At 65.1% G+C, this 916571-nt stretch carries 855 protein-coding genes, 14 tRNA genes, 3 rRNA genes, 1 other RNA gene and 4 pseudogenes (2 of these 877 cut by a window edge); 460 read left to right on the top strand and 417 right to left on the bottom strand.

What is annotated here, in order from left to right; all coding sequences use genetic code 11:
* Positions 1-6 carry the beginning of an alkaline phosphatase family protein gene (locus CP557_RS17550; RefSeq protein WP_097381098.1) on the bottom strand. 885 nt of this gene lie to the left of the window's left edge, so only the first 6 of its 891 coding nucleotides appear in the window; its start codon is at positions 4-6; its stop codon lies off the left edge, out of view.
* A 241-nt stretch (positions 7-247) separates the two neighbouring features.
* Here CP557_RS17550 and CP557_RS17545 point away from each other — a divergent pair, with 241 nt between their 5' ends.
* Positions 248-2065, top strand: coding sequence for a hypothetical protein (locus tag CP557_RS17545; RefSeq protein WP_097381097.1), 1818 nt, complete (start codon positions 248-250; stop codon positions 2063-2065).
* Positions 2066-2107: 42 nt separating this feature from the next.
* Here CP557_RS17545 and CP557_RS17540 read toward each other — a convergent pair whose 3' ends face one another.
* Together CP557_RS17540 and CP557_RS17535 are read right to left on the bottom strand one after the other, a co-directional pair.
* Positions 2108-3160 carry a DUF1616 domain-containing protein gene (locus tag CP557_RS17540; RefSeq protein WP_097381096.1) on the bottom strand — a complete coding sequence of 351 codons (1053 nt, stop codon included), beginning with the start codon at positions 3158-3160 and terminating at the stop codon, positions 2108-2110.
* 74 nt (positions 3161-3234) lie between these two features.
* Positions 3235-5412, bottom strand: coding sequence for an Ig-like domain repeat protein (locus CP557_RS17535; protein ID WP_245853048.1), 2178 nt, complete (start codon positions 5410-5412; stop codon positions 3235-3237).
* Between the two features lie 611 nt (positions 5413-6023).
* Here CP557_RS17535 and CP557_RS17530 point away from each other — a divergent pair.
* Together CP557_RS17530 and CP557_RS17525 are read left to right on the top strand one after the other, a co-directional pair.
* Positions 6024-7106, top strand: a complete 1083-nt coding sequence (locus CP557_RS17530) for an anthranilate phosphoribosyltransferase (protein ID WP_097381094.1) — start codon at positions 6024-6026, stop codon at positions 7104-7106.
* A gap of 482 nt (positions 7107-7588) precedes the next feature.
* Complete coding sequence (locus CP557_RS17525; RefSeq protein WP_097381093.1) at positions 7589-8386, top strand: enoyl-CoA hydratase/isomerase family protein; 798 nt, start codon at positions 7589-7591, stop codon at positions 8384-8386.
* A 495-nt stretch (positions 8387-8881) separates the two neighbouring features.
* On the opposite strand, the gene CP557_RS17520 is transcribed toward CP557_RS17525, so the two are convergent.
* Positions 8882-9619, bottom strand: a complete 738-nt coding sequence (locus tag CP557_RS17520; protein WP_097381092.1) for a 3-hydroxyacyl-CoA dehydrogenase family protein — start codon at positions 9617-9619, stop codon at positions 8882-8884.
* A gap of 168 nt (positions 9620-9787) precedes the next feature.
* Between CP557_RS17520 and CP557_RS17515 the strand changes: the two genes are divergently transcribed.
* From CP557_RS17515 to CP557_RS17485, 7 genes are all read left to right on the top strand, one after another.
* Positions 9788-10039 (top strand): hypothetical protein, encoded by a 252-nt coding sequence (locus CP557_RS17515; RefSeq protein WP_097381091.1) that lies wholly within the window; start codon positions 9788-9790, stop codon positions 10037-10039.
* A complete protein-coding gene (locus CP557_RS17510) occupies positions 10036-11433 on the top strand; it encodes an APC family permease (protein ID WP_097381090.1) in 1398 nt (465 codons plus the stop codon). Before CP557_RS17515 ends, CP557_RS17510 begins: the two co-directional genes overlap by 4 nt.
* Before the next feature lie 78 nt (positions 11434-11511).
* Entirely contained in the window at positions 11512-12444 is a 933-nt protein-coding gene (locus tag CP557_RS17505; protein ID WP_097381089.1) for a ferritin family protein, read from the top strand.
* A 240-nt stretch (positions 12445-12684) separates the two neighbouring features.
* Entirely contained in the window at positions 12685-13848 is a 1164-nt protein-coding gene (locus CP557_RS17500) for a CaiB/BaiF CoA transferase family protein (protein WP_097381088.1), read from the top strand.
* 76 nt (positions 13849-13924) lie between these two features.
* Entirely contained in the window at positions 13925-15562 is a 1638-nt protein-coding gene (locus CP557_RS17495) for a long-chain fatty acid--CoA ligase (RefSeq protein ID WP_097381701.1), read from the top strand.
* Positions 15563-15586: 24 nt separating this feature from the next.
* Positions 15587-16807: an acyl-CoA dehydrogenase family protein gene (locus CP557_RS17490; RefSeq protein ID WP_097381087.1), complete on the top strand. Its 1221-nt coding sequence runs from the start codon at positions 15587-15589 to the stop codon at positions 16805-16807.
* 262 nt (positions 16808-17069) lie between these two features.
* Entirely contained in the window at positions 17070-17807 is a 738-nt protein-coding gene (locus CP557_RS17485; RefSeq protein WP_097381086.1) for a YqjF family protein, read from the top strand.
* Here the strand turns inward: CP557_RS17485 and CP557_RS17480 are convergent.
* Positions 17797-18582, bottom strand: a complete 786-nt coding sequence (locus CP557_RS17480) for an SDR family NAD(P)-dependent oxidoreductase (protein ID WP_097381085.1) — start codon at positions 18580-18582, stop codon at positions 17797-17799. The genes CP557_RS17485 and CP557_RS17480 overlap by 11 nt on opposite strands.
* A 161-nt stretch (positions 18583-18743) precedes the next feature.
* On the opposite strand from CP557_RS17480, the gene CP557_RS17475 reads away from it, so the two are divergent.
* From CP557_RS17475 to CP557_RS17460, 4 genes are all read left to right on the top strand, one after another.
* Positions 18744-19892, top strand: coding sequence for a thiolase family protein (locus CP557_RS17475; RefSeq protein WP_097381084.1), 1149 nt, complete (start codon positions 18744-18746; stop codon positions 19890-19892).
* A 138-nt stretch (positions 19893-20030) separates the two neighbouring features.
* Complete coding sequence (locus CP557_RS17470) at positions 20031-21281, top strand: acyl-CoA dehydrogenase family protein (protein ID WP_097381700.1); 1251 nt, start codon at positions 20031-20033, stop codon at positions 21279-21281.
* Positions 21282-21406: 125 nt separating this feature from the next.
* Entirely contained in the window at positions 21407-21688 is a 282-nt protein-coding gene (locus tag CP557_RS17465; RefSeq protein ID WP_097381083.1) for a hypothetical protein, read from the top strand.
* Positions 21689-21773: 85 nt separating this feature from the next.
* Entirely contained in the window at positions 21774-22349 is a 576-nt protein-coding gene (locus CP557_RS17460) for an RDD family protein (RefSeq protein WP_097381082.1), read from the top strand.
* Positions 22350-22376: 27 nt separating this feature from the next.
* Here the strand turns inward: CP557_RS17460 and CP557_RS17455 are convergent, their stop codons facing one another.
* From CP557_RS17455 to CP557_RS17420, 8 genes are all read right to left on the bottom strand, one after another.
* On the bottom strand, positions 22377-23462 hold the full coding sequence (locus CP557_RS17455) for an ABC transporter ATP-binding protein (protein ID WP_097381081.1): 1086 nt from the start codon (positions 23460-23462) through the stop codon (positions 22377-22379).
* Positions 23463-23507: 45 nt separating this feature from the next.
* On the bottom strand, positions 23508-24380 hold the full coding sequence (locus tag CP557_RS17450; protein WP_097381080.1) for a carbohydrate ABC transporter permease: 873 nt from the start codon (positions 24378-24380) through the stop codon (positions 23508-23510).
* Positions 24377-25330 (bottom strand): carbohydrate ABC transporter permease, encoded by a 954-nt coding sequence (locus tag CP557_RS17445; RefSeq protein ID WP_097381079.1) that lies wholly within the window; start codon positions 25328-25330, stop codon positions 24377-24379. The genes CP557_RS17450 and CP557_RS17445 overlap by 4 nt, the downstream gene beginning before the upstream one ends.
* Before the next feature lie 112 nt (positions 25331-25442).
* On the bottom strand, positions 25443-26792 hold the full coding sequence (locus tag CP557_RS17440; protein WP_097381078.1) for an ABC transporter substrate-binding protein: 1350 nt from the start codon (positions 26790-26792) through the stop codon (positions 25443-25445).
* A gap of 271 nt (positions 26793-27063) precedes the next feature.
* A complete protein-coding gene (locus CP557_RS17435) occupies positions 27064-28602 on the bottom strand; it encodes a molybdopterin-dependent oxidoreductase (RefSeq protein ID WP_097381077.1) in 1539 nt (512 codons plus the stop codon).
* A 186-nt stretch (positions 28603-28788) separates the two neighbouring features.
* Positions 28789-30087 (bottom strand): MFS transporter, encoded by a 1299-nt coding sequence (locus CP557_RS17430; protein WP_097381076.1) that lies wholly within the window; start codon positions 30085-30087, stop codon positions 28789-28791.
* 42 nt (positions 30088-30129) lie between these two features.
* On the bottom strand, positions 30130-31749 hold the full coding sequence (locus CP557_RS17425) for a class I adenylate-forming enzyme family protein (RefSeq protein ID WP_097381075.1): 1620 nt from the start codon (positions 31747-31749) through the stop codon (positions 30130-30132).
* Between the two features lie 131 nt (positions 31750-31880).
* Complete coding sequence (locus CP557_RS17420; RefSeq protein ID WP_097381074.1) at positions 31881-32654, bottom strand: SDR family NAD(P)-dependent oxidoreductase; 774 nt, start codon at positions 32652-32654, stop codon at positions 31881-31883.
* Positions 32655-33121: 467 nt separating this feature from the next.
* On the opposite strand from CP557_RS17420, the gene CP557_RS17415 reads away from it, so the two are divergent.
* Entirely contained in the window at positions 33122-34147 is a 1026-nt protein-coding gene (locus CP557_RS17415) for an FAS1-like dehydratase domain-containing protein (RefSeq protein ID WP_097381073.1), read from the top strand.
* Positions 34148-34175: 28 nt separating this feature from the next.
* On the opposite strand, the gene CP557_RS17410 is transcribed toward CP557_RS17415, so the two are convergent.
* On the bottom strand, positions 34176-34601 hold the full coding sequence (locus CP557_RS17410; protein WP_097381072.1) for a Zn-ribbon domain-containing OB-fold protein: 426 nt from the start codon (positions 34599-34601) through the stop codon (positions 34176-34178).
* Positions 34598-35746, bottom strand: a complete 1149-nt coding sequence (locus tag CP557_RS17405; protein ID WP_097381071.1) for an acetyl-CoA acetyltransferase — start codon at positions 35744-35746, stop codon at positions 34598-34600. The genes CP557_RS17410 and CP557_RS17405 overlap by 4 nt, the downstream gene beginning before the upstream one ends.
* 328 nt (positions 35747-36074) lie before the next feature.
* Between CP557_RS17405 and CP557_RS17400 the strand changes: the two genes are divergently transcribed.
* From CP557_RS17400 to CP557_RS17390, 3 genes are all read left to right on the top strand, one after another.
* Positions 36075-37649: a class I adenylate-forming enzyme family protein gene (locus tag CP557_RS17400; protein WP_097381070.1), complete on the top strand. Its 1575-nt coding sequence runs from the start codon at positions 36075-36077 to the stop codon at positions 37647-37649.
* A 3-nt stretch (positions 37650-37652) separates the two neighbouring features.
* Positions 37653-38591 (top strand): D-2-hydroxyacid dehydrogenase, encoded by a 939-nt coding sequence (locus CP557_RS17395; RefSeq protein WP_097381069.1) that lies wholly within the window; start codon positions 37653-37655, stop codon positions 38589-38591.
* Between the two features lie 79 nt (positions 38592-38670).
* Entirely contained in the window at positions 38671-39660 is a 990-nt protein-coding gene (locus CP557_RS17390) for a TIGR03617 family F420-dependent LLM class oxidoreductase (RefSeq protein ID WP_097381068.1), read from the top strand.
* Here CP557_RS17390 and CP557_RS17385 read toward each other — a convergent pair.
* Positions 39633-40631, bottom strand: coding sequence for an MBL fold metallo-hydrolase (locus tag CP557_RS17385; protein ID WP_097381067.1), 999 nt, complete (start codon positions 40629-40631; stop codon positions 39633-39635). The two genes, CP557_RS17390 and CP557_RS17385, sit on opposite strands and share 28 nt — an antisense overlap.
* Positions 40632-40640: 9 nt before the next feature.
* Positions 40641-41837: an acyl-CoA dehydrogenase family protein gene (locus CP557_RS17380; RefSeq protein WP_097381066.1), complete on the bottom strand. Its 1197-nt coding sequence runs from the start codon at positions 41835-41837 to the stop codon at positions 40641-40643.
* 194 nt (positions 41838-42031) lie between these two features.
* Here CP557_RS17380 and CP557_RS17375 point away from each other — a divergent pair, with 194 nt between their 5' ends.
* Complete coding sequence (locus CP557_RS17375; RefSeq protein WP_097381065.1) at positions 42032-42805, top strand: IclR family transcriptional regulator; 774 nt, start codon at positions 42032-42034, stop codon at positions 42803-42805.
* A 528-nt stretch (positions 42806-43333) separates the two neighbouring features.
* Here the strand turns inward: CP557_RS17375 and CP557_RS17370 are convergent.
* Positions 43334-44707, bottom strand: a complete 1374-nt coding sequence (locus CP557_RS17370; RefSeq protein WP_097381064.1) for an MATE family efflux transporter — start codon at positions 44705-44707, stop codon at positions 43334-43336.
* Between the two features lie 625 nt (positions 44708-45332).
* Between CP557_RS17370 and CP557_RS17365 the strand changes: the two genes are divergently transcribed.
* Entirely contained in the window at positions 45333-46094 is a 762-nt protein-coding gene (locus CP557_RS17365; protein WP_097381063.1) for an SDR family NAD(P)-dependent oxidoreductase, read from the top strand.
* A gap of 98 nt (positions 46095-46192) precedes the next feature.
* The gene (locus CP557_RS17360) at positions 46193-46852 is read left to right on the top strand and encodes an HAD family hydrolase (protein ID WP_097381062.1); all 660 of its coding nucleotides are present in this window, start codon (positions 46193-46195) and stop codon (positions 46850-46852) included.
* A 10-nt stretch (positions 46853-46862) separates the two neighbouring features.
* Here the strand turns inward: CP557_RS17360 and CP557_RS17355 are convergent, their stop codons facing one another.
* On the bottom strand, positions 46863-47834 hold the full coding sequence (locus CP557_RS17355; protein ID WP_097381699.1) for a succinylglutamate desuccinylase/aspartoacylase family protein: 972 nt from the start codon (positions 47832-47834) through the stop codon (positions 46863-46865).
* 157 nt (positions 47835-47991) lie between these two features.
* Here CP557_RS17355 and CP557_RS17350 point away from each other — a divergent pair, with 157 nt between their 5' ends.
* The 4 genes from CP557_RS17350 to CP557_RS17335 all read left to right on the top strand — a co-directional run bounded on the left by CP557_RS17350 (position 47992) and on the right by CP557_RS17335 (position 54336).
* A complete protein-coding gene (locus tag CP557_RS17350) occupies positions 47992-48510 on the top strand; it encodes a peptidylprolyl isomerase (RefSeq protein WP_097381061.1) in 519 nt (172 codons plus the stop codon).
* Between the two features lie 371 nt (positions 48511-48881).
* On the top strand, positions 48882-49379 hold the full coding sequence (locus CP557_RS17345) for a peptidylprolyl isomerase (RefSeq protein ID WP_245853047.1): 498 nt from the start codon (positions 48882-48884) through the stop codon (positions 49377-49379).
* Positions 49380-49495: 116 nt separating this feature from the next.
* Positions 49496-53314: a PAS domain S-box protein gene (locus CP557_RS17340; protein WP_097381060.1), complete on the top strand. Its 3819-nt coding sequence runs from the start codon at positions 49496-49498 to the stop codon at positions 53312-53314.
* Positions 53315-53391: 77 nt separating this feature from the next.
* Complete coding sequence (locus tag CP557_RS17335) at positions 53392-54336, top strand: oxidoreductase (protein ID WP_097381059.1); 945 nt, start codon at positions 53392-53394, stop codon at positions 54334-54336.
* 605 nt (positions 54337-54941) lie between these two features.
* Here CP557_RS17335 and CP557_RS17330 read toward each other — a convergent pair.
* The 4 genes from CP557_RS17330 to CP557_RS17315 all read right to left on the bottom strand — a co-directional run bounded on the left by CP557_RS17330 (position 54942) and on the right by CP557_RS17315 (position 59124).
* Positions 54942-55454 carry a hypothetical protein gene (locus CP557_RS17330; protein WP_097381058.1) on the bottom strand — a complete coding sequence of 171 codons (513 nt, stop codon included), beginning with the start codon at positions 55452-55454 and terminating at the stop codon, positions 54942-54944.
* Positions 55455-57143, bottom strand: coding sequence for a sodium/proline symporter (locus CP557_RS17325; protein ID WP_097381057.1), 1689 nt, complete (start codon positions 57141-57143; stop codon positions 55455-55457). It lies immediately after the preceding gene.
* 321 nt (positions 57144-57464) lie between these two features.
* Positions 57465-58304, bottom strand: coding sequence for a proline dehydrogenase family protein (locus CP557_RS17320; RefSeq protein ID WP_097381056.1), 840 nt, complete (start codon positions 58302-58304; stop codon positions 57465-57467).
* Between the two features lie 85 nt (positions 58305-58389).
* Positions 58390-59124: a helix-turn-helix domain-containing protein gene (locus CP557_RS17315; protein WP_097381055.1), complete on the bottom strand. Its 735-nt coding sequence runs from the start codon at positions 59122-59124 to the stop codon at positions 58390-58392.
* A 131-nt stretch (positions 59125-59255) separates the two neighbouring features.
* On the opposite strand from CP557_RS17315, the gene CP557_RS17310 reads away from it, so the two are divergent.
* From CP557_RS17310 to CP557_RS17290, 4 genes are all read left to right on the top strand, one after another.
* Positions 59256-60791: an aldehyde dehydrogenase family protein gene (locus CP557_RS17310; protein ID WP_097381054.1), complete on the top strand. Its 1536-nt coding sequence runs from the start codon at positions 59256-59258 to the stop codon at positions 60789-60791.
* A 448-nt stretch (positions 60792-61239) separates the two neighbouring features.
* The gene (locus tag CP557_RS17300; RefSeq protein WP_097381052.1) at positions 61240-62019 is read left to right on the top strand and encodes an IclR family transcriptional regulator; all 780 of its coding nucleotides are present in this window, start codon (positions 61240-61242) and stop codon (positions 62017-62019) included.
* A gap of 634 nt (positions 62020-62653) precedes the next feature.
* Positions 62654-63001 (top strand): ferredoxin, encoded by a 348-nt coding sequence (locus CP557_RS17295; RefSeq protein WP_097381051.1) that lies wholly within the window; start codon positions 62654-62656, stop codon positions 62999-63001.
* Positions 63002-63058: 57 nt separating this feature from the next.
* Positions 63059-63142 (top strand) — tRNA-Leu (locus CP557_RS17290).
* Positions 63143-63425: 283 nt separating this feature from the next.
* On the opposite strand, the gene CP557_RS17285 is transcribed toward CP557_RS17290, so the two are convergent.
* From CP557_RS17285 to CP557_RS17265, 5 genes are all read right to left on the bottom strand, one after another.
* Positions 63426-64583, bottom strand: coding sequence for an MFS transporter (locus CP557_RS17285; protein WP_097381050.1), 1158 nt, complete (start codon positions 64581-64583; stop codon positions 63426-63428).
* Positions 64584-64730: 147 nt separating this feature from the next.
* Entirely contained in the window at positions 64731-66203 is a 1473-nt protein-coding gene (locus CP557_RS17280; RefSeq protein WP_097381049.1) for an aldehyde dehydrogenase family protein, read from the bottom strand.
* Positions 66204-66336: 133 nt separating this feature from the next.
* Positions 66337-66768: a hypothetical protein gene (locus CP557_RS17275; RefSeq protein WP_097381048.1), complete on the bottom strand. Its 432-nt coding sequence runs from the start codon at positions 66766-66768 to the stop codon at positions 66337-66339.
* Between the two features lie 71 nt (positions 66769-66839).
* Positions 66840-67526: a DUF5806 family protein gene (locus CP557_RS17270; RefSeq protein WP_097381047.1), complete on the bottom strand. Its 687-nt coding sequence runs from the start codon at positions 67524-67526 to the stop codon at positions 66840-66842.
* A gap of 95 nt (positions 67527-67621) precedes the next feature.
* Entirely contained in the window at positions 67622-69580 is a 1959-nt protein-coding gene (locus CP557_RS17265; RefSeq protein WP_097381046.1) for a beta-propeller domain-containing protein, read from the bottom strand.
* Positions 69581-69756: 176 nt separating this feature from the next.
* Here CP557_RS17265 and CP557_RS17260 point away from each other — a divergent pair, with 176 nt between their 5' ends.
* From CP557_RS17260 to CP557_RS17250, 3 genes are all read left to right on the top strand, one after another.
* Positions 69757-70893, top strand: a complete 1137-nt coding sequence (locus CP557_RS17260; protein ID WP_097381045.1) for a thiolase family protein — start codon at positions 69757-69759, stop codon at positions 70891-70893.
* Between the two features lie 502 nt (positions 70894-71395).
* A complete protein-coding gene (locus tag CP557_RS17255; RefSeq protein WP_097381044.1) occupies positions 71396-71710 on the top strand; it encodes a hypothetical protein in 315 nt (104 codons plus the stop codon).
* An 83-nt stretch (positions 71711-71793) separates the two neighbouring features.
* Entirely contained in the window at positions 71794-72546 is a 753-nt protein-coding gene (locus CP557_RS17250) for a TraB domain-containing protein (protein WP_097381043.1), read from the top strand.
* 78 nt (positions 72547-72624) lie between these two features.
* On the opposite strand, the gene CP557_RS17245 is transcribed toward CP557_RS17250, so the two are convergent.
* A complete protein-coding gene (locus CP557_RS17245) occupies positions 72625-74313 on the bottom strand; it encodes an aldehyde ferredoxin oxidoreductase family protein (RefSeq protein WP_097381042.1) in 1689 nt (562 codons plus the stop codon).
* Positions 74314-74468: 155 nt separating this feature from the next.
* On the opposite strand from CP557_RS17245, the gene CP557_RS17240 reads away from it, so the two are divergent.
* Positions 74469-75062, top strand: a complete 594-nt coding sequence (locus tag CP557_RS17240; protein ID WP_097381041.1) for a DUF2391 family protein — start codon at positions 74469-74471, stop codon at positions 75060-75062.
* A 37-nt stretch (positions 75063-75099) separates the two neighbouring features.
* On the opposite strand, the gene CP557_RS17235 is transcribed toward CP557_RS17240, so the two are convergent.
* The 4 genes from CP557_RS17235 to CP557_RS17220 form a co-directional block, all read right to left on the bottom strand.
* Positions 75100-76998 carry a cation:proton antiporter domain-containing protein gene (locus tag CP557_RS17235; protein WP_097381697.1) on the bottom strand — a complete coding sequence of 633 codons (1899 nt, stop codon included), beginning with the start codon at positions 76996-76998 and terminating at the stop codon, positions 75100-75102.
* Positions 76999-77182: 184 nt separating this feature from the next.
* Positions 77183-79174, bottom strand: coding sequence for an AMP-dependent synthetase/ligase (locus CP557_RS17230; protein ID WP_097381040.1), 1992 nt, complete (start codon positions 79172-79174; stop codon positions 77183-77185).
* 207 nt (positions 79175-79381) lie between these two features.
* Positions 79382-80302, bottom strand: a complete 921-nt coding sequence (locus CP557_RS17225) for an MBL fold metallo-hydrolase (RefSeq protein ID WP_097381039.1) — start codon at positions 80300-80302, stop codon at positions 79382-79384.
* A 369-nt stretch (positions 80303-80671) separates the two neighbouring features.
* A complete protein-coding gene (locus CP557_RS17220; protein ID WP_097381038.1) occupies positions 80672-81601 on the bottom strand; it encodes a cation diffusion facilitator family transporter in 930 nt (309 codons plus the stop codon).
* Positions 81602-81823: 222 nt separating this feature from the next.
* Between CP557_RS17220 and CP557_RS17215 the strand changes: the two genes are divergently transcribed.
* The 4 genes from CP557_RS17215 (at position 81824) to CP557_RS17200 (ending at position 84009) form a co-directional block, all read left to right on the top strand.
* A complete protein-coding gene (locus CP557_RS17215) occupies positions 81824-82231 on the top strand; it encodes a CrcB family protein (protein WP_097381696.1) in 408 nt (135 codons plus the stop codon).
* A complete protein-coding gene (gene crcB / locus CP557_RS17210) occupies positions 82228-82641 on the top strand; it encodes a fluoride efflux transporter CrcB (RefSeq protein ID WP_097381037.1) in 414 nt (137 codons plus the stop codon). The genes CP557_RS17215 and crcB overlap by 4 nt, the downstream gene beginning before the upstream one ends.
* Positions 82642-82852: 211 nt before the next feature.
* Entirely contained in the window at positions 82853-83428 is a 576-nt protein-coding gene (locus CP557_RS17205) for a magnesium transporter (protein ID WP_097381036.1), read from the top strand.
* Entirely contained in the window at positions 83428-84009 is a 582-nt protein-coding gene (locus CP557_RS17200; RefSeq protein ID WP_097381035.1) for a magnesium transporter, read from the top strand. The genes CP557_RS17205 and CP557_RS17200 overlap by 1 nt, the downstream gene beginning before the upstream one ends.
* Before the next feature lie 166 nt (positions 84010-84175).
* Here CP557_RS17200 and CP557_RS17195 read toward each other — a convergent pair whose 3' ends face one another.
* On the bottom strand, positions 84176-85384 hold the full coding sequence (locus tag CP557_RS17195; protein ID WP_097381034.1) for a potassium channel family protein: 1209 nt from the start codon (positions 85382-85384) through the stop codon (positions 84176-84178).
* 113 nt (positions 85385-85497) lie between these two features.
* On the opposite strand from CP557_RS17195, the gene serS reads away from it, so the two are divergent.
* Positions 85498-86877, top strand: a complete 1380-nt coding sequence (gene serS, locus CP557_RS17190; protein WP_097381033.1) for a serine--tRNA ligase — start codon at positions 85498-85500, stop codon at positions 86875-86877.
* A gap of 422 nt (positions 86878-87299) precedes the next feature.
* On the opposite strand, the gene CP557_RS17185 is transcribed toward serS, so the two are convergent.
* Entirely contained in the window at positions 87300-89486 is a 2187-nt protein-coding gene (locus CP557_RS17185; RefSeq protein ID WP_097381032.1) for an elongation factor EF-2, read from the bottom strand.
* 254 nt (positions 89487-89740) lie between these two features.
* On the opposite strand from CP557_RS17185, the gene CP557_RS17180 reads away from it, so the two are divergent.
* Both CP557_RS17180 and CP557_RS23585 read left to right on the top strand, forming a co-directional pair.
* Entirely contained in the window at positions 89741-90496 is a 756-nt protein-coding gene (locus CP557_RS17180; protein ID WP_097381031.1) for a DUF5781 family protein, read from the top strand.
* A gap of 295 nt (positions 90497-90791) precedes the next feature.
* Positions 90792-91676 (top strand): IS6 family transposase, encoded by an 885-nt coding sequence (locus CP557_RS23585; RefSeq protein ID WP_097381030.1) that lies wholly within the window; start codon positions 90792-90794, stop codon positions 91674-91676.
* 39 nt (positions 91677-91715) lie between these two features.
* On the opposite strand, the gene CP557_RS17170 is transcribed toward CP557_RS23585, so the two are convergent.
* From CP557_RS17170 to CP557_RS17150, 6 genes are all read right to left on the bottom strand, one after another.
* A complete protein-coding gene (locus CP557_RS17170; RefSeq protein WP_097381029.1) occupies positions 91716-92657 on the bottom strand; it encodes an ABC transporter ATP-binding protein in 942 nt (313 codons plus the stop codon).
* Positions 92658-92670: 13 nt separating this feature from the next.
* Positions 92671-93633: an ABC transporter permease gene (locus CP557_RS17165; RefSeq protein ID WP_097381028.1), complete on the bottom strand. Its 963-nt coding sequence runs from the start codon at positions 93631-93633 to the stop codon at positions 92671-92673.
* A complete protein-coding gene (locus tag CP557_RS17160; RefSeq protein ID WP_169924400.1) occupies positions 93630-94451 on the bottom strand; it encodes an ABC transporter permease subunit in 822 nt (273 codons plus the stop codon). Before CP557_RS17160 ends, CP557_RS17165 begins: the two co-directional genes overlap by 4 nt.
* 377 nt (positions 94452-94828) lie before the next feature.
* The gene (locus CP557_RS22250) at positions 94829-95548 is read right to left on the bottom strand and encodes a hypothetical protein (RefSeq protein WP_143825086.1); all 720 of its coding nucleotides are present in this window, start codon (positions 95546-95548) and stop codon (positions 94829-94831) included.
* A 40-nt stretch (positions 95549-95588) separates the two neighbouring features.
* Positions 95589-96197 carry a 30S ribosomal protein S7 gene (locus CP557_RS17155; RefSeq protein WP_097381026.1) on the bottom strand — a complete coding sequence of 203 codons (609 nt, stop codon included), beginning with the start codon at positions 96195-96197 and terminating at the stop codon, positions 95589-95591.
* 2 nt (positions 96198-96199) lie between these two features.
* Positions 96200-96628 (bottom strand): 30S ribosomal protein S12, encoded by a 429-nt coding sequence (locus CP557_RS17150; RefSeq protein WP_004267302.1) that lies wholly within the window; start codon positions 96626-96628, stop codon positions 96200-96202.
* A gap of 361 nt (positions 96629-96989) precedes the next feature.
* Here CP557_RS17150 and CP557_RS17145 point away from each other — a divergent pair, with 361 nt between their 5' ends.
* Entirely contained in the window at positions 96990-97625 is a 636-nt protein-coding gene (locus CP557_RS17145; protein WP_097381025.1) for a 4-vinyl reductase, read from the top strand.
* 74 nt (positions 97626-97699) lie between these two features.
* Here CP557_RS17145 and CP557_RS17140 read toward each other — a convergent pair whose 3' ends face one another.
* The 3 genes from CP557_RS17140 to CP557_RS17130 form a co-directional block, all read right to left on the bottom strand.
* Entirely contained in the window at positions 97700-99211 is a 1512-nt protein-coding gene (locus CP557_RS17140; protein WP_097381024.1) for an aldehyde dehydrogenase family protein, read from the bottom strand.
* A 252-nt stretch (positions 99212-99463) separates the two neighbouring features.
* A complete protein-coding gene (locus tag CP557_RS17135) occupies positions 99464-100339 on the bottom strand; it encodes an ABC transporter permease subunit (RefSeq protein WP_097381023.1) in 876 nt (291 codons plus the stop codon).
* The gene (locus tag CP557_RS17130) at positions 100336-101328 is read right to left on the bottom strand and encodes an ABC transporter ATP-binding protein (protein ID WP_097381022.1); all 993 of its coding nucleotides are present in this window, start codon (positions 101326-101328) and stop codon (positions 100336-100338) included. The genes CP557_RS17135 and CP557_RS17130 overlap by 4 nt, the downstream gene beginning before the upstream one ends.
* Before the next feature lie 101 nt (positions 101329-101429).
* Between CP557_RS17130 and CP557_RS17125 the strand changes: the two genes are divergently transcribed.
* The 6 genes from CP557_RS17125 to CP557_RS17095 all read left to right on the top strand — a co-directional run bounded on the left by CP557_RS17125 (position 101430) and on the right by CP557_RS17095 (position 107633).
* Entirely contained in the window at positions 101430-101771 is a 342-nt protein-coding gene (locus CP557_RS17125; RefSeq protein WP_097381021.1) for a winged helix-turn-helix domain-containing protein, read from the top strand.
* A gap of 5 nt (positions 101772-101776) precedes the next feature.
* Positions 101777-102100: a hypothetical protein gene (locus CP557_RS17120; RefSeq protein WP_097381695.1), complete on the top strand. Its 324-nt coding sequence runs from the start codon at positions 101777-101779 to the stop codon at positions 102098-102100.
* 43 nt (positions 102101-102143) lie between these two features.
* Positions 102144-102500, top strand: coding sequence for a DUF7521 family protein (locus CP557_RS17115; RefSeq protein ID WP_097381020.1), 357 nt, complete (start codon positions 102144-102146; stop codon positions 102498-102500).
* Positions 102497-103360: a sensor domain-containing protein gene (locus tag CP557_RS17110; RefSeq protein ID WP_097381019.1), complete on the top strand. Its 864-nt coding sequence runs from the start codon at positions 102497-102499 to the stop codon at positions 103358-103360. Before CP557_RS17115 ends, CP557_RS17110 begins: the two co-directional genes overlap by 4 nt.
* Positions 103361-103698: 338 nt before the next feature.
* Positions 103699-104946, top strand: coding sequence for an aminotransferase class V-fold PLP-dependent enzyme (locus CP557_RS17105; protein ID WP_097381018.1), 1248 nt, complete (start codon positions 103699-103701; stop codon positions 104944-104946).
* Positions 104947-105863: 917 nt separating this feature from the next.
* Positions 105864-107633: an ORC1-type DNA replication protein gene (locus tag CP557_RS17095; RefSeq protein ID WP_097381016.1), complete on the top strand. Its 1770-nt coding sequence runs from the start codon at positions 105864-105866 to the stop codon at positions 107631-107633.
* A gap of 301 nt (positions 107634-107934) precedes the next feature.
* On the opposite strand, the gene CP557_RS17085 is transcribed toward CP557_RS17095, so the two are convergent.
* Both CP557_RS17085 and CP557_RS17080 read right to left on the bottom strand, forming a co-directional pair.
* The gene (locus CP557_RS17085) at positions 107935-108882 is read right to left on the bottom strand and encodes a S24/S26 family peptidase (protein WP_097381694.1); all 948 of its coding nucleotides are present in this window, start codon (positions 108880-108882) and stop codon (positions 107935-107937) included.
* A gap of 87 nt (positions 108883-108969) precedes the next feature.
* A complete protein-coding gene (locus tag CP557_RS17080; protein ID WP_097381014.1) occupies positions 108970-109851 on the bottom strand; it encodes a S24/S26 family peptidase in 882 nt (293 codons plus the stop codon).
* A 156-nt stretch (positions 109852-110007) separates the two neighbouring features.
* Here CP557_RS17080 and CP557_RS17075 point away from each other — a divergent pair, with 156 nt between their 5' ends.
* Positions 110008-111591, top strand: a complete 1584-nt coding sequence (locus CP557_RS17075; protein WP_097381013.1) for a DNA-directed DNA polymerase II small subunit — start codon at positions 110008-110010, stop codon at positions 111589-111591.
* A 200-nt stretch (positions 111592-111791) separates the two neighbouring features.
* Here the strand turns inward: CP557_RS17075 and CP557_RS17070 are convergent, their stop codons facing one another.
* The 3 genes from CP557_RS17070 to CP557_RS17060 form a co-directional block, all read right to left on the bottom strand.
* Positions 111792-112595, bottom strand: a complete 804-nt coding sequence (locus CP557_RS17070; protein WP_097381012.1) for an ABC transporter permease — start codon at positions 112593-112595, stop codon at positions 111792-111794.
* Positions 112595-113611 carry an ABC transporter ATP-binding protein gene (locus CP557_RS17065; RefSeq protein WP_097381011.1) on the bottom strand — a complete coding sequence of 339 codons (1017 nt, stop codon included), beginning with the start codon at positions 113609-113611 and terminating at the stop codon, positions 112595-112597. The genes CP557_RS17070 and CP557_RS17065 overlap by 1 nt, the downstream gene beginning before the upstream one ends.
* Positions 113612-113702: 91 nt before the next feature.
* The gene (locus tag CP557_RS17060; protein WP_097381010.1) at positions 113703-114932 is read right to left on the bottom strand and encodes a site-2 protease family protein; all 1230 of its coding nucleotides are present in this window, start codon (positions 114930-114932) and stop codon (positions 113703-113705) included.
* 176 nt (positions 114933-115108) lie between these two features.
* Between CP557_RS17060 and CP557_RS17055 the strand changes: the two genes are divergently transcribed.
* The 5 genes from CP557_RS17055 (at position 115109) to radA (ending at position 120099) form a co-directional block, all read left to right on the top strand.
* Positions 115109-115750: a hypothetical protein gene (locus tag CP557_RS17055; protein ID WP_097381009.1), complete on the top strand. Its 642-nt coding sequence runs from the start codon at positions 115109-115111 to the stop codon at positions 115748-115750.
* Positions 115751-115852: 102 nt separating this feature from the next.
* A complete protein-coding gene (htpX, locus tag CP557_RS17050; protein WP_097381008.1) occupies positions 115853-116755 on the top strand; it encodes a zinc metalloprotease HtpX in 903 nt (300 codons plus the stop codon).
* A gap of 24 nt (positions 116756-116779) precedes the next feature.
* On the top strand, positions 116780-117385 hold the full coding sequence (gene pspAB, locus CP557_RS17045) for a PspA-associated protein PspAB (protein WP_097381007.1): 606 nt from the start codon (positions 116780-116782) through the stop codon (positions 117383-117385).
* Between the two features lie 329 nt (positions 117386-117714).
* Positions 117715-118920, top strand: a complete 1206-nt coding sequence (locus CP557_RS17040) for an outer membrane protein assembly factor BamB family protein (RefSeq protein WP_097381006.1) — start codon at positions 117715-117717, stop codon at positions 118918-118920.
* A gap of 147 nt (positions 118921-119067) precedes the next feature.
* On the top strand, positions 119068-120099 hold the full coding sequence (radA, locus tag CP557_RS17035; protein WP_097381005.1) for a DNA repair and recombination protein RadA: 1032 nt from the start codon (positions 119068-119070) through the stop codon (positions 120097-120099).
* Positions 120100-120364: 265 nt separating this feature from the next.
* Here the strand turns inward: radA and CP557_RS17030 are convergent, their stop codons facing one another.
* The 4 genes from CP557_RS17030 to CP557_RS17015 form a co-directional block, all read right to left on the bottom strand.
* On the bottom strand, positions 120365-121129 hold the full coding sequence (locus CP557_RS17030; protein ID WP_097381004.1) for a 2-phosphosulfolactate phosphatase: 765 nt from the start codon (positions 121127-121129) through the stop codon (positions 120365-120367).
* A 161-nt stretch (positions 121130-121290) separates the two neighbouring features.
* Positions 121291-122100 carry an energy-coupling factor transporter transmembrane component T family protein gene (locus CP557_RS17025; protein ID WP_097381003.1) on the bottom strand — a complete coding sequence of 270 codons (810 nt, stop codon included), beginning with the start codon at positions 122098-122100 and terminating at the stop codon, positions 121291-121293.
* Positions 122097-123845: an ABC transporter ATP-binding protein gene (locus tag CP557_RS17020; protein ID WP_097381002.1), complete on the bottom strand. Its 1749-nt coding sequence runs from the start codon at positions 123843-123845 to the stop codon at positions 122097-122099. Before CP557_RS17020 ends, CP557_RS17025 begins: the two co-directional genes overlap by 4 nt.
* Positions 123842-124702 carry a hypothetical protein gene (locus CP557_RS17015; protein WP_097381001.1) on the bottom strand — a complete coding sequence of 287 codons (861 nt, stop codon included), beginning with the start codon at positions 124700-124702 and terminating at the stop codon, positions 123842-123844. Before CP557_RS17015 ends, CP557_RS17020 begins: the two co-directional genes overlap by 4 nt.
* 242 nt (positions 124703-124944) lie before the next feature.
* Between CP557_RS17015 and CP557_RS17010 the strand changes: the two genes are divergently transcribed.
* Complete coding sequence (locus CP557_RS17010) at positions 124945-125715, top strand: sugar phosphate isomerase/epimerase family protein (protein ID WP_097381000.1); 771 nt, start codon at positions 124945-124947, stop codon at positions 125713-125715.
* A gap of 89 nt (positions 125716-125804) precedes the next feature.
* On the opposite strand, the gene sufU is transcribed toward CP557_RS17010, so the two are convergent.
* The 4 genes from sufU to CP557_RS16990 form a co-directional block, all read right to left on the bottom strand.
* Complete coding sequence (sufU, locus tag CP557_RS17005) at positions 125805-126224, bottom strand: Fe-S cluster assembly sulfur transfer protein SufU (RefSeq protein WP_097380999.1); 420 nt, start codon at positions 126222-126224, stop codon at positions 125805-125807.
* A 190-nt stretch (positions 126225-126414) separates the two neighbouring features.
* The gene (locus tag CP557_RS17000) at positions 126415-126663 is read right to left on the bottom strand and encodes a hypothetical protein (protein WP_097380998.1); all 249 of its coding nucleotides are present in this window, start codon (positions 126661-126663) and stop codon (positions 126415-126417) included.
* A gap of 99 nt (positions 126664-126762) precedes the next feature.
* Positions 126763-127395 (bottom strand): HD domain-containing protein, encoded by a 633-nt coding sequence (locus CP557_RS16995; RefSeq protein ID WP_097380997.1) that lies wholly within the window; start codon positions 127393-127395, stop codon positions 126763-126765.
* A gap of 92 nt (positions 127396-127487) precedes the next feature.
* Positions 127488-127940 carry a response regulator gene (locus CP557_RS16990; protein WP_097380996.1) on the bottom strand — a complete coding sequence of 151 codons (453 nt, stop codon included), beginning with the start codon at positions 127938-127940 and terminating at the stop codon, positions 127488-127490.
* A 204-nt stretch (positions 127941-128144) separates the two neighbouring features.
* Between CP557_RS16990 and CP557_RS16985 the strand changes: the two genes are divergently transcribed.
* The 3 genes from CP557_RS16985 to CP557_RS23330 are packed head-to-tail and all read left to right on the top strand — an operon-like array spanning position 128145 to position 130639.
* The gene (locus CP557_RS16985; protein ID WP_097380995.1) at positions 128145-129269 is read left to right on the top strand and encodes a 60S ribosomal export protein NMD3; all 1125 of its coding nucleotides are present in this window, start codon (positions 128145-128147) and stop codon (positions 129267-129269) included.
* On the top strand, positions 129262-130476 hold the full coding sequence (locus CP557_RS16980) for a class I SAM-dependent methyltransferase (protein ID WP_097380994.1): 1215 nt from the start codon (positions 129262-129264) through the stop codon (positions 130474-130476). The genes CP557_RS16985 and CP557_RS16980 overlap by 8 nt, the downstream gene beginning before the upstream one ends.
* A 40-nt stretch (positions 130477-130516) precedes the next feature.
* Positions 130517-130639 carry a hypothetical protein gene (locus tag CP557_RS23330; protein ID WP_281255571.1) on the top strand — a complete coding sequence of 41 codons (123 nt, stop codon included), beginning with the start codon at positions 130517-130519 and terminating at the stop codon, positions 130637-130639.
* A 12-nt stretch (positions 130640-130651) separates the two neighbouring features.
* Here CP557_RS23330 and CP557_RS16975 read toward each other — a convergent pair whose 3' ends face one another.
* The gene (locus CP557_RS16975) at positions 130652-132511 is read right to left on the bottom strand and encodes a helicase C-terminal domain-containing protein (RefSeq protein WP_097380993.1); all 1860 of its coding nucleotides are present in this window, start codon (positions 132509-132511) and stop codon (positions 130652-130654) included.
* A gap of 317 nt (positions 132512-132828) precedes the next feature.
* On the opposite strand from CP557_RS16975, the gene CP557_RS16970 reads away from it, so the two are divergent.
* A tRNA-Gly gene (locus tag CP557_RS16970) sits at positions 132829-132917 on the top strand.
* Between the two features lie 83 nt (positions 132918-133000).
* Here the strand turns inward: CP557_RS16970 and CP557_RS16965 are convergent.
* Positions 133001-133255, bottom strand: coding sequence for a DUF7561 family protein (locus CP557_RS16965; protein ID WP_097380992.1), 255 nt, complete (start codon positions 133253-133255; stop codon positions 133001-133003).
* A gap of 121 nt (positions 133256-133376) precedes the next feature.
* Here CP557_RS16965 and CP557_RS16960 point away from each other — a divergent pair, with 121 nt between their 5' ends.
* The 3 genes from CP557_RS16960 to CP557_RS16950 all read left to right on the top strand — a co-directional run bounded on the left by CP557_RS16960 (position 133377) and on the right by CP557_RS16950 (position 136103).
* Positions 133377-134363 carry a YkgJ family cysteine cluster protein gene (locus tag CP557_RS16960; protein ID WP_097380991.1) on the top strand — a complete coding sequence of 329 codons (987 nt, stop codon included), beginning with the start codon at positions 133377-133379 and terminating at the stop codon, positions 134361-134363.
* A gap of 61 nt (positions 134364-134424) precedes the next feature.
* On the top strand, positions 134425-135372 hold the full coding sequence (locus CP557_RS16955) for an NAD(P)H-binding protein (RefSeq protein WP_097380990.1): 948 nt from the start codon (positions 134425-134427) through the stop codon (positions 135370-135372).
* Positions 135369-136103, top strand: a complete 735-nt coding sequence (locus CP557_RS16950; RefSeq protein WP_097380989.1) for a DUF7530 family protein — start codon at positions 135369-135371, stop codon at positions 136101-136103. Before CP557_RS16955 ends, CP557_RS16950 begins: the two co-directional genes overlap by 4 nt.
* Here CP557_RS16950 and CP557_RS22685 read toward each other — a convergent pair.
* Positions 136100-136273: a DUF5786 family protein gene (locus CP557_RS22685; protein ID WP_224214711.1), complete on the bottom strand. Its 174-nt coding sequence runs from the start codon at positions 136271-136273 to the stop codon at positions 136100-136102. The two genes, CP557_RS16950 and CP557_RS22685, sit on opposite strands and share 4 nt — an antisense overlap.
* Before the next feature lie 158 nt (positions 136274-136431).
* Between CP557_RS22685 and CP557_RS16945 the strand changes: the two genes are divergently transcribed.
* Together CP557_RS16945 and CP557_RS16940 are read left to right on the top strand one after the other, a co-directional pair.
* Positions 136432-137439 carry a DUF5784 family protein gene (locus CP557_RS16945; protein ID WP_097381693.1) on the top strand — a complete coding sequence of 336 codons (1008 nt, stop codon included), beginning with the start codon at positions 136432-136434 and terminating at the stop codon, positions 137437-137439.
* A gap of 100 nt (positions 137440-137539) precedes the next feature.
* Positions 137540-138604, top strand: a complete 1065-nt coding sequence (locus tag CP557_RS16940) for a zinc-dependent alcohol dehydrogenase family protein (protein ID WP_097381692.1) — start codon at positions 137540-137542, stop codon at positions 138602-138604.
* A gap of 244 nt (positions 138605-138848) precedes the next feature.
* Here CP557_RS16940 and CP557_RS16935 read toward each other — a convergent pair whose 3' ends face one another.
* Positions 138849-139136 carry a DUF5789 family protein gene (locus CP557_RS16935; protein WP_097380988.1) on the bottom strand — a complete coding sequence of 96 codons (288 nt, stop codon included), beginning with the start codon at positions 139134-139136 and terminating at the stop codon, positions 138849-138851.
* 150 nt (positions 139137-139286) lie between these two features.
* On the opposite strand from CP557_RS16935, the gene CP557_RS16930 reads away from it, so the two are divergent.
* Positions 139287-140093 (top strand): PHP domain-containing protein, encoded by an 807-nt coding sequence (locus CP557_RS16930; protein WP_097380987.1) that lies wholly within the window; start codon positions 139287-139289, stop codon positions 140091-140093.
* 146 nt (positions 140094-140239) lie between these two features.
* On the top strand, positions 140240-140404 hold the full coding sequence (locus tag CP557_RS22680) for a DUF6757 family protein (protein WP_006183007.1): 165 nt from the start codon (positions 140240-140242) through the stop codon (positions 140402-140404).
* 17 nt (positions 140405-140421) lie between these two features.
* On the opposite strand, the gene CP557_RS16925 is transcribed toward CP557_RS22680, so the two are convergent.
* Positions 140422-140745, bottom strand: coding sequence for a 4Fe-4S dicluster domain-containing protein (locus CP557_RS16925; RefSeq protein ID WP_090617821.1), 324 nt, complete (start codon positions 140743-140745; stop codon positions 140422-140424).
* Positions 140746-140805: 60 nt separating this feature from the next.
* The gene (locus CP557_RS16920; protein ID WP_097378791.1) at positions 140806-141441 is read right to left on the bottom strand and encodes an IS6 family transposase; all 636 of its coding nucleotides are present in this window, start codon (positions 141439-141441) and stop codon (positions 140806-140808) included.
* A 318-nt stretch (positions 141442-141759) separates the two neighbouring features.
* Between CP557_RS16920 and CP557_RS16915 the strand changes: the two genes are divergently transcribed.
* The 4 genes from CP557_RS16915 (at position 141760) to hemL (ending at position 148330) form a co-directional block, all read left to right on the top strand.
* Positions 141760-143367: a succinic semialdehyde dehydrogenase gene (locus CP557_RS16915; RefSeq protein ID WP_097380986.1), complete on the top strand. Its 1608-nt coding sequence runs from the start codon at positions 141760-141762 to the stop codon at positions 143365-143367.
* 63 nt (positions 143368-143430) lie between these two features.
* Positions 143431-144444 carry a porphobilinogen synthase gene (gene hemB / locus CP557_RS16910; RefSeq protein WP_097380985.1) on the top strand — a complete coding sequence of 338 codons (1014 nt, stop codon included), beginning with the start codon at positions 143431-143433 and terminating at the stop codon, positions 144442-144444.
* Positions 144445-144935: 491 nt separating this feature from the next.
* Entirely contained in the window at positions 144936-146636 is a 1701-nt protein-coding gene (locus CP557_RS16905; protein WP_097380984.1) for an ammonium transporter, read from the top strand.
* A gap of 347 nt (positions 146637-146983) precedes the next feature.
* Positions 146984-148330 carry a glutamate-1-semialdehyde 2,1-aminomutase gene (hemL, locus tag CP557_RS16895; RefSeq protein WP_097380982.1) on the top strand — a complete coding sequence of 449 codons (1347 nt, stop codon included), beginning with the start codon at positions 146984-146986 and terminating at the stop codon, positions 148328-148330.
* 23 nt (positions 148331-148353) lie between these two features.
* Here the strand turns inward: hemL and CP557_RS16890 are convergent, their stop codons facing one another.
* From CP557_RS16890 to CP557_RS16880, 3 genes are all read right to left on the bottom strand, one after another.
* Entirely contained in the window at positions 148354-149538 is a 1185-nt protein-coding gene (locus tag CP557_RS16890; RefSeq protein ID WP_097380981.1) for a sensor histidine kinase, read from the bottom strand.
* A 98-nt stretch (positions 149539-149636) separates the two neighbouring features.
* On the bottom strand, positions 149637-151955 hold the full coding sequence (locus tag CP557_RS16885) for a nitric-oxide reductase large subunit (protein ID WP_097380980.1): 2319 nt from the start codon (positions 151953-151955) through the stop codon (positions 149637-149639).
* A 215-nt stretch (positions 151956-152170) separates the two neighbouring features.
* On the bottom strand, positions 152171-152536 hold the full coding sequence (locus CP557_RS16880) for a group I truncated hemoglobin (RefSeq protein WP_097380979.1): 366 nt from the start codon (positions 152534-152536) through the stop codon (positions 152171-152173).
* Between the two features lie 216 nt (positions 152537-152752).
* Between CP557_RS16880 and hemC the strand changes: the two genes are divergently transcribed.
* The 4 genes and pseudogenes from hemC to CP557_RS16860 all read left to right on the top strand — a co-directional run.
* Complete coding sequence (gene hemC, locus CP557_RS16875; protein ID WP_097380978.1) at positions 152753-153892, top strand: hydroxymethylbilane synthase; 1140 nt, start codon at positions 152753-152755, stop codon at positions 153890-153892.
* Between the two features lie 14 nt (positions 153893-153906).
* Positions 153907-154716 (top strand): uroporphyrinogen-III C-methyltransferase, encoded by an 810-nt coding sequence (gene cobA, locus CP557_RS16870; protein WP_097380977.1) that lies wholly within the window; start codon positions 153907-153909, stop codon positions 154714-154716.
* 3 nt (positions 154717-154719) lie between these two features.
* Positions 154720-155463, top strand: a complete 744-nt coding sequence (locus CP557_RS16865; RefSeq protein WP_097380976.1) for a uroporphyrinogen-III synthase — start codon at positions 154720-154722, stop codon at positions 155461-155463.
* 29 nt (positions 155464-155492) lie between these two features.
* Positions 155493-155684, top strand: a pseudogene (locus CP557_RS16860) (outer membrane protein assembly factor BamB family protein); the annotation flags it as partial.
* Positions 155685-155803: 119 nt separating this feature from the next.
* Here the strand turns inward: CP557_RS16860 and CP557_RS16855 are convergent.
* Genes CP557_RS16855 through CP557_RS16845 form a run of 3 tightly spaced genes read right to left on the bottom strand, consistent with a single transcriptional unit; the run spans position 155804 to position 158373 of the window.
* The gene (locus tag CP557_RS16855) at positions 155804-156823 is read right to left on the bottom strand and encodes a YndJ family transporter (RefSeq protein ID WP_097380974.1); all 1020 of its coding nucleotides are present in this window, start codon (positions 156821-156823) and stop codon (positions 155804-155806) included.
* The gene (locus CP557_RS16850; RefSeq protein ID WP_097380973.1) at positions 156820-157497 is read right to left on the bottom strand and encodes a DUF4166 domain-containing protein; all 678 of its coding nucleotides are present in this window, start codon (positions 157495-157497) and stop codon (positions 156820-156822) included. The genes CP557_RS16855 and CP557_RS16850 overlap by 4 nt, the downstream gene beginning before the upstream one ends.
* A 3-nt stretch (positions 157498-157500) precedes the next feature.
* Positions 157501-158373 (bottom strand): complex I NDUFA9 subunit family protein, encoded by an 873-nt coding sequence (locus CP557_RS16845; protein WP_097380972.1) that lies wholly within the window; start codon positions 158371-158373, stop codon positions 157501-157503.
* Between the two features lie 228 nt (positions 158374-158601).
* On the opposite strand from CP557_RS16845, the gene CP557_RS16840 reads away from it, so the two are divergent.
* Entirely contained in the window at positions 158602-160086 is a 1485-nt protein-coding gene (locus CP557_RS16840) for a single-stranded-DNA-specific exonuclease RecJ (protein ID WP_097380971.1), read from the top strand.
* Between the two features lie 348 nt (positions 160087-160434).
* Here CP557_RS16840 and CP557_RS16835 read toward each other — a convergent pair whose 3' ends face one another.
* Complete coding sequence (locus CP557_RS16835) at positions 160435-161190, bottom strand: PHP-associated domain-containing protein (RefSeq protein ID WP_097380970.1); 756 nt, start codon at positions 161188-161190, stop codon at positions 160435-160437.
* A gap of 498 nt (positions 161191-161688) precedes the next feature.
* On the opposite strand from CP557_RS16835, the gene CP557_RS16830 reads away from it, so the two are divergent.
* Positions 161689-162618, top strand: a complete 930-nt coding sequence (locus CP557_RS16830; protein ID WP_097380969.1) for a DUF7551 domain-containing protein — start codon at positions 161689-161691, stop codon at positions 162616-162618.
* Positions 162615-163418 (top strand): DUF7260 family protein, encoded by an 804-nt coding sequence (locus CP557_RS16825; protein ID WP_097380968.1) that lies wholly within the window; start codon positions 162615-162617, stop codon positions 163416-163418. Before CP557_RS16830 ends, CP557_RS16825 begins: the two co-directional genes overlap by 4 nt.
* Before the next feature lie 96 nt (positions 163419-163514).
* On the opposite strand, the gene CP557_RS16820 is transcribed toward CP557_RS16825, so the two are convergent.
* Complete coding sequence (locus CP557_RS16820; RefSeq protein ID WP_097380967.1) at positions 163515-163907, bottom strand: hypothetical protein; 393 nt, start codon at positions 163905-163907, stop codon at positions 163515-163517.
* 175 nt (positions 163908-164082) lie between these two features.
* Here CP557_RS16820 and CP557_RS16815 point away from each other — a divergent pair, with 175 nt between their 5' ends.
* Together CP557_RS16815 and CP557_RS16810 are read left to right on the top strand one after the other, a co-directional pair.
* Positions 164083-164400: a DUF5783 family protein gene (locus CP557_RS16815; protein ID WP_097380966.1), complete on the top strand. Its 318-nt coding sequence runs from the start codon at positions 164083-164085 to the stop codon at positions 164398-164400.
* Positions 164401-164481: 81 nt separating this feature from the next.
* On the top strand, positions 164482-164847 hold the full coding sequence (locus CP557_RS16810; protein WP_097380965.1) for a NifU family protein: 366 nt from the start codon (positions 164482-164484) through the stop codon (positions 164845-164847).
* Between the two features lie 122 nt (positions 164848-164969).
* Here the strand turns inward: CP557_RS16810 and CP557_RS16805 are convergent, their stop codons facing one another.
* From CP557_RS16805 to CP557_RS16795, 3 genes are all read right to left on the bottom strand, one after another.
* A complete protein-coding gene (locus CP557_RS16805) occupies positions 164970-165875 on the bottom strand; it encodes a ketopantoate reductase family protein (RefSeq protein WP_097380964.1) in 906 nt (301 codons plus the stop codon).
* 183 nt (positions 165876-166058) lie between these two features.
* Positions 166059-166352, bottom strand: coding sequence for a DUF7130 family rubredoxin-like protein (locus CP557_RS16800; RefSeq protein ID WP_097380963.1), 294 nt, complete (start codon positions 166350-166352; stop codon positions 166059-166061).
* A 106-nt stretch (positions 166353-166458) separates the two neighbouring features.
* Complete coding sequence (locus tag CP557_RS16795) at positions 166459-166797, bottom strand: DUF7130 family rubredoxin-like protein (RefSeq protein ID WP_097380962.1); 339 nt, start codon at positions 166795-166797, stop codon at positions 166459-166461.
* A 448-nt stretch (positions 166798-167245) separates the two neighbouring features.
* Here CP557_RS16795 and CP557_RS16790 point away from each other — a divergent pair, with 448 nt between their 5' ends.
* Entirely contained in the window at positions 167246-168157 is a 912-nt protein-coding gene (locus CP557_RS16790; protein ID WP_097380961.1) for an alpha/beta fold hydrolase, read from the top strand.
* 400 nt (positions 168158-168557) lie between these two features.
* Here CP557_RS16790 and CP557_RS16785 read toward each other — a convergent pair whose 3' ends face one another.
* Together CP557_RS16785 and CP557_RS16780 are read right to left on the bottom strand one after the other, a co-directional pair.
* Positions 168558-172187, bottom strand: a complete 3630-nt coding sequence (locus CP557_RS16785; RefSeq protein WP_097380960.1) for a DNA polymerase II large subunit — start codon at positions 172185-172187, stop codon at positions 168558-168560.
* 1 nt (position 172188) lies between these two features.
* Complete coding sequence (locus CP557_RS16780) at positions 172189-172608, bottom strand: PPC domain-containing DNA-binding protein (protein ID WP_097380959.1); 420 nt, start codon at positions 172606-172608, stop codon at positions 172189-172191.
* 441 nt (positions 172609-173049) lie between these two features.
* Between CP557_RS16780 and CP557_RS16775 the strand changes: the two genes are divergently transcribed.
* The 6 genes from CP557_RS16775 (at position 173050) to CP557_RS22675 (ending at position 179874) form a co-directional block, all read left to right on the top strand.
* On the top strand, positions 173050-174630 hold the full coding sequence (locus CP557_RS16775; protein WP_097380958.1) for an ABC transporter substrate-binding protein: 1581 nt from the start codon (positions 173050-173052) through the stop codon (positions 174628-174630).
* 123 nt (positions 174631-174753) lie between these two features.
* Positions 174754-175770, top strand: coding sequence for an ABC transporter permease (locus CP557_RS16770; RefSeq protein ID WP_097380957.1), 1017 nt, complete (start codon positions 174754-174756; stop codon positions 175768-175770).
* Positions 175771-175798: 28 nt separating this feature from the next.
* Positions 175799-176773 carry an ABC transporter permease gene (locus tag CP557_RS16765; protein WP_097380956.1) on the top strand — a complete coding sequence of 325 codons (975 nt, stop codon included), beginning with the start codon at positions 175799-175801 and terminating at the stop codon, positions 176771-176773.
* Positions 176774-176775: 2 nt separating this feature from the next.
* A complete protein-coding gene (locus CP557_RS16760) occupies positions 176776-177933 on the top strand; it encodes an ABC transporter ATP-binding protein (RefSeq protein WP_097380955.1) in 1158 nt (385 codons plus the stop codon).
* A complete protein-coding gene (locus tag CP557_RS16755) occupies positions 177926-179509 on the top strand; it encodes an ABC transporter ATP-binding protein (protein WP_097381691.1) in 1584 nt (527 codons plus the stop codon). The genes CP557_RS16760 and CP557_RS16755 overlap by 8 nt, the downstream gene beginning before the upstream one ends.
* A gap of 206 nt (positions 179510-179715) precedes the next feature.
* On the top strand, positions 179716-179874 hold the full coding sequence (locus CP557_RS22675) for a hypothetical protein (protein WP_169924399.1): 159 nt from the start codon (positions 179716-179718) through the stop codon (positions 179872-179874).
* A gap of 122 nt (positions 179875-179996) precedes the next feature.
* Here the strand turns inward: CP557_RS22675 and CP557_RS16750 are convergent, their stop codons facing one another.
* Positions 179997-180530, bottom strand: a complete 534-nt coding sequence (locus CP557_RS16750; protein WP_097380954.1) for a hypothetical protein — start codon at positions 180528-180530, stop codon at positions 179997-179999.
* Positions 180531-180599: 69 nt separating this feature from the next.
* Positions 180600-180956, bottom strand: a complete 357-nt coding sequence (locus CP557_RS16745) for a winged helix-turn-helix transcriptional regulator (protein WP_245853046.1) — start codon at positions 180954-180956, stop codon at positions 180600-180602.
* Between the two features lie 76 nt (positions 180957-181032).
* Here CP557_RS16745 and merB point away from each other — a divergent pair, with 76 nt between their 5' ends.
* On the top strand, positions 181033-181680 hold the full coding sequence (gene merB / locus CP557_RS16740) for an organomercurial lyase (protein WP_097380953.1): 648 nt from the start codon (positions 181033-181035) through the stop codon (positions 181678-181680).
* A gap of 18 nt (positions 181681-181698) precedes the next feature.
* On the opposite strand, the gene CP557_RS22670 is transcribed toward merB, so the two are convergent.
* Positions 181699-181860 (bottom strand): DUF7556 family protein, encoded by a 162-nt coding sequence (locus CP557_RS22670; RefSeq protein WP_169924398.1) that lies wholly within the window; start codon positions 181858-181860, stop codon positions 181699-181701.
* 135 nt (positions 181861-181995) lie between these two features.
* On the opposite strand from CP557_RS22670, the gene CP557_RS16735 reads away from it, so the two are divergent.
* From CP557_RS16735 to CP557_RS16720, 4 genes are all read left to right on the top strand, one after another.
* The gene (locus CP557_RS16735; RefSeq protein ID WP_097380952.1) at positions 181996-182850 is read left to right on the top strand and encodes a CBS domain-containing protein; all 855 of its coding nucleotides are present in this window, start codon (positions 181996-181998) and stop codon (positions 182848-182850) included.
* Positions 182843-184621: a glycine--tRNA ligase gene (gene glyS / locus CP557_RS16730; RefSeq protein ID WP_097380951.1), complete on the top strand. Its 1779-nt coding sequence runs from the start codon at positions 182843-182845 to the stop codon at positions 184619-184621. The genes CP557_RS16735 and glyS overlap by 8 nt, the downstream gene beginning before the upstream one ends.
* A 268-nt stretch (positions 184622-184889) precedes the next feature.
* Positions 184890-185474, top strand: coding sequence for a diacylglycerol/polyprenol kinase family protein (locus CP557_RS16725; protein ID WP_097380950.1), 585 nt, complete (start codon positions 184890-184892; stop codon positions 185472-185474).
* 126 nt (positions 185475-185600) lie between these two features.
* Positions 185601-186821: an MFS transporter gene (locus CP557_RS16720; RefSeq protein WP_097381689.1), complete on the top strand. Its 1221-nt coding sequence runs from the start codon at positions 185601-185603 to the stop codon at positions 186819-186821.
* A gap of 111 nt (positions 186822-186932) precedes the next feature.
* Here the strand turns inward: CP557_RS16720 and CP557_RS16715 are convergent, their stop codons facing one another.
* Together CP557_RS16715 and CP557_RS16710 are read right to left on the bottom strand one after the other, a co-directional pair.
* Positions 186933-187433, bottom strand: coding sequence for a TspO/MBR family protein (locus tag CP557_RS16715; RefSeq protein ID WP_097380949.1), 501 nt, complete (start codon positions 187431-187433; stop codon positions 186933-186935).
* Between the two features lie 104 nt (positions 187434-187537).
* A complete protein-coding gene (locus CP557_RS16710; RefSeq protein ID WP_097380948.1) occupies positions 187538-188413 on the bottom strand; it encodes a hypothetical protein in 876 nt (291 codons plus the stop codon).
* A 272-nt stretch (positions 188414-188685) separates the two neighbouring features.
* Between CP557_RS16710 and CP557_RS16705 the strand changes: the two genes are divergently transcribed.
* Positions 188686-191142, top strand: a complete 2457-nt coding sequence (locus tag CP557_RS16705; protein ID WP_097380947.1) for a DEAD/DEAH box helicase — start codon at positions 188686-188688, stop codon at positions 191140-191142.
* A 67-nt stretch (positions 191143-191209) separates the two neighbouring features.
* On the opposite strand, the gene CP557_RS16700 is transcribed toward CP557_RS16705, so the two are convergent.
* The 3 genes from CP557_RS16700 to CP557_RS16690 form a co-directional block, all read right to left on the bottom strand.
* Positions 191210-192067 carry a phosphatase PAP2 family protein gene (locus tag CP557_RS16700; protein WP_097380946.1) on the bottom strand — a complete coding sequence of 286 codons (858 nt, stop codon included), beginning with the start codon at positions 192065-192067 and terminating at the stop codon, positions 191210-191212.
* Positions 192068-192330: 263 nt separating this feature from the next.
* Positions 192331-193038 (bottom strand): Sjogren's syndrome/scleroderma autoantigen 1 family protein, encoded by a 708-nt coding sequence (locus CP557_RS16695; protein ID WP_097380945.1) that lies wholly within the window; start codon positions 193036-193038, stop codon positions 192331-192333.
* A gap of 152 nt (positions 193039-193190) precedes the next feature.
* Positions 193191-193646 carry a TIGR00725 family protein gene (locus CP557_RS16690; protein ID WP_097381688.1) on the bottom strand — a complete coding sequence of 152 codons (456 nt, stop codon included), beginning with the start codon at positions 193644-193646 and terminating at the stop codon, positions 193191-193193.
* Between the two features lie 319 nt (positions 193647-193965).
* Between CP557_RS16690 and mdh the strand changes: the two genes are divergently transcribed.
* Complete coding sequence (gene mdh, locus CP557_RS16685) at positions 193966-194880, top strand: malate dehydrogenase (protein ID WP_097380944.1); 915 nt, start codon at positions 193966-193968, stop codon at positions 194878-194880.
* Between the two features lie 182 nt (positions 194881-195062).
* On the opposite strand, the gene CP557_RS16680 is transcribed toward mdh, so the two are convergent.
* Both CP557_RS16680 and CP557_RS16675 read right to left on the bottom strand, forming a co-directional pair.
* On the bottom strand, positions 195063-195485 hold the full coding sequence (locus CP557_RS16680; protein ID WP_097381687.1) for a nucleoside 2-deoxyribosyltransferase: 423 nt from the start codon (positions 195483-195485) through the stop codon (positions 195063-195065).
* Positions 195486-195589: 104 nt separating this feature from the next.
* Positions 195590-195835 (bottom strand): ferredoxin, encoded by a 246-nt coding sequence (locus tag CP557_RS16675; protein WP_097380943.1) that lies wholly within the window; start codon positions 195833-195835, stop codon positions 195590-195592.
* Positions 195836-195996: 161 nt separating this feature from the next.
* On the opposite strand from CP557_RS16675, the gene CP557_RS16670 reads away from it, so the two are divergent.
* Positions 195997-196794, top strand: a complete 798-nt coding sequence (locus tag CP557_RS16670; RefSeq protein ID WP_097380942.1) for a class I SAM-dependent methyltransferase — start codon at positions 195997-195999, stop codon at positions 196792-196794.
* 79 nt (positions 196795-196873) lie between these two features.
* Positions 196874-198082, top strand: coding sequence for an inorganic phosphate transporter (locus tag CP557_RS16665; protein ID WP_097380941.1), 1209 nt, complete (start codon positions 196874-196876; stop codon positions 198080-198082).
* A 25-nt stretch (positions 198083-198107) separates the two neighbouring features.
* On the opposite strand, the gene CP557_RS16660 is transcribed toward CP557_RS16665, so the two are convergent.
* A complete protein-coding gene (locus CP557_RS16660; RefSeq protein ID WP_097380940.1) occupies positions 198108-198542 on the bottom strand; it encodes a universal stress protein in 435 nt (144 codons plus the stop codon).
* A 499-nt stretch (positions 198543-199041) separates the two neighbouring features.
* Between CP557_RS16660 and CP557_RS16655 the strand changes: the two genes are divergently transcribed.
* The 3 genes from CP557_RS16655 to CP557_RS16645 all read left to right on the top strand — a co-directional run bounded on the left by CP557_RS16655 (position 199042) and on the right by CP557_RS16645 (position 203206).
* On the top strand, positions 199042-201423 hold the full coding sequence (locus CP557_RS16655) for an ATP-dependent DNA helicase (protein ID WP_097380939.1): 2382 nt from the start codon (positions 199042-199044) through the stop codon (positions 201421-201423).
* Positions 201423-201929: a KEOPS complex subunit Cgi121 gene (cgi121, locus tag CP557_RS16650; RefSeq protein ID WP_097380938.1), complete on the top strand. Its 507-nt coding sequence runs from the start codon at positions 201423-201425 to the stop codon at positions 201927-201929. The genes CP557_RS16655 and cgi121 overlap by 1 nt, the downstream gene beginning before the upstream one ends.
* 221 nt (positions 201930-202150) lie before the next feature.
* Positions 202151-203206, top strand: coding sequence for an outer membrane protein assembly factor BamB family protein (locus tag CP557_RS16645; protein WP_097380937.1), 1056 nt, complete (start codon positions 202151-202153; stop codon positions 203204-203206).
* Positions 203207-203551: 345 nt separating this feature from the next.
* Here CP557_RS16645 and CP557_RS16640 read toward each other — a convergent pair whose 3' ends face one another.
* Together CP557_RS16640 and CP557_RS16635 are read right to left on the bottom strand one after the other, a co-directional pair.
* The gene (locus tag CP557_RS16640) at positions 203552-204328 is read right to left on the bottom strand and encodes an iron-sulfur cluster assembly protein (RefSeq protein WP_097380936.1); all 777 of its coding nucleotides are present in this window, start codon (positions 204326-204328) and stop codon (positions 203552-203554) included.
* Positions 204328-205392 (bottom strand): amidohydrolase family protein, encoded by a 1065-nt coding sequence (locus CP557_RS16635; protein WP_097380935.1) that lies wholly within the window; start codon positions 205390-205392, stop codon positions 204328-204330. Before CP557_RS16635 ends, CP557_RS16640 begins: the two co-directional genes overlap by 1 nt.
* Before the next feature lie 186 nt (positions 205393-205578).
* Here CP557_RS16635 and CP557_RS16630 point away from each other — a divergent pair, with 186 nt between their 5' ends.
* The gene (locus CP557_RS16630) at positions 205579-206622 is read left to right on the top strand and encodes an NAD(P)-dependent alcohol dehydrogenase (RefSeq protein WP_097380934.1); all 1044 of its coding nucleotides are present in this window, start codon (positions 205579-205581) and stop codon (positions 206620-206622) included.
* 136 nt (positions 206623-206758) lie between these two features.
* Here the strand turns inward: CP557_RS16630 and CP557_RS16625 are convergent, their stop codons facing one another.
* Positions 206759-206920: a hypothetical protein gene (locus CP557_RS16625; protein ID WP_245853044.1), complete on the bottom strand. Its 162-nt coding sequence runs from the start codon at positions 206918-206920 to the stop codon at positions 206759-206761.
* Between the two features lie 172 nt (positions 206921-207092).
* Between CP557_RS16625 and CP557_RS16620 the strand changes: the two genes are divergently transcribed.
* Entirely contained in the window at positions 207093-208466 is a 1374-nt protein-coding gene (locus CP557_RS16620; RefSeq protein ID WP_097380932.1) for an oxidoreductase, read from the top strand.
* A 1-nt stretch (position 208467) separates the two neighbouring features.
* Here the strand turns inward: CP557_RS16620 and CP557_RS16615 are convergent, their stop codons facing one another.
* From CP557_RS16615 to CP557_RS16595, 5 genes are all read right to left on the bottom strand, one after another.
* Complete coding sequence (locus CP557_RS16615; RefSeq protein WP_097380931.1) at positions 208468-209214, bottom strand: rhodanese-like domain-containing protein; 747 nt, start codon at positions 209212-209214, stop codon at positions 208468-208470.
* Positions 209215-209343: 129 nt separating this feature from the next.
* A tRNA-Gln gene (locus CP557_RS16610) sits at positions 209344-209416 on the bottom strand.
* 711 nt (positions 209417-210127) lie between these two features.
* Positions 210128-211189: a glucose 1-dehydrogenase gene (locus CP557_RS16605; protein ID WP_097380930.1), complete on the bottom strand. Its 1062-nt coding sequence runs from the start codon at positions 211187-211189 to the stop codon at positions 210128-210130.
* A complete protein-coding gene (locus tag CP557_RS16600; RefSeq protein ID WP_097380929.1) occupies positions 211186-211566 on the bottom strand; it encodes a Rid family detoxifying hydrolase in 381 nt (126 codons plus the stop codon). Before CP557_RS16600 ends, CP557_RS16605 begins: the two co-directional genes overlap by 4 nt.
* A gap of 55 nt (positions 211567-211621) precedes the next feature.
* Positions 211622-212842 carry an aminotransferase class V-fold PLP-dependent enzyme gene (locus CP557_RS16595; RefSeq protein WP_097380928.1) on the bottom strand — a complete coding sequence of 407 codons (1221 nt, stop codon included), beginning with the start codon at positions 212840-212842 and terminating at the stop codon, positions 211622-211624.
* Between the two features lie 112 nt (positions 212843-212954).
* On the opposite strand from CP557_RS16595, the gene CP557_RS16590 reads away from it, so the two are divergent.
* Both CP557_RS16590 and CP557_RS16585 read left to right on the top strand, forming a co-directional pair.
* Positions 212955-213716: an IclR family transcriptional regulator gene (locus CP557_RS16590; protein ID WP_097380927.1), complete on the top strand. Its 762-nt coding sequence runs from the start codon at positions 212955-212957 to the stop codon at positions 213714-213716.
* An 80-nt stretch (positions 213717-213796) separates the two neighbouring features.
* Positions 213797-214498, top strand: coding sequence for a PIG-L deacetylase family protein (locus CP557_RS16585; RefSeq protein ID WP_097380926.1), 702 nt, complete (start codon positions 213797-213799; stop codon positions 214496-214498).
* A 444-nt stretch (positions 214499-214942) separates the two neighbouring features.
* Here CP557_RS16585 and dgoD read toward each other — a convergent pair whose 3' ends face one another.
* Positions 214943-216094, bottom strand: a complete 1152-nt coding sequence (gene dgoD / locus CP557_RS16580) for a galactonate dehydratase (RefSeq protein ID WP_097380925.1) — start codon at positions 216092-216094, stop codon at positions 214943-214945.
* A 150-nt stretch (positions 216095-216244) separates the two neighbouring features.
* Between dgoD and CP557_RS16575 the strand changes: the two genes are divergently transcribed.
* The 3 genes from CP557_RS16575 to CP557_RS16565 are packed head-to-tail and all read left to right on the top strand — an operon-like array spanning position 216245 to position 219462.
* Positions 216245-217552, top strand: a complete 1308-nt coding sequence (locus CP557_RS16575) for an extracellular solute-binding protein (RefSeq protein ID WP_097380924.1) — start codon at positions 216245-216247, stop codon at positions 217550-217552.
* Between the two features lie 51 nt (positions 217553-217603).
* Positions 217604-218590 carry a carbohydrate ABC transporter permease gene (locus CP557_RS16570; RefSeq protein WP_097380923.1) on the top strand — a complete coding sequence of 329 codons (987 nt, stop codon included), beginning with the start codon at positions 217604-217606 and terminating at the stop codon, positions 218588-218590.
* Entirely contained in the window at positions 218587-219462 is an 876-nt protein-coding gene (locus CP557_RS16565) for a carbohydrate ABC transporter permease (protein ID WP_097380922.1), read from the top strand. Before CP557_RS16570 ends, CP557_RS16565 begins: the two co-directional genes overlap by 4 nt.
* Before the next feature lie 91 nt (positions 219463-219553).
* Here CP557_RS16565 and nagZ read toward each other — a convergent pair whose 3' ends face one another.
* Positions 219554-221134, bottom strand: a complete 1581-nt coding sequence (gene nagZ, locus CP557_RS16560) for a beta-N-acetylhexosaminidase (RefSeq protein WP_097380921.1) — start codon at positions 221132-221134, stop codon at positions 219554-219556.
* A 123-nt stretch (positions 221135-221257) separates the two neighbouring features.
* Here nagZ and CP557_RS16555 point away from each other — a divergent pair, with 123 nt between their 5' ends.
* The 10 genes from CP557_RS16555 (at position 221258) to cysE (ending at position 234951) form a co-directional block, all read left to right on the top strand.
* A complete protein-coding gene (locus CP557_RS16555) occupies positions 221258-222424 on the top strand; it encodes an ABC transporter ATP-binding protein (RefSeq protein ID WP_097380920.1) in 1167 nt (388 codons plus the stop codon).
* 473 nt (positions 222425-222897) lie between these two features.
* Positions 222898-224694: a glycosyl hydrolase family 18 protein gene (locus CP557_RS16550; RefSeq protein ID WP_097380919.1), complete on the top strand. Its 1797-nt coding sequence runs from the start codon at positions 222898-222900 to the stop codon at positions 224692-224694.
* 86 nt (positions 224695-224780) lie between these two features.
* Positions 224781-226517, top strand: coding sequence for a glycosyl hydrolase family 18 protein (locus CP557_RS16545; protein ID WP_097380918.1), 1737 nt, complete (start codon positions 224781-224783; stop codon positions 226515-226517).
* A gap of 9 nt (positions 226518-226526) precedes the next feature.
* Positions 226527-227897, top strand: a complete 1371-nt coding sequence (locus CP557_RS16540) for a PKD domain-containing protein (RefSeq protein ID WP_097380917.1) — start codon at positions 226527-226529, stop codon at positions 227895-227897.
* 274 nt (positions 227898-228171) lie between these two features.
* Positions 228172-229848: a S8 family serine peptidase gene (locus CP557_RS16535; RefSeq protein WP_097380916.1), complete on the top strand. Its 1677-nt coding sequence runs from the start codon at positions 228172-228174 to the stop codon at positions 229846-229848.
* Positions 229849-230025: 177 nt separating this feature from the next.
* Entirely contained in the window at positions 230026-231678 is a 1653-nt protein-coding gene (locus CP557_RS16530; RefSeq protein WP_097380915.1) for a PKD domain-containing protein, read from the top strand.
* A gap of 114 nt (positions 231679-231792) precedes the next feature.
* The gene (locus CP557_RS23325; protein WP_281255569.1) at positions 231793-231921 is read left to right on the top strand and encodes a hypothetical protein; all 129 of its coding nucleotides are present in this window, start codon (positions 231793-231795) and stop codon (positions 231919-231921) included.
* An 852-nt stretch (positions 231922-232773) separates the two neighbouring features.
* Complete coding sequence (locus tag CP557_RS16525; protein ID WP_097380914.1) at positions 232774-233364, top strand: IMP cyclohydrolase; 591 nt, start codon at positions 232774-232776, stop codon at positions 233362-233364.
* Between the two features lie 159 nt (positions 233365-233523).
* On the top strand, positions 233524-234192 hold the full coding sequence (locus tag CP557_RS16520; RefSeq protein ID WP_097380913.1) for a metallophosphoesterase family protein: 669 nt from the start codon (positions 233524-233526) through the stop codon (positions 234190-234192).
* Positions 234193-234435: 243 nt separating this feature from the next.
* Positions 234436-234951, top strand: coding sequence for a serine O-acetyltransferase (cysE, locus tag CP557_RS16515; RefSeq protein ID WP_097380912.1), 516 nt, complete (start codon positions 234436-234438; stop codon positions 234949-234951).
* Between the two features lie 10 nt (positions 234952-234961).
* Here cysE and CP557_RS16510 read toward each other — a convergent pair whose 3' ends face one another.
* The 5 genes from CP557_RS16510 to larB form a co-directional block, all read right to left on the bottom strand.
* Positions 234962-236356, bottom strand: coding sequence for a phosphoglucomutase/phosphomannomutase family protein (locus CP557_RS16510; protein ID WP_097381686.1), 1395 nt, complete (start codon positions 236354-236356; stop codon positions 234962-234964).
* A gap of 189 nt (positions 236357-236545) precedes the next feature.
* Positions 236546-237538 (bottom strand): hypothetical protein, encoded by a 993-nt coding sequence (locus tag CP557_RS16505; RefSeq protein ID WP_097380911.1) that lies wholly within the window; start codon positions 237536-237538, stop codon positions 236546-236548.
* A gap of 103 nt (positions 237539-237641) precedes the next feature.
* On the bottom strand, positions 237642-237890 hold the full coding sequence (locus tag CP557_RS16500; RefSeq protein WP_097380910.1) for a GIY-YIG nuclease family protein: 249 nt from the start codon (positions 237888-237890) through the stop codon (positions 237642-237644).
* Between the two features lie 82 nt (positions 237891-237972).
* Entirely contained in the window at positions 237973-238122 is a 150-nt protein-coding gene (locus CP557_RS22665; RefSeq protein WP_006184973.1) for a DUF7563 family protein, read from the bottom strand.
* Positions 238123-238241: 119 nt separating this feature from the next.
* On the bottom strand, positions 238242-239000 hold the full coding sequence (gene larB / locus CP557_RS16495) for a nickel pincer cofactor biosynthesis protein LarB (RefSeq protein WP_097380909.1): 759 nt from the start codon (positions 238998-239000) through the stop codon (positions 238242-238244).
* Between the two features lie 278 nt (positions 239001-239278).
* On the opposite strand from larB, the gene CP557_RS16490 reads away from it, so the two are divergent.
* Positions 239279-239446: a DUF1931 family protein gene (locus CP557_RS16490; RefSeq protein ID WP_004267503.1), complete on the top strand. Its 168-nt coding sequence runs from the start codon at positions 239279-239281 to the stop codon at positions 239444-239446.
* Positions 239447-239505: 59 nt separating this feature from the next.
* Here CP557_RS16490 and fni read toward each other — a convergent pair whose 3' ends face one another.
* The gene (gene fni, locus CP557_RS16485) at positions 239506-240567 is read right to left on the bottom strand and encodes a type 2 isopentenyl-diphosphate Delta-isomerase (RefSeq protein WP_097380908.1); all 1062 of its coding nucleotides are present in this window, start codon (positions 240565-240567) and stop codon (positions 239506-239508) included.
* Positions 240568-240688: 121 nt separating this feature from the next.
* Between fni and CP557_RS16480 the strand changes: the two genes are divergently transcribed.
* Positions 240689-241144 (top strand): hypothetical protein, encoded by a 456-nt coding sequence (locus CP557_RS16480; RefSeq protein WP_097380907.1) that lies wholly within the window; start codon positions 240689-240691, stop codon positions 241142-241144.
* Between the two features lie 13 nt (positions 241145-241157).
* Positions 241158-241574, top strand: a complete 417-nt coding sequence (locus CP557_RS16475; protein ID WP_097380906.1) for a hypothetical protein — start codon at positions 241158-241160, stop codon at positions 241572-241574.
* Positions 241575-241690: 116 nt separating this feature from the next.
* On the opposite strand, the gene rpiA is transcribed toward CP557_RS16475, so the two are convergent.
* From rpiA to CP557_RS16460, 3 genes are read right to left on the bottom strand one after another with little or no spacing between them, the layout of a single operon-like run.
* A complete protein-coding gene (gene rpiA / locus CP557_RS16470) occupies positions 241691-242398 on the bottom strand; it encodes a ribose-5-phosphate isomerase RpiA (RefSeq protein ID WP_097380905.1) in 708 nt (235 codons plus the stop codon).
* Positions 242399-242444: 46 nt separating this feature from the next.
* Complete coding sequence (locus CP557_RS16465; RefSeq protein ID WP_097380904.1) at positions 242445-243287, bottom strand: ABC transporter permease; 843 nt, start codon at positions 243285-243287, stop codon at positions 242445-242447.
* Complete coding sequence (locus CP557_RS16460; protein ID WP_097380903.1) at positions 243284-244222, bottom strand: ABC transporter ATP-binding protein; 939 nt, start codon at positions 244220-244222, stop codon at positions 243284-243286. Before CP557_RS16460 ends, CP557_RS16465 begins: the two co-directional genes overlap by 4 nt.
* Before the next feature lie 274 nt (positions 244223-244496).
* Between CP557_RS16460 and CP557_RS16455 the strand changes: the two genes are divergently transcribed.
* The 3 genes from CP557_RS16455 (at position 244497) to CP557_RS16445 (ending at position 247027) form a co-directional block, all read left to right on the top strand.
* Positions 244497-244799 carry a hypothetical protein gene (locus tag CP557_RS16455; protein WP_097380902.1) on the top strand — a complete coding sequence of 101 codons (303 nt, stop codon included), beginning with the start codon at positions 244497-244499 and terminating at the stop codon, positions 244797-244799.
* 192 nt (positions 244800-244991) lie between these two features.
* Entirely contained in the window at positions 244992-245750 is a 759-nt protein-coding gene (locus CP557_RS16450) for an ABC transporter ATP-binding protein (protein WP_097380901.1), read from the top strand.
* A complete protein-coding gene (locus CP557_RS16445; RefSeq protein WP_097380900.1) occupies positions 245747-247027 on the top strand; it encodes an ABC transporter permease in 1281 nt (426 codons plus the stop codon). The genes CP557_RS16450 and CP557_RS16445 overlap by 4 nt, the downstream gene beginning before the upstream one ends.
* Positions 247028-247093: 66 nt before the next feature.
* Here CP557_RS16445 and CP557_RS16440 read toward each other — a convergent pair whose 3' ends face one another.
* Entirely contained in the window at positions 247094-247738 is a 645-nt protein-coding gene (locus tag CP557_RS16440) for a DUF5518 domain-containing protein (protein ID WP_097380899.1), read from the bottom strand.
* Between the two features lie 96 nt (positions 247739-247834).
* On the bottom strand, positions 247835-248953 hold the full coding sequence (locus CP557_RS16435) for an AI-2E family transporter (RefSeq protein ID WP_097380898.1): 1119 nt from the start codon (positions 248951-248953) through the stop codon (positions 247835-247837).
* 108 nt (positions 248954-249061) lie between these two features.
* Here CP557_RS16435 and CP557_RS16430 point away from each other — a divergent pair, with 108 nt between their 5' ends.
* The 5 genes from CP557_RS16430 (at position 249062) to CP557_RS16410 (ending at position 253817) form a co-directional block, all read left to right on the top strand.
* Positions 249062-250207, top strand: a complete 1146-nt coding sequence (locus CP557_RS16430; RefSeq protein WP_097380897.1) for a thiamine ABC transporter substrate-binding protein — start codon at positions 249062-249064, stop codon at positions 250205-250207.
* A 55-nt stretch (positions 250208-250262) separates the two neighbouring features.
* On the top strand, positions 250263-252125 hold the full coding sequence (locus tag CP557_RS16425; RefSeq protein WP_245853042.1) for an ABC transporter permease: 1863 nt from the start codon (positions 250263-250265) through the stop codon (positions 252123-252125).
* On the top strand, positions 252122-253180 hold the full coding sequence (locus CP557_RS16420) for an ABC transporter ATP-binding protein (protein WP_097380895.1): 1059 nt from the start codon (positions 252122-252124) through the stop codon (positions 253178-253180). Before CP557_RS16425 ends, CP557_RS16420 begins: the two co-directional genes overlap by 4 nt.
* Positions 253181-253263: 83 nt before the next feature.
* Positions 253264-253575 (top strand): hypothetical protein, encoded by a 312-nt coding sequence (locus CP557_RS16415; protein WP_097380894.1) that lies wholly within the window; start codon positions 253264-253266, stop codon positions 253573-253575.
* Between the two features lie 53 nt (positions 253576-253628).
* Positions 253629-253817 carry a hypothetical protein gene (locus CP557_RS16410; RefSeq protein ID WP_097380893.1) on the top strand — a complete coding sequence of 63 codons (189 nt, stop codon included), beginning with the start codon at positions 253629-253631 and terminating at the stop codon, positions 253815-253817.
* Between the two features lie 6 nt (positions 253818-253823).
* On the opposite strand, the gene CP557_RS16405 is transcribed toward CP557_RS16410, so the two are convergent.
* Entirely contained in the window at positions 253824-255710 is a 1887-nt protein-coding gene (locus CP557_RS16405) for an SLC13 family permease (protein ID WP_097381685.1), read from the bottom strand.
* Between the two features lie 465 nt (positions 255711-256175).
* On the opposite strand from CP557_RS16405, the gene CP557_RS16400 reads away from it, so the two are divergent.
* Both CP557_RS16400 and CP557_RS16395 read left to right on the top strand, forming a co-directional pair.
* Positions 256176-256502 (top strand): DUF7521 family protein, encoded by a 327-nt coding sequence (locus CP557_RS16400; RefSeq protein WP_097380892.1) that lies wholly within the window; start codon positions 256176-256178, stop codon positions 256500-256502.
* Positions 256499-256996, top strand: coding sequence for an adenylyltransferase/cytidyltransferase family protein (locus CP557_RS16395; protein WP_097380891.1), 498 nt, complete (start codon positions 256499-256501; stop codon positions 256994-256996). The genes CP557_RS16400 and CP557_RS16395 overlap by 4 nt, the downstream gene beginning before the upstream one ends.
* Positions 256997-257051: 55 nt before the next feature.
* On the opposite strand, the gene CP557_RS16390 is transcribed toward CP557_RS16395, so the two are convergent.
* Positions 257052-259427, bottom strand: a complete 2376-nt coding sequence (locus CP557_RS16390) for an ATP-dependent DNA helicase (RefSeq protein WP_097380890.1) — start codon at positions 259425-259427, stop codon at positions 257052-257054.
* A gap of 245 nt (positions 259428-259672) precedes the next feature.
* Here CP557_RS16390 and CP557_RS16385 point away from each other — a divergent pair, with 245 nt between their 5' ends.
* Together CP557_RS16385 and CP557_RS16380 are read left to right on the top strand one after the other, a co-directional pair.
* Complete coding sequence (locus CP557_RS16385) at positions 259673-259909, top strand: DUF7127 family protein (RefSeq protein WP_097381684.1); 237 nt, start codon at positions 259673-259675, stop codon at positions 259907-259909.
* A 168-nt stretch (positions 259910-260077) separates the two neighbouring features.
* Complete coding sequence (locus tag CP557_RS16380; protein WP_097380889.1) at positions 260078-260653, top strand: DUF1684 domain-containing protein; 576 nt, start codon at positions 260078-260080, stop codon at positions 260651-260653.
* A gap of 232 nt (positions 260654-260885) precedes the next feature.
* Here CP557_RS16380 and CP557_RS16375 read toward each other — a convergent pair whose 3' ends face one another.
* Positions 260886-261566: a class I SAM-dependent methyltransferase gene (locus CP557_RS16375; protein ID WP_097380888.1), complete on the bottom strand. Its 681-nt coding sequence runs from the start codon at positions 261564-261566 to the stop codon at positions 260886-260888.
* A 442-nt stretch (positions 261567-262008) separates the two neighbouring features.
* On the opposite strand from CP557_RS16375, the gene CP557_RS16370 reads away from it, so the two are divergent.
* Complete coding sequence (locus CP557_RS16370; RefSeq protein ID WP_097380887.1) at positions 262009-262587, top strand: DUF7090 family protein; 579 nt, start codon at positions 262009-262011, stop codon at positions 262585-262587.
* A 596-nt stretch (positions 262588-263183) separates the two neighbouring features.
* Here CP557_RS16370 and CP557_RS16365 read toward each other — a convergent pair.
* The 11 genes from CP557_RS16365 to CP557_RS16320 form a co-directional block, all read right to left on the bottom strand.
* Complete coding sequence (locus CP557_RS16365) at positions 263184-263966, bottom strand: DUF7089 family protein (protein ID WP_097380886.1); 783 nt, start codon at positions 263964-263966, stop codon at positions 263184-263186.
* Entirely contained in the window at positions 263966-264058 is a 93-nt protein-coding gene (locus CP557_RS23580; RefSeq protein ID WP_449406607.1) for a hypothetical protein, read from the bottom strand. Before CP557_RS23580 ends, CP557_RS16365 begins: the two co-directional genes overlap by 1 nt.
* Positions 264059-264393: 335 nt before the next feature.
* Positions 264394-265254 carry an OapC/ArvC family zinc-ribbon domain-containing protein gene (locus tag CP557_RS16360; protein ID WP_097380885.1) on the bottom strand — a complete coding sequence of 287 codons (861 nt, stop codon included), beginning with the start codon at positions 265252-265254 and terminating at the stop codon, positions 264394-264396.
* Entirely contained in the window at positions 265254-265655 is a 402-nt protein-coding gene (locus tag CP557_RS16355) for a DUF2073 domain-containing protein (RefSeq protein ID WP_097381683.1), read from the bottom strand. Before CP557_RS16355 ends, CP557_RS16360 begins: the two co-directional genes overlap by 1 nt.
* A gap of 5 nt (positions 265656-265660) precedes the next feature.
* Positions 265661-266299: an Era-like GTP-binding protein gene (locus CP557_RS16350; RefSeq protein ID WP_097380884.1), complete on the bottom strand. Its 639-nt coding sequence runs from the start codon at positions 266297-266299 to the stop codon at positions 265661-265663.
* Between the two features lie 1063 nt (positions 266300-267362).
* Entirely contained in the window at positions 267363-268328 is a 966-nt protein-coding gene (locus tag CP557_RS16345; protein ID WP_097380883.1) for a transcription initiation factor IIB, read from the bottom strand.
* A gap of 198 nt (positions 268329-268526) precedes the next feature.
* Positions 268527-270062: a hypothetical protein gene (locus tag CP557_RS16340; RefSeq protein ID WP_097380882.1), complete on the bottom strand. Its 1536-nt coding sequence runs from the start codon at positions 270060-270062 to the stop codon at positions 268527-268529.
* A 123-nt stretch (positions 270063-270185) separates the two neighbouring features.
* A complete protein-coding gene (locus tag CP557_RS16335) occupies positions 270186-270614 on the bottom strand; it encodes a universal stress protein (RefSeq protein WP_097380881.1) in 429 nt (142 codons plus the stop codon).
* A 201-nt stretch (positions 270615-270815) separates the two neighbouring features.
* Complete coding sequence (locus CP557_RS16330; protein WP_097380880.1) at positions 270816-271178, bottom strand: hypothetical protein; 363 nt, start codon at positions 271176-271178, stop codon at positions 270816-270818.
* A gap of 1 nt (position 271179) precedes the next feature.
* Positions 271180-271419: an amphi-Trp domain-containing protein gene (locus CP557_RS16325; RefSeq protein WP_097380879.1), complete on the bottom strand. Its 240-nt coding sequence runs from the start codon at positions 271417-271419 to the stop codon at positions 271180-271182.
* A 132-nt stretch (positions 271420-271551) separates the two neighbouring features.
* Positions 271552-272625: a KaiC domain-containing protein gene (locus tag CP557_RS16320; protein ID WP_097380878.1), complete on the bottom strand. Its 1074-nt coding sequence runs from the start codon at positions 272623-272625 to the stop codon at positions 271552-271554.
* 222 nt (positions 272626-272847) lie between these two features.
* Here CP557_RS16320 and CP557_RS16315 point away from each other — a divergent pair, with 222 nt between their 5' ends.
* Entirely contained in the window at positions 272848-273684 is an 837-nt protein-coding gene (locus tag CP557_RS16315) for an NAD(+)/NADH kinase (protein ID WP_097380877.1), read from the top strand.
* Here CP557_RS16315 and CP557_RS16310 read toward each other — a convergent pair whose 3' ends face one another.
* From CP557_RS16310 to CP557_RS16295, 4 genes are all read right to left on the bottom strand, one after another.
* Positions 273685-274338: a DsbA family oxidoreductase gene (locus tag CP557_RS16310; protein WP_097380876.1), complete on the bottom strand. Its 654-nt coding sequence runs from the start codon at positions 274336-274338 to the stop codon at positions 273685-273687.
* Positions 274339-274444: 106 nt separating this feature from the next.
* Positions 274445-275209 (bottom strand): DNA-directed RNA polymerase subunit epsilon, encoded by a 765-nt coding sequence (locus CP557_RS16305; RefSeq protein WP_097380875.1) that lies wholly within the window; start codon positions 275207-275209, stop codon positions 274445-274447.
* Positions 275210-275592: 383 nt separating this feature from the next.
* Positions 275593-276513 carry a nucleotidyltransferase domain-containing protein gene (locus CP557_RS16300; protein WP_097380874.1) on the bottom strand — a complete coding sequence of 307 codons (921 nt, stop codon included), beginning with the start codon at positions 276511-276513 and terminating at the stop codon, positions 275593-275595.
* A 146-nt stretch (positions 276514-276659) separates the two neighbouring features.
* Positions 276660-277799 carry a site-2 protease family protein gene (locus tag CP557_RS16295; RefSeq protein ID WP_097380873.1) on the bottom strand — a complete coding sequence of 380 codons (1140 nt, stop codon included), beginning with the start codon at positions 277797-277799 and terminating at the stop codon, positions 276660-276662.
* 441 nt (positions 277800-278240) lie between these two features.
* On the opposite strand from CP557_RS16295, the gene mptA reads away from it, so the two are divergent.
* Positions 278241-279167, top strand: coding sequence for a GTP cyclohydrolase MptA (mptA, locus tag CP557_RS16290; RefSeq protein ID WP_097380872.1), 927 nt, complete (start codon positions 278241-278243; stop codon positions 279165-279167).
* Between the two features lie 80 nt (positions 279168-279247).
* On the opposite strand, the gene CP557_RS16285 is transcribed toward mptA, so the two are convergent.
* On the bottom strand, positions 279248-280051 hold the full coding sequence (locus CP557_RS16285; protein ID WP_097380871.1) for a TrmB family transcriptional regulator: 804 nt from the start codon (positions 280049-280051) through the stop codon (positions 279248-279250).
* Positions 280052-280133: 82 nt separating this feature from the next.
* Complete coding sequence (locus CP557_RS16280) at positions 280134-281783, bottom strand: DUF255 domain-containing protein (protein WP_097380870.1); 1650 nt, start codon at positions 281781-281783, stop codon at positions 280134-280136.
* Between the two features lie 138 nt (positions 281784-281921).
* On the opposite strand from CP557_RS16280, the gene CP557_RS16275 reads away from it, so the two are divergent.
* The 5 genes from CP557_RS16275 (at position 281922) to CP557_RS16255 (ending at position 286267) form a co-directional block, all read left to right on the top strand.
* Entirely contained in the window at positions 281922-282518 is a 597-nt protein-coding gene (locus CP557_RS16275; protein ID WP_097380869.1) for an FxsA family protein, read from the top strand.
* A 76-nt stretch (positions 282519-282594) separates the two neighbouring features.
* A tRNA-Ile gene (locus tag CP557_RS16270) sits at positions 282595-282668 on the top strand.
* Between the two features lie 400 nt (positions 282669-283068).
* Positions 283069-283845: a DUF91 domain-containing protein gene (locus CP557_RS16265; protein ID WP_097381682.1), complete on the top strand. Its 777-nt coding sequence runs from the start codon at positions 283069-283071 to the stop codon at positions 283843-283845.
* Between the two features lie 111 nt (positions 283846-283956).
* Positions 283957-285021 (top strand): tRNA-intron lyase, encoded by a 1065-nt coding sequence (gene endA / locus CP557_RS16260; RefSeq protein WP_097380868.1) that lies wholly within the window; start codon positions 283957-283959, stop codon positions 285019-285021.
* 103 nt (positions 285022-285124) lie between these two features.
* A complete protein-coding gene (locus CP557_RS16255) occupies positions 285125-286267 on the top strand; it encodes an FtsZ/tubulin family protein (RefSeq protein WP_097380867.1) in 1143 nt (380 codons plus the stop codon).
* Between the two features lie 33 nt (positions 286268-286300).
* Here CP557_RS16255 and CP557_RS16250 read toward each other — a convergent pair whose 3' ends face one another.
* Both CP557_RS16250 and CP557_RS16245 read right to left on the bottom strand, forming a co-directional pair.
* A complete protein-coding gene (locus CP557_RS16250) occupies positions 286301-287227 on the bottom strand; it encodes an ornithine cyclodeaminase family protein (protein WP_097380866.1) in 927 nt (308 codons plus the stop codon).
* A gap of 86 nt (positions 287228-287313) precedes the next feature.
* Positions 287314-287673 carry a hypothetical protein gene (locus CP557_RS16245; protein WP_143825084.1) on the bottom strand — a complete coding sequence of 120 codons (360 nt, stop codon included), beginning with the start codon at positions 287671-287673 and terminating at the stop codon, positions 287314-287316.
* Positions 287674-287849: 176 nt separating this feature from the next.
* Here CP557_RS16245 and CP557_RS16240 point away from each other — a divergent pair, with 176 nt between their 5' ends.
* Positions 287850-289442 (top strand): tryptophan--tRNA ligase, encoded by a 1593-nt coding sequence (locus CP557_RS16240; RefSeq protein WP_097380864.1) that lies wholly within the window; start codon positions 287850-287852, stop codon positions 289440-289442.
* 48 nt (positions 289443-289490) lie between these two features.
* On the opposite strand, the gene CP557_RS16235 is transcribed toward CP557_RS16240, so the two are convergent.
* Positions 289491-291482 carry a PAS domain-containing sensor histidine kinase gene (locus CP557_RS16235; protein ID WP_245853040.1) on the bottom strand — a complete coding sequence of 664 codons (1992 nt, stop codon included), beginning with the start codon at positions 291480-291482 and terminating at the stop codon, positions 289491-289493.
* Positions 291483-291776: 294 nt separating this feature from the next.
* Here CP557_RS16235 and CP557_RS16230 point away from each other — a divergent pair, with 294 nt between their 5' ends.
* The 3 genes from CP557_RS16230 (at position 291777) to pheT (ending at position 296660) form a co-directional block, all read left to right on the top strand.
* Positions 291777-293087 carry a hypothetical protein gene (locus CP557_RS16230; protein WP_394340602.1) on the top strand — a complete coding sequence of 437 codons (1311 nt, stop codon included), beginning with the start codon at positions 291777-291779 and terminating at the stop codon, positions 293085-293087.
* 283 nt (positions 293088-293370) lie between these two features.
* Entirely contained in the window at positions 293371-294897 is a 1527-nt protein-coding gene (gene pheS, locus CP557_RS16225; protein WP_097380861.1) for a phenylalanine--tRNA ligase subunit alpha, read from the top strand.
* The gene (gene pheT / locus CP557_RS16220; RefSeq protein WP_097380860.1) at positions 294897-296660 is read left to right on the top strand and encodes a phenylalanine--tRNA ligase subunit beta; all 1764 of its coding nucleotides are present in this window, start codon (positions 294897-294899) and stop codon (positions 296658-296660) included. The genes pheS and pheT overlap by 1 nt, the downstream gene beginning before the upstream one ends.
* 324 nt (positions 296661-296984) lie before the next feature.
* On the opposite strand, the gene hisA is transcribed toward pheT, so the two are convergent.
* On the bottom strand, positions 296985-297749 hold the full coding sequence (gene hisA / locus CP557_RS16215) for a 1-(5-phosphoribosyl)-5-[(5-phosphoribosylamino)methylideneamino]imidazole-4-carboxamide isomerase (RefSeq protein WP_097380859.1): 765 nt from the start codon (positions 297747-297749) through the stop codon (positions 296985-296987).
* Between the two features lie 106 nt (positions 297750-297855).
* Here hisA and CP557_RS16210 point away from each other — a divergent pair, with 106 nt between their 5' ends.
* The 4 genes and pseudogenes from CP557_RS16210 to fer all read left to right on the top strand — a co-directional run bounded on the left by CP557_RS16210 (position 297856) and on the right by fer (position 301965).
* Positions 297856-299721: an SLC13 family permease gene (locus CP557_RS16210; protein WP_245853039.1), complete on the top strand. Its 1866-nt coding sequence runs from the start codon at positions 297856-297858 to the stop codon at positions 299719-299721.
* A gap of 44 nt (positions 299722-299765) precedes the next feature.
* Positions 299766-299913, top strand: a pseudogene (locus tag CP557_RS23110) (universal stress protein); the annotation flags it as partial.
* 204 nt (positions 299914-300117) lie between these two features.
* Positions 300118-301299: an inorganic phosphate transporter gene (locus CP557_RS16200; protein ID WP_097380857.1), complete on the top strand. Its 1182-nt coding sequence runs from the start codon at positions 300118-300120 to the stop codon at positions 301297-301299.
* Positions 301300-301575: 276 nt separating this feature from the next.
* Positions 301576-301965, top strand: coding sequence for a ferredoxin Fer (gene fer, locus CP557_RS16195; protein ID WP_097381681.1), 390 nt, complete (start codon positions 301576-301578; stop codon positions 301963-301965).
* Positions 301966-302198: 233 nt separating this feature from the next.
* Here fer and CP557_RS16190 read toward each other — a convergent pair whose 3' ends face one another.
* Positions 302199-303488 (bottom strand): MFS transporter, encoded by a 1290-nt coding sequence (locus CP557_RS16190; protein WP_097380856.1) that lies wholly within the window; start codon positions 303486-303488, stop codon positions 302199-302201.
* 3 nt (positions 303489-303491) lie between these two features.
* Positions 303492-304604 (bottom strand): MBL fold metallo-hydrolase, encoded by a 1113-nt coding sequence (locus CP557_RS16185; protein WP_097380855.1) that lies wholly within the window; start codon positions 304602-304604, stop codon positions 303492-303494.
* A gap of 89 nt (positions 304605-304693) precedes the next feature.
* On the opposite strand from CP557_RS16185, the gene CP557_RS16180 reads away from it, so the two are divergent.
* The 5 genes and pseudogenes from CP557_RS16180 to CP557_RS16160 all read left to right on the top strand — a co-directional run bounded on the left by CP557_RS16180 (position 304694) and on the right by CP557_RS16160 (position 309135).
* Positions 304694-305428 carry a helix-turn-helix domain-containing protein gene (locus CP557_RS16180; RefSeq protein ID WP_097380854.1) on the top strand — a complete coding sequence of 245 codons (735 nt, stop codon included), beginning with the start codon at positions 304694-304696 and terminating at the stop codon, positions 305426-305428.
* Between the two features lie 103 nt (positions 305429-305531).
* Positions 305532-306360 (top strand): annotated as a pseudogene (locus tag CP557_RS16175) (IS5 family transposase).
* Between the two features lie 742 nt (positions 306361-307102).
* Positions 307103-307501: an ArsR/SmtB family transcription factor gene (locus tag CP557_RS16170; protein WP_097380853.1), complete on the top strand. Its 399-nt coding sequence runs from the start codon at positions 307103-307105 to the stop codon at positions 307499-307501.
* Positions 307494-308654, top strand: a complete 1161-nt coding sequence (gene arsB, locus CP557_RS16165) for an ACR3 family arsenite efflux transporter (RefSeq protein WP_097380852.1) — start codon at positions 307494-307496, stop codon at positions 308652-308654. Before CP557_RS16170 ends, arsB begins: the two co-directional genes overlap by 8 nt.
* Before the next feature lie 34 nt (positions 308655-308688).
* Positions 308689-309135, top strand: coding sequence for a low molecular weight phosphatase family protein (locus tag CP557_RS16160; protein ID WP_097380851.1), 447 nt, complete (start codon positions 308689-308691; stop codon positions 309133-309135).
* 13 nt (positions 309136-309148) lie between these two features.
* On the opposite strand, the gene CP557_RS16155 is transcribed toward CP557_RS16160, so the two are convergent.
* Positions 309149-309655 (bottom strand): HPP family protein, encoded by a 507-nt coding sequence (locus tag CP557_RS16155; RefSeq protein ID WP_097380850.1) that lies wholly within the window; start codon positions 309653-309655, stop codon positions 309149-309151.
* Positions 309656-309971: 316 nt separating this feature from the next.
* On the opposite strand from CP557_RS16155, the gene CP557_RS16150 reads away from it, so the two are divergent.
* The 5 genes from CP557_RS16150 to CP557_RS16130 all read left to right on the top strand — a co-directional run bounded on the left by CP557_RS16150 (position 309972) and on the right by CP557_RS16130 (position 315562).
* The gene (locus CP557_RS16150; RefSeq protein WP_097380849.1) at positions 309972-311306 is read left to right on the top strand and encodes an ABC transporter substrate-binding protein; all 1335 of its coding nucleotides are present in this window, start codon (positions 309972-309974) and stop codon (positions 311304-311306) included.
* A 30-nt stretch (positions 311307-311336) separates the two neighbouring features.
* Positions 311337-312377 (top strand): carbohydrate ABC transporter permease, encoded by a 1041-nt coding sequence (locus tag CP557_RS16145; RefSeq protein ID WP_097380848.1) that lies wholly within the window; start codon positions 311337-311339, stop codon positions 312375-312377.
* Positions 312374-313285, top strand: a complete 912-nt coding sequence (locus tag CP557_RS16140; RefSeq protein ID WP_097380847.1) for a carbohydrate ABC transporter permease — start codon at positions 312374-312376, stop codon at positions 313283-313285. Before CP557_RS16145 ends, CP557_RS16140 begins: the two co-directional genes overlap by 4 nt.
* Positions 313286-313304: 19 nt before the next feature.
* Positions 313305-314453: an ABC transporter ATP-binding protein gene (locus CP557_RS16135; RefSeq protein WP_097380846.1), complete on the top strand. Its 1149-nt coding sequence runs from the start codon at positions 313305-313307 to the stop codon at positions 314451-314453.
* 83 nt (positions 314454-314536) lie between these two features.
* Positions 314537-315562: an A24 family peptidase gene (locus CP557_RS16130; RefSeq protein ID WP_097380845.1), complete on the top strand. Its 1026-nt coding sequence runs from the start codon at positions 314537-314539 to the stop codon at positions 315560-315562.
* A gap of 10 nt (positions 315563-315572) precedes the next feature.
* Here CP557_RS16130 and CP557_RS16125 read toward each other — a convergent pair whose 3' ends face one another.
* The 4 genes from CP557_RS16125 to CP557_RS16110 form a co-directional block, all read right to left on the bottom strand.
* Complete coding sequence (locus CP557_RS16125) at positions 315573-315800, bottom strand: hypothetical protein (protein WP_097380844.1); 228 nt, start codon at positions 315798-315800, stop codon at positions 315573-315575.
* Between the two features lie 59 nt (positions 315801-315859).
* Positions 315860-316165: a hypothetical protein gene (locus tag CP557_RS16120; RefSeq protein ID WP_097380843.1), complete on the bottom strand. Its 306-nt coding sequence runs from the start codon at positions 316163-316165 to the stop codon at positions 315860-315862.
* Positions 316166-316314: 149 nt separating this feature from the next.
* Positions 316315-316734: an HIT family protein gene (locus CP557_RS16115; protein ID WP_097380842.1), complete on the bottom strand. Its 420-nt coding sequence runs from the start codon at positions 316732-316734 to the stop codon at positions 316315-316317.
* 70 nt (positions 316735-316804) lie between these two features.
* Positions 316805-317281 (bottom strand): SRPBCC family protein, encoded by a 477-nt coding sequence (locus tag CP557_RS16110; RefSeq protein WP_097380841.1) that lies wholly within the window; start codon positions 317279-317281, stop codon positions 316805-316807.
* Between the two features lie 288 nt (positions 317282-317569).
* Here CP557_RS16110 and CP557_RS16105 point away from each other — a divergent pair, with 288 nt between their 5' ends.
* The 3 genes from CP557_RS16105 (at position 317570) to CP557_RS16095 (ending at position 320103) form a co-directional block, all read left to right on the top strand.
* Positions 317570-318556 (top strand): CDP-glycerol glycerophosphotransferase family protein, encoded by a 987-nt coding sequence (locus tag CP557_RS16105; RefSeq protein WP_097380840.1) that lies wholly within the window; start codon positions 317570-317572, stop codon positions 318554-318556.
* Positions 318544-319224, top strand: coding sequence for an NTP transferase domain-containing protein (locus CP557_RS16100; protein ID WP_097380839.1), 681 nt, complete (start codon positions 318544-318546; stop codon positions 319222-319224). Before CP557_RS16105 ends, CP557_RS16100 begins: the two co-directional genes overlap by 13 nt.
* Before the next feature lie 177 nt (positions 319225-319401).
* On the top strand, positions 319402-320103 hold the full coding sequence (locus CP557_RS16095; protein WP_097380838.1) for a glycerophosphodiester phosphodiesterase: 702 nt from the start codon (positions 319402-319404) through the stop codon (positions 320101-320103).
* 108 nt (positions 320104-320211) lie between these two features.
* Here the strand turns inward: CP557_RS16095 and CP557_RS16090 are convergent, their stop codons facing one another.
* Positions 320212-320904 (bottom strand): uracil-DNA glycosylase, encoded by a 693-nt coding sequence (locus CP557_RS16090; protein ID WP_097380837.1) that lies wholly within the window; start codon positions 320902-320904, stop codon positions 320212-320214.
* A 116-nt stretch (positions 320905-321020) separates the two neighbouring features.
* On the opposite strand from CP557_RS16090, the gene CP557_RS16085 reads away from it, so the two are divergent.
* Together CP557_RS16085 and CP557_RS16080 are read left to right on the top strand one after the other, a co-directional pair.
* A complete protein-coding gene (locus tag CP557_RS16085) occupies positions 321021-321251 on the top strand; it encodes a hypothetical protein (RefSeq protein ID WP_097380836.1) in 231 nt (76 codons plus the stop codon).
* A 274-nt stretch (positions 321252-321525) separates the two neighbouring features.
* Positions 321526-322572, top strand: coding sequence for a M20/M25/M40 family metallo-hydrolase (locus CP557_RS16080; protein WP_097380835.1), 1047 nt, complete (start codon positions 321526-321528; stop codon positions 322570-322572).
* A gap of 18 nt (positions 322573-322590) precedes the next feature.
* On the opposite strand, the gene CP557_RS16075 is transcribed toward CP557_RS16080, so the two are convergent.
* From CP557_RS16075 to CP557_RS16065, 3 genes are all read right to left on the bottom strand, one after another.
* Positions 322591-323559: a radical SAM protein gene (locus CP557_RS16075; RefSeq protein ID WP_097380834.1), complete on the bottom strand. Its 969-nt coding sequence runs from the start codon at positions 323557-323559 to the stop codon at positions 322591-322593.
* 2 nt (positions 323560-323561) lie between these two features.
* Positions 323562-324926, bottom strand: coding sequence for a radical SAM/SPASM domain-containing protein (locus CP557_RS16070; RefSeq protein WP_097380833.1), 1365 nt, complete (start codon positions 324924-324926; stop codon positions 323562-323564).
* A 312-nt stretch (positions 324927-325238) separates the two neighbouring features.
* Positions 325239-325877, bottom strand: a complete 639-nt coding sequence (locus CP557_RS16065) for a helix-turn-helix domain-containing protein (RefSeq protein WP_097380832.1) — start codon at positions 325875-325877, stop codon at positions 325239-325241.
* A gap of 320 nt (positions 325878-326197) precedes the next feature.
* Between CP557_RS16065 and ileS the strand changes: the two genes are divergently transcribed.
* The 3 genes from ileS to CP557_RS16050 all read left to right on the top strand — a co-directional run bounded on the left by ileS (position 326198) and on the right by CP557_RS16050 (position 333015).
* Complete coding sequence (gene ileS, locus CP557_RS16060; protein ID WP_097380831.1) at positions 326198-329404, top strand: isoleucine--tRNA ligase; 3207 nt, start codon at positions 326198-326200, stop codon at positions 329402-329404.
* Between the two features lie 410 nt (positions 329405-329814).
* On the top strand, positions 329815-331905 hold the full coding sequence (locus CP557_RS16055) for a CARDB domain-containing protein (protein WP_097380830.1): 2091 nt from the start codon (positions 329815-329817) through the stop codon (positions 331903-331905).
* 81 nt (positions 331906-331986) lie between these two features.
* On the top strand, positions 331987-333015 hold the full coding sequence (locus CP557_RS16050) for a PAS domain-containing sensor histidine kinase (protein WP_097380829.1): 1029 nt from the start codon (positions 331987-331989) through the stop codon (positions 333013-333015).
* Positions 333016-333113: 98 nt separating this feature from the next.
* Here CP557_RS16050 and CP557_RS16045 read toward each other — a convergent pair whose 3' ends face one another.
* The 3 genes from CP557_RS16045 to CP557_RS16035 form a co-directional block, all read right to left on the bottom strand.
* Positions 333114-333653 (bottom strand): heme NO-binding domain-containing protein, encoded by a 540-nt coding sequence (locus CP557_RS16045; protein ID WP_097380828.1) that lies wholly within the window; start codon positions 333651-333653, stop codon positions 333114-333116.
* Between the two features lie 123 nt (positions 333654-333776).
* Positions 333777-334634, bottom strand: coding sequence for a ribose-phosphate diphosphokinase (locus CP557_RS16040; protein WP_097380827.1), 858 nt, complete (start codon positions 334632-334634; stop codon positions 333777-333779).
* Between the two features lie 86 nt (positions 334635-334720).
* Positions 334721-335599, bottom strand: a complete 879-nt coding sequence (locus CP557_RS16035; RefSeq protein WP_097380826.1) for an HVO_0234 family beta-propeller protein — start codon at positions 335597-335599, stop codon at positions 334721-334723.
* Between the two features lie 103 nt (positions 335600-335702).
* Between CP557_RS16035 and glmM the strand changes: the two genes are divergently transcribed.
* Positions 335703-337079: a phosphoglucosamine mutase gene (gene glmM, locus CP557_RS16030; protein WP_097380825.1), complete on the top strand. Its 1377-nt coding sequence runs from the start codon at positions 335703-335705 to the stop codon at positions 337077-337079.
* A gap of 362 nt (positions 337080-337441) precedes the next feature.
* On the opposite strand, the gene CP557_RS16025 is transcribed toward glmM, so the two are convergent.
* The 3 genes from CP557_RS16025 to hisI all read right to left on the bottom strand — a co-directional run bounded on the left by CP557_RS16025 (position 337442) and on the right by hisI (position 339464).
* Positions 337442-337837, bottom strand: a complete 396-nt coding sequence (locus tag CP557_RS16025) for a universal stress protein (protein WP_097380824.1) — start codon at positions 337835-337837, stop codon at positions 337442-337444.
* 81 nt (positions 337838-337918) lie between these two features.
* Entirely contained in the window at positions 337919-339094 is a 1176-nt protein-coding gene (locus tag CP557_RS16020) for a DUF7118 family protein (RefSeq protein ID WP_097380823.1), read from the bottom strand.
* A gap of 1 nt (position 339095) precedes the next feature.
* Positions 339096-339464: a phosphoribosyl-AMP cyclohydrolase gene (gene hisI, locus CP557_RS16015; RefSeq protein ID WP_097380822.1), complete on the bottom strand. Its 369-nt coding sequence runs from the start codon at positions 339462-339464 to the stop codon at positions 339096-339098.
* A gap of 134 nt (positions 339465-339598) precedes the next feature.
* On the opposite strand from hisI, the gene CP557_RS16010 reads away from it, so the two are divergent.
* Complete coding sequence (locus CP557_RS16010) at positions 339599-339919, top strand: cupin domain-containing protein (protein ID WP_097380821.1); 321 nt, start codon at positions 339599-339601, stop codon at positions 339917-339919.
* A 66-nt stretch (positions 339920-339985) separates the two neighbouring features.
* Here CP557_RS16010 and CP557_RS16005 read toward each other — a convergent pair whose 3' ends face one another.
* Positions 339986-340789 carry a hypothetical protein gene (locus CP557_RS16005; RefSeq protein WP_097381680.1) on the bottom strand — a complete coding sequence of 268 codons (804 nt, stop codon included), beginning with the start codon at positions 340787-340789 and terminating at the stop codon, positions 339986-339988.
* 116 nt (positions 340790-340905) lie between these two features.
* Here CP557_RS16005 and CP557_RS16000 point away from each other — a divergent pair, with 116 nt between their 5' ends.
* Both CP557_RS16000 and CP557_RS15995 read left to right on the top strand, forming a co-directional pair.
* The gene (locus tag CP557_RS16000) at positions 340906-341514 is read left to right on the top strand and encodes a class I SAM-dependent methyltransferase (protein WP_097380820.1); all 609 of its coding nucleotides are present in this window, start codon (positions 340906-340908) and stop codon (positions 341512-341514) included.
* A gap of 257 nt (positions 341515-341771) precedes the next feature.
* Positions 341772-342575 (top strand): hypothetical protein, encoded by an 804-nt coding sequence (locus tag CP557_RS15995; RefSeq protein ID WP_143825082.1) that lies wholly within the window; start codon positions 341772-341774, stop codon positions 342573-342575.
* A 207-nt stretch (positions 342576-342782) separates the two neighbouring features.
* On the opposite strand, the gene serA is transcribed toward CP557_RS15995, so the two are convergent.
* A complete protein-coding gene (serA, locus tag CP557_RS15990; RefSeq protein ID WP_097380818.1) occupies positions 342783-344369 on the bottom strand; it encodes a phosphoglycerate dehydrogenase in 1587 nt (528 codons plus the stop codon).
* A 246-nt stretch (positions 344370-344615) separates the two neighbouring features.
* Here serA and CP557_RS15985 point away from each other — a divergent pair, with 246 nt between their 5' ends.
* Positions 344616-345068 carry a universal stress protein gene (locus tag CP557_RS15985; protein WP_097380817.1) on the top strand — a complete coding sequence of 151 codons (453 nt, stop codon included), beginning with the start codon at positions 344616-344618 and terminating at the stop codon, positions 345066-345068.
* 17 nt (positions 345069-345085) lie between these two features.
* On the opposite strand, the gene CP557_RS15980 is transcribed toward CP557_RS15985, so the two are convergent.
* Positions 345086-345787 (bottom strand): hypothetical protein, encoded by a 702-nt coding sequence (locus tag CP557_RS15980; RefSeq protein WP_097380816.1) that lies wholly within the window; start codon positions 345785-345787, stop codon positions 345086-345088.
* A 122-nt stretch (positions 345788-345909) separates the two neighbouring features.
* Here CP557_RS15980 and serB point away from each other — a divergent pair, with 122 nt between their 5' ends.
* Together serB and CP557_RS15970 are read left to right on the top strand one after the other, a co-directional pair.
* Positions 345910-346554 carry a phosphoserine phosphatase SerB gene (serB, locus tag CP557_RS15975; protein ID WP_097380815.1) on the top strand — a complete coding sequence of 215 codons (645 nt, stop codon included), beginning with the start codon at positions 345910-345912 and terminating at the stop codon, positions 346552-346554.
* Positions 346555-346739: 185 nt separating this feature from the next.
* Positions 346740-347108, top strand: a complete 369-nt coding sequence (locus CP557_RS15970) for a hypothetical protein (protein WP_097380814.1) — start codon at positions 346740-346742, stop codon at positions 347106-347108.
* A 271-nt stretch (positions 347109-347379) separates the two neighbouring features.
* Here the strand turns inward: CP557_RS15970 and CP557_RS15965 are convergent, their stop codons facing one another.
* The 3 genes from CP557_RS15965 to CP557_RS15955 all read right to left on the bottom strand — a co-directional run bounded on the left by CP557_RS15965 (position 347380) and on the right by CP557_RS15955 (position 350788).
* A complete protein-coding gene (locus CP557_RS15965) occupies positions 347380-348081 on the bottom strand; it encodes a zinc ribbon domain-containing protein (protein ID WP_169924396.1) in 702 nt (233 codons plus the stop codon).
* A gap of 167 nt (positions 348082-348248) precedes the next feature.
* Positions 348249-349454 carry a homoserine O-acetyltransferase MetX gene (metX, locus tag CP557_RS15960; RefSeq protein WP_097380812.1) on the bottom strand — a complete coding sequence of 402 codons (1206 nt, stop codon included), beginning with the start codon at positions 349452-349454 and terminating at the stop codon, positions 348249-348251.
* Positions 349451-350788 carry an O-acetylhomoserine aminocarboxypropyltransferase/cysteine synthase family protein gene (locus tag CP557_RS15955; RefSeq protein ID WP_097380811.1) on the bottom strand — a complete coding sequence of 446 codons (1338 nt, stop codon included), beginning with the start codon at positions 350786-350788 and terminating at the stop codon, positions 349451-349453. Before CP557_RS15955 ends, metX begins: the two co-directional genes overlap by 4 nt.
* 169 nt (positions 350789-350957) lie before the next feature.
* On the opposite strand from CP557_RS15955, the gene CP557_RS15950 reads away from it, so the two are divergent.
* Both CP557_RS15950 and CP557_RS15945 read left to right on the top strand, forming a co-directional pair.
* A complete protein-coding gene (locus CP557_RS15950; RefSeq protein ID WP_097380810.1) occupies positions 350958-351296 on the top strand; it encodes a DsrE family protein in 339 nt (112 codons plus the stop codon).
* A 156-nt stretch (positions 351297-351452) separates the two neighbouring features.
* Positions 351453-351884, top strand: coding sequence for an SPW repeat domain-containing protein (locus CP557_RS15945; protein WP_097381679.1), 432 nt, complete (start codon positions 351453-351455; stop codon positions 351882-351884).
* 643 nt (positions 351885-352527) lie between these two features.
* On the opposite strand, the gene CP557_RS15940 is transcribed toward CP557_RS15945, so the two are convergent.
* From CP557_RS15940 to CP557_RS15930, 3 genes are all read right to left on the bottom strand, one after another.
* Positions 352528-352743: a hypothetical protein gene (locus CP557_RS15940; protein WP_097380809.1), complete on the bottom strand. Its 216-nt coding sequence runs from the start codon at positions 352741-352743 to the stop codon at positions 352528-352530.
* A gap of 358 nt (positions 352744-353101) precedes the next feature.
* On the bottom strand, positions 353102-353416 hold the full coding sequence (locus tag CP557_RS15935; protein WP_449406605.1) for a DUF7344 domain-containing protein: 315 nt from the start codon (positions 353414-353416) through the stop codon (positions 353102-353104).
* An 87-nt stretch (positions 353417-353503) separates the two neighbouring features.
* The gene (locus tag CP557_RS15930; RefSeq protein ID WP_097381678.1) at positions 353504-354160 is read right to left on the bottom strand and encodes a DUF6517 family protein; all 657 of its coding nucleotides are present in this window, start codon (positions 354158-354160) and stop codon (positions 353504-353506) included.
* A gap of 142 nt (positions 354161-354302) precedes the next feature.
* Between CP557_RS15930 and CP557_RS15925 the strand changes: the two genes are divergently transcribed.
* The 5 genes from CP557_RS15925 (at position 354303) to CP557_RS22815 (ending at position 359694) form a co-directional block, all read left to right on the top strand.
* Entirely contained in the window at positions 354303-355535 is a 1233-nt protein-coding gene (locus CP557_RS15925; RefSeq protein WP_097381677.1) for an MFS transporter, read from the top strand.
* A gap of 204 nt (positions 355536-355739) precedes the next feature.
* Positions 355740-356231, top strand: coding sequence for a plastocyanin/azurin family copper-binding protein (locus CP557_RS15920; protein ID WP_097380807.1), 492 nt, complete (start codon positions 355740-355742; stop codon positions 356229-356231).
* A gap of 212 nt (positions 356232-356443) precedes the next feature.
* Positions 356444-357427, top strand: coding sequence for a plastocyanin/azurin family copper-binding protein (locus CP557_RS22225; RefSeq protein ID WP_143825081.1), 984 nt, complete (start codon positions 356444-356446; stop codon positions 357425-357427).
* Positions 357428-357582: 155 nt separating this feature from the next.
* On the top strand, positions 357583-358695 hold the full coding sequence (locus tag CP557_RS15910; protein WP_097380806.1) for a pyridoxal-phosphate-dependent aminotransferase family protein: 1113 nt from the start codon (positions 357583-357585) through the stop codon (positions 358693-358695).
* Positions 358696-358848: 153 nt separating this feature from the next.
* Entirely contained in the window at positions 358849-359694 is an 846-nt protein-coding gene (locus CP557_RS22815) for a class I SAM-dependent methyltransferase (protein ID WP_211290222.1), read from the top strand.
* 217 nt (positions 359695-359911) lie between these two features.
* Here CP557_RS22815 and eif1A read toward each other — a convergent pair whose 3' ends face one another.
* Positions 359912-360202, bottom strand: coding sequence for a translation initiation factor eIF-1A (eif1A, locus tag CP557_RS15900; protein WP_097380805.1), 291 nt, complete (start codon positions 360200-360202; stop codon positions 359912-359914).
* Between the two features lie 137 nt (positions 360203-360339).
* Between eif1A and CP557_RS15895 the strand changes: the two genes are divergently transcribed.
* Together CP557_RS15895 and CP557_RS15890 are read left to right on the top strand one after the other, a co-directional pair.
* Positions 360340-360519: a DUF7470 family protein gene (locus CP557_RS15895; protein ID WP_097380804.1), complete on the top strand. Its 180-nt coding sequence runs from the start codon at positions 360340-360342 to the stop codon at positions 360517-360519.
* Positions 360520-360584: 65 nt separating this feature from the next.
* Positions 360585-360845, top strand: coding sequence for a hypothetical protein (locus CP557_RS15890; RefSeq protein WP_097380803.1), 261 nt, complete (start codon positions 360585-360587; stop codon positions 360843-360845).
* 21 nt (positions 360846-360866) lie between these two features.
* Here the strand turns inward: CP557_RS15890 and CP557_RS15885 are convergent, their stop codons facing one another.
* Positions 360867-362840, bottom strand: a complete 1974-nt coding sequence (locus tag CP557_RS15885) for a DUF460 domain-containing protein (RefSeq protein WP_097380802.1) — start codon at positions 362838-362840, stop codon at positions 360867-360869.
* A 431-nt stretch (positions 362841-363271) separates the two neighbouring features.
* On the opposite strand from CP557_RS15885, the gene CP557_RS15880 reads away from it, so the two are divergent.
* The 8 genes from CP557_RS15880 to CP557_RS15845 all read left to right on the top strand — a co-directional run bounded on the left by CP557_RS15880 (position 363272) and on the right by CP557_RS15845 (position 380146).
* A complete protein-coding gene (locus tag CP557_RS15880; RefSeq protein WP_097380801.1) occupies positions 363272-365134 on the top strand; it encodes a cellulase family glycosylhydrolase in 1863 nt (620 codons plus the stop codon).
* 169 nt (positions 365135-365303) lie between these two features.
* A complete protein-coding gene (locus CP557_RS15875) occupies positions 365304-367520 on the top strand; it encodes a fibronectin type III domain-containing protein (protein ID WP_097380800.1) in 2217 nt (738 codons plus the stop codon).
* Positions 367521-367639: 119 nt separating this feature from the next.
* Positions 367640-369703 (top strand): cellulase family glycosylhydrolase, encoded by a 2064-nt coding sequence (locus CP557_RS15870; protein WP_097380799.1) that lies wholly within the window; start codon positions 367640-367642, stop codon positions 369701-369703.
* A 373-nt stretch (positions 369704-370076) separates the two neighbouring features.
* Positions 370077-371615 carry a glycoside hydrolase family 5 protein gene (locus CP557_RS15865; protein WP_097380798.1) on the top strand — a complete coding sequence of 513 codons (1539 nt, stop codon included), beginning with the start codon at positions 370077-370079 and terminating at the stop codon, positions 371613-371615.
* A 165-nt stretch (positions 371616-371780) separates the two neighbouring features.
* Entirely contained in the window at positions 371781-373277 is a 1497-nt protein-coding gene (locus CP557_RS15860) for a cellulase family glycosylhydrolase (RefSeq protein WP_097380797.1), read from the top strand.
* 94 nt (positions 373278-373371) lie between these two features.
* Positions 373372-374853 carry a glycoside hydrolase 5 family protein gene (locus tag CP557_RS15855; RefSeq protein ID WP_097380796.1) on the top strand — a complete coding sequence of 494 codons (1482 nt, stop codon included), beginning with the start codon at positions 373372-373374 and terminating at the stop codon, positions 374851-374853.
* Between the two features lie 121 nt (positions 374854-374974).
* Entirely contained in the window at positions 374975-376528 is a 1554-nt protein-coding gene (locus CP557_RS15850; RefSeq protein WP_097380795.1) for a cellulase family glycosylhydrolase, read from the top strand.
* Positions 376529-376900: 372 nt separating this feature from the next.
* Positions 376901-380146 (top strand): rhamnogalacturonan lyase family protein, encoded by a 3246-nt coding sequence (locus CP557_RS15845; RefSeq protein ID WP_097380794.1) that lies wholly within the window; start codon positions 376901-376903, stop codon positions 380144-380146.
* 95 nt (positions 380147-380241) lie between these two features.
* Here CP557_RS15845 and rnz read toward each other — a convergent pair whose 3' ends face one another.
* Positions 380242-381168 carry a ribonuclease Z gene (gene rnz / locus CP557_RS15840; RefSeq protein WP_097380793.1) on the bottom strand — a complete coding sequence of 309 codons (927 nt, stop codon included), beginning with the start codon at positions 381166-381168 and terminating at the stop codon, positions 380242-380244.
* 345 nt (positions 381169-381513) lie between these two features.
* Between rnz and CP557_RS15835 the strand changes: the two genes are divergently transcribed.
* The 4 genes from CP557_RS15835 to CP557_RS15820 all read left to right on the top strand — a co-directional run bounded on the left by CP557_RS15835 (position 381514) and on the right by CP557_RS15820 (position 384739).
* Positions 381514-382632, top strand: coding sequence for a DUF7282 domain-containing protein (locus CP557_RS15835; RefSeq protein ID WP_097380792.1), 1119 nt, complete (start codon positions 381514-381516; stop codon positions 382630-382632).
* Positions 382633-382683: 51 nt separating this feature from the next.
* A complete protein-coding gene (locus CP557_RS15830) occupies positions 382684-383688 on the top strand; it encodes an AAA family ATPase (protein ID WP_097380791.1) in 1005 nt (334 codons plus the stop codon).
* 26 nt (positions 383689-383714) lie between these two features.
* Positions 383715-384179 (top strand): hypothetical protein, encoded by a 465-nt coding sequence (locus CP557_RS15825; protein ID WP_097380790.1) that lies wholly within the window; start codon positions 383715-383717, stop codon positions 384177-384179.
* A 122-nt stretch (positions 384180-384301) separates the two neighbouring features.
* Entirely contained in the window at positions 384302-384739 is a 438-nt protein-coding gene (locus CP557_RS15820; RefSeq protein WP_097380789.1) for an acyl-CoA thioesterase, read from the top strand.
* A gap of 251 nt (positions 384740-384990) precedes the next feature.
* On the opposite strand, the gene CP557_RS15815 is transcribed toward CP557_RS15820, so the two are convergent.
* Positions 384991-386085, bottom strand: a complete 1095-nt coding sequence (locus CP557_RS15815) for a methyltransferase domain-containing protein (protein WP_097380788.1) — start codon at positions 386083-386085, stop codon at positions 384991-384993.
* A 203-nt stretch (positions 386086-386288) separates the two neighbouring features.
* On the opposite strand from CP557_RS15815, the gene CP557_RS15810 reads away from it, so the two are divergent.
* Together CP557_RS15810 and CP557_RS15805 are read left to right on the top strand one after the other, a co-directional pair.
* A complete protein-coding gene (locus CP557_RS15810; RefSeq protein ID WP_097380787.1) occupies positions 386289-386849 on the top strand; it encodes a TATA-box-binding protein in 561 nt (186 codons plus the stop codon).
* Positions 386850-387223: 374 nt separating this feature from the next.
* The gene (locus CP557_RS15805) at positions 387224-387643 is read left to right on the top strand and encodes a DUF7344 domain-containing protein (protein WP_097380786.1); all 420 of its coding nucleotides are present in this window, start codon (positions 387224-387226) and stop codon (positions 387641-387643) included.
* Positions 387644-387706: 63 nt separating this feature from the next.
* Here the strand turns inward: CP557_RS15805 and hisG are convergent, their stop codons facing one another.
* Complete coding sequence (gene hisG, locus CP557_RS15800; RefSeq protein WP_097380785.1) at positions 387707-388567, bottom strand: ATP phosphoribosyltransferase; 861 nt, start codon at positions 388565-388567, stop codon at positions 387707-387709.
* A gap of 145 nt (positions 388568-388712) precedes the next feature.
* Between hisG and CP557_RS15795 the strand changes: the two genes are divergently transcribed.
* Positions 388713-390980, top strand: coding sequence for a copper-translocating P-type ATPase (locus CP557_RS15795; RefSeq protein ID WP_211290221.1), 2268 nt, complete (start codon positions 388713-388715; stop codon positions 390978-390980).
* Between the two features lie 160 nt (positions 390981-391140).
* Here the strand turns inward: CP557_RS15795 and CP557_RS15790 are convergent, their stop codons facing one another.
* Genes CP557_RS15790 through CP557_RS15780 form a run of 3 tightly spaced genes read right to left on the bottom strand, consistent with a single transcriptional unit; the run spans position 391141 to position 393631 of the window.
* The gene (locus tag CP557_RS15790; protein WP_097380784.1) at positions 391141-392601 is read right to left on the bottom strand and encodes an amidohydrolase family protein; all 1461 of its coding nucleotides are present in this window, start codon (positions 392599-392601) and stop codon (positions 391141-391143) included.
* A gap of 6 nt (positions 392602-392607) precedes the next feature.
* Positions 392608-393252, bottom strand: coding sequence for a hypothetical protein (locus tag CP557_RS15785; protein WP_097380783.1), 645 nt, complete (start codon positions 393250-393252; stop codon positions 392608-392610).
* A 10-nt stretch (positions 393253-393262) separates the two neighbouring features.
* The gene (locus tag CP557_RS15780; protein WP_097380782.1) at positions 393263-393631 is read right to left on the bottom strand and encodes an SHOCT domain-containing protein; all 369 of its coding nucleotides are present in this window, start codon (positions 393629-393631) and stop codon (positions 393263-393265) included.
* 406 nt (positions 393632-394037) lie between these two features.
* On the opposite strand from CP557_RS15780, the gene CP557_RS15775 reads away from it, so the two are divergent.
* A complete protein-coding gene (locus CP557_RS15775) occupies positions 394038-395435 on the top strand; it encodes a permease (RefSeq protein WP_097380781.1) in 1398 nt (465 codons plus the stop codon).
* 124 nt (positions 395436-395559) lie between these two features.
* On the opposite strand, the gene CP557_RS15770 is transcribed toward CP557_RS15775, so the two are convergent.
* Positions 395560-395757: a CopZ family metallochaperone gene (locus CP557_RS15770; RefSeq protein WP_097380780.1), complete on the bottom strand. Its 198-nt coding sequence runs from the start codon at positions 395755-395757 to the stop codon at positions 395560-395562.
* 127 nt (positions 395758-395884) lie between these two features.
* Between CP557_RS15770 and CP557_RS15765 the strand changes: the two genes are divergently transcribed.
* Together CP557_RS15765 and CP557_RS15760 are read left to right on the top strand one after the other, a co-directional pair.
* Positions 395885-396472 carry an AsnC family transcriptional regulator gene (locus CP557_RS15765; protein ID WP_097380779.1) on the top strand — a complete coding sequence of 196 codons (588 nt, stop codon included), beginning with the start codon at positions 395885-395887 and terminating at the stop codon, positions 396470-396472.
* A gap of 84 nt (positions 396473-396556) precedes the next feature.
* On the top strand, positions 396557-399148 hold the full coding sequence (locus CP557_RS15760) for a heavy metal translocating P-type ATPase (RefSeq protein WP_097380778.1): 2592 nt from the start codon (positions 396557-396559) through the stop codon (positions 399146-399148).
* A gap of 85 nt (positions 399149-399233) precedes the next feature.
* On the opposite strand, the gene CP557_RS15755 is transcribed toward CP557_RS15760, so the two are convergent.
* On the bottom strand, positions 399234-400157 hold the full coding sequence (locus CP557_RS15755; RefSeq protein WP_097380777.1) for a DUF4382 domain-containing protein: 924 nt from the start codon (positions 400155-400157) through the stop codon (positions 399234-399236).
* Positions 400158-400354: 197 nt separating this feature from the next.
* Positions 400355-401029, bottom strand: a complete 675-nt coding sequence (locus CP557_RS15750) for a stage II sporulation protein M (RefSeq protein WP_097380776.1) — start codon at positions 401027-401029, stop codon at positions 400355-400357.
* 147 nt (positions 401030-401176) lie between these two features.
* On the opposite strand from CP557_RS15750, the gene CP557_RS15745 reads away from it, so the two are divergent.
* The 3 genes from CP557_RS15745 to CP557_RS15730 all read left to right on the top strand — a co-directional run bounded on the left by CP557_RS15745 (position 401177) and on the right by CP557_RS15730 (position 405559).
* The gene (locus tag CP557_RS15745; RefSeq protein WP_097380775.1) at positions 401177-402475 is read left to right on the top strand and encodes an amidohydrolase; all 1299 of its coding nucleotides are present in this window, start codon (positions 401177-401179) and stop codon (positions 402473-402475) included.
* Between the two features lie 154 nt (positions 402476-402629).
* The gene (locus CP557_RS15740; RefSeq protein ID WP_245853037.1) at positions 402630-404042 is read left to right on the top strand and encodes a calcium-binding protein; all 1413 of its coding nucleotides are present in this window, start codon (positions 402630-402632) and stop codon (positions 404040-404042) included.
* 227 nt (positions 404043-404269) lie between these two features.
* Complete coding sequence (locus CP557_RS15730) at positions 404270-405559, top strand: adenosylhomocysteinase (RefSeq protein WP_097380774.1); 1290 nt, start codon at positions 404270-404272, stop codon at positions 405557-405559.
* 161 nt (positions 405560-405720) lie between these two features.
* Here CP557_RS15730 and CP557_RS15725 read toward each other — a convergent pair whose 3' ends face one another.
* The 6 genes from CP557_RS15725 to CP557_RS15700 form a co-directional block, all read right to left on the bottom strand.
* Positions 405721-406068 (bottom strand): four-helix bundle copper-binding protein, encoded by a 348-nt coding sequence (locus tag CP557_RS15725; RefSeq protein WP_097381675.1) that lies wholly within the window; start codon positions 406066-406068, stop codon positions 405721-405723.
* Positions 406069-406154: 86 nt separating this feature from the next.
* Positions 406155-407258 carry an AAA family ATPase gene (locus CP557_RS15720; protein WP_097380773.1) on the bottom strand — a complete coding sequence of 368 codons (1104 nt, stop codon included), beginning with the start codon at positions 407256-407258 and terminating at the stop codon, positions 406155-406157.
* A 136-nt stretch (positions 407259-407394) separates the two neighbouring features.
* Entirely contained in the window at positions 407395-408843 is a 1449-nt protein-coding gene (locus tag CP557_RS15715) for a hypothetical protein (protein ID WP_097380772.1), read from the bottom strand.
* Complete coding sequence (locus tag CP557_RS15710; protein WP_097380771.1) at positions 408844-410313, bottom strand: DUF58 domain-containing protein; 1470 nt, start codon at positions 410311-410313, stop codon at positions 408844-408846.
* Positions 410310-411155 carry a DUF7269 family protein gene (locus tag CP557_RS15705; RefSeq protein ID WP_097380770.1) on the bottom strand — a complete coding sequence of 282 codons (846 nt, stop codon included), beginning with the start codon at positions 411153-411155 and terminating at the stop codon, positions 410310-410312. Before CP557_RS15705 ends, CP557_RS15710 begins: the two co-directional genes overlap by 4 nt.
* Complete coding sequence (locus tag CP557_RS15700) at positions 411152-413422, bottom strand: DUF4129 domain-containing protein (protein ID WP_097380769.1); 2271 nt, start codon at positions 413420-413422, stop codon at positions 411152-411154. Before CP557_RS15700 ends, CP557_RS15705 begins: the two co-directional genes overlap by 4 nt.
* Positions 413423-413730: 308 nt before the next feature.
* Between CP557_RS15700 and CP557_RS15695 the strand changes: the two genes are divergently transcribed.
* On the top strand, positions 413731-414816 hold the full coding sequence (locus CP557_RS15695; protein ID WP_097381674.1) for a molybdopterin-dependent oxidoreductase: 1086 nt from the start codon (positions 413731-413733) through the stop codon (positions 414814-414816).
* 13 nt (positions 414817-414829) lie between these two features.
* On the opposite strand, the gene hisE is transcribed toward CP557_RS15695, so the two are convergent.
* From hisE to CP557_RS15680, 3 genes are all read right to left on the bottom strand, one after another.
* Positions 414830-415114: a phosphoribosyl-ATP diphosphatase gene (hisE, locus tag CP557_RS15690; RefSeq protein ID WP_097380768.1), complete on the bottom strand. Its 285-nt coding sequence runs from the start codon at positions 415112-415114 to the stop codon at positions 414830-414832.
* Positions 415115-415582, bottom strand: coding sequence for a bifunctional nuclease family protein (locus CP557_RS15685; protein WP_097380767.1), 468 nt, complete (start codon positions 415580-415582; stop codon positions 415115-415117). It abuts the gene before it with no gap.
* A gap of 151 nt (positions 415583-415733) precedes the next feature.
* Positions 415734-418193, bottom strand: coding sequence for an ATP-binding protein (locus CP557_RS15680; RefSeq protein ID WP_245853036.1), 2460 nt, complete (start codon positions 418191-418193; stop codon positions 415734-415736).
* A 69-nt stretch (positions 418194-418262) separates the two neighbouring features.
* On the opposite strand from CP557_RS15680, the gene CP557_RS15675 reads away from it, so the two are divergent.
* The 3 genes from CP557_RS15675 to CP557_RS15665 all read left to right on the top strand — a co-directional run bounded on the left by CP557_RS15675 (position 418263) and on the right by CP557_RS15665 (position 421578).
* Positions 418263-419843 carry an eCIS core domain-containing protein gene (locus CP557_RS15675; protein WP_449406604.1) on the top strand — a complete coding sequence of 527 codons (1581 nt, stop codon included), beginning with the start codon at positions 418263-418265 and terminating at the stop codon, positions 419841-419843.
* Complete coding sequence (locus tag CP557_RS15670) at positions 419843-420742, top strand: hypothetical protein (RefSeq protein WP_097380765.1); 900 nt, start codon at positions 419843-419845, stop codon at positions 420740-420742. The genes CP557_RS15675 and CP557_RS15670 overlap by 1 nt, the downstream gene beginning before the upstream one ends.
* Positions 420743-420999: 257 nt before the next feature.
* Positions 421000-421578 (top strand): hypothetical protein, encoded by a 579-nt coding sequence (locus tag CP557_RS15665; protein WP_097380764.1) that lies wholly within the window; start codon positions 421000-421002, stop codon positions 421576-421578.
* Positions 421579-421801: 223 nt separating this feature from the next.
* Here the strand turns inward: CP557_RS15665 and CP557_RS15660 are convergent, their stop codons facing one another.
* From CP557_RS15660 to CP557_RS15640, 5 genes are all read right to left on the bottom strand, one after another.
* Positions 421802-422113, bottom strand: a complete 312-nt coding sequence (locus CP557_RS15660; protein WP_097380763.1) for a HalOD1 output domain-containing protein — start codon at positions 422111-422113, stop codon at positions 421802-421804.
* 47 nt (positions 422114-422160) lie between these two features.
* Positions 422161-423309 (bottom strand): bacterio-opsin activator domain-containing protein, encoded by a 1149-nt coding sequence (locus CP557_RS15655; RefSeq protein WP_097380762.1) that lies wholly within the window; start codon positions 423307-423309, stop codon positions 422161-422163.
* A 147-nt stretch (positions 423310-423456) separates the two neighbouring features.
* A complete protein-coding gene (locus tag CP557_RS15650) occupies positions 423457-424437 on the bottom strand; it encodes an acetamidase/formamidase family protein (RefSeq protein WP_097380761.1) in 981 nt (326 codons plus the stop codon).
* Between the two features lie 78 nt (positions 424438-424515).
* On the bottom strand, positions 424516-425133 hold the full coding sequence (gene pdxT, locus CP557_RS15645) for a pyridoxal 5'-phosphate synthase glutaminase subunit PdxT (protein ID WP_097380760.1): 618 nt from the start codon (positions 425131-425133) through the stop codon (positions 424516-424518).
* Positions 425134-425199: 66 nt separating this feature from the next.
* Entirely contained in the window at positions 425200-427107 is a 1908-nt protein-coding gene (locus tag CP557_RS15640; protein ID WP_097380759.1) for a sensor histidine kinase, read from the bottom strand.
* A gap of 141 nt (positions 427108-427248) precedes the next feature.
* On the opposite strand from CP557_RS15640, the gene CP557_RS15635 reads away from it, so the two are divergent.
* On the top strand, positions 427249-427635 hold the full coding sequence (locus tag CP557_RS15635) for a pyridoxamine 5'-phosphate oxidase family protein (protein WP_281255566.1): 387 nt from the start codon (positions 427249-427251) through the stop codon (positions 427633-427635).
* A 33-nt stretch (positions 427636-427668) separates the two neighbouring features.
* On the opposite strand, the gene CP557_RS15630 is transcribed toward CP557_RS15635, so the two are convergent.
* The 3 genes from CP557_RS15630 to icd form a co-directional block, all read right to left on the bottom strand.
* A complete protein-coding gene (locus CP557_RS15630) occupies positions 427669-428265 on the bottom strand; it encodes an HAD family hydrolase (protein WP_097380757.1) in 597 nt (198 codons plus the stop codon).
* A gap of 55 nt (positions 428266-428320) precedes the next feature.
* A complete protein-coding gene (locus CP557_RS15625) occupies positions 428321-429370 on the bottom strand; it encodes a deoxyhypusine synthase (protein ID WP_097380756.1) in 1050 nt (349 codons plus the stop codon).
* 440 nt (positions 429371-429810) lie between these two features.
* Positions 429811-431073, bottom strand: coding sequence for an isocitrate dehydrogenase (NADP(+)) (gene icd, locus CP557_RS15620; protein ID WP_097380755.1), 1263 nt, complete (start codon positions 431071-431073; stop codon positions 429811-429813).
* Positions 431074-431726: 653 nt separating this feature from the next.
* Here icd and CP557_RS23320 point away from each other — a divergent pair.
* Positions 431727-431852 carry a hypothetical protein gene (locus CP557_RS23320; protein WP_277410060.1) on the top strand — a complete coding sequence of 42 codons (126 nt, stop codon included), beginning with the start codon at positions 431727-431729 and terminating at the stop codon, positions 431850-431852.
* Positions 431853-431928: 76 nt separating this feature from the next.
* Complete coding sequence (gene map, locus CP557_RS15615) at positions 431929-432825, top strand: type II methionyl aminopeptidase (RefSeq protein ID WP_097380754.1); 897 nt, start codon at positions 431929-431931, stop codon at positions 432823-432825.
* Positions 432826-433023: 198 nt separating this feature from the next.
* On the opposite strand, the gene CP557_RS15610 is transcribed toward map, so the two are convergent.
* Positions 433024-433224 (bottom strand): DUF7835 family putative zinc beta-ribbon protein, encoded by a 201-nt coding sequence (locus CP557_RS15610; protein ID WP_097380753.1) that lies wholly within the window; start codon positions 433222-433224, stop codon positions 433024-433026.
* 255 nt (positions 433225-433479) lie between these two features.
* Here CP557_RS15610 and CP557_RS15605 point away from each other — a divergent pair, with 255 nt between their 5' ends.
* Together CP557_RS15605 and CP557_RS15600 are read left to right on the top strand one after the other, a co-directional pair.
* Positions 433480-434019 (top strand): HIT family protein, encoded by a 540-nt coding sequence (locus tag CP557_RS15605; RefSeq protein WP_097380752.1) that lies wholly within the window; start codon positions 433480-433482, stop codon positions 434017-434019.
* A 72-nt stretch (positions 434020-434091) separates the two neighbouring features.
* Positions 434092-434505, top strand: coding sequence for a cupin domain-containing protein (locus CP557_RS15600; protein WP_097380751.1), 414 nt, complete (start codon positions 434092-434094; stop codon positions 434503-434505).
* A 90-nt stretch (positions 434506-434595) separates the two neighbouring features.
* On the opposite strand, the gene CP557_RS15595 is transcribed toward CP557_RS15600, so the two are convergent.
* The gene (locus CP557_RS15595; RefSeq protein WP_097380750.1) at positions 434596-434832 is read right to left on the bottom strand and encodes a glutathione S-transferase N-terminal domain-containing protein; all 237 of its coding nucleotides are present in this window, start codon (positions 434830-434832) and stop codon (positions 434596-434598) included.
* A 114-nt stretch (positions 434833-434946) separates the two neighbouring features.
* Between CP557_RS15595 and CP557_RS15590 the strand changes: the two genes are divergently transcribed.
* Positions 434947-435426, top strand: coding sequence for a redoxin domain-containing protein (locus tag CP557_RS15590; RefSeq protein WP_097380749.1), 480 nt, complete (start codon positions 434947-434949; stop codon positions 435424-435426).
* A 71-nt stretch (positions 435427-435497) separates the two neighbouring features.
* Here CP557_RS15590 and CP557_RS15585 read toward each other — a convergent pair whose 3' ends face one another.
* The 3 genes from CP557_RS15585 to CP557_RS15575 all read right to left on the bottom strand — a co-directional run bounded on the left by CP557_RS15585 (position 435498) and on the right by CP557_RS15575 (position 437805).
* A complete protein-coding gene (locus tag CP557_RS15585) occupies positions 435498-435863 on the bottom strand; it encodes a helix-turn-helix domain-containing protein (RefSeq protein WP_097380748.1) in 366 nt (121 codons plus the stop codon).
* A gap of 94 nt (positions 435864-435957) precedes the next feature.
* Complete coding sequence (locus CP557_RS15580) at positions 435958-437211, bottom strand: tRNA (N(6)-L-threonylcarbamoyladenosine(37)-C(2))-methylthiotransferase (RefSeq protein WP_097380747.1); 1254 nt, start codon at positions 437209-437211, stop codon at positions 435958-435960.
* A 396-nt stretch (positions 437212-437607) separates the two neighbouring features.
* Positions 437608-437805: a SymE family type I addiction module toxin gene (locus CP557_RS15575; protein WP_006185211.1), complete on the bottom strand. Its 198-nt coding sequence runs from the start codon at positions 437803-437805 to the stop codon at positions 437608-437610.
* A gap of 238 nt (positions 437806-438043) precedes the next feature.
* Here CP557_RS15575 and CP557_RS15570 point away from each other — a divergent pair, with 238 nt between their 5' ends.
* The 3 genes from CP557_RS15570 (at position 438044) to pheA (ending at position 441097) form a co-directional block, all read left to right on the top strand.
* Complete coding sequence (locus CP557_RS15570) at positions 438044-438352, top strand: non-histone chromosomal MC1 family protein (protein ID WP_097380746.1); 309 nt, start codon at positions 438044-438046, stop codon at positions 438350-438352.
* A gap of 557 nt (positions 438353-438909) precedes the next feature.
* A complete protein-coding gene (locus tag CP557_RS15565) occupies positions 438910-440214 on the top strand; it encodes an MFS transporter (protein ID WP_097381673.1) in 1305 nt (434 codons plus the stop codon).
* Positions 440215-440284: 70 nt separating this feature from the next.
* The gene (gene pheA, locus CP557_RS15560) at positions 440285-441097 is read left to right on the top strand and encodes a prephenate dehydratase (protein ID WP_097380745.1); all 813 of its coding nucleotides are present in this window, start codon (positions 440285-440287) and stop codon (positions 441095-441097) included.
* A gap of 101 nt (positions 441098-441198) precedes the next feature.
* On the opposite strand, the gene CP557_RS22655 is transcribed toward pheA, so the two are convergent.
* Positions 441199-441357, bottom strand: a complete 159-nt coding sequence (locus tag CP557_RS22655) for a hypothetical protein (RefSeq protein ID WP_169924395.1) — start codon at positions 441355-441357, stop codon at positions 441199-441201.
* Between the two features lie 395 nt (positions 441358-441752).
* Here CP557_RS22655 and CP557_RS15555 point away from each other — a divergent pair, with 395 nt between their 5' ends.
* The 3 genes from CP557_RS15555 (at position 441753) to CP557_RS15545 (ending at position 443090) form a co-directional block, all read left to right on the top strand.
* Positions 441753-442208 (top strand): peroxiredoxin, encoded by a 456-nt coding sequence (locus CP557_RS15555; protein WP_097380744.1) that lies wholly within the window; start codon positions 441753-441755, stop codon positions 442206-442208.
* Between the two features lie 63 nt (positions 442209-442271).
* Positions 442272-442691 carry an Hsp20/alpha crystallin family protein gene (locus CP557_RS15550; RefSeq protein WP_097380743.1) on the top strand — a complete coding sequence of 140 codons (420 nt, stop codon included), beginning with the start codon at positions 442272-442274 and terminating at the stop codon, positions 442689-442691.
* A gap of 216 nt (positions 442692-442907) precedes the next feature.
* Positions 442908-443090: a hypothetical protein gene (locus tag CP557_RS15545; protein WP_097380742.1), complete on the top strand. Its 183-nt coding sequence runs from the start codon at positions 442908-442910 to the stop codon at positions 443088-443090.
* 244 nt (positions 443091-443334) lie between these two features.
* Here the strand turns inward: CP557_RS15545 and CP557_RS15540 are convergent, their stop codons facing one another.
* Positions 443335-444330: a linear amide C-N hydrolase gene (locus CP557_RS15540; RefSeq protein WP_097380741.1), complete on the bottom strand. Its 996-nt coding sequence runs from the start codon at positions 444328-444330 to the stop codon at positions 443335-443337.
* Positions 444331-444459: 129 nt separating this feature from the next.
* Between CP557_RS15540 and CP557_RS23575 the strand changes: the two genes are divergently transcribed.
* Positions 444460-444564 carry a DUF7568 family protein gene (locus CP557_RS23575; RefSeq protein WP_449406611.1) on the top strand — a complete coding sequence of 35 codons (105 nt, stop codon included), beginning with the start codon at positions 444460-444462 and terminating at the stop codon, positions 444562-444564.
* A gap of 94 nt (positions 444565-444658) precedes the next feature.
* Here the strand turns inward: CP557_RS23575 and CP557_RS15535 are convergent, their stop codons facing one another.
* Complete coding sequence (locus tag CP557_RS15535) at positions 444659-445156, bottom strand: LabA-like NYN domain-containing protein (protein ID WP_097380740.1); 498 nt, start codon at positions 445154-445156, stop codon at positions 444659-444661.
* A gap of 73 nt (positions 445157-445229) precedes the next feature.
* Entirely contained in the window at positions 445230-446054 is an 825-nt protein-coding gene (locus CP557_RS15530; protein WP_097380739.1) for a M48 family metallopeptidase, read from the bottom strand.
* 377 nt (positions 446055-446431) lie between these two features.
* On the opposite strand from CP557_RS15530, the gene dapA reads away from it, so the two are divergent.
* From dapA to CP557_RS15515, 3 genes are read left to right on the top strand one after another with little or no spacing between them, the layout of a single operon-like run.
* The gene (gene dapA / locus CP557_RS15525) at positions 446432-447337 is read left to right on the top strand and encodes a 4-hydroxy-tetrahydrodipicolinate synthase (protein ID WP_097380738.1); all 906 of its coding nucleotides are present in this window, start codon (positions 446432-446434) and stop codon (positions 447335-447337) included.
* A complete protein-coding gene (gene dapB / locus CP557_RS15520; RefSeq protein WP_097380737.1) occupies positions 447334-448101 on the top strand; it encodes a 4-hydroxy-tetrahydrodipicolinate reductase in 768 nt (255 codons plus the stop codon). The genes dapA and dapB overlap by 4 nt, the downstream gene beginning before the upstream one ends.
* A complete protein-coding gene (locus tag CP557_RS15515; protein WP_097380736.1) occupies positions 448098-448934 on the top strand; it encodes a 2,3,4,5-tetrahydropyridine-2,6-dicarboxylate N-succinyltransferase in 837 nt (278 codons plus the stop codon). Before dapB ends, CP557_RS15515 begins: the two co-directional genes overlap by 4 nt.
* A gap of 380 nt (positions 448935-449314) precedes the next feature.
* Here CP557_RS15515 and CP557_RS15510 read toward each other — a convergent pair whose 3' ends face one another.
* Entirely contained in the window at positions 449315-449845 is a 531-nt protein-coding gene (locus CP557_RS15510) for a cupredoxin domain-containing protein (RefSeq protein WP_097381672.1), read from the bottom strand.
* A 417-nt stretch (positions 449846-450262) separates the two neighbouring features.
* Between CP557_RS15510 and lysA the strand changes: the two genes are divergently transcribed.
* The 3 genes from lysA to CP557_RS15495 are packed head-to-tail and all read left to right on the top strand — an operon-like array spanning position 450263 to position 453607.
* Positions 450263-451609, top strand: coding sequence for a diaminopimelate decarboxylase (gene lysA / locus CP557_RS15505; RefSeq protein WP_097380735.1), 1347 nt, complete (start codon positions 450263-450265; stop codon positions 451607-451609).
* A gap of 4 nt (positions 451610-451613) precedes the next feature.
* Positions 451614-452444 (top strand): diaminopimelate epimerase, encoded by an 831-nt coding sequence (gene dapF, locus CP557_RS15500; protein ID WP_097380734.1) that lies wholly within the window; start codon positions 451614-451616, stop codon positions 452442-452444.
* On the top strand, positions 452441-453607 hold the full coding sequence (locus CP557_RS15495) for a M20 family metallopeptidase (protein ID WP_097380733.1): 1167 nt from the start codon (positions 452441-452443) through the stop codon (positions 453605-453607). Before dapF ends, CP557_RS15495 begins: the two co-directional genes overlap by 4 nt.
* A gap of 126 nt (positions 453608-453733) precedes the next feature.
* On the opposite strand, the gene purB is transcribed toward CP557_RS15495, so the two are convergent.
* On the bottom strand, positions 453734-455122 hold the full coding sequence (gene purB / locus CP557_RS15490; protein ID WP_097380732.1) for an adenylosuccinate lyase: 1389 nt from the start codon (positions 455120-455122) through the stop codon (positions 453734-453736).
* Positions 455123-455298: 176 nt separating this feature from the next.
* Between purB and purH the strand changes: the two genes are divergently transcribed.
* Complete coding sequence (gene purH / locus CP557_RS15485; protein WP_097381671.1) at positions 455299-456936, top strand: bifunctional phosphoribosylaminoimidazolecarboxamide formyltransferase/IMP cyclohydrolase; 1638 nt, start codon at positions 455299-455301, stop codon at positions 456934-456936.
* A 195-nt stretch (positions 456937-457131) separates the two neighbouring features.
* Here purH and CP557_RS15480 read toward each other — a convergent pair whose 3' ends face one another.
* Positions 457132-457410, bottom strand: coding sequence for a DUF7312 domain-containing protein (locus tag CP557_RS15480; RefSeq protein WP_211290217.1), 279 nt, complete (start codon positions 457408-457410; stop codon positions 457132-457134).
* Between the two features lie 52 nt (positions 457411-457462).
* A complete protein-coding gene (gene pyk, locus CP557_RS15475; RefSeq protein ID WP_097380731.1) occupies positions 457463-459220 on the bottom strand; it encodes a pyruvate kinase in 1758 nt (585 codons plus the stop codon).
* A gap of 132 nt (positions 459221-459352) precedes the next feature.
* Between pyk and CP557_RS15470 the strand changes: the two genes are divergently transcribed.
* Positions 459353-459640 carry a GYD domain-containing protein gene (locus CP557_RS15470; RefSeq protein WP_097380730.1) on the top strand — a complete coding sequence of 96 codons (288 nt, stop codon included), beginning with the start codon at positions 459353-459355 and terminating at the stop codon, positions 459638-459640.
* A 140-nt stretch (positions 459641-459780) separates the two neighbouring features.
* Here CP557_RS15470 and metG read toward each other — a convergent pair whose 3' ends face one another.
* The 3 genes from metG to CP557_RS15455 all read right to left on the bottom strand — a co-directional run bounded on the left by metG (position 459781) and on the right by CP557_RS15455 (position 462617).
* A complete protein-coding gene (gene metG, locus CP557_RS15465; protein WP_097381670.1) occupies positions 459781-461892 on the bottom strand; it encodes a methionine--tRNA ligase in 2112 nt (703 codons plus the stop codon).
* A 281-nt stretch (positions 461893-462173) separates the two neighbouring features.
* A tRNA-Asp gene (locus CP557_RS15460) sits at positions 462174-462246 on the bottom strand.
* Between the two features lie 298 nt (positions 462247-462544).
* Positions 462545-462617, bottom strand: a tRNA-Asp gene (locus CP557_RS15455).
* 320 nt (positions 462618-462937) lie between these two features.
* Between CP557_RS15455 and CP557_RS15450 the strand changes: the two genes are divergently transcribed.
* From CP557_RS15450 to CP557_RS15425, 6 genes are read left to right on the top strand one after another with little or no spacing between them, the layout of a single operon-like run.
* The gene (locus tag CP557_RS15450; protein WP_097380729.1) at positions 462938-463165 is read left to right on the top strand and encodes a DNA-directed RNA polymerase subunit H; all 228 of its coding nucleotides are present in this window, start codon (positions 462938-462940) and stop codon (positions 463163-463165) included.
* Positions 463166-464746, top strand: coding sequence for a DNA-directed RNA polymerase subunit B'' (locus tag CP557_RS15445; RefSeq protein WP_097380728.1), 1581 nt, complete (start codon positions 463166-463168; stop codon positions 464744-464746).
* A gap of 3 nt (positions 464747-464749) precedes the next feature.
* Complete coding sequence (gene rpoB / locus CP557_RS15440; protein WP_097380727.1) at positions 464750-466579, top strand: DNA-directed RNA polymerase subunit B; 1830 nt, start codon at positions 464750-464752, stop codon at positions 466577-466579.
* Positions 466580-466582: 3 nt separating this feature from the next.
* Complete coding sequence (locus CP557_RS15435) at positions 466583-469510, top strand: DNA-directed RNA polymerase subunit A' (protein WP_097380726.1); 2928 nt, start codon at positions 466583-466585, stop codon at positions 469508-469510.
* Entirely contained in the window at positions 469503-470696 is a 1194-nt protein-coding gene (gene rpoA2, locus CP557_RS15430; protein ID WP_097380725.1) for a DNA-directed RNA polymerase subunit A'', read from the top strand. Before CP557_RS15435 ends, rpoA2 begins: the two co-directional genes overlap by 8 nt.
* Before the next feature lie 3 nt (positions 470697-470699).
* Positions 470700-471125: a NusA-like transcription termination signal-binding factor gene (locus CP557_RS15425; RefSeq protein ID WP_097380724.1), complete on the top strand. Its 426-nt coding sequence runs from the start codon at positions 470700-470702 to the stop codon at positions 471123-471125.
* A gap of 57 nt (positions 471126-471182) precedes the next feature.
* Here the strand turns inward: CP557_RS15425 and CP557_RS15420 are convergent, their stop codons facing one another.
* Both CP557_RS15420 and CP557_RS15415 read right to left on the bottom strand, forming a co-directional pair.
* Positions 471183-471806: a DUF4255 domain-containing protein gene (locus tag CP557_RS15420; RefSeq protein ID WP_097380723.1), complete on the bottom strand. Its 624-nt coding sequence runs from the start codon at positions 471804-471806 to the stop codon at positions 471183-471185.
* 261 nt (positions 471807-472067) lie between these two features.
* The gene (locus tag CP557_RS15415) at positions 472068-474227 is read right to left on the bottom strand and encodes an ATP-binding protein (protein WP_097380722.1); all 2160 of its coding nucleotides are present in this window, start codon (positions 474225-474227) and stop codon (positions 472068-472070) included.
* 231 nt (positions 474228-474458) lie between these two features.
* Here CP557_RS15415 and CP557_RS15410 point away from each other — a divergent pair, with 231 nt between their 5' ends.
* From CP557_RS15410 to CP557_RS15385, 6 genes are all read left to right on the top strand, one after another.
* Positions 474459-475727, top strand: a complete 1269-nt coding sequence (locus tag CP557_RS15410) for an eCIS core domain-containing protein (RefSeq protein ID WP_245853034.1) — start codon at positions 474459-474461, stop codon at positions 475725-475727.
* Positions 475728-475732: 5 nt separating this feature from the next.
* Entirely contained in the window at positions 475733-476704 is a 972-nt protein-coding gene (locus tag CP557_RS15405; protein ID WP_097380721.1) for a hypothetical protein, read from the top strand.
* 92 nt (positions 476705-476796) lie between these two features.
* Positions 476797-477051: a hypothetical protein gene (locus CP557_RS23405; protein WP_342746478.1), complete on the top strand. Its 255-nt coding sequence runs from the start codon at positions 476797-476799 to the stop codon at positions 477049-477051.
* Positions 477052-477059: 8 nt separating this feature from the next.
* On the top strand, positions 477060-477935 hold the full coding sequence (gene rio1 / locus CP557_RS15395; protein ID WP_097380720.1) for a serine/threonine-protein kinase Rio1: 876 nt from the start codon (positions 477060-477062) through the stop codon (positions 477933-477935).
* A 223-nt stretch (positions 477936-478158) separates the two neighbouring features.
* Positions 478159-479373 (top strand): tryptophan--tRNA ligase, encoded by a 1215-nt coding sequence (locus tag CP557_RS15390; RefSeq protein ID WP_097380719.1) that lies wholly within the window; start codon positions 478159-478161, stop codon positions 479371-479373.
* 71 nt (positions 479374-479444) lie between these two features.
* A complete protein-coding gene (locus tag CP557_RS15385) occupies positions 479445-479948 on the top strand; it encodes a metallophosphoesterase family protein (RefSeq protein WP_097380718.1) in 504 nt (167 codons plus the stop codon).
* A gap of 49 nt (positions 479949-479997) precedes the next feature.
* On the opposite strand, the gene CP557_RS15380 is transcribed toward CP557_RS15385, so the two are convergent.
* Positions 479998-480756 carry a proteasome assembly chaperone family protein gene (locus CP557_RS15380; protein ID WP_097380717.1) on the bottom strand — a complete coding sequence of 253 codons (759 nt, stop codon included), beginning with the start codon at positions 480754-480756 and terminating at the stop codon, positions 479998-480000.
* Between the two features lie 219 nt (positions 480757-480975).
* Between CP557_RS15380 and CP557_RS15375 the strand changes: the two genes are divergently transcribed.
* The 4 genes from CP557_RS15375 (at position 480976) to CP557_RS15360 (ending at position 485687) form a co-directional block, all read left to right on the top strand.
* The gene (locus CP557_RS15375) at positions 480976-481533 is read left to right on the top strand and encodes a KH domain-containing protein (RefSeq protein WP_097380716.1); all 558 of its coding nucleotides are present in this window, start codon (positions 480976-480978) and stop codon (positions 481531-481533) included.
* Between the two features lie 284 nt (positions 481534-481817).
* A complete protein-coding gene (gene thsA / locus CP557_RS15370; protein ID WP_097380715.1) occupies positions 481818-483482 on the top strand; it encodes a thermosome subunit alpha in 1665 nt (554 codons plus the stop codon).
* Positions 483483-483798: 316 nt separating this feature from the next.
* Positions 483799-484575 (top strand): class I SAM-dependent methyltransferase, encoded by a 777-nt coding sequence (locus tag CP557_RS15365; protein WP_097380714.1) that lies wholly within the window; start codon positions 483799-483801, stop codon positions 484573-484575.
* 119 nt (positions 484576-484694) lie between these two features.
* Positions 484695-485687, top strand: coding sequence for an ornithine cyclodeaminase family protein (locus CP557_RS15360; protein WP_097380713.1), 993 nt, complete (start codon positions 484695-484697; stop codon positions 485685-485687).
* A 58-nt stretch (positions 485688-485745) separates the two neighbouring features.
* On the opposite strand, the gene CP557_RS15355 is transcribed toward CP557_RS15360, so the two are convergent.
* The 5 genes from CP557_RS15355 to leuS all read right to left on the bottom strand — a co-directional run bounded on the left by CP557_RS15355 (position 485746) and on the right by leuS (position 494525).
* The gene (locus tag CP557_RS15355; protein WP_097380712.1) at positions 485746-487185 is read right to left on the bottom strand and encodes a sugar porter family MFS transporter; all 1440 of its coding nucleotides are present in this window, start codon (positions 487183-487185) and stop codon (positions 485746-485748) included.
* A 374-nt stretch (positions 487186-487559) separates the two neighbouring features.
* Entirely contained in the window at positions 487560-488315 is a 756-nt protein-coding gene (locus CP557_RS15345) for a YqjF family protein (protein ID WP_097380710.1), read from the bottom strand.
* Between the two features lie 98 nt (positions 488316-488413).
* On the bottom strand, positions 488414-489178 hold the full coding sequence (locus tag CP557_RS15340; protein WP_097380709.1) for a bacteriorhodopsin: 765 nt from the start codon (positions 489176-489178) through the stop codon (positions 488414-488416).
* Positions 489175-491418, bottom strand: coding sequence for a methyl-accepting chemotaxis protein (locus CP557_RS15335; RefSeq protein ID WP_097380708.1), 2244 nt, complete (start codon positions 491416-491418; stop codon positions 489175-489177). Before CP557_RS15335 ends, CP557_RS15340 begins: the two co-directional genes overlap by 4 nt.
* Positions 491419-491876: 458 nt before the next feature.
* Positions 491877-494525, bottom strand: coding sequence for a leucine--tRNA ligase (leuS, locus tag CP557_RS15330; RefSeq protein ID WP_097380707.1), 2649 nt, complete (start codon positions 494523-494525; stop codon positions 491877-491879).
* Between the two features lie 347 nt (positions 494526-494872).
* Between leuS and CP557_RS15325 the strand changes: the two genes are divergently transcribed.
* The gene (locus CP557_RS15325; protein ID WP_097380706.1) at positions 494873-495643 is read left to right on the top strand and encodes an SDR family NAD(P)-dependent oxidoreductase; all 771 of its coding nucleotides are present in this window, start codon (positions 494873-494875) and stop codon (positions 495641-495643) included.
* A 47-nt stretch (positions 495644-495690) separates the two neighbouring features.
* Here CP557_RS15325 and ligA read toward each other — a convergent pair whose 3' ends face one another.
* From ligA to CP557_RS15305, 4 genes are all read right to left on the bottom strand, one after another.
* Positions 495691-497775: an NAD-dependent DNA ligase LigA gene (gene ligA, locus CP557_RS15320; RefSeq protein ID WP_097380705.1), complete on the bottom strand. Its 2085-nt coding sequence runs from the start codon at positions 497773-497775 to the stop codon at positions 495691-495693.
* Between the two features lie 127 nt (positions 497776-497902).
* Positions 497903-498196: a DUF424 domain-containing protein gene (locus tag CP557_RS15315; RefSeq protein ID WP_097380704.1), complete on the bottom strand. Its 294-nt coding sequence runs from the start codon at positions 498194-498196 to the stop codon at positions 497903-497905.
* A 4-nt stretch (positions 498197-498200) separates the two neighbouring features.
* A complete protein-coding gene (locus CP557_RS15310; RefSeq protein WP_097380703.1) occupies positions 498201-499151 on the bottom strand; it encodes a tetratricopeptide repeat protein in 951 nt (316 codons plus the stop codon).
* A gap of 81 nt (positions 499152-499232) precedes the next feature.
* Positions 499233-500858: a hydroxysqualene dehydroxylase gene (locus CP557_RS15305; RefSeq protein ID WP_097380702.1), complete on the bottom strand. Its 1626-nt coding sequence runs from the start codon at positions 500856-500858 to the stop codon at positions 499233-499235.
* Between the two features lie 124 nt (positions 500859-500982).
* Here CP557_RS15305 and thpR point away from each other — a divergent pair, with 124 nt between their 5' ends.
* From thpR to CP557_RS15285, 4 genes are all read left to right on the top strand, one after another.
* Positions 500983-501594, top strand: coding sequence for an RNA 2',3'-cyclic phosphodiesterase (thpR, locus tag CP557_RS15300; RefSeq protein WP_097380701.1), 612 nt, complete (start codon positions 500983-500985; stop codon positions 501592-501594).
* An 89-nt stretch (positions 501595-501683) separates the two neighbouring features.
* Positions 501684-501836 (top strand): 50S ribosomal protein L39e, encoded by a 153-nt coding sequence (locus tag CP557_RS15295; RefSeq protein WP_004267621.1) that lies wholly within the window; start codon positions 501684-501686, stop codon positions 501834-501836.
* A gap of 2 nt (positions 501837-501838) precedes the next feature.
* Positions 501839-502117, top strand: a complete 279-nt coding sequence (locus tag CP557_RS15290) for a 50S ribosomal protein L31e (protein WP_097380700.1) — start codon at positions 501839-501841, stop codon at positions 502115-502117.
* A gap of 2 nt (positions 502118-502119) precedes the next feature.
* Positions 502120-502785 (top strand): translation initiation factor IF-6, encoded by a 666-nt coding sequence (locus CP557_RS15285; protein ID WP_097380699.1) that lies wholly within the window; start codon positions 502120-502122, stop codon positions 502783-502785.
* A gap of 72 nt (positions 502786-502857) precedes the next feature.
* On the opposite strand, the gene CP557_RS15280 is transcribed toward CP557_RS15285, so the two are convergent.
* Positions 502858-503169 (bottom strand): ASCH domain-containing protein, encoded by a 312-nt coding sequence (locus tag CP557_RS15280; protein WP_097380698.1) that lies wholly within the window; start codon positions 503167-503169, stop codon positions 502858-502860.
* 152 nt (positions 503170-503321) lie between these two features.
* Here CP557_RS15280 and rpl18a point away from each other — a divergent pair, with 152 nt between their 5' ends.
* The 6 genes from rpl18a to CP557_RS15250 all read left to right on the top strand — a co-directional run bounded on the left by rpl18a (position 503322) and on the right by CP557_RS15250 (position 510128).
* Positions 503322-503498, top strand: a complete 177-nt coding sequence (gene rpl18a / locus CP557_RS15275) for a 50S ribosomal protein L18Ae (protein ID WP_097380697.1) — start codon at positions 503322-503324, stop codon at positions 503496-503498.
* Positions 503495-503941: a prefoldin subunit alpha gene (gene pfdA / locus CP557_RS15270; protein WP_097380696.1), complete on the top strand. Its 447-nt coding sequence runs from the start codon at positions 503495-503497 to the stop codon at positions 503939-503941. Before rpl18a ends, pfdA begins: the two co-directional genes overlap by 4 nt.
* A gap of 27 nt (positions 503942-503968) precedes the next feature.
* Entirely contained in the window at positions 503969-505531 is a 1563-nt protein-coding gene (gene ftsY / locus CP557_RS15265) for a signal recognition particle-docking protein FtsY (RefSeq protein WP_097380695.1), read from the top strand.
* A gap of 69 nt (positions 505532-505600) precedes the next feature.
* Positions 505601-506284, top strand: coding sequence for a hypothetical protein (locus CP557_RS15260; protein ID WP_097380694.1), 684 nt, complete (start codon positions 505601-505603; stop codon positions 506282-506284).
* Between the two features lie 378 nt (positions 506285-506662).
* Positions 506663-508363 carry a nitrite/sulfite reductase gene (locus CP557_RS15255; protein ID WP_097380693.1) on the top strand — a complete coding sequence of 567 codons (1701 nt, stop codon included), beginning with the start codon at positions 506663-506665 and terminating at the stop codon, positions 508361-508363.
* Positions 508353-510128, top strand: coding sequence for a Coenzyme F420 hydrogenase/dehydrogenase, beta subunit C-terminal domain (locus CP557_RS15250; protein WP_097380692.1), 1776 nt, complete (start codon positions 508353-508355; stop codon positions 510126-510128). Before CP557_RS15255 ends, CP557_RS15250 begins: the two co-directional genes overlap by 11 nt.
* Positions 510129-510215: 87 nt before the next feature.
* On the opposite strand, the gene CP557_RS15245 is transcribed toward CP557_RS15250, so the two are convergent.
* Positions 510216-510584, bottom strand: a complete 369-nt coding sequence (locus CP557_RS15245; RefSeq protein ID WP_097380691.1) for a hypothetical protein — start codon at positions 510582-510584, stop codon at positions 510216-510218.
* Between the two features lie 162 nt (positions 510585-510746).
* Positions 510747-510817: transfer RNA gene (locus CP557_RS15240), tRNA-Gly, on the bottom strand.
* Between the two features lie 274 nt (positions 510818-511091).
* On the opposite strand from CP557_RS15240, the gene CP557_RS15235 reads away from it, so the two are divergent.
* Positions 511092-511886, top strand: coding sequence for an NAD+ synthase (locus tag CP557_RS15235; protein ID WP_097380690.1), 795 nt, complete (start codon positions 511092-511094; stop codon positions 511884-511886).
* Positions 511887-511901: 15 nt separating this feature from the next.
* Here CP557_RS15235 and CP557_RS15230 read toward each other — a convergent pair whose 3' ends face one another.
* Both CP557_RS15230 and CP557_RS15225 read right to left on the bottom strand, forming a co-directional pair.
* Positions 511902-512441, bottom strand: a complete 540-nt coding sequence (locus tag CP557_RS15230; RefSeq protein WP_097380689.1) for a GNAT family N-acetyltransferase — start codon at positions 512439-512441, stop codon at positions 511902-511904.
* 87 nt (positions 512442-512528) lie between these two features.
* The gene (locus CP557_RS15225; RefSeq protein ID WP_097380688.1) at positions 512529-513233 is read right to left on the bottom strand and encodes an enoyl-CoA hydratase/isomerase family protein; all 705 of its coding nucleotides are present in this window, start codon (positions 513231-513233) and stop codon (positions 512529-512531) included.
* Positions 513234-513293: 60 nt separating this feature from the next.
* Between CP557_RS15225 and CP557_RS15220 the strand changes: the two genes are divergently transcribed.
* Together CP557_RS15220 and CP557_RS15215 are read left to right on the top strand one after the other, a co-directional pair.
* Positions 513294-514133, top strand: coding sequence for a DUF7114 family protein (locus CP557_RS15220; protein ID WP_097380687.1), 840 nt, complete (start codon positions 513294-513296; stop codon positions 514131-514133).
* Between the two features lie 99 nt (positions 514134-514232).
* Positions 514233-514304 (top strand) — tRNA-Thr (locus tag CP557_RS15215).
* Positions 514305-514637: 333 nt separating this feature from the next.
* Here the strand turns inward: CP557_RS15215 and CP557_RS15210 are convergent.
* From CP557_RS15210 to gfo6, 5 genes are all read right to left on the bottom strand, one after another.
* Positions 514638-514928, bottom strand: coding sequence for a hypothetical protein (locus CP557_RS15210; protein WP_245853032.1), 291 nt, complete (start codon positions 514926-514928; stop codon positions 514638-514640).
* A 12-nt stretch (positions 514929-514940) separates the two neighbouring features.
* Positions 514941-515213 carry a winged helix-turn-helix domain-containing protein gene (locus CP557_RS15205; RefSeq protein WP_097380685.1) on the bottom strand — a complete coding sequence of 91 codons (273 nt, stop codon included), beginning with the start codon at positions 515211-515213 and terminating at the stop codon, positions 514941-514943.
* Positions 515214-515250: 37 nt separating this feature from the next.
* The gene (locus tag CP557_RS15200; protein WP_097380684.1) at positions 515251-516750 is read right to left on the bottom strand and encodes a molybdopterin-dependent oxidoreductase; all 1500 of its coding nucleotides are present in this window, start codon (positions 516748-516750) and stop codon (positions 515251-515253) included.
* 27 nt (positions 516751-516777) lie between these two features.
* The gene (locus tag CP557_RS15195) at positions 516778-517668 is read right to left on the bottom strand and encodes a hypothetical protein (RefSeq protein ID WP_245853030.1); all 891 of its coding nucleotides are present in this window, start codon (positions 517666-517668) and stop codon (positions 516778-516780) included.
* Positions 517669-517955: 287 nt separating this feature from the next.
* Positions 517956-519026: a D-xylose 1-dehydrogenase Gfo6 gene (gene gfo6, locus CP557_RS15190; protein ID WP_097380682.1), complete on the bottom strand. Its 1071-nt coding sequence runs from the start codon at positions 519024-519026 to the stop codon at positions 517956-517958.
* Positions 519027-519231: 205 nt separating this feature from the next.
* Here gfo6 and nadA point away from each other — a divergent pair, with 205 nt between their 5' ends.
* From nadA to nadC, 3 genes are read left to right on the top strand one after another with little or no spacing between them, the layout of a single operon-like run.
* Positions 519232-520365 carry a quinolinate synthase NadA gene (nadA, locus tag CP557_RS15185; RefSeq protein WP_097380681.1) on the top strand — a complete coding sequence of 378 codons (1134 nt, stop codon included), beginning with the start codon at positions 519232-519234 and terminating at the stop codon, positions 520363-520365.
* Between the two features lie 2 nt (positions 520366-520367).
* Complete coding sequence (locus tag CP557_RS15180; RefSeq protein WP_097380680.1) at positions 520368-521948, top strand: L-aspartate oxidase; 1581 nt, start codon at positions 520368-520370, stop codon at positions 521946-521948.
* A gap of 7 nt (positions 521949-521955) precedes the next feature.
* Complete coding sequence (gene nadC / locus CP557_RS15175) at positions 521956-522771, top strand: carboxylating nicotinate-nucleotide diphosphorylase (protein WP_097380679.1); 816 nt, start codon at positions 521956-521958, stop codon at positions 522769-522771.
* Between the two features lie 6 nt (positions 522772-522777).
* Here the strand turns inward: nadC and CP557_RS15170 are convergent, their stop codons facing one another.
* Entirely contained in the window at positions 522778-523290 is a 513-nt protein-coding gene (locus tag CP557_RS15170) for a DUF7529 family protein (RefSeq protein WP_097380678.1), read from the bottom strand.
* A 209-nt stretch (positions 523291-523499) separates the two neighbouring features.
* Positions 523500-524213: a lipoyl protein ligase domain-containing protein gene (locus CP557_RS15165; protein ID WP_097380677.1), complete on the bottom strand. Its 714-nt coding sequence runs from the start codon at positions 524211-524213 to the stop codon at positions 523500-523502.
* 57 nt (positions 524214-524270) lie between these two features.
* Here CP557_RS15165 and CP557_RS15160 point away from each other — a divergent pair, with 57 nt between their 5' ends.
* From CP557_RS15160 to CP557_RS15125, 8 genes are all read left to right on the top strand, one after another.
* Positions 524271-525164, top strand: coding sequence for a hypothetical protein (locus CP557_RS15160; protein ID WP_097380676.1), 894 nt, complete (start codon positions 524271-524273; stop codon positions 525162-525164).
* A gap of 84 nt (positions 525165-525248) precedes the next feature.
* The gene (locus CP557_RS15155) at positions 525249-525740 is read left to right on the top strand and encodes a PaaI family thioesterase (RefSeq protein ID WP_097380675.1); all 492 of its coding nucleotides are present in this window, start codon (positions 525249-525251) and stop codon (positions 525738-525740) included.
* A 315-nt stretch (positions 525741-526055) separates the two neighbouring features.
* Positions 526056-527969: a TAT-dependent nitrous-oxide reductase gene (nosZ, locus tag CP557_RS15150; RefSeq protein ID WP_245853028.1), complete on the top strand. Its 1914-nt coding sequence runs from the start codon at positions 526056-526058 to the stop codon at positions 527967-527969.
* Between the two features lie 7 nt (positions 527970-527976).
* Positions 527977-528903 carry a hypothetical protein gene (locus CP557_RS15145; RefSeq protein ID WP_097380674.1) on the top strand — a complete coding sequence of 309 codons (927 nt, stop codon included), beginning with the start codon at positions 527977-527979 and terminating at the stop codon, positions 528901-528903.
* The gene (gene nosD, locus CP557_RS15140; protein ID WP_097380673.1) at positions 528900-530279 is read left to right on the top strand and encodes a nitrous oxide reductase family maturation protein NosD; all 1380 of its coding nucleotides are present in this window, start codon (positions 528900-528902) and stop codon (positions 530277-530279) included. Before CP557_RS15145 ends, nosD begins: the two co-directional genes overlap by 4 nt.
* Positions 530260-531189: an ABC transporter ATP-binding protein gene (locus CP557_RS15135; protein WP_097380672.1), complete on the top strand. Its 930-nt coding sequence runs from the start codon at positions 530260-530262 to the stop codon at positions 531187-531189. The genes nosD and CP557_RS15135 overlap by 20 nt, the downstream gene beginning before the upstream one ends.
* Positions 531186-532151 carry an ABC transporter permease gene (locus tag CP557_RS15130; RefSeq protein WP_097380671.1) on the top strand — a complete coding sequence of 322 codons (966 nt, stop codon included), beginning with the start codon at positions 531186-531188 and terminating at the stop codon, positions 532149-532151. The genes CP557_RS15135 and CP557_RS15130 overlap by 4 nt, the downstream gene beginning before the upstream one ends.
* Positions 532148-532720 (top strand): nitrous oxide reductase accessory protein NosL, encoded by a 573-nt coding sequence (locus tag CP557_RS15125; protein ID WP_097380670.1) that lies wholly within the window; start codon positions 532148-532150, stop codon positions 532718-532720. The genes CP557_RS15130 and CP557_RS15125 overlap by 4 nt, the downstream gene beginning before the upstream one ends.
* 122 nt (positions 532721-532842) lie before the next feature.
* Here the strand turns inward: CP557_RS15125 and CP557_RS22650 are convergent, their stop codons facing one another.
* From CP557_RS22650 to CP557_RS15120, 3 genes are all read right to left on the bottom strand, one after another.
* Entirely contained in the window at positions 532843-533007 is a 165-nt protein-coding gene (locus tag CP557_RS22650) for a hypothetical protein (RefSeq protein ID WP_169924394.1), read from the bottom strand.
* 148 nt (positions 533008-533155) lie between these two features.
* Positions 533156-533320 (bottom strand): hypothetical protein, encoded by a 165-nt coding sequence (locus tag CP557_RS22645; RefSeq protein ID WP_169924393.1) that lies wholly within the window; start codon positions 533318-533320, stop codon positions 533156-533158.
* Positions 533321-533450: 130 nt separating this feature from the next.
* Positions 533451-534023 carry a cysteine hydrolase family protein gene (locus CP557_RS15120; protein WP_097380669.1) on the bottom strand — a complete coding sequence of 191 codons (573 nt, stop codon included), beginning with the start codon at positions 534021-534023 and terminating at the stop codon, positions 533451-533453.
* A gap of 209 nt (positions 534024-534232) precedes the next feature.
* Between CP557_RS15120 and CP557_RS15115 the strand changes: the two genes are divergently transcribed.
* The 3 genes from CP557_RS15115 to CP557_RS15105 are packed head-to-tail and all read left to right on the top strand — an operon-like array spanning position 534233 to position 538654.
* Complete coding sequence (locus CP557_RS15115; RefSeq protein WP_097380668.1) at positions 534233-535936, top strand: Hvo_1808 family surface protein; 1704 nt, start codon at positions 534233-534235, stop codon at positions 535934-535936.
* Positions 535937-535990: 54 nt separating this feature from the next.
* Positions 535991-537463, top strand: coding sequence for an Hvo_1808 family surface protein (locus CP557_RS15110; RefSeq protein WP_097380667.1), 1473 nt, complete (start codon positions 535991-535993; stop codon positions 537461-537463).
* 30 nt (positions 537464-537493) lie between these two features.
* Entirely contained in the window at positions 537494-538654 is a 1161-nt protein-coding gene (locus CP557_RS15105; protein WP_097380666.1) for a nicotinate phosphoribosyltransferase, read from the top strand.
* Between the two features lie 9 nt (positions 538655-538663).
* Here the strand turns inward: CP557_RS15105 and CP557_RS15100 are convergent, their stop codons facing one another.
* From CP557_RS15100 to CP557_RS15085, 4 genes are all read right to left on the bottom strand, one after another.
* The gene (locus tag CP557_RS15100) at positions 538664-539659 is read right to left on the bottom strand and encodes an ArsA family ATPase (RefSeq protein ID WP_097380665.1); all 996 of its coding nucleotides are present in this window, start codon (positions 539657-539659) and stop codon (positions 538664-538666) included.
* A 248-nt stretch (positions 539660-539907) separates the two neighbouring features.
* Positions 539908-540861, bottom strand: a complete 954-nt coding sequence (locus CP557_RS15095; protein ID WP_097380664.1) for an ABC transporter permease — start codon at positions 540859-540861, stop codon at positions 539908-539910.
* Positions 540858-541784 carry an ABC transporter ATP-binding protein gene (locus CP557_RS15090; RefSeq protein ID WP_097380663.1) on the bottom strand — a complete coding sequence of 309 codons (927 nt, stop codon included), beginning with the start codon at positions 541782-541784 and terminating at the stop codon, positions 540858-540860. The genes CP557_RS15095 and CP557_RS15090 overlap by 4 nt, the downstream gene beginning before the upstream one ends.
* 133 nt (positions 541785-541917) lie before the next feature.
* Positions 541918-542187: a hypothetical protein gene (locus CP557_RS15085; RefSeq protein WP_097381667.1), complete on the bottom strand. Its 270-nt coding sequence runs from the start codon at positions 542185-542187 to the stop codon at positions 541918-541920.
* Positions 542188-542304: 117 nt separating this feature from the next.
* Here CP557_RS15085 and CP557_RS15080 point away from each other — a divergent pair, with 117 nt between their 5' ends.
* From CP557_RS15080 to CP557_RS15040, 9 genes are all read left to right on the top strand, one after another.
* A complete protein-coding gene (locus CP557_RS15080) occupies positions 542305-542994 on the top strand; it encodes a hypothetical protein (RefSeq protein WP_097380662.1) in 690 nt (229 codons plus the stop codon).
* 26 nt (positions 542995-543020) lie between these two features.
* Positions 543021-544778 (top strand): excinuclease ABC subunit C, encoded by a 1758-nt coding sequence (locus CP557_RS15075; protein WP_097380661.1) that lies wholly within the window; start codon positions 543021-543023, stop codon positions 544776-544778.
* Positions 544779-544865: 87 nt separating this feature from the next.
* Complete coding sequence (locus CP557_RS15070) at positions 544866-545165, top strand: SUI1 family translation initiation factor (protein WP_097380660.1); 300 nt, start codon at positions 544866-544868, stop codon at positions 545163-545165.
* A 120-nt stretch (positions 545166-545285) separates the two neighbouring features.
* Positions 545286-545762, top strand: coding sequence for a GNAT family N-acetyltransferase (locus CP557_RS15065; protein WP_097380659.1), 477 nt, complete (start codon positions 545286-545288; stop codon positions 545760-545762).
* 183 nt (positions 545763-545945) lie between these two features.
* Positions 545946-546428, top strand: a complete 483-nt coding sequence (locus CP557_RS15060) for a GNAT family N-acetyltransferase (protein WP_097380658.1) — start codon at positions 545946-545948, stop codon at positions 546426-546428.
* A gap of 86 nt (positions 546429-546514) precedes the next feature.
* A complete protein-coding gene (gene nrfD, locus CP557_RS15055; protein ID WP_097380657.1) occupies positions 546515-547831 on the top strand; it encodes an NrfD/PsrC family molybdoenzyme membrane anchor subunit in 1317 nt (438 codons plus the stop codon).
* Between the two features lie 189 nt (positions 547832-548020).
* Positions 548021-549244: a putative manganese transporter gene (locus tag CP557_RS15050; protein WP_097380656.1), complete on the top strand. Its 1224-nt coding sequence runs from the start codon at positions 548021-548023 to the stop codon at positions 549242-549244.
* A gap of 678 nt (positions 549245-549922) precedes the next feature.
* Positions 549923-552073 (top strand): ATP-dependent DNA helicase, encoded by a 2151-nt coding sequence (locus tag CP557_RS15045; RefSeq protein WP_097381666.1) that lies wholly within the window; start codon positions 549923-549925, stop codon positions 552071-552073.
* Between the two features lie 161 nt (positions 552074-552234).
* Entirely contained in the window at positions 552235-553764 is a 1530-nt protein-coding gene (locus CP557_RS15040; protein WP_097380655.1) for a stage II sporulation protein M, read from the top strand.
* A 59-nt stretch (positions 553765-553823) separates the two neighbouring features.
* Here the strand turns inward: CP557_RS15040 and CP557_RS15035 are convergent, their stop codons facing one another.
* Entirely contained in the window at positions 553824-554924 is a 1101-nt protein-coding gene (locus CP557_RS15035) for a saccharopine dehydrogenase family protein (RefSeq protein WP_097380654.1), read from the bottom strand.
* A 144-nt stretch (positions 554925-555068) separates the two neighbouring features.
* Here CP557_RS15035 and CP557_RS15030 point away from each other — a divergent pair, with 144 nt between their 5' ends.
* Entirely contained in the window at positions 555069-555530 is a 462-nt protein-coding gene (locus tag CP557_RS15030; RefSeq protein WP_097380653.1) for a Rieske (2Fe-2S) protein, read from the top strand.
* An 82-nt stretch (positions 555531-555612) separates the two neighbouring features.
* Here CP557_RS15030 and CP557_RS15025 read toward each other — a convergent pair whose 3' ends face one another.
* Together CP557_RS15025 and CP557_RS15020 are read right to left on the bottom strand one after the other, a co-directional pair.
* Positions 555613-555981, bottom strand: a complete 369-nt coding sequence (locus CP557_RS15025; protein ID WP_097381665.1) for a DUF7344 domain-containing protein — start codon at positions 555979-555981, stop codon at positions 555613-555615.
* A gap of 192 nt (positions 555982-556173) precedes the next feature.
* The gene (locus CP557_RS15020) at positions 556174-556464 is read right to left on the bottom strand and encodes a transcriptional regulator (RefSeq protein WP_097380652.1); all 291 of its coding nucleotides are present in this window, start codon (positions 556462-556464) and stop codon (positions 556174-556176) included.
* Positions 556465-556669: 205 nt separating this feature from the next.
* Here CP557_RS15020 and CP557_RS15015 point away from each other — a divergent pair, with 205 nt between their 5' ends.
* Together CP557_RS15015 and CP557_RS15010 are read left to right on the top strand one after the other, a co-directional pair.
* Positions 556670-557641, top strand: a complete 972-nt coding sequence (locus tag CP557_RS15015) for a sugar phosphate nucleotidyltransferase (protein ID WP_097380651.1) — start codon at positions 556670-556672, stop codon at positions 557639-557641.
* A 136-nt stretch (positions 557642-557777) separates the two neighbouring features.
* The gene (locus CP557_RS15010) at positions 557778-558536 is read left to right on the top strand and encodes a hypothetical protein (RefSeq protein WP_245853026.1); all 759 of its coding nucleotides are present in this window, start codon (positions 557778-557780) and stop codon (positions 558534-558536) included.
* Positions 558537-559291: 755 nt separating this feature from the next.
* Here the strand turns inward: CP557_RS15010 and CP557_RS15005 are convergent.
* From CP557_RS15005 to CP557_RS14985, 6 genes and pseudogenes are all read right to left on the bottom strand, one after another.
* Complete coding sequence (locus CP557_RS15005; RefSeq protein ID WP_245853023.1) at positions 559292-559828, bottom strand: OsmC family protein; 537 nt, start codon at positions 559826-559828, stop codon at positions 559292-559294.
* Between the two features lie 40 nt (positions 559829-559868).
* Entirely contained in the window at positions 559869-560000 is a 132-nt protein-coding gene (locus tag CP557_RS23315) for a hypothetical protein (RefSeq protein WP_281255565.1), read from the bottom strand.
* Positions 560001-560268: 268 nt separating this feature from the next.
* A complete protein-coding gene (locus CP557_RS15000; RefSeq protein ID WP_097380650.1) occupies positions 560269-561081 on the bottom strand; it encodes a helix-turn-helix transcriptional regulator in 813 nt (270 codons plus the stop codon).
* A gap of 180 nt (positions 561082-561261) precedes the next feature.
* A pseudogene (locus tag CP557_RS14995) lies at positions 561262-561390 on the bottom strand (diphthine--ammonia ligase); the annotation flags it as partial.
* Between the two features lie 121 nt (positions 561391-561511).
* Positions 561512-562240 (bottom strand): diphthine--ammonia ligase, encoded by a 729-nt coding sequence (locus CP557_RS14990; protein WP_097380649.1) that lies wholly within the window; start codon positions 562238-562240, stop codon positions 561512-561514.
* Positions 562241-562288: 48 nt separating this feature from the next.
* Positions 562289-563500, bottom strand: a complete 1212-nt coding sequence (locus CP557_RS14985) for a DUF373 family protein (protein WP_245853022.1) — start codon at positions 563498-563500, stop codon at positions 562289-562291.
* A gap of 157 nt (positions 563501-563657) precedes the next feature.
* On the opposite strand from CP557_RS14985, the gene CP557_RS23105 reads away from it, so the two are divergent.
* Positions 563658-567044: a hypothetical protein gene (locus CP557_RS23105; RefSeq protein WP_245853020.1), complete on the top strand. Its 3387-nt coding sequence runs from the start codon at positions 563658-563660 to the stop codon at positions 567042-567044.
* A gap of 21 nt (positions 567045-567065) precedes the next feature.
* Here CP557_RS23105 and sppA read toward each other — a convergent pair whose 3' ends face one another.
* The 8 genes from sppA to hutU all read right to left on the bottom strand — a co-directional run bounded on the left by sppA (position 567066) and on the right by hutU (position 577869).
* Positions 567066-568061 carry a signal peptide peptidase SppA gene (gene sppA / locus CP557_RS14975; RefSeq protein ID WP_097381664.1) on the bottom strand — a complete coding sequence of 332 codons (996 nt, stop codon included), beginning with the start codon at positions 568059-568061 and terminating at the stop codon, positions 567066-567068.
* Positions 568062-568193: 132 nt separating this feature from the next.
* Complete coding sequence (locus tag CP557_RS14970; RefSeq protein ID WP_097381663.1) at positions 568194-569552, bottom strand: carboxylate--amine ligase; 1359 nt, start codon at positions 569550-569552, stop codon at positions 568194-568196.
* Between the two features lie 292 nt (positions 569553-569844).
* The gene (locus CP557_RS14965; RefSeq protein WP_097380648.1) at positions 569845-570270 is read right to left on the bottom strand and encodes a DUF5791 family protein; all 426 of its coding nucleotides are present in this window, start codon (positions 570268-570270) and stop codon (positions 569845-569847) included.
* 140 nt (positions 570271-570410) lie between these two features.
* A complete protein-coding gene (gene arcD / locus CP557_RS14960; protein ID WP_097380647.1) occupies positions 570411-571886 on the bottom strand; it encodes an arginine/ornithine antiporter ArcD in 1476 nt (491 codons plus the stop codon).
* Positions 571887-572446: 560 nt separating this feature from the next.
* Positions 572447-574021, bottom strand: coding sequence for a histidine ammonia-lyase (gene hutH / locus CP557_RS14955; protein ID WP_097380646.1), 1575 nt, complete (start codon positions 574019-574021; stop codon positions 572447-572449).
* On the bottom strand, positions 574014-575231 hold the full coding sequence (gene hutI / locus CP557_RS14950) for an imidazolonepropionase (RefSeq protein WP_097381662.1): 1218 nt from the start codon (positions 575229-575231) through the stop codon (positions 574014-574016). Before hutI ends, hutH begins: the two co-directional genes overlap by 8 nt.
* Positions 575228-576142, bottom strand: a complete 915-nt coding sequence (gene hutG / locus CP557_RS14945; protein WP_097380645.1) for a formimidoylglutamase — start codon at positions 576140-576142, stop codon at positions 575228-575230. The genes hutI and hutG overlap by 4 nt, the downstream gene beginning before the upstream one ends.
* Positions 576139-577869 (bottom strand): urocanate hydratase, encoded by a 1731-nt coding sequence (gene hutU / locus CP557_RS14940; RefSeq protein ID WP_097380644.1) that lies wholly within the window; start codon positions 577867-577869, stop codon positions 576139-576141. Before hutU ends, hutG begins: the two co-directional genes overlap by 4 nt.
* A gap of 87 nt (positions 577870-577956) precedes the next feature.
* Between hutU and CP557_RS14935 the strand changes: the two genes are divergently transcribed.
* From CP557_RS14935 to CP557_RS14915, 5 genes are all read left to right on the top strand, one after another.
* On the top strand, positions 577957-578601 hold the full coding sequence (locus CP557_RS14935) for a helix-turn-helix domain-containing protein (protein ID WP_097380643.1): 645 nt from the start codon (positions 577957-577959) through the stop codon (positions 578599-578601).
* A gap of 97 nt (positions 578602-578698) precedes the next feature.
* A complete protein-coding gene (locus CP557_RS14930) occupies positions 578699-579832 on the top strand; it encodes a tubulin/FtsZ family protein (protein WP_097380642.1) in 1134 nt (377 codons plus the stop codon).
* Positions 579833-580434: 602 nt separating this feature from the next.
* The gene (locus tag CP557_RS14925; RefSeq protein ID WP_097380641.1) at positions 580435-581316 is read left to right on the top strand and encodes a coiled-coil protein; all 882 of its coding nucleotides are present in this window, start codon (positions 580435-580437) and stop codon (positions 581314-581316) included.
* Positions 581317-581520: 204 nt separating this feature from the next.
* Positions 581521-582411, top strand: coding sequence for an SDR family oxidoreductase (locus CP557_RS14920; RefSeq protein ID WP_097380640.1), 891 nt, complete (start codon positions 581521-581523; stop codon positions 582409-582411).
* 187 nt (positions 582412-582598) lie between these two features.
* On the top strand, positions 582599-583789 hold the full coding sequence (locus CP557_RS14915; RefSeq protein WP_097380639.1) for a DHH family phosphoesterase: 1191 nt from the start codon (positions 582599-582601) through the stop codon (positions 583787-583789).
* A 56-nt stretch (positions 583790-583845) separates the two neighbouring features.
* Here the strand turns inward: CP557_RS14915 and CP557_RS22640 are convergent, their stop codons facing one another.
* Positions 583846-584016, bottom strand: coding sequence for an HVO_0758 family zinc finger protein (locus CP557_RS22640; protein WP_169924392.1), 171 nt, complete (start codon positions 584014-584016; stop codon positions 583846-583848).
* 221 nt (positions 584017-584237) lie between these two features.
* Here CP557_RS22640 and CP557_RS14910 point away from each other — a divergent pair, with 221 nt between their 5' ends.
* From CP557_RS14910 to CP557_RS14900, 3 genes are read left to right on the top strand one after another with little or no spacing between them, the layout of a single operon-like run.
* Positions 584238-585389, top strand: coding sequence for a glycosyltransferase family protein (locus CP557_RS14910; protein ID WP_097380638.1), 1152 nt, complete (start codon positions 584238-584240; stop codon positions 585387-585389).
* 26 nt (positions 585390-585415) lie between these two features.
* Positions 585416-585913, top strand: coding sequence for a DUF7109 family protein (locus tag CP557_RS14905; protein WP_097380637.1), 498 nt, complete (start codon positions 585416-585418; stop codon positions 585911-585913).
* On the top strand, positions 585910-586503 hold the full coding sequence (locus CP557_RS14900; RefSeq protein ID WP_097380636.1) for an NUDIX hydrolase: 594 nt from the start codon (positions 585910-585912) through the stop codon (positions 586501-586503). Before CP557_RS14905 ends, CP557_RS14900 begins: the two co-directional genes overlap by 4 nt.
* A 271-nt stretch (positions 586504-586774) precedes the next feature.
* Here CP557_RS14900 and CP557_RS14895 read toward each other — a convergent pair whose 3' ends face one another.
* Positions 586775-587245 carry an MGMT family protein gene (locus CP557_RS14895; RefSeq protein WP_097380635.1) on the bottom strand — a complete coding sequence of 157 codons (471 nt, stop codon included), beginning with the start codon at positions 587243-587245 and terminating at the stop codon, positions 586775-586777.
* 311 nt (positions 587246-587556) lie between these two features.
* Here CP557_RS14895 and trpC point away from each other — a divergent pair, with 311 nt between their 5' ends.
* Genes trpC through CP557_RS14875 form a run of 4 tightly spaced genes read left to right on the top strand, consistent with a single transcriptional unit; the run spans position 587557 to position 591373 of the window.
* Positions 587557-588378 carry an indole-3-glycerol phosphate synthase gene (trpC, locus tag CP557_RS14890; RefSeq protein ID WP_097380634.1) on the top strand — a complete coding sequence of 274 codons (822 nt, stop codon included), beginning with the start codon at positions 587557-587559 and terminating at the stop codon, positions 588376-588378.
* On the top strand, positions 588375-589643 hold the full coding sequence (gene trpB / locus CP557_RS14885; protein ID WP_097380633.1) for a tryptophan synthase subunit beta: 1269 nt from the start codon (positions 588375-588377) through the stop codon (positions 589641-589643). The genes trpC and trpB overlap by 4 nt, the downstream gene beginning before the upstream one ends.
* Positions 589640-590554 (top strand): tryptophan synthase subunit alpha, encoded by a 915-nt coding sequence (trpA, locus tag CP557_RS14880; protein WP_097380632.1) that lies wholly within the window; start codon positions 589640-589642, stop codon positions 590552-590554. Before trpB ends, trpA begins: the two co-directional genes overlap by 4 nt.
* A gap of 24 nt (positions 590555-590578) precedes the next feature.
* Positions 590579-591373: a 2-amino-3,7-dideoxy-D-threo-hept-6-ulosonate synthase gene (locus CP557_RS14875; protein WP_097380631.1), complete on the top strand. Its 795-nt coding sequence runs from the start codon at positions 590579-590581 to the stop codon at positions 591371-591373.
* A 58-nt stretch (positions 591374-591431) separates the two neighbouring features.
* On the opposite strand, the gene CP557_RS14870 is transcribed toward CP557_RS14875, so the two are convergent.
* A complete protein-coding gene (locus tag CP557_RS14870) occupies positions 591432-592391 on the bottom strand; it encodes a cation diffusion facilitator family transporter (RefSeq protein WP_097380630.1) in 960 nt (319 codons plus the stop codon).
* Positions 592392-592572: 181 nt separating this feature from the next.
* Between CP557_RS14870 and CP557_RS14865 the strand changes: the two genes are divergently transcribed.
* Entirely contained in the window at positions 592573-593145 is a 573-nt protein-coding gene (locus CP557_RS14865; protein WP_097380629.1) for a SprT family zinc-dependent metalloprotease, read from the top strand.
* 78 nt (positions 593146-593223) lie between these two features.
* On the top strand, positions 593224-593763 hold the full coding sequence (locus CP557_RS14860) for a hypothetical protein (protein WP_097380628.1): 540 nt from the start codon (positions 593224-593226) through the stop codon (positions 593761-593763).
* A 15-nt stretch (positions 593764-593778) separates the two neighbouring features.
* Here the strand turns inward: CP557_RS14860 and CP557_RS14855 are convergent, their stop codons facing one another.
* Positions 593779-594453, bottom strand: coding sequence for an HAD family hydrolase (locus tag CP557_RS14855; RefSeq protein ID WP_097380627.1), 675 nt, complete (start codon positions 594451-594453; stop codon positions 593779-593781).
* 301 nt (positions 594454-594754) lie between these two features.
* On the opposite strand from CP557_RS14855, the gene CP557_RS14850 reads away from it, so the two are divergent.
* Positions 594755-595615: an HFX_2341 family transcriptional regulator domain-containing protein gene (locus CP557_RS14850; RefSeq protein WP_097380626.1), complete on the top strand. Its 861-nt coding sequence runs from the start codon at positions 594755-594757 to the stop codon at positions 595613-595615.
* Positions 595616-595722: 107 nt separating this feature from the next.
* On the opposite strand, the gene CP557_RS14845 is transcribed toward CP557_RS14850, so the two are convergent.
* The gene (locus CP557_RS14845) at positions 595723-596304 is read right to left on the bottom strand and encodes a hypothetical protein (RefSeq protein ID WP_097380625.1); all 582 of its coding nucleotides are present in this window, start codon (positions 596302-596304) and stop codon (positions 595723-595725) included.
* A 221-nt stretch (positions 596305-596525) separates the two neighbouring features.
* On the opposite strand from CP557_RS14845, the gene CP557_RS14840 reads away from it, so the two are divergent.
* Positions 596526-597707: a 3-dehydroquinate synthase II gene (locus tag CP557_RS14840; protein ID WP_097380624.1), complete on the top strand. Its 1182-nt coding sequence runs from the start codon at positions 596526-596528 to the stop codon at positions 597705-597707.
* A gap of 114 nt (positions 597708-597821) precedes the next feature.
* On the opposite strand, the gene CP557_RS14835 is transcribed toward CP557_RS14840, so the two are convergent.
* The 3 genes from CP557_RS14835 to CP557_RS14825 form a co-directional block, all read right to left on the bottom strand.
* The gene (locus tag CP557_RS14835; protein WP_097380623.1) at positions 597822-598259 is read right to left on the bottom strand and encodes a zinc ribbon domain-containing protein; all 438 of its coding nucleotides are present in this window, start codon (positions 598257-598259) and stop codon (positions 597822-597824) included.
* A gap of 58 nt (positions 598260-598317) precedes the next feature.
* Positions 598318-598992 (bottom strand): type I 3-dehydroquinate dehydratase, encoded by a 675-nt coding sequence (locus tag CP557_RS14830; protein ID WP_097380622.1) that lies wholly within the window; start codon positions 598990-598992, stop codon positions 598318-598320.
* A 72-nt stretch (positions 598993-599064) separates the two neighbouring features.
* Complete coding sequence (locus tag CP557_RS14825) at positions 599065-600045, bottom strand: transcription initiation factor IIB (RefSeq protein ID WP_097380621.1); 981 nt, start codon at positions 600043-600045, stop codon at positions 599065-599067.
* Between the two features lie 296 nt (positions 600046-600341).
* Here CP557_RS14825 and CP557_RS14820 point away from each other — a divergent pair, with 296 nt between their 5' ends.
* The 3 genes from CP557_RS14820 (at position 600342) to CP557_RS14810 (ending at position 602121) form a co-directional block, all read left to right on the top strand.
* Positions 600342-600866: a DUF84 family protein gene (locus tag CP557_RS14820; protein ID WP_097380620.1), complete on the top strand. Its 525-nt coding sequence runs from the start codon at positions 600342-600344 to the stop codon at positions 600864-600866.
* A 255-nt stretch (positions 600867-601121) separates the two neighbouring features.
* Positions 601122-601343, top strand: a complete 222-nt coding sequence (locus CP557_RS14815; RefSeq protein ID WP_097380619.1) for a DUF7123 family protein — start codon at positions 601122-601124, stop codon at positions 601341-601343.
* Positions 601344-601455: 112 nt separating this feature from the next.
* On the top strand, positions 601456-602121 hold the full coding sequence (locus CP557_RS14810) for an HAD family hydrolase (RefSeq protein WP_097380618.1): 666 nt from the start codon (positions 601456-601458) through the stop codon (positions 602119-602121).
* Between the two features lie 36 nt (positions 602122-602157).
* Here CP557_RS14810 and CP557_RS14805 read toward each other — a convergent pair whose 3' ends face one another.
* The 3 genes from CP557_RS14805 to CP557_RS14795 form a co-directional block, all read right to left on the bottom strand.
* A complete protein-coding gene (locus CP557_RS14805) occupies positions 602158-602775 on the bottom strand; it encodes a winged helix-turn-helix transcriptional regulator (protein WP_097380617.1) in 618 nt (205 codons plus the stop codon).
* Between the two features lie 231 nt (positions 602776-603006).
* Positions 603007-604194, bottom strand: coding sequence for an SPFH domain-containing protein (locus CP557_RS14800; protein ID WP_097380616.1), 1188 nt, complete (start codon positions 604192-604194; stop codon positions 603007-603009).
* Positions 604195-604372: 178 nt separating this feature from the next.
* Positions 604373-604972: an NfeD family protein gene (locus tag CP557_RS14795; protein ID WP_097380615.1), complete on the bottom strand. Its 600-nt coding sequence runs from the start codon at positions 604970-604972 to the stop codon at positions 604373-604375.
* A gap of 286 nt (positions 604973-605258) precedes the next feature.
* Here CP557_RS14795 and CP557_RS14790 point away from each other — a divergent pair, with 286 nt between their 5' ends.
* From CP557_RS14790 to CP557_RS14770, 5 genes are all read left to right on the top strand, one after another.
* Positions 605259-606854 (top strand): GMC family oxidoreductase, encoded by a 1596-nt coding sequence (locus tag CP557_RS14790; protein WP_097380614.1) that lies wholly within the window; start codon positions 605259-605261, stop codon positions 606852-606854.
* Between the two features lie 104 nt (positions 606855-606958).
* A complete protein-coding gene (locus CP557_RS14785) occupies positions 606959-607624 on the top strand; it encodes an AIM24 family protein (protein WP_097380613.1) in 666 nt (221 codons plus the stop codon).
* 69 nt (positions 607625-607693) lie between these two features.
* Complete coding sequence (locus CP557_RS14780) at positions 607694-609079, top strand: sodium:calcium antiporter (protein ID WP_097380612.1); 1386 nt, start codon at positions 607694-607696, stop codon at positions 609077-609079.
* Between the two features lie 132 nt (positions 609080-609211).
* Positions 609212-609952, top strand: a complete 741-nt coding sequence (locus CP557_RS14775; protein ID WP_097380611.1) for a hypothetical protein — start codon at positions 609212-609214, stop codon at positions 609950-609952.
* Between the two features lie 147 nt (positions 609953-610099).
* Positions 610100-610606: a DUF2391 family protein gene (locus CP557_RS14770; protein ID WP_097380610.1), complete on the top strand. Its 507-nt coding sequence runs from the start codon at positions 610100-610102 to the stop codon at positions 610604-610606.
* Between the two features lie 74 nt (positions 610607-610680).
* Here the strand turns inward: CP557_RS14770 and CP557_RS14765 are convergent, their stop codons facing one another.
* The 3 genes from CP557_RS14765 to CP557_RS14755 all read right to left on the bottom strand — a co-directional run bounded on the left by CP557_RS14765 (position 610681) and on the right by CP557_RS14755 (position 612501).
* On the bottom strand, positions 610681-611517 hold the full coding sequence (locus CP557_RS14765; protein ID WP_097380609.1) for a GNAT family N-acetyltransferase: 837 nt from the start codon (positions 611515-611517) through the stop codon (positions 610681-610683).
* 266 nt (positions 611518-611783) lie between these two features.
* Positions 611784-612203 carry a universal stress protein gene (locus CP557_RS14760; RefSeq protein ID WP_097380608.1) on the bottom strand — a complete coding sequence of 140 codons (420 nt, stop codon included), beginning with the start codon at positions 612201-612203 and terminating at the stop codon, positions 611784-611786.
* 73 nt (positions 612204-612276) lie between these two features.
* Entirely contained in the window at positions 612277-612501 is a 225-nt protein-coding gene (locus CP557_RS14755; protein ID WP_097380607.1) for a hypothetical protein, read from the bottom strand.
* Between the two features lie 126 nt (positions 612502-612627).
* On the opposite strand from CP557_RS14755, the gene CP557_RS14750 reads away from it, so the two are divergent.
* Positions 612628-613191, top strand: a complete 564-nt coding sequence (locus tag CP557_RS14750; protein WP_097380606.1) for a Rieske (2Fe-2S) protein — start codon at positions 612628-612630, stop codon at positions 613189-613191.
* A gap of 108 nt (positions 613192-613299) precedes the next feature.
* Positions 613300-613749: a response regulator gene (locus tag CP557_RS14745; protein WP_097380605.1), complete on the top strand. Its 450-nt coding sequence runs from the start codon at positions 613300-613302 to the stop codon at positions 613747-613749.
* A 27-nt stretch (positions 613750-613776) separates the two neighbouring features.
* Here the strand turns inward: CP557_RS14745 and CP557_RS14740 are convergent, their stop codons facing one another.
* On the bottom strand, positions 613777-614658 hold the full coding sequence (locus tag CP557_RS14740; RefSeq protein ID WP_097380604.1) for a TIGR01548 family HAD-type hydrolase: 882 nt from the start codon (positions 614656-614658) through the stop codon (positions 613777-613779).
* Positions 614659-614744: 86 nt separating this feature from the next.
* Between CP557_RS14740 and CP557_RS14735 the strand changes: the two genes are divergently transcribed.
* Complete coding sequence (locus tag CP557_RS14735; protein ID WP_097380603.1) at positions 614745-616016, top strand: hypothetical protein; 1272 nt, start codon at positions 614745-614747, stop codon at positions 616014-616016.
* A 325-nt stretch (positions 616017-616341) separates the two neighbouring features.
* On the opposite strand, the gene CP557_RS14730 is transcribed toward CP557_RS14735, so the two are convergent.
* Positions 616342-616608, bottom strand: coding sequence for a helix-turn-helix domain-containing protein (locus CP557_RS14730; RefSeq protein WP_175480172.1), 267 nt, complete (start codon positions 616606-616608; stop codon positions 616342-616344).
* Between the two features lie 231 nt (positions 616609-616839).
* Between CP557_RS14730 and CP557_RS14725 the strand changes: the two genes are divergently transcribed.
* Entirely contained in the window at positions 616840-617283 is a 444-nt protein-coding gene (locus CP557_RS14725) for a hypothetical protein (RefSeq protein WP_097380602.1), read from the top strand.
* Positions 617284-617334: 51 nt separating this feature from the next.
* On the opposite strand, the gene CP557_RS14720 is transcribed toward CP557_RS14725, so the two are convergent.
* The 4 genes from CP557_RS14720 to CP557_RS14710 all read right to left on the bottom strand — a co-directional run bounded on the left by CP557_RS14720 (position 617335) and on the right by CP557_RS14710 (position 618605).
* A complete protein-coding gene (locus CP557_RS14720) occupies positions 617335-617682 on the bottom strand; it encodes a growth inhibitor (RefSeq protein ID WP_097380601.1) in 348 nt (115 codons plus the stop codon).
* The gene (locus CP557_RS14715; RefSeq protein WP_097380600.1) at positions 617679-618053 is read right to left on the bottom strand and encodes a MarR family transcriptional regulator; all 375 of its coding nucleotides are present in this window, start codon (positions 618051-618053) and stop codon (positions 617679-617681) included. Before CP557_RS14715 ends, CP557_RS14720 begins: the two co-directional genes overlap by 4 nt.
* A 172-nt stretch (positions 618054-618225) precedes the next feature.
* Positions 618226-618369, bottom strand: coding sequence for a hypothetical protein (locus tag CP557_RS22635; protein ID WP_169924309.1), 144 nt, complete (start codon positions 618367-618369; stop codon positions 618226-618228).
* Positions 618369-618605, bottom strand: coding sequence for a hypothetical protein (locus CP557_RS14710; protein WP_245853018.1), 237 nt, complete (start codon positions 618603-618605; stop codon positions 618369-618371). Before CP557_RS14710 ends, CP557_RS22635 begins: the two co-directional genes overlap by 1 nt.
* A gap of 282 nt (positions 618606-618887) precedes the next feature.
* Between CP557_RS14710 and CP557_RS14705 the strand changes: the two genes are divergently transcribed.
* Complete coding sequence (locus CP557_RS14705; protein WP_097380598.1) at positions 618888-619331, top strand: hypothetical protein; 444 nt, start codon at positions 618888-618890, stop codon at positions 619329-619331.
* Positions 619332-619491: 160 nt separating this feature from the next.
* On the opposite strand, the gene CP557_RS14700 is transcribed toward CP557_RS14705, so the two are convergent.
* Positions 619492-620934: an HNH endonuclease gene (locus CP557_RS14700; RefSeq protein WP_097380597.1), complete on the bottom strand. Its 1443-nt coding sequence runs from the start codon at positions 620932-620934 to the stop codon at positions 619492-619494.
* Between the two features lie 126 nt (positions 620935-621060).
* On the opposite strand from CP557_RS14700, the gene CP557_RS14695 reads away from it, so the two are divergent.
* Entirely contained in the window at positions 621061-621426 is a 366-nt protein-coding gene (locus CP557_RS14695; RefSeq protein ID WP_097381661.1) for a 4a-hydroxytetrahydrobiopterin dehydratase, read from the top strand.
* Between the two features lie 31 nt (positions 621427-621457).
* On the opposite strand, the gene CP557_RS14690 is transcribed toward CP557_RS14695, so the two are convergent.
* On the bottom strand, positions 621458-622381 hold the full coding sequence (locus CP557_RS14690) for a glycosyltransferase (protein ID WP_097380596.1): 924 nt from the start codon (positions 622379-622381) through the stop codon (positions 621458-621460).
* 223 nt (positions 622382-622604) lie between these two features.
* On the opposite strand from CP557_RS14690, the gene CP557_RS14685 reads away from it, so the two are divergent.
* On the top strand, positions 622605-623066 hold the full coding sequence (locus tag CP557_RS14685) for a hypothetical protein (protein WP_097380595.1): 462 nt from the start codon (positions 622605-622607) through the stop codon (positions 623064-623066).
* A 54-nt stretch (positions 623067-623120) separates the two neighbouring features.
* Here CP557_RS14685 and CP557_RS14680 read toward each other — a convergent pair whose 3' ends face one another.
* On the bottom strand, positions 623121-624065 hold the full coding sequence (locus CP557_RS14680; RefSeq protein ID WP_097380594.1) for a cation diffusion facilitator family transporter: 945 nt from the start codon (positions 624063-624065) through the stop codon (positions 623121-623123).
* Positions 624066-624217: 152 nt separating this feature from the next.
* Between CP557_RS14680 and CP557_RS14675 the strand changes: the two genes are divergently transcribed.
* Together CP557_RS14675 and CP557_RS22630 are read left to right on the top strand one after the other, a co-directional pair.
* The gene (locus tag CP557_RS14675) at positions 624218-624745 is read left to right on the top strand and encodes a metallophosphoesterase (protein ID WP_097380593.1); all 528 of its coding nucleotides are present in this window, start codon (positions 624218-624220) and stop codon (positions 624743-624745) included.
* Positions 624746-625179: 434 nt separating this feature from the next.
* Entirely contained in the window at positions 625180-625326 is a 147-nt protein-coding gene (locus tag CP557_RS22630; protein WP_169924391.1) for a DUF7859 family protein, read from the top strand.
* 15 nt (positions 625327-625341) lie between these two features.
* On the opposite strand, the gene CP557_RS14670 is transcribed toward CP557_RS22630, so the two are convergent.
* Positions 625342-626358, bottom strand: coding sequence for a threonine aldolase family protein (locus tag CP557_RS14670; RefSeq protein ID WP_097380592.1), 1017 nt, complete (start codon positions 626356-626358; stop codon positions 625342-625344).
* 49 nt (positions 626359-626407) lie between these two features.
* A complete protein-coding gene (locus CP557_RS14665) occupies positions 626408-626713 on the bottom strand; it encodes a DUF6293 family protein (protein WP_169924390.1) in 306 nt (101 codons plus the stop codon).
* Positions 626714-626732: 19 nt separating this feature from the next.
* Here CP557_RS14665 and CP557_RS14660 point away from each other — a divergent pair, with 19 nt between their 5' ends.
* From CP557_RS14660 to CP557_RS14645, 4 genes are all read left to right on the top strand, one after another.
* A complete protein-coding gene (locus CP557_RS14660; RefSeq protein ID WP_097380590.1) occupies positions 626733-627974 on the top strand; it encodes a M14 family zinc carboxypeptidase in 1242 nt (413 codons plus the stop codon).
* A gap of 127 nt (positions 627975-628101) precedes the next feature.
* Complete coding sequence (locus CP557_RS14655; RefSeq protein ID WP_097380589.1) at positions 628102-629175, top strand: hypothetical protein; 1074 nt, start codon at positions 628102-628104, stop codon at positions 629173-629175.
* Between the two features lie 151 nt (positions 629176-629326).
* Positions 629327-630427 carry an aminopeptidase gene (locus tag CP557_RS14650; protein ID WP_097380588.1) on the top strand — a complete coding sequence of 367 codons (1101 nt, stop codon included), beginning with the start codon at positions 629327-629329 and terminating at the stop codon, positions 630425-630427.
* A gap of 176 nt (positions 630428-630603) precedes the next feature.
* Positions 630604-631023: a universal stress protein gene (locus tag CP557_RS14645; RefSeq protein ID WP_097380587.1), complete on the top strand. Its 420-nt coding sequence runs from the start codon at positions 630604-630606 to the stop codon at positions 631021-631023.
* Between the two features lie 135 nt (positions 631024-631158).
* Here CP557_RS14645 and CP557_RS14640 read toward each other — a convergent pair whose 3' ends face one another.
* Positions 631159-631515: a hypothetical protein gene (locus CP557_RS14640; RefSeq protein ID WP_097380586.1), complete on the bottom strand. Its 357-nt coding sequence runs from the start codon at positions 631513-631515 to the stop codon at positions 631159-631161.
* 245 nt (positions 631516-631760) lie between these two features.
* On the bottom strand, positions 631761-632612 hold the full coding sequence (gene larE / locus CP557_RS14635) for an ATP-dependent sacrificial sulfur transferase LarE (protein WP_097380585.1): 852 nt from the start codon (positions 632610-632612) through the stop codon (positions 631761-631763).
* Between the two features lie 187 nt (positions 632613-632799).
* Between larE and CP557_RS14630 the strand changes: the two genes are divergently transcribed.
* Together CP557_RS14630 and CP557_RS14625 are read left to right on the top strand one after the other, a co-directional pair.
* Complete coding sequence (locus CP557_RS14630) at positions 632800-633369, top strand: DUF6789 family protein (RefSeq protein WP_097380584.1); 570 nt, start codon at positions 632800-632802, stop codon at positions 633367-633369.
* 72 nt (positions 633370-633441) lie between these two features.
* Positions 633442-634431, top strand: a complete 990-nt coding sequence (locus CP557_RS14625; protein WP_097380583.1) for an aldo/keto reductase — start codon at positions 633442-633444, stop codon at positions 634429-634431.
* 51 nt (positions 634432-634482) lie between these two features.
* Here CP557_RS14625 and CP557_RS14620 read toward each other — a convergent pair whose 3' ends face one another.
* From CP557_RS14620 to CP557_RS14605, 4 genes are all read right to left on the bottom strand, one after another.
* Positions 634483-635214, bottom strand: coding sequence for a Yip1 family protein (locus CP557_RS14620; RefSeq protein WP_097380582.1), 732 nt, complete (start codon positions 635212-635214; stop codon positions 634483-634485).
* Between the two features lie 485 nt (positions 635215-635699).
* Complete coding sequence (locus tag CP557_RS22625) at positions 635700-635891, bottom strand: hypothetical protein (RefSeq protein WP_169924308.1); 192 nt, start codon at positions 635889-635891, stop codon at positions 635700-635702.
* 85 nt (positions 635892-635976) lie between these two features.
* Positions 635977-636936 (bottom strand): DUF368 domain-containing protein, encoded by a 960-nt coding sequence (locus CP557_RS14610; RefSeq protein ID WP_097380581.1) that lies wholly within the window; start codon positions 636934-636936, stop codon positions 635977-635979.
* A gap of 218 nt (positions 636937-637154) precedes the next feature.
* Complete coding sequence (locus tag CP557_RS14605; protein ID WP_097380580.1) at positions 637155-638732, bottom strand: SagB/ThcOx family dehydrogenase; 1578 nt, start codon at positions 638730-638732, stop codon at positions 637155-637157.
* Between the two features lie 79 nt (positions 638733-638811).
* On the opposite strand from CP557_RS14605, the gene CP557_RS14600 reads away from it, so the two are divergent.
* On the top strand, positions 638812-640860 hold the full coding sequence (locus CP557_RS14600) for a MutS-related protein (RefSeq protein ID WP_097381660.1): 2049 nt from the start codon (positions 638812-638814) through the stop codon (positions 640858-640860).
* 140 nt (positions 640861-641000) lie between these two features.
* Here the strand turns inward: CP557_RS14600 and CP557_RS14595 are convergent, their stop codons facing one another.
* Together CP557_RS14595 and CP557_RS14590 are read right to left on the bottom strand one after the other, a co-directional pair.
* Positions 641001-641477 carry a DUF5518 domain-containing protein gene (locus CP557_RS14595; RefSeq protein WP_143825078.1) on the bottom strand — a complete coding sequence of 159 codons (477 nt, stop codon included), beginning with the start codon at positions 641475-641477 and terminating at the stop codon, positions 641001-641003.
* Positions 641478-641645: 168 nt separating this feature from the next.
* Entirely contained in the window at positions 641646-641966 is a 321-nt protein-coding gene (locus CP557_RS14590; protein WP_097380578.1) for a hypothetical protein, read from the bottom strand.
* A 131-nt stretch (positions 641967-642097) separates the two neighbouring features.
* On the opposite strand from CP557_RS14590, the gene CP557_RS14585 reads away from it, so the two are divergent.
* Complete coding sequence (locus CP557_RS14585; RefSeq protein ID WP_097380577.1) at positions 642098-643228, top strand: ORC1-type DNA replication protein; 1131 nt, start codon at positions 642098-642100, stop codon at positions 643226-643228.
* Positions 643229-643260: 32 nt separating this feature from the next.
* On the opposite strand, the gene CP557_RS14580 is transcribed toward CP557_RS14585, so the two are convergent.
* Complete coding sequence (locus CP557_RS14580) at positions 643261-645297, bottom strand: SLC13 family permease (RefSeq protein WP_097380576.1); 2037 nt, start codon at positions 645295-645297, stop codon at positions 643261-643263.
* A 63-nt stretch (positions 645298-645360) separates the two neighbouring features.
* Between CP557_RS14580 and CP557_RS22620 the strand changes: the two genes are divergently transcribed.
* The gene (locus CP557_RS22620) at positions 645361-645498 is read left to right on the top strand and encodes a hypothetical protein (protein WP_169924389.1); all 138 of its coding nucleotides are present in this window, start codon (positions 645361-645363) and stop codon (positions 645496-645498) included.
* 9 nt (positions 645499-645507) lie between these two features.
* On the opposite strand, the gene CP557_RS14575 is transcribed toward CP557_RS22620, so the two are convergent.
* The gene (locus CP557_RS14575) at positions 645508-645777 is read right to left on the bottom strand and encodes a DUF7553 family protein (protein WP_097381659.1); all 270 of its coding nucleotides are present in this window, start codon (positions 645775-645777) and stop codon (positions 645508-645510) included.
* Between the two features lie 287 nt (positions 645778-646064).
* On the opposite strand from CP557_RS14575, the gene CP557_RS14570 reads away from it, so the two are divergent.
* The 3 genes from CP557_RS14570 to CP557_RS14560 all read left to right on the top strand — a co-directional run bounded on the left by CP557_RS14570 (position 646065) and on the right by CP557_RS14560 (position 649911).
* The gene (locus CP557_RS14570) at positions 646065-646802 is read left to right on the top strand and encodes a DUF4397 domain-containing protein (protein ID WP_097380575.1); all 738 of its coding nucleotides are present in this window, start codon (positions 646065-646067) and stop codon (positions 646800-646802) included.
* A gap of 214 nt (positions 646803-647016) precedes the next feature.
* A complete protein-coding gene (gene uvrB, locus CP557_RS14565; protein ID WP_097380574.1) occupies positions 647017-649071 on the top strand; it encodes an excinuclease ABC subunit UvrB in 2055 nt (684 codons plus the stop codon).
* Between the two features lie 69 nt (positions 649072-649140).
* The gene (locus CP557_RS14560) at positions 649141-649911 is read left to right on the top strand and encodes a competence/damage-inducible protein A (RefSeq protein WP_097380573.1); all 771 of its coding nucleotides are present in this window, start codon (positions 649141-649143) and stop codon (positions 649909-649911) included.
* A gap of 133 nt (positions 649912-650044) precedes the next feature.
* On the opposite strand, the gene CP557_RS14555 is transcribed toward CP557_RS14560, so the two are convergent.
* Positions 650045-650299, bottom strand: a complete 255-nt coding sequence (locus CP557_RS14555; RefSeq protein WP_097380572.1) for a pro-sigmaK processing inhibitor BofA family protein — start codon at positions 650297-650299, stop codon at positions 650045-650047.
* An 83-nt stretch (positions 650300-650382) separates the two neighbouring features.
* On the opposite strand from CP557_RS14555, the gene CP557_RS14550 reads away from it, so the two are divergent.
* Both CP557_RS14550 and CP557_RS14545 read left to right on the top strand, forming a co-directional pair.
* Positions 650383-650455 (top strand) — tRNA-Pro (locus tag CP557_RS14550).
* A gap of 878 nt (positions 650456-651333) precedes the next feature.
* Positions 651334-653436, top strand: coding sequence for a minichromosome maintenance protein MCM (locus CP557_RS14545; RefSeq protein ID WP_097380571.1), 2103 nt, complete (start codon positions 651334-651336; stop codon positions 653434-653436).
* A 105-nt stretch (positions 653437-653541) separates the two neighbouring features.
* Here the strand turns inward: CP557_RS14545 and CP557_RS14540 are convergent, their stop codons facing one another.
* The 6 genes from CP557_RS14540 to CP557_RS14515 form a co-directional block, all read right to left on the bottom strand.
* Positions 653542-654636 carry a carboxypeptidase-like regulatory domain-containing protein gene (locus CP557_RS14540; protein ID WP_097380570.1) on the bottom strand — a complete coding sequence of 365 codons (1095 nt, stop codon included), beginning with the start codon at positions 654634-654636 and terminating at the stop codon, positions 653542-653544.
* Between the two features lie 290 nt (positions 654637-654926).
* Complete coding sequence (locus CP557_RS14535; protein ID WP_097380569.1) at positions 654927-655826, bottom strand: transcription initiation factor IIB; 900 nt, start codon at positions 655824-655826, stop codon at positions 654927-654929.
* A gap of 91 nt (positions 655827-655917) precedes the next feature.
* Entirely contained in the window at positions 655918-656268 is a 351-nt protein-coding gene (locus tag CP557_RS14530) for a hypothetical protein (RefSeq protein ID WP_097380568.1), read from the bottom strand.
* 90 nt (positions 656269-656358) lie between these two features.
* Entirely contained in the window at positions 656359-657618 is a 1260-nt protein-coding gene (thrC, locus tag CP557_RS14525; protein ID WP_097380567.1) for a threonine synthase, read from the bottom strand.
* 57 nt (positions 657619-657675) lie between these two features.
* Positions 657676-658059 (bottom strand): helix-turn-helix domain-containing protein, encoded by a 384-nt coding sequence (locus tag CP557_RS14520; protein ID WP_097380566.1) that lies wholly within the window; start codon positions 658057-658059, stop codon positions 657676-657678.
* 66 nt (positions 658060-658125) lie between these two features.
* The gene (locus CP557_RS14515; protein WP_097380565.1) at positions 658126-658374 is read right to left on the bottom strand and encodes a hypothetical protein; all 249 of its coding nucleotides are present in this window, start codon (positions 658372-658374) and stop codon (positions 658126-658128) included.
* A gap of 189 nt (positions 658375-658563) precedes the next feature.
* Between CP557_RS14515 and CP557_RS14510 the strand changes: the two genes are divergently transcribed.
* Positions 658564-659031: a histidine kinase gene (locus CP557_RS14510; RefSeq protein WP_097380564.1), complete on the top strand. Its 468-nt coding sequence runs from the start codon at positions 658564-658566 to the stop codon at positions 659029-659031.
* Between the two features lie 544 nt (positions 659032-659575).
* Here the strand turns inward: CP557_RS14510 and argF are convergent.
* The 11 genes from argF to CP557_RS23310 all read right to left on the bottom strand — a co-directional run bounded on the left by argF (position 659576) and on the right by CP557_RS23310 (position 670489).
* Complete coding sequence (gene argF, locus CP557_RS14505) at positions 659576-660490, bottom strand: ornithine carbamoyltransferase (RefSeq protein ID WP_097380563.1); 915 nt, start codon at positions 660488-660490, stop codon at positions 659576-659578.
* Positions 660491-660548: 58 nt separating this feature from the next.
* Positions 660549-661661: a [LysW]-lysine hydrolase gene (locus tag CP557_RS14500; RefSeq protein ID WP_211290216.1), complete on the bottom strand. Its 1113-nt coding sequence runs from the start codon at positions 661659-661661 to the stop codon at positions 660549-660551.
* Entirely contained in the window at positions 661658-662812 is a 1155-nt protein-coding gene (locus CP557_RS14495) for an aspartate aminotransferase family protein (RefSeq protein WP_097380562.1), read from the bottom strand. The genes CP557_RS14500 and CP557_RS14495 overlap by 4 nt, the downstream gene beginning before the upstream one ends.
* Entirely contained in the window at positions 662809-663675 is an 867-nt protein-coding gene (locus CP557_RS14490; protein WP_097380561.1) for an acetylglutamate/acetylaminoadipate kinase, read from the bottom strand. The genes CP557_RS14495 and CP557_RS14490 overlap by 4 nt, the downstream gene beginning before the upstream one ends.
* Positions 663672-664748, bottom strand: a complete 1077-nt coding sequence (gene argC, locus CP557_RS14485) for an N-acetyl-gamma-glutamyl-phosphate reductase (protein WP_097380560.1) — start codon at positions 664746-664748, stop codon at positions 663672-663674. Before argC ends, CP557_RS14490 begins: the two co-directional genes overlap by 4 nt.
* Entirely contained in the window at positions 664748-665623 is an 876-nt protein-coding gene (gene lysX, locus CP557_RS14480) for a lysine biosynthesis protein LysX (protein ID WP_097380559.1), read from the bottom strand. Before lysX ends, argC begins: the two co-directional genes overlap by 1 nt.
* 91 nt (positions 665624-665714) lie before the next feature.
* A complete protein-coding gene (gene lysW, locus CP557_RS14475) occupies positions 665715-665879 on the bottom strand; it encodes a lysine biosynthesis protein LysW (protein ID WP_097380558.1) in 165 nt (54 codons plus the stop codon).
* Positions 665880-666107: 228 nt separating this feature from the next.
* Entirely contained in the window at positions 666108-667601 is a 1494-nt protein-coding gene (argH, locus tag CP557_RS14470; RefSeq protein ID WP_097380557.1) for an argininosuccinate lyase, read from the bottom strand.
* Between the two features lie 2 nt (positions 667602-667603).
* On the bottom strand, positions 667604-668803 hold the full coding sequence (locus CP557_RS14465) for an argininosuccinate synthase (protein ID WP_097380556.1): 1200 nt from the start codon (positions 668801-668803) through the stop codon (positions 667604-667606).
* Between the two features lie 374 nt (positions 668804-669177).
* Entirely contained in the window at positions 669178-670293 is a 1116-nt protein-coding gene (locus CP557_RS14460; RefSeq protein ID WP_097380555.1) for a helix-turn-helix transcriptional regulator, read from the bottom strand.
* 67 nt (positions 670294-670360) lie between these two features.
* Positions 670361-670489 carry a hypothetical protein gene (locus CP557_RS23310; RefSeq protein ID WP_281255564.1) on the bottom strand — a complete coding sequence of 43 codons (129 nt, stop codon included), beginning with the start codon at positions 670487-670489 and terminating at the stop codon, positions 670361-670363.
* Between the two features lie 64 nt (positions 670490-670553).
* On the opposite strand from CP557_RS23310, the gene CP557_RS14455 reads away from it, so the two are divergent.
* Entirely contained in the window at positions 670554-671054 is a 501-nt protein-coding gene (locus CP557_RS14455) for a 2'-5' RNA ligase family protein (protein ID WP_097380554.1), read from the top strand.
* A gap of 41 nt (positions 671055-671095) precedes the next feature.
* Here CP557_RS14455 and CP557_RS14450 read toward each other — a convergent pair whose 3' ends face one another.
* Both CP557_RS14450 and CP557_RS14445 read right to left on the bottom strand, forming a co-directional pair.
* Entirely contained in the window at positions 671096-671419 is a 324-nt protein-coding gene (locus CP557_RS14450; protein ID WP_097380553.1) for a nuclear transport factor 2 family protein, read from the bottom strand.
* 75 nt (positions 671420-671494) lie between these two features.
* Complete coding sequence (locus tag CP557_RS14445) at positions 671495-672400, bottom strand: redoxin domain-containing protein (RefSeq protein ID WP_097380552.1); 906 nt, start codon at positions 672398-672400, stop codon at positions 671495-671497.
* 171 nt (positions 672401-672571) lie between these two features.
* Between CP557_RS14445 and CP557_RS14440 the strand changes: the two genes are divergently transcribed.
* From CP557_RS14440 to CP557_RS14430, 3 genes are all read left to right on the top strand, one after another.
* The gene (locus tag CP557_RS14440; protein ID WP_097380551.1) at positions 672572-673075 is read left to right on the top strand and encodes a DUF367 family protein; all 504 of its coding nucleotides are present in this window, start codon (positions 672572-672574) and stop codon (positions 673073-673075) included.
* Between the two features lie 71 nt (positions 673076-673146).
* Complete coding sequence (locus tag CP557_RS14435; RefSeq protein WP_097381657.1) at positions 673147-673296, top strand: 50S ribosomal protein L40e; 150 nt, start codon at positions 673147-673149, stop codon at positions 673294-673296.
* A gap of 200 nt (positions 673297-673496) precedes the next feature.
* Positions 673497-673569 (top strand) — tRNA-Arg (locus tag CP557_RS14430).
* Positions 673570-673862: 293 nt separating this feature from the next.
* Here the strand turns inward: CP557_RS14430 and rnpB are convergent.
* Positions 673863-674387: RNase P RNA component (gene rnpB, locus CP557_RS14425), an RNA gene on the bottom strand.
* Positions 674388-674492: 105 nt separating this feature from the next.
* Here rnpB and CP557_RS14420 point away from each other — a divergent pair.
* Entirely contained in the window at positions 674493-675092 is a 600-nt protein-coding gene (locus CP557_RS14420) for a TIGR00296 family protein (protein WP_097380550.1), read from the top strand.
* A gap of 77 nt (positions 675093-675169) precedes the next feature.
* Here CP557_RS14420 and CP557_RS14415 read toward each other — a convergent pair whose 3' ends face one another.
* On the bottom strand, positions 675170-675424 hold the full coding sequence (locus CP557_RS14415) for a hypothetical protein (protein WP_097380549.1): 255 nt from the start codon (positions 675422-675424) through the stop codon (positions 675170-675172).
* A gap of 178 nt (positions 675425-675602) precedes the next feature.
* Between CP557_RS14415 and CP557_RS14410 the strand changes: the two genes are divergently transcribed.
* Complete coding sequence (locus CP557_RS14410; RefSeq protein ID WP_097380548.1) at positions 675603-676091, top strand: PUA domain-containing protein; 489 nt, start codon at positions 675603-675605, stop codon at positions 676089-676091.
* A 178-nt stretch (positions 676092-676269) separates the two neighbouring features.
* On the opposite strand, the gene CP557_RS14405 is transcribed toward CP557_RS14410, so the two are convergent.
* Complete coding sequence (locus CP557_RS14405; RefSeq protein ID WP_097380547.1) at positions 676270-676902, bottom strand: HD domain-containing protein; 633 nt, start codon at positions 676900-676902, stop codon at positions 676270-676272.
* A 98-nt stretch (positions 676903-677000) separates the two neighbouring features.
* Between CP557_RS14405 and CP557_RS14400 the strand changes: the two genes are divergently transcribed.
* From CP557_RS14400 to CP557_RS14390, 3 genes are all read left to right on the top strand, one after another.
* Positions 677001-677846: an SDR family oxidoreductase gene (locus tag CP557_RS14400; RefSeq protein ID WP_097380546.1), complete on the top strand. Its 846-nt coding sequence runs from the start codon at positions 677001-677003 to the stop codon at positions 677844-677846.
* Positions 677847-677927: 81 nt separating this feature from the next.
* On the top strand, positions 677928-678314 hold the full coding sequence (locus tag CP557_RS14395) for a nascent polypeptide-associated complex protein (protein ID WP_097380545.1): 387 nt from the start codon (positions 677928-677930) through the stop codon (positions 678312-678314).
* On the top strand, positions 678311-679087 hold the full coding sequence (locus CP557_RS14390; protein WP_394340601.1) for a methyltransferase domain-containing protein: 777 nt from the start codon (positions 678311-678313) through the stop codon (positions 679085-679087). Before CP557_RS14395 ends, CP557_RS14390 begins: the two co-directional genes overlap by 4 nt.
* A gap of 452 nt (positions 679088-679539) precedes the next feature.
* On the opposite strand, the gene CP557_RS14385 is transcribed toward CP557_RS14390, so the two are convergent.
* The gene (locus CP557_RS14385; protein ID WP_097380544.1) at positions 679540-679848 is read right to left on the bottom strand and encodes a transcription factor S; all 309 of its coding nucleotides are present in this window, start codon (positions 679846-679848) and stop codon (positions 679540-679542) included.
* Between the two features lie 80 nt (positions 679849-679928).
* On the bottom strand, positions 679929-680183 hold the full coding sequence (locus tag CP557_RS14380) for a DUF5789 family protein (RefSeq protein WP_097380543.1): 255 nt from the start codon (positions 680181-680183) through the stop codon (positions 679929-679931).
* A 115-nt stretch (positions 680184-680298) separates the two neighbouring features.
* Here CP557_RS14380 and CP557_RS14375 point away from each other — a divergent pair, with 115 nt between their 5' ends.
* From CP557_RS14375 to CP557_RS14365, 3 genes are all read left to right on the top strand, one after another.
* Positions 680299-681588 carry an MFS transporter gene (locus CP557_RS14375; protein ID WP_097380542.1) on the top strand — a complete coding sequence of 430 codons (1290 nt, stop codon included), beginning with the start codon at positions 680299-680301 and terminating at the stop codon, positions 681586-681588.
* A gap of 105 nt (positions 681589-681693) precedes the next feature.
* Entirely contained in the window at positions 681694-682860 is a 1167-nt protein-coding gene (locus CP557_RS14370; protein WP_097380541.1) for an epoxide hydrolase family protein, read from the top strand.
* 68 nt (positions 682861-682928) lie between these two features.
* Positions 682929-683432, top strand: a complete 504-nt coding sequence (locus tag CP557_RS14365) for a DUF5797 family protein (protein ID WP_097380540.1) — start codon at positions 682929-682931, stop codon at positions 683430-683432.
* 19 nt (positions 683433-683451) lie between these two features.
* Here the strand turns inward: CP557_RS14365 and CP557_RS14360 are convergent, their stop codons facing one another.
* On the bottom strand, positions 683452-684507 hold the full coding sequence (locus CP557_RS14360) for a DUF5787 family protein (protein WP_097381655.1): 1056 nt from the start codon (positions 684505-684507) through the stop codon (positions 683452-683454).
* Between the two features lie 385 nt (positions 684508-684892).
* Positions 684893-685327, bottom strand: coding sequence for a bis(5'-nucleosyl)-tetraphosphatase (locus CP557_RS14355; protein ID WP_097380539.1), 435 nt, complete (start codon positions 685325-685327; stop codon positions 684893-684895).
* Between the two features lie 185 nt (positions 685328-685512).
* On the opposite strand from CP557_RS14355, the gene CP557_RS14350 reads away from it, so the two are divergent.
* From CP557_RS14350 to CP557_RS22210, 4 genes are all read left to right on the top strand, one after another.
* Positions 685513-685848: an uS10/mL48 family ribosomal protein gene (locus CP557_RS14350; protein ID WP_097380538.1), complete on the top strand. Its 336-nt coding sequence runs from the start codon at positions 685513-685515 to the stop codon at positions 685846-685848.
* Positions 685849-686489: 641 nt separating this feature from the next.
* On the top strand, positions 686490-686687 hold the full coding sequence (locus CP557_RS23100) for a DUF302 domain-containing protein (RefSeq protein WP_245853017.1): 198 nt from the start codon (positions 686490-686492) through the stop codon (positions 686685-686687).
* 82 nt (positions 686688-686769) lie between these two features.
* Positions 686770-688050 carry an amidohydrolase gene (locus CP557_RS14340; RefSeq protein ID WP_097380537.1) on the top strand — a complete coding sequence of 427 codons (1281 nt, stop codon included), beginning with the start codon at positions 686770-686772 and terminating at the stop codon, positions 688048-688050.
* Positions 688051-688700: 650 nt separating this feature from the next.
* Positions 688701-688901, top strand: a complete 201-nt coding sequence (locus CP557_RS22210; RefSeq protein ID WP_169924388.1) for a hypothetical protein — start codon at positions 688701-688703, stop codon at positions 688899-688901.
* A gap of 317 nt (positions 688902-689218) precedes the next feature.
* On the opposite strand, the gene CP557_RS14335 is transcribed toward CP557_RS22210, so the two are convergent.
* Complete coding sequence (locus tag CP557_RS14335) at positions 689219-690619, bottom strand: geranylgeranyl reductase family protein (protein WP_097380536.1); 1401 nt, start codon at positions 690617-690619, stop codon at positions 689219-689221.
* A gap of 90 nt (positions 690620-690709) precedes the next feature.
* Positions 690710-692461, bottom strand: coding sequence for an alpha/beta hydrolase (locus CP557_RS14330; RefSeq protein WP_097380535.1), 1752 nt, complete (start codon positions 692459-692461; stop codon positions 690710-690712).
* Positions 692462-692640: 179 nt separating this feature from the next.
* Here CP557_RS14330 and CP557_RS14325 point away from each other — a divergent pair, with 179 nt between their 5' ends.
* Positions 692641-692973 (top strand): 2Fe-2S iron-sulfur cluster-binding protein, encoded by a 333-nt coding sequence (locus CP557_RS14325; RefSeq protein WP_097380534.1) that lies wholly within the window; start codon positions 692641-692643, stop codon positions 692971-692973.
* An 89-nt stretch (positions 692974-693062) separates the two neighbouring features.
* Here the strand turns inward: CP557_RS14325 and CP557_RS14320 are convergent, their stop codons facing one another.
* Positions 693063-694286, bottom strand: a complete 1224-nt coding sequence (locus tag CP557_RS14320) for an MBL fold metallo-hydrolase (protein ID WP_097380533.1) — start codon at positions 694284-694286, stop codon at positions 693063-693065.
* A gap of 88 nt (positions 694287-694374) precedes the next feature.
* On the opposite strand from CP557_RS14320, the gene CP557_RS14315 reads away from it, so the two are divergent.
* Entirely contained in the window at positions 694375-695007 is a 633-nt protein-coding gene (locus CP557_RS14315) for a rubrerythrin family protein (protein WP_097380532.1), read from the top strand.
* Between the two features lie 131 nt (positions 695008-695138).
* Here CP557_RS14315 and ftsZ read toward each other — a convergent pair whose 3' ends face one another.
* Together ftsZ and CP557_RS14305 are read right to left on the bottom strand one after the other, a co-directional pair.
* Entirely contained in the window at positions 695139-696311 is a 1173-nt protein-coding gene (gene ftsZ / locus CP557_RS14310) for a cell division protein FtsZ (RefSeq protein WP_097380531.1), read from the bottom strand.
* Between the two features lie 158 nt (positions 696312-696469).
* Positions 696470-697819 (bottom strand): D-aminoacyl-tRNA deacylase, encoded by a 1350-nt coding sequence (locus CP557_RS14305; RefSeq protein WP_097380530.1) that lies wholly within the window; start codon positions 697817-697819, stop codon positions 696470-696472.
* 318 nt (positions 697820-698137) lie between these two features.
* Here CP557_RS14305 and CP557_RS14300 point away from each other — a divergent pair, with 318 nt between their 5' ends.
* Entirely contained in the window at positions 698138-700123 is a 1986-nt protein-coding gene (locus tag CP557_RS14300) for a bacterio-opsin activator domain-containing protein (protein WP_097380529.1), read from the top strand.
* Positions 700124-700190: 67 nt separating this feature from the next.
* On the top strand, positions 700191-701507 hold the full coding sequence (locus CP557_RS14295; RefSeq protein WP_097380528.1) for a DUF7344 domain-containing protein: 1317 nt from the start codon (positions 700191-700193) through the stop codon (positions 701505-701507).
* Positions 701508-701540: 33 nt separating this feature from the next.
* On the opposite strand, the gene CP557_RS14290 is transcribed toward CP557_RS14295, so the two are convergent.
* Entirely contained in the window at positions 701541-702485 is a 945-nt protein-coding gene (locus CP557_RS14290; RefSeq protein WP_097380527.1) for a calcium/sodium antiporter, read from the bottom strand.
* A 170-nt stretch (positions 702486-702655) separates the two neighbouring features.
* Between CP557_RS14290 and CP557_RS14285 the strand changes: the two genes are divergently transcribed.
* The 4 genes from CP557_RS14285 (at position 702656) to CP557_RS14270 (ending at position 706533) form a co-directional block, all read left to right on the top strand.
* Entirely contained in the window at positions 702656-703459 is an 804-nt protein-coding gene (locus CP557_RS14285) for a shikimate dehydrogenase (RefSeq protein ID WP_097380526.1), read from the top strand.
* Between the two features lie 90 nt (positions 703460-703549).
* Positions 703550-704167, top strand: coding sequence for a helix-hairpin-helix domain-containing protein (locus tag CP557_RS14280; RefSeq protein ID WP_097380525.1), 618 nt, complete (start codon positions 703550-703552; stop codon positions 704165-704167).
* A gap of 127 nt (positions 704168-704294) precedes the next feature.
* Positions 704295-705869, top strand: a complete 1575-nt coding sequence (pabB, locus tag CP557_RS14275) for an aminodeoxychorismate synthase, component I (protein WP_097380524.1) — start codon at positions 704295-704297, stop codon at positions 705867-705869.
* Positions 705853-706533 carry an anthranilate synthase component II gene (locus tag CP557_RS14270; protein ID WP_211290215.1) on the top strand — a complete coding sequence of 227 codons (681 nt, stop codon included), beginning with the start codon at positions 705853-705855 and terminating at the stop codon, positions 706531-706533. Before pabB ends, CP557_RS14270 begins: the two co-directional genes overlap by 17 nt.
* 45 nt (positions 706534-706578) lie before the next feature.
* Here the strand turns inward: CP557_RS14270 and CP557_RS14265 are convergent, their stop codons facing one another.
* The 4 genes from CP557_RS14265 to CP557_RS23305 all read right to left on the bottom strand — a co-directional run bounded on the left by CP557_RS14265 (position 706579) and on the right by CP557_RS23305 (position 708941).
* Entirely contained in the window at positions 706579-706797 is a 219-nt protein-coding gene (locus CP557_RS14265) for a HalOD1 output domain-containing protein (protein WP_097380523.1), read from the bottom strand.
* On the bottom strand, positions 706751-706930 hold the full coding sequence (locus CP557_RS23095; protein WP_097380522.1) for a hypothetical protein: 180 nt from the start codon (positions 706928-706930) through the stop codon (positions 706751-706753). Before CP557_RS23095 ends, CP557_RS14265 begins: the two co-directional genes overlap by 47 nt.
* 541 nt (positions 706931-707471) lie before the next feature.
* On the bottom strand, positions 707472-708290 hold the full coding sequence (locus CP557_RS22200; protein ID WP_143825076.1) for a hypothetical protein: 819 nt from the start codon (positions 708288-708290) through the stop codon (positions 707472-707474).
* A 525-nt stretch (positions 708291-708815) separates the two neighbouring features.
* Positions 708816-708941: a hypothetical protein gene (locus CP557_RS23305; protein ID WP_281255563.1), complete on the bottom strand. Its 126-nt coding sequence runs from the start codon at positions 708939-708941 to the stop codon at positions 708816-708818.
* A gap of 113 nt (positions 708942-709054) precedes the next feature.
* Here CP557_RS23305 and CP557_RS14240 point away from each other — a divergent pair, with 113 nt between their 5' ends.
* Positions 709055-709927 (top strand): aminotransferase class IV, encoded by an 873-nt coding sequence (locus CP557_RS14240; RefSeq protein WP_097380519.1) that lies wholly within the window; start codon positions 709055-709057, stop codon positions 709925-709927.
* Between the two features lie 85 nt (positions 709928-710012).
* On the opposite strand, the gene CP557_RS14235 is transcribed toward CP557_RS14240, so the two are convergent.
* Positions 710013-711386 carry an MFS transporter gene (locus CP557_RS14235; protein ID WP_097380518.1) on the bottom strand — a complete coding sequence of 458 codons (1374 nt, stop codon included), beginning with the start codon at positions 711384-711386 and terminating at the stop codon, positions 710013-710015.
* Between the two features lie 148 nt (positions 711387-711534).
* On the opposite strand from CP557_RS14235, the gene CP557_RS14230 reads away from it, so the two are divergent.
* Positions 711535-712251, top strand: coding sequence for a DUF502 domain-containing protein (locus CP557_RS14230; RefSeq protein ID WP_097380517.1), 717 nt, complete (start codon positions 711535-711537; stop codon positions 712249-712251).
* A 440-nt stretch (positions 712252-712691) separates the two neighbouring features.
* On the opposite strand, the gene CP557_RS14225 is transcribed toward CP557_RS14230, so the two are convergent.
* The 3 genes from CP557_RS14225 to CP557_RS14215 form a co-directional block, all read right to left on the bottom strand.
* Positions 712692-713627: a branched-chain amino acid transaminase gene (locus CP557_RS14225; protein WP_097380516.1), complete on the bottom strand. Its 936-nt coding sequence runs from the start codon at positions 713625-713627 to the stop codon at positions 712692-712694.
* A 132-nt stretch (positions 713628-713759) separates the two neighbouring features.
* Complete coding sequence (gene ribB / locus CP557_RS14220) at positions 713760-714482, bottom strand: 3,4-dihydroxy-2-butanone-4-phosphate synthase (RefSeq protein WP_097380515.1); 723 nt, start codon at positions 714480-714482, stop codon at positions 713760-713762.
* Positions 714479-715186, bottom strand: a complete 708-nt coding sequence (locus tag CP557_RS14215; protein ID WP_097380514.1) for a DUF120 domain-containing protein — start codon at positions 715184-715186, stop codon at positions 714479-714481. Before CP557_RS14215 ends, ribB begins: the two co-directional genes overlap by 4 nt.
* A 292-nt stretch (positions 715187-715478) precedes the next feature.
* Between CP557_RS14215 and CP557_RS14210 the strand changes: the two genes are divergently transcribed.
* The 8 genes from CP557_RS14210 (at position 715479) to CP557_RS14175 (ending at position 724146) form a co-directional block, all read left to right on the top strand.
* Positions 715479-716642 carry a glycosyltransferase gene (locus CP557_RS14210; protein WP_097380513.1) on the top strand — a complete coding sequence of 388 codons (1164 nt, stop codon included), beginning with the start codon at positions 715479-715481 and terminating at the stop codon, positions 716640-716642.
* Entirely contained in the window at positions 716639-717808 is a 1170-nt protein-coding gene (locus CP557_RS14205) for a glycosyltransferase (RefSeq protein WP_211290214.1), read from the top strand. Before CP557_RS14210 ends, CP557_RS14205 begins: the two co-directional genes overlap by 4 nt.
* Positions 717805-718524, top strand: a complete 720-nt coding sequence (locus CP557_RS14200) for a glycosyltransferase family 2 protein (protein ID WP_211290213.1) — start codon at positions 717805-717807, stop codon at positions 718522-718524. The genes CP557_RS14205 and CP557_RS14200 overlap by 4 nt, the downstream gene beginning before the upstream one ends.
* A gap of 22 nt (positions 718525-718546) precedes the next feature.
* On the top strand, positions 718547-719944 hold the full coding sequence (locus CP557_RS14195) for a sulfatase-like hydrolase/transferase (protein WP_097381651.1): 1398 nt from the start codon (positions 718547-718549) through the stop codon (positions 719942-719944).
* Positions 719945-720044: 100 nt separating this feature from the next.
* Positions 720045-721001: a hypothetical protein gene (locus CP557_RS14190; protein WP_143825075.1), complete on the top strand. Its 957-nt coding sequence runs from the start codon at positions 720045-720047 to the stop codon at positions 720999-721001.
* A 67-nt stretch (positions 721002-721068) separates the two neighbouring features.
* Positions 721069-721983, top strand: a complete 915-nt coding sequence (locus tag CP557_RS14185) for a glycosyltransferase family 2 protein (RefSeq protein WP_169924387.1) — start codon at positions 721069-721071, stop codon at positions 721981-721983.
* Positions 721984-722093: 110 nt separating this feature from the next.
* Positions 722094-723143 (top strand): sulfatase-like hydrolase/transferase, encoded by a 1050-nt coding sequence (locus CP557_RS14180; RefSeq protein ID WP_394340611.1) that lies wholly within the window; start codon positions 722094-722096, stop codon positions 723141-723143.
* 76 nt (positions 723144-723219) lie between these two features.
* A complete protein-coding gene (locus tag CP557_RS14175; protein WP_097380509.1) occupies positions 723220-724146 on the top strand; it encodes an alkaline phosphatase family protein in 927 nt (308 codons plus the stop codon).
* A gap of 58 nt (positions 724147-724204) precedes the next feature.
* On the opposite strand, the gene CP557_RS14170 is transcribed toward CP557_RS14175, so the two are convergent.
* Positions 724205-725152 (bottom strand): alkaline phosphatase family protein, encoded by a 948-nt coding sequence (locus tag CP557_RS14170; protein ID WP_097380508.1) that lies wholly within the window; start codon positions 725150-725152, stop codon positions 724205-724207.
* Positions 725153-725482: 330 nt separating this feature from the next.
* Between CP557_RS14170 and CP557_RS14165 the strand changes: the two genes are divergently transcribed.
* The gene (locus tag CP557_RS14165; protein WP_097380507.1) at positions 725483-726925 is read left to right on the top strand and encodes an oligosaccharide flippase family protein; all 1443 of its coding nucleotides are present in this window, start codon (positions 725483-725485) and stop codon (positions 726923-726925) included.
* A gap of 50 nt (positions 726926-726975) precedes the next feature.
* On the opposite strand, the gene CP557_RS14160 is transcribed toward CP557_RS14165, so the two are convergent.
* The 3 genes from CP557_RS14160 to CP557_RS14150 form a co-directional block, all read right to left on the bottom strand.
* Entirely contained in the window at positions 726976-727977 is a 1002-nt protein-coding gene (locus tag CP557_RS14160) for an FkbM family methyltransferase (RefSeq protein ID WP_097380506.1), read from the bottom strand.
* A 288-nt stretch (positions 727978-728265) separates the two neighbouring features.
* Entirely contained in the window at positions 728266-729306 is a 1041-nt protein-coding gene (twy1, locus tag CP557_RS14155; protein WP_097380505.1) for a 4-demethylwyosine synthase TYW1, read from the bottom strand.
* A gap of 72 nt (positions 729307-729378) precedes the next feature.
* Positions 729379-729714 (bottom strand): hypothetical protein, encoded by a 336-nt coding sequence (locus tag CP557_RS14150; RefSeq protein WP_097380504.1) that lies wholly within the window; start codon positions 729712-729714, stop codon positions 729379-729381.
* A 257-nt stretch (positions 729715-729971) separates the two neighbouring features.
* On the opposite strand from CP557_RS14150, the gene CP557_RS14140 reads away from it, so the two are divergent.
* Positions 729972-730337, top strand: coding sequence for a hypothetical protein (locus tag CP557_RS14140; protein ID WP_097380502.1), 366 nt, complete (start codon positions 729972-729974; stop codon positions 730335-730337).
* Positions 730338-730373: 36 nt separating this feature from the next.
* Here CP557_RS14140 and CP557_RS14135 read toward each other — a convergent pair whose 3' ends face one another.
* From CP557_RS14135 to glpK, 7 genes are all read right to left on the bottom strand, one after another.
* Positions 730374-731312 carry a hypothetical protein gene (locus CP557_RS14135; protein ID WP_245853016.1) on the bottom strand — a complete coding sequence of 313 codons (939 nt, stop codon included), beginning with the start codon at positions 731310-731312 and terminating at the stop codon, positions 730374-730376.
* A 462-nt stretch (positions 731313-731774) separates the two neighbouring features.
* Positions 731775-732536: a creatininase family protein gene (locus CP557_RS14130; RefSeq protein WP_097380500.1), complete on the bottom strand. Its 762-nt coding sequence runs from the start codon at positions 732534-732536 to the stop codon at positions 731775-731777.
* 150 nt (positions 732537-732686) lie between these two features.
* On the bottom strand, positions 732687-733136 hold the full coding sequence (locus CP557_RS14125) for a DUF4870 domain-containing protein (protein WP_097380499.1): 450 nt from the start codon (positions 733134-733136) through the stop codon (positions 732687-732689).
* Between the two features lie 46 nt (positions 733137-733182).
* The gene (locus CP557_RS14120; RefSeq protein ID WP_097381650.1) at positions 733183-733770 is read right to left on the bottom strand and encodes a helix-turn-helix domain-containing protein; all 588 of its coding nucleotides are present in this window, start codon (positions 733768-733770) and stop codon (positions 733183-733185) included.
* 87 nt (positions 733771-733857) lie between these two features.
* Positions 733858-734541: an HAD-IIB family hydrolase gene (locus CP557_RS14115; RefSeq protein ID WP_097380498.1), complete on the bottom strand. Its 684-nt coding sequence runs from the start codon at positions 734539-734541 to the stop codon at positions 733858-733860.
* Between the two features lie 109 nt (positions 734542-734650).
* Positions 734651-735727 (bottom strand): hypothetical protein, encoded by a 1077-nt coding sequence (locus CP557_RS14110; protein ID WP_097380497.1) that lies wholly within the window; start codon positions 735725-735727, stop codon positions 734651-734653.
* A 4-nt stretch (positions 735728-735731) separates the two neighbouring features.
* Positions 735732-737273, bottom strand: coding sequence for a glycerol kinase GlpK (gene glpK / locus CP557_RS14105; RefSeq protein WP_097380496.1), 1542 nt, complete (start codon positions 737271-737273; stop codon positions 735732-735734).
* Between the two features lie 291 nt (positions 737274-737564).
* On the opposite strand from glpK, the gene glpA reads away from it, so the two are divergent.
* The 6 genes from glpA (at position 737565) to CP557_RS14080 (ending at position 745363) form a co-directional block, all read left to right on the top strand.
* The gene (glpA, locus tag CP557_RS14100; RefSeq protein ID WP_097380495.1) at positions 737565-739274 is read left to right on the top strand and encodes an anaerobic glycerol-3-phosphate dehydrogenase subunit GlpA; all 1710 of its coding nucleotides are present in this window, start codon (positions 737565-737567) and stop codon (positions 739272-739274) included.
* Positions 739275-740582 carry a glycerol-3-phosphate dehydrogenase subunit GlpB gene (glpB, locus tag CP557_RS14095; RefSeq protein ID WP_097380494.1) on the top strand — a complete coding sequence of 436 codons (1308 nt, stop codon included), beginning with the start codon at positions 739275-739277 and terminating at the stop codon, positions 740580-740582.
* Positions 740579-740734: a hypothetical protein gene (locus tag CP557_RS22615; protein WP_169924386.1), complete on the top strand. Its 156-nt coding sequence runs from the start codon at positions 740579-740581 to the stop codon at positions 740732-740734. The genes glpB and CP557_RS22615 overlap by 4 nt, the downstream gene beginning before the upstream one ends.
* Complete coding sequence (locus tag CP557_RS14090; protein WP_097380493.1) at positions 740731-742059, top strand: anaerobic glycerol-3-phosphate dehydrogenase subunit C; 1329 nt, start codon at positions 740731-740733, stop codon at positions 742057-742059. The genes CP557_RS22615 and CP557_RS14090 overlap by 4 nt, the downstream gene beginning before the upstream one ends.
* Positions 742059-743225 carry a Cdc6/Cdc18 family protein gene (locus tag CP557_RS14085; RefSeq protein WP_097380492.1) on the top strand — a complete coding sequence of 389 codons (1167 nt, stop codon included), beginning with the start codon at positions 742059-742061 and terminating at the stop codon, positions 743223-743225. Before CP557_RS14090 ends, CP557_RS14085 begins: the two co-directional genes overlap by 1 nt.
* 65 nt (positions 743226-743290) lie before the next feature.
* Positions 743291-745363, top strand: coding sequence for a hypothetical protein (locus CP557_RS14080; protein ID WP_097380491.1), 2073 nt, complete (start codon positions 743291-743293; stop codon positions 745361-745363).
* A gap of 85 nt (positions 745364-745448) precedes the next feature.
* Here CP557_RS14080 and CP557_RS23300 read toward each other — a convergent pair whose 3' ends face one another.
* The 3 genes from CP557_RS23300 to CP557_RS14070 all read right to left on the bottom strand — a co-directional run bounded on the left by CP557_RS23300 (position 745449) and on the right by CP557_RS14070 (position 749642).
* Entirely contained in the window at positions 745449-745583 is a 135-nt protein-coding gene (locus tag CP557_RS23300) for a DUF7503 family protein (protein WP_277612558.1), read from the bottom strand.
* 118 nt (positions 745584-745701) lie between these two features.
* Positions 745702-746643 (bottom strand): DUF368 domain-containing protein, encoded by a 942-nt coding sequence (locus CP557_RS14075; RefSeq protein ID WP_097380490.1) that lies wholly within the window; start codon positions 746641-746643, stop codon positions 745702-745704.
* 92 nt (positions 746644-746735) lie between these two features.
* Positions 746736-749642: an oligosaccharyl transferase, archaeosortase A system-associated gene (locus CP557_RS14070; RefSeq protein WP_097380489.1), complete on the bottom strand. Its 2907-nt coding sequence runs from the start codon at positions 749640-749642 to the stop codon at positions 746736-746738.
* A gap of 174 nt (positions 749643-749816) precedes the next feature.
* Between CP557_RS14070 and aglG the strand changes: the two genes are divergently transcribed.
* The 3 genes from aglG (at position 749817) to CP557_RS14055 (ending at position 752913) form a co-directional block, all read left to right on the top strand.
* Positions 749817-750776 (top strand): glucosyl-dolichyl phosphate glucuronosyltransferase, encoded by a 960-nt coding sequence (aglG, locus tag CP557_RS14065; protein ID WP_097380488.1) that lies wholly within the window; start codon positions 749817-749819, stop codon positions 750774-750776.
* Positions 750777-750825: 49 nt separating this feature from the next.
* Positions 750826-751812, top strand: a complete 987-nt coding sequence (locus CP557_RS14060; protein WP_097380487.1) for an SDR family oxidoreductase — start codon at positions 750826-750828, stop codon at positions 751810-751812.
* Positions 751813-751953: 141 nt separating this feature from the next.
* Positions 751954-752913, top strand: a complete 960-nt coding sequence (locus CP557_RS14055; RefSeq protein ID WP_097380486.1) for a glycosyltransferase — start codon at positions 751954-751956, stop codon at positions 752911-752913.
* Here the strand turns inward: CP557_RS14055 and CP557_RS14050 are convergent.
* Positions 752910-754268, bottom strand: a complete 1359-nt coding sequence (locus CP557_RS14050) for a sulfatase (RefSeq protein WP_097380485.1) — start codon at positions 754266-754268, stop codon at positions 752910-752912. The genes CP557_RS14055 and CP557_RS14050 overlap by 4 nt on opposite strands.
* 13 nt (positions 754269-754281) lie before the next feature.
* On the bottom strand, positions 754282-755751 hold the full coding sequence (locus CP557_RS14045; protein ID WP_097380484.1) for a sulfatase family protein: 1470 nt from the start codon (positions 755749-755751) through the stop codon (positions 754282-754284).
* A gap of 134 nt (positions 755752-755885) precedes the next feature.
* Here CP557_RS14045 and CP557_RS23295 point away from each other — a divergent pair, with 134 nt between their 5' ends.
* The 5 genes from CP557_RS23295 (at position 755886) to aglJ (ending at position 762339) form a co-directional block, all read left to right on the top strand.
* Complete coding sequence (locus CP557_RS23295; RefSeq protein ID WP_097380483.1) at positions 755886-757106, top strand: glycosyltransferase family 61 protein; 1221 nt, start codon at positions 755886-755888, stop codon at positions 757104-757106.
* A 272-nt stretch (positions 757107-757378) separates the two neighbouring features.
* Positions 757379-758824 (top strand): oligosaccharide flippase family protein, encoded by a 1446-nt coding sequence (locus CP557_RS14035; protein ID WP_097380482.1) that lies wholly within the window; start codon positions 757379-757381, stop codon positions 758822-758824.
* Positions 758825-759122: 298 nt separating this feature from the next.
* Positions 759123-759857, top strand: coding sequence for a UTP--glucose-1-phosphate uridylyltransferase AglF (gene aglF, locus CP557_RS14030; protein WP_097380481.1), 735 nt, complete (start codon positions 759123-759125; stop codon positions 759855-759857).
* 92 nt (positions 759858-759949) lie between these two features.
* Positions 759950-761239 (top strand): UDP-glucose 6-dehydrogenase AglM, encoded by a 1290-nt coding sequence (gene aglM / locus CP557_RS14025; RefSeq protein ID WP_097380480.1) that lies wholly within the window; start codon positions 759950-759952, stop codon positions 761237-761239.
* Between the two features lie 92 nt (positions 761240-761331).
* Complete coding sequence (aglJ, locus tag CP557_RS14020) at positions 761332-762339, top strand: S-layer glycoprotein N-glycosyltransferase AglJ (RefSeq protein WP_097380479.1); 1008 nt, start codon at positions 761332-761334, stop codon at positions 762337-762339.
* Between the two features lie 11 nt (positions 762340-762350).
* Here the strand turns inward: aglJ and CP557_RS14015 are convergent, their stop codons facing one another.
* Positions 762351-762680 carry a helicase associated domain-containing protein gene (locus tag CP557_RS14015; RefSeq protein ID WP_097380478.1) on the bottom strand — a complete coding sequence of 110 codons (330 nt, stop codon included), beginning with the start codon at positions 762678-762680 and terminating at the stop codon, positions 762351-762353.
* Positions 762681-762849: 169 nt separating this feature from the next.
* On the opposite strand from CP557_RS14015, the gene CP557_RS14010 reads away from it, so the two are divergent.
* On the top strand, positions 762850-763059 hold the full coding sequence (locus CP557_RS14010) for a ribbon-helix-helix domain-containing protein (RefSeq protein ID WP_006186097.1): 210 nt from the start codon (positions 762850-762852) through the stop codon (positions 763057-763059).
* 98 nt (positions 763060-763157) lie between these two features.
* On the opposite strand, the gene CP557_RS14005 is transcribed toward CP557_RS14010, so the two are convergent.
* Together CP557_RS14005 and CP557_RS14000 are read right to left on the bottom strand one after the other, a co-directional pair.
* A complete protein-coding gene (locus CP557_RS14005) occupies positions 763158-763580 on the bottom strand; it encodes an MPN domain-containing protein (RefSeq protein WP_097380477.1) in 423 nt (140 codons plus the stop codon).
* Positions 763581-763656: 76 nt separating this feature from the next.
* Positions 763657-764340 (bottom strand): hypothetical protein, encoded by a 684-nt coding sequence (locus tag CP557_RS14000; RefSeq protein WP_097380476.1) that lies wholly within the window; start codon positions 764338-764340, stop codon positions 763657-763659.
* Between the two features lie 289 nt (positions 764341-764629).
* Between CP557_RS14000 and CP557_RS13995 the strand changes: the two genes are divergently transcribed.
* Positions 764630-765316: a VOC family protein gene (locus CP557_RS13995; RefSeq protein WP_097380475.1), complete on the top strand. Its 687-nt coding sequence runs from the start codon at positions 764630-764632 to the stop codon at positions 765314-765316.
* Positions 765317-765496: 180 nt separating this feature from the next.
* Here CP557_RS13995 and CP557_RS13990 read toward each other — a convergent pair whose 3' ends face one another.
* Both CP557_RS13990 and CP557_RS13985 read right to left on the bottom strand, forming a co-directional pair.
* A complete protein-coding gene (locus tag CP557_RS13990) occupies positions 765497-765787 on the bottom strand; it encodes a DUF5779 family protein (protein WP_097380474.1) in 291 nt (96 codons plus the stop codon).
* Positions 765788-765976: 189 nt separating this feature from the next.
* The gene (locus tag CP557_RS13985; protein WP_097380473.1) at positions 765977-766432 is read right to left on the bottom strand and encodes a ferritin-like domain-containing protein; all 456 of its coding nucleotides are present in this window, start codon (positions 766430-766432) and stop codon (positions 765977-765979) included.
* Positions 766433-766949: 517 nt separating this feature from the next.
* On the opposite strand from CP557_RS13985, the gene CP557_RS13980 reads away from it, so the two are divergent.
* The 11 genes from CP557_RS13980 (at position 766950) to CP557_RS13930 (ending at position 779238) form a co-directional block, all read left to right on the top strand.
* Positions 766950-768158, top strand: a complete 1209-nt coding sequence (locus CP557_RS13980; protein WP_245853082.1) for a LeuA family protein — start codon at positions 766950-766952, stop codon at positions 768156-768158.
* Between the two features lie 326 nt (positions 768159-768484).
* Entirely contained in the window at positions 768485-770305 is a 1821-nt protein-coding gene (gene ilvB / locus CP557_RS13975) for a biosynthetic-type acetolactate synthase large subunit (RefSeq protein WP_097380471.1), read from the top strand.
* 100 nt (positions 770306-770405) lie between these two features.
* Entirely contained in the window at positions 770406-771068 is a 663-nt protein-coding gene (gene ilvN / locus CP557_RS13970; protein WP_097380470.1) for an acetolactate synthase small subunit, read from the top strand.
* Positions 771061-772110, top strand: coding sequence for a ketol-acid reductoisomerase (ilvC, locus tag CP557_RS13965; protein WP_097380469.1), 1050 nt, complete (start codon positions 771061-771063; stop codon positions 772108-772110). The genes ilvN and ilvC overlap by 8 nt, the downstream gene beginning before the upstream one ends.
* Before the next feature lie 18 nt (positions 772111-772128).
* The gene (locus CP557_RS13960) at positions 772129-772422 is read left to right on the top strand and encodes a hypothetical protein (RefSeq protein WP_097380468.1); all 294 of its coding nucleotides are present in this window, start codon (positions 772129-772131) and stop codon (positions 772420-772422) included.
* Positions 772419-773840, top strand: coding sequence for a 3-isopropylmalate dehydratase large subunit (gene leuC / locus CP557_RS13955; RefSeq protein WP_097380467.1), 1422 nt, complete (start codon positions 772419-772421; stop codon positions 773838-773840). Before CP557_RS13960 ends, leuC begins: the two co-directional genes overlap by 4 nt.
* Entirely contained in the window at positions 773837-774472 is a 636-nt protein-coding gene (gene leuD / locus CP557_RS13950) for a 3-isopropylmalate dehydratase small subunit (protein WP_097380466.1), read from the top strand. The genes leuC and leuD overlap by 4 nt, the downstream gene beginning before the upstream one ends.
* A 239-nt stretch (positions 774473-774711) precedes the next feature.
* Complete coding sequence (locus tag CP557_RS13945) at positions 774712-775626, top strand: DMT family transporter (RefSeq protein WP_097380465.1); 915 nt, start codon at positions 774712-774714, stop codon at positions 775624-775626.
* Between the two features lie 65 nt (positions 775627-775691).
* A complete protein-coding gene (locus tag CP557_RS13940; RefSeq protein ID WP_097380464.1) occupies positions 775692-776672 on the top strand; it encodes an isocitrate/isopropylmalate dehydrogenase family protein in 981 nt (326 codons plus the stop codon).
* Positions 776673-776812: 140 nt separating this feature from the next.
* Positions 776813-778072, top strand: a complete 1260-nt coding sequence (locus CP557_RS13935) for an MFS transporter (protein WP_097380463.1) — start codon at positions 776813-776815, stop codon at positions 778070-778072.
* A gap of 80 nt (positions 778073-778152) precedes the next feature.
* Positions 778153-779238 (top strand): alpha/beta fold hydrolase, encoded by a 1086-nt coding sequence (locus CP557_RS13930; RefSeq protein ID WP_097380462.1) that lies wholly within the window; start codon positions 778153-778155, stop codon positions 779236-779238.
* 36 nt (positions 779239-779274) lie between these two features.
* Here the strand turns inward: CP557_RS13930 and CP557_RS13925 are convergent, their stop codons facing one another.
* From CP557_RS13925 to CP557_RS13875, 10 genes are all read right to left on the bottom strand, one after another.
* Complete coding sequence (locus CP557_RS13925) at positions 779275-780105, bottom strand: hypothetical protein (protein WP_097380461.1); 831 nt, start codon at positions 780103-780105, stop codon at positions 779275-779277.
* Between the two features lie 43 nt (positions 780106-780148).
* A complete protein-coding gene (gene dph5 / locus CP557_RS13920; RefSeq protein WP_097380460.1) occupies positions 780149-780922 on the bottom strand; it encodes a diphthine synthase in 774 nt (257 codons plus the stop codon).
* Between the two features lie 72 nt (positions 780923-780994).
* A complete protein-coding gene (locus tag CP557_RS13915; RefSeq protein WP_097380459.1) occupies positions 780995-781384 on the bottom strand; it encodes a RidA family protein in 390 nt (129 codons plus the stop codon).
* A gap of 81 nt (positions 781385-781465) precedes the next feature.
* Positions 781466-781891: a Rieske (2Fe-2S) protein gene (locus CP557_RS13910; protein ID WP_097380458.1), complete on the bottom strand. Its 426-nt coding sequence runs from the start codon at positions 781889-781891 to the stop codon at positions 781466-781468.
* A 74-nt stretch (positions 781892-781965) separates the two neighbouring features.
* On the bottom strand, positions 781966-782874 hold the full coding sequence (locus tag CP557_RS13905; protein ID WP_097380457.1) for an FAD-dependent oxidoreductase: 909 nt from the start codon (positions 782872-782874) through the stop codon (positions 781966-781968).
* Positions 782871-784004 carry an ABC transporter substrate-binding protein gene (locus CP557_RS13900; protein WP_097380456.1) on the bottom strand — a complete coding sequence of 378 codons (1134 nt, stop codon included), beginning with the start codon at positions 784002-784004 and terminating at the stop codon, positions 782871-782873. Before CP557_RS13900 ends, CP557_RS13905 begins: the two co-directional genes overlap by 4 nt.
* Positions 784005-784366: 362 nt before the next feature.
* A complete protein-coding gene (locus CP557_RS13895) occupies positions 784367-785533 on the bottom strand; it encodes an ABC transporter substrate-binding protein (RefSeq protein ID WP_097380455.1) in 1167 nt (388 codons plus the stop codon).
* Entirely contained in the window at positions 785530-786663 is a 1134-nt protein-coding gene (locus tag CP557_RS13890) for an ABC transporter substrate-binding protein (protein ID WP_245853015.1), read from the bottom strand. The genes CP557_RS13895 and CP557_RS13890 overlap by 4 nt, the downstream gene beginning before the upstream one ends.
* Positions 786664-787050: 387 nt before the next feature.
* A complete protein-coding gene (locus CP557_RS13885; protein WP_097380453.1) occupies positions 787051-788181 on the bottom strand; it encodes a FecCD family ABC transporter permease in 1131 nt (376 codons plus the stop codon).
* A 258-nt stretch (positions 788182-788439) separates the two neighbouring features.
* Positions 788440-789438 (bottom strand): HEAT repeat domain-containing protein, encoded by a 999-nt coding sequence (locus CP557_RS13875; protein ID WP_097380451.1) that lies wholly within the window; start codon positions 789436-789438, stop codon positions 788440-788442.
* Between the two features lie 183 nt (positions 789439-789621).
* Here CP557_RS13875 and CP557_RS13870 point away from each other — a divergent pair, with 183 nt between their 5' ends.
* The 3 genes from CP557_RS13870 to CP557_RS13860 all read left to right on the top strand — a co-directional run bounded on the left by CP557_RS13870 (position 789622) and on the right by CP557_RS13860 (position 792264).
* The gene (locus CP557_RS13870) at positions 789622-790614 is read left to right on the top strand and encodes a class I SAM-dependent methyltransferase (protein WP_097380450.1); all 993 of its coding nucleotides are present in this window, start codon (positions 789622-789624) and stop codon (positions 790612-790614) included.
* A 153-nt stretch (positions 790615-790767) separates the two neighbouring features.
* Positions 790768-790841 (top strand) — tRNA-Thr (locus tag CP557_RS13865).
* Positions 790842-791262: 421 nt separating this feature from the next.
* Positions 791263-792264 carry an arsenic resistance protein gene (locus tag CP557_RS13860; protein ID WP_097381649.1) on the top strand — a complete coding sequence of 334 codons (1002 nt, stop codon included), beginning with the start codon at positions 791263-791265 and terminating at the stop codon, positions 792262-792264.
* A gap of 186 nt (positions 792265-792450) precedes the next feature.
* Here CP557_RS13860 and CP557_RS13855 read toward each other — a convergent pair whose 3' ends face one another.
* Genes CP557_RS13855 through CP557_RS13845 form a run of 3 tightly spaced genes read right to left on the bottom strand, consistent with a single transcriptional unit; the run spans position 792451 to position 794513 of the window.
* Positions 792451-793155: an energy-coupling factor transporter transmembrane component T family protein gene (locus CP557_RS13855; protein ID WP_097380449.1), complete on the bottom strand. Its 705-nt coding sequence runs from the start codon at positions 793153-793155 to the stop codon at positions 792451-792453.
* A gap of 49 nt (positions 793156-793204) precedes the next feature.
* The gene (locus tag CP557_RS13850; protein ID WP_097380448.1) at positions 793205-793909 is read right to left on the bottom strand and encodes an energy-coupling factor ABC transporter ATP-binding protein; all 705 of its coding nucleotides are present in this window, start codon (positions 793907-793909) and stop codon (positions 793205-793207) included.
* Positions 793910-793922: 13 nt separating this feature from the next.
* Positions 793923-794513 (bottom strand): biotin transporter BioY, encoded by a 591-nt coding sequence (locus CP557_RS13845; protein ID WP_097380447.1) that lies wholly within the window; start codon positions 794511-794513, stop codon positions 793923-793925.
* A gap of 499 nt (positions 794514-795012) precedes the next feature.
* Between CP557_RS13845 and CP557_RS13840 the strand changes: the two genes are divergently transcribed.
* Positions 795013-799461 (top strand): DUF7282 domain-containing protein, encoded by a 4449-nt coding sequence (locus CP557_RS13840; RefSeq protein WP_097380446.1) that lies wholly within the window; start codon positions 795013-795015, stop codon positions 799459-799461.
* A 106-nt stretch (positions 799462-799567) separates the two neighbouring features.
* Here CP557_RS13840 and CP557_RS13835 read toward each other — a convergent pair whose 3' ends face one another.
* On the bottom strand, positions 799568-799858 hold the full coding sequence (locus tag CP557_RS13835) for a DUF7545 family protein (protein WP_097380445.1): 291 nt from the start codon (positions 799856-799858) through the stop codon (positions 799568-799570).
* 230 nt (positions 799859-800088) lie between these two features.
* On the opposite strand from CP557_RS13835, the gene CP557_RS22605 reads away from it, so the two are divergent.
* Positions 800089-800232 (top strand): DUF7557 family protein, encoded by a 144-nt coding sequence (locus CP557_RS22605; RefSeq protein ID WP_169924383.1) that lies wholly within the window; start codon positions 800089-800091, stop codon positions 800230-800232.
* A 42-nt stretch (positions 800233-800274) separates the two neighbouring features.
* Here CP557_RS22605 and CP557_RS13825 read toward each other — a convergent pair whose 3' ends face one another.
* Positions 800275-800736, bottom strand: a complete 462-nt coding sequence (locus CP557_RS13825) for a DUF5799 family protein (RefSeq protein ID WP_097381648.1) — start codon at positions 800734-800736, stop codon at positions 800275-800277.
* A 192-nt stretch (positions 800737-800928) separates the two neighbouring features.
* Between CP557_RS13825 and CP557_RS13820 the strand changes: the two genes are divergently transcribed.
* On the top strand, positions 800929-801405 hold the full coding sequence (locus CP557_RS13820; protein WP_097380443.1) for a universal stress protein: 477 nt from the start codon (positions 800929-800931) through the stop codon (positions 801403-801405).
* Positions 801406-801486: 81 nt separating this feature from the next.
* Here CP557_RS13820 and CP557_RS13815 read toward each other — a convergent pair whose 3' ends face one another.
* Complete coding sequence (locus CP557_RS13815; protein ID WP_097380442.1) at positions 801487-801981, bottom strand: DUF7529 family protein; 495 nt, start codon at positions 801979-801981, stop codon at positions 801487-801489.
* A gap of 82 nt (positions 801982-802063) precedes the next feature.
* Between CP557_RS13815 and CP557_RS23290 the strand changes: the two genes are divergently transcribed.
* The 5 genes from CP557_RS23290 to CP557_RS13790 all read left to right on the top strand — a co-directional run bounded on the left by CP557_RS23290 (position 802064) and on the right by CP557_RS13790 (position 809250).
* Positions 802064-805054 (top strand): dipeptide ABC transporter ATP-binding protein, encoded by a 2991-nt coding sequence (locus CP557_RS23290; RefSeq protein ID WP_097380441.1) that lies wholly within the window; start codon positions 802064-802066, stop codon positions 805052-805054.
* A gap of 211 nt (positions 805055-805265) precedes the next feature.
* Positions 805266-806909 carry an ABC transporter substrate-binding protein gene (locus CP557_RS13805; protein ID WP_097380440.1) on the top strand — a complete coding sequence of 548 codons (1644 nt, stop codon included), beginning with the start codon at positions 805266-805268 and terminating at the stop codon, positions 806907-806909.
* A gap of 49 nt (positions 806910-806958) precedes the next feature.
* On the top strand, positions 806959-807972 hold the full coding sequence (locus CP557_RS13800; RefSeq protein ID WP_097380439.1) for an ABC transporter permease: 1014 nt from the start codon (positions 806959-806961) through the stop codon (positions 807970-807972).
* A complete protein-coding gene (locus CP557_RS13795) occupies positions 807969-808886 on the top strand; it encodes an ABC transporter permease (RefSeq protein ID WP_097380438.1) in 918 nt (305 codons plus the stop codon). Before CP557_RS13800 ends, CP557_RS13795 begins: the two co-directional genes overlap by 4 nt.
* Complete coding sequence (locus CP557_RS13790; RefSeq protein ID WP_097380437.1) at positions 808873-809250, top strand: DUF7268 family protein; 378 nt, start codon at positions 808873-808875, stop codon at positions 809248-809250. Before CP557_RS13795 ends, CP557_RS13790 begins: the two co-directional genes overlap by 14 nt.
* Positions 809251-809290: 40 nt before the next feature.
* On the opposite strand, the gene CP557_RS13785 is transcribed toward CP557_RS13790, so the two are convergent.
* Together CP557_RS13785 and CP557_RS13780 are read right to left on the bottom strand one after the other, a co-directional pair.
* Positions 809291-810229 (bottom strand): biotin--[acetyl-CoA-carboxylase] ligase, encoded by a 939-nt coding sequence (locus CP557_RS13785; RefSeq protein ID WP_097380436.1) that lies wholly within the window; start codon positions 810227-810229, stop codon positions 809291-809293.
* Positions 810230-810542: 313 nt separating this feature from the next.
* Positions 810543-811682 (bottom strand): acyl-CoA dehydrogenase family protein, encoded by a 1140-nt coding sequence (locus CP557_RS13780; protein ID WP_097380435.1) that lies wholly within the window; start codon positions 811680-811682, stop codon positions 810543-810545.
* A gap of 181 nt (positions 811683-811863) precedes the next feature.
* On the opposite strand from CP557_RS13780, the gene CP557_RS13775 reads away from it, so the two are divergent.
* On the top strand, positions 811864-812574 hold the full coding sequence (locus CP557_RS13775; protein ID WP_097380434.1) for a helix-turn-helix domain-containing protein: 711 nt from the start codon (positions 811864-811866) through the stop codon (positions 812572-812574).
* Positions 812575-812600: 26 nt separating this feature from the next.
* Here the strand turns inward: CP557_RS13775 and CP557_RS13770 are convergent, their stop codons facing one another.
* Entirely contained in the window at positions 812601-813581 is a 981-nt protein-coding gene (locus CP557_RS13770) for a tyrosine--tRNA ligase (protein ID WP_097380433.1), read from the bottom strand.
* A gap of 73 nt (positions 813582-813654) precedes the next feature.
* Positions 813655-813852: a hypothetical protein gene (locus CP557_RS13765; protein WP_097380432.1), complete on the bottom strand. Its 198-nt coding sequence runs from the start codon at positions 813850-813852 to the stop codon at positions 813655-813657.
* 94 nt (positions 813853-813946) lie between these two features.
* Here CP557_RS13765 and CP557_RS13760 point away from each other — a divergent pair, with 94 nt between their 5' ends.
* The 6 genes from CP557_RS13760 (at position 813947) to CP557_RS13735 (ending at position 819919) form a co-directional block, all read left to right on the top strand.
* On the top strand, positions 813947-814501 hold the full coding sequence (locus CP557_RS13760; RefSeq protein WP_097380431.1) for a hypothetical protein: 555 nt from the start codon (positions 813947-813949) through the stop codon (positions 814499-814501).
* An 84-nt stretch (positions 814502-814585) separates the two neighbouring features.
* The gene (locus CP557_RS13755) at positions 814586-815050 is read left to right on the top strand and encodes a copper resistance protein CopD (RefSeq protein ID WP_097380430.1); all 465 of its coding nucleotides are present in this window, start codon (positions 814586-814588) and stop codon (positions 815048-815050) included.
* Positions 815051-815146: 96 nt separating this feature from the next.
* Positions 815147-815581: a hypothetical protein gene (locus tag CP557_RS13750; RefSeq protein ID WP_097380429.1), complete on the top strand. Its 435-nt coding sequence runs from the start codon at positions 815147-815149 to the stop codon at positions 815579-815581.
* Between the two features lie 77 nt (positions 815582-815658).
* Positions 815659-817617: a sensor histidine kinase gene (locus CP557_RS13745; RefSeq protein WP_097380428.1), complete on the top strand. Its 1959-nt coding sequence runs from the start codon at positions 815659-815661 to the stop codon at positions 817615-817617.
* A gap of 200 nt (positions 817618-817817) precedes the next feature.
* On the top strand, positions 817818-818717 hold the full coding sequence (gene gnd, locus CP557_RS13740) for a phosphogluconate dehydrogenase (NAD(+)-dependent, decarboxylating) (RefSeq protein ID WP_097380427.1): 900 nt from the start codon (positions 817818-817820) through the stop codon (positions 818715-818717).
* A 152-nt stretch (positions 818718-818869) separates the two neighbouring features.
* Complete coding sequence (locus CP557_RS13735; protein ID WP_097380426.1) at positions 818870-819919, top strand: two-component system sensor histidine kinase NtrB; 1050 nt, start codon at positions 818870-818872, stop codon at positions 819917-819919.
* Here the strand turns inward: CP557_RS13735 and CP557_RS13730 are convergent.
* From CP557_RS13730 to CP557_RS13700, 7 genes are all read right to left on the bottom strand, one after another.
* Complete coding sequence (locus tag CP557_RS13730; protein WP_097380425.1) at positions 819916-821982, bottom strand: DEAD/DEAH box helicase; 2067 nt, start codon at positions 821980-821982, stop codon at positions 819916-819918. The two genes, CP557_RS13735 and CP557_RS13730, sit on opposite strands and share 4 nt — an antisense overlap.
* Positions 821983-822144: 162 nt before the next feature.
* On the bottom strand, positions 822145-823254 hold the full coding sequence (locus CP557_RS13725) for an ABC transporter substrate-binding protein (RefSeq protein ID WP_097380424.1): 1110 nt from the start codon (positions 823252-823254) through the stop codon (positions 822145-822147).
* 54 nt (positions 823255-823308) lie between these two features.
* Positions 823309-824166 (bottom strand): ABC transporter ATP-binding protein, encoded by an 858-nt coding sequence (locus CP557_RS13720; protein ID WP_097380423.1) that lies wholly within the window; start codon positions 824164-824166, stop codon positions 823309-823311.
* The gene (locus CP557_RS13715) at positions 824166-825275 is read right to left on the bottom strand and encodes a FecCD family ABC transporter permease (RefSeq protein WP_097380422.1); all 1110 of its coding nucleotides are present in this window, start codon (positions 825273-825275) and stop codon (positions 824166-824168) included. The genes CP557_RS13720 and CP557_RS13715 overlap by 1 nt, the downstream gene beginning before the upstream one ends.
* 139 nt (positions 825276-825414) lie before the next feature.
* Positions 825415-825879 (bottom strand): cupin domain-containing protein, encoded by a 465-nt coding sequence (locus tag CP557_RS13710; protein WP_097380421.1) that lies wholly within the window; start codon positions 825877-825879, stop codon positions 825415-825417.
* Between the two features lie 250 nt (positions 825880-826129).
* On the bottom strand, positions 826130-826324 hold the full coding sequence (locus tag CP557_RS13705; protein ID WP_005554588.1) for a cold-shock protein: 195 nt from the start codon (positions 826322-826324) through the stop codon (positions 826130-826132).
* Between the two features lie 111 nt (positions 826325-826435).
* The gene (locus CP557_RS13700) at positions 826436-826654 is read right to left on the bottom strand and encodes a hypothetical protein (RefSeq protein WP_097380420.1); all 219 of its coding nucleotides are present in this window, start codon (positions 826652-826654) and stop codon (positions 826436-826438) included.
* Positions 826655-826737: 83 nt separating this feature from the next.
* Between CP557_RS13700 and CP557_RS13695 the strand changes: the two genes are divergently transcribed.
* From CP557_RS13695 to CP557_RS13685, 3 genes are all read left to right on the top strand, one after another.
* Positions 826738-827199 carry an Lrp/AsnC family transcriptional regulator gene (locus tag CP557_RS13695; protein WP_097380419.1) on the top strand — a complete coding sequence of 154 codons (462 nt, stop codon included), beginning with the start codon at positions 826738-826740 and terminating at the stop codon, positions 827197-827199.
* A gap of 305 nt (positions 827200-827504) precedes the next feature.
* A complete protein-coding gene (locus CP557_RS13690; RefSeq protein ID WP_097380418.1) occupies positions 827505-829001 on the top strand; it encodes a proton-conducting transporter transmembrane domain-containing protein in 1497 nt (498 codons plus the stop codon).
* A complete protein-coding gene (locus tag CP557_RS13685) occupies positions 828991-831456 on the top strand; it encodes a DUF2309 domain-containing protein (protein WP_097380417.1) in 2466 nt (821 codons plus the stop codon). Before CP557_RS13690 ends, CP557_RS13685 begins: the two co-directional genes overlap by 11 nt.
* Before the next feature lie 14 nt (positions 831457-831470).
* Here CP557_RS13685 and CP557_RS13680 read toward each other — a convergent pair whose 3' ends face one another.
* Positions 831471-832187 carry a carbonic anhydrase gene (locus tag CP557_RS13680; protein WP_097380416.1) on the bottom strand — a complete coding sequence of 239 codons (717 nt, stop codon included), beginning with the start codon at positions 832185-832187 and terminating at the stop codon, positions 831471-831473.
* A 130-nt stretch (positions 832188-832317) separates the two neighbouring features.
* Here CP557_RS13680 and CP557_RS13675 point away from each other — a divergent pair, with 130 nt between their 5' ends.
* From CP557_RS13675 to CP557_RS13645, 7 genes are all read left to right on the top strand, one after another.
* Positions 832318-833334: an NADP-dependent oxidoreductase gene (locus CP557_RS13675; protein WP_097380415.1), complete on the top strand. Its 1017-nt coding sequence runs from the start codon at positions 832318-832320 to the stop codon at positions 833332-833334.
* 527 nt (positions 833335-833861) lie between these two features.
* Entirely contained in the window at positions 833862-834155 is a 294-nt protein-coding gene (locus CP557_RS13670; RefSeq protein WP_097380414.1) for a PadR family transcriptional regulator, read from the top strand.
* 409 nt (positions 834156-834564) lie between these two features.
* A 16S ribosomal RNA gene (locus CP557_RS13665) occupies positions 834565-836038 on the top strand.
* 138 nt (positions 836039-836176) lie between these two features.
* A tRNA-Ala gene (locus tag CP557_RS13660) sits at positions 836177-836248 on the top strand.
* A gap of 229 nt (positions 836249-836477) precedes the next feature.
* Positions 836478-839398: ribosomal RNA gene (locus tag CP557_RS13655) — 23S ribosomal RNA — on the top strand.
* Positions 839399-839527: 129 nt separating this feature from the next.
* Positions 839528-839649 (top strand): 5S ribosomal RNA (gene rrf, locus CP557_RS13650).
* Together the 16S, 23S and 5S rRNA genes with 2 tRNA genes alongside form the textbook arrangement of a ribosomal RNA operon.
* Before the next feature lie 130 nt (positions 839650-839779).
* A tRNA-Cys gene (locus CP557_RS13645) sits at positions 839780-839855 on the top strand.
* Between the two features lie 419 nt (positions 839856-840274).
* Here the strand turns inward: CP557_RS13645 and CP557_RS13635 are convergent.
* From CP557_RS13635 to CP557_RS22600, 3 genes are all read right to left on the bottom strand, one after another.
* A tRNA-Lys gene (locus CP557_RS13635) sits at positions 840275-840348 on the bottom strand.
* Positions 840349-840427: 79 nt separating this feature from the next.
* Positions 840428-841123 carry a DUF7119 family protein gene (locus CP557_RS13630; protein ID WP_097380412.1) on the bottom strand — a complete coding sequence of 232 codons (696 nt, stop codon included), beginning with the start codon at positions 841121-841123 and terminating at the stop codon, positions 840428-840430.
* A 56-nt stretch (positions 841124-841179) separates the two neighbouring features.
* Positions 841180-841320: a hypothetical protein gene (locus tag CP557_RS22600; protein ID WP_169924382.1), complete on the bottom strand. Its 141-nt coding sequence runs from the start codon at positions 841318-841320 to the stop codon at positions 841180-841182.
* 527 nt (positions 841321-841847) lie between these two features.
* On the opposite strand from CP557_RS22600, the gene CP557_RS13625 reads away from it, so the two are divergent.
* The 6 genes from CP557_RS13625 (at position 841848) to CP557_RS13600 (ending at position 845178) form a co-directional block, all read left to right on the top strand.
* On the top strand, positions 841848-842141 hold the full coding sequence (locus tag CP557_RS13625; protein ID WP_097380411.1) for a DUF6360 family protein: 294 nt from the start codon (positions 841848-841850) through the stop codon (positions 842139-842141).
* 161 nt (positions 842142-842302) lie between these two features.
* Positions 842303-842722: a DUF892 family protein gene (locus CP557_RS13620; protein ID WP_097380410.1), complete on the top strand. Its 420-nt coding sequence runs from the start codon at positions 842303-842305 to the stop codon at positions 842720-842722.
* Between the two features lie 179 nt (positions 842723-842901).
* On the top strand, positions 842902-843375 hold the full coding sequence (gene rimI, locus CP557_RS13615) for a ribosomal protein S18-alanine N-acetyltransferase (RefSeq protein ID WP_097380409.1): 474 nt from the start codon (positions 842902-842904) through the stop codon (positions 843373-843375).
* A gap of 43 nt (positions 843376-843418) precedes the next feature.
* A complete protein-coding gene (locus CP557_RS13610) occupies positions 843419-843862 on the top strand; it encodes a DUF5810 domain-containing protein (protein ID WP_097380408.1) in 444 nt (147 codons plus the stop codon).
* Between the two features lie 25 nt (positions 843863-843887).
* Positions 843888-844319, top strand: coding sequence for a DUF5809 family protein (locus tag CP557_RS13605; protein WP_097380407.1), 432 nt, complete (start codon positions 843888-843890; stop codon positions 844317-844319).
* Between the two features lie 259 nt (positions 844320-844578).
* The gene (locus CP557_RS13600; RefSeq protein ID WP_097380406.1) at positions 844579-845178 is read left to right on the top strand and encodes an NUDIX hydrolase; all 600 of its coding nucleotides are present in this window, start codon (positions 844579-844581) and stop codon (positions 845176-845178) included.
* Between the two features lie 51 nt (positions 845179-845229).
* Here CP557_RS13600 and CP557_RS13595 read toward each other — a convergent pair whose 3' ends face one another.
* The gene (locus CP557_RS13595) at positions 845230-845472 is read right to left on the bottom strand and encodes a PLDc N-terminal domain-containing protein (protein WP_169924381.1); all 243 of its coding nucleotides are present in this window, start codon (positions 845470-845472) and stop codon (positions 845230-845232) included.
* A gap of 236 nt (positions 845473-845708) precedes the next feature.
* On the opposite strand from CP557_RS13595, the gene CP557_RS13590 reads away from it, so the two are divergent.
* Complete coding sequence (locus CP557_RS13590; protein WP_097380405.1) at positions 845709-846074, top strand: rhodanese-like domain-containing protein; 366 nt, start codon at positions 845709-845711, stop codon at positions 846072-846074.
* 183 nt (positions 846075-846257) lie between these two features.
* On the opposite strand, the gene yciH is transcribed toward CP557_RS13590, so the two are convergent.
* From yciH to CP557_RS13560, 6 genes are all read right to left on the bottom strand, one after another.
* A complete protein-coding gene (gene yciH, locus CP557_RS13585; protein ID WP_006183677.1) occupies positions 846258-846551 on the bottom strand; it encodes a stress response translation initiation inhibitor YciH in 294 nt (97 codons plus the stop codon).
* Between the two features lie 150 nt (positions 846552-846701).
* Positions 846702-849017: a DUF3488 and transglutaminase-like domain-containing protein gene (locus CP557_RS13580; RefSeq protein ID WP_097380404.1), complete on the bottom strand. Its 2316-nt coding sequence runs from the start codon at positions 849015-849017 to the stop codon at positions 846702-846704.
* Positions 849014-850087, bottom strand: coding sequence for a DUF58 domain-containing protein (locus tag CP557_RS13575; RefSeq protein ID WP_097380403.1), 1074 nt, complete (start codon positions 850085-850087; stop codon positions 849014-849016). The genes CP557_RS13580 and CP557_RS13575 overlap by 4 nt, the downstream gene beginning before the upstream one ends.
* Entirely contained in the window at positions 850084-851064 is a 981-nt protein-coding gene (locus CP557_RS13570; protein ID WP_097380402.1) for an AAA family ATPase, read from the bottom strand. Before CP557_RS13570 ends, CP557_RS13575 begins: the two co-directional genes overlap by 4 nt.
* 299 nt (positions 851065-851363) lie before the next feature.
* Positions 851364-851558, bottom strand: a complete 195-nt coding sequence (locus CP557_RS13565) for a cold-shock protein (protein WP_097380401.1) — start codon at positions 851556-851558, stop codon at positions 851364-851366.
* A 96-nt stretch (positions 851559-851654) separates the two neighbouring features.
* Entirely contained in the window at positions 851655-851894 is a 240-nt protein-coding gene (locus tag CP557_RS13560; protein WP_097380400.1) for a DUF7573 domain-containing protein, read from the bottom strand.
* Positions 851895-851977: 83 nt separating this feature from the next.
* On the opposite strand from CP557_RS13560, the gene CP557_RS13555 reads away from it, so the two are divergent.
* Positions 851978-852172, top strand: a complete 195-nt coding sequence (locus CP557_RS13555) for a hypothetical protein (protein ID WP_097380399.1) — start codon at positions 851978-851980, stop codon at positions 852170-852172.
* A 16-nt stretch (positions 852173-852188) separates the two neighbouring features.
* Here CP557_RS13555 and CP557_RS13550 read toward each other — a convergent pair whose 3' ends face one another.
* Both CP557_RS13550 and CP557_RS13545 read right to left on the bottom strand, forming a co-directional pair.
* Positions 852189-853214, bottom strand: a complete 1026-nt coding sequence (locus tag CP557_RS13550; RefSeq protein ID WP_097380398.1) for a 5,10-methylenetetrahydromethanopterin reductase — start codon at positions 853212-853214, stop codon at positions 852189-852191.
* Positions 853211-853981, bottom strand: a complete 771-nt coding sequence (locus tag CP557_RS13545) for a coenzyme F420-0:L-glutamate ligase (protein ID WP_097380397.1) — start codon at positions 853979-853981, stop codon at positions 853211-853213. The genes CP557_RS13550 and CP557_RS13545 overlap by 4 nt, the downstream gene beginning before the upstream one ends.
* Before the next feature lie 151 nt (positions 853982-854132).
* Between CP557_RS13545 and CP557_RS13540 the strand changes: the two genes are divergently transcribed.
* Positions 854133-854504, top strand: a complete 372-nt coding sequence (locus CP557_RS13540) for a helix-turn-helix domain-containing protein (RefSeq protein ID WP_097380396.1) — start codon at positions 854133-854135, stop codon at positions 854502-854504.
* Positions 854501-854833: a growth inhibitor gene (locus CP557_RS13535; RefSeq protein ID WP_097380395.1), complete on the top strand. Its 333-nt coding sequence runs from the start codon at positions 854501-854503 to the stop codon at positions 854831-854833. Before CP557_RS13540 ends, CP557_RS13535 begins: the two co-directional genes overlap by 4 nt.
* Positions 854834-854860: 27 nt before the next feature.
* On the opposite strand, the gene CP557_RS13530 is transcribed toward CP557_RS13535, so the two are convergent.
* Both CP557_RS13530 and CP557_RS13525 read right to left on the bottom strand, forming a co-directional pair.
* Positions 854861-856486, bottom strand: a complete 1626-nt coding sequence (locus CP557_RS13530; protein WP_097380394.1) for a hydantoinase B/oxoprolinase family protein — start codon at positions 856484-856486, stop codon at positions 854861-854863.
* Positions 856487-856488: 2 nt separating this feature from the next.
* Entirely contained in the window at positions 856489-858516 is a 2028-nt protein-coding gene (locus CP557_RS13525; protein ID WP_097380393.1) for a hydantoinase/oxoprolinase family protein, read from the bottom strand.
* 182 nt (positions 858517-858698) lie between these two features.
* Here CP557_RS13525 and CP557_RS13520 point away from each other — a divergent pair, with 182 nt between their 5' ends.
* Positions 858699-860087, top strand: coding sequence for an NUDIX domain-containing protein (locus CP557_RS13520; protein ID WP_097380392.1), 1389 nt, complete (start codon positions 858699-858701; stop codon positions 860085-860087).
* 172 nt (positions 860088-860259) lie between these two features.
* Here CP557_RS13520 and CP557_RS13515 read toward each other — a convergent pair whose 3' ends face one another.
* Both CP557_RS13515 and CP557_RS13510 read right to left on the bottom strand, forming a co-directional pair.
* Entirely contained in the window at positions 860260-860853 is a 594-nt protein-coding gene (locus CP557_RS13515) for a DUF7504 family protein (protein WP_097380391.1), read from the bottom strand.
* A 1-nt stretch (position 860854) separates the two neighbouring features.
* The gene (locus CP557_RS13510; RefSeq protein ID WP_097380390.1) at positions 860855-861268 is read right to left on the bottom strand and encodes a hypothetical protein; all 414 of its coding nucleotides are present in this window, start codon (positions 861266-861268) and stop codon (positions 860855-860857) included.
* A 189-nt stretch (positions 861269-861457) separates the two neighbouring features.
* Here CP557_RS13510 and ddh point away from each other — a divergent pair, with 189 nt between their 5' ends.
* Positions 861458-862387 (top strand): D-2-hydroxyacid dehydrogenase, encoded by a 930-nt coding sequence (gene ddh, locus CP557_RS13505; RefSeq protein WP_097381646.1) that lies wholly within the window; start codon positions 861458-861460, stop codon positions 862385-862387.
* A 277-nt stretch (positions 862388-862664) separates the two neighbouring features.
* On the opposite strand, the gene engB is transcribed toward ddh, so the two are convergent.
* Entirely contained in the window at positions 862665-863288 is a 624-nt protein-coding gene (gene engB / locus CP557_RS13500; RefSeq protein WP_097380389.1) for a GTP-binding protein EngB, read from the bottom strand.
* A gap of 94 nt (positions 863289-863382) precedes the next feature.
* Positions 863383-863856, bottom strand: coding sequence for a hypothetical protein (locus CP557_RS13495; protein WP_097380388.1), 474 nt, complete (start codon positions 863854-863856; stop codon positions 863383-863385).
* Between the two features lie 129 nt (positions 863857-863985).
* On the opposite strand from CP557_RS13495, the gene CP557_RS13490 reads away from it, so the two are divergent.
* Entirely contained in the window at positions 863986-865287 is a 1302-nt protein-coding gene (locus tag CP557_RS13490; RefSeq protein WP_097380387.1) for a TIGR00341 family protein, read from the top strand.
* 346 nt (positions 865288-865633) lie between these two features.
* On the opposite strand, the gene CP557_RS13485 is transcribed toward CP557_RS13490, so the two are convergent.
* A complete protein-coding gene (locus tag CP557_RS13485) occupies positions 865634-866623 on the bottom strand; it encodes an NOG1 family protein (RefSeq protein WP_097380386.1) in 990 nt (329 codons plus the stop codon).
* 146 nt (positions 866624-866769) lie between these two features.
* Here CP557_RS13485 and CP557_RS13480 point away from each other — a divergent pair, with 146 nt between their 5' ends.
* A complete protein-coding gene (locus CP557_RS13480; protein ID WP_097380385.1) occupies positions 866770-867141 on the top strand; it encodes a DUF5518 domain-containing protein in 372 nt (123 codons plus the stop codon).
* A gap of 112 nt (positions 867142-867253) precedes the next feature.
* On the opposite strand, the gene mfnA is transcribed toward CP557_RS13480, so the two are convergent.
* A complete protein-coding gene (gene mfnA / locus CP557_RS13475) occupies positions 867254-868339 on the bottom strand; it encodes a tyrosine decarboxylase MfnA (protein ID WP_211290211.1) in 1086 nt (361 codons plus the stop codon).
* 124 nt (positions 868340-868463) lie between these two features.
* Between mfnA and gatD the strand changes: the two genes are divergently transcribed.
* The 3 genes from gatD to CP557_RS13460 all read left to right on the top strand — a co-directional run bounded on the left by gatD (position 868464) and on the right by CP557_RS13460 (position 871455).
* On the top strand, positions 868464-869717 hold the full coding sequence (gatD, locus tag CP557_RS13470; RefSeq protein WP_097380383.1) for a Glu-tRNA(Gln) amidotransferase subunit GatD: 1254 nt from the start codon (positions 868464-868466) through the stop codon (positions 869715-869717).
* Positions 869718-869847: 130 nt separating this feature from the next.
* On the top strand, positions 869848-870354 hold the full coding sequence (locus CP557_RS13465) for a hypothetical protein (protein WP_097380382.1): 507 nt from the start codon (positions 869848-869850) through the stop codon (positions 870352-870354).
* Between the two features lie 150 nt (positions 870355-870504).
* The gene (locus CP557_RS13460) at positions 870505-871455 is read left to right on the top strand and encodes a GNAT family N-acetyltransferase (RefSeq protein WP_097380381.1); all 951 of its coding nucleotides are present in this window, start codon (positions 870505-870507) and stop codon (positions 871453-871455) included.
* Positions 871456-871462: 7 nt separating this feature from the next.
* Here CP557_RS13460 and CP557_RS13455 read toward each other — a convergent pair whose 3' ends face one another.
* From CP557_RS13455 to CP557_RS13440, 4 genes are all read right to left on the bottom strand, one after another.
* Complete coding sequence (locus CP557_RS13455) at positions 871463-872401, bottom strand: M48 family metallopeptidase (protein ID WP_097380380.1); 939 nt, start codon at positions 872399-872401, stop codon at positions 871463-871465.
* A gap of 90 nt (positions 872402-872491) precedes the next feature.
* A complete protein-coding gene (locus CP557_RS13450) occupies positions 872492-872776 on the bottom strand; it encodes a ubiquitin-like small modifier protein 1 (protein WP_097380379.1) in 285 nt (94 codons plus the stop codon).
* Positions 872777-872807: 31 nt separating this feature from the next.
* Positions 872808-874058: a TrkA C-terminal domain-containing protein gene (locus CP557_RS13445; protein ID WP_211290210.1), complete on the bottom strand. Its 1251-nt coding sequence runs from the start codon at positions 874056-874058 to the stop codon at positions 872808-872810.
* Positions 874059-874107: 49 nt separating this feature from the next.
* Entirely contained in the window at positions 874108-875385 is a 1278-nt protein-coding gene (locus CP557_RS13440; protein ID WP_097380378.1) for a potassium transporter TrkA, read from the bottom strand.
* A gap of 164 nt (positions 875386-875549) precedes the next feature.
* Here CP557_RS13440 and CP557_RS13435 point away from each other — a divergent pair, with 164 nt between their 5' ends.
* Positions 875550-876737, top strand: coding sequence for an NAD-binding protein (locus tag CP557_RS13435; protein WP_097380377.1), 1188 nt, complete (start codon positions 875550-875552; stop codon positions 876735-876737).
* A gap of 4 nt (positions 876738-876741) precedes the next feature.
* On the opposite strand, the gene CP557_RS13430 is transcribed toward CP557_RS13435, so the two are convergent.
* Both CP557_RS13430 and deoC read right to left on the bottom strand, forming a co-directional pair.
* Positions 876742-878148, bottom strand: coding sequence for a universal stress protein (locus CP557_RS13430; protein ID WP_097380376.1), 1407 nt, complete (start codon positions 878146-878148; stop codon positions 876742-876744).
* Between the two features lie 89 nt (positions 878149-878237).
* A complete protein-coding gene (gene deoC / locus CP557_RS13425) occupies positions 878238-878915 on the bottom strand; it encodes a deoxyribose-phosphate aldolase (protein WP_097380375.1) in 678 nt (225 codons plus the stop codon).
* A gap of 307 nt (positions 878916-879222) precedes the next feature.
* On the opposite strand from deoC, the gene CP557_RS13420 reads away from it, so the two are divergent.
* The 4 genes from CP557_RS13420 (at position 879223) to CP557_RS13405 (ending at position 882370) form a co-directional block, all read left to right on the top strand.
* Positions 879223-880044 (top strand): DUF63 family protein, encoded by an 822-nt coding sequence (locus CP557_RS13420; RefSeq protein WP_097380374.1) that lies wholly within the window; start codon positions 879223-879225, stop codon positions 880042-880044.
* A 150-nt stretch (positions 880045-880194) separates the two neighbouring features.
* Complete coding sequence (locus CP557_RS13415) at positions 880195-881076, top strand: carbohydrate kinase family protein (RefSeq protein WP_097380373.1); 882 nt, start codon at positions 880195-880197, stop codon at positions 881074-881076.
* A gap of 146 nt (positions 881077-881222) precedes the next feature.
* The gene (locus CP557_RS13410; protein ID WP_097380372.1) at positions 881223-881525 is read left to right on the top strand and encodes a HalOD1 output domain-containing protein; all 303 of its coding nucleotides are present in this window, start codon (positions 881223-881225) and stop codon (positions 881523-881525) included.
* A 116-nt stretch (positions 881526-881641) separates the two neighbouring features.
* Entirely contained in the window at positions 881642-882370 is a 729-nt protein-coding gene (locus CP557_RS13405; protein WP_097380371.1) for a nucleoside phosphorylase, read from the top strand.
* Positions 882371-882535: 165 nt separating this feature from the next.
* Here the strand turns inward: CP557_RS13405 and CP557_RS13400 are convergent, their stop codons facing one another.
* Positions 882536-883342, bottom strand: coding sequence for an HNH endonuclease (locus CP557_RS13400; RefSeq protein ID WP_097380370.1), 807 nt, complete (start codon positions 883340-883342; stop codon positions 882536-882538).
* 110 nt (positions 883343-883452) lie between these two features.
* Here CP557_RS13400 and CP557_RS13395 point away from each other — a divergent pair, with 110 nt between their 5' ends.
* Complete coding sequence (locus CP557_RS13395; RefSeq protein WP_097380369.1) at positions 883453-884166, top strand: amphi-Trp domain-containing protein; 714 nt, start codon at positions 883453-883455, stop codon at positions 884164-884166.
* Between the two features lie 110 nt (positions 884167-884276).
* Here CP557_RS13395 and CP557_RS13390 read toward each other — a convergent pair whose 3' ends face one another.
* Positions 884277-884711, bottom strand: coding sequence for a cupredoxin domain-containing protein (locus CP557_RS13390; protein WP_097380368.1), 435 nt, complete (start codon positions 884709-884711; stop codon positions 884277-884279).
* Between the two features lie 108 nt (positions 884712-884819).
* Here CP557_RS13390 and CP557_RS13385 point away from each other — a divergent pair, with 108 nt between their 5' ends.
* The 4 genes from CP557_RS13385 (at position 884820) to pth2 (ending at position 889745) form a co-directional block, all read left to right on the top strand.
* Positions 884820-885545: a protein sorting system archaetidylserine synthase gene (locus tag CP557_RS13385; protein WP_097380367.1), complete on the top strand. Its 726-nt coding sequence runs from the start codon at positions 884820-884822 to the stop codon at positions 885543-885545.
* Between the two features lie 66 nt (positions 885546-885611).
* Positions 885612-886952 (top strand): HEAT repeat domain-containing protein, encoded by a 1341-nt coding sequence (locus CP557_RS13380; protein ID WP_097380366.1) that lies wholly within the window; start codon positions 885612-885614, stop codon positions 886950-886952.
* Between the two features lie 402 nt (positions 886953-887354).
* The gene (locus CP557_RS13375; protein ID WP_097380365.1) at positions 887355-889145 is read left to right on the top strand and encodes a phospholipase D-like domain-containing protein; all 1791 of its coding nucleotides are present in this window, start codon (positions 887355-887357) and stop codon (positions 889143-889145) included.
* Positions 889146-889406: 261 nt separating this feature from the next.
* Complete coding sequence (pth2, locus tag CP557_RS13370; protein WP_097380364.1) at positions 889407-889745, top strand: peptidyl-tRNA hydrolase Pth2; 339 nt, start codon at positions 889407-889409, stop codon at positions 889743-889745.
* Positions 889746-889811: 66 nt separating this feature from the next.
* On the opposite strand, the gene CP557_RS13365 is transcribed toward pth2, so the two are convergent.
* The gene (locus tag CP557_RS13365; RefSeq protein WP_097380363.1) at positions 889812-890792 is read right to left on the bottom strand and encodes a DMT family transporter; all 981 of its coding nucleotides are present in this window, start codon (positions 890790-890792) and stop codon (positions 889812-889814) included.
* A 256-nt stretch (positions 890793-891048) separates the two neighbouring features.
* Here CP557_RS13365 and CP557_RS13360 point away from each other — a divergent pair, with 256 nt between their 5' ends.
* Positions 891049-891843, top strand: coding sequence for a helix-turn-helix transcriptional regulator (locus CP557_RS13360; protein WP_097380362.1), 795 nt, complete (start codon positions 891049-891051; stop codon positions 891841-891843).
* A 29-nt stretch (positions 891844-891872) separates the two neighbouring features.
* On the opposite strand, the gene CP557_RS13355 is transcribed toward CP557_RS13360, so the two are convergent.
* A complete protein-coding gene (locus CP557_RS13355) occupies positions 891873-893540 on the bottom strand; it encodes a spermidine synthase (RefSeq protein ID WP_097380361.1) in 1668 nt (555 codons plus the stop codon).
* Between the two features lie 235 nt (positions 893541-893775).
* Between CP557_RS13355 and CP557_RS13350 the strand changes: the two genes are divergently transcribed.
* Positions 893776-895731, top strand: coding sequence for a hypothetical protein (locus CP557_RS13350; RefSeq protein WP_097380360.1), 1956 nt, complete (start codon positions 893776-893778; stop codon positions 895729-895731).
* A gap of 123 nt (positions 895732-895854) precedes the next feature.
* Here the strand turns inward: CP557_RS13350 and CP557_RS13345 are convergent, their stop codons facing one another.
* From CP557_RS13345 to CP557_RS13335, 3 genes are all read right to left on the bottom strand, one after another.
* A complete protein-coding gene (locus tag CP557_RS13345) occupies positions 895855-897054 on the bottom strand; it encodes a redox-regulated ATPase YchF (protein WP_097380359.1) in 1200 nt (399 codons plus the stop codon).
* Between the two features lie 146 nt (positions 897055-897200).
* Positions 897201-898175, bottom strand: coding sequence for an ArsA family ATPase (locus CP557_RS13340; RefSeq protein WP_097380358.1), 975 nt, complete (start codon positions 898173-898175; stop codon positions 897201-897203).
* Positions 898175-898471, bottom strand: a complete 297-nt coding sequence (locus CP557_RS13335) for a hypothetical protein (protein ID WP_097380357.1) — start codon at positions 898469-898471, stop codon at positions 898175-898177. The genes CP557_RS13340 and CP557_RS13335 overlap by 1 nt, the downstream gene beginning before the upstream one ends.
* A 77-nt stretch (positions 898472-898548) precedes the next feature.
* On the opposite strand from CP557_RS13335, the gene CP557_RS13330 reads away from it, so the two are divergent.
* Positions 898549-899757, top strand: a complete 1209-nt coding sequence (locus tag CP557_RS13330; RefSeq protein WP_097381644.1) for a CobW family GTP-binding protein — start codon at positions 898549-898551, stop codon at positions 899755-899757.
* Here CP557_RS13330 and CP557_RS13325 read toward each other — a convergent pair whose 3' ends face one another.
* On the bottom strand, positions 899758-899961 hold the full coding sequence (locus CP557_RS13325) for a hypothetical protein (RefSeq protein WP_097380356.1): 204 nt from the start codon (positions 899959-899961) through the stop codon (positions 899758-899760).
* A gap of 87 nt (positions 899962-900048) precedes the next feature.
* The gene (locus tag CP557_RS13320; protein ID WP_097380355.1) at positions 900049-900369 is read right to left on the bottom strand and encodes a hypothetical protein; all 321 of its coding nucleotides are present in this window, start codon (positions 900367-900369) and stop codon (positions 900049-900051) included.
* Between the two features lie 58 nt (positions 900370-900427).
* Between CP557_RS13320 and CP557_RS13315 the strand changes: the two genes are divergently transcribed.
* Positions 900428-900652: a hypothetical protein gene (locus tag CP557_RS13315; protein ID WP_097380354.1), complete on the top strand. Its 225-nt coding sequence runs from the start codon at positions 900428-900430 to the stop codon at positions 900650-900652.
* An 84-nt stretch (positions 900653-900736) separates the two neighbouring features.
* On the opposite strand, the gene CP557_RS13310 is transcribed toward CP557_RS13315, so the two are convergent.
* Positions 900737-900928 (bottom strand): hypothetical protein, encoded by a 192-nt coding sequence (locus CP557_RS13310; RefSeq protein ID WP_211290208.1) that lies wholly within the window; start codon positions 900926-900928, stop codon positions 900737-900739.
* A 246-nt stretch (positions 900929-901174) separates the two neighbouring features.
* On the opposite strand from CP557_RS13310, the gene CP557_RS13305 reads away from it, so the two are divergent.
* The 6 genes from CP557_RS13305 to CP557_RS13280 all read left to right on the top strand — a co-directional run bounded on the left by CP557_RS13305 (position 901175) and on the right by CP557_RS13280 (position 906995).
* Positions 901175-901783 (top strand): hypothetical protein, encoded by a 609-nt coding sequence (locus tag CP557_RS13305; protein WP_097380352.1) that lies wholly within the window; start codon positions 901175-901177, stop codon positions 901781-901783.
* Between the two features lie 441 nt (positions 901784-902224).
* Positions 902225-903130, top strand: coding sequence for an ABC transporter ATP-binding protein (locus CP557_RS13300; protein WP_097380351.1), 906 nt, complete (start codon positions 902225-902227; stop codon positions 903128-903130).
* Positions 903131-903188: 58 nt separating this feature from the next.
* Positions 903189-904619 (top strand): Fe-S cluster assembly protein SufB, encoded by a 1431-nt coding sequence (gene sufB / locus CP557_RS13295; RefSeq protein ID WP_097380350.1) that lies wholly within the window; start codon positions 903189-903191, stop codon positions 904617-904619.
* Between the two features lies 1 nt (position 904620).
* Positions 904621-905841: a Fe-S cluster assembly protein SufD gene (gene sufD, locus CP557_RS13290; protein ID WP_097380349.1), complete on the top strand. Its 1221-nt coding sequence runs from the start codon at positions 904621-904623 to the stop codon at positions 905839-905841.
* A 94-nt stretch (positions 905842-905935) separates the two neighbouring features.
* A complete protein-coding gene (locus CP557_RS13285) occupies positions 905936-906430 on the top strand; it encodes a rubrerythrin (RefSeq protein ID WP_097380348.1) in 495 nt (164 codons plus the stop codon).
* A gap of 130 nt (positions 906431-906560) precedes the next feature.
* Positions 906561-906995 carry a metal-dependent transcriptional regulator gene (locus tag CP557_RS13280; RefSeq protein ID WP_097380347.1) on the top strand — a complete coding sequence of 145 codons (435 nt, stop codon included), beginning with the start codon at positions 906561-906563 and terminating at the stop codon, positions 906993-906995.
* Between the two features lie 357 nt (positions 906996-907352).
* Here CP557_RS13280 and CP557_RS13275 read toward each other — a convergent pair whose 3' ends face one another.
* From CP557_RS13275 to CP557_RS13265, 3 genes are all read right to left on the bottom strand, one after another.
* Positions 907353-907796 carry a hypothetical protein gene (locus CP557_RS13275; protein ID WP_097380346.1) on the bottom strand — a complete coding sequence of 148 codons (444 nt, stop codon included), beginning with the start codon at positions 907794-907796 and terminating at the stop codon, positions 907353-907355.
* A 172-nt stretch (positions 907797-907968) separates the two neighbouring features.
* Positions 907969-908712, bottom strand: a complete 744-nt coding sequence (locus CP557_RS13270) for an SDR family oxidoreductase (RefSeq protein ID WP_097380345.1) — start codon at positions 908710-908712, stop codon at positions 907969-907971.
* Positions 908713-908877: 165 nt separating this feature from the next.
* Entirely contained in the window at positions 908878-910410 is a 1533-nt protein-coding gene (locus tag CP557_RS13265) for a carboxypeptidase M32 (protein WP_097380344.1), read from the bottom strand.
* A gap of 237 nt (positions 910411-910647) precedes the next feature.
* Here CP557_RS13265 and CP557_RS13260 point away from each other — a divergent pair, with 237 nt between their 5' ends.
* Positions 910648-911016 carry a hypothetical protein gene (locus CP557_RS13260; protein ID WP_097380343.1) on the top strand — a complete coding sequence of 123 codons (369 nt, stop codon included), beginning with the start codon at positions 910648-910650 and terminating at the stop codon, positions 911014-911016.
* A gap of 43 nt (positions 911017-911059) precedes the next feature.
* Here the strand turns inward: CP557_RS13260 and CP557_RS13255 are convergent, their stop codons facing one another.
* Together CP557_RS13255 and CP557_RS13250 are read right to left on the bottom strand one after the other, a co-directional pair.
* Positions 911060-912202 (bottom strand): M20 family metallopeptidase, encoded by a 1143-nt coding sequence (locus tag CP557_RS13255; protein ID WP_097380342.1) that lies wholly within the window; start codon positions 912200-912202, stop codon positions 911060-911062.
* Positions 912203-912369: 167 nt separating this feature from the next.
* Positions 912370-914016: a globin-coupled sensor protein gene (locus CP557_RS13250; RefSeq protein ID WP_097380341.1), complete on the bottom strand. Its 1647-nt coding sequence runs from the start codon at positions 914014-914016 to the stop codon at positions 912370-912372.
* Positions 914017-914171: 155 nt separating this feature from the next.
* Between CP557_RS13250 and CP557_RS13245 the strand changes: the two genes are divergently transcribed.
* Positions 914172-916052: a PINc/VapC family ATPase gene (locus CP557_RS13245; protein ID WP_097380340.1), complete on the top strand. Its 1881-nt coding sequence runs from the start codon at positions 914172-914174 to the stop codon at positions 916050-916052.
* Positions 916053-916289: 237 nt separating this feature from the next.
* Here CP557_RS13245 and CP557_RS13240 read toward each other — a convergent pair whose 3' ends face one another.
* A protein-coding gene (locus CP557_RS13240; RefSeq protein WP_097380339.1) for a lycopene cyclase domain-containing protein crosses the window boundary here: on the bottom strand, positions 916290-916571 show its end. The gene runs 501 nt beyond the window's last position; only the last 282 of its 783 coding nucleotides appear in the window; the start codon falls outside the window, past its right edge; it ends in the stop codon at positions 916290-916292.

Genomic DNA, 916571 nt, shown 5'->3' with positions numbered 1-916571 from the left:
TGACATATTCCGATCGTCACTGCAGAAGCGCTTAAACCTAGTTGTCGAACGGTGTGCCAAACGTATCAACGACCACGGTAAATTAGATCATACCACATTCGTTCACAATAATTATATATCATCGCGGATCAGCGGTCCCGTCCGAGAAGTAACGGCGAAGTCGGACGGCGGGATAACATACACGAGATCATACCGGTTGGGGTAACCTTTTGATCGTCACGGTGGTCGACGGTGATAGCGACGACTCATGAATCGTCGGTGGCAAATCGTCTCGGCGGTCACTGCGCTGGCCGCGATCGGTTTCGTCGGGAGCGTCCTGACGACGCCGCCGGCCACGGGATACGAATCGTCGATCCACGACGCCTATCCGCCGCAGACGTGGGTCGGGTTCGGACTGGCACTCGTCGGCGGCCTCACGCTGGTGTTTCGCTCGGCGATCACCGATCGCCCCGGATGGCGCTACGGTGTCGTCACGCTCGCGAGCGTATACGCCGTCTTCTTCGCGCTGCCGCTATTTCGCGGCTACTACGTCTACGGCACGCCGATGTCCGACGCCTTCTATCACTTCGGAATCGTTCGAGACGTGCTCGAAACGGGTACGGTTCCCGAAACGGTCTATCCGGCTACACACTTGCTCTACGCGACGCTGACGACCGTCACGGGCGTCCCGATGCGGATATTACAACCGGTCGTCGCGTTCTGCTTTTTCCTGTTGTTCGTCGGCTCGTGTTTCCTCCTCGGGCGGTGCCTTTTCGGCCCACGTGGCGGCCTCGCGACGCTCGGGGCCGCGATGCCGCTCGTCTTCGTCTCCCATCACCTGACGACGCTACCCTGGCTGTTCGCCCTCCCGTTTCTCCCGCTCTCGCTGTCCCTCGCTCACCGGTGGGCCGACCGCCGCCGATCGAGCCGCGCGGGCCCCTTCGTCGCGGCGCTCGTCTGTGGTATCGCGCTCGTGTTCTACCACCCGGTGACGGCGCTCGTGACGGTTCTCGCGCTCGTCGTATACGCGGGCGTCGTCGCCGCGCCGTCGCTCCGCCGGCGACTCCCGCTTCTCCGGAGCGAAACCGAAGCGGAATCCGGCCGGGCGTACGCGACGCCCTATCGGTATCCGGCCGTTCTCGCGATCGCGGGCATCCTGTGGTATCTCTCGATCAGCCAGGTGACCCACTTCCTCGATCGGGTGGTCACCAACGATATCGACGGTGGTGCCGCCAGCTACGCGAGCACCGCCCAACAGACTAGTTACTCGACGTGGGAACTCGTCTGGGAGTTCCTCGTCTTGGAGTGGGGGACGGTACTCGTCTACGCCGGCCTCGGGGCGGGCATCGCGGCCGTGATCCTCGGTCGGGCCCTCAGGGGACGCGACAGCCGTCTCGAAAGACTCTGTGTCGCCCAGTACGCCGCTGGGATCGGCGTCGCGGTGTTCTTCGTCGGTTCGCGAGTGCTCTCTCGCAACGTCGTCCGGATCAACAGCTACACCGTGATCGGGGCGATCCTGTTGCTCGGACTAGCGATCACCGGCCTGGTCTCGTATCGCGACGCCGCCGCCGACCGGTGGAAGCAACGGGGGGCAACGGTCGCCCTGTGTGGCCTCTGCGTGAGCGTTCTCGTCGTCGCGTTGCTGGCGGGTGCGGTCGCATACGAGGACGACCGCCACGTGACTCACGCGACGATGGCCGGTGCGGAGTGGCACCACGAAAACCACGACTCCGGGATCGACACGCGGGCGTTCCGGATGTCCGAACAGCTTCAGCGGTACTTCGAAGGCACGACCGGCGCGGATCCCGACGACCGTCAGTTCCACCGGTCGCTCGAGGGCTATCAGCTGCCCACGAGGCTGGGCTACGACGATCACGGGTCGGTCGGCGACGTTTACGAGAACGAGACGTACCTCGTCACGAAGACGGCGGACATCGAATGGGCGCGGAACCGACCGCCGGATCGCCGAGCGGAGATCGACCACTACACCGACGACGACCGCGACCGTCTGCGGGCCGATCCGGCGGCCCACCGCATCTACAGCAACGGCGATGTCAGCGTGTGGGTCGTCGAGCCCGACGGATAGAGGCGTCGGTCCCGCCGGAAGCGCGATTCCGATCGGTCACGCTCATTCGGTCGGCACGTCGACCCACCGGTGCGTCGAGTAGTCGGCGTTCTCGAGGGTTGGCGTCGCGGGAACGTCCGCATCCGCGTAGACGAGCCAGGCGACGCGGACGGTATCGCCGGTCAGCGTCGGCTCGATATCGTGTGAGTGCGTCCACGTCTCGCCGTGTGCGAGCCGCGGCTCGAACCGTCGCAATTCGTTCTGCTCGAGGACGGTCGCGGTACCGGGGTCGCCGTCGGACGCGATTCGCTGTGCCACGGCGACGACGGTGTAGCTAACCGTCCGACGTTCGTTGTTCTCGAGCGTGACGAAGACGCCCTCGGTCCCGTCACCCGCGGCCGACGAGGGGACGTCGGCGGTGGGTTCGCCGTCGGCGTCAGTCAGTACGGCCACCTCGGTGAACGTCTCGCCGTGCTGAGGTGCGGTAACGGCGTAGCCGACGCCGCCGACGGCGAGAACGAGTGTCGTCGCCGCCAGGATCGCCAGCCCCGTCTCTGCCCGCGAGTCCGGGTCGAACAGCGCGGTTCGAGTCGCGGCGGCCCACCGTCGGTGCGGCGTTCGGAATCGCGCTTCCGGCGAGATCGATCGTCGTCTCGCCGTCGCGACGGCCACCATCGCGACCGTCACCGCGCTCAGGACGACGACGATCGATCGCAGTCGGATCGCTACTGGAGCGAAGTGTATCGCAAGGCCGAGCAACGGCACGATCGCGACGCTCGAGGCGACCGAGAGAACGGCGCGCTCGGCGTCGGGGATCGGGCCGTCCAGCGGGCGGAGTCGGACCGGGTCGGCCTCGAACTCGTCGTCACCCGTCGCGTCACCGCCGCGGCCGGGCCGGGTCGCGCGTTCGGGAAACAGCGCCGCGACGAACGAATAGCCGGGGCCGAACAGCACGAACGCGAATCCGAGAGGGACTCGCAGCCACGTGTCCCGCACGACCGGCGCGAACACGGCCAGATTCGTCGCGACGACCACGGCGATGATCGCGGCGAGGTCTGCCGGCACTTCGCGAACCGGTCTCGGGAGGAGCCGCCACAGCGAACCGGATACGGCCATCGGTATCGAGTACCGGCGGTCGAGACTGAAAGTTAGCCGGGTCGATCGCGATCGCTGCGACCGTAAAGAGGGGACTACCCGCCGTGGTCGCCCGGTTCCGACCGGGTCCCGCCGTCACCGTCGGTACGTCGATCGCACAACCGCCCCACGGCCTCGAGCACGCGTTCGGCCTCGGCCGACGAGACGTCCGTGACGTCGAACGTCGCCCGTTCGTAGCGTTCGGTCACGGTCCGAAGGAGGGCGCGCTCGGCCGTGTCGTCGTCGCTATCGGGCCCGTCCGCCCGGCGATCGGTCCAGCGGCGGTAAAACTCCCAGTGGGTCAGGGTGGTACTCGAGTCGCCGGCGTCGATGCGATCCGAGAGGGCGTGGCGAACGGCCGCGTACGCCAGTTCGACCGCCCTGTTGGGGCGGCCACGCGAGAGCGCGTCGCGTCCGTGTTCGAGAACCGCTCCGGCGATTTCGGTGCTCGATCGCTCGGCTGCCGGGTTCGTCGCCGTGTCGGTTGCGGCGTCCCCAGCCGACGCCGACTGACTCGAGGGGGACGACCGGCCGCGTCGCCGCCACACGAACACGGCGGCACCAAGGAAGGCTATCAGCCCGCCTCCCAGTCCGAACCAAACCCACGCGGGAATCCCCCACCACGAACGGGCGTCGGTCGAGAACGACACGGTCGACGCCGCAGTGTCCGACGCGAGGTTCGAGCCGGACCCGTCGTACGTCGCGACGATCGCTCCGTCGCTGCGGACGGCCCCGGCGGGGACCGCGACCGTAGCGGCGAACGAACCGTCGTCGGCCGTCGTCACCGTCTCGAGGGTAGTGCCGCCCGCGTCCAGTCGAACCGGCCGTCCGGCGACCGGCGATCCGTCGGTCGTCTCGAGCGTGCCGTCGACCGCGACCGTTCGCTCGGCATCGCCGACGCGGGTCGCGGAGACGGTGACGTCGACCTCGGTTTCGCGGACCGTCACGTCGGTCGTCGCCGTCGTCCCGGCGAGCGCCCGGTCCTCGTAAGCGAGTCGGACGCCCAGTTCGCGCCCGCCGTCGGGGACCGTCGCGGGCACCTCGACGGCCGCCTCGAACGATCCATTGGTGGTCTCGGTCCGCCCGATTCGCTCGTCGCCGAGCGTCACCGCCAGCGGAACGCCGTCGACGGGAGTCTCGTCGACGTGGAGGTCGCCGCCGACGGTCGCGGTCTCGCCGTAGGCGACCGCGGTCGGCGTCTGGAGTCCCGAGACGGTGGGGTCGACCTGCTCGACCGAGACGTCGACGGCCGTCTCGCTGCCCAGATAGAGCGACTCGTTGGCCGGGACGTACTCGATCGCGAGCCGCTCCGTCGATACCGGTTCGGCCGTCGGGCGGTACTCGAACGCGAACGAGCCGTCGGCGGCCGTCTCGGTCCGGACGGAGCCGTTTCCGACCGCGAGCCGGATCGGTTCGGACCCGACCGGCCGCCCGGTCGCCGTTCGCAGTCGCCCGGTAGCGGTCAGCGGTTCACTGAACGAGATCATCTCGCGGTCGGCGTCGACGGTGAGGACGGTGGCCACGAACTCCGTCTCGCGGACCGTCGCCTGTTCGGCCCGGATCTCCTCCGTTACCGTCTCGATCGCCGCGTCGGCGGTCGAGAGGTTCGCGTCGGTTGCCGACTCGAGGTCATCGTAGGTCGCGCGTAACTCGCGGCTCGACTCGTTGATCGACGTCGCGAGCGTCTCGAGATCGCGGGCGAGGGACCGCGCCCGCCCCTCGTCGCCGGCCGCCCGCGCCCGCTCGTACTCGGCTTTGGTCTCGTTGTACCGCCGAACCGCCTCGACGATCCGTCCCTGGTTCTCGCCCGCGAGTTCGAAGAGCGCCGCGTCGTTTTCGCCGGCCGTTTCCGCGGCGATCTCCGCGTACCGGTCGAAGGAGTCGGCGTACGACTCGTCGACGGATCGCGCCGCGCGTTCGTATTCGCCCTCTTCGAGGCTGAGCGCGCCCGCCTCGAGGTCATCGACCATTCGAGTCATCAGCCGCCGTTCCAGCGCCTCGAGGTTGCCGTCCTCGTCGTACTCGCGAGGGTCCCTGTGGCGAGGGGTGACGTTGTCGTCGGTCTCGTCGTCCGTCTGGAAAAGAAGACGAGAGTGGGACGTCTCGACCATTGGCTCGGTAGCGACCGCCGCGGGCGACGCGGTCGCGGGGGCCGTGACGACCCCGACGCCACTGCTCGCGAGCACGACGACGGCGGTGACGAAGACGACGCTGCTCGCACGCGAATCGCTCACGCCCTCGCGTTCGCGACGAGGATACATAGCTATGCGTTCCGTTCGTATACGCGTACGCCCGGTGGAGGCCACAATACCGCCCTACAGAGCCATTCACGCGGACTGAAACGGAACAGCATCCGTGGTGCGGGCCAGTTGTAATCAGGGTCGGCTGCGCCACGAATCGGTACCGATCGAAGCTTTTCATTTCCAATACCCATATCCGATAGTGTGGCCCTGAACGCGCGGAAATCATAATATATCGAAGTAGTATAGAATGCCGATCGAAGTGTATCTCTCGACCTCGGATAGACGAAAGAGAGACGGAGAAATGGGCGTTGAATCGCTATGATCGGCTGATCGATCGTACTCACACTCATATAGTGTTCGATAGATACCCCTAAATATACCATCGTACGTACTATTTTAGCGCGTCGATCGACGAATCGTCGACCCGGTACGTCGACGCGACTGGGATCGCCGGGACCGGCTCGGTGAACGGGCCGTCACACTGAAACCGGGTCTGCAGTCCGATTTCCAACACCGTTCGTGGCCGGTCGAACACCCGTATTCGACGGCGAGGGAGTACCGGAAACGGGGGGTTTTTGCGCCGGCCGTCCCAACGGGTGCACATGGCGAAGGCATCACAGACGTTCGGCGAATGGCCGTTGAAACGGCTGATGACGGAGGTCGTCGGGTCGGGTCCCAAATCCGCCGACGATATGAACCGCGAGCAGGCACGCGAGGCCTTCCAGCGGATTCTCGCCGGTGAGCCCGACGGGACAACCCTCGGCGCGTTCTGGCTGGCCAACCGCTGGAAGCGGAACAACCCCGAGGAACTGGCGGCCTACACCGACGTCATGCGCGAGGAGTCGGTCGTCACCGCCGAGCCCGACGCCGATCCGGTCGACTGCGGCGCGAACTACGACGGCAAGGATACGTCCGCGATTCTCGGCGTCGGTGCCGGCGTCGTCGCCGCCGCCGCGGGCACGCCGGTCGTCGTCCACTCCGGCGACTACGTTCCCTCCCAGAAAGCGACGGCGTACAAACACGTCCTCGCGGAACTCGGCGTTCGCACCGAGCTCGAGCCGACCGAAAGCGCCGACATGGTCGACGAGACCGGCTTTGGCTTCTACTACCAGCCCGCGTTCAACCCCAGCATCGACGACCTCTACGACCGACGCGATCGGATGGGCGTCCGGACGTTCGTCAACACCATCGAGACCGTCGCCAACCCCGCGAACGCCGACGTCCATCTGGGCTCGTTCTACCACCTCGCGTTCGCGAAGAAGCTGACCGACCTCATCACGGAAAGCGACCAGCTCGGGTACTCCCGTGCGATCTTCTTCCAGGGAATGGAGGGATACGACGACATCCGCCCCGGCTACACGAAGGTCGCCGAATGGGATCGGGCCGGCGACGACGGCGAGGAATCCTTCGCGGACTACGAGATCGAGACCGCCGAGTACGGCATGGAAATGGAGCGAGCGGACCTCGCGGTCGACGACGTGGCGACCGACTCCGCGTCGATCACCGAGGCGGTTCTCGCCGGCGACCGCGACGACCACTTCGCCGACGCGATCGCGCTCAACGGCGCGTTCAGGATGTACGCCCGCCAGGACGTCGACAGCTTGGAAGACGGCCTCGAGCTGGCCCGCGAGATCATCGCCGACGGCAGCGCACAGGCCGTCCTCGAGGAGTTGCAGGCGTTCTGAGCGGTCGGGACCACCCCTCGCGAGAGGGGATTCGGACCGACGGGCTCCGTTCCTCGATTTCGTCTCCGACTCGCGTTCGTTCTTGCTGCCGATAATACTCATATATCATATGAGATACGCAGACACTGTATCCTCATCGAACCGGCTAAATCGTCCACTCTGTCCGTTTTCGAGCCCCCAATCCCAAATTTTCCCCTCGAAGATGGCGTCCGAATCGTACGACCAGATCTGTCGGTACAGGCACTCAAATACCTACGATCGCATCTATCGGAACACCGGAACGGTTTCGTCTCGGAACTGCGCTCGTTCTTACTGTTGCCGAATAATACCAGCCACATATCATTTCGTTGATTCTCGTCGTCTCCGGCCAGCGGCCGAGACGACACTCGAGCGAGCGCTCGCTTCGGCCGTGGGACTCCAGGGACGTCGCGAGCGGGAGCCGAACAGTACACCTTTTTGATTGGTGCCCGTACCCACTGCCCATGGACGAATCACTGGACACTGTCCTGGTGGAGTTCGACGACGACCGCGGTGTCGGCACCCTCACGATGAACCGGCCGGACGCGCTGAACGCGCTGAACGGCCAGCTCAGGGACGACATTATCGCGGGGCTCGAGGCCCTCGAGGAAGAAAACGAGGAGCGCGAGGGCGTCGCCCTGCGAGCAGTGGTGCTCGAGGGAGCCGGCGAGAAGGCCTTCTGTGCGGGGGCCGACATCGGCGGCTTCTCCGACGAGTCGGCCGGCGGCTCCTCGGCCCGCTCCCACTACGACGTCATCCGGGAGTTCCCCGCGCCCGTCGTCGCGAAGATCGACGGCTACTGTCTGGGCGGCGGCCTCGAGACCGCACTGGCCTGTGACTTCCGACTGGCAAGCGAGGGGTCCACCTTTGGCTTCCCCGAAGTCAACCTCGGGATCCTCCCCGGTGCCGGCGGTGTCCAGTACGTCAGCAAGCTGGCCAGCCCCGCCGTCGCGAAGGAACTCGCGATGACCGGCGAGCACGTCTCCGCGACGCGGGCGGACGAGGAGGGCATCGTCACCCACGTCTACGGCGACGACGAATTCGACGAGGAGGTCGACGAGTTCGTCACCGACCTCGCCGGCCAGGCACCGCTGGCGATTCAGGCGATCAAGAAATCCGCGGACATGGCGGTCCACTCCGGGCTCGAGGAGGGGCTGGAGTACGACTACCAGCTCTTCAAGCGGCTCCTCGAGACCGAGGACCACGCGGAGGGCGCGGCGGCGTTCGCCGAGGACCGCGAGCCCGAATTCGAAGGGAAGTAGCGGGGAAGACGAACGGACGGCGTCCCACTTCGGATCGATTTCGTAACCTGCGGTGGCGCGCGCTGTCGGCTGCCCGAGTGACAGCGAGGGCAGTCGACGACGTTGCGCGAGGGATGAGCGAACGAACGCGAGTGAGTGAGCGAATCGGTTGGGGAGGGCGTGGTAAGTCCATGTTGTCACGGTAGTGGGACACCCGTCCCTCTTTTTTCGTTCGGGACCGACGACAGAGAGCGCCTTGCTATCGTGGCAGCAGGGAGTGGCCACACCCTCCCCAGCCGATTCGCTCCCTCCGTTCAGTCGGTCGCTCATCCCTCGCGCAAGGTTGTGTCGCGGTTCGTTCCGACTCGCGGTTCCCGCTGGTCACCGCTCGTGTCTCCGAGGGCTTCGCTCCGCTCAGCCCTCGCAGTCCTCACCGCGACACAGCGCGCGCCACCGCAGCCGGTTGGTCAGTCCAGAACGAGACGACCGTTCGCAGCGACTCGAGGAACCGAGCCGTCAGTCCCACTCCTCGCCGATGCCGCGCAGCGAGAACGGGCCGACGGGGAGGTTGTACCCTTCCTCGAGCGCTTTGTCGACCTGCTCCTCCGTCGCGATGCCCTCGTCGACGATCTTCTGGGCCTCCTCGCGCATCGCCGCGTGACAGCGGTTGGCGAGGAAACCGTAGGTCCCGGGCGCGTCGTCGATGGTGACGCTCGTCTTCCCGAGTTCGTCGACGAGGTCCTCGGCCCGCTCGACGACGGCCGCGTCGGTCTGGGGTGCCTGGACGATCTCGACCATCGACATGACCGGCACCGGGTTGAAGAAGTGCGTGACCGCGACCCGTGAGGGGTCGGAGACGCCGTTCGCGATCGACGTCACCGAGAAGCCGCTAGTGTTCGAGTACAGCGGCTGATCGTCCGTTACCTCGTCCAGATCACGGAAGACCTGTCCTTTGATCGCGAGGTCCTCCGTGACCGCCTCGATGACGAACTCGGTGCCGTCGGTGGCAGCCTCGAGGTCCGTCGTGAACGACAGTCGCTCGAGCACGTCGGCTTTCTCGTCCTCGGAGAGATAGCCGCCCTCGACCGCGTCGTCGAGGCCGTAGTTGCCCGAGACGACCCGTTCGCGGGCCTCCGCGGCCAGTTCCTCGTTTATCTCGCGGACGACGACCTCGTAGCCGTTCCGTGCGAGTACCTGTGCGATACCGGCGCCCATGATGCCGCCGCCGACGACGGCAGCACGCTTTCGTGCCATGCCAGCAACCTTCACGGGTACTGACTTAGTTCTTGTCGAGGAGGATACCCCGTGGCCGATCGGCTCCGCCGGCGGCACCAGCAGGTGTGGCAACCGCAGTCGGGTCGCCGACCACAGCAGATGTCAGCCACCCGAACGTATTTCACCCTTCATATGGTAGGTCATGACATGGCGATCGGACAGTATCGGGACGATCCCGCGGAGATGGACGACATCGAGCGCGAAGTGGCCGCGGCGCAGTATCCCGAGGGGGGACTGGTGGTCGGTCTCGGACTCGGAATCGTCCTCCCGCTGGTGACCCTCGAGGCGTTGCTCTTCGTCGCGCCCGTCCTCGGCGGCGTCGTCGGATTCGCCCTCGGCCGGCGGGTTCGCGACGCCGCGATCCGCCGGCGGCGGGCCGCCCGCGCGGCGACGGAATGAGCGGGGGCGGTGACGGTGCGTCCGAGCGGCTTCCCTCGAGTATCGGCATCGTCGGCGTCCTAGCACTGCTGGTCGGGAACGCGATTTCGGTCCCGATATTCGTCCTGCCGGGGCCGCTGGCGGGGAGTGCGGGACCGGCGGTCGTCCTGGCGATCGTCCTCGCAGCGATCCCGGCGGGGTTCGTCGTGTTGTACAACGCCGTGCTCGGCTCGGCGATGCCGGTCGCCGGCGGCCTGTACGTCTACATCTCTCGGCTCACGGCACCCTACTGGGGATTCCTGGTGCCGTTCACGATCCCCCTCGTCGCGTGGGCGTCGCTGCTGATCACGGCAACCGGCTTCGCCGAATACACTCGCATCTTCTTCGACGTCCCGTCGATGGTACTCGTCTACGTCTTGCTCGGGTTCGTCCTGCTCGTCAACCTGACCGGACTCAGGGTCGTCGCGCAGGTGCAGATCGTCTGCTTCGTCGGCCTCCTACTCGCCCTCCTGACGTTCATCGTCCCCGGCGCGAGTGCGGTCGAGACCGCCAATTACGCGCCGTTCTTTCCGGACTACGGGGCCTTCGCCCTTGCCGTCGTTGCGCTGTTCTACCCGTTCCTCGGGTTCGGGTTACTGGTCGAACTCGGCGAGGAAATCGAGAACCCCGGACGGACGATCCCGCTCGTTTTGGGGCTCGGTATCGGCATCGTCGCGCTGTTCTACGTCGCGCTCATCGCCGTCCTCGTCGGCGTCGTCCCGTACACGCAGTTGGGAAACGAAGCAGATCTCGCGCTCGCCGCCTCGCGATTCCTCCCGTGGTGGGGCGAGTACGTCGTCGCCGCGGGCGCGATCTTCGCGGTCGTCACCACGGTGAACACGACGCTGCTCGTCTTCTCCCGAACGCTCATGCGCGCGAGTCGCGACGGCGTGCTCCCGGCGTCGCTGTCCCGGATTCACCCGCGCTTCGACACGCCACACTACGCCGTCGCCGTCCTCGGCGTGCCGCCGTTCCTGCTCGTTCCCCTCGCCGACGAGATCGTCGGTCTCTCCGCGTTCATCGGACTGGCCAGTCTCACCGCCTACTTCTTCTGTGCGATCGGCCTCTGGAACCTGCCCCGCGAGTTCCCCGACCACTACGCCACCGCGCCGTTTCGGCTCCGGCGCTACCGCGGGCTCCTGGCTGCGGTGCTCGGGGGGGCGATCGTCACCGGCGCGTTCTGGCTCGTCACGCTCTCCCAGCGACCCGTCGTCGGCGTCGTCCTCATCGGCTGGTTCGCCGTCGCGTACGGCTACTATCGATACCGACTCCGGAAAATCGATCGGGTCGAGCTCTATCGGACGATGACCACCCTCGCCGTCCACGAGCGAGTCGGCGACGACACCGGCGAGCGCGACGACCGATCGCCGGAGTGAGCCATCCCTGCACCGAAGCGAACGCGCACAGACGACAACGACCGCACATTTAATAGTCGACTCGCCAATACTTGGTATATGGCAACGGAGTACACGCCAACGGCGATGATGGATCGGGACTCGAGGTCGAACCGATACTATCGCAACGCGGTCGAGCGCCACTGGGATCCCGGCGAGATCGACCTCGAGCGGGACGTCGAGAACCTGCTGACCTACATCGACGGGGCGGAAGCGTACGATCAGGAATCGTGGTACGGGACGCTCAACGGCATCGCGAAGTTCGGCGCGGGCGAGGACGCGGTCACCGAGGACCTCGCACCGCTGGGAGCGGTGCTCGACGATATCGACGATCAGCTGTTCCTGACGACCCAGATGTACGAGGAGGCCAAGCACGCGGACTTCTTCGACCGCTACTGGCGGGAGGTCGTCTGGACGGTCGAGGACGAACTGGGCTGGGAGCGGTCGGACCCGCGCCACGAGCGGTGGTTCAACGAGCCCTACATCGAACTGTTCGACCGCAACCGGAAAGCGCAGTTCCGATTGCTCGATGACGATACCCCCGAAAACCGGGCGAAAGCGTACTGTCACTACCACCTCACGGTCGAGGGTATTCTGGCCCAGACGGGCTACTACGGGATGCAGACCTCCTACGGCGGCGAGTTCGAGGACCTGCCACATCTGCCGGGGCTCGTCCAGGGCTTTACGAAGATCCGCAGCGACGAGGGCCGCCACGTCGGTTTCGGGATGAATCAGCTCAAGAAGCTCATCGCCGAGGGCGTCGATCCGGAACTCATCCAGGACACCGTCGACGAACTCGTCCCGCTCGTCCAGGGGATCACCGAGGACGACCGGTTCCAGCCCGACGACCCCGAGGAACGCCCCGGCCTCGAGGACGGGAAACTGGCCGCCTACGCGGTCGAGAAACACACCGATCGGATGCAACAGATCACCGACGCGGCGGCGGAGATTCCGGACGTCGACGAACTGGTCGCACTCGAGGACGACGACTGAAACGGTTTGCTGTCCCGATGTCCCGGTGGGACCGCAGGACAGTCGCGGTCCCACCGGCACTGACGGACAGGAGACCGTATGAGACGGTCGCTGTCAGGCAGTGCCGGCGACCCTGCAGACGGGTCGTGGTTCGCCGGTCACTCGGGAGTGGGGACCGTCCGTCCGACGAGTGCCGACCTCACGGCCGTCCCGGCTACTCGACGACGGTAGGTTTTTGAAACCCGATCGGGACGTGGTACCATGCAGCTCGATTCCGTCCGAATCCTCGATCTGTCCCGGCTGCTTCCGGGGCCGTACGCGACGCAATTGCTCGCCGACGCCGGCGCGGATGTCGTGAAAGTCGAGGACACCGACGCGGGCGACTACGCACGGCACATGCCGCCGACCACCGATCGCGGTGTCGGCGCGCTCTTCGACGGCGTCAATCGCGGCAAGCGAAGCATCGCCCTCGATCTCAAGTCCGAGGACGGGCGGACCGCGTTCTACCGACTGGTCGAGGACGCCGATGTCGTCTTCGAGGGGTTTCGCCCCGGCGTCGCGGCCCGGCTCGAGATCGACTACGAGACGCTCGTCGAGTACAACGAGGACCTCGTCTATTGCTCGCTGTCCGGCTACGGACAGACCGGGCCCGACGCCGAACGGGCGGGCCACGACCTCAACTACGTCGGGGTCGCGGGCCTGCTGGATATGACCCGCGAAGACGAGTCCATGGCACCCCAGATCCCGGGTTACCAGATCGGCGACCTCGGAGGCGGGCTGTTCGCGGCCTTTTCGATCGTCGGCGGGCTGCTGTCGCGGGAACTGGGCAACGGCGGCGAATATATCGACGTGGCCATGACCGACGTGGTTGCCTCCTTTTCCCAGACCGTCGCCCACGAGGCGCTTACCGGCGACGATCCGCGCCCCGGCGAGACCCCACTCACCGGGGAACAGCCCTGGTACGACGTGTACGAGACCGCCGACGGGCGATACGTGACTCTCGCTGCACTCGAGCCGAAGTTCTGGACCGCCTTCTGCGAGGAGGTCGACCGCGAGGAACTCGTCGACGCCCACGGGAGCGAGGACCCCGCCGAACTGGCCGCCGTCCGCGAGGAACTCGAGGCGCTGTTCGCCAGCCGCTCGCGGGACGCGTGGCTCGCGGATCTGAGCGAGGAGACGATGGTCGGGCCGGTGTGTACGCCGGCCGAAGCCCTCGAGCATCCCCAGCTCGAGGCTCGCGGACTGATCGAACGGCCCGCGGACGCGCCGCCGCGGATCGGCTTCCCCGCGAGGGGGTCGAACGTGCCGGAAGTGCACGACGAATCGATCCCGGACCACGGGGAACACACCGACGAACTGCTCGCGTCGGTCGGCTACGACGACGACGAGCGAGCCGCCCTTCGCGACGCGGACGTCATCCGCTGACAGGCCGTCGTCCCGTCACGAGGACGAACTCGCCCCAACTCATAAGGTACTGGACAGAATAGGTGGGACGACCATGATGAGCGTCGAGTTAACACTTGACAAGCTCCTCGAGCGGGCGGTCGACCTGTTCCCGGACCGGGAACTGGTGACGAAACTGCCCGACGGGAGCACGCACAGGTACACGTACGCCGACGCCGGCGAGCGGATCAACCAGCTCGCGGGCGCGCTCGACGACCTCGGTCTCGAGGCGGGCGAGCGGGTCGGCGTCGTCGCGACGAACCACTACCGGCACTTCGAACTCTACTTCGGGCCGGCCTGCTCGGGGCGGTCGATCCACATGTGCAACATGCGGCTGCCCGATCACCACTTCGTCCACACGATCGACGACGCCGAGGACCGAGTGATCTTCGTCGATCCCGGTCTCATCGAGAAAGTGGAGGCCAACGCCGACGACCTCGAGACGGTCGAACAGTACGTCGTCCTCGACGACGAGGTCCCGGAGACGAGCCTCGAGCCGGTGACGGACTACGAGTCGCTGCTCGAGGGGCAACCGACGGCGTACGACTGGCCCGACATCGACGAGGACACGGAGTACGGCATGTGCCACACCTCGGGGACCACGGGGCTGCCGAAGGGCGTCCCCTACTCCCACCGGGCGATGTACCTGCACAGCGTCATGGGCGGCCACGTCGACGCCAACGCGATCGGCGAGCGCGACACCGTGCTCCCGGTGGTGCCGATGTTCCACGCCAACGGCTGGGGGATCCCCTACGGCGCGACGTTCGTCGGCGCGAAGCAGGTCTTCCCCTCGGTCCACACCGACCCCGAATCGATCGCCCGCCTGATCGACGAGGAGGGCGTGACGTTCTCCGCGGCCGTGCCGACCATCTGGCTCGAGATGGCGGAGTTCTTGGACGAGAACCCCGAGGTCGACATCTCGAACATCGATCGGCTGACGGTCGGGGGGAGCGCGCCGCCCGAATCGCTCATCCGGAAGTACGACGAGGAGTACGACGCGCCCATCCTCCAGGGCTGGGGGATGACCGAGACCTCGCCGCTTGGCACACTCAGTACGCTCCGGAAGGAGACCGCGGCGCTGCCCAGCGACGAACAGTACGAGTACCGTGCCAAGGCGGGGTTGCCCGTGCCGGGAATGCAGACTCGCGTCGTCGATGACGACGGCGACGAAGTCCCCGCCGACGGGGAGACGATGGGCGAGTTGCAGGTCCGCAGCCCCTGGGTGACCGATCACTATCACAATCGACCGGACGAGAACGAGCAGGCCTTCACCGAGGACGGGTTCCTGCGGACCGGCGACATCGCCACGCGAGACGAACTGGGCTACATCGACGTCGTCGACCGCGACAAGGACGTGATCAAATCCGGCGGGGAGTGGATCTCGTCGGTCCAACTCGAGAACGAACTGATCGGCCACGAGGACGTCACCGAGGCCACCGTTATCGCGGTCGAGCACGAGCGCTGGCAGGAACGGCCGCTGGCCATCGTCGTTTCGAGATCGGGGGCGGAACTCACCGCGGACGACCTCGAGACCCACCTCTCGGAGACGTTCCCCTCGTGGTGGCTGCCCGATTCCTACGAGTTCATCGAGGAGATTCCGAAGACCTCGACCGGGAAGTTCGACAAGAAGACGCTGCGAGAGCGGTTCGACGTGGTCCTCGAGGCCGAAGACGACGAGCCGGCACCACAACAGTAAGCGGTTCCACCGACGGATTTCACTATGGGAGCAAACACCACAGGCGGCGTGAGTTTCGACACCGACGACGAGACCGAACTGATCCTCGACAGTCTGGACGACTTCATCGAGCGCGAAGTCGAGCCGATCGTCGAGGAACTCGGCGACACGTACACCAATCCCCGAAAAGGACGCCACGAGAACGGCCGCTGGACCGACGAGCTGCTCGAGGCCCGCGAGGAAATACGGCGTCGATCCGCGGAGGGCGGCTTCTACGCGATGAACCTGCCCGAAGACGCGGGCGGCGAGGGCGTCTCGCCGGTCACCTGGTACCGGGCGAAGAAACACCTCGCATCCCACGGCGGCGGCCTCGAGCGCTACGTTCTCGCCGGGCCGGAGGGGCCGAAACCGCTCCTGTTGCAGGCCGAGGGCGAGCAGCGAGAGCGGTACCTCGAGCCGACCGTCCGCGCGGAGAAGTCGACGGCGTTCGCCCAGACCGAGCCCGGCTACGGGTCGGACTCGCCGAACATGGAAACGACGGCGGAACGAGACGGCGACGAATGGGTGTTGAACGGGCGCAAGCAGTGGATCACCAACGCACCCTACGCCGACTTCGTCCAGCTGTTCGCCCGGACGACCCCACAGGAGGAGGTCGGCCGCTACGGCGGTATTACGTGCTTTATCCTCGAGCGCGAGGAGTACGAACTCGGCTCGTACAACAACGCCGTCGGTGCCGAGGGAACGCAGGCCGAGATCGTGCTCGATGACGTTCGAGTCCCCGAGGATCGCGTGCTCGGCGAGGTCGACGAGGCCTTCTACGCCGCGATGGAGTTCCTCTCGCTTGGCCGCCTCGAGTTGGGAGCCGAAGCCGTGGGATACGCGGAGTACCTGCTCGAGGACGCCGGCGAGTACGTCACCGAGCGCGAGGCCTTCGGGCGGACGATCGGGAACTTCCAGCAGGTCTCCGCGAAGCTCGCACGGGGGCGGGCGAAGACCTACGCGGCCGACGCGGCGGGGCTCAAACTCGCCTGGAAGATGGCCCAAGACGAGCGGACGGTGATGGATTCGTCCGTGCTGAAGTGGTTCGCCACGAACGTCCTCTGGGAGGTCGCCGACGCGGCCGTGCAGGTGCATGGAGCCAACGGGCTGGCAGAGGAACACCCCTACATGGATCTGGTCCATCAGGCGCGGATCCTGCGGATCGTCGAGGGCACCGACGAGATTCAGCTCAACACGATCGCGAAGACGATGGGGATCGTGGACTGAGACGGTCTCCTGTCCGCCAGTACCGGTGGGACCGGGACCGCCCTGTGGTCCCACCGGGACATCGGGACAGCAAACCGTACGAGTTAGGGCTATCGGACCCCCTCTCGAAGCGCCCACCGCGTTCTCCGCCCCGAACGGGCGGTTCTGCAACAGGACTGAGGACGGGAGTACACGAGTGTTCACCGGGAGGTCGGTCTCCACGAGACGCATCGCACCGGAATCCGACCGGAAAGCGTTTTTGTACGGATTCCGAAGTGTTTCTATGGTTGTCCCGCTGGAAATGGGGTGGCGGCATCTCTTGTTCGAGAACTGGCCGGTCGACCCGGCCGTGATGGACGCCCACCTTCCCGACGGACTGGACCCCGACGTGTACGACGGCTCGGCGTGGCTCTCGGTCGTCCCGTTCACCAACGTCGCCGTCCGGCCGAAGGGGCTTCCCGAACCGCTGGGCATCCGGCTGCCCGAACTCAACCTCAGAACGTACGTCACTCGCGACGGCGTCCCCAGCGTCTACTTCTTTAGCCTCGACGCACAGGGTATCGCGAGCGTTCTCGGAGCCCGCGTTTTCCACCACCTGCCGTACTACTACGCGCGTATCTCGCTGGAGTGGGCGGACGGTCGGGTCCGATTCAGCAGTCGCCGTCGCCATCCGGGCGCACGGCCCGTTCACTACGAGGGAACGTACTGGCCGACCGGGGAGCCGTTCTCGGCACCCGACGATCCGTTCGGGAACTTCCTCGTCGAGCGCTATCGGTTCTACACGCAGGCCCAGGACGGATCGATCCGATACACGGACGTCGACCACGACCCCTGGACGCTGTACCCGGCCGCCGCCGAGATCGAGACGAACACGCTGTTGGCGGCACACGGCTTCGCGGAGCCGGACCCCGACCCCGTCTACTACTACAGCCCGGGTCTCGACGTGGTCGCCGCACGGAGCGCAACCGTGAGTGAGACACGGCTGGCTGACTCGAGTCCCTGCGCGCCCCTCAAAAGCTAAAGAGGTCGATCCCACCCGTGACACCGATAACCTGCCCGGTGACGTAGGACGCCTGCTCCGAGCAGAGGTAGGTGACCATGTTGGCCACGTCTTCCTCCGTGCCGAGGTGACGCATCGGGGTGGCCTCGGCGATGCGAGCGAAGTACTCGTCGACGTTCTCCCGGAGTTCGTCGGGGTTCATGTCCGCCCAGTCCCCGACGACGATGTTCGGCGCGATGATATTCGACGTGACACCCGACTGGGCACCCTCGAGGGCCATCGTCCGACCGACGCCGATCATAGCGGCTTTCGTCGCCGAATAGGAGAGTTGGCCGAAACCGCCGTACCAGCCGGCCATCGAAGACATGTTGACGATCCGTCCCCAGCCGCGTTCGCACATCCGCGGGAACAGTTCCGTGCTGATGTTGTAGGTGCCGGTCAGATTGATCTCGATGTCCCGGTCCCAGATCCCGTCGTCGTAGTCGCCGATGCGCGAGCGGGCATCGACCATCGCCGCGTTGTTGACGAGGATGTCCACGCCGCCGAAGGCGTCCCGAACCTCGGCCATCGAGTCGGCGACGTCCTCGCGGTCCGTGAGGTCACACTCGAGGGCCATCGCCTCGCCGCTATCGGCCGTCGCGTTGATTTCCGCGGCGGTCTCCGCCGCGCCGTCGGCATCGACGTCGAGGACGACGACGTTCGCGCCCTCCCCGGCGAGGAGCCGGCAGTCGGCGCTTCCGATCCGTCCCGCACCGCCAGTGACGACCGCGGTCCTGTCCTGAATGCCAAGGTCCATTGCTCGATTGACTACTTCGTTATTTGACTTAATTATTGTGGACTGATAGCAGGGTCCACGGCGGAGGAAGACCCCGATAGCGGCGGAAAGAGTCCAGTACGGACGATCACGAATACATGCACAACATCTATGAGGAATGGAGAAATACTCAAAGACACGTCATGAACTCCGCAGTCATCGTCGATGCCGTCCGGACGCCCTTCGGGAAACGCGACGGCTCGTTCAGGGACACGCACCCACAGGATCTGGCCGCAGAGCCCCTCGAGGCCTTGCGCGAGCGCAACGGGTTCGAGCCGGAGACGATCGAAGACGTCATCTACGGCTGTGTCACGCCGGTCGACGAACAGGGACTGAACATCGGGCGACTCGCACCGATGGTCGCCGGCTGGGGCGATATCGTTCCGGGCGTCCAGCTCAACCGAATGTGCGGCTCGGGCCAGCAGGCGGCCAACTTCGCCGCCGCGAACGTCATGGCCGGCCAGCACGACGTGCTCATCGCGGGCGGCGTCGAGCACATGACCCGCGTGCCGATGGGATCGGACGGCGACAAACCGACCGACACGTACTTCGAGTACTTCGACGAGCTGACGACGCAGGGCGAAGGGGCCGAACGGATCGCCGAGGAGTACGGCCTCACACGCACCGAACTCGACGAGATCGCCGTCGACTCCCAGCGCCGCTGGAAGGAGGCCTGGGACGAGGGCCGCTACGCCGACCAGATCACGCCGGTCGAGACCGAACTCGACGGCGAGAAAGTCGTCGTCGAGCAGGACGAACACCCCCGTCCCGGCACCGACGTGGAGACGCTCTCCGAACTGCCGCTGTCGTTCCGCGAGGCGGGCAACGGGTTCCACCACCCCGGCAACTCGTCGGGAATCGTCGACGGCTCCTGTGCGCTGCTGATCGCGAGCGAAGAAGCGGCCGAAAAACACGGCTGGGAGCCGATGGCCCGGATCCGCCAGACCGAGGTCGTCGGCGTCGACCCGATTACGATGTTGAAAGGCCCGATCCCGGCGACCGAAAACGTCCTCGAGAAGGCCGACATGACCGTCGGCGACATCGACCTCTTCGAGGTCAACGAGGCGTTCGCCGCGGTCGTCGGGGCCTGGCTCGAGGAGACCGGCGCGTCCTGGGAGGACGTCAACGTCAACGGCGGCGCGATCGCCCACGGCCACCCGCTGGGCGCGACCGGGGCGATGCTCCTGACGAAGTTGGTCCACGAACTCGAGCGTACCGGCCAGGACACCGCCTTGTCGACGATGTGTATCGGCTTCGGGCAGGGCGTCGCGACGATCCTCGAGCGAGTTTGAGGCGGGTTCGGACGCGATTCGGGGAGCGACGGAGACCGACGCGGTCTCGAGTTGATAGCGCTAGCCGCCCCTGTCGGTTGCCAATGTATGCGATCCGTTACCTATAGCTTTACAATGCTGTATCCTGTCATGGATGATATGGAGTACCACGACTCCGAGAAAGCGAAGGACGTTGCGGGCCGCGTAGAGGCGTTTATGGACGAGGTCGTGATCCCGCGGGAACGGGAAGCGCTCAGGACGGGCGAGCAGATCTCGAACGACGAGATCGAGGACCTCTGGGAGCAGGCCAAGGATCGCGACCTGTTCGCGCCGCAGGTCCCCGAGGAGTACGGCGGTCAGGGACTGGACTTCAGCGATATGCTGCCGTCCTTCGAACAGGTCGGGCGCTCCCTCATCGGCGCGCTGTCGATCCGCGCGAACGCGCCCCAGGAAGGGAACATGCACACGCTGGAGATGGTCGGCACCGACGAACAGAAAGAGGAGTGGCTGCGCCCGCTCGTCCAGGGCGAGATCTCCTCGGCGTTCTCGATGACCGAGCCGATGCAGGGCGGCGGCTCCGATCCGAAGATGCTCCAGACCACGGCCGTCAAGGACGGCGACGAGTGGGTCATCAACGGCCACAAGTGGTGGACCTCCGACGGGCTGGACGCCGACTTCTACCTGGTGATGGCCCGAACCGATCTGGACGCCCACCCCTACGAGGGGACCTCGATCATCCTCGTCCCGCGGGAGGCGGACGGCGTCAACGTCGTGCGAAACATCGACCACATGGGCGACCACGGCCCCGTCGAACGGGCGGGCGGCCACGCGGAGGTCAAGTACGACAACGTCCGCGTCCCCGTCGAGAACACCATCGGCGAAGAAGGACAGGGGTTCCAGATCGCCCAGATGCGACTCGGCGGCGGCCGGCTGACCCACTGTATGCGCTACTCCGGGATGGCCCAACGCTCCCTCGAGATCGCGAAAGCCTACCTCAGCGAGCGCGAGGGGTTCGGCTCGGCCCTCGAGGACAAACAGGCGCTGCGCCACCGCATCGCCGACGCCGAGACGCGCCTGCACGCGGCCCGAACGATGGTCCGGCACGCGGCCCGCGAACTCGATCGCGGCGACGCCCGAATCGAGGTCGCGATGGCGAAGATGTACACCGCGAACATCACCAACGACGCCATCGACCTCGCAGTCCAGTGTTGTGGCGGTAACGGCATCGGGAAGGACCTGCCGCTGGCTCACTTCTACGAGAACGTGCGCGCGTTCCGGATCGTCGACGGGGCCGACGAGGTCCACCGCCGGTCGATCGCGCGCTGGGCGTTCGACGACGTCGACGAAACCGAAGTCGAGGACGCGCTCCGGTTCGACGAGGACCTTCGCATCGACGCCTTAGACGAGTAGTCCGAGGGCGGGCGCGAGGCGTCCGTTTCGTATTTCGTGTGCGGGACGGTCGGTTTCGGGCGGCCTCGCTGCTCGGTTCCCGGCACCCGTAGCTATTTACGCCTACGCGGGAACAACCGTTACATATGAGCAGCGATACGACTAGCCGAGGGTCGGAAGGCGGCGGCCTGGAAAACATTCGCGAGGCGTCGGACGCGGTGGAGAAGTCCCCGATAGCGGTAACCGTCGAGAAGGTTCGAGAACGGTGGCGAACCGCCAGCGCTATTCTCGTGCTAGCCGTTACCAGCGTCTTGCTGTTCCGCGTGGACGGATACCTATCGATCGACACACAGGTGTTCGCCGGGATCACCCTCCTCCTGTTGATCTACTTCCTCGCGACGCTCCGTACGGACGTCAGCATGGAGTGACCACGACGCCCGGCGCCGATCGAGGGGCAGGTATTTTGTACACTCTGCCGAATGATTCCCTCATGAACGGCGGGGCGACGGCACCGTGATCGACTGGAAACTGGACGGGTTCCTGCCGACCCAGCGGCAACCGGCGCCGGTACTGGAGACCGCGGACGACCTCGACGTACTGCTCGCCCGCGGCGGTGCGGCGGCGATCGACCTGTTCGTCTGCTACGTTTTGATCGAACTCCCGTTGATCTACGGTTTCAGCGTGGTGTTTAGCGGGCCGTACGAGGCCCTCGGCGGGTACGCGATCCTCCTGTCGCTGGTCGTCCTCGCGCCGATTTACGCCAGTTACTCGTTCGTTCTCGAGTGGCGCTACGGCCGAACGCCGGGGAAAGTCAACCGCGGCCTGTTGGTCGTCATGGCGGACGGCCGCCCGTGTACCTACCGCGCCAGTGCCGTGCGGAACCTCCTTCGATACGTCGATCTGCTCGGCGTCCCGCCGGTCGTGATCGGCCTCGTGGCGGCGCTGGTGACCGACGGCCGTCGCATCGGCGACCACGCGGCCGGGACGGTCGTCGTTCAGTCGACGGCACCGACGGATGGCGACGCGGCGGCCTCAGCGGACGTTGATACGAGTGCAGCCGCTCGAGCGGACGAAACACGAGAGAACTGACCGCTCCGAGGCGACACGGCGACCGCCTCAGGCGATCCGAACGCCCGAGTCGGCGTCGAATAGCTGGATGGACTCGGACTGGAAGACGAGCCCGTACTCCTCGCCGCCGCCCTCGAAGTCGGGATCGGTGACGACGACGATCTCGCCGAACTCCGTCTCGAAGAAGCTGTGCGTCGCATCGCCCAAGGGCTCGTCCAGCAGGTGCGTCGCTGGAATGCCGGTCTCAGGGTCGTCGCTGACGGCGATGTACTGCGGGCGCAGCCCGACGCGGACGTCGTCGCCGGTCCATCCTTCGAGACCCTCGCGGGCGAGGTCGTACTCGTAGTTGCCGACGACCAGTTCTGCGGTCCCGTTGACGGCCCTGACGGTGCCATCGAAGAACTGGGTCGACGGCTGGCCGATGAACTGGCTGACGAACTGCGAACTCGGTTCGTCGTAGACCTCCTTCGGCGGGGCGACCTGCTCGAGTCGGCCGTCGTTGATGACCGCAACGCGGTCGGACATCGTCATCGCCTCTTCCTGATCGTGGGTTACGTACAGCGTCGGGCAGCCGATCTCGTCGGTCACCTTCTCGACGACCGGCCGCAACTCGGCCTTGAGCTTGGCGTCCAGGTCCGACATGGGTTCGTCGAACAGGAAGACTTCCGGATCGCGCACGAGCGACCGGCCGAGCGCGACGCGCTGTTGTTGGCCGCCCGAGAGATCCGCGGGCATCTTCTCGAGTTGGTCGGTGATCTGGAGCAACTCCGCGGCCTCCCGGACGCGAGCCATGCGCTCTTCCCGCGAGAAACCCGTGATCTTGAGACCGTAGGCCATGTTCTCTTGTACGCTCATGTGCGGGTACAGCGCGATGTCCTGGAAGAGCAACGCGATGTTGCGCTCCTGGACCGGCTTGTCCGTCACGTCCCGATCACCGAACCTGATCGTGCCGCTGGTCGGCTTGTTCAGCCCTGCGACACAGCGCAACGTCGTGGTCTTCCCACACCCGGAGGGACCGACCAGCGTCACGAATTCGCCGTCCTCGATGGTCAGGTCGACGTCGTCCACTGCGACGATTCGATCACCCGATTCTTCGTACACTTTCGTCAGGTTCTGAATTTCGATGTCTGGCATATGTTAGTATGTCTCGTGGTATTGGTTGTAAATGTGGTGCCCGCACTAGAGGGCTCTGACCTGGAACCCCTTCAGCAGGTAGCTCTGCATGAAGTAGGCGAACAGCAGCGGTGGCAGCGTCATGGCGAGCGAGATCGCCATCAGGTAGGCGTCCGGCAGGAACTGGGTCTGCCCCATCGCCCGGAGGATACCGGGAGCGAACGTCGTGGTGTCGGTCTGGGGCAGGAGGATCTGCGCGAACGTGAAGTCGTTCCAGGCGAGTGCGAAGGCGAACAGGGCCGCAGCGATGATCGCCGGTCGACACTGGGGAACGACGACGTCGCGAAAGCCCCGCCACCGCGAGGCGCCGTCGACCCACGCCGCCTCCTCGTGGGCCTCCGGGATCGTCATGATGTACTTCCACATCAGCCACACCGCGAAGGGCATCGAGATGGCCGACAGAGCGATGATGAGCCCGATGCGGGTACCGAGTAGCCCGATGCTCCGCCAGATCTGGTAGAGCGGGATGCCGATGACGATCGGACTGAAGAGGTAGCCGATCAGGAGGATCCGCGCGAAGTTCTCCTTCTGTGGGAACTCGAGGCGCGCGAGACCGTACCCGGCGACCAGCGAGACGATGACGACCGTGACGATGGTGCCGATGGCCACCACGACCGTATTGAAGATGTAGGTGTACATCCTCGGCTGGGTCAGGACGACGAAGTTGCCCAGCGAGAAGATGTCGGGTGTGGGGAAGTAGGTGACGGCGTCTTCGACGGTGTTGTAATCGGTGAACGCGAGCTGGGTGATCCAGTAGATCGGCCAGACACCGACGAGGACGATCATCGCGGTGCTGACGAGTTTCAGTGTTTCGAAGATGCTAGTCTCGCCGTCGTACGAGAGGCCGAAGATGCCTCCCGGTGGTTCGCTCTGACTCATGTGGTCGTTTCCACCTCGTCGCTCGGATTGAAGAGTTTGAAGTAGGCGACCGCCGCCACGAACAGGAAGAGGAACATAACGACGGAGATCGCGTTGGCGAGTCCGTACGCCTGATCGGTGTAGACGGTCTTGTAGGCCAGCACGGGGAGCGTAGTCGTCGCGTTACCGGGGCCGCCCCGCGTGAGCTGCCAGATGATGTCGAACTTGTTGAACATGAAGATCGACCGGAGCAGGACGACGACCAGGATGATCCCCGTGATTCGCGGGAACGTGATGTCACGGAACATCTGCCACCGGTTCGCGCCACAGATCTTCGCCGCTTCGTAGAACCGATTTGGAATCGCCCGCAGCTGCGCGAGGGTGAAGATCGTAATGAAGACGGAGAACTTCCAGCTGCCGACGAGGATCAGAAGCGGCATCGCCCACGTCTGCGATCCTAACGGGGCTTCCCGCGCGCCCCACAGACTGAGCCACTCGGTGCCGATCATCTGGAACACGCCTCCCTGCGGATCGAACACCCGAAGCGCGATCAGCGAGACGATGATCGTCGGAATCAGGTAGGCCGTAAAGACCACCGCGGTCAGAAGCTTCTGGCCGCGGGTGACGCGGTTGAGTACGAGCGCCATCCAGAGGCCGACGGAGAGCTGAATGAGCGTGCTACCGACCATGTAGACGATACCACGCCACAGCGAGCCCCAGAACGTGGAAATGTTCAGGACCTCGGTGTAGTTCGCGACGCCGGCCCACTCCCACACCGGGTTGAGCGTATGAATGTTGTGTAACGATGCCCAGAACGCGAAGGCGATCGGGAGCACCGCGATGAGTAGATACAGTACGACGACGGGAAGCACGGTCCCGATCCCGACGACGGTCTCCCGCTCCACGGGCAAGTCGTCCCACGGAATGAATTCCCTGCGAGGTTGAATCCGTTCACCAGTTTCACCGGCCATATCTAGGGGTTCTCCACAGCCATGTATGTTAATCTCACGGTCATTCGTACCCGATTCGTCCCACACCGAACGCAGCCAACTGCCCTACGAAGCGTCAGCTCGCCCGGGACCACTATCCGAACTGTTCCTTGGCGTCCGCGAGAGCCTCCTCGAGCTTGCCGCGGCCCCACTCGTAAGCCTCCTGGACGGTGTTGGAGTTGGTGACCACCCGGTTGACCATCTCTCCGTAGAACCACTGGCGTTGCATGTACAGCGCCTCGGGCGAGGAGATGTTGGCCTCGTCGACGCTCCCGTAGTGGTTGGCCCAGATCTCGTCCTGAACGTACTGGAGCTTCTCGAGCAGGTGCGGATGGGCCTGCATGATGTCCTGGTTCTGGAACGCATCGGAGCTCAGTACGTCGGTGTAGCTCGGCAGGAACCGGCCCGGATCCGCCGCGTAGAAGCTCACCGTCTGCTCCATGCTGTCGGCGTAGACCCACTCGAACCACTCCTTGGCGTCCGACGTGTTCTCGGCGTTCGCGAAGATGTGGTAGCCGTCCGGGGCCGGAGCCGACAGCCAGTTCTCGTCCTTGTCGATCCCTTCCCAGGTCGGATAGGCCATGATCTGCGTCGCCTCGGCCAGCCCCCGAAGGGCGTCGCTATCCTGCGCCTCGGCCGTTTGCGCGGTGACGCCGACCGGCCAGGCGTTGAGGTGGTAGCACTGGGCGTACTGGCCCTGAACCCACCCGCCGAGCGACTCGGCCCAGCCGATGCTTGTCGGATCGGGCGAGTACTGGGAAAGGTCCTTCATGAACTGCAATACCATCGTCACTTCCTCTTCGGGGAAGTACACCTCGAGTTCATCACGCGCCTCGGGATCGCTCCAGCGGACCCCGAGCCCGGAGAGCCCCGCGCTTGCCAGAAGGACCTGGAACTCGTCCTGACTCTTCCCGGTCGGCATTCCGGCCAACCCGTATCCGCGCGCGTCGTGTTCGTCCGACTCGTCGATTGCTCTGGCGTTGTCGAGGATGTCCTGAAACGTCTCCGGTTCCTCCAGACCGAGGTCGTCGTAGATGTCCGCTCGGTACTGGAAGTTGGAGATGTACACGCCGTGAGGGATCTGGTAAATGGTGTCGCCTCCGAGGAACGCCCCACCGGTCGACAGTTCCCCGTTGACCTCCTCGATCGACGAGACCACGTCGTCGACCGGCTCGAGCTGGTCGGTCGCCCAGATGTCGGCCACCTGATCGAACGTGGAGGTGTTCGCGTCCGGCGGGTTCCCCGACTGGATCAGCTGGGCGAGACGCCCTTCCTGCGTGCCCGACATTCCGCCTTCCTCGATGTTCATCTGGATGTCGGTCTCGTCTTCGAACTGTGACTCGAGGTCTCCCCAGAGGGCCTCCCACGAGTCGTTGTAGTAGTCCGTGATGAAGTGGACTTCACCGTCGCCGCCGTCGCCACCACCACCCAAGCAGCCTGCCATCGCTGAAGCGATTCCGACACCAGCACCTGTAAGCACCCGACGCCTGTCGATAGTGTCCCGTGTCATCTGTTGTCAAGGACTCTTGTCCATTGCTAACATCCCCATATTCCCATATAAACGTTCATGTTTTTTCCATATAGATCTCGCCGTTTTTTTCATCGGTGAGGGACGCTGTTCCGGTTTTCCGAATGGGAATCACCAGTGAGAAACGCTCGACCGTAACAGAACGGACGAGTCCGATACAGGGATCACCCCACGGATGTCCCGGCGCTCACTGCGGCCCGACAGTTTCCGAAACCCAGCCGGTAGCACCGTCGGGCTTCGGCCCATCCTTCTCGGGGATTTGGAGGTCGCCGTTCCCGTCTCGAGCCCGGACGATCACCTCGTGTCTCCCGGCCGCTCCGTACTCGTGTCGCCACTGCCGCCAGACGTCCTCGCCCGGAAGGGAGTCGGACAGTTCGGCCTCGACCCAGGTATCGCCGCCGTCGGTCGAGACCTCGACGGCGTCGATACCCCTGGTACCGGCGTAGGCGTGACCGGCGACCTCGAGACGCCCGCCGCCGAGGCGGTTGACCTGCCAGAGCTTGGCGACCGTCTCGACCGGGCCCGTGCCGTGCCAGCCCCGGTGCTCCCAGTAGCCCGTGGTCTCCTCGTCGCGGACCTCGATCTCGGTCAGCCACTTCACGTTGATCTCGCCCCAGTGGCCCGGAACGAGCGCGCGCACCGGCGCGCCGTGTGCCCGCGGCAGCGGTCGGCCGTTCATGCGGTAGGCCAACAGCCCCGGCCGCAGCGCCTCAAGCGGGAACTCGTTGTAGTAGCCGTCCGCGCCGTGCAGGATAACTCGAGTCCCACGGGGATTTGCCTCCTCGAGGAGCGCCTCGACGGGTACACCGCTCCAGAGGGCCGTATCCATCTGCCGGCCGTTGAGTTGGTCGCCGACACAGCGTAACGTGACGAACCGGTCCTCGAGGGCCATGGCCTCGATCTCCGCGAACTCGTACTCCGCCTCCGCTTCGACGGCCCCCGTAATCGAGAGCGCCCACTCCTCGCGGTCGACGGCGGGATCGACGTTGGCGATGTCGACTTCGTAGAAGTCCGTGCTGACCAGCGGCTCGAGTCCCTCGACGGCGAGGGACTGCGCTTTGGCCCGCGTGAGCAGCTCACGGATTTCGGGCCGGGCGTCCGCGGGGACCTCGAGACTCGACGGGGCCGACTCCTCCCCGGTTCCGCGAACGAAGACGCCGAGCACACCCAGGCCGACCGCCGATCCGACGGCCCCGAGGACGCGCCGCCGACCGAGAGAGCCGAGGGCGGCGTCCCCGTCGGCGGCGAGCGCGGCCACCGCAACCGTCACCAGCGAGACGAGTCCGGCTCCGGCGGCGGTGGCGGCGCTCGACGCTGGCGACCCCGTCAGTCCGAACGCGACAGCACCCGGCAGCGCCGCCCCGACGATCACGCCGGTGACGGCCCCGCCGCCTCGGCGGGCCAGCACGCCGGGGACGGGGCCGCGACCCCAAAGGAGCAAGACGCCGGGCAGCGCCGCCAGTCCGAAACAGACGCACGTCAGTGCGATGGCCGTCAGGAAGGCCAACTGGTGGCCGAGCGTTCCGAGTTCGGTGATCGCGAACGACACGAGTACTTCGGGGCTGGCTGTGACGACGAATCGGTCGATCGGCGTCCCGACGAACGCCGGCCGTCGGCCGACGGCCAGGTACGAGCCCCCCACGGCGGCGAGTCCCGCCGCGAGTGCCACGGCGACCGGGGGAAGCCACGGACGCACGCGAGCGGCCGTTCTCCGTGTGGGAGACATTGTATACCAATATCGCCTCGGCAGCTATGAAAGCTTCCCCAAACGCCGCTGGCCCGTGGGATGTGAGATGGACCGGCCGTGAGACGGACTCCTGTCGGGCAGTGCCGAGCACCCGCCCAGCCGTGCGAGTGCGCCGGGAACCGACGGCAGACCGTACGAGCAGCGGGACGGACGAGGCGTCGATCGCTACCCTTCGTCCGCTTTCGCTCCCGCCCTCGAGACGTCGGGATTTCGCAACAGCGGGAGCGAGACGATCGTCAGGCAGCTCAAGACGAGCGCGGCACAGAGCACGTACGTCAACTGGTAGCCAAACCAGAGGTCGACGGCGGGGATCGCGATCAGCGGTCCGAGACTGAGTCCGACGTCACCCATCACCTGGTAGACGCCGCCCATCCGGCCGAGTTCGTCGCCGGGAGTGAGATCGCCCATGATCGCGAGCAGCGCCGGTGCGGCCGCGCCCATCCCGCCACCGACGAGGACGATCGCTCCGAGCAGCGCCTCGATCGTCGGGACGTAGGCGATGATCAGAAAGCCCGTGCCCATCGCCAGAAACGCGGGCACCGTCAGCAGCGTCCGATCGCTGACCATGTCCGACACCCGGCCGGTGACCATGGTCATCGATCCCGACGTGAGCACGCCCAGCCCCATCACGATCCCGCTGATGCCCGCCGCGCCGAGCGCCGAGAGCTCGAGGCCGGCGTCGCTGGCGTAGCGGGCGAGCGTCGAGAGGATGATCCCGCCCCAGAGGAATCGAAGGGTGAAGTTCCCGTACCCGATCAGGACGACGGTCGGGTTGCCGGCGAGCAGCGATGGGACCTCCCGGAGCTTCGCGCCTCGACCCTCCGCGCCGGCGTGGACGTCCGGCAGGACGAGCGTCGCGACGGCGCCGGCGATCAGCGCGAGCACGCCGGCGGCGAGAAACGCCGTCTGCATGCTGGCGAGGTCGGTCAGCACGCCCCCGACGACGAGCCCGGTCGGGAAGCCCAGCGACTGTCCGCCGCGCATGTAGCCGACCCACCGGCCGCGGTTGTCGGAGGTCGTCACGTACGTGATCGTCGCGAACGCCCCGAGAAAGACGAACGCGCTCCCGACGCCCCAGAACAGCCGTGCCAGGACGAAGACGACCCCCGGAAGCGACACGTCGCCGAGCAACGGGACCGTTCCGAGCTCGGTCGGCGGCGTGTGGAGGCCGACGATGTAACCGAACGGAGCCAGCGCCTGCGTGAACAGCCCGAAGATCATCGGTTTCCGCGCGCCGACCTGGTCGATGATCGTCCCGGCCGGCGTGTTCATGAACAGTCGCGCGATCCGATTGGCCGAGAGGATCACGCTCAGCATGACCGCGCTGATCACGAGTTTCTCGTCGAGCAGCGGGAGCGTCGGGAAGGCCACCCCCGTCGCCACCCCGCCGAAGAAGACGCCGGCGATGACTGCGAGGGCGATCGTCCTGATCTCGGCCGTCGAATAGGGGGACTGTTCAGACATTCAGGCAGTAGCTACCGATTCGAGCGCTCGCGTACAAGTGGCTCACGATTCGGTTCCGTGCTCCTCGAGGAATTCGTCCCGTAGCGTCGTCTTGCGGATCTTTCCGCTCCCCGTCTTCGGGAGGTCGGGCCGGATCTCGACGATCCGCGGGTGTTTGTAGGGTGCGAGTTCGTCGAGGACGTACGCCTCGACGTCGTCGGCGGTCAGGTCCGCGCCCGCTTTCGGCGTGATCGCGGCGGCGACGGTCTCGCCCCGTCGGTCGTCGGGAACCCCGAAAACCGCCGCCTCGTGGACGGCAGAGTGCTCGTAGAGCACGTTCTCGATTTCCCGCGGATAGACGTTGTACCCCGCGGTCAGGATCATCTCCTTCTCGCGCCCCTTGACGTAGTAGTAGTTGTCCGCGTCCCGCGTCCCGATGTCGCCCGTGCGGAACCACCCCTCCGCCGTGAATACCTCGTCGTTCGCTGCGGGGTTCTCGTAATAGCCCTTCATCACCTGCGGTCCCTGAACGAGGATTTCGCCCTCCTCGCCGGGTCCGACCTCGGTACCGTCCTCGTCGACGATCTTCGACCGCGTGTGTCCGACCGGCTGGCCGACGCTTCCGGGGCGCTTTCCGAGCGACGACCACCGGATCGTATGGGTCGTCGCGGTCGTTTCGGTCAGCCCGTAGCCCTCCGAAAGCGGGACGTCGAAGAGCTCCTCGAATCGCTCCTGGGTCGGTGCCGGGAGCTTGTCTCCCCCCTGTCCCGCCCGAACCAGCGTCGACAGGTCGTACTCGTCCGGATCGTAGGCCTCGAGCAGATCGACGAACATCGCGGCGACGCCGGTAAACGACGGCACGTCGTGCTCGTCGAGCGTGCGGAGGACCCGTTCCGGGTCCCACTGATCGGGTCGGAGCAGGTGCAGCGTCCGACCGGCACACAGCGACGCCATCATCCCGAGCAACCCGGTGATGTGGTACATCGGCAGGACGATGATCCCGTCGCCGTCGATCGGGCTGGCGCTGTAACTCGAGACGCCCTGTGCGATCTGGACCCGGAAATTGCGGTGGGTCAACAGGACGCCCTTGGGCTCGCCCGTGGTCCCCGAGGTGTAGGGCTGGAGGAGGACGTCGTCGTCCTCGCGGTCGGCGATCGCCGCGTTCGCGTCGTCGCCGAGTTCCGGCAGTGACGGGTGGTCGCTGCCCGGCGTCGCGCTGACGATCTCCGTCTCGAGGTCCGCGACGGCCTCGACGACGTAGGTGTCGGCTCGCGGGCGATACCCGCTCGCATCTCCCGCGGCGCGTGGCGCCGCGCCCTCGATCAGCACCACCTCCGCGTCGGCGTGGTCGAGCTGGTATTCGATCTCGCGACGGCGGTACTCGGGGTTCAGCGGACTCGCGATGACGCCGGCGTGACAGCAGGCCCAGATGACGGTACAGAAGGGAATGCCGTTCGGCATGTAGACGCCCACCCGGTCGCCGGCCTCGAGGCCGAGTTCTCGGAGCCCGTTCGCAACTCGGGCAACGCGATCGCCGAACTCGCGGTAGGTGATCGTCTCGCCGGCGTGTTCGATCGCGATCGTGTCAGGGGATTCCGTAATCGCTCTGTCGAGCAAGTTGGCGACGTTCCCGTCGTAGGGCGGCTCGAGGAGCGTCTCCGCAGGGACGATATCGAGCTCCATACTGTCCGTGGTATGTCGTTCGACCTGAAAAATATGCGGGTACTGGTAACAGACAACATGTTTCGAGACACCTGTTCCTAACTCGAAGGGCGATCCCCACGGCGATATACGCGAGGTGAGCGTCCGCCGCGTTACTCCTCGAGGCGCGGCCGTCCTTTGATCGTAACCGTCTCGCCGACCATGTACGAGGAGGCGGGACTGGCGAGGAACTGCGCGAGGTCGGCGACCTCCTCGGGGCTGCCGATGGTGCGGTCCGGGGTCGTTCGGGCGATTTCGTCCGCATCGTCGTCGACGCCCATCTGGGTCCGGACACCCTCGGTCGCGACGAGGCCGGGCGCGATGCAGTTGACCCAGATGTCGTCTTCTGCCCAGTCGGCCGCGACGGAGGTCGTGAAGTTGACGACGCCGGCCTTGGCGGCCCCGTAGTGACTCATCGACCGCGAGCCGCGGGTGCCCGCGACGCTGGCGAAGTTGACGATCCGGCCGCCGCCGTGCTCGCGCATGTACTCGCCGGCGATCTGGGAACAGTGGAACGTGCCGTGGAGGTTGATGTCGACGATCGTCTTCCAGCCGTTCTCGCTGATCTCGGCCGGCGGAGCCTGAAAGCTCGCCCCCGCGTTGTTGATCAACACGTCGAGCGCGCCGAACTCCGCGACGGTCTCGTCGACGAGCCGCTGGACGGCCTCCCGATCCGTCACGTCGCACTCGATCGCGATCGCCTCGCCCGGCCGATCGCTCTCGTTGATCGCGTCGGCGACCGGCTCGACGTTCTCGAGTTCTCGAGACGTGACGACGACGTTCGCGCCGTCGTCGGCGAACCGCTCGACGATCGTCTTCCCGATGCCGCTCGAGGAGCCGGTGACGATCGCAGTTTCCCCGTCGACGCTGAACTGTGCCGTCGTCATCGGTGAGCCTCCGCGACGCGCGTCCGTTCTACTGACCGTTCGCTCGAGCCGAGTGTGATACTCTCTGCCATGAGCGTCTACGGGTTCATCGACCGCCGGTATAAGCGATTCGACCGGTCGGCACGCGGTGGCGCGCGCTGGCCCGCGGCGAACGACGAGTGAGACGCGGGCCGACATTGCGCGAGGGATGAGTGAGCGACTGAAAGGAGCGAACGAATCGGTTGGGGAGGGCGTGGCCGTTCAGTGTTGCCACGATAACAGGACACTCATCACCGTTGGGAGGACAACTTCAGCCGGTGAATCCAGATCGACCGAACGGTCTCACGCGACTCGCATCCGAGAAGGGTACTGTTATGTCAGTCGTCCGCAAACCATGTCGCCAATGAAACGCGGATACCGCACCGAGGTGCGACGCGACGCGACGACCGACCAGCCCGCGACCGCCCCAGAAGCCACGGAGGGCCACGATGCCGAATAAGTCCCTCGAGGAACTCGAGGCGATGGTCGGCGACTCCCGGGTCACCGCCGAGGCGTTTCGCATCGAACCCGGCAAGGTCGAGGAGTTCGCACGGGCGATCACGTCCGACGACCCGGTTTTCCGCGACGAGACGACAGCGGCCGAGCGGGGCCACGACCGGACCCCCGCACCGCTGACCTACACGCAGGTCGCCCGGTTCCCGCGGTACACCCCCGCCGACGTCGACGGCAAGGGCTTCGACCTCGGCTTCCAGCCGGAGTACGTCCTCCACGGCGAGCAGGCCCACGAGTACGAGCGACCGGTCTACGTCGGCGACGTCCTCGAGGGGACGACCACCCTCGCGGACGTCTTCCAGCGCGAGGGCGGCCGCGCGGGGACGATGACCTTCGCCGTCCTCGAGACCGAGTACCGGACGCGAGACGGCGACCTCGTCCTCACCGATCGGTCGACCGCGATCGAAACGCAGGGTGCGGTCGACGACGGCGATGGGAACGGCGACGGCGAGGCGGGCGAACCGGCCGATGGCCCCGAAACGGCCGAGACGAACGGCGGAGCCGCCCGAACGGAGCCGGCAGCGCCGTCGGACACGACCGCCGAGTTCGAGCGGGTCCGCACGGTCGACGACCTCGCGGTCGGCGACGCCGGGCCGACGGTCGTCGTCGAGGATCTCGAGCGCCAACACTTCGTCAAGTACGCGGGTGCCAGCGGCGACTTCAACCCGATCCACTACGACGAGCCCTACGCGACGGCGGCGGGCAACGAGAGCGTCTTCGGCCAGGGCATGTTCACCGCCGGAATCACCTCGCGGGTCGTCACGGACTGGTTCGACCTCGCCGACGTCACGAGTTTCGGCCTCCGATTCCAGTCGCGCGTGTTCCCCGGCGACACCGTCGTCGCCACCGGCGAGGTCGTCGAGGTCGATCGCGATTCGGGAACCGTCGAGACGGCACTCGAGGCGCGGACGACCGACGGCGAGACGCTGCTGACCGGAACGGCGACGGCCGACCTCGAGTAAGACTGGGAAAAGACGCGCGCCGAACGTTTTACCCCGGGACGAACACTGGAATCGCGGCGTCCTCGGAGACTCGCCAGAAGGTGACCGCGACCGGCGCACCGATCTCGAGGCGCTCGGGATCGGCGTCGATCACGGCGAGCAGTCGCGGCCCCTCGGCGAGATCGATCGCGCCGACGACGTAGGGCGTCCGATCGGCGAACCCCGGCTCGCCAGGCACGTGGCAGACGGTGTAGGTGTAGACCGTGCCGACGCCCTCGCTTGCCGCGAACGGCGGGTCTTCGGCCCCACAGGCGGTACAGACCGCCCGCGGGTACAGCTGGCGGTTGCCACAGTCACACTCCTGATACAGGAGTTCCCCCTCGAGCGTCGCTTCCCAGAACGGGACCGTCGCACCGGTCGGGACGGGGACTGGCCCCTCCCATTCGTCGCGGCGGTCCTCGACGCGGCCGCTCATGATTCCCTCCGGAGGACGACCGTGCTACTCGAGGACAACAGTCCACCGGTGCCGTGGGCAACCGCGATCTCGGCGTCGTCGACCTGCCGGTCGCCCGTGTACTCGCCACGGAGCTGCCGGACGGCCTCGACGAGGACGAAGACGCCGAAGTGACCGGGGTGACAGTAGGAAAGCCCGCCCCCCTGCGTGTTCATCGGAAGCTCGCCGCCGGGAGCGGTGGTGCCGCCTTCGACGAACGCACCGCCCTCGCCCTTTTCGCAGAAGCCCAGATCCTCGAGGGTGACCAGCGCGGTGTACGTAAAGGAGTCGTATATCTCGGCGACGTCGACGTCGTCGTGGGTAATCCCCGCTTGCTCGAAGGCCTTCGGTCCCGTGACCGCAGCGCCGGTGGTCGTCATGTCGGGCATCTCGCTTACGTCCTGCCGGTGAGTGCTCGTCGAGGCGACGCCGGCGACGGCGATCTCCGGGACGTCGAGTTCGCGGGCCCGCTCCTCGCTCACGAGCACGACCGCGCCGCCGCCGTCCGAGACGAGACAGCAGTCCAGCAGGGTGAACGGCTCGGCGATCCGTCGGGACTCGAGGACGTCCGCGACCGTAATCGACTCTTGATGGGCCGCTTTGGGGTTCATCGACGCCCACTCGCGGGTCGAGACGGCGATCTCGGCGAGTTGTTCCTCCGTCGTCCCGTACTCGTGCATGTGTCGCCGTGCGGCCATCGCGTAGGCTCCGGGCGGCCTGAAGAGCCCCGTCGGGCGGACGAAGCCGTCGATGGGGTGGGTCTCCGCGAGCGATTGCTCCCTCTCGGGGCCCGTCTTGCGCGTCGAGCCGTAGGCGACGACTACGACATCGGCCTCGCCGCGGGCCATGGCGTCGCCGACGTGGCCACAGAAGTGCTCGAACGACGAGCCGCCGATCTCGGTCCCCTCGAGAAACGAGGGCTCGTCGAGGTCGAGGTACTCCGCGAGTACCAGCGCCGGCATGTAGTCGTCGCCGCCGGCGACCGCGACGCCGTCGACCTCGTCGAGAGTACAGCCGGCGTCCTCGAGCGCGCGAACGGTCGCGATCGCCGCGTTATCGAGCCAGTTCCGGTCGGGCGTTTCGCCGAGTTCGCTTTCGGCGACGCCCGCGACGATCGGTTCAGTCACAGGCGTCCCTCCGCCTCTCGGATCGTGCCATGCTCTCCCGATATCCCGACCGACCGCAAATAAGTTGTGGTAGGGTATATCACAGCATCCGTCTCGCGGCCGGCCATGTCGTCCGCTACTGAATCGAGAGCGTTACCCGCGCCTCGAGTACACTGCTGAGCCATACGCGCGTTCCGTACACGTGCGGCGATGGACACGTGCGGAGACGGAGTCGAGAACTCGCTTCGAGTCTGGACGACGAGCCGGTCCCAGCCGACCGAACTGCGGATTCCGACGCCCTCTCCCCATCAGGGGTACTATTTTATATTACTGCGTGATACCATGGCGCATGGATTTGGCAAGCGTTAGCGAAAGTGCGAGAGAAGGGAACGTCGCGCGACTGCACGACGAGACGGCGCGCCACCACGGCGACGCACGGGCGATCGAGTATCACGGGGAGACGCTGTCCCACGACGAACTCCAGACCGAGAGTTCGCGGGTCGCCGGCGGCCTGGCCGACCTCGGGATCGAACCCGGCGACGTACTGCTCCAGTACCTGCCGAACTGCCCGCCGTACCTGATCGGCGCGCTCGGTGCCTTCAAAGCGGGCGTGATCGTCTCGCCGGTCAATCCCCAGTACCGCAAGCGGGAGCTGACCTACCAGCTCGAGGACACCGAGGCGACCGTCGTGTTGACACACGAGGCCCTCGAACCGTTCCTCGAGGAGGCACTCGCCGAGATCGATTGGGACCCGGTCGTCATCTCGGTCGGGACGGACGCCGACGATTTCCACGCCTTCGCCGACGTCCGGGGCGAGGAGACGTTCGTCGAGCGGGCCGACGACGACGTGGCGCTGTTGCCCTACACCTCGGGGACGACGGGTAAGCCGAAGGGAGTCGAGCTCACCCACCGCAACGTCCGCGCCCAGACGTTCGCCATCCTCTCCCAGGACCACGCCCTCGAGGACGAAGCCGTCCGCAGCCTCGTCTGGCTGCCGCTGTACCACATCACCGGCTTTACCCACACCGCCTGGCAGCCGCTCGTGCGGGGCGGGAGCGTCTACCTGCGGAGTGCGGCCAACTGGGACGCCGACGCGGCGATGGCGCTGATCGACGAGGAGGGGATCACCCACTACGTCGGCGTCACCGCGATGTACGTCGACATGATCAACAGCGAGGACTTCGGCGAGTACGATCTCACCAGCCTCGAGTCGGCCGGCGAGGGCGGCGCGAAGATGTCCGTCGCCGTCCAAGAGGAGTTCGAGGAGGTCGCCGGCGTCGAAATGGCCGAGGGATACGGGTTGACGGAGACGAACGGCGCGACCCACTCCCAGCGCGGCTCGACGTTCGGCCTGCGCCACGGCACGATCGGCCAGCCGACCCGGATGACCGAAGCCAAGATCGTCGACGGCAGCGGCGAGACGGTCGCCGTCGGCGAGGAGGGCGAACTCCTCGTCCGCGGCCCGCAGGTAATGAAATGCTACCACGGGATGCCCGAGGCGACCGAGCGTGCCTTTACCGAGGACGGGTACCTCCGTACCGGCGACATCGCCCGCCGGGACGCGGACAACTACTACGAGATCGTCGACCGGAAGAAGCACATGATCAACTCCGCCGGCTACAACATCTATCCCAGCGAACTCGAGGAGTTGCTGGCCGAGCACGAGGCGGTCGCCGAGGGCGCGGTGGTGGGAATCCCCGACGAGCGCCGCAACGAGGTGCCGAAGGCCTACGTCGTTACCAAGCCGGGGGTCGAACCCGGCGTCGACGTCACGAGCGAGGAGATCAAAGACTTCTTCCTCGACAACGTCGCCTCCTACAAGCACCCCCGCGAGGTCGAGTTCATCGACGAACTCCCGCGGACGACGTCGGGGAAGATCCAGAAGTACAAGCTCGAGGAACGCGACGAGGGAGCATCCGAGTAGCCCGTGACCGTCATCGTCACCCCCCACGTCCTCGCGGGCGGCGGCCCGATCGTCACCGAGGAGATCCGCACGCGGCGGCCGGATATCGACCTCGAGCACGTCGAGAGCGAGGACGACCTGCTCGAGGCCGTCGCCGACGCGGAGGTGCTCCTCACGCATCGACTCCCCGAGGACGCGCTCGCGGCGGCCGCCGACCTCGAGTGGGTGCAGGCGCTCAGCGCGGGTACCGACGCCTACGATCACGACGCGCTGGCCGACCGCAACATCGCGTTGACGACCGTCTCGGGAATCCACGCGAAACCGATCGGCCAGCAGGTTCTTGGCTATCTGCTGTACTTCGAGCGGCGGTTCGATCGCGCCGTCGCCCAACAGCAACGGCGGGAGTGGCAACGGTATACGGGTGGTGAACTCGGTGATCGGACAATCGGAATCGTCGGCGTCGGCGCGATCGGTTCGCAGGTCGCCGACTACTGCCGGCCCTTCGACGCCCGCGTGATCGGGACCAAACGCGATCCGACCAGTTCGCCCGACGCCGTCGACGAGATTTACGGCCCCGACGGCCTCGAGGCCGTCCTGATCGAGAGCGACTATCTCGTCCTCGCCTGCCCGCTGACCGACGAGACGCGGGGGCTGATCGACGCCGACGCCCTCGGGACCCTGCGCGACGAGGCGGTCCTCGTCAACGTCGCCCGGGGCGCGGTCGTCGATCAACCCGCGCTGGTCGACGCGCTCGAGGCCGACGAACTCGGCGGCGCTGCGCTGGACGTTTTCGAGGCGGAGCCGCTGCCCGACGACTCGCGGCTGTGGGACCGCGACGACGTGCTCGTGACGCCCCACATGGCCGGGAGCACGCCCCACTACTGGGAGCGGTGTGCCGACGTCTTCCTCCGGAACTACGAGCGGTTTCGCGAGGGAGCGGCCCTCGAGAACCGCGTCGTCTGAGTCCGGGATTCGAGGGTCGCTCGCCGCTCGAGCCACAACGCGTCCATAGATTGAAGGGTTCCCCCGTCGACCACTGTGTATGTCAGACCTTCGCATTGACGCGATGGTACCGGGATTGGCAGGCGACACCGGTGGAGCCGCCGGGCGTGCCGAGGAGTTCGGCTTCGACGGCGTCTGGACGCCCGAAACGGACAACGACGCGTTCCTCCCGCATCCGCTCATTGCCGACCGGACCGAGGAGATACGGCAGGGAACGCGGATCGCGCTCGCCTTTACTCGCAGTCCCATGGCGCTCGCCTACACCGCCTGGGACCTCGCGCGGTACACTGACGGCCGGTTCGTGCTCGGCCTCGGCACGCAGGTCAAAGGCCACAACGAGCGCCGATTCAGCGTCGACTGGGAGTCGCCGGGGCCGCGGCTGCGCGAGGTCGTCGAGTCGCTCCGACACATCTTCGACGTCTTTCAGGGGGAGGCCGAACTCGACTACGAGGGCGACCACTACTCCTTCTCGCTCATGACCGAGACGTTCGATCCGGGACCGATCGACCACCCCGAGATCCCGATCTACATCGCGGGCGTCAACGAGTACAACATCCGGCTTGCGGGCGAGCTCTGTGACGGACTGGCGATGCACCCGTTCAATACACCCGAGTACACCGACGACGTCGTCGCTCCGACCGTCGCGGAGGGAGCCGATCGCGGGGATCGGTCGCTCGAGGACGTCTCGCTCTCGGCGAGCCCGTTCGTCGTGACGGGGGAAACCGAGGAGGAGCGCGAGCGGTCTCGGGAGGAGGTTCGTCGGCGCATCGCCTTCTACGGCAGTACTCGAACCTACCACGACGTCCTCGACCATCACGGCTGGCGGGACGTCGGCGAGGAGCTACACGACCTCTCGAAGAACCAGCGATGGGAGGACATGGCCGAACTGATCACGGACGAGATGGTGGCGACGTTCGCGATCGAAGCGCAGCCCGACGAACTGCTCGCGGCGGCCCGGGAGCGCTACGGCGGCATTGCGGACCGGGTCGTCCTCCCGCTGGATCACGGCGACGCCTTCCTGACCGAGTAGTACCGAACGCCGTCGCGGGCCTCGTACTCGACTCGGCCCCGTTCCTCGAGCGTGCCGAGCGCGCCCAGCGTGTCGAGCAACTGCGCCGGGTGGCGGGCCTCGCCGACGCGGTGGCGGGTGAGCTCCGTCGGCGATGCGGGACCGGCGGCCGTCACCGCCTCGAAAACCTCCCCCGTGAGCGTCTCGAGTGCCGAGCGGGTGCTCTCGATGACGCCCTGATAATCGGTGAAGACCGGGCCGTGGCCGGGGAAGACGCGATCGACGTCCCGACCCTCGAGCCGGTCCATCGCGCGGTGGAACGCCTCGACGGCGTCGTAGGCACCGTAATCGATGCCGACGTGGATCGCGCCGGGCCGAAACGGCTCGATGAGTGCGTCGCCGCTGAACAGCACGCGTTCGCCGTTCAGTTCCGTCGCCAGGCTCGCGTGGTGGATCTGGTGACCCGGCGTGTGGATCGGCTCGAACTCGCGGCCCGCGACGGAAAACGGCTCGCCGAACTCGAAGGGAACGGCCGCCTCGGGTACGAGCAGGCCGCGATTGCGCTCGAGGGACGACTGGGCGTGTTCGACCGCGCGGTCGATCGCCTCGCCGTGGTAGCCAGTCGAGCGGGCGATCTCGCGAACCCCCGCGGCGAGGTCGTCGGGGTCGCGCTCGAGTTGCTCGAGCACCGGGCGGGAGGCGTACACCCCAGCCCCGGCCTCGCGCAGGAGCGGGACCTGTCCGATGTGGTCACTGTGGGGGTGGGTGACGACGACGGCCGCGACGTCGTCCGGCTCGTACCCCGTCGCGGCCAGTCCCTCGCGGATCGTCGCTTCGGCGCGGTCCCCTGGATCGCCGGTATCGACCAGGATCGGGGCCGGCTCCTCGATCAGGTACGCCGCGGCGTGTTTCGGGGGCCACTCGATATCGAAGTCGAGTCTCGAGACCTGCGAGGGGGCGGTGGCGGAGTCTCGCTGCGTCGGGTCGTCCATCGTGGCCGATCAGATGAGTTCCCGGGCGATCGTCCGTTTCTGGATCTCGTCGGTTCCCTCGAAGATGCGGAACACGCGAGCCGCACGATAGTTACGCTCGATGGGCAGGTCCTTCATGAAGCCGGCTCCGCCGTGGACCTGCATCGCGACGTCGGCCGCGTCGTTGGCGAGCTTCGCGCCCCGGAGCTTCGCCATCGACTCCTCTTTGCGGGCTCGTTCGCCCTGATCCATCTTCCAGGCGGCGTAGCGGTAGAGCTGTCGGACCTGCTCGATGTCCGTCGCGAGTTCGGCCAGCTGGAAGGAGACCCCTTGCCGGTGGCCGATGGGTTTCCCAAACGTCTCCCGGTTGCGGGCGTAGTCCACCGACAGGTCGAGCAGGAACTGGGCCGTCCCCACCGCGCCGGCGGCGATGTTGATCCGGCCGCCGCCGATCCAGCTCATCGCGGCCTGGAACCCCTGGTCGACCTCGCCGAGCACCTGGTCCTCGCCGACGCGGCAGTCGTCGAAGTGGAGTTCCGCGTGCGTTCCGGGGGTCATTCCCATCGCCCGGTGGATCTTGCCGACCTCGAACCCGGGGGTGTCGTCGTCGACGAGGAAACACGTAATCCCCTCGAGGTCGCCGTCATCGCCGCTCGTCCGGGCGAAAACCATCGCGAAGTCAGCGTAGGGGCCGTTCGTGATGTAGACCTTCTGCCCGTTGATGACCCACTCGTCGCCGTCTTTCTCCGCGCGGGTATCCATGTGGTGAGCGTCGCTGCCGTGGCCCGGCTCGGTCAGCGCGAAGCAGGTCGTGATCTCGCCGTCCATCAGCGGCTCGAGGTACTCCTCGCGTTGGCGCTCGTCACAGGAGAGCAGGATGGGCGTCGGGCCGCCGGCACCGCCGAAGATCGCACTGTGGAATCCTGGTGGCCGGTTGGACATGTGCTCGCCCACGATGGCCCGCGTGAGGATGTCGACGTCGCCGCCGCCGACCTCCTCGGGCATCGTCATGCCGTAGAAACCGGCCTCGACCGACTTCTTACGGATCTTCTCGACGATGTTTCGGTACTCGGGGACCTGTCGGTGCTCGTCGTCGACGATGTGTTTCTCGTAATCCGCACCGAGGAACTGATCGTACTCGTTCTCGAGGGGAGCGACTTCCTGCTCGATGAAATCGTCCAGCGCCTTCGAGATCTGCACGGCTTCGGACGGTTCGCTGAAGTCCATAATCGGTCTTACATGACGGTCCACTTAAGCGTTACCGTGTGACAGGTTTTCAATCGTCGAATGAGCGGCCAATCGCCCGATACCGGAGGCAGGAGCGACGGAAACGGTCGGACGCGATTCGGATCGGTTTTTTCGAGGACTGGCGCTGTTCAGTAGAGCGGAACAGTTTTATTTCGTTTCGATGAAGATAGTGTATGGGAACAACAGGCACGGGCGACGAAAATCGGATCGAGGCAGTGGTGAAGACCCTCGACATCCTCGAAGCGCTGTGGCAGGCCGAAGGGGCCGGCGTCACGGAACTCACCGAGCGAACGGGACTCGCGAAGGGGACGGTCCACGCCCACCTGACGACGCTCCGTTCGAAAGGGTACGTGGTCCAGGAAGACGACGAATACCGGCTGAGCCTTCGATTCCTTTCGTTCGGCGAGCACGTCAAACACGCCGAACCGCTGTACGCGGCCTCCGATGCACCCATCGCCGACCTGTCGGAGCAAGTCGGCGAACGAGTGCTCTGTTCGACACACCAGAACGGGCTCGGAACGGTGATCAACGTCAGCGAAGGGACCCGCTCGTTTACCAGCGACATCGACGTCGGGACGCACACCTACCTTCACATCTCCGCCGGCGGCAAAGCGATGCTCGCTCACCTCCCCAAGAAGCGAGTCGACGAGATCATCGACCAGTGGGGACTCCCCGCATTTACGGACGAGACGACCACTGATCGGGACGCCCTCTTCGACGAACTCGCGACGATTCGCGAGGAGGGCGTCGCCTACAACCGCGGGGAGTTCCTGCCGGGGATCAGCGCCACCGGGGCCCCGATCCTGGACAACGACGGGACCGTCTACGGAGCAGTTACCGTCGCCGGACCCCATCATCGACTCGAGAACGAGTGGGAGCAAAACGATCTCCGTACCCGGTTGCTGTCGACGGCGAACACGATCGAAGTGAACATGATGTTCTCGTAGTCGTTCAACCAGAACGAACGCACCGCGGAACGCCACGAACGGTGCCCCGCCGCGAACGGAGCCCAGTGGAGCGAGCCGTCCATCGTTCGACACCGGACTGGTATTACAAACGTAAGGTTGTAATGCAGCGGCGACTCTCCGTACTCGAGCTGGAAGCCCGGTCCGCTCCGCGAGCGCGGCGCGGTCGAATTCGGGTGTCGATCCGAACCGTCGGACGGAATAATATCAGTTTCCCATATACCCCAACATAAATATAAATTCTGTACGATCGGTTTCCGGCGGATCTACGTATTGCCCCCAGCGAGACCGCACATAGCCGTAAATCTGGATACCAACCGCTCGTTCGAAGCATCGTCGACCAGTAGGCACCGTTTCGGAGCTATCGGCCGTATACTCGGGTTTCCGAGTCGGTCTGTCGGTCACCACGAGACTCAGAGAACGACTCGAGACTTGTCTAGTATTGTATTAATAGTGCAAGCTACTAGCTAACGTTTATATCCAACCGCTCGATGCTGATCGATACGACAGTTAGTTCGGATCGTTCGCTCGTTCGGACAGCATCGTCGCCGCCGTGTCGGCCCACTCGCCCCACAGGAAGCCGGCTCCCACGACGAGTGTCCACCACGCGTAGTTGAGGACGATCCCGGCGTACACGCCGGGGAGGCCGTAGCCGAAGGTGACACCGACGAGGTACGAAAAGCCAAGCAGGAAGCCGACGGTTCCCGTGAGGCGGGCGTAGAAGGGCGTCCGCGTATCGCCCGCACCGCGAAGACTCCCCGACAGCGGGAAGAAGAATCCGAAGAAGAACATCGAGACGCCGAACACGCGAGTGAAGGTCGCGGCGTACTCGAGGGTCGCCGGATCGGTCGTGAACAGTCCCGCGATCGGGGATGCGCCGACGACCAGGACGCCTCCGGCGAAACTGAGCGTCAGGACGCTGAGCGCCGTCATAGCCAGCCCGGAAAACCGTGCGTCGCCGGGGCGGCCGTCCCCGAGTTCCTGTCCGACGATGACGCTCGCGGCGACGCTGTAGGAGCGGTAGAGCGGACCGCTGAACTGCTGGTAGCTGCGGCGGCCGATGTGGTAGGCCGCCGTCACGTCCGTCCCGAAGGTGAGCAAGAGCGCGTTGAACGGGAAGTTCGCGAGGGACGTGCTCATTCCCTCGGCGAAATTCGGGAGACTCACGGCAACGAGCTGGCGCGTGATCGTGAGGCTCCGCGGGCGAGCGAACGACGGGGCCGTCCGCTCGATCGCGATCGCGGCCGTGATCGCGCCACCCTCGAGCGTCCGGCTGATCGCCGTCCCCAGTCCGACGCCGACGATCCCCAGTTCGGGGAGGACGCCGAGACCGAGTCCCAACCCGACCGTCGCCCCGATGTTGACGGCGTTCGCGCCCACGTTGACCAGCATCGGCGTTCGGGTATCGCCCGTCCCCTGTAACGACCGCGCGCCGACGAGGCCGACGATGCGCATCGGCGCGACGGCGAAGACCAGTCCGAGGTAGCGCCCGCCCATTTCGGCGACGCCCGGTTCGGCACCGAGCAGGGCGATCAGCGGCTCCGATACCGTCAGCCCCACGACCGTCAGCGGGATTCCGGCCAGAACCCCGATGAGGAGGGCCTGTGTGATCGCCCGATTACGGGTCGCTTTCGCACCGCGGCCGGTGTCCTGACTCGAGAGGGCGATCGCACCGGTCCCGAGTCCCAGACCGACCCGCAACGGTATCTGGGCGTAGAGGTCCGCGAGCCCGACCGCAGCGACGGCTGCCGGCGAGAATAGGCCGGTGACGATGACGTCGACCGTCCGCATCAGCGTATTGAACGTCTGCTGAATCGCGATCGGCCACGAGAGCGACACCGTCCGCCGCCACACGCTCCGAACGCGGCCGTCGAACTCGGCCATACATCGTTCGGCAACGGGCATCCGTCGGATCAACGTATTGATCCCGGCAGGCACGACGGTAATCCGGGGCCTACCTACCGGAAGCGAACACAGTTCAAGTGTAATATATTCGCGACGGCTGAAGCCGTCACCGGATCGACCACCCGCTACCGATCGGAAACGCCGACCGTGCGTGACGAGGAGCGGTCCGTGACCCGAAACCGCTCGTCGTTCGAAGTATCGGAACGCGCCTATTCCACCATTTGAAGCCATCTACAAGCCGATTTCGCCGATGACAGCCCTGGGAGAGGACCAGTCGAACGTCGACGATCCGCGGACCAGTCCGTTCGAGGGCCAAAATCGAGAGTCGAGACAGACAACGAATCGGGAGCTGATAACTAGGATCTGACTTATGATAAATACCATAATTAGTCAAACACATCAACTGAACGTACTCGAGTGGCGTTCGAGTGTAGCGGCAACGAACTGTGCCAGCAGTGGTCGACGGACGAGTAAGCGGGGAAGCACCGCTCCGCCGACGAATGGTTACCAGTGTTCGCCCGTATCGACTGTTTCGTAAACAGCCTCGTGTCCGAGGGAGGAAATTATGAACGAATTTATGTAGCACCCGTTCGATACCGAACCTATGCGACTCGACAACAAGACAGTTGTTATCACGGGTGCGGCGTCGGGAATCGGGCAGGCGACGGCCGAACGCTGTGCCGAGGAAGGAGCACGCGTCATCGTCACGGATATCGATACCGAGGGCGGGCAAGCAGTCGCGGAGGCGATCGAGGAAGACGGGGGCGAGGCCGAGTTCCACGAACTGGACGTGACGGACAGCGACCGATTTCAGGCCGTCGTCGACGAGGTCGCGGACGCCTACGGGCTGGACGTGATGGTCAACAACGCTGGCACGGGCCATCCCGGCGGCAGCCTCGAGGAGATCGACGAGGAGATGCGGGACTTCGTCATCGACATCAACATCAAGGGCGTCTGGAACGGCTGCGACGCGGCGCTCCCCCACATGAAAGAGCAGGGATCGGGCGCGATCGTCAACGTCGGCTCGCTGGCGAGCATCCTCGGCCTTCCCAAGCAGGCCGCCTACTCGACGAGCAAGGCCGCCGTGTTGAACATGACGCGGACCGTCGCCGCCGAAGCGGGTCCCTACGGCGTCCGCGCCAACGCCGTCTGCCCCGGCTTCACCGAGACCCAGATGCTCGAGGGCTACCTCGCACAGCAGGAGGACCCGGAGGCGGCCAGAGAGGAGATGGCGGCGGACTACCCGCTCAAGCGACTCGGGAAGCCCGACGAGATCGCCGACGCGATCCTGTTCCTCGCCAGCGACGAGTCGTCGTTCGTCAGCGGCCACGGGCTGGTCGTCGACGGCGGGTTCTCGACCTGCTAACGGCGTTCGGAGATCACGACGAACACGTGTCGTCGGTCGGAACCGCCGCGAGCCGGCGAATCGAAACACCCAACCGGCTGTTCTAATCAGTTCAACGCGTGACAGGATACGACGCAGTTCTGTTCGACAGCGACGGGGTACTCGTCGAGCCGCCGGCGTCCGAAACCCAGGTCGATGCGACGCGGGCCGCGTTTCGGGACGTGGGCGTCGACGACGTCGCCCGACGGCACCTCGACGACATCGTGAGCGGCGTGACCGTCGAAGACTTACACGAGATCTGTGCCGACTACGACCTCGATCCGGAGAACTTCTGGGAGGCCCGTGAACGCCACGACGAACGATCCCAGTTCGACGCGTTCAGAGCCGGCACTCGAGACCGATACGACGACGTGACGACGATCGCGGACCTTCCCCAGGACCGTGGCGTCGTGAGCAACAACCACCACAGTACGATCGAGTTCGTCTTGGAAACGTTCGATCTCGAATCGCTGTTCGAGACCTACTACGGTCGCCCGAAAACGATCGAGAGCCTCCGAGTGAAAAAGCCGGACCCCCACTTTCTCGAGCGAGCACTCGCCGACCTCGGGGCGGGTTCGGCGCTTTACGTCGGCGACAGCGAACACGACGTGATCGCGGCTCGTCGCGCTGGAATCGATTCGGCGTTCGTCCGTCGCCAGCACTGTCCCGACGGCGCGCTCTCGGTCACGCCGACCTACGACATCGAGTCGCTGTCGGCGCTCCCGGATATCGTGGCGTAACCGCCGCCGATCACTCCTCGCGAACCGGCGCGACGCTCGCGAGCTGGTCGCCCGCGGTCACGGTGGCCTCGCGGGTGAGCGCGTAGAGGATCCCGTCCCGATCGGTGCGGGCCTCCTGCAGCGGCTCGTACGTCGTCGGATGATAGACCGTCCCGAACGTCGTCCCCTCCGTGACCGATTCCCCGACCTCGAGGGCGGGTGCCGGCCGGAAGAGGCCGGACGCGTCGGCGGTGACCTGCCCCAGATGATTTCGAGCGACGACTGGATCGCGTTCGGGGACATCGCCGGGGAGCAGGTCGAGTGCCTGGCAGACGTCGAGCAGTCCGTCGACGCCGTCCGTCACGACCGCCTCGAGGATCTGTTTGTTGTGAGCGAGTTCCGGCGTGATCGACGGGATTCCCGCCTCGGCGGCGGCGACCCGGAGCTTTCCCCCGAAGCCGCGACGATGCCACTCGTCGGGGGCGTCTTCACCGGTCCGCTCGGACAGCAGGAGCTCCGTCCCGAACGCGTCGGCGAGGCTGCGAGCTCGCTCGTCGCCCTCGCGATAGACGACGTGGGGCAGCATGTCGGGGCTCCCCGTGTGGAGGTCGACGACGGCGTCGGCCGCCGTGACGTACTCCCAGAGGCGGGCGGCCATGCGCTGGTGGAGACTCCCGCCGCAGTCGCCCGGCCAGACGCGGTTCATGTTCGGATTGACGCTGTCGAGTTGCTCCGGCGTCGTGTAGGAGACGCGATCGAAGGTCAACGGGTTCGCGACCGGGACGGCGATCACGGCCCCCGACAGCGACTCGAGGGGCACTCGCTCGTGAAACCGACGGAGGACCTCCGTTCCGTTGACCTCGCGGCCGTGCTGGGCCGCCTGCACGTACAGCGTCGGTCCCGGTTCGTCGCCGCGATAGATGTGGATCGTCGTCGTCAGCGCCACGCCCGACGGCAGGCGGGCGAGGGTCACCTGTTCCGTCGTGTGCGTCCCGTCGCTCATGGACTGGCGTTCCACGGCCGGCGGTATGTAGCTGCGGCCGACTGTCGATGGTGGCTCCCCTCACGCTCCGAACCGAATCGGAAACGAACGGACGACCGGCGATCGCTCGTCGCTCTAGACCACTACCGTTTTCACTCGTCCTGCCATCCCGGTGAGTATGGGAGACGTTACTGCGACGCTGCACACCAACAAGGGCGACATCGAGGTCGAACTGTACGACGAACGCGCGCCGCGAACCGTCGACAACTTCGTCGGGCTCGCGACCGGCGGCAAGACCTGGACCGACCCCGAGACGGGCGAAGAGATCGAAGGCGAGCCGCTGTACGACGACGTCGCGTTCCACCGCGTCATCGAGGACTTCATGATCCAGGGCGGCGACCCGACCGAGACCGGTCGCGGCGGCCCCGGCTACCAGTTCGACGACGAGTTCCACGACGAGCTGCGCCACGACGACGAGGGCATCCTGAGCATGGCCAACTCCGGGCCAGACACCAACGGCTCGCAGTTCTTCATCACGCTCGCGCCCCAGCCCCACCTCGACGACCGCCACGCTGTCTTCGGAAAAGTCACCGACGGAATGGACGTCGTTCACGAAATCGGCAACGTCAACACCGACGCCAACGACCAACCAAAAACGGACGTCGTCCTCGAGTCCGTCGACGTCGATTACGAGTAATACGGTCACCTGTCCGTCAGTGTCGGTGGGACCGGGACCGCCCTGCGGGGCCCCACCGGGACATCGGGACAGCAAACCGTCTCAGTCGTCGGAGACCGATCGCAACCGCGTTCGCGCTGCGTTCCGCGGTTCGTGCGCTCGCGTCGAGCGGACTCGGTCACCGACGAAGAATCCGATACCATTACTTCGACGCCGCCGACAGAAGCGGTATCACGCACTCTCGACGACTGCTACTGGCTGGAGCCACCTCGAGTCTCGCCGCGCCCCTCGCCGGCTGCGCGGGCGATAATCCGGACGACACGGAGGAAAAGAGCCCCGACACGAGCGATTCGACCGCGGATGGGGCTGCAAGCGAGGGGACGAGGGCGACGTTGCAGACGAATACGGGCAGCATCGAGGTCGAACTGTACGACGAACGTGCACCCCGAACCGTCGACAACTTCGTCGGCCTCGCGACGGGCGAGCGCACGTGGGTCGATCCCGAAACGGGCGAGGAGATCGAGGGCGAGCCGCTGTACGACGACGTGCCCTTTCACCGCGTCATCGAGGAGTTCATGATCCAGACCGGCGATCCGACAGGCACCGGTCGCGGCGGCCCCGGCTACACCTTCGACGACGAGTTTCACCCCGAACTGCGCCACGACGACGCGGGCGTCCTGAGTATGGCTAACTCCGGGCCCGACACCAACGGCTCGCAGTTCTTCATCACGCTCGCACCCCAGCCCCACCTCGACGACCGCCACACCGTCTTCGGGAACGTGACCAGCGGGATGGACGTCGTCCACGAGATCGGCAGCGTCGATACCGACGCCGACGACCGGCCGACCGACGCCGTCGTCCTCGAGTCGGTGACGATCGATTCCGCGTGACGAGACCCGACGGTTTCGGATCCCAGCAGCGCTATCGCTGCGAGCCGCCGTCGACGGTTCCGTTCGACGATATCGGGCCAAGACGTTTTACGATCTGGGCTGGTGTATAGGGGTGAATGGGATCGTCGTCCACCGACGCGGACCACCGCGCCCGGCTTCATCGACAGGCGGTCGTCGCCGACCTCAGCCAGCAAGCCCTCGAGACCGGGGATCTCGACGGACTACTCGAGGACGCGGCGGCGGCCGTCGCGGCAACGCTCGACGTCGAATACTGTGCCGTCCTCGAACGACCAGGCGACGGAACCGACGCGGTACTCAAACAGGGGGCCGGCTGGCCGCCGGACCGGCTCGGATCGACGACGGTGGCCGCCGACCGCGACTCGCAGATCGGGACCGCGATTCGCGCCGTGGACCCGGTCGTCATCGACGATTTCGACGGCGAATCGCGGGCCTCACTCCCCGAGCCGCTCGGCGATCGCGACGCCGTCAGCGCCGCCGCCGCACGGATCGGGCCCGTCGACGAGCCGTGGGGCGTCCTGAGCGCCTATGCCATCGAGCAGCGCGTGTATACCGACGACGACGTCGACTTCCTCGAGCGCGTCGCGGACGTTCTCGGGTCGGCGATCGAAACCGACCGGGCGCGGCGCGAACTCGAGCGGACGGAGCGCCGATTCGAGGCGATTTTCGAGGACCCGAACATTCTCGTGGGGCTGCTCGAGCCCGACGGCACGGTCGTCGACATCAACGGGACGGCGATGGAGTACATCGACGCCGATCCGGACGACGTGACCGGCGAGCCGTTCTGGGAGACGCCGTGGTGGAGCGAGGACGACGTGCAAGACGATGTCCAGCGGTGGACCGAGCGGGCCGCCGCCGGCGAATACGTGACCTTTCAGGCGGACCTCACGCGGCCTGACGGCCAGCAGTACGCGCTCGAGGGCGTTTTCAGGCCCGTCACGGACGAGGCGGGCGAAGTCACCTCCGTCATCGTCTCCGACCGCGACGTCACCGAGCGCAAGGAACGCGAACGCCAACTGTCGACGCTGATGGACAACGTCCCCGGCATGGTCTATCGCTGCGAGAACGAACACGGCTGGCCGATGGCGTTCGTCAGCGACGCCTGCGGGGAACTGACCGGCTACGAACCCGCCGCCCTCGAGTCCGGCGAGCTCAGCTGGGGCGAGGACGTGATGGTACAGGCCGACCGCGAGACGCTGTGGGAGACGGTCCAGCGGGTGATCGACGAGAAACGGACGTTCTCCGAGACCTACCGCATCGAGACCGCCGACGGCGAACGGCGGTGGGTCAGGGACTACGGCCGCGGCGTCTTCGACGACGAGGGGAACCTCGTCGATATCGAGGGGATCGTCGCCGATATTACCGAGCGCAAACAGCTGGAGTCCGAACTCGCGGAATCGGAGCAACGCTATCGAACGCTCGTCGAGCAGTTCCCGAACGGGGCCGTCGCGCTCGTCGACGAGGACCTGTGTTACCGGACCGTCGGCGGAACGCCGCTGGACGTGGCCGACGCGACGGCCGCGGAGATCGAGGGGCAACCGGTTCGAGAGGCGGTCCCGTCGTCGCTGGCCGACGAACTCGTTCCGCGGTACGAGGCCGCCCTCGAGGGGAACGCGAGTGCGTTCGAAATGCGGTCTAACGGTCGCGTCTACGACATCCAAGTCGCGCCGGTTCGCGACGACGACGGCGACGTGTTCGCCGCGCTTGGCATGTCACAGGACGTCACCGAGCGCTACGAGTACGAGCGCCAACTCGAGGAGTCAGAACAGCGCTACCGGACGCTGATCGACCACTTCCCCAACGGTGCAGTCGGGCTGTTCGACGAGAACCTCCGGTACCAGATCGTCGGCGGTTCGGCCTTCGACGAAATCGACGATTCGACCGGCGAAATCGTCGGGACGACGCTGCAGGAACGATACCCCCCGGAGGTGGCCGAACGGCTGAAACCGCGATTCGAGGCCGCGCTCGAGGGCGAGACCGCCTCCTTCGAGATCGCGCTCCACGATCGGGACTGGATAGCCCACACCGTCCCCGTGACGGACGAAGAAGGTGAGATCTTCGCCGGGATGGTCATGGTTCAGGACATCACCGAGCGCAAAGAGCACGAGCGGGAACTCCGCGAGCGCGAGCGCCGCCTCGAGGAGTCCGAACGGCGCTACCGAACGCTGACCCAGCGCTTCCCGAACGGTGCCGTCGGCGTCTACGACCGCGACCTCGAGTACACCCTCGCCGAAGGCAGCGAGCTCGGCGAGACGCTCCCACCCGGGGAGCGACTCGAGGGCAACCGACTCCCCGAGATTTTCCCCGAACAAACGGTCGCGGACCTCGAGTCGCTGTTCCGTGCGGCCGTCGAGGACGGCGAAACGGGGAGCGCGGAGACGACGTTCGATGGTCGCCACTGGCGCGTCTGGGCGACGCCGTTGCGCGACGCCGGCGGCGAGATCTTCGCCGGGCTGAGTTTCACACAGGACGTCACCGAGCAGGTCGAACGCGAGAACCGCCTCGAGCGCTACGAGACTATCGTCGAGGTGGTCAACGACGGCGTCTACGTCGTCGACGAGCAGGGCCAGTTCACGATGGTCAACGAGACGTACGCGGAGATGCTCGGCTACGAGCCCGCCGACCTCGTCGGCGAACACGTCTCCCGGGTCGTCGACGACGACGTGATCGACCGCGTTCGCGAACTCGAGGCGACGGCGACGGAAGACACGGACTGGTCGACGATGGAAGCCCAACTCCGGACGGCCGACGGTGATCTCGTTCCCGTCGAGGCCAATTTCGCGATGTTGCCCGACGACGACAGCGCGTGGCATCGGGTCGGCATCACCCGGGACATCAGCGAGCGAAAGGCGCGGGAACGGGAGCTCGAAGAGTCCGAACGCCGGTATCGAACGCTCGTCGAGAACTTCCCCAAGGGGGCAGTGGGACTGTACGACGAGGACCTCGAGTACATCGTCGTCGGCGGCGAGGCGTTCGACGATCGCGGCGTCTCGGAGGAGGAGGTCACCGGTGTGATCCTCGACGAACGGCATCCGGACGACCTCGTCGCGGAGATCGAACCGCACTTCCGAGCCGTCTTCGACGGCGAGTCGAACACGTTCGAGTATCAGGCCCGCGGCCGGGACATCTGGGCGCATACCGTGCCCGTCCGCAACGAGGACGACGAGATCTTCGCCGGGATGGTCATGGTTCAGGACGTCACCGAGCGCCGGGAGTACGAACGGAAACTCGAGGAGTCGAACGAACGCCTCGAACGGTTCGCCTACGCCGCTTCCCACGATCTGCAGGAACCCCTCCGGATGGTCACGAGCTATCTCACCCTGCTCGAGAACCGCTACGGCGACGCCTTCGACGAGGACGGTCGGGAATTCCTCGCGTTCGCGGTCGACGGTGCCGAGCGCATGCGAGAGATGATCGACGGCCTCCTCAAGTACTCCCGCGTCGAGACTGAGGGTGATCCGTTCGAGCCAACGGACCCCGAGGACCTCGTCGACGACGTCCTCGCGGACCTCCAGTTCCGGATCGAGGAAACCGACGCCGAGATCACGGTCGGCGAACTGCCCCGCGTGGGGGGCGACGCCAGCCAGTTACGGCAGGTCTTCCAGAATCTACTGTCGAACGCGATCACCTACAGGGGCGACGACCCGCCGCGGGTTCACGTCGACGCCGAACGGCGGGGCCAGGAGTGGGTGATCTCGGTCGCCGACGAGGGGATCGGAATCGATCCCGACGACCAAGAGCGGGTGTTCACCATCTTCAATCGCCTCCACAGCCGCGAAGAGTACGATGGAACGGGGATCGGGCTCGCGCTCAGTGAACGAATCGTCGAGCGCCACGGTGGCGAGATCTGGGTCGACGCCGAACCCGGCGAGGGGTCGACGTTCTCCTTTACCATGCCGGCCTCCCGCACACAGTAGCGCCGTCGATACATCCGAAGTCGGCGAATTCGAGGGGGAACCCAATCCGTTTAGCCGCGTACGGATGATGGACACGTATGGGCTGGACTGCCGACGATATTCCCGATCAGGACGGACGCACGATCGTCGTTACGGGTGCGAACAGCGGTATCGGTCTCGAGGCGACCCGCGAACTCGCGCGCAACGGGGCGCGGGTGATCATGGCATGCCGGAGCGTCGAGCGCGCCAAGACGGCGGCCCGAGACGTGCAGGCGGAGGTTCCCGACGCCGACCTCAGCATCGCGAGGTGCGACCTGGGCGACCTCGAGTCGGTTCGGGCCGTCGGAGACGGACTCGAAGACGAGAAAATCGACGTCCTGATCAACAACGCCGGGGTCATGGCGATCCCCCGATCGGAGACCGCAGACGGGTTCGAAACCCAGTTCGGCGTCAACCACCTGGGCCACTTCGCGCTGACCGGCCTGTTGCTCGACGCGCTCGCGACCGACGGTGAGGAGCCGGCGCGGGTGGTCACCGTCTCGAGCGGCGTCCACGAACGGGGTGCGATCGACTTCGACGACCTCCAGAGCGAGGCGTCCTACGACAAGTGGGACGCCTACGCCCAGTCGAAACTGGCGAACGTGCTCTTCGCGTACGAACTCGAACGACGGTTTCGCAGTGACGGCCGGAACGCCCAGAGCATGGCGGTCCATCCGGGCTATGCGAACACGCGATTGCAGTTTCGCGGGCCTGAACAGAGCGGCAGCACCCTCCGAAAGACGGCGATGACGGTGCTGAACGCGGTCGTCGCACAGTCGGCCGAAATGGGCGCGCTCCCGACCCTGTACGCCGCGACCGCGCCCGACGCCGAGGGCGGTGCCTACTACGGCCCCGGCGGGTTCATGAACATGCGTGGGACGCCCGAACGACAGGCCTCATCCGATCGATCCGACGACGAGGAGACGGCCCGGACGCTCTGGGACGTCTCGAGCGAACTGACGGGGGTCACGTACGATCTGCCGGAGCCGACCGCCGAGCTCTGAGAGGGTCAACGGTCGCCGACGATCGCACGGTGAGCACGTGGTTCTAGTACGTTTCCATATGATTCCACGGTTACATCAGATCTCGAATAATAGGACGGGGTCGGTTTTCCAGCGGAAAGCGCGGCGAGGACGGCGGCCACTCGACGACAACACCGTTCGAGTAGAATGGCTATCAGCGGACCCCAAACTCCCGATACGCGCGAAATCTCCGCTTCCATCGATCGGGCCGGACCTGATTTCGTCCGCCGCGGCCCACGGACGCCGCGGCAACCGACACGGCGTCGCCGCCGCGACAGCGACCGGTTTCCGTCCTACTACCGCCGTTCTCCGAACTTCCGGACGACTCGAGGCCGGGTCCGCCTCGATGATGCGCTTCCCTCGAGCAGTCGGCCGCCGAACGGCGTCGAGGACGGTTCGTGTCGAATATAAGTTATAGCTCTGCGTCAGACATATCGTCGATTCGTCGCCGCTCCGAGGGCGGCGTGACCATCACGACGGCACGCACGGATACCGCTCGCGTAACTGCGGTTTCGCCGCGCGGATCTCGAATCCGAAATCCGACGCGTGGGATCGACGGTCGGCAACGAACCGAGCGCTCGAGGCCGTCAGTCCGTCAGCGGCGTCTCGGTGCCGCGAACGCTGTCGACGATGACGTCGCCGTCGGGCCGGGACGCGATCCAGAACAGCTTGTGGGCATCGACCGACTGCTCGAAGGTGACCGCCGGCGCGGAGCCGACGGCGACCGTCCGAAGGGTCCACTTGAATACGGCGTCTTCCGCCTTCTCGAGGGCCTGATCCCCGGAGAGGGCGGCGGGAACGACGAGCACGTCCTCGAGGGTCGTCGCGACGGTCTCGGGGAACACGTCGGCTCGGACGGCGAGCCGACGGGAGCGGTCGACGCTGACGACGTATTCGATGTCGCGGTCCGAGAGCAGCGGCCGCTCGATCGTCGCGACGGCGTCCACGACGCGGTAAGGATAGGCGACCGCGCCGACGCGGCCGGTCGAAACGACGTCCGCGCGGGCCACCGTCGGTTCGATGACGGTCAGCTCCGCCCGTTCCCGGTGCTGCCGGTCGCGCGTCGCCGGCTCGACGCCACCTCGGCGCGCGTCGCTCATCTATTCGTCACCCGTCTCCCAGTAGTCGCTGGCCGCGACGTGGGCGCGGATGTTGTCGGTCTCCGTGATCGCCTTCGGCTCGATGTCGCGCCCGCCGTCGGTGACGTACTCGGGAGTGCCGGTCGGATCGTCGTCGCTCGAGAGCGCCGACAGCGGTTTGTCGAAGGTGTCGAAGTGGTCGTCGACGCCCTCCGGAGGTCTCGTGAGCAGGGAGACGACGATGAGCGTCGTCGTCGAGAGGATAAACGCCGGGAACAGTCCGTAGACGCCGACGAACCCGGACAGGAACGCCGATCCGTCGACTGCACCCATGAGTCCGACGAACTCGAGGACGGTCGAGAGCTGGGTCCACAGGAACATCGTCGCGGTGCCGACGATCATGCTCGCGACGGAGCCGGCGGCAGAAACCCGCTTCCACCACAGCGAGGCGATGAGCGTCGGGCCGATGGCCGCTCCGAGGCCGCCCCAGGCGTAATCGAGGACGAGCGTGTAGATGGGAGTGTTCTGTGCGATGTACGCGAAGACGATGCTCGCCCCGCCGAGCCCGAGCGTGACGAGTTGCGAGTATCGCACCAGCGACTCCTGGCTCGCGTCCGGATTGACGTAGCCGTGGTAGACGTCCTCGACGATGGCACTCGTCGCGACGAGCAGTTGCGAGTCGGCGCTGGACATCATCGCGGCCAGTGCGGCCGCCAGGATGATCCCCGCGATCGCACCGGGGAAGAACTCGAGCGTGAGCATCGGCATAACGTTGTTCGGGTCTTCGATCCCGCTTTGACCGAAGACGACGAGTGCGTACAGTCCGACGAACCCGGCCCCGATGTACGCGATGAACATGAACAGTTGCGCGACGAGCGCGGCGAGGCGCACGTTTTTGACCTCGTCGATGCCCATGAACCGGACCATCACGTGCGGATTCCCGGGGATGCCGAGCCCGATCGCGGCGTAGCTGATGATCCCGAAGATGGCCGCCCAGCCGGTCATGCCGGCCGTGACGCTCGTGTAGGAACTCCCGACGGACGCGAGGTCCTCGAACGGCAGTCCGTAGCTGGTAAACGCCAACACCGGCAGTATGATGAACGCGATCAGAATGATCGCACCCTGGAAGTAGTCCGACCACGCGACGGCGAAGTAGCCACCGAGCATGGTGTAGCCGACGACGATGACGCCGCCTGCAAGGATCCCGACCAGCGACGAGACGCCGGTGAGGACCTCCAGCAGCGTCCCGGCGGCAACGATCTGTGCACCCACGTAGCCGCCCTCGAAGATCATCAGCACGAACGCGGAGACGCCTTTGACGTATCCGGTATCGTCCTGCAGACGCGTCTCGAAGAACGTCGGCAACGTGACCGCTTTCACGACTTCCGTATACTTCCGGAGTCGCTTCGCGAGGCCGGCCCACGCGAACAGGTCGGCGGGGATCATCCCGAGGGCATTATAAAACGCCATGACCCCGGTACCGAACGCGTCGCTTGGAACTCCCAGCGTGAGCCAGCCGCTCATCTCGGAGGCGCGTTCGGAAAAGCCCGTGACGACGGGGCCGACGCTCCGGCCCCCGATGACGTAATCGTCGACGGAGTCCATGAGCCGGGAGGAGTACAGTCCGATCCCGAGGAGAAAGAGGAGGTACACGGCGAACGTTCCGAGGACCCACGCACCCGCCGACCCGGCGAGCCCGTCAGTTGCCATGGTTCTCCCCCCCGTAGCGCCGTCGGAGCTGACGTTCTCTCTTTCCTTCCCAGACGTAATACACGGCGAGCAGTACCAGATACACGGCGAACGGCCCGAATAACCATAACAGTTCGACTGAACCACTCTCAGGCATACAGGCGTGTGCTCCCTACCCATACATAAGACTACCGAACTCCCGCTTTTCGACGCGAAACTATTCGTCTGACAAGAGACTATCGCTAGTACTGGTCGAACGGTGAATTTTCCGACACGCTCGGTCCGGGTCGGGTCGGCGCTCCGACGGAGTTCGAGGCGTTCCTCCGGGGCGGCGGGAACTCGTTACACGCCGACGACCGCCCGGAGCGCGAACAACGCGTTCTCCTTTCGCTCGCGGATCCGCCGGTAGAAGTACTGCATCCACTTGCCGCCGTAGGGGACGTACTGGTTGACCTCGTAGCCCTGCCGGGCGAGCTCCCGCTGTGCGTCCTCGCGAACGCCCATGAGCATCTGAATCTCGAAGGGCGTGCCGTACTCCTCGTGGAGATCGGTCGCGAGTTCGAGCATCTGTGGGTCGTGGCTCCCGACGGCGACGCCGCGATCGAACTCGCGGAACAGGTACTCGAGGTGGGCCTCGTAGGCGTCGTTGACGACTGTCTTCGACTGGTGAGCGACCGACGACGGTTCGTCGTAGGCACCTTTCACCAGCCGAACGGCGGCGGGAACGTCGGACAGTCGGCGCAAGTCGTCCCGCGTCCGTTTGAGGTTCGCCTGAATGGCGACGCCGACGCCGTGGGGGTGGTCGCGGGCCGTCGCTTCGACGGCGTCCAAGGTCGTATCCGTCGTCGTGTGATCCTCCATGTCACACCAGACGAACACGTCCTCGTCGGCCCCGGCCTCGACGATCCGTTCGAAGTTCGCCGCGAAGACATCGGGTCCGACGTCGATCCCGATCTGGGACGGTTTGACCGAGATACAGCCCTCGAGGTCGCGGCGGGCCAGTTCGGAAACCAGCCGGCAGTACTCGTCGGCGTCCTCGTCCGCGGGGCCGCGCTCGTGGTAGTGTTCGCCGAGGAGGTTGACGATAGCGCCCAGTCCGTCGTCGTTGCAGTCTGCGACGTGATCTAACGTCCCCGAGACGGTCGTGTCGGCGACGAAACGGCTCGCGATCGGCGGAATCATACCGTATCGCTGGGATCGAGCGACCCTAAATGCATACCCGACCACAAGGTTCTGGCCGCAGCAGCGTGAAATAATTGGGGTGCGGTCAGGCGTCGTCAGGGTTGAGCAGTTTCGCCTCGGCCTTCCGGAGGTGCTCGAGCAGCGTCGTCTTCGAGACGCCGAGTTCCTCGGCGAGTTCGCGCGTGCTGATCTCGCGGGGCCACGCGTAGTAGTCGCGTTCGCAGGCGAGGTCGAACGCCTCCCGCTGGCGGGGCGTCAGGCGATCGAGCCGGTCGGGCATGCCCGACGGATCGCCCGCCGGCGAGGAAATCTTGCTGATCGAAATGGTGGCGTCGGTCTCGGCCCGGATCGCCTCGAGCCGGTCCCGGACCTCCGCCCGACCGTCGGCGACGAAGACCGGCCAGTGTTCGACGCCGCCCTCGACGCGGACCGACGCCTCGTGGATGAATCCATGTGAGACGAGCGTTTCGCTGATGCTGTGTTCCGGCTCGTATTCGACGAACAGTTCGCGGGTCACGTTTCCCGGATCCGGTGCCGTCCCCGCCGAGCCCTGGCCGAGTTCGACCGTCGAGTGCGTCAGCGGCGACTCGTCGGTGAACGAAACGAACTCGTCGAGTCGACCCGCCGTGTCGGCGTAGGCAGTGAAATGCCCCTTGACCGTCCCGTCGACGGTTCGGTGGGCGGTATGAACGAGGAGTCCGGCGTCGACCGCCTCGGTGGCCTGTAATCCCCAGCAATCGGGATGCCAGATCTCGAGCGTGAGTCGCGTCCCGTCGGCCGTCCCGGCCCCCGTCGTGGTCGTGGAACTCGTGCTACTCATTATCGGTCTCGAACGTCAGTTCTCGTGTGAGCATTATAAACATGCTGTCTGTCGACGGCGTCCGGCCCCGGCGTGGCGGCCCGACCATGGGAGGCCACTGTTATTCCTCCCCGATCGACGACCGATAGCGTATGAGTCAGCAGACGACAGCCCGTCCCGAGCGCCATTACATCGACGGTGAGTGGACCGACGGAGAGGGCGACGACACGTTCGAGAGCGAGAACCCGGCGACCGGCGAGACGCTTCGGACCTTCCACCGGGGAACCGAAGCGGACGTCGACGCGGCCCTCGAGGCCGCGGACAGCGTCCAAGAGGAGTGGGAAAAACTGTCACACATCGATCGCGCGGAGTACCTGTGGGACATCTACCAGGAGCTTCGCGATCGGACGGACGAACTCGGGGAAATCGTCACGAAGGAGTGTGGCAAAGAGATTTCCGAAGGGAAAGCCGACGTCGTCGAGGCCGCACACATGGTCGAGTGGGCCGCCGGCAACGCCCGCCATCCCCACGGCGACGTCGTGCCCTCGGAGATCGGGAGCAAAGACGCGTACATGCGGCGGAAACCCCGCGGCGTCGTCGGCTGCATCACGCCCTGGAACTTCCCGGTCGCGATCCCCTTCTGGCACATGGCCGTCTCGCTGGTCGAGGGCAACACCGTCGTCTGGAAGCCCGCCGAACAGACGCCGTGGTGTGCCCATATCGTCGCCGAAATGTTCGAGGAAAGCGGCATCCCCGACGGCGTCTTCAACATGGTGCAAGGCTTTGGCGACGCGGGCGCCACCATCGTCGACGACCCGCGCGTCGACACCGTCCTCTTTACCGGCTCGGCCGAGGTCGGTCAGGAAGTCGCCCGCACCGTCGCCGAACAGCCCGGCACGCTCGCGGCCTGTGAGATGGGCGGCAAGAACGCGGTCGTCGTCACCGACGAGGCCGACCTCGACACGGCCGTCCACTCGGCCGTCATGAGTTCGTTCAAGACCACCGGCCAGCGCTGCGTCTCGGCCGAGCGCCTGATCGTCCACGAGGACATCTACGACGAGTTCAAATCGCGCTTCGTCGAGATCGCCGAGAACATCGCCGTCGGCGATCCGCTCGCGGAGGACACCTTCATGGGGCCACTCGTCGAGGGCGAGCACAAGGAGAAGGTCCTCGAGTACAACGAACTCGCCCGAAGCGAAGACGTCGACGTCCTCGTCGACCGCGACGAACTGGCCGACGACGAGATTCCGGACGGCCACGCCGAAGGCCACTGGGTCGGCCCCTTCGTCTACGAGGCCGATCACGAGGCGGACCTCCGCTGTACCCAGGAAGAGGTCTTCGGCCCCCACGTCGCACTCATGGAGTACTCGGGCGACATCGAAGACGCCGTCGAGATCCACAACGACACCGAGTACGGGCTCGCGGGCGCGATCATCTCCGAGGATTACCGCGAGGTCAACTACTACCGGGACAACGCCGAGGTCGGGCTCGCGTACGGAAACCTCCCGTGTATCGGCGCGGAGGTTCACCTGCCGTTCGGTGGCGTCAAGAAGTCCGGGAACGGCTACCCGAGCGGTCGGGAAGTGATCGAGGCCGTCACCGAACGCACCGCGTGGACGCTGAACAACTCGAACGACATCGAGATGGCACAGGGCCTGTCCGCGGACATCACGACGGACGATGACTGAAACGACCTGTCCTCTCTGTGGAGGATCGACCGACGCACCGGAGGAGTGGTGTCGACGGTGCGGCTGGACGGGGCGCTGCGGGGCCGACTAGTACCGTTTCACCCGTCGAGATGACGCCTCGAGCGGCGGTGTTCCGACAGCGTGAACGGTCCGGGCTCGGTCCCGGCGGCGATCCGGTCCGGAGCCCTGTCCCGATGGGGACGGGAACGTCCGATCGGCCGTTCACACGTTCCGAACGCAACGCCGCGGATGGGCTCGGTGAGGCGTGTACTGACGGCGGGACCGCCGGTAGGCGGACCGAGCACGCGCACCGAGACGGGTGTCACGCCCCGATCGCCCATCGATACCAACATGATTTCGAGAAAGAAAGTCGATCGGTGACGGATCGAACGAAACGGCGTTCACACATTCCGAACGCTTATGCGTCGACGGAACGGGACTTCGGACCATGACGGACGAACGCCCCCGACCGGTCAAGACGACGAAAACGTCGCTCGCGCTCGTTCGGGCGGTCCGAAACAGCGACGAGGCCACGCTGAGCGAGCTGGCCAACCGCCTCGGGTTGGCGAAAAGCACCGTCCACAATCACCTCCACACGCTGGTCGACGAGGGGTTTCTCGTCCGCGACGGGGACACCTACCACGTCGGCCTCGAGTTCCTCCCGTTCGGCGAGCACGCGCGGGACCGAAACCCGCTGTACGCGACGGCCCGGAGACGGGTCTACTCCCTCGCCGAAGAGACCGGACACGAAGCCGACTTCATCGTCGAGGAGAACGGCCGCGCGTACTCACTCGAGTACGCGATCGGTGAGTCGAGCCGACGCGGGTTCTCTGAACGGGGGCCGTTTCGGGCGGGGAACCGGTTTTATATGCACAACTGTGCCTCGGGCAAGGCCATGCTGGCATCGATGCCCGAGCCACGCATCCGAGAGATCATCGATCGGTGGGGGTTTCCGTCGACGACCGACCAAACCGTCACCGACGAAACGGCGCTGTTCGACGAACTCGCGGCGATCCGAGACCGCGGCTACGCGATCAACGACGAGGAACTGATCGCCGGGTATCGGTCCGTCGGCGCTTCCGTAACGAACCCCGACGGCGAGGTCGTCGGCGCGTTCTCGATCGGCGGTCCGACCTACCGCATGGCCGTCGACGAATCGACCACGGAAGAGATCGGACAGCTGTTACTCGACGAAATCGAGTCGCTCGAGTCGGAACTATTCCGATAGCATTACACACATATGAGTGTAATCAACACCGTACGGAGAACGGCCGAAGAAACTTTTTTGAAGTTTGTTATTAGAAATAGGTGTGGCAGTCAAGAATAGTAAATTACAATTATACTATGGGCTCTCAGCGCTCGGGGTCTCGTCCCGCCCGGAATCGAAGTCACGGAGCTGTCGGTCAATCGGAGCGATCGATAGAACCCGCAGTGTCGTCGCCGTCGGGTCTGGACGCGGCCCCAAAGGGAGACGTGTTCTATCTACTGGACCGGTGGTGAGTACTCTCGCTCGGTTCGGAATCGACCACCGCGGACGAACAGCGTCGTTCATCGATGGACCGCAACACTGTTTCATCGATCGGAACGGCACTGGACCGACCCCGTTTCGGACGATTCTCTGCCACGTTCTATTATATACCCACTATTTCATATTTCAGAACTATTTGTGGCTCGACGGAGAGAAGAAGTATAGAATAAACATCTATGTTGTTTCTAAATGACGTGGTACAGTCGACCAGCGATGGAACCGAGGCCGGTTTCGGGAGGGGCGCCACGGAGACCCACTCCTCGCCCACCCCTCGCCGCACACTGTCGTTCGCGACAACCGTAACGCGAAAGACGGCTCGCCCGAACGGGTACATATGAGCGACGACGACGACGACGGCATCCAGCGCGCCAGCGATGTCGGATCGAGCGACGCGCCGCCGGTGGCGGAGAAACCGTACAAGATCATCTTCGAGGCGAACAAGTGCTTCGGCGCGGGCAAGTGCGCCGAGGTCAGCGCCAACTGGGAGATGTCCATCGCCTCCGGCATGGCCCAGCCCACCGAGTACTTCTTCGGCGAGGAGGACCTCGAGCACAACGTCCGCGCCGCGGAGGTCTGCCCGGCGAAGAAAGACGACGGCTGTATCCACGTCGTCGACCGCCGGACCGACGAGGAAATCGCGCCGGATCCCCACGGCGACGGGACGTTGAGCGTCGACTGGTAAGGGTACGAATCGAAACGCACATCCCGACTCCGGGCCAATCCTCGAGTGCACTTCTGTGCGAGGGTAGCCAAGCAGGCCAACGGCGGTGGGCTTAAGACCCGCTCTCGTAGGAGTCCTTGGGTTCAAATCCCAACCCTCGCATATCGCTGCGCGCAACTCGCAAGCAGCGACTGCGTTCTTGGATTTGAACGACGCAAGACGCAGGGCGAACGGAGTGAGCGACCGTCTTGCGGTAGTTCAAATCCCAACCCTCGCACTCGTCACGAGCATCCGCGAGTGACGAGTACGAGACGCGGGATTCGAATCAGACCGAGGTTCTGCGAGCAGCGCGAGCAGGTTCTCGGGCGTGGTTCGAATCCCAACCCTCGCATGTCGCTGCGCGCAACTCACGAGCAGCGACGGCGGACGATCGACTCCGGGCAGTTCAACTCGGTAGCCATCCCCGCCACTCGAGGACGGCGAGGATGGCGATCGTGGCAGCGAGGAAGAGCGCGGCGCTGGCGAACACCGCGTCGTAGGAGTAGTCCTGCTCGATGAAGACCCCGAGGGCGGAGGAACCGAGCGCCTGCGTCAGCATCCAGGCGGAGCTGAACGCGGCGTAGGCGCTGCCACGCGTCGAATCGGGGAGCGTATCGAGGAGGTAGGTGTCCGTGGCCGGGAACAGGGCGTGGACGACGAACCCGAGGATCACGGTGATGGCGACGATCGCGAGCAGGCCTTCGACGAGCGTCAGCGCGTACAGACACGCGGAGAACGCGCCGACGATTCCGAGCAGGTACGGCACGTGGGGGAGTCTGTCGGCCAGATCGCCGCCGACGAAAAACGCGGGAACGCCCGACGCGAAGACGACCGTGAGCATTGCGCCCGCCGTTCGATCGGAGAGCCCTTTCGACTGCATGTACAGTTCGTAGAAATTGAAGACGCCCTGCCAGACGAACACCGCCGCGCCGACGATCGCCAGTCCCGTGACGATGATGCGCCACTCCGAAAGCGCACTGCCGAGGAAGTCGCGGTCTTCTTCACCCGCCGCCGGCATCTCGGTGTCCCTCGCAGCGAGCCACGTGTAGCCCGTTATCACTGCCGCGCCGACGGCGATCGCCCACAGCGAGAGTCGCCAGTCGACGAGCAGCGTCAGCGCGACGAACGGCGCGGCGATCACCGCGGCGATCTGGCTGGCCGCCCCGTGGATTCCCATGACGCGACCGACGCGGGATGGGTACAGTTCGCTCACGAGCGGATTCGCCGCGACGAAGTATATCCCGGAGGCGATCCCCATGAGGAAGGCGCCGGCCATGAGGTGTCGGACCGTCGTCGCGGTCGCGGCCAGTCCGGACGAAACCGAGAGAACGAGTCCGGACGCGACTACGATGCGGTGTCTCGGAACCTTCGTCAGGAGCCACCCGGTCGGCAGTCGAAGGGAGGCGCTCCCGACCCAGACGAGCGTCGCGATCAGTCCGGCAGTGGCCTCCCCGATCGCGAACTCGGTGATAAACACGTCCAGAAGCGGTGCGAAGACGATTCTGGCGAGATTGACGAGAAAGACGAGGCCACAGAGGGACGCGAAGAGTCGGGAACGAGGCACAGTCGGTATTTCTGATAACGGACCTCAAGCGTTCCGAAACCGAACGCCTCTGTTGCTCGTCGGCTCGAGTTGGAGACGGTCAGGAGCGACGATAGTTGCACTCCGTCCGTGACCGACGCCGACGGAGTGCCGAAAGCCCTCCAGCCGTCAGAACGGGTACTCTCGAGGCTCGTGTTGGACCGAGATCCACTTCGTCGTCGTTAGCTCGTCCAAGATCTGCTCGCCGTTGTACCGGCCCATGCCCGATTGCTTCATCCCGCCGAAGGGGACGTGGGGCTCGTCGTTGATCGGCTGGTCGTTGACGTGGATCATGCCCGTCTCGATCCCGTCCGCGATCCGGCGAGCCCGCTCTACGTCCTCGCTGTGAACCGACCCCGACAGCCCGTGGATCGTATCGTTTGCCAGCTCGATCGCGTCCTCGTCGCTCGAGTACGGAATGACCGGCGCGACGGGACCGAAGTGTTCGTTGCACGCCGCCGCCATGCCGTTATCGGCATCTGATAGCACGGTGGGTTCGACGACCAGCCCGTCCGCGTCGCCGCCGGTCTCGAGGGTCGCACCCTCGTCGACGGACCGTTCGACGTAGTCGACGATCTGGTCGCGCTGGCTCTCGTCGATGATGGGGCCGATGACCGTATCGCCGTCCGTCGGGTCGCCGGTCGGCAGCGAGGCGGCCCGGTCGGCGAGTGCATCGACGTAGTCGTCGTAGATGGACTCGTGGACGAGGTGGCGGTTCGTCGAAATGCAGATCTGTCCCTGATGGAGGAACGAACCGAAGACGCCGCCGTCGACGGCGCGATCCAGATCGGCCTCGTCGGTGACCACGTGGACGTTGTTCCCGCCGAGCTCGAGCGCGGGGAGCGCGCAGTTGCCCGCCGCTTTCTCGGCGACGCGCTGGCCGATCTCGGTCGAGCCGGTGAAGGCGAGGACCCGCGGGATCTCGTGGCCGGCGACCGCGTCGCCGATCTCGGAGCCCCGCCCGGGAACGACGCTGAGGACCCCCTCCGGAACGCCGGCCGCCTCGAAGATCCGCGCGAGTAAGAGCCCGCCCGTGATCGGCGTATTCGAGGCCGGTTTGAGGACGACCGCGTTCCCGGCCGCGATCGCGGGCGCGACCGCCCGCATCGAGAGGTGTAGCGGGAAGTTCCACGGGGAGATGACCCCGACGACGCCGACCGGTACTCGCTCGGCGATGTTCTCCTTCCCAGGGGTGATCGAATCCATGTGCTGGCCGTCCATCCGGAAGGGGTAGCTCGCCGCCTGCTGCATCATCCCCCGCGCGGTTCCCAACTCGGCCTCGCACTTGACCTGCGTGCTGCCGGATTCGACGGCCAGCAGTTCGGCGATCTCCTCGCGATGGTCGCCGACGAACTCGATGGCGGCGGTGAGTACACCGGCTCGAGCCTGCGGCGGCTGCTGGCTCCACGCGTCCTGTGCCTCGGCGGCGGCCTCGTAGGCCCGATCGACGTCGGCCTCGGTGCCCGCCGGGACGGTCGCGATCTCTTCGCGCGTGTAGGGATTCTCGTCGGCGATCGCGTCCCGGTCGCCGGTGTCAGTCCACTCGCCCGCGAGATACAACGACTCCCAGCCGCCTTCGGGTTCGAGGGGGAGATCAGTCATGCGGGCGCACTATCCCACCGGCAAGGAAAAGCACCATACCGGCAGTCGCAACCCGCGTCCGGGCCGAACGCCCCGTCACTCGACGGGCTTTCCCGCTCGAATCGGCGGCCCGCCGAGTGGCGTCGACCACTCCTCAGGCGAGCCGTCGGGGGAGGAGGACCGCGAGCGACACGTAGATCACCGCCGCGATGACGGACGTGGCGAGGACGCCGAGGAGGAGCGTCTGGGAGACGAACCCCCAGGCGAACAGGAGGATCCCGGCCGGCATGAGCGCGAGCCCAGCCGCCGCCCGGTGGAAGCGACGGAGCGGATGGGACGTGTCCATCGGCGGTGTCTCCTCGGAAGTGTGAGTTCCGTCGTCCGCCATCGCCACGGGAAGGAACAGGTACGTCCCGAGGCCGACCAGGAGCCCGACGAACGCACCGAACACGAGATCATCGAACAACAGGAGGCCCAGATACGCAAACGCCGGCACGTCGAGGATACCGGCACCGATACCGATCAGCGTGGCCATTCGCTGTCCGTTCTCGGTCGAGTTCAACTGGACATCGGGGGAATCGGACATCTATATCGTGACCGAGTCGCTGCACCCACAAGATAGTTCGCGGTCACGCTCCGCGGGAACGAGCCCGTCGCCTACGCATCGCCGTCGGCGAGATCCTCCGCACGGAGTTCCTCGCTGGCTTCCCGAACTTCCCGCATGACACTCGAGATGCGTTCCTCGGCCTCGAGTTCGTCCTCGACGGAGAGGTCGACGCCCTCGACCTCGAGCAGGAACTTGGCGACCTCGGTGGCCTCGTACATCACGTCGTCGAGTTCCTCGGCGGTGAAAAAGTCACACATCGCGCCGTAGAGGAAGGTCGCGCCGGCCGTGCGGACCTTGTCCTCGAAGGAGGATCGGGCCTGATTGACCGCCTGCGGAGAGTAGGTGTCGGTCATGAACGGAACCAGTTCGGGCAGGTTCTCCCCGATCTTGGTCATTTCGACGCCAGTCTCGGTCCGGAAATCAGAACAGAGGCGGGCGATGGCCCACTCGCGGGCGGTGATGTAGGTCCGATCCCGCAGGAACTCGTTGACCCGGTCGTACTGTGCGCCGTCCATCTTCGTAAATCGAGCGTACTTCTGCACGTCCTCGGGGACGTCGTTCTCCGCCGGCTCGGGATCCGGAACGCCCGGCATCGATCCGTCACTGTCGTCGGCTCGCTCGTCACCGGCCGTCGAAGCGGCCGCGTCACCGCTCGAGTCGTCGTCCGTTCCGGCCGACTGGTCGGTCCGTTCCCGACGGTCGGCGTCGGAACGGTCGACCGCCTCGTTGCCATCCATGGGATTGACTTGCCAAACGGCGGCCAAAAGCGTTCCCCTCCCCCGTGAGCGGTCCGCCGGTCGACCGGAGACAGTCCGCGACCGGGACGATCAGGTTACAGGTCGAGCCGCGACGCCACCTCCCAGGTCCGCTCGTCGAGAACGACGACCTCGTCGCCGCCGAAGACGGAGAGGTAGTCGTCGACGTACATCGCGCGAGTGCCGCGACCGCCGACGTCGACGCGGGCGACCTCCTCGAGGTCGCCGCCCCGGTAGTCGAAGACGTAACTGTCGTCGCTGCCCGGAACGAAGAACACGCCGTGGTCCTCGTCCTGCAGGAAGGCGGTGTGGGTTCGACTGACGTCGCTGTAGCGCTCGTCGTCGAGGACCTTCGAGTCGAGTTCGACGGGGTCCTCGCGATCGCTCACGTCGAAGAGCGTGACCTTGGGTCGGCCATCCTCCTGGCCGACCCCGAGGACGAGATCGTCCTCGAGCGGGTGGAGGTACTCCGAGAACCCGGGCAGTTTGAGTTCGCCCTCGACGACGGGGTCCGTCGGATCCGAGAGATCGAGCGTATAGAACGGGTCGATCTCGCGGTAGGTGACGACGTGGCCCTCGTCACCGTCGAAGCGGACGGAATACACCCGCTCGTCGATCCCGAGCCCGGTCACCGACCCGACCGTCTCGAGGTCCGAGTCGAGGACGTAGACGTCGTTCTCCGAGTCAGTCCCGTGGGTCCGTGGGATCGTCGTCGCGATCCGCAGGTGATCGTCGTGTTCGTCCATCGAGAACTGGTTGAGCGGGGTTCCGGGGACCTCGCCGCTCGCGTCGGCGGTCAACTCGCCGTCGATGTCGATGCGGACGATCCCGGTCGTTGTCAGGTCGCGCTGGTTCGCTTCGGCGTGGGCCGCCAGTCCCTCCTCGAACGCGCGGCGGGCCGCGTGGCGCTCCTCGTCGTCCATCCCCGCGTACCAGTCGTCGAGGATCGCCCGGAGTTCGACCGCTTTCGCTCGGTCGGAGATGTCGAGCGACTCGAGGGCGGCCACACGCTCTCGCGTCTCGGCGTCGACCAGCGCAGTGCCGTTCTCGCTCGTCACGTAGGAGCGTCGCAGTTCGTACTGTCCCGTCGAGCGAGTGTAGGAGAGGTAGATCCCGTTCTCGGAGACGTAGGTGGCCGACAGCGATCGCGAGCCGACGACGCTCTCCTCGTTCTCGAGGGTCCCCGTCTCGGGGTCGACGCGGGCGGCAGTGTAGACGGCGTCGGCGTCCGCGTCGGCGGCCGGACGAACGACATCGGTACACTCGATGGCCCGGTCGCCGTAGGGCTCGATCGGACAGGGGTCACTGCCCGGCCGGTCGACCAGGACGAGATAGAGGTCGCCGTCGAACAGGCGGGCGGTCTCGACGGACGCCTCGAGGTCGGTCCGCCACTCCCGCTCGGGATCGGCCGGGTCGCTCACGTCGTACCCGGCGGCCGCCTCGTCGCCGAGGACGACGAGCGTCTCGCCCGTCAGGAGCAACTCCCCGGATAGCGGGATCGAGCCCACGGCTTCGGGGTCGGCGGGATCGCTCACGTCGACGACGCTCGTCTCGTCCCAGCTCGAGGCGTACCGATACCCCGCGTAGTAGACCGATTCGCCGTCGGTTTTCAGGACGTCCGGTTCGTCCAGCGCGGCCTCCTGGACGTTCGTCTCGGAGTATCGCGGCTCCCCGCCGCCACCGTCGCCCGAGGGTGCGGTAGTGACGCCCGACCCGCCGTCGGCCGCGCCGTCGGCCTCCATCGCCACGTCCTGTTCAGTCTCGACCGTCACGTCGGGCCCACCCCCGCGAGTGATCGGCGAGGGCTCGCTCACTCGATCCGCTCGCGACTGGTCGTCGAAGTACGCTGCAAAGGCCTCGTCGGAGGCGAAGGTCGTCAGTTCGGGCTCGCCGGCACCGTCGAGCGGACTGCCGGCTCGCTCGTCGTCGGTTCCCGCAGTGCCCTCGTCCGTCAGCGCCGTCAGACCGGCCCCGAGGACCGATCCCACGAGCAGCGCCGCGAGGGCGACCGCGATCAGCCGTCGTTGACTGTCCATGTTCCCGTACACCGGGTCCCGTACTAAGGGGCCACCGCTAGGTGAAAGGGCACTTTCACCGAGGCGACGGACGCACCGCGAAAGCCGGCCATTCGTCGCCGTTCAGACCGATAAACGCTTTTCCCGCCCTCGAGAGTTCGACCGGATTTAAGTTCGTGAGGGGCATGCGGTAGTATATGTCACAGACGCCAGTCGTAGTCAAGGCAGTACGGACGCCACAGGGGAAAGAAGACGGCGTGTACGCCGACGTTCGCAGTGAAGACCTCTCGGTGCCGCTGATCGACGAGATCCTGGCCGAAACCGGCCTCTCCGGCGACGAGATCGACGACCTGATGTGGGGCTGTGCCCAGCAACGCGAGGAGCAAGACAACAACCTCGCCCGCGTCATCGCCCTGCTCTCCGAGCTGGGCGAGTCGGTTCCGGCGACGACGATCAACCGCTGGTGTGCCTCCTCGATGCAGTCGGTCATCTCCGCCTCCGACGCCATCGCGGCCGGCAACCGAGACGCAATCATCGCCGGCGGCGTCGAGAGCATGAGCCGCGTCGCGATGGGCGAGAGCTACGGTCACATCCACCCGAAGATCGCCGACCTGTACGACCTCGGTGATCTCCAGATGGGGATGACCGCCGAGAAAGTCGCCGAGGAGTACGGCGTCAGCCGCGAGGAACAGGACGAGTACGCCGCCCGCAGCCAGCAGCGCGCCACCGAGGCGACCGAGGACGGCCGGTTCGACGACGAAATCGTCCCGATCGAAACCGAGGACGGCATCGTCGAGGAAGACGAGGGCATCCGACCGGGAACGACCCCGGAGACGCTCGCCGAACTCCCCACCGTCTTCAAGGAGGACGGCACCGTCACGCCCGGCAACGCCTCCCAGATCTCCGACGGCGCGTCCGCGCTCCTCGTCACCAGCGAGGCCTTCGCCGAGGAACACGACCTCGAGATCATGGCCGAGATCGGCCGAAACAACGTCGCCGGCGTCGACCCAACCGTCATGGGAATCGGCCCGGTCCCGGCGACGAAAGGCCTCCTCGAGCGCAACGGTCGCGACATCGACGAGTACGATCTCGTCGAACTCAACGAGGCCTTCGCGAGCCAGTCGATCTACTCCCGCGACGAACTCGGCATCGATCCCGAGATCTTCAACGTCAACGGCGGCGCAATCGCGCTCGGCCACCCGCTCGGTGCCTCGGGCGCTCGCCTCCCCGTCACCCTGATCCACGAACTCCAGAAGCGCGGCGGCGGGCTCGGACTGGCGACGCTGTGTGTCGGCTTCGGCCAGGGTGCAGCGATCGAGTTCGACGTCAACTGAGACGATTGAGCTGGGCTTTTTGGTCCAGCTTTTGCGAGCGAGGAGTGCGGTTCGGAACGAGCGAGGCGAGTGAGAACCGCGGAACGCGAATAGCGAGGGACGCACTGCGTCCCTCGGACCATGCGAGCGGGCCGTCGGCCCGCGAGCAGACGGGGAACGAAGTGACCCGTGAGCGGTGTGACGAGCGAGACGAAAGCACGTGGTGGCGTGCGCTGTCGGCCGCCCGAGTGATACCGAGGGCGGCCGAAAAAGCCGCGCGAGGGATGAGCGAGCGACTCCGGAGCGAGCGAATCGGTTGGGGAGGGTGTGGCAACCCACACCCATCGACGGACGACTGCACTGAACCGGCGGCCCTCACGGCCGCGACGACAGCCAGTCCGTCCCAACGCTCGATGCGACACGGGCGTTCACGTCGTCGACTCGAAGGCGATGCTCCCCGGCTTCGAGGGCGGAACGCACGTCATGGCCGGTCATTTTATACGCTCGAGTCCTACGCCCGCGTATGAACACGGGTCTCCTCGCGATCCTCGTCGGGATCCCGCTCGCCTGGCATCTCGGGTTGACCGCCGTAGCCTACTACGACGCCGGGCGGGTCGGCCTCGAGCCGCCGAAAAAGTGGGCGGCGATCACCTTCTGCATCCCGCTGATCGGTTTTTTCATCTACCTGTTCGAGCGCAGCGAGCTGTCGTACGATCCGGAGAGCGATCCGTACCGAGGGAACAACGTCAATATTCATCCCTCGCGGGCCGACGACACGTCACTGCCCTCACGCGGTGACGACCGGCTCTCGCCGGCCGAGGAAGGGGACGACGAGTAACCCTCGAGGGGGGACGGCGGCCGGGCTCGAGCGCCGGTAGGGGGTCGGAGATTCAAGCCGCTGGCGAACGAACGAACACCGTGATGTCCACCCACGGAACGATCACCCTCGTCCCCAGCGTTCACTTCTCGCCGACGCATCGCCGTCGCGTTCGGGAGGCGATCCGCGAGGCGGAGCCCGATCTCGTCGCCGTCGAACTCGACGAGTCCCGGTTCGAGCGCCTCGAGCGCGCCGCCGACCCGGCCCTCGACGACCTGTCCCGTCAGTTGCCGCCACCGACCGCGGCCGCGTACAGCGTGCTACGGGCACTCCAGCGCACGGTCGTCCGGTCGTGCGGCCTCGATCCCGAGCAGACCGACATGGAGGCGGCCATCGAGACTGCCGCCGAACAGGGTCTCGACGTCGCGCTCGTCGACGAACCGATCGACGAGATCGTGTCGGCCCTCTCGCGTCGCCTCGGACTGCTGACGATCCCGAAAACGATGGTCCGAATGCAGTCGATGGGACCGAAGGAGTACGCCGATCAGTTCGAACTGCTGGCGCTCCCGTTCGAAGAGATCACGAGCGGCGACGACGTACAGCCGGCGATCGACCACCTGCGGCGGCTGTTCCCCGAGATCGCGGCGGTCATGATCGACCGCCGCGACCGAGCGATGGCACGGCGACTCCACGCCCTCCGCCGCCAGGGCGCGGACGTGGTCGCAGTTATCGGTGCGGGCCATCACAACGGCATCCAGCGACGGCTCGAGGAACTGGCGGTCCACGACGACGAGCCGCGGCCAGCCGTGCCGATCAGATCGCCCGATCGGACGGTGACTCGAATTCCGATCGACTGAGACGGGCTGTGTCACGGGGACTCGACGCACCCGCGAGCAGCGGTCGGCCGTTCGTCGGGAAAAGGATCGCCGTCGCAATCAGTCGTCGGCCGGTGCAGCGCCGCTTCCGCTCTCGAACCGTGCCTCGGGGACCGTCCCGTCGTCGTTCCAGCCGCGTTCGGCGTAGTACTCGTCGAGCCCCTGTTCGAACTCCGGAAGCTCGTATGGGAGCCGGTCGTCGCTCCGGTCGAACCCGCGCTGGTTGTTGAAGTGTCGTTCCATCGCGACGACCTCGCCGCCGAGTGCGAGCAACTCGTCGTAGTCGGCGTCCAGCAGCGTCTCCATGCGCTCCTCGCTCAGGAAGTCCCGCGAGAACTTACAGAAGACGGCGCTGTCCTTGATCGCGTTGATGTTCTCGAGTTCGACGACTTTCGGTGGCTTGCCCTCGAGGCCGGACTTGTCGAAGGCGTCGTCGGCGTCGACGAGCGGGTACTCGTAGGGGTAGAACTCGGCGTACATGTGGTCGGCACCGCGATTCGAGGTGGCGAAGGCCAGTCCCTGGCCGTTCAACGTGCGGCCGTCGTGGGCGGCGAACTCCATGCCTTTGACCGACCAGTTCTCGACGCCGAGTTCCTCGTGGACGCGGTCGACGCCCTCCGCGAGCGTGTCGCCGACGTCCTCGCGGTAGGCGATCTTCTCGACGAGGTCGTGAATGAGGTCGACGTTGCCGAACTCGTCCTCGCTGGCGAGGTAGGCCGCGACGGTGTCCCCACAGGAGATCGCGTCCAGTCCGTACACGTCACAGAGCTTGTTCGACTTCATCACGTCGACGATGTCGTCGACGCCCGAGTTCGGTCCGAACGCCATCAGCGTCTCGAACTCGGGGCCCTCGGTCTCGAGGCCCGACTCCTCGTCTCGCGTCGGGAGTTTGCAGGCGAAGGCACACGACGAGCAGGTGCCTTTCTTGTACTTCTTCTCCTCGACGCGGTCGCCGCTGACGCCCTCAATGCCCTCGAAGGAGAGTTCCGAGAAGTAATAACTCGGCAGGGCCTCGACCATGTTCGCGTACTCGGCGACGGAGGTCGTCCCCTGATCTCGCATCGGGCTGTCGGAGTTGGCGGCCTCGCCGTGGATCTCCATCTGGAGCGGCGGGATCTCGATCTCGGTGGTCGAGTCGCCGTCGAAGGTGATCGCCTTGACGTTTTTCGAACCCAGAACGGCACCGAGCCCGCCGCGGCCGAAGGCTCGCTCTTCGGAGGTCATGATCGAGGCGAAGCGAACGTCGTTCTCACCCGCCGGGCCGATGACCGTCGTGTGCTCCGAGCCGAGGTCGTGTTCGTCTTCGAGGTACTCGCAGGTCTCGGGAACGGTCGCTTCTTCGAGTTCCGGGACCGCCTCGAACTCGACGCCCTCGTCGGTAACGTGGACGATCACGAGTTCGTCGCTCGCGCCGGTGATCTCGACGGCGCTGTATCCCGTACCGGTGAAGTTCCGCGAGAGGAACCCGCCGGCGTTCGAGGAGAGCAACCCGTCGGTCAGCGGCGAGAGGCCCGTCGCCGACATCCGACCGGTGAAGCTCATCGTCGAGTATTGCATCGGCCCCGTCGCGAAGTACAGCCGGTTGTCGCTCCCCAGCGGATCGGCGTCGAACGGGATCCGATCGTGTGCGAGTTTCGTCCCGAGCGCCCGCCCCCCGATATACGACTCGAGGAGGTCGTCGATGTCCTCGGTCTCCGCAGTTCGCTCGCCGACGTCGATCGAACACAGCGGCCCCCGTACGTGTTTCATAGTACCATAGTGATCGACACGGCTGCAAAACGGTATCGGTTTTTCGGGCGTGTCCCCTCAACACGACAAATATATGATGTTTTCTGAGAGCGGGGGACCACGGGTATCGGTGATATGTAGGCGTCTTTATCTACCCGTGGTGTCTGGTCCCGCGCATGTCCCAGCCGGACGAGTCGACCGAGAAGACGACCATCGACGACGTCTACGAGCAACTCGAGACCCTCGAGGAGACGGTCGATACGCCGGACGAACGGACGGAGGTACGTCGGACGATGCGGCTGGTCAGTCGGCTCTCACACAGCCCGACGGTCGGAAAGGTCATCACCGGCTTCACCCGGAAGGACAAAGCAGAGGCGTTCGTGGGCAGCGTCGTCATCGGCCTCCCGATGCTGGTCGAGGACGGCATCATGAGCATCGGCGCGTTCCTCGCGACCCACCCGGCCCTGTTGGTCGTGAACCTCGCGTTTACGGTCGCGCTCGTCATCGGCATCCTCTACGTCGCCGACTTCCGGGAGGTGCAGATCCACAATCCCTACTTCGGTCTGGTTCCGCGTCGCCCGGTCTGGGTGTTGTTCATCGCGTTCGCGACCGCTGCGGGCCTGCTGACGCTGTGGGGCCGGATAACCTGGGACGAGCCGTGGCTCAATCTCTGTCAGGTCTCGGTCGTCTTTACCGCGATGGCGCTTGGCGGCTCGCTGGGAGATATCCTGCCCGGCGAAGCCGAGCACCTGCCCGTAGACGAATCCTGAGCGGCGTTCGCGCCGACGCGCTCAGTCCGAGATGGCCTTATACCGGTTTTCCACACTGCTCGATGGCCTCGCGAACCGCCTCGGTCCGGCCGATGAGCGTAATGTGATCGCCGTACTGGAGTTCGACGTCGGGGTTCGGCACTTCGCTCGTCCCGTTGCGGCTCACGAGCGCGATGAGGACGCCGTTCGGGAGCTCCCCGCCGAGATCGACGATCTGCTGTCCGACGAGAGCCTCGTTGGTGACCTCGATCTCCTGTACGTCACCGGAACGACCGAGTTCGGACATCCAGTTCGAGAGCGCGGGGCGTTCGATCTGGTTGTCGATCGCCCACGCGGTCGACTCGGCCGCCGAGATGGTCTGGACGCCGAGGTCCTCGAACGCCGACGCGTTCGATGGATTGTTCGCCCGAGCGATCACGTTCTCGACGTCGAAGTTCGACTTCGCGAGCTGTGCCACGAGCAAGTTCACGTCGTCGTCGCCGGTCGCCGCGACGACGGTCTTGGCGTTCTCAACGCCCGACTCACGTAACACCTCGACGTCGGTCCCGTCACCCTCACGGGCAGTGAACCCGTCGTTTCGTAGTTCCTCGAGGACGGTCCGATTCTCCTCGATCAGCACTACGTTTTCACCGCGCGCTTCGAGCCGTTCTGCCAGCGAGCGACCGACGCGGCCGCCGCCGATGATGAGTACACGCATGGGTATCACGTCGAGTTTCTCCGCGATCTGCCGGGCCAGGCCGCCCTCGAGGACGACCGACACGAGGATGACGAGGAAGACCGTTCCGACGAGCAGGTCCGCGCCGGCCGGGTTCGTCGGCGGAGCGCCGCCCTCCGCGACCCCGGTCTGCAGCCGGATCGCGAACAGGGTCGCGACCGACGCGGGGATGATGCCTCGCGGGCCGACGAAGCTCATGAACAGCGTCTCTCGGAACGTAAACCGGCCTCCTCGAGTCGTCAGAAAAACCAAGAGCGGTCGCAAGACGAACATCACGGCCACGACGACGGCCACGCCGCCGAGTCCGAGCGCGAACAACTGCTCGAACTCGAGCAGTGCCGCGAGCGTGATGAAGACGAACGAGAGGACGATCAGCGTAATGTCGCCTTTGAACGCCTCGATCTCCTCCTCGTAGGGGAGCCCGGCGTTGCCGAGGATCAGTCCGGCCGTGGCCGCGGCCGCCACGCCCGCCTCCGAGAAGACGTAATCGGCCGACCCAAAGGCGACGATCGCTCCCGCGAGCGTGAGCAACCGGGCGTTTTGCGGTGCGTTGTCCGGCGAGAGATCGACGTACTGGAGCACCGACCAGACGACCGCGGCGACGACGACGCCGACGAGGAGCCCCGTCCCGAGCCGCTCCGCGAACAGTTGCAGGTAGATATCGGCGTGGGTCTCCTGAACGGTCATCGCTTTGAACAGGACGACCGCGAGGATCGCCGCCGTCACGTCGTTGACGATCCCCTCCGTCTCGAGCGTTGCTGCGACCCGATCCCGGACGGGGACGACCTTCAGAATCGGCGTGACGACTGTCGGTCCCGTCGCGATCAAGAGCGCACCGATCAACAGCGCGATGTCCCAGTTGGCACCGAGAAAGAACCGGACCGCGCCGGCGGTCCCGAGAAACGCGATGGCCGCGCCGATCGTGGTCAACCGTAACACGGCCGTTGGTGCCTTTTTGATCTTGTCGATCTTGAGATGGAACGCCCCCTCGAACACGATGATGGCAACCGAGAGCCCGACGATCGTCGAGAGTCCGCTTTCGCCGAAGGAGTCGATGGTCAACACGCCGAGTCCTTCCGGTCCGATCGCGACACCGGAGACGATGAGAAAGAGCACGCTCGGAACGCGGAATCGGGCCGAGAGAAGTTGTGAGACGACGCCGAGACCGACGATCGAGGCGACCAGAAGGAGCAGATCGGCACCGCCTTCTGCCCCGGTCATAGTCGTCGCTGCCGCCCTGTGATCGGTCGACATACTGACGCTGCTGGTCCGTCCATTCGTCTCGACAGAGTCAGTCCAACCGGTTAACTCCTGTGAGAACCGACCGCGCTGTCGTGGGCAACCCAGTATCGAGCCGATCGAACCTCGCGAGAGACCGAACGCGACCGTACCCCGCCGGGAACGATCAGTCCCCGTAGATCCGCTCGATGCGATCCTCGAATCGCTCGAGGATGACGCGTCGTTTCTTCTTCATCGTCGGGGTGAGCATGTCGTTTTCCTCGGTGAACTCCAGGGGCACGAGTTCGAACTGCTTGATCGTCTCGTGTTTCTCGAAGTTCTCGTTGACTCTGTCGACCTCCTGCTGGACGTATTCGCGGACCCGGTCGTCGTCACAGATCGCCTCGGGATCGTCGGGCAGATCGATCCCCTCCGCGTCGGCCCAGTCGCGGATGTGGGGCGTGTTGGGGACCAGCAACGCGCCGATGAATTTCTCGCCGTCGCCGACGACCATCGCCTGCTCGACGATCTCGCTGGCGGCGAAGGCGTCCTCGATCGGGCCGGGCGCGACGTTTTTCCCCGTCGAGAGGACGATGATCTGTTTGACCCGATCGCGGAACTCGAGGTAGCCGTCAGGTCGCAGGTGGACGATGTCGCCGGTCCGGAACCACCTTCCGGAAGACGAGTCCTCCGACTCCCCGGTCGCTTCGCTCCCGGGGACGTCCTGCGTGAACGCACCCTCGGTCGCCCCGGGTTTGTTCCAGTAGCCCTGCGTGACGTTCGGTCCCTTGACGAGGAGTTCGCCGACCTCGCCGGGGTCGTCTTCGAACGCCTCCTGGTCGGCGACGGTCTCGTCGACCCGCAGGTCGACGTTGACGAGCGCCGGACCGATCGTCCCGATCTTCACCTCCTCGGGCGGGGTGCTCGTGACGACCGGTGACGTCTCGGTCAGCCCGTACCCCTCGTAGATCGGGAGCCCCATCGCGTGATAGAGCCGACAGAGTTCCGGCGAGAGGCTTCCGCCGCCGCTGATGAGGATCTCGATCTCGCCGCCCAGCGCCTCCCGAACCGACGAGAAGACGAGTTTGTCGGCCAGTGCCTGCTTGGCGTTCAGAATCGCTCCCGGCGAGTCGGTCCGCTGATACTCGACGCCGACATCCGTGGCCCACTCGAAGATCCGTTCGGAGACCGCCGACCCGCTGGCCTCCTCGCGGATGCCGTCGTAGATCTTCTCGTAGACGCGGGGGACGCTCGTGGCCGCCGTCGGGCTGACCGTGCTGAAATCCTCCTGGAGCGTGTCCGGACTCTCCGCGTAGGCGACGCAGGCACCGCTCGCAAAGAGCACGAAGTGGCCGGCTGTCCGCTCGAAGACGTGTGCCAGCGGCAGGTACGACATCGCCAGCGACTCGTCGTCCAACACCGGCACGTCGTCGCCCTTGTCCGGCCGCGGCCCGATCCGCTTTCGGATCCCGTTGACGTTCGACCGGAAGTTCTTGTGGGTCAACTGTACCCCCTTGGGCTGACCCGTCGTTCCGCTCGTGTAGATCAGACTCGCCAGATCGTCGAATTCGGTCTCCTCGATCCGCTGCTCGTAGGCCTCGAGGTCGAACGTTTCCTCGCCGCGAGCGTAGACCTCACCGAGCGTCAGGATATCGTCGCGGTCGTCGTAGCCGTCGAGGTCGTCGATCGAGACGATGAACTCGAGGTCCAGCTCGTCCTCGACGTCGAGGACGTTCTCGAGGAGGGTCTCGTTCTCGACGACGACGCCGTCGGCGTCGGGGTCGTCGAGCAGGTATCGGACTTGATTCGGCGAGGAACTCGTGTAGACGGTCGTGACGACTGCGCCGGCTCCCAGCAGGGCGAAGTCCGACTGGGCCCACTCCATTCGGGTGTTCGAGAAGAGGCCGATCCGATCCCCCGCATCGACCCCCAGGTCACGAAACCCTGCCGAGAGCATGCGAACGACGTCGCGCATCTCGGCGTAGGAGATCGTTCCGAACTCGCCGGACGTCGCAGCGGGAAGCACCGACCCGGTGAGCGACCGGTCGTAGACGCCGCCTTTGTACTTCTGTGCCGGCCGATTCGCATTACGCTCGGCCGAATCCTCGAACATCCGTGCGAGCGTCGTCGTCCCGATGACCTCGTCTTCGTACTCTCGTTCGGCATCCCGCCAGTCCATATATGCGTGCGAGTGGTTCCCGTGCGATAAAACGTGATGAAACTGGTTACATCGTTGATATCGTTTATAACTCTTACGCGAATCGTCGAAAAACGCCGGCCATAGCCGGTTTCGGCCACGTGATGGAAACGGACCGACGGCCACTGAACCGACAGACGGTCGACGGAACCCGACCGACGGTGGTTGGTCGCGACGAGCGGGAACGGGTCACTCCCGGTGGTCGAGATAGCCGAGGACACCGCGGGTGTTCAGCCTCGCCTCGGCGCTCGACTTCTCCTCGCCCCAGACGTCGTCCATCTCGGCCGCCTCGGCGAAGTAGTCGACGACCGCCTCGTCGTCCGCGAGCTCTCGGCGCTTGGCGGCGACCGCGTCGACCCACTCCTCGAGGACGGCCGCGTACTCCTCGAGGGCTCGATCGACGTCGTCGCCAACCGCACGTGGGCCGAAGTGAGGGTAGCAGAACACGTCCGGGTCGAGTTCGGCCAGCGTGTCGACGTCCGCGAGACACTGCTCGAGGTCGAAGTTCGACGGCGGTGACGTTTCCCTGATCTGCTCGGTTTCGGGCACCCAGATACCGGCGGCGTCGGCGACGAAGACGGCGTCGTTGGCGGGGTCCTCGAAGACGACCTGGTGGGGCGCGTGACCGGGGGCCTCGTGGACGCACAGCTCGTGGGTGCCGAGGTCGATCGTGTCGCCGTCTTCGATTTCGACGATCCGCTCTTCCGGGATCGGCTCCGGTTCCACGTAGTACTCCCACTGTTCGCCGACGGCGTTTTTCGTCCCCGCGACCAGCCGCGAGGGATCGGCCATGTGGTCGGCCCCGAGGGCGGGCACGTAGACGTCGGCGTTCGGGCAATCCGCGGCGAGAAAGCCCGCACCGCCCGCGTGGTCGAGATGAACGTGTGTCAGTGCGATGACCTCGAGGTCGTCCTGTGCGATCCCGACGTCGTCGAGTGCCTCCCGAAGCAAATCGTAGTTGGTGCCGATGCCGGTGTCGACGACGGCGGGACGGTCGTCGTCGAGGACGTAGACGGCCCCGTATTCGCTCGTGTCGTACATTCCGGTATCGAGATAGTAGAGGTCCGAACAGTCACCGGCCGTGACTTCGCGAACGTCTCCGATTGCCATATCGGTAGCCTGTCATCGGACGGCATAAAAGCTCGCGTCGCGGCGACCTCCCCTGAGAACGACGACGTCGTCCGCGACCGCCGATTTCACCGAGGCCGCGTCTTCGTGGCGACGTTGCCACGCGCCACGGTGGACGGCACCGCCGCCGCCGATCGCAGCGACTGCACGTCACTGTACACCCGGTCCCACAACGTCAATACCCGATGGCACAACAGCAATACCCGGTCGCACGACCTCGATACACACCCTTCCGCACGAGGGCTCTGAGATCGGTCCGGACCTCGTTTCATACGGATTACTGTAACGGGTTACCGGCGCAACCGCAGAACGAGACGCGGTTGCGCCGGAAACGACTTCCAGTAAACCGTATCAGTGGTTGCGACAGCTCGAGTCCTCGGCCGACTGCTTCCATTCGCCGATGCCGGAGGGATCGAGGTGGACGTGTGCGTCTCCGACGTCCTCGAGCCCCCGCAGACGGTCGACCAGCGCCGATTCGATGTCGTGGGCCTCCCGGAACGGCATGTCGCCGTCGACCTCGACGTGGACCTCCACCTCGAGGACGGTCCCGTCGTAGAAGACGGTCAGGTCGTGGACGCCCTCGACGGCGGGGTGGCCCCCCAGGCAGTCGGTGATCTCGGCGCGTTTCTGCGGGCCGGGTGCGGCACCGATGAGGTAATCGACGTTTTCCCTGCCGATCTCGACCCCCTGATAGACGACCAGCAGGCTGACGAGCCCGCCCGCGATGGGGTCGAGCATCGGGAGATCGACCAGTACGCCGAGGACGCCGACGATCGCAGCGACCGAGGTATAGATGTCGTTCAGACAGTCTTTCGCGAGCGCCGCGAGCGCGGTCGACTGCAGGGACTCGTTGATGCCGATCGTGTAGCGATAGACCAGATACATATCGGCGATCGAGAACGCGAGCGCCACGAGCAACAGGACGCTGAACTCGATATCGGGGCCGGCGACGAGCCCCTCGACGGACCGGTAGAGCAGGTTCAGTCCGAGCAGTGCGATCACCGCGCCGACGAACAGCGCCGTCAGGGGCTCGATTCGAGTGTGGCCGTGTGGGTGGGTATCGTCGGGTTCGTCGAACGCGCTTCGCCCCCAGACGAGGACGACGACGCTCGCGACGAGATCCGCGACGGAGTGGGCCGCGTCGGCGAGCAGTGCGACGCTCCCGAAGGCGTACCCCGCCGCTCCCTCGACGACGATTTTCACGACGTTGCCGAGGACGTTCGCCCACGACGCCCGCGCGAACGCACTCCGGCCGCCGTCCGCGCCACCGGCTTCGGACATGGCTGCCCCTAGAGCCAGTCTAACCTTGGGTCTTTTCGTTCCGGTCCTCGAGTCGATGGCAGCCCCATCGCAACGATCAAGACGAGCCACTGAGAGGGAGCAGACGACTGGGCGCTGGGGGTCGTCCGATACAACCGCCGAACGGGTCGTGCCGGCTCGCATCCCTGGTCGATGCAACACGTACCACGCGTCGATCGGCTGACGGTCCCGCCGAACACCGCCATGACAGACGCTCATCCCATCGTTCGACTCGAGACGCTCGCATTGATCGCCGTCGGCGGCTTCGCCGGCTCGAACCTCCGGTTCTTCGTGATGGGGCTGTTCCCGGACGTGCCGTCGGTCGTCCTCGTCAACGCCGTGGGGAGCGCCGTCCTCGCCGTGGTGGTGTACGAGGCCGAGTACACGGGCCATCTCACGTCCCGAACCCGGCTCGTCTTCACGACGGGGTTTCTCTCCTCGCTGACGACCTACAGCACGTTCGCGCTCCAGGCCGCGCTCGCCTCGAGTCCCCTCGCGGTGGTGGGCATCGTCGCCGCGAACTACGGACTCGGAGTCACCGGCGTGCTCGTGGGACGGGGGATCGCGCGCCGAATCGCGGGCCCGCGCTCGGCAGGCGGTGAGCCAGTATGAGTTCGATCGGAACGGGCCTCTCGGCGCTCGTCGCCCTCGATCCCGACCCGGCCCACGTCGTCGGTACCGGCGGCGCGATCGGCGCGATCCTCCGGTACTGGGTCGGCCAGCGAATCGCCGGACGGGTCCCGAACGACCGCCTGCCCCTCTCGACGTTCGTGGTCAACGTCGTCGGCAGCTTTCTCTTTGGCATCGCCGTCTTTACCGGTGTGAGTGAATCGACGCTCCGGCTCGTCGGAACCGGTATCTGTGGGTCGTTCACCACGTTCTCCTCGTTCTCCGTCGAAACGGTTCGGCTGTACGAACGCGGCGACCGCGTCCGTGCGATCGGCAACGCCACGGCCAATCTCGCCGGGTCGCTCGCGGCGATAACCCTTGCCTGGGGAGCCGTCGCCGTCGCCCCCGTCTGAGACGGACTCCTGTCGGTCAGCGCCGGTCCAGCCGCGACCCGCCCACGGTGTGCCGGGACCCGGCGACAGCAGCCCGGCTGAAAACCGACCGCCGCACGGGAGCGCCTCCGTTAGCGATCGTTCAGAAACGGTACCGATCCACACGGTTTCGAGCGATTCGGTCGCGTTCGATCCACGGTAGGTTTATGGTTGGACTCCGTCATTCGCCGCTATGGAGGCTCGCCGAGACGCGTGGCGCATCTACCGCGAGTCACTCCCGATTCTCATCGTCAGCCTCGCTGGCGGGATTTTCGCAGGGTCAGTACTCGGCTCCGAGGGAATGACCGAAGGGTTCGAACGGTTTCCGGGCCTGTTGTTGTTACTCCCGGCCTTCCTCGCGACCCGCGGGAACGTCTACGGCGCGATGGGGGCGCGGATCTCGAGTGGGCTCCACCAGGGGATGATCGATCCGTCGTTCTCGTGGAATCGGCGGCTGGTCAACGCCGTCGCCGCCTCCTTTATCAACGGGATCGGCATCTCGGTGTTCATCGCCGTCCTCTCGTGGGTCATCCTGTGGGTACTGGGACGAGACTCCGCTGGGTTGATCGAACTCGTCGGCATCATGCTGATCTCGGGCGTCCTGACCTCGACGACGCTGATCTTCGGCTTGCTGGCGCTGGTCTTTGCGAGCTACGAGCGCGGGCTCGACCCCGATAACCTGATCGGGCCGATCGTTACCACGCTCGGCGACGTCTTCGGCGTCGTCTTCCTGTTCGTCGCGATCACCGTCGTCGGGGTGGCGTTCTAATGGCAGCCACCGGCCCCGACGAACCGACCGACACCTGGTCGATTCGCAGCATCGTCGCCACGATGTTTCCCATCCTGCTCGTCCTCTCGATGCTCGAGATGGGATCCGGGTACGTCCTCGAGGAACTCGAGGAGACCTACATCGCGAACCCTACGTTGCTGGTGCTCGTCCCGGTGATGATCGGGATGGGCGGCAACCTCGGCGCGATCCTCTCCTCGCGGCTCTCGACGCGACTCCACCTGGGGCTCCTCGAGTTCGATCCTCGAGACGACGTTCTCTGGACGAACGTTCTGGCGATCCTGGGACTGGCAGCGACGATCTTCACGGCGCTTGGCATCACCGCCTGGCTGGTCGGCCACCTCATCGCGACACCGATGGCGCTTGCCGACCTCCTGCTCATCTCGGTCGTCAGCGGCATGTCGCTCGCCGTGATCGCGATCGTCCTCAGTATCGCCGCGACCTACGTCTCCTACACGCAGGGGCTCGATCCCGACGACACGACGATTCCGGTCGTCACGAACCTCTGTGACATCCTCGGCGTGATCGTCCTCTCTGGGGTCGCGATCGTCGTCCTGAACTGAGACGGACTGCCGGGACACGTCCGAGGCGACGGTCCAAGCGAAATGACTCGCGTCTCACGGGCAGTAGATGGCTCCAGAAGGGACGTTCTCCCGTCGTATCTTCACCTTGTGACCAGAACCACTTAAAGCGGAGCCACAGCGGGCAGTCGTCGACGGCCCACGTTGGTTACGCCGACGCGAGCTCGCGGAACGCCGCCGCGGCCGTTCTGGTCCCCTTCGAGATGAGTACGTCGCCGCCGCGCAGTTCGGCGTCGGCGTCGGCGACCAGCAGCCATCCCTCGCCCGGCCGGCGGATGGCGATCACCGACATCGTCGACTCGGCGTCGGGAACCCCCGCAGTCACGTCGGTGCCGTCGAGGTCGCTCCCCTCGGTGACCTCGACACGGGTGATGATCTCGTCGCTCTCCTGAACGGCGACCTGTACGACCGGGTGGACATCGATATCCCGGAGGACGCCCTCGCTGATCTCGATCGCGGCGTCGCTGATCCGCTCCGTACAGCTCCCCAGTTGGATCAGTCCACGCAGGGAGACCGGATCCGGCGCGTCGGCGGCCGCCCGGAGCGTCCAGGCCTCGAAGCGCGACTGCATCGCGTCGACCTCGACCTCAAGGTTGCGGACCTCTTCGGCGAGTTCCTCGCTGTCGAAGAGGACGCTGCTGTAGGCCAGATCGACCGCCAGTTCGGAGAAATCCTTCATGTGGATGATCGTGTCCACGGCCCGCTCGAGGTCGTCGATGTCGGGCGTCTCGGCGGTCGGTGCCTCGTAGACCTTGCCGGTCATCGTCTCGCAGACGTCACCGATCGCCATGTCGGGGCCCCGGAGGAGTGCGACGTCGTCGGCCTCGACGCGGGTCGTCGGGCCGGGATTGAGCAGCCAGTCGCTGCCCCGCCGAAGCGCGATCACGCGCACGCCGGTCTCGGACTCGAGATCGATGTCCTCGAGCGTTCGCCCGGCGTAGGGGGAGTCCGCCGCGACGACGCCCCGCAGGAGCGCTTCGGCGGCGTCGGGGAGTGCGGCCCGCATCGCCTCCGGCAGGCCCATATCCTCGAGGACGATCTTCGCGATGTCGCCCGCGGCGTCGCTGATCGCGTCCGCGGCCCCGACGATCCCCAGGACGGGCGCGAGCTGTTCCGCGTCGGCCGGCTTCCGGGCGGCCATCAGGAGGCTCATCCGCGCGCGAAGCTCGAGGACGTTCATCCGCTCTTCGAGTCGGAGCACCTCCGTTGCCAGCGGCTCGCTCCGGTGGAGCACGGCCGAGTACGAGAGGTCGATCAACAGCTCGGCGGTGTCTTTCATCTCGACGAGCACGTCTTTGACGCTGACGGGCTCGTACTCGATCGGGGCCGACGATGCCTCGCCCTCGAGCGGGTCCATACCTCGAGAGTCGACCCGCCGACCAAAAAAGCGTTTCCCGCCGGCCGGTTGCGGTGCGCCCGGCGGACGCCCTTCCGACACGGTTTTGCCCGGGCGCGAAGAACGCACGATCAATGCTCGACCGGACCTATCTGCGCGAGAACCCCGACGAGGTACGCGAGGCCCTCGACGACCGTGGGGCTGACGTCGATGTCGACGAGTTCCTCGAACTCGACGAACGCTGGCGGGAGCTGAAAGCCCGCGGCGACGACCTGCGCCACGACCGCAATCAGGTCTCGAAGAAGATCGGCGAACTCGTCGCCGAAGGGAAAGACGAAGAGCGCGAGGAAGCCCTCGAGCGCTCGCGGGAACTCAAAGCCGAGATCGAGGAAATCGAGGACGAGGGCGCAGCCCTCGAGGACGAACTCCGGGAACGGCTGTTCGAGATCCCACAGATCCCCCACGAGAGCGTTCCGCTGGGCGTCGACGAACGCCACAACGTCGAGGACCGACGGTGGGGCTTCGACGAACCCCACGACCTCCCCGACGAGGTCACCCCCCACTACGAACTCGGCGAGGAACTGGACATCATCGACGAGGAACGCGCCGCCAAGACCACCGGCGCGGGCTTTTACTTCCTCAAAGGAGAGGGCGCACAGCTCGAACACGCCCTGATCCAGTTCATGATGGACGTCCACCGCGAGCAGGGGTACGTCGACGTCTTCCCGCCGGTTCCAGTCAAGAGCACGTCCATGCGGGGTACCGGCCAGCTCCCGAAGTTCGCCGACGACGCCTACCGGCTGGGCGGGAGCAACGAGGAAGCGTACGAGGACGACGACCTCTGGCTCTGTCCCACCGCGGAGGTCCCCGTCACCAACATGTACGCCGGCGAGATCCTGCTGGACGACGACCTCCCGCTGAAACACCAGGCCTACACGCCGAACTTCCGCCGTGAGGCCGGCGAGCACGGCACCGAAACGCGAGGCATCGTCCGCGTCCACCAGTTCAACAAGGTCGAACTCGTCAACTTCGTCGAGCCCGAGGAGAGCTACGACCGCCTCGAGGAACTCCTCGGGGAAGCCGAAGAAGTTCTCAAACGGCTCGAGCTCCCCTACCGCATCCTCGATCTCTGTACCGGCGACCTGACCTTCGCCAGCGCCAAGACCTACGACATCGAGGTCTGGGCTCCCGGCGACGACATGGACGACGGCCCCGACGAGGGCGGCCGCTGGCTCGAGGTCTCCTCGGCCTCGAACTTCGAGGACTTCCAGGCCCGCCGCGCCGGCCTGCGTTACCGGCCCGAGCGCCACGAATCGGCCGAGTATCTGCACACCCTGAACGCCTCCGGGCTCGCGATCCCCCGGGTCATGGTCGCCATCCTCGAGTACTACCAGAACGAGGACGGCACGGTGACGATCCCCGAGCCCCTGCGGCCGTACATGGGCGGCAAGGAACGCATCGAGGGCCACGAGAAGGTCGGCGAATCCGCGGTGGGTGCAGGCGAGCGAGAGTGAGCGCCGTTCGGTCGTCCGGCACTGACGCGTAACGCGATGTCACGTCGAGCGCGGACCCCGCTCGAGTGCCGTGATCGACGGTCGCCGTTCTGACAGCGGAAAAACTATACTCTGGAAACGACACTGATATGTATGCACGTCAGTATCCATCAGAAAGTAATCGCATCCGTCGTCGGAATACTGATGATCCTCGGGATGCTCCTGTTCTCGTGGTTACTCGCGCTGCTGACTGCACTGGTGATGATTCCTCTCTACGTAAAGATCTTGACAGCGTAACGACACGGGGTGTCGTCGCTTCGGGCCGAATGAGCCACCGGCGGGAGGAAACGGCTCAGTTCGGAGAGAGGGCACCCGAGAGTTGGGGCCCTCGAGAGCCCGATTCGAACGAACGGAGAGCGATCCGAAAGCGAGTCGGCAGCGAGTTATATGTAGTCGATGCTCGGCGGCAACTCGAGCTTCATGCCCTTGCGCTCGCGGATCTCCATGATCTTGTCGCGCTGGAGCGAGTCGGACATGACCTCGAAGCCGGCGTTCTCGGTGTTCCAGGAGGCGCGGCCCTCGGTTGCGGAGCGAATGTCGCTCGCGAAGCCGATCATCTCGCCGACGGGCGCGATGCCCTCGACGACCATCAGATCGCCTTCCTGGTACATGTCGTCGACGCGGCCACGGCGGCCCTGAATCTCGCCCGAGGCTGCGCCCATGTGGTCGTTGGGCACGTCGATGCGGACGTCCTGCATCGGCTCGAGCATCTTGATCCGACCGTCGATGAGCGCCTTGTGGAGCGCGTTTCGGGTCGCGGGGATGACCTGTGCCGGACCGCGGTGGATGGTGTCCTCGTGGAGTCGCGCGTCGTGGAGACGGATGAGCGTCCCCTGCACCGGCTCGTTCGCCAGCGGACCGTTGTCGAGGGCTTCCTCGAGCCCCTCGATCACGAGTTCCATCGTCTCGTTCAGGTGCTGGATCCCCTTCGTGTCGTCGATGAGGATGTTCGTCCCGTGCATGTGCTCGACGTTCTGGGACGTATCCTTGTCCATGCCGGCCTCCTGCAGGGCCTCGCGGCGGTCCTGCTCGGGCATGTCCATCGAGGCCTCGCCGAGCTGGATCGTCTCGACGAGGTCGTCCGTCATCGGTTCGATGGAGATGTAGAAGCGGTTGTGTCGGTTCGGCGAGATCCCCTCGACCTGGTCGCTGGCCTCCTGGGGCTGCTCGCGGTAGACGACGATCGGTTCGCCGGTGTTGACCGGGATGCCCTGGTTCTTCTCGATACGCTGGGTGATGACCTCGAGGTGGAGCTCACCCTGCCCGGAGATCAGGTGTTCGCCCGTCTCCTCGTTGATCTCGATCTGGATCGTCGGGTCCTCCTTGGAGACCTGTCGGAGCGTCTCGATCAGCTTCGGCAGGTCGTCCATGTTCTTCGCCTCGACGGACTTCGTAATGACCGGCTCGGAGATGTGCTCGATCGTCTCGAACGGCGTCATCTCGACGCTGGAGACGGTCGAGCCGGCGATCGCGTCCTTGAGACCGGTGACGGCGGCGATGTTTCCGGCTGGAACTTCCTCGACTTCCTCGCGCTCGCCACCCATGTAGACGCCCACGGACTGGACGCGGTTCTTGCCCGCCGTCCCGGAGACGTACAGTTCCTGCCCCTTCTCGAGGGTGCCCGAGAAGACGCGGCCACTGGCGACTTCGCCCGCGTGGGGGTCCATCGCGATGTCGGTGACCATCAGGACGACCTCGCCGTCCTCGTCGACGAGGCGCATCGAGTCGGCGAGATCCGACTCGGCGTCGCCGCGCCAGATACGCGGAATACGACGGGGCTGTGCGTTGACCGGGTTCGGGAAGTGCTCACAGACCATGTCGAGCACGACGTCCGACAGCGGCGTCCGCTCGTGGAGCTCTTGACGCTTGTCGGCGCGCTCGAGTTCCATGATCTCGGCGAAGTCCATCCCGGTGCGCTGCATCGACGGCATGGAGACGCCCCACTTGTACAGTGCGGAGCCGAAACCGACGGTCCCCTCTTCGACGGAGACTGTCCAGTCGTCGATGTCGTCCATGTCCTCGGTCATCCCGCGGATGAGTTCGTTGACGTCGCGGATGACCGCGAGGAGTCGCTCCTGCATCTCCTCGGGCCCCTCCTGGAGCTCGGAGATGAGGCGGTCGACCTTGTTGATGAACAGGGTCGGCTTGACGCCCTCTCGGAGCGCCTGCCGAAGCACCGTCTCGGTCTGGGGCATCGCCCCTTCGACGGCGTCGACGACGACGAGCGCACCGTCGACGGCGCGCATCGCTCGGGTCACGTCGCCACCGAAGTCGACGTGGCCCGGCGTGTCGATGAGGTTGATCAGGTGGTTCTGATCCTCATACTCGTGGGTCATCGAAACGTTCGCCGCGTCGATGGTGATCCCGCGTTCCTGCTCGTCTTCCTCGGTGTCCATCGCGAGCTGCTCGCCGGCAGTCTCGTCGGAGATCATGCCGGCACCTGCCAGCAGATTGTCTGTCAGCGTCGTTTTCCCGTGGTCAACGTGAGCGGCGATGGCGATGTTCCGGATGTTCTCCGGGTCGTCCATCAGCCGTTCACACTCCTGGACGATCTTCTTGCGTCGGCCCATATATCCCCCAATACCGCCAGCGGGGTCAAAAGGGTAGTGTTTCGTCGCCGCCGGATTTCGTCGCGTTTCCCGTCGCGAGCGGTGAAATATCCAATTTGAGTGAGTGAATCCGTCTCATAATGGAGGGCCGTCCGCTCCGATCGACGGCCCTCGAGCGGCGTTCGACGGAACCGGTATCGACGGAGACACGCGAACCTGCCCCGGACGACCGCACAAAAGAGTCAAATTCCGTCGGCCCCTTGCTAAGAGCACACATGGATATACGCGTCCAGGGATCGGGCCCGACCGCACCGTTCCTCAGTGCCCGCGACCTCTTCGAAACCGAACAGGAGCTCTCCTTGCCGGTCCACGTCCAGCTCCGGGACGACCCCGACGAACGGACCTGGGCCGCCCACTACGACGACCGTCACGTCCTCAACATCTCGAGACAGGCCGCCTCCTCGGCGATGGCGCGCGAACTCGCCCTCCACGAGTTCGCCCACATGGCCCGCCACGAACAGCAACACCCCTCCCACACCCAGTCGACCGAAGAGGTCCTCTATCTCGCCCTGGCCGGCAAGAGCGTCGAGCGGCGCAAGCTCTCACACTGTTACCAGATCGCAAACCACATGAAAGACATCTACGCCGACGACATCACGCTCTCGGTCGGCCCCGGCGAGAAACTGCTCGCCTTCCTCGAGTCGAGTCTCGCGACGGCAGTCGCCGACCGCCCGGGGACGCCGCCGCGACCGGGCTTCGAGCGGCTCTCCGCGAGCGCCGATCCGGAGATTACGGCCGTCAACGCGGCGTTCGCGTTGGCGCTCGCGGAACGACACGACCTCGTCGACGAGGACCACCGCTTGTACGACCTCGCACACGCGGCCGCGATGGACGCCCCCGAAATCGACTTCGAGGGGTTCAAACGCCGATTCCGGGAACTCGTGCGGGAACCCGATACGAGCACCTACCGCCAGGTCCTCGTCGACGCGACCCGCTCGTACGTCGGTAACGGGCAACGCGCCGCCGACTGAGTCACCGCACCCGAACGGCTCGTCCGGCAGGTGATACGACCGACGGAACCACCCGACGACCTCAGAATCGTTCTCGCGGCTGCACGATGCCTGAGGCCACACATTTTGACCCAAATATCCACTACATTATGGTATAGGATAGCGAAACATATCAGTAATGCTCTCTGGAACGGACTGCTCAGGGAACAGGGAGGGATTCTCCGACGTATTATTGCGACCGAAGCATCGGAAGGTGAGCGTTCTCGTCGTCGGTTCCGTTCGTCCCGACCAACGTCGGAACGCCTGTCAGTAGTTGATGGGCTGTGGGGTCGAGCGGGACCGGCGACGCGCCCTCGTCTCGATGACCGGCGGCCCCCACCGCGTCTCGTGGTTCGTCGAGGACGGCGGGTTGAAGACGCGTTCGGTCGTCACCTACGACACGCAGGCCAGGAGTACCGCGGCGGCCGGGGTGACGGCACCACCGTCGATCGAACCGGTCTCGACCGAGACCAAAACTCTCGCCGAACTCGGCATCGCTATCTCGAACGCCATCGAATCCTACGAGACGGACGCCGACGGACTCGAGCCGACCGAGATCAGGGTGAGAATGGACTCGCTGCTTCCGCCGCTCGAGGAGTACGGCAGACAGCGGGTGTTCAAGTTTCTCCATTCTATCAACGGGCGAATGAGAGACGTTGACGGAATGGCACACTATTACCTGCAGGTCGAACGGGCGAGATCGACGATCCATAATTGGGTACAGAAAGCCGATCTACAGCCGACAACGGGAAGCCAGCCGGATCACGTTGCGCTCGACGAAATCATGATCCAACTCGACGATCGGCACTACTGGCTGTATGCTGCTGTCGACCCCGAAACCAACGAATTTCTCCATTTCAAGCACTATCCAACGCGTACAACCGCACTTCCTGAGATGTTTCCCCACGAACTCAGCGAGAAACACGACATCGAAGATGCCGTGTTTCTCGTCGATTCCGTTCCATGGCTCAACGCTACACTCCATCACCTCGGGCTTCGATTTCGATACGAAACACATGGAAATCGGAGCACTGTCGAACGTCTCTTTCAAGAGATACAACGACGTACCTCCCGGTTTGGAAACTGCTTTAGAAACGCCGATCCAGCAACCGGTGAAACATGGCTGCAGAGCTACGCATACTGCTGGAACCAGCTAATCTGAACAATACCCCCACGCCTCCTGGTAGAACTATTTCCGTGTTCAATTTCCGTTGCTGTCAATAGCGGCTGCGAACGCGTCTTCGAGTGATGCCCGTTCGATTTCGAAGTCCGCGATACCGCATTCGGACTCGGCGAGTTCCGAGATAATCTCGGCGTGTGTATCCGGGCCGGAATAGTCGACGATCAGTTTCTCGCCTGTGGTCCGGGCATCTTGAACACCATCTACTGCCCGCACGCGCGCTCGGACTGAAGACGGGACTGGCTTCGTTTCGACCGTGACGATAAGGGATGACGCACTGTCGAGTTCGGCTCTGAGATCCGCGATAGACGACTGCATCAGTAGTCGACCATCTTTGAGTATCCCGACACGGTCACAGAGCGCTTCAACGTGGGTGAGTTGATGTGAAGAGACGAACACGGTCACCCCGCGTTCGTTCTCCTCGCGAATGATTTCGCGAACTCGTCTGGCACCCTCCGGATCGAGTCCGGCAATCGGTTCGTCGAGGATCAGGAGATCCGGGCTCCCGACGAGCGCCATCGCCAGTCCGAGGCGGCGGGTCATTCCGTGAGAGTACGCTCCCGCGTTCCGATCGGCCGCCTCGAGCAGACCAACGCGTTTCAAGAACCGGTCGAGGTCGGCGTCGACGCCGTATACCGAACGAACGAATTCGAGATGTTCACGCCCGGTGAGTCTGGAGTACGGTGTAAACCCCTGTGGGAGCGCTCCAGTACGAGTCTTGACCGCGACTTCTTCGTCTCGAGGGTCGTGGCCGAATAGACGGACGTTCCCGCGAGTCGGCTGTAGAAAGTTTAACAGGAGCCCGATCGTCGTCGTCTTTCCCGCACCGTTGGGACCGAGGAAGCCATACAACTCGCCGCGACGGACGGTGAGGTCGAGGTCCGCGACGGCGGTGACATCACCGAACGTTCGTGTAACGGCGTCGAGGTCGATCGCGTGGGGGTTAGGCGGTTGGTGGGTCATTGGTTGAGGGATCTCAGGTGAGTTCCATTCGTTCGAAACGCCAGCATGCATAGGACAATGGGACGACGATCCACAGAACGAGCACGACCGTCGCAACTGGCCACGAGAAGTGTATCGGAGTGTTTGCGGTGATATCCGCAAGGTCGGTACTAAAGAAGGAAACGCTAAACCGATCGATACCCATCGCGCTATCGATATGGACCCTTGGGAAGAGGTCCGAATACGGCGTCGAGACAAGTACGAAGTACGCCTGCTGTGGGTTGATTGCGTGGCCAGTGGGATGGAAACCGAGACCGGTAACCACCCCCTCGTGCCAGTTGAACGTGAATCCGACAACGGTGATGAAGACGGTTGCCGCCGCCCGTCGTGCCGTCGAGAACGACGTCGAGATCGCGACACCGATGCTTATCCAGACGAGACCGTAGGCTAACGTCACGACCGACAGCACGAGGTACCGCCACGCCGATACCGTTTCGAACCGACTCCAGATGGCGAGCCACCCGACGGCCAACGAGAGAAGAACGACGAACGAGAACACGGCCATTCGCGCGAGAACCGTTCCGAGGAGAATAGTCCGACGGGTACACGGAAGTGACAGGACAATCTCGAGACGACCGGATTCACGGGCCTGAACGATCGTTCCATAGCCGAACAAGAGACCAACCGGTGGTAGCAGTACCAGTAACGAATACCAGGAATCTACGAGTGCAAACACTCCATAGACGCCGTCGAACGTTTCTGGCTGGGTAAGAGAAATATACGTACCACCCCGAACACCGTTGCTACCGTAGATCGGTTGCACGCTCGTTACAGCGGTCCAAACCGATACGGAAAGGAGTGCTGCAAGAAGGAGCAGCTTTCGAGACCAGCGATATCGTCGAATTTCGGCTTGGAACACTCCCGCAAGTGCGCGGCACGTATGCCGCTGATTCGGCGACGATAACCGACCAAACAGTCGGGTTCGATCCGGACTCATGCACCGATCACTTCTCGGCGAAACCGGCGGTGACCGAGCACTACCGGTCCACAGATCCAGCCAACGAGGACCGGAAGCGCGAGAGACGGTGTGAAAAACGGTCCGAAACTATACTCGGTGACGGACCCATCACTCAGAGAGGCGGTAAGAGACGGGTACATGGTATCAAACGGGGCCGCAATCAGCGTCACGTACGCCTGAAACGGGTGGATGACGACGAGCGAAGAGACGCGAGAGAGCAAAAGCGCACCAGCGAATTCCAGGCCAAGATACCCGAAAACAATCCCCGTGAGACAGGCCCAGCGCGTCGAGCAGTACACGGAGAGACTACTGCCAACCGTGAGGAGACCGCCAGCGAAAATGATCGTGATCAGTCCTGCCAGAAGATGGCCGACCGGATCGAACCCCCCAACGAGTAATATTAATCCGATCCCGGAAAGGAGCACGCCGAGACCGATAGCTGCTGCGAGCCAGGCGACTCTGGCGGCAACTTTAGCTATCAGTACGTCTCGCCGAGTTAGCGGTGCTGATCCGAGTATGAATAGCGTCCCGCGCTCCCGTTCCTTCGGGAACGCCTCGTACCCATAGAGGAACGCGATCAGAGGCAAGAGAAGCACGAGGAGATCCGCCGTCTCGAGCCAGTACCGGGCGGTGGCTGACTGTCCCGACTCGAGAACGAGAAACGGGGTCACCCGTTCGGACCCGATATCACTACCGAGTACGCGCCATATCGGCCCGACGACGAGCGAGAGCACGCCTGCGGTAAGCACCCAATTCGTTACGGACCGCGAGAGGAGGCGACTCTCGAGTAGCACCACGGTTGCTACTCGAGAGCTGACAGAGGGAACAGCTATATTTCTACCATTCCTATTCATAGACATAATTACATAGAAACAGCATAAATATTTTAGTAAATGATAGCACCTGAATTGCTTTTTAATAAGGTTCGAATCACGGATTTGAATCCAGTAGTTCCGGAATGAGAAACAGATCCCTCAACATGCAGTGTTGTCCCATCGTACCAAGTGTCCTGCTCATGATCAGCAGTCGTTTCGGGAATAACCGGGAAATCGTTGTTGTAATACGAACCTACGGCTGAGGTAAGGTCGTAGTCCCAAGAATCACTAAACCAATTCGTATTAAAGGAGTCGGGGATATCACAGTCATAGATATTAGGGATATCGTGACAAGGGAATCAATCACCGAATTCCTCACCGTCACATGTATCTCCACGGACCGTCTCAAAGAAGCCAGTTGAGTCGTCGATATCGTATGTCCCACGGCTTGAGTCATACGATCGTTCGATTACAAGATTCGTTCGGCAAAGCGGACCACATTCACTAGACTTCGTTTCCACATACGTGACCGCATCGCCATTGTCGCTGAACTCCGGATCATCCAAGCCAGCGGTCCTCACGCGCCCGGAATCGGTAAGCGCGTCATCTTTAAAGTGATCCCCAGCCGATATCGTGTCCTCAGCCCTCTCAAGTGCTACATCAGTGTTGTCGAGCGATTCAACATTCGTCCCGCTAGCTGCTTTCACCCCCCTCTGAGTACTACTTTCCTGATGGGGGTTCAATGAAATAGAGTAGTTGATCTTCGTTGGGTCTTCGTTAGTCGATGGTTCAACTGTCACCATATCGTGAGCCAAGTGTATCTTTGTCCGGATCGTCTCCTGTTGGCCCCGTTTGAGGAAGATCAGAGAGGCCTCTTCGAGATCGGCACATGAGGAGGTATCAAGTTCTATCTCGTTGAGAATCTGTTTCCCACCTGCGGTCTGGCTCTCGGAAAGACTATCGTCTGCTGTGACCCCCGTTACTCCTAAAAGTGTGACTGACGTATGAAAACGCGCTGATATACAGAGAAAGAGACTGAGTAGTCGTATCTGGCTCAGTACCCAAGCTACAGTCGGCAATTATCGGTACGAGAACTGAAAACGAAAGACAGTCGGAACGTTAGCGAGCCGCCGCCGCGACGCGCTCTTTCTCTTCTTTCTGACTGACCGCGTACGTCTGGACGTCGTAGTTGGACGCGCCGATGAGTTGGCTGGCGATGGCCTCCTCGACGTCGGTCGTCGTCTTGAACGAGTCGTTATAGACGCCCTCGGCGAGGAACTTCAGCGCCTGGTCGACCCGGCGCTGCGGGGCCACGTCGACGGCCTTCGGGACCGAGATACCACCGTATTTCAGGCGGACGGTCTCCTCTCGGGGAGCCGCGTTCTCGACGGCCGTGACGAGCACCTGAATCGGGTTCTCCTCGGTGCGCTCGTGGATGATCTCGAACGCGTCACGGACGTGGTTGAGCGACTGCTGTTTCTTGCCCGTGTTCTCCTCGGTCTGCATCAGGCGGTTGATGAACCGCTCGACGATGGAGATCTGGGACTTCTTGAACTGCTTGCCGGCGTGACGACCCGCGGTGTGGGCGACGGGGGTCACCGTGATGTAGCGCTCGGTCGAGGGGTCGGTGTACTCGAGTTCGCCGAGTTCCCACGTCCCGAACAGCTTCGCCGACACGTCTGCGCCACCGGCCGGGGCGTCCGGATCCGGTTGATCTTCTGCCGCCATGGTTATCGCACCGGTTTTTCCGCGTTCCCGCGAACGAGTTCTTTCAGTGCGACGCCGTTGACCTTGTCGACCTTGTAGTTGACACCGGAGAGGTCGCCCATCGCACGACCCTTCGCCCCACCGATCCCGGCGATGGTGACTTCGTCGTGTTCGTCGATGAACGAAATAGCGCCGTCACCGGGACAGAAGGCGGTGACCTGCTTGCCGTTCTTGATCAGCTGCACTCGGACGCACTTCCGGATCGCCGAGTTGGGCTGTTTGGCTTCGATGCCGACCTTTTCGAGTACGATACCGCGAGCCTGGGGTGCACCCTCGAGCGGGTCGGACTTCTCGCGAAGTCCGCGGGCGCGGCGCGCGTAGTCAGAGTCGGACCACCGCTGATTCTGGCGGTCCTTCTTGAGCTTGCGCGCGGCGTATTTGCCGTTTGCCATGGGCGTCGCTATCCGACGGAGGCACTTAAGCGACCCGTTTCGAATCGCCGTGACGGCTCGAGAATCGGCGACGAGGGGGAACGAAGCGATTTCAGCGCGTTTCGTCGCCGGAGACGTCCGCTGGCGTCGGAACCGGTCGCGCTCGGATCGGGAGCGCTTCCGTTCGCGAGGACCGTTCGATTCCGATGCGATCGTATCGTCGGACGGACAGATCCGGCAGTCGGCACCCCGTTCGACTCGCTGCCCGCCGAGTCGCGACCCGAGTCCTGTCTCGAAGGACGGATCGATCGAACCAGATATATAATCTTACCGGATCAGCAGCTAAAGTTATTAGTTAGATCGGACATGTCGTGTACTCGTTATGGCTACACTGAACAGTTGGATCAAGCGACTCATCGGCAGCGCCGACGAGGAGTCCCAGTCCAGCGATGAACTGCAGGCAGTAGATGATCGAATCGGATTCGAAGCGTCACTCGATGACGCGGAAGTGATCGGTCGGAGTCCCCTGTCGTACGTCGCTGCTGGCGAGTCGGTCTCGTCGTTCGTGGGAAAACAGGTCTCTTCGAAACTCGCCGAATACGGACTCGAAGACATCGAACCCGACGAGTGGTATCCGCTCCAGATCCCGCTCGCCATGCTGTACGATATGCGCGACGAGTACGGCGGCGTCAGAATGCGGAACATGGGCCAGAACGTCCCCGAGCACGTCGAATTTCCGCCGGATCTCTCCGAAGTGGATAACGCGTTACGGGCGATCGATACGGCCTACCACCAGAATCACCGCGGCAGCGAGATCGGCTCCTACGAGTTCCGGAAAGAAGGAGCGAACGAGGGAGTGATGATCTGTGAGAACCCCTATCCGTGTGAGTTCGACAAGGGACTCATCAAGGGCGTCGCGAAGAAGTTCGCCAACAGCCCCGTACAGGTCGAGGAAGTCGGCGACCAGTGTCGGTCGGACGGCGATCACCGCTGTGAGTATCGCGTCGAATGGCTCTGAGCGGTCTCGTATCGTAACCGACGACGGAGCCGTTCGAACCGATCGCACCGGTTCCGGAACGGGGAGTGACCGTCTCAGTACGGATACTCTCTCGGTTCGCGCTGAACCGAGATCCACTTCACCGTCGTCAGCGTCTCGAGGATCCACTCGTCGTTGTACCGACCCATTCCCGATGCGCCGACACCGCCGAACGCAACGTGCGGTTCGTCGTTCAACGGCTGGTCGTTGATGTGGACCATGCCCGTCTCCATCGCGTCGGCCACGTCACGCGCCCGGGCGACATCCGCCGAGTGGACCGATCCCGACAGCCCGTATTCGGTGTCGTTGGCGATCCGAATCGCCTCCTCGTCGGTTTCGAATGGAACGACCGGCGCGACCGGGCCGAAGTGTTCGTTGCAAGCGACCGGCATGTCGCTGGTGACGTCCGACAGCACCGTAGGCTCGACGAACAGTCCCTCGTAGTCGCCGCCGGCCTCGATCGTTGCACCGCGTTCGACCGACTTCTCGAGGAAACCGGCGATCTTGTCGCGCTGACTCTCGTTGATGACCGGTCCGACGAGGGTTCCCTCCTCGAGGGGATCGCCGATGGGGAGTTGCTCGGCGCGGTCGGCCAGTCCCGCCACGTACTCGTCGTACAGCGATTCGTGGACCAGATGGCGGTTGATCGAAATACACTCCTGTCCCTGATGGGTGAACGAGCCGAACGCGCCAGCGTCGATTGCCCGCTCGAGGTCGGCGTCTTCGAGGACGATGTGGGCGTTGTTTCCGCCCAGTTCGAGTGCGGGTTCCGTGTACGCGCCGACGGCACGCTGGCCGACGCCGCGTCCGACTTCCGAAGAGCCGGTAAACGACATCACCGACGGAACCGAGTGACCCGAGAAGTGATCGCCGATCTCGTGACCGTAGCCGGGGACGACGTTCAGGACGCCCGCCGGGAGACCGGCCTCCTCGAAGACCTTCGCGAGGACGAGGCCGCCCGTTATCGGGGTGTGTTCGTCCGGTTTTAACACCACGCTGTTGCCGAGCGCGATGGCGGGTGCGACGACTCGGCTGGAGAGATACAGCGGGAAATTCCACGGCGTGATGACGCCGACGACGCCGGCCGGTTCGCGCACGAGCAGATTCTCCTTCCCGGGGGTGACCGAGTCCTTGCGGCGACCGCCGTCGCGCATCGCCAGCCCGGCACCGACCTCCATCGTTCCCTGTGCGAGCTGGGTCTCGAAATCCGCTTTCAGCTCGACGCCGCCGCACTCGACCGCGAACAACATCGCGAGGTCGTCGGCGTACTCGCCCAGCAACCGACAGGCCTCGGACACGATGCCGGCGCGCTCCTGGGGCGGCCGCTCCGCCCACTCCGCCTGTGCCTCATCCGCGATCGCGTACGCCTCGTCGACGTCGTCCTCGGTTCCCGAGGGGACCGTCGCCAGGGGCGTCCGCGTCGCGGGGTTTTCGACGTCGATCAAGTCCCGGTCGCCCGCGGGAACCCACTCCCCGTCGAGATACAGCGCGTTCCATCCGGTTTCCGGCGCGATCCCGAGTTCGTCGACGGCGATCTCGTCGGCGGGTTCCTCACTCGTATTCGTCATGTGTATCTGTCTATCGGTGGGCTCGGCTTATTCATTTGGGTCTGACATTCACGATATCGGACTATCGAGATCGCTTTCGGAGCATTGCTCGCCGACTCCGCGGGCGTTTCGATCGCTCGAGTTACGGTCGGAGCGTGGGGTAGCGGCGCTCGGCGGACGAGCGGTTCCCGAACGACGTCCGATCGACCGCGGCGAGCGCGATCTCCGCTGCCGATTCGCCGTGTGAGCTGCGATCCAATGACAGCACCCCTCTCAGAGGTCCGTCCGCCGAAACCGGACGTAGCCGATCGCGACGGGGACGACCAACCAGAACGACAAGACGACGATGCCGAACCAGTCCTGGAGGTAGAACGGCGCGTCGCCCGGATAGCGCTCGGCGGGGGTCATCCCGTATGCCTCCATCGACTGGAGGCCGTACTGGAACTGGAACGGATACAGCGACCCCTCGACGAGGCTACTGGCCAGGTTCGTGTAGGCGAAGATGGGGTTGAACTGGTCGAGGACCAGGTACCACGTCTCGGCCTCGACCGGCGGCCCCTGGTCATAGAGGAGGTAGTAGGGGCCGGCGGTGAGCAGTTCCCACAGCGCGACGAACACCATATAGAAGCCGACGACGATGGCCATCGACTTGCCGCGGGTAGAGACGGCGGCGGAAACGCCGACGGCCAGGCCGACGAACGTGGTCCCGAAGAGCAGCGATACGGCCCCAAAGCCCAGCCAGTCGACGAACGGCACCGCGCCGAAGAGAACGGCTCCGAGGACTAGCGAGACGACGAAGGCGAGCCCGATGGCGAGTCCGACGACGCCCATGCGACCGACCAGCTTGCCGAAGACGACGTCCGTCCGATTGGGCGGGAGCCCCAACAGGAGTTTGATACTTCCCGAGCGACGCTCGCCGACGACGGCCATGTAGCCGGCGATCAGTGCCGCGATCGGGATGATTACCTGCAACGGCGTTCCGAGGAAGCTCAGTGCCTCGGCCGCAGTCACGTCGTCGACCGTGTACCAGATCCCGACGTAGCCGACCACGACGAGCCCGACGAGCAGCCCGATCAGCGACCAGAGGAGTTTCGAGCGGCCGGCGTCGTCGAACTCCTTTCGCGCGACGGTGGCAACGTGGCCGGTCATCGCACCGCCCCCGTTCCCGTCTCCGTCGGGGACCCACCGTCCGCTCCGGCGGTCGCCGCCCCGTCCGTTCGCTCGTTTTCGTCCCCGTTCGTCAGCGCGGTAAACAGCGACTCGAGCGAGACCTCCTCGATCCGCACGTCGCGAATCGTCGCGCCACTGTCGTCGAGTTGGGTGACGACGCTCGCTTTCGCCGCCGGATCGGCGACCGATAGTTCGAGGGTTCGCCCGGACGCCGCGGTGTCGACGACCCCCTCGAGTTCGGTGACGAGATTACGAGCCCACTCGGCGGGGTCCGCGAGGGTGAGCGTCATCGTCGCGCCGCCGCCCAGCTCCTCGCGGAGCCCGTCGATCGTATCGACGGCGACGAGTTCGCCGTCGTCCAACACGCCGATCCGATCACAGACCGCCTCGACGTGTTCCAAGATGTGACTCGAGAAGAAGACGGTCGTGCCGCGTTCGGCCTCGCTGCGAACGAGATCCTGCATCTCGCGGATCCCGTGGGGATCGAGTCCGGTCGAGGGCTCGTCCATGATCAGGAGTTCGGGATCGCCGACCAGCGCCACCCCGGTCGCGAGCCGCTGGCGCATTCCCTTGGAGTAGTCACCAGCCGGCCGCGCGCCGTCCTCGGCCGAGAGCCCGACGCGTCGCAGGATCTCCTCGGGATCGTCGTCGGCGTCTTTCGTCTTGCTGGCGAACTCGATGTGCCGTCGGCCCGACAGGCGCGGGTAGACGTCGAACCCCTCCGGGAGGACGCCGACGCGGGGACCGATCGCGTCGGCGTCCGCCTGAGCGTCGTAGCCCAGTACCGTCGCCGATCCAGCCGTCGGGCGGGTGAGATCGAGTAGCATGTTGATCGTCGTCGACTTCCCGGCCCCGTTGGGACCCAGGAAGCCAAACACCTCGCCGTCATCGACGGTCAGATCGAGGTCGTCGACGGCCGTGAGGGAGCCGTACTCCTTGGTCAAGCCGCTCATCTCGATCGCGGTCATCTCGACGACGCTACCACAGCGGGAAGGATAACCCACCAGCCACGGTTTCACGCAGCGAAACTGTGGGTTCTTTTATATCCTCCTGTCATACGAACGACCGAATGCCCGACGATGAGGACCGAGAAGTGCTCGCCCTACTCGACGACGAGTATGCACGCCGTATCCTCATCGCGGCCAGTGAGGAACCCATGTCCGTCGAGCGACTCACCGAGTGCTGTGACGCCTCGCCACCGACGATCTACCGGCGGATCGACCGGCTCGCGGACCAGGGGTTCCTCGACGAATACCAGGAGCTCGATCCCGATGGACACCACTACAAGACCTACAGCACGCGACTCGAGCGCGTGGCGATCGAGATCGCCGAGGGCTCGATGGAGATGGACGTGCACCGCCGCGACGAGGATCCCGCCGATCGGTTCACCAGACTGTTCGAGGACCTGTGATCGTCATGCTCGGACCACTACTGCAAACGGTCGAAAGCGAGGGCGGAACGACGACGGTCGCGGTCGCCGTCTTCCTCGGACAGGCGACCGCGTTCGTGATCGCGTGTTGGATCGCAAAGCGGACCTACGACGGCTACCGGGACGTTCGCAGGACGCCCCTGCTGTGGCTCGCGCTCGGGATCACCCTGCTGGCCGCGGTGCCGACGATCCTTCGGTTCCTGTTGCCGACGCTGGTCGGTGCGTCGTCGGTGACGACGACCGTCTTCGCGAGCATCAGCGAGGTCGCCGGCCTCACGGCGATCCTCTATACCGTCTACGGCCGTCCGTGAACGGAATCGCCGCCGTTCGGCCCGACCCACGGAGGTGGGAGGAGTGACCGTCGGTGTCGGTGCCCTCGGCGTCGGTTCGCTCCCCGTCCTCGAGGCCGCAACGACGGCTTTCGGGCTCGACGAGGAGACGACGATCTTCTTCGCCGGACTGACCAGCGCCACTCTCGGCACGATCGTGGCGTGGACGGCCTATCGAGGCTACGCTCGCAACGACAGTCGGCCGATGCTGTTCCTGGCTCTCGGCGTCGCGTTCCTGACGGCCGTCCCGTTCGTGCTTTCGTACGCGGTCGATCGGGTAGCGGACGCAACGGACGCGACCGTCCTGCTCGTCGTCACTGCCTGCCATCTGGTCGGGCTCGTCGCGATCGTTCGCTCGTTCAGGAGGCCTAATTCAACATGAAATCCACACGGACGTCATCACCGCTCGACGCAGGGAGAACCGCTCTCGACCGCCTCAGAGGCTGGCTTCGCTGGTTCGTCGGCGTTGCCGTTCGCAAACGGACCTACGCCAACGTCGCGTACCTCCTGCTCGCGTTTCCCCTCGGGATCGGCTACTTCACCGTCCTCGTGACCGGCATCGCGATCCCGGCGGGTCTCACGTTCGGGCTCGTCGACATGGCGAGGACGGAACCCGTCGCCTTGCTGATCGCCGGCATCCCCCTCCTACTGGTGCTGTTGTGTATCGGCGTTCCGACCGTCCTGGTCGTCCTGTTCGCCTCGATCGAGTTGACCGCCCTCGAGCGAGTCCTCGCCGATCGGTTGCTCGACACCGAGATCCCGACGGCCGACCCGGCTCCGACGCTCCGAGAGCGGGCACGACGGCTCGTCTTCGATCGGGGGACGTGGAAAGGCGTCGGCTACCTGGGGAGCAAGTTCGTGCTCGGGTTGGCCACGTTTTTCCTCCTCGCGTTCGGGGTCACGTTCACGTTCGTGCTGGTCGCCGCGCCGCTGCACTACCGGAATCAACTGGTCGGTATTCACCTCAGCGGTCCGGTCGAGTTCGTCCCCGAACTCACGTACCAACACGCCGGCTGGGTCATTGACGTCGTCTCTCCGGTCCCCCTCTCACTCGCCGAGGGGGAGCTGATCTCGTTCTACATCGATTCGCTCGAGGGGGCGTTGGCCCTCTCGGCGATCGGCGTGCTGGTCGGGCTCGTCGTCCTCCACCTGTTCAACGCTGTCGCGTGGCTGTTCGCGCGGTACACGGAACTGTTGCTTCGGAACACCCAGCCGTCGATATTTAGCGAACCCCCGGAATAGGACAGCGCCGACGGCCGGCGTCGTTCGCCGCGACTGGCGACGGTGGGGACGCCGCAGTCGTCTCGATCCCTAAATCGTTTGGGAACACTGGTATCACCGAGACACGCCAAGACGGCGTTGCGGCAGGAGCATCTACCACGGTACCCCCCAACCCCCTGCCGTGAGCGTCCCGCCACCCGATCTCGCTCCCCCATTTTGGTCTCGGTGCTCGAGACGGCCACAACCGCTGCCATCGACCACCCCATCGAACGGGCAATCCGTGCCGCATGAACGCGTCCGGAAACACGGCCGTCACCGGACCGAAGGAGTGTTTTGTGTGCAGTCCGTCCTAGTCACCAATGAGTCAACAGAACCTCGAGTCGCTCGACATCGGGGCGATCCGGGAGGAGTTCCCGATCCTCCAGCGAGAGTTCAACGACGAGCAGCTCGTCTACCTCGACAACGCGGCGACGACCCAGACGCCCGATCCGGTCATCGACGCGATGAGCGACTACTATCGGGAGTACAACGCCAACGTCCATCGGGGAATCCACCACCTGAGCCAGGAAGCCTCGATCGCCTACGAGGAGGCCCACGACCGCGTCGCCGAGTTCATCGGCGCGAGCGGCGGCCGCGAGGAGATCGTCTTCACCAAGAACACGACCGAGGCTGAGAACCTGGTCGCCTACTCGTGGGGGCTCAACGAGCTCGGCCCCGGCGACGAGATCGTCCTCACCGAGATGGAACACCACGCCTCCCTGGTCACCTGGCAACAGATCGGCAAGCGCACGGGAGCCGACGTAAACTACATCCGGATCGACGAGGACGGCCGCCTCGACATGGACCACGCGCGAGAGCTCATCACCGACGACACCGCGATGGTCTCGGCGGTCCACGTCTCGAACACGCTCGGCACCGTCAACCCCGTTTCCGAACTCGTCGATATCGCCCACGACCACGACGCGCTCGCCTTCATCGACGGTGCCCAGGCCGTCCCCAACCGGCCCGTCGACGTCGAGGCCATCGACGCCGACTTCTACGCCTTCTCGGGCCACAAGATGGCCGGCCCCACCGGGATCGGCGCGCTCTACGGCAAAAAAGAGCTTCTCGAGGAGATGCAGCCCTACCTCTACGGCGGCGACATGATCACGAAGGTCACCTTCGAGGAGTCGACCTGGAACGAACTCCCCTGGAAGTTCGAGGCCGGGACGCCACAGATCGCCGAAGCCGTCGGCCTCGTCGCCGCGATCGACTACCTCGAGGGGATCGGCATGGAACGCATCGAAGCCCACGAGGAGGAGATGGCCCGCTACGCCTACGAGCAACTGGCCGCCGAGGACGACGTCGAGATCTACGGCCCCGAGCCCGGACCGGAACGGGGCGGACTGGTCGGCTTCAACCTCGAGGACGTCCACGCCCACGACCTCGCCTCGATCATGAACGACCACGCGGTCGCGATCCGCGCCGGCGACCACTGTACCCAGCCACTCCACGACAAACTCGGCGTGGCGGCGTCCGCTCGAGCCTCCTTCTACGTCTACAACACGAAAGCGGAGGTCGACAAACTGGTCGACGCCATCGACGACGCACGACAGTTGTTCGCGTAAGCGAACAACAGAGTGCGAGGAGGTGTCGACGACGTTTTCGCGAGCGAACGAAGTGAGCGAGTGAACGCCAGCAAGAGCGAAGCTCTTGCCCGGCGCGTCAGCTCTTTAGCTGACGCGCGAGGGACGTCTTGCCGAGCAACGTCGTTCGAAACGGCGGAGCCGTTTCGTGATGACGAGAGACCCTTGGTCTCTCGAACCACGAGGCAAGGCTCGAAGCGGCGAAGCCGCTTCGTAGATGCGCGTCAGCTGTTTGCGTGAGCGAACGCTGACCGCGAAGACGGCGATCGGTTCCGTCACGTGACGTTCGATTCGCTTTACCCGAAACGAAGGGGGAGGGTCGATCGAACCCGTCAGCCCCCCGTCACACAGCAGCGCGAGTTCGATCGTCAGACGGGACGACATCACGCGGTCTCCATCCGAAACGAAGGGGTTCGGCCGATGAGATGCCGAGATCGTCACGCCGACAGTAAGCGTCGAACTGCGCCACGTCCGTGAGCACGAGCCGAGGCTGTACTCGAGTACGGTCTCGACCTCGGGCAGTCGTTCGGCCGGTGTCGAACCGACGACGCTCGTCGCTCGCTGATCGATGGAGACCCCGACTCGGACGGAGACGGGCTCCGCACGGTGGACGTGCATGGCCGCTCTTGCTCCCGGTCGGGTACCTCGCCGAGGCAGGTAGTAGCCTCCCGTACCACCGCGGCCACCGCAGTTGAGCGACCGGGCCACGCCGGTCCCGTTCCGAAATGGGGTGGGGAAGGGAAGCATTTATTAGCATGCTTTTCCTCTGTTTCGTTTGCATCAACTGGACCTGCATCGGGTCTCTGGAACGGTGTATCCTCCCCAGGAGGCTATCACACCGTCGGATTCCGCTGTACTCGTTCGGGTTCCACTCGAAATAGAGGGGTGCTGTACGACGAATGTCAGACGACAACTCGGAGATCACAGGTTCGGACGACGTCGACGGAACGAGCGGGTTCTCGACGGATTTCGAGGACGCGGATCTCGGCGACGAAGAGTCGAACCAGGGGTTGTTCGACGACCTGCTCAGCGGCGAACCGATCTTCGAGAACAAGGAAGTCCTCCGGCCGTCCTACACGCCACACGAACTCCCCCACCGGAGCGATCAGATCAACAAAATGGCGACGATCCTGGTCGCCGCACTCCGGGGGGAAACGCCGTCGAACATTCTCATCTACGGCAAGACCGGGACCGGAAAAACCGCGAGCGCCAAGTTCGTCAGCAAGGAACTCGAGAGCACCTCCCAGAAGTACAGCGTCCCGTGTGACGTCGAGTACATCAACTGCGAGGTCACGGATACCCAGTATCGCGTCCTCGCACAACTCGCGAACAAGTTCATCGAGAAGAACAAAGGGCGAATCGACGACCGAATCGACGACCTCGAGTCGCTGCGAGACGCCCTCGAAGAGTACGACGCCACCGCGGACGACGGCACCCACGCGGGTGACGAGTCGACCGATCGAACGGCCGAGGAGACGGCATCCGACCCGTTCGATTTCGTCTCGAGCGAGGAGACGGAGTCGCGATCAGCCGTTTCATCTGGAACAGAATTCGACGCTGAGTCCGTCGATTCTCCACCCGAAGCGAAGGGGTCTTCGGATCCGGCATCGCCGCCCGCTACGGAAACGGAACCCGGAGACACCGACGGCCTCGGTCGCGACGATGGGACCGCCGTCGACGCGACCCCACAGGAACCGGCCCACCCCCTCGAGTCGACGCCGTTCGGAACGCGCGCCGAGGTCGAAGACCGAATCGCGGAACTCGAGGAAGACAAGGAGTCCTTCGAAGAGGTGCCGATGACCGGCTGGCCGACCGACCGCGTCTACAGCGTCTTCTTCGACGCCGTCGACTACGACGAGCGGGTCGTCGTCATCATGCTCGACGAGATCGACAAGCTCGTCGAGAAGAGCGGCGACGACACCCTCTACAACCTCTCGCGGATGAACTCGGAGCTCGAGAACTCGCGAGTATCGATCATCGGAATCAGTAACGATCTCAAGTTCACCGACTTCCTCGATCCGCGGGTCAAGTCGTCGCTGGGCGAAGAGGAGATCGTCTTCCCGCCCTACGACGCGAACCAGCTCCGGGACATTCTCAAACACCGATCGGAGGTCGCGTTCAAGGGCAACGCCCTCTCCGACGACGTGATCCCGCTGTGTGCGGCCTTCGCCGCACAGGAACACGGCGACGCGCGACGCGCGCTGGATCTCCTTCGAACCGCGGGCGAACTGGCCGAACGATCCCAGGCGGAAACGATCGTCGAAGAACACGTCCGGCAGGCACAGGACAAGATCGAACTCGACCGCGTCGTGGAGGTCGTCCGAACCCTGCCCACCCAGAGCAAACTCGTCCTCTTCGCGATCATCCTGCTCGAGAAAAACGGTGTTCACAGCATCAACACGGGCGAAGTGTTCAACATTTACAAACGCCTCTGCGAGGAGATCGACGCGGACGTCCTGACCCAGCGGCGAGTGACCGACCTCATCAGCGAACTCGACATGCTCGGCATCGTCAACGCCGTCGTCGTCTCGAAGGGGCGATACGGCCGAACCAAGGAAATCAGCCTGTCGGTGCCACTCGAGGAAACGGAGGCCGTCCTCGTGAGCGATTCCCGGCTGAGCGATATCGACGACATCCAGCCGTTCGTGCAGGCCCGGTTCGAGAACTGAACGGGCGGCTCCGACGGGCCATCGAACGGTGGCGCTGTCGTCGCTACCGCACTCCGTGCACGCTTTTGAGACGTGTTTCTGCCGGCCCACGGACAGGCATTGCTCTCGAGTCCGGCGTTCGACGTCGAGATCGGCGTCGCCGACGGTCGGAGAGTGACGGCCGGACGGACGACGAGTCGAACGGACACGGAGAAGACGGAGCGGAACGGTCGGTTCGGCGACCGATTCGGACGGACTACTGCCCGTCGGTGACGGCGCAACCCCACGGTGGGTCGCGGTTGCGTCGGTACAGGGGACCGTCTCAGCGACGAGACCGACCGATCGCCATCACAGCGCCGGCACCCGCGCTGGCGATCCCGACGGCACCGGCGACCCCTGCGGCACCTGGGCCTGCAGGTATCGGTCCGGCCGTTGCCGGCGTCGGTCCCTGCAGTGGCTGGCTCGCGGGCGACGTCGGGACGAGCATTCCGCCGAGGAGCCTGTCGAAGGTCAGGCGGATGTGACCGAGCCACGGAATCCGGAACATCGCCTTACCGGTGACCCACTCGGGTTTGACGACGTCGCTGATCCCGTTCCCGTACTGATCGTACCCGCTGTTGGCGTCCCCTTTCGTGACGAATCCGGCGTGATCCGGGCGACAGGTATCGACTTCGGCACAGGTCACGTCACCGATAACGTCCTCGTCGGCCTTGGTCTCGACCCAGTTTTCGTCTTCCTCGACCCAGAAGTGGGCACGGTGGATCACCGGCGTCTGCGTCGGATCACCGTTGGGCTGGTAGATGATGACGTCACCGGGCTTGCCGAACTTCTCGTATCCGGTTTCCCGGCCGTTCTCGAGCGTGACGACGCCCGTGTCTTCGACGGCGGCGTCGTTGCCGAATCGGTCGTCGTCGACGACGAAGATGAGATCGCCTTCCTGCATGTTCGGCGTCATACTGGGGCTCTCGACGGCGACGAGTGGCGGCCAGATCCCGCTCACGGCGAACAGGAGGAGGCCCACGACCGCGACGATCGCGACGCTACTCAGGACGTCCCGCGTTATCATGACGGTCTCGTCGTCGGTGTTGAGAAACCAGCGAAGAACCCCGTCGTCCTCGATCGTGACCGGGTCGTGATCGGCATCGGGCCCGCCCCGTGACGATTCCTCGGGCGCAGATGATCGGCGCGAAGGCTCGGCGCTTCGATCGTGCTGCTCGGAATCGTCGTCACCGGAATCGCCGGGTGGCTCCCCAGGGTTAGGACCGCTCATCGTCACTCGTTTTGCTGGGCCTCCCAATCAACTTTCTGTTCGTCCCCGATCCGTTCGGAACTGATCGTCGAAGTCACTCCAGCGGCGCTACGGGCCGCGATCGCCGACGACTGTTCCGAGCAGGACGAGCGCGAGCGCGCCCGTCGCGATGAGGATGGCGGACGACCCGACACCGGTCAGGACGCGAATGGAATCGATACCCAGCCCGATCTGGCCCAGCCACGGGATCCGAACCATCGCCTTGCCGGTGATCCACTCCGGGCTGACGACGGTGGTATCCGAACCCGAACGGGGGAGCTGGTCGTAGGCGGGGTTGGCGTCGCCTTTCGTGACGAACCCGTCGTGAGGTGCTGGACACGACACGATCTCCGCACAGGTTACCTCGTTCAGCGAACGGAATTCGCCTTTCGTCCGCACCCAGTTTTCGCCTTCCTCGACCCAGAAGTGAGCACGATGGATCACCGGCGTCCGCGTCGGATCACCGTCCGGTATGAACACGATGACGTCGCCGGCGGCACCCAACCGCTCGTGATCCGTCTGGCGGCCGATATCGCGGGGGACGATGCCGGTTCCCTCGACGGCGTTCGCGCCCGCGAACCTGCTTTCGTCGACGATGAAAACCAGATCGCCCTCCTGGACGTTCGGTTCCATACTGCCGCTCTCGACGGCGACCAACAGCGGCCAGGCCCCACTGACCGCGAACAAGAGCATGTTGACGGCCCCAACGATCGCGAGAATCATGGCGATGTCCCGGCAGACGGAGACCGTTCGATCGTCAGTCTCGAGCAGCCAGCGGACGACCCCGTCGTCCTCGATCGTGGCCCCCTCGTCGCTGGGTGATCGGTTGCGAGTCGCGGCCGTCGGTCCCTGATCGTCGGCGTCGTCCGATGGAACCGGAGGGGAATCCGGGTTCGGTGCCCGGGATTCGGCTCGGTCACGGTTCCGTCCGCCGTCGTCAGGCCTCTCCATCACTAGCCGATTTCGGGGAGCGGGGTATCAACCTTCCGGCGAATCCGCGCCGTCCTCGACGTTCCCCTGCCGCGATATTGTTGGTTCGTTGATTACTCGAGGCCCCGTCGGACGGGAATCCGCTATCCTTTTGCTCTCGCCCTCGAATCCGTCTGTGTGCCACTCGAGGCCCCCGCTCGGATCGTCAGTGAACTCACGAGCCGTGGGTACAACGCGGAACGGGAGGCGGTGACCCGACTCGCGGCAGCCGACGATCCGACTGCGGCCCTCGAGCGCGTCCTCGAGACGGTCCCCGAGGACGCGCTCGTCGTTCGAACCGACCACGTACGGAGGGCCCTCTCGACGGACGGGACGGACGGTCCGGCTGGCTCCGAATCCGGGCCCGACGCCGGCAGCGGTGACGAATCCCCGTCGGCCGATGTGCCCCCCTCCGTTTCAACTGGAACCAGCGCGGCTTCGGGGCGTGAATCGGCCGAGCGGGCTCCAGTCGAAACGGAGGGGTCACCCACCGCGAACCGCTCGGCCGACCCAACGCAACGCTCGCTCGAGATCGTCGGCGATATGACGGGACAGAGCACGGGAACGGGCGAGTACAGCGATTTCGTCTCGGTTTTCCGTGATCGATTGGATCGACTCGGTGCGAAACTGCGGGGGCGAGTCAACCACCGACCGGCGACGGCCATTCAGGACATGCCGGGCGGCAGCGAGGTGGCGATGGTCGGGCTGGTCAACGACATCCGATCGACCGCCAGCGGCCACTGGCTGATCGAACTCGAGGATGCGACGGGAACGTTCCCGTGGCTGGTGATGAAGGACCGAGAGTACGTCGACCTCGTCGACGAGTTGCTCTGTGACGAGGTGCTGGCGATGGAGGGGACGCTGGCGGACGATTCGGGGATCGCTTTCGTCGATTCGATGCACTTCCCGGACGTGCCTCGCACGCACGAGCCGTCGACGGCGGATCGGCACGTGCAAGCGGCGCTGATCAGCGACGTTCACGTCGGCAGCCAGGAGTTCATGACCGACGCGTGGAACGCGTTCGCCGACTGGCTCCACACCCCGGAGGCCCAGCACGTCGAGTACCTGCTGCTCGCGGGCGACATGGTCGAGGGCGTCGGCGTCTACCCCGATCAGGACGAGGAACTCGACATCGTCGACATCTACGAGCAATACGAGGCGTTCAGCGAACACCTGAAGAAGATACCCGGCGACATCGAGGTCGTCATGATCCCGGGTAACCACGACGCCGTCCGGCTGGCCGAACCCCAGCCGGGGTTCGACGAGGAACTCCGGGAGATCATGTCCGCACACGACCCCCAGATCGTGAGCAACCCCTCGATGGTGACCCTCGAGGGCGTCTCCGTGTTGATGTACCACGGCGTCTCACTGGACGAGGTCATCGCCGAGTTGCCCGAGGCGAAGGCCAGCTACGACGACCCACACAAGGCGATGTACCACCTCCTCAAGAAACGCCACGTCGCGCCGCAGTTCGGGGGCCACACCCGGCTGGCGCCCGAGGAGAAGGACTACCTCATCATCGACGAGGTCCCCGACATCTTCCATACGGGCCACGTCCACAAACTCGGCTTCGGCAAGTACCACGACGTGCTCGCGATCAACTCCGGCTGCTGGCAGGCCCAGACCGACTTCCAGAAGAGCGTCAACATCGACCCCGACGCCGGCTTCGCCCCGATCGTCGACCTGGACACGCTCGACGTGACCGTCCAGAAGTTCAGCTGAGACTACTGAACAGCAGTCAATACGAAGCCGGTCGCAGACGTGCGGTCGTCACCTATGGGGACGACCGCGAATTCGCGACCGGCTTCACGTCGTTCTGTCCGGCAGTATGAGACGACCGGACAGCAGTATGGGCCGCCTCGCGGCGTCGACCGACCCGATGCCTGCTGTCGTCCGAAACCGCGTTCGAATCGCGTTTTCGATTAGTCGGTGAGTCCGTACCCGATCTTGAACAGGTAGACGTCGATCGCCAGGACGAGGACGGTCGCCGCCGTGAGCACGCCAAGCGAGACCAGCGGCGCGAAGTCGGTATAGGGGGCGGGCAAGATACCGACGCCGATCAGGTCCGAGTGGCCCAGCAATCCGTACCGGATGCTGTCGACCATGTAGACCATCGGGTTCAGCAGGGAGAGGTTCACCTGCCAGGCGTAGTCGAACGTCTCGAGGGAGTAAAAGACCGCGCCGAAAAACACCAGCGGCCGGAGGATGAACTGGTTCATGACGGTCAGGTCGTCGAAATCCCTGGCGATGAGCCCGCCGATGATGCCGAAGCCGGCGAATAACGACGTGATGACGACCATCGTGGCCACGAGGTAGAGCCCGTGCTCGATACCGATCGACACGAACAGCCGGCCGACGACGGCGATGATGACCCCGACGACGAGTCCTCGAACCGCGCTGGCACCGACGTAGGCGACGACCATCTCGACGTACGACAGCGGCGAGGTCAGCGTCTCGTGGATGTACTCGTTCCATCTGCCGTGGAAGATCGAGAACGAGGCGTTCTCGAAGGCGTTGGATATCGCGCCCAGCACGATGAGGCCGGGCACGATGAAGAGGATGTAATCGAAGCCCGCGATCTTGTCGATCCGGTTGCCAAGGATCACGCCGAAGACGGCGAAGTAGAGGACGTTCGTGATCGCCGGCGGCATGAACGTGTTCTTCGGGCGGCGGACGAACCGCAAGATTTCCCGCCGAAAGAGCGCGCGGAAACCGACCGACAGCATCAGGCGACACCCTCCTGTTCGCGCTTGCGTTTCGCCGACGCGTCGTCACGGTCGTCGTCGCCCCCGTCCGCGCTCTCGGCCGACGACCGGGTCACGGTCCGGTCCTCGCTCCGCGTCAGGTCGACGAAGATCTCCTCGAGCGAGGTCCGGGTGATCTCGAGGTCGGCGATCTCGTGGCCGCTGGCCTCGAGGTCGTTGAGCAGTCGCGGCGCGGTCGAGCCGCCGTCGTCGACGCGAACCTCGAGGCGATCCCCGGAGACCGTCGTTTCGTGTGCGTACGCGCCGAGAGTGGGTGTGGTCGCGGGAGCGGACGCGAGGCGGACGGCGATGGTGTCGGTCCCCCGGCCTTTCAGTTCGTCCGGGGTCGCGACGGTCACCTTCCGTCCCTCGTTCATGATCGCGACGCGATCACAGAGGCGCTCGGCCTCCTCGATGTAGTGGGTCGTCAGCAGGATCGTCGTCCCCTCCTCGTTGAGTTCGGTCACGAGCTCCCAGAGGTCGTGGCGCAACTGGACGTCGACGCCGGCGGTCGGCTCGTCGAGAATGAGCAGGTCCGGGTCGGTCACCAGCGCTCGAGCGAGCAGGAGCCGGCGCTTCATACCCCCGGAGAGCCAGTCGAAGCGCTCGTCGCGCTTGTCGTAGATCCCGACGCGCTTGAGGACCTCGTCGGCCCGGTCGGCGGCCTCGTCCTCGGGGATCCCGTGGTAGCCGGCCTTGTGCGTCAGGACCTCCTTGATCGGGAAGAACCGATCCACGTTGAACTCCTGGGGAGCGAGCCCGATCGCGTCGCGGGCCTGCTGGTACTCGGCTTCGACATCGTGGCCGAAGACCCGCGCCTCGCCGCCGGTCTTGCGGACCAGGCCGACCAGCGTGTTGATGAACGTCGTCTTGCCCGCGCCGTTCGGGCCGAGCAAGCCGAAGAACTCGCCTTCCTCGACAGTCAGCGATAGCTCCTGGAGGGCGCGTAGATCACCATACTCCTTGACGAGATCGACCGTCTCGATGGCCGGTGGCATCGATGCAGTGTCGGCCCCGACCACGGTTAAACCGTTGGTTCGCAGAACTCACCGCTGGAATCCGTGTTCGTGAACGTCACCCAGTCTCCCATCAGTCCGCACGTCCCGGCCGACTCGAGGGCGCGATCACGCCGCTTTGCTGAACGATGTCGAAGGCGGTCATCACGTCGGTCCGCGAGATCAGTCCCACGAGATCGCCGTCGTCTTCTCGCAGCGTCTCGCCGCGCGGACGGTCAGCCGACCGATGGGCCGCGCTATCGACCACGAGCAGCCGCCCGATGTCGTGTTCTCGCATCCGCTCGATGGCCGTCATCGCGTCCGAATCCGGGGTAATCGTCTGCAACTCCGTCGTCATCACGTCCTCGACGGTGTAGGCCTCGCGCTCGACCGGGTCGACCTCGCGGGCGTCGCTCAGCGTGACGAGCCCGATCAGCCGCTCGCCCTCGAACGCGTCGCCCTCGACGACCGGATATCCGGTGTGGCGCTCGGTGAACATCCGCTGGATCAGTTCCGCGACCGTCGTCTCGGGCTCGACGGTGTGAAGGTCCTCGGCCGTCGTCATGATGTCGCCGACGGTGACGTCCTGGAAGGCCGCCTTCATCGTCACCTGCTGGGCCTCGCTCGAGGCGGCGATGTAGACGAAGAAGGCGACGCCGATGAGGATGATGTTGAACGCGAGCAGGCCGAACAGACCCATGAAGACCGCGAACAGTTTCCCGACGCTGGCGGCCTGCTGGGTCGCCTGTGCGTAGGGCCGTCCGCGAGCGAGCAACGCCCGCAACACCCGTCCGCCGTCCATCGGGAACGCGGGGAGCATATTGAAGACGGCGAGTGCGACGTTCAAAACGGCGAGGTAGCCGAGGACGAACCGAACGCCGCTGAGGCTCTCGGGGGTAACGAAGAACAGCGCGTAGGAGCCGACACCGACAAGAACGCTGACGATCGGACCGGCGACGGCGATATTGAGTTCCTGTCGCCAGTCCTCGGGCATCTCCGAGAAGGCGGCGATCCCGCCGAACAGCCAGAGCGTGATCGAATCGATCGGAAACCCGTACCGTCGGGCGGTCAGCGAGTGGCCGAGTTCGTGGAGAACGACGCCGACGAACAGCCCGATCGCGGCAGCCAATCCCAGGAGCCACGGCATCAGGCCGCTGGTGATGGTGGCGGTATCGATCCCCGCAGCCAGCCCGTCGTTCAGGATGTCTGCGACCGCTTCGATCTGGCTCCCGATGAGATACGCGAACAGCGGGAGCACCAGCAGGAAGGTCAGATCCAACTTGATCGGAATCCCGAACAGGGTGCCGATCCGGAAACTCCTCATAGGGATTGGTTTCGGCGGCGGACCCTTAAACACGCCGCCGAGATTCCCGATCGGTCGCTCGGGCGTCCCGTGGTACTCGAGACAGTGATCGAACGCGGCGACCGACGATTCGTCTCCCGACGTGAGAGTTTGGCAAACCGGAACGTGTATCGTTCTCGAGTTTGATCGGCGAACAAATGGACCGACGACGGTATCTCGAGGGCTGTGTCGGCATCGCCTCGCTCGCTGCCGGCTGTTCCGGACTCGGACCCACCGAGACGGGGTCAAACGGCAACGGAAACAGCAGTGAGAGTCCGACCGAGGACGACACAGGGAATGGGGGCTCCGGCGACGACTCGCCGACGGAAAACGCGCTTCGGATCGGGCGGTGGGGGCTGGTGACGGATCGAACGGCGACCAGACCGGCGTCGATCCGGCTGGTCGATCGGATCGTTTTCGACCGGTTCGACGACGACGACGTCGTCTGGACGCCCGATCGGGGGTCCCAGTATTGTTTCCTCCGGATCGACCTGAAAGTCCTCGATGCGCCCGACGGAGAGCTGGTCACGTATCCGGATCCGTTCGAATACCGCGTCCGCGCGGACGGTCGGCCCGTTCAACCCCGCTCCGCTCCCGAGCAGACGGGAGCGGTCGTCGAACCGATCAGGGCTGGGTACGCCGTCGGACAGGGGAGTGGTGCGGAGGGCATCGTCTCTCACAACGCGCTCGCGTTCGAGGTTCCCGACGACGTGACACCAGCCGACCTCCGGATCGAATACGAGGACGACGCGAACGGGGAGACCCTGATCTGGGCACCCGACGAGGCGCTCGAGGAGTGACGCTGTCCCGGGACTCAACGGGAGCGCTGACGGCCGACGGACGCGACGATGTGTAACCGTCTCGGCAAGGTACTTATTTCGCCGGAGCCCCTCAGTTCAGGTATGAACTGGCAGGCGGATTGGGGGCTGCGGTTTCGGATGTTCGTAACGATGTTCCTGCTGTTTGCGCTGTACATCGTCTTCGCCGGCGCGCTCGCCCTGTATCTCGGCGGCGGCGGCCCGGGCCTGCTCATGATCGCGGTCCTGTTTGGCGGGTTCTCGCTCGTGCAGTACTACTTCAGCGATACGCTGACGCTGAAGAGCATGGGCGCGAAGACGGTCTCGGCCGACGAGTACCCGCAACTCCACGCCTCGATCGAACGGCTCTCCCAGCAGGCCGACCTCCCGAAACCGACGGTCGCGGTCGTCGACTCGAGCGTGCCAAACGCCTTCGCGACCGGACGCAACCAGAAAAACGCCGCCGTCTGCGTGACGACCGGGCTCGTGAACACGCTCGATCAGGACGAACTCGACGGCGTCCTGGCACACGAACTCGCCCACGTCAAAAATCGCGACATGATGGTGATGACGATCGCCTCCTTCCTCTCGACGATCGCGTTCATGATCGTTCGCTGGGGGGCGTTCTTCGGCGGGGGGCACGGTCGTGGCGGCGGCCGCGAAGGCGGTGGCGGCGGTATCATCGTCGCGATCCTCGTCTCGCTGGTGGTCTGGATCGTCAGCTACCTACTCATTCGGGCGCTCTCCCGATACCGCGAGTACGCCGCCGACCGCGGGGCTGCCGCCATCACCGGCAACCCCTCCGCGCTCGCCTCCGCGCTCCTGAAGATCTCCGGACGGATGGACAAGGTCCCGAAAGACGACATGCGCGAGGAGGCCGAGATGAACGCTTTCTTCATCATTCCGATCAAGTCCGGCATCGTCGGCCGGCTCTTCTCGACGCATCCGCCGACCGAGCGCCGCGTCGAGCAGCTTCGGGACCTCGAGCGCGAAATGCAATCTTTCTAAGGAACTGGCACCGTCACACGACCTATGGGACTACTCGACGGACTCCGCGCGATCCTCGGCTCGCGCGCCGAGGCCGACGCCGGACGCGACGCCGACCCCGACGACCTCTTCGGGATGAGCACCGCCTATCTCACGATGGAGGCCGATCTGGGCTACGAATCGCTCGACGTCGGCGCGCTCTGTTTCTCCGGCGTCGACTCGACGGACTTCCGGGATGCCGTCGACGAGGTCGAGGCGATCCTCGAGGCCGGACAGGAGGAGACCGGCACCGACTTCTCGGTCACGTCCGACGACCACGGGTATCACTGGGTCGTCCTCGCAGACGACGACCCGGAGGACCTGATCACGAGCATGCACTTCGCCGCGGACACCTTCATCGAGCACGACTACGGCTCGCGGTTGCTCGCGGCCGTCTTCGCCTACGAAAACCGGGACGGGGAAGCCTACTGGATCTACTCCTTCCGGCGCGGACGCTTCTATCCGTTCGTTCCCCGGTCCGGGCGGGAACGGGACTCGAGCGCGGAATTTACCCTCGAGTCGGCGTTAGACGGCGAACTCGAAATCGAGCGCGAGAAGGAGTACTGGTATCCGCTCTGGCCCAGCGAGCGCGGGACCCATCCCTGGGAGTGAACGCGGTGCTGGGGAGGCAGACGGCGGTGGCGGCGGCCGTCGCTTCGCGTCCCGGTTTCCTCCCCTTGCAGGCATCTCCCAAACTGTGTAGGAGTCATCGGTATTGCAGTGGCACGTGTACGGAGAAGTACGCGGCAGGAAGCCACATCATCACAACTGCGCCATACACCAGTTGCCTCCCCCTTTTCCTGCCGCACCCGGTTCCGTAGTGGCGAGCCGCCGGCTCGAGCAGCGTCGGCTATCGACACGAGAGCGGCGGCGGGACAGCGCGCCACCGCGCGTCGCCGTCCCACCCACTGTTATAGCGATTCGGTCGGTACCCCTTCGCAGTGACCGAGTGGAATCAGTACAAGGGAGATTCGCACAATTCGGGACTCCGGCGCGATCTCGAGGGACCGATCCGGGTGGGCGAGGCGTGGACGACCGACCTCGCCGGTGCGGTGGGGTCGCCGGTACTCGACCGCGACACCGTCTACGTCGGCACGACTCGCGGGAACTGCTACGCCTTCGAGGCCGAGACGGGTCGCCGTCGATGGACCGTCGAGACCGCGGCGGCGACCGACGCGACGCCGGTCCGCACCCGCGAGCGACTGTTTCTTGGGGCAGGTGATGGCACCGTCTACGCGCTCGATCCCGCCACCGGCGAGGAGCAGTGGCACGCCGAGCTACCGGGCTCGCTCGAGTCCGCGCTCGCCCTCTCGGCGGGACGACTCTACGCCGGGCATTCGGCCGGGCTGTCCGCGCTCGAGGCCGAAACGGGAACGCAACTGTGGAACCACGAGACCGAATCGGCCGTCGTCGGCGCGCCGGCGATCGCCGACGGGCGTGAGGGCGAGCAGCGTCGCTCGGCCCTGGATTGGGGCCAGGAGGAGACGCTCGAGTCCCTGGAGCCGTCCACACTCGACGCGGACCGACGACCGGATCCCGAGCACCGCTGGGGGGCGACTCAGGAACGTGTATTCGCCGGGACCGCCGACGGGACGGTGCTGGCGCTCGAGGCAGAAACCGGCGAAGAGTGCTGGACCGCGCCGGTCGGCGGCACCGTCGCCGCCGGCCCGACGATCGCCGATGGCCGGATCTACGTCGGCGACGATGGCGGCACGATGGTCGCGCTGGACGCCGGCACCGGCGAGTCGTGGTTCACCTACGAGATTCAGGCGGGGTTTACCACGTCCGCGACCGTGCTCGCGGCCGCCGAGACGACGTTCATCGGTGCCGATGACGGCTACCTCCACGTCACCGACACGACCGTCGGTCGACGCAAACTGCGCGGCTGGCTGTTCTCACGGAAGGGTGTCGAACTCGACGGCCCGATCCGTACCTGTCCCGTCGTCGCCGGTGACGTGCTCTGTGTCGGCGACGCGACCGGGTCGCTCTACGGCGTCGCCGTCGACGACCCCGAACCGCTCTGGCGGTTCGCGGCCGAGGACGCCATCAGCGGGACGCCCGCGATCGCGGCCGAACGGCTCTACGTCGGCAGCGACGGCGGGCAACTCTACTGCCTCGAGTGGGACGCCGAGGAGCAACTTCACTGAGACGGGTGTCCGATCCCCCTCCTCGAGGCGCGCCTTCACACTTCAATTCACTGACTGTCCCTCGATCAACCCCGTCGCCCGCCGGCACTTTCACTTTCACTTCCCTGTTAACGAGGGTTTATGGGGGGTCCGGCACAACGAGGGAGTATGCCCGAATCAGATCTCGAGGAACTCCCCGGCGTCGGACCAGCAACCGCAGACAAACTCCACGATGCAGGCTTCGACTCCTATCAGAGCCTCGCCGTCGCCGCGCCATCGGAGCTATCGAACACGGCCGACGTCGGCGAGTCGACGGCCGCGGACATCGTTCGCGCCGCCCGCGGTGCCGCCGACATCGGCGGCTTCGAGACCGGCTCGACGGTCCTCGAGCGACGAAACGAGATCGGCAAGCTGAGCTGGCACATCGACGAGGTCGACGACCTGCTCGGCGGCGGGATCGAGACGCAGTCGATCACCGAAGTATACGGCGAGTTCGGTGCCGGCAAGTCCCAGGTCACCCACCAGATGGCCGTCAACGTCCAGCTTCCACAGGAGGTCGGCGGCCTCCACGGCAGCGCCATCTTCATGGACAGCGAGGACACCTTCCGGCCCGAGCGGATCGACGACATGGTTCGGGGGCTGCCCGACGAGGCCATCGACGCGACGCTCGAGGACCGCGAGATCGAGGGGTCGGCCGACGACGAGGAGGCGGTCGACGCACTCGTCGAGGACGTCCTCGAGAAGATCCACGTCGCGAAGGCGTTCAACTCCAACCACCAGATGCTGCTCGCCGAGAAGGCGAAGGAACTCGCGGGCGAACACGAGGACTCGGAGTACCCCGTTCGACTGCTCTGTGTCGACTCGCTGACCGCCCACTTCCGTGCGGAGTACGTCGGTCGTGGCGAACTCGCGGATCGACAGCAGAAACTCAACAAGCACCTCCACGACCTCGACAAGGTCGGAAACCTCTACAACGCCGCGGTCATCGTCACCAACCAGGTCGCCTCGAACCCCGACTCCTACTTCGGCGACCCGACCCAGCCGATCGGTGGCAACATTCTGGGCCACAAGTCGACGTTCCGGATCTATCTGCGCAAGTCCAAAGGCGACAAGCGGATCGTCCGACTGGTCGACGCACCGAACCTGGCCGACGGCGAGGCCGTCATGCGCGTGCAGGACGAAGGGCTGAAGCCCGAATAGAGCGGTTCCGCTCGCTGCGGACTGCCGGATTCGGTTTCGCTATCGGTGCCGCATCTATACGAGGGCAGATCGCCCCGTCTACTGTCGCGATCCCCCGTGTCACCACACGGGACCGCGACGATCGACGACGCCTGGGGTGTCGTCCACCGTCGATTCTACGGACTCCAGTCAGTACCGGCGCACCCACAGGGCGGGTCGCGGGTGCGTCGGGACCCAGTGACAGCAGACCGGATCGCCACCGGCATCGCGGACCTGTTTCCCACAGTTACGACGGGCGTTCATCGCGTTGCGCGGCGGAGGCTGCCGCGTCCACGAGGCGCTGTCCCTCGAGTTTCGGGACGATCTCCCGGCTGTCGAACGCGAGGGTGTACTCGTAGAGGTCGGTTCGCTTGACCTGCGGTTTCTCCTCGTACTTTGGCCCCTTCCCGAACTGAACGACCTCGCGGTAGGTCTCGCGTTGTTCCTCGGTCGGGGGGACGCCGTGGAGGTGGCGGGCGATATACAGCGCGCCGACGGTGTCCTCGGGCGAGGGTTTCCCGTTCGAGCCGGCGGCGACGAAATACGTTTCCCGATCGCTGTCCCGGAGGTGGTCCGCGACGGCTTTGCCGTTCGTCAGACCGCCGACGTAGATCTCCACGTCGTCGCCGCCGGCCAGCCGGAGATCGGTGACGGCGTTTCCGCCGTTGGTCGACGTCATCGCCGTCGGTCGCCCGGCCACGTCGACGTCCTGAACGAAACTCGGCGAATTGAAGAAGTCGTACCCCGCTTCGCCCTCGTAGTTCGGGCCGGAGCCGCCGCCGATCTTCGCTCGCGGGTGCTCCTCTTTGAACGCCGGCTCCTTCCCCCGCTCTTCGGTGATGTAGACGTACTCCGCACCGTTGGCTAATAGTTCGGGAACGGTCGTCGAAAACTGGGCGACGTCGATGACGACGTAATTTCCCGGTGCGGGATCGTCGGGGATCCTCACACGTGAGGGAACGATCGTCTCTAGCAGTTTGGATTCGAGTGGATCGTCGGTAACGACGTTCATGTGCCCGTGTTCCCACCCGCGAATAATAGGCTAACTAAGAGCGATATGCAGCCGGTTGGTCGCCTATAATCGGCTATATATACGAGGCGACGTCCCGCTTGCGGAGTGCGGTCGCTCGACGTGTTTCCACGGTCGCTGTCGAAAACTGGTTGGTTCGTGGCCTACAGGAGAAGTGCAATGGCGGCCACGACGGCCAGCGACCCGGCGAAGAACCCCACGTCGACCGGCCGGATCCGGAGGTCCGCCAGCTGGAGCTCCGCGCTCGCCTCGTCGTGGAGCGAGTGGGAGAACCCCCTGGTCTCCATCGCTTCGACGGTGACCCGGCTCCGTTTGGCGACGTTGAAGATCATCGGATAGAACGCTCGCATCGAGAGTTTGAGCAGGTACGCGTAGTGTCGCCAGCGGAACCGTCCGGGCGAGTCCGGCGCGGCACTCCGCAATCGATACGAGTTGACGAGGTCGTGATACTCCTCGAACAACACCGGGAGCATCCGGTAGCCGTAGGTGATGAGAAACGTAAACTGCCGTGGAACCCCGAGACTGCGCAGGCCGTGAGCGAGCGTCTTCGGCCCCATGCTCGAGAAGACGGCCAGACTCGAGACCGAGATGATCGTCAGCTTTAGCGTAAACGGGATCAGCGCTTGGACTGCCGCGACCGGATCGCCGGTGAAGGCGGTTACGACCGCGTAGGACGCGAGGGTCGAGGCGACGCTGAACGCCATCACGCCGACGAGAAAGACGCTCACCCGCGAGAGGACCGCGAGTATCGAGACGAACGCGAGCAGCCCCAGCAACACCCCGGTGTCGTAGAACAGCCAGGGGACGAACAGGAAGACGGCGTACCACAGGAGCAAGACCCGCGGATCGAGGCGATGGAGGAACGAGCCCTCGTTTTCGTAGGCCGTCCGGAGCAGATCGGTCTTGATCGCGTCGACCGACGCCGCGTCCCGGAGCCCGTCGAGGTAGCTCATCGCTCGTCCCCCACAATCGACGCCGGCGACGGACCGTCGGCACGGAGTCGGTCCGCGAACGCCTCGACGGTCAGCGGTGCGGGATCGAGACCGAGTTCCGCGGCGAGACGGACGACCTGCGGCGGATGGAGGTTCGCCCGTTCGAGGACGTCGGTGTCCGCGAAGACGTGCTCGGGAGCGCCGTCCGCGATGACGTCGCCGTCGTCGAGGACGACGATGCGGGTCGCCCACGCCGCCGCGAGCTCGAGGTCGTGCGTCGCGACGACCACCGTCTCGACGCGCGTTCCAGCCCGGTCGATCGTCCGGCCGACCTCTTCACGACTCGCGAGGTCGAGACTGCCGGTCGGTTCGTCCAGCAGAATGATCGACGGATCGGTCGCCAGCCCGATCGCCAGCGAGGCACGCCGTTGCTGACCGACGCTGAGGAGTCGTCCGTCGCGGTCCTGTAGCGCACCGAGATCGAGGAAGTCGATCACGTCGTCGACGCGCTCCGCCCCGTCGGGATAGCCCCTGTCCTCGAGATAGTGGGCCACGTCGGCCCGCACCGAGTCGTCGATGAACATCTCCTCGGGGTTCTGGTGGACGTAGACGACGTCGTCGGCGAGCCGTTCCGGGAGGACCGTCCCCGTGTCGACGCCGTCGACGGTTACGGTCCCCGTGTCGGGCGTTTCGAGGCCGGTAATCAACTGCAAGAGCGTCGATTTCCCCGCCCCGTTGCTCCCGACGAGGGCGATTCGATCGTCGGGATAGAGATCCAGCGACAGGTCGTCGAGGACCGTTCGCGTCCCGCTCCGGAGCGTCTGGTAGGTGTGGGAGACGCCGTCGAACGAGACCACGGGCTCGGATCGCCGGTCGGCCGGCGGCGCATCCGTGGCGGAGCCGTCGGTTCGAACCGCCGTCTCGGACGCGTGTTCCGCGAACCGAGTGATGCCATCGGTCAGCGTCACCGGAAGCGGATCGCCGTCGTCGAGGACGCGATCCGCGATCCGGGTCACCTGCGGCGGATGGACGTCCTGCGCTCGAAGGTCGTCGAGCCTGTTCAGCGCCTCGTCGACGGGGAGTTTCCAGCTGACGGCACCGTCGTCGACGAGAACCACGTGATCGCAGTACTCCGCGATGAACTCCGTCTGGTGTTCGATCGTGACGATCGTCTTTCCCCGCTCCCGGTTGAGCCGGGCGAGGCGATCGTACGTCTCGCGGGCGTTGATCGGATCGAGCTGCGCGGCCGGCTCGTCAACGACGAGGATCTCGGGATCGAGCGAGAGCGCCGCAGCCAGTGCGACGAGGTGTTTCTGGCCGCCCGACAGCTCCCAGACGAACCGGTCCTCGAGCCCCTCGAGGTCGAGGGTTTCGAGCGTCCGGTAGACTCGCTCGCGATAGTCCTCGAGCCCGTAGTTCAGCGGGGCGAACGCAACCTCCTCGAACACCGTCGGACTGACGAGCTGGTTGTCGAATTCCTGGAACACGTAGCCGACGTGGCGGGACAGCTCCGACACCGAGCTCGTCCGCACGTCGAGATCGGCGACCGTCACCTGTCCGTCGATCTCCCCTTCGTAAAAGTGGGGAATGATCCCGTTGAACGACTTACACAGCGTCGTCTTGCCGGAGCCGTTCCCGCCGACGACCGCGACGAATTCGCCAGGGTCGATCTCCAGATCCGCGCCCGACAGGACGGCATCGTCGGTCCCCGGGTAGCGAAACGAGAGGTCGTCGACGACGATCCCAGCGTCGTGCGTTTCCGTCATCGTTCTCGTGGGGACTTGCTCGCTCGGTACCAGACGATAGCCGCGACGGCCGCGGCGACGACGATGGGGACCGCGATGAAGGGCTGGCCGTACACGTCGAGGAATTCGGGCTCCCAGATCACGTTGATGGCCCCGCCGACTTCACTCGCAGCCTCGGCCACGAACGCAAGCGGGACGGCGATCAGCAGTGCCAGGAGCGCTTTGACCGAGACGCCGCCGGCCATCGACGCACCGCGCTCGCCCCGGAACGACTCCATCCCCAGCAGCGGCTCGACCTTTCCGTGGAGCTTGGGATAGAGATACAGTGCGGGGAGCACGCCGAAGACGATCCCGGTGATCGCCATTTGCGTGACGAAGTCGACTCCCTCGAGCACGAGGATGCTCTCGGGAAGGCCGGGGACCGCTTCGAGTTCCTCGACGCCGACGTAGATCTTTCCGATGTCGATCCACATCGCGAAGAACTCCTCGAGAGCCTCCGCGAGGAACACGACCAGTGCCAGCTGCGTCGTATTCTCGGGATCCTGCAGGAGTTTCGCGGCGAAATAGTAACAGACGGGGATCAGTAGCAATCCCTCCATCGCGCCCAGCCCGTCGAACTCGCCAAGCAGAATCTCGCCGAAGACGATCTCGCCGACGGGGACGGCCAGCGCCGCCCAGTAGGTCCGAAACAGGAGAACCAGCACGATCGGAATGAAGACGAACCCGCCGACCCCTAACTCGAGCGGTCCGAGCGTGAATTCCGGCATGATCTCCGTGACGGCGTTTTGCAGTCCCGTGAGCGACATCACGAGTATGAACACCATCATGTCGTGTTTGCCCAACGTAAAACGACTCTCCGTAGCTGTCGATGTACTCATGTACGGGTCAGTGGTCCCCTGATTCGTATTTGTAATCTTATAATTGAGCTACATATCGGAACCGGCGGGAGGGCCCCGTTCAATAGATTGCACTACCGATATGTGAGATATATATGTCTCATAGTTGGGCTTACGTATCGGTGCTCGTCGCATTCGGACGATGGACACAGCAGTTCGTCGCAAACGGAGCGTCGTGGAGTTGCGTACCGAAGCGGACCGGTTCGTCGAAGCGGGTGTTGCCGATGTCTGAGTCGACCCCTCGATTCGGCGCTGCGATGGACATCCGCTTCGAGACGGACGTGGAGTCGTTCGTCGCCTTTCTGACCGACGCGGGGTTGGAGCACGTCGAACTCCGCGCCGGCTATCTCGACGTCCGCGAGGACGGTCCCGATCCACGGACACTCCGGACCGTGGCCGACGAGTACGACGTAACCTACTCCGTCCACGCCCCACACCTCGACGTCGCACCGGGGGCGATCAACGACCACGTCCGGTCGGGCGTCGTCGAGGCGACGACGGACGCACTCGAGTTCGCCGCCGCCATCGACGCCGTCGGCGTCGTCGTCCACGGGGGTGGCGCACGGACGCGGTACCCGACCCGCGTCCGCGAGTATGTCCGTTCTCAGGCCGTCGAGACGCTTCGAGCGTGTGCCCGCCGCGCCGCGGACGTGGACGTCCCGCTCTGTCTAGAGAACCAGCGATGCAAGTCCGACGTCCGACGCTTCACCGCGACCCCGGACCGTCTCGCGTCCTTCCTCGAGGATGTCGGCGTCGGATCGGACGCGCTTCGAATTACCCTCGACGTCGGCCACGCGAAGGCCAGCGACGTCGAGTACGAGCGATTCGTCGACCGCTTCGAGGACCGGATTCACCTCGTCCATCTCCACGACAACGACGGAGAGACGGATGCACACGATCCACTTCCCTCGTTTCGGTCAGTCGCCGCCGACGTCGGCGCTCCGTACAACGTCCTCGAGATGAAGTCCCGTGCCGACATCGAGCGATCGCTCTAAGCTCTCACAGGTCGTGACTGTGCTCGACTCGGCGCTCCGCCCCCTCGAAAGGCGAGCAAACGGTGATCGCCCGATCGCAGAAAACCGCGTCAGTCCTCGGTCGTCGTCTTGTCGACGTCGAGTTCGCCCTGATAGATCTCCGCGCCGTCCTGGGCGACCTTTTCGGCAAGGACGGCACATTTGACTCGCATCGGCGAAATCTCGACGCCGAGCATCTCGATCACGTCGTCGCGATCCATCTCGTGGAGTTCTTCGATCGTTTTGCCGGCGAGTTCGCCCGAGAGCATGCTGGCGGAGGCCTGACTGATCGCACAGCCGTCGCCCCGGAAGGCGACCCGTTCGATCGTCTCCTCGTCGTCGGCGAGTTCGACGTCCATGCGAATCTCGTCGCCGCACATCGGGTTCTCGCCGATGTGCGTGAACGTGGGATCCTCGAGTTCCCCGTAGTTGCGGGGGTTCTTGTAGTGGTCGAGGATCTGCTGTCGGTACATATCGGAGCCCAGTCCCATTATTGGATACGGATAAGCCAGTGAGTTGTAAAAGGGTTCCGGGGGGTAAACGAGCGGTCACGTCCCGCTTCGATTGGTTCGGGGCCGCTTCGTCGCCGTCGCCCGTCGAGTCCTCGGGAGACACCGGCTGCTGGCGAGCCGGGCTGCGTGAGAACCCTCCGTGTCGGCGAACGGTTGAAAGTCGGTGCCGCTACGCTGAACCCTGGTCGACGGGCGGATTCAGGTAGCAGGCGTCGACGACGACGAACGCGTCGACGACTCCCGCGATCAGCAGCGTCTGCACCCCCGACAGTTCCAGCAGGGTCGCGGTGACCAGCGCAACCGCGAACGCGAGCGGGATGACCCCCAACGGGAGATCATACCGCGTCGCCGCGGTGAGAACGTCGACCAGGGCCTCGAGCGGATCTCCGCCGGGATGACCGATCGGTTTCTCGTACAGACGTTCTCACCTCGGCAGCCATGATAGGACCGTGAGATGAGAAAACCTTTCCAACGTTTGTTATTTATTCACAGTGGATCGTGCGAGCGCTGGGCTCCGTCACGCCTCGCCCGAGAGTTCCCCGTCGAATCGATCGAGGTACTCCCGAACGAACCCTGCCCGATCCGCAGCGAGGTCCCGGCCGACATCGGTGTACATCCGCGCCGGCAGGTCCAGAATCTTCTTGTGGAAGTGGTTGTACTGTGTCGCGCCGGCGTCGGTGTCGTCTTCCTCGAGCGACCGGGTGGGATCGTGGATCGGCTCGCCGATCTCGCCGCCATACGTGAACACGCGAGCGATGCCGACCGCTCCGAGCGCATCGAGGTTGTCGGCGTCGGAGACGAGTTTCGCCTCGAGCGTCGCGGGCTCGACATCGTTCGAGTACCGGTGGGCGCGGATACAGTGCTGGACGCGATCGACCGTCTCCGTCGCCGCACCGAGATCCCGCAGGATCCGGCCGCCCTCCCGGGCACCCCAGCTCGCATGATCGTCGGTCTCCCCGCGATCTTCCCGGGGTCGGCCGATATCGTGGAGGGCAACGGCGAGTCGGACGACTCGTTCGTCGGTCGATTCCGGATGTCTATCGACGAGCGTCTCGGCGAGCGTTTCGACCCGCTGGACGTGGTGCCAGTCGTGGGCCGGCGATGCGTCATCGAAGTAGGGACGAGCACGGTCGCGAACTGCCTCGAGCATCGTCGGTCGTGTCCCACGGCTCGGATATAAGCGCGCCGTCCGAGGCCGAGTCGAGCCGATTCAGTGCGCCCCGACCGAAATCCGATGGGCAGTCACTGGGATTCCCGCTGGACGATCGTGAGCCAGAACGCCTCGATCGACTGGACGAACTCGACGAACTCTTTCGGTTCGACCGGCTTTCGCATGTACGTGTCCACCTCGAGGCCGTGGGATTGGACGATCCGTTCGCCCGCGTCGGAACTCGTGAGCACCACGACCGGGATCTCGTTCAGCGATGGTTCGTTCTTCAGCTCCGAGAGAACGTCGACCCCGCTTTTGCCGGGCAACTGCGGCTCGAGGAGGACGATATCCGGACGCGGTTCGTTCGCGAACTCGTTTCGCTGGTGGACGAAATCGAGCGCCGATTCCCCATCGGAGACGACATAGATCGTGTTCAGCAGCTTCGCATCCGTGAAATTCTCCTCGAAGAGCCGACTGTCGCCGGGGTTAGGTTCGACCAGCAGGATGTCGATCGGCTCGTCCAGTCGTTCGTCTTCGGTCCCCATTTATGACGAGTATCAGGTGTGGCGATAAAACGTCGATGTCAGCCGTAATGAACACTCTCCGTCTCCGAGGGGTATCGGATCCGGATCGGCTGGCCGCGGCCACGCTCGAGACGGGGCGGGTCCGCGGACGTCGCGACCGGCAATCCGACCCCTGAACGGTCGTGGAACGGGTCGCTTAACTCCGTGAGATCCCAAACGGGGCCAATGAGTGAGTCGCGTGCGTTCTGTCCCCGATGTGGGGACCCCGTCCCCGAGCGATCGGCGAGCGACGCGAACGATCCGTTGCGCCCCGGCGCGGAGGTCGAACTTTGTGATTCCTGTTACTTCGAGGATTTCGACTTCGTCGACGCGCCCGATCGGATCGACGTTCGCGTCTGTGCCCGGTGTGGCGCGGTCTACCGGGGGAACCGGTGGGTCGACGTCGGTGCGGAGGACTACACCGACATCGCCATCGAGGAGGTCAGCGAGGCGCTGGGCGTCCACGTCGACGTCGAGGACGTCGCCTGGCAGATCGATCCCGAACAGGTCGACCAGAACACGATCCGGATGCACTGTTTCTTCACGGGCGTCGTCCGCGGGACCCCCGTCGAGGAACAGGTGACGGTCCCGGTCAAGATCGCCCGCCAGACCTGTACTCGGTGTGGCCGGATCGCCGGCGACTACTACGCCAGCATCGTCCAGATCCGCGCCGAGGATCGAACGCCGACCACGGAAGAAACCGAGCGAGCGAAGGAGATCGCAAACCGGATCGTCGAAGACATGGAGGCCACGGGCGACCGCAACGCCTTCGTCACCGAAGTCGGCGAAACCGACGACGGGCTGAACATCAAGGTCTCGACCAACAAGATCGGCAAGAAGATCTCGAACAAGATGATCGAGGAGTTCGGAGGAACCGTCAACGACGCCGAAACGCTCGTCACCGAGGACGAGGACGGCAACGAGGTCTATCGGGTCACCTTCGCCGTTCGCCTGCCGCCGTACACGCCCGGCGACGTGATCGACCTCGTCGACGACGACGGCGGCCCCGTCCTCGTTCGCAGCGCCCACGGCAACCTCAAGGGAGTTCGCGTGACGACCGGCGAACGCTACGAAGCGAGCTACGAGGAGGGGAACTCCCCCGACGCGCGGAAACTGGGCGACCTCGAGGACGCGACCGAGGCGACGGTCGTCACCGTCGAGGACGAAAACGCCGTACAGCTACTCGACCCCGAGACGTTCCGGGCGAAGACCGTCTCGCGGCCGGACTACTTCGACCCCGAGGCCGAGACCGTGCCCGTCCTGAAGAGCCGCGCCGGAGTGCACGTCCTGCCCGACGAGAGCGATGACTGACGAGGACGCGGCCGATCCCGAGGCGGAGCCTCACGACCTCGAGCGGGCGGTCGAGGACGTCCTCGAACCGGCGACGGCGGACGCGCCCCTCGCTGTACTCGTCGACAAACCACGCGCGGAGACGGCGATCGAGTCGCTGCGTGCCGAGGGCGTCTACGACGATTCGCGGCGCGTCCGCGAGGCGCGAGGCGCACGCGGAGCGAATCCCGCGGACGGGTCGAAGACCCGCGAGGACGGACCGGAACGGGTCGCACTCCCGGTCACCGAGCCGCCGAGCGAGACGGCGGTCTCCGAGGTCGTCAAACAACTCGAGCCCGAGCCCCGAAGCCCGGATCTCGAGGACCTGCTTGCCGAGCGGGGCTGGAGCGACGCGGACCTCGAGTCGGCACCCGGCTCGTGGGCGGTGATCGGGTCGGTGATCCTCGTGACGGTGCCCGCGGGCTGTCCCGACGAGGCGGAACTGGGCGAGGCCTTGCTCGAACTCCACGGCGAGGCCGACAGCGTGCTGGCCGACGAGGGGATCGCCAACGACGGGGCCGCCGGGACATACCGCGAGCCCCGCACTCGACTGCTCGCCGGAGAGAGCGATACGGAGACGATCCACACCGAGCACGGAACCCGATACGGCCTCGATCCCGCGAAAGTGATGTTCTCGGCCGGCAACCAGGCCGAGCGCGCCCGAATGGGAACGATCGGGAGCGCCGACGAGCGCGTGTTCGACATGTTCGCCGGCATCGGCTACTTCACCCTGCCGCTGGCCCGGGCCGGTGCGCACGTGACGGCGACGGAGGTCAACCCGACCGCGTTTCGGTATCTGCTCGAGAACGCCATGCTCAACGACGTCGGCGACCGCGTCGACGCCTACATGACCGACTGTCGCGACCTCGCGAGCGAACTCGACGTCGATCGAGTCGTCATGGGGTATTACGGCAGTTCGGACGGCGACGCCGGCGACGAGGGGGCACACGGAACGCGAGCCGACGAGGCACACGAATACCTCCCGGACGCCCTCGCAGCGCTCGTCCCCGGCGGCGTCGTCCACTACCACGAGGCGACCCCGGAAGCGCGGCTGTGGGACCGGCCCCTCGAGCGACTCGAATCGGCCGCCGACGCGGCCGGACGCGACCTCGAGGTCCTCGAAAAGCGGCGGGTGAAAAGCCACAGTGCGGGCGTCGCACACGTCGTGGTCGATGCGCAGTTCGAGTAATACGCCCGTCCCGACACGATCGTGTCCCGAACACGGTGTCGTGGCATTGATACTCGCGGAGCACCTCCCGACGTGTATGAACAGAAGTCAGATCATCGCTATCGTCTTCGCCTTCCTCATGGTGTCCTCGATGGTCGCCTGGGGTGCGACGGCGATCTTCTAGTAGCGGACCGTCTCACCCGTCCGTGTCCCAGACATCCGCGAGCGGACTCGAGCGGGAGGATCGCCCGGACCGGCTCGATCGCGACGACGAACGGTCGGTCCGCCGGCCATCGTCGGCTCCCGTCTCGCTGGCTCGGCCCTGACGCGACGCCGAACCGGAACTGGCCCGGCGACTGGTCCCGGACGCACCGAGTGCGGCTCGGGGCTCGAACGCCGGCAGGTCCGGCCGTTCCATCCGGTCGACCTGTGCTGCGAACCAGTCGGGCATGTCCGTTCGGGCGCGCTCGAAACAATCCACCAGACTCGAGTCCGTCAGATACGTCGCCCCGTAGTCGTCGGGGGCGCGGACGACCCGCCCGCAGGCCTGCATGACGGTCCGGAGCGTGGTCCGGTAGTACCAGGCCCACTGTCCCTCCTCGAGGCGGTGGGCCACCCGCGAATCGCCGGTGTTGAGAAACGGCGCTTTACAGAGCACTTGCCAGCGACAGAGGTCGCCTTTGAGGTCCAGGGCTTCCTCCATCTTCACCGAGAGGAAGACGTCGGGGTCGTCGGCGGCCTTCCAGGCCTCGAGTGCGGCGTCGCGGCCGTCGCGGTCGTGCGTTCGGATCCGATCGCCGACGCCGAAGTCAGTCAGGAGGTCGGCCAGCCGGTCCTGAATGTCGTAGGAGTGGGCGTGTATCAGTCCCTTCTCGTCGGGGTGGTGTTGCATCAGCCGGACGATCGTCCGGGCGATCTTCGGCGTCGTTTCGTCGCGTTCCTCGTAGGTCATCTTCCCCTGCGTAACGTCGTACAGCGGCCGATTCTCGACGGGGAAGGTGTGATCGACGTCGACCAAGGCGACGCTGTCGGGTTCGAGCCCGACCTGCCGGCAGAACGCCTCCTTGTTGAGGATCGTCGCCGAGAGGAGGGCAAACTTGTTGCCCCGATCCCAGACGGTGTGCTGGAGGTACTTCTCGGGGTTCATCGGCTTGATCGTCAGCGGACCGCCCTGGGGGTCGTCGTCGCCGTCGTCGCCAGTGCCGCCGGCATCGCGGGACCGCGGTTCGGACTGATCGACCAGCCACGTCGTCGGGCTCTGTGGATCGCGGTAATCGGAGACGAACCACTCGAGTTCGCCGATGAGTTCCTGGAGACGGTCGCGTTCGCGCACCTCGCCCGGCGACAGCGACGCCTGTGCGAGCAGTTCGTCTTTCCGGCGCGTACAGGTTCCCGCGAGGGTCTCGGCGTAGCGGACGGCGCGTTCGATGTCGTCGATCTCCGGAACTCGAAGCTCGTTCCAGAACGGAACGGTTCGCGGTCCCAGTTGAATGGTCGCGTACATCTCCGCCCACTCGGCGAGACCGTGGGCCTCGTCGACGACCACGACGTCGCGTTTCCGGAAGACCTCGCTGCCGGCGGTCTGCATGAAGTACGCGAGCGTCATCGCCGCGATCTCCCGGTTCGAGGCGATCGCCCGGTCGGAGAAGTACGGACACCGGTGTTTGACCGAGCAGTCGTACCCCCGCTCTCGCACACAGGGTGCCTGATTGACCGGCGTATCGCGTTCCTCGGGCAGAATACAGCTGTAGTTGGACTTCCCCCGGATGACGTTGAGGTCGGCCAGCAGGTCGTCGGCCGCCACGTCGTCCAGCTGGGAGACCTGCGGCGTCGTATAGTACGCCCCCGTCGCGTCGCTGGGATCGCCCGCATCGGCGCGGCGAGCACAGCCCGCGATGGCCCTGGCCAGCAGGGACTTGCCACTGCCCGTCGGCGCACGCACGAGCACGACGTCGTTGCCGGCCGCGAACGCGTCGCGAACGTCACGGAGGGCCTGCTGTTGGGTCCCGCGATAGCTCGGCGCGGGGAACTCCTCGAAGATCCGCTCGAGATTCACCGTTCGACTCACGGCGCGGCCGCATCCTAAACCCTGCGGACCATCGCGCCCGCTGCAACTCGCCGGCGCCGCGTCAGCTCCCAACGGCTGAAGCCGTTGGCTTCCGCGGCGTACCGCTGTGACCTCGTCTCAGACGGACCGCCGTCAGTCGGTGCCGGCGACCCACGGAGCCGGCTGTGGGGTCGCCGGCCACTCGAGACAGGGGATCGTATCGAGGGCGAAACCGGCGGCTACCGGTCGGTATCGACATCCTAGCGGGGTCGGCGGTCAGGTAGTCGACTGATTACAAAGACGAACCCCGCCATCGAATCGAGCGAGGAAGGGTCGCTCAGCGGCAGAGCACCGTGGTTCCATCCGGTTCCGCGGCGGCATTTCGCCTCGTGGCGTTCGAATCCCACCCCTTCCGCTCATACGGTCTCCTGTCCGTCAGTGCCGGTGGAACCGGGACCGCCCTGCAGTCCCACCGGGAAACCGGGACAGCAAACCGTATCACTCGGTGCGCTGCGTGCCAACCCGTGAGGTTTCCTCGTCGACCTGCTCCAACCGCTCGATGTCTTCGGCGGTCGGGTAGTCGGGCACCACCTCGAGACACGGGTAACACAGCAAGTGGGAGGTTCCGTCCTCGAGTTCCAGGGTGATCCCGGTCCCGACGGTGCCGGCGTCGGTACCGAACGACCAGAGGTTGGCGATCCCGCCGGAAACCGTGACCGTTCGGCCACAGCCGTCACAGGAGGCTTTCGACATATGCGGGAGTGGGTGCCCGACGGTGAAAGTCGTTCTCCCGGTGTGATGGCTCGTTCCGCGTGGCCCTCCGACGGCCAGTGCCCGCACAGCGGTTATGTCGGATCGTGTCATACGGACGCACATGAAGGTGCACTGCGAGGGCTGTGCGGGGTGTTGCATGGACTGGCAGTCACTGATCGCGGACGGCGCGGCGTCGATCGCTACTCGAGACGCCGACGGCCGGGACGACCACGAAACCGACCAGCGGCGGTCGCACGATCCGTTCGCCCGGCGAGAGGGGAGACAGGGGGCTTCCCGGAAGCCGCTCGACGACGACCGAACCTTCGTCCCGCTGACCCGCGAGGAGGTGCGGGCGTTCCTCGAGGCGGGACTGGCCGACGCGCTGACGCCGCGGTTCTGGCACGCCCGCGACACGAGCGAGGGCGTCGAAATCGACGGCTACACCGTTGCTGCCATCGCGGATCGACCGGCGTTTTTCGTGGGCCTCCGGAAGCCGCCGAAACCCGTCGCTCCGTTCGGCCGCGAAGAACCGACGTGGCTGCCGACCTGTGTCTTTCTCGATCCGACGACGTTGCAGTGTCGGATCCACGAGGGTGACCTGTACCCCGACGAGTGTCGCGCGTATCCGGAACACAACCTCGCACTCGAGCAGGAGACCGAATGCGAACGCGTCGAGTCGGCGTTCGGTGGCGACCGCCTGCTCGAGGCGGATCACGACGATCCCGACGGCCTGCTGCTCGGCCCACAGGCGATCGGCGCGAAGCTCTTCTGTCATCCGCGACCGGGCGATCTGGAAGGGATCGTCGACCGGGCCGCGACCGGCACGCTCACCCGACGGGATCGCGCCGAAACGATCGCGATCGCCGCTGCTTCGAGTCCCGGAACGCTGGCGATCTCCGACCATCACTACGAGTGGGGGAAAGAACGGGCACTCGAGGGAGCCGACGACGTGACGACCGAACGCGAGTCGTGGGTCGGTCCGGCGATCCGCGAGTGGTATCGACGCTATCGGGAAGCCGACGGGGCCGTCCCCTCGCCGACCGTCGCCGATGCCGTCGAAACGGATCGGGGCGCACCCGAAACGCCGGGCTGGGACGCCCTCGAGTGACGGCACCGATCGACCCCTCGATCCGGCTGACTGTTAAGATCGTTCGACCCGAACGGACAGTATGCGCGTACTCGTAACGGGAGCAACGGGATTCGTGGGGGGTCGACTCGTGACGGCCCTCCACACGAAGACGACCCACGACGTGACGGTCCTCGTCAGAGACGCCGCCAGCTACGAGGCGCCGGACGACGTCGCCGTCGTCGAAGGGGACGTCCTCGAGCCGGGGAGCTTCGAGGACGGACTGGCGGACGTCGACGTCGCCTACTATCTGATCCACGCGATGGGCGCAAGCGGGGACTTCGCCGAGCGGGATCGGCGGGGGGCGCGGAACTTCGAACGGGCCGCGAGCGACGCGGGCCTCGAGCGGGTGATCTATCTGAGCGGGCTCGGCAGCGATGGCGACTCCCTCTCGAGTCATCTCGCCTCCCGCCGGGAGGTCGAATCGATACTCCGGGAGGGAACCGCCGACGTGACCGTCCTCAGAGCCGCGATCATCATCGGCGACGGCAGCGCGAGCTTTCGGTTGGTCCGCCAGCTCGCGACGCGGCTTCCGGTGATGATAACGCCACAGTGGGTCGACACCGACTGCCAGCCGATCGCGATCGAGGACGTGGTCACGTACTGTCTGGCGGTCCTCGAGCGGCCGGAGACGGCCGGCGAGACCTACGAGATCGGTGGGCCCGACGTCATTACCTACCGGGAGATGTTGCTCGAAACCGGCGAGATCATCACCGGCCGTCGACCGCTCATTCTCCCCGTCCCGGTCCTGAGCCCGCGGCTCTCGGCACACTGGGTCGGACTCGTCACCGACGTCCCGAACCGGCTCGCCTATCCGCTGATCGACGGGGTCCGCAATCGCGTCGTCGTCACGGACGATCGACTCGAGGACCTCGTCGATATCGAGCCGACGCCGTACGACGTGGCGGTCCGGCGAGCCCTCGGTCTCGAGGCCGACTCCGAGTCCGATCGTGCCGAACCGGCGACGCCGTCGGACCGAGGCGGCGAATGACCCAGTCGCCGGAATACGGCGAGACGTGGGTCTACGAGAGTCTCCTCGGGACGGTCCCGGGACTGAACGTCTCGGGCCGGACGGCGATCGGCGTCCAGTTCCTCGGCTTCGAGGCCGCGATCCTCGTCGTCGCAGCCGTCTACGACCTCTGGGCTGCGGTCGTCCCCGGAACGGTCGCCGTCGTCGTCGCGACGGTCGGAAGCTGGCTCATGCTCCGGTTCAGCCGGGCCGTCCGCGACCTGCCCACGCCCGACGGTTATCGGAAGTTGCTCTTCGGCTCGAGTATCGACGTCGTCCTCGGCGTGCTGGCGTTCGTGACGCTCGTCACCTACCTGTTCGTGATCGATCCGCGGGGAAGCGACCCCGGACGGTCACTGCTGATCGAACTATTCGGAGCCGAACCGCCGGCACTCGCGGTCGGGCTCGCGTTGCTCGTGCTCTGGGACGTCGTCTATCGGATCGGAACCTGCTGGTGGGCGAGCGTCGTCGGACTGTGGCGATCGATCGTCTACCAGTTCGACCCGGGACCGACGCGACAGTACCGGCGTATCGACGCGATAAATATCGGCTTCGCGGCAGTACAGTTCCTCCTGGCGCCGTTGGTTATCGGTCACGCCGTGTTGCTCGTCGCACTCGGGGGCCACGCCGCCGCGGTCCTGATCGTTGCGACGCTTTCGATCGGGATTCAGGGACGGCGAGTGAAACCGTCAGAAGTCGCCGATCGCCGTTAATTCGACTTGATCTGCTCGAACTTGTCCAGGAGTTCCTCGGCAGAATCGCCCGAATCGTACTCGACTTCGCCGTGGTAGATCGTCCGCTCGTCGTCGAAGTCGGCGTCAACCCTCGAGGCCTGTTTTTCGCGGCGCTCGTGTTCGTCTTCGTCATAGGCACCCATTGACATGGTAGCTATAGACATGGTACGGCGGTGCCGGTAATTAATGTAACGGTCAATCACACACACTGGGTGGACCCCCGGTAATCAGCGGCTGAACGAACGAAGCCGAACTCGGAGACCCAAGCAGCGAACGATATATGCACCCCCATCTCGTAGAGAGGATCGTGGCACGGCCGCTTCGCTTTCGGTACTCGCCCCAGTCCTGGAGCGACGGGCGAGTACGACACGATATTCTCCAGCCGCTTCAGTCTAATATCGGTGCACAAGCCGTCACACCGTGGTTCAAGATCGGCGGCGACTGGCAGGCCCATCGCTTCGAGATGCAAAACGGCGATATTGCCCTCTTTGCGCGCACCGACTCGGACGCCTACTGGATGGGCAACACCGAAACGCCATCCGCACTGTGGAAGACCGACAAGTTCGGGTGGCAAACGGTCCCCCACCACGTCTCGCGGTGGGCCAAGCGGGAACTGACGGCGACGCTCCACGAGGAAGACCCCTGGCTCGCCGATTATCCACATCTCTCGTGGTTCTTCCTGCCCGTGTTCATGTCGAAAGACGGGCGGGAGTCGACCCGGTCGTTCTTCCGCGAGCACGCCGCCGGCTTTCCCGACGCCGGTCGCCGGGAAACGACCCGTTTCTTCGAGGACTTCCTGGCAACCGGCGTTTTGGACGACTACCGCCACGTTATGTCGGGCAAACTCGGGACCAGCGACCACGTCGACCGCGTCCGAATGAGCGCCGCGATGGCCGAGTTCATCGCCGCGAAGATCCTCACGGACGCGGGCTACGACGTCGTCCCGGAGATCGAAGTGACCACCGGTCACTCGCTGGACTTCCGGGCCGAAACCGAGAATACCAACGTTCTCGTCGAGGTCACGCGGCCACAGCCCCCGGGAAACCGCGCCGCGTCCGGCCCCGTCGCCGCCGTCCGCGACACCGCCGAGACCAAGACCAACGGCCAGCTGGCCGAACACGGCGGCGGTGCCGTCCTGTTCGTCGACTGCTCGAGTTTCCGAGACGACTCCTGGGCGGCCGTCCGCGGCGAACAACCCGACGTGCGCCACCGCCCCGCCGTCGTCTATCGTACCCGACCGAACGGCCACGTCGAAGGCTACCGGAAAGGACGAGTCCCACTCGAGTTGGCCGATGCGATGACGTTTCTGGACTGACTCTCGAGGAACTCGGCGGCGGGCGGCGTCTCGTTTCGGACGCTGTCAGCTGCTGCAACGGCGTGTGAACTATTTGTAGTATGGTATGGTCAGCCTACGCATGCGCGCAGCAGTTCTCGAGGAACACGGCGAACCGCTCTCGATCGACGACGTCGACGCACCCGATCCGACACCGAACGGCGCGGTCGTCGACGTCGAAGCCTGTGGCGTCTGCCGGAGCGACTGGCACGGCTGGCAGGGCGACTGGGGATGGCTCGGTCTGGAGACCCAGCCGGGTCAGATTCTCGGCCACGAGCCCGCTGGACACGTCGTCGCCGTCGGTGAGGAGGTAGAAGGGATTGCCGAGGGCGATCACGTTGCAGTACCGTTCAACCTCGGCGACGGGGTCTGCCCGCAGTGCCGGCGGGGCCACTCGAACACCTGCGAGAACGTGATGCCGCTGGGATTCATCGAGGAGGTACAGGGTGCCTTCGCCGAGCAACTCCACGTCCCCGTCGCCGATCACAACCTCGTGAAACTCCCCGACGGCGTCTCGTCGGTCGACATGGCCGGACTCGGCTGTCGCTTCATGACGTCGTTTCACGCGTTGGCCCACCGCGCCGACATCGGTGCTGGCGATTGGGTGGCGATCCACGGCTGTGGGGGCGTCGGCCTCTCGGCGGTCCACATCGCCGACGCCCTGGGGGGCAACGTCGTCGCTGTCGATCTGAAAGACGAGAAACTCGAGAAGGCCGAAGAGCTCGGTGCCGTCGAGACGGTCAACGCCGAGGAGGTCGACGACGTTCCCGGCGAGGTCCAAGCGATCACGAACGGCGGGGCCGGTATCGCGATGGACGCGCTCGGGATCGAAACCACCAGCCAGAACTCCGTGCTGAGCCTCGGCACCCGCGGCCAGCACATCCAGGTCGGGCTCACGACCCAGGACGAACAGGGGATGGTCCACCTGCCGACCGACGCGATGGTCATGCAAGAGATCGAGTTCATCGGCTCGCTGGGAATGCCCCCGACCCGCTACGACGAGATCTTCCGCATGGTCGCGACCGGCAAACTCGAGCCCGAAGCCGTCGTCTCGGAGACGATCGGCCTCGCGGACGTCAGCGACAAACTCGAGGCGATGACCGACTTCGAAACCGTCGGCATTCCGGTCATCGACACCTTCAACTAAATTTTGCTCTGTCGTTCGAGAGAGCAAAACTCTCTCGTGACTGAGCGAATCGAAGCTAAGCGGGAGCGAAGCTCCCGCGAGGTCAGCGGGATGGATATCCCGCCAGAATTCGCGAGGTCGTCGGCGCTTCGCGCCGACTGCTCGAGGTCGCTTGATGACGAAAGGCGCGAAGCGCCTTTCGAACCACGGGTGCGGCTTCGCCGCGCGAAGACGTAGCGAGGGAGGACCCCGCTAAAAAAGTTTGTTAGAAGGAAACCGCGTCGGGCGAGTAGGGACTGCCGACCGGGGTCGGGTCGCGGTCGCTGTAGCCGACGCGGCCGACGGCCTTGTCGCTGACGGCGGAGTAGACGGCAAAGCGGGCGTCTTCTGCGGTTTCGAAGGTTTCGGACTCGAGGCGGGCGAGTACATCGCCGACCGTCTCGGACCCGTTGGGGAGTTCGAGGGTACGGTCCCCGTGATCGTCGATCAGTTCCTCGGTCGTGGCGGGGTACTCGTAGTCGTCGATGACGTCGCCGGTGCCGTTGAGCAGCATTACACCTGGTCCTCCGTGAACGATAATTATAAACATTGTCCATCTATGTTTCCTAGTAGCACTGGATACCTAGTACACCTAATATAACCCTAGAGACGCCGAAACGCGGACGGAGAAACGCCTTTAGGAGCGGGACGGTTCGGGTATCGTATGCCTTATGCGGACTTGCACGTCCATACGACGCGGTCGGACGGGAGCCTCGAACTCGAGGCGGTGCCCGAGGCCGCACGTCGCGACGGCGTCGCGGTCGTCGCAGTGACGGATCACGACCGGCTACAGCCCTTCGACGGTCCGGTCGTCGAGCGCGAGGGACTGACCATCATCCACGGGCTCGAACTCCGCGTCGAGATCGACAGCGACGAGGCGAGTGGTGGGCGGGGAGCCGACGGCAGCCAGCGGATCGATCTGTTGGGCTACGGAGTCGAGCCGAGCGCGGAGCTCGAGTCGATTCTCGAGGGGATTCAGGCGAACCGCATCGAGCGCGGCCGGGCGATCGTCGACTGCGTCGAATCGCGGCTCGGGATCGATCTCGACGTGTCGATCGACACCGGGTTCGGGCGCCCTCACATCGCGCGAGCGATCGACGCGCACCCCGAAGCTGAGTACGACTATCAGGGCGCTTTCGACCACCTCATCGGCTCCGGCTGCCCGTGTTACGTGCCACGGGAGGTGCCGTCGTTCGAGCGCGGACGGGCGGCCCTCGCCGAGTCGTGTCGGCTCGTCTCCCTGGCCCATCCGCTCCGCTATCCCGATCCCGAACGCGCGCTCGCGGCGGCGGCCGAACTCGACGCGGTGGAACTCCAGTACCCCTACGAACGCGACGTCGACCGGGCCCCCGTCGAACGCGCGATCGAACGCCACGGCCTGCTCGCGACCGGCGGCAGCGACGCTCACGAGGACCAGCTCGGGATCGAAGGGCTCTCCCGGAGGGACTACGAACGCCTCGAGTTGGCCTAGCGGGTGCTGAGCGGCGGCATCCCCCCGACCACGGTCGTTCGATGGAGCTCTTCCGGCGACCAGCTGACCCACGAAATGATAGCTGTGTGATCTGAATCCTGGCCGCTAGCGGAGGGTTCAATGCATCGTGGTCCCAACGGAGGGGTATGAACTGCCACTATTGTGACCGCGAGGCCGCCTTCGCGGCGGAGTCCGACGGGCTCAAAGTTGGCCTCTGCGAGGAGCACTTCCGCGAGCGCCTCCAGGAGCTCGCCGAAGCCGACGGCCTCGAGAGCCTGAAGGAGAAAGTCGACGTGGATCGCGCCGAATAGGACCGCGCGCCTCCCTTTTATGCCGTTCTGCCGGCGTCGACATCGATGGCGTCGACCGGACAGACGTCGACACAGAGCATACAATCGATACACTGGGCCTCGTTCGCGGGATCGGCCTTCCGTTCGCTTTCGGGGTGGTCCGGCGTGTCGACCCACTCGAAGACGTCGACCGGGCAGTCCTCGAGGCAGGCACCGTCCGCGATACAGAGGTCGAAGTCGACGGCGACGTGCGTGCCGTGGATCCCGAGCTCTTCGGGTTCGTCGACCGGCCCCCAGACCGAGTGGCCCTCGTGTTCGTCGACCTGTTCGCGGTTCTCGTGGAACTGTGGGTCTATGGCCATTGCTAGCAGATTAAATGAGAGACGCGTACTTAAAAGTGCGTACTCACTGCACGGTAGTGTTCAGATAAGCTGATTCCATGCGAAGCTGAACGATCTGAGCCAGTCGTCGGCAGTTTCTGCTTCGGCGTTGCTGAAGCAGTTTGAGAAGCAGAGTGTTCGTCGTTTTATCTCTCTAAAGACACGTTCAACAGCATTTCGATTTCCATGCTTTTCGTATCTGAAATCGAAGCCGTGGCGCTGACATGCATCTTGTAACGAGTGCGACCCATCAACGAGAAACACGGCGTCAGAGACGTTGTGTTTCTCGGATAGTTCCGTAAGAAACGAATGAGCGAGAACCTTCGTTGTTGTCGGTTCAAGCTTTGTATGGAGCAATTCGTTTGTCTCTGGATCGATTGCGGCGTACAGCCAATACTGCTCATCGTTCAGTCGGATCACGGTCTCGTCAACCGCAACGTGATCCGGACACCGGCCAGATTCGGGCTGTAGATCGGCCTTGTGTACCCAATTGTGAACAGTAGACCGAGCGCGTTTGACACCGAATACCTCAAGAACAGAGACAGTATTCGAAAGCGAAAGTCCAGCGAGGTGCAGTTGAATACTGAGCTTCATCAGCAATCGCGGTGTCGCTTCTCGTTCAACAAACTCTAAGTTGATCTCGTCTAAACAACCGTTGAGGCGGTCGTTTTCGGGCATAGATCACTCAGAAAACGAACCGCCTCATCCTTCATCCTTATCTGAACACCGCCCACTGCACCGCGGGAACCCCCGGGCTCGGGACGGCCGTGAACGACTCGCCCGTCGTTCGATCCCCGTCGCGTTCCGCGAGCCGGTCACCGAGCAGTTCGCGGGTCAGTGGATCGGCGTGAACACACAGTTACCGCCGGCGCGGCGAAGACGAGCGCTCACGGGCGGGACGACCACTGAAAGCGAATCGGTCGGCGGAGAGCGACCGACGGACGGCCCTCCGCGACGCAAAGCTGTATCAGGGCGGGCCAAGACAGATGTGACAGAATGACATCCGAGACGGAGTCGCGACCGAGGGCGTTCGCCGGGACGAATCTCTCCGCCGGACGCCTCGAGACGCTTGCCGACCGCGTCGAGACCGACGGCACCGACACGATCGACGTTCGAGCGCCAGCGACTGATACCAGGATCGGATCGATTCCCGACTGCACCGAAGCCGACGTGGAGCGGGCCATCGACCGTGCCCGAACGGTTCAGTCGTCGTGGGCCGACACGCCGGTCGACGAGCGCGGCGACATCCTCGAGCGGTTCGGCGACCTCGTGCTCGCACACCGCGAGGAACTGCTCGACCTCCTGCAACTCGAGACGGGGAAGTCCCGTCGCCACGCCGTCGAGGAAGTCGTCGACGTCGCGGCGACGAGTTCGTACTACGCCGAACACGGCGCTGTGGCGCTCGCCGAGGAGCGGCGACGCGGCGTGTTCCCGCTGGCGACGACCGCCCGCGTGACGTACGAGCCCGTCGGTGTCGTGGGCGCGATCTCGCCGTGGAACTACCCGCTCACGCTCTCGGTGACCGACCTCCTCCCGGCGCTGGTCGCCGGCAACGCCGCCGTCCTCAAACCCGACGACAAGACGCCCTACACCGCACTCGCGCTCGCGGAACTGCTCGAGCGCGCCGGCCTTCCCGACGGCTGCGTCGAGGTCGTCACCGGTCAGGGGCCGATCGTCGGCCCGGCGCTGATCGATCGGGTCGACTACGTCTCGTTTACCGGGAGCACCGAGACGGGCCGCCTCGTCGCCGAACAGGCTGGTCGAAATCTGATCGATTGCTCGCTCGAGCTCGGCGGGAAGAACCCCCTACTGGTCCTCGACGACGCCGACGTCGAGACGGCCGCCCGCGGTGCCGTCCAGGCCTGTTTCACGAACGCCGGCCAGCTGTGTCTCGCCGCCGAGCGAATCTACGTCGCCGAGTCGATACGCGACGAGTTCCTCGACGCGTTCGTCGCGGCGACGGAGCGGCTTTCGCTGGGCACCGACTTCGACTTCGAGGCCGACGTCGGGTCGCTGATCGACGGCGATCAACTCGAGCGCGTCGAGACCCACGTCGAGGACGCTCGCGAGCGGGGCGCGTCGGTGCAGACGGGCGGTACTCACCGGCCGGACGTCGGACCGTTCTATTACGAGCCGACGATCCTGACGGATCTCGACCCGGATGCGACAGCCGCCTGCGAGGAGACGTTCGGTCCGGTCGTCGCCGTGGAATCGGTTCCCGACGTCGGGACGGCGATCGAGCGGGCGAACGACTCCGAGTACGGCCTGAACGCGAGCGTCTGGACGGGCAACCGGGAGCGCGGCGTCGCCGTCGCGCGCGAAATCGACTGTGGGACCGTCTGCGTCAACGACGCGTACATCTCCGGCTGGGCGGCCGTCGATGCACCGATGGGCGGGTTCGGCGACTCCGGACTCGGCCGCCGACACGGTCCGGAGGGTATCGAGCGGTACCTCGAGTCCCGGACGGTCGCGACCTCCCGAATCGGCCCGCTCGACGCCCCGCCGGGCGTACCGACGTCGTGGTACGCCCGCGGGATGTTCGCGCTGACGCGGCTCCAGCGGCGGCTACCAACGGTCTCGGACGTCAAGCGCTGGTTTCGATAGCGACCCCGGAACCGACGATTCCACGAGCGAGGTGCTTTTGCGACTCCCGGCGAATGCACCGATATGGATCTCACCCACCGCCCCCGACGACTTCGTCAGGACCGGGTTCGCGGCCTCGTCAGCGAGACGAGCCTCGAGCCAGCCGATCTCATCGCACCGGTGTTCGTCGACGCCACGACCGACGAGCGCATGCCCATCGAGTCGATGCCCGGTCACGATCGAGTGCCGATCGACGAAGCGGTCGCCCGCGTCGAGGAGATCCTCGAGACGGGCGTCGAGGCGGTCATGCTCTTCGGAATTCCGGAATCGAAAGACTCCGAAGGCACCCGCGCCTGGGCCGAGGACGGCGTCGTTCAGGAGGCGCTCCGCCGGATCAGCGCCGAGACCGACGCCTACGTCATCACCGACGTCTGCCTCTGTGAGTACACCGACCACGGCCACTGCGGCCCGCTCGAGGAAGAACTGCGCGGCGAGGGCAGGATCGCTGCGGACGGGCCAGCCTGTGAACCGACGACGACCGTCGACAACGACGCGACGCTCGCGGCACTCGAGAAGATCGGTGTCTCGCACGCCCGTGCGGGCGCGGACATGGTCGCACCGAGCGGGATGATGGACGGCATGGTCGGGGTCATCCGGTCGGCGCTGGACGACGCGGGCTTCGAACACGTGCCGATCATGAGCTACGCGGCCAAATACGAGAGCGCGTTCTACGGCCCCTTCCGCGACGCCGCCGACGGCGCGCCGTCCTTCGGCAACCGCCGACACTACCAGATGGATCCCGCGAACTCGCGGGAAGCCATGCGGGAGGTTCGACTGGACGCCGAACAGGGCGCGGACGTCATGATGGTCAAACCCGCTTTGGCGTATCTCGACATCATCACCAACGTCCGCCGGAAGTTCGATCATCCCGTCGCCGCCTACAACGTCTCCGGCGAGTACGCGATGCTCCACGCCGCCGCCGAGAAAGGGTGGCTGGAGTTAGCCGACGTCGCCCTCGAGTCGCTGCTGTCGATCAAGCGGGCAGGTGCGGATCTCATCGTGACGTACTTCGCCGAAGACGTTGCACAGCGGCTGTAAGACGGCGTCGACCGCTGCCGAGGCCCTCATAGAACCACCGAAGCGAAACCGACCACTTTCTGCTGCTGGGAACGGTCGATTAGACGAACGTCAATATCGTTCCCGGCCCGCGTGACGGGGTGGCAATATCTGCCGCGCGCGAGCGTAGCCGCGCCGAGACGGCCCGTTCAGACGACGATTCGAGGGGAAACTGCTCGATTCCGAGCCGTTCGCCACCCGGCCCTGGTTGACAAACGGGTAAAATATAACCGTCGCTCGAAAAAGACGTGATTTCCAACACCCTTATACACATTAAACCTGCTTTAGCATTGAACGGATCGACCTATTACAGCCAATATTTTACTCGTTTGTCAACGCTAATCCTTAAATGGAACAAGGACAATCGACTCGAACGTGATTAGGAGGACGATCATGAACGAGATTGCACTAAAAGAGGACGATCGTATGGCAGATGGGTGTGGTAGTGACCGGGAGAGAGGGGTGGGCGTCTGATGGAGCCGACGCTCTTGCAGACCGAAGTGGATCCACAGGTCATCGCCGACGGGGTCAATCTCCTGTGGGTGCTGGTCGCGACCTTCCTGATCTTCTTCATGCACGCCGGCTTCGCCATGCTCGAGGCGGGGCAGGTGCGCTCGAAGAACGTCGCCAACCAGCTGACGAAGAACCTGTTGACCTGGAGCGTCGGGGTCGCCGTGTTCTTCCTGATCGGTGCGGCGATCTCCAGCGTCGTCGGCGGTGATGGATTCTCGCTGACGTTGGCCGCCGAAAGCCCGAACGAATGGGTCGGCTGGCTGTTCGGTGCCGTCTTCGCGATGACTGCGGCAACCATCGTGTCGGGAGCCGTCGCCGGCCGTGCGAAACTTCGCGCGTACGTCGGCTACACCTTCGTGCTGGCCGCGGTCATCTACCCGGTCGTCGCCGGGATGGGGTGGGGCACGGCAGGGCCGCTCACTGCAGATGGCATGCTCGGTGACGTTATCGGAGTCGGGTTCCACGACTTCGCCGGCGGGATGATCGTCCACGGAATGGGCGGTATCGCCGGTCTCACCGCTGCCTGGGTGCTCGGCCCGCGCATGGACCGGTACAACGACGACGGCAGTGCGAACGTCATTCCCGGCCACTCGCTGACCTTCGCCGTGCTCGGAACGCTCATCCTCGCGTTCGGCTGGTACGGCTTCAACGTCGGGACCGCAGCGACCGTCTTCGAGGTCACCGAGTCCGGTGAACTCGCGCTCGCTTCCTTCGCGACCGTCGGTCGCGTCGCCCTGACTACGACGCTCGCGATGGCGTGTGGTGCGATCGGAGCCGGCCTCGTCGCGTGGCTCAAAACCGGCAAGGTCGATACCCTCTACGTCGCGAACGGTCTGCTCGCCGGTCTGGTCGGCATCACCGCGATCCCCGATACCACTGCATGGTGGGGCGCGTTCGTCGTCGGCGGCATCGCCGGCGCACAGCTGCCGATCGTCTTCGAATTCGTCGAGGACTACCTGAAGATCGACGACGTCTGTGCGGTCTTCCCCGTCCACGGGTCCGCGGGCATCATCGGAACGCTCCTGTTCCCGTTCGTGGCAGCGCCGGGCGTCGTCGATAGCATCGGGACCGCGTTCGCGGCTCAGCTCGCTGGCGTCGCCGTCATCACCGTCTGGACGATCGTTGCGACCGCGATCGTCTTCGGCGCGTTCAAGGCCGTGGGACAGGCCCGCGTCTCCGAGGAACACGAACGCGACGGCCTCGACGTCTCCGAACACGGCGTCGACACCTACCCCGAGTTCGGGAAGCCCGACGTCGCCACCGACGGTGGCAGCACCGACGAAATCATCCGCGCCGATGGCGGCGAGCCGAACGACGGCGAGATCAAGATGGTCACCGCGATCGTCCGTCCCGACCGCCTCGGTGCGATCAAGCAGTCGCTGGCCGAAGCCGGCGCGCCGTCGCTGACCGTCACCAACGTCTCCGGTCGCGGCTCCCAGCCCGCCAAGAAGGGACAGTGGCGCGGCGAGGAGTACACGGTCGACCTCCACCAGAAGGTCAAAATCGAGTGCGTCGTCGCGGACATCCCGGCCCAGGAGGTCGTCGATGCGATCCGCGAGGGTGCCGAAACCGGCGAACCCGGCGACGGCAAGATCTTCGTCATGCCCGTCGAGGGCGCGACGCAGATCCGCACCGGCAAAACCGGTCCCGACGCCGTCTAAGCTCGGCCCACGCGGTCCACCCGCCGACGGACCGCCGCGTGAGCTGACTCACGCGACCCGCGTTTCGCGATCCGCCTCTGACACTCCGCAGTTCGATGCCCGCCCGAATCGGGCGTCGCGTCGGCTGTGGCCCGTTGGTTCGCGGCCGACGCCCAGTGCAGTCCGCCGCGGTTTCGGTCGGATACCGCTGTGGCTGGATTCCACGTGTTTCGTCGCGGTTCTCCGCATCTCGTGTTCGGAACTGACTGAACCGAGAGCGCACTCGAGACGCACACGTTCGGCTGCTTCGGTGCGGTTCGGAGCCGAACCTCGGTACTACTTTGCCGTCCCAATTCGAAGTGGCGGGTATGACCGAGGACAACTCACAGGAGCTGTACGACCGGGCGCTGTCGGTGATGCCCGGCGGCGTCAACTCCGCAGTCCGCGCGGCGATCGAACCCTATCCGTTCTTCGTCCGGAAGGGCGAGGGCGGTCACGTCATCGACGCGGACGGGAATCGCTACATCGACTGGGTGATGGGTCTTGGTCCGCTGTTGTTGGGCCACGACCTGCCCGAACCGGTGCAGGCCAGCATCCAGCAGAAAGCCAGCGAAGGGCCGATGTACGGCACGCCCACGCCGGTCGAAGTCGATCTCGCCGAGTTCGTCGTCCGCCACGTTCCCAGCGTCGAGAAGATCCGGTTCGTCAACTCCGGTACCGAGGCGACGGTCTCGGCCGTCCGGCTCGCACGCGGCTACACCGGCCGGAACAAGATCGTCGTCATGCAGGGTGGCTACCACGGTGCACAGGAGTCGACGCTGGTCGAAGGCGACGCCGAGAATCCCCGTCCCTCCTCGGCGGGCATCCCGCAGTCGTTCGCCGAGCACACCCTACCGGTTCCCTTCAACGACGAGGACGCGATTCGCGAGGTATTCGACGAACACGGCGACGACATCGCGGCCGTCCTCACCGAACCCATTCTGGGCAATTACGGCATCGTCTACCCCGAAGACGGCTACCACGAATTCCTCCGGGAGATCACCGACGACCACGGTTCCCTGCTGATCTTCGACGAAGTGATCACCGGTTTCCGCGTCGGGGGACTGGGCTGCGCCCAGAGCGAGTTCGGGATCACGCCCGATCTGACGACCTTCGGAAAGATCATCGGCGGTGGCTTCCCCGTCGGCGCGATCGGTGGTCGCGCCGAAATCGTCGAGCACTTCACACCCTCCGGCGACGTCTTCCAGGCGGGTACCTTCTCGGGCCATCCCGTCACGATGGCAGCCGGCCTCGAGACCCTACAGTTCGCCGCCGCAAACGACGTCTACGACCACGTCAACGGACTCGGCGAGCGACTCCGGTGCGGGCTGACGGATATCCTCGCCGATCAGGCCCCAAGCTACACCGTCACCGGCACCGACAGCATGTTCAAGGTGATCTTCACTCGAGAGGGGCCGGGACCGGACTCCCTCGAGGAACAGTGCGAGGCCGGCTGTCGACAGAACGCGACCTGTCCGCGCTACGACTACTGTCCGAAAAACGCCGCCGACGTCAAAAACGCCGAAACAGAACGCTGGCGGCGCATCTTCTGGGGGCAGATGAAGGATCAGGACGTCTTCCTCTCACAGAACCAGTTCGAATGTCAGTTCGTCAGCTACGGCCACACCGAGGAAGACGTCGAGAGGACGCTCGAGGCGTACAAGGAGGCGCTGTAGTCGAGCGCTGCTGCCCAGGGGACTCACTCCGACGCGAGCGCGACCATCGAGCGCTCGTCGGATGACTCGCCGTCCCGTCCGGGGGAGGCCGCCGGGAGGTCGATCACGAAACGGCTGCCATCGGGGCCGGTTTCCGCGAGTTCGACGGTCCCGTCGTAGCGGGCGACCAGTTGGTCGACCAGATAGAGCCCCAGTCCGTGGGTGCTTCCACGGCGTTCGACGCGGTCGAAGAGGGAGTCGATTTCCGACTCGGGGATTCCGGAGCCGTTGTCCGCGATTTCGCAGCGGACGGTATCGGTCCCGGGCTCGAGCGTGACCGTAATGCGTGGCATCACCGCATCGTTGTGTTCGACCGCGTTCGAGAGGAGGTTGCCGAATACGCGGGGGAGCAAGTCGTCAGCGAGGACGAAGACGTCCGGCGGGATCGATGTCACCACCTCGACCCCGTCCCGTTCGTTCTCCAATTTGCGAAGTTCGGCGGCCAGTACTCGCGTGGCGTTTACCGGCTCGAGCTGGGGCGTCCCGTCCCTGGTCTGGAGAAGCACGCGTACGTCGTCGATCACCGTCGACATGTCCTCCGAGTGGTCGATAACGATTTCGAGCCACTCCCGACTGTGGTCGTCCAGCGTCGACTCCTCCTCGAGTACCCGCGATGCGTAGCCGTTGATGACCGTCGCGGTGTTCAACACCTCGTGGCGGAGGATACCGTTGAGATAGTCGAGGTAATCCCGTTGCTCCTCGAGGTGTTCCGTCCGGAGCGCAGCGCGTTCGGCAGTCAGGGCGCGCTCGATGGCACGACCTTCGAGACAACCGATGAGCAATCCGATTCCGGCACCGAAGGCGACGGCCCACCGAATCCACGACGCAGCGACGATCCAGGATTCGGCCGGCATAGTGACGATCAGCACGAGATTGATGAACAGAAAGGCAGCCAACCCGCCGAGACACCACCCCGCAATACGCGGATATCGGGAGGCCGAGAGCACGGACGAGCGGAGCCAATAGCCGGCGTACGCGATTCCGACGAGAAAGGGAACGGTAGTGACGGCCCCCGCCAGAAACGACGCTGTGTCGACGGATCTCGGATCAGCCGAGAACACCAGAACGATTTCGCAGAGTAAAACCAACGCCAGCCCCGTCCCGAATCCGACTAAGTACCGTGGAATCCGGTTTTTCGAGAGGACACTGGTGTTCTCGACCCATCGCATACCTGGTAACTCCGTTCGAATCGGTTAGCGTTTCTGGCCATTGCGTCCGATCCGTTCCGTCACGGGTCGTCGCAGCGTCGAGAAAAGCGGAGACGGGATCAGTCGTCGTCGCTGACCGGGTCGACGGCGTCGCGGTCGCCGAAGATCCGGTCGGCGATGACGTGTCCGCTCGTCTCGCCGGCAGTCGCCTTTCGCTGGAAGAGCAACTTCGCGGCGACGTCCCAGGCGAACAGGACTGCCCCGAGGATCAACAGCGTATCACCGGGCATGCGGAGCCAGAACAGCGTCTGGATCAGCTCGCCGCTGTAGAACTCGAGGCTGCGGGCCGCGGCGTACCCCTGGGTGAACGCGGTCTCGAGCTGGAGGAAGCCGATGGGGAGCAGCGACAGGAAGATCATCAGCGCCAGCCCGAGGTTACAACACCAGAACGACCAGCGCAGCCGCCGGCTGGTCCACCGCTCGCTGCGGGTGGTGAGCCGGAGGATGTAGACGGCCATTCCCATCGCGAGCAGGCCGAAGGCACCGAACATCGCGCCGTGGGCGTGGGCGACGGTGAGGTAGGTACCCGTCTGGTAGTAGCTGATCAGCGGGAGGTTGATGAAGAAGCCGATCACGCCGGCCCCGAAGAAGTTCCAGACCGACGAGGCGACGATGAAGTAGAAGGCCATCCGGTAGGGGAAGTCCGTGCCCGCGGTGTCCATCGCGCGGTACTGGCCAAGCGCCTCGTAGAGGATAAAGAGGAGCGGGATGAACTCGAGCGTCGAGAAGACGCTCCCGATCGGGAGCCAGGCCTCGGGGAGGCCGACCCACCAGTAGTGGTGGGAGACGCCGATGATCCCGCTGCCCATGACGAGGGCGGCCTGGAAGATGACGGCCTTCTCGGCGGATTTCTTCGAGAGGAGGTTCATCGAGACGAGGGTCAGCGCGATGACGACGACGATGAAGAACTCGAAGACGCCCTCGACCCACATGTGGACGACCCACCAGCGCCAGAACTCGGTCGTCACGATGTTTGTCTGGGGCGTGTAGAGGAAGCCCGCGATGAACAACAGCCCGATCGAACCGCCCGCGTAGACGATCATGTGGGCGAGCCCGTAGCGGGGTTCGCGGTCGAGCAGCGGCTTGAACCCGCGAGCGACGAGGGCGGTCCAGCCGAGGAAGCCGGCCAGCAGGCCGAACTGCCAGACGCGGCCGATCTCGAGGTATTCCAGCCCTTCGTTGCCCAGCAGCCACCAGAGCTGATCGCCGAAGACGTTGTTGATGCCGAGCCAGATGCCGGCCAGCCCGCCGACCGCGACGACGAGCAACGCACCGACGAGGATCTTTACGTAGCGGGCCTGTTTCGGCGGTTCGCGGCCGGTCAGCAGCGGCGCGAGGAAGAGACCGGCGCCGAGCCACATGGTCGCGATCCAAAGCACGCCCAGGTCGACGTGCCAGGTCCGGGCGATCGACCAGGGAAGCCACTGGAGGATGTCGAACCCGATGAGTTCGTTGAGCCCGAAGAAGCCGTCGCGTTCGACGTAGTAGTGCGCCAGCAAGCCACCGAGGAACGTCTGGGCGGCAAAGAGGAGCGCGCCGATGAGGACGAATCGAGTGCTCAACAACTGGCTCGGCGTTAGCTCGATCTCTTTCGGGTGGGGGATCGAGACGCCGTCGGCTTCGGGCTCGGGAAGGTCGACGCTCTGGTAGAGCCAGATCGCCGCCCCCGCACCGCCGACGAGCAATACCATCGCGATGACGCTCCAGGTCATCACCGGACCGCCGGCCGCGTTGCCCGCGGCGGGCGAGTACGGCCAGTCGTTGGTGAACGACGCCTCCGAATCCGGGCGATCGGTGTGAGAGATCCAGGCGGTCCACAGCGCGAAGTCGGCGAACTCCTCGGCCTCCTCGGCGCTTGGCACCTGCTCCTCGGGGATCCCGCGCTCGCGGTCGCCCTCGTGGTAGCGTTCGACGTACTCCTCACGGACTTGCTGGTGAGCGTAGACCTCCGCAGCGGAGTACTCGACCCGTTCGGGTTCGTACCGACTCGACTGGAGTTCGGTGCGAACCTGCTGGTCGACCCCGGCCTGAACCGAGGCGTCGAGGGCTGTGTACGCCTTGCCGTGGCGCTCTTGGGCGTAGTACTCGCGCATGTGCTCGGTCTTCAACTCGAGCGCGTTGGCGGTGTAGTCGGTGTCGTAGTAACTCCCGTGACCCAGGATCGAGCCTTGATTCATCAGGCCGTTCTCCTGGAACACCGTCTTCCCGGACTGGACGTCGTCGCTCGTCGCGACCGTCTCACCGTCCGGCCCGACGATCGTATCGGGAATCTCGGGTTCGTTCGCGTACGACAGCCACGCACCGCCACCCATGACGACGAGGTTGAGGACGAAAATCGCCGCGAGGAACGTGGCGAGTTGTTTCCTAGATAGTTGCATGACAGCCGCAACTCGAACGCAAGGCCCCGTCAAACGTCGGACGTATTCCTACGATATGGAAAAGGGTGCGAACATGTTCGTAGAAACGATTAGTCGACGAAGACTCGTAGGAGCGAGGAACGGCCGTGGCCGTCGGCGTGTCCGCCGACATATTTCGCGGAGCGAGAGTGGTCGTCCGATCCCGGGTCGCTACCGACCGATCCGCTCGGGCGCGCTCAATCGGCTGCCGTAACGATCGCGTCCTGATAGCTCGCGATCTCCTCGAGGACCGCCTCGCGATCGTCCTCACCGACGTCGAATTCCGCGAGCGCGTCGTCGAGGTGGGTCGCGATGGCCTGGAAGTCCGCCGGCGTAATGCCCATGTCCGCGTGGACCGCTTCCATCTCCCCGCCGGCGTACTCGACGGGACCGCCGGTGACCGAACTGATGAACTGGGCCTGATGTGCGCGCTGTTTCTGCATGTCGACGTCGTCGAAGTAGCCTGCGACCTGTTCGTCCGCCATGACGCGATCGTAGAACTCGTCGACGACCGCCGTGATCGCGTCTTCGCCACCGAGTCGTGCGTAGAGGGTGTCTGCCATTCCGTCGGATCTATCTAACTCAAGTAATATAAATAGCATCCCGAATCCGTTTTGCAAAAATATTGTTTGTGAACGTCAAGCAGACCGCCCGTCGGACTCGATCCAACCCCCTCCCGAAACGGGATCGTGACAGCAAAACACAATTTTTGGCGGCTCACGCTTCGCTCACGTCGGACAAGCGTGCGCTTTTCATACTCGAGGGTCCGACTGGTGGCTATGAGAACGCGCGGGACGCTGCGACTGGCGACGAGGGGGTCCACACTCGCCCGGCGACAGGCCTCACTGGTAGCGGAGGCCCTGGAGGAACGCCGGTACGAGGTCGAACTCGTCACCGTGGAGACGACGGGGGACCAGATCAGAGACGAGTTGATTCACCGACTCGGGAAGACCGGCGCGTTCGTCCGCGAACTGGACGAGCGCGTCCTCGAAGGTGACCTCGACGGCGCGATCCACTCGATGAAGGACATGCCGACCGAACAGCCCGCGGAACTCGTGACCGCCGCCGTTCCCGAGCGGGGCCGGCCGGGCGACGTCCTGGTCACGCCCGACGGCTCGACGCTCGAGGAGTTGCCCTCGGGTGCGACCGTCGGCACCTCGAGTCTCCGCCGGCGCGCGCAACTGCTGTCCGAGCGGCCGGACCTCACCGTCGAGCCCCTGCGCGGGAACGTCGATACGCGCATCGAGAAACTGCTCGCCCCCGCGATGCAGGAAGAACACCAGGAACGGACGGAAGCCGACAAGGAGCGCAAGGGGAACACCGGCAACGACGACTTCGAACCCGAATACGACCGCAACGTCGACGACTGGTTCGACGACCTCTCGGAACTCGAGAAGGGCGCGCTCGGCCGCGAGGTCGAGACCGAGTACGACGCGATCGTGCTGGCGGGCGCGGGCCTCGAGCGCAGCGGGCTCGCCCACTACGTCGACTACCAGGAGTTGCCGACGTCGACGTTCGTTCCCGCCCCGGGACAGGGAGCGCTCGCGGTGACCGCACCCGACGGGGAGACGGCCCGCGACATTCAGACGCACATCGATCACCCGCGGAGCCGCGTCGAGACGACCGTCGAACGGACCGTGCTCGCGGAACTGGGCGGGGGCTGTATCGCTCCGGTCGGGATTTACGCGGTCGTCCAGGGCGAGTACGTCCACGCGAACGTGAGCGTCTTCGACCGCGACGGCGAGGAGTCGGTCACGGCCAGCCGGGATCTGCCGGTCGAGACGCACGCGGAAGCGGCCCGCGAGTTCGCGCGGGATCTCGCGGACCGCGGTGCCGACGCGCTGATCGAGGCGGCCCGCGAGGACGCCGACGGGGACGCGGACGACGTCTCCGAGGAAAATATACCCGAGGGGAAGTAGCTAGCGAGTAACGAATGTCAGCATCCGATACCGACGCCGAACCCGGTACCGTCTACCTCGTCGGCAGCGGCCCCGGCGATCCCGACCTCCTGACCGTCAAGGCGAAACGGCTGCTCGAGGCCGCGGACGTCGTCCTCCACGACAAGCTTCCCGGTCCCGAGATCATCGAGACCCTCCCCGAGGACCGCCGCGAGGACGTCGGCAAGCGCGCCGGGGGCGAGCGCACGCCCCAGTCGGCGATCAACGAGCGGCTGGTCGAACTCGCCCGCGAGGGGAACGCCGTCGTCCGGCTCAAGGGCGGGGATTCCTTCGTCTTCGGTCGCGGCGGCGAGGAAGCGGAGTATCTCGCGGCCCACGACGTTCCGTTCGAGGTCGTCCCAGCGGTCACGTCGGCGATCGCCGCACCCGCGGTGGCCGGGATTCCAGTTACGCACCGCGATCACGCCTCCTCGGTTTCCTTCGTGACGGGCCACGAGGACCCGACCAAGGCGGAGTCGGCGGTCGACTGGGACGCCCTGGCTGCGACCGGCGGCACCATCGTCGTCCTGATGGGGGTCGGTCGACTGCCGGATTACACGAAAGCGCTGCTCGAGGCCGGTATGGCTCCCGAGACGCCGGTCGCGCTGGTCGAACGGGGCACCTGGCCCGGCCAGCAGGTCGCGACGGGAACCCTCGAGACCATCGTCGACGCCCGCGACGAGGAGGGGATCGACCCCCCGGCAGTGACGGTGATCGGCGACGTTGCAGGGACCCGCGAGTCGGTCGTCGGATTCCTCCAGAACGAGTACGGCACGGCCGCCGACGAGGACGAACTCGAGGGATAAGCGATGAGCGACACCCCCACAGTGGCCGTCTTCCGCCCCGACGACGACCGCCTCGAGCGGGCCGTGGAATTGCTCGAGCGTCTCGGAGCCGAGCCGGTCCCCGACCCGATGCTCGCGGTCGAAGCGACCGGCACGACTCCTCGAACAGACGCCGATTACGTCGTCTTCACCAGCAAGACCGGTGCGGAACTCGTCGCCGAAGCGGGCTGGGAGCCGGGCGACGAGATCGTCTGTGCGATCGGCCCGGCGACGGCCGACGCGCTCCGCGAGGAGGGATACGCGGTCGACCTCGTCCCCGACGAGTTCACCTCGAGCGGGCTCGTCGACGTCCTGCAAAGCGAGGTCGGCGGCGCACGCGTCGAGGTGGCCCGTAGCGATCACGGCAGTGCGGTGTTGCTCGAAGGCCTCGAGGAAGCGGGCGCGTACGTCCACGAGACGATCCTGTATCGGCTCGTTCGCCCCGCGGAAAGCGGACGGTCGGCCGAGCTGGCCGCCGAAGGCGGGCTCGACGCCGCCTGTTTCACCTCGTCGCTGACCGTCGAGCACTTCCTCGAAGCCGCCGCCCAACGAGGGATCCGCGAGGACGCACTCGAGGGACTCGCGGACGCGACCGTCGGCGTGATCGGCGAGCCGACGGCCGAGACCGCCGCGTCGCGGGGGGTCGATGTCGACGTGGTGCCCGAGGAAGCCACGTTCGATGCGCTCGCTCACGAGACGGTCGCGGCGATCCCGAGTCAGAGCGGGTAACCAACCGTCTCACGGGGCCACCCGGGGAAGAATTGGCGATCGACGGCGACACCCTGTACGTCGGCGGCGTCGACCACCGAGTGTACGCGATCGGGCTCGACGGGGACCAGCAGTGGAGAGTCGAGACGGGCGGGGAGATCTACGCGCCGCCGACGACCGCGAGCGACCGCGTCTACGTCGGGAGCAACGACGGCAGGCTGTACGCCCTCGACGTAACCTGACGCGAGGCGTGAGTCGCGATGAGATGATCGTACGCGAGGGCGTCGGCGACCTCGTCGTCCGTCCGACGAGCGACAGCCGGAATCGGCACCGCCACGAATCGCTCATCGACTATCGCGACTCACGCCTCGAGCAGTCGGAACGCGAGCAGGGCGGGCAGTGCGAATCCGAACGCGTTGACGCTTCCGTGCCAGCGGATCATCTCGGGAATCGTGACGAGCGACGGTGTCCCGGAAAGGGAGGAATATGCGAACGCGAGCGCCAGCGCCATCGTCCAGCACAGCGACAGCGCGGCGACGGCGAGCAACAGTCCCGGAAGTCGCGCCACCGTGGGGACGACGTCACGGAGCGTTCGCAGGGCGAATCCCACGACGCCGGCGGTGAAGGCGACGACGGCGACGACCTCGAGTAGCGGGGAGAACGTGATTCCGATCGCGATCAGGAGGATGCCGGCGACGACGACGACCGTCGTCCCGGCCGTCGCTCGTCCCGTGATCGTCGCCGAGAATCGACCGTCCGCTCCCGCCAGGTGTCGCCCCGTCAGGCCGACGACGAGTGGCAACGCGAATCCGGCGTAGTGGAAGTGGACCCCCGTCAGGAGGACGATGATCGGGGCGAACTGGAGGCTGACGCCCGCGGCGTGCAAGCAGAGAAACGCAGCGGCGACCGGCACGTACAGCAGGCCGGCGTCGATCGCGAGTTCGGGCAGCGGACCGCCGCCGCGGTCGACGAGCCGGCCGAGTCCCCACAGCGCGACCGTGCCGGTGACGCCGAGCCACGGGACGGTGAGTGCGACCGCGGCGAGCGACCCCTGTGGCGCGGCGAGAGCAACGACGAGCGCCAGGGCGGCCGGAAGCTGTCCGACAGCGACAACCCGATAGGCCGTCCCCCGGGGAGTCGCGTCTCGAGGCGACTCGAGGACGCCGAGGCCGAGGGGAACGAGGACGAGCGCGGCGAGCCCCACGTACAGCGCCGGCGAGGAAAGGGAGAGCACGCCGCCGACCGTGCCGGCGACGACTCCCAGCCAGACGACGCCGCCCGCTGCCGCGCTCAGATCGGTCACGCGCCGACCGGCGACGACGGGAGGGTGACTCCCCGGTGGGCCGCCAGCTCGAGGGGGCGCCGGCTCGAGGTCGGTCACGCGGTCTCACCCGGCAGGTCGATGCCGCCGAGAGACGGTCGCGCCGTCGCGTCGCCGTCGGACGGTTGGAACTCGTTTTCGAACGCGCCGTCGTACCCGAAGACCGTCCCGAGGAGCGGATTCGTGATCGACGCCGCGACGCGGAAGCAGTCGGCCTCGTCGTCGTACCAGTCACGGAGGCGGCCATCGACCGACAGCGGGGACGGGAGCGCGAGGGACCGATCCCCAATCCGAAGCCACTGGGTACCGATCGAGAGCGCCAGCGCCCCGTCTTCGGCATCGACGTGAACGTCGGCGGCGACGTGTCCGCGGTGGCCGAACAGGTCGGTGAGACACCCTCGATCGGGGTTCCACCGCAGCGTGTCCACGAACGTCCGCGGCGGCGACGTCTCGAAGCGCCGACGGAGGGTGAGCGCCTCGTTGCCGTCGCAGTCGACGAACGGTTCCGTGACGATCGTAAACGGAACGTCGGTCCCGCCTTCGGGAAAGAGAAAATCGTCGAGCGTCCCGAGCCAGAGCGCCGGTACCGCGAGGGGGTGTCGAGCGAGGTCGGCCATCCGTCCGACACCCACCGCTTCGCGCCCCTCGTCGGCCGTGAGACCGTATCGCTCCCGGACGCGGGGGTGAAGCGTCCGCCACGCCGGTCCGACCTCGCGCTCGAATAGTCCGGTCATGGGTCAGTCACCGCCTTTCGCCAGGTACGCCGACAGCGTTCGGAGCGACTCCGGGTCAGCGCCAAACGCCGTGACGTCGTTGTCCGTCGTGGTGTTGTCCACCTCGAGCACGCGGTACTGGTCGCGGCCGAACGGGATCCAGGGGAGCGGATCGATCACCGTCGCCAGGACGGCCGCCAGCGCCATCGGAATCGGAACGACGACACCGCCGCCGCGAATCAGCGTGACCGTCTCCGCGAGCGTGAGCCGTTCGGGACCGCCGATCTCGTAGCAGTTCCCGACGTGACGATCGTCCTCGAGTCCGTCCGCGAGCATCGGCGCGAGGTCCTCGACCCAGACGGGCTGGAGCCGGGTTCGGCCGCCGCCCGGGAGCGGCGTGAGCAGCGGCGGTACCATCCGTTCGACGAACGGAACGAATGCACAGCCGTCGCCGAACACGACCGACGGCCGGTAGATGACCCACTCGAGGTCGGCGTCGCGAACGACGCGCTCGGCCCGCCGCTTCGCCCGAAAGTAGGCCGTCTCGACGCCCGACTCGACGCCCAGACCGCTCAGCTGGACGAATCGCTCGACCCCGGCCCGCTCGCTGGCCGCCACGAGGTGCCGAGTGCCATCGAAGTGAACCGCCTCGTGACTCCGTCCTCGCGGCTGCACGTGCGAGGGAAGCGCCACGAGGTTCACGACCGCGTCGTGCCCGTCGACGATCGCCTCGAGGTCGGGATCGGTCACGTCGGCGACGACGGTCTCGACGGCGGCTGGGAGGCCGTCCGCGTCGGGCGTTCGCGACGCCGCGGTGATCCTGTGCCCGCGATCGACCAGGACGCGACACAGCGCCCGGCCGACGAACCCGGTGCCGCCCGCGACCAGAACTTCCATACCGAGTCTCGCCGTCACGAGATCTTAATTGTACTGACCCGTCGACAGTTCACTCGATCCGCCACGCGACGGAACCAAAACCAGTTCGATTCCCGTCGAGCGATCAGCGCTCCCGCAGGTCCGAGTACCGTTCCACCCCTGAACTGCAGGCGTGAACCGCCACTGGTGACTCCCCTCGCGACCCGCAGGACCGCACCTTTATCCCCGAAGCCGCCCCAGGATTCCTCGATGGCAGGGCCGGTTCCCGAACTCGAGGATCGTGCGAGGACGTGTGCAACGCGGCTGTGCGAGGCCGATCGCGTGCTGCTCGCCTCACACATCGACGCCGACGGACTCACGAGCGCTGCGATCGCCGCACAGGCCCTCGAACGAGCCGGGATTCCCTTCGAGACGGTCTTCGAGAAGCAACTCGACGAGGAGGCGATCGCCGCGATTGCGGGGACCGCCTACGAGACCGTTCTCTTTACCGACTTCGGGAGCGGCCAACTCGACAGCATCGGCGAGCACGAGGACGCGGGCGAGTTCACGCCCGTCATCGCCGACCACCATCAGCCCGCCGACCGGGACACCGAGTTCCACCTCAACCCGCTCCTGTTCGGCATCAACGGCGCGTCCGAACTCTCGGGTGCCGGCGCGAGTTACGTCCTCGCGCGGGCGCTGGCCGACGTGTCCGACACCGATCCGGAGCCGTCAGTTGCGGCCGATGGCGGGGCCGCCACCGCGTCGGGGGCCGCGAACGCCCGCGCCGACAACCGCGACCTCGCCGCCCTCGCCGTCGTCGGGGCCGTCGGCGACATGCAGGCCGCCGGCGGCGAACTCCACGGCGCGAACGAGGGAATCGTCGAGGAGGGCGTCGCGGCCGGCGTCCTCGAGACGGGCAAGGACCTCGCGCTCTACGGAAAGCAGACCCGACCGCTCCCCAAACTCCTCGAGTACGCCACCGACGTCCACATCCCCGGCATCTCGAACGACGAGAACGGCGCGCTCCGATTCCTCGACGGACTCGACCTCGAGTTGAAACGCGACGGGGAGTGGCGGCGCTGGGCCGGGCTGACGAACGACGAGAAACAGACGGTCGCCAGCGCGCTCGTCCGACGGGCCGTCTCGAGTGGCGTTCCCGCGACGAAGATCGACGGACTCGTGAGTACGGCCTACGTCCTCAGCGAGGAACCCGTCGGCACCGAACTCCGGGACGCAAGCGAGTTCTCGACCCTGTTGAACGCGACCGCCCGCTACGAGCGGGCCGACGTCGGGCTGGGCGTCTGTCTCGGCGATCGGGACGGCGCACTCGAGCGCGCACGACAGCTGCTGCGAGAACACCGGCGCAACCTCTCGAACGGCATCGACCTCGTGACCCGAGCGGGAGCAACCCAAGAAGAGCACGTGCAGTGGTTCCACGCGAGCGACGAGATCCGCGAGACCATCGTCGGTATCGTCGCGGGAATGGCGATGGGCAACGACGGGATCAGCCGCTCGAAACCCATCATCGCCTTCGCCGAAAAGAACGACGAGGAGGTCAAGGTCTCCGCGCGGGGCACCCATTCGCTCGTCCGGCAGGGCCTCGATCTCTCGACCGTGATGAGCGACGCCTCCCAGGCAGTCGGCGGCGACGGCGGCGGCCACGACGTCGCAGCGGGGGCGACGGTTCCGAACGGCAGCGAAGAAGCGTTCGTCGAGCACGCCGACGACATCGTCGGCGAGCAACTATCCTGACGCCAGCGACGGCCGATCGCTATCCCTCGGCGATCGATGAACCGACGTGCGGTGGCGCGCGCCGAGTCGCGGGTCGCCGATCGGCGACCCGCGACTCGACGGTCGCGCGAGGTCTTCGTGAACGTGTGAACGAAGGCGTGGAAGACGCGAAGCGTCTTCCTATGGACGAACGAGCACAGCGAGTGAGTCGGTTGGGGAGGGCGTGGCGACGCCTCGTTGCCGCGATAGCAGCACGCTCGCGGGTCGGAGTGCGGTCGAACGGCCCGTGCTCGGTGCTCTCGGACGATGGAGCCTCTCCGACCGGACCCGCGCAAACGAAACGGATCAACTCGAGCCCGCGGGTCGTACTTAGGTCGATCGATCCATCGAGGCCGGCACCGTCGGCAGGAGCGGCGCACGCGAGGTGAACATGTACGCCGTCTTCCGTACCGCACCCTTTCCGTACTGCACCGCGCTCTTGCGGATCGGCGTTCGCTTGCCGCGGATCTGGGTCCGGCCCTCGAGGATCGCCTCGACGAGGTCCGCGCCGTCGATGTCGGCTTTCGTCGGGTTCGCCGTGTCGGGCGTCACGAGGACCTCGGTGTAGGCCTTGCCGACGTTGGGCAGGTAGTGTGCGTCGCTGGCTCCGATCTGGGGATAGTCCCGTCGCCGAGCGAACGTGCGAGCGCGTCGATTGCGGTAGCCGGTAAAGACCATCGAGTTGTAGGTCTCGATCGCGTCGGCGTCGTCGATGTAGCGTTTTCGAACCCCGTGACGACTGCGCTGGAACGGGTGTGGAACGATCGCCACGCCGCCCAGTTCGCGGACGATCTCGACGGTCTCCATGAACGGCTGGCCGGGGTCGGGCCGCTCTTCGACCCCGATCGCCAGCAGGTGACCGTGTCGCGTCGAGACCTCGACGCCCGGAATACCGACGAGTCCGTACTCCGGGGCGAGGTCGGCGGCCCGACGGGACTCGTCGATCTCGTCGTGGTCCGTGACGACCACCCCATCGAGGCCGATGTCGGCGGCGTGCTCGAGGATGAGTTCGATCGGTTCGTGCCCATCGTAGGAGTCGTCGGAATGGACGTGAAAGTCGATTGCAAACGGAATCTGAGTGGTCATGGAATCCAGGGAACGGGGACAGTGGACGCTACCGCCAATAACTCGTTGTCGCGCATAAACACTGTGCTACCGGCCGCCAATGACGGATCGGAACGAGTTTGATATAGCACTATAGAGTTTGCTCCTGGGTCGGCCGCGGGTCCGACACGGGATATCACGGACGTCACCGTCCTCGTACCACTGGCCGGTGGGAGCTCCCGGAACGTCGTCTCTGGGACCGCTGCTCCGCCGAACCAACGCCGAGGCGACCATCGAGTCGTGGAACAGCAGACAATTGCGACAGGAGACCAGGACGACGGACAACCGAGGGGGCGGACAGTAGTTAGGTTCGCCTAAATTCCGATGGGTTTATGACATTTTAGGTCAGCCTAAAGAGTGAACGATCGGTCCCACAGCGGGCGGACGAGCCGATAGACGGGAGCGTGGCCGTCGGCAGACGTTTCCCACGTCCGTGTGAGCGCCCGCGGGACCGAGACGGCCCTACTGGAGGAATCCCCCATGGTCGGAACCACACTTCGAGAGATCCGCCACCACATCGAACGGCTGGCAAGCAACGACGGAGAGTACTACGTGGTCTGTGCTCGCTCCGGTGAACGGCCGGTACCGGTCGCCGGCCAGCGGTTCGCGACCCGGACGGACGCAGCAGACGCCGCACACGCAACCGAACAGTACCGTGCCGCACTCAGACGGTACGATCCACAGTTGCCGTTCTACGATCCGGTCGTCTGTCAGGAACGATCCGCGAACGCACCCGGCGGGGCGGAGACGACCGCTGCCGCCGATTCGGATCGGCCGGTCGCAGAACCGACGGGACAGCCGTCGGTCCCCCGAGATCGACAGCGTGGGACCGACACACCCCTGATCAGTTTCTGCCACGACGTCTCGGGAGCGGTCTTCGAGTCGCTCTCGGCCCGCGACCACGAGGCAGCCGAGCGAGCCATCATGGACACGTATCTGGTCGCCGCCGAAGCGACGACCGACCGGAACACGCTCTGTCTGGTGTTGCTCGAGACGATGGCAACCGAACTCGAGACACACCTGACTGCGGCGGAGCGAACACGGCTGTTGGGGGCGGCAGCAGCGAACCTCTCGCCGGTCGAGTCGGCGGCGGACCCGGTTTCGGAGAGTCTCGCGTTCCTGGATTCGCTGTCGTTGATACGGGAGTACGGCATTGCACACGATTCGGTCGGGACGAGCGGCAGGGATCGCTGGACGGTCTCACTCCGAGGGTACGCTATCGAGTGTGACGAACGGCGGTTCCCGACGCTGCCGATCGGGATCGACATCCTGCGCCGATCGCCAGCCCCAACGGACCGACTGAGCGTGACCGATGTTACCGCCCTCGGCGACGGCGACTGGCAGTTCGTCCTGACGAGCGACACGGAGCCGACGGGTGGGCTCGTCTGTACCCAGGAGGGACGGCCATGACCGGATCGACGGCGGTCAACCGCGCACTCGATTGCCTCCAGACGGAACAGGAGGCGGTTGCGGATCGAGGCGACGCCTTCGAGACGTTCAAACGGCGCGTACAGGAGGTGCCAGCGGAGAGCCCCATCGGAGGGCAACGACAACAGCCGACCGGATCGACGCCGACAGCGATGGCGACACCGGTCCAGACCCAGCAATCTACCCCGTCGGAGGAGCGGTGTCTCACCGTTCGAGCGGCGTTCGCAGAAACGGTCCGCCCCCACAGTATCGCCGACCGTGCGGGCGACGAGTCGCTCGTCGAGACGATCGCAGCGGAGTTGACCGAGGACATCGCCGTCGCCCTCGCGACGGAAACCGGCTGGACCCCAGCGCTCAAAACGGCCGTCCTCGAGGAGATAACGACCAGACAGCGGGAGGTGGAGCTGCTGGGGGAAACCCTGCGAAGCGAACGGGCCACGCTCGAAGGGGCAATCGAGGACATCGACGATATCCTCGGCTGGCTGCAGTCGACCGCCGCGGAATCCCTCCTGCAGTGTGACTTCGAGACACTGCGGGCGAAACACGAGCAACTCGAGGCGTATCGGGAGCGACTCGACGCTCTCACCGCGGAGCGACAAGCCCAGTTTACCGAATCAACGAACCGATACGGCCGAGGCGGAACCCGTCATCGAACGCTGATACCGGCTATTTATTCCGACCTCGACGTACAGTACCCGGTGCTCTCGAGCGCGGCCCGACTGTACGGGATCTGTGGCGACTGTCAGCGGACGGTTCGTGCACACTTGACCCGGCGCGTGTGATCGTCGCCTCGCGTCGAAGCGGCGTGACGAGACGCGCCGCGTTTTCGAGGACGAGGCTGCCGCCGGTAGCCGGCCCGTAAACGGATCCCGACCGACTCACTCCAGTGTATCGGAGTCGCCGCTCGGAACGAGATCCGAGAGCGAGACGTTCTCGAGTACCTCCCCGAGTTTGAGGGGGCCATCGGTCGCCGAGACCGTGTCGTGGACGCGATGCATACACTCGAGCAACCCGTCGATGGCGGCTCGCTGGGTGGAAACGTGGCCGATCGGCTCGGTAATCGATCGATCCGAGAAGAAGTAGCGGTAGCGAAGCTCCCAGCACCGACAGAGACCGAGTCCCGGATGGGAGCGGTCGGCGGCGATGCGCTCCGCGATCAATTCGATCGGTGGTCGCCTGTATCGGTAGGTAAACCGGTCTTCACAGCGCTCCGCAAGCCCCCATCTCGGCGGCAACGCTTCCCGAGGGATGGGGTCCTGATCTGCGATCATGTACGTCGGTATCGCCAACAGCGGGGGTGTCGGTTCCGCTTGCAAGCGCGGGTACCTATATAGGCGTCCCCTACAACGTTAGATAATTGATGGGTACGGGGGTCGGATCCGGACGTGGGCCCGACGGACGAGGACGATCGTCTGACTTTTGTCCCCGCTACCGTTGGACTAGCGTATGGCTGACTTCGATCCCGAGAAGTTCGAGGACAAGTACGCCAACTACTTCCCCGAACTCCAGCAGGCGTACAAGAACGCGTTTAACCGGATGAACGACCGCTACGACTCCCAGCTCGTCCACGCGATCGACCAGCAGGTCTTGAACGAGAGCGAGCCCTTCTACGAGGGCGACGGCGAGTTCCGCATCGAGCTCCCCGACGATCCGTACGGTCGGCTCTCGGGCGTGCTCGTCGACGAAGACCGATTCGAGGAAATCCTGGAGACCCACATCGGGGAGATCGAAACCGAACTACAGCGCGTGTTCGGGTTCCAGTGAGTCGACCGCTCACGCCCCGGTAGCCGGCAGGCGAACATGGAGGACGGAAGGTTTAGGGGGGCTGATACCCAAGGGATTTCTATGAGCACCGAGACCCAGAACGACGGGGACGACCTCGAGGAACGCGTGACGAACTTCCTGCGACGGAACTTCCCACAGATCCAGATGCACGGCGGCAGCGCGGCGATTCAGGACATCGATCGCGAGAGCGGCGAAGTCAGTATCGCCCTCGGTGGTGCCTGCAGCGGCTGTGGGATCTCTCCGATGACGATTCAGGCGATCAAGAGCCGAATGGTCAAGGAAATCCCCGAGATCGAGACGGTCAACGCCTCGACCGGCATGGACGGCGGCGAAGAAGAGATGGGCGGCATGAGTCCCTCCTTCCCGGGCGAAACCGTCGACGACGACGGCAGCGAAGCCAACGAAGGGCCGGAAGCACCGTTCTAACCCGCCGTTCGTCGCGGAAACGCCGATCTGCCGTCTTTGTTTTTCCCCAGTAGCCGCGTCGTCCGCCGCCAGTGTCGGATAGAACCATCGGCCGGGGGAGCGTGCGGTGGCCGAACGACCGTTCACCGCAGGCCGCGACCGCGTTCCCAGGTCCTGACCAGCGCGGTGAGCGTCCTATTCGTCGGGACCTCGAGTCCTGCCTCCAGCGCGCGATCGACGACGTAGCCGTTGATCGCGTCGATTTCGGTTCGCCGGTCGGCCAGCACGTCCTGGTGCATCGAAGACGTGTTCGCAGCCGTCGCCTCGGCAACGGCTTCTACCGCCGCCAGCGCCTCGCGGTTCGAGAGGGAAACGGTACAGGCCCGAGCGACCCGTGCCGTTTCGCGAGTTGCAGCACGCGCGAGGTCGTTCGCCGGATCCTCGAGGACGGCACCGTTTTCGGTCGCGGTCAGGGCCGTCACCGCGTTGATGCCCGCGTTAACCGCGAGTTTCTCCCACAGCCGACGCGGCATGTCGTCGGCGACAGTCGTCTCGAGACCGGCAGCCAGGATGGCCTCACCGACCCGATCAGCGACGGCCGACGAACCGCCGTCTCGAGAACCGAGGACGATCTCCCCCACGCCAGTACGCTCGACGACGCCCGGAGCCTGCAGGATCGCGCCGTAGGTCGCCGTTCCCGCGAGCACCGGCGCCTCGAGTCGCGCCGCGAGCGTCCCTTCGTTTCCCATGCCGTTCTGCAGGGAGAGAACCGCGTCGAACGACCCCGTCGCGAGCGTATCGGCGGCTCCCGGGGTGTCGAAGGACTTGACCGTGACGATGGCGAGGTCCGCCTCGAGACCCGTGCCGTCGGTCGTCGCCGCCGGAAACACGCTCGATTGGCGGTCCGCCACGCCCTCGAGTCGCAGTCCCGACTCGCGGACGGCACTGGCGTGGGCCTCGCGAGCGACGAGCGTGACGTCGTGCTCGCGTGCGAGCAGGCCACCGACGAGACTGCCGAGGCTGCCGGCCCCGAAGACGACGATCTCCATGACTGCACCTTCGGACGACTGCCACTACAGTACCCCGGTTCGCCACGAACACAGTATCGAGTGGTACTGGGCACCCCGAGCAACGAACCACGAACGCTCGAGGGTCGGATGTACCACCCTCGCGGTACCAGCAACGACCGCGACGGTGCCGTTCGGGGTGGGAATACGACGATGTCCCCGGACTCAGTCCTCAGTCCAGTAGTACAGGTCCTCCCTGTCGGCACCACAGGAGGGGCAGGTGTTCGGAATGTCGCGGTCGAGGCGGCCCATCTCGCCACACTCCCAGCAGCGCCACATCAGTTCGGCTTCCCCGAACGTCTGGCCCGATCGGACGTGCTCGACACTCATTCCCTCGATTCCATCCCGGAGCGTGATGTAGAGCCCGTGCTCGTCGACGCCACGAATTCGGCCGATTTTCGTTCCGTCCTTCGTGTAGACCGGCGTTCCAAACCCCAATCGTCGCTGTTCTTTGGCCATGGGAACTACCAACACGAACTCACGCTGTGACGGGTGATAAATCCTCACGTGCTATATAGAACAGGTGATCCTCGCCGGCGATCACGTGCTCACCGCCGTCGCCGATTCAGTCTTCGGTCCAGTACATCAGATCCTCCCGTTCGGTGCCGCAGTTCGGGCACTCGTCGGGAAGTCCCTTATCGATCGCATCCATCTCACCACACTCCATGCAGCGCCACATGAGGTGGGCTTCGCCGAACTCGTGACCCGAGCGGGCGTGTTCGACGCTCATCGCCTCGGCACCCTCACGGGTAGTGACGAAGAACCCGCTCTGTTCGAAGCCACGGACACGGCCGAGTTCGTTGCCGTCCTCGTCGTAGACCGTCTGCCCGAAATTGAGCTTTTCCACCTCCTCGATGGCCTCCTCGTCGCCCTCTTTCGCCGGTGTCTCACCAGTTTTGACCATAGCCGAACCACACCGGCGACGGCGATAAAGACACAGCACGCATTGTGCAAGCGGCCAAGCGAGGGACTCGTAGACAGGGATCGCACCTCCTCGAACCGTGGAAATACCGTATTGCCCCGGTGTATCTCGTCGTTTCGTTCCTCCGGCCGCGTCGGTCCGGAGCCACGACTCGCGGTGGACTTGCCAGTCGATCGACTGATAGCGAGCAGCGTTTCGTCTGTTAAGAGAGTACACGGTAATGGAAAACAATATACGCCTGCCGAATAGAGACACGTACCATGATAGTCTGTCACACCCATGGATCGGCTCCCAGTGTCAACACGGCACACGATCTCGAGCCGGACGAGCCAGCGACGGGGCCGATCGCCGGGGCGGGAACGAAACCCAGCGGAGTCGACCGGCCGGTACCGATGGGCGTGGACCGCTCCACCGAGACCGTGGTCCGATCATGAGCGGGACCGGTGTCGCCACTATCGACGACTGCCGGATCGCCTACCGGCGGGCAGGGACGGACGGCCCGCCGGTCGTCCTCTGCCACGGCGCGGGGATCGACGACGCGACCGTCTCGTGGCGACACACGATCACCGCCCTCGCGGACGACTACCGCGTGTACGCGATCGACTGGCCCGAATACGGGAACAGCACGGGAGACGTTGCACACACCCTCGAGTCGTACGTCGACGTCCTCGATGGGTTCCTCGAGACGCTCCCGTTCGAGCGGGTCTCGCTGGCCGGCATTTCGATGGGCGGCGGCGTCGCACTCGGGTACACGCTCGCAAACCCAGACCGGGTCGACCGACTGGCCCTCGTCGACAGCTACGGGCTCGGGGAACGACTGCCCAGCGCCCTCCAGTGGAAGGTCCTGTCGCAGGTCCCCGGGATGACCCAGTTCGGGAAAATCGCCGCCGGTTCCTCGACGCGGAGCGTTCGAATGGTCCTCGACAACCTCGTCGCGGACGCCGATTCGTTGCCCGACCGCTTCGTCGACGACGCCCGGCGAAAACTGATGGAACCGGGCTCGATCCGGGCGTTCGAGGCGTTCCAGAACAACGAACTGTCGTTTAGCGGCCGCGTCGCGACGAACTTCGTCGACGACCTCGAGTCGCTGTCCGTTCCGACCCTGCTCGTCCACGGCACGGAGGACCCGCTCGTCCCCGTCGAATGGTCGAAACGAGCAGCAAAACGCATTCCAGACGCCGAGCTGGACCTGATCGAGGACTGTGGCCACTGGACGCCCCGAGAGCGCCCCGACCGATTCAACGAGAGTCTCCGAGAGTGGCTGCCGGACCCGCAGTATTCCCCGGAGCCGGAGTATACCAAGGCAGGGATGCCTGGCGTCACTCGAGCCACCAGCGATTAAGGACACGTCGCTCGTTATTCGGTTTCAATTCGGCCGGGAGCGCGTGTTCGCCGCAACTGCGGCGAATCGCGCGACCCGGGGGAGGGCAGGCCCTTACAGTTATCGACCGCGAGCGAAGCCGTGCGCGGCGCTACGCGCCGCGAGAAGTCGAACGGCCGAAGGCCGTGCGACCGGCTGAGCGAGCGGGCCGACGACTGATGTGGAGTGACGCGAAGCGCCACGGAACGGAAGGAGGAGTGTTCTCGTGAACGAGAGCTCGGAAGACGCGAAGCGTCTTCCGGTGCTTTTGATCGAAACTGAGCGGGATCGAAGATCCCGCGAGGTCCAAAAGAGCGCTACGCGCTCTTTTGAAGATTTTGCCGAGGGCACGGGTTCGCCGCGCCCGCAGAGCAAAATTTCGTTACATGAAATCCTCGATCCCGCTTTGCTTGTTCTTGTCGTTCTCGAAGATACTCTCGAGGGAACGCTCGAGCACCTCCAACCGCTGTTTCGTGTAATCGCGGCAGTCGTACTCCTCGGCGACCTGGATGGCCGTCTGCATGTACTTGTTCACGGACCCTTTGTGGACGGTCAGATTGACTCGCCCGCCGCATTCCCGACAGTCGCCGGTCAGGGGCATCCGGCGGAACTTCTCACCGCAGTCGAGACAGCGGGTCTCCTGCCGGGAGAACGCCCGGAGGTTCCCGATGAGGTCCGGCAGGAAGTGATACTCGATGACCCGCTCGGCGACGTCGGTCTCGTCGACCGCCGCGAGTTTGCGCGAGAGCTCGAGCTGGGCGTCCATCTTGTCCATCATCGACCCCAGCGTCTTGTACGCCGAGAGGTCGGGCCCCATCGCGATGTTGGTGGTGTCGTGGGTGTGGTCGAAGCCGGTATATTCGAGGTCGGTGCCGAGGTTTGCCTCGGCGATCTCGACGTCGACCTCTTCGGGGTCGGCCTGCTCGCGGGTCGCGAGGTAGAACTCGCGGGGGTACTGCGAGACGACGTCCATGTTGTGGGCCTCGTCGTCGATCTCGGAGGGATCGATCCGGGAGGACATGACCAACGGGGCGTCCATCTTCCCGCCGCGTTGGTCGGGCAGGAACGATTTACTAAAGTTAAGCAATCCGTCAAGTAGCAGCATCACGCAGTCCTCGTCACCGTCACAGTTCCGGCGTTTCGCGGCATGAAAGTACGGATGTGCGTATCCAACCGCGGCGCTCGTAAAACCAATCACTCTCCCGACAGTCGCTGCGGACGTGTGAGGTGCCATCCCGAAGACGAGTTCGCCGACCAGCTCCTGTCGGTCCTCGAACTCGTAGTAGGGCTCGAGGCCGTAATACTGCTCGAGCAGGTCGTCGATGAAGTCGGCGGTCCGCAGCATGTGTTCGGCCGCGCCGTCCGAGAGGACGATGTCCTGGACTTTGAGTTCGACCAGCTGGTCCTCGTGAGTCAGAGGTTCGCCGTGGATGTCTTCCTCGTAGCCGAGCGCCTGCAGCTGGCCGACGTCGACGTCGAGTTCGCTCGCACGGACGGAGGTAACCGGCAGGTCGGTCATGTCGTAGCGGACGGTGCCGTCCTTGAACGAGGAGACGTCGTGTTTGGCGCGCAAGATTCCCTTCTCGATCGGTTCGGGGATCTTGTTTTGCGAGGAGAGCCCCTTGACGCCTTTCAGGATCTCGAAGGCGTTCTCGCGTTCGCCGACCGACTCGAGTGCGTCGCGGAACTCCTCGTGGACGTCGATCTCGCGGGTTTCGACGCAAGTGCCCTCGCGCTCGCAGCGGTCGCACTCGACGCGGCCGGCCTCGTCGGGCTCGAGGCGCTGGTCGCAGTCCGGACAGCGATAGTCCGGCGTGGTGCGTTCGTCGCAGTCCGGACAGCGGTTCTTGAACGTCTCGGTGCCACACGAGTCACAGCGCTGGCGGCCGACCTGGAGCTCGACGACGCCGGGCGTGTCCGACATCGTCTCGGCGTGTGTGGCGGCGTCGGCGACGTTGCGCTGCGTGCCGCCGGCTTCGCCGATCGGGAACAGCGTGTGGACCGCCGGGCTCAGATCGCGGCTCTCGGATTTCTCCGGCCGGCCCATTCGGTTGCCGATTCGCGTGGGCGCGCGCTCGCGAACCCGGAACGGCGCGACCTCGGTGACCGCCTCGATGGCGTTGTCGCCCTCGGCCTCGTGACCCCACGTTCGCGCACGCGAAGAGAGGTCGTCGTCGGACCAGGTGCGCTCGAGTTCGACGGTCGGAGTCTGTTCGTTGGGCTCGAGCGCGGCACCGTCGGCCGCCGTGCGACGGACCTCGCAGCCGAGCGTGCGGACGAACGGCCGCCAATCGCCGATCTCGATGCGGTTCTCGTCCGCGCGCTGGCGGTGCTCTAAGACGATCGTCTCGAGTGCCTCGCGGACGGGGTCGGTATACTCGAGGACGAGCGTCGCGTCGCCGTCGATCTCACCCTCGAGCCGGCCGTCCGCGACGGCGTCGGCGAGCGTACAGAAGGCGTCGACGGAGATATCGTGCCAGAGGTAGGTGTACTCGGGGTGGAGCGGCGCATCGTACTCGACGGCCCACTCCAGGGCATCCTCGGGATCGGGGAACTCGAGGTCGATCCGGGGGTCGTCCTCGAGAGCCTGTACGTCCGCGCCGGCGGCCTCGAGATCCTGCACCCACCACTCGTAGGTGTAGGAGGCGGGCGCGAGCGGGTGGTTGTTCTCGACGAACTCGCCGTAGTTGACCAGGTACTCGCCGAGATCGAGGATCGCCTCGACGCCGTTTCTGATCTCGAGGGCGTCCTCGGGATCGTCGATCCGCCGGACGTCGCCGTTGGCCAGTTTGACCGTCGGCCCCTCGAGGGAGTCGACGGGGACGACCCCGGCCGCCTTTCCGGGGCGTTCGGTCTTGATCTGGGTCCCCGTCGCGAGGAAGTCGTCGACCAGATGCATCGCCGCGGGGTGGACGCCGGCGGTCGCGAAGCCGTGATTGCGCGCCCGTCCGTAGCGCAGCCGAAAGCCACCGTGTGCACACGGGTGAGAGAAGACGGGACGGCCGGCGATCAGATCCCGGAGGAACTTCTCGGAGGTCTCGACGCGAGGTGGCCCCTCGGAGTCGTCAGTGGCGGAGTCGTCGTCGGCCTCCGCATCGGCGTCGCTCTCGGCCGTCTCTGCCTCGTCACCGTCGCCATCGGATTCGTCGTCGCCGGGCTCCCCCTCGTCGTCGTAGTAGTTGCCGTCGATGAGGTCCTGGAGCCACGGCCAGTCGACCTCGTCCAGATTTCGGGTATAACGCTGGATCTTCGGAGCCTTCAGCGCGATCCCTTCCCCGAGGACGAGACACATTCCGCCCCGTGCGCTGTTGGTATCGACCCGCTCTAAGTCCCGAAAGCCCGAAACCTCCTCGTCGCCGGTTGCCTCCCCGTCCAACATGATCGGGAGGTGTTTGGCGATGAATTTCGCCTCCTTGGCTTTCGGCGTGTACTGGAGGCCGGTCTCCTTGTCGTAGAGGGCGATCTCCTCGGCGTAGCGTTCGACCTCCTCATCGCGGGCGTCGTACTGCTCGATCCCGACGAGTGCGCGCGTGTAGTCGGCCACGAGGACGGACAGCGCCTGTGCGGTCCCGCCGGCCGAGCGGATCGGGCCGGCATAATAGACGTTGACGAACTCCGTCCCGTCGTCGTTCTCGAGGATTTCGACCTTGTCGATCCCCTCGATGGGGGCGGCGACCACGCCCTCGGTCAGCAGGGCGACCGCGGTGCGGACCGCGCCCTCGACCTTGCCCGCTTTCGTCTCGTAGTCACCGACCCGCCCCTCGGCGAAGTCTTCGGCGAGCTCGAGGGCCGCCTCTTCCCTGCTCATCTGGCCTTCGAGTTCGCGGACCCGCTCGGCGACGCCGTCGATCCCCAGAATGTTCTCGACGCGGTCGGCCATGTCCTTGGCGACCGGAATCTCGACCGCCGGTTTGGGGTCCCCGCCCCGTGCTTTGGCCCGTTCGGCGACGTCGAAGGCCTCGTCGAGTTGCGCCTCGAGCCCCTCGAAGTACTGTTCGTCTTCCGGGCGCATGTTAGAGCCAGAGGTCCAGTTCGGTCGTCTCGTCGTACTCGCGCTCGAGGGGCTCCTCGAAGACGCGCATGTGGACCTCGCCCGCCCAGACCGTCGCCGCGTTCAGGTGACCCGCGTAGGCGGTTCCCTCCTCGTCCGAGAGGACCGCGTGGGTGTGGGCGAAGCGATCGCCCTCTAGCCGCGAAACGTTGCCGACACAGCTGGCGACCTCGAGTGGCTCGTCGAACTCGATCGGATAGTACTCGCAGGCCTCCTGATCGTAGAACCAGCATTCGGCGTCCTGAACCGCGCCGAGGGCGGTAAACCAGGCGGCGTCGGCCTCGACCGCGTCCGCGAGCGACTCGATCTCAGCTCGCCAGTCGGCACCGGTCTCGAGGCGGGCGACGTACTCACCCGTGGTTTCGACGGCTCGATAGTTCATACTACGCTACTGTGTCGGCCGGCAGAAAAAGCCCTGCGGTCGGTTGTGGCGACGGCTCACCCGCTGGCGGTGAGCGACCGTATAGCGATCGGAGCCGCTGAAACGATTGACACACGGATCGCAACGTTGTCACGCGGTTCGGTGTGCAGTGACGTGCAGCGGCTACGAGACGTCGGCGGCGGAGCCGAACGGGGCAGCGTTCGAACGCGTGACCGCCGAGCGTATTCTGATGCGGGGAGCCGGCCAAAGCAGTCATTGAGAATCAAGCCGACTGATAGGTACTGATTACCGGCCATATCTGCACATCAACGGGGAAAAAGCGGGCCAAGAGGACAAGTATGGACGACAAACGCTTTTTTCGAGATCTTCGAACCGATATAGGCATCATAATTCAGTATATACCAAAAGCTATAATACATATCCTCAAGCATTTGTCATGGTATGCCACGAAGCGCGAAAGATATTACCAGACGACGACTACTCGCTTCGGGAGCCGCCGCCTCCGCGGCAGCGATCGCAGGGTGTATCGGTGGAAGCAGCGGTGACGAGACCGTACTCCTCTTTACACAGTCGAAAGGGTGGGGATATGGGTTCGATCCCGTCGTCTCGAACGGGGTCCCGAGCACGCAGATCAACGATCAGATCTACGAAGGTCTGTACACGTACAACGAGGACGCGACCAGCTCCCTCGTCCCGGTGCTTGCGGACGGCGAGCCGGAGATCAGCGACGACGGGACGACCTGGACTGTCACGATCAAAGACGGGGCGACGTTCCAGAACGGCGACGACGTCACCGCGGAGGACGTGAAATACTCGTACGAGGCACCGGTCGACGAGGAAACGGAGAACGCCGGCGAACTCAACATGATCGAGAGTATCGAGACGGTCGACGACAAGACCGTCGAGTTCAATCTCAAGTACCCCTACGCGGCGTTCAATACCACGCTCATCTGGAATATCGTGTCGAAATCCGAACGCGAAGGGGGCGACGACTTCGGGCACAACCCCGTCGGCAGCGGCCCGTTCCAGTGGGTCGAGTGGGAGGAGGGACAGTACGTTCTGCTCGAGCGCTGGGACGACTACTGGGGCGAACAGACCCCCGATCTCGAGCGAGTCGAGTTCGACTTCGTCACGGAGCAGTCCACGCGAGTGACCGGACTCGAGACCGGCGAGAGCGACATTATCGAGACCATCCCACCGCAGCTGTGGGAGGACGTCAAAGGCATGGACAGCGCGTCGATCGAATCGACCCTCGGCATCGGGTACTTCTACCTCGCGTTCAACTGTAACGAAGGACCGACCGCCGACCCACAGGTGCGCGAAGCCGTCGACTACGCGTTCTCGATGGACGACGCGGTCGAGAGCTTCGTCGAGCCGGCCGGCGTTCGCCAGTACAGCCCGTTCCCGCAGTCGATCGTCGATTCGTGGGACTTCTCGACCGACGAATGGGAAGCGATTCCACACAACCGCGACGTCGACCAGGCGACGCAGCTATTCGAGGACGCGGGCATCAGCATGGACTACGAGTGGAACATCATCGTTCCCCCGGACGATATGCGTGAAGCGATCGGTGAATCCGTAAGTAACGGCCTCAAAGAGGTCGGCTTCAACAACGTCACGTTCGAGCGCCTCGAGTGGGGGACCTTCCTCGATCTGTACAATACAGGTAACGAGGACGACTACAACATGTACACGCTCGGGTGGTCCGGGTCGCCCGACCCCGAGGCGTTCACCTACTACCTATTCGCACAGGAACAGGAAGGCGTCACGAACGGAACGTTCTACCGCAACGACGAGGTCGACCAGCAGATCATCGACGCACGCGAAGATCCCGACAAAGAGAGTCGGCGCGAGATGTATATCGACGCGACGAACACGATCCTCGAAGACCGCGTCCACCTGCCCGCGTACAACCTGTACAACAGCTACGGCGTGTCGAATTCCGTTTCCAACTTCCAGTCACACCCTGATTCCGGGACGATCCCGCTGTTGGCGGACTACGCCAACGTCGGCCTCGAGTAGTCGGCAGGATACGTCAGAAGAAACGTATTTATTGACGGTGTGGTATTCAACTAACGGAATCAAAAATATAAGTGAAGAATGATGCTAAGAGTAGCACGTCACTACACGAACAGGTGATCGCTCATGGGTTTACTTCGGTACACAGCGTGGCGATTACTGCAGGCGATACCGGTACTGCTCGGGATCATAACGATCGTATTCTTCCTCGTTAATGCGATCCCCGGCGACCCAGTAGAAATCATGCTCGGTCCGTCGCCGAACGCGGACCAAATCGCCGCAGTGCAGGCCAAGTACGGGCTCGATAAACCGCTCCACGAGCGATACCTCAATTACCTCGTGAACGTCGCGCAGGGCGACCTCGGCGAGAGCATCAACGTGAACTCCGGAATGCCGGTGGCCGAACTCATGATGAATCGGCTTCCGATTACGCTACTGTTGACCCTGTCGGCGTTCGCGTTCGCGATCGTCACCGCCGTTCCCCTAGGGGTCATCTCCGCCAAACGGCGCAACGAGTCGACCGATCACGTCGCACGAGTCGTCTCGCTGATCGGCGTCTCCACACCGTCGTTCTGGATCGGGCTCATGCTGATCATCGTGTTCGCCCTCCACCTCGACGTCTTCCCGTCACGGAATCTCATCATGCCGTGGACCGAGCCGGGAACGGGTAGCCGGGTAACGCGAAGAGCTGACAGCCAACTCGAGATTATCGTCATTTCGATTAATCATCTGCTCCTTCCGATGATCTCGCTTGGAACGTTGCAGATGGCACAGATCACGCGGATCGAACGATCGACGATGGTCGAGACGTTACAGAACGAGTATATCAAACTCGCCCGGGCGTACGGTGTTTCAGAGCGCACAATTATGCGCAAGCACGCGTTCAGGCCCGCCCAACTTCCGGTTATCACGATTATCGGGCTCGGCATCAGCACGGCTCTCGGTGGGTCGGTGCTGATCGAGACCGTGTTCGAAATCAACGGGATGGGGCGGCTCATCATCCAAGGAGTCCAACAACGGGACTACCCGGTCGTGATGGGAACGACGCTCGTGTTCGGTCTCACGTACCTCGTCGGCGTCATCATTACCGACATCTCGTACGCGTACATCGATCCGCGAGTCAAATACGGTGATCAAAAATAATGGTTCGAATTACCGAAGGTGAAAACCAATGGCAGTGACATCGGAAGAACACGAACCCTCCCCGGACGAGGACTCTATCGACGGGGAGGGTGACGAAGCCGAGCCGAACGTCGGACTCTCGTACACGATCGGGCAGATCAAACGCGACACGACCGCTCGGATCGGCATGTACATCATCGGGTTCATGAGTGCCGTGGCGGTCTTCACGACCATCGATGCCGTCGTGTTCGACTACGGGTTCGCGAAGATGTTCCTCCACGATCCGGTGAGAGACCCCGATAACATCAACGATTTACGGTTGCTTCCCCCGGTCGGCATGGGCGGCGAACTCCAGTATCCGCTCGGCACCGACGATCGCGGTCGGGACATACTGACTCGCCTCATCTACGGCACACGAATCGCGATGACCGCGGGCTTTTTCGCGACCGCCATCGGTACCGTTGGCGGGACGATTATCGGTGCCGTCTCCGGATACTATGGCGGTTGGGTCGACGACGTGCTCCAGCGGGTCACGGAAACGATCTATTCGATTCCGTTCCTCGTGCTGGTGATCGCGATCATGGCCGCGCTTGGAAACAACATCTGGTTCGCGATCGTCGGCGTTGGTGTCATATCGATCCCCACGTTCAACCGTTTGATTAGATCCCGCGTCGTAAGCATTCGCGAAGAAGAGTACGTCGAGGCCGCGAAAGCCGCGGGCGTCAAAGACCGAAACATCATCCTCAGACACGTCATCCCGAACAGCTTTACGCCGGTACTGGTCCAGTCGACGTTACAGATCGGCTTTGCGATTCTGACCATCGCCGGCCTCTCGTTCCTCGGATTCGGTGCCCAGCCGCCGACGCCATCGTGGGGGCAGATGCTCTCCGGGTCGCGAAATCACATGATCAACGCCCCGACGTACAGCATCTGGCCCGGGCTCGCGATCCTGATCACCGTCCTCGGTTTCAACCTGTTCGGTGATGGCCTCCAAGACGCCCTCGACCCACGGATTGATAACTGACAATGAGCGCTGATCCACTACTCGAAGTTCGCGATCTCAAGACGCAGTTCTTCACTGAATCAGGTACAGTACGCGCCGTCGATGGCATCTCCTTCGAGGTCCGCGAAGGCGAAATCGTCGGCCTCGTCGGCGAGAGCGGCGCTGGCAAATCGGTCGCCTCGATGAGCCTGCTTCGGCTCGTCGAGAGCCCCGGCGAGATCGTCGGCGGCGAGATCATCTACAAAGGCGAGACCATCTTCGGCCTCGAGGAGGGGCCGGACGGCGAACTCCGCGAGCGCGACGACATGCTGTCCAACGAGGAAATCCGGACCCGGATCCGCGGGAACGAGATCGCGGTGATCTTTCAGGATCCCATGGAGTCGCTCAATCCGGTCTTCACCGTCGGGGGACAGCTCCGGGAGTTCATCGAACTCAACCGCGACCTCTCGGAAGACGAAGCCAAAACAGAGGCGATCGACATGCTCCGAGAGGTCGGCATTCCGGACCCCGAAGAGCGCTACGAGGAGTATCCCCACCAGTTCTCCGGCGGGATGCGCCAGCGTGTCCTCATCGCGATGGCGCTGGCCTGTGAACCCAACCTCATCATCGCCGACGAGCCGACGACCGCGCTGGACGTCACCGTCGAAGGCCAGATCATCGACCTCGTCGACGACCTCCAGGAGAAGTACGGGACGAGTTTCATCTGGGTCACCCACGATCTGGGCGTCGTCGCCGAGATCTGCGATCGCGTGAACGTCATGTACCTCGGCGAGATCATCGAGCAAGCGCCCGTCAACGAATTGTTTTACGACACCAAACATCCCTATACGAACGCCCTGCTGAACTCGATCCCGCGTCCCGATCGAACGGTCTCGGAGCTCGAGGCGATCGAAGGCGTGATGCCCGAGGCGATCAATCCGCCATCGGGCTGTCGGTTCCATCCGCGTTGTCCCGACGCGCGCGAGGTCTGCAAACGGGTCCACCCCGAGGCGAAGGTCGTCGCCGACGGCAATGGCGAGCCCCACCGTGCAGCCTGCGTGAAACACGACACCTTCGACGTCGGCTACGAAAAGAGTTCCCCGCTCGAGGGAGCCGCCGACGCCGCGGCTGACACCAGAGCTGAGTCGGAACTCGCAGCGAATCCGGCCCGCGAAAATGGCGGAGGTCAGCACCATGAGTAGCGGCATTCGACTCGACGAGGAGAGCGTCTACGAGGACGACGAAGCGCTGCTCGAACTCGATGGAGTCAGGAAGTACTTCAATCAGGATTCGGGGTTCCTCGCGGGGCTACAGTTCGATTCGAACGAGTTCCCCCCGTTCAGCGTCGAGCGCGAGACCGTCAAGGCGGTCGACGACATCTCCCTCGAGATCCAACCCGGCGAGACGCTCGGGCTCGTCGGCGAGTCCGGTTGTGGCAAGAGCACACTCGGCCGGACGATCCTGCGCCTGCTCGAGCCGACGGAGGGAGATATCTACTTCAAAGGGGAGAACCTGGCCGATCTGAGCGGTGAGACGCTCCGGAAGACGCGCTCGGACATGCAGATGATCTTCCAGGATCCACAGTCGTCGCTCAATCCGCGGATGAAGGTCGGACAGATTATCGAGGAACCGATGCGGGCCCACGACATGCCCGCCACGAATCCGGACGTGACGACGACGGCGACGGTCGACGCCGAGGGGGTCTCCGCCCCGATCGAGGCGACGGTCGCCGACGACGCGGATATCGTGGTCGACGCGGACGACGACGGCGTCGTTCGCGTCCCGGTGTCGGTCTACCGCGACGACAACGGCGTCGAGGCGATCGCCCCGGCCCAGCTCACGGCGACCGCCACCGAAACCGACGACGGCACCGTGACGGTCGACGTCGCCGTCTCGGCGTCCAAAGACGAACTCCGGCGCGAGCGGGCGAAGACCCTCCTCGAGAAGGTCGGCCTCGACCCGCAACACTACAACCGACACCCCCACGCCTTCTCCGGCGGCCAGCGCCAGCGGATCAACCTCGCGCGGGCGCTGTCGGTCGACCCCGACTTCGTCGTCTGTGACGAGCCCGTCTCGGCGCTGGACGTCTCCATTCAGGCGCAGGTGTTGAACACGATGGAGAAGCTCCAGGAGGAGTTCGGCCTCACCTACCTCTTCATCGCTCACGACCTCTCGGTGATCCGCCACATCAGCGATCGCGTGGCGGTGATGTATCTCGGCCACATCGTCGAACTGGCCGAAAAAGAGGAGCTGTTCGAGAACCCACAGCACCCCTACACGCGCGCCTTGCTCGAGTCGATCCCCGTCCCCGACCCGCGGGAAAACGGTCCTCGGGGCGTCCTCGAGGGCGAGGTCCCGAGTCCGGTCGATCCGCCCTCGGGCTGTCGGTTCCGGACGCGGTGTCCGCGCCTGATCGCACCCGACGCGTACGACTGGTCCGAGGGGAAGTGGGCACAGACGCGGGCGTTCATGCGGGCGGTCAAACGCCGAACGTTCGAACCGATGCCGGCGGCCCGGATCGAGGCCGAGTTCTTCGACGACACCCTTCCGCGAGGCGAACCGGGATCGATCGTCGAGGAGGCGATCGACCTCGTCGCCGCCGATCGCGAAGCCGGCGAGGACCGCGACGACAAAACCCAGCGGTGGGAGGCCGCGACCGAGTTGCTACTCGAGGCCTTCGCCGAGCGAAGCATCTGTGCGCGCGAGCGGCCGGCCTACGAACTCGAGTCCGAGTACGGCTCCGGGAAACACGCCGCCGCCTGTCACCTCCATCGTTGACTGCGCGACGATAATACCTAATTTCGCACATTTGGTTGTTACCCTCTAGGCAGAATCTTCTCCGCCCACTCATTGGCCGTATTAGTGCACTAAACAGCCCAACAATACCGTTCGCTCAGTTGGAATATCGATGTCGCTGCCGTCAAAGTAACACGATCTTTCATCTCGGAAATACTTATACGTGTGGCGTCCTTTGTTACTCGTGTATGAGTAAAATACTCGCCACCGTCACGGCAAGCACGCAGCGAATCGCAAAAGCACGACGAACGATCGATCACTCCCCCGCGCTCGGAGACGATCAGGCAACGAACGAGGACGGCCGCCCCGCAACCCGCATTCCACCGGGTGGCTTCCTGACCGGGTAAGCCTCGAGTCGGTGACCACTACTCGCGGTTGCGGTTTTTCTTCTCGATTCGGACGCTCCCGACAATCGGCTTCTCGATCCGATCCACCGTCGACAGCGACGCGAGAGACGCGTCCCCATCGCTCACGAGTCGATCGACGAGCGCAGCGTGATGGTCGTCGAATCGCCGGGGCTGCCATCGGTTCCCTGCGTGGCGACGAACGCCCTGATCTCGTACTCGCCGGGTTCCGGGAGGACGGATTCGCGTCGGTTTCCGTGTCGCACCCGCTCGAGGCGGCCGTTCCACGTCACCGACACTCGCTTTCGCTCGCCACCGCGGAAGTCGAACGTCGCAGGCTGCTCCCGGGTGTACCGTCGCTCGTCGCTGGCCTCGAGTTCACCGTCGACGGTCCAGCCCCAGCGGCGCTGCCCGGGCGTCGGCAGTTCGACGGGGATCGGGAGCCGATTCTTGAATTCGACGGTGATCTCGACGGGGTCGTCGCGCTCGTAGACGTCCCGGTCGGTCCCCACCGAGACGGCGACCGCACGTCGCGCGACCGCCGGTGGAACCAGCGTTGCGAGGTGGTCGGTGACGGAGGGACGGGAGCCGTCGGGTTCGGTTCCGAGGCCGTCCCTCGAGTCCCCACCCGTGCTCCGTCGCGATCGAGAGGGTCCCATAGACGCACCGACTGGTGGGGCACACTAAACGGTCAGGGTTCTACGAGAACCGTCCGTCTCGAGGCGGGACTACTGCTCTCGGTCGGCGGCCCACTCGAGGAGCGGCTGTAGCCGACGGCAGAGTTCGTCACCGTCGTCGGTGAGGTCGTACTCGACGCGGGGCGGGATCTCCGCGTACTGCGTTCGTGAGAGGTAGCCGGCGTCGACGAGGTCGTCGAGTCGACTCGAGAGCGTCGAACTGCTCACGTCCTCGAACGCTCCGTCGATCTCGCCGTAGCGGGCCGGGCCGATCGCGCCGACGACGCAGATCAGTTGCATCGCGTACCGGCGGCTGAGCAGTTCCATCAGCCCGTCGAGCCGGCAGTAGCAGTCGAGATCGCAGGGCGAATCGGACGGTTCGGGTCGGTCGTCGGTAGGTTCAGCCATCGCTTCGGGTCACCGCAGTTACTCCGATACTTCGGACTCGACAGTACAAGTACTTCGTGGTCCGAAGTATTGGTGTATGACGAACCAAACCTGCGATTGTTGCGGTATCGTCGAAACCAGCCCCGCCGAATCGGACGCCGAGGACGAGCCGGCAGTCGACCGATGGATCGGCGATTCACCCGTCATGGAGACGCCCTTCCCCGAGGACGTACGGACGGCGATGGAACAGTTCCTCGGCGCTGGGTCGATCGCCACGCTCGAGGACTGGGTCGGCGAGCTTCGTCGGCAAACCGGCGGTCCGATCGACGTGGACGACCTCTGTCACGCCGACGGAGAGACGGCCCACTGGGGCGAACTGGAGGGAGTCCGCTACGATTTCCGGTGTTTCTACGACGCCGTCGCGCTCGCCGAACTCGCGTCCCAACCGGTCGAGATCCACACCACGAGTCCGGGTGGAACGGAGATCACCGCTCGAGCGACGGGTGACGGCGACGTGACCGCGACGCCGTCGACGGCAGTCGTTTCGTTCGGTATCGTCACTGATCGATCGAAATCGGACGGCAAACCGACGCTCGAGGACGCCTACACGTCGATCTGTCCGGCGGTCGCAGGATTTCCGACGCGGGACGCCTACGAACGGTGGGCGGCCCGCACGTCGGCCGCGACTGTCGGTCTGCCGCTGTCGGCCGCAACGACCGTCGCGACCGGACTCGTCGAAAACTGATCCCGATCCTCACCCCAGTTATCGCCAGGCCGGAAGCGTCGGCGCGTCATCGGCCTCCATGGACAGCCAGGCACCGTCCGCGGAGATGTCGGCGATGACGTACTCGTCGCTCGCGGCGGTCGAGTCGATTGAACCAACGATCGTCTCGTCGGACGCCATGGCGTGGGGTTTCGTCGCCATGTGAGTGAGTGACACTCACGTACATATAAACTCATCGAATCGGACTGTCCACGCAGGAGACCGATCGCCCCGACGGGCGGAATACCGGTCCGCGAAACACTGGGTTTATACTCATTTTCGCCGTACCCTGGTGATATGAACGTAGCCGACGCGATGACGCCCCGTGAAGACGTGGTGACCGCCGATCTGCCGGGGACCCGCTCGGATGTCCTCGAGTACCTGCAAGAACAGTCGTTCTCGTCCGTTCCGGTCGTCAAACAGACCGACAACGGGCCCGAGTACCGGGGACTGATCTCCCGAGAGACGCTCATCGATCAGCCCGACGAGGACCAGCTCGTCATGCTGATGGAGGAGGACGTCCCGACGACCACCGCCGGGACCGCGCTCGAGGAGGTCGCGCGAACGATGGTCGAAGACGGTGCGCGACGAGTACCCGTGGTCGACGGCGAGTTCGAGGGGATCGTCACCGTCACCGACGTTATCCACGCGATCGCGTCGGGCGACCAGGAGACCGAGGGCGTCGTCGAGACCTACGCGAGCGAAAGCGTGAACACGAGCTACGAGGGTGCGCCGCTGCCCGTCGCCGAACGGGAACTCTCCTACGCGAACGTCCCCTACACCGTCGCGCTCGACGACGACGGCCGGATGAGCGGCGTTCTTACCGAGGTCGACATCCTCGAGGTCGCCCGGATCGTCGAGGGCGAAGAGGAGACGGGGGACAACTTTGGCGACCAGGACGACGAGTGGTCCTGGGAGGGTATCAAGGCGGTCGGCAGTCGCTATCTCCCCACGCGGGACATCGAGATCCCCGCGGGACCGGTCCGGGAGTTCATGAGCGACGACGTCGTGACGGTGTCGGGCCAGACGTCGGTCAAAGAAGCCGCACAGCGGATGATCACCAACGACATCGAACAGATTCCGCTGGTCGCGGGCGAAGACCTCGTCGGCATCGTCCGCGACGTCGATCTCCTGGAGGCACTCTATGAGTGAGCAAGAACACGCGAGCGCGGCGGAATCGACGAGCGAGAAACTGGTCGAACTGGCCAAACGACGGGGCTACTTCTTCCAGTCCTCGGGGGCGTACGGCGGCGTCGGTGGCTTCTACACGTTCGGTCCCCAAGGCGCGGCGCTGAAGGGCAACGTCGAGGACGCCTGGCGCGACCGGTTCGCGGTCGCGGAGGGGAACATGGAGATCGACGCGCCGACGATCATGCCCGAACCAGTCTTCGAGGCTTCGGGCCATCTGGACGGCTTCGACGACATGCTCGTCGAATGTCCCGACTGCGGTGAGAGCCACCGTGCGGACCACGTCGTCGAGGACAACACCGACTACGAGGACGCCGAGAGCCTCCCCATTCCCGAGGTCGAAGACGTCATCGCCGAGTACGAACTCGTCTGTCCCTCCTGTGGTGCGGGGCTGGCGGGCCAGGCCGTCGACGCGTTCAACCTCATGTTCGCGACGAACATCGGCCCCGGCGACTCCGACCCCGGCTACCTGCGCCCCGAGACGGCACAGGGAATTTTCGTCGAGTTCCCGCGGCTCAAGGAGTACGCGCGCAATCAGCTCCCCTTCGGCGTGACCCAGATCGGTCGTGCCTACCGCAACGAGATCAGCCCCCGGCGGTCGATCATCCGCACCCGCGAGTTCACGCAGGCCGAACTCGAGTACTTCATCGACCCCGAGGCCGACGAGCCTGACCTCTCCGATGTCGAAGACGTCGAAGTCACGCTCTACCCGGCCAGCGAACAGAACGCCGAAGACGGCGACGAATTCCGGACGACGATCGGCGAGGCAGTCGCGGAGGGCATTATCACGGACCCGTGGGTCGCCTACTTCCTCGGCGTCGCGAAGCCGTGGTACGAGGCGGTCGGCGTCGACATGGATCGGTTCCGCTACCGCCAGCACCTCGCGGGCGAGCGGGCCCACTACGCCAGCGACTGCTGGGACGCCGAAAGCGAGATCGACGGCAACTGGATCGAGATGGCCGGCTTCGCCCATCGGGGGAACTACGACCTCTCGAAACACGCCGAGCACTCCGGCGACCGATTTACCGTCTTCAAGCAGTACGACGAACCCAAGACCGTCGAGCGCGCCACCGTCGACCCCGAGATGAGCTACCTCGGCCCCGAGTTCGGCGGCGACGCGCAAGCAGTGGTCGAGAAGCTCGAGGCCCTCGCGGCCCGCGACCGCTCCGCGTTCGATGGGGACGCCGTCGCGATCGACCTCGAGGGCGAGAGCCACGAGATCCCGGTCGAGAAAACCGGCTTCGCGGTCGAGGAGCAGACGGAGGCCGGCGAACACGTCACGCCCCACGTCGTCGAACCCTCCTTCGGCGTGGATCGGACCGTCTACACCGTCCTCCACCACGCCTACCACGAGGACGAGGTCGACGGCGAGGAACGGACCTTCCTCGAACTCGATCCGGAGGTCGCACCGACCTTCGTCGGCGTCTTCCCCTTACAGAACGACGACGAACTCGAGTCCGAAGCGACGGCCATCGCCGCGGCCCTGCGCGACGCGGGGCTGTCGGTCACCTACGACGAGTCGGGGAACATCGGCCGCCGCTACCGCCGCCAGGACGAGGTCGGCACGCCGTTTTGCGTGACGGTCGATTACGAGAGCATCGAGCAGGACGAGGGCGGCGTCACGGTCCGCGAACGCGACTCGACCGACCAGAAGCGACTGGCGATCGACGACCTGCCCGAGACGCTGTCGGCGATTCGCGCCGGCGACCTCGCGTTCGACGACCTCGAGGAATAAGCGAGCGAGGGCGGCTCTATTGCGACGGGAGAGAGTCGCGTTCGGTGCCACCGAGATGGATCGCGAGAGAGTCATCGGATCCCGCTTGAACCGAACAGCGGGACAGAACGACGCGCCGTCAGCACGCTCGTCCATCGATCCAGGGCCGGACGGCCACGATCACTATCGGATGATCACCACCCGTTTTCGTTCATTCCGTTGGATAATATATAGTGATCGAGAGAACTAACCGACGGACTGAAGGTCATCTCTCTCAAGTCACGATACGATGGCCGACGAACTAAAACGGCGACTCGTCCACGCCAGTGGCTCGGGACTGGTCGCCCTCTATCTGCTCGCCGACTATCTCGAACTCGGGTTGACGTGGCCTCGGTTTCGGGTCCTCATGGTCGTCCTCGCGGCCGGCGCGCTCGTCCTCGAGTTCCTTCGGCTCCGGGTCGGACTCGACTGGCGACTCTACGACGTGCTCACACGGGAGTACGAGCAGGACAACCCCGCCGCGTACGCGTTATACCTGATCAGTATGGCCGCCGTCGTGGTCGCGTTCGAGCCCCGGATCGCGCTCCCCGCGATGTTGATGCTCGCACTCGGTGACCCGATCAGCGGTGCGGTCTCGGACGACTCCCTCCAGCGGATCAAGCCGCCGAAAGTGCTCGGGACGATGTTCCTCGTCTCGACGGTGATCGCGATTCCGTTCCTCCCGATCGTGGTCGCGCTGATCGCCGCCCTCGGAGCGACGATCGCCGACGGCGTCACCCTCGAGATCCGCACCTACATCATCGACGACAACCTGACGATCCCGATCTACGCCGGCTGTCTGGCGTATCTCGTCCTCGAGTTCGGCCCGGTGTAAGCCGAACTCGAGCGGGTCACGCTCGCGACGACACCGCGTGCGACGCGCCGATCGGTTCCGATATCGGCAAACCCGTACCGTTCTGTGCTGCTCAAGGCCGTCGCCGGCGAAGTGAGGAATCCGACCGTGTCACTGCTGGAAACGAGGGATCGGCTGGCGACCGTGCGGGCCGTCCTGGCGGACGGCCGCAGCGAGATTCTGGTGGCCGTCGCGGCCGGCTGGTTCCTCTCGATCGGCGTTCGACTCGCGTACCCGGTACTCCTTCCCCATCTGCGGCGGGCCTACGGGCTCGATCTGACGACGGCCGGCTTCCTGTTGACCGCGCTCTGGCTTTGCTATGCACTGGGGCAACTCCCCGGTGGATTGCTCGCCGATCGGTTCGGCGAGGGGAACGTCCTCGTCGCGAGTACGGCGATCTCCGCGGTAACGCTCGGACTCGTCGCCATCGCCGACTCCGCGCCGGTGGTGTATCTCGCAACCGCCGCCTTCGGCTTCGGGACGGCGCTGTACGGCGTCGCCCGGTTCACGACGCTGTCCGACATCTATCCCGACAACGACGGCACCGCGATCGGCGTGACCATGGCCGCCGGCCAGGCCGGCAACACCCTCCTGCCGCTCGCGGCCGGCGGGATCGCGTCGGCGTTCGCCTGGCAGTACGGCTTCGGCCTCGTCGTCCCGGCGTTCGCCGTCGTCGCGGTCGGCCTCCGGCTCGTCGTCCCCGAACGCACCTCGAGTGCGGAAAGCGCCGTCGACAGCGTGGGCCTCGAGACGGTCCGCTACGTCGGCTCGGAGCTGCGCCGGCCCGAGATCGTCACCGTGACCGCGATCCAGATCCTGACCTACTGCGTCTGGCAGGCGTTTACGGGGTTCTATCCGACCTATCTGATCGAGATCAAGGACGTTCCACAGGGCGTTGCCACCGGCCTGTTCAGCACGTTCTTCGCGATGGGGATCGTCGTCCAGCCGTTGACCGGCCGGCTCTACGACCGATTCGGCATCCGAACGTCGCTACCGCCCGTCCTGGGCGTCGTCGTCTGCTCGCTGGTCGCGCTCCCCTTCCTCGAGGGGTTCTGGCCGATCGCCGTCGGTACCGTCTTCCTCTCGAGCATCCTCGGCTACGGGACGATCACGCTGCCGTACCTGACCGCGGCGTTTCCGGCGGACATGCAGGGGACGGGGCTTGGCTTCCTGCGGACCGTCTACATGACGATCGGCGCGCTCAGTCCGGTGTTGTTCGGCGCGCTCGCGGATCGGGGCTACTTCGACGAGGCGTATCTCGTACTGGCCGGGTTCGTCGCCGTCGCGGTCGTCCTGACGTGGTGGCTGCCCGAACTGTCCGAGCAGTAATCGAGCGCCGACGTGTGATCGACGGCTCTCAGACGGTCTCCTGTCCGTCAGTGCCGGTGGGACCGGGACCGCCCTGCCGGTCCCACCGGGACATCGGGACAGCAAACCGTATCACGCGTTCAGCCGCCAGAGTTCGAAATTGAGCACGGCCGCAAAGGTCACCCACACGAGATACGGGACCAGCAACGCCGCGGCGCGGCGGTCGACCCGTCGGAAGGCGAGGATCGTGCCGACGACGAGCCCCCAGAGGACGAGGATGATCCCCAGCGCGACGAGCGGGGCCTCGAGCGCGAAGAAGGCGGGCGTCCAGGCGACGTTGAACAGCATCTGGGCGGCGAACAGCCCAAGCGCGAGGCGGCGGCCGTCGGCCTCGCTGCGCCAGACGAGCCACAGCGCGATGCCGAGCAGGGTAAACAGCAGCGTCCAGACGATCGGGAACGCGATCGTAGGCGGGTAAAAGCCCGGCTTCTCGAGGGCGCGGAACCACGGCGTGTCGGGCGAGGAGAACACGCTGGGAGCCGCGCCGACGATGTTGACCAGCAGGACGAAGCCGATCGCGGTGAGGATCGAGCCGCCGTTCGGGAGGCGGTGGGTGATCGATCGGAACGCCATACGCGTCCTACGTCACCGGCGGGGTTATAATGTGGTCACGTGCGGGCTCGACTACGGACCCGGCCGACGGCGGCGGGTGGGAACGAGCCGTGCCGGAGGAGGAGCTACGCGTTGTGGGGCTCTCGATGGACGACCTCGGTGGTCCCGTCGATGGTGGCGGACACGACCAGCTCGTCCCCATTCGGATCGAGGGTGATCGTGGCGGTGTCGGTCGCGCTCGGATCGTCCATCGTAGCGGAGGCACCGAAAACCGTCGATTCGACGGTCACCACGTCGACATCCGGCGCGTCCGCGAACTCGACTCGAGCGCGGTGTCTGGCACCCGACGTATCGAACGAGACCGTATCGACGACGCGTCCCGCCTCGTCGATGATCGGTTCGTCGCTGATCTCGTCGGGGTCGGTCCGGGCAGGGAGCCACCAGAGAATCGCCCACTCCCCGTCCTCGGTGACCAGCACGATCTCCACCTCGTCTTCGAACGCCTCGCCGGCCGTGTCGCCGGGTTCCATCGTCGCCGAAACCAGCGCCGTGTCACTGCCCTCGACGACCGTCGTGAGGTCGTCCTCGACGAACAGCTTGGCACCCGGGATCGCACGGAGGTCCGCGACGGTGAGACCGGTGTCGTCGAGTTCGGTGTCGAACGACTCGATATCGAGCGCCGGTCGGTCCGTGCCCTCACCGTCCGTCGTCGCATCGAAGTTGTCCGGATGCAGGCTACTCGAATTGTGGATGGCGTCGGCGAACGCGTCGTCGTCGCCGGCGTCGACGGCGCGGAGAAACGCTCGAGCCGTCGCTTCCGGACCGTCCGACGTCGCTTCGATAGTCCGTTCGTCGGCCGCGTCGTCATCGTCGTCATCGTCGTCATCGTCGTCATCGTCGGCGATACCGCCAGTGCTCGCGAGGGGGCTCTCGTCGATGCAGCCTGCAAGACCGGCGGTACCGACGAGGCCAGCGGCAGCGAGATAGTGTCTGCGATGCATTGCGTCTCATTCGAGGCTGAACTGATGGAAGAACCCCCAGCCGATTTTGGCGGACGACGACCGGCGATCGGCCGCTCTGGATCGGCAGTTGGTGGGCACCAAACGGCGGTAGCAGGGGTGGCAAGTACAGCTACCGATCTGGAGCCCCGTATCGGTCGTGTCGACGACGGAATCGGACCGCCAATCCGAGATCGACATAGGGCGGAGCCGTCTTCGTTTACTTTCACCGCGGTACGGGAACCCTTATTCGCGGCGACGGTGAACAGCCGGTAATGGCTACGACGGACGAGGACGTCGCGTCTATCGAGCATCCGCTCCTCGAGCCCGACTTCTTAGAGCGCCGACTCTACCAGCTGAAACTCGCCGGGACAGCCGCGAACCACCACACGCTCGTCTGTCTCCCGACCGGGCTGGGGAAGACGACGGTGAGCCTGCTCGTGACGGCCCGTCGGCTCAAGGAGGTCGGCGGCAAATCGCTGATGCTCGCGCCGACGAAACCCCTCGCCCAGCAGCACGCGGACTTCTACCGCGAAGCGCTGCAGATCCCCGACGAGGAGATCGTCGTCTTTACGGGCGACGTGAGCCCGGACGACCGCGCCGCGATGTGGGAGCAAGCGACGGTCGTGATGGCGACGCCGCAGGTGATCGAGAACGACCTCGTCGGGAGTCGGATCTCGCTCGCCGACGTGACCCATCTCACCTTCGACGAGTGTCACCGCGCGACCGGCGACTACGCCTACAACTACATCGCCGAGCGCTACCACGCCGACGCCCGACAACCGCTCGTGACCGGGATGTCGGCCTCCCCCGGCGGCGACGAGGAGGCCATCCTCGAGGTCTGTGAGAACCTCGGGATCGACGAGGTCGAGGTGATGACCGAGGAGGACGCCGACGTCGAGGAGTTCACCCACGACACCGACGTCGAGTGGGAGCGCATCGACCTCCCCGAGGAGGTCCTCGAGATCCGGGACGCCCTGAACGAGGTCATCAAAGAGCGCCTCGAGAAGCTCAAAGAGCTGGGGGTCGCGAGCTCGACCCAGCCCGACCAGTCCCAGAAGGATCTCAACAGGATGCGGGCCGAGCTCCAGGAGCTGATCAACAACGACCAGTCGGAGGGGTTCGAGGGGATGTCGATCCACGCCGAGGTGATGAAGCTCCGGCAGGCCGTCACGCTGGTCGAGACCCAGAGCGTCGAGGCGTTGCGGCGGTACTTCGAGCGCCAGCGCAATCAGGCCCGCTCGTCGGGAGCGTCGAAAGCGAGCCAGCGGATGGTTTCGGATCCACGCGTGCGCGAGGCCATGCGGAAGGCCGAGAGCTTCGACGAGATCCACCCCAAATACAGCAAAGCCCGCATGCTGCTCGCCGAGACGCTGGGACTCGAGGGCGGCGAACGCGTGATCGTCTTCACGGAATCCCGCGACACGGCGGAGGCGCTGACGGACTTCCTCTCGGAGAGCTTCGACGCGAAGCGGTTCGTCGGACAGGGCGACCGAGAAGGGTCCGACGGGATGACCCAGAACCAGCAACAGGCGGTCTTAGACGAGTTCCGCGCGGGCGAGTTCGAGGTGCTCGTTTCCACCTCGGTGGCCGAAGAAGGGCTCGACGTGCCGGAGGTCGACCTCGTGCTCTTCTACGAACCCGTCCCGACGGCGATCCGCTCGATCCAGCGGAAGGGGCGGACCGGACGCCAGACCGAGGGGCGGGTCGTCGTCCTCATGGCGGAGGACACCCGCGACGAGGCCTACTTCTGGATCTCGCGTCGCCGCGAGAAGGAGATGGAAAACGAACTCCGCGAATTGAAGGGACTGGCCCCCGAAATCGCCGAGGAACTCGACGATTCCCAGCAGTCACTGACCGATTTCGAGGGGGCAGGCGAGGGCGGAGTGAAAGTAGACGGGAACGACGGAAACACCGACGCCGTCGGCGATTCCTCCAGCGGAAGCGAGGGGGTTGCAGCGGGGCCGGGACTGCAGGAATTCGAAGAAAGCAACTCGGAAACGGGTAGTAATCAGGACATTCGAGACGGGGCGGACGAAATCGAGGACGTCGAGACCCACGAACCACACGCCGACGGCGACACCGTTGCGGTCGTCGCCGACCAGCGGGAGATGGACGCGAACATCGCCCGCGAACTCTCGCGACGCGAAGCGTACGAGGTCAGCCTCGAGACCCTCGACGTCGGCGACTACGTCCTCTCGGACCGGGTCGTCGTCGAACGGAAATCCGTCGCGGACTTCGTCGACTCGCTGGTCGGGGGCGACCGGTCGGTCTTCGAGCAGGTCGGCGCGATGGCCCGCCACTACTCGCGGCCGATCGTCGTCGTCGAGGGCGAGGGACTGTACGAACAGCGGGACGTCCACCCGAACGCGGTCCGGGGAGCGCTCTCGAGTCTGGCCGTCGATTTCGGCGCGAGCGTCCTGCGGACGGACGGCGAAGACGACACGACCGAACTACTGGCGGTGATCGCCGGCCGGGAACAGGAGACCGCCGATCGCGAGGTCTCGGTCCACGGCGAGAAAGGGAGCAAGACCTTGAGCGAACAGCAGGAGTACGTCGTCGCCTCGATCGCCGAAATCGGCCCCGTCACGGCCCGGTCGCTGCTCGAGGAGTTCGGCACCGTCGAGGCGGTGATGATCGCGACGGAAGACGAGTTACAGGAAGCGGACGGCGTCGGGACGGTAACGGCAGAGCGGATTCGGGAGGTCATCGGGAGCGACTACACGGGCTGACCCGGTGAGCGATCGGTCGGGAGCGTCGTCGTCGGCCGCGGTGGTTTCGGGTGAACGGGATCACGGCTCAGTCGTTCGTTTCGGACGCGATACCCGTCTCGCGATCGTCCGAAACCGGAACGCGATCGCTGTCACCCTCCGCACGGTCGACGAGGCGGTCAGCCCCGAGGACGCTCACGATGGCGAGGGCGATGCCCGCCAGGACGTCGATAGCCCAGTGGATCCCGAGATACATCGTCGAGAAGACGACACAGCCAGCGACGAACGACGCGATCGGGAACCATCGAGGGTAGTCACTGCGCGATCGCCAGGCGAACAGGAAGACGACGACGGCCAGCGACGTATGGAGCGACGGAAACACGTTCGTGTTCGCCGACACCGCCGCCGTCATTTCCTGCGTCTGCGGGTAGAAGCTGTACATCAGTCCGTCGACGGACGCGAGGTGGTTCCGCGGACCATACACGATAAACAGCGTGTAACAAAGCGTGCCGATCAGGTAGTTCAAGAGGTAGGCGATGAGCAGTTCCTTGAGGTGACGCTGGGACGGCAACAGGAAGTAGAGGATCGGCGCAGTCACCAGCAGGTATGGGAATCCGAACATGTACATCACCGAGAAAAACTCCAGCGTCGCCTGGGGGACGAACGCCTGGAGCGACGCCACGAACTCGCCTTCGATACCGTAGATCGCCGCGGTGAGATCCCAATCGAGCGTCCGAGAGATTCGCAAGCTGTGGCCGTGTGTCGCCCGCTTTGCCAGGAAGAACAGTGCCGTTATGCCGAGGTATGGCGCGATTTCGAACAGCCGGTGATCGAACTCGGCCGCCGTCCGGTCGACGGTAGCTCGGTCGAGACAGGCCGTACAGGTCCCGACGAGGGCGATACAGACGACGAACACCGTAACCAAGACGACGAATCCAAGTGCCATGGGTGGGTTCTCGAGGGATGCGAGTGGTGTTTGGTGGGCGATGGCGCGGAGGACGAATACCGACGGAATTTGGATCGCTGACGGATGGAGGGGCCTCCGACTCTGCCCGGTGAATTTCGTTCCCTCGTATAATATCAACGGATATATATCTTCTGATGGTCGCGTTCTAGTATTTCAATTATCATTATGAGATAATCGGTACGGGCACCAGAGACGCAACTGGTAGACGGACGCTGATCAGCACACCGAGGTTCCGAGATCCGTTACCGGAGCGTCGTCAGCGTCTCGCCGGCCTCGCGAGCCGCCTCGAGACACTCCTTCGCGTAGCGGGGGTCGTCAGTCGCAGCGGCCTTCTCGGCGAATTTCTCGAGGGATCGAACGAGGGCGTCGTGCGCGGCCTCGAGGTCGCCGTCGCCGGAGTGGACCGAGCGGTTCCGATCGGACGCGGGCACGGCGGGTTGTGACGGTGTCGGCTGCTCCGGTTTGGGCGACGACGGACTGGCTGACGACTGTGGGTCGGTTGCCGGCGTGGTCGCGTCGGTTCGTGGCTCCTGACGCCGCTGCTCGTCGCGTTGACGGCCCGCCGAGGGTGCGTCGGTGGCGGGAGCCGTCTCGGATGGGGCCGAACTGGAGTCTCCGTCGCCAGGGTCGGTCGTCGCCCCGTTCGTCGGCGCAGGGCCGTCGCCGCCGGTATCGGCCCGGGTATTCCCGTCGGTTTCCTCCTCTACGGCCGGCTGGGCCTCGAGATCCGTCCCCTGGACGGCGTCGGGGTTTCCGTGACAGCTGGGACAGAAGGTGGTTCCGTTCTCCTGAAAGAGGGGATCACCGCAGGTCCCACAGTGGGCGTTGGTCATCGTCGCGCCCTTGAGCAGCAAGTCGCTCATCCGCTGGGTTGCCTTGCGCTCTTCTTTGTCCTGCTCGTACTTCTCGCGAAGTTTCTCGCGCTCGGCTTCCTTGTCGAAGTCGCTCATACTCGTCTAGAGACGGCGGACCATCGAAAAAGCTGCGAACGAACGGACGCGGACGTGGCCGTTCCTGCCCGACGGGACCGCTCCCTCGAGTCCTGTCAGTGCGTGAGCGAGCGGCGCGGCCGTCGTGGGCACGGAACGGTCGCAACTCGGGACTACTCGAATGCGGTTTCGACGGCATCGACGGCCGCTTCCGGCGTGTCGACGCTCTCGAACTCCGTTTCGAGATCGGAGACGTCGTGGGTCTCGAGGCCGACGATGGGCCGCTCGTAGATGCCGGCGAAGCCGAGCTCCGAGAGCGTCCCGACGCCGCCGGAAAGCGCGATCACCGCGTCGCCGTTCAGCGGGACGAGCGCGTTCCGGGCGTGGCCGAGCCCGGTCGCGATGGCGATATCGACGAACTCGTTCGCCGCGCCCCGACGCTCGCCAGGGAGGATCCCGATCGTGGTTCCGCCCTCGCGTTTCGCGCCGCGACAGACCGCTTCCATCGTCCCCTCGCGGCCGCCACAGACGACTACGTGGCCGCGGCGCGCGAGCTCGCGTCCGACCGCTTCCGCGCGGGCCCGCTGTTCGTCCGTGATCCGTCCGCCGCCGATGACGCTGACGCGCATACACGGGTAGCCGCGGGCGATGGCCATGATCGGTTCGGTCTCGAGTCACAGTATCGTAGCCACCGAACGTCACTTCACACCCGACCGCATGACGGCGTTGCGGTCAGTGTGTCAATCGTTTCGGTGGCTACGATAGGCGCTCGAGACGAGCCGACCGTCCGGGTTTCGGCGGCTGTCGGCGGTGGTCGGGTCCGGACGGGGTGTTCCCGTCGAAAGAGGGGGAGTAGTACGACAGTTGTCGATATATTCATCGTCAAATTCATACGAAGTCGTAGATTTCGACGGATTTAACGCATGTGATGGGGAAGCATTACGTGGTATGACGAAAGTTAGCGTGGTCGGCGCGGCCGGGACCGTCGGGGCCGCCGCAGGCTACAACATCGCGCTTCGGGACATCGCGGACGAACTCGTCTTCGTGGACATTCCGGACAAAGAAGACGACACTGTCGGACAGGCCGCCGACACGAACCACGGCGTGGCCTACGACTCGAACACGACGATCCGGCAGGGGGGCTACGAGGACACCGCGGGATCGGACGTCGTCGTCATCACCGCGGGGATCCCGCGACAGCCGGGCCAGACCCGGATCGATCTGGCGGGGGACAACGCACCAATCATGGAGGACATCGGCTCTTCCATCGCCGAACACAACGACGACTTCATCACGGTGACGACGTCGAACCCGGTCGACCTGCTGAACCGCCACCTCTACGAAACGGGTGACCGCGCCCGCGAGAAGGTGATCGGCTTCGGCGGCCGACTCGACTCCGCTCGCTTCCGCTACGTCATCTCCCAGCGCTTCGACGCACCCGTCCAGAACGTCGACGCGACCATCCTCGGGGAACACGGCGACGCACAGGTCCCCGTCTTCTCGAAGGTGCGCGTCGACGGCCAGGACCTCGAGTTCGACGAAGACGAGAAAGACGACCTGCTCTCCGAGCTGCAGACGTCGGCGATGAACGTCATCGAGAAGAAAGGCGCGACCCAGTGGGGGCCGGCGACCGGCGTCGGCCACATGGTCGAGGCCATCCTGCGCGATACCGGCGAAGTCCTTCCCGGGAGCGTGAAACTCGAGGGCGAGTTCGGTCACGAGGACACCGCCTTCGGCGTCCCCGTCAAACTGGGATCCGACGGCGTCGAGAAAATCGTCGAGTGGGACCTCACCGAGTACGAGCGCAATCAACTCGGCGAGGCCGCCGAGAAGCTCTCCGAGCAGTACGACGAGATCGCGTAGCCGACGCCGACCGATTCTGGTTTTTCTCGGCCGACCGGAGAGGGTAGTTTCGGTGCCGGCGGCGATCGGTCTCGACCGTTTTCGGGCACCCGCTGCGACCATCCCCAGGCTCGAGCGCGATCTCGACGGACCCGCTAACGCGGCCGAACTGTGATCGTCCGAACGGACAGCGGTGGCTTCCGTTAGCCGTGCGTTTCGAGGAACGACGCAAGGACGGACTCGACGGCCGCCACCTCGCGGTACTCCTCGACAGTCACCGCGTCGTTCCCCCGGATCATGGCGGAGAGTTCGTGATCCCCCTCGGGGCGGTAGAGACAGCAGACCGGCGTGTCCAACTCGACGGCGCGTCCGATTTCGTAGCCGACGCCGAGACTGGGCGTCGTCACCTCGGCCACGACGACGTCGGCCTGCCGGAGCCAGGCGACGTCCTGATCGTGGATGTCGCCGTCGGTCAGTCCGTCGGCCTGTTCTTTCGCTTCGACGTCCTCGACTCCGACGTGTTCAGTGAGCACGTCGCCGTGCCCCTCGAGGATCGCGATGAGGTCCGCGTAGCGATCGACGTCCGATCGACCGCCCCTGATGGAGCCGCTGAAGAAGACGTCCATGCCGACGCGATAGCCGACAGCGCCGGATGACGATTGTGATATCCGCTGGAAACCCGCCAGCCAGACGCCGGTCTCGAGTCCCGTCCGCACCCGAATCCTCCCGGTTACGGGATCACCTGTTCGCCGTCGTCGTCGTAGATTGTGATCGCGTCGACGGGACATGACCGAGCGGCGAACTTCGCGTCGAGTTCCGCGTCGTCGGGAACGTCGCGGACGAAGACACCGTCCTCGACCGCCTCGCTGTCCGCGAGGATCGCCTTCCCCTTCGATTTGTCCTTCTCGAAGGCGTCCCACTCCGCGACGCACTGGAACATCCCGATACAGGTGTCCTCGTCGAATTCGACTTTCATACCCGAAGTTCGGCCGATCGAGGTAAATCGTTAGCGGTCGGCAACCGTGCGAAACGCCATCGTATCGGCGACGCGTTCGTCGTGACTCGTCGGTGCGACATACGATACCAGAAAACATATGTAATCATGGTTTTATTATTGGTCGAATACTCGACTCGAGCATGGAACGAGCCGATTCCGAACCGGCCGGATCGGGACTGGCAGATCCACTGGGACGAGCCATGCTCGCCCACCACCGCGATACCCCAGGTCGGCTAACCTATCGCGACGGCGCGGACGTCCAGGACGGCAACGTCGCCGAGTTCTACTTCTCGAGTCCTGACTCGTGGAATCGAGAGACGATCGACGTCCTCGAGCGATTGACCGACCACGAACCGATCCTCGATGTCGGCTGCGGCGCGGGGAAACACCTCCTGTGGTGGGCCGATCGGGGCGCCGACGCGATCGGCGTCGACGCGAGTCCGAACGCTGTGCGAACGGCCCGTGAACGCGGCCTCGAGGACGTGCTCGTCGGCGACATGTTCGACTTGCCGATCGAGACGGGCGCGTTCGGGGCCGTCCACGCCGTCGGGACCCAGATCGGACTCGGCCGCTCGCTGGCCGGAATCCGCGAGGTGCTCGCCGAATTCGCTCGCGTCACCGCCGACGGGGGCGTCGCCGTCGTCGATAACTACGATCCGACGCGACTGGACGAGGACTTCTTCGGCTACCGTTCCGACCCGCGTGAGGGAATCGCACACCGGTGTTTCCACCTCGAGTTCGAACGCGAGACGGAAGACGGTGAGCAGCGCCGCGAAGTCGGGCGGACGCTACAGTTCCTGTTGTGTTCCCCTGTCCGGCTTCGCGAGGCGACGACCGGAACGCCGTGGCAGCCGTGTCACGTCGCTCGGACCGATGGCACGGCTCATTACAGAACGGTACTGAAAACGGAGCGACGGCCGAGTGCTGGAACGGAGTAGCGGCTGGACTGCGCGCTTTCGGAGTCCCGCTCGAGGGAACGCTTTTCTCGTTCGTCCCCAAACGATCCGGGGAGACGAAATGGTCGCACTGTCCTTCGCAGTCCTCATCGGGGCCGCTATCGTCACCTGTCTGTTCATGGCGTGGGTGCTCGGGGCGAACAGCAACTCGCCACCCTTCGCCCCCGCGATCGGCGCGAACGCCATCTCGACGATGCAAGCGGCGTTCGTCATCGGCCTGCTCGCGGCCGCGGGCGCGCTCATGCAGGGCGGCAGCATCTCGGAGACGGTCGGTGCGGACCTCATCGACGGCGTCACGATCACGCCGCTTGCGGCCACCGCGGGCCTGCTGACCGCCGCGGGGTTCATGGCGATCGGCATCTACACGCGATACCCGATTCCGGCGGCGTTCGCGACGACGGGTGCGATGGTCGGCGTCGGTCTCTCGCTGGGTGGCGATCCCGCGATGGCCACCTACCGCCGACTCGGCACCTTCTGGCTGCTGGTGCCGATCATGTCCGGCGGATTGGCGTACGCGACGGCGACGATCCTGCGGCGCGACGACGTCCCCGAGACCGTCGGCGTCCCGCTGCTGGCCGGCGTCGTCGGGGCGATCGTCGCCAACGTCCGTCTGGGCGTGATCCCCGATCCGACCGCCGATCAGGGGACGCTGGCCGGGTTCGTCGCCCGGCAGTTCGGCGGTGGCCCGATGCTCGCGTCCGGCGTCGATCTCGGAACCGCCATCGTGACGATCGGAGTCGGTGTCCTCGCGTTCTACTGGGTCCGCGAGCGCGTCCGCGTCTCCGTCGAGAGCGGGATCCGGTCGTTCCTGCTCGTCCTCGGCGGCATCGTCGCCTTCTCCTCGGGCGGCTCGCAGGTCGGGCTCGCGACCGGCCCGCTCGAGAACCTCTTTCGCGTCGAACTCGGCCTGCCGGGCATCCTCCTGCTCGCGATCGGCGCAACCGGTATCCTCGCCGGGGCCTGGATGGGAGCACCACGGCTGTTGCAAGCGACCTCTCGAGAGTACGCCCAGTTGGGCGTCCGGCGCTCGATCGCGGCGCTGGTCCCGGGGTTTATCATCGCTCAGCTGGCGATCGCGCTCGGGATTCCGATCTCGCTGAACAACATCATCCTCTCGGGGGTCATCGGCGGTGGACTGGCCGGCGGCTCGGCGGGCGTCTCCCGGCGCAAGATCGGCGTCACCATCACCTTCTGGGTGCTCACGCTGGGGAGTTCGGTCGTCGTCAGCTACGGGCTGTATCGACTGTTCGCGACGGTGATCGGGGGCTGATTCCCGCGGCCCGTACTCGAGGCGCTCACTCCAGCACCGTCACCGGCCGCGCGGTACGTTCGACTACCGTGGCGGCGATTCCACGGCCGAGAAACCGCCTGAGAAACCCCGTCGATCCGCGGCCGGAGCCATACATCACGACGTGATCGATCGCCTCCTCCGAGGCGTATCTGGGAACGACGGTTCCGGGTCGTCCCTCGACCGTCTCGATCCGAACGCGGTCCGCCGCCGACGGATCGGCGACCGGTTCGAGCAACTCCTCGGCGTTGGCCCGCGCTTCCGTCGTCCGTTCCTCGCTTCGCTCGAGGACGCCCCCCTCGCTGAGCGGTGCCTCCAGGGGCGTCACGACAGCGAGCAGCGTGATTTCGGCGTCGGGGAACGTCTCGAGTGCGTAGGCGAGCGCCTCGTCCTCTCGTGGACGGCCGAGCGTCGGGACGAGGACGTGAGCGGAGTCGGTCATGGAGACGTCTTCGGTCGCCGGTCGTATCGGTCTATCGCCGTCAACGAGTCGCTCGTCCGTTGTGTGAATGGAGGGACCCGATCCGAGAGCAGAATTGATGGCAGCGAGCGCCCCCTCTCGCGGGGGCAGGGATCGCCACGCCCTCCCCAGCCGATTCGCTCGCGACTCGAGGGGCTCACGTCGTTCACCCCCGCTCGCCGCTCACTCATCCATTGGAAGACGCGTCGCGCCTTCCACGCCTTCGCTCACAGCGGTCGCGAAGACCTCGCACGATTTCGAGTCGCGATTCGTCTTCGACTCACCGCGACTCAGCGCGCGCCACGCGCCGGCTGATCGGTCCAGAGCGATACGCTGGCCCCCTCTGCTGAACGCTCGAGGGGACACGGTTCTCCATAGATCGACACGGATCGAGCGGAGGACAGCAGCCACTGCTCGAGGAGCCGATCGCCACAGCCAGCGAGACGATACTTTAAACCGCGGGACGCGCCAAGGACGGGTAATGAATATCGAGGAGCTGTCGGGGCTCCCGCCCGGTGCCGTCGACCACTTCCGGGGCGAGGGCATCGAGGAGCTCTACCCGCCCCAGGCCGAGGCGGTCGAGGCCGGCGCGACCGAGGGCGAGAACCTCGTCGCCGCCGTCCCGACCGCCAGCGGCAAGACGATGATCGCCGCCCTCTCGATGCTGTCGGCGGTCCAGCGCGGCGGGAAGGCGCTCTATATCGTCCCCCTCCGAGCACTCGCCAGCGAGAAAAAGGAGGAGTTCGAGGCCTACGAGCGCTTCGGCGTGACGACGGGCGTCACGACGGGCAACTACGAGAGCACCAGCGACTGGCTCGCGACGAAGGACATCGTCGTCGCCACCAGCGAGAAGGTCGACTCGCTCGTCCGCAACGGAGCCGACTGGCTCTCGGATCTGACCTGCGTCGTCTCGGACGAAGTACACCTCATCGACGACCGGAATCGGGGGCCGACCCTCGAGGTGACCCTCGCGAAACTCCGGCAACTCAATCCCCGCATGCAGGTGGTCGCGCTCTCGGCGACGGTCGGCAACGCCGACGAGATCGCCGACTGGCTCGACGCCGCGCTCGTGGATACCGACTGGCGACCGATCGACCTCCAGATGGGGGTCCACTACGGCAACGCCCTGAACTTCGACGACGGCTCGACGCGGGAGGTTCCCGTCGAGGGGAGCGAAAAGCAAGAGGCAGCACTCGTCCGCGATATCCTCCGGGAGGGTGGCTCCTCGCTCGTGTTCGTCAACTCCCGCCGGAACGCCGAGGCCGCTGCGAGGCGGCTGGGCGGCGTCTCGAAGAACGAACTGACAGCCGAGGAGCGGGCCGAACTGGCCGAACTGGCCGACGAGATCCGGGACGACAGCGACACCGAGACCAGCAAAGACCTCGCGGACGCCGTCGAGCACGGGTCGGCGTTCCACCACGCCGGCCTCTCGAGCACCCAGCGAACGCTCGTCGAGGACGCCTTCCGCGACCGGACGCTGAAGGTGATTTCGGCGACGCCGACGCTCGCGGCAGGGGTCAATACCCCGGCTCGGCGAGTAATCGTCCGCGACTGGCGGCGCTTCGACCCCAGCGCGGGCGGGATGGCCCCCTTGGACGTCCTCGAGGTCCACCAGATGATGGGACGAGCGGGCCGACCGGGGCTCGATCCCTACGGCGAGGCCGTTCTCCTCGCCACGAGCCACGATGAGAGCGAGGAGCTGTTCGACCGCTATATCTGGGCCGATCCCGAGCCGGTGCGCTCGAAGCTGGCGGCCGAACCCGCCCTCCGGACCCACGTCCTCGCGACCGTCGCCTCCGGCTTCGCCCGCACGCGCGAGGGGCTCCTCGAGTTCCTCGAGGCGACGCTGTACGCCAGCCAGTCGAGCGAGCCCGGTCGACTCGAGACGGTGACCGACACGGTCTTGCAGTACCTCGAGTCGAACGACTTCATAGAGCGTGACAGCGGCGGAAGCGACAGTGCTGAAGCGGACGATAGCGCAGACGGCGCGTTCACCTCGGCCGCTGCTCTCGCCGAGAGCGGCGACCGGGACGAGGAACTCGCCGCCACGAGCCTCGGCCACACCGTCTCGCGGCTCTACCTCGATCCGATGAGCGCCGCGGAGATCGTCCACGGGCTCGCGGACGCCGACGAGCGCCCGACCGCGCTCGGACTCTACCAACTGGTCTCGCGGACGCCGGACATGTACGAACTCTACCTCCGGTCGGGCGAGGACGAGCAGTACGGCGAACTCTTCTACGAGCGCGAGGCCGAGCTGCTGGGCGATGCCCCAAGCGAGTTCGAAGCGGAGCGCTTCGAGGACTGGCTCTCGGCGCTCAAGACGGGCAAACTGCTCGAGGACTGGGCGACGGAGACCGACGAGGAGCAGTTGACCGACCGGTACAAGATCGGGCCCGGCGACCTCCGCGGGAAGGTCGACACCGCCGAGTGGCTACTCGGTGCGGCCGAGTCGCTGGCCGCGGAAATCGACAGCGAGTGGACCGTCGCAGTCCGGGAGGCCCGCGCACGCGTCGAACACGGCGTGAGTGAGGAATTGCTCGAACTCGTCTCGATCGGGGGCGTGGGCCGCAAGCGCGCTCGCAGACTCTACGAGACGGGGATCGAGGAGCCCGCCGATCTGCGGACTGCGGACAAGGGAGTGATCCTCACGGTGCTCAAAGGGACGAAGACGGCCGAGAACATCCTGAAGAACGCGGGCCGCGAGGATCCGTCGATGGACGGCGTCGAGCCGAAATCGGCGGGGTCGAGCGACGGGAACGGAAACGCGGTCACGGACTCGAGCGACGACGCGAAGAGCGACGGGACTGCGGCGACAGAAACAGTGGAAGCCGACGATAGCCAGTCGAGCCTGGGTGATTTCTAGTGGAGCTACTCGAATGCCGGCTCGCGATCGACGACCTGGATTCGTTCGTGGCCGACCTCGGCGAGATCGGAGACCGCCACGGCGTGACGATCCAGGCCTTCGACTCGCGGTACGTCGCCGATCGTCGCCACCTCGAGCGGGCCGTCGAACTGGCAGATCGAGCGATCGAGCGCGACGAGAACGTCGCCCGGGACCGCGCCGTCGAGATCCTGCTGTACGCCGCCGGCCGCCGGCAGATCGACCGCGCGCTCGAGATGGGCGTCAGTGAGGGTGGGGATCGCGCGGTCGTTCTGGTCGACGGCGGTAGCGACGAAGACGAGACCACTGCGCTCGAGGCGGTCGAAAAGCTGGACGCGTTCGTCGAGCGCGAATCGACACTCGAGACGCAGGACCCCGAGACACTGTGTGAGTTCTTCGACATCACTGACGCTGAGCGGACAGCCACCGACACGTCACTGTCGGCGCTGGTTCGCGAGCGAGTTGCGTTGCTCGAGGTCGAAAAGTAGACTGCTCGTTTCTTGATCCCTCACCCAGATTGTGCCTTGGCATAAATGATATATAGTTGAAAATATATTTCAAACTGATGGAATTTCATTGCGGGTCAAGAAAGCTGAGTAAACGTGCGTTGCTGACTGCTACGGCTGTTGGAATCAGCGGTTGTGGGTCTTATAACCCCTTTCAAACGGATTCAGAAGACACCCAACAGGCTGGAGCAACGAGTTGGATAATGGCTGGTGAGAACTCAAAAAACACATCCAAACTCGACTCCGAGATAGGGTCCCAAATTGGCGACGTGACCTGGAGGGAATCAGTCGCGTCACAGTTCGCCAGTCCGATCGTTACGACTTTGAGGCATGCAATTGTGAACACGCAATCGAAACTCCTCGGATTTGAGAAATCCGATGGAGCGATTGCGTTCTCAAAGTCACTCCCTGGCGGCATGGCCGCGGCCCCAGCAGTAACCGAGAACCACATTCTTGTCCCGAGAGATACGTATGGGGAAGGTTTCGACTCCGAAATCGACTTGCAATCGCCGACACTGTACGCTCTCGACCGAGATGCAAATCGTATTGCGTGGAAGGTTACCCTTGACGGAACGTATCTCGCTTCAGTCGCGGTAGCCGATGACATCTACGTCCAATCGGACCGCGAAACGTATCGCATCCAATCTGACGGCACTGTCATGTGGCGGCAGACGTTCGACAGCTCGTTTGATTGGCGGAAAACCCTCTCGTATCTACGTCCCGCAATCGGTCCGAATGGCGTCTACATCGGACATCGAGACTCACTCGTCAAACTCGATCGGAAGTCAGGAGAGGTTATTTGGACTCGCTCAATAGAGAAGACGCGATTTCCGCCTGTGATTGCCGATGATTCTACCGTCGTCGCCTCTACCCGTAGGGAGACGGTAGGGCTTGACCCATCCGAGGGCCGTATCCGCTGGCAAGCGAGCACGCCACCTGTATGGGCACCAGCGTCCAACGAGAAAATCGCTGTCTTGTCCACAGCACGGAAACTGCTCGGAATCAAGCTCGCGACAGGGAAACAACAGTGGAGCAGAAAGGAGTCACTAAGTACCTGTCCGCCGATTATCGCGGGAGACACCGTTTTCTTCGTACCGGGAGGGACAAATTTGGTAGCCGTTGACGCCGAGACCGGAACGCGAATTGACAAACGCACTACTGACAGGATAGTCGACTGGATTACACCCGACTCTAGTGGCTTGCTCACACGGCAGTCAGAAGCCGACGGGGCTTTCTTAAGACAATATGAATTGAATTAATAGCGCGACAGTGCGGTTGTTGATGGTTGTCGTTCGGTCGTCAGGGACCTGTTTCTGTTTCGTCTGCTTCAAACCGATCGGAGCTAATAACCACATATTGATTGGTGTTCCAACCCATCGCTGCAGCGTCCTTCGGGTTCTCGCCTATCTATAGTAGCAACTGAAACGATGTACACACTAGTTGCAACGCTATCGTACGATCAGATATGCAATGACGTTCAGTTGCTAGTATAGTCTTCTCGGACCTGCAACCAAACCCATTTGTGATTGATCAAAGCTCGCGACGACGGTGCGGCGCTGGTTCGCGAGTGAGTGGCTCTGCCCGAAGTGGAAAATAGGTCCCGGTCAGCCGTCAGCGGTCTCCTCGGCCCGTCTCTCCCTCGCCGCTCGAAGGCCGTCACAGATACCACCCTGACTCGACATGTTGACCTGTGCGAGCCGCCCTCTCCGGTGGACGAGAGCGAACGATTCGGCGTCGATGTGGTCGCCCTCCGGCGTTCGAAACAGGGGCTCGTCCGGCTCGGAAACGAGGCCAGTCTCGCGGGCCTTCTCGAGGTAGCGCTCGATGGGGTCGGTCGGAACGGTGACCGCGAACGAACGGTCGTGAACGTAGACGGCGACGGTGTCGGTCGACCCGTCGATCTCGAGGTCCCGTACTCGAAGGTCGACGATCGACTCGCCGTCGAGACCGGCAGCCAGCAGCGCCTCGACCGCATCGTACTGGCGGGCGACGCGGGCCTTTTCGTCGAGTTCCGCACGGACCGCCGCGACGTCGCCGTCGGCGTCCGGAAACGCCTCACCGAATGACAGCCGTTCGTTCACGCCGCGATTGATTTCCGTCTCGTGCATGTGGTCGTGGAGCGTGATATGAGCCGCCTCGACCGTCGAGAGGGATTCGACTTCGTCGCGGGCGTCGACCGCCATCATCCAGGCGAAGGCCGGCGAGCACCACGCCGTCGGGAGCGTGAGGTCGACGGCGACGCGTTGCGCGTCGATCTCGATCGCGTCGATGTACTCGAGGGCGACGATCGAGCGGTCGAGTTCCGGATCCGTCACTCGATCCAGTCGGTCGCGGACGGCCGCTCGCGTCGGCGCGGAGCCGTCGGGAATCCGTCCACTCATCAGTCGTCCGCAGCCGCGGGTTCCTCGCTGGCGTAGTGGTCCCCGAGACCGAACTGCTGGCTGATCTCGTCGTCCTGGAACGCCTGCCGTTTCGCCTCGATGTCGATGTCGTAGAGGTCGGCGATATTCTCGCCCATGACCTTCTTTTTCGTCTCGAGATCCCACTCGACGCCGTACTCCGCGCGGTGTTCCTGCGTGAATTCGGCCTCGAGAACCTCTTCGACGAGCCAGTCGGGGTTCCACAGCGCGTAGTCCGAGCCAAAGAGGACGCGATCCTCCCCGAGCCACCAGAGGAGTTCGGACATGATCTCCGAGAACTTGCCCGGCCGGTTCTGGGCGAACGGCGCGGCGACGGCGAGGCCGCCGTAGACGTTGTTCTCCTGGGCGGCGATCCAGCAGAAATCGTCGAGGCGGGGGAGCCCGACGTGTTCGACGATAAAGTTGAGTTCCGGGAACGACGAGGCCGCGTCGTCGACGTCTTTTACGTCGAACGCGTCGCGATTGAGGGGTCGAATCGTCGGTCCCTTGTGGGCGTGGATGTTCTCGATCCCGAGTTCCTGGCACTTCTCGAGGAACTCGAAGGCGTCCTCGTCGTCGAGTCGCCACCCCTTCGAGTCGTCGCGCCACTCGGCGGTGTAGAGTTTGACGCCGGGGATGTCGTACGTATCGTGGAGTTCCTCGAGATACTCGAGGCCCGCCTCTCCGTCGCGGGGATCGAAGGTCCCGTTGAGGACGAACCGTTCGGGGTACTCGGTCGCGAGTTCGGCGTTTTGCTCGGTCGTGTTGAACCCTTCAGCGTAGAAGTCGGTGAGGTACGTCGGCTGGAAGATCGCCATATCGGCGGCGGCGTTGGCGAACAGGTCCTCGACCATCCGATCGGCACCGTACTCCCGATACTCGTCCATGTCCCACTGCCGTTCCTCGGGAGTGAACGTCGTGTGATAATCGTAGAAACACTGGATGAACTCCTCCCCACCTTCGTGTTTGATGTTCTCCTCCGTGGCGTCCCACAGGTGGACGTGCCCGTCGATGACGAAAATGTCCGCTCCGTTGTGCTGATACATCGCACAATGCATATCGATACCACATTACATTACTCTTTTTCAGACACGTTTGAATACCCCATCTACGAGGGATTCTATACGCAAAATTAGCATCTAACTAGTTTAGTATCAACGTTCATATACTCACACAGGGCGATACGCGAGGGGAACGTTATCACGGATGCCGACGAACTGTGACGCGGTACCATGCACGCAGCCAGACTCCACGAGTACACCGACGACATGAGCGACGCGTTACAGATCGACGAAGTCGACCGGCCAGCCCTCGAGCAGTCCGATCAGGTCCTAGTCGAGGTCGAGGGAGCAGGATGGTGTCAAACCGACAACCACATCATCGAGGGGATGTGGGCCGATTACGCGCCACAGGACCTGCCGATGACGCTGGGCCACGAGAACGCCGGGATCGTCGCCGAGACCGGCGAGGAGGTGACGCTGGTCGAGGAGGGTGATCCGGTAGTCTGCCACCCCGTCCAGACCTGTGGCATCTGTCGCCCCTGCCGGCTCGGCGAGGACATGTACTGCAAAAACAGCGCGTTCAACGGGCTCACGACCGACGGCGGCTTCGCCGAGTACCTCCAGACCAACGAGCGCGCGGTGATCCCGCTGCCCGACGGCGTCGACCCGACGGAAATCGCGCCGCACGCTGACGCAGGAATCACGGCCTACCACGCCGTCAAAAAGGCGGTCGACGAACTGAACCCCGGCGATACCTGCGTCGTCATCGGCGTCGGCGGCCTCGGCCACATCGGCCTTCAGTGTCTCGATGCCATGACCGCCGCCGACATCGTCGCCGCCGACATCAAAGACGAAGCGCTCGAGCTGGCCGAGGAACTCGGTGCTCGCCACGCGATCAACTCCGCCGAGGAGGACCTCGCCGACGTGATCGCGGACGTAACCGACGACGAGGGGGCCCAACAGGTGGTCGACTTCGTCGGCCGCGACGAGACGACCGCACTCGCACCCGAGATCGTCGCCGCCGGGGGCGACCACCACATCGTCGGCTACGGCGGCCACATTCACGAACCCAGTCAGGCGCTGGTCGACGGCGAGTTCTCGTTCCGTGGCACGCTGGTCGGCAAGTACGCCGAACTGCAGGAACTCGTCGCGCTCGTCGACCGCGGCGACGTCGAACTGCGCACCGAACGCCACGACCTCGGCGAGATCAATACGGTCGCGGAACGGCTCGAGCACAACGAGATCGAAGGACGAGCGGTCGTCCTGCCGCCCTGAGGGAACCGAGACGACGGATGGAACCGTGCGTCTCGGCCGGCGGGTGCGACGGTACAGTCGGATCGAACGCCGTCCGGGCACGGAAAAAAGGCACGTGGTCTGTGGGCGATACGCCGGACACCGATCGCGGCGTCTCCTACTCGTCCCGTGCAGCGACGGTTCGCGACCACGTCTCGTCCCGATCACGCCGTTCGAACCGGGCACCCTGTCCGCACTCGGGACAGCCAAACTGCTGGTACTCGACCTCGTCGCCGATAACCGGGACGGTTCTCGTGGCCCCCTCGGCTCTGTGCTCCATCTCGATCTCGCAGCGGGAACACGTCGGTGGATCCGTATCGGGTTCGCTTTCGAGCGGCATCGCTATATCCCGTTATATATTACCACTCGACATACGTTAGTCGTTCGCGCCCGCCCGTCGACAGTCCCCCGATCGGGGCTACGTTCTTGTTCGGCCGGGTGATAGTTCCTGCATGGCCACCCTCGAGGATCCAATCGATATCGGCGGGGTCGCGATCCCAAACCGGCTCTATCGTGCGCCGCTGCTCGAGTGTGCGGGCAACGGCCCCGACGCTGTCGACACGCTGATCGACGACTTAGAGCCCGCGGCCGAGTCGGGGGTCGGGCTCGTCTGCCAGGGCGCGACGATCGTCCGCGGCGAGGGTGGCTGTGCCGCGCCGGGGATGACCCGCGTCCACGACCCCGCCTTCGTCGACCGGCTCTCGCGGCTCACCGACCGCATACACGACCACGGAAGCCGGATCGTCCTCCAACTCGAGCACGGCGGCCTGCGGAGCATGGAGACCTGGCACGCCGAGTACCGCCGCGAGCATCCCGACCTCGCGCAACTCGCGGTGTCGCAGCCTCCCTGGCAGTTACGACTGCTGGATCGGGCGGGCTTTCTGGAGTACGACCCCCACGTCCTCACCACGGCGGAGGTGTACGACCTCGCGGCGGATTTCGGTCGCGCGGCGGCCAACGCCGTCGAGGCAGGCTACGACGGGATCCACCTCGCCGGCGCGAATATGGGCATCGTCCAGCAGTTCCTGTCGCCGTTTTACAACCGACGGGACGACGAGTTCGGCGGCTCGCCCGAGGCCCGCCTGCAGTTCCTCGCGGTCGTCCACGACGAGATCCGAGAGCGGGCCGGCGACGTGCCCCTGCTGACCAAGGTTCCCGCCGAAACGCCAGCGCCGCCCGCACCGGTCGTTCGGCGAAAACTCTCGCTCGAGGACGGCGTCGAGATCGCCCGCCGGCTCGAGCGGATCGGCTACGACGCGGTCGTTCCAGTCCAGACGTCGGTCGTCTGGGACATGAGCATCGTCCGCGGGGAATACCCCGACCGGGCGTGGAACAACGACGCTCTGTCCGAGGCCTACGACGTGGCCTTCGGGGGGTCAACGCGACGGCGGCTCGTCGCCGCCGCGAATCGAGTGCAGTCGCTGCAGTACGAGTTCGGGTCGGCGTGGAACGAGGACTTCTGTCGACGCGTCCGCGAGCAGGTGTCCATCCCCGTCCTCGCGGAGGGCGGGATTCGAGGGCGCGGGGAGATGGACCGACTGCTCGGCTCGAGCGGTGGGACCGACGGCGGAGAGGACAGTGACGCGGCCCCCACCTGCGACATGGTCGGCATGGCCCGCCCCTTCTACGCCGAACCGCGGGTCGGGGCGCGGCTGCTCGAGCCCGGGTCGGGAGCCGAAACGCCGCGGGTCCTCTGTGAGAGCTGCAACAACTGTACGGTACCGCAGGTGACCGGAGCGCCGGGGATCTGTCGGACGCCCGACGTGGTTCGGAAGCGTGGCGAACTCGAGCGGGCGGGCGCATACGAACGGCTCGAGAGCGAGTGAGTCAGGCCGTTATCGTGGCACTCGTCAGTTCCGCCAGCGTCCCCTCGGTCGTGTAGTCGGGCGCTTCGACTCTGAACCGGGAGTCGGTCGAGCCGGCGTAGTGAAGTTGTAGCGTGTACGAGCCGTCCTCGGCGATCGGTGCGGCTTCGGCTCGGTCTGCATCGAGTTGCTCGAGCATGACCATCTCGCCAGCGTAGGCGGGGTCGGACTGTCCCCGAATCTCGTAGGTCGCTCGGTCCTCCGAGACCTCTGAGCCCTCGAGCGGATAGCCACGGTCGATCCACGCTCCAAATCCTTCGTTAATCGCGTACACTTCCTCGTAGCCGTTGTCAATCAGCGACGCGGCACGCAGTCCGGAGAGGTGGTGAGGACACCCACAGTAGGTTATGATACGCTCGTCTTTCGACCACTCCGCAATCGGGTCGTCCGACCCACCGTTCGGTGCGGGACTCAGCGGTGCACCGGCGATATGCGCCCTCTGATACTGATCCGACTGGCGCGCGTCGGCTACCCGTGCTTCCCGTCGCTGATACCAGTAGAAGACGTCGTCGATGGATGCCAGTGGTACCTCGATCCCTTCGTACACTTTCGTCGGATAGCTACTGGTATCGATCGATCGCTCTTCGGGCTTCGTCTCCGGTTCGGGTCCGTACCCGTTAGCGTCACCGCCAGTATCGTCGCCGAGGCAACCAGCAACCCCGCCGAGTGCTGCCGTCCCCCCGACAGCGAGGAATGTCCGTCGGTTCATACTTGCTATCTAACGAGGACACGAAGATATGACTTCTGGTGATACGAAACGTACTGAGAGACCCCTTCGTTTCGACTGGAAAACGAAGGACGTGGCTAGGGAAGTACTCGAGTCGAAACGGCAGAGAAGTAGTCCATCCTGGATTCGAACCAGGGTCGAAGCCCCCAGAAGGCTTCAGGATTGGCCGCTACCCCAATGGACTCTACTGCACTCGTCGGGTCGGCCACCGACGACGTACCAATCAGTAGTTGGTGTCCGTATTAGAGTGTTACGAACTCAGTCGCACATCGGTCGGCGAGTGCGCTCCGTGTCCACCACCCGCCTCGACCGGAACGAGCGCGTCGGTGCGCCGGGGAGCTACCAGTATACACTGCGGAGCCGACGCGTCCCGTCGTTGGATCGCACGGTACGTCCGGCGATGGTGCTCGAGCGAGTACAATCCCGAAATAAAAATGCCCTTATAAATACAGAGTGGTATTGTTTATGACGCCCATTAAAGCACAATATGACATGCGATTCTCGATTCGAGACCGACGGCAGCCGAAATCGAATCGGAAACGTATACCGCCGTGTTGCGGTGCATCGTGCCCGTCAAAGCCCGGTATGTCCAATCGTTTCACATCGGAACGGGAAATCAGCGATCAGTCGTCCCGACGAACGCGGAGCGTCGACAGAACCGAGTTTCATCGAGTAACACGTACAGAATCGTCTCGACAGGAGCGATAGTAGCCGCTCGAAGAGCGCTCCGTGAAGACAGATGCGTACCTACAATATCGTACTAGTTTCACAATATTATATGCTCGAAATAGTATCAGATACCGTATCTATAACGGCCGTGACGGCATCACCCCTCGGAACCACACCCCGATAGTCCCGAGCGCATCCCGCGAGCCGAGACGGGGTCGATCGTCGGTCAACGCGAGCCGAACTCGATGACGGTCTTGATCCGATCCGGTGATCGGGAAAACGCATCGTCGACGGCGGCCGGTTCGAAGACGTCCGTAACGAGTGCATCACCGAACCAGTCGGGGAGCGCAGAGAGCGTTTCACAGGCGGTCTCGAAGTGCGTGACGTGGGAGTTGACGCTGCCGACGAGTGCTTTGTTGCCCTGCACGAGCGAGCGATGGAGCCGTCCCCCCTCCACGTCGAACGCATCGTCTCCGGGGAGTCCGAGCAACACCCCGACGCCGTTTTGCTCGAGCGCGTCGATCGTGTCGAAGGCGTGTTTCGCGTAGCCGGTCGCTTCGTAGACGAGGTCCATCGGCTCGTAGGCGGTTGGGACGTCGGTCACAGGGGTCTCACGCGAGTCGACGTAGGTCGCGCCCAGCCGTTCGATGAGGTCGATCGTCGGATCGGGCCGGTCACGGCGACCGAGACAGTACGTCCGATCGAACTCCGACTGGAGTCTGGCGAGCGTTAGCAGGCCCAGCGGCCCGTTTCCGAGCACGAGCGCTGCGTCACGCTGCCAGTCGAACGCCGACCGCGAAGCGGAGGCGTGCTCGAGCGCTTTTTCGGTATTGCTCATCGGTTCGATGAGGATGCCGGTCGCTTCGAACGCGGCCGGAACGGGGACGAGAAACGCCTCCGGACTCGTGAAGTAGTCGGCCATGTAGCCGTGCGCACCGTCGATCCCGCGTTCGAGACACTGGTCGGGCGGGGCCATGTCGGGCTCTCCCCGCCGGAAGAACTCGTTTGCGGTGTTCGGCGGGCGGCGAACCGTCGGAACCACGAGCTGTCCCTCCTCGAGGTCGGTGTCGTTCGACGCCTCGACGACACCGACGGCTTCGTGGCCGAGGACTTGGTGATCGCTGTCGGCGGGGAAGCCGCCGTGATTCCCGTCGATTACCTCGAAATCGGTTCCGTCGATTCCCACTCGGAGCGTTCGAACCAACGCTTCGCCGGGGCCGGGTTCGGGGCGGGGTTTCTCTATGAGACGCGGCTGTGAGTCGCCCCGTTCGACGGCGATCGCTCTCATGGGTCGACCCGTGCGATCACGTCGATTTCGACGCCGATCTCGATCGGCAGTCGCGATACTTCGATGGCGCTCCGGGCGGGGTAGGGCTCGGTCACGTACTGTTCGTACACAGCGTTGATCTCCTCGTAGTCGTCCATATCGGTGACGAACACCGTCGACTTGACGATGTCCGCGAGCGAACTGCTGCCGGCCTCGAGAACGGTTTCGATGTTCTCCATGGTGGCGTGGGTCTGCTCGGTGATGTCGTCGCCGACGATCGCTCCCGACTCGGGATCGACCGGCCCCTGTCCGGAGACGTACACCCGATCGCCGTCGCGGACTGCCTGTGAGAACGGTCCGATACTTGCAGGTGCCTCTTCGGTTTCGATTTCGTTCATCTTTCGATTACCCAGTATTTGACAGTACACATATATGTTTCGGTGGCGAGTGGGGTCATTCCTGTGACGTCGTCAGGTGTGAACTGACGCGATCGATGACGTGGTCCAGTTCGGACTCCTCGAGACACATGGGATTGATCGTGACGACGTCTTCGTCCAGGCGGTCCGCCCCGACGAAGACGCGAGGCGATTCCGCTCGAAGCGTCCGAACGAGTTCCGTCGCGGAACACGCCGCGACAGCGGTATCGACGTGAACCGCGACCGCTGGGGCGACCGAGACGTCGCCACCGCCATCGAGGGTCGGATCGACCCCGTGAACGGACTCGAGCGCGGAAACGATTCGCTCCGCATCACGCCGCCATCGATCGTGAGCGGCGTCGTGGTCGTCCTCGAGGAACGACTCGAGGGCGACGAGGAGACCGACGAGTTCCTCCTTCCCGACTTTCAGCGGCCGTCCGATCCCTTGTCGCGGGACGCCGTCGAACCGATCGATGTCGACGAGTGCTGCGGGTGGTTGCCAGACCTCGCCGGCGGCGTGCATATCGAGATGCTGGAGGGCGATCGATTCGACGAGATCGCGGCGGCCGGCGACGATCCCGGTCGTTTGCGGACCGCGGATCGCCTTCCCACCGCTGAAAACGACGAGGTCCGCACCGTCCTCGATGAACCGGGAGAGGTTCTCCGTCGGCGGGAGTTCCGCGGCCGCGTCGACGATAACCGGGACGTCGTATGCCGACGCGATGTCGGTAACCGTCGACAGGGCGGGCTCGGTGTACGGTTTCTGGACGTAGCCGATCGCCGCCGTCTGCTCGGTGATCGCACGTTCGATCTCCCACGGCTCGACCGCGGTCGAGCCGGTTCCGAGGACTCGATCGTTCGTCCCGACGTCGACGATGGTTGCCCCAGCCCCACGGAACGCGTGATCGTAGCCGGTTCTGTGCGTCCGTGGCATGATGATCTCGTCGGGAATGCCGTCGGTGTCCGGGAGCTGGTCCATCGCGGCGGGATCGTCGCCAGCCAGTGTCGCGGCCGCAGCGAGAAGCAGACCGGCGTCGGCACCACACGTCACGTAACCGGCCTGCGATCCCGTCACGGCAGCGATGCGCTCGCTCGCTTTCGCCTGTAAATCGGAGAGTCTAACGAACTCGGTGGCTGCCCGTCCCATCGCTTCGACGGCCTCCGGTCGGATACGGCTGCCGCCGATCCGGGTTTTCGTTCCGGAGGCGTTGATGACACTCGGGACGCCTAGCTCGTCGTACACGGTCTTCTCACTCATCTATCGTGCTCGACACGTTCACTCACAGGATATAAATAAGTTCGGTTGACGGTTTGTTTCGTCCGTTTCTCACTCGGAAACGGCTATATATGATGTATCCTATGAATGACGTATGGAGAGCGATACCGCGATCGGTGCCACCGTTCGGTCGATGACGATCCTCGAAATCGTCGCCGATTCACCGGAACCGATCGGTGTGACGGCGATCGCCGAGCAAACGGGGCTATCAAAGGGGACCGTTTCCAAGCATCTATCGACGCTGCACGAACTCGGGTACGTCGATCGATCCAACGGTCACTATCTGCCGTCCGTTCGGTTTCTCGACTACGGTATCCGGGCCGGGTCCTTGTCCGAGCTCCACCGCGCAGCGGCGGCTCCGATCGACGAACTCGCCGAGATGACGAACGAAGTGGCCGGGATAGCTATCGAGCACGACGGGCGAGTCGTCGACGTGTATCTCTCCACGGCACACGCCGACCCGGACTTTCCGGCGTACAATACGCGACTGTTCCACTGCAGCGCCGCGGGAAAGGCGATCCTCGCCGAGCAGTCCGAGGACGAACTCGACACGCTTCTCGAGACCCCCAGGACGGAACGAACCGAGTACACGATCACGGCCGAATCCGAACTCCGGGCCGAGCTGGATCGGATCCGCGACCGCGGGGTCGCGTTCGATCGACAGGAACAGTTTCCGCGTGTGAACAGCGTCGCCGACGGAATCTCGACCGAGTCGGTGACGGGTGCGATCTTCGTCTCGGGGTGGGCTGACGAACTCTCCGGGAAGCGGTTCGAGGAAAACGTCCCGGGAATCCTGTTCAGCGCGAGTAACATGCTACTCTCGGAGCTCTCCGCTACGCCCGGATCCCGTCGGTAGCGGCCGTAGAGCCCGTCTTTCACTCTGGCTCGAGGGAGGGGAAATTATTTTATTTCCCCCATCCGTCAGTCGATCCGTCCATGAAGCTATTAGCCATCGTTGCGCATCCGGACGACGCCGACATCTTCTGTGGCGGGACGCTCGCGAAACACGCCGATCGGGGCGACACGGTCACGATCGCCCATCTGACCCGCGGCGAGTATGGTGGAATCGAGACGACGACCAGCGAGATCGCGTCCGTCCGCGAGGCGGAGGCACGGCAGTCCGGTGAGATACTCGGCGCGGACGCGGTCGAGTTTCTCGGATTCGAAGACGGACGCATCGAGTACTCCCTCGAGAACCGGCTCTCGATCGTCGAGACGATCCGGACGTTTTCGCCGGACGTCGTCCTCACCCACTATCGAGACGATATGCACCCCGACCATCGGGTCACGTCGCGACTCGTTACCGACGCCTACTACATGGCGTCGTTGCCCCTCGTCGAGACGCCGTCCGATCCCTGCGATCCGGAGAACGTCTACTACTTCGGGAAGCCGACCGCCGAGTTCGATCCGTCGGTCTACGTCGACATCAGTGGCTACGAGGACGTCAAGGCGGACGCGATCAGACAACACGAGTCGCAGGTCGAGTTCCTCCAGTCACACGGCGGCATCGACGCGGAGTTCGACAACCTCGTAGACGGAATCGCCGCGGAAAACACCGTTCTCGGGAAGCAAACCGGCGTCGACAGCGCGGAGGGATTCGTCCCGTTCCACGAGACCGCTCGAGCCTATCTCGAGTGAGCGACGAGCCGATCGACCGACACTCGAACTCGTTTTGCCGTCAGAACGGTCGACAGCAGTGCCTCGAGATCCAGCGGCGACCGTGTTCGCTACCGACGAGCGTGTCCGGGTCGAGTGGCGCACGTCCCGCGTCACGCTCCGTGCTCTCTGCCGGGACGTGGCACGCTGCCGTCTCGTTTCTTCCTCCGAAACGTATCCGGACCCAATCCGCCTCTCCCCGTGAGTATTCCACCATATTACAGACATAGGATTGTAACGGCAGTCGCAGCTATTCGAAACGCGGACCCGATCGACGAGCCAGGAGCGACTCGAGTACGGTCGTGGGCCCGCATGATTACAGTCATAAGACTGTAATAGTGATTCGATCTATTCGAAAGCAGGGTCGGAGACCGCCGATCGGACGGAGGGTCGTTTCCGAGAGCGAAACAAAAGGGGGCGATCGGCTCACCACTCCGCGATACTCCCGTCCTCCTGGCGCCACACCTGATTGTGCCAGTTGAGGTTCCGCTGGGACCGCTCCCGAACGGCCTCCTCGTCGATCCCGATCCCAAGCCCGGGTTCGTCGAGGAGGTCGAGATAGCCGTCGATGAACTCGAAGACGGAGGCATCGTCGAGATAGTTGTCGGCTGCGCTCTTCGGGGCGGGATAGATGTCGAACCCGTGATCTTGGAACAACAGGTTCGGAACGGTCGCACTCACTTGCAACGAGGCCGCCAGCGCGATCGGGCCGAGCGGACAGTTCGGAGCTACTGCCACGTCGTGTGCTTCTGCCATGTTCGCGATTCGTACCATTTCGGAGATTCCGCCCGCATGGGAGACGTCGGGTTGTACGACATCGACGCCACCGCGTTCGAACAGCGGCTTGAAGTCCCAGCGCGAGTAGAGCCGCTCGCCCGTCGCCAGCGGAACGGTGGTCTGCGACGCGAGCGTGGGCAAATATTCGAGGTTTTCGGGAAGAACCGGCTCCTCGATAAACGCGATATCGAACGGCTCGAGTTTCGGTGCGATCCGTTTTGCGAGTGACTTCGAGATCCGTCCTCGAAAGTCGACGACGACATCGATACTCGGACCGACGGTCTCGCGTACGTGTTCGACGCGGGACACGACCTCGTCCACCACGGCCGGCGGCTCGAGGTGTCGCATCTGGTTGGCCGCGTCCATCTTCAACGCGGTGTAGCCGACGTCGCACAACTGCTCCGCTTCGGTACCGACCTCGTCGGTACGATCGCCGCCGATCCACTGGTAGACGCGGATCTTGTCCCGCGTCTTTCCGCCGAGGAGTTCGTACACCGGTGCACCGAACGCGCGGCCCTTGAGATCCCACAGCGCCTGATCGATTCCCGCGATGGCGCTCATCAACACCGGGCCGCCACGATAGAAACACCCCCGATACATCGCTTGCCAGTGCTCTTCGATCCGGTGTGGGTCCTTCCCGAGGAGATAACTGTCCATGACTTCGTCGACGGCAGTCCGGACGGTCTCGGCTCGCCCTTCGACGATCGGTTCGCCCCACCCGATCAGCCCATCCGACGTCTCGAGTTTCAGGAAGAGCCATCGGGGCGGCACTTGGAACAGTTCGTAGTCGACGATTTTCATACAGGCCGTTCGTGACAGTCTCCTATAAACGTTCGATCTCTCGCACCGACCGTCTCGGGACCGGACTGCGTGATGGCCGTTGTCCTCGGCACCGTACTGATGAAAAACTATATATATGATCTGCCGAAATAGTCGTCCGGGCCGAATGATATGACAGACCATACCCGACGCAAGCTACTGCAGTATGCTGGCACAACGACGGCGATCGGTTTCGCCGGATGCCTGAACGGATTCACCGGTTCGAACGGTTCCGGAGATGCGATCCGAGCGCGCTACATCGGGCAGGAGTCACAGGCCGACTGGCTCGAGGAGCAGTCAGACGCCTTCGCGGAGGAGACCGGTATCGAAGTCGAACACGAGTTTCTGACGTGGGCGGACGTACCGGACTCACAGGTGACCAATATTCAGTCCGGCACCGGGCCGGACGTCGACCACATCGCGTCGACGTTCCTCCCCCAACAGGCGAGCGCCGACGGCTGGGTCGACCTGTCGGAGCTGGATGCACCGCTGCCCGAGCTGGACGGCTTTTTCGACCAAGTAACCGACATCATGGAGTACCAGGGAGCCGTCCACGGCATCCCGTGGTTCTGGGGGCCACGCGGCTATCTCGAGTACGATCCGCTCATCGAGCAAGCGGGGATCGACGGCCAACCCGACGACTGGGACGACCTCGTCGAGCAGGGACAGGCGTTCCGAGCGGAGTTCCCCGACAGACACCTCTACGCGATGATGGGCGTGAGTTGGGAGTTACCGCGCGCGTTCATCACGTTCCTCTGGCAAAACGGCGGGCAAGTGGCCGACGAGGAGACGAACGAGATCCTGTTCGATTCGACGGAAGGCGTCGAGGCGCTAAACTTCTGGAAGGACCTCATCGTCGAAGACGACGTCATGCCGACACAGATCGCCGAGTGGGGTGTCGACGAGTTCGACGGGGCGCTGATCAACGAGGACGTCGGGGCAATCATGCAAGACCTGAGTCCCGTCGATCAGTTCGTCGAACAAGGGATGGCAGACCGGAGCGATTTCACGATCGGCCAACTTCCGGCCGGGCCGACCGGCGACCGGTCGACGTTCTTCGGCATGGAGGGGCTCGGCATTCGGCCGTGGTCGGACAAGCAGGAGGAAGCCGCCGAGTGGATCTCGTGGCTCGCCCAGCCGGAGACGAACGCGGCGTTCGCCGATCGGATCGGTCTGCTACCGACCGTCGAGGCGGCGTTCGACCACTCCGAATTCGACGACGAACTCAGCCAGACGCTCCACGACGACGTGCTCCCCCATGCGCGGCACTATCCGATGATTCCGGGGCTGAGCGAAGTCGAGGGCGAACTCGCCGGAACGATCGGCCAGTGGCTCGAGGAAGTCGTCACGGGCGAGTGGGAAGACGGACGGTCCGCGGAACTCCTCGACGAGGCCGCCGGTGTCGCACAGCAACTCGTCGATCAGGCACAAGAGGGTTGATTACGGATAGTTCTCCGAAAGAACTAACATAGATCTCGAAAGCTACATATCATGGCACGCGCTTCCTTGCGGTTACGCGAGCGAGTGACCAGCGGAGATCTCGGGCGGTATCTCCCGTTGTACAGTCGACTCGACGAGAAGTACCGATACGCGTACAAGCTCCTGTTTCCCGCACTGGCGATGATGTTCGTCGTGCACTTCGTCCCCGTCGTGTGGGGGGTGACGATCAGTTTCATGGGAGTGGACGCGAACTACATCGGCGACTGGACGAGTGCGCCGTTCGTCGGTCTCGAACACTACGCCTTCGTGATGGACCCGGCGACGACCATCGGGAGCCGATACTGGTACTCGATATCGCGGACCGCCCTCTGGTCGCTCGGCGTCCTCGTCGGGACCTACGTGTTGGGGCTGACGGCAGCGTTGATCCTCAATCAGGGGTTCAGAGGGTCGTTCGTCGTTCGAACGCTGTTGTTGCTTCCGTGGATCGCACCGGCGATCGTGACGTTGAACGTCTGGCGCATGATGTTCCTCTCCGACTCCGGCATCATCAACCACGCGCTCATGTCCGTCGGGATCATCGACGAGCCGGTGTTCTGGTTGCTCGGCGATCGGGCGTTGTGGTCGATGACTATCGCACACGTCTGGATCCAGTTCCCCTGGGTGATGATCATGCTCTATGCCGGCCTCCAGTCGATCCCCCAACAGCTCTACGAAGCCGCGTCCATCGACGGGGCCGGCCGCTGGGGCAAGTTCCGATACGTCACGCTGCCACAACTCAAACCCGTCTCCGGGGTGGTGATACTCCTCATGTTGTTGTGGACGATGATCAACTTCACGACGCCGTACGTGATGTTCGGCGGGAGTCCGCCCTCGTCGGTCGAGGTGACGATGGTGTACATCTATAACTTCTCGTTCAGAGCCTTCGCGTTCGGTCGCGGAGCCGCGATGAGCGTCGGACTGTTCGTCGTCTCGATGGTGATCGCGACGATCTACTACCGCCGCTTCATCCGGAGCGATTTGGAGGCGGATACCCAATGATTCCCGACGAATGGACGCCGTCCGAGGAGACCAAGGACCGACTGTTCGGGCTCGCATCCAAGGGAGTCCTGCTGACGATCACGATCTGGGCCCTGTTCCCCATTTACTGGATGGTGTTCAACAGCTTCCGGACTCGATTCGAGATCGTCGGCGGCGATCCGAGCTTCACCGAGACGTCGTTCCACTACCAGAACTACATCGACATGTGGTCTCGCGTCGATCTGTTGGGGTACTTCCTGAACAGTCTCGTCATCGCGAGCACGACGACGGCTATCGCGCTCTTCATCGCCTGTCTCGGCGGGTACGCGTTCTCCCGGTACCGATTCCCGGGCCGACAGTACGTCGGTGCATCGCTCATCGGGACCCAGTTGATCCCCGGGATCCTGATCCTGTTGCCGATGTTCATGCTGTTCCGAGCGATTCACGACACCGTCGGGATCCAGCTCATCCACACCTATCAGGGAATCATCTTCGTCTACACCACGTTCGCCGTTCCGTTCGCGATCTGGATGCTCCGTGGGTTTTTCGACACGATCCCCCCATCGCTCGAGGAAGCCGCTCGCGTCGACGGCTGTACCCGGTTCCAAGCCCTGTTCCGAGTGGTCTTGCCGCTTGCAGCGCCGGGAATCGCCGCGACGGGGATGTTCGTGTTCCTGGTCGCGTTCAACGAGGTGCTGTTCGCGTCGGTCATGGCCCGAGGCGACGTGACCCCGCTTTCGATCGGCATCCAGCAGTTCATGCAACGAGACCAGAACCACTGGGGCGAGATGATGGCCGCGTCGACGGTCGCGACGCTCCCGATCCTCCTCATCTTCGTGGTGTTCCAGAAGCCGATCGTCAAGGGACTGACCGAGGGCGGCGTGAAACAGTAGCCACCCTCCCGAGAGGATCGGCGAGTACGGCCCCCCTCGTTCGATCCCGATAGTATGACGCGGCTGTGCTGCCCTCCAGCGCCGACCCCGTTCAGTCCGCAAACCCGGGAACGGTGACCGGCAACTGACCGGTCGGCGTCGTCTCGCCGACGAGCACCTCCCCGAGAACGGCGCGTGTCGCCGGCGTGTAATCGTACGTCACCACTGCAGTCGAGATGTCGGGAACCGTCGACAGATCGTAGGGGTTCCGAACGAGTACCGCCGCGAACCGCGACGTGCGGTCGTCGAGCGCGCTGACCGCTGTTGCCTGTGATTCGTCGGCCGTCGCGTCGTCGACGGCGGCGATCACCTGTGCGTCGTCGTCGAACGACGGTCCCTCGAGCGGGTCGTCGAACTCGTGACACGTGACGTCGAATCCGACGGTGGCGAGCGACTCGGCGATCAGCGATGGCTCGAACTCGTCGTCTTCCGCCGGAGACCCTCGGCCGCCCGACGACCCGACCACTCGGAGCGGCCGATCGGTCGTGAACGGGAGCGTGTCGTCCCGGTCGCGAGCGAGCGTGATCCCGCGAGCGGCGATCGCACGCGCGGTCTCGGCGGAACGGTCGGCCGCGTCCGCCCAGCACGGGGCTGACGGGGACCGCGAGTCGCTCACGCGGCGGCGTTTGTAGCGGAGGATTCGGTCGACGGCTGTGTCGATCGTCGCCTCGTCGAGTCGGCCCGATTCGACTGCATCGATCACCGCGTCGATCGCGTCCGCCTGTGTTTCGGGTGTGTGACAGACGAGCAGCAGGTCACAGCCCGCCTCGAGCGCTCGCACGCAGCCCTCCGGCGTTCCGACCGTCTCCGCGATGGCGCGCATCTCCATCCCGTCGGTCACGAGGAGGCCGTCGAAGCCGAGTTCGTCGCGGAGCACTCGGCGTTGGACCGCGGCCGACACGGTCGCCGGGGTCGACGGCGTTTCCGTGATCGCCGGGAACGAGACGTGCGTCGTCATGATCGCGTCGAGACCGGCGTCGATCGCTCGCCGAAACGGCGCGAACTCGACGGCCGCGAGTCGCTCGCGGTCGTGATCGACGACGGGCAGTTCGTGATGGGAGTCGGCACTCGTATCGCCGTGTCCCGGAAAGTGTTTGCCACAGGCGATGACGCCTCGCGACTGCATCCCCAGTGCCAGTTCGACCCCGAGTTCGCCCACTCGCTCGGGGTCCTCGCCGAACGAGCGGACGCCGATCACCGGGTTCCGCGGGTTGTTGTTGACGTCGAGGACGGGTGCCAAGTTGAAATTGATCCCGAGTGCGGCCAGTTCGCCGGCGACGGCTTCACCGGCGGTGCGTGCGAGCGTGGGATCGCCGCTCGCACCGATGCACATCTGACTGGGCAGCTCCGTCCCCCAGCCGAGACGGGAGACGACTCCGCCTTCCTGATCGGCCATCACGAACGGCGGGACGCCCGGCCCCTCCTCGAGGACGAGCCGCCGTAGTCGGTCGGTAAGCGTTGCGACCTGTGTCGGGGTCTCGACGTTCCGGCTGAAGTAGACGACGTTGCCACACTGTCGCTCGGTGATCAGCGTTCGGAGGTCGGCAGTGAGCGCCGTCCCATCGAAGCCGACGACGAACAGCTGGCCGACTTTCGTCGCGAGATCCATCTCACTCGCGTCTGTTGGCACCATAGCGCGGTAGTTGTCTTCGCTCGCATGTAATTCTATTGTGCCGACCATCGCTGCCGTTCGCGGGGAACACAACGTGTCAGTTTCAGACAGCTATATATACCTTGGCAATAGCATTCGTAACGAATGGGCCGGATTGACATAGAGAGCCTGACCAAAGAGTATCGTACGCCGAACGGACCGCTCCGCGCCGTCGACTCGCTCGACCTCGAGATCGAAGACGGGGAGTTCATCGTTTTCGTGGGACCGTCCGGCTGTGGCAAATCGACGACGCTTCGCTGTATCGCCGGCCTCGAGACCGTTACGAGCGGCTCGATCCGATTCGGAGAGACCGAAATAACGGAGGACAAGCCCAAAGACCGGGATATCGCGATGGTGTTCCAGAACTACGCGCTCTATCCCCACATGACCGCCAGGGAGAACATCGCGTTCGGGCTGAAGATGTCGACGGAGCTGTCGGCCACCGAAATCGACGACCAGGTCGAGATGGCCGCTGAAATGATGGGTATCGACGATCTCCTCGACGACAAACCCGGCGAACTCTCCGGTGGGCAACAACAGCGGGTCGCGCTCGGCCGTGCGATCGTCCGCGATCCGGCGGTCTTCCTGATGGACGAACCGCTCTCGAACCTCGACGCGAAACTGCGCGCACAGATGCGGACGGAGCTCCAACAACTCCAACACGAGTTGGGGGTGACGACGGTGTACGTCACCCACGATCAGACGGAGGCGATGACGATGGGTGACCGGATCGTCATCCTCGACGACGGCCAGCTACAGCAGGTCGGAACACCCCTCGAGTGCTATCACCGACCGGCGAATCGGTTCGTCGCGGGATTCATCGGCTCGCCTCCGATGAATTTCCTCGAGGTCGACGCCGACTCCGAGGAGGGGGCGCTCGTGCATCCGGCGTTTACGCTCCCACTGTCCGACTCGCTCGCGGCGGAGATCGATACCGAAGCCCTGACCCTCGGTATCAGACCGGAGCACGTGTCACTGACGACGACGCCCGAGACACACGCGGAGCCCGACCGGTTGATCGAGACGGAAGTCACGGTTACCGAACCGATGGGCGACGTAACGAACGTCTATCTGGACGTCGGCGGGGAGTCGATGACGGTGACTGCTGACGGTCGCATCGGCGTCGATGCCGGTGAAACGGTGTTTATCCACGTTCCGACGGCGAAGATGCATCTGTTCGACGCCGACTCCGGCGAGTCGCTCAAACACAGCGACGAGTCGGTCGAGCCGGCGACCTCCCAGACGGCGTCCGGTCGTGCCGAAACGGTGTAATTCGAACGACCGTCAAAGCGCGGTCACGGGGCGTTTCCCGTCCGTTCCGTCGTGAAAGGACACAGGTACACAAGTAACATGGGAGAACGAATACGAAGCGGGTGAGAACGTCGTGGAACGGGCGGTGACTACTGCGTAACCGCTCTCGTATCCCGATGCAGTCCAACCGAGACGCCCAGGAAAGTCCAGTTAGCCAGGACTGGGCTCGAGCGAGAGCCACCACTGGCCATCGCTGCACGAACGAAAGCGGTGCGATCGAGGATGGACCCGCTTCGGGGACGACGCCAGTTCTTCGGTCTCGGGAGGATAAACATTAAATTCGCTAAAAGTATACTAATTTGAAATTTTGAGATATAAAACTGTACTATGGATAGCAATAGAATTATATACTACGTTGTAGCAATACTAGCCGGCCGAGTCGCGGAAGAACACACGGCCAGATACGAGACGACAATCACACGGAGACGATATCTATGAAACGATCACGGCGACGCGTACTACGGAACGCAACGACGCTCTCTGCACTGCTAGCAGGGATTGGGACGGGCACAGCCACAGCCAAAGAGTATCCCACGTGGGATCCGGAGACCGTCTACACCGACGGCGATCGGGTCGTCTACGACGGCTTCGTCTGGGAAGCCCAGTGGTGGACCCGCGGCGACGAGCCCGGATCGGACGAGTGGGGACCGTGGGACGAAGTCAAGGAACACGACGACGGTAACGACGGGGGCGACGACGGACCGACCGCACGGTTCTCGGTCAGCACGCAGTTCCCCGATCCCGGCGCCGACGTCACGTTCGACGCCGGTGATTCGGAGGGAGAGATCGAGTCCTACGAGTGGGCCTTTGGCGACGGTACGACCGCGTCAGGCGAAACCGTCACCCGTGCGTTCGAAACAGGACAGTACGACGTGACACTGACAGTCGAGACCGCCGACGGCGAGACCGACACACACTCGATCACGATTACCGCCGGCCGGCCGTCCTCACACGAGAACCGGGTTATCGCGTACTACCGGCAGTGGGCCCAGTACGACCGGGACTACGTCCCGGGCGACATCCCCTTCGACAAGGTCACACACGTCCAGTACGCGTTCGCCCGGCCCGAGGCGGACGGCTCCATCAACCTCGTGGGCGGTAGCTACGGGCAACAGATGTTCTATGCCGAGAAGGACTGGCAAGGGCCGGACCGCGGCAAGACGTTCGCGGAATACGCCGCCGAACGGGAGGACACCAAGTTCGTCCTCTCGATCGGTGGCTGGGGTGACTCGGAGAACTTCTCCGACGCTGCGCTCACCCAGGAGAACCGAGAGCGCTTCGCCAGCGATTGCGTCGATCTCGTCGAGAAAGCGAACCTCGACGGAATCGACATCGATTGGGAGTTCCCCGGCGGCGGCGGCTGTACCGCGGACGATCCCGTCTGTGACGTCGACAACGCCGTCCGCGAGGGCGACCAGGAACGCTTTACGCTCCTGTGTCGGGAAGTCCGCGAGCAACTCGACGCGGCCGCGGAAACCGATCCCGACCGCGACGAGCCCTACGAACTCTCCGCCGCCGTCAGCCCCAACCCCGAAATCGTCGAGGGGAAGACCGCGGGCAACGATGGACTCGAGCACGACGAACTCTCGGACATCCTCGATTTCGCTCAGGTGATGACCTTCGATTATCGGGGCATCTGGAGCGAGACGACCGGCCATCACGCGCCGCTGAAGGAGAACCCCGACGACCCGTACGCGGACTCCGACATCTGGAACGCTCAGTTCGCCCTCGAGTACTGGGCCGAGCAGGGCTGGGACTCCGACCAGCTCAACATGGCGGTGCCGTTCTACGGGCGAAGCTGGACCGATGTCCAGCCGCCCGAGGGTGACTTCGGAACCGGGACGGACGACGGTCTCTTCCAAACGTACGAGGGCGACGGTCGAGACGCCAGCGGCGAGGGATCGTACCCGAGCTGGGACCCGTCGATGGGGACCAGCTACGCGGGCGTCTGGGAGTGGTTCGACCTCGGCTCCGACGGCCGGAGCGGGAGCAACCCGGTCGATCTCGATAGCGGAGCCTGGGAGACGTATTTCGACGAGGACGCGGTCACCGCATGGAGCTGGAACCCCGAGGAACGGACGATGATCTCCCACGAGACGACGGAGTCGATGGAAGCAAAGATGGACTGGCTCAGGGACTCACCCTACGGCGGGACGATGCTGTGGGCCATCAGCGGTGACACCTACGAGGGCGATCTCATCACGACGCTCTGGACGACGCTCAACGGCTAACCTGCGGTCGTGGGGCCAACACCCGGCGACGATCGGAAGCCGCTCGAGCAGCATCGACGATCGAACGACACCAGCAACCACAACCGATGAAACGATCACGACGGAACGTACTGAGCACAGCATCGAAAATATCCGCCCTGCTGGCCGGCCTCGGAGCGAGTTCGGTGGCGACGGCCCAGGAGTATCCGGAATGGGATCCGGACACCGCCTACACGGACGGTGACCGCGTCGTCCACGACGACTCCGTCTGGGAAGCCCAGTGGTGGACCCGCGGCGACGAGCCGGGCGAAGGCGGCGAATGGGGGCCGTGGGACGAGATCGAATCGTCCGAACCCGACCCGCCGGCCCTGTCCGCACGCATCGCTGCGAGCGCGTCCCAAATCGAGATCGGCGAGGCCGTCGAGTTCGACGGGAGCGAGTCGACGGGTGCGATCGACTCCTACGCGTGGGCGTTCGGCGACGGGACCGAAGCCACCGGCGAGGTCGTCACGCACACGTACGACGAGACGGGCGACTACACCGTCGAACTGACCGTCACCGACGCCGACGGCGAAACCGACACCACCCGTCTGGACGTCACCGTCCGAGACGAAATCGAGGGGCCGGACGACGAGTTCAAAGTCGTCGGCTACTACCCCGGCTGGAAGGCAAACGCCGAGCAGGACTACTACCCGAGCGACGTTCCCTTCGACAAGGTGACCGACGTGCTGTACGCGTTCATCGCGGTCGACGAGAACGGGAACGTCTTCCCGCCGGAAAACGACGAGACGGAGTTCGACATCCCGCGCCAGACACACGAGGAAAACCTCGAGCAGTTCGCCGACCTGGCGGACGAGGCCGACTGTCGGTTCCACCTCTCGATCGGGGGCTGGACGCTCTCGGATAATTTCCACATCGTTGCGGCCGATCCGGACCTGCGGACGACCGTCGCCGAGAACTGCGTCGAGTTGATGCGGCAGTACAACTTCGACGGGATCGACATCGACTGGGAGCATCCCGGCCCACAGCAGGGGCAGTGCCAGTGTGGCAACGACGACGACTACGAGAACCACGTCCTGTTACTCGAGGAACTGCGCGACCACCTCGATCAGGCGGGCGAGGAGGACGGCCAGCACTACTACCTGTCGGTCGCCAACGGCGGTTCCGACTGGAACGCCGGCGGGCTTCGCCACGATCGGATCGGCGAGATCTGTGACTCGGTGTACGTCATGGCCTACGACTTCACCGGCGAGTGGATGACCACGATCGGACTGAACGCGCCGCTGTACGGTCCCGACACGCATCCGACGAACGACCGCGACGTCTACCCCGACGGCGAACAGTACTGGGCGGAGTACTCCGTCGACGAGTTGTGGGCCGGCGATCACGGCGAGGAGGGCTACTGGCCCAATCAGTGGCAGTATCCGCCCGCTGACCCCGCCGAGTACGGCGAACTCGTGCTCGGGATGCCGTTCTACGGCCGCGGCTTTACCGTCGGCGAGTGGCAGTCGCCCGAACTCGGCTCGCGGTACTCGGGACTCCCCGAGGGAACCTGGCACCACCTCCTCGAGGACGGTGCGGACCCGACCGGCTCGTTCGACTTCGGCGACATCGAGGAGAACCTGCGGGACGAACCCGGGTGGGAGGTCGACCGTCACGACATGGGGGAAGTCCCATACCTCGTCAACGACGACGAGGGGGTCTTCATCAGTTACGACGACGAGCAGGCCATCGAGGCGAAAGTCGAGTTCGCCAAGGAGCGCGGCATGGGTGGCGTGATGTTCTGGGAACTCTCCCAGGACTGGAACGGGACGCTCCTGGAGACGATCCTCGAGACGATCTAACCGACGACAATGAAACGATCACGACGAAACGTACTGCGTACTGCATCGACACTGTCCGCCATCGTCGCGGGCGTCGGGGTCGGCACCGCTGCGGCCGCACAGGAGTACCCCGAGTGGGAGCCCGACGCGGTGTACACGAGCGGCGACCGCGTCGTCCACGACGGGGCCGTCTGGGAAGCCCAGTGGTGGACCCGCGGCAACGAACCGGGCGAGGGCGGCGAATGGGGGCCCTGGGACGAGATCGAAGCGTCCGATCCCGGCCCGACCGCATCGATCGCCGTCAGCGACGCCACCCCCGATCCGGGGACGGACGTTCGGTTCGACGGCACCGACTCGGACGGCGAGATCGTCGCCTACGCCTGGGCCCTCGGCGACGGAACGACCGCCGAGGGCGGCGTCGTGACACACGCCTACGACGACGACGGCGAGTACGAGGTGACGCTGACCGTCGAGACCGACGACGGCGACTCGGATTCGACCGCGACGACGATCCACGTCGGCGGCCGGGACGGGATCACCGTCGACGGCGCGTTCGCGCCCTACCAGGGCACCTGGGGCGATCTCGTCGACGGGACACTCTCGGCCGACACCGATCGCGTCGTCGTCTCGTTCCTCGGCGATGCGACCGCCGACGGCGACATCAATTCCGGGTGGCTGACCGGCTGTAATCAGGGCTCGTGCGATCAACAGCCCCTCTCGACGTACGAATCCGAGATTCAGACGCTGCAGGACGAGGGAATCGAGGTGTGGCTCTCGATCGGCGGCTGGGAAGGCCGAACCGTCGCCCGCGATGCGGACTCCGCCACGGAGCTGAAAGACGCCTACGCGGAGATCCTCGACACGTTCGGCGTCACGCACATCGACATCGACGACGAGAACGCCCATCGGCGCGATCAACCCATCTACGAACTGCGCAACGAGGCCCTCGCGCTGTTACAGGACGAGCGCCCCCAGGTCACGGTAGGCTACACCGTTCCGGCGGACGAGAACGGGATCGCGAACTCGAGCCACGCGCAGGCCAGAACGTGGGTCCGCGACGCGGCCGAGAAAGGCGTCGACCTCGCGTACGTCAACATCATGACGATGGTGATGAGCCCGACGACGTACGACAAGATCGTGTCAGCGTGTGAGGGCACCGTCGCGTTCCTCGACGAGACGTATCCCGACAAGTCGACGGCGGAGTGCTGGGCGATGCTCGGGAACACTCCGGACGTCAGCGAGGAGTCGATCACGCCCGATGTCGCCCGAGATATCGTCGATTTCGCGGCGGACCGCGGAATGGGACTGGTGTCCTACTGGGCGCTGCACAACGACCCCGACGGAACGTTCTCGGAGATCTACAGCGACTTCGAGGGTGGATCGACCGATCATCCCGCCTGAACCGATTCACACACTGATCGCACAGCAGCCGGCGGTCGGGTGTGCAGTGACAGGCAGTGGCTCCCGTCGCCCTGCTCGAGTCGCGACCGGAGAGGCCATCGTGGCCGTCAGTGTCGCCGGTCGAGCAGCCGATAGAACGGAGCGCCGTCCTCGAGCGGTTGCCGTTCGTTGACCCGGGCCGACGTCCGAGATTTGCCCCCTTGTATAAACTAATATTAATACCTTGGACATTAGTAAATTATAAATATAGTAGATAGATGTATAGTATTGTAGAATGAGAAATAACAACGACCGAGACCGTCCCGGGAGACGGGACGTCCTTCGGAGTCTCGGAGCGATCGGCAGTATCACAGCGCTCGGCGGTCTGACGGCCGCACAGCCCGGACGCGATCCGGGTCCGAAACCGAACGAATTGCTGGTCAGTACGGCCCCGACGACGAGCACGGTATCCGTACAGCGCACCGTAGAGAACCAACTCCCCTCGGACGCAAGCGTCGTCCACCGAAACGAGACGCTCGGCTACTTCGCGGTCGAGGTTCCCGACGAGGCGAGCGCACAGGCGGATTCGAACGTCGCCCGGAGCCTCGAGCGAACCGACGGCGTGGAGTTCGTCGAGGAGAACGGGACCTACTATGCGTTCGACGAGGTGGAGACGGAACAGCGACAACCGGACGACCCCCAGTTCTCCCAGCAGTACGCCCCACAGCAAGTGAACGCACCGGAGGCATGGGAAACGACGGTCGGATCGGAGAACGTGACGGTCGCCGTCATCGACACGGGCACCGATTACGACCATCCCGATCTTCGGGACCAGTTCGGTTCGAATCCGGGAACCGACCCCGCAGGCGACACCGACGATCCGGCCGCACGAGGGGCGAAACACGGGACCCACGTCTCCGGCATCGCGTCTGCGACCACGGACAACGGCGACGGAGTCGCCGGGATCTCGAACTCGCACCTCTATGCGGTGCGGGTCCTCGGTGGGGGTGGCGGCGGTTCCTGGAGCGACATCGCCGACGGTATCCAGTGGGCTGTGGACAACGGTGCAGACGTCATCAACCTGAGCCTCGGCGCGCCACGGCAAAGCGGTGTGGTCGAAAGCGCGATCAATTACGCGTACGACAACGGGACGCTGCCGATCGCCGCAGCGGGGAACGACGGCCCGTGTACCGATTGTGTCTCCTATCCGGCGGCGTACCCGAACTGCGTCGCGGTGTCGGCACTCGACCCTTCGGAGAACCTCGCGCGCTTCAGCAACACCGGCCCGGAGATCGACGTCGCTGCGCCGGGCGTCGACGTCCTTTCGACCGTCCCAAACGGCGGCTACGAGAGCCTGTCGGGAACGTCGATGGCATCGCCCGCAACGGCGGGCGTCGCCGCACTCGGGCTGGCAGCCAATCCCGAATGGGGGCCAAGCGACCTGCGTTCCGCACTCGAGGAATCGGCCGTCGACATCGGACTTCCCGCCAGCGAACAGGGTGCTGGCCGGGTCGACGCCGCCAACCTCGTCGGCGAGGGCGGCGACCCACCGACGGAAGTAACGGCCGTTGCGGACGCGTCGCCGACGATCGTCGAACTGGGAGAGACCGTCACGTTCGACGGGGGAGACTCGTCCGGACCGATCGACGCCTACGAGTGGGAGTTCGGTGACGGTGCCTCGGCGACCGGCCAGACGGTGACTCACAGCTACGACGACGAAGGCGAGTACACCGCGACGGTGACGGTGACTGGCGGCGGCGGGAGCGACAGCGACTCGGTTACCGTCACCGCCGACGGCACCGGTGGGCAACCGGGCGACTGCGGCGACTATCCGGCGTACGACAACGCGACGGTCTACGAAACCGGGGACCGTGTCGCCTACGACGGTGCCGTCTGGGAGGCTACGATAAGTGTGATGACGGTTCCGCCGAGTCACGAGAGTTGGCGGTGGTCACACGTCACGGACTGCTGATCCGCTCGCGGTCGGTGCACGGACTAGAGTATCGATATGTTTTCTAATATTTATACTAAGTATTATATAACCCTGTACTAAATATTATGCCGGACCTCGAGTCGTACGCTTTCGCGGGGTACTACCGTTCGCGTCGCTCGAGGGACGGTCGAAAGATACAGTCGCAACCAACAGACAATGAAACCGACACGCCGCACTCTGCTTCGCACAGTATCAACGCTCACCGCCGGACTAGCCGGCGCAACGACGGTGAGTGCGACCGAATCGCCGCCCCAGTGGGACCCCGATACCGTCTACACGGATGGTGATCGGGTCGTCTACGACGGGGCCGTCTGGGAAGCCCAGTGGTGGACCCGCGGCAACGAACCCGGTTCGCGGGAGTGGGGTCCCTGGGAACGCATCGAGGACGCACCCGACGACCCGGACCCGGACCCGGAACCGCCCGAGGGGCCGACGGCGTCGATCGCTGTCAGCGAGACGCCGGTCCCACCGACCGAGCCGGTCGTGTTCGACGCCACCGACTCGGCTGGCGAGATCGACGCCTACGAGTGGGACTTCGGCGACGGCACCGAAGCTGCCGGCGACGTGGTCGAGCACGCCTACGACGATGCCGGCGAGTACGGGGTCGAACTCGTCGTCACCGACACCGACGGGCGCACGGACGCCGCGAGTACCACGGTCAACGTCGAAGAGCGAGACACCGATCCCGACGATATCACGGCCGATACCACGATCGCCGAGTTCTACGGGGACTACGACGAGCGGTACGTCCCCGAACTGTTCGACAACTGGATGCCGGACGACGCATCGGACTACGGTGCGGACACGGACGCGATTCGAAACAACGTCGACGACGGCTCCCTCGAGTTCGGATCGCTGGGCACGCAGGCGCTCCCGTGGGTCCAGCAGTTCGACGACGCCGGCCTTCCCCGACACGCCAGTTCACAGCTTCTGCCGTGGCTTTCGGTGCTGCCCGAGGAGACGGAGACGCCGACGTTCCAGGGAAGCGGCCGCAGCGTGGCGTGGGATCAAACGGCCGGCCCGACTGCAGCGACCAACGATCCGTCCACGTTCGTCCAGCCACAGTGGCCCACGGACGCGATCGGCGAGGCAGACGAGGAGGTCGCCGAACGGGACGCCGTCCACAACCAGCCACAACACCGGGACGACTGGGACTCCCACTTCTCCCTCCCGGACGAGATCCTGTACAACCACGACAATCAGTTGCTCGATACCATCGCGAACGACGTCCATCCCGTGACCGGCGACCCGCTGGGCGGCGACGGGTTCACTGCGAACGCGCCCATGGAAGTCACAGCGGAAGTTCACGCCGACGGCTGGAGCGGGCATCAGGTTCTCGTCTTCGAGAACACCAGCTCGGTACCCTACCACCTCGACGGGGCGGTCATCTGGTGGGTCGGCCCGTCGAAGTACGGCAAGACGATGTCCGCAGGTCACTACAACAACGAACAGCGCCCGGAACCCGGCGTCGGTCACCCACAGCGTGACATCATCGAAGTCGTGCTCGGCGACGAGCACATGCCCGAGCGGTACGAGGGTGAGGACGTCGATCTCTCGGCGTTCGCTATCCGGTTGGCGTTCCACGACTCGCCGTACATGTTCCGGACGGCCTACCCCGGCCAGTACTGGTCGCTCGAGGTCCGCACCGGTGATAACCTGGCCGGACGCCATCAGGGCGACGACGAACGGCAGCGCCTCGTCGACACGATGGTCGAGACGTGCCACGTCGAACTCAGACAGGACCTCGACATCGAGCGCAACACCGAACTCGTCGAGACGATCGAACTCACGAACCGGGTTGCGAACTGAGAGCCGGATCGGTCCGGTCCAGTTTGCAGGAGGGTCGGCTACGTCGTCCGATGAGACTCGGTAGCCGATTCGACCAAGTGTCGAACTCCAATGACTGTCGGAATTCAAATAGATATGCCGGACGAGAACGCAACGGAGCCCAGCACCGCCCTCACGAACGCGCTCGTCAGTCGATCGGCGACGGCCCTCCGAAACACGTGGCGCTCGGAACGCGCGGTTCGGATGGGGAAATACCGGTCGTAGCTGGAGGCTGCGATCCGGCTCGACAACTGTATTTCGTACGTGTTGCGTCGGTTTTCGACCGTTCACGGAGTCCTGGCCGCCGAGCGCCACTCGAGAGGGACGACGTCGAATTGCCGCGGATGCCGCCGAAAGCGGACGACCGATTCAAACGATACCGTCGAAGATGCGGACTCCGACCTCGAGAAGCGAACGCGGCTCTCGGGGTGCTACTGGGTGACTTAAATTCTATACTTCTGCCAAAGTGGCACAGGAGTGTTATGTAGGTAGACGGAATCGACGCCTAACGTCCGTCGCCGGTGGCCCGCTGCGATCGCGTCGCGGTTGTACAGTATCTCGGAGTGCTGGCTGGAGTTCGCGCACGAGCTGCCGTCACACCGCCGCTAGTGACTGTAACTAGATTCACCATTCCGACCAGTATCTCGGATAGTAGTGCAAAATTCCCCCAATATAGACTGCGTCTCTCCTCCGACTGCCACTCCGGCACGGTATGAGTATCCAATACGGACTTCGAGGGACGCACTCACGTTCGATCAGGATTCGATGAGTGTAGTCGAACCGTGCGCCCGATATCGGAATGATCGTCCTCGTCGGCCGAGTGGCCGAATACTACAGCGATTAGATCGGTACGTCCATCCGACGGCTGTAGCATCACGACTCAGTCGTGGTCCGAAGTTTATTGCACAAATTTAGCAATACTGCCTGGGCTTCAACTTACCAATTATCATAACTCACATGGCCATCACGACGTCGTCGGTCGACGGCGGATCGTATGACGGCCAGGCGAGAACAGCGAGCCGCGCCCCTCGAGTGCGAACCGACATTCCTTTTCCCCTCACCCGCGCACCCCCGAGTATGTACGTCGGACGATTCGTCGTCGTCGGCCCCGAGGGTGGCGCGTATCGCGTCTCCTCACGGTCGTTCCCGAACCGCGAGATCACCGCTCGAGACGAGGCGCTCACCGTCGGTCCCACGGCGGACGCCCCGGAGACGGACAACCCCTACGTGTCCTACAACTGTCTGCGGGTCGTCGAGACGCCGACGGGCGAAACGGCTGCGTTCGGCAACGGCTCGCACGTCGATCCGATCGCGGAGAAACTCGAGCTCGGCTATCCGGCTCGCGACGCGCTGGCGGAGAGCCTGCTGGCGCTGGATTACGAGAAAGACGACTACGACACGCCACGCATCGCGGCGACGATCGGCGGCGACGGTGAGGCGCTGATCGGCACCGTTCGCAAGGACGCGCTGGTCGTCGAAACCGTCGACGAGCCGACGCTGGTCGCGACCTACGAGAAGAACGCCCCCGAGTCGTTCGAGTTCGAGGCCGACAGCGCCGACGCGGCCGCAAGCGAGGCCTACGACCTCGCGTTCGAACACGCGGTCTGTGCGGCCGGGGTCGCCCGGACCGACGACGGGTTCGAGACGGCCATCGAGAACGGCGACTGATCAGCGACTGCGTTCCGGCTCTTTCAGCCGCCGACCATCACGGGAGGGTCGTGACCGGTGGTTCCACCGTCGTCCCCTCCCGAAGAGATCCTGGCTTCGCCAGCAATCGAAACGACCGCCGGAAAACCTACAAACGCCTCGGGGCTGTTACCTCCGGGCATGAAGGTCGGACTCGTTTCGGATATTCACAGCAATCGAGTCGCCCTCGAGGCCGTCCTCGAGGACATGCCGCCGGTCGACGGGTTGCTCTGTGCCGGCGACGTCGTCGGCTACAACCCCTGGCCCGCCGACTGCGTCGACGAGATGCGCGAGCGGGACGTGCCGACGGTGATGGGAAACCACGATGCGGCAGTCGCTGGCGACACTCCCTTCCGATTCAACGGCATGGCCAAGGCGGGCGTCGACCACGCGAAAACCCAACTCTCCGACGAGGAACTCGAGTGGCTGTCCTCGCTCCCGACCGAGCGTTTCGCCTGCGATGGCCGGGTAAAACTCGTTCACGGACACCCGGACGATCCCGACCGCTACACCCGGTATACGTACCCAGAAGAGTTCTCTCCCCGACTATTGGGAGACGAAGACGTTCTGGTGTTGGGCCACACCCACGTCCAGGGCGTGAGACGGTTCGCCGAGGGAATCGTCGTCAACCCGGGGAGCGTCGGCCAACCTCGCGACGGGGATCCGCGAGCGGGATACGCAGTCGTTGATCTCGACGGCCTGACGGTCGACACCCACCGCGTCGAGTACGACATCGACGCGGTACAGGAGGCCGTCGACGACGCGGGGTTGCCGACGCGAATCGGGACGCGACTCGCCAGAGGGGAGTGAGCGAACGGGGGAGATCCACGGAGCCGATCCGCTCTCGGGTCCTGGAGCCGCGAGGAACGGAAACGAATCTTTTTACACTGGGCCCGCTGCTACGTTCCGATATGGTTTCCACCGGCCACGCTGCGTGTATCGTCCGGAACGAGCCGCCACACGCCCCAGGCCGGTGTTGCCGGTCGACGACTCACACGTCGCCTCGAGGCCGGCGTCGCGTCGAAATCGTATCACCAACTGCGACGGGGGGCGATGTTCGAACGCGTGCGTGAGGACGTGCGGGCAATGCGCGAGCGCGACCCCGCCGCGAAGGGGTGGCTCGAGGTCCTCCTGTGTTATCCGGGGCTCCACGCGGTCTGGGCACACCGGCTCGCCAATCGATGCTGGAACGGCGGCCCCGCCGGCCGGCTGTTCGCGCGGCTGTTTTCCCACGTCGTCCGTCTGCTGACGGGCGTCGAGATCCATCCGGCCGCCGACATCGGCCGGCGGGTGACGATCGATCACGGAATGGGCGTGGTCATCGGCGAGACGGCCGAGATCGGCGACGACGTGCACATGTACCACGGGGTCACGCTCGGCGGCGATACGAACGAACCGGTCAAGCGCCATCCGACGGTCGATGCCGGTGCACAGTTGGGCGCGAACGCGACGCTGCTCGGCGACATCACGATCGGTGAAGACGCGGCCGTCGGTGCCGGCTCGGTCGTCACACAGGACGTCCCGGCGGAGGCGACCGTCGTCGGCGTTCCTGCGGAACGGGTCGACTGATCGGGGCCGGTCACACCAACGGTTCGACCAGGTCCTCCCCCGCCTCGAGCAGTTCCCGTACCCGCTCTTCGTCCGCAGCCTCGGCGTAGACCCGTAACACGGGTTCGGTCCCGCTGGGACGGACCAACAGCCACGAGCCGTCGGCCAGCAGCAGTTTGAAGCCGTCGGCAGTGTTGACGTCCTCCACCGCCGTTCCCGAGACGGTCTCCGGGATCACGTCCTCGAGTTCGGCCACCACCCGCGATTTCTCGCTGTCGGGACAGTCGACGCTGATCTTGTCCTGGACGACGCTGCCGTGTTCGGAAAGCAGCCGGTCGACCCGAGCGTCGATCGGCTCGTCGGCGTGCATCGTGGCCGCGAGCAACGCCAGCAAGACGCCGTCTTTCTCGCGGACGTGCCCCCGGACGGTGAACCCGCCGGACTCCTCGCCGCCGACCAGTGCGTCGTGGTCGGCCATCGCCTCGGCGACCCACTTGAAGCCGACCGGGACCTCGTGGACGGTTTCGCCGTGGGCCTCGGCGACTCGGTCGATCAGATAGGTCGTCGAGACCGTCCGGATCGCCGGGCCCGAGGCGTTCTCGAGCAGGTAGTCGTACAGCGCGGCGAAAAACAGGTTCTCGTCGAGGTAGCCCCGGTCGGGCGTAACGACGGCGAGTCGGTCGGCGTCGCCGTCGTTCGCGATCCCGAGATCGATGCCGGTCTCGTCGGCCGTCACGGCCGCGATCAGGTCCTCGAGGTTCTCGGCGGCGGGTTCGGGGGAGCCGCCGCCGAACTCGGGATCGCGCTCGCAGCGATAGCGCTCGAGGGTGGCTCCGGCACGCTCGAGCAGGGCATCGGTCGTGTCGCGGCCGCTGCCGTGCATGGCGTCGTAGGCGACGCCGAGTTCGGACAGGTCGGCGCTGCCGGTGATCGACTCGACCAGTTCCAGCGCGGCGTCGGCGTGAGGGTCTGCGAAGTCGACCTCGCGGGCACTCCCGTGTTCGCTCTCGGGGAGCGGATCGGGGTCGGCCAGCCGATCCGCGATCGCGTCGGTGACGGGGGGCAGAGCCGGTGCGCCATCCGCAGGGATGAACTTGACCCCGTTGTACTCCGGGGGGTTATGCGAGGCCGTGATCACGAGTCCGCCCGCGAGGTCCCGCTCGAGGATCGCGTGGGCGACGAGCGGCGTCGGTCGGTCTCGCTCGGAAAGCAGGACGTCGAAGCCGTTCGAACACAGCACTCGCGTCAGTTCCTCGGCGAACCCGCGTGAACTCTCGCGGGCGTCGTAGCCGACGGCGACCGGCCCCTCGAGTCCCTCGTCGGCGAGATACGTCGCGACCGCCTGTCCGACCATCCGAACGCGGGGGGCCGTAAATTCCTCGAGCGTCGCCCGCCAGCCGTCGGTACCGAAACTGATCGTCTCCATGCTCGAGTGGTCGAGAGCCGCCGCGAAAAAAGCGATGGGCCGAGAGCCGCCGCGATGGGGATCGAACGGATCGACCGCGACATCCCGCCCGGCGGTCCGGTCCCGCACACGCAGACGGTTCGCCGTCAGCCACGACGGTGTAACCCACGACAGGTCGCGGTTACACGGGAATCGGTACAGGAGACCGTATCAGGCGTCGGTATCGGTGAGGTACTGTTCGAAGAGTCGTTCGCCCGTCTCCTCACAGGTGACCGCGACGACCTGATGGGACGTACAGCAGGATTCGACGACCTCCTCGCCCATCCGGACGTCGCCGCCGGAGGGACACCGCTCGAGGAACATCCGGAGGCTGTTGAGCACTTCCCCTTTCGTCTCGGGATCGAACGCGTCCCAGCCGTCGATCCACGTCTCGAGGGCACGACTTGCGGCGACGTCCGCGATCAGGGCGCTCCGAGAGGGCCAGCGACCGGCCGACGTCGACCGGAACAGCAGGGCGCGGGTCTCCTCGCGGGTCACGAGGTCGAACTCGTCGACGTCGGCCTCGAACCCGAAGGCGTCGACGGCCGCCCCGGCATCGACGCCCGACTCGTCGAGGGGCTCGATTTCGTCGAACCAGGCGGCCTCGAACTCGTCAGTGAGGCAGAGATCGTCCCGCTCGTCGCAGGGCTCGAGGACCTCGTGGTCGAGGAAGAACGTCTCGAGGTCGACGATCGCGTGCTCGTCGTTCGTCGCGGTCGGTTCGTCGACGGCGTCGGTCGCGGGATCGTCGGGCCGGGGAACAGTGTCTTCGTCGAACGTCGCAACGGTACCGGACCCGCCCGAATGGGAGGTCGAATCGCCGGCGCGATCGGAACCGGAGCCAGTGGCGTCGGCCGTCGCCGAAGCGTCGACGCCGCCGAGCCCACCTGCCACGTCGGGCGCTGGGTCCTTGCCGAACCAGCGCAGAACTTCGGGCGGGAGGTATCGCTTGGTCAACGTCGGTGTCCCGGGGACGAGATAGCCGCGAAGATAGATCAGCCCGATCGACACCCCGACGGCGAGTGCACCGCCGAGTCGGGATTTCCGTGCGATGACGGAGCCGATCACCGCTGCGATACTCAGGTTCAGCACGGTACACGGTTCACACCGGTTCTCGCCGGTGTACTCGGGTTGTTTGAAGTCGTCGACGACGTCGAGTTCCATCGTACAATAACTATCATCGCCGTCTATCATCTATTTTTCGGACACGGGCGTCGAATACAATAGACACGGCGTCGAACCACGGCACCCCGTGCGGCCGGCGACGTCACTCGAGGCCGACGAGCCGCGCTTTTTCCCCACGGCTCAGTTGTTTGATCTCGTACTCGCGGGACATCGCCGCGGATTTCGAGTCGAATCGCTCGTGATAGCGGAGTTCGACCGGCGTTCGGCCCCGCGTGTACTTCGCGCCCTCACCCGCGTCGTGTTCGGCGACGCGACGCTCGAGGTCGGTCGTATAGCCGGTGTAGAGGGTATTATCGGCACACTCGAGGACGTAGACGACGTGGTCGGCCATCGACGGTGGACGGGTCCGTGAGCATAAAAAGGTCTCGTCCGTGGGGGCGCGTGGTTGTTGGTCGCTATCGGTCGCGATGCGTTCAGGTACCGCGAGCGCGCTCTTTCGCGGCTTCCGCGATTCCCGCGTTGGCCGAACAGCTGACACACGCGTGGATTTCGCCGTGTTCGTCGGCGAAGACTCGTGCGAACCGTTCGGAGACGTGCGCGCCGCAGTGGTCACACTTGGGCATTGGTCACACCGGCCGGAGCCGGTACTACGAACTATCGGGTGAACGAATAAATAGCCTTCTCCATACACTGTTTGGCTTTTCGTCTTCGGTAAATATTTTTTCCGTAGGTGGCACGCGTGTCAGTCCCGCGCAGCGTCAATCGCGCGGGCGATCAGCGTCGCCTGCCCGCCGGCGACGAACCCCGCATCGATGTTGACGACCGACAGGACGGTACACGACTGGAGCATGCCGTCGAGTGCCGCTTCGCCGTCACCGCCGTGACCGTACCCACTCGAGACCGGGACGCCGATGACCGGCGTGTCGACGAGTCCCGCGACGACGGTGGGTAACGCACCCTCCCGGCCGGCAGCGACGATCAGTACGTCCGCCTCGCGGAGCCGATCGAGTTGATCGAGCGTCCGGGAAAGCGCTGCGACACCGATATCGTCGACCCGGTCGACCGTCGCGCCCGCATCCAGACAGACGACCGCCGCTTCGTCGGCGACCGGCTCGTCGACCGTCCCGCCGGTGACGATCCCCACCGTCGCGTCGAGTGACGGTGGCTCGTGGTGGGGCGTCGTCACGCGGACCGATGTCCCCCGGCGGTCGATCGTCGCGTCGGGAGCCCGCTCTCCGAGGTGGGTCTCGAGCGCGTCGAACTGCGACTCCGAGACCCTGGTGAGCAGGGCTCGATCCGTCGTCTCAAGGGCGGTTTCGGCGAGTGCGACGACCTGTTCCGCCGACTTCCCCGCCGCGAAGATCGCTTCCGGGATGCCGCGGCGCTGGTCGCGAGCCGCATCGAATCGGCCCGCCTCGCCGGTGACGTATCCCCTGAGTTCGGCTTCGGCCTGTGCCGGCGACAGCGAACCGTCGGCGACGGCCTCGAGGAGTTCACGCATACCGATCCTCGGCGGTCGACACACTCGAATCCGTCGACCCGAATTGGCCCCCCGGAGCGAGGGCCACGGGATCACTGAACGTGCGTTCGAGCCCCGGAGCCCCGCGCGCGAGCCGAATGCCGGTGGCTGCTCGCTCCGAAAGTCCGGTCGGCCGCTCATCAAACAAATACTTTCCGGTGGATCTGGGTGTCGAAACGGGCGGGTCAACACCTGCAACCCCCGTATTTCCAGGATTAACCATAAGACATATATGTAGTAACGGGAAACGGGTACATCGTATGGCAGATCTTATCGTCAAAGCCGCCGTAAAGGAAGCGCTCGATGACAAAAACGTCGCCTCGGACTTCTACGACGCACTCGACGAGGAAGTCGACGAGCTTCTCGAAGACGCCGCCCGCCGAGCAGAGGCCAACGACCGGAAAACGGTCCAGCCCCGCGACCTGTAAGGGCCGACCCGCGCGCGATTTTTTCGGACGCTACGCCGAATAGCGGCGAGCAAAACCAGTCAGTCCTGTCGCTGCTCGAGGTACTCCTTCGTTCGACCGAACACGGCGTATTCGGCCTCTCGTAACTCCGAAATCGACGCCGAGCCGGTGACGAACATCGCCGTCCGGAGTTCGAGGACGAGCGTCTCGATCAACTCGACGACCGCGTCGGTCCCCTGCCCGGCCGGCGCGAGAAACGGCTTCGCGAGCCCGCCGGCGCGAGCACCGAGCGCGATCGCCGTAGCGATGTCCAGCCCGGAGCGGACGCCGCCGCTTGCGATCACGCAGTCGTGGACCGCCGTGGCCTCGAGCGTGCTCACCGCGGTCGGGATACCCCAGTCGCGAAACAGGTGACCGAGTCGCTCCTGTCGGTCGGCGTCGACCGCAGCCGCCCGATGGGCCTCGATTCCCGACCAGGTCGTGCCACCCTGCCCGGCGACGTCGACGGCATCGACGCCAGCGTCCGCGAGTCGAGTCGCCGTCTCCCGCGAAACCCCGTTGCCCGTCTCCTTGACGATCACCGGAACCGAAAGCTCGTCGGCGACCCGCTCGATCGCTGCGAGACAGCCACGGGCGTCGATATCACCCTCCGGCTGGACGGCCTCCTGCAGGAAGTTCAGGTGGATCGCCATCGCGTCGGCATCGATCATCTCGACGGCCGTCTCGACGTCGTCCACATCGTACTCGAGCAACTGCGCCGCGCCGACGTTACCGTAGAGGAAGGCGTCGGGTGCGGCGTCCCGAACGACCGTGTAGGATTCGAGGACGTCCCCGTCGTCGAGTTCGAGGCCCGCACGCTGGCTGCCGACGCCCATCGCGACGTTGGTTCGCTGGGCTGCCGCCGCGAGCGCCCGGTTTAGCTTCGTCGTGTTCGGGTGGCCGCCGGTCATGCTCTCGATGACGATCGGGGCCGCGAGTTCGTGTCCGAACAGCGTCGTCGTGGTCTCGATTTCGTCGCGGTGACTCTCCGGCAGCGCCTCGTGAACGAGTTCGATATCCGCGAACCCTGCACCGGTCGTCTCGACGTCTTCGGTCTCGATGATACGGATGTGATCGTCTTTCCTGTTGGATGTCTCGGGCATTGATTCCTCTCTTCTGGAGACGAATGGGACAACGCTAGAAAAGGTGTCCATACGTCGGTTCGGTCGCTCCGAACACGGCTCCGACTCGAGTTTTTTGCCCCTCCCCGTGGTAGCCCAACACATGTTACGCACGCTCCTGATCGGTTTCGGGCTCCTCGAGATCGTCAGGCCGGAGCCGGTCATCGAGGCCTGCGAGCGGATCGGCCTGCGAAATCCCGCGGCGGCTCAGCGACGGCCGCTGGCGCTGACGGGCGCACGACTCGAGGGGCTCGTCTTCGTCTGGCTGCTCGTCCGCGGCCGCCAGGGATCGACGCTCGTCACTGCGATGCTCGGGCTCGCCGGCCTGGTGCTCGTCTTGCTCCCCCGACCGATCATCGCGCTCAGCCAGCACCTGGTCTACGCCGATACCGACGCGCTCGAACTCCAGCCGTGGGTGGTTCCCGCAGCGCGCCTGCTGGGGGTGCTCTACCTGACCGTTACGCTGCTTTCGCGGAGCACAGGCGAGGAGCCGACACCCGACGGGGGAGCCGGCGACTCGAATTGCTCGTCGCGTCGGTTCGGGATCCGCTCGAGCTGATGAGGGCCTCCCGATGAGACGAACACTCGTAATCGCGTTCGGGCTACTCGAGATCGTCGCCCCCGGAGTGATCGTCGACTACGGCGAACGACTCGCGTTCGAGAATCCCAACGCCGGCCGACTCCGCCCCTGGACGCTCCCCATGGCTCGACTCGAGGGGATCGCGTTCTGCTGGGTGGTCGCTCGCGAAGCGGGGCTCCCGACGGCCCTCGAGACGGCGCTCGCTGTCTACGGGCTCGTGCTGGCACTCCTCCCGCGAACGGTCGTCGAACTGAACCTCGAGCTGGCCTACGAGAACGCCGACGAACTCGAGGTGAAACGGTGGGTCGTGCCCGCGACGCGGCTGCTCGGCGTCGTGTACCTGATCGCCGGGCTGTTCGCACGGCGAGTCGACGCGCCGACGGACGCGGACGTGGCACACCGCGACTGACGGCGGTAAACCGGCCGGCCGTAGTCGGCGACATCGCGGTATACGGTCTGCGGTCCCGATCGGCGACTCCACAGCCGGGTCGTGGGGTCGCCGGCACTGACTGACAGCGGCCCGAATTAGTACCGACGGACCTCGACGCCGTCGTCGGTGCCGACGTAGGTCGCGTCGGCGACCCCGACGAACAGACCGTGTTCGACGACCCCCGGGCTCCTCGAGAGTCGCGTCGCCAGCTCGTCGGGGTCGTCGATCGGATCGAACGCACAGTCGACGACCAGGTTGCCGTTGTCGGTCACGACAGGGCCGTCCTTTCGCTCGGCGTCCCGGAGCGTGGGTTCGCCGCCCAGGGCCTGCACCCGATCGGCCGTGACGGTGTGGGCGTCGGGACGGACCTCGAGTGGCACCGAACGGTTCAGTCGATCGGTCAGCTTCGAGGGATCGGCGACGACGACGAACCGATCCGCGGCCGTGTCGACGAGCTTCTCGCGTGCGTGGGCCGCCCCCCCGCCCTTGATGAGCGCGCCGTAGGCGGTCGACTCGGGATCGTCGACGACCTGATCCGCGCCGTCGATCGCGAGATCGACGCCGTCGACCGCGTCGAGCTCCGTCAGGGGGATTCCGGCCTCGAGCGCGAGCTGCCGGGACTGGAACGAGGTCGGAATCCCGCGGACGTCGAGCCCGTCGTCGACGGCCCGACCGATCGCCCGGATCGCGTGGGCGGCCGTCGAGCCGGTACCGAGTCCGACGACGAATCCGTCCTCGACCGCCTCGGCCGCCCGTTCGCCGGCGCGACGTTTCGCTGCGCTGGAACCGCCATCCGTCTTCATGACTGTCCAACCGAGCGGCGACGGCAAAAGCGTTGTAGCTTCGCGCTCACAGATCGACGCGGTCGAACCACGAGAGCCCCACCCCGAGCGGGAGGAGCGCCCAGATCGCGAGCAGGACGAAGCCGAACCACGGCCGAGCGACGAGGGGGACGGTTTCGATGTCGTACATCGTCGTCAGCGACAGCTGGGTTTCACCGAGGACGGCGCTGATGGCGGAGCCGTAGGCAGTGCCCGGCGGGAGCGAACTGTAGACGAGATACCAGTCCGGAAGCGACTCGACGAGCAGCGTCCCCTCGGTCGCGTAGAGCAGCACCTGACCGATGAGTCCCCAGAGGAACCAAAACAGGACGACGACGACGATCACGCCGACTGCCGCCCGTGTCGTCGACCGCGTCAGCGAGGAAATCCCGACCCCGATACAGACGTAGACGAACCCGAACAACACCGTCACCAGCGTAAAGGCGACGTAGTCGACGAGCGAAACCGAGCCGACGAACGCGAAGAGTCCCGCCAGGCCGACGGTAAAGCCGACCAGGATCGACACGGCCACCACGCCCGTCCGGCCGAGCACCTTCCCGAGAACGACGTCCCGACGGCGGTGGGGGAGTCCCAGCAGGAACTTCAGACTGCCGTTCTCTCGCTCCCGTGCGATCGCCCCGTAGCCGACGATCAGGGCGATAATGGGGACGAGAAACCCCGCGGGCGTCTGTAACGCGAGGATCAGATCGAGCGTCGACTGGGCACCGCCTTCCTCGAAGAGCTCCGAGGCCCACGACGCGACGAACGCGCCGCCGGCGGTGAACAGGGCGAACAACGCTGTCAGCCCGATCAGCACGCGCGATCGGACGGCATCGCGGAAGTCCTTCTTCGCGACGGCGATCGCGCTCATCGAACCACCTGCGCTCCGTTGGAATCGTCGGACGTGTACGCCACGAACAGGTCCTCGAGGCTCGATTCGTCGGTTTCGAAGTCCTCGACGGTCACGCCGTACTCCTCGACGGTGTGCAAGACGGTGGTTTTCGCCCGATCCTCGCAGGCGACGACGAGGGTCCGGTCCTCCGGCGTCACCGACGAGACGCCGTCGATCGACTCGAGCGCCTCGAGCGCGGCCGCGGAGTCGTCGGGAATCCGATCGAGCGTCACGCGAAGTCGGGTCTGGGTGGGCATGGCCTCGCGGAGCCCCTCGACGGTGTCTTCAGCGATCAGGGAGCCGTCCCGGAGGATGCCGACCCGATCGCAGACCGCCTCGACCTGGCCGAGGACGTGCGAGGAGAAAAAGACCGTCGCGCCGCGGGCGTTCTCCTCGCGGATGATCTCGCGCATCCGGCGGGCACCGTTCGGGTCGAGTCCCGTCGAGGGTTCGTCGAGGATCAGGAGATCAGGATCGCCCACCAGCGCCGTCGCGAGGGTGAGCCGCTGGGCCATCCCCTTCGAGTAGCCGCCGGCTTTCTGCTCGGCCGCGTCGCCGATGCCGACCCGCTCGAGGAGGGCGTCGGCGTCGTCGTCGGCCCCTTTCGACTCGATGGCGAACTCGACGTGCTGGCGGCCGGTGAGTCGGTCGTAGAGGTCGACGCCTTCCGGGAGGATCCCGGTTCGATTGCGGATCTCGAGGCTATCGGCTCGCACGTCGAGATCGAAGACCCGTACCTCGCCCGCGGTGGGCCGGATGAAATCGAGCAGGAGGTTGATCGTCGTGGATTTCCCCGCCCCGTTGGGCCCGAGGAAGCCGTATATTTCGCCGCGCTCGACGGTGAGCGTCAGATCGTCGAGCGCCCGTTCGGTCGCGTACTGTTTCGTCACGGAGGAAATGTCGATAGCGGACACAGTTTAACTGTCATACAATTGTATCATACAAATAGCTTGCTTCGGTCTTCAACATCGGTAGTTGCGCTCGAACGTCTCCGTGATTTCAGCGACAGAAAACGGGCAACAGGCGTATATAACGTGTTACTTCTATATCAAATGTGATCGAACAGATGACCGAACTCGATCCAGGGTCCAGCGACCGAAGCGATACCGATCGGGACCGACGACGTGGCGCTCGACCGACTGGCTGTCTCAGCGGTCGGTCGGTCGGCCCTGCACGTGAGGTGGACGAATGAGACTGCTCGCGACCCTCCCGTTACAGGCGGGTGCCGAGGAGATCGGAACGAACGCCCTCATCGCCATGGCGATCGGGACGCTCCTCGCACTGGTCATTACGATCGGCGCTGCCTACTGGGTGTACAAGGACGCGTCGAAGCGCGAGAACAACGAACTCGCGTGGGCGGTCGGTATCGGCGCGTTGCTGTTGTTCGTGTTTCCGCTGGGAATCATCGCGCTGATTCTGTACGTCGTCATCCGTGGTGACGAGACGACGTCGGAACCGATGCAAGGGGGAACCGCTGGCGGCGAGTGGTAATACTGCTGAACAGAACGACGTGAAGCCGATCGCAAATTCGCGACCGACTTCGTATCGACTTCTATCCAGTAGTATAACTGCCGGATCACCCGAGCATCGATACTCAAGCCCCCCAGCCACGGGTCCGTTGTCACGCACACGACACACATCGGTGCGCCGAACTTTTTTTGAGCCGTCCGTGGACGACCCGACATGGCACAGGAGACGGCGGTCGCCCTCTCGAACGTCCGCAAGACCTACCGCGTCGGCGAACCCGTCCACGCGCTCGATGGCATCTCGCTCGAGGTCTCCCGTGGTTCCTACACCGCGATCATGGGGCCAAGCGGCTCCGGGAAGTCGACGCTGATGAACCTCGTGGGCTGTCTCGATACGCCCACCGAGGGGACGGTAGCAGTCGGCGGGCAGGAGATCGGGGCACTCAGGGACCGCGAACGGACGCGACTGCGGGGCACCGAGGTCGGCTTCGTCTTCCAGACGTTCAACCTGATGCCCCGGCTGAACGCCCTCGAGAACGTCGCACTGCCGCAGTTGTTTCAGGGGATCGATCGGCCCGAACGCCGAGATCGGGCGCGGGACCTGCTCGAGCGCGTCGGCCTCGGGGACCGCGCGGACCACCTCCCCAACGAACTGTCGGGGGGGCAACGCCAGCGGGTCGCGCTCGCGCGGGCGCTGGTCAACGATCCGGCGATCGTGCTGGCCGACGAGCCCTCCGGGAACCTCGACACCGATACCGAGGCCGATATTTTGGATCTCTTCGACGAGTTTCACGAAGGTGGGACGACCATGCTCGTCGTCACGCACGAGCGCCACGTCGCCGAGCGGGCCGACCGGATCGTCCACCTGCTCGACGGAAAGATCGAGCGAATCGAAGAACTCGACGAGGGGGCCACGAGCGGCGTCCCGAGCCGGAATTCGGGTTCCAGCAGGGACTCGGGGGTCGATCCCGAATGAACCCCCTCGAGAGTCTGCGCCTCTCCTGGCGGTCGATCCGCGGGCACAAACTCCGGTCGGCGCTGACGACGCTGGGGATCGTGATCGGCATCGCGGCGGTGATCGCGTTCGTCACGCTGGGTGCGAGCCTGCAGGCCGGCATCATCGGAGACATCAGTCCCGACGACCAGCGCAACGTCTACGGCTGGGCCGCCGAACCCGACACCGAGGGCGGCCCGCTGGCGGGCGCACAGCCCGTTTTCACCGGCGACGACCTCGAGACCGTCGAGGACCTCGAGGACGTGGAGGCGGCCTACGGCTACGCGACGCTCCAGACGCAGGCGATCTCCAACGGCGAGGAGAGGGTCGCCCAGGGGAACGGGTTGATCGCCTCGGGACCGTCGTACATCCGCGAGGAACGGTTGGCCGAGGGGAGACAGTTCGAGATGGGCGAACGCGAGGCAGTACTCAACCCCGCGGCGGCGAATCAGTTCGCGGAGAACGTCACCGTCGGCGACGAACTCACCGTGACGCTCCTTGGCGGCGAGCGGACGACGCTCGAGGTGGTCGGCATCACCGATACGAGCGAGGGCCAGAGCCCCTTCGAGGGATTCGAGTCCTCCCCGCGGGTCTACGTCCCGACGGATCCCTATTACACCGAACAGGCGTCGGGGATCGGACTCGGCGGGGACGGCGGCGAGACGGAGACGAACAGCGACGACGCCCGCTTCCTCGCGATCATCATCGAGGCCCCGTCGACCGACGAGTCCGACATCGACGCGGCCCGCGAGAGCGCGACCGCCTATCTCGAAAGCGACGCCTCCGACGCGAGCGAACTCCTGGGAGACGACCTCGAGGTCCAGTTCCGGACGAGTACGGAGCTGCTCAGCCAGCTGCAGGACGTGCTGGATCTCCTACGGAACTTCATCGTGGGGATCGCGGCCATCTCCCTGCTGGTCGGATCGATCGGGATCGCAAACATCATGCTCGTCAGCGTCACCGAGCGAACCCGCGAGATCGGCATCATGAAAGCCGTCGGCGCGCAGAACCGCGATGTCCTCGGTCTGTTCCTGACCGAAGCGGTGATCCTCGGCGTCATCGGCTCGATCCTGGGGACCGCCCTCGGCCTGGTCGGGGGGTATCTCGGCGCGCAGTACGTCGATCTGCCGCTGGTCTACCCCCTCGAGTACGTCGCACTCGCCATCGTCGTCGGGATGGTCGTTGGCATCCTCGCAGGGCTGTATCCGGCCTGGCGGGCTGCACGAACGGATCCGATCGACGCACTCAGATACGAGTGACTGGCAGCAGTGCCGGCCCAGTCGCGACCGGCTGTGGGTGTTGACAGCAGACCGTATGCGGTCGGATCAGCGGTCCAGGTCTCGGTCACGATCGCGGTTCGGGTCCCGTTCGCGATCCGGACCCGATTGCCGGTCCGAGTTCGGTTCGTACTCCGGATCAGAATACCGATCCGGATCCCGTTCGTGGTCCGTCATCGGATCCTGGCTCGAATCCCGTTCGTAATCCGTCATCGGTTCCTGGCCCGACCGTTCGCGGTCCGAGTCCGGCCCCTGAACGCGAGACGGGGCGCGATCCGGCGCCCGCTCCGCCTCGAACCCGATCGTCTCCCGAGTCCGCCGCCGTCGCTCGGGGTATTCCCGCGCGAGGTACGCCCCGAGGTAGCCCCCGAGTAGCGACGGGCCGACGGTGTAGACGAGGAGGAAGAGCAACGCGATGACGAACAGAACGAAGAGGACCGCGACCCCTTCGGCGGGGAAGCCAAAGCCGATGCCGATCCCGAGGAACCCGAAGACGAGGAACGCACCCGCCGCGATCGGGAGGAAGGTGATCGCGCCAGCGAGCGCGCCGACGATCGCGCCGGCCCGTTCGTCCGGCCCCTCGAGGAAACCGGCGACGAGGCCGCCGAGAACGGTGGAGAAGGGGATGAACGAGAGAACGACGCCGACGACGGCTCCGACGATCGCGTTGATGATGGTTCGGCTGCGGACCATACGGAACGAACGACCGGCAGCGAGAAAAGTGTCGGTGGTCGATGGGATCGCGTCGCCGGCGGCCGACGCCGGGGAAGGGACAAAACGGAGGTCCGATCAGTCGTCGACAGTGCGGGACTCCGTCTCCTCGAACGTCGTTTCCGTGTCGGCGGTGTCCACCGACTGCGTCTCGAGGTCCGCCTCGACGAGGTCCGTGAACGTGACGTCGGGGTTGACCTCGTCGGCGAGGAGGTCGACGGCTTCGACGAAGACCGCGACGATCAGCGGGCCGACGACGATCCCGATCGGCCCCAGCGTGAAGAGACCGCCGGTGAAGCCGACGAAGTAGAGGCTCCCGGGCAACCCGGCCGAACGACGGGACAGCCGCGGTCGGACGGCGATGTCGGGGAGCCAGGCGATGAGCACGAGACCCAACACCCCGATCAGGGTCGCCGCGAAGAGATCGCCGGCGGCGACGTGATAGAGGGTGATCGGCGCGATGAGCATGCTCGGACCGATGATCGGAACGAACTGCAACACCGCAGCGGCGATCGACAGCGTCAGCGCGGCGTCGTATCCGAGCACCCAGAAGAGCGGATAGGCGATCGCCAGCGTCGCGACCGAGGTCGCGACCTGCAGGACGTAGATCGCGTACAGCGTCTCGCGGGCTCGCTTGGCCAGCGCGTAGACCACGTCGCGATAGCCGTATGGGACGGGTGCGACGGCGGCTCGACCCGCCTCCTCGCCTTTGAGTAGCAGCCCGAACAGGAGGACGACGAACAGCGCGAACTTGATCGCGAGCACCGGCAGTTCGAGCGCGAGCGACGTCGCAGCGCCGCTGAGATAGTCGACCGCGAGCGCCTGCACCTCGCCGGCCTCGAGCGTGTGCGTCGACTCGAGGACCGTGATCGACAGCTCCCGCGGGAGGCTCTCGACGGCCTCAAGTATCGGCTCGATGCGGAAGTACAGCGCCACGACGATCGGTGCGAAGACCGCGACCGCGGTCAGGAAACCGATCAGCGTCGCCGCGAGCGCGCCCGTCCACTCCGTGAGACCGCGTCTGACGAGCCACCCCTGGACGGGCAACAGGACGTAGGCGACGGTGAGCGCGAACAGGATCGTCCCGAGGACCTCGAGCAGGATCCCGCCGGTGAGGACGCCGAGTGCGACGACGATACCTGCGAGGACGTAGCGGCGACGCCTGCGCGAGCGCGAGTCCCCCGTGGTCTCTGACACAGCGGTGAGTCTCAGCCGAGCGACAAAGTCTTTCGGCTCTGAGAAGGGCGTCGGAACGGAACGGCGGCGATCACGGGGCTTAAGACCACCCAGTACAACCACTGGGTAATGAAACGTCGAACGTTCGTCGGCGCGGTCGGTGGAAGTACGCTCGCCGGCGTCGCTGGCTGCTTGACTCGCGATGGGGGGGACGAGCAGGGCAACGGGACCGAAGACGGGGGGACCGATTCGGAGACGCCGGATCCCGAGCCGGAGAACCCGGATCTCGAGGGGGAGTTACGGATCGCGACCTACGAGTCGATGGTCGACGGCGACAACCCCGCCGGCCCGTGGCTCAAAGAGGCCTTCGAGGCGGCGTATCCCGACGCCGAACTGAAATGGATGGTCCCGAGCGAGGGGCTCAATCAGTACATCACTCGGGCACAACAAAACGCCGGGATCGAAGCCGACGTGTATCTCGGACTCAACGTCGACGACCTCGTCCGGGTCGACGACACCCTCGACGACGGCGGTCTCTTCCGGCAGTTGAACGTCGATCGCATCGATCGCGCCGAGCGGATCCGCGACGGCCTCGACATGGGCGATCCACACGGCCGCGTGCTCGCCTACGATACGGGCTACATCAGCCTCGTCTACGACGAAACCGTCGTCGACGCGCCCGAGACGCTCGACGACCTGACGGAACCCGCCTACGAGGACGCACTGCTGGCCCAGAACGCCCAGAGCTCGGATCCGGGTCGAGCGTTTCTCCTGTGGACGATCGACGCCTACGGCGAGGACGGCTACCTCGAGTACTGGCGCGCGCTCGACGACAACGGGGTTCGCGTGCTCGACGACTGGTCCGAATCCTACTACGGCTCGTACATGAACGAGGAGCGACCGATGGTGGTCTCGTATTCGACCGACCAGGTGTTCGCCAGCGCGGAAGGCTACGACATGAGCCGGCATCAGATCGCGTTCCCGGACGGGCAAGGATACGCCAACCCCGAGGGAATGGGGATCTTCGAGGGAGCGAACGAAGTCGACCTCGCCTACGAGTTCCTCGATTTCGCCCTCTCGAGCGATGCACAGGCCGAGATCGCCCAGCGGAACGTCCAGTTCCCGGCCGTCGAATCCCAGCACGTCGAACTCGACGAGGAGTTCGACCAGTACGCACACGAGCCGTCGGAGGCGGTAACGGTCGGCTACGACGAGCTTCGGGGCAACCTCGACGGTTGGGTCGAAGAGTGGGCACGCGAGTTCGCCGGCCGCTAACACCGTGTCTCGAGCGGGAGGATCCGGACGTAGAGCGCGGCCCCGAGGGGGATTCGTGGCCGCATATCGCTGGTTCGAGCGCCACGCGCTCTCGCTGACGGGGCTCGTGACGGCCGCCGTCCTCGCCGTCATGCTCTACGTTCCGGTCGGGGTCGTCTTCGTCAACGCCGTGGTCGACGACGGGGCGGTGACGCTCACGTTCTTTCGGGCGGTCCTCACCGATCCGTTCTACGTCGGGGTGCTCGCCGAGGTCTTCGCGGACCCCCTGGCCGTGGGAACGCACCTCGAGTCGCTCGTCGGCTGGCTCGCAGCCGTCTCGATCTCGGTCTCGCTCGAGTATCCGATCCCCGGCATCGCGGTTCCGATACCGTGGCCCGTCCTCGAGACGCCGGGCGTTCGAACGGGACTGTTCGGCTTTACGGCCTATCAGGCGGTGCTGTCGACGATCGCGAGCGTCGCGCTGGGGCTGCCCGCCGCCTACGTCCTCGCGAACTACGAGTTCCGGGGTCGACGGACGCTGCGCTCGCTGACGATCCTCCCGTTCGTCCTGCCGGGGATCATGGTCGCCGTCGGCTTCTACGCGATGTTCGGGCAGGCGGGAACGCTCAACCAGCTGCTCGGAATCGTCGGACTCGGTCCGTATCCGTTCATCGAGTGGAATCCGTTAGCGATCGTGATCGTCGCCCACGCGTTCTACAACGCGCCCCTCGTCGCTCGCGTCACCGTCGCCGCCTGGGAGTCCGTCGACGTTCGGACCGTCGAAACCGCCCGCAGTCTCGGGGCCAGTCCGCGGCGTGCGTTCCGCGACGTGGTCGTCCCGCAACTGCTGCCCGCGCTCCTGACCGGCGCGCTCCTGACCTTCATCTTCACGTTCATGACGTTCCCCATCGTCCTCGCGCTGGGCGGGCTCCAGCTCGCGACCGTCGAAGTCTGGATCTACGACCGGGTGCGCCAGCTGGCCTACGCCGAGGCCGCCACGCTGGCCGTCCTCGAGACGATCCTCTCGCTGGCCCTGACCTACGCCTACCTCCGGTACGAATCCGCACAGTCGGGGCTCGCTCGAGGGGCCACCGCGCCCTCCCGGACGCCGCTCTTTCCCGACCTGCGGACGGCACTGTCGCCCCGCCGGCTGGCGATCGTCGGCTACGGACTGGTCGCCGTCGTGGTCTTCGTCGGCCCGATGGCGAGTCTCGTCGTCGGGAGCGTCACGGACGGCAGCGGGCTCACGGGTCGCCACTACGCGTTCCTGCTCGAGCGCCAGCTCGAGGGGGCATCGTACCAGACCCTGCCGTGGATCGCGATTCGGAACTCGCTGCTGTTCGGGGTCGCGACGCTGGCCGTGGCGGTACCGATGGGCGTGGTCGTCTCGGTGGTGACGACCCGCGCCGGTCGCAGCGGGGCGGTTATCGACACGCTCGCGATGTTGCCGCTGGCGGTCAGCGGGGTCGTCTTCGGGATCGGGCTCCTGCAGGGCCTGGTCTTCGGAATTCCGCTGCCCGGCGGCTGGCGCTTTCAGGTGACGGGCGCGATCGCGATCGTCGCCGCCCACGCCGTCGCGGCCTACCCCTTCGTCACGCGGAACGTCTCGCCGCTGCTCACGACCCTCGATCCGGCCCTCGTCGAATCCGCGCGGGCGCTCGGGGCCTCCCGGTATCGTGCGCTCAGAGACGTGGAGCTGCCGCTGGTCGCCAGCGGGATCGTCGCCGGAGCCGCCTTCGCCTTCGCCATCTCGATCGGTGAGTTCTCTTCGACGGTGATTTTAGCCAGCGGCGGCGACACGTACACCATGCCCGTCGCCGTCGAGCGGTATCTCGGCCGCCGCTCCGGCCCCGCGATCGCCATGGGGACGGTGTTGTTGTTCGTCACGGCCGCGAGCTTCGTCGTCGTCGACCGCGTCGGCGGGAGGTTCGAGCGATGACCGAGCTCGCTCTCGAGGGCGTCTCGAAGGTTTACGGCGGGACGGACGCGACGGACGGCGGTACCGTCGCGCTCGAGGACGTCGATCTGTCGGTCCGGGACGGGGAGTTTTTCACCCTCGTGGGCCCGTCCGGCTGCGGGAAAACGACCACCCTTCGAACGATCGCCGGCTTCGAGGGACCGACCGACGGGGCCGTCTGCTTCGACGATCGGGAGATGACCGGCGTCCCGCCCGAGGAGCGCGACGTCGGCGTCGTCTTCCAGAGCTACGCACTGTTTCCCCACATGAGCGTCGCCGAAAACGTCGGCTACGGCCTTCGATTTCGAGACCCTCCCGCCGGAATGGGGGTCGACGAACGCGTCGCCGACCTGCTCGAGCTGGTCGATCTCGAGGGGATGGGCGAGCGCGATCCCGAGTCGCTGTCGGGCGGCCAGCAACAGCGAGTTGCGCTCGCTCGTGCACTCGCGCCGGCACCGGATCTCCTCTTGCTCGACGAGCCGATGAGTGCACTCGACGCCCAGCTTCGGGAATCGCTACGCCGGCAGGTAACGCGGATCCAGTCGGAACTCGGGATCACGACCGTCTACGTCACCCACGACCAGGCGGAGGCGCTGGCGATCTCCGATCGCGTTGCGGTCATGCACGACGGCCGGGTCGAGCAGGTCGGTCGTCCCCAGGAGATCTATCGCGAACCCGCAACGCGGTTCGTCGCCGAGTTCGTCGGCGACAACAACGTCTTCGAGGGCGACGTCGGGGGCCGGAACGGCGAGTACTCGCAGGTAGCTATCGACGGCGAGACGTTCTCGCTGCCGGCGATCCCCGACGGGACCGATCGCGCCACGTTCTGCGTGCGGCCGGGAGCGCTCTCGCAGGCTGCCGATCACAACCGGCTGCCGGTGACCGTCGAAACCAGCGAGTTCCTCGGGGAAACCGTCCGGGTCAACGGCCGATGGAACGGTCGCAGGATCGTCCTGCAGCTTCCGGACGTCCCCGAGAGCGCCGAACTCACCGTCGGGTTCGCACCCGACGACGCACACGTCATCGCCCGGGACTGATTCGGACCCCGCCTGCCGGAGCCACTCGGCGTGCCGGCACACGCAGGTGATCTCTTTTCCGGATCGCACCGGTAGCATTCCGCATGCAGATCACTCGGCAACTCCGGATCGACGTCGGGCGGCGGGAGGTCGACGTCGGTACCGAAATGACCGTCCGGGTCCGCGACGACCGGCGACAGCCCGTCGAGGGAGCCATCGTCTCGACGGAGACGAAATCGACGCGAACCGACGGACGCGGGCTCTGTAAACTGCAGTTCGGTTCGCCGGGGTTCTGGAAACTCACCGCCGCGAAGTCCCCGACCGACCGCGTGGCGTACAAGCCGGCGTCGACGCTCGTTCGGGTCGTCCCGAACGCGGCCGCGCTCCGGCCGTATCGCCCGATCGGCTCCCGGTAACGCCGCGTGATGGCATGGCACAGGGTTATCCCGGTCGCGGCCGTGTGAGTACCATGGCAGACACCAAAGAGAGTCGAGACGAGCAGGCCGACGACGCCGAAAAGCGCCAGCGCGAGCGTGAACTCGACGAGGCCCTCGAGCGGGACGACGAGGACGAACCGACACTCGAGGAGGAGGGAGAGGTCGACGAGGCGGCGAACGAAGACGAGCGGAGCGAGGGCAGCGACGGGGCGGGCGAGTAGGAGTCGTTACGACAGGCCCCAGAAGAACTCGATCCCGAGGACGGTCACGACGGAGAGGAGCAACTGGAGCGGCGCGCCGACGCGGACGAAGTCCATGAACTTGTAGCCGCCCGGCCCGTAGACGAACAGGTTCGTCTGGTAGCCGACGGGCGTGAGAAACGCCGTCGAGGCCGCGAACGTCACCGCCAGCACGAACGCGAAGGGGTTCGCGCCGATCTGGTCGGCGGTCTGGACGGCGACCGGGAGCATCAACACGACGCTCGCGTTGTTGGAGATGACGCCCGTGATGAGCCCAGTCGCGAGGTAGAACACCCAGAGCACCCCCAGCGCCGGCAGATAGGTACCCGTCGTGGCGACGAGCGTACCCAGAAGGTCCGCGCCGCCGGTCTGCTCGAGGGCGATCCCCAGCGGGATGATGCCGGCCAGCAGGAAGATCACGTCCCACTCGACGGCGTCGTAGATTTCCGTCGGCTTGAGCACGCCCGTCGCGACCATCGCGACGACGCCCGCGAGCGCGGTGACGAGGATCGGCAGGGAGAGCGCCGACATCGCCTCGAACGCGCCGAGACCTGTCAGTCCGGCGACGGTGGTCCCGACCGTTCCCCACGGCACGGCGACGAAGCCGACGACGCCGGCCATGATCACCGCCGCGTGGGGGATCTTCTCCGTGCGGTAGTCGGGTTCCTCGGGTTCGTGGGCGACGATGAAGTCGTCGTTTTGCGAGAGTCGATCGATGCTGTCGGGTGCCGCCTGGACCAACAGCGTGTCGCCGACCCGAATGCGGCGTTCGTCCATATCGCTGCGGACCGTCTCCCCTCGACTGCGGAAGGCCAACACGGTCGCGTCGTATCGCTGGCGGAACGTCGACGTCTCGAGCGACTCGCCCACGAGGAAGGAGCCCCGAGGGACGACGACCTCGACCAGCGTGCGGTCGGAGATGTCCTCGGGCTCGAGTTCGGCGTCGGTCTCGGGGCCGCCGTCGATCGTGAGCGTCTCGCGTTCGACGAGTTGCTGGACGGTCGGCCGGTCGGCCCGCAGCCGGAGCGTGTCGCCGGCGCGGATCGTCTTCTGGCCGATGGGTTCGATGAACTCCTCGCCGTCGCGGACGACCTGCAGGATGTCGGCGTCGAACTCGACGCGGTCGATGGCGTCGGCGACGGTCGAGCCGACGATCGGGGAGCCCTCGTCGACGATCGCTTCGGTCAGGTACTCACCGATGGCATACTCAGTGACGTAGTCCTCGTCGACGGGGACCCGCTCGGGGAGCAGCCGGTGGCCGACGGTCATGAGATAGAGGCTGCCGACGAGGAGGACGATGACGCCGAGCTTTGTGAACTCGAACATCGAGAAGGCGTGGAGTTCGGGGTACTCCACGCTGAGGCGGGCCGAGACGTCGCTCGCGAGGATATTCGTCGAGGTCCCGATCAGCGTGAGCATGCCGCCGAACATCGAGGCATACGAGAGCGGAATCAGCAGTTTCGACGGCGAGGTCTTGCCCTTGTGGGCGATGTCGGAGACGACGGGCACGAGGATGGCGACGACCGGCGTGTTGTTGATGAAGCCGGAGATGGGTCCGCTGACGCCGATCGTGGCGAGCAGCTGTTTGTCGAGGTCGTCGCCCGCGAACGCGGACATCTTGCGGCCGATGATCTGGACGACGCCCGTCTGGCTGATCCCCGAACTCAGAATGAGCATCGCCAGCACGGTGATCGTCGCCGAGTTGGAGAACCCGGAGGTCCCTTCGGCCGTCGAGATTTCGGTGAAGTTCACGACGCCATCGGCACCCAGGACCATCAACAACACCATGATCAGGATGGCGGTCACGTCGATCGGCAGCCACTCGGTCACGAACAGTACCAGCGCGAGGGCGATGATCCCGAACACGACCAGCATCTGTGGGGTCACAGTGAGACCACCGGAGTCCACAACCAGCGGAGCGATCCCGAGAGCCGAGGAGAGAACGCCGATCACGGTTGATAGTACGGGTTCGTTACTCCCCCCGCTTGAAGCCCCCGATTCGGGACCACAGCCGCCGTGGAATCGAGAGCCGCGGTGCCGGTGCTCCCACGCGTCGCACCGGTCTCCACCTGAAGCCGGGGGATCGACGGAGAGCGCAGGCCGAGTCCTCGGGGAGACCTCGAGACGGCAGTCGCACGACCGTTTCGTGAACATCTTCGTGAGAATTCCTTTCCAATGGGAACTGGACGCGGTACTCAAGTGCGCTCTTCGAGGACGAACGCATACGGAGGCGGCCATCGCTCGAGTTCGTCCCCGATCGGGACTGCGGTCGAGTCTCGAGGGCCGGCGTCGAGTTCCGGGCACCGAACCGAGCGGTGGATATCGACTCGAAGACGAGCCATGAACGACTACACGCTCTTCATCGCGACCGCGAACACGGCGACGGTACTGACAGGTGGTGCAGTCGCACTGCTGGCCTATCGGGCGTTCCGACGAACCGGTGCCACCGCACTGCGAGCGGTCGCCGTCGGCTTCGGTGTCATCGTCGCCGGGTCGCTCCTCGGCGGGGGCGTCCACCTGTTCGGCGGGAGCCTCGGCGTCGGCAATCCGGTCGGGCTCGGGGTCGCCATCCAGAGTGGGGCCACCGCACTCGGATTCGGGATCCTGTTGTACTCGCTGTACGCAGAAACGGCGAACATGACCGTTCGTCACGAACTATCGCTATGACTGAGAGCGCACCACCACAGGCCACCCGCGTCGTCGCACAGGGCACCTTCGACCTTCTCCATCCCGGGCACATCCACTACCTCGAGGCGGCCGCCGCGATGGGCGAGGAACTCCACGTCGTCGTTGCCCGTGCGGAGAGCGTCACGCACAAACCGGCACCCGTCCTGTCGGGCGAACAGCGACGCACCGTCGTCGCGGGGCTCGAGGCGGTCGATCACGCCCGACTCGGCCACCCGGAGGATTTCTCGGTTCCGATCCGCGAGATCGATCCCGACGTGCTCGTCCTCGGGCACGACCAACACCACGACGACGACGAAATCGAACGGCTGCTCGCCGAGTGGGGGATCGACTGCCGCGTCGAACGCGCGAACGGACTCGAGCCCGACGGAACCGAGGTGTACTCGAGCAGCGACATCGTCGAACGGGTGCTCGCGGAACGAAAGCGAGATCCGAACGGGAACCGCGTGCCACTCGAGTCCGGGTCCGACGATTGAAACTGAACGCCACTCGAGTCCGGATCTGCAGATCGAACGTCGAGGGCGCTCGCCGTTACCGTGAACTGAGCCGCCCCCTGAACCGCTCGAGGCCCACGTCGAGCATGTCCGGGCTCACCGTCTGGAACTCGCCGTCGTCGGGGAGGTAGGGCCGAACGGAGTCCCAACTGTCGCGGGCGTAGCGCTCGTCGAGCAGGACGCGAACGCCGACGTCCTCGGGGCTGCGGATGACGCGGCCGATCGCCTGCCGGGCCTTCCGGACTGCGGGAATCGTCAGCGCGTACGTGAAGCCGTCGCCGAACTCGTCGTCGTAGGCCCGGCGGACGGCTTTCGTCCGCGGGCTCGACGTGTTGACGATCGGGACGCCACAGACGACCGCCGCGGCGAGGCGGTCGCCGCTGTAGTCGACGCCCTCGGTCAGCGTACCCCGGAGGCTCGTGACGAGTACCTTCCCCTCGCCCGCGAAGAACTCGTCTTTGAGCGACTGGGTCGTCTCGTCGTCGCTCGCGGCATCGAGCAGAACCGGCTTCTCGACTCGGTCCTCGAGGACGCCGGCGGTCCACTCGGCTTCGGCGTAACTGGGCATCCCGACGAGGACGTTGCCGGGGAGGCGGGCGACCTTCCCGATCGCGTCGGCGTAGGATCGGCGCGTCGGATTGTCTTCTCCCGGGCTGCCGCGATTGTCGTAGGTATACTTCGGCGCGGCGACCGCGAAGCTCTCGCGGTTCTCCGCGGGGAAGTGCAGGCCGTACCGGCGCTCGACGACCGGTCGGTCCTCCTCGCGTGCGAGGTACTGGAGCCCCGTGACTTCCGTGAACGCGTCCATCGGCTCGAGGGTCGCGCTCATGAGTATTCCGCCGCCGAAGTGCCCGAGGCGGTCGCCGATCGCGTCGCTCGGGACGCAGTTGTGCAAGGCGAGTCGGGCGTTGTAGGCCCGCCGCCACGAGTCCGCTGGTTCAGTGTCATCCCAGGTGCGCTCGAGTTCGATCTCCCGGAAGTAGTCGGTGTGGCCGCGGCGATACCACTCCCCGAGCACGCGCCCGACGGCGGGTGCGGCGCGGGTTCGGTCCTCGTCTTCGGCCTCGTTCAGGACTCGTTCGACGATCGCGCCGACGGCCTCGGCGCGGACCCAGTCGGCGTCGCCGTAGCCCGCCTCCCTGGCCCACTCCGAGAGTTCGTCCTCGGCGGGCTCACCCGGGTCGCGGAGCGGGATCTCCTCGTCGTGAAGGTCGTTCAGATTCGATTGCCAGCCCCGGTAGTTCCGGTCGAGGTGGGTCCTGACCCGGCGGTCGAGTTCCTCCCGGAGGTCCCGGACGAACTCGAGCGTTCGATTGAGTTCCTCGAACGAGACGTCGCTATCGTTCAGCTCTCCGCGGACGAGGTCGGCGTCGGCGGTCTTGGAACCGCCTTCGGCCTGCCGCCCCTCGCGTTCGAACTTGATCGGCTGGATGACCCGCGAAAGTTCGGTTTCGGCGTCCCGGAGCGTGCTGTCGGCGACCCCGTCGCTGACCAGATCGCGGACGCGCGGCTCGAGCATGTGGGCTTCGTCGCAGACGACGAAGGTCGACTCGTCGAGTAGCGCGCCGGTAAAGGAGCCGACCGTCCGCGGATCGAAGGCGTGGTAGTAGTTCCCGATCACGACCTCGACCTCGCCGAGGGCGGCCCCCATCACGGAGTGGGGACAGGTGCCGTGTGTGACCGACCGGGCGACCAGGTCCTCGGGCGTGACCATGCCGGCGTCGGTGAAATCGTAGGGAACTGCTTCTGCGGCCGATCCGTTCTCCTCGTCGTCGGGCAAGTCCTCGAGGTACTGCGCGTAGAACGGGCAGTACTCCGTTTCGGCTCCGACGGGACCACCCTCACCGTACTCGGGAAGCTCGGGCGGGTAGGGCGTGGGTTCGCCCGCGGTCTCGAGGAACGTGTTTTTCGACTGGCTGCCGCTGTCGGCCAGCCCGATCTGCTGGCTTCGGGCCCGAGCGGCCAGGTTTTTGGCCGTCGTGTCGCCGCCCTCGCCGGTGAGGTCGCGGGTGCGATCCCGCAGGGTCTCGCAGCGATCGTAGACGTTGGCGTCGTCGATCCCCGCCGCGTTCTCACGGTTGTACGGACAGACGTCGGCCTTCCCGACGAGCGTGAGTCCCGAAACCGGGTCCCAGTCGGCGGGGAGGGTCTCGTTGATCGTCTCGAGGTCCGCTTCGAACTGGCGCAGTTGCTGTTTGACGCTCGTGAGCACGAGCACGCGTTCGTAGTCAGTGTCGGGATCGCGCACGAGGTCGATCCCCGCCGTAAGCGCGATCATCGTCTTTCCGGTGCCACAGGCACCCTCGATGACGGTGTAGCCGCCTTCCTGCCCGGTGTCGATGGCCGTCTCGATGCCGTCGACCTGCGGCTCGTAGGGCTGCTCGTGGCCGAACACTGTCCGCCAGTCCGTCATGCTGCCAGTACTCATCGTCGGTCAGTCATAGCGTTGACGGACTGGAGTGGCCCCGCCTCGAGTCATAAAGGTCGGGATTCGGGCGTCGAGACGAGTCTCTCGGGAGAGACCCGCGACGCGCTTCGTCACGACTCGAGCCGATAGACGGTGATGGAACGGGGACGAACGAATCTCCGTTTATGACTGTCGTCCCGTCGATTGCTGCCGGCGTGATGCTTTACTTAGCTGAGTCCCTACGGACGTGTGTGAAAGTCCCTCGCTCACTCGAGAACGTCGATCGAGACGCCGTCGTTCGCACGTTCGAATACGACACCGGCAGCGTTATCGTCGTCGATTTCGGTAACACGGCAGCCGACATTTCGGTCGACGTCGTGGGCTCGACTGCGATCATCGTAGCAGACGACGATCAGTTCGAGTTCGAGTTGCCGCCCGAGGCAAGCGACGTCTCCGCTCGAAACGGCGTGCTCACGATCGAAGAGTAACGCCACGTTCGACCCGGCACCGACGATTGCCACCCACCGATTCGACTCTCAGTCGATCGTCCTGTGGTTTGACCGTCCGGTAAGCGTTTTTGCGGTGTACACACCGGTTTCCCGAGACGGACTGGACGGAAACGCAACGCCTTCCCGGATCCGTCGACTACTCCGACTATGAGCGATGCCATCGACGTCGACCGCTGGCGCGAGGAACTCGAGTCGAAACGCGCCGAGAAAGACGAGTTCTTCGCCGATCACCCGCAGTCGCCGATCCCGCCCGAAGAGCGCGAGGACTTCGAGGGGCTCGAGTACTTCGACCCGGATCCGACCTACCGCGTGACCGCGACGGCGACGGTCCACGACGATCCCGAAGTCGTCCTGATGGACACCACCGCAGGCCGAGAGATGCGCTATCTCCGCGTCGCGACGCTGGCGTTCGAGCTCGACCGCGAGGACGACGCCCTGGAAGACGGCACCTTCGAACTCGCGGCCTACCGACAGGAGAGCCCGAACGAACAGCCGCTGTTCGTCCCGTTCCGGGACAAGACGACGGGCCAGCAGAGCTACCAGGGCGGTCGATACATGGAACTCGAGCCGGAGCGGGATCTCGAGGACGGCGACGAGCTCGTCGTGGACTTCAATCTGGCGTACTCCCCGTTCTGTGCCTACAGCGAGACGTTCGACTGCCCGCTCCCGCCCGAGGAGAACTGGCTCGACGTGACGGTTCCGGCCGGCGAACGGGACGAGTAAGCGACCCCACCCGACTTCGCTCGGGGGCAACGGGCCCCGCGCTCCGTGAGAACGGAGCCTCCACCTCGATAACGGTGACCGATCACGTCCGTCGCGTTTCCAACCGGGGGAGAGGTTGGTTTCGACTCGAGTCAGCTGGCGCCTGACGGCCTGTGTCCATCGGTCTCGCACCTCGAGTGGAAACCAGGGGGTTCCGATCGGCGATTCGCCACGGGAAAGGGATCGTGCGGTGTCAGGGGGCAACGCCGACGGTAAGCAGCGTGCCGAACTCGCGGTAGCGCTCGACCATCTCCTCGCGGCTGTCCCAGTCGTCGGTCGGGAACTCCGCCTCGCTGGGAATCGTGATCTCGCGGTCGGGAATGGTGTCCTGTTCGGCGACGGACAGCCCCGCTTCGCGGAAGGCCTCGCGATACTGCTGGCGGTCCCAGCGTGTCATCTCGACGGTGATGAACTCCTGCCACTCGTGGGAGTGGACGTTCTCCTCGTAGTAGTTGACCGCACAGTAGACGGTGCCGCCGGGTCGGAGGATCCGTGCGATCTCCTCGAGCGTGTGGTGGGGATCAGCCGCATAGTAGAACGCCTCCATCGACCAGACGTGATCGATCGAGTCGTCGGCAAAGGGGAGGTCGTCGAAGTCCCCGACGACGTAGCCGACGGCCTCGTCGTCGGTATACCCCGCCGCGTTGCGGGCCATCTCGGGTGACCCATCGAGACCATACACCCGGCCGGCGGCTTTCGTGTCACGAAGCGCTCGCCCGGCGTAACCGCTGCCACAACCGAGATCGAGAACGGTGTCGCCGGCTTCGACCGGCATCCGCGCGAGGGCGTGCTTCGCGGTGTGCCAGTGGCGGTCCTCCATACCCTTATCGCGGCCGCTCGTCGCCCAGTCGTCGAACTCCTCGCGTACGCTCATATGACGGATTGTGGGTTCCGTGGGCCTAAACGCGTTCGCATCCACACAGTCGTCGGGTTCGATCCCCGAGATTAGTGTCCAGAGATGACACGTCACACTGACCCATGCTGGTGTACAGGGCCCACGGATAGCGTAACGCGCGTATCACGAGCCGACCTCGCGAGTCGAACTCCTCGTTTCGGGGACGCTGGTCGGGGGATGCTCACCGTTCTCACGGGACCGAGAACCACCGACAGTTTCTTTAGGCTTGCCTAAATAATTGAGAGTGAAGGGTCGTCGGTGACCGAAATCCGTGGGCATCCGGATTTCGTTCGACGCTCGGTGAGTCGTACTGTCCCACCCTCGCCAGTTTGCCAGACCCTTCCTTCCGTTCCGGAACTAACTCCCCGACAGGAGAGACATCCGCACGCTTAAGGGAGTGCCGAAAGTTGTTCACGCCACTATGGAGTATGCGCTTGAAATAGACGGCACACCGGAGACGGTACCGGGTGGGACCGGCGTCCTCCTCTTACATCCGAGCACCGGCGAAACCGACCGTATCGATACCGATTTCCTCAAAACGGACACTGACAACTTCCTCGTCGTCTCGACGCGAACCACCGCCCGCGAAGTCAGACAGAAACTCGAGTACTACGACGTCGACGAAGAGCGTGCCGAAATCCTGGATACGCTGAGCATCGAACGCGGCTACTCCCGGCGCTCCTCGGATACCGTCCACTACGTCGCCGCCCCCGACGACGTCGACGGCATCGTCGACCACATCGATGGCTTCCTCGCCGACCACGACGGCAAACTCCGCATCAGCTTCGACTCCGTCACCGAACTCGCCTACTACGCCGGCGACGAGCAGGCCCTCGAGGCCGTCGAGCGGATCCTCGAGTTGCTCGTAGAACACGACGCCGTCGGTCTCTTTCATCTCTCGGAGGAACCCCACGACGAAGCGCTCGTCGACGAGTTCCGTGCCCTGTTCGACGGGATCATCGACCTCGACGAGGACGGCAGCGTCGACGCCGAGTTCTGAGCGCCACCACGACGTTCGGGTTACCCACGAAGAGCGCCAAGAGAGAACCGTACAGGGTACCGGAACTACTCAAAACAGCGGTAACGAACCTGCCCGGAGCACCGCTACAGGTCCTCCCCAGATACCCGGAGCACCTACCGGAAACTCACAGAAGCGCATACTGAACGACCGTCTGCGGTGGCGCGTGCTGACCGACAGTGAGCCACAGGGAGGCCCGAACGAAGTGAGGGCCGACGGAAGCGAGCGGTGACCGGAGGGAACCGCGAGAGGATGGCGAACTGTCGGTCGAACGCACGCGAGGGATGAGTGAGCGACGAGCGGGGTGAACGACGTGAACCCCTCGAGTCGCGAACGAATCGGCTGGGGAGGACGTGGAACGTCCCCGTTGCCAGCCAGAACAGGACGCTCACCGTGTTGTTCCTTGCTATTCACGACACAGGGACCGATTCGATAGACGGACACCGACTCGACAGACGGATATCGACCCAACAGACGGATATCGACCCAACAGACGGATATCGACCCAACAGACGGGATTCGAGGCTACGAACACTCGAAGCCGCGGGGACTCGAGTCGAACCGATGGGGCGACGTCGCTACTCCTCGAGCGAGTCGAACGTCTTCTGGGCCCACTGGACCGCATACTCCGGTCCGTGGTCCAGATACGCCTCGGTATCGAGCGCCGCGAAGGGAGCCGGGAGTTCGATCGCGTGCTTGATCGCCGCACACGCCAGCTCCGTCGCGTCCGCGAAATCCGTCTCGCCGCGCGCGACCGCGCGCGGGAGCCCCGACACGCGGTCCTCGAGTCGCGTCCCCGCGTCCTGCCAGGCGTCGGCGAGTTCCGGATGCTCGTCGTGCCAGTCCGCGAAGACCTCGCGCGTCTGGAGTCCGACCCACCCGTCGTACAGCGCCGCCGCGACCTGGTACGTCCCGTTCGGGTCGAGCGCGACCGCGCGATCGAGGTCACGATACGTCTCCTCGAAAAAGCCGATGAACTGTTCGGGCACCTCGAGGTCGACCTGAACGAGCGCTTCGGCGATCAGGAAGTCGACGAACGACTCGGGCGAGCCCTCGACCCGCGGTTTGACGAGCACGATCGGCGGCTCGGTCTGGCGGGTCCAGACGACGCTGCCGTCCCCCGGCATCCCGATGGTGAAATCCGAACTCGCATACCGGGCCAGGAGGGTCGGCGCATCGTCGGGCAGCCAGGCGTCGGGGTAGCTCGCGGGCTCGAGTGCATCGACGAGCAAGCCGAGGTCCTCGGCCTGTGCGGGGGCCAGCGTCTCGAAATCCCGCTCGCAGTCGAGAACCTGCACGTCGGGCGTGCGGGTCTCGCGGACGGCCTCGACCCGATCCGAAAGCGCTCGAGCCTGAAACATTAGGCGGCGAAGGCTCCCTGGAAGACGAGCAGGATCGATAGCAACGCCGATACGGCGACCGTGGCGAGAACGACCTTGGTTGCGGTACTCATATTCGTGGGGTGGTGTCCGCGTCGCTTAAATCCACCTGTCTCTGCTCGCTCTCGGTCGGTTCCACTCGCTCTCCGACGTGGAAACTGCGTTTCCCGACTGGGCGGGGAGTACGACAACCTTCGAGAGAGAGACGGTTCCCCATCGTTTCTCGTCGACACCGCGATACCCGATCAACCGGCTTACCGGTACCAAACGATGATTTCGCGTGGAACGAAAACCGTATGGAGGAGAACGTGAAGTCCAGGGAAAGCGGACCGTGCAGTTGAAACGATCCGGTGTGATGGAGAGCGGAGATGGGAGTCCCGATCGTGGTCGCGTCCGGCTATCGTCGAGATTACTCGTCGCCGTCGTCGCCGTGCCAGGAATCCGGGACGTCGATGACGTACCGGCCGTCTTCTTGCAGCGAGATGATGTACTCGTCGCGGTTGTAGAGTTCCATTAAATTGAGCTCGTACTGTCCCGGCCTGACGATCTTGATGCTCTCGAACTGTTCGTTGAGTTCCGCACGCAGTTCTTCGATCGACGGTCGCTGACCGCTGGGTTCGCTGACGACGCGGCCGTGCTCCGGCGGCTGGTCGGGATCGTCACTCCCGTCGGTATCGTCGACGCTCCCGTCGGCATCGCCGGCGTGAGATGGCAGATCGTCCGCGGGAACGACGTCGCTGCGGGCGTCCGCTTGGGCCGAGTTCTCGTCGGTCGCCATCGTCGCGGTCGTCTCACGATCGGACCGTGTCGACCACTCTGCTTCCGCTCGGTCGTCGCTTCCGTCGAATTCCGCTCGGTCGTCGGTCTCGGTCCCACTCGAGGAGTCACTGGCCGTCTCGTCCGAAGAGCCAGCTCGATCGGCGGGTCGGCGTGCCGTCTCGGGCCACTCGTCGAACCCTCCCTCCGGCGTCGTGCTCGAGTCGCCCGGCCCGCTCGAGTCGTCGGAAGCCGGAGAGGATTCAGCGGACACCCAATCACGAACCGTCTCCGCGGCGCGCGTCGTGACGCTGTCCGACTCCGAAGCGGGAGCCTCCGCTGATGGATTCGCCGTATCGACCGCTCCCGAGTCCGCGGATCCGGTGGACGATTCGGCTGCGGCCGTCGGCGGCGCGAACTGGAACTTGTTCCCGCCACAGTCGGGACACCCCGACAGCATCTCCTTGGAGCCGTCGGCGAACGTTCGGCCGCAGTTCGTACACTGATGTGGCATTAGTTACGGGACACGAGCGCGCTGATGAGCGTTTCGTCCTTGTGGAGCGTCTCGATCTGATTGGCAGGACCGATCACCGTCAGCTTCGCCTCCCCGGCGTCGCTCCCCATGATACGGCCAAGGAGGGACGAATCTCTGGTCTCGGACTTGGGATAGGTCTCGATCTCGATGCCGTTGAACTCGTCGGGGCTGATTTCGGCCATCGTGACCTCGATGAGCCGGCTCTCCTCGTCGGGCGTCAGACCTTCCTCCAGGATGACGATGTTGCCGTCGTGGACGCCGTCGAGGATCATCCTGATCTTCTCCATCGTCGCCATTCCGTCCATGCGCTCGCCGCTGATCAGGTCGATCTGTACGCCGTCGGGTGCATCCGAGTCGTCCGCGTTGGTTGCTTTTGGCATCGTGGTCACCCGAAGTACTCCGCGATGTTGTCGTACACTTCGTCCATGTTCTCGCCTTCCTTCGCCGAGAGAGGGACGGTCTTGTGCTGTGGGAAAGCGTCCTCGATCCGCTTGACGCTCGATTCCTCGAGGTCGATCTTGTTCGCGAAGATCAAAACGGGGAGCTCGCGGGACTCGATGATGCCGATCAACATGGTGTTGACCTGCGTAATCGGATCCTCCGCGCTATCCAGAACATAGATGACGCCGTCGACGTCTTCTCGGAGCCAGTGCATCGCCTCGGCGACCCCCTCGGTCGCTTCGCGGGAACGGCGGATGGCGTCCTCTTTGTCCATCTCGTCGGTGAACTCTTCGTAGTCGACTTTCGTCGTCACGCCGGGCGTGTCGACGATGTCGATAGTCACCGTCTTGCCGTTCCGTTCGATCTCGACGTTTTCCTTCCTCCGTGCACGACGCGTTTCGTGGGGGACGTGACTCTCCGCACCCACTGCATCACCGGTCCAGTCACGAGCAATACGGTTTGCGAGCGTCGTTTTGCCAGCATTGGGCGGACCGTAGATACCGATTCGTTTGGGCTCCTGTTCCGAAAACAGGCGATCCGTAGCCCGAGAGATACTATCTTTGAGTTCTGTGAACAGTCCCATCTATTGGGCCCTCCAGCACCGCGGGGTGCATCTGCGCGTACTACAAACTGTACCCACTTAAGCCTACGTCAGACGTATAGAATATCCGACGACAACGAATTAGTATCGGCGGTTACTGTCCTCGAATCTGTAAGACGGATCGGAGTACCAGAGACGAAACGATAGCTGGTTGCGATAGCTGGGCGAGAACGTGTATCAGGATACGATGTATCGTATGCTATACCGTATCAGAAGACCACACGCCATGTTAAATAATATCATATTGATAGAGAACGGCTGTGCGTGTTCCGAGACCCCCCACCCCTTCGTTTCAAGTGGAGACTCACGAGGGAGTGGGTGAAGAAATGGAATGAACGGTCCCGATCGAGGGGAGTCCAGCCCTCCGTTTCGACTCGAGGCGGGTTTCAGGGTGATTTCGGCGGCGAATTCACCGATAGCGATCGTTCTAGCAATATAGATACGAGTCTAGCAACCTAGACAGCTAAGAGAAGTAGTTCTAGTAGGAACTAGTAAACACAAACAATACCCTAGTAAAGTAATTCAGTCTGCTAGTTCTGCGGATACTGTTTCCTTGCCATAGAAATAAAACTTCCCATCCGAAAACGCCATCGAACCCCCACCCACCTCTGTGACGCGTTCCACTTGAAACGAAGGGGTGGGGGGGGGGAGAGTCTCGATATCCCACGATCCGTCAAACGCACCCACACTCGAGATTGAACAACACGCACCATGTGATGTCTCACCACACTATCTCACCACACGCTACTGACACACGCTATGCCACTGACACACGCTATTTCATACCACACGTCATTCAATAACGTGATACTGTGACTCCCCCTCATCGCGATTTCCGCGTTCTCGTACGATCCGACTGATCTGTAGTGACCCGAACTGACTGTACCTTCTCCCGACGACGGAACTTACGCGATCCCGAGTTTATAGCAGAGTGACATTCTGTGGCGGATCGATAATAAAACGAGGCCGAAAACCGCGCGCCTACGCTCCCACTGCGCTCATTCCGTTCCAGTCCGGCAGTTCTCCGTCACTCTTGCAGTGGGGATCAATCGTGAATGCCCATCGCTTCGATCTGTTCCTGATACCGGTTCCGAATGGTTACTTCCGTCACCTGTGCGACATCAGACACCTCGCGCTGGGTCTTCTTTTCGTTACAGAGCAACGAGGCAGCGTAGATCGCCGCGGCGGCGTAGCCGGTCGGCGACTTCCCCGAGAGCAGTCCTTTCTCGGTCGTCGTATCGATGATCTCGTTCGCTTTCACCTGAACTTCCTCGGAGAGTTCGAGTTCCGAACAAAACCGGGGCACGTACTTCTTCGGGTTGACCGGCTCCATCTCGAGGTTGAGCTCCTGGGCGACGTAGCGATAGGTGCGGCCGATCTCCTTGCGTTCGACCCGTGAGACCGCGGCGACTTCCTCGAGCGATCGGGGGATGCCTTCCATGCGACAGGCGGCGTAGAGCGTACTGGTCGCGACGCCTTCGATCGAGCGGCCGCGGATGAGGTCTTCGTCGAGTGCGCGCCGGTAGATGACGCAGGCGACTTCGCGGACGGATCGTGGGATCGCCAGCGAGGAGGCCATCCGGTCGGTCTCGGAGAGTGCGAACTGGAGGTTCCGTTCGCCGGCGTCTTTGGTTCGGATGCGCTCTTGCCACTTTCGCAGGCGGCGCATCTGATTGCGTTTGTCCGAGGAGATCGACCGACCGTAGGCGTCCTGGTTCTTCCAGTCGATCGATGTCGTCAGCCCCTTGTCGTGCATCGTCTGGGTCGTCGGCGCGCCCACGCGGGACTTGTTCTGGCGTTCGGAGTGGTTGAACGCACGCCACTCGGGCCCGTGGTCGATGTTTGCCTGTTCGACGATGAGTCCACACTGATCGCAAACGAGTTCGCCCTGGTCTTCGCTTTTGACGAGCGTTCCGCTCTCACACTCGTCACACACCCGTTCACGCTCCGACTCCTGTGTTTTGGTTGTCGTTTCAGGATCGCGTTCGCGCTGACGGGTGGGGCTTGCCATTTCATGTTGATAACGATGTTCCAAGGACTTAAGGACTCGCCACCGAAGACACGCGCCCGAATCGATCGCTCCGATCCCATATTCCGGCTTCCCGGCCGACAAAGACGATCTCGAGGGGAAACAACGATTTCGAGGGAGAACGACGATCTCGAGGAGGACCGAATCCTCGTGGACGGGTTTCAAACGTACCGGACGATTTCAAACGTACCCGAAGAGCGTTCCGACCAGTACGAGCACCCACATGACCGTGCCGACGAGCAGCATATCGTTGAATTTCGACCGCCGGGTGGCTCGTTTGGCAGCGCCGGCGGCGATCAGGCCGAGTGCAACGACGACGAGCATCCGTTGGAGGACGACATCCACCGGAAGCGTGTCGACGCCGAGCAGGCTGTAGTCGAGCCAGATCGCGACCGCGAGCGAGCCGGCGGCGACGACGGCGGCGTCGAGGCGTCGCGTGAGTCCGCGCGCGAGAAGGTAGGTTGCGGCCGGAATTCCGATCCCGATCACTGGGTACAACAACGCGGCGATCTGGTGTGGCGTCAGAAACCCGGCCTGGCGCTCGAGGGCGAGCCCACCCATTCGAACGCCGAGATAGAGCGCCAGGATCGTAAAGACGAGGAGGACGTGGCCGGCCTCGAGGCGGGCGTAGGCGGCGGCCAGCCGGCGGCGATCGACGTCGGTCAGGTGGTCGTCGATCGCAGCGGCTGTTCCCTGGGCGACGCGTTCGCTCGCGGACTCTCCGGTCTCGGTGGGGCCGCTGGTGTGGCGTCTGCGGGTTCGGGCCCCGACTATCGTCGGAACGACCACCAGCCCGGCGAGTTCGACGACGGTCGCCCAGCCGTCGGCGTCGGCGGAGTTCCTGTTGTCGAGATACATGCGGTGGACGTCCTCTTGGACGTCGACTCGCGGGTGTTCCATGAAGTCGTTCTCGACTTTCGTCTGGGCGTCCTGTGAGCCGTGGACGCGGTGACGGAGCGTAAACCAGTCGAAGTGTTCCGAGTGCGTCTGCATGATGACCCAGTCGTCGTCCTCGTTGGGGCTCTCGTAGAGCCGAATGTGGTATCGCTGTCCGTAGTAGTCGCCGTCCTCGAGTTGGCGCGTTTCGGTCGTCCAGTAGCCGCTTTCGTTCGGACCAGGGTCGACGTACGCATAGCGAGTGCCGCCGTCGGCCTGCCCCCAGTCGAGATTCGGTGCGGGACCCTGCGGTTCGTCCGGCGGCGCGTCGTCGGTGGCGTTCGTCGACGAGTTGTTCGGCACTGGTTCGGTGCCGCCTTCGTCGATCGCTTCGATTTCGCTGTCGGATTCGTTATCGTCGGTCGGCTCGGTTTCGTTATCGGATTCGGTACCGCTAGTCGGCTCGGTTTCGTTGTCTGATTCGTTCCCGCCGGTAAGCGAGTAGGTATCCGGGAGTGCTTCCTCCTCCGATTCGTTGATCTCGGACCAGTCGCCGTCGTCGGCGTCGGTCAGGACCCGCTCGACGTCGTCGGTGTCGCCGCGGACGACGACGTTGATCGGACTCGTCCGCTTGAACCCTTCCCGTGCGCTGAGATACTGCCAGAAGCGGCTTTCGGAATCCTCGAGCGAGACGAGCTTCGGTGTCGGTTTCGTCTCGGTCTGGGTCGTCGTGGCGGGTGCGGTCTGGTCGGCCGACAACGACACCAGCAGCGACGGCCCTCCGACGAGCAAGAACGCGAGAACGAGCAAAACGACCGTGATTACGATCGAGCGGCGCATCTATCCATAGCTAGCGGCAGGGAATACATCAAACTACCTTCCCGAGACGATACGCGTTCCTCCGGGAGGGGACGGTCTCGACCGATCGCATCGTCGTCCCTTGGGTCTCGAGGGGGCGGCGATTCAAACGCCGGGCCCGACGGTAGTGACGGGAACGGGGGCCTCGCGGACGACCCGTTGGGAGACGCTTCCAACGACGTTCCGTTCGTACTCGTCACCGCTGGTTCCCATGACGATCAGATCCGTCCCGTTGGTCGCGGCGTAATCGACGATACACTCGGCGGGGTGGCCGGTTTCGACGGCAGTCACCGTCTCGACGCCGTGATCGGCAGCGCGCGTCGCCGCCTCGTCGACGGCCTCGCGAGCGGTGGTCTCGAGGTCCTCGCGGACGCGCTCGATGCGGTCGTCGTCGAGCACGAGAAACGCGCGGTCGTCGACGACCGAAAGGACGTGCAGGGTTGCGTTTCTGGTGGCCGCGACGTCGATCGCGTGGTCCGCGACGGTCGCCGCGTGCTCACTGCCGTCCGTCGGAAAGAGGATCGTCTCGTACATCGCTGTCTACGTAGACCACTCGCCCGGACGGAAAAAGGGGTTTCCTTCCGTTCCCCTGGCTGGGAACATCGCGTCGAACCGCGTCTCGGGTCCACGTCTGGCGCATCACGGCGGCTGTGGTCCGGTTCACCCTGCCCTCGAGGTGTCCTCTCGGTTCGAGCCGACCGCCGTCACCGTGCAGGCCCCAGACGCCTGGGATACCTAGACGCCCGGGATCCCGAGGGCGTCGGGCGTCACGAACCCGACGACGGCGAAGGCGTAGACGATCGCGACCGCGACGATCCAGGCGATGAAGCCGATCGCGACCGCCGATCCCCAGCCGCCGGGATAGCGCCAGTTGATGACTCCGACCCAGATGATCAACATCAACAGCACGCCCAGGATAGGAACCCACCCGACGAAGAAACTCGTAATCGCCCAGGCGACCGCGCCGATCAGCGCGGTCACCGCCGCGTTCACGACGCTCGCATCCCTGTCTAACACCAGCCGCGCGCCTGCGAGAATGCCGATCGTTCCCACGAGCAGGCTCAGGACGAAGATAAGGACGGAGTCGGCGGCAGCCATGTTAGGGTTTCCAGCTCAGTTCGATCTCGACTGTCTCACGGTTCCCCCGGAGCATCGACGAGCGTTCGACGACCTCGACGGAGACGTCGACGTTCTGGGGCGGGTCGAGCGACACGTTCTTGTTCCCGACCGGCACGGTGACTGCCGCCTCGCTTTGCCCGAACTCCGTCGCGAGTTCCTGGAGGTAGGCGGCGAGTTCGTCTCGAGGGAGCGTCTCGTCGGCTGTCGTCCGTTGCGCCATGCGGGGACATCGAACAGCTGCCTGCAAAAGTATGGGCTGCAAACGTGTTCCTAACCCGTTGTTACTGCCGAAACCGCTGTTGTAACGGACGACTGATTCCCCAGTTGAGTCACGGCCACGCGGGACCGGTCGCTAGAACAGGTTGGCTTGCTGATATACGGAGATCCCGTCGGCCGTAATCTCGTACGGTTTCTTTTCTCGAGAGTGGTTGGCGTCGCGGATCTTCTGAATCTCGATCGCCATCCGGGTTTCCCGGAAGTCGTCCGGCCGGACGTACTGGAGGACGAAGACGGCGTCCGTGAGATACTCGACGATGCCGTATCGGGAGGCGTAGGGGGTCTCCTCGGATGCCTCGCTCGTCAACAACGCGGTGACGCCTGCCTCCTTCAAACTCCGGGAAAAATCGTATATTTCGTTGCGACGTTTCGCTCGATCCTTGTACATCATCTCGAGCAAGGAAACCGAGTCGAGGACGAGCCGCGAGGCGTCGAACTCCTCGACGAGCGTGGGGAGTTCGTTCCGGATCGAGGCCAGACTGTTGGCCATCTCGATCGGATCGACGTCGACGACGGCGAGTTGGCCGTCGGCGACGTACTCGTCGAACGCGTATCCTTTTTCGGTTGCGCTGTTGATGACCCGCTCGCGGCTTTCCTCGAGCGTGATGAAGACCGCTCGCTCGCCCTGCTGGAGTCCGTGGGTGAGAAACTGGAGGCCGAACGTGGTCTTGCCGGTTCCGGCGCTGCCCATCGTAACGATGAGCGACCGCTCGGGAACGCCACCCTGGATCATCCGATCGAGCCCCTCGATGCCGAGTTCGAGTCGCGAGAGTTCGGAGTCGATCGCCTCGTCGAAGTCGGGTTCGTCGCTCCCCCCGAACACGAAATCGAGATCGTCGAACCCCTCGGGACCGCTGGTAGCCGCCCCATCGGCCACAGCGTCGGTCGTCGGGGCGTCGACGTCCTGGAGCGCGTCGCCGAACTCCTCCTCGAACAGGGGGTCATCGTCGTCGGTCGTCTCCGCCACATCCCCCTCCCGTGTCGAGTTCGACTCGGGGTCAGCGTCGTGTTCGCCGGCATCGTCGCCTGCCGAACCGTCGCCAGCGGTGGGTTCGGCTTCGGGTGTCGGCGGCGTTCGCTCCTCGTCCGTCTCCCCGTCTTCGAGCGCCCGTTCGAACCAGTCGTCGGTGTCGTCACTCACGGCGACCACCCGGCGTGGGTCCGGTCCTGGGCGAGCGTCGCTGGCGGATCCGACTGCTGGTGACGACAGCGACGTGACGGGGGTAATTCGAGTAGACGGAGGCCATACGTGACACTGCGACGGGATCGTCGCGGGAGTTCACGTGTCCGAAGTCGTTCCAACCGGATTAACTTTGTTGCCGTCGGCGGGACAAGCGTGGCTTTTTCATCACGGGGCGGGTATCCGCCGACGATGGACGTTGCCGTCGGAATCGTCGCCCAGCGTGACAACGAGCGTGCACAGACACTCGCCGGGAGCCTCGTGGAGACCCTCGAGCGCGAGGGGGCAACCGTCGTCGTCGACGAAGCGACCGGCGAGGCACTCGAGGCGACGACCGTCCCGGTCGCTGCGATGGCGGGTCGTGACCTCGTCGTGAGCATCGGCGGTGATGGAACGCTGTTGTTCACGGCCCGCGAGGTGGGTTCGACGCCGATCCTCGGCATCAACCTCGGCGAAGTCGGCTTTCTCAATGCCGTCGCGCCCGCGGACGCGGTCGACGTCGTCACTGCTCTCGTGACCGAACTCGAGGAAACGGGAACCGTCGCGGGCCGCGAACTGACGCGGCTTCGGGCAACCGGGGTCGGCGAGGACTGGACGCTCGAGCCCGCCCTCAACGAGGTGGTCGTCCACGGGCCCCGCCGGGGGAACGGCGGCGGCGCGACCGTCGGGATCCGCGTCGACGGCCAGCAGTACGCCGAGAGTCACGCCGACGGCGTGCTCGTGGCCACGCCGACGGGCTCGACCGCCTACAACTTGAGCGAGGGAGGACCACTTCTCCACCCGGCTGCGGAGACCCTCGTGGTCACGCAAATGGCCGCGACCGAGTCGATGCCGCCGCTGGTCGTCGAACCGGACACCGAACTCACCCTCACCGTCTCCGACACCGACACCGCGTACGTGATCAGCGACGGTCGCAACCGACAGCGCCTCGAGCCCCCGGCGACGGTATCGGTCTCCCTCGCCGCCGAATCCGTCACGCTCGTCGGCCCACGGGGGAATTTCTTCGACGCGCTCGACAAGCTGGAATAGTTACTGGTCGCCTTCCACGAGTCGCTCGAGGTGTTCCGGCGGTACCGCACCGCGGGCGACGTGCCCGTCCGAGAGGAACGTCGGGACGCCGGTGATTCCCGTCTGCTGGGCCTGGGCGAATCGCTCCTCGAGTTCGGCCTGGAGGCTCTCGTCTGCGATCGCCTCCCGAATCTCGTCGGCCGGTAGGTCGACGTCGTCGGCGAGGTCGGCGAGTACCTCGACGTCGCCGATGTCGCGTCCCTCCTGCCACAGCGCCGTGTAGATCGCCTCGTCGAACGCCTCCCAGCGGTCGGGATACGCTCCGTTGACGTACCACGAGGCGACCTGCGCGTCGAACGAATCGATGTCGGTCGCGATATCCAGCGTCATCTCGACGTCGTACTCCTCCTGTAGCCGACGGACGTTCTGTTTGGCCTGCTCGTAGTAGCCCTCGTCTTTCCCGTCGTCGACGTCGTGATCGATCGAGCCGTCCGGGTTTCGCTTCCCGCGTCGCAGGTCGAAGGGATGCCACTCGACGGTGAGGGGCTCGTCGCGACCGTCGCGGTACTGCTCGAGCGAGCGCGTCCCCAGATAACAGAACGGACAGACGTAGTCCGCGTAGATCGTTAGTCGATCCCCGGTCTCCGGCGTCGATCCGGTATCGGCGTCAGCCATGGATTCGGTAGGTGTCCGTTACGGAAAAGTCGCCGGTCACCGGCAGTCGAGCGGCCGCCACCGAGACGAGGCACGGACGCAACTCGAGTAGTCGTTCCCCGGGCGGTCAGCTCTCGGATCCGGTCGCTACCCGGCTCGCACTGTCGGTGTTCGACTCCGTCACGTCCGGCAGGTTCGGATCCCGGTAGGGGTTGTGACCGTACGCCGGCAGCTCGTCGTCGAGTTGGGATTTGAGGACTCGGCGCAAGCGATTCAGGCTGGTCGTATCCAGCCCGTATTCGGCCGCGAGCCGCTTGAACGGCTCTTCGTCGGTGATATCGTGGGCCCGGTACTGTGCGAACAGGTCCTCCATCCGGTCGGCGGAGAGTTCCTGCGCGTCGATCTCGTCGAGCCCGAAGTATTGCTGTCGATCGACGTCGACGACGTGGCGGATCACGACCAGTGCGACCTTGGGAATCGCCCGCTGGCTCCCGAACTCGGTGAGGTCGATCTCGTCCATGACGCCGAGCGCGAGATCGCGCTGCCAGGGCGTCACTTCGAGGGCGTTACACAGCGCCTGCGTGGTTCGCAGCCGGTCGAGACGGTGGGCGCGCTCGCTGTAGCCCGGCGTCGCCGCGTGCTGTTCGTCGTGGAGGCGGCGCACGCTCTCGGAGAGGTCTCCCTCGGGCGACTCCGCGCGGCCGATGACCGTCGCGCTCGGCGTGACGACGCCCCACCGGCGGACCGTCGAATCGCGCTGGACGTCCGCCCGCGAGAGCGACCCGGACCCCGGACGGGTCTCGAGGCGGCGCTCGTCGTCGGGGGCGACGCCGTCTGCAGCCCCAACGGGTCGCTCGGGATCGGGACTCGGGTCGGCACCGTCGTCTTGCATCGTCTGTCGCTCGGAGAGGGAGAGTAAAAAAGGCTCGCTCCGCGCAATACCCTTGGAAACCGGACACACAACGTTTCTAACAGGAACGAGTGCCACGGCGACCTCGAACGGGACGGGCGCTGTCGCTCCGGTATCGGCGACGTTCGACTTCGTGACCGGGACCGTCCGTCCGCGAAAAGCCCTTCGTAGCTTCACCTTGTGACCAGAGGTACTTAAACGACGGTCGCTCGAGGGACGACCAGCCAGCGAGCAGCGTCGAGCTGCCGACAGCCCGAGCTGTAATGAACTGAATCTCCCGCCAGAATCGGGGCGTCTCTCCCGTCGTAGCTTCATCTTGTGACGAGAGGCACTTAAACGGATGCGCGGATCGACGATCGGAGTCGCTACTGGACGGCCGCGAGTAACTCGTCGAGATACTCGTCCAGCCGTTCGGTCTCGGGGCCGGCTCTCGCGTGAATTTCGGGGTCGATCGGGTTCGGTGGGTGAGCGAACTCGCGGCCGACGGCGTCGCCGATCGGGACCCCGCCCTCACCCCTTCGTTTCCGCTCGAGCAACTCGCGAGCGCGTTCGATCCGCTCGGGATCGAAGACTGTCGGTGCCTGCTCGTCCAGGAACCGCTCGAACTCGAGCGCCGGCAACTCGTGGTCGCCACGCTCGCCGGTTTCTTCGAGGTAGTACGCGGACATCGCCGCTCGACAGATCGTCAGATTTCGCTTCACCGTGGGTTTCGTTTGCGTCTCGGTGAAGCGCTCGTCGTCGGCCGGGACCGTCATCGTTCCGTCGTCGGTTTCGACGACGAACGCCTCGTCGTCGGCGTCGACGATCGGGAAGAGTTCGTCGTCGGTGCGGACCAGATGCTGGGAGATGTACTTGCGGTAGTTGCTCGTCGCGATGCCCCGCCACGTGTGATACAGGTCGATCGGGTTGTAGGTCCGCTCGAGGTAGTCGGCGAGGTCGGTGGGGTCGTACGCGAGTCGATACCGGATCGGGCTCCGCAGCAGGTCGATCGCACTCTCGTTCGACTCGGAAAGCAGGCGGACGAACGTCCGTCCGTCCCAGCCCTGATATTCGAACTCGCCTCGGTCCTCGACGATCGTTTCGGGGGGATCCTCGAGGTGGGCGTATCGGCGCAGATCGGTCGGCGCGTAGACGAAGCCGACGTCGTAGTCGCTGTCGGGGCTCGCCCCGCCCCAGGCGTGGCTCCCGCGGGCGACCGCGACGGCGACCGCGACGTCGTACGTACGTTCGATCGCCCGCAGGTGGTCGTCGACCGTTTCGTGGATGCGTGGGGGAACAGTGGCCATGGCTGTGGCTCGAGTGTGGAACGGAGACGAGAGAACGCCGGCGTGCCAAATGCCCTTCGTAGCTTCACCTTGTAACGGGAGACACTTAAAGAACGATCCGGACGGCGCTGTTACGTGAGTTCACAGTTGTCGCCCCTGCGAGTGGGCTACCCCGCGACCTCACTCCCGAAGCCACGTCGAACCGTTATGGCATGTGCGTAATCGGCTTTCGAGAGCACGCCGACGAGTTCGCCGTTCTCCTCGACCAGTGCGTTCGCGCTCCCCGTCTGGTTCAGAACGGCCAGCGTCTCGAAGGCGTCGGCGGTCGACTCGATGCGGGACACAGCCTCCATTACGTCCTCGATGCGGGTCGTCCCGCGGTCGTTGCCGCGAGCCGTGCGGAGGTCCGCGAGCGTGACGACGCCGATGCCGGTCCCGGTATCATCCGTAACCAGATGGATCGACCGCCGGTCGCGAAGCAGCTGGTCGCCGAACTCCTCGACCGTCGTGTCGGCCGAGACCGTCGGGGGATCCCTGGTCATGATGTCTCCGACCGTGATTCCCTCGAGCAGTTCGTCGAGGAGCACCGATCGCGATTCCGTCGTCGCGGCTCCGTAGATGAAGAAGGCGAGCAGGAGGAGGATGAGCTGGAAGGTGAAGACGCCGACGAGGGCGAACAGGAACGCAAACGCGACCCCGACCCGCGCCGCGATTCGCGTTGCGGTGCCGTACGGACGGGAACGAGCCAGGAGGGCACGGAAGATCCGTCCGCCGTCCATCGGGAACGCGGGAAGGAGGTTGAATCCTGCCAGTAGCAGGTTCGTGACCGCCAGATAGCCGACGACGAACCGCACCGCGTGGAGGGAGGTCGGCGCGACGAGCACGCCTGCATAGCAGACGGCGGCGATGAGGACGCTCGTGATGGGGCCGGCGATGGCGATCCAGAACTCCCGGTCCCACTCCTTCGGGAACGTCTTCAGCGATGCTATTCCACCGAGGATCCACAGGGTGATCGAATCGATTTCGATGCCATATCGCAGTGCGGCCCACGAGTGGCCGAGTTCGTGTAGGGTAACGCTCACGAACAAGCCGACTGCCGCCGTGATACCGATGAGCCACGGCATCGCCCCGGCTCGGAGCCTGATGAGGTCGAATCCCGTGCCGGTGAATCCTTCGATGAACCCGGCGTACAGTTCGATCTGCTGGCCGCTTCCGATGAGCCACGCGAGGATCGGGAGGAAGATCAGCAACGAGGTGTTGATCCGAATGGGGATATCCCAGATCTCCGTGATAGTGTAGCTTCGCACACGTCCTGCTAGCACCCCGGGGCCTTAGGTGACCTGAAAGCGACTCTTCGACGGTCCGTAAGTTTACTCGCGCGAGAAAACCGCAGTCCCGCCGGAGCGGTCGGCTGTCCCGCAAGAAAGGGATCGTAGCCACCGAAACGATTTACACTAAGTGCAATCCCGTCGTGCGATCGAATGTTCAGTGACTACTGTATTCCGGCCTCAACCGATCTTCGAACCGTTCGCGAGCGGGATACAGTCGACTCTCGAGAACGAACGCGTCGCAACTACCGAATTGGCGCACTAGAGAACGGCGCTCGTCCCGTCATAGCTCCACCTTGTGACGGGAACCACTTAAAGAAACGACGACCCGCTCGAGACGGCAGCGGTACTATCGGGTCCGTCGAGCCAACAACTACTGGTTCCGAAAGGTTGAATCGATCGCTCCCCTGAATGCGGGCAATGAGTCATCAGTTGCCGGACGTGCAGGCGACGTCACCCGACGTCACTGTCGGCCTGAGCCAGGTCGGCGTCACCGGCGTCGACAAGCTCGTCAAGATCGCCCGCGAGGGGAAGCGGCCGATCGTTCTCACTGCCGAGTTCGAGGTCTTCGTCGATCTTCCCGGCTGGCGCAAGGGCGCGGACATGAGCCGCAACATGGAAGTCATCGACGAGATCCTGGAGGACGCCACCCGCGAGGAGGCCTACGGCGTCGAGGAGGTCTGTGGCGAGGCCGCCGAACGGCTCCTCGAGCGCCACGATTACACGTCGCGGGCGGAGGTCTCGATGGAGGCCGAGTTCATGCGGCGCGAACAGACCCCTGCCAGCGATCGCGAGACCCAACATACCGTCGACATCGTCGCGTCCGCGACGGCGACCGAGGACGGCACCCGCGAGGAGATCGGTGCACGGGTCACCGGCATGACCGTCTGCCCCTGCTCGCAGGGCATGTCGACGGCCCGCGCGAAGCAGACGCTCGAGGACCTGGGCGTCGAGGAGGAGACGATCACGGCGTTCCTCGAGGAAGTGCCACAGCCGGGCCACTCCCAGCGGGGGCACGCGACGCTGACCGTCGAAGCCAACGGCGACCCGTCGGTCGATCTGAACGACATCATCGATATCGCTCGGGACTCGATGAGCGCGCGGATCTACAACCTCGCGAAGCGGCCCGACGAGGACTACATGACGTACGACGCCCACGCCGACGCGAAGTTCGTCGAGGACTGCGTCCGTGCGCTGGCGGAAGGCGTCGTCGACGAGTTCGATCACCTGGCCGACGACGCGGTAATCACGATGAGCCAGTCCAACGACGAATCGATCCACCAGCACAACGCCCACGCCGAGCGGATCGTCGAAATGGGGACGCTCCGCGACGAGATCGACAACTAGTCCCCTTCTACCCGTCGACTGCAGGGTCGGCGGGGATCAGATCGCCGGATTCGACCCCCCAGTGCAGCCGTGGACCGTCACTAAAACTCGAGGGGCTCGGCCTGTTCCCAGCGCGGAACGAACTCCTCGTGGACGTTCGCGGCGAACTCCGGATCCTTCAGGTCGATCATGCCGAAGGCCTCGCCCGAGGACAGCGGGTTGGGCACCTGGATACACACCTCGACGCCGTCGATGAGGTTGAACGACCCCGTGACGTCGTCGTGCGTACGGACGTCGAAGTCGTCGCGTTGCTGTAAGGTCTCCCGATAGCGCCGCCCCACCTCCTCCGACATGGAAGCGACCATCTCGCGAGTCATCAACAGATCGACCGAAACCCCACGATCGAGCGCGTCCTCGAGTTGGGCGTTGATCTCCTCGCTGACCGCCTGCATGTCCCACTGGGGCGAAGGGTGTGACGACACCATTACGATGTCCCGATCGGCGGCCGCCAGCCGCTCCAAGAGGAGATCGATCGTCTCCTCGGGACCGACGGCGGCGGTCCAGAACTGTTCTTCGACCGGCTCGGCGGCGTCGAGTTCGTCGGCGAGGTCGTCGACGATCGACTCGTACTGATCGGCCTTTTCCTCGAGTTCGCGTTTCTTGTCCTCGAGCAACCGGTCGAGCGCCGTCGAGGGCTCGACGGCGACGTACTTCTTCGGGCGGCTCGCGGTCTGGCTCCGGACCAGGTTGTACTGTTCGATACTGTTTAACACGTCGTAGATCCGCCCCATCGGGACGTCGCTCGCCCGGGACAACTCCTTGGCCGTTGTGGGGCCGGTAGTGAGCAACGATCGGTAGGCTCGAGCTTCGTACTCGGAAAGCCCGAGATCCCTGAGACTGGCCATGTCGAAACGCAATCCACTGAAGAAACATAAACGCTGTGGTAGTTTGGCGATGCGGCGGGTTCGGCCGGTAGGGAGCCGAGCGTCAGTCGAGAACGGTCCGAACGCGTTCGCTCAACTCGGCCGGAGTTTCGGCAAGGGCTGACACGTGATCGCCCCGCTCGGCCCGCGCCGTTCCAGCCGCGAGGCCGTCGGCGTCGGGAACGACGACTTTCTCGTGGTCCGCGAGGCGAAGCGCCGCCCGGTGGAGGTCCGAACCGGGTTCGGTTGCGACCTGGATCACCAGCGGGCCCTCGAGCAGTCGGGAGACGGCCGTCGCGTAGCGGGCGATCTGGACCCCGAAGCGCTCGCTGGCCCCGGCGAAGGCCTCGAGCGTCTCCCGTGCGAACTCGCGATAGCGATCCTCGCCGGTCAGGGCCGCCAGATCGATCAGCGCGTCCGCGAACGCGACGTTCGAATCGAGCGGCCGGAGCGGCCGATCGCACAGGCCGACGCCCTCGGCGGGGCCATCGAGGAACGAATCCTCGTCGTGGAGTCGGTCGATCGTCGTCTCCGCGACGGCCGTCGCGTCCGCGAGCGTCTCCGTCTCGAGGGTGCTCGCGGCCGTCGTCAGCGCCGCCAGCAGACGGGCCTGGTTCGTGAGGAGACACACCGCGTCGCCGTCGTGACCGAGTTCGACGCCGTCTTCGCGCGCGTGTGCGACGACGCCATCGACGAGCAAGTCCTCGCGGACGGTTGCGAGCGCCCGTTCGGCGTACCGACGGGCACGTTCGTCGTCGGTATACGAGTAGTAGGTGAGCAGCCCCTCGATCGCAAGGGCGTTAGAGCCGGCGAAGACCCCGTCGTCGACCGGTGGCTCGGCGGCGGCCGCTCGGTCCGTCGCGTCGAGACTGTGGGCGTCTTCCTCTCCGGGGGCCTGGCTGTTCGCGAACGCGTCGGCCTCGTCGTTCCACAGCGTCGTCGTCAGGAACTCGATCGTCCGATCGGCTGGCTCGCGGTACTCGTCCTTGCCGGTCAGCAGGTAGGCGTTGGCGAAGGCCCGGACGAGCGCGCCGTTGGAATCCAGCAGTTTCTCGCGTTGGAGGCCCGACCAGTCGCGATCGGTCGCGAACCGATAAAAGCCGCCGTCGTACTCGTCTAACAGGTTCGCGCCGACCGCATCGTACGATCGCAGCGCCATCTCCCGGTCGCGTTTCAACGCGAACTCGAGGGCGTCGGGCAGCGGGAACTTCGGGCTTTCCCCCCAGCCCCCGGCAGTCTCGTCGTAGGTGTCGGTGAGGTGTCCGAGCATGCCCGTTTCGATAGCGGGGGTCAGCTCGCCGGCTGGTGGGTTGTCCTCCCGCAGCGGCCGGGGGACGCGCGCCGCGCCGCTGCCTTTGGTCTGCCACATGGTTCGGACGCTGTCGAGGACCTGTCGCATCCCGTCGGGACCGAGATAGCCCGCGCCGGTCAGCACCGAGCCGTCGGGGGCGAGAAAGACCGTCGAGGGGAACCCACCCATGTTGTAGCGATCGCGAACGCGCGGATAGCGATCCACGTCGACGCGGACGGGGACGAAACTGTCGTTGACGTTGGCCGCGATCCGGGGCTCCGAATACGTCTCCTCGTCCATCTCGTGGCAGTGATCACACCACGTCGCGGTCAGCGAGAGCAAGACGGGACGGTCGGCCGACGCCGCTTCGTCGAAGGCCGCTTCTCCCCACTCGCGCCACTCGACGCGGGTCGTATCGTCCATATCGGAGCGACGCACGTGGCGAGGGTAAGCCCTTCGTTCGCGTGTGCTCGTCCCGCGTTCGCGACCGGCTCGCTCGAGGGAGCGATGCAGGCGGGACGGAGAGTAAAGGATTTTCACTCTTCGGAGCCTAGTCGAGGTATGCTCCGGTGGATCTTCGCGCTGTTGCTCATCCCGTTTCTCGACGCCGTGTTGCTCGCGGTGATCGTTACTCAGTTCGGGTTCCTCAGCTGGGTCGGGATGATCCTCCTCGTCGTCCTGACGGGCTTGATCGGGATGTTGCTCGTCCGTGCGGAAGGCCGACGGACGATCCGGAAGATGCAACGGTCGATGGCCGAGGGAACCCCACCGACGAACGAACTGCTCGACGGCGGGCTGTTGATCGCCGCCGGCGCGTTCCTGTTGACGCCCGGGCTGGTGACCGACGGCATCGGGTTCCTGCTCGCCGTTCCGCTGACCCGGATCCCGATCCGTGCCGCGCTCAAGCGGTTCGTGATCGTCCCCTACGTGGACAAGAAGACGGGCGGGTTCGCCAGCGGCGGCGTCTGGACGTTCGGGTTCCCGGAAGGCGGACCCGGCCGAGAACGGACCGAGTCGGCCGATAGCGGAACGTACGACCTCGGTGAGGACGCGTACTCCGTCGCCGGCGACGACGAGGACGCCTACACGATCGATTTCGGCGACGAGCGGACGGACGATGCGGACGACGAGCGAGACGACGATCCCCTCGGTCGGTAGCGGTTCGCACGGGTCCAGGAGAAAGAAACGTTTAAACGTACCACCGGGCAACTACCGAGTGCGACGAGGGAGCGGCGGGCCAATAGCTCAATTAGGTTGAGCGCCACTCTGATAAGGTGGAGGCTCTCGGTTCAAATCCGAGTTGGCCCATACTTTTGCGGCGAGCAATTTCGCGAGCCGTAAGTATTGAATCCAACTCGGATTTGAAGCCCTGGCAGTCGCAGCTGGTGAACGTAGTGAACTAGATCGTCTGCCTCTGGTTCAAATCCGAGTTGCCCCACTTCTCGCGACGAACCATTCCGTGAGCCCCGAGTACGTGCTGCCGCGAGGATTTGAACTACGGAAGACGCATGCTCGCGAGCGAAGCGAGTGAGACCGTCTTCCGCCGGTTCAAATCCGAGTGGGCCCATATCTGCGGCGCGGGATTTCGCGAGTCGAACCGGCGATTGATCCGTTTCTCGAGTTCCGTCTCGACGAGCCTCTCGTCGCTTTCGGTGGGTCGAGTGCGATCGCCCTCGAGTTTAAATACGAACGCGGGGCCAGACCGCCCATGATCGACGACGCGATCCGCGTGCTCGCGGGTGACTGCACCGTCATCGCCGAAGACAGCGACCGGGAGGAGTATCGCGGACGAGTCACGACGATCGTCAAGCCGGACAACACCGTCCTCGTCCACGATATCGACGGCTACCAGCCCGTCGCGTGGCTGACGCGGGCCGACAGCGTCTCGAGCGATCGCAGGGACGGCTTCACGCTCGTGGCGAAAAAGGACACGCAGACGCTGCGGATCGCCGCCCACGAACGGGAGGGGTTCGCTCATTACCCCTCCTCCGCGGCCGGCACGCCCGTGGGCACGTGTCCCGACTGTGGAGGCGCGCTCGTCCGCTCGAGTGGCGTCCACTGCGTCAGCTGTGGCGATCGGTACGGCGTGCCGGCGGACGCGACGGTTCGGGACGAACAGTGCGATTGCGACTGTGGACTCCCGAAGATGCGCGTCGAGCGCGGCCTCGCGTTCAACGTCTGCCTCGACCGCGGCTGTGAGTCCCTCGACGCGGCGGTCAAACAGGCGTTCGACCGCGAGTGGGCGTGTCCGGCCCCGGACTGTGACGGCGACCTGCGGATCCTCCGCCGCGGCGGGCTCATCGCCGGCTGCGAACACTACCCCGACTGCGATACCGGCTTCGCCGTTCCCGCCGGCGTCGTCGACGGCGAATGCGGCTGCGGGCTCCCGACGTTCGAAACCGCCAGCGGCATCCGCTGTCTCGACGCGACCTGCGACCGTGCGCTCGAGGCCCCACTCGAGACGGAATCCGCGGCCGACGACTGACCGTCCTCGCGGAAGTGAGTTTTCGCGGGACGGTCGTCCGGCCAGCAGACGAACCCGGCCGACGAGGAATCGATCCGCAGCCACTTAGTGCCAGCCAGTCAAAACCCGGCTATGTCACTCGAGGGGCGGTTCGAGACGGACGAGGGCGTCGTCCACGTGGGGGGCGATGCGCGCCAGCGGTATCACGACTCGCGGGGGTATGGCTATCCGCTCGAGGGCAACGAGATCGCGCTCGCGCCGGTCGAGGCGGCCCACCTGCTCTACCGGGGTGACCTCGAGGCGGTGGTCGACGGGGAACGCGGCCAGCGCCTGGGGTTCCGGGAGTTCGTCGCCCGGGAACCCGGCGAGGATTTCGGCGTTCGATTCCTCGTCTACGCGGATCTGCGCTCGCGGGGGTTTTACCTCTCGCCGAACGCGGAGCCGTGGGTACCGGACCCGCCCGGCGGCGAGGCGGACTTCGCGGTCTTCCCCCGTGGGAAGGGTCCCCGTGACGGCGAGATCGCCTACGCCCTGCGGATCGTCGGCGAGCGAACCGACATCCCCGCCGCCGAACTTCGGCCGGGCGTCCTGGCGGTCGTCGACGAGGAGAGCGAAATCACGTACTTCGAGGTCGGACGCCGGGATCCGACCGGAACGTCCGGTTCCGACGCCACGCTCCCCGAGGCCTGCGAAGCCGACCTCCTCGCCGATCGGGTCGTGGTCTGGGAGCCGCCGACCTCCCTTTACGAGCACACGTTCTACGGCCAGCCCCTCGAGGGCCGGGAGTACGACGAGCCGACGCTGCAGTGTTCCCTGCTCGAGGCGACCTATCTCGCCGAGCGGGGAGCGATCGATCTCGAGCCCGAAACGGTCCGCGAGCGGGGCCGCGAGGTCGAGGGGGAACGGTTCGATCGGCGGCTGACCGTCTACACGGCCCTGCGGGAACGCGGGGTCGTTCCGAAAACGGGCTACAAATTCGGTGCGGATTTCCGGACCTACGCCGACGTGGAATCCGTCGAGAACCTCGGACACTCCGAACTACTCGTTCGGGTCCATCCGGCGGGATACGTCTTCGAACCCCGCGATCTGGCGCTGGACGTCCGGCTCGCCCACGGCGTTCGGAAGACGATGGTGTTCGCGCTGGTCGATCCCGAGGCGGGAATCGAGTGGTGGTCCCTCGAGCGACTGACCCCCTGATCGGTCCTCGAGTCGGACGTCTACTCCCGCGAGCGGTATCCTGATCGACGGGCGAATCGTGGTGTCCGATAGTCTGAAAACCCCAACGGCCGAGGATCGGAGCATGCAACTCGAGGTGATCGGCGTCGGCGGCGCGGGCTGTCGGATCGCCGACGCGATCCGGGCGGCGGAGCCGGCGGACCACTCGTTTCTCACTGACGTCTTCGCGTTCGACACCGACGCGGACGACCTCGCGCGAACCGTCATTCCCGAGTCACACCGGTTTCAGTACGGCGAGGACGCGAGCGATCGTGACGGCGATCCCGACGCCGGCCTCGAGCGAGGGCTGGCGATCGGCCAGGAGTCCGTCGACGAACTGCTCGGGGCGCTCGAGGGAGGTCGGGGGACCTCGCTGGCGGCCGACGCCGTGCTCCTCACGGTCGGTCTCGGCGGGGCGACCGGCGGCGGCACAGCTCCCGCACTCGTCGCGGCGCTGCAGCGTCGATACGACGCGCCGGTCTACGTCCTCGCGACGCTGCCTGCCGACCGGGAGTTCGACGCGGAGGCCGATACGTCGAGTGCTGGCCATCGAACGAGCGATCACGCCGACGACGGGCCACCGCGGCCCGACGCGGCAGCGAACGCGATCGAGAGTCTCGAGCGACTCGACGGGCTCGCGAGCGCGATCATCGCGTTCGATACCGACGCGTGGCTCCGCCCCGGCGAAGGGCTCGTCGACGGTCGCGATCGCTGTAACCGCGAGCTGGCGACGCGAGTTGCGGCCGTCTTCGCCAGCGGTGGTGATTCGGACGGTGCGGTCGCCCAGACGGTCATCGATACGAGCGACGTCCGCCGCATTCTGGGTGACGAGTCGGCCATCGTCACGCTCGGATACGGCGAGCAGACGGTCGAAACGAGCGGCTCACGGTTCGGCCTCGGCCTCCTGCCATCGGAGCCCGACGTCGAGACGAGCGAGGCAGCCAGTGCCATCGAGACCGTGGTCCGCAAGGGAATCCGCGGCAAGCACACCCTCGAGTGTGATCCCGTGACGGCCGAGCGCGGCCTGTTGATCGTCGGTGGGCCGCCGGCGTGGCTCAACCGCCGGGCGATCGCCGAGGGGCGGCGAACGCTCGAGTCGGCTATCGGCGGCTCGGGAATCCTCGGCGGCGACGCGCCCCGACCGGACGGCGATCGCGTCTTCGCGGCGGTCGTCTTCGCGGGCGTGAAATCGGATCGACTCGAAGAATTACGGGTCGCGGCGGACTGATTTCGACGTCGGCCTCCGGCGGCCGCGAAACCGCTACCCGAACGCCTCGAGGAATCGCGTTCCCAGCACGACTTCCGTCCCCGCCAGCCCGACCGAGCAAAACAGCGTGAGATCGTCGTCGTTCGATCGACCCAGGTGGGGCTCCTCGAGGACGTCGGCGAGTTCGACCAGCCGTTCGCGATGCTCGCCGGTCGCGATGTGGGGCCGATCGTAGTCGTCGACCTGTGGGATCGAATCGGTGGCGACGACGTCGGCGCGGTCGACGACCGCGAGCGGGAGTTCGTGGCCGTCTCGGAACCGCGGGCCGATCGTCGTGACGTGGGTGCCGGCCGCGAGCCAGTCGGGATCGAAGACCGGCTCCTCGCTGTCGGTCGCACAGACGAGCGCGTCGGCCTCGCGGACGACCGGTTCGGGATCGTCGATCGCACGGACCGGTGGCCCGACCTCGGCGGCGACCGTCTCCGCGAAGGACGCGCGGCTCTGGGTCGTCGGACTGTAGACCAGTACCTCGTGGAAGTCGCGGGCGGCACACGCCGCGCCGACCTGCGCTCGAGCCTGATGGCCCGAGCCGAGGATTCCGAGTGTCTCGCCGTCAGCGCGGGCGAGAGCGTCGATCGCCACGCCGCCGATGCCGCCCGTTCGGAGCCTGCCGATCGCGTGCCCGACGAACAGCCCCTCGAACCTGCCCGTCGTCGAATCGAGGACCGCGACCAGTTGTGTGTGGCCGTCTCCGTTCGTGTAGGTCTCGTAGAGCCGGAAGCCGGCCGCGTTGGCCGGGCCGGTTGCGGCCCCCGCAGTGAAGACGAGATCGCCCTCGCCGACGTCGACGTGCCAGCGCGGCGGGGCCTCGAGCGTGTCGGCCGCGCGTTCGGCGACGGCGTCGCGCATGGCGTCGACGACCCCGTCGTAGTCGAACTGCGAGTACACGTCGCCGTCGGTGAAGATGGGGAACGCGGTCACGGACGGACGGTCGCGTCGAAAGAACTTAATGATGTAACGAACCGACCGAACTGACGACCGGCCGGTCCGAACCCCGTCGGACGGGCCTACAGATCGGGGTTGATGTCGTTGTCGTGGGCCAGGAGGTCCGTGTTGACGTACGCTGGCAGGTTGAAATCGATGTGGTCGAGTTTGACGAACGTCCCGCAGTCCCACTCCTGTTGGTTCTCGATGCACTCTCCCTTCGCTCCCTCGGGCATCTGATACCAGTCCTCCAGGTCGTCACAGCTATTGACGCCGCCGTACCAACACGGTGCCGGGTCGGTGAGTCGCACGCGCTGGCCCTTACCGAAGTACGACGCCGAGGCCGTCCCGGTCGCCGCGATCCCGACGGCACCGGTCGCGAGCGTCGTCGCGCTCAGTTTCAGCACGCTACGCCGAGTTTTCCGATCATCGTTCGACGACATACAGTGCCACGCGCAACGCTGATTGTATTAAATTTATTTTCTAGATTCATAGATATAATATTGTCGAGAGGATAACGTTTTCACACCCGAACCGTGATACCAGCCGACAGAGGCCGACGTTGACGGCGCAACCGAAGCCGAAGGCTTTTGCGCGCCGGCGCGCCAAAACGCACCTAATGACCGGAGACGACCCACTCGAGGAGGAGTCCGGGGAACCGACGACCGGGGAACCGCTGACCGATGGAGGTGCCGCTGGTGCCGACGACGTGGCACTGGACCCCTGGGGATCTTCGAGCGTCTCCGACTACCGGAAGCTGTTCGAGGAGTTCGGCATCGAGGAGTTCGACGAAATACTCGAGCAGGTGCCAAACCCCCACTACCTGATGCGTCGGGGCGTCATCTTCGGCCATCGGGACTACCGCCCGGTCGCGAAGGCCCTGCAAAACGACGAGCCGGCCGCCGTTCTGTCCGGATTCATGCCCACCGGCGACCCCCACATCGGGCACAAACTGGTCTTCGACGAGATCATCTGGCACCAGGAGCAGGGGGCCGACGCCTACGGCCTGATCGCCGACCTCGAGGCCAACTCGGCCCGCGGGCTGAGCTGGGACGAGATCGACGAGCACGCGCGTAACTACCTCCTCTCGTTGCTCGCGCTCGGTTTCGACCCCGAGGAGGGGGAACTCTACCGGCAGTCGACCAACCGCGAGGTGCAGGATCTGGCCTTCGATCTGGGCGCGGAGGCCAATTTCTCGGAGTTCCAGGCGATCTACGGATTCGACGGCGAGACCGACGTCTCCCACATGCAGTCGGTCGTCACGCAGATGGCCGACATCCTCTACCCGCAACTCGAGGAGCCAAAGCCGACCGTGATCCCGGTCGGCCCGGACCAGGATCCCCACGTCCGGCTGGCCCGGGACCTCGCCGAGCGAATGCGCTTTTTCAAGGTCTCGAAGGCCTACGCGAGCTTCGAACTCGAGGACGACGAGCGCGCCCTGGTCGCCGAGTTCTACGAGCGACTCGACCCCGCCGACTTCGACGACGACACCCTTCGGTGCGTCCACGTCGCCGAGGCGCTCGAGGAGACGCCGCTGTCGGAACTGGACGTGAGCGCGGACACGCTGAGTTCGGCCCTGACGAAGTTGAACGAAGCCGGCATGGAGCCGGTCCGCCCCCGGACCCGCTTTTTCGATCGGCGGGCGACCGACGACGCCTTCGACGCGCTGATCGACGCCATCGAGGGCGAGAAACGGGTCTACGAGAGCCACGTCGACGCCTTCGAGATCGACCGCGCCGCGGCCGAGGACCTCGCCCGCGAGGTCGAGGTCGACAACGGCGGCTACGGGTTCCAGCCGCCGTCGTCGATCTATCACCGCTTTATGACCGGTTTGACCGGCGGCAAGATGTCCTCCTCGATCCCGGCGAGTCACATCTCGCTGCTCGACGATCCCGAAGACGGCTACGACAAGGTCAAGGCGGCGACGACCGGTGGCCGCGAGACCGCCGAGGAACAGCGCGAGAAGGGTGGAAAGGCCGACGAGTGTCCCGTCTACGAACTCTACGCTTACCTGTTGGCGGGGGACGACGACGAGTTCGCAAAGCGGGTCTACGACGAGTGCGTCGGCGGCGAACGGCTCTGTGGCGACTGCAAGGAGCAGGCCGCCCAGCTCATGCGGGAGTTCCTCGCGGAACACCAGGAGAAACGCGAGGAGGTCGAGGAGTTGCTCGAGGACGCCGATATCGAACTCGAGTCGCCACGGCGACGGTGACCGAGCGCGGAGACGGCGCTCGAATCCGGGGACGGCGCTCGGTCGTGCTCAATCGGTCTCGGTAGCGTCGGTGAATTCGAACCGAGCGCCGCCGGCGTCGCTCTCGACGAGCCGGATCCCCCAGCCGTGTGCCACAGCGATCGTCTCGACGATCGCGAGGCCGAACCCGGTCCCGTCGGGCGTCGTCGAATAGCCGTTGTCGAACACGCGCTGGCGTTCGTCGGGCGGGATCCCGTGACCGTCGTCCTCGACGTAGAACCCGTCGTCGAGCCCGCCGACGGTGACGGTGATCCCATTGTCGCCGTGTTCCACGGCGTCCTGCTGGGTCTGCAAGTCGGGGTTCGTGGAGCCGTGTTCGATCGCGTTTCGAAACAGGTTTTCCAGCAACTGGCGCGCTCGTCCCTCGTCGGCGTGAATCGTCACCGTACCGTCGAATCGAAGGGACCCGGCGTTCGTTTCGACGGTTCGCCAGCAGTCGGCCGCGAGCCGTTGCAGATCGACGGCCGCGACCGAGTCGACGCGTTCGCCCTGTCGTGCGAGGGTCAACAGGTCCTCGATGAGTCTGTCCATTCGGTCGATCGCGTCACGGCAGTGATCGAACTGTTCCCCGTCGCCCGTTTCCGCGGCCATCTCCAGCGAGCCCGCGAGGACGTTCAACGGGTTCCGGAGGTCGTGGCTCACGATGCTGGCGAACCGTTCGAGTTGGTCGTTCGTGCGCTCGCGCTCGCGCTCGCGTCGCTTGCGTTCGGTGATGTCGTGGGCGGAGACGATGAGCGAAACCACGTCGTCTTCGTCGTTCGTGACCGGCCGGATCGTGCCGACGACGGTGAACGTATCGGCCCCCTTGCCGACGTGTTCGCGCTCGTATTCGACGTATTCGCCGTCAGCCGCGCGGTCGATCCACCGACGGAGGTCCTCCCTTGCGCCGTCGTCCCACCAGGGCGTCTCCCAGAACGGCTCGCCCCGTATCGCCGCGTGGTCGGGCTCGACGTACGCCATCGCGGTCTGGTTGACCCGACGGACCGTCCCGTCGGGATCGAGCAGTGCGGCGAGCATCTTCGGGTCCTCGAAGACGGCCTCGAATCGTCGTTCGGACCGCTGTAACTCCCGTCTTCGATCGTCGAGTTCGGTGATATCCCGTCCCTCCGGGACGAGCAGCGTTACGGCTCCCTGTTCGTCCCGAACGGGACGGATCGAAAAGTCGATGATCGCGGTGTCGTCCGCGCCCTGTACTTCGATCGTCCGGCGGACGAACTCACCGCCGGCGGCCCGTTCGATATCCGATTTCGTCCGTCGCTGGAGCGACTCCGAACGACGGAACCAGTAGGCCTCCCAGATGGGGGTTCCGATGATCGCCTCACGGTCGATGCCGCCGAACTCGAGCGCGGCGTCGTTGACCTCGATCACCGTCCCGTCGGGCTCGAGCAATCCCGTGAACTGGTAGGTTCGATTGAGGATCGATTCGTACCGGTCGTCTCCCGCCCCGTCCGTGACGTCGGGAACGGAGACGGAGGGGTTGCCGTCGGGATCGTCGCCGGAGTCGGCGCGACCGTGCTGACTCCCGGAGCGTTCGATACGGTGGCGATCCCCGTCTCGCTCGTCCGAGGCCGACTGTCGGTTTTGTAGGGCGAGCGATTGACGCCGACGGACGAGCAGGGACTGCAGTCGACGCCGAAGGGTCGCGCTATCGAGTGGCGTCCGGAGGACCGCATCGACGAGTGTCGGCTCGTCGCTGGCGTGGGGATCCGGCAGCGACATCGCATCCGCTCGCGGATCGCAACGTATCACTACGACGGGGCAAAACGCCGGTCGTCGGGCTCGCCGTCGCAACTCCGACTCGTGCGTGGCAAAGCGGTCGTCCCCGACGACAAATAGATCCGCATCCGAAACGGATCGGTCGGTCGTGAGTTCGTACTGGTCGGTCAGCAGGTTCCGGACCGTCGTTCGGCACCCGTCGTCCCCGATCAGTAGCTGTATGGTCTCGCAATCGTCGGGACGCCGTTGGATCGCCTCCTCGTCGTGTGACGTCTGTTCGGTCATAGGGCGCCGAGACGCCGGTTCGACTCGGTCGCGAACCGTCCTCGAGAGAGCCGTCGATTCGCACCCCATCGTTCGGCACGGCCGCTTTCGCAGCCCGGAATCCGAGCGAGATACCCCTTCGAATCGATCATCGTCGGTGTAGACGGAATCGAACGTCTTGGACGTTGTGGCAGCGAACCCCCTGGAGTGACCGGTCGTCGAGAGCCGACTCGTGGAGACGTCGGCTGTGCTCGCGATGACGGGTCCGTGTCTGACGAAGATATATACGGTCAGTTGTGAATACGAAAAATGGTGATGGCTCGGCCCTCCCGCGATCCGACCGACGACCTGCTGGTCGCTGCCGATGTCCTCGGATCGTTCGGTGTCACGGCGACCGATCTCGCCGGCGAGTCAGCCGAGGAGAACGGCCTCGAGGACGCAGTGGCCGATGTCCTTTCGACGGGCGTCGATCGGACGACGGTGCTCCGGCGGACCATCGCGCGAAGCGACCGTGGCATCGCCTGTGCGGCGCGGTACTCGCGGGCCGATCTCGAAGCGGAACTCGAGGCCGCCTTCGAGGCGATCGGCTGGTCGCTCGCGGGTTCGGCCACGCCCGGGGGACTGGAACTGACCGCGACCGATCCCCACGGGCGGAGCCGCGAGGCGACGGTTACCTATCCCGAAACGCCGCTCGCATCCGATAACCTCCCCGCGGTCCTGTGGACGATCACCGAGACCGTCCTCGCCGGGACCGACGCACGGTTCATCCTCCTCTCGTCGGGCGTCGATCGCTGGCGTGCCGTGCTGGCGGCCGAACCCGAACTCGAGCGACTCCGCGAGCGGTACGGACCGCGGATCGAGGCGTTCGATCGCCCGCTGTGTCCCGAGTACGGACTCGCGGCGTACGTTCCTGGGGCGTCACCCGACGGAGCGTCCGCACTCGGGGCCGATAGCCACGGTTTCGATCCCGATGCCGACCCCTGGCCGCCGTGGGCACTCGAGTACGAGAGCCACGGGCAGACCGACCCGGATCCCGGGAGCGTCGACTCCCTCATCGAGGACGCCGAGCCGTCTTCGGCGGCGGCGACCGACTCGACTCAGCCGTCGACTTCGGGGGCGTCCACGTCGGACGAGCGACGCGAAATCGACGGCTTCGAACTCCGCGGCGAGCCGTCGGTTTCGCGGACGCGTCCCGACGACGGTTCGACCGAGACGAGCGATTCCGGACGGTCGTCGGTCGACTCGAGTCGCCGTGATCGATCGGCAGGGGCCGACGAGTCGTCGACGCGGACGACCGAGTTCGGGACGCTGTCGGGATCGACAACGACCACGCGCGTCGAGAACGACTCGTTCGGGACGGATCTGGACCCCCAGTCCGAGGACGACCGCTACCGCGCCGTCGGTGCGGCGCTCGACGCCGGTGGAACGGTCTCCGTTCGAGGCTTGCTCGAGGACGACGAGTTCCTCCCGGAGCTGCCGGCCGTCGAGCCCACCGAGACCCGTATCGAGTTCGACGACGAGTGTGCCCCCGTCGAGCCACCCGACGCGACCGCAGCGGCCGAGGAGTCGGGATTCGAGTGGGTAGAGACGGGCTCGCTCGAGACGATGCGGCTATCGGACGGATAGTCCTGTCGTGTGGTAGCCCACATCACAACGTTTTTAGGCCGCTCACGAGTGGTCTCGAGTATGGCAGCCGAATCCCAGGTTCGTGCCAGTGACGGCACCCGACCACAGCGGCCGCGATCGGGATTCGGTTTCTTCTTCGCCCGGTGATCCGGGCCGGTGGATTCGCGAGCCCTCACATCGAGTGCTCGCGGCGAAACCGACCGTTCGAGGCCCCAGCGGGGAACCGTCCCCGCACAGTATCGGAACCGCTAACTAACCGACACGCAGGGATACGAACAAGCGAATGCAACTGCCAGCACAACAGGTCGCGGTCTTGGAGACCGCGAACGCGGACGAGGCAACGTCCGTCGACGCCCTCGCCGCGGCGACCGAACTCCCGCCCGAAACCGTCACCGGGGCCGTCTTCGAACTCGAGGACGAGGGACTGGTCGCCGTCAGCGAACGCGTCGACGAAACGGTCACGCTCACCGACGAGGGACACGACTACGCCGAGGCGGGATTGCCCGAGATCCGACTGTACGAGGCCGCCCTCGAAGCCGGTGCCGACGCCGACCCCGTCTCGATGGGGCAGGTCATCGGCGCGTCGGGGCTCGAGGGCGGTGCGGTCGACATCGCGCTCTCGAACTACGCGCGCAAGGGCTACGGCGTCATCGACAGCGGCGAGCTCACCGCCGATGCCGACGCGGATCCGGACGCCGACGCGGAGGCGAACGCGCTCGCGGCGCTCGACGACGTGGACGATGCGCCGGTCGATAGCGTCGCCGTCGACGAGGACACCATCGACCAGCTCGAGCGCCGCGGCCTGCTCGAGCGCCACGAGTCGACGGTCCGCGAGGTAACCCTGACCGAGCGCGCGGTGACGGAGCTGATGGCGGGGATCGAGACGGCCGAGACGGTCGGTCAGGTCACGCCGGAGCTACTCACCAGCGGCGAGTGGGAGGACGTCGAGTTCTCCGAGTACAACGTCGAGGCCGACGCCGAGCGCTTCGACGGCGGGAAGGTCCACATCCTGCGCCAGACCGCCGAGCGCGTCAAAGACGTCCTCGTCGGCATGGGCTTCCAGGAGATGGAAGGCCCCCACGTCGACGCGGACTTCTGGATCAACGACTGCCTGTTCATGCCCCAGGACCATCCCGCACGCACCCACTGGGACCGGTTCGCCCTCGAGCAGCCGACCCACATCGACGACCTCCCCGACGACCTCGTCGACCGCGTCGAACGTGCTCACCGGGAGGGCGTCGGCCCGGACGGCGAGGGGTATCACTCGCCGTGGGACGAGGACTTCGCGCGGGCGCTCGCGCTGCGCGGGCACACCACGTCGCTGTCGACGCGCTATCTCTCCGGCGAGGAGATCGGCGATCTCGAGCCGCCACAGCGGTACTTCAGCGTCGAGAAGGTATACCGAAACGACACGCTCGACCCGACGCACTTGCTCGAGTTCTTCCAGATCGAGGGGTGGGTGATGGCCGAGGACCTCTCGGTGCGCGATCTGATGGGGACCTTCGAGGAGTTTTACGCTCAGTTCGGGATCACGGACATCCAGTTCAAACCCCACTACAACCCCTACACCGAACCCAGCTTCGAGCTGTTTGGCACCCACCCGACGACCGGCGAACTCGTCGAGATCGGCAACTCGGGGATCTTCCGCGAGGAGATGCTCGAACCCCTCGGCGTCGAGTGCGACGTGATGGCCTGGGGACTCGCTCTCGAGCGACTGCTCATGCTGATGTACGGCTTCGAGGACATCCGCGACATCCACGGGACGCTGTGTGATCTGGAACTGCTGCGCGAAACGGAGGTGACCTACTGATGCCCACGGTCGACATCGACCCCGACGAACTGCGCGACCTGACCGGTCACGACGAGAAGAGCGACGAAGAGCTACAGGAGGACCTGTTCGGCCTCGGCCTCGAGTTCGAGGGGCGGACGGAGGACGGCGAGTTCGAACTCGAGTTCGCGCCCGACCGGCTCGATCGGCTCTCCGTCGAGGGCGTCGCCCGATCGATGCGCTACCAGTACGGCGACGCACGCGGGGTGCACGTCCCCTCGCCTAACTCCCCCGACTGGACGATCGAGGTCGCGCCGTCGGTCCCCGACGAGCGTCCGTACGTCACCGGCGCGGTCGTCCGCGACGTGGATCTGGACGAGGAGGCCCTCGAGTCCCTCATTCAGCTCCAGGAGAAGCTCCACGCGACGATGGGGCGCAAGCGCGCGAAGGGCGCGATCGGGATCCACGACCTGACGATGCTGAAAGGGACTGCTGCCACCGAAGGCAATCCGACCATCCAGTACGTCGGCGTCGAACCCGACGAGGACCGGTTCGTCCCCCTCGACTCCGATCAGGAGATGACGCCGGCAGACGTGCTCGAGGACCACGGGACGGGACAGACCTACGCCGATCTCGTCAGCGAGTACGAGCGCTATCCGGCGATCTACGACGATCTCGGGCTGTTCTCGTTCCCACCGGTCATCAACGGCCGGCGCACCGAAGTGTCGACGGACTCGCGGGACCTGTTCGTCGAGATGACCGGCACCGATCAGTGGACGATCGACAAGATGCTGAACATCGTCTGCTACGCGCTGTCGGCTCGGGGAGCCACGCTCGAGGAGGTGACGGTCGAGTATCCAGATAGCGAGTCCGCGAACGCGGACTCGAACGGGAGCCGGACTGCGTCCGGCGGACGCAAACTCGTCCGCCCGGATCTCTCGATGAAGACGAAGACGGTCGCCCACGACCGCATCGAGACCATCCTCGGCATCGGCCTCGATCCCGACGAGGTGATCGACCTCGCCGAGCGGTCGGGGCTCGAGGCGGCGAAAGAAGAGAACGAGAACGGTGATCTCGTCTACGAGGTCACCATCCCGCCCTACCGCGTCGACGTGCTCCACCCGCTGGACGTCATCGACGACCTCGGGCGAGCCTACGGCTTCAACGAACTCGAGCCCCGCTATCCCGACGTGGGGACCGTCGGCGGCCGCCACGAGCGCTCCCGGCTCGAGCGCGCGGTCCGTGAGGGCCTCGTCGGCCTGGGCTTCGAGGACCTGCTGAACTTCCACATGATCAGCGAGGAAGAGAACTACGACCGGCTCGACGTGGCCCCCGGTGACGACGTCTACGGGGCCGGCGAGCCGGCGACCATCAAAGAGCCCTACAGCGAGGACTTCACCATGCTGCGGACCTGGGTCATGCCGTCGCTGTTGATGGTCCTCGAGCGCAACACCCACCGCGCGTATCCCCAGAACCTCGCGGAGATCGGCTTCGCGGCCGCGGTCGACGAGAGCGAAAACACCGGCGTTAGCGAGGGTCGCCGCGTCGGAGCCGTCCTCGCCCACCACGACGCCGGCTACGAGGACGCCAAGGCACGGCTGCAGGCGCTCGCTCGCAACTTCGACGTCGACCTCGAGACGCCACCCACCGACCACCCGACCTTCATTTCGGGTCGAACCGCGGCGGTCGTCATCGACGGCGAGGACGTCGGCATCATCGGCGAGGTCCACCCGAAGGTACTCGTCGAACACGACCTCGAGGTGCCGGTGTCGGCCTTCGAGTTCGACCTCGAGGCGCTCCGGTAGGGCCGCGAGCGAAGCGAGCGGTTCTTTTTTGGTCCAGATTTTTTGCGTGAGTGGTGGCGAGCATCGCGAGCCATCCGAACGGAAAAAAGGTGGGTGCGCGGCCTTCGAGTTCGACCTTGAGGCGCTCCGATAGGACCGGGAACGAAGCGAGCGGTTCTTTTCCGGCCGGCTGTCTCGAGGCGCTCCGCTGACCGCCGGCGCCGCGACGAACGCCAGAGCAGGCGCTGCCGGGAGAAGACTCGTGGCGCGGGAATCGATAGGAGCCGCTGAAACGATTGACGCACTAGTCGCAACGCTGTCGTGCGGTTAGATGTGCAGTGACGTTCAGTTGTTACTACCGTCGTCGGCGTCGACCGCGGCCTGTGCCTCCGCGAGCGTGAAGTTCCCCTCGTAGAGCGCGCTGCCGACGACGACCGCAGCGGCACCGGCGTCCGCGAGCTCTCGCACGTCCGCGAGCGTCGCGACGCCGCCGCTGGCGATCACGGGGACGTCCGTCGCCGCGACCAGTTCGCGGACGGGGTCGGTCGCGACGCCCTCGAGTCGCCCCTCGACGTCGACGTTCGTAAAGAGGATCGCGGCGGCCCCGAGCTCCGCGTAGCGTTCGGCGGCCTCGACCGGACTGATACCCGCGCCTTCGGTCCATCCCTCGACGACGACCTCGCCGTCTTTCGCGTCGAGGCTGACGACCACGCTGTCGGGGTGGGTCTCGCTGATTTCGGCGACGATCTCGGGATGTTCGACCGCTGCAGTGCCGAGGATGACGCGGTCGACGCCCCGCTCGAGCAGATCGATCGCACCGTCGGCGGTGCGGATCCCACCGCCGAGCTGGGTCGGCACGTCGACGGCGTCGATCACCGCGTCGATGGCATCGGCGTTCGCCCGTTCGCCCTCGAACGCGCCGTCGAGATCGACGAGGTGGAGCGTCGTCGCGCCGGCGTCGATCCACCGCCGGGCCGCCTCGACGGGATCGCCGTAGGTCGTTTCCGTCCCCCGCTCTCCCTGGACGAGCTGGACGACCTCGCTGTCCTGGATGTCGACCGCCGGAATCACCTCGAAGCTCCCGAACCGATCGCTCGCGTCGTCGTTCATACTCGAGTGGGCGAGGCCGGCGCGAGTAAAGGCGACGGTTTCGCCGAACGACCATCGCCGTCACACTGTCCATATTCTTTATATAAAACTTACATTTGTGGCCGGTATGAACCGTCGTATGCCGCCTCCGGCGTCGAATTGCCTCGCACAAGCGACGACCACGCCCGAGGTGACGACGGACATGCTCGTCGTCTTCGGCGTCGTCGGCCTCGCGCTCGTCCTCTTTCTCACCGAGCGGCTACCGATCGACGTGACCGCGATCCTGCTGATCGTGGTCCTGGTGGTGCTCGAGCCCTGGACGGGGATCGATCCCGAGACCGGCATCTCGGGGTTCGCGAACGAGGCGACGATCACCGTGCTGGCGATGTTGATCCTGAGCGGCGGCATCAGCCGGACCGGAATCGTTCAGGAACTCGGTCGCCGGATGGCCGCCTTTGCCGGCGACAGCGTTCGGAAACAGGTGTTCGCGACCGTCGCCGCGACGGCCCCCGTCTCCGGCTTTCTGAACAACACGCCGGTCGTCGCGCTACTGGTGCCGGTCGTCAGCGACGTGGCCAATCGGGGGAACACGTCGCCGTCGAAGCTATTGATTCCGCTCTCCTATGCCTCGCAGATGGGCGGGATGCTCACGCTCATCGGGACCTCGACGAACATCCTCGCGAGCGACGTCAGTGCCAGACTCGGCTCCGAGTATCCCGAACTCCACCGGTTCTCGATGTTCGAGTTTACGCAACTCGGTGTCCTGGTGGTCATCGTGGGCTCGCTTTACCTGATCTTCGTCGGGCACTATCTCCTCCCCGAGCGGGTCCCGCCGCGTGCGGACTATCTCGCGGAGTACGCGGTCGGGGACTACGTCGCCGACGTCGCGGTCGTCCCGGGCTCTCCACTCGCGGGCGGAACGGTCCGCGACGCGAGCGCGGCGCTTGGCTCCGATATCGACGTGGTTCAGGTTGTTCACGACGGCGGCCGCTCGGTCGCACCGCGACAGGGAACGCGTCTCGGCGAGGGCGACGTTCTCGTCGTCCGGACCGGCCGCGACGCCATCACGGCCCTCGAGGACGCCGAGGGGGTCGAACCCGTCGGCCAGCCGGGGACCACCGAGCTCTCGGGGTCGGCCGAGGGCGTGCTCACGGAACTGGTCGTCGCATTCGATTCGCGGCTCGTGGGCGAGCGTCTCGACCCCGAGGAGTTTCGCGAGGAGTTCGACGCCGCGATCCTCGGGCTGCGAAGTCACGGCGAACTCGTCGCCGAGCGCATCGTCGGCAAACGCCTCGAGGTCGGCGACACGCTGCTCGTTCAGGCACCGCCGGAGGCCCTCGATCGACTCTCTCACGGGGAGGACGTGATCGTCGCCCGCGAACCGCCCCGCCCCGACTACCGGACGGGCAAGGCGCGAATCGCCGTCGCCATCATGGTCGGCGTCGTCGCCGTCGCCGCCCTCGAGATCTACCCAATTCTCGTCTCCGCGCTCGCGGGCGTCGTCGCGATGGTCGTCACGGGCGTCTTAGAGCCCAACGAACTCTACGACGCCGTCGAGTGGGACATCATCTTTCTACTGGCGGGGGTGATCCCACTGGGGATCGCGCTCGAGGAGTCGGGTGCTGCCGGATATCTCGCTTGGGTCGTCGTCCAGTCGGCGGGCTTCCTGTCACCGATCGCGGTGCTGTGGCTGTTCTATATCCTCACCGGGCTGCTCACGGAAGTCATCAGTAACAACGCCAGCGTCGTGTTGCTGATTCCGGTCGCAGCGGCCGCCGCGGCCGGGATCGGCGCGAACCCCTTCGCGTTCGTACTGGCGGTGACCTTCGCCGCGAGCACTGCGTTCCTCGGCCCGATCGGGTATCAGACGAACCTGTTCGTCTACGGTCCCGGCGGCTACCGCTTCGGTGACTACGCCCGGATCGGCGCGCCGCTCCAGCTGGTGTTGTCCGTCGTGACCGTCCTCGGCATCGCCTTCTTCTGGGGCGTGTGAACTCCCCCTCCGGTGTGGCCCGTCGGTGCCGTGATGTCGAGGTTCGCGCGGTCATCGATCGTGCTGATGAGTCCGAGACGGTCGTGATCGGCAGTCACGGAGGCACCGTCGCGGAACGGCTGTTCGTCGGGAACGTCGCCGAAACGGTCGTTCGTCGTTCGTCGGTCGCCGGTCCCGGTCGTGGTCGTTCGGCGAGTGGTTTCGGCCGCGGTTCACTCCGCGGATCGCGATCGCCCCACTCCTCGAGTCGCGTTTCGTCGGCCGTCGGGGCGCTCCGCGTGGGGGTCGCTCTCGTGAGTGGGTGAAATGAACGTTCGAACGGTACCACTGACTGATAGTTGCTGACACTGACTCGAATAGGCGCTCTTTTACGGTCGGATCGCATGACTATCGAACGTGCCGGAAGTACTACTTATCGTCGGGATCCTCACCGCGATCTTCGTCGGCTACAATATTGGCGGATCAACGACCGGTCCCGCGTTCGGCCCAGCCGTCGGCGCGAACGTGATCACGAAGGTGATGGCTGCCGGGCTGATGTCCGTCTTCTTCTTCATCGGAGCCTACACCGTCGGCCCGAACGTCGTCGTTACGCTCGGTACAGATCTCGTCAACGACACGTCCATCTTTACGCTACGATCGAACGTCGCCGTGCTCTTCTTTATCGGCGGCGCGTTGTTCGTCGGCAACTACGCGGGCGTTCCCGCGTCGACGTCGATGACCGCAGTCGGGGCGATCGCCGCGCTCGGGCTCGCAACGGGCGAGCTCAACTGGAATATACTCGGCGAGATCGCCGTCTGGTGGATCGTCGCGCCGATCATCGGGTTCTGGGTGGCCGGCGTCGTCGGCCGGTACTTCTACCCGCGGATCAACGCCTGGGTCGCTATCGAAAGCAAAGAGGGTGGCCGACCGATGGTCTCGGTCGATCGGTCGGGACTCGTCCCGCGACTCCAGTTCGGGGTCGACGCCGATCGGCGGGAGATCACCGGTGCGCTGGTCGTCGTTGCGATCGGCTGTCTGATGGGATTCTCGTCGGGGACGAGCAACATCGCCAACGCGATCGCGCCGATCTACGGGACCGGTGACGTCGACATGATTCCGCTGATCCTGATCGGCTCGGCGGCGGTCGCGGTCGGCTGTTTCACCATCGCTCGCCGCACCCTCGACACGCTCGGCAACGACATCACGCACCTTCCGCTGACGGCCGCGATCGTCGTCGCCGTCATCAGTTCGGGGATCGTCATCGGCCTCTCGTCGATCGGCATCCCCGCGAGCTTCGTCGTCATCGCGACGATGAGCATCGTCGGGCTGGGCTGGGGACGAGCGACCCGGACGACGACGCTGTCCGGTGTCAGAGCCGGCGAGGAGACCCGCGTCTCGGTCGGCGCACTGACCGCCGATGAGGAAGGTGAACGCTCCCCCAAGATCGGCGAGGAAGAGCCGGCGGACATTCCGAAGGCGTCGGATCTGTTCGATCCCTCGACGACGGCCCGCGTGATCCTCATGCAAAACGTCGTGCCGGCCATCTCGACGATCGGAGCCTACCTCACCTTCAGGTTCGTCCCGGTCTTCGGATTCTGATCGGTTGGCGAAACTTCGAGACCGGTTCGCTGTCGTAATGGCCCCGTATCGTCCCCTCGACGGGAGCGAGCGGGAAGAACTGTCAGCCATTTTGGATTCGGCAAGGAACACGCCGCCCCTACGAATACGTTCGGACATTTCTTTTTCTCTTCCGTTTGCCCACTATTCTTGTAACGAACTGTCGAATTCTTGCCTTCGAATTGGTCAATTCCGACTCAAAGACAATTTAGGACTGAACAGCAAGCTATACCAGTGCGGGACTCGAATCGCCGGATGATGCCCACGGTAGAATACCTCAACTACGAAGTACTGGACGATCAGGGCTGGGACATGGACGACGACGACCTCTTCGAACAGGCTGCCGACGCTGGCCTCGACGATGAGGACTACGGCACGCTCGACGTCGCCGAGGGCGAATACATCCTCGAGGCGGCCGAAGCACAGGGCTACGACTGGCCCTTCTCGTGTCGCGCCGGTGCCTGTGCGAACTGTGCCGCGATCGTCTTCGAGGGCGAGATCGAGATGGACATGCAGCAGATCCTCTCCGACGAGGAAGTCGAGGATAAAAACGTCCGCTTGACCTGCATCGGATCGGCCGAGACCGACGAGGTCAAGATCGTCTACAACGCGAAACACCTCGACTACCTGCAGAACCGCGTCATCTAAGCAACAGCAGTTAACGATTGGTAACAGCCGGGGCGCGGTTCATCACCTCGGTCTCATGTTTTTGCGCTTCCGATAGCGACACTGCTCCCTCGGTTGCTCGACAGTCGAAACGGGGGTGTGTCTCTCTATGACTTGGGACGAGCAGGTGATGGAAGTCGCGTATTCAGCATCGATCGAACGAGAAGGGGTATACGGCATAGTCAGCACCCAGCTGAAGCGATTTCTGCCGAAATCTAGTCTTCAGACACTGCCCGGGTCGGCGTTTCTGTCGCAGGGGAAGGTGGCTCGTGTGTGCCGAAATCGGGGTGGGTCTCCTCCATCCAGATGTACACGATCGCCCCGGAGATGAACATCAGGATCGCAGTCATGTAGAACGCAGCCTCGGCGTTCACGAACTGCATCGAGAGGCCGATCGAGATCGCACCGACTCCGTAGCCGGAGTCCCGCCACATCCGGTACACGCCCATTCCAGCCGACCGCCACGTCGGGTGGGCTGCGTCGCCAGGGACCGTCATCAGGTTTGGATACAGCAACGCCATACCCAACCCGGAGGCGGCGGCCAGAGCGGCCCACGGGAGATACCCATCGACGAACGCCATCCCGAGGACGCCGGCCCCTGCGAGGAACATTCCCCAGATCACGGGGGGGCGGCGGCCGATACGGTCTGCAAGCCCTCCGGTCGCGATCTGGAGGAAATACATCGCGCTGTGGACGCCGACGACGACACCGACTGCTGCGATGCCGAGCCCCTGGCTCGTGAGATACAGCGGCACTGCGATCCAGAACAGGGTATCGACGAAGTTCTCGATGTGACCAGCCTGTGCCGCGGCGAACAAGGTCCTGTCCCCGTACGTTGCTCGCTTCAGCACCTCGCGAAACGGGAGATCCGCATCGTGGTGATCATCGTCACCTTCGGCCTGTGCGTACTGGACGGTTTCCGTGATCAGGAAGATCGAGATGAGGAACGCCAGCACGACGACCACCGCGAGGAAGTAGAACGGTTCGGGACGGAGACTCCACTGGCCAGCGATGACGCCCGTAATCCACGCACCGACGGCGACGCCGGAGTAGCCAAACGCCTCGTCGATACCGACTGCGAGACCGCGCTGGTCGGGACCTGCGAGGTCGATTTTGGCGTTGATCGCCATGCTCCAGGTCAGTGCCTGGTTGATGCCAAGGAGGATGTTCCCGACCGTGATCCAGCCCCAACTGGGAGCGACGATGAGAATAACCGGGAGGGGCAACGCGGTTGCCCACCCGAGGATGAGGACTGGCTTGCGGCCGTACTCTTCGCCCCACTTCCCGGCGTAGAGGTTGAGCAAGGCCTTGACGAACCCGAACGAGGCGACGAACGAGCCGATGACCAGAAAGGACTCGACGCCGAGTACGTCCTCGCCCAGAACGGGCACGACGGTGCGCTCGGACCCGATAGTCAGCCCGGTGGCGAACACTAACAGAACGTGCAGTGAGAACTGTCCGAGGTGCTCGCGGATCCCCTGCTTGAGTTCAGTTGTCGTCCCCATTGATTACTCGGCCGCGCAGTTGTTGGGCCCCAGTTCCAAATCGGCCAGTTCGTCTGCAGGAATCGATTCCTGACCGACGTTGGTTCGCTTGACGCGCTCGAAATTCGGCGGATGTTCCGGGATGTCCGAAGCGAGTTCTCGGACGAATTCCTCACGGTCGCGTTCGAGATCCTCGTTCCGTTCTCTCACCTCGCCGAGGGTCGCCGTCACCGGCGGATCGGGAGAGCCAGGATCGTGCGCCGGTAAGACGACAGTGTCGTCCGATCGGTCCAGCAACCGCTGGAGGCTTTCGTAGAGCGTCGCGGCGTTTCCTTCGACGTCGGCGTCTTCGATCCCGGCTTCGACGCCGAGTTCGACGCGACCCACGCTCGTGTGGAAGAGCGTATCCCCCGTAATTAGCGCTGCACCACCGATATCGAACGAGACGCTCCCCTCGCTGTGTCCCGGCGTGTGGATGACCCCGAGATCGAGCTGGCCGACCGTCACGGTTTGCCCCTCCTCGACGGGCGTTGCGTCGATAGCGAGCGCGTCCTCGGGATGGAGATAGTACGGCACGCCGTGACTGTCGGCGAGTTCCCCAGCGCCCGAAACGTGGTCTGCGTGTGCGTGCGTGTCGAAGACGCCAACGAGTTCGGCGTCGTAGTTCTCGAGAACCGCTTCGTATTCCTCGAGATACTGCGATGGATCGAACACGACGGCGTCTCCGTCCGAGATGAGGACGTGCGAGAGGCAGCCTTTCCCCGGACGTGCAACCTGAACGAGCGTGTCATCGAGATCAACAGGAACGGGTGCGTGCCGGTGGACACGACTCCAGCCGTTCATCCCGTCCGTGAGCGTCTCGGCGTCGTACCCGAGTTCCTGCAGCACGTCCGTTGCGGTTTGCGACACGATGCCTGCAGTACAGATGGTAACGATCTCCATCTCATCTGGAAGGTCTCCGAGGGCGTCCTTTGCCGCGTTCGGGTCGTCGGTTAGTTGGTCGTAGACGTCGACGTTAACGCTGTCCGGAATATGCCAGTCGTCGTACTCCTCTTCGTGGCGAATATCAAGCACGAGCAGGCCGTCGTCGCCGGCCTGTAACCGTTCACTGAGCTTTTCAGGGCGTATCTCTGACATCGGTAGTCACTCGTACGAGAAGTAGTAGAATATGAGTAGTGCGGGACATGACCGGCACCGTTAATTTTCTTCAGACCATTTCTACGTGTATGAGCCTTTACGAGGCCTCGTTTCGGGTCAAACACGAGTGTCCGTACCGAGAAATCTCGGAACAGTACCCGGACCTCACGATCCGTGAGTGGTACCTGAGCGACTGCCAAGTGATCGAAATCACCTCCTCGGAATCTCCGGCCGACGAATTACTCGAGGAAATCGATCAGTTGGGGACGATCCTCCACAGATCGATCGACGAGTCCGGCCTCCACGTCGTCACGCAGTCCTGTCTCTGTTCGTTAGAGGGTTCGATCATCGAACGGTTCGAGGAGTACAATTGCCTGTACCAGCCGCCGACGATTCATCGTCAGGGCTGGGAGCACTATACGATCATCGCGTTCGACGAGAGTGATATCCAGGCGCTCCATCACGATTTGGAGACCGACCGTGATATCGAAGTGCTCTCGAAGACGGCGATTACGGAACAGCAAATCCCTCACAGTATGTTGGCTCCGGTCGATCAGTTGTTCGAAGACGTGACCGAACGGCAGATGGCGGCGCTTCGACTGGCGCTCGAAAGTGGATACTACGAACAACCACGGAAGACGTCGCTCCGGGACTTAGCCGATCGGACGGCCGTTGCTCGATCGACGTACGAGGAACACCTTCGAAAGGCGGAGAACAAACTGCTCACCAACGCGGGACAGTTCTTGCGACTGGTCACCGCGACCTCGTCGGTCGATCCGCTACAAATAAAAAAGACAGGGCAGGCGGACCAGGCTGCCGACTAACTGAACGTGTGTCTTCGGAAACGGAGTCTTTGGCAACGTTTAGACGCTGCTCAGTTGCCGTCTTGACCGGGATTACATGGAGGTGAGTGAGGAAGCGGCGAGTATGCCGTCTCAACTCGCCCGGTTTACCGACCGATGTGTCGATTTGTCCCAGAACGCTGTCACTGGCGAGCCAGCACCGGCGGTCAGGAAAGGTAACGGCGGCTATGCTGACTGGGTGATTGTCCCGATTCACTGTCTTCGAGAGTACCTGAACCAGCCGTACCGCCGGTTGCTCGACATTCTGCATGAGATGCCCAGAATCGCCGCGAAACTCGACCCTGCGGTGGATCAGCTACCGGATTTCACAACCGTCTGTACACGGAAACGGGAGCTGACAATGCGGATCTGGCGGGTGTTGCTGCGGCTGTCTGTCTCGCTGCACGAGCTCGGCGACGCAGGCGATCGACGCAACCGGCTTCAAACGCGATCAAGTCAGCCGTCACTACGTCCTCCGGATCGGCTACAATTTTGACGATATCAAGACGACAGCGCTCGTCGATTGCGATACCAGCGTCATTCTAGACATTCGTTGCGCGATGAAACAGCCGCACGATATATATATTGGAAGACAGGTGCTCACGAGAAATCTCATCCAACTCGCCACGATTACCGCCGACAAAAGCGACGACTGGGACGCGCTCCGGCACGAACTCAGGGCTGCTGGAATCCGCCCGGTGATCAAACATCGAGAGTTCTACGCCCTCGACAAAGCACACAACGCTCGCCACGACGAGAACGTCTATCACCGCCGCTCGATCGTCGAAGCGGTTTTCTTCGCACTGAAACGTCGGTTCGGCGAGACGTTGCGGGCTAGAACGTGGCTTGGCCAGTTCAGAGAACCCGTTTTAAAGACCGCGGTCAGAAACATCGAGCACGCTGTGAGGCTCTAACACCACTGATCTTACGCGTCTAAACAAGGCCCATACTCTGTATTCAGCGCGCTATCTGTGACTGTGTTGTGGTAGATCGCTGAGCCGTCGAAGAGCGCGCGAAAGCAGCACGAAGGTCGTCTGATCTACGAGGAGCGTTGTCCGTTCGGTAGCGGTGAAGGAGTGAACGGCGTCGGAACAATAAGTAGACTGTCTGTTTCGGCTGTTGGCCGGTGTTTCCACCTGGGCTGCCTCCACCGCCGACCATGTTGTCTGCACGTTCTCCGAGTTTGTCCGCTTGTGCCTCTGACCGTTCAGCCGTCCGAATGTGTGTGGCGGCAGTACGCTCGAGTGCAGCGGTTTTTGGCGTGATTCCGGGCAGTCAGCAGCGGCTGCGGTGCCGAGGCCAGTTCCAGCGAGGGTTGTGATCTCGAGGAGTTGTACCACGGGGAGAGCCGACCGGGTTCAGTTCGCAGCGGCTCGTAGTCGCTGCAACGAGTGACACACCGTTTGCCGCTGTCCGGCCAGCGCCGGGGTCGCTTGCCGCTCACTCGCGAGGGCGTATTCTTCCCGTTCAGCGGCTACTGTACCCGTCGAACGGGACTGATGCAGGGAAAATCCGGCCCACTACGATTGACTAATCCTTCAATCGAATTACCTCGTTACTATCGGTCCCCCTCCCGTACCGGCTATATGTCGGAACTGTCCGATATATAGAAACCCATCGAAACTATTAATTGAGTGTTTTTTCAACTATACGCCGATGGCACAAGCGACGGACCGGTTACGGCGGTATCTCGAGGACGAACTCGAGGTGTGTCGCAGCGAGGACGTCGAACAGCGGCTCGAAGAACTCGAGACGCTGGAGGCGGCGCTCGGCGGTGATCGGGTCTCGGCCGAACTCGACGTGCTCTCGGCGCTGGCAAACGAGACCCGGTACACGCTCGTCCGCGTTCTCGTCGCGGCCGAGGAGGAACTCTGTGTCTGCGAACTGAACGCGGTCGTCGACGTCAGCGAGAGCGGGCTCAGCCACGCGCTCTCGGCACTTGTCGATGCGGGGCTCGTCGACGCCGACAAGGACGGCCGCTGGAAGAAATACCGGGCGACGAACCGGGCGGTCGCCCTCGTGACGGTCCTCGAGGGGAGCGTAACCGATGCGTAACGCGACTCACGAGCACGGACCGGACTGTGGCTGTGAGAGCTGCGGCGATCCGAGTTCGATGGCGTTTCTGGACAAGTATCTCACCCTCTGGATCGTCGCCGCGATGGCCGTCGGCGTCGGGCTCGGATACGTCGCGCCCTCGCTGACCGGGCCGATTCGGGACTTCCATCTCGTCGAGATCGGACTCGTGTTGATGATGTACCCGCCGCTGGCGAAAGCGGACTACTCGCGGTTGCCGACGGTCTTTCGCAACTGGCGCGTACTCGGACTGAGCCTCGTCCAGAACTGGCTCATCGGGCCGACGCTGATGTTCGGGCTGGCGGTGTTCTTCTTCAGCGGTCTCGTACCCGGCCTGCCTCCCCGTCCCGAGTACTTCCTCGGACTCGTCTTCATCGGGATGGCCCGGTGTATTGCGATGGTGCTCGTCTGGAACGAACTCGCGGAGGGATCGACCGAGTACGTGACCGGACTGGTCGCGTTCAACAGTCTCTTCCAGATCCTCACCTACGGCGTCTACGTCTGGTTCTTCGGCCTGTTTCTCCCGCCGCTGCTTGGACTGGAGGCGCTCGTCGACGGGATCACGACGTTCAACGTCTCGCCCGAGCAGGTGTTCTTCGCCATCGTGATCTTCCTTGGCATTCCCTTTGCGGGCGGGATTCTCACGCGCTACGTCGGCACCCGGACCAAAGGAAAGGAGTGGTACGACGAGGCGTTCGTGCCGAAAATAGATCCCGTGACGCTCGTCGCACTGCTGTTTACCGTCGTCGTGATGTTCGCCACGCAGGGCGAGAACATCATCGCCGCGCCGGGCGACGTCCTCCTGATCGCCGTCCCGCTGACGATCTACTTCGTCGTGATGTTCCTCGTGAGCTTCGGCATGGGGCGGGGCATCGGTGCCGACTACTCGACGACGACCGCGATCGGCTTTACGGCTGCATCGAACAACTTCGAACTGGCCATCGCCGTCGCCGTGGCGGTGTTCGGCGTCGGCTCGAGCGTCGCGTTCGCCACCGTCGTTGGCCCGCTCATCGAGGTGCCGGTGTTACTCGCCCTGGTCAACGTCGCGCTGTACTTCCAGCGAAAATTCGACTGGAGCGGCCGCGAGACCGATCGCCTCGACGCGACGACGACTGAATCACCGACCGACGACTGACCACCACACCAATCCCGTTCGTACTCCCACGATCATGTCCACCACTACCGACTCCGATGAGCCGATTCGTATCGCCTTCATGTGCGTCCAGAACGCCGGCCGTTCCCAGCTGTCGACCGCCTTCGCCGAGCGCGAACGCGAGCGCCGCGGCCTCGAGGACCGCATCGAGATCCTGACCGGGGGCACGGCTCCCGCCGAACGCGTCCACGAGGAGGTGATCGAAGTCACGGCGGAGGCCGGGTTCGATCTCTCGGAGCGAACGCCGCGGGAAATCTCGCTCGAGGAACTCCGCTCGTGCGACGTCGTCGCGACGATGGGCTGTTCGACGCTCGACGTCGGCGACGTCGGGAGCGACGTCGACGTCCGCGACTGGGGGCTCGAGGATCCCGACGGTCGGGACCTCGAGGCGGTGCGAGAGATCCGTGACGAGATCGAAGAGCGGGTCGTCGCGCTGTTCGACGAGTTCAGCGACGCCCCCTGACGAATCACGACCCTTAGCGCCCGGTCGGCACGTACTCGCCGAACGTTCGCTCGTGGAGCAGGAGTTCGTGGACGCCAACGAGAACGGCGACGGCGAGGACGATGAGCCCACCCTCGAGAATCGTGGTGAGCAGGCCCAGCGCGACGATCAGCGTCGTTGCACAGGCGGGCGGGTGGACCGTCTCGGTCGCGAGCATCCCGCCCGACGTCAAGACGACGGCGAGAACGCCGCTGGCGACCAACCGGAGCTGGTCGGTCGCGAGCATCGGTTCGGTCGTAACGACCACGAGCCCCGGGGCGATCGCGTGATACGCCACGAGCCCGGCGACGACACCGATACAGTGGCCACCGATCACTCGCCACGCAGCGGTGACCTCTCCGTCCCGAACCGTCGCCAGGAGGAACGCGGACGGACCCAGACTCGGAAAGAGCAGGGCCCGGCCGGTCACCCAGGCTAACAGGCCCGGGACCGCGAGCAGAACGCCGACGTACAGGGTCGAAAACGCCGCGTCCTCTCTCATGCCCGCTTGCTTCTCTGCGGGGATTGATATACCGTTCGTTCACGAATCCGCGCCGACGCGTGGGATCGGTCGGCTACGGTCGGACCGAGCCGCTGGCGCTCATCGAGGGTCGCCGTCCGACGTTCGCTATCGGAAACGGGATTGATTTATCGAGTGATCTTTCGGTATAGATAGGCAACGCCGACGGCGACTGTTTCGGCTCGTAACCCGGTCGAAAACCTTGAATTCGACATTTCCAATCTTTACTCGTGTGTGAAGTAATAACACTACCTTTATTGTGGGGAACGAATAATACAGATTCACGGTAAAACATATCATGTTACAGAACGATGATACGACGGACGCGGCGCTGAATCGACGTCGCGTTCTCGGTGCGATGGGTGCCGCTGGCGGGCTCGCGCTCGCCGGCTGCCTCGGTGGCGGAGGATCGGCCGCTGACTCGCTCGAGGATGCCCTCGACGACGATCTCGAGGAGAGCGAGTACGAGACGCTCGAGATCGGTCACTGGTGGACCGCGGGTGGTGAGGCCGACGCGCTTGCCGCTCTCATGTCGGGATTCGAGGAGGAGTTCCCCGACATCGACTACGAACTGCAGGACTCACCCGGTGGGGGCGGCAGTGCACTTGAGACGGACGTTCGGAGCCGCGTGGTCGACAACGACCCGCCGAGCACGTTCCAGATCTGGCCCGGCCAGGCGCTGACGACCTACACCAACGACGACCTCCTGTTCGACATCGGCGAACACGTCTGGGAGAGCGATATGCAGGACGCATACCTCCAGGGCCCCGAGGATCAGGCCCAGATCGACGGGACCTACTATGCAGTCCCGATCAATATCCACCGGCTCAACAACGTCTTTTACAACGTGTCGGTGCTCGAGGACGCGGGCGTCGACCCCGAGTCCCTCGAGAGTCCGAGCGACCTCGTTGACGCGCTTTCGGCCGTCGACGACGCCGGCTACACCGGCTTCGCTCAGTCGACGGACACGTTCATGATGGTGCAGCTGTGGGCGGTGACGCTGCTGGCCGAGGGCGGCGTGGACACCTACGAGTCGGTCATCGGCGGCGACGTCTCGGGCAATGAGGAGACCGTTCGCAGTTCGCTCGAGACGGTCGTCGAGTTTTCGGAGTACTTCCCCGGCGATGCGAGCTCCGTCGCGTGGGACGAGGCCAACGGCGACGTCATCAGCGGCGACGCGGCGTTCCATCACAACGGCGACTGGGCCGCTGGGCAGTACCTCGGCGAGGACGGATTCGAGTTCGAGGACGACTGGGATTACATCCCGTTCCCGGGAACGGACGGCCAGTACGCGCTGAACATGGACTCGTTCGTCTTCCCGAAGTACAACCCGTCGCCGAACGCGACGCTCGCGTTCCTGCAGTACGTGGGGACGGCGGACGCACAGCGGCGGTTCAACCAGGAGAAGGGATCGATTCCGCCGCGTAACGACGTCGAGACCGGGGAGTTCACCAACTTCCACCAGCGCCAGATCGACCAGTTCCAGTCCTCCGACGCGCAGCCGCCGTCGATGGCACACGGGCTGGCGTTGCCCCCCGGCCAGCAGTCGGGCGTCGAGAGCGCCATGACGGCGATGGCCGAAAACTGGGACGCCGACGAGGCCTACGACGGTATCGTCGACACACTCGAGTAAGATGATTCATCGACACGGTGTTTCGAACAGATGATCGCGCAACTCGTGCGATATTTCCGGCAGTCGTCCGATTCGGACACGGCCTCGTCGGAGCTTCGCTCCGACGGCGGCGTCGACGCCGCGGAGTCCGGTCTCGGTCGATCGGACGAGACCGATCCCGGGCGGTCGGGGTCGACGCTCGACACGCTCCGTCGGAGCGAGTTCGTGCGGTCGCTCCCGTTTTGGCTCCCCGGATTTCTCCTCGTCGGCGCGTTCGTCTACGGTGCGATCGGGTGGAACTTCCTGATATCGCTGACCGACTGGTCCGGGCTAGACGACCCGAATTACTCGAACATCTCGCTCGACACGTACGTCCAACTCCTGGGGGACCCCACGTTCCGCAACGCGACGTGGAACACGTTCGTGTTGATGGTGGCCTTTACCGTCATTGCGCTGGCCGTCGGTCTCTTCCTGGCGATCCTGATGGACCGGGAGATCCGCTTTGGCAACGGCTTTCGGACGATTTACCTGCTGCCGATGAGCCTCTCGTTCGTTGTCACCGCCATCTTCTGGAAGTGGATGTACAACGCCTCCGACGGCGTCATCAACGTGGCACTCCAGACGATCGGCCTCAGTGCGATCGCTCCCAACTGGCTCGGCGACCCCCGATTCAAGCTCTGGGCGGTCATCATCGCACTCATCTGGCAGTTCAGCGGCTACTGCATGATCGTCTACCTTGCGGCGCTGCGTGCCATTCCGGACGATCACTACGAGGCGGCCCGCGTCGACGGCGCGACCACCGTTCGGCTCTACTGGCGCGTGATCATCCCGCAACTCCGCGCGGCGACGATGGGCGCGACGGTCGTGCTCATGGTCTTCGCGCTGAAAGCGTTCGACTTCATCTACGTGATCTACGGCGGCAGTCAGCCGGGCCCCTCGGCCGACATCCTCGGCATCATGATGTACCGCGAGGCGTTCGCCGGAAAGCCCGAGTGGGCGTACGGATCCGCGGTTGCGATGGTGCTGTTCGTCCTGGCGCTCGCCGTGATCGCCCCCTACGCCTTCGCACAGTACCGACGAGGTGACCTATGAGCAACGCACAATCACGATCGGCTTCGGAAACGACGGAATCGCGGTTCGAACGGCTGAACTACCGGCGTATCGGCCTCTACGCCGTGCTGACTGCGATCGCCGTCCTCTTCCTCGTCCCGCTGATCAGCGGACTGATGACGTCGATCAAGGGCGGGAACGCGTTCGCGACGACCCTTCCCTTCGTCCCGCCGTCGCCCAACGCGGCGACGCTCGAGCCGTGGTCGACCGCGCTCTCGCGGCTCGGCCCCGCGATGGTAAACAGCGCCGCGGTCGCCATCCCGGCGACGATCATCTCGGCGCTGCTCGGGAGCATGACGGCGTTTGGCCTCACGAAGATGGAGTGGCGCGGCCAACTCGCCGTCGTCACGCTATTGCTCGCCGCGATTTTTATTCCCTATCAGGCCGTCCTCGTCCCGCTGCGACAGGGATGGTCGATGATCGGCCTCGAGCACACGCTCGTCCTGATTCCGATCGTCGGCGAGACGCTGGCGGATCGAACCGGTATCTTCGAGTTGATCATCACCCACGGCGCCTACGGGATTCCGATCTGTACGATCCTCTTCCGATCGTACTACCAGAACCTCAACGACGAGATCCTCGAGGCGGCGCGGCTGGACGGCGCACCGGCCCGACGGGTCTACCGTCGCATCGTCTTGCCGCTGTCCGTCCCGATGTTCGCGGTGACGCTGATCTATCAGTTCACCCAGATCTGGAACGATTTCCTGATCGCGCTCGTCATCCTGAACTCGCCGGGGAACTCCGTGGTAACGATGGAGCTGAACGCGCTCGCCGGGTCGATGCAGAGCATGTACAACGTCCAGATGGCCGGCGCGTTCATCGCGGCGCTGCCGACGCTGTTGGTCTACATCGCGTTCGGAGAACAGTTCGCGAAAGGTGCAACCGTATGAGCTACGAGAGATACGACAGATGACAGATGTAACGATCGACGGCGTGACGAAGACGTTTCAGGATAGCAACGGCGAAATCGTCGCCGTCGACGACGTAACGATCGACATCGAGGACGGGGAGTTCCTCGTCCTCGTCGGCCCCTCGGGCTGTGGGAAGTCGACGACCCTGCGGATGGTCGCCGGCCTCGAGACGGTCACCGAGGGCTCGATCGAACTCGACGGCCGAGCGATCGAACACCGCCAGCCCAAGGACCGAAACGTGGCGATGGTGTTCCAGTCCTACGCGCTGTACCCGCACATGACCGTACGGGAGAATATGCGCTTTGGACTCGAAGAATCGACCGATCTTCCCGATGACGAGATGAACAGCCGCGTCGAAGAGACGGCGACGATGATGGGCATCGGGGACCTGCTTGAGCGGAAACCGAGCGACCTCTCCGGTGGCCAACAACAGCGGGTCGCACTCGGGCGGGCGATCGTCCGTGATCCGGAGGTCTTCCTGATGGACGAACCGCTGTCGAACCTGGACGCCAAACTGCGCTCGCAGATGCGCACCGAACTCCAGCGGATCCAGCAGGACCTCGGCGTGACGACGATTTACGTCACCCACGACCAGACCGAGGCCATGACGATGTCGGATCGCATCGCCGTCCTCAACGAGGGGCGGCTGATGCAGGTCGGGACGCCACTGGAGTGTTACCACCGGCCGGCAAACCGTTTCGTCGCCGACTTCATCGGCGATCCCTCGATGAACTTCCTCGACGTCGAGCAGCGAGACGGCGGCGTGCTCGCGACCGCGGACGAGGGGTTCCGGTACCCCCTTTCGTCCGATGTCGCGGACGACCTCGGCGACGCGACCGACCTCGTCCTCGGGATCCGTCCCGAAGACGTCGAAGTCGGAGACGCGTCGGCGACCGGGGACCACACGATGTCGGCGACGATCGACGTCGTCGAACCGATGGGCGACGACAACGTCGTCTATCTGAACCTCGTCGACGCCGACGTCTCACTTATCGCGACCGTCGATGGGATGCGTCGACTCGAGAGCGGCGACGCAGTCACGGTCGGCATCCCCGAAGACGCGATCCACGTCTTCGACCGTCGAACCGGCGACGCGGTGCACAACCGCCGCCTCGAGGACGCCGAAGCCGACTACCCGGTACAGTAGTCCTCGAGTCACCGTCCCGAACTCTCGACCTCATTTCTCGGCGAGCCGAAAACGTAACACTCTCGCGCTCGAGATACACAGCCGTGACAGTTCCTGGCGTCTCGGCGACGAGTCCGGACCTCCTTCGACTCGTCGCCGTCCCCGTCTTCGCCTGGGCCGCCTACCGCGACATCGAGACCAGACGGGTCTCGAGTACCGTCTGGATCCCACTCTCGTTGCTGGCGACGATACTGTTGCTCTGGGACGGCTGGCGGGCCTGGACGGCCGGTGGGGGCGTCTGGCCCTACGAGTTTCTCGTCCCGACGGCGATCAGCCTCGGGCTGGTCGTTCCGATCGCCTACCTCTTCTGGTGGGTCGGCGGCTTCGGCGGTGCCGATGCGAAGGTGCTGCTCGTCCTCGCCGTCCTCTTCCCGACGTTCCCCGAGTACGCGCTCGGTTCGGTGACGTTCCCGCTCGAGACGACCCCCGTCGGGGCGTTCTCGTTTACCATCCTGACCAACGCGGTGCTCGTCGCGATCCTCCTCCCGGTCGCCCTCGCGATCCGCAACGCCGCCGCGGGCCGGATCGCCCCGGTCATGTTCGTCGGCTGGCCGGTCGCCTGGGAGCGAATCCCGGAGACCCACGGCCGCCTGCTCGAGACGCCGTCGGGGCTCTCACGCGGTGGCCTCGACCTCGATGCCCTCCGGATGTACCTGCGCTGGCGGGGGCTCTCCCTGGCCGAGGTGCGCGACGACCCCGAGCGGTACCGCGACCCCGCGACGCTGCCCGACGAGCCGAACCCGCCGACCGACGGGGCAGTGACCGCAGCAGTGGGGACTCACAGCGATGGCGGTCGGCTCGAGTCGAGTCCCGACGACGCTGCCGAGGCGGCTCCGATCGACGATTCCGAACCCGACGGTGACGACCCGTGGGGTGCCGACGCGTTTCTGGACGACATCGACGGGTCGGCCTACGGAACGTCGCCCGAGACGCTCCGTGACGGGCTCGCGGTACTCGCCGAGTCGGAGACGGTCTGGATCTCGCCGGGAACGCCGTTTCTCGTGCCGATCTTCGCCGGACTGGTGGTCGCCCTGATCTACGGCGATCTGCTCCTCGGGACGCTGTTCTGACGGGCCACTCCTACAGCGTTCGCTCGTAGAGGGGGACGATGACCGTCCAGAAGAGTACGAACGCGACGCCGACGCCGACGAGCGTCAGCCACGCATCCCCCCTGCCGGTCGGCACGCCACTCGAGAGGAGGAGGAAGGTTCCGGCGAACAGCAGACAACAGACGAGGACGCTCCCCAACTCGAGGATCGCGCCGACGGGGGCGGACCGAACCCGGGCGACGATACCGGCGAGGGTCATACGCGAGTCTCGTTCGGCGGCCGGAAAAACGTCACGACGGGTCGGCGACTATCTTCGGGTCACTCCACGACGTACGACTGGTGGTCGCCACGGGTTCGGGTATCGACGAACTGGTGGCGCGTCCCGTCCTCGAGATCCCCGGCGAAGGACGGATCGTCGCCGCCGGTGTCGTACTCCTCGTTCGCCCCCTGGAGATCGTGGTCGGCGAGCAGGTCCCGGAGTTCCCCCGGCAGCGAGTGCCCGTCCTCGAGATCGAGGATCAGGTGGCGGTCGGTGAAACTCTTCGCGAGGAAGGCGTCGTCGACGGCGTCGTACTCCCGGAGTCTTCTCGCGAGGTCCTGAAGAAGCGCCTCTCGATCGGTCATTCGGTCACAGCCTGGGGACGGGAGTGCAAGGATATCGGTGCGAACATCTTCGCCGGCGATCGCCGCGTTCGACGCCGTGGATTCGAGCGTCGCTCTCCGTACGATCCCGGCGGCGAGGCCCGTCGCTCGACAGCGCTCCCTCGGTCGACTCAGGCGCGAGACTCGATGTCCGCGGCGATGTCGTCGAGCTCGTCGTCCTCGAGGTCGGGCCGCTCGCCCGCGATGGCGTGGATGGGACCGCCGCCGTCGCCCTCGAAGCGGGGGACGATGTGGCAGTGGACGTGGGGAACCTCCTGACCGGCGGCTTCGCCGTTGTTGAACGCGACGGTCGTCGCGTCGGCGTCGACGCTCTCTTCGACGGCGGGGACCATGCGGTGAACGGTCGCGTAGAGGTCCTCGGCGACGTCGTCGGGAACGTCGTTCAGCCGCTCGTACTCGTCTTTTGGGATTACCAGCGTGTGGCCGGGTGCCAGCGGATTGGCGTCGAGGAAGGCCACCGTCGTCTCGTCTTCGTACACGATTCGCGCGGGGATCTCTCCCTCCACGATCTGGCTGAAGATCGTACTCATGCTCGAGTGTGTGTCGGCCCGCTGTAAGAAGGTTACCGACCGATCGCCTCGGGGCCGCGCGACACCGAGGTCACTCGGCCAGCAGCGTCCGGGTTCGACGGTGGCGATACCACAGCATGATCGCCAGCGACGGCGTCGCCAACGGGAGGTTGCCGGCGACCGGCAGCCGGTAGTCGACCCGGTCGTGAAGCACGGTCTTTCCGTTCAGCGCCGCGAATCGATGAGTGTGTCGCCACCGTTCGAACGGTCCCCGATCGTCGACCTGTTCGTCGACGAAGAACGCCCGGTTCTCGCCCGGTTCGTACTCGGTGATCCTGACGACCCACTCGCCGGCCGGCAGTCGCTCGAGCAGCGGCGATCGGAGGTGGACCTCGGTTCCGACCCCGTAGCCGTCCGGATCCCGTTGGCCGTCGGGGCCGACGACGCGAGGCACTTGCAGCCCCATCCAGTCGGGCGTCAGGGCTTCCAGTTCCTCGACGCCGTCGTAAAAGTCCCAGACCGTCTCGAAGTCGGCATCGACCACTGATGTCCGCTGATACGTCGGCATACCGAACGTCTGCGTTCGTAAGTTAAATTTTGGTATCTGTGGGTGAGAGCTCGCCCGATTTGAGGGCCCGTCGCGTGAACGATCGTCACTCTCTCTTGAGAATCGTACTCTTATCTGGGGACAGTATTGAATAAATAACTGTATTCTGCCGACCAGTACTGCAAACGTTATCGGACTGGCCGGCGTACTCTTGCTATCGGTTAGTCTGATCGATGCGGTTCAGCGAGCCATCGGATCGCATCGACCGGACGACGGCGCCCACGGGTGCGCTCCTTGGTGATTCAGAGCATGGTGGTAGTACTATACGCGATCGAGCGGCCGTTCATGCGAAAGACGTTCGAAGCGATCGACCGTCACGTGGACGTCGAATCCGCGTTCGTCCCGGTCCGAGCGGACGCCCGGGGCTGTAGCGATCGGATCGTCGAGATCGAAGTGCGCGACCCCGACGCGGTCGACGAAAACGTTCGGGCGATCGATCCCGGCGTCGTCGTCTACAACCACCGATTCGGCATCGAGCGGTTCACGTTCTACGAGGAGTACCCGCTCGTTCACGTCCGCCACGGCGCGTCGATCGGTCGCGGCGAGATCGAGGTCACGACGGCGACGATCCTTGAGCACGTCGCCGCCGCGCTCGCACCCGGCGAGCGCTGGGCGCGGGCGTACCGGGCCGTTGCTCCCCCCGACGTACGGATCGCCGTCGTGGGGATCCCGGAAGCCGACGAACTGGTCGACGCGCCGCCGCCCCGCGAACGCCGGATACTGTACGCGCCGACCAACTACAAGGTCGGCCGGGGTGCGTACGCGAACACCGCCCGTTCGGTCGTCGAGTGCTTCGCCGACACGGAGTACGAACTGCTCTTTCGACCCCACCCGACCGACAGACGCGAAGGGCCGGGGTTAGCCGTCACTCGAGCGTGCCGGGATCGGATCGCCGAGATTCCGAACGTCGTCTTCGACACGGCCACGACGCCCACCGAGAGCATGCGTCGATCGGACGTGCTCGTCTCGGATTACTCCGGCTCGATCGCCGAGTGGCTCCACACCGGCCGACCGCTCGTCCAGTTGACGGACATCGACGCACCGGATCGTGACGTTCCCGAAATCGGCGTCACCGCGGACGCGATCGACTTCGCGCTCGTCGACGAGTTGTACCGCAACGGCGAACCCGACGCTGCGAAGCGCCGGCGGGCGTCGTGGCTCGACCGTCTCGGGATCCCGATGGACGGACGTGCCGGCGAACGCGCTGCCAGGGAGGTGTGCCGATGCGTGGCGTGATCCTCGCGGCCGGCCGCGGCCGGCGGATGGGACCGTACACCGACGATGTCCCGAAAGCCTTCCTCGAGTTCGACGGCCGGACGCTGTACGACCGACAGCGCACCCTGCTCGACTCACACGTGGACGGAACGAGCATCGTCCTCGGGTATCGCCACGAGACGGTCCTCGACAGGTACGATCCCGACGATCCGCTCGTCCTCGAGGGGTGGGACCGCTACGAAAACGCCGCGTCGTTACTGCTGGCACTCGAACGCATTCCGGACGATCTGCTGGTCATGAACGGCGACGTTCTCGTCGACGAGCGCGAGATCGGTCGGCTCGTGGGGACGTTCGAGTCCCTGTCGGGACATCTCAACCTCGTCGGCTGTATTCCGGGGATTCAGGCCGACGAGACGGCGATTCGCTGGGACGATTCGGGTCGGGTGACGGAGTACGGACTCATCGAGGGCCACCAACACGCCGGGTTCGGTATCGTGAGCCGCGACCACCGGGCGGCGGCGATCCGGATCCTCCGAGAGCGACTCTCCGACTGGTATCCCTTCGTCTACCCTCGGACGCCGACTCGGCCACTGTTGATCCCGGCCGAGCGACACATCGAGGTCAATCGCCCGGCCGACCTCGAGCGGGCCCGAGCGTGGCTCGCATCCGAGCGGATCCGGTCTGCGTGAGCGACGGACGGGCAGTGTACGGAACCCACGGCGATCTCACCCCTCTACCGGCGACGTTCGTTCACGCCCCGTCCCCGATAACCCGACGTTCTACGTTCGATGAGTGTCTGCCCGATTGAACGGAATACGGCGGGAAAACACAATATTGATACCTGCTGCCTGGTGGGAACCCAATAGATGGAGATTATCGGCCATCGTGGCTGTGCAGATCAGTTTCCGGAAAACACCGTCCTCGCGATCCGTGAAGCCGCCAGACGGCTGCCCGCAGTCGAGATCGATGTTCGACGCTGTGCGTCGGGTGAACTGGTGGTGTTTCACGATGCCACCCTCGAGCGTGTCACCGACGCGGACGGTCGGGTCTCGGAAACGCCGTGGACCGACCTCCGCGAACTCACCGTGCTCGACTCCGGTGAACCGATTCCGCGCCTCGAGTCGGTACTGCGAGCCGTGCCGGACGGAACCACCGTCCAGATCGAACTCAAAGACACCGGCGTCGCCACGGACGCGATGCAACTCGCGATGGCGGCCGGTGTCGACGTCCGCGTGACGTCGTTCCTCCCCGCGGCGCTGGCGGAAGTCGAGGACTGCTGTCTGGACGTTCCCAACGGGCTCCTTTTCGGCGACGAGCCCGACAGCAACCTCTCCCGGGCGCTCGATCTCGCGTGTTCACACGTGTTCCCCCACTACGACCTCTGCGTCGGCACTGACGTCGTCTCCGCCGCCCGCGACCACGGGTTCGGCGTCATCGCCTGGAAGGCTGCGCGAACGGTCGACGACCTCCGCGCGCTCCGGGCGGCCGGCGTCGACGGCGTCACTGCGGATCGGTGGGACATCGCGCCGCCGTCGCTCGAGGCGACGCCCTCCACACAGGTGCTGTAGCGCCGCTCCCTGCGGCGAGCGATCCCCGCGAGGGCCCGGCTCGGCTGTCGGGACAGGTGTTCGGCTCCGGGGCCTCGAAACTTCCCGTTCCCGCCCCGACGGACGGCTCTATCGGTCAGCGCCGCGGTCACAGCACTCCTCGAGCGTCTCGCCGATCGCCGCGAGATACGCCTCGGGCTCGTATCCCAGCCGGCCGACCCAGACGTCCTGATACGAAGGATGGAGGATCGGTACGAGCCACACGTCCAGTCGCGTACACCACACCGGCTCGAGCACGCTGTCGACGAACCCCTCGAGTTCGCGACCCTCGGCCGCGAGCACGGTCGTCGTCGCGTGTTTGCCGGTCGCGAGCACGACCGCCGGATCGACCGCCTCGAGTTCGCTCAGCAGGTGTGTCCGGCAGTTCGCTCGTTCCTCGGCGGTGGGCTCACGGTTCGTCGTCGAATCGGCCGGATCGGCTGGAAAACACTTCACCGCGTTCGTGTAGTAGGCGTCGTCGCCGTAGCCGACGCGCTCGAGCATGCGACGGATGCGGCGACCGGAGTGACGCGAGGTGTAGGCCCTGCCGGTCCAGTTGCCGCCCCGCCAGCGGTCCGCCTCGGGAGTGCCGCGGCCGGGGGCCTCGCCGACGACCACGACTTCGGCGTCGAGATCGCCGGTTCCCCACGAGATGCGCTCGCGGGAGTCGACGAGGACCGGGCAGCGATCGCAGTCGGACTCGAGGACGTTTCGACTGGTCGGATACGCGGGTTCGTCGGTCCCACCCGAATCGGGGTCCGGATCGGGGTCAGACGCGGGCACGCTCGGGGATACGTCCCCGAGGGCATATGCGAGTCGGTTCGGCGCGCTCGGCGCGTGTCGTTGTGTCGCACACGAGGGGACAGGTTTACGTGTAGTGGGTGGGTACGGAGACGACAATGACATCGCTTGGCCCGGAACTGATCGCGGAAGCACTCTCACTGGTCGTTTACACCGTCGTCGCCGGCCTGTTGACGGTCGGTGGCGTCCTCGTCGAGCAGGCGAGCCTCCAGCATCTCGGCTCCGGCGAGGCGATGATCGCGGTTTGGATGGCCATCCTCGGCGGCGTCATGCTCTATGCCGGCGCGTACGGACTGGGCTACCAGAAAGTCCTCTCGCAGTACGTCTGAGGCGGTCTCCTGTCCGTCAGTGCCGGTGGGACCGGCATATCGGGACAGCAAACCGTATGAGCGGTTGCGAGCGGAACACGGGGTCTCGAGTTGGTGATGGCGAGGGATCACGCGGTCGCCCCTGATTCGGTCTTCGAGTACGGGAGCCACGGCGCGTCCGTGCGGATGGTACTACTTGCTTCGTCGACGGCTTGCCGAAGCCGTTCGGAAACACACATTAGTAATTACCGCACCGTTTATCCAGTGAAATAACGTAGACGGGTGTTATCGACGGATGGAACTGGAACGTGACGGATTACTAGACGAATTGCTCGAGACGCCGGGGGTTTCCGGATACGAATCGAGGTGTCAGCGCGTGTGGATCGACCACGTCACAGGGCGCGTCGACGCGGTCGAGACGGACCCATACGACAACGCTGTCGCGAGGGTTGATGGCGACGGATCGACGACTGTGGCGGTGACGAGCCACATCGATGCGGTCGGATACGTCGTGCGACGGATCGATGACCGTGGATATCTTCACGTCGGCGGTGTCGGAGCAGTCGATGGCGTCTGCGCACGCGGACAGCGCGTCACCGTTCACGCGGCCGATGACGACGTTACCGGGGTGGTCGTCCATACGCCGACTGAAATGCGTGACTGGAGCGCCACCCAACTCACCGATCCGACGGAATTGCGGATCGACATCGGTGCCCACGACCGGGCCGACGCGCGCACTCGCGTCGCCGTGGGTGATCCGGTGACGATCGCTGCAGAGCCGGCGACACTCGCCAACGGACGGATCGCCGCGCGCTGCCATGACAACCGGATCGGCGCGTACGTCGTCGCGGAAGTCGTCCGTCACGCCGCAGTGACGACGACCGAGACGACCGTCCTTGGCGTGAGTACCGTCCAGGAGGAGATCGGTCGACGCGGTGCAGAGATGGTGACGGCCGAGTACGATGTCGACGCCGTGATCGTCGTCGACGCGGCGATCGCGACGGACGCGCCGGCCGCACCGACGGCAGTCGGGAACGAGATCACGCTCGGCGGCGGGCCGGTCGTCGCCCGCGGCGGCGGCAACCACCAGCGGCTGGTTACGGCCGCGAGATCGGCCGCCGACTCCATCGACCGATCGATTCAACTCCAGGCGACGCCCGTCGGGACGGGGACGGATGCGGACGTTTTCGCCGCGGCGTGTGGTCCGGTCCCGACCCTCCATCTCGGATTTCCCACGCGCAATCTTCATACACCGGTCGAGGTAGTCGATCGCAGTGATGTCGAAACGACGGTCGAGTTGCTCGCGGAACTGCTCTCGACGATCGGGGCCGATGGCCTGTAGCGGGCTTGTATCGCACGGTCACGCGCTACAGGCACACCGACTGCAGATCGGAAGAAGCCCCGTTTCCGAGAGCCGCTGCCGAAACTGTTCGATGGACCGTCCCGTCCAAATCTCGGACAACGGTTCGTCGCGAACGTTCCCCATCGACTGTCGGACGAACGGACAGGGATAGACATCGCCTTCGGGACCGACGAGCGGACGCCGATAAATCGTCTGACAGCCCCGCATCTGTTCTCGCTCTCCGCTTCCGAACCACTCGTGGATCACAGCGTCGGATATCCCGGGCGGGAACACCCGCACCGTCGTCGACGATCGTTCGCCCCGTTCCCGTACCTCTTGTACGTTCTCCGTGACGGTCGACGGGGTTGCCGGATGGTCCGGCACCGCTGGCAGCATAAAGGTCCCTTCGTCGCAGTCGAGTCGCTCGGCCGAGCGAGCGACGTCGTCCGGTCGCGCCCACGTCTGGAGCTGAAACCCGACCGTGTCGGCGAGGGGATCGACCGCCTCGAGAACGTCCGGAAACGCCTCCTCGTTGTACGAGGAGACGACACAGTTGAGATAGACTTCGTTCAATCGAGACCGATCGATCCGCCGCAGGTTCTCGAGGACGCGATCGAACGTCCCCTCCCCTCTGATGGCGTCGTGTCGCGCTCGTGGCCCATCGACGGAGACGTTGAGAGCGTCTATCGGGAGCTCGGCCACGAGTGAGCCCGCGTCCCGCGTCGAAAGCGACGTCAGGAGCCGCAGTTCCTCGACGCGGGGAGCGATCATCTCACAGATCTCGTCGATGTCGGGCCGCAACAGCGGTTCGCCGCCCGTAATTACGAACGATTCGACGTCGTGGGTCTCCAGATGGGCGAGCAAACACGCCTCGATCTCGTCGACGGACAGTTCGTCGAGGTTCCGGTTCGTTTCGAGGTAACAGTGATCGCAATCGAGGTGACACTGGTTCGTCACCTCGAGCGTGATGTTGGCCGGCCCGTTCATGCTTACAGTGGCGTCGGCTCCATTCCGGTTCGCTCCTCGACCATCGGGAGGATTTCGTCGACGAAGTACTGCATGTTCTGGCAGAAGCGCGGGTCCCGTCCGGCAAGCGTCTCGTCGACGTTCCAGGACCACCACCGGCAGCCGCCGCCACAGTACTCCAGTGCATCACACGTTCGACAGTCGTCCGGAGCGACCTCCGAGACGGTCGTCCCTTTGAACTCCCGCATGGCCTCACCTGTCCACGCCTCCTCGAGTCGCTCCTCGGTCACGTCGCCGCAGTCGTAGTCGTGAAGGAGCGTACAGGGGGTGACGGTTCCGTCGGGTTTCACACAACAGCTTCGTTCGTTGTACCGACAGATGGTCGAGTCCGGTTCGTACTCGGAGTAGCCGAACTCGAACACCTCCTGTTTGAACAGCCCTTCGACGTTGAGACTCATCTCCGTGTCCGTTTCGAGGTGTTTCTCGACGATCTCTTTGCCGACGGACTGGTACTCCTCGAGGTCGATTTCGAAGTAGCCGTCGTCGGTCGCGTCGGGTTCGACCTGTGCGAGGCCGATGCGCCAGCGACTCACTCCGAGGTCGGTGACGTAGTCGTACATCTCGGGTAACTCCTCGAGATTCAGGGTCGTCGCGACGCTACAGACGTGCGCTTCGACCTCGGAGTCGGCGACGCGCTCGAGCCCGCGTCGACAGGCCTCGTTCGTTCCCTCCCCTCTGATGGCGTCGTCGGAGTCCGGAGTGAGTCCATTGAGTGAGATGACGATGTTCGGCGAGCTACGCAGTGTGCGGATCGCCTCGATCGTCTCCTCGGTGATCAACATTCCGTTGGTCAGGATGTCCTGGATGCGTATGTATCGCTCCTCGATCGAGTCGATGATATCGAACAGATCCGGTCGCGTGAACGGCTCACCGCCGGAGATGATGACTGACTCGACGTTCATCCAGTACAACTCGTTGACCAACCGTCTGATCCGGTCCATCGACAGCCCCTCCCCCTGATGGAGGTATGGTTCCTGATAGCAGTGGGTACAGGCGATGTTACACCCTTCCGTGATGTCGAGATGGGCGAACTTGAGACGAGGCATGTCGACTGGCGGGGGAACCTCCTCGGGTGGGGACTCGCTTTCGTGGAGAACACCCTCCTCTCGGAGGAACTCGAGGAACTCCCTGACGTGATCTCGACTGTCGGGGTCGAACGTCTCTACCACCGAACCGACGCCGGTTCCCTGCTGGAGCTGTCGCAACACCTCGTATTGGTTCACCGTGAGTTGTTGTGTCTCCTCTTCGTCGAAATGGAAGAGGACGTACTCATCGTTGCCGCCTTTCAGGAAATACCCGTCCGTCAACCGTAGTTGTGTCTCGGTCATTGGTTCGAAACAGCGGGAAGCGCAGTTGGCTGGCGATACGACCGTTGGGCGGACCTCAGTAGAAGAACGTCGGAAGCTTGGCCTGATGGTCCGCGGCCTCTTTTTTCGTCTCGCTGAGCGCTTCGTCGACGAACTCGGTTTCGGCGTTTTCGAACCCTGACATGGGCAAGTGAATGTACTGCCTGGTTCGAGTTGGATTCTTCTGCAATAGTTTCGCCGTTTTATATGCCCCCCTGGAACGTCGATCTCCCACTCCGGCGGCGAGAGACCGTCCCGCTCTGGAGGAGGACGGCACGACGTGGCCTATAGATGTCACCGTTCGGTTCCGTACAGGGATTCGAGAACCGACCCAAGCGCAGCCACGAGGTGCTTGTGAACGGTACTCGGTGCGATATCGAGCGCCTCGGCGACTTCTCGAGCGGTCGTTTCGCGCGGGTACGAAAAGTATCCCATCCGGTAGGCAGTTCGAAGGACCTCTCGTTGTCGGTCCGTCAACCGGGTAACGTCGAGTACTCGATATGCTTCCTCCTCGAGGTCGGCATCGTCACGGACGAGTTGAACCAGTTTGACGGACTCGGCGTGCAGCCGGAGCGCCGACAGTACGTCCTCTAACTCCTCGAGCGAGGACGGGTAGATGGTGTAGCACAGTCCATCGTCGGTGACGTCGACGCGCTCGATCGGCACTCCGGAGTGTTCGGGGGACCGACAGACGCACTCGCTTGCGTCCGTTTCCAACCGGTAGACGGTCGTCGTTCCGTAGGAAAACTGTGGACTGATCGCGTCGTGTTCGGTCGAGAGATTGCGCTCCGACGCGAGCAGATCTATTCGCTGCCCGCTCCGGTCGATCGTTCGCGAGAGCAGTCGGACATCGTCGGCTCCGTCCCCGATCGAAGCGAGCGGACACCCGGTCGGATCAGTCACCTTGACCCGTGCTCGAAGCTGTGAACACATGAGACGACGTGGTTCTGGTCGGGTGTGGCACTGTACGGGCCGATTCGATCGTATTGGACATCGATATTTCCTTCCTCGACTAGTGTTGGTATTAGTTACTATGCCTTCATGTTATTTGAATATACCGGGGATGGCCCAGGCGGTTCGCACGTCGGAACGGGATAGCGAACGGCGACGCGAGCGTCGGGACGAGCGGTTCGCTGCGGATGCGTTCGGCGACGGCCCCTGAAACTGGTGATCGCCTCGGAACCCGCCCGTCCCGTTCCCCGGCCACCTGCAGGATCGAACGCCATTTAGTTTCGGAGTGAGATGAGATACACATGAGCAGGTTCGGCGAAGTCGACGACCAGTACGACCCCCACGAACTCGAGCAACGGGTCTTCGAGTACTGGGACGATGTCGATGCTTACGAACAGACGGTCGAGCACCGCTCGGACGGTGAGTCCTTTTTCTTCGTCGACGGCCCGCCGTACACGTCGGGGTCGGCGCACATGGGAACCACCTGGAACAAGTCGCTGAAGGACGTCTATCTGCGCTTCCTTCGGATGCAGGGGTACGACGTCACCGACCGGCCGGGCTACGACATGCACGGCCTCCCGATCGAGACCCGCGTCGAGGAGCGTCTGGGCTTCGAGAACAAGAAAGACATCGAGGAGTTCGGCGAGGAGAACTTCATCCAGGAGTGCAAGGATTACGCCAACGAGCAACTCGAGGGGCTCCAGGAGGACTTCCAGGACTTCGGCGTCTGGATGGACTGGGACGACCCCTATAAGACGGTCAACCCGGAGTACATGGAAGCGGCCTGGTGGGGCTTTTCGAAGGCCGCCGACCGCGGCTTAGTCGAGAAAGGCAACCGGTCGATTTCGCAGTGTCCACGCTGTGAGACTGCCATCGCGAACAACGAGGTCGAGTACGAGGACGTCGAGGATCCCTCGATCTACGTCAAGTTCGATCTCGAGGACCGGGACGGGAAACTCGTCATCTGGACGACGACCCCGTGGACGGTTCCGGCGAACACCTTCGTCGCCGTCGACGAGGACGGCGACTACGTCGGCGTGCGCGCCCAAAAGGATGGCGAGGAGGAACTCCTCTACCTCGCCGACGCGAAACACGAAGACGTTCTGAAAGAGGGCCGCTACGACGACTACGAGGTGGTAGCGGAAGTCACCGGCGAGGAACTGATCGGCTGGTCCTACGAGCACCCCCTCGCGGAGGAGGTGCCCGACCACGTCGACGCCGAGGGCGCGTTCGAGGTCTACGACGCCGACTACGTCGACACGCACGGCGACGGCACCGGGCTGGTCCACTCCGCGCCCGGTCACGGTGAGGTGGACTTCGAGCGCGGTCGCGAACTCGGCTTCCCGATCTTCTGTCCCGTCGGCGGCGACGGCGTCTACACCGAGGAAGCCGGCAAGTACGCGGGTCGGTTCGTCAAAGACGCCGACGACGAGATCATAGCCGACCTCGAGGACAACGGCGCGCTCCTCGCGTCGGGGACCGTCAACCACAGCTACGGCCACTGCTGGCGGTGTGACACCGGCGTGCTCCAGATCGTCACCGATCAGTGGTTCATCACGGTTACGGACGTCAAAGACGACCTCCTCGCGAACATCGGCGACAGCGAGTGGCATCCCGACTGGGCTCGCAACAACCGGTTTCGCGACTTCGTCGAGGAGGCACCCGACTGGAACGTCTCCCGGCAGCGCTACTGGGGGACCCCGCTCCCGGTCTGGACGCCCGAGGACCGTGACGACGACGAAGACATGATCGTCATCGGGACGCGCGAGGAACTCGCCGAACGCGTCGATCAAGACATCGATCCCGAGACGGTCGACCTCCACAAGGGAACCGTCGACGACCTCACGATCACCGAGAACGGGACCACCTATACCCGCGTTCCCGATGTCTTCGACGTCTGGCTCGACGCCTCGGTTGCATCGTGGGGTACCCTGAACTACCCCTCGGACGACAGCACGTTCGACGAGCTCTGGCCCGCCGACTTCATCCTCGAGGCCCACGACCAGACCCGGGGCTGGTTCTGGTCCCAGCTGGGAATGAGTACCGCCGCGCTGGGCGAGAGCCCCTATCAGGAGGTCCTGATGCACGGCCACGCGCTGATGCCCGACGGTCGCGCGATGAGCAAGTCCAAGGACATCCTGATCGACCCCCACGAGGCGATCGACCGCCACGGCCGGGACGTGATGCGCATGTTCCTCCTCTCGAACAACCCGCAAGGCGAGGACATGCGCTTCGACTGGGACGGGATGCAGACGATGGAGAACCACCTCCGGACGCTGTGGAACGTCTTCCGGTTCCCGCTGCCGTACATGCGACTCGACGAGTTCGACCCGCAGGAGACGACGCTGGACGATGTCGATTCCGACCTCGAGTTGATCGACGAGTGGGTGCTCGCCCGCTTGCAGTCCACGAAGGCGGCGATGACCGAGGCCTTCGAGGACCGCCGGCAGGACCGCGCGCTCGAGGCGCTCATCGAGTTCGTCGTCGAGGACGTCTCCCGGTTCTACGTCCAGGCGGTCCGCGAACGCATGTGGGCCGAGGAGGACAGCGGCTCGAAACGGGCCGCCTACGCGACGATCTATCGGGTGCTCCGGGAGAGCGTCGCGCTGCTCGCACCCTATGCGCCGTTCATCAGCGAGCAGATCTACGGCACGCTGACCGGCGACGACGGGTTCGACACCGTCCACATGGAAGACTGGCCCGCAGTCGACGAGTACTGGGAGGACGAACAGCTCGAGGTCGACGTCGCCATCCTCCGCGCGATCGAGGAGGCCGGCGCGAACGCCCGCCAGCAGGCCGGCCGCAAGCTTCGCTGGCCCGTTCCGCGGGTCGTCGTCGCGGCCGACGACGAGCGCGTCGTCGACGCCGTTTCCCGCCACACCGACCTGCTCGAGGATCGGCTCAACGCCCGCGAGATCGAACTGGTCTCGCCGGACGCCCGCTGGGAGGAACTCCAGTACAGCGCCGAAGCGGACATGAGCGAACTCGGTCCGGCCTTCGGCGACCGCGCCGGGCAGGTCATGAACGCGCTCAACGAGGCTCGCATCGACGAGCCGAGCCTCGAGGCGATCGAGGACGCCGTCGCGGACGTGCTCGAGGACGGCGAATCGATCTCCGACGAGATGGTTTCGTTCGTCACGCAGACGCCCGACAGCGTCGCCGGCACCGCGTTTAGCACCGACGGCGACGACCGCGGCGTCGCCTACGTCGACGCCTCGCTGACCGACGACATCGAGAGCGAGGGGTACGCCCGCGAGGTCATCCGCCGCGTCCAGGAGATGCGCAAGGACCTCGAACTCGACGTCGACGAACGGATCGCACTCGAGTTCGCGATCGACGACGACCGGATCGCCGACCTCGTCGCCGAGCGCGAGGAGCTGATCAGCGGGGAGGTTCGAGCCGACGAACGCCGCCCGGTCGAGGACGGCCACCGCAAGGAGTGGGACGTCGACGGTGTGACGATGGAAATCGCGATCGAGCCGCTGGCGGCTGCGGAAGCGTCGGACTAGCGTCTGGCAAGCGTTTGCAAGGGGATACTCCCAGAACGGGAGGAGAAGCCGACCGTTCTGCTTTTTGGTCCAGATTTTTCGAGGAGGGATGTGCGAGTGTGCGAGCGAATCCGACGAGAAAAAGGTGGATGCCGAGATGGCGATCGAGCCGCTGGCGGCTGCGGAAGCGTCGGACTAGTCGCCGCCGAGCGAGGCGAGGTCGTTCCTTCGTTCCGACCTCGGAGACGCGAATAGCCAGGGACGCTCCCTCCTTCGGACCATGCGAGCGGGCCTTCGGCCCGCGAGCAGACGGGGACCGAAGTGGCCCGCGAGCAGCGAGGGGGTTTCCGTTCGCTTCCCCGGTGATTCTGTGGAAGGTGATAGTATTCCTGTAAGAAGCGTCTTTACCACTGACTCGTTAGAACGGGCCAGTGCAATCCCGAGTCACCGTGCTCGCGTTCGTCGTGTTGCTCCTCGGCAGTTGTCCGGCCGCCGTCGGTGCCCTCGAGCCGGCACGACCGATCGATGGGACAGTCGCTGCTGACTCGAGCGGTGGGTCCGGCGAGTCGCTGCCCTCGGTCGGAACGAACAGTGGGGCGGTCGCGACGAGTCACGCCGAGGACGTGCTCTCCCGGACGACCGTCCTTCGGCACCGGCCGGCCGATCCCGACGTGTTCGAAGCGGCGGTGACCGTCGACGTTCCGGATTCGGTAACGGAACTCGAGATCGAACTCGAACGGGGTGCGACCGTCGAGTCGATGGCGGGATTCGAACGGACCGGCGAACGGACGTTCCGGTGGACGGAGGACCGCGAGGAGGCGACGATCCGGTACACGATGCCGGCGGATCGACGGGGTGAGGGCGAGCGAGTCGGGGTCCACTCGGCGAGTGACGGCTACGCGTTCGTCGACACCGGTGACTGGGGCGTCGTGGCGGTCCCTGACGTCGGGCTTTCGCTGCGCCGAACCGAGCCGGTCGGGCTCGAGGAGACGGTTCGGGTCGACGGACCGGGGGCGACCGGCGGCGACATCGCCTTCTTCGGTTCGGTTCGGGAGTACGAGCGAGCCGTCGACGGCGGGACGATCAGGCTGGTCGTCCCCGACGCGGCGACGCTTCGGGAGTCCCCGGAGGCGATCCTCACGAGCCTCGCCGACGCACGCGAGCGCCTCGAGGTCGGGGCGCGCAACGACGAGGTGTTCGTGGTCGCGGTCCCACACGAGATCGACTGGGGATCTCGAGGGATCCAGTACGGTCAGTCGGACGCGTGGGTCGTCGACGATGCCACCCTCGACGACCCGAATCCGGTGTGGCTCCACGAGTACGTCCACACTCGCCAGCGCCTTTCCGGGACGGAGACGGGGATCGAACCGGAAGCGGAGTGGATCGTCGAAGGACAGGCGGACTACTACGCGGGGCTGCTCGCGCTCGAGAACGGTCGGACCGAGTTCAACGAGTTCAGGCGGCTCCTCGAGCGGGGCGAGCAGTCTCCCTCCGCCGACGGGACGCTCGTCGACCGCTCGACTTGGGGAGACGAGCGGACCCACTACGTGAAAGGGGCGCTCGTCTACGGCGAGATAGACCGCCGGCTCCGGCTCGAGACGGACGGCGACCGGACGCTCGCGGACGTGTTCCGGTCGTTGAACGCCCGCGAAGGGGCGATGACCGAGGCGGAGTTCCTGGCGGCGATCGAGGACGCCGGCGGCGTGACGGTTCGTACCGTCGCCGAGCGGTACACGCGGACCAACGCGAGCCCGGAGATGTGGACCCGAAGCCAGCACGCCGCCGCTTTCGACCAGCCGGTCGCGGTCTTCGAATACGGGCTCGGACCCGGCTCGCTCGAGGTGGCGGACGGAGCGTGGGAACGGGAGCTCCCGTCGGCAACGGCTGATACTGACAGCGAGGAGCGCGACGCGATCGCGATTCCGGTCGGTGAATCCGTAACGATTCCGGGCAGAGTCGCGAACGTCGGCGAGCGCGAGGGTGTCTACGACGCGACCCTCCAGGTCGACGGACGGGTCGTCGATCACTACTCGGGGCGGCTCACACCTGGCGCGGAGACGAGCCATCGGTTCTCGTGGACGCCGTCCGAGCCCGGGGAGTACGAGGTTCGCGTCGGTTCGGAGCGGCTGTCCGTCGTCGTCCGCTCGTCGGCGAGCGTGACCGTCACCGACCTGCGGGTTACGCCCGACAGCACCGATCCCGGCGAGCCGGTCACCGCGACGGCGACGGTCGAGGCCGCCGACGACCGACCGGCCACGGCGATCCTCGCGTTCAAAACCGTCGACGGGGTCGTCGCTGAGCGCCCGGTCGCGATCCGGTCCGGCGAGACGGCGACGGTCGACGCCGACCTCCGGTTCGACGAGGGCGGACGGTACGAGATCGCCGTCGGCGAGCGGACCGCCACGGTCAGCGTCGGCGGCCCGGTGACGAGGCTCGAGGAGATGCCCGGATTCGGCCTCTCGGCGGCGCTCGCTGCCGTCGGCATCGTGTGTGTCCGGCTAGTGCTGGCGCGTCGTCGCTGACGCTCGAGTGCCGGTGGGCGTCGCGTACCGCCCGTCGACGCCGTACGAAGCCTGATATAGGATGGCCGCTATCCGTCACGTATGTCCGGTTCCGACGAACTCGCCCTCCTCGCGATCGACACGCTCGATTCGGAAGTGGCGATCGTCGATCCCGACGGGCTGATCGTCTACACGAACGCGGCGTGGCAGGAATTCGCGGTCGAGGGCGGGTTTCCCACCGATCCCGCGATGGTCGGCTTGAACTATCTCGATGTTTGCGAGGCGACTCGTGAAGACGATCCGTACGCCGAACGGGCCTGTGCGGGCATCAGAGCGCTACTCGACGGCCGAGAGGACCACGTCCAGCTGGAGTATCCCTGTCCGACGCCCGACGACCCGCTCTCGTGGTTTCTGATGTGGGCGACGACGTTCGAGCGGGATGGTGAGCTGTACGTTCTCGTCGAACATTTCGACATCTCCGATCGAAAGCGGATCGAACGCGAGATCGAGGAGCGAAACGAACGCCTCTCGACGGTGTCGCGTGTCCTGTCACACGACCTCCGAAACCCTCTGGCGGTCGCGCTTGGCTACACGGAGTTGCTCGCGGCGGACCCGTCACCGGAGACCGTCGCGGACGTCCGCGCCGCGCTCCACCGGATGGACGCCATCATCGACGACGCGGTGACGCTCTCGAAGCAGGAACTCGACGAGATCCACGTCGTCGATCTGCACAGCGTCGTCGAGGACGTGTGGACGGTCATCGAGACCGACGGGGCGACCCTCGAACGCGGTGAGACGGTCGCGTTCGAGGCGGACCGGAGTATCCTCTCGAGTATCTTCCAGAACCTCTTTCGGAACGCGATCGAACACGGCGGCGACGGCGTTACCATCGGCGTCGGCGCGCTCGAGGGCGTTCGTGGTTTCTACGTCGAAGACGACGGGCCCGGCATTCCGGCCGACCGTCGCGAGGACGCGTTCGAAGTCGGCTACTCGTCGGGGTCGACCCGCGACAACACCGGACTCGGCCTGTCGATCGTTACGAACGCGGTCGACGTCCACGACTGGCGGATCGACGTGCTGGCGTCTCGATCCGGCGGTGCTCGATTCGAGATCACGATGGCCGACCGCTGATCTCCCGTCGAGATCTCACGTAGTCTGCCGTCACCGGAGACCGGCGCGCCCCCACGGCGAGTCGCGGCCGGGCCGGCACTGACTGATAGCCGTCCGTCTCACTCGAGGGCGACGCGGAACTGACAGGTATCGGCTCCGTCGTCGACACACTCCGTTTCCGTGACGGTCGCGTCGGCGCCGAACGCGGTGGCGAGTCCCTCGAGGATGCCGTGGGCGAGCCCGCAGTACTGCTGGTCGCGGGCGGTATCGTACGTGACGGTCACGGCATCGGACTCGCGTGTCGCGGATACCGCAGGGAGCGACGTCTCTTCGGTGGCGGTGTTGATGTTGTTGTATGCGTCCTCGAGTCCGACGAGCAGTTCCGGCAGGCCCTGGTCGCGTTGGACGTGTGCGCTAAACGTCGAGAGCAACTCGGGGGCGAGGGTCTTGCCGAAATCGCGTTCGATCGCCCGCCGATCCTGGGTGGCCATCGTCGAGAGCGTTTCGAGGATGGCGTCGATTTCCTCGTCCTCGTAATGAGAGACGGGGAGGTAGAGCTTCGGCTCGAGACCGGACTGCTCGACGATCGTATCCCAGGTGCCGTCGTCGGTTCGGTCGACGACGTACTCCTTGAGCGTCTTGTGGACGATTCCGTGCATCCCAACCCGTTGATTCGTTCCCGCAGTGTCTCCGCCGATCGGTTCGTCGGTGCCGTGGCCGAGCCGACCTCGTCCCAGGCGATAACAGCTAGACCAGTGTTCGGGGAGTACTTAATCGTTTACTTACAGGTACGGCGCGAGCGTGGGGGCGACGGAGACCGTCTCGACCCCGCGCTCGAGGGTGTCGGTGCCGTAGATCGCTTCCACGCCGGCCCGAGAGAGCTTCGTGACGGCGTTGCGAGCGAGCAGCGGGTGGACGCAGGTCACGAACACCCGACCGACGTCGCGATCCTCGAGGACCGCGACGGCTTCGCTCATCGTCGACCCCGTCGCGATGATGTCGTCGACGACGACGACGTCGCGGCCGGCGACGTCGACATCGCTCGGCGAAACCTCGACCTCGGTGCCCGAATGGCGGGTCTTCTCGAAGTAGTCGGTCTCGCCCGTGCCGTAGCTGTCTCGGGTCGTCTCGGCGAGTTCGACGGCCCCCGCATCCGGCGCGAGGAAGACCGGATCCACGAGGTCGTCGGGCAGGGGTTCGGCCAGTCGCCCGGCCGCGTCGACCGCCGTCGCCGCCGGCTCGAAGAACTCGCAGACGGCCGTCTCGTGGGGGTTGACGGTCAGGACCCGGTCCGCCCCGGTCGAAATCGCACGGGCGACCGCCCGCGCGGAGACGGGATGGCCCGACTCGAAGGCCGCGTCCTGGCGCCCATAGCCCATGTAGGGCAGGACGGTGACGACCTCCGCGACGCCGGCCTCGCGGACGGCGTCTTGCAACTGGAGCACCTCGAGGTGGGCGTCGCTCGAGACCGTCGAGGCGACGATCACCGCCCGATCGGGCTCGGCCTCGGCGACGCCGGGGACGGCGGCGAGCAGTTCGCCGTCGGGAAAGCGGTCGTACTCGACGGCGGCGAGCGGTTCCTCGAGTTCGCGTGCGAGCGCGGCAGCCAGAGCCTGCGACGCGGATCCGCTGACGATCATAGTCGGTTGGACAGGCCGGGGGGTAAACCAGCTTTCGTTCTCCCGGCTCCCATCGCCGGGTGGTCCCGTCGGCGACGAGGGGCCGGCTACCTCGCAGGGCCGTCGGTCTCTGGCGGTGTCGTCGCGGGGACGGCCATCCCGACGACGTCGGTGACGCCCAGCAGTCGCCGTCGCCACCCGTCCTCGCTCGAGGAACGGAAGGTCCCGGTCTCCGTGACGGCGTAGGTTTCGTCGCCGTACCCGAAGCCGACGATTCGATCGCTCGCGTCGTCGTCGGCGAGCCATTCGCCGTCCCCCGCCGACGCGTAGATCGTCTCCCCCGAAACGGCGTGTGCGCGCTCGATGTGGCCACGCCGGGACCGTGGATCCGCCGCGACGGTGTCGAACGACCCCTCGAGGACCGCCATCCAGCCGTTGCCGAGCTTGTAGAGTCCATCGGCGGTGGCGGCCAGCGGCACGCCGGCAGCCGAGACGTCCCGTACGTCGGTCAGTCCGGCGTGATCGAGCCCGCCGCCGTGGACGCGGTAGACGCCACGATCGGTCCCGACGAGGTCGCTGTCGATCGCTCGGACCGTCGCGACGGCCTCGTCCTCGAGCGTGGTCCACCCCTCGCTCCCGCCCGCTCGACGCGCAACGCGGCCCTCCGGGTCGGCCCCGATCAACTCGCCGCCGTCGTATCCGACGGCGACCGCCGGGCCGAATCCGGTTTCGACGAACGTCTCGTCCTCGCTGGCTGCCCCGTCGTCGCCCTCGAGCGGACACACGCGGATGTCCTGGTCGGTAGCGATGGCGACGGCGTCGCGGGTCGCTGCGATGTCGCGGGCCTCGCAGCGCTCGCAGAGGCCGAATTCGCCGACCGTGTCGCCGGCGACGCGGACGCGGACGACGCCCATCGCGCTCGCGACGTAGGCAGTGATCGCCCCCTCCCGGTCGCCGTAGACGCGCTTTTCCTCGATCGAATCCATACGGAAACGTGGCGAGGGTGGGCCGAAAACGTTCCGCCCCGTGGCCGTCGCGTCGGGACAGGTTGCGGAATCCCTTTGGGGAGTCCGGTCAGACTAGCGCGTAATGCAAGTCTTCGGATCGAGCGGGACGCGGGGCGTCGCTAACGAGGAGCTGACGCCTGCGTTCGTCCTTCGCGTCGCGAAAGCGGCGGGGACGACCTGGCGCGACGATCACGGTGGGGACCGCGTCGCGATCGCCCGCGACACGCGCTACACGGGGCGGATGCTGGCCGACGCGGCCGCAAGCGGGCTGGCGAGTACCGGAACCGACGTCGACCGCCTCGGGATCGTCCCCACGCCGGGCGCACAGGCCTACGCCGAACGGGAAGGGGTTCCGGTGATGGTCATCACGGCCTCACACAATCCGCCCCAGTACAACGGCGTCAAACTTGCGGGGGCCGACGGCGTCGAACTCTCGATCGCCGCCCTCGAGTCGATCGAGGAGCGGCTGCTCGCGGAATCGTTCACCGTCGCCCCCTGGGACGAAACGGGACGCGTTCAGGAGGTAGCGGGCGTCCGGCGGGCCTACGTCGACGACCTGCTCGCCGCTGCCGATCGGGAGCGGATCGCCGACGCCGACCTCACCGTCGCGCTCGATCCGGGTCACGGGGCGGGCTCGCTGACCAGCCCCGAGTTCTTCCGCGAACTGGGCTGTCGCGTGGTCACCGTCAACGGCCAGCCCGACGGTCACTTCCCGGGACGGGACCCCGAACCCGTCCCCGAGAACCTCACGGACCTCGGGAGGCTCGTCCGGGCCACCGACGCCGACGTCGGCATCGCCCACGACGGTGACGCCGATCGGGCCATCTTCTTCGACGAGACCGGCGAGTACGTCGAGGGCGATGCCACCCTCGCCGCCCTCGCCGCGGCCGAACTCGAGGCCGGCGACACCACCGTCTCGGCGGTCAACGTCTCCCAGCGGCTCGTCGACGTCGTCGGCGAGGTCGGGGCCGAACTCGAACTCACGCCGATCGGTTCGACGAACATCATCACCCGCATCGAGGAACTCGAGGCCAACGGCCGGCGGGTCCCGATCGCGGGCGAGGGCAACGGGGGGATCTTCTTCCCCAACTACCGGCTCTCGCGCGATGGGGCCTACACGGCCGCGCGATTCCTCGAGTTGGTCTCCCAGCGGCCGGTCAGCGAGATCGTCGCTCCCTACGACGGCTACGTCAACGTGCGGCGCAACGTCGAGTACGAGTCGACGGCCGAACGCGACGCGATGCTCGACGCGGCGGCAAACCAGGCCCAGGCCGCCGACGCGGAACTCAACACGCGCGACGGCTATCGGCTGGATTACGGCGATGCCTGGGTGCTGGCCCGCCCCTCCGGGACCGAACCGCTCGTCCGGATCTACGCCGAAGCCCGCGACGCCGACCGCGCCGAACGGCTCGTCGACGACATGTACGACGCGCTGGCGGCCGCGAAAGCCGACGCCTGAATCCGGTTTCTGTCGACCGATCCGCAGCCGCGACCAGCCGGGCGACCGTCACGTCTCGCTCTGAACCGATCAATCGACGTGCGATGGTGCGCGCTGGCGGTCGACCGAGCGTCGCAAGGCCGAACGCAGTGAGGCCTCGAAAAGCGAGCGGTGCGGGACCGATGGTCTCACAGACCATGCGAACGGCGCGTCGCGCCGTGAGCAGACGGTGACCGCGGGGACCCGTGAGCCGAGCGAGGGCGGCCGCTGACACTGCGCGAGTGAATCGGCTGGGAGGACGTGGCGACTCCCCGTTGCCCCAGCAGCACGCTGTTCGTTGCTACTGCCGTTTCGACGCGGACCGTTTTAACCGCCTTACTGAGTCAGGGAACGATCGTCACCGGAATCTCGGCGCGCCGCGTGACCGCCTCCGCGACGCTGCCCAGCAGCATCCGCGAGACGCCCGCTTTCCCCTCACTGCCCATCACGATCGCGTCGACGTCCGCCTCGTCGACGTATTCGAGGATCGCGTCCGCCGCTCCGCTGCCCTCGACGACGGTCGTTTCGACCGATCGCTCGTACTCGGCGGCGGTTTCCCGGACCGCGGCGAAGAACGCGGGCTCGTCGTTCCCTGACACGACGCTGGCGTAATCCGCCTCGAGGTCGTCGACCGCGTGGACGACCGTTACTCGATCGGCGGGCACCCACTCGAGGGCGTACGCGAGGGCCGCCCGCGCCGGCTCGGAGTCGTCCATCGGGACCAGGACGTGTCTGGCCATGGACGATCCTTCGAGCGTCGGCGGCTAAAGTACGGGGCCGTCGTCGCGGACGATTGGTTTCGCCGCCGTCGTCACGCCGCCTCAGATCGGGTCGTCGACCTCGAGTGCGTCCTCGAGTCGCTCCCGTTCGGTCCGCAGGCGTTCGAGCTCGTCCGCGACGCGACCGTCGGACAGCCGCTCGCGTTCGGCGGGAGTGAGCCGGACGACGGCCTGAGCTGCGGTCTGCAGGCGGTCATAGTCGGGGTCGGTCGCGAGGAGGCCGGCCTCGCGCAACGTTGCGACGGTCTCCTCGTCGGCCACCCGCGCGACGAAGGGGCGATACTCCCGCACCCGGCGGCGCAACGCGCCGGCCGGTTCCGGCGGCCAGTCGATCGTCAGCGGCTCGGCGTCGATGCCGTCGAGATACGTCTGCTGGGTCGCGACCGACCGCTTGAGTTCGTCCGCGCTCTCGACGTAGTGGGAGAGCTTCGACCGGGAGTAGCCCGCGTACTCGAGCAATTCGGGGATCGTGTACTCGCCGGCCGGGTTCTCGCGAACGTACGCCAGTAGCTCGTCGGGCGGTCGCTCGTAGGCCACGAACGGATACCACGTACTTCGCTCGAGGAGGTCGAACACCTCGCGTGCGCTGGCCGAGAGCCGGTAATCCTCGAACGCCTCGCGGACGGCCTCGTTGTAGCGCTCGATGGGCTCCCGGAGCCGGTCGACCGGTGCGTCCAGATCGGCAGTCGAGAGCTCGAGCAGCCGCTCGTGGTCGTCGATTTCGTCGTCGATGGCCCGCAGGCGCTTGTTCGCGTTCTTGCGGGCCTCGACCAGCGCTTCGCGAGCGGCCTCCCGTTCTTCGAGCAGGTCGGCGTACGCGGCGGCCGGCTCGAGGGCGTCGGTGGCCCGTTCGAAGTCCGATTCGCTGAGCCGGCGTTTGTCGATCGCTTCGAGGGCGTCCTCGAAGGCCTCCCGTTCCGGGAGGTCGTCCGACAGGCTCGAGACCAGCCCGTCGAATTTCCCCTCGAGTTCGATGTACGCCTGAAAGTTCTCCTTGCCGGTTCCGGTCGCGCGGTCGACGTAGTCGTCCAGCAGTTTCGTCGCGTTTCGATAGGCGGTCGCGACCTCGTCGACGGTTTCCTCGCCGTGGTCCTCGATCCGGTCGTTGCTCTCCGCGAGTCGGGCTCGGGCGGCCTCGAGTTCCTCGAGGGGCGTCGATTCGTCGCTCCCGGCGGCAGTGTTCGAGCGGTCGTCGGAGGGATGGACGCGCTCGCTCATCTTACTCGTAGACTGTCTCCGGATCGAACACCCGTTCGCCGACCTGCTCGCCGTCGATCGTCCGGTAGAAACACGACCGGTGGCCGGTGTGGCACGCGCCGCCCTCCTGATCCACCAGATAGAGGAGGGTGTCGGCGTCGCAGTCGACTCGCACCTCCGCGACGTCCTGAACGTGGCCGCTCGTCGCGCCCTTCTCCCAGAGTTCCTCGCGACTGCGGGAGTAGTAGTGTGCGCGGCCGGTCTCGCGGGTTCGATCGAGGGCGTCCGGCGAGACGTAGGCGACCATTAGTACCTCGCCGGTGTCGGCGTCCTGTGCCACGGCGGGGACGAGTCCGTCCTCGCCGAAATCGACCGAAACGTCGTCGTCCATACTCGAGACGTTGTTCGTCTGAGCGATAGGTCTTTTGCTGGTCGGGTCGCCACACCGGCGGCGAATACTCGCCATCCGGTCCGGACGTGGGTACCGTCAACGTTTATTGTGCGCCGTGTGGGCAGGAGTCCGTGATGTCCGACTACACCAAAGTGAACTACCACGACGTCGACGATCGGAACGGGATGTACTTCCTCCGTGACGAATTGGACTGCGAGAACATGGGCGTGACCGTCGTCGAGTGCGACCCCGGCTGGGAGGGCAAGGAACACGTCCACGAGGAGGAAGACCACGAAGAGGTCTATCTGCTGATGGAGGGCGAAGCGACGGTCACCGTCGAAGACGAGACGATCGAAATGACCCCGGGCGATGCGATCCGGATCGCCCCGGACGCGACCCACCAAATCCACAACGGCGACGCCGAGAGTCGGTTCGTGCTGATGGGCGCACCGTGATCGCCCCCGGCCCGGTGCCGGACGCGTTCCGATCGAGTTCGTCGACCGTCGCGAGCGGCTGTCTCTTCAGGGCCGTTCGTACTCGACGCCGTCGGCCGTCACGACGGCGACCGTCACACTGCGAGCCAGCCGGCCGCCCGTTCTGACGTGGTGCTCGGGCAGCAAGGGCAGCGATACCGGCCGGTAGGCGTTGCCCTTCATCGCGGCGATGCCGGCGTAGCGACCGACTTCGCGGTCCCGGTCGAAGACGTGGATACGCTTGTCCGCGCCGCGGCCGTACCGGTAGGGAAACGCGTCCGGGTCGGGACCGGGACAGGTCAGCGCGTCGGCTGCGAGGGCGGCCTGAACCGTGCCGTCGGCCTCGAGCAAGAGTCGTGGTTCGTCGGTCCCCGTCCGATCGCGCCCGTCCTCGATCGACGGCTCCTCCCGTCCCGTCTCGAGTGCGGTCGCCGCGGTCGACGACTCCTCCCGCCACTGTGGGTTCGCGTCGGTTCGTACGCAGGCGTACCGCCCGTCGGTCAGCGCGATCCGGTCCGGAATCGAGTACAACCGGCGGCGTCCATCCGCCCGCCCGCGGAGCAAGAACGGCTCGCCGAGGACGGCCCGGGCGTCCTCGACTCCCCACTCGTCGACGACGAGGACCGGCGCGCGACCGGCGTGGGCGGCGTCCGCCAGTCCGCTGACGAGCGACAGCGGCGTGACCTCCCGGACGCGCTCGACCGACAGCGGTGCGTCCGGACCGTCCGCAGGGTGGTCGCCACCGGTCGCCACGACCGGCGCTTCGCCGTCGATCGGATCCGGACAGCGGTAGCCGCGGTCACGGAGGTCCGCGAGGACGGCCGTGAACCGCGAGGTTTCGGGGGATTTCATCACGCCCGATACGACGCCGAGTGACAAGAGCATACGGCCAACACGGTCGATCGGGGCGACCAACTGCCGTCCCCGTTTGGCACCAGTGCCATGCCCTCCGGGACCCTCTCCCGCCCATGGACCGACACGAACTCCGGCGGACGTGGGACGCCGTCGCCGACGACTACGCCAGGAACCGCCGGGCCGACGGGGAAGACGCTGCCCTGATCGACGAACTGCTGGCGGCGCTTCCTGCGGATGCGACCGTCCTCGACGTCGGCTGTGGGGATGGGATGCGCACGCTCGCGAACCTCACCGGGGTCGACCCGATCGGTCTCGACCTCTCGGGCCGCCAGCTCGAGCTGTCGGCGGCCAACGTCCCCGGCGCTCACCTCGTCCAGGGCGAGATGACGTCCCTCCCGATCGCGGCGGACTCGGTCGACGGGATCACGGCGTATCACGCCGTCTTCCACGTTCCCCGAGCGGACCACCCGGCCGTCTACGCGGAGTTCGCGCGTGTCCTCCGACCGGGCGGTCGGCTCCTCATGACGGTCGGCTCGAGCAGCTACGAAACGGTCCGGCGCGATTGGCTCGGAAGCGGCCGATCGATGTTCTTCAGCACGCACGGCCGGCTGCGGACCCGTAGAGCGCTCGAAACGGCCGGATTCGAGATCGTCTGGGAGCGCCGTGTCGACGATCCGCTCGGGAGTTCGGTCCCGTTCGTGATGGTCGAGTACCGGGGGTAGTTCGAACGCGGGCTGACAGCCGATCCCCTCCTCGGTTGTCGGGGTTCGTCACGATGGGGCTATCACTCTCTCTTTTGGCCGCTTGCTATAGTAGCAACTGAAAGTCATTGCACACCTGATCGCACGACAGCGTTGCGATCAGTGTGTAAATCGTTTCAGTTGCTACTATAGAGAGTCGACGTCGGTCACCGTCCGCTACCCGAACCTAAACTAATGGCCAAAACTAATATATTGGTGATCGTCTTCGATACAAATGCATGTCGGGAAAAAACAACTCGTGTTCCCGGCGTAGAGTGCTGAAAAAGACCGGCGTCGCCGTCACTGGAACTGTACTGGCTGGAAGTGCGGTCAGCGGGACGGCAACTGCCGGATCGTGGGACTCTCTCCCGTACGATACGGTCGAAGGGAGTCAGCAGGACAAGTATACGATCCAGTGGGAGAAAGACAAGCCGTTCAGTTCTGCCAAACTCGCTGGGACGACGACCGTCGACATCTTGGACGATGGGACGCAGGACGATGGCGGATACACCTACAAGTTCGGCGTCGCAACCCACGGTCTCGGACTCGACGAAGACGAGGGCGACAAGCAGAAAGCGATCTCCTCGCACGCGGTTAAAGTGTGGGAACATCCGAGTAGCACCGTCGATCAACAGACCGTTTACACCACGAACGACTCGGATGTGACCGGTGCGTGGGCCCACGGAAACGGCACCGAAATTCCGGATCCGGCCGTCGATACCATTCACACCGCCGTGTCGCTCGCCAACACGAAGTACGCGGTCGCGACTGGAGCCGCAACGATTACCGACAACATTCTGGACTACTTCACGAAGGGCTGTAACGAACGGGACGACTGCGTCCTGTTCGAGTGGGCTCCGTCGTCGCTCGGCGTCGACGAGGTAACCCACACGACGAAATTCAGGGTCGACGTTCCGGAAAGCGAGGTCGGATGCGCGTTGCTGCTTACGACTCATATCAATAACAGAGTCGTTATGTCGTTCGCCTTGACAGGTAACGGAGACAACGCCTTTATTACGCCGACGGAACCCCAACTCTGGTGACCAGCCCCTGATAGTCCCTCGTCGGCCGCTCTGGAAGGTTGCCGGTGCCAATACCGGCATCCCTACCGGTCCCGACGCCGGTTACCGCGGTTCGTACTATCGACCCATATTTCGGGCAGTGGGCTTGGCTCCGCTGTCGTGGCCGCGGATACGAAACTGCCCGGAACGAACGGAAAACGGCGAACGCCGACGCGGTCGTTCGACCGCTCAGGCCTGCCCGTTCAGCGTGATGTCGCTGATACCGATGATTCGTTCGTCGGCCTCGAGTTCCTCCTTGGCTTCGGCGGGGACCTCGCTGTCGACGTTGTAGACGGTCAGTGCCTCGCCGCCGATCGTTTCGCGGGCGTTGAACATGCCGGCGATGTTGACGTCGTGTTTGCCCATGACGCTCCCGATGAGACCGATGACGCCGGGTTCGTCCGTGTTCCGCGCGATGACCATCCGGCCGTGGGGGATGGCGTCGACGCGGTAGCCGTCGATACGGACGATGCGTGGATCGTCACCGGCAAAGAGGGTCCCGTCGACGGAGACCTCGTCGTCGCCGTTGCTGACGGTCACGGAGACCAGGCTCTGGAAGTCCTCGGCCTGTCGCGTCTTTGACTCGGTGACGTCGACGCCGCGATCCTCGGCGATCTGTGGGGCGTTGACCGCGTTGACCTGCCACTCGAGGGGTTCGAAGACGCCCTTGAGCGCGCTCGCGGTGACGAACTCCACGTCCTCGTCGGCGATGTCGCCCTCGTAGACGACCTCGATGTCTTCGATGCGGCCCTCGAGGAGTTGGGCGGCGACCTTGCCGGCGGTCTCCGCGAGGTCGATGTAGGGTTCGACGCGTGGGAACGCGCTCTCGTCGATCGACGGCGCGTTCAGGGCGTTCGCGACCGGTTCGCCCACCAGTGCGGCGTTGACCTGGTTAGCCGTCGAGGTGGCGACGTTCTCCTGTGCGGCCTCCGTCGAGGCACCGAGGTGGGGCGTGACGATGATGTCGTCGTGCTCGAGGAGCGGCGAGTCCGCCGGCAGGGGTTCCTCGGCGAAGACGTCGATCGCCGCCCCGGCGAGCGTTCCGTCCTCGACCTTGGCGGCCAGTGCGTCCTCGTCGACGACGCCACCGCGGGCGCAGTTGACCAGGTAGCCGTCGCCCAGTAGGTCGAGTTCGTCCTCGCTGATCAGCCCCTCCGTCTCCGGGGTGAGGGGGGTATGGACGGTGAGGAAGTCCGCGCGCTCGAGACACGGCTCGAACTCGACGAGTTCGGCACCGATGCGTTCGGCGCGCTCCTCGCTGATGTAGGGATCGTAGGCGACGATATCCATGCCCAGCGAGTCGAGCTTTTTGGCGACCTCCTGGCCGACGCGACCGAGTCCGACGACGCCCAGGGTCTTGCCGTTGAGTTCGGTCCCGAGATAGTCGCTTTTCGCCCACTCGCCGTTTTTCAGGCGGATGTGTGCCTGCGGGATGGATCGAGCGGTCGCGAACGTCATCGCGACGGTGTGTTCGGCGGCCGCCCGAACGTTCCCTTCGGGAGCGTTGGCGACGATGACACCGTGATCCTTCGCGGCGTCGATGTCGATGTTGTCGACGCCGATCCCGGCTCGACCGACGATAGCCAGTTCATCCGCGGCGTCGAGAACCTCCTCGGTGACGTCCGTCCCCGAGCGAACGATCAGCCCGTTGGCGTCGGAGACCGCCTCGAGGAGCGCATCGCCCTCGAGTTCGTAGCCCGTCTCGACTTCGTGGCCGGCGTCTCTGAGTACGTCCAGACCCGCATCCGCGATCGGATCCGTGACGAGAACCTTCATGCGCGAGACAACCGTGCGGAGCACGTAAACCCTTCCGTTGTGGTCGGGGCCGGCAAAAAATACCGGTGTCCCGCCCGTGCAGACGACGGTGCCGGGTGGCCGAGACGCGCCGTCCCCACGACGGTTTGCCCACTGACCGTTCTGCCCGTACGGCTCTCGCCCGAACGATGTCGATTTCGCCTCCCTGGCTCCTACACCCTGGGAACATTGAACAGTATTATCCGTCAACACGACGTCTCCCGAATCATGTACGATCGAATCCTACTGCCGACCGATGCGGAAGACGGGACGGAACTCGCGATCGAACACGCCATCGCCGTCGCCGAACAAACCGACGCGGAACTCCACCTGTTGTACGTCGTCGACAGCGACGTGTACAACACGTACAGCGGCGACGAGTACGTCCACGAGTTCGAAAGTCTCGAGGCGGCCCTCGAGCAGGTCGGCGAGGACGCGCTCGAATCGGCTTCCGAAGCGGCTCACGAGGCGGGTCTCGAGTCGACGACGGTCGTCCGGCACGGCTCCCCCCACGAGGAGATCCTCGACTACGCCGACGAGGCGGACGTCGACTTGCTCGTCATGGGATCGAAGGAGCGGTCCGGCGAGTATCGCCAGCTACTCGGCAGCGTCACGGATCGCGTTGCACGCCTCTCCTCGCGACCGGTAACGATCGTCAAGACGCCGGTCGAATCGAACTGATCCATCGGGACGGCGACTTATCGATCGACGGCCAGTAGTCGTGGGAGGCCGGCCACGGCGGCCCCGACGGCGACGAAGGCGAGCGCAGTGGTACCGATCGAGAGCACCGCGCCGAGATCGGTCGCGGCGGCGATCGTCGCTGCCTCGTCGGTGCCACTGGCTGTCCGTTCGGGCGTCCACTGGGCGATCATCGAGAGTCCGGTCATCAGGGCGACGTAGCTGCCGACCAGCGAGCCGAGTGCGAGACCGGCCGCTCGACGCGTCCGGAGGTGAACGTATCGGACGAGGAGGAAGCCGGCGGCTGCCAAGATGACGGGTGGAACCAGCGCGGTCACGTGTGAGGTGAGGCCCGTACTGATCGCGTACCCGACTGCCGCCTCGATCGGTTCGCCGCCCTCCTCGATCGTCACGCCGTGACTCGCCAGGCTGGTCAGCCCCGCGATCACGACGCGACTCGGGTCGGTCTCTCCGCCCGAGTACGCGCCCATCGCGTACATCGACCCGACGATCTGGTAGATCACGGCGAAGCAGACCGCGAACGCGCTCACACCGGCGACTGTACCGGCTTTCCAGCCGGCGACGATTGTGACCGGCCGATCGCTCTCTGCCGACTCGTCCCGATTGCCCTCGTCGTCACCGTCGGCATCGGTCCCGGTTGTCGATTCCTCCGCCTCGAGATCGGGTCCCTTGTCGTACTCGAATCGTCGATCGGGCGACATGTGTTCGGCAACGAAGGCGGGTCGATAATACGTTACGATCGCTCGAAGCGTGGAAGCAGCGCCGTGGCCGCCACGATGGGAAACCTGAACTGGTTTATCCGGGGACCGACAACCGGGGCACAATGACAGTCGTCGCTTTCGACTTCGATGGGACGCTTTCCGACTCGGAAATGACCGTACTGCTCGGCGATCGGCAGAGCGTCGCCGATGACATGGCGGAGATCACCGACCGCGCGATGAACGACGAAATCGGCTACGCCGAGAGCCTGCGCAAACGCGCGGCCCTGCTCGAGGGGCTTCCCCAGGCGGAGGCCGAGGCCGCCTTCGGCGAGGTCGTCCTTCGCGAGGGTGCCGCCGACCTCATCGCCGAACTCAACGATGCCGGCGTCACGACCGCCATCCTCACCGGCGGGTTCGAACGCGGCGTCGCGGCGGCCCTCGAGCGCGAGGACGTCTCCGTGGATCACATCGTCTCGAATCGGCTCCCGACGAACGGGGGCGAGTTGACGGGCGCAGTCGACGGTCCCCTGATCGAAGGCACCAAAGACGACGCACTCGAGGACCTCGCCGCCGACGTCGGCGTCGACCTCGCGGACACCGTGGCAGTCGGCGACGGTGCCAACGACCTGCCGATGCTCGAGGTCGCCGGCCTGGCGATCGGCTTCGAACCGAAACCGGCCGTCGAACCCCACTGTGACGTCGTCGTCACGTCGATGGCCGAGGCTCGCGAGACGCTGGTCGACGACGGCGTGCTCGCCGACCGTTGAGGCTGGCTCGGGTCGGTCCGGTTTGGCCCCGTAATCGCTGGTTGTGCTTATAGGACCCCGTCCTGTGGCTCGTGGTCTCCCGACCACTGCTCTGACCGTATCGTCCGTTTTCGGCAACTATCAGGCCCAATGACCGATTTCGAGACCAACGACGTTATTAACTCGTGACCGAGTAAGTTGTTTTGATGATGTGGCAAGACTTCGTATTCATGGTTGGAAGCGGCCTCTCGATCGTCTTTCTCGCGCCGACGTTGCGCGACTCGAGTGCGCGGGTTCCGCTCGGCACGAGCCTGCCGTCGATGGGGATCGGGTTCGTGTACGGACTGACCTTCTTTACGCTGGGGATGCGCTTCTCCGCGGCGGGTGCGGTCGCCGCAGGAACGATGTGGTCGCTGATCGCCCTGTTCCGCTCGCCACAGGGACTCTCGATCGCGCTGCTCGGGCGCGAAAACATCGCGCTGTTCGTCTCCGACGTGCAACACTGGCTCGCTCGCCGTCGCTCGGACCGTTCGTCCGTCGATCAGTACGTGACGGTCGATTCCAGCGACCTCTAGCGACCGTCAACCGATACGCACAGTAGTCTGGTCGCCGCCGCTTGCGACCAGATATCGACGGCCTCCGCTCTTCGGTGTGGACGAGAGCCTGACGAACTCGACCGTGGTTTGGAACGTCATGGTTCGGGACCGAACGGAGGGGAGCGACGATCAGACGGACGAGGACTCTTTTTGCTGCCACTCGAGGGCTTCCCTCACAGTTCTCCGGGCGGCAACGGAACCGTTCGACCGGTAGGGAGACGCGCCGATTCGGACTCGAGTCTCGGGGGCGTTAATCTCCTGTTGTGACGTTCGATCCGCACGAGCCACAGAACGACACGCCGGATCTGACGTCGGAGCCACAGTCGGGACAGGTCGCCGTCGCTGCCGCGTCGACGTTGCTCCCCCGATCGGGGAGTTCGTCTCCACACTCCGGACAGAACTCGAGGTTCGCTCGGACCGACTCCGAGCAGGACGGGCAGGTGACGTCGATCGTGGTCGCGGACTTGACCTGTCGGGTAATGATATCGGTAATCTCCTCGATGTTTCTATAGATCCGCTGCGCGATGAGAATCGTCGGAGCCAACGCCATCGCCAGGAAGACCACGTCGTACACCCACGGACCAGGGTCGGGAATCAGGAACGGCACGATGACTCCCTCAAGTCCGTTGTACGCGATAAGAATTCCCGCAAGGAACAGCGCGTACTTCACCGCTTCCGAGATGTCCATCACGATGTGGTCCGGCCCCGACAGCACGCGATTGAGTCGCGGCTCTATTTCGCGAGCGAAGCTCACGATGATCCCGACCATGACGAGCGAAATAATGGCACCCGCCAGCGCCCCGAAGGTGACCCTCGTGAGGCCGGGAATCTGCGTTTCGACTCCCGGTAAGTTCACGGCGATGAACCGGAGAACGAACAATCCGACCAGCGCAACGAGTAGTTTTACGATCGGCCTGGTCAACTCGTCTATAACCTCATCCGTTTCTGACATAGGCATGAGAAAAACTGATATGAATCTCACTTAAACATATTGGTCCAAATTACTGTAGTATAACGTTCATATAGTGGGTAAAAAACACTTCTGTGTGGGAGCAGATGGTCTTTTTGAAGCGATCACGAATGGTTATATGGCTTAGACGTTTCCGAAACGAGTACGCGTCACTCGGAAAAGAGACTCGTGTGAACCGGGGCGAACTCCCCCGTGTCGTCGGCTTCGGGAGCCGTATCGGTGATCGCACGGCCGGCGAGTCCCGCCTCGAGCAGGTCCGCGAGCGGCGGGCCGACCTTCTCGGGTTCGACGAGGAACGCGTCGTGGCCGTGGTCGGATTCGACGACGTGATGGGCGACGTCGACGCCTGCCTCACGGCTGGCCTCGGCCAGGGCTTCGGCCTGCTCGACGGTGAAGTGCCAGTCGCCGGTAAAGGAGAGAACGAGGAGTTCCCCCTCGAAGGCTGCCAGCGCGTCGGCGTCGGATTCGTACCCCGCCGACAGGTCGAAGTCGTCCATCGCGCGGGTCATGTAGAGATAGCTGTTCGCGTCGAATCGGTCGGTGAACTTGTCGGCTTGATAGTCCAGATAGGACTCGACCTCCCGATAGGGGAAGAAAGCGGCCGCGGGATCCGGCGGCTCCTCGCGGACCGCCTCTCGACCCGCAGAGCGCCGGCCGAACTTGCGCCCCATCGAGTCCTTCGAGAGATACATGATGTGGCCGATCTGGCGGGCTCGAGCCAGCCCTTCCTCGGGTTCCGGCCCGCCGTAGTAGTGGCCGCCGTTCCAGTTGGGGTCGCCCGTAATCGCTCGCTTGGCGACGGTATCGAGCGCGAGACACTGTGCGTCGAGTCGGGACGCGGTCGCGACCGCACCGGCGCGTTCGACGTCGTCGGGGAATCGGCGCAGCCAGTCGAGGACGTTCATCCCGCCGACGCTGCCGCCGACGACGGCGTGGAGTCGCCCGACGCCGAGTTCGTCCAGCAGCGACCGCTGGGCACGCGACCAGTCGCCGACCGTCACCGGGGGGAAGTCGGCCCCGTAGGGCTCGCCCGTTTCGGGGTTCTCGCTCGCGGGCCCCGTCGTTCCGTAGCACGATCCCGGCGCGTTCGCACAGACGACGTAGTACTCCGTCGTGTCGATGGCTTTCCCGGGGCCGACGACGTCGCCCCACCAGGCACGGGCCTGTCCCGCCGTGTCGCCGCCTGCATCCGGCCGGCGGGCGACGTGGGCGCTGCCGGTCAGCGCGTGACAGACCAACACCGCGTTGTCGCCGGTGAAGTCGCCGTACGTCTCGTATGCCACCTCGAGGTTCGGGATCGACTCTCCCGAGAGGAACTGGAACTCGCCGAGGTCGATCGTGTTCTTGGTCGTCACCGCGTCTCACCCGCCGATCGACAGGCCCGCGTCGCCGCGGCGATCGCTCCCTCGAGGTCGGCTAGAATGTCCTCGGGGTCCTCGATCCCGACGGACATCCGGATCAGATCGGCCGTGACGCCGGCCTCTTCGCGTTCCTCGGGCGAGAGCTGGCCGTGGGTCGTACTCGCGGGGTGGATGACGAGCGTCTTCGCGTCGCCGATGTTCGCGAGGAACTGGGCGAGTTCGACGTTCTCGCAGAAGGCTTTGCCCGCCTCGAACCCCTCTTCGAGTCCGAACGCGACCATCCCGCCGTAATCCTCGAGGTATCGCCGCGCGTTGTCGTGGGTCGGGTGGTCGGCGAGTCCCGGATACGTGACCCAGGCGACGTCCTCGTGGTCGTCGAGGTAGTCCGCGACGACCTGCGCGTTCTCGCAGTGTCGCTCGACGCGCAGGGGCATCGACTCGAGTCCCTGCAGGGTTTGCCAGGCGTCGAACGGCGACTGCTGGTTGCCCAGGCTGCGCAGCGAGCGGAACCTGGCCGTCGCGGCGAAGGGGGCCTCGGGGAAGTCCCGCGAGAAGTCGACATCGTGGTAGGCGTGGTTGGGCCCGGCAATCTCGTCGTAGCCGTGTTCGCCCCAGGGGAAGGAGCCGCCGTCGACGAGGACGCCGCCGACGGTCGTCCCGGAGCCGTGGAGCCACTTGGTCGTCGACTCCCAGACGACGTCGGCCCCGTGCTCGAGGGGGCGACAGAGCGCCGGCGTCGCAAAGGTGTTGTCCACGACCAGCGGCACGCCGTTCTCGTGGGCGATCTCGGCGACCCGCTCGAAGTCGGGCGTCACCAGCGAGGGGTTGCCGATCGTCTCGACGTGGACGAACGCGGTGTCCTCGTCGATGGCCGCCTCGTAGGCGTCGTACTCGAGGGTGGGGACGAATTTCGGTTCGATGTTCCGGCGCGTCGCCGTCTTCGAGAAGTAGGTGGTCGTCCCGCCGTAGGTGTCGGTCGAACAGACCACGTTGTCGCCCGCCTCGGCGAGGATCAGCACTGCGGAGTCCAGTGCGGCCATGCCGCTGCCCGTCGCGATCGCGCCCACACCGCCCTCGAGGTCGGCGAGGCGGTCCTCGAGGACCTTGACCGTCGGGTTGGCGATCCGGGAATAGATGTAGCCGTCGTCCTCGAGCGCGTAGCGGTCGGCGGCGGTGTCGGCGTCCTCGAAGACGTAGGAGGTCGTCTGATAGATCGGCGGTGCCATCGCACCGGTTTCCGGATCGGGGGACTGGCCGGCGTGGACGCTCCGCGTGCCGAGTCCACGCTCGCGGTCCCCGTCGTGCTCGTCGCTCGCGTCGTCGCTCATGTTTAGTATGCATACTTCTCCACGTTCATATGCGTCTCAGTAACGGCAAAAAACGTAGGCGAGAGAATGACATGCATGGATGCGTCCGCGGTTCCTCGAGCGGCGAGTTCGCCGGCGGGCTTCGTTTGCAGGCTCAACCCCTATCGTGAGAGGAGTGGGTCCTCGACACGTGCAGACAGTGTTCCACCTCATCGCCGACGACCCGACGCAACGAGAGACCGCGCTCACGATCGCCGAAAACCTCACGATGGACGACTCCGTCGAGATCGACGATATCGCGATCGTCGCCCAGGCCGAGGGGATCGAGCCGTTGACGGCCGGCGGCGACGGCAGCGACACGGTCGAATCCCTGCTCGAGACCGGCATCTCGGTCAAAGCCTGTGGCAACACGCTCGAGTTGAAGGACCTCGCGGAATCCGATCTCGTCGAGGGCGTCGAAACCGTTCCTTCCGGTGGCGGCGAACTCACTCGGCTCCAGAGCGAGGGGTACGCCTACATTCGTCCGTAGCAGTCCCGAACGCGGATCGGGATTTCGACGCGGCTGTCACCCCGTTCGGTACGCCTAGAGGGATCGAACGGCCGGTCCGACCGGTCGACGATTTCCCGACAGATGCAAGCACTCCCGTTTTTTCCGAATGGGGGCTACCGCGGTCGTGACGAACGTATGAGTGATACACCAACCGACACCGGCCGTGAGGCCCGGACCGACTACAACTCGCTCAACACGGACGCGATGCAGTGGGTGAGTGCCCTCGTCGCGCTGATCGGGCTCTCTCTCGTCGCCTCGCCGTTTCTCTTCCAGTCCACGGACGCGGCGGTCTGGAACGATACCCTGACCGGAACGGCGATCTTCCTGCTGGCCGGCTACAACTTCTCTCGGCTGTCGCGGGGTCGATTGGCGAGCGTCGGCGTCGCGTCGCTCGCCGTCGTGCTCGGCCTGTGGGCGCTCGTTTCGCCCTCCGTCATCGAGATGGGGAGCGCCCAACTCGCGACCGGGACCGCGATCTCCGGCGTGCTCGTGGCTTTCCTCTCGGCCTACAACGCCTACGCGAACAACAAAGCCGACACGCCCGAACGGACCCGCGCTCGAGCCTGATTGCTCCTGTTCTTCGCCCGCGAGGCGGCCCAGGGCTCGATGCTGCCCGAGTTCGTACTCGGTGATTGCCCCTCCCGTACTCGGTGACCTCCCGTCCCGTTCAGGTGTAGCAGCCGACGGCTTTCCGCTGAACGGTGCCGGGATCAGTGTGGGAACTCCGTTCGCTCCGACGGCGGACATCGGCACAGACAGGACGTCTACGTATCACCTCCGACCGACAACTGGCATGTGGTGGCGCGCGCCGTGCCGCGGTGAGCTACTGTGAACCGCGGCTCGAAGCCGTGCGAGGGACGAACGAGCACAGCGAGTGAGTCGGTTGGGGAGGGCGTGGCCACTCCCCGTTGCCACGATAGCAGGACCGCTCTAACAGGAGCTCTCTTCTGGTGGTCTTTCGCTTCGAACGGGCCGTTCCATTCCCGTGACTATCGGTCACGTGGTTCGTGGGCGATTTCGCCGACGACGACCGCGTGTCGGTAGCCGCGACCGGACTCGAGGCCCGATTCCGAGCCGACCGGCCGCCGATCGTGTCGACGGAGTGGTGTCAATCGAGTGGTGGTGTCGACGGTAGGGTGGTGTGTCGTCCGTTCGACGCGCACCGCCGACCGGTCGGCTACTCGGCGGGGCTCGAGCGCCGGGCCCCGCGTTACTCGCCGTTCTCGCAGCCGGTCTCGCGGTGGATGCCGCTGTCGCGCTCGCGGTGGATCAGCCCAGGTGCGACCGAACAGCCACAGGGCCTGACGACGCCGGTGTGAGGCCCGGTCGAGGTCAGCCCGGTAATCGGCTGGCCACAGCTGGGACACGAGAGCAGCGCCGAGTCGTCCACTCGGCCGTCGTCGTTTCGCGTCTCCTCGCTACACATCGCGATCGCACCTCCCGATCGAGAGCGTCGAGACTAGTCGCGTCGGGCGATTCCGTACTCGTGCGGGACGTTTATATCCCGGTAGAATCAACGTAATCATGGCAACCGGATCCCTCATCGGGGTTTGGAAGCCACGTCTCGGGTGCCACTACACCCGGGGCATTTCGATACAGCCCCCTTGTCGCTGGAGACCGGCTTCCGGTTTCCTATTTGACTCGTCGTGACTTATATCTACTGCTAATCGAACGTAACGAGGCCGGACCAGGTGCGCCCTCGAGACGACTTGCGAGCCGTGAAACCCGAACCCGGGGACCGACCGTCGGCGCTCGAGGGACTCGACGCGGCATCGATTCGCGTCCTAGAGCCAATTATCGGGGAGTTCGTCTCGGTGGTTCACCATCAACTCCAAGAGCGGCCTGATTTCGTCGAACTTCGGTCCCTTCGTCACCTCGTGAGTATCCCGGTCCCAGTTGATGAACCCGTAGTCTTCCAACAGCGGCAGATGCGTGTGTTCCATCTCGACGAGAAGTGCTTCCAGTTCCTCGTCGGTCGTTTCGGTATCGCCGATGTATAGTTTCGAGTCGTCCTCCGGATTGTGGTCTAACATATGGACTAACAACCGACGCCGTTGACCGTTCGAAAGTGATCGGAAAAACCGGTCGACCTTGGACATACTGGTAACCGTTCCCGAAGCCAGTTAACATGGCGATATATTCACTCGAATCTATTCTTTTGATTAACCGAGTGACAACGGCCCCGCTCACTCGTGCTCGACCGACTCGAGCATGGTCCGAACGAACCCGGATTCGGCCTCGAGTCCCTGTAGTTGCGGGTAGACCGCGACACAGATCGCGAAATCGTCGCCGTGGGCGACGGGTTCGCTGAGTGCCAGGAAGACGTCGAGCGTGGTCCCCGCAGTGATGAGCCGAGCGCTGGCCCGATACCGGGCGAGCGTCGTTTCGGTTCCCAGCACGACGACCGATTCCTCGTCGACGTACTCGACGTCCTCGAGGCGGTCGTACCGGTTCTGGATCAGTTCGACGAGGTCGTCGGTCGAGTAGTCGCCGACGGGATTGAACGTCTTCCCCAGCACCGACACCTGTGGCGTGGTCAACACGGAGACGACCGCCGCCTGAATGCGCGTCAGGCCGAGCGAATCGAGCGCGATCGCGCGGTCGTACTCGGCGTACCAGTTGCTGGCCTCGATCGAGCGCTCGATCCCGAACCGGCCGACGGTCCGTTCGACGACGACCTCCTCGACGGTGTGTTCGTCGTAGCCCGTCTCCTCGAGTGCCGCCGCCGGGACGGTCCCCGGCGTCGACGAGAGCGAGTCCCGAACCAGCCCGGTACAGCCGGCGACGACCCCGGTTCCTGTGGCCGCTCCCGCGGCGAGCAGCTGCCGACGCGTGAGTGTCATCGGTAGCGACAGGTCGTCGGGACGGGAAAACACGTCGATTTCGAGGCTATCAGTTCGTGACACTGACACCGTGGGCGAGAAACGGGATCGGCGTTCGATCGAGACGAACGAGTTGATACTTCCGGAGCACCAACGATCGGCCGTGCACTCGAGTGACCGTGATCGGGTCGTACTCGCCGCCCTCGTCTTCGCGGTGTTGTTCTCGCAAGTGCTGCTCTATCCGGGCGTCGCGACGCTCGTGGAGACGCTGGGGGCCGATGCGGCCACGTCCGCGTTCGCGGCGACGCCGCTCGATGCGAGCATGTGGTTTCTGGTCGCCGAATTCGCCGCCTACGTGACGTTCGTCGGCGTCTGGGGTATCGCGAGCGACGTGACCGGGCGGCGAACGCCGTTCATCGTCGTCGGATCCCTCGCCGGCGCGCTCGGTTACGGGACGCTCGCTGCCGTTCCGTCGGTCGGCTCGGTCAGCTTCGAGGGTGTCCTCCTCCTGCGCGTCTTCCAGGGGGCGATGACCATCGGCGCGTTCTCCCTCACGATGACGATGTTGATGGATCTCGAGGGTGGTCACGGCCGGAACATGGGTGCCGCGGGGATCGCTATCGGGCTCGGTGCCGCGCTCGGTGCGCCCGTCGGCGGGCAACTGACCGAACTCGACCCGCGTGCGCCGCTGGTCGTCGCCGCCGGCCTGCTCGTCTGTGTCGGCGGTCTCGTCTCGCTCGTCGGCGATCGAACTCCCGAGGAGAGTCGGACCGTCCGAGCGCTCGTCGACGGTGTTCGCCGACGGCCGGTGCTGTCGCTTCCGTACGCTTTCGGCTTCGTCGACCGACTCACCGCGGGCTTCTTTGCGCTCGTCGGGACGCTCTACTTTCAGGAGGCCTTCGACCTCGACGCCGGGATGACCGGGCTCTTGCTGGCGTGTTTTTTCGCTCCCTTCGCGTTGTTGCAGTATCCGATGGGGGCTCTCTCGGATCGGTTCGGCCGAACGGTCCCGATCGTCGTCGGCTCGGCGTGTTACGGCGGGGGAATCCTCCTCGTCGGGGCGTCGCCGTCGGTTCCGACCGCAGCGATCGCGATGATCGGCGTCGGGATCCTCGGCGCGCTCGTCGCCCCTGCGACGATGGCGCTGGTCACCGATCTCGCCGACGAGAGCGAGCGCGGAACTGCCATGGCCGGCTTCAACCTCGCCGGGAGCCTCGGATTCCTCTGTGGGTTCCTCGTCGGCGGCACGATCGCCGGCACCTACGGCTACGGACTCGCGTTCGTCGTCGTCGGCGGCCTCGAGATCGCGATCGCACTCGTCACGGTGCCGGCGTTTCTGCGCCTTTCCGTCGACCGCAACGAGGGGTTCCACGCGGGAGACCGTGGTGATGCCTGAGACGGTTTGCTGTCCCGATGTCCCGGTGGGACCGCAGGGCGGTCCCGGTCCCACCGGTACTGACGGACAGGAGACCGTATGAATCGCCGGATGCGGGAGCGACGGGGACTCGCACCGATGAGGCATATATTGTGTCATGTATTCACATAACATTGCACTGGTAGAAGGTATCAATTTTTATGTGCTCAGGCCCAACCTCCGGTGATGGCACGAGATAATGCGGTTTCGCGGCGGACAGCGCTGAAGCTCACGGGCGCAGCGGCATCGACGGCGCTCGTCGCTGGCTGTGGCGGGAGCGGTAACGGTGATGGCAACGGCAACGGTAACGGCAATGGCAACGGCAACGGCGGTGCAAGCGAGTACGAAGCCGAACCCGACGAGGAGATCCTGTTTAGCGCACAGACCAGCCACTGGGAGGGAGTGAGCCCGTCGGCGATCGAGGGCTCGGAGAACCCGACCATCATCCTCACGGAAGGTGAGGAGTACACGATGGGTTGGAACCAGGGCAACGGCCAGCCGCACAACTTCGAGATCGTCGACAGCGACGACAGCGTCGTCGGCGAACTCTCGACCGAACAGGTCTCCGAAGAAGAGCCGTCGGACCAGACGCTGACCTTCACGGCGAGCTCCGACATGGCCGAGTACGTCTGCCGTCCCCACCAGACGCAGATGCGGGGCACCATTCAGGTCGAATAACGGACTCGAGCACCCCGTCTCCGTTCGACGTTGGTATCGTCGATCGACGGACCCTATATCCGTGAGGGGGTTCGTCGGTCACCACGCGGGGATTTCGTTTTCCCACCTCGCGTTCGTCACGCTCGTAGTGACTACCGTCGATGGGCGGGTCGAGAACCGTTCGACTCAAAAAACGATTGATTTTATACTAACTCTCCGACTGGTATGCGTATATGTCCGGGACGGACGAGGACGTCGCTCGTCGAACAGTACTGAAACTCGCGAGCGTCGCGACGGCGAGTGCGGGACTCGCGGGGTGTCTCGAGGACGGCGGTGGGACCGACGAGCCAGCCACGACTCCCGAGGACGGACCCGACGACGAAGCCGAGGAGTCCCCACCGAGCGGGGACGAGAGCGACGAGGCTGACGATGGGGAATCGACGGCTGAACCCGACGACGAGGGCGAGTCGGGCGACGACAGCTCTCCTATCGAACCCGGAACGGAGATCCTGTTCAGTGCCCAGACCACCCATTGGGAGGGCCTCGAACCCGCCGCGATCGAGGGCCGGGAAAACCCGACGCTCGTTCTCGAGGCGGGTGCCGAGTACACGATCGGCTGGGCCGACGGCGACGGCCAGCCACATCACATCGAGATCCGTGACGACGACGATGCGGTAGTCGACGGACTCTCGACCGAGTTGAGCACCGAGACGCAGCCGTCGGAGCAGACGCTGACTATTACGGCCAGCGAGGAGATGAGCACGTACGTCTGTGATCCCCACGGACACCAGATGCGCGGGCAGATCGACGTTCGAAGCGACGACGCCGCGGAGACGGGATCGACGGACGAACCCGACGACGAAGGCGAGTCGGCGGCCGACGGCTATCACATCGAGCCCGGAACGGAGATCACGCTCAGCGGCCAGACGAGCCACTGGGAGGGGGTTACGCCGTCCGAGATCGAGGGTCGAGAAAACCCGACGCTCGTCCTCGAGGCGGATGCCGAGTACGCGATCGGCATGGTCGAGGGCAACGGCCAGCCACACAACGTCGGGATCAGAGGGGACGACGACGAGGTGGTCGATGGCCTCGAAACGGAACTCGTCGTGGAGCCGGAGGGCGACCGGCTCCTCGAGTTCACGGCGAGTAGCGAGATGGTCGCATACGTTTGCGACCCACATCAGACGACGATGCGGGGCACCCTCCGGGTCGAATAACGGATCCGTCCCCCGAGCCGGCGGCCGCCGGTAGCGGCGATTTCGGAACCGCACTCCTCACGGCTTCGACAGCCGGTCAGCCGGCCCGGTCCCGGTGTGGCATCAAAAGTACCATACCGTCTCGCTACGCAGTGGGCCGTACCGAGGTGGTTTGCGTGACCAAGAAACGAGAATACAAAGACAACTATCCCGACAAAACGCTGTATATTCCGGGCCCGACGGAGGTTCGCGACGACGTGATCGAGGCGATGGCCGAGCCGATGTTCGGCCACCGGATGGACCGAATGACGGACCTGTACACGACCATCGTCGAGGACACCAAGGAGTTCCTCGGCACCGACAACGAGGTGGTCATCCTGACGGGATCGGGCACCGAGTTCTGGGAGGCCTCGACGCTCAATCTCGTCGACGACAACATTCTCGTCCCGACCTGTGGCAGCTTCAGCGAGCGCCACGCCAACGTCGCCGAGCGACTGGGCAAGAACGTCGACAGGCTCGAGTACGAGTGGGGGCAGGCGATCAAGCCCGAGGACGTGCGCGACGCCATCGAGACCAGCGACACGCACTACGACGTCGTCACCTGCGTGATGAACGAGTCCTCGACCGGCGTCCGGAACCCGATCGAGGAGATCGGCGACGTCGTCGCCGACTACCCCGACACGTACTTCGTCGTCGACGCGGTCTCCTCGCTGGGCGGGGACTACGTCGACATCGACGACCACAACATCGACGTCATCTTCGCATCGAGCCAGAAGGCGTTCGCGATGCCGCCGGGGCTGGCAATCTGCGTCGTCAGCGACGACGCCTACGAGCGCGAACTCGAGAAGGACTCCGCGTCGTGGTATGGCGGCTTCCAGCGCACGATCGACTACTACGACCGGAAGGGCCAGACCCACTCCACGCCCGCGATCCCGATCATGCTGGCCTACCGCAAGCAGATGAAATACATGCTCGAGGAGGGCCACGACGCACGTGACCAGCGCCACCGCGAGATGGCCGAGTACGTCCGCGAGTGGGCCCACGAGCACTTCGACATGTTCCCCGAGGAGGGCTACGAGTCCCAGACGGTGGCGTGTATCGAAAACACGCAGGGGATCGACGTCGCCGAGACGATCGAGACCGTCTCCGAGGAGTACGGCATGGTCTTCTCGAACGGCTACGGCTCGCAACTCGGTGAGAAGACGTTCCGCATCGGTCACATGGGCGAACACGACCTCGAGTCGATCGAGGAACTGACCGACGCGATCGAGGACGTCGCCGGGCTGTAATCCGGCATTTGATATCTCGACTGATCGAACCGAAACGAACTAGTAGAGCGAAGCCGTCGATCGACGTACTGCTTTCTCGGTGATAGCCACGCAACTATCACTGGCCGATAGTACTGCTCGCAGAACGCCATCCGCAGCGAGGGGTGACGAGTGATGGAGCCAGTTCCGCTCAACGCCCTGCCGAAATACTCCGACTGGGCGGCGTATCTACTCGACCCGAGCGGGGAGCTGCCGAGTGACTCGACCGCCTACATCGGTACCGAAACCTACGAGGAGATCTACGCTCGTCTTCTCGAGAGCTACTGCGACCACCCGCTTCCCCCGATCGACGCGGTCAAAGAAATACGCTCGCACGGTCGTTCGGACGGCGATCTCGTCTCAGAGGACCAGGCTCTCTATCGAGTCGGAGTAGCCGAACTCGTCGAACGAGAGTACGACACAGTCCAGACGGCCCTCGAACCGCTCCTCGAGGGGGACGAAACGGTCCTGGATCTCGGATGCGGGTGGGGCTGGACGCTGGATGCGATCGCGTCTAAATTTCCCGGCGTCCGCGTCGTCGGCGGCGAGTACGTCCTGGCCGGCGTCGAATTCGCCCGCGAAGTGTTCGTCGACGGGCGCGATCGAGAGCGGATCGCGGTCGACCAGTTCGACTTCTTCGGCGAGTGGGAGATCGTTGACGCCGTCGATGGCAACTGTGTCGTCTTCACCAAGGGAACGCTGGTCACGCTCTCGGAGACGGAGTCGGTCGTCGAACGGCTCGAGACCCTCGCAGCCGAGCGATCGGTGACGGCCGGCGTTCACCTCGAGCAGGTGGGTCCGCACCCGGAGACCGTGTTCGGCCACCTTCGTCGCCGGTATTCACGAGAGCGAGGATACGAAGACGCCGTTCTCGACCAGCTTCGCAACTCTCCAGAACTGGACGTTATCGACGTCACCTACGACGTCCACGGTTCGAACCCGTTGCATCCGCTGACGCGGATTCGATGGCAGGCCCGGTGACTGACCGGGAGTGGTCGAATCGCGGCTGACTATTGTCGGCGAGCGAGCGGTTCGAAGAACCCGAGCGACGCCGTTCACCGCTCGCGCCCCAGGCGCGAGCGGGCCGACGACTGACTCGGAACGAACGGAGTGAGTGGAGAGGAAGGAGGAGTGCTTTTAGTCGAGTTTTTGCCGAGTGCGGTCGCGAAGCGACCGCACGCAGCGCAAAAAGTCGTTTTTATTGGATGTGGCCTTCTTCCCGGAGCTGATCGGCGTCGCTTTTCTCGTAGCGCCAGGTGATGTCGGCCTTTTCGTCCTGCCAGTCCCAGGGTTCGACGAGGACGACGTCGTCTTCCCGGATCCAGATGCGTTTTTGCATCTTGCCCGGAATGCGTGCGGTGCGTTCCGTCCCGTCGGCACAGCGTACTTTGACCCGATTCGCCCCGAGCATGTTCGTGACGGTCGCGAAGACCTCGTCGTCCTCGGGCATTCGGAGGTTCTTCCGACCGCCCTCGCCGTCGTCGCTCATGGCCGTCGATTGGCGTTCGAGGGGTTTAACACTTTACCGATTCGCTCGCCGAAACCGGGATCCGCCGCTGCGGTGTCCCGCCGTCGCGAGCCTCCGAAACCACGCCGTTTATTTCGCTTGGCTCTGCACCCGTGGGTATGTTACGAAACCTCGGCGCGCTCGGTATCGCGGGTCTTGTGATCCTGCTGGCCGGCATCGGGCTCATCGCGTACGCGGATCCGGTGATCGCCGCGGGGATGGCGCTCGTCATCGCCGGCCTCGGACTGGTCGTCAGGTCGCTGATCTCCGGCCTGCTCCAGAATTTCGGGATGTTTTGATTGTCTCCGGCAGGAGCCGTCTACAGCGGCTCAAGCGTTTTACCCCTGTAACTCGTTGTCTCCGTATGGGACGGACGCTTCACTACTACGACCTCGTGTTGGTCGCTATCGCCGCGAGTCTCGGAGCCGGTGCCGTCGTCGGGTACGCCACGACGATTCCGTATCCGGCCGCGATCGCCGCGCTGGGAATCGTCGCGATCGGCTTCATTGGCCACGCGCTGTTCGTCAACGGACCGGTCGACGATCCCGCGGATCTCACCGAGGAGGTCGCGCTCGAGGAGGTGCCGACGGCGCTGTCGCCGATACCGTCGGGGCCAGACGCGTAACTATCGTTTTCGCACGGACTGTCAGACTTCGTTGTCGCCGGCCCGGTGCTCGCTGATGAGCTGGTCGACCATCGCCGCTTTGCGGTCCCGTTTTCGGTCTTCGGCGCGTTCGCGCCAGTCGTCGATGGCCGCTTCGACGTCGTCTTCGCGAGCGACGGCGAGTTCGTCGACCTCCTGCATCGCGACGTCGTCGGCGGGACCGACCGGAATCTCGCTCTCGAAGAGGATCTCGTCGGCGATTTCGGAGAGGCCGCCGTCTTTGAGGATGACGCGAGGCTCGAACTCCGCCATGAGTTCGGCCGTGGATCGGCCCGCTCCGCTGGCATCCCGGATGTAGACCACGTCGCCGGCCGCGATCCCGTACTGATCGTCGGCCTCGCGGATCGCCCCTTTCGTGAACTTCTCGACGACTTTGACCGGGACCAGGCCCTCCTTTTCGGCGGACACGTCGCTGAAGTTCGAGTGATCGAGTTTCCAGAGGGCTTTCATCCGTTCGACCTTTCGCTCGAGGGTCTCGACGTCGTCCTGGGCTTCGTCGCGTTCGCGCTCGAGGCGGTTTGCCTTCCGTTCGAGGCGACTCACCTCGCGGTTCCGGCGGACCTCCTTGCGCTCCTCCCGGCGGGCGACGCCGAGTTCGGTCTCGAGTTCGTCGATGCGGTCGTCGCGGTCTTCGATGCGGCCCTCGAGGGTCTCGACGTGTGACTGGAGCCGTTCGACCTGTCGCTCCAGGTCCTTGATCCGTTTTTCCTCCTCGGTCAGTTCGCGTGGCTCGTGTTCGGTGGACTCCGATTCGGGCTCCTCGTCGTCGTCGAGGTCCCGGAGGACGGCTTCGACGCTTTCCTCGCCGGCGACGACGCGGGCAGTGACCTCGCCGCGATCGACACCCGGCGGGAGTTTGTCGGCGATGCGGTCGAATTGGTCCTCGTGGGCGTCGAGGGCGTACAGTGCGGCGGCCATCGCGTCGCGCTGGTGGTCGTCGTCGTAGGGATGGTCGCGCGTGCGATGTTGTTTCTCGTCGACCGGGAGGTCGCTCTCGGGTGTCCACCCCGCGGCGTCGAAGCTCCGGCGGAACTTCTCGACCGTTTCGGGGATCGGCGTCACGTCCGCCGCGACGATGATCGGCCGCCCGCGCTCGACGATCCACTCGATCACCCCGGCGGTGTCGCTGGTTCGCGAACTCCAGACGTCGAGCACCGTTCCCTCGAGGCCGACGATGGCGACGGCGGTCGTCGTTCCGGGGTCGATGCCGACGATGACGTGGTCGCGCCGTTTGACGAGCGGCTCGAACTCGATGCCGTCGCGGCGCTGACGTTCGATCTCGACGCGAACGTCGCCCGCCCGATTTCGGGAGACGGGGATGTCGCTGGGACGGGCGTGGACGGTGAAGACGGCGTTGGCGAAGCCGCCGTAGGATTCCCGCACGTCCTTCTCGTACTCGAGGTTGGCGTCCTCGAGTTCGGACTCGACCTCTCGGGCTCGCTTCCTGACCGAGCCGTGGATGCGGCGGGTGTAGCGGTCCTCGCTCCAGCCGCCGCTGCCCGTCGAGCGCCCGCGTGCGACCTTGACCTCCGTCGTGTCGGTAAAGGCCGAGACCTCGTGGCCGACGTTGTGGGCGGCCAGTCGGGCGGCGGCTTCGGCCTCCTGCATCGGTTCCTTCCCGTAGGGGACGTTGTGACGGTTCGCGACGCGAGAGAGGGGCTCGGGCTGTTCGGCACCCGTTACCTGGACGAGCTTCGTCCCGGCGGGGAGGGACCCGAGGAAGTGGATCAGCTGGTCCTTGTCGGCAGCCAGCTCGTACATGTTGTCCGTCGCGACGATCGCCGGCTCCTCGTCGTCGATCAGTCGCCGGAGTTTCCGATGGGTAACGACGTCCCTGGTGACGTCCTCGCCATCGAAGACGGCCAGTGCGTACGATGGTGCATCGCCGCGCACGTCACCGCTCTGAATATCGACACCGAAGACGACCGCATCGAGCGCACTCGTTCGCGTACTCACGGACGGTCATAGGTGCGAGTCGAGTATAAATCCGGCGCGCGTTCGGTTCCGGATCGGGCCAGGGACTCGCCGCCGTCCTCGAGGGAACGATGCCATGACGCGGTGCCATCGGCGGCGGCCGGATCGAGCGTTGCAGCCCGAACTTCGTCTCCCGAAATATCAACAATATTTCTTGTTCTGTCCGATTCAGGGATGGTGAACCGTGTCTGGTCGAATTGGAGCGATCAATAATCGCCCGACTGCGGCCGGATTGAGGTCGCGAGACACAAGTGTAATCGATATTATTTTTGTACTGGTAAATGATAATATTCACTTCAAAAAGCAAAAATTTCATTACTATTGCCTAAAATTATGTCGCCAGGAGGATCGAACCCTCCGCGTTCCCAGTCGACGGGTCGCAGGTCCCGTTCGTCGGGGGCGAGCCACACATCATGACCGAGAATACGAACCAAGCCGACTCAGAGGCACAGTCGAAGCGGGGCAGCAGGACCATCTCGACGTCACGCCGGACGATACTGAAGGCGACGGGGACGAGCGTGATCGCGATCGGCGGTCTCGGCGTCAGCGGTGCTGCAAGCACCCAGGAGGTCGACCTCCCGCCGCTAGCCCGTGACGGAAACAAGATCGTCGATCCGAGCGGTAACGAGGTCATCCTTCGTGGAGTCAACATCGCCGACCCGGCCGAACAGAGCCGCAAGTGGCGGGGGCAGACGGCACCCGAGACGTTCAGGCTGGCGACCAACGAGAGCGAGGGCTGGTACACCAACGTCGTCCGGGTACCGGTAATGCCCGCGTTCCTCGCGGCCGGGACGCGTAACGCGGAACCGTGGGAAATGCCCCACGGCGACGACTGGGGGCCGGCCCTGCCGGGGCAGTTCGACAGGGAGGACGTGAAGTGGTACTGTCGGACCTTCCTCGACGAACTCGTCGAACTCGGTGCCCAGCGCGGTGCCTACGTGATGATCGATTACCACCGTCACTATCCCGTCTTCCATCAGGAGGACCACAAGAACCACGGCGTCGATCCGAACGTCTGGCAGTGCTCGAGCGACGGCGGCGAGGACTGGCGGCACCCGGAAGTCTGTGGCGAGCGCGGGGTGCTCTGGCACGGCGAGGATCAGGTCGACGAGATCTGGGATCTGATCGACGAGCAGAACATCCTCGAGGCGTACGACCTCACCGAGGACGACATCTACCTCGAACCCCCGGAGGTTTCCAACGCGCTCGACGAGGAACTGCACACCTTCTGGGAGGTCGTCGCGGATCGGTACGCGGGCGACGATCACGTCATCTTCGACGTCTACAACGAGCCGACCGGCCCGTACGGCGGCGACTGGGGTGGCCCGCAGCGACAGGCGGGTGACCTCTCCGATCCGGCGGAGGCTCCCGGCGACGGAGACGCGTCCAATTACGACGTCGCCAACGATGACATGAAGGCCTGGTACGACCTGTGGGTCGATCGGGCCCAGCCGTGGGTCGACACGGTCGAGGAGAACGCGCCCGGTCACCTGGTCACGATCGGGAGTCCCCGGTGGAGCCAGTACACCTACTGGGCGCCGTACAACGAGTTCGACGCCGAGAACATGTGTTACACCGCTCACGTCTACACCCAGGACGACCTGCGGCCCCTCTCGAAGTACTTCGGCGAGGCGGCCGAACACGTGCCGGTCTTCTTCAGCGAGTTCGGCTGGATCGAGGGCGGCGGGATGCACGTCGATACGCCCTGGATGGACTGTAGCGGCGAACACGACGGCGATTGTGAGCCGTACATTCAGGGCTACGAGGAGTTCATCGAGAACTACGACGTCCACCCGCTGGCGTGGTCGTTCGACCACACCTACGAGCCGAATATGTTCGAGCACGGAACGCCGGGACGGAACGACGGCGCGAAGGGTGCCGACGACTGGATGAACTACCTCAACGACGAGACGCCCGGCGTCTGGTGGCACGAGATGAACCAGCAAATGGCCGGCGACCGCGATACGTTCGCGCCCGGCGACGAACCGTATCCGGACGCCGACAACGGAAAGAACGACAAGCACATCGGACCCGGCCCGATCGGCGGAAGCGGCGATGAGACGGTCGAAGTCGGTGAGTACGAGGCACGGGACACGGACGACGACGGCCGCTACGAGGACGTCACCGGCGACGGGGAGACCAGCCACGAGGACGTCAATGCGTTCTTCGAGCACCTCGAGTCGGACGGCGTTCAGAACAATCCCGAGAAATTCGACTTCGACGGGAACGGCGAGATCGGCTTCTCGGACGTCCTCAAACTGCTCAACGAAATTTAAGACACAACAATAAATATAAAATTAAATATATTAAATAATATAGTTGATATAGTGAGGAAAGCGCAAGAATAGGGCGCGGTGTCACAGCCACGACCGACCGGCTCGCACCGACTGCGGACTGCGAGCAGGTGACACCGGTGACGACAGCAACCGATACGGAGACATACCAATGAACGACGATATCGAGACACACGACGAGGAACAGTTCACCGAAACCGATGGGCAGACCGACACGTCGACATCACGACGCACTTTCATGCGAGCCGCCGGTGTCAGTGCTGGCGCGCTCGCACTCGGGACCTCGACGGTCGCGGCCCAGGAACGCCTGCCGACAGTAGTGCTCGAGCTCGCGGACGAGCAGATCCAGGCCGGCGAGAGCACGACTGCGACGGTCCGGCTGCAAGATTTCCCCGAAGGATCGAGCGGCACGACCATCGGGATCGGGGTCGATCCCGACGTCGCACAGATCACTGAAATCGAACTGGGGAGTCACGGAATCCTGGAAGGGGTCATCAATAGCAACATCGAGGACGAGGGCGGCTCCGTCGCCTCGGTGAACCTCAATGCCTCCACGAGTTCCGGGATCTCCGAGAGCGAGTACGAGGTTGGAACGATCCACCTCGAGGCACGAGGCGACGGGACCACCGACCCCGAACTCACGAACTTCTCGTTGTCCCCGCCCGAGGGTGGCACAGTTGGAGACGCCAACTACGACGCACCGACGCTGACCGTCGGTACCGACTCCGCCGCACCCGCAATGCCGACGGATCTCGAAGTGGTTGCAGAGAACGAGACGTCGGTCGAGGTCGCGTGGAGCCCAGTGTCAAACGCCGTGGAGTATGCCCTCTCCGTCGACGGCGAGCGAGAATCGACGACGACGTCGACCAGCGCCACGATCACTGGCCTCGCGGCCGACACCAGCTACGAGATCGGCGTTGCCGCCATCGGCGAGGACGAGACCACGTCCGACACGGCGACGGTTCAGGCTACGACCGTCGCCGGTGCGGAGCCGGAGACGCCCACGCTCACCGTCACCCTCGATGATGCGATGATAGATCCGGGCGAGACGACGACCGTCGATCTCGGTCTGAGCGCGGCACCGAACGGCGTGCTCGGATTCAACGTCGACCTCAACGTCGATACGGACGTCGTTCGGGTCACCGATGCCGCGCTCAGCGAGACGTTCGCCGATGCCACCCTCAGTACCGTCGAAGCCGAAGACGAGTACGGAAAACTCTACGCGATCAGTACCGTCGACGATGGCGCAACCGACATCGAGTTCGGTCAGATCGAAATCGAGGGCGTAGCGGACGGTGAAACCGTCCTCGACGCCGAGATCGTCCGACTCGAGGATCCCGACAACAACGCCATCGAGCCGACGGTCGAGGAGGCGATGCTCACCGTCGGTGACGGCGAGCCCGACGCCGAGCCTCCCAGCGTCCCCGAAAACCTCGAAGTGGTTGCCGAGAACGAGACCTCGATCGAGCTCTCGTGGCGTACCGATCCGAACGCCGTCGAGTACGGCGTTTGGGTCGACGGCGAGCGGGAAACCACTACGGCCTCGAGCAGCGCTACCGTTACCGACCTCGAGTCGGGAACCACCTACGAGATCGGTGTCACCGCGGTTGGCGAAGACGGCACGGAGACCGACGCTGCGACGGTTTCTGCCACGACCGCGGAAGCCAACGTGCCTCCGAGCACGCCCGAAGGGCTCGAGGTCGTCGCCGAGAACGAGACGTCGGTCGAGATCGAGTGGAACTCCGATCCCAACGCCGTCGAGTACGTCGTCCGGGTCGACGGCGAGCGGGAAACCACGCTGTCCTCGACGGCGACCACCGTCACCGAACTCGAGCCGGGTACCACTTACGAGATCGGTGTCACCGCGGTTGGCGAAGACGGCACGGAGACCGACGCTGCGACGGTTTCTGCCACGACCGCGGAATCGGACGACGAGGACGGAAGCGACAGCGAGTATCCCGAGTGGGATTCCGACACCCTCTATCGAGAGGGTGACCGCGTCCACTGGAACGGCGAAGACTGGGAAGCACAGTGGACGACCCGTGGCGAGGAGCCCAAATACGAGGAATCCTACGCCTGGGAGCCCGTCGACGGTGAGATCCCCCTCGAAGTGGACCACCTCGCGAAGATCGATCCGAGTGCCACGGACGTCGAGACGGGCGAGCGGATCGACTTCAGGGTTACGGACAACACGCCCGACGACATCTGGATCGAGGGACTCGAGTGGGATCTCGGTGACGGGACATCCGCCAGCGGCTGGCACGCCGGTCACTCCTACGGTTCCAGTGGCAACTACACGGTAACGCTCACCGCGACGGATCAGCGGGGACGCGAGACGACCCACGAAGTCACGATTACTGTCGCCTAACCACCGCCGATCCCCTGGCAGACTGTCCCCCGTTCCGTTTCCATTGACGGCTCCCTTCGAGCCCACGACCCTCCGTGACCGATTCCCGATCAGCAGTCACGATTCCCGACGAGAGACCAATGCAACCCAACGACAACACACAGCGAACGGACGAATCGACCGCGACGAACGAGAACACGCGACAGAGCGTGTTGAACGCGAACGACGCGACGTCGCCGATCTCCCTCACTCGGCGAAACATGATGCGAGCGACTGCGGGGACCGGCGTCGCTGCCCTCGGACTCGGTGCTGGCTTCGCCGGCAGTGCGGCGGCCGGCGGGATCGCCGAGTTCCAGAACCTGACGGTCAGCGACGACAACCGGATCGTCAACGAGGACGGCGAGACGTTCAAGATGCGGGGCCTCAGCATCCCCGACCCGAAGCGGCTCCACCGGACGCGACACCTCCGCGGAAAGACGCCCGAACAGCTCCTCGATATGGTCACGAACAACGAGGCCGGCTGGCATCCGCGGGTGATTCGCGTGCCCGCACAGCCACAGGACATCGGCGAGCATCCGATGGGGCACACCGGGCCCGAGTACGAGTACGGCGAACTCGAGTCACCGCAGGCGGTCGACGACGACCGGCGGAAACAGCGGCCGGCCCAGCCGGCGGCGTTCACTCGGGCGGAACTTGAGGACTACCTCGAGAACTACTACGACCCGATCGTCGAGCGCTGCAAGGAGCGTGGGGTCTACTGCATCGTCGACTATCACCGACACTGGCACGAACAGCCGCCGGGCATCGAGCAACCCTCCTACGCCGAGAACCACCTGCCCTATAACAGCGAGTACACGAACTATTGGGCGTACAACAGCCACGAGATGTTCGGCAAGGACGCGCCGGGCTCGTGGGGGTACGTCGACCAGAAGTACATCAAGGAAACGCCCGGAGACGGTTACGTTCGAGATATCCACAGCGAGAGCGACCTCCCCGGGACGCCGTACGCGTACGAGAACTGGACGGTCAACCAGGAACTGCTCGAGGAGGTCCTCATGTTCTGGGACGTGGTGGCCAAGCGGTACGGCGAGATGGATCACGTGATCTTCGAGCCGTACAACGAGCCGACTGCACCGGGGATCTGGGGTCCCGTCGAGGGCTGTTCGGCGTACAAACAGAAGCCGCTCTGGGACACGTACCTCGACGAGTTCATGGGCCCGATCATCGAGAAGATCAGGGAGTACCAGTCCGATCGCGTCCTGCTGGTCGGCGTCCCCGGCTGGTGCCAGTCGGTGCAGGCGCTCCACTGGCGGAACTTCAACGACGCGGGCTACGACAACATCGCCGTCACCTGGCACAACTACGCGGGCCACGACGTCAGCCAGATGAACAACTGGTTCAACGATACGCACTACAAGAGTCCCGAGGCGGTCGAGGCCGAGACCGGAGAAGACCTCGAGAGTCCCTACCTGCCGGTGAGCGACCATCCCGACAATCTGCAGGATTGCTACGGTTGGGAAGCCTACGAGGCGGCGGGTCTCCAGAACGCGATGGAGCACCACCCCATCGCCGTCACCGAGTTCGGCTGGATCAACGACACCGACGTCTCCCACTGGCTGCGCGGGACGACCACCGGACAGGGGACCCTCCCCGAGTACGGCGTTCCCTTCCTGAATCAGGTCGAGGAAGACGACCGGATCAGCTGGGTCGGTTGGTGTGCCGACGTCCGCTGGTTGCCGAAGATGTTCGACAATCCGAACGCACCGGAAGAGGGCGAACTCGACCTCGTCAACGACAACTTCTACGACACGTCTTTCGAGGACATTCCGGTCGGCTGTGAGGAACTCCCCTGCGAGTGGAACCTGATCGGCGGCGAAAACAGCGGCGAGTACCTGAAGGAACAACTCGAGGCACACAAAGACGATCAGGTGCCCTTCGAGACGCGGACCATCGGTGGCGGGGCAAACGACGGCGGCGACGGCTCCGACACGATCTCGGTTGGAGACCACGAGGCCCGGGACACGAACGACGACGGGCTCTACGAGGACGTCGACGGCGACGGTGAGACGACCCACGAGGACGTCAACGCCTTCTTCGAGAACCTCGAGTCGGACGGCGTCCAGGAAAACTCCGACGCCTTCGACTTCGACGGGAACGGCGAGATCGGTTTCGCCGATGTCCTCGAACTCCTCAACAGGATCTGACCGAGCGGTCGGTCCCTCGAGTACGATCGTCGAGGGGCACGTCCTGACCGGCGCGGGACCACCGATAAATCCAGACGCGAGGATTCGGGCCCGCCGGCCACGAGCCCCGGAATGCGGCCCGGCAACGGACTGTACACTGATGTCAACGGTGACAGTCGAACGACCCACGAGGACGTCACCGCTTCCTTCGAGCGCCTCGAGGGAGACGGCGTCCGAGGCGATGTTTCGACTTTGACAACGGAGAGATCGGCTTCGGGGATGTCCGCGAACGTCTAGCGGTCGTCTATAGTCGAACGAGCAGCGACGAACGACCCAGTCGCCACAGCGGCTGGGACCGCGATCACAGCAGCGAACAGCGAGCCAGCACCCGACCATGACTACGAACGAACGCGACACGCGACGAGAACGGCCCGACGAACGGATGACGATGTCTCGGAATCGATCGCCGCCAAACGCCAGCTTTGCCGACGCCCGGGGCGGATACGACGCGAGCCTGACCCGCCGCTCCCGGCGGGGGTTTCTCGCGACGACTGCCCTCGGTGCGATCGGAATAACGGCCGGCGCGCTTGCCGATCCCGCCCGTGCCGAGAACGCCGGAGACGGCCGCGGGATCGAGACGCCGTGGCTCGAGCGCGACGGGAACGTACTCCGCGACCCGACCGGGAACGAGGTCGTGCTCCGCGGCGTCAACGTGATCGATCCCGCCCGTACGGCGCGGTCGTGGCGTCGACCGCTCTCGGAGACGATCGACCACGCGACCGATCCCGACAGGAACTGGTACGCGCGGATCATCCGCATTCCGGTCCAGACCGGCGATATCGTTACCGTCGATCCGGACGACGGCAGCGTCAGCGGTGAGATCCGGAACGAAGTCGATCCGGGGACGGTCACCCAGGAGCAACTCGAGGCGTACATCGAACACCACCTCCGACCGGTCGTCGACTACTGTGGGGACGTCGGCGTCTACTGCATCGTCGACTACCACCGTCACGCCGACACGAGTCTCGAGTACACCGATCCCGACCTCGACGAGGAGGTTCGGCTGTTCTGGAACACCGTCGCTCCCGAGTTCGCCGATGACTCGCACGTTCTCTACGAGGTGTACAACGAGCCGGTCGGTCCCTACGCCGGCCAGGAGCCAGGCGAGGAGTACGACGTTCACGGCTCCGACGCCGAACAAGCTTGGCTCCAGTGGCGCGAGACCGCCCAGCCGTGGGTCGATACCATCCGCGACCACGCCGAGCGCAACGTCGTTATCATCGGCTCGCCACGGTGGAGCCAGTACACCTACTGGGCACCACGCCACGAGTTCGACGGCGAAAACCTCGCGTACGCTGGTCACGTGTACGCCGGTCACGACGGCCTTCGTCCGCTCGGGGACTATTTCGGCGACCCGTCCGAGGAGGTGCCGGTGTTCCTCACGGAGTTCGGATATCAGGCTGATGCCGGGAGTCCCCTCTCGGGAACGACGTCCGAACACGGCGCGGCGTTCGAGGCGTTCTTCGACGAGTACGATACCGTCCATCCGCAGATATGGTGTTTCGATCCGTTCTGGGAGCCGACCATGTTCGACTACGACGACAACACACAGGAGTGGACGCTCCTCGGCGGGGAGGACTATCAGGGCGAGTGGTGGCAAACGTATCTGACCGATCGACGTACCGACGACCTCCCCGAGGCAAGCGGCGATTCGGACGCGATCACAGTCGGAGAGTACGAGGCCCGGGACGCGAACGGAGACGGGCTCTACGAGGACGTCGACGGCGACGGGGAGACGACCCACGAGGACGTCACCGCCTTCTTCGAGAACCTCGAGTCGGACGGCGTCCAGGAAAACCCCGAGGCGTTCGACTTCGACGGAACCGGCGACGTCGGCTTCGGGGACGTCCTCGAACTGCTTCGGCGCATATAACGGTAGCCGGGCCGAACGAAACCGGTCGCTACTCGACGCCCCAATCCGCCGATCCGGCCGCGGTCGAGGACACGTTTCGGCGCAGTGGTCGCCACGGAGCGACCGTCCCGGGGAGTTTATTTTAGAAAAATTTATTTGAAAATAAGACGTGGTTGTTGGTATACTATGGATTACGATAATCGCGCGGGCGAGAAGCGGCTACCCGAACGAGCGGACCGCCGGTCACGCCGACCGACGCGACGGGCGTTCGTGAAAGCGGCGGGCGTCGGGACGATCGGCCTCGCACTCGGCGGGCTGGCGGGTTCGGCAGCGGCCGTCGATACGCCGACGCCGCGTCTGGGAACCGACGGGAAGTGGATCGTGACCGAGGACGGACAACGGGTGAAACCCCGCGGAGTCTCGCCGGCGTCGCTGGATTACCTCGAGTCGGTACACCCCAGAAGCCAGCGCGAGATCCTCGAACACGCGACCGACGGGGAGCAGTGGCACCCGAACACGGTTCGGCTGCCGGTTGGAGAAGCCGCGGTCCACGAGCGCGGGATGCAGTACGTCGTCGACGACCTCCTGCGTCCGGCCGTCGATCTGCTCGCCGACCGGGGCGTCTACGCGATGATCGACTTTCACATCATTCGGCCGTACGTGGAGGCCCTGAGTCACGGGGAAGGAATGGTCGAGGACGGTTGGTCGGACAGTCTCGACGGCCTCGGCTTCGATCCCCATGTCGGTACCGACGACCTACTGACGGAGTTCTGGGGCGCGGTCGCCCCCGAGTTCGCCGACGATGAGAACGTCCTCTTCGAACTGTTCAACGAACCGACGCTCCCCGTCACGTGGTCGACCTACGGGGAACACGGTCCGTCGGTCCAGACGAGGGAAGACGAGTGGATGCTCTGGCGTGACACCGCCCAGTCGTGGGTCGACTCGATCCGGGACGAGGCACCCGAGACGCCGATCGTCATCGGCTCGCCCGACTGGACCTCCCGAACCAAATTCGCCGCCGAGTACCCCTTCGACGGGGAGAACCTGATCTATTCCGGCCACATATACCCGGACAACGGCCTCCCGCATGACACGCTCGAGCGGGGAGAGGAAGGCGACACGTACGAGGTCGGCCCGTTCGATCCCGAGTACGGTGCGCCCGCCGAGGACGTTCCGGTCATCGTCACCGAATTCGGCTGGGATCCCGACGAGGAGTTCCGGGAACACGTCGAGTTCGGCACGACGAGCGGGTGGGGCGAACCCGTCCGCGAGTGGCTGGAGTCCTACGATAACATGGGCTGGATCGCCTGGTGTTTCGACGATACGTGGGCACCCACGTTCTTCGACTCGCCCGGTGACGGCGCCGGCCAGCCGTGGGAGCTGAAAGACGACCCCGAACAGATGGGCCGGTTCGTCCGCGAGTGGCTCGAGGAAACGAAAGACGACGTGATCGTCGACGGAAGCGACGCGATCGCGGTCGGCGACTACGAGGCGCAGGATACGAACGACGACGGACGCTACGAGGACGTCAACGGCGACGGGGCGACGACCCACGAGGACGTCAACGCCTTCTTCGAGAACCTCGAGTCGGACGGCGTCCAGGAAAACCCCGAGGCGTTCGACTTCGACGGGAACGGCCGAATCGGGTTTTCGGACGTCCTCGAACTGCTCCGGCGGACCTGAGGTGCCCATCGATGACTTCGAAGATTCTTCGGATCACGACTCGGCCGGTGAGCGAGCCACACGACCACTGAACGACTGACGAGGACCTGAACACATGACTTCGAACGACCGTGCGACGGACACGGACGGAATCGATCGACAGAACGGACCGACGCGGCGCCGCTTCGTGAAAGCGATCGGTGCGGGCGCGGTGATCGCCCCTTTCGCCGCCAGTACGGCGGCGGCCGCGACGGAACCGACGACCGACCCCGACGACCTCGCATACGTCGAGACGGACGGTGCCGAGTTCGTCGTCGACGGCGACCCGGTCTACTTCAACGGAGCGAACAACTTCTGGATCACCCACGAGTACGAGGGGACCAAAGAGCGCATCGACGACGTCTTCGATCTCTACGAGAACCTGGGAATCGACCTCGTTCGGTTCTGGGCTCACGGCGAGGCCAAAGACGGTCCCCTCGCACTCCAGCCCGAACCCGGAGCGTATAACGAGGACGCCCTCGAGAACCTCGATTACCTGATCGAGGCCGCCAGGGAGCGCGGGATCAGGCTCATCGCGACGCTCGTGGACAACTGGGACCACGAAGGAGGGATGCTCCAGTACGCCGAGTGGGCGGGCGCCGAGTCCCGCTACGAGTTCTACACGATGGACGAGACGCGCGGGATGTACCGCGACCACGTCGAGACCATCCTCACGCGAGAGAACTCGATCAGCGGGATCGAGTGGCGCGAGGATCCGACCATCGCGCTGTGGGAACTGGCCAATGAACCGCGTCTCGAGCAGGACGACGTGCCCGCGGACATGGACAGCCTCGAGCCGCCCGAACACCGCGAGATCCTCGGCGACTGGTTCGCAGACATGTCATCATATATCAAAGAACTCGACGGGAATCACCTCGTCTCGACGGGATCGGAGGGTCACTACTACGGGACTTGGGAGGACGACTACCCGAACGACGATTGGGGCGGTCAGGACTACATCGAACACCACTCGATCGACACGATCGACGCCTGTTCGTTCCACCTGTATCCCGACCACTGGGACTTCCCGCTCGAGGAAGGGGCGGATTACATTCGGAACCGCGTCGTCGACGCCCACGAGGAGATCGGCAAACCCGCCTACCTCGGCGAGTTCAACGTCGACGACACCCAGCACGGCCTCGAGACGAAAAACGAGACGCTCGCGGCGTGGTACGACGTCGCCGACGAGCACGACTGTAACGCCGTTCTTCCGTGGCAGGTCGTTCTCGAGGACACCGAGGACCACGACGGCTTCCAACTCTACGCGAGCGAATCCGGCCACCTCATCGAGGACTATGCGGCGGTTGTCGACGGGAAGAGCGGCGACGAATCCGACCCCGACGTGATCGCAGTCGGCGAGTACGAGGCCCGGGACGCGGACGACGACGGCCTGTACGAGGACGTCACCGGCGACGGGGAGACGACCCACGAGGACGTCACCGCCCTCTTCGAGAATCGCGGGTCCGACGGCGTTCAGAACAACCCCGAGAAATTCGATTTCGACGGCAACGGCCGCTTTGGCTCCTCGGATATCCTCGAATTGCTCGGGCGGATCTAACTGAACGGCGGTCGCCGTTTCTCGCCGGCATTCGGTTTCGTCGGCGATTCACGGTTCGGACACTCCCGACAAATTTAAGCATTTGTAGTATTTATTTAGATATAGAATAAGGTGAAAATAAATGCAAGGACCCGATCAATCTTTCAACGCGGACGAATCGAGTACGATCGACACCCTCTCACGGCGAACCGTCATCAAGGCTGCCGCCGGGACCGGCGCACTGTCCCTCGGCGCGGGCACTATCACCGGGACCGTCGGCGCACAGGCAGCCAACGAGGGCATTCCGACGCCGTGGCTGGAGGTGGACGGCAACCTCGTGAAAGACCCGCAGGGTAACACCGTCACCCTCCGGGGCGTCAACATCGCCGACCCGCGGCGGATGAACGAGGACGTCAGCGGCCGCGGCAAGTCGGCGGCCCAGGCCGTCGACTACCTGACGAACGAGGATAAGGGGTGGTACTCCCGTATCATCCGTATCCCCTGCCAGCCGTGGGACATCGCTGGCCTGCCGTCCCCGTGGTCGGCTCATCACTACGACGACGTGAACCCCGACGGGTACGTCGACCGCGAGGACGGTGTCGGCTACTACGAACCGCCGACGATGACTCGGGATCAACTCGAGACGTATCTCGCGGCACACCTCGATCCCGTCGTCGAATCGTGTCGCCGGAACGGCGTGTACTGTATCGTCGACTTCCACCGCCATTGGGGCGGCGGCGAACTCGAGTGGGCGGACCCCGACACGGGCGATCCGAATCAGGGGCTCGACGAGGAAGTCCGGCTCTTCTGGGAGACGGTTGCACCCCGCTACGCCGAGGACTCCCACGTGCTCTATGAGGTGTACAACGAGCCGACCGAACCCGGCATGTGGGGTGATCCGACGGAGGAAGAGTGGGCCGCAGAACCCTGGTACTGGTGGAGGGACATGGCCCAGCCCTGGGTCGACATCATCCGTGATCACGCGCCGCGAAATCTGGTCCTCATCGGGTCGCCGAGCTGGACCCAGAGCCCCGAAGGGGCGCTCGTCGAGCCGTTCGAGGGCGAGAACCTCGCGTACACATATCACATCTACCCGAAACACGAGGCCAGCAAGCAACAGGCGTGGGACGGGCCCGGGCCGAACGGCGACGGCACGAAGAAGATCTACGAGGAGTACCCCCTGTTCGTCACCGAGTGGGGCTGGAGTTCGAGCCATCTCGGCACCGACATCATCTCGTCGTACGCCGACCCCATGGCCGAGTGGCTGGAATCGAGCGACGCGATCCACTGGCAGGCCTGGAACTTCGACGCCGGCTGGGCGAGCGAGATCTCGGTCAGGCCGGCGTTCGACGGCGAGTGTACCGATCCGCCCTGCGAGTGGGAGGTCGTTCCCCACGAGGATTCGATGGGTAACTACATCAAAGCCCTCCTCGCCGATCACAAAGCCGACGGCATTCCCGCGGGCGAGGGCAACGGCGAGACGATCGCAGTCGGCGAGTACGAGGCCCGGGACGCGGACGACGACGGCCTGTACGAGGACGTCACCGGGGATGGCAAGACGACCCACGAGGACGTCAACACCCTCTTCGAACACCGGGAGTCCGACGGCGTTCAGAACAACCCCGACGCCTTCGACTTCGATGGCAACGGCCGCTTTGGCTCCTCGGACATCCTCGATCTACTTCGACGGATCTGACCGGACGGTCACGGATTGATTCCTCCAGCCGATCGTCGCATCCGTCGCTTTCGAGAGTCGGGAACCGAGGGACGTTCAGTCGTTGGAGCGCAGACGCGCAACCGCCATCGGCGAAGATCCCGGCGGGCAACACCGTCGCTGGCGCCGTCGACGCCTATGACTTCGACGGCGTCGATCGCGCCGTCGAGGAACTGTACCCGCCTCGATTCGCCATGCTTCCCGCGCGACGTTCGAGCGGGACCAAACGAATCCGGTACCGTGCGACTCGCCCGGATATTTACAACTTGTTTCCACTATATATAATAACATAGAAAAATTAAATTTATGTATTAGAAGTTAAATTAATAATGGTATGGGCCGGAGAATCTACCGATGATCGAGGACAGAGACGACCGTCGTACGCAGGGGGAACCGATCCGATCGAACGCGTTCGAGAGCGGAGCAGAGTCGCCGTCCGCGCCCGAACGCGACGAGGCGATCGGAACCCCATCGCGGGGACGAAGCATGCACCGGCGGGTGTTCCTCGGCGGGGTGGCATCGAGCGCCGCCGTCGCTGCGGCAGGTCCACAGGTCGGGGCGGCACCCGGTAACGGGTCGACTCGCCAGATGGAAGCACTTGATCGGGGACTGGTCGCCGTCGCCGTCGATGACGGCGTTCTCGTCCGCTGGCGGCTGTTCGGGACCGACCCCGACGACGTCGCTTTCAACCTCTATCGAGATGGAACGCGGGCGAACGACTCTCCGATCACGGACGGGACGAACTACGTCGATCCGGACGGGACGACCGAATCGACGTACGCGATCCGCCCGGTGGTCGACGGCACCGAACGGGAGGAATCGAAGTCGGTCGGCGTCTGGGAGGACAATTACCTGGACATCCCGCTGGACAGACCCGGTGACAACTATCACCCGAACGACGCGAGCGTCGGCGACCTGACGGGCGACGGCAGCTACGATATCGTCGTGAAGTGGTCGCCGGACAACGCGAAGGACAACTCACAGAGCGGACGGACGGATCCGCACATCTTCGACGCGTACACGCTCGAGGGCGAGCCGCTCTGGCGCATCGATCTGGGGATCAACGTCCGGGCGGGCGCACACTACGCGCCGTTTCTCGTCTACGACTTCGACGGGGACGGCATCGCGGAGTTCGTCGTCCGAACGGCCGACGGCACCGTCGACGCCGCCGGGAACGTCATCGGCGACCCGGACGCCGACTGGCGGAACGACGACGGATACGTTCTGGACGGGCCGGAGTATCTCACGGTCTTCGACGGGACGACCGGCGAGGAACTGGTGACGACCGATTTCCGGCCCGCCCGGGGAGACCCCTGCCAATGGGGTGACTGCTATGGGAACCGCGTGGACCGCTTCCTCGCGGGCGTGGCGTACCTCGACGGCGAGCGACCGAGCATCGTCGTAGGCCGCGGCTACTACGAGAAAACGATGGTCACCACCTACGACTACCGCGACGGCGACCTCACCGAGCGGTGGACCTTCGACAGCGACGAGCCGGGTAACGGCGACTACGCCGGACAGGGCAACCACCAGCTCAGCATCGCCGATCTCGACGGCGACGGCCGCGACGAGATCGTCTACGGTGCGATGGCCTTGGACCACGACGGCACGGGCCTACACACGACCGGGTGGCACCACGGCGATGCCCTCCACTGCGGGGACTTCTTGCCCGACCGCGACGGCCTCGAGATATTCCAGCCCCACGAGTCGGGGCCCTACGGCGCGACGATGCGGGACGGCGAGACCGGCGAGCCGCTCTGGACCGTCGACGCGGCGGGCGACGTCGGCCGCGGCGTCGCCGCCAACATCGATCCGAACCATCGGGGCGTCGAGGCCTGGGCGTCCAACGGCGTCGGCCTCCGCGCCGCCGACGGCGAGCGGATCGGCGATGCCCCCTGGTCGATCAACCACCTCGCGTGGTGGACGGGCGACTTACAGCGCGAACTGGTGGACGACTGGGACGGCCCCACGCTCCACAAGTGGGACCCCGATAGCCGGTCGACCACCGAACTCGAGGCGTTCCCGGGAACGCGCTCGAACAACGGGACGAAGGGGAACCCGTGTCTGACCGCCGACATCCTCGGCGACTGGCGCGAGGAGGTGCTCTGGCGGCGCGACGACGACGAGGCTCTCCGGCTGTTCGTGACGCCGTACGAGACCGACCATCGGCTGTACACGCTGATGCACGACTCGCAGTACCGGACGGCGGTCGCCTGGCAGAACGTCGGATACAACCAGCCGCCCCACCCGAGCTTCTACATCGGCTCGAGCATGGACGAACCGCCGACGCCGGAGATCGACCCGGTCGGTCCCGACGAATCGGTCGACGACCCGACCGACATCATCGGCCTGCCGGACGCCGCGAACGTGCCGGCCGACACGTACCGGCTCGTCAACGCCAACTCCGGCCACGTCCTCGAAGTCGCCGGCGGCGACGAATCGGATGGTGCCACCGTCCAACAGGGCACAGACGAGGACCTGACACACCAGCGATGGGACCTTCGCTACGTCGGCGAGGGCGCGTACGAAATCGTCGCCGCCGGCTCGGGGAAGGCACTGGAAGTCGCGGGGGCGTCGACCGACAACGGCGCGAACGTCCAGCAGTGGACGGTGAACGGGAACGACAACCAACGGTGGTACCTCGATCCGCTCGAGGACGGCGCGTATCGCCTCGTCGCCAGCCACTCCGACCTCGTCCTCGGCGTAGCCGGCGGCAGCGTCGCCGACGGGGCAAACGCCGTCCAGTGGGAATGGAACGAGAGTGACGATCAGCGCTGGCGACTCGAACCCGTCGCCCCGCGGACCGGGGGTGCCGGCCCGTACACGGTCGAGGGTGCCGGCGCGGATATCTGGGGATCCGCCGACGAATGCCACTACTATTCGACGAGCGCGACCGGTGATTTCGATCTCTCCGTCAGGGTCGACGACGTCGAGAACACGGACGAATACGCGAAAGCCGGCCTCATGATCCGAGGTTCGATGGACGCCGGCGCGAAAAACGCGATGATTCGGCGGACGCCGTCGGCGACGTCGGTACAGTGGCGACCGACAGTCGGCGGCGAAACGGTGAGCCTGACCTCGGGTGCCGCGGGCGAAAGCGAGGTCGCCGGCGGGACGACCGACCACGCCTGGCAACGGCTCGTCCGCTCGGGCAACGCGGTTCGGGCGTACACGTCCGCCGACGGCGAGCGCTGGCAGCTTCTGGCCGAGATCTCGCTGTCGTTCTCGAGCAGCGTCCGGGTGGGACTGGCCGTCACCAGCCACGCGAGCGGGACCCGCTGTGTGGCCACCTTCGACGATCTGGTCGGTATCGAACCGTCCCGTAGCGACGACGTCGGAGCCGTCGACGTCCCGGGAACCGCGTCGGGCGCGGACGGCAAGCGGCCACCGGTGATCGACGGCGAGCGGCCGACGGATCCCGACGGTGACGGGCTCTACGACGATGTCGACGGGGACGGGGAGACGACCCACGAGGACGTCAACGCCTTCTTCGAGAACCTCGAGACCGACGGCGTCCAGGACAACCCCGACGCGTTCGACTTCGACGAGAACGGTCGGATCGGGTTCGCAGACGTCCTCGAACTGCTCCGGCAGATCTGAATCGAGCGGTAGTACTGTCGGGCACGCAACGTGACGGCCGCGTTTCGCAGCGATGGTGTCAGTCGCACCGGTCGATATCGAGGCGCGAACGACGCTCAGTCGTCCGGATATTGAATCTCGAGTTCGTGGCCGTCGTCGGGGACGAACGCCGTTCCCTCGAAGACCTCGCGCGCCTGCCGTTCGTGGTCCTCGGTGGCACCCGCGTACCGCGAGGACAGGTGCAGCAACGCGAGTCGGTCCGCGCCGGCACGATTCGCGATTTCGGCGGCCTGTCGAGCCGTCGAGTGTGCGGTGTCGGTTGCCCGCTCGGCGCGGTCGTCGGCGAACGTCGCATCGTGGATCAGCAGGTCCGGGTCGTCGGCGACCTCGATCGTCGCCTCCGCTGGGCGTGTGTCGCCGGTGTAGACGATCGATCGGCCCGGCCGCGGATCGCCGACCACCTGCTCGGGGTCGACGACGGTCCCGTCCTCGAGTTCGACGGGCTCGCCCTCGTGGAGTCGCGAGAACTTCGGGCCGACCGGAACGCCCAGTTCTTCGGCGCGCTCGCGGTCGAACCGGCCCTTGCGATCGTCTTCGATGAGTGCATAGCCGACCGAGCGGGTGTCGTGGTCGGTCTCGAACGCACGGACCTCGTACTCCTCGGCCCGATAAGCGACGTCGCCGTCGCCGACCTCGCTGATCCGGACGGGAAACGAGGGTCGGTTCCCGAGGGCGTTCACCAGCCCCTTTAGCTGACGGCGTGTGCCGTGGGGCGTGTGGATCGCGAGCGGTTCCTCGCGGTCGTTGAACGCCATCGTCTGGAGCAAGCCCGGAATCCCGAGGACGTGGTCGCCGTGGAGGTGCGTGACGAACAGGTGGGAGACGGCAAACCCCGTGCCAAACCGCATCATCTGGCGCTGCGTCCCCTCGCCGGCGTCGAACAGCAATCCCTCTCCTTCGCGGGCGACGAAGACGCTACTCGGGTTCCGCTCGGTCGTCGGAATCGCCCCGGCCGTCCCCAGAAACGTCACGCGCAGTGGCATCGGTAGCTCTTCGGCGGGCCGCGACTAAACCGGCTTCGGATCGCTCGAGCGCGCGTTCCGGATCCGGTAGCCGAACCTGTAGTGGTCACTGAAACGATTCACACACTGATCGCGACGCTGTCGTGCGATCAGGTGGACAATGACTTATCGAACTGTTGGATGGGGAGACCGACCTCTCGGAGATCGATCCGGTTCGACGCCGTCCGTGCGATTCGGTGACCGGGGCCAGGGACGATCGCAACTGGCGATTATTCGAGTGAACCGGGGTGGCTCGACTCGCCAGCCTGCGAACGGACTGCGCGTTTTACGTCCCTCGAGTACGAAAGCGAAGACGACGAACCCCCAATGAGTTCGAGACTGACGTTCGGCACGCTCAAGCGGATCACTGGCATCCTGATCGCGATCGCGATCGTGCTCGCCGCCGGTATCGTGGTCGGTCAGGCACCCGCCATATTCGGCGTCGAGGAAGACCCCGAGGCGTCGATCACCTTCGAGGACCAGCACGGCGAGGGGACGAACGTCACGATCAGCGAGGTCTCGCTTTCGGACGGCGGCTACGTCGTCGTCACCGACGGTGGCGACGAACCGCTGGCCGTCTCCGATCGCCTCGAGGCCGGCAGCCACGAGAACGTCACCATCGAGCGCGACGACGACGCGACCCGCGAGCTCGTGGGCCAGCTCACGGCGACGGTCCATCGAGATACCTCCGACGACGAGGGATACGCGTACGGCGCGACCGACGGCGAGGAGGACCGGCCCTACCTCGAGGACGGGTTCCCGGTCAGCGACACCGCGACGGTGACGACGACCGAGACGGATGCCATCGGTGACTCGTTCCGCGTCGAATCGATCGATGCACCCGCGACGGCGACGACCAACGAGACGATCGCGGTCAACGCGACGATCCGCAATCCCACCGAGTTCCAGACCCAACAATCCGTCACGGTTCGCATCGACGGGGCCGTCTTCGAGCGACAGGTGCTGGAACTCGAGGGCGGCGAATCCCGGACCGTGAGCTTCGAGACGGACACGAGCGGTGCGCCACCCGGCAGCCGGACGATCGGCGTCTACACCGACGGCGACGGCGCGGTCGCCGACATCGATCTCGCGTTCCACACCGATCCCAGCGTCACGATCGACGACGCGAGCACGGATCGCGTCACGGTCTCCGCGGCGATTCCCGAGGCGGGATTCGTCGCCGTCGAGGGCAACGACACGGTGCTCGGGACGAGCGGCGGGCTCGAGGCCGGCGAGCACGAGAACGTCACCATCGACCTTTCCGACGCCGCCGTCGACGAGGGCGACGAACTGACGGCGGCGCTTTACGCCGGTGATCCGGGCGACGTCGATTCGGCGTCGCCGATCGAACACCAGGGCGAGCCCGTCCGAACGACGGGGACGCTCACGGACGGGGACTCGGACGATGGCGCTCCCGGTGCTGGGAACGAGTCGACCGACGAGTAGCCGGTCGATCAACCGACCGATTCTTACCCGCCCCACACCTAGCCGCTGGCGATGGACGCGCCGCTGTGGACCGAAACCCACGCCCCGGAGCTGGCCGAGTTGCCACAGGACGACGCTCGCGAGTACTTACAGCGAGCGGTCGAGGAGCCGATCAACCTCCTCCTGCAGGGCCCGCCCGGGAGCGGGAAGACCGCGGCGGCACGCGCACTGGCCCGCGAGGCACACGACGACCCGGACAACGACTTCGTCGAGATCAACGTCGCCGACTTCTTCGGCCGAACCAAGACCGAGATCAAGAACGACCCCCGGTTCGAGCACTTCCTCGTCGGTCGCTCGTCGATGTCGAAACGGGACATGATCAACCACGTCCTCAAGGAATCGGCGAGCTACGCGCCCGTCTCGGGTGGCTATACGACGATCCTGCTCGACAACGCCGAGGACGTCCGCGAGGACTTCCAGCAGGCCCTGCGCCGGATCATGGAACAACACCACCGGACGACGCAGTTCATCGTCGCCACGCGCCAGCCGACCAAGCTCATCCCGCCGATCCGCTCGCGGTGTTTCCCCGTCTCCCTGCCCTCGCCGACCAGCGAGGAGATCGTGACCGTCCTCGAGCGCATCGTCGAGGCCGAGGGTGTCGACTACGACGCCGACGGCCTCGAGTTCGTCGCGGGCTACGCGAACGGCAACCTCCGGCAGGCGATCTTGGCGGCCCAGACGACCGTCGAGGACGCGGGCGAACTCACGATGAGCGCGGCCTACGAGACGATCGGCGAGGTCGGCCTCGAGGACGAAATCGAGTCGATGTTAGACGATGCCGAAGCCGGCGACTTTACGGACGCCCGGTCGACGCTGGACGACTTGCTCGTCGACGAAGGACTCGACGGCAACGAGGTGCTCGAGGCGATCCTCCGGATCGCTCGCAAGCGGTATCAGGGCGAGCGCCTCGCCCGCATTCACCAGCTGGCCGCGGACATCGACTTCGAGATGCACGAGGGAACGAGCGATCGGATCCACGTCTCGCACCTGCTGGCGGAACTCGGCCGAGACGCCTGAGAACTGTCTCCTATCGCAATTCACAGATGACGGACGATCCGATCGACGAACGGCTCGCCGACCTCGAGACGGAGGAAGCGGCGGAACCGCCACCGGTCGGCGAGGGCTCGTCGGTCGACTCGAGCGAGCCGTCGACATCGATCTCGGTGTGGACCCGCTTCTGGGCCGCGTCCACGCTCGTGGCACACGTTGGTGTTTCACTCTCGATCGCGCCTGGTACCGGCGAGTTTCCCGCGGACCGATCCGTGCTTCTCGCCTCGCTAGTCGGCAGTGTCGTCGTCGCCGAAGTCCTCCTTCGATGGTTCGGACCGGGCCTCACGTCGGCGCTCTGGGACGGGACCGTCACTGCGATCCTGGTAGTTATGGGAACCGTTTTGCTGTGGACGATCGCTACCGGTTCGTCTCCTCCAGACGGTGTATCCGGTCTGGGATTCCTCGTCGTCAGCGCCGTCGTCACCGTCCACCGGTTCGACCGGCCGGGACTCGGCTAACACCGTCGACGGCGTGAGATCGGGCGGCCCGGTTTCGGGGCGGCGATCACGACGCTGCCGCATTCACCGGCCAATATGGGGCCGGTACGGACCGTTATCCGATCGCCGGCCGAAGGGTGGGTATGCCAACGCTTCTCGAGACGCGGATCAAGAACCGGTTTCGCGTCCAGCCCAATCACGCGAACAACAACGACACGCTCCACGGCGGCAATCTGATGAAGTGGCTCGACGAGGTGAGCGCGATGTCGGCGATGCGATTCGCCGGCGAAACCTGCGTCACCGCCCGGGTGAACGAACTCGACTTCGAGCGCCCGATCCGGATCGGCGACACGGCCCTCGTCGAGGCCTACGTCTACGATTCGGGCCGGACGAGCGTCCACGTCGCGCTGCGGGCCTGGCGCGAGGAACCCCGCAGCGGCGAGACCGAGAAGACGACCGAGTCGACGTTCACGTTCGTCGCGATCGACGAGAACGGCGAGACGGTCCCCGTTCCGGACCTCTCCGTCGAGACCGAGGAAGGGGAGCGCCTTCGGGATCGCGTCCACGAGATCGAGGACTGATCACCCGCCGAAGGTCGAATCACGCGCGTCTGGAATCGTCTCGGTGGGTGGCTGACTGTCCGATTCCGATGCTGGCGCGCTGGGTCGCGGTTCGTCGTCGACGAACCGCGACGCGATATCGCGAGGGATGAGCGACGGAGCCACGCGACTGAGCGAATCGGTTGGGGAGGGAGTGGCCACTCCGTGTTGCCACGGTAGCAGCGCACTCACCGCAGCAGCAACCCAACTAGTCGCTTCGATACGAACGGTAGCTACGGCGATCGCCGCTCGAGCACCATCACGTACCGCGTCAGCGACCGATGCACGCGCCGCTCGAAGGATGCCTCGAGTTCCCATCCGGCCCTGCGCGCCTCGCCCGCCCACGAGCGATCGGCGACCACGACCGCCCGCGGCGCGACCCGCTGTGCCTCGGCGAGCGCACCCGCAACGAGGTCCTCGAGCCGGTGGGTGTCGATCTTCGACTGGCGGCCGTAGGGTGCGTCGAAGACGACGCCATCGACGGCATCGTCCGCCAGGGGCAGCCGCGTTGCGTCACCGCGGCCGACGTGCCACGACCCCCGGGAAACGCCGGTCGGAGAGGGCTCGTCCCGCTCGAGGAAGTGCCGCAAGTTCTCTCGCGCCCCGCGGGCCATCTTCGCCTGCGCGTCGGTACCGATCACGTCCGCCCCGACCAGTCCCGCCTCGACGAGCACGCCACCGGTCCCACACATCGGATCCAGAATCGTCGCCCCCGCTCGAGCGCCCGCCATGTTCGCGACGGCGCGCGCGAGCAGGGGATCCATGCTCCCGGGCTGGAAGAACGGTTTGTCCGTCGGCGCACGCGTCCCGAAATCCCGGACGCTCTCGGCTGTGAGCCAGCCGAGCGTACAGACGGAGACGCGCTCGCCCGTCGGCTCATCGGGCCCGTCACCCTCGGCGCGCTCGAGGGCGTTTCCGTCCGCATCGGCCTCGAAGACCCCCTCCGAAAAGACGACCCGCAGGAGGTGATCGGGATCGTCGAGATCCACCGAAAACCCGCGATCAACCAGGATTCCACCGAGTTCGCGTTCCGCCCGTTCCGTGCTCACGCCGCTCGAGCCGTGGACGTCCGTCGCCCGCACCGCGACCGACCCCTCGCGGCCGATCGAGGCGGCCTCGAGGACGGCCCGGGCGCTCGCGAGGTCGGCCGCGCCCCGCCCCAGCAACTCGCTCGCGCGGTGGGTGTAGGCGAGACCGCGGATGCGTCGGGGGACGATTCCCCCTGCAACGGCGAGTCCGGGCGCGATTCGGCGGAGTCCGGTCGCCGCGCTGGCCGCCTCGCGGGCTGCGAACGCGTCGTCCTCGCCGCCGAGCTCGAGCAGATACACGATCGATGGTCGCTTCGGGGCGGCTATGAGCCTACCGTTTTTCACGAACCGGGTCGATCGGTTCGATACCAAATATCACACCTGTGACCCGTCAAACGGCCGAAAACCGCGCATCCGCGAATCGACGCGGATCGTATAAACCGGATATATCAGGTGGCGGTACTAACCTTTATAAACCTTAAATACGTCTTTTTAAGCGACTAATGACGGATCCGAAGGACACCATCAACATCGAAAACGTGGTGGCGTCGACCGGCATCGGGCAAGAACTCGACCTCCAGAGCGTCGCGATGGACCTCGAGGGGGCCGACTACGACCCCGAGCAGTTCCCCGGTCTCGTCTACCGAACCCAGAATCCCAAATCCGCCGCCCTGATCTTCCGCTCGGGGAAGATCGTCTGTACCGGCGCGAAAAGCACCGACGATGTCCACGAGAGCCTGCGTATCGTCTTCGACAAGCTCCGTGAACTCCAGATCCAGGTCAACGAGGACCCCGAGATCGTCGTCCAGAACATCGTCACCTCGGCCGATCTGGGCCGCAACCTCAACTTGAACGCGATCGCCATCGGACTGGGACTGGAGAACATCGAGTACGAGCCCGAGCAGTTCCCCGGCCTCGTCTATCGACTCGACGACCCCGAGGTCGTCGCCCTGCTGTTTGGCTCCGGGAAACTCGTTATTACCGGCGGCAAGCAGCCCGTCGACGCCGAACACGCCGTCGACAAGATCGTCTCCCGACTCGAGGATCTGGGCCTGCTCGAGTAACGCCGTCCGGCCCGGTTTCGTTCGTGCTCGACCGACTCGAGCGGTGCCCACGCTGCCACTGCCCGTTTACCGCCGCCGTCCGCTCGCCGACGCATCTCCGGTGGTGGGTCGACCGACAGCACTCCAGCCGTCTTCAATCTCACCGCCGTCCCCGACGACTCGCTGGTAAGCTGATCTTACGTGTTTTCGAGACGCCGGAGCGGCTGTGAATCTCCACCAGCGTTCCCGCCCGCCGCCCGGATTGCGGTCTCTTCGAGTGAGTTATCGATCGTTCAATCCCATCCGAGCAGGGCTGATTCGACTGAATCGACGCTGATTCGACGAAACGACCGCTCGCGTTTATTCGGGATCGCGGCCCTGACTCTCACGTGCCCATGACGATCCACCCAGATCGAACGACACCCGTTCCGGATCGGTTTCACCTCGGCGGCGACGGCGCGCCCGGTCGGCGGCCACTCGCACGCGAGACGATCACTCAGGTTCTGGACAGTGATCGCCGGCGGGAAGTGCTCCGGTGCGTGCTCGCCGCCGACGATCCGATCGCAGTGCGGACGTTGGTCGCTCGACTCGCCGATGCCGAGCACGATCCGACCGTCGGAACGACGATCCACCAGCTGCGCCAGCGAATCCACACCTCGCTGTGTGAAACCCATCTCCCGTTGCTCGAGGAACACGAGATCGTTCTCTACGATCGCGTCCGGAACCTCGTCGCCCCGGCAGCGAACTGTAGCGCGTTCGACTCGCTCCTCGAGTTCGACTCTCTCGAGCGACCGATCGCTGCTCGACTCGAGTAATCCGAATCCCTCGACCCGCGTCTCCGACTCTTGTTCTCCCGCTCGAGCGACCGATCGAACCGGTTATTCGACGAGTCGCTCGATCTCGGTCACCAAAATGTCGCTCGCGCCGGCCGCTTTCACTTCGGTGATCGTCTCGAAGACGTCCCGTTCGTTGACGACGGCGTGAACCGCCACTTTGGACTCCGCGTCGGTTTCGTCGGCGATGTCCATGATCGTCGGGCCACCGAGGCCCGGAATGACGTCGCGTACGTCCTCGAGTCGATCCCGCGGAACGTTCATCATCAGATACCGCTTGCCTTCAGCCTGCTTGACCGAGGAGAGAGCGGTTCGAACCTCGTCGACCTTTGGGTCGTCGAGCACGTCCTCCCGCCCGAACAGTCGGACGGAACTCGCGAGGACCTCGTCGATGACGGCCAGCCGATTCATCTTCAGCGTGGTCCCGGTGCTCGTGATGTCGACGATGGCGTCGGCCATCTCGACGTGGGGCGTGAGCTCCGTCGCGCCCGAAACCTCGACGATATCGGGCTCGACGCCGGTGTCCGCGAAGAAGTCCGCGGTGATGTTCGGGAACTCGGTCGCGACCGTTTTCCCCGCCAGATCCTCGAGGGCCGTGATGTCGCCGTCTTCGGGTGCTGCCAGCACGAGTCGACAGCGCCCGAACTCGAGGTCGAGCAGTTCGGAGACGGTGTCGACGCGGGCTTCCTGGACCTGATCGAAGCCCGTAATTCCGAGATCCGCCGCGCCGTCGGCGACGTACTCCGGGATGTCGGCCGCGCGGGCGAACAGCACGGTCACGTCGGGGTCGACGGTATCCGCGTAGAGTTTCCGGTCCGCACCGTTCTCGAGGTGGAGCCCAGCCCGCTCTAGAAGGTCGATCGTCGGCTCGTGCAGGCGGCCCTTGTTGGGAACGGCGATTCGCATATGGACAGTCTTCGGCATCGGCGGGGAATTGTCTTTTCATCCCGGCGAACGGTCGCTTCGAGGGCCCGAATTCGATGCTCGCGTGGGAGTGGCCTGCCTCACTATCTTGGTGTTCGATCGCGTATCGGCCGACGGGAACTGACCGATGGACGATCACGACCGCCGAACCGAGGCCGATCCGGAGCCGGCGGATACCGCTGGAGGCGACGGTAACCGGTCGGACCGGGTCGAGGAGTCGCTGCTCGAGGACGAGGCCGACGATGCCGAACGAGGACGCGACGAGATTCGCGATCGGCAGGAGCACGGGGGCGACCACACCGGAACGGGCGGTCACGATCACGGCGGCCACGAGGGCGGCGGTGATAACGGTCACGGTGGCGACCACGGCGACGGCGGCATGCACGCCGGCCACGAAACGATGTTCCGGCGGCGGTTTTTCGTCTCGACGCTGCTCTCGATCCCCGTCCTCCTCTACAGCGAGACGCTTCAGGAGTGGCTCGGCTTTTCCGTGCCGGCGTTCCCCGGCAGCGAGTGGATCAACCCCGTCTTCGCAGTGATCGTCTTCGCCTACGGTGGCGTTCCCTTCCTCCGGATGGCTGGGCCGGAACTGCGCGATCGGACGCCGGGGATGATGACGCTCATCTCGATGGCGATCACCGTCGCGTTCGTCTACAGCCTCGCGAGCGTCGTCGTTCCCACCCAGTCGGCGTTCTTCTGGGAACTCGTCACGCTGATCGACATCATGCTGCTGGGCCACTGGATCGAGATGCGCAGCGTCCGCCGGGCCTCGAGCGCGCTCGACGAGCTGGCCCAGCTCATGCCGGATACGGCCGAACGGATCACCGACGACGGCGAGACTGAGGAGGTCCCGGCGAGCGAACTCGAGGAGGGGGACCTCGTCCTCGTCCGGCCCGGCGCGAGCGTGCCCGCCGACGGCGTCCTCGAAGAGGGCGAGTCGGACGTCGACGAGTCGATGATCACCGGCGAGTCGACGCCCGTCGGGAAGGAGCCCGGCGACGAGGTGATCGGCGGGACGGTCAACGGCGACGGCAGCCTCCGGGTCCGAATCAGCGCGACGGGCGAGGAGACGACGCTGGCGGGGATCATGCGCCTCGTCGAGGAGGCACAAGAGAGCAAGTCGCAAACGCAGATGCTGGCCGACCGGGCTGCGGGGTGGCTCTTCTACGTCGCCCTCGGCGCGGCCGTCGTCACGGCGATCGCGTGGACGGTCGCGACGGGGTTCGATTCGACGGTGATCGAACGGGTCGTCACCGTCCTCGTCATCGCCTGTCCGCACGCGCTCGGGCTAGCGATTCCGCTGGTGGTCGCGATCAACACCTCGCTGGCCGCGCGCAACGGGATGCTCGTCCGAGACCGAATTGCGATGGAACAGGCCCGGACCCTCGACACCGTCGTCTTCGACAAGACCGGGACGCTCACCGAGGGCGAGCAGGGCGTAGTCGATATCGAGACCGTCGACGGCGTCTCCGAGGAGGACGCCCTGGGGCTCGCCGCGACCGTCGAGGGGGACTCCGAACACATGATCGCTCGAGCGGTTCGCGAAGCGGCCGACGAGCGCGGCGTCTCGAGGGGATCCGCCACGGGGTTCGAGGCGCTAAAGGGGCGCGGGGTTCGCGCGACAGTGGATGGTGAACGGATCCACGTCGGCGGCCCGAACCTGCTCTCGGAACTCGAGGGCGACGTCCCGCCGGAGCTCGAGCGCTTCGCCGACCGGGCCGGCGAGAACGCGCAAACCGTCGTCTATCTCGTTCGCGATGGCGAACCCGTCGCCGCCTTCGCTCTGGCGGACGTGATCCGCGAGGAGAGCTATCGCGTCGTCGACGCGCTCCACGAACTCGGGCTCGAGGTGGCGATGTTGACCGGCGATTCGGAAGACGTCGCCCGTGCGGTCGCGGCCGATCTCGGGATCGACACCGTCTTCGCCGAGGTGTTGCCCGAGGACAAAGACGAGACGATCACCGAATTACAGGAACAGGGCAAGTCGGTCGCGATGGTCGGCGACGGCGTCAACGACGCGCCGGCGCTCACCAGGGCCGACATCGGCATCGCGATCGGCAGCGGGACGGACGTCGCCGTCCAGTCGGCGGACATCATCCTCGTCCAGAACAATCCGATGGACGTGGTTCGGCTCGTCACACTCAGCCGGGCGAGCTACCGGAAGATGCAACAGAACCTCGTCTGGGCCGCGGGATACAACGTCTTCGCGCTTCCGCTGGCTGCCGGGATCCTCGCGCCGATCGGCATCCTCCTCTCGCCGGCCCTCGGCGCGCTGCTCATGTCGCTCAGCACGGTGATCGTCGCGATCAACGCGCAGTTCCTCCGGCGCGTGGATCTCTCGGTACCGAGTCTGCCGGGAGTCCCCGTGTCCGGGGACCCGCAATCGGCGGACTGACTCGCCGATCGGACTGGTTCTCGGTCGTCGTGTTGGTCGCGTGGGGACTCGTCCCCGTCGTCGGCTACCGGCGGTTCGAGGCCGCGGACCGCGGCTGCTCGCGCTCCCGACGGGCCGCTCTCGCGTCCGAGGCGGTTCCATCAGGACCGAACGAACGCGGTCAGCCCGGGAACTCCGCCCGAATCGACTCGAGCGCGAGCCGGCTCAACAACCGCGCCGGTCCCCGTTTGGGCAGGTCGCGAGCCAGTTCGATGGGGCCCGGCGGCTCGCCGCCGCCGGCGTGGAGGTCCCAGCCGGTCTCGTCGGCGAACCGCTCGACCGCGCGTTCGACCCGGAGTCGGACGTCGTCGGCGTCCATCGTCTCGACGCGGCCGTCCTCGACGACGATCTCGCCGTCGACGAGGACCGTCTCGACGTCGCCGGCACCGGCGCTGTTGGCGATGCGGGCGGGGACGTTCGTCAGGGGCGCGAACTTCGGCGTGTCGACCGCGAGCAGGACGATGTCGGCCCGCTTTCCGACCGCGAGGCTGCCGAGTTCGTCGCCGACGCCCAGCGCACGCGCCCCTTCGATCGTCAGCAGCCGGACCAACTCCATCGACGAGAGCCGCCCCGTCCCCTCGAGGGACGCCGCGAGGCGGGCCTGCCGGGCCTCGCCGAACAGGTCGTAGGAGTCGTGCCAGTAGTGGTCGTCGATTCCCAGCCCGATGTCGACGCCGGCCGCCCGGAGTTCGGGAACCGGGGTCCACTGGAGCTCCGGGTCGGGGTTCCAGTAGGCGAAGACCGACGGACAGTGGACCACGCCGGCGTCGGCCGCGGCGGTCCGACGGACGTCGTCCCGGTCGGCGACCCGGAAGTGGGCGGCCACTAATCGGTCGTCGAGCAGTCCGACCTCCTCGAGCAGCGACAGCGAGTCCGCGGCCCCGTTCGACCGCGCCATCGCGTCGCTCGCCTCGAGTTCGAGCAGGTGCGTGTGGACGGGCAGATCCGGGTACTCCGCGGCGAGGGCGGCGGCCCGCTCCCAGAGGTCGCGGGTACACGACCAGTCGTCGTGCGGGCAGATCGCCGCCCGGATCCGACCGTCGTAGGTCCCGTGATAGTCCTCGATGAACCGTCGGGCGCGGGCGAACTGCTCGTCGACCGACCGGTCCCAGAAGAGGTCGCTCAGCGCCGGGCCGAAGACTCCACGGAGGCCGGCCTCGCCGAACGTCTCCGCGCCGACGCGCGGCCGGACGTCCATCGTGTTGACGGTCGTGACACCGCCCGCGAGGAAGTTGTACGCGGCGAGTTCGTACCCCGCCTCGAGCAGGTAGTCGAACTCCCCGTCCGCGATGCGCTCGTAGACGGCCGTCATGGCCGCCAGCAACTCGGTCAGTTCGAGGTCACTGAACGCGCCGATCAGCGGCGTCAGCTCGAGGTGTGTATGGGCGTTGATCAGCCCCGGCAGCGCCAAGCTGTCGCTGCCGTCGATGACCCGGTCGGCGTCGATCGCGGTGTCGTCGGCTCGAGCGGAGCGAACGGCCGTGATGACGCCGTCCTCGATCTCGATCGTGCCGCGTTCGAACAGTCGGTTCTCCTCGTCGGCCGTGAGTACGATCGCGTCGCGAATGGCGATGTCCGTCATGTGTCGTCAGTGCAGTGTGGCGGTCGTTCGTCGATACCCTTCGGCGAGCGCGGGCAGTCCGAGCGGGAACGCGAGCAGTCCGAACGCGACGAGGGCGAGCGGCGCGAGCCCGTGGCGTCGAATCGCGAGCGCCGTCGCCCCGAGCCCGAGCAGTGCCACGGCGTAGGCGGCGTTGCTCCAGAGCGGGTCGGAGGACGAACAGTACAGCCAACAGACCAGCGTGTACGACGGCGCGTTCCACGTCGCGGGCTCGAGTTTCGGCCAGAAGAACCGGCAGTAGGTCGTCCACCCGATCATCGCGAGCGTCGGGAGGCCGACGAGCCACAGGTCGGCCCCGCGTCGGAGCCGCGAGCCCCACCGCCGGTAGCCGGCGGGAAAGAGCGCCGGGAAACAGCCGATCCACAGCCAGATCCCGACCGTGTAGCTGACCGGCCAGTGTTCGATGCGGGGCTGTTCGATCGGAAGCCGGAGCGACGGCGGTAGCGTCAGCCACGGAAACGACGGGTCGGGGACCGGGTTCGTCACGAGCGCCGCGAGACAGAGCCCCGTCCCGATGACGAGCCCGACGAGTCCGAACCTCGTATACCGCTCGAGCCACCGCGGGACCGTGCGCCGACCGGAGCCGGCGACCGCCGTGCTAGTGCTGGACATCGGCCCCCGATTACTCGTTCCGTTCGAGCGCGTTTCGCCGCTGTTCGTACTCCTCGTCGCTCAGTTCGCCGCGAGCGTACGCCGCCCGTAGTTCCTCGAGCGCCCGGTCGGTGCCGTCCGCACCGGCGATCGCCCGGAAGACGAGGTAGCCGCCGCCGACGACGGCGGCGACGAACAGGAGCTGCACCAGGACGGCTACGAGCGGCAGCCAGCCGGGTACCGTTCCGCCGCCCCACATGCCGTGGCCCCACGGCCCCCCCATCATCGGGCCGAATCCCATCGTTCCGACCCCCATGAACGCCATCGGCAGTACCACGAGGGCACCGATGGCGACGAGGACGATCGTGGCGAGTCGCGTGTCGCGTGTGTCGGTTGCCATGAGATTTCACCGGTGACGGAACGGTCCGTCTCCGGCTAGGGATACGGGCTTGTGACTCAATGCGGTTCTCCCTTAACATTCAATGTTTGAACGTCGATTCACTTCGACTTTCACAGTCCTATTGCCGGCCACTGGCGCGTTCGAACCGCGATTCGTCGATGTCGCGGTGTGGCGTTCACCGCCCGATCGGGGTTTCGAAGCGAGGCGGCCCCAAAGGGGCGATGCTGGTGGTCCGGACATCGCCGCTTAGATTCCCGAAACGGGTCGCTGAGACGCCGACGGGCGGTCGGTACCGTGCCACCGAAGCGCGGTTCGGCGACCGCTTTCGACTCCGTCGTTTCGGACCGGGAACCCCACCGGTTTTCCAAGGGAAATCGCAATAGCCGATTCGCCCGACGTCTTAGACATGGAACCAGCACTCGTCCAGGGCGTCCTCGAGTCGCTCCGGATCGGCGTCGGCTTCCTCTGGACGGCCGCGTGGGCGATCATTATGGGGCTCGCGATTACGAGTCTCGTGCAGGTCTACGTCTCGAAGGAGCGAATGGCACGCGTGCTCGGGGAGAGCGACCTCTCGAGTCTGACGAAGGCGACGGCGTTCGGCGCGGCGAGTAGCGGCTGTAGCTTCGGTGCCGTCGCAATCGGCAAGGGCCTGTTCGCGAAGGGCGCGCACGCGGTCAATTTCCTCGCGTTCATGTTCGCGTCGACGAACCTCATCGTCGAACTCGGATTGATGATCCTGCTCCTGCTGGGATGGGAGTTCCTCGTCGCGGAACTCCTCGGCGGACTCGTCCTCATCGCGATTATGGCCGTCATCGTCCGCCTGACCCTCCCGGAGACGCTGTTCGAAGAGGTCCGTGCGGAACTCGAGCGTCAGGACCGTGCGGCCGGCGGAATGACGGACCCGACCTGCGGCATGGAGGGGACGGACGAACACACGATCGTGACCGACGGCGGCGAGACGTTGCGGTTCTGTTCCGAGGGCTGTCTCGAGACCTATCGGCAACAGACGGCCAGCAGCGGCGCGTGGTACGACGATCTCCGGTCGTGGGGCGGCTGGTACAAACTCGGGAACCAGTACCGCAAGGAGTGGTCGATGATCTGGACGGACGTCGTCGCGGGGTTTCTCATCTCGGGCTTTGTCATCGTGTTCGTCCCGCAGTGGGTCTGGAACGCGCTGTTCCTCGAGGGTGATGGCCTGCTCGTGACCGCCGAGAACGCGGTCATGGGCGTCGCGATCGCCGTCATCAGCTTCGTCGGGAGCATGGGGAACGTCCCCTTCGCGGTCGCCCTCTGGGGTGGCGGGGTCAGTTTCGCCGGCGTCATCGCGTTCGTCTACGCCGATCTCATCACGATTCCGGTGTTGAACGTCTACCGGAAGTACTACGGCTGGACGGTCATGCTGTACATCTTCGGCGTCTTCTTCGTGACGATGGCCTTTACTGGCTTTTTCATGGAACTGCTCTTCGACGCGCTCGGCATCGTCCCAAATCTGGCCGGCGGCGAGATGGCGACCGAGCAGCGGTACTTCGAGGTGAACTACACCTTCTACCTCAATCTCGTCGCGTTCGGACTCTCCGGGTTCCTCCTGTACGTGTACCGTCGCGGCCTCGGTGCCCCCGGCGAGTACCGTGATCCGGTCTGTGGGATGCGGACCGACGACGACGGTCCGACCGCCACGCACGACGGCGAGACCTACCACTTCTGTTCTAATTCCTGCAAGCGGGCGTTCGAGGACGCCCCGGAGGACTTCGCGGAGCATTCGCCACGGGTTTCGGATGCTGGCTCGTCGCACGATCATCACTGACGCCGCTGGCAGTCAGTCGCTGTAAAACGGGGGTCTTCCGACAGGTTCCGGCGTCGATCCCGGACCCACGGATTGGACAGCAGTGGCCGTCGCGATACGAGTTTCCCCGCGGCTCGAGTGTCCGCTATGCCGACGCGTCGTAGCCGGCGTCGTCGACCGCGCTGACGAGTGTCTGGGTCTCCACGTCGCCCTCGACGGTGGCCCGGTCCGCCTCGCGGTCGACCTCGACCGACTCGACGCCCGCGACGTCCTCGAGTGCGTCGCCGACGGTCTGCTCGCAGTGTTCACAGGACATTCCTTCCACGGTAATGGTCTGACTCATACGGGAGTATACGGGTGCCCGTTCTTTGTGCGTTACTGCTTTCGATGCTAGCGGAACGGCGGAGCTCACTTTGGATTTTAACGTGACCGCCGTCACATTCTTTGATCGTCGGGCGCAACGGAGCGCCATGCGCGATCTCGACGAAACCGACATGGAAATCCTGCGACTGCTGGGCGACGACGCGCGGCGACCGTACAGCGAGATCGCCGAGGCGGTCGACCTCTCCGGACCGGCGGTCTCCGACCGCGTCGAGCGCCTCGAGGAGACCGGGATCATCGAGCGCTTTACTGTCGCGGTCGACCAATCGCAGCTCCGGGCGGGCGTCCCAATATTCGTGCAAGCGACTGTGCCCGCGGAGACGGTCGACGACTGTAAAGCGACCGTCGCGGACGCCGACGCGGTCGAACACGTGTTCGTCACGGCCGACGGCGACGTCTGGTTCTACGCTCGCGCGCAGATCCAGCGGGTTCACGAGTGGCTCGAGGGGCTCTTTCCCGTCGAGACCGTCGAGTACGACGTGACGCTGGTCGACGACGCCGAGTGGACGCCCTCGCTCGACGGAACGGCGTTCGCGCTCACCTGCGCGGAGTGTGGCAACACCGTCGACAACGAGGGCGAATCGACCCGCATCGACGGCGAGGTGTACCACTTCTGCTGTCCGTCCTGCGAGAGTCGCTTCGAGAGCCGATACGACCGATTCGAGGAGGGTGCCTAAGTTTCGATTCCAAAGAAACACCCTCGCTGAGGTTTGACTTGTGACCAGTAAAGGGGGTAAGACGGGAGCCCCTACTAGCCAGTAATGAGTACCCGAACTGCACGGCTGGACATTCGGGGCATGAGCTGTGCGAACTGCTCGCAGACGATCAGTGATGCCCTGGAGTCCCTCGACGGCGTGACGGAGGCGAGCGCCAACTTCGCCACCGACGAGGGGACGGTCGAGTACGACCCCGAGGTGGTGTCGCTCGCCGAGATCTACGACACGATCGAGGACGCCGGCTACAGCGCCGACCGCGCGAGTCGCTCGATCGGGATCACGGACATGACCTGTGCGAACTGCGCCGAGACGAACGAGTCGGCACTGGAGTCCGTGCCGGGCGTCATCGACGCGGAGGTCAACTACGCGACCGACGAGGCAAGCGTCGCGTACAATCCCGGAGCCGTCTCGCTCGAGTCGCTCTACGATGCGATCGAGGGGGCCGGCTACACGCCCGTCCGCGACGACGGCGGCGAGGAATCGGACCAGGACCGTCGCGACGCGGCCCGGCAGGCCGAAATCCGCAAGCAACTCCGGCTGACGATCTTCGGTGCCGTCCTGTCGGCCCCGTTCCTGTTCTTCCTCGCCGATAAGTTCCTACTCGGGGGCGCGTACGTGCCCGAGGAAGTCTTCGGCGTCAGGTTCGGCTGGGTCGAGTTCCTGCTCGCCACGCCCGTCTACGTCGTGCTCGGCCGGGAGTTCCTCGCGAACTCCTACACTGCACTCGTCAAAAACCGGACCGCCAATATGGACGTCCTGATCGCGCTTGGCTCCTCGACGGCGTACGTCTACAGCCTCGTCGTCTTGCTGAACGTGATCGCGGGAGACGTTTACTTCGATACCGCCGCTCTGATCCTCGTGTTCATCACGCTGGGCAACTACCTCGAGGCCCGTTCGAAGGGGCAGGCCGGCGACGCCCTGCGAAAGCTCCTCGAGATGGAGGCCGAGACGGCGACGCTGGTCGACGAGGACGGTACCGAGGAGGAGGTTCCACTCGAGGACGTCGCGGTCGGCGACCGGATGAAGGTCCGGCCGGGCGAGAAAATCCCGACTGACGGCGTCGTCGTGGACGGCCAGTCCGCGGTCGACGAGTCGATGGTGACCGGCGAGTCCGTCCCCGTCGAGAAGGAGGGCGGCGACGAGGTGATCGGCTCGACGATCAACGAGAACGGCGTGCTGGTCGTCGAGGCGACCAAGGTCGGCGAGGACACGGCACTGCAGGGGATCGTCCAGACGGTCAAGGAAGCCCAGTCACGGCAGCCGGAGATCCAGAACCTCGCGGACCGCATCTCGGCGTACTTCGTCCCCGCGGTCATCCTGAACGCGGCGTTCTGGGCGCTCGTCTGGTTCCTCTTTTCCGACGCGCTGGCCGGCGTCGTCGGCGCGCTCCCGCTGTGGGGACTGGTCGGCGGCGGCCCGGCCGCCCTCTCGACGTTCGAGTTCGCCGTCGTCGTCTTCGCGTCCGCAGTCCTCATCGCCTGTCCCTGCGCGCTCGGGCTGGCGACGCCCGCCGCGACGATGGTCGGCAGTACTCTCGGCGCGCAAAACGGCGTCCTGTTCAAGGGCGGCGACGTGCTGGAGCGCGCGAAGGATGTCGACACCGTCGTCTTCGACAAGACCGGCACCCTGACGACCGGCGAGATGACGCTGACCGACGTCGTCGCGCTCGAGGGCGAGCCGGCCGCGGCGGACGGTGGTAACGCGGCTGCCGATGGGGGTGCGCTGGCGATTCGCGAATCGCTCGACCAGGACGCAGTGCTTCGCCTGGCCGCCAGCGCCGAGCGCAACAGCGAACACCCCCTCGCCCAGGCGATCGTCGCGGGTGCCGAGGAACGGGGCCTCGAGCTTACCGACCCCGACGACTTCGAGAACGTCCCCGGACAGGGCGTCCGGGCGACCGTCGCAGGCCGCGCGGTGCTGGTCGGCAACCGGCGGTTGCTCGAGGGCGCGGGCGTCGATGCCGCGCCGGCCGAGAGCGAGATGGAACGTCTCGAGCGCGAGGGCAAGACGGCGATGCTGGTCGCGGTCGACGGCGCGGTCGCGGGCGTGGTCGCGGACGCCGACACGGTCAAAGAGAGTTCTGCCGAGGCGGTCGCGGCCCTGCAGGAACGCGATCTCGACGTCATGCTGATCACCGGCGACAACGAGCGGACGGCCCGCGCCGTCGCCGAACGGGTCGGAATCGATCCGAACGACGTCCGGGCGGGCGTTCTCCCCGAAGACAAGGCCGACGCCGTCGAGGACATTCAGTCGACGGGCCGCAAGGCGATGATGGTCGGCGACGGCGTCAACGACGCGCCGGCGCTGGCCGTCGCACACGTCGGCACGGCGATCGGCTCCGGGACGGACGTGGCCATCGAGGCCGCCGACGTGACCCTGATGCGCGACGATCCGCTCGACGTGGTGAAGGCGATCCGGATCTCCGAGGCCACGCTGGCGAAGATCAAGCAGAACCTCGTCTGGGCGCTTGGCTACAATACGACGCTGATTCCGCTGGCCTCGCTTGGCTTGCTCCAGCCGGTGCTCGCGGCGGGCGCGATGGCACTATCGTCGGTTTCGGTGCTCTCGAACAGCCTGCTGTTCCGTCGGTACACGCCGGATCACGACTACGAACTGTTCGGTCGGCTCCGGCGCTGATCGGCGCGTGTCGGCAGGGTTCGGTGATCGGTGACTCGTTCAGAAAATAACGTTCTCGTGTGGCGTCGAATCTATCGAACCGATACTATCGGGGAAGAGCCATCTCCGCAGTAGTTTCGTTCCCGTCAGTCTCGTTGGTCTGCTGTTCGTTTTCCGTCTGTTCTGCCTCTTCGTCTCCCGTTTCGTCGTCTTCTGCTTCGGTTTCTTCGTCGCCCTCTATCTCGTCTTCTTTCTCGTCGTCCGCCTCATCCTCCTCGTCGATATCGTTGATCTCGACCTTGTCGCCCGTTCCGCTCTGGCTGATCACCGGCTTGAGGATGTACTTCCCGCTTTTGCCGGCCTTGTGGGGTGCAACGTCGTAGACGAAGTCGACCCGCTCGCCGTCACCGACAGTGAATTTCGAGTTGAGCTGGAGCTTGTTACTCGGCAGTTTCACTCTTGTCTCTGTCCCGTCGGTCAGAACGCCCTCGGTGTCGCCGACGTAGATGAAGACCTTCTCGTAGTCGCCGGCCGGCAACTCGAACTCGTCGATCATGGACGCGTTCGCGCCTTTTAGCTCGGTGAGATCGACCGTGCGATCGTCGACGTCGTGTTCGATCCATCCTTCGTCCTCTGCGTCGCCGTCTCCCTCACCCTCTTCGCCTTCTTTTTCGTTCGTCTCTTCGCCGTCTTCCTCGTCCGTTTCGTTGCCATCAGTCTCCTCGTTCGTTTCCTCGTCGGACTCGTTCGTGTCGTCTTCGTCGGACTCGTCCGAGTCACCGTCGCCTCCATCGCCAGCCTTCTTGAATCCGACCTTCGTAATCGTCACGTTGAGGTGCTCGAAGTCGTCGATCGCGTTCGGCTCGTCGCTGACGTAGAACGCGGCCGTTCCCGCGCCGTCGCTCGAGTCCGTGATGGAAGAATCGTCGGTCGTCGAACCGTTCGTCAGGTCGCCGCCCATACCGCCGGTACAACCGGCGAGCGCGACGAGGGCTGCAACGAGTAGTAACTGGATCGTCCGTCCGTTCATGTTCCGTGACGGTCAGTCAGCATAGAAAAAGGGGGTGACGATTGGATCCGTTCACAACCGTTCAGATTCGCAAACTGGTCGAAACTGTCGGAGTCGCTGCTGGCTATCGTCGCACCTGAAACGATTTACACACTGATCGCAACGCTGCCGTGCGATCGGGTATGCAATGACTTTCAGGTGCTAGTATAGGGTGGTGGTCAGGTGGCTGCGCTCATCCCCTCGAGCCGTTCGGCGAACAGGGCCTCGAGCAGCGCGGGCGTGACGAAGGCTTCGACGAAGGCGGCTACGACCAGCAGCAGCCAGCCGACGAGAACGAGGATCCCGGTCCGGTAGAGGTAGGGCTTCGTGAAGACCGCGTTTCGGCTGCCGCGAATCCGCTGGCCGAACCGATACAGCAACCGGAACCCGACGCCGGCGGCGATGAAGAGGGCCGGCAGTTCGAAGATTCCGTGGGGGAGCAACCCGACGAGGATGTAATCGAGGCCAACGTCCCTGGTGATGAACGCGCCGATATTTCCGACGATGACCCCGTTGAACACCATCGCCCAGACCGTCAGGAGGCCAAGCGTCACCACGCCCAGAATCGACAGCAGGAACGCACGGGTGTTGTTCACGAGCAAGAATTGCGCCAGCTCGAGCCGGCTCTGACCGCTGATATCCGGGAAGAGCGGCTCCCCGACCAGCTCTTGGATGATCTCGAGCAGGTTGTAGCCGGCGAGCATGAGGACGACGCCGATCACGATCCCGAACGCGAACAGGCCGGCAGCGAACCCGACGTACCGCCTGTGCTCGCTCCAGGCGTCTGCGAGGGCGGCGTGGGGTGGATACCCTCCCTCGCGGCGCTTCCTCTCGCGCTCTAACCCTGAGTCCATACGGATACGTCTCCGACAGAAGATATAAATCCGGTGACTCGTCTCGGCACACTTCCCGGTGAACTCCCTCGAGTCACGACCCGTGGCATCCGCCTCGCCCGCCGGTGAATCGACACCATAAGGCCGCCCGACGAGAACTGTGTGCCAATGACCACGCTTGCGATCACTGGCGGGCAGGTCCTCCGACCTGACCTGACGGTGACGGCTGCGGACGTACTGGTCGACCAGGACGCCGGCGAGATCCGCGAGATCGGGCCCGACCTCGCGGACGACGCCGACGAGACGCTCGAGGCCGCGAACTCGCTCGTGATGCCGGGGTTCGTCAACGGCCACTGTCACGTCGCCATGACGCTCCTGCGGGGGTACGCCGACGACAAACCCCTCGAGGCGTGGCTCCAGGAGGACATCTGGCCGGCGGAGGGGGAACTAACGGCCGACGACGTCCACGCGGGTGCCCAACTGGGCCTGCTCGAGTTGATCAAGTCGGGGACGACCGCCGTTGCGGACATGTACTTCCACGTGCCCGAGGTCGCCGACGCGGTCGAGACGGCCGGCATCCGGGCACGGCTCGGCCACGGCATCGTCACCGTCGGGAAGGACGACGAGGTCGCCCGCGAGGACGCGAACACGAGCCTCGAGATCGCCCGCGAGTACGACGGCGCGGCCGATGGCCGGATCTCGACGGCGTTCAAACCCCACTCGTTGACGACCGTCGGGAGCGAGTATCTCGAGGAGTTCGTTCCCAAAGCGCGAGAGGCGGGCGTTCCGATCCACTATCACGCCAACGAGACCGAAAACGAGGTCGCGCCGATCGTCGAGGAACACGGCCAGCGACCCCTCGAGTACGCCGCCGATCGGGGGATGCTCGAGCCCGAGGACTTCATCGCTCACGGCGTCCACGTCGATGACCGGGAGATCGAACTCCTCGCCGAGGCCGGGACCGGCGTGATCCACTGCCCGGCCTCGAACATGAAACTGGGAAGCGGGATGGCTCCCGTTCAACGGATGCTCGACGCGGGCGTCACCGTCGGCCTCGGGACCGACGGCGCGGCCTCGAACAACGACCTCTCGATGCTCGACGAGGCCCGCGACGCGGCCATGCTCGGGAAACTCGCCGCCGACGATGCGAGTGCAGTCTCCGCCGAGGCGACCGTCGACATGGTGACCCGGGGGAGCGCCGACGCGATCGGCCTCGCGTCCGGTCGCCTCGAGGCGGGAGCGCCGGCCGATCTCGCGGTGATCGACCTCGAGGCACCCCACCTGACGCCGCGTCACGACCTCGTGAGTCACCTCGCGTACGCGGCTACAGCGGCCGACGTCCGCCACACTGTCTGCGACGGGCAGGTGCTCATGCGCGACCGCGAGGTGCTGACGCTCGAGGAAGCGGCGGTTCGGGAGCGAGCGCTCGAGGCGGCGACGTCGTTGGTCGAACGGGTTGACACCTGAACAGGCACCGTTCTGAACGATCGATCAACCGAAGATATAAACACTCAGAACCGTCGATAAACGCTTTAAACTATTCTCGAAGCGTTTTGTGGTGGCGCGAACGGCGAGAACATCCGTGGGGGTTTATTCAAGATTCCGTGAATGTCTCGACCGGATGAAGCATCACCGACTGCTCGCAATGGCACTGGTTGCCGCGATGGTCCTGTCCGCGCTCGCGCCACTGGGAACAGTGGCGGCGCAGACGGGCGACGGCGACCTCACAACGGAGTTCGACCACGATGGCGACGCGATCGTGGTCACGGTTGAAACGAACGAAACCGCGATCGAGAACGCGACCGTCGACGTAACCGCGTTCGAGAACGAGTCGTACGTGGACGAGGGTAGCTACTCGACGGACGAAAACGGAACGGTCGTCCTGTCAGCGCCCAACGAGTCGGTCAACGTGACGATCACCGCGTCGACCGACGACGGTAACGTGACCGATACGGCAGTCACGATCGACGAGGACTCCATCGAGGAAACGGAGCTCGCTGAGGAGGAGACCGACGGCAACGAGACCGACGGCGAACTCGACGGGAACGAAACCGACAGCAACGAGACCGACGACGAACTCGACGGCAACGAGACCGACGACGAACTCGACGGCAACGAGACCGACGACGAACTCGACGGCAACGAGACCGACGACGAACTCGACGGCAACGAGACCGACGACGAACTCGACGGCAACGAGACCGACGACGAACTCGACGGCAACGAGACCGACGACGCGTCGAACTTCGGCTCGCTCGTTTCGTCGTTCGTCGAGGATGCCAACAACGAATCCGACGGTCCGCGCGGAATAGCCGTCGCGAATTTCGTCGTTGCGAACAACCCGGGTAACGCACCCGACCACGCGGGTCCACCGGATCACGCCGGCCCGCCGATCGATGACGACAACGAGACCGACGACGATCTCGTCGACAACGAGACCGACGACGATCTCGTCGACAACGAGACCGACGACGACTCCGACGAGAACGTGACCGACGAGGAGGACTCGACGAGCGACAACGAGACGGACAGCGACGACGATGACGAGGCTGACGAAGACGATGACGAACGCGGTCCACCGTCCCACGCTGGTCCGCCCAGCGATGACGACGAGGACAGCGACGATGTCGAGGACGACGAAGACGACGACGAACGCGGTCCACCGTCCCACGCTGGTCCGCCCAGCGATGACGACGAGGACAGCGACGATGTCGAGGACGACGAAGACGACGACGAACGCGGTCCACCGTCCCACGCTGGTCCGCCCAGCGATGACGACGACGAGGCCGACGATGACGACGACGAGGCAGAAGAAGACGACGACGAGGCCGACGATGACGACGAGGCAGAAGAAGACGACGACGAGGCAGAAGAAGACGACGACGAGGCCGACGATGACGACGACGAGGCCGACGATGACGACGACGAGGCAGAGGAAGACGACGACGAGGCCGACGATGACGACGATGACGACGGAAACAACGGCAACAACGGAAACGGCGGCGGCCCGCCGGACCACGCCGGACCTAACTAACGACTGCTGATCGCCGCGTCCACCTGCGTTCGACGACGCCGGGCGACGACACCGCGCTTGTCAGAGGCACGGTCTTCGCCGGCGTCGAAGACGGGTGTACCGCGGCGTTTGGATCCCGATCCGCGCCAGCGACCACCACGAATTCGGTACTGTTCTTTCGCACCCTCCGTTTCGACTCCCGCGGTCGCTTCGGTAGGGTTTTTGCCACGCTCGCACTCAATCGATCCATGACCGACACCGAGTATCCCCCGATCAGCGAGCAGCTAGACGACCTCGAGTCGGCTCGCGAGGAGGGACGCCGGAAGATGGACTGGGCCGCCCAACACATGCCGATCTGCGAGCACGTCCGCGAGGAGTTCGTCGCCGAGCAGCCGTTCGCGGGCGAGCGCATCGGGATGGCGATGCACGTCGAGGCGAAGACCGCGATCCTCGTCGAGACGCTCGCGGAGGGCGGCGCGGAGGTCGCCGTCACGGGCTGTAACCCCCTCTCGACGCACGACGACGTGAGCGCGGCGCTCGATACGCACGAGAACATCACCAGCTACGCCAAACGCGGCGTCGACGACGAGGAGTACTACGCCGCGATCGAGGCCGTCATCGCACACGAACCGACGATCACCGTCGACGACGGGATGGACCTCGTCGCCGCGATCCACGAGGACTACCCCGAACTGATCGACGGCATCGTCGGTGGGGCAGAGGAGACCACGACCGGCGTCCACCGCCTGCGCGCGATGGACGCGGACGGGGCGCTCGAGTATCCGGTCTTCGCGGTCAACGACACGCCCATGAAGCGCCTGTTCGACAACGTCCACGGCACCGGCGAGTCCTCGCTGGCGTCGATCGCCATGACCACGAACCTCTCGTGGGCCGGCAAGAACGTCGTCGTCGCCGGCTACGGCTACTGCGGGAAGGGCGTCGCGAAGAAGGCGTCGGGCCAGAACGCGAACGTCATCGTCACCGAAGTCGAGCCCCGGCGCGCCCTCGAGGCCCACATGGAGGGCTACGAGGTCATGCCGATGGCCGAGGCCGCCGAGGTCGGCGACGTCTTCCTGACGACGACGGGCAACCGGGACGTCATCGTCGAGGAGCACTTCGAGGAGATGAAAGACGGCGTCCTGCTGGCCAACGCCGGCCACTTCGACATCGAGATCGATCTCGAGGCCCTCGACGACCTCGCGGTCGACCGCTACGAAGCACGGGACGGCGTCGAGGCCTACGAGCTGGCCGACGGTCGCAAACTGAACGTCATCGCCGAGGGACGACTCGTCAACCTCGCCGCGCCCGTCTCGCTTGGCCACCCCGTCGAGGTCATGGACCAGTCGTTCGGTATTCAGGCCGTCTGCGTGCGCGAGATGCTCGAGAACGGCGACGAATACGACGCCGGCGTCCACGACGTTCCCGACGAACTCGACAAAGAGATCGCCGAGATCAAACTCGAGGCCGAAGGCGTCGACTTCGATTCGCTGACCGACACCCAGCACGACTACATGGACAGCTGGGACCACGGGACGTAAGCGTCTCTTGGAGCGCCGTTTCGAATCGTTCGGAGACGGTTTTCGCCGTGTAACCACCGAATCAACCGTTTTCGAACCGGACGACGTCTTTCGTGCCGAAGCTCGTCTCCGTTGGGCGAGTCCCCGACGTCGCCGCGAACTGGCTCGATCGGCCTCCGTTCTCAGGCCGAGGCCATCTCACGACAGCTCTCGGCACACTTGGGTAACACTTCGGCACAGGCCTGACAGTGGTCGTGGTCGTGTTGTTCGCACTCCTCGGCACACTCCTCACAGAGGTCCGCACACAGCTCGCCCAGTTCCGCGTGATACCCCGAGTTGCGGGCCATAAACCGCGCGTGCAGCGAGGCGATATCGGCCACGTCCCGACAGAGCCGGATGCACCGCGCCATCGATTCGCCCTCCTCCGCACAGGCGTCGGCACACCACTCACAGACCTGGGCGGCCTCGAGGCAGTTGTCGATACAGTCCTGCATGTGATCGTCCGCGTGTTCGAGTTGTTGGAGCGCCATGGCACCGTACTGGACGCCGGTGACCGACATCAAGCTACCACGAGCGGCTGCAAGCACCCGCGGCCGTCGCGGTCGCCACTGCTGAGTCAATTGTCGGGCCGTGGATCGCCCTGTCGTTCGGGACTCGAGTCGCGATCGTCACGTGGTTCCGCCGACGGAGTATCGTCCCGTGGTTCGTCGGACGGGGTCTCGGGTTCGGTCGGCGGCTCGGGGTCGTCCCCACCCGGCGCGACGGCCGGCACGTCGACGGCGTTTACTGCGTGCCGGACGACGGCACTCCCGTCGACGCCTTCCACGGTCGCCTCGGTCGTGAGCACGATCCGGTGGGCCATCGTGGGCTGTGCGAGCCGTTTGACGTCGTCGGGGGTCACGTACGAGCGGCCGTCGATGAGCGCCGCGGCGCGGGCCGCTTCGAAGACGCGCTGGACGCCGCGAGGGGAAACGCCGATCTCGGCCCGCTGGTCCGACCGCGTCTTCCGTGCGATTTCTACGATGTAGCGGCGGACCTTCTCGTCGACGGTTACCTCCTCCGTGAGCCCCTGTAAGAGGCGGACCGCGTCCGAGCGGACGACCGGATCAACGCTCGGCGAGAGCGACCGGCGGTTCGCCCGCCGCTCGAGCAGTCCCATCTCGCCGTCGAAATCCGGATAGCCAAGCGAGGTCTTGACGCTGAACCGGTCGCGCTGGGCCTCGGGCAGGCGGAAGGTCCCCTCCTGTTCGATCGGGTTCTGGGTCGCGACGACCACGAACGGGTCGGGCAAGTCGTAGGTCGTCCCGTCGACGCTGACCTGCCGTTCCTCCATGGCCTCGAGCAGAGCGGCCTGGGTTTTCGGCGGTGCGCGATTGATCTCGTCGGCGAGCACGACGTTCGTAAAGACCGGCCCCTTCGCGAACTCGAACTCGCCGGTCGAATCGTCGTAGATCGTCGAGCCGGTCACGTCCGAGGGCAACAGATCCGGCGTGAACTGGATCCGTTTGAACGCCAGTCCCATCGATTCGGCGATCACCCGCGCGGTGACCGTTTTCCCCGTTCCCGGGACGTCCTCGAGCAGAACGTGCCCGCGGGCCAACACCGCCGACAGCATGGCGTGGAGCACCTGTCGGTCGACGACCGCGGCCTCTTCGATCCGTTCGACGACGTGCTCGACGGTGTGGGCGGCCTCGTCGGGCGTCACGTTCGTTTCCTCCATACCCGATAGTTCTGCTAGAATCCCAAGAACCCTCCCCTCGACCCGCGTCGGCGTCTCGATCCGAGCCGGTCCGGTGTCGAGGCCGCGTGGCAGTGCCAGTGGCGGTCCACGCCTGCAGTCGACGGGTGGAACTGGACTAGCCGCGCAACGGCACCAACAGGAGTAACGCACCCAGGACGACGACTGCAGCGCCGGCCGCGCTGGCGCTGCCGAAGAGGCCGGCCCGGAGCAACTCGAGCCCGGTCACGAGGACCACGGCGGCGACGGCGATCCCGACGGCGACAGCCCCGTGGAACAACTCGAGCCGGCGGGTATCGGGGAGGTGGCCGAGTTCGGCGGTGACGCCGAGGCCGAACGTCGCGGTATCCCAGACGAGGACCGCTGTGGCGATGCAGGCGAAGACGACGAGCGGGCTCGCTCGTCCCAGACCGATGGCTGCGACGATCAGCCCCGTTGCGGCGATCGCCGGTCCGGTCGCCCGTGCGGGGAGCAGCCCCAGTCCCACGGCGGCGACGCTGCCACCGATCACGGCCAGAAACGCCAGCGGTCCCAGCAACAGCGGGACGAGAAGCACGCTCCCGAGCAGGAAGGGACCGACGACGGCCCCGCTGCTCGCGATCAGGAGCGCCAGTCCGAGGAGGAAGGGCAGCGACAGGACGACGCCGACGGTCATCGCGGCGGTCCGGCGCGTCGTTTCCGCGGTGACCTGCCGCGTGAACCGTCGCAACCCGACGGCGACCACGCCGAGGACGACGGCTCCCGCGCCGACCGCGACGATCGGCCAGACGACGAACGGCGAGGACAACGCCTTGAGGGCGACTGCAAGTCCCGGAACGCTGCGTATCGCTCCCTCGAAGACGCCGGCGATCACGAGGACCGCGATCCCGGCGATCGCAGCGACCGACCCGGCGACCGTATACAGCAGGCGACGACGGACGGTCGCGAGTCGGCGTTCGACCGCGGGGCGGCGGTCCCGCCGGGTCAACTGTCGAATCGGGAGCCATCGCAGCGCCAGCCCGACGGCGCCGCCGATGGCGGCCACGATCATGAGGAATCCGGTGAGGGAGGCGACCGGCGTCGAAACGCCGACGATTCCGGTCAGCACCGTCCATCCGAAGAAGACGATCACGGCCAGCACTGCCGCCAGTACGGCCGCACACAGCATCGACACGTAGCTGATCGCGCTTCCAATCGCGGCGGGTTTGAGCGTGTCGCCGCCGACGTCGGCCCAGGCCGCCGCGATCCCGGCCAGCGCGAGCGCGGACCCGCTCACTGCGAGTCCGACGCGGGAGACGAACGGGGCCGCGAGCACTGCCAGTGCGAACGCCGAGCCAAACGTCAGCAAGAACAGGTGGGCCACGACCTGATTGACGAACCCGTCGCGCTCGAGCAGGCCCACGCCCGCGACGGTCATGCCGACGACCAGCCCGAGGGTCGGCAACAGCGAGGCCAGGTCGATCGCGACGCCGACGACGCCGACGACGACGATGACGGCCAGGCTGGCGATCCAGAGGCTCGCCGCCCGCGGTCGTCCCTCGTCGCCGATCGCGGACGGGCGATCGAGGCGGGGGCCGGCCAGGGACATCTAGTCGTCACCTCCCGGACGCGTCCGCCGATCGGCGGTCCGTTCCGACCCGGTGTGGTCGCTCGATTGGCCGGCGGCTCCACCCTCCGGGGCCGACTGATCGGTGTCCGACGGTCCGTTTCCGCTCGCGGCGCCGCCGGTGAGTCGCGCACTCGAGAGCCGCGTGTCGGCGGCGAAGGCGCGCTCGATGACGAGGGGCAGCGGCGTCCCCCGTCGCCAGTCGACCGTCCGCACACCGGCGGCCTGACAGCGGGCCAGCCGCGTTCGTCGTCGCGTCTGCTCGTACTGGCCGCTGACGGTGTTTGCCGGGACGACGTCGGGCGAGAGCACGACGACGGGCAGTCCCGCGCCGCGCCAGGTCTCGACCGCGTTCACGGGCGGATCGTCGAGGAGCGGCGAGAACAACGCGAGCTGTGCGCTCGTCGGTGCGAGCTCGAGCACTTTGCGAACCTGCTCCCCGGTGTATCCGCGCCGGCCGGCACCGGAGCGGTGTGTGTCCGAACCGCGGACGGTCGGGGGCTCCTCGTCGATCACCTGGCGAAGGAGCGCGAGCGCGCGGGTCCGCTGTTCGGGGCCGTTTGCGGGCTCGAGCCAGTAACAGCCGGCCGGTCCGGGGCCGTCCAGCCCGATGACGGCGACGCCGACGTCGTGGCCGTGGCCGAGCAGATCGGTCAGCGCACGGGTCGCCGCGTAGGCGCCGTATTCGATGGCCGTCGGTCGTCCGCGGCCGGCGACGACGCGGTTGGGCGCGCGTGCATCGAGGACCAACACGACGGTCGCCGAGACCTGTCGTTCGTACCTGACCGTTGCCAGCGTCCCCCGTTTCGCGTACTGACGCCAGTCGATGCGGTTCGCGGGGTCGTCGGGGTGGTACTCGCGAGTCGAGTGAAACGAGAGCCCCTCGCCGGGATCGTCGACGGTGAGCTGTCCGACGCGCTGTGAGCCGTCCTCTTCGATCGGCGGCGCGTCGGCGTCGAGTCGGCAGACGACCGACCGATCGCCCGACACTGGCAGCGCCGTCGTCGCCATCGCGCTCGCGCCGAGTCCGCGAACGCGACACTGTGGCCGCTCGAACGCGTACTCGCCGCGGCGAGCCACCACGAGGTACTCCACGCGAATCCGATCACCGGGCTCGAGCGTCCCGCCGGCCCGGGGCGATCCCTCGAGAACGGCCAGCTCCCCGGGAACGCCGTCGACGACCCGGAGGTCCGTGATCGTCCGATCGGAGTCGTTGGTCACCTCGAGCGTGACGGTGACCGGCTGGCCGGGGGGTGCGGGCGTCGGCGTTACCGTCCTGGTCGCGACGAGCCCCTCGGGGACCCGAACACGGGACAGCGAGCCGGCGGCGACGAAGACCAGCGGGATGACCGCACCCAACAGGAGAACGGGGTTTCCGTCGGCGACCCCGGCGATGGCGAGCGCGACCGTCGCCGCGATGGCCCCTCGCCAGCGTACCTGTCGGTCGATCACGCGTCGGTCACCTCCCGATCCTCAGCCGGGCCGTCTCCGTCCCGTTCGGTCTCGGCCGGCCTCTCATCCGCATGCTCGAGGTCGGCGATTCGAGGTCGGATCGGCTGTGGGCCGCGAGCGATCGCCCGCGGCTCGATGGCCCGCTGCAGTCGCCCGTCGGCCCCGCGCTGGAGCTCCTCGAGCCGTGGCTGCAACACGGGAACGTTCCGGGGTGCGGTCTGGCCCGGCACCGTCGGCAGGGCCTCGTCGGCGACCTCGGCGACCGCACTCGTCGCCCGATGGGCTCGCCGTCGGACGACGCGTTCGGGATAGAGCCACGCACGCACGCGATCGCGGAACGGCCGGGTCGGCAGGGGCACCTCCGTTGCGAGGACGCTGGCGGCGACCTCGTCGTCGGTCCAGCTCCCGTCCGCGAGCGCCGCTGCCGCGTCCGACCGGGACCACCCCCCGTGCTCGAGCGCGTCCAGTAATGCCTCCCGGAGCGGGGGCCGAACGACCTCGAGGCCGTCGGCGACGGTCCCCGCGTTGCGGGCTTCCTCGCCGGCTGCCTCGATCACTCCCGCCAGCGCGTCGCTCGAGAGGGCGAAATCGCGAGTTGTCCGCTCGGGTGCCGGGCTCGCGAACCGGTCGTCGGCCGCCCAGGGAATCGTCGGCGCGTCCCCGCCCGATCCGGGCGTGCCACGGAGCTTCCAGAGACCGATACCGAGCGCGACCAGCGCGAGCACGGCGACGAGGGCCCCGGCAGCGCCCGATCCGCCGGCCCCGCCGACGCCCAGTACCGTCCCGATCCCGACGAACGTCAGCCCGAAGACGGCGACGACGAGCTGGTATCGTCGTTTCACGGCTCACCCTCCGTGGCCGATGCCGGCGTCTCCTCCGGTTCGGCCGCAGGCTCCGGCTCGTCTTCGGCGTCCGATTCCGTGGGCCCGTTCCCGGGTCGAGCCCGCTCGACCGCGTCGTAGGCGTCGGCCGCCCGTTCGCGCCGACCGCTCGAGCGGGCTCGACCGCCGTACTCCACCTCGCGAAAGAGCGTCGTCAGCTCGCGAACCGGCTGCCGTGGATACCCCTTCGAGAGGGCGCGGCGCTCGATCTCGCCGGGCGTTCGGGTTCGCCAGCGTCCCGGCTCGACCCGGCGCGCGAAGGCCCGCCACAGATCGCGGAACGAGCGCCGTTCGTCTTCCGAGCGATCGGGAGCCGTCTCCGTGGCCGTGGGCTCGGCCGTCTCCTCGTCCGCTGCTGTCGGTTCGGCTTCCGTTTCCGCCCGGTCGCGTCGGCGCACCACCACACCGGCGACGGCGAGCGCGACGGCGACGAGAGCCGCCCCCCGCCCGCCGTCGACGACGTAGCCGCCCGCGACGAGGATGAGGGCCCCGACGCCAGCCGCAACCGTCCGAAGCGGGAGCCCCCGCAGCCAGGCGGCGAACCGCGCCCAGAGGGCTCGTCCCGACCGGGGCAACGACTCGAGCCACTCCCGGACGGCCCCGGCCAGCGAGTACCCCCACTCGAGGGCGGCCTCGAGCCGTTCGACAACGCCGACTGTGAACCCGACGAGCCACGACGTCAGTCGCTCCAGCCGGTCGCGGATCGATGGCAGATTCCGGCGGCTCGGCCGACCCCAGCCGGCCCGACCCACGACGATGCCGAGGCCGAGCAGGAGGACGATGCCGAGTACCGCGAGCGCAGCCGTCGCCCCGTAAACCGCCTCGACGACGAGCACTGTCAGCAACGCTGCCGTGACTCCGACGACCGCGGCGGGGCCGCGACGGCCGTAAATCCGGAACGAAAGCGCTGCCAGTACGGTGAGGATGAGCGCGATCAACAGCGCGCTCACGCCGTACGTTCCGACCACCGACGTGCTTGCAGTCTGTCGCTCCGTGGTGACCGTCACGGTCGTCGTCGGATCCCGCGGGAGTTCGATCGCCAGTCGGCCGTCGGCCCCCGTCGTTCCGTCGGACTCGCCGTCGACGGTTACCGTCGCCCCGTCGACCGGCTCGCCGCCGACCGTGGCTTCGACTGCGCCGTCGCTCCCGGGCACCGGCAGGAGTCCGTCGGAGACGAGCGTCGCCTCGAGCACCAACACATCGACGGTCGTCGTCCCCGCGAACTCGCCGCGGGCGACCTCGATCTCGAACGCGTCGACCCCGTCGTCGGGGACCGTCACCGTGGCCCGCCCGTCCCCGTCCGTCTCGCCGACGCCGGTCCCGTCGACGGAGACGGCTGCCTGGCTCATCGGTTCCCCCTCGATGGTGGCCTCGACGGTGATCGGCTCCCCGGGATAGGGATCGCCCTCGATCTCGAGTTCGACCTCCCCCTCGACCTCGTAGGTGCTGGTGGCGTTCGTCTCCGTCTCGCTTTGGACGCTCGCTTGGTCCGGCGTGGACATCGAGTCCATCGTCGACGCCGCCGGGACTGTAGACGCCGCTTCCGAACCCGTACTCGAGGCTGGTGTTGCCATCGCCGCCGGGCCGCTCGAACGCTCGGTCGTACTGGCCGGCTGCTGGCTGCCGACTCCGGCGGTCGCTGTCGATCGCGTCGACGTGCCCGTTCCGGCTCGACACGTCGGATTGGTCGTCCCTCCGACGCGGATGACCAGCTCTTCGACGTACGGAACCTCGCCGGTCACCCGTCCGTTTTCGTCGGTCTCGCCTACCTTTCGGTCCTCGAACCAGACCGGCGCGTCGGTGAGCGCCTCGCCGTCGTCGTAGATCGTCGCCGTGACCTCCCGTCCGGGGACCGGCTCCCGGTCCAGCGTGATGACACACTGGGGATCCACTTCGGTTTCCGTCTCGCCGGTACCGTTGCCCTCGTCGCCGCCGATGTCGAGCAACTCGAGCAATCGCCGCCAGTCGAACCCCTCGCCGGGCCCGTCATCGGAGTCGTCACTCTCACCGCCGCCATCGCCGTCGACGTCGTCCCCGCCGCCGTCGGTACTGGGGTCGAAATCGAAATTAAAATCGAACCCCGGTTCCGATCCGGCGTCGCTTCCGCCGGTCAGTCCGGGTGCGAACGCGGCGGCCAGCACGAGTGCGAGTACCGCGAGTGCGACGAACGAGACCTGCCGGTAGTCGGCCCCGCCGCCGGCGTCGTCAGTGGTGGTATCGTCGGACACGTGCCGTCACTCCGTTCGCGGTCGGCTCGACCGCCGACCTGCCGCTATCACAATGGGTGAGTATGGAACCTACCCCACAATGAAAGTACACGTTCGCACTCGGCCGTCCCGCGCGAACACGTACCCGTCGCCGGCCGTTTCGGCGCGTTCTTTTTCCACGACAGCGCCGTCTCTCGAGGGCCGCGAGCGCCACGTTCTCCACTCCGTCTCTGGGGGTGTCGACGGCCAGCAAGCCGACTGCGATCGCGGAGCGCCCGGAGTTCGACGGCGTCTCCGAGGGGTTTCTCTGTTCGCGGACCGTACGTCGACTGATGAGCGAGACGCGACTCCGAACGGTGTTCGCCCGCGTCCAGCCGGCACCGCGGCTCGTCGACTGGTCGCTGTTCGCCCTCGTCGTCCTCGAGGTCGCGAGCGGGCTGCTTTCCTTTACCGTCGGCCAACCGTCGGGGTGGCCGGTCTTCGAGTTCCACCGCATCGCGGGGGTGACCATCGTCGCGCTGCTCGCGTTCAAGCTGTACCGCGTTCGGCGTCGGATACTCGATCGTGACCGTTGGGTGCCGTCGACCGCTCTCTCCGCACTCACCGCCGTCGCAGCTCTCGGTGCGCTGTCGACGGGATTCCTCTGGGTTGCCGGACTCGACGTCCGGATCGCCTATTGGACGCTCCTCTCCGTCCACGTCGGCTTCGGTCTCGCACTCGTCCCGCTACTGATCGCACACCTGTCCACTCGCTTCCGGCCCCCGCGACGGGTCGACTTCGAGGGGCGGCGGACTGCCATCCGCTTTGCCGGGTTGTTCGTCGCCAGTGCCGTCGTCCTTCGTCTGCAGAGTCTCGCGAACGCGGTCCTCGAGACCGGCGGTAGCGACCGCCGATTCACTGGTTCGCAACCCCGGGAGGGGGCGGGGAACGCCGCGTTCCCGGTCACCTCGTGGGTGGCCGACGACCCCGATCCGATCGACCGCGACGCCTGGGCACTGTCCGTCGACGGACTGGTCGCGTCGCCGATCGACCTCGAGTTCGGCGCGCTCGAACCCGACGCGGAGCGCGAAGCGCTACTGGACTGTACGAGCGGCTGGTACACGGTCCAGCGGTGGAGCGGAATTCGAGTCGGCGACCTGCTCGAGCGAGTCGACGCCGACGCGGACGCCACTCACGTCCGGTTCGTCTCCGTGACCGGCTACCGGTGGACGCTACCGATCGAGGAGGCTCGCGACGCCGTGTTGGCGACCCACGTCGGCGGCGAGCGGTTGAGCCACGGCCACGGTGGGCCGCTCCGCCTCGTCGCACCCGGCCGCAGGGGATTCCAGTGGGTGAAGTGGGTCGACCGCGTCGAGGTGCGCGACCGGCCGGACCCGGCCCAGTGGCTGGTGACGTTGATTAGCGGCTTCGACTGAGGGGTCCCTCGCGTCAGCGTCGTGCCTCGAGTTCCGCCTCGAGGTCCGACAGCTCCATGTCCTTCATCGCGAGCAAGACGAGCAGGTGGTAGACGATGTCGGCGCTCTCGTGGGCGATCTCCTCGCGGTCGTCGTCTTTCGCGGCCAGCACGAGTTCGGTCGTCTCCTCGCCGAGTTTCTCCAGCACTTCGTTCTCGCCTTTCTCGTGGGTAAACAGCGAGGCGGTGTAGGAGTCCTCTGGCAACCGTTCCTTCCGATCTTCGATCACGGCGAACAGTTCTGCGAGCGTCTCGTCCATCTAGATGTCACCCGACACGTTGCGGATGTCTTCGAGTTCGTCGAACTTCTCGCTGTCGTCTCGACTGTCCGCGAACACCGCTTCGCTGACCTCGATCGGGGCGTTGGTCCGGGCGGCCAGGGCGAGTGAATCGCTGGGCCGGGCGTCGACGACCGTCTCGCCGCGGGGCGTCTCGAGGTGAATGTCGGCGATGTAGGTCCCGCCCTGGCCGGCGTCGCGCTCCTCGATCTCGGTGACGACGACGCGGTCGATCCGGCTCCCCAGTTCCTCCATGACGTCGAGCAGGAGGTCGTGAGTCAGCGGCCGTCCGATATCTTCGGCCTCGAGTCCACGGGCGATGCTGGTCGCCTCGTTGAAGCCGATGAAGATCGGGACGACGTCGTCCTCCCCCTCGACGGCGAGGACGACCACCGGAACCGGGCCCTGGGGCGTCCCTGCGACCCGAACCGCGTCGATGGATGCCTGCATACCCATACCGTTGGGAAGGAGGGAGAAAACATGTCCGGTCGCGAATGCATGCACGGCCCGCTCGCGGTCCCGTCGGGTCGGAGCCGACGAGAGCGTCAGTGACTCGTCGATTCCACGACGGATCGATCGACTCCACCGTCAACGCTACGACTCATCGATCGACGACGATATCCTCGCGTGCACGCTGCACGTTGAAGATCCGCCAGGCACCCTCTTCGGGCCGTAGTTCGTAGGATTGTGCCGTTCGTTCGCCGTTGAGCTCCTGCTCGAGTTCCACCACGACGCGGTCGTGGTCGTCCCGGACGCGGTCGATCTCACCGACGATCGAGAGCTCGCCATGCGAGAGGATCAGCTGTTCTTTGGGCGAGAACTCCTCGGCTAGCGTCCGGGAGTGGTACAGCTCGTGGGCGCGGTCGCCGTCGCCGTCGGCGAGCAGGTCGAAAAACAGCCGGACGACCGCTTCGGGCGAGCGCTCACCTGCCTTCTCGTCGAACGCCTCGTCGTCGTCGGACTCCTCCTCGACGTCGACGCTTCGGAGGTGGTGGCGGTACTCGCTCGTCTCGATCGGATACAGGAGCCGCGAGGTGACCTCGTCTTCGATCGCATGCACGATCTGTTCCATTCCGATACGGTCGTCGGCCATGATCGCCGCCAGCCGCCCGATCTTCGCGATCTGACCCCCCGTCAACTCGACCTCCGCGAGGAGGTCGTACTCGAGGTCGCCGGTCGGGGCGTCGTCGGGGACCGCGGCCCGCCAGATCGCCTCGCGGACCGGCGGTTCGGGGTTTGGAAACCACACCGAGTGGTCGATCCGACGCCCGAACGCGTCGTCGATGTTCGAGGCGTAGTTGGTCGTCAACACGACGACGCCGTCGTAGCGCTCGAGGCGCTGGAGGAGGTAGTTGACCTCGGCGTTGGCGTAGCGATCGGTTGCGTCGGCGACCTCGGCGCGGTCGCCAAAGACCGCGTCCGCCTCGTCGAACAGCAAGATCGCGTTCGACTGGGCGGCGGCCTGAAAGATCCGTTCTAAATTCTCCTCGGTCTCGCCGATGTACTTCGAGACGACCGTCGAGAGGTCGATCTTGTACAGCGCCATCCCGACGTCGTTGGCGAGCACCTCCGCGGCCATCGTCTTTCCCGTCCCCGACGGCCCTTTGAAGAGCGCGACGACGCCGCCGGTGCGCGATCCACCCTCCGCGAACCCCCACTCGCCGTAGATGCGTGCCTGCCCCGTAACGTGATCGCGGATCAGCCGGAGCTCGCGCTCGGTCTTCTCGCGAAGCTGGATGTCCGTCCAGTCGTATGCGGGCTCGATCCGCTGGGCGAGCTCGTCGAGCCCGTCCGCAGACTGTGCGCGACAGCCCTCGTAGACGTCCCCAGCGGTCGGCTCCCCGTCGGCCAGCGATCGGGCCGTCGCCAGCGCCGCCTCGAGTTGGCTCCGGGTCAGCTCGAACGTTCCTGCCAGTACCGCCGGATCGACGTCCGCGGGTAGCTCGTCCGCTCGTTCCTCCCAGAACGCATGACGTGCGTCGATCGATGGGCGGGGAAACTCCACGATAAAATCGATCCCGACGATCGTCCCCGTCGGGTGCCACTCCTCGGTCCCGGTGACGAACAGGTCCGCCTGGAGGTCGTCGAACCGGTCGAACACGTCCTCGAGCGAGTACTCGACGCCCCGCTCGGCGAGCGCGTCGGCGTCGGTGAGGTGGACGGGACAGTCCTGCAGGAGTGCCTCCCGGTGGAATCCCTCGAGCGCGTCGGCCTCGAGCACGGCCGGCAGCGAGGCACGGAGCAGCCGGTCGTCCGCCAGCGCCTCGATCGCCGCGTCGCGCTCGTCGGCGTCCGGCCCGTGGAAATAGTAGCGGCCGCTGGGTTCCGATTCGATGCGCTCGAGTCGGTCGTGGAGTGGTGGCTCGAGCTGGAGGTCCTCGAGAGTGCGATCGGGCGGAGGGAGGTCGGCTACCCGCTCGAGGGCGGGGTCGAGGTCGACGTGACCCTCGAGATACGACACCAGTCGCGGATCGACGGTCACGAGGCGATGCTGATGGGAGCGGCTGTTGCCGACGGGTTCGGAGAGGGTTACGAGGTCGTGCTGGCGGAGTGGCGAGCCGGGGCTAACCAGTGCCGTCGCAGCCAGTCGCTGTTCTTCGGTCCGAGAAAACAGTTCGGCGATCAGTTCGACCGTCGGATGCGTTACGGCGGCGTCGTGGAGTTCGTGGAAGATGTCCTGATACCCGGTGTCGAGTTCGGGTGTGAGTGCCAGCACGAACACGTCGAGATGGGCTCGAGAGAGGTCGAATCGGTCGGCCAGAATCCGTAGTCGGAGTGGGACTTCTGCGGGCGTGTTCTGACAGCGCTCGTCGATTTCCGCCGCGCGGTCTGCAAAGCGCCGCGCTGTGTCGGTTGGAAGTCCGAATGACAGGGTCGTCGGGTCGCATACCAGCTCGATCTCGCCAACGGGGGTCAGATCGCTGCTCGACGGAACCGGTTCGCTCGTCACCGCATACGACTCGAGGAGGTCCCCGATCCGCTCGAGTTCGGCCAGCAAATGAGTGCGTGTGGTCTCGTAGGACATTCGGCTGATGGCCGACCCAACACGTCGCTCTCTCATAAAATTTAGCGTGTGGCATAACAGTAAATACTATCACTGCGGAACCGAAACCACGGACGTATCACAGCGATGGGACGGTATTCTTCGCGTTCGGGGCGCTCGTCCGACGAGGAGACCGACTCCTGGTCTTCGGTGCAGCGCCAGCAGTCCACTGACTCGAGCGTGTCGGTACAGCGGACGAGCGACGAGGGGACGACAACGGCGGACTCGGCGGGGATGCCCGCATCGTTGGGCTCGCTGGGGTCGACGGCGAAGCGAGTGCAGCGGCTGAACGAACACGCCGACTCCTCGCAGTCGGAGACCGCGTCGGACTCGATCGGGGCGCTGGATGGTGCGGCACGCCTCCAGCGCGCGAAACAACAGACCGACTCGAGTCTCGGGCCGAAGTCGACCGGCGGATTGGGCGCTTCGGAGCGCGTTCAGCGACTCAAAGAGACGACCGGAACGGGGGCGTCTCGGACAGCCAGCGGTCCCCGTCTCGGCACCCACTCGAGTCGAGACACCTCCGGCGCACTTCAGCGCAGCGCCGAAGGTGGGGCACAGACGGGGAGGGCAGGTGAGACACGGGTTCCGGAGGGCGTTCGGGACGTGATCTCCTCACCCGGTCGCTCGCTGGATACGTCCATTCAGCGGGCAGTGGAAGACCGCATGGGCGACTCGCTGGGCGACGTGCGGATTCACACCGGCCCGAAAGCCGCACAGGCGTGTGATGAGATCAACGCTCGAGCGTTCACCGTCGGGAATCACGTCGCGTTCAATGCCGGCGAGTACGATCCGTCGTCGCCGGAGGGCCAGCACGTACTGGCCCACGAGTTAGCGCACGTGCGCCAGCAAACTGGCGGCGCAGTGTCGATGCTGCCACAGGAGAATGTCGGTCTCGAGATCGACCCGAATCCGCAATTAGAGCGGGAGGCCGAGGAGACCGCTCAGCGAGTCATGGAAGGTGAGGAACTGGGAATCCAGCGGCTGGGACAGACTGAAGTTCACGTTCAGCGACTGGAGGAGTCGAAGGTGTTCGACGCGCTGGCGATGTTCGAGGGAGAGTTGGAGGATGGAGAACTGAGCGAGGTCCGAGAGCGACACAACCGAAACCAAATCGGTCATCTCCACGAGATCGCCGATGAAGTCATCGACAAGAACGACGAGCAGGCCAAGGTCGACATCAAACAGGAAGTTCAGCAGTCGGCCAATCCGGATGCGGTAGCCAAGGAACTAGCTCAGCGGTGGGAGTCGATGGCCGATCTGAAATCCCAGGTCAAAGACCTCAAGAACAGTATCGACGCCGACCTCGAAGACGTGGCGCTGACAGAGGACCAGCGACGGGCGTTGCGCGGTAACGTCGAGACTGACGGCTGGGACAACGTGGCTTGGGGCACCGTCAAGAAGATTCTCGGCGGGACCACCCTGCCGAATCTGCTGTTTTTGGCGACCCAGGGATCGAAGCTCGCGTCAACAGATATCGACAAGCGTGGTGTTCAGACTGTCGCACAGGCACGCCGCGGTGAGATTACGAGCCTCGACGACCTGCAGGACATCTGGAAGCAGACCAACGGCTCGCTAGAGGATCGTGCGGCGCAGATCGAACAGGAAATTCGTGAAGGGACGTGGCTTGAGGAGAATGAGGATCCCTATCCAGGAGGTGGGAAATAATGAATGCGAAAATCGAAGGAGAAAGTGAAGGGTTCCTGAAGATCTACGTGGAAGATAACAAGGGGGCAAAGCACGACCTTACTGTTCATAACACAAGTGGAATCGAATACCACAGTTGCGACGAGATAGCGAACAACCCAGCACTCCGAACGCGCGAAGAATGCGAACGTGTCGACCAGACGCGCCGCTACGCCCGATGGTACGTCTATCGCGAGCGAGGCTACGACACGGTGCCGCCGCGGGAGAATTCCGACCGCTTGATGGCCGCACTGCTAGCGGTCGCCGAGCTATCCCCGACCGCCTTCGAGAGTCACTTCGGTAACCTCGAAACCCGACTCCAAGCCCACTATGACGACTCTGAGGTTGACCTCCCGTTCCCGGACGCCGACCCAGACGATGCAATCGTCTACCAGAAAGACCTATACCTCCAGCCAGACCCTGTTCAGTTCGATCCGCCGGTCCTCGAACAGTTCATGGCGCGCTTCGAGGGCGATCCGGAGTCGCCAGCGATCGACGCACTCGATGAACTCCAGTTCGGGGAGATGGACGTACTGGACTTCGAGATCGAGGCGATTTCCGGGATTCGCGTCCTGCACAACGACGGCCAGGGCAACCAACAGGTCGCGGAGAGTGAACAGCCTCTCGAACGCGAGCCAGACGCGAGAATCGAACTGATGGCGTTCGATCCGGCGTCCGTCGACTCGTTCCAGCACTACGTCGTCTCGCACCTGGCCTATCAAATCCGGGATCGGTTCCTGCTCATGGGCGTGAAACCGCCCGTTCCGTTCCGGGCACAGGGATGGGGAACCTACGAAGGGTTCCAGTGTCAGAAGTTCTGTTCACTGTACGACGAGTACTGGTCCAGTGAAGCGACGATCCAGTCGTGGGAGCCGTGGTAAGTAATCCCTGTCCGGCAGCAGGCCAGTGGACGACTGATACGGAACTAGCGTCGACGGACCTGCTCCAGCGAGTGACCGGACAGTCCGGCCCATCCGCCGGGTCGAAACCCAACGGTCCGGATTCCGACGAGCGTTGGGCCGGCGAACCTACCGGGCCGATGTCGCTTCAGTGGGGGACGGCAACTGCCCAACATACGGCCCCAGCCGGTGAGACTTACCCAGATGACCCGCCAAAACGGACGAATCGAGCAGACGAGATGGTCGCACAGGCTCGAGAGTACGCCAAGTGGCACGTCTACCGCGAGCGCGAGTCCGACACGCTCCCGCCGCGGCGGAATCCCGACCGCATCGCCGCGACGCTGGCGACCCTTCGGGAGATGGACGATGGTGAATTCGAGCGTCACTTCGGCACACTCGTCCAGCAATTCAGCAGCTACGGCGATGACACGGTCGATCGTCCGATCGAACTCGAGGATGTCCGTGGATATCACGAGGAGATCGCCGATGGTGTCGATGACTTCGCAACGGCTGTCATCGGTCGATTGCAGGAGGTCGGGGTGTTTGGAACGCTTGGCGATCAACTCAGCGAACTCCTCGGGAACGACGGGAGTGACGACGCGGATAGCCAGCCGGTGGAGGTTTCATCTCCCGAGTACTTCCGCCAGTTCGGACCTGACCACATCTCCGAGCCGTACTACATGTACCATCGGGACGACCAGCCCGACCGAACGGTTGGACGAGTCGCGAATCTCGATCGCGAACCCGATACTGTAATCGAGATGTATCCGGTGTACTTCGATACCGAGGCCGAGATCGATGGCCACATCTACTACTGATCCGGCAACACCGATATCGACGAGTGTGATAAGGTCGGCTGGACGACCATCAAGACGCTTCGCTCCGTGACCGGTTCCCCAAACCTGCTCGTGATAGCCAACATGAGACACTCTTCCCGGAGTGCAAACGTCCCGCGTGACTGTCGTCGGCCATGCCGAGTAATCGGGGCAGGCGCGGGTGCGAGCCGCTGGGTGCCTGGGTCGGGCCGGGGTGCTGACGCGTTCAGCGCTCCGTCGCTTCGATAACGACACAGTCGTCGTTCGAGACGGTCACTCGACAGCCTTCGTAGGAAAAGGAAACGTCGAGGGACTGGTCTCGAGCGGACGTTACGAGGTCGGTGAGCGCTTCGGGATCGATCGTGTCGTAGAGGGGCGACATCGCGACGAGTTCCTGGTTCGTCATGGCCGCCACGGTTTCGACGATCTCGAGGATGATCGTGTCGGAACCGTCGTCGAGTCGACCGTCAAACTCCGAACTGTCATCACTGGCCGGTCGAGACGGAGAAGGGCTGGAGCGGGCTGTATCGTTACTCATTGAAATCTAGTATCACAGATGTCGTTCTAAGGGGTGACGCTGACTAGTCAGTGGCCCTCCGCGCCGGACTTCTCGAAGAGGTGCTGGAAGACGATCTGCTCCGCCTTTCGGAGGTGCTGGTTGAACGTCTGGCGGGTGACGCCGAACCGATCCGCCAACTCGTCGCCGGTGCTGGTCCGCGGCGTGGCGAAGTAGCCGCTGAAGTACGCGGCGTCGAGCGCGGCCAGCTGTCGGTCGGTGAGCGCGTCCGCGACGATGTCGTACAGCAGTTGGGGCGAGTAGACGAGTTTCTCGGCGACCAGTTCGGCATCGGGGTGGAACCGCCGGATCTCGTTCCCGGCCTGCCGGTGATCCACGTCACCGGGAAGTTCGCCGCGGAACCTGACCTCGTCGGACGCAATGACGATCTCGCGGGGACGACCGCCGAGCGCGGAGAACACGTGGGCGACCGTCTCGGATGCCGAGTGGGCTTCGATGCGATTGTAGCCGTCGACCGAACTGAGCAGCCGCGCATCGAGGTAGTGGGGCACTTCTTCGGTGACGGTGACGAAGTCGCTCGCGGTGAGATCCGACGTCCCCATATACTGGACGGTGGTCCCGTCGGGGAGTGAGACGACGGAATCGATGTCGATCCACGTCCGTTCGTCCTCGACCCGCAGCGAGGGCGGGACCGCCGATTCGTCCGCACGGAACTCGAGCAGCCGGACGTGGTCGCTGGTCAGGCGCTTCTCGTCTCGCTTCAGCGCGGTCACGTCCTCGAACGCGATGGCGACGTACTCGACGGTGCCGTCCTCGTCGAACAGGGGCGCGGCGTTGCTCGAGAACCACCGCTCGCCGCCGTCCGGGCGTTCGATCCAGTGTTCGAACCCGACGACCGGTTCGCCCGTTTCGAAGACGCGCGTAACGGGGTGGTCGTCGACGGGAACGGGCGTTTCGTCGTCGTAGTAAAGGCCCCACTCGGACGGATCGTACGGTCGGCCGACGAGTTCCTCGCGCGCGAGTCCAAGCGTCTCCGCGGCGCGGTCGGTCGCGTGGGCGATCTCGCCCGTCGCATCGATTAGGATGGCGCTGACCGGACACGCGTCGACGAACCGTCGCGCGAGGGCGGCCGGAAGCGGCCGCCGTGACTCGCTCTTGTTCGAGTCGCGTTCGACCGGATCACCGTCGCGAAATCCGCCCGCCGATGAGTCCGTCATCACGCTCTCGTCCGCCCGAGGCACGGGGGAGCCGCCTCGAGTCGCTCGCTTTGCGTCTCAGTGGATCGGTCGTTCGCTCTTTCCGAGTGTCGATACCGACTCATATCGTTGGTACGGCTCCGACGGATAAATGCATACCACCGGCCGTCACGCTGACCGGCGGCGGTCCTCGGAGAAGATCCCTTCCGGAAGGTACGCGGAGACGACCCAGTTCGGGGCGTTGACCACCTCGTTGATCTTCAGGTCGACGGCCACCGAGCACAGCATGTAGGCCTCGTTGCGCTCGAGGTCGCGTTCGGTCTCGAGGTGGTCGATCATCTGCCGGACGGCGGCTCTGGCGGCCTCCTGCAGGTCGTCCGCGATCCCCGTCGTCCCGTACATCGGCTCGTCCCGGCCGCTCGAGGTGAACGGTCCCGAGGTCTCGAACTGGGGCTGGTCGATCGACAGGTCCGACCGGAGGTCGAACCGACAGGTGACGTCCATCGGAGCCTCGATTCCGGTCCCGCAGACTTCGCCGTCCCCCTGGGCAGCGTGTCCATCGCCGACGCTGAACAGGGCATCGTCGACCGCGACGGGGAGGTACAGCGTCGAGCCCGCCGTGAGTTGTTTGACGTCCATGTTTCCCCCGACCGACCGCGGCGGGAACGTCTCGTGGGTGCCGTCCTCGGCGGGTGCGACGCCGAGAACGCCGGGAAACGGATCGAGCGGGACCTCGATGTCGTTCGCGAACCGAGCGACGTCACCGTCGAACTCCCAGACGTACAGTGCCGGATCCGGGAATTCGTCAGCTAAGAGCCCGAGTTCCGCCTCGCTCGGGAGGATCAACGTGAACCCCCAGCCCCGGTGGTCGACCTCGAGCAGTTCGATTTCGAGGACGTCGCCCGGGCGGGCACCGTCGATCGCGACGGGACCGGTCAGCGTGTGGACCCGGTCGATGTCGAGGTCGGCGACATCGGTGACCGTCGAGTCGGGGCCGAGCTGTCCGCCCGTCGAGTCCCGACAGGTGAAGCGGACGACATCGCCGGGCTCGATCGTCCGCACTGGCTCGAGGTCGTTATCCCACGCGCTGTGAATCGTCTCGTCGTCGGCAGCTATCTCGTACGCTGAGGCGTCGTGTCCGCTCGACATGTTCCTGCAGCACATCGCGTGCCGGTATAAAACAGTCGCCCGCCTCGCCCCACTCGTCTCCTGTACACGTCGGGCCGACTACCGCGCGTCCTCGAGCGTTGGTACCGCTGCGGCCTCGTTTTCGAAGAAAGCCAGGCCGTGAATCCGACTGTCGGCAGTCAGTTCGGGGTGAAACGAGGTGCCAACGACCGAGCCGTCACGGACCGCGACCGGGCGGCCGTCCCACGACGCCAGTACGTCGGCGTCGCCGACCGCGTCGATGGCGGGCGCACGAATGAACACTGCGGGGTAGGGGTCCGCGAGCCCGTCGACCGCGAGCGGTGCTTCGAAACTGTCCTTCTGCCGGCCGAAGGCGTTGCGCTCGACGCTCACGTCGAGCACTTCGAGTTCGTCGACCCGGTCGTCGCCGGCATCGCTCGAGGCGACGATCAGGCCGGCACAGGTCGCGAGAAGCGGTTTGCCGGCGGCGACGTGATCCCGAATCTCGGGGGCGATCCCCTCGCTGTGGACCAGCCTGGAGATGGTCGTCGATTCGCCGCCGGGCATCGCCAGCAGGTCGCAGTCGGGGACGATCCCGGCATCGCGGATCTCGCGGACCGTGACCTCGCGGCCGTGGGCCTGGGCGGCGCGTTCGATGGCGGCCGCGTGTTCCTCGACGTCGCCTTGGACCGCGACGACGCCCGCAGTCAGTGACATGGCCGGGGGTATGGAGGGTGCGGTGAAAAAGTTCGCGCCACGAGATCGGGGGCTGGGCGTGTCCCCTCAGCGTCCGTCGTGTGACCGGGCGACGCCGGTCAGTTCGAAGCGAGCGCCCCCCGCCTCGCTCGCCGTCGCCTCGAGATCCCAGTCGTGGGCGTCGGCGACCCGTTCGACGATGCCGAGACCGAACCCGGTACCGTCCTCGTCGGTCGTCACGCCGATGTCGAAGATCGTCTCGCGGACGTCGTCGGGAATCCCTGCTCCGGTGTCGGCGACGTAGAACCCGTTCTCGCAGGTGCCGACCGAGACCGCTAGCTCGGCGCTGGTCCCGTCTTCGGGGACGCCGTGATCGAGCGCGTTCCGGAACAGGTTCTCGAGCAACTGTTGGAGCCGGTCGGGATCGGCCCGAATCCAGGGCGCTGCCTCGAGGTCGAGGGCGGCGTCGCCGGTGTCGACCATCGACCAGGCCTTCGTCGCGCAGTCCTGGACCGACACCGGCTCGAGGTCGGCGGTCGTCGCCCCCTGCTCGGCCAGCGACAGGAGTTCGTCGATCAGCTGTTCCATCCGCTCGAGTGCCGCTTCACACTCCGCCAGTTGCGACCGATCGCCCTCCCGTGCCAGTGTCAGCGAGCCCTGTGCGACGTTCAACGGGTTCCGCAGGTCGTGGGAGACGACGCTGGTGAACGCCTGTAACCGGTCGTTCTGGCGCTCGAGCGTCTCACGGGACTGTTCGCGCTCGGTCTCGTAGCTGACCCACTTGGCCATCAGTTTGACCAGCGACCGCTCGGCCTCGGAGAAGCCGCTCCCGCCGCGAGGTTCCCTCGAGGCGAAACAGAGGGTCCCCCAGATGGCGCCGTCGACGGTCACCTTCGCGCCGACGTAGCTCCCGAGCTCGAACAGCTCGTAGGCCGGATCGCCGGTCCAACCCTCGTCGGGCGCGTTCGCGACGGTGACGAGTTCGTGGGTCTTGATCGTCTTCCGGCAGTAGGCCTCCGCGAGCGGGCAGGATTCGCCGGCCTGAAGCAGCGGATGATCGCTCCGCGATTCGACGACCGTCTGTGTCCGCTCGTCGAGGTTGATCCTGGTCAGGAACCCGTCGGGAAGCTCGAGGTAGTCACAGCCGAGGTCGAGCAGGGCCGGGAGCTTCTCGTCGAGCGAGGCGTCGGTTCTGGTCGAGACGTCGTAGAGCGTCTGTAGTGCGGCGACGTTCGCCTCGAGTTCCGCTTCGGCTCGAATTCGGTCGGTGACGTCGGTAAAGAAGATCGAGAGGCCGTCTTCGGAGGGGTAGGCTCGGATCTCCAGCCAGCGTTCGAGGGGTGTGAAATACTCGGTGAACGTGACTGGCAGTTGCTCCTCGAGGGCGGTCTCGAGTTGGTGCTCGATCTCGCTGTCGACGATCTCCGGAAACACCGACTGTACCGATGCTCCGATGAGTGCGTCCCGTGGCCGTTCGAGCAGGTCGCTGGCCTGTTCGTTGACGTAGGTGTACTCCCAGTCGGCGTCGATCGAGACGAAGGCACCGGTGATTCGCTCGAGCGTGGCCTCGCGTTCGTTCCCTCGAGTTATCTGCTCGACCGCCCGTTCGATTCGCGTCGCGAGTCGGGTCCCGTGAACGGCGCTCGATTCGGCCAGACACCCGGTCGCTCCGGCCTCGAGTGCGGCGCTGGCAGCGGCCTCGTCCCAGCCGTCGGTGACGAGGAAGACGGGGAGCCGCGGATCTTCCTCGCGAACGCGGTCCAGCAACGGATACCGATGGGGATCGTCGGCCGTGGTCCGACCGACGAGGCACTCGATTCGATTCGTCCGGACGCGCTCGAGGGCTGTGTCGTCGCTGATCGATTCGACTGTGAGCCGGTCGTTGGCTCCCTCGAGTGCCTCCGGAATCTCGGTCGCTGTCGGGTCGTCACTGACGTAGCCGACACTGATTCCATCCGTCGAGGGTGGCACCGAAGCGGCGGGCTGCTTAGTCATGCACGGAGTCTCGAATACGTGACGGACAGGCACTACACAGTAATAAACGGTATGGCGGTCCGTCCGTCGAAATTCCGTCGTGTCGGTCCACTGGCATCGTCACGCCGGCTGTTTTTACTCCTACCCCACGGTACCACGAGCGTGTCGACGATACCACCGACGGCGGAGCGACTCCTCGAGAGTGAACCCCTGATGGCCCATCTGGCGACCAGCGTGGAGGGACGCCCTCACGTCGCGCCGGTCTGGTATCGGTACGCCGATGGGGGCATCGAGATCGTGACGACGGGCCGGAAGCTGGCGAATGTCAGGCGGAACCCGCGGGTTGCGCTGTCGGTACAGAAAGACGAGGCCGGGCAGACTCAGTGGATGGTGACGCTGCTCGGGACGGCAACGGTCGTCGACGACGCAGCCGAGACCGCGTCGGCTCGTCGCCGGATCAACGAGAAGTACGACGCGGACCCAGACGCCCACGCCGACAACACGCTGGTCCGGATCGATATCGGGTCGGCATCCTATCAGACGTACTGACGCCGACCCGGAACGGCGAGACCTCGTGTGGATTCACCGCTGAAAGAGATCCTCGGCAAGCGCTCCGAACTCGCCGCCATCGTACCGGGACGCGGACCAGCCGACGTTCTTTGCCCCGTCGACGTCGCTCTCGCTATCTCCGACCATTCCGTACCGATCCGCCGGCAGTCGCTCCTCGAGTGCCCGGTACGGTGCCGCGTCCGGCTTGTGTGCCCCCACCTCGTAGGAGGCGACCACCGCGTCGAAATACGCCTCGAGATCGTGTGCTCGAAGCTTCGCCAGTTGCCACTCGCGGAGCCCGTTCGTGAGCACGCCGAGTTCGAACGACTCGGCCAGCCGTTCGAGGTCGGTGTGAGCGTTCTCCGGCGGGGACAGCGACTCGATTTCCCGCTCGTGGAGTGCCCGCACGTATGGCTCGGGATCCGTACAGCCGTCGATCCGGGCGAACGCCCGCCGTACCGGGTCGGGGTCACATGCCGAAAAGAGGTCGACGAAGGCTTCGTCGTAGGCCTCGAGCCACTCCGCGGGGGCGTCGCCTCGAACGTCCGCGATCGCGTTCGCCAGCAGGTCCCGGTACTCCCGGTCGGTGTGGAGTACCGTTCCGTCCAGATCGAAGACGATCGCCGTCATGGACGGACGTTCCTACCGACACGTGAAAAGTAGTTTGGGTGAAACGATTGGCGCACTACTCCTCGAGCCGTTCTCGAGCCGCTGCGACCACGAGCGGCAGCGTGATCGTCGCGTCGGCGTAGACGGAGACGTTGTCGGCGTCTTTCTCGAGTTTGCCCCACGAGCGGGCTTCGTCTAAGGTCGCGCCGGAGAGGCCGCCGGTCTGTTTGGGGTCCATGGTGAGCTGGACGGCGTAGTCGTACGCGCCGGGGGTGACGAGCATCGTCTGGAGGGTGAAGTTCTTGGGGACGCCGCCGCCGACGACGAACGCGCCGGCTTCCTCGGTGTCGTAGGCGATGTCGGTCAGGCCGGTCATGTCCGCCAGCGCGTCGAGCGAGAAGTCGGAGGTCTGGGAGTACATCCACGCCTGCAGGCCGAGCACGGAGTCCTGAATCGCGGGGCAGTAGATCGGTACGTCGTTCTCGTAGGCCGCGGCGGCGATGCCGGCGTCCTCGTCGATTCCCTCGCGCTCGTTGATCTCGGCGTTGGCGCGGCCGAGTTCCTCCGTGAGCCGCTGGATGGGGACGACGCCCTCCTCCTCGAGCGGCGGGAAGACCTCCTCGCGCAGGTGGGATTCGAAAGTCGCGAAGAACTCCTGTGGGAGGTAGACGTTGTAGATGCGGTCGACGCCCTCGTCACGGAGCGTCTCGTCGTGTTCGCGTTCGGTCTTTCCCTCGGCGTGGACGGCACCGTGGTGGTGTTTGCCGCCGATGGCCTCGATGGAATCGTGCGTGAGATTCGCACCCGTCGTGACGAGGACGTCGATGTAGCCGTCCCGGATCAGGTCGGCGACGATCGCCCGCATTCCCGTCGGCACCATCGCGCCCGCGAGGCCGAAGAAGACGGTTACGTCGTCATCGAACATCGCCTCGGTCACGTCGACGGCCTCGTGGAGGTCCGCCGCGCCGACGCCGGCCGAACCGTACTCGTCGGCGAGTTCGCCGACCGTCATCCCGGCCCGAACCTCGGCGTGGCCGACCGGGTCGTGTGCGAACGTGTCCCGGTCGTGGTCGTGGTGACCGTCCTCCTCGCCGCCGTCGCCCCCGTGATCGTGCTCGTCGCTCATGTCCTCGCATCCGCGGGCCAGCGGTTTGAACGCCGCGGTTCGGCCCGATCACGACGGCCACGACGTCGACAGCGTCTCGACACCCGACGGAACGGTACCCGGTGGACGACCCGCTCGAGGCCGATAGAAAGAAAGACCGATACGATCGGAGTTCGGGTCGCGTCCGATTCGATACCGTCGGAACGCGACGGGCGCTTTGAACGCCCGAAACGCGCTCTACGAGAGGTTCTCGATGTTCTTGCGGCGAAACCGAAAGCGGACGAGAAGCTGGCTTACGCCAGTTTCTCGATGTTCTTGCGGCGAAACCGAAAGCGGACGAGAAGCTGGCTTACGCCAGTTTCTCGATGTTCTTGCGGCGAAACCGAAAGCGGACGAGAAGCTGGCTTACGCCAGTTTCTCGATGTTCTTGCGGCGAAACCGAAAGCGGACGAGAAGCTGGCTTACGCCAGTTTCTCGATGTTGCTGACGACTTCCTCGGCGAACTCGCTGGTGGCGAGTTTCTCGGCGTCCTCGAGCTGGCGCTCGAGGTCGTAGGTGACCTTGCCCGAGGAGATGGTCTCCTCGACGGCGTCGCGGACGAGGTCGGCGGCGTCGGACCAGCCGAGGTACTCGAGCATCATGCGGCCCGAGAGGATCATGGCGGTCGGGTTGACCTTGTCCTGGCCTTCGTACTTGGGCGCGGAGCCGTGGACGGGCTCGGCCAGCAGGAGGCCGTCGCCGAAGTTGGAACCGGGGGCGATGCCGAGGCCACCGATCTGTGCGCCACAGGCGTCGGACATGTAGTCCCCGTTGAGGTTCATCGTCGCAACGACGTCGTACTCGTCGGTCCGGGTCAGGATCTGCTGGAGCATGTTGTCCGCGATGCGGTCGTTGACGACGACCGCGTCGTCGGGCGCTTCGCCGTCCTTCTCCTCCCAGAGGGTGTCCTCGGTGATGACTTCCTCACCGTACTCCTCTTCGGCGACCTCGTAGCCCCAGTCGCGGAACTGGCCCTCGGTGAACTTCATGATGTTGCCCTTGTGGACCAGCGTGACCGAGTCGCGGTCGTGCTCGAGGGCGTAGTCGATGGCGCGGCGGACGAGGCGCTTCGTCCCGAACTCCGTGATCGGCTTGACGCCGATGCCGACGGGGCCGTCGTGGATGGTGCTGTCGAAGCCCATGTCGTCCTCGACGAACTCCTTGACCTGCTGGACCTCGTCGGTACCGGCTTCCCACTCGATGCCGGCGTAGACGTCTTCCGTGTTCTCGCGGAAGGTGACCATGTCCATCTCGCCGGGGTTCTTGACTGGGGACGGAACGCCGTCGAGGTGATAGGTCGGTCGGACGTTCGCGTAGAGGTCGAGTTTCTTCCGCAGGGCGACGTTCAGCGAGCGGAATCCGGCACCGACGGGGGTCGTCAGGGGACCCTTGATCGCGACACGGTGTTCCTTGATCGCTTCAACGGTTTCCTGTGGCAGGTTCTCGTCGTACTTCTCCCGGGCGGATTCGCCGGCGTACAGCCGCATCCAGTTGATGTCGCGGCCGGTCGCTTCCGCGGCGGCTTCCAGGACTGCCTGTGCGGCGGGGCCGACGTCGCTCCCGACGCCGTCACCGTAGATAATCGGAATAATCGGGTTGTCAGGTACCTCGAGTTCGTCCTCGGTACCCGCTTTCAGCGTGATCTGCTCCCCCTCCTCGGGGACCTCGATCTTGTCGTAGCTCATCTCGTCTGTACGGTTCTTCGACGGGGGTAAAAGGTCTACCATTTCCATCGCGGCTCGGCAAAAATTGAACGATACCCATTCGCTCCGCACCCTCAGTGAACGCCGAAAACAGCCGATAGACGCGGTGAATTCGGGAAACCGTTCTCCGAGACCATATAAAAAACCGTCAAATAAGGGGGTGGTTCGTCGTAAAATCAGCAGTTTCCGGAGCGCCGAACACGGCACGTCCGGCGTGACAAACCGCCGCTGACCGCGACTCGAGACCGGGGTGGTCCACCCGCCGGGATGTCGGTCGTGTCCCCGGTCCCGCGTGTCGAGAGCACGGCCCTCGAGACCCGGGTCGGTGGCGTTTCTCACGCCGATCCGACGTGCGGCCGGGGTGAGTATAACTCGTGGCGACCGTTTCACGGAACCTCGTGCCGCTGTGTGTCGTTTCGTTCGTGAACGGGCGTCATCCATCCGTATAGGACGCGTTGAAATGGATCATACACTCCTTGAGCCGTGGGACCGGCGCCAGGTCCGGTAGTCGCGCCGTCGTCGTCCCTATTCGTTCACTGCTTGCGCTTTCGAAGCTCGACGAACACCGGCCATCCGTTGGTGTTCGACGATCGTCGTGGTGTATATTTATTATTGACGTACCCGTTCCATCGATCATGCTTCGAGCGCCACAGCACGCTGCCAGCCAGTGTCCACGCTGTACCGTGACGCTGTCGAACGTCCAGGGAGTCGCTGCCTGCCCCGAGTGTAACTGGGTCGACGGTCGGTCCGAGAGCCACTGACCCTGAGAATCGACCGGCAGACGCCGGCCGACGGAGAGACGGAACCTCTTTTTGTCGACCTATCTAACCTCCGGGCATGGCCGAATCCGAGGTGGACCTCGAGTCCGAGCAGTACGAGAAACACCGCGAAGCGGGGGAGATCCTCGCGCAGGTGCGCGAAGAAACCGCCGAACGCGTCGAGGTCGGCGCGAGCCACCTCGAGGTCGCCGAGTACGCCGAAGACCGGATCCGGGAACTCGGCGCGAAACCCGCGTTCCCCGTCAACATCTCGATCGACGAGGAGGCCGCCCACGCGACGCCGTCGATCGACGACGAGACGACCTTCGGCGAGGAGATGGTCAACCTCGACATCGGCGTCCACGTCGATGGCTGGCTGGCCGACACCGCGATCACGGTTGACCTCTCGGGCAATCCCGAACTCGCGGAGGCCTCCGAACAGGCCCTCGAGGCGGCGATCGACATCATCGAGCCAGGCATCGACACCGGTGAGATCGGCGCGGAAATCGAGGACGTGATCGACGGCTACGGCTACAACCCCGTCGTCAACCTCACCGGTCACGGGCTGGGCCACTGGGAACAACACACGAGCCCGAACATCCCGAACCGCGCCGTCTCGCAGGGGACGACCCTTGAAGTCGGCGACGTGGTCGCGATCGAACCGTTCGCGACCGACGGCGGTGGGAAGGTCACCGAGGGTGCCAGCGAGGAAATCTTCTCGCTCGAGCGCGAGGGAACCGTCCGCAACAGACAGGCCCGTGACGCCCTCGACCAGATCACCGAGGAGTTCCGTACGCTGCCGTTCGCGACCCGCTGGCTCGAGACGGATCGTCCCGAGATGGCGCTGCGTCGGCTCAAGCGCAACGACATCGTCCACGGCTATCCGGTGCTCAAGGAAGACGACGGCTCCCTCGTCAGCCAGAAAGAGCACACGATCATCATTACCGAGAGCGGCTGCGAAGTCACGACCGAGTGATCATCGTCGCGACTGACCGGCGTTTTACTCGTCGATACCCGTAATCCAACACGGCGTTTCGGCGACTCTTCGGGGCCGTATCGATACCGATCCTCTCAGTACTGGCGAGAGTGTCGAATCGCTACTATCGTTCGAAAGAACCGGAAGACCGAGCAACGAGGACGATTCCTGGTTGTCGACGGCCGTCACGCGGAAGACTCAAGCGTTGTTCATCCGCTGGCTCGAACGGTTGCCACACCGCTGGCACTCGCTCACGCGGTAGGGTTCGCGGGAGAACTGTGCGTTCTCCTGTTTGAGGCTCTCGGTCCTGATCTGGACCGAGACTTCGTGGAGCGTTTCCAAGTCGCATTCCTCGCAGTGCTCGGTCATCCCGTTAACAGAGTCGTCAGTCGTTGCCATTGCTGTATTACTCGCGGTATCCCTCTATTAAATCCCCGTTTCGTTTTTCCCCGTGGGTCGCCAAAATCGCAATACGGCGTTAACTTATTCGTGAAACGGACTGAGATGGCTCTATACCGTTTAGATGGCTTTTTGGTGTCTTTTTATCGGAATTATGGGGTACTGTGGCATAGTTTTATCCGGGTTATTACCATTACTAGTGAAGGGTTGATAGCGGACTGAAACGCTTTAGGACGCCCTCGAGAGGTGGTACACATGGAGCAAGTGTTCGCACCGTGGCGAATCGAGTGGATCCGGCGTGAGGAAAAGAATCCCGACATCGAGGAGTGTGTCTTCTGTGAGTTGCCCGAACGGGATGCCGATCGGGAGAGCCTGATCGTCGCACGAAGCGAACACGCGTTCGTCATGTTGAACAATTATCCGTACAATCCTGGCCACCTCATGGTAATACCCAAAACCCACACCGGCGAGTACGGGGCGCTCGACGACGATGTCCTGCTCGATCATGCCCGCTTGAAACAGCGAACGTTCGATGCACTCGACGCTGCACTCGAGCCGGACGGCTTCAATGCAGGCTTGAACCTCGGTGACGGGGCCGGCGGCTCGATCGACGATCACCTCCACACGCACATTGTCCCGCGGTGGCAGGGGGATACCAACTTCATGCCGGTCCTCAGTGAGACGACGGTGATCGTCGAGGCGCTCGAAGCGACGTACGACCACGTCCACGAGGCGTTCGCCGCCCAGGCGGGCGCGACCGTCCCCGACGAGACTAGTGCCGTCGTATTCGAGTGACGGGTCGGCGGTCCGATCTCTCGAGCGGGCAACGGGAGGTTTTTGGTGATCGTTTTCGTGTGGTAAGATAGCATGGAGTACGAAGTGGTGCAGACGGAGGACGTACCGATGACCGACCTCTCCGACGTCGACGAGATTCCGCCGGATCTACGCATCCGCGCGCTCGACGAGTTCTTCGAGACCGACGCGCTCAACCTCAAACTCTGGTACTTCGAGCCCGGCGACGAGATCCAGTATCACGCCCACTCCGAACAGGAGGAACTGTACTACGTTCTCGAGGGCGAATTCTCGCTGAAGCTCGGTCGCTCGGGGGACGAAGAGTACGTCGAGGCCGGACCGGGGACGTTCTGGATCGCCAAACCGGAGATCGGCCACGGCCACCGAAACGTCGGCGACGAGGAGGGCGTCGTCCTCGCGATCGGCGCACCCGCGACCGAGGATCCGGGACTCGATCCGCACAGTCTCGAGGACGGCGACGACGAGTAACTGCCGCTCGGACGGACCGCTGACAGTCAGTGTTGGCCGACCCCACGACCCGGCTGTGAGGTCGCCGACCACTCGGGACAGCAACCCGTATCAGGCGTACGTCGTCTCGAGGTAATCGAGGATCCGTTCGGATTCGGCCATCGTCACACCCCGGTTGTCGTCGATGATGACCGGGACCTGCCGCTGGCCCGAGACGCGTTTGACCTCGTTCCGTTTCGAGTGGAGCCCCTCGACCCAGACGCTCTCGTAGTCGACGTCGAGTTCCTCGAGTCGATCCACGACGTGCTCACAGTACGGACAGCCTTCCAGGCGGTAGAGCGTGAACATGACTACGGGTAGTGGCCCAGCCGTCAAAAGGGTATGTGCCGCCGCGGGCACTCCCTCGGCGGTCGGATCGGCCGCAGAACGGAGTTTTTTGTCCCCGCGGGCGCATCCTCGCGTATGCCACCGACAGAGGGTGAGACCGTTGCCGACTTCGAGGCGCTCCTGTGTGACGGCGAGACGTTTCGCTCGACGGCCGTCTCCGATGCGCTCGGCGCTCGAGGGGGCGTCGTCATCTGTACCGGATTCGCGTTCAGCGCGATCGCACAGAACTGGTGGAAGCAGTTCGTTCGGGCCGGCTGGGACGAGTTCGAGGACGTTCCGGTACTCGGCGTGAGCCGCGATGGGCCCTACGCGCAAAACGAGTTCCTTCGCTGGTTGGACCGACCCGACTTCCGGTTTTTCGCCGACGTCGACGGCGACGTGAGCGAATCGCTCGACCTGCTCGCCGACCGCTCACACATGGCGAACGTCTCGGCCCCCTGGCGGTCCGCGTTCGTCCTCGATGCCGACCGAGAGGTACAGTACGCCTTCGTCGCGGACGACTGGATCTCGCCGCTTCCACGCGAGGAGATCGAAAACGCCGTCGCGAACCTGTAATCCGAGGGACGACCCGCTTTGGGTGCCGTCCGCTCGAGTAGCCCGCCACCGAAACCCCGACGAGGCGGTCGTCAGGGTTCACAGTACAGGAGGTTTCCGTTGCACGCACACTCGATTCGGAGCGGGTCGTCGTAGGTCACCGACACGTGGTCCATGGCCCGAACGTAATGTGCAGGGGTACCGGTTCGCGAGCGTTCGTTGAGCTGTGAGATGAGGCCGGCCTCCGTGAGGCTCTCGACCTTTCTGTACGTCGTCGATTGCGGGATGTCGAGCGCCTCGGAGATGTCACGGACCGTCGCCGGTTCCTCGACGAACAGATACACCGCTCGCGCGTCGTCGTCGTTGAGCAACTCCATGATCCGGTGGGGGTTACACCCGACCTCTCCATCCCGTTCGATCCGCGGACACCGGGTCGGTTGATCGGCTGTTTCGCACATATGTTACGATTCGATGCGCTCTTACTTTGCTATCTCACCCTATTCCCGAGAACTGAGGATCGATCTTCACCGATATAGTGCCGACGGCGCGACCCTATACCGGCTCGCCGAACGCGTACATCGTCTCGTGGGCAGTCACGTCGAGATCGACGAAATCGCCGGGCTCGAGCCCGTAGTCGCTCGCGTTCTGGACGATGAGCTGGCGGTATGCGGCGTCGCGACACTTCACCGAGTCGGCGGTGCCGTCCTCGACGACGAGACAGTCCTCGCGGACCTCGCCGACCATGTCCGCGTAGGCGTCGGCGACGAGCTCGCGTTTGACCTCGCTCATCTCCTTCGAGCGTTCCTTCTTGATCGTCCCACCCAGTCCCTTCATGTCGGCGGCGTCGGTCCCCGGCCGCTTCGAGAAGCGAGTGACGTTGATCTTTTCGGGGCGAGTCTCGCGAAGCAGGGCCATCGACTGCTCGTGGTCGTGGTCGGTCTCCGTGGGGAAACCGACGATGAAGTCCGTCGAGAGCGTCCAGTAGTCCAGCGCCTCGTCGAAGGCCTCGACGACCTCGACGTACTCTTCGACCTGATGCTGGCGTCGCATGTCGCCGAGCACGTCGTCGCTGCCGGACTGAACGGGCGCGTGCAGGAAGTCGTAGAGTTCGTCGTACTCGGCGAAGACGTCGGCCAACTCCTCACGGATGCCGTGGACGCCCTTCGGGTTGGCCATCCCGACGCGCACGCGGAACTCGCCGTCGATCGCACAGATCTCCTCGAGCAGGCGGTGGAGCTTACGCTCGCCCTCGTCCCAGCCGTAGACGCCGGTGTCCTGGCCGGTGATGCGGAGCTCCTTCGCGCCGGCGTGGATCAGCGCCCGGGCCTTCTCGACGTTTTCCTCGATCGAGGGGGAGTCGATCTTGCCCGTCGCCTGCTTGGTGATGCAGTACGAACAGTCGGACATACAGCCCCGCGCGATGGGGAGGATGCCGATGACGCCGTCGAGGATGGGATCGGCGTCGGGCGTCGTCGTCGGACACTCGCCGTTGGTGACCGCTTCGGGGACCTCGTCCCAGTGGAGCACCTGTCCGTCGACGTCCGCTCGGGCGAACTCCTCGCCCTGTGCGAGGGCCATACAGCCCGTGATGAAGAGATCGGCCGTTTCGTCGGCCAGTTCCTCGGCCCGCCGGAGCATGTTGCGTTCGGTCTTCTCGACGACGGTGCAGGTGTTGAGGATCGCGACGTCCGCTTCGTCCGGGCCGTCGACCCGGTAGTGACCCGCATCGCGGAGCCGTCGCTCGATCTCGCGACTCTCCCCGCGATTGGACGTACAGCCGTACGTTTCGATGTGATACCGGGCCATTCGTCGATCGACTATCCGGTCCGGCGGGCCAAAAGCGCGACGGATCGGGGCCGCGAGCAGTATCGCGTCTCGAGGACCGGCCCACGGGGAGGTCTCGGCCGCAGGGATGATTTTCGATCCCGTGGTGTGCGAGCGACCGAACCGCTCAATCCCCGTCTGTAGCGATCAGCCCCGGACGAGAGGCCGAGACTCGAACAGTGGAACTCGGGCCCTCATACGGTCTCCTGTCCGTGCCGGTGGGACCGGGACCGCCCTGCAGTCCCACCGGGGCATCGGGACGGCAAACCGTATCAGTCGTGTCCGGCGCACTCACGACCCGCTGTGGGAGCGTGCCGGCACGCAGCGACAGCAGCCATATGAGACGGAGAATTGGTCAGAACCGTGTGATGTGAGCGGTTAGAATTCGTGTTCGACGTCGTCTTCGTCCGCTTTCTGGATGATTATCTTGCCGTCCCGGACCCGGACGAATACCTCGTCGCCGATATCCATGCCCGCGACCTCGAGTTCGTCCTCGTGGAGGTTGAGGTGGACGTTGTGGTAGTTACCGTCGTCGTCTTTCGCACCGCTTGGACTCAGCTTCTTTTTCCGTACCATCGCGGGATTCTATTCCGAACTTCGCCGTAGGATATACTTAAGTGTTTTCGACGCCGTAGCGAACGAATGCCGTCAACCGCCGATCGCCCGATGATTCCGGGAGGGCGGCGACCACTGACCGTGAGTACTCCGAGAAAACGCCGGTCGCACTATACTTAAAGATACCGGCGCAGTCGGTCGGTTTTCGGGGATATCTTTATGTCGGATCGTGTGCTGGTCTGACACGGAGGCCACGATCATGGTACGTGAAGACGGCAAACGAAACTTTGCACTGCGCGAATCGGGCGGCGACGAGTCGAGCGTCTTCTCGGGCAACACGCCCCGACAGGCAGCGCTCAAGGCGGCCCGACGTCTCGAGCCGGGCTCGAGCGAGGACGATGCCGACCGCGTCGAACTCCGGTTACGAGAGAAGGGGACGGACAAGGTCCACATCTACGACGGCTGGGCGTGGGAGGAGACGGCTCCCGACGACAAGCCCGACTGGATGCCCGGCGAAATCACGGAGGCAAACGTCTCGAAGAAAGGGATCGAACACCTCGAAGAGTAAGTCGTCCGATCGGTAGATTTCTCCGGCGCGCAGTCACCCGCGAGCGATGGCAGTGTGCCTCCTCGAGGCGTGAGGCGATCCCCTGGCCCGAGTGACCGGCGACCCCACGACCCGTCCCTGGGGTCGCCAGCGCTGACTGACAGCGGTCCGGATGAGTCCGTTCGGTCGGAAACACTGTGGCCGAACTCGGTGTCGTGATCGGGTTGTGCTGGATAGAACCGACCGAATATTTCCATATGCCGGATTTCGATTCGATCTCTTCATTTTATGCGCGGTATTGGGATATTTGTACGGAAGGTAATGGGCATAATACTGGGTGTATTTGTGAAAATCCTTCCTACTGGTTGGGAGGGTGTTAATAAGTAGGTTTATACGGTAGTCGGCGGATCACTCGAGTGAAGTATGTGGGAGAACGTCGAAGCAAAAGTCGAATCACGGGCTGTAATTGGGCCTATATCCCAAATTACTCAAACATTCGGGTCGGTTTTTGCGCCAATAGGTTTAGAAACGTGTTTCTCCATTTTACGGCCGACCGGTGGTGACCAGCCGTGATCAAGATGACCAAGTGGCGGACGCTGGTGCTGGCGACGATCGGGTTCAACTTCTCGTTCCTGATCTGGTTTTCCTTTGCACCCTTCACGGGGCCGATGTCCGATGAGTTCGGTCTCTCGCTGGCGGAGATCGGGATCCTGGCGAGCGCGGCGATTTGGCTCGCGCCGTTCGGTCGGATCCTGACCGGGTGGCTCTCCGATCGCTGGGGTGCGCCGACGGTGTTCGCCATCGTCTTGACCTACGTGGGCGTGTTTTCCATCGCGAGCGCTTTCGCCCAGTCGTATTCCGTCTTCTTCGTCACGCGACTGATCGTCGCGACGGCGGGCATCACCTTCGTCATCGGTATTCAACACGTCTCGGAGTGGTTCGACGAGGAACAACTGGGAACGGCCGAGGGGATCTACGCCGGCGTCGGCAACGCCGGTGCTGCCGGGGGTGCGCTCGTTCTCCCGCGCGTGTTTACCGAGGGCTGGAGCGGCCCGATCTTCGACACGAGCTGGCGAGCAGCCTTCTTCTACACCGGAATCGTCTCGATTCTGCTGGCGATCGTCTACTACACGATCGGTGAAGCCGCCGAATCCGAGGAGCGCCGACAGGCGACTGCCGAGAGCGCGACGCTCAAACAGTGGCTCCACACTGCCACGCGCTACGGGACGGTCGTGCTCGCACTGGCGTACGTGATGAGCTTCGGCCTCGAGCTCTCGATGAACGGCTGGCTCGCGACCTACTACCGCGAGGGGTTCAACACCGACAACCTCGTCCTCGCGAGTACGTTCGCGGCGACGTTCTCCGTCGCGGCCGGTCTCTTGCGACCGATCGGCGGCTACGTCAGCGACCTGCTGGCCCGCAAAGAGAAGAACATCTTGCCCGTCTTTACGGACCGGTACCGTGAGCAGTGGACCTTCCTCACGCTGTGTTTCATCGTGCTCGCGATGATCGGGATGAGTCTGGCCGGATTGACCGGCGAGGTCCTGTTGGCCGTCGGGGCTGGCTTCGTCGTCGGGATGAGTTGTGCGTTCGCCGAGGGAGCCATCTTCGCACAGGTGCCGGCCATGTTCCCCGACAGTTCGGGAAGCGTCGCCGGCGTCGTCGGCGGGGTCGGAACGGTCGGCGGAATCGTCTATCCGCTGGTCTACGCCGCCCCGGTGATGCCGACCCTCCACACCGGCTACTCCGTCGTCGCGGCGACGATGGTCCCGATCGTCTTGCTGTGTGCGTGGGTGTTCCAGCCCCACATCGCCGCTCGCGCGACCGATGACGGCTTCCTCGTCTCGAGCGGGCGAGGGGCCGGCGCACCGACCGACGACTGATCGTTCCCCATCGACTCGAGCGGTCCGAGACCCGACGGTCTTTTGACTCGTACCCTGCTATCGGAGGGTGATGGCTGCAGTTACCCTCGGACCCGAAGGAACCTACTCCCACAGAGCGGCGGGCGCGATCGCCGACGACGAGGAGATCGACTTCCGGCAGTCGGTGACGGCGATCGTCGACGCCGTCGCCGGCGGCGAGTACGACCGTGGCGTCATCCCAATCGAGAACAGCATCGAGGGAAGCGTCACCGAGAGCCTCGACGCGATCGCCGACTACGACGTCGCCGTCGTCCGGGAAATCGTCACCCCGATCAGACACGCCCTGCTGGCGCAGGGGCCGACGTTCGAGACGATCGCCAGCCACTCCCAGGCGCTGGCCCAGTGTCGTTCCTACCTCGACCGGGAGTACCCCGACGCCACTCTCGAGGCCGTCGCGAGCACGGCACAGGGGGTCGAGTTCGCTCGCGACGATGCTGCCGTCGCGGGGATCGGACACCCCGCGAACGCGGGCGGTGATCTCGAGGTGCTGGCCGAGGACATCCAGGATCAGGACTCGAACGCGACGCGATTCTTCGCCATCGCACCCGCCGAGGAGCGGTCGAAAGGCGGCGGCAAGACCTCGCTCGTGGTTTATCCGAACGCGAACTACCCCGGCCTGTTGCTCGAGTTGCTCGAGCCATTCGCGGATCGGGATATCAACCTGACCCGCGTCGAGTCGCGCCCGAGCGGCCAGCGACTGGGGGATTACGTCTTCCACATCGACTTCGAGGCCGGGCTCTACGAGTCGCGAACGAACGAGGCGATCGCGGAACTCGAGGACCTCGCCGAGAAGGGGTGGGTCCGGCGACTGGGCTCGTACGATACCGAGCACGTCGTCGAATAGCGGCAGGGGACGAGCGGAGTCCGTTCTTCGGACGGACGAGCCGCGAATCGAAACCGGTAGTGTCGCGCCCGAACGTCGTTCGGAGCGTGAATCCGGCCGGCTTACTCGGTCGTCGGGCTGCTCTCGGGATGGACCCACTCGCGGAGCCGGTCGGCGTAGGCGACGACGCCCAGCCCCGCCACGAACGAGAGGAACGCCGGAACGAGAATCCACAGGAGATCGGGATGTTCTGTACCAGTGTGAAGCACGATATCTTCCATACGCGATCATAGGTAAACACCGGCATAATACGACCGATGTTGGCAGAAATGACCGTAACCAGTACTGGATCGAAACGTTGTCACGGCGTCGGCCCTGTAACTGTCCACTCGAGGGATTCCGCGAGTGACGACTCCGGCGGCGGAACAGTCCGGGTGCGAGAATCGAACTACGCGTCTCAGCCTGCACAGGCTGAAGGATACCCACTACCCCAACCCGGACACGGGCACACTGCAGGCACGGCTACCACACCCTTCCTCTAATACGTCCGGAGACTCTTCACGAACTGTAACTCACGGAGGGATACTTACGGACCCGTCCCACACCGCGAGGCGACGGGGGCGACCGCCCACAGCGGACCACAAACCGTTTTTCCGCGCTCCCAGTAGCAACGAGTATGCCACTCGCCCCAGGCGACGACGCACCGGCTGTGACTGCACGGAATCAGGACGGCGAGGACGTAACGCCTGCCTTCGAGGAACCGACGGTCCTCTACTTCTATCCGAAAGACGATACTCCGGGCTGTACGATCGAGGCGAATCAGTTCCAGCGCGAGTACGAGACGTATCGAGAGGCCGGCGTCGACGTCTACGGCGTCTCGACCGACGACGTCGACTCCCACCGGTCCTTTTGTGACTCGGCTGGCCTCGAGTTCGATCTGCTCGCAGACCCCACCGCGGAGATCGCCGAGGCCTTCGGCGTCGAACTGCGGGACGGCAAGACGGCGCGGACGACCTTTTTGCTTGTCGACGGCGAGGTCGAGGCCGTCTACGAGGGCGTCGATCCCGACGGTCACGCGCGCGAACTCTTGCTCGACGCGCTCGAGGACGGCGTCGTGACGCTTCCCGACTGACGCTCGGCTTCTGTCGTCGTTCGACGGGCAGAATTTATCCCCCTCGGGAACCTATAGTCGGGTATGCGACGGAATCCGTTCGACAATATCGAGGAGATGCTCGACCGCGTCAGTCGCCAGGTCGAGGAGGGAATGACCGCCGGCGGGCTGCAAGTACCCGGCTCCGTGCCGGTCGACGTCGCCGACAGGGACGAGGAGTACGTCGTCATGGCCGATCTGCCCGGCTACGAGACCGACGACATCGACCTGACGCTTTCGAACGGCACGCTGCGCCTCGAGGCCACCCGGTCCGGGGATGCCGAGTACGTCGAGGGCCGATACATCCGCCGTGAACGAACGGAAACGTCGGCGAGTCGGCGGATTCGTCTGCCCGAACCGGTCGACGAGGAGGCGGTGGCCGCCGGCTTCGAGAACGGCGTCCTGACGGTACGACTGCCGAAAGTCTCGAGCGGCGAGGACTCGCAACGGATCGACATCGAGTAGCTCGCCCGGCGATGGGCCGTCGCTCGAGCGGCGTTCCGTCGATCCCCTCGAGGCACGTCCACCCGCTCTCGGCCTGAGCGCCGAGCCGAACGGACGTTCCGTCCCGGCTGAGTCGGCGTCAGCACGGGACCGCCGGCGAAGCGGATACCTCTCGTTCGGTTGAACGGACGGAGATGGTGAACGTTATAGGAATCGATTCGGTAGTACCGACACCGCATGGATGTCACGCAAATCGGTCTCGGGGCCGCCCTGCTCGCTCTCGGCGCCCTGACCCTCGCCGGCCCGGCCATGTCCGTCTCGGGGCCGTTCGTCTATCTTCTGACCGGTGGGACGCTGCTCATCACGGGGTACGCGCTGGTGATCGGGCTCTGGCAGCGCCGCCAGCCGACCGACTTTTGAGTTCCTGTCGTAGTGGGTCGGGGTGTCCGTTAGCGAACGAGGGCAGGATGCCTGCGCTCCTTCCTTTGCTACGGAGCGTTGCTCAGTCAACGGGAGCGAGTTCCGGTGAGGACGCCGACAATGTCCCGACTGCGAGATCGGTAGAAGCCGCCGTGACTGCTATCGGAGGCACTGCAACGAACACAGTGATCAGACAGCTGTCGCGCGATCAGGTGTGCAGTGGCTTGCAGTAGCTCCGATAGAATCAACTCGAGGGAGCGGGGACGCCGAGGAACTCGAACGGTTCGGTCTCGACGAGTTCGTTGGCGACGTCGCCAGCGAAGACGTTCGTCTGGTTCTCACCGAGCGACAGCGATCGCACGCCGGCATCGGTATGGAAGTCGATTCCGTCGAGGTCCAGCCAGAAGACGTTCGGTGAGAGCGCCGACTCGAAGTAGTAGCGTCGGTCCCGATGATCGGCGACCGTGCGCCAGCGCGTCGAGGAGATATGCGGTTCGTCCGGCGTCTTGATCCCGTAGGGCACGGAGACGTTGCGGATCGCGCCGAAGACGCTCGCCGTTGCGGTTCGACGGTCCTGGGTCTGTGGAATCGCGTCCACGTAGAAACTCGCACGGGCGAACCGGTCGGCCGGGCGATTCGTTCCCGGCAACATGACCGTACCACCGATCTCCGACCAGTACGCGTCGAGTGCGAGTTGCTGGTCGAACGGCGGGGAGTTCGTCAGCACCTGATACTCCCGATCGTGATAGATCGTTAACTCGCCGTCGACGTACTCGAAGACGGCGCTGTCACCCGTTGCGTCCGATATGGACAGATGCAGGGTTGCGAACCGGCCCTCGTCCGGAATTTCGTCGGACACGACGACGAACTCCTCGTTCCGGTGGTTCTCGACCGCCTCCGCCACCGTCGCGAAGTTGTCGAGGACGTACTGCGCCCACAGAGAGATCGATACCCCGGGTGTGTCGCCGTCCCACTCGGGGTAGTCGGATTCGGTGAGCCACAGGACGTTCGCGACCAGTCCCGCCTCGTTCATCCCATCGGTCGTCGCGATATCGTACGCGGAGGCGATGACACTGCCGTATTCGGCGGTCCACTCCATCGAGGCCGGACCGACTTCGCCCGTTCGCTCCAGTCCGCGTGGGAAGACCCAGATATTGGTCCCGATCTCGCTGTGCCAGTCCATCGACCGGCCCGTGAGGACGATCTCCTCGGGGCCGAGATACACCAAGCGCGTGCACATCTATCGTCCGTTTCCCGTCTCCCGTTCGTTGTGCGTTCTCTGCCCGACCATGGGTCCGTCGTACCTCGAGCAGGATCATAAGTTGCGTCCGGTCCGAATTGATATGTCTCGACTGGGCCGGGATCCCCCCTGTCCGAGACAGGGACGCGAGCAGTCCTGCATCGTACCCCGGACTCCGCCGTGTACGAGCGACGGGCAGCGATACTCGTCGACGGCAACAATGTAGTCGCGTGACTTCCGGACAACGGCGGCGTCCAGTTTTCGAGACGTACTTCGGGATCGATCAGCGCGATTTCCCGGAACATTCGATACCGAGTCCCGGCTCGCGTTAGAGGAGGAACGTTTCGTGTCGGTCGCCGAGATCCAAGAACGAATCGGATGCAGCGATGAGCTCCTCGGCCGTCGACGATTTGAAGGCCATCACCTCGACGCGGACGCCCTCGTGGCGCAGGTGCGAGCAGAGCCGCGAGAAGTCGCCATCGCCCGTACAGAGGACGATCGTATCGACGTGGTTCGCGAGGGTCACCGCGTCGAGGCTCATGCCGACGTCCCAGTCCGCCTTCTTCGTCCCGTCGGCGAACGTCTTGATATCCTTGATCTTCGGCTCGAAGCCGATGTCGACCAGCGCCTCGAAGAAGCTCTCCTCTTCGGGTGACTCCGCGCGGATGACGTAGGCGATCGCGCGCGTCAGCTGGCGGTCCTGAACGGCCTTCTCGAGCAACGCGGAGTAGTCGATATTCCGGCTGTAAATGCTCTGTGCGGTGTGATAGAGGTTCTGTGCGTCGACGAGAACGGCGACGCGCTGACCCGGGTGAATTTCGGTCACGTACTAACGTGTCGCGGGCGACCGTAAAAAATCGCGGCGTTCGGATCGTCGTCGGTCACCGCCTCGGGCGGTGTTAGCTTCGGAGCTTCTCGATTCGCTTTTCGGTCGGCGGATGCGTCGCGAACAGCTGTGCCATGAGGCTCTTGTCGGCGTTGAAGATACACAGCGCGTTCATGTTGTCGTTGACCGTCGACTCGCGGCCCTGGGCCCCGCTGGAGATCTTCTCGAGTGCGCGGGCGAGGGGATCGCCGCTGCCGATGTACTGGCGGGCGTCGTCGTCGGCGACGTACTCGCGGTACCGCGAGATCGCGAGGACGAAGACCATCACGAGCATGTTCGCCAGCGAGGAGGCGACCATCGCGAGGATCCAGGTGCCGATGTTCCGCTCGCCACCCATCAGGACCGCGAAGTAGGCCACGTAGCCGACCATCATCCCGATGGATTGGCCGATGACCATCGTGATCACGTCGCGGTTCTTGATGTGGGCGATCTCGTGGGCGATGACGCCCTCGAGTTCGTCGCGCTCGAGCAACTGCATGAGTTCGGTCGAGACACAGACGACGCCGGCACCCTTTCGGCCGACGGCGAAGGCGTTGGGGACGCCCATGTCCATGACCATCAGCGTCGGCTTGTCGACGCCCATGTCACGAGAGAGCGATTCGGTCATCTGGTGGATGTCTCGATACTGGCCCTCCGCTGGCATCTCCTCGGCACCGCGAAGCGCCATCCACTTCCCGAGTTTGTACTGGATCGCAGGGAGGATCACGATGCCGGCGGGAAGAATCAGGAGCGTGTTTACGCCAAACATCAGGCCGAGAACCGTCGCTGCCCCGACGTAAAAGGCAAACAGAATGGTTCCGACGACGACCATCCGTATTTTCAGTCCGAAATCTGTCATAGATACTTGTACGTAACGAGCCGGGATAAATGACGCGACATTGTATGTCAAATGGTGGCAGCCAAAGGGGTTGAGTCACGCGTCGAAGACACACCGGCCGGCTCAAGACATAACGGATAAGTCAGTTCGGTTCCCTGTCTCGGGTATGCGCCACGTCGCTCACCCGCCCGTCGGCTCGGTCGTGAGCGGCGTCTGCCCTCGTTTTATCAAACGCAAACGTGTGTGAGTGTGCTCGCGGCGGGCGTGGCATCCCGTCCCGGGTACGGTTCGACCGCACACGACTGTCACCACGTGGCTGACCACCGATCGGCCACCGATCGGAACCGATACACCCTACCGATTGGGGACCAACACACGACCCAACGCATACCAAACACATGACTGATATCGACCTTTCGGGCGTCTTTCCGGCGATGTGTACGCCCTTCGACGAGGACGAACGGATCGACTTCGAAACACTGCAGGCGGACGCCCAGCGCCTCGAGGCGGCTGGCGTCGACGGGCTCGTCCCCGTCGGCTCGACCGGCGAATCGGCGACCCTGACCCACGACGAACACGTCCAGGTCGTCGAGGCGGTCATCGAGGCCGTCGACGACGTCCCGGTCATCGCCGGCAGTGGTTCGAACAACACCCGCGAGGCGCTCGAGCTCTCCGAACGCGCCGCCGACGCGGGCGCGGACGGCCTGTTGCTCATCTCGCCGTACTACAACAAGCCCGAGCAGCGCGGACTGATCGACCACTACCGGACGATCGCGGACGCCATCGACCTGCCACAGATCGTCTACAACGTGCCTTCGCGAACGGGTCGAAACATCGAGCCCGACACGGCCGTCGAACTCGCGAGCCACGAGAACATCGCGGGCTACAAGGCCGCCAGCGGTGACCTGGGCCAGATCGGCGAGATCATCGAGCGAACGACCGACGAGGAGTTCGCCGTCCTCTCGGGCGACGACCCGCTCACGCTGCCGACCATCTCGGTCGGTGGTACCGGCACGATCAGCGTCGTCGCGAATATCGAGCCCGAGCGAACCTGCGCGATGGTCGGTGCGGCACTCGACGGCGACTACGCACGCGCCCGCGAGATCCATCACGAACTCGGACCGCTGGTTCGCGAACTCTTCGTCGAAACCAACCCGATCCCGGTCAAAGAGGCCATGCGGATCCGCGGCTACGGCCCCGCTCGGATGCGCTCGCCGCTTTCCCGACTCGCCGAGGAGTACCGCGAGGATCTCGAGGCAGTCCTCGCCGACCTCGAGCGCGACGCGGCGGAGGGTGATCGATGACGACGCGGATCGGCGTCACCGGCGCAACGGGTCGGATGGGCCGAGAAGTGATCGCGGCCGCGACGGGACGGGCGGACTGCGAAGTCGTCTTCGCGGTCAACCGCGAGCCGGACGGCGAGACGATTGCCGGTGTCGAAATCGAGTCCGCAGCCGAGTTCGCCTCGCTGCTCGTCGATCGGGAGCCGACCGTCGTGATCGACTTCACCGGACCGGAGTCGGCCGCCGACTACGCGCGGGCCTGTGCCGACGCCGGCGTCGCGTTCGTCACCGGCACCACCGGCTTCGACGACGAGGAATTCGAAGCGCTCGAGGACGCCAGCGAGGATATCGCTGCCCTCCACGCGCCCAACTTCGCCCGCGGCGTGCAGGCGCTGGTCAATGTCGTCGGCGAGGCGGTTCGGAATCTGCAGGGGTACGACGTGGAACTCGTCGAGACCCACCACAACGCCAAACGCGACGCCCCGAGTGGCACGGCAAACCGGCTCCTCGAGGAGATCGAGGCGAACGGGGAGTTCACCGAGCGCACGCACGGCCGCGAAGGCGAGGCTCCCCGCGAGTCGGGCGAGATCGGCGTCCACGCGCTGCGGGCGGGCGACGTTACCGGTGAACACGAGATCGTCCTCGCGGGCAACCACGAGGAAGTTCGTCTCACGCACCGTGCCGAGGATCGCGGCGTGTTCGCCGCTGGCGCGGTCGATGCGGCGGTCTGGATCGCCGGACAGAAGGCAGGCTGGTACGACTTCGCGGACGTGATCAGCGAATGAGCGCACTCGAAAGCGAAATCGACGACCTGTGGGAGCGCAAGCGAAACGACGAGATCAGCGCCGACACCGCGGGTGAGGACGCGTACGCGACCCTCGAGGCCTTCCTCGACGCCCTCGAGTCCGGCGAGGTCCGCGCCGCCGAGAAACGGGGCGACGAGTGGGAGGCAAACGAGTGGGTCAAGCAGGGCATCCTGCTCAACTTCGGCCTCCGTGCGACCGAGCCCCGCGAGTACGGCGGCGTCACGTACAACGACGTCCTGCCGCTGGCGGACTCGAGTGAGTACGGCGATCGTGGGAGCCGCAACACGCCCGACGGCACGGTCGTCCGCCGCGGCGCGAACATCGGCTCCGATTGCATCCTGATGAGCCCCGCCTTCGTCAACATCGGCGCTCGCGTCGGCGACGGCACGCTCGTCGACTCCTGTGATACGGTCGGCTCCTGTGCCCAGATCGGCGACAACGTCAAACTCGGCGCGAACACCCTCATCGGCGGCGTCCTCGAGCCCGTCGAGGACGCGCCGGTCATCGTCGAGGACAACGTGTCGCTTGGCGCGGGCTGTCGGGTCACCAGCGGCTTCGTCGTCGGCGAGAACAGCGTCGTCGGCGAGAACACGCTGCTGACGCCGCGCATCCCCGTCTACGACCTCGTCGAGGAGGAGGTCCTCTACGGCGAACTGCCCGCCGACCGGCGTGCCTTCACCCGCTTCGTCGAGTCCTCGATCAGCGACCACGACCTCTTCGAGGGTGGCGCGTACAAGCCCGCCGTCGTCGCGACGGATCTGGAGACCGAGACGCTCGAGGCGACCGAGCGCGAGGACGCACTGCGCGAGTAGACGTTTCCAGCCGAAAGCGGCTTGTAGCGATCGCGGGCCCGGATGCTGATTTTACTGGGGATGGAGAACACCACCGGATTGCAACTGGTGCTGGGGAACCGACCATGTCCTTGTAAGTACCAGAGCCATAACTGGTAACGACGTACGCCCTCTGCCGGGGCACAATGGGAAACCGCTATCACCATCGTCTCGTGTCATCACAGCCTGCCCCGGTTCTCTCGACAGTGACGACTAGCCAGTAGCGAAGCGCCCACCAGCGCCTCGGTAGCAACTCTGCCGCCAAGAGTCCCGAATGCCAATCTGACAGAGACGAGTGGAAGCGGGTTCTTCCGCTACAGCTTCACCCCGACAACTGCCGCGATCTGTCGATATAGCAGTTGTTAGCCGGTTTCGTTTCCGGTTTCGTTTCCGGTTTGGTTGCCGGTCTCGTTTCCAGTCGTGTCGCCAGCACCGCCGTCACCTCCGACTTGAATATCCCCGATCATCGTCGTCGGGTGGATTTCGCAGATGTACGTGACCATCTCGCTGCTGGCCTCGAACTCGAGCCACTGGTCTTCGGGTTCGGTGACGACCTCCGTCTGAAGATCGTCGATGACCTCGTCGTTTTCGTCACGGATTTCGATGTTGTGCTGGGAACCATCGCCGGTCGTCCAGCCAATCTCGTAGGTTTCACCCTCTTGAAGGATGAGCGTCGGGTTCTCCGCGTCCGCGATCGAGTCGGGTGCGATGCCGAGCCAGCCGGCCGTCTGCCCGTCGAACTCGATCTGCGTGCCCGGATCGATCTCCACGCCGCCACCGCCAGTGCCGCCGTTCCCACCGTTCCCACCGTTCCCGCCGTTGCCGCCATTACCGCCGCCACCGCAGCCGGCGACGAACGCTGTCGATGTCGCGACACCTGTTAGCTCGAGTATTCGCCGTCGGGAGACGCGCTCGTCCTGTGTCATCGGGCTAACTATGGATCTCACATAGATAGTCCGACACCCGTATAATGCATGGAAGCCGAATCCGATCGGATCGTCTCATATCCGGACGTATCATATTCTCGATCGCGGACAGGGGCGTCGAAGGCGAGGATCGTGGACTCACCTCGTTGTGATAGATCTCTCGACAGGACAGTTACAGACCGATCGCTGCTGAAAGTCACTGCACACTCGATCGTACAACGGCTATGCGATCGGTGTGAAACTCAGTTCAATTGCCACTGTACTCTCCGACCGGTTCACCGTGGACGTGGGTGTCACCAGCATCGTCGGAAGACGTCTATATGTCGTCGGAAGGGCGGTCACGAACCCAAACCCTTGAATCCTCACGGTGAGTTGGACACGATAATGACCGACGTTGCGGATTCACCGTCCATCCGCCGCCTCTCCGAGTGGGACGCGGCCGAACTACGGACCCTCGCCGAGGAGTACGGCTCGCCGCTGTACGTCCTCGATCTCGAGCGCGTCCGCCAGAACTACCGGCGACTCGCGGCCGCGTTCCCGGACGCCGACGTTCTCTACGCCGTGAAGGCGAACGCGCTGGGCGATGTCCTGTCGACGCTGCACGAAGCGGGTGCTGGCCTCGAGTGTGCCTCCGCCGGGGAAGTAAAGCGGGCACTCGAGGCGGGTGCGTCGGGTTCGGAGATCCACTACACCGCCGTGAATCCGCCGGCGGGAGATCTCGACTGGATCGTCGACGCCTGGGAGGACCACCCGGCGCTGACGGTCACTGCGGGCTCTGTGGACACGATCGATCGCCTCGCCGACCGCGGCTACGACGGTCGGCTCTGTCTCCGCGTGAATCCGGGGATCGGTGCCGGCCACCACGAGAAAGTGCGGACGGGCGCGGCCGCCAAGTTCGGCGTCCCGGCCGAGCGCGCCGTCGACGTGCTCGCGGACGCAGCCGATCGGGGCTTCGACGTAGTGGGAATCCACGCCCACGTCGGCTCGGGCGTCTCGAGCGACCAACTCGACGCTCACCGGGAGTTCGTCGCGCGGATGGGCGACCTTGCAAGAGACGTTGCAGGGGTAGTCGGCGGCCTCGAGTTCGTCGACGTCGGCGGCGGCTTCGGCGTGCCCTACCACGAGGACGAGGAGCCACTGGCCCTCGAGTCGGTCGCGGACGCCACCCGGGACGCCCTCGGCGCGGTCGACGCCCGACTGACGATCGAACCCGGCCGCTACGTCGTCGCGGACGCGGGCGTGCTCCTCACCGAGGTGAACACCGTCAAGGACGCCCGCGAGACGACCGTCGTCGGCGTCGACGCGGGGATGACGACGCTGATTCGGCCGGCGATGTACGACGCGTATCATCCGATCCGAAACCTGACGGCCGACGCGGCCGCCTCGAGCGGTGCGGGTGAGCGCGAGACCGTCCCGCAGACGGTGGCCGGTCCGATCTGCGAGAGCGGCGACGTTTTCTGTGCTGACCGTGAACTACCAGTAAGCGAACGTGGGGATAGCCTCGCGATCGGCAACGCGGGGGCCTACGGCTACGAGATGGCGAACCAGTACAACTCCCGACCCCGACCCGCGTCCGTCGTCCGCGGGGACGGCGACGTTCGACTCGCTCGCCGCCGCGAGACGGTCGCGGACGTGATGCGACCGGAACGCGAGGCACGACGGACCTCCGTTGCGGACCGAAAGACCGACGACCCCCGAGCGACCGATTCCGACAACGACCCAGTACGATAGCACGATGACTGTCCCATTCCAGAAGTACCACGGCACCGGCAACGACTTTCTAATAATCCATGCGGACGAGCACGTCCCCGACCGGGGGGCACTCGCCGAACGCGAGTGCGACCGGGACGACGGCGTCGGTGCCGACGGGATCCTCTTTCTCGCCCTCGAGGAGCAGTTCGACCCGCCACGCGTCGTGATGACGCTGCTCCAGCCCGACGGCGCGACGGCACCCATGTGCGGTAACGGCGCTCGCTGTGCCGCTGAGTGGGCGATGGAGCGAACCGGCACCGACAGCGTGATGATCGACACGCAGGCGGGCACCTTACGCGCCGAACGCGACGGCGAGGACGTCGTCGTCGAGATGACCGCCCTCACGTTCGATCCCGAAGCGGTTCCGGTTCTGGCCGACGAGCCGGTCCTCCGCGAGGAAATCGAGGGCCTCGAGGTCTCGGTCGTCAACACCGGCGTCCCCCACGCGGTGAGTTTCGTCGACGACGTCGACGACGTCGACCTCGAGGAAATCGCGCCGCCAGTCCGCTACGCGGACGCCTTCCCGAAGGGAACGAACGTCTGCGTGGCGAGTCCCGACGGAAACGGTGGCTTCCGGCAGCGAACCTACGAACGCGGCGTCGAGGGCGAGACCGACTCCTGTGGCACCGGCGCGGTCGCCATCGCCGTCGTGGCGCGTCGCCTCGGCCTCACCGACGCCGATCCGGTCGCCGTCAGCCCGCCGGGCGGTGACCTCCGGGTAAGCTTCAACGACCGCGGGCGGCCGACGCTCGCCGGCCCCGTCGAACACGAGTTCGACGGCGAAGTGGCCGTTGAATCTCCACTCGAGCCGTGACGGACGCGGAGTCCCCCGATGGAGTCGGGACCGAGGACGCCTTCGATCCGATCGCGTTCCTCGAGACCGCCGTCCAGCACCCCTCCCACGAGGACGTCGGGCCGATGCGGGAGGTCCTCTGTGAGACGCTCGAGGCCCGCGGCATCGACCCACAGGTCGACGACGCCGGAAACGTGCTGGCGAGCCGCGGCGTCCCGAGGGACGAGGCCGAGACGCACGTCGTTTTGAATACGCACATCGACACGGTCTCGCCGCACGTCCCTTACGAGCGCGACGAAGACGCGCCAGAAGCAGAGGGGGGCGCGGTCGTTCGCGGTCGCGGCTCCTGTGACGCGAAGGGACCGCTCGCGGCCCTGCTCTCGGCGTTTTTCGCGGTCGAGCCGACGGACGGCCGCGTCACGCTCGCGATCACGCCCGACGAGGAAGTGCTCTCGACGGGTGCCTACGCGCTGGCCTCGAGCGACGACCCGCCCACTCGAGGCGCGGACGCGGTAATCGTCGGCGAACCCACTGATCTCGACGTCTGTACGGCTGCGAAGGGCCGATTCCAGGGAACGATCCACCTGTCGGGAGCGAACGCCCACGCCGCCGAACCCGAGACCGGGACGAACGCCGTCGCCGCCCTCGAGGGGGTGCTCGAGGCGGTTCGGACCTTCGGCGAGCGCGCGGACGCACCGCAGGCCCACCCGCAACTCGGCGCAGCGACGCTCACTCCGACCGTCGTCGAGGGCGGTGACGCGACGAATCAGGTGCCAGCCGACGCCGCGCTGACCGTCGACCGCCGGAGCGTGCCGCCGGAGACGGCCGACGAGTTCCACGAGGCGCTGACCGCGCACCTGCGAGCCGCCGTCCCCGCGGACGTCGGCCTCGAGTTCCGGTTTACCGACCGGCCGACGCCGTTCCTCGAGGCGTGGGATACCGATCCCGACGCACCGGTCGTCGACGCCCTCGCGGACGCGTCCGGCGGCGAGGTGCGTCCGTTCACGGCGGCGACGGAAGCCTCCTACTTCGCAGCCGACGCCCCGACGGTCGTCTTCGGTCCCGGCGTCCTCGCGGACGAGGACGGGGCCGTCGCACACGCACCGCGGGAGTACGTACAGGTCGAAGCGGTTCGCGAGGCGGCGCGAGCGCTCGAGGCGGCGCTCGCGGACCTGTTCGAGTGAGACGGACCGACTTCCGTTCCGGCGGATCTGGGACGGTTACGATAGCGACCGATATGGGTCCCCGAAACGTGATTTTGCGACCGGTTTCGTCGACCGGCAGACGGCGCGGATCGCGCCGGAACCCGTCTACTCGAGGTCGTCGACCAGATCGCTCGCGACGCCGGTGTAGCCCGCCGGCGTCAGTGCGTTGAGTTCCTCGCGAACGTCCTCGTCGACCTCGAGGTCGTCGAACAGTTCGCGGAAGTCCGCGAGCGTGACGTCCTTGCCGCGGGTGACGGCCTTGACGCGCTCGTAGGCGTCGGCCTGTCCCTCGCGTCGGAGGATGGTCTGGACGGCCTCGCCGATGATCTCCGGCGTGTTCTCGAGGTCCTCGCGCATGACCTGTTCGTTGGGGACGACCTTCGAGAGCCCCGACGCCGTCTTCCCGTAGCCGATCAGGCAGTGAGCGAAGGCACCCCCGATATTTCGCTTGACCGTCGAATCCGAGAGGTCCCGCTGGAGCCGGGAGGTGGTGACGTAGTCGGCGAGGAAGGTCAGATCCGAGTTCGCCTTCGAGAGGTTGCCCTCGCTGTTCTCGAAGTCGATCGGGTTGACCTTGTGGGGCATCGTCGACGATCCCGTCTCGCCCTCGACGGCCTCCTGGCCGAGATAGCGGTCGGAGACGTAGAGCCACACGTCCAGATCGAGGTCGAGCAGGACGGTGTTGGCCCCGCGGACGGCGTCGAACAGCGCCGCGAGGTCGTCACAGGGGTTGACCTGCGTGGTGAGGGGTTCGAACTCGAGATCGAGGCCGTCCTCGACGAACGCTCGAGCGAACGCCTGCCACTCCACGTCGGGGTAGGCGGCGTGGTGGGCCGCGTAGGTGCCGGACGCGCCGCCGAGTTTTCCCCGGAGGTCGTCGGTTGCCCGCCGGATACGGCCCGTCGCGCGGGCCAGTCGCGCGGCGTAGACGGCCATCTCCTTCCCGAAGGTCGTCGGCGTCGCGGGCTGACCGTGGGTGCGGGCGAGCATCGGAAGGTCCCGATACTCCCGAGCCATCTCGGCGAGCGTGTCGCGGACGTCGTACAGGGCCGGTAGCAACACCTCGTCGACGGCGTCGCGGACCAGCAGCCGATGGGCGAGATTGTTCACGTCCTCGCTGGTCAGCCCGAAGTGGATCCAGGCCGACGCGTCGCCGTCGTCGGGCAGCCGGTGGCGAACGAAGTACTCGACGGCCTTGACGTCGTGGTTCGTCGCCTCGAACTCGGCGTGGCCCTCGGTCTCGAGTTTCTTGATCAACTGGGCGTCTTCCTCGGCGAAGTGCTGATAGAGTCCCCGCAGGTGGGTGCGCTCGTCGAGGTCGAACTCGAGGGGCGTCGCCTCGAGGTCGGCCAGCGCGATCAGATATTCGACTTCGACGCGGACGCGGGCGCGCATGAGCGCGGCCTCGCTCGCGTATGGCGACAGCGGCGCGGTCCGGCCGTCGTACCGACCGTCCAGGGGCGAGACGGCGTACAGGGCGTCGGTCTCGGTCATACTGGTCGTTCGTCCGGGCCGTTGCAAAAGCGTATCGAAACGGCGAGCGTTCGACGCCACGAGCGTGCATACCTCTCCGAATCAGGTCTCGAATACCGCTGTAATTATACACGGATGTGCATATTATGGTGGTCGAGACCGCAACCACTTTGCCCCTCGCGGGCGGGGGTACGACCATGACGCGAATCGCCGGGATGGCCGGCAACCGAGGGCGCAACCTGTTGAACATCGCCGACCGCGAGCCGGGGGGAGCCGAGTTCGCCGTGATACTCGCGACCGACGCGGACGCACCGGTGCTCGAGGCCGCCGCCGAGCGCGGAATCGCGACCGAAGTCGTCCCGCTCGCGGACGAGCTGAGTCGCCGCGAGCACGAGGAACGGGTGCTCGAGGCCCTCTCGGGCTACGAGTTCGACCTCGTCTGCCTGGACGGCTACATGCGGATCCTCTCGGACACGTTCCTCGAGGCGGCACCCACCACGCTGAACGTCCACCCCGCGCTGTTGCCCGCCTTCCCCGGGATGGACGCCTGGGGCGACGCGCTCGAGGCGGGCGTCTCGGTGACGGGCTGTACGGTCCACGTCGTCACGGATGCGACCGACGAGGACGGGGCGGTCGTCGACGAAAAAGTCGACGCCGGTCCGATCGTCACGCAGGAACCGATCCCGGTCTACGAGGGCGACGACGAGGAGACCCTGAAGGATCGCGTTCTCTACGAGTGCGAGTTCCGCGCCTATCCGCGAGCCGTGAAGTGGTTCGCCGAGGGTGCGCTGGATGTCGACCTCGAGGCTGGCGAAGTCACCGTCGACGCCGACGTGGCCGGTGTCGACGACGCCGAACACGATGGTCTGCCGAGTCGGCGCGTCGTCTCGGACGACCGGGCGGACACGCTTCGCTACGGGGAAAACCCCCATCAGGACGCCGCGGTCTACGCCGACTACACCACCGACGAGGCCAGCGTCGTCCACGCCGACCAGTTGAACGAGGGTGCGAAGGCACTCAGCTACAACAACTACAACGACGCCGACGGTGCCTTGAACCTGATCAAGGAGTTCGACGAGCCTGCGGCGGCGGTCATCAAGCACACGAATCCGGCGGGCTGTGCGACCGCCGACTCGCTGTCCGAGGCCTACGAGAAGGCCCTCTCGACGGACCCGATGAGCGCCTTCGGCGGCATCGTCGCACTGAATCGGGAGTGCGACGCCGCGACCGCCGAGCAGGTCATCGACTCCTTCAAGGAGGTCGTCGTCGCCCCCGGCTACACCGACGACGCCCTCGAGGTGCTCTTCGAGAAGGACAACCTGCGCGTGCTCGACGTTGGCGAGTTGGGTGAGCAGACGGAACGGTTCACGGAGAAGCCCCTCGTCGGCGGCCGACTCGTACAGGAGCGTGACCTGCAGTCGATCTCGGCCGACGACCTCGAGATCGTCACCGAGCGCGAACCGACCGACGAGGAACTCGAGTCGATGGTCTTCGCGTGGCAGACGCTCAAGCACGTCAAATCGAACGGGATCCTCTTCGCGACGGGCACCGAGACGGTCGGCATCGGGATGGGGCAGGTCTCCCGCGTGGACGCGGTTCGACTGGCCGCGATGAAGGCCGACGAGCACGCGGAGGGGAAAGACGCCGAGGGCGCGATCATGGCGTCGGACGCGTTCTTCCCGTTCCCGGACGGCATCGAGGAGGCCGCCGAAGCCGGCATCGACGCGGTGATCCAGCCCGGCGGCTCGGTCAACGACGAGGACGTGATCGAGGCCGCGGACGAACACGGCATGGCGATGGCGTTTACGGGTCAGCGATCCTTCCGACACGATTGAGGGCCGTAGCGAGTGCGACGAGCGAACAGCGTTTTTCGTCCGCCTTTCTGTGCGAGCGGTGACCGAAGGGAACCGTGAGCCGCGGCAGGATTATAATGCGCGAGGGCTTCGGAACGAATCGGCTGGGGAAGACGTGGCGATTCCCCATAGCAGACGCTCGCTGCCGTCATGTCTCACCTCGGTGACGAAGAACTGCTACAGCGGAATCGTGATCAACCGCACGATAACGAGCACCATACTGAGCACGCCCAAAACGACGAACAGCGCGTTCTCGAGGTCCGGATCGCCGGGCTCGATCGGCGTCGAACTGGCTTCCGGCGCGTAGTCGTCGTCCTCGATCGGTCCGTCGTCGGCCGTGCCGATGTCGTCGTCGGAACCGGAGAGATCGAGCGGGATCCGATCGTCGTCGGCCACGCCCCACTCGTTTCCCCTCGAGTCGGCGCTGGTATCGTTCTCGGACGGGTCGTCCGTCATAGCAGGTCGTACTCGGTCCGCGATCAAAAACCCGCGGTCCGATCGCGGCGGTTCAGGCTCGTTCGGTACGGTCGTCGATCGTCCCGCCGTAGACGACGCCGCGTTCGGCGTCGACCGTGACCGTTTCGCCGTCGGTCAGTTCCGTCACGTCCGCATCGCTGATCATGGGGATCCCCAGTTCGCGGGCGACCAGCGCCGGATAGCCGGTCATTCCCCGTTCGGCGTTGACGATGCCGGCGATCCGACTCGTATCGCCCGTAAACTCCGCGTCGAAATCGGCGGGCACCGCGAGGATGGCGCCCTCGGGAACGGTCGTGAGATCGCCGTCCGTGATCCGAACCACGGGGCCCGTTGTCCGCCCCTCGACGACGACCTGCCCGGTCGTCAGCGCGTCGGCCGCGACGTGGACCTTCAGCATGTTCGTCGTGTTCGCTCCCTCGAGTTCGGTCATCATCCCACAGAGGACGACGACGGTGTCCCCGCTTTCGGCGACGCCGGCGTTCAGGGCTGCCTGCACTGCGTTCTCGACGACGGCGCCGGCCCCCTGCTCCGAGACGTTGGCATACAGCGGCGTCACACCCCAGGTCAAGGCGAGCTGGCGGCGAACCGACTGGTTCGGCGTCGAGGCGACGACCGGCACGCCCGGGCGATACTTCGCCGTTTTCAGCGCCGTGTACCCCGATTCCGTCGCCGCGACGACGGCGTCCGCATCGATATCCCGCGCCAGGAACCGTGCCGACCGAGCCAGTGCGTCGGTTCGTGCTTCGCCCGACGCCGGGACGCGCTGCTCGAGCAACTCGGCGTGCTCGTTGGAGCCTTCCACTTGGCGGATGATGCTGTCCATCGCGTCGACGACTTCGATGGGATGATCGCCGACGGCGGTTTCGGCCGACAGCATGACTGCGTCGGTCCCGTCGAGGACGGCGTTGGCGACGTCCGAGGCCTCGGCCCGCGTCGGTCGGCGGGCGTGGACCATCGAGTCGAGCATTTCAGTCGCCGTGATGACCGGCCGCCCCGCCTCGCGACACTTGCGGATGATCCGCTTTTGAATCATCGGGACATCCTCCATGGGACACTCGACACCGAGGTCGCCGCGAGCGACCATCACGCCGTAGGCGGCGTCGATGATCTCGTCTAGGTTCTCGACTGCGCCGGCGCGTTCGATCTTCGCGATGATCGGGATATCCACACCCTGTTCCTCGAGGACCTCACCGACCTCGTAGACGTCCTCGGCGTCCCGAACGAAGCTCGCGGCGACGAAGTCGACGCCCTTCTCGGCGGCGAGTTCGAGGTCCAGTCGGTCCTGCTCGGTAACGACGTCGAGATCGAGTTCGACGCCGGGGACGTTGACGCCCTTGCGCCCGCTCAACTCGCCGCCGGTGTCGACTCGCGCCCGGACCGCGTCGCCCTCGTGTCCCACGACAGTCGCCTCGATCAGTCCGTCGTCGAGCAGGACGCGATCTCCCGGCTCGACGGCGTCGATCGACACCGAGAGGCCGACCGTCTCCGGCGTCGCCTCCTCGCCCTCGACGAACCGGATCTCGGAGCCGGTCTCGAGCGATACTGTCTCCCCCTCGGGCAACGGCGCGGTCCGGATCTCCGGTCCCTTCGTGTCGAGCATGACCGCGACGGGCTCCGTTCGCTCCTCGTCGACCGCGCGGACCCGATCGATGAGTGCCGCACGATCCTCGCGGCTGCCGTGACTCGCGTTCAACCGCGCGACGGACATGCCGGCCGCGGCGAGCTCCCGGATCGTCTCCCGGTCGCTCGAGGCAGGCCCCAGCGTGCAGACGACTTTTGCGTTTCTCATGTCGAAGACTAGCGCCAGCAGCCTCTAAAAGATGATCACTTACTCGCCTTCGAGTTCCTGTCTCGGGACCGGCCGCTCGTCCCGTCGCCTGCCACGCGAACCGTTTTCCACGGATCGCCCTTCCCACCAGACATGCCCACCTACGCGACGCTCGTCGACCTCGCCGATCGCGACATCCAGAACGTTCAGGAATTCGCGTCGATCTGGGGCGAAATCCGAACGGAGTTCGAGGAACACGGGGCGCGACTCCGCGATTCCTACGCCACGCTCGGCGAGCACGACTTCCTCATCGTTTTCGAAACGGACGACAACGAGGCGGCGTTCAAGTCGGCGGTGACGCTTCACCGACACGGTCTCGAGGGCGAGACGATGGAGATGGTCAACACCGACGACATCTCGCAGTTCGTCGACGAAGTCTGAACGGTCGACAGCGACGATCTCAGTCCCTCCGACTCGTCGAGCCGCCGGCGATCGAGCGCGTACGATCCACGATCAGGTGCGTCGGTAGCCAGAAACAGCGGAAAACACGACAGGAAGCGGGTGGAAAGACGCTCCCGGAGCTATCGTATCTTCTCGCCGACTGCGGCGTCACCGCGGGTAGTCAGCAAATCGGTTTCCTCGCCGGCTGCGAGGATCATCCCGTTGGATTCGACGCCGAACAGTTCGGCTTTCTCCATGTTCGCGAGCAGGACGCACTTCTCGCCCGGCAGTTCGTCGAGATCGTGCAGCTGCTTGATCCCGGCGACGACCTGTCGCGTCTCGAAGCCGATGTCGACCTCGAGACGCGCGAGGTCGTCCGCGCCCTCGATCCCCTCGGCCGATTCGATCCGGCCGACACGAATGTCCAGTTCCTGGAACTCGTCGAAACCGATTCGCTCCTCGGCCAGCGCCTCGAGATCCTCCGTGTCCGTCATACCGTCGGATTCGTCCCCGCCGGTGTCGTCGCTTTCGGTTTCTGCGTCGTCGGCGTCCTCGTCATCGTCGTCGGAGGCCGCTTCGACGCGGTCTTCGAGCTTTGCGGTGAGTTCCGCGACGCGGTCGTCCTCGATCTTCTCGAAGAGCTCGCCGGGTTCCTCGAAGCGCCGTGGCGGGGCCTCGAGCGCATCCTCGAGGTGTGCGTCCGCAACGTCGCCGTCCTCGCCGATCTGTGCCCACAGCGCCTGGGCCTTGTCGGGGGTGATCGGATCGAGCAGGACGGCGACGGCCTTGGCGATCTGGACGCAGTCGCGGATGACCTGTGCGGCTGCATCGGGGTCGTCGTCGGTGAGCTTCCAGGGCTCGTTGTGCTGGATGTACTCGTTGCCGAACTGTGCGAGCTGGGTCGCCGCTTGGCCCACGCCGCGCATGGAGTAGTCGTTGACGCTCTCGCGGACGTCGTCGATCGCGCCCTCGATTCGCTCTCGGACTGCCGCGGAGACGTCTGCCTCCGGCGTCCCCTCGTAGTTGCGGTAGGCAAAGAGCAGCGAGCGGTACCAGAAGTTGCCCACGGTGCCGACGAGTTCGCCGTTGACCGTCTCCTGGAAGGCATCCCAGGAGAAGTCGACGTCCTGCTGGAGCCCGCCCGTCGTCGTCAGGTAGTACCGCAGCAAGTCCGGATGGAATCCTTCGTCCAGGTACTCCTTCGCCCAGATCGCCCGGTTCCGGCTCGTCGAGAGCCCCTTGCCGTTGATCGTTATAAATCCGGTCGCGGCGATTCCGCGGGGCTTGTTGTAGCCCGCGCCCTCGAGCATCGCCGGCCAGAAGATCGCGTGATGCTGGATGATGTCCCGGCCGATGATATGCATGATCTCGCCGTCGCCCGTCCAGACCTGCTCCCAGTCGAACTCGTCGGTGCCGACGCGTTCGGAGTACTGCTTCGAACTCGAGATGTACTCGATCGGGGCGTCGACCCAGACGTAGAGGACGAGGTCGTCGCCATCGGCATCGTCTCCTGGGTAGTCGATCCCCCAGTCCATATCCCGCGTGATACACCAGTCCTGCAGGCCGTCTTCGATCCACTGCCGGGGCTGGTTGCGCGCGTTTGACGTTCCCTCGAGGCCGTCCAGGAAGTCGGTGAGGAAGTCGGCGAACTCGGAAACCTCGAAGAACTTGTGGGTCCGCTCGCGGTATTCGGCCGGATTCCCCGTGATCGTACTCGTGGGGTCTTCGACTTCGCCCGGCTCGAGGTGGCGCTGACAGCCCTCGTCGCATTCGTCGCCGCGGGCCTTCTCGCCGCAGTAGGGACAGGTCCCCTCGACGTAGCGGTCCGGGAGATACTGGTCCGCATCCGGGTCGTAGGCGACCTGAATCTCCTTTTCGTAAATATGCCCCGCCTCGTCCAGCGTGCGGACGATCTGCTGGGTCGTCTCGACGTTGGTCTCGTCGTGGGTGTGGCCGTAGTTATCGAAGTCAACGTTGAACTTTGGGAACGTCTCCTCGTACTGGCGGTGCCAGTCCAGCGCGAACTCCGCCGGATCGACGCCCTGTTGTTCGGCGTTGACCGCGACCGGCGTGCCGTGCATGTCCGATCCACAGACGTAGATCGAGTCCTGGCCCAGCGTCCCCAGCGCGCGGTTGAACGCATCTGCACCGATATACCCCCGCAGGTGACCGATATGTAAGTCGCCGTTGGCGTATGGCAACCCACAGGTCACGACGGCGGGTTCGTCCGTCGGAAACTCCTCGTGGCTCATGCTCGTCACGTTGCGCTCGCGGGCGTAAAACCCGCCGGTTTCGATCCTCCGATCGGCGACCGGTTTCGTCTCCCGGTCCCGTCCTCGAGGGCGCTCACGAGTGCCGAATACACGCTACGCGGTGCTCGCCGACTTGGTCGCGGAAGAAGACGCTCGAAGCGGGATTTGAACCGCGGTCGCAGCTACGCTGCTCCCTGATCCAAATCCCCCGTCCCGTTCTCGGCGGTCGGACGTTCGCAACACAGCAAGCTGGTCGCTCACGAGTTTGAACGTCGAGAAAGCGCCCGAGGCGGGATTTGAACCCGCGTCACAACCGTGACAGGGTTGTATGATGGGCCACTACACCACCCGGGCTTGCAACTGTTCGTTTCCCGCTGATGGTATTAAGGGTTTTGCTCCGCGACCGTTATTGTCGTATCGTGACATATTCTGCTCTCTGCCGAGCGAAGAATCAGCCAGCATCGATCGATTGCGTCGAATACGACCCACTGTCAGGCATATTATAGCTGTGTGCTCGAGGCGAGATTTGAACGACCTGAACTCACTCGCTCCACTCGTTCGTTCCGTCGTTCAAATCCCCCGTCCCGTTCTCGACGGTCGGACGTTCGCAACACAGCAAGCTGGTCGCTCACGAGTTTGAACGTCGAGAAAGCGCCCGAGGCGGGATTTGAACCCGCGTCACAACCGTGACAGGGTTGTATGATGGGCCACTACACCACCCGGGCTTCATCACATCGTTACCCGGTAGTGGTATTAAGGCTTTTCAATTGGATACCGTGTGGTACGGGCAGCCGCGCCACGATCACCGTCTCGAGCCCGCTCGCTCGTCATCTGTGTCATCAGATCACACGACCCACAAGGAATATAACGGAGAACCGGATACTCTCGAGTGTGATCGACGGTTCCGGTCAGGTCCGCCCGGCCGGATAGCTCCGCTTGTGGCTCGAGTTAGTAACCGTTAAATGCCTCCCGACGCTACCTGCCTGTAGTATCCCGTGACAGCCGCTTCTCTCCCAATAGCCGACACGCACACCCATCCCAATACATGGTAGACGTAAGCCAACACGAACTGGTTCCGGAGCACACCGTCCTCGATGAGGAGACGCTCGAGGGCGTGCTCGAGGAATACAACATCGATCGTACAGATTTACCGAAGATCAAGCGTACCGACCCCGCCTTGCCGGACGAGGCGGAAATCGGCGACGTGATCAAGATCGTCCGGGACTCGCGGACGACCGACCAATCAATCATCTATCGACTCGTGGTGGAATAAATGGCAACGGAACTCAATCGCGACAAACGACGAGAGATCTCGCGCGAATACTTCTCGAAGGAACGGATCGCCGAACACCACTACCGCTCGTTCAACGCCTTCCTCACCCGCGGCATGCAGGAAGTCGTCGACGAGAAGGCGACGATCGATACGGACATCGGGGACAAGGAAGGCGAGGAACCGGTCCACGTCGAACTGGGCGACGTCCGCGTCGTCACGCCCCGCGTTCGCGAGGCCGACGGCTCCGAAGAGTTGCTTTACCCACAGGAGGCCCGGCTTCGTAACATCACCTACTCCGCGCCGGTCTTCATGGAGATGTCCATCGTCAAAGGCGAGGAGGGCGACCAGCGGGTCGTCGACTCGACCGAGACGAAGATCGGCCGGATGCCGATCATGGTCGGCTCCGAGAAGTGTAACATCGCCGGCTTCTCCGACGAGGAACTGATCGAGATCGGCGAGGACCCCGCCGATCCCGGCGGCTACTTCATCGTCAACGGCTCCGAGCGGGTGCTGATGACCAGCGAGGACCTCGCGCCGAACAAGATCCTCGCCGAATACGACAGCAAGTACGGCGACGAGATCCAGGTCGCCAAGACCTTCTCTCAGCGCCGTGGCTACCGCGCCCTCGTGTTGTGCGAACGGAACCGCGAGGGACTGCTCGAGGTGTCGTTCCCCTCGGTGTCGGGCTCGATCAACTTCGTGACGCTCGTGCGTGCCCTCGGACTGGAGTCGGACGAGGAGATCGTCCACAAGGTCTCGAACGACCCCGAGGTCGTCAAGTACATGCTCGAGAACCTGGAGGAAGCGGAGGTTCAAAGCGAGGAAGAGGCTATCGAGGAACTGGGCAAACGCGTCGCCTCCGGCCAGGGGAAGAACTACCAGCTCAAGCGCGCGAATTACGTCATCGACCGCTACCTCCTGCCCCATCTCCACGAGGACGGCGTCGAGGAGGAAGACGTTCGGATCAACAAGGCCCACTACCTCTGTCGGATGGCCGAGGCCTGTTTCGAACTCGCGCTCGGCCGGCGCGAATCCGACGACAAGGACCACTACGCGAACAAGCGACTCAAGGTCAGCGGCGACCTGATGAAAGACCTGTTCCGGACCGCGCTGAACAAGCTGGCCCGGGACGTCAAGTACCAGCTCGAGCGCGCGAACATGCGAAATCGCCAGCTCTCGGTGAACACGGTCGTCCGATCGGACGTCCTGACCGAGCGACTCGAGCACCCGATCGCGACGGGCAACTGGGTCGGCGGCCGTTCGGGCGTGAGCCAGCTGGTCGACCGGACGGACTTCATGGGCGTCCTCTCACACTTGCGCCGCCTGCGCAGTCCGCTCTCGCGGAGCCAGCCCCACTTCGAAGCGCGGGACCTGCACGCGACCCAGTGGGGCCGCATCGGCCCCTCCGAGACGCCGGAGGGACCGAACTGTGGGCTCGTGAAGAACTTCGCGCAGTCGATGGAGCTCTCACAGAACGTCGAGGACGAACAGGAACTCAAACGCGAACTCGCATCGATGGGGGTCGAGGGCATTCCCGGCCTCGAAGGGATCGAACGAACGGCAGCGTCAGGGGACGACTAAATCATGAGCAGCCAACAACGAGAGGCGAAAGTCTACGTCAACGGGTCGTTGGTGGGGACACACCCCGATCCACACGAACTCGCAGAACAGATCCGCGAAGCACGACGCATCGGCGACGTCAGCGAGATGGTCAACGTCTCGGTCAAAGATCGCACCCGCGAAGTGATCGTCAACGCCGACGCGGGACGGGCCCGACGACCCCTGCTGGTCGTCGAGGACGGCGAACCTCGCATCGCCGATCAAGAGATCGAGGCACTCCACGAGGGGGACCTCGAGTTCGAGGACCTGGTCGATCACGGCTACATCGAGTTCATCGACGCCGAGGAGGAAGAGGACATCCTCGTCGCCGTCGACGAGGACGATCTCACCGAGAACCACACCCACCTCGAGATCGACCCGTCACTGATCTTCTCGATCGGTGCGGGGATGATCCCCTACCCCGAGCACAACGCCAGCCCCCGCATTACGATGGGGGCGGGGATGATCAAGCAGTCGCTCGGGCTGCCGAGCGCGAACTACCGGATCCGGCCGGACACGCGCCAGCACCTGCTGCACTACCCCCAGCTCTCGATGGTCAAGACCCAGACCACCGAGCAGATCGGCTACGACGAGCGGCCTGCGGCCCAGAACTTCGTCGTCGCCGTGATGAGCTACGAGGGGTTCAACATCGAGGACGCGCTGGTCATGAACAAAGCCAGCGTCGAGCGCGCGCTCGCACGCTCGCATTTCTTCCGGACCTACGAGGGCGAGGAACGGCGCTACCCCGGTGGACAGGAGGACCGCTTCGAAATTCCGAGCCAGGACGTTCGCGGTGCCCGCGGCGAGGAAGCCTACAACCACTTAGACGAGGACGGTCTCGTCAACCCCGAGACGAAAGTCGACGAGAACTCCGTCCTGCTCGGGAAGACGAGCCCCCCACGCTTCCTCGAGGAGCCCGACGATATGGGCGGCCTCTCGCCCCAGAAGCGCCGGGAGACCTCCGTCACCATGCGCTCGGGCGAATCCGGGATCGTCGACACCGTCACTCTCATGGAAGGCGAGGACGGCTCGAAGCTCTCGAAGGTCTCGGTACGTGACGAGCGGATCCCCGAACTCGGGGACAAGTTCGCCAGCCGACACGGCCAGAAGGGGGTCGTCGGCCACCTCGCGCCACAGGAGGACATGCCCTTCACCGAGGAGGGCGTCGTCCCCGACCTCGTCTTGAATCCCCACGCGCTGCCGTCGCGGATGACCGTCGGTCACATTCTCGAGATGATCGGCGGCAAACTCGGCTCGATGGAGGGCCGTCGCGTCGACGGGACGCCGTTCCTCGGCGAGGACGAGGACGAACTCCGCCAGGGGCTCGAGGACGCCGGCTTCAACTCCGCCGGCAAGGAGACCATGTACTCGGGCATCTCCGGCGAGAAGATCGACGCCGAGATCTTCGTCGGGGTCATTTTCTACCAGAAGCTCTACCACATGGTCTCGAACAAGCTGCACGCCCGCTCGCGCGGACCGGTGCAGGTGCTGACCCGACAGCCGACGGAGGGGCGCGCCCGCGAGGGCGGGCTCCGTATCGGGGAGATGGAACGCGACGTGTTCATCGGCCACGGGGCGGCCATGACGCTGAAGGAACGACTCCTCGACGAGTCCGACCGCGAGTTTATCCACGTCTGTGCGAACTGCGGGATGAGCGCGGTCGAAAACGTCGAACAACGGCGTGTCTACTGTCCGAACTGCGACGAGGAGACCGATATCCACGAGATCGAGATGAGCTACGCGTTCAAGCTCCTCTTGGACGAGATGAAGGCGCTGGGTATCGCACCGCGACTCGAACTGGAGGACGCCGTCTAACCCATGCAAGATACGACACCAAAAGACATCGGACGGATCTCCTTCGGGCTCATGGAGCCCGAGGAGTACCGGGAGATGAGCGCGACGAAGATCATCACCGCCGACACCTACGACGACGACGGGTTCCCCATCGACATGGGGCTGATGGACCCGCGTCTGGGCGTGATCGACCCCGGCCTCGAGTGCAAGACCTGCGGGAAGCATTCGGGCTCGTGTAACGGCCACTTCGGTCACATCGAACTGGCCGCCCCCGTCATCCACGTCGGCTTCACGAAGCTCATTCGGCGGCTCCTGCGAGGGACCTGCCGGGAGTGTTCGCGACTGCTCCTGACCGAAGACGAGCGCGGCGAGTTCCACGATCAACTCGAGGAGTCCCGGAAGCTGAGCCGGGATCTCAACGACGTGACCAAGGCCGCGATCCGGCAGGCCCGCAAGAAAGATCGGTGTCCGTTCTGTGGGGAGATCCAGTACGACATCGACCACGAGAAGCCCACGACCTACTACGAGGTCCAGCAGGTCCTCACCAGCGAGTACTCCCAGCGCATCGCCGGCGCGATGCAAGGCGACGAGGAAGCGGGCGTCGAGCGGACGACGCCGGACGAACTCGCCGAGAAAACGGAGATCGACCTCACTCGCGTCAACGAGATCCTCTCGGGCTCCTTCCGGCCGCGGGAAAGCCAGCGCAAGGCCATCGAGAAGGCCCTCGACATCGATCTCACCGAGGAGGATACGAACAAGCTGATGCCAAGCGACATCCGGGACTGGTTCGAGAACATCCCGGACGAGGACATCGAGGTACTGGGGATCAACCCCGAACGCTCCCGGCCGGAGTGGATGATCCTCACCGTCCTCCCCGTCCCGCCGGTCACCGCGCGGCCGTCGATCACGCTGGACAACGGCCAGCGCTCCGAGGACGACCTCACGCACAAGCTGGTCGACATCATCCGCATCAACCAGCGGTTCATGGAGAACCGCGAGGCGGGTGCCCCCCAGCTGATCATCGAGGACCTCTGGGAACTCTTGCAGTACCACGTCACGACGTTCATGGACAACGAGATTTCGGGGACGCCCCCGGCCCGACACCGCTCCGGGCGGCCCCTCAAGACCCTCTCCCAGCGCCTGAAAGGCAAGGAGGGCCGATTCCGCGGTTCGCTGTCCGGGAAGCGCGTGAACTTCTCGGCTCGTACCGTCATCTCGCCGGACCCGACCCTCAGCCTGAACGAGGTCGGCGTGCCCGACCGCGTGGCCAAAGAGATGACCCAGACGATGAACGTCACCGAGCGGAACCTCGAGGACGCTCGCCGGTTCGTCTCGAACGGTCCCGAGGGTCATCCCGGCGCGAACTACGTCCGGCGGCCGGACGGCCGCCGGCTGAAGGTGACGGAGAAGAACTGCGAACAACTCGCCGAGAAGGTCGAGGCCGGCTGGGAGGTCAACCGCCACATGATCGACGGCGACATCGTCATCTTCAACCGCCAGCCGTCGCTCCACCGGATGTCGATCATGGCCCACGAGGTCGTGGTCATGCCCTACAAGACGTTCCGGCTGAACACCGTCGTCTGTCCGCCGTACAACGCCGACTTCGACGGCGACGAGATGAACATGCACGCGCTGCAAAACGAGGAGGCCCGCGCCGAAGCGCGCGTCCTCATGCGCGTCCAGGAACAGATGCTCTCGCCCCGCTTCGGTGAGAACATCATCGGTGCCATTCAGGACCACATCTCCGGAATGTACCTCCTGACCCACGACAACCCCCGATTCAACGAAACGCAGGCACTGGACCTGCTGCGTGCGACCCGGATCGACGAACTCCCCGAACCCAGCGGCATCGACGACGAGGGCGAGCCGTTCTGGACCGGCTACGACGTCTTCTCCGAACTGTTGCCCGACGATCTCGATCTCGAGTTCACCGGCACCGTCGGCGACGAGGTCGTCATCGAGGACGGGCAGTTGCTCCAGGGCACGATCGCCGAGGACGAGGTCGGCGAGTTCGGCGGCGAGATCGTCGACACGATCACGAAGGTCTACGGCAATACCCGCGCCCGGATCTTCGTCAACGAGGTCTCGACGCTGGCGATGCGGGCGATCATGCACTTTGGCTTCTCGATCGGGATCGACGACGAGACCATCCCCGAGGAGGCCCAGGCCCGCATCGACGAGACGATCGACGACGCCAACGACCGCGTCGAAGAGCTGATCGAAGCCTACGACCGCGGCGAACTCGAGAGCCTCCCCGGCCGGACGATCGACGAGACCCTCGAGATGAAGATCATGCAGACGCTCTCGCGTGCGCGTGACAACGCCGGTAACATCGCCGACGAGCACTTCCAGGACGACAACCCCGCCGTCGTCATGGCAAACTCCGGTGCCCGTGGGTCGATGCTCAACCTGACCCAGATGGCCGGTGCGGTCGGCCAGCAGGCAGTCCGTGGCGAGCGTATCAATCGCGGCTACGAGGATCGAACCCTCTCTCACTACGAACCCAACGATCTCTCGGCAGAGGCACACGGCTTCGTCGAGAACTCCTATACGAGCGGCCTGACCCCGCGGGAGTTCTTCTTCCACGCGATGGGCGGCCGCGAGGGCCTGGTCGACACCGCAGTCCGGACGTCGAAGTCCGGGTACCTGCAGCGTCGGCTGATCAACGCCCTCTCCGAACTCGAGACCCAGTACGACGGCACGGTCCGGGACACCTCGGATACGATCGTCCAGTTCGAGTTCGGCGAGGACGGCACCTCGCCGGTCAAGGTCTCTTCCAACGAGGACAACGACATCGACGTCGAGCACATCGCCAGCCGCGTGCTCGACTCCGAGTTCGAGTCCGAGGAGGAACGCCAGGAGTTCCTCGGCTCCAAGCCGCGGCCGACGAACCTCTCCGAACACGCCGACGATCGTCTCGCCGAGGGCACGGGGGTGAGCTCCGATGACTGAAGTCGAGTACGACGTCGACGACGACACGATCGCGGTCGTCGAGGACACCGACCTGCCCCGCCGGCTCAAAAACGAGGTCTACGAGACGCTCGAGGCACGTGCGGGTGCGACGGTCGAAGAGGCCGACGAACTCGCGAAAGCCGTCGAGACTCGCTATCTCGACACGCGCGTCGACCCGCTCGACCCCGTCGGGACGGTCTCTGCCCAGTCGATCGGCGAACCCGGAACGCAGCTGACGATGAACACGTTCCACTACGCCGGCGTCGCGGAGATCGACGTGACCCAGGGGCTGCCCCGGCTCATCGAACTGGTCGACGCCCGGAAGACCCCGGACACGCCGATGATGACCGTCCACCTCGAGGGCGAGTACGCCACCGAGCGCGAGAAGGCCCACGAGGTCGTCTGGAACATCGAGGCGACCAAGATCCTCGCGCTGGGCGACGTTTCGACGAACGTCGCGGACATGCGCGTCCAGATCGCGCTCAACCAGGACACCCTCGAAGAGCGAATGATCACCGCAGAGGAAGTCGCGGAGATCATCGAGGACTCGCTGGGCGTCAACACGACCCGACAGGGGACCCGAATCGAGTTCGGCCCCGAAGAACCCTCCTACCGGGATCTCCTCCAGCTCGTCGAGGAGCTTCGCGAGATCACCTTCAAGGGGATCGAAGAGGTCTCGCGGGTCGTCATCCGCCGCGAAGAACTCGAGGACGGCGAGGAGTTCGTCCTCTACACCGAGGGATCGGCCTTCGGCGACGTCCTCGAGATAGAGGGCGTCGACGCCTCGCGGACGACGTGTAACAACATCCACGAGATCCACCGGAACCTCGGTATCGAGGCGGCCCGCGAAGCGATCATCGAGGAGACGAACAATACGCTTGCCGAGCAGGGGTTGGACGACGTCAACGTCCGCCACCTGATGTTGGTCGCGGACATCATGACCAACCGCGGCGAAATCGAGTCCATCGGCCGCCACGGCATCTCGGGGTCGAAAGACTCCGTCCTCGCTCGTGCGGCGTTCGAGGTGACCGTCAACCACCTGCTCAATGCTGCGATCCACGGCGAGATCGACGATCTGGATGGTGTGACGGAGAACGTCATCGTCGGCAAGCCGATCAAGCTCGGTACCGGTGACGTCGACCTCCGGATGGGGTCGACTACCTCCGGCAGCAGTCAGGCTGACTGATCGATGGGCGTTACCCTCGACGACGACGCCCGCCAGTATCTCGCCGCGTTCGAGGACGTGACGGGAGTCGACGGCCGCGATTGCCTCGTCACCGAGGACGGTGACAGGCTCTTGATCGTCGTCGAGCGCGGCGGGATGGGCGAAGCGATCGGCCCCGGCGGACGGACAGTACAGCGGTTCGAGGACCGGGTCGACGCACGGGTCCGTCTCGTCGAAGGCGCGGACGAACCGGAAACGTTCGTCGCGAACGCGCTCGCGCCGGCGGCGGTGTACAACGTCACGATTAGCGAGAACAACGACACCGTCGCCTACGTCGAGGTCGCGGAAGACGACCACGGCGTCGCGATCGGAACGGACGGACGAACGATCGACGCTGCACGGACTCTCGCGAACCGACACTTCGAGATCGACGACGTACAGTTGCTGTAGGCGACCAGTTGGTCAGCGCGCGGTCGTCGACGTCGTCCTCGTTGGATCACCCCCCGGTCAGGCCGAGTCGTCGTCCGACTCCTCCGATCGCCAGCCGACGCTGGTTTCACGCTCCTCGACGCGGACGAATTCCTCCTCGTTTAGCGACTGAATGACGACGGGACTCACTTCGATCGTCGCCGACGGCTGGTGGGTCGCGTCGGGAAACTGTGACCACAGTGACAGTAGCTCCTCGAGCGGTTCGTCAGTAATCGAGATCGAAAGCGGCTGCTCCTGGAGGAGCGGTGCGGGCGCGTCGCCGGGGTCGATGCGGCTGTTGTCGTGAAACAGCTGGAGGACCGCCCCGAGGAGGAGTTGGCGTTCGACGGGATCGGTCTGCCCCTCGTCGTCGTCCTCGCCGCCGTCGTCGACGGCGTACGCGGTCACGAGATATCGGACCGACAGCGCTAGCGGGCGATCCTGACGTGACTGCCCGTCGGTCGTTCGGCTAATCGATCCCATCGCGGCGTCCGTTTCGATCTGATACGGGTAGAGCACGACATCGACGCTCGAGAGGGAGTCGATATCAGCGGGGGAGGCCACTTCGATCCCGTTCGGATCGAGCGGACTCCGTGCGCCGGCGTTCGTCTTGATGAGTTCGACCAACACGTTGCTGACGTCCGCGATGGCGCTGTATGTCATCGGCTGAGTGCTACTGCAATGAGGGTGTGGCTCTATTAATTTTTATCGCTCTCGAGCGTATTCGAACGGGTCGTTGCAAGCGGCTCTAGTCGCGACTGATACGGTCTCCTGTCCGTCAGTGCCGGTGGGACCGGGACCGCTCTGCGGTCCCACCGGGACGTCGGGACAGCAAACCGTATGAAACGATTTACACACTGATCGCAACGCTGTCGTGCGATCAGGTGTGCAATGCCTTTCAGTTGCGAGTGTAGTCTGCGGTCCCTAGTTGCCGTGTCGCTCCCGGTGGAGCCGCTCTTTGGCTTCCCGCTCGGTCGGTCCCTGGAGGTACTCGAGGTAGGGCTCGAAGTCCTGCTCGCGGATGCGGCTGTTTCGATCCCGTTTGTACTCCTCGAGGGCTTCGACGACGTGGCGCATGGTGATGGTGTCGTCACCCCGATCGGCGACGTAGATAGCGACGTGTTTGGCGAGTTTCTCGATAGTACCGCCGCTGTAATCGAACGCCGCGAGCCACTCCCAGTCGATCCCCTCGAGGGGGCAGTCGTCGGGGAAGATCCCTTTCCAGATCTCCCCGCGCGCGTCTTCGTCGGGCTCGTCGAACCGGATCGAGTGAGTGATCCGGCGGGTAAAGGCCGTATCGATGTTCTGCGCGTAATTCGTCGTCAGGAAGATAACGCCGTCGTAGGTTTCGACTCGCTGGAGCAGGTAGTTCACTTCGACGTTGGCGTAGCGGTCGGTCGCGTCGCTGACCTCCGCCCGGTCGCCAAAGATCGAGTCCGCCTCGTCGAACAGCAAGATGGCGTTCGACTGCTCGGCGGCCCGGAAGATCCGTTCCAGGTTCTCCTCGGTCTCGCCGATGTACTTCGAGACGACCGTCGAGAGGTCGATCTTGTAGATGTCCATCCCGACGGCGGTGGCGAGCACCTCGGCTGCCAGCGTCTTGCCGGTTCCGGGGCGGCCCTTGAATAGCGAGACGATGCCCGCGTTGCCGTCGGCCTCCCTGAACCCCCAGTCGTCGTAGATCAGGCCCCGATTCGTGATGTGTGTCTCGAGTTTCCCCAGCTGGCGCTCGGTCCGCTCGTCGACCTCGATGTCGGCCCAGGTCTTCGAGGGCTCGACGTGCTGGGCGAGTTCCGCGAGTTCGCTGCTGGACTGGGCGCGACAGCCCGCCCGAACGTCCGCGAGGGTAGGGTCGTCGCCGCCGGCGAGCGAATCGGCGGTCGCAAGCGCCGCCTCGAGTTGGCCCTGCGTGAGATCGAACGTGCTGGCCATCGTCTCGGGCTCGAGGTCGGCCGGGAGGTCGTCGGTGCGGGCCGCCCAGAACTGGCGGCGCAGGGCGATCGAGGGACGGTCGAACTCGTGGATGGCGTCGACGCTGGCCCGCCGGCTTTCGGCGGGCGTCCACGACTGCTCGCCCGTGACGAACAGGTCGTTGTCGAACGCACGGAAGCGAGCGAGGACTCCCTCGAGGGAGTGATCGGACTGTCGGTCGGCGACGGTGGCCTCGTCGGCGTTGACGAGCTGGACCGGGACGTCCTGAATCGTCGCTTCGCGGACGAGTGCCTCGAGGGCATCGGCGGCGAGGACGGCCCGGAGATCCGCCTGGAGGTAGCGTTCGGACCGACAGCAGGCCTCGACGGCCCGGTCGACGCCGGACCCGGGCGGGCCACAGAAGTAAAACCGGCGGCCGGTCCCGTCCTCGTCTTCGGGCAGCGATGCCAGCGCTGCGCGACCGTCGTCGTCGATCAGCAGGTCCTCGAGCGTGGCCTCGGCGGTCGTCTCGGTCAGGTGCTCGTCGAGATCCGCCGGGCTGTGGGCGTCGATGGCCGCCTCGAGTGTCGGATCGATGCCGTCGTAGCCTTTGAGATACTCGAGGATGCGGTCGTCGACGCCGACCTGACGGTCCTGTGCCGATCGATCAGTTTCGGTCCTGATCTCGACGAGGCCGTGCTCGAGCAGCGGCGAGGTCCCGGCGAGCAGCGCGCCGGCGGCCAATCGCTGAGCCGGCGTGTGGCTGAACAGATCTTCGATGAGGCCGACGGTCGGCCGGTATTCGGCGACGTCGCCCTGGAGCGTACGCAACTCGTCGGCGATCGTGGTATCGATGTCCGGTGCGGCCGCTAGCAGGAGGACATCCAGATGTCGCCGCGAGAGATCGAAGGCGTCAGCGAGCACGCGAATCCGGAGAGGAACGTCGGGGGGTGTTGCGTCGACCCGCTGGCGAATCGTCTCGGTGAAGGTGTCGATTTCCTCGTGGGCATCGGAGTCGAGTCCGAGCGGCAGGCGGTCGGGTTGGCGAGCCAGCGTCGTGGAATCGGCAACTGTCTCGCTGCCGATGCTCTCGGTCGCCTGATAGTGGTCGAGAATTGATCTGATCCGGTCGAGTTCGTCGAGAAGATGCGCGTGTGTCGTATCGTAGGTCATTCCTGGTCACCGTCGAACCCGCCACAGTTACGTCAATTCGGTTATATCCATAGTGATCGCATACATGTATTAATTTACTGATGGCCGATTACAGAACACGCGATCAACTTGCTTCGTGATTCAGTTCTATACTCTCTTTCCAGAGATGGATACGAATCTCAGTTCTCGATTTTCTCACGAGTTCTTTTTGACCTAACTGGCCAAGATTTATAATTGTGGTATAGAAATATCATGCAAGAACAATTCATGGGGTTTCGGTCAAGCAGATCAGATACCGACGAGACGTCGTCCGCGGCGCCACTCGCACAACAGGGCACTGAAGCCGAGCGCGAGTCCGCCGCCAGCGGGGCTAGCCTCAAGCAGGAAGAGGCCGAGCAACGGTACAATCGCGATATCACCAGCCACGATCAACTGCTTCACCTCCAGCGCCTGGAGGAGCGCCACGGCCAGCAGTTCCAGCAGTGGGTCGACGAGGGAATCCCTCGAGAGGCGATGGGCGATCCCGAGGCAATGGCACAGTACCGGCAGGAAGGTGGCGCGACTGTAACGGCTAGCGCAGATAGCGCGGCTGTGCAACGGAGCTCGAGCGCCCCCGCGTCGGGTGCTTCCGACGACGCTCAGGCTGCAGTGCAGCAGGTCCTCGAGAAATCGGGCAACCCGATCGATCCCGACCTGACCACGCAACTCAACGAGCGGATGGACGCCGACTTCTGGGACGTCCGCGTTCACACGGGCTCGGAAGCGGCGGCGGCCTGTGACGCGATCGACGCTCGAGCCTTCACGTGTGGGTCTGACATCGTATTCAATTCCGGCGAGTACGAGCCCGATTCGCCCGAGGGCCAGTATCTACTCGCCCACGAACTCGCCCACGTCAAGCAGCAAAACGGCGGGGCCGAGGTCAGCATGATGCCACAAGCGGACGCCGAGTTGGAGATCGATCCCGATCCGCGACTCGAGCGGGAAGCCGACGACGCAGCGGCGAACGCGCTCGAGGATGGGCCTGTCGTGGTCAACCGGAAGGGAATCGAGACGCACATCCAGCGAATGCCCGACACTGACCAACTTCAGAACGCCCGTAAACAGGCTGCGTCCCGAAATGACGAGATGACACTCGCACAGACGGTGGAACAACTCGAGGATCGGGTGGCCTCGATCGAAGAGATTGTCAACGATGACGGATCGGTGATGAACAACGTAGGGAAAGCCATCTCACAGGGTGCTATCGGGGCGGTAGGGGGACTGATTGGAGCTGTTGCTGGTACTGGGATTTCGCCCGGCCTCGGTACTCTCGGTGGTGCTGCGGTCGGACAGGAGATGGCCAAGGGAGTGGCCGGCGATGTCACCAAGACGCTCACTGGCAAGGCCTACGACAAGGGAACGGATTTCGTCGCTGAGAAAGGCAACCAAGCTAGAGACTTCCTTGAACAACTTATTGAGGACAAGGTCGATGATCTTCTTGATGAGTCTGAACACCGCGGAAATACAAAGTTCAAGGGGTGATAAGTATGAACGCAGAATTCCTCGGTGAAGACGACGTTGATATTGGTGTGGAAGTTGTTGATAACAATGGCGCATCACATCATATAGAATTGCACAAGAACAGCGGTGAAATCTATGCTCACCACTGCGAATCCTATGCTGATAATCCCCAAAACCGGACTTCTAACGAAAACGAATACAACGAGCAAGCACGAAAGTTCGCCCAGTATTACGTCTACGCGGAGCAAGGATACGATACGGTGCCGTCGACGGACCATCCAGAACGCATTAACGCTGTCAGGCTCGCTATTCAGGATCTCGGCGACGACCGGTTTGACGACTTGTTTGGCGACCTCTACAGCCAGTTGCGGAGTTACTACGACTACGACGCCGAACGACCGATCCCTGTTCCACCGCTGGCAGCCGACTCTGACAGCGTTCTCTACCGCCAGAACGTCTATCTCGGGATCGATCCGCTCGAGACGGACGTAGCCGCCGAGGCCGAGGATATGGCAACGGTCTACGGACTGGAGCTATCGGAGACATCAGTCAAAGAGCAAGCGCTGGACGCACTGTCTCCGAGCGCGATCGCTGACTGGAAATCATTCGCCGCAGATCTCGTCGATGAGGCCGACGAGGAAGAGATCGATCTCGCTGAGGGTGCGTATATCGACGCCGTCTCACCGCTCTATACGTCGTATCTCGACAATGGTGGCGAGCAACATACTGCCGAGCCGGACACTGATCCGTTCGAGCGCGAACCTGACACACTAATCGAATTACCGCCGATCGATCCGGGCCCACTCGCGGAGTTCCGCGAGTACCTTGATCACCATCTCAAATGCCAAATTCGAGATTGCTTCGTCCGAATGGGTATTGAACCGCCCGAGACATTCCGTGTGCTCGGTAACGGCCGACTTGAAGCGACAGCCGCCTACAAACTTCTGGATATGTATCCCCGGTATCACGACCCCGAAGAACAGCAGCTACTCGGATAAGAAGTATCCCTGTCTGCCAGTCGAGACGGCATCCGCTCACACACGACTTGGCCCATGTCACGCAGCAAAACTGCAGTAAGGAGGGCAGCATAATGCCACAAGCGGATGCCGAGTTGGAGATCGATCCCGACCCGCGACTCGAGCGGGAAGCCGAAGAGGCAGCCCAGCAGGCGATGGCCGACGGCCCGGTGACGATCAATCGGATGGGGTCGGAGATGCACATCCAGCGATCGGCCAAAGGCGAAACTGAGTACGTCACCATGGACGAGGTCCTCGAGAGCGTCGACAACTACTATCGGGGACCCGTCCGTCGACACCCAGCACTTTACCCGTCAGGCCACCTATAGCGTCGTAGATGGGACAGGGAACGGAGTTCGGATTGGTCGACCTCGAGGAAGTCGATACCCCGGGGGACGAGTGGGAGGAGATCGACGTCTCGGATACCGAAGCGGATCGGATCGCCCGCAAGCGCGACCGCGAGTTCGAACAGTTCGAGGAACGCATCAAGGACGCAGACCAGTTCAAAGTCGAGCAGTCGGTGTTCGACGACGCGACCTTCGCGGCGCTGTACAAGCTGGTCCAGGACGGCTACGTCGAGGCCTTTGGCGGGCCGCTCTCGACGGGCAAGGAAGCCAACGTCTACCACGCCTTGGGCGACGACCGCGAGGTCGCGGTCAAGATCTACCGGATCAACGCATCGAACTTCCGACAGATGCGGGACTACCTCGAGGGGGATCCCCGATTCGAGGGGCTCGGCGGACAGAAGAAAGACGTCGTGCTCGCGTGGACGAAAAAGGAACTGGCGAATCTTCGACGAGCACAGGCTGCCGGGGTTCGGGTTCCGGAGCCACTCGCGACCGAGCGCAACGTGTTGGTCATGGAGTACATCGGGAACGCCGAGGGCCGCGCGAAACGGCTCGGCGAGGTCCACATCGAGAACCCACAAACCGCCTACGAGGTCATGCGCGAGTACATGCGCCGGCTCTACTCGGCGGGGCTGATCCACGGCGATCTGAGCGAGTACAACGTCGTCTTCGACGAGAACGAGGGGCAACTCGTGCTCATCGATCTCGGCCAGGCCGTCACGGTCCACCACCCCAACAGCCGCGAGTTCTTGGAGCGGGACTGCCGAAACGTGGCGGGCTTTTTTTCGCGGCAAGGTCTCGAGGTGGCTGAAGACGATCTCCTCGAGTTCGTCACGAGTCCGGAGCCGGATCCGTCTGGGGAGTGATTCGACTTGGCGACAGCCCGCCGAAATCTTCTTTACTGTCGGTTGAAAAGAGGGCGATAGTGACGTCCGCTCTCGGGTGGCAGTGGCGCTGGGATGCCCCCTCGAGAGCGGACAGTATCGTCGCGGCGGGCGACGTGGCCTAACCCGTCGACCCCGGCGACGGACGCTCCCTCCGCTCCTTTTCGTCGAATCGTCTTCCAGCCGCTGCAGCCGACCGATACGAATGACAGTGCCAGACGAACCCACAGACAGTACCGCTCGTACCGAATCGAACCCGTCCGCCGACCAGTTCACCGTCACTCCCTACGCCGTCGAGGGCGAGGTCGACTACGAGAAACTCCTCGAACAGTTCGGAGCCGATCGGCTTACCGACGGGCAGGTCGCTCGTTTTCCCGACCACCCACTGCTCCGTCGCCGAACGTTCTACGCGGGCCGTGACGTCGACCGGTATCTCGAGGCCGCCGAATCCGGTGCCCCACACGCGATCGTCACCGGGCGGGGGCCGTCGGGACCGATGCACCTCGGCCACGTCTTGCCGCTCTATCTCGCGAAGCGGTTTCAGGAAGAGACCGGCGCGACGGTCTCCATTCCGGTTTCGGACGACGAGAAGTTCCTCGCGAAGGAGCAGTCGTTCGCGGCGATCGGCGAACACACGCGCGAGAACCTCCGCGACGTGCTCGCCGTGGGGTTCGATCCCGAAAAGACGAGGATCGTCGTCGATACCGCCGATGCGGACGTGATCTACCCGATCGCCGTTCGACTCGCGAAGCATCTCACCCCGGCGACGGTCGAGGCGGTCTACGGCGAGCAGGATACCGTGGGCTTGCAGTTCTACCCCGCCGTACAGGCGACCCATCTCTTGCTCCCGCAACTCGTCGACGGTCGGCAGCCGACCCTTGTTCCCATCGCTGTCGATCAGGATCCCCACGTTCGGGTCTGTCGCGATATCGCCGCCAAGGAAGCGCTCCCCGTCGACAAACCCGGTGCCCTGCTCGGGCGATTCCTTCCCAGTCTCGAGGGGCCCGGGAAGATGAGTTCCTCCGGCGATGCGCCGTCGATCGAACTCACCGCCGATCCCGACACGGTCGCCGAGACGATCCGGACCCACGCCTACACTGGCGGCCGGGCGACCCTCGAGGACCACCGCGAGCGGGGCGGCGATCCGACCGTCGACGTCCCGTTCCAGTACTTACGGTTCTTCTTCGAACCCGACGACGCCGTCCTCGAGCGAATCGCGACCGAGTACCGGGCCGGTGACCTCCTCAGTGGCGAACTGAAGGAAATCGCTATCGATCGGATTACCGAGTTCCTCGACGCACACCAGCGCCGGCGCGCTGAACTGGGTTCGCTCGAGACCGAACTCGAGCCCTACCGGCTGACCGACGGAGAGCGACGGCTCGCACTCGAGCGAGCGGGCGTGTCGTCGCTCGAAACGTAGTTTCGAACCCACACGGGAGCGCTCCCTGTCTTCCCCGAACGCCTTAGTGGATCGCCATCGCGGGAACGTACATGAACATCGGCATCATCTCGGATACGCACGATAACGCCGAGGCGACCGAACGGGCGACCGAGATCTTTCAGGAGGAGGGCGTCGAAATCGTTCTCCACTGTGGCGACTTCGTCGCTCCGCTGATGGTCCCGTATTTCGAGACCTTCGAACTCCACGGGGTCCTCGGGAACAACGACGGCGACGTCGCGAACCTCCAGGCTGCGTTCGATTCACTCGGTAGTGAGAGTCAGCTTCACGGGCGGTTCGCCGACCTCGAGTTCGACGGGCTCTCGTTTGCAGCGCTCCACGGCGAGAGCAAAGCCGAAGTCGAGGCGGTCGCGGCCGGCGAGACGTACGATTTCGTCTGTTATGGCCATCACCACCAGCGCGAACACTCGGAAACGGGGCGGACGACCGTGCTCAACCCGGGTGCTCACTTTCTGACGAAGTCCGACGACGATCGAACCGTAGCAATCGTCGATACGCGCTCGGAGTCGGTGCGGTTCCGTTCGGTCCTCGAGTAACCGGTTCGATGGTCGCTCGAACGGTTCCGGTCGCGGCCGGTATCGCGGTTCACATGAACATCCGATCCTCCGGAAAGTGTCGACTCTCGGGCTCCGACTGCGAGTCGAGTGCCTCCATGCGATCCGCGAGCTCGCCGTAGTACCGCTGGAGCTCCGCGGATCGTTCGCGAAGCTGTTCGTCGTCGATTTCGAGCCCGTAGACGGTTTCCAGCACGTCCAGGTATCGAAGCGACGCCTCGAGGTCCGGTCCGGGCGGATGCGTCGGGGTAACGAACGCGCCCAGCGGTGGTGCCTCTCGCTCCAGACTGCGGGTTGTCAGTGCGCCCGCCACGCCGTCGAGCACGCCGCCGCTGACCGGCGACACGGTCGAGTCGGCGAGGCGGCGCTCCCTGTACTCCGGGGTGGCGACGGAGAAGACGTCGTGTTCGTCCGGCCCGTGTGGATACGGGACGCCGTGAAAGACGGCTACCTCGTCGATACCGGTCGAACCGACCCACTCGAGGATCCCGTCCACGAACGCGTCGGCCGCCCAGACCGGTACGAACAGTTCGCTGAGCAACACACAGCAGTCGGCCCGTGCCGACGCGTACACGCGCATCGGATGCCGCGGTTCGCCGTTTTCGACCGGGGTGATGTCCGGCAGGCCGTGGGACCGAACGTAACCGACTCGGTCGAACTCGTGGTGGGTGACGAGGTAGTCCGCGGCCGTGAGCCCCGCCAGTCCGACGTTCGCGAGGCCGACGAGCAGCGTTCCCTCGAGCGGGTCGTCGGTCGAGACGGACACGTCGTAGGTTGGCTCGGGTACCATGTCACGCGGTACGTTCGAACACGACTTATAACGGGAGCAGGCACAGTGTCTGACACCCTTCAGGAGTCGGCTCGTGGCGCTGTCACGACGGTGGCGAAGCGGTGGTCGAACCCGATCCCGACGGGTCACGACTGCCAAACGACCGCGTGTGTCGGTGCCACGGCCCATCCCGTGTCCGCGGACCAAGCGCTTAACCTCACCCAGCCAGTATCGAGCAGTATGCAGCACGTGAAGATTCCGCAGGACCGCATCGGCGTTCTCATCGGTGAAGGGGGCGAGACGATGCGCGAGATCGAGGCGGAAGCCGAAGTGCGACTCGATATCGACTCGGAGAACGGCTCCGTCGCCGTCGAGACCGTCGGCGATCCCGTGCTCGGCCTCAAAGGCCCCGAGATCGTTCGCGCAATCGGCCGCGGATTCGCGCCCGAGGACGCCCTGCGGCTGCTCGAGGACGACATGATGTTGTTCGACGTCGTCGACATCGACGCCGCTTCGCGCAACAAGACCGACATGAAACGCAAGAAGGGCCGGCTCATCGGCGAGGGCGGCCGGACCCGCGAACTGATGGAGGAGCTGACCGGTGCCGACGTCGTCATCTACGGCTCGACGCTTGGCATCATCGGCGCGCCACAGGAGGTCGACGCCGTTCGCAGCGCCGCCGAGATGCTGCTGGACGGTGCGCCCCACGGCGCGGTCTACTCCTTCCTCGAGGAGAAACACAACGAGATGAAACACAAGGGAATGGAGTACCACCGGTTCCCCGGCGGCCAGTCCTGACCCCGTCTCCTCGTCTCGATCTCGTCGGGTCGCTGATTCCGGCGACCGTCCTCGAGTGAGCCACCCCCCGAACCGCTTTTCCATCGATATCCGGACCCCGTTCGAATCCCCAGCGACGAGTCATCTACCCGCCGTTTCTCACGCTATGTTGGTATAAATACCCGAACGGTTGTCCGATCGAAAACGCACGACAGGGGCCACCTCGACTGTCCCTACCGATCCGATAGGGAAGGATTTATATAGAATAGCAATCAATCTTTCGAGTGACTATGGCTCAACAGCAGATGGGCAACCAGCCCCTTATCGTACTTTCGGAGGACAGCCAGCGAACCTCCGGAGAGGACGCGCAGTCGATGAACGTACAGGCCGGGAAGGCCGTCGCCGAATCGGTTCGGACGACGCTCGGCCCGAAGGGGATGGACAAGATGCTGGTCGACTCCTCGGGCAACGTCATCGTCACGAACGACGGCGTCACCCTGCTCTCGGAGATGGAGATCGACCATCCCGCGGCCGACATGATCGTCGAAGTCGCGGAGACCCAAGAAGAGGAAGTCGGTGACGGCACCACCAGCGCCGTCGTCGTCGCCGGGGAACTCCTCAGCCAGGCCGAGGACCTCCTGGATCAGGACATCCACGCGACCACCCTCGCTCAGGGGTACCGAGAGGCCGCCGAGGAAGCCACCGCGGCCCTCGAGGAGATCGCCATCGACGTCGACGAGGACGACACCGAAATCCTCGAGCAGATCGCCGCGACGGCGATGACCGGCAAGGGTGCGGAGAACGCCAAGGACCTGCTCTCGGAACTCATCGTCGAGGCCGTTCGCGCGGTCGCCGACGACGACGGCGTCGACACGGACAACATCAAAGTCGAGAAGGTCGTCGGCGGCTCCATCGAGAACTCCGAGCTCGTCGAAGGCGTCATCGTCGACAAGGAGCGCGTCTCCGAGAACATGCCGTACTTCGCCGAGGACGCCGACGTCGCGATCGTCAACGGCGATCTCGAGATCAAGGAGACCGAGATCGACGCCGAGGTCAACGTCACCGACCCGGACCAGCTCGAGCAGTTCCTCGAGCAGGAGGAGGCCCAGCTGCGCGAGATGGCCGAGCAGATCGCCGACGTCGGCGCTGACGTCGTCTTCGTCGACGGCGGGATCGACGACATGGCCCAGCACTACCTCGCACAGGAAGGCATCATCGCCGTCCGTCGCGTCAAATCCAGCGACCAGGCCCAGCTCGCTCGCGCGACCGGCGCGTCGCCCGTCTCGAGCGTCGACGACCTGACCGAGGAGGACCTCGGTGCCGCGGGTAGCGTCGCACAGAAGGAGATCGCCGGCGACCAGCGCATCTTCGTCGAGGACGTCGAGGACGCACGGGCCGTCACGCTGATCCTCCGCGGTGGCACCGAGCACGTCATCGACGAGATCGACCGCGCCGTCGAGGACTCGCTGGGCGTCGTCCGCACGACCCTCGAGGACGGCAAGGTGCTCGCCGGCGGCGGCGCGCCCGAGATCGACATTTCGCTCTCGCTTCGCGACTACGCCGACTCCGTGGGCGGCCGCGAACAGCTGGCCGTCGAGGCCTTCGCCGACGCGCTCGAGGTCATCCCGCGCACGCTGGCCGAGAACGCGGGACTCGATCCCATCGACTCGCTGGTCGAGCTGCGTAGCGCTCACGACGGCGGCGACACCGCTGCCGGACTGGACGCCTACACGGGCGACACCATCGACATGGACGCCGAAGGCGTCTACGAGCCGCTTCGTGTGAAGACCCAGGCGATCGAGTCCGCCACCGAGGCGGCCGTCATGCTGTTGCGCATCGACGACGTCATCGCCGCGGGCGACCTCGCGGTCTCCCACGACGACGACGACGAAGACATGCCCGCCGGCGGCCCCGGTGGCATGGGCGGCGGCATGGGCGGTATGGGCGGCGGCATGGGCGGCATGATGTAGGCGAGGTTCGGAACGAGCGAAGCGAGTGAGAACCTCGTAAATGCGAGCGGGGAGCGAATGCGACCCGCGAGCCAAACCGAAATTTAAGCGCCCCTCTCTCCCCGACGGGTCGGTCGTCGGCCCACTCGGGCCTGACGGCCCTCGCGGTGGGAGATGTCGTCGTTTCGACTGCCGTCTCTGCCGTTCCGAGTCGCCCCATCTTCTTTGCCGTTTCGTCGCCGCTCCCGAACTCGTTCCTCGTGGTTTTCTCGAGCGACTGCCGTCCGCGAACTCCCCTCACGAAACTATCATGTACGCGTACGAACGATAATCGGTCGTGACGAACGACACCGACAGAAAGCGAGACGTCGCGAACGCTTTCGGCGGGGCCGCGGACGGCTATCTGGAGGGGGACGTCCTCAAGCGGGGTGCGGACCTCGAGCGACTCGTCGACTGGTGTTCCGACGCGACGTGCGCACTCGACGTCGCAACTGGTGCGGGCCACGTCGCCGGTTCGCTGGCCGAGGCGGGCGTCTCGAGGGTGGTCGCGGCGGATCTCTCCCCGGAGATGGTCGCGACGGCGACGACCGAGTATGACGGGCTCGAGGGAGCCGTCGTCGACGCCGAGGGGCTCCCCGTCGCGACGGACAGCGTCGATGCGGTCACCTGCCGATTCGCGGCCCACCACTTTCCCGACCCCGAGGCGTTCCTCGCGGAGGTCGAGCGAGTGCTCGCACCGGGGGGCGTACTCGCCCTCGAGGACCTCTGCGTGCCGGCCGATCCGGAACTGGCGGCGTACGTGAATCGGATCGAACGGCTTCGAGATTCGAGTCACGTGGCGACCTACGCTCTGACACAGTGGCGCGACTGGTTCGCGGCGACGGGGCTGACGGTCGAGACGGTCCACGAGACGAGTCGCCGTCTCGAGGTCGACGCCTGGCTCGATCGGATGGACGTGTCGGCCGACGACCGCCGGCGGATCAGAGCGTTGCTGGCGGACGCGCCGACCGCCCTCGAGGATGCGTTCGAGTTCCGGTACGAACCTGCGGGGAACGGCGACGAGCGACTGGCGTCGTATCGGACCGGCGTCGTGTTGCTCCGGGTGACGGCCTGACCGTCACTGGTGCCGATCATCGTCGTTCGGTGGTATCGGACGGTATACCGAACGGTCCCGTCTCGCACACGCCCGTCGATTCACGACGAACTAAGTACGAGCCCGCAATATTCGCGGATATGAACACGCTTCTGTTGGACAGCGACGATGTCGACGAGTTCGCGCGACTGTCCGAGGTCATCGACGCGGTCGAGCGGGCCTTCGGGGCCTTCGAGCGCGGCGACACGCAAATGCCGGCGAAGTCCTACATCGACCTGCCCCAGTACAACGGCGACTTCCGGTCGATGCCCGCCTATCTCGAGACCGACGAGTGGGACGCCGCCGGACTGAAGTGGGTCAACGTCCACCCGGACAACCCCGAGGATCACGACCTGCCGACGGTCCTGGGGACGATGATCTACTCCGACCCCGAGACCGCGTTCCCGCTGGCGATCATGGACGGGACGACGCTCACCATGAAACGCACCGGCGCGGCCGCGGCCGTCGCCACCGACTACCTCGCCGTCGACGACGCCTCGAGTCTGGGCATCGTCGGGGCCGGCGTCCAGTCGTACATGCAACTCGAGGCGATCAGCGAGGTCCGACCGATCGAGGAGGTCGTCGTCTCCGACCCCGACGAGGAACGCGTCGAGCGCTTCGTCGACAGCTACGGGGACCGGTTCGACGTTCGCGCGGGGTCGATTTCCGAGGCGGGCCACTGTGATATCCTCTCGACCGTGACCCCAGTCGAAGAGCCGATCGTGGGACTCGAGGACGTGGGCGAACGGACACACGTCAACGCGATCGGGGCCGACGCGGCGGGGAAACACGAGTTGAGCGACGACCTACTGCAGGCAGCGCGGATCGTCATCGACGACCACGAGCAGTGTACCCACTCCGGCGAGATCAACGTGCCCTACGGCGAGGGGGTCCTAACCGACGCGGACATCCACGGGGAGATCGGCGAACTCGTCGTCGGTGCGAAGGACGGCCGGACCGCCGACACTGGCCTCACGGTCTTCGATTCGACCGGGCTCGCGATTCAGGACGTTGCGGCCGCACGAGTCGTCTACGAGACCGCCCGCGAGAACGACGCCGGCTACGACTTCGGGATGATCGAGACGGGCCAGTAGGCAGTCCGTTCGCAGCCGTCGAACCGACGACGCGACTCGACCGGCCGATTCTCGACCGTTAATCGTCGACCTCGGTCGCGCGGGGCTGTTCGCCGGCGTCGCGTCCGAACGCCGTCTCGCGGAGGTCGGCCTCGATCGCCTCGAGCGAGCGTCCCTTCGTCTCGGGCACGAGCCGATAACAGAAGAGCAACGCGAGCACCGAGAGCGCGCCGTACAGCCAGAACGTTCCCGTCTGGCCGACGACGTCGATCAGTCGGAGGAAGGTCAGCGACACGAGCAGGTTGCCGGCCCAGTTGACGACGGTGACGACGCCCATCGCCGTCCCGCGGATCTCCATCGGGTAGATCTCGGAGATCAGCAGCCAGAAGACCGGTCCGAGCCCGATCGCGAAGAACGCGACGTACAGCATCAGGCTCCCGGTCGCGATCCAGCCGATCGCGCCCGAGAGGCCGGGCAGGTAGAACGCGACCCCGAGGACGGCGAGCATGACGGTCATCCCGGCCAATCCCGAGAGCAACAGCGGTCGGCGTCCGGTGCGGTCGATCAACAGCACCGCGACGACGGTCATGACGACGTTGACGACGCCGATACCGACGGTCGCGAGGATCGAGGCGGTGTCCGCGAAGCCGGTCGACTCGAGGATCGTCGGCGCGTAGTACATGACCGTGTTGATGCCGGTCACCTGCTGGAACGCCGCCAGGCCGACGCCGACGATCAGCATCGGCCGCACCCACGGCTCGAAGAGGTCGCGGAGCGTCCCGGATTCGGTGCGGACCGTCTCTTTGATCTCGCGCAGTTCGTCTTCGACCCGCGTCTCGACGCGGGTCCTGGCGAGCACCTCGCGAGCGTCGCTCTCACGGCCGTGCTCGTAGAGCCAGCGGGGGCTCTCGGGCATGAACAACATGCCGACGAACAGGACCGCGGCGGGGACCATGCCGAGGCCGAGCATCCAGCGCCACTCGCCGCCGGCGGCGAACGCGAAGTTCACGAGGTACGCGATGAGGATGCCGCTCGTGATCGTCAACTGATTCAGCGAAACCAGCGATCCGCGGATCTTCGGCGGTGAGATCTCCGAGATGTACAGCGGACCGACGACCGAGGCGAAGCCCACGCCGATCCCGTCAACGATTCGACCGAGGATCAGTATCTCGACGGTCGGCGCGATCGCCATGATGAGCGACCCGACGAAGAAGACGACGGCACCCACGAGGATGAGTCGTCGTCGACCGAGTCGATCCGCGAGTCGGCCGCCCAGCGCCGCCCCGATGATCGCGCCGATCATCGCCCCGCTGACGATGATCCCCTCGACTAGCGAGGCGTTCATCGAATACCCGAACACGGCCGTCAGTTCGAACGTGTTTCGAATGTACAACATCGCGCCGGAGATGACGCCAGTGTCGAACCCGAACAGTAACCCGTTGAGCGCGGCCAACGCCGCGACGACGTAGATGAACGAATTCCGGTCGTTGTCGGTCAATTCTGCATTTTCAATTGACATTTGTCTTGTGTGTAAAAGTTGTTTCACTCCATAGTTAACAAATCCAACGATGCGTGCTTCTATAGTGATAGGGGAGTCGATACCCCTGTTACACGCGCTCTCTCGGCGGTTCGAACGGCGATCGGTGGCCCCGGAACCGGGGATGCTATAGTAGCCACTGAAAGTCATTGCACACCTGATCGCACGACAGCATTGCGATCAGTATGTAAATCGTTTCAGTTGCTACTATAGTAGCCACTGCCCGCCACTGCACACCCGATCGAACGACGCGAGCGCGGTTCGGCGCGAACGACGCGAGCGAGAACCGCGGACTATGCGATCGTGTGTACTCCGTTTCAGTTGGCCCCCTCGGACCGTCCCGACTGAGCACTCGATCAGGTTCCGATTCGTCGGGGAATCGCGCCCGTCATCGACAACTCGTCGGCGTAGTGGACGATCGGGTCGCCGGTCGGCGTCGGCAGGTCGTTGGCCTCGAGCATCGTGTTCTCGTAGATCGTCACGTCGGCCGGCTGGAGCGGCCACGGATCGTGTGCGATCTCGCCGGTCAGCACACCGGCGGCTTCCGACGCGTAGAACCGGCGTCGCGCCGTGAGCCAGTATTCGAGGGTCCCCGGATCGGCGGTGAATACCTGACCGTTCGGGCGATAGGTCGCAACGAATCGAGCGGGTTCAGGTTCACCCTCCCGCCGCTCGCTTTCGAAGGCGACGTGGTTTTCCTCGGTGGCGCTGACCCGCATCCGGGCGTGGCAGACGGGCAGCCGAGTCGTCCGGCGGACGGTCGCCGCGACCAGCGAGTTCCCGATATCGATACTGAAGAAAAACAGGCCGGGATCGCCCCGATAGCGGACGTACGTCCGGACGTTGAGTTCGGGGAAGGCCAGCCGCGTTATCGACGGCGTCCCGCGGAATCCGACGTTCGTGAGCACGAACGGGAGCACGCTCACCCAGGCGCGGCCGTCTCGCGTCTCGAGGCTCACCTGCTCCGGGACGTGCGGGCGGAGATCGTCGGGGTCGACCGGCCAGTGGGCGAATAGCCCGTCGCGCCAGGTCATCGAAGCGACGTGTGGTGTTTTCGGCGACGACTCGTCCGCGAAAGGCCATCGAAAGGGGTCCGTCCGTTGTGTGTTCATCCTCGAAGCCAACAGTTGCTGTCCCGTCCCTACGACGGACCGGCGTATAAAACAGATCGCCTGCTGTCAGATCCGATGGTGGTTCGGCCGCGTCGCCGTCAGTCGGCCGGCTCGACCGCGGCGTCGTCCGACTGCTCGAGGGCGACGCCGTCCGATCCGCCCTCACCTGCGCCGCCCGATTTGATCTCCCCGATGATCTGGTCGGTGGCACTGGTCGCCCGGAGCACCAGCAGACAGAACCCGGTCCGCGTGAGGAAGTCGATGTAGCTCCCGATGAAGATCCCACTGAAGGCGTCGAGTAGTCCAAAGCCCTGCCGCGACATGAGGCCGATGACGAGGTACGCTCCGAACAGTATCAACAGCAGGTTCCGGAGCTTGCCGTAGAGCAGGACGCGCTCGCCGCTTTTCTCGCCGGAGCGTCGCGTGATCGGCCAGATCAACATGTAGGCGAGCACACCGAGCAGGACGAAATTGGCGACGTTGGCCACGTACACCGTCGGCTCCGTGAGGAAGTAGCCGGCGAGCGTGGCACCCGTCCAGCCGACCATGACGACGTTGAGCGCGACCAACTGTCGACGTGATGCACCGGCAACGATGCCCGCGATGGTAACCATCAGCGGGCCCGTGAGGAAGTAGTCGACGTACCGACTCGTCTGAATCGGTTGCTCCGTCGGCGTCGTCACCTGGTAGAACTCGATCGACATGCCGAAGTACGCCAGCGACAGGATCCCACAGAGGACCGGAATCGGGAGGTAGTAGCGCCGCTTCCCCTTTGGAAACCGGCTCGCCCAGAGCAGGAAGAACACGGTTGCCGCTGCCATCACGTAACACGTGATCCGATAGAGTCGGAGTTCGGATATCATCGGGACTCACCTCCGTGCCCCGCGATGGTTGCAGTCGAATCGATCCTATTCGAGACGGTGAACTCGTCGACGGCGTCCGCGAGTTCGGCCGCCCGCTCGTCGAGTCGCGTCGCCTCCGCGGAAACGTCGGTAATCGTCGCGGTCGTCTCCTCGGCGGCCGCCGCGGCCTGCTGGGCTTGCGACGTCGTCTCGTTGGCGACGCTTGCGACGTCCTGGACGATCGTCGCGAGCTCCTCGGCGGAACTGGCCTGCTCGTCGGTCGCCTGATCGATCTCCTGGACGCCAGTGGTCACCTGTTCGATCTCCATGGCGATCCGGTCGAGCTTGTTCGAGAGGGAGTCGACCCGTTCGGTCGCCGATCCGATCGTCGATTCGGCCTCCTCGATCTGCGTTGCACTTTTCGTCGCTCGCTGCTGTATCGATTCGATCATGATTTCGACGTCTTCGACTGCGGCCTGGGTCTGTTCTGCGAGTTCCTTGACCTCGTCGGCGACGGCCTGGAAGCCGCCGCTCTCGCTCGAGGCGCTCTCGGAGCGGGCCGACTCGATGGCCGCGTTCAACGCCAGCATGTTAGTCTGGCCGGCGATTTCGTCGATCAGTTCGACGATGTCCTGGATCTGTTCGGCCTCTTCGTCCAGCGACCGGATCGTCTCGGCGACGGCTTCCGTTCGGTCGCTGGCCGCGTGCATCTCGGCGGTCGTCTCCTCGGCGGCGTACTGGCCCTCCGTCGCCAGTTCGTCGACCTGCCCTGACTGATCGGCGATGGTACTCGTGGCCGCAGCGACCTCCTCGACGGTCGCGGACATCTCCTTGACCTCGGTCGTCGCGACCGCCAGGTCCTCGGCCTGTTTCGAGGAGCCGTCCGAGATCTCCTGGACCGACGTGCTGACCTCCTCGCTGGCCCGCCGAATCTCGTCGGAACTGGTCTGGACCTCGGTACTCGTTCGGGCGACCTCCGCCGAGATCGTCTTGACCTGTGCGACTGCCTGCTCCAGATCGGCGATCATCTCGTTGAACGCCTCGGCGATCGACACCATCGCCTCGTGGTCCGTCTCGGGGTCGAGGCGTCCCTCGAGGTCGCCGTCGGCACACGCCGCCATGACCTCGCTGTAGCGTTCCGCCTCGGCCTCGAGCTCTCGGTTGCGTTCTTCGGTCCGTTGCTGGGCCTCGCGGGCGCGTTCGCGCTGGTCCTCGAGGTCGGATAAGGTCTCCTTCAGCGAGTCCCGCATCGACGCGAACGAGTCGTAGAGGATTCCGACCTCGTCGACCCGATCGGTCTCGAGGTCGACCTCGAGGTCGCCCGCTCCCATCCGTTCGGCTTTGCTGCCGAGCCGACGGAGGTACAGCGAGGTGTTCCCGCCGAGAATCACGCCGACGAGTCCGAGATGGAGGACGAAGACGAAGAGTACTGCCAACAGTGCGGAGGTCGCGGTCTTCTGTGGACCGTAGACGGACGCTGCGGTGTCGTAGGTCGTGACCGTCAGCGATGCGTCGCCCACGTCGATCGATGCCGCCGTCGCCGCAAACTCGGTCTCGGAACCGTCGGGGGTGCCAGTGACGACGTCGCTTCCCTCCGGCGAGAGCGCGCCGAGGACGGCTTCGTCGCCGGCTGCCGGCTCCTCGCCGACTGTCGCGATCGTCTCGCCGTCGCCGTTCGTGACGACGGTCCGCCCCCCCGTCTCGAGGGCCGTCGCGAACGCGTCGGTGGGCGCGGAGACGGCGACGTATCGCTGGTCCTCGCCCGCCACGCTCGTGACGAACGAGAGGACGGATTCGTTGGTCGCCACTCCCTCGTGGGGGGCACTGGGGCCGTTAGTGGGACCCTGAACGTCGGCCGTCTCGAAGAAATTCCGGCCGACAGCACCGTCCGCGCTGCTCGCGAGTACCTCGCCGTCGCCGTCGACGTAGTGTATCTCGGCGACTCGATCCCCGCGAGTGGACTGTGCCGTCTCGAGTCGCTGGCCGATCTCGCCGTCGGTTCCCGTCCGAACGGTCGCGTCCGTTGCGAGGCCGTTCGCCGTTTCGACGTTCGTCTCGAGCCACCCGGCCGCAACGTCGCTGCGGTCGTCCGTCCGGTCGCTGAAGTGTTCTTCGGCCGCCGGACCGATGGAGCCAGTGACGTGGCCGAAAAAGAGCGCGGAGACGAGGATCGTCATCACGACGACCAACACGAAAATGAGCCCGATTTTTGTACTGTACGTTTCTCTGATTCGATCGGGGAGATAGTCCTCGAGTGCCATATTGTCACACAGGTTATTCGAGCAGCGCGCCGCTGCCCGGTGTCTTCCTTACCACTGTTCACCCATCCCCATTGAATGTATCGGTCGGATTGATTGTCCCGAGGTGCGATCAGTCGAGACCTCGCACGGACGCGGGTTAGAGGGGGATTGAACGGCATCCATCTCGAGACAGAATGTGTATGGTAAACGTGAATTCAGTTTCAAGAAGATTATGTCCGTAGAAGTCCTGTATCTTCCCTTAGTAGTCGAAGAGGAATATCAATAGCGTCTATAGTTGAATTTACGGAATCTCTCCGGGTACCGACAGTCATCCGGTTTGTTGTCCGTCAGCGACGGTGTCCCCCAAGACGGCGCGGTTACATTGGTAAACCGGTACGGTAGATCGTATCATACGGCCGAACCGGCGCAACCGCACGGTGGTTTCCGGTTGCGCCGGCACTGACGGACAGGAGTCCGTATCAGTCGTCGATTTCGATCGCCGGTCGACCGGGTTCGGCGTTTTTCAGGGTTGCGTCGTCGGCTTCCTCGGACCCAACGACGCGAACCGGGGCCTCGAACTCGCGTTCGATCAGCCAGGCGGCCGACTCGAGTGCCGCACGCTCGTCGTCCGGATCGAGCGTCATCGAGAGCGCTTCCCGTTCGGCCTGGAGGTCCTGGCCGTAGTCGGCCGCGGCGTCGCCCACCTCGCGAATGTGTGCATGCCCCATGAGCTCGCCGATCAGGTTGTCGGCGTCGCTTTCGATCGCGATCTCGAGGGCGTCGTACTTCCACTCGGGGGCGATGACGACGTCGATCGCCTTCGGATCTTCGATCCCGGCGACCTCGACGATGTCGCGGATGTCCTCGCGGGTGTTCTCGACCAGTCGACGGCGTTTGGCGACGTGGTCACGGTCGACCTCGGCGGTTGGCCACGCGGCCTCCGCGACGAGCCCGTCGCCGCCCAGCTCGTCGTACAACTCCTCGGTGAGGTGCGGTGCGACCGGCGCGAGCAGCCGAACGACGGCCGACAGCCCGCGCTCGTAGGTCTCGGCGTGGGGTTCGGTGTAGTCCGAATACTGCCGGAGCGTCCGCACCAGATCCTGCGTCTCGCGCAGCGCCTTGTTGAACGTCAGGTCGTCGTACTCCCCGCTGGCGATGGCGATCGTCGCGTCGATCTCCGCGTCGACGTAGCTGGCGATCGCGTCGTCGTCGCCCTCGGGCGCCTCGGCCGCGAACTCCTCGACCATCTCCTTGAGCCGTGTGAGGAAGGCGTAGGTCGACTGCACTCCTTCCTCGCTCCAGTCGAAAGCCGTGTCCGGCTGTGCAGCCTGCATTATGAATAGGCGTGCGGTGTCGGCTCCATACTCCTCGACGATCCGCTGGGGCGAGACGACGTTGCCCTTCGACTTGGACATCTTCTCGCCCTCGAGTTGTACCATCCCCTGTGCCAGCAGGTTCTCGAAGGGTTCGCGGTGCTCGAGACCCTCGTGGTCGGCCAGCACCTTGGTGAAGAATCGGGAGTACAGCAGGTGCATCACGGCGTGTTCGATGCCGCCGACGTACTGATCGACGGGCATCCAGTCGTTTGCCTGCTCGCGGTCGAAGGGGGCGTCCACGAGGTCGGGAGAGACGTACCGCAGGAAGTACCACGAGGAGTCGACGAAGGTGTCCATCGTGTCGGTCTCGCGGGTCGCGTCGGCTCCACACTCCGGACAACTCGTCTGCTTCCACTCCTCGGCGGCGTCGAGCGGGTTGCCGGTCGTGTTGATGAACTCGGGGAGTTCGACCGGCAGGTCGTCCTCGGGAACCATCACGGGGCCACAGTCGTCGCAGTGGACGACCGGGATCGGCGTCCCCCAGTAGCGCTGTCGGGAGATCCCCCAGTCGCGCAGCTGGTACTGTTTCGCCTCCTCGGCGCTGTCGATCCCTTCGGTCAACCGCTCGCGTGCGGTCTCGCTGTCCAGACCCGAGTACTCCCCGGAGTTGATCAGCACGCCGTCCTCGGTGAACGCCGCTTCCTCGATGTCGGGGGCCTCGGGCTCCTCGCCGTCCTCGGGTTCGGGGGCGATGACGGGGACGATGTCCAGCCCCTTCTTCTCCGCGAAGGCGTGGTCGCGCTCGTCGTGGCCGGGGACGGCCATCAGTGCGCCGGTCCCGACGTCCGAGAGGACGAAGTCCGCGACGTAGACCGGGATCTCCTCGCCGGTGACGGGGTTGGTCGCGGTCAGGTCGGTCTCGACGCCGTTGGGTTCGTCGCCGTCGGGATCGGCCTCCTCCTCGACGAAGCGGCGGACGTCCTCGTCCTCCTCGGCGAGTTCCTCGCTGATCGGGTGGTCGGGCGCGAGCGCGAAGAAGGTCGCACCGTAGATGGTGTCGACGCGGGTGGTGAACGCTTCGACCGGTCCGTGCCCCTCGATTTCGAAGTCCAATTCGGTCCCGAACTGCCGGCCGATCCAGTTGCGCTGCATCTGGCGCACGGAGTTTGGCCACCCCTCGAGGTCGTCGATCGCTTCCAGCAACTCGTCGGCGTACTCGGTGATCTTCAGGAACCACTGCTCGAGTTCGCGCTGTTCGACGGGCGTGTCACAGCGCCAGCACAGTTCCGCCTCGCCTTCGACCTGTTCGTCGGCGAGGACGGTCTCGCAGTGGGGACACCAGTTGACGTCGGCGTCGCGTCGTTCGACCAGTCCCTCCTCGTGGAACCGGGAGAAGAGCCATTGGTTCCACTGGTAGTAGTCGGGCGTGCAGGTCGTGACCTCCCGCTCCCAGTCGTAGCCAAAGCCCATCGCCTCCATCTGGTCCGTCATCGTCTCGATGCAGTCGAACGTCCAGTCGCGGGGGTTCGTATCGCGCTCTTTGGCCGCGTTCTCCGCGGGGAGGCCGAAAGCATCCCACCCCATCGGATGGAGGACGTCGTCGCCGTGCATCCGACGGTAGCGGGCGTACGCGTCCGTGATCGTGTAATTACGGACGTGACCCATGTGGAGCTTGCCTGATGGATACGGGTACATCCCCAGGACGTACGTCGGATCCTCGACGTCGTCCGGCGTCCGGTAGACGTCCGCTTCGTCCCACGCCGCTTGCCAGCGCCGTTCGACCGTCGCGTGGTCGTATCCCGCGTCACTCATTTGCTTATATACGTCTAGGGTGAGACGCCGCCCTATACCTTTCCATACACTATAGTAACCACTGCAAGTCGATGCACACCCGATCGCACGACAGCTATGCGACCGGTGTGTAAATTTACTATCGCCCGCCGAGCCGCGATCGAGTCTCGCGATCACCGCTCGAGCGCGACGCGCTCGCCGACTGAGCCGGCTCGAGTGGGGAGTCGAGCACCGAACCGCCGGAATACCGATCGGCGTCACCGGACCGACGAGTCGCTGGTGGGACTCTTCGAGTCGAGAGCCGGCGGATCCGGTCCGACGGTGCCGGGAAGCGAGGTGTTTTATTCTCGGCTCGTCCCATCAGAGTCATGGTAGCAGACGACACTGTCTTCGTCACGGGAGCGAGCCAGGGACTCGGCCGCGAAATCGCCGTCGCGTTCGCCGACGAGGGTGCGAACGTCGCGCTCGCGGCCCGGAGCGACGGGATCGACGAGACCGCGGCGCTGATCGACGCACCCGACCGAACGCTGACGGTCGAGACCGACGTGACCGATTCGGACTCGGTGGCCGACGCGATCGACGAAACGGTCGCGACCTTCGGCGGGCTGGACTGTCTCGTCAACAACGCCGGCATCGCCGGCCCCACCGCGCCGATCGAGGAGACCGGGGACGGCGAGTGGCTCGAGACGCTGGACGTCAACGTCGTCGGGATCGCTCGAACCACGAGAGAAGCGGCTCCATACCTTCGCGACGGGGCGGACGGAAGTATCGTCAACATCTCGTCGATCGGCGGCAAGCGGCCCTACGCCAACCGGACGCCCTACGCGGCCTCGAAGATGGGTGTCATCGGACTCACTCGCGCGCTGGCCGCCGAGTTCGGCGACGACGGCGTGACGGTCAACGCGATCTGCCCCGGCCCGGTCGAGGGCGATCGGATTCGGAACGTCTTCGAGAAGCAGGCCGAGGAGGCCGGCGTCCCCGTCGAGGCGATCGAGGGGGAGATCCTCGAGACGCTCATGATCGACGAACTGGTCCCGCCCGAGGAAGTCGCCGAACTCGCGGTCCACCTCGCGGATTCGGACTCGCGTCACGTGACGGGACAGGATATCAACGTCTCGTCGGGCGGGGCGTGGTACTGAGCGGCTGCTCCAACCGGCGACTCGAGCGGCGTTCCCGACCGCGTTCGTCACTCGAGGTCGATTCCCGTCTCGGCGAGTAGCGACCGGAACGCGTCTTCCTCGAGGATCGGCACGTCGTTGTCCCGTGCGTCCGCCTGTTTCGTCGCCCCAGGGTTCGTGCCGGCCACGAGGAAGTCCGTGTTGCCCGAGACGCTGCTCGTCGCGTTCGCGCCGTGTGCTTCGACGAGTTCCTGCGCCTCGTCTCTGGTCAGTTCGTCGAGCGAGCCGGTAAAGACGAAGGTCGTCCCCGCGAGTTCGTCACCGGTGGCGGCCGTCTCGACCGTCCGTGGGGAGACGTGCTCGAGCACGCCGTCCACGACCGCGGCGTTGGCCTCGCTCGCGAAGAACTCGTGGATCGTTTCCGCGACCGTCTCGCCGACGTCGTCGACGCCCTCGAGTCGCACGGGGTCCGTTTCGGCGGCCTCGCGGAACGCCTCGAAACTGCCACACTCGCGGGCGAGTTCGCGTGCCGTCGTGGGGCCGACGAGCGGGATGCCAAGCGCCGAGATGAAATCGGCAAGCGGCGGCTCGCGGCTGTCTTCGATCTCCTCGAGCAGGTTTTCGGCGCTTTGCTCGCCCCATCCCTCGAGTGCCAGTAGCGCCGCTCGCTCGAGGTCGTACAGATCCGCGACGGACTCGAGCAGGCCGGCGTCGACGAGCTGCCGGACGCTCTTCTCGCCCAGTCCCTCGAGGTCGAGGCCGTCGTCGCCCGCGTAGTACTCGATCGATCGCCGGAGCTGGGCGTCACAGCCCAGCCCGCCGGTACAGAAAGCCATGGGGCCGTCGCGCTCGACGGGACTGTCACAGACGGGGCAGCGGTCGGGGAGTTCGTAGTGGCCCTCGCTGCCCTTCTCGACGACCTCCTCGACGTAGGGGATCACGTCGCCGGCGCGCTGGACGCGAACGGTGTCACCGACGTTGACGTTCTTCGCGGCGATCTCCTCGGGGTTGTGCAGGCTCGCCCGCGACACGGTGACGCCGCCGACGTCGACGGGCTCGAGCAGTGCGACGGGCGTCAGCCGCCCCGTCCGGCCGACCTGTACCGCCACGTCGGCGATGGTCGTCACCTCGGCGCGGGCCGGGAACTTGTAGGCGAACGCCCAGCGGTCGTGGCGCGCCGTTCGCCCGAGTTCCTCGCGTGCGTCTCGGGAGTCGACCTTGATGACGACGCCGTCGATCTCGTAGTCCAGGTCGTCGCGGGCCTCGAGCAGGCGGTCGCGGTAGTCGATCGCGCCGTCGATGTCGTCGACTACCTCGACGCGATCGTTCGTCCGAAGCCCGAACTCGGGGAGGCGCTCGAGTTCCGCGCGGTGGGTGTCCTCGAGCTCGCTTGCCTCGAGGACGTCGAAGAAGAAGACCGCGAGCGGGCGCTCGGCGACGACCGAGGGGTCGAGTTGGCGGATGGTCCCGGCGGTGGCGTTTCGGGGGTTGGCGAAGGGCTCCTCGCCGCGCTCGATGCGCTCGCGGTTGTGTGCCTGAAACCCGTCCTTCGGCATGTAGACCTCGCCCCGCATCGCGAGGAACTCGGGATAGTCGCCGTGGAGGTGCTGTGGGACGGACCCGATCGTTCGCGCGTTGCGGGTCACGTCGTCCCCCTCGTGGCCGTCGCCGCGGGTGACCGCACGCTCGAGACGACCCTCGTCGTAGACGAACTCCATCGAGACGCCGTCGAACTTGGGTTCGCAGACGTATCGGACGTCGCCCACCGCTCGACGCACGCGCTCGTCGAACTCGCGGACGTCCGTTTCGGCCCCGCTGTTGTCGATCGAGAGCATCGGCGCGACGTGTTCGACCGTGTCGAACTCCTCGAGTGGCTCGCCGCCGACGCGCCGCGTCGGGCTGTCCGGATGCGCGAGCTCGAACTCCCGCTCGAGCTCCTCTAGCCTGGCGAAGAGCGCGTCGTAGGTCCGATCGGCGATCACGGGATCGCTCTCGGCGTAGTACCGGCGGTCGTGTTCGCGGATGGCCTCGCGTAGCTGTTCGACTCGTTGCCTGGCGTCGCCTTCCGAGAGCTCCGCGACCGGCTCGAAGTCGGTCGGCGGATTTCGGAGGTAGGGGTTGTCTTCGTCCGCGTTCTCGTCGGCAAAGGACATCGCTGTTGCTCAAGGATAGCCCCTCGCAGCCGTTAACGTTACTGAAGCGCTCGATCGGCCGGTCCGGACCGCGTCCCGATTGCCTTCCGGGCGACGACGGGCCGGCACTGACCGACGGGAGCCCGTCTCACTGCATTCGCAGCAACTGTGCGTGCAGGGTCGCCCCGACCTCGAGGACGTTCGCCTCGTCGACGAAGCCCGCTTCGACGGCGAGTTCGACGGCGCGGGTACCGACGATGTTGGCGACGGACGCCTGTGCGAGGCTGTCGATCACCGCGCTCTCGTCGACCGCGTCGCCGCCGTAGAACTCCTCGGTGACCGTCAGGGAGAGTTCGCCCTCCTCGAACGTTTCGCCGAGAACGTCCTCGTCACAGACGGCGACAAGCAATCCCTCCGGCGTCTCCCGTTCGTTGACGATCATCCGATCACTCGAGTTCCCACTCGCGGTCGTCTTCCTCCTCCTCGTCGCCGACGCCGAGATCGGCGACGCCGAGGTCGTCCAGCCCAACGCCGCCCCCTCGCTGGGGCGACTGGCGGTTCGCGCCGCGACCACCGAGCCCCCCTCCGGCACCGCCCGGTCGGCCTCCTGCACCGCCGCGTCCAGCACCCTGACCGCCGCCCTGTCCGAACAGCTCCTCGCGGTCGTCCATCATCTCCTGTTCGGCCTGTTCGCGCATCTGGTTTGCCTCGTCGGCGATCTCCTCGGCCTGGTCGAACTCGCCGAGTTCCTCGAGGATCTCGGCTTTCGTCTCGAGCACCTTGGCGTTGCGCAGGCCCAGCCGGATGGCGTTGTCGACGCAGTTGAGCGCCTCCTCGGCCAGTCCCCGCTCCGAGAGGAAAAAGGCGCGGTTGAACCAGCCCGCGGCGAAGCGCTCGTCGATCTCGATGGCGCGTTCGGCGTGCTCGAGTGCCTCGCTCGTCTCGCCGAACTCCCAGAGCGCGTACGCGAGGTTCGTCTCGGCCGTGGCGGCGTGTTCGCTCTCCTCGTCGATCCGCAGGGCCTCGCGGTGGGCCCCGATCGCCTCGTCGTACTCCTCGAGTTCGGCGTGGGCGACGCCCTTGTTCACCCACGCCTCCTGTGCGAGCTTGTCGTCCTCGGCGAAGCGGGCGGTCCGCTCGAAGGCGTCGGTGGCCTGTTCGTAGCGGTTGATCTGCATGTAGTTCAGGCCGACGTCGAGCAGGTCGCTCGCGTCGACGTCGTCCTGATCGATGTTGTGCTTGTCGAGCGTGTCGGTGACGACGCGGGAGTCGACGGGGTCGACCTTCGAGGGGTCGACGCCGAGCTCCGGCGGGTCCAGATCGAACTCCTCGTAGGGATCGCCAAAGCCCTCCCCCTCGGAGAACTGGTGGTCGCGGTCGTCGTCTCGGTCAGTCATTGTCAGAAGTTGGCGGTGACGACTGTTAAGGGCTGCGACCCAGGTAGCGGCGGCGTTGGATCGGCGTTCGACCCCCGCTTCTCAGACCCGCTGGCCGAGACGACTGGTGATCCCCCGAAGGGACTGTGTCACCTCGGCCGGGTGTGGCAATCCGAGCCGGTATCGGAGCCGGTCTTGCCCTTTGAACGGCTCGAACACCGCGGGCTCTGTGAGTTCCCAGAGTTCCGCACGGCCTCGAGCGCCGTGTCGATCGAAGATCGCGTTCGCCGCTCGACGCCCGGCCTCGTTGGCCGACTCCATCGAAGCCAGATCGGAGTTCGTTCGGACGTAGTCGCTCGCCAGCGTGAGGTTCCGGACGCCCACGTCGGCCGGCGGCCGGTTCCGAAGCGATCCCACGGTGTTGATCAACAGCGGCGATCGGTTCTCGACTCCAGTATCCGCTTCGACGATCGACGGATCGAGGAACCAGTCGACCAGCATGTCGTCCCGCAGCCGCTGGGTGGGCCCGTTCAGGTGGGTCTTCAGCTGCGCCCAGATCTCCTCGGCGATCTCCTCGCGCGTACACGCCCTCGCCGGTTTTTCGTGGTAGATTCCCGGCGTGTCCCAGTCGGAGGCGATCACCGACAGGACGCCCTCGACCTCGTCGGGGCCACGACCCTCGAGATCGTAGCCCGTCCAGAACTGGCGCTGGGAGATCGAGGTCAGCGCCCACGGGGCGTCCGCGTAGACCTGGTGGCCCCGCGTCAGTTCGACGTCCTCGGTGAGGTAGAACTGGATCCCGTTCATCCAGGCGGTATCGAGCCGGTCGATCCGTCCCAGTGCCGGCGCGGCCCGTCGCAGTTCCGGCGTGACGAACTTCGGGGCGACCTCGACCGGAACGGCCAGGACGAACTCGTCGGCCGTAACCGTCCCTCCGTCCGCCAGTTGGGCACCGGTGACGCGCCGCCCGTCGAACTCGAGGCCCCGTGCAGGGGTGTTCGGCCGGAACTCGACGCCCAGCGTCTCGAGGTGGCGGACCCACGGATCGATCCAGGCCTCGTTCGTCGGGGCGTTGAGCACCCGCTCGGTCGGCTCGGTCGGATCGAGCTGGCCGAACAGCAACTGCAGGTAGATGGTGCCGACGGTCCTGGCGCTACCGACCTGGGGTCGGAGCGCGACGAGCGCCTGCGTCGCGTACGCGAGGCGGTCGCGAAACTCCGCCGAGCGGTTCTCGGCATCGATGAATTCCCACCAGGAGACGTCGTCGAGTTCCTCCTCGCGTCGATCCTCGCAGGCGGTCAGCAGGTACAGCAACCGCTCGAGTAGGAAGCGCACGTCCTCGCGGGGCAGGTCCTCGGCGAAAGCGGGTCGAAGCGCCTCGAGCCAGCCACGCAGCGAGTCGGGCGTGCGCGTCTCGGCGATCCGGCCCGAATCCGTGGTACTCGCGATCAGCGTCGCTTCGGTCTCGACGAGATTGCCTTCGACGGTGCCGGCACCGTCGGGGATCCGTGCCATCGTGTCGACGACGTGTCTGTAAAACGCCGGGAAGAACCGGAAGCCGTGCTCGCCGTGAAGCGCCGCCGGGTCGTCCGCGATCGGCATCGATCGCGCCTTCCCGCCGAAGCGATCGTTCGCCTCGAAGACGGTCACGTCGTACCCGCGCTCGGCGAGTTCGTGGGCCGCCGTGAGACCGCCGATCCCGCCACCGAGTACGGCAACATCAGTCATTAGCGTCCCTGGGGCATCGATCGACATAACGGGCGTCCCTAACTACGAATCCCTCGAGACGGAGCCCGTCGTTGCCGGCCCCGCCACCGTCACTATTGAGTACGGCGGCCACGATGGCTCGGGTATGCGGCTGTTCGTCAGCGTCGACCTCCCCGGCGATCTCGCCGACCCGGTCGCCGACCTGCAAGCCGAGTTCGCCGACGCGAGCGGGCTCGATTTCACCGAGCCCGAGCAGGCCCATATCACGATGAAGTTCCTCGGGGACGTTCGAAAGAGCAACGCTCTTTCGAGCCAATCAGAATCGCAAAACGATTCTGATGACGTCAACGAGGAGCGGCTACCCGCCCTCGAGCGTGCACTCGAGGCCGCGGTCGACGATGCCGACGTCGATCCGTTCCCCGTCAGATACGGCGGCCTGGGCGTCTTTCCGAGCCTCGAGTACATCAGCGTCGTCTGGCTGGGGGTCGAGCGGGGCGGCGACGAACTCACTCGGCTCCACGAGGCCATCGAGGACCGAACGACGGCGATGGGTTTCGACGCCGAGGACCACGATTTCACTCCCCACGTCACGCTCGCGCGGATGAACCACGCCGGCGGGAAGGAACTGGTCCAGGACCTCGTACGGGAGCGCGAGCCGACGATCGGCGAGGCTCGCGTCGACGAAATCCGGCTGACCGAGAGCACGCTCACGGACGACGGGCCGGTTTATTCGACGGTCGAATCGTTCCCACTGTAGGCGACGGCGACGATCGGATCCGGCAGCGCAGCCCTCGCCCCTGCAAGATGGACAAGATTTTAAGCCACCGCGGGCTACGTCCGGCTACTATGGGTAAAAAATCGAAGGGCAAGAAGAAGCGACTTGCCAAACTCGAGAACCAGAACAGCCGCGTCCCGGCATGGGTCATGATGAAGACTGACATGGAAGTCCAGCGCAACCCCAAGCGACGCAACTGGCGGCGCAACGACACTGACGAGTAACGATGAGTGCAAGTGACTTCGAGGAACGTGTCGTCACCGTTCCGCTGCGCGACGTCAAGAAAGGAGCCAACCACGAGGCCGCCGACTACGCGATGCGACTGGTCCGCGAACACCTCGCGAAACACTTCGCAGTCGACGAGGAGGCCATCCGACTCGATCCCTCGATCAACGAGAAAGTCTGGTCGAACGGCCGCTCGAACCCGCCACGAAAGCTGCGCGTTCGCGCAGCCCGCTTCGACGAGGAGGGCGACGCCGTCGTCGAAGCCGAGGTCGCCGACTAAACTTGCAACGCCTCGCCTTCGCCGGGTCGGCCTACGTCGGCGTCTTCGCCCGTGCGACCGACTCGTGCGTACTCGTTCGCCACGACGTCGACGACGACGTTGCTGCCGACCTGACCGACGAACTCGAGGTCCCGACGATCCGGACGACCGTCGGCGGGTCCTCGACGGTCGGCGCGCTAGCGACGGGTAACGAAAACGGATTGCTCGTCAGCTCCCGCGCCCTCGAGTACGAACGCGAGACGCTCGAGGAGACGGTCGATCTCCCGGTCGCGGAACTACCGGGCAGTATCAACGCTGCCGGTAACGTCGTCCTCGCGAACGATTACGGGGCCTACGTCCATCCGGACCTGCCCCGCGAGGCGGTTCAGATCGTCAAAGACACGCTCGAGGTCCCCGTCCAACGCGGCGACCTCGCGGGCGTCCGGACCGTCGGGACGGCCGCCGTGGCGACGAACACCGGCGTGCTCTGCCACCCGAAGGCGACCGACGAGGAACTCGACGCGCTCGAGGACGCCCTGGACGTTCGGGCCGACGTCGGCACGGTCAACTACGGCGCACCGCTGGTCGGCTCGGGTCTGATCGCTAACGAAGCCGGCTACGTCGTCGGCGAGGAGACGACCGGGCCCGAACTGGGCCGGATCGAGGACGCGCTCGGCTATCTCGACTGAGGGGCCCTTCGAGGCCCACGTTCCTTTTCCGTCATCCTCGATCGAACTCGTGGATTCGAGTTCGATCGCGTCTCACTGACGTTCGAACCGATGTAACACGACATCGCTGTCGTCGTCCCACTCGAAGTTCTCGTGGGCGCGCTCGAGCAGCCGTCGGTACCCCTCGAGGTCCTCCATCCCTTCGGCCCGGGCATCCTCGTCGGTGAGGTCCCCGAGCGTGCGCTCGCGGACGTCGGTCACCTCGAAGGTCGCGTCCTCGATCGTGAACGTATCCCCTTCCGCGGCGTACTGGTGGCCGCGGTGGATCTGCGTGACCTCGCCCTCGAGGGCCTGGGTTTGCATTCGCTCGCTGGGCAACAGTTCGCCGGGATCGAGTTCGCTCATGGGAGCGGGTTGGGTCCGGCGGAGTAAAATCCTTCACCCTCCACTCGGTGGGTGATTCGAGGGTGACAGCACGTCTCGTCGCCCGTCCCGTCGGTTGCACCCGCTCGAATGGGAAGGGAAGATTCTTCCGACTGCCTGCCGGATGGAGAGGTATGAGTCAATTTACGGTCAGTGGTCGGTTCAAGAGCCGCGACGGCTTCGCGGAGTTCGAGACGACGATCGACGCCGAAAACGAGAACGTCGCCCGCGAACACACCTTCTGTCAGTTCGGCAGCCAGCACGGGCTCAAACGCAGCGAGATCGAACTCGAGGAGGTATCCCAACAATGAGTCAACAGCAACTCCAGCAACTCTCCCAGGAACTCCAGGAGATCGAAGAACAGATCGAGGCCCTGCAGACGAACGTCGAGGCCATCCAGCAGGAAAAGACCGAGGTCGACGAGGCCATCGAGGCCCTCGACACGCTCGAGACCGGCTCGACCGTGCAGATGCCGCTTGGCGGCGGCGCGTATCTCCGAACGACGATCGAGAACATCGACGAAGTGATCGTCGACCTCGGTGCCGACTACGCCGCGGAGTTCGAGGAAGACGACGCCGTCGACGCCCTCGAGAACAAGAAAGAGCACCTCGACGACCAGATCGACGAACTCAACGAGGAGATCGCAGAACTCGAGACCGAGAGCAGCGAACTCGAGCAGCAGGCCCAGCAGCTCCAACAGCAGGCGATGCAACAGCAGATGCAGGGGATGGGCCAGGGTCAGCCCGACGAGTAACGCGGCGCAGGCAGTCTTATCGATACCATGTTCGACAACCTGAAGGATAAGCTCGGGAGCTTCCGGAAAGACGCCGAAGAGGCCGCCGAAGAGAACGTCGAGGAGGTCGACGACGACGAACTCGAGGGCGAAGAGATGGAGGCGGTCGACCCCGACGCAGCGCCGGCGGAGTCGACGGCTGCGGAAGCAACCGATACTACCCCCGAAACGGCGGCCGCCGAGACGGCAGCCCCGGCGTCCGCTGCGGTGGAACCGGAACCGGACGCGGAATCGAAGCCAGAGGCAACGACCGAGTCCGCCACCGCAGACGCGGCCGACGCCGCCGGCCGGGAGCCGGCGACCGATTCCGACTCCGATCTCCTCGAGTCCGACGACGCCGATTCGGTCACGGACGAACCGGGTTCCGACGAGGAGCCGACCGATACGGCGACGCCTGCCGAGGAATCGCCCGGCGACGAGGACGAGGTAGACGACGACGGGCGGACCGGCTTCGGTGCCAGGGCCAGATCCCTCTTTACGGGGTCCTCGGACGACTCCGAGCCGGAATCGGACGAGACGACTCCCGAGGACGCGCAGGCCCCTGGAGCAACTCCGGACGAGGAACCGGTCGATGTAGCGGCCGATGCCGAGGAATCGCCCGTCGACGAGGACGAACCGGCCGTCGACGACGAACCCGAGGACGACGCCGACGATGGCAACTCGACCGGGTTCGGCACGAAGGCCAAGTCCCTCGTCAAGGGGAAGTTCGTCATCGAGGAGGAGGACCTCGAGGGGCCGCTCCACGAACTCGAGATGGCGTTGCTCTCGAGCGACGTCGAGATGGGCGTCGCCGAGGAGATCCTCGACAACATCCGCGACGAACTGGTCGGCGAGACGCGGACCTTCACGACCTCGACCGGCGAGGTCGTCGAGGAAGCGCTGCACAACGCGATCTACGACGTGATCAGCGTCGGCCAGTTCGACTTCGACGAGCGCATCGCCGTCGAGGACAGGCCCGTCACCATCATCTTCACCGGCGTCAACGGGGTCGGGAAGACCACCTCGATCGCCAAGATGAGCCGCTACTTCGAGGAACGGGGCTACTCGACGGTGATGGCAAACGGCGACACGTACCGTGCGGGTGCCAACGAGCAGATCCAGGAACACGCCGACGCCCTGGGAACGAAGTGTATCAGCCACGAACAGGGCGGCGATCCCGCTGCGGTGTTGTACGATGCCGTCGAGTACGCGGAGGCAAACGACGTCGATATCGTCCTCGGCGATACGGCGGGCCGACTCCACACCAACGAGGGGTTGATGGACCAACTCGAGAAGATCGGGCGCGTCGTCGATCCCGACATGACGCTGTTCGTCGACGAGGCCGTGGCCGGTCAGGACGCGGTCAACCGCGCCCGCGAGTTCGACGAGGCCGCGGAAATCGACGGTGCCATCCTGACGAAAGCCGACGCCGACTCCAACGGCGGTGCGGCGATCTCGGTCGCTCACGTCACCGGAAAGCCGATCCTGTTTCTCGGTGTCGGGCAGGGGTACGACGACCTCGAGCGGTTCGATCCCGACGAGATGGTCGAGCGGCTGTTGGCCGACGAGTAGGCGGCCGTCGCCACGTCGGATTTCCAATTATTGCAGAAGACACTTATTGTTTCTTTGAGACGTTCGCGTATGAGCCGCCTTCGTTCCCGACGCGCCCTCCTCGCCTCCATTGCGACGTCTATCGCGGTCACGACGGGCGGTTTCGAGTACGGCGCGAGCGATCCAAGCGGGCGGCTCCTCGAGTCGGGGACCGTCCCTGCGGACTGGTACGAGTGTCGCGATGTCGCCCGGCCCGAGCCGGATTCACCGGACGATGCGGACGCGCTCGAGCCCCTGGAGTATCCCGCACCGCCGTCGCAGTCCTGTTTCGAGGGACAGCGTCCCCCATCGAACCGTTCGTCGGCGACGCGCTCGGATGGGGATCCCGATCGGTCGGACTGTTCACCAGCGTCGGGGCAAATCTCGGGTGCGAGCCAGTACGTTATCGCGTTCGAGCGGGCGTATCAACGGAACGCGTTCATCGAGCGGTATCGGTCCGCGGCGCGAACCGTCGAGCTTCGACGGATCGACTACCGAACGGCCGCGATCGGTTCGTCCCCCAACGCCGATGCTGTCCTGGTGGCACTCCGCTACGATCTGACGACCGGCACACGACAGTCCTCCCGGGACTCACGTGTCCAGTGGGACATCCGTACGACCTACTACGTCGACGACCGGTCGGCCTTTCGGGCCCGATACAGCGGCGTCGCCGAGGAACTGACGTTCGTTCCAGATCCGCGAACGCGGGGCGAACTCGTCGCCTGTTTCGGTTAACGTTTCCCGTGGGCGCTGTCGGTGGCCGCCAGTCTCTGGCCGTCCACCCGTCTCGAAGTACTGGCCCGTCGCTGGCTCGCATCGGTCATCCGGTACCGGGCATAATTGCCTTTATTACCGACGCTTCGATCGTCGGTATCGACCGTAACCGGCGTCTGATGCCGCCCCGTCGACGATTCCCGGCTGGTTTCGTGGTCGGTCGCCGAACCTTGTGGCAATATTTACTGGTGGAACCGACCCACGTCATGATTCGCCGAGTTACGGAGGCGTATAGGTGTGGGGTTGCATTACCCGTTAAACAATGGCTCTTCAAAAGCATCTGCGACAGACGGCACGCGCCGGTTCGTTCGCTGCCGTCCGAACGCAGAGGTGGTTCGTGTGAATACAGTCGAAGAACACAAACAGGAGAAACACCCGCTCGACGTCGTCGACGACGTCTACGACTACGCCGACGAGGAACTCTCCTTCGAGGAAATCGAGGATCGCGCCGGCGGCGGCGAGTGGGAGCGGCTGAAGTGGGCCGGCATGTACGCCCAGAAGCAGGAGGGCTACTTCATGATCCGGACCAAGGTGCCCGGCGGGAAGCTCACGCCGGAGCAGGCCGAAGTGATCGGCGAGGTCACCGACGACCTCGCGGTCGCCCCCGAGGAGTACGGCGGCGAGGAACAGAACGAACTCTGGGGCGACGCCTATCTCGACATCACGACCCGACAGGACATCCAGAAACACTGGATCCGCGTCGAGGACGTCCCCGAGATGTGGGACCGGTACGACGAGGTCGGCCTGACGACCGTGCAGGGCTGTGGTGACTCCGCCCGAAACGTGCTGGGCTGTCCCGCGGCTGGACTCGACGACCACGAGTGTTTTAACGCCCAACCGGTCATCGAGGCCGTTTCGGACTTCTTCACCGAGAACCGCGAATACGCCAACCTCCCGCGGAAGTTCAAGATCACGATCACCGGCTGCGCCCACGACTGTGCGCAGTCCCAGATCAACGACGTCGGTCTCGTCCCCGCGAAAAAAGAGATCGACGGCGAGCATCTCTACGGCTTCCACGCCCGCGTCGGCGGCGGGCTCTCCGACGGCCCGCGGATGGGGTCGGAACTCGACGCCTTCATCCGGCCCGAAGACGCCGTCGAGTTCTGCCGCGCCGTCGCCCAGACGTTCAAGGAGATCGGCGACCGCAACAACCGCGGCGTCTGCCGCATGCGCTACCTCGTCGAACAGCTGGGTCCCGAGAAGTTCGAGGAAGCGGTTCGCGACCGCTGTACGATCGACCTTCCCCAGGGCGGCGAGAACCTGACCGTCGGCTACCAGGGCGACCACGTCGGCGTCCACGAGCAGAAACAGGACGGGCTCAACTACGTCGGCTTCAACGTCATCGCCGGCCGCATGGGCGGCGACGAGTTCGCCGCCGCCGCCCGCGCCGCCGAAACGTACGGGACCGAGGACGCCTCCGTTCGCCTCGCGACCGACCAGAACTTCCTGATCACCCACATCCCCGACGAGAACGTCGACGACCTCCTCGCGGAGCCGTTCGCCCAGGAGTACAGTCCCGATCCGGGGCCGTTCTCGCGGGGCGCAGTCGGCTGTACGGGCAACGAGTTCTGTAACTACGCCATCATCGAGACGAAAAAGCGAACCAAGCGCTGGGCTCGCGAACTCGACGACCGCATCGACGTCCCCGACGACATCGAAGCCATCCGGATGCACATGTCCGGCTGTTCCGCGTCGTGTGCCCAGCCACAGATCGCCGACATCGGCTTCCGCGGCGAGACCGTCAAACTCGAGGACGAGAACAGCACCAACGCGGAAGGCGACAACATCGTCGAGGGAATGGACTTCGGTCTCGGTGGCTCGCTGGGTGCCGACAACGAGTTCCTCGATTGGGTCGAGAGCGCCGTCCCGGCCGACTCCGTGATCCCGGCCCTCGAGCAGCTGTTCGAGGCCTACTCCGTGGATCGCGACGACGGCGAGAAGTTCTACGAGTGGTGTCGCGGCGTCGACAACGAGCGACTCCGGACGATCATGCAAGGGGCGGATGCGCCGGTTGCACGGGGTGTTGCCCATGGGGACTGATAGCGAGGACGAACGTAGTGAGTCCTCGAACGGATCGAGCGGGGAGCGAAGCGACCCGCGAGAGAGCGAGGCCTCGGATCGAGCGAGCGGCGAAGCCGCGAGCCGCGAGGCCGACCGCCGACTCCCCCACGTACCGGCGTCGGACGACGATGACGACGCCGTCATCGTCCCCGACGCCGACGGTGGCGCGTCCCGTTCCCGAGAGGGTACGGATCACGCTCGAGAGGGAGCCATCGCGACGGACGGGGGTGAGGGAACCGACGGTTCCCGACCCTCGTCGGAGCGAAGCTCCGACGTTGGCAATGGTGCCGCCGAAGCCAGCGGCGAGAGCTGCTCGCCGACCACCTGCACCTGCGGCGAGAAAACGGCTGCCGACACCGATGGCGAGTCCGAGACGCCGCCCGTCGCGACCGACGGTGCCGGCGTCGCCAACGTCGACGAGATGGGCGAACTCGGCGACCTCGAGTTCACCGAGCCCGCCGAGAACGTCAGTCAGGACGTCTACGACGACTCCCCCGACACCCGCGTCGGGATTCCCGAGGGCGTCGATCTGGACACGCCCGAGTACTCGATCCGCTCGCGGATGAACGACATCGAGACGCCCGACGAGAAGACCTGGTTCATGGAACTGGACGAGGCCGTCATCGACGAGGGGCGGTGTATCCAGTGTGGGACCTGCGTCGCCGCCTGTCCGTCCGACTCGATCGGGGTCGGCGACGACGGCCTGCCGGAACTGGTCAAGATGTGTACCGGCTGTTCGATGTGTTGGGACTTCTGTCCCCGCGGCGGCCTGCGCTACGAGCGCCAGTGGAAGATCACCGGCGGCGACGACAACGTCAAGGGCGCGGGCGATCCGATCACGGAGTTCTCCGCGAAGGTCGAGGACGACTGGACCGATCAGGCCCAGGACGGCGGCGTGGTCACCGGCGTCCTCGCGACGCTGCTCGAGGAGGGCGAAATCGACGGCGCGCTCGTCGCCACCGAGAGCGACGAGGAGGCCTGGAAGGCCGAGAGCTACCTCGCCACGACGACCGAGGAACTCATCGAGAACGCCGGCACCGTCTACAACCAGACGCTCGCGCTTGGCAACCTCGACCTCGAACAGTGGGAGCACAAACTCCCCGACAAGGACTGGGACGACCTCTCGCTGGCCATTGTCGGCACGCCCTGTGAGATCGAGGGCATCCGCGCCCTGCAGGACTTCGAGTGGGACTACCAGGCCCAGGACGAGGGTATCCGGGCCGTGGACTACACGATCGCGCTGATGTGTACCAAGAACTTCAACTATCACAGCCTCATGGGCGAGCAGTTGGAGGAGCAACGCGGCATCTCACCCGAAGAGATCGGCAAGATGGACGTCCTCAACGGCAAGATGATGGTCTACGACCACGACGGCGAGATGATCGTCGAGGAGGACATCGAGAACTTCCACGACGCCGCGCTCAAGGGCTGTGACGAGTGTGCCGACTTCACCGGCTTCTGTTCGGACATCACCGTCGGCTCCGTCGGTAGTTCCGACGAGTACTCGAGCGTCATCATCCGGACCGAGCAGGGGATGAAGGCGTGGGAACTCACCGAACCGAACCTCGACTACCACGACCTCGAGGACAAGTCGGCGGTCGGCAAACTCCAGGGCTGGGACAAGAAGAAGGCCTTCGAGAGCCTCGAGCGGCCCTTCGATCCCGACGCCCCGCGGTTCATCGAGTACACCGACCACGCCGAGAACTACGGGACGGCACTGAACCCCCACGATCAGGGGCACTGACCGGGCCCGATCCGGATTCGTCGCCGGTATCTTTTCCCGTCGTTCTTTTCCGGTGAGTAGTGAGAACTAGCTGTTCGAGACCGCACGCTACGGCGAAGCGAGACGCGCCTCCGTGCGGACGAACAGGAACAGTCCGAGGAGAGCGAACGCTGTTGCCGTCACACCAGTAATCGCGCCGATGAGGGGGTATGCCATTCCACCCAACAGCCACAACACACCGAGATAGAACGCAAAGCCCGCCCCGAGAAGATAGAGAATCGGATGCCAGTATCGCGTCCTGGAGACGACTGGGCCAACGAGGAGGGCCACTCCGATGAGGCCAAACTGGAGCACGGATCCGGTCGCCATCGGCGACACGAAAACGGCCAGATACAGGTGGATACAGGCGAGGGTGAGACTCAACGACAGAAACAGTCGCCGTAATAGGCCCGTGTCGCTCCGCGATGTGACTCCCATTTTCGTTCCACTACAGACGATCACCGTATAACGGTTGATGAACGGCGCTGCGAGGACGCTCCACGTCCGGTCCTCGTCTCGGCGGGATCCGCGACTACAAACGGTCTGCGTCTGGGATCTCTGCCGTCAGGGACGACTCCCACTGAAAGAACGACTCCGGAATGCGCCGGCCGGGAATTGAACCCGGGCTATGAGCTTGGGAAGCTCATGTCCTACCACTAGACCACCGGCGCACACCTACTGCGTTCGCTCGCGCCGTCGTTCGCAAATCCCCCGATTTGCTCACCACCGGCGCACGTCGACAGTCGTGCATACCTCCCGATTGCACTTGAACGTAGCGCTCTCGAGTTCGCCCACGTCCCGGCGATCGGAACTCGGCTGCGAGTCATCGATTGGGACGGGTGGCTCCCCCCCTCCCCCGTCCGCGAACGACCGCCGAAATCGACCGTCCGGTCACTTTTTCCCGGTGAGGGGAGGCTATTAGGTCTCGCCGCCCCTAGTACCCCCATGATCGATCTTCGCTTTTCGGAGGCAGAACTCGAGCAGCGGCGCGAACACATTACCGGCTTCATTCGCGAACAGATCGACGCCGCGGGTTCCGAGGGTGCCGTTCTCGGCCTCTCTGGAGGGATCGACAGCACGCTGACCGCGACTCTCGCCGTCGAGGCCATCGGGGCCGAGAACGTCCACGGGCTCGTCCTACCGGCGACCGTCAGCAGCGAGGGGAACATGAGCGACGCCGAGCGGGTCGCTCAGGACCTCGAGATCGGCTACGACGTGATCGAGATCGAGCCGCTCATCGATTCGCTGCTGGCGGCGTATCCGGAGGCCGAGGGCGACCGCGAGGCGGTCGGCAACGCGCGTGCCCGCCTCCGGGCCGTGCTGAACTATCTCGTCGCCAACCACGAACAGCGACTGGTTCTGGGAACCGGCAACCGCAGCGAGGCCGCGGTCGGCTACTTCACCAAGTACGGCGACGGAGCCGTCGACTGCCACCCGGTCGGAAACCTCTACAAGGCGCAGGTCCGCCAGCTCGCCCGTCACGTCGGCGTTCCCGAGGAGTTGGCAGCCAAAACCGCGACCGCGGAACTGTGGGCCGACCAGACCGACGAGGACGAACTGGGGATCGGTTACGACACCCTCGACTCGATCCTGGTCGCCCACATCGACGGCCCGCTTTCGGTCGCCGCGACCTGCCGGCTACTCGAGGTCGACGACGCGACCGTCGAACGGGTCCGCGGCATGTACGAGCGAAGCGAACACAAACGAACGGTCCCGCCGGCACCGCCGTCGCTCGAGTAGCTGACCCCGTCAGGCTCACTCGGATCGCGCTCGCCACTCCTCCTCGAGCAGGCCGTACCAGTAGACGTCCCGGTACTCGCCGTCGACGAACTCGGCATCGCGGTGGACTCCTTCCCTGCTGAACCCGATCGTCTCGAGAAGCTGCTTCGAGGGCTCGTTGAACTCGAACACGCGGGCGGCGATCCGGTGGAGTCCGAGCTGATCGAAGGCATACCGGACGACGCGTTCCGTCGCCTCGGTGCCGTACCCTTGGTCGTGGTGCTCGGGTGCGACCCAGTATCCAAGTTCGGCTTTCTGGGACTCCCAGTCGAACTCGAAGAGCCCGATCGTTCCGACGGGCGTCGAGTCGGCGACGATCAGGAGATCCACACTGTCGTCACCACAGATCCGATTCTCGAAGAACTCGCGCTCTTGCTCTCGGTTGAGCGGCTTCGATCGTCCGAGCGGCCCCCAGATTCGCGAGTCGTTGATCTGGGTCTGGAGGAACTCGAGGTCCGCCTCCTCGATCGGTCGCAGGGTGAGACGATCGCCGTCAAGAAAAACCGGTCCGGGCATAGGTCCTCCATCTCCGGTCGTGAACAAATCACTTTTGCCGGACGTCGAGGACCGATCCCGCTCGACGAACTCGCGGAGTCAGCGCGCCTACTCGAGCAACGCGTCGATATCGTCGGCGTGGGCGGCGACGAGGTCGGCGAAGGCCTCGGCTTCGCGTCGTTCCTGACTCGAGCGCTCGCCGTCGTCGCGAAGCCGGCGTTTCAGCACCGCCAGCGCGTCGGTTGCGTTGTCGGCGATCGCTTCGGCCACCGATCTGGGGTCGGCCTCGAGACGCGAAATCAGCCCGATCCGAAGCGCTTCCTCGGCGTCGATCGACCGACCCGACAGCGCGAACTCGAGGGCATCGCCCTCACCCAACACGCGCGGCAACCGAACGGTTCCGCCCCAGGCACCGAACAGGCCGAAGCTGACCCCCGGTTCGCCGTAGGTCGAGTCGGGCGTTCCGACCCGCACGTCACAGGCCAGTGCGAGTTCGAGGCCGCCCCCGCGTGCGGGTCCGTCGATCCCTGCCACGACGACCGCCGGCGAGTCTTCGATCGTTCGGGCCACGCGCTGGCCCAGGCGCGCGAACTCCGCAGCCCGATCGCGATCCCCCTCGAGCGCTGCGACCGCGTTCAGATCGGCACCCGCGGAGAACGCCGGGCCACGGCCACGAAGATAGATCACGGGCTCCTCGGCGTCGTCGATCGCCCGCTCGAGGGTCTTCAGTCCGTCGACCGTCAGCGCGTTGCGCGCGTCGGGTCGGTCCATCGTCACGGTGCGAATCGGTCCGTCGGCGTCGACGTCGATCATGTCAGCAGTCGACCGGGCGTTTCCAAAGGTCTTTGGCTCCCCCGTCGTAACCCCCCGCTAATGGAGAAGGCCGACAGTTGTCGGCGTGCCGCCGCCGAGGCCGTCGCGGACGTCGAACCACCACAGCTACACGACTATATCGAATCTACCCTCGATCGGGCATCGATGGTCCCCGCCACGCTCACGCTCGAGAGTGCTGCGATGATGGCAGCCGAGCGACGGGTCCTCGAGGACGATCAGTTACCCGACGACGAATTCGATGTCGATCCGGATCGAACGCAGTCGGCCGCCGATCGCGACGACGACGTCGGTCGCGGGGCAGACGGGATCGCCACCCACGCGGCTGGCGTCCAGCTCATCTACGAGGGGTTGCGACTGACGCGATCGCTCGCCCACGACGAGCCCTGGTCGACGACCGATGCCGACGCCAGCGACGGCGATCTCGCGATCCTCGCCGCCGACATCCTCGTGGCTCGTGGGTTCTACCTGCTGGCCCGTACTGACGCCGCCGACAAAGCCGTCCGCACCGTCCAGTCGTTCGGCCGCGACCAGACCCGTCGCACCGAACACGCCGCCGACGGCGGGCTCGAGACAGACCCCGCCGACCACGACGGCGAAACCGAATCCGAAACCGGAATCGGGGCCGGCGACGTCGATCCCGGGTCGCTCGACGCCAACCTCGAGCGCGACGTGATCGAACTCGCCGTCCTCACCGGGGCCGTCGCCGTCGGCGAAACCCCCTCGCCACGGCTGCTCGCCATCGCCGACGCCCTCGCCGAGACCGTCGGCACTTCGTTCCCGCCAGTCGAGGGCTCGCTCGTCGACTTCGAGCCCTCGATCCGAGAGCAGTCACTCGAGGAGCAGCCGACCGATCGTGCGACGTCGGCGACGGATCCCTGACCGGCCGCGACGACCGCGGGAGGGGACCGCGACAGACCGACGCATGGCCCACTCGAATCGAAACCCATAAAGACATCTCCGGTCAACGAAGAAGTACGCGCCTGGGTAGCTTAGCGGTAAAGCGCGTCCTTGGTAAGGACGAGAGCCCGGGTTCAAATCCCGGCCTAGGCTCTTATCGTTTCGTTGAAAACCCCGCTCGGAACCAGCTGTGAGTGTCCTTTGCGTTCCTATTCTCTCCCATGGAATGAGATGAGGTGGTTCAACGAACTCCCTCTTGTGAGAGACGACAACTGGACCGCGCGCACCTTCGTCGGCGTGAGGTCCCACTCGAGGTAAACGGTAGCAGTTCGTGACGCCGCAGGTTGAACCGCGAGCCTTGCGGGCGAACGACGAACATCGAGGATCTATACGCCGCCTGTCGAGTTCGGCGTGCTGCATAGAGAGGATCGATTCAAGAGGAATTGCAAACCGGAGTAAATTTTCGAGAGTATAGTCAAAACCACGTCACTTAGCGGTGACGTAGGTGAGAAAGGCCAGAGCGACGGTCTGAAGCACGCGGAGGGTGGCCACGGACTGCTGGACGCCTGGGGAATTAGCGTAGAGCATCCCGGTGCTGAAAAAGAAGTAAATTGCGACGACATTCTCGAGAAGTAGAACGGCGCCGAACATGGCCAATCCTGCGGTCATCTCGGATCCGAACGTTCGGTAGTTGCGGACCCAGATAATCGTCAACACCACTAGAAGGAGTGCGTTCACTGCCGAGAGGAGGGTCGCCACCAGCATCCAGGGTCCCATTGTCCCCGCCATTCACATCGCCTCCAGAACGGTTTTGAACTCCTCGCGGTGCCGCTCGAATCGATCGGTCAGGAAGTACAACTTCCCGTACTCGCCGCCTCCGAATTCAATAACGTCGTGTTCCTGTAACATGTCGAGGTGGTGTCTCGCGGTATTGTAATCGACGTCGAGGCACTCCGCGAGCTGATTGGCGTTCCGGGGTCGATCGTCGAGGGCGGCGATGATGCGCGCTCGGTTCTCGCCGCCACGGGTGCCAACCAAGAGATACCAAAGTGCCTTCTTCACCGTGCATGCTCTCGTCGGGGGAGTATGAGTCTGGCGCTCATCCGTTTACCGTTTTCGTGACCCAGCCGGTCGCCCCGCTTGGGAACGCGTCCGACCGCTCTTCAGGCTGGAGGTTTCCCTCGCCGTCGATCGCTCGCACCACAACCTCGTGGCTGCCGTCGGGTTCGAACTCGTAGCGCCACTGTCGCCACACGTCGATCCCGGGGAGCGGCTCCGAGAGTTCCGCGTCCTGCCAGGTGCTGGCCCCGTCCGTCGAGACTTCCACGCGCTCGATGCCACGCGTCCCGGCGTAGGCGTGGCCGGCCACCTCGACGGTCCCGCTGTCACGGACGGTGTCGCTCCAGAGTTTGGCGACGGTGTTCACCGGACCAGTGCCGTGCCAACCACGCTGTTCCCAGTAGCCGTCCATTTCCTCGTCCAGGAGTTCGATCTCGGTGAGCCACTTGACGTTCGTCTCGCCCCAGTGACCGGGGATCAGCACGCGTACCGGGTGGCCGTGAGACTTGGGGAGCGACCGACCGTTCATTCCCCACGCGAGAAAGCCGTCTTCGAGGGCCTCGATCGGGAACTGGACGAAGTACCCGTCCTCCGCACGGAGCATCGCACACCCACATTCGCCCTCGGGGTCGGCCACCTCGAGGAGTGGTTCGATCGGCGTCCCGGTCCAGATAGCGTTATCTAGTTTCTTCCCGTTTAGGCCCTCGCCGACACACCGGAGCGTCACGAACCGGTGCTCGGTCGGCATATCCGTCAGTTCGTCGAACGTAACGGTTACGTCGTCACCGACTTCCCCGGTGATCGTCAGCGACCAGTCGTCGGGCGAGAGGTTCGGGTCGAACTCCGCTATGTCGACGTTGTAGAACTCCTCGAACGTGCTCACGAGTCCCGGAACGTCGCCGCGGATGTCGAGGGACTTCGCTTTGGCCTCCTGCATCAGTGTGGCGACCTCGTCAGCCACCGTCTCGCTTCCACCAGCGGTGGTGTTGTCGAGAGGCTCACCGCCGGCGGTGTCGTCGTCGGCCGTCAATCGACGGAAACCGATAGCTGTGCCGACGAAGGCCAACGCGCTCACGCTCGAGATGAGTGCACGTCGCCGCGACGGGTCATGTTCGGGAGCGGCGAGCGGCGTGGCGCCAACGGCGGTAAGTACTGTGACGGGCCCAGCAGCACCGACTGCGAGTAGTGGCTCTGCTGTAATCGAGGCAGTCAGGCTCCACGCCAAGACGCCGGACAGTCCACCACCGATCACGGGCCGCTCGAATCTTCGAGCAATGTGAAGCCCGACGATCGCAGTGCCCGCGAGCAATCCAGTTGCGATACCGAACGAAAGCGCAATGTGCAGCAGATGCCCCTGTTCGCCGACGTTCTCTATCATCCAGGCGACGATCAGTCCCGGCGTGGCCCTGACGACAAGGTCGTCGATGGGTGCGACGAGGAACCCCCGGGTGTATCCCGCCGCCATGTAGGATCCTGCGACGCCGGTCATGCCCGCAAGCGTCGCGAACGCGACAGCGTTGCGGGATGGATAGTCCACCATCGTTATGTCCGCCTCTCGTTCATTGGTTCACTCCATCTCCACGGAGACGATGGGACAGTTGACGGTGGCGGTGTCGGTGTCGAGGATGTTCGCCGAAGTGGCCGTATCGAGGTCCGAAACGTCTTCGAAATCGGCGTTGTCGTAAACGGTGACCGTCCACAGCGGCGAGTAGCTCTCGTCGCCCGGCAGCGAGGCGACTACGTTGTGCGTTTGGTCGCTCATCTCCTCGGTCACGAACCCCGACTGCGGGCCACCGCCATCCTCGTCGGGGTTCGCGTTGAAGGAGACGTAGATGGGCGAAACCGGCACCTCGTTGCCGTCGGTCGCCTCCAGCGGTGCCTCCTCGAAGAGGAAGTAACTGACGACCTCCCCCTCGTACCAGCCCGCGATCAGTCCCTCGTCCTCGTCGCCTGCGCGTTTGGTGGCCGTGGAACCCTCGGGGACGACTGGACAGTTCTTGATGCTGTCAGTGGCCGTGATCTCGAGGTCGTGCCCCATCAGGTCGGCGCTGCTTGTCACCGTGTTGGCCTCGTAGTCGTCGGGGACCGTGACCTCGTGGACGTGCCAGAAATCGTTGTACCCCTCGTCACCGGGAATCACGTCGATGATGTTGAGTTGGTCCTCGACCGGATCACCGTTCTCCCGGACGAACGCGTAGATGGGTGCGGGCTCGGCCGGCTGGACGTCGAAGTTGTAGTACTCGACGGCCCCGCCGTCGGGACCGAGTCCCTGCGTGATGAACGGTCCCTGATCGAAGTCGATGGGTTCGTCGGGGCCCGGCAGGTCGTTCATCTCGGTACGCACCAGCAGCGTCCCTGCCTCCTCGCTGAACCGGTCGATCTCCGCCCGGGGTGCCTCCTTTGGGTCCATCGAACGAGATTCCTCCATCGAATCGTCGTTCATGGATTCATCATCCATCGAGTCGTTTCCAGACGGTTCGTCGCTGCCTATACATCCGGAGAGTGCAACCACTGTCGTGCCACCTGCGATCTTCAGCACTCGACGGCGTGTCGTATTGTTGTCCGACATAACAGTTGGTCGCACGAGAAGAGCGAAAATATAGATTTTTCAAGAACCGTGCAAATTCGCACCAATTTCGGTTCAAATTCGGTCTAGATTCTGTGCAGATTTGGGTGGCTGTGTCGTGACGAATTTCCAATCGCGCCCGGGTAGTATCCCTGTTTGGCAAGAACCGGTGGATCGATTCATTCGAGCGCGACCCGACACCCCGTCTCGGCCGATTCGTATGCGGCTTCGATGGCGTGTAAGTCCGCGAGGCCGTCCTCGCCGTCGGGTTCGGGGTCGGTGCCGGTGAGCACGCAGTAGCCGAAGTAGTCGAACTCCTCGCAGACCTCGTCGATGGTCGGTCCGGTGTACTCCATCCGGACGTCGCCGCTTTCGACGACGATCTCCTGGGGGACGACGCCGCCGAAGGGCGACTCGATGTCGATCATGCCCTCGGTACCGACCAACTCGAGGGCGCTCCGGGCGTGAGCGTCGAAACTGGCCGTACACGAGGCGGTTGTGCCGGTCTCGTACTCGAGTTGCAACGCGACGTGTTCGTCGATCGCCGCGAACGGACCGCCGCTCGAGGTGGTGGTCGCGTACACGCCCGTCGGCTCACAGTCGAGGAGGAAGCGAATCGTATTGAGGGGATAGACCCCGAGGTCGACCAGCGCGCCGCCGCCGGCGAGGTCGGGATCGAGCCGCCACGTGTCGGGGCTTGCGGTCTCGAGAAGCGGGTGCGAGAAGCTGCCGTGGACTTGCACGACGTCACCGATCGCGCCCTCGCGGACGAGCTCTCGCGTCCGGCGAACCGTCGGCTCGGTCTGGAGCCGATAGGCGGTCATCAGCGTCACGCCGGCCGTGGTGCAGGCGTCGACGACCTCCCGAGCGCGCTCGACGGTCGTCTCGAGGGGTTTTTCGCAGATGACGTGTTTTCCGAAGGCGGCTGCTGCGGTCGCGTACTGGCTGTGGAAGGCGTTCGGCGTCGCGACGTAAACCCCGTCGTAGGCGTCCGTGTGGGTGCCCGCGAGGAACGCGTCGTAGTCGATGACGTGTGGGATGTCGTACTCCTCGGCGACGTCGGTCGCGCGATCGGGGGAGCTCGTGACCAGTACTGTCGGTTCGCAGTAGCTCCCGTTGTGGATCGCGGGCAGCGCGCGCTGGCATGCGAAGCCGCCGACCCCGATGATTGCGAGTCGAACCGTTCCTGCGATCGATTCGTGCTCCCAGTCCCGTCGCGTGAAGTTCGCGAAGGCGTCTTCGAGCGCCATAGTACTGCTACGAATCCAAGCGAAAAGGGCTCCAGTGAACGGATTCCTGACTGTCAGCGTTCGGTACTCATCGGTTCCGACGAACAACCGATGATTGGTTTTCGATCGTTGTATACGTCGATGGTATTCCCCCGGTATTCTATTTCGAAGGAAAAAGTTATTCAATAGTCGCCACTGATATGCAAACAGCCACTGGTGACGTAAGATGGTCAAAATGGAAACGGCGGAGCTGGAAACCGATCTGAGTCTGTTCAAATACGACACCCTCGAGCAACTCCCGTCGAGATACCGGGAGCTCGAGGAAGCCGAACGGACCGAACGCATCGAGGCGGCGCTCGAGGAACTCGGCGACGACGTCGTCATCCTGGGGCACAACTACCAGCGACGGGAGATCGTCGAGCACGCCGACTTCATCGGTGACTCCTACCAGCTCTCGAAGGAGGCGGCCGAGGCCGACGCCGAGTACGTGATCTTCGGCGGGGTCACGTTCATGGCCGAGAGCGCGGACATCATTACGGACGACGACCAGTCCGTGATCCTCCCGAGCATGGAGGCGTCGTGTCCGATGGCCGGCATGGCCGAGGCCCTGCAGGTCGACAGCGCGTGGGCCGAGATCACGGCGGCCGCGCCCGACGCGGACATCATCCCGATCACCTACATGAATTCCTACGCGGACCTGAAGGCCTTCTGTGCGAGTCAGGGGGGGCTCGTCTGTACCTCCTCGAACGCCCACAAAGCGTTCGAGTACGCCTTCGACAAGGGTGACAAGGTCCTCTTCCTCCCCGACAAGCACCTCGGGGAGAACACGGCCCACCGGCTCGACATGGAAGACGAGATCGCCGAGTGGGACCCGTGGGACCCCGAGGGGAAAGACGCCGACGAGGTCGCGGAAAGCGACATCATCCTCTGGGACGGCTACTGCCAGGTCCACGAGCGGTTCCGCGAGGACCACATCGAACAGGTCCGGGCGGACAATCCGGACGCGAACGTCATCGTCCACCCCGAGTGTCGCCGCGAGGTCGTCGAAGCGGCGGACGTGGCCGGATCGACGGCGACGATCTGCGAGACCGTCGCAAACGCCGATCCCGGCGACACCTGGGCCATCGGCACCGAGATCCACCTCACCAACCACCTCCAGCGCTGGCACCCTGAGGTGAACGTCGTGCCCCTCTGTGGCGACGCCTGCATGGACTGCAACGCCATGCGCCAGATCGACCCCAACTACCTGACCTGGGTACTCGAGGAGCTCGTGGAGGGACGCGAACACAACGTGATCGAGGTCGCCCCCGAAGAGAAGGAACTCGCGGGCGTCGCGCTCGACCGCATGCTCGAGATCTAACGATGACTGAAACCGACACCAGTACGGCGACGACGACCGACGGCGAGACTGCGGATGTGCTCGTCGTCGGCAGCGGCATCGCGGGCTGTGCGGCGGCTCTCGAAGCGGCCAGAGGGGGAGCCGAGGTACTCCTCCTGACGAAAGCGACGAAGCCCGCCGACGCGAGCACCGACTGGGCGCAGGGCGGTATCTCGACGACGCGCGGGAATCCGGAGTCGCTCAAGACAGACATCATCGACGCCAGCGACGGCACCGCCGATCCGGACGCCGTCGATACCCTCGTCGAGAACGCCGACGACGCCGTCGAGGACGTGCTCGTCGACACCCTCGCGGTCGGGTTCGACGAGGCCGACGACGGGGCGTTCGACTACACGCGCGAAGCGGCACACTCCGAGTACCGAATCCTCCACGTCGACGCCGCGACCGGGACGCACATCCTGCGGCCGTTCCTGAACTACGTCGACGACCACGATCACATCGAGGTCCGGCAGGACACCGCCGCCCTCGAGTTGATCACGGCGGAGGGACGCGTCCACGGCGTGGTCAGCGACGAGGAGTCCGACGGGCACCCGATCTACGCGGGTGCGACTGTCCTCGCGACCGGCGGCGTCGGCGCGCTCTACGGGCGCTCGACGAACCCCGACGACGCGACCGGCGACGGCATCGCCATGGCCGCGCTCGCGGGCGCGGATGTCACGGACATGGAGTACGTCCAGTTCCATCCGACCGCCTACGCCGGCGACGATCCCTTCCTGCTCTCGGAAGCCCTCCGCGGGGAGGGCGCAGTGCTGCGAAACGGCGACGGCGAGCGGTTCATGGACGAATACCATCCGCAGGGCGACCTCGCACCCCGCGATGTCGTCGCTCGCGCCGTCGAGACCGAGCGCGAGGAAACGGGCGAGGTCGTCCTGGACGTGAGTCCCCTCGAGTTCGCGGCCGAGTATCCCGCCATCGCGGAGAAGTGCCGCGACCGAGGTATCGAGGGCGACGAGATCCCGGTCGCTCCCTGCGAGCACTTCCTGTGTGGCGGGATCGACGTCGACGAGCGCGGTCGCACCTCGCTCGATCGGCTCTACGCCGTCGGCGAGTGCGCCCGGACCGGCGTCCACGGCGCGAACCGACTGGCGAGCACGAGTCTGCTCGAGGGGCTGGTCTGGGGCCTGCGGGCCGGCGAGGATGCGGCGGGCGAGGTGCAACGCACCGCGAGGCGAAGCGGTGAAACCGCGGAGCGCGATCCCGAGGTCGTCGAGGCTCCCGAACTCCGGAACCGAGACCCCGATCTCCCCGAGCGCTTCGCCGCCGAGAAGTTTACCCGACTCACGCAAGCGATGGACGAGTATCTGGGCCTCGAGCGCGATCCCGAGGAGATCGCTCGCGCGAGTAGCGTCCTCCGGCGGCTCAAGGGCGAGGTCGACGCCTACATCCGGACGCGAACGGCGCGGGACCTCTACGAACTTCGAAACGCCAGCGTCGTCGCATTGCTGATCGCGCGGGCGGCCAGCGAGAACACCGAGTCCGTGGGCTGTCACTACGTCGCGACCGACGCCGACGAGTCGGTGCCCGAATCGCCGGCGGACGATTGACACAGCCATGATCACCGACGCACAGGTCGAACGCTGGCTCCGCGAGGACGTCGGCCACCACGACGTAACGAATCAAGTCCCCGGCGAGACGACCGGCAGGCTCGTCGCGAAGGACTCGGGAGTCGTCGCCGGCCTCGAGGCCGCGACGGCCGTCTTCGAGTATCTCGACGCGACCGTGACCGATCGGCTCGCGGACGGCACCGCCGTCGAACCCGGCGACGACCTGCTCCGGGTCGAGGGGACAGCACGCGAGGTCCTCCGCGGCGAGCGCGTCGCCGTGAATCTCGCGGGCCACGCGTCGGGGATCGCGACCCGGACGCGGACAGCAGTCGACGCGGCCAGGGCCGAATCCGCGGCCGTCGCGATCGCCGCGACCAGGAAGACTACCCCGGGTCTGCGCGGCCTCGAGAAGCGCGCGGTCGTCGCGGGCGGCGGCGACACCCACCGGCTCGACCTCTCCCACATGGTCATGGTCAAGGACAATCACGTCGCGGAACTGGGGCTCGAGGATGCGATCGAACGCTTCCAGGAGCGGACCTCGTTCGCGACGAAGATCGACGTGGAAGTCGAGACCGTCGCGGACGCCCCGCGGGCGGCGGCCGCCGGTGCCGACGTCGTCCTACTCGATAACATGTCGCCCGGGGACACCCGGCGAGCAGTCGCCGAACTCGCCGACTACGAGGGCGTGCTGGCCGAGGCCAGCGGCGGGATCACCGTCGCGGACGTTCCGGCGTACGCCGCGACCGGCGTCGACGTGATCTCGATGGGCTCGCTCACCCACTCGGCACCGTCGCTGGATCTCTCCTTCCGAACGGGCGAGTAACCGCCTTCATTCGTCGTCCGGACCCCACGCCCGAACGTCCGATGCCTCGAGGAACAGCGACGGATCGTCGTGGGAGAAACTCACCCACTGGTCGGTCGACTGGGTCGTCACGTGGGTCAGTAGCTCCTCCTCGAGGAGTGCCGTCTCGAAGACCGGTCGACACGCCGCCAGATCGTACGTGAGCGGAACGAAGATCGCCGTCTCGGTCGCGTCGTCGCGTTCGACCGTCAGCGCGACCCGTCGATCGCTCTCCGCTTCGGCGGGCGGGCGGTAGTAGACGTCGGCTGCCGTGATCGTGACCGCGCCCGCTTCGACGAGTTCCTCGACGATATCGTACTCCTCGGCACTGACTGTGACGTCGAGCCCGACCCGTTCGTCCTGCTCGACCGGCGAGACGGCCGTCGGTTCGAGGACGACGGCGTCCCAGCCGTCCTCGCGGTACTCCTCGGCGATCGATCTCGCGTCCGCGAGGAGTTCCTCCCAGAGCGGGTCCGTCGTCTCCGGGGCGTCTGCCGTCATCGACGAGCCTCCGATCGCACCGGTCGCGTTCGGTGTTCCATACTCGAGTCCGACGGCGCGGAGCGGAAAAACGTTACCTCACGTCGGTTCGGTCGCGCTTCCCTTCCTGGGTCGCCACGGGAGTCAGCGACGGCCGCGAGTTCCCGGACGCTGTCGTCTCTCCCGTGTCACACCACCGTTCCGTGCGTCGAAAACGCTCTCTGTCGTCGTTACTCGCCGTCGATGCGTTCGGCCGACACGTCGGTCGCGTCGCCGATCAGGGCGTTCTCGATTGTCGATCGGACGGGCGCGGGCTCGGAGGGGCCGCCCGCGTCCGCGACGGTGCCGACCGTCGCTGCGTCCAGCGGCACCGCGAGCGAATCGTAGACGCCCTCGAGAACACCCGTCACCGCCTCGCGGTTGGCGACGAGGACGATACCCGCGACGAGTGCGGCGTCCTGTCGGACGCGCTGGGCGAGCCCGACGACCTTCCGCTGTCGTCGGCCGTCGGCGGTCGCGTCCGTCACCGACAGCGAGTGCGTCCCGGGACAGAACGACTCCTCAGGCTCGCCGCGGATCGGTTCGAGCCCGAGGGATCGAAGCGCCTCCTCGAGGGCGGACGTGGCGCGCTCGTACCGTTCGGTCGACCCGATACGGAGATCCGCGATCGGTTCGGCGCGAGCGAACGCCAGCGTCGTTTCGCCGTCGTAGGCGACCGCTCGGCCGCCGACGTCGCGCTCGATCGGGGGAAACCCGCGCTCGCGTGCGGCCTCGCGGGCGCGGTGGTATCCTTCGAGACGGGTGTCCCGCCGACCGAACGCGACCTGGCGGTGTGGCGTCCAGACGCGGACGGCGGGTTCGCCGTCGGCGGCGATCGAGAGCAGCGTTCGGCTGGCCTCGCGATCGCGCTCGATAGACGGTGCCCGCCCGCGAAATACGCGCATACCGGACGTTCGACCCAGTGCATCTAAACCCTCCCGCTACCCAGACTACGGTAATCGATGGCCGTCACCCTTCCCGAGTCCGTACTGGCACAGTACGAGCGCTTCTCCCTCTACAACTCGCCGTACCCCGCCCACGACGGCGGTTGTGCGATCGATCTGTATCCCGGAACGCTGGTCGATGGCCGAACGATCGCCGCGCCGAGCCCGGTCGCCGGGACCGTCCGCGAAACCCGTACCGTTCGCGCACCGCCGAAGCCCTACGCGCCCGACCACGACCACCTCATCCTGCTCGAGCCCTCGAGCCCCGCCCCGCTCGACGGACTGTCGGTCAGGATCCTCCACGTCGACCCCTCGGTCCAGGTCGGGGAGCGCGTCGAGCGAGGTGACTCGCTGGGCCGGCTCGTCCGGGCGGGCTTTTTCGCACCCTGGGTCGACAATCACCTCCACGTCGGCTTTCGCGGCCCCGATCAGAACCCCTACCGCGCGTCCGGCTCGCTTCCGATCGAACTCGGCGTGTCGATACGGCCACTCGAGTGGGACGGCACCGGCCGCGTCGTCTCGACCGGCGACACCTACGCGGTGCTCGACGCACCGGCGCATCCGAACCCCGGCGCGGCGTTCGTCGGTGTGGGAGCCGACGGGGGCGGCGTCATAGACGGCGGCCTCCCACACTACGATGGTGGCGGATTGCTCGCGCGCGGCGGTTCGCTCGAGCAGGCGGGCACCGACGAGAGCGTCGTCTCGCTGAACGGGGACCGCCTCGGCGTCGCGGCCGGCCGTACGATCGCGTGGGACGACGTGACCGTGACGGCAAACGACGAGCCGATTACCGGACTGTCGCTGTTCTGTGCCCGGGACGGCGAGTTCGGCGCGAAACTGATCTGCCCGGATCGGTCGTTCGAACCTGGGGAGGGGGTTCGGGTACGCGTCCGCTCGAGCGAGCGCTGTTGATCGACGTGGCCGACGAGTGAACGCCTGACAACGGACACACCGGGAAGCGTAGCTGTCAAGACCGTCGCCGAGAGACGGGTGGTTATGACCGAGGAGCGGCCGACGATGGACGCGCTTGACGAGTTCGCCGACCTCGAGAGTATGCTCCAGTACTTCCTCGAGGAGAACCAGGAGTTCCTCTCGTGGCTCGGCACGAACGTCGACAACGTCGGCGACGGGACGATGACGATGTCGATTCCTTACGACGAGAAGTTGACGAACATCCGCCCGAGCGCCGACGCCGACGAGCGGGGAGATCTCCACGGCGGCGTCGCGGCGACGCTCATCGACACCGTCGGCGGACTCGTGCTCCGGACGGCGATGGACGACCCCTTCGACGTGCGGATCGCGACGATCAACCTGAACGTCAACTACCTCCGGCCGGCGACGGCGGATCTCGTGGCGACCGCGGACGTGATCCGGGTCGGCGGCAGCGTCGGCGTCAGCGAGATCACCGTCGAGAGCACGGCTCCGGACGGCGAGACGAAGCCCGTGGCGATCGGGCAGGGCGCGTATCGAGTGTTCCGTCCGGAGTAAGGGAGCCGTCGCGTTCGACCGGCGCTGTTTTCGCGTCTCCGTCGCGCGCCACCGTCTTCGCGAGCCGATCGCCGCTCGAGCGGTGGCTTCGGGCCATAAATTCATACAGTTTCTGCGTGGAAACATTCCTGCCGATTAGTCCGTTACTAGCTTTCGCCGAACACGTTCACCTGCCTTTCCAGTCCGCAGGAAGTCATCTCTCTCCTATTAGGGTGGACCGTCGAGAGCGAATCGTAACGAGCGGGATCGCAGGTCGATGCCTGCCATCCCGGAGCACACGTCGCGTGGCGACTGCGGACGAACTTCGACAGGACAATGACCCGACCCAACGATTCCGACGACCGATTGACCGAGACGAACAGCCCGACCGAATCGACGCTCGATACGGATTCGGAGCGTGACCCGCTGTTCGCCCGCATTCCCAGACGGGATTTCATGAAGGCAGGGGCTGCAACGGGTGCGATGGCCTCGCTGGCTGGCTGTACGGGGCTGCTCGGCGGCGACGAATCGACCTCCCTCGAGGACGTCAAGACCGACGTCAAGCCCGGCGACCACGACGACTACTACGCGTTCCTCTCGGGTGGTCACACTGGCGAAATCCGTGTGTACGGGCTGCCGTCGATGCGCCAGCTGATGCGGATCCCGGTATTCGGCCGCGAGAGCGCCCGCGGCTACGGCTACGACGACCGCACCAGCGAGATGCTGGAAGACGCGGGCGGCTACTCGTGGGGTGACACCCACCACCCGCGCGTGAGCCAGACCGACAACGACTACGACGGCCGCTGGGCGTTCGTCAACGACAAGGCCAACGGCCGGATGGCCCGGATCAACCTGAAGTACTTCGAGACCGACGCCATCGTCGACATCCCGAACCAGCAGGGGACCCACGGGGCTTGCTGTCTGCTGCCGGACACGAAGTACGTCTTCGGCGTCGGCGAGTTCCGCGTCCCGATGCCCAACGACGGACAGGACCTCACGGATCCGGAGAACTACACGTCGGTCATCGCCGCGATCAATCCCGAGACGATGAACGTCGAGTGGGAGGTGCTCGTCGACGGCAACATGGACAACGGCGACGGCGGCAAGGAGGGCCGGTGGTTCTTTACGACCGGCTACAACAGCGAACACGCCACTACCCAGAGCGAGATGTCCTCAAGCGACACCGACTGGGTGAAGGCCTTCGACGTGCCCGCCATCGAGGAGGCCGTCGAGGCCGGCGAGTACGACGAAATGAACGGCGTTCCCGTCGTCGACGGGACCCGCGACAGCGCGCTGAACGAGGGCGACCGCCCCATCGTTCGCTACATCGACGTCTCGAAGAGCCCCCACGGCGTCAGCGTCACGCCCGACGGACAGTACGCGATCGCCAGCGGGAAACTCGACCCGACGGCGACGGTCATCGACATCGAGACGCTCGCCGAGGCCGACGATCCAAACGAGTCGATCGTGGGCCGTCCGCGACTCGGGATGGGGCCGCTCCACACCGCCTACGACGGCCGCGGCCACGCCTACACGACGCTGTTCATCGACTCCCAGGTCGTCAAGTGGGACATCGAGGCAGCGGTCGAGGCCAGCGAGGAGTCGACCGATCCGGTGATCGAGAAGATCGACGTCCACTACAACCCCGGCCACCTGATCGCCTCGGAGTCCTACACGGCCGATCCGCAGGGAGACTGGCTGATCTCGCTGAACAAGCTCTCGAAGGAGCGGTTCCTCCCGGTCGGACCGATGCACCCCGAGAACGACCAGCTGATCTACATCGGCGACGACGAGGAGGGGATGTCCCTCGTCAAGGACACGCCCTCCTACGCCGAGCCCCACGACGCCTCGATCGTTAGCGCGGAGAAACTCGACCCCGCGAAGGTCTACGACCCCGAGGACTACGACGAGGAGTTCGTCGATACCGAGGACGTCGACATCTCCCGCGAGGACGGGCGCGTCCACGTGAAGATGTACTCGACGCGCAACGAGTTCGGCTTCGAGGAGGTCACCGTCACGGAGGGCGACGAGGTGACGATGACCGTCACCAACATCGAGCAGACCCCCGACATCCTGCATTCGATCGCCATCCCCGAACACGACATCAACATGAAACTCGCGCCACAGGAGACGCGCGAAGTGACCTTTACCGCCGACGAGCCGGGCGTTTACTGGATGTACTGTGCGTTCTTCTGTAGCGCACTGCACCTCGAGATGCGCTCGCGACTGATCGTCGAACCCGCGGAGTGATCTCACGATGACCCGATCCCGCCTCACGCGGCTGTTCGAACTCAGACGCCTCCTCCCGCTCGTCGCAGCCGTGCTGTTCGTGCTCGCCCTGCGCGTTCCGGTGTGGCGGATCACGCTGACGGCACCGCAGTACGTCGATCCGCTCGTCGTGGAGCTCTACGCCCACCCCCGGATCGGCGGGGACTGGCAGGAGGTCCGGGGGCTCAACAAGTACGTCGGGTTCTACTACCCCGATCCGGTGTACGTCGAGCCCAACTACGAGCCCCACGAGAAGGCGGTCGACGTCCCCGAGTGGGTCCTCGGTCCGGTCGTCTTCATCGGGATGGCCGTCGTTTCGGCGGTCGTTGCAGCCCTCCCGAGTCGCAGAATTTCGAAGGGACTGACCGCGCTGTTCGCCGGCTCGATCGCGCTCTTCGGCGCGATGGGTGCCCTCATCCAGTACCGGCTCTACCAGGCCGGTCACTCGCTGGATCCGGAGGCCCCGCTCAACGGCGTCGAGGGGTTTACGCCGCCGCTTGCCGGCACCTACGAGGTCGCGAACATCAGCGGCACCGCCTGGTTCGGTCCCGGCGGCTACATGATGGTCGCCGGGGTCGTTCTGTTGGCCATCGCCTTCCGCTACCGAGGGTCGGATGCCACGATCACCGAGACACCCGCGATCCTCCGCGGTGGCTGGCACCGACTCCGAGAGCGGATTCGACGTCGCGGAAACGACGACGAACCAAGCCCCGCGGGAACCGGCCGGGAACGGAACCCCGACTCCGAGGAGGGACACCGGCTCGAAACCGACGGCGGCGTCCGTCCGGACGCGGGAAGCGAGGGCGACCTTCAGCGGGCGGCTCGAGCCGACCGCTCGCGTCCGGCCGACGCGTCCGGCGACGATGTGGCTCCGGACCGACGCCCACGAACCCCACCGGACGGTGACCCGCCATGAGGGAGGAATACTTCGCCGTCGCTGCTGCGGTGGTCCTCGTCTGTTCGGTAGCCGGTGGGGCCGTCGCCGCGACGAGCGGGTCGGCCGAGAGCGAGAGCGTCGAGGGCTGGGAGGCGGACGTTCCGGCCGTTCACGACGTCGAGGAACCCCGTTCCGACGGCGTCGCGACGGTCGACGACCGCGAGTTCGACTCGGTCCAGGCGGCGGTCGACGCCGCCGAGCCGGGTGAGACGGTTCGCCTCGAGGGCCGATTCGACGAACGGATCGTCGTCGATACACCGGACGTGACGATCGCGGCCGTCGAACGCGACGGTGCGATGATCGACGGCGGCGGTGAGGGCCAGGTCGTCGCGATCGAGGCCGAAAACGTCACCCTCGAGAACGTCTGGATCCGCAACTCCGGCTTCGACCGGCAGGACACCGACAGCGGCGTCCTGGTCAACGGCTCGAACGCGACGCTGTCGTCGCTCCGACTGACCGAGATCCAGTTCGGGATCTGGATCGGCAGCGTCGACGACGTGACCGTCGAGGACTCCATCGTCGCCGGACGCGAGGACGTGCCGCTGGCCGAACGCGGCAACGGCATCCACCTCTGGGAGGCGACCGACACCGAGGTGCGAAACAACTCCGTGACGACCGTCCGCGACGGGATCTACTACCAGTGGGCCGAGGGAGTCGTCGCCGAGGGCAACACGATGTGGAACATGCGCTACGGCGTCCACTACATGTACTCCGACGACAACCACCTCGAGGACAACGTCGCGTTCGACAACGACGTCGGCTTCGCGCTGATGGTTTCGAAGCGACTGACGCTGCTGAACAACACCGCCGTGAACAACGACGGGACGAGCGGCCACGGCATCCTCGTCAAAGACGTCGAGGACAGCGAGATCGTCGGCAACGACCTCGTCGGCAACGGGAACGGGCTGTACGTCCACAACTCCCAGGACAATCGCCTCGAGTCGAACCTCGTCCTCGCAAACGACGTGGGCGTCCACATCACCGGCGGCAGCAGCGGCGAGACCGTCTCCGGCAACAGCTTCATCCGGAACGGCGAAGCGGCGTTCGCCGAGACGAACTCGCAGACGCACTGGAACGACACCGATCGGGGCAACTACTGGTCCGACGCACGCGTCGCCGACCTCGACGACGACGGGATCAGCGAGAACCGCCACCGGCCCGCCGGCGCCGTCGAGGGACTGGTCCACGAGCGGCCACAGGCGGCCGTCTTCGCCCAGAGTCCGGCCTTCGACGCGGTCAAACTGGCGGAGAGTTCGTTCCCCGTCCTCGAGACGCCGGGCATCGTCGACAACCGACCGCTCGCTGACTCACCCCACGAGCACTGGAGGTCCTACTATGAAAATCACGATCACTGACGTTCGGAAACGGTACGGCGACGTCGTCGCCCTCGACGGGCCCTCCTTCGAGGTTCCCTCGGGGTCGACGTTCGGCGTCCTCGGCACGAACGGTGCGGGAAAGACGACGCTGTTCAAACTCCTCGTCGGCCACGATCACCCCGACGCGGGATGCATCGAGGTCGGCGGTCTCGACGTCGAGGCGGCGGGCCATCGCGTCCGCGAGCGCGTGGGCTACCTCCCCGAGCACAGCGGTTTCCCGCCGTCGATGACCGGCCGGGAAGTACTCGGCGTCCACGCCCGCATCCGTGGGCTCGCCGACCGCCGCGAACGGATCGACGAGTGTCTCGACCTCGTCGGCCTCTCCGAGGCCGCCGACCGGGCCGTCTCGGGCTACTCGAACGGCATGGCCCGGCGGCTCGGTCTCGCGTCCGTCCTGCTCTCGCGCCCGCCCGTGCTCGTCCTCGACGAGCCGACCGCAGGGCTCGACCCCCGCGGCGTCGCGGCGTTTCATCGGATCATCGAGCGGATCGACCGCGAGACCGACGCCACGGTCGTCATCTCCTCGCACGTCCTGAGCGAGATCGAACGCCTCTGTGACGAGGTCGCGATCCTGCAGGACGGCCGACTGCGCGCAAACGGTCCCATCGACGACCTGCGGCAGGCGGCCGGCGACCGCGTGACCGTCGTCTGCCGACCCGCCGACGACCGCGCCGCCCTGCTCGAGGCCGTTCAGGGTCACGGCGACGTGACCGATACCGGCGAGGAAATCGAAGTCGCCTGCGATCGTGCGGACGCGTTCGACCTCGTCGCCGCGCTCGGCGAAACGCAGGCGCTCGTCGATAGTTTCGAAGTGCACGAACCGGGTCTCGAGGCGGCGTTCCACGACGCGCTCGCCGCGGAGACCGACGACGAGGAGGTGGCAGCATGACGATCGATCGTCGATCGGACGACCGCGATGGGACACCGACTGCGGGAACGAGCGCCGACGCCGACCGGACGGCCATCGGATCGGACTCCGCCGACCCGAAACCGGACGGCGGGTACGAGACGGCCCCGGCCGTGGCTCACGGCGGCGATTCCGGGACGATCGCCGGCCAACTGTTCGTCGTCGCGGAGACGGAGTACCGGCTGGCGGTGCGGAGTCGCTGGGCGGTCGCACTCACCGCGATCTTCGCCGTCTTCGCCCTCGGAATGGCGACGTTCAGCGGTTCGGACGCCAGCCCGGCCGGCTTCGAGCGAATCGTCGCGAGCCTGGCCGCGCTCGTCGTCTACCTCGTCCCGCTGGTCGCGCTCGCGTTCAGCTACGACGCCATCGTCGGCCGCGAGGAGAGTGGCTGGCTGCAGACGCTGTTCTCGCTGCCCGTCTCGCGGTCGTGGGTCGTCCTCGGGACCGCCGTCGGCCGTGCGACCGTCCTCGCGAGCGCGACCGTCATCGGCTTCGGGGCGGCCGGCATCCTGCTCTTGCTCGAGTACGGCTTCGGTGGCTTCGAGTCCTACGTCGGCTTCCTGCTCGCCGCGGTCGGCCTCGGCCTGGCCTTCCTCGCCATCGGCGTCTTGCTGTCGACGGTGGCCCGCGAAAAGACCCACGCGCTGGGCATCGCGCTCCTCGCGTGGGCCTGGTTCGTCCTCGTTCACGACCTGCTCGCACTCGGCGTCGTCGGGGCCTTTTCGCTGCCCGACGTGGCCGTCTCGGCGATGGTGCTTGCCAACCCGACCGGCGTCTTTCGAGCGCTCGTCCTCGGGGCGCTCGGCGCGGGCGGCGACGCCGGATTCGCCGCCGTGCTCGCCGAGGCGGGGCTCTCGACGGGGCTGCTGGCTGCCACGCTCGTCGCCTGGATCGTCGTTCCGATCGCACTCGCGGCGGTTGCCGTCAACCGACGACGACTATGACGGGACGACGACCACCGACGGCGGTCTCGCCCGCTCGTCGTCGGGTACTGGCCAGCGCGGGAGCGCTCGCGAGCGCCGGCCTCGCGGGCTGTCTCGGGTCTGGTGTCGACGCCGAGCCCGCCGAACCGATCGCTCTCATCGACGGGCAGACGTGTGACGTCTGCGGGATGACGATCGCGGACCACTTCGGTCCCGCGGGACAGATCTTCTACGCGGACGACAAACCGGACGGGCGGGACGGGCCGGCCTGGTTCGACAGCGTCGTCGAACTCCTCAGCTACGCCGCGAGACGCGATGCACGCGGCTGGACGACGCGTGGGACGTTCGTCACCGACTACTCGAGCGTCGACTACGACCTGGTCGACCGGAGCAGGACGACGTACATCTCGACGCACGTGGCCGCCGCGGCGTTCGCGGACGCAACGGACTGCTTCTACGTCGTCGACAGCGACGTCCGTGGTGCGATGGGGGAGGACTATTTCCCCTTCTCGGAGTACGAGGAGGCCACCACGTTCGCCGACGAACACGCCGGGACGGTGCGTCAGTGGGAGCACCTCGCCGACCGATAGCGGACTCCTCGAGTCACCTGAAGCGAGACGCCGTTCCGGCGTCATACGGATTCGTGTCATCAATTACCGCCGATCAGCCTCGCGGGTCGCCGATCGGCGGTAACTACGGACACGAATCCGTATCAGTCGTCGGCGGTCACGGTCCGGAGGCGGAGCACGAGTGCCACCGTTGCGAGGCCGAACGCGGCGGCGTACACCGTCGCACCGACCGAGAGGTAGTACCAGAGCGCGTACGCACAGCCTGCGAGGCCGATCAGGTACACCGGTCGCAGCCGTTGTTCGTTCATTCGACATCCCGCTCCGTTCTCGACCCGAGTCGCGCCCGACAGATCGACTCGGCGGTCCCCGGTTGTGCTCCGTTCATATCCGCTCGTTCGACTGACGATCGGAAAAGCCCCTCACTCGAGGCCGACTGTGGCGTCGCGCGCTCGTCTCTCAGCGATCGACGGACAGCATCCGCAGCCGCACCACGAGATACACCGCCACGAACGCGAACGCGCCGGCGTACAGCCACGTCCCGCTCGTGACCGCGTACGCGAACGCCACCGCGTTCAGTGCGATGCCCACCAGATAGACCGGGCGCAACCGCTGTCGGTTCATTCGCTCTCACCGTCGCTCGTCCGCTCGAGACGCGAGCAGTGTGCCGTCGCGAGGCGCGGTCGGATCGCGGTCATATCCAGTGTTGGACCGAGGCCGTGAAAAATCGCCGGTGTGGCGCGTCGCCGGTCGGTTACGCGAACTCGATCTCCGCGCTCGGTTCGACTTCGCCGAACAGCCACGCGGCGTGTTCGAGGGCGTACTCGTGGTGCTCGTCCTCGATCGCGCCGATGCAGTCCTCGACCATGATCGGTCGAAAGTCCCGCAGCCCCGCGCTCCCGCCGGTGTGGAGCACGCAGACGTTCGCGAGGGTGCCACAGATCACCAGGTCGTCGATCCCGCGGGCGTTCAGCCACCCCTCGAGTTCCGTGTCGTGAAAGGCGTCGTAGGTGTGTTTCTCGACGACGTTGTCGGCGGCCTCGACGGGGAGTTCCGCGACGATTTCGGCTTCCCAGGACCCCTCGAGGACGTGCTCGCCCCACTGCTCGAACTCGTCGTAGTAGTGGGCGTCGTCGAACTGTTCCGGTGGGTGGACGTCGCGGGTGAAAAGCAGGTACACACCGGCGTCGCGGGCGCGGTCGACCAGCGCTGCGATCGGTTCGATGACCGCCTCGCTGCCCGGCGCGTACAGCGAGCCGTCGGGATGACAGAACCCGTTTTGCATGTCGACGACCACCACTGCCGTGTTCGCTGGCTCGAGACGCATGGCTACGTGGTCGTACGGACGGGCCGGTAAAAACGTTCGCGCCGCGTGCGGAGTGTCATCGAATCCCAGACCGGGGCGGCAACGCGGTCGACGGCAGGCGGAGCGGGCCGCCGATCCACGCGTGGTCGCGGCCGACGGCGGTCGGTCTCGGGCGGTGTAACCGCCGCCCTTTTTGCACGGCCGTTCCAACGGATAGCTAGTCACCCGACATGAGATCGACGCGTACCCGCCCGTCCGTTTCCCTCCTCGTGGTCGCACTCACTGCGGTGCTGGTGACCGGTGGGCTCGCCGGCCCGGTGCTGGCAGCGAGCCCGGCCACGAACGCGACCGCCGCTCCGACCCCAGATTCGACCGCCGTTCAGACTCCCGATTCGGCCCCCGACCCCTCCCTCGAGTCGACCGCCGCTCGGCGTACGGCGGCGTCCCAGGACAGCCGTCCTGCGGATCCGACGACCGAGGACACGATCGGCTACGTCGAGGGCTACTGGTACGACGACGAACTCCCCGTCGACGAGCAGTCCGACGCCGTCGTCGACGAGGACGCGCTCGATCCCGTCGTCTACCGTGCCATGGCCCGCGTCGAACGGATCCGAAACATGACGTTCGAGGAGGAGGTCGACGTCGAGGTCGTCTCCCGAGCGGAGTACCGGGAGACCAACGACGGCCGCTTCGTGAACGTTTCGTCGGCCAACCGCCTCGAGCAAAACGTCGCCTACGAGGCGCTGTTCATGGTCGATCGAGAGACGGAGGCCGTCGACGCGACCCAGACGGTCTACGGCGGTGCCGTCGCCGGCTACTACGACCCCGAGACGGACGAGATCGTCATCGTCTCGGAGAACCCCGAGACGCCGGAGCTCGACGAACTCACGCTCGGCCACGAGCTCGTCCACGCCCTCCAGGACCAGCGGTTCGATCTGTCCGCCCTCGGGGGACGGACACAGGACCGCGAACTCGCGAAAAACGGGCTGGTCGAGGGCGATGCCAGCCGGGTCGAACGCGAGTACGAGACCCGCTGTGGGTACGAGTGGAGCTGTCTCAGCTCCCCAGAAGGGAACCCCGACCGATCCCTCGACATCAACTGGGGGATCTACTTCACCGTTTACCAGCCCTACAGCGACGGCCCCCACTACGTCAACTACCTGCGCCAGCAAGGTGAGGACTGGTCCGCGGTCAACGCGGCCTACGACGATCCGCCGACGACCACCTCGGCCGTGATCCATCCCGGCACCGAGCGCGACCCGGTCAACATCTCGGTTCCGGATCGCTCGAGCGAGGACTGGCGACAGCTCCGCGTCGACGGCGTGGTCGCCAACGATACCGTCGGCGAGGCGGGCATGGTCGCGATGTTCGCCGCCGGCGCGCTCGACGGCGGGTCGTCGGTGATCGGAACCAACGAACTCCTCGACGACGAGGGGTACAACTACAACCACTCCTACACCAACGGATGGAGCGGCGATCGGCTGGTCATTTATACGAACGACGAGGCCGAGGCCGAGAGCGACCCGGCCGAAGCGGCCGGCCACGCCGGCTACGTCTGGCGAACCCAGTGGCAGTCGGGGACGGACACCCAGCAGTTCGTTAACGGCTATCTGCGACTGCTCGAAAGCCACGGTGCGGAGTCCGTCGAGGGCCGCCAGGACACCTACGTGATCGACGACGGCGGCTACGCCGGCGCGTACTATCTCGATCGAACCAACCGGATCCTGACGATCGTCCGTGCGCCGTCGGTCGAGGAACTCCCGAACGTGGAAGCGGGTGCTGCACCCGACGGTGAGGACACCCTCGAGATCGTCGAGGGGAGCGACAGCGTCCCCGGCTTCGGCCTCACGGCGGCTGTAGGCGCGATTGCGGTCGTGGTACTCGGCGCGGGGACGCGTCTCGCCCGGGGTCGGATCGGTAGCGATCGGGACTGAACGGCGACGGCTCCGACCGATGTACATTTGACCGTCTCGCCGAACAGTGATTCAATGGGCCGAGCGAGGCTGTTCGTCGTCGTCGCACTCGTCGTCTGTTCGGGCTGTGCCCTTCCCGGCAATCCCGACGGCTTCGACACCGACCGCGAACTCGGGTACGTCGGCGAGTACGCCCACGACGACGTTTTCGCGTTCGACACGAGCGGCGACCTCTCCGCGGAGCAACTCGAGGCAGTGATGTATCGATCGATGGCTCGGATCGAGGTGGTTCGCGGACTGAAGTACGAACGCGACGTCGAACTCGAGGTCACGACCCGGAGCGAGTACCGCGACCGGCGGACCAGCGGGACGGAGAACGCGTCGGCGTTCAGCAACGAGGTCTGGCGGGCCGCGTTCCTCGTCGACGGCGACACCGACGTCAATCGGGCGTTCGACGACCTCTACGGCGATTCCGTACAGGGCTACTACGTGAACGACCGGATCGTCATCGTCGTCGACGAGACCGACGAGATCAGCATCGATCGCCGGACCCTGGTCCACGAACTGACACACGCCCTGCAGGACCAACACTTCGGCATCGCTCGCGAGAGCGAGACGATCGACGGATTGCGCGCCGAAAACGGCCTGCTCGAGGGGGAAGCAGCCTACGTTCCCCGGCAGTACGATCGCCGCTGTGGGGCCGAGTGGCAGTGTTTGCCCACGACCCAGGGAGCGACGGCATCGGGCGAGGCGATCACACAGCGCCCGTTCAACGACGGGCTCTTCCTCTCGATCTACGCCCCCTACGCCGAAGGACCGGGGTTCGTCGCCGATCGCTTCGAACGCGGCGGCTGGGCCGCCGTCGATCGTGCACACGCCGATCCACCACGGAGTACTGCCCAGCTTCTCCACCCCGAGCGTTATCCGGATGCCGACCCGGTCGCCGTCGACATCGCGGACCGCTCGAGCGACGACTGGAGACCGATCACCGAGAGCGTCGCTGACGGCGACGGCGAACCCCGAACGGAGACGATCGGCGAAGCGACCCTGTTCGCGACGCTCTGGGCCAACGGCGTGGTCGAGCGGCCACTCACCGAGGGAGCCACCGACGGCTCACGATACAACTACTCCTCCCCCGCGACCGAGGGGTGGGCCGGCGACAGCCTCCGGGTCTACCGAAACGGAGACGAGACGAATCGGACGGCACACGTCTGGCGGCTCGCCTGGGAGCGCCCGGCGGATGCGACGGCGTTCGCCGATGCCTACCGGCGACTCCTCTCGAACAAGGGGGCCGAGCCGGTCGAATCCGCCGGCGACGGTGTCTATCGGATCCCCGACGGCGAGCCCTTCACCGGCGCGTACCGCGTCACGGTCGCCGGCGACACGGTCGAAATCGTCGGCGCGCCGACCGTCGACGAACTTGCCGACGTTCACGCGACGACACCGAGCCCGTCGCTCGAGCCCGCCCCAGTCCGCGAGCCGGCGGCGACCGTGTCGACGCTGCCGACCGACAGCCCGGCTGCGTCGCGTTCGTCGGCAGACGGGTAGCTTTTTTGCCTCCCACGGGAAACCGACGATATGTCAAATCCGTTCGGAACCGTTCCCCCTGCAGCGATTCTCGAGGGGGATGCAACGGACGCGTACTTCGAGCGCACACGGACCACGCTCGAGCACGCGGCGAAGAACCCCCACGTCGTCGCCGAAGTGACGGCAGACCAGTTCCCGACGGGGAGCTTCGAGGTCTTCACGGGCGTGAAAGACGTCGCGACGTTGTTCGAGGGCCGGAACGTCGATGTCGACGCCCTTCCCGACGGCCAACTGTTCGACGGCGGCCCCGTCTGCCGGATCGAGGGCCCCTACCTCGAGTTCGCCGAACTCGAGACCTCGCTGCTTGGCTTTTGCTCACAGCCAAGCGGGTTCGCGACGGCCGCACTCGAGGCCAGATCGGCGGCCCCGGACTCGCTCGTCCTGTCGTTCGGTGCGCGACACGTCCATCCCTCGATCGCGACGACGGTCGAGCGAGCAGCGTTGCTCGCCGGTCTCGACGGGTTCTCCCACGTCGCAGCCGGCGAGGTGCTTGGCCGGGAGGCGGGCGGGACGATGCCCCACGCGCTCATGTTCTGTTTCGGTGAGGGCAATCAGGCCGACGCCTGGACGGCGTTCGACGAGGCCGTCGGCGAGGACGTCCCGCGGATCGCGCTGACGGACACCTTCTGGGACGAGAAAAGCGAGAGCCTGTTGGCCGCCGAGACGCTCGGCGACGCCCTCGACGGCGTCCGACTGGACACGACCGGTTCGCGACGGGGCGATTTCCGACACATCGTCCGCGAGGTCCGCTGGGAGCTCGACGCCCGCGGCCACGAGGACGTCGACATCTTCTGTAGCGGCGGGCTCGAGCCCGAATCGATCCGAACCCTGACCGACGTCGCCGACGGGTTCGGCGTCGGCAGTCACATCACGGGTGCCGACGCCGTGGACTTCAGCCTCGATATCGTCGAGATCGAGGGCGAGCCCATCTCCAAACGGGGCAAACTCTCCGGCGTCAAGGATGTCTATCGGACCCCCGCGGGCGGACACCACGTCACGCTCGCCGACGGCGATGGCCCTGCCGAGGGCGAGTCCCTGCTCGAGCCGCTGGTCCGCGATGGGGAGATCGTCCGGGAGTTCGACCTCGATACCGCGACCGAGCGGTGTCTCGAGGACGCCGCGGTCGTGGAGTTTGGCGATTCGGAGGCGTAGCGCGGTCGTTCAGGTCGGCAATCGCTTCGCGACCGCCGCGAGCGACTCTCTCCCCTGGACCTCGCCCTCGAGGGCGGGCAGCGTCACGACCTCGAGGTCCGGAAACGTCGCTCGGATCGTCGCGAGCTGTTCCTCGTGGCGTTCCTGTCGCGATCGACAGCGCGGACACCCCTCGTGGGGATCCTCGAGCACGCGATTCACGATCAGCCGCTCGACGGGCACGCCGCCCTCGCGAAGCCGGTCGACGAGCCGTTCCGTCTCCGAAACCGCCATCGATTCCGGGAGGAGCACCACGCGAAACTCGGTCCGTTCGGGATCGACGAGCACCTCCCGAGCGCGCTCGAGTCGGGCCTGAAACGCCTCTAGACTCTCGTCTTCGTCGTCGCTGTCGCCGGTCATCATCGACATCGGCCCCAGGACGGCCGTCCGGGCGGCGTTGCCGATCCGCTTTGCCTGCCCGCGAAGCGACCGGGCCGTCTCGAGTGCCAGCCCCATCACGTCGGGCATGTCGAACAGCCGCAGGGTGTGACCCGTCGGTGCGGTGTCGAAGACGACGGTGTCCCACTCGCCCGAGTCGACGTACTCGACCAGGAGATCGAGCGCCGCGATCTCGTCGCTGCCCGCCGGCGCACCCGTCGCGAAGAGCCGTTCGACCTCCTCGTCGGAGAGACTGATGCCGGCACGCCGGAGGTCTTTCGCGAGCGCGCGTGCCAGTTTTTCGTAGCGCTCTTTCTGGACGTCTGGGTCGATCTCGACGGCCCACAGGCTCCCCGCCCGCTCCGACTCGTCCGCCATCGATCCGGCCCCCTCGAGCGCCGCGGGCGACTCGAGTTCGGTCGGTTCCGGGCCGATCTCCGCCTCGAACGAATCGGAAAGCGAGTGGGCCGGGTCGGTCGAGACGACGAGGGTCGTCCGGCCGGCGGCGGCCAGCGAGAGTCCGGTCGCCGCCGCGCAGGTCGTCTTCCCGACGCCGCCTTTGCCGCCGTAGAAGATGCAGTCGGTCACACTGGCGGCTACGACGGCGATCCCTGTAAACTGATCCCCGCGGGGAGGCGAACGCCCGCTGTGGAGGCAAAGCCACCGTGATGAAGTCTCCCGTCCGGTTTCCGCAAGCAGTGTCGGCGACCCCCGGACCCGTTATGGGTCGCCGATCCCACGGAACGACGGCCCCTCTCATACGGTTTGCTGTCCCGATTTCCCGGTGACCGCAGGGCGGTCCCGGTCCCACCGGCACTGACGGACAGGCGGCCGTATCAGATGTCGACGCGATCGAACCAGAAGAGCGCGATCGTGATCGGGACGACGATCCAGAACAGCAGAATAATGAACGAAAACCAGTCCTGCAGGAAGAACGGGATTCCGTTGGGGTAGGCGACTTCCCGCACTGTCGTCCCGATCTGATCGCCCGAAATCTCGCTGAAGATCGTGATCGTGTTCTGGTAGGCGTTCCCCGGGTCGATCATGTTGATGAACTGGGCCCAACTCGGCAGCCGAGTGAACTCGAGTTGTCCACCGCCCGGACCGGACATGGTGTAGGTGACGCCCTCGATGTATCCCCGATTCATCAGGAGTCGCAGTGCGGCCTGCATCGAGTTCCAGACGATATAGAAGACGACGAAGACGCCGAACATCGCCGCGCCGGCGATCGTCGTCGAGCGAGTCAGCGAGGAAAGCGAGATGGCGATGCTCATGTACGCGAGCCCATAGAGGATCGTCAACACGAGGAAGGCGATGTACGCGGGGAAGGAAAACTCCGTGACGGCGAAGGCGACCGCGACCATGGCGATGAGGAGGCCGATGATCAGTGACAACGAGAGCACGGCTGTCCGCCCGAGCAGCTTGCCGAGGATGACGTCCCGCCGCGAGTGGGGCAGCGACAGCAAGACCTTGATGCTCCCGGTCTCGCGTTCGCCGGCGATCGCTTTCCAGCCGAGAATGAGCGCGATCAGCGGGATGACGAGTTTCGCCACCGAACTGACCGTGCTAATGAAATCGATCGTCGTAAACCCGTCCGGACTGATCCACGCGAGGATTCCCGCCAGGCCTGCCATCAGCGCGAAGAAGAACACGCTCAGTCCCCAGAACAACCACGACCGAACCGCGTCCTGGAAGTCCTTCTTCGCGATCGTGCGGACGCTCTCGAGATCGATCGAACTCGAGGCCGAGCCAGTTGGGGCCGCCGGCTGGGTGCCGGTTTCGGAACTCATCGCGCGTACACCTCCGTATCCGTCGTGTACGACTGGAAGACGTCCTCGAGGGAGGCTTCGGTCGTCGCGAAGTCCTGGATTTCGATCCCCCGATCCTCGAGCGTGGAGAGGACGGTCGTCTTCGAGCCGTCGACGTCGACGACGAGCGTCGGTGGCTGCTGGTCCTCGACGGTCGCGCCGCCGACGTCGGGCAGCGATCGGACCGCCTGCAGGGTGTCGTCGTCGATCCGGTCGACGGTGACACGCAGGGTCGTGCCGCCCCCGACGGAGTCACGGAGCCCCGCGACGGAGTCGACGGCGACCATCTGCCCGTCGCGCAGAATGCCGACGCGGTCACAGACCGCCTCGACTTGCTCCATGATGTGACTCGAGAAGAAGACGGTCGCACCCCGTTCGCTCTCTTCTTGGACGATCTTGCGCATCTCGCGGGCCCCGTTGGGGTCGAGCCCGGTGGAGGGCTCGTCCAGGATGAGCAGATCGGGCTCGCCGACCAGCGCCATCGCGAGCATGAGCCGCTGGGCCATCCCTTTCGAGTAGCCGCCGGCTTTCTTGTCGATGGCGTCGACCAGCCCGACGCGCTCGAGCAAGGCTTCGGGGTCGTCGTCTGCGCCCTTCGAGTCGATGGCGAACTCGAGGTGTTGTCGGGCGGTCAGGCGGCCGTACAGCTGGACCCCCTCCGGGAGAACGCCGGTTCGCTGCCGGATCGTCCGGCTGTGGCGTTGGGCGTCCATCCCGAGGACGCTCACCTCGCCGGCCGTCGGGCGGGCGAAGTCCAGCACGATGTTGATCGTCGTCGATTTGCCGGCACCGTTGGGACCGAGGAAGCCGAACACTTCGCCCTCTTCGACCTGGAACGAGAGGTCATCGAGCGCGAGGGTCTGACCGAACGACTTGGTCAGATTATCGACTGTGATAGCGGACATGGCTGTGTGGTTGCGGCGTTGCCCGATAAGGTTTTTGACATCACTACTCGGCTGAAAGCATCGGTTTCCCCACGGAGAGGCGTCGACGCTCGACGATCCTCGTTTCCGGGGTCGGCGGTCGTCCCTTTCGCGGCTAGATCGGGTCGTCCGGATCGTATCGGTCCGCGGTCCGGTCGACCTCCTCGGCGTACCGTTCGCGGGTTTCCTCGTCGGGAACCGGCTCGAGCTCGTCGGCAGGGATCTCGGTGGCTGCAGTCACCGTCGGCCCGGTTCGCAGGGCCGTCGACGACCGCTGGCGTTGGTGGTAGCGCGAGCCATCGGGCGTCGCGTAGACGAGCGTGACGAAGTCCCGATCCCCGACCTCCCGTTCGACGAGCCAGCACTGTACCGTCGAGTCACTCATGGCGGGGCGTTCAGCGTCGATCACCGAGAATGTACCGAGTCCCATCGACTGGAAGGCAGCCCCTACCGGCCTGAACGAGCCCGGACGTACTTGGTCGATGGCGTCGGAGCGGTGACGATGGTCGAGACCCGAAGCGAGCGCATCGATCAGTGGTCCGACCACGTCGCGGAGTTGTGCCACGAGGGTGAGTTCGTCGTCCACCGCGCCGATCTCGAGGACGCGACGCTCGTCGTCACGAACCAGCGCGTGCTGGCGTTTACGCCCGACGCGGCGGAGCCGAAGTTCCGCCACGCCGATCGGCCCGACGTCGGGACCGTCTCCGTCGAGACGGATACCCCACTGCGACGGCTCTGTCTTGGGGCCGTCGCCGCGGTCGTCGGCGTCGGGCTGCTCGAACTCACGAGGGCTGGCAGTTTCGCGACGGCGGTTCCGACCGTCGATCTCGAGGGGAGCCGGACGATGCCGGGGGCGACGCAGCTCACGCGCGTCGTCGAGGCGGCCCTCGGAGCCCTCGAGACGGCCCTCGTGGTGCTCGAGGGTGGCCTTCTCCTCCTCGGTATCGTCGCCCTCGTCGCAGCTTCCGTCTTCGTCACCTCCGTCCTCCGATCGCGCTCGAAACGACTCGTCGTTCGCGTCAGCGGGGGCACCGACATCGAGGTCCCCATCGGCGACGCCGCCATCGACGCCGGAGCGGTCGAGGACCTCGAGCGTGCGATCCGACCGGGATCGACGGCGCTCGAGGCGAACGGAGACGGCGAGGAAAGCGGGGCGACCGGCGCGGCGGTCGACGCCGAGGAGTCAGGCTGAAACCTCCTGCCTCCGTAGGGCCGCCGATGAACGCCGATGGGGTTCGCGAGCGCGCCGGATCGTTGCCCCGCGAGCCGGGGGTCTACCAGTTCCGCGAGGGAGAGACGACCCTCTACGTCGGAAAGGCGGTCGACCTGCGGGACCGGGTGCGATCCTACGCCGACCCCCGCAGCGCTCGGATCCGCCGGATGGTCGACCGCGCCGACGACGTCGAGATCGCCGTCACCGACACGGAGACGCAGGCCCTGTTGCTCGAGGCGAACCTGATCAAGCGCCACCAGCCCCGCTACAACGTTCGGCTCAAGGACGACAAATCGTATCCGATGGTCCAGCTGACGGCCCACGACGCCCCGCGGATCGAGATCACCCGCGATCCCGACGAGTCCGCGACCGTCTTCGGTCCCTACACGAGCAAGGGACACGTCGAGACCGTCGTCAAGGCGCTCCGGGAAACGTACGGCGTCCGGGGCTGTTCGGACCACAAGTACGCGGGCCGCGACCGGCCGTGTCTGGACTACGAGATGGGGCTGTGTACCGCACCCTGTACCCGCGAGATCGACCTCGAGAGCTACGGCGAGGACGTCACCGCGGTCGAGCGATTCCTCGAGGGCGAGACGGGGATCCTCGCGGATCCGTTACGGCAGGAGATGGAAGCCGCGGCGCAGGAAAAACACTTCGAGCGCGCGGCGAACCTGCGGGATCGCCTCGAGACCGTCGCGGCCTTCCACGGCGAGGGCGGCGAGGCGGTCCAGTCGGTCGGCGACGAACGGGGCGTCGACGTCCTCGGCGTCGCCATCGAGGGCGAGGACGCGACCGTCGCCCGACTGCGCGCGGAGAACGGGAAACTGGTCGACCGGGATCGGCACACGCTCGAGGCACCCGGCGCTACCGAGGGCGGCGTCGCCGTCGAGACCGAGGCCGTCCCCGCCGTCCTCGCCGCGTTCATCGTCCAGTACTACGCCGAGCGCGAACTGCCCGACGCTCTGCTCCTGCCCGAACGCCACGGCGACGAGGAGGTCGCCGCCTGGCTCGAGGCCGAGGGGGTCTCGGTCCGCGTCCCGGGTGCCGGCCGGGAGGCCAAACTCGTCGAACTCGCGTTGAAAAACGCCCGGCGCAACGTGGGCCGACACGACGAGTGTGGCATGCTCGCCGACGCCCTCGAGATCGACGCCGCCCGACGGATCGAGGGGTTCGACGTGAGCCACGCCCAGGGAAACGCCGCGGTCGGGAGCAACGTCACCTTCGTCGACGGCAGCGCCGAGACGGCGGACTATCGACGGAAGAAACTCACCGACCAGAACGACGACTACGACAACATGCGCGCCTTGCTCGAGTGGCGCGCCAGCCGCGCCGTCGAGGGGCGGGACGATCGCCCGGATCCGGATCTCCTGCTGATCGACGGCGGCGAGGGTCAACTCGAGGCGGCCCGCGACGCGCTGTCCACGGTCGGCTGGGAGGTGCCGGCGGTCGCGCTGGCGAAAGCCGAGGAGCGCGTCGTGACGCCCCGCCGGACGTTTTCGTGGCCGAGCGACGCGCCGCATCTGCATCTCCTCCAGCGCGTGCGCGACGAGGCCCACCGCTTTGCCCTCCAGTACCACCAGACCGTCCGCGACGAGGTGAAAACGGTGCTTGACGACGTCCAGGGGGTCGGACCCGAGACCCGAAAACGCCTGCTCGGTCGCTTCGGGAGCGTCGAGAACGTCCGCGAGGCGAGCCTCGAGGACCTCCGGAGCGTCGAGGGGATCGGCGAGAAAACCGCCGAGACGATCAAGTCGCGGCTATAGGGGTGCCAGCCGGGTCGGCGCTTGCCGATTCGGCTCCGTTGCGAAGGCAGGGACAGGGCTATCCCCGTTCCCAATCCATGTGATTGTATGGCAGACAACGACGACGACCTCGACGACCTGCTCGACGAACTCGACAGCCAGGGGGATCTCGAGACCTCCCAGCAGGTGCTGTCGCTCCGGACGGAGAGCAGACGGTACGACAAGCCGGTGACGATCATCGAGGGGTTCGACCTCACCACATCGGAGATCAAATCGACCGCGTCGGACCTCAAGCGGTCCCTCGGGACGGGCGGAACGGTCGACGACGGTCGCATCGAACTCCAGGGCGACCATCGGGACCGCGTTCCGGACCTGCTCCGGGACCGGGGGTTCGACGTGCAGGAGTAATTCCACCGTTGGGGGGACAGTTCGGCGTCCCGACACACTCCGTGTCGACCGCGTCGTCTCCGCTCGGAGCGAGCGTCTCGTGTCAGCGTGTTATTTATGTCCCACGTTCAATGATGAGGTATGAACGTTCGATCCGCGACACCCGAGGACTTCGAGGCGATCACCGCCGTCGCTCGCGCCACCTGGCACGACACGTACGACGAACTCGAGGCCGACATGATCGACCAGACCGTCGACGAGTGGTACACCGACGACTCGATGCCCCTCGAGGCCCCCGGCACGGTCGTCCTCGTCGCCGAAGAAGACGGGGAACTCGTCGGCTTTACGCACGCGGTCGCACAGGGTGATAAGGCCGATATCCTCCGGATGTACGTCCGCCCGGACCGTCAGGGCGAGGGGATCGGGTCGCAACTCCACGAGCGGCTGATCGAGGAGATCGAGTCCCACGACGTCGAGCGGGTCCGGTCGATCGACTTCGCGTTCAACGACACCAGTCGCGCGTTCTACGAGGGGCTGGGCTTCGAACAGACCGACACCGGCGAGGTCGAGATCGACGGGGAGTACTACGACGAAGCGGTCTACACGCTCGAGTTGTAGCACCCCTTCCACGCCCGGCCGACGGGTCGGCTCGTAGATCGGTGACTGACACGGACTCCTGTCAGTCAGTGACGGCGCAACCCCACGGCGGTTCGGGACTGGGCCGATACATCCTACAGCGGACCGTACGAGCCTAACTGAGACGGTGTAACCACTTTGTTACTCCCTGTCGTACCGTTGCGTATGGAGATCAGACCAGCGACCCGCGAGGACCGCGACCGAATCAGGGCCGTCGCCCGCGAGACCTGGCACGCGACCTACGACGAACTCGAGGCCGACACGATCGACGAAACCATCGACGAGTGGTACGGCGACGAGGCCCTCGAGACGGCGCTGTCGAAGCCGGGGACTGCCTTCCTCGTCGCGGAACGAGGGGGAGAGATCGTCGGCTTCACTCACGGCGTCGTCACCGAGGACGAAGGCGACGTCCTCCGCATGTCCGTCCACCCCGACCACCAGGGCGAGGGAATCGGCACGGCGCTGTACGAACGGCTCCGCGAGGACTTGCGGGACTTCAACATGGAACGGATGCGCGCGATCGACCTCGCATCGAACGAGGGTGGCCGGAAGTTCTACGAGGATCACGGGTTCGAACCCACCGACGAGGACAACGTCGAGATCGGCGGCGAGCAACGGCGGGAAGTGGTCTACACGCTCGAGTTGTGACTCCCTGTCGACGCTCGACCGACCCGTCCCTTGCACATTCATAGCACGGACGCAAGTGGGCCGCCGATGAGGTTCTCCGTAGTACGATGTCGACAAAACGGCCGACCGAGGCCGACATTTTGCGGCCGATCGGAACGGTCTCGTTAACGTACTTCGCGCTGGTCGCCGTCGCAGGGCTGGCGTTCGTCGCCTTCCTGATCGGCTGGGCCTACCAACTGAACGAGGGGTTGATCGTCACCGCGCTGGGCGACTGGGGGAGCGGCGGTGGCGTCACGTGGGGAATCTACATCGGCGCGTTCATCTGGTGGGTCGGGATCGCACACGGTGGGATCATCCTCTCGGCCGCCGTCCGCCTGCTCGGCATGGACCGGTACATGCCGGTCGCGCGACTCGCCGAGTTGCTGACCATCAGCGGCCTCTCGGCGGCAGGGTTTTACATTATCGTCCACCTCGGCCGGCCCGACCGGATGGTTACCAGCGTCGTCGGTCACTACCACATCACGATCCACGCCTCGCCGCTCGTGTGGGACGTGACCGTCATCACGGCCTACTTCGTGTTGACGGCGACCTATCTCGGGCTGACGCTGCGCTACGACGTGAGCCGGCTGCGCGATCAGTTGCCCGACAGGCTCGACCCGATTTATGGGCTCATCACGATCGGCTACACCGAGCGCGAAGACGCAGTCGTCGAGCGCATGGTCTGGTGGCTCGCGCTCGCGATCATTATCATGGCACCGCTCTTGCTCCACGGAGGGGTCATTCCGTGGCTGTTCGCGGTGATTCCGACGATGCCGACCTGGTTCGGTGCCGTCCAGGGCCCGCAGTTCCTCACCATCGCACTGACGTCGGCCATCAGCGGCGTCATCATTCTCGCGTTCTCGTTCCGACGTGCCTACGACTGGGACCACATCATTACGGACGACATCTTCCGCGGACTCCTCCTGTGGCTCGGGTTCTTCTGTCTGCTCTTCCTGTGGCTCCAACTCCAGCAGAACATCACCGGCCTGTTCCAGGCCCCCGTCGACCTGACCGTCGCCGCCCTGGCCAGGGCTACCAACCCCATCTATCTCACCTCTATGTCGCTGGTCTTCCTGACGCTGACGTACATCTTCGCCCAGACGCTCCGTCCGACGCTGTTCACCAAGCGCCGGGCCGTCGTCTCCGGACTCGCGGTGCTCACCGCGACGATCCTCGAGAAAGTGCTGTTCGTCGTCGAGGGGTTCCTGCACCCGACGTTCGACATCTACGAGGCCGTGCCGGGTGTCTACGTGCCGAGTCTGATCGAGCTCGCGTCGATCACGGGAACGATCGGTATGGTCGCGCTGTTCTTCCTCACCGTCGCCAAGATCTTCCCCGTCGTCGAACTCCACGCCATCGAACACCTGCGTGACGATCACGAGTAGCGACCGGCGGCCTCCCGGTCTCTCGAGCGATCGACGGTACCAGCCTCGAGAGCGGGTTCCCGTGTCGGATTCGATGGGTCACCCATAAGGATTGCAGCCACCAGCAGATATATACATCCCGACGCTAAATCCGTTTTTAGAGATGTCTAATCTTTGGTTCACCCGAAGCCAATATACGGGTGAGACGCAATGAACGAGGTGCTGGAGGTCTTTCTCGCATCGCTGCGGGACGGCTACGTCCAGGTGAGCGCGTTCGTCGCGGTGACGGTGTTAGCGTTCGGCCTGATCCAGTACTGGACCGACGGAGCCGTGATCGGTGCGATCGAGGGCAACGAGCGGCTGCAAGTACTGTTTGGCGGCCTGCTGGGGCTGACACCGGGCTGTGGCGGCGCGATCGTCGTCATGCCGCTGTACGTCCGCGGGACGGTCAGTTTCGGTACCGTGGTCGCGACGCTGGGCGCGACCGCCGGCGACTCGGCGTTCGTCATCCTCGCGCTCGCGCCCGAGGCTGCGATCTACGCCTACGCCATCGCGTTCGCGGCCTCCGTCGCCACCGGCTACCTCGTCGACGAGTTCGGACTGGGCGTCGGTCGCGTCGACAACGCCGTCGCGAAACTCTCGCCGGCGATGGCCGACGGCGGCACTGTGGTCAACAGCGGCGTCGGTCCCAACCCCGCCCACGACTATGGCTGCGCGGCCCCTACCCATGCACACGAAACGGGACCCGATCGCCACTCTCGAGTCCTCACCCCGCTCTCGCACCTCGCACACGTCCTGTGGTGGGTCGCCGCCGTCGCGGGACTCGTCCTCGGGACGCTCTACCTGTTCCGTGGCGGCCCCGAGGTCGCGCTGGTTGCGGACTTCGGCTTCGACGGCCTGTTTACCGTCGCCGGTATCGTCGGCGCGGTCCTGTCGCTGTACCTCTACGCGATCGGCCGTCACTACGTCGGCGAGGGAGAGATCGCCCGCGCTCGAGACTCCTTCGGGTCGATCTACGACACGCTCACCCACGCGGCGATGGAGACCAGCTTCGTCACCGTCTGGGTGCTCGTGGCCTTCCTCGTCTACGAGTACGCCGTCCTTTTCACCGGCGTGAACGTCGCCACCGTTGCCGCGGCGGCGGGCGTGTTGGCCCCGATCGGCGGCGCGGTCGTCGGCCTGATTCCCGGCTGTGGCCCCCAGATTCTCCTGGCGAGCGTCTACGCCGAGGGTGGGCTCCCCTTCTCCGCGCTGAGCGCCAACGCGATCGCCCAGGACGGCGACGCCCTGTTCCCGCTGCTGGCCGTCGACGCCAGGGCCGCCATCGTCGCCACGATCTACAACTTCCTGCCAGCCGTCGTCGTCGGCGTCGCGCTCCACTTCCTGTGGAGCCCCGTCTTCGGCATGGCCGAGTTCGGGTTCGGCGTGCTCTGACCTCGAGTCGTCGCCACCGATAACAGCCATTCCACGTCACCACACACCTGATCGCACGACAGCTGTGCCATCAGTGCGTAACTAGTCGCAGTCGTTACTATCGCTCCCACCGTCCGTGCTGAAGGGGGACTAGAACGGCCGTCCTGCCTGGAACGGGACGAGGGATCACGCTGATCGGTCAACCGGCATGCGGCGGCGCGTGCTGTGCGACGGTTCGCCGACGGCGAACCGTCTGCACGACCCCACGCGAGGGATGAGTGAGCGACTGTAACGAGCGAACGAATCGGCTGGGGAGGACGTGGCGGTTCCGTGTTCCCGGAACGGCACGCTCCGTCTTTCTGTCGAGTTCACTGCTCCGTTCGCCCAGCCCCACTGGTTTTCGGGTCGACCACCCGATATGACTGCTCACGGGCCACCGTTGATCGCATCCAGGTGACCGCCCTCGAGTCACACCCCTTTGATCGACGAACTGATCGCGTCGACCGGTTCCGTCCTCCCTTGCCGGCTCGTTCGACCCTCCCTCGAGCGAGATGCGCGACTCGAGGGACGTTTCCGACCCACCAGGTGCCTGGAGCGTAATACTTCTCGAGTCGCGTTATATACTGAACCCCGATCCGAGACGAATCCTTTTATCGCATCGCGAACCTATCGTCCGGTGTGTCCGAGACAGCCGGGTACATGCGCTTTTTCCCGTACGACCAGCCCTACGCGAACCAGCGGGAGGCGATGGACCGCATCCACAATTCCCTCCATCGGGGCCAGGACGTGCTCTTCGAGGGAGCCTGCGGGACCGGCAAGTCCCTCTCGTCGCTGGTTCCGGCCCTCGAGGTCGCCCGCGAGCAGGACAAGACGGTCGTCATCACGACGAACGTCCACCAGCAGATGCGCCAGTTCGTCGCCGAAGCCCGCGCGATCACCCGCGAGGAGTCGATCCGTGCGGTCGTTTTCAAGGGGAAATCGTCGATGTGTCACATCGACGTCGGCTACGAGGAGTGTCAGGTCCTGCGGGACAACACCCGTGCCGTCGTCGACGCCGAACGCGACCGCGAGCAACTCGAGCGTCGCCAGCGCGAACTGCTGGCCGAGAGTCAGGAGGGCGACGGCTCGGCGGCCGACGCCCGCAGCGCCGTCATGGACGAACTCGACGACATCGAGGAGCGCCTCGAAGATTTAGAGGAGCAAAACGTCTGTGACTACTACCGGAACAACCTTACGCAGAATACGGACGACTTCTTCGGCTGGCTCTTCGAGGACGTCCGGACGCCCGACGACATTTACGAGTACGCCGAACAGCAGCAATTCTGCGGCTACGAACTCCTCAAGGAGGGAATCGAGGGCGTCGATCTAGTCGTCTGTAACTACCACCACCTGCTCGATTCGACGATTCGCGAGCAGTTCTTCCGGTGGCTGGGACGGGATCCCGACGACGTGATCGCCGTCTTCGACGAGGCCCACAACGTCGAGGACGCCGCCCGCGAGCACGCGACCCGGACCTGCTCCGAGCGCACCTTCGATTCCGCGCTGGACGAATTGGCCGAGACGGACGACCCGCGCTCGGAAGACGCCGCGAACGTCCTCTCGGCCTTCCACCGCGCGCTCGTCGAGACCTACGAGGACGCCTTCGGATTCGGCGATCGCGAGGGGATCGGCGACAACTGGTCCGACGTCCCCATCGCCAACGAGGACCGCAAGGACGACCTCACGCTCGAGTTCCTCCAGCGCTACTCCGGCCGGGGGATCGACGACGACCTCGAGGCCGCGATGAAACTCGGGCAGGAACTCGACGAGCAATACGAGGAGGCCTATCGGGAGGGCGAGACGGCCACGCGCACGGAGTGTCAGACCCTGCAGGCCGCCGGCTTCGTCAGCGCGTGGATGACCGAGAGCTCGGCGGAGGGGCTCTATCCGGTGGTTTCCGTCACCCGAGACGCCGGGACCGACGAAGTCTACGGCCGCGCGGAGCTGTACTCCTGTCTCCCCCGGCAGGTGACCGGCCAGCTGTTCGAGGAGGTCCACGCGACCGTCCTGATGAGCGCGACCATCCACCCCTTCGAGGTCACGGAGAACGTGCTCGGCCTCGAGGACGCAGTGACGATGGCCTACGGGCTGGAGTTCCCCGAGGAGAACCGCCGAACGTACGCCGTCGAGACGCCGCCGCTGTTCTCCTCGGATCGCGACGACCCCGCGGTTCAGGAGACGGTGGCGGAGACGATCCACGATGCCGTCCGGATGACGCCCGGCAACACGCTCGCGTTCTTCCCCAACTACGGCGAGGCGAGTCGGTACGCCGACCGACTCGCGAGCCGAAGCGATCGGACGCTCTATCTGGACGAACCGGGCCAGTCCGTCGAGGAGCTTCGCCAGCAGTTCGTCGCGGACGACGGCGCGGTGCTCTGTACCTCGCTGTGGGGAACCCTCGCGGAGGGGGTGAGCTTCGACGGCGACGATGCCCACACGGTGTTGGTCGTCGGCGTTCCCTACCCGCATCTGGACGACCGGGCCGAAGCCGTTCAGGACGCCTACGACGTGGCCTTCGACGGCACCGACACGGGCTGGCGCTACGCCGTCGAGATCCCGACGGTCCGCAAGACCCGACAGGCGCTGGGGCGAGTCATCCGCTCCCCGGAGGAGGTCGGCGTCCGCGCGCTGCTCGATCGCCGCTACTCGAGGCAGGCCAAACCGGATCTCGGCAGGTACAGCGTCAACGGCACCTTCCCACACGAGGAACGCGAGGAGTTGATCGACATCGCCCCGGACAAACTCAAGTTCGCGATGCTCAACTTCTACGGCGGGCACGACGAATACGACGGCGAGCCGCCGACCCCATAGTCGCCCCCGCTCCGATCGTCTCGACGCGCTCCGGGTCGTCCCGGCAAAGCGGAGCACAGTCATGACCTCCTCGGAGCTTTCGCTACGCCCCGATGGAGCGTTGGGAACGGGTGCGCCCGGCGAGAGCGTTCATTTAACTTACACGCGACCCAACGGTCAGTATGGCGCTTTCGGATTTCCTCGCTGCCGTCGTCGCCGTCCTCCGTCGTCGACCGGGAGACATCCTGCCGATGTACGTCCTCGGCGTCGCGGTCGCCGCGATCGTGCGGGTCGTTCCGTTCGTCGCGATCGCCGCCGGCGTACTCTTCCTCGCGACGACCGGTCGTCTGGAGTCGATTCGAACCCAGCTTGCCGACCTCGAGCCGCCACCGACCGATCCCAACGCCGATCCCGAGGCGGTCGAAGCGTGGGCAACCGGTCTCGAGCCGATCGTCGAGCAGCTACTCACGCCGCCGCTTGCCGCCCTCGCCGTCGTGACGATCGTCGTGAGCCTGTTGCTGTTCGTCCTGCTTACCGCCGCCGTCGCGGCGGGGCAACTCGCAGCCTGTTACGGTCGGTTGCGAGACGACCGCGGGCTCGTGGCCGGGCTCGCGGGTGCCCGCCGCTACTGGCCGCGGTTCCTCGGGCTCTTCGTGCTCGAGGTACTGTGCTGGATGGCGATACTCGCGACCGTCGGAATCGGAGCGGCGCTGATCGCCGGCGTGGCCTCGCTGGCGGCCGAATCGATGGGCGTCGCCGTCCTCGTGGTCGGGCTGGCGATCGTCGTCGCGATCGTCCCTCTCGTTCTCGTTCGAGCGCTGTTCGCGTTCGCATCGGTCGCGATCGTCGTCGACGACGCCGGCGTCTTCGGGTCGGTGCGCAGCGCGGGGGCGTTCGTCCGCACACAGCCGGTCGAAGCGATCTTTTACTACGTCATCGCTCTCGTGATGGGTGGCGGCTTCGTCGCCGTTACTGGACTCCTCTCGCTGGTCAACGTCGCCACCGTCGGCTCGTTGCTCGCCCCGCTGGTCCTGTTCCCGGTGCTCGATCTGCTGAAGACGGCCGTCTACTGTGACTACCGGGATCGATTGACGCCGCCCGAGCCGCCGACGCGGTCGCTTCGGACCCAGTTTCGGGCCGGGCTCCGACGCGGCTGGGGCGAACTGACGACGTTCGTGCGGGCGACGCCGGGAACACACGCGCTGGTGATCGGGCTCGCCGTCCTCGGGTTCGGGCTCGGCTGGCTCGCGGCCGGACCGTTCGTCGGCACGGTCGAGACGTCGATCGCGGCTCGACTCCAGGGGCACGTTCCACCCACGGCCGCCCTTGAACTGTTCGGTAACAACTGGCTGGTCGCGCTCACGACCGCCTACGGCGGCACCGCACTCGCGATTCCGGCGATCGTTTCGTTGCTGTTCAACGGCGTCTTCCTCGGACTCATCGCCCGGCTCGAGGTCGATCCCGCGGAACTCGCCGCCTTCGTGCTCCCACACGGCGTCCTCGAGATCCCGGCGATCCTCGTCGCCAGCGCGCTCGGCATCTCCGTGGGCGTCACCGCCTGGCGAACGTGGCGGGGTCGCGAGACGCGGGCGGGGCTCGCGGACGCACTCGAGCGGGCCTTCTGGGTGCTCGTCGGCGTCGGCATCCTGTTGGCGATCGCAGCCGTTATCGAAGGATTCGTGAGTCCGTACTACTACCGCCTGTTTCTCTAAGACGAACCAAACGTGGGCGTCACGCTCGAGGGCGGGTTCTTCCGACGCGGTGACGTCGGTCAGTGCTCGGGCTCGACGGGCGGTCGATCGGCGGCATCCGGAGCGGTCACGAGTTCCCGCTCCGTCCCCCGCAACTCGAGGGCGAACTCGGTTCCGAAGGCCGACGCCGGCGTCTGGAATCCGGCTAGGTCTCGATCTCCGGCCTCGAGAACCCGCTCGGCGGCCGTCACCGCTGACTCGGCCGTGAGCGCGTAGGGGTTCGGCGTTCTGAGTCGGGCACAGGCCCGCCTGCCGGTATCGTCGTCGACGACTTCGCCCCAGACGACGGCGCTCCCGGTCGCCAACCGCCGTCCGTCCGGCCCGTCGAGGCGTGCGTCGACCAGTCGTTTCAACACGCCCTTGACGGGCCGGCGTTCGAGGAGCCACTCGAGCGAATCGACGGCCGAAAGGGCGCTGGTCGCCCACGAGGGTGTGGCAACGTAGACCTCGATCGATTCGATACCGGTCGTGTGGGACGCGGTGACGACGTCACCCCACGGGATCGTGACGGCGTGTTCGGGACCGTCGCCGAAGTCGACCTCGCGGGTTCGGAACGCGGTTGGAACCTGTACGAGCCGGCCGTTCCGCCGAACGACCCCGCCCGTGCCGAGCTGTTCGACGAGCGTGCGGGCCGTCCCCCGCGAGAGGTCGCTGCTGCCCTTGATTCCGAGTGCCAGTCGATCCGCGTCGGGAAGCTGCTCGTGGAGAAACCCCGCCAGACAGTCCGACGGAACCACGTCGAAGCCGACGCCGGGCAGGAGCGGGACCCCCGACTCGCGGGCCGCGCCGTCGCGCTGGCGAAGGGACTCGAAGACGGAGAACTCGCCCGTGATATCCAGATACCCCGTGTTCGTCTCGAGACAGGCCTCGACCAGCGGCTCGGCCGTGTCGACGAACGGTCCGGCACAGTTCAACACGGCGTCGAAGGGGCGGAGATGATCGTCGAGATCGGGAGCCGCGAGGTCGAACGTTCGCCCTTCGACGCCGAGTTCGTCGGCCTGACGGGCGACCGAGCGACCGTCACGTCCGGCGATAGCGGGCGAGCCACCACGCGCGACGGCCTCGCGTGCGATCAGTCGGCCCGTATAGCCGTAGGCACCGTAGATGAGAAGGGAGTCCATAGGCAGTGTTGGGTGGAGATGGAGTTAAAACTCCGTCGGACGGGTACCCGTTCGGTGTCGCGACGGCCGTCTGCCCTGCAACGGACCGTCTTCGTTTGTACCGTTCCGTAACGTTCAGGACGACCGACTCGAAAGCCGAACGCGATGGAAACAGGACGGATCACGGCGCTTTCGGCCATTCCCGAGGATTCGACGTTTCTCTTCCGTGTCGCCGACGGGTCCGGCGAGGAACGGGAAGCGATTCTCGTCGCAACCGAACCGGCGACGACGGACGGCGGCGAACCGGACCGTACCGAGACGGACGGCGATGCCGTCGCCTGCTGGCTGAACTACTGCCAGCATCTCACACACATCAAACTCGACAAAGGCTCCGGTGCACCGATGCGAGACGGCGAACTCGTTTGTGCGAACCACGGTGCGTACTTCGAGGCCGACTCCGGCCACTGTACGTTCGGCCCCTGCGAGGGGGCCTACCTCACCGATCTCGAGACCACCGTCGTCGACGGCGACGTCTACTTGACCGACGAGGAGTACGAGTTCCGCGGTACTGGCCCGCTCGAGAGCGACGATATCGATCGGACGTCGACCTCGAACGTCGAGTTCTAGCCCCCGCCGCTAGTGGCGGTCCATGCCGGCACTGGGGATCGTCCCACCGGACTCGACCCTGCAGTCGACGGGTGGAACGGTACTAGATCCCGTCGGGTGCTACCAGATCCCGCTCCTGGTCGTATTCGAGCAGGCCGGCATCGACCAGTCGCGGGAGGTGGTCGTGATACAGGGAGAGATAGACCTCCTGGACCCGTTCTGCCGAAATGTTCGTCACGTTGTGTCCGGTTTCGCGAACGGCGACTTCCTCCGCCGCGTCCGGCAGCGTCAGTTCCTCGCCGTAGGTTCGCATCACAGTGAGCAACAACCTGCGGCGCTGATCGGCGAGAAGCGCGAACGCGGCGTCGAACGACTCGTCCGACGGGCCGGCCGAGTCGTGGTCGTCGAGCCAGTCGAGGGTCGTCCGCACGGACTCGACGCAGTCACGCTCCGAGTGGGATTTGGAAGTCATGTGTTCCGTCGTTCTCGAGTCGAACGGACAGGACGGAGAACGGAGTCGACAGCTACCGTCGATCGGACGCGGCTGCCGTTCGCTCGAGGGTTCGTATCGGGTTCTCACCTGCGCCATAAATATGAGTGTCGAATCCGATCCGTCATCGGTAGTTAGCAACGACAATAATCCCGGCTCGACTGTCAGGTTCCGTCACTCGATCGTGAGGGTCGGCTCGTCGATCGACTCGCTTTTGCAGTCGGGACACCGCGAGGGGAGATTCAACAGGTCGTCGTAGTCGTCGAACCCACAGTCCCGACAGGTCGGCGGTGCGACGAGCAACTGCTCGTCCGTTCCCTCGACCGAACGGGAGACGTGCTCGGCGTGGCGGACTACCGAGTGGGGCGTGAGATCGAGCTGCGTCGCGAGTTCGCTCGGGGTCGCCGGCTCGGCACGCAGGGCGTCTGCGAGTTTCTGTCGCGTCGTTTCGTCGGCCTCTCGCATACGTTGGCTCATGGGTGCTCCGTATTTATACTGCCGGCTATCGGTCAGTTGATGGGTGACGGACCGAATGTGACGATCACACGAACGGGAATGCAGCGAGCGTCCGTTTTTCGCTCCGCCTGGGCCGTTGGTCGGTCGATCGGGCGACGGTTTCGGATCCAGTGAAAGGGCAAGTAACTTACCTTCCCCAAGTGAAGTCCGGCCTATGAAGGCCGTCGTCCTCGCAGGCGGGTACGCGACCCGAATGTGGCCGATTACCAAACATCGGCCCAAGATGTTTCTCCCGATCGGCGAGTCGACCGTCGTCGATCGCATCTTCGCGGAACTCGAGGCTGACGATCGGATCGAGGAGGTCTACGTCAGCACCAACGAGCGGTTCGCTCCCGATTTCGAGGCTCACCTCGCCGACAGCGAGTTCGAGAAACCCCAACTCTCGGTCGAGGAGACGACCGAGGAAGACGACAAGTTCGGCGTCGTCGGCGCGCTCGCACAGCTGATCGACCGCGAGAACGTCGACGACGATCTCCTGATCATCGCCGGCGACAACCTGATCAGCTTCGATGTCGCCGACTTCCTCGACGAGTTTCAGGAGCGAGACGCACCCACGCTCGCCGCCTACGACGTCGGCTCCCGCGAGAAGGCCAAATCCTACGGGCTCGTCGATCTCGAGGGCGACCGCGTCGTCGACTTCCAGGAGAAGCCCGCCGATCCCAAGAGCACGCTCGTCTCGATCGCCTGCTATGCGTTCCCACGGACCTCGCTCGATCTCCTGGAGACCTACCTCGAGGACGGCAACAACCCCGACGAGCCCGGCTGGTTCGTCCAGTGGCTCCAGAACCGCGAACCCACCTACGCCTACACCTTCGAGGGCGCGTGGTTCGACATCGGCACCCCCGAGAGCTATCTCGACGCCGTCGCCTGGCACCTCGATGGCGACTCGCTCGTCGCCGGCTCCGCGACGCTGGAAGACACCACCATCGGCGAGAACGTCCACGTTATGGACGACGTGACCCTCGAGGGAACGACGCTCGAGCAGACGATCATCTTCCCGAACGCGACGGTTCGAGACGGCGACATCCGCCGCTCGATCATCGACGAGGGGACCCATCTCGAGGAGCTAGATCTCGCGGGGGCGCTCATCGGCGCGCACACGACCATCACGAACGGGACGGAGTAGCGCTCTCTTCTTCGGGGATTCCGACCGTAGTGCCGACCTGCTTGCTGGAAACCCGAGGACACGCGGCCGGCGGCCGACGCCCCGAACCGGTCGGTACAGCTATCAGTCCCCAGTATGATAGGTGTGGACAACGCGTATGAGTCCCGACACGGCAGTGGAGCCGCTCCTCGAGCCGTATGCGAACGGCACGCCCTACGAGGAGCTCGCGGCTGAGTTCCGCGAGTATCGGCGCTGGACCGGCGACGATCCCCCGTTGCTCCTCGCGGAGGCCGCCGCCTCGACGACCGGCCAGGGGTTCGTCGACGGCATCGCACCTACCGTCGCCCGGTTTCACGAGTCGTTCGTCGCGAGCGACCGCGTCGACTCCTTCGGGGACCTCGCCGCGCTCGACCCCGAGGACGACGAACTCGTGGCCGCCTTCGGTGCCCAGCGGAAACGACACGTCCTCTGTGAGGCCGCGTGCGTCCTCGCAGAGCGACCGGAAGCCGACGATCTCGACGCACTGCTCGAGTGGGCGAGCAGGGCCGATCACTACCGGTACGAGGCAGACCCCATCGGCTCGATCGCCGGCGTCGGCCCCTCGACGTTCCAGTACCTGCGCCAGCTCGCGGGCGTCGAGACGATCAGGCCCGCCCCACCGGTCGTCGCACTGATCGACCGCATCGACGCCGAACTCGAGTCCTCGCCCCTCGAAACGACGACGGCTCTGCGGACGATCGCGTCCGGCGAGTGGCTGGCGATGACATCGTCGTACTCGCCACTCGAGATCGACCGGCTCGCGTGGTGGACGGGGACGGACGAGGACGATCGCGAGGCCGTCGCCGGCGTCCATGCACGGTCGATCGACGCAGTCACCGCCCGATCGCCGAACTCGGGCGGGTATAGTAGCCACTGAAACCATTTACATGCTGATCGGTGCGTTGTCGCGCGATCAGGTGTGCAATGACTCTCAGTGGCGACTATAGCTCCCGGACGAACAGGTCTCGGTCGCCCTCGATCGTGCGGAACCCTTCACCGGACGGACCCGTAGCGATTGGCTCGTCACTCGAAGCGTTCCGACCGGCTCCACGAGTCTCGGTCCCGTACTGTGCGGGTCACCGACGCACTCGATACAGATGGACCACTGAACGGATGAGAACGTAGTCGCTCTATTTTACTTCGTTCGGAAGATCGTCTACCCCACACACCTGTAGTACTTGTCGAACGTGGAAATCCTTCTCCGATGGATCATCGTTCTGTAACGCTTCCTCCAAGTGTTGTCTGCTTTCAGCACTTAGCTCCCCCATTTCGTTCTGCGGTATTCACACCAAGGATTTAAAATATTTGATATCTTTAGCACATGACTCATAAACATTACCGATGAGGAGGGGACCTCTACTACAGTCCGTTTTGTTCGCGCGTTGAACACAGCTTCGTCTTTGACAGCGACTTCCGGACGCTGGTGTCTCCCTCGTTCCTGACGACGAGCAAGCCGCCGACCCCACGGACGGGGTCGTAGCGTCGCCGGTAAATCGGGACAGCAAACCGTTTGATTCTATCGTCCGTAACTCATCCGGCCCGTCTCGGAGTGGAACGCCGCCTCGGCGGACCCTGCGACATCCCGGTTCCATCGGCTCGCCCTCGCGTTCGAGTGTCTCCGTATCGAGGGCTTCACTCGTCGGTGGTCACCGGGTAGTCGTCGCCCGCCACCTCGGCGGGCGTGTTGATGGCTATATCGACGTCCTGAGCGAGGGAGACGAACGTGTAGACGGGTGCCCGCCGCGCCCATTCGTCGATCAGGTCCCGATCGAGATCCTCGCCGTCGATCTCGACCTCAGCGGTGAGGTTCTCGAAAACCGAGTCAGCCGCTTTGAGTTCCTCGAGACTGAAGAGAACCGCGGGATCGAAATCGGTTCCGACGCGCGTCTCGAGGTGCTCGATGTCCACGCCGTTGGCGGCGGCATTGATGCTGATGCCGACGTTGATACAGGCGGCGAGCGCCGACAGCGCCACTTCTATCGGTTCCATCCGGTCGGTCGCGCCGACCCACCCACCGGCGTCCAACACTTCCTTCCAGCCTCCGTACGGAATCGTGTATTCGCGCGTTTCACGAGGGATCGTCTCGCCACCGAGGTCGTAGCTGTCGATCTTCGCCAGGCTGTGTGCGGCCGTCCCCTCGTATAGTAGCAACTGAAAGTCATTGCACACCTGATCGCACGACAACGTTGCGATCAGTGTGTAAATCGTTTCAGTTGCTACTATAGGTCGCGGACGCACGGAGCCCGAGCTGGACCGCGTCGGGGTTCTCGGCGGCGTGTTCGGCGAACCCGTCGAGCGTTTCGAGGTCGATGCCATGTGCGGTCTGCTGGGTGTCTGTCATGTGAGGTGCCTCCCTGCCAGTGACGCTACGCTGGCGAGGATACTGTAGTTACTTCGTGACAGCGCGCCGGGAACTGCTGTTGTGGCAGTCACTGAAAAGTAGCGTTCCCTGCGACTCGAGGACAACCGTGACTGACCGTCTCCCTGCCGACCCCCCGAACAAACCGAGGACGGTCGGACCCGACCGTCTCCTCGCCGACCCCGGCACGAACCCCGCGAACAAGCCGACGCATCACGCACGTCCAGCAACGAAATCAGTAGTCTCTATTCTACTGGGGTTCGACTGGCTGAGCCTCTGCTGTGTACGTTTCGAACACCGACTGCGCCCACTCGCGGACAGCCGCTGCGTCGGTGTCGATCAATGCCTGGACCGTCCCGCTATCCCGTTCGTAACAGCTGATGGCGACGCGCTCGTCGAGAACTCCGATTCCGTGCGGTGGAAGGTCGTCGTGTTCTAACACCGTGAAATTGTCCTGTTGCATCATCTCTGCACTGCGCTCCGGGTACGTCGAAAGAAAATACGTGTGGCTGTGTGGTCGGTCCACCAGAACGACGTCCACTCCCGCATCGACCTGCTGTCGAAGAACGTCAAAGCAAGGCTCCATCAGGGCAATTTCGGGACGAACGAATCGAAGCTCGTTCGTCTCCTGGAGAAGTGACTCGAATCGATTCACCGGGCGGTAGGGCGCATCGGGTTCGGCGACTGTGACGGACATGGCTGCCCACGTCTCGAGGGGGTATTCGCTGACCACGTCGGGGAGCCAGTGCCAGACGTCACGCAATTTCCGCTCCGTTTCGACCCGTTCGATCAGGTCTACTATCCCCGACGCGATTACCTCACCCAGCCGTGTTGCTGTATACTGGTAGCTGTCTTTGCGGACCCAGATGCGGTCTTCGAACTCGTCCAACGTCCGCCGTATCGTGGAAGACGAGACGCCGGTCAATTCACAGAGTTCAGAGCGACTTCGAGGGCGCTCCGTCAGCGCGACGAGCGCCGGAACGCGATGTTGGGACCGTGCGAGATACGCGATGTCGTCGATCGGTGACTCCGCCTCTCTATATGGTATGCTATCACTTGCCATGTTTGAGTTACGTGAACAAGTGTGAAAACGATTCGGCTCTCTCATGCGACGAGCAATCATAGCCCAGCCGCATCATCCGCTATCGATCGGCCTGGGGGTTCAACACGGCGTCAGAGGGGATACGCGACGGTTTGAGCACCTCCAAAGACGGCGCGGACCTGCTGCGCTGTCACCTCTCCCTCACTCGAGTCGCGCGTCAGTGATTCGCACCCGACCCCGCGTCCCCTCCCATTCGGGTTCGTACTCGAGAGCGATCCGCTGATCCATGTGTGGTCCGTCCACCACGAACGTCTCGGAACCACCTTTTTCCGCTCGGGTTCGGTCACTTCGTACCCTCACCCATCGCGCAAAAATCTGGACCAAAAAATCCCGCTCGTTCGCCGGGTCGCGGCACAAAGCGCCGCGCCCTCGCTCACTCGCGGTACGACACCTACTCTTCGAGTCGCGCGTCAGTGATTCGCACCCGGCCCCGCGTCCCCTCCCATTCGGGTTCGTACTCGAGAGCGATCCGCCGATCCATGTGTGGTCCGTCCACCACGAACGTCTCGAACTCGCCGCCCTCACCCAGGATGTGGACGCCGTACTCCTCGTGGAGCGTCTCGAGCTCCGCGATCGCTTCTCGATCGAGGGTTCGACCGAGCCAGGACTCGTCCAGGCCGTGAGCGGCGACCTGTATAATCTCGATCTCGAAGCCGGCCTCGAGCATCGCGTCGGCCAGCTCCGCGGGGTCTTCCTGCCAGAGCGGAGCGAAGAGATCACAGCCCAGCCGGTCACACATTCCCTGGATGCGGCTCGTCTGATACTCGCTCTCGACGGCTCCCGCGGTGACGCCCGCGATCCCCCCCGGGAGGTCGCGATCGAGGGCCTCGAGGGCGGCCTCGAGAGGCTCGAGTTCGTCGTCGCCCTGCACGCTCGAGTCGGTGGCCGTGTCGGCCGCGAAGTCGTCGGGTTCGACGTCGACCAGTTCGATGCCGATGCTTTCGGCCGCCAGCGCGGCCAGCTCGGTCGCGGGGACGTGATACATGTACGAGTCGCCTGCGGGGTGGACAGTGACCAGTCGCTCGACCGGCAGCTCCCGCTCGAGGGCCCGATACAGCGCCCACGACGAGTCCTTGCCGCCCGAAAAGAGGCTCACCCACGCGCCGTCTGCATCGCTCATGGTCGGTGGTCGCGGAGGAGGGGTAAATGGATACCGAGTCGGGCGAGCTTACCGGGTCCGCTCCTCGGAGGCGTCGGGGGTCGTGTCGGCCCCGCCGTCGGTGAGCTCCGGGTCCGATCCGCCGTCGGTCCGATCGGCAGCGTCGCTCGAGCCGCTGACGGCGGCGGCGATCCGTGCCCCGACGAGGCTGATGACGATCGCGCTGACGACGAACAGCGCGAGTCGTTCGCCGGTTCCCATCACGAACCGCTCGTTCGAGAAGATGAGGAACTCGTTGGCCGGGACGACGAACTGACCGATGACGTCCTGTTGCTCGAGGAAGTACGCTGAGAACCCGCGGACGACCAGACTGACGGCGACGACGATGAACGGGAGGTTGAGAAACGAGCTTCGAATCGGGTCGTCACGGATTGCCTCGTCGAGCAGGCGGCCAGCACTGGCGGTCAGTGCGGCCATCGCCAACCAGGGGATGCTGTCGTACGCGAACTGCATCGCCGGAATCACGACGCCGGGTGTCTCGCCGAGATTCGAGACGCCCAGCGCGCCCACGAACAGGCCGACGAACGTGAGTCCGGCCGCGACCACGTAGGTCACGACCGATACCTGTCCGGAGTACAGCGATTCTCGCGTCTGGCGGGCGAGCCTGGTCAGGAGTTCGTCGACGTTGAACCCCTTGTAGAGCAGGAACAGGCCGATGACCGTCGTGATCGCGGCGGCCCCCTCGGCGGGTCCGACGGTCGTCGCGAGCAGGGGGAAGACAAGCAGCGTTAGCCCGATCGGAATCAACACCGTCTGGCGGAGCTCCTCGTCCGCGAGAAACTGCTTGAGGAGGTAGTACGTCGACTCGATATCGCGAGCCTGGCGGACGACGACCCGATCGACGGAGTCGACGCGAACGCGGCTCTCGACGATCGGAATCAGCCGTTCGTCCTCGGCGCTGTCGGTCACGACGACCGCCGAGTCCGGCTCGTGGTCGGCGATGAGATCGTCGAGTTGCTCGGCGACGGCCCGGTCGGCCGACACCATCGACTCGTGGTCGCCCGAGACGACCGCGACGACGACCTCCTCGTTTTCGTCGCGGAGGTTCTGGGCGACCCGCAGCGACTCGAGTAACGTGTTGACCCCGGAGTCTTCCGGATCCGCGAGGCCGACGTCGGTTACGAGCGCGCGGACTGCCTCCCAGCCGACGACCGGCGAACGGAGACCGGTCTTGCGGCCCACGTCGTCGGTCCGGTCGAGGCAGACGACCAGCGTTGTCACGGATAGGGATTGGACCCTCTGCAACGATAAAACCACTTACTCGGTAGCCGGAGAGCGGTCCGCACGGTCGGCCGCCAAACCGGTCTTCGTTCCGCACGATCGGAGCGGACGAGTAACATTTATTTACTCAAAATATAGTGATTAAATTGCATACCGAATGACTAAACAAAAACGACGATCGTTCCTGCAAACAATCGGCGCAGGAAGCATCGGCGCCCTGTCGACAGGGGCGGTCGGGACCGCAGCAGCAACGACGACGATTGCGATCGAGGGGGGCGGATACGACATCTGGAACGACGACGACGAGTTCCACTACTACTACGAGGAAGTCGACGGCGACTTCGACGTCACAGTCAAGATCGACGACCTCGAGGAGACCGACGCGTACGCCAAGGCCGGACTGATGGTCCGTCAGTCGCTCGCGAACGACGAGGAGCACGCGATGATCCGGAAGACCGTCGGCAACGACACGTCCGTCCAGTGGCGTTCGGACGACGGCGATCAGGCCGAGAGCACGACGTCGGACAGCGGCGAGGACCTGAGCAGGGTTTCGAGCGGAACGATCACCGCCGACTGGCAGCGTCTCGTTCGCGAGGGGGAGACGATACGGGCGTACGGCTCGGACGACGGCGAGAACTGGACGCTCATCGCCGAAATCTCGCCGTCGGCGGGGACGATCGACTTCGCCGACAGCGCCTACGTCGGCCTCGCGGTGACGAGCCACGACGCGGGGACCCTCTGTGCGGCGACCTTTTCGAACCTCTCGGGGCTCACACCGACCGAAAACACCGACGTCGGCGACGTCGAAGTTCCCGGCAGCGTCTCCACCAGCGACGGCGATACCGGCGGTGGTAGCGACCCCGCGCCGGTCGTTTCGACGGGGTCTGCCTCGAACGTCACCCCCTCGTCGGCCAGCCTCGGCGGTGCCGTCGACGAACTGGGCGGTGCCGACGAGGCGACCGCATACTTCGAGTACCGCGCGAGCGGCGCGCGGTCGTGGACCGCGACCCCCTCGCAGACGCTCTCCGCGACCGGTACGTTCAGCTACCAGGTCGGCGACCTCTCGGTCAATACCGCCTACGAGTTCCGCGCTGTCCTCGAGGCGAGCGACGGCGACGCCGATCGGGGATCGACCAATACGTTCGAGACCGCAGTCGACCAGACGGACGGGCTCGTCGTCGAGGGCGCCGGCACCGACATCTGGAACGAATCCGACGAGGGCCACTACTACTTCACCGACGTCAACGGCGACTTCGACGCCGTCGTCGCGGTCGACGACCTCGAGGAGACCGACGCGTACGCCAAGGCCGGACTGATGGTCCGCGAATCGCTCGACCCCGAGGCGAAGAACGTCATGATCCGACGGACGCCGGGCCACGACACGTCTGTCCAGTGGCGTTCCGAGAGCGGCGGCGACTCGACGAGCCTGACATCCGACGCCGGCGAGAGCGAGAGCGAGATTTCGGGCGGGACGATGGACGCCAGCTACCAGCGGCTCGTCCGGAGCGACGACACGCTCCTCGCGTACGCGTCGGCGGACGGGACCGACTGGACGCTCATGGCCGAACTCTCGAGCGACGTGATCGACCTCGAGGAAAGCGGCTACCTCGGACTCGCGGTCACCAGCCACAACGCGGGAACCCTGTGTGCCGCCGAGTTCTCCGAGCTTGGGGGCGTCTCGCCGACCCACAACCGGGACATCGGCGACGTCGCGGTCGCCGGCAGCGTCTCCGGGGACGACGGCGCACCGGTCGATACGAATCCCGTGGTCGCGACGGGTTCGGTCGCGGATATCACCGAGACGACGGCAGTGGTCTCGGGCCAACTCGACTCGCTGGGCGGGTCGTCCTCGGCGGCCGTCGGATTCGAATACCGCGCCGCTGTGGCGGAATCGTGGCTGACCACGAGCGGCGGGACGCTGTCCGAACCCGGATCCTTCAGCGCCGAGCTGACGGCGCTCTCGAGCGAGATCGATTACGAGTTCCGTGCGGTCGTCGAGGCCGGCGACGGCGACACCGATACCGGCGCGGTCGCAACGTTCGCCACCACCGGACCGGACACCGAGCCCGTCGTCACGACCGGCGAGGCCACGAGCGTCGACGGCACGTCGGCGACGCTGAACGGCACGCTCGAGGAGCTGGGCGGCCGGGCGTCTTCGGCGGACGTCGCCTTCGAGTACCGCCCCGTCGCCGACGACGAAGCCGAGGACGACGCCGAATGGGAACGCTCGAGCGCGGACACGCTCGCGGAACCCGGCGAGTTCGGTCAGAGCGTGTTCGGGCTCTCGGCCGAGACCGACTACGAGTTCCGCGCGGTCGCCGAGGCCGACGACGGAGACGTCGACACCGGCGAGACAGCTGCGTTCACGACCGACGAAGCCGCCGACGATTCGGGTGGCGCGTTCTTCGACCTCGACGACGGGTTCGCGACGCCGGCACCGTGGCTCGACGACGACGTCGACGTCTACAGGGTACGGGAACCGACCCGCAGCGCGGTCGAAGCTCCGTTCCAGGCGAGTGGCCCGCGCGTGGTCGTCTTCGAGACCAGCGGCACCGTCGACCTCGGGGGCGACACGCTTCGAGTCACCGAGGATAAGTGCTGGATCGCCGGACAGACGGCTCCCTCGCCGGGAATCTCGTTCATCAACGGCATGCTGCAGGTCGCCGCCGACGACTGTGTCGTCCAGCACGTCCGCTCGCGGATCGGCCCCGGTTCCGACGGGAATATCCAGGGCAACGACTCGTTCAACACCGAGGACGAGACGACGAACAACGTCGTCGATCACGTGACGGCCTCGTGGGGGACCGACGAGTGTCTGTCCGTCGGCTACGACACGAACCGGACCACCTACACGAACAACCTGATCTACGAGGGGCTGTACGACCCCTACGGCGACGGCTCCGATCACAACTACGGTACGCTCGTCGGCGACGGCGCCGACAACGTCACGCTGGCAGGCAACGTCTGGGCGAAGATCCGTGGCCGCGTGCCGCGGCTCAAAAGCGACACGGAGTCGGTCGTCGTCAACAACTTCGCGTACTTCTACGATTACGCGGCCGACGCCGACGGATCGACCGTCACGAGCTTCGTCGGAAACGTCTACACCGGCGTTCTCGACACCGGAGACGCACCTCTCGAGGGTGGCTCCGCCTACCACGAGGACAACGTCACCGCCGATCCGCCGCTGGACGACGACCAGCCCTTCGCCGAGACCGACTCGCTGAGTTCCCGGCCGCTGTGGCCCGACGGCCTCGAAACGATGTCCTCGAGCGAGGTCGAGGAACACAACCTCCGGTACGCCGGCGCGCGGCCGGCCGACCGGACGGCCAACGACGAGCGGATCGTCCGGGAGATCGCCGATCGAGCCGGCAACGATCGGCTCGACTCGGAGTACGACTACTGGATTCCGGATCCGGACGCGGTCGGCGGCTACCCCGATCTCCCCGTGAACACGCACTCGCTGTCCGTCCCCGATTCGGGCCTTCGCGAGTGGCTCGAGGGGTGGGCACTGGCCGTCGAGGAGCCGGGAGCGAGCCCGCCCTGAGTCGAGAGGGACACCGATTCGCTACGTTCGAAGCCGAAACTCCCGGTCGCCGGTGACGCCGGCGATTCCGGCCCCGAAGGCGTACGCGATCCGTTGGGCACCCGTTCCGACGCGAGCCATCAGCGGCCGTTCGGGTTCGAACTCCTCGACGGTCACCTCGTCGGTGTCGAGCCGATCCGCGAGTTCGGTTTCGATCTCCCGGCGGGTACCGAGCTGATCGACCAGCTCCATGTCGGCGGCTTCCTCGCCGAGGTAGATCCGGGCCTCAGTATCGCGAACGAACTCCGGCTCTAGATCGCGGCCGTCGCTCACGCGCTCGACGAACGTCTCGTAGTAGTCGTCGATCACTCCCTGCAGGTACTCGCGTTCCTTCTCCTCGAGTTCCTTCAGCGGGGTGCCGGCGTCCTTGAACTCGCCGGCGGCGAAGCGCTCGTAGGAGAGGCCGACCTTCTCGGCGAGGTCGCTGGCGTTGACTCGGGAGCCGATGACGCCGATCGAGCCGACGATCGAGCCCTCGCGGGCCCAGAGTTCGTCGCAGCCGCTGGCGATCCAGTAGCCGCCGCTGGCACAGACGTCGGTCGCGTAGGCGACGGTCGGCCCGTCGAAGCGCTCGGCGGCCAGGCGAATGTCGTCGCTGGGAACGACCTCGCCGCCGGGCGTGTTCAGCTTCACCAACAGCGCTCGCACGTTGTCGTCGTCGTTCGCGCGATCGATCTGCTCGACGACGTCGTCGGCCGGCGTCGACCCCGGACTCGTGGGTAGTCGGCCGCCGCCGCCGTCTCGGCTGATCGGCCCCTCGACGGCGACCTCCGCGACGTCGTAGGTCGGAAACAGCGAGTCCGCGATGTTGCTCGCGAACCGTACGCCGACGAGGGCGACGGCGATCGCGACCAGTACGCCAAGCAGGTCCGTCAGCGTCTCCGGATAGACGACGAACAGGACGACGGCGATCGCGACGGACGCGAGCGCGCCGAGGCCGACCGTCAGGAGTCGATCTATCCCACCGCTACTGACCACGGACAGCACCTCGAGTCATATCGGAACCTGGGGTCGGTTCCGGTTAAGGGTTCACGTTCCGAGCAAAGCCACGGACGGTCGCTGCGATCCGAGTCAGCGTACCCGCTTTTTCGCTCGGAGATTGCTCTCTCGTCACCGTGACTCGGATCGCGACCCGCCGTCGGTCTGGGCCGACCGCGTCGGATCCCCCTCCGAAACGGGGTTCGTATCCGTCGGTTCCGCCCGGTCGTCGCTCTCGACGACGGTCCCGTCCCCGATCTCGATCTCGGTTTCGGCCGAGGACTCCGGATCGGATTGGGTCTCGAGCCACGCTCGCACGAGGTTCACGCCGTCCTGGAAAAACGGCACCGGATCGGCGGCGGACGCGTAATCGAATCGGGGGTGCCGAAGGAGCGACGTGGCGACCTCGCGGACGGCGGTGCCCAGCGAGGGCCGGTCGACGAGCGGGTACTCCTCGGTCGCCACGCTGTGGAGATAACTGAGTTCCCCCCGGAGGAGGTGGCCGCCCATGCCGACCGCGTACGTCGGGCCCGTTTCGATCCGTTCGCCCGTCGCGAGCTGCCAGTAGTAGTGGGGGAAATCCGCGCCCGCCCGGACGGAAAACGGCAGCGACGACCAGAACCGGGGATTGATCTCCATCAGCTTGAACTCGCCGTCCGCGGGATCGCGCAGGAACTCGACCATCGCGAGGCCGTGCCACTCCAGTTCGCCCAGTAGCGCCCGCCCGGCGGTCTCGAGGGCGGGAACGTGGATCGACTCCCGGTAGGCGCTTGGTCCGCCACAGTACTTCCATCCCCGACGCTGGCAGTGCTGAAAGGTCGCGACCGGTTCGCCGTGGTCGTAGAGGGCGAAGAATCCGAACTCCCGTACGTCGGGGATCCGTTCCTGGACGAGCGGGGTGTGTCCCCGTCGGTCCCGCATTGCCTGTGGGTCCGGTCGCGTTCCCGGCCGCTGGTACTCCGTCGAACCGATTTCGGCGTCGTCGAACCGCGAACCGAGATAGGCGGGAGCGGCCACGGTGTAGCGTGGTTTCACGATCGTTTCCCGATCCCAGTCGTCCCACTGGTCGAGGAGGGCGGTCTCGGGAGCGCCGACGCCGGCCGCGCTGGCGGCCTCGAAGAGTTCGACTCGATCCTGGACCCGTTGGAGCGTCTCGAACTCCGGCCAGGGGGTCGCGATCTCGGCGGCGAAGGCCTCCTTTCGGTTCGCGAGGACGTAGACGTCTTCCTCCCGGACTGGGATGATCGTCCGAACGTCGGGCCGCTCTGCCAGCGAGAGCAACGCGTCGCCGTACGCGACGAGATCCGTTTCGGGGTCGGGGAGACTGACGAACTCGTCACGGTAGGTCGAGGCGGCTGCCGGAGTCGACCGTGACTCGGAGCCGACGATGGTTCGGACGCCACGCGGTCGAAGCGAGCGGAGACAGGCGACGGTACTCGGCGCGTCGATTCCAGGTACGACCACGCCAGCCTCGCCCCTGTGACGTTGCATGAGCGACAACTGGGTATCGTATCGCATTGTTATGGATCGGCTACGCGATGCGATCCCTCGGCGTTCGCCGGCCGTCCTCATCGCCGGCCGGACGTTTCGAACACGGCTCATTACATCTGCTCTCGGTCCGGCACCGGGAATCGTCGCCCATCCACACCCCTCCGCGATCGGGGTTCGCATCGCGTACACCGCAGTAGGTGGCGATTACTGGCTCGAGGAGGGTGGCTTCGGGCTGTTCGGATCGTCGCTCTCCGATGACGGCACCAGGACGGCCGGACGCCACGCTGGCGAGTCAGGGAGCCCCGTCCGCGATCACGTACTGGACGTGGACGAACTCCTCGAAGGACATGGGTGCTCGCCCTTCGATCTTCTGCTGGATCTCCTTGGCGTCCAGGTCGATCTCGAGGTGGCTCTCGACCGCATCCACGTCGAGAACGGCGGTCGACATCCCCAACAGCAGGTGCTCGAGCGCCATCGTGACGATCGTTTCCGAATCGGGTTCGCCCGCCTCGAGCGACTGGATCCGGGCGGCCTGCTCGAGGGTCAACGAAGGCGACTCGCCCGCGGCCATCGCCTCGAGCGTCTCCGGCTCGAGGTCGGTTTCGTCGGCGACGGCCTCGGGCCCGCGTTCGTCGACGATCGTTGTGAAATCGGCCTCGTACTCGGCCCGGAGGTCGGCGGGCGAGTCGGGAACGGTCAGCCGCTGTTCGTAGAACATATGCGAAGGGACGGGAATGGCGTAGAAAGGGATTGTGACATTCCCGTTGGTCACGTGCCGCCGTACCCGGGCGGCCGGCGCTCCGATATCGACGACGGGTGGCGGCCGGTCGGTGGGCCGATTCGACCCCGCGGCCGACGTTACTCGTCGCCGCCCGTGACGGCCGTCGCGCCGTCGGTCGTCGATGCGGTTTCGGGGGGCGCCGCTCGAGTCTCGGACGTGATCTGCCAGCCGGTCACGCCCATCAAGAGGAGCACGAGCGGCGACAGGAAGCCAAAGAAGTAGTACGGCGCGTACGACAGCGTCGGGACGCCCAGCGTTCCGGCCATGAACAGGCCGCCGCTCGACCACGGGATGAGGACCGCGGTCGTCGTGCCCGACGCTTCGACGGCACGCGAGAGGTTCTCCATCTTCAGCCCCTGTTCGCGGTAGAGGTTTCGAAGGGACATCCCGGGGACGACGATGCTGATGTACTGTTCGGCCGCGAGGACGTTCATCGAGATCGCGGAGAGGATGGTGACGCCGGTGAGACTCGCCTCGCCGCGGCTCAGTCGGCCGAGGTGGTGTGCGAGAACCGCCAGCACGCCGGCACGCTCGAGTAACCCCCCGAGCGAGAGCGCGGCGATCGCGATCGTGACGATCCACGCACCGCCGAGCAGGCCGTCGCTCTGGAGCAACCCGCTTACCAGTTCCATCCCGGTCTCGGGGGCCGTTCCGGACTGTGCGACGGTCCACGCCGCGGCGAATCCGGTCCCCTGGACGCCGACGGCGGTGAGGACGCCGGCGAACACGCCGACGCCGAGCGCCGGCAGCGCCGGCAGGCCGTAGATTGCCAGTCCGAACGTCAACACCAGCGGCACGAAGACCAGCGGTGTCACGACGTACGTGCCCTGAATGGCACCCTGAATCTCCGCGACCCGTCCGGCTGGAATCGTCCCGGAGGCACGGAGGCCGAGGATGGCGTAGAGCCCGACGGAGAGGCCGAACGCGATGAGCGTCCCGAACCGCATCGCGTTGATGTGATCGTAGAGGTCGGTGTTCGTCACGGCAGCGGCGAGGTTCGTCGTGTCCGAGAGCGGGGACTGCTTGTCCCCGGTGTATGCGCCGGTCAGAATCGCGCCGGCCGTCATCGGCATCGGAATGCCCAGCCCAGCCCCGATACCGATGAACGCGACGCCGAGCGTCCCCGCGGTCGTCCACGACGAGCCGACGGCGAACGTGACGAGCGCCGCGAGGATCGCGGTCATCGGCAGGAAGACCGCCGGCGTGAGCAGTTCGAGCCCGTAGTACATCAGCCCCGGAATCGTCCCCGCCTGAATCCACGTGGCGATCAGCGCATAGACGACGAACATGATGAGGATGACCTGCATCCCCATGAGGAGGCTATCGGTAATTCCGTCGTACTGGTCCGCCCACGACAGGCCGAGGTGGTACCGGGCGAACAGCCCGGTAAACGCGATCCCCCAGAGGAGCGGGAACTGCGGGTCCAACTCGAGCAAGACGATCCCGACGCTGAGGAACCCGAGCATCGCCACGACGGGGACGAGCGCCGCAAGCAACGACGGCCGTTTCTCGGGATCGATATCCTCGAACAGTTGCGGCTCGAGCGCTACCATCGGGTCACCTCGAGCCCGAACCGGTCGCGACGGCGTCGAGTCGACGACGGAAATCGCTGTCGACGGACAACCGATCGATCGGTGTCGGCAGTGCCTCCCGCGTCCGGAACGGCGTCCACACGCCCGGTCGGTCTCGTGGACGGTGTCGCCCCAGGCCGGAGCCGTTGTCTCGGTTTCTCGGTTCGATGCTGGGCGCGCGTTGGGTGGGTGATGCCCGCTACCATGTAAACAATACTCGTAGTTTGATCCAAGTAGTACTGGTTTCCATATGGCGAACTTTTTATATACTTGGCTGTCAGTGCGGCGCGTTCGTCCCGACGAATCCAGTCCGGTTGTATATCGGTTTCCGTTCCGCGCTCGCCGTCGCGTCGAGTGACAGTCCGTCTCCGCAAACTGTCGGGGGCATCGGTGTAAGTGGCGTTACAGTCGGCACACGGAAGCGTCCGAACCGTGTCACCGCACTCGCGACCGCAGTCCAAAACAGCGAAAAACAAGCGTCGAAACGGACGGTACACCGGGACGGCGTTCGATGGGATCGGCCGACCGTAGCGTCGCTGGTCTCACGCCACGCCGTCGTCGAGGTCCTGTTCGATGGCCGCGAGCAACTCGTCGGAGCGGATCAGGTCCGCCATCGTCTCGATGTCACGGTGGATGGGACGATCCGTCTCGAGGTGCGGGACGTGGTCGCGGATGGTTCGGTGGGCGGCCCGCGTCCCGACGCCGGGAACGCGGTCGTCGACGAAGTCGAGCGCCTGGGCGGCACAGGCCAGTTCGATGCCGACCACGCGTATCGTCCGGTCGACGGCGTCGCTGGCGACGTGCGCGCTCTGGGCGCTCATGCTCACGTGATCCTCCTGGTTGCCGCTCACCGGGACGCTGTCCGTCGACGGGCGACCCTGCGTCTGGATCGTGCTGACGAGATCCGCGGCCGTATACTGAGCGATCATGTAGCCCGACTCGAGGCCGCTGTCGGTGGTCAGGAACGGCGGTAAGTGCGGCTCCTGGACGTTCGGATTGAGCAGCCGATCGAGCCGCCGTTCCGCGATCGACGCCAGGTTCGCGAGGGCGCTCGTCACGTAATCCAGCCGCAACGCAAGCGGCTGGCCGTGGAAGTTCCCGCCGGAGAGCACCGCCGCCCGATCGGTGCCGCTCGCTCGCTCGTCGGCCTCGTCGGCGGGGAAGACCAGCGGGTTGTCCGTCGCACTGTTGAGTTCCGTCTCGATGGCCGCCCGAAGGTGACGAATCGCGTCGCGGACGGCTCCATGAACTTGCGGGAGACACCGGATCGAGTAGGCGTCTTGGACCCGGTCGCAGTTCCGGTGTGATTCGACGATTTCGGAGCCGTGCGTCAGCCGGCGGATGTTCTCCGCGCTCGTGGCCTGGCCCTGATGCGGGCGGACGCGCTGGATGCTGGGGTGGGCGCTCGCCGTGGTGCTCATCGTCGCTTCCGTCGTCATCGCTCCGGCGACGTCCGCCATCCGCATCGCCCGCTCGGCGTCGCGGACGACGAGCGCGCCGATCGCGACGGTTAGCTGCGTCCCGTTGATCAGTGCCAACCCTTCCTTCGGCCGGAGATCGAGCGGCTCGAGGCCGACGCGGGCCAGCGCCTCGTCGCCGGCGAGGCGGTCGCCGTCGACGAGCGCTTCGCCCTCCCCGATGACGACGAGTGCGAGGTGTGCGAGGGGGGCGAGATCGCCGCTTGCCCCCAGGCTTCCCTTGGCCTTTACGACGGGGTGGACGCCGTTGTTGAGCATGCCGACGAGGAGATCGACGACGCACTCGCGGACGCCGCTGTACCCCGCGACGAGCGCGTTGAGCCGCGTCACGAGCATCGCCCGGATCTCCGGTTGCTCGAGGTCCCGACCGGTGCCCGCGGCGTGGCTTCGGATGAGATTGTGCTGGAGGGCTTCGATCTCGTCGCCTGGAATCCGCTCCTGAACGAGTTCGCCGAACCCAGTGTTGACGCCGTACACGGCCTGTCCGGAGTCGACGATATCGGCGATCCGCTCGCGGGACGCGCGGACCCGTTGCCGTGCCGAGTCAGGAACCGAGACGGTGGCTCCCTCGCGGGCGACGCGTTCGACGCCCGCCGGCGTGAGCGAGCTCCCGTCGACGACGACGGACTGGTCACTCACGGTGGACCACCTCCCCGCCTTTCACGACGGTTCGAACGGTCGACACGCCGAAATTGTACGGGAGATGCTGGTAGTCGGCGACGTTCGCGACGACCAGATCGCCCGGCGCGCCCTCGCACAGCGTCCCGGTCCCGTCCGTGCGATCGATGGCGGCGGCGGCGGTCCTGGTCGCGCTGCGGATCGCCGCGGCCGGTCGCATTCGCATGCCGTTGCAAGCGAGGTCGATAGCGAACTCCATGCTCTGTGAGTAGCAGTTCGGGTTGAAATCCGTTGCAATCGCCACCGGCACGTCGGCCGCCTCGAAGGCCGCCGCGTCCGCGTACTCGGTCCCAAGCGAGAACGCCGTTCCGGGGAGCAAGACGGGTGTGACGCCCGCCTCGCCGAGCGCGTCGATATCGTCGTCGGTCGCCTGCAACAGGTGATCGGCACTCGTCGCCTCCAGGGAGGCAGCCAGCTGGGAGCCGCCGAGTCGCTCGAACTCCTCGGCGTGGACCTTCGCTGCCAGGCCCGCTTCTTGTCCGGCCTCGAGAACGCGGCGGGACTGTGCGACCGAGAAGACGCCCGCTTCACAGAACACGTCACAGAACTCGGCGAGGTCGGCCGCCGCGACCGCCGGGAGTTGTTCCTCGACGACGCGATCGACGTAGTCGTCGGCTGTCACTCCCTCGGGGACGGCGTGAGCCCCCATAAACGTCGGCACCACGTCGATCGGGTGTCGCTCGTCCGCCGTGGCGATCGCCTCGAGCAGTTTCAGTTCTGTCTCGACGTCGAGCCCGTAGCCGGATTTCACTTCGGCCGTCGTCGTCCCGTGGGCGAGCATGACGTCGAGCTGTGCCACGAGGTTCTCGACGAGTTGGTCACGGGACGCCTCGCGCGTCGACCGAACGGTCCGCAGAATGCCACCGCCGTCCTCGAGTATCTCCTGATACGACGCTCCCTCGAGCTTCGCGGTGAACTCGTCGGCACGGGTCCCTCCGAAGACGGCGTGCGTGTGCGGATCGACGAACCCTGGTAGTATCGTCTGCCCGGTCGCATCGATGCTATTCGCTGCGTTCTCCGGCGGATACGCACGGGTGATTTCGTCGGTCGATCCCGTTGCGACGACGACGCCGTCGTCGATCGCGACGGCCCCGTCCGGGATCACCTCGAGCGCGTCGTGCTCGGTCGGCGTCGCGAGCTGGGCGGCGTTGGAAACGACGAGGTCGGTCATGCTGCCCACCCCGCGAGGGCGTGTGCGACGGTCCGCGCCGCGGCATCGACGGTTCGGCCGTTCTCGTCGAGCGGCGGCGCGCATTCGACGACCTCGAAGCCGGCGAGTCGGTCGTCGGCCGCGAGGCGACCGACGATATCGAACACCTCCCGTGGTAGCAATCCGCCGGGCGTCGGGGCGCTGACGCCGCAGTAGGGTGCGTCGAGAACGTCGATGTCGACGCTACAGTAGAGTCGGTCGACGTCCTCGAGCGCAGCCAGCGCTCGCTCGACCGCTCCGGCGGGATCGGCCCCCGTCTCCGTGGCGGTGACGACGGCCCCGCCGCGTTCGCGGACGAACTCGTGGTAGGCCGTGCTCGTCTCGAAATGGCGCGCGCCGAGACACGCGTAGCCGTCCAGCCCGGCCTCGTGTAACTGACGATAGGGCGTCCCGCTGGTCGGGCCGTCCCGCGTCTCGCGGACATCGAGGTGGGCGTCGATGTTGACGACGCCGACGCTGGCGTCCCCGAGCAGCGGGGCGACGTTCGAGTAGGTCAGCGAGTTGTCTCCGCCGAGGAACACCGGCAGTGCTTCGCGCTCGTGTATCGCCGCCGCGCGCTCGCGGACCGCTCGCTGGACGTCGGCGACGGAGCCGTCGGGAATCGGCACGTCACCGAGGTCGGCGACGCCCCGGACGGGACCGCTCCCGAAGTGATGGGTCGTCACCCCCGACAGCGACTCCCTGAGCGCACGGGGGCCCGCAGCCGCCCCGGGTCGGGAGATGACCGCACCGTCGTACGGCTCGCCGACGAGGACGGCATCGAACGCGTCGGCCTCCTCGAGCGTCGTCGCGGTAACGACGTCGCCGAACTGCTCGTCGACTGGGTCCGACGACGGTCCCGACCACGTCGGCGGGTCGATAAACGAACTCATTCGTCCTCCCGCATCGGCACGTGGACGTCCGACGTTGCGGCCTCCTCGAGCGCCTCGTCGTAGCCGGCGTCGGCGTGGCGGATGACGCCCATCCCGGGGTCGGTGGTAAACACGCGCCGGGCCTTCCGTGCAGCGAGGTCCGTGCCGTCGAGAACGACGTGGTTGTTGGTGTGTAGGGAGTTCCCGATCCCCACGCCGCCGCCGTCGTGGACGCTGACGATGTCCGCGCCGGCAGCGCAGTTGAGCAAGGCGTTGAGCACCGGCCAGTCGGCGACGGCGTCCGAGCCGTCGCGCATGGCTTCGGTCTCCCGGTTCGGGCTGGCGACGCTGCCCGCATCGAGGTGGTCGCGCGTGACGACGACCGGGGCCGAAATCTCGCCCTCGGCGACGAGGTCGTTGATGTGCAACGCGAACCGTGCGCGTTCTGTCAGCCCGTCGTCGGCCTGATAGCCCAGCCAGCAGACGCGGCTGGGCAGTCCCTGGAAGGAGACCTGCTCCTGTGCGAGGTCGATCCAGCGGTGGAGTTGCGCTTTGTCCGGGAACAGTTCCTTGACGGCCTCGTCGGTCCGGTGGATGTCCGACTCGTCCCCGGAGAGGGCAACCCAGCGGAACGGTCCCTTGCCGCGGCAGAACAAGGGCCGAACGTACGCCGGCACGAACCCCGGGAAGTCGAAGGCGGTGTCCAGCCCGCGGTGTGTTTCGACCTGGCCGCGGATGTTGTTCCCGTACTCGAAGGCCACCGCACCCCGGTCCTGCATCGCGAGAATCCCTTCGACGTGGCGCTCCATCGTGTCGAGACTCTCCGCGACGTACCGTTCGGGGTCGGACTCGCGGAGCGCGTCGGCCTCGGCGACGGTGTAGCCGCTCGGATAGTACCCCTCGAGTTCGTCGTGGGAACTCGTCTGATCGGTGACGATCTCCGGCACGAACTCCCGCTCGAGGAACTCGTCGAACATCTCCGCCGCGTTCATGTGGAGCGCGATCGAGCGCGGTTCGCCGGCCGCCGCAGCGTCGCGGGCCAGTTCGATCGCCTCGTCGATGTCGTCGGTCTTTTCCATGCAGTAGTCCGTCTCGAGTCGCCGGTCGATGCGCCGCTCGTCGACTTCGGCTGCGATACAGACGCCGTGGTTCATCGTCACGGCGAGTGGCTGTGCACCGCCCATCCCGCCGAGACCGGCGGTGGCGGTGATGGTCCCGCGGAGTCCCTCGCGGTCGGGGAAGTGCTGGCGTGCGACCTCGGCCAGCGTCTCGAAGGTCCCCTGGATGATCCCCTGCGTGCCGATGTAAGCCCACGAACCGGCGGTCATCTGCCCGTACATGATGAGCCCCTTCGACTCGAGTTCGTGGAAGTGCTCCCAGTCGTCCCAGTGACCGACGAGGTTCGAGTTCGCGATCAGCACGCGGGGCGCACGTTCGTGCGTTCGAAACCGCCCGACCGGTTTCCCCGACTGGACGAGCAACGTTTCGTCGTCGTCGAGGCCCCGGAGTTCGTCGAGGATCGCGTCGTACGCGTCCCAACTCCGCGCGGCGCGGCCGGTCCCGCCGTAGACGACGAGATCCTCTGGCTCCTCTGCGACCTCGGGATCGAGGTTGTTGTTGAGCATTCGCAGGGCAGCCTCCTGTCGCCACCCCTCACACTCGATGTCGGTCCCCGTCGGAGACCCCTGGTATTCACGCCAGTCCGACGACGGCTCGCCGATTTCGTGACCGGAGTCGTCTCGTGTCATGCGTCTAGTGCTCACGCTAGCGAACGTGAAATCCTGTCACTCTCCCTTTGGCCAATATTTTTTAAGTAAACCGGGCGAACGTGCGCTATGTACAAGGCGGTGTTTCGGATCGAGAGCGACGATCCGTACTCGAGTTCGACGGCGAAAAACGAGACGAGCATCGAGTTGTGGTGTAACGATCACTGTGATCTGCTTCACGTGACTGGGGATCAGCAAGCCGACGTGGAGGCACAGGTGGCCGCGGAAGTCGGGGTTCGACAGCGGATCGAAAACGACAGCGACCGGACGATCGTCACGGAGTCGTGTCTGAAACAGTACGGGGATGACTATATCGAAGCGCCGCTTGCCGCCAACGACTGTCTCCTCTTGCCGCCGTTACGGTACGAGAACGGGGCGAAGATCGTTCGCGTCCTCGCGCTCACCGCGTCGAACCTGACCGCGTTCTATAGCGACATCGCGGCTGATTCGATCGTGACCGTCGAGTCGAAAAAAGAACTGCAAACTGTTCGCTCCGAGACGCCGGTCCTGTCGGTCGACTCCTTCCTGCCGACGCTCTCCGACCGCCAGCGCGAGGTGTTCCTGGCCGCCTACGAGTGGGGGTACTACGAAATCCCGCGCGGGACGACGACGGCCGACATCGCGGACGCGCTGGATCTCAGCCGTCGGACCGTCGACCATCACCTCAGACGCGCCGAGGAAAAAATTGCGGACGCGTTCGCCATGTACCTCTAGGGGCCGACCCCGAGTCCGCGTGGTCGGGTTCGATCACCGTCGCCGAACGCTTCAGCCAATCGAAACGTTCAACAGACCTCCAACATATGTGGCGTACATGAAAGTAGCCCTGATCGGAGTCGGTCAGGCAGGCGGCAACGTCACCGAACGGCTCGCCCGGTTCGACGCGAACATGGGCTTCGAAGCCGTCCAGGGCGCGCTGGCCGTCAACTCTGCGGAAGCCGACCTCCAGTCCCTCCAGTTCGTCGATACCCAGTTGATCGGCGCCGACCGCGTGAACGGGCACGGCGTCGGTGCCGACAACGAACTCGGTACGGACGTGATGCAGTCGGACGTCCAGCAAGTACTGGACGACCTCGACGGCCGCGTCACGTCACGGTCCGAGGCCATCGTCGTCGTCGCCGGCCTCGGCGGCGGCACCGGCAGCGGCGGCGCGCCCGTCCTCGTCCACCACCTCCAGCAAATCCACGACATCCCAATCTACGCGCTGGGCATCCTTCCGGGACGCAACGAAGGGGCGCTCTATCAGGCCAACGCCGGTCGCTCCCTGAAGACGCTCCTCCGGGAGGCCGATTCGACGCTGCTGATCGACAACGACGCCTGGCACGAACAGGGCGAGAGCATCGAGAGCGCCTTCGAGACGATCAACGAACGGATCGCCAAGCGGGTCGGCCTGCTCTTTGCCGCCGGCGAAGCCGTCAACGGCGTCGGCGAGAGTAGCGTGACGTCGAAGACGTCACGGACGAGCGGCGGCGCAGCCGCCGCTAGTGTCGTCGACTCGAGCGAGGTGATCAACACCCTTCGGGCGGGCGGCGTCGCGGCGCTGGGGTATGCCTCCGAGGTCGCCAGCGAGGACAGCAGCGAGAACATCACGAACACGATGAGCGTCGCTCGACAGGCGCTGTTGACGGGGACGAGCCTGCCGGACGCGACGACGGCAGACTCGGCCCTGCTCGTCATCGCGGGCCAGCCCGATGCGATCCCGCGCAAGGGCGTCGAGCGGGCCCGCCGTTGGCTCGAGGACGAAACCGGGAGCATGCAGGTTCGCGGCGGTGACTTCCCGCTGGACAGCGACCGACTCGGCGCGCTCGTCTTGCTCGGCGGCGCGGAACGGTCCGACCGGATCGAGGCGTTCATGGAACGCGCCCGCGAAGCGAACGACGCGCAGGAGTCGGAACCGACGGACCACGCCGAGGTGTTCGCCGACGATCGACTCGAGAACCTCTTTTGAGACGATCGGACGGGACGATTTGCGGATCGAGTCCCCGCGAGACGCAACTCGTCGGCGGTGACCGTCCTCGAGACGCGAGTCGGTGTTTACGGACGGCTATCCGACAGGACGACCATCGACGGCCCGCCCTCGCTGCCGACACGAACGAAGCCGACGGCTCGCAACGGCTGGTGCGGTCGGTATCGACCTGCTCGAGGGTGTCGCCACGACACCGAGCGCATGCTTCGCGTCGGCGGGACCGGCTTCGAACCGGGCGGCCGATCGGCCGGGTCAAGCCCGGCTCTATTTATGTTCGACGGCCACCCGCTTGTCATCAGCTAACACGGGGGTAGAGGCTCCTGTGAACCGTTTTCAGGGTATCAGGGACCGGTAGATTTAAACTATAGGCGACAGTAGTTGTCGTCACCAGAACGCCACCGGGGCGCGTATCGCTCGACGAACGATGACAGGAAATCTTATTCACCGAGGTTTCGCAGATCGTGAGCAGTCGCTTCGAACGGTCGGCTTGCTGCCCGTGAGTCGCTCGCCCAGCCGTCGGCGACCGACTCGAGTGGCCGGCCGACCGTTCCCCGGTGCGGGTATGGCACAGAGGTTTAACTAACATGGTAGACGAATCGAAGAACATCGAACTGACAGAGGACGACTTAGAAAACAAATCGAAAGGACAGCTCATCAAGATGGCCGGTCAACTCCGAGACCGGCGAAACGACCTGAACCAGATGGCTTCCGAGCGGGCGTCAAAGCGTGACGATCTCAACGCGAAGACCCGCGAGAAGGTCGACGAAGCCCAAGAGCACCGCGAGAAACGCGACGAGCTCAACGAGCAAGTCCAGGAACACAAGGAGAGCCGCAACGAGCTCAACGCCGAAGCCAACGAGCTGTTCGACAAGGTCGAACAGCTCAAGTCCGACATGGAGCTCGACGAGGGCACGGATCTCGAGGAGCTCAAAGAGGAGATCGAGCAACTCGAGTTCAAACAGCAGACCGAGGTTCTCTCGAGCGAGGAAGAGAAGGAACTCATCGAGAAGATCGAGAGCAAGCGCGAGGAGTACGAGGAGCGCAAACAGAAACTCGATCAGAACGAGGACTTAGAGGAGCTCGTCGCGGAAGCCGAAGAAGTGCGATCGGAAGCCTCCCAGCACCATCAGAAGGTCACGGAGCTGGCGGACAAGGCCCAGGAACATCACAATCAGATGATCGAGGCCTATCGCGAGGCCGACGACGTCCGTGACGAGGCCGACGAGATGCACGAGAAGTTCGTCGAAGCCCAGGAGGCCGCCGACCGCCACCACGAGGACTTCGTCCGCGTCCAGAAGCGCCTGCGCGAACTGGACAAGAAAGAAGAGGAAGAGCGCAAGTCCGAGCGCGACAAGAAGAAAGAGGAGGCCAAAGAGGAGGCCGAAGAGATCTATCAGAAGTTCAAGGAAGGCGAAACCCTCGAAACCGAGGACCTGATGAAACTCCAGAAGACGGGACTGCTCTAATTCGATTTCGTCTACCGCGGCTTTTCTCCCCGAATTTTCGGGTTTCACGAACGGTCGTCAGTGGCGTCGCTCTCCCCATTCGAGTAATTCGGGCGTCGATCCCTCCTTAGAGACGGGTCGCCGTACACATCACAATACAGTCCAGAAGACAGTGAACGCCGCCTCGAGCGGTGAAATTATGGGTATTCGACCACGAGTCGCGGTATGGACGTTGCAATTCTCGGCTGTGGGTACGTCGGCATCGAGCTGGGCCGACAGCTCGCGGCACGAGAGCACGAGCCGATCGGCGTTCGGCGGTCGACGGCGGGAATCGAGCGGATCGAAGACGCGGGCTTCCAGGCGGTCCGAGCGGACGTCACCGATCGCGAGGCCCTCGCGGCGGTCCCGGACGTCGACGCGATCGTCTTCGCCGCGAGCAGCGGCGGGCGAGGTGCCGAGGCCGCCCGCGACGTGTACGTCGAGGGGCTGCAAACGGCGATCGAGGCGTTCGGCGAACGCGAGCGTACGCCCGAACGACTGATTTACACCTCCTCGACCGGTGTTCACGGCGATCACGACGGTGACTGGGTCGACGAGGAGACGCCGCTCGATCCCACGACCGAGAAGACGGCGGTACTCGCCGAGGCCGAACGGATCGCGCTCGAGGACCCCGAAGCGTACGGCTTTCGGGGGACAGTCGCACGGTATGCCGGGCTGTACGGCCCCGATCGATACCGTCTCGAGCGGTATCTCGAGGGGCCCGTGACCGCGGGGTATCTCAACATGGTCCATCGGGACGACGCCGCCGGTGCGGTTCGATACCTGCTCGAGGAAGACCTCGCACGCGGGGAGGTCGTCCAGGTGGTCGACGACGAACCCGCCTCCAAATGGGCGTTCGCGGACTGGCTGGCCGCCGAGTGTGGTCGGGAGGGGCCGCCGACGCAGACGAAAGCCGAACGGCTCGCGGATGACGACGTCTCCGACGCGGGCCGACGGCGGATCCTGACGAGCAAACGCTGTTCGAACGACCGGCTTCGGGAACTGGGCTACGAGTTCGCCTATCCCACCTTTCGTGAGGGGTATCGAGAGGCGATCGAGAGCTATCGCCGTCGGTGATTGCCCGTTCGTGAACCGGGAACCACGGCTCCGGCCCTGACCGCGGGGCTGCACGCGGTGTGTCACTCGTTTCAACGACTGCGATACCGTCGTGGGGCCGTCGACTGACGGTTCGCGACGATCGACGGCGCTCCTCGAGCGGAAAAACCGTCGGAAAACTCTTGGTGGTTCGATTTGATTCCTCGGTATGAGCTATCGGCGCGCCTCGAGAGGCGGTGCCTTCCTCGGGGCGAATCCGTTGGTAACCGAGTCGCTCGGTGACTCGGTCCGATCCCTCGAACCGCTCGTCCTCTCGTTGCTGGTTCTCGTCGCCGTCGCGCTCGTCCTCGGTGGGTGGTGGGCGGTTCGGTGGGTTCGACGACCGCCGGGCGTCCGGCTCCAACGCGTCCTCGCCGGAGAGGACGACGTGACGGTGTTGATGCATCCGAATCCGGATCCCGACGCCATGTCGTGTGCGATGGGCGTCGCGGCGATCGCAGCGTCGGTCGACACCGACGCGACGCTGCAGTTCTCGGGCGAAATCCGCCACCAGGAGAACCGCGCGTTCCGAACCGTCCTCGATCTCGACATGGAGTCCATCGAGGCGAGTTCACAACTCGCATCGAACCCGGTGGTCCTCGTCGATCACAACACCCCCCGCGGGTTCACGGGTGCACAGACCGTCGAGCCGATCGCGGTCGTGGATCACCATCCCGGCAACGGGGCCGGGAAGAAGTTTACCGACGTCCGGACCGACTACGGCGCGGCCTCGACGATCATCGTCGAGTACCTGAACGATATCGGCGCGACGATGGCCGCCGAGGACGGCTCCGGCGGGCTCGAGGTGTCGCCGGAGCTGGCGACGGGCCTCCTCTATGGCATCCAGTCGGACACGAATCACCTGACGAACGGCTGCTCCCGGGCGGAGTTCGACGCCTGTGCGACGTTGTTTCCCGGGATCGACGAGGACCTGCTCGACCGGATCGCCAACCCGCAGGTCAGCGACGACGTGTTACAGGTCAAGGCGAAGGCGATCACCGAGAAACGGATCGAAGGCCCCTTCGCCGTCTGCGGCGTCGGCGAGATCGGCAACGTCGACGCGATTCCACAGGCCGCGGACGAACTCATGCACCTCGAGGGCGTCACGGCAGTCGTCGTCTACGGTGAACACGACGGGACGCTCCACCTCTCCGGACGGTCCCGGGACGACCGAGTCCACATGGGCGAGACGCTCCGCCACGCGATCAGCGATATACCGATGGCCAGCGCGGGCGGCCACGCACGAATGGGCGGTGGCCAGCTCTCGGTCGATCACATGGAGGGGATCGGTCCCTCCGACGGGATCAGCCGCGCGGAGTTCGAGGAACGGCTCTTCTCGGCGATGGCGGGCGAACGGTGACGACGCTCCTACCCGCAGTCGGTCGGCGGTGTCTCAGTGCCCGTCGTCACCCGCCGCTATCGGATCTCTTTCCACTCGGACTTGCAGTCCGGACAGATACGGACCGTCTTGATCTCATCCGGGTCGTTTTCCGTCTTCAGTGGTTTCTCGCACTCACCGCAGACGAGCCGATCGTAGGTGTCTTTCTCGAGTTCGCCGGCACGGAGTGCCTTCCGGACTGATCTCATGTTCACCCTGTAGGCAGGTGGGGAAGAAAAAGACCAATGCTTCCCGGCCTCGAGTCGCTGCCGTCGTGTGGTCGTTGCGGGTGCCGGGACGGTCCCCTGTCTCGAGCGATCGGCGACACCACGGCCGGCTCCGTGGGTCGCGCCGCTGCCTGACAGCGCTCCGTGGTGTCTATCTGGCCGCATCCGTGGCCGTTTTACCGGTCCGCTCGAACACCCCACCGATGGAGTACGTCCAGGAGCGGATCGCCACGCTCCACGAGTTCGGCGACGGGGACGGGCGGCGGCGGACCGACCTCGCCCGCGAGGCCGCCGCGGCAGTCGCCGAGACGGCCGTCGTCGTCCCAATGACCGGCCGCGAGTACGAGAGCCCCGCCGCCGAACGCGTTCTCGGCGAACTCGAGTCACTCGAGCCGGAACCGGCCGCGGTGTTCGTCCCCGTTCGCGCCGAGCCCGATCGGATCGGTCCGTTCCGGAACTGGCTCGAGGAGTTCGGGCTGCCGATTCGCGTCCTCTGGTGTAACGCGCCCGGCGTCGAGACGCTCCTCGCCGACGCCGGACTGGGCGGCGAGTTCGGAAAGGGCCGAGACGTCTGGCTCGCGCTCGGTCCTGCCGCCGACGCCGCCGACGCCGTCGTCGTCCACGACGCCGACGCTCGGAGTTACGAGGCAGGCCACGTTCGCCGCCTGCTCGCACCGCTGACGATGGAATTCGAGTTTTCGAAGGGGTACTACGCCCGCGTCGAGCGCGGTCGACTCTACGGGCGGCTTTGCCGACTGTTCTACGAACCGCTCGTTCGTACCCTCGCGGACGCTCACGATGCGCCGATCGTCGACTTCCTCGGTGCGTTCCGGTATGCGCTGGCCGGCGAGTTCGCCGCGACCGCCGACCTCGCCCGGCGGCTCCGCGCCCCCCGTACGTGGGGGCTCGAGGTCGGAACCCTCGGCGACGCCTACGAGATCGCCGGCTTCGACGGCAGTGCACAGGTCGATCTCGGCCGGCACGAACACGACCACCGCGCCGTTGCCGGCGAGACCGGCCTCGAGGGGATGAGCCGCGAGGTGGCCGCCACGCTCCTGTCCGTCCTCGAGGAGCACGGGGTCGACCCCGACTACGGGACGCTTCCCGAGCGGTATCGGGCCGTCGGCGACGATCTGATCCAGCAGTACCGCGCCGACGCGGCGATCAACGGGCTCGCGTACGATCCGGCGAGCGAACGGGAGCAGCTGGCTCGCTACGCCGAGTCGATCGTCCCGCCGGGACCCGACGACACGCGCCTGCCGCGATGGATCGACGCGCCGTTCGCGCCGGGCGACGTGCTCGGGGCAACTCAGCCCTGGCGGGGGCGACGCGTCGGCTCGCGCTCGCAAGACTAATCCCCCTATCGGCCGTTGGGCCGCGTATGGACGCGACCGCCGACGAACTTGCCGGCGTGGTCGACCTCTTCGGCGGGTTGACTCGTGCCGAACTCGAGCGGGCGCTCGCCGAAGCCGCCTACCGTGCCGACGGGCAATCGGTCGACGACGGGGCCCTCGAGGCGGCGATCGACGAGGCGCTCGAGTCGTTCGCGCTCGTTCGGTACGATCCCGCGGAGGAGGACGTTGCGTCGATGGCCGACGGCGAGGCGTTGCTGGTTGCGGGCCCGACGGCCTTTCCGACCGTGCCGGCGGACGCGGAAGACGTCCCCCACATTCTCGACGTCGAGCGACGACGGCTCGATCGGGACCTGTTGGGTGAGCGGACCCGCGAGCGTGTCCGCGAGGCTGCCGACGAGGCCATCGAAGCCGAGGAGACCGAACGGATCAGGGCCCTGATCGACGTCAGCTACGACGTCGAGTCGTGGGCGCCGGTCGATCTCACGGACGAACGGACGCGACTGGAGGACGCTCTCAACGAATGATAGCGAGGAGACTGACGCTCGATCCCGTCGCAGCGTACGACCCCACCGAGATCGGCGACCAGGAGTACGACGCCGCGGTTCTCGCGCCGATACTCGATCGGGACGGCGAGGACCACCTCCTCTTTACCCGGCGGGCCGACCACCTGGGGGAACACCCCGGACAGATGAGCTTCCCCGGCGGCGGAGCCGAGTCACAGGACGAAACCATCCTCGAGACCGCGCTCCGTGAAGCGAACGAGGAGATCGGCCTCGAACCCAGCGAGGCCGAAATCGTCGGCCAGCTCGACGACATTCGAACGGTCACCGAGTACGCCGTCACGCCGTTCGTCGCCCGCGTGCCCGATCGGGAGTACGTCCGCGAGGAGAGCGAGGTCGCCGAGATCGTCGTCCTGCCGCTGTCGGGACTGCTCGATCCGGACAACTACGAATACGAGCGCCGATCTCACCCCTATTACGGCGAGATCGTCATCCACTACTTCCACGTAAACGGCGCCACCGTCTGGGGCGCGACCGGCCGGATCCTGGTGCAACTGCTCGAGTTGGCGACCGACTTCGAAGCGCCCGAGAAGGTCGACCGGTCGGATTTTTAGTCGGTCACTCGCCGAATTTCCGGAGTTTCCGCTGAATCTTCCGTCGGGAAATTCGTCGAGTACCGCAGTGCCGTGGTTTCCCTCCGTGAGCACTGTCTCCTGAATCACCTCGGCCGTCCCTCGTCAACCGTGGCTGTCCCGAGATCGAGTTCCCTCTCTCGGAGCGGTCGAGAACGGAGTGATACGGACCGCTGTCAGGCAGCGACGGCGACCAACGGGCCCGTGGGGTCGCGGTCACTCGCGACAGGGGACCGTCCGAATCGATCGTGGGTCACAGCCCCTCGAGCGACCGCAATTTCTGCTCGACGTCGGGCGGCGCGGCGCTGGGGCCGTCGCGCACGCGGTGGTCGGGGAGCAACAGCGGGGCCGGGTTCTCGTCGAGTGCTGTCCGGACGAGGATGATGTCGTCGTCGTCCTCGTGATCGAGCCCGGAGGTCATCCGGGCGAGCGTCTCGACGCTGACCTGCTCCCCGTAGGGAATCTCCTGGACGCCTTCGAGGACCGCCCGCTGGTCGGTCGGCATGGTCATCGCGACCTGCACGTCGTCGAAGGTGATCTCCTCGAGGCCGTCGAGGTACTCGAAGATTCGATCGAGGACGGGGTGGTCGTCCTCGGCGTCGTCGTCGGGGATCTCGGGGAACGAGACGCTCAGGACCCGCCCGCTCGCGGCACCGAGCTGGACGTACCGGTCGAGGTACGGCGATTCCCGTGCGTAGATTCCGGCATCCGTAACGTCCTCCATAGCTAGCACTAGACCATCGGGGCTTGAATAGTCGCCGGTCCTCGGTTTCTCCTCGTCTGGACTCTCCGGGAGTCTCGCCTCCACTGACGACGAGGAAGCACCACGCCTTCCCCAACCGAGTTCTACTCACGGTTCCGACAGTCGACGTTCGTATTTCCGGGGCCTCACTTCGTTCGGCCTCGCATTCCTCACCGCGGCACAGCGCGCGCCTCTGCACGTGGTCAGATCGCTTTCTCCATTCTTTTCTCCGCGGTCCCGTGTGCCTCCATGACGCAAGCCTTATGTACATATGAGTACGTCGATGTACAATAATGAACTCCGATACGGAGCTCGCTCCCGCGGTGGAGTCGATCCTCGAGGCGGCACGGGAGCGGTCGGGCGGTGAGGGCGTCGTCGACGTCGACGCGCGCTCGCTGTCGGACGCGCTTGCCGACGCCGAGGCCGAGGGGCGAGTCCCAGTGATCGCGGAGGTGAAACCGACGAGTCCGACGGCGGATGGCACTCGAGCCGACGATCCGGTCGAACTGGCACGGGCGATGGTCGAGGGCGGCGCGGCGGCGATTTCGGTACTCACGGAGCCGACCCACTTCGGCGGCTCGCCCGAGGCGCTTTCCCGCATCCGGGCGGCCGTCGACGTCCCCGTCCTGCGAAAGGACTTCGTCCTTGAGGAAGCCGGGATGGACGTCGTCGAGGCGGACCTGCTCTTGTTGATCGCCAGGTTCGTGGACGATCTCGAGGCGCTCGTTACCGCCGCCCGCGAGCGCGGTTTTCAACCCCTCGTGGAGGTCCACGACCGGGCGGAACTCGAGACCGCCCTCGAGGCGGGAGCCGACATCATCGGCGTGAACAACCGGGATCTGGCGCGACTCGAGGTCGACCTCGAAACCTTCGAGTCAGTCGCACCCGAGGCTCCGGACGACGTAACCCTGATCGCCGAGAGCGGGGTCTCGTCGCCGGCCGACGCCCGGCGGATGCGCGAGGCGGGTGCCGACGCCCTGCTAGTCGGCAGCGCCATCATGGACCACGGCGCGGGCGACAGCGACGTGACCGCGAACACGCGGCGACTCACGCGAGCGGAATCGAGCACGACGAGTGAGACGACACGAGCGTACGACGGAGAGACACAGACATGAGCACGGAACGCGAACGGGACGGCGAGTACGAATCCGGACGGACGGGCAGCTTCGGCGACTACGGCGGTCAGTACGTCCCCGAGGCGCTGATGCCAGCACTCCAGGAACTCGAGGACGCCTACGAGCGCTACGTTCTCGAAAACGAGGACGGATTTCTCGACGAGTTCCGCGAGCGCATGCGGGACTTCGGCGGGCGACCGACGCCGCTGCAGCGCGCGGATCGGCTGAGCGAGCGCTACGACCGCGAGGTCTACCTGAAACGGGAGGATCTCCTCCACGGCGGGGCCCACAAGCTCAACAACGCGCTCGGACAGGTTCTCCTGGCCAAGTACATGGGCAAAGAGCGGATCATCGCCGAAACCGGTGCCGGACAACACGGCACCGCGACGGCGATGGCTGCGGCCCATCTGGACATGCCCTGCGAGATCTACATGGGCCGAACGGACGTCAACCGCCAGCGGCCCAACGTTTATCGAATGCGAATGAACGGTGCCGAGGTGAACCCGGTCGAGGCCGGCAGCGCCACGCTGAAAGAGGCGATCAACGAGACGATGCGCGACTGGGCGACGACCGTCGAGCGGACCCACTACGTGATCGGCTCGGTCGTGGGGCCACACCCGTTCCCGCAGATGGTCCGTGACTTTCAGGCGGTCATCGGCGAGGAGATCCGCGATCAGATACAGGAGCGGGCGGGCCGACTCCCGGACAGCGTCGTCGCCTGCGCCGGCGGCGGCTCGAACACGATGGGCACGTTCCACGCGTTCGTACCGGACGAGACCGTCGACCTCTACGCCGTCGAGGCCGGCGGCTCGAGCCTCGAGATCGACGAAGACGCCGGACTCGCGCCGAACTCCGCGACGCTCTCGACGGGCACCGACGGCGTCCTCCACGGCGCGATGACGAAGCTCCTCCAGGGCGGTGACGGCCAGATCGTCGAGTCCCACAGCGTCAGCGCGGGGCTCGACTACGCCGGCGTCGGCCCCGAGTTGTCGCATCTCGTCGAGACCGGCCGGGTCACGCCCACGAACGTCGACGACGACGCCGCGCTCAACGGCTTCCACCGACTCTCGAGACTCGAGGGGATCATCCCCGCGCTCGAGTCGAGTCACGCGCTCGGGTATCTCGAGGAGGAACACGAGGAACTCGGCGACCTCGTCGTCGTCAACGTTTCCGGCCGCGGCGACAAGGACCTCGAGACGGTGCTCGAGGAGACCGAGAAGCGCGATCTCGAGGCCGCGCCGGACGTCGAGGTGTTCGACCAGTGAGCGACGCGACATACGACAGCGACGTCGAAGCAGCCATCCGTGAGAACCACCCCGCGCTCATCACCTACATCACCGCGGGTGACCCCTCGCTCGAGGACACCAAAGCCTACGTCGAGGCCCTGGATCGCGGGGGCTCGGATCTGATCGAGCTCGGGCTTCCGTTCTCGGAACCGATCGCGGAGGGGCAGACGATCCAGGCCGCGATCAACCGCGCGCTCGCGGCCGGGACGACCCCCGACGGGTTCTTCGAACTGGTCGAAGACCTCGAAACCGAAGCGCCGCTGCTGGTGATGACGTACTACAATATGATTCTCCAGTACGGGGACAGCGAGGCGCAACGCGCCTCGGAAGAAGCGACCGGGCAGCGCCCGCGAGCCAAACCCGACGTGCGGCCGTTCGTGGAGCGGGCCGCCGAAGCCGGCCTTTCGGGAATCATCGTTCCCGACTTGCCTGCCGAGGAATCCGATCCGCTTCGGGAGGCCTGCGACGACAACGGGCTCGACCTCGTCTTCATCATCGCGCCGACGACCGAGGGCGAGCGACTGGACAGTATCATGTCTCAGGTTTCGGGCTTTGCCTACGTCCAGGCCCGCCTCGGGACGACCGGCGCACGAGCGAACGTGTCGGGTGCGACCCACGACAGCCTCGCGCGGCTCTCGGAGTACGACGTCCCCAAAGCCGTCGGCTTCGGCGTTAGCAAGGGCGAACACGCGACCGAGATCATTGAGGCAGGTGCCGACGGCGTCATCGTCGGCAGTGCTCTCATCGACATCATTTCGTCGAGCGAGACGCCCGGCGACGCGGTCGACGCACTCGAGGCCAAAGCGGCGGAGCTCAAACGGGGCGCACGTCGCGGCGCGGATTCCCTCACGGTCGATCCGGAAGAACGACCGGAACCAGAACAGCCATAACGGCAAGCTTGTTAGACTCCCGCAATGACCACAGGAACTGACGCACGACTCGAGCGAATCGGTACAGACGGATCGTACGTGATCATCCCGATGGACCACGGCATCACGATGGGTGCGGTCCAGGGACTGAAAGACATCGAAGCGACGATCGACGGCGTGACCAGCGGCGGGGCGGACGCCGTCCTCACGCAGAAGGGTGTCGCACCTCGCGTCCACGACAACAAGAACGGAAAGGGGTACATCGTCCACCTCAACGGCTCGACGACGATCGGACCCGACGAGCAGGACAAACGGATGACCGGTACCGTCGAGGAGGCGATCCGAGTGGGTGCCGACGCCGTCTCCTTCCACATCAACGTCGGCTCGGATCACGAACCGGACCAGATCAGTCAGCTCTCGGCGGTCACCGAACAGGCCCAGCGGTTCGGTATCCCGGTGCTCGCGATGGCCTACGCTCGCGGTCCCGGCGTCGACTCGGCGGACCCCGAAGCGCTCGGCCATGCGGTCCGACTCGCCGAGGAACTCGGCGCTGACATCGTCAAGACGGGGTACAGCGGCGACGCGGAGAGCTTCCAGCACGTCGTCGAGTCGACCCGACTGCCGGTCGTCATCGCCGGCGGCTCGAAGGGAACCGACCGCGAGACGATCGAGATGGTACGGGGCGTGATGGACGCCGGCGGTGCCGGCGTCTCGATGGGTCGATCGATCTTCCAGCACGAGGACCCGGAAGCCATCGCACGAGCGGTCGCCGGCGTCGTCCACGACGATCTCTCGGCCGAGGACGCGCTGACCGAAGCCGGACTGGCACTCGAGGCCTGAGACCCTTCGTTTCTCTTCTCGCCGTCGATCGCAGTAGCGTCCGCGACATCCCTCGCGGTCAGTGACAATGCGTATCGAGATGCACGTCACGGTCCGCATAGTGAGGACTCAGTTCGACGGTCGCGTGATCGACGCCGTGGCGGGCGAGTTCGTCGTGGACGCGAGCGACGACCGATTCGGCCTCGGCCATCGTCTCGACGCCGGTCTCGAGGTGGACCGTCGCGACCGTGATCTGACTGCAGATCTGCCACGCGTGGAAGTCGTCGACTCGATCCACGCCGTCGATCCCGGTTATGTGGGATCGAATGTCGTCGCTCTCGAGGGGCGTCTTGAGGAAGAAGATCTCGCCGCTGCCGCGCAAGACGGTGACTGCCGACCAGGTCACCACGGCGGCGATGAGCGCCGCGGCGATCGGGTCGACGACGCGGATGCCGGTCACCTCGATGGCGAGCACGGAGACGATGACGGCGACGGAGCCGCCGGCGTCGCCGAGCAAGTGGTAGAACGCACCCTTCTCGTTGAGGCTCATCGCGTCGCCGTGGAGGACGTACACCGAGCCGACGTTGACGAGGAGGCCGCCCGTCGCGATGGCGATCGTCGGCCCGGTACCGATGGCGACGGGCTCGAGGAAGCGCTGATAGGACTCCCAGAGGATGAACCCGACCATCGGCAAGAGGAGGAGCCCGTTGAGGAACGCGGCGAACGGCTCGAGACGGTGGAGGCCGTACGACCAGCGCTCGCCGTCGCCGTACTGTTCGGCGACGTGAGCGGCAGCGAAGGCCATCACGTACGCTAGCGCGTCGAACAGCATGTGGACGGCGTCGCTGATCAGCGCGACGGAGCCAAAGGCCAGCCCGCCCGCGAGTTCGACGAGGAAGCCGACGACGTTGATCAGCGAGACGGCGGCGAGTTTGCGACTGCTCGTCGAATCCCCGCCGTGGCTGTGTCCCCGTCCGTGGCTGTGGTCGTCGCCTGCGTGCGAGTCGTCGTGAGCGTGCGCCGACTCGTGTTGACGCATCGTATGTCGAACTCGGGACCTCACTCTTATTAACATAGCTGCTATTAAACGCCGTTTTATATGCTAATCTTGGCAAAAATACTCGATTGAGTTATTAAAACGTGCCCGGCACATCGCCGCTTCTCGCCCGGAGCGGGACCGAATCGGAACGACTTCGGCGGTAGACACCTACTACGAGGCCGTGACCGACGGCGAGGAGCTGACGCTCGCAGACGAGATCGTCGCCCGCGCGCGGATTCACGCCCGTGAGGTCCGCGAGGAGTACGAACTGGCCGTCGACCTCGGGGCCCTCGAGTGGACGGTCTCCTCGCGAGCGCGCCGCCGAGCGGGCCTTTGCAGGTGGAACGCGGACAGTGGCGTCGCGACGATCGTGCTCGCCCGCCGGGCGTACGACCACTACGACTGGCCCGAGTTCGCGGGGATCGTCCGCCACGAACTCGTCCACGCCTGGGAGTTCCAGCACTTCGGCGAGTCCGGACACGGGGAACGATTTCGCGACCGGGCTGGCGCGCTCGAGGCCCCGCGCTACTGCGAGGCGTTCGCGGAGCCCCGATACGTCCTCCGGTGTCTCACCGACGGCTGTGACTGGCGGGCAACGCGCCATCGCGCGTCCACGCCCGTGAAATCACCCGATCAGTACCGCTGTGGTGCGTGCGGCGGTGCCTACGAGGTCGAACACGCGGAAAGCGGCCGGACGTGGACGACCGCCGGCGGCTACGGCGGCGCGAAAGCGGCCCTCGGCGACGAATGGTAGCGCGATCGGTGCTCGAATCGGGGCGAGCGACGGGTCGAGCGCGGAACACTTATTCGCCTCACCATGCCTGTGTCAGGTATGGGAATACTCGAGTTGATGCTGGGTTCGTCCGGCCCCGGCGAACAGGGCATCGAGGGGAAATCGTACACGCTCCCGAAGGAGACCCACGACTTCGTCTATCCGATCGCGGTTCGCCGCGAGGAGGTCGAGGCCTTCGGTGAGTTGCTCGAGGCGGCCGGCGACGGGTCGCCAGCCGAGACGGACCCCGAGGAACTCCAGGCGGTCATCGACGACGTGGGGGGCGAGGAGGGCCCCGATATCGATACCGACGCGCTCGTCGAGCGACTGCAACGGCCCCAGAACGCGGCCGCGTCGGTCATCGGGACCTGGAGCGAGACCCTCGAGCGAGATATCGGCGTCGTCTACGCCCGTCGCGGGACCCTCGAGGTCCTGATCGAGTTCGTCAAGCGCTGCAAGGACCGCGACGAGGACGAGTCGGACTCGTTCGAACTCCCCGAGAGTTTCCCGAACGCGGCGGCGCTGCTCAAGCGACTCGAGGAAGGGACGGACACCCAGTATCGGGCCGTCGTTCACACGGATCTGCTGCCTGACGAGTAGGGGTTCGAACCGCCACTAGACGATCGTTTCGAAGGCCTCGAGCGACGCGAGTTCGTAGGTCGGTTCGTGCTCGCTGGGGCCGTCGTCGCGGCCGGTATCGAGCCAGGCCGAGTCCAGGCCCATCGCGTTGGCCCCTGCGATGTCGGCGTGTAACGAGTCGCCGACGTGGATCGCCGCGTCCGGCGTCACGTCGAGGTCGGCGAGTGCGCGTTCGAAGGGGGCGGCGTTCGGTTTCGGGAGGATCCCCGCGCTTGGCTCCGTGAAGACGTGGGTGTCGAACGCGTCCTCGATACCCAGCGATCGGAGTTTCTGGGTTTGTGTCTTCCGGCCACCGTTCGTGATGAGCGCGACGGACGCACGTTCGCGGGCGTATTCGAGGGCGGGTTTCGCGCCGGGCCGGAACCGGACGGCGGTCGGCTCCTGGACGTCGAGGTAGTTCGTCGCGAGCGTCGGCGCGAGATCCGGAGCCAGGCCGGCCCGCCGTGTGACTTCCGTAAAGAGTTGCTCGTAGAACTCCCGATCCGTCTCGGCGGTCGGCAGGTCGGGCACCGCGGCTCGCAGATCCGCCGGCGTACAGAACGGGTCACAGCCGGCCCGCTCGAAGGTCGACTCGAGCAGGCTCGCGGCGTCCTGGGTCGATTCGCAGAGCGTCGAATCAAGATCGAAACAGATCGCGTCGTAGGCGGCCATCTGTCACCGTGTAGGGGCGGGGGCGTTCTCAACGTTTCGCCGAGGTCGCATCCACTCGAGACGGCGTATCGTCACCGACGAGAACTGCCTGAAAGCCCCGTTCAGTCCCGCCCGACTGGTGGTTCGACCGGGGAGCCGACCCTCGCGGCCGCTCGGGGTCGACTCGAGCCGCTAGTAGCTACTGAACCGATCGACACACTGACCGCAACGCCTCATGCGGTCAGGTGTGCAGTGACGTTCGGTGGCTGCTATAACCCGCCGATTCCGCAGCAGTTATTTTTATTGACACACCTCTCGGCGTATGGAGGTCGTCAAGCGAGTCCACGTCGTGCCACTGGGCTACGAGTTCGATCGGATCCTCGAGCCGATCCGGGACCAGCGGGCGGATCTGGTCTATCTGCTCGAGGGTGACGGCGTGGGCGGCAGGGGGAGGAACGGCAACGAAGGGGAGTGGAACGGAACGACCGAGCGAAACGCCACGGCAGCCGCCGAGTACCACGAGGAATTGCGCGCGGAACTCGAGTCGATCGTCCCCGAGGTTCGGACCTGGGTGTGTGATCTGACGGACGTCTACGCCGTGCTCGGAGACGTGACGACGATCGCCGACGAGCACGCAGACGATCAGGTGTACGTCAACGTCTCCGGGGCCGGGACGATCCCGGCGATCGGTGCGACGATCGCGTGTATGGACGTCTCGACGGACGCACACGCCTATTACGTCGAGCCCGCGGAGTACGCCCACGACGGGACCGCCGAACCGGTCTCGTTCGGACTCGACGAGATCGAGGAGGTCCCGACCTATCCGATCGAGTCGCCGTCGCGTGACCAGGTCGCGATCATGGAGTTCCTCTCCGATCCGCCCGCGTGGGACGGATTTCACGACGATCGGACGGCCCCGCCGAAGAAGAAGGACCTCATCGAGTACGCGCGCGACCACGACCTCTCTTTTATCGCCGACCGTCGCTCGCCCGACGAGCGCTCCGGCGAGGACAAGGGCGCGTTCCGCGTGCTGGATACCCACGTCCTCGAGCCCCTCGCTGAGGACGGCTACGTCACGATCGAGTCGGTCGGCCGCCGACGCGTGGTCGAGTTGACCGAGCGAGGCGAAAACGCCTACCGGGCGTTCCGGCACAAGCTCATCGGTGACGGCACCGAATCCTGAGACGGTTTGCTGTCCCAATTTCCCGGTGGGACCGCCCTGTGGGTGCGCCGAGACCCAGCGACGCCGGACCGTCCGAGCGGCGGTCGGCCGGCACACGCGTCGCCTACTCACTCCTCGTGAACCAGCCTGTACAGTTTCGTCCCTAGCCGAGCGAACTCGAGGTCGGCCTCGAGTCGCTCGATGTGGTCGCGAAGCGCCGCCGCGTCGAGTCCCGGGAACTCGCGGTCGGTGCGGGAATCGAGGTGGCTGCTCGCGCGTGCGAGCAGGAAGGGCGCGGCGTCAGCGAGGTGCGAGCCCGGAAGCTCGGGGCCAGCGCCACGGCCGCGCTCGACTGCGGCCAGCACTTCTCTGGCCACGATGAGTCGCCGTCGGAGCCGGTGGATCTCGTCGTCGTCCGCGGGCGGTGTCAGGTACCGCGACTGCAACTCGTCGGCCGCGACGACGCGGTCCGGCTCGACGTCGAACTCCGCCGCGAGCCGTTCACGGTCCGGTTCGCCGACGCCGGTGCGGCGAGCGGCGAGCCGGATCGCGCCCAGCATGGCAGCCGGCTGCCCGTACTCGAGGGCCGCCAGCTCGCCGGCGTGATCGTAGACCGCTCGCGCGACTGCGGCCGCGGACTCCGCCTCGAGACGGCGGGCGGCGCGGTCGATCGACGGTTCTGCATCCATCTCGAGGTGACGCTGACCCATGTTCGATCGATCGCCCGGAGATATCTTATCAACTTCTGAGAAAGTATCCGTACTATCCTTACTATCGTGGGTGTTGGCACTGTCCGTTCTATTACGGCTTTCGACCGGCGGTATCGGGCTCGACGACCCGGAAACGGCTACCGTCGATCCGTTGGACCGATCGATCCGCCGGCCCTGCCCGATCCGCCACGTTCAAGCCGGTTCCCTTCGAGGATCGATTCATGACGCGAGCTGTCTGGGTGAAAGCCGACGATACCGTCGGCGACTGGAACGACCGCCGGGCGCGGATCACCACCGCGCTCGAAGCGGGTGCAGACTGGGTACTGGTCGACGAAGACGACGTCGGACGCGTCCGCGAACTGGGCGACATCAACGTCGCGGCGTTTCGAACCGACGGCGACGTGACCCTGGTCGACGACGCCGAGGGCGAAGACGACCCTGCTTCGCAGGCCGACGCGATTATCGTCGGCAAAAACGGCGAGGGCGACGCGACGATCGACCTGCCCGAGGACTTCTCGGGCTCGGCGGATCTCTCGACGCTGCGACGGGACGGCGACTTCGACCGGGGCGCGTACGTCCGCATTCTGGGCAAGGAGTACGAACGCTTCGCGGAAACCGCCGCCGAGGAAGCCGACCACACGATCGTCGTCGGCGAGGACTGGACGATCATCCCCCTCGAGAACCTGATCGCGCGCATCGGCGAGGAGACCGACCTCGTCGCGGGCGTGACCAGCGCCGAGGAGGCCAAGACGGCGTTCGAAACCCTCGAGATCGGCTCCGATGCCGTCCTGCTCGACTCCGACGACCCCGACGAGATTCGCAAGACGGTCGAGGTCCGGGACGAGGCCGCCCGCGAGAGCCTCGATCTCGAGTACGCCGAGGTCCGCGACGTCGAACGGGCCGGCAGCGCCGACCGGGTCTGTGTCGATACCGGCAGCCTGCTCGAGCACGACGAGGGGATGCTCGTGGGGTCGATGAGCCGCGGACTGGTGTTCGTCCACGGCGAAACCGCGGAATCACCGTACGTCGCCTCCCGTCCCTTCCGGGTGAACGCGGGCGCGGTCCACGCCTACGTCCGCACGCCCGACGGCGGGACGAAGTACCTCTCGGAACTGCAAAGCGGCGACGAGGTTCAGGTCGTCGATCTGCAGGGCAACACCCGCGAGGCCATCGTCGGTCGGGTCAAGATCGAACAGCGGCCGATGTTCCGGATCGCCCTCGAGGCCGCAAACGGCGACCGCGTCGAAACCCTGCTCCAGAACGCCGAGACGATCAAGGTCGCCACCGCCGACGGACGCAAGGCGGTGACTGATCTCGAGGCCGGCGACGAGATACTGCTGTACTACGAGGATACGGCTCGCCACTTCGGCGAAGCCGTCGAGGAAAGCATCATCGAGAAGTAGCGGTCCCCGTCGGTTCCTCGCCCGCTCGGCTCGTACGGTCTCCTGTAACGATTTACCGGTGCAACCGCGACCTGTCTTAGGGGTGTACCGTCGATGACTTCCAGCAGACCGTCCTCAGATATCGTTCGTCTCTGCCTCGGGCTCTGCCGGTTCGAGTCGCGTCGTACACCAGTGGCAGAACGCGAGGTCCTCGTCGATTTCTTTCCCGCACTCGGGGCAGGTCGATCCGTCCGTCTCCGTATCGCCGCCGGGCAGGTAGCCCAGCGCGCGAAAGGCCGAATCGACCGCGGCAAACAGGGCGATAAACGAGAGGAAGAACTGTGCCATCACGTCGGTTTCCTCGGCCATGATCGTCGCTTGCTCGAAGGCCTCGTCGTAACTCGTTATCGGGCCGGCCGCCGTGAGTTGATCGATCGGGAGAAAGAAGGCACTCACCGAGAGGAAGAGCCCGGCAAAAAGGGCAGCGCGGAGCCAGTCACGAACGAGGACGTGGCCCGCACCGGGCATGATCACCGACAGGCCGGCGGCGAGAAGCGCACGGAGCCATGTCATTGTACTGGGATGGTAGGGGCCCCCTGCCCTTAACATTCCGATTCTCCTCGTTTTCGACTCACCCGAGTCGTGTCACCAGTTCCGCGAGCGTCTCGAGGTCGTACTGGCCCGGTGCGGTCGCCGCCGCGGGATCGACCGGCGCGTAGCCGATTTTCGACCCGTACACCGGTGCGACCGCACGCGTGTGGCTTCCCACGTCACCCATCGCCATCGTCGCGACCGTGTCGCCGTGGGCGGTCAGCTGTTCGGTCGCGGACAACACCGCGAGCGTATCGGCCTTCGATTCCGCAGTCACCGCCAGCTTCGCGACGTCGGCGTACTTGCCCGCCTCCGTCAGCGTCCGGACGAGCTCCGTTCGAGGCGGCGTCCCTTCGAAGTCGTGGGCCGACGCGACGATCGAGACGTCCCGGTCACGAGCCGTCTCGAGGGTGTCCTCGGCGTCGCCATCCACGATAGACTCGAGCTCGACGTCGATCGCGGCGACGGCATCGAACCCGGTCGCTTCGGTCAGCGCCTCGAGCCGGCCGTCCTCGTCGGCGTCTCCGCCCTCCCAGTCGGCGCGATTCGTCGCGAGGAGCGGGAGCTCGCCGTCGTAGGCCTCGAGTGCGGCCAGTGGCTCGTCGGCCAGGTCCATTCGAAACTCGATCGCGTCCGCGTGCTCGCGGGCTGTGGGTTCCTCGGAGAGGTCCGCCGTCGACGCCGCGAGTACGAACGAGTCGAAGTCAAGTTCCATTGCTACCCACTGCGGACGAGCGTGGCAAAAACGGTATCGTTCCGGCGAGTTTCAGTCGGTCGGGGTCCCGAGTTAGGCCATCCCGATGGTCTCCTCGGCTTCGAGGAGCTCGTGGTAGCGGTTTCGGATGGTGACTTCGGAGATGTCGGCGACGTCGGAGACGGCGGCCTGCGTGGTCTTCTCGTTGGTCAGCAACGCGGCGGCGTAGACCGCGGCGGCGGCGAGGCCGACCGGCGACTTGCCCGAGTGGACGCCCTTCTCCTTGGCGTTCTGGAGCAGGCTTCGCGCGCGGTGCTCGGCCTCGTCGGAGAGTTCGAGTCCCGAGGCAAAGCGGGGGACGTAGCTCTCGGGATCGGCCGGCTGGACCTCGAGGCCGAGTTCGCGGACGACGTAGCGGTAGGTGCGGGCGATCTCGTTTTTCTCGACGCGGGAGACGTCCGCGATCTCGTCGAGGCTCCGGGGGACGCCGGCCTGCCGGGCGGCGGCGTAGACACACGCCGTCGAGACGCCTTCGATGGAGCGACCGGGGAGGAGGTCCTCGTCGAGCGCGCGTCGATAGATGACGCTTGCCGTCTCGCGGACGTTCGTGGGCAGTCCCAGCGCGGAGGCCATTCGGTCGATCTCGCCGAGTGCCTGTTTCAGGTTACGCTCCTTGGAGTCGCGGGTGCGGAAGCGCTCGTTCCACTTGCGCAGGCGCTGCATCTTCTCGCGCTGACGCGAGCCAAGGGAGTTCCCGTAGGCGTCCTTGTTGCGCCAGTCGATGTTGGTCGAGAGGCCCTTGTCGTGCATCGTGTTCGTCGTCGGCGCGCCCACGCGGGACTTCTCGTTTTTCTCGGCGGCGTCGAACGCGCGCCACTCCGGCCCACGGTCGACCGAGTCTTCCTCGACGACCAATCCACAGTCCTCACAGACGGTCTCGCCGTGTTCGTCGTCGACGACGAGGTTACCCGCACACTCGGGGCAGGCCAGATCCTCCTGCTCGCTTTCGGTCTCCTGTTCGTTCGTTTCGGGTTCGCTACGTCGTACTCTCGTATTCGATGGTGCGTTAGTCATACGATGGCAAGTGCTCCCGGCCGAACCGATCGTAAAAGCCCGGACGGATTCGTTACCTCCCACGTTCAGAGACTCAAGGTTTAACGGTTTCGGAATCCGGATCCAATATGCTCCGAAAACGGATAATTCGGAGGAACGAGTATGATAAATAGAAACATTCAAGAACAGAACGGTCCCGTCAGCGAGGGCTCGCGACGACGGCCGGCCCGCACAGTCGGGCCGACTCGGATTCAGGGACGGCCGACGGTATCGCTTCGAAACGGAGGCTCCAACTCGGTTCCGTTCGAACGGCCGGTATGAACCTCGCAGTCGGCAGCACGAATCCGGTCAAGATCGATGCGGTCGAACGAACCCTCGAGCGATACGAGCCGACCGTAACCGCGGTCGACGTCGATTCCGGCGTCGACGAACAGCCACGGTCGATCGCGGAAACCGTCACCGGCGCCGAGAACCGCGCGCGACGAGCGCTCGCGGCGACCGACGCGGACTACGGGATCGGCCTCGAGGGCGGCGTCGCTCGGCTCGAAGCGACGCCGGGACTGTCACTGATCATGTGGGGTGCGGCCACGGACGGTGATCGGACGGAACGAGGCGGCGGCCCGACGCTTCGCCTTCCGGATCACGTCGCCGAGCGGCTCGCGGACGGTGCGGAGTTGGGGCCGGTGATGGACGACGTACTCGGAACGACGGGCGTCGCTACGGGGGCGGGAGCCGCCGGCGTGTTCACCGACGGCCTGACCGATCGGACGCGAGCGCTCGGCGAGGCAGTTGCGTGTTCGTTTGGCCCCTTGGTAACGACGGCTTACGAGACGGAACCCTAACAGTTCGTGATGCCGAGCGGTGTTCCTCGCGCGTCTCCGTTCGAGCCGGGTCGCTGTCCCCCCGCCGACCGGAAACGTTCACGAACAAAAGACACTCTCCGAGGGACATATATTAACCAGCCGTACCAACGAAACCTTTCCGTCCAGTTAGTACCGAATTACTCGCCAGCAAAACCGCCCGAAGGCGGCGGGTTAACCGCGCGTACCAAACCCCCTAAGGGTGTTCCTGTCATCTGGACGAATATGAGCACTGCAATGGCCCCCGACCTCACGAGCAAACAACAGCGGATTCTGGAGTACTTCCGGAACAACGCGGCGACGAAGACGTACTTCAAATCCCGCCTTATCGGCCAAGAGCTCGGTATGACGGCCAAAGAGGTCGGCTCGAACATCACCGCGCTTCAGGAGGGCGACTACGATGTCGAGATCGAAAAATGGGGGTATTCCTCGAGTACCACCTGGAAAGTAAACTGTTAATGGTACTGTCGCGACACGAGTCCGGCGACGTCGTCTTTTACCGATCGTAACGACGTTACTACTAGAGCGCGCCGAACACCCTTTGGGTCGGCGCTCCCTACATCGTCGCTGAATGACGGCGATACTATTCGATATGGACGGCGTCGTCCTCGAGGGCCCGCGAACGGATCCGCAGGTGTACGCCGACGCCGCGGACGCCGCGCTCGCCGCGCTCGAGGCCGATCCGACGCCGGCCCAGCGTCGCGACTGCAGAACGCACGACCACGAACTGATCCGGACGCGGTGTGCGGAACTCGGGATCGATCCCGCCCGGTTCTGGGAACTGAAAGAGGCCTACGCCTCGAGTGGGACCCACGATCGCCTTCGCTCGGGCGAGCGTGCCACCTACGACGACATCGACGCGATTCGCGACCTCGGCGAACGGACGCGGATCGGGCTCGTCACCAACAATCGTCACGAGACCGCGGAATTCGTCGCGTCGTTCGTCGGAATCGATTTCGACGTCGTTCGGGGGCGAGCGCCGACGTTCGAGGGGTACGACCGGCGCAAGCCGGACCCCTACTACATCGAGGACGCGCTCGCGGCCCTCGGCGTCACGGACGGACTCTACGTCGGCGATTCCCCGAAAGACGTCACGGCCGGCCGGGCGGCCGGCCTCGAGACCGCTTTCCTCCGGCGGTCGCACAATCGCGACCACGAACTGCCGACGGGCACGACCCACGAACTCGAGTCGTTGACCGAACTGCCGCCGCTGATCGAGTCGCCCGAATCGGCGTAGTCCGGACGAATCCGATCTCCCCCGAGCAAGAGTCTCTTACCCCTGATACTCGAGGAACTGGTCCGCGTCTTTGGCGAGCGTCTGCGCGCGGTCGCCAAACGAGTCCGCGTGGCGGACGACCAGGACCAACACGGTCTCCGGCCGCTCGACCGCGTAGCCGTCTTCCCGGGAGAGCAAGCCGGCGTCCTCGAGTTGACCGGCGTACTTGCTCACCGTCGGTGCCGAGACGTCCAGCGCCTCGGCGAGGTCGCCGGCAGTCGCGTCCGACTGCAAGAGCAGTTCGATCAGCATGCCGCGGGGCGTTTCCCGGCGGAGATAGCCAAGCGCTCGTTTTTCGAACTCGTCGAACCGATCGGCCGTGACGAACCGCTTGTAGTCGCCGTCGCGATACCGCTCGATGGCGTCGAGTTCCTCGAGGCGGCGGAGGTGGTGTTGGGTTTCGCCGGTCCCGAGTTGCAGGTCGTCGCGGATCTTCGAGAAGTGCGCGCCGGGCGTCGTGGAGAGATAGCCCGCGATCGCATCGCGGGCGTCGCTCTCGCCCGTGTCAGCCGCCGCTGCGTCGGCGCGACCGACCAGCGGGGAGGCGGCACCGAGGGCGGCGAATCGGCGCAGGGTCGCGCGTTTCTCGTCGTCGACCCCATCGGGCTTCGTCATTTCTACTTACCGTCCACAAGGGCACGACCCGTAAAACAGGTTTCGCTCCGCTTTGTTCACCGAATACGACTGGTTACGACCCCAATACGAGTCCCGTGATAAAGCGGGTCGTCCCGGTCAGTGCCCCGAGCCGGAACCCTCGTGTCCTCGCGGCCACATCTCGGGTCGGCCCACGCGACGTCTGGCGAGCGAAGGGGATCGAGACGAGTCGGCTGGGAGGGCGAAGACTCGTTAGTCGCCGGTCGAGGGGTCGTCGGCGTCCGTCTCGTCGACCGGGATGTCGGTCCCGCCGTCGGCCTGGCTCTGGAAGTCCTGGTCCATCTCCTCGATGACCTCGTCGGGATCGGAGATCTCCGCGGGGTCCTTGCCCTCCTTGATCGCCTGGGCTTCTTGTTCCATCGCTTCGACGTCCATATCGGCTTCCTGGTCGATCTCGCCGATGATCTCGGCGATGTCGTCCAGGCCGATCAGTTCGCGCGTCTCGTCGTCGAACTCGCGGCTCTCGAGTTCGTGGCCGTCCTCCTCGATGTCGCTGCCCGAGAGGTGCTTGCCGTAGCGGCCGACAAGCGAGGTGAGTTCCTGGGGCATGACGAACGTCGTCGACTCGCCCTGGCCGATGTCGGCGAGCGTCTCCATCCCCTTGTCGATGACGGCACGTTCGCCCATCGATTCGGCCGAACGGGCACGCAGGACGGTCGAGATCGCGTCACCCTGTGCTTCCAGGATCTGGCTTTGCTTTTCACCCTGGGCGCGGATGATCTCGCTTTGTTTGTCACCTTCGGCCTTCTCGACGGCGCTGCGGCGTTCACCCTGGGCCTCGAGGATCATCGCGCGGCGTTTCCGCTCGGCGGAAGTCTGTTGTTCCATCGCACGCTGGACGTCCTTGGAAGGGTTGACCTCGCGGACCTCGACGCTCTCGACGCGAATCCCCCACTCGTCGGTGGGTTCGTCGAGTTCCTCGCGGATGCGGGCGTTGATCTCCTGGCGCTTGTTCAGCGTGTCGTCGAGTTCCATGTCACCCAACACGGCACGCAGCGTCGTCTGGGCGAGGTTCGAGACGGCACGCTTGTAGTCGTCGACCTGGAGGAACGCCTTCTTGGCGTCCATCACCTTGATGTAGACGACGGCGTCGGCCGTCACCGGCGAGTTGTCGCGGGTAATCGCTTCCTGTCGTGGCACGTCAAGCGTCTGCGTTCGCATATCGAACCGATAGGTGTTCGAGACGAACGGCGGGACGAAGTTGATCCCCGGATCGAGCAGTTTGCGGTACTCTCCGAAGACGGTCAGGGTTCGTTTCTCGTAGGCGTCGACGATCTCGATCGCGCTCAACAGCGCGGCGACGACGACGACGAGGGCGAGGGTACCGACGAGCAGCAACGCACCGCCGACGGTTTGCATCGGGAACAGTTGTACCACCATATTTCGGACTTACGGCGGCGGGGAGAAAAGCGTTCCCTTGTTTCGACGACATATGTCAGCCGGTGACGCGGCGGATCCCCGTGCCACTGCGTCGACCGCGAACTCGAGTCCGTCCCCGCTGTGGGGCTCGAGCCGACGGGCGCGGCCGGAGTGGATTCGTCGGCACGGCTAGACGTCCTTAGCTCGATTTCTCGGTTTCCCGCTCGGTGTCGATTCCGGGTATCGATCCGTCGTCGTCGCGATCCGATTCGTCTCGCTCGTTCTGTGCTGCCGCATCGCGTGCGAGCGCGCGATCGATCTCGTCTTCGCCGAGCGCGTCGAGGGATTCGACCGTGAGCACGTTCCCGCCGCCCGGATCGAGGACGATGACCTCCTCGCCTTCCTCGATCGTGCCGCTGGTCGTCCGCGCGCTGTAGTAGGGCGCGAACCCGCCCTCGTCGAGTTTGACCTCGCCGCTGCGGGTCGTGACGGGTTCGGTGACGTACCCCGTCTTGCCGGACAGCGAGTCCGAATCCGTCGTCTGAGCGGTTCCCTTCCCGCCGTAGAAGTCGAACTCCCGGTAGATGTAGGCCGCGACCATCCCGATCCCGAGCGTCAGCGCCGCCAGTACGAGGACGTTCGCTGCGAACGGAAAGAGGACGCCGATGAGGCCGGCCCCGACCAGCGCGATGCCGATGACGATGAGGTGGGCTCCGGGCGAAATCGCCTCCAGTACCATCAACACGAGCCCCGCCACCAACAGCAGGAGCGGCACGTTCCCCATGAGGGATTCGACCATACTAGAGGTATACTCCCGCCGGAGGTAAATGTTTGTCAACGACCATGGATCGGTGGTCGAGGACAGTCGTCGAATCCGATGAATCACGCCCGGTACCCGCTCGACTGCCGACGATCCGTCCGGAGCGATCACCTCCTGTGGCGTGCTTTTCGATCGCGCTTTCGCCTCGAGATGATCCCCGAGGGAACCACGCCCTCGAGCGTTCGACGGGGACACCGTCTCGAGACTGCTGGGCCGAATCTCTTTGAAACGTTTATGAACGTTCCGGAATATGGGATGAGCTACCATGTCAGTATCAGGGCAGACCTACGATTACGTCATCGTCGGTGCGGGGCCGGCAGGCTGTGTACTCGCGAACCGGTTGTCGGCCGACGCCGAGACGGACGTGCTGTTGCTCGAGGCCGGGGAACCCGATACGGAGCGCAAAATCGGGATTCCGGCGGCGTTCTCGGAGCTGTTCCAGTCGACCGTCGACTGGAACTATCACACCGAGGCGCAGTCGGAACTTCACGACAGGGAACTCTACTGGCCCCGCGGGAAGACCCTCGGGGGCTCGAGTTCGATCAACGCGATGATCTACATCCGCGGCCAGCCCGCGGACTACGACCGCTGGGCGGAGCTGGGCAACGAGGGCTGGGGGTACGAAGACGTGCTGCCGTACTTCATGCGGGCCGAACACAACGAGCGCGGCCCCTCGGACTATCACGCGATCAGCGGGCCGCGGAACGTGGCCGATCCCCAGTCGCCGAACGAACTCAGCGAGGCGTTCGTCGCGGCCGGGCAAGCGGCGGGACTGCCACACAACCCGGACTTCAACGCGGGCGACCAGGCGGGCGTCGGGCTCTATCAGGTGACACAGGAGGACGGTCGTCGCCACAGCGGTGCCGACGCCTACCTGAAGCCCGTACTGGACCGACCGAATCTGACTGCGGAGACGGGGGCACAGGTGACGCAAATCCGGTTCGACGGCCAGGTGGCGGTCGGCGTCGAGTACGCTCACAACGATGCCGACGTGGGTCCGGCGAGGGTCGACGCGGCCCAGGAGGTCATCCTCTCGGCCGGGGCCATCAACTCGCCCCAGTTACTGTTGCTCTCCGGCGTCGGTCCGGCCGACCACCTCGCGGAACACGACGTCCCCGTCGTCGCGGACCGCCCGGGCGTCGGTCGAAACCTGCAGGATCACCTGCAGGCCGGCGTCGGCTACGAGTGCGAACGACCGATCAGCCTCGCCGACGCGGACTCGATCTGGAACCTCCTCAAATTCCTGCTGTTGAAGCGGGGGCCGCTGACCTCGAACGTGGGAGAGGCCGGTGGGTTCGCGACCGTCTCCGAGACGGCCGACACCCCGGACGTTCAGTTCCACTTCGCCCCGTCGCACTTCGTCGAACACGGCCTCGATAACCCCGATGGCCACGGGTTCTCGTTGAACGTGCTTCGACTGCGACCGGAGAGCCGCGGTCGGATCGCGCTCGCGTCGGCCGACCCCTTCGACGACCCGGTCATCGATCCACAGTACCTGACCGAGGGGGCGGACCTCGAGGTGTTGCTCGAGGGTGTCAAACTGGTTCGGGAGATCCTGCGGGCCGAGCCGTTCGACGAGTATCGGGGGGCCGAGCTACTGCCGGGATCGGACGTCCGAACCGACGAGGAACTGACCGAACACATCCGCGAGACCGCCGAAACGCTGTATCACCCGGTCGGCACCTGCAAGATGGGCGACGACGACATGGCCGTTGTCGACGACCGGCTTCGGGTCCACGGCCTCGAGGGACTGCGCGTCGTCGATGCTTCGGTGATGCCGACGATTCCGAGCGGCAACACGGATGCGCCGACGACGATGATCGCCGAGAAGGCGGCCGATTTCGTTCGAAACGGGACGTGACCGCGGTCGATCAGTATCCGTCGAGCTGAAATTAGCAGATGAACAACTATTTGACCTGACTTCCCCAATAGGACCGGTAGAGTCGTCTCACGGCTCTGTATACCATGAACATCGACGAATTCGTTACCGCGAACGAACCGAAGGATGGGGGCGAAACGTTTCAACTCGAGAACGGCAAGCTGCTCGACATCGCCCTCGACGGGTCCATCATCGCCAAAGCCGGATCGATGATCGCCTACGACGGGGACATCTCCTTCGAGGGGAAGTCCTCGGCCGAAGGCGGGATTACTGGATTCCTCAAGGAGAAGGCAACCAGCGAGGGGACGCCCGTCATGGAGGCGTCGGGAACGGGCCATCTCTATCTCGCGGATCAGGAGAAGAAGATTCAGGTCATCGATCTCGATCCCGGACAGGAGATCTCGGTCAACGGTAACGACGTTCTCGCGTTCGAGTCGTCGGTCGACTACGAAATCCGGACGATCAATAGTATCGCTGGCTTCTCCGCTGGCGGACTGACGAACGTCTCGCTCGTCGGACCCGGTAGCGTCGCGATCACGACCCACGGCGAACCGCTCGTCCTGGAACCGCCAGTCAGAACCGATCCCAGCGCGACCGTCGCCTGGAGCGGGACGACTCCCGGCAGCCACGTCGACCGCACTCTCTCGAACATGATCGGCCAATCTTCCGACGAAACCTACCAGCTCGAGTTTACGGGCTCGGACGGATTCGTCGTCGTCCAGCCCTACGAGGAGCAAACACCACAGCAGTAGCAGGCAGGATCCACATCGCACCGTACCACGTATCCCCTTTCGACCGGTACGCGGTCGTAGACGATCTCCATGAGACGACAGGCGTTGGGCGCGATTTCGGCCGCAGTCGCACTAACACTTCCGTGGGTCGCCGTGATCGGGGCCACCGACATCCTCCCCTGGCTCGCGACAGCCGCAGGGTTCGAGTATCGGGCCCCGGCCCTGCTCCGATCGCTATCGACGCTGTGGACGGTGTTCGTGACTGGCCTCGCCGTGCTGGGTTCGGCCTTTCTGCTCGCGTGGGCGGCTGAAACCGCCGAAAAGGACGTTCCCCAGGCGTTCGCGATCGCCGTTCTGGCGGTGCTCGCAGTCGCCCCGGAGTACGCCGTCGACGCGCTCTACGCCTGGAACGCGGGCGTGTTCGCCGGGACCGAACGCGGGATCGAGGCCGGTAACTTGGCCGTCGCCAACATGACCGGCGCGAACCGAATCCTCATCGGCATCGGCTGGGCCGGCGTCGCCCTCTTTACGATCTATCGGCGGGGCTCGTCGACCGATCCCTCGGTCGAGAAACGCGAGGGCTTCCTCTCGGACGTCGTCGTCCTCGACCGGGAGATCGGCCTCGAGGTCGTGTTCCTGCTGATCGCGACGCTCTGGGCGTTCCTCGTCCCGCTCAACGGCGGGATCGATATCTTCGACATGCTGTTTCTGGTCGGGCTCTACGTCTGCTACATCGCGGTCATCATCCGTGGCGAAGTCGAACCGGACATGGACCACGTCGGCGTCCCGGCGTACCTACAGCGGTTGTCGAAACCGGCCCGGATCGCGACCGTCTTCGTGCTCTTTGCCTATTCGGGCGTGATGATCTTCACGGCCGTCGAACCCTTCGCTCACGGCCTCGAGTCACTCGGCGAGAGCGTGGGCATTCCCTCCTTCTTCATGATCCAGTGGATCGCGCCGCTGGCCTCCGAAGCGCCGGAACTCATCGTCGTCGTCTACCTGGTGAACAAGGCCCGCTCGACCGCGGGCTTCAACGCGCTCATTTCCTCGAAGCTCAACCAGTGGACGCTGCTCATTGGCACCCTCGTCGTCGTCCACTCGATCGCGCTGGGTCAGTACGGCGTCCTCGCGTTCGACTTCAAGCAGTCGGCGGAAATCTGGCTGACCGCCGCCCAGTCGTTCTTCGCCGTCTCCCTGTTGCTCCGCTTCGAGATCTCGGTCGGGGAAGCGGTCGTCTTACTTTCCTTGTTCCTCTCGCAGGTCTTCCTCGAGTTCGTCATCATCCGCGAGTTGGCCACCTTACCGGTCTCGAGCACCGACCTGTTGCTCATTTACAGCGGGATCTACGTCGTGCTCGGGACGGTGCTGTTCGTCAGCCGGCGGCGAGCGTTCGGCCGTCTCGTCCGGCGAACCGCGGGGACGGTCGGCGATGCGATGTCGACCGGCGGCGAGCACCCCCACAGCGCCGACGACTGAGACGGTCCCCTGGCCCGAGTGATCGCGACCCCGCGATCCGGCCCTGGGGTCGCCGGCACTGCCTGACAGCGGTCCGTCTGAACGGGCTGGCCACAGACCTATGGGGACGCCGATGGTGGCTCAGATCGAACGATGGTTTCGATCGGCTCACTGGGTGCCGAGACGATGCTCAGGCCCGTGTTTGCGATCGCTCTCGGACTCGTTCACCTCTTCGCCGGTCGACTGGGGTTTGGCGGCCGCATTCCGCGGAGCCGCTGGCTGTCGGCCGCCGGTGGCGTCTCCGTCGCCTACGTGTTCGTCCACCTCCTCCCCGACGTCGGGGCGGCCGCGGCCACACTCGAGGCCTACGGGACGCCGACCGCCTTCGCCGAACACCACGGTTATCTGATCGCCCTGCTCGGGTTCGTCGTCTTCTACGGTCTCGAGCAACTCGCCCGACGGGCGAACACCGGTTCGAACGGGGACGAGGAATCGTCCGGAACCGGCGTGTTCTGGATTCACGTCGGATCGTTCGCCGCCTACAACGCGATCGTCGGCTATCTCCTCTGGGATCGCCACCTCGGCAACCTGTTCTTCTACGTCGGCGCGATGGCACTGCACTTCGTCGGTATCGACGATGCGCTCCGAACACACCACGGCGTCACGTACCACCGTCGGGGCCGCTGGCTCCTCTCGGCGGCGGTGATCGCCGGCTTCTCGAGCGGCTACGCCCTCGAGAATATCGGCCTCCTCATCGCGGTGTTCGTTCCGTTCCTCGCGGGTGGTATCATCCTCAACGTGATCAAAGAGGAGTTGCCTCCCGACCGCGAGAGTCGGTTCTGGTCGTTCGCGGTCGGGGCAGCGGGCTACGCAGCGTTGTTGCTGTTCGTGTAAGAAATCTTTCATTATAGGAGCCGGCGCTCACAGCGCGAGGGTCGCGTCGTCTCGAGCAGCGACTGGCGGTCTCGATGCCATCGGTACCGGGAGTGTCGAGAATTCCTCGAACGGGACCGTTTTGCCGTTCCGCCATAATCACCTGCTATGAAACTTCGACGCCCGCGCCGTCCGCGCGACTTTCGGCTCGCGGACTCGGCCCAGCAGATCGTCGGCGGGTTCCTGCTCGCGGGTCCGTTCGTGGTCACGGAAGAAGTCTGGGTCCTCGCCGGAAACATGCACGTTCTGCAGGCGCTGGTGATCGTCGCCATCGTCTTCGCGATCGGCTACGCGGCGCTGTACAAGGCGGATACGACCCGCGACCTCGACGACGAACAGGAGGTCGCCGGCGTTCCGGTCCGCTTTATTTCGCTGATGGTCGTCACGTTCGGCTCGGTCACTGTACTCGCCCTCCTGTTCGGTGCCCCCGAGACGTTCCTCGAGGGTGCCACGACCGCCTGCAACCCCGTGGGCCTGTTTCGTGCCTCCGGTCCGGTCCTCGAGAACGCCGCGACCTCCTGTGAACTCGTCTTGACCTCGTTCAAAGCGGTGACCGTCGGATCGGTGTTCAGCGTCGTCGGCGCGGCGACGGCCGACAGCATCTTCGCGAAGTGACCGCGACGCGGTTCGGGTTCGATCGGCCGACTCGGAACGGCCGGAGCGACGGTCGATTCCGACAGTGGCCGCAATCAGAGATGCGACCCGTCGTACGACTCCTCGGAACGCTCCGCGTGTGAGTTGCCACACTCGCTACACTCGAGTCGTTCCATGTTGTCCATCGAGACGTCGAGCGAGCCACAGTTCGCACAGTAGTATCCGTACTGTTCGGTGTGGGCTTCGTCTTCGTAGGTACCGAAAAACGGCGCTGCAGTCCCCGACTCTTCTTCCTCCCGGGCGACGTACACCGTCTCGTCGCCCGCAGTTGCCGTCAGGTGCCCCTCCGTCCGCTCCGTTTCGGGGAACGTCGCTGGCTCCGCGTTCTCGTCGACCTCCGACTCAGTCTCCCTCGACTCCGTCGGGAGATCCACGTCGACGTCCGAATCGGTGTACACGTACTTCACGAGGGACTCGCCGGCGACTTCGATACGCCGATCGCCGTCGTGCTCGAGGCCGAACCGTTCGACGAAGCCGTGGCCCTCGGTGTTGGCCTCGAGGACGGTGACACAGACGTGATCGACACCGCGATCGCGGAGGGTTTCGGTCACGGCGTCGTACAGCGCCGTCCCGATGCCCTGTCCTCGATGCTCCGGATCGACGAACAGCCAGTTTACCTCGCCCCACTCGTCTTCGAGACGTCCTTCGACGAAGCCAGTGATGGTCACGCCCTCGATATCCTCGCCGCTCTCGGCGACGTAGAGGACGGTGTCTCCGTCGTCGATCTTCTCCGTGACGGTGTCGTCGTCGAACTGATCGTCGGTAATGCCGTCGATCTGGCCCGGACTGAGCCTGAACGAGGTCGTCATCGAACTGTCCACGACGGCTCGAATCCGCTCGGCTTCCGCGGGCTCCGGCTCCCGAATCTCCATACTGGTGCGTCGGTATCGATCCGGATAAGATGGCTGCCGGCGGGTACATGCGGAGTTATGGGCCGACTCGAGTCAACAGCAGTACGTCGGCCACCGTCGTGTGTTTCGAGCCCGCTGGGGTGGCGATTCGCCTCGAGTACCGCCACGATCGGAGACGTGCAGTGAACGGATCGGAGAGACCGGTGGTCGCCGGCCGTCGGATTCGACAGCAGCCGTGAGCCACAGCGTCCGTCGGACGGGGGAGGTCCCCTCGAGTGCAACGAGCGTCAGTCGCCGCTCCCGGTAACGACGACCGGGCGGTCGGAATTGAGAATAATGCCCTGCGTGGTGCTGCCGAAGATCGCCTTCCCCACGGGCGAGCGCTTCCGACCACCGAGGACGATCGAATCGACGTCAAAGGCCTCGGCTTCCTCGAGGATGTCTTCCTCAGTGTCACCGCTGTCCTCGAGGATCGTCACGTCGACGCCGGCTTCCTCGAGGGCTTCCTGGGCGCGACGGACCGAGCCGATCCGCGAGGCGGATTTGAAGTTCTCGAACTCCCGCGGGAGCTCCTCGCTGTCCCCGGTGAAGACGAACAGGATGTACGCTTCGACTGTGTCCGCGGCGTTCGGAAGCGATGCGACGTACTCGGCCTGTGCCAGCGCACGGTCCTCGCTGGTATCGACCGGCATCAACACGCGATACATGGACAGGCATTGGCATGGTGTGATTATAAAACCGACTCTCACTCTCGCCGTCTCGGAGCCGTCGGCGGCGACGTCAGTCGTCGGTCGTCTCGTCGTCGCCGGTCCCGTCGTCGGTCGTTTCGGCCGTTTCGTCGTCGGTCGCTTCGCCCTCGACTGAGACTTCGGCTTCGACTTCGATCGTCAGCCCGCCGGCCTCGAGTTCGCCCTCGAATTCGCGTTCGTCGCCGACCTCGATCTCGAGTTCGGTGGAGTCCACTTCAACTTCGACCTCGACGTCGACGGTGACTTCCTCGTCCATACCGGTCCTTCGCCGGGCTCCCCTAAAGGAATATCGCGGGGGTTCGAGGATCGACGGCGCGCATCGAGTCGGGGCCGACCGGCGCTCTCCCGGAACATACTTTTAGGCTACCCGAAAATAGTGGGTATGACCGATCCCGTCCGGGTAACGCTCGAGGGAGACGACGAATCGACGTCCGCTCGCGTCTACGACGACGAGGGGGACGTCTCGATCGAGGACGCGACGTTTCGGTTCAGCGTGGCGGGGGGAAGCGAGGGCGACTCGAGCGACGACGAAATCGCTCACGACGCTGTCGACGGCGACGCGACCGCCACCGACGAACCGCGTCGGATCGCCCCGCTCGCCGACGTGCCCACGAACGGTACGTTGCGGTGTGAGGCCCGATCCGGGGCTCGCGGGACGGAACTGATCCTCCAGCGGCAGGGCGAAGACGCTGTCGCGTGGCGGAATTCCTGTCCCCACAAACCGGACGTCCGGCTCGATCCCGGTCCCGGTGCGATCGTCGCGGACGACCAGCTCGTGTGCCACGAACACGGGGCGCGCTTCGAGTGCGGCGACGGCGTCTGTACGGCCGGGCCGTGTCGTGGCGATGCGCTCGAGTCGATCGCCGTCGCGGTTCGCGAGGGAACGGTCTACCTGACCGACGATCGATTCGATTCGTGCAATCGGCTGGACGACCCAGCCGTGTGATGGGCTGTAGTATTCGTTCTCCCACTTTTCGTCCGGTGTGCTGGTCGTTCAGACATATTTCAACGAGGTTACCGGGCACTTCTTTTAGTACTCGCTCCAATCTATGGTATGTCTCCACCTATCAACGATGCTATTACGATCTTGCTAATCGAGCCCAATCCCGGAGACGTACGGCTGTTCTCCGAATCGCTCGAGGACGCGAACATCGCGAGCGAGATTCACACTGCCGCCGACGGAGAGACGGCGCTCGATTTCGTCTACCAGCGCAACGAGCACGCGGACAGCCCGCGGCCGGACATGATCTTGCTCGACTTCCAGCTCCCCGATGTCGACGGCGCGGATATCCTTTCGGAACTCAAGGCGGAACCGGCGCTCCGATCGATCCCCGTGATCGTGATGACGAGTTCCGCATCCGAAGCGGACATCGCCCGCTCCTATGACCGCCACGCGAACGCGTACGTCCAGAAACCGATCGAACCCGACGAGTTCATCGACCTCAGCCGATCGTTCGAGGAATTCTGGTTGACGTTCGTCCGCTTTCCCGCCGACCGGTCCTAGCGAATCCGCCGAGCCGTCGCTTCGAGCCTACGATTCGAGCCAGTCGGGAACGGCGTTAACCGACTCGAGGACCGCCGCTGCGCCCTCGCGCTCGTACTTCCGCCGGCCCTCCTCGCCGGTCAGCCCGCCGGTCAGGACGCCGATGCCGCGGTACTCCCGGTCGGGATCAGCCTCGCTGGCGTTTCCCGCCGTCCGGACGTCGTCTAAGGTATCACCGACGAAGACGACGCTTGTCGCCTCGAATCGCTCCGCGAGCGTCGTCAACGCGTGCGGATGCGGTTTCCCCTCCGCCCAGTCGTCCATCGTAAAGCGGTGCGCGACCGGAATCGCGTCGTCGAGCCCCACCCGCTCGAGGGCGATCTCGGCTTCGGCCGCCGGCCGACCGGTCAGGACGCCCACGTCGTACCCCTCGAGCAGCCGGTCGCGAGCGTCGGCCTCGAGCAAGACCGGCTCGTCGTGAATGAACCCGCTGGTCTCGCGGTCGAGGTCCGGCTCGCCGCCCTCGAGACCGCGATAGAGTTCGTCCCCGAGGTACAGCTGCTGGAAGACGTCCCGAAGCCGCGCCCGGTCTAACCGCCCCGTCACGCGCTGGGTGGCCCGCGCGCCGATCGCGTCGCGAACGACGGTTTCGGCCGCCTCGAACCCGCCGCCCGCGGCGGCTATCTCGTCGGTGAACGCCTCGAGCGACCGGTCGTAGCCCTCAGCGGTCGCGAGGACGTAGAGGGCGGCGGCGTCGGTCAGCTCCCAGTCGTTGTTGAACCCGCCCGCGTCTTTGAACTCCTGAATGTCGGCTTTGCGGATCGTCCGGTCGTAGACGGCTTCGACGGACTCGACGATCGCGCGCCGATAGGAGTCGGCGACGTCGACGAGTACGCCGTCGATGTCCAGGACGACGGCATCTGCGTTCATACTCCCTCAGACGACCCGCCGAAAATAAAGCCCACCCGTTTCACGATCGCCAGAACATTCTTGAGACCGCTGTCCGATGAGCAGGCATGAGTAGTGCGGCCCGATCGCTCTCGGAACCGCAGGTGCTGGCCCACGCGAAGCGGCGGCTCTTTCCCGCGGCCGACGAGTCGACCGCCTACGCGGTGGCCGACACCCAGTTCTCGATGGCGGAGTGGCTCCCCGGCCGGCCAGTCGATCCCGCCGTTCGGGACTGTCTGGCACCGTTCAACCACGTTCGGATCGGCGGCGGCTACCCCGATCTCGTGGGGGTTCGCACCCTCGAGTCCGACCTCCTCGCCGTCGAGCGGCTGGGCGAGGAACCGCCGCTGATCGCCGTGGAGGCGAAAGGGGAGACCAGCGGCGGCGTCGATACGCAACGCGGAATCCTCCAGGCCTACGATCGGCTTCACGAGGCGAACGCGGCCTATCTCGCCGCGCCCGCGACTGCGATCTCCGAGACCGACCGGACGCTCGCGCGGGAACTGAACGTCGGCGTGCTCGGGGTCGATTCCGCGGGGGAGGTGGACGCACTCGAGGTGCCCCGCGTCGTCGGGAATCGGACGACGACGGAGGCGACGGCGCTGCGGTTCCAGGCGAGCGCGCAGGGCGTCGCCGACGCGTCGTTCGGTCTGAACCATCCGAAGAACTATCTGGGCTATCCGCTGGCCCACTACGCGGCTGGGGATACGGAGGCACTGCTGTCGGAGCACAAGGTCGTAAGCGCCGTCGACAGCGCCCGGCAGGGAGCCGCATTCCTCGGGTTGATCGAGGACGGCGTCGAGGGCGTCGGGAGGGACGAGGGTATCACGGGTGTCGAACTGACCTCGCTCGGCGAGGAAGTCGTCCGGTTCGCGAAGGCACGGTACGGGAGCGTCGAGGCGGCCCTCGCGGAGTTCGAGAACTGGTACCGATCGGGAAAACGGTTCGTCGATCTCGCGCCGGCGTGGGGCCAGTTAGCTCGCCGCGTGCTGTTCGACTACGAGGCGACGGAGCTACTCGTCCACGAACTCCAGTGCATGCACGCGGACGGGATCACGGAGCCGTCGCTCGTGGACGTCGTGGAATACCTGCACGAGTTGCATCCCTCGTTTACCGTCGAGCTGTTCGTTCGGGGGACCGACGGCGTCCGGAGTCGCGTGCTGACCGAAGACGGCGAGCTTCGGCCCGCGGCACTCGCGGATGGCTCCGTCTACCACTCGCCGACGGTGTTCCAACTGAAGGCGATGCTGTACCACGCGGGCATCCTTACGCAGCGTGGGGCGGAGCCGAGTCGACTCGAGCCACTCGAGGACGTCTGGGCGCTTCGGGAGCCAGTTTGATTTGGTTTGTTTCGGGCTTCTCGAGACGTCACCGTGCGAAAGCACGTGTCGCTAGCTATCGCTGGGTGGGACTGAAAGGGGCGACGCCGCTCGAGGTGCGAGACGACGGAAGGACCGCAGGCCGAAGGCCGAGGACCGCAGCGAGTCGCAGCCCTCGAGCGGTGTCGGGGCTTTCGGAGTGTTAGCGGTTCAGTCTGGTTTCAACGAATGCTCACAACAACTCTCTGAAAGCACCTTTCAGCCCCACCCAGCGGTGGACCAGACAATTAGCTATCGTGTTTCAGTGTGTGATCGAGACCGAGAATGAGGGAGAGCAGAGTAGCCGTTACTCGTCGGCTGGTTCGAGATCGTCGGCATCGAGTTGTCCCTCGAGATACGCGACTCCGAGGTCGTCGATTTCGTAGTAACCGCGTTCGACGCGGGTGACCAGTTCGTAGTCGACGAGGACGGAGAGACGACGATTGACCTGTTCTCGACTTTTGTCGATATTCTTCCCGATAACGGCCGGTGAGAGGGTGAGACCCGACGAGTGGAGGACTTCGAGAATGCGCTCGTCAGTTGGCAATTGCATCCATTCGCCGGGTTTTCGCATCGTATGGGTGTTCCTGAATAGATTCTTACGCCTATCGGTCCATCACATTCGGATCATCAATATCCTACCCATGGATCATGTATTAGTGATTAAATTTATGAGGATGGCAACAGAGCCGTTGAATTACGGGAAAGTGTAACTGGCAGACTAATCGGTAGGCCTGCCAGAAACAAGCGGTCCGGTGTGTAGGCACCGAGCCGCGACAGCTCCCGTATCAGTGCTACGGAAGCCATGTCCGACCACAATTCGCGGGGCCTTGAAGGCCCCGACCGATCAGGTGCATCGATGTCGACCGCTCGAGTCCGTGCCGATGGCGGAACGCACAATGAGTCCATCCGCGATTGCCTCACCGCGATCGACTCCCTCACGCGCACCCTGCACGCCGCCATTCAGGCTGAGCAAGCTACCCTCGAGCACGCCGACCGAGAGACTCGTCGCAAAGCCGCGCGTCACGTTCGCCAGATCAGAGCGGAGGCCAGTCAGGTCGGACTGTTGCTGGTCGGCCCCGAGGCGGTGATCCCCTACCGGCCAGGTGACGATCCCGACCGCGATTCGTCGTCGACCGATCGCTCGCGCTCGTTCACGACGTCCTACCTCGGGCCGGACGCGGAGGCCCTCGAGCGCGAACTCGAGCGCCAGCGCGGGGAGAGTGGGTGTGACTGTGGTGATAAATAATATCGACCCGGCGGTGGTCCGAAGTTATCAGAGTTCGAGGAGAGGGGACTATCAGCGAACGTAACTGACGAGTGAGTCGGTTGCCTCGGTCACGAGCCTGCGTTCGATTCGCCCTTGCCAGTAGTCGATATCGTCTCGTGCAATCGACTGGACGCCCCACGGAACGATGCGACTCTCGTCGGGAGTGCCGCCACGAATCCATGCATTCGCAGGAATTTCGATCAGTCCATCCATCCAGGTTTTGGTCGTGAGTGAGAGCGTGATGTACTGCTCGCCGTGGAACGGCCGTCCCTCGTGGTTCGAAAGGACGAGCCACGGTCGCGCTGCATCGTCCCCCTTGTACGGATCAGCACCGTAGACGACGTCTCCATCCTGATAAATCGGCTCGTCGTCACTCACTGTGAGTCCTCCTCGCGACTCGGATGGGGCTCCGCCGGCGCGTGTTCTTTCCACGCCGCTTTCTCCTCGGTCCCGAGTTGCTCGTTGAACAGTCGCGTCGCACGGCTGTACCCGTCGTGTCGCTCGAGGCGCTGTTCGTCGCTCGTGATCGCCCAGTACGTCCCCTTGTGTTCGACTAACTCGCGGTTTTTCAGTCGTGTCAGTGCCGTGCTGACCGTTCCGCCGTCGAGTTCCGTTCGGGCCGCGATCTCCGTCGCCTTGAACGCCCGGTCGTCGTTCGCAGCCAGAAAGCCGAGCACCTGCTCCGTGCTGGAGAGTTCCTCGAGTTCGTCCTCGCTCGAGCGGTCGAACGTCTCCCGATCGATGGACATGATCGAGCCTACTGTCGCGCGTGTTATATGCGTTACTCCTGTAACTACTGTTATTGTGCGTCGGACAGGATATTCTCTGCGATGATTCGGGGAGATAGAACGAGTTCGTGCACTCCTCCGTCGGTGTGGAGCAACTCGAGGATATCTCTATCGACCGGCGTCATCCAGCCGGCTAACCTCGGGCGCATCTCTGTTTACGATTCATCGCTCGCACGAGGTCATCGGCAGTGAGGTCGCCCTCGAGATACTGTTCACCGGGGTCGTCGATCTCGTAGTAGCCGTGCTCGAGTCGCGTAACCAATCTCTGAGTAGACATCAGTGGTCAGTATCTAACTCGCCTGCATCGATGTCTTCATCGAGATAGCGGGCACCCAGCTCGGTGAGCGAATAGTAGCCGTCACTCTTGCGGTCGAGTAGCCCGTGGTCGGCAAGATTGCGACAGCGCTGACCGGTATAGTTCGGATGAGAATCGATATTTCGTCCAATAACTGCCGGTGGGACTTCGCCTGCATCCCGGACGTACTCCAGAATCGCATCGTCGGTCGGAACCATCCAGTCGGCGCGTTCTCGCATACCGGTGTCCGTGTGCTACTCGCCAATAGAACCCGCCCATGCGACCGAAACCACTCGTATATGCGTATTTCAGCAATCTCAAATGCGCATCTATGAAGTCTTAAATTCGCATATGCAAAGATTCTAAGTCGATCGGACCCGAAACGCTATCCGGACGGAAGCTACGGAAACCCCCGCTCGGTCAGGTGGGATGTTTCGAGAAACGGACCGGTGTTCACGGCACCGACCCGCAGTAGCTCCCGTATCAGCACTCCGGAAGCCATGTCCGACCACAATTCGCGGGGCCTTGAAGGCCCCGACCGAGTAGACGTATCGCCGACGAACGCTCGAGTCCGCGCCGATGGCGGGACACAAAACGAGTCCGTCCGCGATTGCCCCGCGTCGATCGACTACATCACGCGCACCCTGCTCGCGGCCATTCAGGATGCGGAGACGGACCTCGACAACACCGACCACGAGACCCATCGCGAGGCCGCGCGACACGTCCGCGGAATCAGAGCGGAGGCCAGTCAGGTCGGACTATTGTTGGTCGGTCCCGAGGCGATGATCCCCTACCGACCGGGCGACGATCCCGACCGCGATTCGTCGCCGATCGATGGCCCGCGCTCGTTCACGACGTCCTACCTCGGGCCGGACGCGGAGGCCCTCGAGCGCGAACTCGAGCGCCAGCGCGGGGATAGTGGGGATGATTTTGCTGAGGAATGACTTCGCCACCACGGATGGGTCTGCGTGTCCACGTCCGAATGGTCTCCGAACGTGGGTCTCGATAGAACCGTCACATACCGTGTACGGTGTTACACGTAGTGTCACAACGGGCCGAAAACGCGTTCTACGTCCGTAAGTGAAGATATTCAGAGTCGAACGATTACGCCGATTCGAACCCGTGCCGTTCCCGATGCGCGGCAAGGAATTTTGCGTGCGGATGTCGGTCCTCGTCCGCTGGCAACGTCAGCGATTTGCCCTCGAGCGCCGCGAACTCCTCGTAGCCCTCGAGATCGGGACGATCGGCGACCAGCACTCGGTAGTCGTCGGACACCGCGAGCCAGCCGGTGTCGAACGCCCAGTGGTGGAGCCGACAGAGCGCGAGGCCGTTTTGCACGTTGTCGCGGCCGTTCTCCCGCTTCGGATAGATGTGAGCTGCCTCGATGTCGATCGTCCCGCTCGGCGATTCGCGCGATTTCCCACAGATCGCACATTGGCCGTCGTAGGCGGCCGTGACTTCCTTCGGGAACGCGCTCGAGCGAACCCGGCGCTGGACCGCGGTGAACGCTTCCTCGTCGTCGGTGAGCGGCGGTTCGTCGTCCTCGTCGTCTTCGATTCCCTCGGAAACTGACTCCGAGAGTGCCTCGAACTCGGCCGGCTCGAGCCCGAGTCGCTCCATCGTGAACTGATAGACCATCCGCCCGTCCCGAGAGACGTACTCGGCGTCGACGACGTCGACCAGCCCCTCGTACCGGAGGTCGTCGCTGTCCGCCGGCTGGTAGAAGAAGTACACCGGGACGGTCGATCGATCGGCCTGCTCGAGGAGCGCCCCGTTGGCACCGGTCAACTGCTGGTCCCCCTTCTCCGGGACGCCTTCCCCGATGTAGGTGAACCGCTCGCCATCGAGTTCGTCGCCGTAGGGGCCGTCCTCGCGAGCCTTCACGATGGTGTACGCCAGTTCTCCGTCGTCGTCCGTTCGCGGACTGATGCCCTTGATGTAGGAACCGAAACTGGTGTCGAACGCGTCCTCGAGGTCGGTCTGCGCGTAGCGTTCGCCCCGCTCGAGGTTCGGATACACCGAGGTCCGACGCCGCGCCAGTTCCCGGCCACTGTCGGTCAGCGAATTCACGCCGTCGGAGCGCTCGACGTAGCCCAGACTCTGCAGCCAGCCCCTGTGTTGAGCGGGGCCGGACGCATCGGTCCAGTCGAACTCGGGATGGTCGGCTCCGATCGCGTCACCCAGTTCGGCGTCCGTCTTCGGCCCGTCGAGGAGCGCCTCGAGTATCGTGTCGAACCCGTGGACGGTGCTCGAGAGCAGGTCGTAGAGCACCGCCGGATCCGTCTCCGAAAGCCACGCCATCCCCTGCTGAGTGAGTCGAACGCCGTCATCATCGCGCTCGAGCAGCCCGAGTCCCTTGAGAAAGGTCAGGCGACGCCGAACCCCGTCGTCGCTCGTCGCTCGCGTGTTCGACTTGAGCCACTCGAGAACCGCCGCTTCGGTCGGGGTCTCGGTGAGGACGTACGTGCAGAATTCCTCGAGAACGTCCGTATAGTTCCCCGCACCGCCGAAAAATCGAACTGCGATGTTGTGTTTGTCCCCTCCCATCGTGAGATTCCGTGACTCTGTCGTTATGGGGACGCCAGTTAAAACGAGCGGCACGACCGAAGACGAATCACGGCGGCGGTGGTCACCGCACAAATCTTCACGTCGTTCGCAGTCGTAGTCCGACCCATGTCCGAGTCAGCGCTCGCCGACCAGGAGTGTGAGGCCTGTACCAGCGAGGATGAACCCCTCGAGCCCGAGGAATACGCCGACTACCGCGCGGAGATCCGCGACGACGTCTGGACGGTCGTCGACGACCACCACCTCGAGGGAACCTACGCGTTCGAGGACTTCCGTGACGCCCTCGAGTTCACCTACGAGGTGGGCGAGTTGGCGGAGGAAGAGTGGCACCACCCGGATATCGGCCTCGAGTGGGGCGAGGTGACGATCGAGATGTGGACCCACAAGATCGACGGGCTTCACAAGACCGACTTCGTGATGGCCGCCCGGATGGACCGGATCTACGAGGAGTACGAACCCGACGCGGACGCATAGCGGGCGGGCGCTCCCGACCGGCCGTGGCCCGTCAGCGCTCGCTTACGTCGACGTCGAACTTGTCCCGCCAGCGGTAGCGTCGCCCGCCCCAGACGAAGGTCCGCCGAAGCACGCCGTAGGCCAGCAGCGGGACGGAGAGCAGTAAGGCGGGATAGGCCAGCAGGAACGTCCACCGGCGGAGCCCGAACGCCGCGTACACGCCGGTCAGCAACGCCGTCACCGCGACGATCGCGGGTACGGGAACCAACAGACACCCGATCGCCGCGACGGTCGCGACGACGGCATTGACTGTGGTTTCCACCGGCGCGTGATACCGAACGATCTGGATGAACCGGACGTGACGTTCGATCGTCGCTCGAGTGGCGCCGCCGATCTCGACGCGGCGTACCCGTTTGACCGGCGTGATATCGACGCGGTCGGTGAGGAGACCGTCGTCGCTCACCGTGCGACGGAGATCGCGACGGAAGCGGTCCTCGTCGGGCAGATCGTCTCGCTCGAAGATGACGCTCCCGCCCCACGCGACGTCGCCGGCGTACGTCCCGGCGGTGCCCGCGAGGGCGTAGACCGGCTCGAGGAGGACGGCCAGTGGATCCCGACCGACGAAAAACGGGAGCTCGGAACTCGGGCCGTTTCGATCGTAGTCGGCGTGTAACCGTTCGAGCCAGTCGGGCGGATGGTGGAAGTCGTCGTCGGTCCAGACGAGGCGGTCGTGCCGGGCCGCCTCCATGCCAGCGGCGATGGCGTTCGCTTTGCCCGAACAGCCCGCGGGTTCGCCGGCGACCACGACGTCCACCGAAGCCGGCAAGTCGCCGTCACGTCGTGCCACCGGATCGTCGTCGGAGTCACAGATGACGAGGAGTTCGTCCGCCGCCCGGAGTTGGGCGGCGAGTTCTCGAACGACCGGCGCCGGCTCGCAGGTGGGAAGGAGGACGCTCGTCGGCGGTGGCTCTGTCATACCGACGACTTTCGGTCGGACTGTCAAAATAGGTGAGCACTCGGCGGGGAACTGGGGTCGGTGCTCCCCTGTCCGGCCGTCGGGAATCGTCGATGGCGGAGCCGACCGAGGGATGACTCGAACGCTGATGACGCGGGTCGCGTTCGATGCGACCCGACGAGGACGACCGCCGGCCGGCGAACGCACGGTACAGGGCCATGTGTCTCGAGTCCCTCGCCCCGGTATGGCTATTCCCGGCTACGATTCGAGTCGCGTCGCCGAATACACCCTCGAACAGGTGGGTGCCCGCGTCGCCGTCGTCGCGGGCGTCGTCCCCGACTCGTTCGACCTCGCAAAGAGCAGTCGCAAGCCGCCGATCGATGCGCTCGCGGATCCCGTCGACCTCGTGGCACTCGAGGAACTGAGGGCGATCGAAGCCATCAGGATCGCGCTCGTCTACGACCCCGTCGAACTGCCGCCCGGTGCGAGCCCGACCGACGTCGCGGTCGCCGTCGAAACCGGCGGTGGGTCGGAGACGCGACGAGCAGACGGCGACGCCGTCGACGACGGCTGGGTCCCCCTCGAGTCGACGGTCGATCTCGAGGAGACGACTGTGACGGCGGTACTGAACGACCGCCCGCCGGGTTCGACGGTCGTCGCGGGGTACGACGATCGGGACGAGGCGAGCGGCGAATCGACGGACTGATCGAACGAGAGAACGAGCCGACAGCACAGTGCGACGGGAGAGGGCGGCGGGCGGTCAGATCTCGGGTTCGATGTAGACCGTCTGAATCTGATCGTCGTGATCCCTCAGTGCGCGTTCGAGCTGGGTAATCCGCTCGTTGATCGTCCCGGCGTCGAGATCGGACTCGAACGCGACGTCGGCGGTGACGAGGAGTTCCTCGGCACCGAAGTAGACGGTTCGGAGGTCGACGAGTTCGGTGACGCCGTCCCAGTCGGCGACGATCCGTCGGAGTTCGTCCTCGTCGGCTTTCGGGAGGCTCTCGCCGAGGATGAGCCGCTTGTTCTGCCAGGCGAGCGCGAGGGCAAAGCCCATCAGCATGATGCCGATGAGGAGGGCCGAGCCGGCGTCGTAGACGGGGTTTCCGGTGGTCCGTGTGAGGTAGACGCCGAAGAGCGCGAACCCCGCACCGGCGAGGGCGATCGTGTCCTCGGTGAGCGCGGTCAGGGTCGTCACGTCGCTGGTCTTCGCGAACGCCTCGCGGAGGCTCGTCCAGCCGTGTACGTCCATCTGCCGACTGATTCCCTGGTAGGCCTTCCAGAGCGCGTAGGATTCGAAGAGGATCGCTCCGAGCAACACGGCGTAGTTGACGTAGACCGGATCGAACGTCGCTCCGAGCAACGTAATGTCTTCGTTGGCCCGGTGGACGCCGCCTTCTCTCAGCGCGCTGAGACCGTGACGGGCGCTCTCCCAGCCGGCGATACCGAAGAGCATGACGCTGACGAGCAGGCTATAGAAGAACTGCGCCTTCCCGTGGCCGAAGGGGTGCTCTCGAGTCGCTTCCTGTGCGCCGTACTTGATCCCGACCAGCAAGAGGACCTGATTGCCCGTATCCGAAATCGAATGGTACGTCTCCGACAGCATGGCGGGGCTCCCGGTGAGTGTGAAACCGCCGAATTTGAGAAGCGCGATCGCGCCGTTCGCAAACAATGCCGCGAGAACGACGGAAGTGCTACTGGCCATCGACGGCGACTACGAAGGGGCCCCCTAAAAGTGTAAGCGGTTCTAGAGCCGCCGCTCCGCAGTTTGGAGCCATCGCTGGCTTCAGCACCCGACCGGTCCGCAGTGGCGATCGCATCCGAAAGGAACCTGTCAGTGCCGAGCGAACGTCGACCATGATCGCGATCTTCTCGGACACGCACAGCAGCCGGGGCCACGAACTCGACGGAGCGGCCGTGACCGCGGCCCGCGAAGCTGACACCGTCGTTCACGCGGGTGACTTTACCAGCGAGACGGCACTGGAGGCCTTCCAACGGGAGTGTGATCGCCTGCTCGCGGTCCACGGAAACGCCGATAGTGCGGCGGTACGCGACCGTCTGCCGACGGCCCGCGTCGTCGAGGCGGGTGGCGTCCGAATCGCCGTCACGCACCGCCGGGACGGCGGCGAGACCGGACTCGCGATGTTCGGCCGTTCGCGAGGTGCGGACGTCGTCGTCTTCGGGCACAGCCACCGGCCGACGGTCGTCGAGACCGAGGACACCGTCCTGCTCAACCCCGGCAGCCACGCCGATCCGCGCGGGAATCGACCGGGGTTCGCTACCCTCGAGCCGTCGGCCGGCGGAACAGGCGGACTCGAGGGAGCGATTCGCGAGCCAAACGGAACCGTCCTCGAGACGTTCGACGTTCGGACCGGGACGGAGTAAGGGATGCGAGTCAGCGAACGCTCGGAACGTCGAGCGACGGCGAGTAGGAGCTTCCAGTGGCACTCTCAGCCGGCGTGTGGCTCGTGTTCGACGGGTAGCGGAGCCATCCCGACTCGAGGGCAGCGCCAGCGGGGACGTCGGGTGGGAGACCGGCGAACGGAGAGCGACCGTGGGAGTTCGGCTGTCAGAGGCGAACGGATCCACGGACAGCGTGATCGGCGGTGGGACGATTCGGGCAGCTGGCCCCGATCTCGAGGCCGGCCCTCGAAACGGGGAGGGAGGCGGGCCGACGATCGAGGCACATATCGACGGACGACCCGGCCGACGTTATAGTCAGCGCAAGCTGAAATCGAGGTTTTAGTTAGCGAAGAAGGGCCGGATTCCACCATCCGAGGTCGAAACTGTTAACCACACTAACAGTGTACTCGACGCGTATGCTGGACCTCATCACCGGTCTCCTCCCCGACGATCCGGTCATCATCGCGGTCGTCCTGATCTTGCTCGGGTTGGTCTTCTTCGCCTATCTCCTCCTCCGGCGGACCGTCCTCGAGTTCCGCGACGGGATGCGTGGGGATCGGTAAGCCGACCGTCCCACCTCAGGCGACGGCCGCTTCGATCCGCTCGAGCGCCCGCTCGACGTCATCGCGAGCGATATCGCGGTGCGTACAGAAGCGGACCGTCGTCGGTCCGAACGGCGTCGCCAGCACGTCTCGGTCGCGGAGGGACTCGAGGACGGCCGGCGGTTCGAGTCCCGTTCCCGAAACGTCCACGAGGACGATGTTCGTCTCCGGATCCTGGACCTTGAACCCGTCGACGTCGCTGAGTCCCTCGGCCAGGAGGCGCGCGTTCTCGTGATCCCTTTCGAGGGCGGCGGCGTTCTCGAGCGCCTCGAGAGCAGGCCCTGCGATAATCCCTGCCTGTCGCATTCCGCCGCCGAACAGCTTCCGGGTTCGACGTGCGCGCTCGATGAACGCCTCGCTGCCCGCGAGCATCGAGCCGACGGGCGCGCCCAGCCCCTTCGAGAGCGAACACATGACCGAGTCGACCGAGTCCGTGAGTTCGGTGACCGGCACGTCGAGCGCCGTCGCGGCGTTGAACAGCCGTGCGCCGTCGAGATGTACTGCGATGTCGCGCTCGCGGGCCGCCGTCGCCGCCGCATCGATGTTGTCTGGGTCGATCGCGAGTCCGCCGCGGGCGTTGTGCGTGTTCTCGAGACAGAGCAGTCCGGTGCCGGGCCGGTGCAGGTCTTCGTCGATCGCTGCTGTGGCGACCTGCTCGGGGGCGGGAACCCCGCGGTCGGTATCGAGCATTCGAACCTGTAGCCCGGAGTGCTGAGCCAGCCCGCCGAGTTCGTACTTCACGACGTGGCTCTGCCGGTCGGCGACTACCTCCTGTCCGTGCTCGGTGTGGACGCGGGCCGCGATCTGGTTCGCCATCGTCCCCGTGGGAAAGTACAGCGCCGCTTCGGTTCCGAGCCGGTCGGCGACGCGGGCCTCGAGTTCGTTCACGGTCGGGTCCTCGCCGTAGACGTCGTCGCCGACCGCGGCGGTGGCGGCTGCCTCGCGCATCGCCTCGTCGGGGGTCGTGACGGTGTCACTTCGGAGGTCGATCATGGGAACCTGTTCCCCGTTGTGAGTGAAATAGTCGGCGGCAGTCGCGCCGTCACTGCTCGTCGAGCACGTACTGGAACGCTCGCAACGTGTCGACACCCTGGTCGGTGAGGTGAACGCGTTTCCGGCGACCCACGGCCTCGAGTTCCACGTAGCCATCCGCCACCAGCGGCTCGAGGACGTGGCTGTCGAGCAGCCGATACTCGGCTTTCGCGTTGCTCGCATCGTGGTCCGCGAGGAAGGGGAGCGCCGCCGTCCGGCCGAAATCGATGAGGCCCTTCTTCGAGATCGGCCCGCGCTCCTCGAGATGGGCCAAAACGGCCACCTGCTCGCGCGACGGCCGGCCACTTACGTCCACCAACTCCGACAGGTCCCGTATGGAGACGGATACGGCGACGGGAACCCCCGCTGGCACGGTTTCCGATCACGAAACGATCGACGGAAGCGTGACGCTTCGGACCACCCACCCCGGCGGCAACGGTCGCGTCCTCGAGGTCGACGGCGACACGATTCGACTCGAACCCGAGACCCGGGATTCGACCCAGCAGTGGTTCTACTGGTACGTCGACGTCGAGAGCGATGTGGACCAGCCGCTCCGAATCGAGTTTCCCCACGACGAGGTGGTCGGCCCCCGCGGGCCGGCAGTGCGAACGGCCACGCCCTGTGGCGGTCCGATCGGGAACGGCGCGTGGAGCGAGTGGCACTGGCTCGGTGCCGACCATCGCATCGACGCGACGGCGTTCCGGTACGCGTTCGACGCCGACGAGCAGGCGCAGTTCGCGCTGTCGTTTCCGTATCAGCGCGCCGATTTCGACGCGTTCGCGTTCGAGTACGAGTCCGACCCCCGGCTATCCGTCGAGACGCTGACGACGACTGCGGGCGGCCGAGACGTCCCGGTCGTGCGTCTCGGTCCATCCGATGCCGACCACCACGTCGCGCTCGCGGCTCGCCACCACGCCTGCGAATCGACGGCCTCCTACGTCCTCGAGGGCGTCCTCCGGGAACTCCTCGAGAGCGAGGCGGCGGGATCGCTGCTCGAGACCCATCGCGTCCACGCCTACCCGTTCGGCGACCTCGACGGCGTCGAACGCGGCGATTCGGGGAAACACCGCGCACCCCACGATCACAACCGGGATTACGTCGACGCGAACGCCATCGCCGACCTCGCGCCGCTGTATCCGACCACGTCGGCGATCGCCGACGACCTGCGGAGACTCGAGTCTCCGACGCTCGCGATCGATTTCCACTGCCCGTTCAAATGGGGCGGCGATATCAACGACCGGCCGTTCTTCGTGACCGAGCCGACGGCCGCGAGCGCCGAACTACGGGGGCTCGCGGGGCGACTCGAGGACGTGACCCGGGACCGCGCCAGCGGGACTGAACCGACGCTCACCTACGATGCGAGCCCGGGCGTCGGACTGGCGAGTTTCGACGGCCAGTCGGGACTGCTGCACACCTTCGAGCGCTACTGTTCGCGGCTGGGTGCCGAGCCGGCCGTCACGCTCGAGGTTCCCTACGTCGGAACGGCGATGGACCCCGTGACACCGGCGAATGCTCGACAATTCGGGCGGGATCTGGCCGTCACGTTCGACGCGTGGGCACCGTCGGATACTCGCTAAGCGAGTCTCGTCGTCCGGCCGGCTTCACCACACACGGATCGACCCCGTGGCTCGACCTCGGCATCGCCTCGTGTCACGGATCACACCAAGCGAAACGTTCAATTGTACGTCATTTGTATCGCGACGTATGGTTCCCGCCCCGGATACCGGACCTCCTCCCGACGACGGCCCGTCGACGGCCGTCGACGGCTCGAGTGGCGACTCGGGCCCGTTCGCGCACCACGTCTCTCGCATCATCGACCGATTCGACGATCTCTGGCCGTTCGCCGTCGTGCCCCTGATCGTCTCGCTGCTCGAGTTCGAGAAGGTGCGACGAGCGCTCGGCCCCGCGGGGAGCGGGTTCTCGATCAACCTCGAACTGCTGTTGCCGAGCCCGCTGGTGACCCTGTGGCGGTTCGCCAAGCCGCCGGATCCCCCGCGCGTGACCACGCGATCGCCGCGTGACGAGCCGTTCGGCTCCCCCTCGTTCGGCGAGTCGACACCGAGCGGCGGAGCGACGACCCCTACCGGATCGGCCGGCTCCGGCGGGACCGACCTGATGATCGAAACGCCCGTCGAAACCGTCGGTGGTCCGCTCGAGGCGATCGGTACCCAGACGATGGTCTGGATCGGCCTCACGCTCGCCGCGTACGCGGTGCTTTCGGGAATCCTGATGGCGGCGTACGTCGGCGGCATCGATCGGCGACTCCGCAGCGAGCCGATCGCCCTCGGCTCGTGTGTCGTCACCTACGCGCCGCGATTCGTGCTGTACAATCTCGTCGTGTTCGGTGCGGTCCTACTGCTACTAGCACCCCTCGTTCTCGTCCCGCCCCCGCTCCTCATCGTCCTCGCGTTTCCAGCGGTCGTGATCCTCGGCTACGTCTTTTATCCCGTCCCGTTCCTGTTCGTCGTCGACGATACCCCGTTCCTCGAGGCGTTTCGCCGATCCGTTGGGCTTACCACCGCAGGCGGGCCGGTCCTCAGCTTCGCGTTCTGGCACGTCGTCGTCGGGGTCGTCTCCTCGTTTTTCATCTCCCTGTTCGTGAGCGTCGGCGGCGCGGGCTTCCTGCTCGCGTTGCTCGGGTCGGCACCACTCGCGCTGGTGCTGACCGCTGCGACCGTCTCGTTCTTTCAGACGCGCCTCGATGGCGACGGTCCCGACGCGGGAGAGGACGGCCACAGAACGGCCGGAACGGACGAATACGGATGGGCGGTCGACTGATACGGTCTCCTGTCCGTCAGTGCGGGTGGGACCGGGACCGCCCTGCGGACCCACCGGGACATCGGGACAGCAAACCGTAGCGCTCGAGGCGGGTCGATCGGTACGTTCCTCATCACGAACCGTTTTTTCCTCCCCCCGCAAATACCGGGGCATGGACCCGCGAATCCGCGAACACGCTGAGATCATCGCCAATCACTCGGTCGACCTGGAGGAAGGCGACAACGTCGTCGTCGACGCCCACCCAGTCGCAGAGGACCTGGTCGTTGCCCTCCATGAAGTGATCGGGGATCGGGGAGCGAACCCGATCACGACGAGCCAGCGAACCGGGAAACGCCAACAGCGTGCGTATCTCCGGGCCGCTGACGACGAGTTCGACACGCCGGAACACGAACTCGCGCTCATTCAGAACACCGACGTCTACATCGCCATCCGCGCCACGGACAACGTTACCCAGACCAGCGACGTCGATCCCGAAACCAGTGCCGCCTACCAGCAGGCCCAGCGCCCGATCCTCGAGGAACGGCTCTCAAAGCGCTGGTGTCTCACCCAGTACCCCGCGCCGGCCAACGCCCAACTCGCCGAGATGAGCACGGAAGGGTACGAGAACTTCGTCTGGGATGCCGTCAACAAGGACTGGGAGGCACAGCGCGAACACCAGGAGCACATGGTCGAGCTCATGGATCCCGCCGAAGAGATCCGGATCAAGAGCGGCGACACGACCGACGTGACGATGTCGATCGACGGCAATCCGACGATCAACGACCACGGCGAACACAACCTCCCCGGCGGCGAGGTCTTCACCGCACCCCAGCCCGACAGCGTCGAGGGCGAGGTCCTCTTCGACATGCCGCTGTACCACCAGGGCCGGGAGATCACCGATGTGTCCCTCGAGTTCGAGGGTGGCGAGGTCGTCTCCCACTCGGCAGCGAAGAACGAGGACGTGCTGACGGAAGTGCTCAACACCGACGACGGCGCGCGTCGACTCGGCGAACTCGGCATCGGGATGAATCGCGACATCGACCAGTTCACCTACAACATGCTCTTCGACGAGAAAATGGGCGACACCGTCCACATGGCCGTCGGCCGGGCCTACGACGACACCGTCGGTGAGGGCAACGAGACCAACGACTCCGCCGTCCACGTCGATATGATCGTCGACATGAGCGAAGATTCGTTCATCGAAGTCGACGGCGAAGTGGTCCAGCGAAACGGAACGTTCCGATTCGAGGACGGGTTCGAGGACGACGTTTGATCGGTGCGACTCCCTCGAGCAGTCGGCGACGACGGCCGCTCGAGTCTCGTTCAACCCGGCCGCTCGCGGTCGGCAGTGGGTCCGATGTGTCGTCCGATGACGGGGGACCGACTGTCGCCACGACTCGAGCGGGAAGTATCGGGCGGGTTTATGCTTCCGAACGGTCGATCACAGGTATGGCAATACTCGTCGCGTACGACGGCTCCGCGCCCGCACAGGAAGCGGTCGAACACGCGTTTACGACCTATCCGGACCAAGAGATCGTCCTGTTGCGTGTGATCGAAGCGGCGGAGGGATCGACGGGGGCCGGGATCAAACTGGCCCAGGAGATCTTTCGGGAGCGAGAGGAGAAGGTCTCCACGGAACTCCCGAAGGAGATTTCGGACCTGATCGGCGATCCCGATAGGGAGTTTCGGACCGAAACCGCCGTCGGGAAGCCCGCACGCGAGGTCGTCTCGTTCGCGGAGGAGAACGACGACATCGAGCACATCGTCATCGGAAGCCACGGCCGTGCCGGTCTCTCCCGCGTCCTGCTCGGCAGCGTCGCGGAAACGATCGTCCGACGGTCCCCGGTCCCGGTTACCGTCATCCGCTGAGACGGTCCCCTGTAGCGATGTACCGGCGACCCCGCGGACGAGTCCGTGGATCGCCGGCACTGCCCGACAGCGGTCCGTCCGGGGACACTCGAGGTGGGTCGACGAACGCGCCAGCGAGCTCGCGGAATCGTTCGGTTATCGGTGTTCACGCGTCCGTTCGTAGGCGTAGTCGAGCGCGTCCTCGAGCGAGCCGGGGCCGTCGTAGCTGGCCGAAAAGAGGTCCATGAATTCGGCGGCGATCCGGTCGCACCGCTCGAACGTCAGGACGGTCCTGACCTGCATCGTCTCGGAGAGGTCGAGCCCCGGATAGCTCGTCGCCGTCAACGTGTAGCCGGGGTGGTCCGCACCGTCGAGCGAGGCGGGCGCGACTTTCAGCCGCAGATCACCTGATTCGTGGAGATACGTCCGATACTGCAGTTCCCGGTCCGTGTCGGCAGGCGTATAGCTCCGACACTCTTCCGTGTTCCACTCGAGCGGCACGTCGGCTTCCATCGATCACTCATACCCACCGGACCGCTACGTTCGTATCGCAACGAGCAATATTATCGAACGATAGTCCAGTTACTCAACCATTGGTGGGTTCGATGCCCGAAAGAGGATTATATTCTGGACGAACGTATGCTATAGGTGGGGTTATTCGGATGAACGACGAATCGGATGCTCTCTCGCGATCGGTTCCTCGTTCGTGTCCCGTGATCGGCTGGCGATTTTCATCGTCGATTGGTGACGGCGAGTCGTCAATCGTCGCTCGAGGACTTCGCCCCGGGAACCGACTCCTCGTCGGCTTCGGGACTGACGCTGCCGGTCCGGTAGCCGTGGAGGTCGAGCGTGACGTGATCGAAACCGAGCGTCGAGAGCGCCGCGCGGACCGTCTCGACGAACTCCCGTTCCAGGGCGCGCTCGAGTTCGTCGGGTGCGACCTCGATGCGGGCGAGGCCGTCGTGGTCGCGGACGCGGAACTGATCGAACCCCCACTGTCGGAGCAGCGCCTCGGCCCGTTCGATCCGCGTCAGTCGGTCCTCCGTGACCTCGAGGCCGGTGGGGATTCTCGAGGAGAGACAGGCCATTGACGGCTTGTCGGCGACCGACAGGTCGTAGCGGGTGGCGATCTCGCGGACCTCCGATTTCGTGATGTCGTGGGCCAGCAGCGGCGAGTGGACGGCCAGTTCGTCGACCGCCCGGAGACCGGGCCGGTGACCCGCGCCCGGATCGTCGGCGTTGGTCCCGTCACAGACCGTGCCGACCCCGAGTTCGCGGGCGGTCTCGAGCATCTCGCCGAGTCGCATCGTCCGGCAGTGATAGCAGCGGTCGTCGTCGTTTTCGACGAAGGCGTCGCTCTCGAGTTCCGAGAAGGAGACGATCTCGTGGCGGATGCCGATCTCGTTTGCGACCCGCTTGGCGTCCTCGAGTTCGGCGGCGGGGAGCGTCTCGCTCTTTGCGGTACAGGCGATCGCGTCCTCGCCGAGGGCGTCGTGGGCGAGCGCGGCCACCACGCTCGAGTCGACCCCGCCGGAGAAGGCGATCACGACTCCGTCGCGGGCCGCGAGGTCATCGCGGGCGGCCTCGAGTTTCGCCTCGACAGTTGTCATGGACCGTCGTTCGAACCGAGCGGGCAAAAGGACGTTGTCGTCGACGCAACGATCCACGTTCCGTTGACGCAGTTGCCTCAGTCGTGGCGCTGCGAGCGGCCGTCGAGTTCGGAGACGACCGCCTGCAGTAAACAGCGTGCCAAGCGATTAAGAGACCGTCCGTGGTACCGCTGTCATCGAGAGTACTATGGCTGTCTCCGATCGATTACGACGCCTGCGCTCGATCACCGAGACGGAGGGGCACACCAGCGGCGTCGACGCCCACTCCCGCGAGGAACACGTCGCCGACGCGGTGGCCCGCGGGATACAGGGCGGGTTCGTCGCGACGCTGATCATGACCGCCTTTCGCCTCCCGCTCCTGCGATCGCTGCCGCCGTCGGCGAACTTCTGGTCCCAGTACGTCACCGGCGACGATCCCGACGGCCATCCGATCGCGGGGCTCGCGTTGCACCTGTTCTACGGCGTCAGTTCGGGCGCGCTCTTCGGCGGACTGTTCTCCCTGTACACCGCCGGTCGGTCCATCGAACCCGAACAGCGCGGGCTCGTCTGGGGCTCGGTCTACGGCATGGTCCTGTCGGCCTTCGGCATCCAGGTCATGCTACAGGAACTGCTCGACATCCGCCTCGAGGCCGACGAACTCGCGCTCTTTCACGCCGGCCATCTCGTCTACGGACTCTCGCTGGGAGCCTGGGTCGGCTCCCGAACCGAGGGCGTCGAGGACCCCGAACGGGAGTACGAGTACGACGACGGGAACTGAGAACGTCCCGTCTCTCGAGACGGCCGTTGCCGACAGGCCAACTCATAGGGCGCTTCGGGAGTACGAACGTACATGAACGATCGACGACTCGGCTCGACCGGAACGCACGTCTCCGAAGTCGGCCTCGGAACGTGGAACATCGGCGGCGATTGGGGCGACGTGGCCGACGAGACCGGCCGCGACGTCGTCCGCGCTGCCATCGACGCAGGGATCGATTTCGTCGACACCGCGGACGTGTACGGCGACGGCCGGAGCGAACGCCACATCGGCCACGTCCTCGACGAGCGCGACGCCCACGACGACGTGTTCGTCGCGACGAAAGCGGGACGACGGCTCGACCCCCACGAGGCCGACCGGTACGACGACGACCGCCTCTCTACGTTCGTCGACCGGAGCCGGGAGTACCTCCGCGAGGAGACGCTGGATCTCCTCCAGTTGCACTGTCCGCCGACGGCGGCCTACTACCAGCCGTCGACGTTCGAGGCGCTCGAGCGGCTACGAGAGGAGGGCAAGATCGCCCACGCCGGGGTCAGCGTCGAGAAAGTCGAGGAGGGGCTCAAGGCGATCGAGTACGACGTCGTCGAGACCGTCCAGCTCATCTTCAACCCGTTCCGGCAGCGCCCCAGGGAGTCGTTCTTCGAACAGGCCCGCAAGAACGACGTCGGCGTCATCGTCCGCGTCCCGTACGCCTCGGGGCTGCTGACCGGCGCGCTCGAGCGCGACCAGACGTTCGCCGAGGACGACCACCGCAACTTCAACCGCGAGGGCGAGGCCTTCGACGTCGGCGAGACGTTCGCGGGCGTCCCCTACGAGACGGGCCACGACGCCGTCGAGGCTCTCGAGCCCCACGTTCCCGAGACGCTGTCGCTGGCCGAGCTGACGCTGCGGTGGATCCTCGACCACGACGCGGTCTCGACCGTCATTCCGGGGACGACCTCGCCGGACCACGTCCGCGGCAACGCCGCCGCCTCGGAGCTGCCGCCGCTCTCGAACCAGGTTCACGGCGCGGTCCGGGACGTCTACGAGGAGTACGTGTTCGAACACGTCCACCACCGCTGGTAGGTCAGCAAGCGACGCTCCGTGACGGGCTCGAGCGCTCGCGCGGTCGGGCTTTCAAATCAGCGCCACGAGCAGCAAGACCCCGAGTGGAACGCCGACCGCCGTTGCAGCGGCCGATCGGGTCAGGTTCGCTTCGTGCTCGAGCCCACCGGTAAGCAGATACCACTGCCAGAGCACGGTGAGCACGGTCGCGAGCGCAAGGAACGGTTGGATCGGTGCGAACGCTGCCTCGATGACTTCCGGGCTGCCCTCGAGGTTCGTGATCGTCAGGTCCGAAAGGACGGCCTGCAGTGCGACGAGGCCGACGGTCAGCCGGAAGAATTCCGGCAACGCAGCCCAGCCTGCCAGCGCGAACGTGCCGGTGACCGACGGCGATCCGGCCGCGAGTCGCCCAGCCGCGAACAGGACGATACCGGCGAGTAGCCACATGACGAACGGGGCGACGACCATGTAACCGAGATAGTCGGTCACTGCCTCGGACACGAGCGATCCGGCGTCTCGTTCGATCGTCTCCGGCTCGTCACAGTCGCCGTCGAACGACGAATCGGGACCGTGTCCGTCGCATACCCACTCCGGCGGCCGGTCTGGGTTGTCCATCGTTACCGTCCCGTCGATCGCGCCGGCGAGCATCGAACCGAGCAACAGGGTCGACAGCCCGGCTGCGACGGCCAGGGCGACCACCACGCCAGCGGCGACGGGAAACGTAGCTGCCGGTTCGTGTTCTTCGAAGAACGTAGACGGGTCCCGGAGGAGCAACCAGAGTGACTGCGGGGCGGACCAGGCCATGATTTCTCTATGGAGAGATTAGCAAAATAACTGCTCCGATGATGCGAGCAGACTGGACGTGTTGCCGGCGACGACGGGATCGGTCGACGCTCGAGCGGCGAGTCGCCGGGGTGACGATGCAGGGACGATGCCGATCCGCCCAGCGCCGGTACCGTCGGCTCTGCCCGACTACGAGATCCACGAACCCGAGTTCTCGGGCACGACGACCGCGGAGTGGGACGAACCGCAACTCGAGGACGTCGACACTGACGACCTGAGCGAGGTCGGGGATCGTTTCATCCTCTCGGCCTCGGGGTTCCCGGCGGAGAACGTCACGGACCTGAAGCTCCCGACGGGAACCTCAACGGGAACGCCCTGCAGCCGGCGAAAAGCGGCGGCCACGGCGTCGGCGCGGTCGAGGACCTCGACGAGAGGACCCAAGACGAGATCGAGGACACGATCGACGACCTCGCGAACGAACACTTCGGAGCGGCCGACTTCGGCGACTACCCGGACACCGGCCGATCACCGCGGAACGCGTCTATAACGGCTCCCGATCGGACGAGGACGACCAGGCCGAGTAACAAGAGCCCGCGCTCCCAGTTTCCGCGGTCGAACTCTCGCGTCGCCGCTCCGAGGAGCGTGCGGATCGACAGCGATCGTATCGGTTTCGTCCCTAGCAGTGCCGTGACTGGCATATCCGTCCTTCCGTCCCCGACGAAATAACGACGATACCGGCGGACGCAAGCGGGTTTGGAACACACGAAGGCGTCGGCGCTCCGGTTATTCCGGGTCGAATCCGCCGACGAGGTGCTCGAGCGCGAACAGGGCGATCGCCCCGACCGCGGCCCACGCGGCCGTCAGTGCGATCGTCTCCGTCGTCCACGCGTGGGCCTCGGCGATGTTGTGCAACGGTGCCGGAACGGAGCCGGCGATGAGGCTCACCAGGAAGACGAGCGTCACCCCGCGGTTGCGGGCCAGCGCCGCGCGGACGACGCGGGCGATCGTCACGAGACCGACGAACCCACCGGCGACGAAGAGGGCGACGGTCGTTCCCGGATCGACGACGGCCCCGAGCGAACCGCCCGCGAGCAGGTCCGCGCCGGCGCGAACGAACGCGCTCAGCTCCCCCGAGAGGAAGACGTACTGGCCCAGCAGGATCAGGATGAGCGAGCCCGAGATCCCCGGCAGGATCATCGCGCTGATCGCGACCGCGCCGGCGAGGAAGATCACGACCGGCCCGCCGCCCGGTAGCCCGACGACGTCGGCGGCGACGAGCAACGCGAGCGTCGTGCCCACGGCTCCAGCGCCGACGTGTGTCGGCGAGGCGAACTCGAGGCTTCGACCGAGGGTGATCGCCGAGGCGGCGATCAGCCCGGTAAAGAAGCCGAATATCGCGATCGGGTGGGTCTCCGCGAGCGACGAGACGACGTCCGCGATGAGAACGACGGCAGTGACCATGCCGACGCCCAGCGGAACCAGAAACCCGAGATCCAACTTCAGTATCGCTTCCCGAGCTCGGGGTCGACGATCGGGGCGGTAGCCCCGGAGGATGGCGATCGCTCGATGGGGCGTGAACGCGGTGACGGCGGCGATCAGCCGGCCGTAGAAGCCAAGCAGGAGTGCGACGGTCCCGCCGGAGACGCCGGGGAGGGCGTCGGCCGTCCCCATGCAGAGCCCGTAGCCGTAGGCCCGGAGCAACTCGAGGCGGTCGACGACGACGTCGGATCGCTCATACTCCATGCGTCCGCTCCTGGAGGCTCCGGTTCGTGGCACCGATCGACCGTGTTCGGCTCCCTGGACAACTCGAGGCTGTCGGCAACTGTCGTCTCGAGCCCGAGCGACCGGACCGCCGTTTCGGCTGCATGCTCGATGGGGCGACGTGCGGCCGTATAAAAGTGTGACAACCTCGTCAGCGCGTGTGCCCCGAGCGCGGTGTCCGGACTCGAGAGGGAGTGATCTCAGGCCGGTCGTCCCATCGTGTACAGGAACATCGGTGTCAGTCCCGTGGCCCGCGGCGCGAAGAAATCCGTGACGACGTCGTCGTAGAACGTCAGCCCGGTCCCCCCGAGATCGCGGTGGGCGTACGTCCCCAGATACAGCCGACCGGCCGTCAGCGACGCCTCGAGCTGTGCCACCCGGTAGCCGCGATCCCCGAGTGCATCGACGATCGCCTCGAGGTCGGTCATGAAATAGAGACAGACCGCGGCGTCGGCGGCCAGCCGCTGATCCAGCGCGAGATGGCCCGCCTCGCTACGGAACTCGCCGGCTCGGAGCCGCTCGAGCTCGCCCGCCGCCGGGTGAGAGCGATACGTGCCCGGCTCGAGACCCTCGACGCCGATGACGACGAGATAGGGGTCGACGAACGACAGCGGCGGGTCCCCCTGCCGTCGGATATCCATCGGAACACCTCGAACGGCGCGGTCGAGGACCGTCGAGAGCTTCCGGAAACTGATCGACTCGCGTGCGTACTCTCGACAGGAGCCACGGCGACGGATCGTCTCGTGGAGCGGCCGGCTCGAGGCCGTCTCGCCATCGACCGGCTCGAGCGCGATCCGCTCGCCGTCGCCGGGTTCGCGGGTGCCGATCGGTGCCGCCGGTCGGTCGAATCGCCAGGAGTCCGCCGCGGCACCGCTTTCGAGGGTGCCGGCGGACCACGCTTCGTGGATCGTCGGGAACCTCTTTTCGGTCGGCGAAAGGGGCTCGGTGGCGTGGTCGATCGGCTCGAAGTCGGCCGAATCGGGATCGGAGCCGGATCCGGAAACGGAATCGCCCGTGCCGATCGGGACCAGTTCGAGGGGCGCTTCGCGCTCGGGCTCGAGTCCGAGCAGGTCGACGACGGGTCGGTCCGCGAAGCCGGTGACGACCGCGGCGCAGTAGTCGAGGGCGTGGGCGACCGCGAGCAGGTTCGCGAGCGTCGTGCCGGAGTCCCAGAACGCGTGGCGGAACGTCCGATCGCCGTACTTCCAGGCGTTTCGCCACCACGTCGAGGTCGCGACGAACGACAGCGGCGCGTCGGCGACGCTCTCGTCTGCGCTCGCACTCGCGAGCACGTCGCGGTAATCTCCCGCTCGGAGTACGTCGAGCGACAGCGTTCGAGGATCGAAGTGGTAGACGCCGGCCTCGAGGTCGGCCGTCGGACTGCCCGACCCGTCGGTTCCTTCGAGATCGCCACAGACGACGTACAGGTCGACGTGGTAGAGCGCGCCGGTCGTCGCTGCAGCGCGAAACAGCAGTGAACGGCCGCGCCTGTCGATCCGCTTCGTGATACCCGCAGCGTAGTAGCAGAGGGTCACGACGGTCTCGCGGTCGAGTTGCCGATGGTGGTTCGGAGTGCCGTCGGGTGTCGACTCCGCGATCGCCGCCAGCGCGGGTTGCTGGGGCGGCCGAATTTGATCGACAAGCGGTCGCTTCGGGCGGTCCACGTACTCCTTGTACGGACGTGGCTTGTTGTCGAAATCGAGCCCGCGTCCGCCCTCGCGGACGCTTCTGGGCGAGTGTTTCGTCCGGTCGTGGTACTCGAGCGCGCCGACTGGCATGCGTCGGGCTACCACGTCCGCCACGAAAAGCCCGGGCGGGAACTTTTTCTCGCTCCGGTTTGATACGCACCTCGAGAACATGGACCTCGAGTCGATTCCGGGCGTCGGCGAGAAGACGGCCCGAGCGCTGGCCGAACTCGACGATCCCGAGCGCGCGCTGCGGACGGGTGACGTGGAAGCGATCGCGACCGCGCCGGGGATCTCGCAGGGCCGAGCGGCCCGGATCGCACGCGGTGCGATCCGACTCGAGCACGACGACCCCGGCGGGTTTCTCGCGACCGATCGGGCGCGCGAGGTCTACCGCGACCTCCTCGATCTGCTCGAGGAGCGCACCGTGACCGATTACGCGGCCCAGCGACTCGAGACGATCTATCCGAGCCCGCGCCGATCGCGCATCGACGAGGTACAGGCGTTCGCCCGTGAGGCGCTCGAGCGCGACCCCGATCCCGACGTGCTCGAGGCCCTCGAGGGGGTCGAACCGCTCCAGGAACCCGGCGACGTGCGGGTTCGGGAGCGGTGTCTGGCGACGACCGACGCCGAGCGCTACTCGGCGGCCCGGGAGGCGGTCCCGGAGCTTTCCGTCGAGATCGTCGAGGACGCACAGGGGCTGGCCGAACTCGCACGGGGGTACGCGACCGTCATCGCCCTCGACGAATCCTTCGCCGGCGTCACCCTCGAGGGGGACGTACAGGTCCGACCCGACGCGCTCGACGCCCCGGCGGAGATCGTTCCCGAGCGGCCCCTCGCCTTCTTCGCGCGCAACCGAACCCGGCTGCAGGCGGCCGCCGCGGTCCATCGGACCGCCGGGCTCGAGACGCCCTGCGACCTCGATGCGCTCGAGGACGGCCTCTCGCGGCTCGACGAGGACGGGACGGTCGCGGGCGACGACGAACTCGACCGGCTGACGACGGCCGTCGACGATCTCGACGCGGCGGCGGATGCGGCCGAAAGCGTCGCCAACGATCACCTCCGGGCGGCGATCCGCGAACAGGACGTGACGATCGAGGGCTCGGATCTGCTCTCGCTGGTCGAGCGCGGAGCCGGCGTCGACTCCCTGCTCTCGCGGGAGCTCGCCGACGAGTACGCCGCGGCGATCGAGGCCGCCCGCGATCATCTCGTCGACGCGCTCGATCTCGAGCAGGGCGAGGCCGAGATCGCCCGCCGGACGTTCGGCGACGAGCCGACGTTTCCGGTCGAACGCGACGAGGACGTGGTCGGGCGGCTGCGCGAGGAGCTCACCGCGGCAAAGGATCGCCGTGCGGGCCGGCTCAAACGCGAGCTCGCAGCCGATCTCGCCGACCAGCGCGAGGGAGCCCGCCAGCTCGTTCGGGACGCCCTCGAGCTCGACGTCGAACTCGCCATCGCCCGCTTTGCCCGCGAGTTCGAGTGCGTGATGCCGGAATTCGTCGCTGACGGTGCCGCGGCTGACGTGGGGTTCGCGATCGAGGGCGGCCGCTCGCCCCTGCTCGAGGAACCGCTCGAGGCCATCGATCCGGTCGATTACGACGTCTCGGGCGTCGCCCTGCTCTCGGGGGTCAACAGCGGCGGGAAGACCTCCACGCTGGATTTGGTCGCGAGCGTGGTGATTCTGGCACACATGGGACTGCCCGTCCCCGCCGAGGGCGTTCGCCTGCGCCGGTTCGACGACCTGCACTATCACGCCAAGACCCAGGGAACGCTCGATGCGGGCGCGTTCGAGTCCACCGTCCGGGAGTTCGCTGACCTCGCACAGGGTGGCGAGGGCTCGCTGGTACTGGTCGACGAACTCGAGAGCATCACCGAGCCCGGTGCGTCGGCGAAGATCATCGCCGGCATCCTCGAGGCGCTCGCCGAGAACGGCGCGACGGCGGTGTTCGTCTCGCATCTCGCGGGCGAGATCCGCGAGATGGCCGGATTCGACGTGACGATCGACGGGATCGAAGCCGTCGGGCTCGTCGACGGCGAACTCGAGGTGAACCGCTCACCGGTCAAGGATCACCTCGCGCGGTCGACGCCGGAGTTGATCGTCGAGAAACTGGCAGACGAAGCGCGAGACGAGGACCTCGCAGCCAACGGCGGCGTGCCGGACGACGACGGGGGCGAGCCGGAACCCGTCTTCTACGATCGGCTGCTCGAGAAGTTCGAGTAACGCCCTGCGACGGAGCGACGAAAAACGCGCTGGTGTCGAGGTCGGTTTGACGTCACCGACGTAGTGGTCCGAAACGGTGGTTTGTGCAAAAACGCGGCCACCGTGCTTTTTCGTCGGTTGTCCACACTGGGAAACGGCCGTCAGTCCCCTCGCTGTGCAACGCCCATGACCGTTCGTGATACCCTGCCCCCGGCGAGTGCACAGAGCGCCGCCAGTAACGCACTGAATGTGATCACGAAGAGAGACCATAGCACTCCCACCACGATCGCGAGAGCCAGAACGTCGAGCGGGGCTGAAAGCTCCGAGGCGACGAGGTCCGCGGAGGACCACACCACCGGGACGCCACCGACGGCCCCGGTCCGAAGGCCGGCGCGTTTCACAGAGCCAGAGTGCGTTCCATAATATAGCCCAGACGCGAACCCGGCTACGAGAACCGGACTTAAGTTGATTATCGCCGGGTCTGCTGTCAGAATCAGCGTGAACGGTATCGAGGCAATGCCGAGGAGAACATCCACCCCCATGTAGCGATTTTGGAACGAGGGGGTATTACTGGTGACATTCATGGTTCCGCTGAGTACACATGTCGTTCCATTGCCAAGTACTTTTGTGAGTTCCATCGATGTCGCCCTCCGACTCGTCGTTGACGGCGAAGAACTCGACGGACGCGCGTACGAATGGGTCGAAGCTGCCGTCGAGAAGGCGCGCTCGAGAAGTTCGAGTAACCTTCGCGTCCCGGTGCTACGTGGCTCCCCGACGGCGGCCCCACCGATCGGTCGTCGTCGCCGTCATTCGTGCCAGTCCAGAATCCGCTGTTTCCCCCACTGTTCGTCCTCGTCGCTCGACTGCCCGGTGACCTCGGCGAGCGAGTCGGCCTCCTGGTCCTCGAGGAACGCGGCGAGTTCGTCGACGTACGTCGCGACGGCCTCGAGCGTCTCCTGGTCTTGCAGCGCGAACGCCTCTTTGGTCGTATCGGGCATCCCGTCGGGTGCCACGTACGTCTCCTTCCGGGCGTAGTCGCCGATTCCCCGCAGGGTCTCCGGCGGGAGGTCGTCGAACTGCTCGCTCAAGAAGTCGGGAATCATGTCCGGTGGGGTCGGTAATGTCATCGGTATTCCCTAAATTAATATAATGTATATTGAGTCTTGTGGGCGTGTCGTTCTGTAACTTATACCACGGTCGTCCGAGCGCAGAACGGGCCACCGAACCATTAAGACGCTGCGGAAGCAGGGTGAAAGTGATGGGAGACGACCCCGAGGAGGGGATGTTGTCGTGGGACGAATCCGTGTTCAGAGACGAGCACGTCTTCGAAATCGACTACGTCCCCGAGACGTTCAAGCACCGCGAGGGGCAGACCCAGAGCCTGACGTACGCGTTGCGTCCGGCGGTGCGAGGGTCGCGACCGCTGAACGTCGTGGTTCGAGGGCCACCGGGCACCGGAAAGACGACGGCGATCCAGAAGCTCTTCGACGAGGTGGGTGCCCAGACGAGCGAGGTCCGGACGATCCGAGTCAACTGCCAGGTCAACGCCACCCGGTATTCGGTTTTCTCGCGACTCTTCGAGGGAACCTTCGACTACGAGCCCCCGTCCTCTGGCATCTCGTTCAAGAAGCTGTTCGGCCAGATCGCCGAGAAACTCGTCGAGGAGGACAGGGTCCTCGTCGTCGCGCTCGACGACATCAACTACCTCTTCTACGAGAACGAAGCGTCGGATACGCTCTACTCGCTGTTGCGCGCCCACGAGGAGTATCCCGGCGCGAAGATCGGCGTTATCGTGGTCTCCTCGGACCCCGCACTGGACGTAATCGACGAACTCGACTCGCGGGTCCAGAGCGTCTTCAGACCGGAGGACGTCTACTTCCCGGTCTACGACCAGCCCGAAATCGTCGACATCCTCGAGGAGCGTATCACGCGCGGCTTCCACGAGGGCGTCATCGGCCGGGGCACCCTCGAGTACGTCGCCGAACTCACCGCCGAGAGCGGCGATCTGCGGGTCGGCATCGACCTGTTGCGCCGCGCGGGACTCAACGCCGAGATGCGAGCCAGTCGCACCGTCGAGCGCCAGGACGTCGAGGACGCCTACGAGAAGTCCAAGTACATCAACCTCTCGCGAAGCCTCTCCGGATTGACCGACACCGAACGGACGCTGCTCGAGGTGATCGCCGAGTACGACGGCGAACGGGCCGGCGACGTCTACGAAGCGTTCCACGATCGGACCGAGCTTGGCTATACGCGCTACTCCGAGATCGTCAACAAACTCGATCAGCTCGGCCTCATCGACGCCGATTACGCGGACGTCGACGGCCGGGGGCGCTCGCGGTCGCTCTCCTTGTCCTACGAGAAAGAGGCGGTGTTGGACCGACTCGAGTGATCCCCGGCCGAAGGCGGTTCGAGACGACTTCCTCAGACGCCCCAGATGACGGCGATCCCGACTGTGGTCACGATCGCGAGCAGTAGCTGTAGCGGCCCGCCGACTTTCAGGAAGTCGGTGAATTTGTACCCGCCGGGACCGTAGACCATCAGATTCGTCTGGTACCCCACCGGCGTCATGAAGGAGGTCGCGGAGGCGAACATCACCGCGAGGAGGAAGGAAAACTGTGCTGCGCCCAGGCTCCCCGCAGCGTCGACCGCGACGGGGATCATCAGGACCACCGTCGCGACCGGCGTGATGACGTTCGCGAGCAGTCCGGTCACGATGGTAAACAGCAACAGGACCGCGATAAGCGGGAGGAACTCGGCAGTGGCGACCAGTCCACCGGCGATGACCTCCGAGCCGCCGGTCGCCTCGAGGGCGACGCCGAGGGGAATCACGCCGGCCAGCAGGAACACGATGTTCCAGGAGACGGCATCGTACGCCTCGCTCGTCGACAGACAGCCGGTCACGATCATGAGGAAGACCCCGGCGAACGCCGCGATGACGATGGAGACGAGACCGAGCGCGGCGGTCCCGACCACGCCGGCCATGATGGCGAGCGCGACCGGCGTCTTCGGCGACAGCGGCGCGATTTCCTCGACCCGCTCCTCGAGCAGCCGGTCGGAGGCGTCGTCGACGACGACGAGATCGCCGGTTTCGGTCACGTGCCGGATCGTCCCGGGGACCGTCTGGACCAGCAGGAGGTCGCCGGCCTCGAGCGTCCGCTCCTCGAGGTTGGTCCGGAGCAGTTCGCCGTCGCGACGGATCGCGAGCACGGTCAGCTGATAGAACTCCCGGAGGTGCGTCTCCGAGAGCGTCTTCCCGACGAACGGCGATTCGACCGGAACGATCGTCTTTGCGAGTTGCTCCTCGCCCGCCGACCCGTCGAACGTCTCCTCGGTGACCGATTCACGATGGAGTTGCCGCAGGTTCTGGCACTCGACGAACCGATTGACCGCCTGCAAGGTGCCGTGTACCGTGAGTACGTCGCCCTCTCGGATCCGCCGGCCCGACTCGAGCACTGCGGTCGGGTCGTCCTCCCGGACACGCTGCTGGCTCTCTGCTTTCACGTCGCTTCGTGATCCGACGGCTCTATCGCGGTGGGCCTGCGTATCACGCTCCGCCCCGTCGACGCTGGCCTCCGAACCGGCGTCGCTATCCGACTCGAGTTCGCCGTCGCCATCGTACTCGAGCACGCGCTCGTTTTCGGCAGGGCTGGCTTCGTGGCTGCCGTCCCGACGGTGCTGGAGCACGCGCACGTCCGCGCCGATCTGCTCCTCGAATTCCTCGACCGTGAGTCCGATCGGCGTCGAATCGGCGTCGACGCGGACCTGTGTGAGGTGGTCCTCGAGATCGAACTCCTCGACGAGGTCCGCGTCGACCGGGATTCGCGCGGGTGTCAGCCACCGGCCGACGGTCATGAGGTAGGCGAGGCCGACGACCAGAATCACGAGACCGAGCCCCGAGAACTCGAACATGCTGATCGGCCCTCGATCGAGCAGGGCGGCGGCGAACTCGCTCGCCAGCAGGTTCGTCGAGGTGCCGACGAGCGTCAGTGTGCCGCCGAGGATCGCCGCGTACGAGAGCGGCAAGAGCAGTTTCGACGGCGACATCCCGTTCTTCTCGGCGAGATCCGAGATCATCGGGATGAAGATCGCGACGACCGGCGTGTTGTTGATAAAGCCCGCGATCGGCCCCGTCGTGGCGATCGTCGCCGCCAGCGCCCGGGTTTCGTCGCCGTCCGTGAACGCAGCGAGCGAGAGGCCGAGTCGCTGGACCACGCCCGTTCGCTGGATGCCCGCGCTGAGCATGTACATCGCGACGATCGTCACCGTCGCGGTGTTGGCAAAGCCCGAGATCGCCGCCCGGTGGCCCACGCCGGTCAGCGGCTCGAGCGCCGCCAGCGAGACGATGATCCCGATCGCCGTCACGTCGTTGGGAATGAGCTCGGAAACGAATAGGACGAGGGCGACGGCGATGAGTCCGAACACCACCAGCACGCCCCCCGATAGCTCCGCGCCGATCATCGTGTGCCGTCCGGTAGACCGTCACCAGTCATACCCTCGTGTCTGTGAGCTATTGCTAAATCTATGTTTCGAGAGGGAGTCGACGAGAGTGAAGTCGGGGCGGTCGTCGATCAGTTCGAGCAGGACGGCTTCGAGTTGCTCGCGGTGACGGCCGCCGATGTCGACGGCGTGGGGCGGTTGCCGGAAGGGTACCGGCCGTGAGCGTCGGCGTTACGCTTGCTCGACGGTTTCGCGGTAGTCTTCGACCGTTTCGATCGCCGATTCGACCTTGTCCGCGGTGTCGCCGTCCGCCCGTTCGCGGACCTGTCGGAGCGTGTTGAGTCGCTCGTCGAGGATGGCGTGGTCCGGTGCGGTGTCGCTCGTCGCGTAGTCGGCGAACGCGTCCGTCGTTTCACGAATATCTTCCCGAACGTCGTCGCTGTCGGCCGACTTCGCCGCTTCCTCGAGGTCGTCGCGGGCCTGCTGGAGTTGCTCCGTCATGGGCGACACCTCTCCGACCCGATCCATAACGATTGGGCGAGCAATGGCCACGTCCGGTCGGTCCCGCAACGACGGGGTGGCGGGGGTCCGATTGGCGGCTGTAGGGTCCCTCAAACCGCCGCCGCGTCGCGATACGCGCGTCCTTCCGGCGACAGGGAACGCATACGCGACCGTCACGGATCGGAAACGTCAGCACTACTCGTGAGACGAACTATCGGCTTTTTTCGACCGTGGTCCTCCGGCTCGGGTGCATCATGCCAGTAACACGACGCACTGCCCTGAAGACGATGGGGATCGCGGGTGGATTGACTGCAGCGAGTGGAACCGTTCTGGCCGCCGGCGAACACGAACACGACGAGCGGCCGACCTCCGACGAGAAACCGACCGACGACACGACTCCGGGCGCGGCCGTCCGGGTCGCACACTTCTCTCTGGACGCACCGAACGTCGACGTCTACGTCGACGACGATCGCGTGCTCGCGGACGTCGCCTACGGGGACGTCTCGCCGTACCTCGAGATCGAGCCGGGAACGTACGCGGTCACGATTACGGCCGCCGGCGATCCGGAGACGGTCGCGTTCGAGGGCGACGTCACGTTCGGAGCCGCGTTCTACACCGTCGCCGCGATCGGCGAGCTCGGTGCCGAGACGTTCCAGCCGGCGGTGCTCGTGGATGCCGGGTCGGCACTCGTCCGCCTCGTTCACGCCGCACCCGACGCACCCGCCGTCGACGTTTACGCCGACGGCGAGCCGGTCTTCGAGGACGTTTCGTTCACCGATTCGACGGACTACGTCGCAGTCCCCGCCGGCGCACGCACCGTCTCGGTCCGACCGGCCGGCGGTGATTCGGCGTCAACCGTCGCGTCCTTCGACGTGACGCTCGAGCAGGGGACGGCGTACACGGCCTACGCGATCGGGTACCTCGAGCCGCCGGCGGATGCGACCGATCGCGCGTTCACCGTCGAGACGACGGTCGACGGGCCGATGGCCGACGCAGACGGATCCGACGACGGCTCTCACGACTAGCGGAGTCGGTACAGCCGGTTTCGCACTGATTTCCGACGTCGAGGATCGGTAACAGGTCGTCCGACGGGTCCCCCGCCAGGCGGCGAGTCGCGTGCCGTATACGCGTCCCCATCCAGCGTGGGGCCCGCCCGACCGATCGCGGCGACGCACTCTCTCGAGGAGCGCTGACGGAATATGCGAGCGGGTCAAGTGGCTCGAACCCCTGACTCCGATAATGAGTGACGCGCAAGGCCCTCTCGAGCCGGACCGTCCGGACGTTGACCGGCCGTTCGCAGTCGATGCCCCCTTCGAGCCCGCGGGCGACCAGCCGGAAGCGATCGACCAGTTAGTCGACGGGTTCCGGTCGGGGATGGACAAACAGACCCTGCTGGGCGTGACCGGATCGGGCAAGACCAACACCGTCTCGTGGGTCGTCGAGGAGATCCAGAAACCGACGCTGGTGATCGCCCACAATAAGACGCTGGCGGCCCAGCTCTACGAGGAGTTCCGCAATCTCTTCCCGGAGAACGCCGTCGAGTACTTCGTCTCCTACTACGACTACTACCAGCCCGAGGCTTACGTCGAGCAAAGCGACACCTACATCGACAAGGACGCCTCGGTCAACGACGAGATCGATCGCTTACGCCACTCCGCCACGCGGTCGTTGCTGACCCGCGAGGACGTCATCGTCGTCGCCTCGGTCTCCGCCATCTACGGCCTCGGGGATCCGCGTAACTACATCGACATGTCGTTGCGCCTCGAGGTCGGCGAGGAGATCGGCCGCGACGAGTTGCTCGCGCAACTGGTCGACCTGAACTACGAGCGCAACGACGTCGACTTCACGCAGGGGACCTTCCGCGTTCGGGGCGATACGGTCGAGATCTACCCGATGTACGGCCGCTACGCCGTCCGCGTCGAACTCTGGGGCGATGAGATCGATCGCATGGTCAAGGTCGACCCCCTCGAGGGGAAAACGCAGGGCGATCAGCAGGCGGTGCTCGTCCACCCTGCAGAGCACTACTCGATCCCGGAGAACACGCTCGAGGAGGCGATGGACGAGATCCGGGACGATCTGGACTCGCGTATTTCGTACTTCGAGCGCCAGGGCGACATGATCGCCGCCCAGCGCATCGAGGAGCGGACGACGTTCGACCTCGAGATGATGCAGGAGACGGGCTACTGCTCGGGGATCGAGAACTACTCGGTCTATCTCGCGGATCGCGAATCGGGCGACGCCCCCTACACGCTGCTCGACTACTTCCCCGACGACTTCCTGACCGTGGTCGACGAGTCCCACGTCACGTTGCCCCAGGTTCGGGGCCAGTACGCCGGCGACAAGTCCCGCAAGGACTCGCTCGTCGAGAACGGGTTCCGGCTGCCGACGGCCTACGACAACCGGCCCCTGACTTTCGAGGAGTTCGAGGAAAAGACGGACCAGACCCTCTACGTGAGCGCGACGCCGGGGGACTACGAGCGCGAGGCGAGCGATCGGATCGTCGAGCAGATCGTTCGACCCACCCACCTCGTCGACCCGGCGATCGAGGTCTCGGACGCCACGGGTCAGGTCGACGACCTCATGGACCGCATCGACGACCGCATCGAGCGCGAGGAACGCACCCTCGCCACCACGCTCACGAAACGCATGGCCGAGGACCTGACCGAGTATCTCGAGGAAGCCGGCGTCGACGTCGCGTACATGCACGACGAGACCGACACGCTCGAGCGCCACGAGATCATTCGCTCGCTCCGATTGGGGGAGATCGACGTCCTCGTCGGGATCAACCTCCTGCGGGAGGGGCTGGACATCCCCGAGGTCTCGCTGGTCGCGATCCTCGACGCCGATCAGGAGGGCTTCCTCCGCTCGGAGACGACGCTCGTCCAGACGATGGGTCGGGCGGCGCGAAACGTCAACGGCGAGGTCGTTCTCTACGCCGACGAACCCTCGAACGCCATGGAATCCGCGATCGAGGAAACGAAGCGCCGCCGTCGGATTCAACAGGAGTTCAACGAGGAACACGGCCTCGAGCCCACCACGATCGAGAAGGAAATCGGCGAGACGAACCTGCCGGGCAGCAAGACCGACACCAGCGAGGTCTCGGGCCGGGAACTCGAGGACAAGGACGACGCCGCCCGGTACATCGACGAACTCGAAGCCCAGATGCAAGAGGCCGCGAGCAATCTCGAGTTCGAACTGGCCGCCGACATCCGCGACCGGATTCGCGACGTGCGGGCGGAGTTCGAACTCGAGGGTAGCGACGAAGGAATCGCGCCGCCGACCGAGGAGTTCTGATCGGCGCGTGCCCCACACGGAGAGCGCAGCGGAGTAACAGCTAACCCTCGGCCGACATATCCGTAGACGATGGAGGTTGCCCTGCTAACAGTCGGCGACGAACTGCTATCCGGCGACACGGTCAACACGAACGCGAACTGGGTAGCAACGCAACTGACCGACCGTGGCGTCACGGTTACGCGCATCGTCTCCGTCCCGGACGACCACGACGTCATCGTCGACCACGTCAGGCGGTACAGCGAGGCGTTCGACGGCGTCATCGTCACTGGCGGGATCGGTGGGACGCCCGACGACGTGACCATGGAGGCGGTCGCAGCCGCCTTCGACCGCGAGCTGACCGTGCCGGACGTGACCCGAGCGGCCGTCGAACGTCACCTGGACGCCCTCGAGGAACGACTCCCGGACCGAGAGCTCTCGGTCGACGTCGCGGCCGAAGCCGCGATCCCGGAGCGAAGCCGGCCGCTGTTGAACGACGCGGGTCTCGCACCCGGATGTGTTCTCGAGAACGTCTACGTCCTGCCGGGGATTCCGGACGAACTGAAGTCCATGTTCGCGGCGGTCGCCGACGAGTTTACCGGCGACCGTCGCTCCGCGTACCTCTACACGGTCGAACCGGAGGCGAACATCGTCTGGGCACTCGAAAACGTGATGGACCGCTTCGCGGTCACGGTCGGCTGTTATCCCGACCGGGAGGCCGAACACAACCGGCTGAAGATCACCGCGACTGACGACGCGCAGTTGGACGGAGCCCGCGACTGGCTGGTAGACACCATCAACGCGAGCGAAACGCCGGTCTCGCGTGACTGGGGCGAGGACGATTCCGAGGCGGAGACGCGTTGAGCGGCCACCCCATCACTGCCGACTCGATCTCGCGACCGCCCGACTCGAGCGGTCCGAACCCGCTCAAGCGGCCCCACCTCGTCCAGTGATCCCCCTCGCCCTCTTCGACTCGTCGTCCACAGCCGTTCGCAGGTCACGGCACGAACGCGACGCCGAACAGCGACAGCGCGAGAACGAGTAGCGATCCCGGGACGCCACCGATCGCGACGATCACCAGCACGGTCGGCGTCACGGCCACCGGCAGCCCGAAGCCGAACTGTGCGATAGCCAATACGACCAGCCCGACCACCGCGTTGACGATGAGGGGGCGAACCACCTGCAGGAGCCATCCCGCGACGAGAACACCCACGAGAACGGCGAGTAACAGCAGGATCTCGAGGGTGGTCATACTCGAGGCTACCACGGTAGTGGGGAAAACCGTTCGGATCGTAACGAAACCCTTTATGACGTGCGGACGGAAGGGGTGTGTACGGGATCGTGGGTTAGCTTGGTATACTTCGGGCCTTGGGTGCCCGTGACCCCGGTTCAAATCCGGGCGATCCCATACGAGATACCGGTTCGGACGGTTTCGTCGAGCCGCTTTGGACGTTTTCAGACCGGTTAGCGGCTAGTTTCTGTCGGTGATCGACTGAGAAATCTGTCCTGGCCAGTCGACTGTACGAACTCGAAAGCCCTGCTCGTGCTATCGATCAAGCGACCGACATCGTCGCGGGATCCGACAGTATCGTGAGAGAGTCACAGCGTCCACCGCTTTGGCACTGGTGAAAACGAGAGCCGAGGATCGGGAATGTGGTGCCGGGAACACGATCGTCTGGCGTGCGCCATGGCAGGGAACGCACAGGTATGGGTCACAATAGCCACAGTGGGGTGTTCTTGGATCGTCTTTCCGTGTTAATGTGTGTCATCACCTCTACACCACATACGACGGCCTGTTCAATAATAAAGCTTTTTGATAGGGCAATAGCTATAGAGTGGTCGATATTAGGAAACGTATGTTTCCCAAACTGCGTTAAAATACAATATATACGATCCTCTATCTAGCATGGCAATGATTTGTGGTCGAATCACATTCGAGGGGCAGCGTACCGCGATCGACCGAGAACGGATCGATCGCCCACCCGCGAGCCAAACGGTTTCAGAAGGCGGTCAATCGCCGACCCCCATGGCTGCGCTCGTCTCGAGGTTCCAGCGATTGCTCATCAACGGAGTCGTGATCACGATTCCGCTGGTCGCGACGCTGCTCGTCGTGTTCGATTACATCCTCGGCGTGCTCTCGCCGATCGTTTTCCCTGTGGAGGAAGCGTTCCGATCGATTGCGACGCTCGGGGTCGCTGCCGATAGTCTCGGCGGCGACGGTTGTCCGGATCAGTTCCACCCCGGTATACGACCATTTATACCGGATGGCAGCCCTAGGAAGGTGCAATGGCGCAAGCGGGAAATTCCGAACTCGTCGACGCTTTCGAGCAGTTCTTCCGCAACTATTACGACAACGAGATCAAGCAGCTTGCCCAGCGCTATCCGAACGAACAGCGATCGATCCACGTCGACTGGCAGGACCTCTATCGATTCGATCCCGATCTCGCGGACGACTTCATCGCACAGCCCGAGCAACTCCAGCGCTACGCCGAAGAGGCGCTCCGACTGTACGACCTCCCGATCGACGTGAGCCTCGGCCAGGCCCACGTTCGGGTCCGAAACCTCCCCGAAACCGAGTCCCCCGAAATCCGGGAAATCCGCGCTCGAGACATGAACTCCCTCGTCCAGGTTCACGGCATCGTCCGCAAGGCGACGGATGTCCGCCCGAAGATCGAGGAAGCGGCCTTCGAGTGTCAGCTCTGTGGTACCCTCTCCCGGGTCCCCCAGTCCAGTGGCGACTTTCAGGAGCCCCACGAGTGCCAGGGCTGTGAACGACAGGGCCCCTTCCGCGTCAACTTCGATCAATCCGAGTTCGTCGATTCCCAGAAGATCCGCGTCCAGGAGAGCCCCGAGGGACTCCGCGGCGGCGAAACGCCACAGGCACTCGACATCAACATCGAAGACGACATCACCGGCGAAGTCACGCCCGGCGATCACGTTTCCGCGACCGGCGTCCTTCGACTCGAGCAACAGGGCGACCAGCAAGAGAAGTCGCCGGTCTTCGACTTCTACATGGAGGGGATGGCCGTCGAAATCGACGAAGAGCAGTTCGAGGACATGGACATCACCGAGGACGACAAGAAGGCGATCTACGACATCTCCAATCAGGACGACGTCTACGAGAAGATGGTCGCCTCCATCGCACCCTCGATCTACGGCTACGACCAGGAGAAGCTCTCGATGATCCTGCAGCTGTTCTCGGGGGTGACGAAACAGCTGCCAGACGGCTCGCGGATTCGCGGGGACCTGCACATGCTGCTGATCGGGGACCCTGGTACTGGCAAGTCGCAGATGCTCGCCTACATCGAAAACATCGCACCGCGAGCGGTCTACACCTCCGGGAAGGGCAGTAGCTCGGCGGGACTTACGGCCGCCGCCGTCCGCGACGACTTCGGGGACGGACAGCAGTGGACGCTCGAGGCCGGCGCGCTCGTCCTCGCAGATCGGGGGATCGCCGCCATCGACGAACTCGATAAAATGCGCTCGGAAGACCGAAGTGCCATGCACGAGGCCCTCGAGCAACAGAAGATTTCGGTCTCGAAGGCGGGGATCAACGCCACGCTCAAGTCTCGCTGTTCGCTGCTGGGCGCGGCAAACCCCAAGTACGGTCGCTTCGACCAGTACGAGCCGATCAGCGAGCAGATCGACCTCGAGCCGGCGCTGATCTCGCGGTTCGATCTGATCTTTACGGTGACGGACACGCCCGACGAGGAGAAAGACCGCAACCTCGCGGAACACATCATCACGACCAACTACGCCGGCGAGTTGACGACCCAGCGCGAGGAGATGTCGAGCCTCGAGGTCAGTACCGACGAGATCGACGAGATGACCGAGCAGGTCGATCCGGAGATCGACGCGGAGCTCCTGCGCAAGTACATCGCCTACGCCAAACAGAACTGTCACCCGCGGATGACGGAGGAAGCACGCAACGCGATCCGGGATTTCTACGTCGATCTGCGCTCGAAAGGGACCGACGAGGACGCCGCGGTGCCGGTCACGGCCCGCAAGCTCGAGGCGCTGGTTCGGCTCTCGGAGGCGAGCGCCCGCGTTCGGCTGTCGGATACGGTCGAGCAAGACGACGCCGAGCGCGTCATTGAGATCGTGCGCTCGTGTCTCCAGGACGTCGGGGTCGATCCCGAAACCGGCGAGTTCGACGCGGACATCGTCGAAGCCGGGACCTCGAAGTCCCAGCGCGATCGGATCAAGAACCTGAAGGGGCTGATCAGCGATATCGAGGAGGAGTACGACGACGGCGCGCCGGTCGATATCGTCCTCGAGCGAGCCGAGGAAGTCGGGATGGACCACTCCAAGGCCGAACACGAGATCGACAAACTCAAACAGAAAGGCGAGGTCTACGAGCCGAGTACGGACACGCTTCGGACGACGTAGCTTCCAGGCACCTCCCGCGGGCCGAGCGATCGGTTCGTCGTCTTGCTCGAGATCGACGAGGCAACACCGGGACGGCAGTACCGAAGCGCAAGGGTCGGGCGGTCGTCAGGACCGTCCCAAGGCCAAGCACGCACCGAGAAGGGCACCGAGGCTAGCCGTCACGCCGAATCCGGGGACGCTATCCTCGCCGCTGTCGTTCTCATCGCCGGAATCGGTAACAGTTTCGTTTTCAGCAGTCGTTCCGTTCCCGGTACCGACGCTACTCTCGACAGTTTCGTCGCCCGGCGTTTCGTTGGTCGCTGAGGTATCGAGGGTGAAGTTCCGCCGCGAGGTCTCGTTTGCCTCGACCGTTACTGTGCCATTGGTACGGCGGTCTCTGTCGTTCGCTATTGCAGTCACGTTGTACTCGCCGGGCTCGAGGTCGACCTCGAACGCGCCGTCGTCATCCGTATCCGTGACGAACGTGCCGGATGAGCGAATCGTGGCTTCCGGTATCGGGTCGCCGTCTTCGTCAGCGACCGTCCCGGTGAGCGTTCCCGTCGCCGAGGTGTTGAACGTGACGTTCCGCCGCGTGGTCTCGTTTACCTCGATCGTTACTGTCTCATCGATACGACGGTCTCTGCCGTTCGCTATTGCAGTTACGTTGTACTCGCCGGGCTCGAGGTCGATCTCGAACTCGCCGTCGTCGTTCGCAGTGGCGACGAACGTTCCGATTGAACGAACTCTACTGTTCGATATCGGATCACCGTCTTCGTCGGTGATCGTGCCGGTGAGCGTTCCCGTCGGCGTTTCGTTGATCGCCGATGTGTTGAACGTGACGTTCTGCCTCGTCGTCTCGTTTGCCTCGATCGTTACTGTCTGATCGGTGTAGCGGTTGTGACTACTCGTTGTGACAATTACGGTGTACTCTCCGGGCTCGAGATCGATCTCGAACTCGCCGTCGCCATCCGCGTTCGTGACGAACGTGCCGGATGAGCGAATCGTGGCTTCCGATATCGGGTCGCCGTCTTCGTCAGCGACCATGCCGGTGAGCGTTCCGTTAGTCGTTTCGTTCGTCTCCTGACTCGAAATGGACTCGGTGACGGGGTCGTCTTGGAGGCGATGGAGGTCGCTCTCTGCGGCGGTAACGCCACTGAGTCCACCGATGGAGACGAGTACAAGCACCGTGATGGAGAGGGCGGCAAGTCGGTTTGTATCCATATCTCCGCTATCAATCGGGATATGATAGAATTTAAAGTTTTATAATTTGTAATGATGGTGCGAATTCGATTCTGGACAGAGCAAGGCCAGTACGCTGCTCGGCCATCTATAATAAAATATGTAAATATCGACAAATTAGGCACTAGTAGAGAAGCCACCGTAGACGATACTATAAGACCTTCTGACTGTTATGTAGTGTAATCGAAGGACTTGGATCAGTCACTGAGCAGACTATTTTATATACCGATCCCCCAACCACGCCCGACTGAGACCGTTCTCAGGACCACATCTCAGAGTTCCCGCAGTGCGGTGACGGTCGATCGAATCGTCACTGGCGCGACGTCGGCAACCTCGGCAGCCGCGGCCTGCGTCAGTGACGGCCACTCCTCGCGCTCTCCGGCGGCCTTGTAGAGGCAGCCGGCAGCGACGCCGCTGGGATTGCGGCCGCCGATCAGCCCGGCCTCGAGCAGGGCGGTGACGTGTTCGCGGGCGCGACGCTCGACGGCCGATCCGACCTCGAGTTTCGAGGCGTACCGGGGCAGGTACTGCGTGGGGTCGATCGGTCCCGTCGGCAGACCGAGTTCCCGGTTCAGCGCGTCGTAGGCGACCGAAAGCTCGTCGCTGTCGGCTCGTGCGACGTCGGCGATCTCGTCGGTCGTCCGGGGGACCGAACGAGTTCGACAGGTCGCGTAGATCGCGGCGGCAGCAAACCCCTCGAGTGACCGTCCCTGAAGCAGGGCTTCGGATTGAGCGGACTCGAAGAGGGCACAGGCTTGCTCTCTGGTCGAGTCAGGCAGCGAAAGCAAGGCAGTGATCCGTCTGATTTCGGCGAACCCGTACACCAGATTCCGCTCGGCCTTCGAGGAGATACGCGCGCGATTGTGTTCCCGGCGTAAGCGAGCGATCTGTCGGCGTTTGCGGCCGGTCAGTCGGGAACTGTATCCCGACTCCGAACCGGAGCCGTAGCCGATCTCCGTCGAGAGTCCCCGGTCGTGTCTCGAGCGAGTCAGCGGTGCGCCGGTCCGTCGCCGATCGGTGTCGTCGTCCTCGAACGACCGCCATTCTGGGCCGTGATCGATCCGATCTTCGGCGGAGATCAGTCCGCATTCCTCACAGATGATCTCAGAACCGTTCCGCCGTAATCTGCCGTTGCACTCCGGGCAGATTGCACATGAATCGGTCTCTGCCATTGGTTATTTCTTACATCCAGTTGCCTACCCTTGGTATTTAAATTGTTGGGAAACTGAAGGAATAGGTGAAACGGGAGACGAAACGGAACGGCTACCGGTCGAGTAACCGCGCCAGCAGGGATCGCGACCGAGAGTCGGACGACGCAAGCGACGGATCGTTCGAGTCGTCCCGATCGGACAGCACGCGTTCGTACTGATCGACGACGGCCTGTCGACGGGTTCTGCTCGTCGCTAACGCGTCCTCGAGGGCGGCGATCCGCGTCCGGAGTCGGGTTCGCTCGATGCGGTACGAAAGCGGCGGTTCCCGCGGTTCCGAACCGGAGGGACGGTGGGGCGGCTGTCGGGTCCGGATGCTCGAGCCAGCAGTCGGATTCTGTGGAGTGATGCGAGTCGGTTCGTCACTGACGACGGAAGAATCGGGACCTCGTTGTTCGGCGGACATGGCTCGTTTCGGAGTTCTCCACAGACCGGCAAAAAGCTCAGTCAGTCGGGTGTCAGACGCGTCTGACGCGGGTCGTGCATCCGACCGACGTCACTCCGAGAGGTGCTCGAGCACGCCCTGCGTGTCGGCCGGCACGGGTTCGGGTTCGCTGCCGGCGGCGGCGGCGGCGTCGGGGTCCTTGAGCAGGTGGCCGGTGGTGAGACAGGCGACGCGTTCGTCGTCGTCGACGATGCCCTCGGCGCGGAGTTTTCGGAGGCCGGCGACGGAGGCGGCAGAGGCGGGTTCGACTCCGATGCCCTCGCCGGCGATGTCGCGCTGGGCCTCGGTGATTTCCTCGTCGGAAACCGCGACGGCGGTCCCACCCGTCTCGCGGATGCCCGGCAGGGCCTTCGGCGCGTTGACCGGGTTCCCGATTCGAATCGCGGTCGCACGGGTTTCGACGTCCTCCCAGCGGCGGATCTCGTCGGCTCCGTTCTCGATCGCTTCGACCATCGGTGCCGCCCCGTCCGCCTGGACGCCGGTCAGCTTCGGGACGTCGTCCTCGTCGAGTGCCCCCGCCTGGACGAGTTCGCGGAAGGCCTTGTACAGCGCCGACGTGTTACCCGCGTTTCCGACGGGGAGGACGATCCGGTCCGGCGGAGCGTCGTAGTCCGCGAGGAACCCCTCGAGGATCTCGAGGCCGATCGTCTTCTGGCCCTCGAGCCGGAACGGGTTCAGCGAGTTCAGCAGGTAGGCCTCGCCCTGGCCCGCGAGATCCTGGACGATGTCGAGACAGGCATCGAAGTTGCCGTCGACTTCGAGGATGCGCGCACCGTGGAGGCTCGCCTGGGCGATCTTGCCGGCGGCGACCTTCCCCGCGGGAAGGAGCACGAGCGTCTGCATCCCGCCACGAGAGCCGTAGGCTGCGAGCGCGGCGCTGGTGTTGCCCGTAGATGCACACGCGAGTCGGCCGACGCCGAGTTCCTTCGCGACTCTCACGCCGACGGTCATCCCGCGGTCCTTGAACGAGCCGGTCGGATTCATCCCCTCGTGTTTGATCCGCAGGGCTTCGATGCCGACCTCGTCTTCGAGTCGAGGGACCTCGTACAGCGGCGTCGCACCTTCCTGGATCGACACGCCGGCCTCGAACGGCAAGGCGTCGGCGTAGCGCCAGACGCCCCGTCCCTCGAAATCGTCGAAGGTCGGGAGATCGGCGTAGCGGACCTCGAGCAGTCCGTCACAGTCGTCACAGGTGTATCGGACGTCGTCGAAGGGAGCGAACGTCTCGCCACACTCGATGCACTCGAGCCAGACGCCGTCGTCGGCGTCGGCGGGTTGTTCGGGCTGGTCGGCCGAGAGACTGAGACTCATTGTCGGTCGGGAAGGCCGCAAAGGGGAAAAAGTGAGTGGATTCGGCGGTGGGACGTCTCAGTCGTCCCCGCCGTCGAACTCGTCGATCACGTCGTGAACCGTCGCCGTCCACGCGTCCAGTGCCTCGTGGAGCATCTCCTTGGCCTCCGGTAACGCGATCGCAGTGTACTGATAGACGTAGCCACCACCGTCGAGCAACCGTCGGTTTCGACGAACGAGGCCCCGGTCGTGGAGCGTCGACAGCGAACGGTTGACCGTACTTCGGTCGCGCTCGAGGCTACTCGCTAGCTCCTCGATCGTACTGCCGGGCTGGTCACACAAGACGAGATAGGTTCGGGTCTCGTGCCCTTCGATACCGAACACGCAGCTCAGTACCTCCTCGAACGCCGGGTTCGATTGCTCCATCAGTTCCCCGAGGCGGTGCTGGGGGGTTTCGGCCATACCCGTTCGTACGGACGTGAGCGTAAAAATACCCGCCGCAGTCGATCGGGCCGATGTACACGATCGTTATGCGTCTTCGGCTCCCGCGCCGTATCCCATCTTCCGGATACACCGTCGCATGTCGCGTTCGCTCTCGTGGCGGTGGAGCCGCGTCGGCGTATCACAGTAGTACACCGATCCGTCGTACCGCAGTATCACTTCGGACTCCGTCCGCCCGGTCGTCGTCGTAATCACGACCCGTCGGCCGTCTTGAATCGCGGACATGATTGCTTCTAGCTCGAGTTCCCCGGCCGAAGCACGGAGCGGATTCGACATCGGGTCGAATTGGGCGGGCTGGCTCAAAGAACCTTCGCGTCGTCCCCGTTCCCACGGTGCCCTCGTCTCGTCGAGCGGTCGGCTGTCCGCTGATCGACGGGACCGAACCGACCCGTCCGGAAAACCGGCTGTGTACGACTATCGCCAGACCGCGATACCACTACACGGGTGTCTGTTGTGAGATACCATATGGCATCAGAAACGGCGACCCGGCGATCCGAACGGACTGCAACTACACTCGCGCCCTGGCAGGCGGGGACCGTCGGCGGCATCGTCGGCGCGATCGTGTTCGGTGTGATGATGGCGATGCAGACGCCCGGCGTGATCGAGGCCGCGATCCCGGCGCTGTACGGTCTCGAAGGCGGTACCGTGGGGATGATCATTCACGTCTCTCATGGGGCCGTTCTCGGCGTGGTCTTCGCGGCGTTGCTCGTCGCGGCAGGCAGAACCGATCTCGGCCTCGTTCCGACCATCGGCGTCGGACTCGCGTACGGGATCGGTATCTGGGCGGTCTTCGCCGTCCTCGTCATGCCGGTCTGGCTCTCCGCGGTCGGATTCGGAATGGCACCCGGCGTTCCGAACATCGCCATCGAAAGCCTCGTCGGCCACGCGGCGTACGGACTCGTCCTCGGCACAGTGTACGCAGCCCTCGAGTGAGTCCGGTCTTCGAACCGCAAACCGGACGACCGCCTCCGTGATCGGTAGCCGATACCCCCGTCCCCAGCGTCACAGCAGAAGCATCGCGAACAGGGCCGCTGGCCCCAACAACAACAGGATCGTCGCGAGTACCAGTCGGAATGACATGGTTCGATCGATGATCCGATCGAGTGAGATATAATACTCAAATACTGTTCAATTTTCTAGACAATAGTTACCGCGTATAAACACTGTCTTGATCGGCGAAACGACTGATTTCCTCGCCGCGTCGGCGGGAATTCGAGCGGGAACGCGCCCGGGTCCCGGTCGGTCGACGTTCGGACCGGCTACCGGCTACTCGAGCAGCCAACTCAGCAGCGCTTTCTGGGCGTGCAGCCGGTTTTACAGCCCACCTTTTTCTTCGGGCCCTCCCTCGCACCGCTCGCTCACGGCAACGCCGTTCGCTTCTCGCGGTTCTCGCTTCGCTTCGAACCGTGCTCGGTCGAACCACTCGAAAAAATCTGGACCAAAAAGCCGAACGCTCACGATGTTCGCGTTCGGATGCTTACTCGAGCAGCCAACTCAGCAGCGCTTTCTGGGCGTGCAGCCGGTTTTCCGCCTGATCGAACACGATCGACCGATCGCTCTCGATGATCTCGTCGGTGATTTCCTCGCCGCGGTGCGCCGGAAGGCAGTGCATAACCGACGCCTCGGGGGCGTGCTCGAGCAGATCCGAACCGACCTGGAACCCCTCGAAGTCGTTCATTCGGACGTCGCGTTCGTCCTCCTGTCCCATGCTGATCCAGACGTCCGTGTAGATGATGTCGGCGTCGGTGACTGCCTCGACGGGATCGGTCGTGACCGTCGGATCGCCTCCGAGTTCGCGGGCGCGCTCGAGGACGTCGTCGTCGATCTCGTAGCCCGCCGGCGTCGCGACCGTCAGATCGATGTCGGTCAGCGCAGCGCCGAGCGCGAACGACTGGGCGACGTTGTTGCCGTCACCGATCCAGACCGCGGAGACGTCGTCGAACCCGCCCTCGTGTTCCCGGATCGTCAACAGGTCCGCGAGCGTCTGGCAGGGATGGGCGTCGTCGGTGAGTCCGTTGACGATCGGCACGGAGGAGTACTCCGCGAGCACTTCGATGTTCTCGTGTTTGAACACGCGGGCCATCACCGCGTCGACGTACCGCGAGAGCGTCCGCGAGGTGTCTTTCAGCGGCTCTCCTCGCCCGAGCTGGATGTCGTCTTCCCCCAGGAAGACGGCGTGGCCGCCCAGTTGGGTCATCCCCGTCTCGAAGGAGACGCGGGTTCGCGTGCTCGGCTTCTGGAAGATCATCCCCAGCGTCTGCCCGTCGAGATCGGCGTGGTCCGCACCCGTTCGCTGGGCGCGTTTGTACGCCTCGGCTCGCTCGAGGATCGTCAGCAGTTCGTCGCGCGAAACGTCGTCGATGTCGAGGAAGTGTGTCGGCTCGGTCGTCATTACTGATCACCGCGTGTCCGTGTTCGTGTTGCTGGCAGCGGGCGCGTTGCCGTCGCCGTCATTCGTCGTCCCCTCCGCGCAGCGTCGTCGCGACCCGCTCGAGCACCGCGACCGACTGGTCGAACTCCGGGAGTGAGAGCCGTTCGTCGGGTGCGTGATCGAGCGCCGAGTTGCCGGGGCCGTAGGTAACCATCGGACAGTCCCAGGCGTCGGCATAGAGGTTCATGTCGCTGGTCCCGGTTTTGCGGAGGAGACGCGGGTCGCCGTCCTCCGCGCGGATGGCCGCCCGGAACGCGCGGGCGACTTCGGTACGGGGACTCTCCATCACCGGCGGGATCGGCTCGTCCCAGGAGACGGTCCCGATCTCGAGTTCCGCTTCGGCCGTCTCGCGGACCGTCTCGACGTCTAGCGAGGGTGGCACCCGCAACTGGGCCTCGAGGGTGGCCTCGACGGAGAGGCCGTCGTCGCTGATCCCGCCGTCGATGTCGACGGGTTTGGCGGTTACGCGCTCGAAGACCGGCGTGTACTCGTCCTGTTCGAACGCGTCCTCGACGCTCGTCCACCAGTTCGTCGCGTGCTGGATGGCGTTTGGCTCGGGTCGAGAGGTATGGCCCGATTCGCTGGTCGCGACGTAGGTCCCGTCGAGGAAGCCACGGTAGCCCAGCGTGATGCCCGTCGCACCGCTTGGCTCGCCGTTGACGACGGCATCGGGTTCGGCATCGCGCTCCGCGACGAGATGGCGGGCCCCCAGCGAACTCGTCTCTTCTTTGACGACGCCGACGAAGGAGACGCCGGTCCGGACGGCCGCGACGGCCATCGCGGCCAGCGGGCCGGTCGCGTCGACGCTGCCTCTCCCCCAGAGGATCTCCTCGCCTTCGCGGGCGACCTCGGCGTCCTCGTCCGCGGCGTCCGCAGTGTCGACGCGGACCGGGATCTCGCCGGGGACGGTGTCGACGTGGGAGGTCAGGAGGACGGCGTCGTCGGCCGGCGCGCGGACGTTGCCGACGTCGTCGATCCAGGCCTCGCGGCCGTAGGCGTCGAAGAACTCGACGAGCCGCCGTGCTGCCCTCTCCTCCTCGCCGGAGGGAGAGGGCGTCGAGACGAGATCGATCAGGAGGTCGCGGGCCGCCTCGAGCGAGACGTCGGCGGTGTCCTCCATGGTCGCGCTCATGATTCGGAGTCGGCTGCAGGTGCGATGACCGCTGTCAGTGCGTCGACGAGCTGGTCCGCTTCGTCCTCACCGATCACGAGCGGTGGCAGCAGGCGCAGTACGGTCCGGCCGGCGGGAAGCGCCAGTATCTGGTGGTTCATCGCCAGATCGCGGGCGACACGGTTCGCGCCACGCTTCAACTCGACGCCGACGAGGAGGCCCTCGCCGCGGACCTCACGGACCGCCTCGCCCAGCGCCGCCTCGAGTTCGGTGACGAGATAGTCGCCGATTTCGGCGGCGTGGGTGGGCCAGTCCTCTTCGACCAGCGTCGAGACGGTCGCGTGGACCGCAGCGGCGACGACGGGGCCGCCGCTGAACGTGGCGTTGTGCGACGCCGCGCCGTCGGCGATCCAGTCTTGCACCGCGAGCGCGCCGACGGGCAGGCCGTTGCCCAGGCCCTTCGCCGTCGTGAGTACGTCGGGCGTGACGCCCGCGTTCTGACAGGCCCACATCTCGCCGGTGCGGCCCATGCCGGTCTGAACCTCGTCCAGGACGAGCGCCGCGCCGGCCTCGTCGGTGACCTCGCGGGCGGTTTCGAGGTAGCCCGCAGGCGGGACGTTGATCCCGCCTTCGCCCTGAATCGGCTCGAGGATGACCGCCGCCGTCTCGTCGTCTACGGCGGCCGCCAGTTCCTCGCCGTCGCCGTAGGGGACGAACTCCATGTCGCCGGCCAGTGGCTCGTATGGCTCTTTGTACTTGTCCTTCCAGGTCGCGGCGAGCGATCCCATCGTCCGCCCGTGGAACGAGCGGGTCGCGGCGACGATCTTCGACTCGCCGGTCGCCGACCGGGCGAACTTCAGCGCGGCCTCGTTGGCCTCGGTCCCGGAGTTACAGAACCAGGCCCCCTCGAGTCCGTCGGGCGCGGCCGCGACGAGCGCGGCGTAGGCGTCCTCGCGCGCCCGAACGGGATACGAGGAGTCGACGAAGGTCAGCTCGCCGACCTGCTCTTGAACCGCGTCGACGACCGCGGGGTGACAGTGGCCCAGCGGCGTGCAGGCGTAGCTCGCACCGGCGTCTACGTACTCCGTGCCGTCGGCGGTGTAGAGATACGGGCCCTCACCTTTCTCGAGACCGATCGGCTTGCTACCGGAGACGAAATCCAGGTCACTCATTGTGTGGCCTCCGTTTCCGCGTCAGTTGCGTCCGCGAGCACGCCGGGCTCGAGGGTCGTCCCCTCGCCCGCTAACGCGGCTGTGATCGGCTCGTCGGCGTTTGCGGTCGCGACGATCACCGACGCCGCACCGCCCTCGAGCGCCTCCTCGGCGGCCATGACCTTCTTGGTCATGAACCCCTCGGCGGCGTCTTTCACGGCGTCGAACTCGGTGGGCGTGGACGCCGACTCGATGCGCGTCGACTCGTCGTCGGGGTCCTCGTAGATCCCCGACACGTCTGTGAGGACGATCAAGTCGGCACCGAGCGCGCCGGCGACTGCGGCGGCGGCGCGGTCGGCGTCGGCGTTGACCGCGGTGTAGCCGCCCTCCTTCTCCCGTCCGAGCACTGGGACGGAGACGACGGGCGTGTAGCCGCCCGAGAGCATCGTCTCGAGCAGGTCGGCGTTGACCGACTCGATCGTCCCCGAGTGGTCGCCGCGCTTGATCTTCTTCTTGCCGTCCTCTTTGACGCGGACGGCGGACTTGCGTTTGCCCTCGAGCAGTTTGCCGTCCGTTCCCGAGAGGCCGACGGCGTCGACGCCCTCGTTGTGCAGGCTCTCGACCAGATCGGTGTTGAGCTTGCCCGGCATCACCATCTTGAACACGTCCATCGTCCGCTCGTCGGTGAACCGGCCGACGACGCCGCCGGGCGTCTCGACGTAGGTGGGTTCCTCGCCCAGCTCTTCGAGGGTCTCGTCGACGGCGGTCGAGCCGCCGTGGGTGAGAACCACGTCTTCGCCGTCCTCGACGAGCGCGGCCACGTCCGCGAGTGCGCCTTCGGGATCGACGGCGCGTGCGCCGCCGATCTTGACCACTACAGTCATGGTGCCCCCACGGGGTGCAGTCCCGTAAACTCGAGTCCGGCCGTCTCCTCGAAGCCCAGCGCGACGTTGGCGGCGTGGACCGCCTGTCCCGCGGAGCCTTTCATCATGTTGTCGATCGCCGAGAAGACGACGATGCGCTTGTTCGAGGGGTCGAGTTCGAAGCCGACCTCGGCGAGGTTCGTTCCGGCGACCGCCTTGGGCTCCGGATACCGATACACGCCGGAGCCGCCGGCGGCCATGCGGACGAACGGTTCGTCCTCGTAGCAGCCCCGATAGGCCTTCCAGAGGTCGCCCTTCGAGACGGGGCCCGAGGGGAAGACGTGATTCGTCGCGCTGGCACCGCGGATCATGTCCACGGCGTGGCAGGTGAAGGCAACCGAGGTGTCGAGGAACTGCTCGATCTCGGCCTCGTGGCGGTGGCCCGTCGGCGCGTAGGGGCGGACGACGCCCGAGCGCTCGGGGTGGCTCGAGGCCTCGCCGCCGCCGGCTCCCCCTTCGGAGGAGCCGACCTTCACGTCGACGACGATCTGCTCGCCGCCCTCTAAGATCCCGTGTTCGAACAGCGGGTAGAGCCCGAGGATCGTCGCGGTGGCGTTACAGCCGCCGCCGGCGATGAGTTCCGCGCCCTCGAGATCGTCGCGGTTGATCTCGGGAAGCGCGTACTCCGCCTTGTCGAGATACTCGGGGGCCTCGTGGCCGTCGTACCACTCGTCGTACTGGGCCTCGTTCTCGAGGCGGAAGTCCGCCGAGAGGTCGACCACGGTATCCGCGATTTCGAAGAACTCGTCGATCTGGCCCATCGAAACGCCGTGTGGCGTCGCCGCGAAGAGGACGTCGACGGACGCGAGGTCCTCGGGTTCGGTAAAGCGCAGGTCCGTCCCCCGCAACGGCGGGTGGACGGAGCCGACGCTCTTGCCGGCCTTCGAACGGCTCGTGACCTCCGTGATCTCGAAATTCGGATGGCCGGCGAGCAGTCGCAGGAGTTCGCCGCCGGTAAAGCCGGAGCCGCCGATGACGCTCGCGGTGACCGTCTCGGCGCGCTCGGCCGAGCCGGGTTCGGCGTCGACCGCCATCAGGCGCTCACCTCGAGTTCCGGATCCGCCGCTTGCGCTTTCGTCTCGAGCCAGTCGACGACGGTCCCCGCGACGTCGGTCTCGACCGCACCGTCGAGTGCTTTGAACTCCACCGTGTGGTTGACCTCGTGGACCGTGTACGAATCGCCGGTTTCCATGAGGTCCACACCGAGGAGTCCGCCGCCGACGGCGTCGCTCGCCTTCCGAACCAGCGCTCTCGCCTCGTCGTCGATCTCGAAGACATCCGTCTCCGCTCCCTTGGCGGCGTTGGTGATCCAGTGATCGGACGACCGGACCATCCCCGCGATGGGCTCGCCGTCGATCGCGAGTACGCGAACGTCGCGGCCGGGTTTCTCGACGAACTCCTGCACGTAGAACACCTTGTGCTCGTAGTGGCCCAGCGTCGCCTTGTGTTCCAAGATGGCCTCGGCGGCCGACTCGGAGTCGATCTTGGCCATCAGGCGACCCCACGAGCCGACGACGGGTTTGAGGACGCACGGATAGCCAAACTCTTCGATGGCCGCCATGGCCGTTTCCTTCGTGAAGGCGACTTTCGTGGCGGGCGTGGGAACGCCGGCCTTCTCGAGTGCGAGACTGTTCTTTACCTTATCGGCGCAGATGTCCGCGGTCTCGTGGCTGTTGACGACGGGAATCCCGTACGATTCGAAGAACTGCGTGGCGTACAAGCTCCGGCTCGTCGCGAGACAGCGGTCGACGACGATGTCGAGGCCGTCGAACGCCGCGGGTGCCTCCGAGATGTCGAAGGTTTGCTTGCGAACGTCGATCTTCGTGACCTCGTGGTCGCGCTCGCGAAGCTCGCTCAACAGGAGTTTCTCGTCTTTGCGGATCCGTGAATAGAGTATGCCGACGTTCACGCGAGCCACCTCCTGGATGTGACGAGCGGCGTGCTACGAGCCCCTCGAGTCGTGGACGCAACGCGGGCCAGTGTCGTGCCCGTCTGCAAGGTCACTCACCCCAGTCCTCTTCGAGCTCGGGCGCTCGTTCGAGGACTGGCGGCTCGGTATCGACGACTTCAAGCTCTGCTCCACAGGTCGTACAGTCAACGATCTCTCCCGCTTCCAGATCGTCGTGCAGGGACAGTTCGGCCCCACACTCGACGCATTCGGTCATTGTACTCGCACGTGGGAGCCCGGCTCCCTTAAAGCCTTCGAACTTAACAGCAAAATTATACTAACTGCACGCCACTCTAACGGTCCGTGGAGGCTATGTTACCGCAGGTCTACTTTGACATATCATGAAGTCGGTAATTAATCCCCTCGCGGGGATCGTCGCCGAAGCGGCCGTTCGACGGCCCGCGACAGCGGCCGCCGTCCGATCCGCCGTGCGCGAGTCTCACACTCAGACATACCCGTTCACCTCCGAACGGAGCGCCTCGCGAGCCGACTCGAGCGGGACGCTCACCTCCTCGAGCGCGTCCGCGTCGATCGCGAGTGCATCGCGGGCCGACTCGAGTTGGGTCTCGACCGCCTCGGGTGCTGGCCCGCCCTGCGAGTTCCGGCTCGCAACGCTCTGGACCGGATCGAGCGCGTCTTCGACGGCTGCGGGATCGACGGCTGCCTCGAGCGACTCGCCGAGGACGTCCTGGGCCGCGGCCTCGAGGGCGTCGTAGTTCGCACCGCCCTCGGCAGCGATGGCCACCAACTCGTGCGCGGTCCGGAACGGCAACCCGTTGGCGGCCAGCAGGTCCGCGACGCCGGTCGCCGTCGAGAACCCCTCGCCGGCCTCCGCCTCGAGGACGTCCTCGTTCCAGTCGGCCGTCGCGACCGCCCCCGCTGCGACCTCGCTGGCCTCGGTCACCGCGTCGACGGTCTCCCAGGCGTGGGTCGTCGCCCGCTGCAGATCGCGATTGTACGCGCGGGGCAGTCCCTTCAGCGTCGTCGTCAGCCCCTGGACGCCGCCGGCCGCGTCGCCCGCGACCGCGCGGACGAGCTCCAGCGTATCCGGGTTCTTCTTCTGGGGCATGATCGACGACGTCGAGGAGTAGTCGTCCGCCAGATCGACGAAGCCGCGGTTCGCGAAGATGATCACGTCCTCGGCCAGCCCCGACAGCGTCGTCGCGTGCGTCGACAGCGCCTGCGTCGTCTCGAGCAGGAAGTCTCGACTCGAGGCGGCGTCCATCGAGTTCTCCACGACACCGTCGAAGCCCAACAGCTCGGCCGTGCGCTCGCGGTCGATATCGAACGTCGTTCCAGCGAACGCGGCCCCGCCCAGTGGCGACTGGTTGATCCGGCCGTAGGCCGCGAGCAAGCGTTCCGTGTCGCGGCGGACGGCTCCCTCGTAGGCCAGCGCCCAGTGAGCCACGGTGGTCGGCTGGGCGGGCTGGAGGTGGGTATAGCCGGGCATGACCGTCTCCGTCTGTTCTTCCGCGACGGCCACCAGCGATTCGCGGAGCGCGAGCGTCGTCTCGACGGCCTCGAGGACGTCCTCGCGCAAGCGATAGCGGATACAGGCCGCGACCTCGTCGTTGCGCGATCGCGCGGTGTGCATCTTGCCGCCGTCCGCGCCGATGCGTTCGATGACGGCCGTCTCGATGGCCTCGTGGACGTCCTCGCCGTCCGGCAGCGAGCCGTGGCCGTCGACCTCGATCGCGTCCAGCGCCGTGAGGATCTCGCCGGCCACGTCGTCGTCGACGATGTCCTGCTCGGCGAGCATGACCGTGTGTGCGCGGTCGACCTCGAGATCCGCCACGAAAATCCGTTCGTCCGCCGCGAGCGAGGAGAGGAAACTCCGGGCGGGGCCGCCGCTGAAACGGTCTCGGCGGACGACGCCGTCGGATCTCTGATCCGACGAGGAATCCCGCTCGCCGCCATCTCGAGTGCTCTCCTCGGTCATGATTACTCGTCGTCTTCCGTGGCGTTTGCAGCGATCGCCTCGTTCGCGAGGCGGCGCTGGAAGCCGTGGTACTTCGCGACGCCGGTGGCGTCTTCCTGTTTGATCTTGCCGACCGTCTCGGTATCGAAGGAAGCGTGTTCCGCGGAGTAAGCCGCGAACTTGCTGTCGCGAGCGACCGGACGTGCCTGCCCGCCCTCGAAGCGGATCGTCACGGTCCCCGTGACGCGCTTTTGGGTCTCGTCGATGAAGCCCTCGAGCGCGCTCACGAGCGGCGCGTCGATCAGGCCCTCGTAGGCTTTCTGGGACCACTGCTGGTCGATCTGGGTCTTGAACTGACGCTCCTCCTGGGTGAGGACGAGCCCCTCGAGGGCCTCGTGGGCGTTGAGCAGCGTCGTCGCACCTGGGTGTTCGTAGTTCTCGCGGACCTTCAGCCCGAGCATGCGATCTTCCATCATGTCTGTGCGGCCGACGCCGTACCCGCCGGCGAGTTCGTTGAGGTATTCGACGAGCTCGACCGGCTCGTACTCCTGACCGTCGACGGCGACGGGGTAGCCGTTCTCGAAGGAGATGTCGATCTCCTCGGTCTCGTCGGAGGGATCCTCAGTCCACGCGTAGATATCCGTCGGCGGGACGTAGTTGGGGTCCTCGAGATCGTCGCCCTCGACCGAGCGGCTCCAGATGTTGGTGTCGATCGACCAGTCGCCGCCGCTGCCACCCTCGACGGGGAGGTTCTTCTCGGCGGCGTACTCCTTCTCCCACTCGCGGGTGAGTCCGAGTTCGCGCACGGGGGCGATGACCTCGAGATCCGAGTCGCGCCAGACGGCCTCGAAGCGCAGTTGGTCGTTGCCCTTGCCCGTACAGCCGTGGGCGATACCTGTACAGTCCTGTTCCTCGGCGACCTCCAGGATCGCTTCCGCGATCACGGGACGGGCCAGCGCCGTGCCGAGCGGGTAGCCCTGATAGGTCGCGTTCGCGCGAACGCTCTCGAGACAGAGTTGTGCGAATTCCGCCCGTGCGTCGACGACGTAGTGTTCGAGGCCGAGTGCCTCGGCGGTTTCCTCGGCTTCGTCGAACTCTTCGGCCGGCTGGCCGACGTCGACGGTAACGCCGATCACGTCGTCGTATCCGTATTCCTCCTCGAGCAGCGGGACACAGACGGTCGTGTCCAGGCCCCCCGAAAACGCAAGTGCCACGCGGGTCATATGGTACTCGAGTGAAACCCCAGGAGAGACTTAAGCTCATTGGTTTCGATCGCGTAAATTGTAGGTAGAGGCGCTGCTAACCGAAAATACTGCGATTTCGGGAACGTTGGAACGAACCGGGATCGGGGGAGTAGGTAGAGTACGGGCTCAAAGGCCCGGTCGGAATCGCCGCGGTCGCCGCCGAGCGACGGCCCCGCCGGTACCGGCCACGGCGAATGCGGTACCGACGGAGTAGCTCATTGCTGAAACGGTGAGGATCCACGGTATTAAAAGCTGCTACATCGCGCTGCCGGGGCCGTCAGCACGGCATACTGTCGATCTCGATCGGAACCGATCGAGAGCCGCCCGGGTGACGAACCGGCTCGCGTTCGCCGCTACTCCTCGTCGGGCAACGCCAGGACGTTCTCCCGCCCGATCCGGAACACTTCGATCTCGTCGTTTTCACGCAGTTCACCGACGACCTGACTGGTCTTGGCCTCGGTCCACTCGAGTTCCGAGACGACTGCCTGTTGTTTGATCCGGCCGCCGTGTTCCTCGAGCAGCCGCAGCACCCGCTCCTCGTTGCTTAGTAGTTCCGGGGGCGGACCGCCGGACGAATCCGACCGGGAGGCAGTTGCGCCGTCGGTCCATTGTGGGGGTCCGGAGCCGTCGTCGCTTACGGTGTCTGTACGATTGCGGCCGACCAGCCAGCCGACCGTGCCGACGGTCGCGAGCAGCGCAAGCGCCAGCACGACGATCGTCCACGGCATCGCCGGACCCCGGTCGGTCGGCTCCGACTCCGAAGTCGTGTTTCCGCTCTCGACTAAGGTGATCCGTGGCTGGTTCTCGGTAAACGACGTCGACTCGCCCCGCCAGATGGCCGAGCCGTCGAGTGGCTCGCTCGGCGGTGGGTCGATCTGCCGCTCGCCCCCGTTCTGATAGACGGTATACCCCTCCGGCCAGTGGAACTGCAACTCCGTCCCGTCGTCGAGCGTCAGTCCGGCGAGCGCGGCTCCCGCCTCTATCTGTTTCCACACGACGAGCGCGAAGTTAGACCACTGGAACGTGACGACTGCGTGGCCGACCTCCCGTGGCGCGGAATTCGTTTCCGTGGTGATCGAGACGTTCGAGAGATTCATCTCCCGATCCGTCCGGTTTTCGCCCTCGGCGAGGGTTTCGTTCCACTTCGCCCGCTCGGCAGCGGTGTACGTCTCCGGATTCGATTCGATGTCCTCCCGGAGCCGCTCCCACTCCGCCGGGGAACTGTTTCCGTCGTCGAGATGGAACTGATAATCGACGGCTACGTTCGCAGTGCCGTTCTCGGCGATGAAGACGTCGATGTGAATTCGATCGGCGTCCTCGAGTTCCAGCGATTGGTCCGCATCTTCCTGGAAGGCTGCCGACTGGGTACCGGCGTCCGCCCCGGCCACGCCGGGTGCCGTGACGAACGCGACCGAACAGCCCACCACTACGAGCACGCAAACCAGTGCTCGCAGCCCCCATACGTCCATTACTATGACATGCCGGGGCCGTCTAAATAGGTCTTTCCGACGACGAGACGGTGTGTTTTTCACACAGTCACGCTCCCGTGAACGTCTGATCGATACGCGCGCCACACTCGGGGTCGAAACGCTGCTGGAGATCGTCCTCGGAGTGGTCGCCGTGCTGATCGTCCTCTGGTTTCTCGATCGCCTCGAATCCGGCCATCGAACGATCGTCGTCCGTCCGGGACCACCAGACTGATACCCACACCGACGCTATATCGGCGGAAGTGTACAGCGTCAACGTTCCGGTCCCCGGTCGCGTTCGCCAGCTCGCGAACCGGCTCCACCCCGACCTGATCGGGTTCGAGACCGTCCGCGAGGACCACTCGTGTCTGCTCAAGCGACTCGGGGACGTCGACCACGTCTCACAACTGCAACACCGCACCCACCGCGCGCTCGAGGGCGTTTCCGCCGTCGACGCCGAAATCACGGGCATCGACTACTTCGACGACCCCCCGCTTGGCTCCACGCCGGTCGTCTATCTCGCCGTCGAGAGTCCCGGACTCGAGGCGATCCACGCCGACCTCACCGAGACCTTCGAGACCGTCGCGGGACTCGAGGGCGACGATTACGTCCCCCACGTCACGCTGGCCCGAGGCGGCGACCTCGAGACCGCAACACGGCTGGCCGACCGCGAGATCGAACCGATCCAGTGGACGGTGAGCGAACTCGAGTTCTGGGATGGCACGGACAAGCTACCGGTGAGTCGGGTCTCGCTGTCGGCCTGACGAGCCATCGTCTCGAACCCGATCGGGACGCGCGCCCACCGTCACCGCGAGTACGTCTCTAGGCGACGCAGTCGTCCGTCGCCGATGTCGAAGAAATCGGCGAATTCGAACAGCACCGTTTCATCCTCGATCACTCGGCCGCGAACCGCGGCGCGACCGTCTCCGGCGATTACCGACTCGAGTTCGTGGCTCGTCGCCGGGTTCGGCCGCTCGTCGCGCATGAACGCGACGAACGCCTCGCGGTCCGCAAAGGTCCGATCGGGGCGATGCTGGACGAACTCGGGCTCGAGGATCTCCTCGAGTGCGTCGTAGTCGTGCTCGTCGAGCGCGTCGTAGTATCGCCGGACGAGGGCGACGGCGTCCATACTCGACGTTTCGTCCCGACCCTCAAAAGGATGCGACTCTCCTGACTGGGCTGGTGTCGCGGATACGGCCCCGCGTTACCGTTCCGGCACGTCCCGGCCGTCGGTCGCGGAGAGGTCGTCCGGAGCGGGCAGGTCCTCGCCGTCGGTGGCTCTTGCGTGGGCGCGATCGGCGTCCGCGTGGTGCTCCTCGCCCGCGGTCTCGTCGCCCCGCGCGTAGTGGTCGGCCGCCGTCGCGTACCACTTCGCCGCGTTCCGTCGGTCCGTCGCGCGCTCGTTCGCGCGTTCCGCCGCCCGGGCCACCGCGTCGTCGTCGGCGTACCGTCTGGCCGCGTCGAAGGCCTCGAGGGCAGCGGTAAGCGGCTCGACCGCGGCGTCGAACGCGGCGGCGGCGGTCACCCAGTCCTCGCCGGCCAACGCGTCCCGCCCCCGTTCGTACTCCTCGCGACCCTCGCGGTAGTGGGTGGTAGCGACTCGGTAGCGCTCGACGGCTGCATCGTCGTCCGAGACCTCCTCGATCGCCGCGCGGATCGCCTCGAGGTCCGGCTGCTGTAACGGATCCTCGTTCGACCAGACGTAGTGGACCGTCCGTTGCTCGTCGAGAACGAACACCGTTCGCCTGGCGAGCTGTCGATGCCCGCCGAACAGCTCGTCCTCGAGGACGCCGTAAGACGCCGCGATCGAGCCGTCGCCGTCCGAAACGAGCGGAAAGCCGAGGTCGTGTCGATCCGCGAACTCCCGGTGAGTGAACGCGGTGTCCGTCGAGATGCCGACGATGGAGACGTCGTTTTGCAACCCGACCAGATCGAAGTCGCGAAGCGAACAGAGTTCCTCGGTACAACTCGGGCTGAAGTCGGCCGGGTAAAAGAGGAGCAAGGTGACACCGTTGCCCCCGATCAGTTCCTCGAACGTGACGTGACGAACCTCGTCGTCGATCGCCGCGGGCCCGTCGAACGTCGGTGCAGTCTCTCCCGTCTCGAGCATACTAGCGGCTCCCACGCGATACCCGTATGCATGTCGATCCATTGGTATGCATATCCGTCCGCGCTCCCAGGAGGGGGGCTCGTTGGAGCCGCCGTCTCGAACTGGCTCTCGCGACGGGCGTGGAATCGCGTTCCACGTTCCTTTTCTTCCGCCTCCGCGTACCGATACGCCGTGGAGTGTCACGTCTACTACGAGGGCGACGACGACCCCGAGAAGTGTACCGCGCGTCGCCTCGAGAAGTTCGACAAGGCCATCCTCCATCGGTCGATGGGACAGGTGCCCTACGGGGTCGTGTTGAACCCCCACGCCGAGCAGGCGCTCTCGCCGGCCGATCTCGAGGCGGGACTGGGGACGCTGGTCGCCCTCGACTGCTCGTGGGAGTCCGCCGAAGCGGCGTCGTTCGAGATGCGTGGCGTCCATCGGGCACTTCCCTTCCTCGTCGCCGCCAACCCGATCAATTACGGCCGTCCGTTCCGGCTGACCACCGTCGAAGCGCTCGCCGCCGCGGCCTGTCTCTTCGACGAGTGGGCACTGGCGGCGGACCTACTCGAGCCGTTCCGCTGGGGCGAGACGTTCCTGACGCTCAACGAGGAGCCCCTGACCCGATACAGCGAGTGTGCTGACTCGAGCGAGGTCGTCGCGGTGCAAGACGACTACTTGGCCGACGAGGAGTGATCGATTCGGCCGCCTGCCGTGGTGGTCGGCGGAATCACAGCGACTAAATGCCCCACGAGCAAAGGGCGGGTATGGCCAGTTTCGACGCCGCTGAGAAACGGATGCTCGAGAAGATGATCTGCATGCGCTGTAACGCTCGCAACTCCAAGCGAGCGAACCGCTGTCGCAAGTGCGGGTACACGAAGCTCCGTCCCAAAGCCAAAGAGCCCCGAGCCGCATAATCGACGCCGCGGATCGATCAGTTTTCTTTCGTTCGTCGCCTCGTAGTGACGAGGTCGGACTCGTCGTTTGGATCCGGACCGCAGGAGCCGTCCGTGAGTCGAACGCGAGCGATCGCTGTGCCGATCGACGGCGAAACTCCGGGGCGGCGACGGGAGCCTTTCGAAAGGGCTTTAATGTTCACCGGGGTATGAAGAGATGAGTCCTGATAGGGTAGTGGACTATCCTCTTGGCTTGCGGAGCCAGGGACCGGAGTTCAAATCTCCGTCAGGACGCTCACTCCTTGCGAGTGCTTCACGATGTTCAGCACTCGCTGCGTCGTTCGGTCCTGACGTGCCCAACGCTCGCTAGCGCTCGCGTTGGACTCCGTCAGGGCGCGTTTCTTCGATACTAGGCCGAACTGGCCCAGTCAGAACGTCACGTTCGTGTCGTCTTCGGACCAGCCATCGTCGTAACTCGAGAGGGTCGAAATACGATCGTCCGGGATCGGGGAGGGATGCCGATACGATTACTGACCCGCTCGGTAGCCAGGAGCGTCGACGGCGTCGCCACTCGAGGATTCAAAATCGGGTGAGAGGAGTAAGCCCCCTTCTGTTCGGCCCGGCATTCGGCTTAGCGTCCGTGCCGTCCGTGGCGGAGCCACGGGGTGTTCGGGCTACCACGGCACGGACTTGCACCGGTGAGGGTTCGCCGTTCCATCGATCCTCGGCCGTCCGTGTGCGGTCGATCACGACGAACGTGACCCGTGGATTCGAACCACGGTTTGACGACTGCACGCGGCTCGCGGCGTGTGCCGCTCGCCAGTTCGGCGGCTCGCGCCGCCTCACGTTTCGCGGTCCGTAGGACCGCGCATCCCTCTGCGGGTCAACTCCCCTTCCTCTCGGTCGGGTTCGCGCGCATCATCGGTCGGGCCGAGACGTGTCGTTTCTGTTCCAGAGCCAGCGGTCTCCCGCTCCGGACTTGCGTCCGGTCACCTGCCCAAACAGGTGGGGGGACTTTCCTCGCGAGCATGACACATCCCGAAGGGATGGGTCACGTTGTACGGTCGCGCCGTCGCCGACGCCACCGCCGCGGCGGCCAGGCTCTCTCTCCCACTCGGGATAGGCTCGTGGGGCGAATAAGTCCCCCGGTCGGGGACTCGAAACCGCCCTGTGACGAATGGAAGCGTTTTAGGACGACTATCCCCTTGTCCACCTGTATGTCCCAGCGACAGGGCGTCGACCTCTCCTACGAAGACGGTGCTCGCGCGGTCGAACTCGCGCGCGAGTCCGTCGAAGCGTACGTACAACACGGGCAACGAGAACAACCGGGCAGCATGCGCGAAGCCTTCTACGAGCGAACCGGCGCGTTCGTCCGCCTCGAGTCGACCCGCGGCCGGGGGAGCCTGCGGGGCTGTGCGGGGGGCTATCGCTCGGGCGACCAGCTCGGCCACGTCATCGTGGACGCGGCGATCGAGGCCGCAAGCGAGGATTCCTGTGGCTCCGAGGTCAGCCCCTCGGAGCTGCCGAACCTGACGGTCTCGGTCTGTACCGTCAAGAACGTCCTGCTGACCGACGATCCGCTCGCCGACCTCGAACTCGGTACCCACGGCGTCGCCATCGACGGCGGCGAGGGCGGTTGGCTCTACCCGACGGTGCCGGTCGAGAACGACTGGAGCGCCCGCGAGTACCTCGATCGGACGTGCCGAAAAGCGAAACTCGCACCGGGAGCCTGGCAGAACGACGACGTCGTCGTCACCCTGTTCGAAGGGCAGGTTTTCCGCGAGCGGGAGGCCGACGGAAGCATCGAAGAACTGTAACCACGCACACTGTTCTGGCGACCTCGGTAGCCGTTTGCCGCATCTGGTGCCGCGTCCGATCCGCGGGCTCGTCTCCGTCACTCGTCCGTTCCCAGGGGCCGGTCGCTCGCCTCGAGTTTGACCTCGAGCAGGTCGTTCAGTGCCGCGAACACGTAGTGAACCCCAAACCAGAGCGCAATCAGGTTGACGGTCAGTACCAGCGCCACCGAAAGCACTGACGGCCACGGTAACAGTATCCACGTACAGAACCCTGCGACCGCGACGATGACGACGAGACGACCGGCCAATCGGGTGGCGATGTCGGAGTGAGTCTCGGTTCTCTCCGGAGCCATCGATCGGTGAATCGGACGCTCGGTAGAAAAGTCAAGCTATTTGATTGACACGGTAGGTGACACGAGTCCCGACAGTCCCGAATTCGACTGTCCCGGAGCGGAATCACAGCTGGCCGAATATCCGTAGGGGGCGGGCCAGGTCGAAGGGCTTTCGACCCGTCACGACGAACCTCGGCCAATGAGCGACCCAGCAGACGGGAGCGCGGGCCTGCCCCAGCTTCGGACCATCGCGGACTACCAGTTCGGCGCGGGTGCGGGCGTGGCGCTGTTCCCGCCCGACGAACCGCTGACGGTCAAACGAACCACCTCGGGACGACCACAACAGGTCCACGCGGATGCGGGCCGGATCGTCTCCTTTGGCACCGACGGCCGGTTCACGCTCGGACTCGAGGGCGGCCGCCGGCTCGCGGTCGCGCTCTCTCACCCTGCCTATCGCGTCGTCGTCGACGACGAGAGCGAACCGTTCGTCCGCGAGGAAAAGAACGTCTTCGCGAAGTTCGTCCTCGAAGTCGGCGACGAGATTCGACCGGGCGACGAGGTACTGGTCGTCCACGAGCGCGGCGAGTTGCTCGCGGTCGGGACGGCCCAACTCGACGCCGGCGCGATTCGAGACTTCGAGACGGGGATGGCAGTGAACGTCCGCGAGGGCGCGCCCGCGGGGACGTAGAAGCCCCGTCGAGCCGTTCCCCTATAGTGCTCTGTCACCCGTCGCTCGCGAGCGGAACCGGACAACCGATCGATTGGTTTTACTCGCGAGATCAGGCTTGACGAACCACTATAGTAGCAACTGAAAGTCATTGCACACCTGATCGCACGACAGCGTTGCGATCAGTGTGTAAATCGTTTCAGTTGCTACTATAGAGCTGACACGCCCGCCCGATCTCCCGTTCGTATCGGGCTTTGATCTCCTCGAACAGTGACTCGCCGACCGCAGTCCGGATCCGCGGTCCGGCCGTGGCGAAGAACTCGTCGAGGTTCTCGTACTCGGAGAACACGTCGTTTCGTTCGGTTTCGTCGTAGCGATCCTCGCGTTCGTATGCGAGTGCCTGCAGGCAGTTGTCGATCAGATCCATGTCCTTGACGAACCGCGCGGTCGGCGTCTCGCGCGCCTCGTACTCCTCCCAGAGCGACAGGAAGTCGCCGTCGGGATCGTCGAACGGCTCGAGCAGATCGGTGATCGCGTCCCGCTCGCGGGCCGTCTTTTCCTCGCCGGACACCCGCTGCGTGCCGTCTTCGGCCCGCGTCGCGACGTCTCCCGTCCGCGCTTCCCCGAGATCGTGGACGAGCGCCATCGAGATCGCCCGTTCGCGGTCGACGTCGTCGCCCGCTCGGTCGGCGTACAGCAGGCACAGCGTCGCCATCCCCCAGGTATGGGCCGCGACCGATTCCGGTGACTCGATCCCGCGGAGCACCCATCCCGTTCGCCGCTCGTCTTTCAGTTCGACCGCCTCGAGCAACGCGTCGAATTCCTCGGCCATTGTACCGCGTCACGTGTCGGTGCAAATTGAAAACGTCGATCGACGGTTCGGGAGTTTGAATTGTCTTTTTGGGTGGCGGGAACGTCTCCCAAACACGAATGCTACAGAAACCGGATTTGAGCGGCCAGACCGCGTTCATCACAGGGACGACGCGCGGAATCGGGAAGCAACTCGCGCTCGCACTCGCCGAACAGGGCTGTAACATCGTCTCGACGGGCAAAACCGTCGACGACTCGGACTCGGACCTCGAGGGAACGATTCACAAGACGGCCGAGGAGTGTGCGGCGAAAGGCGTCGAGACGCACGCGCTCCAGTTGAACGTTCGCAACGAGGACGACGTCGACGCGGCCATCGAGGAAGCGATCGACGAGATGGGCGAGATCAACATCGTCATCAACAACGCCTCTGCCATCCAGATGGGCGACGTCGAGGACATTCCGGCCAACCGGTACGACCTGTTAAACGAGGTCAACGTGCGCGGAACCTATCTGATCTCGCGGGGTTTCATCGACCACCTGAAGGACGTCGAGGAAGACGCCTGGATCCTGACGAACGCGCCGCCGGTCGAGATCGACCGCGCGCCGGGGAAGGCGGCCTATTCGTGGTCGAAGATGGGGATGTCGTTTATCACGCTGTCGCTGGCCCAGGAACTGGCGAGCGACGACATCGGCTGTAACTCCTTCTGGCCGGTGACTGCCATCGATACGCGTGCGACTCGTTACTTCGAGATGGGGACCGAGGACGACTGGCGCACGCCGGAGATCGTCTCGGATACCGTCCTCGAAATACTGACACGCGACCCGGCCGAGTTCACCGGCAACCACATCTACGACGAGGAGTTCCTCCGCGAGGCCGGCGTCGAGGACTTTTCGGGGTACAACCTCACCGAGGGAGATCCGGCACCGATGTCCGCACAGATCTTCGATCCGGAGTACTCGCAGTGACGAGTCGCGTCCGAGCCCGGTGAGGTCGTCGCTCCTCGAGGAACGACAAAGTAAAAGGTCGCCCGTGGCGACGTGTCGAGTATGTTTGGAGGAGGCGGCGGCGGACTCAACCCGCGCAAGATGGAACAGATGATGGAGCAGATGGGTATCGACGTCGAGGACATCGACGCCGAGGAGGTCATCATCCGTACCGACGAGTACGACCTCGTCTTCGACGACGCCGAGGTCACCAAGATGGACGCCCGCGGTCAGGAGACCTACCAGGTCATCGGCTCGCCCGAGGAGGTCGAAGCCGGCTCGGCCGGTGGCAGTGCCGGTGGCGAATCCGATTCCGATGCCGGGTCGTCGATCCCCGACGAGGACGTCGAACTCGTCGCCACGCGCGCCGGCGTGGGTGAGGACGAGGCCCGCGAGGCCCTCGAAGCGAACGACGGCGATCTCGCCGCGGCAGTCGGCTCCCTCGAGTGACTCGCGTGAGCGAGGACGAGCGTGCGGCCGACAGTACCGACCGTGTCCCGGTGCTGCTCGTCCGCGGCGATCGCGAGTACCTCGTCGAACCCGGCGGCGAACAGGGGACCGACCTCGGCGTTCTCGAGGTCCCCGAGGACGTTCAGTCGGGCGACACCATCGAGACGCATCTGGGCGACGAGTTCCAGGTCCGTCGGCTGCGCGGCCCCGATCTTTTCCATCACTTCGAGCGGACGGGCGCACCGATGGTGCCCCGCGACATCGGGCTCGTCATCGGCGAGACCGGTATCGCCGGCGGCGACCGGGTCCTCGACGCCGGCACCGGAACCGGCGTCCTCGCGGCCATGATGGCCCGGGCCGGGGCCGAGGTCGTGACTTACGAACAAGACGCCGAGTTCGCCGACGTGGCCCGCGAGAACATGGCGCTGGGTGGCGTCGAGGACGCCGTCGACGTTCGAACCGGTGACGTTCTCGAGGACGTCGACGCTCTCGAGCCGTCGTCGTTCGACGTCCTGACCCTCGATACGGCCGACGCACCCGCGATGGTCGAGCACGCGCCCGACCTGCTCGTCGACGGCGGGTTCGTCGCGGTCTACAGCCCCTTTATCGAGTCGACTCGCGAGGTCTCGAAGACGGCCCGCGAGGTCGGCCTCTCGGACGTGACGACTCGAGAGACGATTCAACGCGAGATGCAGTTCGACGAACGGGGCTCGCGACCCTCGACCGCGCCCGTCGGTCACACCGGCTATCTGACGATCGCCCGCAACGAATAGGGCGGTTCTCCCTCCCCTCGAGTTCCGCCGGCGGTATAGAGATAACTCGAGAGCCATGGCCGGGAGCGGACTCCGAGCATCGCGAGGAGTCCGCGACTCGGGGGAGGGCAGGCGGTTCCACGATCACGGTCGCGAGCGAACGAGTGCGCGGCGCTTCGCGCCGCGGGAAGGCGAACGGCGCAGCCGTGAGCCGGTGAGCGAGCGGGCTGACGACTGACCCAGAAGCCGCGCCCCGCGCGACTGGCGGGGAAGGAGGTGTGTTCTCGTGAACGAAGTGAACGAGAGCTCGGAAGACGCGGAGCGTCTTCCGGTGCTTTTAATCGAAACTGAGCGGGATCGAAGATCCCGCGATGTCCAAAAGAGCGCTTCGCGCTCTTTTGAAGATTTTGCCGAGTGACATCGCGAGCGACGCTCAAAGCGTCGCTCGCGATAGACCGCAGCGCAAAATTTCGTTAGTTGTCGTCCTCGCGCCACTTGTGCTCGCACTCAGTGCAGATGAAAAAGCGCGTTTCGGACTCGTCGGCCGACCGGATCTGTTGCATGTACCAGTGGGCGCGGCCGTTGCCACACTCGGGACAGATCGCGTCGGTTTCGGGCAGCGAGGTCTCGCCGGAGGACTCGATGATCTCGCTGGCCTCCTGATCGTCGGTGACGATATACTGGTCCGCGTCGCCTTTCGGTTTCGTAAACCCGCAGCTACCGCACTCCCAGAGGCCGTCCTCGGCTTTCATCATCGAACCGCATTCGTCGCAAAATTCCATCGTTGTCCGGGCTACGGGGGTCGAGTGACTTAAGAGACCTGTTTAGGCTCGCCGACCGGCCGCGGGGTCGCCCCCGCGAGCTAGCCCTCTCCCTCCGACTGGTAGGGCTCGCCGACGGCCTCTCGGGGGAGGACGTTGTGGAGTTCCGCCCGGAGGTCGTCCATCGATTCGAAGCGGTCGCGCTCGCTTTTTTCGACGAGCGTCCCCAGATTTCGCTCGCCGTCGGCGAGCAAGAGCGTGACGTCCTCGAGTTCGGTGACGGCGTGGTCCTGCGTGATCGGGTACTCGAGGTCCGCGAAGACGGCGTCGATTCGGCTGAGTTTGACGTCGGACATGGGTTGGTTGACGCGCCGGAGTGGCTTGTAGTGTCGCCCTGCTGGAACGGAGCATCCACGCACGTGACATTTCGATTCGAAACTATAATCGGGCGAGATAACACAGGTATTGTCCATGCGGAGACTCGTGGAGCGGCTCGTCGCGCCGTTTGCCGTGGATCGACGGGTGCTCGCGCTGGCGGGTGCCCGGATGGCTGACGGGATCGGGAACTCGTTTCTGATCATCGTCATTCCGCTGTACGTGACCAGCGGCGTCGTCGGCGGGACGGCGTTCGGTCTCGGCGAGTCGATGATCATCGGGCTGGTTCTCTCGCTGTTTGGCTTCCTCAACAGCAGTTTTCAGCCCGTTACCGGCCGGCTGTCGGACCGCATCGGACGGCGAAAGCCGTTCATTCTGGTCGGCCTCGCCGGGCTCGCGATGACGAACGTGGCCTACGTTTTCGCGGAGACGTACGTCTCGCTGCTGGTCATCCGCGGGTTACAGGGCGTCAGCGTCGCCTTCATCATCCCGTCGTCGGTGGCCCTGGTCAACGAACTCGCGACGACGGGCGATCGCGGCGGGAACATGGGGGTCTACAACACCTTTCGGCTGGTCGGTTTCGGTGCCGGCCCGGCGGTCGCCGGTGCGGTCGTCAGTCGCGGGCCGTACGCGCTTCCCGGCGGGGCGGTGATCGACGGCTTCGACGCAGCCTTTTACATCGCGACGATCACGGCCACGATCAGCTACGTCATGGTGACGGTCCTCGTCTCCGACCCCGAATCGACGGCCGCCAACGCCGGCGCGGACCTCTCGATCCCGATCCTCGATCGGTCGGGCACGAACCTGCTCGATCCCGTCTTCACCCTCGGCGTCGCGTCGCTGTTCATGGCGACCGCGATCGCGCTGTTCGCGACGATCCAGCCCCAGGTCAACGCTCGCCTCGAGCAGGGATCGACCTGGTTCGGGCTGCAGTTCGCGGCGTTCATCATCGCGCAGGTCGCCCTCCAGACGCCGATCGGGCGGGCCTGTGATCGGTACGGCCGGCGGCCGTTCATCGTCGTCGGAATGCTGTTGCTGGTGCCGACGACGCTCGTACAGGGGTTTCTCTTCTCGTCCGTTCTGATGTTCCTCGCCCGGCTGTCCCAGGGCATCGCCGCCGCGATGGTCTTTGCCCCGTCGCTGGCGTTGGTGGGCGATCTCGCCGGCCCGGGCGAGTCCGGGTCGAAGCTGTCGGTGCTGACGATGGCGTTTGGCTACGGGATCGCCCTCGGGCCGCTTTCCTCTGGCGCGCTGGTCGGGTACGGCTTCGAAGTTCCCTTCGTCTTCGGGACGACACTCGCAGTGCTCGGGCTGGCTCTCGTGTATACGCAGGTCGAAGAGACGCTCGAGACGTCGGCCTCCGTTCCGGTCGTCGGAAGCGATTGAGGGGGCACGTCGCCATACTACTTTGAGGACGGCCCGAGTTGGGGAGCGTATGTGGGCACTCACCACTGTCGCACGGACCGATACGCTCGGACTCGAGGGGTCGCCATGACGACAGCCCCCGACGACGACTCGGTTCGACCGTTCGAGGTGTCGGTCGATCGAGACGAGATCGACGACCTCCGGCGGCGACTGGAACGGACGCGCTGGCCCGACCAACTCCCCGACTCGGGGTGGGAATACGGGACCGAACGCGAGTCTCTTCGGGAGCTCTGCGAGTACTGGCGCGAGGAGTTCGACTGGACGGCGTTCGAGGATCGGTGCAACGAGTTCGATCAGTACGAGACGACGATCGACGGCCAGCGACTCCACTTCTATCACGTTCGCTCGCCCGAGCCGGACGCGACGCCGCTCGTCCTGAGCCACGGCTGGCCGGGCTCGGTCGCGGAGTTCCTCGACGTGCTCGGCCCGCTCGCGGATCCGGCGGCCCACGGCGGCAACCGGGCGGACGCGTTCCACGTCGTCGCGCCGTCGCTCCCGGGATTTGGCTTTTCGGGCCCCACCAGCGAGCAGGGGTACGACGTCCCGCGGGTAGCGGACACCGTCGCCGAACTGATGGATCGGCTCGGCTACGACAGATACGTCGCACAGGGTGGCGACTGGGGTGGGCTGGTCACCGCCTTGCTGGGTGCGAACTATCCCGACCGCGTCGAGGCGATTCACACGAACATGCTCTTCCTGAATCCGTCGTCGCTCGAGGCCGAGGACCCGACGGAACTCCTCGATGAGCAAGGGTGGGCCGACTACGAGGCGACCGCGGAGTTCCGCGATGGAGAGACCGCGTACCACGAGATTCAGGCGACCAAACCACAGAGTCTGGCGTACGGGCTCACCGACTCGCCGGCCGGGCTCGCGGGCTGGATCGTCGAGAAGTTCCGGACCTGGAGCGACTGCGACGGCGATCTCGACGCTCACTTCGATCGCGACCGACTGCTCGACAACCTCAGCGTCTACTGGCTCACCGAAACGATCAATTCCTCGATGCGGATCTACTACGAAACCGACGTGGGAGCGGCGACGCCGGAGTCCGTCGACGTGCCAACTGGCCACGCCCGCTATCCGGCAGAAGTGTACAAAACGCCCCGCGCCTGGGCGGAGGCGGTCTACGACATCCGCCACTGGAGCGAGATGCCCGAGGGCGGCCACTTCGCGGCGATGGAAGTTCCCGATCTGTTCGTCGACGACCTGCGATCGTTCCTCGGCGAGTTCGACTGAGCGGCGAGCGCCCCCGAGCCCATGCCGGGACGCAACGCAAAAGTAGCGGATCCGCATACGGTTCGACGATGACGCTCTCGGAGGAGGCCCAGGACCGGTTGGCGGACGTAGTGGAGCTACAGCCGACGAAGAACTCCGAACTCCAGGAGCGCTGGGGAATGGACAGCGGCAGCGAGGTCCACCAGTACCTCGAGAACGAACTCGGCGACTACTACTTCCGGGACGACAACAGCCTGATCCGCGCGACCGCGGAGGCGGCCGACCTGGTCGACGTCGAGCCGGGCATCGAGAGCGATCCCGAGTCCGACGGCGTCCCCTCCAAGATCCGCGTGCCCGAACTACAGGCCCGGATCGTCGCGGTACTGGCGGGTCCCGAGGAGCGATCCGAGAGCGTCGTCTCGGTGCTCCACAAGCTCCGAGACGAGTACGACGTCGATCCCGGGGCCGAGGACGTCCGTTCGGGCCTCCAGAGCCTGCGCCGGAAGGGTGTCGTCGAGGTCGAGTACCGCACCGTCCCCACGTTTCGGCTGGTGGTCGAGCGCGACGACCTCGAGGTTTCCGTCTCCGATTGACGCCTCGGTCGGGGACGCGTCATACCCCCGGTCGCCGTCTCCGCCGGCGGTCCGCGAGGAGTTGTTGTACCCGTTTTCCGGGCCCGCCCTCGATCGGCCAGCCGCGGGTACGCCAGACCGGCGGCTCGGGTTCGAACTCGCCACAGGTGCCGGAACACTCGGCGGTCGTCTGGGAGCAGCCCTTGGCGGCGCAGTGGGGGAGCGCCTGCACACCGTCTCGAGCGCACAACTCGAAGTGTCGGCAGTCGGGACGCATCGTGTCGACGAACGACCGCCAACCGCGTTCGTAGGCCCGCTCGGCGATCGCGAGCCGTTTCGCGGCTTTCCACTCGGGGTCGACGTACTCGAACCGGGCGGCGGAGTCGTCCCGCTCTCCGCCGTCGGGACGCTCGAGGATTCGGCTCCCCGACTCGTCGATCGCGAGCGATCGGGGGTGCCACTCGACCTCGGCGGTCAGGTCGTCGGGCTCGAGTGTGAGGATCCCTGCCTCGACCGGCAGGTCCTCGAAGAGCGCGGGTTCGACGCGCTCGTCCGTTTGTCGGGTTGCAACCCAGACTTCGTCGGCCAGCCCGACGGCGACGTCGTACTCGAGTTGCGAGGCGAGCGCGCGGGCGGCGCTGGCGTCCAAGTCCGGTTTGTTCTCGATCGCGACGACCCGCTCGAGCCAGTCGGGATAGATCCACTTTCGCCGGATCTCGATACGATTGCCTCTCTTTCGCGTCTCGAGGATCCCGCGGTCGTCGGCGCGGTGGATCGCTTCGCGGACGTATCGCCAGGGGTAGCCTGGCTGTGGCAGGGCATCGCGGTAGTAGGCCCACTCTGCAGGAGCGTTGCCGACGACGTGGCGGAGATCGCTGTCGAGCCGTTCGAGGCCGAAGTTCGCTCGCCGGCGGAGGCCGTCGCGGTTGCATTCGAGGACGATCGTGTCCCAGCGACGGCGCTTCGTCCCGAGTTGGCGAGCGACGATGATCGCGGTGTCGTCGCTGACGGAGTCGTCCCCGGGCGGCCACTCGAGTTCGGCCCACCGGCAGGTCCGCAACTCGAACGCGAATTCGCTCTCGGGGTCTCGAGTCACTGTTCTCCGTAGGGTCAGGGTCACTATGTGTGCTACGGTGCGTTCGTCCGTTTCCGACCCACCACGGTGGAAAGCAGGATCGGGCCAGAACGACAGTGACGGAGTTCGATGGCTTTCGCTCCGATTTCGGACGGACGCGGGTGCCGTGGCTGACTGCGACGTAGTGGTCGCGCTGACCGTCGCGAAGGCCTTCCCGACCGTGCGGCAGACCGCAACGGTCGCGTCGAACTCGACGAACGCCACGAGTACGCCGCCGACGGTGACTATCGTAGCCACTGACAGTCATTGCACGCCTGATCGCACGACACCGTTAGGATCAGGGTGTGAATCGTTTGTATCCTATCGCAGGATCGAAGCGACGATTCCGGGCGGAGTGCCGCCGTGGCTATTCTTCGTCCTCCTCGCGTTCGTCGAGGAACTCGTGGGCCTCCTCGAGGATTTCTCTGGGGCCGTCCTGCGTGACGGTGTTGATCGCCTGTTCGTAATCGCGCCACTGGAGGTCGCGATGTTCGTTTGACAGTTCCGCGCTCGCCTCGAAGGACTTCGCGACGAAGAGGTGAACGGTTTTGTGGATGGTTTTCCCGTTCGCTTCGAAGACGTAGTCGTAGTCCCTGCGAAAGCCATCGAGGAGTCGGAACTGTTCGATACCTGCCTCTTCCGTTACTTCGCGGATCGCCGTCTGCTGTAGTTCTTCATCTCCTTCGACACCGCCCTTGGGAAACTCCCAGTCACCTGGGCGGCTCTTGAGTAGAAGATACTCGCGCCGGCCCCGCGTATCGCGGAAGAGGATCGCGCCTGCGCTCGTAGCTTCGACTGCCATTACGTGGGCTAACAGGTGCGACGTTAAGAGAATATCGGACTGTTCGTCCAGCGTATACTGATTCCTGTCCGATTCCCGCCGGTCACCGGGCGATCGAGTGCCGTCGATGACCGACTGCGGACGTGATCGTCCCGTCTCAGCAGGTTTTTACGCTCCCACCGTGGACGTATGCGACAACACCAGCTATGACCTTCGTCACCCGTCTCACCCTCCAAAGCGGCGATCGCGCCGCGCTCGATGGCATCGTCGAGGACATCAAAACCAACGCGGAACGAAAGGGGGCAGCGCTGAAAGGTCCCCACTCCCACCCGCCGGAGACGTTCTCGGTTCCACAGCGCTGTCGGCTCCACGCCGACGACGACCGCCAGTTCTCCTCGTGGGAGTACACCGTTTTCACCCGCGAACTCGAGATCCACGGCCACGACAGCCTCGCACGCAACATCGCCGCACAGAGCTTCCCCGACTCGGTCCACATCGAGGCCGAGGTCGAACAGATCCACGGCGCGGGTCGCGGGAACTGAGACGGTCCCTCGTCCCGTGTGACCGGTGACCCCCTGGCCCATCCCTGGGGTCGCCGGCCCTGACTGCCAGCGGTCCGTCTGCGGACGACGCTCTTCGTTCGGATCGTCTGTTGGCGCTTTCCCTCGTCTCTGCCGTGCTCGGATGGGGTGAGACGGTTCCGGGCCAGGTCGACCCAGTCGCGGCTCTCCCGGCCGGTCGTCTTCCCACCGTTTCGGCGAGACAACGTTCCGTTTGCCGCGCAACCGTTCCGCACAATTACTGCATGACATCCCGTGAGCACACCTGTCATGACGGACCAACCCAGCGAGATGGCGCGACGGCGACTCGTCCAGCTACTCGGTGCCGGGGCCGCAGCCGGTATCGGGGTTTCGACGACGGCTGTAGCTGGCGACCGAGGACCCGCACAAGCCGTACAGGCCGACCAGACGGACGGTGACGACGAGAGTGACTCGGGTCTCGTTACTGTCGAAAGCGACGCCGATTTCGAGACGACGGTGTCTCGGGTCGAACCCGCGCTCGAGGAACGGGAGTTGACGCTGGTAGCGACCGTCGATCACGCCGCAAACGCCGAATCGGTCGACCAGTCGCTGCCGCCGACGACCCGTTTCTCTTCGGGGATCCGACCGTCGGAACGCCGTTCATGCAGACGGAACGGTCGGTGGCGATCGATCTCCCACAGAAACTGCTGGTCTGGGAAGACGACGGGGACGTCTTCCTGACGTACAACGATCTGGAGTTTCTCGCGATGCGCCACGGGCTCGACACCGCGGACGAGAGCCTGACCGGAATCGCGGATGCGATCGCCGATCTCGTCGCCGCGATCGCCGGCAACGAATAACGACACCGACCAACCGGACCGGCGATCGATTCCACCCGACACCAGCGGCAGCGCTTTTTACCGTTCCCGACGAGGACAAACCATGACCGCAGACGACCTCGTTTCGCTGCGCCGAGACCTTCACCGGAAACCCGAACCCGCCTGGCGGGAGTTCTATACCACCGCACGGATCGTCGCGGAACTCGAGTCCCGACTCGGCGACGACCTCGCCGCCCTCCACGTCGGTCCCGACGCCATCGCGGGTGACAAGCGGATGGCCGTCCCCGACGACGCGGAACTCACCCACTGGTACGAACGGGCCCAGGAGACGGGCGTCGACGAGGCTGTCCTTGAGCGACTCGAGGGCGGCGCGACGGGTGCGGTCGCCGTCCTCGAACGGGGCGAGGGACCGACCGTCGGCCTCCGGGTCGACATCGACGCCCTGCCGCGGCGGGAATCCGACGACCCGACTCACCACCCCGTCGCCGAGGGCTTTCGCTCGGAACACGAGGGCGCGATGCACGCCTGCGGGCACGACGCCCACGCGACGATGGGAATCGGCGTCCTCGAGCGAGTCGCTGAGAGTGACTTTTCGGGCACGCTGAAGGTGTTCTTCCAGCCCGCCGAGGAGGTCATCGGTGGCGGGAAATCGATGGCGGAGAGCGAGCACATCCGGGACGTCGATGCCCTGCTCGCGGTCCATATCGGCCTTGACCATCCGACCGGCGAGGTCGTGGCCGGCATCGACGGCTTTCTCGCGGTGTCGCACCTCGAGGCCGAGTTCACGGGCGAGTCGGCCCACGCCGGCGGCCACCCCGAGCAGGGACGAAACGCGGTGCAGGCGATGGCGACGGCCGTCCAGAACCTCTATGCCATCCCTCGGCACAACGACGGCACGACGCGGGTCAACGCGGGCGTCGTCGAGGGCGGGAGCGCCGCCAACGTCATCCCCGACGAGGCCAGAATCGTCGCCGAGGTCCGTGGCGAGACGACCGAACTGATGGAGTACATGAAGCGACGGACCCGACGGGTCCTCCGGAGCGCCGCCGAGATGCACGACTGCGAGGTCTCGATCGAGACCGGGCCCGAAGCTCCCAGCGCGACCAGCGACGCGGACCTCGTCTCGATCGTGGCCGACGCGGCGGGCGACACCGCAGGGATCGAGCGGGTGCTCGAGCGCGACGAACTCGGCGGGAGCGAGGACGCGACGTTCCTGATGAAGGCGGTCCAGGAAAACGGCGGGACGGCCTGCTACGTCGGGGTCGGGACCGACCACCCCGGCGGCCACCACACCGCGACGTTCGACGTCGACGAAGCGAGCATCGGCCACGGGATCGACGTACTCGCGGGAGCAATCGAGCGAATTAGCCATCGACACACCTGACCGAGACGTTCTCGACCGATCTCGAGCGGGAGTGGCCGGGAGCGGGCTCCGAGCAACGCGAGGGGTTCTCGACTCTACGGAGGAGCAAACTCTTCCGAACATCGCGGAAACGAAGGTTCCGCTCAACGGGGGAGGGCAGGCAGTTGCCCGGTAATCGACCGTGAGCGAACGGATGCGCGGCGCGAAGCGTCGCGGGAAGGCGAGCGGTGTAGCCGTGAGCCAGTGAGCGAGCGGGCCGATGACTGACCTGGAGCGAACGAAGTGAGCGCGTTCATATCCAGCAGGTCATACGCCAAAAAGCCGTTACTATGCACATAAATGACTCTTTCTATCGGTCAGCTATTAGAATCAGAATTATCATTTACCACCAACTTTCGCAGAGATCACGTATCGCTGTTCAGTCTCGTAATCTGTAGGATGGACATAGGAAGTTTGTCACTGTCGTAGAGAACCATATCCGCGCGTGGACAGGCATGGACTGCGACTTCTGATCGCGTTCGCGGCCTTTCTTCCAGATAGAGACGTATACTTCGTCAACTCCGACGGACTCAGCGTGATCGACGGAGTTATAAACAATCTTTTACAGGCAAACATAGTATTAAAGCACAAGCAGAACTAACTAATATATATATATATATATATATATATATATGTCTGAGATACGACTAATGCTATTTGGCATCGCTGTAATTCTCGTGAGTGGATTTAGAATTCTCTCCGGATTGATTCACCAGTGGACAGGTTTAACTCCAAACAACGAACTAGCTCAGTTTGGCTTGATTGCTGGGCTCATCATCACCTTGCTCGGATTCCTGTATGGTATTTTCGCCGATGCTGTACAAGGTACTTGAACTATTCAAGAAATGACCTACATATCCTTAGACTCACATCAAAAACCACAATTTACAAATATTATCAAATGTAATTTACTGTGGGTAAAAAATACACAGATATGCTGGCGACTTAGATATGGAGCATCAGATCAAATTCCGTCGCCTTATCTCAGAGCGTTCCAACTCCGTCGATAATTATACCGAAAACCAGAACGAGACGCACTCAAGCACGCTATCCGAGCAACGCTCTGAGATCAACAATGTGCTACGCAAGAGTGTTTGAAGATTTCACCGAGAGCGCGGCGAAGCCGCGCTCGCAGCGTAAAATTTCGTCTCTAGTACTTGGGCTCGGCCCCGGTCGTCTCGTAGACCGTCTCCATCAGCTCGTCGCGCCGAGCCTGCCAGCCCGCCAGCCCCTCGGGACTGGTCGGGTAGTTCTCGTAGTGGGCGAGCAGTTCGTCGGCCCGGCGCTTGGTCTGGTAGAGGTTCCAGATGGTCCCCCAGTGACCGCGGCTCTTGACCAGCGCCTCGAGTTTGAGTTTGAGCCCGATGTCGGTACTGCCCGAGTACAGCGCCTCGGCGAGTTTGTCGCCGGGCATGGCGGCGAGTAAGCCCATCAGGTCGTCGACGTCGACGGCCGTCGAGAGGATGTTGTAGACGTCCAGGGCGGCGTAGCGCGCGCCGAAGTGGTCCATCACCTTCTGGTTGTACTCCCAGAGGACGTCTTCGCCGTAGTCGTCCGTCTCGAGGGCTTCGATGGCCCGCTCGGCGGCGTACTTGCCGCCGTAGGCGGCCCCGGCGATGCCGCCGCCCGTGGTGGGGTTGACGTGGCCGGCGGCGTCGCCGATGGCCATATAGCCCGGATGGACGGCGGAGTCGTAGGGTCGCCGCGTCGGGAGCGCCGCGCCGAGTTTGTCCTCGACTTCCGCGCCGTCGAACTCGGGGCGGTTCTCGAGGTCGCGTTTGAGGTCGTCGACGAGCTGCATCGGTTCCTCGGTCATCTGGAAGCCCAGGCCGGCGTTGATCTCGGTGTCGGTCCGCGGGAAGTACCAGAGGTAGCCCGCGGCGCGTTCGGTCGGCTTGAAAACGAGCGCGTCGTCCCACTCGACGGGTTCCTCGACGTGGACGATTTCCCGGTAGGCCGAACAGAAGTGGCTGTAGTTGACGTTCGTGTCGAACGTCGAGTCCGAAAAGTCGACGTTGTCCTGCAGGACGGACAGCGAGCCCGCGGCGTCGATGACGATGTCGGCCTCGTACGTGAGGGGGTCGCCCGTGCGGATCGCCTCGACGCCCGTGACGCGACCGTCGTCGGCCTGAACGACGTTTTTGACGACGGTATCGTAGTGAAAGTCGACGCCGACGTCCTCGGCGCCGTCGATGATCCGCCGGCCGTACTCCCAGCGGTCGATGACGGCGAGTTCGCCGGGGACCGGAATCTCGAGGACGGTATCCTCCTGTGGGATCTCGAAACGGCCGTGGTCGACGCCCGTGTTCGTAAAGGCCGGCTCGAGTTTGGACTTCGGGATCGCCTCGGGGAAGGCGTCGGCACCCTTCAGCGCGTCACCGCAGGCGATGTGGCCCGCCTCCTCCTCGTCCTTTCGCTCGAGGACGACGACGTCGTATCCTTCCCGGGCGATGGTCGCTGCGGCGTAGCACCCTGACGTTCCGGCACCGACGACGACCGCGTCCGGCGACCGCGTCGTCGCGGCGGCGGCCGACTGTTCCTGCGTACTCATACCAACAGTGTGGACACCGCGGTAAGAAAACGTTTTATGGTCGATCCGGTCGCGAGACGGGGACACTCCCGACTCGGGACTCGGCGGTTCCTAGAACGCGTAGTGGGTCGCTTGCGAGGCGACGATCAGCCACGTGATCAGGAGGGCGTTGACGAACGCGCCGGTCCAGATCCGGCCGGTGCGGTGGAAGAAGTACGTCGACACCACCGCGATGACCGGCAGCAGGGCGAGGAATTGGAAGGCGATGATCGTCTGTAGCGCCGTGATCGGGATCGCGAGCGCGCCGGTGGCGAACAGGGTGCCGTACTGGATCACGAGCAGGAGCGCGAACCCACCGGTCAGGATCACCGCGTTCGTCGCCATCGCCCGCGGGAGCGACCGCGTCGTCTCCGGCGTTCGGAGTCGGCCGTGCAACAGGACCCCGAGCGCGACGAAGAAGGCGAGGAATGCCGGGAGATAGGTCACGAAGATCCGGGCGTGGACGGCCGACATGAGCTTCAGTCCGAGGACCCAGGCTCGGAAGTCGGTCATGAACAGCGTATCGACGATCCACAGCAGGACGTAGAGGCCGCCGACCGCGCCGACCGCGACCGCGAGCGATTTCGCGATCGTCCTGATCCCGTCGCCGAGATCGAGCCCGTATCGCTCGTCGAAGAGCGACCGACCGGTATCGCGGTGCCACAGCCCGAACAGACCGGCGATGACGACGACGTTCGCGAGTGCCCAGAGGACGATGCCGTTCGTCTCGCCCTGGGGCGTGACCGGAGTCACTGGCACCGACCCGCTGCCGATCAGCATCGTCGGATAGTAGAGCACGACCGGGATCACGGCCGCGAGCAGGGCCGCGACGTACCAGCCGCGGTCGCGCTCGGTGACCGCGTCGGGAACCGTCCGCGTCGCGTCGGCGAACGGCTCCCGGCCGGTCAGCACGGAGCCGGCGGGCACCAGGAAGAGGAACCCGCCGAGCAGGGCGATCGCCGTTCCGATCTCCTTCCAGTACCAGACGTGATCGCCCGGCTCTTCGTCGGCTCCCTCGAGGGTCTGTTGCGTCCAGCCGACGGTATCGGAGACGGCACTCGGCGTGTGGTGTGCGCCGGGGTGTGTCGTCCGCGGCGTGTACAGCGCCCTCGCCGTGCCGTCGTCGATCGAGCCGTAGACCTTCCCCTCGTCGATGCCGTCTTCGGTGCCGAAGACGGACTGCAGTTTCTCGCTCTCGGGCGTCGCCGGCCCGGCCGCGGACCCCCACATCAGCCAGTGGAACTCGTCGTAGTCCGCGAAGACCACGCCGAGGTTCCGCGGGAACGTCTCGTTGCCCTCCGGCGCGCCAGCCGACCCCGTCGACGAGCCGACGAGCACGATCGATTCGTAGCTGTTCGGATGTTCCGCGGCGGCCGAGACCGCCGCCCAGCCGCCCATCGAGTGACCCTCGAGGCCGATGTTGTCCTCGTCGACCAGTTCGTGATCGGCGAGGTACTCGAGTGCTGGCGGGCCGCCCCAGCCGTTCGCGAAGGCCGGCGGATCGGAGTAGCCGTGGCCGGGTTGGTCGATCGCGAGGACGACGTGACCCCGGCGTGCGTACTCGATCGCGAAACTCGATTGGGTTTCCTTGGAGTTGATGTAGCCGTGGATCGCGAGGACGCCGGGTGCGGGGTCGTCCGCACTGACCCCGTCGGGAACGTAGAGGTAGCCGTCGATCGTCCCGCCGTCGTCCGTCTCTATTTCGACCTGTCGAACGTCGATCTCTCCCCCTGCCGTCTGCCCCCAGTGGGCGAGTGCACTCCCGCTGAACACGAGCAGCAGCGAGAGCACGAGCAACCCGACCTGTTTGCGTCTCGATGGCATCGCTACGACCCTCTCCACTCCTTGAAAATAAAAACTACGATGATTAATAACAATATTTACCGATTGCCGGTGAGCGTGAGTAACAGCGGAACGGTCGTTCGCCCCAGTCAGTGCGCTGTTTTGGTCGGCACAGCCGTCACAAATAAAGAGTTTTAGTGAGGTCGGCCGTACGTCCCCGTATGACAGAGTACACCATCGAGTTCGTCGGGACGGGTGAGACGATCACCTGCTCCGACAAGGAGACGATCCTGAGTCGGTGTCTCGAGACGGGCATCGCACAGGAGTACTCCTGCCGGGTCGGGATGTGTCTGGCGTGTACCGCGGAAATTCTCGAGGGCGAGGTCACCCAGCCCGCGGCTCGCGGACTGACGGACGAAGAGGCCGAGAACTACGCGTTGACCTGCATGGCGCGACCGCAGTCGGATCTGAAACTCGAGCGCGGGAAGTACCCACCGAGTATCGAGGGCGATCTCGCTGGCGGCGCGACCGACGGCGCGGTCGCAGACGACTGAGACGGTCTCCTGTCCCGATTTACTGGTGGTCGGGCAAGACCATTCGCGGGAACACTGTCACTGACTGACAGCGGACCGTCCGATCGCCGTCAGTCGGCGACTGCACAGTTGTTCGGCCCGAGTTCGAGTTCGAACGCCGTCTCCTCGTCGACGGTCTCGAGTCCGAGATTCGTCGCCACGATGCGCTCGTGGTTCGATGGCCGCGGTGGCAGGTCGCTCGTCGCGTGGTCGACGAACTCGGCTTCGTCCATCGAGAGCGCAGCGAGCCGCTTCCGGAGGTGCCCGAGTCGGTTCGTATACGTTCCATCCGCCCGCGGTTCGGCGGCATCACTGTAGTGACCCGGGGCGATCGTCGTCTCGTCGGGATACCCGAGGACACGATCCTGAAGACTCTCGTACAACTGCCGAGCGGCGGCGACCGCACCGTCGTCGCCACGTTCCAGATCCGGCCGGCCGACGCCCTCGAGGAACAGCGTGTCGCCGGTGAACAGGGTATCCGAGTCGCCGCCCGCCAGACGAATGGAGATCGATTCGGTCGTGTGACCCGGCGTCGCCACAACGGTCAGCGTCGCGTCGCCGACGCGCAGTTCGTCGCCATCCTGCTGAGCTTGCGAAGCAGGGCTCGCGGAACTTCGTTCCGCCGCGTCCTCGACGATCGTGGCGTCGAACGCGAGGCCGCGTTCCGTCGCGCCCGCGGGGACGACCGCCGTCGCGTCGGTTCGGTCCGCGAGCGTCCGGACGCCGCTGACGTGGTCGGCGTGGACGTGCGTGTCGATGGCGTATTTCAGTTCCGCGGCGTCCTCGGCGTACCGGTCGGCGAACGCTCGAAGGGGATCGATCACCGCCGCCTCACCGCCGCTGTAGATCGCGTAGGCGAGACAGCCACTCGAGGGGCGATCGTACTGCAGGACCGTCGCGGGGGCGTCGACCTCGAGTTCGCGAGCCGTATAGTGGTCCGCCCAGGCGTCCATCCCGCCGGCGAGGTTTCGGGCGTCGATACCCGCGTCCCGAAGCAGGCCGACCGCGTGTCCGCTCGCTTCGCCGTGGCCACAGACCGCGAGGATCGGCTCGGTCAGGTCGGCCACGAGGTCGGTCACGCCGCCGGTGGCCTCCGCCTGGATGAACTTCATATGTGGGATCTGGACGGCCTCGATCCCCTCGCCCTCGAGGTGCCAGCGCTCGAACTCGTCGCGGTCGCGGACGTCGAGGACGGTCATCGGATCGCCGGATCGCAGCCGCTCGGCCAGCGTCTCGGGAGCCATCGAGGCGGGGTCGTCGGCCGCTCGGTCGCCGGCATCGCTCCGGTCGCTCATGGCGATCGGTACGCGTTCGTACCGGTTAAAGCCGCGGCTGGCTCGAACGGCCACCAACGTTCAACACGCCTCGCGGTGTCGTCCCGGTATGGACGCCGCCGAATTCCAGGAGACGGTCGAGGAATCGAACGCCGTCGAACTCGAGCGACTCGGTTCGTCGAAACTCCTCGTCGCGCTCACCGACGCGGACCTCACCGAGGAGACGGTCCTCCGGACCGCTGCGGGAAGCGAACGGGCCGCGATGGAAACCCTCGAGGCGTGGATCGACGACGAGGACCACGACGACGCACGCGAGTTCTTCGTGGCGTCTCGCGATCAGGAACGCGACCACTACGACCGGATCACGGCCATGCTCGAGGACGGCGAGGTCGACGCTGGCAGCGTCGATCCGATGCACGAACGGCTTCGATCGCTCGAGACGCCGACGGCTCGCCTCGGCGGACTCGTCGGTCGGGCGCTGGTCAGTGATCGAACGCACCTCCAGCTCGTGGGGTTCTTCGTCAACGAGGGCGACGAGCAACGGGCCGACTGCTTCCGGGAGTTACGGACCGAAACGGCCACACAGGGTGACCGGGCGGCCGAGTTGCTCGCGGACGTCTGTGCGGGCAGCGAGGACTGGCGTCGCGCACGGACGGTCGCCGAGGACGTGATCGACGTCGCGTACGACGCGTACGCGGACTCGCTGGACGAACTCGGACTCGATCCGAGACCGATCTGTTGAGCGGTGTGGATGGGATCGTCGGCTCCGAACCGGAATCGGGGCCATAGAACGGTCTCGACCGGAGAGAGAACGAATCGGATGTGACTGCAAACTGGACTCGAATCGCCGACGCGTGGCTGCTGCGAGCGGTGTTACTCGACGAAATCGATGTCTTCGCCCTCCGCGGGCGCTTCGGGCTGGACGGGCTCTTCCCCGTCGGGCCGGCCGTAGATCTGGGGGGACTCGACGCCGGTGACGACGATCATCGTCCGCATGCTGCCCTCGAGGCTCTCGTCGATGGAGGTCCCCCAGATGATGCGGGCGTCGGGGTCGATCCGGTCGTAGATCTCCTCGACGACGCCTTCGGCCTCCTCGATGGCCATGTCGTTGCCACCGGTGACGTTGACGAGTGCGGAGCTCGCACCCGAGATGTCGACGTCGAGCAGTGGGGAGCGTAGCGCGGTCTTGACCGAATCCTCGGCTTTGGCTTCGGAGTCGGATTCGCCGAGACCGATCATGGCGACGCCGCCCCGTTCCATGACGGTGCGGACGTCGGCGAAGTCCAGGTTGACGAGGCCGGGTTTCGTGATGAGTTCGGTGATGCCCTTGACGCTGCGCATCAGTACTTCGTCGCTGACCTTGAACGCCTGCCGAACGGGCAGTTTGCCCACCGAGTCGAGCAGCCGATCGTTGGGGACGACGATCACGGTGTCGGAGACGTCACGCAGGCGCTCGAGGCCGGCTTCGGCGTTGGTCCGGCGGACCTCGCCTTCCGCGGTAAAGGGCGTCGTGACGATCGAAATCGTGAGCGCGCCGGCCTCGCGGGCGGCCTTGGCGACGACCGGTGCGGAGCCGGTGCCGGTGCCGCCGCCCAGACCCGCCGTGACGAAGACCATATCGGAGCCGTCGATGGCGTCGTAGATGTCCTGCTGGCTCTCGAGGGCGGCCTCTTCGCCGACCTGTGGGAGCGAGCCGGCACCGCGACCGCCGGTTTTCTCCTCGCCCATCAGGATCTTGGTATCGGCGTCGATCTCGACCAGGTGTTGTACGTCGGTGTTGGCGGCGACGAGTTTCGCGCCGTGGATGCCTTCCTCGTGCATGCGGTTGACCGTGTTCCCGCCGGCACCGCCACAGCCGACGACCGTGATGTCGGTCTGGAGGTCCTGCAGGACGTCTTCCAGCTCGTCGTCGGTCATCGTCCCTGTTTGCCGGCCGTCCGATACGTCGCCGTCGGGAGAGTTCCCGTCGTCCGACGCGGCGTCGCCGGGGATCGTTCCCTCCCCGTCTTCGGCCTCGTCGATTGCGTCGTCGATTATCGAGTCCATTCTTGCTCCTGTCTAAACGATGGAGCATAATTACCTTTCCCCTACACGTCAGCCGGGCGTCTGACACATTATTATGATATTACTTGTATGTGTATCTATAGATCGAATTCGCCAGTCTGAGGCGAGTAAGATCGTATTACTGTCGCTTGAGGAATCGATCAGATCTGGAATCGACGCGTCCGCTCGGTCCGAACCATCTCTGGGCTGATAGTTTCCCCGTCGACGATAACCGATTCGCCGTCGGCGAGCGTCCCGAACTTCGGTCCGTCCGGCACGCCGGCTTCCCGTGCCAGATCCGGGTCGAAGGCCGTCTCTTCGGCGACGACGGCGTCGTCCTCGACCGTCACCGTGTCGTACTTCGACTCGAGGACGGCGGCCAACCCCTCGACGATCTTCTCGCGTGGCTCACTCTCGGTGTCGGAGTCGGCCCCGACGTCAGCGTCGGGGGCTGCGACCCGCAAGCCGACTCTGCTCCCGCCGTTGTCGGTCGCGAAGGCCACGGTGTTCGCTTCGACGATCGTCCGGACGCGGTCGGGATCGATCCCCTGTGCGGTACTCACGAGGTCGGCCGGCAGTTCGACGACGCTAACCGACGCCGTGAGCCGATCGCCGAAGCGGATCCCGTCGTCGACGGCACCGAGATCGGACTCGACCGCGTCGACGACCTCGAGGGGGCGGTCGTCGACCTCGCGCAGCCAGGTCTCGCTGACGATCCGGCAATCGATGGTCGCGAGCGTCTCCTCGAGAACCGGCCACTCGCCATCGAGCAACGCGATCTCGGCGTCGCTGGCGTCGAACGCGCGCTCAAGAACCTCCCGGTGAGCCGTGGGGTGGTCCATCGCCTCGAGTGCCCAGTCGGGTGCAACGTGGCCGACCGCCCACGAGGTGTTGCGAACGATGCGCCCGAATCGCGGGGCGTAGTGGTTGCCCCCGAAACCGACGACCTGTCGGGGGCGGTGTGGGTCGACGTCCCGAAGCTCGAGGACGGCGCGAGCGACGGCGTCGGCAGCGGCGCGGTCGTCCCACTGTTCGTCGCCGCTGCCGAGTTCGGCAAAGAGGGAGGGACAGCCAACGGCAGAGGGGCCGTGGTGGGTTCCTTCCATCCCCACGTCGTACTCATCGGGCGCGTACTCCTCGAAGGCCGCGAGCAAGCGTGCCAGCGCGTTGGGGGCGGCTTCGGCCAACGAATCGGGCTCGCCGCCGAACTCGGCCGGGCCGAAGTTGCCCGTGAAATGACCGGTCAGCAACGGGCCGGTGTCGCCGGAGTGTCGCGACGCGAAGACCAGCAGATCGGGATCGCAGTCGAAGGCGTCGGCGGGGCGCTCGAGTTCGATGTGGAGGTCGTCGAAGGAGCGCAGTTCGGCACCGTCGGTCCGATAGTAGGTGCCGCCGCCGTCGGCTGCCGGGCGGTCGTCGTCGGTCCGTCGGTCCCAGTCGACGCGCTCGCGGAGCCGGTCACAGATGTGCTCGGAGGCGCGGTCGGCGCGGCTCTCGACGATGGCGATCACGAGCGAGCGTCGGTGGCGGGGAGACGAATACCCTGCGCTTTCGACCTAGCTCGTCCCCGCGGCGGTCGCCGGAGCGACTGCTTTCGTGGGATCGAGGTCGGGCGTCTCGTCGACTCCGACGTCGCCGGTTCTCGAAGGCAGCCAAACCGGAGCGTTTCCACTGGTAAATACGCGTTGCGAGAGCGTCCCATAGCTTTTCCATTGTAGAGAGATAACACATATCGTAGTGATCTGACGACCGCGGCGAGCGATCATCGGTCGAACGAGACGGCGTCGTCCACCGAGACGGAACGCGGCGCAACGGGAACGGACCAGTTCATGGACCATCACCTCGCTGTCGATGAGGTCAGCGCGCTCGTTAGCGATCACGCCGTCGCGCTGTTCGATTCGAGAGGGAACGTCACCTCGTGGAACGACGGGGCCGAGCAGCTCGTGGGATACGACGAGGAGCGGATCGTCGGATCGCACTACCGGGCGTTCTTCCCGGCGGACGCGCGGGAGGCCGAACGCCCGGAGCGGTTGCTCGAGCGGGCGCGATCGGACGGTGCCGTAGAGGACGAGGGAGTGCGGGTCGGGAGCGCCGGACGCCAGCTCTGGGTCCGCGAGGTACTCGCCGCGCTCGGCGACGACGGCGAGATCGGAGCGAACGCGGGCGACGCCGAACTGGCGGGATACATCTGGTACGTCTCCGACCGTACCGCCGAACACGAGCGCGAGCGGGCACTCCGCGAGGAGAAAGCCGTCGCCGAGACCGTCGTCGAGGTGCAGCCGGACATCCTCTATGCGTTCGATGCGGCGGGGAATCTGATCGAGTGGAACGAGCAGTTCGAACGGGTGGTCGGCTACCGGCCGGACGAACTCGCCGGCATGGATCCGCTTCGGTTCATCGCACCGGCCGATCGAGACCACATCGGCGACGCGATCGAGCGGATTCTCGAGGAGGGCGAGCGCGTGACCGCCGAGGGACGGATCCTCACGAAAGACGGCGCTCGGATCCCACACGAGTTCAACAGCGCCCGGATCACCGGCGACGACGGGATCGTGCTGGGATTTACCGGGGTCGGTCGCGACATCAGCGAGCGGAAGACCCGCGAACGGGAACTCGAGCGGCTCGAGCGCCTCAACGCGATCGTGCGGCGGATCGACGAGACGATGGTCGCGGCGGAGTCCCGTGACCGAATCGAGACCGCGGTCGTCGAGGAGTTCGCGGCCGCCGACGGGTACTGCTTCGCGGGTATCGGGCGGGAACCTTCTGTCCCGACGAGCGATGGCCACTCGTGGCAGCCCGCGGTCTGGGCGGGAATCGACTCGACGTCGGTCGGAGACGTCCTCGCGTCGTTCATCGACCCGCCAACCGACACAGCCGGCGCGTCGCCGTTCGAAACGCGGCGCGTCCAGCGGTACCAGCACCTCCAGGAGAGTGCCGTCGACGAGTGGCAAGCCGACGCTCGCGAGCGCGGCTACGGCTCCGTCGCGCTCGTTCCGATCGTCGCAACCGATCGGGTCTTCGGTGTGCTCGTGATCGCCGCCGACGACCCGTCGGCGTTCGCCGATCGAGAGTGTGAGGTGTTACAGGAGTTCGGGGTTACCATCGGCCACGCGATCAACGCGACGGCGATCCGCCGACTCCTCTATACGGACAGCGTCGTCGAACTCGAGTTCGAGTCCACCGACCACGGGGACGCCTGTATCGCCCTCTCAGCCGAGACTGCCACGACTATCGCGGTCGACCACGTGTTGCCCCTCAACGACGTGTTCGTCTACTACCTTACCGTGCCCGACAGCGATCCCGACGCGGTTCGCGACGCTGCGGCCGATTTGCCCGCGATCACGGAACTGCGTTGCATCGACGTCAGCGAGGCCGAGAGCTACTGGGAAGTCGTCGTCCGCGGGTCGACGATCAGCGAACTGCTCGTGGGGTACGGTGCGCGGCTGCAGTCGAAAGTCGTTCGCGACGGCGTCGCAGCGCTGACGGTTCAGGTAAGTCCCGACGTCGACCTCCGGGAGTTCGTCGACGCGGTCACGTCGGCCTACCCCGACACCAGACTCGTCTCGAAACGAACCGTCGATCGGCCGGTCGAGACACGCGGCGACTTCCGGCAGACCGTCGAATCGAGCCTCACCGAAAAACAACGTCTGGCCCTCGAGGCAGCCTACCACGGCGGCTACTTCGAGTGGCCGACGCGAAACAGCGACGCCAGCGAAATCGCCGACCGGCTCGGCATCGCTCGCCAGACGTTCCACCAGCATCTCCGCGTCGCGCAGGCAAAGCTGCTCTCGGCGTATTTCGGCGCGAGCGACTGACGATAACTCGGCGATACCAGAGCATGCTGGTACACCCCTTTCCCCCGCTCGTCGTCTTGCTCCACCAATGAGTCAGGCCCTCGACACTGCGCCGACAACGACTGCGTTGACGGCTCTCGCGGAGCCACGGCGGCGATACCTGCTCGCCACGCTACTCGGGCGCGAGGACACGTCCACACCCGACGCGACGTCGGAGTCGATGTCGGTCGCCACGCTCGCAACCGAGGTTGCGGCCACGGAACACGACAGTCCGATCGTCACCGACGACCAGCGCGAGCGAACCCTGACCACGCTGGTTCACGCCCACATTCCACGGTTGATCGACCACGGTATCCTGACCCGACGGTCCGACGGGGAGACGACGGCGGTCGCGCTCGCCGATCACCCGCTTCTCGAGACCGAGTGGGTACGGGCGCTTCTCGCGGATCCGACCGGCGAGGAGTTCCCCGCCCCCGAGGCGACGCTGAATCGAACGCTCGAGGCCCTGCGTCGCCCGCGTTACCGAACCGTCTGTACCGTCCTCGCGAGGCAGCGCGGGACCGTTCCCGTCGCCGATCTCGCGGCACTGGTCGTGGCACGGGAGGACGGTGACGGGACGCGGCTGGTCGACGTCACCGAGGCAGCGTGTACGGCTGCCGCAACGATGCTCGTCCACGAGGCGCTGCCCGCGCTTTCGGATGCAGGGCTCGTCGCGTACGACGACGCCGAGAGACGCGTCGAACTCGCGACCGACGCCCCACAGTGGGGGGCCGACTGGCTGCTCACGGGGCCACTCGCGGACGCGGCCGACCCCATCCGAACGGCTCGAGACCGCACCGGCGGTCCTGCCAGCGCGGCGCCAGCGACGACGGAGCCGACCACGGAGGGGAGTACCGGGAGTGAAGACGCGTGCGTCAACAGTTGTCGGACGATCAGGGGCCGAGAATCCGTCGTCGCGGCGGGACTCCAGATCGCCGACAACGCCGACGAGGAGCTGTTCGTGACGGTTCCGGACCCCGACCTGGTTCAACAGACGTGCCTCGAGCACTGGCGGAAGGCCACCGAGCGGGGGGTCGACGTGTACGTCGGATCCTATTCCCCGCGGGTTCGCGATACCATCCGCTCAGCGGTTCCAGAGGCGACCGTGTGTGAGCCACGACTCGACTGGCTCAACTTTCCGATCGAACGGGGGAACCACGGCCGTATCGTCTTCGCCGACCGAACGACGGCGATGATCGTGACGAGGGACGACTCTCGCCCGGAGACGGACCCGCGAATCGGTGCGATCACCGGTCACGGACGGCGGAACGCGCTGGTCTCGCTCGTGTGCGAACACATGTGTCCGCGTCTGGATCGGCTCACGGCCGAGGGCGACGCCCAGGACGAGACGCCGCTCTCGATCTGAGTCGGCGGCGACGAACCGTTCGACGGGGTTCGATCAGGGAACCAGGAGGAAGAGAAATCCCGCGTAGCCGACGATGAGGATCGCGCCGTCGATCCGCGTCAGTCGCCGGCCGTACCCCATCATCCCGACCAGCAGGAGGGTAAAGGCAACCATGACGGGGAGTTCGAACCGGAGCGTGGCCGGCTGGATCTCGATCGGCGTGATGATGGCCACGATCCCCAGGACGGCGACGATGTTGTAGATGTTCGAGCCGACGACGTTTCCGACGGCGAACTCCGCCTGCCCGCGGATCGCACCCACGACCGAGGCCGCCAGCTCCGGCAGCGACGTGCCGAGTGCGAGGACCGTCAGGCCGATCACGAGATCCGGGACGCCCAGTGCCGACAGCAGTCCCGTCCCACCGTCGACGAGCCACCGAGAGCCACCGACGAGAACGATCAACCCACCGACGACGAGTGCAACGTCTCGAACCGAGACGCCCGCTCCCGCGTCGTGATCCTCCGCGACCGACGGCGGGTCCGCGCTGGCGTAGTACAGCAAGAACGCAGTGAATCCGGCAAGCACCAGCAGGAAGACCACGCCCTCGAGGCGGCCGATCCGCCCGTTCGCACCCAGGACGACCAACAGGACGGCCGCGAGTGTCATCACGGGAACGTGTCGACGGAGCACTCGCTCCGCGATCGGCAGGGGCTTGATCAACGCGGCGGCCCCGAGGACCAGGCCGATATTCGCGATGTTCGAGCCGACGATCGTCCCGAGCCCGATATCGCTCGAGACGTTCAGCGCACCGATCGTCGAGACGAACAGTTCCGGCGCTGTCGTCGCGAACGCGATTACCGTCACGCCGACGGTCGTCGCCCGGAGCCCGATTCCGAGCGCCAGCCGCCCCGCACCGGCGACCAGCAACTCCGCACCGGCATACAGCGCGACGATCCCACCCGCCACCAGGAGGAGATCGAGCGGGGTTCCCGAGAGCATGGCGGCGGCTACTCAGGAGAGCCCTAAAAGCGACGCGAAACGGACGCCGTCGGCAGGCGCGTCGGGTCGGCCGGCACCCAGCGGCACACGACGCCGGTATGGCGGTGTCCGTCGCCGAAGCCAGACCCATTATAGGCCCACCCGACCGAATGGCAGAGAGACAAATGGCTATGGACGTCTACGGACTGCTCGGCAATCCGGTCGGCCACTCGCTGTCGCCGCCGATGCACGAGGCCGCCTACGACGACTGCGGCCTCGAGGCCCGCTACGTGACCTTCGAACCCGACGAAGGCGATATCGAAGACGCGATCCACGGCGCTGACGCGCTCGGTATCGCGGGATTGAACGTGACGATTCCGTTCAAGCAGGCGGCCCTCGAGATCGTTGCCCCCGAAGATCTGGCGACCAGAATCGGCGCGGTCAACACGATCGACTTCTCGGGATCGGGGCCGCCGACGGGCTACAACACCGACGCCGTCGGTGCGTTGCGCGCGTTACGCGACCACGATGTCGGGATCGACGGCGCGCGAGCCGTCGTCGTCGGTGCCGGCGGTGCCGGCCGGGCGATCGCCTTCGGCCTCGCGGATGCCGGCGCGAGGGTCGCGATCGCCAATCGAACCGAAGCGACGGCTCACGCGCTGGCCGAGGAAGTCCCCCGCGCGAGCGGCCACGGCCTCGCGGAACTCGAGGGACTGGTCGCTAACGCCGACGTGCTGGTCAACGCGACGAGCGTGGGCATGGAGGAAGACGCGACGCCGGTTCCGGCCGACGCGCTGCACGAGGAATTGGCCGTCCTGGACGCGGTCTATCGACCCCTGGAGACGCGGCTGTTGGCCGACGCAGCCGACGCGGGAGCGACGACCGTCGACGGCGCGTGGATGCTCCTCTATCAGGGTGTCGAGGCGTTCGAGATCTGGACCGGCCGGGACGCGCCGGTCGACGTGATGAACGAGGCGCTTCGGGCCCGGCTCTGAGAGCCCACCGCCGTCCGAAGCGAGCGGCACCCCGAAGTAGTCCACTAGTATCAGACGAATTTAAGTGTTGGAACCGACTACACGCCGATAATGGCACTCCTCCAAAAGCTGAAGTCCCTGTTGGGGTTCGACGAGTCGAACTCGGAGCGCGGGGGCACTCGAGAGGTCGGGGTAACGGTCGAGCGGGAAGGGTCGAGCGACGACGGCAGCGACCCCACCGAATCGCCACGGTCGACCACGGCCGACTCGAGCGTTGGGGGATCGACGGCGTCGCCAGCGGAACCGACCGACACACCGGAGGAGGCCGCTGAGCCGGCGGAATCGACCGAATCGGGGACCGACGACGCGGCTCCGACTGCGGAAACGGCCGGGCAGGCCGCCGACGAGCCGACTGCGGCAGCCCGTCCCGCGGACCCGGTCGACGAAGCCGAACCCGACCGAACCGACGACGCCGAGACCGACGACGAGCCTGCCGACTCCGAACCAACCGATGCAGTCGAGCCCGACCAAACCGACGACGTCGAGATCAACGACGACCCCGTCGACTCGATCAAGGGGATCGGCCCGGCCTACGCCGACCGGCTCGCCGACGCCGGCGTCGACACCGTCGGCGAACTCGCCGCTGCGGACGCCGCCGAACTGGCAGACCAGACGGATCTCTCCGAAAAGCGCATCCAGGGCTGGATCGATCGCGCCGAACTCCGATAACGGAGCCGCGACGACCCGTCGTCCACACCCCGACCCCCCATCTGTTTCCTCGAGACGTCCCGTCTCAACGTTCCCGTCGAGACCCGAAATCGCAAGAGGATTAGTTACCGCCCCCCTCTCGAGGGCTATGAGCGATCCGCGCGTCGTCACGACGCTGGATTCGTTTCGCGCCGCCGCTCGCGACTGCGACGACAGTGTAGCGGGCGCGGAGCGTGACCAGTCGGCGCGCGCCCACTGTCGCGTCCCCGTCGAAGTTCGCGTGACCGTCGACGATCCGTTTCGCGCCTATCGCCGAGCGCGCGACGGCGAGGGGGGTGCCTTCCTCGAGACGACCGGCGGCCAGCCCGGCTGGGGCTACTTCGGCGTCGATCCCGTCGATCGGCTCACCGTCGGCCCCGATGCGGTCACCCGAACCGACGACGGTCGGTCGCCGACGCTCGCCGCACTCGAGGGGCTGCTCGCGAGCGACCGGCTCCGCCGTGGCGACTGCGACGTTCCCTATCCCTGCGGAGCTATCGGCTGGGTAGCCTACGACGTCGCCCGCGAACTCGAGACGCTGCCCGATTCGGCCGTCGACGATCGAGCACTGCCCCGCCTCGAACTCGCGGTCTACGATCGACTCGTCGCCTGGGAGGAACCGACCGACGGCGCGGTGACGATGCGGATCACGGCCTGTCCGCGGGTCGGCGTCAACCCCACGGCCTGGACGGAGAGCGACCTCGAGGCAGCCTACGAACGGGGCCGCGACCGGGCGCTCGAACTCGCCCGTGCCGTTCGCGACGGCGATCCCGAGATCGGCGAGCCGCCCGTCTCGGGGACGGAAGCGACCTTCGAGAGCGACTGTGGCCGCGCGGCCTTCGCCGACCGCGTGCGTCGGGTCAAGGAGTACGTCCGCGAGGGAGACACCTTTCAGGCGAACGTCTCCCAGCGGCTGGTCGCGCCCGCCGTGGTCCACCCGGTCGCCGCCTACGACGCCCTGCGACGGGTCAATCCCGCCCCCTACTCCTGTCTGCTCGAGTTCCGCGCGGCCGACCTGGTGAGCGCGAGCCCGGAACTCCTCCTCGAACGCGACGGCGACTTCGTCCGGACCGAGCCCATCGCCGGGACGCGACCCCGTGGGGCGACGGCCGAGGCGGACGCCGCCCTCGAGGAGGCCCTGCTCACCGACGAGAAAGAGCGGGCGGAGCACGCGATGCTGGTCGACCTCGAGCGCAACGACCTCGGGAAGGTCTGCGAGTTCGGCTCCGTCACCGTCGACGAGTACCGGCGGATCGACCGCTACTCCGAGGTGATGCACCTCGTCTCGAACGTCACGGGTCGACTCCGCCCGTCGGCGTCGCTCGCGGACGCGATCGCAGCCACCTTCCCCGGCGGGACGATCACCGGCGCGCCGAAACCGCGAACGATGGCGATCATCGACGAACTCGAGGCGACCCGGCGCGGCCCCTACACGGGCAGCGTCGGCATCTTCGGCTTCGACGGCCGAGCCACCCTCGATATCGTCATCCGGACGCTGGTCCGCCACGCCGACGAGTACCACCTGCGGGTCGGTGCGGGGATCGTCCACGACTCCCAACCGGACCGCGAGTACGACGAGACCCTCGACAAGGCCCGCGCGCTCATCACGGCGGTCGACGACGCGCTCGGCGAGCGGGCCGACCTGGGACTCGAGGCGGAACGCGGAGGTGAACGGCGTGAGTAACGAGCACGGCGACCGGCCGTCGGCGAGCGACCGCAGCGAACGGATACTCGTGATCGACAACTACGATTCGTTCGCGTACAACCTCGTCCAGTACGTCGGCGAAGTCGCGGACGAGGTGCTCGTCCGGCGAAACGACGAGATCGATCTCGCAGGCGTTCGCGACCTCGAGCCGACCGGAATCATCGTCTCGCCGGGACCCGGAACTCCACAGGAAGCGGGCATCTCGATTCCCCTGTTCGCGGAGACGGAGTACCCGATTCTGGGCGTCTGCCTCGGCCACCAGGCGCTGTGTGCGGCTAACGGCGCGCCGGTCGTCCACGCCCCCGAAGTCGTCCACGGGAAGCCGTCGACGATCACCCACGACGGGACGGGGGTCTTCGACGGACTCCCCGAGACGTTTCGGGTCGGCCGTTATCACTCGCTGTCGGTCGAGCGCGCTGGCCTGCCCGCGACGCTCGCGGAGACCGCCCGGACGGCAGACGAGCGCGGCGTCCTGATGGCGGTCCGCCACCGCGAGAAACCACATCTCGGGGTGCAGTTCCATCCCGAGAGCATTCTCACGCGCAGGCACGAGGACGCCGCGGACGGCGACGGCATCTCGCTGTCGGTCGGCAAGCGAATGATCGCGAACTTCTGTCGGTTCGCCGCTCGAGTCGACGCGTGATCGGCCCGCCCGAATCGTCGCCCGGGCGGGCCGATCGGCGGCCCGTCACCGCTCCCGATCGATCACCGCTACCTCGTCGGGTCCGGGACCGAGCACGACGCGGTAACCCTCGTACTCGAAGCGGACGGTGACGGGCGCGTTCGACTCGAGGACCGCGGTGAGAGCCTCGGCGTCGACCGTCTCGGACAGGGGTGGCAGGCCCGTCACGGCACGGTCCTCACGGGCCGCGATACACGTGAGTGCCGTGGCGAGTGCTGGGTGCATGGTGATCGTCGGGGAGTTCGAAGACCGTTACCGCGAACGTCGTCTCGCAGTCCGGACACGTGGCCGGGTCCTCGGTCGGTGCGATACGAATGTCGGTACCACAGTCGCAGTGGATGGTGATTCTCGAGACCATGGGTCGTTCTGTGTGGCCCCGACGCGGCGGTACACAACCCAGCGAGCGAGTCGGCGACAGGAGCGACCGGTCGGCGGGACGTCGGCACTTCTTTATTTCGCCAACGTCAATGGTGGATTGCTCCCGCGACGCGGGGGCAGCGTGTGAGCCGGAGCGCTTGGTTGGTCCTGGGCACTCCGGCTCAGCGCACTTTCGTGCGCGTCTGTGCGTTACGCAATCTACCCTAAAGAACGTTAGGATATTGACTGATTGGGAACTCAGATCGTGTCTCGAGAGACGGGACGACGGTCACGGTTCGTCCTTTCTCTATGCAAAAACGGGTGCCCCTACGGGGCAGGGCAATTGAGCGCCGCGCTAGCGAACAGTGGACTGGGCGATACAAGCCGATTAAGCGGTACTACCTTCTGGGTCGGGCGAGGTAGATCCTTGATAACGGTGATTGTCGGATTCGCCTACGAGGGTTTATCAGTGAACCCGTAACCAAACCCAGGCGTCATGCGACACCCATCGACGGGAGTATGACATCATTCACGGAGTCTCTTCAATCATGGCTTCCTACCTCCTTCGATTGGACATACACGCAAAAGTCTGATAAAACATATCCAATCATTGTCTTCTTATAGTCTTTTGATGCGATTAGAAAAATAAGTGCAATCAAGGCCAAGGACAATAGCATTATTATCGGCAATATGTCGATCGAATATACCTCCGGTCCACGTATTGTGATCCAAATGGGTACGTAGAGACAAATAGATACGAGGTATAATAGTAAGAGTATCAGAAAAACGGCCCACATCCCCCGACATAAGAGGTAAATCACCTCGAACCGTTCCGATCGCCAATTTTGTTCCTGGGATAAATTACTCATCACCATTGGATACAGACTGGAATTGCTTTTCAAATGCCAAATACCATACTCGTCACATGCTTCGACAAAAGAGTCAAACGGTATATCTAACTTCTCCTTCACCTCCTTTCCCCTAATCTTCTCACCGTTCATAACATCGTGGAAAACACCTCTATGTGGTCTGTACATGAAGTATAGGCGTTCTAATAGCAAAATAGGTACTTGGCTACCTCCTCGTTGTTCAATATTATTAGAATTAGGCGTAAAAAATAATTTATAGAATAGTTTTTCAGCTAGATTTGATAGTGTGTGCACCAATTCGCCAACTAACATTCCTAAAATAAACACCATGACGAGTATTGCAGCCAGATCTGAAAACGTACCGACATCACCAATAATTCCTTCAAAATGTCTTTGTGACAATAACGGTATCAATCCAAGAATTAGTACCGCTCCCGGGATAGATTTCGCAAAAAAATCAAAAGGGCCGAAGCTAACGGATGGGGTAACCATGTCTACTTATTTACAATAGGTCCTCACTTAAATGCATGCCCTGATACCCGCACCGTTCAGTCGAAAATAATGATCGCTCACAAGCCTATGAACTGACCGCCGGATCTCTATAGTAGCAACTGAAACGATTTACACACTGATCGCAACGCTGTCGTGCGATCAGGTGTGCAATGACTTTCAGTTGCTACTATAGCAGAGAACAGCCATTAGTCGATATCGAGTACCATCGTACTGTTTTTCGGTCCATTTCTCGCTTAGATTTCTTGATCAGGCGTTCCGATACCATCTCTCAGTGTTTTCTGTGCTGATGTTCTTGATCTGGACGCGTTTCGGATTGCTTCTCGCTCTTGTTTTTGTTCGGTCAGTTGCTCTCCGAGGACGATCCTGGGGTGTCATCCCGACGAGAATCCACTCTTCGACTGCAGACGGATACGAGGTGTCGCTTACGACGAGCCACGGACGATATGCGGCATCGGATTTGTGCGGTGCTGGTCCCCACCAGACCGCTCCTTGCATATCGGTCATCTACTGGTCGTCACCGTCCGTCTCGACGCCGGGACCCCACTCGTCGGGGTCTTCCGGGCCGAGTCGATCGGTCGCCGCACGAGCTGTCGCCATCGCGGTGAACGTCGTCTCGAGGTCGACGGGCATACCCGACCTATGTAACGGAATGTAATGCAGCGGCGGTAGTGATGAGGTCGACGGTCTCGACGAGCAGTGGGTTCATACTCCTTCGAGTGCCACGCCAACTCGAGCGCACTGCCATGACCGACGACTCCATCTACCACGTCGACGGCGATCTCGTCCCCGCCAGCGAGGCGACCGTCAGCGTCGACGATCGCGGCTTCCGCTACGGCGACGCGGCCTTCGAAACGATGCGCGCCTACGGCGGCACGATCTTCGCGTGGGACGCCCACCTCGAGCGCCTCGAGCGGACCTGCGAGGCCCTCTCGCTCGCACACGGCCTCGACGCGAGCGACCTCCGGACGCGGATCGACGAGACGCTGGCGGCGAACGACCTCGCGGACGCCTCCGTCCGGCTGTCGATCACCCGCGGCGTCCAGCCGGGCAAATTGACGCCCCAGCCCGAGGTCGATCCGACGGTCGTCGTCTACGCGACCCCGCTCCCGCGGGGCGGCCTCGAGGGCGAGTCCGTCTGGGACGAACCGGCGACGGTCGAGACGGTCGAAACCCGACGCGTCCCCGACGAAGCGCTTCCGGCCGCGGCGAAGACCCACAACTACCTGAACGGCATCCTCGCGCGTGCGGAACTCGAGGGCGATGCCGACGAGGCGCTCATGTGTGATCTCGAGGGGGCGATTACGGAGGGTGCGACGAGCAACCTGTTCTTCGCCCGTGACGGCGAGTTGTACACGCCGACAGCGGACGGTCCCATGCTGCCGGGGATCACGCGACGGATCGTCCTCGCGCTCGCTTGCGAGGCCGACGTTCCGGTTCAGGAGGGCCGATACGAGCTAGCCGACGTTCTCGCGGCCGATGAGGCGTTTCTCACCAACCGTACGTGGGAACTGCGGCCGATCGCAACGATCGACGGCCACGAGATCGGCGGCGGCCCGATCACGGCGCGGCTATCCCGGCTGTACGACGAGCGCGTCGAACACGCGTGTTATCGGTAGATTCTTTTCCCCGTCTCGGCGTCGACATCCCTCGAGTCGGGTGCCTCTCCGCCCGTGCGTGACTCCCGCCCGGGCTATCCCTCAGCTATCGATACGCCTCGAACTCCTCGCCGAACACCAGGAAGTAGGCGGTCCCGACGAGCCCGACGCCGGTCGCGACACTGAACGCGACGACCGGATCGCCGGCGAACAGTTCGACACCGGTAAGCGGGTTCGAAACGCCGTCCCAGAGCAATCCGCCCAGCGCGGCGCTCGGGATCACGATCAGGTTCCGCAGGAGGTAGTACGCACCCGTCACCCGGCCGCCGGCCCCCTGCTCGGCGGGGCCGACGATCAACGCCTTATGTGCCGGTAGGCCGGCAAAGCGCAGCCCGGAGAAGGCAAAGAGGCCCGCGAGAACGGCCGCGTCGGCGGGCGCGTTGATCAACAGGATCGGGAACACCGCGTAGACGACGAAGCCGAGGGCCACGACCGGTTTGAGTCCGATCCGTTCGGCGGCCTTGGCGACCGGAATCATCGTCAGCAGGGCGACGACCATCTCGATCCCCAGCAACACCCCGAAGTACGACTGCGGCGAGAGGGATACGGTTCCGACCGCGGGAACGGAAACCGAGAGTCCGACCTCGAGAACGCGCGTGACGACGAGCACGAAAAAGACGTAGACCATGCCGTTGGCGAAGCGAACGAGCGTATCGCCGATCAGCAGGGGTCGGAGTTCGCTCGGCATCGCACGGAGGTCGGCGAGCAGCTGGGAGACGCCCTCGAACTCCTTGCCGATGTCGTCTTCGTCGGGTCGGTAGAGGACGTGCTGGACGACCGTTCCGAGAGCGCCGAACGCGACGGCGACGAGCAGGATGAGCTGGAAGGCGGTGACGATCTCCCCGTCGCTCGAGCCGAACGGATAGAAGAGCGCGGCGGCGAACAGCGGGCCGACGAGAAAGGCGGTCCGGCGGAACGTCTCGGTGCTCGCGAAGCCGGCAGCCAGTTGCGAGGGCGGAACCGCCTGCTTGACGATCGCGAACGTCGCGCCGAGTCCGAAGGACTTCCAGGCCTGTGCGAGGAGCAAGCCGAGGAAGACCGCGACGATCGCCAGCGACGTCGGCCCGATCGTCACGTCCGCGAGCGCGGGGGCGGCCAGCCAGATGCCGAACCCGACCGTCGAGCACAGGCCGAACGCGGTCAGTGCGTCCCGCGAGCCGATCCGATCGGAAATCGCCCCGCCGGGATAGGGGTAGACGGCGCTGATGACGTTCCCGAACGACCCGAACAGGCCGACGACGGCTCCCGTCGCCCCGAGCGCGTACATGTACTCGGCCATGTACCGACTGGTCATCTGGAAGCCGAGGCTGAACGCGAACATCGCCGCCGAGAGGACGAGCACGTCGCGCTCGAGCGCGAAGAACTGTCGAAACGGATCCAGCAGGTCGGCTTCCTCGGCTGGCTCCCGCTCGAGACTCATACGTCTCACTGCTCATCGAACGCCCTTGAAATTTCGTTCGCGACGGGGGTCGATTGCCGGACCGCTCCGGACCGTGATCCGAGCGGCCGGCCGTCGCGGGATACGACAAAGGGAAGGGCTCATTAGCCAGTAGTGTGAGTTTCAGGACATGGCTTCGTGGAAGCGGGATTTCGCCAGCGGGCTCATCGTTCTGGTCCCGATCCTCATTACGCTCTATGCGGTCTACTGGCTCTACGGGATCGTCGCCGGGATCACACCCGGGTTGATCCTCGATCCGGACGCGCTCAGCTCGCTCATTCCGGGGACGAGCGATCAGGCCGTCCAAACCCGCGAGCAGGTCGCACAGTTCCTCCGCGTGCTCGTCGCGCTCACCGTCTTCGTCATTCTGACCTTCTCGGTCGGCTACCTCATGCGGACGACCGTCGGCGGGCTCGTCGAACGGCTCGTCGACAACGTCGCCAACCGCGTTCCCGTGGTTCGCGTCGTCTACAACGCTTCGAAGATGGCCGCCGAGACGGCCTTCGGCGAACAGGAATCGCTGCAGAAACCGGTCAAAATCGAGACCTGGCAGGGGCTTCGAATGACGGCGTTCAAGACGGGCAAGGTGACCGACGACGGCCGCGAGGTGCTCTTCTTGCCGACTTCCCCGAATATCACGACCGGCTACGTCATCGAAGTCGAGTCCGACCGGATCACCGAACTCGACGAGGACGTCGAGGACGCGCTGACTCGCGTGCTGAGCGCCGGCTTCGGTGACGCCAACCGCCGCGGTATGGACGCGGGCGTCTCGATCGATGTCATCGACGGGTCCAGAACCGACGGCGGCGAGGGGACCGACCAGCAACCCTCCGTCGACGACGACTAACCAACGAAATTTTGCGCTGTCGTTCGAGAGAGCGAAGCTCTCTCGTGACTGAGCGAATCGAAGCTAAGCGGGAGCGAAGCTCCCGCGAGGTCAGCGGGATGGATCTCCCGCCAGAATTCGCGAGGTCGTCGGCGCTTCGCGCCGACTGCTCGAGGGAGCAACGCTCCCGCTCAGTTTCGATCGAAAGCACTCCTCCCTCCGTTTCGAGCGCTTCGCGCTCTCCACATCAGTCGTCGGCCCGCTCGCTCACTTCGTTCGCTCGCGGCAGTATTCGGCAAACCGCCTGCCCTCCCCCGGGTCGTCCGCCTCTCGCGATACTCGAGGCGCGTTCCCGGGCACGGTAATCTGTCGTCGAGAGAAACGGACAGCAAGACAGTCGATTAGCCTTCTATGCGCCCGTTTCGAGCGCGATCGGTGTCGTTTGCTTCGGGAAGCCGCCCTCAGACCTCGACGAACTCGAACCACTCGTCGTACTCCGCGGGGGCCTGCTCGACGATGTCGAAGAACCGCTGCTGGATTTCCTCGGTGACGGGGCCGCGGGAGCCGTCGCCGATGACGACGTTGTCGACTTTCCGGATCGGTGTGACTTCGGCCGCGGAGCCGGTAAAGAACAGTTCGTCGGCCGTATTGAGTTCGCCACGCGAGATGGAGACGTCGTCGTGGACCGTATAGCCCAGCTCCTCGGCGATCTCGATCACGGAGTCGCGAGTGATACCGTCGAGGATCGACTCCGAGAGGCCGGGCGTGAAAATCTCGTCGTCGCGCACGAGGAAGACGTTCTCGCCGGGGCCTTCGGCGACGTTGCCCTCCTTGTTGAGGACGATCGCTTCCGCGTAGCCGTTTCGCCGCGCCTCCTCGCCCGCGAGCATGCTGTTGACGTAGAGGCCGGTGGTCTTGGCGTTGGTCGGAATCTGGCTCGAGGCGTGTTTCCGCCACGAGGAGATCATCACGTCGATGCCGTTTTCCAGCGCGTCCTCGCCGAGGTAGGCACCCCACGGCCAGACGGCGATGGCGGTGCGGGTCGGACAGTCCTTTGGGCTGACGCCCAGCGAGTTGTAGCCGTAGTAGGCGATCGGTCGGACGTAACAGGAGGGGAGTTCCTGGCGCTGGATGAGCTCCTTCGTCGCCTCGGTGAGCTCCGCCTTCGTGAAGTCGATCTCCATCTCGTAGGGTTTCGCGGACTGGTAGAGCCGATCGAGGTGTTCCTCCCAGCGGAACAGCGCCGGCCCGTTTTCGGTGTCGTAACAGCGCGCGCCCTCGAAGACGCCCGACCCGTAGTGGAGCCCGTGCGTGAGCACGTGGATCTCCGCGTCGTCCCAGTCGACGAATTCGCCGTCCATCCAGATCGTGTCGACGTCCATCTCGTCGAATCCCATGATCGACAGTGTTGCAAGCCACTGTACTAAGTGTTCGCGGTTCTCCTCGAGGCGGGGCTATCAGCGGGCGACTCCGTGTCGGTGGGTCGGGCCTGGAACTGGGTAGGTCCGCGTCGAGTCGGGTCGAAGCGGTTATCGGCAGCGCTCGAGGACCTCGCTGCCCTCGAGGTAGGCGAAGCCGTGTCGGTCGGCGTAGGCGCGAGCGTCGGCGGGGGTAAGCGCCTCGCGGGTTTCGTCGTCGAGCATCTCGCAGACGACGACGGCGGGCGAGCGGCCCGCGGCGTCGGCCAATGCGAGTCCGAGTTCGGTGTGGCCCTCGCGCTGGGCGAGCAGGTCGGGCGCGCCCTTGAGCAGGTGGACGTGGCCGGGGACCCGGAACTCGGTGGCGAAGTCGGTTTCGTCGGGCGTCGCGGCGGCAGCACCGAGCGCCCGAATGGTCGTCGAACGGTCGTCGTCGGTGATTCCGGTGTAGGTGTCTCGATGGTTGACCGTCAGGGAGAACGACGACCGCTCGTCGTAGCCGAGTTCGTGGTCGTCCGTCGCGGGGTGGTCGACGGCCTCCGAGTAGAAGGGGAGGTCGAACGCCTCCGCGACCTCGTGGCCGAGCGCGACACAGACCAGTCCGCCGGCGTCGTTGCGCAGTCGGGCGACGGCCTCGGGCGTCACGGCATCGGCGTGGTAGATCAGGTCCGTCTCGCCCTCGCGGTCGGCCGCGTCGTGGACGAGGATCGGTTCGCCGGCCCGGAGCGACTCGAGGGCGCGCTCGAACGCGCTCGTCGAACCCGTGGTTCTCGAGGGCGAACCCGCACCGGTGCCGTCCGCGTTCGACTGTGGACCGGCGTGGTGGCCAGTCATTCCCGATCACCCACCGAGACGGTGACGTGATCGCCGTCCTCGAGGGCGAGTTCCTCGCGGAGCTTTGCGGGGGCGATGACCTCGAGTTGGTCGTCGTCGTGGTGGGTGCGTTCGGGGGCGATGGTGTATGCGCCGTCGTAGACCTCGCCATCGGCCGTCTCGATCGTCGCGGGGTAACAGACGGCGGGGCCGTAGGTCCGCTCGTCCGATTCCCAGCCGTCGATGGGGACTGGCTCGAGCGAGGCCATGGCGCTGCGCCGGCGGACGCTATCGTCGCGGAGGTCGACGTTGAGCGTGCCGGGGAACGGCTCGTAGCCGAGTCGCTCCTCGAACTGGCGTTTGTAGCCCGACAGCGAGATGTAGTGGCGACCTTCGCCCATCCCGCTGGTGACGGTCCCCTCGAGTTCGACCTGCGAGTCCGTCTCGAAGATGCGGCGGTAGTCCTCGTATTCGGCGTGGAGCGTGTGCTCTCCATCGTCGGTGATCGCGACCCACTGGCCGTCGCTGACCGTATCGCGCTCGAGCAGGTCGGCGCTCTCGAGGCGCTGGAGCCGTCGCGAGGCGGTCTGGTTCGATGCGTCGAGGCGTTCTGCGAGGTGAGAACAGGAAATCTTCACGTCTCCCTCGAGGCCGCCCTCGAGTGCGAGGAGTTTGAGCACGGCGAGTTCGTCGTGCCCGACGGCGGACTCGGCTAACACTGACATACACCTACGTATCCCCTACGCCGATAAAAGCATACCGAATGTGGCACGCATCACGAAACTGTGATGGGATTCACGAGCGTTTATCGTGTACTCGACTCTCTCGAGGCGGGTGGAAAAAGCCACCGGTTAGCGGGAACAACAGCTCGTACCACCCGTCCACCGTCGGAACGAGTTCCGTCGCCCCTTCGCTCACGTGTTCGCGGCGATGGGCTCGGGGGAGGGGCACCCAGTCCTTGCACAATGCAAGCCGGTCGGCTTTGCAGCGGACCGTTGAGCGTTGAGGCGTACTTGCATGAAGCGCCTCCTCGAGGCTCTGTTCGGACTGGTTGCACTCACGGGCCTTCCGTATCTGCTCTACCTCGGCGTGTACGTCCTGCGACGGCCCTCGGGCACCCCCGCCCGGACGTGGCCCCAGGAGCCGTCGGTGAGTATCGTCCTGCCGACGTACAACGAGGCGGCGATCGTCGAGTCGAAACTCGAGGAACTGGTCGAACTCGACTATCCGATGGATCGGGTCGAGATCGTCGTCGTCGACTCGAGCGACGACGGGACGGCCGACCTGGTCGAGACGTTCTTCGCCGGCCGGCCGGAGCCGGAGCTGACACTCATCCGGACGGCAGAACGCGAGGGGCTCGCGCCCGCGCTGAACGAGGCCTACGCGGCCGCCGAAAACGACATCGTCGTCAAGACCGACTGTGATTCCCGGATCGAACCCGACGCCGTCCGGAGAGCGGCCGCGAACCTCGCCGATCCCGACGTCGCGGCCGTCACCGGGCGCAACGCCGAGGTCCTCGGCGACAGCGAGGTCGAGCGGGGGTACCGCGACGTCCAGACGATCATTCAGATCCTCGAGTCACACATCGACTCGACGCTGATCTTTCACGGGCCGTTCTCGGCGTTCGAGCGCGACGCGATCGTCCCGATCGACGAGGATTCGATCGCCGACGACACCGAACTCGCCCTCAAAATCCGGCGCAACGGGGGGCGGGTCGTCTTCGATCCGGCGATCCGCTACCGGGAAGCGGCCCACTCCGCGTTCGGCAAGCGCCGGGCCCAGAAGGATCGGCGTGCGATGGGACTCCTGCGACTCCTGTGGCGACAGCGCGACGCGCTCGGCCGTCACGGTGCCTACGGACGCGTCGTCTTGCCGTTCAACTGGTGGTTCATGGTGATTTCGCCGTGGCTCGTCGCCACCGGAATCGGCGTCGCGACGGTGGGCTCGCTGGCCGTCCTGGGGCCGTTCGGGCTGGCGACTCCGGCTGCCCTCCTCGCGTTCACGGCACTCGGTTCTCGGGACGCGCTCGGCCCGCTCCAGCCGCTGTACTCGCTGTTCGACAGTCAGATCTCGCTGTTTCGGGCGAGCGTTTCGCTGCTCCGCGCTCGCGCCGACGGGGACGACGACGCCCACGACGGCACCTGGTCGCCCGACCGGGAACTCAGGGAGGTGTTACAGTGACCGACGTGGCGATCCTCCACGACCGGTTCCCCGGCATCGGCGGCGGCGAAGAGTTCGCACTCGAGGCCGCGCGGGTGCTCGACGCGCCGATCTACACCGCCTACGTCGCCGAGGGAACGGCCATCCCAGACGACGTCGCGGTGATCCCGTTCCAGCAGTCGAAATACACGTCGCTGCCGTGGCGGCCGCTCCTCGAGTGGAAAAACGAGGGGATGAACCCCCTCGAGACGCTGCACGTGGCACTCGATATGACCGACGCCCACGAGGCGCTCACCGAGTACGACGTGATCCTCGAGAGCGCGCCGCTGTCGAAGTCCTACGTCCCCGCGGTCGACCAGCGGATCGTCCACTATCCCCACAGCCCGCCGCGGTGGCTGTACGATCTCTATCGGGATCGGCTCTCGTCGTTCGCGTACCCGTTCCTCGAGACCGGACTCAAGGCGTACGCGAAGGCGTGGCGGGCGCTGGACAAGGAGGCCAACGACTACGTCGACCGCTTCGTCGCGAACAGCGAACTGGTTCGCGATCGGATTCGGCGGTTCTACGGGCGCGACGCGACCGTCGTCTATCCGCCGGTGACCGGCGACTGGCGAACCGACGGCGACGACGGCTACTTCCTCACCTGGTCTCGGCTCGCTCCCGAGAAGCGGATCGACCTGATCGCGACGGCGTTTGCGGGGCTCGACGAGCGGCTCGTGATCGCCGGCGACGGCGAGCAACGCGAGCGACTCGAGGCGATCGCGGCGACCCACGACAACATCGAGGTGCGGGGCTACGTCGCGGACATCGAGTCCCTCGTCGCGCGGGCCACCGCGGTCGTCTACGCGCCCAAACAGGAGGATTTCGGCCTCGTCGGCGCGGAAACGATGATGGCAGGCAAACCCCTCCTCGGTGTCGACGAGGGGTTCACGCGGTATCAGGTACAGGAGGGACGGACGGGCCTGCGCTTCGAGCCGACCGTCGAATCGATTCGCGAGACGGTTCGGCGGTTCGACCCCGCCGACTTCGATTCGAACGCGATCAGGGCCGAAGCGAGGCGCTACGAGTACGACCGCTTCGCGGAGGGGCTCCGTGCGGTCGTCGAGCAGACGGCGGCCCTCGGCGAACCGACGCGGCGCGCCACCGACGCCGACGAACCCGACCTCGAGGGGGTGACCGATCGGTGAGGGCGGCGTCGGATCGGTCCCCGTTGCGACCGATCGAGCATCCGGAGCCGACCGTCTCGGTCGTGGTGCCGACCATCCCCGCGAACGATCACGACGCGGTCGTCGACTGCCTCCGCGAGCAGACCGCGGCCGCCTACGAGGTGCTCGTCGTCGACGACGCGACGCTGGACATCTGTGAGGCGCGCAACACGGGGATTCTCGGCGCTCGAGGCGACGTCGTCGCGCTGACCGACGACGACTGCCGGCCACCTCGGGATTGGCTCGCACACGTCGAAGCGGCGTTCGACCGCGACCCGGACCTCGTCTGTCTGGAGGGGGCCGTCCACGGCGGCCGGACCTACGACGGGGAGCGGCGATACGTCGGCTGCAACCTCGCGTTCGACCGCGAGGCCGCGATCGCCGTCGGCGGCTTCCGGCCGGCGTTCGCCGGGTGGCGCGACGATACCGAGTTCGGCTGGCGGATGGAGCGCGACGCGGACGGTCGCTGCGCGTATCGCGACGACGTCCGGATGCACCATCCGGAGCCGCCACGAGCGACGCTCGACGAGGCACTCGAGGCGCGCTTGCGCCGGGAGTATCCCGACCGCTACGAGGCAGTACTCGTTCCCGACACGCTTCGGGGACGGGTCAACGACTGGCTGTGGCGAAAGGGGGTCTGGAACCTCGTCGACAGGGTCCGGTACGACCTGCCAAACGCCGTTGGACTCGACAGATGAGACGGACGAACGGATCGAATCCATGACGAATATCGCACTGATCGTTCTCGACACGCTCCGCTACGACGCGTTCGAGGACCACTTCGACTGGGTGCCCGGGCGGCGCTTCGAGCACGCCTGGAGCACGAGCCACTGGACGGTGCCGGCCCACGCGTCGCTGTTTACGGGACGGTACGCGAGCGAGGTCGGCATCTACGCCGGCGCACAGACGTTCGATACCGCCGATCCCCTCCTCGCCGAGCGACTGCGATCGGCCGGATACACGACGCGAGCGTTCAGCGCGAACCCCAACATCTCCCCGGTGTTCGACGCCGACCGCGGCTTCGACCGGTTCGAGAAGAGCCATCGCCTCCAGCACCACGGCGATGAGCTGTTCGACTGGGACGACTTCATCGCGCAGACGCGCGACCGCGGTCCCGAGCGATACGCGCTCGCGCTCGGCAAGGTCCTGTTCGGTGACGACCGGACGCTCCCGTCCCTGAAACACGGTGCGAAGTTGAAGCTGCGCGACACCCGATTCGGCCACCACCTCGACGCCGTCGACGACGGTGCGAGGGCCGCCCTCGAGTTGGTTCGCGAGACGACGTTCGGCGACGACGAGTTCCTCTTCGTGAATCTGATGGAGGCCCACTCGCCGTACGATCCGCCTCCGGAGTGGAAGACCGTCGACGTCGACATCGACGGCCTGGCCGCCTCGCTGGGCGAACCCACGGACGACCCGGCGGATCTCGAACGGGCGTACGACGACTGCGTCCGATACCTCTCCGACGTCTACGAGCGACTGTTCGCCCACCTGCGCGCGTCGTTCGATCTGGTCGTGACGGTCAGCGACCACGGCGAACTCCTGGGCGAACACGGCGGCTGGGAACACCTCTCGGGTCTCTATCCCGAACTCGCTCGCGTGCCGCTGTCGGTCTTCGACGCGCGCGAGGGGGCCGTCGAGGACGTCACGTACGACGAGACGCCGGTGACGCTCCTCGACGTCCACGAGACGGTCCTCGCAGCCGCCGGTCTCGAGTCCGATCCCGCGGCGAGGGGACGAGACCTTACCGCCCTCTCGGACTCCGACTCGGCGGGGCGACCAGACGGCGACGAGGGTGGCCCCGACGGTGCGTTCCGCGAGGGCGAGACGCTCGTCGAGTACCACGGCCTCCCCGAACGGCACCTCGACGCCCTGCGGCGCAAGGGGTTCGACGACCTCGAGTACCGCACCCGGTGGCTCGAGGGGGTCGCGCTGGGCGAGTACTTCGGCTACGAGACGTTCGGCGGATTTGAGGAGTGGGGCGAATCGCCCTACGAGGACCCCCGCGCTCGCCTCAGGGAACTCGTCGACTCGATCGACCGTCGCACCGACGTCGAGGAGGACCTCGAACTCGACGAATCGGTACGCCAACAGCTCGAGGATCTGGGATACGCATGATCGCACCGAGTTCACTCACGATGGATCGCTCCTGCTCGCGGACGCAATCGTGGCGACCCGCGGTGACGGGTTCGGCGACGCTTCGGGAGGTGGGCGACTGATGGGCGTCGGCCGCTTCGTTCGAAAGATGCCCGAACGCGGCGTTCGCCGGTCGCTCGAGGTCGTCTTCGAGTGGGTGGGCCGACGGGTGTGGATGGGCGAGTTCGCCGACGAGACGGTCTTCGAGCGCGAGTGGGACGTCCTCGTCCTGCTGGACGCCTGTCGGGTCGACCTGCTGGCCGAGGTCGCACCCGAGTACGACTGGCTGCCCTCGCCCGAAGCCGTCGACGCGGCCGCGATCGACTCGGTCGCGGGGTCGTCCAAAGAGTGGATGCGCCGGACGTTCACACCGGCAGACAGGGAGGGACTCGAGAACACGGCCTACGTGACCGGGAACCCGTTCTCGGCGGCGGCCCTCGGCGACGATCATCCGCTCGGACTGCTCGACGAAGTGTGGCGCTACGCCTGGGACGACGACCTCGGCTCGATCCGGCCGGAACCGATCACCGACCGAGCGATCGCCGTCTGTCGGGAGGGTGACTACGACCGCGTCATCGTCCACTACATGCAACCCCACGTTCCGTTTCTCGACCGTCCGGATCTCCACGCGGGCTATCGACCGGAGTACTGGGGCTCCCCCGACTCGGTCGTCGATCCTGCCGAGACCGGACTGGACGTGTGGGGGCGCGTTCGACGCGGGGAACTGGCTCGAGACGTGGTCTGGGAGGCCTACGCCGACAACCTTCGAACGGGGCTGGGCTCGGTGGCGACGCTCCGCCGGAACGTCGACGGGACGCTGGCGCTGAGTGCTGATCACGGCAACGCGATGGGCGAACTCGGCATCTGGGGCCATCCCGACACTCCCGTCTCGAGTATCCGTCGGGTCCCCTGGGTCGAACTCGAGGCCCGCGACGAGGGCACGACAGTCCCGACGCTCGACCCCGAATCGGCAGCCGACGAACGCACGGTCGATGCGGACGTTCAGGATCGCCTGGCGTCGCTCGGATACACGGAGTAACCACGATGCATACGACACTAGAACCGAAGACGATCGGCGGAACGAATCGGGCGGAGGTGCGGTCGTCGTGAGCGACCCCGCAGTCGCCCTCGGCGTGAAGGTCTTCAGTCGGACCGAGAAGCTCGAGACCCTCCTGGAATCCGTTCCCGGGGACCACTACGAGACCGTCTACGTCGCCGACGACGGGCGGACCGAGGAGCGCAGTCACCTCTACGAACGGGCGTGGCCGTTCGCCCTCGAGGTGATCGACCTGCCCTACGACGCGGGGCTCGGCGTCGGCCGCAACGCGATCGTCGACGCCCTCTCCGAGGAGTACCTGACGATCGTCGACAGCGACCACGAGGTGCCGCCGAACGCGGACGTCCTCGTTCGCCAACTCGAGGCCCGTCCCGAGTTCGGCGGCATCAGCGGACTGTTGCTCGAACACGGGACGATACAGGGCCTGTGTCACGATCTGTCGGAGGACGGCGACGTGCTCGTCCGGGAGACGGGCTCGAAAACGGCGGCGATAGTGGCGGGCTACCCCCTCGTCGCGTTCGACTTCGTCCCGAACGTCGCGACGTTCCGCCGGGCGTGTCTCGAGGAGCAAGGCTGGGACGAACGGTACGTGATCGGCCGCGAGCACCTCGACTTCTTCGTCGCCCACCGGGCGACCGACTGGCGCTTTGGCACCTGCCCAGCGGTGCTCTTTCCCCACCGTCCCGGCGGCGGCGGCGAGTACGACTCGAATCGACTCGATCCCGCCAAACTCCTCGCGAGCAAGTCCTATTTCCGCGAGAAGTGGGGCTACGATCAGGTCGTCGCCCGCGAGTTCTGGCTCGGGAACCAGTCCGTCGACAAACCCCTCGCCGTCCTCGACGGCTCGGTCCCGATCCCCACGTGGCTCGGTGCGAAACTGATGGACGTTCGCGACGCACGGCTGCGATTCGAGGCCGCGACTGCGGGCGTGAGTGACCGACTCCCGGTGGTGAGTCCGCGATGAGCGGTGAGTCAGCGACGACGAGCACGGACGCCCGTGTGGACTCGACCGAACCGGCACGGACGACGCTGTTAGTCACGGTCGATTCCCTGCGCGCCGACCACTTCGACGAGATGGAGCGAACGAAGGCCTATCTGGAAACGCAGCATCCGCGGGCGTTCGCGACGTCGACGGCGACCCTCGGAAGCTTTCCCGCGATCGTCGGCGGCGAGTACGCGACCGGCGACGGCCTCGGGGAGGCGACGAGCGTGGCTACCGCGTTCGACTGTCGGCGGATCGGGATCACGACGAATCACCTCCTCTCGGCGGCGTACGGCTACGCCGACGCGTTCGACTCGTTTACCTCGCCGAAAGGCGGCGGGGAGACGCTCAAGGAGAAAGGGGCGGTCTTGCTCGAGCGGGGCACGCTCGCCTACGAGATCGCCAGCTGGGGCTGGAACCGGTATCAGGCGCTTCGGAGCCGCGTTACCGACCTCGAGAAGTCGTTTCGCCCGGCCGAGGACGTGATCGAGCAGTTCCTCGCCGAACGCGAGGGACGCGAGGAGTGGTTCGGCTGGCTGCACTTCATGGAACCGCACCATCCGTACGATCCGGAGGACGCGAGCGTGAGCCGGGCGGAAGCCCAGCGGGTGAGCCGGCGCGTGCTCGCGGGCCGTGGCTCGGTGGCCGACGAGACCCTCGTTCGCGACCTCTACCGCCAGGAGGTCGTCGAACTCGACCGGAAACTGGCGCGACTCTGGGACGCCATCCCCGACGAGACGCGGGTCGTCTTCTGTGCGGACCACGGCGAGCTACTCGGCGAAGACGGCCTGTGGGGCCATCCCGGCGAGATGCGGCCGGAACTGCTCACCGTGCCGTTCGGAACGCGAAACGCGCCCGATCTCGGCGAGGTCGTCTCGCTGATCGACGTGCCGACGATCCTCACCGGACGCGAGCACGGCGTCGGGACCCTCGAGCGCGAGGTCGCCTTCGCGGCCTACGGCGAGCGGACGGCGGCGATGAACGCCGAGCACGTCGCGACGGACGACCACACCGTCCGGCTCTCGGACGGCGAACCGGCGACCGACCCCGCCCTCGAGAAGCAACTCGAGCGGTTCGACCCCGACTACGTGGTCACGGAGGACGCGCTGCGGGAAGACCTGGAGGACCTCGGATACGCATGACTGACGCTTGCAGACGACCGACGGATGACGCCGGACGGAGAGGGCGACGGATGACGCCGGACGGAGGGGGCGACGGATGACGGTGATCGTCCTGGCACTGGACGCGCTCGATGCGGGGCTCGTCGAGCACTTCGACCTCGAGGACGTCCGGCTCGAGTCCAGCGGCGAGCTCGAGACCTTTGCGCGGACGCAGGACCTCCCGTACACGCCGGAGGTGTGGGCGACGGTCGCGACCGGCCTTCCGCCGGCGGACCACGGCGTGACGGGCGGTGGCACGAGCGAGTGGGACAATCCGGTCCTCGAGGGGCTCTCGCGCGTCTCGGGGCGGCTGGACGAGTCGACCCGCGGGACGCTCGGAAAGGTCGTTCGCTCCCGAACGGGCGAACGCGAGCGGATCGGACGCACCGACGCCGAATCGATGTTCGACGCCGATCGGGCGGTCGTCCACAACTGGCCGGGCGTCGACGACGGTCGGCCGCTCCAGCGCGCGTGGGACCTGATGAACGCCGTCGCCCAGGGGATGCCCCGCAGCGAGTTCGAGCGCGAACTGTTCGGGCAGTGCGCCCAGCAGTTCGCTTGGGCCCGCGAGATGCTGCGCCACCCCGTCTCGATCGCCGGCGTCCACGTCCATGCATTGGACGCGGCCGGCCACGCCTACGCCGACGACGAGGACGCGCTCCGGCGGGCCTACGCCCGCGTCGGCGGGTTCGTCCGGGAGCTCGCCGACGCGCTCGAGGAGGGCGACGACCTCCTCGTCTGCAGCGACCACGGGATGCGCGCGGCGTTTTACCCGCCCGACGCCGGCGAGAATCCGGCGACCCACTCCTGGCGGGCGTACGCGAGTTCGACGACGGCCTCGGTGCCGGCGTCGGTGTTCGACGTTCGCGAGTGGGTCGAGTCCCGCGCACGTCGGACTCGAGTCGGCGGTTCCGGGCCAGCGGCCGGTGACGAGGCCATCGACCTCCCGACCGATCACCTCCGCGAACTCGGCTATCTCGACTGATCGCTGCCATCCGGCGGGCGCGACGACGACCGCGGCGCGACTGCCGACTCGACCGTCGTCACTCGAGGTATCCCAGGTCCCGAAGCTGTTCCTCCGTCGTGTCCATCACCGCCGGCCCGGAGTCGTCTCGCGTGCCGTCGCTGTCGTCGGCGTGTGCGTCGACCCACTCGCGAACGTCGAACACGTGCTCGGGTGGGTCGTCGTCGAGCGTCGTCGACGCGAGCGCCCGCCAACTGTGGAAGCCGGGCTCGGCATCTCCCTCGAGCCAGGCGACTTGCATGCCGTGGTCCGACAGGATCAACAGGTCGTCGACGTGCTCGCGAACCGATCCCAGCAGGCGATCGACCCGTTCGTACACCATCCGGAGGCGGTCGGGATGCGTCGCGAACGCGTGGCCGGCGGCGTCGAGGACGTGCATGTGTACCCCGGCGACGGCCACGTCGGCCCCACCCATGCCCTGTAGCCAGCCGACTTCGAGGCCCGCGTTCCCGTACAGTCGTCGCCAGAGCTCGTCGTCGGTGATCTCGCCGTTCGAGGCGAGATTGAGCCAGTGCCAGGTCTCGCTCAGGTGTTCGCCGGGCGTGACGCCGGGCCACCACCGCACGGCGCGGGCGTCTTGCTGGAAGAGGTGCGAGTGTGCCGTCTGCCGCAGCGTCATGTCGACGCCGCCGTCCCCGTCGCTGCCGTCGCCGCCGGCATCGCCGCGGAGCCACGTCCCGAGCGTGATGCGCGCTTCCTTGGGGAGGACGTAGGGAGCGAGCGTGCTCGCGTACTCGAGTATCGGATTCTCCCACTGCTGTTGTTCGCCGGTCGATGCGAGGCCGTGTTCCGTCGGCCCGACGCCCGTCGCGACCGACGTCCAGACCTCGAGCGTGTTCGGGTATCGCCCGGAGTGAGCGAACGTCTCGAGGTCGCAGTGGCGCTCGAGCAGGAGGTTCTCACACTCCCAGTCACGGGCGAGGGCGTAGTCAGCGGCGTCGAGGGCGACGATCCCCAGCGTCGTCATATCCTCCCCCACCACGAACAGGGTATTCAACGCCGGGGCTGTGTTTCACAGGCCGGTCGTCGCGCCCGCTGTCGCGGACGGATCGAGCACCGGCGGCCGGGACCGGCGGCGGTTCGGTGGCTGAGACGGGACGGTTCGGTGGGCGGGACGGGAACGGTCCGATGGCCGGGGCAGGCAGTACACTGATATGGCCGGCTGATGCAGTGTCTCCCTACGGAACTCGTTCGCTGATGGTGACGATTCTCCGACCGTCCGGTTCACGTCGATCGGCGACGACCGCTCGACGTCGACCGGCAGGGCCATCCAGACGCCACGCCTCGCTCGAGACGAATGACTGACGCGACGTCGGTCAGTCTCGGCGGGGAGACGGTGAAGGCGACGGCCGCGAAGTTCACGATGGCCGTGATCGGGTTCGCCGGCACCGTCGTCTTCGCGCGGGTGCTCGGCCCGAGCGGCTTCGGCGGCTACTACTTGCTCTTCTCGCTCGTGAAACTCGGCGACCGTGCGGTCAACGGGTGGGGAACGGCGATCATGAAACGGTTCTCGGAGGTCGAGGCCCCGAAGCGGGAACTGATCGGCGGCCAACTGGTGTTCACGGCGGCATGGCTGGTGCTCATGAGTGCGGTCGCCGCGGTTGCGTCGCGGTGGCTCGTTTCCTACACGGGGCTCACGGAAGCGCCGGTGCTGTTCGTCGTTTTGATGGGTGCCGTCACGCTCTACGAGCCGACCGATCGGGTCGTCCAGGCGCGGGGACTCGTCGGTGCCTCGATGTGGACCGACACGTTCCGGTCGCTGCTGACGTTCCCCATCCAGCTCGCGCTCGTCCTCCTCGGGCTCGGCGCTGCCGGTATGGCGTACGGGCTCGCCGCGGCGACGTTCCTCTCCTTGCCCGCGCTCTGGTACTTCGTGCGGACGAAACCGACGGTCCCGACCCGCGAAACGCTCGCGAGTCTCTGGTCCTACGCCAAGTACAGCATCCCGAACTCGTTTCTCGGGCAGACCTACGACCGATTCGATATCCTCCTTCTTGGCTACCTCCTCGCGCCCGCGGCGGCCGGACAGTACGAAGTCGCGCTGAAGCTCACCGTCCCGGCGACGTTCGTGATGATGGCCGCCCAGAGCGTGCTGATGGCCCGCGTGAGCCGACTCCACAGCCAGGGCAAAGACGTCAGCGACGACGTGTCGAACACGCTCGCGTTCTCGAGCGTTGTCGCGGTCCCGATGTTTTTCGGTGCGGTCTCCATGCCCGAGCAACTCGTCGTGACGGCGTTTGGACCCGAGTACGCCGATGCCGCCGCGTTGCTGGTCGGGCTCGCGCTGTTCCAAATCGTGAGTACGCAGAGTGGCCCCCTCACGAGCGCGATCGGCGGGATCGATCGGCCCGAGAGCAACACGCGCATCTCGGTCGCGACGCTCGCAGTGAACGTCGTCCTCGGCGTCGCGCTGACGCTCGCCTACGGGGCGATCGGCGTCGTCGTCGCGACGGTCGTCGCCGAGACGCTCCGGTACGTCCTCTCCGCGTTCGTGGTCAAACGGGTGCTCCCGAACGTCGTCCTGTTCCCCCGGACGCTCCTCGAGCAGGTCGGCGCGGCGTTGTTGATGTTCGCCGTGGTCGTCCCGCTCGTGCGAACCGTCCCCATCGACCAGTGGTACCAGCTGCTCGCCATCGTCTCCGTCGGCGCGACCGTCTACTCGGCGGCCCTGCTCGCGATCAGCCAGAAACTCCGCGTGACGATCGAAGGCGTCGTTCGGAGTTCGCGCCTCGAGCTGTAAGGGGCGTCTCCGCCCTCCGACGCCGCCGGGTCGCGACCGGTGTGGCGCGGTCACGACGTTCGTCTGAGAATCAGGTGCAGCGAGCGATCCTCGTCGATCCCGCGGAGATCGTCGAACGAGTCCCACGGAAGCTGGACTTCGTACCACATCGGGCCAACCAGATCCGTCACGGCGACGATTTCGAGGTCGGCGTCTGCAAGCGTTCGAAGCATCCGGTCGATCGTCTCGTCGTCCAACCGGGAGCGGTGGAGTTCGAAAAAGACGACCAGCGGCTGCTCGGACTCGAGGACGCCCTGCATCCCCTCGAATACTTGGGCTTCGTACCCCTCGACGTCCATCCGGACGACGTTGATCGCATCCGGCGGAAGCTCCCGCTCCTCGAGGACGGTCGAAACCGCCTTCTGTGGAACGTCTATCTGCTGTTCGATTCGATGGGCCCGGTTGAAGGAGTCCTCGTCGACGTGTGATTTGTTACTCAACGGCAAGAGATTGAACGTGATCGTGTCGTCGCTGTTCCCGATCGCCACGCGGTCGACGTCGATCCGATCGCCGTATCCGTTGCGCTCGATCGACCTCGAGAGGAGGTCGACGTTCCTCGGGTCGGGTTCGAACGCCAGTATCCGAGCGTCGGGACCGAGAACCTGGGCCTCGAGCAGCGCGTAGTAGCCGATGTTCGCGCCGATTTCCAGTACCGTCACGGGCGAGTCGACCTGCCCTGCGAGCCGTTCGAGTTCCGCTCGAAAGACGCTCGCCGACAGTTCTTCGCGGCCGCCGTACATGAGCAATTCCCGCGAGATCCCGGCCATCGACGGGTCGAGGACCATCTCGCTGCCGTTGATTTCCCGGACCACGGTCCCGTCGTCGCTTCGCCAGGCGAGATAGTTCGTGTACGCGTTCCAGTCGAGGGTCCCGGCCGTGAGGCCGCCGAGTAGCGGACCGATCTCCCGACGCCGGATCCAGCGGTTGACCTTGCGCCGATTGGCCTCGAACCACGGCTGGACCACGGTCGGATCGGTGAGCGCTTGCGTCGCCTTCGCGATGATGTCCGCCATAATGGGGGCGTCAATGGCCGCTCTTGTGAAGCTATTTTCAACGGCGTGGTTAGTAACACAGTTCTAGCGGTTCGCTCCGCCGCGGTCGCTCCGTTCACCGTTCGGCCCGTCTCGACGCCGTCCGGCCGAGATCGCTCTCTCGAGTCACTCGATCGCAATCGAACTCGGGGACCGGATTCATACTGTCGGACAGAAGTCAATACGAAATCGATCGCGAATTCGTGGCCGTCCCCACCAGCGACGGCCACAGCGGAGCGACCGATCTTCACGTCGTTCTGTCCACCAGTATCAGTCGCCGGTGACCGGGTCGCGTTCCCAGAACTCGCTTCCCTTCTGCAGTTTCGGGACCCACGTGTCTTTCGTCTTCGAGAGGAGGGCGACGCGGGAGGCCGGGACGCCCATCACTTCTTCGAAGCCGGGCATGTGTTCCCGAACGTCCTCGGCGAATTCGACGACCTCGTCGTGGTCGGGCATCGCGGATCGGTCGAGTCGGCCCCGCGAGTGACCGACGTGCATGTACGCCTTCAACTCGATGAAGTCGGGATCGGCCTGCTGGTAAAACCCGGCGTACCAGTCGGGATTGTGCATGTTCTCGCCTTTGACGAGTGTCGTCCGGAGCACGGTTCGGGTGTCGTCTTTCTCGGCGAGGACGTGCATCGTCTCGAGGAGGTTCTCCCAGGCGTCGTCCTCCATCGCGCCGACGACCTGATCGAACGTGTGGCGCTCGGGAGCGTCGACGCTGACGTAGAGTTGGGTCGGGTCACACTCGCGGAGCACCTCGGGGCGGGTGCCGTTCGAGACGAGGAAGGTGGTGATGTCCCGATCGTGGAAGGCCTCGATGAGTTCGGGCAGATAGGGATAGAGGGTTGGCTCGCCGTCCAGCGAGATGGCGACGTGACGTGGCTCCATCGCCTGCTCGAACACCTCGCGAGGGACCTCCTCGTTGCCGCCAAAGCCCGAGAGCAGCTTCTTCTGGAGGTCGATCGAGGCGTCGACCACCGCTTCCGGATCGTCCCACTCGACGTCGTCCATCTCGTAGGAGTGGCCCTGGTGGTCGCGCCAGCAGAAGACACAGCGCTCGTTACACCGCACGACGGGGGTCATCTGGATACAGCGGTGGGATTCGATCCCATAAAAGATGTTCTTGTAACACTTCCCCTCGCCGCGCATGGCGTTGGCCGTCCAGCCACAGGTCTGGGCGGCCGTGTGGTTCTCGCTGTGGTAGTCCGGACTCGAGACCTGTGCCGCTTCGCTACCGTCGCCGTCGGCAGCGTCGGTAGTGGTATCGGGGCCGGCCCCGTCGCGCCCGGGATTCGCGGAGTCGCTCATGTTGCCAGTCGTTGCATCGGCGAAGGCAAAAGGCGTGTGGTCGGTGGCTCCCGATCGGCGGTCGCGCCCGGATTACTCCTCGCCGCGGCGCTCCCTCGAGGACTCGTCGTCGGGGCCGTCCGGAAGCGCGTGTGGATCGGCGGGCTCGTCGCCGTGTCTGGCATCGTCCCGCTCGAACAGGTACAGTGCCGGGCCCGCGATGACGATCACGAGTAGGCCGGGAATCGGCACGTCCGGGGGGCCCAGGTACACGGCGAGCCCGCTCCCGCAGGTGACGACCACGAGGCCGGCCCACAGTCCCGGTCGCGAGAGCTCGAGCCGGGTCGCGTCCCGGTAGACGGCGACTCCACAGCCGAGGACGATCGCGAACCCCACGACGGCGACGGCGGCCGCCTGCAGCGTGCCCATACTCGAGTCGTACCGCCGGCTGTAAGTCAGTGTGGCGATTCGCCGGGTCGCTCGCCGCGTTTGCGACGTGCCCAGTTACGTCCGGTTCCCCGTCTCCGGGAAGACGGGAACGGCGTCTGCAGCCCCGCTCGGACGCGAGATCGCGCTCCGAGAGCGGTGGACGGAGACCGGAACGCTCGAAGCCTCTCGTCGCCGTTCCGCGCCCGCTTCCGTACGAAAGCCGCGTGTTCTTCCGCGCGCCGGCCCGACCGTCACGTATGATCGGTGCCTACACGGTCGGCAAGAAAGCGGTCACTTTCGGCTACAAACGATACGGGATTCCGGGCGCGGTCGCCTCGGGCGGCGCAGCGCTGGCGGGGTATCTGATCGTCCGACGCGCCCTGAAATCGTCGACGAGCGACGGAGCCGTCGATTCGGCGATCAACGCCGATGGGATTCAGTCCGCGGTCGAGGAGACGGGACTGAGCGCGGTCACCGAGAAAGAAACCCTCGATCGGGTCATCGACGAGGAGCAAATCGGCACCGGGTTCGACATGGACGACGTTCAGTCGTCGGCCGAGGACGAAACCGACGAGTTCGCCGACAGCACGGGCGGGGACGACTCGAGCACGGGGAGTAGCTAACGAGAGCGATTCCGTCGTCGATCGGAGCGACCGATCTCAGGGCTCGTAGTGCTGGCGGTGAACGACCCGTTCCTCGTCCCCGTCGATCGCGGTCACGACGATCTGGTCGCCGTCCGGATTCAGCTCGACGGTTCCGGTCGCGCCCGCCCAGGTCGACGAGACCGCGCCGTTTTCGTCGTTGTAGAATTCGATCTCCGTGCCGGCGATCGTCGACTCGATGCGAACGGTGTCGGCGTCGACGCCCGGCGAGTCAGTGAGGTGGACCCGTGCCCACTCCGTCTCTTCGCCGAGATTGTCCTGGTCGAACTCCCAGTCGATCTTCGCGACGACGTCGTTCCCCTCGTCTTCGATGGGGTCTTCGAACGCCGCCGTCGGATCCGCCGGCGTCTCGTCTTCGGTACCGACGAAGAAGACCGTCCACTCCTCGTCTTCCGTGACGAACACCCACACGTCGAGGTCTTCGGCCTCGAGGTCGTCGGACGCAACCTCGACGATCGCGATCTCTTCCGAGCCGATCGCCTCGGCGAGCCCGTCGTCTTCGAACCAGAACTCGACGAACTCCAGGTCGGAGACGTCCTCGACGGCGGCGTTCTCGGCCACGCGTTCGATCTCGTAGCCGTCGACGTCCTCGTAGGCGTCGCCCTGGAACTCCCAGCCAGCGTCTTCCCAGTCGCCGGGATGAAGCGGACTCGAGCCGTGGCTGAGCGTCGCGATCGTCTCGGTGTCTTCGGCGGCGGCCGCATCGAGATAGTCGTCGATGAGCGGCCGCAGTTCGTCCTCGAGAGTTGCCGATTCGTCGCCGTCCGCGTCGTCACCGTCGGCGTTCGTCGAGTCGCCGTCGCTACTCGAGCCATCACTGGTCGAGCCGTCGCCGTCGGCCGCGTCGTCGTCGGCAGTGAGCGTGTCGCCCAGGCATCCGGCAGTGGTCAGTACTGTCGTGACCGCACCGCCCTGGAGGACGCGCCGCCGGCTCACGGCGGTGGTCGTCGTCGATGACTCGCTATCGCGCTGTCGGGGGGACCAATTTCGGAGTTCGAACATTGCAGTTGTCCCGAGCAGTCACGGATACGTAAACCCGGATCCGAATTTCGCGGCCGCGAACCGCCGATCAGCGGCCTCGAAACGGCAGTTCACGACACTCGAGCCGACCTGTTCCTCGACGGGGCAGGTCCCCGCTGTGGAGGGCGCTCCGGACCGAAAGGGATCGTGGACTGCCGGGATAGCCGCGAGACTGGTGGGGGCCGGCCCTCCTGCCGGACGGAACGGGTCGGATAGCGATCGCGCTCGAGACGCGGTCGGACGTTCACGGGCGTTCGTCCGACGAGTCGTTTAGACGCGCACGTTCAGGGGAGCATCGTTTCCTCACGATTCAGTCACCGTGGCTGTGGTGGTCGGTGAGACCGCGTCTCCGTCGTCGGACGGTACCAAGACGACACGTCAACCCACCGTCTTTCGTTCCGTCTCGATGTGATCGACGTACGAACTCACGACCGTTTCGATGATCCGTTCGCCGGCTTCGGCGGTTGCCTCGTTTGGATCTCCGAGCACGCCGTTCTCGGTGATGGTTTTGAACCCCTCGCTGAGTAGGCGAGCGGTCGCAATCGACCCTTCGTGACCGCGCTCGAGGTTCTCCGTTCTGACCAGCCCCTCCTCGAGTGCTAACACTATCGCCGTTTCGGCCGCCCCGGCGTGAATCACGTCTTGGTCGTATTCGATGCCTGCATCACTGAGCCCCTCATTCAGCAGCTGCATGTGTTCGTCGAGGTCGGCAAGCGGAATCACACTGGCGTCGATCTCACGTGCGATATCCGGTGTGACGGTCTTGACTGGGCCGAAGTTTCCGCCGTGAGTCGGCACCAACACGATGTGCTCGAAGCCGTGTTCGTCGAGTGAGCGGCAATACGAGCGAATCACGTCCATCAGTGTTTCGGGTGGGACTGTAATCGTGCCAGGGAACTCCATATGATGTCCGGAACAGCCAGGGCGGATCGTGGGCGCGGCGAGAGCGTCGCCGAGTTCGCTTGCAATCCGACGAGAGAGTTCGTCGCCGTCCAGCGTGTCCATATTCAGCGGCAGATGTGGCCCGTGCTGTTCAATCGAGCCGATAGCCACGATCGCCGTCCGGGTCCCGTTTTCGAGTGCCGATTCGACCTCCGGCCATACCATCTCCTCGAGGAGTAGTGACCGACGAGAAGACATGCGTTCGGTCTTATTTCAGCTGGAGTGAAAACCTTGTGGGAGAACGGTGCGTGAGGTGGGAGTACGGTAATCGAATACTGCTCGTGGTGGCGTCGTTGCACCCGACGACTGCCCTCTCGTGGGCGATCTATCGGTGTCCGCTCGTCTCGGTCAGATGTCGGTCTTGACGATGTCGCGTGCGAGCGGGTATTCCCACGGCGTGCCGAAGATCGCTTTGACCGTGGCGATAGCCGTAAAGAGGCCCGTGAGCAGCCACGCGAACCCTGCTGCCAGCAACAGCACCGTTCCGACGAGGCCGGCAACCGTCTCGAGCGGTGTGGGTAGCACCGACAACTCCATCGCCTCGCCGGCGACCGTCAGCTCGTCGGCACCGAGGACGAACGTCACGACGGCGACGACGCTGAGGACGAGGACCGAGAGGTGCCAGTTGAGCGCGTTTCGCGCGTTCACCCTCGTAAATTCGTTCGTCGAGACGACGTAGACGAAGCCGGCACCGATGATCCCGGTGAGAAAGGCCAGCGGATGAACGGCGATTCCGGCGATCGAACGGTCAGTGAGCAGTTCCGGTCCGTGACTCGGCGTCTGTGTGTTCGAGGACATTCGTATCGTGTCTCTATCGTAATCGTCGTTCGGTCATCTCGTCGGTTCAGTCGGCCGAGAGCGCGTCCAGCGGGCCGTCTCTGGAACGCACCCAGCGTACCAGCCGCTCGGTGAGCAACAACAGGAGGCTGATCCCGAACAGGTCGACGGCCGTATCCCAGAGGACGATGTCGCTCTGCGTGCCGATGTCCGCGCCGACGACGGTCAGTACGCCGCCGAACGCGAACGCCACGAGCGTCAACTGGAACCCGGCGAGCACCAGCGTCCGGATACCGGCCGTATCCCGCATCGTGAGAAAGTCCCGCGTGGAGAGCCGATCCAGCGGGGAGTCGGTCACGAGCGCCCGTTTCCCCTCCGGCGACAGGGGCCAGTCCGACTCCGGATAATCGATGTAGTACAGCGTCACCGACTCCGGATACGTCTCGGTGGCGACGACGTCGATCTCCTGTAATTCGTTGAGGCGGTTCCGAACGGTCGCCTTGCTGATGTCCGGCTTGACGCGCGCTTGTAGCTGTCGAATGGAGAAGAACGGGCGCTCGGACTCGAACATCGTCTCGACGACGTGCCGTTGGGTCAACGTGTTGTCGAGGTTCCTGTCGATCCGGTCGTCGATCCAGTTCGGAAGGGCGGACACGGTAGTTCGGACTGTCTCCAGGAGGGACATAAAAGTAGGAGCGCATTTCGCGGCCGCGAATCGGCTATTCGCGGCCCCGAAACCGCGTCACGTCGTGGCGCGAACCCGATCGAGGACGGCGAGGGTCCCGTCGGCGTGGCGCTCCTCGAGTACCTCGTCTGCGGCCGCTTTCGCCGCCTCGTCGGCGTTTCCGACGGCGAACCCGCGACCGACGGTCTCGAACGTCGAGACGTCGTTGATCGAGTCGCCGACGGCGACGCAGTCCGCGAGGTCGACCCCGACGTGATCGGCGATCCGCGCGATCCCCTCGCCTTTGTTCGGGTCGGCGTCCTTGACGTGGTAGGCATAGCCCGTGTCGATCACTTCGAGCCCGTACTCGGCGGCGATCTCGCGCAGCGGTTCGATCGGCTGCTCGAGATTGACGGCGATTTCGGTCTCGCGCCAGCGGTTGACCGTCTCTTCCGTGCCCCAGCCGAGGTCGTAGCCGGCGGCCCGGTACTCCTCGACGACCGCTCGGGCGGCCTCCCGATCGGCGGTGAAGAAGACGTCGTCGCCGGTGTAGACGACGCCGCCGTTTTCGGCGACGACGAGTTCGGGGATCCCAACGAAGTGACAGAGGGCGACGGGATAGGGGAAGGCTTTCCCGGTGGCGATCACGACTGGCGCGTCCCACTCTCGGAGGGGGTCGAAGACGCGGGGATCGATTCCCCACCCTTCGGGACGGGTCAGGGTGCCGTCGATGTCGAGGACGAGCGGCGGATCGGCTCTCATGGCCGGTACTCGAGGGCTGAGTGCCCTAAAAGAGTCGGTTGTGTCGAGAAGAGTATCGACGTGGCGGCCGTCCCGTCGCATCGGGTGCGGCCACGCCGGCCGAGATCGTCTAGAGGGCGAGATAGCCCGCGTTGGGCAACAGCCCGGCCAGATAGAGGAGGCCGAGCACGAACATGAACGCCGCGATGGCCATCGCCGGCGGGTCGACGTGCGTCCCGGAGTGGGAGTAGAACACGCGCTGACTCAGTTCGCCGATGAGGCCACTGATCGCGCCGAACGCGCCGGCGGCGAGCAGTGCGGCCAGCTCGCTGCCGATGGCCGGCATCGCGATCACCGCGCCCACGGCACCCAGCAGCGTGATGTGGTGGGTAACCGGAATCTTCTCGACGCCGAGGTTGAGGAACAGCAGGCTCATCGCGGAAATCGCGTAGCCCATGAAGATGCTTCCCGTCCTGAGCCAGATGAAGCCGCCGAGAAGCCCCCCGACGAGACCGATCGCGGTCACGCCGGACCACTTGTACTGGTGTGGCAGCCAGGGTTCGGTCGCCAGCCGGCCCGTCTCGGTGCCGCCGTCGGCCGCCACGCGTTTCTCCTCGCGCTCGAACGGCGACATGTCGAGGATGCTCGAGCCGCCGACCTTGCCGACGATCGGGTAGCCGAACACGATGCGGGCAAGGAACGCCGTCGCGACGACCGAGAGCGCGATGTTGTCCGTCGGGAACCCGAGACCGCCCATAACCCGGGTGATGAGCATCCCGACGACGCCGAAGATCGCACCGACCGCGAGGATGTCGGGTTTGGTTCCGAACGCGTACAGGATGTTCTTCCCGAAGTGGTAATCCCAGTCGTCGGGCTCCATCTCGGGATACTTCCGGCCGGCGTAGGCCGTCGCGGCGACGCCGCCGGCGAAGGCGATGTGGGGGCCGGTGACCGCGCCGAAGCCGATCGTCCCGGTCACACCGGTCGCGATATCTCCTGCCTCGACCGCGCCGATCTCGCTCCCGATTTCTCGCTGCAGAATGGCGATCCCTTCGCCGAGGAAGACGACGAAGCCCGTGAAGACGAACGAGGGCAACGCGCCGAGCGCCGCACCGAACGCGCCGCCGGCGAGGGAAGCGATGAGCAGCACGGCGAACCGCTCGAATTCCATGCCGATGACTGGTACCTGAAGGAGCGTCCCGTACATGGAATTATTCCTCCGCGTCGCGTGCCCAGTCGCGCGATCGTTCGACGGCGTCGCTCCAGCGGTCGTACCGCTGGTCGGCCGTCTTCGAGTCCATCTTCGGCTCGAACTCCGCGTCGACCTGCCAGTTGCTCCGCAGTTCGTCGGGATCGCTCCAGTAGTCGACGGCGAGGCCGGCCGCGTAGGCCGAGCCAAGCGCCGTCGTCTCGTCGACAACCGGACGGACGATCTCCGAGCCGATGATGTCCGACTGGAGCTGACAGAGGAAGTTGTTCTTGACCGCTCCGCCGTCGACCTTCAGCGAGCGCATCTCGATCCCCGAATCGGCCTCCATCGCCTCCGCGACGTCGCGGGTCTGGTAGGCGATCGACTCGAGCGTCGCACGAACGACGTGTTCCTTGCGCGTGCCGCGGGTCATCCCGACGATGGTGCCGCGTGCGCGCTGATCCCAGTGGGGTGCGCCCAGCCCGGTAAAGGCGGGGACGACGTAGACGCCGTCCGTCGAATCGACGCTGCGGGCGAGTTCCGCCGTCTGGGCGGGGTTGTCGATCAGCGACATGTCCTCGAGCCACTCGATCGCCGCGCCCGTGATGAAGATCGATCCCTCGAGGGCGTACTGGACGTCTTCGCCCGAGCGCTGGAAGCCGATCGTCGTCAGGAGGCCGTGATCGCTCTCGACGGCCTCGCTGCCGGTGTTCATCAGGAAGAACGAGCCGGTCCCGTAGGTGTTCTTCGCGTCGCCGGCGTCGAAACAGGTCTGGCCGAACAGCGCCGCCTGCTGGTCGCCCAGCGCACCCGCAACCGGAACCTCGGCCTCGAGGAAGCCCTCGGGATCGGTCGCGCCGTAGGTGGCGTCGTCGCTCGAGGGGCGGACCTCCGGCAGCATCTCCGCGGGGATGTCGAACTCCGCGAGCAGGTCGTCGTCCCACTCGAGGTCGTGAATGTTGTACAGCATCGTCCGCGAGGCGTTCGTGACCTCGGTGATGTGCTCACCCGTGAGGTTGTAGATCAGCCACGTATCGATCGTCCCGAAGAGGACCTCGCCGTTCTCCGCGCGGTCGCGGATGTCCTCGGGGCGGGAGCGCTCGAGTTTGATCGGATCGGCGTTCTCGAGCAGCCACTCGGCTTTCGTCGCCGAGAAGTAGGCGTCGGCCTCGAGCCCGGTCTTCTCGCGGATGGTCCCGACGAGCCCGTCTTCCTCGAGTTGTTCGACGCGGTCGGTGGTTCGGCGGTCCTGCCAGACGATGGCGTTGTGGACCGGCCGACCGGAGTCGGCGTCCCACAGCAGCGTCGTCTCGCGCTGGTTGGTCACGCCGATGGCCTCGAGCTGGTCCGGACTGACGCCTGCTTGCCCGAGCGCCTGCTGGATGACGTCTTTGGTGTTCTCCCAGATCTCCATCGGGTCGTGTTCGACCCAGCCCGGTTCCGGGTAGATCTGTTCGTGTTTCTCGTAGGCGTTCGCGACGACCTGCCCCTCGTGATCGAACACGATAAAGCGGGTCCCCGTCGTTCCCTGGTCTACTGCGCCGACGTAGGTATTCTCTGTCATTGGTGGTCACCCATACTTCCACGCGCCGTCTTTACTGGTGGGAGCGTGTCACTAGTAAACAACCCCTACGATCATTATAAATGTTTTCAAAGCCATAAATTACAGACCATATTGGTAACTACATCTGACTGTATCGAGCGTTACGAACGATTTCCGGGGGCGACTGGTCCCGATATCGTCCGACGACGGTCCGAACTACCGCCGCGGTTCACGCTACCGACTGATTGTTATGGCCGTTATCCCACCGCCGATAAAATAAAGATGCGGGTGTCCGTAGGGTCCAGTGACAGAATGGCACGCGATACCGAGGTTCTCGTACTCGGCGGTGGCTCGACCGGCTGTGGCATCGTCCGTGATCTGGCGATGCGCGGCCTCGACGTCACGCTCGTCGAGCGAGGAACTCTCACAGACGGAACGACCGGCCGCATGCACGGCCTGTTGCACAGCGGGGGGCGATACGCCGTCTCCGATCAGGCCAGCGCGACGGAATGTATCGAGGAAAACGAGATCCTTCGGGAGATTGCCGGCCACTGCGTCGAGCCCACCGGTGGCCTGTTCGTCCAGCGTCCCGAGGACTCGGACGACTACTTTCAGGAGAAACTCGAGGGGTGTCGGGAGTGTGGGATTCCCGCCCGCGTGCTGTCGGGTCGGGAAGCCCGCGAGGTCGAACCCCACCTCGCGGGCGACGTGAAGCGAGCGATCGAGGTCCCCGACGGCGCGGTCGACCCGTTCCGACTCTGCGTCGCGAACGCGATCGACGCCGAGAACCACGGCGCGAGGGTCGAAACTCACGCCGAAGTGATCGACCTCCTGCGTGACGGCGACGAGATCTACGGGGTTGAGGTTCGCCACGACTCGGGGCCGGGAAAGCGCACGCACGAGACGCCCGGCACGACCGAGGAGATCACCGCCGACTACGTCGTCAACGCGACCGGCGCGTGGGCCGGCCAGATCGGCGCGATGGCGGACCTCGAGATCGAGGTCCGACCCTCGAAGGGCGTGATGACGATCATGAACGTCCGGCAGGTCGACACCGTGATCAACCGCTGTCGACCGAAAGGCGACGCCGACATCGTCGTCCCTCACGAGACGACGGCCATCCTCGGGACGACCGACGAGGAGGTCTCGGATCCGGACGACTACCCCGAGGAGAGCTGGGAAGTGGATCAGATGATCGATACGCTCTCGGAACTGGTGCCGATCCTCTCGGAAGCCCGAACCATCCGCTCGTTCTGGGGCGTCCGTCCGCTCTACGAGCCCCCGGGGACCGGCACTCAGGACCCCACCGACATCACGCGGGACTTCTTCTTGCTCGATCACGCCGACCGCGACGGCGTGTCCGGGATGGCGAGCATCGTCGGCGGGAAGCTCACCACCTACCGGGCGATGGCCGAGGAGATATCGGATCACGTCTGCGAGAAGCTGGGGGTGACCGCCGCCTGTGCGACCGCCGACGAGCCCCTTCCCGGCAGCGAGAACATCGAAACCCTCGAGGCAGGGATGGACGACTTCGGGCTGCGCTCGCCGGTGGCTCGCCGAAGCAAGCAGCGGCTTGGAAGCCGGGCGAGCGAGGTGCTCGAGACGGACGACGCGAACCCGGTGATCTGCCAGTGCGAGGGCGTGACGCGCGCGGAGATTCAGGACGCCGTCTCCCAGTCCGGGTCGGACCTCAACGCGGTTCGCATCCGGACGCGGGCGTCGATGGGGAACTGCCAGGGCGGGTTCTGCTGTCAAAACATGGCAAACGAGCTCCACCCGACGTACGACGAGGAGACGGTCCGGGCGTCGCTCGACGAACTCTTTCAGGAACGCTGGAAGGGCGAACGGCACGCGCTGTGGGGCGAACAGCTCTCGCAGGCGATGCTCAACTACGCGCTCCACGCGACCACGATGAACCGCGATCGGGATCCAGCGAGCGCGGCGGGGGACGTCGACTTCACCGCGTTCGACGGCGGCCAACCCAGCGAAGACGAGGCCGGGACCGCCCGGGGGGCCCGCTAGATGGCGATCGAGGACGACGTCCTCGTCATCGGCGGTGGCCTCGCCGGCACGACTGCCGCACTCGCCGCGGCACAGCGGGACGTCCAGGTACGACTCGTCTCGGCCAAGCAGAGCACGCTCCGTCACGCCAGCGGGCTGATCGACGTGCTGGGATACACGCCGGACGGCGACGGCCCGCTCGTCGACCCGTTCGCGGCGCTCGAGGGGCTCCCCGACGGGCATCCCTACGAGCGCGTGGGGAGCGAGGCGGTCCGCGAGGCCCTCGCTTTCTTCGACGGGATCGCGGGCGAGGCCTACGCCGGGTCGCACACGGACGCGAACGCGCTCGTGCCGACCCACGGCGGGACGGTCAAACCGACCGCCAGATACCCGGTCGCGACTGCCGCCGGCCTCGCGAGCGACGACCGCGATACCGTGCTCGTCGGCTTCGAGACGCTGCCGGACTTCGAGGCCCCGCTGGCAGCCGCTCACCTCGAGGCCGCGGGCGCACCCTTCGCGGCCCGCGGCGTGACCGTTCGCTTCCCGGGAATCGTCCGGGACGACGCGAAGATCACGCGCTACGCACACCTGCTCGACCGCGACGAGACCCTGGCGACGGCGACGGGCGAGTCCACGGCCCGTGCAGCCCTCGTCGAGACCGTCCGCGGGCATCTCCAGGACGAAACTCGCATCGGCTTCCCCGCGATCCTCGGAGACGACCACGCCGACGAGGTCAGGGCCGACCTCGCGGACCGACTCGGCGTCGACGTCTTCGAGGTGCCGATGGGGCCGCCGAGTCTCCCCGGCATGCGACTCGCGGATCTGCTCTACGACGCGCTCGAGGACGCGGGCGTCCGCGTGACGACCGGTGTCCCCGTGGTCGACTACGAGAGCGCGGCCGACGGGACGGACGCGGACGGCTCCGAACGGATCGCCCGCGTCATCGTCGACCGCAACGGTGCCGCCGTTCCCCACCGGGCCGACCAGTACGTGCTCGCGACGGGCGGACTCGTCGGCAAGGGCGTCGAATCGGAGCGCCAGCGGGTGTTCGAACCGATCTTCGACTGCCACGTCCCCCACCCGACGGACCGCTACGACTGGTTCGTCGACGACGTCTTCGGCGATCACCCCTACGCCCAGTTCGGCCTTCCCGTCGACCGCGAACTCAGACCGCTCGACGCCGACGACGGACCCGAGTTTTCGAACCTGCGCGCGGCTGGTGCGGTACTGGGCGGCTACGACTTCGCCGCGGAGAAATCCGGCTCGGGCGTCTCGCTCGCGACGGGCTACGTCGCGGGCCAGCGTGCCGGCACGGAGGCCGGGCGATGACGGCCGAGCGACGGGACGCGGACCGCAGACGCGACTCGCGTCTCGGACTCGAGGTTCCGCACGCGAGCGAACAGCAGCGACCCCACACGAGTGACCCGCGACGACCCCACGATGCGATCGACAGCGACCGACCCACAACGGTGATTCGATGAGTGATGCAGAACAGCCGACCGACGATGGCGTACCGGGCGACGACGAGTTCGAGCCGATTCAGGTCTTTCCGGAGGCCGAAGAGATGGACCTCCGGCCGGGTGCGGACGACTGCTACAAGTGTTCGACCTGCGACACCAACTGTCCAGTCGCCGAGGTCGACGACGAGTTCCCTGGCCCGAAGTTCCAGGGACCCGAGCAGTGGCGGCTCAAACGCCAGGACGACCAGGACATCGACGACTCGGTGATGAAATGCTCCAACTGCATGCGCTGTGACAGCGCCTGTCCCTCCGACGTGCCCCTCTCACAGATGCACAACACCGCTCGAGGGGAGTACGTCGAGGAACAGATGAACAAGTTCTCGCGGGAGTACGTCCGCAACCGGATCCTCGCGAACTACCGTCGACTCGCGCCGCTGGGATCGATGTTCCCGCGGACGACGAACTTCGTGATGGGCCTCTCCGCGACGCAGTGGCTGGGCGAAAAAGTGCTCGGGATCACGGGCGAGCGGGAGTTCCCGGAGTTTGCGACGGAGACGTTCCGGGAGTGGTGGGCCGCACGCGGTGGCGCACAGGTCCAGAGCGAGGACAAGCGGATCGCCTACTTCCACGGCTGTTACTCGAACTACAACACCCCCGAGGTGGCGAAAGCGCTCGTTCACGTCTACGAACACTTCGGCTACGAGATCATGGTCCCCGATCAGCACTGTTCGGGGACGCCGATGTTCGCCAACGGCATGCTCGAGGACGCGCGCCGGTCGGCGGAGACGAACGTCCGAGAGCTCGCCGCAGCCATCGAGGACGGCGCGGACATCGTCGCCTCCTGTAGTTCGTGTTCGATGTCGCTTCGCCAGGAGTACCCCGAACTGTTCGACTTCGACGGGACCGAAGACGTCGCGGCGAACACCTGGGACGCCGTCGAGTACCTGCGCGTCCACGAGGATCTCGAGGGCGAGCTCGCAGGGGCCTCGGTCGGGGACGAGTTCGACGACTTCGCCTACCACGCGCCGTGTCACGCCCGAAATCAGGGACTCGACGGCCAGACGACGGAACTACTGGCCGCCATCGACGGCGTCGACGCCCACGACGTCGGTGACTCCTGTTCTGGCATTTCCGGCACGTACGGTTGGAAGGCGGAGAATTACGAAACCTCCATGGAAATCGGGTCGGAAATGTTCGACCACATGGAAGCGTCAGAGGCGAAAACCGGACTTACGGAGTGTCCAACCTGCTCGATGCAGATGGAACACGGAACGGGCTACGAAATCACCCACACCCTCGAGGTGCTCGAGGCGGCCCTCGTCGGGACGGAGACGGCTCCCCAGTAATGGACTTACAGGAGCGAATCGCACGCCGACGATCGGCACGGCAGGGCCGGCAGGTCGTCGTCGACCGCGACCAGCTCAGTCCCGCCGTCCACCGCCCCGAACCGGTCGGTCGCGGTCCCGTCCTGGAGCAATTGCTCGATGCGCTCGAGCCGATTTTCGAGGGCGAGTTACCGCCGCCGGTCGCGGTGGTCGGCCCGCCTGGGTCGGGGACCTCGGCCGTGGTGACTGCGCTGTTCGACGCGTTGAACGTACAGTTCAGCGGTTCGAATCGCGCGATCGCGACGACGACGCGAGGTGGCGACACCGGATCCGCGACGTGGTTCGTCGCCGTCGACGGCCGCCAGGTCGAGAGTCCGTTCGCGTTCTATCGAGCCGTGTTGGCGGCGCTCTCGAACGACCACGTCCCCGAGAGCGGTGTCGGAACCGACGAACTGCTCGATCGCCTGTCCGATCGGCTCGCCCGCGTCGATCACCACGCGATCGTCGCGATCGATCACCACGACGAGCCCGAAACCCTCGGCACTGATCGGGTCCACGAGTTGCTGGCCCCGGTCGAGGACTCCGTCGCGACCGTCGCAGTCGGACAACGCGAACCCGACGACCATCGGGGACCGACCGTCACCGTCCCTGCCTACCGCGATCACGAACTCGTCGACGTCGTGACCGAACGCGCCTCGACGGGGCTTGCCGCGGGGGCGCTCGATCACGACGCCGTTCGCGGGCTCGCCACGTGGGCGGACGGGAACGCACACGACGCCCTCGCGGCCCTGTTCGGCGCTGCCGTCCTCGCCAGCGAGGACGACACGGAGCGGATCGAACACCGTCACCTCGAGCGAGCACGAAACGACGTGCCCGACGACGGCGTCCACGTCGGCCGTCCGCTCGCACTCTCGGCGACCCGCCAGCGGGTCCTCCTGGCGCTCATCGAGATCGGGGTGACGGATCTCCCGATCCGTGACATCGCAGCGTCGATCGCCGACCGATCGTCGCTGACCGCCGGCACGGTCAAACGGTTCCTGTACGAACTCGCGGATCGGGGCATCGTCGAGCGGGTCCCGGTACCGACGGGCGACACCGGCAGCGGCCGACGGCCCAGTACAGTCGAGCCGCGGTTCCCGACGATCGCGTTCCGGTTGTTGAGTTCGCCCGGAACGCAGTCGCTCTGATCGACTGCCGTTCGTGGATGGGCAATCTATTTTGTCGGTCCCGGCTAACCGTAGTGTAACCGGGTATGACGATCGAGTTTACAGAGATGGCAGACGGGGCGGGGCTCGAAATATACGACTCGATCGAACACCGTCGCTTGCAGATCGAAACCGCGGGGACCGTCTCGTACGACGCCAGGGAGCCGGACGAGTTCGGGTTTCCGGTGGATTCGACCTGTCGACTCGAGACCGACTCGATCACCGTCACGCAGCTGTACTCCGTCACGGTTCACGACGAGACCGGCCGAACGGAGGCGAGGTTCGACGCCAGCGAGACGGCTCGACTCGAAAATCGAACTCAGTTCGTCGGCCTGAGCGGCCCGATCAAACTCTACTGTCGAATCGACGCACCCGGAACGATCGACATCGGGGTCACCTCGATTACGATAACGACCGACCGAACGACGTCGATCGAACTCGGCGCTCGATCTCCACACGACCTGCCGGTCGGAACGATCACGACGCCGCCGGACATCGAATCGATGATGCACGCCGTCTCCGCGCTTCCCTCCGCCTTGCAGACGACCTCGCCGGAACGGACGTGGCCGACCCTGCGCGGCCATCCGCCGCTGATCGAACTCGGCGACCGCCTCGACATCCCCGACTCCATCGACGAACCGACGGGCAACAGTACGCTCACCGTTCCGCCCGATTACGCGTCGCTGTATCAGGCCGCCCCGCTCGCGTTTTTCTTGGGTGCCACGATTCAGCCGGGCACGGAACCGATGCTCGAGACGCCGCGGTTCGACTACTCGCTGGCGACTGGACGCCCGCTCGAGGACGAGATCGCCGCCCTTCTGAAACGGTTTTTCTTCCTCGACTGTCTGACTCGCACCGAAGGCGTCTTCCAGTACGACCTCCTCGAGCGATCGGCGCTCGAAGACGACCTGCCCTTCGACCTCGCGGACACGTACGACCTGTCGCTCCCACACCGGCTGGAGCGGTACCTCGACGTTCCGTTCGAGCTGATCGAACCGCACGTCCCGCGGTGGCCCCTGACCGCACACGTTCCGTCCGACCCCGAAAGCGCCACGCTGTTGCCGTTCGTCGTCAACGAACTCGGGATCGTTCGCGAACCCCGCGGTCGAACGTCGGAGTCGGTTCCACAGCCGGACCCGAGTTCGGGGCTCGTTCGCTCCGCGACGACGTACCGGTCTCCGTCACCGGTCGCGGAGAACGGGAAATTCGTCGTTCCGTCGGTGACCGACGAGTCCGTCGAACACGCCTGGTTCGGCGACGGCATCCCACAGCAGGCGTCGAAGGCGACCATCGAGGCCTACCGTAATCAACTCGATCACGACGAACGGAGCGAATCGATCGAAATCCTGCTCGTCTGTAACGACGCCCGCATGATCGACGAACACGACCTCCTCGACGGAACCTACGGCAACCGGTCGGACCTCCCCTTCGAGATCCACTCGGAGTTCGGGATCGATTCGGATCGGCTCGCCGAACTGCTGGCCGACGGCGGCTACGACTTCTTTCACTACATCGGCCACGCGGTCGAGGACGGCCTCCGCTGTTCCGACGGCGACCTCGACGTCCGCACCCTCGAATCGGTCGACCTCGGCGTCTTCTTCTTGAACGCCTGTCGCTCCTACGAACAGGGCCTCGCGCTCACCCGTCAGGGGGCGTTCGGTGGCGTCAGCACGTATGCCGACGTCATCAACGAAAACGCCGTCGAGGCCGGCGAAACGATGGCTCGACTGCTCAACCGCGGCTTCCCGCTTCGAGGCGCGCTCGAGATCGCACGGACGAACGCGGGCCTCGGCGATCAGTATCTCATCGTTGGGGACGGATCGGCGGATATCGCCCAATCCGACGGCGGTGCGCCGATGCTCGTGGAGTTCGAGCCGCGTGGCGAAGATCAGTTCGACTTCGCAGTCCAGTCGTACTCGACCAAGGAGTTCAAATTAGGGACGGCGACCGCTTCGACCCTCGATTCCGTCTCGGACCGTCATCTGACACCGGGCCAAACGCCGGTTTCGCGAACGAAAAAGGGACCGCTTCGTGAGTACTTCACGTGGACCGAACTGCCGGTGTTGTCCGATGGAACGCTCCGGTGGAACGACGGGATCGGAACGCGATTACTCGAGTAAGCGAGAGTCGCTGCTGACCGGTCGTGCTATCGTGGTACGTCTCGTCGCCGCTTCGAACAAAACTGATTGAATTTTCGTCGCCGCGTTACGGTCCGATCTGGGACGTGCTTCCTGCTGCCACCGAGCCGGCCTGACTGAGCAGGACGAACAGGGTGAACAGGGCGCCGATCATTCGTGGGTGCTGTGCGAGGTAATCCTTCATGCTGTCTTTCGCGGACATTACATTCCATTGGTTGTCGCCGATGGAAATAAATTTATCTTATACTTCCGGAGAGGAATTATCGTGATAGAACTGCAATCGGACTCGAGTGACGGATTCGACCGGATACCGGTTGCCGCTACGCGTCGCTCGGTTCGTACTCGAGGCCGGCGGTGGTGTGATCGACCAACAACACGGCACCGGCACCGACGACGGCCGCGGCAACGGCGACCAGAGGCCGTTCCAGCGGTCCCATCCCGAGGTTCGTCATGACCTCCGTGACCGGGAGCCGCAACGCACCCACCATCAAACTCACCAGGAAGGCGAGCGTCGCGGCCCGGTACGCCGCGAGGGCGCGCCGAACGGCGTGTGCCATCGTGAACAGTCCGACGAACACACCGAGCCCGAAGAGCGCGATGACCGTTCCAGTCTCGACGACGGGCGCGAGCCCGTTGCCGTCGAACACCCCGATCAGCGCATCGATGAACGCACTCGGCACTCCCGTCATGTACTCGTACTGACCGAGTATCAACAGGAAGAACGCGCCCGAAACCCCCGGTAGAAGCATCGCACAGATCGCAACCCCTCCCGCCAACACGATCATTGCCGGCCCGTGCGAGGCGGTGGTCTGGGTAAGCCCCGTCACACCGGCGGCGACGACGACCCCCGCGGCCGAGACGACGACACGGCGGCGCGTCCACTGCTCGATCTCACCGTACAACACGATCGCCGACGCGCCGATCAATCCCGAAAAGAAGCCGTAGGTCGGAACCGGGTACTCGGTCACCGCGGTATGCATCAGCTCCGAAAAGGCGACGATGGCCGTCCCGATCCCCAGTCCAAGCGCCACCAGAAACGCCGCGTCGATCCGCTCGAGTTCCGTCCGCAGCGCCGTTCGCCCTGTCGGCTCGTGGACGCGCATCGCTGGTCGGAACGCACGGGGGTCGATCGCCGTAATCGCCCGAATCAGCCGATCGTAGATGCCCACGATCAGTGCGATCGTCGCTCCCGAGACCCCCGGGACGACGTCGGCCGATCCCATCGCGAATCCCTTGCAATACACCGTGAGAAACTTCCGCATTGCTCGAGGGTATTCGTTCCGCAGCAAAAGGCTTCTCACTTCACGCGTCGACCGAACCGGGACTCGAGGGGCGACGGGCCGATCCGACGTAGTTAGTGTGCTGGTTCGACTGCAACGGGTGTGATCGATTCAGCCGTTTCGTTGGTAGTCGCACCGTCGGTCGTCGACTCGGTGTCGCTCGACTCCGTGGTCCCGTCGGTTCCGCTGGTTTCGCTGCCGGTCGTTTCGTTGCCTTCCGTTGGCTCCTGCGTCTCGAGTTCCTCGAGGGTGACGTCGACCGTTTCACCGTTGACCACGGCGGTTTCGGAGACCGTCGTCTCGCCGGTATACCGGACGACGCCGTCCCCGCTTGGAATCACGGTACCGATGCTGTAGTTGCCGACCGCTTCGACGCTACTGTTGGTGTGGCCGTCGTCGACGCCGAGCTCGTCGTCGGTCGCGTACGGAACGGTCATCTCGAAGCTACCGTCCTCGGCGAGTTCCGTCTGCTGTGCGTACGTGAACGTTCGGCCGGTGTCGGTCTCGAGTTCGACCGAGGTCCCGACCGTCGCGTTGGCGGCGTCGATGCCGCTCGTGTCGTCGATGCTCCCGGTAATCGTCGCTCCCTCGACGCGCTCGAAGGTCTTCACCGACGACGTAACGTGAGCGTCCCACAGCTGGATACCGGACAGCTGCGTGACTGCATCGTTACTGCGGGCTGTCGCGAGCTGGCTGTTGATCCGTTGCGTTTGATTGTTCCATCCCGAACTCGTGAGTTGCAACGAATTCCGCGGGTACGGGGTCCCACGTACCATCATACTCCCGACGATCGCGTACTCGTCGCTCTCGTGGACGAGTCGGTACTGTTCCATCCCCGTGGCGTCATCGAGATACAGCGACGCCATCGTCGTATTGTCGTAGTTGCTGTTCATGCTCGGCAACTCCCTCGTGTTGTTGCCGACCTGGTACTGTTCGGTTCCGACGTACGACCTGTAATCGGGGCCGGTCCATCGAGTAATCGCACTGAACTTTCCGCCGACCATCTGGTCGTCGATCATCACGTAGCGGATCTCCTCGTCGGTCTCGTTACCGTCGACGAGGCTCTCGAGTTCCGCGTTGGATTTGTCGGTGACGGAGCCGCCAGCGGCGATCCCATCGAGGATCAGTTCCGCTCGTTCCTCGGAGCCCGCAGTCAAGTACGCCGACGACGATCGCGCGTTCTGCTGGAACGGGTTCGAGTGGGGAATCCGTTCGCCCTGCGTGGTTATCAGGTGGCCGTAGTCCCACCACGACATCACGCCGTAGGACCCGTCCGGATACTCGTAATCACCGTCCCCAGGGCTATACGCGCCGTAGTAGTCGAGTTGGTCGGCGTTGTTCGGCTCGCCGTAGTTGCCCGGCGCAGGGGTGTTCTCCGCGAGCCAGTGATTGGATTCCTCCCAGGTCGTGGCGCTTCCATGCGGTTCGGTGTTCTCGGCAGTGCTCCATGCAGTCGCCGTGGCCAGCGGTGGCAACAACGGCGCGAACAGGAGGAGCACGACTAAGACGACGACGATGACCTGATAGGTTTCGACCTGCCGGAGCGACTCGAGGCTCCCGGCGAGATCCAGATCGAAGAGCCTGACGAGTTCCGCGACGAACGCGGCGTTGACGATTGCGACGGCGAGCAGGAGGTAGTACGAGAAGCGAACCTGTGTCGCCGACATGCTAATCAAGAACAGCGACCAGACGATGATCAGGGTGTGCTCGGCACGGAATTTCCGGTCGAACAGCGGCCGAATCGCGAGGAATGCGAGGCCGGCGAGCATCGTATAGAACGCGCTGCCGAACTCCCGGAAGACGCTCCCGAAGAAGTCCTCGGGCGGCTGTGCTTCCTGAATCGTGAGGTCAGTCGTCGCGCCACCGAACGGGAGCATGCGACGGGTCGCGTTCCCGATGAGGGTGTCGAACAGTCCCGGAAGGACGAGCCACATCACCAGCAACGTTGCGCCGATGAGTCCGCCGACGGCGACGGGATAGTACGCGCGCTCGAGGCCGCGGTCGTTCCACTGGCGAGCCAGCCAGGCCATGAAGACACAGCCAGCGGCGACGAGAAGGGCCGTCAGCGGCTGGAGGAAGCCGAAGCTCGTCGAACTCATACTACCGGGTCGCTCTATCAACAGTGCGGTCAGGACGGCGGTCACGCCGAGACTCACCGCGCCGACGAAGGCGACGTGATCCGGCGAGATCCCGCGGAGGTAATCGAGACAGAGCTGTACGGTGAAGAAGACGCCGAAGATACCGATCAGCAAGACCGCGGACGGCCAGACCCAGATGTACAGCGTGAGCGCGAGGCCGGCGAGCCCGCTGTAGAGGGCGGGAGTCCGGAGCGCGTCCCAGTCCCCGTCGACGACCAGTTCGTAGATCGGCTTTTCGCGTTCCGCCACGGTGAGCGCGACCATCATCGCGAGGACGGCGATCGCCATGAACAGGACCTCACCGACGTGGTGGTCGAGCTGTCCGACCGTCGAGCGGGCGAGGAACTGTCCCTTCGCGAGCGCGAGGACGAGGACGGCGACGATGCCGCCGATCGTCCCGCCGAGCCGGCGACCGGCATAAAAGACCGGGATCGCCACGAGTGCGGCCATCACCGGAATCGCGAGCAGGGAAACGGCGTACAGCGTTTCGGTGGACGGATCGCCGAGCCCGACGATCATCGCCGCGGTGACGATGAGCTGGTCGAACAACGTCCCGAACTGCCCCACGTAGTTTCCGGTTGGGAACCCCGTCCAGACCTCGTACGGAACCGTCTGTGGATAGTTTTCGGCCGTCCAGCTGATCGTTCGCCACTGATACCACGAGTCGATCCCAGCCAGCGCGGGCGTGCCGTCGTCGGTAATGAACCGCCCGTACGCCTGGGTTCGCAACCAGACCATAAACAGCATCACGACCCCGAGAACGGGGAGATGATACCATTCCCGCCACGTCTCGAGGATGGAGGTTTCGGTCCCGTCCTCGACGTGTTCTGTGTCGGTACTCATTAGGTTGCACCAGACCCAACCCAAGAATAAGTCTTGTTATATACTCGTGGGATCGCTGACACCCGCTCCCCCACCAGGCGTCTCCCCTCGGTCGGTCGAGTACCGTGATCCTCGTTATAGCGATCCCTCGTGAACGAAAAAGCTTATTCTGGCCTCTCCGAAATCCGTTTCCCAATGAAGCTCTCCGTCGTCATTTGTACCTACGCGATGGAACGCTACGACGTCTTCTCGGAGTGTGTCGATAGCGTCCTCGCCCAGACGTACGACCCACTCGAGATCGTCCTCGTCGTCGACGGCAACGAGCCGGTCTTCGAGCGCGTCCAGGAGGATTACGGCGACCTCGACGACGTCGTCCTCCACTGTAACGAGGAGAATCAGGGGATTTCCTACAGTCGAACTCGAGGGGCGAAGATCGCGACGGGTGACGTGGTCGCGTTCATCGACGACGACGCTGTCGCCGAACCCGACTGGATCGCCGAACTGGCTCGGGTCTACGACGAGACGGACGCAATCGCGGTCGGCGGCCACGTCGCGCCCGACTGGGTCACCGACAAACCCGATTTCTTCCCGGAGGAGTTCTACTGGCTCGTCGGGTGTGACGAGCGCGGAATGGGCGAACATATGGAGGAGTTACGGAACACGTACGGTTCGAACATCTCGTTCCGGCGGGACGTGTTCCTGAACGTCGGCGGCTACGACGAGAACACGGGCCGAAAGGGCGATCGACATATCCAGGCCCACGAAGCACCCATCTGTATCCGAATGGCAAACGAGTACGGGAAGGGCGTGATCTACAACACCGACGCGGTGGTCCACCACAAGCTGTTCGACTACCGTGGCGACTTCCAGTGGCTCGTGTTTCGGTCCTTCTGGCAGGGGTATTCCAAGCGGATCATGGATCTGCTCTTACCGGAGGCGTCGGGGGACAAGAACGAGTACTTGGGCCAGCTCATGCTCGAGTTCGTGCCGGACCGGCTCTCGGATCTGATCGGGAAGCCGTCGATGCCACAGGTGAAACAGCTCGTGACGATCTTCGTCTTTACCGCGGCGGTCGGCTTTGGCTACCTCTATGGACTGATCGACGTCGATCGCTCGCGATTGATAGCCGGTCGAGACACTGGGGTCGGTAACTGATCGGTCGGTTCCGAGGTGTTTTTCACTCGGACGCTCGCTTACACAACCAATGAACATCCTGGTTACCGGAGGCGCAGGGTTCATCGGGGGCCATCTCGCCGAGCAGTTCGTTCGCGATGGACACGACGTCGTCGTTCTCGACTCTCTGGAACCGTTCTACGATGTCGGTATCAAGGAACGCAACGTCGAAGTCGCCAGGGAAGCTGCGACGACAGGAGACGGTCACTACACCTTTCTCGAGGGTAGCATCACGGACGAAGACCTCGTAACGGACGCTATCTCTGATGTCGAATTCGTCTTCCATCAAGCCGCCCAAGCGGGAGTACACGCGAGTGTCGAAAACCCGGAAAAGACGACCCGGATAAACGTCGAAGGGACGTTTACTGTGCTTGAAGCGGCTCGAGCGGCCGGTGTGAATCGATTCGTAAACGCAAGCTCCTCGTCGGTGTATGGCAAACCCGAGTATCTACCCTATGACGAGGATCATCCGACGACGCCCGTGAGCCCCTATGGGGCCTCCAAAGTCGCTACCGAACAGTACGTCCGCGTCTACAATGAGGTGTACGGGCTTCCGACTGTCTCACTACGGTACTTTACGGTGTATGGCCCGCGAATGCGACCAAATATGGCCTTTACGAACTTCGTTTCGCGGTGTTTCCACGGCGAACCGCCCGTCATCTTCGGTGACGGATCACAGACGCGGGACTTTACTTACATTGACGACATCGTCGATGCGAACAAGCGATTGCTCGAGACCGACGCTGCCGACGGCGAGGTGATGAACGTCGGGTCGACGGATCGAATTACGATCGACGACCTCGCCCACGTCATTCGGGACGAAATCGACCCGTCGATCGACATTGAGTACGCCGACCCCCGAGATGGCGACGCCCAGCATACCCACTCCGACGTATCGAAAGCCCGACGAGTGCTCGGATACGAGCCCAGCGTCTCGATCGAGGAGGGCACGAGGAAGTTCATCGAGTGGTACCGCGAGAACGAGGACTGGTACGACCCACTGGTTCGACGGTCGTGATATGCACTTCCGGGGTCCCGTCCGATAGCGAGTACCGGACCGTCGGATCGGGTCTCGGAGACATCTCGTCAGGGGAACCGATACTGTCGAACGCCAAGCAAAGAGTATAACCAATCGCCGCGGGAATTCTGCTGTAATCGAATGACAGCCGACGACAGCCTTCAGGTTCTCCATCTAGTCACTGCGAGGGAGATCTTTTTCGACCAACAGATCGAGGTTCTCGAGGAAAAAGGCGTTGACTGTACGGTGTGTGTCGTTCCAGGAGCCGAACAGATCGACGGTGACATGGGTGGGCGTCGCGGCGTGAAAGAATACCTCCAATACTTTCCTCGCGTCCGTCGGGAGTTGCGTCGAGGGGAATACGACCTCGTACACGCGAATTACGGGCTCACTGCACCGTATGCAGTTACACAGTTTCAACTTCCCGTCGTGTTGACGCTGTGGGGATCGGACGTTGTCGGATTTGACGGACTGGTGACGAAAGCGTGTGCGTGGCAGTGCGATGCCGTGACAGTTCGAAGTCGAGAGATGCGCGAACTGCTGGGACGTGACGACGCACACATCATCCCCAGTGGGGTCGATCTCGAGCGATTCAAACCGATCGACGACCGTGTGGCGCGTGAGGAAGTCGGCTGGCGTACCGATCGGACGCACGTTCTCTTCCCCTACTCACCCGACTACGAACGGAAAAACTATCCACTGGCAGAGCGCGTCGTCGAGCGAACCCGAAAACGGATCGATAGTGAGATCGAACTCCAGACGATATCCGGTGTCCGTCACGAGGAAGTGCCACTGTATATGAACGCCGCCGACGTGCTCTTGCTCACTTCGGAGCACGAGGGGTCACCGAATACCGTTAAGGAGGCACTGGCGTGTAACCTCCCCGTCGTCTCGACGGACGTCGGTGACGTTCGGGCACGGCTCCGAAACGTCTCCCCGTCCGGTGTCGGCGAGACGGAAGACGAGCTGGTCGCACAGCTGGTCTCGGTACTCGATGCGGACACGCGCTCGAACGGACGTGAAGCCGTCCGGGAAGTCAGCTGGGATCGGATCGGGGATCGCCTCAAAGAGATCTACGCGCGAACGATCGACTCGGCCTAGTCTTTGACTTCCAGATAGCCTAACGCCTCGAGATGTCCCTCGTCGACTTCGTCCTCGGGTGCCTCTAACTGCTCGGGATCCGACTCGAACAGTCGAGTCGGGATCTGCCGCTCGAACCTCGAGACGACCCGCGAGTGCTCCTCCGCGACCGATTTCGACTCCGTGGGATCGTTTTCGAGGTCGAACAACGATTTATCGTCTCCAACGGAGAGGTATTTCCACCCGTTACTTCGAGCAGCGGTGACTGATTCCCGCGAACACTGTGCGCCGATCGAGTACACGTCGCGTTCGGCCCCCTCGAAGAGATTCGTTCCCAAAAACGGACGCGTCTCGGTTTCGATATCGTGAAGTGCACAGATCGTCGGCGCGAGATCGATCAGCTCTCGCTGGTCGCTTATCGTTTCTGGGTTCTCTTCCGGTGTCTTGGTTATCAGCGGAACGTGAATTAGTTCGTCGTATGGGTAGTTTCGATGAAAGTATTTTCCGTGATCGCCGAACTCTTCGCCGTGATCGCTAGAGAACAGTATCGCGGTCTCCTCCCAGAGGTCCAATTTCGAGAGTTCGTCGAACAGCCTCGAGAGTTGCTGTGAACAATAGCGGAGATCGGAATCGTACAAGTCGATAAGCGTCTCCCGTTCCGCAGCTGAAACGGCTTCTGGATCCGTTCCGGCTTTCTTCATTAACTCTCGGATTCGAGTTTCCGACACCCCGTCGTGATATGCGGGGCTGTTGGTGTGGACACCGTATGGCCGATGACCTTCCATATAGTGCAGCCACAGGAAAAACTCATCGTCGCCTTGCTTCTGTAGCCAGTCGTTTGCAGTATCGGTCAGCACCTCGGCACTAGTGTATCCCTTGAACTCGAACCCTTCCCCCAATACGGCGTCGTATGCCCGTTTCGCTTGCTCGTAAACGGGACTCTCTTCCGGAATTTTGTCACCGATGTACTGTGCGGCCCGTCGGGTTCCCTGCGATAGTCGTTCGATCGGTCCACGGTTTTGATTTGCTTCTTCGTAATAGGTGTCCCGCCCGAGATCGACGAATTCGTCGAACATCAGGCCGCCTTCGTACTGTCTAAATCCCGTCCGTGTTCCGATCGCTGCCGTCTGGATTCCCGCGTCGCTGACCGTCGATCCGATCGTCGGGAGTTCGTCCAATCGCTCGTACGCTAGATATCGGGACGTGTGAAACGAGGGGACCGAGATGCGTGTGTATGGCCCGTTAGCAAAGGCGTTGGTAAACTTCGTTCCGTCCGCCAACAATCGGTCGAGAGCCGGCATCGTCTCGCGTTCGTAGCCGTATTGACCGAGATGATCCGCACGAAGGGCATCGACGGTGATCAGAATCGTATTCATACTTTTCCCCTTTTCATCGATAGCCAAGCGCCTCAAGTCTATCCATCATTTCTTCCTCGTCGTCGTAGGTGATATCGTCGTCGGATTCCGATCTGTTTTGTGTTAGTTCTTCGACTCGATTCTCCATCCGTGCTGAAAGATCGGTCGCTATATCTGGGTTCTCTTCGACGACGTTCCGATTCTCTCCCGGATCCTCTTCGAGATTGTACAACTCCTCACGAGCAGCGTGTTGAAGATCACAGTACCGACAGGTTCCGTCGTCGAGCGCCCGTATATACTTCCAGTTGTCTGTTAGTATCGCACGACGTCGCTGGGCATTGGCCTCTCCGGCAAGGATTTCCGTTCGATTGACCGCTTCACCGTCTTCGATGACCGGTCGCAGCGACTGACCGTCCGTCGGAGGTGCGTCATCTATCCCTGCATAATCATACATCGTCGGGAGAACGTCCATTATACTCACGAGTTCGTTGACCTCCGTCGGTTGCTGACCCGGAACGTGAATCAATAGGGGGATACGTACCGTACACTCGTAGAGACCGTGATGCTCGTAATAAATTCCGTGTTCACCGAGGGATTCTCCGTGATCCGAGAGCGCGACGATCATAGTCGTATCGTACAACCCTCGATTTCGAAGTTCCGATACCAGGGCACCGAGTTTGGCATCACTGTATCGCACTGCAGCGTCGTATCGAGCGTCGATAAGTCCCGTCCCTGGATCGGACTCCGTTTCGATCCAAGGTTCGGATCCCTCGTAGACGACACCGCCGGATCGGAGACTGTTCGCAGTTATTGATTCCTCCGGGTACTCCGAAGCGACGGCTTCCAGCGATCTGGAATCGCCGTATTCGTACCGATCGAGACATTCCTCGACGTACCCCTTCGGTGCGGAGTACGGGGTGTGCGTATCCATCCAGTGGACGAAGCTATACGCGCGGTCATCGCCCTCGAGAGTTTCGACGATTTCGTCCGCCGCTTCCTCGGGCTCCGCATAGTCGGTTTCTTCGGATTCGAATATTTTGTTGTAGACGCCGGATATCGTATCCCCGATCGACGGATGAACGTTATACAGGAGTTTGCTCATCCGTTTTTCGAACGCACGTCGATGCCAGTGAGTCGATGAGACGTTCGGATACTCGTCGAACCCGCGCTTGTGCCACCTGCCGAGGGGACGCCCGATCTTGGACGTTGCGAACCCGTTTCGGCTGAATACCTCGGGTGCAGATTCGACGGCTTCGACGGCTGCCTTCTCCTCGCTAGTCACGTGCGTTCCGTGATTACGCACTCCGTGTGACAGTGGATGCTGTCCCGTTTGCAGCGAGGTAACCGCCGGGTCCGTGGCAGTCGTCGTACTGTACGCCTGACTAAAGAATACGCTATCGCTCGCAAGTTCGTCTAAATAAGGGGTGAGATCTCGACCATCGTCGGACTTGACCCTGTCCGCACGGAGTGCATCGAGGACAACGACGATGACATTGTCTATCATTAGTTGCCCGCAGTAATCAAAGGCAGAATATATATTTGTCGACCAAGAAGCTGGAATTGATCGACCCGTGGACGACTATTTCAGAGACGGCACGAGCGTGGACCTATTGGTGTGTTCTGGCTCTCTCTAATACGATGACGGAATTATCCACCCGAGCATACCGAAAATATCAGCAAAACGGTCTCCAAAGTGTTCTCCTGAACGGCTGGGACATCGCGTACCGGAAATCGCTGTTAAAGCGATTCGTTGCACCGGCACTTCTCTCGCGTACGTCTCGGCCGGTCCTCGATACGAACTCGCTCGCTGTCTGGGCGGATCAGCATGGACGGCGGTGGGATGTTCCAACCGAGGCGGTTCGACCAGAAATACCGACGAAGGACGTCACGGACACTCAGGATGGATTCGATTCACTCGAGCATCGAGACCCCCCAGAGCCGTTCGTCTGTGAAGTCCCCGATGCGCAACTCTGGGCCGCTGCTGGCCTTGGTCTTACAGGCGATGGCTCGTTTATCGGCGATACGATTTCGTTTCAGTGGAATCTCGAAAATCGCCTTCAGACGGCTCTCTCGGTCGTCCTTCACGAAAGGAACCCCATCCAAACGGGACGGCGAACGCTTACCAGGAACGGAACACGGCCACAGGACGGACCAACGGTCGATTCGGTCTGTACACTCGTCCCACTCTGGGACAACTATTATCATTGGACGGCAGAATCGCTCACGAAACTCATGGGCGTCTCTTTGTACGAACGCGAAACGGACAGATCGCCGAAACTCTTGGTGCCAACTGATCCCCCCTCGTGGATGACTGAGTCTCTCGAACTGCTCGGGTTCGGTCCACGGAGATGGATCCAAACGGGTGCCGACACGATGCAGGTCGATCGTCTCGTCGTCCCATCGTTCCCCGATCCGTCGCCCGAAGAATGTCAGTGGCTGCGTCAGCGTGCCTACGACCGGCTCGATATCGATTCCCCCGGGAACGACGAGCGGATCTACATCTCGAGGTCCAACGCGACTCGCAGGCGAATCGCGAACGAGGCGGACGTGATTTCGACGCTCGAACGGTTCGGGTTTACGTCCTATACACTTGAGGATCTCACGGTCAAAGAACAGATCGCGTTGTTCGCGAACGCTGACATCGTGATCGGACCGCACGGAGCAGGGCTAACCAATATCATCTACTCGTCGGATACCACCGTCGTTGAACTGTTCGGCGATTGGCTCAAATCGACGTTCTATCGGATCGCATGTCTGTGCAATCTCGAGTACGAGTACCTACAGTGTGACAGTCACGGGGTTGATCTCTACGTAGACACTATGGAATTAAAAGACAAAGTAATGAAACAGATCGGGTGAAGAAGTCAGGGCATCAGTGGTATGCAACTGACTTATGTCGTCTTAGTTAAGAATAATATATTTAATATAGTTTTTGTAGAGTAAAATCACATGGGGCCACACTGACCGTCAAATATGTTGTTATATCGGTGATGGTTGATGGTGATTGCTTCTACACGTCATGAATTGCCTGTAATTAGATGTGGTACTGTAAAATCCATGACTGTACAGGTGTTATTCCGCTACCAGAAACGAAAAGTACATATTACTGTATTGCTCCAACCGGTAGACGTATGCGGCTTGGTCAAACATCAATTATCCATTTTGCTTCTCGACTTTTATCGTCCGTACTAGGGTTCGTTGCGACGATATTTATTGCGCGGCTTCTCGGTCCCGAAACGCTTGGTATCTACTATCTCGTGCTCTCAACAGTAGCATGGTTAGGTATCGGCGTGAAAATGGGAATTCCAGAAGCTATTAACAAACGCGTCAGCGAAGGCGAAGACGAAGCGGCCTACGCGATTGCTGGTGGGACCGTTGTTGTTTCCCTCTTCCTAGTTATGTCTCTACTAATATTGTTATTCAGTGGGTGGATAAACGACTATATCGGATATCCAGCTTCGGAAGTTATTATTCTGTTCCTGTTCGTCAACCTCGCGAAGTCGGTTGTAAATGCGATTCTGAGCGGTCAGCATCTTGTCCACGTCTTGGGTGTTTTTAGTCCGATTCGTACTGGGACGCGGAGCATCGTGCAGATCGGGGCTATACTCGGTGGATTCAAAATCACAGGTCTCTTTTTCGGATATACTGTCGGTTACGCACTCGTCTCTGTGGCTGGACTGTGGATCGTGGTTCGCCGATTTAAAGAAATACAGACACCGAGTGTGGACCACTACCGAAGACTCCTCTCCTACGCGGAGTATTCATGGCTCGGAGAGATCCGTTCCCGTGCGTTCAACTGGGTCGACGTAGCCGTCCTCGGATTCTTCGTGTCGTCGTCACTCGTCGGTATCTACACGGCGGCCTGGAACATCGCGGTGTTTCTAATACTGTTCGGTGGGTCACTGAGCCAGACGATGTTCCCCGAGATGAGTTCACTCTCGGCCGAAGAAGACGCACAATCGGTAACAGACCTATTCGAAACCGCACTCACGTACGGCGGCTTGATTCTCATTCCGGGACTCATCGGGGGAACGCTACTCGGGGAACGCCTCCTCCGAATATATGGTGAGGAATTCACACAAGGCGCGACCGTGCTCTCGGTACTCATCGTTGCAACCCTCATCCAGGGATACCAGCGTCAGTTCACGACGACACTGGATGCCATCGACAGACCGGATGTCTCTTTCAGAGTGAATGCCGTATTCATCGGTGCAAACGTGATTTTAAACGTCAGTCTGATCCCTACCTTCGAAGTCGTGGGCGCAGCGGCGGCGACCGCTGCATCGGTCGCCATCAGCCTCGTCGTAGCCTACTTCTCACTCTCGTCACTGATCGAGTTCTCCGTTCCGCTCGGCGAAATTGGGAAACAATGGGCTGCAGCAGTCGTTATGGGCGGAGTCGTCTATACTGGCCTCTGGCTCGAGTCAGCGTATATTTCTGTCGGCAATAACATTGTCGTAGTGTTAACACTCGTCGGTTTCGGTGCAGCGGTATACTTCGGAACGCTGTTTGCCATCTCCTCGTATTTCCGGACAACCGTCGAACAAAACATTCCGGTCGATTTCCCGGCGGTTTGAAATCAATGGCCGGACGGACATCGCCGCTCGATCGACAGGCTCGGAGGACGATCTCATTCACCGACACGTCCCTCACTGCAGGAATCTCGTCGACGTGTCGCAGGAGCCACGATCGCGCCGGCTGACTTCCGACGGGCGGCCGTCGACAACGCCGGTCGGCGACGACTCTCCCTCTCAGTACGAGTTTTGCACGTCGTTGCACGATGGGACGGAAACTACCACGGTGTTCTGTCGAACGCACGCCGAGCCGACGACAATCCCCGAAAACATATAACACTCAAGTAGAATCAGTGTGCACATGCAAGCAGTCGTACTGGCCGCAGGGAAGGGAACCCGCCTCCGGCCGCTCACCGAAGACAAGCCGAAGGTCCTCGTCGAAGTCGACGGCAAACCGCTCGTCGAGGACGTCATGGACAACCTCATCGAGGTCGGCGCAACCGAATTCGTGCTCGTCGTCGGCTACATGAAAGAGAAAATCATCGAGCGCTACGGCGACGAGTACGAGGGCGTTCCGATCACCTACGCTCACCAACGGGAACAGCTCGGACTCGCCCACGCCATCCTCCAGGCGGAACCCCACGTCGACGACGACTTCATGCTCATGCTCGGGGACAACGTCTTCCGGGCGAACCTCGGCGACGTGATCAACCGCCAGCAGGAGGAACGGGCCGACGCCGCGTTCCTCGTCGAGGAAGTCCCTTACGAGGAGGCCTCGAGATACGGCGTCCTCGACACCAACGAGTACGGCGAGATCGTCGAAGTGATGGAGAAACCCGAGGATCCGCCGTCGAACCTCGTCATGACCGGGTTCTACACGTTCACGCCCGAGATCTTCCACGCGTGTCACCTCGTCCAGCCCTCGGATCGCGGCGAGTACGAACTGCCGGACGCGATCGATCTGCTCATCCAGTCTGGTCGGACCATCGATGCGATCCGAATGGACGGCTGGCGCATCGACGTCGGCTACCCCGAGGACAGGGAGCGCGCCGAGGAGCGACTCACGGACCCCCCAGCCGAGCCGGTCGAACAATAGGTTCCCTCCCCCGACCGAGTCCGTCGTCGAGTCGTCGAACGACTCGAGGTCAACCCAAAAGGGACTAATCGTCCCCTTCCCTTGCAGATCCTATGAACGTCTCCATCGTCGGGAGCGGCTACGTCGGCACGACCGTCGCCGCCTGTCTCGCCGATCTCGGCCACACCGTGACCAACGTCGAGATCGACGAGGACATCGTCGAGGCGATAAACGCCGGCGAGGCCCCGATTCACGAGTCCGGCCTCGCGGAGCGAATCGCGGCACACGCCGGCACGACTCTCCGTGCGACGACGAACTACGAGGACGTCCGCGAGACGGATGTCACGTTCCTTTGTTTGCCCACGCCACAGTCCGAAGACGGGAGTCTCGACCTCGCGATCATGCAGGCCGGTGCGGAATCGCTCGGGCGCGCACTCGCCGAGAAAGACGACGATCACCTCGTGGTCGTCAAGAGCACGGTTCTGCCCGGCACCACCGAAGACGTCGTCGGTCCGATCCTCGAGGCCGAATCCGGAACCGAGATCGGCGACGGGCTCGAGCTCGCGATGAACCCCGAGTTCCTCCGGATGGGAACCGCAGTCGAGGACTTCCTCGAGCCGGACAAGGTCGTCTTCGGGACGGCCAGCGACGAAGCCGCCGCGACGCTTCGCGACCTGTACGCGCCGATCCTCGAGCGAGGCGACACGGACCTCGTCGAGACCGATATCCGCGAGGCCGAACTCATCAAGTACGCGAACAACGCCTTCCTCGCCTCGAAGGTCTCGCTGGTCAACGAGCTCGGGAATATCGCCCGGGAGTACGACGCGGACGCCTACGAGGTGCTCGAGGCGGTCGGGCTCGACGATCGGATCTCCGAACGGTTCATGCGCTCCGGGCTGGGCTGGGGAGGGTCCTGTTTCCCGAAGGACGTCAACGCCCTGCGGGCCGGCGCTCGTGAACAGGGGTACGACCCCGAACTGCTCGATGCGGTCGTCGCGGTCAACGACGAGCAACCGCGACGGCTCGTCGACCTGCTCGCGGCCCACGTCGACCTCGAGGGGGCCCGGATCGCGGTGCTGGGTCTGTCGTTCAAGCCCGGCACCGACGACATCCGCAAGTCGCGCGCACTCGACGTGATCGATCACCTGACGGATCGCGGCGCTGTCGTCGTCGCCTTCGACCCGGTCGCGATCGAGAACGTCCGGCCCGACTATCCCGACATCGAGTACGCCGACTCGGCGGCGGGTGCCCTCGAGGGCGCGGACGGGGCCGTCGTTGCGACCGACTGGCCGGCGTTCGACGACCTCTCCTTCGAGGGAATGGCCCGCAGCGTCGTGGTCGATGGGCGGCGGATCGACCTCGACGAGGACGCGCTCGAGGTCTACGAGGGACTGACCTGGTAGCGACGTCTGATTCGCGTCGGACCGACTGACCGTAAAAACCCGACACTGCTCAATCAGTAGCCTTTTGCGGTTCGGTAGGGGAGTTGTGTTCGATGGAAGACGATGCGGTTCGAACAGGCTCGAGCCCCCTCTCGGACGGCGGCGAGGCGATAGCCGTTACGGATGAGGCCGAGGAAATCTCGCCCGACGAGGTGTGCGTTCTCATTCCGACGCTCAACGAGGCGGCGACGATCGCCGACGTGATCGAGGGCTTCGCCGAGCAGGGGTACACGAACGTCCTCGTCATCGACGGCGATTCGACCGACGATACCCGTGAGATCGCCCGCGACCACGGGGCGGAGGTACTCGTCCAGTCGGGCGACGGCAAGGGGCAAGCGGTCCGCGAAGCGCTCGAGTACATCACCGTTCCGTACGTCTTGATGCTCGACGGCGACGGGACCTACGATCCGGCCGACGCCGACAGGATGCTCGAGCCGCTCTCGCGGGGGTACGAACACGTGATCGGCAACCGATTCGCCGACATGGACGACGACGCGATGCGCGCGCTGAACGGCTTTGGCAACCGGATGATAAACCGCGCGTTCGGGTTCGTCCACGGGGCCAACTACGAGGACATCCTCTCGGGGTATCGAGCATTTACCGTCGACTCGTTCAAACGGCTGTCCCTCGATTCGGACGGGTTCACGATCGAGACCGAACTGGCGGTCGAATGCGTCAAACACGGCGTCGAGACGACGGTCGTTCCGGTCAGTTACAGCGCTCGACCCGACGAATCCGAGACGAACCTGCACCCGGTCAAAGACGGCGGGACGATTCTCCTCGCTCTGTACTCGCTGGCCAAGACGAACAACCCCCTGTTCTACTTCGGCAGTCTCGGCGTTGCCGGCATCCTCTCGGGGAGCCTCATCGCGGTGTACGTCCTCTGGGAGTGGGTTCAGTACCACCAGAGCCACGAAGTCATGGCGCTTGCCTCGGCGGCTGCCATCCTGCTGGGCGTCCAGTTGCTCATGTTCGGCGTCCTCTCGGACATGCTCGTGACCTTACACCGCGAACAACGCCGTCGCCTCGAGCGGATCGCTCGAGACACGGACGACGAGTAAGGGAGACTGCGCTAGAACGGTAACAGCGAGCGAACCTGTGCGACGACGCCACTCGAGTGGCGCTGGCGGTACTTTTCGAAGGGGCGATGGAGCGCGTTCAGCAACTCCTGCCGAGAGTCGAACCGCTCGGCCCGGACTTCGGCGAGCATCTCGCCCAGCGGCACGTCGTTTCCGTGAACGTCGTAGGGGATGCGTTCGTGACCGAGTTCGGCTCGGACGTCGTCTTTCGTGGCCGGGAAAGACAGATCCGCGTCCCTGAGATGAGCGTCGACGGCAGCGATACCGAACTCGACGCTGTCGGGTTCCTCGTCGTCTCCGCTCGATGGTGGCCGGACTCCCATGCTATACCTCTCGCTATGGAGCCTGATACAAAAATGGCTGGGGAGACGGTCGACCAGCCGCGACGGAACACGACGGTCGACCGAACCGGGTGGCGACGCCCCCCCATCGGAACCGCCTCGGCGAGTCAGCCGTCGACACTCCTTTGGGGGCCGGGACGGAGTATGGCGTATGACCGAATACACCACGGTGTCGATCCCGAAGGACCTCGCGGATCGGGTCGAGGAGACCATCGAGGGGACGAGTTTCCAGAGCACGAGCGACCTCGTCCGGTTCCTGTTGCGAAGCATCGTCATCCAACACCAGAAGGAAGGCGAACTCACCGAAGCCGAGTTCGAAGAGATCACCGAACAGCTCCGCGGACTCGGCTACCTCGAGTAGGGGAGGCGGCCCCACGCCCTGCTATCGGTCGATACGACCCCGCTACCGAGACCCACGGTAAGTAGCACGTGTTCGACTCGAGACGAGAGCCGTTCGATTCAGTCCGTCAGCGACTGCCCCGGTGGCGAGGCGTCGACGATTTCGAGGGGCTGGCGCTTGCCGCTCCGGTCGAACGCGGCGAACGAGCCGTCGTCGACTTCCCACGGGGGGACGGCGACGAAGACGATTTCGGCGAGATCGTCCCGTCGCGTGACCTCGAGTTCGCCAACCGGGTGGGAGATGAACCGTCCCTGGGCCTGACGAGCGGGCGTCGAGAGATCGACGCCGAAGACGGCGTTGACGGCGTTGCCAGGATCGGGGAGGAAAAAGTCGGTAAACACCGGCATCGCTTCGGGGAGACCGTCCGCGCCCTCGAGTTCGCTGGCGGGCGTGATCGAAACGCCGGTCGTCACGTCGTCGGGGTCGGCGTCGCTGGCCAGGTCCAGTAGTACGTCGACGAGCGCGCGGGTTACGTAGACCACAGCCCCTCCTTTGAGTGGCTGCTAGTTAGATGTATGCCCGATAGGGGTCGGGTTTCCGGCCGCGTTCGCTGGCCGATCAGACGGGAAGCAGGGCTCGGACCATCTCTCCGTACAGCCGTGGGGTTCGCTTGCGGGACCCGGCGAGCGCGTCCTCGAGCGGTCGCGCTGCAGCCGCCATGACACCGGGCCCGTGGGCGACGAGTACCCGTTCGGGAGCCACGTTGCGAAGCGCTTCCCGTGGTGGATTGAGCCGTAACATGGGGTGGACGCCGAGCTCCTCGTCGCCGGCCAGGAAGTAGTCGGCCGCTCCCACCGTTTCGGGGACGATGAGCGTTCCGTCAGCCGGGTTGTACAGTGCGACTTCCTGCCAGAAGCGGTTGTCGACCACGGGAAACGCCTGGAGTCCGGTATCGGCGAGTTCGTCGTCGAAGCGAGCGACCGCCGCGTCGAGTTCCTCGCTGACCCCCTCGAAGAACTGGGGGACGTAGACGGGAACGTCGTGGCGGTTCGCGATGGCGGCGGCGTCTCGTTTGTGCCGGTCGAGCATGACGACGACGCCGGCGACGTCACCGAACTCCGCGAAGAGGTCGTCGATCCCCGCGGCGTCGACGGGGTCGAACACCCAGACCTCGCCGTCGATCTCGAGGGCGTGACTGGCACGTTTCATCGTCTCCTCGGGATAGGCGATCCAGCCGACGCCGCCGTCGAATCGGTCGATCTCCACGAAACCGCTCGGCCGCTCGTCGACATGTGAGCTCATACCGAAGGTTACGTAACGTAACCCCATAAGCGTAAGTAAACGGGCCCTCGATGGCTTCCCGTTGTTTCGGGTCGGTGGAGGAGTCGATCGGTGGGACCGAACCGGCCCTGACGGCGGCCGCTGCTATCGGCACGACTGCGACTATTACACACTGATCGCACGGCTGTCGGTCCATCAGGCGTGCAGCGCCCTCGTTCCTCACCGACCGCGCACTGATCGGAGCCGGACTACCGCTTTCGCACTGACTGCCGTCCAACAGTATATGCTCCTCCCCCGCGTACGTTCTCGTATGCTAACCGGGCTGGCCTGGCTGGCACTCGAGGCGAAATCCCTCGAGTCGGCACGTGAGTTCTATGCGGAGCGCCTGGGACTGACCGTCCGCGAGCGCGGGGATCGGGAACTCGCCTTTGCAGCCGGCGATACCGACCTCGTGGTCCGCCGTCCCGATGGCCTCCCGCGGGGCGGATTGCACACCCACTACGCGTTCTCGATTCCCGACGCCGAGTACGACGAGTGGTGGTCCCGGCTCGGCGACGACTACGACCTCGAGGAAGCGCAGTTCGGCCCCACGCGGTCGCTGTATCTGTACGATCCCGACGGCAACTGCGTCGAACTCGGTCAACAGGACGTCGCCGGTCCGGGGATCGACGGAATCTTCGAAGTCGTCCTCGAGGTCGCGGATCTCGAGCGTTCACGGGCCTTCTACGAGGAATTGGGGTTCGAACCCGTCGACGAAGGCCGCGGCCGCAAACGCGTGCGACTGCAGGGCCCGACGGCGCTCGAGCTCTGGGAACCTCAACTGGGAATCGCCGACGCTCGCGGCGGCGTCCACGTCGATCTCGGGTTCGAAACGGCCGATCCGGCGGCGGCGCTCGCGGCGGTCGATGATCGAATCCGGTCGCTCGAGCGGGAGACGGACGAAGCAGTCGTCGTTCGCGATCCGGACGGTCACTTCGTGACGTTCGTTTCGACGTGAGACCGGTGCCTTCGAGCAGCCGGTCCCGTCCCGGCTATCGGGTGCCTCCGTGGTCTCGAACGGGGCTCCGACGTCGGCCTCGAGCCGGTTGCGTCCGGGAGGGACGGTCCACGGCAGGCGCTCGGACGCGCCGTTCTCGTCGCCTTCGACGTCGGTGCCGCCGTCGCGTCGGGCGGGTTCTTAGAGCCGATCCATACTCACGTCCACGCCCGGCGGCGTCACGAGCAGAAACCCGCGGAAGTGGACGAGGCTGCCGCCCGCTTCCTTGAGATCCCGTGCGAACCCTGCGGCCAACTCGTTGACGTCCCCTTCGACGTTGAGGACGAGGACGTTTCCGTTCGAGACCGACTCGAGCCACTCGTCGTCGGGTGTCGTCCCATCGAGGACGCCGAGGACGATACTCCCCTCGAGGTCGAGTTCCTCGTCGATGTGGTCCTCGACAGCCCGGAGGTCGAGGTCGAAATCGCTCATACCCGGTGGGTCGAACCGGGGCGAGAAAAACGTTCGCCTCCGAACTTTTGCGCTGCGGGCGCGCCTTTGGCGCGCCCTCGGCAAAACTTCGATGAAAAGCCTGCGTCACCCCCTCAGCCGCGCCGGAGGCGCGGCTTCGAGAGTTCCTCGGCCCGCTCGCTCACTGCGTTCGCTCGCGGAGACGATCGGTCAGTCCATCGGGAACTCCTTCTGGAAGCCCCGAAACTCGGTGCGGTGGGCCTCCTCGTCGGCGAGGATCGTCACCGCCACGTCCTCGGTGACGGGGTCGTTGGCCTCGGTCGCGGCCTCGATCAGCGACCGGTAGGTCTCGACGGCACTCTCCTCGGCCTCGAGGACGCCCTCGATCACCGATTGGACGTCGGTCGTGTCTTCGGGCGGCTGGAGGCTGTGCTGGTTGGCTTCGAACGATTCCGAGCCCGGCGGCGACTCGTCGAGTTGCTTCAGCCGTTCGCCGAGTATCTGGGCGTGCTCGAGTTCCTCCTGGATGTCCTCCTCGAGACTCGCCTTGACCTCCTCGGCGTGGATGCCGTCGAGGACGATCGCGTTGGTCAGGTAGTTCATTACGGTCTCGAGTTCGTCGATGTACGCTGCGGTCAGTAGATCGGTAATCTCGTCAGTCGTCATGCGCACCGTCCTATCACGACCGGGCATATAGTCCTCACACGCGCGCTTGCTTCGGGACGCCGACAGCTGTGTCCGGACCTCACCTCGCGGCGGCTCCGAAACCACGATCCCGTCGGGGGGAGGAGTTGTGATTCTCGAGTCCGACACCGTCCGACCGATCGTTCGTGACTGCATACGTCCGATATTTTGACAATCTCCTGAAATCGGGTGCTATCGAAGATCATATCGACCGAACGTCCACCATCGAGCGCGCGCCAGCGCTCGAGCGAGGTCAGCGGGAGAAAACGGGCGGCGATCCGAGGTGAGCAGCCGTCGATTGGGCCAGTCGTCCGCCGATCACTAGAGAGTACTAGGAGAGGGGGATACCATAATAGGTCGTCGCTGTCTTGCGATTTTCGGAACACCACGAACGATAACGGCCTGTTGACCGCCAGCCTGCGCTGGCAACAGCGATAGTTTTATATATATCGTCGCACGTCGGGTTCAGATACAATGTCTTCACAAGACAGCCCATCCTCTGATACCAATCAGGGGGGTCGAGTTCTTCCAGGGCACGTTAGATTCCACTGACGAAATAGAGTCAGCACGTGTCTTCGATACGACCCTCCGGGACGGCGAGCAGTCACCCGGCACTTCGTTCTCTTACGACGACAAACGGCAGATCGCGTCCATCCTGGACGAGATGGGAACCCACGTCATCGAGGCCGGGTTCCCCGTCAACTCGGACGCCGAGTTCGAGGCCGTTCGTGATATCGCTTCGGCAACCAGTTCGACGACCTGCGGGTTAGCCCGCGTCGTCGACAAGGACATCGAAGCGGCACTCGATTCCGGCGTCGAGATGGTGCATACGTTCGTGTCCACCAGCGACGTCCAGATCGAGGATTCGATGCACGCCACCCGGGAGGAAGTCGTACAGCGCGCAGTCGAGTCGGTCGAACGCATCAAAGACGCGGGCGTGACCTGCATGTTCTCGCCGATGGATGCGACCCGAACCGACGAGGAGTTCCTGATCGACGTGATCGAAGCGGTCACCGAGGCGGGAACCGACTGGATCAACATTCCCGACACCTGTGGCGTCGCCACGCCGACCCGGTTCCGGGCCATGATCGAGAAGGTCTGTGCCCACACCGACGCACAGGTCGACGTCCACACCCACGACGACTTCGGGCTGGCGACCGCCAACGCCCTGGCCGGCATCGAAGCCGGCGCGGCCCAGGCGCAGGTGTCGGTCAACTCGATCGGCGAACGCGCCGGCAACGCCGCCTACGAGGAGTACGTGATGGCCGTCGAGTCGCTCTACCAGACCGATACGGGGATCGACACGACACGCATCACCGAACTCTCGAACGTCGTCGAGGAGAAAAGCGGCATGGACACGCCGGGCAACAAGCCCGTCGTCGGTGCCAACGCCTTCTCCCACGAGAGCGGCATCCACGCCGCCGGCGTCATCGAGAACTCCGATACCTTCGAACCCGGCGTCATGACCCCCGAGATGGTCGGTGCACAACGCCGACTGGTCATGGGGAAACACACCGGGACCCACTCGGTCCGCGAACGGCTCGTCGAGTGTGGCTTTGCACCCACCGACGAGCAGGTCCGAGCGGTCACCCGCCGCGTCAAAGACTACGGGGCCGAGAAGCGCCGGGTCACCGTCGACGACCTCGAGCGCTTCGCGACGGAGGCTGGCGTCGAACGCCAGCAAGACCACGAGGAGGTGCGCGCCTGAGGGATGTCCTCCCCGTTTGCCTCCGTTGGCGAGCCCCGGCTATCGCGGTCGAGCGATCGGGCTCGAGCGACTCGTAAGGATTATGATCCTCGACGGAACTACGTATACAGTAATGACGGTCCGCGCTCCCCTGTCGGCTCGCGTTCGCACGGTCGACACCAGCGCGTTCGCTTCGATTCGTATTGTAGGGGCTCTGTAGCCCCATTTCTAGTACCTCGTAGCTTCGGACCCGACGGCGTATCGTTCTTCGAGCGATCACCACCCCACCAGATGACACCACACTACCGTACACCACTCGATCGCCAGACAACGGCGGGAGACAACAGATGAGCGAACGCGCAGCAAAGGTCACGCCAGCGGACGACGAACAGGACGACGATCAGATCACCGACAGCGCCGCGCCCGATGCGGTCACCGAGGACGACGCGGCAGGCGGCGACTCCGGATCGACGGCCGAGCCGGTCACGACGGGTGCCGAATCCGTCGTTCGCGCCCTCGAGAACGCGGGCGTCGAGTACGCCTTCGGCGTCCAGGGCGGGGCGATCATGCCCGTCTACGACGCCCTCTACGATTCGGACATCCGTCACGTGACGATGGCCCACGAACAGGGCGCGGCCCACGCGGCCGACGCCTACGGCATCGTTTCCGGCGAGCCGGGCGTCTGCCTGGCGACGTCGGGGCCGGGTGCGACCAACCTGGTCACCGGCATCGCGGACGCCGATATGGACTCTGATCCGATGGTCGCGCTTACGGGGCAGGTTCCGACGGAGTTCGTCGGCAACGACGCCTTCCAGGAGACCGACACCACCGGCGTCACGACGCCAGTCACGAAGGACAACACGTTCGCGAGCGATTCGGATCGCGTCGGCAGCGACGTCAGCGAGGCGTTCGCACTCGCCCGCGAGGGCCGACCGGGACCGACGCTGGTCGACCTGCCGAAAGACATCACCAAGGGAGCGACCGACCGCGAGCCCGACGCCCCGACCGTTCCGGACACCTACCAGGTGCAAGAGCGGGCGGATTCGGAGATCGTCGACGCGGCGGCCGAGCGGATCGAGAACTGCGCTCGTCCGGTCATGCTGCTCGGCGGTGGCGTCATCAAGGGCGAGGCCAGCGAGGCCTGCCGCGAGTTCGCCATCGAACACGAGATCCCGGTCATCACCACGATGCCCGGCATCGGCGCGTTCCCCGAAGACCACGAGCTGTCCCTCGAGATGGCGGGCATGCACGGCACCGGCTACGCGAACATGGCGGTCACCCACTGTGACACGCTGATCGGGATCGGTACCCGGTTCGACGACCGGCTGACCGGTGGCATCGAGACCTTCGCGCCCGACGCGAAGGTCATCCACGTCGACATCGATCCGGCGGAGATCTCGAAGAACATCCACGCGGACTACCCGCTAATCGGCGACGCCGAAACCGTCGTCGAGCAGCTGAGCGAGGCCGTCGATTCCTCGCCGGAAGCGAAGAAGTGGCGCGCCCAGTGCCAGCAGTGGAAATCCGACTACTCGATGGCCTACGACGCGCCCGAGGACAAGCCGGTCCAGCCGGAGTTCGTCGTCGAGGCCCTCGACGAGGCCACGAGCGACCGGGCGATCGTCACCACCGGCGTCGGCCAACACCAGATGTGGGCCTGTCAGTACTGGACGTACACCGAGCCCCGGACCTGGGTCTCGAGTCACGGCCTCGGCGCGATGGGGTACGGACTGCCCTCGGCGATCGGCGCGCGGCTCGCGGCCGACGACGACCAGGAGGTCGTCTGTATCGACGGCGATGGCTCGTTCCTGATGACGCTGCAGGGACTGTCGGTCGCCGTCCGCGAGGAACTCGACATCACGGTCGCCGTGCTCAACAACGAGTACATCGGCATGGTCCGCCAGTGGCAAGACGCCTTCTTCGACGGGCGTCACTCCGCGTCGGACTACGGCTGGATGCCCGAGTTCGACAAACTCGCCGAGGCGTTTGGCGCGTGTGGCTTCCGAATCGACGATTACGACGATGTCGCCGAGACGATCGACGACGCCATCGCGTACGACGGCCCCTCGGTGATCGACGTCCACATCGATCCCGACGCCAACGTCTATCCGATGGTGCCAAGCGGCGGCGACAACGGCCAGTTCGCACTCACGGAGGACCAGCTATGAGCGCCGGACGAACCGCGTCCGACTGTAACCGAAACCCCGAGACGACGTCGCCGTCTCGAGCGTTGCCACGCTCCGTGCAGCGACACACGAGGTGTTTCGCATGAAGAAAGGACTCGAAGGCCCGCCGCCGGCGGACCGACCGACGCCAGCCGGGCGACGCAACAAGCAAGGCATTCGTATCGATCCCGAGGTCGAAGCGACTCACGAGCCTCGCCGCACCGTCATCTCCGCGCTGGTCACGCACGAACCGGGCGTGCTCTCCGACGTCTCGGGGCTGTTCTCGAGACGGCAGTTCAACATCGAGAGCCTGACCGTCGGCCCCACGGAAGACGAGGATCACGCGCGGATCACGATCGTCGTCGAGGAGCCCGATCCCGGCATCGACCAAATCGAGAAACAGCTCCGCAAACTCGTGCCGGTGATCTCCGTGCGCGAACTCGAGCCCGACGCGATGCGCCGGGAACTGGCGTTGATCAAGGTCGACGCCAGCCGGCCGGATCAGGTCGCCGCCGTCGCGGAGATGTACGACGGGAAGACCGTCGACTCGAGTCCGGAGACCGCGACGATCGAAGTGACCGGCGCGCGCCAGAAGATCGAGGCCGCGATCGATACCTTCAGTCAGTTCGGCGTTCGGGAGATCTCCCGAACGGGGACGACGGCACTGGCCCGCGGTACCGATCGGACCGCGGCCAGTTCGACGGCACAGCCCGCCGACGAGGCGAACTACGAAGACCAATACACACACACTGCTAACGATGACTGACGAATTCACCACCGAGATTTATTACGACGACGACGCAGACGTATCGACGCTTGACAACGAGACCGTGGCCGTGCTCGGCTACGGGAGCCAGGGTCACGCCCACGCGCTGAGCCTCGACGACAGCGGCGTCGACGTGGTCGTCGGCCTCCACGAGGGATCGTCCTCGCGCGATACCGCCGAAGCCGACGGCCTCACGGTTACGACGCCCGCCGACGCGGCCGCACAGGCCTCCTACGTCTCCGTGCTGATCCCCGATACGGTCCAGCCGGATGTCTACGAGAACGCCATCGAGCCGAACCTCGAGGCAGGCGACACGCTCCAGTTCGCTCACGGGCTGAACATCCACTACAACCAGATCGAGCCGCCCGAAGACGTCGACGTGACGATGATCGCCCCCAAGAGCCCGGGCCACCTCGTCCGCCGCAACTACGTCAACGGCGAGGGAACGCCCGGTCTGTTCGCGGTCTACCAGGATACGACCGGCGACGCGGCCGACCGCGCGCTGGCGTACGCGAAGGGAATCGGCTGTACCCGTGCCGGCGTCATCGAGACGACGTTCCAGGAGGAGGTCGAATCCGACCTCTTCGGCGAGCAGGCCGTCCTCTGTGGCGGCGTCACCTCGCTGGTCAAACACGGCTTCGAGACGCTCGTCGACGCCGGCTACTCGCCGGAGATCGCCTACTTCGAGTGTCTCAACGAACTCAAGCTGATCGTCGACCTGATGTACGAGGGTGGCCACGCCGAGATGTGGGATTCCGTCTCCGACACCGCCGAATACGGCGGTCTGAGCCGCGGCGACGACATCGTCGACGAGACCGTCCGCGAGAACATGGAAGCGGCCCTCGAGGAGGTCCAGAACGGCGAGTTCACGCGCGAGTGGATCCTCGAGAACCAGGCCGGTCGTCCGAGCTACAACCAGCTTCGGGAGGCCGAGAAAAACCACGAGATCGAGCAGGTCGGCGAACGACTGCGCGACCTGTTCGCCTGGGCCGAGACAGCGGAAAGCGAAGACGAGTCCGCCACGGTGCAGGCGGACGACTAACCACGGACCCGAACGACGATGAACGAAACCGACGACACGACAGAGACGATGGGCGACGTCAGCCACACGAATCCCTACACGGGACGAACGGCTGGCCAGCTGTTCAGCCGCGGGCCGACCGTCGCAGCTGACGGTGGCGAGCCGGACCCGGCTGCAGCGGAGCCCGACGAGACCGACGGGGCCGACGAACGGACGGGGCGAAAAACGAAAATGCGCGATGTCGACCACACGCCGCCCAACAGTGCCGACGACGCGAACCGCGTCTTCGAACGCGGCGTCGAGCACGGTGACTCCGTAGAGGACGAAGAATGAGCGAGGATACACTGTACGACAAGGTGTGGGATCGACACAAAGTAACCCGCCTGCCGACCGGACAGGATCAGCTGTTCGTCGGGCTCCACCTCATCCACGAGGTGACCAGCCCGCAGGCCTTCGGCATGCTCCGCGAGCGCGACCTCGAGGTCGCCTATCCGGAACTGACCCACGCGACGGTCGACCACATCGTCCCGACGGCCGACCAGTCCCGGCCCTACAAGGAGGACGCGGCCGAGGAGATGATGGCCGAACTCGAGGCAAACGTCCGCGACGCGGGCATCGAGTTCTCGGATCCGACGACGGGCGATCAGGGGATCGTCCACGTCATCGGACCGGAGCAGGGGATCACCCAGCCCGGCAAGACCATCGTCTGTGGGGACTCCCACACCTCGACCCACGGTGCCTTCGGCGCGCTCGCCTTCGGCATCGGGACCTCCCAGATCCGCGACGTGCTCGCGACGGGCACCGTCGCCATGGAGAAACAGAAGGTCCGCAAGATCCAGGTCGACGGCGAACTCGGTGACGGCGTCGAGGCGAAAGACGTGATCCTCGAGATCATCCGTCGCCTGGGCACCGAGGGCGGCGTCGGCTACGTCTACGAGTACGCCGGCGAGGCCATCGAGTCGCTGGGGATGGAGGGTCGGATGTCGATCTGTAACATGTCCATCGAGGGCGGCGCTCGCGCGGGCTACGTCAACCCCGACGAGACCACCTACGAGTGGCTCGAGGAGACCGACTACTTCCAGGAGAACCCCGAGAAGTTCGACGAACTCAAGCCCTACTGGGAGTCCATTCGCTCCGACGCGGACGCCGAGTACGACGATGTCGTCCACATCGACGCGAACGAACTCGAGCCGGTCGTCACCTGGGGGACCACGCCCGGGCAGGGAGTCGGCATCTCCGATCCGATTCCGGAGCCGGAGTCGCTTCCAGCGGAGAAGCAAGACACCGCCCGGCGTGCGCAGGAACACATGCGCGTCGAGCCCGGTGAGACGATGGAGGGCTACAATATCGACGTCGCCTTCCTCGGCTCCTGTACGAACGCCCGCCTGCCGGACCTGCGACGCGCCGCCCGGATCGTCGAGGGACGGGCGGTCGCCGACGACGTCCGCGCGATGGTCGTCCCCGGCAGCCAGCGCGTCCAGCGCGTTGCCGAGGAGGAAGGGCTCAAGGACACCTTCGAGGAGGCCGGCTTCGAGTGGCGCAACGCCGGCTGTTCGATGTGTCTGGGGATGAACGAGGACCAACTCGAGGGCGACGAGGCCTGTGCCTCCTCCTCGAACCGGAACTTCGTCGGCCGGCAGGGATCGAAGGACGGGCGGACCGTCCTGATGAACCCGCGGATGGTCGCCGCAGCGGCGATTACCGGCGAAGTCTCCGACGTGCGCGATCTGAAGGAGGTGAACCTCGCATGACGGATGAAGTCGAGATTCCGGAGGTCAACTACGTTTCCGGTTCGGGCGTCCCGATTCGGGGCAACGACATCGACACGGACCAGATCATCCCCGCCCGGTTCATGAAGGTCGTCACCTTCGACGGACTGGGCGAGTTCGCGTTCTTCGACCTGCGGTTCGACGACGACGACAACCAGAAAGAGCACCCGTTCAACGAGGACCGCTATCAGGACTCCTCGGTGATGGTCGTCAATTCGAACTTCGGGTGTGGCTCCTCGCGCGAGCACGCGCCCCAGGCGCTGATGCGCTGGGGGATCGACGCGATCATCGGCGAGAGCTTCGCCGAAATCTTCGCGGGCAACTGTCTGGCCCTCGGGATTCCGACCGTGACCGCCGACAGCGAGACGATCGAGGACCTCCAGGAGTGGGTCGACGCGAACCCCGACGGTGAGCTCGAGATCGACGTCGAGGCCGAAACAGTGACCTACGGCGATCGGACCATCGACGTCACCGTCGACGACGCCCAGCGCAAGGCCCTCGTCGACGGCGTCTGGGACACGACGGCGCTGATGAAGTCCAACGCCGGCGCAGTCCGAGAGACGGCTCGAGAGTTGCCCTACGTCGACGACGCGGCGATTCCCGACGCCGAGTAACGTAGCGGTCGTCCGTTTCGTTTTTTCCGAAAAATCGATCCAACAGCGATTGTCGTAGATCGCTTCTCCCCCCGTCCCCGTGTTCCGGAGCCGAGCCGTCCGAACCGTCGACGTCGGCACGATCGACTCCGTCGTGGACCGAAGCCGTCGCCTGACTGGCATCGCTCACCCGTTGTGGTAGCGGCAGCGGGCCACCGAAACCGCGAGATATTTCGGCGACTGCCTCGATATCGTTCCGTATGTCTCGTTCCCTCGACGTATCGCTTTTCCTGGTGCTCGCCGTGTTGTGGGGCTTTTCGTTTCCGGCCATCTCCGTCGGCCTCGAGTCTCTTCCGCCGTTGCTGTTCGCAGCCGTTCGGTACGACATCGCGGCGGTGATACTGTTGACCTACGCCGCGCTCCGAGTCGACGACTGGGTGCCCACCCGACGAAACGATCTGGTCGCGGTCGTGGGCGGTGGCGTGTTCCTGATCGGCGGCAACGGACTCCTGTTCATCGGCCAGCAGACCGTCCCGAGCGGGGTCGCCGCGATCATTCAGGGGCTGGTTCCGATCGTCACTGCGCTGTGGGCGATCGTCCTGCTGGGCGAACGACTCTCCCCGCTCGGTGCCGTCGGCGCGGCGATCGGCTTCTTCGGCGTCGGTCTCGTCGTCCAGCCGGATCCGAGTAATCTCCTCGGGGGTGACGCCGCCGGCCGACTGCTCGTCGTCGGCCAGGTCTGTAGCGTCGCACTCGGCGGCGTCCTGATCCAGCGCGCCGGCCCGACCATCGAGCGGGCGTCGCTCGTCGGCTGGTCGATGTTCGTCGGCGGGTTCGTCCTGCACACGGTCAGCTTCGGGGCCGGTGAGTTCCCGTCACCGGACGTCCTCGTCCCGACCGCGGTCGGCGCAGTGGTCTATCTCGGGGTCTTCGCGACCGCGATCGCCTTTCTGATCTACTTCAGGGTCCTCGAGGAACACGGCGCGTTCGAGGCGGCGCTGATCGGCTATCTGGTCCCGATCGTCGCGACGATCGCGGGCGTCGTCTTGCTCGACGAGACGGTCGGGACGATGACGATCGCCGGCTTCGGGCTGGTCGTCGTCGGGTTCGCACTGCTCAAACGGCGCTCGATCGCCGACGCGGTGGGGACCTCGACGGGCGTCGGAAGCCCGTAACTCACCACCTGCGTGACGATGACGGTATCGATACCCTCTTTTCGGCTCCACATCGATGTTTGGGCATGACTCACGAAATCGCCGTGATTCCGGGCGACGGAATCGGACAGGAAGTAACACCCGCCGCAATCGAGGTCCTCGAGTCGTTCCCGATCGACTTCGAGTTCGTCGAGGCCGAGGCCGGCGACGCGGTCCTCGCGGAGACGGGCGAGGCGCTGCCCCAGGAGACCTACGATCTGGCGGCATCGGCCGACGCGACCCTGTTCGGTGCGGTCGGTGAGACTGCAGCCGACGTCATCCTGCCGCTTCGAACGGCGGTCGATTCGTTCGTCAATATCCGCCCCGCGAAGGCGTATCCGGGAGTCGACGCCGTGCGACCCGAGACGGACCTGGTCTTCCTCCGGGAGAACACCGAAGGCGTCTACTCGGGGCTCGAGGATCGACTGACACAGGACGTCTCGACGCTGACGCGCGTCGTCACGGAATCGGCCTCGAAGCGACTCGCCGAATTCGCCTGCGACTACGTCGCCGGCGACGAACACGACGGTTTTTCGATCGTCCACAAGGCCAACGTCATGCGGGAGACCGACGGCCTCTTCCGTGATACGGTTCGCGACGTCGCCGAGGAGCAGGGCGTCGAGACGAACGAAGTGTTGATGGACGCCTTCGCGACGCGGGTCTGTCTCGACCCCGAACAGTTCGACGTCGTCGTCTGTCCCAACCTCGCGGGCGACGTGCTCTCGGACCTCGCGGCCGGACTCGTGGGCGGGCTGGGCCTGCTCCCCTCGGCGAACATCGGTCCCGAGCGCGCCGTGTTCGAACCCGTCCACGGCACCGCGCCGGACATCGCGGGTGAGGGGATCGCGAACCCCGCCGCGATGATCCTCTCGACCGCCATGTTGCTCGAGTATCTGGGCTACGAGGCGGAAAGCGCGGCCGTCGACGACGCCGTCGAGGCCACGCTCGAGGAGGGGCCACGCACGGCGGATCTGGGGGGCGACGCCTCGACGGACGACGTGACCGAAGCGATCATCGACCGACTCTAAGACGACCGGACAGCAGTCGATACGAAGACGATCGTCTTTACGTCGTTCCGTTCGGCAGTATACGCGACGGTGCGTACGAGCATCGTTCCCGCACGCGTTTTCGGGTGACGGGATGGCTATGTGAGTGAACTGCACTGACCATGGATCGCAACGACAGAGCCGTGACGGCATTCGCCATGCTCGGCCACGCCATGTTCCACACCTACGAGCTGGTCATTCCGATCTTCGTCGTCAGCTGGCTCGAGGCGTTCTCGACGACGGTGGCGTTTCTCGGCGTCGTGGTCGGCGCGAGCTACGCCCTGATCGGCGTCGGCGCGCTCCCGAGTGGGCTCCTCGCCGACCGGGTCAGTTCCAAGCGACTCATCCTCGTCTGTCTGCTCGGCATGGGGGGTGCCTTCGCGGTCGTCTCGATCGCCCCGACCGTCGCCGTCCTGACGGTCGGACTGCTGCTGTGGGGCGCGGCGGCGAGCCTCTATCATCCGGCGGGTCTGGCGCTGCTCAGCCGCGGGACGAAAGAGCGGGGCACCGCATTCGCGTATCACGGCGCTGCGGGCAACGTCGGCGTCGCGACCGGCCCCCTGCTCGCGGCGATCCTGCTCGCGTTCGTCGACTGGCGAACCGTCGCCGCCCTGCTCCTGGTGCCGGTCCTCCTCGCGGCGGCCGTCGGGGCGCGACTGGAGTTCGACGAGACCGCCGGCGCCACGGCTCGCGGCACGACCGACGCCGCCACGGATCGCCAGGGGCCGCGCAGTCTCGCGGCGTTTCTCACCGATTCGCGGCGGCTGTTTACCGTCGGCTTTGGCCTCGTCTTCGCGATCGGTATCCTCTATGGCCTCTACTACCGGGCGACGTTTACCTTCCTGCCGGACATCCTGGCGGCCCTGCCGCTGTTCGATCCGGTCGCGCTCGCCGGCCGCTCGTTCGAGCCCAGCCGGTACGTCTACTCGGGACTCCTGCTCGTCGGCGGGATCGGCCAGTACGTCGGGGGCAAACTCGTCGACCGCGCGCGACTCGAGACCGTCCTCCTGGGCGGGTACGCCGCCCTGGCCGTCGTCGCGCTCGCGTTCGTGCCGTCGACGAACGCGGGGCTGGCCCCGCTGTTGATCGTCGCGGGGATCCTCGGCTTCCTCACGTTCATGATCGCACCGATCAATCAGGAAGCGATCTCGACGTACACGCCGGCCGACGCCAGGGGGCTCTCCTTTGGCTACACGTACGCGGCGATCTTCGGGGTCGGTGCGGTCGGATCGTCGCTCGCGGGCCTCATCCTGACGCGGTCGACGCCGACGGTGCTGTTCGTCGTCGTCGCCGCCTGCGCCGTGATCGCCGCTCTCGTCGGCGGGACGCTCCGCTACCGCTCCGGACGGCGGGCCGGGGACGGCGTCACTGCGGGCGATTGACCGAACGTCGGTGCGACCGAGCGGCTCAGCGACCGAGTCTCGGCCCGAGAGTTATCAGAGGGGCCGTAGTACCCGCGGCCATGACTCGAGACGACACCCTCGCCGGGGTCGACTCGCGAACCGTCGACACTGGTCGACTCGAGACACACGTCCTCGAGTCGGGGGGCAACGGTCGAACCGACGGGGCGGTCCGAACTATCGTCCTCCTCCACGGAAACGTCTCGTCCTCGCGGTTCTTCGAGGACGTACTGGCCGATCTCCCGGCTCGCCACCGGGCGATCGCACCTGATCTTCGCGGGTACGGCGATTCGGAAACGAAACCGGTCGACGCGACGAACGGGCTCGGCGACTTCGCGGGGGACTTTCGAGCGCTCGTCGACGAACTCGCTCTCCCGAAACCGTTCGTTCTCGTCGGCTGGTCGAACGGCGGCGGGGTCGCGATGCGGTACGCGATCGATCATCCCGAAGCCGTCGCCGACCTCGTGCTCGTCAACCCGCTCTCGCCGTACGGCTTCGGCGGTACGAAAGATACGGAGGGGACGCCCTGCTTCGACGACTACGCCGGCTCCGGCGGGGGGATCGGCAACGACGGGTTCGTGGCGGGGCTGGCGACCCGCGATCGGAGCGAGGAGGGCCAGACCTCGCCCCGAAAGGTGTTGCGAACGTACTACGTCGACCCGACCCACGAGTTCGACGCCGACCGCGAGGAGTCGTACCTGACCGGAATGCTCGATACGGCCACCGGCGACGGGAACTATCCGGGTACGTCGAAACCGAGCGACAACTGGCCCGGCATCGCGCCGGGCGAAACCGGGGTGAACAACGCCATCTCGCCGAAGTACTGCGACCTCGAGGGAATCTCCGAGATCGACCCCGACGAGAAACCGCCCGTCCTGTGGATTCGCGGCGATTCCGACCAGATCGTCTCGAACGCCTCCCTGTTCGATCTCGGGACGCTCGGCCGGATGGGGCAACTTCCGGACTGGCCCGGCGAGGACGTCTTCCCGCCCCAACCGATGGTCGACCAGACCCGCGCCGTCCTCGAGACCTACGCCGATCGCGGCGGCGAGTTCGAGGAAGTCGTCTTCGGCAATACGGGGCATACACCGCATCTCGAGGTCCCCGGCGACTTCCTGGACCGCCTCGAGTCCGTTCTGGACGGTTGAGGGGGCCGCGGTGTGGCCGCCGCGTTCAGTGGGTCGTTACGACCGCGCGTTTCGTGCCGCGTCGCCGTCCCGCTCTTCTTCCGCTTCGTCGGTCGCCCCCTCGCTGCGCATCGATCGCAGCGTCGACAGCCCGCCTTTTCGGGTCACCCCTTTCGAGATTCTGACGCCGTCGAACGTGCCCTCCCAGCGGTCGTCGCTCGCGCCGAGGTGGTCCATGTAGTACGCGAAGGCACCGAGCCACAGGAGGACGGCCGTGAGTGCGAGGAAGGCGACCGCCGAGACGATCGTCGACGGACCGAGCGCGCCGACCGTGATCCCGGCGACGACGTAGACGAACGCGGCGATCACCATGAGGACGGTGATCGTCGCGAACATGTCGTTGACGGCCGTCACTCGGGCGTTGTACTCGATCCACCGCCCGTAGCTGCGAAGCAGTCGCACCTCGAACCGGTCCGCGTCGACTGTGGGGTCGCCGCGAGCCGTCGCGAGGGCGACCTCGACCGCGTCGCCGTCGATACCCCCTCTGAGGTTCGACGCCGTGTACGTTACGCCGGCGAGTCCTGTCGACGCCAGCAGGAGGAGCGCGCTGGTGATCGAAAAGAGGTTGATGAAGGGGACGACGTCGAGGTCGGTCTGGACGACGATCGACCCACCCGTGACGACCAGCCCGATCAACAGGAGGTTCGCTTTCAGGATTTCGATGGCCTTCTCGTCTATCTCCTGCACCCGGGTTACCTGGTAGTCGAACGTCGACCGAAGCTCTTCGTGGGCCAACTCGAACGTCTCCCGGTCGAAGTCGCTCCGCTCGCTGGCCGCCGTCGCCCCGTCCCCACGGGCCGAATCGTCCGTGACCTCCCGACCGCTCATGGGCCACCCTTTCCCGCCCCGACCGTAAATCTGCCGGCGTCGATCAGGCGATCTCGAGGGCGTCCCGGTCGGCTCCTGCCAGTTCGACGAGGGCGTCGGCCTCGAGCAGGTGACACTCGCCGGGAACGACCAGCAGATGCAGCGGATCGCCGAAGTCCCGGTCCGCGAGTTCCGTCATCGTCCCGGCCTCGACGAGCGGGTCGGGGCTGCCGGCGCGTGCGACGACGACGCCCACGAGGCCGGGATACTCCTCGGCGAGCAGCGTTGCACCCGTGTCGGCGGTCATGTACTCCTCTCGTTCTACCTTGATGTCCAGATAGACGACCGTGTGCAGGCCGTCGACCCGGTTGTCGTCGATCGTCTCCGTCACGCTCGCCGGGAGTCCGTCGGCTCCGTGGGCGTAGGGAAACGGCAGCGTCGTCGCTTTTCCGAAGCGGTAGTTCTGCAGACCGGTCAGCGCGCTGGTAGCCGTCTGGGCGGTGACGCCGTGGATCACTCGCGTCTCGATCCCGCGGTCGTGAGCCCGCAGGCGGAGGTCGACGTGAGTCGTCGAGATCATCGTGTCGCCCGCGGTGAGGAACGCGACGTCCTCGCGCTCGGCCGCCTCGAGCATGTCCTCCGGGTGTTGCTCGACGCCGGCACGGTCCCGGACCTCGATCTCGATGTCGTGATAGGACTCGAGGTCGTCGATCGTCGTTCCGATCAGCTTGCTGGTGTAGAACTCGGCGTAGACCCGGTCGGCCGCCTGCAGGGCATCCCGGCCCTCGACGGTGATCGAGCGCTCGTCGTAGAGACCGAGGCCGATGAAGGTGAGCATAGGCGGCCGTACTGCCAGCACTCGGAATACCCTTTCGAGACGACTCACGACCCCCGGCGTTCGGACTCGCTCTTAGTCGCCGACGGTTGCAACCGCTTCGATCTCGACCAGGTGCTCGGGATCGATCAACCGCTGTACTTCGACCATGCTACACGCTGGACGAACGTCGGCGAAGAACTCGCCGTGGGCCTCGCCGACCGCTTCCCAGTCCTCGATGTCGGTTACGTAGATTCGCGTACGAACGACGTCCTCGAGCGTCGCTCCCGCCTCCGCGAGTGCGTCCTCGATGATCTCGAGCGCTCGGACGGTCTGGGCGTGTGGGTCTCCGGGAGCAACGACAGCACCGTCCTCGTCGGTCGCCGTCGTTCCCGATACGTGTACCTGCGAACCAGTCCGGACAGCACGGGAGTACCCGACTTGCGGTTCCCATTCGGTCCCGCTCGAGACGGTCTCTCTGTCCATGTGGTGGTTCTGAGACGAATAATTAAAAATACCTGTCATACGGCACGACTGCGCTCGTCCCCGATGGACGGGTGCTTCGAATCAGAAGCCGATGTGCGACGTCGATGCGGGACCGTCGTCGTTCTCGTCGTCCCCGTCGTCGATGCCGCCCTCGTGGGCAAAGGTTACGGCATCGTCGGTCAAGTAGACGGTTCCATCGTCGACGCTAATATCGACGGACGGCAGGGTCGTCTCGGCCGCCTCGCCGTTGTCGCAATGGCCCGAACAGGCGTCGAACATCGAGCCGTGTTTCGGGCAGATGAGCTGGCCGTCGCGCATCGCGACTCCACGTCCCGTATCGAACCGCTGGGCTTCGTGGGTGCAGCGATTGATCCACGCTTCGACACCGTTCTCGCAGGGAACGAGAATCACTTCGTCGGGCTCGCCGTACTGGTCTCGAACCGTGAACAGCCACGAACGGTTCTCGTGGACCGTCTCGACGGTCGTCAGTGGTGTTCGAACACTCATCTCGAGCGAACAGTATGGTCGTCGAATAGAAAACGGTCCCGGCGGCATCACCACGACGACCTGGCTCCGGCCGCTCACTCGCCCTCGATTTCCCGCGCCGCCTGGCGGATCAGGTCGTCGTCGATGTGCTCGAGCAGTCGTTTCTGCCCGCGCTCGGTCCGGCGCTCGATCTCGTCCGCGGAGAGATACGTCGCCAGCCTGCGGTCGACCTCCCGCTCGCGGAGCTCGGCGAGTCGCCCCGCCTCGAGGTCGTGATCGTCGGGCAATCGCTCGTCGAAGCGCTCGCCCAACTGCTCGCGGTCGCTCCGCTCGTCGTCGAGTTCCGCCCTTCGACGCATCCAGTCGTAGTGGTTCGCTATCGGGTCGGGATAGCCCCGCTCTCGCCGGATCGCCTCGACGACGGTGATCCCTACTCGCGTGCCGCGTCCGGCGGCCATACTCGCCTGGTAGCCGGTTTCTCCGTACGGTGACGCGACGAAGAGCCCGTTGACCGGCGTGGTCCCGTCGCGCTCGGCGTAGCTCTTGTCGAAGTGCTCGCGTTCCTCGCCGTCGTACTCGAACGTCTCGAACATCGCCGTCTCGTCGTCGAGCCCGCGCATGTACTCGCCGTCGTAGCGCGTTGCCGCGATCACTCGGCGAGCGGTGACCCGATCCCCGTCCTGTGTGCGAACGCGGAACCCCTGGTGATCCTCGCTGCGCTCGAGTGACTCGACGAGGTCGGCGACGATCTCACACCCCGCTTGCTCGGCGTGATCGTGTATCAGTCCGTACAGCGTCTCGATGTCGATCCCCGCCGGGAAGCCGAGGTAGTTCTCGAGGTGAGCACAGCGCTGAATCGAGGACCGCCCGCGGTCGAAGACGACCGTATCCAGACCGTATCGGGCGGTGAAGACGCCGGCTGCACAGCCCGCGGGACCGCCGCCGACCACGACGACGTCGTGATCGAACCCCTCCGCCGCGTGGGTCGTCTCCGGCGACCTCATCGCTCGAACGCTCCGGTGACGATATCTGCGACCCGCTGGCGGTCGAACAGCTGTTCGTCCCTGAACTCCTCGGGGTAGAGGTCACGAGCCGCTCGCTCGAGCTGGAAGAGGTGGATGATCGGCCCCTGGTAAGTCAGGCCGCCGTAGATGACGCGGTCGTTTCGGACCGCCCGCAGCCCGCTCGCGACGTCGTGGTTCCGGAGGTGTGAGACGATCTCGTCCTCGAAGTACGCCTGCGTGATTTCGCCTTGCATCCTGATCGCGATGGCGTCCGGATCGATCTCCAACAGCGTTTCGTAGTCGATGATGCCCCCGCCAGCCTGCGCGTCCGCGATGCCGTTCCGGGCGAGACTGTCTCCGACGTTCAGGTCGTTCCAGTGTTTGGACTGCGTCCCGGAGCCGATCAGGTACGGGTAGAACGATTCCGGCGGCACCTCGGCCGGGTAGAGAACCGCGATGTTCGGCGTTTCGTCCGGAATCCGTGCTCGAACGTCCGCGAGCACGTCGTCGTGATACTCTTCGAAGGCCTCGTACCGCGACTGCTCTTGGAACACGTCCGCGACCGTTTCGAACGCCTCGTACATCGTGTACGCCGTGTAGTCGTGCCAGTCGTAGGCGCGAGAGAAGATCGTGTTACCGACGAACGGCGCGACGGTCTCTCTGATCTCGTCGACGTCGGCCCGACTCCACTGGAGTCGGTTCACCATGAAGTTCGGGTCGATGAGGTGGACGTCGGCCCCGAGTTCGTAGAAGATCTCTTTGCCGGTGCCGTCCTGATAGAGTTCGACGAGGTCGTTCTCGTCGACGGAGACGCCCGGTAGCTCGTCGTATACGTGCGATGCGAACCGAGCGTGGACGCCGACGGCCGCCAGCCCGTCGCCCTGGCCGAGTGCGACACCCATGTCCGCGTAATCGCCCGTGTAGGGGAACCAGGTTTCGGGAACCTGGTCGAACTCGACGGTGCCGACGGGCTCCATCGTCACCGAGTACGAGCCGTCCGTGTCCTCGGGTGACTCCGTTCCCGGATCGCCCGTACAGCCGGCGAGCAGTCCGCCGCCGAGTACGGTCCCGCCGTATTCCAGTGCAGCCCTGCGCGTCGGTCCCTCAGTCGTGTCGTCGTTCTCTTTCATAGATCGCTCTCTCCATTACCGATGTCCGTCCTGCTGGTACTCGAACCGCCGTTTGGCCTCACGGAGGCGGAACGGTTGCCGCTCTTTCCGTCCGAGAGGACCCGCGAGTCCGAACGCGTGCCGGCTCGAGATGACTGCCTCCAGCTCTCGTCTGTCGTCTGGGTCGTGTCGTCCCACATCGATCGACGTTATCGTCTGACCCTCACCGGGCGGTCGGCGGCGATGAACGGCTCTCCGTCCTCGTCGGCAAACTCCAGCCTGCCACAATCACTGCGACGGACGTGCCACGCCGGCAGGGTGGGAATGTCGTACTCTTCCGGCTCACGGAAGGCTCCTGCAATCACCCACTCTCGAGCGCGCATTCACTGTGCCCCCGTGATGATATCTGCGACCCGTTGGCGGTCGAACAGGTCGTTCTTGCTGGTGATGTCGCCGAACGTTTCCGGGTAGAGTTGTTTCGCCCCGCGTTCGGTCAGGAAGAGATTGTGGATCGGCCCCTGACGGAGATAGCCGCCCCGATAGACACGGCCGTTCATGACGGCTGTCAGTTCACTGGCGATGGGGTGGTCTCGCATGTACTCGAGGACCGTTTCGCGGAACTCCGACGCTGACTTTTGTTCGTGCCCGCGAACGAGGAGGACGTCGGGATCGATCTCGAGGAGGGTCTCGTAATCGAGCTCGCTCCGGTTTTCGGTGCTGAGATTCTCGATTCCGGTCCCGGTGAGCGCGTCCGCAACACCGAGGTCGTTCCACTGCTTTTTGCTCGTTCCCGCATCATTGAGCCGGTAGGGGGAGAACGTTTCCGGTTCGTCCGTTCCTTCGTACGTCAGGAGGACGTTCGGGCGCTCGTCCGTCGGCGGAATTCGCGACTGAACGTCGGCGATAAGCTCGTCGTGGAGTCGTTTGAAGGCCTCGAACCGCTCTCTCTCCTGAAACAGTGTCGCCATCTTTTCGAACGCCTGATACAGCGTGTAGTACCGGTAGTCGTGCCAACTGTCGGACTGTCTGAAAATCATATTCCCGACGAACGGGCCGACGGCTTCGCTGAGTTCGTCGATATCGGATCGGTCCCAATCGAACCAGTTGCGTAGCATTCCGGTGTCGATGACGTGGACATCGTTGTCCATCTCGTAGAACAGTTCTTTGTCCATCTCCGCCTCGACCAAGTCGTTCGTCGCGATCCGCTCGCGATCGACGCTCACTCCCGGGAGTTCGTCATAGATATCGGTATAGTACTCACTGGCCTGACCGATCCCGGTCATTCCGTCTGCCTGCCCCAGTGCAACGCCCATATCGGCGTAATCCCCGCCGTACGGAACCCATTTCGTCGGGACGGATTCGAACGTCACCTCGCCCATCGGCTCCATCGTCACCGAGTGCGAGCCGTTCTTGGACGGGGCAGGCTGTTCGCTCTGGCCAACGAGGTCCGAACAGCCTGCGAGGGAAACGCCGGCCACGAGCGTCCCACCGTATTGTAGTGCGTCTCTGCGCGTCGGTACCGCGGTCGTGCTATTGTTCTCGTCGTTCATGCGTTGCTGCCTCCAGTAATGATGTCGGCAACCGCTTGTCGGTCGAACAACTGTTCGTCCACGGGAATCTCGGGATACGGGCCCTCCGTATAGGTCGGCCACTCGCCGAAGTGCTCGGGATAGAGCTGTTTGGCCGTCATCTCGAGTTGGAACAGGTTCAGGATCGGTCCCTGGTAACGTGCTCCCTGGGCGTAGATTCGATCGGCGTCGACCGCGGAGAGTTGCCGTCCGACAGCGTGGGTCCGTAGCCCTTCTCGGATCCCGGGCATATCCGTTTCTGGGTGCATTCCGCCCAGTGTGAAGATGACGTCCGGATCCGCCTCGAGCAGCATCTCCATGTCGACTGCGTCACCGGAGGTAACCTCGTCACCGAAGGCATCGTTCGGTGCGAGCGGACGGACGTGTGCGGTCAGGAAGCCGGGCGTATCAACAGTGTAGACGTACGGGTTTTCGACGTCGCTGAATCCAGCCAGCACCGCAGTCGGACGGTCGCGTTCCGGGGGGAGGTTTTCTTCGATCGTCTCCAGCAGGTTCGTGTGGATCGTCGAGAGGGCCTCGTACCGTGACTCCTCTCGGAATACTGTTGCGACCTTCTCGAACATCTCCCAGAGGGTGTAATACTGATAGCGGTCGACCCAGTCGGCTGGCGGCTGGTCACGTCTATCGCTGAATTTGTTACCGAACCACGGAGAAATGCGTTCTCGTATCTCCTCGATGTCTTCCGCGTCCCAGCTATCGAGGGCGTCCATGCTCGCCGGGTCGGCGAGATGAATATCGCTGTCGAGTTGGTAGAGCGTCTCCTTGTCCGGTTCCCAGGACGAGTACAACCCGCTCCAGTCCACCGTGACACCGGGTAGTCGGTCAGTGAATTGGGCCCACAATGGATCGTAGTACTCGGGCGCGTGCATCGCGTTCACGTCGTCCCCGCGTCCGAGGGCGAACGCCATCCCCGCCAGATGGGTCAGTCGCGTGAATATGCTCACCGGCGGCGAGTCGAACTCGACGGCTCCCATCGGGGCCATTGTGACCGAATACGAACCGCCGCTGGACGGTCCCGCGGTCTCCTCTCCCTTGCCCCGACCGGCTAGATCCGAACATCCCGAGAGGGCGACACCGGCTGTGAGCGTCATGCCGTATTTTAGTGCATCTCTGCGCGTCGGTGGCCCGCGTCTCGTTTTGCCTCCCATCACAATTTTAGGCTCACCTAAAAACTAATAAGCGCTCTGGTTTAGGACGGCCTAAAATATTGGCCGCCACCGGCCACTCCATGAGAGAGCGGGTCGACGATCTCGACAGCTATGCGCTCTACAGTGTGACATACGGGTCCTGCGCCGCGAGCAGTTCCGCGTGGTGTTTCGCTCGACGATCCGTCCGTCCGCCAGCGAAACGATCGTGCCGATACTCCCGACAGTTCGCATGCGCTGGGCAAGGGCCGGCGTCGTCCGGTCGGAGGGGTTCGAAGGTACACCTAGGCCAGCGCGGTCCGTCGGTGCTGATTGTCCGACGTCCGTTCACGTTCAGATTTCACCCATGTTTTCCTGTTTTCGCATCAGATAGAGGAAGTACGGACCGCCGAGGAGGCCGGTGACGATGCCGACGGGGACCTGCGTGGGACTCAGCGCGAGTCGCGCGCCCACGTCGGCACCGACCATCAGCGCCGGACCGACGAACAGACAGCCGACGATCAACTTCTTCGAGTCGCTCCCGACGAGGTTTCGGACCATGTGCGGAACGATGAGGCCGACGAAGCCGACGATGCCAGCGACCGCGATGCTCGCCGCCGCCGCGAGGACCGCGACGCCGGACAGCGCGAACCGGACTTTCTCGATCGACATCCCCAGCGATTTCGCCGTCCGCTCGCCAAGGAGGAGGACGTTCATCTGGCGGGACCCTGCGATGGAGAGCAAGACGACCACGACCGTCCACGGAAGCACGAGCCGGACCTGTTCCCAGTCCGTCCCGGTGAGCGAACCCGTGGTCCACGCGATGGCCGACTGGACGATGCCGATATCGTCCGCGAAGAAAAACAGCGCCGTCTGGAGCGAGCCGAAGACCGTCCCGACGATGACCCCTGCGAGGACCAGTCGAACCGGGGAGGTTCCGTTCTTCCAGGCGATCACGTAGACGATGAGAAAAGCACCGGCACCTCCGAGAGCGGCGATCAGCGGGAGAAACGCTGTCAGACTCCCGAACACGACGAGCGTCAGCAGGATCATCAATCCCGCACCGGAGGAGACGCCGAGAATAAACGGGCTCGCGAGTTCGTTCCGAGTTACGGCCTGGAAAATCGCCCCGGAGACGCCGAGGTTCATTCCGACGAGGGCCCCAACCAAGACCCGCGGAAGCCGAATGTTCCAGACGATGAGACTTTCCTGGCTCATCTCGGGCATCGCCTCTCCCAGCAAGAAGGCGTCCCAGGCCTGGGGGTTGAACACTACATTCGGGTTGAATACCGCACGCCACGCCTCGAAGAATGTCATCGAGTAAGCACCGTAGCTCACCTGGATCAGTCCGCCGGCGACGACGATAGCGAGGCTACCGAGCACCACCGTGAGGAGCGCCGGGTCGAAGAGCCAGCCGACCCGTGTCTCGGTTCGCGTCGATGTCGCGGTCCGATCCGTCTCGAGGCGCGAGCGTTCCCCGCTCATCGTGGAACCTCATCGAGCGGTTCGACTGGGATCGTGTGCGAGACTCGGGCTCGCCTTCCGTTTGTCGCCCCGTCGTCGTCTCCGGGGGACTCCAAACACCTCGAGAGCGACGCGCCGCCGATGACCGGCGTGTCGTATTTTCGGTGGTGTCGACCAGTCGGTGTGACGATGTCCCCGCGTTCGTTCATCGTATTGTTTTAGGCCAACCTAAACAATAAAACCGTTCCGGTTTTAGGACGGCCTAATACAGTACCGTTCTCAGCGGGGACCACCGCATCGCGGACACATCGGCGGTCCCGGTTCGGGACGGGCACATCCACAATGGGGACACCCATCACCGTCGGGGGCGATGATCTCGTGGACGATTTCGTCGGTTCGTTCGCGGATCGACTCGACCGTCCCGATTCCTTCGGGCACGGTCGCTCCCGATCCGTCGTCGCTCCCGTCGGTGGCGAAGCGAATCCGCTCGAGGAGGAACTGCTCGGCATCGTCCTCCGCGGCCGAACGCACGTCCGGTATCGAGACGTCCGCCCCCGACCGAGCCAGCAAGCCGAGGGCTTCGACCGCCCGTCCCCGCACGTACTGATTCTCGTCGTCCAGCCGATCGACCAGGGCGTCGACGCGCTCGGACAGCGCGTTCGGATCCCCACAGCCGACCGCGACGAGCGCGGTACAGAGGTGATAGCGCACGAGTTCGTTCGAGTCGGTGAGATGCTCGGTCAGCGCCCCGACGTGATCGTTGAGTCGGTCCTGGTCGCCCAGCGCCACGTACTCGAGCGCTTTCGCCAGTTTCTCCCGTACCTCGGGCTCGTCGAACGAGAGCCCGATTCGCAGGTCCGCCAGCACTGCGGGTGAGGCGACGTCTTCGGGACGGGCCAGTGCGGCGTAGCCCAGCGCCTCTGCCGACCGTGCGCGTACGTAGTAGAACTCGTCGGCGTCAGCCAGCCGGTCCGCGAGCGGCGAGACGACCGACGAGACGGCGTCCGGGTCGGCCTCGGCGACGGTGACGAACAGTTTCGCAGTCGTCAGCCGGATCGATCGCTCTTCGTCGGTAAGGAACGCCGAAAGCGGCGCGAGTACGGGCTCGAGTGCGGTCGGCTGCGTTTCGGTGACCCCTCGGAGCGCTCGAAGCGCCGTTTTCCGCGTCTCGGCGTCGTCTCGTTCCACCCCTTCGAGCCACGTCGCGACCTCGGTGGGCGTGTCGGTGAGCGTGGCCTCGAGTCGGTCGGGCGACGACGGCTGTGTCGAGTCGTCCATCTGTGGCCGCCTACCGGTAACTGCTTGCGTCGCAATAAACGTCCCCGTCGATGGTCGTCCGAAACTGGTTGCCGGTGGCCGCGGCCCTATTTGGTATCGCAATAATTGGTTTATACAAGGGTCGTGCTCCCGCAGTGCCGGCGCAAACGTCAGCGTTACGGCGACTCGCCGGTCAGTTCGGGTATGGACGTCCCGTGCGTTCGCGTCGCTCCCGAAGCTGGGGAAGCGACGCGGTCGACGCTCGCCGACGCGGATCTGATCGACGACGAGTACGAGATCGCCGTCGAGGACGGCTGGCTCTACGTTCCAGTCGTCGATCCCGACGCTGCTCGGGCGACGCTCGACGACGATGTCGAGGTCGTTTCGCGGACGGTGTCGGCCCGCGACCAGCAGACCATGCCCGCGGATCTCCTTGAGGTCGCCCCCACCTACGAGCGCCTCGGACGGGCTGCCCTCATCGACGAGGACGACGCCGACCGTGCGCGGGCGATCGCGGATGCGATCCTCGAGTCGGACCTGCCCGTCGAAACGGTACTGAACAAGGCCTCGAAGGTCAAAGGCGAGACCCGGGTTCGAGACTGGGAGCTGCTCGCGGGCGAAAACACCGAGGTCGTCCACCGGGAGTACGGCTGTGAGTTCCTGCTGGACCTCGCGGCGGTGTACTTTTCGCCGCGACTCGCGACCGAGCGACATCGGGTGACCGAGCGGGTGACTGCAGGCGAGCACGCGTTCGACATGTTCGCCGGCGTCGGCCCCTTCGTGATCCCGTTCGCGAAACGCGGCGCGGAGTGCGTCGGCGTCGATATCAACGCGGACGCGATCCACTATCTCCGCGAGAACGCCCGCCGGAACGGCGTCGAGGATCGGGTGACCGCGATCAACGACGACGTTCGCGACGTCGCCGCCGAGTACGAGGGGTGGGCCGACCGGATCGTGATGAATCTCCCACACAGCGCCGACGAGTTCCTCGAGTCGGCCGTGAGCCTGGCCAACGAGGACTGTACCCTCCACTACTACGACATCCAACACGAGGACGACCCCTTCGGACCGGGCGAGCGTGCGATCCGCGCAGCCGCCGAACCCGACTACGAGGTGACGGTCGAGACCCGCCACACCGTCCGCTCGTACGCGCCCCACGAGTTGAACGTCTGTCTGGACGTCCGACTCGAGCGATAACCGAGCGTGGGCTCGGTTCTCGAGTCGCGCAACTCACTCACACGACCGGATCGATTCGCAACCCTTATGCACGATATCGAGCGTACGAATGAATGCGCGCCGGTGTGGGGCGACGGACGTCGCCGATGCACGGGACGCGACCGAAGCGAGTGTGCCGGTGTAGCTCAGACTGGCAGAGCGAATCCTTCGTAAGGATTAGGTCGAGGGTTCAAATCCCTCCACCGGCTTGTTTTGCTGCGAGCAAATTCGCGAGCAGCAACTCCGTCAGGGTGATTTGAACCAGGGAGCAGCTTTGCTGTAACCGTGGGTCTCCCCTCCCTACTGGCTTCCGTTTTCGCAGTCGGCTCCCGACACTGACGCTCGAGCGACGGTGAAACCGGAACTGCGCGTCGCTCGAGTCGATCACGGATCCGATCTCGTGGGGACGAAACGCTCCCGTGGGAGTCCCGATCTACGGGTCCCCGTTCGTCTGCAACCCGGTTCTTCGCACCCACTGGAATAAACCAATAGCCGCGATATCGAACCGGCAGGGTGTGGGTCGGCGATGCGAGCCGAACCGATCGATGCGGCGGCTCACTCGAGAACGATGACGCGGCGGATCGCTCGAGAACAACGACGGTATCCGTCTCGTTCCCGAACGTCTGGCCGATGCTCTCGAAGGAGTGGCTCCAACGACGGCAGGTCGCCATCTACGCGGTCGCCGTTTTGCTCGCCGGCGGGTTCGGGCTCGGCCTCCCCGCGTCGGCCGCCCTGTTCGAGCGGCTCATCATCCCCGTCCTGGCCGTCCTCCTGTATGCGACCTTCCTCGAGGTTCCGTTCGTCCGGTTTCGTCGTGCCTTCACGAACGGTCGGTTCATCGCCCTGGCGCTCGGGCTGAACTTCCTCGTCGTCCCGGTCGTAGTCTACGGGCTCACTCGCGTACTCCCACAGGAGTCGGTCCTCCTGGTCGGCGCGTTGCTGGTGTTGCTGACGCCGTGTATCGACTACGTCATCCCCTTTAGCGACCTCGCTGGCGGCGACGCCGAGCAGGTCACCGCTGCGACGCCCGTCTTGCTCGTCGTGCAGTTGCTCTTGCTCCCGGTGTATCTCTGGCTGTTCGTGGGGCCTCGGATGGCCGACATCGTCGAAGCGGGACCGTTCCTCGAGGCGTTTTTCGTCCTCATCGGCGTGCCGCTGACGCTCGCGTGGCTCACCGAGCTCTGGGCGGACCGCTCGGAGACGGGCGAGCGGTGGCAGGCGGCGATCGGGTGGGTGCCCGTTCCGATGATGGCCGCCACGCTGCTGGTGGTCATCGCGTCCCAACTTCCTCGCGTGTGGGATTCTATCGGGCAGATCGCGGCCGTCGTTCCCGTCTACGTCGCCTTCCTCGTCGTTATGCCCCTGGTCGGCCGGCTGGCGGCGGGGCTGGGTGGGCTGGACGTCGGCGAGGCGCGTGCGCTCGTGTTCACGGCGACGACGCGGAACTCGCTGGTCGTCCTGCCGCTGGCGCTCGCGTTGCCGGCGGGCTACGAACTGGCACCGGCGGTCGTCGTCACGCAGACGCTGGTCGAACTGACCGGGATGGTCGTTCTCACTCGAGTCGTGCCCGCCTGGCTCGTCCCCGACGCCCCTGCGGGGTTCCCAGCGCCGACTCTCCGTCGAGACGAGTGATGGTTCGCTGGTGAGCGAGGCCGTCGTCGAATCCGTTTCACGGGGACTGTTTCGGCATTCTCGAGAGACGCTCACCTGTCTCGAGCGACTCGGTGACTCCGTCGCCAGGGGAACGAGAATCGGTCGACGACGCGCGTGGAACACACGGGGGAGAGTCGCTGCGCCAGCGGCTGCGTCGCGAACTGATCAGTAGAACGCAGAGAGTCCGAGGACGACGGCGACGGCGAGGACGGGGTAATCGACTCGAGAGAAGGCCAGCGGCGGAAGCGTGGGGTTCCACGCGAAACACCGTGCCTGGAGCGCGAGCGAGAGCCGATCGGCACGGTCGAACGCGCGGGTCAGCCCGAGGATGCCGATGGTGCTCGCGCGGTCGACCGCGCTGCGTTCGGTTCCCAATCGCGCTGCCATCGCCTCGCGGATCGTTCGGAGGTCGTTCCGAAGCACGGGGAGAAACCGGAAGACGAGCCCGACGCCGAGACCCAGTAGCTGGCCGGGTTTCCCGGGTATTGTCCGCTGGATCGCGGCTCGAGACGCTCGCACCGGGGTCGAGCGGACGTAGGCCGCGCTGACGAGCAGGATGAGCAAGACTCGGTAGCTCGCGAGCCCCGACGCGACGGCGGCCGATCGATCGAACCAGGGCGGACCGAGCGTCACGCCCGCGAGCAGCGGCGCGAGGACGAGGACGAACAGCGCCATCCGATAGGCGACGAGGGTCCGACGGAGCGACACCCGCGCCGTGGCCATGACGAGCGCCGTCACTGCCGAGAGGACGACCAGCGCCCGCGGCGACGTGTGTGCCAGCGCCGTCGCGGCGAACCCGATCTGGACCGCTAGCTTGGATCGAGGATCGAGCCGGTGTGCGAACGTGTCGTCGGGTTCGTACGTTAGCATCGCTCCGCTCCTCCCTGCCGTCTCGGCACCCCCGATTCGTCGCTCGCCATCATCGGTCGGGCACGCGGACCTCGAGTCCCTCGAGTTCTTCGCGCGCGTCTTCGGGCGGACCGTCGACGGCGACCTGTCCGTCCCGCATCGCGATCACCCGATCGGCCAGTCCCAGTACGTCCCGGAGATCGTGAGTCGCGAGCAGGACGCCGGTCCCGTCGGCCGAGAGGGCCTCGAGCCGAGCGAGGACCGACCGGCGTGCGGGCTCGTCGAGGCCGGTAAAGGGTTCGTCGAGAACGAGATGCGTCGGCTCCATCGCGAGCGCACCGGCGATCGCGACGCGGGACTGCTCGCCGCCCGAGAGCGCGTCGATCCGTTCGTCGTCGCGGCCGGCCATGTTGACGGCCTCGAGGGCGGCTTCGACGCGGCGGTCGATCTCAGTGCGCTCGAGGCCGAGGTTCTCGGGGCCGAACGCGACATCCGCGCCGACGGTCGCAGAGACGAACTGATCGCGAGGATGCTGGAACACCATGCCGACGCTCGAGCGGGCCGCGATCAGGTCGTCCCCGACGGGCGTGCCGTCGACGAGAACCTGACCAGTGTCGGGCGTCAGTAACCCGTTGCAATGGCGCAGGAGCGTCGTCTTCCCGCTGCCGTTCGCGCCCGCGAGCAGGACGAATTCGCCATCGTCGATCGTCAGCGAGAGCTCCCCGAGAACGGGGACGTCGTCGAACGCGTAGAAAACCGATCGAAATTCGATCATCGTCTCGTCGGAATTACGTACCGACAGGCGTGATCTGACCGGATCTCACGATTGCGATCGCGGCGGCCATTTTGAGGATCTCGCCGGGAACGTACGGGAGCACGCCGGCCGTAATGGCTGCCCAGGGTGCCAGCTCGAACAGCCACGCCAGGTAGGCAGCCCCCATGCCGTAGATGACGATCGTCGCCATAACGAGCGCGACGACGACGATCGGAAACGGGGCGGTACGGAGATCACGCAGCGTCGTTCCACGGTGAACGACGAGGCCGGTCACGGCCGCAGCGACCGGATAGGCCCACAGATAGCCGGCCGTGTCTCCGACCAGGATGCCGAATCCGGACTCCATCCCGGCGAATACCGGGACGCCGACGGCACCCGCCGCGAGGTACAGCAGGATCGACATCGTCCCCCAGACAGGTCCCAGAACGAGCCCGGCGAGGAAGACGAACAGCACCTGAAGCGTGATCGGCGGTGCCCCGGAGATAGGAACCGGAATCGTTACCAGCACCGACGCGCCCATCAGCGCCGCGAGCATCGCCGCCCGAGCGAACTGTCGGACGACGGTGTCGTCGACCAATTCGACCGAATTCCGTTCCGTTGCCATACCCTCGCTCTCTCGTAAACCGGGATCAAGACTTCGGTTTCCGAAGACAGTGGAAAGCAGATTGACAGGTCATCTCGAGCCGTGTCCCTCGCGAAATCGATTTCCGAGCGGTCCGAAACAACGTGCTTCTACTCGGACCATGCAACTATCACGGCTCCTGTCAGGTTTCCCGTATTCTGTGGCTGGAAGCCCTCATCCTTCCGTCCACGTCGACCTCGAGTTCGGTCGAGGCGGGTAATGGTTGCTTGTCTCGGTTCGGGAACTGAAACGAACGGCGGTCTTATGCGCTCTTTCGACCCCGTGATGGAGAAATGCGTCTCGGTAGTAGGTGGACTGTCGATCGGTGGAATCGCGTCGCGAAACCGGGTCTCAAACGTGCCGACGACGGGACGACGCTCCGTTGCCGAACGGGGTGGCGTGTCCGCGAGCGTGCGGTTCGAGGACGCCTGGCCACGGCAGCTGCAGCGGAAAGAGAGGGTACAGTGGGAGGACCGTCCCGATGAGACGGACCCGAACCACGATCGCGGTCGTTCTGGTTACGGCTGCGATGGTCGGAAGCGCCATCGCGCTGCCGGTACTCGGCGGCGGCCTCGAAACCGCTGGACAGGACGATCGCGCGGCTGTCGAACCCTTGCCCGCGGATGGGACAGGACCGTTACAGGCCGCGTTTCAGGAGGACCAGGGCGGTTCACAGCCGGCAGTCGACGCCGCGTTCGATCCGGTGGACCCGCCCGCGACCGGGATAGACGATGCTGCGACGGCGGACGACGGGAACGCACGGGCCGTGGTGCAGGCTGACCACGAGGAAGCCCTCGAGGAAGGGGTCAGCGAGGGAGTCGCGCTCGTCCAGTCACAGGGCGTCGAGGTGACCCAGGAACAGCGGGCGGCAGCGCTCGAGGGCGCGCGAGAAGCGGCCGCGCAGTATCAGACCGTCGAGGCCGAGCAGGTCCAGGCGGCGACGAAAGGTGCAGTCCACGGCACGTTGATCCAGAAACAGTCGGTGAACGCGACGCAGATTCAGTACGCGGTGGGCGGCGCGGTCGACGGCGGGCTCTCGCAGTCCCAGTCGGTGAACGCGACCCAGCTGCAGAGCGCGACCTGGGGAGGGGCACACGGCGCGATCGCCCAGAGCCAGCACGTGACCGTCGAACAGCTGCAGGTCGCGACCAGCGGCGCGGCCGCGGGTGCCGCGAGCGAGGCCGGCGCGAAAGACGTCGGTGCCGTCGGGACGATTCAGGAAGCTGCGCAGGGGGCGGCGTACGGCGTCCTGACGCAGTACCAGACGATTTCGGCCGAACAGCGCCAGCGAGTGACCCTCGAGCACGTCCAACACGCGGCGGCCGGGGCCGCGGCGGGAGCGCTCGAGGGGAGCACGCGTGCGGTGCTCGAACAGGAACAACGAGCGGACGTTCGACAGGAGCAACGAGCCGACGGGCGGCAGGGGGCGGGCCTCGAGGTCAAACAACGCCAGCGGGTGACGATCAAACAGGTGCAGACGGCCGCAGCCGGGGCGGCGAAGGGTGCGCTCGTGCAGGAACAGGCGGTCTCGGTCGAGCAGACGCAGGCCGCTGCCCGCGGTGCGAGCCGCGGCTCGCTGAAACAGCTCCAATCGGTCAGCATCGAGCAGTTCCAGCGGATCTCGATCGGGCAAGTCGGGGAAGCGTCCTCCGGTGCCGCGACGGGTTCGATTTCCCAGAGCCAGGACGCGACCGTCGAGCAGATCCAGGCCGCCGCTGACGGGAGCGCGGGCGGCGTGCTCCAGCGGCAGTCGGTGTCGGTCACCCAGATCCAGTCGGCTGCGATCGGTGCCGCGGAGGGTGCGGTCACCAGCGCGGTCCAGCGCCAGGAGGTGTCACTCGAGCAGGTACAGGCCGCGGCGTTCGGTGCCGGTTCGGGCGCGGTGGCCCAGACGCAACTCGTCGACGTGACGCAGGTCCAGCGCCTCGCCCAGGGCGGCGCGAGCGGCGCGCTCGTCCAGTCACAGGAGGCGACGGTCACGCAGGTCCAGACGGCGGCACGGATCGCGACCGTGGAGACGGCTCGAGTCGTCCAGTCCCAGCGGATCGGTATCACGCAACTCCAGACGCTGACGCAGGAGACGGCGGCCGACGCGACCGCTTATGCCATTCGGGAGGACACCGACGACGTCACGGTGATCTCCCAACGCGTCGAAGTCGACGTCGTCCAGCGGATCGAGACGATCGATAGGGTCGAGGGAACGGCTTCGATCGACTTCCGTGACCAGGAGTCCGACGGGGAGACCGTCACTATCGAGAACGTCTCCCTCTCGGATGGCGGCTTCGTGGCCGTCTACGGGGGGATCGCCGTCGACGCCGATCCCGACGATATCCTCGGCGTCTCGAGCTATCTCGAGGCGGGCGATCACGAGAACGTCACGGTCGAACTCGACGAGCCGCTGGCGGAGACCACGTCGCTCGTGGCCGTCGTCCATCACGATACGAACGACGACGAAACCTTCGGGTACGCCGACTCCGGTGGCGAGGAGGACGTCCCGTACGTCGCCGAGAGCGGGGCACCGGTACTCGACGGCGCGTTCGTAACGGTGGTGGACGAACCGGGCGACGCTCCCGAGGCGACGCTGTCGGTCTCGGATCAGGTCGGCGACGGTGAAACGCTCGAGGTCGAGGCGGCGAACGCCTCGGTCCCGTACACCGTGACCGCGGAGTACGACGGGAACGCAGTCGAGAGCGACATGTTCGACGCCGACGAAGGGGTGACTGACCTCACGCTCGACCTCGAGCCGCCACTCGAGGCGAACGCGACCGTCGACGTCTCCGTCGTCGGCGAGGACGGGACGACGCTCGCGAACGACTCCATCGAGTATACCGTCGCGGACGAACCCGTCGACGAGCCGACGGCGACGCTTTCGGTCGACGATCAGGACGGCGAGGGAGATACCCTCGAGATCGACGCGGCGAGTGCGTCCGTGCCATACGTCATCGCAGCCGAATACGACGGCGAACGGGTCGACAGCGAACAGTTCGAAGCGAACGAGACGGTCGCGGAACGGACGCTCGACCTCGAGCCGCCACTCGAGGCGAACACGAGCGTCGACGTCTCCGTTCGCGCTGCGGCCGACGACGCGGTGCTGGCAACCGACACGATCGAGTACACGGTCGTCGAACCCGATCCCGCGGGCCCCACGGCGAACCTCACGGTGGCCGATCAGACGGGTGACGGCGAGACGATTACCGTCACCGCGGCCAACGCGTCGGTCGAGTACGCCCTCACGGTCACCGACGAGAACGGCACGCAACTCGCCGAGAGCGAGACGTTTTCGGCCAATCGGACGATCGGCCCGACGGAGTTGGCTCTCGAGCCACCCCTCGAGGAGAACGCGACGCTGGACGTCGCCGTCGTCGCGGCCGCGGACGGAACGCCCATCGAGACGGATTCCGTCGCGTACACGGTCGACAGCGAACTCGAGTCGTTCGACGTCGAGTTCGAGAGTTGCTCGCGAGCAGTGGTCACCGCCTCGCTCGAGGAGGGCGACCAGGTCGCCGCGAGCACCGGCTTCTACGATCAGGCGGGCTTCGGGAACACCATCATCGAAGATTACGTTTCCGTCGGCGAGGACGTCGACGCACCGTTTACGGGCACGATCGTCTTCGAGATCGGTGAGGAACGCGACGTGACGACCGACGGCGACGAGGTGCTCGTCGAGGTGCCCGACTACGGCACGTTCGGCACGTACATCTCCGGTATCAGTTCGCCCGAGGCGATCCCCTTCGCCGGAATCGACTACCCGAATCCGTCGGCGAGGGCGTGCGACGAGGAAGCTCGACCGGAACTCCCGTCGCTTTCGGTCGAGGAAACGACACCGACCGACGACGGCATCGACGTGACGTTCGGCTACGAGAACCCGAACGATGCGGCGATCGCCGGAAACAGTCAGTTCGTGGCGGGAACGACGACCGACGAACCGCCGAGCGAACTCGAACCCGGCGAGGGAACGGTCACGGTCGAGTGGACGCCCGAGAGCGACGACGAACGGCTCGTCTGGGAAGTCGACCTCGCGAACTACGGCTACGACGACCCGGTGACTGCGGCCACGCCGCCCGCCGGCGAGATCGAACCGTCAGATCCCGCGAACTTCAGCGTCTCGATCGCCGACGTATCGAGCTCCATCGAACAGGGTGAGCAACTCGAGGTCGAAACCGAGATCGAAAACGTCGGCGGCGAGGCGGGCACCCAGAACGTCTCGCTCGCGGTCGACGACCGCACGGTCGACTCGGAATCGATCGCCCTCGAACCCGGCGAGACCCAGGCCGTCTCGTTATCGACCGAGACGGACGATCTCGAGCCCGGCGAGTACACGATCGAGGTTTCGACCGACAACGAGACTGCCGAGGCGACGGTCACCGTCGAGGAAAGCGGTGAACCGGCGACGTTCGCCGTCGCCGACGTGTCAGCGCCTGCGAGCGGGGAGCCCGGCGAGGAAGTGACGGTGACAGCGACGGTCGAAAATCAGGGCGACCTCGAGGGAACGCAGACGGTGACCTATAGCGTCGACGAGCAGCCCGTCGCCGAAGCCACCGTGACGCTCGCGGGCGGGGAAGCGGCCGAGATCGAGTTCTCGTCGACGTTGCCGGCGGGCGCGTCGACGCACACGATCACGACCGACGACGATCAGGCGTCGGTGACGATCGAAGCGACTCCACCGGCGGAACCGGGACCACCGGCGGAACCCGGCCCACCCGACGAGTCGGGACCACCGGAGGAACCTGGACCGCCCGCAGAACCGGGGCCGCCCGACGAGCCGGGACCACCGGAGGAACCGGGACCGCCCGCAGAACCGGGACCACCCGACGAGCCGGGGCCGCCGGCGGAACCCGGGCTGCCTGCAGAATCGGACTCCCCCGAAGAATCGGGATCGCCCGGAGAAGCCGCTGTCCGCGCCGACCGGGACATCTCCCGGTGGCGGTGACGGATAGCCGTTGCTGACTCTCTCGAGTCGCCGTTCCCCCGCTGACCCGTCCGCTACGATCGTTCGGTGGAGGGGACTACTCGAGCGCCGGAGCGTGTCGTGGCCGTCAGTGCTGGTGGCCGGTCGCCTCGCCGAACGTGACGCCGAACCGTTCCTCGAAGAGATCCATCACGCGGGCCTCCTGGGCCTCGAGTTCCTCGTCAGCGTCCTCGCCGTGGTGGACGATGTGGTGGGCGCGGCTGGCAAAGGAGAGCAATACGACGTCGCCGACCGTTTCGGTGTCGGTCTGATCGCCCTCGGCGACGAGGTCGATGAGGCCGGATGGAACCGTCACCTCGTCGGTCTCGCCGTCTTCGGAACTGATCGAGAAGGTCGTCGTCTGGACTTCGTCTGTCATACTTCTACGGTCGGGAACCCTCCGTAAAGATGCTGTGGCTTGCACCAGAGCTTGAGGGGACCGCGTCGGAGGGCCAGACGACGTCGAACTGGCGTGATACGGTCTCCTGTCCGTCAGTGCCGGTGGGACCGGGACCGCCCTGCGGTCCCACCGGGAGATCGGGACAGCAAACCGTATGAGACGTCGGCCCCCCCGTGGCGTTTTTGCTCGTCGACGACGAACGCTCGACTATGCCATCCGTCGAACTCGAGGAAGAGACGATCGAACGGCTGGATGCACTGCGCGTCGACGACGAATCCGACGACGAACTCATCAACGAACTCATCAACATCTACGAAACGAGCGAGTACACGCTCTTTCATGCCGGCGACTGAGGAGCACGCCGGCCGGTCGGCCTCCGATTGATTCGTGGCGGCTTACTCGTCGCCAGCCGTGCGCCGAATCGTCTCCCACTTCCCCTTCGATTCGAGGTGGGACTGGAGTTCGTCGGCGTACTCCTGTGTGAGCCGCTCGGCCGCCTCGCGTTGTTCTCTCTCCGACGGACCGCTGTTGCCGCCGATGCCGAGTGCACCCATGATCGAGTCGAACACGCCGCCGCCCGACGAACTCGAGCCACCACCGTCCCCCTGTCCGCCCATCGCGCCCATCCCCGTCTGTACGTTCTCGAGTTCGGGGATGATTCCGTCTATCTTGTCGGTGTTGGCCACGATTCGTGCCCGATCGGGATCGTCGGGGTGCTCGATCTCGAACTCCGTGGCGGTCATGATCAGGCTCCACTGCTGGTTGGAAAACTGCGACGACTCGATCCGCGTCGAGAACTCCTGATCGACGGTCATTCGCTCCCCGACGATCCGGTCCGTCCACGGGTTGTCGCTCATGGCCCCCGGTTTGATCGGTGGCTGTATCAGCGTTTCCCCTCGCCCTGCTCGGCGGACGCTGTCGCTCGCGTTCACCGGTCCGAGGGGAGTGAATCCGCTGTTCGCGTTCCACAACTCGTCAATCTGCTCGACACTCTTTCGCGGTAGAACAACGTTCATATGGAATCTCGTTGTATGATATCATGTCCCACAATGTACGACCGCATTCTCGTTCCCACCGACGGCTCACGGGAGGTCGAGCGCGCGCTCGAGTACGCGTTCGATCTCGCGGAGCGACACGACGCGACGGTTCGTGCGCTCTACGTCGTGAACGCGGCCGGCTACGGCGGACTGCCCATGGAAACAGCCCTCGAGGGAGTCAGCGATGCGCTTCGCGAGGAAGGTCGGTCGGCGATCCGTCGCGTCGAGGAACTCGCACCGGACGACGTGACGGTCGAAACCCAGGTTCTCGAGGGGACACCGAGTCAGGTCATCGTCCGGGAAGCCGATCCGTCGGCGTGCGATCTGGTCGTGATGGGGACCCACGGCCGCGGCGGAATCGATCGGCTGTTGCTCGGCAGCGTCACGGAACGGGTCGTCCGACGGGCCTCGGTTCCCGTACTAACGGTGCAGGTCGATCCCGACGAGATTGACGAGTGGGACGACGAGCCGCGACTCGCCGTCGAGTGACGGGACCGAACCGGTCCGTCTCCGCCGACCGGAATCGGGTTCGACCGGCCGCGGTACGCCGCCGGAACCGAGTGGGAACTCCTACTGGCCGTCCGACAGCGCTGCCGGGAGAAACGGTCCCACGTCGTCGTGGACGAACTCGACGTAGTCGTCGTTCAATCGCCTGCAGAACAGCGTGAACGTCCCGTCGGAGTCGATGGTCTCGAGTTTCGACTGACCGGAGGAGGGGTCGTAGTAGGCGGGAACGAACACGGCCGTCCGTCTATCGGGATCCTTCTCGACGACGAGCAGGTAGATCATCCTGCCGTGCTCAGCACGGAAGACGTCCACGTCCGCGAACACGCAGTCCGCGGTCAGTGACTCGAGTTCCTCGTACTCGGGGTCCGGAAGGACCACGTCGAGGCCCGTCCGCATCTCGGAGTCGACGAGGACGGAGTCCCCGGGATGGAGCTCGAGGGCCGTCCAGCCGTCGTCGCGGTACTCCTCTGCGGTCGCCGCCATGTCCTCGATGACGGACTCCCAACCGGACTGTGCCGGACCGTTGCTGGGAGTCTCAGCCGCCGGATTCTCGCTCATGTCTGCATCGCGTGCATCACCGGAGATAAACGTTACCCAAATCCCGCAAACTATTTCATTATTGACTCGAGAACTGCTTTCAGTGAGCGATCTTCTATCCGTCTCCGGACTTCGCACGCAGTTCGATACCAAACGTGGCGCGGTGAAAGCCGTCGACGGTATCGACCTCACGATCGAGGAGGGCGAAACGGTCGGCCTCGTCGGCGAGTCCGGTTCTGGCAAGAGCGTGACCGCACTCTCAGCAATGGACCTCGTGGACGACCCTGGCGATGTCGTGGCCGGGCGCGTGTCCTTACGGCGCGCGAAGCTCGCCGCCGAGCTCGCAGTCGAGTTCGACGATGCCGTCGTTCCCTACCCCTTCGAACTCGTGGACGCCGTTCGGGAACTCGTCGCGGACCTCCGCATCGACGAGGGGGTGAGGTCGGCCGGGTCGGAACTGCGCGGCATGGCCGCCGACCTCACCGACCACGACGACCCTGCGGCGCTCGCACCGGCCCTCCGCAACGCCGCCGACCGACTCGACGGTGGGACGGACGAGTCGACGGTCGCGGACACCCTCGAGGAGGCGGTCGAGGACGCCGCCGACGGGTTCGTTTACCTGGACGAGGCGGCGCGCGACCGATTCGAGCGCGGCTCGAACGGCGACCCGCCCGCGGTCGAGGAGGGCGTCGTCGATCTGACGGCCGCGCCCGAGGAGGCGATGCGGAAGGTCCGGGGCAGCGAAATGGGGATGATCTTCCAGGACCCGATGACGTCGCTGAACCCCGCGGTGACCGTCGGCGAACAGGTCGCGGAATCCCTGCGACTCCACCAGTACGGCGAACGGAAACGGGACACGTGGGTAAACGCCATCCGGGAGATCCTCCCGAAATTCCGTGGCAAAGAGCATGACGAGGAGGTCATGGCGGATGTCGTCGAGATCCTCACCGAGGTCGGCATCCCGGAGGCGACGACGCGCCTCGAAGAATATCCCCACGAGTTCTCCGGTGGCATGCGCCAGCGCGTCCTCATCGCGATCGCGCTCGCGTGCCAGCCGAGCCTCCTCATCGCCGACGAGCCCACGACCGCCCTCGACGTGACCATCCAGGCCCAGATACTCGACCTCATCGACGACCTCCAGGAGGAGTTCGGGATGTCGGTGCTGATGATCACCCACGACCTCGGCGTGGTCGCGGAGACTTGCGACCGAGTCGCGGTGATGTACGCCGGCGAAATCGTCGAAGAAGGCCCTGTCGAGGAGATTTTCACCAACCCGAGCCACCCGTACACGTACACGCTGCTGGAGTCGATCCCCACGGAGGAGAAAGACCGTCTGACGCCCATCGAGGGCAACGTCCCCGACCTCATCGACATGCCCGACGGCTGCCACTTCGCAGATCGGTGTCCGTGGGCCCAACCCGAGTGTCGCGACGGCGAGATCCCGTTCCGCCAGCACGGTCCGGACGACATCGACCACCGCTCGAAGTGTATACTCGAGTCCTTCGACGAGGACGAGTACGGCAACGAGGGCGTCGCCTCCGGCGTCGAACACGACGTCGGCGAGCCCATCGTCGAGCTCCGCGAGATGCGGAAGTACTATCAGCAGGAAGACGGCGTCCTCGACCGGTTCCTCGGCGAGAAACCGAGCGTAAAGGCCGTCGACGGCGTGAGCTTCGACGTTCACGAGGGCGAGACGCTCGGACTGGTCGGCGAGTCCGGCTGTGGCAAGTCGACTGCCGGTCGTGCCATCCTCCACCTCAATCCGCCGACGGACGGGACGGTGGTGTTCGCCGGTGAAGAACTCGGCGACCTCTCGAAGTCGGAACTCCGGGAGAAGCGCAAGGACATGCAGATGGTGTTCCAGGACCCGATGTCGAGTCTCGATCCGCGGATGACCGTCGGGCAGACCATCATGGAGCCGCTGAAGATACACGGTCTCCCGGAGACCGATCCCGACGTGGCGACGCGCGCTGCGGTTTCGACGACGGGTATCTCGGCGGATGCGGTGTCCGTCGACGTCGCGGACAACGTGGACGCGTTACTCGGGAGTACCGACGGGGAGGTCGTCGTCCCCGTGGAGGTCGCTGTCGCAGACGGCGACGTTACCGTGGACGTCGAGGGCGCACTCGACGTGACGACGGATGTCACGCGCGAGGACGGCCGCATCACGAGCGTACAGGTGGACGTGTCTGCGGGGGGCTCGAAGCGCACGCTCCGCCGTCGCCGCGTCTTCCAGCTCCTCGAGGAGGTCGGGCTCGACGAGAGTCAGTACGGCCGCTATCCCCACGAGCTCTCCGGCGGGCAGCGCCAGCGCGTCGGTATCGCTCGCGCCCTGGCGGTGGATCCGGATTTCATCGTCGCCGACGAGCCGGTGTCGGCACTGGACGTATCGGTCCAGGCCCAGATCATCAATCTCCTGGAGGACCTCCAAGAGGAGTTCGGGTTGACGTACCTGTTCATCGCACACGATCTCTCGGTCGTCAGGCATATCTCGGATCGCGTGGCCGTGATGTACCTCGGCGAGATCGTCGAAATCGCGGCGACCGACGAACTGTTCGCGGACCCGAAACACCCGTACACGAACGCGTTGCTGTCGGCGATCCCCGAGCCGGATCCCCTGGCCGATACCGACGACCGCACCATCCTGAAGGGTGACGTCCCCTCCCCCATCGATCCGCCATCGGGCTGTCACTTCCGGACGCGGTGTCCGTCGATCGTTCCACCCGCGGACCTCGACATCGAACAGGAGCGCTACCGCGAAGTCATGTTCTACCGACAGCGCGTGGAGTCCCGCGACATCGATCTCGAGGCGGCTCGGGAGAAAGCCCCCGATGAGGCACCAGCGGCCCGCGCGGTCGCGGATGGCGGCAGTAGCTTCGCGGCGGCCCTCGACGCACAGTTCTTCGACGGGCCGCTGTCAGGTCGGGCTCGCGAGGCCGTCGACGCGTCCTACCGCCATCTCGACGACGGCGATTGGGACGCCGCCGCGGCCGTCCTCGCGGACACGTTCGAAAGCGTCTGCGAGCGGTCGAACCCCCCACTCGAGGACGGAGACCATCCGGCAGCCTGCCATCTCTTCACCGACGCCGAGTAAACGGGCCGAGTCCACGCCGCTGTGCCAGTTGTCCTCCGGTACCGGTTCCGTAAGCGGCCAGCACGGCCCCGAAATAGTTTCCCACAACTTAATTAAATATTTAGCCCAATGCGGGGAAAAATTGGTCAATTTGGACTTCTTTTGTCCGTCAACTGTTTAATTCCCATGCGCATCCGTAAGTACTATATACATCGATGCACGCCGTAGTGTTATGTCAGGCGATAGTGGCCAATTTGACAGACGTAGTTTCCTGAAGTCCGCCGGTAGCGCGACGGTCGTCGCAACCGCAGCGAGTTCTCTTTCCGGCTGTCTCGGCGGCGACAGTGGTGGCAATGGCAGCACGCTCCGGTACGGCCGCAGTGCACACTCGAAAACCCTCGACCCACAGAACACGACCAGCGGCGAGGTCTCGAAAGTCACGAACCAGATTTACGACGGACTCATCGATTTCAAACCCGGCGAGGCGGCCATCACGAAGAGCCTCGCGACCGACTGGTCGATGGACGGCAAAGACGTCACGCTCGAGCTCCGCGAGGACGCCCAGTTCGACGACGGGACCGACTTCACCGCCGACGACTTCATCGCGACCTACCGGCGGTTCGTCGACGAGGAGTACGAGTACTACGCCGAGGAGAGTTCCGTCTACGGGCCGTTCACGCTCGGTAACTGGATCGACTCCGTTTCGGCCGACGGCGACTACACGCTGAACATCACGCTTAAGAGCCCCTACGCACCGTTCGTGCGAAATCTCGCGATGTTCGCTGCCGTCGTCCTCCCCAAAGACGGTATCGAGAACGACTTCGACTTCACCGCGGACGCCAACGGAACCGGCCCGTTCCAGCTCGATGAACTCGACGACTCGAACGGCCGTATCCTGCTGACCCCCAACGACAACTACTGGGGCGATGGCCCGAACGTGGACGAACTCTTGTTCCTCGAGCGCGGCCAGAACTCGACGCGCACGCAGGCGCTCGTCGAGGGCGAACTCGATATCATCGACAACCTCGGTCCCGACAACATCGGCACGGTCGAGGAATCCGATGCCGCCAAGGTTCAGTCCGGACAGGGTATCAACGTCGGCTACATGTCGATGAACCAGTCCCGGATGGAGGCGTTCCGCGATCCCAAGGTCCGGAAAGCGATCAGTTACGCCATCGACACCGAATCCATCGTCAACGAGGTCTACTCCGGTATCGCGGAACAGGCCGACCAGCCGTGTCCGCCGGCTCTCTTCGGACACAACGACGATCTCAGTCCGTACGCCTACGATCCGGAGGAGGCCCAGTCCCTGCTGGACGAAACGGAGTACAGTGACGGGTTCTCCTTCGACTTGACGACCTTCCAGAACGCTCGTGGCTACAACCCGGCACCGCTTCCGACGGCGGAAACCATCCGAACGAACCTCGGCGAGATCGGCATCGATGTCACTATCGACGAACGGCAGTTCTCGGACTACCTCACCTACACTGCCGAGGGGAAACACGACGCGTCCCTGGCCGGCTGGTACACGGACAACGCCGACCCGGACAACTTCTACTACGTCCTCCTCCACCCGCAAGTCGAGTCCCCCGACGGACAGGATTGGGTCGACTGGGGAACGGAGGGATTCAACACGTCCAACCGGAGCGCGTGGGCGAACCAGGACTACATGGAACTCGTCGAGAAAGCCCAACAGACGGCAGACAAGGACGAGCGTACCACCCTCTACCACGAGGCGGCCCAGATCGCTCGCGAGGAAGCGCCGTGGGTCTTCATCGACTACGCCGACGAGGTCCGGGGCGTTCGTAACAACGTGAACAATTACACGATTTCGGCTATCGGTGGTCCACACCTCCACCTGGTCGACCTCGAGTAGGCTTCCAGTTGACGGAAACGTTTGAAAATCCTACACGTACATCCGAATAATGGTCTCAAAGCGGTTCGTAGCCAAACGTCTGCTGTTGCTCGGTCCGGTGTTGTTCGGAGTGGCAACAGTCGTCTTCGCTATCCTCCACCTCTCGCCGGGAGATCCTGCGGTAGCCATCGCGGGCCAACGGGCGAGCCAGGAGTTCATCGAACAGGTTCGAACGGATCTCGGACTCAACGATCCGTTGTGGCAACAATACGTCCGATTCCTCCAGGACACCGCGACGCTGGATTTCGGACAATCCTACCAGGTCCGGCGTGGCACCGATGTGAGTGACATCCTCGCCGACCGGCTCCCGATCACCATCGAGCTCGCAATTCTCGGACAGGCTGCGGGTCTACTGTTCGGGCTCCCGCTCGGTATATTGAGCGCCGTCAAACAGGACACGCTGACCGACCACTTCTCCCGGATCGGGGCCCTCGCAGGTATCAGCGTCCCGATCTACTGGAGCGGTCCGCTCCTCATACTGCTGTTCGCCCAGATTCTGGGCGTGCTGCCGACGAGTGGCCGTATCGGGTCGACGTACTTCATCGATTCGACGACCGGGTTCATCCTCGTCGACACGCTGCTGGCCGGGGACATGGCTGCGTTCCAGTCCGCTGCTCGCCATCTGCTCATGCCAGTCGTCGTCCTCGGTATCTATTCGATGGCGTTTATCTCCCGAATGATGCGGTCGTCGATGCTGGAGGTCGTCCGACAGGACTACATGCGGACGGCCCGCGCGAAGGGGCAAGGCGCGAAGACGACCGTCATGAAACACGGGCTCCGGAACGCGTTTATCCCCGTTATCACCATCATCGGTATCCAGTTCGGCTCGATGCTCGGCGGCTCCGTACTGACCGAGACCGTCTTCGAGATCAACGGCATCGGGACGCTGCTCGTGTCCGCGATCAACCAGAGCGACTACCCGGTGGTACAGGCGACCGTTCTCGTGTTCGCGTTCATGTACACGATCGTGAATCTCTTCGTCGACATCACGTACTCCATCCTCGACCCACGGATCGACCAATGAGCACGGAAACCCAATCGTCAGACATCGAGCGCAGTACTGTGGATCGCATCCGCGCCAGTCCGTTCCTCACGGAACTGCTGTCGAATCGCATCGCCGTGATCGGTCTCGCCATCATCGGTGGGATGTTCGCCGTCGCCATCTACGCGCGGTTCGCGTACGATCTCGGCGCGATCGTCAGCACCCAGTTCGGGACGAACCCGACGAAAGCAGGCCCGAGCGCGGAGTTCTGGTTCGGGACCGACGGACAGGCCCGCGACATCTTCCCCCGTGTCCTCTATGGTGCGTGGTTCGCGCTGAAATTCGGGACCGCGACCGTCCTCGCGTCCACGGTCCTCGGCATCACTGCCGGCATCGTCGCCGCCTACTACGGCGACCTCACGGACAACGTTATCATGCGGACGATGGACGTGTTGCTGTCGTTCCCGTCGCTGCTACTGGCGCTTGCACTCGTCACGATCTTCCCCGATTCGCTGGGGCTGTGGCGTGCGGTCGCCGCGCTCACCCTCGTCTACACGCCGCGGTTCGCCCGCGTCGTCCGCGGCGCAGCGCTCAAAGTCCTCGAGGACGAGTACATCGAGGCGACGCGCGCCCTCGGTGCGACCGATCCGCGGCTGTTGATTCGCCACGTCCTGCCCAACTGCCTGGCACCGATCACCGTCCAGTCGACGCTGAACTACGGCCTGGCGATCATCGACATCGCGGCGCTGTCGTTCCTCGGGTTCGGTGCGAGCCCCGGCGACCCCTCGTGGGGAATGATGCTCTCCGAGGGTGTCCAGCGGGGCCTGTTCTCGGGGGCCTGGTGGTGGTCGTTCTTCCCAGGGCTGTTCCTCGCACTCACCGTGTTGGGATTCAATCTCCTCGGCGACGGGATGCGAGACGCCCTCGACCCCCGCATGAGGGATGCCGTCGACTGATTCTCGCGTCCCCTCGGAGCCCCTCCTCGAGCGCACTCGCGCGCTCGTGGTCGCTGCTGCTCGCTGGGCTGCCGTCGGCGGCGTCGTCGGTGTCGCCGTCTCGCTCGCGCTGCTGACGATCTGGTCGCCGCGAGCCGCGACCGACACGGCGTTCGCACTCGGCGCGCTCGTTCTCGGGTTCGGCGTCACCGCGTGGTCGACGGCGGTCGGTCTCGGGAGAACCATCGAGGGGATGAAGGACCGACTCGAGGTCAGCTCCGGCTGGACGGAGGCCGGTGCTCGCGAGGCGTTTTTCGTGCTGTCGTGGGTGGGTGCAGGGTGGGTCGTCGCCGCAGCCGCCAGTTCGATCCTCCTCGGCGTCTGAGCGACGGTCCATCCGCCACGCCCTGCGTTCGTCTCGCCGCTCAGACGGGACGCAGGTGTTCGCAGTCGCCCGCCGAGACAGTCACCCGCTCGTCGTCGGTCTCGATGACGAGCGCGCCGGAATCCGTTACGTCGACCGCCTCGCCGACGACCTCGCCCTCGGAACGGTCGACCCGCACGCGCTGGCCGAGCGTCAGCGCCAGTTCGCGCCACGCGGGGACGACCGTCTCGAGATCGGTCCGGTACCGATCGAACTCCTCGAGGAGCCGCTGGACGAAGTGGCGGCGATCGATGTCGCCGGCCTCGTCGCGGATGCTGGTCGCACCCTCGGGGAGCCCGTCGGAATCGAGGTTCGCGTTGACACCGATACCGGGAACGAGCCAGTCCACCCGATCGGTCTGGCCTTCCATCTCCGTGAGAATCCCCGCGAGCTTCCGGTAGTCTCCGTCCTCGCCGACCGGGACGATCACGTCGTTTGGCCACTTGATCCGGGCGTCGACGCCGGCTTCTCGCGCAACCGTCGCGATCGCGACCGCCGCTGCGAGCGTGTACAGCGGCGCTCGGGCGGGTGTGATAGTCGGCCGCGTTACGACACTCACCCAGACGCCGCCCGATGGTGCGGACCACTCGCGGTCGAGGCGGCCGCGACTGCCGGTCTGTTCGTTCGCGACGACGGCGACGTCCGTTTCTCCCTCGTTCGCGAGTTCCCGCGCGCGGTCGTTCGTACTTCCCACGGAGTCGTGGTAGTCGATCGAAAACGGTGCCTCGAGTTCGAACTCGATCGCCGGGGCGTTGTAGGCGTCGACGGCCGTGAGTTCGTACCCGTTGGCCCCGCTCTCGATCTCGAACTCCGACTCGCGAAGCCCCTCGATGTGCTTCCAGACGGCCGCCCGCGAAATATCGAGCGAGTCGGCCAGTTCGGGTCCGGACACCGGACCGTCCGCGAGTGACTTGAGGATCGCTCGTCGCGTCTCGTTCATAGCCTCGCAAGGGGCCCGCCCGTACTTCAATCGGCGGGGTTCGATCGATCTCGAGCCCACTGTTCCCAGCCTCCCGTCCCGGTTTGGCTGCCGGTCCCTCGGCTTTTGCCGGTCGTAATCCAAACGCCACACGGGCGAACCACGCTCGCGGCGACTCTGTGACTCGGAGAGCGCCGTCCGCACACATCGCCACGGTCGGGTTCTGACGGCCTCGGCCGTATTGCTGTGCGTCTATATAGTAGCAACTGAAAGTCATTGCACACCTGATCGCACGACAGCGTTGCGATCAGTGTGTAAATCGTTTCAGTTGCTACTATAGCAACTGATCGGCGATGATGTTCTTCTGGATCTCGCTCGTCCCGTCGTAGATCTTCGTGATCCGGGCGTCCCGGTAGAAGCGCTCGACCGGGTGATCCGAGACGTAGCCCGCACCGCCGTGTACCTGTAGCGCCTCGTCGGTGACGTCGACGGCCCGCTCGCTCGCGAACAGTTTCGCCATCGAGGCGAGCCGCGTCGCGCGGTCGTCGTCGCCCGACTCGAGGGCGGCCCCCGCCCGATAGGCGAGCGACCGCGCCGCCTCGACGTTCGTCGCCATCTCGGCGATCTTGTGCCGGATCGCCTGAAACTCCGAGATCGGTTGGTCGAACTGTTCGCGCTCCTGTGCGTAGGCGATCGCTTCCTCGAGAGCGGCCTGTGCCACGCCGGTCGCCTGAGCAGCGACGTCGGCGCGAGCGGGTGCGAAAAAACGCATGAGCTGGTAGAACCCCTCGTCGACCTCGCCGACGACGTTTGCCTCGGGGACGCGGAGGCCATCGAGGACGATCTCGGCGGTATCCTGTGCCTTGATCCCGAGTTTGTTCGTGATCGCGGTCGCCTCGTAGCCGTCGACATCCGTTGGGGTGAGGAACGCGGTGATTCCGTTGTGGCCCTTCTCGGGCGACGTTTTGGCCATGACGATCGCCACCTCGGCGACGGTGCCGTTGGTGATCCACATCTTCCCCCCGTCGATCACCCACTCGGTCCCGTCTTTCCTGGCGCGCGTTTCCATTCCCGCAACGTTCGACCCGTGTGCGGGTTCGGAAATCCCGGTCGCGATCGGCGTCTCACCCGCGGTAACCCGCGGCAGCCACTCCTCGCACATCCAGTCGTCGCCGTACTCGACGAGCATCCCGGTACCGAAGTCCGCTGCGGCGATCGAGCCGCCGACGCCGGGATCTGCGCGCCAGAGTTCCTCGGTGACGATGATCGTCGCAATCGGGTCCATCCCCGCGCCGCCGTACGCCTCGGGAACGTGGGGTGCGACGAGGTCGAGGTCGGCCGCTGCCGCGAGCAATTCGGACGGATAGCGGTGTTCGGCTTCGTACTCCGCGGCGACTGGCCGGATCTCTGCATCCCCGAACGCCCGGACCGCGTCGCGGATCGCTCGTTGCTCCGCAGTGAGGTGAAACGACATACCACGATCTCGGGCGGGAGGATCGTCAATCCATCGGCGAGCGGCGGTGAAACGGCATCAGTGACGGAGCCGAGACGCGGTGTCACCGTTCGCAGAAGCGAAGTACCGTCTCCGAATACCGAGCGTCTGCCCTTGCTATCCAAGGGGAAACGGGCCAGTGCTGTGGAGTCAATAGTCTCGTATGAAACGCGGAGGCCGTCGGCCGAAAAACGCCGTCGAAGTCGAGTTTCGCGTTTACGATCCGTCGTACCCGTTTATCGACGCGTCGCAGGCCGAGAACTGCCGGCTCGATCTCGAAGTGCTCTTTCCGCATTCGGACGACGGGTTCGTCGAATACTTCACCCTGAACGGTGCCCCGCCGGAGCGAATCCTGGACAGGATCGACCGGACCGACGGGGTCGATGCACACCTGGTCGCGCGACACGACGACGGCGGTCGGTTGCAGTTCCACGTCCGGGACCGCTGTGTCGCGATAACCGTCGTCGATTTCGGGGCGATCCCGCGGCTCGTCGAGGCGGACAGCGGTACCGGCCGTATCGTCGCAGAAGTCTCCTCACGGACAGAGGCCGCCGAACTCGTCGATCGGTTCGGACGGGAGCATCCGACCGCGACCGTCGACGACTGCTACAGCCGACAGCAATCGACGCCGCTCTTTGCCCACCACGACTTCAAACAGACCGTTATCGATTCGCTCACTGACAGGCAGCGAGAGGTGTTTCTGGTCGCATACATGAACGGCTACTACGACTGGCCGCGGAAACACGAGGCGACCGAACTCGCCGACAAACTGGATATCACGCTCGCGACCTTCTCACAGCATCTCCGGGCCGTCGAAGGAACAATATTCAGTCTCCTCCTCGATACCGACGACGAACGCGTCTTCGTCGAGTAACCTCGAGCGTCGAGGGGACCGACCGGTTAGTCTCGAATCTCGCGTAGCTTCTCACGGCCCGGCGCGATCAGTTCGTCGAGGTAGGTCGCGAGGGTCCCCTTCGCGTCGGCGGGATGGAGCTCGCCCGACTCGAGGTCCGCGGCCAGCGCCTCGTACTCCTCGTAGGTCAGGTCGCCGCCGTACTTCTCGGGTCGCTCGACGACGATCTCGTCGAATCGCGGGAAGACGTGGTACTCGAAGAGTTCGAGAACGGGGTTCTCGAGGTCGCCCTCGGGGTCCCGCGTCGGCGGACAGAACGCCGCGTTGACCTTCTCCTCGAGGTCCGCGGTCGAGTCTTCCATCGAAATCGTGATCCCCTCACTCGAGGACATCTTCCCCTCGCCGCTGGTGAGGTCGGCGACGATCGGCGTGTGAAGCGCGGGGCGGACCTCGTACTCGAGGTCGGGCAGCTTCTCGCGGGCGAGCATGTGGACCTTGCGCTGGTCTAACCCACCGACCGCCAGATCGAGATCGAGGTACTCGATGTCCAAGGTCTGCATCAACGGGTAGACGAGGTGACTCACCTTGGCCGTCTCGTCGCCCTGGATCTCGGCCATCGCACGCTGGGCGCGGTTCATCGTCGTCTCGCGCTCGAGGTGGTGGAGATCGAGCGTGTACTCCTCCTCGAGTTGGAACTCGGAGCCGTAGACGAACTCGGCGTTGTCCTCGTCGAGCCCGTAGGCGAGGAACTGGGCTTTCATCTGCTCGGCGGTCTCCCGGATCTCCTCGAAGGTCCCCTTCTCGTTGAGGTAAGCGTGAACGTCCGCGAGCAGGATGACGACCTCCATCCCCGCGTCCTGAAGATCGATGAGCTTGTTCGCCGTCAGGAGGTGGCCGAGGTGGAGCACGCCGGAGGGTTCGTAGCCGACGTAGGCGCGTTTCCCCGCGGGATCCTCCGCGAGGTCGCGGACCTCCTCGTCGGTGACGACCTCCTCGGCGTTTCGCGTGAGTAGCTCGTAGCTGTCCATACGTGGCTGGAACCGGAGGAGGAATTTATAGCTCCTGATAGCCGCTCCGGCTCGAGGGCGTCGACCCCGCTACTCAGAACGGTTTCAGTACCGATTCGACCCGATCGCGCGCCGTGCCAGCGAGGTAGCCGCCCGCTGCGCCCACGCCGGCCCCGACGGCACCGCCGGCAGGTCCGGCGACGCCGCCGACTTTCCTGCCCAGTTTCGCCCCCTCGGCCGCGCCGCGCGAGGCGTGTTCCGATCGAAGACACGGTGGCTCGAGTGATGGCATCGGCAGACGATTCGGGCCAGTGACACATAATCCTTCGTCCGTCGGTCACCGGTTCACGTATCGTTTTGCTCGGCGCCGTCATACGCTCGAGACGATGATGGCGACTACACACGTGTTCGCCGGGCTCGCGGTCGTCGCGCCGGTCGCATACGTCGCTCCCGAGTTCGCGGTCGCGCTCGCGGTCGGTGCGATTCTCGGCGGACTGGCTCCCGATTTCGATCTCGTCGGGACACACCGGCGGACGCTTCACTTTCCGGTCGGCGGGCTCGCAGTCGCCGGCCCCGCCGTCGTCGTCGCCGCCGTCGTTCCCTCGAGTACGACCCTCGCCGTCGCTGCCTTTGCCGGGACCGCCTGGCTACACGCTGTGAGCGACGCGGTCGGCGGCGGCCCCGAAATGGACCCGTGGAACGAGCGGACCGAGCGTGCGGTCTACGACCACGTCCGCGGGCGCTGGATTCGACCACGGCGATGGATTCGCTACGATGGCGCCCCGGAAGACGCCGCCCTCGGCACTGCGCTCGGAATACCGGCCCTCGTCGTCTTCGAGGGCTGGCTCACTGCCGTTATCATCGGTAGCCTCGCCGTCTCGGTGGTCTACGCACTGTTCCGTCGTCGCCTGGTTGCCTGGACGCCAGACTGGCTCGATTGACTGTGGGCCGACCCGTCGGTTACGGCGACTGTCTCTCGGCTGGAAGTCGGAACGCTGATACGCCCGCTCGCCAAGCGACCCCGTATGGTCGACGTGCTCGCCGCTCGAACGATACACCTGGTCGTTGCGGCCCTCTGGGCCGGCAGTGTCTGCTTCGTTGCTGCCGTCGTTTTGCCGTTGGCACGCGACGGCGCGTTCAACACGACCCACCCGCTCGAGGTTATCTCGGGGAAGTTGACGACGATTTCGCGGGTGAGTTCGGTCGTTCTCTTGCTTTCGGGCGGCCACCTCGCTGGGAATGCCTACACGTTCGGGTCGCTCTTCGGGACGACCAACGGTCGGCTGGTCGTCGCGATGGTCGCGCTCTGGTTGATCCTGACCGCGCTCGTCGAGATCGGCGCAAAGCGGTTCGAAACCGGGCTCACCGGGAAGAAAATTCGAGAGCCGGCTCGCGATTCGCTGCCGATGTTTCGGGCGGCAGCCGTTACGGCGATCGCACTGTTAGTCGTTGCAGGCCTGCTCTCGGCCAACGTCGGCCTCCTCCTGTGACATGCAAGACGGCTGTCCGGTTTTTCGACGCCGAACCCGTTCGAAATCAACATTCTTGCGAAAGATACTTAGTCAGTTACTGTAAGATAGTCGGTAATGGTTAGGGGTAAAGATCTGGCCCTGTCGCTTCTCGCGGTAGGGATGGCTGCCGTGGCTGGCTACGTCCTCCGATCGGAACAGTCAGCGGCCCGCACATCGCGATCGAAGGCAAACCTCGGCGCACGCGTCATCGTTCCGGAAGACGTCCCGGCGGACGCGACAGTGATCGACGCATCCGCACAACGCCTCGGCGAGATTCCCGGCGCGCGGCGAGCACTCGACCGCGCGATTCACAACAGCGCACGCGACGAGTGGGAACACGTCACGCTCGAGCGCGATGGCGCCTGGTCTATCGTCGACCGCATCCGACAGACGTTACCCTACTACGACGCCGACGACGACGAGTACAACGGCGTCTACGTCCAGTACGACGATCGAATCGTCGTCCTTGATGCGATCGGCTGGGCTCATCTCGAGGAACCGATCGCGTAGCTTTCTGTGCGGTCCTGACGGCGACGTCTCACCCGTCGTAACATTAATCACCACCGGCTACCTCCGTTGGTCTGTCAGTGAGCCGCTCAGGCCAGCGTGTCGTCTTCGTCGGCGGCGACTCGACGCCGCCGCGCGATCTCGCGGTCGCGTTCGACGTGGTCGCAGTGCGTGATCGAACGGCGGCCGTCGACTCCCTCGAAGCGACCGCCGTGAGTTGTGTCGTCGTCGACGGAACCGAGGCCAATCGCGTCGACACCGTCGCGGCGATCCGCGAGGCCGCACCGTCTGTCCCGATCGTTTACACGACGGAGCGGCCGGACGGAACCGCTGCGGCCGCGGCAACGCGTGCCGGGGCGACCGAGTATCTGGTCCGGACAACCGACGCAACGCTCGTCGATCGCGTCGTAGCGTTGTCGCCCGAGCCGCTCGCAATCGGACCGACCGACCCCACGTCACCCGATCGCGAACACCCTGCTGGCGGGTACATCACTCCCAGCGATGCGATCGTCGGCCCCCGCCATGCGGCCGTCGTCACCGAACTGCTCGAGACGACGCGAGCGTTGTTTTCCTGTGAGTCCCGTGTGGCCGTCGCAGATATCGTCGTCGACGCCGCCGAGCGGGTTCTCGGGTTCGACGTCGTTACCGTTCGGCTCTTCGATGCGGACACGGCGGCGCTCGTCTTGACCGGCGCATCCGATCCCATTAGGGAACTGTTCGACGAACGCAAACGCGTCGGGATCCACGAGAGCGCGATGGGAGAGGCGTTTCGCAACTCGGAGCCGGTCGTCATCGACGACGGGCCGCCTCCCTCGTCCGGGGCACAGTGGGCGACCGAGCTGTTCCGCAGTACGATGTGCGTTCCGATAGGCACCCTCGGCGTCCTCAACGTCGGCTCGCCGATCAGCTGTGCCTTCGACGACTACCACGTCGAGCTCGCACAGCTGTTGACCGCCAGCGCGGCTGCCGCACTCGAGCGATCCAACCGCCGCGAGGAACTCATGCGCTACGAACAGGTCCTCGAGACCCTCGAAGGGATGGTGTACGCGGTCGATACGGACGGGCGATTGACACTAGTGACCGACCCGCTCGCCGAGCGGCTGGGATACGACGGCGAACAGCTCATCGGCGAACCCGTCTCGCTCCTTTTCGACGACGAATCGTACGAGCGTGCAGTAGAGCGCGTCGATGAACTGCTCGCGGAGCCACAGCGTGACAACGCTCCCTTCGAGGCGACCTACGTCACCGCCGACGGCGAGCGGTTTCCCGTCGAGATCGAGTGGTCGCTGTTAGCCCGCGACGAGGCGGAGATCGAGCCCGAGACGTTTCGTGGGATCGTCAGCGTCGTCAGGGACATCACGCAGCGAAAAGAGCGCGAACAGTACCTCCAGGTTCTCAACCGGGTCCTCCGACACAACCTCCGAAACGATCTCACCGTCGTCATCGGCTACGCCGAACTCCTGTGTGAGCGACTCGACCATCCGGAGCTCGCGACCGCCGCGGACACGCTCCGGGAGACCGCGACCGATCTCGCCCGTACCAGCGAGAAGACGCGCGCGATCCAGTACGCGCTGGACCGGGACAGCGACCTCCAGCCGATCGACGTCGCCGACGTCCTCGAAGTCGCCATCGACGAGGCCGATATCGACGACGGTACCCTCACGGTCACGACGCGTGGCGACTGCCGAGCCTGGGCCGATCCCGGATTGAGGCTCGTCGTCGACAACCTCCTCGAGAACGCAGTTCGACACACGGGACCCGAACCGACCATCGATGCCGCTGCCGTTCGGGAGGGCGATCGGGTTCGGCTCTCGGTCTCCGACGACGGCCCCGGCATTCCGCCCGCGGAAATCGGCGTCATCACCGGCGAGAGCGACATCACACAGCTCACCCATAGCAGCGGACTCGGCCTCTGGCTGGTTCGGTGGATGGTCGACAGCTACGGCGGCACCGTCTCCTTTGCACAGTCAACGCTCGGCGGGAGCCGCGTCGAAATCGCCCTCGAGGCCGCGTCGACGGATGCGACCGACTCGGCGTGAGACGGTCTCCTGTCCGTCAGTGCCGGCGGGACCGGGACCGTCCTGCGGTCCCACCGGGACATCGGGACAGCAAACCGTATGACTCGTGCGCTCGTGGACGGCCGACCGCCGATCGGACTGCGCTCGAGCCACGAGCGGGCCGTCACCGGTTCCATCGCAGAACCGCAACCACTACGACAGCGGCCGGCCGACGCCTATCCATGCAACTGGGCGTAATCGGACTCGGACGGATGGGACAGATCGTCGTCGAGCGGTCCCTCGCAGCGGGCCACGATGTCGTTGCGTTCGATCTGGACGAGGAAGCCGTCGCGACGGCTGCTGACGCGGGTGCCGCCCCGGCCGCCTCGATCGACGATCTCGTCGATCGGCTGGGTGCGGAGAAGCGCATCTGGCTGATGGTCCCCGCCGGCGAGGCGGTCGACGTCACCCTCGAGGAACTCGAGACTCACCTCGACGGCGACGACGTCGTCGTCGACGGTGGGAACTCTTACTTCGAGGACTCCGTCCGCCGGGCCGAGTCCTGCCCTGCGGCGTATCTCGACTGTGGCACCTCCGGCGGCCCCGCCGGCGCGGAACTCGGGTTCTCCCTGATGGTCGGCGGTCCCCAGTGGGCCTACGACGAGTTCGAGCCAGTCTTCGATGCGGTCGCGACCGGTCCCGACGGCCACGGCCGGATGGGGCCCGCCGGCTCCGGCCACTACGTCAAGATGATTCACAACGGCGTCGAGTACGCCCTGATGCAGACATACGGTGAGGGCTTCGAGTTGCTCCACGAGGGCCGGTACGATCTGGATCTCGAGAACGTGGCCTCGGTCTGGAACAACGGCGCGGTGATCCGCTCGTGGCTGCTGGAACTCTGCGAGGAGGCCTTCCGCGAGGAGGGCACCGACCTCGGTACCGTGGCCGACCGCATCGAGGGCGGCTCGACCGGCACCTGGACCGTCCAGGAAGCCCTCGAGCAGGAAGTTCCCCTGCCACTGATCTACACCGCGCTCGCCGAACGGTTCGGCTCGCGGGCCGATGACGGCCGCTTCTCGCGGCGACTCGCGAGTCGGCTGCGATACGGCTTCGGTCGCCACGAAGTTCCACGCCGCGAGTAGCGGCCGCTCGAGTCGTTTCGGATCCACGGCTCGCAGGGTGACTGGCGATACGGTATGGGGCCGCCCCGCCAATTCGCGGTCCCGCGTGTGATCGGTCTATAGTGGCAACAAGCTATTCGGCAGTTGCTCCCGAAGTGACCGCTGATGAGTGAATGGATTCCCACACGCTTCCCGTGAGTTCGGTCGAGTTCTATCGAACGCTCGTCGAAAACGCCGCCGAGGGAATGCTGACGATCGACGAAGACAGCCAGATCGTGTACGCGAATCCGGCTATCGAAGACATTCTGGGATACACTCCCGACGAGCTCGTCGGGAGTACCAAGATGAAAATCATTCCGGAGCGCCTCCGTCCGGTCCACGCCACGGCGCTCGAGTCCTACGTACAGACGGGAGCGCGAAACATCGATTGGGGCGGCGTCGAACTCCCGGCTCTGCACAAAGACGGGCACGAAGTGCCGACGCTCATTAGCCTCCGAGAGCACGAGCACGACGGCGAACGCTACTTCACTGGCATCGTTCGAGACATCACCGAACGGCGAGAGCGGGAAGACGAGATTCACGAACAGAAAGAACGGCTCGACCAGTTCGCGGATATCCTCGCACACGACATCAGAAACCCGCTCTCGGTCGCACAGGGGTACACGGAGGTCGCCAAACAGACACACGACGCTCCCGTGTTAGCAGACATCTCGGACGCACTCGATCACATCGATGCGCTGGTCGACGACGTTCTGGTGCTCTCGAAGACCGGACAGACGGTCGGGGAACGCGGTCCATGCAGTGTCGAACACAGCGTCCGCGAATCGTGGCAGGCCGTCGAAACACGGCACGCGGAATTGCGAATCGAAACGCCGATCGGGACGATCAGGGCGGACGAAAGCCGGTTCCGGGAACTTCTCGGGAACCTCTTTCGGAACGCCGTCGAACACGCCGGGGCGGACGTGATCGTCCGCGTCGGTCGACTCCCCGACCGCGATGGCATCTATATCGCCGACGACGGACCGGGAGTTCCCGACTCGGTCCGGAACGACATCTTCGAACACGGCTACTCGACGCGGGAGGCGGGAACCGGGTACGGGCTCTCGATCGTGAAACAGATCGCGGAGGGCCACGGCTGGGACGTCTCGGTCGCCGAGAGCGAGCACGGCGGCGCACGGTTCGACGTCCACGACATCGAATTCGTCGACGGGGCCAAACGCTAGAGATCCGCGTCGCGAAGCTCGAGGTCCGCGACGATCTCGTAGGGGTGGGCGTCCTTCCGGATGCCGTCGAGAATGGTAAAGGCCTGCCCGGGTTCCAGGAAGTGTTCGGTGACGACCTGTCCCAGCGGCGTGGGTTCGAAGCCGTCGATGAAGTCGTACTCGAGGAGCTTCCCGATGGCGTGTTTCGTGGGGACCTCGCCGAGCATCCGATCGTTGAGCGCCTTCGCGGCCTTGCCCCCGACCGTGATGTTGGCCAGCGTCTCCTCGACGGCGGCGGCCTCGTCGTAGTGGGTCATGACCGACTCCATCTCGCCTTTGAGGAGCTTGAACGCGACCTCGTCCTCGGTCATCTCCATCGAGTTGTGGTAGGCGGTGTCGGGTTCGACGAGGACGTACACTGTCCCCTTGTCGTGGTAGTCGGGACGGCCCGCGCGGCCGAGCATCTGGTGGAACTCCTGGACGGAGAGCCACTCGATACCCATCGCCAGCGAGTCGAAGACGACCTGCGAGGCCGGGAAGTCGACCCCGGCCGCGAGCGCGGCGGTCGTGACGACGGCGGACAATTCCTGCTCGCCGAACTTGCGTTCGACCTCCTTCCGGCGCTTGTAGTCGAGGCCGGCGTGGTAGGGTGCGGCCGAATAATCGAGCTTCCGGCTGATCTCGTGACACCGCCGCCGTGAGTTGGTGAAAATGATGGTCTGGCCACGATACCCCTTCGAGGACTCGCTGTCGAACTCGCGTCTGACGAGTTTGTTCTCGACGCGGACTTTCTCCTGGCCGTCCGCGAAGGTGACGTGGCGCTCGATCGGCACCGGCCGTTCCTCGAACTCGATGAGTGTCGCCTCGAGCGCCTCGGTGAGCTGTTGGGGATTGCCGACGGTCGCCGAGAGGTAGACCCACTGTGCGCCGCCGTAGTCTTCGCGGCGCTTGGCGCGTTGTTCGCAGGTGTACTTGAGTCGCGAGATCAGGCCGTCGAGTCGGTGGCCCCGGTCCTCCTCCTTGAGGGTGTGGACCTCGTCGATGACGACCGTCCCGATGTCGCCCATGTCCTTGCCCGTCCGCAGGGCGTGGTCGATCCCCTCGTAGGTGCCGACGATGACGTCGGCGTTGGGATCGAACCGTTCGCCCTCGTCGGCGACGCGGCTCGCGCCCACGCGAATGGAGACATCGACGAGGTGGCCGTACTCCTCGGTGAAGTCCTCGTACTTCTGGTTGGCCAGCGCGACCAGCGGGACGAGAAAGAGCATCGTCCCCTTGTTGTTCAATACGCGATTGATACCGGCCAGCTCGCCGACGAGGGTCTTCCCGGTCGCCGTCGCGGAGACGACGAGCTGGTCGTCGCCGTCGAACAAGCCGTGTTCGACCGAGAGGCTCTGGACCGGCAGCAGGGTATCGAACCGGTCCTCGAGCAGGTTCTGTAGGCCGGGATGGAGGGAAAGCGAGTCGGTCCGAACGGGGTCGACCTCGTCGGTCGTCGCCGAGATGGTATCGAACTTCGTCAGGTCCGGATCGAGCTGTCCCTTGAGCAGGTTGACGATTCGCTCGAGATCCTGGACCTCCATCATGAGGTCCTCGAGACGGTCTTTCGCAGCACCCGAGACCTTGCCGCCGCCCGAAAAGGACAGCTGGCGCTCGAGTTCCTGTCGAGCGCAGTCCCGGCAGATCCAGTCGTTGTCGTCCTTGACGGCGGTCTCGGTCGTGATCGGCGAGTATCGGCCCGCTGAAGCACAGTACCGACAGGTCCGGACGGTCTTGACCTTGTCCTCGAGCTGGTACCCCCCGAACATCTCTCGGAGATCGCGCCGTCCCTGCGCGGAGGTCTGTTCGGAGATGCGCAGCCGCTTCGCTCGTCGGGCGAGCTCGACGAACTCGTCGGGCTGGCGCGGTTCTTCGCTCGAGCCCTGCTTCAGTCGGAACTTCGCGGGGCGGGGCCCGGCAGACGTTTCCGAAAGCCCGAGTTTCGCGCGGAAGAGCCGTTTGCCGTCGCGCTCGACGACCACGAGATAGTCGTCGCCGGTCTCGTGGCAAAAGATCGTTTCGACCTGCTGGACCTGCTTCGACACGATACCTGATAGACGGGTGGCGTACTTGAGCGATTCGGACTCGAGCGGGACAGTCGTGCGAGCAACTCGAGACCCGATTCCGTGCCCGCGGTCACCGACTATCGGATCGGACGAACAGGGGCAGCGTATCGCCTCGAATGCTCGTCGATGACTGTCGAACAGCTAAAACTCGCCGGTGACGATGTCGCCGACCTGCTGGGGATCGTAGAGTTTCTCGTCGACGTCGTAGAGCTGTTCGGCCGCTCGCTGGGTCAAGACGAGGTTGAGGATCGGCCCCTGTTGGAATCCGGCCTGGTACACCTCGTCTTCCTGAACGGCGGTGAGGTCGCTCGCGACGTTGTGGTCTCCCAGCTTCTCGTCGATCGTCCGCTGGAACTCCTCGGCGGAGATGGTGTTTTGCCCCCGGATCAGGATGACTTCGGGATCGATCTCGAGGAGCCGTTCGTAGCCGACCGTCGCTCGCGAGTTGAGGAAGTCCTCGACGCCGGCCTCGGCGAGGGCGTCGTGGACGCCGAGATCCCGCCACTGTTTGTAGCTCGTCCCGTCGTCGATCCGGTAGGGATAGAACCCGTCCCACTCGGCTGTCGGGTACAGAATCGCGACTTCGGGGCGGTCGTCTTCCGGGGGGACGATGTCGTCGACGTTCGACTGGAACTCGTCGTGGAGTTCCTCGAACGCTTCGTAGCGCTCCTGTTCTTGGAAGACCTCGGCGAGTTTCTCGAAGGCCTCGTACATCGTGAGGAACTCGTGGTCGTGCCAGTCGTATGCTGTCGAGAAGATGCTGTTACCGAAGAAGGGCGTTCCCGTCGCCTCGATCCGTTCGATTTCGTCTTCGTTCCACGTATCGCTCCGTCCCTTGAGGAACTCGGGATCCATGACGAACACGTCCACGTCCTCGCTCAGCGACATGAAGTCCTCGGGAACCAGCTCTCCGTTTTCCCAGATTCCCTTGATATCGCTCGTATCGACGCTTACGTCCGGGATTTCGTCGTAGTACCGGGTGTGGAAGCGACTGGTGAGGTACACCGCTTCGGGGGGTTCCTGACCCAGCGCAATCCCCATGTCGGCCCAGCCTCCGTTGTTGGTGGCCCACGTCTCGGGAACCGACTCGAACTCGACGTCACCGACCGGTGGCATCGACACGGTGTAACTCTCGGATTCGTCCGACGGCTCACCGTCGGCTCCGATACAGCCGGCCAGTGCGCTGACGCCGGCGATCGCCCCACTCGTTCGAAGAACGCTACGTCGCGTCCAGGTCCGTTGGTCACTCATCTACTTTTAGGCTCACCTAAAAATATAAAGCTCTTCCGACTGCCGCCGCCCCCATTACCGTTCCGGCAGCGCTCGCTTGGGGAGTACCTGTAGTTCGGGTTCGTACTCGACGGTGGCCTCGACACCGAACACGTCTGCGAGTAGCTGCTCGGTTACCACGTCTTCGGGCGGCCCCCAGTCGTAGAGTTCGCCGTCGCACATCGCGACGAGATAGTCCGCGAAGCGGGCCGCCTGCGAGATATCGTGGAGGATGACCGCGACGGTCACGCCCTTCTCCTCGTTGAGCTGGCGGATCGTCTCGAGCACGCGGAACTGGTGGTGAACGTCGAGAAACGTCGTCGGCTCGTCGAGGAGGAGGACGTCCGTGTCCTGTGCGAGCACCATGGCGATCCAGGCGAGCTGTTTTTGCCCGCCACTCAGCTGGCCGAGCTCGGTGTCGCGAATCTGTTCGATTCCGGCGAGTTCGATCGCACGTTCGACCGCCCGACGATCTTCCTCGCCGACGCTATCGAAGAAGCCCCGATGGGGGTAGCGGCCGTGATAGACGAGATCCTCGACTGCGATCGAGCTGAGCGAGTCGTTCTCCTGTGAGAGGACGCCCAGTTCGCGTGCCAGTTCCTTCTGACTGAACGAGTCGAGATCCTCGTCGTGGATCCGGACCGTTCCAACGTCCGGCTCGAGGTGGTTCGAGAGCGCCTTCAGGAGGGTGCTCTTCCCGCTGCCGTTCGGGCCGACGAGTGCGGTCACCGCCCCGTCGGGGATATCGAGGCGCGCACAATCGACGATGGTCTCCTCGGTCGCGGGATAACTGAGTTCGAGGCTATCACCAACCAGTGCGCTCTCGATCGCGACACCGTCGTCGTCGGTAATCCGTCGCCGTTCTCGGTCTGACTCCTGTCGTGTATGTGCCATTATAATTCACCCATCGATTGCTGTTTGCGCATCAGGTAGAGGAAATAGGGGCCGCCGATCAGGCCGGTCACGACGCCGACTGGCATCTCGCCGCTGTCGAGTGCAAGCCGCGCGACGGCGTCGGCGGTGACCATCAAGGCGGGACCGGCGAAGACGCAGCCGACCATCAGTCGTCGGTAGTCGCCGCCAACCGTATTCCGGACGATGTGGGGGACGACGAGCCCGAAGAAGCTGACGACACCCGCGACGGAGATCGCGGCGCTGGCGGCGAGAATGGCGACGGCCGAGAGGAAAAATCGGACGCGTTCGACGCGCATCCCGAGCGACCGTGCGGTGTTCTCGCCCAGCATGAGCACGTTCAACTGGCGCGCACCGGCGAGTGCGATCCCGATCGAGATCACAGCCGGGATGATTGCGATCCGGACCTCTCCCCACCGGGTGCCTGCGAGCGAACCCGTGATCCAGGCGACCGCCGTCTGTACGACACCCAGATCGTCCGCGAAGAAGAACAACCCCTGCTGGAGGGACTGAAAGACCATGTTGACGATCACGCCCGCGAGCACGAGTCGGATGGGGCTCGTCCCGCCCTTCCAGGCGATCACGTAGACGATCACGAACGCGAGCGTGCCACCGACCGCAGCGATCACCGGGAGGAACGGCGCGAAGCCGGTAAAGACCACGAGCGTCGCTAGAACGGCGAATCCGGCCCCGGAGCTGACCCCCAGCACGAACGGACTTGCCAGTTCGTTTCGCGTCACGGCCTGAAAGACCGCCCCGGAAACCGCGAGCGTCGCACCGGCGATGATGCCGACGAACACGCGCGGCAACCGAAGCTCCCAGACGACGAGACTGTTCCTGCCCATCCGGGGAAGCTCCGTATCGAGCAAGAACGCGGACCAGGCCTCGAGATTGAAAATGACGGCGGGGTCGAACACCGTCCGTACGACCTCGCCGGCCGTCATCGAGTATGGTCCGAAGAATACCTGTACGAGCCCGGAAACGACGGTGACGGCCGCGCTCGCCAGACAAAAGAGGACTAACGTCGCCGTCATCCAGCCCTCCCGTCCGCTGGCGGCTGGGTGCTCACCGACCGACTGCGCTTCTGCCATCTTATTTTAGGTATCCCTAAAAGAGGTATAGTAGTTACGATTCCAAGAGGGCATGCCACCGACTGGTCACAGCCGATCCGCTCCAGCCGCCGGTTCGATCCGCAATCGGCAGGTCTCGTCCGATCCAGCGCGCCCGCTCTTACTCGAGCAGTTCGATCTCGTCGTCTCCGTTCGGGACGGCACAGATGAACGCGCCCCGCTCGTCGCTCTCGTTGCGGTACCAGTGAACGGTTCCGGCGGGAATCAACAGCGAGTCACCGGCCTCGACCTCGTACTCCTCGTCGCCGTCGACGGCTTCTTCTCGCGGGTGCTGCCCGCTCGAATGGTCCGCGGAGCTTCGCTCCGCGCTATCGCCGTCTGCTCGATTTGCCTCCGGCGCATCGCTGATCCCGACCGTGTACTTCCCCTCGAGGACGTACTGTTCGTGCTCGACGTCGTTGGTGTGTTTCGGTACCTCGCCACCGGCCTCGAGGACGAACCGACGAATCGCGAAGTTCGGCGCGCCGTGGTCGTCGGCGATGAGGACGCCCTTCGAGAGGGCCTCGGCAGCGTCGACCGTCTCGTATTCGATCTCGTTGCTGCGCCGCAGTACTGGCTCGGTCATAGCCCAAATCGGTGCTCGAGCCCCAAAACTGTCCGGTTGCGACTCACACTGCACACACCCGGTGCCTCGAGGACCCGCTTGACGTACGGGGACGACCGCTGCAGCCGACAGACCGCCGGCTCGGAGCCCACCGCTTTCTGTGCGATAGCGGCGACGCTGCTCGTAGCCCGGCTCGCGCGGCGACAGCGCAGTCGCTCAGAAATGGATAAAATACTGCAGTCAAGTGCCGATACCGTTTACGAATTCCGCCTTACAGGCGCTCGACGTTCGTCGCGCGTGGGCCCTTGGGGGCCTGCTCGATGTCGAACTCGAGCTCCTGTCCTTCTTCTAGGTCCGGGCCGCCGATGTCTTCCATGTGGAAGAACACGTCGTCGTCCGCGTCCTCAGTCTCGATGAATCCGTAGCCGCCAGTGTCGTTGAAGAAATCAACGGTTCCTTTCGCCATTGCTTCTAAAGAGAACGGCCGGGGAGTGATAAACCCTGCGACTCGAGACGAGCACCGAAATAGGTCGATACAGTACGTAACAGTCGATAGATCCCGCGATGTACGACGGAATCAGATGCCATCCCCGCCCTCGAGTCGCTGGACAGAGATGGCGATGAAATACACGAGCATGAACAGGAAGAATCCGACCGAGAGCCCGACCAGTTCCACCGTTCCCACGCCGTCGGGGTTGATGAGGGCAAAGGCTGCCAGCCCGACGACGAACACGGCGATGATGAAGCCGCCGATGGCGTAGTAGAAGCCGATATCCGACTCGAGTCGCTCACGCATGCCTGTCCCTTTCGGCTCCCAGTATAAGTATTCGGAGCCTTGGGAGCCGAAGTACCTTATAGCCGCCGCGGCAACGAACGCGCATGGCGGAGTACGAGCTGGACGCGGTCGACCGGGAGATCCTCTACGCGTTACAGGAGGAGGCGCGAAACCTCTCCTCCAGCGAGATCGCCGACCGGACCGACGCCTCCTCGAGTACGGTCCGCAAGCGCATTCAGCGACTGGAGTCGGAGGGCGTCATCAAGGGATACAGCGCGAACATCGATTACACGAAGTCCGGCTACCCGATCCGGATGCTGTTGTTCTGTACGGCACCGATCCCGGAGCGGGGGGAGTACATCGACGACCTGCTCGAGATATCGGGCGTCGTCTCGGTTCAGGAACTGATCACGGGCGAGCAGAACCTCCTCGTGACCGTGGTCGTCGAGAACGACAGGGAGATCACACCGATCGCACAACGGATCGCGGACATGGGACTGACGATCACCGACGAAGTACTCGTTCGCAGCCACCGATCGACCTCGTTCGACGAGTTCTCTTCCTAACCAGTCCGTCGAGGGGGCCGGTCCCGACGAACGGCTCGGCAAGTCCGGGCTCGCGGTCCTCATACCGACAGCCGGCGGCGACTCCGTGATGTGATTTTACCCGAAAGCCGCCCGCTCGGCGCTCGAGCAGTCGTTTACGAACGCTCGTCGCGTTCCGTGCCGGCGGGTAACGAACAATTTGTTCGTACCGAAGGCTATAATAACCACTCTGTTCACATCTGGAGTAGAGACGACCAGTTAAGCAAGTGTTGCCGCGAACGATACGTCGCGACGGGACCCGCTCCCGTGCTGGTCGACTACGATACATGACCGAGGACACAGCAACGATCGACGACGATGTCGCACAGCGCCCCGAACCGACGCCACCGAGTTCGGCCGTGCCGCGAGCGTCGACCTGGACGGTCTGGACGCTCTTTCTGGCCAGCCTCGGGGTTCTCGCGTTGACGGTTCGAGGAGGAGCCGGCTGGGAGTTTTCGACGCTCCTGCGGATCGACGGGCTGACCGCAGTCATGTGGGTCGTGGTCACGTTCTTCAGCGGGATCGTCCACAGCTACTCGCGGCGCTACATGGCCGGCGACCGCGACATCGAGCGGTTCTTCGGCCGCGTGTTCGGCTTTACCCTCGCCGTCATGACGATGACCGCGGCGAACCACGTCGCGCTGTTCGTGGCCGCGTGGCTGGCGATGGGGCTGCTGCTGGCCGGCCTCATCGGCCACGTTCGCGATTGGCCACAGGCCCGGGCCGCCGGTCGGGTCGCCCGCCGCTACTTCCTCGCCAGCAGCGCCCTGCTCGCCGGCTCCGTGGCGCTGCTGGTCTGGGCGACCGGCGCGACGACGCTCACCGGCGTTCTCGAGGGACTCGAGGGCGTCTCGCGGACGGTCGGGCTCGTCGCGGCCGCGGGCGTCGTCCTCGCGGCGATCATCCAGTCGGCGCTCGTGCCGTTCCACGGCTGGCTGCTGTCGTCGATGACCGCGCCGACGCCGGCGTCGGCCCTGATGCACGCCGGATTCGTCAACGCGGGCGGGGTCCTGCTGACCAGGTTCGCGCCGCTGGTCGGCGACGAACTCGTGATCATGTCGGCGATCGTCCTCGTCGGCGCGGTCAGCGCCCTGCTCGGCCAGGCGATGATCCTCGTCCAGACGGACGTCAAGCGCAAGCTCGGCAGCTCGACGATCGCCCAGATGGGCTTTATGATACTCCAGTGCGGGCTCGGCTTCTTCGCCGCGGCCATCGCCCACCTCATCCTGCATGGCTTCTACAAGGCGTATCTCTTCCTCTCGTCGGGTGCGGGCGTCGAACGCGCGGCTCCCAAAGACGCCGGCCACACCGAACTCGGCTTCTCCGGGGTCGCCGTCAGCCTCGTGACGGCCGTCGGCGGCGGCGCGCTCTTTGGCGTCCTCACCGGGAAGGCGACGAGCCTGACGCTGAACAGCGGTACCGTCCTGACGCTGGTCGTGGTCCTGACGACGCTGACCGCGGCCCGCGACATCCTCCGGCGCTCGACCCTGCCGACGTCGGTCAGGTTCGTCAGCGTCCCGCTCGTCGTCCTGACGGCCATCGGCGGCTACGCCGTGATGTTCAACGCCGTCTCGTCGATGCTATCCGGGGTCCCGATGACCCACGTCTCGACCGAGATGACCGCCGTCCACTACCTCGTCGTCGCCCTCTTCGTCGGGGCGTATCTCGTCGCGGAACTGGGCTGGTATCGCTCCAGCGAACGCCTCTACGTCGCCCTGCTGAACGTCTCCCAACCCGATCCGTCGACCGTCCTCACCAGCACGGAGGAATACAATGACGCGTAAGGAATCCGACGACGCCCGTCGCATCGAAGCGAGCATCGACCGCGCGGCCGAGCGCATCGGCTCGGTCTGGCCGCTGCACTCGTTCGTCACGGCCAACCCCCTCTCGGGGTTCGAGGACGAGCCGTTCCACCGGGCAGTCGCGGAGGCCGAGGAGCTGTTCGGCGGCCGGGGCTACCCCCACCCGTCGGTCTTCCGCCGCGCCTGGGAGTCGGGTCGGATCGACTCCGAGACGCTCCGGGCGGAACTCGCGGCTCACGGGATCGACCGCGATCCCGAGACGCTCCTCGAGGAGCTGACCGCGGCCGAAGCGGAACGCGCGGCCGCCGACTCCGACCCCGACGACGCGATCGAGACCGTCGATCGGGTCCTCTCGAAGTGGCTCGCGGCCTTCCTCGACGAGGGGCAGGCCAAGTGGCCGATGCCCAACCGCGAGGCGGGGTTCTATCAGGCCTGGCGCGCGGTGGCCCCACACGACGGTGACGTGCCCGGCCCCGCCGACGCCGACGACCTGCCCGAGACGGCCATCGAGGCGCTCGAGTCGGTGCTCGGCGACTACCCCGAAGGGCGCTGGGTCGAGCTCCTCGAGGCCCACCTCGCGGCGCTGCCGGGCTGGAGCGGGTTCGTCACGCAGCGGACCGACGACGCCGTCGATCCGTGGCAGGAGCAGTACCCGATCACGCTGGTCCAGTACCTCGCGGTGCGGCTGACGATCACGGACCTGCTCGACGCGCCGATCGAACTCGACGCCGGCGACGGGACCGACGGTGACGATGTCGACGAGGTCCCGCTGCCCGAGATCTGGCTGACCGCCTGGGAGAAGAGCTACCGCGAGCGGCTCCTCGACGGGATTGACGACGCCGTGACCGATCCCGCAACCGCCGGGGACGGCGGTCGTCCGGCGGCGCAGCTGGTGTTCTGTATCGACACCCGTTCGGAAGTGATCCGCCGTCACATCGAGGCGCGGGGTCCCTACGAGACCCACGGCTACGCGGGCTTTTTCGGCGTGCCGATGCGCCACCGCGGCTACGAGGCCGCGGCCGACACCGACGCCTGCCCGCCGATCGTCGAGCCCGAACACCGGATCGTCGACCGACCCGCCGACGCCGAGTCGGCCGCCGCCCGCGACCGCTGGACCGGGCTCGCCACGGCCGCCCGCAAACACTTCAAGACGCTCAAATCCAACCTCGTCGCCGCCTTTACCTTCGTCGAGGGGGCCGGCAGCGCCTACGGGTCGGCGATGGCAGCCCGGACGCTGTCGCCGTCGACGATCGCCACGCTCGAATCCGCCATCGCCGACCGCGTTCCGAGCCGCCACGAGGCCGCCGCACCCGCTGTCGACTACGACGCGTACGACGATCACGACCACGCCGACCACGACCTCCCGCAGGGAATGAGCCACGAGGAGAAAGTCGAATACGCCCAGAACGCCTTCGAACTCATGGGCTGGACCGAGTTCGCCCGGCTGGTCGTCTTCGCGGGCCACGCCAGCGAGACGACGAACAACCCCTTCGGCTCGAGCCTCGACTGCGGGGCCTGCGCCGGCAACCCCGGCGGGCCCAACGCCCGCGTCCTCGCGGCGATCTGTAACGACGACGATATCAGGGCCACGCTCCGCGAACGCGGGATCGACATCCCCGAGGATACCGTCTTCCTTGCGGGCGAACACAACACGACGACCGACGAGATCACCCTCTTCGACGACGACGTACCCGAGAGCCACCGCGAGGACCTCGAGTCCCTGCGCGCGGACCTCGCTCGCGCCCGCACCGGGGCCGCCGCCGAGCGCACCGCATCGGCCGACGACGAGGCCGCAGTCGACGAGGTCGAGCGCAAGGCGGCCGACTGGGCCGAGACCCGCCCCGAGTGGGGGCTGGCCGGCAACGCCTCGTTCGTCATCGGACCGCGCGAACTGACCGCCGACCGGGACCTCGATGGCCGCGCGTTCCTCCACTCCTACGACTGGTCCGTCGATCCCGACGGCGACGCACTCGAGGCGATCGTGACGGGCCCGCTCGTGGTCACGCAGTGGATCAACAACCAGTACTACTTCGCGACGGTCGACAACGGCGTCTACGGGAGCGGCTCGAAAATCACCCAGAACCCGGTGGGCAACGTCGGGGTCGTCCAGGGCAACGGCGGCGATCTGCTGACCGGCCTGCCGCTACAGTCGCTCAAACTCGACGACGAACGCCCGTTCCACCAGCCGCTGCGTCTGACCGCGGTGATCCACGCGCCCCTCGAGCGCGTGACCGAGATCCTCCGCGACCACGAGGACGTCAGGGAACTGCTCAACAACGGGTGGATCGGCGATCTAACAGTCGTCGATCCCGAACAGGACAACGAGTCGTTCCACTACGCGGGCGACCTCGAGTGGGCGAGCCACCGCGAGGAAGCGACGACGGGCGAGACGCCGGCCGAGACGACCCCGCTCGTGCAATCGCCGGCCGACGACTGAGTTCCGGTCCGTACTCAGTCGTCCGCCCCGTTGTCGTACAGCAGACTCCGCACCGTCGACTCGTAGCCGTCCGGTACTCGATCGGCGAGGACGTCGGGATCGGTCTCGCCGTCAACGGTGACGAGGTAGGTGCGGCCGGGCCGGTCGCCGTAGACGCCTTGGAAGTCGTAGACGAAGCCGTAGACGTCGACCCGGTCCGGGACCTCGTCGGCGGCACACAGCGAGCGGGCCTGATGGTCGACGTTGTACTCGACGAGCCGGTTGATGACGGCCTCGTCGTCACCCTCGCGGTCGATCCGGCCGCTCTCGAGGGCCTCCTCGACGACGGGGACGAGCATGTCGACCCACTTGTCGACGCCGCGCGGTCCGGGCGGGTCCTCGCCGGTCGCGACCCGGTAGGCGGCGGTGACGGCTCCGCAGCCGGTGTGGCCGACGACGGCGACGGTATCGGTCCCGGTGTGGTGAATCGGGTAGAGGACCCCGCCGTCGACGATCCGGTCGCCGCCGTCGTCGTCCCAGACCTGATTCCCGATGTTGCTGGGCGTGAAGACCGCTCCCGGGCGATCGATGCCCCACATTCCCTCGTGAGAGACCCGCGAGTCCGAACAACAGACCGCGACGACGGGCGGGTGCTGGCCCGTCTGGACGTCCGCAAAGTAATCGTCCGGCAACGACTCGACGTGGCGTCGGTTGCCGGCGAGTAACCGCTCGAGGGTGTCGTCGGTTCCCATACTCGACCTACACGAACGGTGATGAAAAAGGTTCGAGCCCAGTGTCCCGTCGTGGGAAGACGGCTATCGCGCCGACGCCGCGAGGTTCCGCGAGCCAAATATTCACCTATGACCGTCTCGATAAGTGGGTATGGAAGAAACCAGACAGTGGCAACTTGCAAGTCGACCCGTCGGCGAACCGACTCACGACAACTTCGAACTCGTCACCGTCGACCGGCCCGAACCGGACAACGGCGAGGTACTGGTCGAGACGCTGTATCAATCAGTCGATCCGTACATGCGCGGGCGCATGCGAGACGCGGAATCGTACGCCGAACCCTGGGACGTCGGCGACCCGATGAAAGCCAGCGTCGTCGGCGAAGTCCTCGAGTCCAACAGCGGCCGGTTCGCCGAGGGCGATATCGTCACTGGCGACCTCCTCTGGGCGGAGCACGCCGTTGCGGACGCGAACGAACTCCAGCGAGTCAACCCCGACCACGGACCGATCTCGACCGCGCTGGGCGTCCTCGGAATGCCCGGCGTCACGGCCTACTGGGGGCTGAACGACGTCGGTGATCCGAAACCCGGCGACACGGTGGTCGTCTCCGCCGCCGCGGGCGCGGTCGGCTCCGTCGTCGGCCAACTCGCCCGCCTCGCGGGTGCGCGAGTTGTCGGTACCGCCGGAAGCGAGGCGAAGATCGACTGGCTCACCGACGATCTCGGCTTCGACGCCGCGATCAACTACAAGGAGACCGACGACCTCTCGGCTGCGATCGACGAGGCCTGTTCCGACGGCGTCGACGTTTACTTCGACAACGTCGGCGGCCCGATCACCGACGCCGTCTGGCCCCGGCTGAACGTCGACGCCCGCGTCGCGGTCTGTGGCCAGATCGCGCTCTACAACGCAACCGACGTTCCGACCGGCCCGCGGAAGCTCGCCAAACTCATCGAGTCCCGCGCGACGGTCGAAGGGCTCCTCGTCAGCGACTACCAGCCCCGGTGGGGCGAGGCCCTCGAGCGGCTCTCGACGTTCGTCCAGAACGGCGACGTGCAGTACCGCGAAAACGTCGTTGCGGGCTTCGAGAACGCACCCGACGCGTTCCTCGGCCTGTTCGAGGGCGACAACATCGGGAAGCAACTGGTTCAGGTCGCCGAGTACGACCGCTAACTCCGATTCCCGTTTCGGCTGTGGCTGGCGCTGTCGCCGGCTTCGGTCCCATCACGTAGACCCGAATCGGACTCTCGTTACCGAATCCAACGGATTCGCAAAGCCTCTCCTTGCCGTCCGTTTCCCGAACGGCTAGACCCTCTAACCGGTCTGGCCCACGCGTATCGCCCGCGACACGAGTGTCGGTGCCTCGAGTCCAGGTTAGTTACGATACCCATTCCCCTTACCGTCCCATCGAGACGACCAGCTGGCCACTATCTCAAAAGCACCCCACCTGGGCCACCGACACGGAATCGCGTCGATTTCTCGGGATCCATCGTTGTCGATAAATATCTCTCCAATCGGGTTGCCCAAAGGGCGACCGAACACGTCGATCGATATCTTCCTTGGAACGTGACTCTCAGCGCTTTCAATGAGCGGGCAGCCGGCGGTCGTTCGCCCGCGTATCAGATACGAGTTCTCTGTATCGCACCCTTTTTTCCATCTGTCCTCGGAATGTTTATATTATGGTGGCCCGAAGCACTGATATGTACGATCTCACTGGCTTCCAGCGTGATCTGCTGTACGTCATCGCCGGGCAGGACGACCCACACGGACTCGCGATCAAGGCGGAACTCGAAGAGTACTACGAGAAAGAGATCCATCACGGCCGACTCTATCCGAACCTCGACGAGATCGTCGACAAGGGCCTCGTCGAGAAAGGGGAACTCGACCAACGGACGAATTACTACACGATCACGGCTCGTGGCCGGCGTGAACTCGACGCCCGGCGAGAGTGGGAAAACCAGTACGTTGGCGATCGCCTTTCAGACCTGAAGTAAGCGTCTAATACCCGTGCCCCGATCGATCTGCTCGAGCATCTCCGCTCGTGGTCTCGTGTGGTATTCCCTCTCTTTGGATCGTCGGTTCGTAGCCCTTAAGTAGTGGTCAGCGATTACAGATATATCCGAAGAAGACGTGATCGACGGGACGTTCAACTCGTTCCGTCATCCCGGATGGATCGAACCCGAAGGGGTTATGTACCCCGGACGGCGTACGATTACATCCGCAAGAGATGAGGATTCCACCCCTGCGGTCCGCCGTACAGATGGGATCTGATGTTAGCCTTGGTAGTTCGGTGACGCCCGATCGGTCGGCGATCGTTGTGTCATCGAACGTGGACCCATTATGTGTGAGTGTGTACTAACATTCACCGCCAACAGACCCTCCCCTCACGGGGAGTAATATAGCATTCCGGTTGATCCTGCCGGAGGTCATTGCTATTGGAGTCCGATTTAGCCATGCTAGTTGCACGAGTTTAGACTCGTAGCAGATAGCTCAGTAACACGTGGCCAAACTACCCTATAGATGGCGATAACCTCGGGAAACTGAGGCTAATAGCCAATACGGTTCGACGCCTGGAGTGGCGTGAACCGGAAACGTTCAGGCGCTATAGGATGTGGCTGCGGCCGATTAGGTAGACGGTGGGGTAACGGCCCACCGTGCCCATAATCGGTACGGGTTGTGAGAGCAAGAGCCCGGAGACGGTATCTGAGACAAGATACCGGGCCCTACGGGGCGCAGCAGGCGCGAAACCTTTACACTGCACGCGAGTGCGATAAGGGGACTCCGAGTGCGAGGGCATATAGTCCTCGCTTTTTGCGACCGTAAGGTGGTCGCAGAATAAGTGCTGGGCAAGACCGGTGCCAGCCGCCGCGGTAATACCGGCAGCACGAGTGATGACCGCTATTATTGGGCCTAAAGCGTCCGTAGCTGGCCACGCAAGTTCGTCGGGAAATCTGCGCGCTTAACGCGCAGGCGTCCGGTGAAAACTGTGTGGCTTGGGACCGGAAGATCCAGAGGGTACGTCCGGGGTAGGAGTGAAATCCCGTAATCCTGGACGGACCACCGGTGGCGAAAGCGCTCTGGAAAGACGGATCCGACGGTGAGGGACGAAAGCTCGGGTCACGAACCGGATTAGATACCCGGGTAGTCCGAGCTGTAAACGATGTCTGCTAGGTGTGACACAGGCTACGAGCCTGTGTTGTGCCGTAGGGAAGCCGTGAAGCAGACCGCCTGGGAAGTACGTCCGCAAGGATGAAACTTAAAGGAATTGGCGGGGGAGCACTACAACCGGAGGAGCCTGCGGTTTAATTGGACTCAACGCCGGACATCTCACCAGCATCGACAATGTGCAGTGAAGGTCAGATTGATGATCTTACTGGAGCCATTGAGAGGAGGTGCATGGCCGCCGTCAGCTCGTACCGTGAGGCGTCCTGTTAAGTCAGGCAACGAGCGAGACCCACGTCCCTAATTGCCAGCAACACCCTCGTGGTGGTTGGGTACATTAGGGAGACTGCCAGTGCCAAACTGGAGGAAGGAATGGGCAACGGTAGGTCAGTATGCCCCGAATGTGCTGGGCGACACGCGGGCTACAATGGCCAAGACAGTGGGATGCAACCCCGAAAGGGGACGCTAATCTCCGAAACTTGGTCGTAGTTCGGATTGAGGGCTGAAACTCGCCCTCATGAAGCTGGATTCGGTAGTAATCGCGCCTCAGAAGGGCGCGGTGAATACGTCCCTGCTCCTTGCACACACCGCCCGTCAAAGCACCCGAGTGGGGTCCGGATGAGGCCGACGGAACGTCGGTCGAATCTGGGCTCCGCAAGGGGGCTTAAGTCGTAACAAGGTAGCCGTAGGGGAATCTGCGGCTGGATCACCTCCACAGACCGGGACTGGGGCGTCGCCCCAGCCCACCTTTGCAGTCCGCGTTCGATCGACCAGCGTCTGGCCGATCGGGCACCTTTGAACTACCAAGGTTAACGCTTTACATTCCTGTCGCGCCTGACGGCGCGACGGGAGTGGGCCCATAGCTCAGTGGTAGAGTGCCTCCTTTGCAAGGAGGATGCCCAGGGTTCGAATCCCTGTGGGTCCATGTCTCGGAGGCCGATCGAATCGTGCCCCTTAAGTGGGGCAAACGACTTCGATCTAATCCGAACAACGAACCGATGCACCACCCCGTGTAAACGCGGGTGGGAAGGGTTAATGCATGCCGCGTCTACGGCATGCAGATGAGACCGTGTGTACGTGTAGTCCAGGCGTCCACTGGACCCGTTCCCGGGTCACTACGTGGTCGTAACTTCTGGTTACGACTGCCGATCCGATGAACGTGGCTACTGTGCCAGCTGGTGGATCGCTCGGCTTGAGAGCTGATGAAGGACGTGCCAAGCTGCGATAAGCCTGAGGGAGCCGCACGGAGGCGAAGAACTCAGGATCTCCGAATGGGAATCCCCACCGCAATTGCTTCGCGCAATGGGGAACGTCGAGAATTGAAACATCTTAGTATCGACAGGAAAAGAAAGCAAACGCGATGTCGTTAGTAATGGCGAATAAACGCGACACAGTCCAAACCGAAGCCCTTACGGGCAATGTGGTGTTCGGACTGACGATCACTTCCCGAACTGCGACGCGAAGTCTCTTGGAATAGAGCACGAAACAGGGTGACAGTCCCGTATCGTCGAGTAGTACGGAACGAGTCAGTTCCAGAGTATCGGGGGTTGGATATCCCTCGTGAATATCGCGGGCATCGACCGCGAAGACTAAACACTCCTCAAGACCGATAGCGAACAAGTAGCGTGAGCGAACGCTGAAAAGCACCCCACGAAGGGAGGTGCAATAGGGCGTGAAATCAGTTGGCGATGGAGCGACAGGGCACACAAGGTCCCGGACAAAACGAACGAGGCGCGAGCCTTCAGTAGGAAGTTTGGGAAGCCGGTGTTCTGTCGTACGTTTTGAAAAACGAACCAGGGAGTGTGCCTGTTTGACGAGTCTAACTCGATTATCGAGGAAGGCGTAGGGAAACCGACATGGCCGCAGCACTTTGTGCGAGGGCCGCCGTGTTCAAGCGCGGGGAGTCAAACGGGCACGACCCGAAACCGGACGATCTACGCAAGGGCAAGATGAAGCGTGCCGAAAGGCACGTGGAAGTCTGTTAGAGTTGGTGTCCTACAATACCCTCTCGTGACCTTTGTGTAGGGGTGAAAGGCCCATCGAGTCCGGAAACAGCTGGTTCCAACCGAAACATGTCGAAGCATGACCTCTGCCGAGATAGTTCGTGGGGTAGAGCGACGGATTGGGGGACCGCACTCCGAGAGGAGTGCGCCCCCCTGTCCAACTCCGAACCTACGAACGTCGTTTGACGCAGGGAGTCCGGTGCACGGGGTAAGCCTGTGTACCGTGAGGGAGACAACCCAGAGCTGGGTTAAGGTCCCCAAGTGTAGACTAAGTGCGATCGAAGGTGGTCTCAAGCCCTAGACAGCCGGGAGGTGAGCTTAGAAGCAGCTACCCTCTAAGAAAAGCGTAACAGCTTACCGGCCGAGGTTTGAGGCGCCCAAAATGATCGGGGCTCAAGTCTACCACCGAGACCTAGCAGTGCGGCTCACACCGCAATCTTGTAGGTTGGCGTTCTGTTCGGGTGGAAGCACGGGTGAGAACTCGTGTGGACCGTTCAGTAACGAAAATCCTGGTCATAGTAGCAGCGTTAGTCGGGTTAGAACCCCGACGGCCGAACGAGTAAGGGTTCCTCAGCAATGCTGATCAGCTGAGGGTTAGCCGGTCCTAAGTCTGCCCGTAAGTCGAAGCAGACAACAGGGAAATAGGTTAATATTCCTATGCCAGTGTGCACTCAAAGCTGACGCTTTGGGGCCGCCTGAGCCGGGCTTTCGCCCGGTCGAACTGTCGAAGAGCGTGGAAGCCGTAATGGCACGAAGCGTTCGAATGGCAGGATCGCGCAAGTCAGGTCTACCCAGAGCCCGTGAAAAAGCGAGCACACTGTCCGTACCGAGATCCGACACAGGTACTCATGGCGGCGAAAGCCAAGGTCTGTCGGGATCAACCGACGTTAGGGAATTCGGCAAGTTAGTCCCGTACGTTCGCAATAAGGGATGCCTGCCTCGCGAAGAGGCAGGTCGCAGTGACTCGGGCGCTCCGACTGTCTAGTAACAACATAGGTGACCGCAAATCCGCAAGGACTCGTACGGTCACTGAATCCTGCCCAGTGCAGGTATCTGAACACCCCGTACAAGGGGACGAAGGACCTGTTAACGGCGGGGGTAACTATGACCCTCTTAAGGTAGCGTAGTACCTTGCCGCTTCAGTAGCGGCTTGCATGAATGGATCAACGAGAGCGCCACTGTCCCAACGTTGGGCCCGGTGAACTGTACGTTCCAGTGCGGAGTCTGGAGACCCCCAAGGGGAAGCGAAGACCCTATAGAGCTTTACTGCAGGCTGTCACTGAGACGTGGTCGCCATTGTGCAGCATAGGTAGGAGGCATTACACAGGTACCCGCGCTAGCGGGCCACCGAGCCAGCATTGAAATACTACCCGATGGTGACTGCGACTCTCACTCCTGGCGGAGGACACTGGTAGCCGGGCAGTTTGACTGGGGCGGTACGCGCCTGAAAAGATATCGGGCGCGCCCCAAGATTTCCTCATCCGCGTCGGAGACGCGGAAAAGAGCGCAAGAGCATATGGAAGTCTGACAGTGTCCGGCACAACGACGGACGCTGACGCGAAAGCGTGGTCTAGCGAACCAATTAGGCTGCTTGATGCGGCCAATTGCTGACAGAAAAGCTACCTTAGGGATAACAGAGTCGTCACCCGCAAGAGCACATATCGACCGGGTGGCTTGCTACCTCGATGTCGGTTCCCTCCATCCTGCCCGTGCAGAAGCGGGCAAGGGTGAGGTTGTTCGCCTATTAAAGGAGGTCGTGAGCTGGGTTTAGACCGTCGTGAGACAGGTCGGCTGCTATCTATTGGGGGTGTTACGGTATCTGACGGGAACGATCGTATAGTACGAGAGGAACTACGATTGGGTGCCACTCGTGTACCAGCTGTCCGGAAGGGCACGTGCTGGGCAGCGACGCACCACGGGGTAAGAGCTGAACGCATCTAAGCTCGAAACCCACCTGAAAAAGAGATACCACTGAGATCACTCGTAGAAGACGAGTTCGATAGACTCGGGGTGTACGCACCAAGGCAACGAGGTGTTGAGCCCGCGAGCACTAACTGATCAAGCCACACATTCATACTACATCGCATTGGATCCGTGACGCGAGAACGGGTCCGGACGCAAACTGGACTACACGTATACTACGGTCTTAGACACACCGACCGATATTGGAATGACGACGGTTCGATTCCGTTGATCGGCATTACGGCGGCCACAGCGGCGAGGTACCTCCCGTACCCATCCCGAACACGGAAGATAAGCTCGCCTGCGTTACGGTGAGTACTGGAGTGGGCGACCCTCTGGGAAACTCGTTTCGCCGCCACCACTCATACTACATTCAACCCCACACAGCACCGGCTGTGTGGGGTTTTCTGCGTATACTGGCAGTATATCCTCTTCCAACGATTGTGCCGTACCGCTATGCTTAAACGAACGCAGTAACAACGATAAAACGCGCCAAGGTGGCAGAGTCCGGCCGAACGCAGCGGCCTGCAGAGCCGCCCACCGCCGGTTCAAATCCGGCCCTTGGCTTCACTCGGTTCTCCCTTCCAGAGTACTACCGTCCAGTCGTTGCTTCGGTCGTGATTTCCCTGGATAATAGCTTTCAAACTCGTAACGAACTAGTCCTCGATCCGTCCACCAATCGTCTCTCCGATAGCGTCGGCACCGAGAATACAAATCGGAAGTTCGTTCATAGTGATGACGAGCGGAGGGAGCAGAACACGTACGCTTACACGTTCCCCGCGTCACGTCATTTCTGGACTACGGCCAACCGTCTCAATCACTACGCTCGTCACGAATTGTTCCTCGCAGAGGCGGGCCGGGCGCGATTTGAACACACGGTCGATCGCTTCCTCGTACGCTTCGCTCACGAGACTGCGTTCTCCCTGCGCTTCAAATCACTTCGGATCCGTTACTGACGGCTCACGAATTCGTTCGCCGTCAGAAAGCGGGCCGGGCGCGATTTGAACACGCGACCGTCTGGTTAAAAGCCAGACGCTCTGCCAGACTGAGCTACCGGCCCCGTACTTTCCCTTTTCGGGGAGTCGCGGTTAAACGTTTCTTTCTCCGCTGCCGGGATAGGGTATCAGTTCGAGACAGTCTTACTCGAAGTACTGCTCGAGTGCGTCGGTGACGAGTTCGCCGGGAGCGATTCCGTCGATGGAGGCACGTCGGCGGAGATCACGGTAGGTAGTCGGTGAGAGGGTGATCTCGAGTCGGCCAAGGACGACATCGTGTTCTGCGAGGGCCTGATCGATGGGGGTTCCGTCGTTGATGGCGCTGGCGGCGCTGCGGACGTCGCGGACGGTGAGGTCGCCGTCGAGGATGGCCCATGCGAGGAGGAGACGCGCTTCACCGCCCACACGGGCGATGTGTTTGGCGGCGGTCGGAGCGATCCGACCGAGGGCGACCTGTTTCCGGACCGATCGGGGAAGATCGTGGACGCGGGCCCACTTGCGGATAAACGAGACGGTGGCGTCACCGCCGGCGCGTTCGGCGGCAGCTTTGTAGGACCCTTCGCCGCGCACGAGGGCGGCACAGGCAGCTGCGCCGCGGAGCATGTACAGGTGGTCGTCGTTGGTGTTCCCGGCAGCGAACTGGCGGACGGTTTCGGCGGCGTCCGCGAGGCTCTCCGGGTTATCGGGATCGAATTGGACGGCTTCTCGAGCGCGGGTCCCGGCGACCGATTCGTCGCCCCGGATAACTGGTGCACCGACGGGGGATTCGCGGTCTGTCGGGATCGAGCGGCCGGTCTCGCCACGGCGGGGCGAACGATCACCGGGCCGGTTGTCAGTCATGTCTCTCGGTACGGGGTTCGTTGTCAAAAGGTCGTTGCCGTGGCGAAACGCACGTGTTACTCCTCGCGCTGCTCGGCGAGGTGCTCCCAGATTTCCGTACAGCCGGCCCCTTCCTCGATATCGTCGAGGTGGGCGTCGTCACGCTCCTCGGTTTCCTGCTCGACCGGCTCTGGTTTGCATTCGGCTGCATCACTCATAGATAGCCGTTAGAATCCCGCCATCATAAGTATCGCTTCGGCCGCAAGCGATACCCCTGCTCGGTCTTATGGGATGATTATGCCGCTATCTCTGACGGATTTTTCTCTTGACACGTCCGGATGACGAGTGAGGGCCGTTCGAGTCGTCCGTTAGGTAACCGATCGCTCCGGAATCGTGCTGCGTGGAATGAACGGATCCGTCCGTCCGAACCGATGGGGAGGCGATCATCGCACGACACAGAGCGATCGAGGGCGAGTTGCGGTCGGGGACCGTCCGTTGTCAAATCGTGGGTTCGGCGTACCGTTCGAGGAAGCGGTCGTTCGAAGGCGATCGAGTTGTGGCAAAATAGGCCGATACGTGTGGCACTCGGGTCAGTGATTTTCGGAGTTGAGAGTAAATATATGATACGACTGGGTGTATCCGGGTACGCTCGAGCGGGAGTCGAAGGCGGTTCGATCGGAGTCCGGTTTCGACGATTCGTGACGGCCGCCAGTATAAGTGACCGGGGCGCGAGGATCGAACTGACATGTCCGATCGATTGATGACGATCAACGCGCAGACGACGCTGGACTACGTCGAGGGAACGGCGATCGGCGAGAGCTTCGAGTGGGAGTCGGTCGCCGTCGTGAACGCGGCCGCTGACCGCGAGAATCCGGACGGCGTTCGTCTCCAGTTCGAGTTCGACAATCTCTCGGAGGCGCATCTCCCAAAGCATATGGTCGAACTCGAATTGACCCCGGCGCAGGCTCGTGCGGTGGCTGCTGATCTCGAAACGCATGCCGACCGTGTCGAGGACGCTGGGGGCGATAGTAGCCACTGACAGTCGCTGCACACCTGACCGTACGACAGCGTTTCGATCTGCGTGGAAATCGTTTCAGTGATTACTAGCGTTATCGAAGGGTCACGATTCGTCCGCCGGCACCTGCCGTCGCAGGCTGCCGACTTTTTCACCCGACGGCTGAACGCCGTACTGGGTATACCATGAGTATGGACACGATTCAGGACCTGTTCGAGCACGGTCTCGAAGACATCTATCACGCGGAGCACCGTGAGGAGACCCAGGCTCAGATCGACCGTCTCGAGGAAGTCTTCGACGCGTTCGGAGAGCCGCCCGAGAAAGAGGAGTGTGAGGGTATCGAAGGATTACTCGAGGAGTACGAGGAGTTCACGTCGATGGATCCCGCCCAGGAGGTGATGGACTATCAGAATATGGCGGCCGCCGAAAAGACCGAACATTACGAGATCGCTGCCTACGGGAACCTGATTCCGCTCGCGGACCAACTCGGTATGGACGAGGCAGCCGATCTCCTCGAGGAAAACCTTCGGGAGGAACAGGCTGCCCTTGACGAGCTCAAGGAGCTGACTGAAGGGTTCGAGATGGCGGCGATCCCGGCGGAGTGATAGATCTCGCCGACGGCAGCGATGCCGTGGACGGCGAGGAGGGGACCGAGGAACGACCCGAGGAGGAATAGGTCCGTTCGACCGTCCGTTTCGAGCCGGCTCGAGGCCGGTAATCGGTTCCGGGTTCGAGGCTGCCGGGACGCGTACGGCTTTTACTGTTCGACGCGTAACTGTCTCGTGTGACAACGCCCGTACCGGAGGACGGCGAGGGGATGTCGATTCGACCCGCGGAACGTGCGGACCTCCTCGCGGTCGTTCGTATCGAGAACGCCTCGTTTTCTCAGCCCTGGCCACACGATGCATTCGATCGGTTCCTCGGCGAGCCGGGGTTTCTCGTCGCGGAGGCTGACGGCGAGGTCGTCGGCTACGTCGTCGCCGACGTGACCCAACAGATCGGCCGTGCGCTGGGTCACGTCAAAGACATCGCCGTCCATCCCGACCACCGCGGGAACGGCGTCGGGTCGCGACTTCTGTCTCGATCGCTCGGCGTGCTTGCAGCCCACGGTGTCGGGACGGTCAAACTCGAGGTACGGCGCTCGAACGACGGGGCGAAACGGCTCTATGGGAAGTTCGGCTTCGATCCCCTCCGTCGGGTTCCCGAGTACTACGGCGACGGCGAGGATGCGATCGTCATGATTCGCAAGCTAGGATAGCGAGTTGCGGGACGTTTTTTCGTTCGCGACCGTACGTCAAGCTATGGGATACGCCTGTCCGGTCTGTGCTGTCGAAGAGGCTGACGCGGTTCATCTCGCGAACCACCTCGCGATAACTGCGTCACTCGGTCGCGAGGAGCACCGCGAGTGGCTCGCGGAACACGCCCCCGACTGGGGCGAGTGTACCCCCGAGGAACTCGGCGAGATCGTCAGCCCACACGCGACGGAGATCGACACCCCCGAATTCGAAGGGGAGAGTCACAGCCACGATCACGGCCACGAGCCCGGTCAGCCCGAATCGCTCGAGGAGGGACTCGCCCGCCAGAGCCGCCAACCCGGCCGCGGATCGATGACGACTGAAACCGAGACCGTACTACGGGAGGCCGCAGAACTGACTCGCGAAATGCAGGCCTCGAGTGACGGAGCCGACGGAGCGGAATCGGACGCTGACGATCCGGACGCCCCCGCCGGGAACGAAAACGCGTAACTGCCCGTCGACCGACTGTCCGGGTATGCACACGGTGGGGACGTTTACGTTCGAATCGGCTGCGGACGCACGAGCACAGTACGAGTCGGTCGGCCCCGCGGCCCAGACGGTCGTCCGGGAGGTCACGAAGGCCATGGCGTTCGACCGCGAGGAGTACGACGACCGTGTCACGAGCGAGGTCGTCGAAACCGCCCGGGATGCCCTCTTCGCGAGCCTGCTCGAGGTTCGCGTCGGAAACCGCGAGGAGTTCGAAGGCTGGCGCAACTCCTACGACGGCGAGGTGACGACGGTCGGCCACGAGGGCGTCGACCACGTCGTCTGGCACGCGGGGCCGGACGGCGAGGCCGTCGCGGCGACGTTCCAGAACGAGGAAGCGGCGGCGGTGGCGACGCTCCGGCGGCAGGCGTTCGGTCGCTTGTACCGTGACCTCGTCCGTAGTAACCACTGCAACGAGTGATACACGACTCGCAATGCGGTCATGCGAGTCGGTGTGCAGTGACTTGCAGTGGCTACTATTGGTGACAATTCGAACGCCGATCGGATCCCAGCGTTTCGGACCCGGACCCTTTCGGCGGGAACGACTGGACGACGCGGGGGAGCCATCCGTGAGCGGCTCGGGGTGACTGAGCCGGTTGCCGGCGAGCAGTGCGTTCGTGACCGATCCCATGATGGGGCGACCATCACCTATTATCCCCTCGGGCCCCCACTCTCGCACGATGACCGTACCCGACGACTGGGAGTTACTCGAGGAGCGGACGGAGTACGAGACGGGCTGGTACGATGGCGGCTACGATCTCCTCAGACAACCCGACGGCAGCGAGAAGCGATATTACTGGGCGGACCTGCCCGCCGCCGTCGTCGTGGTTGCGCGGATCGACGGACGCGTCCTCGCGGACGCGGAGTGGAGTGACGACGGCGGTGCTGGGACCGGGACGGCCGAAGACCGTCTTCTGTTCGTCGAACAGTATCGACCGACAATTCGCGAGACCCATCTCGAATTGCCCGCGGGAATCGTCGAGGACGGGGAATCCTACACGACAGCGGCCACCCGAGAACTCGAGGAGGAGACCGGGTTTCGGCCGTCGAGTACGGCCCTGCTACAGGAGTACGCCGTCGCGACCGGCGTCTTACGACACGATCGCGCGATCGTCTACGCCGAGGGGCTCGAGCCTGGCGACCGGGAACTCGACAGCAACGAGTTCCTCGAGGTGACGACGGTGCCGGTGAGCGATGCCCTCGAGCGTGCTCGCGAACAGCCGTCGAACGATGCGACGCTGGGAGGGTTGTTGGTGGCGCAAGCGGATGGAATACTCTAACCTGCGACCGCTGTCGGCGTCCCTCCACGGGGGCAGAGACCGCGTTCGTCCCTAGAATTGGGTGCCGTGCCCGGGCCGCCCACCGGTCCGTCCACGACCGAGGAGGACGTAGAGCAAGAGGCCGAGGAGTCCGCCGAAGAACACGACGAGCGTCCAGAGCGCTGCACTGTGTGGGCTGTTCGTCTGGGCGTCGGTGTACACCCACACCAGCGCCGCAATCTGGATGGCGAACAACACGAGTGCGAACAGAACGATCGCACCGCCACCGCCTTGCATCGGAACGAGTACACTCATTGGGACCAGTACGTGTGAGATACGACAACTCCTGTATATGTTTTTTGTTCTAGTACCGTCCACCCGTCGATTGCAGAGTCGAATCGCCTCACACCGCCGGATCCGACCCCCAGTGCAGGCGTGGACCACCGCCACGTATCGGATCGATAGCCGACGGGCCGTAACCGAACTGCCAGCGGTTCCAGTAGGGGAGCAAACCCGTGTTCTTATTCACGTCGATACCCACTGTCACGGTAATGGACGGCGAAATCTCCACCGACGAGGTCAAGGAGCTTCTCGAGGCGGATGCCGACGTTCGCATCGTCGACATCCGAGACGAGCGGAATTTCGAACACAGTCACATTCCCGGCAGCGAGAACATCCCCTTCCACGAACTTACGGAGCGCGTCGAGGAACTCGAGGACGACGACCACATCGTCACCGTCTGTCCCCACGGGAAGGCGAGCGTGCAGGCTGCACAGCTCATCGGATCCTACGAGGGGACTGCCGACGCACGCGTCGAGAGCATGGCGGGTGGTCTCGACAAGTACGGGATGAAGTTCGGGCTCGTCCGCGAGCCGGAAGACGAGGACGAACCGGCCGGACGCGAATCCCCGTTCTGACGCCCCGACCGGAGATCGCGCCGTCGTTTCGAGCCAGCTCTTTGCGAGGTGAGCGACTACCTGTGAGACGAGCGACCGCGACTCTCCGGGAGGGTCGCGACTGGTCGATATGCGAAATAAAAAACGATTCGAGAGCGGCGGCGCGGTCGTGGGTTCGGAAGTCGTCTCAGAGCATTGCGGGCATTAGGCGACGTTGAAGCCGCGGTCCCGAAGGAACTCCTCGATGCGGCCGGTGTGGTTCCCCTGGAGTTCGATCTGGTCGTCCTCGACGGTCCCGCCACAGGCGAATTTTGACTTGAGATCCGACGAGAGACTGTCCAGATCGACGTCCTTCGGGTCGAATCCTTCGACGATCGTTACCTCTTTCCCGTATCTGCGCTCGTCAATGCGGATGTTGAGTTGCTGTTGGCCCTTGGCCACGTCTTCGCAGACGCAGAGTTCTTGGGGCAGCCCGCACGTCGAGCAGACTTCCGACATTACGTTCGTTGCTATGAAACGGGCATATTAAACACTATCGGGACCCGCATGCCTTCGCGTGGTTCTTTTTCAGTGCCCGAGGAGTTCTGTCGGTGGCTGGCCGCCGCCGAACGGCGTGAACTGCGGGTCGCCGGACTCGTCTCGGTCGGGTTATCGGAGGCGACCGATACCCGGGAGTCGCTTCCGAGCGAGGTCGTCGACGATCGCGATCGCTTCGTCGGCTTCGGCCCGGCTAACCCCGCCGCCGTAGGTCGCTCGTTCGTGGTACTCGAGGACCTGCTGGGCCCGCGGATCGAGTCGGTCCCCGTCCGTCCGGGCTGCCTGCGACAGTGCCTGCAGGTATGCCCGCGCCGATTCCCCGCGACGGCGGGGGCGGTACTGGCGTCCGAGGAGTCGCTCGAGGCGGTCGAAGGCGCGTTCGGCGTCTCGATCCGGATCTGCCCGGGACCCGTGCCAGTAGACGCCGACCTCGCGACGGAGGCGGGTCGTCGCGTCGGTCCGGCGCGCGCCGGCGGCGAGGCCGACGAGAACGACGAGTCCGAGTACGGCCGTCTCGCGGGTAACCGTGAGGAGGAATTCGCTCAGTGACCTGTCGTCGTCGGCCGTGCTTCCGTCGGTTCGGTCACCGGAATCCGACGGGTTCGATTCGTTGTTCGGATCGTCGGCCGGCTCCGTTCCGTTGTTCGGATCGTCGGCCGGCTCCGTTCCGTTGTCCGGATCGTCGGCTGGGTCGTTCGGGCCGTTTGGATCGGATGTCGGCGGTTCGAGGGGGTCGTTCTGGTCTTCGTCGCCGATCGGGACGTCCTCGCTCTCGTCGGTATCCGCGTCCTCGTTTCCGTTCGCACGGGCTTCCTCGAGACGCTCGGTGTGGACCTCGCTGCGTGAGCCCCCGGGCGTCGGGTCGAACCGGACCCAGCCGTGGTCGGGGAAGTAGACCTCGACCCAGGAGTGGGCGTCGAGCCCGCGAACGACGTACTCGTCGTCGTCGACTTGTTGGCCGCTCGTGTAGCCGGTGACGTAGCGGGCGGGAACCCCCTCCTCCCGGAGCATCTGTGTCATCGTCGTCGCGAAGTAGACGCAGTAGCCTTCGTCCATCTCCAGCAGGAATCCGTCGGCGACGTTGCCAGCGGGCTGGGAGACCTCCAGCGAGTAGTCCTTCGAGGAACGGAGGTGTCGCTCGATATCGATGGCTTTCTCGTATGGGTTCTCGGCGTCGGCCGTGATCTCCGCGGTGCGTTCCCGGAACTCGCTCGAGGTGCCTTCCGGCGTCTGGAGGTAGTATTCGGTGACTTTCTCGGGGTAGTCCGTCCCTGCGTTTCGGAGTGCGGTCGGGCTCGAATCGACGACTGCGCTTTCGACGGTGTACCGATCGCCCTCCTGGAGGGGGGTTTCGGGTCGTGGCTGGTCGTGTCTGGAGACGGTCGTTCGCTGTGTCACGTCGCCACCGAGGGAGAGGGGTTGTGGTGCGACCGGCATGATACCCAGTTCCGTTTCGGCAGTGACCGTCTGTTGCACCGTCTCGTAGTTCCCGGGGGGGTTCGCGAGTCGGCCGTCGTACCGACTGCTCTGGCCGGTCCGGATCCACTCGTCGCCGGTAAAGCGATCGTACACGCCCGTTCGCCAGTAGGACCGCTGATCGGATTCGACGGTAAAGCGCACCTCCGGCGAGAGATCCACCTGCCCGGAGATGCCCGACCGCTCTGGTGCGGAATCGATCGTGGCCTCGAGCGAGCCGTCTTCGCCCTGGACGAGGTGTGTCGGCCCCGTCGGCTCACCGGGGACGACCGTCACCGACAGCGAGAGGGCGACGATCACTGCGAACAGGACCGCGAGCAAGTCCGCTTGCGCGATCGAACCGCCACGACGCTCGAGTTCGCCGACGGCGATGGTCCCGATGGCGGCGAGCGTGCCGATCAAGGTAACGAGCGTCCCGGCGTCGCCGGTCAACACGAGAAAGCCAAGCGCGATCCCGCCGGGAACGACGCTGAGTGCGTACCGGCCCCGCACGGCGAGATACCACGAGAGGAACACGGGGGCGGGCACGAATCCCAGCGTCCAGATCCCCGCCTGGACCATTCGAAGCACCGGCAGCCCGGTCGCGAGCGCGACGGTATCGGAGATGAGGGCATCGCTGGCCGTGAAGACGACGCCGAGTTCGACGCCGGCAGCGGTGAGATAGTAGGCGAACCCGAAGCCGGCCGCCGCGATCGCGAGGGCGCCCGCGGTCCAGGGACGGATCACCCGTGCGAACAGCGTCGCCGTGAGAAGCATGCATCCGACGATCGCGAACAGCGATCGACTGCCGCCGACGACCTGCGTTATCCCGTAGAGGACGCTCACGTACGAGGCCGTCAAAACCAGTACACAGCCCAGTGCCAAGGGGCGGAGGGCGGCGGAGCCGACCCGGCGATCCCCGTCGAGTGGGATCGTTCGATCGCCGGCGTGACTGGACGATTGCGTACTCATACGGTCACCCCCGGGGAGTCACCGGTGTCGTGGTCGGTTCGATCGCCGCTCCCGCTCCGTTCGCTGGGCTTGTCCGTCCGCTCCGCCCGGTCGCGACCACAGAGCCGGTCGAATGGAATCTCCTGGTCGTCGATGACGACCGTCGTCCCGTCGGTCTCGGTCCGGACCACCACGTCCGCGTCCCGTCGGGCCTGCTCCCCGAGCGTCCCGGGCCCGGCGACGGCCAGTACTCCCAGGAGTTCGCGGTGGTGTGCTCGGCCCGATCCCGGCGGCCGTCTCCCGTCGGGGAGAACCAGTCCGACCGTGGCACCTCGCTCGAGGAGGTCGGTCGCAACGGTCGCGGCGGCCGACGCCATCTCCCCGTCGCGGTCGGTGAGACATTCGGCGGCGACCGTGACGGCCCCGGCCTCCTCGCCGTCCGCATACTCCGTGACGACCAGGTCGTCGTCGGGCCGTTTTGCCGCACTCTTCCAGTGGATATCCCGTAGCGGGTCCCCGCGCCGGTACTCCCTGAGGTGATCGAACTCGTCGTGAACGTGGCGATCCGCGACGCTCGCGAGCAGCTGGATATCGGCCGCCGGACCGCGACCCAGTCCTCGGACCCGCGGATAGACGAGGACGGGCGTCGTCGCCTCGTCTTCGAACCGCCGTTCGACGAGTCCGACGACGTCCTCGACGGTGATCGACAGCGGGCCGACTCGGTGTTCGCCCCGTTCCTCGAGTCGAACGTCGTACGTAAATGTCTCATCGCCCTCGAGGGTCGTTTTCGCGACCGGGTCCGTGGCTGCAGCGAGCCCGTCGCCGACGGTATCGCGGACCGTCGCGGCGACGGGGCGATCGGTTTCGATCGTGAGTTCGACCCGTCGCTGTTCCCCGATGAATCCCTCGGGGACGGGCTGGCGGGTGACTCGGGGTCGGTTGGCTCGGCCGATCGTGAGCAGGCCGGCCAGGAGGACGACGACGAGGGGAACGACGACGGCGTTGAGCGCCCGCGGACCGAACTGCCAGCTCAACGCGACGGCCCCGAGCACGACGGCGACGACGATCCAGCCGCGGCGTGTGAGTCTCATTCGACGGCGGTGTGCTCGAGTGCGTCCTCGACGACCGCGGTGCCGTCCCGGTCGCGACCGGTCGTCTTGATCCGGTGGCTCATCACGACCGGCGCTTCGGCCTGTACGTCGTCCGGGATCACGTAGTCCCGACCGTTCGTGACGGCGCGAGCCTGGGCCGCTCGGAGCAGCGATATCGTCCCGCGGGGACTCACACCGATGCGTGCGTTCTCGCGAGTGTAAGCCGCGAGTCGCGTCACGTACGTCCGGACCGGCTCCGCGACCTGAACCGTCGACACGGTTTCGCGGGCGGCGACGAGCGTGTCGCGATCGGTCACCGACTCGAGGGACTCGATGGGGTGGTCGCCGACCGTTCGGCCGAGGAGATCGGCTTCCTCGTCGGTGTCGGGGTAGCCCAGATGCAACTTCTTCATGAACCGATCGACCTCGGCGAAGGGCAGGTCGTAGGTCCGGTTCGGTTCGACGGCGTTCTGGGTCGCGATTACGGTAAACGGCGTCGGGAGTTCGCGCGTCGTGCCGTCGACGGTGACCTGTTCTTCTTCCATGGCCTCGAGCAGCGCCGCCTGTGTCTTCGGCGGCGCACGATTGATTTCGTCGCCCAGCACGATGTTCCCGAAGACGGGGCCGGGTTGATAGTCGAACTCGCGGCTCTTCTGGTTGAAGACGTTCACGCCGGTGACGTCGGAGGGGAGGAGGTCGGGCGTAAACTGAACGCGGCTGAACGTACAGTCGACGGATTTGGCGATCGAGCGTGCCAGCATCGTTTTGCCGACGCCGGGCACGTCGTCGAGAAGGACGTGGCCGCGTCCGAGGACGGCGGTGATCACGTGTTCGATCACGTCGTCGTGGCCGACGATCACGCGAGAGACGTTCGTCTCGATATCGTCACACAACCGCTTTATCGTCGAGATTCGGAGGGGATCGCTGTCGGCCGCCGGCTCTGTACTCGCTTCCGCTGTCGGGTTGGCATCAGTCATAGTCTCGAGGCTGTCCGCGGGGACCGGACGAACCGTTCTCCACATCCTCATCTGGTTCTGCGGAACATATGTTTTGTGTCATACGAGTCACTCGTTTCTCGAGACGTGTCGGGTCGTCGTCGAGCGACCGATTCGCGTGGCTCGAGCAAAACGAGAGCCCGGACCCGAGAGCGTACGTCCGCGAGGAGAGCGGCCGCTCGTGAGCGTGGACGACGCGTCGGCGCTCCGTGAGCCGACGGTCAGACCGTTGCAGCCGCTATCGATGTCCGATCGGAAACCGATACCACTCCCAGGACAGCCTAGAGCCGCTCGACGTTCGTCGCGCGTGGCCCCTTTTCGGCCTCCTCGATCTCGAACTCCAGTTCCTGGCCCTCCTCGAGGTCAGGACCGCCGATGTCCTCCATGTGGAAGAACACGTCCTCGTCCGCGTCGTCGGTTTCGATGAATCCGTAGCCGCCAGTGTCGTTGAAGAACGCAACCGTACCTTTCGCCATTGCACCTGAACAAAGCCACGACGAAAGTATAAAGCTTCGGGGCCCACTCGCAGGCTCACCCCCGAGAAAACGGCTCGTATCGGTGGCAATAGCCGATTACCACTGTTTGCAGTCGGGACAGACCAGGTCGCCGTCGGCTCGCCAGACCCGCTCAGTCGGACACCCACAGCGTGTACACGCGTAGTCGCCCCACGCGTACGTCGAGCGGACAGCGCCGATCGAACCGCCACCTGGGTCGTCGCTCGGTTCGCCGCCGTCTCGAGATGAGTCTCCCGTCGTTCGATCGCCATCGCCGTCGGTGGAGCCGAAATCCGAGAGCGTCGCGTCGTCGGGCACGGGCACCGATACGAACGGACGGGACTTAACCGTCCGCATGCGGGACCGGCACCGCCAAGTAGGGCCGGTAACAACCCCCGTATATGGTTACGATCACACCCCTGAACATCATCGTGGACAACATCGTGGAAATGATCGGCCTCTTCAGCGACGTCGCAATGGGTGCCGGACTCGCACCGCTGCTGGTCCTGATGGGGGCGCTTCTCGTCGCCGTCTCGGTGGGCGTCTTCGGGATCCTCACCCTCGGTGCCGTCGGGAACCTCTTTACCGCGAACTGAGACTTTCGTTTTCGATTTACGTATCCCGACCGCTTGCGCGCGCGAGTGCCTCGCTCGCCCGTTCGACGGCGTCTTCCAGATCCGGTCCCAGCGGCGAGCCGACGACGATCCCGTCGACGTACTCGAGCGCCTGGGCGAACCGCTCCGCGACCGTCTCGGTCGTTCCCGCGATACAGAAGGCGTCGATCATCGGTGGGGTGACGCGGCCGAAGGCCTCGGGAAGATCGCCCTGCTCGAGCGCCTCGCTCACCGCGCGTGCCGCGTCGCGGTCGATATCGTGGCGCTCGAGGACCGGCTCCGCGGCCCCGCCGACGATGAAGGCGACGGGGGGTCGAGCCGCCTCGCGCGCCTCGGTTTCGTCGCCGGCGACGCTGACGCTCGCGAACGCCAGCGACTCGAACGCGCCGTGGTCGTCGGGCCGTTCGGCAAGTCCCTGCTCGAGTTGGCCCGCGGCCCACTCGAGGTCCCGCGGATGGGCGGCGTTGACCAACGCACCATCGGCGCGTTTCGCGCTCATCCGGAGCATGTGTGGGCCCTGTGCGCCGACGTAGACCGGTATCCGATCGGACGGGGGGTCGAGGTTGAGCGCCGCGTCCCGCGCGGTGAAAGTTCCCTCGTGGGTGACCGTCTCGCCGTCCCAGAGGTCACGAGCGACCTCGAAGGTCTCGAGGACGCGCCGGAGCGGGCTGTCCCGTTCGATGCCGAGGTTCGACAGGGAGGAGCGATCGCCCGCGCCGACGCCGAAGACCGCTCGGCCGTCGCTGAGTTCGTCGATCGTCGCCGTTCCCGACGCGAGTTTTACGGGATGGGTTTCGTAGGGGTTGACGACGCCCGGCCCCAGCCGGATCTCGTCGGTCGCATCGGCCATCCGCGAGCACACCACGAGCGGGTCGCGGTTGAAGTAGTGGCTGCTCGCGAAGGCGATCTCGAACCCTTCGTCCTCGGCGAGTGCGGCCAGTCCGGCGACACGTTCCGGCGGGTGTTCGGGAGTGAGTTCGATGCCCCAGGTCGGCTCGCCGCTCGAGGGAGTGTGATCAGTCATTCGTCGACCCTCCAGTCTCGTAGTGCCTGTCGCACGAGGTCGTCTTCGACTGACCGGAAGAGCTCGTCGCTCCCCTCGTGGGTACCGAACTCCCAGTTCCGGACGACGACTGCGGGCGTCCCGCCGGCCCCCTCGCCGGTGACGAGGTTCGCGGCGGCGGCGAGTTCGTCGACCACCGATTGGACGGTAACGCCGAGTTCGTGGCCGTCGCGGTCGCGTTCGCCCCGCCAGTCCCGGCTCGCGGGCATCCCCGCCCAGCCGATCGCGACGCCGGTCTGTCCGTGGCGGAACGGACGACCGCAGGTGTCGGTGACGACGACAGCCACGTCTTCGATGCCCCGATCCTCGAGCCCCGACCGGATCCGCTCGGCGCTCTCACTCGGTTTCCGCGGCAGGAGTAACAGGTCGTGGTCGGGCACGTTCGAGCGATCGATTCCAGCGTTGGGGCAGATGTGTCCAAAGCGGGTTTCGGCCAGCAGGAACGGACAGTCGATCAGCAGTTCCGAACTCTCCTCGATGATCGCCTGCGCGAACCGCGGGTCCTTCTCCTCGCCGGCAACTTCGGCGATTCGGTCGGCAATCTCCCGTGCCCGGCCGCTGACGGGATACTCCTCGAGATCCGCCGTCCGTCCCTCGGCCTTCGAGACGATGGTGCTCGCGACCGTGAGCACGTCGCCGGGCTCGAGGGCGGCCCGATCCGCGACGAGGGCGGCGATGTCGTCGCCGGGGCGGATTTCGGGCAGCTCCGCCACGCCGTTGAGTTCCATACTGGTGGGTGGGGAAGCGGCGTCAAAAACGCACCGTCACCGGAGAATGGAGTCACCGTCGGCCGGCTCGAGCGGAGGCTGCTAATCCGTTCTGTGAAACACGGTACAAACGAGGAAAACAGCCATACGTTCCAAACACGAAAACGAACGTATGCCGATCGATATCGATACCTTCGAACGGGAAACGGAGTTCGAAGGGGAACGCACGCAGGCGGAGCGAGTGTTCTCCTTTCTCGTTTCGAACGACGACAAGGCCTTCAGACGGGGCGAAATCGCCGATTCGACGGGCATCGAACCGAACGCCGTCAGTGCGGTACTGAGCCGATTGAAGGAGCGAAATCTGGTGCGACACAAGCCGCCGTACTGGGCGGCCGGTGACTCGGACCGAATCCGGTCCGCCACCGACCTGAGCCGCAGTCTCGACTCGCTCAACGAGCAACTCGGTACGGAAGAGATGGACGCGTGGCGCGAGGCCGGCACTGATGAGCGACATCCGGGTGAGCGGGGGACGGACGGCGAATGAAATACGAACGCGGAGACATCATCGAGGCGGGAGCTCCGTTCGACGAATCGAAACCGAGTCGTCCGTTCGCGATCGTCAGCACGACCGCTCATCCGTTCGATGGGGAGCAGTACATCGCAGTCACGCTGACGACGCGAACGTGGTACGACGAGACGATCCCCGTCACCGACGACGATTTCCTCGACGGCGGATTGCCGAAGGAGAGCTATCTCGTCCCCTGGGGAGTCGTCTCGCTGTCTCACGACGATATTCTTGACTGGTTCGGCCGAGTAGAACCCGAGCCGCTAAACGACGCAGTCGACCGGCTCGTCGGCTATCTGCGGGACTGATCGTCCCTCGAGGACGACCGATCGGTTCTAGTTGTTCCTAGCGGGCGTCCTGACCTGCTCGTCTTCGTTTTCAGCCTCGTCTTGCTCGTCGGGATTCCCGTGCCCGCCGCCGCCAGGGGTCCGCACGGTGACGGTCGTCCCGGCGTCGATGTCGACCGTCGTCTTCGCGGGAACCGCTTCGCCGTCGATCAGGTTCTCGCCGGTCGCGCCGTCTTCGCCGCCGGCGACGCCCGTCGGCGCGTGTCGGCGGCGCTCGGTCAGCAGCGACACCGTCGCGTCGGTCTCGACCGTGACCGAGCGCTCGAGGCCGAGACCCCCGCGAAACCGCCCGCGTCCGCCGCTGCCGTCCCGATGCGCGTAGCGTTCGACCCGGAGCGGGTACTCGGTCTCGAGGGATTCGACGGGCGTGTTGAGCGTGTTCGTCATGCCGACCTGGACGCCGTCCATCCCGTCGCGGTCGGCGCGCGCGCCGAAGCCGCCGCCGATCGTCTCGTAGTAGGCGAACGAGCCGTCTCGCGCGCCGATGGTGAGGTTGTTCATCGTCCCCTGACCCTGTGCGGGGACGCGGTCGGGCGCGGCTTGCGCGAGTGCGGTGAAGACGACGTCGGTGACCCGCTGGCTGGTCTCGACGTTGCCGCCGACCACGGCGGCGGGCGGGTTCGGATTCAACAGCGATCCCTCGGGCGCAACGACGCTCACCGGCTCGTAACAGCCGTGGTTCGGCGGGATCTCCGGATCGGTGATACAGCGGACGACGAAGTAGACCGCGCTCGTCGCGACCGCCAGCGGTGCGTTGAGATTCCCCGCGACCTGCGCTGCGGTTCCGGAAAAGTCCACATCGATCGTCTCGCCGTCGACCGTGACGGTCACGGCGATTTCGATGTCCTCGTCGGTCACGCCGTCGCCCTCGAGGACGTCGGTGGCCTCGTAGGTGCCATCGGGCAAGGCCGCGATTTCCGCCGCGATCCGCTCGCGGGAGTAGTCGATGACGGCGTCGAACCCCTCGAGGACCGTTTCGCGGCCGTGCTCGTCGAAAAGGGCTGCGAGCCGTGCTTCGGCGCGTTCGTTCGCTGCCTGCTGTGCGCGGAGGTCCGCCCGGCGCTCGCGGGGGTTGCGGACGTTCGCGAGGACGAGCGAACGAACGTCCTCCCGGGGCTCGCCGCCCTCGACGAGTCGAATCGGGGGGAGCCGAAGCCCCTCCTGATAGATTTCCTCCGCGCCGGCGGGCATACTGCCGGGTGTCATCCCGCCGACGTCGGCGTGGTGGGCTCGAGAGACGGCGTAGCCGACGACTGCTCCGTCAGGGGCGATCGGCGAGACCATCGTCACGTCCGGCAGGTGCGTTCCGCCGGTGAAGGGGTCGTTGAGAACGAACACGTCGCCGGGCTTCGGATCGTGCTCGTACACGGCGTCGACCGCGGCCGGCATCGCGCCGAGGTGGACCGGGATGTGTTCTGCCTGCGCGACCATCCGCCCCTCGGCGTCGAACAGCGCCGTCGAGCAGTCCCGTCGTTCCTTGATATTCGGTGAATACGCCCCTCGAATCAGGGTCTGTCCCATCTCCTCGGCGACGCTCTCGAGTTGGTTGCGAATGACCTCGAGGGTCACTGGATCGATGCGGTCGTCCGTCTCGTCCGTCGGGTCAGTCGTCATCGTTAGTTCTCCTCCGTTCGCGTCGCGACGAGCGTTCCGTCGGTCAGAACCTCCCCCGCCCAGGTCGGCGGGACGACGGTCGTGCTTTCGGCCTGCTCGAGAACCGCCGGGCCCGTGATCGACGCGCCCGCCGCGAGCCGATCCCGGTCGTAGATCGTCGTCTCCTGCCGGCCAGCGTCGGGAAAGGCGGCGTCACGAGTACCGAGGACCGCGTCGCCCTCGCCGTCGTGGCGGATCGCCGGCTCCGATCCCGGGACGGTCGCCGTCGTGCGGAGGGTGACGACCTCGATCGATTCGTCCATCGCGTAGCCGTAGGTCCGCTCGTGGACGTCGTGAAACCGGTCCGCGACCGCGTTCGCGTCGAACGTATCGTCGACAGGAACGGTCAGTTCGAAGCTCTGGCCCGTGTACCGGCAGTCGGCTGCCCGCTCGACGCGTGCCGCGTCCGGATCCGACGCGTCCGCGAGCACGTCGGCCACGAGGTCGTCGTACACGTCCTCGAGCGCCGCTGGCTTCGCTCCGTCGAGGGTGACGCCGACGGTCCTGGCGGCATCGTAGCTCTCGTCGGCCGCGAGCAGCCCGAACGCGGAAAGCACGCCGCTCGGTCGCGGGACGACGACCCGATCGATCGACAGGGAATCGGCCAGCGCCACGGCGTGCATCGGCCCCGCGCCGCCGAAGGCCACGAGCGCGAAGTCGCGAGGGTCGTGGCCCCGTTCGACCGTCACGGACCGGATCGTCCGCGTCATCGTCGCGTTCGCCACCCGGTAGACGCCGCGAGCCGCCTCGAGCGGTCCCGCGAGGCCGGCTTCCTGGGCCAGTCGCTCGAGGGCGTCGTGTGCGGCGTCGACGTCGAGGGTCATTTCACCGCCCAGTGCGGTTTCGGGGCCGATGTAGCCGAGCACGACGTTGGCGTCGGTGACGGTCGGTCGAGTGCCACCGCGGTCGTAACAGGCCGGGCCGGGCGCTGCACCCGCGGACTCCGGCCCGACCCGGAGCGCGCCGCCCGAATCGACCCACGCGATCGAGCCGCCGCCCGCGCCGACGGTGTTCACGTCGACCATCGGCGTCCGGATCGGTATGCCGTCCACCTCGGCGTCGGTCGTCCGCTCGGCCCGTCCGTCCCGGACGAGGCTCACGTCGCTCGAGGTACCACCCATGTCGAACGTCACGAGTCCGTCGACGGTATCGTCGCCGACGGTGGCCGCCGCACCGACGACGCCGGCGGCCGGCCCCGACAGCGTCGTCGTCACGGCGTGGTCGCGCACCGTCTCGGGATCGGCGATACCGCCGTTGGCCTGCATGATCCGCGGTGCCGGAAGCCCGGCCTCGTGGGCCTCCTCGACCAGCCGACCGACGTAGCGGTCGATCGCGGGCCGGACGTAGGCGTCGACCGCCGTCGTCGACGTGCGTTCGAACTCGCGGAACTCCGCGAGCACCTCGTGGGAGGCCGAGACCGGGGCCTCGAGTTCCTCGCGTAGCGTCTCGGCGACGAGGCGCTCGTTCTCGGGATCGGCGTAGGCGTGCAGCAGACAGACCGCGACCGCCTCGACGTCGCGCTCGCGGAGCGTCGCCGCGAGGTCGCGGACCGCCTCGGCGTCGACCGGGCGTTCGACCCCGTCGACGGTCGTCCGCTCGTCGACTTCGAACCGTCGGTCGCGGGGGACCAGCGGCTCCGGTTTCTCGGCCTCGAGATCGTACAGCTCGGGTCGGTCCTGGCGACCGATCTCGAGGACGTCCCGGAAGCCGTCGGTCGTCACGAGCGCCGTCTTCGCGCCGCCGCGTTCGAGCAGGGCGTTGACCGAGACGGTCATCGCGTGGGCGAAGCCGTCGATTTCGGTGGGTTCGATGCCGGCGCGGTCGCAGGCCTTGCGGAGCCCCTCGAGGACGCCGACGTGTTGGTCGTCGGTCGTCGGGACCTTCGCGGTGACGAGTTGGTCGTCGACGGAAAGGGCCACGTCGGTGAAGGTGCCGCCGACGTCGACGCCGATGCGCGTGTCGCCATCGACCGGCGGCCGCTCACTGGTCATCGTAGGCTGGTCCCTCGAGTAGCGTGTCAGAATCCTCGTCGAGCGATACCGGCACGCGCTGTGTCATGGTCACAGGCGGGGGGCCGAGGTAGGTATAGTTCACGCACTCGATCCGTTGGGCGGTTGGGGGGGACGGTTTCGAGTCCCGAAAGCGATTCCCTTCGGGCGGACGTCGGTCGCGTATGAGCGATTCACCGGCAGCGTCCGACGACCGGGGGAGCGACGACGGGGAGACGAGCCACGTCGTTACCGCCTTCCTCCGAAACCGGGGAGCGGTCCTGTTGCTCCGCCGGAGCGATTCCGTCGGCACCTACAGGGGCCAATGGGGCGGCGTCTCCGGCTTCGCCGAGGGCCAGCCGGACGAACAGGTCCGCGTCGAGATCCGCGAGGAAACCGGCATCGAGTCCGACGACGTCTCGCTCGTTCGCTCCGGGCGGCCGGTCACGTTCGTCGACCCCGATCTCGAGCGCGAGTGGGCCGTCCACCCGTATCTGTTCGACTGCGAGACCCGCGAGATCCGGCTGAGCGACGAACACGACGCCTTCGAGTGGGCACCGCCGACCGCGATGCTCGAGCCGGTCGACGACCGGGTGACGGTTCCCGAACTCTGGACAGCCTACGAGCGCGTGGCACCGACCGTTCGGTCGATCGCCGCCGACGGCGAGCACGGGGCCGCGTACCTGTCGCTGCGCGCGCTCGAGGTGCTTCGCGATCGGGCTGGAGTGCTCGTCGCCGAGCGAACGGAGTTCGGGACCGATCCGGACGGGGAGTGGGACGAGCTCGCCGAACTCGCGGGCCGGCTACTCGAAGCCCGACCGTCGATGGCCGTCCTCCGAAACCGTGTCAATCGCGTCATGGCCGGCGCGGACGGCGAAAACGGGGATGCCTCGGCCGTCCTCGAGTCGACGTCCTGGAACATCGACCGTGCGATCGACGCTGACGAGGACGCCGCAGCGACCGCGAGCGAGTTCGTGGCGGACAGCGTCGCGACCCTCTCTCGGTCGGGAACCGTTCTCGAGGCGCTCGAAATGGGTGAGCCGTCGCGCGTGTTCGTCGCCGAATCGCGACCCGCCCGGGAAGGGATCGATGTCGCGGAGCGGCTGTCCGAAATGACCGACAGCACCGTGTCGGTCCACACGGATGCGGCGATCGCGCACGTGCTCGCACGCGAAGACGTCGCACAAGTAGTGGTCGGCGCGGATACCGTGCTATCCGACGGCTCCGTGGTGAACAAAACGGGGACGCGATCACTGGCACTCGTCGCCGATCGCGAGGGGATTCCGGTGTCCGTCGTCGCGGCGACGGACAAAGTCTCGACGGGCGAGGAGGTAAACCTCGAGTCCGGGGACCGATCCGCGGTGTACGACGGCGACGCGTCGCTCGACGTGCTGAACCCCACGTTCGACGTGACACCCGCCGAGTGCGTGACGCAGTTCGTGACCGAGCGCGGGACGCTCGAGCCGGCCGACATTGGGGACGTGGCCGCGGAGTTGCGGGGCCTCGAGGAGTGGCGTAACAGCGGGGCATCGCCGACTCGAGAAACGACAGACCGAAACCCGTCGAGGGAGTAGCTGCTCCCGGCGGCCGTGACGAAGAGTTACCCCCTCCGAGCCCCTTGTGACGAGGGATTTTCTCCGAGCCGCCTTCTACGTCGCCGAGAGTCATCCACCGTGCGTGACCGAAAACCCATTGGAGCGATACCCGAGACGGTCGGTCGACGGAAGAGTCGGGATCGGTGCGAGACTAGTAGCGCGTTGAAACGGTCACACCCCCGCCGGCGGTATCGGGTTGGACGATCGCGTCGAACGGCGTTTTAATCGTACTGATGGTTTTTCGGTCGTGGGCGTCCGGGTCCAGGTGGAAGTGAGCGATCCCATCGACGTGTTCGATGCGACGCGTAATCACCCGCAGAAACCGGAACAGCGACTTCTGATTCGTGTACTGGAGGAGTCCGGTGATCGAATCGAAGCAGACCACCGTCTCGGCGTCCGTCTTCACCTGGCTCGAGAGGTAATCGCTCACTTTCATTCCGATCCCGGTCAGATCGGCTGGATTGACCGTAATCGACGTCACGTCGTCGGTTCGTTGCGTCGACTGATAGGGGGACTCGTCGAGCGTGATGACGGTGATTCGTCCGTCGTGCGTTTCCGGCGTGCCCGTCCACGTTCGCAGCCACTGGCCCGGTGATTGGAACGTCAGCGCCAGGACGTCCGTTCGCTCGGTCAACTCCTGTGACAGGAGCGCGTTGTGGGTTCGTTTCGTCGAATCGTCGAGCATCGATCCGAGCAACAACACGTTCGACGCCTCCGCTAACTGTTCTCTCTGTTTCGTCTGCATCTCACGCGTCCTCGATGATATCGGACACTGCTTCGATCACCGCGTTGAACGGCGCGTCCATCGTGAGTGAGACGTACAATCCAGTCGTTTCCCCCACGAACCGGAAGATAGTGTTTCCCTCGAAGAAGACGGCAAAGGCGCGTACCTCGCCGAGTTCGCTGTACACGTCTTCGTACATTTCCTTTTCGGTGAAATCGAGCCGGTAGTCGCTGTGGATCCTGTCTGCGAGCTCTTCGATGTCTACTGCGTCGCCGAGTTGGTGGCCCATCTGGTCGTCCATGTACATGATATTGTACGTCTCGGCGTCGTATTCGGCAACCGTGAGGATCTGGCCGCCAGCGATCTCTCGAAGTTTCTCGAGGACCGCGTCTGCATCGAATTCGGCAAACGTAGATGTGTTCTCGATCGTGCCCATCCGATACCGATACAGATGTCTCGATTATAAAGCCGGTGGCCGGAGTACCGTGTCAGTTGGATTCGTAGTCGCTCCTGTCGTCCTGCCGTGTCGCCTGGTTCGAATCCCACGACTGGGACGTGCCGATCGGCCGATCTCGACGCTGGAGATCCGCAAAGCTTCAACATGGACTCGCCTGTACTGACGCGCATGCAATTCGAACTCGAGCGACTCGGCGTCCACGAGTCAGTCGAGGCGGTGTTTCCGCCGGCTGAACTGGCGGCGTCCCTCTCCAACCTGCCGACCGAGGTTGCAGTAATCGGCGACGACGAAATCCCCAGGTACGATGCAGTGGTCACGCTGGAACACCGCGAGGCCTTCCTCGAGGTGGAGTGGGTCCACTCGATTCAGGCGGGGGTCGATCGGTTCCCGTTCGACGAGTTCGAGGACCACGACGTGATTCTCACGAACAGCACGGGCATTCACGATCGAACCGTCGGCGAGACGGTCGCGGGCTATCTCCTCATGTTCGCCCGGCGACTGCACGCCCACGTCGCGAACCAGCGAGAGCGCCGGTGGACCCGCCCCGAGTGGGACGAGGCGTTTACGCTCCCGGGATCGACGGCCTGTGTCGTCGGCACCGGGACCCTCGGGCGGGGCGTCGCCGAAACCCTCGGCGGGCTCGGCGTCCGCGTGACCGGGGTTCGACGCTCCGGCGATCCGGTCCCCGGATTCGACGAAATCGACACGACCGACCGCCTCCTCGAGGCGATCGCCGACGCCGAGTTCGTGATCGTCACCGTCCCCCTGACCGACGAGACCCATCACCTCTTCGACGCGGAGGCGTTCGACGCCATGCGCGACGACGCTTACTTCGTGAACGTCGCCCGGGGCTCCGTCGTCGACGAACCGGCGCTGATCGACGCTCTCGAGGGCGACGCGCTCGCGGGGGCGGCACTGGACGTCTTCGAGGCGGAACCCCTGCCCGAGGACTCGCCGCTGTGGGGGATGGACGAGGTGATTATTTCGCCCCACTGCGCCGCCTACACCCGCGACTACTTCCGGGACATCGGCGACATCGTCCGCGAGAACGTCGATCGGCTCGCGGCCGGCGAGGAATTCCACAACCGCGTGGTCTGACGCGAGGTTGATTCGAGGCAGTGGGGCTCTCGAATAAGTGCCGATATTAGACGGAACGCGTGGTGGCCGGGCGCACGACTCGAGTATCACGAGGGTCGTGCAACCCGGGGGAGGGCAGGCACTTACCCGACACGCACTGCGAGCGAGGTCGCAGGCCGAGCGAGCGGGCCGACGACCGATGTGGAGGGCCCGAAGGGGCCAGAACGGAGGGAGGAGTGCTTTTGATCGAAATTTTGCCGAGGGCGCGGCTTCGCCGCGCCCGCAGAGCAAAATTTCGTTAGAAGAACTTGAACAGATCGTCCCGCTGTTGCTCGTGCAGGTGGGATCGAACGGCCTCGGTGAGCGGCTCGAGCTGGCCGCGTTTGGCGCTGATGGGGGCGATGGTGTCTTGCCACTGCTTCCACGGTGGGTAGAGGCCGAGGCGGTCACAGAGGTCGTCGAGCCGTTCGTCCTCGTCGTCGACCTTGTCCATCTTGTTGACGGCGACGACCGTCGGCACGTCCAGCTCCCGCAGGAAGTGAAACATCTCGACGTCGTAGGGGATCTCGTCGGGTCCCGAGTGGCGGTCGATGATGTCGATGACGCTCTTGCCGTCGACGACCAAAATCGCGACGAGGATGTCGTCGGCGTACTCCTCGAGGTAGTGAACGATTTCGGTCTTGATCTGCTCGCGATGCTCCTCGTCGACGCCGCTCATGAAGCCGAAACCGGGGAGGTCGGTGATGACGAAATCCTCGGGTGCCCAGTCGTAGTGGTTGGGCGAGCGGGTGACCCCGGGTTTCCCCCCGGTGTCGAAGCTGTGGCCGGTCAGCTCGCGCATGAGCGTGGACTTCCCCACGTTCGAGCGCCCGACGAGCGCCACTTCGGCGTCTCGGTTGGGCCGCGTATCGAAATCGATCATACCCGACCGTAGGGTGGACCGACCTTTATACGCACTGTAACGGGAGTCGGCTGCCAGTGGGCTCCAGTCGGCCCCGCCTGGTGGTCCCGTGACGCTACACGCTCGTCGCGACGAACACCCCGATTCCGAACGAGGCTGCGACCAGCAGGGCGATGGCCACGAGCCGGCGGCTCGAGGTCGTCGCCTCGAGGTCGACGTGGCGACTATCGCGGGCGGTCTGGACGCCGAACCAGGCCAGCGACGTACAGCCGACGGCGACCCCGCCGGCGAAGAGCCACGACCACGCGTCGTCCGTGACGAGAGCAGAGCGGATCGCCGAGAGCGTGACGACGGCCGCGAGGAGGACGTCACCGATCCCGACGACGACGTTCCACGGAACGGGTCGCCCGACGACCGTGATCGAATCGACGAGCCCGCCGACGAGCAGTAGGACCGCCGAGAGGGCGAAGCCAGCGAGGAACGCGCCGGCGAGCGGACCGGTGACCACGCTCGAACCGAACGCGGCGAGATACGCACTGACCATTCCCAGCATACCGACGCCCAGTAGCGAGGCGATCCGTCGCTTCATACGCGTCGTGTCTCTGCTTGATACAAGAAACGTTGTGAAAGAGACGATCCGTTGCTCGAGCCAAAGCGGGCGATTCGCGTGGGAGGGAATGCCCCGAAGTTATGACCCAGGGGCGTCTCAGATCGACACGTGCGTCTCGTACAGTTGACGGTGCCGACGGGGAAGCGAGAGACGATCCTCGAGATTCTCGACGAGCGGAAGATCGATTACGTCGTGACCGACGAGACCAGCAGCCGGAAGTACACGGCGGTCGTCTACTTCCCGCTGCCGGATGCCGCCGTCGAGCCGGTACTCGACGAGATACAGAACGCCGGGATCGAGGAGGACGCGTATACGGTCGTCGTCGACGCGGAGACGGTCGTTTCCAGGCGATTTCAGGCACTTCGAGACGAGTACGAGGACGGCGACGTCGGATCGGACCGGATTTCACGCCAGGAGCTGCAGGCGGAGGCCGACGATCTGACGCCGAGCTTCCCCGTCTACGTGGTGATGACGGTCATCAGTGCCGTCGTCGCGACCGCGGGGCTGTTACTGGACTCGCCGGCGGTCGTCGTCGGTTCGATGGTGATCGCGCCGCTGATCGGTCCGGCGCTGGGGGCGAGCGTCGGCACGGTGATCGACGACGAGGAACTGTTCGTCGAAAGCGTCACGTACCAGATCGTCGGCGTCGTGGTCGCGATCGCGGCGGCGGCGATTTTCGCGGTGCTGGTTCGTTCCCTGAACATCGTCCCGCCGGACCTCGTCCTCTCGAGCGTCGGCGAGATATCCGAACGGCTCGCGCCGGACTTGCTTTCGCTTGCGATCGCCCTCGGTGCCGGTGTCGCGGGGGTCGTGAGCATCGCGACCGGAACCTCCGTTGCGCTCGTCGGCGTGATGATCGCGGCAGCGTTGATTCCCCCCGCCGGCGTCGCCGGTATCACGCTCGCGTGGGGCCAGCCGACGGCCGCGATCGGCGCGACGGTACTCGTCCTCGTCAACCTGCTCTCCGTGAACCTCGCGGGCCTGTTGACGCTGTGGTACGCCGGGTATCGCCCGGAGAACCTGTTCGACCTCGGTGAAACGGAACAGCGCCTTCGCCAGCGGATCGTCGGCCTCGTCGTCATCGTCCTGATCTTCGCGGTGTTCCTTGGCGGGATCACGTACGCCTCCTACGAGTCGGGGAACTTCGAACAGGACGCTCGCGAGGAAGTGGAGACGCTCCTCTCACAGGACCAGTACGAGAACTATCAGCTCCTCGAGTTCCAGGTCGTGATGGACGACAACTACCCGTTCCGGAACGCCGAGCGGGTGATCGTGACGATCGGCGGCCCGCCCGATCAATCGGCACCCGAACTGGCTGATACCATGCACGAGCGGATCAACGACCACGCCGACCAGTCGGTCAACGTCGAGGTCAGGTACGTCGAGGTCCTCGAGCGGGGGGACAAGTAGGACGAGCGGAGCCGTCCGGTCCCGTCGACGACAGGCTCTCACGGGCCGATCGCGAGCCGGGCGTTCGCAGCGAACGGGACCTGCGACCGGGTCAGCGAACAGGGTTTGCGACCGGGGGCTCGGGCCTCGTTCCTCGAGATGGGGCACGGTTGTGCCTGGGGTTCCGTTATCGGAAAAAACGGTCGAGCGAGTGACCTCCGAGTCTGACCTCGCGTCCGAATCGGCCACCCTGTCCTGTCGCGATCGAGCCGCCGTCGACGCCACGTTCTCGGGCCGCCGATCCCGGTGACGGGATAGATCGGGACATCCAGAGGGGACCGGGTCCCCTCATCGGCTCACCCGTAAGTTAGCCGTCGAACGGCAATTCGGGCTCGTATCCGATCGCCTCGACGGCGGCATCGAGTACCGTTTCGACGTTCGCGCCGGTCTCGACGCTCATGGTGTAGTCGGCCGCGACGGCCTCGTCGAGGTCGTCCTCCTCGAAGCGGTCGGACTTGTTCGCGATCGTGTACACGGGAACGGCGTCGAACTGGGCCATGATCGAGTCCCGGAGCTCGAGTTGGGGACCGATCGGATACCCGCATTCGCCGGTGGGATCGACCATCACGAGCATGCAGTCGGCGAGGTGCTCGATGGCACTGACGGCCTGGGATTCGATCTCGTTTCGGTCCGCCGGCGGGCGATCGAGCAGGCCGGGGGTGTCGACGATCTGGTAGCGGATGTGATCTCGTTCGAAGTGGCCGACGCCGATCCCCTTCGTGGTGAAGGGATAGGAGGCGGTCTCGCCGCGCGCGTTGGTGACGTCGTTGACGAACGAGGACTTGCCGACGTTGGGGTAACCGCCGACGACGATCGTCGGCTCGTCGGGATTGATCTCGGGCAGGTCGCGCAGATCGTTGCGCGACTCGTTGATGTACAGCAGGTGGTCGTCGACCTGCTCGACGATGTCGGCCAGTCGGGCGAAGGCCTGCTTGCGGTGCTTTCGCGCGGTGTCCACGTCGGTTTTCCGGAGGCGGGGCTGGTACTCCTCGTGGATCTCGCGGGCCTTCCGGCTGGCCCACATGACCTCCGACAGCGCCTGTCGGAGCCGGTCGACGTCGACGATCGCGTCCGCCAGCTCGTAGTAGAACGGATGGACGTCGTCCTCGTACTCGAAGTCCGGCCACGCCGTGACCACGTTCTCGAGGTTGTCGGAGATGATGTTGGCCGCCGTCTGGAGCATCGACTGCTGGGCCTCGAGGCCGCCTTTGGCCTTGCCGGCCCGCGCTGCCCGCGAAAACGCCTTGTCGATCAGCTCTTCCGACGTGGGCGTCGTCGGAAGGTCTTCGAAAATCATGTCCCGGACTAGAGCCCCCGATCATAAAGGGCGTTCGTTATGAGTCGGTGTGTCGATTCCGGAAGTGTGTTTTCGGGAGCAGTCCGTCAGCTCGGGCAGCAGATGTCCGCCACGAGCTTATTGCCGTCGCCGTCGTCCGATCCCGTATGACAAACTGGCGTGCCGTCTTCGTGGGCTTTCTCGTCGCGACGGTACTCGGAATCGTCGGCCTCGTCGTGCCCGGAATCGGCCAGCTCGTCGCGGGCCTGATCGGCGGCTTCGTCGCCGGCTATATGGCCGGCGGCGGCCTCGGGAGCGGCTTCTGGCACGGATTGCTCGCCGGCTCGCTCGGCGGAATCATCGGTGGACTCCTCGTCGGCATCACCGTCGGCGTCGCCGGCCTCGCGCTCGGCCCGATCGGCGGAGCGATCTCCGGGGCTGCTGGGCTCGGAATCGTCGCGTTCGCTATCGCAATCTCGCTGATCATGGCCCTCGAGAGTGCGATCGCCGGCGTCGCCGGTGCTGCGGTCCGTTCCTGATGCGGTAGCTCTCGTCGGTATTGACAGTCGGTCCGCCCCCGCTCCCTCGAGAAATCGATCGGTGACCGGAGTGCTCCGTTCGGTCGCCGGCCACTCGGGACAGGGGACCGTCTCAATCGTCGCTGACGACCGGCACGCTCGCGCGCACCTCGAGTCGATCCAGATCCCCGATGAACGAGGCCAGCATCTCGCGGGTGACGTGGGGCATACAGACGACCCGGAGTTCCCCCGTGGCGGTCCGCGAAATCCGCCAGCCCTTGGCTCGCAGCGCGTCGAACGTCGATCGCGGCACGTCGGCCGCGACCAGCGGCAGCGTCGGGTCGGCGACGTCGTAGCCCCGCTTCTCGAGGGCGTCGGCGAGCCACTCGGCGTTGTTCTGTGAGCGGACGTACTGGCGGCGATAGCCGCCGGGCCACAGCTCTTCCATCGCGGCGACGGCACTCGCAACCCCGGCACCCGAACGAGTTCCCGTCAGCGTCGCCTGCGAGGTCGACTCGAGGTAGGGCGTGTCGACGGCGAGTTCGTCGAGCAGGTCCGGCGAGCGGACGAGCAGTCCGCCCGCGGGAACGGCGGCCTGGCCCATCTTGTGGGGGTCGATCGCCATCGTGTCGACCGCGGCGTGGTCGAAGTGCCACTCGTAGTCGGTAAAGGGAAGGACGAAGCCGCCCCACGAGGCGTCGACGTGGAGGGCGGCGTCGACCGACTGTGCGATTTCGCCGAGTTCGGGAATCGGATCGACGCGGCCGTACTCGGTCGTTCCGGCGACGCCGACCACCGCGGCGGTGTCGTCGTCGACGGAGGCCCGGACGGCCTCGAGGTCGGCCCGATGGCGGTCGTCGGTCGGGACGATTCGCAGTTCGACGCCGAGCAGGTCGGCGGCCTTCTGGAAGCTGAAGTGGCCCGATTCGGGCATGACGACGTTGGGCGTCCGGCTCGCCGCTCGTTCGCGGGCGATCCGGATCGCCTGAATGTTCGCTTCCGTTCCGCCGCTGGTGATGTAGCCCGCCGGCTCCTCGAGCCCTGCGATCTCGCTCAGCAACGCGACGGCGTTGTCCTCGAGGGCTGCGACGTTTGGGTAGGTGCCCGGATCACCGGGATTGGTCGCGAGAAACCGTTCGGCCGCGTCGCGCGCCGCCGGGTGAGGGTCCGTACACATCGACGAGAGAACCCGGTCGAACGCCTGCGGCTCGACTTGCATATCACGTATGTAATCCGTCGTGGGTTTATTTGTTGCGTTCGATAACCGCTCTCACGTCCCGAACCGTCTCGACGGACCGGGCGGAAAGCGTGCCTTCAAGTCCGCCGCCGCGCAACGGCCACGCATGAACCCAGGCGACCGCGTCCGCGTCGATCGCGCGGACCGCACGTACGAAGGCGTGTTGCTCCCCTCGAGCACGGACGACCACCTCGTCGTGAAACTCGAGGGCGGCTACAACGTCGGCGTCGACCGGGAGGGAGCCGACGTGTCGGTCCTCGCGGAGGACGTCTACGAGATCGACGGCACCGATTCGACGGGAACCGACGAAACGGGCTCGGCGATCGAGTTCGACGACGACTTGCCGACGATCTCGCTGATCTCGACCGGCGGCACGATCGCGTCGACAGTCGACTACCGCACCGGCGCGGTGACGGCCCAGTTCGACGCCGAGGACGTTTTGCGCGCCGTTCCGGACCTCGCGGGCCGCGCGAACTACCGCGGGCGCGTCGTCGCCAACATCCTCTCGGAGAACATGGAACCGCCCATCTGGCAGGACCTCGCCCACGCGGTCCACGAGGAGATCGCGGCCGGTGCCGACGGCGTCGTCGTCATGCACGGCACCGACACGATGCAGTACTCCGCCTCGGTGCTGTCGTTCATGCTCGAGACGCCGGTCCCGATCGTCTTCACCGGCTCCCAGCGCTCCGCGGATCGGCCGTCCTCGGACAACGTGATGAACGCCGTTTCGGCCGTCGAAGCCGCAAAGAGCGACTGTGCGGAGGTCATGGTCTGTATGCACGCCTCCGAGTCGGACGACCGCTGTGCGCTCCACCGCGGGACGCGCGTCCGGAAGAACCACACCTCGCGGCGGGACGCGTTCGAAACCGTCGGGGCGGAACCGCTGGGAGAAGTCGACTACGAGAGCGAAACCGTCGAGTTCCGCCGGGAGTACCAGGAGCGTGGCGCGGTCGACCTCGCCATCGAACCCGCCCTCGAGGACGACGTCGAACTCCTGAAGTTCACGCCCGGGATGGATCCCCGGTTCCTCGACGTCCTCGAGGGATGTGAGGGGGTCATCATCGAAGGCACGGGCCTCGGCCACGTCCACACCGACCTCATCCCACGAATCGAGGAACTGATCGAGGACGGGACGACCGTCGTCATGACCAGCCAGTGTCTCGAGGGACGAGTCTGCGACCGAGTTTACGACACGGGTCGGGATCTGATCGAGGCAGGGGTCGTCGAGGCCGGCGATACGCTGCCGGGGACGGCGAAAGTGAAGTTGATGTGGGCACTCGAGAACGCCGAGGACGTCGAGGAGGCGATGGGGACCTCGCTGGCCGGCGAGATTCAGGAGCGGTCGGTTCCCTGGGAGTAACACGCCCTCCGGGGCACATCCACCCCACGTATCGTTCGCCGATCATCGAAATCGAGACGTGCGGAGGTTTCTATACCCCACAGTAGTAGATATCGGGACGTTATTCCTCCCGCCCCGCGTACTTGCGGACGTGCTCGAGGAGGTGCGGGAGTTCGGACCGGTCGTGTTGATTCCAGCAGCCTGGCTCGCTGCGGGGGCCGCATACGCCGGCTACCTGAGCGACGACGGTATTCTCGTCGCCCATTTCGTGATGGCAGGGTTCATCGCCGTCTTTGCGATCACGGGGTGGAACGAGATGGACCGGGGTGCGTTGCGAGCCTGGCGGCTCGTCCTCGTCGCCGGCCTCGGTATTACGGTCGCCGGTATCGGCGGGTTCTTTCTTCCGTCGGTCGCGGAACCGTTGCTCGCGACGAGTCTGGTCGGCTGGATGGTCCTCCCCGCGGCGGGACTCGCGTACACCGCCCGAGAACTCCCGGATGCGGCGTTCGTCTACGGCGGGGGCGCTGCGCTCTCGATCCTCGGGGCCGTCCTTTTCGTCGGATCTCTCGTCGACGATCGAGGGTTGCTCGCGACTCTGGCTTTCGTCATGGTCGCTGTCGGACAGACTGCCGGCATCGTTGACGCTGCCCGGCGCTGACAGTCCGGCGGGGGGGGGGGGGTGGTGTTCACTCTCAACGCCCTCGCACCAGTCGGTACGGCTCAGCGCGTGCACCGATTGGACGGCCCGGGTCGATTCTGCGAAGATCTTTCCCACGTGACCACATGAGTCATCACTGTTTGCCAGACGATGTCATCTGATGCCGACCCCTCCATCGCAATCCGCCGCGCAACTCACGATGATTACGACGCCGTCGTCGGATTCACCAGCGACCTCTGGCCCGAGCACGGCGGCGACTACATCCCGCGGATCTACCACGACTGGCTCGAGGACGAACCGGGTCAGGGCAAAAAGACCCTCCTCGCCGAAGTCGACGGCGAGGTCGCGGGGCTCGTCCAGGGAGTCATGCTGTCGCCCGACGAAGCCTGGTTTCAGGGAATGCGCGTCGCGGCCGACTACCGTCGGCAGGGCGTGAGCCACCGCCTGAACGAGGCGAGCTTCGAGTGGGCCCGCGAGCAGGGAGCGACGATCGGCCGCGTGATGATCTTCTCGTGGAACGCGGCGTCGCTGGGCGCAGCGCGAGCCAGCGGCTACGAACCGATCACCGAGTTCCGGTTCGCCCACCCGGAGCCGGATTCGGAGGCCGAGGGGCCACATCGGGTCTCGATCGATCCGACGGCGGCCTGGCGGTACTGGACCCACAGCGACGCCCGCGAGCACCTCACCGGGCTCGGACTCGCACCGGAGGAATCGTGGGCCGTCCGGGAACTCACGCGAGCGGACTTCACACGGCTGGCCGACGAGACGGCCGTCTTCGCGGTCGAGGACGGCGACGGACTCGCCGGCACGGCCTACCGATCGCGAACGTACGACCGAGAACTCGAGGCGGATGCGGACACCGCGTCCGGAGACGCGACGACGGAAACGTGGGCCGAATACGGCGTCGCCGCGTGGGACGACGCCGACGCCGCGCGGTCGCTGTTCGCCGCGATCGCTCGAGATGCGGCCGACTGCGGTGCCGACGAGACGCGCGTTCTGCTCCCCGAGACCGCTCGCGCCGTCACCGACGCGCCCTACGCGGGCGCGGCTATCTCCGAGGAACCGGACTTCGTTCTGGGGATCGATCTCGCGGGGGACTGACGCCGGACTAGTCCGACGCCAGCCGCCGCAACCGCTCGAGGCGTCGCTCCGTCGCGGGATGGGTCGCAAAGAGGCCACCGCCGCCGTCGTGTTCCGGGTCCAGCGTCGGGAGGACGGACATCGCGTCGACGGAACGGGTGTGGTTCCGGAGGTCCTCGGGCGGTCGCTCGGCCGTCGCCGAATCGAGTCGCTGGAGAGCCCCAGCGAGCGCTCCCGGGTCGCCCGTCGCGGTAACGGCCGCTCGATCGGCCGCGAACTCCCGTCCGCGGGAGAACAACCCGACGCCGAGCGTCGAACTGCCGACCAGTAGTCGGCCGAGGGCTAGCCAGGGACGGTCGCGGGGATCGACATCCTCTCCCTCGTCGTCCACCATCTCGTAGAACTCTTCGGACGCGATCAGGGGCACGAGCGCCCACGTCATCAACCGCTGGTCGCCGTTCGCGACGTGTGCGAGTTCGTGGGCGAGTACCGCCTCGAGTTCGTCATCGGGGAGCGCCTCGAGCAACCCGTCGGAAACGATCACCACCGGCTCGCCCTCGTGGGTGGTCGTACACGCGATCGGCGTGGTCGCAACGTGGCGTCGCAACTCCGGCAGCGGGAGGTCGAACTGCGCCGCGAGCCGAGCGGTCGACGACGCGACCCGTCCGGTTCCGTCGGGGTCGATCGGCTCCGTCTCGCGGCGGAGCCGAGCACGACTGCGACGGATCGCTTTCCGCACGCCACCGGCCCACGTCAGTATCGTGAGGATCGTTCCGAAAAGAATGCTCCCGACGAAGGCCTTCGCTCCCGGGTCGATCACGAGGCCGACGGCGCGGAGGACGAACCCACCGATCGCGAGGCCACCGAGGACCGCGAGGGCGAACCCGAGAATCCCGAGCGTGCCGAGGCCGATAATCCCGGCACCGATTGCACGCCCCGCGAGGCTGACCGCCGTTCGCACTCGCATGACCTCCCGTTTCGATCGAAGCGAGTTAAGAAACTCGACGGCTTTCGGTGGAGGACGGTAGTACGGTCGGTCTCCGGTGGGGACGCGAACTCAGCCGCCGCTAACTGGCGGGAACAGCGCCAACTCGTCGCCCTCCTCGAGTTCCGTTTCGAGTCCCTCCTCTTCGACCAGGACGTTGGTTCCGTTACGAAGCACGTTGATCTGCGATCGCAGGTCGCCGTCGTCGTCGAGCACGCGGCCCTCGAGTTCGGGGGCCGCCGAGAGCAGCGCTTCGAAGGCGTCCCCGACGGTGTCGCCGGCCGTGGCGTCGACGGTCACGTGTTTGTCACCGGCGCGTTCGGCGAGGTCGGCGAACAGCTTCCACTCCGTAGGCATACGTGGCGCTATCGGTGCCGGCGGCAAGTAGCTACCGCTCCTGTGTCCGTTCGCGCTCCCGCACCGATGCGGGCTCCGCGTCGCGGTCCTGGTCCTCGCTTCGCTCCGTCGGTCCGATCAGCGTTCGCTCCGTCACCCGCCGGAGGGCCTCCGGCCGACCGAGGACGTAGGCGGTGTCGCCGGCAGCGAGTCGAACGTCGCCGGCCGGCAACGGCAGGTGTTCGTCGCCAGTACCGCCCTCGGTCTCGCGCTCGAGGGCCAGCACCAGGACCGGCAGCGAGTCGATCGATATCCCGACGAGGGAATCGTCGGCCTCGATCGAGACGGTCGTGACCGTCTCGTCGGCCGCCCGGAGCAGGGAGACGAGTTCCCGTTCGGCGTCGGGACTCCCCGGCAGCGTCACGAGCCGGTACGTCCGCTCCGGCTCGAGGTCGCGGGCGTTCTCGGCGTCGATGGCGACCGTCACGGTATCGGCGGCCGTCGCGCGCAACTCGCCGCCGGCGATCCGTCGAGCGGTTCCGTCGGGGGCGTCGCGAGCCCAGATTCGGATCGCATCGCCCGGGCTGGCGTCGGCCGCGGGATCGCCCGCCAGCGCGACGGCGACGGTCCCCGGTGCGAGCGTCGGACCGATCCCCGCCGGTCGGCTCCCGACCGCGAGATACTCGACCGTTCCGTCCGCCGCGATGTCGACGTCGACGTGTCCGATCCCGAAATCGCGCTCGAGGCGGGCGATCAGTCGCTCGCGTAACTCCTCGACCGAGAGCCGCCGGGGGAAGAGGAACGTCTGGCCCACGAGTTCCGTTTTCACCGATTCGTCGACGGTGTCGTAGCCGTCGATGTCGGCGATTTCATCGGGCAGTTCGACGGTGACGACGCGACCGGCTGCCCGAACCAGCTGCGTGACCTCGGTGATCGTCCGTGGGGTCGCGACCATGAACACGTCCAGCGCGAGGTAATCGCCCAGCCGTCGACCCGCGTCGGCGGCGATCGCGCTGGCGACGAACGCGGCAACCGTGTAGATGGCGGTGGCCGGCTCGGTCAGTCCCGTGTTACCGATAATCGCCTGGGACAGCGCGGTCTGGGTGTTCAACCAGATCGCAACGAGCGCGACGCCACACAGGACCGCGATACCCTCGGCGATCTCGTCGGCGCTGTACCATCGGTAGACGAACGCCACGCTGGCTCCCACGCCGGCCGCGAGCAGGGCAAAGCCGAGGATTCGAACGATCGCTTCGATCAGCGTCTCGGTCGAAACCAGCTGTGCCACGACGGGGTCGATCACGATCGCCCACCCCCACGATGGGGACGGAGCCAAGGGCCGACGGCGCGGTTCATCGCGCGATCGCCTCCGCGAACGCCTCGATCGCGTCGTCCGGCCCCGCGAGGAACGCCTCGTCGCCGGGCTCGAGTCGTCGTTCGATGCCGGGACCGAACACCCAGCCGTTACTTCGGCCGCCCGTTTCGCTGCCCTGCCGTCGCACCGCGAGGACGCTCACGGTCCCCGTCGATGGAGGATCCTCGAGGTCGGCGCTCTCGTCGGCTGCGTCGCTCGTTCCGACGATAATCCGGCGAACGGCGTATCCCTCGCGTTTGACCAGCGCGAACGCTTCGAACTCGCGGCTCGTACCACGAGAGCGCACGACGAGTCGCGGCGAGTCGGCCTCGAGGACGGCCTTCACGTCCCGCCGGGCGACGGAGACCGTGACCCGTCCCGGGCCACCGGCCGTCGCTGCGGTCGGCTTCGCCGTGTGGATCTCGGATTCGACGTCGGCACCGCCGTCGGTGGCCAGCTCCGCTGGTGGTTCGTCGGGAACGGGAGCCCGAGCGTGTTCGTCGTCGATATCGGTCCGTGCACTCACCACCGTCCCGGCGATCGAGCGCTCGCCGGCGCGAACGGTAACCTCGTCGCCGCGACCGAGGCCGGTCGGGACGAGCGTGGCGATCGAGACCGCCCGCTGGCCCGCCGCGACCCGTCTCGAGAGACTGCCGGAGGGCGGTGCGGCCGTGATCGTCGCCCGCCCCTGTTCGTCGATCGCGACGTCGATGTCGGCGAGGTCGTGGTCCGTTCGCAGTCGCTCCTCGAGACGGGACTCGAGTTCCGAGAGCGGGAGATCGGCGGGGAGCCGCCACGAGCCGCTCTTGAGGATCTGCCGCAGGGTAGCCGAGAGCGGGGGGTAGCCTTCCATGTTCCGGATTTCGCCGGTCGGGCGGACGGTGACCTGACCGACCGAGCCGACGAGTTCGACGACGTCGGCGGAGAGTGTTCGCTGTCGGAGGCGGGTAAAGGAGAGTCGGCGGGGGAGTTCAGCCCCGAGTTTGTCGCCCTGGTTGTGGGCATAGAGCGCGAGCATGAGGACAACCAGGACGGCGACCAGCAGCCGCGGCGACTGGGAGATCGTGGGTTCGACGAGGCCGAGCAGCCCGCCCTGGACGCTGGCGATCGACAGCGCGAGGACGACGACACCGAACCCGGGTAGCGTGACGCCGGTGAAATACCGAACGAGAAATCCCAGCGAGCCGGCCACGAACGCCGGAACGATCCCGGTTAGCAACCCGAGATAGAGGCCGAGCAGCACCTCGATCAGCAAGTCGACCGGAAGCGATTGCATTGTGGGTCAGTGGGAGGGAGTCGTTAAATTTGCACCGACACGACCACCGTGCCGGTGGCAGCAATCGTCGGTCTCACGCCGACCGAGAGCCGACGCGACGATTGGCTCGGTCTGGGTCGGCACAGACGGAGACGTTTAACTAACACCACCACCCAGCGGTGTGTATGGTCGAGGACCCGTCGCTTCGAGCGCGATTGCCGGAGAACTGGCAGCGGGTGTTCACGACGCGGATCGCCATCGTCCTCGTTCTGCTCGTTGCCTTGCTTTCGGTCGCCACTGCGGTCATCAATATCGGGACCGAGACCGTCTACGGACCACTTGCGGAGTACGTTCCCGAGGCCGTCCAGGACGCTGCCGGCTTCACCGGGGCACTCACCGGATTCCTGATGGTCGGCAGTGCGCTCGCACTCCGGCGCGGACTCAGAGCCGGCTGGTGGGCAACGCTCTTTCTCCTGCCCCTGACCGCAGCGCAGGGACTGCTCCAGACCAGCCAGTACTCGGTCCCGCTGGTCGTCGTCTCACTGCTCGCGATGCCGTTCCTCCTGCTTACGCGCAAGCGATTCGACAACCCCCTCTCGCTTACGACGACGCAGATCGCGGCCGGCTCCGCACTCGTCGGCGTGCAGCTCTATGGGACCATCGGCGGCTACGCACTCAGGGAGCACTTCGACGGGATCAACAACATCCTCGATGCCTTCTACTTCACGCTGATCACCTCGAGTACGGTTGGATACGGCGACGTGACGCCGAACGCGGAGTCGGTCCAGGGGATGTTGTTTACGATGTCCGTACTCATCCTGGGCGTCGCCAGCTTCGGTATCGCGATCGGGGCGCTCGTCGGACCGGTAATCCAGGACCGCATCTCGAAAACACTCGGAAAAATGACTGAATCACAGCTCCAGCTCTTGGACGAGCACATCCTCGTGCTCGGCTACGGCGAACTGACGGAACCGATCGTCGACGAACTCGCGGACAACGGCCGGGAGTTCGTCGTCGTCACCAGCGATCGCGAAGCCACGACGGAGCTCACCCAACGCGGGATCTCGGTCGTCGCCGGCGATCCCAGCGACGAGGAGCCGCTTCGCCGCGCGAAGATCGATCGTGCGGCCGCGATCCTCGTCGCGACGAACCACGACGCACAGGACGCCCTCACCATCCTCACTGCTCGCCAGCTCGCACCGACCACTCGCATCGTCGCCGGTGCGACCGACCGGGAGAATACCAAGAAACTCGAGCGCGCCGGCGCGAACTCGGTTATCAGTCCCGCACAGCTCGGTGGCCATCTGCTGGTTCGCTCGGCGCTGGGCAGCGACGAGAGCGATCTGATCGATCGGATCCTCGAACGGGAGTAGCAGGTTATCGATGCCGGCCCCGATGGACGATCGCGACGTCGGCCTCGAGATCGCTGAGTTTCCGGAACGTCGGCGGGGAGACGAATCGGGAGGCGGCCGACCGATCCGTACTCGAGCCGACGAAACAGACGTCGTACCGGGGTGCGGTCCGCGAGAGATAGGATTCGACCGACGCGGTGGCGACGTGGGTCTCGAAGCGGCCGGGGAACGCATCGACGAGGTCCGCAAGCGTACTCTCGGCCGTGCGGCGGCGCGATTCGCTGTCGATACAGGTACAGACGCTGACCGTCCGACCGGTGTCGGTCACCCGGATCGCGAAGTCGAGCATCGCGCGGGCGGTGTCGCCGGCACCCCGGACTGCGACGAGGCTGTTCCGCCATCGTCGCCGGCGGGTTCCGTTCGACCGGAAAGCGATCACGTCGATCTCGCTGTCGAATAACCCGCTGATGAACGTCGAGAGGCCGCCACTCTCGCGTTCGGCGTACGGTGTGACGATGAGATCACAGCGCAGTTCTCGCGCGGTCCGGAGGACGAGTCCGGCCGAGCGTCCGTGGTCGCCCGCGATGACGACCTCACAGGGAACGTCGTATGCAGTCTCGAGATCGGCTGCGAGCGACTCGAGGTGACGAGCGGCGTCGGTGGCCGCGCGTTCGGCTGGATCCGTTTCGCCTCGTCGCTCGTCCTCGGGGGCGTCGGTCTCGTCGACGATATCCAGGAGGACGACCTTTCCAGCGTCGTGTGCGCCGGCGATCGACGCGGCGAAGCGAGCGACGGTCTCGTCGCCGTCGTCCATCGGGACGAGGACGTGATCGTCCCCGCCCATCGTCCCGTAGAGATAGCGGGCGCGCTGTTCGTAGAAGCGATCCCGCCAGACGACGAAGGCGGCCGCGACGAACGCACTCGAGACGACGATCCCGAGGACGTAGGCCACCTGTGCGTTCCCGGTCACGAGCACGAGCAGCGCGGTCGAAAACGCCGTCGGCTCCTCGAGGTCGAGCGCCCAGGTACAGCCACCGGTGAAGAAGACCCCGACGGCGGCACCGGCCGCGCTGACGCCGCCGCCGTCGAGACCGGCGGCGGCCGACAGCGCCAGCGCGAGCCAGCCACAGCACGCTCCGGTCGTCATTCCGCCGACGAACTTCCAGGGCGTCGAATACTTCCCCTCGGGATCGGCAAAGAGCGTGTACGTTCCGGACGCGAGCGGCGGGAACACCAGAAACGAGATCGCGGCGCTCGCGTTCGCCAGCCAGGTCACCGCCGCGATCAACAGCGGGACGAAGACGAGCACCGAGAGGTGGAGGAGGTTTCCGGTGTGCTCGAGCCACCGACGGAAGGAATCGAGTTCCCGTCGCTCGAGCCGTCGGAGTCGTCTCGCGACCCCGCGAAGCCACGCTCGCGCTCCCTCGAGCATAGCCGTTCGTTGCCCCCGGCGCGATCAAAACCCTTTGGCTTCGCTCGGGCCCCGTGCCGTGTCGGTCGCTGGTCCGACCGTTCTCGCCGCTATTCCGGTGCCCCCTCGAGGATCGCCACGCCGCTCGAGGCTCCGATCCGGTCGGCACCGGCCTCGAGCATGGCCATCGCATCGTCGTAGCACCCGATGCCGCCGCTGGCTTTGACGGGGAGGTACTCGGCCATGAGTGCGACATCCGCGACGGTCGCGCCGGCGCTCGCGGCTTCGCCGTTCGCACGTTGGGCCTCCGATGGAGCGCTGGCGAAGCCGGTCGAAGTCTTGACCATCGCCGCGTCGGCGGCCTCGGCGGCCTCGCAGGCCCGTCGCTTCTCGGCGTCGGTCAGGAGCGCGGTTTCGATGATCACCTTGACCGGGATCGGTACCGCGGCGACCAGTTCCGCGAGTTCCTCCCTGACCGCGGCGGTATCGCCCGCTTTCAGCCGGCCCACGTTGATGACCACGTCGAGTTCGTCCGCGCCCGCTTGCCAGGCCGTGACCCCTTCCCTGCGTTTCACCTCGGGAGCGTGCTGGCCATGCGGGAAGCCGATCACCGTCGCCAGGGTCACGTCGGAGGCGTACTCGGTCGCGAGTTCGACTGCGTACGGAGGGATGCAGGCGTTCATGCCGTACTCCGTTGCTTCCTCGAGGACGCTCCGAACGTCGGCAGGGGTCGTCTCGGGGCCCAGAACGGTGTGGTCGATCCGGGGAGCGAGTTCGCTGCGGTTCATGTGCGGAATGACTCGCCGGACGAGCAAAAAGCCGTCCGGTCACGCTCCGGTCGAGCCATCCGATTTCGCTGCCGGGGCCGCGTCCGGTCAGGGTCCTCCCCACGGAACGCGACTGGTTCCCGACGGACCGATTCGTGTCATCTTTCCTGGAATAATCGAGCGAACCGACTGACGGGCCCTAGACGAAAGGACGGAGCCGATCGACGGTCGAACATGTATGAGTGTTCTTTCTCGTAATCATATCGTTCAGTAAAATGATTAGTTCTCGACCGGAAAGTGTTAGTCCCTGGTGTGTCCCATATCAGCTATGGTATTACCCGAGGGGTTCGTCGTCCCGCCGTGGTACCTCCTGGTTCCGGTCATCGTGGTTCTCGCCGGTGTCATCGCGCTGCTGTGGACGCTCGAGCCGCCGGTGACCGACCGGACGGTTATCGCGTTCGCACCGTGGATGATGTTCGGCGCGACGCTGCACGTGCTCTACAAGATGGCCGCGTTCCCGGCGAGTATCGAGCCGCTGTTTACCGCACCGATGGTCTACGCCGTCACGGCGGTCCTCGCCGGACTCGTCTGGATCGTCGCCGTGTTCCTCCACGTCGGCGGGCTCCAACGGACGACTCACCGGTTCGTCGGCATCGCCGGAACGGCGTTTTTCTCGGTCTTCGCGATGTTCGCACTGATTCGCAGCTTCGAAGACGGGACCTTCGAGCCGTTCTGGCCGGTGATCTCCGTCGTCGTCGCCGGTATCGTCACCGCGATCACCTGGGTCGCAGTGAGCCTCTGGTTTACCGATATCGCCGCGACCACGAGCGCGACGGGCGCGCTCGTCGTCTTCGGGCACACCCTCGATGGGGTCACGACTGCGGTCGGCTACGACGTCCTCGCGGCCGGCGAGACCGTTCCGGTCTCGCTGTTGCTCCTCGAGGCCGGCGCGGCCCTGCCGACTGCCGAATACGTCGGGGCCGGCTGGCTGTTCGTCCTCGTCAAGGTCGTCCTCGCGGTGGTCATTCTCGGGCTGTTCCGGGAGTACGTCGACGAACGGCCACAGCAGGCCCGAACGATACTCGCGCTCGTCGCCGCGGTCGGGCTCGGGCCGGCCGTTCACAACACGCTGTTGTTCACTGTGGCCTGAGACGGCCTCCTGTCCGTCTGAATCACGGGCGTGGCCGAGCACTGGCACCGCCCGGCTCCAGAAGTCCCGTCGCCGGGCACGGCCGACCCTCGCTGGCCCGGAGTCCACCCACATTTTTGCCCGGTGGGGCCGTCCCCGAACTCGTAGGCGATGAATCAGGTCACGGTACTTACTGCCGGCCACGTCAACTGGGACGTGACCCTTCGCGTCGATCGGCTCCCGGAACCCGACGGCGAAGCGTCGATCCGCTCACAACGCGGGTCCGGGGGTGGCAGCGCCGCCAACGTCGCCGCCGCACTCGCCGGCCTCGAGGTCGAGACCGGGCTGATCGGCAGCGTCGGTGATGACGACAACGGCCTGCTCGCCCGCCGGGAACTCGAGGGCTCGGGGGTCTCCCTCGAGGGGCTCCGCGTGGTCGAGGGGGCCGAAACGGCGGTCAAGTACCTGCTCGTCGACGAGACGGGGTCGGTCGCGGTGCTCGGCAACGACGGCGTCAACGAGGCCGTCACCCCTGGGGACCTCGAGCCGGCTCGGATTCGAGCGGCCGACCACATCCACCTCACGGGACAACGCCCCGACACCGCCGCTGCGATCGCCCGGGTCGCGAGCGAGGCGGGAATCACCGTCAGTTTCGATCCTGGCCGCCGGCTCGGGGACCGGGACTACGGCGACGCGCTCGCACTCGCCGACGTCGTCTTCGTGACCGATCGGGAAGCCACGGCGCTCCTGGAGACCGATCCGATAGGCGGGGGCGTCGACGACCGGCTCGTCGTCGTCACGTGCGGTGCCGATGGCGCGGAAGCGTACACGCCGGACGGCACCGTCGTCCACGCGGGATTCGACGTCGAGCCGGTCGATACGGCCGGTGCGGGCGACGCCTTCGCCGCGGGGTTTCTCGCGACGTGGCTCGAGGACGAGGCTATCGATCGTGCACTCGCGTACGGGAACGCCTGTGGTGCGCTGACCGCGAGTCGTGCCGGTGCGCGGAGCAGGCTGACAGCCACGGCGGTCGAGCGCGTTTTCACGGACTGATTCCGACCACACCCTTCTTGTACGCCGCGTAACTCCCGGAAATCACCGCTGTCGTGTGGTTCTCACCCGGTGCTGTCTGACGGTAGTTATATTGGCGGGGCCGTTGCCCACTCGAGTGAACAGTCACGATTCCGTGACTGAGAGACATGACGGAAGGAAGGGTAACTCACTCCCACGGATGTGGCCACGGACGGCCCGTCCGATACGAGCGACGATCGGACGAATCGCCGAGTATCGCCGCTGCAACCGCACTGGCTCAGTATTACGGTGACGACGTCACTGCGGCCAGTACGCAGTTGTACGACTACATCGACCCCGACGCACTCGACAGCCTCTTCGCCGAGACGAACCGCGGTCGGTCCAGATCGACGGGGATCGTCGAGTTCGAAATCGACGACGCGACGGTCACGGTCCGACCCGATCGCGTCGAGGTGTGCCCGGTCGAGTGACCGACGATCGGACCGTCGACCGGCGGTCGGACGCGGCGGTCGGGTGGTATCGAGGATCGGTCGCCCCGTAGCGCTTCCTCGAACCTTTTTTCTCGCCGCCCGCGGAACGCGACGGTATGGCGACCCAACCACACCTGCTGGTCGACGACGGCGATCTGACGGATATCGCGCTCATTCCGGGCGATCCGGGACGGGTCGATCGCATCGCCGACCACTGCGACGAGTCGACGACGATCGCACAGAACCGCGAGTACAAGGTCGTCAACGCCACCTACGAGGGCCGAGAGCTGACGATCTGTTCGACGGGGATCGGCTGTCCCTCCGCGGCGATCGCGATCGAAGAACTGGCCGCCGTCGGCGTCGAAACGTTCGTTCGCGTCGGAACGACCGGTGCGCTCCAGTCGGAGATCGAGATCGGCGACATGATCGTCGCGACCGGCGCGGCGAAAAACGAGGGGACGAGCAAGCGCTACGAAGCCGTCGAGTACCCCGCGGTGCCGGACTATGACGTGTTGTCGGCGCTCGTCGACGCCGCCGAAGCGAACGACGAAGACGTCCACGTCGGGCCGATCGCGTCCGACGACGCTTACTACGCCGAGACTGACGACGCCGTCGACGACTGGGAAGCCGCCGGTATGCTGTCGGTCGAGATGGAAGCCGCCGCGGTCTTCTCGCTGGCCCGCCGCAAGGGGTTGCGCGCCGGCGCGATCTGTACCGTCGACGGCAACCTCGTCGAAGGCACGCAGAAGGGAACCGACACTGAAAACGACGAACTCCCCGAGAAAGCGAAGAACAACGTCGGCCGCGCGATCGACCTCTCGCTCGAGGCCGCGACCGAACTCTGAGGGCTCCGAACCGGACTCGAGTTGCTTCGCTCCGGAGCGTCCGAACAGTCGGTCGCACGGCGACCGGTTAGTCGGCCCCTCGAGCGCGAGTGCCGATTCTCGAGAGCGCCACGGACATTCCCGAACGCGTCACGTACTCGCCGGCTGCTTCCCGAGCAGTACTGACTACTCCTCGGTGAGCCGTTCCGCCAGCGTCGTCGTCCGGTCGGTCAGCGTCTCGGTCGTCTCGGTCGCCTCCTGGAGGCCGTCGTTGATCGTCGCGAACAACCGGTCGAACGCGAGGGGGCCGTCGTCGCTCTGCCAGGTCGCCGTCTCGCGGGCCGCGAGCCCGCAGGTCCCGCAGGTATCCCCCTCGAGGGGGTCGAAACAGCCGTGACAGCGCTCGAGGCCTGTCGCGACCGTTTCGCACAGCGTGACGACCTCACGGAGGGTCGACTGGAGCGCGGCCGCGGTTTCGGAAAACTCCTCGAGTGCGTTCCGAACGTCGGGCGCGTCCGCGCCGTCCTCGAGCGTGGCGAGTCGCTCGAGGCGGGCGTCGACGACGTCGAGGGCCAACAGGAGGTCGCGGCGGGTCCGGCGGTACTCGGCTACCGATTCCTCGACGTCGGTGTCGGAGCCCTCCTCGAGGGCCGACTCAAGGGTTTCGGGGAACGACGTCGCCAGCGATGCGAAGGCGGCCACCTCCGAGATGGTCGTCCCCTGGAGCCGGGTGGTTTCCCGGACGAGCCGGAACAGTTCGTCGCTGTCGATCGGCTCGGCCGACGGTTCGGCGTCGAGGGTCGTGAAACACTCCCCACAGACGGTGACGAGCCCACTCTCGTGGACGTCGCCCTCGAGTGGAACGTCGCCGACGGGGACGATCCGGAGCGTCGCCGGTTCGTCGTCGCCGCCGACGGTTCCGCAGTGGCGACACGTGGATGCGTCGCGGTCGAATACGGCGGCTCGGTCGGCGCGCCAGTCGCGTGCAGTCACGGCCGAGGCAAGACAGTGTGGCGACAAAAACGCTCCGACAGTCCGCCGACGAGGGGTGCAGGCGGGAACTGGCACGAAACACTAACTCACAGCCGCCCATACACTCCCGCATGGGCGACACACCGGACGACGCGGAGCAGGCGGCGGAATCCGATGGGAATCGAGCGGCGGAATCGGGCACGGCGGAGTTCAGCCTCGAGCGGGGGTACGATCGCGACGAACTCGCTGCCCTCTTCCGGGAGTTCGCGACCGCCTTCGAGAGCGGGCGATCGGTCCAGGTACGCGGCGACGAACGGACGGCCACCGTCGTAGTCCCCCAGCGGGTCGTCGCCGAGTTCGAAGCCGAGCACAATACCGCCGTCGAACCGCCGGTCAGTGAACTGGAGCTCGAACTCGAGTGGGACGACCCGGAGGGCTCGAGCGTGCGGATCACCGACCATGACGACGAGACGGCCCAGGGACGCGAGCAGGCCGACGCCGCGGAGGCCGATCCCGAAATGGCGGTGCTGCCACTCGAGGGACTCGCCGACCGCGGTTCCGCTGCCGCCATCGACGTGGACGAGGCGGCGGACGGACCCGCCGAGACGGGGCGCGATACGGACGCCGAGTCGGCGGGCGGAGAGCAACCGAGCGACGCCGGTCGAACCAGCCGCTTCGAGGTTTACGAGGACAAGGGGGGACAGTGGCGCTGGCGGCTCGTTCACTGGAACGGAAACATCGTCGCCGACAGCGGCGAGGGGTACGCGTCCCGATCGAACGCCGAACGCGCGGCGCGGAGCGTGATGCACAGCGCACCGACGGCGTCGATTCAGCGCCTCGAGTAGCGGCCCGGGCAGCGGTCGCCGAACGCGCTCTCGGTCCTCACACTCGCCGAAGAATCACGATTCGCGTCCGAGCGGAACGATCCGTGTTGTGCCGGGTGAGCGACGCGGGGCTACTCGGTGACGACGATCTCGCCGGCCATCTCGGCACCCTCGTGGGGAATACAGAAGTACTCGTAGGTCCCTGGCACCTCGAAGGTGTGTTCGAACGTTTGGCGCGACCCCAGTCGGCCGCCGCGGTCCTCCCAGGCGTCGTATGCGGCTTCTTGGCTCTCGTAGCCCCCCGATGCGAAGTACTCGGCTTCGTCGGGAATCAGTCCGTCGTAGGCCGTGACGGTGTGGTCTGCCTCGCTCGTGTTCTTCCAGATGACCGTGTCGCCGACGGCCACCTCGTAGGACTCGGGGAGGAACTCGGTGCGATTCATCCCGATGTGGCACTCGTCTCCGCTGCAGGGATCGTCCTCGAGAACGCTGAGCGCGGACGAACAGCCGGCCAGACCGGCCGAGGCTGCGGTTCCGACGGCGGCGAGATAGACGCGCCGGTGCATAGAAGCCCCTTGGGAGAGTGATGGTATAATCGCCCCGGTTCACTCCTCGAAACTGGGAACGCTCCGAAAACGAAAACACGTAAGGTAGCTCCCCGTCGAATCCGCGATATGCTCCCCCGGTTCGTCGGTCGGCTCGGGGTCGCCGACGCGGTGACGATCGCCAACGCCGCGCTGGGATTCGTCGCCGTCGTCATCGCGGCCGTCGACATCGAACTCGCCGCCCGGCTGATCCTCCTGGCGGCGATCGCGGACGGCCTCGACGGTATCCTCGCGCGCCGCTACGGCGGTACCGATGCCGGCCCCTATCTCGATTCGCTCGCGGACGTGGCGTCGTTCGCCGTCGCCCCCGCAGCCCTCTCGTTCGTCGTCGTCACCGACGGCTTCGCGGTTCGATACGACACACTCACACCCGAACTACTGCTCGCCACCGCGGTCTGTGCGCTGTTCGTCGCCATGGCCGTCACTCGTCTGGGGATGTACACCGCCTACGACATTTCGGGCAGTTACACCGAGGGCGTCCAGACGACGCTGGCCGCGACGATACTCGGTGCGGCGATCCTCGCCGGCGAGACTCGGCCGTGGCTCGTGCTCGCGGTCACCGGCGCGTTCTGTTACCTGATGGTCTCGCGGATCCAGTACCCCGATCTGCTGGCTCGAGACGCCGGGATCATGGGCGTTATCCACGCGCTCGCGATCCTCGTGCCGAATTTCGCCGGTCGGACGTTTCCCTACGCCCTCCTGACGCTCGGACTGGCGTACATGACGCTCAGCCCCTGGCTCTACTGGGGCCACCGGGAGCGGCTGTCGGAGGTCGACGTGCATGGAAACGCTTAGGGCCGTGCTGACACGATAGTGGCGTATGTACACTGTCACGCGTCGGCGTCGTCCCCGGGTGGTACGATGAGCGAGGACGAGGCGAACGGTGACGATGCGGCCACCGAGGAGGACGCGGAGGAACAACCCGTCGATCTCGAGGCCATCCGCGAGCGCCTCGCGGCGCTTTCCGACGATCTCGAGGGACTCGACTCGACCCTCGAGGCCGCCGAGACCGAGGCCGACCTCGACGTCGTCGAGGCCGACCTCGAGTCGTTCCGCGCCGAACTCGAGAGCGTCGAGGTGCCGGAGCCACCGGAAACCGACGAAGACGAGGAGGAAGACGAAGAGCCCGCTCCCGAGGAGGAGCTACAGGACCAGTACGACGAGATCGAGAGCGACCTCTCGGATCTGGAGTCCGACCTCGAGGACCAGCGCGGACCCTACGGTGAGGACGTCGTCGGCGAGATCGACGGCGTCAGCGGGACGATCACGGACACCCGCTGGACCGAGGAGGGCAACGCCGAACTGATCGAGGCGGTCGAGAACTTCCTCGACGAGCTAAACGACCTGCTGGGGAGCACCGTCGCGCTGGTCGAGGAGGGCGAGACCGTTTCCGACCAGCTCGATGCGACCCTCGATACTGCGGCCGATACCGTCGAAGACGCCGCACTCGACGCGGACGACGATGCCGAGACGATCGCCGGCCTGCTCGAGGCGACCGGCGACCTCGAGTCCGACGTCGACGACGCGACCGAGTGGACCGACCTCGAGATCCGCGAACAGCTCCGCCGCGAGGGTTACTACGACGTACTCGACCACGTCAAGGACTTCCCGCCGGAGTGGCACGCGCTCAAGGTCCACGAGAAGCAGGGCAACGTCGACATGATCCTCCTCGCACTGGAGACCTTCGACTCCGACTTCATGGAGGAACACTGCATGGAGGCCTTAGAGCGGATGGGACCCGAGGAAGCCATCGACCCGATGCTCCAGAAGGCCAACCGCCGCGACCAGGCCGCGATGCGAATCCTCGGAAAGATCGGCGTCGACGACGAGGAGGTCGTCGACACGCTCGTCGACTACGTCGACTCCAACCCGAACCTCCAACAGCCCGCGTTCCGCGCACTCGGCGAGATCGGTGCCGAAGACGCGGTCGAGCCGATCGCCCAGCAGCTCGTCGCCGAGGAAGCCGACATCCGCAGCTGGGCCGCCCGCGCGCTCGGCCTGATCGGGGATACCCGCGCCATCGACCCCCTCGCTGACGCCCTCGCAGACGACGAGTCCGACCGCGTCCGGGCCAGCGCCGCGTGGGCGCTCAACCGCATCGGCACCCAGGACGCCCTCGAGATCGTCGCCGACTACGACGACGACCGCGCCTACCTCGTCCAGGCCGAAGCCCAGAGCGTCGACCTCGAGCCCGCAGCCTGACGATCGTCCCGGAGCGGTCCGTTCGGCTGATTATTTCGACTGGACCGACGGTAGGGGTGCCGATAGGAACGGTATCGCCGCCACCGTCGCTCCAGAACGACACAGCCACGTGCGGTGGCGCGCACTGTGGCGCGGTTCGCCGATGGCGAACCGCGGAACGAATCTGCGCGAGGGATGAGCGAAGGAGCGGAGTGACTGAGCGAATCGGCTGGGGAGGGCGTGGCGATTCCGTGTCGCCAGTACGAGCAGGACTCCGTTTGCATCGTTCTCGAGCGTTCCATTGGTTCCGCCTCTCCAGTTTCCGGCTCTCCGTATCGGTCTCGAGAGGGTCGACCCACAGCTGCACCGCCACGACGGACTGGGTCCGATATTTTAAGTACCGAAAGGCGGCCAGAGGGAGCGATGGATCACCGACGGGCCGCCCTCGTTGCCGTCCTCATCTGTCTCGTCAGCAGTACCACGATACTCGCGGGGTTTGCAGTCGCCACCGGCACCTCGATCACCGACCAGCCCAGTGCTCGAGCCACCCCGAGTGGCGACCTGAACGCGACCGCCCTCGCCTGTCCGCCGCAAGCGAACCACACGAACCAGACCACCACTGACACACCGAAGGAACCGCGTATCGTCGCCCTCGCCCCGAACCCGCCGACCGACGAAAACGCCGGCGAGTTCGTCGTCCTCGAGATCCCACCCGACACCCGGCTCGAGAACTGGACGCTCACTGACGGCCACACGACGGCACGGCTCCCGAACGAGACGGTCTCCGACCGTATCGCGCTGAGTACGTCCCCGAACGCCACGGAACGGCTGACTGACACTCCGGTTCTCGGGCTCGAGGGGCACCTGCAACTCGCGAACGGCGGCGACGATCTCCGGCTCCGAAACGCGACGACCACGATCGATTCGGTCTCCTACGACCGCGCGCCACCCGCGGAGCGATGGTACCGGACGGAGGCCCCGTCCGTCGGGGCGAACGGCACCACCAGCGGGCAGTGGTGGCCCGACGACGCGACCTGTCTCCCCGTCTCGAGCGCCGCCGTCGACGAGGCGACGGCGTTCGTCCTTCCGGACACGCCGCGAGTCCCCCGAGAAACGATCCGGAACGCCGACGAGCGGCTCCTGCTCGCGGGCTACACCGTCACCTCCGAGACCATCGCCGCCGACCTCGTAGACGCGGCCGAGCGCGGCGTCGAGGTCGCGGTGCTCCTCGAGGCGAGCCCGGTCGGCGGCACGCCGGCACCGACCGCGGCCGTCATCGAGACGCTCGTGGAGGGGGGTGTCGACGTCCGGGTGATCGGCGGCGAGGACGCGCGCTACCGGTATCACCATCCCAAATACGCCGTCGCCGACGACCGCGTGCTGGTCACCAGCGAGAACTGGAAGCCGGCGGGCGTCGGCGGCGAGAGTAGCCGGGGGTGGGGCGTCCGACTCGAGGACGAGGCGATCGCGAGCGATCTCGGGAGCGTTTTCCGAGCCGACTTCGAGGGGCGGGACACGACGGCGGGGACGGCCTATCGTGCGAACACCTCGTTCGTCGACGGCGAGCCGGACTTCTTGTCATCCGATGCCGAAACCGAATATCCGACGAACCACGAGCCGGCGACGGTCCCCGTCGACTCGGCCGAACTGCTGCTCGCACCGGACAACGCCGATCAGCGGCTCCAGCAGCTACTGGCCGACGCCGACGACGAAATCCTCGTTATCCAGCCGAGCATCGCCGCCGACGTATCGCTGCTCGAGGCGACCGTCGAGGCGGCCCGCCGCGGCGTCGACGTTCGGATCCTACTCGGATCGGCGGAGTACAACGCCGACGAAAACGAGGCCCTGGCCGCCGATCTCGAGCGGACGGCCGAGCGAGAATCGCTCCCGCTCGAGGTCCGCCTCGTCGAGGACACCGACCGCTTCGAGAAGATCCACGCGAAAGGGATCGTGATCGATCGGGAGACGGCAATCGTCGGCAGTGCGAACTGGAATTCGAACTCGCTCGAGAACAACCGCGAGGTACTCCTCGCGCTCCACGGCGAGGAGATCGCGACCTACTACGCGGACGTGTTCGAGGCCGACTGGTCGGGTGACTCCTGGTCGGTCCCGATCGGGTTCGGCGTCGCCGTCGCCGTCGCCCTCGCCGGGGCTGCGATCGTCGGCCGACGGTACGTTCGGTTCGGTGATGGGGACCCGGCCGATCACACCTGAACGGACCTGCCAGTGCTCCGAACGAACGGACAGGAACCCCGACTACACGTGGCGGTACAGCATATCGCGGGATTCCCATCGGTCGTTCTCGTGTTCGTTCCACGAGAACGGTCCTGCGGTAGCTACGCGAGAGGATAGGGAGTCAAACGGCGGGCGTGACGCGTCGGGTTTCCGACTCGAGCGTTCGTCGGCCGCGGGACAGTGAGCGACCCGTTCGATCTTATAGGTACGGCTAAACGTCTCCCGGTCTTCGTCTCGGCCATGAAACAGGCCATCGTCGCTCGAACGGACATCGGCATGGGACAGGGAAAACTCGCCGCACAGGTCGCCCACGCGTCGCTGTCGGCCTACGAGAAGGCGGACAGGCAACTGCAAGACCAGTGGAAAAGCGGCGGCCAGAAGAAGGTCGTCCTGAAAGGAGAGAGCGAACGCCAACTGTACGAACTCTCCGAAATCGCCGACCGGGAGGGGATTCCCAACGCCGTTATTCGGGATGCCGGCCACACGCAACTCGAGCCCGGGACCGTCACCGCGCTTGCCGTCGGGCCGGCGGCCGACGACCGTGTCGACAGCGTGACGGGCGAACTCTCGCTGTTCTAGCTGTTCGAAATCGGACGGCGCGGGTAAACCGAGACCGACGAGATGCGGGAGGAGGCGGTGAACGTTCTAGTCCGAGCGGTAGCCGCGGGGTTCCTCTCTGACGGCAGATTCCTCCTCGGAGAGGGGGACGTCGGTCGGAACCGTCGGGAGCCGCGAACGGATGTCGATCGATTTGCTCCCCAGCACGGCGAAGCCGGCGAAGATCGTCAGGAAGCCGACGATCGCAACGCCGCCGATCGTCTCGTCGAGCAGCGCCCAGCCGCCAAGCGTCGAGACGACGGGGACGACGTAGAAGATCAGGTTCGCGCGGATCGCGCCGGCGGTGTCGAGCAGGCTGAAGTAGGCGATGTACGCGAAGACGCCGGCGAAGATGCTGACGTAGGTCAACGCCAGGACTGCCTCGGAGGTCCACGAGATCGCGGCCATCGATTCGCCGCCCGACCAGGCCAGCAGGTGACACAGCGCCGCGCCGAATGGCAGGCCCCAGGCGACGCGAACCGTACTCGAGAGGTCGCTGTCGGCCCGCCGGATCAATACTGCGCCGAGCGCGGCGGTGACTGCGCCGGTAAAGAGGATCCCCTTGCCGAGGGCACCGCCGAGCAGGTTCGCCGGATCGGGGCTGACCACGAGGCCGACCCCGAGCAGGCCCAGGCCCATCCCGGCTGCGCCCCGCGGAGAGAGGCGCTCGTCGGAGAGCAAGAGCGCGGCGAACACCGGCGTCATGATCGGGTTGAGGCTGTAGATAATCGAGGCCACGGCGCTCGAGACGTACTGCTGGCCGACGAACAGCAGGGCGTTCGTCAGACCGATCGCGAGCACGCCGGTTGCGAGGATGCCCGCAACGTCGCTACGAGTCCGCGGGAGCAGGTCCGACCGCGACGACGTCAATCCGACGTACGTCAGCATGACGACGGCGGCAACGTCGAATCGGAAGGCAACGAATAGCAAGGGTGGGAAGTAGGCCAATCCGGCCTTCGTGGCGACGAACGTGCCACCGAAGAGCAGACTCGAGAGGGCGAAGAAAACGGCACTGCGACGGGAGAGCATCTATGCCGTCACCCCCGTCAGAATCGTGTGCGCCGAGCCGAGATCGGCCGACGCGTGAATAGCGGAATGCATCGTACTCCATCATAGGAACTGCGGGGTTATAGTTTCGTTCAGAAAATATTTCACAGCAAGAAAGCGCGACGAACTGGGAAACCGTCGCGAGTCGGGAAAGTCCGGCGAGCCGCGAGGCTGCTGCAGACCATGAAAGTGTTTCACGCTGCGAAAACGGTTTACCGCGGCGGCGACGACTGGCCGTATGGAATCGGCACTCGAGGAGATCGAGTTCCTCGCACTCTCGTCGAACCGCGTCGAGGTGCTGGGACTCCTCTCGGAGGAACGGTACACGCGCAACGAGCTGGCGACGGCGACCGGTGCCTCGCAGGCGACCCTGGGCCGGATCCTCGGCGATTTCGAGGATCGATCGTGGATCCGTCACGACGGCAGCGAGTACGTCGCGACCGCGACCGGCCGATTGGTCGCAACGGGGTTTACCGACCTCCAGGAGATCCTCGAAACCGAGGCGAAGCTCCGCGATATCGTCGACTACCTGCCGACCCACGCGATGGACTTCGACCTGCGGCGGCTCTCGGACGCGACGATCACCGTTCCCAGCGCGACGCGACCGAACGCACCGCTGGGACGACTGCTCGACTTCCTGCGGGACGGCGTCGACGTCCGAACGTTCTCGCATACGTTCAACGAACAGACGCTGCGCGTCGTCCGGGAGCGCGTGACCGCCGGCGACCAGCGGTTCAAGGGCGTTTTCGGTCGCAGCGCCATCGACGCGCTCGCGGACGAATCGGGACTACGGGGCCAGCTCGAGGCACTGCTCGACGCCACCGACGCCGAGATCAGGGTCCGCGAGGAGGGCGTCCCGATCGCGATCATGATCGTCGACGAGGTCGTCTATCTCCTCTTGCGCGACGAGAACGGCATCTTGCGAGCCTCGGTCGATACCGACGACGACGCGGTCAGATCGTGGGCCGAGGACTCGCTCGATCACTACTGGCGGACCGCGACGCCGCTCGAGGCCGAGACGCTCTCCGAGTGAGTCGATCGAGCAGGGGCCACTCGACCGTGTCAGATCGTCACCGGTTCGGACGGTACCGGTGTCGCAGTGACCGCCTCGAGCGCAGGCACAGGGCGGACGACGGCGGGTAACTCCCGTTCGATCGTGATCGACGCTGGTTCGGGCTGCGTTTCCTCCTCTCCCGTTTGCTCGATGACGTACTCCTGGCCGATCGTCGACGCCTGCAGGTTTTCGACCGGCGCGTGGTCTTCGGTCAGTACTGGTACGTCGTCGGTATTGGGCTCGCTCAGCGTGGTGTCGATCTCGCCGCTCAGATCGATCCCCAGATCCCGATTCTCGTTTCGCTCGGCGAGTTCGGCTTCGGTGAAGTCAGTGTCGGCTTTCGTGGCGACGACTTCGATGTTCTGGACCGAATTCCAGTTCGACGTGCGGTAACTGTAGGTCGATGGAAACGCCTCGTCGATGGTCTTGTACTGTGCCCGATAGAAATCCGAGCCCGCACCGCTGGGTGCGGAGATCACGTTCGCGAGGAACACGCCGTCGTCGGTCAGGCGCTGTTCGGCCAGTTCCATGAACTCGAGTTGGGTTAGATGGATCGGCACCTGATCCTTCTGGTAGGCGTCGAGGACGATCACGTCGTAGGTCCGGTCGGTATCCCGGAGGAACTGCCTGCCGTCTTCCGTGTGGACGGTCAGGTTCTCGCTTTCCTCGAGTCGGAAGTGGTCCTTGGCAGCCCTGGTCACCTCGGGGTCGAGTTCGGCGACGTCGACGTTGACGTCGTACTTGCGCTCGTAATCCTTCGGCCCGGTGTAGCCGCCCCCGCCGATGAACAGGACGTTCTCGACCTCGGCGGGGTCGTCGACCATCAACATGGGGATGTGGAAGTACCGCGTGTACTCGAAGACGTGCCGGTCGGGTTCCTCGAGGTCCATCGCGCTGTGGCGAGCGCCGTCGAGGTACAACGTTCGTTCGTCCCCGTCGTCGATGACCTCGAGTTCCTGATAGGCCGTCTGCGTCTGGTAGACGACGTCGCCGCGATGGTCGAACGCGACCGGGCCGATGCCGGCCGCGACGACGAGCAACAGCACGATGGCGACGCTGGCAGCCGCCGGTTGCGGCATGAGGGTCGGAAGCGTGAGCGCGAACGCGGTACCGACGAGGATGAACCCGAACAGGAGACCGATCATGTCGATCCCCAGCGTCGGGATGAGGAAGTACGTGGTCGCACCGGCACCGACGATACTGCCGATCGTACCGAGCGCGTAGACGTGGCCCGAGGCCTCGCCGATCCCCTCCTTCTGGGAGAGTTCGGCCGCGTACGGGCTGATGAACCCCAGCAGGTAGGTCGGCGGGCCAAAGAGGATGAGAACCGCGGGGAGCGAGGCGTACCGGGCCGGTAACGGCATCGCCGACGCCGAGAGCAGCAGTTGGTCGCTCGCGTAGATCACGATCGCGACGTAGCCCGCCGTTCCCAGCATGATCCAGCTCATTCGCCGGTTCGATGCCGTCTTGGCCCGTTTGCCACCTTGCCAGTAGCCCAGGCTCAGCGCAGCGAGAAAGACCGTGATGATGCTGCCCCAGGTGTAGATGCTGCTGCCGAACTGCGGGGCGATGATCCGGCCCGCGAGAATCTCCAGGCCCATACTGGTGACGCCGGAGACGAACACCGCACCTTCGGGTTTGGTCGGCCGGTAGGCAGTCAACTGCCGCATGCTCATTACGCGGACAAAGCGGTCCCGCGATGAGAACCTGTCGCCTCCCGGTGTCCGTTTCCGGTTCGGGGACGGCTTCCGTCGACCGGCACTGGGAGCGCTCACGTCCACGGTGAGACGTTCGATACCGAGTGACGGGAGGGGGACCGAGTTCGATCCCTCGAGTAAACCGAACGGAGAAGTTATCGAACCAGAATGTAATGAAAACCTACTTGTATTGCCGGGAAGAAATGCGGCCTGTATGCCACAGTGTCCCCGCCGTACCCTCCTTGGGAGCATCGGCACGACGATGACGATCGCGCTGGCAGGAAGTACCGTCGGCGCGACGCAGACGGACGACCAGTCCGATGGCAGTTCCGAGTCGCCGGCGCTCGATACCCTCCTCGAGTACCTGCCGGCCTCGATCGCCTCGGACTCCCTCGCGGTGACGACGATAGACTTCGAGGAGCGACGAGTAGCCAACGAACCCTACGAGCCCCGTCCCAACACCGGCGGGTTCGGGATCGACCGCGAATCCGTCTCGAAGCAGGCCCTCGTCTACAGTACCGGCGACGACTACTCGAGGCCGATCACCGTCCTCGCCGGCGATTTCGACCTCGAGAGCGAGGGCGAGACCCGCGAGACCGACGGCGGCGTCGAGTACGAACGCCACGAGAACGATCGGGAGCAGATCGCCGCCGTTACCGACGACATCGTCGTCCTCGCCGAAGACGACGAGACGATCACCGATGCGTTCGCTGCAAGCGCGGGCGATTCCGAACGCCTGCTCGAGGCCAAACCCGTCATCGACGAGGGCTTTTCCGTCTTCGACGATGCCGATGCCGGCTACAGCGTCCACATCGGCGACGACTTCCACCTGCCAAGCACCAATGAGGAAGTCGCCGTCGAGTACGCGGTCCGGGCGATGAGCGTGCTCGGTCCGGATACGATGGAGATGAAACTCGCGATTTCGTTCGAGGACGAGTCCGTCGTCACCGACGAACTGGTCGAGTCCCTCACCGGCGAACTGTCGTACATGGCGACGGACGACCCCACGGTCGAGGTCGACGGTGAACTCGTGACGGTCGTTACCGAGCGCGACCTCGCGGCCGAACGGGCCGTCCGCGAACACGAGAGTCCGGGTAGTCTCCGGGTCGAGCGGGACGTCGACCTCGACGACGACGTCCTCGAGATCGAGGTCGGACGCGGCGACCCGACCCCGATCGAAGATCTCACCCTCAAAGTCGACGACGAAGAGTACGACCGCGAGATCTGGACCAACGGCCACGGAACGCTCGAGGAAGGCGACACCATCGTCATCGACATGGACGACGTCGAGCCGAACCTGTCGATTACCCTCGAGCACGATCACGAACTCGGCTCGAGTTCGAGCGGAACGCATGTCCTCAGCCACTTCAAGTTCGAGTTCGACTACGACGTCGACGCCGGCACCCTCGCCGTCGAATACGCCGACGACTTCCCCCTCGATGGGGACGAGGTCTCGATCGCGGTGTACGGCGAGCAACCGCCCTACCGTCACGACGAGGAGGGTCCCGAACCACGGACGACCGTACAGCCATGGACGGGCGAGACCATGAGCACGGGCGACGAGGCGACCGTCGACGACGTCGAACCCGGCGACATCGTCCTCGTCTGTTGGGATGGCACGAGTCACGAGGACAGCATCGGGTACTTCCGTGCCCGGCCGCCGGGTAACGTCCGCTTCGACTACGAGTTCGAGAGCAAGACGCTCTCGGCGACCCTCAAGTTCGAGGACGACGCCGAACGCCCGGCCGACGAGTACGAGCTGTTGATCGACGAGGAACCGGCGGACACGCAGTGGGCCGACGAGAGCGACACGGTCTCCTCGGGATCGACGATCGAGATCGACGACGTCCAGGTCGGGACCGACGTGACCGTCGTCTGGGGCGACGACGACATCCAGATGGGCTGGACGAGCCCCCGACCACAGATCGAACTCGAGTTCGCCGAGGACGGCACCGCGATCGAACACGTCGGCGGTGATTCGTTGCCCGCCTCGGAACTCACGCTCCACGTCCGTGCGAAAGACGATTTCGGCGAGATCGACGTCGGTGAGAAGATCGACGGCGAGTTCGAAGAAGGCGATACCATCTCCGTCGACATGGACGACATCCGGTATGCAACGCTCCAGTACGGCGATACCCGGTCGATCGGCTACGTTCATTCACGGGACTAACGAGCGTTCGAATCGATCGTCCTCGTGTAGCTATCGCGGCGGTCTCCGGCGGGCGACGACGCCACGCCGGCCCCGAATCACCCTCGGCGTCAGTTACCGCCGATACTCCCGATTTCGGTTTCGTTAGTTCGTCGTGATGACTTCGATCACGTCTCGAGACTCGACTTCGTAGTCCTTGCCCAGTTGGCGGTTCGTCCGGCAGTCGATCGCGTGGAGGAAGCCGTCGCCGATATCGGAGTGGAGGCTATAGGCGAAATCCTCCGCGGTCGAGTTCGGCGGGATCAGGTAGCAATCGGGCAAGACCTCGCCGCGTTCGTTCCCCAGTCCGTTTGCGCCGCCGGGGAACACGGGCGTAACGCCGAGGACGTCGAAGAGGGCGGTCTCGAGGGCCGCCTGCACGCCCGTCGCGCCGAACTCCGCGAGGAAGTCCCGGATCTTCTCTAAGCCCTGTTCCTGCTCGCCGGAGACGTCTCCCGTGATCTCGAACTCCCCGTCGCCCGGCCGGTAGTCGACGACGCCGGCCTTGTCGGCCGACTTCAGGGCCTTCTCGGCGTGGGCGCTGCAGGGAACGATCGTCAGGTGGTCGTAGTCGGGATCGCTGGCGATCTCCTCGTAGTTCGCTTGCGCCTCAGGGGTGTCCATCTTGTTCGCCGCGATGACCATCGGCTTGGTCTCCTTCCGGATCTCGCGGGCGAGTTCGAGCTGGTCGTCCTCGTCCCACGCCGCGGGGTCGAAGCCGACGTCGACGCGTCGAATGAGGCGCTTGATCTCGTCTTCGCTGGTCTTGAACGCGCTCATCTGTTCGGCGAGTTCTTCCTCGATGGCGTCGTCTTCGGTCGTGTAGCCGGTCTCGTAGCGTTCGATCCCCTTCTCGAGAACGCCCAGATACCACTGGTCGAGTTCCTCCTCCAGGAACGCGATATCGTCCCGCGGGTCGTGGCCCTCGGTGGGTTCGCCCTCGGCGTCCGTTTCCCCCGAGAAGTCGACGACGTGGACGAGCACGTCGGTCTCGTTGAGGTCGGAGAGAAACTGGTTTCCCAGCCCGTTGCCCTCGTGTGCGCCGGGGATCAGCCCGGCCACGTCGACGAGTTTCGTCGGGACGAAGCGGGTCCCGTGGTCGCAGTAGCCAACCGACGGCGTGCACTCCTCGTCGAATTCGGGTGCCGCACAGTCGACGCGAGCGTAGGCCTCGCCCACGCTCGGGTCGATCGTCGTGAACGGGTAGGCCCCCTCGGGTACGTCGTTCATCGTCGCTGCGTTGAAAAAGGAGGACTTGCCGACGGAGGGTTTGCCGACGAGCCCGATCCGGTAACTCGTACTCATTATCGAGTCCTCGTGTGGCCCGCCTAAACGGGTTTCTGTCCGCTGCTGGAGTGGTATGCGTGGACGTAGCAAGTCCGTGTGGCCGACTCGAGCGCGTCGACGCGAACCGTCGAATCGCACTCGAGCCCGCACAGCCGCTGTCCCGGTTAGACGTGCGTCGGCGGCTCGGCCGCCGTTTCGATGTCGAGTTCGTCTGCGACGTCGGCCAGGCGGTCGCCCTTGACCTCCGCACTTCGCCAGCCGATTTCGGCGACCAGCGGTGGTTCGAACTCGGAGCGAATCGTCTCGAGACGTTCCGCTTCCGTCTCGACGCGCTCGCGGAGGTAGCGTGCGCCGCGGCCGTCCTCGTCGGGGTCGGGCGACGGCGTGAGTTTGTTGGCGACGAGACCCCGCACCGAGAGATCTTTCTCTCGGAGGGTGGCAATCGCGCGTTCGGTCTCGTTCAACGAGAGTTCGTCCGGGTTCAGGACGAGGAAGAAGGCGGCGTCGTCGTGCAGCGCCGAGTCGGCGAACTCGAAGAACGCCTTGCGCTGCTGGAGTCGGGCGAGGACGGGATCCCCCTCCATCACGCGGCGCGGTTCGTTGTTTCCGACGGCGGCCTTCTCGAAGAGGTCGATGCTCGTCCGTCGCTTGTGCATCAGCCGGTCGATCCAACTCTCCAGCAGATCGGGGAGACCGAGTAGCCGGAGCGTGCTCCCCGTCGGCGAGGTATCGAAGACGACGCGGTCGTAGGGGTCCGCGTTCCGCATCACGTCGACGAAGCGGTCGAACAGCGCCGATTCGTACGCACCGGGGGTTCCGTGTGCCATCTCGAGTTGGCGGTTGATCTCGTTGACCATCGACGCCGACACCTGCTCGGAGAGGTCCTGCCGGATCTCGTCTAAGTGACGGGTCACCTCCTCGTCGGGATCGATCTGCATGGCGTCGAGGCGGTCGATCCCCTGGACCGATTGCGGAGCGTCGTCGAACGGCTGGTCGAACACGTCGGTGACCGAGTGGGCCGGGTCGGTCGAGACGACGAGCGTCCGCTGGCCGTCCCGCGCACACCGGATCGCGTACGCACACGAGACGGTCGTTTTCCCGACGCCGCCCTTGCCGCCGAAGAAGACGAACGGCTCCATCAGAAGTGATACTGCTGTCCCTTGCGTTCGAGATACGTTCCGCGGTCCCACAGCCGCCGCTCCCACGATTCGAACTCGTCTTCGAGGTAGGGCAGCAACTCGGCGGTGTAGTAGGAAACCGGCGACGGGATGCCGAAGGCGTCCGGGAAACACGCCAGAATGAACGCGTCTTCGGTGTCCTCGGCTTCCTTCTCGATCTTCTCGTAGGCCGGATGCGAGACCATGCCGTGGTAGAGGCCCCGCAGCCACTCCTCGAGTATCTGGCGGAACGCGTCGATCCGATCGGCTAGGTCCATGCCAGTATCTGTGTATCGAACGCTAAAAACCCTCGTGGCTCGCTTTCAAGGCGCTCCGATCCCAGTGTTGGGCTATGATGACGGACACGGACGGGGAGATTCCGGTGACGATCCTCTCGGGGAGCCTGGGTGCCGGCAAGACGACGCTGCTCAATCACCTGCTCTCGAGCGCCGACCGGACGCTGGCGGTGCTGGTCAACGACATGGGCGAGGTCAACGTCGACGCCGAACTCGTCGCCGACGGGTCGGAGCTCGACGTCGACGACGGCGTCGCGGAGCTCTCGAACGGCTGTATCTGCTGTGAGCTTCAGGACGACCTCGAGACTGCCGTAGTCAGGCTGGCCCGTGATCGGTCGTTCGATCACCTCGTCGTCGAGTCCTCGGGGATCTCCGAACCCGCCCCCGTCGCGCGGCTGTTCACCACCGAATCCCGGGTCGCGGCGCTCTACGACGTCGACACGCTCGTGACCGTTCTCGACACGCCCGCGTTCCTCGAGGCATTCAGCGGCGAGGGTACACCGGAACGGCGGGGAGACGAGGACGAGCGGCCGCTTTCGGACCTGCTCGTCGAACAGGTCGAGGTCTCGAACCTCGTCTTGCTCAACAAGGCCGATCTGTGTTCGGACGCGGCGCTCACGGAAGCCGAGGAACTCGTCCGTGCGCTCCAGCCGGAGGCCGAGACGATCCCGACGGAGTTCTCGGCGGTCGATCCCGATCGGCTACTCGGCGCCGGCCTGTTCGACCCCGGCCGTGTGAACGACCTTCCGGGCTGGAAACGAGCGCTCGAGTCGGCCGACGGCGAGCACGGACACGACGAGGACGGCGACCATCACGGCCACCACCATCCCGACGAGGTGTACGGCGTCACCTCGTTCGTCTACCGGTCTCGCCGGCCGCTCCACCCCGAGCGGTTCGCTACGTTCCTCCGAAACCTCCCGCGGGCGATCGTCCGCGCGAAGGGGACTGCTTGGATCGCCGACACCGAGATGCGAGTCTCGATCGCGCAGGCCGGGCCGTCGGTCAGGGCCACCGCACAGGGGCCCTGGATCGCGAGCCTCCCCGAGGTCGAGCGCGACATGTATCGGTCGAACCGCCCGGACCTCGAGTGGGACGAGGAACACGGCGATCGCCGGACCGAACTCGTCTTTATCGGAACTGACTACGACGAGGCGGCGCTCCGGTCGGCGCTCGAGGACGCGCTCGTCACCGACGCGGAGCGGGAACCGGCGTTCGACGGCCCCTTCCCTACCGAACAGGGCGAGGAGGTCGTCATCCGTGAGCCCTGATCAACACGCGCAGTCGCGGCCCGTCGAGCGCTCGAAGCGCATCTCGGTGCCACAGTCCGGACAGACCGGTTCGCCCTCGAGTTCGACGTCCCTGATCCGGACGGCGCAGTCGTCACACCAGTATGCGCCCTCGGAGCCGTCGTCGGGCCGGCTCTTCGGCGCGGGTGCAGAGAGGGCTGTCTTCATCGAATCGATGAGTCCCATGATCGATCGTTCGTCGGTGACCGTATTAATAGTGTGTGACTGTGTACCACAACTACGAACCGATCGGCCAGTACCGCACGGAGGGTCCTATCCCATAACTAACGGAACGGCGAGCCCGAGGATGAGCGCCGTGAGGATCGGGATGAGATAAAACAGCCGTTCCGCACGGGCGGTCGACGGGACGGCTCCGGCCATCTCCGGACAGAACGTCCACACCTGTCGATAGAACGCGACGACGGCGGCGACCGCGAACAACCCGGCGGACGCGCCGATCGCCGTCTCGAGCGACAGGCCGAGGGCCCGTCCGTACAGGGGACCAAACGACAACAGGAGCATGAAGCTGAGGCCGACGACCACGAGAAACGGGACGGGATCGACCTGGGAGCCGTGGCGGTTTCGAAGTCCCATAGTCGTCAGTCGCTCTCGAGCGGTAAAGAGCTAAGTGGCGGTGCCGTCGTTCCCCTGTATGAGCGATGGCGATTCGGAACGCGACGGGTTCGAGGCGGGTGTCTCGTCGTCGCAGGGCGATCCCCGCGTCTTGCTCGCGATGAACGCCGTGCTGTCGACGCTGTTCGCCTGGACGATCGTCTGGGGACTGTCGTATCTGGGGGCTATCGAGTTCGGATTCGTCAACGTCGCGACGGCTGCGATCGTTCTCTTCGCGATGACGTATCTCGTGACGATGTCGTGATGACGGCACCGCGAACGGTCGACTGCAGGGTCGAATCCGGCCGTGTAATCCGATTCGACTCTGCAGTACAGGCGTGGACTGCCACTAGCGGCGATAGATGAGCCGCTGGCCGACGTCGTCGAGATACTCGGTAACGCGTCCGGCCCACGCGCCCGGCGAGACCCGCCGGAGCGTCTCGTCGTCGACCTCGATGGCGGCCTCGCCGAACGGATTCCGGCTCTCGTCGCCATCGTCCGCCTCGTCGGACGACGAGGCGACGTCGACGACCGTCGACATGGAACACCGGCCGCAGGTTTCGGTTTCTCTCCCTCCCATGTGTGTGATCTACACGCTAGTTCGTCTCCGACGGCTAAAACCTACCGACTGACTCGACGAGTTACGACGCTCTCGGCCCATCCCGGTCCACCGACGATTATTTGACACCCCGACGGTAATCGATGGTATGAGAGAACGGGTCACGGGATCGGCCCGACCGGAACCCAAACGGAACTGCGAACGACGAGTACGGGTCGACAACACAGGATGAGCGACAAAGTGACGCCGGCGGAGCTTCCGGCAGAAATCCGCGAGGCGGTCCCCCACTGGGACGACGAGTACCTCGACCGGGTCTCCGATCGATTGATGTACAACTACGACCTCGAGAAGGACCGCCGCGTCGACGGCGAGCGGTGGGACCTCTACGGGGAGATGCGCGTGCGCAGCCAAAAGCAGTTCTTCCATCCCGCGTTGAGTTACGCCGATCACGAGGCCGAAGAGTACCTCTTCGCCCGGCGCGAGTCGCGTCCGACGGTCGCGCAACTCGAGGGGTTCGTCGAGTACGGTCACGAACTCGCCGACGAGCGCGTCGTCCCCGACGAGGAACACTTCGGGACGGATTTTACGTTCGTGCTCGTCACAGAAGAGCTACCGGCTGCGGTCCGCGAGTTCGTTTCCGGCTTCCGCGACCGAACGTTGCTGAAGTTCGGCTATCACGGCCACTACGAGGTGAATCTGGTCGTCGTCGTTCCCGAGCGCCAGGAGCGAGTCGCGAGCGAGGTCGCCACCGTCGCCGAGGCGTTTACCCTCTGGGACGACGTGACGACCCCCGAGGAAGGTCTCATCTCGCGGTTCGCAAAGCGGTTTTGGCGATAACCGACGGCCCGGTGATCGTCGACGGCACTGCCGAGGTCGGTTCGATCCTGCCGACAGTTGCAGGGAGGGGGAGGACGTGCGTGCGTCACCGTACAGAGGGGAAAGCGGTGTGTGCGTCACCGCGAATGGCCGGTTCCACACGACACCGTCCGACAGCCGAGAGGACGATGCGAGCCGGTAGAGAGACGACCGGTTCCGATGGGTCGGTCCCGGTGTTGATCATTCGTTACGATTCGAGATGGCATCCTGACGATCCGTCGCATAGAATCCGAGTTTTCGGACGAACAGTCGCCGAGTACTACGGCTATCAGAGAAATAGCTTCCTAGCGTGCGGGTCAGAGTTTCCGGTACAAAAAATTATTTTTGCTATAGGAGACCGTATCCAATTGGATACGAAACCGTTATCAGTCATACGACCCACTGTCCAGACGACAGAACACTATGGCACGCCTCGAACTCAACAATCTGCATGCGGAAGTGGCGGAGGGCGACGAGACAATTCTCGAGGGCGTCGATCTCGAGGTCCAGTCGGGCGAGATCCACGCGCTGATGGGACCAAACGGCTCCGGGAAGTCGACGACCGCGAAAGTCATCGCCGGCCACCCGGCCTACGAGGTAACCGAGGGCGAGGTCCTGCTCCACCTCGAGGACGAGGAGTTCGGAGAGGACATCGAGATCGACGAGGACCAGCGCACCTGGAACCTGCTCGACCTCGAGCCCAACGAGCGCGCCGCACTCGGCATCTTCCTGGGCTTCCAGTATCCCGCCGAGATCGAAGGCGTCACGATGACGAACTTCCTCCGAACGGCGCTGAACGCCAAGATCGAGGAGCGCGAGGAACTCTTCGAGGACGAGGAGGTCGAGGAAGAAGACGACGACGAGGGCTTCGAGTCCTCGCCGATGGAAGGCCCCGCTGACGAGGGCGAAATCGGCGTCGCCGAATTCCAGGGGATCCTTCAGGAGAAGATGGAACAACTGGAGATGGACGAGAAGTTCGCCCAGCGCTACCTCAACGCCGGCTTCTCCGGCGGGGAGAAGAAACAGAACGAAGTGCTGCAGGCCGCCATCCTCGAGCCCTCGATCGCCGTCCTCGACGAGATCGACTCCGGGCTCGACATCGACCGACTGCAGGACGTGTCCAACGGGATCAACGCCCTGCGCGACGAGCAAGGCACCGGGATCCTCCAGATCACCCACTACCAGCGCATCCTCGACTACGTCGAACCCGATCACGTCCACGTGATGCTCGACGGCCAGATCGCCAAAAGCGGCGGTCCCGAACTCGCCGAGAAACTCGAGGACAAGGGGTACGACTGGGTCCGCGAAGAGGTCTACGGCACCGCGTAACCGGATTCGACTAGAACAACCGTAATAACGCTACAGCCGTAAACACAACTACATCAATATGAGTTCCGATCAAGATCACCTGAAAGAGACAGACACTGAGGCCCGGTTCGAGTTCAAGAAGGAGGAGAACGCCGCGGTCCGATCCGGCAAAGGCCTGACCGAGGAGGTCATTCGCATGATCTCCGAGGACAAGGACGAGCCCGACTGGATGCTCGAGCGACGCCTCCGCGCGCTCAAGCAGTACCACAACATGCCGATGCCGTCCGACTGGCCCGGCATGCCCGATCTCTCCGAGCTTGACGTCGAAGAGATCATTCCCTACATCCGCCCGGACGTCGACAAGCGGGAAGGCGTCGACGACTGGACGGAGCTTCCCGACGAGATCAAGGACACGTTCGACAAGTTGGGCATTCCGGAAGCCGAGAAGAACGCCCTCTCGGGCGTCGGCGCCCAGTACGAGTCCGAGGTCGTCTACCAGAACATGCAGGAACAGTGGGAGGAAAAAGGCGTCATCTTCTGTAACATGGACGAGGCCGTTCGGGAGCACCCCGAGCTCGTCAAAGAGCACTTCATGACGACCTGCGTGCCGCCGAGCGACAACAAGTTCGCCGCGCTGCACGGGGCCGTCTGGTCCGGTGGGTCGTTCGTCTACGTTCCGGAGGACGTCACCGTCGAAATGCCGGTGCAGGCTTACTTCCGAATGAACTCGGAGGGGATGGGCCAGTTCGAGCACACGCTCATCATCGCCGAGGAAGGGTCGGAAGTCCACTACATCGAGGGCTGTTCCGCACCCAAGTACGGCACCCACAACCTCCACTCGGGCGGCGTCGAGGTCTTCGTCGGCGAAGACGCTCACGTGCAGTACTCGACCGTCCAGAACTGGTCGAAGAACACGTTCAACCTGAACACCAAACGCGCCATCTGCGAGGAGAACGGCACGATGGAATGGGTCTCGGGCAGCATGGGATCGAAAGTGACCATGCTCTACCCGTGTACGATCCTCAAGGGTCGCGGCTCGACCGACACCCACATCACCATCGCCCTGGCGGGTGAAGGCCAAGACATCGACACCGGCGCGAAGGTCTACCACAACGCGCCCGACACCAGTTCGACCATCGAGTCCAAGTCGATCTCCAAGGACGGCGGCCGTACCAACTACCGTGGCCTCGTCCACATCGCCGACGGTGCCGAGAACGCGAGCACCGCCGTCGAGTGTGACGCGCTGATGTTCGACAACGACTCGACCTCGGACACCATGCCGTACATGGAGATCGAGGAGTCGAAGGTCGACGTCGCTCACGAGGCGACCGTCGGCAAGATCGGCGACGAGGACATCTTCTACCTCCAGTCGCGCGGACTGGACGACGACGACGCCAAGAAGATGATCGTCGCCGGCTTCATCGAACCGATTACGGAGGAACTGCCGATCGAGTACGCGGTCGAACTCAACCGCCTCATCGAACTCGAGATGGAGGGGAGCCTCGGATAATATGAGCGCAGGAACACAGGTACACGCCAATCTGACCGAAGAACAGGTACGCGAAATCAGCGGGGATCTCGACGAGCCCGAGTGGCTCCTCGAGACCCGTCTCGAGGCCCTCGAGGCCCTCGAGACTCTCGATATGCCCGACGTCATCCGGACGCCGGGTCGTGACTGGACGAACCTCCACGATCTGGACTTCGAATCCCTCGTCGATCCGCTGAACGCGGCCGAAAACAAGGACCAGGTCGGTCCCGACGAGGCCGAGGTTCTGTCCTGGAGCGACGCCGTCGCCGAGCACGAGGAACTCCTGAAGGAGCACTTCGGCAGCATCGTCGATCCCCAGGAGAACTACCTGACGGCGCTCTCGACGGCCCTGTTCAGCACCGGGACGGTCATTTACGTCCCCGAAGGCGTCGACGCCGAGGACGTCGCCATCCGAACCGAGCAGAACTCCCGCTCGCTGTTCAACTACACGCTCGTCGTCACCGAGGAGTCGTCCTCGGTCACGATCCTCGAGCGTCAGTCGACGGGCGCAGAGCAGGACGAACAATACTACAGCGGCGTCGTCGAAGTCGCCGCCGGCGAGAACAGCTACGTCCAGTACGGCAGCCTCCAGAACCTCTCGGAGGAGGCCTACAACTTCACCGTCAAGCGAGGGATCGCCGATACCTACGCCACGATCGACTGGATCGAGGGTAACCTCGGTACCCAACTCACGAAGACCGAAGTGTCGACGACCCTCAGCGGCGATAGCTCGGAGACGCAGATCGTCGGTGCCTTCTACGGCCACAACGACCAGCACTTCGACCTCGACGCGAAGGTCTGGCATCGTGCCGAACACACGACCGCCGACCTCGTCACCCGCGGCGTCACCGACGACGTCGCCCGCTCGGTCTACGAGGGGGTTCAGGACGTCGGCGCCGACGCCTGGGACACCAGCTCCTACCAGCGCGAGAACACGCTGATGCTCTCCGACGAGAGCGAGGCCGACGCCTCCCCGAAGCTGATCATCAACAACCACGACACCGAGGCCAGCCACTCCGCCACGGTCGGCCAGGTCGACAAGGAGGACCTGCTGTACATGACCTCCCGCGGTATCGACACGCGGTCCGCTCGCAACATGCTCGTCGAGGGCTTCTTCGTGCCCGTCCTCGAGGAGATCGACGTCGACGAACTTCGTGAGGACCTCGAAGCACTGATCGGCGCACGGCTTCGCCAGCGCGACTAGCGACGGGTCGATTCGTCGTCGCTCCGTTTCGACTGCCCGTTTTCGCCGTCGGTGCTCCGAGACGACTAAGTAACAGCGGCTCTCTTGTCGAGACATGAGTCTGGGACAGCGTGTCTCGAGCGACCACCAGCTGACCCGATTGCTGCAGATCGGGGTCGTGCTGGAGGAACTCGTCGAGTCACGCGCCGCCCACCACATCGAGTCCTTACCGCCCGAAGAGCGGGCGGACTTCGATGCGGAGGTCGAAGAGTTGCTCGCGGAGGCCGCCGCGGAGTCGGCCGATCATCGCGAGCGACTCGAGGCGCTGATCGACGATCTCGAGGCGGAGACCGTCGGATACGAGGAGATAAATGCCCTGGTCGACGCCCAGTATGGCCCGCCGGAGGATACGGACGGCGTCCTCTACGATCAGTTGGCAAACGAGGAGACGGCATACAAGTTCTACGACGATCTGATCGAGGCGATCGAGGCCTCCGACGCCGAGTTCGCGGTCGACCGTGACCGGCTCCTCGAGACGCTGACGGCCATCCGCGAGGAAGAAAAGGAGGGGGTCGAGGAAGTGACCGAGATCATGGAGCACAGAGCATGAGTCGAGTGATCGCAACGTCGGCGGCCGTCCGGGGCGGGAAGCGGCCGTCCGAGACGCGTATCGACCCCCGGGTTCGGGGACACCGGCGAGGGACCGTCGCGCGACGAAGTGACACCGATGGAGGGATCCGATGAACACTGCAGATCAATATCTCAAGGCGATCTACCTGGCACAGCGCATCGAGGACGGCCCCGCATCGACCGGCACGCTCGCGGACTTGCTCGAGGTAAGTCCGGCCAGCGTCAACGAGATGATCGGCAAACTCGAGGACCGCGAACTCGTCGACCACGAGAAGTACCAGGGAGCCAGCCTGACCGACGAGGGACTCGAGCGCGCTCACAACGCCCTCCAGACCTACTGCATCATCGAGCGGTTCCTCGCGAACGTCCTCGAGGTCGAAGAGTTTCGCGACGAGGCTCGTGCCCTCGAGAGCGTCATCGACGACACCGTCGCGGAGCGACTCGATACGATCATCGACCGGCCCGACCAGTGTCCCGACTGCTTCGACGCCGAGCGGGACTGCTGTGAACTGCTTGAGGTCGGGGCCAGCGGGCGGGCGGACTGAGTTCTCGGTTGGCGCGTCCCCTCGACGCACGATAGGTCTCGATGGGCCGTCTCGCTCGCCGGATCCGCGTACCGGAGGTGTTTTGTAGCGACACGAGAAAGGGGAGAGCGACGGCACGGTCAGACAGCTACCTTTCAGCGCGCGTGGTTTCCACGTGCGTTCACCTGACTGACCTACCCCGTCTCTCAAACACTCACGAGCGGCTGCTATTGGCGTCGCCGTGTCGTATCGAACTACCTCCGTGAGGGACGACTGTGAACGGAACGAACGCGAGCCAACCGGCCTCCGGAAACCAGTTCGTCGTACTGTCCCGTCTCAATCGGAGTCAGGAATGGACGCCGTTCCCGTCACCAACGCCTAGGCGTCGTGGGTGTCGAACTCGTCGGTTTCGAGTTCCCTGCCGTCGACCTCGACGCGTCCCTCCTGAATTTCGATCGTGACTTCCTCCGCCTCGTCGCTCGTTCCGAGGAGCCGTGTCGTCGCCGACTCGAGTTCGTCGTTGACCGACCAGACGAATCGCAACACGGACTCGAGTTCGGTGCCGGCCTCGCGAACGCCCCGCCGGGGTGAGAGGTCGCCCAGGCTTCGTGCCCCTTCCGGATGGAGGTACTGGATCGGGTGGTCGGTCGGTACGTCCCGGAGGTCGACGTCGAACGACCAGAGATAGGGCAGCAACTGGATGGCGTACCCCTGGGGTTTCGGTGCTCGTCGGCCGGCGGCGGTCAGGGCGACGTTGATCGCCGTCGACTCCGCGTCGGTATCGAAGTAGACGCCCGGTGCGCCCGGAATGGAGAGTCGCATACTCGAGGGAGGGGGCCAGGAGCGGAAGCGTCCGTACCCGGCATTTCCAGCCTCGTTTTATACGGGGCCGTGATCGATCGCGCCCGCCGTCAGACGGACGACTGTCCGTCAGTGACGGTACAACCGCGAACCGCCGTGCGGTTGCGCCGGTCCATCGGTACAGGGATCCGTCTCAGTGGAAGGTATCGGCGAACTTGTCCCGGCGATTGATGTCGAGTTCGCTCACGCTCGAGCCCTCTCGACTCGCGGCGAATCGGATCGCTTCGGCGACTTCGGCGGGGTCGCTGGCCTCGTCTTCGTCGAAGCGCTCGGCGAAGGACTCGCCCGTTGCTGCTCCGAACTCCGAGCGGACCTCGGCGGGATTGACGATGGTGAACCCGATATCGTCGTCGCCGATCTGGGCCGCGAGACTCTTGGCAAAGCCCCGGACCCACCACTTCGTCGCGGCGTAGACGGGGTTGGCCGGTCGTGGGTGCTGGCCGGCGAAGCTGGCGACGAAGATCAGGTGCCCGTCCCGCTCGCGGACGTGTGGGATCGCCGCCCGCGTCGCGTAGAAGACGCCGTCGACGTTGGTCTCCTGCATCGTCTCGTAGTCGTCGGTCGACAGCGACTCGACCTCGCTCCCGCGGGCCAGTCCAGCGTTGTTCACCAGCACGTCGATGCCGCCGAAGGCATCGACCGTGTCGTCGATGAGCGCGTCGACGTCGTCTTCCTCGCGGACGTTCGTCGGCACGACCAGCGTCTCGACGCCGTGGGTCGTCTCGAGGTCGTCCGCCAGCTCGGTCAATCTGTCCTCGCTGCGGGCCGCGAGGACGACGTTCGCGCCCGCAGCCGCGAGTTCGCGGCAGGTCGCCGCGCCGATTCCGGAGCTCGCACCCGTTACGACTGCCGTTCCCTGCTCGAGTGTCTCGGACATCGTTCGACGAGTAGGCGGGCACCGCTCCTAAAAACGAGGGTCGGGGAACGACAGGCTCCGAAAGCGGGCAACAGCCGGTGGGCGGTGGCGCGTCATGCGGTCCCCTGTCCCGAGTGGCCCGGAGCCGTCCGTGAGGTCGCCGGCGCTGACTGACAGCGGTCCGTCTCAGTACTCCTTGAGTTCGTACAGATCGCCGTACTTCGACGCGACGTACTCGAGGAAGTAGTCCGCAGTCAGCCCCTCGCCGGTGGCCTGCTCGATCAGGTCGGGCGTGACGTAGCGCTTGCCGTGTTGGTGGACGTTCTCGCGGAGCCAGCCGTTGAGTTCGCCGAACTCGCCCTCGCGAATCCGATCGTCGAACTCGCCGAGATCGGATTCCGCGGCGGCGTACAGCTGTGCTGCGAGCACCGAGCCAAGCGAGTACGTCGAGAAGTAGCCGAAGTCGCCGTGGGACCAGTGGATGTCCTGCAGGCAGCCCGCCGCGTCCGTCTCCGGTCGCACGCCCAGATAGTCCTCGTACTTGTCGTTCCAGACCTCGGGGACTTCGGAGACCTCGAGGTCGCCCCGGATCAGATCGCGTTCGATCTCGAAGCGGATCACGATGTGGAGGTGGTAGGTGAGCTCGTCCGCCTCGACGCGGATGAGGTTATCGTCATGGACCTGGTTGGCCGCCTCGTAGGTCTCCTCGGGTGTAACGTCCTCGAGTTCGGGGAAGCGCTCGCGGGCAATGGGCAAGAAATGTTCCCAGAAGGGGCGAGAGCGGCCGACGTGGTTCTCCCAGAGCCGGGACTGGGACTCGTGGACGGAGAGGTCCCGCGCTTCGCCCAGCGGCGTCCCGTAGCCGTCGTCCGGAAGTCCGAGGGTGTAGTTCGCGTGGCCGAACTCGTGGATCGTCGAGGTGATCGACCCCAGCAGGTCGTCCTCCTCGAACCGGGTCGTCACCCGGGCGTCGAACTGCGTGCCCGACGAGAACGGATGTGGTGCCGTGTCGAGTCGGCCACGGTCCCAGTCGTAGCCCAGCGAGTCCAGCACGTCGCGTGCGAGCGCTTCCTGATCGTCGTCGTCGAACTCGCCCGCGAAGGCGTCCGTGGCGAGTGCCACATCGCTGTCGTCGATCGCATCGATCAGCGGGACGAGTTCCTCGCGCAGTCGTTCGAGGACCCGTTCGGCCGTCTCGAGGTCGATGTATGGCTCGTAGTCGGCAAAGAGCACGGCGTAGGGGTCGGCGTCGGGATCGATGTGATTCGCGTACTCCCGCTTGAGGTCGACCAGTTTCTCGAGCGTCGGCGCGAAGTGCTCGAAGTCGTCGTCCTCCTTGGCCTGCTTCCACTTGGGGTGGGCGTTCGACGCCGTCGCCGATATTTCCTCGACGAGTTCCTGCGGGACGCTCGTCTCGCGGTCGTACCGCCGGCGGACCTCCCGGACGACGGCGGCCTGCTCGTCCTCGAGGTCGGTGGATTCGAGTTCCTCGAGCAGTTCACCGGTCTCGTCGGCGGTCAGGAGTTCGTGGCTGATCGAGGACAGCGTCGAGAGCTGCTGTGCTCGGGCGGGCGTTCCCTCGTCGGGCATCACGACTTCCTGATCCCATCGGAGGATGCCGGCGGCGTTCCCGACGTTCGAGATGCGTCGCACTCGCTCTTCGAACTGGTCGTAGGTGTCGGCCTCGCTCGCGTCGCTCTGGGCCTGATCGGTCGCCATAGCCGTACCCTTTGCTCGGAAGCGCTATCAACGTCGTGGTTTCGGGCATCTCGCACGCGATCGATCGGGAGCGACGGCGCTGGGACGACTGGCGGACGTGTCGGCCGGCGAGACGATCAATACGCCGTAGTAACGGCGCCGTGGGCCGCTATCACGCTTCCCGCGTGAGCCGATGAGAGGCATGCGGAACTTGCAAGCACCGGACTGTTCCACCGATCCGACGTACGTCGTCCCACCATGGCCCTCGCTTCACCAATCGCGTCGGCAATCGTGTTCGTCGTGAGCCTCCTGATCGGTGCGCTCGGCATCTACGCGGGCGCTCGAGCCATCGTCGGTCGCGCGGACTACGATCACGCCATCGTGACCGCCCTGATCGGCGCGATCGTCTGGGCGATCGTCGGCTTCGTCGTCGGCTGGATCCCGCTCGTGGGGCCGCTGCTCGCCCTCATCGCCTACGTCGCGGTCATCAACTGGCGGTATCCCGGGGACTGGACCGCCGCGGCGATGATCGGTCTCATCGCCTGGGTCACCGTGTTGATCGTCCTCTATGCCCTCGCCGCACTCGGCGTGACGGGCTTCGATGCGGTCGGCGTTCCGGGTCTCTGAGGCCCCGTCCACCGATCGACCAGCCGGGTCACGCCGGGCGCACTCACCTGGCCGTCAGCCACCGCCGTGCGACCCGCCGGTAGGTCTCGCGACACCGCTCGAGGACGGCGACCGAGACGCTCTCGTCGTCGGTGTGGGCCTCGCCGGGTTCGGACGGCCCGTAGATCACGCACTCGGTACCGGCCCGTGAAAGCCAGCCCGCGTCGGTCGCGTGGGGTTTCGTCACGAGTTCGGGAGCCCCCGCCTGCGACGCGGCGGCGGCCTCGAGAACGCACTCGGCGAAGGCCTCGTCCGTACAGCGCATCGGCGGCAAGTCCTGATCGACCGTCCACTCGATGCCCGCGGGCTCCGCGACCCGCTCGAGGGCGGCCCGTTCGCCGGGGACCGTCCGCTCGTCGACCGTAAATTCACAGCGGGCGGGAACGACGTTCATCGCCGATCCACCATCGATCTCGGTGACGGTGAGCCGTCCCTCGAGTGTCTCGCCGGCCACGTCGACCGACGGTGGCTGGAGGCCGCGGACGTCATCGACGGCTTCGGTAGCGCGATAGATTGCGTTCTCGCCGGCATCGGCCTCGCTGGCGTGTGCCGCGGTTCCGTGCGCGGTGATCGTGCTCCCACGGCGGCCCTTGTGGGCGATCGCCACGTCGGTGACGTCCGGCCCGGAGTAGTTGGTCGATCCCTCGCCGACGACGGCGTAGTCGGGCGCGAATCCGGTCTCGATCGCGTGCTGTGCGCCGACCCCGCCGACCTCCTCACCGACGAAGCTCGCGACGACGAGTTCGTCGGCGGGGTCGGCATCGCCGGACTGGGTCCGGCTGCTCGAGGGCGTTCGAACCTCGCTGTCCCGAAACGCGAGCAGGGCGGCCGCGAGCGCCCCTTTCATGTCGGCCGTTCCGCGGCCGTAGAGGCGGCCGTCGCGCTCCTCGACGACGTACTCGCTCGGGTCGTCTCCGTCCGCGTTCGCGACCTGCGACCCGGTCGGCTCGACGACGTCGTGATGACCGACGAACGCAAGCGTCTCCGGACCGCTCCCCTTCCGGGCGATCACGTTTCCGACAGCGTCTCGGGTCACGGCAGCGTCGGTCTCGCGGCGCAGCCAGTCCTCGAGAAAGTCGCCGGCAGCGGTCTCGTCTTGGTGGCTCGGGATCGCGACGAGGTCGCGGGTCAGATCGACGACGCTCATGCCGGGCGTATCGATAGCTGTCGTGTTCAGTGCTCCGAAACCGGTTGCACCCGATCGGCCCGACCGCACCTCGCTTTTGGACTCCTCGTACGGTCTCCTGTCCGTCAGTGCGGGCGGGACCGGGACCGCCCTGCGGTCCCACCGGGACATCGGGACAGCAAACCGTCTCAGTCGATCCGTTCGTACGCCGGCGGTTCGACCCCTGGGTCGTCGTCGGTGAGCCGCGTGACGGAGTCGTGGACCTCGCGAAGGCTCGCCGTCTGCTGTTGGCTCGCCGCCGCCATCGATTCCGCAGCGCTCGCGACCTTGTCGGCCGAGTCCGAGAGCCCCTCGAGAGTTTCGGCCGTCGCCTCGACGCCGTGTGCTTGCTGGTCGGCCGCAGCCGCCACGTCTTCCATCCCCGCCGCGGTCCCCTCTGCGGCGTCGTGGATCTCCTCGAGCGAGTCGACCGTCTTCCGGACGCGGTCCGTCCCGGTATCGACGCGGGCAACCGTTTCCTCGGTCGTTTCGACCGTAGCCGCGGCGTCCTCGCGGACGGCCTCGACGGCGCTTTCGATCTCCGCGAGATCGGATTTCGTCTGCTCGGCGAACGAGCGTACTTCGCTGGCGATCACCCCCATCGTCTCACCGCCGCCGCTGTCCGCTCGAGAGGATTCGATCTTCGCGTTCGCCGCCAGCACCGTCGTCCGCTCGGCGAGATCGTCGAGGCGCTCGACGATGGCGTCGATCTCGTCGGTCCGCTCGGCCAGGGAATCGGCGGCATCGGCGACGCGGTCGGTTGCGGTTTCGATCGCCTCGAGTTCGTCCAGCGCCTCGTCGGCCGCGTTGACGCCCGCCGCCGCGAGTTGCTCGGTTCGTTCGCTTTCCGTCCGAACCTCGTCCGCCACGCTCGCGACCTCTTCGACGGCGGCGCTGACCTCGTTGAGTTCGCCCGCAGCCGTGGTGATGCTGTTCGCCTGTGATTCGGTGTGGGTGCTGATCGCCTCGGCGCGTCGTGCGACGACCTCGCTCGCTTCGTGGAGTTCGGTGATCGGCGTCTGCACGTCCTCTTCGACCTCGCGAGCGAGCCGTCTGCGTCGCTCGATCGACTCTTCGAGCCGCTGGGCGTAGGAGTCGACGTACGTTTCGGTCGCGACCTGCATGTCGAGGTTGATGATCCGCAACAAGGAGAGGACGTCCATCATGCCGTCGTCGATTGCGTCCCTGACGGCGGCTTCGAACGACTCCTCGAGGCCGTCGGGGGTCTCCTCGTCCCCGCCGCCCAGTCCCAGTGCGCCGACGAACCGACCGATTCCGCCCTCGTCTCCGTCGGCATCGCGTTCCGCGGCCCACTCCTCGATGGCGTCGACGACCTGTCGCTGCATCCGCTCGTTCAGCCGCGAGAGGATGAGATCGTAGTAGACGCCGTACTGCCCGATGTACTGTTTCAAGGGCATATCGAGCATTTCGTGGAGCTTCCCGATTCGTGTCCGGTTCCGGAAGTACGACTGATCGTAGGAACCGCTCGCCAGCGAGACGAGATACGCCTGCTGGGTCTGTTTGAGCGCGTCGACGTCTTTCGGTGATCGGTCGACGATCGCTCGCGTCTGCTCGTAGTGCAACACGTTTTCGTAGAAGTCGTCGGCGATCTCCTCGCGGTTGTCCCGCAACATCGGCTCGAGATCCGCCAGCCGTCGTTCGTCGTCCTCGTCGAAGCCGATGAACTCCTTTCGCCAGGCGACCTCGTCCTCGTCGAGTCCGATCCGATCGACGAGATCGTCGACGTCGAGAAAGTCGTTGAGTCCACCGCGACCGAACGTCTGCTCCGGTTGCATACGACAAACGTGTTCGGGGTTTCCGTTAAGTTTCTGTGTATGTTCCCGCCGGATAGGAACGTGTGTGGCCGTCACACGGACGGCTGTACGCGAATCGACCCCATCTTCGGATTCGTTGTGGACACCCTTATACGCGTACGTCGACCAGTTTAGGTATGAACGTCGTGCCGGATACGAGCGTGGTCATCGACGGCCGCGTCTCGGCGACAATCGAAGACGGGCAGTTCGAGGGAGCGACGATCTGCGTCCCCGAGGCGGTCGTCGCGGAACTCGAGGCGCAGGCAAACGACGGGATCGATAGCGGCTGGGACGGCCTCAAAGAGCTCCAGCGGCTGGCCGACCTCGCCGACGACGGCGTCGTCGACCTCGAGTACGTCGGCGAGCGACCCAACGCCATCGAGCGAGGTCACGCCTCGGAGGGGGAGATCGACGCCCTGATCCGCGATCTCGCGGAGGACCTCGATGCGACCTTCATCACCAGCGACATCGTCCAGTCCGAGGTCGCACGGGCGAAGGGGCTCGACGTCGAACACGTGTCCCCCGAAGTCCGGGAGGTCGGAACGCTGGCCGTCGAGGAGTTCTTCGACGACCGGACGATGAGCGTCCACCTCAAGACCGACGCCACCCCGAAGGCCAAACGCGGCGAACTCGGCGAAATGCGCTACGAGGCGATCGCCGACGATCCCCTCGACGAGGCGACGATGGACGAGTACGCCCGCGAGGTCGTCGACGGCGCGAAGGAAGCCTCCGACGGCTTCATCGAACTGTCGGAACCGGGCATGAAGATCGTCCAGTTCCGGGACTACCGGATCGCGATCGGCCGTCCACCCTTCTCCGACGGGATCGAGATCACCGCCGTCCGCCCGATCGCCCAGACCGACATCGAGGACTACGAACACGCCGACGAGCTGAAAGAGCGGCTGCTCGAGCGCCAGCGCGGCGTCCTCATCTCGGGTGCGCCCGGTGCGGGGAAGTCGACGTTCGCGCAAGCGGTCGCCCGCTACATCGCGGATCACGACTACTCCGTCAAGACGATGGAAAAGCCCCGAGACCTGCAGGTCGGCCCCGACATCACCCAGTACACGGAACTGGGCGGCGAGATGGAAAAGACCGCCGACGCCCTGTTGATGGTCCGGCCGGACTACACGATCTACGACGAGGTCCGAAAGACCAACGACTTCGAGGTCTTCGCGGACATGCGTCTCGCGGGCGTCGGGATGATCGGCGTCGTCCACGCGACGCGACCGATCGACTCGCTCCAGCGACTGGTCGGACGGGTCGAACTCGGGATGATCCCCCAGGTCGTCGACACCGTCGTCTACATTGAGGCCGGCGAGGTCGAAACGGTCTACGACGTCAGGACCGAGGTCAAGGTCCCCGCCGGACTCACCGAGGAGGACCTCGCCCGCCCCGTCATCCAGGTCACGAACTTCCAGACCGGCGAGCCAGAGTACGAGATCTACACCTTCAACCGCCAGGTCGTCACCGTCCCGCTGAAAGACGAGGACGGCGGCCCGGCCAACGAGTCCGGCGTCGACCGCATCGCCAAACAGGAGATCGAACGGGAGATCCGCTCGATCGCCCGCGGCTACGTCGACGTCGAACTCAAGAGCCAGGACAAGGCCGTCGTCTACGTCGAGGAAGACGACATCTCGAGCGTCATCGGCAAAGGTGGGGGCCGCATCACCGACGTCGAGAACCGGCTGGGGATCGACATCGACGTCCGAACGCACGACGAGAACCCCAACTACGGTGCAGGCGGCGGTTCCGGCGGCGCGAGTGCGAACGGCGGTGGCGGAAGCGGCGGCTCTCAGGCCGGCCAGATGGTCCAGCCCGAAATCACCTCGCGACACATCGTCATCCCCGTCGACGGCAACCACGGCGAGACCGTCGAGATCCAGGCCGCCGGCGAGTACCTCTTCACTGCGACGGTGAGCCGCGGCGGCGAGATTCAGGTGTCCCGCGGGAGTGCGATCGCGGAGGAACTCGAGCGAGCGATCGACCGGAAGGATCCGGTGACGGTCGTTCCATCGTAAACGATTGACCCGCGAACGAACGGAGTGAGCGAGCGGTTTTTTGGTGTCTTCACGAACGAAGTGAGTGAAGGACCGGCGAGAGCGACGCTCTCGCAGGGGTGATTTTTGCGCGAGGGTGAACGGAGTGTACCCGAGGAGAAAACGGTCCATTGCGAAGGATCCGGTGACGGTCGTCCCGTCGTAGGGTATTGTCGTAACCGGGCGCTCGCTCCCAGGTCGGCGCGCCGACCGATCGCGTCACCGGTCATCGGAACTCGTCGGAACCCGCGGAGCTGCGCTCGTCCACGTCGAAAGGCCGCCGATTCGATCGAGCACCCAGATGTACATGGTAATCCCCTGGACGATGAAGAGATTGGTCACGAGGAAGAACAGCGCCTCTTCGATCGGGAGTCCGAGGAGCGCGTGACCGGTGGTGTACGCGTCGGAGATGATCCAGACGCCGAGTTCGATCGCGATCCGATCGACGAGCCAGAGGTACAGCGTCGGGACGGCGATCGCGACCAGCAGCGACCGGCGGAT

The organism is Natrinema ejinorense (assembly GCF_002494345.1).
Taxonomy (GTDB): domain Archaea; phylum Halobacteriota; class Halobacteria; order Halobacteriales; family Natrialbaceae; genus Natrinema; species Natrinema longum.
This window is presented reverse-complemented; position numbering and strand designations above follow the sequence as displayed.

Bases quoted from the DNA above. Each gene is read 5' to 3' on its own strand.
- CP557_RS16360 (WP_097380885.1), bottom strand. From the start codon at position 265,254: ATGCCACATCAGTGTACGAACTGCGGCCGAACGTTCGCCGACGGCTCC.
- CP557_RS13610 (WP_097380408.1), top strand. From the start codon at position 843,419: ATGGGATACGCCTGTCCGGTCTGTGCTGTCGAAGAGGCTGACGCGGTT.
- CP557_RS17225 (WP_097381039.1), bottom strand. From the start codon at position 80,302: ATGGCAATCGGAGACGTTCGCGAAGTCACGGCCGGTGACTGTTCGGAC.
- CP557_RS13395 (WP_097380369.1), top strand. From the start codon at position 883,453: ATGGGCGACACACCGGACGACGCGGAGCAGGCGGCGGAATCCGATGGG.
- CP557_RS13760 (WP_097380431.1), top strand. From the start codon at position 813,947: ATGATGGCGACTACACACGTGTTCGCCGGGCTCGCGGTCGTCGCGCCG.
- CP557_RS16995 (WP_097380997.1), bottom strand. From the start codon at position 127,395: ATGCTCGAGGCAGTTCGCGACCGTGCTCGTCCCTACTTCGATGACGCA.
- CP557_RS17095 (WP_097381016.1), top strand. From the start codon at position 105,864: ATGTCAGACGACAACTCGGAGATCACAGGTTCGGACGACGTCGACGGA.
- CP557_RS15865 (WP_097380798.1), top strand. From the start codon at position 370,077: ATGACTACGAACGAACGCGACACGCGACGAGAACGGCCCGACGAACGG.
- CP557_RS13285 (WP_097380348.1), top strand. From the start codon at position 905,936: ATGAGTCTGGGACAGCGTGTCTCGAGCGACCACCAGCTGACCCGATTG.
- CP557_RS15090 (WP_097380663.1), bottom strand. From the start codon at position 541,784: ATGTCCGCTATCACAGTCGATAATCTGACCAAGTCGTTCGGTCAGACC.
- dapA (WP_097380738.1), top strand. From the start codon at position 446,432: ATGACTGATATCGACCTTTCGGGCGTCTTTCCGGCGATGTGTACGCCC.
- CP557_RS13850 (WP_097380448.1), bottom strand. From the start codon at position 793,909: ATGATCGAATTTCGATCGGTTTTCTACGCGTTCGACGACGTCCCCGTT.
- CP557_RS14695 (WP_097381661.1), top strand. From the start codon at position 621,061: ATGTCCGAGTCAGCGCTCGCCGACCAGGAGTGTGAGGCCTGTACCAGC.
- CP557_RS15540 (WP_097380741.1), bottom strand. From the start codon at position 444,330: ATGTGCACGCGCTTGGTGTATCTCGGCCCCGAGGAGATCGTCCTCACG.
- CP557_RS16315 (WP_097380877.1), top strand. From the start codon at position 272,848: ATGGACGTTGCCGTCGGAATCGTCGCCCAGCGTGACAACGAGCGTGCA.
- CP557_RS14775 (WP_097380611.1), top strand. From the start codon at position 609,212: ATGGTTTCGATCGGCTCACTGGGTGCCGAGACGATGCTCAGGCCCGTG.
- CP557_RS16590 (WP_097380927.1), top strand. From the start codon at position 212,955: ATGGAGAGCGATACCGCGATCGGTGCCACCGTTCGGTCGATGACGATC.
- CP557_RS15875 (WP_097380800.1), top strand. From the start codon at position 365,304: ATGAACGACGATATCGAGACACACGACGAGGAACAGTTCACCGAAACC.
- CP557_RS15515 (WP_097380736.1), top strand. From the start codon at position 448,098: ATGAGCGCACTCGAAAGCGAAATCGACGACCTGTGGGAGCGCAAGCGA.
- CP557_RS16960 (WP_097380991.1), top strand. From the start codon at position 133,377: ATGAAGGTGCACTGCGAGGGCTGTGCGGGGTGTTGCATGGACTGGCAG.
- mfnA (WP_211290211.1), bottom strand. From the start codon at position 868,339: ATGCAAGTCGAGCCGCAGGCGTTCGACCGGGTTCTCTCGTCGATGTGT.
- hutG (WP_097380645.1), bottom strand. From the start codon at position 576,142: ATGAGTTCGTTTATCGACCCGCCGACGTGGTCGGGACCGTCGTCGGAC.
- CP557_RS23310 (WP_281255564.1), bottom strand. From the start codon at position 670,489: ATGGCCGGATTCGAGGCGATCGAGAAACCAGAGGACGATCAGCACGGC.
- CP557_RS16185 (WP_097380855.1), bottom strand. From the start codon at position 304,604: ATGTCAGAGATACGCCCTGAAAAGCTCAGTGAACGGTTACAGGCCGGC.
- CP557_RS13800 (WP_097380439.1), top strand. From the start codon at position 806,959: ATGGTCTCAAAGCGGTTCGTAGCCAAACGTCTGCTGTTGCTCGGTCCG.
- CP557_RS13390 (WP_097380368.1), bottom strand. From the start codon at position 884,711: ATGCACCGGCGCGTCTATCTCGCCGCCGTCGGAACCGCAGCCTCGGCC.
- CP557_RS17060 (WP_097381010.1), bottom strand. From the start codon at position 114,932: ATGAGGAGTTTCCGGATCGGCACCCTGTTCGGGATTCCGATCAAGTTG.
- CP557_RS16575 (WP_097380924.1), top strand. From the start codon at position 216,245: ATGACAGACCATACCCGACGCAAGCTACTGCAGTATGCTGGCACAACG.
- CP557_RS15220 (WP_097380687.1), top strand. From the start codon at position 513,294: ATGGAGAAGGCCGACAGTTGTCGGCGTGCCGCCGCCGAGGCCGTCGCG.
- CP557_RS16400 (WP_097380892.1), top strand. From the start codon at position 256,176: ATGAACGACTACACGCTCTTCATCGCGACCGCGAACACGGCGACGGTA.
- CP557_RS16210 (WP_245853039.1), top strand. From the start codon at position 297,856: ATGAACCGTCGTATGCCGCCTCCGGCGTCGAATTGCCTCGCACAAGCG.
- CP557_RS14725 (WP_097380602.1), top strand. From the start codon at position 616,840: ATGTCCGACCACAATTCGCGGGGCCTTGAAGGCCCCGACCGATCAGGT.
- CP557_RS16120 (WP_097380843.1), bottom strand. From the start codon at position 316,165: ATGACCGATCGAGAGGCGCTTCTTCAGGACCTCGCGAGAAGACTCCGG.
- ilvN (WP_097380470.1), top strand. From the start codon at position 770,406: ATGAAGAAAGGACTCGAAGGCCCGCCGCCGGCGGACCGACCGACGCCA.
- CP557_RS13770 (WP_097380433.1), bottom strand. From the start codon at position 813,581: ATGGACAGCTACGAGCTACTCACGCGAAACGCCGAGGAGGTCGTCACC.
- CP557_RS13620 (WP_097380410.1), top strand. From the start codon at position 842,303: ATGAGTATGGACACGATTCAGGACCTGTTCGAGCACGGTCTCGAAGAC.
- CP557_RS13675 (WP_097380415.1), top strand. From the start codon at position 832,318: ATGGAAGAAACCAGACAGTGGCAACTTGCAAGTCGACCCGTCGGCGAA.
- CP557_RS16930 (WP_097380987.1), top strand. From the start codon at position 139,287: ATGCCTTATGCGGACTTGCACGTCCATACGACGCGGTCGGACGGGAGC.
- CP557_RS13855 (WP_097380449.1), bottom strand. From the start codon at position 793,155: ATGCTAACGTACGAACCCGACGACACGTTCGCACACCGGCTCGATCCT.
- CP557_RS15835 (WP_097380792.1), top strand. From the start codon at position 381,514: ATGAGTTCGAGACTGACGTTCGGCACGCTCAAGCGGATCACTGGCATC.
- CP557_RS15060 (WP_097380658.1), top strand. From the start codon at position 545,946: ATGGAGATCAGACCAGCGACCCGCGAGGACCGCGACCGAATCAGGGCC.
- CP557_RS15995 (WP_143825082.1), top strand. From the start codon at position 341,772: ATGTCGGGAAAAAACAACTCGTGTTCCCGGCGTAGAGTGCTGAAAAAG.
- CP557_RS16660 (WP_097380940.1), bottom strand. From the start codon at position 198,542: ATGACCGACTCCGCTCACGTCCTCGTCCCGACGCTCGGCCGTCCACGA.
- CP557_RS16000 (WP_097380820.1), top strand. From the start codon at position 340,906: ATGGACCGACACGAACTCCGGCGGACGTGGGACGCCGTCGCCGACGAC.
- CP557_RS23405 (WP_342746478.1), top strand. From the start codon at position 476,797: ATGCCACAAGCGGATGCCGAGTTGGAGATCGATCCCGACCCGCGACTC.
- CP557_RS16265 (WP_097381682.1), top strand. From the start codon at position 283,069: ATGATCGACGACGCGATCCGCGTGCTCGCGGGTGACTGCACCGTCATC.
- CP557_RS16125 (WP_097380844.1), bottom strand. From the start codon at position 315,800: ATGACCCTCGCCGGTATCGTCGCCCGGGTTCGGTCCGCCCCCGTCGGC.
- CP557_RS16280 (WP_097380870.1), bottom strand. From the start codon at position 281,783: ATGGACGATACGACCCGCGTCGAGTGGCGCGAGTGGGGAGAAGCGGCC.
- CP557_RS14420 (WP_097380550.1), top strand. From the start codon at position 674,493: ATGTCCCAGCGACAGGGCGTCGACCTCTCCTACGAAGACGGTGCTCGC.
- CP557_RS17445 (WP_097381079.1), bottom strand. From the start codon at position 25,330: ATGGCCGGTGAAACTGGTGAACGGATTCAACCTCGCAGGGAATTCATT.
- CP557_RS13315 (WP_097380354.1), top strand. From the start codon at position 900,428: ATGAGCGATGGCGATTCGGAACGCGACGGGTTCGAGGCGGGTGTCTCG.
- CP557_RS16965 (WP_097380992.1), bottom strand. From the start codon at position 133,255: ATGTCGAAAGCCTCCTGTGACGGCTGTGGCCGAACGGTCACGGTTTCC.
- CP557_RS14845 (WP_097380625.1), bottom strand. From the start codon at position 596,304: ATGGGTCAGCGTCACCTCGAGATGGATGCAGAACCGTCGATCGACCGC.
- CP557_RS13485 (WP_097380386.1), bottom strand. From the start codon at position 866,623: ATGATTTTCGAAGACCTTCCGACGACGCCCACGTCGGAAGAGCTGATC.
- CP557_RS17295 (WP_097381051.1), top strand. From the start codon at position 62,654: ATGAGCGACGACGACGACGACGGCATCCAGCGCGCCAGCGATGTCGGA.
- CP557_RS14935 (WP_097380643.1), top strand. From the start codon at position 577,957: ATGTACAAGGCGGTGTTTCGGATCGAGAGCGACGATCCGTACTCGAGT.
- CP557_RS22650 (WP_169924394.1), bottom strand. From the start codon at position 533,007: ATGAACGAACAACGGCTGCGACCGGTGTACCTGATCGGCCTCGCAGGC.
- CP557_RS16420 (WP_097380895.1), top strand. From the start codon at position 252,122: ATGACCGAGCTCGCTCTCGAGGGCGTCTCGAAGGTTTACGGCGGGACG.
- CP557_RS16865 (WP_097380976.1), top strand. From the start codon at position 154,720: ATGAGCGACACCCCCACAGTGGCCGTCTTCCGCCCCGACGACGACCGC.
- CP557_RS14715 (WP_097380600.1), bottom strand. From the start codon at position 618,053: ATGTCCATCGATCGGGAGACGTTCGACCGCTCGAGCGAGGACGAACTC.
- CP557_RS14130 (WP_097380500.1), bottom strand. From the start codon at position 732,536: ATGTCTTCTCGTCGGTCACTACTCCTCGAGGAGATGGTATGGCCGGAG.
- thpR (WP_097380701.1), top strand. From the start codon at position 500,983: ATGCGGCTGTTCGTCAGCGTCGACCTCCCCGGCGATCTCGCCGACCCG.
- leuD (WP_097380466.1), top strand. From the start codon at position 773,837: ATGACGGATGAAGTCGAGATTCCGGAGGTCAACTACGTTTCCGGTTCG.
- CP557_RS15290 (WP_097380700.1), top strand. From the start codon at position 501,839: ATGAGTGCAAGTGACTTCGAGGAACGTGTCGTCACCGTTCCGCTGCGC.
- CP557_RS14540 (WP_097380570.1), bottom strand. From the start codon at position 654,636: ATGGATACAAACCGACTTGCCGCCCTCTCCATCACGGTGCTTGTACTC.
- CP557_RS15685 (WP_097380767.1), bottom strand. From the start codon at position 415,582: ATGCAGGCATCCATCGACGCGGTTCGGGTCGCAGGGACGCCCCAGGGC.
- CP557_RS14785 (WP_097380613.1), top strand. From the start codon at position 606,959: ATGAACATCGACGAATTCGTTACCGCGAACGAACCGAAGGATGGGGGC.
- CP557_RS16585 (WP_097380926.1), top strand. From the start codon at position 213,797: ATGAAGCTATTAGCCATCGTTGCGCATCCGGACGACGCCGACATCTTC.
- CP557_RS14735 (WP_097380603.1), top strand. From the start codon at position 614,745: ATGAGTAGTGCGGCCCGATCGCTCTCGGAACCGCAGGTGCTGGCCCAC.
- CP557_RS13695 (WP_097380419.1), top strand. From the start codon at position 826,738: ATGGCGGAGTACGAGCTGGACGCGGTCGACCGGGAGATCCTCTACGCG.
- CP557_RS15765 (WP_097380779.1), top strand. From the start codon at position 395,885: ATGCGCGATCTCGACGAAACCGACATGGAAATCCTGCGACTGCTGGGC.
- CP557_RS15825 (WP_097380790.1), top strand. From the start codon at position 383,715: ATGACGGACGATCCGATCGACGAACGGCTCGCCGACCTCGAGACGGAG.
- CP557_RS14900 (WP_097380636.1), top strand. From the start codon at position 585,910: ATGATAGCGAGGAGACTGACGCTCGATCCCGTCGCAGCGTACGACCCC.
- CP557_RS16925 (WP_090617821.1), bottom strand. From the start codon at position 140,745: ATGGCCATAGACCCACAGTTCCACGAGAACCGCGAACAGGTCGACGAA.
- CP557_RS14580 (WP_097380576.1), bottom strand. From the start codon at position 645,297: ATGATCGGCGCGGAGCTATCGGGGGGCGTGCTGGTGGTGTTCGGACTC.
- hisG (WP_097380785.1), bottom strand. From the start codon at position 388,567: ATGCGAATCGCCGTTCCCAACAAGGGCCGCCTGCACGAGCCGACGATC.
- CP557_RS22685 (WP_224214711.1), bottom strand. From the start codon at position 136,273: ATGTCAATGGGTGCCTATGACGAAGACGAACACGAGCGCCGCGAAAAA.
- CP557_RS16535 (WP_097380916.1), top strand. From the start codon at position 228,172: ATGAGAAATAACAACGACCGAGACCGTCCCGGGAGACGGGACGTCCTT.
- rnz (WP_097380793.1), bottom strand. From the start codon at position 381,168: ATGCCACTGCGCGTGACGTTTCTGGGGACGGCCGGGGCGATTCCGACG.
- CP557_RS13590 (WP_097380405.1), top strand. From the start codon at position 845,709: ATGGACGGCGAAATCTCCACCGACGAGGTCAAGGAGCTTCTCGAGGCG.
- CP557_RS17530 (WP_097381094.1), top strand. From the start codon at position 6,024: ATGGCGAAGGCATCACAGACGTTCGGCGAATGGCCGTTGAAACGGCTG.
- leuS (WP_097380707.1), bottom strand. From the start codon at position 494,525: ATGAGTGACGCGGGATACGACCACGCGACGGTCGAACGGCGCTGGCAA.
- CP557_RS23585 (WP_097381030.1), top strand. From the start codon at position 90,792: ATGGGCTGTGGGGTCGAGCGGGACCGGCGACGCGCCCTCGTCTCGATG.
- CP557_RS16240 (WP_097380864.1), top strand. From the start codon at position 287,850: ATGACCGGAGACGACCCACTCGAGGAGGAGTCCGGGGAACCGACGACC.
- CP557_RS16230 (WP_394340602.1), top strand. From the start codon at position 291,777: ATGGCTCGGCCCTCCCGCGATCCGACCGACGACCTGCTGGTCGCTGCC.
- CP557_RS13715 (WP_097380422.1), bottom strand. From the start codon at position 825,275: ATGGCAGAAGCGCAGTCGGTCGGTGAGCACCCAGCCGCCAGCGGACGG.
- CP557_RS15065 (WP_097380659.1), top strand. From the start codon at position 545,286: ATGAACGTTCGATCCGCGACACCCGAGGACTTCGAGGCGATCACCGCC.
- CP557_RS16615 (WP_097380931.1), bottom strand. From the start codon at position 209,214: ATGAACCGACGGACATTCCTCGCTGTCGGGGGGACGGCAGCACTCGGC.
- CP557_RS15145 (WP_097380674.1), top strand. From the start codon at position 527,977: ATGACCCGATCCCGCCTCACGCGGCTGTTCGAACTCAGACGCCTCCTC.
- CP557_RS14655 (WP_097380589.1), top strand. From the start codon at position 628,102: ATGGTTCCCGCCCCGGATACCGGACCTCCTCCCGACGACGGCCCGTCG.
- CP557_RS13860 (WP_097381649.1), top strand. From the start codon at position 791,263: ATGCTCTCGAAGGAGTGGCTCCAACGACGGCAGGTCGCCATCTACGCG.
- CP557_RS14050 (WP_097380485.1), bottom strand. From the start codon at position 754,268: ATGAATACGATTCTGATCACCGTCGATGCCCTTCGTGCGGATCATCTC.
- CP557_RS16715 (WP_097380949.1), bottom strand. From the start codon at position 187,433: ATGGCGTTCCGATCGATCACCCACCGCCTCCCGAACGGCGGCTCGATC.
- CP557_RS13330 (WP_097381644.1), top strand. From the start codon at position 898,549: ATGACGGACACGGACGGGGAGATTCCGGTGACGATCCTCTCGGGGAGC.
- CP557_RS16065 (WP_097380832.1), bottom strand. From the start codon at position 325,877: ATGTGTTCACAGCTTCGAGCACGGGTCAAGGTGACTGATCCGACCGGG.
- CP557_RS13985 (WP_097380473.1), bottom strand. From the start codon at position 766,432: ATGACGACTGACGAGATTACCGATCTACTGACCGCAGCGTACATCGAC.
- CP557_RS16455 (WP_097380902.1), top strand. From the start codon at position 244,497: ATGAGACTGCTCGCGACCCTCCCGTTACAGGCGGGTGCCGAGGAGATC.
- CP557_RS16725 (WP_097380950.1), top strand. From the start codon at position 184,890: ATGGCCGACGAACTAAAACGGCGACTCGTCCACGCCAGTGGCTCGGGA.
- rpoB (WP_097380727.1), top strand. From the start codon at position 464,750: ATGAGCAGCCAACAACGAGAGGCGAAAGTCTACGTCAACGGGTCGTTG.
- CP557_RS15415 (WP_097380722.1), bottom strand. From the start codon at position 474,227: ATGACCTACGATACGACACACGCGCATCTTCTCGACGAACTCGACCGG.
- larB (WP_097380909.1), bottom strand. From the start codon at position 239,000: ATGCGTGAACTCCTCGAGGCCGTCGCCGACGGTTCGCTGTCGCCGGCA.
- CP557_RS16540 (WP_097380917.1), top strand. From the start codon at position 226,527: ATGAAACGATCACGACGAAACGTACTGCGTACTGCATCGACACTGTCC.
- CP557_RS13355 (WP_097380361.1), bottom strand. From the start codon at position 893,540: ATGAGCATGCGGCAGTTGACTGCCTACCGGCCGACCAAACCCGAAGGT.
- CP557_RS14555 (WP_097380572.1), bottom strand. From the start codon at position 650,299: ATGACCACCCTCGAGATCCTGCTGTTACTCGCCGTTCTCGTGGGTGTT.
- CP557_RS16050 (WP_097380829.1), top strand. From the start codon at position 331,987: ATGTCCGGTTCCGACGAACTCGCCCTCCTCGCGATCGACACGCTCGAT.
- CP557_RS22665 (WP_006184973.1), bottom strand. From the start codon at position 238,122: ATGCCCAAGTGTGACCACTGCGGCGCGCACGTCTCCGAACGGTTCGCA.
- CP557_RS16905 (WP_097380984.1), top strand. From the start codon at position 144,936: ATGGAGCCGACGCTCTTGCAGACCGAAGTGGATCCACAGGTCATCGCC.
- CP557_RS14045 (WP_097380484.1), bottom strand. From the start codon at position 755,751: ATGATAGACAATGTCATCGTCGTTGTCCTCGATGCACTCCGTGCGGAC.
- CP557_RS17495 (WP_097381701.1), top strand. From the start codon at position 13,925: ATGAGCGTCGAGTTAACACTTGACAAGCTCCTCGAGCGGGCGGTCGAC.
- CP557_RS15020 (WP_097380652.1), bottom strand. From the start codon at position 556,464: ATGCGAGAGGCCGACGAAACGACGCGACAGAAACTCGCAGACGCCCTG.
- hutI (WP_097381662.1), bottom strand. From the start codon at position 575,231: ATGACCGACCTCGTCGTTTCCAACGCCGCCCAGCTCGCGACGCCGACC.
- CP557_RS13890 (WP_245853015.1), bottom strand. From the start codon at position 786,663: ATGACGCTCACAGCCGGTGTCGCCCTCTCGGGATGTTCGGATCTAGCC.
- CP557_RS15795 (WP_211290221.1), top strand. From the start codon at position 388,713: ATGGACGATCACGACCGCCGAACCGAGGCCGATCCGGAGCCGGCGGAT.
- CP557_RS16010 (WP_097380821.1), top strand. From the start codon at position 339,599: ATGTCCGACTACACCAAAGTGAACTACCACGACGTCGACGATCGGAAC.
- CP557_RS16755 (WP_097381691.1), top strand. From the start codon at position 177,926: ATGAGTAGCGGCATTCGACTCGACGAGGAGAGCGTCTACGAGGACGAC.
- CP557_RS15770 (WP_097380780.1), bottom strand. From the start codon at position 395,757: ATGAGTCAGACCATTACCGTGGAAGGAATGTCCTGTGAACACTGCGAG.
- CP557_RS14265 (WP_097380523.1), bottom strand. From the start codon at position 706,797: ATGCACCCAGCACTCGCCACGGCACTCACGTGTATCGCGGCCCGTGAG.
- CP557_RS16815 (WP_097380966.1), top strand. From the start codon at position 164,083: ATGGCTGACTTCGATCCCGAGAAGTTCGAGGACAAGTACGCCAACTAC.
- CP557_RS15425 (WP_097380724.1), top strand. From the start codon at position 470,700: ATGGGCGTTACCCTCGACGACGACGCCCGCCAGTATCTCGCCGCGTTC.
- CP557_RS17250 (WP_097381043.1), top strand. From the start codon at position 71,794: ATGTCCACCCACGGAACGATCACCCTCGTCCCCAGCGTTCACTTCTCG.
- CP557_RS16085 (WP_097380836.1), top strand. From the start codon at position 321,021: ATGACATCGCTTGGCCCGGAACTGATCGCGGAAGCACTCTCACTGGTC.
- CP557_RS14055 (WP_097380486.1), top strand. From the start codon at position 751,954: ATGACAGCCGACGACAGCCTTCAGGTTCTCCATCTAGTCACTGCGAGG.
- argC (WP_097380560.1), bottom strand. From the start codon at position 664,748: ATGGCGGTCGACGCCGAACCCGGCTCGGCCGAGCGCGCCGAGACGGTC.
- CP557_RS14285 (WP_097380526.1), top strand. From the start codon at position 702,656: ATGGACGTCTACGGACTGCTCGGCAATCCGGTCGGCCACTCGCTGTCG.
- CP557_RS15895 (WP_097380804.1), top strand. From the start codon at position 360,340: ATGTTACGAAACCTCGGCGCGCTCGGTATCGCGGGTCTTGTGATCCTG.
- CP557_RS14805 (WP_097380617.1), bottom strand. From the start codon at position 602,775: ATGACGAAGCCCGATGGGGTCGACGACGAGAAACGCGCGACCCTGCGC.
- CP557_RS14745 (WP_097380605.1), top strand. From the start codon at position 613,300: ATGTCTCCACCTATCAACGATGCTATTACGATCTTGCTAATCGAGCCC.
- aglF (WP_097380481.1), top strand. From the start codon at position 759,123: ATGCAAGCAGTCGTACTGGCCGCAGGGAAGGGAACCCGCCTCCGGCCG.
- CP557_RS14560 (WP_097380573.1), top strand. From the start codon at position 649,141: ATGGAGGTTGCCCTGCTAACAGTCGGCGACGAACTGCTATCCGGCGAC.
- CP557_RS16075 (WP_097380834.1), bottom strand. From the start codon at position 323,559: ATGAACGGGCCGGCCAACATCACGCTCGAGGTGACGAACCAGTGTCAC.
- CP557_RS16475 (WP_097380906.1), top strand. From the start codon at position 241,158: ATGAGACGAACACTCGTAATCGCGTTCGGGCTACTCGAGATCGTCGCC.
- CP557_RS14375 (WP_097380542.1), top strand. From the start codon at position 680,299: ATGCGGAGACTCGTGGAGCGGCTCGTCGCGCCGTTTGCCGTGGATCGA.
- CP557_RS13270 (WP_097380345.1), bottom strand. From the start codon at position 908,712: ATGTCCGAGACACTCGAGCAGGGAACGGCAGTCGTAACGGGTGCGAGC.
- CP557_RS17320 (WP_097381056.1), bottom strand. From the start codon at position 58,304: ATGATTCCGCCGATCGCGAGCCGTTTCGTCGCCGACACGACCGTCTCG.
- CP557_RS13380 (WP_097380366.1), top strand. From the start codon at position 885,612: ATGAGCGAGGACGAGGCGAACGGTGACGATGCGGCCACCGAGGAGGAC.
- CP557_RS16595 (WP_097380928.1), bottom strand. From the start codon at position 212,842: ATGAGTGAGAAGACCGTGTACGACGAGCTAGGCGTCCCGAGTGTCATC.
- CP557_RS14465 (WP_097380556.1), bottom strand. From the start codon at position 668,803: ATGACCCGCGTGGCACTTGCGTTTTCGGGGGGCCTGGACACGACCGTC.
- CP557_RS14780 (WP_097380612.1), top strand. From the start codon at position 607,694: ATGAGACGACAGGCGTTGGGCGCGATTTCGGCCGCAGTCGCACTAACA.
- CP557_RS15830 (WP_097380791.1), top strand. From the start codon at position 382,684: ATGGACGCGCCGCTGTGGACCGAAACCCACGCCCCGGAGCTGGCCGAG.
- CP557_RS14585 (WP_097380577.1), top strand. From the start codon at position 642,098: ATGGGAGACGACCCCGAGGAGGGGATGTTGTCGTGGGACGAATCCGTG.
- CP557_RS16565 (WP_097380922.1), top strand. From the start codon at position 218,587: ATGATTCCCGACGAATGGACGCCGTCCGAGGAGACCAAGGACCGACTG.
- CP557_RS17370 (WP_097381064.1), bottom strand. From the start codon at position 44,707: ATGGCCGAGTTCGACGGCCGCGTTCGGAGCGTGTGGCGGCGGACGGTG.
- CP557_RS14645 (WP_097380587.1), top strand. From the start codon at position 630,604: ATGGCAATACTCGTCGCGTACGACGGCTCCGCGCCCGCACAGGAAGCG.
- lysW (WP_097380558.1), bottom strand. From the start codon at position 665,879: ATGACCGAATGCGTCGAGTGTGGGGCCGAACTGTCCCTGCACGACGAT.
- CP557_RS15120 (WP_097380669.1), bottom strand. From the start codon at position 534,023: ATGCGTCTCGAGCCAGCGAACACGGCAGTGGTGGTCGTCGACATGCAA.
- CP557_RS15555 (WP_097380744.1), top strand. From the start codon at position 441,753: ATGCCACTCGCCCCAGGCGACGACGCACCGGCTGTGACTGCACGGAAT.
- CP557_RS13835 (WP_097380445.1), bottom strand. From the start codon at position 799,858: ATGACAGACGAAGTCCAGACGACGACCTTCTCGATCAGTTCCGAAGAC.
- CP557_RS16770 (WP_097380957.1), top strand. From the start codon at position 174,754: ATGGGTTTACTTCGGTACACAGCGTGGCGATTACTGCAGGCGATACCG.
- CP557_RS15790 (WP_097380784.1), bottom strand. From the start codon at position 392,601: ATGACGGACATCGCCATTCGCGACGCGATCGTACTCACGGCCGACGAG.
- CP557_RS13515 (WP_097380391.1), bottom strand. From the start codon at position 860,853: ATGCAGACGAAACAGAGAGAACAGTTAGCGGAGGCGTCGAACGTGTTG.
- CP557_RS14750 (WP_097380606.1), top strand. From the start codon at position 612,628: ATGACCGATCCCGTCCGGGTAACGCTCGAGGGAGACGACGAATCGACG.
- CP557_RS14240 (WP_097380519.1), top strand. From the start codon at position 709,055: ATGACCGACGACTCCATCTACCACGTCGACGGCGATCTCGTCCCCGCC.
- CP557_RS16915 (WP_097380986.1), top strand. From the start codon at position 141,760: ATGACATCCGAGACGGAGTCGCGACCGAGGGCGTTCGCCGGGACGAAT.
- CP557_RS15820 (WP_097380789.1), top strand. From the start codon at position 384,302: ATGCCAACGCTTCTCGAGACGCGGATCAAGAACCGGTTTCGCGTCCAG.
- CP557_RS13845 (WP_097380447.1), bottom strand. From the start codon at position 794,513: ATGGCAACGGAACGGAATTCGGTCGAATTGGTCGACGACACCGTCGTC.
- CP557_RS14510 (WP_097380564.1), top strand. From the start codon at position 658,564: ATGGCATCAGAAACGGCGACCCGGCGATCCGAACGGACTGCAACTACA.
- engB (WP_097380389.1), bottom strand. From the start codon at position 863,288: ATGATCGATTTCGATACGCGGCCCAACCGAGACGCCGAAGTGGCGCTC.
- CP557_RS15070 (WP_097380660.1), top strand. From the start codon at position 544,866: ATGGCAGACAACGACGACGACCTCGACGACCTGCTCGACGAACTCGAC.
- CP557_RS16305 (WP_097380875.1), bottom strand. From the start codon at position 275,209: ATGCAAGACGACGGTGCCGACCCGAGTCCCGATCCCGAGCGACCCGTT.
- CP557_RS16955 (WP_097380990.1), top strand. From the start codon at position 134,425: ATGCGCGTACTCGTAACGGGAGCAACGGGATTCGTGGGGGGTCGACTC.
- CP557_RS15955 (WP_097380811.1), bottom strand. From the start codon at position 350,788: ATGAGCGACGACGCGAGCGACGAGCACGACGGGGACCGCGAGCGTGGA.
- CP557_RS14835 (WP_097380623.1), bottom strand. From the start codon at position 598,259: ATGACATGGCTCCGTGCGCTTCTCGCCGCCGGCCTGTCGGTGATCATG.
- CP557_RS22615 (WP_169924386.1), top strand. From the start codon at position 740,579: ATGACGGCCGAGCGACGGGACGCGGACCGCAGACGCGACTCGCGTCTC.
- CP557_RS13440 (WP_097380378.1), bottom strand. From the start codon at position 875,385: ATGCAATCGCTTCCGGTCGACTTGCTGATCGAGGTGCTGCTCGGCCTC.
- CP557_RS16370 (WP_097380887.1), top strand. From the start codon at position 262,009: ATGGAGTATGCGCTTGAAATAGACGGCACACCGGAGACGGTACCGGGT.
- CP557_RS15945 (WP_097381679.1), top strand. From the start codon at position 351,453: ATGAGTGATACACCAACCGACACCGGCCGTGAGGCCCGGACCGACTAC.
- CP557_RS16735 (WP_097380952.1), top strand. From the start codon at position 181,996: ATGAACGTAGCCGACGCGATGACGCCCCGTGAAGACGTGGTGACCGCC.
- CP557_RS14810 (WP_097380618.1), top strand. From the start codon at position 601,456: ATGACGGCGATACTATTCGATATGGACGGCGTCGTCCTCGAGGGCCCG.
- CP557_RS17480 (WP_097381085.1), bottom strand. From the start codon at position 18,582: ATGGACCTTGGCATTCAGGACAGGACCGCGGTCGTCACTGGCGGTGCG.
- CP557_RS15105 (WP_097380666.1), top strand. From the start codon at position 537,494: ATGTCAAATCCGTTCGGAACCGTTCCCCCTGCAGCGATTCTCGAGGGG.
- CP557_RS13895 (WP_097380455.1), bottom strand. From the start codon at position 785,533: ATGAACGACGAGAACAATAGCACGACCGCGGTACCGACGCGCAGAGAC.
- CP557_RS13690 (WP_097380418.1), top strand. From the start codon at position 827,505: ATGACCGAGGACACAGCAACGATCGACGACGATGTCGCACAGCGCCCC.
- CP557_RS22620 (WP_169924389.1), top strand. From the start codon at position 645,361: ATGTTTCGAGAGGGAGTCGACGAGAGTGAAGTCGGGGCGGTCGTCGAT.
- CP557_RS16675 (WP_097380943.1), bottom strand. From the start codon at position 195,835: ATGAAAGTCGAATTCGACGAGGACACCTGTATCGGGATGTTCCAGTGC.
- pabB (WP_097380524.1), top strand. From the start codon at position 704,295: ATGAGCGATCCGCGCGTCGTCACGACGCTGGATTCGTTTCGCGCCGCC.
- CP557_RS14125 (WP_097380499.1), bottom strand. From the start codon at position 733,136: ATGTCCTCGAACACACAGACGCCGAGTCACGGACCGGAACTGCTCACT.
- CP557_RS13910 (WP_097380458.1), bottom strand. From the start codon at position 781,891: ATGAGTGTTCGAACACCACTGACGACCGTCGAGACGGTCCACGAGAAC.
- CP557_RS15760 (WP_097380778.1), top strand. From the start codon at position 396,557: ATGAGTACCCGAACTGCACGGCTGGACATTCGGGGCATGAGCTGTGCG.
- CP557_RS13305 (WP_097380352.1), top strand. From the start codon at position 901,175: ATGAGCGACAAAGTGACGCCGGCGGAGCTTCCGGCAGAAATCCGCGAG.
- CP557_RS14445 (WP_097380552.1), bottom strand. From the start codon at position 672,400: ATGCTCGAGACGGGAGAGACTGCACCGACGTTCGACGGGCCCGCGGCG.
- CP557_RS15035 (WP_097380654.1), bottom strand. From the start codon at position 554,924: ATGGACTCCCTTCTCATCTACGGTGCCTACGGCTATACGGGCCGACTG.
- pheS (WP_097380861.1), top strand. From the start codon at position 293,371: ATGCAACTGCCAGCACAACAGGTCGCGGTCTTGGAGACCGCGAACGCG.
- CP557_RS14225 (WP_097380516.1), bottom strand. From the start codon at position 713,627: ATGGGATTCGACGAGATGGACGTCGACACGATCTGGATGGACGGCGAA.
- CP557_RS15095 (WP_097380664.1), bottom strand. From the start codon at position 540,861: ATGAGTTCCGAAACCGGCACCCAGCCGGCGGCCCCAACTGGCTCGGCC.
- CP557_RS14500 (WP_211290216.1), bottom strand. From the start codon at position 661,661: ATGAGCGCGACCATGGAGGACACCGCCGACGTCTCGCTCGAGGCGGCC.
- CP557_RS13245 (WP_097380340.1), top strand. From the start codon at position 914,172: ATGAACGTCGTGCCGGATACGAGCGTGGTCATCGACGGCCGCGTCTCG.
- gatD (WP_097380383.1), top strand. From the start codon at position 868,464: ATGAACCCAGGCGACCGCGTCCGCGTCGATCGCGCGGACCGCACGTAC.
- CP557_RS14870 (WP_097380630.1), bottom strand. From the start codon at position 592,391: ATGCGTCAACACGAGTCGGCGCACGCTCACGACGACTCGCACGCAGGC.
- CP557_RS16005 (WP_097381680.1), bottom strand. From the start codon at position 340,789: ATGAAATCCCCCGAAACCTCGCGGTTCACGGCCGTCCTCGCGGACCTC.
- CP557_RS13265 (WP_097380344.1), bottom strand. From the start codon at position 910,410: ATGGCGACCGATCAGGCCCAGAGCGACGCGAGCGAGGCCGACACCTAC.
- CP557_RS17195 (WP_097381034.1), bottom strand. From the start codon at position 85,384: ATGGACCCGCTCGAGGGCGAGGCATCGTCGGCCCCGATCGAGTACGAG.
- dapF (WP_097380734.1), top strand. From the start codon at position 451,614: ATGACTGTCCCATTCCAGAAGTACCACGGCACCGGCAACGACTTTCTA.
- CP557_RS15930 (WP_097381678.1), bottom strand. From the start codon at position 354,160: ATGACACTCACGCGTCGGCAGCTGCTCGCCGCGGGAGCGGCCACAGGA.
- CP557_RS16190 (WP_097380856.1), bottom strand. From the start codon at position 303,488: ATGGGGACGACAACTGAACTCAAGCAGGGGATCCGCGAGCACCTCGGA.
- CP557_RS17515 (WP_097381091.1), top strand. From the start codon at position 9,788: ATGGCGATCGGACAGTATCGGGACGATCCCGCGGAGATGGACGACATC.
- CP557_RS17140 (WP_097381024.1), bottom strand. From the start codon at position 99,211: ATGACGAATACGAGTGAGGAACCCGCCGACGAGATCGCCGTCGACGAA.
- metG (WP_097381670.1), bottom strand. From the start codon at position 461,892: ATGAGCCACGAGGAGTTTCCGACGGACGAACCCGCCGTCGTGACCTGT.
- CP557_RS14925 (WP_097380641.1), top strand. From the start codon at position 580,435: ATGGTAGACGAATCGAAGAACATCGAACTGACAGAGGACGACTTAGAA.
- CP557_RS13325 (WP_097380356.1), bottom strand. From the start codon at position 899,961: ATGGGACTCATCGATTCGATGAAGACAGCCCTCTCTGCACCCGCGCCG.
- CP557_RS17255 (WP_097381044.1), top strand. From the start codon at position 71,396: ATGAACACGGGTCTCCTCGCGATCCTCGTCGGGATCCCGCTCGCCTGG.
- CP557_RS17070 (WP_097381012.1), bottom strand. From the start codon at position 112,595: ATGCTGTCGGTCGGTTTCCGCGCGCTCTTTCGGCGGGAAATCTTGCGG.
- CP557_RS16850 (WP_097380973.1), bottom strand. From the start codon at position 157,497: ATGACCGGACTATTCGAGCGCGAGGTCGGACCGGCGTGGCGGACGCTT.
- CP557_RS17205 (WP_097381036.1), top strand. From the start codon at position 82,853: ATGGAGGCTCGCCGAGACGCGTGGCGCATCTACCGCGAGTCACTCCCG.
- CP557_RS16160 (WP_097380851.1), top strand. From the start codon at position 308,689: ATGTCCACCACTACCGACTCCGATGAGCCGATTCGTATCGCCTTCATG.
- CP557_RS13930 (WP_097380462.1), top strand. From the start codon at position 778,153: ATGACTCGAGACGACACCCTCGCCGGGGTCGACTCGCGAACCGTCGAC.
- CP557_RS15390 (WP_097380719.1), top strand. From the start codon at position 478,159: ATGACAGTGCCAGACGAACCCACAGACAGTACCGCTCGTACCGAATCG.
- CP557_RS22225 (WP_143825081.1), top strand. From the start codon at position 356,444: ATGTCCGGGACGGACGAGGACGTCGCTCGTCGAACAGTACTGAAACTC.
- CP557_RS16510 (WP_097381686.1), bottom strand. From the start codon at position 236,356: ATGGAGACGATCAGTTTCGGTACCGACGGCTGGCGGGCGACGCTCGAG.
- CP557_RS15380 (WP_097380717.1), bottom strand. From the start codon at position 480,756: ATGGTACCCGAGCCAACCTACGACGTGTCCGTCTCGACCGACGACCCG.
- CP557_RS14795 (WP_097380615.1), bottom strand. From the start codon at position 604,972: ATGGTCGAATCCCTCATGGGGAACGTGCCGCTCCTGCTGTTGGTGGCG.
- CP557_RS14365 (WP_097380540.1), top strand. From the start codon at position 682,929: ATGACGCTCTCGGAGGAGGCCCAGGACCGGTTGGCGGACGTAGTGGAG.
- argH (WP_097380557.1), bottom strand. From the start codon at position 667,601: ATGACCGAGGAGAGCACTCGAGATGGCGGCGAGCGGGATTCCTCGTCG.
- CP557_RS13630 (WP_097380412.1), bottom strand. From the start codon at position 841,123: ATGACTGACAACCGGCCCGGTGATCGTTCGCCCCGCCGTGGCGAGACC.
- sufB (WP_097380350.1), top strand. From the start codon at position 903,189: ATGAGTTCCGATCAAGATCACCTGAAAGAGACAGACACTGAGGCCCGG.
- CP557_RS15410 (WP_245853034.1), top strand. From the start codon at position 474,459: ATGCAAGAACAATTCATGGGGTTTCGGTCAAGCAGATCAGATACCGAC.
- CP557_RS14630 (WP_097380584.1), top strand. From the start codon at position 632,800: ATGGCTGTCTCCGATCGATTACGACGCCTGCGCTCGATCACCGAGACG.
- CP557_RS14855 (WP_097380627.1), bottom strand. From the start codon at position 594,453: ATGGCCGCCTACGACGCGATCTGTTTCGATCTTGATTCGACGCTCTGC.
- serB (WP_097380815.1), top strand. From the start codon at position 345,910: ATGACAGTCGTCGCTTTCGACTTCGATGGGACGCTTTCCGACTCGGAA.
- CP557_RS13720 (WP_097380423.1), bottom strand. From the start codon at position 824,166: ATGGCACATACACGACAGGAGTCAGACCGAGAACGGCGACGGATTACC.
- CP557_RS16765 (WP_097380956.1), top strand. From the start codon at position 175,799: ATGGCAGTGACATCGGAAGAACACGAACCCTCCCCGGACGAGGACTCT.
- CP557_RS14495 (WP_097380562.1), bottom strand. From the start codon at position 662,812: ATGAGTGACCTGGATTTCGTCTCCGGTAGCAAGCCGATCGGTCTCGAG.
- CP557_RS14330 (WP_097380535.1), bottom strand. From the start codon at position 692,461: ATGCCATCGAGACGCAAACAGGTCGGGTTGCTCGTGCTCTCGCTGCTG.
- CP557_RS14905 (WP_097380637.1), top strand. From the start codon at position 585,416: ATGGACGCGACCGCCGACGAACTTGCCGGCGTGGTCGACCTCTTCGGC.
- CP557_RS15305 (WP_097380702.1), bottom strand. From the start codon at position 500,858: ATGACTGATGTTGCCGTACTCGGTGGCGGGATCGGCGGTCTCACGGCG.
- ilvB (WP_097380471.1), top strand. From the start codon at position 768,485: ATGAGCGAACGCGCAGCAAAGGTCACGCCAGCGGACGACGAACAGGAC.
- CP557_RS14370 (WP_097380541.1), top strand. From the start codon at position 681,694: ATGACGACAGCCCCCGACGACGACTCGGTTCGACCGTTCGAGGTGTCG.
- CP557_RS23295 (WP_097380483.1), top strand. From the start codon at position 755,886: ATGACGGAATTATCCACCCGAGCATACCGAAAATATCAGCAAAACGGT.
- pheA (WP_097380745.1), top strand. From the start codon at position 440,285: ATGGCTGCAGTTACCCTCGGACCCGAAGGAACCTACTCCCACAGAGCG.
- CP557_RS17475 (WP_097381084.1), top strand. From the start codon at position 18,744: ATGAACTCCGCAGTCATCGTCGATGCCGTCCGGACGCCCTTCGGGAAA.
- CP557_RS14545 (WP_097380571.1), top strand. From the start codon at position 651,334: ATGGCGCAAGCGGGAAATTCCGAACTCGTCGACGCTTTCGAGCAGTTC.
- CP557_RS16110 (WP_097380841.1), bottom strand. From the start codon at position 317,281: ATGCCGACGTATCAGCGGACATCAGTGGTCGATGCCGACTTCGAGACG.
- CP557_RS16690 (WP_097381688.1), bottom strand. From the start codon at position 193,646: ATGCGCGTCAGCGTCATCGGCGGCGGACGGATCACGGACGAACAGCGG.
- CP557_RS16170 (WP_097380853.1), top strand. From the start codon at position 307,103: ATGGCACAAGCGACGGACCGGTTACGGCGGTATCTCGAGGACGAACTC.
- CP557_RS17240 (WP_097381041.1), top strand. From the start codon at position 74,469: ATGTCCCAGCCGGACGAGTCGACCGAGAAGACGACCATCGACGACGTC.
- CP557_RS13625 (WP_097380411.1), top strand. From the start codon at position 841,848: ATGTCCGATCGATTGATGACGATCAACGCGCAGACGACGCTGGACTAC.
- CP557_RS22655 (WP_169924395.1), bottom strand. From the start codon at position 441,357: ATGGAAGATATCGTGCTTCACACTGGTACAGAACATCCCGATCTCCTG.
- CP557_RS14600 (WP_097381660.1), top strand. From the start codon at position 638,812: ATGGACCTCGAGTCGATTCCGGGCGTCGGCGAGAAGACGGCCCGAGCG.
- CP557_RS16440 (WP_097380899.1), bottom strand. From the start codon at position 247,738: ATGGTCCGCAGCCGAACCATCATCAACGCGATCGTCGGAGCCGTCGTC.
- CP557_RS16275 (WP_097380869.1), top strand. From the start codon at position 281,922: ATGCTCCGGTGGATCTTCGCGCTGTTGCTCATCCCGTTTCTCGACGCC.
- CP557_RS15180 (WP_097380680.1), top strand. From the start codon at position 520,368: ATGACTGAAACCGACACCAGTACGGCGACGACGACCGACGGCGAGACT.
- CP557_RS23580 (WP_449406607.1), bottom strand. From the start codon at position 264,058: ATGAGTACCGCAACCAAGGTCGTTCTCGCCACGGTCGCCGTATCGGCG.
- CP557_RS15750 (WP_097380776.1), bottom strand. From the start codon at position 401,029: ATGGACTCAGGGTTAGAGCGCGAGAGGAAGCGCCGCGAGGGAGGGTAT.
- mptA (WP_097380872.1), top strand. From the start codon at position 278,241: ATGAGTCATCAGTTGCCGGACGTGCAGGCGACGTCACCCGACGTCACT.
- nagZ (WP_097380921.1), bottom strand. From the start codon at position 221,134: ATGGTGCCAACAGACGCGAGTGAGATGGATCTCGCGACGAAAGTCGGC.
- CP557_RS15740 (WP_245853037.1), top strand. From the start codon at position 402,630: ATGAAGCATCACCGACTGCTCGCAATGGCACTGGTTGCCGCGATGGTC.
- CP557_RS14060 (WP_097380487.1), top strand. From the start codon at position 750,826: ATGAACATCCTGGTTACCGGAGGCGCAGGGTTCATCGGGGGCCATCTC.
- CP557_RS15235 (WP_097380690.1), top strand. From the start codon at position 511,092: ATGATCGATCTTCGCTTTTCGGAGGCAGAACTCGAGCAGCGGCGCGAA.
- aglG (WP_097380488.1), top strand. From the start codon at position 749,817: ATGAAGCTCTCCGTCGTCATTTGTACCTACGCGATGGAACGCTACGAC.
- CP557_RS23095 (WP_097380522.1), bottom strand. From the start codon at position 706,930: ATGGTCTCGAGAATCACCATCCACTGCGACTGTGGTACCGACATTCGT.
- CP557_RS17490 (WP_097381087.1), top strand. From the start codon at position 15,587: ATGGGAGCAAACACCACAGGCGGCGTGAGTTTCGACACCGACGACGAG.
- serA (WP_097380818.1), bottom strand. From the start codon at position 344,369: ATGAAGGTTCTCGTCACGGATCCGATCGCGGATGCGGGTCTGGACGTA.
- CP557_RS13340 (WP_097380358.1), bottom strand. From the start codon at position 898,175: ATGGAGCCGTTCGTCTTCTTCGGCGGCAAGGGCGGCGTCGGGAAAACG.
- lysA (WP_097380735.1), top strand. From the start codon at position 450,263: ATGACCGACGTTGCGGATTCACCGTCCATCCGCCGCCTCTCCGAGTGG.
- CP557_RS16600 (WP_097380929.1), bottom strand. From the start codon at position 211,566: ATGAACGAAATCGAAACCGAAGAGGCACCTGCAAGTATCGGACCGTTC.
- CP557_RS15360 (WP_097380713.1), top strand. From the start codon at position 484,695: ATGAACACGCTTCTGTTGGACAGCGACGATGTCGACGAGTTCGCGCGA.
- CP557_RS17235 (WP_097381697.1), bottom strand. From the start codon at position 76,998: ATGACCGGGGCAGAAGGCGGTGCCGATCTGCTCCTTCTGGTCGCCTCG.
- CP557_RS14515 (WP_097380565.1), bottom strand. From the start codon at position 658,374: ATGTCGAATCCGCTCCGTGCTTCGGCCGGGGAACTCGAGCTAGAAGCA.
- CP557_RS16780 (WP_097380959.1), bottom strand. From the start codon at position 172,608: ATGAACTATCGAGCCGTCGAAACCACGGGTGAGTACGTCGCCCGCCTC.
- hemC (WP_097380978.1), top strand. From the start codon at position 152,753: ATGAGAACGCGCGGGACGCTGCGACTGGCGACGAGGGGGTCCACACTC.
- ilvC (WP_097380469.1), top strand. From the start codon at position 771,061: ATGACTGACGAATTCACCACCGAGATTTATTACGACGACGACGCAGAC.
- CP557_RS15435 (WP_097380726.1), top strand. From the start codon at position 466,583: ATGCAAGATACGACACCAAAAGACATCGGACGGATCTCCTTCGGGCTC.
- dapB (WP_097380737.1), top strand. From the start codon at position 447,334: ATGACGACGCGGATCGGCGTCACCGGCGCAACGGGTCGGATGGGCCGA.
- CP557_RS13670 (WP_097380414.1), top strand. From the start codon at position 833,862: ATGTACGATCTCACTGGCTTCCAGCGTGATCTGCTGTACGTCATCGCC.
- CP557_RS16705 (WP_097380947.1), top strand. From the start codon at position 188,686: ATGGCTACGACGGACGAGGACGTCGCGTCTATCGAGCATCCGCTCCTC.
- CP557_RS17365 (WP_097381063.1), top strand. From the start codon at position 45,333: ATGCGACTCGACAACAAGACAGTTGTTATCACGGGTGCGGCGTCGGGA.
- CP557_RS17330 (WP_097381058.1), bottom strand. From the start codon at position 55,454: ATGAGCGACGCGCGCCGAGGTGGCGTCGAGCCGGCGACGCGCGACCGG.
- CP557_RS14415 (WP_097380549.1), bottom strand. From the start codon at position 675,424: ATGGCTCCGGAGAGAACCGAGACTCACTCCGACATCGCCACCCGATTG.
- thsA (WP_097380715.1), top strand. From the start codon at position 481,818: ATGGGCAACCAGCCCCTTATCGTACTTTCGGAGGACAGCCAGCGAACC.
- CP557_RS14625 (WP_097380583.1), top strand. From the start codon at position 633,442: ATGAACGATCGACGACTCGGCTCGACCGGAACGCACGTCTCCGAAGTC.
- CP557_RS22680 (WP_006183007.1), top strand. From the start codon at position 140,240: ATGAACTGCCACTATTGTGACCGCGAGGCCGCCTTCGCGGCGGAGTCC.
- CP557_RS15355 (WP_097380712.1), bottom strand. From the start codon at position 487,185: ATGTCAATTGAAAATGCAGAATTGACCGACAACGACCGGAATTCGTTC.
- CP557_RS13795 (WP_097380438.1), top strand. From the start codon at position 807,969: ATGAGCACGGAAACCCAATCGTCAGACATCGAGCGCAGTACTGTGGAT.
- CP557_RS17545 (WP_097381097.1), top strand. From the start codon at position 248: ATGAATCGTCGGTGGCAAATCGTCTCGGCGGTCACTGCGCTGGCCGCG.
- CP557_RS15775 (WP_097380781.1), top strand. From the start codon at position 394,038: ATGGAACCAGCACTCGTCCAGGGCGTCCTCGAGTCGCTCCGGATCGGC.
- CP557_RS13555 (WP_097380399.1), top strand. From the start codon at position 851,978: ATGGTTACGATCACACCCCTGAACATCATCGTGGACAACATCGTGGAA.
- CP557_RS16620 (WP_097380932.1), top strand. From the start codon at position 207,093: ATGGCCACCCTCGAGGATCCAATCGATATCGGCGGGGTCGCGATCCCA.
- CP557_RS16645 (WP_097380937.1), top strand. From the start codon at position 202,151: ATGGCTGGTGAGAACTCAAAAAACACATCCAAACTCGACTCCGAGATA.
- CP557_RS16145 (WP_097380848.1), top strand. From the start codon at position 311,337: ATGATCGCGCAACTCGTGCGATATTTCCGGCAGTCGTCCGATTCGGAC.
- CP557_RS14490 (WP_097380561.1), bottom strand. From the start codon at position 663,675: ATGACTGTAGTGGTCAAGATCGGCGGCGCACGCGCCGTCGATCCCGAA.
- CP557_RS15130 (WP_097380671.1), top strand. From the start codon at position 531,186: ATGACGATCGATCGTCGATCGGACGACCGCGATGGGACACCGACTGCG.
- CP557_RS15940 (WP_097380809.1), bottom strand. From the start codon at position 352,743: ATGTGTAGCGAGGAGACGCGAAACGACGACGGCCGAGTGGACGACTCG.
- CP557_RS17325 (WP_097381057.1), bottom strand. From the start codon at position 57,143: ATGGCAACTGACGGGCTCGCCGGGTCGGCGGGTGCGTGGGTCCTCGGA.
- pfdA (WP_097380696.1), top strand. From the start codon at position 503,495: ATGAGTCAACAGCAACTCCAGCAACTCTCCCAGGAACTCCAGGAGATC.
- CP557_RS17430 (WP_097381076.1), bottom strand. From the start codon at position 30,087: ATGTCTGAACAGTCCCCCTATTCGACGGCCGAGATCAGGACGATCGCC.
- CP557_RS14850 (WP_097380626.1), top strand. From the start codon at position 594,755: ATGGAGGTCGTCAAGCGAGTCCACGTCGTGCCACTGGGCTACGAGTTC.
- CP557_RS14075 (WP_097380490.1), bottom strand. From the start codon at position 746,643: ATGCGGAAGTTTCTCACGGTGTATTGCAAGGGATTCGCGATGGGATCG.
- CP557_RS14035 (WP_097380482.1), top strand. From the start codon at position 757,379: ATGCGGCTTGGTCAAACATCAATTATCCATTTTGCTTCTCGACTTTTA.
- CP557_RS17380 (WP_097381066.1), bottom strand. From the start codon at position 41,837: ATGGACTTCAGCGAACCGTCCGAAGCCGTGCAGATCTCGAAGGCGCTG.
- CP557_RS16255 (WP_097380867.1), top strand. From the start codon at position 285,125: ATGCAACTCGAGGTGATCGGCGTCGGCGGCGCGGGCTGTCGGATCGCC.
- CP557_RS15030 (WP_097380653.1), top strand. From the start codon at position 555,069: ATGGAAACAGGACGGATCACGGCGCTTTCGGCCATTCCCGAGGATTCG.
- CP557_RS14385 (WP_097380544.1), bottom strand. From the start codon at position 679,848: ATGGAATTTTGCGACGAATGCGGTTCGATGATGAAAGCCGAGGACGGC.
- CP557_RS15315 (WP_097380704.1), bottom strand. From the start codon at position 498,196: ATGATCGTCAACGAACGGGAGACGCCGGAGGGATTGCTTGTCGCCGTC.
- CP557_RS13275 (WP_097380346.1), bottom strand. From the start codon at position 907,796: ATGCGACTCTCCATTCCGGGCGCACCGGGCGTCTACTTCGATACCGAC.
- CP557_RS17520 (WP_097381092.1), bottom strand. From the start codon at position 9,619: ATGGCACGAAAGCGTGCTGCCGTCGTCGGCGGCGGCATCATGGGCGCC.
- CP557_RS14800 (WP_097380616.1), bottom strand. From the start codon at position 604,194: ATGGTGGTACAACTGTTCCCGATGCAAACCGTCGGCGGTGCGTTGCTG.
- CP557_RS15870 (WP_097380799.1), top strand. From the start codon at position 367,640: ATGCAACCCAACGACAACACACAGCGAACGGACGAATCGACCGCGACG.
- CP557_RS16340 (WP_097380882.1), bottom strand. From the start codon at position 270,062: ATGCGCCGCTCGATCGTAATCACGGTCGTTTTGCTCGTTCTCGCGTTC.
- CP557_RS15260 (WP_097380694.1), top strand. From the start codon at position 505,601: ATGAGCCGCCTTCGTTCCCGACGCGCCCTCCTCGCCTCCATTGCGACG.
- eif1A (WP_097380805.1), bottom strand. From the start codon at position 360,202: ATGAGCGACGACGGCGAGGGCGGTCGGAAGAACCTCCGAATGCCCGAG.
- CP557_RS16430 (WP_097380897.1), top strand. From the start codon at position 249,062: ATGAAACGTCGAACGTTCGTCGGCGCGGTCGGTGGAAGTACGCTCGCC.
- ligA (WP_097380705.1), bottom strand. From the start codon at position 497,775: ATGTCCTTTGCCGACGAGAACGCGGACGAAGACAACCCCTACCTCCGA.
- CP557_RS17540 (WP_097381096.1), bottom strand. From the start codon at position 3,160: ATGGCCGTATCCGGTTCGCTGTGGCGGCTCCTCCCGAGACCGGTTCGC.
- CP557_RS14685 (WP_097380595.1), top strand. From the start codon at position 622,605: ATGGCTATTCCCGGCTACGATTCGAGTCGCGTCGCCGAATACACCCTC.
- CP557_RS14840 (WP_097380624.1), top strand. From the start codon at position 596,526: ATGACGCGAGCTGTCTGGGTGAAAGCCGACGATACCGTCGGCGACTGG.
- CP557_RS17485 (WP_097381086.1), top strand. From the start codon at position 17,070: ATGGTTGTCCCGCTGGAAATGGGGTGGCGGCATCTCTTGTTCGAGAAC.
- CP557_RS13550 (WP_097380398.1), bottom strand. From the start codon at position 853,214: ATGACTGATCACACTCCCTCGAGCGGCGAGCCGACCTGGGGCATCGAA.
- CP557_RS15110 (WP_097380667.1), top strand. From the start codon at position 535,991: ATGGGCCGAGCGAGGCTGTTCGTCGTCGTCGCACTCGTCGTCTGTTCG.
- CP557_RS15860 (WP_097380797.1), top strand. From the start codon at position 371,781: ATGGATTACGATAATCGCGCGGGCGAGAAGCGGCTACCCGAACGAGCG.
- CP557_RS17135 (WP_097381023.1), bottom strand. From the start codon at position 100,339: ATGACCGGCCACGTTGCCACCGTCGCGCGAAAGGAGTTCGACGACGCC.
- CP557_RS14160 (WP_097380506.1), bottom strand. From the start codon at position 727,977: ATGGCGGACATCATCGCGAAGGCGACGCAAGCGCTCACCGATCCGACC.
- glpB (WP_097380494.1), top strand. From the start codon at position 739,275: ATGGCGATCGAGGACGACGTCCTCGTCATCGGCGGTGGCCTCGCCGGC.
- trpB (WP_097380633.1), top strand. From the start codon at position 588,375: ATGAGCACGGAACGCGAACGGGACGGCGAGTACGAATCCGGACGGACG.
- CP557_RS16025 (WP_097380824.1), bottom strand. From the start codon at position 337,837: ATGGCCAGACACGTCCTGGTCCCGATGGACGACTCCGAGCCGGCGCGG.
- CP557_RS14930 (WP_097380642.1), top strand. From the start codon at position 578,699: ATGAAAGTAGCCCTGATCGGAGTCGGTCAGGCAGGCGGCAACGTCACC.
- CP557_RS16395 (WP_097380891.1), top strand. From the start codon at position 256,499: ATGACTGAGAGCGCACCACCACAGGCCACCCGCGTCGTCGCACAGGGC.
- CP557_RS23305 (WP_281255563.1), bottom strand. From the start codon at position 708,941: ATGCCCGTCGACCTCGAGACGACGTTCACCGCGATGGCGACAGCTCGT.
- CP557_RS15575 (WP_006185211.1), bottom strand. From the start codon at position 437,805: ATGGTACGGAAAAAGAAGCTGAGTCCAAGCGGTGCGAAAGACGACGAC.
- CP557_RS15845 (WP_097380794.1), top strand. From the start codon at position 376,901: ATGATCGAGGACAGAGACGACCGTCGTACGCAGGGGGAACCGATCCGA.
- CP557_RS16310 (WP_097380876.1), bottom strand. From the start codon at position 274,338: ATGGCTGACGCCGATACCGGATCGACGCCGGAGACCGGGGATCGACTA.
- CP557_RS13535 (WP_097380395.1), top strand. From the start codon at position 854,501: ATGAAATACGAACGCGGAGACATCATCGAGGCGGGAGCTCCGTTCGAC.
- CP557_RS16405 (WP_097381685.1), bottom strand. From the start codon at position 255,710: ATGCTGGTCGTGTTCGGGATCATCGCCCTCGCGCTGGTACTGTTCGTG.
- CP557_RS14650 (WP_097380588.1), top strand. From the start codon at position 629,327: ATGGACCCGCGAATCCGCGAACACGCTGAGATCATCGCCAATCACTCG.
- CP557_RS16820 (WP_097380967.1), bottom strand. From the start codon at position 163,907: ATGATCGCAGATCAGGACCCCATCCCTCGGGAAGCGTTGCCGCCGAGA.
- hemL (WP_097380982.1), top strand. From the start codon at position 146,984: ATGACCGAGGACAACTCACAGGAGCTGTACGACCGGGCGCTGTCGGTG.
- CP557_RS13335 (WP_097380357.1), bottom strand. From the start codon at position 898,471: ATGGACCTAGCCGATCGGATCGACGCGTTCCGCCAGATACTCGAGGAG.
- CP557_RS16950 (WP_097380989.1), top strand. From the start codon at position 135,369: ATGACCCAGTCGCCGGAATACGGCGAGACGTGGGTCTACGAGAGTCTC.
- CP557_RS13915 (WP_097380459.1), bottom strand. From the start codon at position 781,384: ATGGACAGAGAGACCGTCTCGAGCGGGACCGAATGGGAACCGCAAGTC.
- CP557_RS13790 (WP_097380437.1), top strand. From the start codon at position 808,873: ATGCCGTCGACTGATTCTCGCGTCCCCTCGGAGCCCCTCCTCGAGCGC.
- CP557_RS15470 (WP_097380730.1), top strand. From the start codon at position 459,353: ATGCCCACCTACGCGACGCTCGTCGACCTCGCCGATCGCGACATCCAG.
- CP557_RS22625 (WP_169924308.1), bottom strand. From the start codon at position 635,891: ATGCCAGTCACGGCACTGCTAGGGACGAAACCGATACGATCGCTGTCG.
- CP557_RS14460 (WP_097380555.1), bottom strand. From the start codon at position 670,293: ATGGACGTATGGGGGCTGCGAGCACTGGTTTGCGTGCTCGTAGTGGTG.
- CP557_RS14590 (WP_097380578.1), bottom strand. From the start codon at position 641,966: ATGACATTACCGACCCCACCGGACATGATTCCCGACTTCTTGAGCGAG.
- CP557_RS14895 (WP_097380635.1), bottom strand. From the start codon at position 587,245: ATGGAGGACGTTACGGATGCCGGAATCTACGCACGGGAATCGCCGTAC.
- rio1 (WP_097380720.1), top strand. From the start codon at position 477,060: ATGGGACAGGGAACGGAGTTCGGATTGGTCGACCTCGAGGAAGTCGAT.
- CP557_RS14790 (WP_097380614.1), top strand. From the start codon at position 605,259: ATGTCAGTATCAGGGCAGACCTACGATTACGTCATCGTCGGTGCGGGG.
- CP557_RS15745 (WP_097380775.1), top strand. From the start codon at position 401,177: ATGACCACGCTTGCGATCACTGGCGGGCAGGTCCTCCGACCTGACCTG.
- CP557_RS13580 (WP_097380404.1), bottom strand. From the start codon at position 849,017: ATGAGTACGCAATCGTCCAGTCACGCCGGCGATCGAACGATCCCACTC.
- CP557_RS14325 (WP_097380534.1), top strand. From the start codon at position 692,641: ATGACAGAGTACACCATCGAGTTCGTCGGGACGGGTGAGACGATCACC.
- CP557_RS17375 (WP_097381065.1), top strand. From the start codon at position 42,032: ATGGGAACAACAGGCACGGGCGACGAAAATCGGATCGAGGCAGTGGTG.
- CP557_RS16390 (WP_097380890.1), bottom strand. From the start codon at position 259,427: ATGACGGACTGGCGGACAGTGTTCGGCCACGAGCAGCCCTACGAGCCG.
- CP557_RS15725 (WP_097381675.1), bottom strand. From the start codon at position 406,068: ATGGCGCTCCAACAACTCGAACACGCGGACGATCACATGCAGGACTGT.
- CP557_RS22210 (WP_169924388.1), top strand. From the start codon at position 688,701: ATGTCTGAGATACGACTAATGCTATTTGGCATCGCTGTAATTCTCGTG.
- CP557_RS22600 (WP_169924382.1), bottom strand. From the start codon at position 841,320: ATGAGTGATGCAGCCGAATGCAAACCAGAGCCGGTCGAGCAGGAAACC.
- CP557_RS13520 (WP_097380392.1), top strand. From the start codon at position 858,699: ATGAGCGATTCACCGGCAGCGTCCGACGACCGGGGGAGCGACGACGGG.
- CP557_RS13680 (WP_097380416.1), bottom strand. From the start codon at position 832,187: ATGGGAACCGACGACACCCTCGAGCGGTTACTCGCCGGCAACCGACGC.
- CP557_RS17165 (WP_097381028.1), bottom strand. From the start codon at position 93,633: ATGAGTCCGGATCGAACCCGACTGTTTGGTCGGTTATCGTCGCCGAAT.
- CP557_RS16410 (WP_097380893.1), top strand. From the start codon at position 253,629: ATGGCAGACACCAAAGAGAGTCGAGACGAGCAGGCCGACGACGCCGAA.
- CP557_RS13320 (WP_097380355.1), bottom strand. From the start codon at position 900,369: ATGGGACTTCGAAACCGCCACGGCTCCCAGGTCGATCCCGTCCCGTTT.
- CP557_RS15040 (WP_097380655.1), top strand. From the start codon at position 552,235: ATGGCGCTTTCGGATTTCCTCGCTGCCGTCGTCGCCGTCCTCCGTCGT.
- CP557_RS17335 (WP_097381059.1), top strand. From the start codon at position 53,392: ATGGGCTGGACTGCCGACGATATTCCCGATCAGGACGGACGCACGATC.
- CP557_RS14235 (WP_097380518.1), bottom strand. From the start codon at position 711,386: ATGAGTCTCGAGCGGGAGCCAGCCGAGGAAGCCGACCTGCTGGATCCG.
- trpC (WP_097380634.1), top strand. From the start codon at position 587,557: ATGAACTCCGATACGGAGCTCGCTCCCGCGGTGGAGTCGATCCTCGAG.
- CP557_RS17025 (WP_097381003.1), bottom strand. From the start codon at position 122,100: ATGAGCTACCTCGACGGGCTCCGGGACGCGGCGTCGGTCGACGCGATC.
- CP557_RS17105 (WP_097381018.1), top strand. From the start codon at position 103,699: ATGAGTCAACAGAACCTCGAGTCGCTCGACATCGGGGCGATCCGGGAG.
- ribB (WP_097380515.1), bottom strand. From the start codon at position 714,482: ATGACTGGCCACCACGCCGGTCCACAGTCGAACGCGGACGGCACCGGT.
- CP557_RS13420 (WP_097380374.1), top strand. From the start codon at position 879,223: ATGGTATTACCCGAGGGGTTCGTCGTCCCGCCGTGGTACCTCCTGGTT.
- CP557_RS13605 (WP_097380407.1), top strand. From the start codon at position 843,888: ATGCACACGGTGGGGACGTTTACGTTCGAATCGGCTGCGGACGCACGA.
- CP557_RS15310 (WP_097380703.1), bottom strand. From the start codon at position 499,151: ATGACTGACCGAGACGACGACCGCGACCACCAGTTCTCCGAGGGGGAG.
- CP557_RS15720 (WP_097380773.1), bottom strand. From the start codon at position 407,258: ATGGAGGAAACGAACGTGACGCCCGACGAGGCCGCCCACACCGTCGAG.
- CP557_RS17180 (WP_097381031.1), top strand. From the start codon at position 89,741: ATGGATATACGCGTCCAGGGATCGGGCCCGACCGCACCGTTCCTCAGT.
- CP557_RS13345 (WP_097380359.1), bottom strand. From the start codon at position 897,054: ATGAGTACGAGTTACCGGATCGGGCTCGTCGGCAAACCCTCCGTCGGC.
- CP557_RS15200 (WP_097380684.1), bottom strand. From the start codon at position 516,750: ATGGTGGACTATCCATCCCGCAACGCTGTCGCGTTCGCGACGCTTGCG.
- CP557_RS16445 (WP_097380900.1), top strand. From the start codon at position 245,747: ATGAACCCCCTCGAGAGTCTGCGCCTCTCCTGGCGGTCGATCCGCGGG.
- CP557_RS16035 (WP_097380826.1), bottom strand. From the start codon at position 335,599: ATGGATTCGATCGAGGAAAAGCGCGTCTACGGCGACCGGGAGGGGGCG.
- CP557_RS15980 (WP_097380816.1), bottom strand. From the start codon at position 345,787: ATGTCGCCCGATCGACGATTCGAGTACGACAAGGGACCCGATCTCGAG.
- CP557_RS14080 (WP_097380491.1), top strand. From the start codon at position 743,291: ATGACGATCGAGTTTACAGAGATGGCAGACGGGGCGGGGCTCGAAATA.
- CP557_RS15805 (WP_097380786.1), top strand. From the start codon at position 387,224: ATGACGATCCACCCAGATCGAACGACACCCGTTCCGGATCGGTTTCAC.
- CP557_RS17390 (WP_097381068.1), top strand. From the start codon at position 38,671: ATGTCAGACCTTCGCATTGACGCGATGGTACCGGGATTGGCAGGCGAC.
- CP557_RS14570 (WP_097380575.1), top strand. From the start codon at position 646,065: ATGGGGATCGCGGGTGGATTGACTGCAGCGAGTGGAACCGTTCTGGCC.
- CP557_RS17425 (WP_097381075.1), bottom strand. From the start codon at position 31,749: ATGGAGCTCGATATCGTCCCTGCGGAGACGCTCCTCGAGCCGCCCTAC.
- CP557_RS15125 (WP_097380670.1), top strand. From the start codon at position 532,148: ATGACGGGACGACGACCACCGACGGCGGTCTCGCCCGCTCGTCGTCGG.
- CP557_RS14350 (WP_097380538.1), top strand. From the start codon at position 685,513: ATGACCTTCGTCACCCGTCTCACCCTCCAAAGCGGCGATCGCGCCGCG.
- CP557_RS14670 (WP_097380592.1), bottom strand. From the start codon at position 626,358: ATGATCGACCTCCGAAGTGACACCGTCACGACCCCCGACGAGGCGATG.
- CP557_RS13875 (WP_097380451.1), bottom strand. From the start codon at position 789,438: ATGGACGACTCGACACAGCCGTCGTCGCCCGACCGACTCGAGGCCACG.
- CP557_RS15530 (WP_097380739.1), bottom strand. From the start codon at position 446,054: ATGACAGATTTCGGACTGAAAATACGGATGGTCGTCGTCGGAACCATT.
- CP557_RS15655 (WP_097380762.1), bottom strand. From the start codon at position 423,309: ATGACGGACTCATCGGCGGGCGGATTTCGCGACGGTGATCCGGTCGAA.
- twy1 (WP_097380505.1), bottom strand. From the start codon at position 729,306: ATGAGCGACTCCGCGAATCCCGGGCGCGACGGGGCCGGCCCCGATACC.
- CP557_RS13600 (WP_097380406.1), top strand. From the start codon at position 844,579: ATGACCGTACCCGACGACTGGGAGTTACTCGAGGAGCGGACGGAGTAC.
- CP557_RS14280 (WP_097380525.1), top strand. From the start codon at position 703,550: ATGGCACTCCTCCAAAAGCTGAAGTCCCTGTTGGGGTTCGACGAGTCG.
- CP557_RS14965 (WP_097380648.1), bottom strand. From the start codon at position 570,270: ATGTTCTACGAACAGCGGCTGACCGTTCCCGACTCGCCCGCCGACCTC.
- CP557_RS14315 (WP_097380532.1), top strand. From the start codon at position 694,375: ATGGACGCCGCCGAATTCCAGGAGACGGTCGAGGAATCGAACGCCGTC.
- CP557_RS16380 (WP_097380889.1), top strand. From the start codon at position 260,078: ATGAGCGATGCCATCGACGTCGACCGCTGGCGCGAGGAACTCGAGTCG.
- nosD (WP_097380673.1), top strand. From the start codon at position 528,900: ATGAGGGAGGAATACTTCGCCGTCGCTGCTGCGGTGGTCCTCGTCTGT.
- CP557_RS15755 (WP_097380777.1), bottom strand. From the start codon at position 400,157: ATGAACGGACGGACGATCCAGTTACTACTCGTTGCAGCCCTCGTCGCG.
- CP557_RS13995 (WP_097380475.1), top strand. From the start codon at position 764,630: ATGCTAACCGGGCTGGCCTGGCTGGCACTCGAGGCGAAATCCCTCGAG.
- CP557_RS17455 (WP_097381081.1), bottom strand. From the start codon at position 23,462: ATGCCAGACATCGAAATTCAGAACCTGACGAAAGTGTACGAAGAATCG.
- CP557_RS14180 (WP_394340611.1), top strand. From the start codon at position 722,094: ATGGAGCGAACGAAGGCCTATCTGGAAACGCAGCATCCGCGGGCGTTC.
- CP557_RS13785 (WP_097380436.1), bottom strand. From the start codon at position 810,229: ATGAACGAGACGCGACGAGCGATCCTCAAGTCACTCGCGGACGGTCCG.
- CP557_RS13900 (WP_097380456.1), bottom strand. From the start codon at position 784,004: ATGAAAGAGAACGACGACACGACTGAGGGACCGACGCGCAGGGCTGCA.
- CP557_RS14920 (WP_097380640.1), top strand. From the start codon at position 581,521: ATGGACGTTGCAATTCTCGGCTGTGGGTACGTCGGCATCGAGCTGGGC.
- CP557_RS15195 (WP_245853030.1), bottom strand. From the start codon at position 517,668: ATGGATGATGAATCCATGAACGACGATTCGATGGAGGAATCTCGTTCG.
- CP557_RS13775 (WP_097380434.1), top strand. From the start codon at position 811,864: ATGAAACGCGGAGGCCGTCGGCCGAAAAACGCCGTCGAAGTCGAGTTT.
- CP557_RS14015 (WP_097380478.1), bottom strand. From the start codon at position 762,680: ATGGGAGTCCGGCCACCATCGAGCGGAGACGACGAGGAACCCGACAGC.
- CP557_RS13310 (WP_211290208.1), bottom strand. From the start codon at position 900,928: ATGTCGACGGTCGTCGACGTCGCCTCGTCGTCCGACGAGGCGGACGAT.
- fer (WP_097381681.1), top strand. From the start codon at position 301,576: ATGCCCACGGTAGAATACCTCAACTACGAAGTACTGGACGATCAGGGC.
- CP557_RS13430 (WP_097380376.1), bottom strand. From the start codon at position 878,148: ATGCTCGAGGGAGCGCGAGCGTGGCTTCGCGGGGTCGCGAGACGACTC.
- pdxT (WP_097380760.1), bottom strand. From the start codon at position 425,133: ATGTCACTGACTGCGGGCGTCGTCGCGGTCCAAGGCGACGTCGAGGAA.
- CP557_RS15630 (WP_097380757.1), bottom strand. From the start codon at position 428,265: ATGACGGCGATCGTCTTCGATCTGGACGGAACGGTACTCCACACCGAC.
- rpoA2 (WP_097380725.1), top strand. From the start codon at position 469,503: ATGACTGAAGTCGAGTACGACGTCGACGACGACACGATCGCGGTCGTC.
- CP557_RS22675 (WP_169924399.1), top strand. From the start codon at position 179,716: ATGAGTAAAATACTCGCCACCGTCACGGCAAGCACGCAGCGAATCGCA.
- CP557_RS16020 (WP_097380823.1), bottom strand. From the start codon at position 339,094: ATGAGCGAGCGCGTCCATCCCTCCGACGACCGCTCGAACACTGCCGCC.
- CP557_RS15780 (WP_097380782.1), bottom strand. From the start codon at position 393,631: ATGGCAACCGACACACGCGACACGCGACTCGCCACGATCGTCCTCGTC.
- CP557_RS14825 (WP_097380621.1), bottom strand. From the start codon at position 600,045: ATGACTAACGCACCATCGAATACGAGAGTACGACGTAGCGAACCCGAA.
- CP557_RS14115 (WP_097380498.1), bottom strand. From the start codon at position 734,541: ATGAGAGCCGATCCGCCGCTCGTCCTCGACATCGACGGCACCCTGACC.
- CP557_RS17525 (WP_097381093.1), top strand. From the start codon at position 7,589: ATGGACGAATCACTGGACACTGTCCTGGTGGAGTTCGACGACGACCGC.
- CP557_RS22200 (WP_143825076.1), bottom strand. From the start codon at position 708,290: ATGGTTACCCCATCCGTTAGCTTCGGCCCTTTTGATTTTTTTGCGAAA.
- rpiA (WP_097380905.1), bottom strand. From the start codon at position 242,398: ATGAAGACGGATGGCGGTTCCAGCGCAGCGAAACGTCGCGCCGGCGAA.
- CP557_RS14770 (WP_097380610.1), top strand. From the start codon at position 610,100: ATGAAACTTCGACGCCCGCGCCGTCCGCGCGACTTTCGGCTCGCGGAC.
- CP557_RS16080 (WP_097380835.1), top strand. From the start codon at position 321,526: ATGGAACTGGAACGTGACGGATTACTAGACGAATTGCTCGAGACGCCG.
- CP557_RS17505 (WP_097381089.1), top strand. From the start codon at position 11,512: ATGGCAACGGAGTACACGCCAACGGCGATGATGGATCGGGACTCGAGG.
- CP557_RS16655 (WP_097380939.1), top strand. From the start codon at position 199,042: ATGAATATCGAGGAGCTGTCGGGGCTCCCGCCCGGTGCCGTCGACCAC.
- CP557_RS14910 (WP_097380638.1), top strand. From the start codon at position 584,238: ATGGAGTACGTCCAGGAGCGGATCGCCACGCTCCACGAGTTCGGCGAC.
- CP557_RS14170 (WP_097380508.1), bottom strand. From the start codon at position 725,152: ATGACGACGCTGGGGATCGTCGCCCTCGACGCCGCTGACTACGCCCTC.
- CP557_RS13495 (WP_097380388.1), bottom strand. From the start codon at position 863,856: ATGAAGCGACGGATCGCCTCGCTACTGGGCGTCGGTATGCTGGGAATG.
- CP557_RS14875 (WP_097380631.1), top strand. From the start codon at position 590,579: ATGACCACAGGAACTGACGCACGACTCGAGCGAATCGGTACAGACGGA.
- gnd (WP_097380427.1), top strand. From the start codon at position 817,818: ATGCAACTGGGCGTAATCGGACTCGGACGGATGGGACAGATCGTCGTC.
- CP557_RS14175 (WP_097380509.1), top strand. From the start codon at position 723,220: ATGACGGTGATCGTCCTGGCACTGGACGCGCTCGATGCGGGGCTCGTC.
- CP557_RS17355 (WP_097381699.1), bottom strand. From the start codon at position 47,834: ATGAGCGACGGGACGCACACGACGGAACAGGTGACCCTCGCCCGCCTG.
- CP557_RS15595 (WP_097380750.1), bottom strand. From the start codon at position 434,832: ATGTTCACGCTCTACCGCCTGGAAGGCTGTCCGTACTGTGAGCACGTC.
- CP557_RS17415 (WP_097381073.1), top strand. From the start codon at position 33,122: ATGCCGAATAAGTCCCTCGAGGAACTCGAGGCGATGGTCGGCGACTCC.
- CP557_RS14195 (WP_097381651.1), top strand. From the start codon at position 718,547: ATGACGAATATCGCACTGATCGTTCTCGACACGCTCCGCTACGACGCG.
- CP557_RS13480 (WP_097380385.1), top strand. From the start codon at position 866,770: ATGACAAACTGGCGTGCCGTCTTCGTGGGCTTTCTCGTCGCGACGGTA.
- CP557_RS17085 (WP_097381694.1), bottom strand. From the start codon at position 108,882: ATGAGCGGTCCTAACCCTGGGGAGCCACCCGGCGATTCCGGTGACGAC.
- CP557_RS16045 (WP_097380828.1), bottom strand. From the start codon at position 333,653: ATGCACGGAATCGTCCACAAGACGCTCAAGGAGTACGTCGTCGACCGA.
- CP557_RS16155 (WP_097380850.1), bottom strand. From the start codon at position 309,655: ATGAGAGAGGACGCGGCGTTTTCGACCCTGTACGTCGGCGTTCTGCTC.
- CP557_RS16300 (WP_097380874.1), bottom strand. From the start codon at position 276,513: ATGGCCACTGTTCCCCCACGCATCCACGAAACGGTCGACGACCACCTG.
- CP557_RS16695 (WP_097380945.1), bottom strand. From the start codon at position 193,038: ATGAGCGACTTCGACAAGGAAGCCGAGCGCGAGAAACTTCGCGAGAAG.
- thrC (WP_097380567.1), bottom strand. From the start codon at position 657,618: ATGAGTCTCAGTCTCTCGGCCGACCAGCCCGAACAACCCGCCGACGCC.
- CP557_RS16630 (WP_097380934.1), top strand. From the start codon at position 205,579: ATGCACGCAGCCAGACTCCACGAGTACACCGACGACATGAGCGACGCG.
- CP557_RS22815 (WP_211290222.1), top strand. From the start codon at position 358,849: ATGGAGCCAGTTCCGCTCAACGCCCTGCCGAAATACTCCGACTGGGCG.
- CP557_RS15085 (WP_097381667.1), bottom strand. From the start codon at position 542,187: ATGAGTGACTCGACGGTACAGTGCTGGCTCGTCGAACGGGAGGTCGGG.
- CP557_RS17170 (WP_097381029.1), bottom strand. From the start codon at position 92,657: ATGACCCACCAACCGCCTAACCCCCACGCGATCGACCTCGACGCCGTT.
- CP557_RS16465 (WP_097380904.1), bottom strand. From the start codon at position 243,287: ATGAGCGCGATCGCCGTCGCGAAGAAGGACTTCCGCGATGCCGTCCGA.
- CP557_RS13575 (WP_097380403.1), bottom strand. From the start codon at position 850,087: ATGAGACTCACACGCCGCGGCTGGATCGTCGTCGCCGTCGTGCTCGGG.
- CP557_RS15015 (WP_097380651.1), top strand. From the start codon at position 556,670: ATGAAGGCCGTCGTCCTCGCAGGCGGGTACGCGACCCGAATGTGGCCG.
- gfo6 (WP_097380682.1), bottom strand. From the start codon at position 519,026: ATGGCGCTCGAAGACGCCTTCGCGAACTTCACGCGACGGGACTGGGAG.
- CP557_RS17260 (WP_097381045.1), top strand. From the start codon at position 69,757: ATGTCACAGACGCCAGTCGTAGTCAAGGCAGTACGGACGCCACAGGGG.
- CP557_RS16920 (WP_097378791.1), bottom strand. From the start codon at position 141,441: ATGCCCGAAAACGACCGCCTCAACGGTTGTTTAGACGAGATCAACTTA.
- CP557_RS15890 (WP_097380803.1), top strand. From the start codon at position 360,585: ATGGGACGGACGCTTCACTACTACGACCTCGTGTTGGTCGCTATCGCC.
- CP557_RS13540 (WP_097380396.1), top strand. From the start codon at position 854,133: ATGCCGATCGATATCGATACCTTCGAACGGGAAACGGAGTTCGAAGGG.
- CP557_RS16330 (WP_097380880.1), bottom strand. From the start codon at position 271,178: ATGGCTGCCGCCGACTCCGTCCTTATCTTCGTCCTGAGCCTGCTCGTG.
- CP557_RS16635 (WP_097380935.1), bottom strand. From the start codon at position 205,392: ATGTATCAGCACAACGGAGCGGACATTTTCGTCATCGACGGGCACGTC.
- CP557_RS16530 (WP_097380915.1), top strand. From the start codon at position 230,026: ATGAAACCGACACGCCGCACTCTGCTTCGCACAGTATCAACGCTCACC.
- CP557_RS16550 (WP_097380919.1), top strand. From the start codon at position 222,898: ATGAAACGATCACGGCGACGCGTACTACGGAACGCAACGACGCTCTCT.
- CP557_RS15280 (WP_097380698.1), bottom strand. From the start codon at position 503,169: ATGAGCGAACTCGATCCCGGCGAACTGTTGCCCAGCGAGCGAATGCAA.
- CP557_RS15405 (WP_097380721.1), top strand. From the start codon at position 475,733: ATGAACGCAGAATTCCTCGGTGAAGACGACGTTGATATTGGTGTGGAA.
- CP557_RS16880 (WP_097380979.1), bottom strand. From the start codon at position 152,536: ATGGCAGACACCCTCTACGCACGACTCGGTGGCGAAGACGCGATCACG.
- CP557_RS16825 (WP_097380968.1), top strand. From the start codon at position 162,615: ATGACCGGATCGACGGCGGTCAACCGCGCACTCGATTGCCTCCAGACG.
- deoC (WP_097380375.1), bottom strand. From the start codon at position 878,915: ATGAACCGCAGCGAACTCGCTCCCCGGATCGACCACACCGTTCTGGGC.
- cysE (WP_097380912.1), top strand. From the start codon at position 234,436: ATGTTCGAACGCGTGCGTGAGGACGTGCGGGCAATGCGCGAGCGCGAC.
- CP557_RS13815 (WP_097380442.1), bottom strand. From the start codon at position 801,981: ATGAGCGAGAATCCGGCGGCTGAGACTCCCAGCAACGGTCCGGCACAG.
- CP557_RS13960 (WP_097380468.1), top strand. From the start codon at position 772,129: ATGAACGAAACCGACGACACGACAGAGACGATGGGCGACGTCAGCCAC.
- CP557_RS16800 (WP_097380963.1), bottom strand. From the start codon at position 166,352: ATGGCCAAAGAACAGCGACGATTGGGGTTTGGAACGCCGGTCTACACG.
- CP557_RS16670 (WP_097380942.1), top strand. From the start codon at position 195,997: ATGGAACGAGCCGATTCCGAACCGGCCGGATCGGGACTGGCAGATCCA.
- CP557_RS16750 (WP_097380954.1), bottom strand. From the start codon at position 180,530: ATGGGACCCTCTCGATCGCGACGGAGCACGGGTGGGGACTCGAGGGAC.
- CP557_RS13255 (WP_097380342.1), bottom strand. From the start codon at position 912,202: ATGAGCGTCGTCGATCTGACCCGCGACCTCGTCGCGATCCCGAGCCAC.
- CP557_RS13755 (WP_097380430.1), top strand. From the start codon at position 814,586: ATGGTCGACGTGCTCGCCGCTCGAACGATACACCTGGTCGTTGCGGCC.
- CP557_RS13530 (WP_097380394.1), bottom strand. From the start codon at position 856,486: ATGACGACTGACCCGACGGACGAGACGGACGACCGCATCGATCCAGTG.
- CP557_RS15160 (WP_097380676.1), top strand. From the start codon at position 524,271: ATGGCCGTCACCCTTCCCGAGTCCGTACTGGCACAGTACGAGCGCTTC.
- CP557_RS17440 (WP_097381078.1), bottom strand. From the start codon at position 26,792: ATGGCAGGCTGCTTGGGTGGTGGTGGCGACGGCGGCGACGGTGAAGTC.
- CP557_RS16775 (WP_097380958.1), top strand. From the start codon at position 173,050: ATGCCACGAAGCGCGAAAGATATTACCAGACGACGACTACTCGCTTCG.
- CP557_RS17145 (WP_097381025.1), top strand. From the start codon at position 96,990: ATGGCTACACTGAACAGTTGGATCAAGCGACTCATCGGCAGCGCCGAC.
- CP557_RS17310 (WP_097381054.1), top strand. From the start codon at position 59,256: ATGAGTCAGCAGACGACAGCCCGTCCCGAGCGCCATTACATCGACGGT.
- CP557_RS14990 (WP_097380649.1), bottom strand. From the start codon at position 562,240: ATGAGCGATGCAGACGGCGCGTGGGTGAGCCTCTTTTCGGGCGGCAAG.
- CP557_RS16835 (WP_097380970.1), bottom strand. From the start codon at position 161,190: ATGACCACTCAGATTCCGTTTGCAATCGACTTTCACGTCCATTCCGAC.
- CP557_RS15580 (WP_097380747.1), bottom strand. From the start codon at position 437,211: ATGGCCCGGTATCACATCGAAACGTACGGCTGTACGTCCAATCGCGGG.
- CP557_RS16840 (WP_097380971.1), top strand. From the start codon at position 158,602: ATGGCAGGGCCGGTTCCCGAACTCGAGGATCGTGCGAGGACGTGTGCA.
- CP557_RS14675 (WP_097380593.1), top strand. From the start codon at position 624,218: ATGATCGCGATCTTCTCGGACACGCACAGCAGCCGGGGCCACGAACTC.
- CP557_RS17420 (WP_097381074.1), bottom strand. From the start codon at position 32,654: ATGACGACGGCACAGTTCAGCGTCGACGGGGAAACTGCGATCGTCACC.
- CP557_RS15250 (WP_097380692.1), top strand. From the start codon at position 508,353: ATGGGGACTGATAGCGAGGACGAACGTAGTGAGTCCTCGAACGGATCG.
- CP557_RS16760 (WP_097380955.1), top strand. From the start codon at position 176,776: ATGAGCGCTGATCCACTACTCGAAGTTCGCGATCTCAAGACGCAGTTC.
- CP557_RS14610 (WP_097380581.1), bottom strand. From the start codon at position 636,936: ATGGAGTATGAGCGATCCGACGTCGTCGTCGACCGCCTCGAGTTGCTC.
- CP557_RS16665 (WP_097380941.1), top strand. From the start codon at position 196,874: ATGGTCGCACTGTCCTTCGCAGTCCTCATCGGGGCCGCTATCGTCACC.
- CP557_RS17280 (WP_097381049.1), bottom strand. From the start codon at position 66,203: ATGACTGATCTCCCCCTCGAACCCGAAGGCGGCTGGGAGTCGTTGTAT.
- pyk (WP_097380731.1), bottom strand. From the start codon at position 459,220: ATGAGAAACGCAAAAGTCGTCTGCACGCTGGGGCCTGCCTCGAGCGAC.
- CP557_RS17155 (WP_097381026.1), bottom strand. From the start codon at position 96,197: ATGGCGGCAGAAGATCAACCGGATCCGGACGCCCCGGCCGGTGGCGCA.
- CP557_RS14815 (WP_097380619.1), top strand. From the start codon at position 601,122: ATGGCCCCCGACCTCACGAGCAAACAACAGCGGATTCTGGAGTACTTC.
- CP557_RS15155 (WP_097380675.1), top strand. From the start codon at position 525,249: ATGACCGAGGAGCGGCCGACGATGGACGCGCTTGACGAGTTCGCCGAC.
- radA (WP_097381005.1), top strand. From the start codon at position 119,068: ATGCCCGAATCAGATCTCGAGGAACTCCCCGGCGTCGGACCAGCAACC.
- CP557_RS13705 (WP_005554588.1), bottom strand. From the start codon at position 826,324: ATGGCGAAAGGAACCGTTGATTTCTTCAACGACACTGGCGGCTACGGA.
- CP557_RS15420 (WP_097380723.1), bottom strand. From the start codon at position 471,806: ATGACATACAGCGCCATCGCGGACGTCAGCAACGTGTTGGTCGAACTC.
- CP557_RS14710 (WP_245853018.1), bottom strand. From the start codon at position 618,605: ATGGTTCCGACCGACGATGCGATTCTGGAGTACGTCCGGGATGCAGGC.
- CP557_RS14530 (WP_097380568.1), bottom strand. From the start codon at position 656,268: ATGTCCGCCGAACAACGAGGTCCCGATTCTTCCGTCGTCAGTGACGAA.
- CP557_RS14730 (WP_175480172.1), bottom strand. From the start codon at position 616,608: ATGCGAAAACCCGGCGAATGGATGCAATTGCCAACTGACGAGCGCATT.
- CP557_RS14435 (WP_097381657.1), top strand. From the start codon at position 673,147: ATGGCCAGTTTCGACGCCGCTGAGAAACGGATGCTCGAGAAGATGATC.
- CP557_RS14680 (WP_097380594.1), bottom strand. From the start codon at position 624,065: ATGGCCAGTAGCACTTCCGTCGTTCTCGCGGCATTGTTTGCGAACGGC.
- CP557_RS15010 (WP_245853026.1), top strand. From the start codon at position 557,778: ATGAGTCCCGACACGGCAGTGGAGCCGCTCCTCGAGCCGTATGCGAAC.
- CP557_RS17435 (WP_097381077.1), bottom strand. From the start codon at position 28,602: ATGTCTCCCACACGGAGAACGGCCGCTCGCGTGCGTCCGTGGCTTCCC.
- CP557_RS16570 (WP_097380923.1), top strand. From the start codon at position 217,604: ATGGCACGCGCTTCCTTGCGGTTACGCGAGCGAGTGACCAGCGGAGAT.
- CP557_RS14380 (WP_097380543.1), bottom strand. From the start codon at position 680,183: ATGTCCGACGTCAAACTCAGCCGAATCGACGCCGTCTTCGCGGACCTC.
- CP557_RS16350 (WP_097380884.1), bottom strand. From the start codon at position 266,299: ATGGGACTGTTCACAGAACTCAAAGATAGTATCTCTCGGGCTACGGAT.
- CP557_RS17245 (WP_097381042.1), bottom strand. From the start codon at position 74,313: ATGAAACACGTACGGGGGCCGCTGTGTTCGATCGACGTCGGCGAGCGA.
- CP557_RS13870 (WP_097380450.1), top strand. From the start codon at position 789,622: ATGGACGTCCCGTGCGTTCGCGTCGCTCCCGAAGCTGGGGAAGCGACG.
- CP557_RS14085 (WP_097380492.1), top strand. From the start codon at position 742,059: ATGGACTTACAGGAGCGAATCGCACGCCGACGATCGGCACGGCAGGGC.
- CP557_RS13405 (WP_097380371.1), top strand. From the start codon at position 881,642: ATGGCGACCCAACCACACCTGCTGGTCGACGACGGCGATCTGACGGAT.
- leuC (WP_097380467.1), top strand. From the start codon at position 772,419: ATGAGCGAGGATACACTGTACGACAAGGTGTGGGATCGACACAAAGTA.
- glpK (WP_097380496.1), bottom strand. From the start codon at position 737,273: ATGACAGAGAATACCTACGTCGGCGCAGTAGACCAGGGAACGACGGGG.
- CP557_RS14915 (WP_097380639.1), top strand. From the start codon at position 582,599: ATGAGCTATCGGCGCGCCTCGAGAGGCGGTGCCTTCCTCGGGGCGAAT.
- hutU (WP_097380644.1), bottom strand. From the start codon at position 577,869: ATGACACGAGACGACTCCGGTCACGAAATCGGCGAGCCGTCGTCGGAC.
- CP557_RS13435 (WP_097380377.1), top strand. From the start codon at position 875,550: ATGGTCGAGGACCCGTCGCTTCGAGCGCGATTGCCGGAGAACTGGCAG.
- CP557_RS14605 (WP_097380580.1), bottom strand. From the start codon at position 638,732: ATGCCAGTCGGCGCGCTCGAGTACCACGACCGGACGAAACACTCGCCC.
- CP557_RS14520 (WP_097380566.1), bottom strand. From the start codon at position 658,059: ATGGCCGAAACCCCCCAGCACCGCCTCGGGGAACTGATGGAGCAATCG.
- CP557_RS15600 (WP_097380751.1), top strand. From the start codon at position 434,092: ATGGAGTACGAAGTGGTGCAGACGGAGGACGTACCGATGACCGACCTC.
- CP557_RS17275 (WP_097381048.1), bottom strand. From the start codon at position 66,768: ATGTCCGATTCCCCCGATGTCCAGTTGAACTCGACCGAGAACGGACAG.
- CP557_RS15075 (WP_097380661.1), top strand. From the start codon at position 543,021: ATGAACGCCGATGGGGTTCGCGAGCGCGCCGGATCGTTGCCCCGCGAG.
- aglJ (WP_097380479.1), top strand. From the start codon at position 761,332: ATGGAAGACGATGCGGTTCGAACAGGCTCGAGCCCCCTCTCGGACGGC.
- CP557_RS13990 (WP_097380474.1), bottom strand. From the start codon at position 765,787: ATGAGCGATTTCGACCTCGACCTCCGGGCTGTCGAGGACCACATCGAC.
- CP557_RS15570 (WP_097380746.1), top strand. From the start codon at position 438,044: ATGGTACGTGAAGACGGCAAACGAAACTTTGCACTGCGCGAATCGGGC.
- CP557_RS16480 (WP_097380907.1), top strand. From the start codon at position 240,689: ATGTTACGCACGCTCCTGATCGGTTTCGGGCTCCTCGAGATCGTCAGG.
- CP557_RS14755 (WP_097380607.1), bottom strand. From the start codon at position 612,501: ATGGACGAGGAAGTCACCGTCGACGTCGAGGTCGAAGTTGAAGTGGAC.
- CP557_RS16890 (WP_097380981.1), bottom strand. From the start codon at position 149,538: ATGCGATGGGTCGAGAACACCAGTGTCCTCTCGAAAAACCGGATTCCA.
- glmM (WP_097380825.1), top strand. From the start codon at position 335,703: ATGCAAGTCTTCGGATCGAGCGGGACGCGGGGCGTCGCTAACGAGGAG.
- CP557_RS13885 (WP_097380453.1), bottom strand. From the start codon at position 788,181: ATGAGCGGGGAACGCTCGCGCCTCGAGACGGATCGGACCGCGACATCG.
- nadA (WP_097380681.1), top strand. From the start codon at position 519,232: ATGGTCAAAATGGAAACGGCGGAGCTGGAAACCGATCTGAGTCTGTTC.
- CP557_RS16500 (WP_097380910.1), bottom strand. From the start codon at position 237,890: ATGGCCGACCACGTCGTCTACGTCCTCGAGTGTGCCGATAATACCCTC.
- CP557_RS15650 (WP_097380761.1), bottom strand. From the start codon at position 424,437: ATGTCGAGCGGACACGACGCCTCAGCGTACGAGATAGCTGCCGACGAC.
- CP557_RS17185 (WP_097381032.1), bottom strand. From the start codon at position 89,486: ATGGGCCGACGCAAGAAGATCGTCCAGGAGTGTGAACGGCTGATGGAC.
- pth2 (WP_097380364.1), top strand. From the start codon at position 889,407: ATGAAACAGGCCATCGTCGCTCGAACGGACATCGGCATGGGACAGGGA.
- glyS (WP_097380951.1), top strand. From the start codon at position 182,843: ATGAGTGAGCAAGAACACGCGAGCGCGGCGGAATCGACGAGCGAGAAA.
- CP557_RS13685 (WP_097380417.1), top strand. From the start codon at position 828,991: ATGACGCGTAAGGAATCCGACGACGCCCGTCGCATCGAAGCGAGCATC.
- CP557_RS14690 (WP_097380596.1), bottom strand. From the start codon at position 622,381: ATGACAGAGCCACCGCCGACGAGCGTCCTCCTTCCCACCTGCGAGCCG.
- CP557_RS16235 (WP_245853040.1), bottom strand. From the start codon at position 291,482: ATGACCGAACAGACGTCACACGACGAGGAGGCGATCCAACGGCGTCCC.
- CP557_RS16105 (WP_097380840.1), top strand. From the start codon at position 317,570: ATGGTGGTAGTACTATACGCGATCGAGCGGCCGTTCATGCGAAAGACG.
- CP557_RS17340 (WP_097381060.1), top strand. From the start codon at position 49,496: ATGGGATCGTCGTCCACCGACGCGGACCACCGCGCCCGGCTTCATCGA.
- ileS (WP_097380831.1), top strand. From the start codon at position 326,198: ATGAGCAGGTTCGGCGAAGTCGACGACCAGTACGACCCCCACGAACTC.
- CP557_RS17315 (WP_097381055.1), bottom strand. From the start codon at position 59,124: ATGAGTAGCACGAGTTCCACGACCACGACGGGGGCCGGGACGGCCGAC.
- CP557_RS15680 (WP_245853036.1), bottom strand. From the start codon at position 418,193: ATGAGAGAGCGACGTGTTGGGTCGGCCATCAGCCGAATGTCCTACGAG.
- CP557_RS13595 (WP_169924381.1), bottom strand. From the start codon at position 845,472: ATGAGTGTACTCGTTCCGATGCAAGGCGGTGGCGGTGCGATCGTTCTG.
- CP557_RS14290 (WP_097380527.1), bottom strand. From the start codon at position 702,485: ATGCTCTCGGGAACCCCGCTCGATCTCCTCCTGGTGGCGGGTGGGATC.
- CP557_RS15295 (WP_004267621.1), top strand. From the start codon at position 501,684: ATGGGTAAAAAATCGAAGGGCAAGAAGAAGCGACTTGCCAAACTCGAG.
- CP557_RS15670 (WP_097380765.1), top strand. From the start codon at position 419,843: ATGAATGCGAAAATCGAAGGAGAAAGTGAAGGGTTCCTGAAGATCTAC.
- CP557_RS13710 (WP_097380421.1), bottom strand. From the start codon at position 825,879: ATGACCGAGCCAGTACTGCGGCGCAGCAACGAGATCGAATACGAGACG.
- CP557_RS17065 (WP_097381011.1), bottom strand. From the start codon at position 113,611: ATGCCACCGGCCATCGAGACGGTCGATCTCGTCAAGGAGTATGGTGAT.
- CP557_RS13925 (WP_097380461.1), bottom strand. From the start codon at position 780,105: ATGAGCGGTCGGGAGGTCACGGACGATTCGGCCCGTGGGGACGGGGCG.
- CP557_RS16100 (WP_097380839.1), top strand. From the start codon at position 318,544: ATGCGTGGCGTGATCCTCGCGGCCGGCCGCGGCCGGCGGATGGGACCG.
- CP557_RS16830 (WP_097380969.1), top strand. From the start codon at position 161,689: ATGGTCGGAACCACACTTCGAGAGATCCGCCACCACATCGAACGGCTG.
- CP557_RS15000 (WP_097380650.1), bottom strand. From the start codon at position 561,081: ATGGCAAGTGATAGCATACCATATAGAGAGGCGGAGTCACCGATCGAC.
- CP557_RS13455 (WP_097380380.1), bottom strand. From the start codon at position 872,401: ATGCGAGTGCGAACGGCGGTCAGCCTCGCGGGGCGTGCAATCGGTGCC.
- CP557_RS13545 (WP_097380397.1), bottom strand. From the start codon at position 853,981: ATGGAACTCAACGGCGTGGCGGAGCTGCCCGAAATCCGCCCCGGCGAC.
- pheT (WP_097380860.1), top strand. From the start codon at position 294,897: ATGCCCACGGTCGACATCGACCCCGACGAACTGCGCGACCTGACCGGT.
- CP557_RS16365 (WP_097380886.1), bottom strand. From the start codon at position 263,966: ATGTTTCAGGCTCGAGCGCTTTCGGATCGGGTCGAGGCCGTCCGCGAG.
- nosZ (WP_245853028.1), top strand. From the start codon at position 526,056: ATGACCCGACCCAACGATTCCGACGACCGATTGACCGAGACGAACAGC.
- CP557_RS16555 (WP_097380920.1), top strand. From the start codon at position 221,258: ATGGGCCGGATTGACATAGAGAGCCTGACCAAAGAGTATCGTACGCCG.
- CP557_RS15045 (WP_097381666.1), top strand. From the start codon at position 549,923: ATGCGCTTTTTCCCGTACGACCAGCCCTACGCGAACCAGCGGGAGGCG.
- CP557_RS13260 (WP_097380343.1), top strand. From the start codon at position 910,648: ATGGCCCTCGCTTCACCAATCGCGTCGGCAATCGTGTTCGTCGTGAGC.
- CP557_RS15715 (WP_097380772.1), bottom strand. From the start codon at position 408,843: ATGTCCCTGGCCGGCCCCCGCCTCGATCGCCCGTCCGCGATCGGCGAC.
- CP557_RS17270 (WP_097381047.1), bottom strand. From the start codon at position 67,526: ATGGATGGCAACGAGGCGGTCGACCGTTCCGACGCCGACCGTCGGGAA.
- CP557_RS16810 (WP_097380965.1), top strand. From the start codon at position 164,482: ATGAGCACCGAGACCCAGAACGACGGGGACGACCTCGAGGAACGCGTG.
- CP557_RS14765 (WP_097380609.1), bottom strand. From the start codon at position 611,517: ATGGAGATTCGGGAGCCGGAGCCCGCGGAAGCCGAGCGGATTCGAGCC.
- CP557_RS16990 (WP_097380996.1), bottom strand. From the start codon at position 127,940: ATGGGGACCGAAGACGAACGACTGGACGAGCCGATCGACATCCTGCTG.
- CP557_RS13360 (WP_097380362.1), top strand. From the start codon at position 891,049: ATGGAATCGGCACTCGAGGAGATCGAGTTCCTCGCACTCTCGTCGAAC.
- CP557_RS17080 (WP_097381014.1), bottom strand. From the start codon at position 109,851: ATGGAGAGGCCTGACGACGGCGGACGGAACCGTGACCGAGCCGAATCC.
- CP557_RS14830 (WP_097380622.1), bottom strand. From the start codon at position 598,992: ATGGAACTTGACTTCGACTCGTTCGTACTCGCGGCGTCGACGGCGGAC.
- CP557_RS17385 (WP_097381067.1), bottom strand. From the start codon at position 40,631: ATGGACGACCCGACGCAGCGAGACTCCGCCACCGCCCCCTCGCAGGTC.
- arcD (WP_097380647.1), bottom strand. From the start codon at position 571,886: ATGGTAGCGCTCGAGCCGCAACTGTTCGAGGATATCGATCCCGAGAAA.
- CP557_RS15050 (WP_097380656.1), top strand. From the start codon at position 548,021: ATGAACGAGGTGCTGGAGGTCTTTCTCGCATCGCTGCGGGACGGCTAC.
- CP557_RS16940 (WP_097381692.1), top strand. From the start codon at position 137,540: ATGCGCGCAGCAGTTCTCGAGGAACACGGCGAACCGCTCTCGATCGAC.
- CP557_RS14700 (WP_097380597.1), bottom strand. From the start codon at position 620,934: ATGGGAGGGGACAAACACAACATCGCAGTTCGATTTTTCGGCGGTGCG.
- purH (WP_097381671.1), top strand. From the start codon at position 455,299: ATGACGCGAATCGCCGGGATGGCCGGCAACCGAGGGCGCAACCTGTTG.
- CP557_RS14335 (WP_097380536.1), bottom strand. From the start codon at position 690,619: ATGAGTACGCAGGAACAGTCGGCCGCCGCCGCGACGACGCGGTCGCCG.
- CP557_RS16845 (WP_097380972.1), bottom strand. From the start codon at position 158,373: ATGGAAGTTCTGGTCGCGGGCGGCACCGGGTTCGTCGGCCGGGCGCTG.
- CP557_RS23315 (WP_281255565.1), bottom strand. From the start codon at position 560,000: ATGACAGACACCCAGCAGACCGCACATGGCATCGACCTCGAAACGCTC.
- CP557_RS16505 (WP_097380911.1), bottom strand. From the start codon at position 237,538: ATGGAACTCGACGTCGTCGACGACTTCAAACAACCCGAGTACACCGGC.
- CP557_RS13935 (WP_097380463.1), top strand. From the start codon at position 776,813: ATGGATCGCAACGACAGAGCCGTGACGGCATTCGCCATGCTCGGCCAC.
- CP557_RS16415 (WP_097380894.1), top strand. From the start codon at position 253,264: ATGCAGATCACTCGGCAACTCCGGATCGACGTCGGGCGGCGGGAGGTC.
- CP557_RS15325 (WP_097380706.1), top strand. From the start codon at position 494,873: ATGGTAGCAGACGACACTGTCTTCGTCACGGGAGCGAGCCAGGGACTC.
- CP557_RS15445 (WP_097380728.1), top strand. From the start codon at position 463,166: ATGGCAACGGAACTCAATCGCGACAAACGACGAGAGATCTCGCGCGAA.
- CP557_RS16745 (WP_245853046.1), bottom strand. From the start codon at position 180,956: ATGGCTGAACCTACCGACGACCGACCCGAACCGTCCGATTCGCCCTGC.
- CP557_RS15225 (WP_097380688.1), bottom strand. From the start codon at position 513,233: ATGATCGACGTCGACGCCGACGGACCGATTCGCACCGTGACGATGGAC.
- dph5 (WP_097380460.1), bottom strand. From the start codon at position 780,922: ATGCTCACCTTCATCGGCCTCGGTCTCTACGACGAGCGCTCGATCACC.
- nadC (WP_097380679.1), top strand. From the start codon at position 521,956: ATGATCACCGACGCACAGGTCGAACGCTGGCTCCGCGAGGACGTCGGC.
- CP557_RS13735 (WP_097380426.1), top strand. From the start codon at position 818,870: ATGGATTCCCACACGCTTCCCGTGAGTTCGGTCGAGTTCTATCGAACG.
- CP557_RS13765 (WP_097380432.1), bottom strand. From the start codon at position 813,852: ATGCCATCACTCGAGCCACCGTGTCTTCGATCGGAACACGCCTCGCGC.
- CP557_RS15605 (WP_097380752.1), top strand. From the start codon at position 433,480: ATGGAGCAAGTGTTCGCACCGTGGCGAATCGAGTGGATCCGGCGTGAG.
- pspAB (WP_097381007.1), top strand. From the start codon at position 116,780: ATGGGACTACTCGACGGACTCCGCGCGATCCTCGGCTCGCGCGCCGAG.
- CP557_RS14970 (WP_097381663.1), bottom strand. From the start codon at position 569,552: ATGCAACGTCACAGGGGCGAGGCTGGCGTGGTCGTACCTGGAATCGAC.
- CP557_RS13375 (WP_097380365.1), top strand. From the start codon at position 887,355: ATGGATCACCGACGGGCCGCCCTCGTTGCCGTCCTCATCTGTCTCGTC.
- CP557_RS16180 (WP_097380854.1), top strand. From the start codon at position 304,694: ATGAGCCTTTACGAGGCCTCGTTTCGGGTCAAACACGAGTGTCCGTAC.
- CP557_RS17410 (WP_097381072.1), bottom strand. From the start codon at position 34,601: ATGAGCGGCCGCGTCGAGGACCGCCGCGACGAATGGGAGGGGCCAGTC.
- CP557_RS15115 (WP_097380668.1), top strand. From the start codon at position 534,233: ATGAGATCGACGCGTACCCGCCCGTCCGTTTCCCTCCTCGTGGTCGCA.
- merB (WP_097380953.1), top strand. From the start codon at position 181,033: ATGACGAACCAAACCTGCGATTGTTGCGGTATCGTCGAAACCAGCCCC.
- CP557_RS13700 (WP_097380420.1), bottom strand. From the start codon at position 826,654: ATGCGTGAGCGACTCGAGTCGGATATCGGCTTCTACTACGCCATCGGC.
- CP557_RS15965 (WP_169924396.1), bottom strand. From the start codon at position 348,081: ATGTCAGAAACGGATGAGGTTATAGACGAGTTGACCAGGCCGATCGTA.
- sufD (WP_097380349.1), top strand. From the start codon at position 904,621: ATGAGCGCAGGAACACAGGTACACGCCAATCTGACCGAAGAACAGGTA.
- ddh (WP_097381646.1), top strand. From the start codon at position 861,458: ATGCAATTCGAACTCGAGCGACTCGGCGTCCACGAGTCAGTCGAGGCG.
- CP557_RS13410 (WP_097380372.1), top strand. From the start codon at position 881,223: ATGACGGAAGGAAGGGTAACTCACTCCCACGGATGTGGCCACGGACGG.
- CP557_RS15335 (WP_097380708.1), bottom strand. From the start codon at position 491,418: ATGGCACTCGAGGACTATCTCCCCGATCGAATCAGAGAAACGTACAGT.
- CP557_RS15585 (WP_097380748.1), bottom strand. From the start codon at position 435,863: ATGTGCGAAACAGCCGATCAACCGACCCGGTGTCCGCGGATCGAACGG.
- CP557_RS16885 (WP_097380980.1), bottom strand. From the start codon at position 151,955: ATGCAACTATCTAGGAAACAACTCGCCACGTTCCTCGCGGCGATTTTC.
- serS (WP_097381033.1), top strand. From the start codon at position 85,498: ATGCTCGACCGGACCTATCTGCGCGAGAACCCCGACGAGGTACGCGAG.
- CP557_RS16795 (WP_097380962.1), bottom strand. From the start codon at position 166,797: ATGGTCAAAACTGGTGAGACACCGGCGAAAGAGGGCGACGAGGAGGCC.
- CP557_RS15985 (WP_097380817.1), top strand. From the start codon at position 344,616: ATGTACGATCGAATCCTACTGCCGACCGATGCGGAAGACGGGACGGAA.
- CP557_RS15675 (WP_449406604.1), top strand. From the start codon at position 418,263: ATGGGACGGTATTCTTCGCGTTCGGGGCGCTCGTCCGACGAGGAGACC.
- CP557_RS13460 (WP_097380381.1), top strand. From the start codon at position 870,505: ATGTCATCTGATGCCGACCCCTCCATCGCAATCCGCCGCGCAACTCAC.
- ftsZ (WP_097380531.1), bottom strand. From the start codon at position 696,311: ATGGACTCGATAATCGACGACGCAATCGACGAGGCCGAAGACGGGGAG.
- CP557_RS17015 (WP_097381001.1), bottom strand. From the start codon at position 124,702: ATGAGTACATCGACAGCTACGGAGAGTCGTTTTACGTTGGGCAAACAC.
- CP557_RS17010 (WP_097381000.1), top strand. From the start codon at position 124,945: ATGTCTGAGTCGACCCCTCGATTCGGCGCTGCGATGGACATCCGCTTC.
- CP557_RS13805 (WP_097380440.1), top strand. From the start codon at position 805,266: ATGTCAGGCGATAGTGGCCAATTTGACAGACGTAGTTTCCTGAAGTCC.
- CP557_RS15610 (WP_097380753.1), bottom strand. From the start codon at position 433,224: ATGGCAACGACTGACGACTCTGTTAACGGGATGACCGAGCACTGCGAG.
- CP557_RS14705 (WP_097380598.1), top strand. From the start codon at position 618,888: ATGTCCGACCACAATTCGCGGGGCCTTGAAGGCCCCGACCGAGTAGAC.
- CP557_RS22630 (WP_169924391.1), top strand. From the start codon at position 625,180: ATGCTGGACCTCATCACCGGTCTCCTCCCCGACGATCCGGTCATCATC.
- CP557_RS17265 (WP_097381046.1), bottom strand. From the start codon at position 69,580: ATGGACAGTCAACGACGGCTGATCGCGGTCGCCCTCGCGGCGCTGCTC.
- CP557_RS13750 (WP_097380429.1), top strand. From the start codon at position 815,147: ATGGTTAGGGGTAAAGATCTGGCCCTGTCGCTTCTCGCGGTAGGGATG.
- CP557_RS23325 (WP_281255569.1), top strand. From the start codon at position 231,793: ATGCCGGACGAGAACGCAACGGAGCCCAGCACCGCCCTCACGAACGCG.
- CP557_RS14820 (WP_097380620.1), top strand. From the start codon at position 600,342: ATGAACCTCGCAGTCGGCAGCACGAATCCGGTCAAGATCGATGCGGTC.
- CP557_RS14215 (WP_097380514.1), bottom strand. From the start codon at position 715,186: ATGTCAGTGTTAGCCGAGTCCGCCGTCGGGCACGACGAACTCGCCGTG.
- CP557_RS17350 (WP_097381061.1), top strand. From the start codon at position 47,992: ATGGGAGACGTTACTGCGACGCTGCACACCAACAAGGGCGACATCGAG.
- CP557_RS15810 (WP_097380787.1), top strand. From the start codon at position 386,289: ATGACGGATCCGAAGGACACCATCAACATCGAAAACGTGGTGGCGTCG.
- CP557_RS14090 (WP_097380493.1), top strand. From the start codon at position 740,731: ATGAGTGATGCAGAACAGCCGACCGACGATGGCGTACCGGGCGACGAC.
- CP557_RS15730 (WP_097380774.1), top strand. From the start codon at position 404,270: ATGACCGACACCGAGTATCCCCCGATCAGCGAGCAGCTAGACGACCTC.
- CP557_RS16285 (WP_097380871.1), bottom strand. From the start codon at position 280,051: ATGGCCAGTCTCAGGGATCTCGGGCTTTCCGAGTACGAAGCTCGAGCC.
- CP557_RS13280 (WP_097380347.1), top strand. From the start codon at position 906,561: ATGAACACTGCAGATCAATATCTCAAGGCGATCTACCTGGCACAGCGC.
- hisA (WP_097380859.1), bottom strand. From the start codon at position 297,749: ATGAACGACGACGCGAGCGATCGGTTCGGGAGCTTCGAGGTGATTCCG.
- CP557_RS17130 (WP_097381022.1), bottom strand. From the start codon at position 101,328: ATGACCGCGATCGAGATGAGCGGCTTGACCAAGGAGTACGGCTCCCTC.
- uvrB (WP_097380574.1), top strand. From the start codon at position 647,017: ATGAGTGACGCGCAAGGCCCTCTCGAGCCGGACCGTCCGGACGTTGAC.
- argF (WP_097380563.1), bottom strand. From the start codon at position 660,490: ATGACGACCGAGCCGACACACTTCCTCGACATCGACGACGTTTCGCGC.
- endA (WP_097380868.1), top strand. From the start codon at position 283,957: ATGTCACTCGAGGGGCGGTTCGAGACGGACGAGGGCGTCGTCCACGTG.
- CP557_RS14000 (WP_097380476.1), bottom strand. From the start codon at position 764,340: ATGAGCTCACATGTCGACGAGCGGCCGAGCGGTTTCGTGGAGATCGAC.
- CP557_RS16545 (WP_097380918.1), top strand. From the start codon at position 224,781: ATGAAACGATCACGACGGAACGTACTGAGCACAGCATCGAAAATATCC.
- CP557_RS14340 (WP_097380537.1), top strand. From the start codon at position 686,770: ATGACCGCAGACGACCTCGTTTCGCTGCGCCGAGACCTTCACCGGAAA.
- CP557_RS16605 (WP_097380930.1), bottom strand. From the start codon at position 211,189: ATGAGAGCGATCGCCGTCGAACGGGGCGACTCACAGCCGCGTCTCATA.
- cobA (WP_097380977.1), top strand. From the start codon at position 153,907: ATGTCAGCATCCGATACCGACGCCGAACCCGGTACCGTCTACCTCGTC.
- hemB (WP_097380985.1), top strand. From the start codon at position 143,431: ATGGATCTCACCCACCGCCCCCGACGACTTCGTCAGGACCGGGTTCGC.
- CP557_RS17110 (WP_097381019.1), top strand. From the start codon at position 102,497: ATGAAATCCACACGGACGTCATCACCGCTCGACGCAGGGAGAACCGCT.
- CP557_RS13945 (WP_097380465.1), top strand. From the start codon at position 774,712: ATGTCTCGTTCCCTCGACGTATCGCTTTTCCTGGTGCTCGCCGTGTTG.
- CP557_RS16490 (WP_004267503.1), top strand. From the start codon at position 239,279: ATGGCAGATCTTATCGTCAAAGCCGCCGTAAAGGAAGCGCTCGATGAC.
- CP557_RS14320 (WP_097380533.1), bottom strand. From the start codon at position 694,286: ATGAGCGACCGGAGCGATGCCGGCGACCGAGCGGCCGACGACCCCGCC.
- CP557_RS16710 (WP_097380948.1), bottom strand. From the start codon at position 188,413: ATGCATCGCAGACACTATCTCGCTGCCGCTGGCCTCGTCGGTACCGCC.
- sufU (WP_097380999.1), bottom strand. From the start codon at position 126,224: ATGGGACTGGGCTCCGATATGTACCGACAGCAGATCCTCGACCACTAC.
- CP557_RS16450 (WP_097380901.1), top strand. From the start codon at position 244,992: ATGGCACAGGAGACGGCGGTCGCCCTCTCGAACGTCCGCAAGACCTAC.
- CP557_RS17120 (WP_097381695.1), top strand. From the start codon at position 101,777: ATGCTCGGACCACTACTGCAAACGGTCGAAAGCGAGGGCGGAACGACG.
- CP557_RS17300 (WP_097381052.1), top strand. From the start codon at position 61,240: ATGACGGACGAACGCCCCCGACCGGTCAAGACGACGAAAACGTCGCTC.
- CP557_RS13825 (WP_097381648.1), bottom strand. From the start codon at position 800,736: ATGAGCGACAACCCGTGGACGGACCGGATCGTCGGGGAGCGAATGACC.
- CP557_RS14760 (WP_097380608.1), bottom strand. From the start codon at position 612,203: ATGTATCGCGTGTTGATGCCGGTCGATACCAGCGAGGACCGTGCGCTG.
- CP557_RS15245 (WP_097380691.1), bottom strand. From the start codon at position 510,584: ATGGGAGTCACATCGCGGAGCGACACGGGCCTATTACGGCGACTGTTT.
- CP557_RS13350 (WP_097380360.1), top strand. From the start codon at position 893,776: ATGCCACAGTGTCCCCGCCGTACCCTCCTTGGGAGCATCGGCACGACG.
- CP557_RS15850 (WP_097380795.1), top strand. From the start codon at position 374,975: ATGCAAGGACCCGATCAATCTTTCAACGCGGACGAATCGAGTACGATC.
- CP557_RS15665 (WP_097380764.1), top strand. From the start codon at position 421,000: ATGGTCGCACAGGCTCGAGAGTACGCCAAGTGGCACGTCTACCGCGAG.
- CP557_RS14535 (WP_097380569.1), bottom strand. From the start codon at position 655,826: ATGGCAGAGACCGATTCATGTGCAATCTGCCCGGAGTGCAACGGCAGA.
- CP557_RS13525 (WP_097380393.1), bottom strand. From the start codon at position 858,516: ATGACCAGTGAGCGGCCGCCGGTCGATGGCGACACGCGCATCGGCGTC.
- CP557_RS17230 (WP_097381040.1), bottom strand. From the start codon at position 79,174: ATGGACTGGCGGGATGCCGAACGAGAGTACGAAGACGAGGTCATCGGG.
- hisE (WP_097380768.1), bottom strand. From the start codon at position 415,114: ATGGACGAGACGCTCGCAGAACTGTTCGCCGTGATCGAAGATCGGAAG.
- yciH (WP_006183677.1), bottom strand. From the start codon at position 846,551: ATGTCGGAAGTCTGCTCGACGTGCGGGCTGCCCCAAGAACTCTGCGTC.
- CP557_RS14210 (WP_097380513.1), top strand. From the start codon at position 715,479: ATGAAGCGCCTCCTCGAGGCTCTGTTCGGACTGGTTGCACTCACGGGC.
- CP557_RS15785 (WP_097380783.1), bottom strand. From the start codon at position 393,252: ATGTCCAGCACTAGCACGGCGGTCGCCGGCTCCGGTCGGCGCACGGTC.
- CP557_RS13450 (WP_097380379.1), bottom strand. From the start codon at position 872,776: ATGCCTACGGAGTGGAAGCTGTTCGCCGACCTCGCCGAACGCGCCGGT.
- CP557_RS15970 (WP_097380814.1), top strand. From the start codon at position 346,740: ATGATGTGGCAAGACTTCGTATTCATGGTTGGAAGCGGCCTCTCGATC.
- CP557_RS13300 (WP_097380351.1), top strand. From the start codon at position 902,225: ATGGCACGCCTCGAACTCAACAATCTGCATGCGGAAGTGGCGGAGGGC.
- CP557_RS22635 (WP_169924309.1), bottom strand. From the start codon at position 618,369: ATGTCTACTCAGAGATTGGTTACGCGACTCGAGCACGGCTACTACGAG.
- CP557_RS14010 (WP_006186097.1), top strand. From the start codon at position 762,850: ATGACCGAATACACCACGGTGTCGATCCCGAAGGACCTCGCGGATCGG.
- CP557_RS13905 (WP_097380457.1), bottom strand. From the start codon at position 782,874: ATGAGGTCGCCGGAGACGACCCACGCGGCGGAGGGGTTCGATCACGAC.
- CP557_RS16355 (WP_097381683.1), bottom strand. From the start codon at position 265,655: ATGCCAAAAGCAACCAACGCGGACGACTCGGATGCACCCGACGGCGTA.
- crcB (WP_097381037.1), top strand. From the start codon at position 82,228: ATGAGTTCGATCGGAACGGGCCTCTCGGCGCTCGTCGCCCTCGATCCC.
- CP557_RS16140 (WP_097380847.1), top strand. From the start codon at position 312,374: ATGAGCAACGCACAATCACGATCGGCTTCGGAAACGACGGAATCGCGG.
- CP557_RS14355 (WP_097380539.1), bottom strand. From the start codon at position 685,327: ATGGCAGTCGAAGCTACGAGCGCAGGCGCGATCCTCTTCCGCGATACG.
- CP557_RS14070 (WP_097380489.1), bottom strand. From the start codon at position 749,642: ATGAGTACCGACACAGAACACGTCGAGGACGGGACCGAAACCTCCATC.
- CP557_RS16640 (WP_097380936.1), bottom strand. From the start codon at position 204,328: ATGAGTGGACGGATTCCCGACGGCTCCGCGCCGACGCGAGCGGCCGTC.
- purB (WP_097380732.1), bottom strand. From the start codon at position 455,122: ATGACCGAGACCGACGCCCTGTACGCCGTCTCGCCCCTGGACGGTCGG.
- CP557_RS17470 (WP_097381700.1), top strand. From the start codon at position 20,031: ATGGAGTACCACGACTCCGAGAAAGCGAAGGACGTTGCGGGCCGCGTA.
- CP557_RS13365 (WP_097380363.1), bottom strand. From the start codon at position 890,792: ATGCTCTCCCGTCGCAGTGCCGTTTTCTTCGCCCTCTCGAGTCTGCTC.
- CP557_RS17465 (WP_097381083.1), top strand. From the start codon at position 21,407: ATGAGCAGCGATACGACTAGCCGAGGGTCGGAAGGCGGCGGCCTGGAA.
- CP557_RS16980 (WP_097380994.1), top strand. From the start codon at position 129,262: ATGACTGACGAGGACGCGGCCGATCCCGAGGCGGAGCCTCACGACCTC.
- CP557_RS17510 (WP_097381090.1), top strand. From the start codon at position 10,036: ATGAGCGGGGGCGGTGACGGTGCGTCCGAGCGGCTTCCCTCGAGTATC.
- larE (WP_097380585.1), bottom strand. From the start codon at position 632,612: ATGACAACTGTCGAGGCGAAACTCGAGGCCGCCCGCGATGACCTCGCG.
- CP557_RS14150 (WP_097380504.1), bottom strand. From the start codon at position 729,714: ATGGGCACGCTGCAGGCGGCCGCCGTCGCCGTCGTGGGGTTCGCGATC.
- glpA (WP_097380495.1), top strand. From the start codon at position 737,565: ATGGCACGCGATACCGAGGTTCTCGTACTCGGCGGTGGCTCGACCGGC.
- CP557_RS23320 (WP_277410060.1), top strand. From the start codon at position 431,727: ATGCTTCGAGCGCCACAGCACGCTGCCAGCCAGTGTCCACGCTGTACC.
- dgoD (WP_097380925.1), bottom strand. From the start codon at position 216,094: ATGAAAATCGTCGACTACGAACTGTTCCAAGTGCCGCCCCGATGGCTC.
- CP557_RS14190 (WP_143825075.1), top strand. From the start codon at position 720,045: ATGGGCGTCGGCCGCTTCGTTCGAAAGATGCCCGAACGCGGCGTTCGC.
- CP557_RS16095 (WP_097380838.1), top strand. From the start codon at position 319,402: ATGGAGATTATCGGCCATCGTGGCTGTGCAGATCAGTTTCCGGAAAAC.
- CP557_RS15880 (WP_097380801.1), top strand. From the start codon at position 363,272: ATGACCGAGAATACGAACCAAGCCGACTCAGAGGCACAGTCGAAGCGG.
- CP557_RS14395 (WP_097380545.1), top strand. From the start codon at position 677,928: ATGTTTGGAGGAGGCGGCGGCGGACTCAACCCGCGCAAGATGGAACAG.
- CP557_RS17450 (WP_097381080.1), bottom strand. From the start codon at position 24,380: ATGAGTCAGAGCGAACCACCGGGAGGCATCTTCGGCCTCTCGTACGAC.
- CP557_RS16680 (WP_097381687.1), bottom strand. From the start codon at position 195,485: ATGGACGTCTTCTTCAGCGGCTCCATCAGGGGCGGTCGATCGGACGTC.
- CP557_RS16115 (WP_097380842.1), bottom strand. From the start codon at position 316,734: ATGAGTACGATCTTCAGCCAGATCGTGGAGGGAGAGATCCCCGCGCGA.
- CP557_RS22645 (WP_169924393.1), bottom strand. From the start codon at position 533,320: ATGAACCGACAGCGGTTGCGCCCGGTCTATCTGGTGGGCATCGCACTG.
- ftsY (WP_097380695.1), top strand. From the start codon at position 503,969: ATGTTCGACAACCTGAAGGATAAGCTCGGGAGCTTCCGGAAAGACGCC.
- CP557_RS15625 (WP_097380756.1), bottom strand. From the start codon at position 429,370: ATGAGCGACGAGCACGATCACGGGGGCGACGGCGGCGAGGAGGACGGT.
- CP557_RS13565 (WP_097380401.1), bottom strand. From the start codon at position 851,558: ATGGCGAAAGGTACGGTTGCGTTCTTCAACGACACTGGCGGCTACGGA.
- CP557_RS14110 (WP_097380497.1), bottom strand. From the start codon at position 735,727: ATGTACGGGACGCTCCTTCAGGTACCAGTCATCGGCATGGAATTCGAG.
- CP557_RS14295 (WP_097380528.1), top strand. From the start codon at position 700,191: ATGAGTCAGGCCCTCGACACTGCGCCGACAACGACTGCGTTGACGGCT.
- CP557_RS15025 (WP_097381665.1), bottom strand. From the start codon at position 555,981: ATGACTTCCAAATCCCACTCGGAGCGTGACTGCGTCGAGTCCGTGCGG.
- CP557_RS14575 (WP_097381659.1), bottom strand. From the start codon at position 645,777: ATGACGGAGCAACTCCAGCAGGCCCGCGACGACCTCGAGGAAGCGGCG.
- CP557_RS17030 (WP_097381004.1), bottom strand. From the start codon at position 121,129: ATGAACGTCGTTACCGACGATCCACTCGAATCCAAACTGCTAGAGACG.
- CP557_RS16375 (WP_097380888.1), bottom strand. From the start codon at position 261,566: ATGAGCGTACGCGAGGAGTTCGACGACTGGGCGACGAGCGGCCGCGAT.
- CP557_RS15590 (WP_097380749.1), top strand. From the start codon at position 434,947: ATGCCACCGACAGAGGGTGAGACCGTTGCCGACTTCGAGGCGCTCCTG.
- CP557_RS13840 (WP_097380446.1), top strand. From the start codon at position 795,013: ATGAGACGGACCCGAACCACGATCGCGGTCGTTCTGGTTACGGCTGCG.
- mdh (WP_097380944.1), top strand. From the start codon at position 193,966: ATGACGAAAGTTAGCGTGGTCGGCGCGGCCGGGACCGTCGGGGCCGCC.
- CP557_RS14165 (WP_097380507.1), top strand. From the start codon at position 725,483: ATGACTGACGCGACGTCGGTCAGTCTCGGCGGGGAGACGGTGAAGGCG.
- CP557_RS17020 (WP_097381002.1), bottom strand. From the start codon at position 123,845: ATGACGGAAACGCACGACGCTGGGATCGTCGTCGACGACCTCTCGTTT.
- CP557_RS13385 (WP_097380367.1), top strand. From the start codon at position 884,820: ATGCTCCCCCGGTTCGTCGGTCGGCTCGGGGTCGCCGACGCGGTGACG.
- CP557_RS22670 (WP_169924398.1), bottom strand. From the start codon at position 181,860: ATGGCGACGAAACCCCACGCCATGGCGTCCGACGAGACGATCGTTGGT.
- CP557_RS13570 (WP_097380402.1), bottom strand. From the start codon at position 851,064: ATGACTGATGCCAACCCGACAGCGGAAGCGAGTACAGAGCCGGCGGCC.
- CP557_RS15345 (WP_097380710.1), bottom strand. From the start codon at position 488,315: ATGAACACACAACGGACGGACCCCTTTCGATGGCCTTTCGCGGACGAG.
- CP557_RS15550 (WP_097380743.1), top strand. From the start codon at position 442,272: ATGCGACGGAATCCGTTCGACAATATCGAGGAGATGCTCGACCGCGTC.
- CP557_RS15385 (WP_097380718.1), top strand. From the start codon at position 479,445: ATGAACATCGGCATCATCTCGGATACGCACGATAACGCCGAGGCGACC.
- CP557_RS16625 (WP_245853044.1), bottom strand. From the start codon at position 206,920: ATGGAGCACAGAGCCGAGGGGGCCACGAGAACCGTCCCGGTTATCGGC.
- arsB (WP_097380852.1), top strand. From the start codon at position 307,494: ATGCGTAACGCGACTCACGAGCACGGACCGGACTGTGGCTGTGAGAGC.
- CP557_RS14450 (WP_097380553.1), bottom strand. From the start codon at position 671,419: ATGGACGCCGTCGCCCTCGTCCGGCGATACTACGACGCGCTCGACGAG.
- CP557_RS17125 (WP_097381021.1), top strand. From the start codon at position 101,430: ATGCCCGACGATGAGGACCGAGAAGTGCTCGCCCTACTCGACGACGAG.
- CP557_RS15480 (WP_211290217.1), bottom strand. From the start codon at position 457,410: ATGACGGACGACCCGTCCGAGAACGATACCAGCGCCGACTCGAGGGGA.
- hisI (WP_097380822.1), bottom strand. From the start codon at position 339,464: ATGGACGACGACGTTTCGGTCGATTTCGGCGAGGACGGACTCGTCCCC.
- icd (WP_097380755.1), bottom strand. From the start codon at position 431,073: ATGAGCTACGACAAGATCGAGGTCCCCGAGGAGGGGGAGCAGATCACG.
- CP557_RS16135 (WP_097380846.1), top strand. From the start codon at position 313,305: ATGACAGATGTAACGATCGACGGCGTGACGAAGACGTTTCAGGATAGC.
- CP557_RS13940 (WP_097380464.1), top strand. From the start codon at position 775,692: ATGACTCACGAAATCGCCGTGATTCCGGGCGACGGAATCGGACAGGAA.
- CP557_RS14740 (WP_097380604.1), bottom strand. From the start codon at position 614,658: ATGAACGCAGATGCCGTCGTCCTGGACATCGACGGCGTACTCGTCGAC.
- CP557_RS15660 (WP_097380763.1), bottom strand. From the start codon at position 422,113: ATGAGTAACGATACAGCCCGCTCCAGCCCTTCTCCGTCTCGACCGGCC.
- CP557_RS14410 (WP_097380548.1), top strand. From the start codon at position 675,603: ATGAGCGACCCAGCAGACGGGAGCGCGGGCCTGCCCCAGCTTCGGACC.
- CP557_RS16785 (WP_097380960.1), bottom strand. From the start codon at position 172,187: ATGCGCCCGGAAGACGAACAGTACTTCGAGGGGCTCGAGGCGCAACTC.
- CP557_RS15080 (WP_097380662.1), top strand. From the start codon at position 542,305: ATGGTCGAGACCCGAAGCGAGCGCATCGATCAGTGGTCCGACCACGTC.
- CP557_RS16805 (WP_097380964.1), bottom strand. From the start codon at position 165,875: ATGGAGATCGTCGTCTTCGGGGCCGGCAGCCTCGGCAGTCTCGTCGGT.
- CP557_RS16790 (WP_097380961.1), top strand. From the start codon at position 167,246: ATGAGCGGGACCGGTGTCGCCACTATCGACGACTGCCGGATCGCCTAC.
- CP557_RS14660 (WP_097380590.1), top strand. From the start codon at position 626,733: ATGGAGACGGATACGGCGACGGGAACCCCCGCTGGCACGGTTTCCGAT.
- CP557_RS14400 (WP_097380546.1), top strand. From the start codon at position 677,001: ATGCTACAGAAACCGGATTTGAGCGGCCAGACCGCGTTCATCACAGGG.
- CP557_RS15170 (WP_097380678.1), bottom strand. From the start codon at position 523,290: ATGACGGCAGACGCCCCGGAGACGACGGACCCGCTCTGGGAGGAACTC.
- CP557_RS13250 (WP_097380341.1), bottom strand. From the start codon at position 914,016: ATGCAACCGGAGCAGACGTTCGGTCGCGGTGGACTCAACGACTTTCTC.
- CP557_RS13780 (WP_097380435.1), bottom strand. From the start codon at position 811,682: ATGTCGTTTCACCTCACTGCGGAGCAACGAGCGATCCGCGACGCGGTC.
- CP557_RS16700 (WP_097380946.1), bottom strand. From the start codon at position 192,067: ATGGCACTTGGATTCGTCGTCTTGGTTACGGTGTTCGTCGTCTGTATC.
- nrfD (WP_097380657.1), top strand. From the start codon at position 546,515: ATGTCGACAAAACGGCCGACCGAGGCCGACATTTTGCGGCCGATCGGA.
- CP557_RS16245 (WP_143825084.1), bottom strand. From the start codon at position 287,673: ATGTCGTCGAACGATGATCGGAAAACTCGGCGTAGCGTGCTGAAACTG.
- CP557_RS15640 (WP_097380759.1), bottom strand. From the start codon at position 427,107: ATGACTAAGCAGCCCGCCGCTTCGGTGCCACCCTCGACGGATGGAATC.
- CP557_RS15230 (WP_097380689.1), bottom strand. From the start codon at position 512,441: ATGCCCGGACCGGTTTTTCTTGACGGCGATCGTCTCACCCTGCGACCG.
- CP557_RS15935 (WP_449406605.1), bottom strand. From the start codon at position 353,416: ATGTCCAAGGTCGACCGGTTTTTCCGATCACTTTCGAACGGTCAACGG.
- CP557_RS16345 (WP_097380883.1), bottom strand. From the start codon at position 268,328: ATGGCAAGCCCCACCCGTCAGCGCGAACGCGATCCTGAAACGACAACC.
- CP557_RS16335 (WP_097380881.1), bottom strand. From the start codon at position 270,614: ATGTACGAGACGATCCTCTTTCCGACGGACGGCAGTGAGCACGCGGCG.
- CP557_RS17220 (WP_097381038.1), bottom strand. From the start codon at position 81,601: ATGTCCGAAGCCGGTGGCGCGGACGGCGGCCGGAGTGCGTTCGCGCGG.
- CP557_RS16935 (WP_097380988.1), bottom strand. From the start codon at position 139,136: ATGCTGCTCAACGGCACCGGCGACGTCATCGACGACTACGAGTACCCC.
- CP557_RS17055 (WP_097381009.1), top strand. From the start codon at position 115,109: ATGGACCGACGACGGTATCTCGAGGGCTGTGTCGGCATCGCCTCGCTC.
- CP557_RS17400 (WP_097381070.1), top strand. From the start codon at position 36,075: ATGGATTTGGCAAGCGTTAGCGAAAGTGCGAGAGAAGGGAACGTCGCG.
- CP557_RS14860 (WP_097380628.1), top strand. From the start codon at position 593,224: ATGGGAATACTCGAGTTGATGCTGGGTTCGTCCGGCCCCGGCGAACAG.
- CP557_RS23300 (WP_277612558.1), bottom strand. From the start codon at position 745,583: ATGTCCGCGAAAGACAGCATGAAGGATTACCTCGCACAGCACCCACGA.
- CP557_RS16070 (WP_097380833.1), bottom strand. From the start codon at position 324,926: ATGACCGAGACACAACTACGGTTGACGGACGGGTATTTCCTGAAAGGC.
- CP557_RS23100 (WP_245853017.1), top strand. From the start codon at position 686,490: ATGCAGACGGAACGGTCGGTGGCGATCGATCTCCCACAGAAACTGCTG.
- CP557_RS14405 (WP_097380547.1), bottom strand. From the start codon at position 676,902: ATGGCCGAGGAATTCGACGCGTTGCTCGAGGCGGTCGAACTGAAAGAC.
- CP557_RS15210 (WP_245853032.1), bottom strand. From the start codon at position 514,928: ATGGGACCCTGGATGCTGGTGGCGACCCTCCTCTCGGCAGTGAACGCA.
- CP557_RS23105 (WP_245853020.1), top strand. From the start codon at position 563,658: ATGACTAAACAAAAACGACGATCGTTCCTGCAAACAATCGGCGCAGGA.
- fni (WP_097380908.1), bottom strand. From the start codon at position 240,567: ATGCCCGAGACATCCAACAGGAAAGACGATCACATCCGTATCATCGAG.
- CP557_RS15165 (WP_097380677.1), bottom strand. From the start codon at position 524,213: ATGCGCGTATTTCGCGGGCGGGCACCGTCTATCGAGCGCGATCGCGAG.
- aglM (WP_097380480.1), top strand. From the start codon at position 759,950: ATGAACGTCTCCATCGTCGGGAGCGGCTACGTCGGCACGACCGTCGCC.
- CP557_RS15375 (WP_097380716.1), top strand. From the start codon at position 480,976: ATGCAGCACGTGAAGATTCCGCAGGACCGCATCGGCGTTCTCATCGGT.
- CP557_RS16985 (WP_097380995.1), top strand. From the start codon at position 128,145: ATGAGTGAGTCGCGTGCGTTCTGTCCCCGATGTGGGGACCCCGTCCCC.
- CP557_RS17200 (WP_097381035.1), top strand. From the start codon at position 83,428: ATGGCAGCCACCGGCCCCGACGAACCGACCGACACCTGGTCGATTCGC.
- CP557_RS16525 (WP_097380914.1), top strand. From the start codon at position 232,774: ATGTACGTCGGACGATTCGTCGTCGTCGGCCCCGAGGGTGGCGCGTAT.
- CP557_RS14300 (WP_097380529.1), top strand. From the start codon at position 698,138: ATGGACCATCACCTCGCTGTCGATGAGGTCAGCGCGCTCGTTAGCGAT.
- CP557_RS17215 (WP_097381696.1), top strand. From the start codon at position 81,824: ATGACAGACGCTCATCCCATCGTTCGACTCGAGACGCTCGCATTGATC.
- CP557_RS13725 (WP_097380424.1), bottom strand. From the start codon at position 823,254: ATGAGTGACCAACGGACCTGGACGCGACGTAGCGTTCTTCGAACGAGT.
- CP557_RS15135 (WP_097380672.1), top strand. From the start codon at position 530,260: ATGAAAATCACGATCACTGACGTTCGGAAACGGTACGGCGACGTCGTC.
- CP557_RS15920 (WP_097380807.1), top strand. From the start codon at position 355,740: ATGGCACGAGATAATGCGGTTTCGCGGCGGACAGCGCTGAAGCTCACG.
- CP557_RS13820 (WP_097380443.1), top strand. From the start codon at position 800,929: ATGTACGACCGCATTCTCGTTCCCACCGACGGCTCACGGGAGGTCGAG.
- CP557_RS13510 (WP_097380390.1), bottom strand. From the start codon at position 861,268: ATGGGCACGATCGAGAACACATCTACGTTTGCCGAATTCGATGCAGAC.
- CP557_RS22605 (WP_169924383.1), top strand. From the start codon at position 800,089: ATGCCATCCGTCGAACTCGAGGAAGAGACGATCGAACGGCTGGATGCA.
- CP557_RS15855 (WP_097380796.1), top strand. From the start codon at position 373,372: ATGACTTCGAACGACCGTGCGACGGACACGGACGGAATCGATCGACAG.
- CP557_RS13415 (WP_097380373.1), top strand. From the start codon at position 880,195: ATGAATCAGGTCACGGTACTTACTGCCGGCCACGTCAACTGGGACGTG.
- CP557_RS15565 (WP_097381673.1), top strand. From the start codon at position 438,910: ATGACCAAGTGGCGGACGCTGGTGCTGGCGACGATCGGGTTCAACTTC.
- CP557_RS15340 (WP_097380709.1), bottom strand. From the start codon at position 489,178: ATGATATCCGAACTCCGACTCTATCGGATCACGTGTTACGTGATGGCA.
- map (WP_097380754.1), top strand. From the start codon at position 431,929: ATGGCCGAATCCGAGGTGGACCTCGAGTCCGAGCAGTACGAGAAACAC.
- CP557_RS17500 (WP_097381088.1), top strand. From the start codon at position 12,685: ATGCAGCTCGATTCCGTCCGAATCCTCGATCTGTCCCGGCTGCTTCCG.
- CP557_RS14620 (WP_097380582.1), bottom strand. From the start codon at position 635,214: ATGGCCTGGTCCGCCCCGCAGTCACTCTGGTTGCTCCTCCGGGACCCG.
- CP557_RS22640 (WP_169924392.1), bottom strand. From the start codon at position 584,016: ATGAGATCAGTCCGGAAGGCACTCCGTGCCGGCGAACTCGAGAAAGAC.
- CP557_RS16150 (WP_097380849.1), top strand. From the start codon at position 309,972: ATGTTACAGAACGATGATACGACGGACGCGGCGCTGAATCGACGTCGC.
- CP557_RS14640 (WP_097380586.1), bottom strand. From the start codon at position 631,515: ATGGAAGCCGACGTGCCGCTCGAGTGGAACACGGAAGAGTGTCGGAGC.
- CP557_RS16040 (WP_097380827.1), bottom strand. From the start codon at position 334,634: ATGATCGTCAGCGGATCCGCGTCGCAGGCTCTGGCTGCCGCGCTCGCA.
- CP557_RS16520 (WP_097380913.1), top strand. From the start codon at position 233,524: ATGAAGGTCGGACTCGTTTCGGATATTCACAGCAATCGAGTCGCCCTC.
- CP557_RS16325 (WP_097380879.1), bottom strand. From the start codon at position 271,419: ATGGCGCAACGGACGACAGCCGACGAGACGCTCCCTCGAGACGAACTC.
- CP557_RS14595 (WP_143825078.1), bottom strand. From the start codon at position 641,477: ATGGAACTCACAAAAGTACTTGGCAATGGAACGACATGTGTACTCAGC.
- CP557_RS17150 (WP_004267302.1), bottom strand. From the start codon at position 96,628: ATGGCAAACGGCAAATACGCCGCGCGCAAGCTCAAGAAGGACCGCCAG.
- CP557_RS14230 (WP_097380517.1), top strand. From the start codon at position 711,535: ATGGCTTCGTGGAAGCGGGATTTCGCCAGCGGGCTCATCGTTCTGGTC.
- htpX (WP_097381008.1), top strand. From the start codon at position 115,853: ATGAACTGGCAGGCGGATTGGGGGCTGCGGTTTCGGATGTTCGTAACG.
- CP557_RS15545 (WP_097380742.1), top strand. From the start codon at position 442,908: ATGGATGTCACGCAAATCGGTCTCGGGGCCGCCCTGCTCGCTCTCGGC.
- CP557_RS14140 (WP_097380502.1), top strand. From the start codon at position 729,972: ATGATCGGTGCCTACACGGTCGGCAAGAAAGCGGTCACTTTCGGCTAC.
- CP557_RS15450 (WP_097380729.1), top strand. From the start codon at position 462,938: ATGGTAGACGTAAGCCAACACGAACTGGTTCCGGAGCACACCGTCCTC.
- rpl18a (WP_097380697.1), top strand. From the start codon at position 503,322: ATGAGTCAATTTACGGTCAGTGGTCGGTTCAAGAGCCGCGACGGCTTC.